Origin of the sequence: Microbacterium koreense (assembly GCF_042677105.1) — a bacterium.
Classification (GTDB): Bacteria; Actinomycetota; Actinomycetes; order Actinomycetales; family Microbacteriaceae; genus Microbacterium; species Microbacterium koreense.
This window is the reverse complement of the sequence record NZ_JBHTIM010000001.1, coordinates 1990098-2896408: the sequence shown is the minus strand read 5'-3', so window position 1 is coordinate 2896408 and position 906311 is coordinate 1990098. Positions and strand designations below refer to the sequence as shown.

General features: G+C 67.7%; 837 protein-coding genes, 9 tRNA genes, 3 rRNA genes, 1 other RNA gene, 3 pseudogenes and 3 riboswitches (1 of these 856 only partly in view). Of the genes and pseudogenes, 510 read left to right on the top strand and 343 right to left on the bottom strand.

Annotated features, from left to right (window positions below; genetic code table 11):
• From ACFQZV_RS13585 to ACFQZV_RS13415, 35 genes are all read left to right on the top strand, one after another.
• Positions 1–1210, top strand: a 1210-nt coding sequence (locus tag ACFQZV_RS13585) for a SpaH/EbpB family LPXTG-anchored major pilin (protein ID WP_378783348.1), incomplete at its 5' end; no start/stop codon positions are given.
• A 76-nt stretch (positions 1211–1286) separates the two neighbouring features.
• The gene (locus ACFQZV_RS13580; RefSeq protein WP_378752260.1) at positions 1287–3860 is read left to right on the top strand and encodes a DUF7927 domain-containing protein; all 2574 of its coding nucleotides are present in this window, start codon (positions 1287–1289) and stop codon (positions 3858–3860) included.
• Positions 3844–4758 carry a class C sortase gene (locus ACFQZV_RS13575; protein ID WP_378752262.1) on the top strand — a complete coding sequence of 305 codons (915 nt, stop codon included), beginning with the start codon at positions 3844–3846 and terminating at the stop codon, positions 4756–4758. The genes ACFQZV_RS13580 and ACFQZV_RS13575 overlap by 17 nt, the downstream gene beginning before the upstream one ends.
• 48 nt (positions 4759–4806) lie before the next feature.
• Positions 4807–5028, top strand: a complete 222-nt coding sequence (locus ACFQZV_RS13570) for an Rv0909 family putative TA system antitoxin (protein WP_378752264.1) — start codon at positions 4807–4809, stop codon at positions 5026–5028.
• A gap of 425 nt (positions 5029–5453) precedes the next feature.
• Entirely contained in the window at positions 5454–5762 is a 309-nt protein-coding gene (gene rpsJ, locus ACFQZV_RS13565) for a 30S ribosomal protein S10 (RefSeq protein ID WP_013584016.1), read from the top strand.
• A gap of 14 nt (positions 5763–5776) precedes the next feature.
• The gene (gene rplC / locus ACFQZV_RS13560; RefSeq protein WP_378752266.1) at positions 5777–6436 is read left to right on the top strand and encodes a 50S ribosomal protein L3; all 660 of its coding nucleotides are present in this window, start codon (positions 5777–5779) and stop codon (positions 6434–6436) included.
• Positions 6437–6438: 2 nt separating this feature from the next.
• Complete coding sequence (rplD, locus tag ACFQZV_RS13555; protein WP_378752268.1) at positions 6439–7098, top strand: 50S ribosomal protein L4; 660 nt, start codon at positions 6439–6441, stop codon at positions 7096–7098.
• On the top strand, positions 7095–7415 hold the full coding sequence (gene rplW, locus ACFQZV_RS13550; RefSeq protein ID WP_378752270.1) for a 50S ribosomal protein L23: 321 nt from the start codon (positions 7095–7097) through the stop codon (positions 7413–7415). Before rplD ends, rplW begins: the two co-directional genes overlap by 4 nt.
• Before the next feature lie 25 nt (positions 7416–7440).
• Positions 7441–8280 carry a 50S ribosomal protein L2 gene (gene rplB / locus ACFQZV_RS13545; protein WP_378752272.1) on the top strand — a complete coding sequence of 280 codons (840 nt, stop codon included), beginning with the start codon at positions 7441–7443 and terminating at the stop codon, positions 8278–8280.
• A gap of 12 nt (positions 8281–8292) precedes the next feature.
• The gene (gene rpsS, locus ACFQZV_RS13540; protein WP_274645342.1) at positions 8293–8574 is read left to right on the top strand and encodes a 30S ribosomal protein S19; all 282 of its coding nucleotides are present in this window, start codon (positions 8293–8295) and stop codon (positions 8572–8574) included.
• A 38-nt stretch (positions 8575–8612) separates the two neighbouring features.
• Complete coding sequence (rplV, locus tag ACFQZV_RS13535) at positions 8613–9014, top strand: 50S ribosomal protein L22 (RefSeq protein ID WP_378752275.1); 402 nt, start codon at positions 8613–8615, stop codon at positions 9012–9014.
• A complete protein-coding gene (gene rpsC, locus ACFQZV_RS13530; protein WP_378752277.1) occupies positions 9014–9760 on the top strand; it encodes a 30S ribosomal protein S3 in 747 nt (248 codons plus the stop codon). Before rplV ends, rpsC begins: the two co-directional genes overlap by 1 nt.
• Positions 9760–10179 (top strand): 50S ribosomal protein L16, encoded by a 420-nt coding sequence (gene rplP / locus ACFQZV_RS13525; protein ID WP_067354305.1) that lies wholly within the window; start codon positions 9760–9762, stop codon positions 10177–10179. Before rpsC ends, rplP begins: the two co-directional genes overlap by 1 nt.
• The gene (gene rpmC / locus ACFQZV_RS13520; protein ID WP_378752279.1) at positions 10179–10493 is read left to right on the top strand and encodes a 50S ribosomal protein L29; all 315 of its coding nucleotides are present in this window, start codon (positions 10179–10181) and stop codon (positions 10491–10493) included. Before rplP ends, rpmC begins: the two co-directional genes overlap by 1 nt.
• The gene (gene rpsQ, locus ACFQZV_RS13515) at positions 10493–10831 is read left to right on the top strand and encodes a 30S ribosomal protein S17 (RefSeq protein ID WP_378752281.1); all 339 of its coding nucleotides are present in this window, start codon (positions 10493–10495) and stop codon (positions 10829–10831) included. Before rpmC ends, rpsQ begins: the two co-directional genes overlap by 1 nt.
• Positions 10828–11196 carry a 50S ribosomal protein L14 gene (gene rplN, locus ACFQZV_RS13510; protein ID WP_378752283.1) on the top strand — a complete coding sequence of 123 codons (369 nt, stop codon included), beginning with the start codon at positions 10828–10830 and terminating at the stop codon, positions 11194–11196. The genes rpsQ and rplN overlap by 4 nt, the downstream gene beginning before the upstream one ends.
• Positions 11197–11198: 2 nt before the next feature.
• On the top strand, positions 11199–11558 hold the full coding sequence (gene rplX / locus ACFQZV_RS13505; RefSeq protein WP_378752284.1) for a 50S ribosomal protein L24: 360 nt from the start codon (positions 11199–11201) through the stop codon (positions 11556–11558).
• Between the two features lie 2 nt (positions 11559–11560).
• Positions 11561–12151 carry a 50S ribosomal protein L5 gene (rplE, locus tag ACFQZV_RS13500; protein WP_378752286.1) on the top strand — a complete coding sequence of 197 codons (591 nt, stop codon included), beginning with the start codon at positions 11561–11563 and terminating at the stop codon, positions 12149–12151.
• Between the two features lie 124 nt (positions 12152–12275).
• The gene (gene rpsH, locus ACFQZV_RS13495) at positions 12276–12674 is read left to right on the top strand and encodes a 30S ribosomal protein S8 (RefSeq protein WP_378752288.1); all 399 of its coding nucleotides are present in this window, start codon (positions 12276–12278) and stop codon (positions 12672–12674) included.
• Between the two features lie 6 nt (positions 12675–12680).
• Entirely contained in the window at positions 12681–13217 is a 537-nt protein-coding gene (gene rplF / locus ACFQZV_RS13490) for a 50S ribosomal protein L6 (RefSeq protein WP_378752290.1), read from the top strand.
• 2 nt (positions 13218–13219) lie between these two features.
• Positions 13220–13579: a 50S ribosomal protein L18 gene (rplR, locus tag ACFQZV_RS13485; RefSeq protein ID WP_378752292.1), complete on the top strand. Its 360-nt coding sequence runs from the start codon at positions 13220–13222 to the stop codon at positions 13577–13579.
• 35 nt (positions 13580–13614) lie between these two features.
• The gene (gene rpsE / locus ACFQZV_RS13480) at positions 13615–14268 is read left to right on the top strand and encodes a 30S ribosomal protein S5 (RefSeq protein ID WP_378752294.1); all 654 of its coding nucleotides are present in this window, start codon (positions 13615–13617) and stop codon (positions 14266–14268) included.
• Positions 14268–14453, top strand: a complete 186-nt coding sequence (rpmD, locus tag ACFQZV_RS13475; protein WP_060960260.1) for a 50S ribosomal protein L30 — start codon at positions 14268–14270, stop codon at positions 14451–14453. Before rpsE ends, rpmD begins: the two co-directional genes overlap by 1 nt.
• Positions 14453–15019: a 50S ribosomal protein L15 gene (gene rplO / locus ACFQZV_RS13470; protein WP_378752297.1), complete on the top strand. Its 567-nt coding sequence runs from the start codon at positions 14453–14455 to the stop codon at positions 15017–15019. The genes rpmD and rplO overlap by 1 nt, the downstream gene beginning before the upstream one ends.
• 101 nt (positions 15020–15120) lie before the next feature.
• Positions 15121–16443 (top strand): preprotein translocase subunit SecY, encoded by a 1323-nt coding sequence (gene secY / locus ACFQZV_RS13465; RefSeq protein ID WP_378752299.1) that lies wholly within the window; start codon positions 15121–15123, stop codon positions 16441–16443.
• The gene (locus tag ACFQZV_RS13460; RefSeq protein ID WP_378752301.1) at positions 16440–17060 is read left to right on the top strand and encodes an adenylate kinase; all 621 of its coding nucleotides are present in this window, start codon (positions 16440–16442) and stop codon (positions 17058–17060) included. The genes secY and ACFQZV_RS13460 overlap by 4 nt, the downstream gene beginning before the upstream one ends.
• Positions 17020–17898: a type I methionyl aminopeptidase gene (map, locus tag ACFQZV_RS13455; protein ID WP_378783347.1), complete on the top strand. Its 879-nt coding sequence runs from the start codon at positions 17020–17022 to the stop codon at positions 17896–17898. The genes ACFQZV_RS13460 and map overlap by 41 nt, the downstream gene beginning before the upstream one ends.
• Positions 17899–17914: 16 nt before the next feature.
• Entirely contained in the window at positions 17915–18595 is a 681-nt protein-coding gene (locus ACFQZV_RS13450) for a DsbA family protein (RefSeq protein ID WP_378752305.1), read from the top strand.
• Positions 18596–18760: 165 nt separating this feature from the next.
• Positions 18761–18982, top strand: coding sequence for a translation initiation factor IF-1 (gene infA, locus ACFQZV_RS13445; protein WP_017201569.1), 222 nt, complete (start codon positions 18761–18763; stop codon positions 18980–18982).
• 63 nt (positions 18983–19045) lie between these two features.
• Positions 19046–19162: a 50S ribosomal protein L36 gene (gene rpmJ, locus ACFQZV_RS13440; RefSeq protein ID WP_005050492.1), complete on the top strand. Its 117-nt coding sequence runs from the start codon at positions 19046–19048 to the stop codon at positions 19160–19162.
• A gap of 146 nt (positions 19163–19308) precedes the next feature.
• The gene (gene rpsM, locus ACFQZV_RS13435) at positions 19309–19683 is read left to right on the top strand and encodes a 30S ribosomal protein S13 (RefSeq protein WP_307216854.1); all 375 of its coding nucleotides are present in this window, start codon (positions 19309–19311) and stop codon (positions 19681–19683) included.
• Between the two features lie 32 nt (positions 19684–19715).
• On the top strand, positions 19716–20114 hold the full coding sequence (rpsK, locus tag ACFQZV_RS13430) for a 30S ribosomal protein S11 (protein WP_179491846.1): 399 nt from the start codon (positions 19716–19718) through the stop codon (positions 20112–20114).
• A gap of 150 nt (positions 20115–20264) precedes the next feature.
• Positions 20265–21254: a DNA-directed RNA polymerase subunit alpha gene (locus tag ACFQZV_RS13425; RefSeq protein ID WP_378752308.1), complete on the top strand. Its 990-nt coding sequence runs from the start codon at positions 20265–20267 to the stop codon at positions 21252–21254.
• Between the two features lie 31 nt (positions 21255–21285).
• On the top strand, positions 21286–21843 hold the full coding sequence (gene rplQ, locus ACFQZV_RS13420; RefSeq protein WP_378752310.1) for a 50S ribosomal protein L17: 558 nt from the start codon (positions 21286–21288) through the stop codon (positions 21841–21843).
• A 94-nt stretch (positions 21844–21937) separates the two neighbouring features.
• A complete protein-coding gene (locus ACFQZV_RS13415; RefSeq protein WP_378752312.1) occupies positions 21938–22960 on the top strand; it encodes a GNAT family N-acetyltransferase in 1023 nt (340 codons plus the stop codon).
• Positions 22961–22970: 10 nt separating this feature from the next.
• On the opposite strand, the gene ACFQZV_RS13410 is transcribed toward ACFQZV_RS13415, so the two are convergent.
• On the bottom strand, positions 22971–25019 hold the full coding sequence (locus tag ACFQZV_RS13410) for an acyltransferase family protein (RefSeq protein WP_378752314.1): 2049 nt from the start codon (positions 25017–25019) through the stop codon (positions 22971–22973).
• Positions 25020–25115: 96 nt separating this feature from the next.
• Between ACFQZV_RS13410 and truA the strand changes: the two genes are divergently transcribed.
• Together truA and ACFQZV_RS13400 are read left to right on the top strand one after the other, a co-directional pair.
• The gene (gene truA, locus ACFQZV_RS13405) at positions 25116–25949 is read left to right on the top strand and encodes a tRNA pseudouridine(38-40) synthase TruA (RefSeq protein WP_378752316.1); all 834 of its coding nucleotides are present in this window, start codon (positions 25116–25118) and stop codon (positions 25947–25949) included.
• Between the two features lie 106 nt (positions 25950–26055).
• On the top strand, positions 26056–26763 hold the full coding sequence (locus ACFQZV_RS13400) for an endonuclease/exonuclease/phosphatase family protein (protein WP_378752318.1): 708 nt from the start codon (positions 26056–26058) through the stop codon (positions 26761–26763).
• Here the strand turns inward: ACFQZV_RS13400 and ACFQZV_RS13395 are convergent.
• The gene (locus ACFQZV_RS13395; RefSeq protein ID WP_378752320.1) at positions 26755–27597 is read right to left on the bottom strand and encodes a hypothetical protein; all 843 of its coding nucleotides are present in this window, start codon (positions 27595–27597) and stop codon (positions 26755–26757) included. The genes ACFQZV_RS13400 and ACFQZV_RS13395 overlap by 9 nt on opposite strands.
• A gap of 227 nt (positions 27598–27824) precedes the next feature.
• On the opposite strand from ACFQZV_RS13395, the gene rplM reads away from it, so the two are divergent.
• Genes rplM through glmM form a run of 3 tightly spaced genes read left to right on the top strand, consistent with a single transcriptional unit; the run spans position 27825 to position 30145 of the window.
• A complete protein-coding gene (gene rplM, locus ACFQZV_RS13390; protein ID WP_378752322.1) occupies positions 27825–28271 on the top strand; it encodes a 50S ribosomal protein L13 in 447 nt (148 codons plus the stop codon).
• A gap of 26 nt (positions 28272–28297) precedes the next feature.
• A complete protein-coding gene (gene rpsI / locus ACFQZV_RS13385) occupies positions 28298–28771 on the top strand; it encodes a 30S ribosomal protein S9 (RefSeq protein WP_378752324.1) in 474 nt (157 codons plus the stop codon).
• Between the two features lie 15 nt (positions 28772–28786).
• Positions 28787–30145, top strand: coding sequence for a phosphoglucosamine mutase (gene glmM, locus ACFQZV_RS13380; protein ID WP_378752326.1), 1359 nt, complete (start codon positions 28787–28789; stop codon positions 30143–30145).
• A gap of 21 nt (positions 30146–30166) precedes the next feature.
• Here glmM and ACFQZV_RS13375 read toward each other — a convergent pair whose 3' ends face one another.
• Complete coding sequence (locus tag ACFQZV_RS13375; RefSeq protein ID WP_378752328.1) at positions 30167–31111, bottom strand: Ppx/GppA phosphatase family protein; 945 nt, start codon at positions 31109–31111, stop codon at positions 30167–30169.
• A gap of 39 nt (positions 31112–31150) precedes the next feature.
• On the opposite strand from ACFQZV_RS13375, the gene coaA reads away from it, so the two are divergent.
• Genes coaA through ACFQZV_RS13330 form a run of 9 tightly spaced genes read left to right on the top strand, consistent with a single transcriptional unit; the run spans position 31151 to position 38725 of the window.
• Positions 31151–32113: a type I pantothenate kinase gene (gene coaA / locus ACFQZV_RS13370; protein WP_378752330.1), complete on the top strand. Its 963-nt coding sequence runs from the start codon at positions 31151–31153 to the stop codon at positions 32111–32113.
• Between the two features lie 48 nt (positions 32114–32161).
• On the top strand, positions 32162–34015 hold the full coding sequence (gene glmS / locus ACFQZV_RS13365; RefSeq protein ID WP_378752332.1) for a glutamine--fructose-6-phosphate transaminase (isomerizing): 1854 nt from the start codon (positions 32162–32164) through the stop codon (positions 34013–34015).
• Positions 34016–34036: 21 nt separating this feature from the next.
• On the top strand, positions 34037–34393 hold the full coding sequence (locus ACFQZV_RS13360) for a holo-ACP synthase (RefSeq protein WP_378752334.1): 357 nt from the start codon (positions 34037–34039) through the stop codon (positions 34391–34393).
• Positions 34390–35499 carry an alanine racemase gene (gene alr, locus ACFQZV_RS13355; protein WP_378752336.1) on the top strand — a complete coding sequence of 370 codons (1110 nt, stop codon included), beginning with the start codon at positions 34390–34392 and terminating at the stop codon, positions 35497–35499. The genes ACFQZV_RS13360 and alr overlap by 4 nt, the downstream gene beginning before the upstream one ends.
• The gene (gene tsaE / locus ACFQZV_RS13350; protein ID WP_378752338.1) at positions 35496–35969 is read left to right on the top strand and encodes a tRNA (adenosine(37)-N6)-threonylcarbamoyltransferase complex ATPase subunit type 1 TsaE; all 474 of its coding nucleotides are present in this window, start codon (positions 35496–35498) and stop codon (positions 35967–35969) included. The genes alr and tsaE overlap by 4 nt, the downstream gene beginning before the upstream one ends.
• A 50-nt stretch (positions 35970–36019) precedes the next feature.
• Complete coding sequence (gene tsaB, locus ACFQZV_RS13345; protein WP_378752340.1) at positions 36020–36688, top strand: tRNA (adenosine(37)-N6)-threonylcarbamoyltransferase complex dimerization subunit type 1 TsaB; 669 nt, start codon at positions 36020–36022, stop codon at positions 36686–36688.
• Entirely contained in the window at positions 36685–37179 is a 495-nt protein-coding gene (gene rimI, locus ACFQZV_RS13340) for a ribosomal protein S18-alanine N-acetyltransferase (protein ID WP_378752342.1), read from the top strand. Before tsaB ends, rimI begins: the two co-directional genes overlap by 4 nt.
• The gene (gene tsaD / locus ACFQZV_RS13335; protein WP_378752344.1) at positions 37131–38240 is read left to right on the top strand and encodes a tRNA (adenosine(37)-N6)-threonylcarbamoyltransferase complex transferase subunit TsaD; all 1110 of its coding nucleotides are present in this window, start codon (positions 37131–37133) and stop codon (positions 38238–38240) included. Before rimI ends, tsaD begins: the two co-directional genes overlap by 49 nt.
• Positions 38237–38725: a DUF4190 domain-containing protein gene (locus ACFQZV_RS13330; protein ID WP_378752346.1), complete on the top strand. Its 489-nt coding sequence runs from the start codon at positions 38237–38239 to the stop codon at positions 38723–38725. Before tsaD ends, ACFQZV_RS13330 begins: the two co-directional genes overlap by 4 nt.
• A gap of 16 nt (positions 38726–38741) precedes the next feature.
• On the opposite strand, the gene ACFQZV_RS13325 is transcribed toward ACFQZV_RS13330, so the two are convergent.
• Positions 38742–39929 carry a THUMP-like domain-containing protein gene (locus ACFQZV_RS13325; RefSeq protein WP_378752348.1) on the bottom strand — a complete coding sequence of 396 codons (1188 nt, stop codon included), beginning with the start codon at positions 39927–39929 and terminating at the stop codon, positions 38742–38744.
• A gap of 149 nt (positions 39930–40078) precedes the next feature.
• Here ACFQZV_RS13325 and groES point away from each other — a divergent pair, with 149 nt between their 5' ends.
• On the top strand, positions 40079–40375 hold the full coding sequence (groES, locus tag ACFQZV_RS13320; protein ID WP_378752350.1) for a co-chaperone GroES: 297 nt from the start codon (positions 40079–40081) through the stop codon (positions 40373–40375).
• Between the two features lie 227 nt (positions 40376–40602).
• A complete protein-coding gene (rarD, locus tag ACFQZV_RS13315; protein ID WP_378752440.1) occupies positions 40603–41544 on the top strand; it encodes an EamA family transporter RarD in 942 nt (313 codons plus the stop codon).
• Here rarD and ACFQZV_RS13310 read toward each other — a convergent pair.
• The 3 genes from ACFQZV_RS13310 to ACFQZV_RS13300 are packed head-to-tail and all read right to left on the bottom strand — an operon-like array spanning position 41519 to position 44294.
• A complete protein-coding gene (locus tag ACFQZV_RS13310) occupies positions 41519–41842 on the bottom strand; it encodes a metal-sensitive transcriptional regulator (RefSeq protein ID WP_378752352.1) in 324 nt (107 codons plus the stop codon). The two genes, rarD and ACFQZV_RS13310, sit on opposite strands and share 26 nt — an antisense overlap.
• Entirely contained in the window at positions 41839–44091 is a 2253-nt protein-coding gene (locus tag ACFQZV_RS13305; protein WP_378752354.1) for a heavy metal translocating P-type ATPase, read from the bottom strand. Before ACFQZV_RS13305 ends, ACFQZV_RS13310 begins: the two co-directional genes overlap by 4 nt.
• Entirely contained in the window at positions 44091–44294 is a 204-nt protein-coding gene (locus ACFQZV_RS13300; RefSeq protein ID WP_378752356.1) for a heavy-metal-associated domain-containing protein, read from the bottom strand. Before ACFQZV_RS13300 ends, ACFQZV_RS13305 begins: the two co-directional genes overlap by 1 nt.
• A gap of 334 nt (positions 44295–44628) precedes the next feature.
• On the opposite strand from ACFQZV_RS13300, the gene ACFQZV_RS13295 reads away from it, so the two are divergent.
• Complete coding sequence (locus ACFQZV_RS13295; protein WP_378752358.1) at positions 44629–45894, top strand: ABC transporter substrate-binding protein; 1266 nt, start codon at positions 44629–44631, stop codon at positions 45892–45894.
• A gap of 148 nt (positions 45895–46042) precedes the next feature.
• Here ACFQZV_RS13295 and ACFQZV_RS13290 read toward each other — a convergent pair whose 3' ends face one another.
• Genes ACFQZV_RS13290 through ACFQZV_RS13275 form a run of 4 tightly spaced genes read right to left on the bottom strand, consistent with a single transcriptional unit; the run spans position 46043 to position 50125 of the window.
• Positions 46043–46816 carry an ABC transporter ATP-binding protein gene (locus tag ACFQZV_RS13290; protein WP_378752360.1) on the bottom strand — a complete coding sequence of 258 codons (774 nt, stop codon included), beginning with the start codon at positions 46814–46816 and terminating at the stop codon, positions 46043–46045.
• Positions 46813–47760, bottom strand: a complete 948-nt coding sequence (locus tag ACFQZV_RS13285; RefSeq protein ID WP_378752442.1) for an ABC transporter ATP-binding protein — start codon at positions 47758–47760, stop codon at positions 46813–46815. The genes ACFQZV_RS13290 and ACFQZV_RS13285 overlap by 4 nt, the downstream gene beginning before the upstream one ends.
• 34 nt (positions 47761–47794) lie before the next feature.
• Positions 47795–48772: a branched-chain amino acid ABC transporter permease gene (locus ACFQZV_RS13280; RefSeq protein WP_378752362.1), complete on the bottom strand. Its 978-nt coding sequence runs from the start codon at positions 48770–48772 to the stop codon at positions 47795–47797.
• Between the two features lie 9 nt (positions 48773–48781).
• Entirely contained in the window at positions 48782–50125 is a 1344-nt protein-coding gene (locus ACFQZV_RS13275; protein WP_378752364.1) for an ABC transporter permease subunit, read from the bottom strand.
• Between the two features lie 295 nt (positions 50126–50420).
• Between ACFQZV_RS13275 and guaB the strand changes: the two genes are divergently transcribed.
• The 7 genes from guaB to ACFQZV_RS13240 all read left to right on the top strand — a co-directional run bounded on the left by guaB (position 50421) and on the right by ACFQZV_RS13240 (position 57859).
• Entirely contained in the window at positions 50421–51923 is a 1503-nt protein-coding gene (gene guaB, locus ACFQZV_RS13270) for an IMP dehydrogenase (protein ID WP_378752366.1), read from the top strand.
• Positions 51924–51980: 57 nt separating this feature from the next.
• Complete coding sequence (locus ACFQZV_RS13265; protein WP_378752368.1) at positions 51981–52259, top strand: DUF2277 domain-containing protein; 279 nt, start codon at positions 51981–51983, stop codon at positions 52257–52259.
• Between the two features lie 76 nt (positions 52260–52335).
• Positions 52336–53454, top strand: coding sequence for a GuaB3 family IMP dehydrogenase-related protein (locus tag ACFQZV_RS13260; protein ID WP_378752444.1), 1119 nt, complete (start codon positions 52336–52338; stop codon positions 53452–53454).
• A gap of 86 nt (positions 53455–53540) precedes the next feature.
• On the top strand, positions 53541–54314 hold the full coding sequence (locus ACFQZV_RS13255) for an SURF1 family protein (protein WP_378752446.1): 774 nt from the start codon (positions 53541–53543) through the stop codon (positions 54312–54314).
• 10 nt (positions 54315–54324) lie between these two features.
• Positions 54325–54870 (top strand): DUF3817 domain-containing protein, encoded by a 546-nt coding sequence (locus tag ACFQZV_RS13250; protein WP_378752370.1) that lies wholly within the window; start codon positions 54325–54327, stop codon positions 54868–54870.
• Complete coding sequence (gene guaA, locus ACFQZV_RS13245) at positions 54867–56450, top strand: glutamine-hydrolyzing GMP synthase (protein WP_378752372.1); 1584 nt, start codon at positions 54867–54869, stop codon at positions 56448–56450. Before ACFQZV_RS13250 ends, guaA begins: the two co-directional genes overlap by 4 nt.
• Positions 56447–57859: a glycosyltransferase gene (locus tag ACFQZV_RS13240; protein ID WP_378752374.1), complete on the top strand. Its 1413-nt coding sequence runs from the start codon at positions 56447–56449 to the stop codon at positions 57857–57859. The genes guaA and ACFQZV_RS13240 overlap by 4 nt, the downstream gene beginning before the upstream one ends.
• 25 nt (positions 57860–57884) lie before the next feature.
• Here the strand turns inward: ACFQZV_RS13240 and ACFQZV_RS13235 are convergent, their stop codons facing one another.
• Together ACFQZV_RS13235 and ACFQZV_RS13230 are read right to left on the bottom strand one after the other, a co-directional pair.
• Complete coding sequence (locus tag ACFQZV_RS13235; protein ID WP_378752376.1) at positions 57885–59915, bottom strand: alpha/beta hydrolase; 2031 nt, start codon at positions 59913–59915, stop codon at positions 57885–57887.
• A gap of 77 nt (positions 59916–59992) precedes the next feature.
• Positions 59993–60922: a Bax inhibitor-1/YccA family protein gene (locus ACFQZV_RS13230; protein WP_378752378.1), complete on the bottom strand. Its 930-nt coding sequence runs from the start codon at positions 60920–60922 to the stop codon at positions 59993–59995.
• Positions 60923–61237: 315 nt separating this feature from the next.
• Here ACFQZV_RS13230 and ACFQZV_RS13225 point away from each other — a divergent pair, with 315 nt between their 5' ends.
• The 11 genes from ACFQZV_RS13225 to ACFQZV_RS13175 all read left to right on the top strand — a co-directional run bounded on the left by ACFQZV_RS13225 (position 61238) and on the right by ACFQZV_RS13175 (position 74789).
• Positions 61238–62272 (top strand): glycerophosphodiester phosphodiesterase family protein, encoded by a 1035-nt coding sequence (locus tag ACFQZV_RS13225; RefSeq protein ID WP_378752380.1) that lies wholly within the window; start codon positions 61238–61240, stop codon positions 62270–62272.
• Positions 62265–62693, top strand: coding sequence for a fluoride efflux transporter FluC (locus ACFQZV_RS13220; RefSeq protein ID WP_378752382.1), 429 nt, complete (start codon positions 62265–62267; stop codon positions 62691–62693). Before ACFQZV_RS13225 ends, ACFQZV_RS13220 begins: the two co-directional genes overlap by 8 nt.
• On the top strand, positions 62690–63067 hold the full coding sequence (locus ACFQZV_RS13215; RefSeq protein WP_378752384.1) for a fluoride efflux transporter FluC: 378 nt from the start codon (positions 62690–62692) through the stop codon (positions 63065–63067). The genes ACFQZV_RS13220 and ACFQZV_RS13215 overlap by 4 nt, the downstream gene beginning before the upstream one ends.
• Positions 63068–63137: 70 nt before the next feature.
• Positions 63138–64469, top strand: a complete 1332-nt coding sequence (locus ACFQZV_RS13210) for a ClC family H(+)/Cl(-) exchange transporter (RefSeq protein ID WP_378752386.1) — start codon at positions 63138–63140, stop codon at positions 64467–64469.
• 164 nt (positions 64470–64633) lie between these two features.
• Positions 64634–66640: an amino acid permease gene (locus tag ACFQZV_RS13205; protein WP_378752388.1), complete on the top strand. Its 2007-nt coding sequence runs from the start codon at positions 64634–64636 to the stop codon at positions 66638–66640.
• Positions 66637–68151, top strand: coding sequence for an APC family permease (locus ACFQZV_RS13200; protein ID WP_378752390.1), 1515 nt, complete (start codon positions 66637–66639; stop codon positions 68149–68151). The genes ACFQZV_RS13205 and ACFQZV_RS13200 overlap by 4 nt, the downstream gene beginning before the upstream one ends.
• 69 nt (positions 68152–68220) lie before the next feature.
• Positions 68221–69579 carry a C45 family autoproteolytic acyltransferase/hydolase gene (locus ACFQZV_RS13195; protein ID WP_378752392.1) on the top strand — a complete coding sequence of 453 codons (1359 nt, stop codon included), beginning with the start codon at positions 68221–68223 and terminating at the stop codon, positions 69577–69579.
• 5 nt (positions 69580–69584) lie between these two features.
• Positions 69585–70967: a C45 family autoproteolytic acyltransferase/hydolase gene (locus tag ACFQZV_RS13190; RefSeq protein WP_378752394.1), complete on the top strand. Its 1383-nt coding sequence runs from the start codon at positions 69585–69587 to the stop codon at positions 70965–70967.
• A gap of 2 nt (positions 70968–70969) precedes the next feature.
• Entirely contained in the window at positions 70970–72367 is a 1398-nt protein-coding gene (locus ACFQZV_RS13185) for a C45 family autoproteolytic acyltransferase/hydolase (RefSeq protein ID WP_378752396.1), read from the top strand.
• A 23-nt stretch (positions 72368–72390) separates the two neighbouring features.
• Positions 72391–73755, top strand: coding sequence for a glutamate decarboxylase (locus ACFQZV_RS13180; protein WP_378752398.1), 1365 nt, complete (start codon positions 72391–72393; stop codon positions 73753–73755).
• Between the two features lie 68 nt (positions 73756–73823).
• Positions 73824–74789, top strand: a complete 966-nt coding sequence (locus ACFQZV_RS13175; protein ID WP_378752401.1) for a hypothetical protein — start codon at positions 73824–73826, stop codon at positions 74787–74789.
• Here ACFQZV_RS13175 and ACFQZV_RS13170 read toward each other — a convergent pair.
• Positions 74735–76078, bottom strand: a complete 1344-nt coding sequence (locus ACFQZV_RS13170; RefSeq protein WP_378752403.1) for a hypothetical protein — start codon at positions 76076–76078, stop codon at positions 74735–74737. The genes ACFQZV_RS13175 and ACFQZV_RS13170 overlap by 55 nt on opposite strands.
• Entirely contained in the window at positions 76075–77412 is a 1338-nt protein-coding gene (locus tag ACFQZV_RS13165) for a hypothetical protein (RefSeq protein WP_378752405.1), read from the bottom strand. The genes ACFQZV_RS13170 and ACFQZV_RS13165 overlap by 4 nt, the downstream gene beginning before the upstream one ends.
• 121 nt (positions 77413–77533) lie before the next feature.
• On the opposite strand from ACFQZV_RS13165, the gene ACFQZV_RS13160 reads away from it, so the two are divergent.
• From ACFQZV_RS13160 to dinB, 7 genes are all read left to right on the top strand, one after another.
• Positions 77534–78742, top strand: a complete 1209-nt coding sequence (locus tag ACFQZV_RS13160) for a hypothetical protein (protein ID WP_378752407.1) — start codon at positions 77534–77536, stop codon at positions 78740–78742.
• The gene (locus ACFQZV_RS13155) at positions 78739–80715 is read left to right on the top strand and encodes an FUSC family protein (protein ID WP_378752409.1); all 1977 of its coding nucleotides are present in this window, start codon (positions 78739–78741) and stop codon (positions 80713–80715) included. Before ACFQZV_RS13160 ends, ACFQZV_RS13155 begins: the two co-directional genes overlap by 4 nt.
• 390 nt (positions 80716–81105) lie before the next feature.
• Entirely contained in the window at positions 81106–81495 is a 390-nt protein-coding gene (locus ACFQZV_RS13150; RefSeq protein ID WP_378752411.1) for a DUF6176 family protein, read from the top strand.
• Between the two features lie 168 nt (positions 81496–81663).
• Complete coding sequence (pip, locus tag ACFQZV_RS13145; protein ID WP_378752413.1) at positions 81664–82623, top strand: prolyl aminopeptidase; 960 nt, start codon at positions 81664–81666, stop codon at positions 82621–82623.
• A 53-nt stretch (positions 82624–82676) separates the two neighbouring features.
• On the top strand, positions 82677–83534 hold the full coding sequence (locus tag ACFQZV_RS13140) for a zinc-ribbon domain-containing protein (protein WP_378752415.1): 858 nt from the start codon (positions 82677–82679) through the stop codon (positions 83532–83534).
• Complete coding sequence (locus ACFQZV_RS13135; RefSeq protein WP_378783346.1) at positions 83527–83958, top strand: GIY-YIG nuclease family protein; 432 nt, start codon at positions 83527–83529, stop codon at positions 83956–83958. Before ACFQZV_RS13140 ends, ACFQZV_RS13135 begins: the two co-directional genes overlap by 8 nt.
• A 2-nt stretch (positions 83959–83960) precedes the next feature.
• Complete coding sequence (gene dinB / locus ACFQZV_RS13130; protein ID WP_378752448.1) at positions 83961–85172, top strand: DNA polymerase IV; 1212 nt, start codon at positions 83961–83963, stop codon at positions 85170–85172.
• Between the two features lie 52 nt (positions 85173–85224).
• Here dinB and ACFQZV_RS13125 read toward each other — a convergent pair whose 3' ends face one another.
• The gene (locus tag ACFQZV_RS13125; protein WP_378752419.1) at positions 85225–87786 is read right to left on the bottom strand and encodes a LuxR C-terminal-related transcriptional regulator; all 2562 of its coding nucleotides are present in this window, start codon (positions 87784–87786) and stop codon (positions 85225–85227) included.
• 240 nt (positions 87787–88026) lie between these two features.
• On the opposite strand from ACFQZV_RS13125, the gene ACFQZV_RS13120 reads away from it, so the two are divergent.
• Positions 88027–88569, top strand: a complete 543-nt coding sequence (locus ACFQZV_RS13120) for a hypothetical protein (protein ID WP_378752421.1) — start codon at positions 88027–88029, stop codon at positions 88567–88569.
• Positions 88570–88610: 41 nt separating this feature from the next.
• On the opposite strand, the gene ACFQZV_RS13115 is transcribed toward ACFQZV_RS13120, so the two are convergent.
• Positions 88611–88683 (bottom strand) — tRNA-Met (locus tag ACFQZV_RS13115).
• Between the two features lie 51 nt (positions 88684–88734).
• Complete coding sequence (locus tag ACFQZV_RS13110; RefSeq protein WP_378752422.1) at positions 88735–89712, bottom strand: helix-turn-helix transcriptional regulator; 978 nt, start codon at positions 89710–89712, stop codon at positions 88735–88737.
• A 62-nt stretch (positions 89713–89774) separates the two neighbouring features.
• On the opposite strand from ACFQZV_RS13110, the gene ACFQZV_RS13105 reads away from it, so the two are divergent.
• The 3 genes from ACFQZV_RS13105 (at position 89775) to ACFQZV_RS13095 (ending at position 92672) form a co-directional block, all read left to right on the top strand.
• Positions 89775–90803 (top strand): ATP-binding cassette domain-containing protein, encoded by a 1029-nt coding sequence (locus ACFQZV_RS13105; RefSeq protein WP_378752424.1) that lies wholly within the window; start codon positions 89775–89777, stop codon positions 90801–90803.
• Complete coding sequence (locus ACFQZV_RS13100; RefSeq protein ID WP_378752426.1) at positions 90800–91579, top strand: ABC transporter permease; 780 nt, start codon at positions 90800–90802, stop codon at positions 91577–91579. The genes ACFQZV_RS13105 and ACFQZV_RS13100 overlap by 4 nt, the downstream gene beginning before the upstream one ends.
• Positions 91580–91742: 163 nt before the next feature.
• Positions 91743–92672 (top strand): hypothetical protein, encoded by a 930-nt coding sequence (locus ACFQZV_RS13095; protein WP_378752428.1) that lies wholly within the window; start codon positions 91743–91745, stop codon positions 92670–92672.
• Between the two features lie 43 nt (positions 92673–92715).
• Here the strand turns inward: ACFQZV_RS13095 and ACFQZV_RS13090 are convergent, their stop codons facing one another.
• A complete protein-coding gene (locus ACFQZV_RS13090) occupies positions 92716–93423 on the bottom strand; it encodes a DUF1684 domain-containing protein (RefSeq protein WP_378752430.1) in 708 nt (235 codons plus the stop codon).
• A gap of 69 nt (positions 93424–93492) precedes the next feature.
• Here ACFQZV_RS13090 and ACFQZV_RS13085 point away from each other — a divergent pair, with 69 nt between their 5' ends.
• From ACFQZV_RS13085 to ACFQZV_RS13065, 5 genes are read left to right on the top strand one after another with little or no spacing between them, the layout of a single operon-like run.
• The gene (locus ACFQZV_RS13085; RefSeq protein WP_378752432.1) at positions 93493–96138 is read left to right on the top strand and encodes an ABC transporter substrate-binding protein; all 2646 of its coding nucleotides are present in this window, start codon (positions 93493–93495) and stop codon (positions 96136–96138) included.
• A complete protein-coding gene (locus ACFQZV_RS13080; protein WP_378752434.1) occupies positions 96135–97133 on the top strand; it encodes an ABC transporter permease in 999 nt (332 codons plus the stop codon). Before ACFQZV_RS13085 ends, ACFQZV_RS13080 begins: the two co-directional genes overlap by 4 nt.
• Complete coding sequence (locus ACFQZV_RS13075; protein WP_378752436.1) at positions 97130–97990, top strand: ABC transporter permease; 861 nt, start codon at positions 97130–97132, stop codon at positions 97988–97990. The genes ACFQZV_RS13080 and ACFQZV_RS13075 overlap by 4 nt, the downstream gene beginning before the upstream one ends.
• A complete protein-coding gene (locus ACFQZV_RS13070) occupies positions 97987–99585 on the top strand; it encodes a dipeptide ABC transporter ATP-binding protein (RefSeq protein ID WP_378752438.1) in 1599 nt (532 codons plus the stop codon). Before ACFQZV_RS13075 ends, ACFQZV_RS13070 begins: the two co-directional genes overlap by 4 nt.
• A 1-nt stretch (position 99586) precedes the next feature.
• A complete protein-coding gene (locus tag ACFQZV_RS13065; RefSeq protein WP_378783345.1) occupies positions 99587–100639 on the top strand; it encodes a peptidase C39 family protein in 1053 nt (350 codons plus the stop codon).
• 24 nt (positions 100640–100663) lie between these two features.
• On the opposite strand, the gene ACFQZV_RS13060 is transcribed toward ACFQZV_RS13065, so the two are convergent.
• Complete coding sequence (locus ACFQZV_RS13060; protein WP_378754044.1) at positions 100664–101056, bottom strand: YccF domain-containing protein; 393 nt, start codon at positions 101054–101056, stop codon at positions 100664–100666.
• Positions 101057–101143: 87 nt separating this feature from the next.
• Here ACFQZV_RS13060 and ACFQZV_RS13055 point away from each other — a divergent pair, with 87 nt between their 5' ends.
• From ACFQZV_RS13055 to ACFQZV_RS13035, 5 genes are all read left to right on the top strand, one after another.
• The gene (locus ACFQZV_RS13055; RefSeq protein ID WP_378754046.1) at positions 101144–103576 is read left to right on the top strand and encodes an ATP-dependent helicase; all 2433 of its coding nucleotides are present in this window, start codon (positions 101144–101146) and stop codon (positions 103574–103576) included.
• 34 nt (positions 103577–103610) lie between these two features.
• Entirely contained in the window at positions 103611–104654 is a 1044-nt protein-coding gene (locus ACFQZV_RS13050; protein WP_378754048.1) for an SseB family protein, read from the top strand.
• Between the two features lie 80 nt (positions 104655–104734).
• Entirely contained in the window at positions 104735–105769 is a 1035-nt protein-coding gene (gene ligD, locus ACFQZV_RS13045; RefSeq protein WP_378754050.1) for a non-homologous end-joining DNA ligase, read from the top strand.
• Between the two features lie 6 nt (positions 105770–105775).
• Complete coding sequence (locus ACFQZV_RS13040; RefSeq protein ID WP_378754052.1) at positions 105776–106216, top strand: nitroreductase family deazaflavin-dependent oxidoreductase; 441 nt, start codon at positions 105776–105778, stop codon at positions 106214–106216.
• Between the two features lie 74 nt (positions 106217–106290).
• The gene (locus ACFQZV_RS13035; protein WP_378783344.1) at positions 106291–107841 is read left to right on the top strand and encodes an FAD-dependent oxidoreductase; all 1551 of its coding nucleotides are present in this window, start codon (positions 106291–106293) and stop codon (positions 107839–107841) included.
• Positions 107842–107925: 84 nt separating this feature from the next.
• On the opposite strand, the gene ACFQZV_RS13030 is transcribed toward ACFQZV_RS13035, so the two are convergent.
• Genes ACFQZV_RS13030 through ACFQZV_RS13020 form a run of 3 tightly spaced genes read right to left on the bottom strand, consistent with a single transcriptional unit; the run spans position 107926 to position 112442 of the window.
• Positions 107926–108972 (bottom strand): ATP-dependent DNA ligase, encoded by a 1047-nt coding sequence (locus ACFQZV_RS13030; protein ID WP_378754056.1) that lies wholly within the window; start codon positions 108970–108972, stop codon positions 107926–107928.
• Complete coding sequence (locus ACFQZV_RS13025; RefSeq protein ID WP_378754058.1) at positions 108969–111713, bottom strand: cation-translocating P-type ATPase; 2745 nt, start codon at positions 111711–111713, stop codon at positions 108969–108971. Before ACFQZV_RS13025 ends, ACFQZV_RS13030 begins: the two co-directional genes overlap by 4 nt.
• Positions 111714–111764: 51 nt before the next feature.
• Entirely contained in the window at positions 111765–112442 is a 678-nt protein-coding gene (locus ACFQZV_RS13020) for a TetR family transcriptional regulator (RefSeq protein ID WP_378754060.1), read from the bottom strand.
• Positions 112443–112597: 155 nt separating this feature from the next.
• Here ACFQZV_RS13020 and sucC point away from each other — a divergent pair, with 155 nt between their 5' ends.
• The 3 genes from sucC to ACFQZV_RS13005 all read left to right on the top strand — a co-directional run bounded on the left by sucC (position 112598) and on the right by ACFQZV_RS13005 (position 115222).
• On the top strand, positions 112598–113761 hold the full coding sequence (gene sucC / locus ACFQZV_RS13015; protein ID WP_378754062.1) for an ADP-forming succinate--CoA ligase subunit beta: 1164 nt from the start codon (positions 112598–112600) through the stop codon (positions 113759–113761).
• Between the two features lie 10 nt (positions 113762–113771).
• Positions 113772–114674: a succinate--CoA ligase subunit alpha gene (sucD, locus tag ACFQZV_RS13010; RefSeq protein WP_378754064.1), complete on the top strand. Its 903-nt coding sequence runs from the start codon at positions 113772–113774 to the stop codon at positions 114672–114674.
• 110 nt (positions 114675–114784) lie between these two features.
• The gene (locus ACFQZV_RS13005; RefSeq protein WP_378754066.1) at positions 114785–115222 is read left to right on the top strand and encodes a nitroreductase family deazaflavin-dependent oxidoreductase; all 438 of its coding nucleotides are present in this window, start codon (positions 114785–114787) and stop codon (positions 115220–115222) included.
• 54 nt (positions 115223–115276) lie between these two features.
• Here ACFQZV_RS13005 and ACFQZV_RS13000 read toward each other — a convergent pair whose 3' ends face one another.
• Positions 115277–116743: an NCS2 family permease gene (locus tag ACFQZV_RS13000; protein ID WP_378754068.1), complete on the bottom strand. Its 1467-nt coding sequence runs from the start codon at positions 116741–116743 to the stop codon at positions 115277–115279.
• 122 nt (positions 116744–116865) lie between these two features.
• Here ACFQZV_RS13000 and ACFQZV_RS12995 point away from each other — a divergent pair, with 122 nt between their 5' ends.
• The 7 genes from ACFQZV_RS12995 (at position 116866) to ACFQZV_RS12965 (ending at position 126626) form a co-directional block, all read left to right on the top strand.
• Positions 116866–118269, top strand: a complete 1404-nt coding sequence (locus ACFQZV_RS12995; protein WP_378783343.1) for a cell division protein PerM — start codon at positions 116866–116868, stop codon at positions 118267–118269.
• 4 nt (positions 118270–118273) lie between these two features.
• On the top strand, positions 118274–118873 hold the full coding sequence (gene purN / locus ACFQZV_RS12990; protein WP_378754222.1) for a phosphoribosylglycinamide formyltransferase: 600 nt from the start codon (positions 118274–118276) through the stop codon (positions 118871–118873).
• Positions 118874–118907: 34 nt separating this feature from the next.
• Positions 118908–120515, top strand: a complete 1608-nt coding sequence (gene purH / locus ACFQZV_RS12985) for a bifunctional phosphoribosylaminoimidazolecarboxamide formyltransferase/IMP cyclohydrolase (protein ID WP_378754220.1) — start codon at positions 118908–118910, stop codon at positions 120513–120515.
• Between the two features lie 87 nt (positions 120516–120602).
• Positions 120603–122132, top strand: a complete 1530-nt coding sequence (locus tag ACFQZV_RS12980; RefSeq protein WP_378783342.1) for a DNA-3-methyladenine glycosylase 2 family protein — start codon at positions 120603–120605, stop codon at positions 122130–122132.
• Complete coding sequence (locus tag ACFQZV_RS12975; protein ID WP_378754097.1) at positions 122129–122626, top strand: methylated-DNA--[protein]-cysteine S-methyltransferase; 498 nt, start codon at positions 122129–122131, stop codon at positions 122624–122626. Before ACFQZV_RS12980 ends, ACFQZV_RS12975 begins: the two co-directional genes overlap by 4 nt.
• A gap of 335 nt (positions 122627–122961) precedes the next feature.
• Positions 122962–124818: an ABC transporter ATP-binding protein gene (locus ACFQZV_RS12970; protein ID WP_378754095.1), complete on the top strand. Its 1857-nt coding sequence runs from the start codon at positions 122962–122964 to the stop codon at positions 124816–124818.
• Positions 124815–126626 carry an ABC transporter ATP-binding protein gene (locus ACFQZV_RS12965; protein ID WP_378754093.1) on the top strand — a complete coding sequence of 604 codons (1812 nt, stop codon included), beginning with the start codon at positions 124815–124817 and terminating at the stop codon, positions 126624–126626. Before ACFQZV_RS12970 ends, ACFQZV_RS12965 begins: the two co-directional genes overlap by 4 nt.
• Positions 126627–126760: 134 nt before the next feature.
• On the opposite strand, the gene ACFQZV_RS12960 is transcribed toward ACFQZV_RS12965, so the two are convergent.
• Entirely contained in the window at positions 126761–127213 is a 453-nt protein-coding gene (locus tag ACFQZV_RS12960) for a GNAT family N-acetyltransferase (protein WP_378754091.1), read from the bottom strand.
• Between the two features lie 131 nt (positions 127214–127344).
• On the opposite strand from ACFQZV_RS12960, the gene ACFQZV_RS12955 reads away from it, so the two are divergent.
• Complete coding sequence (locus ACFQZV_RS12955; protein WP_378754089.1) at positions 127345–129561, top strand: NADP-dependent isocitrate dehydrogenase; 2217 nt, start codon at positions 127345–127347, stop codon at positions 129559–129561.
• A 93-nt stretch (positions 129562–129654) separates the two neighbouring features.
• Here the strand turns inward: ACFQZV_RS12955 and ACFQZV_RS12950 are convergent, their stop codons facing one another.
• Positions 129655–131130: a L,D-transpeptidase family protein gene (locus tag ACFQZV_RS12950; protein ID WP_378754087.1), complete on the bottom strand. Its 1476-nt coding sequence runs from the start codon at positions 131128–131130 to the stop codon at positions 129655–129657.
• A gap of 184 nt (positions 131131–131314) precedes the next feature.
• On the opposite strand from ACFQZV_RS12950, the gene ACFQZV_RS12945 reads away from it, so the two are divergent.
• The 5 genes from ACFQZV_RS12945 (at position 131315) to ACFQZV_RS12925 (ending at position 136900) form a co-directional block, all read left to right on the top strand.
• Positions 131315–132490 carry an ROK family transcriptional regulator gene (locus ACFQZV_RS12945; protein ID WP_378754085.1) on the top strand — a complete coding sequence of 392 codons (1176 nt, stop codon included), beginning with the start codon at positions 131315–131317 and terminating at the stop codon, positions 132488–132490.
• Positions 132491–132562: 72 nt separating this feature from the next.
• A complete protein-coding gene (locus ACFQZV_RS12940; RefSeq protein WP_378754083.1) occupies positions 132563–133846 on the top strand; it encodes an extracellular solute-binding protein in 1284 nt (427 codons plus the stop codon).
• 156 nt (positions 133847–134002) lie between these two features.
• On the top strand, positions 134003–134968 hold the full coding sequence (locus tag ACFQZV_RS12935; protein ID WP_378754082.1) for a carbohydrate ABC transporter permease: 966 nt from the start codon (positions 134003–134005) through the stop codon (positions 134966–134968).
• Complete coding sequence (locus ACFQZV_RS12930) at positions 134965–135936, top strand: carbohydrate ABC transporter permease (protein ID WP_378754079.1); 972 nt, start codon at positions 134965–134967, stop codon at positions 135934–135936. The genes ACFQZV_RS12935 and ACFQZV_RS12930 overlap by 4 nt, the downstream gene beginning before the upstream one ends.
• 43 nt (positions 135937–135979) lie before the next feature.
• Complete coding sequence (locus ACFQZV_RS12925) at positions 135980–136900, top strand: ROK family protein (RefSeq protein WP_378754077.1); 921 nt, start codon at positions 135980–135982, stop codon at positions 136898–136900.
• Positions 136901–136914: 14 nt separating this feature from the next.
• Here ACFQZV_RS12925 and ACFQZV_RS12920 read toward each other — a convergent pair whose 3' ends face one another.
• From ACFQZV_RS12920 to ACFQZV_RS12900, 5 genes are all read right to left on the bottom strand, one after another.
• Positions 136915–138306, bottom strand: a complete 1392-nt coding sequence (locus tag ACFQZV_RS12920; protein ID WP_378754076.1) for an FAD-binding oxidoreductase — start codon at positions 138304–138306, stop codon at positions 136915–136917.
• On the bottom strand, positions 138303–138695 hold the full coding sequence (locus ACFQZV_RS12915) for a YrdB family protein (protein ID WP_378754074.1): 393 nt from the start codon (positions 138693–138695) through the stop codon (positions 138303–138305). Before ACFQZV_RS12915 ends, ACFQZV_RS12920 begins: the two co-directional genes overlap by 4 nt.
• A 27-nt stretch (positions 138696–138722) precedes the next feature.
• The gene (locus tag ACFQZV_RS12910; RefSeq protein WP_378783341.1) at positions 138723–140618 is read right to left on the bottom strand and encodes a sigma-70 family RNA polymerase sigma factor; all 1896 of its coding nucleotides are present in this window, start codon (positions 140616–140618) and stop codon (positions 138723–138725) included.
• A gap of 479 nt (positions 140619–141097) precedes the next feature.
• Complete coding sequence (nagA, locus tag ACFQZV_RS12905) at positions 141098–142267, bottom strand: N-acetylglucosamine-6-phosphate deacetylase (protein ID WP_378783340.1); 1170 nt, start codon at positions 142265–142267, stop codon at positions 141098–141100.
• A complete protein-coding gene (locus tag ACFQZV_RS12900; protein ID WP_378783339.1) occupies positions 142264–143772 on the bottom strand; it encodes a beta-N-acetylhexosaminidase in 1509 nt (502 codons plus the stop codon). The genes nagA and ACFQZV_RS12900 overlap by 4 nt, the downstream gene beginning before the upstream one ends.
• Before the next feature lie 104 nt (positions 143773–143876).
• Positions 143877–143961: riboswitch (ZMP/ZTP riboswitch) on the top strand.
• A 76-nt stretch (positions 143962–144037) separates the two neighbouring features.
• Between ACFQZV_RS12900 and glyA the strand changes: the two genes are divergently transcribed.
• Both glyA and ACFQZV_RS12890 read left to right on the top strand, forming a co-directional pair.
• A complete protein-coding gene (gene glyA / locus ACFQZV_RS12895; RefSeq protein WP_378754197.1) occupies positions 144038–145312 on the top strand; it encodes a serine hydroxymethyltransferase in 1275 nt (424 codons plus the stop codon).
• 95 nt (positions 145313–145407) lie between these two features.
• Positions 145408–146289: a bifunctional methylenetetrahydrofolate dehydrogenase/methenyltetrahydrofolate cyclohydrolase gene (locus ACFQZV_RS12890; protein ID WP_378754195.1), complete on the top strand. Its 882-nt coding sequence runs from the start codon at positions 145408–145410 to the stop codon at positions 146287–146289.
• Between the two features lie 36 nt (positions 146290–146325).
• Here ACFQZV_RS12890 and ACFQZV_RS12885 read toward each other — a convergent pair whose 3' ends face one another.
• From ACFQZV_RS12885 to ACFQZV_RS12825, 13 genes are all read right to left on the bottom strand, one after another.
• Entirely contained in the window at positions 146326–147060 is a 735-nt protein-coding gene (locus ACFQZV_RS12885; RefSeq protein WP_378754193.1) for an amino acid ABC transporter ATP-binding protein, read from the bottom strand.
• Positions 147057–147932 carry an amino acid ABC transporter permease gene (locus tag ACFQZV_RS12880; RefSeq protein WP_378754191.1) on the bottom strand — a complete coding sequence of 292 codons (876 nt, stop codon included), beginning with the start codon at positions 147930–147932 and terminating at the stop codon, positions 147057–147059. The genes ACFQZV_RS12885 and ACFQZV_RS12880 overlap by 4 nt, the downstream gene beginning before the upstream one ends.
• The gene (locus ACFQZV_RS12875) at positions 147929–148780 is read right to left on the bottom strand and encodes an ABC transporter substrate-binding protein (protein ID WP_378754189.1); all 852 of its coding nucleotides are present in this window, start codon (positions 148778–148780) and stop codon (positions 147929–147931) included. Before ACFQZV_RS12875 ends, ACFQZV_RS12880 begins: the two co-directional genes overlap by 4 nt.
• Positions 148781–148928: 148 nt before the next feature.
• Positions 148929–149462 carry a hypothetical protein gene (locus ACFQZV_RS12870; RefSeq protein ID WP_378754187.1) on the bottom strand — a complete coding sequence of 178 codons (534 nt, stop codon included), beginning with the start codon at positions 149460–149462 and terminating at the stop codon, positions 148929–148931.
• Positions 149463–149499: 37 nt separating this feature from the next.
• Entirely contained in the window at positions 149500–150294 is a 795-nt protein-coding gene (locus ACFQZV_RS12865; RefSeq protein WP_378754185.1) for a transglutaminase-like domain-containing protein, read from the bottom strand.
• Positions 150295–150331: 37 nt separating this feature from the next.
• Positions 150332–151819 (bottom strand): hypothetical protein, encoded by a 1488-nt coding sequence (locus ACFQZV_RS12860; RefSeq protein WP_378783338.1) that lies wholly within the window; start codon positions 151817–151819, stop codon positions 150332–150334.
• Entirely contained in the window at positions 151816–152445 is a 630-nt protein-coding gene (locus ACFQZV_RS12855) for an ABC transporter ATP-binding protein (RefSeq protein WP_378753847.1), read from the bottom strand. Before ACFQZV_RS12855 ends, ACFQZV_RS12860 begins: the two co-directional genes overlap by 4 nt.
• A 41-nt stretch (positions 152446–152486) precedes the next feature.
• A complete protein-coding gene (locus tag ACFQZV_RS12850) occupies positions 152487–153287 on the bottom strand; it encodes an HpcH/HpaI aldolase family protein (RefSeq protein ID WP_378753849.1) in 801 nt (266 codons plus the stop codon).
• Positions 153272–154057, bottom strand: a complete 786-nt coding sequence (locus ACFQZV_RS12845; RefSeq protein ID WP_378753851.1) for a 2-keto-4-pentenoate hydratase — start codon at positions 154055–154057, stop codon at positions 153272–153274. Before ACFQZV_RS12845 ends, ACFQZV_RS12850 begins: the two co-directional genes overlap by 16 nt.
• Before the next feature lie 119 nt (positions 154058–154176).
• Positions 154177–155328, bottom strand: a complete 1152-nt coding sequence (hpaD, locus tag ACFQZV_RS12840) for a 3,4-dihydroxyphenylacetate 2,3-dioxygenase (RefSeq protein WP_378753853.1) — start codon at positions 155326–155328, stop codon at positions 154177–154179.
• A 116-nt stretch (positions 155329–155444) separates the two neighbouring features.
• A complete protein-coding gene (gene hpaE, locus ACFQZV_RS12835) occupies positions 155445–156944 on the bottom strand; it encodes a 5-carboxymethyl-2-hydroxymuconate semialdehyde dehydrogenase (RefSeq protein ID WP_378753855.1) in 1500 nt (499 codons plus the stop codon).
• Between the two features lie 14 nt (positions 156945–156958).
• The gene (locus tag ACFQZV_RS12830) at positions 156959–157663 is read right to left on the bottom strand and encodes a GntR family transcriptional regulator (protein ID WP_378753857.1); all 705 of its coding nucleotides are present in this window, start codon (positions 157661–157663) and stop codon (positions 156959–156961) included.
• Entirely contained in the window at positions 157660–159147 is a 1488-nt protein-coding gene (locus ACFQZV_RS12825; protein WP_378753859.1) for a fumarylacetoacetate hydrolase family protein, read from the bottom strand. The genes ACFQZV_RS12830 and ACFQZV_RS12825 overlap by 4 nt, the downstream gene beginning before the upstream one ends.
• Before the next feature lie 129 nt (positions 159148–159276).
• Between ACFQZV_RS12825 and ACFQZV_RS12820 the strand changes: the two genes are divergently transcribed.
• The gene (locus ACFQZV_RS12820) at positions 159277–161145 is read left to right on the top strand and encodes an FAD-dependent monooxygenase (protein ID WP_378753861.1); all 1869 of its coding nucleotides are present in this window, start codon (positions 159277–159279) and stop codon (positions 161143–161145) included.
• Between the two features lie 20 nt (positions 161146–161165).
• On the opposite strand, the gene ACFQZV_RS12815 is transcribed toward ACFQZV_RS12820, so the two are convergent.
• Positions 161166–162815 carry a thiamine pyrophosphate-binding protein gene (locus tag ACFQZV_RS12815; protein ID WP_378753863.1) on the bottom strand — a complete coding sequence of 550 codons (1650 nt, stop codon included), beginning with the start codon at positions 162813–162815 and terminating at the stop codon, positions 161166–161168.
• Between the two features lie 162 nt (positions 162816–162977).
• On the opposite strand from ACFQZV_RS12815, the gene ACFQZV_RS12810 reads away from it, so the two are divergent.
• Entirely contained in the window at positions 162978–163274 is a 297-nt protein-coding gene (locus ACFQZV_RS12810) for a hypothetical protein (protein ID WP_378753865.1), read from the top strand.
• A 153-nt stretch (positions 163275–163427) separates the two neighbouring features.
• Positions 163428–164897 carry an NAD-dependent succinate-semialdehyde dehydrogenase gene (locus ACFQZV_RS12805; protein ID WP_378753867.1) on the top strand — a complete coding sequence of 490 codons (1470 nt, stop codon included), beginning with the start codon at positions 163428–163430 and terminating at the stop codon, positions 164895–164897.
• A 99-nt stretch (positions 164898–164996) separates the two neighbouring features.
• On the opposite strand, the gene ACFQZV_RS12800 is transcribed toward ACFQZV_RS12805, so the two are convergent.
• The 4 genes from ACFQZV_RS12800 to ACFQZV_RS12785 form a co-directional block, all read right to left on the bottom strand.
• A complete protein-coding gene (locus tag ACFQZV_RS12800) occupies positions 164997–165752 on the bottom strand; it encodes an SDR family NAD(P)-dependent oxidoreductase (protein WP_378753869.1) in 756 nt (251 codons plus the stop codon).
• Between the two features lies 1 nt (position 165753).
• A complete protein-coding gene (locus ACFQZV_RS12795; RefSeq protein ID WP_378753871.1) occupies positions 165754–167268 on the bottom strand; it encodes an APC family permease in 1515 nt (504 codons plus the stop codon).
• A gap of 175 nt (positions 167269–167443) precedes the next feature.
• Entirely contained in the window at positions 167444–167965 is a 522-nt protein-coding gene (locus ACFQZV_RS12790) for a hypothetical protein (RefSeq protein ID WP_378753873.1), read from the bottom strand.
• Between the two features lie 4 nt (positions 167966–167969).
• Positions 167970–169958 carry a primary-amine oxidase gene (locus tag ACFQZV_RS12785; RefSeq protein WP_378753875.1) on the bottom strand — a complete coding sequence of 663 codons (1989 nt, stop codon included), beginning with the start codon at positions 169956–169958 and terminating at the stop codon, positions 167970–167972.
• 126 nt (positions 169959–170084) lie between these two features.
• Between ACFQZV_RS12785 and ACFQZV_RS12780 the strand changes: the two genes are divergently transcribed.
• Entirely contained in the window at positions 170085–170687 is a 603-nt protein-coding gene (locus ACFQZV_RS12780) for a TetR/AcrR family transcriptional regulator (protein ID WP_378753877.1), read from the top strand.
• Positions 170688–170796: 109 nt separating this feature from the next.
• Here ACFQZV_RS12780 and ACFQZV_RS12775 read toward each other — a convergent pair whose 3' ends face one another.
• Together ACFQZV_RS12775 and ACFQZV_RS12770 are read right to left on the bottom strand one after the other, a co-directional pair.
• Positions 170797–171798, bottom strand: a complete 1002-nt coding sequence (locus ACFQZV_RS12775) for an AraC-like ligand-binding domain-containing protein (RefSeq protein ID WP_378753879.1) — start codon at positions 171796–171798, stop codon at positions 170797–170799.
• An 80-nt stretch (positions 171799–171878) separates the two neighbouring features.
• Entirely contained in the window at positions 171879–173321 is a 1443-nt protein-coding gene (locus tag ACFQZV_RS12770) for a helix-turn-helix domain-containing protein (protein WP_378753881.1), read from the bottom strand.
• Between the two features lie 123 nt (positions 173322–173444).
• Here ACFQZV_RS12770 and ACFQZV_RS12765 point away from each other — a divergent pair, with 123 nt between their 5' ends.
• Positions 173445–175304 (top strand): phosphoenolpyruvate carboxykinase (GTP), encoded by a 1860-nt coding sequence (locus ACFQZV_RS12765; protein ID WP_378753883.1) that lies wholly within the window; start codon positions 173445–173447, stop codon positions 175302–175304.
• 730 nt (positions 175305–176034) lie between these two features.
• Here the strand turns inward: ACFQZV_RS12765 and ACFQZV_RS12760 are convergent.
• From ACFQZV_RS12760 to ACFQZV_RS12730, 7 genes are all read right to left on the bottom strand, one after another.
• Entirely contained in the window at positions 176035–177966 is a 1932-nt protein-coding gene (locus ACFQZV_RS12760; protein ID WP_378753521.1) for an ABC transporter ATP-binding protein, read from the bottom strand.
• A gap of 597 nt (positions 177967–178563) precedes the next feature.
• On the bottom strand, positions 178564–178920 hold the full coding sequence (locus ACFQZV_RS12755; RefSeq protein WP_378753519.1) for a Fe-S protein: 357 nt from the start codon (positions 178918–178920) through the stop codon (positions 178564–178566).
• A 63-nt stretch (positions 178921–178983) separates the two neighbouring features.
• Entirely contained in the window at positions 178984–179466 is a 483-nt protein-coding gene (gene ribH / locus ACFQZV_RS12750; protein WP_378753517.1) for a 6,7-dimethyl-8-ribityllumazine synthase, read from the bottom strand.
• On the bottom strand, positions 179463–180740 hold the full coding sequence (gene ribA / locus ACFQZV_RS12745) for a GTP cyclohydrolase II (protein WP_378753515.1): 1278 nt from the start codon (positions 180738–180740) through the stop codon (positions 179463–179465). The genes ribH and ribA overlap by 4 nt, the downstream gene beginning before the upstream one ends.
• Positions 180737–181375: a riboflavin synthase gene (locus ACFQZV_RS12740; RefSeq protein ID WP_378753513.1), complete on the bottom strand. Its 639-nt coding sequence runs from the start codon at positions 181373–181375 to the stop codon at positions 180737–180739. The genes ribA and ACFQZV_RS12740 overlap by 4 nt, the downstream gene beginning before the upstream one ends.
• A complete protein-coding gene (ribD, locus tag ACFQZV_RS12735) occupies positions 181375–182412 on the bottom strand; it encodes a bifunctional diaminohydroxyphosphoribosylaminopyrimidine deaminase/5-amino-6-(5-phosphoribosylamino)uracil reductase RibD (RefSeq protein ID WP_378753511.1) in 1038 nt (345 codons plus the stop codon). The genes ACFQZV_RS12740 and ribD overlap by 1 nt, the downstream gene beginning before the upstream one ends.
• Positions 182413–182490: 78 nt before the next feature.
• Positions 182491–182654: riboswitch (FMN riboswitch) on the bottom strand.
• A 60-nt stretch (positions 182655–182714) separates the two neighbouring features.
• Entirely contained in the window at positions 182715–183674 is a 960-nt protein-coding gene (locus ACFQZV_RS12730) for a sugar-binding transcriptional regulator (protein ID WP_378753509.1), read from the bottom strand.
• A gap of 82 nt (positions 183675–183756) precedes the next feature.
• On the opposite strand from ACFQZV_RS12730, the gene ACFQZV_RS12725 reads away from it, so the two are divergent.
• Together ACFQZV_RS12725 and glpK are read left to right on the top strand one after the other, a co-directional pair.
• Positions 183757–185460, top strand: coding sequence for a glycerol-3-phosphate dehydrogenase/oxidase (locus ACFQZV_RS12725; protein WP_378753507.1), 1704 nt, complete (start codon positions 183757–183759; stop codon positions 185458–185460).
• Positions 185461–185518: 58 nt separating this feature from the next.
• Positions 185519–187057: a glycerol kinase GlpK gene (gene glpK, locus ACFQZV_RS12720; protein ID WP_378753505.1), complete on the top strand. Its 1539-nt coding sequence runs from the start codon at positions 185519–185521 to the stop codon at positions 187055–187057.
• Between the two features lie 3 nt (positions 187058–187060).
• Here glpK and ACFQZV_RS12715 read toward each other — a convergent pair whose 3' ends face one another.
• The 9 genes from ACFQZV_RS12715 to sdhC all read right to left on the bottom strand — a co-directional run bounded on the left by ACFQZV_RS12715 (position 187061) and on the right by sdhC (position 195531).
• Positions 187061–187921, bottom strand: coding sequence for an Fpg/Nei family DNA glycosylase (locus tag ACFQZV_RS12715; RefSeq protein WP_378753503.1), 861 nt, complete (start codon positions 187919–187921; stop codon positions 187061–187063).
• A gap of 4 nt (positions 187922–187925) precedes the next feature.
• Positions 187926–188498, bottom strand: coding sequence for a GNAT family N-acetyltransferase (locus ACFQZV_RS12710; RefSeq protein ID WP_378753501.1), 573 nt, complete (start codon positions 188496–188498; stop codon positions 187926–187928).
• Between the two features lie 186 nt (positions 188499–188684).
• On the bottom strand, positions 188685–189692 hold the full coding sequence (gene trpS / locus ACFQZV_RS12705; protein ID WP_378753499.1) for a tryptophan--tRNA ligase: 1008 nt from the start codon (positions 189690–189692) through the stop codon (positions 188685–188687).
• A gap of 82 nt (positions 189693–189774) precedes the next feature.
• A complete protein-coding gene (locus tag ACFQZV_RS12700; protein ID WP_378753497.1) occupies positions 189775–190623 on the bottom strand; it encodes an exodeoxyribonuclease III in 849 nt (282 codons plus the stop codon).
• Positions 190624–190680: 57 nt separating this feature from the next.
• Positions 190681–191937, bottom strand: coding sequence for a YihY/virulence factor BrkB family protein (locus ACFQZV_RS12695; RefSeq protein ID WP_378753495.1), 1257 nt, complete (start codon positions 191935–191937; stop codon positions 190681–190683).
• 53 nt (positions 191938–191990) lie between these two features.
• Complete coding sequence (locus tag ACFQZV_RS12690) at positions 191991–192707, bottom strand: succinate dehydrogenase iron-sulfur subunit (protein ID WP_378753523.1); 717 nt, start codon at positions 192705–192707, stop codon at positions 191991–191993.
• A 79-nt stretch (positions 192708–192786) separates the two neighbouring features.
• Positions 192787–194592 (bottom strand): succinate dehydrogenase flavoprotein subunit, encoded by a 1806-nt coding sequence (gene sdhA / locus ACFQZV_RS12685; protein ID WP_378753493.1) that lies wholly within the window; start codon positions 194590–194592, stop codon positions 192787–192789.
• 49 nt (positions 194593–194641) lie between these two features.
• Entirely contained in the window at positions 194642–195097 is a 456-nt protein-coding gene (locus ACFQZV_RS12680; RefSeq protein WP_378753491.1) for a succinate dehydrogenase hydrophobic membrane anchor subunit, read from the bottom strand.
• Positions 195097–195531 (bottom strand): succinate dehydrogenase, cytochrome b556 subunit, encoded by a 435-nt coding sequence (gene sdhC, locus ACFQZV_RS12675; RefSeq protein ID WP_378753489.1) that lies wholly within the window; start codon positions 195529–195531, stop codon positions 195097–195099. The genes ACFQZV_RS12680 and sdhC overlap by 1 nt, the downstream gene beginning before the upstream one ends.
• Before the next feature lie 187 nt (positions 195532–195718).
• Between sdhC and ACFQZV_RS12670 the strand changes: the two genes are divergently transcribed.
• From ACFQZV_RS12670 to ACFQZV_RS12635, 8 genes are all read left to right on the top strand, one after another.
• Positions 195719–196834, top strand: coding sequence for a mannose-1-phosphate guanylyltransferase (locus tag ACFQZV_RS12670; protein ID WP_378753487.1), 1116 nt, complete (start codon positions 195719–195721; stop codon positions 196832–196834).
• Between the two features lie 162 nt (positions 196835–196996).
• Complete coding sequence (locus ACFQZV_RS12665) at positions 196997–198109, top strand: BMP family lipoprotein (RefSeq protein WP_378753485.1); 1113 nt, start codon at positions 196997–196999, stop codon at positions 198107–198109.
• A 113-nt stretch (positions 198110–198222) separates the two neighbouring features.
• Positions 198223–199737, top strand: coding sequence for an ABC transporter ATP-binding protein (locus ACFQZV_RS12660; RefSeq protein WP_378753483.1), 1515 nt, complete (start codon positions 198223–198225; stop codon positions 199735–199737).
• Positions 199734–201041 (top strand): ABC transporter permease, encoded by a 1308-nt coding sequence (locus tag ACFQZV_RS12655; protein WP_378753481.1) that lies wholly within the window; start codon positions 199734–199736, stop codon positions 201039–201041. The genes ACFQZV_RS12660 and ACFQZV_RS12655 overlap by 4 nt, the downstream gene beginning before the upstream one ends.
• Positions 201038–202324: an ABC transporter permease gene (locus tag ACFQZV_RS12650; RefSeq protein WP_378753479.1), complete on the top strand. Its 1287-nt coding sequence runs from the start codon at positions 201038–201040 to the stop codon at positions 202322–202324. The genes ACFQZV_RS12655 and ACFQZV_RS12650 overlap by 4 nt, the downstream gene beginning before the upstream one ends.
• Before the next feature lie 7 nt (positions 202325–202331).
• On the top strand, positions 202332–202733 hold the full coding sequence (locus ACFQZV_RS12645) for a cytidine deaminase (RefSeq protein ID WP_378753477.1): 402 nt from the start codon (positions 202332–202334) through the stop codon (positions 202731–202733).
• Positions 202730–204028: a thymidine phosphorylase gene (locus tag ACFQZV_RS12640; RefSeq protein WP_378753475.1), complete on the top strand. Its 1299-nt coding sequence runs from the start codon at positions 202730–202732 to the stop codon at positions 204026–204028. The genes ACFQZV_RS12645 and ACFQZV_RS12640 overlap by 4 nt, the downstream gene beginning before the upstream one ends.
• A gap of 27 nt (positions 204029–204055) precedes the next feature.
• A complete protein-coding gene (locus ACFQZV_RS12635; RefSeq protein ID WP_378753473.1) occupies positions 204056–205171 on the top strand; it encodes an adenosine deaminase in 1116 nt (371 codons plus the stop codon).
• A gap of 121 nt (positions 205172–205292) precedes the next feature.
• Here ACFQZV_RS12635 and nagE read toward each other — a convergent pair whose 3' ends face one another.
• On the bottom strand, positions 205293–207251 hold the full coding sequence (gene nagE / locus ACFQZV_RS12630) for an N-acetylglucosamine-specific PTS transporter subunit IIBC (protein WP_378753471.1): 1959 nt from the start codon (positions 207249–207251) through the stop codon (positions 205293–205295).
• Between the two features lie 138 nt (positions 207252–207389).
• On the opposite strand from nagE, the gene ACFQZV_RS12625 reads away from it, so the two are divergent.
• Positions 207390–208175, top strand: a complete 786-nt coding sequence (locus tag ACFQZV_RS12625) for a glucosamine-6-phosphate deaminase (protein ID WP_378753469.1) — start codon at positions 207390–207392, stop codon at positions 208173–208175.
• A gap of 78 nt (positions 208176–208253) precedes the next feature.
• Here ACFQZV_RS12625 and ACFQZV_RS12620 read toward each other — a convergent pair whose 3' ends face one another.
• From ACFQZV_RS12620 to ACFQZV_RS12570, 11 genes are all read right to left on the bottom strand, one after another.
• Positions 208254–209156, bottom strand: coding sequence for a hypothetical protein (locus ACFQZV_RS12620; protein ID WP_378753467.1), 903 nt, complete (start codon positions 209154–209156; stop codon positions 208254–208256).
• A 264-nt stretch (positions 209157–209420) separates the two neighbouring features.
• Positions 209421–210380, bottom strand: coding sequence for an SDR family oxidoreductase (locus tag ACFQZV_RS12615; protein WP_378753465.1), 960 nt, complete (start codon positions 210378–210380; stop codon positions 209421–209423).
• A complete protein-coding gene (locus tag ACFQZV_RS12610) occupies positions 210377–211342 on the bottom strand; it encodes a bile acid:sodium symporter family protein (RefSeq protein WP_378753463.1) in 966 nt (321 codons plus the stop codon). Before ACFQZV_RS12610 ends, ACFQZV_RS12615 begins: the two co-directional genes overlap by 4 nt.
• The gene (locus tag ACFQZV_RS12605; RefSeq protein WP_378753461.1) at positions 211339–212691 is read right to left on the bottom strand and encodes a flavin-containing monooxygenase; all 1353 of its coding nucleotides are present in this window, start codon (positions 212689–212691) and stop codon (positions 211339–211341) included. Before ACFQZV_RS12605 ends, ACFQZV_RS12610 begins: the two co-directional genes overlap by 4 nt.
• Positions 212692–212837: 146 nt before the next feature.
• Positions 212838–213581, bottom strand: coding sequence for an alpha/beta hydrolase (locus tag ACFQZV_RS12600; protein WP_378753459.1), 744 nt, complete (start codon positions 213579–213581; stop codon positions 212838–212840).
• Between the two features lie 54 nt (positions 213582–213635).
• Entirely contained in the window at positions 213636–214787 is a 1152-nt protein-coding gene (locus ACFQZV_RS12595) for a mannitol-1-phosphate 5-dehydrogenase (protein WP_378753457.1), read from the bottom strand.
• A complete protein-coding gene (locus ACFQZV_RS12590) occupies positions 214787–215224 on the bottom strand; it encodes a PTS sugar transporter subunit IIA (protein ID WP_378753455.1) in 438 nt (145 codons plus the stop codon). The genes ACFQZV_RS12595 and ACFQZV_RS12590 overlap by 1 nt, the downstream gene beginning before the upstream one ends.
• 139 nt (positions 215225–215363) lie before the next feature.
• Complete coding sequence (locus ACFQZV_RS12585) at positions 215364–217028, bottom strand: PTS mannitol transporter subunit IICB (protein WP_378753453.1); 1665 nt, start codon at positions 217026–217028, stop codon at positions 215364–215366.
• 17 nt (positions 217029–217045) lie between these two features.
• Complete coding sequence (gene ptsP, locus ACFQZV_RS12580) at positions 217046–218698, bottom strand: phosphoenolpyruvate--protein phosphotransferase (RefSeq protein WP_378753451.1); 1653 nt, start codon at positions 218696–218698, stop codon at positions 217046–217048.
• Positions 218699–218700: 2 nt separating this feature from the next.
• Positions 218701–218979 (bottom strand): HPr family phosphocarrier protein, encoded by a 279-nt coding sequence (locus ACFQZV_RS12575; protein ID WP_378753449.1) that lies wholly within the window; start codon positions 218977–218979, stop codon positions 218701–218703.
• Positions 218980–219018: 39 nt separating this feature from the next.
• Positions 219019–219366, bottom strand: a complete 348-nt coding sequence (locus tag ACFQZV_RS12570) for a PTS sugar transporter subunit IIB (RefSeq protein ID WP_378753447.1) — start codon at positions 219364–219366, stop codon at positions 219019–219021.
• 154 nt (positions 219367–219520) lie between these two features.
• Between ACFQZV_RS12570 and ACFQZV_RS12565 the strand changes: the two genes are divergently transcribed.
• The gene (locus tag ACFQZV_RS12565; RefSeq protein ID WP_378753445.1) at positions 219521–221431 is read left to right on the top strand and encodes a BglG family transcription antiterminator; all 1911 of its coding nucleotides are present in this window, start codon (positions 219521–219523) and stop codon (positions 221429–221431) included.
• A gap of 4 nt (positions 221432–221435) precedes the next feature.
• Here ACFQZV_RS12565 and ACFQZV_RS12560 read toward each other — a convergent pair whose 3' ends face one another.
• The 4 genes from ACFQZV_RS12560 to ACFQZV_RS12545 form a co-directional block, all read right to left on the bottom strand.
• Positions 221436–222020: a GNAT family N-acetyltransferase gene (locus tag ACFQZV_RS12560; RefSeq protein WP_378753443.1), complete on the bottom strand. Its 585-nt coding sequence runs from the start codon at positions 222018–222020 to the stop codon at positions 221436–221438.
• Between the two features lie 9 nt (positions 222021–222029).
• On the bottom strand, positions 222030–223385 hold the full coding sequence (locus ACFQZV_RS12555; protein ID WP_378753441.1) for an MFS transporter: 1356 nt from the start codon (positions 223383–223385) through the stop codon (positions 222030–222032).
• An 89-nt stretch (positions 223386–223474) separates the two neighbouring features.
• Positions 223475–225199: a phospho-sugar mutase gene (locus tag ACFQZV_RS12550; protein ID WP_378753439.1), complete on the bottom strand. Its 1725-nt coding sequence runs from the start codon at positions 225197–225199 to the stop codon at positions 223475–223477.
• Entirely contained in the window at positions 225196–226029 is an 834-nt protein-coding gene (locus ACFQZV_RS12545; RefSeq protein ID WP_378753437.1) for a purine-nucleoside phosphorylase, read from the bottom strand. The genes ACFQZV_RS12550 and ACFQZV_RS12545 overlap by 4 nt, the downstream gene beginning before the upstream one ends.
• A 92-nt stretch (positions 226030–226121) precedes the next feature.
• Between ACFQZV_RS12545 and ACFQZV_RS12540 the strand changes: the two genes are divergently transcribed.
• A complete protein-coding gene (locus tag ACFQZV_RS12540) occupies positions 226122–227570 on the top strand; it encodes an NAD(P)H-quinone dehydrogenase (protein WP_378753435.1) in 1449 nt (482 codons plus the stop codon).
• 47 nt (positions 227571–227617) lie between these two features.
• On the opposite strand, the gene ACFQZV_RS12535 is transcribed toward ACFQZV_RS12540, so the two are convergent.
• Complete coding sequence (locus ACFQZV_RS12535) at positions 227618–229399, bottom strand: acetyl/propionyl/methylcrotonyl-CoA carboxylase subunit alpha (protein WP_378753433.1); 1782 nt, start codon at positions 229397–229399, stop codon at positions 227618–227620.
• Between the two features lie 78 nt (positions 229400–229477).
• Positions 229478–230155 carry a Maf family protein gene (locus tag ACFQZV_RS12530; protein WP_378753431.1) on the bottom strand — a complete coding sequence of 226 codons (678 nt, stop codon included), beginning with the start codon at positions 230153–230155 and terminating at the stop codon, positions 229478–229480.
• A 53-nt stretch (positions 230156–230208) separates the two neighbouring features.
• Here ACFQZV_RS12530 and ACFQZV_RS12525 point away from each other — a divergent pair, with 53 nt between their 5' ends.
• The 4 genes from ACFQZV_RS12525 to ACFQZV_RS12510 are packed head-to-tail and all read left to right on the top strand — an operon-like array spanning position 230209 to position 234570.
• On the top strand, positions 230209–231540 hold the full coding sequence (locus ACFQZV_RS12525; RefSeq protein WP_378783337.1) for a class I SAM-dependent RNA methyltransferase: 1332 nt from the start codon (positions 230209–230211) through the stop codon (positions 231538–231540).
• On the top strand, positions 231537–232220 hold the full coding sequence (locus tag ACFQZV_RS12520) for a response regulator transcription factor (RefSeq protein WP_378753420.1): 684 nt from the start codon (positions 231537–231539) through the stop codon (positions 232218–232220). The genes ACFQZV_RS12525 and ACFQZV_RS12520 overlap by 4 nt, the downstream gene beginning before the upstream one ends.
• Positions 232217–233524 carry a sensor histidine kinase gene (locus ACFQZV_RS12515; protein ID WP_378753418.1) on the top strand — a complete coding sequence of 436 codons (1308 nt, stop codon included), beginning with the start codon at positions 232217–232219 and terminating at the stop codon, positions 233522–233524. Before ACFQZV_RS12520 ends, ACFQZV_RS12515 begins: the two co-directional genes overlap by 4 nt.
• Positions 233521–234570, top strand: coding sequence for a hypothetical protein (locus ACFQZV_RS12510; RefSeq protein WP_378753416.1), 1050 nt, complete (start codon positions 233521–233523; stop codon positions 234568–234570). The genes ACFQZV_RS12515 and ACFQZV_RS12510 overlap by 4 nt, the downstream gene beginning before the upstream one ends.
• 252 nt (positions 234571–234822) lie before the next feature.
• On the opposite strand, the gene ACFQZV_RS12505 is transcribed toward ACFQZV_RS12510, so the two are convergent.
• Both ACFQZV_RS12505 and ACFQZV_RS12500 read right to left on the bottom strand, forming a co-directional pair.
• A complete protein-coding gene (locus ACFQZV_RS12505; protein ID WP_378753426.1) occupies positions 234823–235044 on the bottom strand; it encodes an acyl-CoA carboxylase subunit epsilon in 222 nt (73 codons plus the stop codon).
• 2 nt (positions 235045–235046) lie between these two features.
• Complete coding sequence (locus ACFQZV_RS12500) at positions 235047–236669, bottom strand: acyl-CoA carboxylase subunit beta (RefSeq protein ID WP_378753414.1); 1623 nt, start codon at positions 236667–236669, stop codon at positions 235047–235049.
• Positions 236670–236830: 161 nt separating this feature from the next.
• On the opposite strand from ACFQZV_RS12500, the gene ACFQZV_RS12495 reads away from it, so the two are divergent.
• From ACFQZV_RS12495 to ACFQZV_RS12455, 9 genes are all read left to right on the top strand, one after another.
• Positions 236831–237628 (top strand): biotin--[acetyl-CoA-carboxylase] ligase, encoded by a 798-nt coding sequence (locus ACFQZV_RS12495; RefSeq protein WP_378753412.1) that lies wholly within the window; start codon positions 236831–236833, stop codon positions 237626–237628.
• Positions 237629–237804: 176 nt separating this feature from the next.
• Entirely contained in the window at positions 237805–238374 is a 570-nt protein-coding gene (locus ACFQZV_RS12490; protein WP_378753410.1) for a PH domain-containing protein, read from the top strand.
• Positions 238375–238427: 53 nt separating this feature from the next.
• A complete protein-coding gene (locus tag ACFQZV_RS12485; RefSeq protein ID WP_378753408.1) occupies positions 238428–239564 on the top strand; it encodes a 5-(carboxyamino)imidazole ribonucleotide synthase in 1137 nt (378 codons plus the stop codon).
• 108 nt (positions 239565–239672) lie between these two features.
• Positions 239673–240140, top strand: coding sequence for a 5-(carboxyamino)imidazole ribonucleotide mutase (purE, locus tag ACFQZV_RS12480; protein WP_378753424.1), 468 nt, complete (start codon positions 239673–239675; stop codon positions 240138–240140).
• Positions 240137–241612 (top strand): LCP family glycopolymer transferase, encoded by a 1476-nt coding sequence (locus ACFQZV_RS12475; protein ID WP_378753406.1) that lies wholly within the window; start codon positions 240137–240139, stop codon positions 241610–241612. The genes purE and ACFQZV_RS12475 overlap by 4 nt, the downstream gene beginning before the upstream one ends.
• Before the next feature lie 67 nt (positions 241613–241679).
• Complete coding sequence (locus tag ACFQZV_RS12470) at positions 241680–242789, top strand: glycosyltransferase (protein ID WP_378753404.1); 1110 nt, start codon at positions 241680–241682, stop codon at positions 242787–242789.
• Between the two features lie 90 nt (positions 242790–242879).
• Complete coding sequence (locus tag ACFQZV_RS12465) at positions 242880–245498, top strand: hypothetical protein (RefSeq protein WP_378783335.1); 2619 nt, start codon at positions 242880–242882, stop codon at positions 245496–245498.
• Between the two features lie 41 nt (positions 245499–245539).
• Positions 245540–246232 (top strand): hypothetical protein, encoded by a 693-nt coding sequence (locus ACFQZV_RS12460; RefSeq protein WP_378753400.1) that lies wholly within the window; start codon positions 245540–245542, stop codon positions 246230–246232.
• Positions 246233–246281: 49 nt separating this feature from the next.
• Complete coding sequence (locus ACFQZV_RS12455) at positions 246282–246638, top strand: hypothetical protein (protein WP_378753397.1); 357 nt, start codon at positions 246282–246284, stop codon at positions 246636–246638.
• Between the two features lie 39 nt (positions 246639–246677).
• On the opposite strand, the gene pseB is transcribed toward ACFQZV_RS12455, so the two are convergent.
• Positions 246678–247667, bottom strand: a complete 990-nt coding sequence (pseB, locus tag ACFQZV_RS12450) for a UDP-N-acetylglucosamine 4,6-dehydratase (inverting) (protein ID WP_378753395.1) — start codon at positions 247665–247667, stop codon at positions 246678–246680.
• A gap of 209 nt (positions 247668–247876) precedes the next feature.
• On the opposite strand from pseB, the gene ACFQZV_RS12445 reads away from it, so the two are divergent.
• The 5 genes and pseudogenes from ACFQZV_RS12445 to ACFQZV_RS13595 all read left to right on the top strand — a co-directional run.
• Positions 247877–248800 carry an SDR family oxidoreductase gene (locus ACFQZV_RS12445; RefSeq protein ID WP_378753393.1) on the top strand — a complete coding sequence of 308 codons (924 nt, stop codon included), beginning with the start codon at positions 247877–247879 and terminating at the stop codon, positions 248798–248800.
• Positions 248797–249867 carry an N-acetylneuraminate synthase family protein gene (locus ACFQZV_RS12440; protein WP_378753391.1) on the top strand — a complete coding sequence of 357 codons (1071 nt, stop codon included), beginning with the start codon at positions 248797–248799 and terminating at the stop codon, positions 249865–249867. Before ACFQZV_RS12445 ends, ACFQZV_RS12440 begins: the two co-directional genes overlap by 4 nt.
• A 47-nt stretch (positions 249868–249914) precedes the next feature.
• Positions 249915–250904: a glycosyltransferase gene (locus ACFQZV_RS12435; RefSeq protein ID WP_378753389.1), complete on the top strand. Its 990-nt coding sequence runs from the start codon at positions 249915–249917 to the stop codon at positions 250902–250904.
• A complete protein-coding gene (locus ACFQZV_RS12430) occupies positions 250901–251644 on the top strand; it encodes a cytidylyltransferase domain-containing protein (RefSeq protein ID WP_378753387.1) in 744 nt (247 codons plus the stop codon). The genes ACFQZV_RS12435 and ACFQZV_RS12430 overlap by 4 nt, the downstream gene beginning before the upstream one ends.
• Before the next feature lie 122 nt (positions 251645–251766).
• A pseudogene (locus ACFQZV_RS13595) lies at positions 251767–251973 on the top strand (IS256 family transposase); the annotation flags it as partial.
• Here ACFQZV_RS13595 and ACFQZV_RS12425 read toward each other — a convergent pair.
• Both ACFQZV_RS12425 and ACFQZV_RS12420 read right to left on the bottom strand, forming a co-directional pair.
• A complete protein-coding gene (locus tag ACFQZV_RS12425; RefSeq protein ID WP_449288949.1) occupies positions 251882–252085 on the bottom strand; it encodes a sugar phosphate nucleotidyltransferase in 204 nt (67 codons plus the stop codon). The pseudogene ACFQZV_RS13595 and the gene ACFQZV_RS12425 sit on opposite strands and share 92 nt — an antisense overlap.
• 47 nt (positions 252086–252132) lie before the next feature.
• Positions 252133–254736 carry a polysaccharide pyruvyl transferase family protein gene (locus tag ACFQZV_RS12420; RefSeq protein ID WP_378753383.1) on the bottom strand — a complete coding sequence of 868 codons (2604 nt, stop codon included), beginning with the start codon at positions 254734–254736 and terminating at the stop codon, positions 252133–252135.
• Between the two features lie 227 nt (positions 254737–254963).
• On the opposite strand from ACFQZV_RS12420, the gene glf reads away from it, so the two are divergent.
• From glf to ACFQZV_RS12405, 3 genes are read left to right on the top strand one after another with little or no spacing between them, the layout of a single operon-like run.
• Positions 254964–256106 (top strand): UDP-galactopyranose mutase, encoded by a 1143-nt coding sequence (gene glf / locus ACFQZV_RS12415; RefSeq protein WP_378753381.1) that lies wholly within the window; start codon positions 254964–254966, stop codon positions 256104–256106.
• A gap of 8 nt (positions 256107–256114) precedes the next feature.
• Positions 256115–256903 (top strand): ABC transporter permease, encoded by a 789-nt coding sequence (locus ACFQZV_RS12410; RefSeq protein WP_378753379.1) that lies wholly within the window; start codon positions 256115–256117, stop codon positions 256901–256903.
• Complete coding sequence (locus ACFQZV_RS12405; RefSeq protein ID WP_378753377.1) at positions 256903–257646, top strand: ABC transporter ATP-binding protein; 744 nt, start codon at positions 256903–256905, stop codon at positions 257644–257646. Before ACFQZV_RS12410 ends, ACFQZV_RS12405 begins: the two co-directional genes overlap by 1 nt.
• 141 nt (positions 257647–257787) lie before the next feature.
• Here ACFQZV_RS12405 and ACFQZV_RS12400 read toward each other — a convergent pair whose 3' ends face one another.
• Positions 257788–259551, bottom strand: a complete 1764-nt coding sequence (locus tag ACFQZV_RS12400; RefSeq protein ID WP_378753375.1) for a hypothetical protein — start codon at positions 259549–259551, stop codon at positions 257788–257790.
• An 828-nt stretch (positions 259552–260379) separates the two neighbouring features.
• Between ACFQZV_RS12400 and ACFQZV_RS12395 the strand changes: the two genes are divergently transcribed.
• The 4 genes from ACFQZV_RS12395 to ACFQZV_RS12380 are packed head-to-tail and all read left to right on the top strand — an operon-like array spanning position 260380 to position 264765.
• Positions 260380–261435, top strand: a complete 1056-nt coding sequence (locus ACFQZV_RS12395) for a glycosyltransferase family 2 protein (protein WP_378753373.1) — start codon at positions 260380–260382, stop codon at positions 261433–261435.
• Positions 261432–262550: a nitroreductase family protein gene (locus ACFQZV_RS12390; protein ID WP_378753371.1), complete on the top strand. Its 1119-nt coding sequence runs from the start codon at positions 261432–261434 to the stop codon at positions 262548–262550. Before ACFQZV_RS12395 ends, ACFQZV_RS12390 begins: the two co-directional genes overlap by 4 nt.
• 2 nt (positions 262551–262552) lie before the next feature.
• Positions 262553–263527 (top strand): lysylphosphatidylglycerol synthase domain-containing protein, encoded by a 975-nt coding sequence (locus ACFQZV_RS12385; RefSeq protein WP_378753369.1) that lies wholly within the window; start codon positions 262553–262555, stop codon positions 263525–263527.
• Complete coding sequence (locus ACFQZV_RS12380) at positions 263524–264765, top strand: polysaccharide pyruvyl transferase family protein (protein WP_378753367.1); 1242 nt, start codon at positions 263524–263526, stop codon at positions 264763–264765. Before ACFQZV_RS12385 ends, ACFQZV_RS12380 begins: the two co-directional genes overlap by 4 nt.
• Positions 264766–265347: 582 nt before the next feature.
• Here ACFQZV_RS12380 and rfbD read toward each other — a convergent pair.
• The 3 genes from rfbD to rfbA are packed head-to-tail and all read right to left on the bottom strand — an operon-like array spanning position 265348 to position 268639.
• Positions 265348–266772 carry a dTDP-4-dehydrorhamnose reductase gene (rfbD, locus tag ACFQZV_RS12375; protein ID WP_378753365.1) on the bottom strand — a complete coding sequence of 475 codons (1425 nt, stop codon included), beginning with the start codon at positions 266770–266772 and terminating at the stop codon, positions 265348–265350.
• On the bottom strand, positions 266772–267770 hold the full coding sequence (rfbB, locus tag ACFQZV_RS12370; RefSeq protein ID WP_378753362.1) for a dTDP-glucose 4,6-dehydratase: 999 nt from the start codon (positions 267768–267770) through the stop codon (positions 266772–266774). The genes rfbD and rfbB overlap by 1 nt, the downstream gene beginning before the upstream one ends.
• Positions 267767–268639, bottom strand: coding sequence for a glucose-1-phosphate thymidylyltransferase RfbA (gene rfbA / locus ACFQZV_RS12365; RefSeq protein WP_378753360.1), 873 nt, complete (start codon positions 268637–268639; stop codon positions 267767–267769). Before rfbA ends, rfbB begins: the two co-directional genes overlap by 4 nt.
• A 155-nt stretch (positions 268640–268794) precedes the next feature.
• Between rfbA and ACFQZV_RS12360 the strand changes: the two are divergent.
• Positions 268795–269190 (top strand): annotated as a pseudogene (locus tag ACFQZV_RS12360) (ATP-binding cassette domain-containing protein); the annotation flags it as partial.
• Between the two features lies 1 nt (position 269191).
• On the opposite strand, the gene ACFQZV_RS12355 reads toward ACFQZV_RS12360, so the two are convergent.
• The 5 genes from ACFQZV_RS12355 to ACFQZV_RS12335 all read right to left on the bottom strand — a co-directional run bounded on the left by ACFQZV_RS12355 (position 269192) and on the right by ACFQZV_RS12335 (position 276232).
• Positions 269192–270502 (bottom strand): UDP-glucose dehydrogenase family protein, encoded by a 1311-nt coding sequence (locus ACFQZV_RS12355; protein ID WP_378753358.1) that lies wholly within the window; start codon positions 270500–270502, stop codon positions 269192–269194.
• 26 nt (positions 270503–270528) lie between these two features.
• The gene (locus tag ACFQZV_RS12350; RefSeq protein WP_378753356.1) at positions 270529–271518 is read right to left on the bottom strand and encodes a glycosyltransferase family 2 protein; all 990 of its coding nucleotides are present in this window, start codon (positions 271516–271518) and stop codon (positions 270529–270531) included.
• Positions 271515–273425: a glycosyltransferase gene (locus tag ACFQZV_RS12345; protein WP_378753354.1), complete on the bottom strand. Its 1911-nt coding sequence runs from the start codon at positions 273423–273425 to the stop codon at positions 271515–271517. The genes ACFQZV_RS12350 and ACFQZV_RS12345 overlap by 4 nt, the downstream gene beginning before the upstream one ends.
• Positions 273426–273530: 105 nt before the next feature.
• Positions 273531–274838, bottom strand: a complete 1308-nt coding sequence (locus tag ACFQZV_RS12340) for an O-antigen ligase family protein (protein WP_378753352.1) — start codon at positions 274836–274838, stop codon at positions 273531–273533.
• On the bottom strand, positions 274835–276232 hold the full coding sequence (locus tag ACFQZV_RS12335) for an O-antigen ligase family protein (RefSeq protein ID WP_378753350.1): 1398 nt from the start codon (positions 276230–276232) through the stop codon (positions 274835–274837). Before ACFQZV_RS12335 ends, ACFQZV_RS12340 begins: the two co-directional genes overlap by 4 nt.
• Before the next feature lie 41 nt (positions 276233–276273).
• On the opposite strand from ACFQZV_RS12335, the gene manA reads away from it, so the two are divergent.
• The 4 genes from manA (at position 276274) to ACFQZV_RS12315 (ending at position 282293) form a co-directional block, all read left to right on the top strand.
• Entirely contained in the window at positions 276274–277395 is a 1122-nt protein-coding gene (gene manA, locus ACFQZV_RS12330; RefSeq protein ID WP_378753348.1) for a mannose-6-phosphate isomerase, class I, read from the top strand.
• Positions 277396–277648: 253 nt separating this feature from the next.
• Positions 277649–277975, top strand: coding sequence for a WhiB family transcriptional regulator (locus ACFQZV_RS12325; RefSeq protein ID WP_378753346.1), 327 nt, complete (start codon positions 277649–277651; stop codon positions 277973–277975).
• 74 nt (positions 277976–278049) lie between these two features.
• Positions 278050–280896, top strand: a complete 2847-nt coding sequence (locus ACFQZV_RS12320) for a glycosyltransferase (RefSeq protein WP_378753344.1) — start codon at positions 278050–278052, stop codon at positions 280894–280896.
• Positions 280893–282293, top strand: a complete 1401-nt coding sequence (locus tag ACFQZV_RS12315; RefSeq protein ID WP_378753342.1) for a DUF5719 family protein — start codon at positions 280893–280895, stop codon at positions 282291–282293. The genes ACFQZV_RS12320 and ACFQZV_RS12315 overlap by 4 nt, the downstream gene beginning before the upstream one ends.
• Positions 282294–282312: 19 nt before the next feature.
• Here ACFQZV_RS12315 and ACFQZV_RS12310 read toward each other — a convergent pair whose 3' ends face one another.
• Entirely contained in the window at positions 282313–282744 is a 432-nt protein-coding gene (locus ACFQZV_RS12310) for a metallopeptidase family protein (protein WP_378753340.1), read from the bottom strand.
• Between the two features lie 100 nt (positions 282745–282844).
• On the opposite strand from ACFQZV_RS12310, the gene ACFQZV_RS12305 reads away from it, so the two are divergent.
• The gene (locus ACFQZV_RS12305; protein ID WP_378753338.1) at positions 282845–283051 is read left to right on the top strand and encodes a DUF3499 family protein; all 207 of its coding nucleotides are present in this window, start codon (positions 282845–282847) and stop codon (positions 283049–283051) included.
• Here ACFQZV_RS12305 and ACFQZV_RS12300 read toward each other — a convergent pair whose 3' ends face one another.
• Entirely contained in the window at positions 283052–283903 is an 852-nt protein-coding gene (locus tag ACFQZV_RS12300) for an RDD family protein (RefSeq protein WP_378753336.1), read from the bottom strand.
• 16 nt (positions 283904–283919) lie between these two features.
• Between ACFQZV_RS12300 and ACFQZV_RS12295 the strand changes: the two genes are divergently transcribed.
• The 3 genes from ACFQZV_RS12295 (at position 283920) to katG (ending at position 287792) form a co-directional block, all read left to right on the top strand.
• Positions 283920–284915: a stage II sporulation protein M gene (locus ACFQZV_RS12295; RefSeq protein ID WP_378753334.1), complete on the top strand. Its 996-nt coding sequence runs from the start codon at positions 283920–283922 to the stop codon at positions 284913–284915.
• 74 nt (positions 284916–284989) lie between these two features.
• The gene (locus ACFQZV_RS12290) at positions 284990–285442 is read left to right on the top strand and encodes a Fur family transcriptional regulator (RefSeq protein ID WP_378753332.1); all 453 of its coding nucleotides are present in this window, start codon (positions 284990–284992) and stop codon (positions 285440–285442) included.
• Positions 285443–285473: 31 nt separating this feature from the next.
• Positions 285474–287792 (top strand): catalase/peroxidase HPI, encoded by a 2319-nt coding sequence (gene katG, locus ACFQZV_RS12285; RefSeq protein WP_378753330.1) that lies wholly within the window; start codon positions 285474–285476, stop codon positions 287790–287792.
• Positions 287793–287852: 60 nt separating this feature from the next.
• On the opposite strand, the gene ACFQZV_RS12280 is transcribed toward katG, so the two are convergent.
• From ACFQZV_RS12280 to ACFQZV_RS12255, 6 genes are all read right to left on the bottom strand, one after another.
• The gene (locus ACFQZV_RS12280; protein WP_378753328.1) at positions 287853–288608 is read right to left on the bottom strand and encodes an aquaporin; all 756 of its coding nucleotides are present in this window, start codon (positions 288606–288608) and stop codon (positions 287853–287855) included.
• Between the two features lie 84 nt (positions 288609–288692).
• Complete coding sequence (locus ACFQZV_RS12275; protein WP_378753326.1) at positions 288693–289994, bottom strand: DUF58 domain-containing protein; 1302 nt, start codon at positions 289992–289994, stop codon at positions 288693–288695.
• 30 nt (positions 289995–290024) lie between these two features.
• Positions 290025–291011: an AAA family ATPase gene (locus tag ACFQZV_RS12270; RefSeq protein WP_378753324.1), complete on the bottom strand. Its 987-nt coding sequence runs from the start codon at positions 291009–291011 to the stop codon at positions 290025–290027.
• Positions 291011–292177 carry a DUF4350 domain-containing protein gene (locus ACFQZV_RS12265; RefSeq protein ID WP_378753322.1) on the bottom strand — a complete coding sequence of 389 codons (1167 nt, stop codon included), beginning with the start codon at positions 292175–292177 and terminating at the stop codon, positions 291011–291013. The genes ACFQZV_RS12270 and ACFQZV_RS12265 overlap by 1 nt, the downstream gene beginning before the upstream one ends.
• Complete coding sequence (locus ACFQZV_RS12260; protein ID WP_378783331.1) at positions 292174–292827, bottom strand: DUF4129 domain-containing protein; 654 nt, start codon at positions 292825–292827, stop codon at positions 292174–292176. Before ACFQZV_RS12260 ends, ACFQZV_RS12265 begins: the two co-directional genes overlap by 4 nt.
• Positions 292824–294257, bottom strand: coding sequence for a glycerophosphoryl diester phosphodiesterase membrane domain-containing protein (locus ACFQZV_RS12255; protein WP_378783329.1), 1434 nt, complete (start codon positions 294255–294257; stop codon positions 292824–292826). The genes ACFQZV_RS12260 and ACFQZV_RS12255 overlap by 4 nt, the downstream gene beginning before the upstream one ends.
• A 175-nt stretch (positions 294258–294432) precedes the next feature.
• On the opposite strand from ACFQZV_RS12255, the gene mtrA reads away from it, so the two are divergent.
• The 5 genes from mtrA (at position 294433) to hpf (ending at position 300002) form a co-directional block, all read left to right on the top strand.
• Positions 294433–295119, top strand: a complete 687-nt coding sequence (gene mtrA / locus ACFQZV_RS12250; RefSeq protein ID WP_378753036.1) for an MtrAB system response regulator MtrA — start codon at positions 294433–294435, stop codon at positions 295117–295119.
• A gap of 6 nt (positions 295120–295125) precedes the next feature.
• Positions 295126–296826 (top strand): MtrAB system histidine kinase MtrB, encoded by a 1701-nt coding sequence (gene mtrB, locus ACFQZV_RS12245; protein ID WP_378753038.1) that lies wholly within the window; start codon positions 295126–295128, stop codon positions 296824–296826.
• Positions 296823–298496 carry a GerMN domain-containing protein gene (locus ACFQZV_RS12240; RefSeq protein WP_378753040.1) on the top strand — a complete coding sequence of 558 codons (1674 nt, stop codon included), beginning with the start codon at positions 296823–296825 and terminating at the stop codon, positions 298494–298496. Before mtrB ends, ACFQZV_RS12240 begins: the two co-directional genes overlap by 4 nt.
• 90 nt (positions 298497–298586) lie before the next feature.
• The gene (locus tag ACFQZV_RS12235; RefSeq protein WP_378753042.1) at positions 298587–299255 is read left to right on the top strand and encodes a ComF family protein; all 669 of its coding nucleotides are present in this window, start codon (positions 298587–298589) and stop codon (positions 299253–299255) included.
• Positions 299256–299342: 87 nt separating this feature from the next.
• Positions 299343–300002 (top strand): ribosome hibernation-promoting factor, HPF/YfiA family, encoded by a 660-nt coding sequence (gene hpf / locus ACFQZV_RS12230; RefSeq protein WP_378753044.1) that lies wholly within the window; start codon positions 299343–299345, stop codon positions 300000–300002.
• 145 nt (positions 300003–300147) lie between these two features.
• Here hpf and ACFQZV_RS12225 read toward each other — a convergent pair whose 3' ends face one another.
• The 3 genes from ACFQZV_RS12225 to ACFQZV_RS12215 form a co-directional block, all read right to left on the bottom strand.
• Positions 300148–301494, bottom strand: a complete 1347-nt coding sequence (locus tag ACFQZV_RS12225; protein WP_378753046.1) for a hypothetical protein — start codon at positions 301492–301494, stop codon at positions 300148–300150.
• Between the two features lie 71 nt (positions 301495–301565).
• Positions 301566–303428, bottom strand: a complete 1863-nt coding sequence (locus ACFQZV_RS12220; protein ID WP_378753173.1) for a DEAD/DEAH box helicase — start codon at positions 303426–303428, stop codon at positions 301566–301568.
• A gap of 500 nt (positions 303429–303928) precedes the next feature.
• Positions 303929–304528, bottom strand: coding sequence for a PadR family transcriptional regulator (locus ACFQZV_RS12215; RefSeq protein ID WP_378753048.1), 600 nt, complete (start codon positions 304526–304528; stop codon positions 303929–303931).
• Positions 304529–304721: 193 nt separating this feature from the next.
• Here ACFQZV_RS12215 and secA point away from each other — a divergent pair, with 193 nt between their 5' ends.
• The 3 genes from secA to ACFQZV_RS12200 are packed head-to-tail and all read left to right on the top strand — an operon-like array spanning position 304722 to position 309471.
• Complete coding sequence (gene secA / locus ACFQZV_RS12210) at positions 304722–307562, top strand: preprotein translocase subunit SecA (RefSeq protein ID WP_378753050.1); 2841 nt, start codon at positions 304722–304724, stop codon at positions 307560–307562.
• A gap of 33 nt (positions 307563–307595) precedes the next feature.
• Entirely contained in the window at positions 307596–308186 is a 591-nt protein-coding gene (locus ACFQZV_RS12205; RefSeq protein ID WP_378753053.1) for a hypothetical protein, read from the top strand.
• Positions 308187–308244: 58 nt separating this feature from the next.
• Positions 308245–309471, top strand: coding sequence for a pyridoxal phosphate-dependent aminotransferase (locus tag ACFQZV_RS12200; RefSeq protein WP_378753055.1), 1227 nt, complete (start codon positions 308245–308247; stop codon positions 309469–309471).
• Between the two features lie 8 nt (positions 309472–309479).
• On the opposite strand, the gene ACFQZV_RS12195 is transcribed toward ACFQZV_RS12200, so the two are convergent.
• A complete protein-coding gene (locus tag ACFQZV_RS12195) occupies positions 309480–309920 on the bottom strand; it encodes an Rv3235 family protein (RefSeq protein ID WP_378753057.1) in 441 nt (146 codons plus the stop codon).
• Between the two features lie 132 nt (positions 309921–310052).
• Between ACFQZV_RS12195 and ACFQZV_RS12190 the strand changes: the two genes are divergently transcribed.
• The gene (locus ACFQZV_RS12190) at positions 310053–310649 is read left to right on the top strand and encodes a hypothetical protein (protein WP_378753059.1); all 597 of its coding nucleotides are present in this window, start codon (positions 310053–310055) and stop codon (positions 310647–310649) included.
• 1 nt (position 310650) lies between these two features.
• Here ACFQZV_RS12190 and ACFQZV_RS12185 read toward each other — a convergent pair whose 3' ends face one another.
• On the bottom strand, positions 310651–310932 hold the full coding sequence (locus tag ACFQZV_RS12185) for a helix-turn-helix domain-containing protein (RefSeq protein ID WP_378753061.1): 282 nt from the start codon (positions 310930–310932) through the stop codon (positions 310651–310653).
• A gap of 98 nt (positions 310933–311030) precedes the next feature.
• Between ACFQZV_RS12185 and ACFQZV_RS12180 the strand changes: the two genes are divergently transcribed.
• From ACFQZV_RS12180 to ACFQZV_RS12170, 3 genes are read left to right on the top strand one after another with little or no spacing between them, the layout of a single operon-like run.
• Entirely contained in the window at positions 311031–311660 is a 630-nt protein-coding gene (locus ACFQZV_RS12180; RefSeq protein WP_378753063.1) for an SAF domain-containing protein, read from the top strand.
• Complete coding sequence (locus tag ACFQZV_RS12175; protein ID WP_378753065.1) at positions 311657–312883, top strand: AAA family ATPase; 1227 nt, start codon at positions 311657–311659, stop codon at positions 312881–312883. Before ACFQZV_RS12180 ends, ACFQZV_RS12175 begins: the two co-directional genes overlap by 4 nt.
• Before the next feature lie 17 nt (positions 312884–312900).
• A complete protein-coding gene (locus ACFQZV_RS12170; protein WP_378753067.1) occupies positions 312901–314388 on the top strand; it encodes a sensor histidine kinase in 1488 nt (495 codons plus the stop codon).
• Positions 314389–314470: 82 nt separating this feature from the next.
• Here the strand turns inward: ACFQZV_RS12170 and ACFQZV_RS12165 are convergent, their stop codons facing one another.
• Positions 314471–314719, bottom strand: coding sequence for a WhiB family transcriptional regulator (locus tag ACFQZV_RS12165; protein ID WP_005048317.1), 249 nt, complete (start codon positions 314717–314719; stop codon positions 314471–314473).
• A 244-nt stretch (positions 314720–314963) separates the two neighbouring features.
• Here ACFQZV_RS12165 and ACFQZV_RS12160 point away from each other — a divergent pair, with 244 nt between their 5' ends.
• Positions 314964–315359 (top strand): histidine kinase, encoded by a 396-nt coding sequence (locus ACFQZV_RS12160; RefSeq protein ID WP_378753069.1) that lies wholly within the window; start codon positions 314964–314966, stop codon positions 315357–315359.
• Between the two features lie 10 nt (positions 315360–315369).
• Here ACFQZV_RS12160 and bcp read toward each other — a convergent pair whose 3' ends face one another.
• From bcp to aroA, 3 genes are read right to left on the bottom strand one after another with little or no spacing between them, the layout of a single operon-like run.
• Positions 315370–315831, bottom strand: coding sequence for a thioredoxin-dependent thiol peroxidase (gene bcp / locus ACFQZV_RS12155; RefSeq protein ID WP_378753071.1), 462 nt, complete (start codon positions 315829–315831; stop codon positions 315370–315372).
• Between the two features lie 20 nt (positions 315832–315851).
• Positions 315852–316898: a ribosome small subunit-dependent GTPase A gene (gene rsgA / locus ACFQZV_RS12150; RefSeq protein ID WP_378753073.1), complete on the bottom strand. Its 1047-nt coding sequence runs from the start codon at positions 316896–316898 to the stop codon at positions 315852–315854.
• A complete protein-coding gene (gene aroA, locus ACFQZV_RS12145) occupies positions 316895–318256 on the bottom strand; it encodes a 3-phosphoshikimate 1-carboxyvinyltransferase (protein ID WP_378753075.1) in 1362 nt (453 codons plus the stop codon). Before aroA ends, rsgA begins: the two co-directional genes overlap by 4 nt.
• Before the next feature lie 168 nt (positions 318257–318424).
• On the opposite strand from aroA, the gene ACFQZV_RS12140 reads away from it, so the two are divergent.
• Both ACFQZV_RS12140 and ACFQZV_RS12135 read left to right on the top strand, forming a co-directional pair.
• On the top strand, positions 318425–319036 hold the full coding sequence (locus ACFQZV_RS12140) for a sigma-70 family RNA polymerase sigma factor (protein WP_378753175.1): 612 nt from the start codon (positions 318425–318427) through the stop codon (positions 319034–319036).
• Positions 319033–319275 (top strand): zf-HC2 domain-containing protein, encoded by a 243-nt coding sequence (locus tag ACFQZV_RS12135; RefSeq protein WP_378753077.1) that lies wholly within the window; start codon positions 319033–319035, stop codon positions 319273–319275. Before ACFQZV_RS12140 ends, ACFQZV_RS12135 begins: the two co-directional genes overlap by 4 nt.
• 8 nt (positions 319276–319283) lie before the next feature.
• On the opposite strand, the gene ACFQZV_RS12130 is transcribed toward ACFQZV_RS12135, so the two are convergent.
• Positions 319284–320186: a diacylglycerol kinase gene (locus tag ACFQZV_RS12130; RefSeq protein WP_378753079.1), complete on the bottom strand. Its 903-nt coding sequence runs from the start codon at positions 320184–320186 to the stop codon at positions 319284–319286.
• On the bottom strand, positions 320183–321835 hold the full coding sequence (locus ACFQZV_RS12125; protein ID WP_378753081.1) for an FAD-binding oxidoreductase: 1653 nt from the start codon (positions 321833–321835) through the stop codon (positions 320183–320185). The genes ACFQZV_RS12130 and ACFQZV_RS12125 overlap by 4 nt, the downstream gene beginning before the upstream one ends.
• Positions 321836–321869: 34 nt before the next feature.
• Between ACFQZV_RS12125 and ACFQZV_RS12120 the strand changes: the two genes are divergently transcribed.
• A complete protein-coding gene (locus tag ACFQZV_RS12120; RefSeq protein ID WP_378753083.1) occupies positions 321870–322442 on the top strand; it encodes a TetR/AcrR family transcriptional regulator in 573 nt (190 codons plus the stop codon).
• Entirely contained in the window at positions 322439–323989 is a 1551-nt protein-coding gene (locus tag ACFQZV_RS12115; RefSeq protein WP_378753085.1) for a glycerol-3-phosphate dehydrogenase/oxidase, read from the top strand. The genes ACFQZV_RS12120 and ACFQZV_RS12115 overlap by 4 nt, the downstream gene beginning before the upstream one ends.
• A 60-nt stretch (positions 323990–324049) precedes the next feature.
• Here the strand turns inward: ACFQZV_RS12115 and ACFQZV_RS12110 are convergent, their stop codons facing one another.
• The gene (locus ACFQZV_RS12110) at positions 324050–327769 is read right to left on the bottom strand and encodes a multifunctional oxoglutarate decarboxylase/oxoglutarate dehydrogenase thiamine pyrophosphate-binding subunit/dihydrolipoyllysine-residue succinyltransferase subunit (protein WP_378753087.1); all 3720 of its coding nucleotides are present in this window, start codon (positions 327767–327769) and stop codon (positions 324050–324052) included.
• A gap of 178 nt (positions 327770–327947) precedes the next feature.
• Here ACFQZV_RS12110 and guaB1 point away from each other — a divergent pair, with 178 nt between their 5' ends.
• Entirely contained in the window at positions 327948–329405 is a 1458-nt protein-coding gene (gene guaB1 / locus ACFQZV_RS12105; protein WP_378753089.1) for a GMP reductase, read from the top strand.
• A 344-nt stretch (positions 329406–329749) separates the two neighbouring features.
• On the opposite strand, the gene ACFQZV_RS12100 is transcribed toward guaB1, so the two are convergent.
• Positions 329750–330706: a hypothetical protein gene (locus ACFQZV_RS12100; RefSeq protein WP_378753091.1), complete on the bottom strand. Its 957-nt coding sequence runs from the start codon at positions 330704–330706 to the stop codon at positions 329750–329752.
• A 311-nt stretch (positions 330707–331017) separates the two neighbouring features.
• On the opposite strand from ACFQZV_RS12100, the gene ACFQZV_RS12095 reads away from it, so the two are divergent.
• From ACFQZV_RS12095 to ACFQZV_RS12070, 6 genes are read left to right on the top strand one after another with little or no spacing between them, the layout of a single operon-like run.
• A complete protein-coding gene (locus ACFQZV_RS12095) occupies positions 331018–332358 on the top strand; it encodes a hemolysin family protein (RefSeq protein ID WP_378753093.1) in 1341 nt (446 codons plus the stop codon).
• Positions 332355–333413, top strand: a complete 1059-nt coding sequence (locus tag ACFQZV_RS12090) for a hemolysin family protein (RefSeq protein WP_378753095.1) — start codon at positions 332355–332357, stop codon at positions 333411–333413. Before ACFQZV_RS12095 ends, ACFQZV_RS12090 begins: the two co-directional genes overlap by 4 nt.
• Positions 333414–333431: 18 nt before the next feature.
• Positions 333432–334244 carry an ADP-dependent NAD(P)H-hydrate dehydratase gene (locus ACFQZV_RS12085; protein WP_378753097.1) on the top strand — a complete coding sequence of 271 codons (813 nt, stop codon included), beginning with the start codon at positions 333432–333434 and terminating at the stop codon, positions 334242–334244.
• Between the two features lie 37 nt (positions 334245–334281).
• The gene (locus ACFQZV_RS12080; protein WP_378753099.1) at positions 334282–335523 is read left to right on the top strand and encodes a glycosyltransferase 87 family protein; all 1242 of its coding nucleotides are present in this window, start codon (positions 334282–334284) and stop codon (positions 335521–335523) included.
• Positions 335520–335831 carry a thiamine-binding protein gene (locus ACFQZV_RS12075; protein ID WP_378753101.1) on the top strand — a complete coding sequence of 104 codons (312 nt, stop codon included), beginning with the start codon at positions 335520–335522 and terminating at the stop codon, positions 335829–335831. The genes ACFQZV_RS12080 and ACFQZV_RS12075 overlap by 4 nt, the downstream gene beginning before the upstream one ends.
• 58 nt (positions 335832–335889) lie before the next feature.
• Positions 335890–336642, top strand: coding sequence for an NUDIX hydrolase (locus tag ACFQZV_RS12070; RefSeq protein WP_378753103.1), 753 nt, complete (start codon positions 335890–335892; stop codon positions 336640–336642).
• A gap of 4 nt (positions 336643–336646) precedes the next feature.
• On the opposite strand, the gene metX is transcribed toward ACFQZV_RS12070, so the two are convergent.
• The gene (metX, locus tag ACFQZV_RS12065; RefSeq protein WP_378753105.1) at positions 336647–337849 is read right to left on the bottom strand and encodes a homoserine O-acetyltransferase MetX; all 1203 of its coding nucleotides are present in this window, start codon (positions 337847–337849) and stop codon (positions 336647–336649) included.
• Between the two features lie 233 nt (positions 337850–338082).
• A complete protein-coding gene (locus ACFQZV_RS12060) occupies positions 338083–339405 on the bottom strand; it encodes a bifunctional o-acetylhomoserine/o-acetylserine sulfhydrylase (RefSeq protein WP_378753107.1) in 1323 nt (440 codons plus the stop codon).
• Positions 339406–339838: 433 nt separating this feature from the next.
• On the opposite strand from ACFQZV_RS12060, the gene ACFQZV_RS12055 reads away from it, so the two are divergent.
• The gene (locus ACFQZV_RS12055; RefSeq protein ID WP_378753109.1) at positions 339839–340627 is read left to right on the top strand and encodes an SDR family oxidoreductase; all 789 of its coding nucleotides are present in this window, start codon (positions 339839–339841) and stop codon (positions 340625–340627) included.
• On the top strand, positions 340624–341484 hold the full coding sequence (locus ACFQZV_RS12050) for a metal-dependent hydrolase (RefSeq protein WP_378753111.1): 861 nt from the start codon (positions 340624–340626) through the stop codon (positions 341482–341484). Before ACFQZV_RS12055 ends, ACFQZV_RS12050 begins: the two co-directional genes overlap by 4 nt.
• A 7-nt stretch (positions 341485–341491) precedes the next feature.
• On the opposite strand, the gene ACFQZV_RS12045 is transcribed toward ACFQZV_RS12050, so the two are convergent.
• Positions 341492–343051, bottom strand: a complete 1560-nt coding sequence (locus ACFQZV_RS12045; protein ID WP_378753113.1) for an MFS transporter — start codon at positions 343049–343051, stop codon at positions 341492–341494.
• On the opposite strand from ACFQZV_RS12045, the gene ACFQZV_RS12040 reads away from it, so the two are divergent.
• Together ACFQZV_RS12040 and ACFQZV_RS12035 are read left to right on the top strand one after the other, a co-directional pair.
• Positions 343050–343748: a uracil-DNA glycosylase gene (locus ACFQZV_RS12040; RefSeq protein WP_378753115.1), complete on the top strand. Its 699-nt coding sequence runs from the start codon at positions 343050–343052 to the stop codon at positions 343746–343748. The genes ACFQZV_RS12045 and ACFQZV_RS12040 overlap by 2 nt on opposite strands.
• Before the next feature lie 28 nt (positions 343749–343776).
• Complete coding sequence (locus ACFQZV_RS12035; protein WP_378753117.1) at positions 343777–344388, top strand: GNAT family N-acetyltransferase; 612 nt, start codon at positions 343777–343779, stop codon at positions 344386–344388.
• Here the strand turns inward: ACFQZV_RS12035 and ACFQZV_RS12030 are convergent.
• The 8 genes from ACFQZV_RS12030 to ACFQZV_RS11995 form a co-directional block, all read right to left on the bottom strand.
• Positions 344351–344698, bottom strand: a complete 348-nt coding sequence (locus ACFQZV_RS12030; protein ID WP_378783326.1) for a protealysin inhibitor emfourin — start codon at positions 344696–344698, stop codon at positions 344351–344353. The genes ACFQZV_RS12035 and ACFQZV_RS12030 overlap by 38 nt on opposite strands.
• Positions 344679–345746, bottom strand: a complete 1068-nt coding sequence (locus ACFQZV_RS12025; protein ID WP_378753121.1) for a M4 family metallopeptidase — start codon at positions 345744–345746, stop codon at positions 344679–344681. The genes ACFQZV_RS12030 and ACFQZV_RS12025 overlap by 20 nt, the downstream gene beginning before the upstream one ends.
• 34 nt (positions 345747–345780) lie before the next feature.
• Positions 345781–346581 carry an ABC transporter ATP-binding protein gene (locus ACFQZV_RS12020; protein WP_378753123.1) on the bottom strand — a complete coding sequence of 267 codons (801 nt, stop codon included), beginning with the start codon at positions 346579–346581 and terminating at the stop codon, positions 345781–345783.
• Entirely contained in the window at positions 346578–347366 is a 789-nt protein-coding gene (locus ACFQZV_RS12015; RefSeq protein WP_378753125.1) for an ATP-binding cassette domain-containing protein, read from the bottom strand. The genes ACFQZV_RS12020 and ACFQZV_RS12015 overlap by 4 nt, the downstream gene beginning before the upstream one ends.
• A complete protein-coding gene (locus ACFQZV_RS12010; protein WP_378753127.1) occupies positions 347363–348265 on the bottom strand; it encodes an ABC transporter permease in 903 nt (300 codons plus the stop codon). The genes ACFQZV_RS12015 and ACFQZV_RS12010 overlap by 4 nt, the downstream gene beginning before the upstream one ends.
• Entirely contained in the window at positions 348262–349212 is a 951-nt protein-coding gene (locus tag ACFQZV_RS12005) for an ABC transporter permease (protein ID WP_378753129.1), read from the bottom strand. Before ACFQZV_RS12005 ends, ACFQZV_RS12010 begins: the two co-directional genes overlap by 4 nt.
• Entirely contained in the window at positions 349209–350720 is a 1512-nt protein-coding gene (locus ACFQZV_RS12000; protein WP_378753131.1) for an ABC transporter substrate-binding protein, read from the bottom strand. The genes ACFQZV_RS12005 and ACFQZV_RS12000 overlap by 4 nt, the downstream gene beginning before the upstream one ends.
• Positions 350721–350851: 131 nt before the next feature.
• The gene (locus ACFQZV_RS11995) at positions 350852–351805 is read right to left on the bottom strand and encodes an alpha/beta fold hydrolase (RefSeq protein WP_378753133.1); all 954 of its coding nucleotides are present in this window, start codon (positions 351803–351805) and stop codon (positions 350852–350854) included.
• Between the two features lie 48 nt (positions 351806–351853).
• Between ACFQZV_RS11995 and ACFQZV_RS11990 the strand changes: the two genes are divergently transcribed.
• The 3 genes from ACFQZV_RS11990 (at position 351854) to ACFQZV_RS11980 (ending at position 353620) form a co-directional block, all read left to right on the top strand.
• Positions 351854–352330, top strand: a complete 477-nt coding sequence (locus tag ACFQZV_RS11990; RefSeq protein WP_378753135.1) for a carboxymuconolactone decarboxylase family protein — start codon at positions 351854–351856, stop codon at positions 352328–352330.
• Positions 352327–353061, top strand: coding sequence for a tyrosine-protein phosphatase (locus ACFQZV_RS11985; protein ID WP_378753137.1), 735 nt, complete (start codon positions 352327–352329; stop codon positions 353059–353061). The genes ACFQZV_RS11990 and ACFQZV_RS11985 overlap by 4 nt, the downstream gene beginning before the upstream one ends.
• A 73-nt stretch (positions 353062–353134) precedes the next feature.
• Positions 353135–353620 (top strand): SIP domain-containing protein, encoded by a 486-nt coding sequence (locus tag ACFQZV_RS11980; RefSeq protein ID WP_378753139.1) that lies wholly within the window; start codon positions 353135–353137, stop codon positions 353618–353620.
• A 24-nt stretch (positions 353621–353644) separates the two neighbouring features.
• Here the strand turns inward: ACFQZV_RS11980 and ACFQZV_RS11975 are convergent, their stop codons facing one another.
• The 4 genes from ACFQZV_RS11975 to ACFQZV_RS11960 form a co-directional block, all read right to left on the bottom strand.
• Positions 353645–354112 carry a Fe-S oxidoreductase gene (locus tag ACFQZV_RS11975; RefSeq protein WP_378753141.1) on the bottom strand — a complete coding sequence of 156 codons (468 nt, stop codon included), beginning with the start codon at positions 354110–354112 and terminating at the stop codon, positions 353645–353647.
• Positions 354109–354930, bottom strand: a complete 822-nt coding sequence (locus ACFQZV_RS11970) for an arginase family protein (RefSeq protein WP_378753143.1) — start codon at positions 354928–354930, stop codon at positions 354109–354111. Before ACFQZV_RS11970 ends, ACFQZV_RS11975 begins: the two co-directional genes overlap by 4 nt.
• Before the next feature lie 84 nt (positions 354931–355014).
• Complete coding sequence (locus ACFQZV_RS11965; RefSeq protein ID WP_378753145.1) at positions 355015–355749, bottom strand: PspA/IM30 family protein; 735 nt, start codon at positions 355747–355749, stop codon at positions 355015–355017.
• Between the two features lie 71 nt (positions 355750–355820).
• A complete protein-coding gene (locus ACFQZV_RS11960; RefSeq protein WP_378783324.1) occupies positions 355821–357824 on the bottom strand; it encodes a TPM domain-containing protein in 2004 nt (667 codons plus the stop codon).
• Between the two features lie 171 nt (positions 357825–357995).
• On the opposite strand from ACFQZV_RS11960, the gene ACFQZV_RS11955 reads away from it, so the two are divergent.
• The 16 genes from ACFQZV_RS11955 (at position 357996) to ACFQZV_RS11880 (ending at position 377462) form a co-directional block, all read left to right on the top strand.
• Positions 357996–358832 carry a DUF3097 family protein gene (locus ACFQZV_RS11955; RefSeq protein ID WP_378753149.1) on the top strand — a complete coding sequence of 279 codons (837 nt, stop codon included), beginning with the start codon at positions 357996–357998 and terminating at the stop codon, positions 358830–358832.
• A 94-nt stretch (positions 358833–358926) separates the two neighbouring features.
• On the top strand, positions 358927–359589 hold the full coding sequence (gene trmB / locus ACFQZV_RS11950; protein WP_378753177.1) for a tRNA (guanosine(46)-N7)-methyltransferase TrmB: 663 nt from the start codon (positions 358927–358929) through the stop codon (positions 359587–359589).
• 16 nt (positions 359590–359605) lie between these two features.
• Positions 359606–360472, top strand: coding sequence for a CPBP family intramembrane glutamic endopeptidase (locus ACFQZV_RS11945; RefSeq protein ID WP_378753151.1), 867 nt, complete (start codon positions 359606–359608; stop codon positions 360470–360472).
• Positions 360473–360896: 424 nt separating this feature from the next.
• Positions 360897–360961, top strand: a riboswitch (guanidine-III (ykkC-III) riboswitch).
• A 12-nt stretch (positions 360962–360973) separates the two neighbouring features.
• Complete coding sequence (locus tag ACFQZV_RS11940; RefSeq protein WP_378753153.1) at positions 360974–361294, top strand: DMT family transporter; 321 nt, start codon at positions 360974–360976, stop codon at positions 361292–361294.
• Between the two features lie 239 nt (positions 361295–361533).
• Positions 361534–361609 (top strand) — tRNA-Arg (locus ACFQZV_RS11935).
• 235 nt (positions 361610–361844) lie between these two features.
• Positions 361845–364364, top strand: a complete 2520-nt coding sequence (locus ACFQZV_RS11930) for a helix-turn-helix transcriptional regulator (RefSeq protein WP_378753155.1) — start codon at positions 361845–361847, stop codon at positions 364362–364364.
• Between the two features lie 46 nt (positions 364365–364410).
• Positions 364411–365208 (top strand): transglutaminase-like domain-containing protein, encoded by a 798-nt coding sequence (locus ACFQZV_RS11925; protein WP_378753157.1) that lies wholly within the window; start codon positions 364411–364413, stop codon positions 365206–365208.
• A 60-nt stretch (positions 365209–365268) separates the two neighbouring features.
• Positions 365269–366933 carry an arginine--tRNA ligase gene (gene argS, locus ACFQZV_RS11920; protein WP_378753159.1) on the top strand — a complete coding sequence of 555 codons (1665 nt, stop codon included), beginning with the start codon at positions 365269–365271 and terminating at the stop codon, positions 366931–366933.
• Between the two features lie 2 nt (positions 366934–366935).
• Positions 366936–367718, top strand: a complete 783-nt coding sequence (locus tag ACFQZV_RS11915) for an LmeA family phospholipid-binding protein (RefSeq protein ID WP_378753161.1) — start codon at positions 366936–366938, stop codon at positions 367716–367718.
• Positions 367719–367866: 148 nt separating this feature from the next.
• Positions 367867–369270 carry a diaminopimelate decarboxylase gene (lysA, locus tag ACFQZV_RS11910; RefSeq protein WP_378753163.1) on the top strand — a complete coding sequence of 468 codons (1404 nt, stop codon included), beginning with the start codon at positions 367867–367869 and terminating at the stop codon, positions 369268–369270.
• A complete protein-coding gene (locus ACFQZV_RS11905; RefSeq protein WP_378753165.1) occupies positions 369267–370619 on the top strand; it encodes a homoserine dehydrogenase in 1353 nt (450 codons plus the stop codon). Before lysA ends, ACFQZV_RS11905 begins: the two co-directional genes overlap by 4 nt.
• 3 nt (positions 370620–370622) lie before the next feature.
• Complete coding sequence (gene thrC, locus ACFQZV_RS11900; protein ID WP_378753167.1) at positions 370623–371711, top strand: threonine synthase; 1089 nt, start codon at positions 370623–370625, stop codon at positions 371709–371711.
• Positions 371712–371728: 17 nt separating this feature from the next.
• Positions 371729–372694 (top strand): homoserine kinase, encoded by a 966-nt coding sequence (gene thrB / locus ACFQZV_RS11895; protein ID WP_378753179.1) that lies wholly within the window; start codon positions 371729–371731, stop codon positions 372692–372694.
• 181 nt (positions 372695–372875) lie between these two features.
• The gene (gene rho, locus ACFQZV_RS11890) at positions 372876–374906 is read left to right on the top strand and encodes a transcription termination factor Rho (RefSeq protein WP_378753169.1); all 2031 of its coding nucleotides are present in this window, start codon (positions 372876–372878) and stop codon (positions 374904–374906) included.
• A gap of 6 nt (positions 374907–374912) precedes the next feature.
• Positions 374913–375992 carry a peptide chain release factor 1 gene (prfA, locus tag ACFQZV_RS11885; RefSeq protein WP_378753171.1) on the top strand — a complete coding sequence of 360 codons (1080 nt, stop codon included), beginning with the start codon at positions 374913–374915 and terminating at the stop codon, positions 375990–375992.
• A 522-nt stretch (positions 375993–376514) separates the two neighbouring features.
• A complete protein-coding gene (locus tag ACFQZV_RS11880; protein ID WP_378754158.1) occupies positions 376515–377462 on the top strand; it encodes a hypothetical protein in 948 nt (315 codons plus the stop codon).
• 526 nt (positions 377463–377988) lie between these two features.
• On the opposite strand, the gene epsC is transcribed toward ACFQZV_RS11880, so the two are convergent.
• On the bottom strand, positions 377989–378558 hold the full coding sequence (gene epsC, locus ACFQZV_RS11875; protein WP_378754156.1) for a serine O-acetyltransferase EpsC: 570 nt from the start codon (positions 378556–378558) through the stop codon (positions 377989–377991).
• Complete coding sequence (gene cysK / locus ACFQZV_RS11870) at positions 378558–379496, bottom strand: cysteine synthase A (RefSeq protein ID WP_378754154.1); 939 nt, start codon at positions 379494–379496, stop codon at positions 378558–378560. The genes epsC and cysK overlap by 1 nt, the downstream gene beginning before the upstream one ends.
• A 101-nt stretch (positions 379497–379597) precedes the next feature.
• On the opposite strand from cysK, the gene prmC reads away from it, so the two are divergent.
• The 18 genes from prmC to ACFQZV_RS11780 all read left to right on the top strand — a co-directional run bounded on the left by prmC (position 379598) and on the right by ACFQZV_RS11780 (position 398109).
• Positions 379598–380476: a peptide chain release factor N(5)-glutamine methyltransferase gene (gene prmC, locus ACFQZV_RS11865; protein WP_378754152.1), complete on the top strand. Its 879-nt coding sequence runs from the start codon at positions 379598–379600 to the stop codon at positions 380474–380476.
• A 52-nt stretch (positions 380477–380528) separates the two neighbouring features.
• Positions 380529–381221 carry an L-threonylcarbamoyladenylate synthase gene (locus ACFQZV_RS11860; protein ID WP_378754150.1) on the top strand — a complete coding sequence of 231 codons (693 nt, stop codon included), beginning with the start codon at positions 380529–380531 and terminating at the stop codon, positions 381219–381221.
• Positions 381218–382390 carry an MraY family glycosyltransferase gene (locus tag ACFQZV_RS11855; RefSeq protein ID WP_378754148.1) on the top strand — a complete coding sequence of 391 codons (1173 nt, stop codon included), beginning with the start codon at positions 381218–381220 and terminating at the stop codon, positions 382388–382390. The genes ACFQZV_RS11860 and ACFQZV_RS11855 overlap by 4 nt, the downstream gene beginning before the upstream one ends.
• Positions 382387–382896: a hypothetical protein gene (locus tag ACFQZV_RS11850; RefSeq protein ID WP_378754146.1), complete on the top strand. Its 510-nt coding sequence runs from the start codon at positions 382387–382389 to the stop codon at positions 382894–382896. The genes ACFQZV_RS11855 and ACFQZV_RS11850 overlap by 4 nt, the downstream gene beginning before the upstream one ends.
• Positions 382897–383025: 129 nt before the next feature.
• On the top strand, positions 383026–383817 hold the full coding sequence (gene atpB, locus ACFQZV_RS11845; RefSeq protein WP_378754160.1) for a F0F1 ATP synthase subunit A: 792 nt from the start codon (positions 383026–383028) through the stop codon (positions 383815–383817).
• A 46-nt stretch (positions 383818–383863) separates the two neighbouring features.
• Positions 383864–384100: an ATP synthase F0 subunit C gene (gene atpE, locus ACFQZV_RS11840; RefSeq protein ID WP_141933324.1), complete on the top strand. Its 237-nt coding sequence runs from the start codon at positions 383864–383866 to the stop codon at positions 384098–384100.
• A 28-nt stretch (positions 384101–384128) separates the two neighbouring features.
• Positions 384129–384683: a F0F1 ATP synthase subunit B gene (locus ACFQZV_RS11835; RefSeq protein WP_378754143.1), complete on the top strand. Its 555-nt coding sequence runs from the start codon at positions 384129–384131 to the stop codon at positions 384681–384683.
• Positions 384683–385474, top strand: a complete 792-nt coding sequence (locus ACFQZV_RS11830) for a F0F1 ATP synthase subunit delta (RefSeq protein ID WP_378754141.1) — start codon at positions 384683–384685, stop codon at positions 385472–385474. The genes ACFQZV_RS11835 and ACFQZV_RS11830 overlap by 1 nt, the downstream gene beginning before the upstream one ends.
• Before the next feature lie 82 nt (positions 385475–385556).
• Positions 385557–387197, top strand: coding sequence for a F0F1 ATP synthase subunit alpha (gene atpA / locus ACFQZV_RS11825; RefSeq protein WP_378754139.1), 1641 nt, complete (start codon positions 385557–385559; stop codon positions 387195–387197).
• A 21-nt stretch (positions 387198–387218) separates the two neighbouring features.
• Positions 387219–388115: a F0F1 ATP synthase subunit gamma gene (locus ACFQZV_RS11820; protein WP_378754137.1), complete on the top strand. Its 897-nt coding sequence runs from the start codon at positions 387219–387221 to the stop codon at positions 388113–388115.
• A gap of 50 nt (positions 388116–388165) precedes the next feature.
• Positions 388166–389611, top strand: coding sequence for a F0F1 ATP synthase subunit beta (gene atpD, locus ACFQZV_RS11815; protein ID WP_378754135.1), 1446 nt, complete (start codon positions 388166–388168; stop codon positions 389609–389611).
• Positions 389612–389613: 2 nt separating this feature from the next.
• On the top strand, positions 389614–389874 hold the full coding sequence (locus ACFQZV_RS11810) for a F0F1 ATP synthase subunit epsilon (protein WP_378754133.1): 261 nt from the start codon (positions 389614–389616) through the stop codon (positions 389872–389874).
• Positions 389875–389967: 93 nt separating this feature from the next.
• A complete protein-coding gene (locus tag ACFQZV_RS11805; RefSeq protein WP_378754131.1) occupies positions 389968–390714 on the top strand; it encodes a YaaA family protein in 747 nt (248 codons plus the stop codon).
• Between the two features lie 149 nt (positions 390715–390863).
• The gene (locus ACFQZV_RS11800; RefSeq protein WP_378783322.1) at positions 390864–391610 is read left to right on the top strand and encodes a large exoprotein; all 747 of its coding nucleotides are present in this window, start codon (positions 390864–390866) and stop codon (positions 391608–391610) included.
• 70 nt (positions 391611–391680) lie between these two features.
• Positions 391681–392673, top strand: a complete 993-nt coding sequence (locus ACFQZV_RS11795; protein WP_378753808.1) for an aldo/keto reductase — start codon at positions 391681–391683, stop codon at positions 392671–392673.
• A gap of 96 nt (positions 392674–392769) precedes the next feature.
• Complete coding sequence (locus ACFQZV_RS11790; protein WP_378753816.1) at positions 392770–393555, top strand: PP2C family protein-serine/threonine phosphatase; 786 nt, start codon at positions 392770–392772, stop codon at positions 393553–393555.
• Positions 393556–393620: 65 nt separating this feature from the next.
• Positions 393621–396515 carry an FtsK/SpoIIIE domain-containing protein gene (locus ACFQZV_RS11785; RefSeq protein ID WP_378753806.1) on the top strand — a complete coding sequence of 965 codons (2895 nt, stop codon included), beginning with the start codon at positions 393621–393623 and terminating at the stop codon, positions 396513–396515.
• A gap of 31 nt (positions 396516–396546) precedes the next feature.
• Positions 396547–398109, top strand: a complete 1563-nt coding sequence (locus ACFQZV_RS11780; protein WP_378753804.1) for an APC family permease — start codon at positions 396547–396549, stop codon at positions 398107–398109.
• A gap of 8 nt (positions 398110–398117) precedes the next feature.
• Here the strand turns inward: ACFQZV_RS11780 and ACFQZV_RS11775 are convergent, their stop codons facing one another.
• The 3 genes from ACFQZV_RS11775 to ACFQZV_RS11765 are packed head-to-tail and all read right to left on the bottom strand — an operon-like array spanning position 398118 to position 400664.
• On the bottom strand, positions 398118–398504 hold the full coding sequence (locus tag ACFQZV_RS11775) for a pyridoxamine 5'-phosphate oxidase family protein (protein ID WP_378753802.1): 387 nt from the start codon (positions 398502–398504) through the stop codon (positions 398118–398120).
• Entirely contained in the window at positions 398501–399619 is a 1119-nt protein-coding gene (ald, locus tag ACFQZV_RS11770) for an alanine dehydrogenase (RefSeq protein WP_378753800.1), read from the bottom strand. Before ald ends, ACFQZV_RS11775 begins: the two co-directional genes overlap by 4 nt.
• Positions 399620–399674: 55 nt before the next feature.
• On the bottom strand, positions 399675–400664 hold the full coding sequence (locus ACFQZV_RS11765) for an asparaginase (protein WP_378753798.1): 990 nt from the start codon (positions 400662–400664) through the stop codon (positions 399675–399677).
• A gap of 53 nt (positions 400665–400717) precedes the next feature.
• Between ACFQZV_RS11765 and ACFQZV_RS11760 the strand changes: the two genes are divergently transcribed.
• The gene (locus tag ACFQZV_RS11760) at positions 400718–401191 is read left to right on the top strand and encodes an OsmC family protein (protein WP_378753814.1); all 474 of its coding nucleotides are present in this window, start codon (positions 400718–400720) and stop codon (positions 401189–401191) included.
• 4 nt (positions 401192–401195) lie between these two features.
• Here ACFQZV_RS11760 and ACFQZV_RS11755 read toward each other — a convergent pair whose 3' ends face one another.
• Positions 401196–401897 carry a lysophospholipid acyltransferase family protein gene (locus tag ACFQZV_RS11755; RefSeq protein WP_378753812.1) on the bottom strand — a complete coding sequence of 234 codons (702 nt, stop codon included), beginning with the start codon at positions 401895–401897 and terminating at the stop codon, positions 401196–401198.
• A 174-nt stretch (positions 401898–402071) separates the two neighbouring features.
• On the opposite strand from ACFQZV_RS11755, the gene ACFQZV_RS11750 reads away from it, so the two are divergent.
• Positions 402072–403007, top strand: coding sequence for an FKBP-type peptidyl-prolyl cis-trans isomerase (locus tag ACFQZV_RS11750; RefSeq protein WP_378753796.1), 936 nt, complete (start codon positions 402072–402074; stop codon positions 403005–403007).
• Positions 403008–403037: 30 nt separating this feature from the next.
• Positions 403038–404126: a 1-deoxy-D-xylulose-5-phosphate reductoisomerase gene (dxr, locus tag ACFQZV_RS11745; protein ID WP_378753794.1), complete on the top strand. Its 1089-nt coding sequence runs from the start codon at positions 403038–403040 to the stop codon at positions 404124–404126.
• Between the two features lie 7 nt (positions 404127–404133).
• Here dxr and ACFQZV_RS11740 read toward each other — a convergent pair whose 3' ends face one another.
• The 3 genes from ACFQZV_RS11740 to ACFQZV_RS11730 all read right to left on the bottom strand — a co-directional run bounded on the left by ACFQZV_RS11740 (position 404134) and on the right by ACFQZV_RS11730 (position 407257).
• Positions 404134–405792, bottom strand: a complete 1659-nt coding sequence (locus ACFQZV_RS11740) for a Mur ligase family protein (protein ID WP_378753792.1) — start codon at positions 405790–405792, stop codon at positions 404134–404136.
• Between the two features lie 68 nt (positions 405793–405860).
• Positions 405861–406583, bottom strand: coding sequence for a YcnI family protein (locus ACFQZV_RS11735; protein WP_378753790.1), 723 nt, complete (start codon positions 406581–406583; stop codon positions 405861–405863).
• Between the two features lie 101 nt (positions 406584–406684).
• A complete protein-coding gene (locus ACFQZV_RS11730) occupies positions 406685–407257 on the bottom strand; it encodes a hypothetical protein (protein ID WP_378753788.1) in 573 nt (190 codons plus the stop codon).
• Between the two features lie 82 nt (positions 407258–407339).
• On the opposite strand from ACFQZV_RS11730, the gene ACFQZV_RS11725 reads away from it, so the two are divergent.
• Complete coding sequence (locus ACFQZV_RS11725; RefSeq protein ID WP_378753786.1) at positions 407340–408677, top strand: M50 family metallopeptidase; 1338 nt, start codon at positions 407340–407342, stop codon at positions 408675–408677.
• 23 nt (positions 408678–408700) lie between these two features.
• On the opposite strand, the gene ACFQZV_RS11720 is transcribed toward ACFQZV_RS11725, so the two are convergent.
• Positions 408701–410596: a chorismate-binding protein gene (locus ACFQZV_RS11720; RefSeq protein WP_378753784.1), complete on the bottom strand. Its 1896-nt coding sequence runs from the start codon at positions 410594–410596 to the stop codon at positions 408701–408703.
• Between the two features lie 254 nt (positions 410597–410850).
• Here ACFQZV_RS11720 and ispG point away from each other — a divergent pair, with 254 nt between their 5' ends.
• On the top strand, positions 410851–412002 hold the full coding sequence (gene ispG / locus ACFQZV_RS11715; protein WP_378753782.1) for a flavodoxin-dependent (E)-4-hydroxy-3-methylbut-2-enyl-diphosphate synthase: 1152 nt from the start codon (positions 410851–410853) through the stop codon (positions 412000–412002).
• Between the two features lie 370 nt (positions 412003–412372).
• Here the strand turns inward: ispG and ACFQZV_RS11710 are convergent, their stop codons facing one another.
• On the bottom strand, positions 412373–413023 hold the full coding sequence (locus ACFQZV_RS11710) for a GntR family transcriptional regulator (protein ID WP_378753780.1): 651 nt from the start codon (positions 413021–413023) through the stop codon (positions 412373–412375).
• 120 nt (positions 413024–413143) lie between these two features.
• On the opposite strand from ACFQZV_RS11710, the gene ACFQZV_RS11705 reads away from it, so the two are divergent.
• Both ACFQZV_RS11705 and ACFQZV_RS11700 read left to right on the top strand, forming a co-directional pair.
• Positions 413144–414151, top strand: coding sequence for a 1-aminocyclopropane-1-carboxylate deaminase (locus ACFQZV_RS11705; protein ID WP_378753778.1), 1008 nt, complete (start codon positions 413144–413146; stop codon positions 414149–414151).
• Positions 414152–414157: 6 nt separating this feature from the next.
• On the top strand, positions 414158–416524 hold the full coding sequence (locus tag ACFQZV_RS11700) for a transketolase-like TK C-terminal-containing protein (RefSeq protein WP_378753776.1): 2367 nt from the start codon (positions 414158–414160) through the stop codon (positions 416522–416524).
• Position 416525: 1 nt separating this feature from the next.
• On the opposite strand, the gene pcp is transcribed toward ACFQZV_RS11700, so the two are convergent.
• A complete protein-coding gene (gene pcp / locus ACFQZV_RS11695) occupies positions 416526–417158 on the bottom strand; it encodes a pyroglutamyl-peptidase I (RefSeq protein ID WP_378753774.1) in 633 nt (210 codons plus the stop codon).
• 52 nt (positions 417159–417210) lie between these two features.
• Here pcp and ACFQZV_RS11690 point away from each other — a divergent pair, with 52 nt between their 5' ends.
• Both ACFQZV_RS11690 and ACFQZV_RS11685 read left to right on the top strand, forming a co-directional pair.
• Positions 417211–419010: a proline--tRNA ligase gene (locus ACFQZV_RS11690; RefSeq protein ID WP_378753772.1), complete on the top strand. Its 1800-nt coding sequence runs from the start codon at positions 417211–417213 to the stop codon at positions 419008–419010.
• A gap of 93 nt (positions 419011–419103) precedes the next feature.
• A complete protein-coding gene (locus ACFQZV_RS11685; RefSeq protein ID WP_378753770.1) occupies positions 419104–420168 on the top strand; it encodes an LOG family protein in 1065 nt (354 codons plus the stop codon).
• 10 nt (positions 420169–420178) lie between these two features.
• Here the strand turns inward: ACFQZV_RS11685 and ACFQZV_RS11680 are convergent, their stop codons facing one another.
• Positions 420179–420997, bottom strand: coding sequence for a DUF1206 domain-containing protein (locus tag ACFQZV_RS11680; protein WP_378753768.1), 819 nt, complete (start codon positions 420995–420997; stop codon positions 420179–420181).
• Between the two features lie 72 nt (positions 420998–421069).
• Positions 421070–422572 (bottom strand): alanine/glycine:cation symporter family protein, encoded by a 1503-nt coding sequence (locus ACFQZV_RS11675; protein WP_378783320.1) that lies wholly within the window; start codon positions 422570–422572, stop codon positions 421070–421072.
• Positions 422573–422634: 62 nt separating this feature from the next.
• Between ACFQZV_RS11675 and ACFQZV_RS11670 the strand changes: the two genes are divergently transcribed.
• The 5 genes from ACFQZV_RS11670 to rbfA all read left to right on the top strand — a co-directional run bounded on the left by ACFQZV_RS11670 (position 422635) and on the right by rbfA (position 429175).
• Positions 422635–424521 carry a lipase family protein gene (locus tag ACFQZV_RS11670; RefSeq protein WP_378753764.1) on the top strand — a complete coding sequence of 629 codons (1887 nt, stop codon included), beginning with the start codon at positions 422635–422637 and terminating at the stop codon, positions 424519–424521.
• A gap of 73 nt (positions 424522–424594) precedes the next feature.
• Entirely contained in the window at positions 424595–425581 is a 987-nt protein-coding gene (gene nusA, locus ACFQZV_RS11665) for a transcription termination factor NusA (RefSeq protein WP_378753762.1), read from the top strand.
• A 30-nt stretch (positions 425582–425611) separates the two neighbouring features.
• The gene (locus tag ACFQZV_RS11660) at positions 425612–425884 is read left to right on the top strand and encodes a YlxR family protein (RefSeq protein WP_378753760.1); all 273 of its coding nucleotides are present in this window, start codon (positions 425612–425614) and stop codon (positions 425882–425884) included.
• A 77-nt stretch (positions 425885–425961) separates the two neighbouring features.
• The gene (infB, locus tag ACFQZV_RS11655) at positions 425962–428688 is read left to right on the top strand and encodes a translation initiation factor IF-2 (RefSeq protein WP_378783349.1); all 2727 of its coding nucleotides are present in this window, start codon (positions 425962–425964) and stop codon (positions 428686–428688) included.
• A gap of 55 nt (positions 428689–428743) precedes the next feature.
• Complete coding sequence (gene rbfA, locus ACFQZV_RS11650) at positions 428744–429175, top strand: 30S ribosome-binding factor RbfA (protein WP_378749701.1); 432 nt, start codon at positions 428744–428746, stop codon at positions 429173–429175.
• 122 nt (positions 429176–429297) lie between these two features.
• Here the strand turns inward: rbfA and ACFQZV_RS11645 are convergent, their stop codons facing one another.
• Positions 429298–430164, bottom strand: coding sequence for an A/G-specific adenine glycosylase (locus ACFQZV_RS11645; RefSeq protein WP_378749699.1), 867 nt, complete (start codon positions 430162–430164; stop codon positions 429298–429300).
• 208 nt (positions 430165–430372) lie between these two features.
• Between ACFQZV_RS11645 and ACFQZV_RS11640 the strand changes: the two genes are divergently transcribed.
• The 6 genes from ACFQZV_RS11640 (at position 430373) to ACFQZV_RS11615 (ending at position 434257) form a co-directional block, all read left to right on the top strand.
• On the top strand, positions 430373–431206 hold the full coding sequence (locus ACFQZV_RS11640; RefSeq protein ID WP_378749697.1) for an endonuclease domain-containing protein: 834 nt from the start codon (positions 430373–430375) through the stop codon (positions 431204–431206).
• Positions 431207–431327: 121 nt separating this feature from the next.
• Positions 431328–431576 (top strand): hypothetical protein, encoded by a 249-nt coding sequence (locus ACFQZV_RS11635; RefSeq protein WP_378749695.1) that lies wholly within the window; start codon positions 431328–431330, stop codon positions 431574–431576.
• Positions 431573–432472, top strand: coding sequence for a tRNA pseudouridine(55) synthase TruB (gene truB / locus ACFQZV_RS11630; protein WP_378749693.1), 900 nt, complete (start codon positions 431573–431575; stop codon positions 432470–432472). The genes ACFQZV_RS11635 and truB overlap by 4 nt, the downstream gene beginning before the upstream one ends.
• Positions 432469–432837, top strand: coding sequence for a hypothetical protein (locus ACFQZV_RS11625; protein WP_378749691.1), 369 nt, complete (start codon positions 432469–432471; stop codon positions 432835–432837). Before truB ends, ACFQZV_RS11625 begins: the two co-directional genes overlap by 4 nt.
• Before the next feature lie 38 nt (positions 432838–432875).
• Positions 432876–433301, top strand: a complete 426-nt coding sequence (locus tag ACFQZV_RS11620) for a hypothetical protein (protein ID WP_378749689.1) — start codon at positions 432876–432878, stop codon at positions 433299–433301.
• Entirely contained in the window at positions 433298–434257 is a 960-nt protein-coding gene (locus tag ACFQZV_RS11615; RefSeq protein ID WP_378749734.1) for a bifunctional riboflavin kinase/FAD synthetase, read from the top strand. Before ACFQZV_RS11620 ends, ACFQZV_RS11615 begins: the two co-directional genes overlap by 4 nt.
• 120 nt (positions 434258–434377) lie before the next feature.
• Here the strand turns inward: ACFQZV_RS11615 and ACFQZV_RS11610 are convergent, their stop codons facing one another.
• From ACFQZV_RS11610 to ACFQZV_RS11600, 3 genes are read right to left on the bottom strand one after another with little or no spacing between them, the layout of a single operon-like run.
• Entirely contained in the window at positions 434378–435856 is a 1479-nt protein-coding gene (locus ACFQZV_RS11610; protein ID WP_378749687.1) for a PTS ascorbate transporter subunit IIC, read from the bottom strand.
• A 22-nt stretch (positions 435857–435878) separates the two neighbouring features.
• Positions 435879–436151 carry a PTS sugar transporter subunit IIB gene (locus ACFQZV_RS11605; RefSeq protein ID WP_378749685.1) on the bottom strand — a complete coding sequence of 91 codons (273 nt, stop codon included), beginning with the start codon at positions 436149–436151 and terminating at the stop codon, positions 435879–435881.
• A 23-nt stretch (positions 436152–436174) separates the two neighbouring features.
• Entirely contained in the window at positions 436175–436630 is a 456-nt protein-coding gene (locus tag ACFQZV_RS11600; protein ID WP_378749683.1) for a PTS sugar transporter subunit IIA, read from the bottom strand.
• A gap of 243 nt (positions 436631–436873) precedes the next feature.
• Here ACFQZV_RS11600 and ACFQZV_RS11595 point away from each other — a divergent pair, with 243 nt between their 5' ends.
• The 5 genes from ACFQZV_RS11595 to ACFQZV_RS11575 are packed head-to-tail and all read left to right on the top strand — an operon-like array spanning position 436874 to position 443653.
• Positions 436874–438055 (top strand): ROK family protein, encoded by a 1182-nt coding sequence (locus tag ACFQZV_RS11595; RefSeq protein ID WP_378749681.1) that lies wholly within the window; start codon positions 436874–436876, stop codon positions 438053–438055.
• Positions 438056–438115: 60 nt separating this feature from the next.
• Positions 438116–440152, top strand: a complete 2037-nt coding sequence (locus ACFQZV_RS11590) for a transketolase family protein (protein WP_378749679.1) — start codon at positions 438116–438118, stop codon at positions 440150–440152.
• A 58-nt stretch (positions 440153–440210) separates the two neighbouring features.
• Positions 440211–441230 carry a deoxyribose-phosphate aldolase gene (gene deoC, locus ACFQZV_RS11585; protein WP_378749677.1) on the top strand — a complete coding sequence of 340 codons (1020 nt, stop codon included), beginning with the start codon at positions 440211–440213 and terminating at the stop codon, positions 441228–441230.
• A 57-nt stretch (positions 441231–441287) separates the two neighbouring features.
• The gene (locus tag ACFQZV_RS11580) at positions 441288–442781 is read left to right on the top strand and encodes an aldehyde dehydrogenase family protein (RefSeq protein ID WP_378749675.1); all 1494 of its coding nucleotides are present in this window, start codon (positions 441288–441290) and stop codon (positions 442779–442781) included.
• An 8-nt stretch (positions 442782–442789) separates the two neighbouring features.
• Complete coding sequence (locus tag ACFQZV_RS11575) at positions 442790–443653, top strand: aldehyde dehydrogenase family protein (RefSeq protein ID WP_378749673.1); 864 nt, start codon at positions 442790–442792, stop codon at positions 443651–443653.
• Positions 443654–443663: 10 nt separating this feature from the next.
• Here the strand turns inward: ACFQZV_RS11575 and ACFQZV_RS11570 are convergent, their stop codons facing one another.
• Positions 443664–444380, bottom strand: a complete 717-nt coding sequence (locus ACFQZV_RS11570; RefSeq protein ID WP_378749671.1) for an NRDE family protein — start codon at positions 444378–444380, stop codon at positions 443664–443666.
• A 38-nt stretch (positions 444381–444418) separates the two neighbouring features.
• On the opposite strand from ACFQZV_RS11570, the gene coaBC reads away from it, so the two are divergent.
• The 5 genes from coaBC (at position 444419) to ACFQZV_RS11545 (ending at position 450976) form a co-directional block, all read left to right on the top strand.
• A complete protein-coding gene (gene coaBC / locus ACFQZV_RS11565; RefSeq protein ID WP_378749669.1) occupies positions 444419–445654 on the top strand; it encodes a bifunctional phosphopantothenoylcysteine decarboxylase/phosphopantothenate--cysteine ligase CoaBC in 1236 nt (411 codons plus the stop codon).
• Positions 445655–445771: 117 nt separating this feature from the next.
• Complete coding sequence (locus ACFQZV_RS11560; protein WP_378749667.1) at positions 445772–446407, top strand: hypothetical protein; 636 nt, start codon at positions 445772–445774, stop codon at positions 446405–446407.
• Positions 446408–446608: 201 nt separating this feature from the next.
• Positions 446609–448768, top strand: a complete 2160-nt coding sequence (locus ACFQZV_RS11555; RefSeq protein WP_378749665.1) for a DEAD/DEAH box helicase — start codon at positions 446609–446611, stop codon at positions 448766–448768.
• Positions 448769–448788: 20 nt separating this feature from the next.
• Positions 448789–449856 (top strand): hypothetical protein, encoded by a 1068-nt coding sequence (locus ACFQZV_RS11550; protein ID WP_378749663.1) that lies wholly within the window; start codon positions 448789–448791, stop codon positions 449854–449856.
• Between the two features lie 91 nt (positions 449857–449947).
• Positions 449948–450976, top strand: coding sequence for a 6-phosphofructokinase (locus ACFQZV_RS11545; protein ID WP_378749661.1), 1029 nt, complete (start codon positions 449948–449950; stop codon positions 450974–450976).
• 594 nt (positions 450977–451570) lie between these two features.
• On the opposite strand, the gene ACFQZV_RS11540 is transcribed toward ACFQZV_RS11545, so the two are convergent.
• Complete coding sequence (locus ACFQZV_RS11540; protein WP_378749659.1) at positions 451571–453688, bottom strand: S9 family peptidase; 2118 nt, start codon at positions 453686–453688, stop codon at positions 451571–451573.
• Positions 453689–453847: 159 nt separating this feature from the next.
• Between ACFQZV_RS11540 and ACFQZV_RS11535 the strand changes: the two genes are divergently transcribed.
• From ACFQZV_RS11535 to ACFQZV_RS11515, 5 genes are all read left to right on the top strand, one after another.
• Entirely contained in the window at positions 453848–455092 is a 1245-nt protein-coding gene (locus ACFQZV_RS11535; RefSeq protein WP_378749657.1) for an inorganic phosphate transporter, read from the top strand.
• Entirely contained in the window at positions 455089–455421 is a 333-nt protein-coding gene (locus ACFQZV_RS11530; protein ID WP_378749655.1) for a peptidase, read from the top strand. Before ACFQZV_RS11535 ends, ACFQZV_RS11530 begins: the two co-directional genes overlap by 4 nt.
• 25 nt (positions 455422–455446) lie before the next feature.
• Positions 455447–456355, top strand: coding sequence for a phosphodiesterase (locus ACFQZV_RS11525; protein WP_378749653.1), 909 nt, complete (start codon positions 455447–455449; stop codon positions 456353–456355).
• Between the two features lie 119 nt (positions 456356–456474).
• Complete coding sequence (locus tag ACFQZV_RS11520; RefSeq protein WP_378749651.1) at positions 456475–457962, top strand: aspartate ammonia-lyase; 1488 nt, start codon at positions 456475–456477, stop codon at positions 457960–457962.
• Between the two features lie 73 nt (positions 457963–458035).
• Positions 458036–458437 (top strand): DUF4190 domain-containing protein, encoded by a 402-nt coding sequence (locus ACFQZV_RS11515; protein WP_378749649.1) that lies wholly within the window; start codon positions 458036–458038, stop codon positions 458435–458437.
• Positions 458438–458509: 72 nt separating this feature from the next.
• On the opposite strand, the gene ACFQZV_RS11510 is transcribed toward ACFQZV_RS11515, so the two are convergent.
• Positions 458510–459376: a fumarylacetoacetate hydrolase family protein gene (locus tag ACFQZV_RS11510; RefSeq protein WP_378749647.1), complete on the bottom strand. Its 867-nt coding sequence runs from the start codon at positions 459374–459376 to the stop codon at positions 458510–458512.
• Between the two features lie 89 nt (positions 459377–459465).
• Here ACFQZV_RS11510 and ACFQZV_RS11505 point away from each other — a divergent pair, with 89 nt between their 5' ends.
• From ACFQZV_RS11505 to rpsO, 4 genes are all read left to right on the top strand, one after another.
• Complete coding sequence (locus ACFQZV_RS11505) at positions 459466–460683, top strand: PrsW family intramembrane metalloprotease (protein ID WP_378749645.1); 1218 nt, start codon at positions 459466–459468, stop codon at positions 460681–460683.
• A 194-nt stretch (positions 460684–460877) separates the two neighbouring features.
• Positions 460878–461246 carry an FKBP-type peptidyl-prolyl cis-trans isomerase gene (locus tag ACFQZV_RS11500; RefSeq protein ID WP_378749643.1) on the top strand — a complete coding sequence of 123 codons (369 nt, stop codon included), beginning with the start codon at positions 460878–460880 and terminating at the stop codon, positions 461244–461246.
• 165 nt (positions 461247–461411) lie between these two features.
• Positions 461412–461972: a YceI family protein gene (locus tag ACFQZV_RS11495; RefSeq protein WP_378749641.1), complete on the top strand. Its 561-nt coding sequence runs from the start codon at positions 461412–461414 to the stop codon at positions 461970–461972.
• A 185-nt stretch (positions 461973–462157) separates the two neighbouring features.
• The gene (gene rpsO, locus ACFQZV_RS11490; protein WP_040163368.1) at positions 462158–462427 is read left to right on the top strand and encodes a 30S ribosomal protein S15; all 270 of its coding nucleotides are present in this window, start codon (positions 462158–462160) and stop codon (positions 462425–462427) included.
• A 98-nt stretch (positions 462428–462525) separates the two neighbouring features.
• Here rpsO and ACFQZV_RS11485 read toward each other — a convergent pair whose 3' ends face one another.
• Complete coding sequence (locus ACFQZV_RS11485; RefSeq protein WP_378749639.1) at positions 462526–463545, bottom strand: isopenicillin N synthase family dioxygenase; 1020 nt, start codon at positions 463543–463545, stop codon at positions 462526–462528.
• Positions 463546–463596: 51 nt separating this feature from the next.
• A complete protein-coding gene (locus ACFQZV_RS11480; RefSeq protein ID WP_378749637.1) occupies positions 463597–464751 on the bottom strand; it encodes an acyltransferase family protein in 1155 nt (384 codons plus the stop codon).
• An 83-nt stretch (positions 464752–464834) separates the two neighbouring features.
• Between ACFQZV_RS11480 and ACFQZV_RS11475 the strand changes: the two genes are divergently transcribed.
• The 4 genes from ACFQZV_RS11475 to ACFQZV_RS11460 all read left to right on the top strand — a co-directional run bounded on the left by ACFQZV_RS11475 (position 464835) and on the right by ACFQZV_RS11460 (position 469185).
• Positions 464835–466292 carry a carboxylesterase/lipase family protein gene (locus ACFQZV_RS11475; protein ID WP_378749635.1) on the top strand — a complete coding sequence of 486 codons (1458 nt, stop codon included), beginning with the start codon at positions 464835–464837 and terminating at the stop codon, positions 466290–466292.
• A 12-nt stretch (positions 466293–466304) separates the two neighbouring features.
• Positions 466305–467186, top strand: coding sequence for an alpha/beta fold hydrolase (locus tag ACFQZV_RS11470; protein WP_378749633.1), 882 nt, complete (start codon positions 466305–466307; stop codon positions 467184–467186).
• Positions 467187–467316: 130 nt separating this feature from the next.
• A complete protein-coding gene (locus ACFQZV_RS11465; protein WP_378749732.1) occupies positions 467317–468519 on the top strand; it encodes an LLM class flavin-dependent oxidoreductase in 1203 nt (400 codons plus the stop codon).
• 18 nt (positions 468520–468537) lie between these two features.
• The gene (locus tag ACFQZV_RS11460) at positions 468538–469185 is read left to right on the top strand and encodes a CE1759 family FMN reductase (protein ID WP_378749631.1); all 648 of its coding nucleotides are present in this window, start codon (positions 468538–468540) and stop codon (positions 469183–469185) included.
• A gap of 1 nt (position 469186) precedes the next feature.
• On the opposite strand, the gene ACFQZV_RS11455 is transcribed toward ACFQZV_RS11460, so the two are convergent.
• The gene (locus ACFQZV_RS11455; RefSeq protein WP_378749629.1) at positions 469187–469789 is read right to left on the bottom strand and encodes a DedA family protein; all 603 of its coding nucleotides are present in this window, start codon (positions 469787–469789) and stop codon (positions 469187–469189) included.
• A gap of 140 nt (positions 469790–469929) precedes the next feature.
• Between ACFQZV_RS11455 and ACFQZV_RS11450 the strand changes: the two genes are divergently transcribed.
• Positions 469930–471903, top strand: a complete 1974-nt coding sequence (locus ACFQZV_RS11450; RefSeq protein WP_378749628.1) for a glycosyltransferase — start codon at positions 469930–469932, stop codon at positions 471901–471903.
• A 6-nt stretch (positions 471904–471909) separates the two neighbouring features.
• On the opposite strand, the gene ACFQZV_RS11445 is transcribed toward ACFQZV_RS11450, so the two are convergent.
• A complete protein-coding gene (locus tag ACFQZV_RS11445; protein ID WP_378749626.1) occupies positions 471910–472047 on the bottom strand; it encodes a hypothetical protein in 138 nt (45 codons plus the stop codon).
• 343 nt (positions 472048–472390) lie between these two features.
• Between ACFQZV_RS11445 and ACFQZV_RS11440 the strand changes: the two genes are divergently transcribed.
• The 3 genes from ACFQZV_RS11440 to ACFQZV_RS11430 all read left to right on the top strand — a co-directional run bounded on the left by ACFQZV_RS11440 (position 472391) and on the right by ACFQZV_RS11430 (position 476617).
• Complete coding sequence (locus ACFQZV_RS11440; RefSeq protein ID WP_378749624.1) at positions 472391–474670, top strand: polyribonucleotide nucleotidyltransferase; 2280 nt, start codon at positions 472391–472393, stop codon at positions 474668–474670.
• 251 nt (positions 474671–474921) lie between these two features.
• A complete protein-coding gene (locus ACFQZV_RS11435; protein ID WP_378749622.1) occupies positions 474922–475923 on the top strand; it encodes an aldo/keto reductase in 1002 nt (333 codons plus the stop codon).
• Positions 475924–476014: 91 nt separating this feature from the next.
• Positions 476015–476617 (top strand): histidine phosphatase family protein, encoded by a 603-nt coding sequence (locus tag ACFQZV_RS11430; RefSeq protein ID WP_378749730.1) that lies wholly within the window; start codon positions 476015–476017, stop codon positions 476615–476617.
• Positions 476618–476825: 208 nt separating this feature from the next.
• On the opposite strand, the gene ACFQZV_RS11425 is transcribed toward ACFQZV_RS11430, so the two are convergent.
• Positions 476826–477299 (bottom strand): GNAT family N-acetyltransferase, encoded by a 474-nt coding sequence (locus tag ACFQZV_RS11425; protein ID WP_378749620.1) that lies wholly within the window; start codon positions 477297–477299, stop codon positions 476826–476828.
• A 55-nt stretch (positions 477300–477354) separates the two neighbouring features.
• On the opposite strand from ACFQZV_RS11425, the gene dapB reads away from it, so the two are divergent.
• A complete protein-coding gene (dapB, locus tag ACFQZV_RS11420) occupies positions 477355–478167 on the top strand; it encodes a 4-hydroxy-tetrahydrodipicolinate reductase (protein WP_378749618.1) in 813 nt (270 codons plus the stop codon).
• Positions 478164–478604, top strand: a complete 441-nt coding sequence (locus ACFQZV_RS11415; RefSeq protein WP_378749616.1) for a hypothetical protein — start codon at positions 478164–478166, stop codon at positions 478602–478604. The genes dapB and ACFQZV_RS11415 overlap by 4 nt, the downstream gene beginning before the upstream one ends.
• 9 nt (positions 478605–478613) lie before the next feature.
• Here the strand turns inward: ACFQZV_RS11415 and ACFQZV_RS11410 are convergent, their stop codons facing one another.
• The 4 genes from ACFQZV_RS11410 to ACFQZV_RS11395 form a co-directional block, all read right to left on the bottom strand.
• The gene (locus ACFQZV_RS11410; protein ID WP_378749614.1) at positions 478614–479534 is read right to left on the bottom strand and encodes a TIGR01777 family oxidoreductase; all 921 of its coding nucleotides are present in this window, start codon (positions 479532–479534) and stop codon (positions 478614–478616) included.
• Positions 479527–479952, bottom strand: a complete 426-nt coding sequence (locus tag ACFQZV_RS11405; RefSeq protein ID WP_378749612.1) for an OsmC family peroxiredoxin — start codon at positions 479950–479952, stop codon at positions 479527–479529. The genes ACFQZV_RS11410 and ACFQZV_RS11405 overlap by 8 nt, the downstream gene beginning before the upstream one ends.
• Positions 479953–480053: 101 nt before the next feature.
• Positions 480054–480632, bottom strand: a complete 579-nt coding sequence (locus ACFQZV_RS11400) for a DUF4395 domain-containing protein (RefSeq protein WP_378749610.1) — start codon at positions 480630–480632, stop codon at positions 480054–480056.
• The gene (locus tag ACFQZV_RS11395) at positions 480625–481062 is read right to left on the bottom strand and encodes a TlpA family protein disulfide reductase (protein WP_378749608.1); all 438 of its coding nucleotides are present in this window, start codon (positions 481060–481062) and stop codon (positions 480625–480627) included. The genes ACFQZV_RS11400 and ACFQZV_RS11395 overlap by 8 nt, the downstream gene beginning before the upstream one ends.
• A gap of 121 nt (positions 481063–481183) precedes the next feature.
• Here ACFQZV_RS11395 and ACFQZV_RS11390 point away from each other — a divergent pair, with 121 nt between their 5' ends.
• From ACFQZV_RS11390 to dapF, 19 genes are all read left to right on the top strand, one after another.
• On the top strand, positions 481184–481993 hold the full coding sequence (locus ACFQZV_RS11390) for a thymidylate synthase (RefSeq protein ID WP_378749606.1): 810 nt from the start codon (positions 481184–481186) through the stop codon (positions 481991–481993).
• On the top strand, positions 481990–482478 hold the full coding sequence (locus ACFQZV_RS11385; RefSeq protein WP_378749604.1) for a dihydrofolate reductase: 489 nt from the start codon (positions 481990–481992) through the stop codon (positions 482476–482478). The genes ACFQZV_RS11390 and ACFQZV_RS11385 overlap by 4 nt, the downstream gene beginning before the upstream one ends.
• 24 nt (positions 482479–482502) lie before the next feature.
• Positions 482503–483264 carry an SDR family NAD(P)-dependent oxidoreductase gene (locus tag ACFQZV_RS11380; protein WP_378749602.1) on the top strand — a complete coding sequence of 254 codons (762 nt, stop codon included), beginning with the start codon at positions 482503–482505 and terminating at the stop codon, positions 483262–483264.
• 39 nt (positions 483265–483303) lie between these two features.
• Complete coding sequence (gene dapA, locus ACFQZV_RS11375; RefSeq protein WP_378749600.1) at positions 483304–484281, top strand: 4-hydroxy-tetrahydrodipicolinate synthase; 978 nt, start codon at positions 483304–483306, stop codon at positions 484279–484281.
• A gap of 52 nt (positions 484282–484333) precedes the next feature.
• Complete coding sequence (locus ACFQZV_RS11370) at positions 484334–486010, top strand: ribonuclease J (RefSeq protein WP_378749598.1); 1677 nt, start codon at positions 484334–484336, stop codon at positions 486008–486010.
• A gap of 120 nt (positions 486011–486130) precedes the next feature.
• The gene (locus tag ACFQZV_RS11365) at positions 486131–486565 is read left to right on the top strand and encodes a GNAT family N-acetyltransferase (RefSeq protein WP_378749728.1); all 435 of its coding nucleotides are present in this window, start codon (positions 486131–486133) and stop codon (positions 486563–486565) included.
• A gap of 73 nt (positions 486566–486638) precedes the next feature.
• Positions 486639–489332 (top strand): FtsK/SpoIIIE family DNA translocase, encoded by a 2694-nt coding sequence (locus tag ACFQZV_RS11360; RefSeq protein WP_378749596.1) that lies wholly within the window; start codon positions 486639–486641, stop codon positions 489330–489332.
• Between the two features lie 26 nt (positions 489333–489358).
• A complete protein-coding gene (pgsA, locus tag ACFQZV_RS11355) occupies positions 489359–489919 on the top strand; it encodes a CDP-diacylglycerol--glycerol-3-phosphate 3-phosphatidyltransferase (RefSeq protein ID WP_378749594.1) in 561 nt (186 codons plus the stop codon).
• Entirely contained in the window at positions 489916–490386 is a 471-nt protein-coding gene (locus ACFQZV_RS11350) for a CinA family protein (protein ID WP_378749592.1), read from the top strand. The genes pgsA and ACFQZV_RS11350 overlap by 4 nt, the downstream gene beginning before the upstream one ends.
• Positions 490387–490567: 181 nt before the next feature.
• Entirely contained in the window at positions 490568–490876 is a 309-nt protein-coding gene (locus tag ACFQZV_RS11345; RefSeq protein WP_378749590.1) for a helix-turn-helix domain-containing protein, read from the top strand.
• A gap of 18 nt (positions 490877–490894) precedes the next feature.
• On the top strand, positions 490895–491116 hold the full coding sequence (locus ACFQZV_RS11340) for a DUF3046 domain-containing protein (RefSeq protein ID WP_378749588.1): 222 nt from the start codon (positions 490895–490897) through the stop codon (positions 491114–491116).
• Between the two features lie 323 nt (positions 491117–491439).
• On the top strand, positions 491440–492486 hold the full coding sequence (gene recA, locus ACFQZV_RS11335; protein WP_378749586.1) for a recombinase RecA: 1047 nt from the start codon (positions 491440–491442) through the stop codon (positions 492484–492486).
• 37 nt (positions 492487–492523) lie between these two features.
• Positions 492524–493309 carry a regulatory protein RecX gene (locus ACFQZV_RS11330; RefSeq protein ID WP_378749584.1) on the top strand — a complete coding sequence of 262 codons (786 nt, stop codon included), beginning with the start codon at positions 492524–492526 and terminating at the stop codon, positions 493307–493309.
• A gap of 155 nt (positions 493310–493464) precedes the next feature.
• Positions 493465–494376 (top strand): ABC transporter ATP-binding protein, encoded by a 912-nt coding sequence (locus ACFQZV_RS11325; protein WP_378749582.1) that lies wholly within the window; start codon positions 493465–493467, stop codon positions 494374–494376.
• Positions 494373–495248, top strand: a complete 876-nt coding sequence (locus ACFQZV_RS11320; RefSeq protein ID WP_378749580.1) for an ABC transporter permease — start codon at positions 494373–494375, stop codon at positions 495246–495248. The genes ACFQZV_RS11325 and ACFQZV_RS11320 overlap by 4 nt, the downstream gene beginning before the upstream one ends.
• 50 nt (positions 495249–495298) lie before the next feature.
• Complete coding sequence (miaB, locus tag ACFQZV_RS11315) at positions 495299–496849, top strand: tRNA (N6-isopentenyl adenosine(37)-C2)-methylthiotransferase MiaB (RefSeq protein ID WP_378749578.1); 1551 nt, start codon at positions 495299–495301, stop codon at positions 496847–496849.
• Positions 496846–497778, top strand: coding sequence for a tRNA (adenosine(37)-N6)-dimethylallyltransferase MiaA (gene miaA, locus ACFQZV_RS11310; protein WP_378749576.1), 933 nt, complete (start codon positions 496846–496848; stop codon positions 497776–497778). Before miaB ends, miaA begins: the two co-directional genes overlap by 4 nt.
• A gap of 12 nt (positions 497779–497790) precedes the next feature.
• On the top strand, positions 497791–498213 hold the full coding sequence (locus tag ACFQZV_RS11305) for a GNAT family acetyltransferase (protein ID WP_378749574.1): 423 nt from the start codon (positions 497791–497793) through the stop codon (positions 498211–498213).
• A 188-nt stretch (positions 498214–498401) separates the two neighbouring features.
• Positions 498402–499259: a diaminopimelate epimerase gene (gene dapF, locus ACFQZV_RS11300; protein ID WP_378749572.1), complete on the top strand. Its 858-nt coding sequence runs from the start codon at positions 498402–498404 to the stop codon at positions 499257–499259.
• Between the two features lie 45 nt (positions 499260–499304).
• Here dapF and ACFQZV_RS11295 read toward each other — a convergent pair whose 3' ends face one another.
• Positions 499305–499946 carry a class I SAM-dependent methyltransferase gene (locus ACFQZV_RS11295; RefSeq protein WP_378749570.1) on the bottom strand — a complete coding sequence of 214 codons (642 nt, stop codon included), beginning with the start codon at positions 499944–499946 and terminating at the stop codon, positions 499305–499307.
• 80 nt (positions 499947–500026) lie between these two features.
• Between ACFQZV_RS11295 and hflX the strand changes: the two genes are divergently transcribed.
• Positions 500027–501580, top strand: coding sequence for a GTPase HflX (gene hflX / locus ACFQZV_RS11290; protein ID WP_378749568.1), 1554 nt, complete (start codon positions 500027–500029; stop codon positions 501578–501580).
• Here hflX and ACFQZV_RS11285 read toward each other — a convergent pair.
• The 3 genes from ACFQZV_RS11285 to lexA are packed head-to-tail and all read right to left on the bottom strand — an operon-like array spanning position 501567 to position 505655.
• Entirely contained in the window at positions 501567–503474 is a 1908-nt protein-coding gene (locus ACFQZV_RS11285; RefSeq protein ID WP_378749566.1) for a S9 family peptidase, read from the bottom strand. The genes hflX and ACFQZV_RS11285 overlap by 14 nt on opposite strands.
• Positions 503475–503520: 46 nt before the next feature.
• Positions 503521–504915 carry a hypothetical protein gene (locus tag ACFQZV_RS11280; RefSeq protein ID WP_378749564.1) on the bottom strand — a complete coding sequence of 465 codons (1395 nt, stop codon included), beginning with the start codon at positions 504913–504915 and terminating at the stop codon, positions 503521–503523.
• Between the two features lie 59 nt (positions 504916–504974).
• Positions 504975–505655 carry a transcriptional repressor LexA gene (gene lexA / locus ACFQZV_RS11275; RefSeq protein WP_378749562.1) on the bottom strand — a complete coding sequence of 227 codons (681 nt, stop codon included), beginning with the start codon at positions 505653–505655 and terminating at the stop codon, positions 504975–504977.
• A 234-nt stretch (positions 505656–505889) separates the two neighbouring features.
• Here lexA and ACFQZV_RS11270 point away from each other — a divergent pair, with 234 nt between their 5' ends.
• The 6 genes from ACFQZV_RS11270 (at position 505890) to ACFQZV_RS11245 (ending at position 510257) form a co-directional block, all read left to right on the top strand.
• Positions 505890–506255 carry a LysM peptidoglycan-binding domain-containing protein gene (locus ACFQZV_RS11270; protein WP_378749560.1) on the top strand — a complete coding sequence of 122 codons (366 nt, stop codon included), beginning with the start codon at positions 505890–505892 and terminating at the stop codon, positions 506253–506255.
• Between the two features lie 93 nt (positions 506256–506348).
• The gene (locus ACFQZV_RS11265) at positions 506349–507434 is read left to right on the top strand and encodes a histidinol-phosphate transaminase (protein ID WP_378749558.1); all 1086 of its coding nucleotides are present in this window, start codon (positions 506349–506351) and stop codon (positions 507432–507434) included.
• On the top strand, positions 507431–508045 hold the full coding sequence (gene hisB, locus ACFQZV_RS11260; protein WP_378749556.1) for an imidazoleglycerol-phosphate dehydratase HisB: 615 nt from the start codon (positions 507431–507433) through the stop codon (positions 508043–508045). The genes ACFQZV_RS11265 and hisB overlap by 4 nt, the downstream gene beginning before the upstream one ends.
• Complete coding sequence (gene hisH / locus ACFQZV_RS11255) at positions 508042–508692, top strand: imidazole glycerol phosphate synthase subunit HisH (RefSeq protein WP_378749554.1); 651 nt, start codon at positions 508042–508044, stop codon at positions 508690–508692. Before hisB ends, hisH begins: the two co-directional genes overlap by 4 nt.
• 52 nt (positions 508693–508744) lie before the next feature.
• Positions 508745–509491, top strand: coding sequence for a bifunctional 1-(5-phosphoribosyl)-5-((5-phosphoribosylamino)methylideneamino)imidazole-4-carboxamide isomerase/phosphoribosylanthranilate isomerase PriA (gene priA / locus ACFQZV_RS11250; protein ID WP_378749552.1), 747 nt, complete (start codon positions 508745–508747; stop codon positions 509489–509491).
• Positions 509475–510257, top strand: coding sequence for an SseB family protein (locus ACFQZV_RS11245; protein WP_378749550.1), 783 nt, complete (start codon positions 509475–509477; stop codon positions 510255–510257). The genes priA and ACFQZV_RS11245 overlap by 17 nt, the downstream gene beginning before the upstream one ends.
• A gap of 9 nt (positions 510258–510266) precedes the next feature.
• On the opposite strand, the gene ACFQZV_RS11240 is transcribed toward ACFQZV_RS11245, so the two are convergent.
• The gene (locus tag ACFQZV_RS11240; RefSeq protein WP_378749548.1) at positions 510267–510662 is read right to left on the bottom strand and encodes a DUF1844 domain-containing protein; all 396 of its coding nucleotides are present in this window, start codon (positions 510660–510662) and stop codon (positions 510267–510269) included.
• A gap of 213 nt (positions 510663–510875) precedes the next feature.
• Here ACFQZV_RS11240 and infC point away from each other — a divergent pair, with 213 nt between their 5' ends.
• From infC to ACFQZV_RS11180, 12 genes and pseudogenes are all read left to right on the top strand, one after another.
• The gene (infC, locus tag ACFQZV_RS11235) at positions 510876–511508 is read left to right on the top strand and encodes a translation initiation factor IF-3 (RefSeq protein ID WP_378749546.1); all 633 of its coding nucleotides are present in this window, start codon (positions 510876–510878) and stop codon (positions 511506–511508) included.
• Positions 511509–511578: 70 nt separating this feature from the next.
• Complete coding sequence (gene rpmI / locus ACFQZV_RS11230) at positions 511579–511773, top strand: 50S ribosomal protein L35 (protein WP_141933079.1); 195 nt, start codon at positions 511579–511581, stop codon at positions 511771–511773.
• Positions 511774–511803: 30 nt separating this feature from the next.
• A complete protein-coding gene (rplT, locus tag ACFQZV_RS11225) occupies positions 511804–512187 on the top strand; it encodes a 50S ribosomal protein L20 (protein ID WP_322409390.1) in 384 nt (127 codons plus the stop codon).
• A gap of 72 nt (positions 512188–512259) precedes the next feature.
• The gene (locus tag ACFQZV_RS11220) at positions 512260–513060 is read left to right on the top strand and encodes a TrmH family RNA methyltransferase (protein WP_378749543.1); all 801 of its coding nucleotides are present in this window, start codon (positions 512260–512262) and stop codon (positions 513058–513060) included.
• A gap of 74 nt (positions 513061–513134) precedes the next feature.
• The gene (locus tag ACFQZV_RS11215; RefSeq protein ID WP_378749541.1) at positions 513135–513926 is read left to right on the top strand and encodes an amino acid ABC transporter ATP-binding protein; all 792 of its coding nucleotides are present in this window, start codon (positions 513135–513137) and stop codon (positions 513924–513926) included.
• A 61-nt stretch (positions 513927–513987) separates the two neighbouring features.
• The gene (locus ACFQZV_RS11210; RefSeq protein WP_378749539.1) at positions 513988–514887 is read left to right on the top strand and encodes a transporter substrate-binding domain-containing protein; all 900 of its coding nucleotides are present in this window, start codon (positions 513988–513990) and stop codon (positions 514885–514887) included.
• A 72-nt stretch (positions 514888–514959) separates the two neighbouring features.
• Positions 514960–515616, top strand: a complete 657-nt coding sequence (locus tag ACFQZV_RS11205; protein ID WP_378749537.1) for an amino acid ABC transporter permease — start codon at positions 514960–514962, stop codon at positions 515614–515616.
• Positions 515613–516536: an amino acid ABC transporter permease gene (locus tag ACFQZV_RS11200; RefSeq protein WP_378749535.1), complete on the top strand. Its 924-nt coding sequence runs from the start codon at positions 515613–515615 to the stop codon at positions 516534–516536. Before ACFQZV_RS11205 ends, ACFQZV_RS11200 begins: the two co-directional genes overlap by 4 nt.
• A gap of 40 nt (positions 516537–516576) precedes the next feature.
• Positions 516577–517635, top strand: coding sequence for a phenylalanine--tRNA ligase subunit alpha (gene pheS / locus ACFQZV_RS11195; protein WP_378749533.1), 1059 nt, complete (start codon positions 516577–516579; stop codon positions 517633–517635).
• Positions 517635–520142, top strand: coding sequence for a phenylalanine--tRNA ligase subunit beta (gene pheT / locus ACFQZV_RS11190; protein WP_378749531.1), 2508 nt, complete (start codon positions 517635–517637; stop codon positions 520140–520142). The genes pheS and pheT overlap by 1 nt, the downstream gene beginning before the upstream one ends.
• Positions 520143–520457: 315 nt before the next feature.
• Positions 520458–520547 (top strand): annotated as a pseudogene (locus ACFQZV_RS11185) (DUF2510 domain-containing protein); the annotation flags it as partial.
• 237 nt (positions 520548–520784) lie between these two features.
• On the top strand, positions 520785–521096 hold the full coding sequence (locus tag ACFQZV_RS11180; protein WP_378749736.1) for a hypothetical protein: 312 nt from the start codon (positions 520785–520787) through the stop codon (positions 521094–521096).
• A gap of 161 nt (positions 521097–521257) precedes the next feature.
• Here ACFQZV_RS11180 and ACFQZV_RS11175 read toward each other — a convergent pair whose 3' ends face one another.
• The 4 genes from ACFQZV_RS11175 to ACFQZV_RS11160 are packed head-to-tail and all read right to left on the bottom strand — an operon-like array spanning position 521258 to position 523828.
• Positions 521258–522010: an ABC transporter permease gene (locus tag ACFQZV_RS11175; protein ID WP_378749529.1), complete on the bottom strand. Its 753-nt coding sequence runs from the start codon at positions 522008–522010 to the stop codon at positions 521258–521260.
• Positions 522010–522891 carry an ABC transporter ATP-binding protein gene (locus ACFQZV_RS11170; protein WP_378749527.1) on the bottom strand — a complete coding sequence of 294 codons (882 nt, stop codon included), beginning with the start codon at positions 522889–522891 and terminating at the stop codon, positions 522010–522012. The genes ACFQZV_RS11175 and ACFQZV_RS11170 overlap by 1 nt, the downstream gene beginning before the upstream one ends.
• Positions 522888–523193 (bottom strand): transcriptional regulator, encoded by a 306-nt coding sequence (locus ACFQZV_RS11165; protein WP_378749526.1) that lies wholly within the window; start codon positions 523191–523193, stop codon positions 522888–522890. The genes ACFQZV_RS11170 and ACFQZV_RS11165 overlap by 4 nt, the downstream gene beginning before the upstream one ends.
• Positions 523190–523828 (bottom strand): hypothetical protein, encoded by a 639-nt coding sequence (locus ACFQZV_RS11160; protein ID WP_378749525.1) that lies wholly within the window; start codon positions 523826–523828, stop codon positions 523190–523192. Before ACFQZV_RS11160 ends, ACFQZV_RS11165 begins: the two co-directional genes overlap by 4 nt.
• 186 nt (positions 523829–524014) lie before the next feature.
• Between ACFQZV_RS11160 and ACFQZV_RS11155 the strand changes: the two genes are divergently transcribed.
• The 10 genes from ACFQZV_RS11155 (at position 524015) to ACFQZV_RS11110 (ending at position 533801) form a co-directional block, all read left to right on the top strand.
• Entirely contained in the window at positions 524015–524491 is a 477-nt protein-coding gene (locus ACFQZV_RS11155) for a hypothetical protein (protein WP_378749524.1), read from the top strand.
• A 14-nt stretch (positions 524492–524505) separates the two neighbouring features.
• Positions 524506–524910: a hypothetical protein gene (locus ACFQZV_RS11150; protein WP_378749523.1), complete on the top strand. Its 405-nt coding sequence runs from the start codon at positions 524506–524508 to the stop codon at positions 524908–524910.
• 267 nt (positions 524911–525177) lie between these two features.
• Positions 525178–526365, top strand: coding sequence for an N-acetyl-gamma-glutamyl-phosphate reductase (locus ACFQZV_RS11145; RefSeq protein WP_378749522.1), 1188 nt, complete (start codon positions 525178–525180; stop codon positions 526363–526365).
• Positions 526362–527519, top strand: a complete 1158-nt coding sequence (gene argJ, locus ACFQZV_RS11140; protein WP_378749521.1) for a bifunctional glutamate N-acetyltransferase/amino-acid acetyltransferase ArgJ — start codon at positions 526362–526364, stop codon at positions 527517–527519. The genes ACFQZV_RS11145 and argJ overlap by 4 nt, the downstream gene beginning before the upstream one ends.
• Entirely contained in the window at positions 527516–528415 is a 900-nt protein-coding gene (gene argB / locus ACFQZV_RS11135; protein ID WP_378749520.1) for an acetylglutamate kinase, read from the top strand. Before argJ ends, argB begins: the two co-directional genes overlap by 4 nt.
• Complete coding sequence (locus ACFQZV_RS11130; RefSeq protein WP_378749519.1) at positions 528412–529617, top strand: acetylornithine transaminase; 1206 nt, start codon at positions 528412–528414, stop codon at positions 529615–529617. Before argB ends, ACFQZV_RS11130 begins: the two co-directional genes overlap by 4 nt.
• A complete protein-coding gene (argF, locus tag ACFQZV_RS11125) occupies positions 529614–530537 on the top strand; it encodes an ornithine carbamoyltransferase (RefSeq protein ID WP_378749518.1) in 924 nt (307 codons plus the stop codon). Before ACFQZV_RS11130 ends, argF begins: the two co-directional genes overlap by 4 nt.
• Entirely contained in the window at positions 530516–531628 is a 1113-nt protein-coding gene (locus tag ACFQZV_RS11120) for a heparan-alpha-glucosaminide N-acetyltransferase domain-containing protein (protein ID WP_378749517.1), read from the top strand. Before argF ends, ACFQZV_RS11120 begins: the two co-directional genes overlap by 22 nt.
• Before the next feature lie 10 nt (positions 531629–531638).
• On the top strand, positions 531639–533075 hold the full coding sequence (gene argH, locus ACFQZV_RS11115) for an argininosuccinate lyase (RefSeq protein WP_378749516.1): 1437 nt from the start codon (positions 531639–531641) through the stop codon (positions 533073–533075).
• An 81-nt stretch (positions 533076–533156) separates the two neighbouring features.
• The gene (locus tag ACFQZV_RS11110) at positions 533157–533801 is read left to right on the top strand and encodes a SatD family protein (protein ID WP_378749515.1); all 645 of its coding nucleotides are present in this window, start codon (positions 533157–533159) and stop codon (positions 533799–533801) included.
• A 3-nt stretch (positions 533802–533804) separates the two neighbouring features.
• Here the strand turns inward: ACFQZV_RS11110 and ACFQZV_RS11105 are convergent, their stop codons facing one another.
• Positions 533805–534395 (bottom strand): hypothetical protein, encoded by a 591-nt coding sequence (locus ACFQZV_RS11105; RefSeq protein ID WP_378749514.1) that lies wholly within the window; start codon positions 534393–534395, stop codon positions 533805–533807.
• 74 nt (positions 534396–534469) lie between these two features.
• Here ACFQZV_RS11105 and tyrS point away from each other — a divergent pair, with 74 nt between their 5' ends.
• From tyrS to ACFQZV_RS10990, 23 genes are all read left to right on the top strand, one after another.
• The gene (gene tyrS, locus ACFQZV_RS11100) at positions 534470–535780 is read left to right on the top strand and encodes a tyrosine--tRNA ligase (RefSeq protein ID WP_378749513.1); all 1311 of its coding nucleotides are present in this window, start codon (positions 534470–534472) and stop codon (positions 535778–535780) included.
• A gap of 15 nt (positions 535781–535795) precedes the next feature.
• Positions 535796–536602 (top strand): DUF4184 family protein, encoded by an 807-nt coding sequence (locus ACFQZV_RS11095; RefSeq protein WP_378749512.1) that lies wholly within the window; start codon positions 535796–535798, stop codon positions 536600–536602.
• A 341-nt stretch (positions 536603–536943) separates the two neighbouring features.
• Entirely contained in the window at positions 536944–539406 is a 2463-nt protein-coding gene (locus tag ACFQZV_RS11090; RefSeq protein WP_378749511.1) for a helix-turn-helix transcriptional regulator, read from the top strand.
• Between the two features lie 521 nt (positions 539407–539927).
• Positions 539928–541452, top strand: a 16S ribosomal RNA gene (locus ACFQZV_RS11085).
• Between the two features lie 410 nt (positions 541453–541862).
• Positions 541863–544968 (top strand): 23S ribosomal RNA (locus tag ACFQZV_RS11080).
• 100 nt (positions 544969–545068) lie between these two features.
• A 5S ribosomal RNA gene (gene rrf / locus ACFQZV_RS11075) occupies positions 545069–545185 on the top strand.
• The 16S, 23S and 5S rRNA genes sit together here, the layout of an rRNA operon.
• A gap of 616 nt (positions 545186–545801) precedes the next feature.
• Positions 545802–546554, top strand: coding sequence for a hypothetical protein (locus ACFQZV_RS11070; RefSeq protein WP_378749510.1), 753 nt, complete (start codon positions 545802–545804; stop codon positions 546552–546554).
• Positions 546554–547588 (top strand): HAD-IIA family hydrolase, encoded by a 1035-nt coding sequence (locus tag ACFQZV_RS11065; protein ID WP_378749509.1) that lies wholly within the window; start codon positions 546554–546556, stop codon positions 547586–547588. The genes ACFQZV_RS11070 and ACFQZV_RS11065 overlap by 1 nt, the downstream gene beginning before the upstream one ends.
• A gap of 41 nt (positions 547589–547629) precedes the next feature.
• Positions 547630–547785, top strand: coding sequence for a hypothetical protein (locus ACFQZV_RS11060; RefSeq protein ID WP_378749508.1), 156 nt, complete (start codon positions 547630–547632; stop codon positions 547783–547785).
• A complete protein-coding gene (locus ACFQZV_RS11055) occupies positions 547782–548582 on the top strand; it encodes a TlyA family RNA methyltransferase (RefSeq protein ID WP_378749506.1) in 801 nt (266 codons plus the stop codon). Before ACFQZV_RS11060 ends, ACFQZV_RS11055 begins: the two co-directional genes overlap by 4 nt.
• Entirely contained in the window at positions 548579–549529 is a 951-nt protein-coding gene (locus tag ACFQZV_RS11050; RefSeq protein WP_378749504.1) for an NAD kinase, read from the top strand. Before ACFQZV_RS11055 ends, ACFQZV_RS11050 begins: the two co-directional genes overlap by 4 nt.
• Positions 549526–551217, top strand: coding sequence for a DNA repair protein RecN (gene recN, locus ACFQZV_RS11045; protein ID WP_378749502.1), 1692 nt, complete (start codon positions 549526–549528; stop codon positions 551215–551217). Before ACFQZV_RS11050 ends, recN begins: the two co-directional genes overlap by 4 nt.
• Before the next feature lie 14 nt (positions 551218–551231).
• Positions 551232–552932 (top strand): CTP synthase, encoded by a 1701-nt coding sequence (locus ACFQZV_RS11040; RefSeq protein WP_378749500.1) that lies wholly within the window; start codon positions 551232–551234, stop codon positions 552930–552932.
• The gene (locus ACFQZV_RS11035) at positions 552925–553509 is read left to right on the top strand and encodes an NUDIX domain-containing protein (RefSeq protein ID WP_378749498.1); all 585 of its coding nucleotides are present in this window, start codon (positions 552925–552927) and stop codon (positions 553507–553509) included. The genes ACFQZV_RS11040 and ACFQZV_RS11035 overlap by 8 nt, the downstream gene beginning before the upstream one ends.
• A 1-nt stretch (position 553510) precedes the next feature.
• Positions 553511–554434, top strand: a complete 924-nt coding sequence (gene xerD, locus ACFQZV_RS11030; protein WP_378749496.1) for a site-specific tyrosine recombinase XerD — start codon at positions 553511–553513, stop codon at positions 554432–554434.
• Positions 554435–554521: 87 nt separating this feature from the next.
• Complete coding sequence (locus ACFQZV_RS11025) at positions 554522–555406, top strand: ParA family protein (RefSeq protein WP_378749494.1); 885 nt, start codon at positions 554522–554524, stop codon at positions 555404–555406.
• Positions 555390–556241 carry a segregation and condensation protein A gene (locus tag ACFQZV_RS11020; protein WP_378749492.1) on the top strand — a complete coding sequence of 284 codons (852 nt, stop codon included), beginning with the start codon at positions 555390–555392 and terminating at the stop codon, positions 556239–556241. Before ACFQZV_RS11025 ends, ACFQZV_RS11020 begins: the two co-directional genes overlap by 17 nt.
• Positions 556231–556827 (top strand): SMC-Scp complex subunit ScpB, encoded by a 597-nt coding sequence (gene scpB, locus ACFQZV_RS11015; protein ID WP_378749490.1) that lies wholly within the window; start codon positions 556231–556233, stop codon positions 556825–556827. The genes ACFQZV_RS11020 and scpB overlap by 11 nt, the downstream gene beginning before the upstream one ends.
• Positions 556827–557609 carry a pseudouridine synthase gene (locus ACFQZV_RS11010; RefSeq protein ID WP_378749488.1) on the top strand — a complete coding sequence of 261 codons (783 nt, stop codon included), beginning with the start codon at positions 556827–556829 and terminating at the stop codon, positions 557607–557609. Before scpB ends, ACFQZV_RS11010 begins: the two co-directional genes overlap by 1 nt.
• Positions 557606–558739, top strand: a complete 1134-nt coding sequence (locus ACFQZV_RS11005) for a prephenate dehydrogenase (RefSeq protein WP_378749486.1) — start codon at positions 557606–557608, stop codon at positions 558737–558739. The genes ACFQZV_RS11010 and ACFQZV_RS11005 overlap by 4 nt, the downstream gene beginning before the upstream one ends.
• Positions 558732–559436, top strand: coding sequence for a (d)CMP kinase (gene cmk, locus ACFQZV_RS11000; RefSeq protein WP_378749484.1), 705 nt, complete (start codon positions 558732–558734; stop codon positions 559434–559436). The genes ACFQZV_RS11005 and cmk overlap by 8 nt, the downstream gene beginning before the upstream one ends.
• Positions 559426–560949 carry a ribosome biogenesis GTPase Der gene (gene der / locus ACFQZV_RS10995; protein WP_378749482.1) on the top strand — a complete coding sequence of 508 codons (1524 nt, stop codon included), beginning with the start codon at positions 559426–559428 and terminating at the stop codon, positions 560947–560949. Before cmk ends, der begins: the two co-directional genes overlap by 11 nt.
• A gap of 47 nt (positions 560950–560996) precedes the next feature.
• Positions 560997–561899, top strand: coding sequence for an NUDIX domain-containing protein (locus ACFQZV_RS10990; protein WP_378749480.1), 903 nt, complete (start codon positions 560997–560999; stop codon positions 561897–561899).
• Positions 561900–561909: 10 nt separating this feature from the next.
• On the opposite strand, the gene ACFQZV_RS10985 is transcribed toward ACFQZV_RS10990, so the two are convergent.
• Positions 561910–562266 (bottom strand): RNA-binding S4 domain-containing protein, encoded by a 357-nt coding sequence (locus ACFQZV_RS10985; protein ID WP_378749478.1) that lies wholly within the window; start codon positions 562264–562266, stop codon positions 561910–561912.
• Positions 562263–562937 (bottom strand): lysoplasmalogenase, encoded by a 675-nt coding sequence (locus ACFQZV_RS10980; protein ID WP_378749476.1) that lies wholly within the window; start codon positions 562935–562937, stop codon positions 562263–562265. Before ACFQZV_RS10980 ends, ACFQZV_RS10985 begins: the two co-directional genes overlap by 4 nt.
• 304 nt (positions 562938–563241) lie before the next feature.
• On the opposite strand from ACFQZV_RS10980, the gene ACFQZV_RS10975 reads away from it, so the two are divergent.
• Positions 563242–563315: transfer RNA gene (locus ACFQZV_RS10975), tRNA-Pro, on the top strand.
• 153 nt (positions 563316–563468) lie between these two features.
• Here ACFQZV_RS10975 and ACFQZV_RS10970 read toward each other — a convergent pair.
• A complete protein-coding gene (locus ACFQZV_RS10970; RefSeq protein ID WP_378749474.1) occupies positions 563469–564305 on the bottom strand; it encodes a CPBP family intramembrane glutamic endopeptidase in 837 nt (278 codons plus the stop codon).
• A gap of 87 nt (positions 564306–564392) precedes the next feature.
• On the opposite strand from ACFQZV_RS10970, the gene ACFQZV_RS10965 reads away from it, so the two are divergent.
• On the top strand, positions 564393–565379 hold the full coding sequence (locus tag ACFQZV_RS10965; protein ID WP_378749472.1) for an aldo/keto reductase: 987 nt from the start codon (positions 564393–564395) through the stop codon (positions 565377–565379).
• A gap of 12 nt (positions 565380–565391) precedes the next feature.
• Here ACFQZV_RS10965 and ACFQZV_RS10960 read toward each other — a convergent pair whose 3' ends face one another.
• Positions 565392–566018: a hypothetical protein gene (locus ACFQZV_RS10960; RefSeq protein WP_378749470.1), complete on the bottom strand. Its 627-nt coding sequence runs from the start codon at positions 566016–566018 to the stop codon at positions 565392–565394.
• Between the two features lie 73 nt (positions 566019–566091).
• On the opposite strand from ACFQZV_RS10960, the gene ACFQZV_RS10955 reads away from it, so the two are divergent.
• On the top strand, positions 566092–567105 hold the full coding sequence (locus ACFQZV_RS10955) for a helix-turn-helix transcriptional regulator (RefSeq protein ID WP_378749468.1): 1014 nt from the start codon (positions 566092–566094) through the stop codon (positions 567103–567105).
• Between the two features lie 34 nt (positions 567106–567139).
• On the opposite strand, the gene ACFQZV_RS10950 is transcribed toward ACFQZV_RS10955, so the two are convergent.
• The 6 genes from ACFQZV_RS10950 to ACFQZV_RS10925 form a co-directional block, all read right to left on the bottom strand.
• Positions 567140–567991: a MerR family transcriptional regulator gene (locus ACFQZV_RS10950; protein WP_378749466.1), complete on the bottom strand. Its 852-nt coding sequence runs from the start codon at positions 567989–567991 to the stop codon at positions 567140–567142.
• Between the two features lie 126 nt (positions 567992–568117).
• The gene (locus ACFQZV_RS10945; RefSeq protein WP_378749464.1) at positions 568118–568390 is read right to left on the bottom strand and encodes a DUF1905 domain-containing protein; all 273 of its coding nucleotides are present in this window, start codon (positions 568388–568390) and stop codon (positions 568118–568120) included.
• Positions 568391–568472: 82 nt separating this feature from the next.
• Positions 568473–569012, bottom strand: coding sequence for a hypothetical protein (locus ACFQZV_RS10940; RefSeq protein WP_378749462.1), 540 nt, complete (start codon positions 569010–569012; stop codon positions 568473–568475).
• 95 nt (positions 569013–569107) lie between these two features.
• Complete coding sequence (locus ACFQZV_RS10935) at positions 569108–569623, bottom strand: DUF2165 family protein (RefSeq protein WP_378749460.1); 516 nt, start codon at positions 569621–569623, stop codon at positions 569108–569110.
• On the bottom strand, positions 569620–569808 hold the full coding sequence (locus ACFQZV_RS10930; protein WP_378749458.1) for a DUF4177 domain-containing protein: 189 nt from the start codon (positions 569806–569808) through the stop codon (positions 569620–569622). Before ACFQZV_RS10930 ends, ACFQZV_RS10935 begins: the two co-directional genes overlap by 4 nt.
• Before the next feature lie 139 nt (positions 569809–569947).
• Positions 569948–570340 carry an HsmA family protein gene (locus tag ACFQZV_RS10925; RefSeq protein ID WP_378749456.1) on the bottom strand — a complete coding sequence of 131 codons (393 nt, stop codon included), beginning with the start codon at positions 570338–570340 and terminating at the stop codon, positions 569948–569950.
• A 108-nt stretch (positions 570341–570448) separates the two neighbouring features.
• On the opposite strand from ACFQZV_RS10925, the gene ACFQZV_RS10920 reads away from it, so the two are divergent.
• The 5 genes from ACFQZV_RS10920 (at position 570449) to ACFQZV_RS10900 (ending at position 573708) form a co-directional block, all read left to right on the top strand.
• On the top strand, positions 570449–570793 hold the full coding sequence (locus ACFQZV_RS10920) for a nuclear transport factor 2 family protein (protein ID WP_378749454.1): 345 nt from the start codon (positions 570449–570451) through the stop codon (positions 570791–570793).
• Positions 570794–570897: 104 nt separating this feature from the next.
• Positions 570898–571176 carry a hypothetical protein gene (locus tag ACFQZV_RS10915; RefSeq protein ID WP_378749452.1) on the top strand — a complete coding sequence of 93 codons (279 nt, stop codon included), beginning with the start codon at positions 570898–570900 and terminating at the stop codon, positions 571174–571176.
• A 62-nt stretch (positions 571177–571238) separates the two neighbouring features.
• Positions 571239–572024 (top strand): glycosyltransferase, encoded by a 786-nt coding sequence (locus ACFQZV_RS10910; protein ID WP_378749450.1) that lies wholly within the window; start codon positions 571239–571241, stop codon positions 572022–572024.
• Positions 572025–572145: 121 nt separating this feature from the next.
• On the top strand, positions 572146–572652 hold the full coding sequence (locus tag ACFQZV_RS10905; protein ID WP_378749448.1) for a prepilin peptidase: 507 nt from the start codon (positions 572146–572148) through the stop codon (positions 572650–572652).
• Positions 572653–572682: 30 nt separating this feature from the next.
• Complete coding sequence (locus tag ACFQZV_RS10900; RefSeq protein WP_378749446.1) at positions 572683–573708, top strand: YihY/virulence factor BrkB family protein; 1026 nt, start codon at positions 572683–572685, stop codon at positions 573706–573708.
• Here ACFQZV_RS10900 and ACFQZV_RS10895 read toward each other — a convergent pair.
• Complete coding sequence (locus ACFQZV_RS10895; RefSeq protein ID WP_378749444.1) at positions 573696–574427, bottom strand: glutamine amidotransferase; 732 nt, start codon at positions 574425–574427, stop codon at positions 573696–573698. The two genes, ACFQZV_RS10900 and ACFQZV_RS10895, sit on opposite strands and share 13 nt — an antisense overlap.
• The gene (gene glgP, locus ACFQZV_RS10890; protein ID WP_378749442.1) at positions 574424–576988 is read right to left on the bottom strand and encodes an alpha-glucan family phosphorylase; all 2565 of its coding nucleotides are present in this window, start codon (positions 576986–576988) and stop codon (positions 574424–574426) included. Before glgP ends, ACFQZV_RS10895 begins: the two co-directional genes overlap by 4 nt.
• 72 nt (positions 576989–577060) lie before the next feature.
• Here glgP and ACFQZV_RS10885 point away from each other — a divergent pair, with 72 nt between their 5' ends.
• Together ACFQZV_RS10885 and ACFQZV_RS10880 are read left to right on the top strand one after the other, a co-directional pair.
• Entirely contained in the window at positions 577061–577288 is a 228-nt protein-coding gene (locus tag ACFQZV_RS10885; RefSeq protein WP_378749440.1) for a response regulator, read from the top strand.
• Positions 577278–577910 carry a CYTH domain-containing protein gene (locus tag ACFQZV_RS10880; RefSeq protein WP_378749438.1) on the top strand — a complete coding sequence of 211 codons (633 nt, stop codon included), beginning with the start codon at positions 577278–577280 and terminating at the stop codon, positions 577908–577910. Before ACFQZV_RS10885 ends, ACFQZV_RS10880 begins: the two co-directional genes overlap by 11 nt.
• A 77-nt stretch (positions 577911–577987) precedes the next feature.
• Here ACFQZV_RS10880 and lpdA (ACFQZV_RS10875) read toward each other — a convergent pair whose 3' ends face one another.
• Both lpdA (ACFQZV_RS10875) and ACFQZV_RS10870 read right to left on the bottom strand, forming a co-directional pair.
• The gene (lpdA, locus tag ACFQZV_RS10875; protein WP_378749436.1) at positions 577988–579385 is read right to left on the bottom strand and encodes a dihydrolipoyl dehydrogenase; all 1398 of its coding nucleotides are present in this window, start codon (positions 579383–579385) and stop codon (positions 577988–577990) included.
• A gap of 9 nt (positions 579386–579394) precedes the next feature.
• The gene (locus ACFQZV_RS10870; protein WP_378749434.1) at positions 579395–580066 is read right to left on the bottom strand and encodes a copper resistance CopC family protein; all 672 of its coding nucleotides are present in this window, start codon (positions 580064–580066) and stop codon (positions 579395–579397) included.
• Between the two features lie 281 nt (positions 580067–580347).
• Between ACFQZV_RS10870 and ACFQZV_RS10865 the strand changes: the two genes are divergently transcribed.
• The 3 genes from ACFQZV_RS10865 to ACFQZV_RS10855 all read left to right on the top strand — a co-directional run bounded on the left by ACFQZV_RS10865 (position 580348) and on the right by ACFQZV_RS10855 (position 582147).
• Complete coding sequence (locus tag ACFQZV_RS10865; RefSeq protein ID WP_378749726.1) at positions 580348–580824, top strand: FHA domain-containing protein; 477 nt, start codon at positions 580348–580350, stop codon at positions 580822–580824.
• The gene (gene ftsR, locus ACFQZV_RS10860; protein ID WP_378749432.1) at positions 580824–581510 is read left to right on the top strand and encodes a transcriptional regulator FtsR; all 687 of its coding nucleotides are present in this window, start codon (positions 580824–580826) and stop codon (positions 581508–581510) included. The genes ACFQZV_RS10865 and ftsR overlap by 1 nt, the downstream gene beginning before the upstream one ends.
• Before the next feature lie 94 nt (positions 581511–581604).
• Positions 581605–582147 (top strand): MerR family transcriptional regulator, encoded by a 543-nt coding sequence (locus ACFQZV_RS10855; protein ID WP_378749430.1) that lies wholly within the window; start codon positions 581605–581607, stop codon positions 582145–582147.
• Between the two features lie 86 nt (positions 582148–582233).
• Here ACFQZV_RS10855 and ACFQZV_RS10850 read toward each other — a convergent pair whose 3' ends face one another.
• Positions 582234–583034, bottom strand: a complete 801-nt coding sequence (locus ACFQZV_RS10850) for a ParA family protein (RefSeq protein WP_378749428.1) — start codon at positions 583032–583034, stop codon at positions 582234–582236.
• Positions 583035–583106: 72 nt separating this feature from the next.
• Between ACFQZV_RS10850 and ACFQZV_RS10845 the strand changes: the two genes are divergently transcribed.
• Genes ACFQZV_RS10845 through ACFQZV_RS10835 form a run of 3 tightly spaced genes read left to right on the top strand, consistent with a single transcriptional unit; the run spans position 583107 to position 588607 of the window.
• Positions 583107–586514 carry a pyruvate carboxylase gene (locus tag ACFQZV_RS10845; protein ID WP_378749426.1) on the top strand — a complete coding sequence of 1136 codons (3408 nt, stop codon included), beginning with the start codon at positions 583107–583109 and terminating at the stop codon, positions 586512–586514.
• A 48-nt stretch (positions 586515–586562) separates the two neighbouring features.
• On the top strand, positions 586563–588116 hold the full coding sequence (locus tag ACFQZV_RS10840; protein WP_378749424.1) for a MinD/ParA family ATP-binding protein: 1554 nt from the start codon (positions 586563–586565) through the stop codon (positions 588114–588116).
• Positions 588116–588607, top strand: coding sequence for a peptide deformylase (locus ACFQZV_RS10835; protein WP_378749422.1), 492 nt, complete (start codon positions 588116–588118; stop codon positions 588605–588607). Before ACFQZV_RS10840 ends, ACFQZV_RS10835 begins: the two co-directional genes overlap by 1 nt.
• 234 nt (positions 588608–588841) lie before the next feature.
• Here ACFQZV_RS10835 and ACFQZV_RS10830 read toward each other — a convergent pair whose 3' ends face one another.
• Positions 588842–590668 (bottom strand): AMP-dependent synthetase/ligase, encoded by a 1827-nt coding sequence (locus tag ACFQZV_RS10830; protein WP_378749420.1) that lies wholly within the window; start codon positions 590666–590668, stop codon positions 588842–588844.
• Between the two features lie 197 nt (positions 590669–590865).
• On the opposite strand from ACFQZV_RS10830, the gene ACFQZV_RS10825 reads away from it, so the two are divergent.
• The 3 genes from ACFQZV_RS10825 to ACFQZV_RS10815 are packed head-to-tail and all read left to right on the top strand — an operon-like array spanning position 590866 to position 593933.
• On the top strand, positions 590866–591810 hold the full coding sequence (locus ACFQZV_RS10825; RefSeq protein WP_378749724.1) for an ROK family protein: 945 nt from the start codon (positions 590866–590868) through the stop codon (positions 591808–591810).
• Positions 591811–591812: 2 nt separating this feature from the next.
• The gene (locus ACFQZV_RS10820) at positions 591813–592535 is read left to right on the top strand and encodes a lysophospholipid acyltransferase family protein (RefSeq protein WP_378749418.1); all 723 of its coding nucleotides are present in this window, start codon (positions 591813–591815) and stop codon (positions 592533–592535) included.
• Between the two features lie 60 nt (positions 592536–592595).
• Entirely contained in the window at positions 592596–593933 is a 1338-nt protein-coding gene (locus ACFQZV_RS10815) for a class II 3-deoxy-7-phosphoheptulonate synthase (protein WP_378749416.1), read from the top strand.
• A 12-nt stretch (positions 593934–593945) separates the two neighbouring features.
• Here ACFQZV_RS10815 and pknB read toward each other — a convergent pair whose 3' ends face one another.
• Positions 593946–595886, bottom strand: coding sequence for a Stk1 family PASTA domain-containing Ser/Thr kinase (pknB, locus tag ACFQZV_RS10810; protein ID WP_378749414.1), 1941 nt, complete (start codon positions 595884–595886; stop codon positions 593946–593948).
• Positions 595887–595977: 91 nt separating this feature from the next.
• Positions 595978–597111, bottom strand: coding sequence for a LysM peptidoglycan-binding domain-containing protein (locus ACFQZV_RS10805; protein ID WP_449288948.1), 1134 nt, complete (start codon positions 597109–597111; stop codon positions 595978–595980).
• Between the two features lie 175 nt (positions 597112–597286).
• Between ACFQZV_RS10805 and ACFQZV_RS10800 the strand changes: the two genes are divergently transcribed.
• Positions 597287–597640: an Rv2175c family DNA-binding protein gene (locus ACFQZV_RS10800; protein WP_378749409.1), complete on the top strand. Its 354-nt coding sequence runs from the start codon at positions 597287–597289 to the stop codon at positions 597638–597640.
• Positions 597641–597667: 27 nt separating this feature from the next.
• On the opposite strand, the gene ACFQZV_RS10795 is transcribed toward ACFQZV_RS10800, so the two are convergent.
• The gene (locus tag ACFQZV_RS10795) at positions 597668–598762 is read right to left on the bottom strand and encodes a polyprenyl synthetase family protein (RefSeq protein ID WP_378749407.1); all 1095 of its coding nucleotides are present in this window, start codon (positions 598760–598762) and stop codon (positions 597668–597670) included.
• Positions 598763–598828: 66 nt separating this feature from the next.
• Between ACFQZV_RS10795 and ACFQZV_RS10790 the strand changes: the two genes are divergently transcribed.
• The 10 genes from ACFQZV_RS10790 to murG all read left to right on the top strand — a co-directional run bounded on the left by ACFQZV_RS10790 (position 598829) and on the right by murG (position 609634).
• Positions 598829–599200 (top strand): DUF3040 domain-containing protein, encoded by a 372-nt coding sequence (locus tag ACFQZV_RS10790; protein ID WP_378749405.1) that lies wholly within the window; start codon positions 598829–598831, stop codon positions 599198–599200.
• 192 nt (positions 599201–599392) lie between these two features.
• Positions 599393–599824, top strand: a complete 432-nt coding sequence (gene mraZ, locus ACFQZV_RS10785; protein ID WP_378749403.1) for a division/cell wall cluster transcriptional repressor MraZ — start codon at positions 599393–599395, stop codon at positions 599822–599824.
• Between the two features lie 103 nt (positions 599825–599927).
• Positions 599928–600881 carry a 16S rRNA (cytosine(1402)-N(4))-methyltransferase RsmH gene (gene rsmH / locus ACFQZV_RS10780; protein WP_378749401.1) on the top strand — a complete coding sequence of 318 codons (954 nt, stop codon included), beginning with the start codon at positions 599928–599930 and terminating at the stop codon, positions 600879–600881.
• The gene (locus tag ACFQZV_RS10775) at positions 600878–601468 is read left to right on the top strand and encodes a hypothetical protein (RefSeq protein ID WP_378749399.1); all 591 of its coding nucleotides are present in this window, start codon (positions 600878–600880) and stop codon (positions 601466–601468) included. The genes rsmH and ACFQZV_RS10775 overlap by 4 nt, the downstream gene beginning before the upstream one ends.
• 3 nt (positions 601469–601471) lie before the next feature.
• Complete coding sequence (locus ACFQZV_RS10770; protein WP_378749396.1) at positions 601472–603259, top strand: peptidoglycan D,D-transpeptidase FtsI family protein; 1788 nt, start codon at positions 601472–601474, stop codon at positions 603257–603259.
• A 26-nt stretch (positions 603260–603285) separates the two neighbouring features.
• Positions 603286–604695, top strand: coding sequence for a UDP-N-acetylmuramoyl-tripeptide--D-alanyl-D-alanine ligase (locus ACFQZV_RS10765; protein WP_378749394.1), 1410 nt, complete (start codon positions 603286–603288; stop codon positions 604693–604695).
• Entirely contained in the window at positions 604692–605801 is a 1110-nt protein-coding gene (mraY, locus tag ACFQZV_RS10760) for a phospho-N-acetylmuramoyl-pentapeptide-transferase (protein WP_378749392.1), read from the top strand. The genes ACFQZV_RS10765 and mraY overlap by 4 nt, the downstream gene beginning before the upstream one ends.
• Positions 605798–607339: a UDP-N-acetylmuramoyl-L-alanine--D-glutamate ligase gene (murD, locus tag ACFQZV_RS10755; protein WP_378749390.1), complete on the top strand. Its 1542-nt coding sequence runs from the start codon at positions 605798–605800 to the stop codon at positions 607337–607339. Before mraY ends, murD begins: the two co-directional genes overlap by 4 nt.
• A complete protein-coding gene (gene ftsW, locus ACFQZV_RS10750; protein WP_378749388.1) occupies positions 607299–608546 on the top strand; it encodes a putative lipid II flippase FtsW in 1248 nt (415 codons plus the stop codon). The genes murD and ftsW overlap by 41 nt, the downstream gene beginning before the upstream one ends.
• Positions 608543–609634: an undecaprenyldiphospho-muramoylpentapeptide beta-N-acetylglucosaminyltransferase gene (murG, locus tag ACFQZV_RS10745; RefSeq protein WP_378749386.1), complete on the top strand. Its 1092-nt coding sequence runs from the start codon at positions 608543–608545 to the stop codon at positions 609632–609634. The genes ftsW and murG overlap by 4 nt, the downstream gene beginning before the upstream one ends.
• A 9-nt stretch (positions 609635–609643) precedes the next feature.
• On the opposite strand, the gene ACFQZV_RS10740 is transcribed toward murG, so the two are convergent.
• Positions 609644–610015 (bottom strand): GntR family transcriptional regulator, encoded by a 372-nt coding sequence (locus ACFQZV_RS10740; protein ID WP_378749384.1) that lies wholly within the window; start codon positions 610013–610015, stop codon positions 609644–609646.
• Positions 610012–610926, bottom strand: a complete 915-nt coding sequence (locus ACFQZV_RS10735; RefSeq protein ID WP_378749382.1) for a hypothetical protein — start codon at positions 610924–610926, stop codon at positions 610012–610014. Before ACFQZV_RS10735 ends, ACFQZV_RS10740 begins: the two co-directional genes overlap by 4 nt.
• Positions 610927–611203: 277 nt before the next feature.
• On the opposite strand from ACFQZV_RS10735, the gene murC reads away from it, so the two are divergent.
• The 14 genes from murC to ACFQZV_RS10665 all read left to right on the top strand — a co-directional run bounded on the left by murC (position 611204) and on the right by ACFQZV_RS10665 (position 626541).
• Complete coding sequence (murC, locus tag ACFQZV_RS10730; protein ID WP_378749380.1) at positions 611204–612610, top strand: UDP-N-acetylmuramate--L-alanine ligase; 1407 nt, start codon at positions 611204–611206, stop codon at positions 612608–612610.
• A gap of 59 nt (positions 612611–612669) precedes the next feature.
• A complete protein-coding gene (locus tag ACFQZV_RS10725) occupies positions 612670–613668 on the top strand; it encodes an FtsQ-type POTRA domain-containing protein (RefSeq protein WP_378749378.1) in 999 nt (332 codons plus the stop codon).
• Positions 613669–613806: 138 nt separating this feature from the next.
• The gene (gene ftsZ / locus ACFQZV_RS10720; RefSeq protein WP_378749376.1) at positions 613807–614967 is read left to right on the top strand and encodes a cell division protein FtsZ; all 1161 of its coding nucleotides are present in this window, start codon (positions 613807–613809) and stop codon (positions 614965–614967) included.
• 36 nt (positions 614968–615003) lie between these two features.
• Complete coding sequence (locus tag ACFQZV_RS10715) at positions 615004–615708, top strand: YggS family pyridoxal phosphate-dependent enzyme (protein WP_378749374.1); 705 nt, start codon at positions 615004–615006, stop codon at positions 615706–615708.
• A gap of 31 nt (positions 615709–615739) precedes the next feature.
• On the top strand, positions 615740–616201 hold the full coding sequence (locus ACFQZV_RS10710) for a cell division protein SepF (protein ID WP_378749372.1): 462 nt from the start codon (positions 615740–615742) through the stop codon (positions 616199–616201).
• Positions 616202–616203: 2 nt separating this feature from the next.
• Positions 616204–616506 carry a YggT family protein gene (locus tag ACFQZV_RS10705; RefSeq protein ID WP_378749370.1) on the top strand — a complete coding sequence of 101 codons (303 nt, stop codon included), beginning with the start codon at positions 616204–616206 and terminating at the stop codon, positions 616504–616506.
• Positions 616507–616629: 123 nt separating this feature from the next.
• Complete coding sequence (locus tag ACFQZV_RS10700) at positions 616630–617226, top strand: DivIVA domain-containing protein (protein WP_378749368.1); 597 nt, start codon at positions 616630–616632, stop codon at positions 617224–617226.
• Positions 617227–617279: 53 nt separating this feature from the next.
• Positions 617280–617978: a signal peptidase II gene (gene lspA / locus ACFQZV_RS10695; RefSeq protein ID WP_378749722.1), complete on the top strand. Its 699-nt coding sequence runs from the start codon at positions 617280–617282 to the stop codon at positions 617976–617978.
• A 1-nt stretch (position 617979) separates the two neighbouring features.
• Positions 617980–618900: an RluA family pseudouridine synthase gene (locus ACFQZV_RS10690; protein ID WP_378749366.1), complete on the top strand. Its 921-nt coding sequence runs from the start codon at positions 617980–617982 to the stop codon at positions 618898–618900.
• 240 nt (positions 618901–619140) lie between these two features.
• Complete coding sequence (gene dnaE, locus ACFQZV_RS10685) at positions 619141–622611, top strand: DNA polymerase III subunit alpha (RefSeq protein ID WP_378749720.1); 3471 nt, start codon at positions 619141–619143, stop codon at positions 622609–622611.
• Positions 622612–622699: 88 nt separating this feature from the next.
• Positions 622700–623677, top strand: a complete 978-nt coding sequence (locus tag ACFQZV_RS10680; RefSeq protein WP_378749364.1) for a hypothetical protein — start codon at positions 622700–622702, stop codon at positions 623675–623677.
• Between the two features lie 19 nt (positions 623678–623696).
• Positions 623697–624998 carry a histidinol dehydrogenase gene (gene hisD, locus ACFQZV_RS10675; RefSeq protein WP_378749362.1) on the top strand — a complete coding sequence of 434 codons (1302 nt, stop codon included), beginning with the start codon at positions 623697–623699 and terminating at the stop codon, positions 624996–624998.
• Positions 624999–625010: 12 nt separating this feature from the next.
• A complete protein-coding gene (gene nrdR / locus ACFQZV_RS10670; protein WP_378749360.1) occupies positions 625011–625493 on the top strand; it encodes a transcriptional regulator NrdR in 483 nt (160 codons plus the stop codon).
• Between the two features lie 10 nt (positions 625494–625503).
• Positions 625504–626541: a quinone-dependent dihydroorotate dehydrogenase gene (locus ACFQZV_RS10665; protein WP_378749358.1), complete on the top strand. Its 1038-nt coding sequence runs from the start codon at positions 625504–625506 to the stop codon at positions 626539–626541.
• Here the strand turns inward: ACFQZV_RS10665 and ACFQZV_RS10660 are convergent.
• Positions 626516–627085, bottom strand: coding sequence for a DUF3043 domain-containing protein (locus ACFQZV_RS10660; protein ID WP_378749356.1), 570 nt, complete (start codon positions 627083–627085; stop codon positions 626516–626518). The two genes, ACFQZV_RS10665 and ACFQZV_RS10660, sit on opposite strands and share 26 nt — an antisense overlap.
• A 46-nt stretch (positions 627086–627131) precedes the next feature.
• On the opposite strand from ACFQZV_RS10660, the gene ACFQZV_RS10655 reads away from it, so the two are divergent.
• The 6 genes from ACFQZV_RS10655 to ACFQZV_RS10630 all read left to right on the top strand — a co-directional run bounded on the left by ACFQZV_RS10655 (position 627132) and on the right by ACFQZV_RS10630 (position 633058).
• Positions 627132–628526, top strand: coding sequence for a dipeptidase (locus ACFQZV_RS10655; RefSeq protein ID WP_378749354.1), 1395 nt, complete (start codon positions 627132–627134; stop codon positions 628524–628526).
• 97 nt (positions 628527–628623) lie between these two features.
• The gene (gene erpA, locus ACFQZV_RS10650; protein WP_378749352.1) at positions 628624–628989 is read left to right on the top strand and encodes an iron-sulfur cluster insertion protein ErpA; all 366 of its coding nucleotides are present in this window, start codon (positions 628624–628626) and stop codon (positions 628987–628989) included.
• Between the two features lie 161 nt (positions 628990–629150).
• Positions 629151–630038, top strand: a complete 888-nt coding sequence (gene ctaC, locus ACFQZV_RS10645; RefSeq protein WP_378749350.1) for an aa3-type cytochrome oxidase subunit II — start codon at positions 629151–629153, stop codon at positions 630036–630038.
• 2 nt (positions 630039–630040) lie between these two features.
• Complete coding sequence (gene ctaD, locus ACFQZV_RS10640; protein WP_378749348.1) at positions 630041–631804, top strand: aa3-type cytochrome oxidase subunit I; 1764 nt, start codon at positions 630041–630043, stop codon at positions 631802–631804.
• On the top strand, positions 631805–632269 hold the full coding sequence (locus tag ACFQZV_RS10635; RefSeq protein WP_378749346.1) for a cytochrome c oxidase subunit 4: 465 nt from the start codon (positions 631805–631807) through the stop codon (positions 632267–632269).
• Between the two features lie 3 nt (positions 632270–632272).
• Positions 632273–633058, top strand: coding sequence for a PP2C family protein-serine/threonine phosphatase (locus tag ACFQZV_RS10630; protein WP_378749344.1), 786 nt, complete (start codon positions 632273–632275; stop codon positions 633056–633058).
• Positions 633059–633075: 17 nt separating this feature from the next.
• Here the strand turns inward: ACFQZV_RS10630 and ACFQZV_RS10625 are convergent, their stop codons facing one another.
• The 5 genes from ACFQZV_RS10625 to ctaE all read right to left on the bottom strand — a co-directional run bounded on the left by ACFQZV_RS10625 (position 633076) and on the right by ctaE (position 638002).
• The gene (locus ACFQZV_RS10625) at positions 633076–633483 is read right to left on the bottom strand and encodes a rhodanese-like domain-containing protein (protein WP_378749342.1); all 408 of its coding nucleotides are present in this window, start codon (positions 633481–633483) and stop codon (positions 633076–633078) included.
• Positions 633484–633616: 133 nt separating this feature from the next.
• Positions 633617–635422: a cytochrome bc1 complex cytochrome b subunit gene (gene qcrB, locus ACFQZV_RS10620; protein WP_378749340.1), complete on the bottom strand. Its 1806-nt coding sequence runs from the start codon at positions 635420–635422 to the stop codon at positions 633617–633619.
• Positions 635419–636498, bottom strand: a complete 1080-nt coding sequence (qcrA, locus tag ACFQZV_RS10615) for a cytochrome bc1 complex Rieske iron-sulfur subunit (RefSeq protein WP_378749338.1) — start codon at positions 636496–636498, stop codon at positions 635419–635421. The genes qcrB and qcrA overlap by 4 nt, the downstream gene beginning before the upstream one ends.
• Before the next feature lie 40 nt (positions 636499–636538).
• Positions 636539–637339, bottom strand: coding sequence for a cytochrome bc1 complex diheme cytochrome c subunit (qcrC, locus tag ACFQZV_RS10610; protein WP_378749336.1), 801 nt, complete (start codon positions 637337–637339; stop codon positions 636539–636541).
• A gap of 21 nt (positions 637340–637360) precedes the next feature.
• Entirely contained in the window at positions 637361–638002 is a 642-nt protein-coding gene (gene ctaE, locus ACFQZV_RS10605) for an aa3-type cytochrome oxidase subunit III (protein WP_378749334.1), read from the bottom strand.
• 187 nt (positions 638003–638189) lie between these two features.
• Between ctaE and trpD the strand changes: the two genes are divergently transcribed.
• The 3 genes from trpD to ACFQZV_RS10590 are packed head-to-tail and all read left to right on the top strand — an operon-like array spanning position 638190 to position 640843.
• Positions 638190–639251 carry an anthranilate phosphoribosyltransferase gene (gene trpD, locus ACFQZV_RS10600; protein WP_378749332.1) on the top strand — a complete coding sequence of 354 codons (1062 nt, stop codon included), beginning with the start codon at positions 638190–638192 and terminating at the stop codon, positions 639249–639251.
• Positions 639252–639309: 58 nt separating this feature from the next.
• Positions 639310–639813 carry an aromatic ring-opening dioxygenase LigA gene (locus ACFQZV_RS10595; protein WP_378749330.1) on the top strand — a complete coding sequence of 168 codons (504 nt, stop codon included), beginning with the start codon at positions 639310–639312 and terminating at the stop codon, positions 639811–639813.
• A 34-nt stretch (positions 639814–639847) separates the two neighbouring features.
• Positions 639848–640843, top strand: coding sequence for a PHP domain-containing protein (locus tag ACFQZV_RS10590; RefSeq protein WP_378749328.1), 996 nt, complete (start codon positions 639848–639850; stop codon positions 640841–640843).
• A gap of 27 nt (positions 640844–640870) precedes the next feature.
• On the opposite strand, the gene ACFQZV_RS10585 is transcribed toward ACFQZV_RS10590, so the two are convergent.
• Genes ACFQZV_RS10585 through ACFQZV_RS10575 form a run of 3 tightly spaced genes read right to left on the bottom strand, consistent with a single transcriptional unit; the run spans position 640871 to position 643131 of the window.
• On the bottom strand, positions 640871–641812 hold the full coding sequence (locus tag ACFQZV_RS10585) for a 5'-3' exonuclease (RefSeq protein WP_378749326.1): 942 nt from the start codon (positions 641810–641812) through the stop codon (positions 640871–640873).
• Between the two features lie 36 nt (positions 641813–641848).
• Positions 641849–642607, bottom strand: a complete 759-nt coding sequence (locus tag ACFQZV_RS10580) for a hypothetical protein (protein WP_378749324.1) — start codon at positions 642605–642607, stop codon at positions 641849–641851.
• Entirely contained in the window at positions 642598–643131 is a 534-nt protein-coding gene (locus tag ACFQZV_RS10575) for a hypothetical protein (RefSeq protein ID WP_378749322.1), read from the bottom strand. The genes ACFQZV_RS10580 and ACFQZV_RS10575 overlap by 10 nt, the downstream gene beginning before the upstream one ends.
• A gap of 94 nt (positions 643132–643225) precedes the next feature.
• Here ACFQZV_RS10575 and ACFQZV_RS10570 point away from each other — a divergent pair, with 94 nt between their 5' ends.
• Positions 643226–643606, top strand: coding sequence for a hypothetical protein (locus tag ACFQZV_RS10570; protein ID WP_378749320.1), 381 nt, complete (start codon positions 643226–643228; stop codon positions 643604–643606).
• Here ACFQZV_RS10570 and ACFQZV_RS10565 read toward each other — a convergent pair whose 3' ends face one another.
• On the bottom strand, positions 643607–644629 hold the full coding sequence (locus ACFQZV_RS10565; RefSeq protein WP_378749318.1) for an FUSC family protein: 1023 nt from the start codon (positions 644627–644629) through the stop codon (positions 643607–643609).
• A gap of 36 nt (positions 644630–644665) precedes the next feature.
• Between ACFQZV_RS10565 and ACFQZV_RS10560 the strand changes: the two genes are divergently transcribed.
• The 5 genes from ACFQZV_RS10560 to ACFQZV_RS10540 all read left to right on the top strand — a co-directional run bounded on the left by ACFQZV_RS10560 (position 644666) and on the right by ACFQZV_RS10540 (position 650092).
• Positions 644666–645028 carry a TraR/DksA family transcriptional regulator gene (locus ACFQZV_RS10560; protein ID WP_378749316.1) on the top strand — a complete coding sequence of 121 codons (363 nt, stop codon included), beginning with the start codon at positions 644666–644668 and terminating at the stop codon, positions 645026–645028.
• Entirely contained in the window at positions 644929–645447 is a 519-nt protein-coding gene (locus ACFQZV_RS10555; RefSeq protein WP_378749314.1) for a YchJ family protein, read from the top strand. The genes ACFQZV_RS10560 and ACFQZV_RS10555 overlap by 100 nt, the downstream gene beginning before the upstream one ends.
• A 207-nt stretch (positions 645448–645654) precedes the next feature.
• Positions 645655–647109, top strand: coding sequence for a 30S ribosomal protein S1 (gene rpsA, locus ACFQZV_RS10550; protein ID WP_378749312.1), 1455 nt, complete (start codon positions 645655–645657; stop codon positions 647107–647109).
• 125 nt (positions 647110–647234) lie between these two features.
• Positions 647235–648911 carry a sensor histidine kinase gene (locus ACFQZV_RS10545; RefSeq protein WP_378749310.1) on the top strand — a complete coding sequence of 559 codons (1677 nt, stop codon included), beginning with the start codon at positions 647235–647237 and terminating at the stop codon, positions 648909–648911.
• Positions 648908–650092 (top strand): hypothetical protein, encoded by a 1185-nt coding sequence (locus ACFQZV_RS10540; RefSeq protein WP_378749308.1) that lies wholly within the window; start codon positions 648908–648910, stop codon positions 650090–650092. Before ACFQZV_RS10545 ends, ACFQZV_RS10540 begins: the two co-directional genes overlap by 4 nt.
• On the opposite strand, the gene ACFQZV_RS10535 is transcribed toward ACFQZV_RS10540, so the two are convergent.
• The 5 genes from ACFQZV_RS10535 to ACFQZV_RS10515 are packed head-to-tail and all read right to left on the bottom strand — an operon-like array spanning position 650074 to position 653138.
• Positions 650074–650958, bottom strand: a complete 885-nt coding sequence (locus tag ACFQZV_RS10535; RefSeq protein WP_378749306.1) for a response regulator transcription factor — start codon at positions 650956–650958, stop codon at positions 650074–650076. The two genes, ACFQZV_RS10540 and ACFQZV_RS10535, sit on opposite strands and share 19 nt — an antisense overlap.
• The gene (locus tag ACFQZV_RS10530; RefSeq protein ID WP_378749304.1) at positions 650949–651485 is read right to left on the bottom strand and encodes a hypothetical protein; all 537 of its coding nucleotides are present in this window, start codon (positions 651483–651485) and stop codon (positions 650949–650951) included. Before ACFQZV_RS10530 ends, ACFQZV_RS10535 begins: the two co-directional genes overlap by 10 nt.
• Positions 651482–652009, bottom strand: coding sequence for a hypothetical protein (locus ACFQZV_RS10525; protein WP_378749302.1), 528 nt, complete (start codon positions 652007–652009; stop codon positions 651482–651484). Before ACFQZV_RS10525 ends, ACFQZV_RS10530 begins: the two co-directional genes overlap by 4 nt.
• The gene (locus ACFQZV_RS10520; protein ID WP_378749300.1) at positions 652006–652548 is read right to left on the bottom strand and encodes a signal peptidase I; all 543 of its coding nucleotides are present in this window, start codon (positions 652546–652548) and stop codon (positions 652006–652008) included. Before ACFQZV_RS10520 ends, ACFQZV_RS10525 begins: the two co-directional genes overlap by 4 nt.
• A gap of 41 nt (positions 652549–652589) precedes the next feature.
• Complete coding sequence (locus ACFQZV_RS10515; RefSeq protein ID WP_378749298.1) at positions 652590–653138, bottom strand: hypothetical protein; 549 nt, start codon at positions 653136–653138, stop codon at positions 652590–652592.
• A 208-nt stretch (positions 653139–653346) separates the two neighbouring features.
• Between ACFQZV_RS10515 and coaE the strand changes: the two genes are divergently transcribed.
• Positions 653347–653955 (top strand): dephospho-CoA kinase, encoded by a 609-nt coding sequence (gene coaE, locus ACFQZV_RS10510; protein WP_378749718.1) that lies wholly within the window; start codon positions 653347–653349, stop codon positions 653953–653955.
• A 33-nt stretch (positions 653956–653988) separates the two neighbouring features.
• Complete coding sequence (gene uvrB, locus ACFQZV_RS10505) at positions 653989–656070, top strand: excinuclease ABC subunit UvrB (RefSeq protein WP_378749296.1); 2082 nt, start codon at positions 653989–653991, stop codon at positions 656068–656070.
• A 33-nt stretch (positions 656071–656103) separates the two neighbouring features.
• Here uvrB and ACFQZV_RS10500 read toward each other — a convergent pair whose 3' ends face one another.
• Positions 656104–656358, bottom strand: a complete 255-nt coding sequence (locus tag ACFQZV_RS10500; protein WP_378749294.1) for a hypothetical protein — start codon at positions 656356–656358, stop codon at positions 656104–656106.
• 36 nt (positions 656359–656394) lie between these two features.
• On the opposite strand from ACFQZV_RS10500, the gene ACFQZV_RS10495 reads away from it, so the two are divergent.
• The 12 genes from ACFQZV_RS10495 (at position 656395) to ACFQZV_RS10440 (ending at position 671214) form a co-directional block, all read left to right on the top strand.
• Positions 656395–656835 (top strand): MarR family winged helix-turn-helix transcriptional regulator, encoded by a 441-nt coding sequence (locus ACFQZV_RS10495; RefSeq protein WP_378749292.1) that lies wholly within the window; start codon positions 656395–656397, stop codon positions 656833–656835.
• A 145-nt stretch (positions 656836–656980) separates the two neighbouring features.
• Positions 656981–659521 (top strand): 5'-nucleotidase C-terminal domain-containing protein, encoded by a 2541-nt coding sequence (locus ACFQZV_RS10490; RefSeq protein ID WP_378749290.1) that lies wholly within the window; start codon positions 656981–656983, stop codon positions 659519–659521.
• 153 nt (positions 659522–659674) lie between these two features.
• On the top strand, positions 659675–662578 hold the full coding sequence (uvrA, locus tag ACFQZV_RS10485; protein ID WP_378749716.1) for an excinuclease ABC subunit UvrA: 2904 nt from the start codon (positions 659675–659677) through the stop codon (positions 662576–662578).
• A 5-nt stretch (positions 662579–662583) separates the two neighbouring features.
• The gene (uvrC, locus tag ACFQZV_RS10480) at positions 662584–664506 is read left to right on the top strand and encodes an excinuclease ABC subunit UvrC (RefSeq protein WP_378749288.1); all 1923 of its coding nucleotides are present in this window, start codon (positions 662584–662586) and stop codon (positions 664504–664506) included.
• 28 nt (positions 664507–664534) lie between these two features.
• Entirely contained in the window at positions 664535–665416 is an 882-nt protein-coding gene (gene rapZ, locus ACFQZV_RS10475; RefSeq protein WP_378749286.1) for an RNase adapter RapZ, read from the top strand.
• 66 nt (positions 665417–665482) lie between these two features.
• The gene (gene whiA / locus ACFQZV_RS10470) at positions 665483–666457 is read left to right on the top strand and encodes a DNA-binding protein WhiA (RefSeq protein ID WP_378749284.1); all 975 of its coding nucleotides are present in this window, start codon (positions 665483–665485) and stop codon (positions 666455–666457) included.
• 138 nt (positions 666458–666595) lie between these two features.
• Positions 666596–667216, top strand: coding sequence for a superoxide dismutase (locus tag ACFQZV_RS10465; RefSeq protein ID WP_378749714.1), 621 nt, complete (start codon positions 666596–666598; stop codon positions 667214–667216).
• A 255-nt stretch (positions 667217–667471) separates the two neighbouring features.
• Positions 667472–668482, top strand: coding sequence for a type I glyceraldehyde-3-phosphate dehydrogenase (gene gap / locus ACFQZV_RS10460; protein ID WP_378749282.1), 1011 nt, complete (start codon positions 667472–667474; stop codon positions 668480–668482).
• 8 nt (positions 668483–668490) lie between these two features.
• On the top strand, positions 668491–669705 hold the full coding sequence (locus tag ACFQZV_RS10455; protein WP_378749280.1) for a phosphoglycerate kinase: 1215 nt from the start codon (positions 668491–668493) through the stop codon (positions 669703–669705).
• Positions 669696–670484, top strand: a complete 789-nt coding sequence (gene tpiA, locus ACFQZV_RS10450) for a triose-phosphate isomerase (protein ID WP_378749278.1) — start codon at positions 669696–669698, stop codon at positions 670482–670484. The genes ACFQZV_RS10455 and tpiA overlap by 10 nt, the downstream gene beginning before the upstream one ends.
• A gap of 128 nt (positions 670485–670612) precedes the next feature.
• On the top strand, positions 670613–670861 hold the full coding sequence (gene secG / locus ACFQZV_RS10445; RefSeq protein WP_378749276.1) for a preprotein translocase subunit SecG: 249 nt from the start codon (positions 670613–670615) through the stop codon (positions 670859–670861).
• Positions 670861–671214: an RNA polymerase-binding protein RbpA gene (locus ACFQZV_RS10440; RefSeq protein ID WP_378749275.1), complete on the top strand. Its 354-nt coding sequence runs from the start codon at positions 670861–670863 to the stop codon at positions 671212–671214. Before secG ends, ACFQZV_RS10440 begins: the two co-directional genes overlap by 1 nt.
• A 45-nt stretch (positions 671215–671259) precedes the next feature.
• Here ACFQZV_RS10440 and pgl read toward each other — a convergent pair whose 3' ends face one another.
• From pgl to tkt, 6 genes are read right to left on the bottom strand one after another with little or no spacing between them, the layout of a single operon-like run.
• Positions 671260–672042, bottom strand: coding sequence for a 6-phosphogluconolactonase (gene pgl, locus ACFQZV_RS10435; protein WP_378749273.1), 783 nt, complete (start codon positions 672040–672042; stop codon positions 671260–671262).
• A gap of 7 nt (positions 672043–672049) precedes the next feature.
• Positions 672050–672994 (bottom strand): glucose-6-phosphate dehydrogenase assembly protein OpcA, encoded by a 945-nt coding sequence (locus ACFQZV_RS10430; RefSeq protein ID WP_378749271.1) that lies wholly within the window; start codon positions 672992–672994, stop codon positions 672050–672052.
• Positions 672991–674541, bottom strand: a complete 1551-nt coding sequence (gene zwf, locus ACFQZV_RS10425; protein ID WP_378749269.1) for a glucose-6-phosphate dehydrogenase — start codon at positions 674539–674541, stop codon at positions 672991–672993. Before zwf ends, ACFQZV_RS10430 begins: the two co-directional genes overlap by 4 nt.
• A gap of 15 nt (positions 674542–674556) precedes the next feature.
• Positions 674557–676176: a glucose-6-phosphate isomerase gene (locus tag ACFQZV_RS10420; protein ID WP_378749267.1), complete on the bottom strand. Its 1620-nt coding sequence runs from the start codon at positions 676174–676176 to the stop codon at positions 674557–674559.
• Complete coding sequence (gene tal, locus ACFQZV_RS10415; RefSeq protein WP_378749265.1) at positions 676173–677294, bottom strand: transaldolase; 1122 nt, start codon at positions 677292–677294, stop codon at positions 676173–676175. Before tal ends, ACFQZV_RS10420 begins: the two co-directional genes overlap by 4 nt.
• Positions 677291–679372, bottom strand: a complete 2082-nt coding sequence (gene tkt, locus ACFQZV_RS10410; RefSeq protein WP_378749263.1) for a transketolase — start codon at positions 679370–679372, stop codon at positions 677291–677293. Before tkt ends, tal begins: the two co-directional genes overlap by 4 nt.
• 220 nt (positions 679373–679592) lie before the next feature.
• Between tkt and ACFQZV_RS10405 the strand changes: the two genes are divergently transcribed.
• A complete protein-coding gene (locus tag ACFQZV_RS10405; protein WP_378749261.1) occupies positions 679593–680525 on the top strand; it encodes a heme o synthase in 933 nt (310 codons plus the stop codon).
• Between the two features lie 111 nt (positions 680526–680636).
• Here the strand turns inward: ACFQZV_RS10405 and ACFQZV_RS10400 are convergent, their stop codons facing one another.
• The gene (locus ACFQZV_RS10400; RefSeq protein WP_378749259.1) at positions 680637–681608 is read right to left on the bottom strand and encodes a COX15/CtaA family protein; all 972 of its coding nucleotides are present in this window, start codon (positions 681606–681608) and stop codon (positions 680637–680639) included.
• Positions 681609–681855: 247 nt separating this feature from the next.
• On the opposite strand from ACFQZV_RS10400, the gene sufB reads away from it, so the two are divergent.
• From sufB to ACFQZV_RS10375, 5 genes are read left to right on the top strand one after another with little or no spacing between them, the layout of a single operon-like run.
• The gene (gene sufB, locus ACFQZV_RS10395; protein WP_378749257.1) at positions 681856–683274 is read left to right on the top strand and encodes a Fe-S cluster assembly protein SufB; all 1419 of its coding nucleotides are present in this window, start codon (positions 681856–681858) and stop codon (positions 683272–683274) included.
• On the top strand, positions 683275–684465 hold the full coding sequence (gene sufD, locus ACFQZV_RS10390) for a Fe-S cluster assembly protein SufD (RefSeq protein ID WP_378749255.1): 1191 nt from the start codon (positions 683275–683277) through the stop codon (positions 684463–684465).
• On the top strand, positions 684462–684791 hold the full coding sequence (locus ACFQZV_RS10385) for a non-heme iron oxygenase ferredoxin subunit (RefSeq protein ID WP_378749253.1): 330 nt from the start codon (positions 684462–684464) through the stop codon (positions 684789–684791). The genes sufD and ACFQZV_RS10385 overlap by 4 nt, the downstream gene beginning before the upstream one ends.
• Before the next feature lie 49 nt (positions 684792–684840).
• Positions 684841–685614 carry a Fe-S cluster assembly ATPase SufC gene (gene sufC / locus ACFQZV_RS10380; protein WP_378749251.1) on the top strand — a complete coding sequence of 258 codons (774 nt, stop codon included), beginning with the start codon at positions 684841–684843 and terminating at the stop codon, positions 685612–685614.
• A 9-nt stretch (positions 685615–685623) separates the two neighbouring features.
• Positions 685624–685953: a metal-sulfur cluster assembly factor gene (locus ACFQZV_RS10375; protein WP_378749249.1), complete on the top strand. Its 330-nt coding sequence runs from the start codon at positions 685624–685626 to the stop codon at positions 685951–685953.
• Between the two features lie 39 nt (positions 685954–685992).
• Here ACFQZV_RS10375 and ACFQZV_RS10370 read toward each other — a convergent pair whose 3' ends face one another.
• Positions 685993–686622, bottom strand: a complete 630-nt coding sequence (locus ACFQZV_RS10370; RefSeq protein WP_378749247.1) for a biotin transporter BioY — start codon at positions 686620–686622, stop codon at positions 685993–685995.
• Between the two features lie 112 nt (positions 686623–686734).
• Between ACFQZV_RS10370 and ACFQZV_RS10365 the strand changes: the two genes are divergently transcribed.
• Positions 686735–688333, top strand: a complete 1599-nt coding sequence (locus tag ACFQZV_RS10365) for an ABC-F family ATP-binding cassette domain-containing protein (protein ID WP_378749245.1) — start codon at positions 686735–686737, stop codon at positions 688331–688333.
• A 12-nt stretch (positions 688334–688345) separates the two neighbouring features.
• Here the strand turns inward: ACFQZV_RS10365 and ACFQZV_RS10360 are convergent, their stop codons facing one another.
• The 4 genes from ACFQZV_RS10360 to ACFQZV_RS10345 are packed head-to-tail and all read right to left on the bottom strand — an operon-like array spanning position 688346 to position 690301.
• A complete protein-coding gene (locus ACFQZV_RS10360) occupies positions 688346–689203 on the bottom strand; it encodes an SURF1 family cytochrome oxidase biogenesis protein (protein ID WP_378749243.1) in 858 nt (285 codons plus the stop codon).
• Positions 689200–689397, bottom strand: a complete 198-nt coding sequence (locus ACFQZV_RS10355) for a hypothetical protein (RefSeq protein ID WP_378749241.1) — start codon at positions 689395–689397, stop codon at positions 689200–689202. Before ACFQZV_RS10355 ends, ACFQZV_RS10360 begins: the two co-directional genes overlap by 4 nt.
• Positions 689394–689753 (bottom strand): DUF3099 domain-containing protein, encoded by a 360-nt coding sequence (locus tag ACFQZV_RS10350; RefSeq protein ID WP_378749239.1) that lies wholly within the window; start codon positions 689751–689753, stop codon positions 689394–689396. The genes ACFQZV_RS10355 and ACFQZV_RS10350 overlap by 4 nt, the downstream gene beginning before the upstream one ends.
• A gap of 35 nt (positions 689754–689788) precedes the next feature.
• The gene (locus ACFQZV_RS10345) at positions 689789–690301 is read right to left on the bottom strand and encodes a DUF4190 domain-containing protein (RefSeq protein ID WP_378749237.1); all 513 of its coding nucleotides are present in this window, start codon (positions 690299–690301) and stop codon (positions 689789–689791) included.
• 108 nt (positions 690302–690409) lie between these two features.
• Between ACFQZV_RS10345 and fabG the strand changes: the two genes are divergently transcribed.
• Positions 690410–691120 carry a 3-oxoacyl-ACP reductase FabG gene (fabG, locus tag ACFQZV_RS10340; protein ID WP_378749235.1) on the top strand — a complete coding sequence of 237 codons (711 nt, stop codon included), beginning with the start codon at positions 690410–690412 and terminating at the stop codon, positions 691118–691120.
• A 59-nt stretch (positions 691121–691179) separates the two neighbouring features.
• On the opposite strand, the gene ACFQZV_RS10335 is transcribed toward fabG, so the two are convergent.
• The 3 genes from ACFQZV_RS10335 to ACFQZV_RS10325 are packed head-to-tail and all read right to left on the bottom strand — an operon-like array spanning position 691180 to position 693799.
• The gene (locus ACFQZV_RS10335; RefSeq protein ID WP_378749233.1) at positions 691180–691872 is read right to left on the bottom strand and encodes an alpha/beta fold hydrolase; all 693 of its coding nucleotides are present in this window, start codon (positions 691870–691872) and stop codon (positions 691180–691182) included.
• Between the two features lie 33 nt (positions 691873–691905).
• Entirely contained in the window at positions 691906–692535 is a 630-nt protein-coding gene (gene serB, locus ACFQZV_RS10330; RefSeq protein WP_378749231.1) for a phosphoserine phosphatase SerB, read from the bottom strand.
• A 19-nt stretch (positions 692536–692554) separates the two neighbouring features.
• Positions 692555–693799, bottom strand: coding sequence for a glucose-1-phosphate adenylyltransferase (locus ACFQZV_RS10325; RefSeq protein WP_378749229.1), 1245 nt, complete (start codon positions 693797–693799; stop codon positions 692555–692557).
• A gap of 76 nt (positions 693800–693875) precedes the next feature.
• Here ACFQZV_RS10325 and glgA point away from each other — a divergent pair, with 76 nt between their 5' ends.
• The 3 genes from glgA to ACFQZV_RS10310 all read left to right on the top strand — a co-directional run bounded on the left by glgA (position 693876) and on the right by ACFQZV_RS10310 (position 696236).
• Entirely contained in the window at positions 693876–695069 is a 1194-nt protein-coding gene (glgA, locus tag ACFQZV_RS10320; RefSeq protein WP_378749227.1) for a glycogen synthase, read from the top strand.
• Between the two features lie 9 nt (positions 695070–695078).
• A complete protein-coding gene (locus tag ACFQZV_RS10315) occupies positions 695079–695864 on the top strand; it encodes an ABC transporter ATP-binding protein (RefSeq protein WP_378749226.1) in 786 nt (261 codons plus the stop codon).
• A 123-nt stretch (positions 695865–695987) separates the two neighbouring features.
• Positions 695988–696236: a type B 50S ribosomal protein L31 gene (locus ACFQZV_RS10310; protein ID WP_378749224.1), complete on the top strand. Its 249-nt coding sequence runs from the start codon at positions 695988–695990 to the stop codon at positions 696234–696236.
• Between the two features lie 43 nt (positions 696237–696279).
• On the opposite strand, the gene ACFQZV_RS10305 is transcribed toward ACFQZV_RS10310, so the two are convergent.
• On the bottom strand, positions 696280–697011 hold the full coding sequence (locus ACFQZV_RS10305; RefSeq protein WP_378749222.1) for an exonuclease domain-containing protein: 732 nt from the start codon (positions 697009–697011) through the stop codon (positions 696280–696282).
• Positions 697012–697090: 79 nt separating this feature from the next.
• Between ACFQZV_RS10305 and ACFQZV_RS10300 the strand changes: the two genes are divergently transcribed.
• The gene (locus ACFQZV_RS10300) at positions 697091–697990 is read left to right on the top strand and encodes an alpha/beta fold hydrolase (RefSeq protein ID WP_378749220.1); all 900 of its coding nucleotides are present in this window, start codon (positions 697091–697093) and stop codon (positions 697988–697990) included.
• Here ACFQZV_RS10300 and ACFQZV_RS10295 read toward each other — a convergent pair.
• Entirely contained in the window at positions 697950–698504 is a 555-nt protein-coding gene (locus ACFQZV_RS10295; RefSeq protein ID WP_378749218.1) for a CGNR zinc finger domain-containing protein, read from the bottom strand. The two genes, ACFQZV_RS10300 and ACFQZV_RS10295, sit on opposite strands and share 41 nt — an antisense overlap.
• A 74-nt stretch (positions 698505–698578) precedes the next feature.
• Between ACFQZV_RS10295 and ACFQZV_RS10290 the strand changes: the two genes are divergently transcribed.
• Entirely contained in the window at positions 698579–699580 is a 1002-nt protein-coding gene (locus ACFQZV_RS10290; RefSeq protein WP_378749216.1) for an EamA family transporter, read from the top strand.
• On the opposite strand, the gene ACFQZV_RS10285 is transcribed toward ACFQZV_RS10290, so the two are convergent.
• Positions 699552–700025: an Lrp/AsnC family transcriptional regulator gene (locus ACFQZV_RS10285; protein ID WP_378749214.1), complete on the bottom strand. Its 474-nt coding sequence runs from the start codon at positions 700023–700025 to the stop codon at positions 699552–699554. The genes ACFQZV_RS10290 and ACFQZV_RS10285 overlap by 29 nt on opposite strands.
• Before the next feature lie 163 nt (positions 700026–700188).
• Between ACFQZV_RS10285 and pdhA the strand changes: the two genes are divergently transcribed.
• Genes pdhA through ACFQZV_RS10270 form a run of 3 tightly spaced genes read left to right on the top strand, consistent with a single transcriptional unit; the run spans position 700189 to position 703690 of the window.
• Complete coding sequence (gene pdhA, locus ACFQZV_RS10280) at positions 700189–701319, top strand: pyruvate dehydrogenase (acetyl-transferring) E1 component subunit alpha (RefSeq protein WP_378749213.1); 1131 nt, start codon at positions 700189–700191, stop codon at positions 701317–701319.
• Entirely contained in the window at positions 701316–702326 is a 1011-nt protein-coding gene (locus ACFQZV_RS10275) for an alpha-ketoacid dehydrogenase subunit beta (RefSeq protein WP_378749210.1), read from the top strand. The genes pdhA and ACFQZV_RS10275 overlap by 4 nt, the downstream gene beginning before the upstream one ends.
• A complete protein-coding gene (locus ACFQZV_RS10270) occupies positions 702323–703690 on the top strand; it encodes a dihydrolipoamide acetyltransferase family protein (protein ID WP_378749208.1) in 1368 nt (455 codons plus the stop codon). The genes ACFQZV_RS10275 and ACFQZV_RS10270 overlap by 4 nt, the downstream gene beginning before the upstream one ends.
• A 49-nt stretch (positions 703691–703739) precedes the next feature.
• Here ACFQZV_RS10270 and ACFQZV_RS10265 read toward each other — a convergent pair whose 3' ends face one another.
• On the bottom strand, positions 703740–704336 hold the full coding sequence (locus ACFQZV_RS10265) for an SACE_7040 family transcriptional regulator (protein WP_378749206.1): 597 nt from the start codon (positions 704334–704336) through the stop codon (positions 703740–703742).
• A gap of 105 nt (positions 704337–704441) precedes the next feature.
• Between ACFQZV_RS10265 and ACFQZV_RS10260 the strand changes: the two genes are divergently transcribed.
• From ACFQZV_RS10260 to ACFQZV_RS10240, 5 genes are read left to right on the top strand one after another with little or no spacing between them, the layout of a single operon-like run.
• Complete coding sequence (locus ACFQZV_RS10260) at positions 704442–706046, top strand: carboxyl transferase domain-containing protein (protein ID WP_378749204.1); 1605 nt, start codon at positions 704442–704444, stop codon at positions 706044–706046.
• 5 nt (positions 706047–706051) lie between these two features.
• Positions 706052–708067 (top strand): acetyl/propionyl/methylcrotonyl-CoA carboxylase subunit alpha, encoded by a 2016-nt coding sequence (locus ACFQZV_RS10255; protein ID WP_378749202.1) that lies wholly within the window; start codon positions 706052–706054, stop codon positions 708065–708067.
• A complete protein-coding gene (locus ACFQZV_RS10250; RefSeq protein WP_378749200.1) occupies positions 708064–709215 on the top strand; it encodes an acyl-CoA dehydrogenase family protein in 1152 nt (383 codons plus the stop codon). The genes ACFQZV_RS10255 and ACFQZV_RS10250 overlap by 4 nt, the downstream gene beginning before the upstream one ends.
• A 4-nt stretch (positions 709216–709219) precedes the next feature.
• Positions 709220–709729: a MaoC family dehydratase gene (locus ACFQZV_RS10245; protein WP_378749198.1), complete on the top strand. Its 510-nt coding sequence runs from the start codon at positions 709220–709222 to the stop codon at positions 709727–709729.
• On the top strand, positions 709726–710538 hold the full coding sequence (locus tag ACFQZV_RS10240) for an HpcH/HpaI aldolase/citrate lyase family protein (RefSeq protein WP_378749196.1): 813 nt from the start codon (positions 709726–709728) through the stop codon (positions 710536–710538). The genes ACFQZV_RS10245 and ACFQZV_RS10240 overlap by 4 nt, the downstream gene beginning before the upstream one ends.
• 18 nt (positions 710539–710556) lie before the next feature.
• Here ACFQZV_RS10240 and ACFQZV_RS10235 read toward each other — a convergent pair whose 3' ends face one another.
• Both ACFQZV_RS10235 and ACFQZV_RS10230 read right to left on the bottom strand, forming a co-directional pair.
• Positions 710557–711162 carry a histidine phosphatase family protein gene (locus tag ACFQZV_RS10235; RefSeq protein WP_378749194.1) on the bottom strand — a complete coding sequence of 202 codons (606 nt, stop codon included), beginning with the start codon at positions 711160–711162 and terminating at the stop codon, positions 710557–710559.
• 17 nt (positions 711163–711179) lie between these two features.
• Complete coding sequence (locus ACFQZV_RS10230; protein ID WP_378749192.1) at positions 711180–712022, bottom strand: Sir2 family NAD-dependent protein deacetylase; 843 nt, start codon at positions 712020–712022, stop codon at positions 711180–711182.
• Between the two features lie 69 nt (positions 712023–712091).
• Here ACFQZV_RS10230 and ACFQZV_RS10225 point away from each other — a divergent pair, with 69 nt between their 5' ends.
• Complete coding sequence (locus ACFQZV_RS10225) at positions 712092–712895, top strand: TrmH family RNA methyltransferase (protein WP_378749190.1); 804 nt, start codon at positions 712092–712094, stop codon at positions 712893–712895.
• Here the strand turns inward: ACFQZV_RS10225 and ACFQZV_RS10220 are convergent.
• The gene (locus ACFQZV_RS10220) at positions 712892–713752 is read right to left on the bottom strand and encodes an SGNH/GDSL hydrolase family protein (protein WP_378749188.1); all 861 of its coding nucleotides are present in this window, start codon (positions 713750–713752) and stop codon (positions 712892–712894) included. The genes ACFQZV_RS10225 and ACFQZV_RS10220 overlap by 4 nt on opposite strands.
• Positions 713753–713884: 132 nt before the next feature.
• Between ACFQZV_RS10220 and ACFQZV_RS10215 the strand changes: the two genes are divergently transcribed.
• The 3 genes from ACFQZV_RS10215 to ACFQZV_RS10205 are packed head-to-tail and all read left to right on the top strand — an operon-like array spanning position 713885 to position 717409.
• Positions 713885–715738: a DEAD/DEAH box helicase gene (locus ACFQZV_RS10215; RefSeq protein ID WP_378749712.1), complete on the top strand. Its 1854-nt coding sequence runs from the start codon at positions 713885–713887 to the stop codon at positions 715736–715738.
• Positions 715739–715748: 10 nt separating this feature from the next.
• On the top strand, positions 715749–716285 hold the full coding sequence (locus tag ACFQZV_RS10210; protein ID WP_378749186.1) for a hypothetical protein: 537 nt from the start codon (positions 715749–715751) through the stop codon (positions 716283–716285).
• Between the two features lie 38 nt (positions 716286–716323).
• A complete protein-coding gene (locus tag ACFQZV_RS10205) occupies positions 716324–717409 on the top strand; it encodes a VIT1/CCC1 transporter family protein (RefSeq protein ID WP_378749184.1) in 1086 nt (361 codons plus the stop codon).
• 9 nt (positions 717410–717418) lie between these two features.
• On the opposite strand, the gene ACFQZV_RS10200 is transcribed toward ACFQZV_RS10205, so the two are convergent.
• Positions 717419–718192, bottom strand: a complete 774-nt coding sequence (locus tag ACFQZV_RS10200) for a helix-turn-helix domain-containing protein (RefSeq protein WP_378749182.1) — start codon at positions 718190–718192, stop codon at positions 717419–717421.
• 117 nt (positions 718193–718309) lie between these two features.
• Positions 718310–719308 carry a helix-turn-helix transcriptional regulator gene (locus tag ACFQZV_RS10195; RefSeq protein ID WP_378749180.1) on the bottom strand — a complete coding sequence of 333 codons (999 nt, stop codon included), beginning with the start codon at positions 719306–719308 and terminating at the stop codon, positions 718310–718312.
• A gap of 318 nt (positions 719309–719626) precedes the next feature.
• Between ACFQZV_RS10195 and ACFQZV_RS10190 the strand changes: the two genes are divergently transcribed.
• The 10 genes from ACFQZV_RS10190 to ACFQZV_RS10145 all read left to right on the top strand — a co-directional run bounded on the left by ACFQZV_RS10190 (position 719627) and on the right by ACFQZV_RS10145 (position 730031).
• Positions 719627–720490 (top strand): branched-chain amino acid ABC transporter permease, encoded by an 864-nt coding sequence (locus ACFQZV_RS10190; protein WP_378749178.1) that lies wholly within the window; start codon positions 719627–719629, stop codon positions 720488–720490.
• Positions 720487–721581: a branched-chain amino acid ABC transporter permease gene (locus tag ACFQZV_RS10185; protein WP_378749176.1), complete on the top strand. Its 1095-nt coding sequence runs from the start codon at positions 720487–720489 to the stop codon at positions 721579–721581. The genes ACFQZV_RS10190 and ACFQZV_RS10185 overlap by 4 nt, the downstream gene beginning before the upstream one ends.
• The gene (locus tag ACFQZV_RS10180; RefSeq protein WP_378749174.1) at positions 721578–722855 is read left to right on the top strand and encodes an ABC transporter substrate-binding protein; all 1278 of its coding nucleotides are present in this window, start codon (positions 721578–721580) and stop codon (positions 722853–722855) included. Before ACFQZV_RS10185 ends, ACFQZV_RS10180 begins: the two co-directional genes overlap by 4 nt.
• A 73-nt stretch (positions 722856–722928) precedes the next feature.
• Positions 722929–723693 (top strand): ABC transporter ATP-binding protein, encoded by a 765-nt coding sequence (locus tag ACFQZV_RS10175; RefSeq protein ID WP_378749172.1) that lies wholly within the window; start codon positions 722929–722931, stop codon positions 723691–723693.
• Entirely contained in the window at positions 723683–724396 is a 714-nt protein-coding gene (locus ACFQZV_RS10170; protein ID WP_378749170.1) for an ABC transporter ATP-binding protein, read from the top strand. The genes ACFQZV_RS10175 and ACFQZV_RS10170 overlap by 11 nt, the downstream gene beginning before the upstream one ends.
• Positions 724397–724527: 131 nt before the next feature.
• Positions 724528–726012, top strand: coding sequence for an FAD-binding oxidoreductase (locus tag ACFQZV_RS10165; RefSeq protein ID WP_378749168.1), 1485 nt, complete (start codon positions 724528–724530; stop codon positions 726010–726012).
• 119 nt (positions 726013–726131) lie between these two features.
• A complete protein-coding gene (locus ACFQZV_RS10160; RefSeq protein ID WP_378749166.1) occupies positions 726132–727037 on the top strand; it encodes a sugar phosphate isomerase/epimerase family protein in 906 nt (301 codons plus the stop codon).
• A 19-nt stretch (positions 727038–727056) separates the two neighbouring features.
• Complete coding sequence (locus ACFQZV_RS10155) at positions 727057–728298, top strand: Tm-1-like ATP-binding domain-containing protein (protein ID WP_378749164.1); 1242 nt, start codon at positions 727057–727059, stop codon at positions 728296–728298.
• A 27-nt stretch (positions 728299–728325) separates the two neighbouring features.
• On the top strand, positions 728326–729261 hold the full coding sequence (locus ACFQZV_RS10150; protein WP_378749163.1) for a creatininase family protein: 936 nt from the start codon (positions 728326–728328) through the stop codon (positions 729259–729261).
• Positions 729262–729359: 98 nt separating this feature from the next.
• Entirely contained in the window at positions 729360–730031 is a 672-nt protein-coding gene (locus ACFQZV_RS10145; protein WP_378749161.1) for a GntR family transcriptional regulator, read from the top strand.
• 86 nt (positions 730032–730117) lie between these two features.
• Here the strand turns inward: ACFQZV_RS10145 and ACFQZV_RS10140 are convergent.
• A tRNA-Leu gene (locus tag ACFQZV_RS10140) sits at positions 730118–730203 on the bottom strand.
• Between the two features lie 94 nt (positions 730204–730297).
• Here ACFQZV_RS10140 and ACFQZV_RS10135 point away from each other — a divergent pair.
• A complete protein-coding gene (locus tag ACFQZV_RS10135) occupies positions 730298–731599 on the top strand; it encodes a M20/M25/M40 family metallo-hydrolase (protein WP_378749159.1) in 1302 nt (433 codons plus the stop codon).
• Positions 731600–731642: 43 nt separating this feature from the next.
• A complete protein-coding gene (locus tag ACFQZV_RS10130; RefSeq protein ID WP_378749156.1) occupies positions 731643–732473 on the top strand; it encodes an undecaprenyl-diphosphate phosphatase in 831 nt (276 codons plus the stop codon).
• Between the two features lie 13 nt (positions 732474–732486).
• Here ACFQZV_RS10130 and ACFQZV_RS10125 read toward each other — a convergent pair whose 3' ends face one another.
• Positions 732487–733362 (bottom strand): PAC2 family protein, encoded by an 876-nt coding sequence (locus ACFQZV_RS10125; RefSeq protein WP_378749154.1) that lies wholly within the window; start codon positions 733360–733362, stop codon positions 732487–732489.
• 131 nt (positions 733363–733493) lie between these two features.
• Here ACFQZV_RS10125 and ACFQZV_RS10120 point away from each other — a divergent pair, with 131 nt between their 5' ends.
• The 9 genes from ACFQZV_RS10120 (at position 733494) to lnt (ending at position 743335) form a co-directional block, all read left to right on the top strand.
• Entirely contained in the window at positions 733494–734177 is a 684-nt protein-coding gene (locus ACFQZV_RS10120) for an HAD family hydrolase (protein WP_378749152.1), read from the top strand.
• Positions 734174–735172, top strand: coding sequence for a tRNA (adenine-N1)-methyltransferase (locus ACFQZV_RS10115; RefSeq protein ID WP_378749150.1), 999 nt, complete (start codon positions 734174–734176; stop codon positions 735170–735172). Before ACFQZV_RS10120 ends, ACFQZV_RS10115 begins: the two co-directional genes overlap by 4 nt.
• A gap of 9 nt (positions 735173–735181) precedes the next feature.
• Positions 735182–736114 carry a hypothetical protein gene (locus ACFQZV_RS10110; RefSeq protein ID WP_378749148.1) on the top strand — a complete coding sequence of 311 codons (933 nt, stop codon included), beginning with the start codon at positions 735182–735184 and terminating at the stop codon, positions 736112–736114.
• 19 nt (positions 736115–736133) lie between these two features.
• A complete protein-coding gene (locus tag ACFQZV_RS10105) occupies positions 736134–737129 on the top strand; it encodes a helix-turn-helix transcriptional regulator (protein ID WP_378749147.1) in 996 nt (331 codons plus the stop codon).
• Positions 737126–738091 carry a helix-turn-helix transcriptional regulator gene (locus ACFQZV_RS10100; RefSeq protein ID WP_378749145.1) on the top strand — a complete coding sequence of 322 codons (966 nt, stop codon included), beginning with the start codon at positions 737126–737128 and terminating at the stop codon, positions 738089–738091. Before ACFQZV_RS10105 ends, ACFQZV_RS10100 begins: the two co-directional genes overlap by 4 nt.
• 76 nt (positions 738092–738167) lie before the next feature.
• The gene (gene tatA, locus ACFQZV_RS10095) at positions 738168–738410 is read left to right on the top strand and encodes a Sec-independent protein translocase subunit TatA (protein WP_378749143.1); all 243 of its coding nucleotides are present in this window, start codon (positions 738168–738170) and stop codon (positions 738408–738410) included.
• 67 nt (positions 738411–738477) lie between these two features.
• Positions 738478–739236 carry a twin-arginine translocase subunit TatC gene (tatC, locus tag ACFQZV_RS10090; RefSeq protein WP_378749140.1) on the top strand — a complete coding sequence of 253 codons (759 nt, stop codon included), beginning with the start codon at positions 738478–738480 and terminating at the stop codon, positions 739234–739236.
• Positions 739233–741713 carry a DEAD/DEAH box helicase gene (locus ACFQZV_RS10085; RefSeq protein ID WP_378749138.1) on the top strand — a complete coding sequence of 827 codons (2481 nt, stop codon included), beginning with the start codon at positions 739233–739235 and terminating at the stop codon, positions 741711–741713. The genes tatC and ACFQZV_RS10085 overlap by 4 nt, the downstream gene beginning before the upstream one ends.
• Positions 741714–741760: 47 nt before the next feature.
• Positions 741761–743335, top strand: coding sequence for an apolipoprotein N-acyltransferase (lnt, locus tag ACFQZV_RS10080; RefSeq protein ID WP_378749136.1), 1575 nt, complete (start codon positions 741761–741763; stop codon positions 743333–743335).
• 3 nt (positions 743336–743338) lie between these two features.
• Here the strand turns inward: lnt and ACFQZV_RS10075 are convergent, their stop codons facing one another.
• From ACFQZV_RS10075 to ACFQZV_RS10060, 4 genes are all read right to left on the bottom strand, one after another.
• Positions 743339–743722 carry an RNA polymerase-binding protein RbpA gene (locus ACFQZV_RS10075; RefSeq protein ID WP_378749134.1) on the bottom strand — a complete coding sequence of 128 codons (384 nt, stop codon included), beginning with the start codon at positions 743720–743722 and terminating at the stop codon, positions 743339–743341.
• 135 nt (positions 743723–743857) lie between these two features.
• Positions 743858–744649, bottom strand: coding sequence for a glycerophosphodiester phosphodiesterase family protein (locus tag ACFQZV_RS10070; protein WP_378749132.1), 792 nt, complete (start codon positions 744647–744649; stop codon positions 743858–743860).
• Positions 744639–745730, bottom strand: coding sequence for an SPFH domain-containing protein (locus ACFQZV_RS10065; RefSeq protein WP_378749130.1), 1092 nt, complete (start codon positions 745728–745730; stop codon positions 744639–744641). Before ACFQZV_RS10065 ends, ACFQZV_RS10070 begins: the two co-directional genes overlap by 11 nt.
• On the bottom strand, positions 745723–746214 hold the full coding sequence (locus ACFQZV_RS10060) for an NfeD family protein (protein WP_378749128.1): 492 nt from the start codon (positions 746212–746214) through the stop codon (positions 745723–745725). Before ACFQZV_RS10060 ends, ACFQZV_RS10065 begins: the two co-directional genes overlap by 8 nt.
• Before the next feature lie 178 nt (positions 746215–746392).
• On the opposite strand from ACFQZV_RS10060, the gene ACFQZV_RS10055 reads away from it, so the two are divergent.
• On the top strand, positions 746393–747157 hold the full coding sequence (locus ACFQZV_RS10055; protein ID WP_378749126.1) for an SDR family oxidoreductase: 765 nt from the start codon (positions 746393–746395) through the stop codon (positions 747155–747157).
• Between the two features lies 1 nt (position 747158).
• Positions 747159–749144, top strand: a complete 1986-nt coding sequence (locus ACFQZV_RS10050) for a S9 family peptidase (RefSeq protein ID WP_378749124.1) — start codon at positions 747159–747161, stop codon at positions 749142–749144.
• Between the two features lie 63 nt (positions 749145–749207).
• On the opposite strand, the gene ACFQZV_RS10045 is transcribed toward ACFQZV_RS10050, so the two are convergent.
• The 3 genes from ACFQZV_RS10045 to arsB form a co-directional block, all read right to left on the bottom strand.
• Entirely contained in the window at positions 749208–749759 is a 552-nt protein-coding gene (locus ACFQZV_RS10045; RefSeq protein WP_378749122.1) for an HdeD family acid-resistance protein, read from the bottom strand.
• 109 nt (positions 749760–749868) lie between these two features.
• Positions 749869–750789, bottom strand: coding sequence for an AEC family transporter (locus ACFQZV_RS10040; protein ID WP_378749120.1), 921 nt, complete (start codon positions 750787–750789; stop codon positions 749869–749871).
• A 35-nt stretch (positions 750790–750824) separates the two neighbouring features.
• Positions 750825–751904, bottom strand: coding sequence for an ACR3 family arsenite efflux transporter (gene arsB / locus ACFQZV_RS10035; protein WP_378749118.1), 1080 nt, complete (start codon positions 751902–751904; stop codon positions 750825–750827).
• Positions 751905–751990: 86 nt separating this feature from the next.
• On the opposite strand from arsB, the gene chrA reads away from it, so the two are divergent.
• From chrA to ACFQZV_RS10010, 5 genes are all read left to right on the top strand, one after another.
• Complete coding sequence (gene chrA, locus ACFQZV_RS10030; protein WP_378749115.1) at positions 751991–753205, top strand: chromate efflux transporter; 1215 nt, start codon at positions 751991–751993, stop codon at positions 753203–753205.
• 51 nt (positions 753206–753256) lie between these two features.
• Entirely contained in the window at positions 753257–753511 is a 255-nt protein-coding gene (locus tag ACFQZV_RS10025) for a type II toxin-antitoxin system VapB family antitoxin (RefSeq protein ID WP_378749113.1), read from the top strand.
• Positions 753511–753906 (top strand): type II toxin-antitoxin system VapC family toxin, encoded by a 396-nt coding sequence (locus ACFQZV_RS10020; protein WP_378749111.1) that lies wholly within the window; start codon positions 753511–753513, stop codon positions 753904–753906. The genes ACFQZV_RS10025 and ACFQZV_RS10020 overlap by 1 nt, the downstream gene beginning before the upstream one ends.
• Positions 753907–754185: 279 nt before the next feature.
• The gene (locus ACFQZV_RS10015) at positions 754186–754821 is read left to right on the top strand and encodes a hypothetical protein (protein ID WP_378749109.1); all 636 of its coding nucleotides are present in this window, start codon (positions 754186–754188) and stop codon (positions 754819–754821) included.
• A gap of 173 nt (positions 754822–754994) precedes the next feature.
• The gene (locus tag ACFQZV_RS10010; RefSeq protein ID WP_378749107.1) at positions 754995–755303 is read left to right on the top strand and encodes a hypothetical protein; all 309 of its coding nucleotides are present in this window, start codon (positions 754995–754997) and stop codon (positions 755301–755303) included.
• Positions 755304–755754: 451 nt separating this feature from the next.
• Here ACFQZV_RS10010 and ACFQZV_RS10005 read toward each other — a convergent pair whose 3' ends face one another.
• Complete coding sequence (locus ACFQZV_RS10005; protein ID WP_378749105.1) at positions 755755–756069, bottom strand: hypothetical protein; 315 nt, start codon at positions 756067–756069, stop codon at positions 755755–755757.
• Positions 756070–756440: 371 nt separating this feature from the next.
• Positions 756441–757178 (bottom strand): class I SAM-dependent methyltransferase, encoded by a 738-nt coding sequence (locus ACFQZV_RS10000; protein ID WP_378749103.1) that lies wholly within the window; start codon positions 757176–757178, stop codon positions 756441–756443.
• Between the two features lie 406 nt (positions 757179–757584).
• On the opposite strand from ACFQZV_RS10000, the gene ACFQZV_RS09995 reads away from it, so the two are divergent.
• A complete protein-coding gene (locus tag ACFQZV_RS09995) occupies positions 757585–758556 on the top strand; it encodes an NAD-dependent epimerase/dehydratase family protein (RefSeq protein ID WP_378749101.1) in 972 nt (323 codons plus the stop codon).
• A 26-nt stretch (positions 758557–758582) separates the two neighbouring features.
• Here the strand turns inward: ACFQZV_RS09995 and ACFQZV_RS09990 are convergent, their stop codons facing one another.
• The gene (locus tag ACFQZV_RS09990; RefSeq protein ID WP_378749099.1) at positions 758583–759230 is read right to left on the bottom strand and encodes an IMPACT family protein; all 648 of its coding nucleotides are present in this window, start codon (positions 759228–759230) and stop codon (positions 758583–758585) included.
• 112 nt (positions 759231–759342) lie between these two features.
• Between ACFQZV_RS09990 and ACFQZV_RS09985 the strand changes: the two genes are divergently transcribed.
• The 3 genes from ACFQZV_RS09985 to ACFQZV_RS09975 all read left to right on the top strand — a co-directional run bounded on the left by ACFQZV_RS09985 (position 759343) and on the right by ACFQZV_RS09975 (position 762359).
• Positions 759343–760254 carry a metalloregulator ArsR/SmtB family transcription factor gene (locus tag ACFQZV_RS09985; RefSeq protein ID WP_378749097.1) on the top strand — a complete coding sequence of 304 codons (912 nt, stop codon included), beginning with the start codon at positions 759343–759345 and terminating at the stop codon, positions 760252–760254.
• Positions 760255–760417: 163 nt separating this feature from the next.
• Complete coding sequence (locus ACFQZV_RS09980) at positions 760418–761755, top strand: MFS transporter (RefSeq protein ID WP_378749095.1); 1338 nt, start codon at positions 760418–760420, stop codon at positions 761753–761755.
• Between the two features lie 40 nt (positions 761756–761795).
• Complete coding sequence (locus ACFQZV_RS09975; RefSeq protein ID WP_378749093.1) at positions 761796–762359, top strand: dihydrofolate reductase family protein; 564 nt, start codon at positions 761796–761798, stop codon at positions 762357–762359.
• Here ACFQZV_RS09975 and ACFQZV_RS09970 read toward each other — a convergent pair.
• Genes ACFQZV_RS09970 through polA form a run of 4 tightly spaced genes read right to left on the bottom strand, consistent with a single transcriptional unit; the run spans position 762354 to position 768909 of the window.
• Positions 762354–763118, bottom strand: a complete 765-nt coding sequence (locus tag ACFQZV_RS09970; RefSeq protein ID WP_378749091.1) for an SGNH/GDSL hydrolase family protein — start codon at positions 763116–763118, stop codon at positions 762354–762356. The genes ACFQZV_RS09975 and ACFQZV_RS09970 overlap by 6 nt on opposite strands.
• Positions 763119–763139: 21 nt before the next feature.
• Positions 763140–764495 (bottom strand): MFS transporter, encoded by a 1356-nt coding sequence (locus tag ACFQZV_RS09965; protein ID WP_378749089.1) that lies wholly within the window; start codon positions 764493–764495, stop codon positions 763140–763142.
• 47 nt (positions 764496–764542) lie between these two features.
• The gene (locus ACFQZV_RS09960) at positions 764543–766219 is read right to left on the bottom strand and encodes a DUF885 domain-containing protein (protein WP_378749087.1); all 1677 of its coding nucleotides are present in this window, start codon (positions 766217–766219) and stop codon (positions 764543–764545) included.
• Between the two features lie 50 nt (positions 766220–766269).
• On the bottom strand, positions 766270–768909 hold the full coding sequence (gene polA, locus ACFQZV_RS09955) for a DNA polymerase I (RefSeq protein WP_378749085.1): 2640 nt from the start codon (positions 768907–768909) through the stop codon (positions 766270–766272).
• Positions 768910–768953: 44 nt separating this feature from the next.
• Here polA and ACFQZV_RS09950 point away from each other — a divergent pair, with 44 nt between their 5' ends.
• Complete coding sequence (locus tag ACFQZV_RS09950) at positions 768954–769385, top strand: hotdog fold thioesterase (RefSeq protein WP_378749083.1); 432 nt, start codon at positions 768954–768956, stop codon at positions 769383–769385.
• Between the two features lie 43 nt (positions 769386–769428).
• On the opposite strand, the gene ACFQZV_RS09945 is transcribed toward ACFQZV_RS09950, so the two are convergent.
• Positions 769429–770040, bottom strand: a complete 612-nt coding sequence (locus ACFQZV_RS09945; RefSeq protein WP_378749081.1) for an ANTAR domain-containing response regulator — start codon at positions 770038–770040, stop codon at positions 769429–769431.
• Between the two features lie 58 nt (positions 770041–770098).
• On the opposite strand from ACFQZV_RS09945, the gene ACFQZV_RS09940 reads away from it, so the two are divergent.
• From ACFQZV_RS09940 to ACFQZV_RS09920, 5 genes are all read left to right on the top strand, one after another.
• A tRNA-Leu gene (locus ACFQZV_RS09940) sits at positions 770099–770181 on the top strand.
• A 166-nt stretch (positions 770182–770347) separates the two neighbouring features.
• Positions 770348–773728: a DUF5979 domain-containing protein gene (locus ACFQZV_RS09935; protein ID WP_378749079.1), complete on the top strand. Its 3381-nt coding sequence runs from the start codon at positions 770348–770350 to the stop codon at positions 773726–773728.
• Between the two features lie 47 nt (positions 773729–773775).
• Positions 773776–775365 (top strand): SpaH/EbpB family LPXTG-anchored major pilin, encoded by a 1590-nt coding sequence (locus ACFQZV_RS09930; protein WP_378749077.1) that lies wholly within the window; start codon positions 773776–773778, stop codon positions 775363–775365.
• Positions 775366–775528: 163 nt separating this feature from the next.
• On the top strand, positions 775529–776386 hold the full coding sequence (locus ACFQZV_RS09925) for a class C sortase (protein WP_378749075.1): 858 nt from the start codon (positions 775529–775531) through the stop codon (positions 776384–776386).
• Positions 776386–777543 (top strand): lysyl oxidase family protein, encoded by a 1158-nt coding sequence (locus ACFQZV_RS09920; protein WP_378749073.1) that lies wholly within the window; start codon positions 776386–776388, stop codon positions 777541–777543. The genes ACFQZV_RS09925 and ACFQZV_RS09920 overlap by 1 nt, the downstream gene beginning before the upstream one ends.
• Before the next feature lie 63 nt (positions 777544–777606).
• Here the strand turns inward: ACFQZV_RS09920 and ACFQZV_RS09915 are convergent, their stop codons facing one another.
• From ACFQZV_RS09915 to ACFQZV_RS09680, 48 genes are all read right to left on the bottom strand, one after another.
• Entirely contained in the window at positions 777607–777957 is a 351-nt protein-coding gene (locus ACFQZV_RS09915; protein WP_378749710.1) for an SHOCT domain-containing protein, read from the bottom strand.
• 120 nt (positions 777958–778077) lie between these two features.
• A complete protein-coding gene (locus ACFQZV_RS09910) occupies positions 778078–780090 on the bottom strand; it encodes a BCCT family transporter (RefSeq protein WP_378749071.1) in 2013 nt (670 codons plus the stop codon).
• Between the two features lie 129 nt (positions 780091–780219).
• Positions 780220–781662, bottom strand: coding sequence for a pyruvate kinase (gene pyk, locus ACFQZV_RS09905; protein ID WP_378749069.1), 1443 nt, complete (start codon positions 781660–781662; stop codon positions 780220–780222).
• 56 nt (positions 781663–781718) lie between these two features.
• Positions 781719–783176, bottom strand: a complete 1458-nt coding sequence (locus ACFQZV_RS09900; protein WP_378749067.1) for a glutamate synthase subunit beta — start codon at positions 783174–783176, stop codon at positions 781719–781721.
• Positions 783169–787740 (bottom strand): glutamate synthase large subunit, encoded by a 4572-nt coding sequence (gene gltB / locus ACFQZV_RS09895; RefSeq protein ID WP_378749065.1) that lies wholly within the window; start codon positions 787738–787740, stop codon positions 783169–783171. The genes ACFQZV_RS09900 and gltB overlap by 8 nt, the downstream gene beginning before the upstream one ends.
• A gap of 67 nt (positions 787741–787807) precedes the next feature.
• Complete coding sequence (gene lgt, locus ACFQZV_RS09890) at positions 787808–788767, bottom strand: prolipoprotein diacylglyceryl transferase (protein ID WP_378749063.1); 960 nt, start codon at positions 788765–788767, stop codon at positions 787808–787810.
• Between the two features lie 24 nt (positions 788768–788791).
• The gene (trpA, locus tag ACFQZV_RS09885) at positions 788792–789580 is read right to left on the bottom strand and encodes a tryptophan synthase subunit alpha (protein WP_378749061.1); all 789 of its coding nucleotides are present in this window, start codon (positions 789578–789580) and stop codon (positions 788792–788794) included.
• Positions 789577–790794 carry a tryptophan synthase subunit beta gene (gene trpB, locus ACFQZV_RS09880; protein WP_378749058.1) on the bottom strand — a complete coding sequence of 406 codons (1218 nt, stop codon included), beginning with the start codon at positions 790792–790794 and terminating at the stop codon, positions 789577–789579. Before trpB ends, trpA begins: the two co-directional genes overlap by 4 nt.
• Positions 790781–791593: an indole-3-glycerol phosphate synthase TrpC gene (gene trpC, locus ACFQZV_RS09875; RefSeq protein ID WP_378749056.1), complete on the bottom strand. Its 813-nt coding sequence runs from the start codon at positions 791591–791593 to the stop codon at positions 790781–790783. The genes trpB and trpC overlap by 14 nt, the downstream gene beginning before the upstream one ends.
• Before the next feature lies 1 nt (position 791594).
• Positions 791595–791825 carry a DUF6704 family protein gene (locus ACFQZV_RS09870; protein WP_378749054.1) on the bottom strand — a complete coding sequence of 77 codons (231 nt, stop codon included), beginning with the start codon at positions 791823–791825 and terminating at the stop codon, positions 791595–791597.
• A 30-nt stretch (positions 791826–791855) separates the two neighbouring features.
• The gene (locus tag ACFQZV_RS09865; RefSeq protein ID WP_378749052.1) at positions 791856–792461 is read right to left on the bottom strand and encodes a Trp biosynthesis-associated membrane protein; all 606 of its coding nucleotides are present in this window, start codon (positions 792459–792461) and stop codon (positions 791856–791858) included.
• Complete coding sequence (gene hisI / locus ACFQZV_RS09860) at positions 792458–792814, bottom strand: phosphoribosyl-AMP cyclohydrolase (RefSeq protein WP_378749050.1); 357 nt, start codon at positions 792812–792814, stop codon at positions 792458–792460. The genes ACFQZV_RS09865 and hisI overlap by 4 nt, the downstream gene beginning before the upstream one ends.
• A complete protein-coding gene (gene hisF, locus ACFQZV_RS09855; RefSeq protein WP_378749048.1) occupies positions 792811–793614 on the bottom strand; it encodes an imidazole glycerol phosphate synthase subunit HisF in 804 nt (267 codons plus the stop codon). The genes hisI and hisF overlap by 4 nt, the downstream gene beginning before the upstream one ends.
• Positions 793614–794456, bottom strand: a complete 843-nt coding sequence (gene hisG / locus ACFQZV_RS09850) for an ATP phosphoribosyltransferase (protein ID WP_378749046.1) — start codon at positions 794454–794456, stop codon at positions 793614–793616. Before hisG ends, hisF begins: the two co-directional genes overlap by 1 nt.
• 46 nt (positions 794457–794502) lie before the next feature.
• Entirely contained in the window at positions 794503–794766 is a 264-nt protein-coding gene (locus tag ACFQZV_RS09845; RefSeq protein ID WP_378749044.1) for a phosphoribosyl-ATP diphosphatase, read from the bottom strand.
• A 37-nt stretch (positions 794767–794803) separates the two neighbouring features.
• Complete coding sequence (rpe, locus tag ACFQZV_RS09840; RefSeq protein ID WP_378749042.1) at positions 794804–795472, bottom strand: ribulose-phosphate 3-epimerase; 669 nt, start codon at positions 795470–795472, stop codon at positions 794804–794806.
• A gap of 7 nt (positions 795473–795479) precedes the next feature.
• Positions 795480–796859, bottom strand: coding sequence for an RsmB/NOP family class I SAM-dependent RNA methyltransferase (locus tag ACFQZV_RS09835; RefSeq protein WP_378749708.1), 1380 nt, complete (start codon positions 796857–796859; stop codon positions 795480–795482).
• 5 nt (positions 796860–796864) lie between these two features.
• Positions 796865–797788 (bottom strand): methionyl-tRNA formyltransferase, encoded by a 924-nt coding sequence (fmt, locus tag ACFQZV_RS09830; protein WP_378749040.1) that lies wholly within the window; start codon positions 797786–797788, stop codon positions 796865–796867.
• A gap of 7 nt (positions 797789–797795) precedes the next feature.
• A complete protein-coding gene (locus ACFQZV_RS09825; RefSeq protein ID WP_378749038.1) occupies positions 797796–799769 on the bottom strand; it encodes a primosomal protein N' family DNA-binding protein in 1974 nt (657 codons plus the stop codon).
• Between the two features lies 1 nt (position 799770).
• On the bottom strand, positions 799771–800964 hold the full coding sequence (metK, locus tag ACFQZV_RS09820) for a methionine adenosyltransferase (protein WP_378749036.1): 1194 nt from the start codon (positions 800962–800964) through the stop codon (positions 799771–799773).
• 103 nt (positions 800965–801067) lie between these two features.
• Positions 801068–801322 carry a DNA-directed RNA polymerase subunit omega gene (gene rpoZ / locus ACFQZV_RS09815; RefSeq protein ID WP_378749034.1) on the bottom strand — a complete coding sequence of 85 codons (255 nt, stop codon included), beginning with the start codon at positions 801320–801322 and terminating at the stop codon, positions 801068–801070.
• A gap of 96 nt (positions 801323–801418) precedes the next feature.
• Positions 801419–801925, bottom strand: coding sequence for a CoA-binding protein (locus ACFQZV_RS09810; protein WP_378749032.1), 507 nt, complete (start codon positions 801923–801925; stop codon positions 801419–801421).
• A gap of 53 nt (positions 801926–801978) precedes the next feature.
• Complete coding sequence (locus ACFQZV_RS09805; protein ID WP_378749030.1) at positions 801979–803298, bottom strand: O-acetylhomoserine aminocarboxypropyltransferase/cysteine synthase family protein; 1320 nt, start codon at positions 803296–803298, stop codon at positions 801979–801981.
• A 23-nt stretch (positions 803299–803321) separates the two neighbouring features.
• Complete coding sequence (locus ACFQZV_RS09800; protein WP_378749706.1) at positions 803322–804146, bottom strand: ABC transporter permease; 825 nt, start codon at positions 804144–804146, stop codon at positions 803322–803324.
• Between the two features lie 5 nt (positions 804147–804151).
• Positions 804152–805186 carry an aliphatic sulfonate ABC transporter substrate-binding protein gene (locus tag ACFQZV_RS09795; protein WP_378749028.1) on the bottom strand — a complete coding sequence of 345 codons (1035 nt, stop codon included), beginning with the start codon at positions 805184–805186 and terminating at the stop codon, positions 804152–804154.
• Positions 805183–806037 (bottom strand): ABC transporter ATP-binding protein, encoded by an 855-nt coding sequence (locus tag ACFQZV_RS09790; RefSeq protein WP_378749026.1) that lies wholly within the window; start codon positions 806035–806037, stop codon positions 805183–805185. The genes ACFQZV_RS09795 and ACFQZV_RS09790 overlap by 4 nt, the downstream gene beginning before the upstream one ends.
• A gap of 66 nt (positions 806038–806103) precedes the next feature.
• Entirely contained in the window at positions 806104–807000 is an 897-nt protein-coding gene (gmk, locus tag ACFQZV_RS09785) for a guanylate kinase (protein WP_378749024.1), read from the bottom strand.
• Complete coding sequence (pyrF, locus tag ACFQZV_RS09780; RefSeq protein WP_378749022.1) at positions 806993–807853, bottom strand: orotidine-5'-phosphate decarboxylase; 861 nt, start codon at positions 807851–807853, stop codon at positions 806993–806995. The genes gmk and pyrF overlap by 8 nt, the downstream gene beginning before the upstream one ends.
• Positions 807850–811137, bottom strand: coding sequence for a carbamoyl-phosphate synthase large subunit (gene carB / locus ACFQZV_RS09775; RefSeq protein ID WP_378749020.1), 3288 nt, complete (start codon positions 811135–811137; stop codon positions 807850–807852). Before carB ends, pyrF begins: the two co-directional genes overlap by 4 nt.
• Positions 811137–812339, bottom strand: a complete 1203-nt coding sequence (gene carA, locus ACFQZV_RS09770) for a glutamine-hydrolyzing carbamoyl-phosphate synthase small subunit (protein ID WP_378749018.1) — start codon at positions 812337–812339, stop codon at positions 811137–811139. The genes carB and carA overlap by 1 nt, the downstream gene beginning before the upstream one ends.
• On the bottom strand, positions 812336–812842 hold the full coding sequence (locus tag ACFQZV_RS09765) for a PH-like domain-containing protein (protein ID WP_378749016.1): 507 nt from the start codon (positions 812840–812842) through the stop codon (positions 812336–812338). The genes carA and ACFQZV_RS09765 overlap by 4 nt, the downstream gene beginning before the upstream one ends.
• On the bottom strand, positions 812839–814173 hold the full coding sequence (locus ACFQZV_RS09760; protein WP_378749014.1) for a dihydroorotase: 1335 nt from the start codon (positions 814171–814173) through the stop codon (positions 812839–812841). Before ACFQZV_RS09760 ends, ACFQZV_RS09765 begins: the two co-directional genes overlap by 4 nt.
• Positions 814170–815132, bottom strand: a complete 963-nt coding sequence (locus ACFQZV_RS09755; RefSeq protein ID WP_378749012.1) for an aspartate carbamoyltransferase catalytic subunit — start codon at positions 815130–815132, stop codon at positions 814170–814172. The genes ACFQZV_RS09760 and ACFQZV_RS09755 overlap by 4 nt, the downstream gene beginning before the upstream one ends.
• Positions 815129–815659 carry a bifunctional pyr operon transcriptional regulator/uracil phosphoribosyltransferase PyrR gene (pyrR, locus tag ACFQZV_RS09750; protein WP_378749010.1) on the bottom strand — a complete coding sequence of 177 codons (531 nt, stop codon included), beginning with the start codon at positions 815657–815659 and terminating at the stop codon, positions 815129–815131. The genes ACFQZV_RS09755 and pyrR overlap by 4 nt, the downstream gene beginning before the upstream one ends.
• Before the next feature lie 73 nt (positions 815660–815732).
• Complete coding sequence (locus ACFQZV_RS09745; RefSeq protein WP_378749008.1) at positions 815733–817295, bottom strand: Rieske 2Fe-2S domain-containing protein; 1563 nt, start codon at positions 817293–817295, stop codon at positions 815733–815735.
• Positions 817296–817370: 75 nt separating this feature from the next.
• A complete protein-coding gene (gene nusB, locus ACFQZV_RS09740) occupies positions 817371–817781 on the bottom strand; it encodes a transcription antitermination factor NusB (RefSeq protein ID WP_378749006.1) in 411 nt (136 codons plus the stop codon).
• Positions 817782–817785: 4 nt separating this feature from the next.
• Positions 817786–818346, bottom strand: coding sequence for an elongation factor P (efp, locus tag ACFQZV_RS09735; protein WP_378749004.1), 561 nt, complete (start codon positions 818344–818346; stop codon positions 817786–817788).
• A gap of 94 nt (positions 818347–818440) precedes the next feature.
• On the bottom strand, positions 818441–818896 hold the full coding sequence (aroQ, locus tag ACFQZV_RS09730; RefSeq protein ID WP_378749002.1) for a type II 3-dehydroquinate dehydratase: 456 nt from the start codon (positions 818894–818896) through the stop codon (positions 818441–818443).
• Positions 818897–818916: 20 nt separating this feature from the next.
• Positions 818917–819996 carry a 3-dehydroquinate synthase gene (gene aroB / locus ACFQZV_RS09725; RefSeq protein WP_378749000.1) on the bottom strand — a complete coding sequence of 360 codons (1080 nt, stop codon included), beginning with the start codon at positions 819994–819996 and terminating at the stop codon, positions 818917–818919.
• Entirely contained in the window at positions 819993–820475 is a 483-nt protein-coding gene (locus ACFQZV_RS09720) for a shikimate kinase (protein WP_378749704.1), read from the bottom strand. Before ACFQZV_RS09720 ends, aroB begins: the two co-directional genes overlap by 4 nt.
• 22 nt (positions 820476–820497) lie before the next feature.
• On the bottom strand, positions 820498–821727 hold the full coding sequence (aroC, locus tag ACFQZV_RS09715; protein WP_378748998.1) for a chorismate synthase: 1230 nt from the start codon (positions 821725–821727) through the stop codon (positions 820498–820500).
• Positions 821728–821731: 4 nt separating this feature from the next.
• On the bottom strand, positions 821732–822598 hold the full coding sequence (locus ACFQZV_RS09710) for a shikimate dehydrogenase family protein (protein WP_378748996.1): 867 nt from the start codon (positions 822596–822598) through the stop codon (positions 821732–821734).
• A complete protein-coding gene (mltG, locus tag ACFQZV_RS09705; protein ID WP_378783313.1) occupies positions 822568–824274 on the bottom strand; it encodes an endolytic transglycosylase MltG in 1707 nt (568 codons plus the stop codon). Before mltG ends, ACFQZV_RS09710 begins: the two co-directional genes overlap by 31 nt.
• Positions 824267–824743 (bottom strand): Holliday junction resolvase RuvX, encoded by a 477-nt coding sequence (ruvX, locus tag ACFQZV_RS09700; protein ID WP_378754234.1) that lies wholly within the window; start codon positions 824741–824743, stop codon positions 824267–824269. Before ruvX ends, mltG begins: the two co-directional genes overlap by 8 nt.
• Positions 824740–827400, bottom strand: a complete 2661-nt coding sequence (gene alaS / locus ACFQZV_RS09695; RefSeq protein ID WP_378783310.1) for an alanine--tRNA ligase — start codon at positions 827398–827400, stop codon at positions 824740–824742. The genes ruvX and alaS overlap by 4 nt, the downstream gene beginning before the upstream one ends.
• A 65-nt stretch (positions 827401–827465) precedes the next feature.
• Positions 827466–827741: an ATPase gene (locus ACFQZV_RS09690; protein ID WP_378752029.1), complete on the bottom strand. Its 276-nt coding sequence runs from the start codon at positions 827739–827741 to the stop codon at positions 827466–827468.
• Between the two features lie 108 nt (positions 827742–827849).
• Positions 827850–828479 (bottom strand): 30S ribosomal protein S4, encoded by a 630-nt coding sequence (gene rpsD / locus ACFQZV_RS09685; RefSeq protein WP_378752027.1) that lies wholly within the window; start codon positions 828477–828479, stop codon positions 827850–827852.
• 175 nt (positions 828480–828654) lie between these two features.
• The gene (locus tag ACFQZV_RS09680) at positions 828655–829986 is read right to left on the bottom strand and encodes a replication-associated recombination protein A (RefSeq protein ID WP_378752025.1); all 1332 of its coding nucleotides are present in this window, start codon (positions 829984–829986) and stop codon (positions 828655–828657) included.
• Positions 829987–830109: 123 nt separating this feature from the next.
• On the opposite strand from ACFQZV_RS09680, the gene ACFQZV_RS09675 reads away from it, so the two are divergent.
• From ACFQZV_RS09675 to ACFQZV_RS09665, 3 genes are all read left to right on the top strand, one after another.
• Positions 830110–830433 (top strand): dioxygenase, encoded by a 324-nt coding sequence (locus tag ACFQZV_RS09675; protein WP_378752023.1) that lies wholly within the window; start codon positions 830110–830112, stop codon positions 830431–830433.
• 104 nt (positions 830434–830537) lie between these two features.
• A complete protein-coding gene (locus ACFQZV_RS09670) occupies positions 830538–831938 on the top strand; it encodes a DUF349 domain-containing protein (protein ID WP_378752021.1) in 1401 nt (466 codons plus the stop codon).
• Positions 831939–832003: 65 nt separating this feature from the next.
• Entirely contained in the window at positions 832004–832555 is a 552-nt protein-coding gene (locus ACFQZV_RS09665; protein ID WP_378752019.1) for a hypothetical protein, read from the top strand.
• On the opposite strand, the gene ACFQZV_RS09660 is transcribed toward ACFQZV_RS09665, so the two are convergent.
• Genes ACFQZV_RS09660 through pdxS form a run of 10 tightly spaced genes read right to left on the bottom strand, consistent with a single transcriptional unit; the run spans position 832534 to position 842797 of the window.
• Positions 832534–834783 carry a RelA/SpoT family protein gene (locus ACFQZV_RS09660; protein ID WP_378752017.1) on the bottom strand — a complete coding sequence of 750 codons (2250 nt, stop codon included), beginning with the start codon at positions 834781–834783 and terminating at the stop codon, positions 832534–832536. The genes ACFQZV_RS09665 and ACFQZV_RS09660 overlap by 22 nt on opposite strands.
• Before the next feature lie 56 nt (positions 834784–834839).
• Positions 834840–835829, bottom strand: a complete 990-nt coding sequence (gene secF, locus ACFQZV_RS09655; protein ID WP_378752015.1) for a protein translocase subunit SecF — start codon at positions 835827–835829, stop codon at positions 834840–834842.
• Positions 835829–837562 carry a protein translocase subunit SecD gene (gene secD, locus ACFQZV_RS09650; protein ID WP_378752013.1) on the bottom strand — a complete coding sequence of 578 codons (1734 nt, stop codon included), beginning with the start codon at positions 837560–837562 and terminating at the stop codon, positions 835829–835831. Before secD ends, secF begins: the two co-directional genes overlap by 1 nt.
• 41 nt (positions 837563–837603) lie before the next feature.
• Positions 837604–838089, bottom strand: a complete 486-nt coding sequence (locus tag ACFQZV_RS09645; RefSeq protein WP_378752011.1) for a preprotein translocase subunit YajC — start codon at positions 838087–838089, stop codon at positions 837604–837606.
• Between the two features lie 51 nt (positions 838090–838140).
• The gene (ruvB, locus tag ACFQZV_RS09640) at positions 838141–839169 is read right to left on the bottom strand and encodes a Holliday junction branch migration DNA helicase RuvB (protein ID WP_378752009.1); all 1029 of its coding nucleotides are present in this window, start codon (positions 839167–839169) and stop codon (positions 838141–838143) included.
• The gene (ruvA, locus tag ACFQZV_RS09635) at positions 839162–839791 is read right to left on the bottom strand and encodes a Holliday junction branch migration protein RuvA (protein WP_378752007.1); all 630 of its coding nucleotides are present in this window, start codon (positions 839789–839791) and stop codon (positions 839162–839164) included. The genes ruvB and ruvA overlap by 8 nt, the downstream gene beginning before the upstream one ends.
• 46 nt (positions 839792–839837) lie before the next feature.
• Positions 839838–840416, bottom strand: a complete 579-nt coding sequence (gene ruvC / locus ACFQZV_RS09630) for a crossover junction endodeoxyribonuclease RuvC (RefSeq protein WP_378752005.1) — start codon at positions 840414–840416, stop codon at positions 839838–839840.
• Positions 840417–840473: 57 nt separating this feature from the next.
• Complete coding sequence (locus tag ACFQZV_RS09625) at positions 840474–841235, bottom strand: YebC/PmpR family DNA-binding transcriptional regulator (protein WP_378752003.1); 762 nt, start codon at positions 841233–841235, stop codon at positions 840474–840476.
• Positions 841236–841283: 48 nt separating this feature from the next.
• The gene (gene pdxT / locus ACFQZV_RS09620) at positions 841284–841916 is read right to left on the bottom strand and encodes a pyridoxal 5'-phosphate synthase glutaminase subunit PdxT (RefSeq protein ID WP_378752001.1); all 633 of its coding nucleotides are present in this window, start codon (positions 841914–841916) and stop codon (positions 841284–841286) included.
• Positions 841910–842797 (bottom strand): pyridoxal 5'-phosphate synthase lyase subunit PdxS, encoded by an 888-nt coding sequence (gene pdxS, locus ACFQZV_RS09615; protein WP_378751999.1) that lies wholly within the window; start codon positions 842795–842797, stop codon positions 841910–841912. The genes pdxT and pdxS overlap by 7 nt, the downstream gene beginning before the upstream one ends.
• 106 nt (positions 842798–842903) lie before the next feature.
• Between pdxS and ACFQZV_RS09610 the strand changes: the two genes are divergently transcribed.
• Together ACFQZV_RS09610 and pdxY are read left to right on the top strand one after the other, a co-directional pair.
• On the top strand, positions 842904–844235 hold the full coding sequence (locus ACFQZV_RS09610; protein ID WP_378751997.1) for an aminotransferase class I/II-fold pyridoxal phosphate-dependent enzyme: 1332 nt from the start codon (positions 842904–842906) through the stop codon (positions 844233–844235).
• Between the two features lie 7 nt (positions 844236–844242).
• Positions 844243–845094 (top strand): pyridoxal kinase PdxY, encoded by an 852-nt coding sequence (gene pdxY / locus ACFQZV_RS09605; protein WP_378751995.1) that lies wholly within the window; start codon positions 844243–844245, stop codon positions 845092–845094.
• A gap of 14 nt (positions 845095–845108) precedes the next feature.
• Here the strand turns inward: pdxY and ACFQZV_RS09600 are convergent, their stop codons facing one another.
• Genes ACFQZV_RS09600 through thrS form a run of 3 tightly spaced genes read right to left on the bottom strand, consistent with a single transcriptional unit; the run spans position 845109 to position 848397 of the window.
• Complete coding sequence (locus ACFQZV_RS09600) at positions 845109–845870, bottom strand: maleylpyruvate isomerase N-terminal domain-containing protein (RefSeq protein ID WP_378751993.1); 762 nt, start codon at positions 845868–845870, stop codon at positions 845109–845111.
• Positions 845867–846394, bottom strand: coding sequence for an HIT family protein (locus ACFQZV_RS09595; RefSeq protein ID WP_378751991.1), 528 nt, complete (start codon positions 846392–846394; stop codon positions 845867–845869). The genes ACFQZV_RS09600 and ACFQZV_RS09595 overlap by 4 nt, the downstream gene beginning before the upstream one ends.
• Positions 846391–848397: a threonine--tRNA ligase gene (gene thrS, locus ACFQZV_RS09590; protein WP_378751989.1), complete on the bottom strand. Its 2007-nt coding sequence runs from the start codon at positions 848395–848397 to the stop codon at positions 846391–846393. Before thrS ends, ACFQZV_RS09595 begins: the two co-directional genes overlap by 4 nt.
• Positions 848398–848560: 163 nt before the next feature.
• Here thrS and ACFQZV_RS09585 point away from each other — a divergent pair, with 163 nt between their 5' ends.
• Both ACFQZV_RS09585 and ACFQZV_RS09580 read left to right on the top strand, forming a co-directional pair.
• Positions 848561–849151: a hypothetical protein gene (locus tag ACFQZV_RS09585; RefSeq protein WP_378751987.1), complete on the top strand. Its 591-nt coding sequence runs from the start codon at positions 848561–848563 to the stop codon at positions 849149–849151.
• Positions 849152–849266: 115 nt separating this feature from the next.
• Positions 849267–852092 carry an ATP-binding protein gene (locus ACFQZV_RS09580; protein WP_378751985.1) on the top strand — a complete coding sequence of 942 codons (2826 nt, stop codon included), beginning with the start codon at positions 849267–849269 and terminating at the stop codon, positions 852090–852092.
• 9 nt (positions 852093–852101) lie between these two features.
• Here the strand turns inward: ACFQZV_RS09580 and ACFQZV_RS09575 are convergent, their stop codons facing one another.
• Entirely contained in the window at positions 852102–852659 is a 558-nt protein-coding gene (locus tag ACFQZV_RS09575) for a hypothetical protein (protein ID WP_378751983.1), read from the bottom strand.
• Between the two features lie 140 nt (positions 852660–852799).
• Positions 852800–853264, bottom strand: coding sequence for a hypothetical protein (locus ACFQZV_RS09570; RefSeq protein WP_378751981.1), 465 nt, complete (start codon positions 853262–853264; stop codon positions 852800–852802).
• A 305-nt stretch (positions 853265–853569) separates the two neighbouring features.
• Here ACFQZV_RS09570 and ACFQZV_RS09565 point away from each other — a divergent pair, with 305 nt between their 5' ends.
• Entirely contained in the window at positions 853570–854412 is an 843-nt protein-coding gene (locus tag ACFQZV_RS09565; RefSeq protein WP_378751979.1) for a hypothetical protein, read from the top strand.
• A 447-nt stretch (positions 854413–854859) separates the two neighbouring features.
• On the opposite strand, the gene ACFQZV_RS09560 is transcribed toward ACFQZV_RS09565, so the two are convergent.
• The 3 genes from ACFQZV_RS09560 to ACFQZV_RS09550 all read right to left on the bottom strand — a co-directional run bounded on the left by ACFQZV_RS09560 (position 854860) and on the right by ACFQZV_RS09550 (position 855156).
• A tRNA-Val gene (locus ACFQZV_RS09560) sits at positions 854860–854931 on the bottom strand.
• A gap of 25 nt (positions 854932–854956) precedes the next feature.
• Positions 854957–855030, bottom strand: a tRNA-Cys gene (locus ACFQZV_RS09555).
• Positions 855031–855083: 53 nt separating this feature from the next.
• Positions 855084–855156 (bottom strand) — tRNA-Gly (locus ACFQZV_RS09550).
• A gap of 151 nt (positions 855157–855307) precedes the next feature.
• Between ACFQZV_RS09550 and ACFQZV_RS09545 the strand changes: the two genes are divergently transcribed.
• A tRNA-Val gene (locus ACFQZV_RS09545) sits at positions 855308–855380 on the top strand.
• Positions 855381–855454: 74 nt separating this feature from the next.
• On the opposite strand, the gene ACFQZV_RS09540 is transcribed toward ACFQZV_RS09545, so the two are convergent.
• The 4 genes from ACFQZV_RS09540 to zapE all read right to left on the bottom strand — a co-directional run bounded on the left by ACFQZV_RS09540 (position 855455) and on the right by zapE (position 860295).
• Complete coding sequence (locus ACFQZV_RS09540; RefSeq protein WP_378751977.1) at positions 855455–856936, bottom strand: DUF1254 domain-containing protein; 1482 nt, start codon at positions 856934–856936, stop codon at positions 855455–855457.
• 240 nt (positions 856937–857176) lie between these two features.
• Positions 857177–857719, bottom strand: a complete 543-nt coding sequence (locus ACFQZV_RS09535; RefSeq protein WP_378751975.1) for a type II toxin-antitoxin system PemK/MazF family toxin — start codon at positions 857717–857719, stop codon at positions 857177–857179.
• 111 nt (positions 857720–857830) lie between these two features.
• Positions 857831–859072, bottom strand: a complete 1242-nt coding sequence (locus ACFQZV_RS09530; protein ID WP_378751973.1) for an ammonium transporter — start codon at positions 859070–859072, stop codon at positions 857831–857833.
• A gap of 194 nt (positions 859073–859266) precedes the next feature.
• Entirely contained in the window at positions 859267–860295 is a 1029-nt protein-coding gene (gene zapE / locus ACFQZV_RS09525) for a cell division protein ZapE (protein WP_378751971.1), read from the bottom strand.
• 117 nt (positions 860296–860412) lie between these two features.
• On the opposite strand from zapE, the gene ACFQZV_RS09520 reads away from it, so the two are divergent.
• Positions 860413–861318 carry a sulfurtransferase gene (locus tag ACFQZV_RS09520; RefSeq protein WP_378751969.1) on the top strand — a complete coding sequence of 302 codons (906 nt, stop codon included), beginning with the start codon at positions 860413–860415 and terminating at the stop codon, positions 861316–861318.
• 52 nt (positions 861319–861370) lie between these two features.
• A complete protein-coding gene (locus tag ACFQZV_RS09515; protein ID WP_378751967.1) occupies positions 861371–861811 on the top strand; it encodes a SufE family protein in 441 nt (146 codons plus the stop codon).
• A gap of 3 nt (positions 861812–861814) precedes the next feature.
• Here ACFQZV_RS09515 and ACFQZV_RS09510 read toward each other — a convergent pair whose 3' ends face one another.
• Entirely contained in the window at positions 861815–863050 is a 1236-nt protein-coding gene (locus tag ACFQZV_RS09510; protein ID WP_378751965.1) for an alpha/beta hydrolase family protein, read from the bottom strand.
• Positions 863051–863075: 25 nt separating this feature from the next.
• Between ACFQZV_RS09510 and ACFQZV_RS09505 the strand changes: the two genes are divergently transcribed.
• From ACFQZV_RS09505 to ACFQZV_RS09485, 5 genes are all read left to right on the top strand, one after another.
• Positions 863076–863663 carry a DUF3000 domain-containing protein gene (locus ACFQZV_RS09505; RefSeq protein ID WP_378751963.1) on the top strand — a complete coding sequence of 196 codons (588 nt, stop codon included), beginning with the start codon at positions 863076–863078 and terminating at the stop codon, positions 863661–863663.
• Positions 863660–864859 (top strand): ribonuclease D, encoded by a 1200-nt coding sequence (locus tag ACFQZV_RS09500; RefSeq protein ID WP_378751961.1) that lies wholly within the window; start codon positions 863660–863662, stop codon positions 864857–864859. Before ACFQZV_RS09505 ends, ACFQZV_RS09500 begins: the two co-directional genes overlap by 4 nt.
• Before the next feature lie 74 nt (positions 864860–864933).
• A complete protein-coding gene (locus ACFQZV_RS09495) occupies positions 864934–866139 on the top strand; it encodes a thiolase family protein (protein ID WP_378751959.1) in 1206 nt (401 codons plus the stop codon).
• Positions 866140–866151: 12 nt separating this feature from the next.
• The gene (locus tag ACFQZV_RS09490; protein WP_378751957.1) at positions 866152–868293 is read left to right on the top strand and encodes a 3-hydroxyacyl-CoA dehydrogenase NAD-binding domain-containing protein; all 2142 of its coding nucleotides are present in this window, start codon (positions 866152–866154) and stop codon (positions 868291–868293) included.
• Between the two features lie 70 nt (positions 868294–868363).
• A complete protein-coding gene (locus ACFQZV_RS09485) occupies positions 868364–868912 on the top strand; it encodes a hypothetical protein (protein WP_378751956.1) in 549 nt (182 codons plus the stop codon).
• A gap of 3 nt (positions 868913–868915) precedes the next feature.
• On the opposite strand, the gene dxs is transcribed toward ACFQZV_RS09485, so the two are convergent.
• The 5 genes from dxs to dut all read right to left on the bottom strand — a co-directional run bounded on the left by dxs (position 868916) and on the right by dut (position 875769).
• The gene (gene dxs / locus ACFQZV_RS09480) at positions 868916–870865 is read right to left on the bottom strand and encodes a 1-deoxy-D-xylulose-5-phosphate synthase (protein ID WP_378751955.1); all 1950 of its coding nucleotides are present in this window, start codon (positions 870863–870865) and stop codon (positions 868916–868918) included.
• A 96-nt stretch (positions 870866–870961) separates the two neighbouring features.
• Entirely contained in the window at positions 870962–873796 is a 2835-nt protein-coding gene (locus ACFQZV_RS09475) for an aconitate hydratase (protein ID WP_378751953.1), read from the bottom strand.
• Between the two features lie 154 nt (positions 873797–873950).
• The gene (locus ACFQZV_RS09470) at positions 873951–874730 is read right to left on the bottom strand and encodes a DUF3159 domain-containing protein (RefSeq protein WP_378751951.1); all 780 of its coding nucleotides are present in this window, start codon (positions 874728–874730) and stop codon (positions 873951–873953) included.
• Positions 874727–875320 carry a DUF3710 domain-containing protein gene (locus ACFQZV_RS09465; RefSeq protein ID WP_378751950.1) on the bottom strand — a complete coding sequence of 198 codons (594 nt, stop codon included), beginning with the start codon at positions 875318–875320 and terminating at the stop codon, positions 874727–874729. Before ACFQZV_RS09465 ends, ACFQZV_RS09470 begins: the two co-directional genes overlap by 4 nt.
• Positions 875317–875769, bottom strand: a complete 453-nt coding sequence (dut, locus tag ACFQZV_RS09460) for a dUTP diphosphatase (RefSeq protein ID WP_378751948.1) — start codon at positions 875767–875769, stop codon at positions 875317–875319. The genes ACFQZV_RS09465 and dut overlap by 4 nt, the downstream gene beginning before the upstream one ends.
• A gap of 18 nt (positions 875770–875787) precedes the next feature.
• Between dut and ACFQZV_RS09455 the strand changes: the two genes are divergently transcribed.
• Positions 875788–876267 (top strand): DUF3093 domain-containing protein, encoded by a 480-nt coding sequence (locus ACFQZV_RS09455; protein ID WP_378751946.1) that lies wholly within the window; start codon positions 875788–875790, stop codon positions 876265–876267.
• A 51-nt stretch (positions 876268–876318) separates the two neighbouring features.
• Here the strand turns inward: ACFQZV_RS09455 and ACFQZV_RS09450 are convergent, their stop codons facing one another.
• On the bottom strand, positions 876319–876612 hold the full coding sequence (locus tag ACFQZV_RS09450) for a DUF4193 domain-containing protein (RefSeq protein ID WP_378751943.1): 294 nt from the start codon (positions 876610–876612) through the stop codon (positions 876319–876321).
• A gap of 212 nt (positions 876613–876824) precedes the next feature.
• Between ACFQZV_RS09450 and sepH the strand changes: the two genes are divergently transcribed.
• Positions 876825–877853, top strand: a complete 1029-nt coding sequence (sepH, locus tag ACFQZV_RS09445; RefSeq protein WP_378751941.1) for a septation protein SepH — start codon at positions 876825–876827, stop codon at positions 877851–877853.
• On the opposite strand, the gene ACFQZV_RS09440 is transcribed toward sepH, so the two are convergent.
• A complete protein-coding gene (locus tag ACFQZV_RS09440; protein ID WP_378751939.1) occupies positions 877850–878977 on the bottom strand; it encodes an alkaline phosphatase family protein in 1128 nt (375 codons plus the stop codon). The two genes, sepH and ACFQZV_RS09440, sit on opposite strands and share 4 nt — an antisense overlap.
• A 68-nt stretch (positions 878978–879045) precedes the next feature.
• Here ACFQZV_RS09440 and ACFQZV_RS09435 point away from each other — a divergent pair, with 68 nt between their 5' ends.
• Complete coding sequence (locus tag ACFQZV_RS09435) at positions 879046–881496, top strand: DNA gyrase/topoisomerase IV subunit A (protein ID WP_378751937.1); 2451 nt, start codon at positions 879046–879048, stop codon at positions 881494–881496.
• A 20-nt stretch (positions 881497–881516) separates the two neighbouring features.
• Here ACFQZV_RS09435 and ACFQZV_RS09430 read toward each other — a convergent pair whose 3' ends face one another.
• The gene (locus tag ACFQZV_RS09430; RefSeq protein WP_378751935.1) at positions 881517–883595 is read right to left on the bottom strand and encodes a DNA gyrase/topoisomerase IV subunit B; all 2079 of its coding nucleotides are present in this window, start codon (positions 883593–883595) and stop codon (positions 881517–881519) included.
• A gap of 169 nt (positions 883596–883764) precedes the next feature.
• Between ACFQZV_RS09430 and ACFQZV_RS09425 the strand changes: the two genes are divergently transcribed.
• A complete protein-coding gene (locus ACFQZV_RS09425) occupies positions 883765–883989 on the top strand; it encodes a DUF7455 domain-containing protein (RefSeq protein WP_378751933.1) in 225 nt (74 codons plus the stop codon).
• A gap of 29 nt (positions 883990–884018) precedes the next feature.
• Here ACFQZV_RS09425 and ACFQZV_RS09420 read toward each other — a convergent pair whose 3' ends face one another.
• The 4 genes from ACFQZV_RS09420 to ACFQZV_RS09405 form a co-directional block, all read right to left on the bottom strand.
• A complete protein-coding gene (locus ACFQZV_RS09420) occupies positions 884019–884774 on the bottom strand; it encodes a glutamine amidotransferase (protein WP_378751931.1) in 756 nt (251 codons plus the stop codon).
• A complete protein-coding gene (locus ACFQZV_RS09415; RefSeq protein ID WP_378751929.1) occupies positions 884771–886078 on the bottom strand; it encodes a MurT ligase domain-containing protein in 1308 nt (435 codons plus the stop codon). The genes ACFQZV_RS09420 and ACFQZV_RS09415 overlap by 4 nt, the downstream gene beginning before the upstream one ends.
• Positions 886075–887439: an RNA polymerase sigma factor gene (locus ACFQZV_RS09410; RefSeq protein ID WP_378751927.1), complete on the bottom strand. Its 1365-nt coding sequence runs from the start codon at positions 887437–887439 to the stop codon at positions 886075–886077. The genes ACFQZV_RS09415 and ACFQZV_RS09410 overlap by 4 nt, the downstream gene beginning before the upstream one ends.
• A 240-nt stretch (positions 887440–887679) precedes the next feature.
• A complete protein-coding gene (locus ACFQZV_RS09405) occupies positions 887680–888594 on the bottom strand; it encodes a proteasome assembly chaperone family protein (RefSeq protein ID WP_378751925.1) in 915 nt (304 codons plus the stop codon).
• Between the two features lie 82 nt (positions 888595–888676).
• On the opposite strand from ACFQZV_RS09405, the gene ACFQZV_RS09400 reads away from it, so the two are divergent.
• The 3 genes from ACFQZV_RS09400 (at position 888677) to sucB (ending at position 893341) form a co-directional block, all read left to right on the top strand.
• Entirely contained in the window at positions 888677–890146 is a 1470-nt protein-coding gene (locus tag ACFQZV_RS09400; protein WP_378751923.1) for a leucyl aminopeptidase, read from the top strand.
• Entirely contained in the window at positions 890143–891516 is a 1374-nt protein-coding gene (lpdA, locus tag ACFQZV_RS09395; RefSeq protein ID WP_378751921.1) for a dihydrolipoyl dehydrogenase, read from the top strand. Before ACFQZV_RS09400 ends, lpdA (ACFQZV_RS09395) begins: the two co-directional genes overlap by 4 nt.
• 61 nt (positions 891517–891577) lie before the next feature.
• Positions 891578–893341: a 2-oxoglutarate dehydrogenase, E2 component, dihydrolipoamide succinyltransferase gene (gene sucB, locus ACFQZV_RS09390; RefSeq protein ID WP_378751919.1), complete on the top strand. Its 1764-nt coding sequence runs from the start codon at positions 891578–891580 to the stop codon at positions 893339–893341.
• Position 893342: 1 nt separating this feature from the next.
• Here the strand turns inward: sucB and ACFQZV_RS09385 are convergent, their stop codons facing one another.
• Complete coding sequence (locus tag ACFQZV_RS09385; RefSeq protein WP_378751917.1) at positions 893343–894695, bottom strand: hypothetical protein; 1353 nt, start codon at positions 894693–894695, stop codon at positions 893343–893345.
• 113 nt (positions 894696–894808) lie between these two features.
• On the opposite strand from ACFQZV_RS09385, the gene ACFQZV_RS09380 reads away from it, so the two are divergent.
• Complete coding sequence (locus ACFQZV_RS09380) at positions 894809–895516, top strand: DUF4191 domain-containing protein (RefSeq protein ID WP_378751915.1); 708 nt, start codon at positions 894809–894811, stop codon at positions 895514–895516.
• Positions 895517–895530: 14 nt separating this feature from the next.
• On the opposite strand, the gene ACFQZV_RS09375 is transcribed toward ACFQZV_RS09380, so the two are convergent.
• Positions 895531–895932, bottom strand: coding sequence for an RDD family protein (locus tag ACFQZV_RS09375; RefSeq protein WP_378751913.1), 402 nt, complete (start codon positions 895930–895932; stop codon positions 895531–895533).
• Between the two features lie 134 nt (positions 895933–896066).
• Here ACFQZV_RS09375 and glnA point away from each other — a divergent pair, with 134 nt between their 5' ends.
• Positions 896067–897491 carry a type I glutamate--ammonia ligase gene (glnA, locus tag ACFQZV_RS09370; protein WP_378751911.1) on the top strand — a complete coding sequence of 475 codons (1425 nt, stop codon included), beginning with the start codon at positions 896067–896069 and terminating at the stop codon, positions 897489–897491.
• 113 nt (positions 897492–897604) lie between these two features.
• Here glnA and ACFQZV_RS09365 read toward each other — a convergent pair whose 3' ends face one another.
• Genes ACFQZV_RS09365 through ACFQZV_RS09355 form a run of 3 tightly spaced genes read right to left on the bottom strand, consistent with a single transcriptional unit; the run spans position 897605 to position 902176 of the window.
• Positions 897605–900607, bottom strand: coding sequence for a bifunctional [glutamine synthetase] adenylyltransferase/[glutamine synthetase]-adenylyl-L-tyrosine phosphorylase (locus tag ACFQZV_RS09365; protein WP_378751909.1), 3003 nt, complete (start codon positions 900605–900607; stop codon positions 897605–897607).
• Between the two features lie 7 nt (positions 900608–900614).
• Positions 900615–901952, bottom strand: a complete 1338-nt coding sequence (locus ACFQZV_RS09360; protein WP_378751907.1) for a glutamine synthetase family protein — start codon at positions 901950–901952, stop codon at positions 900615–900617.
• A 2-nt stretch (positions 901953–901954) separates the two neighbouring features.
• Positions 901955–902176, bottom strand: a complete 222-nt coding sequence (locus ACFQZV_RS09355) for an SPOR domain-containing protein (protein ID WP_378751905.1) — start codon at positions 902174–902176, stop codon at positions 901955–901957.
• A gap of 109 nt (positions 902177–902285) precedes the next feature.
• Here ACFQZV_RS09355 and ppgK point away from each other — a divergent pair, with 109 nt between their 5' ends.
• Positions 902286–903047: a polyphosphate--glucose phosphotransferase gene (gene ppgK, locus ACFQZV_RS09350; protein ID WP_378751903.1), complete on the top strand. Its 762-nt coding sequence runs from the start codon at positions 902286–902288 to the stop codon at positions 903045–903047.
• 11 nt (positions 903048–903058) lie between these two features.
• On the opposite strand, the gene rnpB is transcribed toward ppgK, so the two are convergent.
• An RNA gene (gene rnpB, locus ACFQZV_RS09345) (RNase P RNA component class A) lies at positions 903059–903433 on the bottom strand.
• A 135-nt stretch (positions 903434–903568) separates the two neighbouring features.
• Here rnpB and ACFQZV_RS09340 point away from each other — a divergent pair.
• Together ACFQZV_RS09340 and ACFQZV_RS09335 are read left to right on the top strand one after the other, a co-directional pair.
• On the top strand, positions 903569–904228 hold the full coding sequence (locus tag ACFQZV_RS09340; RefSeq protein WP_378751901.1) for an LPXTG cell wall anchor domain-containing protein: 660 nt from the start codon (positions 903569–903571) through the stop codon (positions 904226–904228).
• A gap of 4 nt (positions 904229–904232) precedes the next feature.
• Positions 904233–906008: a DUF4012 domain-containing protein gene (locus ACFQZV_RS09335; RefSeq protein ID WP_378751899.1), complete on the top strand. Its 1776-nt coding sequence runs from the start codon at positions 904233–904235 to the stop codon at positions 906006–906008.
• A 64-nt stretch (positions 906009–906072) separates the two neighbouring features.
• On the opposite strand, the gene ACFQZV_RS09330 is transcribed toward ACFQZV_RS09335, so the two are convergent.
• On the bottom strand, positions 906073–906311 hold the end of the coding sequence (locus ACFQZV_RS09330; protein WP_378751897.1) for a bifunctional 3'-5' exonuclease/DNA polymerase. Its footprint extends 1474 nt past the window's final position; 239 of the gene's 1713 nt are visible here — the last part of the coding sequence; the start codon falls outside the window, past its right edge — the gene reads right to left on this strand; it ends in the stop codon at positions 906073–906075.

The following is a 906311-nucleotide window of genomic DNA, read 5'->3' as shown; positions in this document are numbered from 1 at the left end:
TGTCGATCTGACGACGACCGAGGGGTGGGATGCGGTTGAGGGTTATGTGTCCGATCCGGGTTCTGCGCCGTTGACGGGGTCGCCGGTGACGGTGACGACGGCGGCGGATGGTTCGGCGTCGGTGTCGAGCTTGGCGGTGGGTGCGTATCTGGTGACGGAGTTGGTGAGCCCGGGGGCGACCGCGGGTGGCGAGCCGGTGACGATCACGCAGATGGCTGCGCCGTTCGTGGTGACGATCCCGATTCCGACGGGTGAGGGCACGTGGAACTCGGATGTGCACGTGTATCCGAAGAACTCGATCACGACGGTGTCGAAGGTTCCGGGTGCTCCGGCCGGTGCCGGGCTCGGTGAGACGGTGCCGTGGACGATCACGATCGATATCCCGCAGCTTGCGGACGGACAGTCGTATTCGGACTTCCGTGTGACGGACACGCTGGATGCGAAGCTCGCGTTCGCGTCGACGACGTCGGTGACGATCGGTGGCGCGGATGTCACGCCGACCGAGACGGTCAATGGTCAGACGGTTCAGTGGGTTTTCGACGCGGTGGCGATCAACACCGGTCAGGGGCAGGTGTTGGAGATCGTGTTCGACACGACGGTGGTCGCCACCGGTGCGATCGAGAACACCGCGGATGTGTGGATCAACGACCCGGGTATGACGGGCACGCCGATCACGACTCCGGTTGCCACGACGTACTGGGGTGCGGTGTCGATCCTGAAGCACGCCGCCGGTGAGGTGGCGAACACGCTCGAGGGTGCGCAGTTCGCGGTGTACGCGACCGAGGCTGAGGCCGCGGCGGGTGCGGAGGCGGGGCGTATCGCGGTGACACGTGATGCCGCGGGCGCGGTGATTCCCGCGCAGACGGTGTTCACCACCGGTGCGGATGGCACTGTGCTGATCCCGGGTCTGTTCGCCGGGAACAGCACCGACGCCGACCCGATCGAGCGCACCTATTACCTGCGTGAGATCGCCGCGCCTGCCGGGTACGAGTTGACCGAGACGCCGATCCCGGTCACCGTCACCGCCGCGGGAGTCGCCACCCCCGTCGTGATGGCCATCCCCAACCCACAACTCCCCGCGTTTCCCCTTCCGATGACCGGTGGAGACGGTGCGCTCATGTTCGCGGTCGCGGGGGTCGCGATTCTGCTCACCGCGCTCGGAGCCGCGATCATCATCATCCGACGCCGCAACGCGCAACGCGCGGAGTAGTCCACGCGCACGAGGGGAGGCGGGGCCTCTCCTCGCGCGCCACACAGCGGTGCAACAGATCTGTGGGGATCAGCACATGAACGGCACGGACAACGCGCAGAGGCGGCGATCGCCGCAGCGTCGTCTCGCGCGCCTGGCCGTGGTCGCCGGCGTCGCTCTCGCGGCCGCTGTCGGGAGCGTCGCCCCGCCCGCGACGGCGGCGCCGGTCAACGTGGCCCCCGCGGCCGTGGAGCTTCCGAACCTCCCCCTCACGCCGCAGCTGCAGCAGTTCCTCGGCGTGGCGACCGCGAACAGTGGATCGGCCTTCCAGGTTTCCAATTATCAGCTCGGGCGGAACGGCACGGCCACGCCGGACTGGAGCGGGAACATCGCGATGCCGGGTGGCACCTCCGCGCGTTTCGACTTCAGCAACGTCGACCTCTATGCCGACCGCGGGATCGTTTCTCGGGTCACCAACCCGGCGTCGGGCACCTCAGGCAGCCGATTCTTCCCGGATCAATCGCTGACGACCTCACCCTTCGCGAACGCCTATGTTCAGGACGTCCCCGGCATGATCGCGCTGAACGCGGAGCTCGCTGCGCTGAAGGCCCAGATCGCGCTTCTCGCCTCCGATCACGCTGGCATCATCGACGACGACGGCATCAGCGGTAACCAGACGATCAATGTCGACCTCTTCGACACGAACGGCGACGGTATCGCGGTGTTCGACATCGGCGACTCCGGAACGGATATGACGATCGAAGGGGTCCTCACGATCACCGGGACGGGAAGCGTCTTCCCGATCTTCCGGGTCGCCGACGGGATCACCTTCGAGATCAACAACGGGACGATCCAGACCGCCGGGGGACTTGCGCAAGGAAGCGACGTCGGTGCGCTCTTCGTCATGGCGGATGCCGACGGCAACGGCTTCAAGGCCAGCAACGGCGTCGTGCAACGAGTCGGCCTCTACGACCTCACGCTGTCCGGCGATTCCGAACTCGACTTCAGCAACGTCACGGGATGCGGACAGTTCGTCGCGCCCACCCACAACTGGTCCAACGTACGCCTTCGTGGATGCACGTTCTCCAATGTCGCACCCGAGGTGTGGGAGACGACGGTGCTCGTCGAGAAGGGGGTCATCGACGTCGACGGCGACTTCCTCCCCGGCCAGGGCTGGACCGTCGGCGTCGCTCCGACCGTCACCGCAGGCGTCGTGACGTCAATCCCCGCCGTTCCCACGCAGACCACCGACGGCAACGGCTACGCCACCTGGACGCTCGAGTACGACGGGCCGACGGCGTCGGCCGACCTGACGATCTCCGAGACACAGCAACCGGGCTTCGAGCTCGACACGAGTGCCAGTGTGTGCTCGATCGCCGATGCCGGGCCGGCCGCGCGTATTCCGAACGGCGAGGTGTCGATCACCTCGACGTCCGTCCAACTCGACGATGTGGGGCCGGGAAAGACCATCGTCTGCTACTTCCAGAACCGTCAGATCCCGGGTGCCGCCACCGTCGACAAGGCACTCGTGGGAACGCCTGACCCCGGCGCACAGGTGCGCTACGAGGTGACACTCACACACACCGGGGTGTTCCCGGCCGTCGTCGATTTCACCGACGACCTCTCCGGCGTGCTCGACGATGCGACATTCGTCGATGGCAGCATTTCGCTGTCGCCCGCAGAGTCGGGGATCACCGCGCAATTCATCGATGATCCCATCTCGCCGACGCTGACCCTCACGGGTTCGATCGGCCCCGATCCCGGGGTGGTCATCGTGAGCTACGACGTCGTGATCGGGGCGGCGGGCACGCTCGGTGACGGGATCCTCGACAACTGTGTCGCGCCGGATGCGGGAGGGGTGCCTGTGTGCACGAGTGATCCCGTGAACGCCGAGTTGACGCTTGAGAAGGTCGTTCTCGGACAGGAGCCCCTCGACACGTGGACTCTGTCGGCGGACGCGCCGTCACCGGCGCGGCCGGGACCGTCCGGGGCGTCGGGAACGACGTCCGCGACCGCGGTCGTCTCGCCGTCGACGGCCTACACCCTGAACGAGAGCGACGGGCCCGCGACCTACGTCCAGGTCGGAGACTGGGTCTGCACGGATGCGGCGGGAGCCGATATCGCCGTCGTTGCCGCCGAAGTGACGCTGTCACCCGGTGCCGCGGTGACCTGCGCGGTGACGAACGGGACCGCATCGATCACGCTTCTCAAGTCCGTGGTCTCGGGCACCGCCGTTCCCGCAGACTGGACGCTCACCGCCACACCCGCGACGCTCGCGGGGCTCACCGCGTCCTCCGTCGTCGGCGCGGACGTCGCCAGCGCCTCCACGACGTTCGAGGCCCGTCCGGGACATTCGTACACACTCGCCGAGGCGCTCACCGACGAGCAGGCGCCGTTGGCCTACCGCCTGGCCCGACTGGAGGTCCAGAACCCCGACGGCACCTGGAGTGTCGTGACCGAAGAAGCGATCACGGCGCCGCCGGCGGGGGCGTCGGTCGTCTATCGCTTCGTCAATGAACCGATCCCGACGCTGAGTCTGCCCCTCACCGGTGGCGCGGCCGCGGACGCGTTCGTCATCGTCGGCGCCGGGATCCTCGCCGGGGCGTTCGTCGCTCTCATCATCCTGCGGGTTCGCCGCCGTACCGTTGTGCTCGATGTCGATCACCGATAGCCGCATGGAGCAGCGCCGCCATCGAGCGCGCCGATCCCTCACGCTGCCCGTCGTCGTGGCCGCGCTGTTCGTGCTCGGCGCGGGCGTACTTCTCTACCCCGCCGCCGCGTCGTGGGTCAACCAGGCGCAGCAGTCCGCGATCATCGGCGCATACTCCGACGACGTCGAGCAACTGCCGGCGGACGGTCTTGCGGAGGCGATCGCGGAGGCACGCGACTACAACGAAAGACTCACCGGTGGGGCTCTCGTCGCTGCCGGCCGCAACATTCCGGATGCTGAGAATCCCGATCAGGCGGACGGGTACTCCGCGCAGCTCGACGCGAACGGCACCGGGCTGATGGCCCGCATCAAGATTCCTTCCATCGCCGTCGATCTGCCGGTCTATCACGGCACGAGTGACGCGGTACTTCTTCAAGGCGTCGGCCATCTCGAAGGAACGGCGCTGCCCGTCGGAGGGCTCGCCACCCATTCCGTCCTTACCGCACATCGCGGACTGGCCGACGCCGAGCTGTTCACGAACCTCAACAGAGTGCAGGTCGACGACACCTTCGTCATCGAGGTCTTCGGAGAGGTCCTGACTTATCGCGTGCGCGGCACCCAGGTGGTCGACCCCGACGACACCGAGACCCTCTTCGCGATTCCCGGCGAAGACCTCGTCACGCTTGTCACGTGCACCCCGCTCGGGATCAACACGCAGCGCATCCTCGTCACAGGCGAACGCGTCACCCCGACACCCGTCGACGACCTGGAGGCCGCCGGCCGCCACCCTGAGATCCCCGGGTTCCCCTGGTGGGCGGTCGGACTCGGCAGTGTCGCCGTCGCCGCCGTCGCCTTCGTCGTATGGTCGGCCCGCCCGCCGCGCACGGGTTCCCAAGACACCGCATCCGCGCCAGAATGAGCCGTCGGGCATGACGCCCGCATTCATTTCAGATCACGAGGGGGCCCCATGGGCATCGATGACATCGTCAACCAGGGCAAGGAATTCCTGGACGACAACAAGGACAAGATCCAAGACGCGCTGTCGTCGGACCAGGCCGAGCAGGTCAGCGACAACGTGCTGGACGCAGCCGCCGAATTCGTCAAGAAGGTCGCCCCGGACAGCGTCGATCAGCATGTCGACGGGGTGCGGGACAACCTCGACGGCATGGTCGGCAACGACAAGGCCTGATCGAACGAGAACCTCGGGGGCGGGTCGGCGTGGCGCCGACCCGCCTCTGCGTCGTCTACGACACGCCCGAGTTTGCGACACGCCCGGGCTGCACGTAGACTAGTCAGGTTCCACATTCCGGCGTGCCTTCAGTGCGCATGCTGGATCACTGCCAGGGCAGTGCATAGGCGGCGACACTCTTTGAGCGTCGCAGGGTCCTAGGCCGCGGGCAGCAGAACGACACCCCTCGATACCGCCCCTAAGGGAATGTGCACTCGCGTGCGCCGGTGAAAGGGCCGGATGCCACGGCATCCGGGTTGACATGAGAACAGCGGTGCAGCATCACCGGTGAGAACCGGAGAAGTGCCCAGGCGTCTCGCACAAGCGAAACGCCACGTGCGTCCAATGCCCCGAGCGGTATGACGCGGAAAGAGAGTGAGCAGACAATGGCGGGACAGAAGATCCGCATTCGCCTGAAGTCGTACGACCACGCCGGCCTCGATTCGTCGGCGCGCAAGATCGTCGACACCGTGACCCGTGCCGGAGCGACGGTCGTGGGCCCCGTGCCCCTTCCGACCGAGAAGAACGTCGTGTGCGTCATCCGGTCGCCCCACAAGTACAAGGACAGCCGCGAGCACTTCGAGATGCGCACCCACAAGCGCCTCATCGACATCATCGACCCGACGCCCAAGGCCGTCGACTCGCTCATGCGTCTCGACCTCCCGGCTGACGTCAACATCGAGATCAAGCTCTGAGGCAGGTTCACATCATGGCTGGTATCGAATCCAAGGTTTCCAAGGGACTGCTGGGCACCAAGCTCGGCATGACCCAGGTGTGGGATGAGAGCGGAAAGCTCGTTCCCGTCACCGTCATCGAGGTGGCGCCCAACGTCGTCACCCAGGTCCGCACGCCCGAGAAGGACGGCTACAACGCCGTGCAGATCGCGTACGGCCAGATCGACCCGCGCAAGGTCAACAAGCCGCAGACAGCCCACTTCGAGGCTGCCGGTGTGACCCCGCGCCGTCACCTCACCGAGGTGCGCACCGCGGACGCCGCTGACTACTCACTCGGTCAGGAGCTCACGGTCGACGGCACGTTCGAAGCGGGCCAGCTCGTCGACGTCGTCGGCACGAGCAAGGGTAAGGGCACCGCGGGTGTCATGAAGCGCCACAACTTCAAGGGTGTTTCGGCGTCGCACGGTGCACACCGCAACCACCGCAAGCCCGGCTCGATCGGCGCATCGTCGACTCCGAGCCGCGTCTTCAAGGGCATGCGCATGGCCGGCCGTATGGGTGGCGAGCGCGTGACCGTCCTCAACCTCACGGTGCACGCCGTCGACGCCGAGAAGGGTCTGCTGCTCGTCAAGGGCGCGGTTCCCGGCGCGCGCGGCCGCATCGTCTACGTCCGCAACGCAGTGAAGGGTGCCTGAGCATGGCTGACTCGACTCTCGCGCTCGACGTCCGCAAGGCCGACGGCTCCGCGGCTGGCTCCGTCCAGCTCCCCGCCTCGATCTTCGACGTCAAGACGAACATTCCGCTGATCCACCAGGTCGTCGTCGCGCAGCGCGCGGCGGCACGCCAGGGAACGCACGCGACCAAGACCCGCGGCGACGTCTCGGGCTCGGGCCGCAAGCCCTTCAAGCAGAAGGGCACCGGCAACGCCCGTCAGGGTTCGGTGCGCATGCCGCAGCACCGCGGCGGTGGCACCGTCCACGGCCCGCAGCCGCGCGACTACTCGCAGCGCACCCCCAAGAAGATGATCGCCGCTGCCCTCCTGGGTGCGCTGAGCGACCGTGTTCGTGGCGAGCGCCTGCACGTCGTGGAGTCCTTCGGCATCGACGGTGCGCCCTCGACGAAGGCCGCTGCCGCCGTGCTCTCGGGCCTCGGCGCCACCAAGAACGTGCTCGTCGTCGTCGACCGCGAAGACGACCTCGCCGTCCTGAGCGTGCGCAACCTCGCGTATGTGCACGTGCTGGCCTTCGACCAGCTCAACGCCTACGACGTTCTCGTCTCGGACGACATCGTCTTCACCAAGGCTGCCTTCGACGGCTTCGTGTCGTCGAAGACGCCCACCGAGGAGGTTTCGGCATGAGCGCCGACAACGCACTGCAGGGCGCAGGCAACAAGGACCCGCGCGACATCATCCTGAAGCCGGTCGTCTCCGAGAAGAGCTACGGCCTGATCGACGAGGGCAAGTACACCTTCCTCGTCGACCCCCGCGCTTCGAAGACCGAGATCAAGTTCGCGATCGAGAAGATCTTCGGCGTGAAGGTGGCTTCGGTCAACACGCTCAACCGCGTCGGCAAGGCCCGTCGCACCCGCTTCGGCACGGGCAAGCGCAAGGACACCAAGCGCGCCATCGTGACGCTCAAGTCGGGCACCATCGACATCTTCACGGCAGTCGGCTGACGGTCGGGATAGAGGACTAAGAAACATGGCTATTCGCAAGTACAAGCCCACGACCCCGGGTCGCCGCGGCTCGTCGGTGGCGGACTTCGCCGAGATCACCCGATCGACGCCCGAGAAGTCGCTCCTCCGCCCGCTCGCCAAGACCGGTGGTCGCAACAACCAGGGTCGCATCACGACCCGTCACATCGGTGGTGGCCACAAGCGCCAGTACCGCGTGATCGACTTCCGTCGCAACGACAAGGACGGCATCAACGCCAAGGTCGCTCACATCGAGTACGACCCCAACCGCACGGCTCGCATCGCGCTCCTGCACTACTTCGACGGCGAGAAGCGCTACATCCTCGCGCCGAACAAGCTGTCGCAAGGTGACATCGTCGAGTCGGGCGCCGGTGCCGACATCAAGCCCGGCAACAACCTGCCGCTGCGCAACATCCCGACCGGTACGGTCATCCACGCGATCGAGCTCCGCCCCGGCGGAGGCGCGAAGATGGCTCGCTCCGCGGGTGCGTCGGTGCGTCTGGTCGCCAAGGACGGCCCGTACGCCCAGCTGCGTCTGCCCTCGGGCGAGATCCGCAACGTCGACGCGCGCTGCCGTGCCACGATCGGCGAGGTCGGCAACGCCGAGCAGTCGAACATCAACTGGGGTAAGGCCGGCCGCAAGCGCTGGAAGGGCGTGCGTCCCACCGTCCGTGGTGTCGCGATGAACCCGGTCGACCACCCGCACGGTGGTGGTGAGGGCAAGACCTCCGGTGGCCGTCACCCCGTCACTCCCTGGGGCCAGGCTGAGGGTCGTACCCGCCACCCCAACAAGGAGAGCGACAAGTACATCGTCCGCCGTCGTAACGCCGGCAAGAAGCGCAAGTAGGAGTAGAGGAAGATGCCTCGCAGCCTTAAGAAGGGCCCCTTCGTCGACGAGCACCTGCTTCGCAAGGTCGCCTCGCAGAACGAAGCCGGCACCAAGAACGTCATCAAGACCTGGTCGCGCCGCTCGATGATCGTGCCGGCCATGCTCGGTCACACGATCGCCGTGCACGACGGTCGTAAGCACATCCCGGTCTTCGTCAGCGAGACCATGGTGGGCCACAAGCTTGGGGAGTTCGCTCCCACCCGCACCTTCCGCGGCCACGTGAAGGACGACAAGAAGGGTCGCCGCCGCTGACGCGGGGGCGCCCAGAAGCAGAGATAGGAGGAGAAACAATGGTGGATTCCATCGCACGCGTGAAGCACATCCGCGTGACCCCTCAGAAGGCTCGCCGTGTCGTCGCTCTCATCAAGGGCAAGCAGGCCGAGGAAGCCCTCGCCATCCTGAAGTTCGCGCCCCAGGGCGCCAGCGAGCCGATCTACAAGCTCGTCGCCTCGGCGATGGCGAACGCTCGCGTGAAGGCTGACAAGGACGGCGAGTTCCTGGACGAGCAAGACCTGTACGTGTCCAACGCGTACGTCGACGAGGGCACGACGCTCAAGCGTTTCCAGCCCCGTGCGCAGGGTCGCGCGTTCCAGATCAAGAAGCGCACGAGCCACATCACGGTCGTGCTCTCGACTCCCGAGGTGGCCGAGTCGGCCGCTGCCCCCGCACAGAGCAAGAAGGCGAGCAAGTAATGGGCCAGAAGGTCAACCCGTACGGCTTCCGCCTCGGCGTCACCACCGACCACGTGTCGCGGTGGTTCTCGGACTCCACGAAGCCGGGCCAGCGCTACGCCGACTACGTCGCCGAGGACATCAAGATCCGGAAGCTTCTGCTGAAGAACCTCGACCGCGCCGGTGTCAGCAACATCGAGATCGAGCGCACGCGTGACCGCGTCCGTGTCGACATCCACACCGCTCGCCCGGGCATCGTCATCGGTCGCCGCGGCGCCGAGGCGGAGCGCATCCGTGGCGAGCTCGAGAAGCTCACCGGCAAGCAGATCCAGCTGAACATCCTCGAGGTGAAGAACCCCGAGGCCGACGCTCAGCTCGTCGCCCAGGGCATCGCCGAGCAGCTCTCGGCTCGCGTGGCGTTCCGCCGCGCGATGCGCAAGGGCCTGCAGGGCGCACAGCGTGCCGGCGCCAAGGGTGTCCGCATCCAGGTCTCGGGCCGTCTCGGCGGCGCCGAGATGAGCCGGTCGGAGTTCTACCGCGAAGGGCGGGTGCCACTGCACACCCTCCGCGCGAACATCGACTACGGCTTCTACGAGGCCAAGACCACCTTCGGCCGTATCGGCGTGAAGGTCTGGATCTACAAGGGCGACCTCACCAACAAGGAGCTGGCTCGCGAGCAGGCCAACCAGAAGCCGGCCCGCGACCGCGACCGTCCGCGCCGTGGCCCCCGCAGCGAGGCCCCCGTCGCAGAAGGAGCATCGGCGTAATGCTTATTCCCCGCAAGGTCAAGTACCGCAAGCAGCACCACCCCAAGCGCGATGGCCAGGCCACCGGCGGCACGAAGGTCTCCTTCGGCGAGTTCGGCATCCAGGCACTCACGCCCGCGTACGTGACGAACCGTCAGATCGAGTCCGCTCGTATCGCGATGACCCGTCACATCAAGCGTGGCGGCAAGGTGTGGATCAACATCTACCCCGACCGACCGCTCACGAAGAAGCCGGCCGAAACCCGCATGGGTTCCGGTAAGGGTTCGCCCGAGTGGTGGGTCGCCAACGTCAAGCCGGGTCGCGTCCTCTTCGAGGTCGCCGGTGTCAACGAGCAGCTCGCTCGTGAGGCACTCACCCGTGCAATCCACAAGCTGCCTCTCAAGGCACGCATCATCAAGCGCGAGGAGGGCGACGCGTAATGGCGATCGGCACCAAGACGCTCGCCCCGAGCGAGCTCGACACGTTCGAAGACCAGCGCCTCGTCGAGGAGCTGCGCAAGGCCAAGGAAGAGCTGTTCAACCTTCGCTTCCAGTCGGCCACCGGCCAGCTCGAGAGCCACGGCCGCATCCGTGCCGTCAAGCGCGACATCGCGCGGCTCTACACCGTCATCCGCGAGCGCGAGCTCGGCATCCGTGCCACGCCCGCCCCGCTGGAGTCGGCGAAGAAGGCGAAGAAGACCAAGGCCAAGAAGGCGGATGCCGCCGACGAGGCCGTGAAGGAAGAGGCTGAGTGATGGCCACCACCAAGAAGGCCGAGACCGCCGAAGAGGCCGTCGTCCCCGGCCACGAGCACGCCGAGCACGACGTGCGCGATGCGGATGCCCGTGGGTACCGCAAGGAGCGCCGCGGCTATGTCGTGAGCGACAAGATGGACAAGACCATCGTCGTCGAGGTCGAGGACCGCGTGAAGCACCCGCTCTACGGCAAGGTCATCCGTCGCACGACCAAGGTCAAGGCGCACGATGAGGGCAACACCGCCGGCATCGGCGACCTCGTCGTCATCAACGAGACCCGTCCGCTGAGCGCCACCAAGCGCTGGCGCCTCGTGGAGATTCTGGAGAAGGCCAAGTGATTCAGAACGAATCCCGCATCAAGGTCGCCGACAACAGCGGCGCCAAGGAGCTGCTCACGATCCGTGTGCTCGGCGGCTCGAACCGGCGCTACGCCGGCCTGGGCGACACCATCGTCGCCACGGTCAAGGACGCGATCCCGGGCGGAAACGTCAAGAAGGGCGACGTCGTCAAGGCGGTCGTCGTCCGCACTGTCAAGCAGACCCGTCGCCCCGACGGTTCGTACATCAAGTTCGACGAGAACGCCGCCGTCATCCTGAAGAACGACGGGGAGCCGCGAGGCACCCGCATCTTCGGGCCGGTCGGCCGTGAGCTTCGTGACAAGAAGTTCATGAAGATCGTCTCGCTCGCCCCGGAGGTCATCTGATCATGGCGAAGATCAAGAAGGGCGACCTGGTCCAGGTCATCAACGGTAAGAAGCAGGACAAGGGCGGCGACCGCGGCAAGCAGGGCAAGGTCCTCGAGGTCCTCACCGAGCAGAACCGCGTGATCGTCGAGGGCGTGAACTACGTCACGAAGCACTCGCGCGTGGGTCAGACCCAGCGCGGTACCAAGACGGGCGGCATCGAGACGATGGAAGCCCCGATCCACATCTCCAACGTCGCTCTCGTCGACCCCTCGACCAAGAAGCCGACGCGAGTCGGCCACCGGGTCGAGGAGCAGACGAAGGACGGCGTCAAGCGCACGGTTCGCGTGCGCTACGCGAAGAAGTCAGGCAAGGACCTCTGAATATGAGCACCGCCACTGCCGCGGAGGCTGGCAAGATCCAGCCCCGCCTGAAGCAGAAGTACCGGGACGAGATCCGGAAGCAGATGCAGGACGAGTTCGGCTACGCCAACGTCATGCAGATCCCCGGCCTCGTCAAGGTCGTCGTCAACACGGGTGTCGGAGAAGCGGCACGCGACAGCAAGGTGATCGATGGTGCGGTCGACGACCTCACCAAGATCACCGGTCAGAAGCCGGTCGTGACGAAGGCCCGCAAGTCGATCGCCCAGTTCAAGCTGCGTGAGGGTCAGCCCATCGGTGCCCACGTCACGCTGCGCGGTGACCGCGCGTGGGAGTTCGTCGACCGTCTCGTGAACCTCGCGCTGCCCCGCATCCGCGACTTCCGCGGTCTGTCGCCCAAGCAGTTCGACGGCCACGGCAACTACACGTTCGGTCTCCAGGAGCAGTCGGTGTTCCACGAGATCAACCAGGACAAGATCGACCGCGTCCGCGGATTCGACATCACGATCGTCACCGACGCGAAGACGGACGACGAGGGTCGCGCCCTGCTGCGCCACCTCGGATTCCCCTTCCGCGCCGACGACGCTCAGGCCTGATCAACGGATGCCGCGGCGTCGCGCGCGAGGTCGCGGCATCCGATCACACAACTGAATACCCACTCATCGAAGGTCGCCTGTCGTGTAACGGCAGTCGAAACCTCATGATCGAAGGAACACCCTCATGACAATGACAGACCCGGTCGCAGATATGCTGACCCGTCTGCGCAATGCGAACTCAGCGCACCACGACACCGTCGCGCTGCCGAGCTCCAAGCTCAAGACGCACATCGCCGAGATCCTCCAGCAGGAGGGCTACATCGCCGGGTGGGAGGTCTCCGATGCACGCGTCGGTCAGACCCTCACGATGACGCTCAAGTACGGTCCCAACCGCGAGCGCTCCATTGCGGGCATCAAGCGCGTGTCCAAGCCGGGCCTGCGCGTGTACGCGAAGTCGAACGAACTCCCCACCGTCCTCGGTGGTCTCGGCGTCGCCATCTTGTCCACCTCCTCCGGTCTTCTCACCGACCGGCAGGCCGAGCAGAAGGGCGTGGGCGGAGAAGTTCTCGCCTACGTGTGGTGATCTGACATGTCGCGTATCGGACGTCTTCCCATCGACATCCCCGCCGGAGTGACCGTCACGGTCGACGGCCGCGATGTCGCCGTCAAGGGCCCCAAGGGTGAGCTGTCGCTCACGGTGGCCCGTCCCATCGAGGTCGCCGTCGAAGAGGGGCAGGTCGTCGTGACCCGTCCCGACGACGAGCGTGAGTCGCGGTCTCTCCACGGCCTGACCCGCACCCTCATCAACAACAACATCATCGGCGTCACCCAGGGCTACACCAAGGGTCTCGAGGTCGTCGGCACGGGTTACCGCGTCGCCCAGAAGGGCAGCTCGGTCGAGTTCGCCCTCGGCTTCTCGCACCCCGTCGTCGTGGACCCGCCTGCCGGCATCACGTTCACGGTCGAGGGCAACAACAAGCTCACCGTCAGCGGAATCAGCAAGCAGGCCGTGGGCGAGGTCGCCGCCAACATCCGCAAGATCCGCAAGCCCGAGCCGTACAAGGGCAAGGGTGTGCGCTACGCGGGCGAGGTCGTCCGCCGCAAGGCCGGAAAGGCTGGTAAGTAAGCATGGCTGTGAAGTCGAAGTCCGACGCGCGCGCGCGTCGTCACGCCCGCCTTCGCAAGAAGGTCGTCGGCACCGCAGAGCGTCCGCGTCTGGTCGTCACCCGGTCCGCCCGCCACGTCTTCGTGCAGCTCGTCGACGACAGCAAGGGCCACACTGTGGCCTCGGCGTCGACGCTCGAGACCGACCTGCGCGGTCTCGACGGTGACAAGACGGCGAAGGCACGCAAGGTCGGCGAACTCGTCGCCGAGCGCGCCAAGGCCGCCGGAGTGTCGGACGTCGTGTTCGACCGCGGTGGCAACCGCTACGCGGGACGTGTCGCGGCCATCGCCGACGGCGCGCGCGAGGGAGGTCTGAACCTGTGACCGATGCATCGAACAATCAGAGTGTGGAGAACGAAGTGACCACGTCCGCTGAGACGGCACCCGCCGCCGAAGCGCCCGCCGAGCGCGAGCGCGAGCCGCGCCGCGGTGGTCGCGAGCGCAACCAGGGTCGCGACCGTGGTGGCCGCGACCGCAACGACAGCCAGTTCCTCGAACGCGTCGTCACGATCAACCGCGTGTCGAAGGTCGTCAAGGGCGGTCGTCGGTTCAGCTTCACGGCGCTCGTCGTCGTCGGAGACGGCAACGGCCTCGTGGGTGTCGGATACGGAAAGGCGCGTGAGGTTCCCCTCGCCATCTCGAAGGGTGTCGAAGAGGCCAAGCGCAACTTCTTCCGCGTGCCGCGCGCCGGCACCACCATCCCGCACCCGGTCCAGGGTGAGGCGGCCGCCGGCGTCGTGCTCCTGCGTCCGGCCGCGGCCGGTACCGGTGTCATCGCCGGTGGTCCCGTCCGCGCCGTGCTCGAGTGCGCCGGAATCCACGACGTGCTGTCGAAGTCGCTCGGCTCGACGAACACGCTGAACATCGTCCACGCGACGGTCGAGGCCCTGCAGCAGCTCGAGGAGCCCCGTGCGGTCGCCGCGCGTCGTGGCCTCGACTTCGACCAGGTCGCCCCCGCCCGTCTCGTCCGTGCCGAGGCTGAGGCCACGGCCGCTGCGAAGGCAGGTGCCTGATGGCTGCACGACTGAAGGTCACGCAGATCAAGTCCAAGGTGAGCGAGAAGCAGAACCAGCGCGACACGTTGCGCTCGCTCGGTCTCAAGCGGATCGGCGACTCGGTCGTCCGTCCGGACGACGCGCAGACGCGCGGGTACGTCAAGACCGTCGCACACCTCGTGAAGGTTGAGGAGATCGACTAATGGCTGACAAGAAGGACGAGGCGGTCGAGGCCGCCGAGCCCAAGAAGACCGCCGCCAAGAAGCCTGCAGCCAAGAAGGCCGCCGGCGAGAAGAAGGCCGCGCCCAAGAAGGACGTCGCATCGTCGCGTCCGGGTGTCTTGAAGGTGCACCACCTGCGTCCCGTCCCGGGCGCCCACGCTGCCAAGACCCGTGTGGGTCGCGGTGAGGGCTCGAAGGGCAAGACGGCCGGTCGCGGTACCAAGGGCACGAAGGCGCGTTACCAGGTCAAGGTCGGGTTCGAGGGTGGTCAGATGCCGCTGCACATGCGCACCCCGAAGCTGCGCGGGTTCAAGAACCCGTTCCGTGTCGAGTACCAGGTCGTGAACCTGGACAAGCTCGCAGAGCTCTACCCCTCGGGCGGCGACGTCACCGTGAGCGACCTGGTCGCCAAGGGCGCCGTGCGCAAGAACGAGAAGGTCAAGGTGCTCGGCACCGGCGACATCTCGGTGAAGCTCACTGTCGCGGTCGACAAGGTCTCGGGTTCCGCCGAGCAGAAGATCGTCGCGGCGGGCGGCTCCGTCAAGTAACGACAGTCCCGCGGGGGCCGGAGGAATCCCTCCGGCCCCCGCTGGGCTAATCTGGTGGACGGGCGCCTTCGTGCGCCGGTACCCCCTCTGGAGGCATCGTCTTGTTCAGCGCCATCGCGCGGGTCTTCCGCACACCCGATCTGCGGCGGAAGATCGTCTTCACGCTCGGGATCATCGTTCTGTACCGTCTCGGCGCGCACGTGCCGACGCCGTTCGTCGATTTCCCGAATGTCCAGTCGTGTCTGCGTGACTCCGCCGGCACCGAGGGACTGCTGTCCCTCGTGAACCTCTTCTCCGGCGGCGCACTGTTGCAGCTGTCGATCTTCGCGCTCGGCGTCATGCCCTACATCACCGCGACGATCATCGTCCAGCTGCTGCGCGTGGTCATTCCGCACTTCGAGACGCTGTACAAAGAAGGCCAGGCCGGTCAGGCGAAGCTGACGCAGTACACGCGATACCTCACGATCGCGCTCGCGCTTCTGCAGTCCACCACCCTGGTCACCGTGGCGCGCAGTGGTCAGCTCTTCGGCGTCACCGGCATCCCCGAGTGCCAGCAGCTGCTCACCAATGACGTGTGGTGGGCGCAGCTGCTCATGATCATCACGATGACCGCCGGTACGGGTCTCATCATGTGGTTCGCCGAGCTCGTCACCGAGCGCGGTGTCGGCAACGGCATGTCGCTGCTCATCTTCGTCTCGATCGCGGCGTCGTTCCCCGGCGCGCTGTGGGCCATCGCCCAGTCGCGCGGCTTCGAGGTCTTCCTCCTCGTCCTCGCGGTCGGCATCGTCGTCATCGCGCTGGTCGTCTTCGTCGAACAGTCGCAGCGCCGCATCCCCGTGCAGTACGCCAAGCGCATGGTCGGTCGCCGCACGTACGGCGGAACGAACACGTACATCCCGATCAAGGTGAACATGGCCGGTGTCGTGCCCGTCATCTTCGCCTCGTCGCTCCTGTACATCCCGGCACTCATCGCTCAGTTCAACCAGCCGCAGCCCGGCGAGGAGATCCCCGGGTGGGTCGCGTGGATCCAGCAGAACCTCGTCACCGGCGACAGCCCGCTGTACATGCTGATCTATCTGCTGCTCATCATCGGGTTCACGTACTTCTACGTCGCGATCACTTTCAACCCGGTCGATGTCGCCGACAACATGAAGAAGTACGGCGGTTTCATCCCGGGTATCCGCGCCGGGCGCCCGACGGCCGAGTACCTCGACTACGTTCTGACGCGCATCACCGCTCCCGGCTCGCTCTACCTGGGCCTCATTGCCCTCCTGCCGCTGGTCGCGCTGGCGACGGTCGGTGCGAACCAGAACTTCCCGTTCGGCGGTGCCTCGATCCTCATCATCGTCGGCGTCGGACTCGAGACCGTGAAGCAGATCGACGCCCAGCTCCAGCAGCGCCACTACGAAGGACTCCTCCGATGACGCACTCTGCACAGACCACCCCCGCCGCCGCCCGCCTCGTGCTGGTGGGCCCGCAGGGTTCGGGCAAAGGAACCCAGGCTGCTCGCATCGCCGACCGATACGGCATCGCCGCGATCTCGACCGGCGACGTGTTCCGCGCGAACATCAAGGACGACACCGAACTGGGCCGTCAGGTCAAGGAGGTCATCGATGCGGGCGAGCTCGTTTCGGACGCTCTGACGTTCGACGTCGTCCGCGACCGTCTCGCGCAGCCGGATGCGGCATCCGGCTTCCTGCTCGACGGCTTTCCCCGCAACGTGGCACAGCTCGGGATGCTCGACACCTACCTCGCCGACCGTGACGAGCCGTTGACGGCCGTACTCGAGCTCGGTGTGCCGCGTGAGGTGAGCGTGGACCGGCTCATGCGACGCGCGTTCGAACAGGGGCGCACCGACGACACCGAAGAGGTCATCGCCAACCGCCTCGCCATCTATGAGAGCGAAACCGCACCGATTCTCGAGGTGTACCGCGACCGCGGCCTGGTCGACTCGATCGACGGCGTCGGCTCGCTCGATGAGGTGACCGAGCGGGTCATGGATGCCCTCGAGGCACGCGGCATCGTCGCGGTCTCCGTCTGACGTGCTCAGGCGATCCATCTACAAAACGCCCGCGCAGGTGCGGGCGATGGTCGAACCGGGGCTGATCACCGCCGCCGCACTTCAGGCGGTCCGCGATCTCGTCGCGCCCGGTGTGACGACTCTCGAATTGGATGCCGCGGCATCCGCCGTCATCACCGCACGCGGAGCGGAGTCGAACTTCCAGATGGTGCGTGGCTACCGGCACACCGTGTGCGCGTCGGTGAACGAGCAGGTCGTGCACGGCATCCCCGGTGACCGCGTACTCGAAGCCGGTGACATCCTCTCGATCGACGCCGGTGCCCAGTTCCGTGGCTGGAACGGCGACTCGGCGTTCACGATCGTCATCCCCGACCCCGACCGTCCTGAACTCGTCGCCGAACGGCAGCGACTGTCCGATGTCACCCAGGGGTCTCTCTGGGCGGGGATCGCCGCGTTGGCCGGCGCCGGTCACCTCGCCGAGGTCGGCGCGGCGATCGAAGAGTATGTCGAGCAGAACGCCCCTGAGGGCGGCTACGGCATCCTTCGCGATTACGTCGGGCACGGCATCGGTCGCAAGATGCACGAGGCACCGTCGGTCTTCAACTATCGCGTGAGCGACCCGGGTCCCGAGGTCCGTCCGGGTTTGATCCTGGCGATCGAACCCATGGTCGTCGCAGGCTCCGAAGCGACCTTCGTCGAGGACGACGGGTGGACAGTCTCGACCGTCGACGGTTCAGCCGGTTCACATTGGGAACATAGCGTCGCCGTACACGATGGTGGCATCTGGGTGCTCACGGCACCCGACGGCGGCGCGGAGGCACTCGCGCCGTTCGGAATCTCCCCGAAACCCATCGGCTGAGGCCGGAGAGGAAGACATGGCACAGGCACAGGCCCGCAAGACGAACTGGTTCGCGATCTGGGTGAGCATCGCGGTCGTCGTCGCGCTCGTCCTCGTCGGCGCGCTCGTGGTGTGGATGAACAACACCGCCAACGCGCCGGGACCGCGTCCCGAGAGCGCGGGGATCAACAGCGAGACCGGAGCGATCGTCGTCGGCGAGGGCTCGAACGAGGTCGACATCTGGTTCGACTTCTACTGTCCCCACTGCCAGGACTTCGAGGACGTCTACGGCCCGACCGTCGACGAACTGCTCGAGGCCGGCGACGCGACGGTGAATCTCTTCCCCGTCGCATTGGGTCCGCTCAACGCCGCGTCCGGCACCGACTTCTCTGAGAGGTCCGCCAACGCGCTCTACTGCATCGCCGAGACGACGCCTGAGGCGGCGTATCCGTTCATGCAATCGATCTTCAGTTACAAGCCCAGCGGTGCCGGCCTCACGGACGAGGAGCTCATCGCCGAGGCGGAAGCCGCCGGAGCAGGGGACATCTCGACCTGCGTCGCCGATCGCGAGTACGTCGACTTCGTCGGTGAGCAGACGCAGGCGCTGCCGGTGAACCCCGAGACCGGCAGCGCCGGCACGCCGGCGCTCGTCGTCAACGGTGAGTACATCGCCGTGACCGGGGACCCGCAGGCCGACATCGTCGCCAACCTCAACTGACCGTATGGTGGCGCGTCCCGCACGGACGCGCCACCGGCCGGTTTGCCGACTCGGCCACTATCACCTATTATCGTTCTTTGGTGTCTTGCGCCCTCTGAGGCGTGTCGGATGCCGCGAACCCATCCATCCGCAGACCGGTCGGTCTGCACGAGTGCGAGCGAGCGTATGGCGAAGAAAGACGGAGTCATCGAGATCGAGGGCGTGATCTCCGAGGCGCTGCCCAACGCGATGTTCCGCGTTGAGCTCTCCAACGGACACAAGGTCCTCGCGACGATTTCCGGAAAGATGCGGCAGAACTACATCCGCATCATTCCCGAGGACCGCGTGGTCGTCGAGCTTTCTCCGTACGACCTCACGCGTGGACGCATCGTCTACCGCTACCGCTGAGTCCGACCGAGAAGTAACGCCCCGCGCTCACGCGCGCCCGGCGAAGACAGCGAAGAGAAAATCATGAAGGTCAACCCCTCCGTCAAGCCCATCTGCGACCACTGCAAGGTCATCCGCCGCCACGGGCGCGTGATGGTCATCTGCAAGTCGAACCCGCGCCACAAGCAGCGCCAGGGCTGACGTGCACCGGAGTCGAGGCTCCGGGACAGACGACAACTGAATACACACAACAGGCAGGATCAGAACCTCTCCGGAGGGGACACCTCGGGGCGGAGGCCCGGGCACCGATCCTGCTCCACACCTCCACCCACTCCGAGGAGAACCGCATGGCACGTCTTGCCGGCGTCGACATCCCGCGCGACAAGCGCGTGGTGATCGCACTCACGTACATCTACGGCATCGGCCGCACCCGCTCGAACGAGATCCTCGCTGCGACGGGTATCGACGAGAACATCCGCGTCAAGGATCTCAGCGACGACCAGCTCGTCGCCCTCCGCGACCACATCGAGGGAACCTACAAGGTCGAGGGTGATCTGCGACGCGAGGTCGCCGCCGACATCCGCCGCAAGGTCGAGATCGGTTCTTACGAAGGCCTGCGCCACCGCCGCGGCCTCCCCGTGCGCGGTCAGCGCACGAAGACGAACGCGCGCACCCGCAAGGGCCCGAAGCGCACCGTCGCCGGCAAGAAGAAGGCGCGCTAAGGCGCGGCCCCAGGTTTTAGGAGAGTACGCACATGGCACAGGCCAAGTCCGCCGCGCGCAAGCCGCGCCGCAAGGAGAAGAAGAACATCGCGCTGGGTCACGCCCACATCAAGTCGACGTTCAACAACACGATCGTTTCGATCACCGACCCCTCGGGTGCCGTCATCAGCTGGGCATCTTCCGGTGGCGTCGGCTTCAAGGGCTCGCGCAAGTCGACGCCGTACGCCGCAGGCATGGCCGCCGAGTCGGCTGCCCGCCAGGCGCAGGAGCACGGTGTGAAGAAGGTCGACGTCTTCGTCAAGGGTCCCGGCTCGGGCCGCGAGACCGCGATCCGCTCGCTCCAGGCCGCCGGCCTCGAGGTCGGATCGATCCAGGACGTGACGCCGCAGGCACACAACGGCTGCCGTCCGCCCAAGCGTCGCCGCGTCTGACGCGTCACCTCCCGTATCCCGGTCATCGACCGTGGGTGCGGGAGGTCCACAGCGAGAAGGGATGCCTGCCGGCATCCCCTGAGCAAAACTCAACACCTCTCATCCACCGCACGTGTCATATAGCGGGCACGTGACCGAAAGGAACCCATAGTGCTCATTGCACAGCGTCCCACTCTGACCGAGGAGAAGATCGGGGAGTTCCGCAGCCGCTTCGTCATCGAGCCGCTGGAGCCCGGCTTCGGCTACACGATCGGCAACGCGCTGCGTCGTAGCCTCCTGTCGTCGATCCCCGGCGCGGCCGTGACGTCGATCCGCATCGATGGCGTGCTCCACGAGTTCAGCACCATCCCCGGTGTGAAGGAGGATGTCACCGAGATCATCCTCAACATCAAGCAGCTGGTCGTCTCGTCCGAGCGCGACGAACCCATCACGGCCTACCTGCGCAAGACCGGCTCCGGCGAGGTCACCGCCGCCGACATCTCCGCTCCGGCCGGTGTCGAGGTGCACAACCCCGAGCTCGTGATCGCCACGCTCAACGACACGGCGAAGTTCGAGCTCGAGCTCACCATCGAACGTGGCCGTGGCTACGTGTCGGCCACCCAGAACCGCAACGAGTACGCCGAGGCCGGGGTCATCCCGATCGACTCGATCTACTCGCCCGTCCTGAAGGTCTCGTACCGCGTCGACGCGACGCGTGCCGGTGAGCGCACCGACTTCGACAAGCTCGTCCTGGATGTCGAGACCAAGCCGTCGATCGCTCCGCGCGACGCCGTCGCGTCGGCCGGTCGCACGCTCACCGAGCTGTTCGGCCTCGCCCGCGAGCTGAACGTCGAGGCGGAGGGCATCGAGATCGGACCCGCGCCGGTCGAGACCGTGCTCTCGAACGAGCTGTCGATGCCGATCGAAGACCTCGACCTCTCGGTCCGTTCGTACAACTGCCTCAAGCGCGAAGGCATCAACACGGTGTCGGAGCTCGTCGCCCTCTCGGAGACGCAGCTGATGAACATCCGCAACTTCGGTCAGAAGTCGGTCGACGAGGTGCGCGACAAGCTCGTCTCGCTCGGACTGTCGCTCAAGGACTCGGTGCCCGGTTTCGACGGGTCGCAGTTCTACGGCGGCTACGACGAAGAGACCGTCTGATCGTTCGACTTTCACACTGGAGTAACTGAGAATGCCTAAGCCCACCAAGGGTCCCCGCCTCGGAGGCGGTCCCGCACACGAGCGTCTGCTGCTCGCGAACCTCGCCGCAGCGCTGTTCACCCACAAGTCGATCAAGACGACCGAGACGAAGGCCAAGCGCCTGCGTCCCCTCGCCGAGCGCCTGATCACCTTCGCCAAGCGCGGCGACCTTCACGCGCGCCGTCGCGTGCTGTCGGTCATCGGCAACAAGGAAGCGGTGCACATCCTCTTCACCGAGATCGCACCGCTCGTCGCCGAGCGCGAGGGTGGCTACACGCGCATCACGAAGGTCGGCAACCGCAAGGGCGACAACGCGCCCATGGCGGTCATCGAGCTCGTCCTCGAACCGGTGAACAAGAAGCCGAAGGCTGCGAAGAAGTCGGCGCCCGTCGCTGCAGAGCCCGTCGCTGAGGAAGAGGTCGTCGAAGAAGAGGTCGTCGAGACCGCTGACGCCGATGCCGATGCCGATGCCACCGAAGCCGGCGCCGAGTCGCCGGAAGAGGGCGCTGCCGCCGAGGCTGCTGCGGAAGAAGCCGTCGAAGAGAAGTGATCCCAGGTCGCCGTGGCGACCTGACCGGTGAAGACCCGCCACCCTACGGGGCGGCGGGTCTTCGCGCGTCCGGATCCGGTCCTATCATGTGGCCATGAGCACCACCGCCGAGAGGATCGGCGCCGTCAGCCCCCGGCTGCCAGAGCACGCGGGGATCGCCGTCTGGCGACCCGCGACCACCGACGACGTCACCGCGCTCACCGCGCTCATGCAGGCGGCTGACCGGGTCGATCATCCGTCCTGGCTGACACCGCGCGAGGACGTCGACGAGATGTTCGAGTCGTCGTGGATCGACCCCGAGTCAGACACGCTCGTCGGGCTCGACGATGAAGGCGATCTCGTGGCCGTCGGCTGCGTGTCCTTCCACCCGTCCCGTGACGAGCGTCTGCAGGTGCATCTGCAGGGTCGCGTGCATCCACGGGTCAGGCGTCGCGGCATCGGCAACGAGGTGTTGCGCTGGGAGCGTGAACGAGCCCGCGCCGCGCTCGTTGCCGTCGACAGCCCGCTCCCCGCGGCGATCACGTTCTATGCGGACGAGCCCGATGTCGGATCCCGCCATCTCGCGGAAGCGTGCGGCATGCGGGTCGAGCGCTGGTTCACCTCCATGGACCGATCGCTCGCTGACGCGATCGGTGAGCCCGAGATGGTGGCCGAGGCCGGCTCGATCGATGTCGTGAATTACGACGCGTCGTGGCGGGATGCGACGCTCACAGCCCGCAATGACGCCTTCCGGGATCATTGGGGCAGTCTTCCGACCCCTCACGAACGGTGGGTGCAGTTCGTCGAAGGTCCCTTCCTGCGGCCGGATCTTTCGTGGCTCGCGGTGGAAGGGGATCGGGTCGTCGGACTCGCTCTCGGCACCGTCAACGAAGAGGACTGGGAGCCGCAGGGGTACTCCAGCGTCTACATCGACCTGATCGGTGTCACCCGTGACCGTCGCGGCCGCCGGATCGCGCCCGCACTCATCGCGCGACTCCTGCGGTCCGCACGCGACGCGGGGCTGGACAAGGCGGTGCTCGACGTCGACACCGAGAATCCCTCGGGAGCGCTCGGCCTCTACGAGCGGCTGGGCTTCGTGCCCACCGAACGATCGTTGGCGCTCGTCGAGCGCCTCTGACCCCGGGAGTTCACTCCGCGTGCGGCACCGGGCGATCGCGGAGGTTCTCGTACAGCCTGACCTGCGCCTCGTAGCGGCGTTGCGCGCGGTCGTCCTCGACGGATTGGAGGGTCGTTGCGATGAGGTCCGCGAACACGCGCCCGCCTTCGCCACTCGGATGGATGCGATCACCGGCCAAGAGATCGGTACGAGGTCCGATCGCGGCGGACCAATCCGCGACGACGACGTTGGGGCGCGCCTTCGCGAATCGCGCGAGCTCTGCGTTCACCCCGTCGATCCACGAGCGCGGCGCGTAGGCGTTGACCAGGACGAGCAGCCGCTTCGGGCCGACGATCTGTGCCATACGCTCGAGTGCTCCGGTGTCGACGGAGCCGTTCGTGCCGAGGGCGACGACGACATACTGTCGCAACAGATCGGCGGAGGCGCGTTCTTCGAGGAGCCTCGGTCCCGCCCACGCCGAACGGGATACTTCGGCGTCGACATCGATGCCGGGAAGACGTTCGATCAGAGCCGGCGCTGAGGCGAGCATGACCGAGTCGCCGACGGCGGTGATCTGATCGCCCCGCACGACGATTTCCTCGAGGGTGGGGGCGGGGACAGCGGTCAACGGACCGACGGCCGAGGGTGAGGCGCTCGGTTCGGGCGGGGCGGTCGGCGCCTCGGACGGGAACACGGTCGGTGTCGGTGTCGGTGTCGGTGTCGGTGTCGGGGAGGCGTCACGCTGTTCCTCGAGGGCGGCTGCCCCGTCGGCGACGGCGGCTTCGCCGGAGGCGAGCTGTGGCGCCGCGGCGATGGCGGCAGACGTACCGCCGATGACGAGTGCTGCGGCAGCGACGCCGGCGACGGCGCCGAGGCGCGGGATGGGCGAGCCCTGGAACTGCGCGGCGACGCGGCGTGCGGTGCCGCGGAAGCCGTGGCGGCGAACCGGTGTCTCGATGAGTCGGTAGGACGCCTCGGCGATGATCAGCGTGAGTGCGAGCACCGCCACACCGATCCACGGCGAGAACCCCGCCTCCGGTCCCGTCCCCTGCACGGCGGCCACGACGAGCACGAGGAGCGGCCAGTGCCACAGGTAGATGCCGTACGAGCGGTCACCGACCCACTTCATCACGCCGCGGTCGAGCGCGGGGCCGAGCGCGGAGCGCGGCCAGACGGTGCACGCGATGACGACGGTGGTGAGGGCGCTCGCGGCGAGCAACGCGCCGGGGAAGGTCCATGGGGTGAAGGTCGGGGGGAGGAACGCCACGACGGCGAGGCCGCCGAGCGCGGCGGTACCGACGATCGTGGGGGTGCGAGGCGCCGCGTGCGGCGCCTGGGGGCGGGGGACGGCCCGCCAGCCGCCCTCGAGTCGGGGAAGGTCGGGTGCCGGGGAAGTTGCCGGGCGCACGATGCGCTGCAGCACGAACGCGAGCGCGACCCCGAGGAGGATGCCGAACGCGTGGGTGTCCGTGCCGAAGTAGCCGCGCGTGACCCCTCCCGAAGCCGCGACCACGCCCATCCATGTCGCCGATGCGGCGGCGAGGAGCAGTGCCGCGCCGGCGCGCTGCCATGCGCGGGGGAGGAGCAGGAAGAGCGGCAGAAGCAGCGGCCAGAGGACGTAGAACTGTTCCTCGACGGCGAGCGACCAGAAGTTGCGGAACAGCTCAGGGGAGGCGGCGCTGAAGTATCCGGTATCCCCGGCGATCGACACCCAGTTGTAACTGAACGTGAAGGCACCGAGGACTTGCGCTCCCAGGCGCACCAGGATGTCGCCGCCGATGATCCATGCCGCGGAGGCGCAGACCGTCACCACGAGAGTGAGAGCGGGGAGCAGTCGGCGTGCGCGACGCGCCCAGAACCGGGTGAGTCCGATGCGCCCGGTTGCGGCCCTTTCGCGCAACAAGAGGCTCGTGATGAGGAACCCACTGATCACGAAGAACACGTCGACGCCGACGAAACCGCCGGGGAACATCGCCGGTGGGAACAGGTGGTAGAGCACGACGAGTCCCACGGCGATGGCACGGAGACCATCCAGACCCGCGTAGCGAGTCGGCGCATCGGGGAGCGTCGGGGACGACATGGGGGCACTTCCGGATCGGGGGACACGCCAGTTTACGTCGGGCGTGGGGCGCCCGACCGGGAGTCGGCGGTGAGCGGGGAGAACTAGTGTGGTCACGTGCGAATCAGGCTCGACATCGCCTACGACGGCACGCATTTTCGCGGCTGGGCGACCCAACCGCAGCTACGTACGGTTCAGGGGACCCTGGAGGGAGCGCTCGCGCGCATTCTCGGCGGACAACCGCGCCTGGTCGTCGCGGGGCGCACGGACGCCGGCGTGCACGCGAGTGGACAGGTCGCTCACCTCGACCTCGATGATGCACAGCAGGGGCGCCTGGCGACCCGTCGTGGCGCCGATCCTGTGGCCGCGTTGGCCAAGCGTGTCGGCGGCGTCCTCGGCGCTTACAGCGACGTCGCCGTCTCGGCGACGGCGGTCGCTCCGGAGGGGTTCGACGCCCGGTTCTCGGCGGTGTGGCGGCGGTACCGCTACCGGATCGCCGATGCGACCTCGGGGTACGATCCGCTCGATCGGCTGAGGACGACGTCGGTTCGGCCGGCACTGGACGTGGACCGGATGGACGCGGCCGCACGCTCCCTCATCGGCCTGCACGACTTCGCCGCCTACTGCAAGCCCCGAGAGGGTGCCACCACGATCCGGACTTTGCTCGAGTTCGATTGGCGGCGCGATGACAGCGGCGTGCTCGTGGCGAACGTGAAGGCAGATGCGTTCTGCCACAGCATGGTCCGCGCGCTCGTCGGGGCGTGCGTTGCGGTGGGTGAGGGGCGGCTCGACATCGACGATCTCGCGGACATCCGCGACCTGGGCGATCGGGTGCCCGAGGTGAAGGTGCTCGCGGCGCGAGGGCTGACGCTCACCGCCGTGGGATACCCGGCCGACGACCAGCTCGCCGCGCGCGCCGAGCGGACCCGCGCACGCCGAGACGACGAGTGACCGGCCCACGGCCACCTCTGCGCGTGCTCGGAGAACGCTGAGCGTTGCCGAGGCGTCACCCGTCCGACACCTCTCCGCCCGAGCGCGGGTCGTAGTGTGGGGCGATATGAGGGTGATCTCGTACAACCTGCGAAAGCACCGTGCCGCCGGCGAGCTCGTCGGTCTCGTCGAACAGCACGGGGCGGACGTGCTGTGTCTGCAAGAGGCCGATACGACCGACATCCCCGCCACCATCGCGGGATTGCGGTTGGCCGATGCGACCTCGCGCAATCGCCTCGGCTTGGCCGTCTATTACCGCGAGAACACGTACCGCGCGCTGGGTGTCCGATCCATCGCCCTCAAGAAGTCCCTGCACGATCGGGTCCTGAAGCCCGCGGAGGAGCGCATGCTCGGCGTCCGGCTCCACGACATCGACCACGGTCAGGACGTCATCGTCGCCTCCTTCCACGCAGCACCGCTCACCGCGCTCAACTCATTGCGCCGACATCAGATCCGCGCAGCCCTCGATGAACTGGCCGAGCTGGGCGACGGGCTTCCGACGCTGATGGTCGGTGACTACAACTATCCCGTCTTCAAGGAGGCACTCGGTCAGATCGTGCGCTCCCACGGGTACGAACTCACCCTGAGCGACTCGCGCACCTACACGCGGTACCGGTTCTTCCGCGGTCACTACGACTTCGCCACCTCGGTGGGATTCGATATCGACCGGGTGCAGACCCTGCCGCAGGGTCTGAGCGACCACCTGCCCATCCTCGTGACCGCGCACATCTCCGCTCCGTCGGTCGTCGGAACGGCCGACGCGCAGTCAGCGTAGGCGCGGGTCAGGGTCGGAGCGGTGCTCGATGCCCTGCGCGACCCAGAAGACGAGGAAGAGCGAAAGCGCGGCCGCTTCGATCACGAGGATCGCGGGGAAGGTCGTCGAGCTTCCGACGGCCAACACCGCGACATAGGCGACCAGCACCGTCGCGAGCAGTATGGCGACCGCGACGTAGACGGAACGGTAGGGCTGAGTCGGCGCACGGGTGTGCGCGGGGAAGGCGGCCCGCACGGCGGTTGCCGCGAACAGCGCGAAGAACAGCGTGGTCGCCACGGCGTGACCCTGTGCGAGGAAGGCTTCTCGCGCCAGCATCCAGGTGAGTGCGACGGCAACCATTACCGCCGCGGTCATGGCCAGGGACAGCCACACTTCACCGCTGCGCACGCCGGCGCGGACACACACCACCGCCGCGACGGCGACGACGAGTCCGCCCAGGACGAGATATGTCGCGACGCCGGTCGCAGCATCCGGAATGAACTCGCGTGGGAAACACCGTTCCGTGCATGCGGCGGCGATGCCCGGCACCGTCCCGGGAACGACAGTGGTCGGGACGACGGCGATGAGCGGAGCGAACACCGCCGCGGCATCGAGCAGGACGCGGTCGGGCCCCCGGCCCGAGAGCGCCACGAGCGCGAGGGTGGTGGCGATCAGCGCGCCGACGAACACGTCACGCGCAGACGTGAAGTAGTAGTCGCTGAGCGACGGCAGCCAGCCGACGTCCGCCGCCGCGACGGCGACACCCGTGAAGATCGCGAGGACGTCCCCGACGAGCCCCAGTCTGAGATATCGATAGGTGCGCTCGAGCGACGTGGACATGGCGGCGCTCGACATGGGCGGACGTTATCGCCGGGTGGAGACGCTGTCAATCATCGACACGCCCTCCGGTTTGAGCGAACGTCGCCGATGCCGTAGAGTATCTCTTTGGTGTGTGGCTCAGCTGACCCACCACCACGAACGTGAGCCCTCCACTGGCGCTGTTCCCTGTTCCTCGAGCGGGTGAACCACCCCGGAGTGGGATTCACGAACCTCTCCGTTCGATTCAAGAAAGCAGCACTACTGTGACGCGCACATTCACCCCCAAGGCCTCCGAGGTCCAGCGCGCGTGGCTCGTGATCGATGCCACCGACGTCGTCCTCGGCCGCCTCGCCTCGCACGCTGCCGCACTCCTGCGCGGCAAGCACAAGGCGACCTTCGCCAACCACATCGACGCCGGTGACTTCGTCATCATCGTCAACGCCGACAAGGTCGCCCTGACCGGCAACAAGCTCGAGCAGAAGAAGGCCTACCGTCACTCCGGTTACCCGGGCGGTCTCACGGCCGTCAGCTACTCCGAACTGCTCGAGAAGAACCCGGTCCGCGCCGTCGAGAAGGCGGTCCGTGGCATGTTGCCCAAGAACAGCCTCGGCCGCCAGCAGCTGTCGAAGCTGAAGGTGTACACGGGTGCCGAGCACCCGCACGCCGCACAGCAGCCCAAGACGTACACCCTCGACCAGGTCGCCCAGTAAGCGCCGCACACGCAAAGGACACACTCGTGGCGAACATCGAAGAATCCACCAACTACTCCACCGCGACGCCCGTCGACGAGACGGCCGAGACCGTCGAGCGCCCCGTGCTCTCGGTTCCCGGCGCAGCTGTCGGCCGCCGCAAGCAGGCCATCGCCCGCGTGCGTCTGGTCCCCGGCACCGGCACGATCACGGTCAACGGTCGCGAGTTCGAGGACTACTTCCCGAACAAGCTCCACCAGCAGCTGATCACCGACCCGTTCACGGTCCTCAACCTCACCGGTGCATACGACGTCATCGTCCGCATCTCGGGTGGAGGCCCCTCGGGCCAGGCCGGCGCGCTGCGCCTGGGCATCGCCCGCGCCCTCAACCAGATCGACGCCGAGAACAACCGCCCGACGCTCAAGAAGGCCGGCTTCCTCTCGCGTGACGCCCGCGTCATCGAGCGCAAGAAGGCGGGTCTGAAGAAGGCTCGCAAGGCTCCTCAGTACTCGAAGCGCTAAGCGCGCGAGGTTCCGATGCCTTTATTCGGCACGGACGGCGTGCGGGGACTGGCCAACGGGCCGGTCCTCACCGCCGACCTCGCACTTTCCCTGGCCCAGGCGACGGCTGTCGTCCTGGGCCAGGGACGTTCCGCGGAGGCTCGCCGGGCGGCGGGCCGCCGGCTCACGGCGGTCGTCGCGCGCGACCCGCGTGTCTCCGGACACTTCCTCTCCGCCGCTGTCGAAGCGGGCCTGGCTTCCTCCGGCGTCGACGTCCTCGACGCGGGGGTCCTGCCGACTCCCGCAGCGGCGTTCCTCGTCGCCGACCGTGACGCCGATTTCGGGGTGATGATCTCGGCCTCGCACAACCCCGCGGCCGACAACGGCATCAAGATCTTCGCGCGGGGCGGGGTCAAACTCCCCGACGTCGTCGAAGCCCGAATCGAAGCGGCCATCGAAGCGCCCAAGCTGCAGCCCACCGGTGCCGCAGTCGGCCGTATCAGTCGATTCGCGGATGCCGAGGACCGGTACGTCGTCCATCTGCTCGGTTCGCTCCCACACTCCCTCGATGGAATCCACGTGGTGCTCGACTGCGCCCACGGCGCAGCTGCCGGGGTGTCGCCGGAGACCTTCCGTGATGCCGGTGCCCGGGTCACGGTGATCGGAGCCGATCCCGACGGCCTCAACATCAACGACGGCGTCGGCTCGACCCACCTCGGCCAGCTCGCCGAGGCCGTCATCGCGCACGGCGCCGACGTGGGGATCGCCCATGACGGCGATGCCGACCGGTGCCTCGCCGTCGATGCGACCGGGCAGGTCGTCGACGGCGACCAGATCATGGCGATCCTGGCGATCGCGCTCAAAGAGCGCGGCGCGCTCGCCGACGACACGCTCGTCGCGACCGTGATGAGCAACCTGGGCCTTCACCGCGCCATGGCCGACCACGGCATCCGGGTCGAACAGACCGGCGTCGGTGACCGCTACGTCCTCGAGCGCATGAACGAAGGCGGGTTCTCGCTCGGCGGCGAGCAGTCCGGCCATGTCATCATGAGCGAGTTCGCCACCACGGGCGACGGGTTGCTCACCGGTCTGCACCTCGTGAGCGAGATGGCCAGACAGAAGAAGTCGCTCGCCGAACTGGCGTCCGTGATGACCGTCTACCCGCAGGTGCTCGTCAATGTCAAAGACGTCGACCGGACGCGCGTGGCCGATCCTGGGCTCTCCGAGGCGGTGCTCGCCGCCGAAGCAGAGTTGGGGTCTTCGGGGCGTGTGCTCCTGCGGGCATCGGGGACGGAACCGCTCGTGCGGGTCATGGTCGAGGCGGCCGACGTCGACGTGGCCCAGCAGATTGCCGACCGCCTGGCCGCGGTCGTGAGCGAGCGGCTCGCGCTCTAGCCGAATCGTCCAGGCTGCCGTTCAGGCGCCGGGGGCGCTCCACGACAGCGACTCGATGTAGCGAAGAAGCACGCCCTCGCGCAGCGCCCACGGCGAGACCTCGAGTTCTTCGACATCGAAAGCCTTCATGGCCTGATGGACGACGACCGCCGCGGCGACGATCTGGAACGTGCGGTCGGCGGTGATGCCCGGCAATTCCTGGCGTGAATCGGCGCGCAGGCGGGCGAGGCGGGGGATCCAGCTCTTGAGCGCCGCGCGCGGGAGGACCATGCGTTCGATGCCGGACCAGCCGGGCATGGGATAGCCGGCGAGGCGGGCAAGGGACCGGATGGCCTTCGACGATCCGACCACGTGATCGGGGCGAGGCAGGCTCGCGAACGCGTCGGCGACGGGCGTGACGGTCGCCCGCGCATGGGCACGTAGGCGCTCGATCGCCTCATCTCCCGGCGGATCGTCGGGGAGGAACTGCACGGTCATGCGCCCGGCACCCAGCGGGACCGAGGATGCCGCATCCGGCAACTCATCTCCGCCGGCGGCGATCTCGAGCGAGCCGCCGCCGATGTCGAAGAGCAAGATCTGGCCGGCGGACCATCCGAACCACCGGCGGACGGCGAGGAACGTGAAGCGTGCCTCGGTTTCGCCACCGAGCACTTGGAGCGGCTGTCCGAGTGCCGCCTCGATGCGGGCGATGACCTCGGCGCCGTTGGTTGCTTCGCGCACCGCCGAGGTCGCCGTGGCGAGGAGTTCGTCGACCCGTTCGGCAGCGGCGACATCGCGTGCCTGGGCAACCGCCGACTCAAGGGCCTGCACCCCGTCCTCGGTGATCGCCCCGTCGGGCGTGAGGTAGCGCATGAGGCGCAACACCGTGCGAGTGCTCGTCGTCGCCAAGGGTCTTCCGCCCGGCCGCACGTCCGCGACGAGCAGGTGGACGGTGTTGGATCCGATATCGAGGACTCCCAGGCGCACGTCACCACAGTAGCGATTCCATCTGCGGCAACGGATACGATGGCCCGGATGTCTGTCGACGACGCCGTGCCCACGACCCTCGCCGATTCGCTGTACAGCGAGATCGACCGCGCGGAGTGGTCGCGGCTGTCCGCTGGGATCGCGCAGCCCCTGACCGAGACCGAGATCGTCCAGCTGCGAGGCATCGGCGACCGCCTGGACATGGCCGAGGTCGCACAGGTCTATGTCCCGCTCTCCCGGTTGCTGTCGCTCTATGCGGAGGCGACGAAGCGGCTGGGAGCCGAGACCTCTGAGTTCCTCGGGGAGTCGGACGGGACGACGCCGTTCATCGTCGGCGTCGCAGGATCGGTCGCCGTCGGCAAGTCCACGATCGCGCGTCTGTTGCGCGAGCTCATGAGCAGGTGGCCGGGAACTCCGCGGGTCGAGCTCGTCACGACCGATGGCTTCCTCTACCCGAACGCCGAGTTGGAGCGTCGTGGGCTCATGGATCGCAAAGGCTTTCCCGAGTCGTACGACCGGCGGGCGCTCGTGGAGTTCCTCACCGAGGTCAAGAGCGGCGCCCCCGAGGCGCGTGCGCCCTTCTATTCGCACATCCGATATGACATCGTGCCGGACGCGCACGTCACCGTGCGCCGCCCCGACGTGGTCATCGTCGAAGGACTGAACGTGCTGCAACCTCCCCCGGCCCCGAACGACGTCGCGGTGAGTGATCTGTTCGACTTCTCGATCTACGTCGATGCCGAGTCGGAGCAGATCACCCAGTGGTACGTCGACCGGTTCCTCGCGCTGCGGCACGCGGCGTTCAGCAACCCCTCCTCGTTCTTCAACGTCTTCGCCGACCTCACCGACGACGAAGCGGTCCAGAAGGCCCTGGGGTTCTGGAACGAGATCAACCTGCCCAACCTCGAGGCCAACGTCCTGCCGACGAAGCATCGTGCGAAGCTGATCCTCGAGAAGGGTGCGGACCACAAGGTCGAGAGGGTCTTGCTGCGAAAGCTCTGACCGTTTCGTTCAGGCGCCTCGCATATGCCTCCTCGTACCATTGACCCCATGTGCGGAATCGTCGGATATGTGGGTCCTCGCGACAGCGAGGGCATTCTCATCGCCGGGTTGGCGCGCCTGGAATACCGGGGCTACGACTCCGCAGGGATCGCGGTCATCGACGGCGCCGGCTCGGTTGCCATGCGCAAGCGCGCCGGCAAGCTGAGTGTGCTGCGCGACGACCTCGCCGCCCACGCGCTGCCGGGCGGCACGACCGGTATCGGGCACACCCGGTGGGCGACCCACGGGGGCCCGACCGATGCGAACGCACACCCGCACCTCGCCGACGATGACCGCCTCGCCGTCATCCACAACGGCATCATCGAGAACTTCGCCGAGTTGAAGGTCGAGCTGGTCAGCGAGGGTTACGACTTCCTCAGCGAGACCGACACCGAGGTCGCAGCCGTCCTGCTCGGGCGCGAGTACCGTGCCAACGGCGGCGATCTCGTCGAAGCGTTCCGCTCGACCGCCTCCCGTCTGGACGGCGCTTTCACCCTGTTGGCGATGCACGAGGAGCATCCCGGACTCGTCGTGGGCGCCCGCCGCAACTCGCCGCTGGTCATCGGCCTCGGTGAGGGCGAGAACTTCCTCGGTTCCGACGTCGCCGCCTTCGTGGAGCACACCCGCAAGGCCCTCGCGATCGGTCAGGACGAGATCGTCGCCATCACCCCTGCAGGTGTCGAGGTCACCGACTTCGACGGTGCCGCCGTCGACGTCGAGCCTTTCGAGGTCTTGTGGGATGCCGCGGCCGCCGACAAGGGCGGTTGGTCGTCGTTCATGGCGAAAGAAGTCTCGGAGGAACCCGAAGCCGTCGCCAACACCATCCGCGGGCGCGTGCGCGACGGTCAGGTCGTCGTCCCCGAACTCGACGGCATGGACGCCCTCTTCGCGGACATCTCGCGCATCATCGTGATCGCGTGCGGCACCGCCGCCTATGCGGGCGCGGTCGGCAAGTACGCGCTCGAACAGTGGACGCGCATCCCCGTCGACGTCGAGCTCGCCCACGAGTTCCGATACCGCGATCCGGTGATCGGCCCCGACACGCTCGTCGTGTCGATCTCGCAGTCCGGCGAGACGATGGACACCCTGATGGCGGTCAAGTACGCCCGCGAGCGCGGCGCCCGGACGCTGTCGATCTGCAACACGCAGGGGGCGACGATCCCGCGGGAATCCGACGCGATCGTCTACACCCACGCCGGACCAGAAGTCGCCGTCGCCTCGACGAAGGCCTTCGTCGCCCAGATCACCGCGCTCTACCTGCTCGCGTTGCACGTCGCCCGGGTGCGCGGCACGGTCTCGTCCGCCGAGGGCGAGCAGCATGTGCGCGAGCTCGAAGCCGTACCCGAGAAGATCTCGCAGATCCTCGATCGCGAACAGGCGCGGATCGAGGAGTTCGCGGGATGGATGGCCGACACGCGCTCGGTGCTGTTCCTCGGGCGGCACGTCGGCTATCCGATCGCGCTCGAGGGTGCCCTCAAGCTCAAGGAGATCTCCTACATCCACGCCGAGGGGTTCGCCGCCGGTGAGCTCAAGCACGGTCCGATCGCGTTGATCGAGCCCGGGCAGCCCGTGTTCGTCATCGTGCCGTCACCGCGTGAGTCCGCGCTCATCCACTCGAAGGTCGTCTCGAACATCCAGGAGATCCGCGCCCGCGGCGCCCGCGTGATCGCGATCGCCGAAGAGGGGGATGCCGCCGTGCTCCCGTTCGCCGACGAGGTCCTGCGCATCCCGCTGGCAGGGCCACTCATGGAACCGCTCCTCGCGGTCGTGCCCCTGCACATCTTCGCGATGGGGCTGGCCACGGCGAAGGGCCTCGATGTCGACCAGCCGCGCAATCTCGCAAAATCCGTCACGGTCGAGTAAGACCGTCGTGGGGAATCAGGCATGATCGTGGGCGTCGGTGTCGACCTGGTCGAGATCACGCGGTTCGAACGTTCGCTGACGCGCACGCCGCGGCTGGTGACACGACTGTTCGCTCCGGCGGAGCGCCCCCTCGCCGCCCGCTCGCTCGCCGCGCGATTCGCCGCGAAAGAGGCGCTGATCAAGGCACTCGGAGGGTCTGACAACGTCCATTGGACCGAGATCGAGATCGTGCCCGAGCCGTCGGGCAGACCGCGTTTCGCGCTGAGTGGGACCACTGCCGCAGAGATCGAGCGGCGCGGGATCACCGCATTGCATGTGTCGATGTCGCACGACGGAGGCCTGGCGACGGCGTATGTGATCGCCGAGGCGGAGTCGTGACCGGCCACCCTCGTGCGGCACTCGTCGACCTCGACGCGATCCGCGCGAACATACGTCACTTCTTGCGGCTCACCGGTGGTGACGTGATGGCAGTCGTGAAGGCCGACGGCTATGGCCACGGTGCGGAGCGGTCCGCGCGAGCCGCTCTCGACGGCGGGGCCACACGGCTGGGTGTCGCGGAGATCCCCGAGGCGCTTTCCCTGCGCCGCGCCGGCATCACCGCACCGATCCTCGCGTGGCTCCATCCTGCCGGAGTCGACTTCCGCGAGGCGGCGCAGGCCGGCATCGAGCTGGGCATCTCGTCGTTCGATCAGCTCGTCGCCGCGGCGGCCGCCGCGGGAGATCGTCCGACGCGCGTGCACCTCAAGCTCGAGACGGGGCTCTCTCGCAACGGGATCGCCCCCGCGGACTACGGCATCGTCTTCGCCGAGGCTGCGCGACTGGAGCGTATCGGGCGACTGAACGTCACCGGCATCTTCAGCCACCTCTCCAATACGACACCCGATGACGATCGCGCGGCGTTGCGGTCCTTCCTCGACGGGGCGAGCGGCGCCGAGACGCAGGGGCTTCGTCCGCCGCTGCGCCACCTCGCCGCGACCCACGCCGCCATCGCGTTGCCCGAGGCGCGTCTCGGGTGCGTCCGCATCGGTATCGGCATGTACGGACTGTCACCGTTCGCGGACCGTTCGTCGGCGGAACTCGGTCTTCGCCCGGCCATGACCGTCACAGGACGGATCGCAGCCGTGCGCCGCGTGCCGGCGGGGACAGGTGTCTCGTACGGCTACACCCATCGCACCGATCGTGAGACGACGCTCGCCCTCGTGCCACTCGGCTACGCGGACGGTGTGCCCCGCCAGGCCTCCGGCCGCGGTCCCGTCCGCATCGGTGGGCGTGACTTCCGTGTGGCGGGCCGCATCGCGATGGACCAATTCGTCGTCGACGTCGGCGACCACCCCGTAGCCGTGGGCGATGAGGCGGTGCTGTTCGGTGACCCCACGCTCGGACACCCGGCCGCGGACGCCTGGGCGGATGCCGCCGACACGATCAACTACGAGATTGTCACTCGCATCGGCCCACGGGTGCCACGGTCGGACGTTTCGTCATGAGTGGGCTGGAAGTCCTCGTCGGTACACATGTGGTGGCGACGCCGTCGGACATGGAGTCCCTCGGCCGCCAGATGGGTCGCCTGGTGAGGCGTGGGGACCTCGTCGTGCTGACAGGCCCCCTCGGCGCGGGCAAGACGACCCTCACGCGCGGGATCGGGGAGGGGCTCGGCATCCGCGGACCGGTGCAGAGCCCCACGTTCGTCCTCGCGCGCACCCATCCGTCGCTCGTCGGGGGAGCCCCTCTCGTGCACATCGACGCGTATCGGCTGGGGTCCGGCGCCGAACTCGACGACCTCGACATCGATTTCGCCCGCTCCGTCGTCGTCGCCGAATGGGCCGCAGAACACGCCGCTCTCGTCGCCGATCACTGGTGGGAGGTCGAGATCGATCGTGAGATCGCCGAACCGGCAGGTGACGAAGATCTGGATGCCGACGTGCCCCGCGCGGTGACGATCACCCGGCGACCGTAGGCGCGGTCGCGCGGGCCGCCGACGGCGGACGGGCGGATACCCTGGTGTCTGTGATCCTCGGCATCGACACCTCGCTCGGCACGAGCGTCGCCGTCGTCGAACTCGACGGTGTCGTACGTTCGGAGCGGACCAGCGCGAATCCTCTCGGGCATGCTGAGGTGATCGGAGATCTGCTCGTGGAAACGCTCGCCGACGCGACGCTCGGTCCGGTCGGCGGTGAGGGCGCGGAATCCGCCGTCGAGATCAGCCACGTCGCGGCGGGGATGGGCCCAGGCCCCTTCACGGGCCTGCGCGTGGGGATCGCCGCCGCGCGCACCTTCGCCCTCGGGCGTGACGTGCCGGTCCTTCCGGTCGTCAGCCATGACGCCGCCGCGCTCTCGGTGTACTTGGCCGATCCTTTCGTCGACGTCCCGCGCTTCGCGATCGTCACCGACGCCCGTCGCCGCGAGTTCGCCTACACGCTTTACGACGGACTCGACGACGACGGACTCCCCGTGAGGCTCACCGAGCCCGCGCTGACGCCGCGCGACGGGATAGACGACATCCTCGAGCGTCACGGCGCGACCCGGTGCGACACCGCGTCGATCTCGGCCGCGATGATCGCACTTGTCGCCGCCCGTGCACACACGGCCAGACGTGAGGCGGGGCCGTCAGAGCCGCTGTATCTGCGTGCGCCCGACGTGACCCTGTCGGCCGGACCGAAGAAGGTCGGCACATGAGCGTGCGACGAGCCGTCGTCGCCGATCTCGACGCCATCATGACGCTTGAGCGCGAGGCGTTTCCCTCGGATGCGTGGAGCACGGCGATGATGCGCGAGGAACTCTCCTCGCCCCACGGGTGGTACATCGTCGACGAAGAGGCAGGACGCCTCGTCGGCTATGCGGGTCTGCGCGTCGTCCGCGGCGCCGCCGACGCCGACGTGCAGACGATCACCGTCGCCGCCGATGCGCGGGGCCGGGGCCGCGGGCGGGCTCTGCTGCACTCGTTGTTGACGCAGGCCCACGTCGCCCGGGCTCGGGAGGTCTTCCTCGACGTCCGCGCTGACAACCCCGTGGCGCAGGATCTGTATCTCTCGGAAGGGTTCTTCGAGGTCGGGCGTCGTCCGCGCTATTACCAGCCCGATGACGTCGACGCGGTCGTGATGAAGCTCGATGTGCGTGCATGGGCGGCGCGGACGAGCACGCCCGAGGACGCGGGAGCGTGCACGTGAACACCGATCAGGCGTTGGTACTCGGAATCGAAACCAGCTGCGACGAGACCGGTATCGGGATCGTCCGCGGCCGCACGCTGTTGTCGAACACCATCGCCAGTTCGATGGAGGAGCACGCCCGCTACGGGGGCGTCGTGCCCGAAGTGGCCGCACGGGCGCACCTGGAGGCCCTCCAGCCTGCGATCGATCGTGCCCTCGCCGAGGCCGGGATCGCGCTGGCAGACCTCGACGCCGTGGCCGTGACGTCCGGCCCGGGGCTCGCCGGAGCCCTCATGGTGGGCGTCGGGGCGGCCAAAGCGTTGTCGGTGTCGCTGGAGCGCCCGCTGTATGCGGTCAACCATCTCGTCGGACACATCGCCGCAGACCTGCTCACCGGCGACGACGTGGAGTACCCGACCGTCGCGCTCCTGGTGAGCGGAGGCCATACCTCTCTTCTTCTGGTGCGTGATCTCACGACCGATGTCGAGCTACTCGGCGAGACGGTCGACGACGCGGCCGGTGAGGCGTTCGACAAGGTGGCGCGTGTCCTCGGGCTGCCCTACCCCGGTGGGCCCGAGATCGATCGGGCCGCCGAATCAGGAGATCCCACCGCCATCCGCTTCCCCCGAGGCCTTTCCCGCGCGTCCGACATGGCGGAGCATCGCTACGACTTCTCGTTCTCGGGTCTGAAGACGGCGGTGGCGCGCTGGATCGAGCGGCGGCAGGCCGAGGGGCTGGAGGTGCCCATCGCCGATGTGGCGGCGTCCTTCCGTGAAGCTGTCGTCGACGTGCTCGTGACCAAGGCGCTCGCCGCCTGCGACGATCATGGCGTCCCGCGCCTCCTGCTCGGTGGGGGCGTCATCGCGAATCGCCGGCTACGTGAGGTCGCCCTCGAACGTGCGCGGGCGGCAGAGGTCGACGTGCGGATCCCGCCATTGTCGCTGTGCACCGACAATGGCGCGATGATCGCCGCGCTGGCGGCCGATCTGATCCGATCCGGCCGCCGCCCGTCGACGCTCGCCTTCGGCGCGGACTCGACGCTGCCGGTCACCGAGATCCAGGTTGCCGAGGACGACAGATGACCGACGAACCGGATTCACGGCGTGCGCAGCGGAAAGGGGGGCAGCAACCTCCTCGCGTCGTCGAAGAGGGACCGTCCCCCGATGTGGACGTGGTCGCAGAGTCGGCGCGGATGCCGGGCGCCCATCGCGGCGGATTCCAACGGTGGCCCACCGCGCCGGTGGAGGTGACCAGCCAGTCGGCGCCGTCGGAGCCGGGCGCGGAAGACGGCCTCCGCGCAGAATGGGTGTTCTCCGACGAGCGTCCACCACGCGGGGTCGCGGGCTGGGCTCTCGCTTTCTCGATCGTCGGACTGCTGGCTTCGCTCGTGGTCGGGTGGGCGTTCCCGCTCGGACTCGTCGGCATCGTCACGGCGATCGTGGCGCTGCGTCGCCCGTTCGAGAGCCGCGGCGTCGCGGTGTGGGCGATCGCCCTCGGCGTCCTGTCCGTCCTCTACAGCGTGCTGTGGTTGGTCTGGGCGGCCTCCCGCGCGAATCTCTTCGCCTGAACCGCCGAGGGCCGGTTCAGACCCGGTCGGCGAGAATCGCGACCCTGGTGTCGGCGACTCGGGTGAGGATGAGCGTCGCCGACGCGGAGCCGCGCAACTTGAGGCGGGGGCGCAATGCGGCCGGGTCGACATCCACTCCGCGCTTCTTGATCTCGAGGCGGCCGATGTCGCGCGCGCGCAGTGCCGCGGCCAGTCGTTTCTCATCGACCGGGAGGGTCTCGCGGACCCGGAAGGTGGACACGAACGGCGAGGTCAGTGCACTGTCGGACGTGAGGTACGCGATGCGGGGATCGAGCATTCCCGCATCGAGGGTGCGTGCCACGTCCCCGATCAGTCGCGCGCGAATGACGGCACCGTCGGGCTCGTGCACGAAGGCGCCGAGAGTCCGTACGGGTTCGTCGGCCGCATCGTCGGCGGCGGAGAGTTCGTGCGCGGTCTCACCGCGCAGGACCAGCGCGGCGCGCCGCACCCCGGGGCGGGCGAGCTCCCGCGACCACTGCACGAGCTCGATCGTGGATCCGTCGGCGCTCACCCACTGTGCCTCGCCGGTCGTCGGGAGCAGATTGCGGTCCAGACCCGGTCCGAGTTTTATGCCGGTCGGCAGGCGGTCTGCGACGGCGAAGGACCAATCGAGTGACGGCGACCATTCGTGCGCTTCCGTGCGGGATGTCTCGGTGCGGCCGGTCGTGCGCCGTGCCGGGTCGAGCCAGACACCGTAGACTCCGCTGAGGTCGACGTCTTCGGCGCGCGCGTGGCGCACCGAAGTGTCCGTTCCGAAGGGCGCGAGGTTGAAGGCCGCAACGGCCGCTGTGACGTCGTCGGCGTCCACCGCGTCGACGCGCAACCCGAGACCCGCCAGCCCGAGTGCGTCGCCCCCGATCCCGCACCCCAGATCGGCGACCGTGGTGACGCCCGCCTCGCGGAAGCGCGCGGCATGCCGTACGGCGACCGACAGTCGCGTGGACTGTTCGAGGCCCGCCCGGGTGAAGAGCATCCGATCGGCCAGATCGCCGAACTTCAGCCGGGCGCGCGAGCGCAGCCGCGCCTGACCCACGACGGCTGAAACGAGTTCGGGGGAGTGACCTGCCCGACGCAATCGCGTGACGGCGTGCGCGACGTCGTCGGAGGACTCGACGGGTGCCTGCGCATCGAGGAGCCGCAGTCCTTCAGGGGTCAGAAGCGCGGTGAGTTCGGCCATCTCCACATCGTCAGCCTACGGCGACATGACTCGCCCGAGAGAAAGAGTTGGCACTCACGTTGCGTGAGTGCCAGTGCCTTGCCTAGACTTGCAATCAGCACTCTCGATACCAGAGTGCTAACGAGTCTTCAGGATCGAGAAAGAAGAGGTACACCGTGTCGGTTTCCATCAAGCCGCTCGAGGACCGCATCGTCATCCAGCAGGTCGAGGCAGAGCAGACCACGTCCAGCGGTCTGGTCATCCCTGACACCGCCAAGGAGAAGCCCCAGGAGGGCGAGGTCGTGGCCGTCGGCCCCGGCCGCATCGACGACAACGGCAACCGCGTGCCCGTCGACGTCGCCGTCGGCGACCGTGTCATCTACAGCAAGTACGGCGGCACCGAGGTCAAGTTCGGCGTCGACGAGTACCTGGTGCTCTCGGCTCGCGACGTGCTCGCGGTCGTCGTGCGCTGACCCTTCGCCACTGAGCGACCAAAACGGCTCCGGATGCCTCGGCATCCGGAGCCGTTCGTCGCGTGTGGCAGGCATCCTGCGAGCATTGTCCGTCCGCATTCATTCACGGGTGCGCCGGTGAGGCGGCGCGGATCTAGGCTGAGCAGGTGACGCGCGATCTCGACCCCGCCGCCCCCGACGCGGTGCCCGACACCGAACTCGGTGTCGTCGCGACCACGACGGCGGGGATCCCGGTCCCGGTCGAGCGGGACCCCGCGCGCGAGCAGACGCTCGGAGGCATCTTCGCGTTCTCGGCCTACCTGCTGTGGGGATTCCTCCCCCTCTACTTCATCCTCCTCGCACCGACTGGTCCCTGGGAGATCGTGGCGTGGCGGATCATCCTCTCGCTCGTCTTCTGCGCGCTGCTTCTGACGGTGACGCGATCGTGGGCGAGGCTCGCGAAGATCTTCCGCCAGCCCCGCATCCTGGGGCTCACCGTGTTGGCAGGGTTGACCATCTACGTCAACTGGCAGGTGTTCATCCTCGGGGCGCTGACCGGCCACGTGATCGAGACGAGCCTCGGCTACTTCATCAACCCGATCGCGACGGTGCTGCTCGGGGTGATCGTGCTCCACGAACGACTGCGAGTGACCCAATGGGTGGCTCTGGGCATCGCGGGCATCGCGGTCGTCGTCATCATCGTGGCGTACGGGTCGGTGCCGTGGATCGCCCTCACCTTGGCGACCTCGTTCAGCATCTACGGTCTCATCAAGAAGCGCGTCGGGCCGTCGGTCGACGCGATCAGCGGACTGACGCTCGAATCGCTGTGGTTGCTTCCGGTGGCGACGGTACTGCTCGTCGTGGTCGGCGCCACCACCGGACTGACCATCGGCGCGAACGGTCTCGTGCACGCGGTGCTGCTGAGCCTCGCCGGCGTCGTGACGGCCGTGCCGCTCTTGCTCTTCGCCGCGGGAGCACGTCGGACGACCCTCACGGTGATCGGCCTGTTGCAGTTCATCGCGCCGATCCTCCAGTTCGTCATCGGCACGACGATCCTCGGTGAACCGATGCCGCTTGAGCGGTGGATCGGTTTCGCGCTGGTCTGGGTCGCGCTGACGGTGCTCATGGTCGACTCTGTGGTCCATGCGCGCCGGCTGCGGCAGGTCAGCCGCGCCGCACGAGCCGGGTGATCGCGGCGGTCGCCTCGGCGATCTTGGCGTCGGACTCCTCGCCGCCCGCGCGCGCCGCGTCGACGACGCAATGGCGAAGGTGGTCATCGAGCAGCCCCACCGCGACGGCCTGCAGGGCGCTGGTCAGGGCGCTGATCTGCGTGAGGATGTCGATGCAGTACTTCTCGTCTTCGACCATGGTGCGGATGCCGCGGGCCTGGCCCTCTATGCGCTTGAGGCGATTGACGTACTTCGCCTGATCGGTGATGTATCCATGGCTGTGGCCGATGTCCTCACCGGCCGGGGGAGCGGTGGTCATGTCTGGTCTCCGTTTCGGGTGATCGAGCGGAACGTGCGAAGGCGCAGGCTGTTGCCGACGACGAAGACGCTCGAGAATGCCATCGCGGCGCCTGCGATCATCGGATTGAGCAGTCCGAATGCGGCCAACGGGAGTGCTGCCACGTTGTAGGCGAACGCCCAGAACAGGTTGCCCTTGATCGTGCGCAGAGTGGAGCGCGACAGGCGGAGCGCGTCGACGGCGCCGCGCAGATCGCTGCGCACGAGCGTGATGTCGGCCGCTTCGATCGCAGCGTCCGTTCCCGTGCCCATGGCCATTCCCAGGTCTGCCTGGGCGAGGGCGGGGGCGTCGTTGACACCGTCGCCGACCATCGCGACGACCTTCCCCGACGCTTGCAGATCACGCACGACCGCCACCTTGTCGGCGGGGAGCACCTCGGCGTGGACGACGTCGATCCCCACCGCGCGCGCGGTCGCCTCGGCCACCGCGGCGTTGTCGCCGGTGAGGAGCACGGGGGTCAGCCCGAGCCGCCGCATCCGCGCCACCGCCTCCGCGCTCGTGGGCTTGACGGTGTCGGCGACGACGAGGATGCCGCGGGCGACACCGTCCCAGGCGACGTAGACGACCGTACGGCCCTCGTGGGCCGCGGCTGTGGCAGCCGCGCTCAGGGCGGGCGATGGATGGACCGACCAGTCTGCGAGGAGCGACTCGCGGCCGACCACGACCGGCGTGCCGGCGACCGAGCCGACGACGCCGAGCCCGGCGGTGTTGCGGAAGTCCTCAACGTCGGCGAGCGGGCGGGGCGCGGCATCCGCGATCGCCTTCGCGACGGGATGTTCGGAGGCCGCCTCGACTGCCGCGGCGCGGGCGAGGAGATCTGTCTCGTCGACCCCGGGCTCGGCGACGACGTCGACCAGCGACATGCGACCGGAGGTCACGGTCCCGGTCTTGTCGAGCACGATCGTGTCGACGCGGCGTGTGGATTCCAGGATCTCCGGGCCACGGATCAGGATGCCGAGCTGTGCGCCGCGGCCCGTCCCGACCAGGAGAGCCGTGGGTGTGGCGAGCCCGAGCGCGCACGGGCAGGCGATGATGAGGACGGCGACCGCCGCAGTGACGGCCGACACCGCCGGCATCCCGATCGCGAGCCACACGACGAGGGTGACGAGGGCGATCACGAGGACGATCGGCACGAAGATGCCCGAGATGCGGTCGGCGAGACGTTGCACGTCGGCCTTGCCGGACTGCGCTTCTTCGACCATCCGCGCCATCCGAGCGAGCTGCGTGTCATCGCCCACGCGGGTGGCGCGCACGACGAGTCGACCCCCGGCGTTGACGGTGGCACCGATCACCGCATCGCCGGGACCGGCCTCGACGGGCGCTGACTCACCCGTCACGAGTGAGGCGTCGATCGCCGAGGTGCCCGAAACGACGACACCGTCGGTGGCGATCGCCTCGCCTGGGCGCACGACGAACTCGTCGCCGACGCGCACCTGCGAGATGGGCACGCGCTGTTCGACTCCGTCGCGGAGCACTCCCGCATCCTTCGCGCCGAGCTCGAGCAACGCGCGCAGCGCAGCGCCCGCGCGGCGCTTGGAGCGAACCTCGAAGTACCGCCCTGCCAGCACGAACATCGTCACGCCTGCGGCCACCTCGAGGTAGATCTGGCCGGCGCCGTCGGTCGGCTGCACGGTCCACTCGAACCCGTGGGTCATGCCCGGCATCCCTGCGTGGCCGACGAACAACGCGTAGAGCGACCACAAGAACGCCGCTGACACCCCGATCGACACGAGGGTGTCCATCGTCGCGGCACCGTGCCGCAGGTTGATCCACGCCGCGCGGTGGAACGGCCAGGCCGCCCATACGACGACCGGCGCAGCCAAGGCGAGCGACGCCCACTGCCAGTAGGTGAACTGCAGCGGCGGGATCATTGCGAGGAGGATCACCGGAACAGCGAGGATGATCGACCCGATCAGGCGTTGGCGGAGGCCGGTGAGTTCGGGATCGTCGTGGTGGGTGTCGTCCTCGGTTCGCTCGGGCGAGGGGAGCGTCGCGGAGTAGCCGGTCTTCTCGACTTCGTCGACGAGGGCTTGCGGATCGAAACCGCGGGGGACGGACACCACTGCTTTCTCGGTGGCGTAGTTCACGCTGGCGGTGACGCCCTCGAGTCGGTTCAACTTCTTCTCGATGCGATTCGCGCATGATGCGCAGGTCATCCCCGCGATGTCGAGTTCCAGGCGCGCCGGGGCCGCCGTCTCGTGCTGCGACATCAGAGCCGTTCGGCGGTGTAGCCCGCCTCGTCGACGGCGGCGAGGATCTCGGCATCGTCGACGTCGTCCGTTCCGGTGATGTGGAGAAGGCCGGTCGCCGCGCTGACGGATACGTCATCGACGCCGGCGACCTGCGACACCTCCTCGCGGATCGCGGCTTCGCAGTGGGCGCAGGTCATTCCGGTCACTCGATAGTCGGTCATCGTGATCTCCGTTCGTCTGACTCGCCCCATCGTATACCCATAGGGGGTATGCCGGGCCGGTGAAGGCTCCGCTGTGACCGGGAGAATTGCTTCTCGTCGCGAGAACCCACCGCTGTGGGTGATTCTCTCGACCAAGAGTGATTCTCGCGGGGAGGTTCGGGGCGGGGGCAGGGCAGGATGCACTCTTCGACGGCGTCGCTCTGAACGTAACGATTCGGTCGCGTTACACATCGTTAACGAATGGCAACATTGGCGGAGCCTTAGCGCGGTTAGGTTATGAGCACTGGGCCGACGTTTGCGTCGAGCCCGTGTTCACCCACCAAGAAGGAGCAACATGAGCGTCTTCACCCGCTCGCGCAAGTCCACCGTCCTCGGTGGCATTGCGCTCGCCGGCGCCAGTGCCCTCGTCCTCGCCGGTTGTGCCGGCGGCGGTTCGGGCGGCGACGACACCGCGGCACCCGAAACCGAAGATCGTGACCTCACCCTGAGCATCGGAACGGTTCTTCCGCAGACCGGTTCGCTCGCCTTCCTCGGACCGCCCGAAGAAGCCGGCGTCGGCCTCGCGGTCGCCGAGATCAACGAAGCAGCCAAGGGCATCACCGTCGACGTCGAGTACGGCGACTCGGGCGACACCGACAACAAGGCCTACGAGACCACGGTTCCGCGTCTCCTCGGTGACGGCGTCCAGGCGCTCATCGGCGCGGCGTCGTCCGGTGTGACCAAGCTGTTCCTCGACCAGGCCGTCAGTGCGGGCGTCATCACGTTCTCGCCCGCCAACACGTCGCCGGACTTCACCACGTGGGAGGACAACGACCTCTACTGGCGTACCGCTCCCAGCGACCTGTTGCAGGGTGAGGTGCTCGGAAACCTGATCGCAGAGGACGGCAACTCGACCCTCGGCATCATCTACCTCAACGACGCGTACGGCACCGGCCTCGAGAAGGCGCTGAGCGAGACTTTCGCCGCCACCGGTGGCGAGGTCGTCGCGAGCGAGTCGTACAACCTCGGTGACACGAACTTCAGCGCTCAGGTGTCGTCGATCCTCGCGCAGAACCCCGAGGCGATCGCCGTGATCGGCTTCGAAGAGACCGCGACCGTGGTCCCCTCGTTCGTCAACAGCGGTTTCTCGGGCGACTCGTTCTACTTCGTGGATGGAAACATCTCGCAGTGGGGTGCTGACATGCCCGTCGACATCACCGGTTCGAAGGGCACCCAGCCCGGACCGGTGCTCGCCGACGACTTCCAGGAGCGTCTGAACGCGCAGTGGCTCGAGCAGGGCGACGGCACGGAGCTGGCCGACTTCAACTACGCCGGTGAGTCGTACGACGCTGTCGTGCTCCTCGCGCTGGCTGCCTTGCAGGCCAACTCGACCGACCCGGCCGAGATCGCTGCGAACCTGCAGTCGGTTTCGGGTGGTGCCGATGAGGGCGAGAAGTGCGACACGTTCGCCGCGTGCGCCGACATCATCCTCGCGGGCAACGCCGCTGACTACGACGGCTACTCCGGTGGCGTCGCGTTCGACGACGCGGGCGACCCGACCGAGGCGACGATCGGTATCTTCGAGTACGTGGGCGACAACATGCACGAGCGGATCAACTGATCTCGATCGGCTGATCTCTCACCCGCAGGCCCCGGCTCCGAAAGGAGTCGGGGCCTGCTTCGTCGTGTCCGGGTGCCGCATGCGCGGCACAGCAACGCGAAAGAGGGGCGGATGCCGCAGCATCCGCCCCTCTCGTCGATCGCTGGGATCAGTCGGCGCCGAGCGACCCGAGGTACAGCCCGATGACCTTGGGGTCGTTGAGCAGCTCGCGTCCGGTGCCCTCGTAGGCGTCCGTGCCCTGATCGAGGACGTACCCTCGGTCGCAGATCTGCAGGCATCGCCGAGCGTTCTGCTCGACCATGATCGTCGTCACACCCGCTTTGTTGATGTCGGAGACGCGGATGAACGCATCGTCTTGACGAACGGGCGACAGACCCGCGGACGGCTCGTCGAGGAGGAGCACAGCGGGGTCCATCATCAAGGCCCGCGACATCGCGACCATCTGCCGCTCACCGCCCGAGAGCGATCCCGCACGCTGCTTGAGGCGCTTGCCCAGCTCGGCGAAGATGCCGGTGACGAACTCGAGGCGTTCGGCATACGCCTTCGGCCGCTGGTACAGCCCCATCTGCAGGTTCTCTTCGATGCTCAGCGACGGGAAGACGTTGTTCGTCTGCGGCACGAAGCCCACGCCGCGCTGCACGAGCTTGTCGGAGTTGAGTCCGACGATGCTCTCGCCGTTGACGGTGATGTCTCCGGAGCGCACCTTGACCATCCCGAAGATGGACTTCAAGAGCGTCGACTTGCCCGCGCCGTTGGGGCCGATGATGCCGATCAGCTCACCCTTGTGCGCGACCAGATTGGCCTGGTTGATGATGTTGATACCGGGAAGGTATCCCGCGTCGAGGTCACGGACCTCGACGACGACGCGGTCGGTGCGCGCCGCTTCGTCGTTCGGAACGGCGTCGGCGGTTGTGTGCTTCACGGTTTCTTCTCCTCGCCGTCGCGGGCGTCCGCGTGCTCGGCGTCTTCGATCTCATGGATGAGCTCGACCGCCTCGGTGTTCATTTCACCCTCGATGCGGCCGGTCACGATGCCGAGGTCGACGTCCTGGTGAGCGCCGAGATAGGCATCGATCACCGCAGCATCCTTCATGACGACGTCCGGCGGGCCTTCGGCGACGATGCGGCCCTCGGCCATCACGACGACCCAGTCGGCGATGTGGCGGACCATGTGCATGTCGTGCTCGACGAACAGCACCGTCATGCCCTCGTCTTTGAGGTCGAGGATGTGATCGAGAAGGGACTCGGTGAGTGCCGGGTTCACACCGGCCATCGGCTCGTCGAGCATGACCAGCGTGGGGCTGCTCATGAGGGCGCGCGCCATCTCGAGGAGCTTGCGCTGGCCGCCCGAGAGCGACGCGGCGAAGTCCTCCGACTTGGCGTCGAGCTTGAAGCGCTTGAGCAGGCTCTTCGCTTTTTCTTCGATCTCGTTGTCCTGCTTGCGCCACAGGAACGGCAACATGCTCGACCAGAACCGTTCACCGGTCTGGCCGGTGGCGCCGAGCTTCATGTTCTCGAGCACCGTGAGCAGCGACAGCGCCTTGGTGAGCTGGAAGGTGCGCACCTGGCCCATGCGGGCGACCTTGAACGAGGGGATGCCGCTGAGCTGTTGGCCCTCGAAGCTCCACGTTCCGCTGTTGGGCTTGTCGAAGCCGCAGAGCAGATTGAACAGGGTCGTCTTACCGGCGCCGTTCGGACCGATCAGTGCGGTGATGGCACCCTTCGGGATCTCGAGGTGCTCGACGTCGACCGCCGTCAGACCGCCGAAGCGGCGTGTGACGTGGTCGGCGACGAGGATCGGGTCGACTTTGGGGACGCCCGGGACGGGGTCGCCCTTGGCCAATCCCGTGGTCTTCGGGCGGGGCACGCTGCCCGTCGTGGGCGCGGCGTCGTTCGAGCTGTTACTTGACAAAGGTCAGCTCCCTCTTGTTTCCGAGGATGCCCTGTGGGCGGAAGATCACCAGCAACATCAGCGCGACACCCACGAGGATGAAGCGGAGCGTGCCGGCCTGGATGGGAGAGATCGGCAGGATGCCCTGTGCGGCCAGGGCCGGCAGGACTCCGTCGAGGAAGGCCATGATCACCCAGAAGATGACCGATCCGAGCGCGGGACCGAACACGGTCGCCGCTCCGCCGAGCAGCAGGATCGTCCAGATGAAGAACGTCAGGCTCGTCGTATAGGTTGCCGGCACGACCGCTGAGGGCAGGGCGAAGACGACGCCACCGAGGGCACCGAAGATGCCACCGAGCACGAGCGCCTGCATCTTGTAGCCGAAGACGTTCTTGCCGAGCGAGCGCACGGCGTCTTCGTCTTCGCGGATGCCCTTGAGCACGCGACCCCAGGGGCTGCGCATGATCGACCAGACGATGAATATCGCGATCGCCAGCAGGATGAGCCCGAAGACGCGCACCCACAGCTGATTCGCCGTGTAGACCCACGGACCGAATCCGTATTCACCGGGCGGGAACGGGTTCGCCGCGCGGAATCCCTCGTGGTAGCCGGCGAGGCCGTCGGCCGAGTTGGTGACCGCGTCGAACACCGTGGTGGTGAACAGCAGTCGCACGATCTCGGCGGCGGCGATGGTCACGATGGCCAGATAGTCGGCTCGCAGTCGCAGGGTCGGGATACCGAGGATGACCGCGAAGATCGACGCCGCGAACATGCCGATGAGGATGCCGACCCACCACGGAAGCCCGAACGAGAGGATCGTGATCGCGTAGCTGTAGGCGCCGATGGCCATGAAGCCGGCCATACCGAAGTTCAGCAGGCCCGCGTAGCCGAAGTGCACCGCGAGTCCCGTGGCCGCCAGTGCGTAGGCGATCGTGGTCGGGCTGAAAAGCCAGCCCGCGGTGTTGTTGAGAATGCCTCCCCAATCCATGGTCGCCCCCTATCCCAGTCTCTCTTTTCGGCCCAGGATGCCCTGTGGCCTGACCAGCAGAATCAAGATCAGTACGACGAGTGCTCCGACGTACTTGAGGTCGGACGGCATCCACAGGGTGGAGACCTCGACCAGGAGGCCGACGATCAGGGCGCCGATGAGCGCGCCGAAGGCCGTGCCGAGGCCGCCGAGCGTGACGGCGGCGAAGATGAGGAGCAGGATGTGCATGCCCATGTCCCAGCGCACGCCGGGGCGGAAGTAGCCCCAGAGGATGCCCGCGAGAGCGGCGAGTGCCGCTGCGAGGATCCAGACGATGCGGATGACGCGGTCGACGTTGATGCCGGATGCCGCGGCCAGGCCGGGGTTGTCGGAAATGGCCCGAGTCGCCTTTCCGACGCGGGTCCGCAGGAGCCAGAACGCGACGGCGATGAGGACCACGATGCTGATGGCCATCGACATCATGTCGACGGTCGACAGGGCGATCGGTCCGAAAAGCTCGATCTTCGGCGACCCGGCGCCGGGGAGCTGGGAGGTGGAGCCGCCCATGAAGAACTGGAAGGTGAAGCGCACCGCCAACGAGAGACCGATGCTCACGATCATGAGGGGGACCAAGCCGATTCCTCGTCGCCGGAGGGGCTTCCACAGCCCGGCGTCGAGCGTGAGCCCGAAGAGTCCGCCGATGACGACTGTGAGGGGGATCGTGATCCACATCGGGATCCCCAATCCCGCACCCAGCGCGACGGCGATGACGGCGCCGAAGGTGACCATCTCGGCGTGGGCGAAGTTCGTCAGTCCCGTCGTGCCGAAGATGAGCGAGACGCCGATGGCGGCGAGGGCCAGGAGCAGGCCGAAATTCAGTCCGTTGATGACGCGTTCGACGAACTGGTCGAAGAACGAGGTCGTGACGCGTTCACCCTCTCCGAGGAAGAGGTTGATGATTTTCGACCCCGTCAGCCCGAACGACACGTCGAAGGATCCGGATGTGCCGTCCTTCAGCGCGATGCCGTCGCCGAGTTGGGCGGGGTCCACGATGACGCCGCTGGGAAGGGTGTCCTCGTTGACCGTGAGGACGTAGTCGTCCTTCTCGGGCACGTACAGGCGCCAGCGGCCCTCGGCATCCGTTTCGGTCTCGGCGGTGAAACCGCCGCCTTCGACGATCATCGTCACGCCGGCGACGGGCTCGCCCTCGTTGGTGATGATGCCGCCGAAATAGAAGTCGGTGACTTCTTGTTCTTCAGGAGGATCGTCGGTATCGGCCCAGGCGCCGGAGGGCGCGGAAACGATGAGCATCAACGCCGCGAAAATGGCGGCGGCCGCGACGAGCAACCAATGCTGCTTCCGTTTCGCGGTCATAGTCGTAGGACCCACAGAACCTCCAAGCCAGCGCACGCAACCGAGGAACTCGGATCGCATCGGCTGTGATGAACGACGGTACGACCCTAATGTGTCGCTGGTGTTTCGCACAGTATCGATCGGGGCGCCGTGACCAAATCGAAGCAAAAATCTCGACGGGGTCGAACAAAACGCCCAAGGGCGCCGAGCGGTGGATGCCACGACGTAGAATCGAGTGCGGCGGGTTCTCCGCGCCCGGCCGTACGCACCCACCCCGAGCACACGCGCCCATGTCCCGAACGGCGCAGGAGAACCAATGGAGCACAACGACCCCTTCGGCTTCGTCGGATTGACCTACGACGACGTCCTGCTTCTTCCCGGCCACACGGATGTCATCCCCAGTGAGGCCGACACGTCGTCGCGCGTGACCCGCCGCATCACGGTGGCCACTCCGTTGCTGTCCAGCGCGATGGACACGGTGACCGAGTCGCGCATGGCGATCGCGATCGCGCGCGAGGGCGGGATCGGGATCATCCACCGCAATCTGTCGGTGGCCGATCAGGCCGCGATGGTGGATCGGGTCAAGCGCAGCGAGTCGGGGATGATCACCGACCCGATCACGACGACGCCGGATGCGACCATCGACGAGGTCGATGCGCTGTGCAGCCAGTACCGCATCTCCGGCCTCCCGGTCGTCGACGAGACGGGGTTGCTCGTGGGCATCGTCACGAACCGCGACATGCGTTTCGTGTCCGGCTTCGAACGCCACACCACACGGGTCGCCGACGTCATGACCCGCGAGGGGCTCGTGACCGGTCGCGTCGGGATCAGCGCGGGTGAAGTCATCGCCCTCTTCGCGCAGCATCGCGTCGAGAAGCTTCCGTTGCTCGATGAGAAGGGGCATCTCGCGGGTCTCATCACGATCAAGGACTTCGACAAGAGCGAGAAATATCCTCTCGCCACCAAAGACGATCACGGGCGTCTGCGCGTGGGCGCGGCGATCGGGTTCTTCGGCGACGCCTGGGAGCGTGCCGAGGCGCTGCGGGATGCGGGCGTGGACGTTCTCGTGGTCGACACCGCGAACGGGCAGTCGGCCGGGGTCATCGACATCGTTCGCAGGATCAAGGCAGACGAGTCGTTCGCGCACATCGACGTCATCGGCGGGAACGTCGCAACACGCGAGGGTGCGCAGGCGCTCATCGACGCGGGCGTCGACGCGGTCAAGGTGGGTGTGGGCCCCGGCTCGATCTGCACGACGCGTGTCGTGGCGGGTGTGGGTGTGCCGCAGGTGACGGCGATCTACGAGGCATCGTTGGCAGCGCGTGAGGCCGGGGTGCCGGTCATCGCCGATGGCGGGCTGCAGTACTCGGGCGACATCGCGAAGGCGCTCGTCGCCGGAGCAGACAGCGTCATGCTCGGCTCGCTGCTCGCCGGTACCGACGAGTCACCCGGCGAGATCGTCTTTCAGGGTGGCAAACAGTTCAAGCAGTATCGCGGCATGGGATCGCTCGGTGCCCTTCAGACGCGCGGCAAGAAGACGTCGTACTCGAAGGATCGCTACTTTCAGGCCGACGTGCCCAACGACGACAAGCTGATTCCCGAGGGGATCGAAGGTCAGGTCGCCTATCGTGGTCCGGTCTCTGCCGTTGCGTATCAGCTCGTCGGGGGACTGCGTCAGTCGATGTTCTACGTCGGCGCGAGAACCGTCGACGAGCTCAAGGCGCGCGGAAAGTTCGTCCGCATCACCGCGGCGGGCCTCAAGGAGTCGCACCCGCACGACGTGCAGATCGTGGTCGAGGCCCCGAACTACAAGCGCTGATCGACGCAGGCCGCCGGCGGGGTGACGGATGCCGCATCCCGGGCGTATCGTTCGGGCATGTGTCGCAACATCCGCACCCTGCACAACTACGAACCCGCCGCGACATCGGCTGAGGTGAACGCCGCCGCACTGCAGTACGTGCGCAAGATCGCCGGGACGACGAAGCCATCGCAGGCCAACCAGGAGGCGTTCGAGCGGGCGGTGCACGAGATCGCCCACGTGACGCAGCACCTGCTCGACGACCTCGTCACGAACGCTCCGCCGAAGAATCGCGAAGAAGAGGCGGCGAAGGCTCGCGCGCGGGCGGAGCGCTCGGGTCGATACTCGGCGGCGTGAGCCGGCGACGGTCAGCGCGGAGCGCGGAGCCGCATCCACTGCTGTCGTGCCCCGCGGGTAGGCTGGGCGCGTGAGCATGGACATCGAACTCGGCCGCGCCAAGCGCGCTCGCCGCGCCTACACGTTCGACGACATCGCGGTCGTGCCGTCGCGGCGCACGCGCAATCCGGAGGATGTGTCGACGACGTGGACGATCGACGCCTTCAGTTTCGACATCCCGGTCCTCGGGGCGCCCATGGACTCGGTGGTCAGCCCGCAGACGGCGATCATGCTCGGTCAGCTCGGTGGTCTCGGGGTGCTCGATCTCGAAGGGCTGTGGACGCGGTACGACGACCCGACGCCCCTGCTCGCCGAGATCGCGGGACTCCCCGACGACGACGCGACCCGGCGCATGCAGGAGATCTACGCAGAGCCGATCAAGCCGGAACTCGTCCGCGATCGCCTCGCGCAGATCCGGGCGGCCGGTGTCACCGTTGCAGGTTCCCTCACGCCCCAGCGCACGCAGGAGCTGTACGAGACCGTCGTCGCGGCGGGCGTGGACCTCTTCGTCATCCGGGGGACGACCGTCTCGGCCGAGCACGTGTCGAGCGTGGATGAGCCACTGAATCTCAAGAAGTTCATCTACGACCTCGACGTTCCCGTCATCGTGGGAGGTGCCGCGACCTATACGGCGGCGCTGCATCTCATGCGCACCGGCGCGGCGGGCGTGCTCGTCGGATTCGGCGGGGGCGCAGCCTCGACCACACGAGTGACGATGGGGCTCCACGCACCGATGGCCACGGCGGTCGCCGACGTCGCCGGCGCGCGGCGCGACTACCTCGACGAGTCCGGTGGCCGCTACGTGCACGTCATCGCCGATGGGGGCGTCGGCACGTCGGGAGACATCGTCAAGGCGCTCGCGATGGGTGCCGATGCGGTGATGCTCGGCGTCGCCCTCGCCCGCGCGACGGATGCCCCCGGCCAGGGGTTCCACTGGGGGCCTGAGGCCCACCACTCGAAGCTGCCGCGAGGCCGCCGCGTGCACGTCGACCAGGTCACGTCGCTCGAAGAGGTGCTCTATGGTCCTGCGCCGGTCGCAGACGGCACGGCCAACCTCATCGGGGCGTTGCGCAAGTCGATGGCTACCACCGGCTACTCCGACCTCAAGGAATTCCAGCGCGTCGAGGTCGTCGTCGCTCCCTACGGCGCCGAATGACGTCGTCCGACCCCACGGGCACCGGACCTGTGCCGGTCGACGCGGCCGGTGCCCCGCCGGTGTTCCCTCCAACGCTGCGCGAGGTCATGCTGCGCCCGCGCTGGATCGCGATGCTCCTGCTCTGCCTCGTGGTCGCGGGGGTGTTCGCGTGGCTCGGTCAGTGGCAACTGTCCAACGCGATCGACACCGACCCGCCGCCGCCGGGCGCGACCGAGCAGGTGCGTCCGCTCGAAGAGGTCTCAGAGCCGGGCGTCTACCTTCCGGATCCCCTCGTCGGCCAGCGTGTCGAGGTGACGGGGCGCTGGATCGCCGAGGACTTCCTCGTCGTCGAGGGCCGTTACAACGACGGAGTCGAGGGCTACTGGGTCACCGGCCAGCTGCGCATCGCCGACCTCGTGCAACCCACATCCGTCGCCGTCGCGTTGGGGTGGGCGCCGAGTCTGGATGCGGCGACTCGCGCGGCGGGCGAGTTCGCCACCACACTCGGCGGCGACGTGCCGGTTACGCTGACGGGCCGCCTCATCGCCGATGAGGGACCCTTTCCGCCCGATGACGACGTCGATCCGTTCACGATGAACCGGATGTCGCCGGCGGCGCTGCTGAGCAGGTGGCACGATGCCGAGGGGCTTGACGTTTATCGCTCATACATCGCATCCGAGCTGGCGCCCGAGCCGCTCGTGGACATCGCCTCACCTCCTCCGCTGGAGCGCTCGAGCGTCAACTGGCTGAACATCTTCTACGCGATCGAATGGGCGATCTTCGCCGGCTTCGCGTTCTACCTCTGGTACCGCCTCGCCAAGGATGCCTGGGAGAAGGAGCTGGAAGACCTCGAGGACGAGAGCGCCGAGGCCCGCGGGTAAGCTGGACGACATGCCGCGCGCCCCGAAACTCGCCTCGTTCCCGGCGATCCGTGGAGCGCTGAAGTTCTACGAGATCTGCTCGGTCATCACCGGTGTCGGGTTGCTGTTGCTCGTGGCCGAGATGATCCTCAAGTACACGCCGCTGCATCTGGAACTGTTCATCGGCGGTTCGGGCGGTGCCCTGTGGTTCGCTCCGGTCATCGTGGGAGCCGATTGCCAGTGGTGGTCGTTGTTCGCCCCCATGACCAACACGTGCGAGATGACGTCGGTCGGCGACGGCTTCAATGTCTCGCTGTTCATCCTCGTCGCCCACGGCTGGTTCTATGTCGTGTACCTCTTCTCGTGCTTCCGCATCTGGAGCCTCATGCGCTGGCCCTTCCCGCGCTTCCTGCTCCTCGCGCTCGGTGGCGTGATCCCGCTGCTGTCCTTCTTCATGGAGGCGCGCGTCGCGCGTGAGGTGCGCACCTACCTCGCCGAGCGCGAGGGCGCCGAACTGCACTCGGGCGCCGAGCATTCGACCCTGACCCACGCCATCCCGACGGAGAACCTGCGGTGACCGAGCAGACAGAAACCTCCCAGCGACCCGTCCTCGTGGTCGACTTCGGCGCGCAGTACGCGCAGTTGATCGCGCGCCGCGTGCGCGAGGCCGGCGTCTACAGCGAGATCGTGCCGCACAGCGCGACGGCGAAGGAGATCGCCGAGCGCAACCCCGTGGGGATCATCCTCTCGGGCGGACCCTCCTCGGTGTATGCCGAGGACGCCCCGTCGCTCGACCGCGCCGTCTTCGACCTCGGTGTGCCGACGCTCGGCATCTGCTACGGATTCCAGGTCATGGCCCAGGCGCTCGGGGGCGACGTGGCCCACACCGGGCTGCGTGAGTACGGGGCGACGGATGCGGTCATCGCCAACGACGGCGGCGTTCTCCTGGGTGGGCAGCCGGTAGAGCAGAACGTGTGGATGAGTCACGGCGATCAAGTCTCCCGCGCTCCGCAGGGCTTCGCGGTGCTGGCCTCGACCGAGGCGACGCCGGTCGCGGCGTTCGGTGACGACGAGCGACGGCTCTACGGGGTGCAATGGCATCCCGAGGTCAAGCACAGCGACCACGGCCAGGCGGTCATCGAGAATTTCCTCCACAAGGCCGCGGGGCTGCCCGCGGACTGGAACAGCGGCAACGTGATCGCCGAGCAGGTCGCCCGCATCCGGGCGCAGGTCGGCGGCGGTCGCGTGCTCTCGGCTCTGTCGGGCGGCGTGGACTCCGCCGTGTCGACCGCTCTCGTCCACGAAGCGGTCGGTGATCAGCTCGTCGCGGTCTTCGTCGACCACGGACTGCTGCGCAAGGGCGAGCGTGAGCAGGTCGAGAACGACTACGTCGCCTCGACCGGCGTACGCCTGGTGACGGTCGACGCGCGCGAGCGGTTCCTCAGCGCACTCGAGGGCGTCAGCGATCCCGAGCAGAAACGCAAGATCATCGGGCGCGAGTTCATCCGCGCCTTCGAGCAGGTGCAGGCAGACCTCATCGCCGAAGCCGCAGCCGAAGGGGAGCCGATGCGCTTCCTCGTGCAGGGCACCCTGTACCCCGATGTCGTCGAGTCCGGCGGGGGGTCGGGCACGGCGAACATCAAGTCGCATCACAACGTGGGCGGTCTGCCCGAAGACCTGCAATTCGAGCTGGTTGAACCGTTGCGCACCCTCTTCAAGGACGAGGTGCGGGCGATCGGCCGCGAGCTGGGGTTGCCCGAGGCGATCGTGGGGCGTCAACCGTTTCCGGGCCCCGGCCTCGGCATCCGGATCGTGGGTGAGGTCACCGCTGACCGTCTCGAGATTCTGCGTGACGCCGATGCCATCGCCCGCGAAGAGTTGACCAAGGCCGGCTTGGACGGCGAGATCTGGCAGTGCCCGGTGGTCCTCCTCGCCGACGTGCGCTCGGTGGGTGTGCAGGGCGACGGCCGCACGTACGGGCATCCGATCGTGCTGCGACCGGTTTCGAGCGAAGACGCCATGACGGCCGACTGGACGCGCTTGCCCTACGACGTCCTCTCGCGCATCTCGAACCGCATCACCAACGAGGTGAAGGACGTCAACCGCGTGGTGCTCGACGTGACGTCGAAGCCGCCGGGCACGATCGAGTGGGAGTGACCCACGACGGCGTCGAAGCACGATTTCCCGACGCCGAGTACCTCGTCCTGTCGAGCCGGCTCATCCCGGACCTCGACGGTGGATACACGCTGGCCACGCTTGCGCGTGCGCGCCAGATGGCGGAGGCGGGCGTGCACGGCGGTCGCGGACCGCTGCTGCTCACCGTCGACCCAGGGTCGGCGGCGGACCACACGCAGCACCGGGCGGCGTTCCTCGAGCGCGGCCGGATCGCCGACTCGGGCGTGATGCGCAACCTCTTCGACGAGGCCGCGGCGCCGTCGGGCGGGGCCGCGCAGTGGCTTCGTGACGCCAGCCACCCGGGCGAGCCCGACCCCGCGCTCGAGTACCGCGCAGTGACGGATGCCGCATCCCGCCCCGTCGTCGACCTGCCGGTGATCGTCGGTGACCCGGACTGGCACACCACCACGGCGCCCATCGTCGTGCGCGGCGATGACGGCGAGGTCGTGGGTGCGGTGGATGGATTCGGAGCTCTGTATCGGGCGTGGCTCGAGCACGTCGTCGACGGAGTGCGCGCGCGCGACTCTGACCTGCCGGTCGTCGTCGTGTGCGAATCGCGGCAACTGGGGGAGTTGCTCGTTGACTGGAACGACCCGGGCGTGCGCGTGCTGCACGCGATCCACACGATCCATCTCGAGCCGCCGTATACGCCCGACGCCCCGATGAACGCCTTGTGGTCCCGCTGGTTCGGTGTGGCCGACCGGTTCGACGCGGTCCTGTGGCCCACCCATGCGCAACGCGCTGACGTCGTCGCGCGGTTCGGGCCGTCCGATACGCACGTCGTGGTCCCGCACGGCGTGGCACCTGCGGCATCCGGTCCGGATCGCCCGGTGCGGGTGCCTGGACGCGTGGTCATGCTCAACCGGCTCGCGCCGGGCAAGCGCATCGACCACGCCATCCGTGCGTTCCGGGACGTCGCCGAGCGGGTGCCGCAGGCGCGGCTGGACATCTTCGGTGACGGGCCCGAGCGCACACGGCTGGACGCCCTCGTCCGAGAGCTCGGGATGGGTGGGTGGGTCACGGTGCACGGCCCGTCGGATCGTGTCGCCGATGAGCTCGCGACGGCCTCGGTGTTCCTGTCGACGTCTGCCTACGAGGGACAGGGCCTCGCGATCGTTGAAGCCCTCGCCGACGGATGCCCGGTGGTGTCGTACGCCGCGCCCTACGGGCCACGCGAGCTGCTCGCGGATGGCGGCGGAGTATTGGTGGCAGATGCCGATGAATCCGCGCTTGCCGATGCGCTGGTGTGCGTCCTCACCGACGCCGACCTCCACGCCCGACTCTCCCGTGAGGCCGTGGTCGCAGCCGCGGCCGTGGATCCGGATCACGCCATGGCGGCGCTCGCTGAGGTGGCGAACGCCGCGCTCGCGCGCCCCTCGCGGCGCTGCTGATCGCGGCCGCTCCCGCGGCATTCGGCTACAGGAACAGCAACCCCCGGGCGAGAAGCCACACGGTGAAGGCGACCGTCGCGATCGCCGACACCGAGAGGAACACCCGGTGGGCGAAGGTGCCGTCGCCGCCGCGCCACGCGCGCACGAGCACTGCGATCAACACGGCCGTCGACGCGAGGGCGGCGAACGGGAGCAGGAGCAATGGCCAGGCGGCGGCGGGGATCCCGAAGGCGAGTACGAGGGGGTCGCCTGTCGACAGCAGCCAGAGGATGCCGCCGGCGAACGCCAGATCGAAGCCCGCGGCGACGGTGGCGCTCAGCACCGCACCCTCCGGGGCGCGGCCGCGCCGGCGCGCGAGCCACCGCATCCCGTACGCGCACCCGTAGACGAAGGTGACGAACAGCATGCCGAGCGTGAGGACCAGGACGATGATCTGCCCGAGGCGGTGGTCCTCGGCGACATCGACGGCCAGCCGATACAGCGCGGAGGTCGGTTGCACGTCAGCGGTCGTGAGGAACACGGTCGAGGTCATGCGGCTCGGGCAGCTGGTGTCGTTGTCGGCACCGGGGTCGGCGAGGAACTGCATCGTGATGAACGTCACGCAAGAGTCGTCGGTCGTCCACAGCGGCGCATGCGCCAGAGACGGGAAGACGTGCGCGGATGCGGCGGACAGCCCGTTCGCCGCGGTTTCCGCCCACTCCGGTGGTGCGATGGGGTCGTCTGCTCCCGAGAGGAGCAGCGTCGGCACGGTTCCCTCGACGGGCTGCGCTTCGACGGCGGCCGCTGCGGGCACCTCCCACACGGCGCACTCCTCGCGGAGTGCTTCGAGCGTCGGCATGTGCGCGCTCAGCGCTGCGCCCGCGTTCTCGGCGGTCTCCTCCGTGGTCTCGTCGATCGTGAACGGAAGCTCTTCCGCGCACACGCGCGACAGTCGGGCACCGTCGAGCTCGGCATCCGCCTCATCGATCAATCGTTGCGCGACCGGGAGTGCCGCGGCGGTGTCGCCGGCTGCGAGGCGGTCGATCACGAACGGCAGGACCGGCACGATCGAGGTGTCGGCGAGGGCGGCGCGCAGCGCGCGCATGACGTCTTCGTCGTCGAGCGACACCACCAGGGGCGCGCGGTCGACCGGGCTCTTGACGGTGATCTCGAGCGGTGCCGCCTCCGCGTTCGCGAGCACGGTGTCGAGGCTCGCCTGCAGATCGGGGTAGCGGTCGCCGCATTCGCGGTCGGCACCGCACTGGGCGAGCAGCGCGGTGATCGACGCGGTCAGCGCGTCGGGAGCGAGGGTGAGCCGATCCACCTGCGGGGGCTCGACGCTGTCGAGGACCACCGTTCTCAGCCCCTCGGGGTGATCGCGCAGGAGCGTGAGTGCTACGCGCGAACCGTCTCCGATTCCGGCGACGTTCCATGCGTCGAGGCGCATCGCGGCGCGAAGATCGGCGAGGTCGGCGGCGGAGGCGGCCGTCGTATACGCGGAGGGATCGACGCCGGCCTCGGTGAGGCGGTCACGGCACGCCTGAATCGCCGCGAGTCGTTGCGGTTGCCGCTCAGCGGCCGTGGCCAATCGGCCGTCGACGATCGTGCGCTCCAACGACAGCTCGTCGCACACGAGGGTGGGCTCGGCGAAGACGCCACCTCGCTGCTCGACGATGATCACATCGCGATCGCGGGTCGCCCACGCGGCGTCTTCGAGCACGTGAGTCACCACGGAGGCCATACCGCCACCCGCGTCGCGAGAGACGGGAATGACGACGGGGTCGTCTTCGGCGTCACGCGCACCGGTCTGGATCACGGTGACCGGTAAGCGCAGCGTGCGCTCGGGATCGGCATCGTCGTCGCGGCGTTCGGGAACCGTGAGGTAGCCGCACGTGACGCGCTCGCGCCGCTCGACGGGGATCTCGACGACGCACGGGGCCGCCTCGTACTCAGCGGCGAGGACCGCTGTGGGATGCGGGGGAGCGGCGGTTGCGGCATCCGATGCCACGAGCGCCGTGCTCGCCGCCACCAGCGACACCGCGAGTGCGGAAATGCGAACCCGCCACCGCCCGGTCATGACGTCACTATAGGCGGAACGTCTGCCGAACGACGAAGGGACCGTCCTCTCGGACGGCCCCTTCGGTGAGTGTCAGATCAGTTGGATCCGCGCACGATCGCGATGATTCTGAGGATCTCGACGTAGAGCCAGACGACGGTCACCATGATGCCGAACGCGCCCATCCAGCCGTACTGACGAGGTGCGCCGTTGCGCACACCGCGCTGGATCGAGTCGAAGTCGAGAACGAGCGAGTACGCCGCCATGATGACGACAAGGATGCCGATGATCAGGCCGAGCGGGATTCCCATGATGGTTGCGCTGTAGAGGCCGAAAGCCTGGTCGGCGGGGAGGACGTTCGTCCACATGAGGATGAGGTTCAGCAGGCTGAAGACCATGTAGCCGATCATCGCGATCAGGAAGATCTTCGTCGCCTTCTTCGTGGCACGGATCTTGCCGCTGGCGAAGAGCGCGAGAGTCACGCCGACGACGGCGAGAGTCGCGAGCGTCGCCTGCATGACGATGCCCGGGTACATGATCTCGAAGAACGCCGAGATGCCGCCGATGAAGAGGCCCTCGAAGGCGGCGTAGGCGAAGATGAGCGCGGGGCGCACCTTCTTGCGCGAGGTGAAGATGATCACCATCGCGAGGACGAATCCGCCGAGGCCGCCGAGGATCCAGGGCATCATGGTGACCTGCTGGTTCGGGTCGCCCGTGATGCTCAGCGCGCCACCCAGGGTCCAGAACCAGCCGACGGCCGCGGTGGCGACGAGGATCGTGAAGAGACCGACCGTCTTCCAGATGGTGTCTTCGTACGACATCCGGTCGGTCTCAAGCGAGCCGGCCGCCGGTGCCGCGTACATGCCCTCGAGCTGGGCGTTGGCGGCTGCGTCGACGCCCGCGTGCTGGGCGGAAGCGGTCTGGGAAGCGCCGCCGATGTTCGCGGCCTGCGCGCCACCCGGGTACGTGCGCACGGCGCGCTCGTCCTGGAAGGCGGGGTTGTTGAATGCGGGGTTGTTGAGGGCCATGCGCTCTCACACTCCAAAGTCGGGGGTCGCAGCGTCGTGCTGTGGGTTCCACGATATCCGACCACGGGCGACATCGCGGCGGAATCCGGCTGTGAGGGGGCTATGAGCACGGCCCGATGTGGCGTTGTGATCGCGTGAGGCCGGCGACCCGATCCTTTTCGGGCACCCGGCGGTCATCGGGCATCCTCCGGCGCAACTCCACGGATATGGAGCGCGCGGCGGGGCAGCGGCAGGCTCCCGCGGCTTGTCGCGCAGGATTCGTGGAGTTACGCAGATCCCGGCGAAGGACCCCCACGGCCCGACTAGCCTGGTCGCGTGCGACATCGGCCCCCGCTCGTCATCGGGCACCGCGGTGCCTCGGGGTATCGTCCCGAACACTCGCGGTCCGCCTACGCGCTCGCCTGTGCGATGGGGGTGGATGCGGTCGAGCCCGATGTCGTCCTCTCGCGCGACGGCGTTCTCGTCGTGCGCCATGAGAACGAGATCTCGGGGACCACGGATGTCGCCGATCGCGCGGAGTTCGCCTCGCGGCGGACGACGAAGACCATCGACGGCGACGAGGTCAGGGGATGGTTCACGGAGGACTTCACGTGGGCTGAGTTGCAGACGTTGCGGTGCCGTGAGCGTCTGCCGGGACTGCGACCCACGAGCGCGTCGTTCGACGATGAACAATCGGTCCTGCGCCTGCGGGACGTGCTGGATCTCGTGCGGGATGCCTCTACAGAGCAAGACCGGCCGATCGGCGTCGTCCTCGAGATCAAGCACGCCACGTACTTCGCTTCCTTGGGGTGGGACGTCGCCACGATGGTCGTCGACGAGCTTCGGGATGCGGGCTGGGCAGACGGCACCTTCCCGTTGACGGTCGAGTCCTTCGAACGCACCGTGCTGTCGGGCATCCGTGAGCGCGGTCTTCGGTGCCCCCTCGTCTATCTTCTCGAGGCATCCGGACAACCCGCAGACCTTGTCGCCGCTCTCGGTGCAGACGCGCCGACGTACCGGCACACGGCGACCCCCGCCGGGCTCGACGGTATCGCCGACCTCGTCGACGGCATCAGCGTCGACAAGCGGATGATCCTCACATCGGATGCCCGCGGTCGCGCCGTGGACCCGTCGTCGGTCGTCGCCGACGCGCATGCGCGAGGGCTTCTCGTGTTCACGTGGACGTGCCGGCCCGAGAACGCATTCCTCCTCCCGGAATTCCGTGAGGGGCGCGACCGCGCCGCGCACGGTGATTGGCCCGCGGAATGGCAGATCATCCGCGACGCCGAGGTCGACGGCGTGTTCGTCGACCACCCCGACTTGGGGGTGGCGTTCTTCCGTGACACGGGGCGAGGTTCTCGCGATGGGTGAGCCTGCGGCCCGCCGCATCCTGGTCTCGTGGCGGTCCGTCTTGCTCGTCTTCGTCGGGGGAGTCGTCGGCACCGCAGTGCGCGAGAGCATCGTCCTCGTCACCGCGGCGAGCGTCCACGGCCGCTGGGCGGTGCTCGCGGTCAACCTCGCCGGGGCTTTCGCCCTCGGCCTCCTGGTCTCGCTCCTCTCATCGCGCGACGAGAGCGAGCGTCGGCGTGACGTCCGATTTCTGGTCGGGGTAGGCGCGCTCGGCGGATTCACGACGTACAGCGCGCTCGCCGTCGATGTCGCCGCGCGGCTGGCGGACGACCCGTCCGGCGCGCTCGCGTACGGCATCCTCTCGCTCGCCGGGGGACTGGTGAGCGCGGCGCTCGGACTCGCTGCGGGCCGTCGCCGCGCGAAACCGGGGGTTGTTCGATGACCGTCGGCACGTTCGTCCTGCTCTCGCTCGCCGGAGGGGTCGGCGCCGTGGGCCGCCTGCTCGCCGACGCCGCGCTCACGCGGGGTGTTCCGCGGAGATTCCCATGGGGCATCTTCGTCGTGAATGTGGTGGGGTCGTTCTTCCTCGGGTTCGTCACCGGCCTCGCGCAGTCTTCCGTGCTCGCCCTGCCGTGGCTGGCGGTGGTCGGCGCGGGACTCCTCGGCGGTTTCACGACGTTCAGCACCGCGATGGTTGACACGGTGCGTCTCGTCGCCGAGCGGGAATGGGGTGCGGCGCTCGCGAACGCGGTCGGGATGCTCGCCCTCACGATCGCCGTGGCGGTGGCGGGCATCGCGCTCGGTGGGGCGTTGTGATCGTGCCGCGTCTCTTCGTCGAGTGCTACCTCGGCAGGGGTGGTGCGGTGCCACCCCCTAGGGTGGCCTCGTGAGCGATGCGGGGACGGCGAAATCGAGCGCGGGGCGCACAGTGCTCGTGCTCGGGATCCTCGCCGTCGTCGCCGGTATCATCGTGGGATTTCTCGGCGGCGCGTTCCGGTGGTTGCTCGTCGAAGCCGCGGCCTGGCGCGAACACCTCTCTGAGTGGGCGCACGGTGTACCGCTCGGGTGGCTGCTCGTGGTGGCGTTCGGTGTTGCCGGTGCGGTCTTCGCGGCGGCATTGGTCAAGCTCTCACCGCGGGCCTCGGGCAGCGGCATCCAGGACGTCGAAGCCGTCTATCGCAACCAGCTGACCATTCCGCCGCTCTCGGTGGTTCCGACGCGTTTCGTCGGAGGACTCGCCTCGATCGGCTCGGGTATGGTGCTCGGTCGCGAAGGTCCCACCGTACACATGGGTGCCGCGCTCGGCGTCGGGGTGGGGCGGGCCGCCCGCCTGCGGGATGAGGACGTGCGCACCCTGTCGACGGCGATGTCGGGCGCGGGACTGGCCGTCGCTTTCAACGCACCCGTCGGCGGATCGGTGTTCGTCCTCGAGGAGGTCGCGAAGTCGGCAAGCTATCGCTTGATCGTGCCCACCGTCCTGGGAGTGGGTGCGGCGATCGCGTGCGCGCGGCTGGTGATCGGAGACAGCCCTGATTTCGCGGTGCACGACATTCCGGTCCCGCCCCTCGGAACCCTGCCGATGTTCCTCGTCTTCGGTGTTCTCCTCGGGCTCGCGGGAGCGCTGTACAACGTACTGGTGATGAGCCTGATGCGCCTGAACCGTCGGATGACGCGATTCTCACCGATCGCACGGGCCGGTGTGGTCGGCGCGGTCATCGGCGCCGTGCTCTATATCGACCCTCTCGCTGTCGGCGGGGGAGACTCGCTCACCCAGCTGCTCCTTGCCGGGCAGGCGTTCGCGGTGCCTGTGCTCGTGCTCTATCTCACGGTGCGATTCCTCATGGGCCCGTTGTCCTACTCCGCGGCCACCCCCGGTGGTCTCTTCGCGCCCATGCTCGCTCTCGGCGCTATCGCCGGGACGCTGTTCGGACAATTCGTGCAGGTCTTCGACCCGAGCTTGGGCACCGACTTCGTGATCGCGATGGCCATCGTCGGCATGTCGACGCTCTTCGCCGCGGTGGTCCGCTCGCCGCTGACGGGCGTCGCGCTCATCGTCGAGATGACCGCGATCACGACCGTCACCGTGCCGATGCTCGTCGCCGCGGGCGCCGCCGTCGTCACCGCGATGCTCGTCAAGTCGCCGCCGGTCTACGACAGCCTCCGTGAGTTCATGCTGCAGGGCATGGCGCCCCGGTCGCCCGGCTCCATCCGTCCCTGATCGGATGCTCGTCCGATCCGAGCGGGGCGTGGTCCGATCCGTGCCATGTTGCGCCTGATCGGTCAGGGAGGGCTGCTCTCAGGGACTTCCCAGCATTACTCTCGTCGCAACCGGACACGTCCGGCCTTTCATGCAGGATTCACCACGCCCCCCAGGAGCCCCTCATGAGCACGCAGGCACCCGTAGGCGCACCCACTCAGCCCACTCCGCATCACACGGATCCGCGTCACCACCCCGGTGCGGCGAAGGCGATCGCGTCGAACAAGGGCACCCTGACGATTTTCGGCTTCGCGATGCTCAACATCGCTGCCGTGGCCGGCATCGCGGGCGCACCGCAACAGGCCGAGTACGGGCTCGCATCGGTGACGTACTACATCATCGCGGCGGTGCTGTTCCTCGCGCCCATCTCACTCATCGCGGCCGAGCTCGCGACAGGGTGGCCCGAGCGCGGCGGCATCTTCCGTTGGGTGGGTGAGGCGTTCGGCAAGCGCTGGGGATTCGTCGCGATTTTCCTGCTGTTCCTCGAGCTCACGCTGTTGCAACCCGGAGGCCTCGCCAGCGGCGCCGTCGTGCTGGGATTCCTCTGGCCGGACTACACCTCGGCGCTGTCCTGGGCTGAGCACACGCCGCTCGTTGCGGTGTTGCTGTACATCCTCGTGTACTTCTGGCTCGCAACGTTCCTCGCCTCGCGTGGTGTGAAGGTCTTCGCCGCGATCGCGAAGTGGGGCGTCGTCTTCGGCATGTTCGTGCCGCTGGGCATCATGTTCGTCCTCGCGATCGTGTGGCTCGCGCAGGGCAACACCCCGGCGATCGAACTCGAGTGGTCGGGCCTGATTCCGGAGTGGTCCGGATTCTCCACTCTCGCGCTCGCGGCGGGCATCTTCCTCGCGTACGCCGGCATGGAGATGAACGCCGCGCACGTGAAGGAACTCAAGAACCCCGGTCGTCAGTACCCGCTCGCGATCCTCATCGGTGGCCTCGGCACAGTCGTGCTGTTCGTCGTCTCTGCGGTCATCGTCGCCATCGTCGTGCCGCAGAAGGACATCAACGTCATCTACAGCCTGTACACGGTCTTCCAGGATCTCGGGGCGTCGATCGGGATGCCGTGGCTGTTCACCGTCGTGGCGTGGCTCACGATCATCGCCGGGATCACGGGCGTGGTGACATGGCTCGCGGGCCCCTCATCGATGCTCGTCGCCGCCGGTCGCGGCGGATTCCTGCCGGTGTACTTCCAGCACCTCAACTCGAAGGGCATGCCGTCGCGCATCATGTACGGCCAGGCGATCGTCGTGACGGTCGTCTCTTTCATCGTCGCGCTGTTCCCCAGCATCCAGGCCTTCTTCGTCATGATGAGCGCGACCGTGAACATGCTCTACCTCACGGTGTACCTGCTCATGTTCGCCGCGTTCATCCGCCTGCGCTACACCCAGCCGAACCGGCCGCGCACCTACCGGGTTCCCGGCGGTAACGCCGGAGCGTGGATCATCGGCGGCGTCGGATTCTTGATGTCCGCGTTCGGATACGTCCTCGCCGTGCTTCCCCCGACGCAGATCGACGTGGGGAGCCCGCTGGTCTACAGCGGCACGATCGCCGCGCTGCTGGTCATCTGCTACCTCCTGTCGTTCTGGATCTACTCGCGCCGCAAGCCCAAGTGGGTCGACCCCTCCAACGACACCGCCCCGTTCACCTGGGAGATCGAAGGTCAGGACAAGCCGACGCACTCGCCGTCAGCCGTGCCGACAGCCGTCATCTCGGACGGTCAAGCGGGAATGGGGCTGCCGATCCGCCGCCAGATCCCGCCGACAGCGACCCTCGCCGAGGCCCAGGCCATCCAGCCGTCCGCCCCCGTGCACGAGGCGCCCACCCCGGCAGCGGAACCCATGGCCGCTACCGAGAGTCCTGCGACGACTGCACCGACCGCAGCAGCACCCGCGACGACAGCCGCTCCGTCGGCGTCCGCGACGGACAGCGAGCCGACGGATCCCGCACCGACTACGCGCGCGGAAGCCGCGGCGCAGGCCGCCGCGAAGGCAGCCGAGGCGGATGCAGCCGCGGCGCAGGCCGAGGCCGCCGCAGCGAAGGCCGAGAGTGAGCTCGCTCAGGAAGCCGCGGCTGAGGCGGAAGGTGAGACGAAGCCCGCGACCGACGACGGAAAGGCTGACAAGGCATGACCACCGCGAAGACCGCGGCTACGCCCACCAAGAAGATCGGCCTGATCGCCGCACTCGCCTTCGCCGTCGGCACGATGATCGGTGGCGGCGTCTTCGCCCTGTCGGGAACGGTCGTCGACGACGCCGGTTCGGGCGCCATCGTCGGCTACATCCTGTCGGGCATCGTGATGCTGTTCTCGGCGCTGTGTTTCGCGGCGGTTGCCGCGCGGGCCGAGCCGGGGCAGACCGGCTATGCACCGATCGCGACCTACCTCAGCCCCGTGTGGCGCTTCATCGCGATGTGGGCCTTCTACATCATGGGCGTCGCGGCGATCGCCTTCGTGCTGGTGTCGTTCGGCAGCTACCTGATGTACTTCTTCCCCGCCGACATGAAGTCGACGGCGTTGTGGTGGGCACTGGGTGCGGCCGTTCTGCTCGTGCTCCTCAACTTCGGGCCCGCCGACATCGTGGGCAAGGCCGAGACCTGGATGGTCGGGTTCAAGGTTCTCGTCCTGCTCATCATGATCGTGTTCGGTTTGCTGGCGTTCTCGCCCGAGCGTCTCGTTGAGGCGCAGGGAACGATGGCGGCCCCCGGATCGATGCTCTACGCGGCCGCGATCCTCTTCACGGCCTACACCGGGTTCAATGTCGTGACGAACATGGCCAGCGAGATCAAGAACCCGCAGAAGACGGTCCCGTTGGCTGTCATGCTGTCGCTCGGCATCGTCGCGATCGTGTACATCCTCGTCGCCGTCGCCCTCGTGATGAGCGACGTCAAAGACTTCGGGAGCGCGGGCCTCGCCAGCGCTGCGGAGGCACTCGGCGAACCGTTCGGCATCGGGGCGTTCCTCGGCATCCTCGTCGCGATCGCTGCGTGCGTCTCGACGCTCTCGGGTGCCAACGCGAACGTGCTCGCCTCAGCCGATCTCTTCGTCGCCATGGCGGCCAACCGCGACATCCCGGCCTTCCTCGGCAAGCTCACGAGCAAGGGCCGTCCGGTCGTCAGCGTCGGGATCACGGGCGTCATCACGGTGATCCTCATGGTGTCGGGCGCGTTCGAGACGATCGTCGTGCTCAGCAATGTCGCCACCGTGGCGGCCATGGTCATCGTGGCGCTCACGGCGTTCCAGATGGCTCGCAAGAAGTGGCCGGGCGCAGGGATGAAGTTGCCGCTCGGTGTCACGATCCCGGTGCTCGCGATCCTCGGCGCGCTGTCGAACCTGTTCCAGTACCAGTGGTGGCAGAACGTCCTCGGCGTGGTGCTGGTCGCCGCCGGACTGATCTTCTACGTCTTCAAGCACCGTTCGCGTGACAAGGACGTGAAGCTCATCAAGGCCCACATCGCCGCCGGCAACACCCCGTTGCGGCGTGCGCTCACCGGTGCTCACGCGCGCACCATCACGATGGCAGACGTCGAGGCAGCAGAGAAGGCTGCCGCGACGGCGACCGCGGCCGCGGGGCGCGCGGAGGATGCAGCGAAGGCGGCGGATGCCGCTGCCCGGGCGGCGGAAGAGACGGACAAGGAGTCCTGACGCCGCAACGGTGCGCGCGCAGCGCGTCCTCAGACTGACACACCCTCCATCCACGAACAGGAGATCACGATGGCACTGACCGCCGAACAGGAGGCCTGGATCGCCCAGGCCAGCCGCGAAGACATCGCGGGTTGGATCTACGTCCGCATCTCCGGCGCGCCGTTCGCGCGCGGGTTCCAGTACGGCTACCTCATCGCCGACCAGTGGGCCCCCATGCTGCGCGTCTACAAGTACATGACGTACCAGGACTTCGGCATGGAGTACGACTTCTTCGTCGAGCATGCCGTCGCGATGCACAAGGACAAGCTCGGTGACGAGCTCACGCGCGAGATGGAAGGCATCGCCGCAGGCCTGACGGCCGCCGGGCAACCTGCCACGATCGACGACATCATCGGAATCAACGCGTGGATGGAGATCACCGACTACTGGTGGCCCGCCAACCACGAGAAGTTCGCCAAGCAGGGCCCCCAGCAGGCACGCGGCACCCACTGTTCGGCATTCGTCGCCACCGGCTCGTACACCGCCGACGGCAAGATCGTGTTGGGCCACACGAGTTGGACCGACTTCTGGCAGGGAGCGTTCGAGAACGTCGTTCTGGACATCACACCGGAGAGCGGTCACCGCATCGTGATGCAGACCGGTCCGGGCTGGATCGCGAGCATGTCGGACTACTACGTCATGGATTCGGGCCTGATCGTCACCGAAACCACCATCGCCGGGTTCAACGGTTACGACGAAGAGAAGGTCCCCGAGTACGTCCGCGCCCGCAACGCGTGCCAGTACGCCTCGACCATCGATGAGTGGATCACGACGGTCCGCAAGGACGACAACGGCGGATACGCCAACACCTGGCTCATCGGCGACATCAAGAGCAACGAGATCGCCCGCTACGAGGAGGGGCTGATCTATACCGACACCCAGACCACGACGGACGGGTACTTCTACGGCAACAACGTGCCGTTCTATCCGCCGTTGCAGCACCTCGAGTGCCGTCCGATCGGGTTCAACGACATCCGTTCGGCATCCGGCGCGCGCCGCGTCCGCTGGGAGCAGCTGCTCAACCAGCACAAGGGTGAGATCGACGTCGAAGTCGGCAAGACGATGATCGCCGACACGTACGACCCCTACCTGGGCTACAACAACCCGAACAGTCGCACGATCTGCTCGCACATCGACGCCGAGCCATCGCTGAACGGTGAGGGCGTGCCGCCCTACCAGCCGTTCGGGTCAGTCGATGGCAAGGTCGCCAGCGCCGCGGACGTCGCGAAGGTGAGCTTCTGGGGTCGCATGGGTCGCGCCGACGGCGTCGCGTTCGACGCCGACGAGCACTTCCGCCAGCACCCGCAGTGGGCATGGCAGAAGGGGTACGTCGCCTCGCGTCCGAGCCAGCCCTACGTCTACTTCGACAACGGCACGACGAAGGAGTGACGGAAGTGTCTCTGACCGCAGAGCAGGAGAAGTGGATCGCCACATCCTCTCGTGAAGAGGTCAACGGCTGGATCTACCTGCGCGTCGGCGGCGAGCCGTTCGCGCGGGGATTCCAGCACGGCTTCCACATCGCGGATGAGTGGAACGAGGCGCGCCGGGTGTACTCGGCGATGACGTTCCAGGAGTACGGCCTCACGTACGAGTTCTTCCAGGAGAACGCGGTACGCCTGCACAAGTCGAAACTCGGCGACGAAATCACCGCCGAGATGGAGGGCATCGCCGCCGGTCTCACCGCCGCGGGCGTGCCGGCCACACTCGACGACGTCATCGGGTGGAACGCGTGGATGGAGATCACCGGGTACTGGTACCCGACCGTCGCCGATCAGTACGCGAAGGCCGGCCCCAAGCAACCGCGCCACAGCCATTGCTCGGCGTTCATCGCCACCGGATCGGCCACCACAGACGGCAAGATCGTCGTCGGTCACACCTCGTTCGACGAGTTCTGGGCGGGCGCGTTCTTCAACGTCATCCTCGATCTGACGCCGAGCGACGGACACCGCATGGTGATGCAGTCGATCCCCGGCTACGTGGGCAGTTTCACCGACTTCTGGATCAGCTCTGCCGGGCTCGTCGTCACCGAGACGACGATCGGCGCGTTCCGCGGCTATGACGAGACCCGCGTGCCCGAGTACGTGCGTTCGCGGAAGGCGACGCAGTACGCGACGTCGATCGACGAGTGGGTGGCGATGCTCAACCAGGACAACAACGGGGGGTACGCCAATTCGTGGCTCGTGGGTGACATCAACACCGGTGAGATCGCGCGCTATGACGAGGGGTTGGTGTATCAGAACCTGGAGCGGACGACCGACGGATCGTTCTACGGCGACAACGCCCCCGCCGACCCCCGGATCATGCATCTGGAAAGCGGCGGATACGGATACAACGACATCCGGTGGCCCACCGGCGCACGCCGGGTGCGGTGGGTGCAGCTGCTCGACGGATACCACGGTGAGATCGACGCGCAACGCGGACAGGCGTTTCTCGGCGACACCTTCGACCCGTACCTCGGTTACAACAACCCCTCGATGCGAACGATCTGCTCGCACTACGACGCGGATCCGCTCTATCACTTCGCCGGACACGACGAGCCGTATGTGCCGTTCGGTTCGGTCGACGGCAAGCTCGCGACGGCGGACGACATCGCGAAGATGAGTATGTGGGGCCGATTCGGGCGTGCCGATGGCATCGCGTTCGACGCCCACGAACACCTGCGTCAGCATCCGCAGTTCAACTGGCAGGCCGGCTACCTGCACTCGCGGCCCTCGCAGCCGTGGACCTACTTCGACAACGGCGCGACAGTGACCGAGCGCCCCGATCCCCAGGAGTGAGTATGGGCGAGACGAACGCTTCCGCGCTGACCGACGAACAGCGCGGGTGGGTGGATGCGGCATCCCGCGAAGAGGTCAACGGCTGGATCTACCTGCGTATCGGCGGCGAGCCGTTCGCGCGTGGGTTCCAGCACGGTTACCACGTCGCCGATGAGTTCGCGGAGGCGCTCGCCGCCTATCGGTTCATGACCTATGAGCAGTTCGGTGTGACGTTCGACTTCTTCACCGAGGCCGCGGTTCGAATGCACAAGGACAAGATCGGTGAGGAGTTGACCGCCGAACTCGAGGGCATCGCGGCGGGACTCACCGCCGCCGGCGTGAGCGTCGGACTCGACGACCTCATCGGCTGGAACGCTTGGATGGAGCTCACCGACTACTGGTGGCCGACCGTCGCCGATCAGTACGCGAAGGATCAGAACCAGGGGCCGCGCGGATCACACTGCTCGGGTTTCGTCGCGACCGGTTCTGCCACTGCGGACGGACGGATCGTCATCGGCCACGAGTCGTTCGACGAGTTCTGGGCCGGGCAGTATTTCAACGTGATGATGGACATCACCCCGGTCGAGGGCCACCGCCTCGTGATGCAGACCGTGCCGGGGTACCTCGGCAGCATGACCGATTACTGGATCACGTCCGCCGGTCTCGCCGTTACCGAGACGACCATCGCGAACTTCCGCGGCTACGCGCCCGACAAGACGCCTGAGTACGTGCGCGCGCGCCGCGCATGTCAGTACGCGACGTCGATCGACGAATGGGTCGGCCTCATGCACGAGGGTGAGAACGGCGGCTATGCGAACACGTGGTTGCTCGGCGATACCAAGACGAACGAGATCGCCCGCTACGAAGAAGGCCTGATCTACCAGAAGCTCGATAAGCTCACCGACGGCGCCTTCTTCGGGTGCAACGCGGCATTCGACCCGCGGATCCGCAACCTCGAGGCCGTCGACACCGGGTTCAACGATCCGCGTCAACAGACCGGTGCGCGCCGGCAGCGGTGGATGCAATTGCTCGACATCTACGACGGGCGCATCGATGTCGAGATCGGCAAGCGCATGCTCGCCGACACCTACGACCCGTACCTGGGGTACGACAACCCATCCTCGCGCGGCATCTGCTCACACTACGACGTCGACCCCATGCACTACGCGAGCGACCCGACTGCCGTGTGGAACGTGCCGTTCATGCCGGCTGGCTCTGTCGACGGAAAGGTCGCCGCGGCATCCGACGTCGAAGCGATGAACATGTGGGGTCGTGTCGGGCGTGCCGACGGAGTCGCGTTCGACGCCGAGGAGTTCGTGCGGCAGCACCCGCTGTGGGCGTGGCAGGCGCCGTACCTCAAATCGCGGCCTTCGCAGCCGTGGACCTATTTCGACCAGGGCGATACGCTCACGCAGGACTGAGCGCCACACACGCAGGAGAGAGTATGACCGACAGCGAACTCACCCCCATCTTCGATCGCTCCACGCGCCACACCGCGGCATCGCGGTACCGCATGGGCGCGGAGGAACTCCTCCCCGAGACCGCCTACCAGATCGTCCACGACGAAGCGCAACTCGACGGCAACGCCCGCCTGAACCTCGCCACGTTCGTCTCGACGTGGATGGACGAGTACGCCGACAAGCTCTACGCCGAGTCGTTCGACAAGAACATGATCGACAAGGACGAGTATCCGTCGACCGCCGAGGTCGAGGACCGTTGTTGGCGAATCCTGGCGGATCTGTGGCGCGCGCCCGATGTGCAGGACGCGCTCGGAACGTCGACGACGGGATCGAGTGAAGCGTGCATGCTCGGAGGCCTTGCACTCAAGCGGCTGTGGCAGCACAAGCGCAAGGCGGAGGGGAAGGATGCCTCCAAGCCCAACCTCGTCATGTCCAGCGCCGTGCAGGTGTGCTGGGAGAAGTTCTGCAACTACTGGGACGTCGAGATGCGCCTCGTGCCCATCTCGGAGGAGCACAAGGTCCTCGACGGGCACGACCTCGAGAAGTACGTCGACGAGAACACCATCGGCGTCGTCGCGATCCTCGGCGTCACCTATACCGGGATGTATGAGCCGGTGAAAGAGATCGCCGCGGCGCTGGATGCGATCCAGGAGAAGACCGGGCTCGACGTCCCGATCCACGTCGACGGCGCCTCGGGCGCCATGATCGCTCCCTTCCTGCAACCGGATCTCGAATGGGACTTCCGTCTCGAACGTGTGCACTCGATTTCGACGTCGGGTCACAAGTACGGCGGCGTCTACCCCGGTGTGGGCTGGGTCGTGTGGCGCGACAAGAAGTGGTTGCCCGAGGACCTGATCTTCTGGGTCAGCTATCTCGGCGGCGACATGCCGACGTTCGCCCTGAACTTCTCTCGCCCCGGTGCGCAGATCCTCTTGCAGTACTACCTGTTCCTGCGTCTCGGCATCGCCGGCTACACGGCGATGCAGCAGGCGAGCCAGGATGTCGCGGTCTACCTCTCGAAGGGAATCAGAGAGCTCGGACCGTTCGAACTGTGGAACGACGGCACCGACATCCCGGTCTTCGCGTGGTATCTGAAGGACGAGAAGTCGGCGAAGTGGACGCTGTACGACCTCGCCGATCGTCTGCGGATGAAGGGGTGGATCGTGCCCGCCTATCCCATGCCTGCCGACCTGGCGCACCTCACCGTGCAGCGCATCGTCGTGCGCAACGGGCTGAGCATGGACCTGGCCGAGAAGCTTCTCGCCGACATCGCCGACTCGGTGAACTACCTCGAGCAACTCGAGGCACCGATGCCCGCCGAGGGTCACAAGCCCGGCTTCACGCACTGAGCCCGGACGACCCCGTGGTGCGGGCGGAGGAGGGCGGCGGATCCCGCGATCGGCGGCATCGCCGCCCGGTGGAGGGTGTCGAACACGAACTCGAAGCCCAACAAGAGGCGATCCGCCGCGCGGGCAAGCGCGCCGCGCGACAGAGCGCAGACGCCCTGCACCTCGGTGCCGTCGCGATCGAGAACGTGGGGGCGGTCGCGCAGACGGCCATCACCGGTCCGACGCTCACCGACGAACCACCGCCCCCTCCGCCGGTGCGGTACGTGCGCCGACTACGACGATCGTCGTGGGCGTTCGGCCTCGGCGCGCTGCTGTTCGTCGTCGGTGCGGTGATGTCGTTGCTCGGCGGCTTCAGTGCCGTGCATATCAACATCACGTACGTCATCGGCGCGGTGGTCTTCACGGCCGGGGCGTTCATCCAACTCGATCTGTCGGGGAGGCATCCGCCCACCCACGCGACGAACTTGGCCGACCGTGCCGACTGGTGGTCGGCAGCCGTGCAGCTCTTCGGCACGTTGTTCTTCAACGTGAGCACCGCGTTGGCGCTCGGTGTGGCACTCGGGGGTGTGCCGGGGTCGGAGAACGGATGGCGGCCGGATGCCCTCGGATCCCTGGCGTTCCTCCTCTCCAGCGCGCTCGCCGCCGTCGCCACGACGCAGCGCACCCACCTGTGGGACCCGCTGGCCCGCACTTGGCGGTCGATGTGGCTCAACGCGCTCGGCTCCGTCGCCTTCGCCGTCTCGGCCGCGCTCGCGTTCCCGGCGTCCTTCCTCGGATCGCACGCGTTCCACGAACCGTTCGCCTCTACCGCCTCAGCCATAGGCACGGCGATCGGCGGTGCCGCGTTCTTCTTCTCCGCGATCCTGTCGCGACGCACCATCCGCATCGGTGAGTATCGCGTCGACGTGCATGACCCCGGTCGCGCGGGCGAGCGTGAAGCCGCTGCCGAGGCAGCCGCCGAAGCTACGGTGGGTCGGGGTCAGTCCGCGGAGGCAGGGGTGCGTGAGAAGGGCAGCGGCGAGGTCAAGCCGTAAATGTGCAGAGCCCCCGGCCCGCCCGCGAACACCGATCCGAGGTCGTCGAGCGCGGTCACGGGATGAACCGTCGCGATGTCGGCGTCGAGCGTCTCATAGCTCGCCGACCTCGAGGCGAGATCCCTGGGATCACCGCCCTGCGCGGCACTGGTGACACGCGCGAGCTGCGTGTGGCCGCTGTAATGCGCACTGACTTCGCTCACGACATCGGTGTAGATCGATGTCACGCCATTGGGTGATCCAGCAGTCGGCGTGCCGGTCGGATGGTCGCCCGCGATCGCGTACTCGCCGTCGCAGTTGAACGCCCATCCACCGACGCCGGCGGCGATGCCGTCGCGGGTGAGTTGCATTCCGCACGAGGGGAGCAGGTGCAGGTGGAGGCCGTCTGGCTTTACCGGCCACGCCGGTGACGCGATGCTGCGCCGCAGCCGGTTGTCGGCATGGTCGAGGCAGATCTCGACTCCGATGTCGGCGTGGTCGTCGACGCCGTAGACATGGCGGAAGATCGCGTACGGGTCCCGTGGGTCGCGTTTGTCGTCTCCGCCTGTGAGGTCGAGGATCGGGTAGGCCGTCATCTGCTCGGTGATGACGTCCCGACGTCCGGTGACGTCGTACAGCAAGAAGTCCTCATTCGAGTCGTAGTACTTCTCGGTGGTGAGGAGGGTCGCCTGGAGGGTCGCGCGCACGCCGTCGACGGGAACGCGGCTGAGGACGATCGAACGGTTGCGCACTTCGACGTTGGGGTAGCTGTGACACTGCACGACGAAGCCGCGCAGCATGTCGTAGACGAGCGACGTGATCGCGCCCGAGGCCTTTCGGTACTGCTCGGTGAGGGCCCGCACGGTGTCGTTGCGCACATCGATGCTGGGCTCTGCCCACAGGGCGTGGCGGTCGGCGACCTGCGTCGAGATGACGGTTCCGCACACGAGCAGCCAATCGGCGAAGTCTTCGGCGGGGAACGCGGCATCCACGGCCTCGAGGATGACCTCGGCGGGGTCCCTTTCGTCAGGCTGAAAGACGTACGGGCCCTGCGTGCCGTGCCAGAAGAACTCGGGGGCGACGAAGACGTTCAAGACGCTTCCCGGCTCCTCGTCGGAAGGCAGGAGCGCCTTCGCCGTCGTCACGGCATGCGAGAGCACCGCGACGCGCTTGGCGACGTCGGTGTGCAGGTCGTCGTCGCCGAGGTAGGTGCCGACCATCATGTTGCCGACGTTGCCGACGGCGAACTCGGTCTGATGGTCGGTGGGGATCGGGTAGCCGATGAAGCGGATGCGGTCGTACGCGGTCATCGTGACTCCTTCGGCAGGGGCAGCGGGTTGGTGAGCCCGTAGATGTGGAGCTCCCCGGGGCCGCCCGCGTACAGAGCCCCGTGCTCGGGCAGCTCAGGAACGGGAACGACGGTCACGAGGTCGGCGGGCAGGGGGCTGAGGACGGCGTTGGACGACGAAGGTGCTCGCCAGTCGCCGCCGACGGCGGGGGCGATGATTTTCGCCAGCTGCGAGTGGGCCTGATATCGACCGTCGGAGGCCGCGGTGTGGTTGGCGTATACGCACTCGGATCGGCTCACGACGCCGGCTCCGGTGGTGGCGTCGCCGACTGTGTACTGTCCGTCGACGTTGAAGGCGTACCCGCCCGCCCGGGCGGCGATGCTCGGGAGGTCGAGGTTCATGCCGCAGGAGGGGATGAGGTGCAGATCGATGCCGTCGCCGGCCTCGGGCCACGGGTTGTGATCGATGTTGCGCCGCATGCGGTTGTCGGAGTGGTCGAGACAGATCTCGACGGCGATATCGGTGTGGTCGCCATCGCCGTCGGTGCGTCGAAGGATGGCGTACTGGTCGGTCGCCGAGTGCTTCATGTCCCCGGCGGACAGATCGATGTGCGGATAGGTGGTCATCTGCTCGGTGACGACGTCTTGGCGTTCGGTGACGTCCCAGAGGAGGAAGTCTTCCGCCGAGTCGAAGTATTTCTCTGTGGTCGCCGTGTGGGTCCCGAGTTTCGCCACCGGTGAGTCAAGAGCGGTCCCGCTGACGATGAGTGCCCGGTTGCGAATCTCGACGATCGGGTACGCGTGGCACCACTGAATGAAGTCGTCGAGCATCGCGAGGGTCTGGAAGGCGATGTTGCCGTACGCCTGGAGGTAGGCTTCGCCGAGATCGCGCACGATCTTGTTGCGCACCTTCGTCGAGTTGCGATCGAAGATCTCTTTGGTATCGGCAACCTGCGACGTGATCATGGACCCGAAGACGAACACCCAATTCGGGTACTCGTCGGCGGGCACGGCCGCGGCCAGCTGCGCGAGTGCGTCGTCGGCGGGGTCTGCGGCATCCGGAGTGAACAGATACGGGCCCTGCGGGCTGTGCCAGGCGAACTCGGGAGCCACGAAGACGTTCAGCACGCCTTCTTCGTCGGCCGGGAGCTGCGCGCGCGCGGTGCGGACGGCATTGGCCATGACGGCGACCCGGCCGCTGACGTCGGCGTGGGCGTCGGCGTCGGCGCGATACGTCCCTGCGAGGGAGCCGGAACCGTTCGGATCGCCGATGTCGACCATGGTGCTCGGCGCGGTCGGAAGGGCGTACCCGATGAACCGAACGGACGTGCAACGGGGGGCGGCCGGAGGCGTCATGGCGCTCATCCTATTGACGAGCGCGGGTGGCGAGAGAGGGATCAGGCGGGCGAAGCGGTGAGCTGGCACAGATTCGCCCCCGAACGGGAGGACACCGCGCGGGTCTCCTATGCTGTGCGCCATGGACACCGTCTGGATCGTCGTCGGCGCCGCGATCATTCTCGTGACCATGGTCGACACGTTCCTGTCGGTGCTCAACTACAACGAGCGCGGTCTCGTGGTGAACCGTGTCGCCCGCTGGACGTGGGTGACCTTGCGCGTGGGAACGCGACGCCTGTCTGCGGGGACGCACCAGACCGCACTGCGGCGCTCCACCGGGCTGATCACCGTCGCCATGATCTTCACGTGGCTGCTGGGCGTGCTCCTCGGGTTCGCTCTGGTGTATTTCGGGGCGATGGGGGCCGGTGCGATCAAGGTCGACCCCGGCGCGCCGCAGGGGTTCTGGGCGGCGCTGTACATGAGCATCGGCCAGTTCTCGACCGTCGGCGTCGAGAACATCTCGTCGGTGCATCCCCTCATCGACTACCTGACGGTGATCCAGGCGCTCAGTTCGGTGGTGCTGCTGTCGATGATCGTGGCGTTTCTGTTGAACGTCTTCAGCGGGATCCAAGCATTGCGGTCATTGTGTGCCGACTTCGCGCGCCCGGCGGAGGGGGACGGCGCCGTTCTCGCGCCGCTGTACCCGTACTTTCCGGGAGGCGCCGCCATCGATGTCGAGCGGTACCTGACGACCACCGTGAGTGATATGAACGCCTACGGCGACGTGCTGCGCCAGACCCGCACGACCTACTACTTCCAGAGCGGTGACGAGCAATTCTCGGCGCCGTACGCACTCATCTCGGTGAGCACGATGGTCGGCGCCTTGCGGTGGGGTTTCCCGGTGGGGTCGACGCCGGTGTCTCGTCTTCCGGGACTCTTCCGCCTCGAGGAGTCGCTCTCGGCGGCGCGGCGGTGGATCAGCGACGAGATGTTGCACCTCCCCGACGCGGCCGCGCCGCCGCCGCTGTCCGAAGCCGCGTTCGCCGCGCAGTGGAAACGGTGCCGGGAACAGGAGTATCCGGACGGCGTCGACCCGTACGTCGCCGGGTTCGACAGCCTGTGCCGCGCGGCGGCGCGGTTGACGTCACCATCCCGCTCGGATGAGGCGGTCGCCGACGCAGACGTCGCCGAGGCATATGCGCGTTACGTCGAGTGGTTGCCGTTCGGGTGGGTGTCGGAGAGGTTCAATGTCGCGGTCAGCCGCGACCTCGACTTCCGCCCGCGCGACCGGGCCTACACGTCGCGCCCCTTCGATCCGCGAGGCGTCGCGCAGGCGCTGCCGCCCGCATGACGTCAGCGATTTCCGGCACCTCGTCGGCGGACGCGTGGCGACCGTCGCTGTGGCTGCGGTCGCTCGCGGGGACGAACCGCGTCGGCTGGCCGGTCGGCAGGTCGATCCGTGCCGGGCTCGCCGTCGGACTGCCGTTGTTGATCGGTGTGCTCGCCGGCTCACCGGGAGTCGGCATGTGGGTCAGCATGGGCACACTGCTGCTGGCGGTCGGCGAGAAGTCCAATCCCTACCCGGTGCGCTTCCGCCAGGTGCTTGTGAGTGCGCCCGTCGCTGCGACCGGCTACCTTCTCGGCTGGCTGTCGTCGGCGCCGCCCGTGGTCACGGTTGCAGTGATGACCCTTGTCGCCTTGGCGGCCGGCATCGTGAGCGGATACTCGAACGTGTTGTCGGTGGCGACGATGCAGATGATGCTCACGGCAGCGATCGCCATCGGGGTGTCCGCAGCGCAGCCGTACTGGCCCGTCGCGCTGTGGTTCCTCGTCGGGGCGGCGCTGTACAGCGCGCTTCTCGCTGTCGAAGCGGTGGTCGTCCGGCGGCGCCCCCAGCGGGACGCGTTGGTCGCGACGTTGCGGGCGCTCGGATCGCTCGCCGCCGAGCGCGGTGCCGGAAAGGAGGCGTCTGCGCAAGCCAAGCAGCGCGCCCGTGCCGCACTCAGCGCGTACGACCAGCTGTCGATCACCCTGCGCGCCAACGCGCAGGGGCCGACGAGTGACTATGCGAGGGCGGGGGTCATTTCCCGCGCCGTCGACCAGCTCATGGCGCGGCTTTTCGCCCACGATGCCGACGCGGCGCTGTGTGCGGCGACAGCAGACCGGTTGACGGTGTGCGCCGACGCGCTGGCGGCGGGGCACCGTCCGCCTCCGGCGCAGGCGGCGCCGGGCACGCTGGTGCGCCTGGCGATGCTCGAGGCGGCGGTGTGGGATCCACTGCCCGCGGCGCGTGGCATTCCGCGCGCCGATCGCCTCAAGGTCGGTGCACCGAGTCCGTCGCTGTGGGCGTCGGCCGGACGACTCGCGCTGTGCACCGGCCTGGCCTATATCGCGTATTTCGTCGTGCCCCTGCCGCATCCGTATTGGGTCGCGCTGACCGTCGCGCTCGTGATGAAGCCCGACCTCGGATCGGTCTTTGCTCGAGGAGTGCTGCGGAGCGTCGGGACCGTCGCCGGCGCGGTGGTGGCTGTGGGGCTGGGGCTGTTGATCGCCGAACCCGTCGTGCTCAGTGTGGTCGTGATGGCGATCGCCGCGTGCCTGCCGTGGGCTGCGGCGCGCTCTTATGCGACGCAGGCATTCGTGATGACACCCCTGATCATGGTGCTGTTGACGCTCGTCGAACCGGATGCGCATGTCGTCGAGCTCTCGGTCGCACGTGTCGTGACGACGATGCTCGGTGCGGTGATCGTGATCGTCGCCGGGTATCTCGTCTGGCCCGGTGCACGTCACGCGCACATCGCCGCGACGGTCGAGCAGGCGGTCGTCCTCTTGGCTCGCTACGCCCGCGACACCGCGGGCGGCTCAGACGACGACGCGATCGCGGCCGACCGTCGGGAGACCTATCGCACTCTCTCGGATGCGAAGGTCGGTGCGCAGCGTCGGCTCTCGGAACCACCCCCCGCAGGGCGCGAGGCGCTGGCATGGATTCCGGTGATCACGACGGCGGAGCGGGTCGCCGATCGGATCACGGATGCATCGGCCTCACGACCGCCCGTCGACGTGTCGGGAGACGTTCCGACGCTTCATCGCATCGCCGATGAACTCGCCGCGCTCGCCCGCGGTGACGCCTCACCGGACGACGATGCTGTGCGCGATCCTCGGGTGTCTCGTGCCGCTTCGGATGCCGCAGACGAGGTCGTGCGTGAACTCGCGGACGAGGTCGCCGCGCTCGCTGCCATGCTGCGTGCACCCCACGGTTCGTGGACCCGCGGGAAACCGGCGGTGGGAGCGGAACCACGAGAACGCGACGCCGCAGAAGGCTGATCGGCACAGATGGGGTGGCACGGGGGTCGACGACGGCATAGAGTGGCCCCGACCCGACTTCTGGGGCGTCGGATCGAAGCGTTTACCGCGTCCGTGGGTCATGCCCCTCGGTCGCGCACCCCCCCCCAAGAGCGACCGGGGGGCTTTGATGCGCGTCCACCCGTTACTTTCTTCGTAGCCGTCCGGCGAGCATGCTGGGCGGTGACAGCCTGCCGGGCTCAGCATGATTGGTCCCCCTGTCCTCGATGATCCGGGGGGGTGCCCCTATGTCTTTCGTCAAGCCCGGGCGCGGGATTTGAGGTCGGGTGTGGCAGGGTGCTGAGCGTGGCTGATGATGCTGTTGCTCGTATCCCGTTTCGTCCGGTTCCTCGTGATTTCGAGGGGTTCCCGATGCCAGCGACGGTTCCGCCGGGGTTGCGCTTGGAGCTCAGTCGCTCACGCGTTGTCGAGGGCAAGGAAGGCGAGCTGACCGAGTGGATGTCGATGCTCACCGATCGCTACGACGAGTGTTTGGAGACGCTGCCGGCCGAACGTGCGGTGTTCGAGGCGACGTTCAAGCACCGCGAAGCGGATGGGTCGCTGTGGATCTATCACCTGGCGTTGACGGGTGAGGACGGGAGTGGGCTGGACGAGTCGCATCCGGTCGACGCCGCTCACGCGGCCTATAGCCGTCGGGTCAAAGAGCCGGGCTGGGACGAGCTCGAGCCGATGTTCATGCTGACCCCGGCGCATCTGCGAGACGTCATGCAGCGATGGGGCGCCTCGGGGGTTGCCGAGTAGCACTCACGCGGCGTCCCGTGTCTCGATCGCGGCGTTCTGCGACTGGTAGAGGGTGCCGTCGCTCCGATGTCCTCTACGCCATGCTCCGCGACGGCACCTTCTACCAACCTCGGAACCTTGCGGTGGCTGCGTGATTATCGGCGAGGCCCCCTCTTCTAGTATTCGTACGTGCACGATCCGATCGAACCCTACGAACACGGATGGCTCCCACGCCCTGATGGGTCACAGCTGTATTGGGAGTCATCGGGCAACCCGAGCGGCCAGGCTGCGCTCTACCTTCACGGCGGGCCGGGAGGCGGGCTCGGGCGAGGCGGCTACCGTCGCCGGTTCGACCCCGCAAGCTATCGGATCGTCGGATTGGACCAGCGCGGTTGCGGCAGGAGCACTCCTCTGGCCTGCGAAAGCCTGGGCACTCTCCACATGAACAACACCCAGACGCTCATCGCTGATCTTGAGGCCCTGCGCGAGCACCTGCGCATCGATCGATGGCTGCTCCACGGAGTTTCGTGGGGATGCACGCTGGCGCTGGCCTACGCGCTGGAGCACCCCGACAGAGTGACGAGCCTGGTTCTCACCGCGGTGACCTCCGGCAGCCGCGAAGAGATCGACTGGATCACAGAGGGCGTCGGCATGATCTTCCCCGAGGCCTGGGCGAGCTTTCGCGCTCCCGCTCGCGATAGCGAAAGGGTTGTTGAGGCCTACGCACGACTGCTGCGCGACAGTGATCCCGCCATCCGCACCGACGCCGCATCCGCCTGGGAGAAATGGGAGTCAACTCACGTCTCTCTCGACCCGAACTGGACACCCGGGCCGATGTTCGACGACGATCGAGAACGCCAGAACTTCGCCACTCTCGTCACCCACTATTGGGCCAACGACTGCTTCCTCACCGGCCCTGACCGCATCCGCGATCGCATCTCTGAGCTCGCGGACGTCCCAGGCGTACTTATCCACGGCCGCCACGACATCAGCGGCCCAGCGATCACTCCTTGGTCTCTCCACCAAGCATGGCCGAACAGCGAACTCATCATCGTCGAGAGCGAAGGGCACGGCGGAGAGCAAGAGATGGAGCTGACTGCCAACGCCATCAGCAGGTTTGCCGAGCAAACTCCGCGCGAATCTGCTTGACGAAAGACATAGGGGCACCCCCCGGTGTCGGCGGTGCCGGTTACCTTGTGGGCATGGCGGAGCGGGTGCAGGCGTGGTGGGCGCGGAGGCAGTTCTCACGCGGCCGCGACGTGCCCTATGACGTCGGCGCGTACCGGGAGGCGTGGGCGTCGTATCCGCAGCTCGTGCGGCAATACCATCCCGACCTCAACGCCGGTATCGTCCTCTCGCAGATCCCGCCCGCGGCCGACGTGCTGCTGCTCTGGCAGTGCGAGGCGGGGCACCTGTTCGTCGCGACGCCGACCGAGCAGCGCAGTCGGCCCGGTGGGGTGCGACGGCGATCGGCATGGTGCCCCGAGTGCAGTGAGCTGGCGCAGCCCCGCAGGGTCGGGGGTGCCGGCGGGCTTGCGGCATCCGTTGTCGAGTCGCGCGCGTCACGCCCGCCATCGAAGCGATCACGTCGGCTGTGCGACAAGACGCCGTCAGGTCTCGTCGTCGGCGATCCCTTTCGCAGCGTGTGCGCTCCGGACTCCACGTCGGCGGCGGAAGGGCGCCTGCGCGCCGCGCTCGCCGCGCAGCTGAGGGGACTGACTGTCGACGTCAACGCCGTGCGCGTCGGGCGCGCGTTCTTCGACCACCTCGAGGTCTGGCCCGATATCGTACTGCCCGAACTGCGGGTGGCGATCGAGTACGACACGACCGGGCGTCACGGATTGGAACACGTCGGCCCGCGCGAAGAGACGGATCGGCGCAAGGACCGGTTGCTCCGTGAAGCAGGGTGGGAAGTGGTACGACTGCGCGCCGGTGGGCTCGTTCCGCTGGGTCCCCATGATCTGCAGGTCGGGTCGGTGGGCGCGCGGACGGTGACGCGCCTCATCGAGACGTTGCGAGGCATCCGCGGGGCGCTCTTCGTGGATGCGTACCGTGCCTGATGCGTGGGAGTCGGCGCCGTGCGTGCTCTGCGGCGGGGGCACTGTCGCGGTGGCGTCTGGGCGTCGGGAGTGCGTCGTGTGCGGATGGATCGTCGGCGACAGTCCCGACGCCGAGGTCGAGCGACCGCGGGTGGAGGTCGTGTACTACCTGCGCTGGGACCGGCGGATCAAGATCGGCACGTCGTCGCGTCCGCGGCATCGCTTGGCTGCGATCTGGCACCACGAGCTCATGGCGTTCGAGCGGGGCGGGCGCACGCGGGAGCAGGAGCGCCACCGGCAGTTCGCCGACCTGCGCGAAGGAGGTGAGTGGTTTCGAGCCGACCCGGTCTTGCTCGACCACATCGCGCAGATCGCGGGGGAGGTGCCGCCGTGGGACATGTTCGCGCGGTGGACGGCGGATGCGCTTCGCGCGACGGTGAGTTGACGATGCGCGGCGAGGCGACCGTGTTGCACGCCGATCTGGACGCCTTCTACGCCTCGGTGGAGCAGCGCGATCATCCGGCGTTGCGGGGGCGTCCGGTGATCGTGGGCGGCGGGGTGGTGCTCGCGGCGAGCTATGAGGCGAAGGCGCGAGGTGTCCGCACAGCGATGAACGGCCGGCAGGCGCGTGAGGCATGTCCGGATGCCGTGGTGGTTCCGCCGCGGATGGAGGCGTACTCCGAGGCGAGCCGCGCGGTGTTCGCGATCTTTCGGGACACGACGCCCTATGTCGAGGGGCTGTCGATCGATGAGGCGTTTCTCGAGGTGGGCGGTCTGCGCCGGATCGCCGGGTCACCGGAGCAGATCGCGGCGCGGTTGCGTGCGCGTGTGCTCGCGGAGGTGGGGCTCGCGGTGTCGGTCGGGGTCGCGCGGACGAAGTTCTTGGCGAAGGTCGCGAGTGCCGTGAGCAAGCCGGATGGTCTGCTGGTGGTCGAGCCCGACGACGAGGCCGCGTTCTTACATCCGTTGCCGGTGGAGCGACTGTGGGGTGTGGGGGCGGTCACGGCGGCGAAACTGCACGCGTTGGGGATCCACACCGTGGGAGAGTTCGCCGAGCTCGAAGCGGCGACGGCGGAGCGAGTGCTCGGACGCGCAGCGGGCACGCATCTGCACGCCCTCTCGCGGCTGCGGGATCCACGTCCGGTGAGGTCAACACAACGGAGGGGGTCGATCGGTTCGCAGCGTGCGCTGGGCCGATCGCCGCGGACAGCGGATGAGCTGGACGTCATCCTCACGGAGATCGTCGATCGGCTCGGGCGTCGGTTGCGTGATCGCGATCGTGTGTGCCGGACGGTGACGCTTCGTCTGCGGTTCGCGGACTATGCGAAGGCTTCGCGATCGCGCACGCTGAGAGTGCCGACGGCCCGGACGGAAGTCGTTCGATCGGTGGCGCGCGGCCTGTTGGATGCCGCGATGCGGGAGATCACAGCTCGAGGGGTGACGCTCATCGGAGCGTCGCTGTCGAAGCTCGATCATGCGGATGCGGCGCCGACCGAGCTTGCGCTGGACGGACTGTCGTTGAACGGTGAGGACGGAACACGTCTGGACACCGTCATGGATGCCGTGCGGGACCGGTTCGGCGCCGATGCGGTCGGACGGGCCGTGCAACTCGGACGCGACGGCGGGTGGTCGGCGCCGATTCTGCCCGAGCATGAGTAGCGGCGGGCGGCGCCTCGCCGGTGCCCCGGCGCGCGGGCGGGACCACCCTGCGTCATCGGCCGAGGAGGTTGCGGAGTTCGGACCGACCTCCCACTCCCAGCTTTCGAAACGCGGAGGCGAGTTGGTTGGTGACGGTGTTGACCGACACTTCGTTGAGCTCGGCGATCTCCTTCGTTGAGTATCTGTCCGCCGCGAGCCGGACGACGCGGTGTTCTCGTTCGGTCAAGAGTGTTGAGCGATCCGATGCCGCGTTCCACAACGCCATCGTCGGGATACGCAGACGCATCTCGTCGGCGGCGAGGAGATGACGGCGGGCCGCAGTCTCAGAGAGGATCCGTCGATCCTTGATGTCCGACAGCCATAGGCGGGTGTCGGCTGCGGTGGCGGAGAGACCCAGTTCTGCCGCGTCTGAGGCGATCTGCTCCAACAGCGGCAGGTCGCCACGTGCGACGGCATCGGCGTGGCTTGCGAAAAGGCGCAGGAGCCCACCGCCTGCCAGGTCGGACGTGGACTTCAGGAGGACTGCGGCCTCGCGCGGTCTTCTGCCCATTCGCGCGACGCAATGGGCGAGCATCCCTGCGAAGTAGGTGTGCCGCGCAGTCATCAGCCACTCAGCCGTTCCGAGCAGCAGATCAGCGCTTTGATCGGTGCGACGCGCCGCTTTGGCCTGCCACGCATCGGCCCAGGCTCGCAGCATGACGACCTTGGGATCGTTCGCCGCAGCGTCGGGGATGCTGTCGAGTTCAGTGTGTGCTTCGATGCTTCGACCGCATGCGACAGCCGCCGCGGCAGCGAGCGCGTGCGCAGCGGGAAGGAGGCCGGTGCTGTCACGCCACGCGAGGTCGCAGACGGCGGCGCGTGCCGCCGAGTGGGCACGTTCGGCATCCGCCGAGAGGAACTCCAAGAACCCGAGCGCGTAGTTCCATATGCCCAACGACTCCGGCCTACTCTCCCGCGCGTACTCGATCGATTGCGTCAACCGACGCCGGGTGGCCAGTACGTCTCCGCTGTACGACAACGCCATGATCTCGGTGAGGTCGATCAGCGAATCGCCGCCCGGAACCAACGCCAGGTGCTCGGCAGGCACCTCTCGCATTCGGGGCAGGAGCACCACTGTTTCTTGCAGGGGACCGGTGATCACGCCGGAGACGCCGGCGGTGATCAGACTCGCTGCACCTTCGTGGCCGGCGCTCTCGTATCGCGTGGGGACCTCACCATGTGCGTGCCCGGCGACGGCGGCCCAGCGAAGGCTCGCGCCTTGCAGGTGGGCCGTACTCGCCTCGTCGTGCACGGTGCTCAGCGTGCGTTGAATGAGCTGGAGCGCTTCCGTTGCATCGCGGTGGCGGATGCCGAGATGCTGTGCGTGAGCGAGGGTGACCGATGTTCGTTCTGAATCGGTTCGGGCCAGCCGATGAGCATGGTGGAAGTGCCGATCGGCAGTGTCGCTCTGGTCCAGCAACGACGCGGCCAGGCCAGCGACGCGCCGAGCGACGACGGACTCCGGATCGCGGTTCAGCACCGCCGTAGCCGCACGGAGCGCAAGGTTCGCGTCGAAAGACCCGAGGGCGTGCTCTGCCAGCGCCATCATGGAGGCGATCTCGAAGTCGCAGCCATGCTCCAACGCCAGAAAGTCTGCCTGACGTCGCGCATGAGGGCGAACTTCCGCCGATGGACTCCGCAGCACGGAGATCGCACGGTGCGCTATCTCGTGACGCCGCGCCGACGAACAGCGTGCGAGGAGGTGGGGCCCGTCGAGCGGGTGCGACAGTCGCAGCCAGCCGCAGTCGCCGACCTCGACGACATCCGCATTGGCCAGCGCGTCGCGAGCTTCAGACGCGACCGAATCGGCGGGGCACTCTCCGGCCATCGCTACGAGCGTCGCGGACTCGATCGCGGTCTCGGCCAACCGGTCGTAGCGCTCGCCGAGGAGGCTGTCGAGTCTTTGCGTCAGTGCCGGGGGGCCGTGAAGCTCCCACCCGTGTGGTGTCTCGGTGAGACGACCGTCGTCCGCCGAACCCCGGACGATTTCACGTAGGTGCAGCGGATTCCCGCCTGCTGCGGCGAGAAGCTCCGCCTGGGCTCGAGGGGTGGGTCGCCCTCCCACCAGGCCCGCGAGCAGTGCGCCGGCCTCGGAATCGGACAGCTCCGGGAGGGCCGTCTCTGTGAGGTAGCCGCTGTCGTAGAGTTCGGCGATACTCTGCGGTGCCGTTCGGAGGGTGCGCGTGGCGAGGACCGCCGGCATCCGTGTCGTGGATATCAGGTGCGTCACGACATACAGCGATGCTCCGTCCAGCAGCTCCACGTTGTCGACCAGGAGAACGGTCCGCGAGCGTCGGCGTGCGAACGCATCCACGACGCTGGTCGGTGAGTCCAACTCTGCCGCGGGGATGTCCGCGACGCCAGCGAAAGCGCCCAGTGGTACCGACGATCCCGCGACGCTGCCGATGACGAGCGGCGCGTTCACTTTCGCAGTGGTCAGCGCCGCCTGCGTCTGCCGCAACGTGTGCGACTTGCCGCTGCCGCCGGTGCCGGTGAGGACGGTGGCTCCGCCGTGGGTGACCGTCTCCTCGACAAGATCGTCCACTGTGTCGTGACGCAGTACTTCTTCGTTCACGCGCGACGTGCCGCCTCCGTACTCCACGCCTTCAATGCCTGCACAGCCATATTCGCCTGACTAGTCAACTTCTCACTATGGCTCCGCTCTGGTGTCAAGCCTAGCGTTGAGGATACGTGTGGCCCCGGCCGCCCGCGAGATTCATGTTCGCCGACTCTCCGGAGTCAAGCGAGTGTGGCCGCGTCGACGCGGAGCCTTTGACCACGCAGAATCATCTCGCGCTTCGAATCAAGGAGAAGTATGACGACGTTTCACCTGAGGCTGGCGGGCCTCGCCACCGCGACACTGCTCCTGGCCGGCTGCGCATCTGATGCCGATGTCGCCGGCCCGTCTGAGGTCGATCAGGAGCCGCCCGTCAGCACAGAAGGGAACGCGCCCGAGGATGACGAGCCTGTCGAATCGCGCGGCGCCGTCCGGGTGAATGAGGCCACCACGTATTCGATCACCGAACTCCGGCGTTGCGAGCCGCTCGACGACGAAATGATCGAGCGGGAACTGGAACTCCAAGGCTTCGGAGAACACGACGGGGAGCGCGTTCAAATCGACGTTTATCTCCAAACGCTCGCCGGCGCTCCGCAAAACCATGTCTCATGGGCGGGCCCCGAAGGCGTGTTCGGCAGTGATCCGCTGGATGGTGGCCGCGGTGACGCGCGGGTCACCTGGGGGCCTGATGACGCAAGCGTGCTTGGTTCCGCCACGATGTTCGATGCGCTTGCAGGCGAAGAGCGGATCATGCTCGATTTCGACCTGGAAGTACCTGCTGACACTGTGGCGTGTCGCTGAGCGTTCTGAATGGATGGGCCGGAGTCGACCGCTCATCCTCGACGCGACGGCGGGAGTCGAACCCGCAACGCACTCGGATATGAGCCGGTGCCCGGGACCGCCCGGATCGCCGCGATGTCTTCGACCGTACCTGGCGGCGCCGACATCCGCAGGGTGTATGTCGATCTATGAAGCGGATCGGTCGTCGAGGGCGCGCAGCATCCGATCGAGACATTCGCGTAGGGCGCTGCGGGCGGGCTCGGCGAGGTCCGTGGTGTAGGTGACGCCTTCGGGAATCCATGACAGGCCGTACATGGTCTCGCGGAAGTCGGCGCCGCCGACCGGCCAGCGAGTGCGGGCGGCGCCCTCGGCCGTGGCGCCCTGCGACCACTGGCCGAACGCCGCGCGCATCTCGTCGAGCGGCATGTCGATGACAGCGTCGGCTTCGACGGGCTGACGCACCCAGGATCGTGCGACGTGGATGAACTCGTCGATTTCGTCGGATGTGAGCGGATGCGGCTCGAAGAGCACGCGCGTGTGTTGCACGTCGGTGAGCCGGTCGACGCGGAACGTGCGCCAGTCGTCTTTGTCGAGGTCACGGCACAGCAGATACCAATGCCGATCCGCGGGGGCGAGCGCATGCGGTTCGACCCGTCGCTTCGTGACCTGGCCGGTGGCTGAGGTATAGCTGAAGCGCACGCGCTCGTGGTCACGGCAGGCGAGCGCGAGGTCGCCCAGCACATCGGTCGAGACGGGCTCTCCGGTGTCGGGCCCCGTGGGCTGTACCGAGTCGGCGAGCGCGACGACGCGCCGCCGCAGCGCGGCAGGCAGCACCTGCTCGAGTTTCGCGAGCGCGGTGATCGTCGTTTCCGCGCCCGCCACGAGACGCTGGGATGCCGCGATCCGCAGTCCGATCGCCATCGCCACCGCTTCATCGTCGGTGAGGAGGAGAGGGGGAACGGCGCGGCCTGCTTCGAGGCGGTACCCACCCGTGATTCCCGCCGACGACTCGATGCGGTAGCCCAGATCGCGGAGCCTCTCGACATCGCGTCGTATGGTTCGCTCGGTCACGCCCAGCCGTTGCGCCAGTTCGGCGCCTCCCCAATGCCGGTGGGTCTGCAGGAGATTCAGGAGCGTGAGCGCGCGCGTCGTCGTGTCGGACATGAGGCGATTCTGCTCGCAATTGCGGACAGGATCAGACCGCGGAGCGTTCTATCGTCCTCGTCATGACGAATCCACCGATCATCGAGGCGCGGGGCCTGACCAAGCGCTTCACGGCAAAAGGAAAGACGGTCGAGGCCGTCACCGATCTCACCTTCGACGCCACTGCCGGCGAGCTCGTGGCCTTTCTCGGCCCGAACGGCGCCGGAAAATCCACGAGTCTGCGCATGTTGACGACGCTCATCCCACCCTCGTCGGGCAGCGCGCGAGTCGTCGGGTACGACATTCGCCGCCACCCCGCTGACGTGCGCGCCCGCATCGGTTACGTCGGACAGCTCACGAGCGGCAGTTTCGCCCAGCGCGTGCGGGACGAGTTGCTCAGCCAGGGCGCGTTCTACGGCATGACATCCACGGCTACCCGGGTGCGTGCCGACGAACTCATCCAGTCGCTCGATCTCGCGCCGTTCGCCGCCCGCGCCGTGCAGCAGCTGTCTGGAGGGCAGAAGCGCCGGCTCGACATCGCCCTGGGACTCATGCACGCGCCGCCTCTGTTGTTCCTCGATGAGCCGTCGACCGGGCTCGACCCGCAGAGCCGTGCAAATCTGTGGCAGCACATCCTGCACCTGCGGGAGCAGCACGGCACGACGGTGTTCCTGACGACCCACTACCTCGAAGAAGCCGATCGCTACGCGGAACGAGTCATGGTGATGGATCGGGGTGTCGTCATCGCCGATGACACGGCAGCGCGGCTGAAAGCCGACCTCGCCGGTGATGTGGTGAGCCTGGGGTTCGCCACCGAGACCGATGCCGAGGCGGCGGTCGCCGTCCTCGGTCAGATCACCGATCGTGAGGTGACGCGCTCGGGTGCGACGCTCTCCGTGTCGGCCCCCAACGGCGACGCACTCCTGCCCGAAGCGGTGAGGCGAGCGGACGCCGTGGGTCTTCGTGTCGTGCGGGCAACCGGCGTTCCGCCCACGCTCGACGATGTCTTCTTGGCGCTCACGGGGCGCACCCTCCGAGGAGCGGGTGAGGCCGGTGAAGGGGGCCCCACCGACCACGCGGATCAGCACCAACCGACAGGAGCGACACGATGACTACGACCGCACCCGTACGCCGCGGCGGACCCGCACGCGACACCTGGCACGTCCTCACGCGCGAACTGCGACCGGTTCTGCGCGACCCGTTCACCCTCATCTTCAGCCTGTTGCAGCCGTTGGTCTTCTTGGGGCTGTTCGCTCCTCTGCTGGTCGGCGCGTCGGGGGCACCGGTCGCCGACACGCTCCAGTGGTTCGTGCCGGGGGTGCTCGTCATGATCGTTCTGTTCGGAACCGGAGCGGTGGGCTCCAACCTGCAGTACGAGATGATGACGGGATCTCATGAGCGCACCCTGGTCGCTCCGTTGCGCCGCTCATCGTTGCTCATCGGTCGTGCGCTCAAGGAGGTCGCGCCGATCGTCGTCCAGGCGATCGCGATCGTGCTCATCGCCTGGCCGTTCGGATTTGCGCCGAACCTGCCCGGTCTCGTCGCCGGACTCGCCCTTCTCGCCGTCTTCGGAGTCGGCCTCGGCTCACTGTCGTACTCGCTCGCGCTGGCGACGAAGGACCGCGAGTGGCTCTTCTGGGGTGTGCAGCAGACGCTCATCTTCCCGCTTCTCATCCTCTCGGGCATGCTCCTGCCCCTCGATGACGGACCGGCGTGGATGCGGGCGGTGGCCGCGGTGAATCCCATCAACTGGGTCGTCCAGGCCGAGCGTGCCCTCTTCGCGGGAGCCTTCACCGATCTGACGGTCTTGTGGGGATGGCTTGCCGCTCTCGCCGTGGCCGTCGTCGGTCTGGCGGTGGGCATCCGCGCGATGCGCCGCAGCAGCTGACCCGCGTCGCTCCGGGGTGCACCTGCGGAACTCCACGGATTCGGCGTCGACAACGGCTGAACGGCCCGCTGCGCGGACTGCTGCGACAGAATCCGTGGAGTTCCGCAGGTCGCGGGAAAGTACTCGGTCCAAGCGCACACCGTCGGAGCAATATGCTCGGGTCATGACGACGGCGACACGGCAGGGCATCCTGGCCGTCGTCGTCGCTGTGGGGCTCGCGATCGTCGGGGTGAGTGTGGCCGTCGCGATGGGCGATGCGCGTGAGGCATTCGCCGGATCGACCGCCGCCACGCCGTGGGCGGCTCGGGTGCTGCTGGCCCTCGCGCTCGCGTGGGTGCTGATCGGAATGCTCGCGGCCCGCACGCGGCTCGTGCGACGCCCGGGTGCTGCCGCCGCCCGCGCGAGTTGGATCGCCTCCACCAGGCCGTGGCGGGCACGTGAGTCGACCCTCGGGATGCTGACGTTCGACCGGGTGCTCCTGCTGGTCGTGCCCGGGGGTCTGCTCGTCGCGACACGGGCGGTCCAGACCTCGTTCCTCTCGTGGACTCATCTGGCGATCGTGCTCGTCGCGTGGGCGGCGTTCCTCGCGGTCGCGCGCGTGCTGATCGGGCGCGCGTCGCCGTACCCGTTCGTGGCTGCGGTCGGGGGAGCGGTGGTGCTCCGCTGCATCCTGTCGTTGGTCGTGATGTCGTTCGCCGACCCCGCCGCCGCGCTCGCCGCGCTGTGGGCGACGCCCGTCGTGCGGGTGGTCTACATCGCGGCCGCGTTCACGCTGTTCGTGTGGGTCTTCGTCGCCGCGGGCTGGGCGGTCGGTGCCCATCTCGGCGCTCGGCGCGCGGTGGGCGTCGTCATCGCGGCGATGGGTGCGGGATTGGCGCTGCCGGCCACGATCGTCGCCGCGATCGGGGTGGATCGCGTGGTGGGTGGCGGGGTCGACGAGGTCGGACTGCTGTCGTGGGTGTTGGCCCGCGCGTTCGGTGTCATGGATGCCCTCGACCTGCCGGGTGCGGCTCCCTGGTATGCCGTCGGATTGGGCATCGCGCTGGTGATCGTGGGACTGGTCCTTGTGCGCGTCTCGCCTCGCGTGCGCTGAGCACGCCGCGAGAGGGCGAACCGCCGGAGGTCGGTCGGCGGGGTCACACGGCGAGGAGCTCTCCCACCCGCACGGGCGTGTTCCAGCGGTTGCCCGCCGGCGGGAAGACGCAGAGGTAGTGGTCTGAGAACGCACAGGGCGGCAGGAATGCGCGGTTGAGGTCGACCGTCACCGTGCCGTCCTCGGCGGGCGCATCGAGCTGCAGGAAGCGGAAGCGGTAGCTGTCGGTGCCGCTGGTCGCGTCCGAGAAGGCCGCGAACAGCCCGCGCTCCGTGGACTGGACGTCGAGGGAGAGATCGACGTCGCCGAATCGGAACGACACCACGCCGACGAACTCGGCGACATCGTGATGGCCGTCGACGGCGGTGGAGGTGGCCGAGTGCGCAGCGGCCTCGAAGTGGCCGGTGACCCGGGCCTCGGGATCGTGCGGCGCACGCACGATGGATGACACGCCTCGACGTGCGGATGCCGCGGGGTCGAGTACGCGGACGGCGACCGCGTCGCCGCGGCGCATTCCGCGCAGGAGGAGGTCGCCGGATGCCGCCTCTTCGCCGACCGCGAGACGGATGTCGCGTCCATCGAGATCGCCGATGGCCGATGTCCCGTCGGTGCGCCAGCGCCCCGGAAGGCCCGGCGCGGTGCGGAACTCGTCGTCGAGCCACTGCGTGAGTGCGAGGCTCGCGATTCCGTGGCGGGACCATACCGCCTGGTCGCGGGCCGCGTTCCAGTCGTTCTGCGTCGCGTACGGCATGGATGCTCCGATTCGTCCGGGAAACATATCGTTACCCCATTGAAACACGAGAATGAATAGCATCCCCCTATGGCTAACGTCGACGACACCGAGATCGATGCGCTGACGCGCTCGCTCGACGTGCATTCGATGCGCATTCTCGTGGCCATCGACCACGAGGGATCGATCAGCGCGGCCGCTCGCGCGCTCGGTTTCAGCCAGCCGACGATCACCCAGCACGTGCAACGACTCGAGGCCCGGTTGGGGGCGACACTCGTCAACAGGACGTCGCGCTCAGCCCGTCTGACTCCGATCGGCGCCCTCCTGGCGCGTCACGCGCCGCGCATCGACGCGACTCTCACCGCCGCGGCCACCGATCTCGCCCAGATGCTCGGGCGTCGAGCGGGCACCGTGCGATTCGCGGCACCCATCGGCACGGTCGCCCATGTCGTCGCCCCGGTCATGGCACGCGTCGTCGCCGAGATCGACGGCGTCGAGACCGCGTACCTCGAGACCCTCGACGCCGCCGACGCCATCGAGCACGTCTTCAGCGGGCGTGCCGAGATCGCGCTCACGACCAGTGACGCGCCCTCGGGCGGACGACGCTCGATTCCCCGACGCGACGGCGTGCGGTCGCAGTTCCTCTTCGCCGAAGAGATCGTCGCCGTGACCTCCGCGAACATCGAGCCCGAGGCTGGCCGCATCGACCCCCGCGACGTCGCCGACCAGCCTTGGCTCGTCGGCATCGGAACGGCGAGCGACGCGGTCGCGGCATCCGTCGAGCGCGCCGTGCACGAACGCGACACCGCCGTCAGCCGACCCGACGCCGCACTCGAACTCGCCATCCACGGCGTCGGCACGGCATTCATCGCCGAGAGTGACCTCGCCGGGTGCACGCTCCCACCCGGCGTCCGGGCCTTCGGGCTCACCCCGGCCTTCACCCGCCGCACGACGGCGACGACCCTCATCGAGGCGTCCTCCATTCCCGCAGTCGCCACCGCGCTGCGCTTCCTCGCCGCGCATCGACCGACCCCGGCCGAGATCGAGGCGATCGTCGAGGTGCGTCGGCGCAGCGCCGGCCACCGCTCCCGATTCCCGATCGCTGCACCCATCTCAGAGGAGAGTTCCGCCATGCCCCTCCCGTCCCCGACCCGCCTGGTGCAGGCGGGCGCCGTCGCCGCCGCGAGCGCGATGCTGCTCGCCGCGTGCTCCAGCCCCGCCCCGCAAGCCTCTGTCGGCCCTGACTCCGGATCCGAGATCGACCACATCACCGTGGCGATGCCCGGTTCGCTCTCGAGTCTCTATGTCGGACAGGAATCCGGCATCCTCAACTACTACATCGCCGCGATCGCGCAGGAAGGTCTCGTCTCGATCGACGCGCAGGGTGCGCTGCAGCCGGGCCTCGCATCGTCGTGGGAGCAGACCGACGATGTGACCTACGTCTACGAGATCCGCGACGACGCCGTGTTCCACGACGGCACGCCGGTGACCGCCGACGATGTCGTCTACAGCCTCGAGATGGCACGCGACGAAACCGCCTCGCCCGGACTGGTCTACTACCTCACCAACGTCGACACCATCGAGAAGACCGGCGACTCCGAAGTGACGATCACCCTCACCGAACCTGATGCCGCGTTCGCGGCGAACATGAGCACCGGCGGCGCCGCGTTCATCACCTCGCAGGAGAACTGGGAGGCCAACGACGGACGCATCGGCACACCCGACACGCTCCTCGTCGGTTCGGGACCGTACAAGGTCACGGAGTTCTCGCCTGACTCGCACGTCACCTTCGAACGCGTCGACACGTGGTGGGGGGAGACCCCCAAGGTCGAGGAGATCACGGTCGAGTTCGTGCCCGACGAATCCACCCGCCTCCTGGCCGCCCAGTCCGGCGAGGTAGACGTGGCCTTCAACGTCCCGCTCGCCCAGTCGGCGCAGTGGGAAGGACTGGACACGATGCGTGTGGACTACGTCAACGACCTCTCGTACGTCGGCCTCTACTTCAACACCAGCATCGCGCCGTTCGACGACCCGAAGGTGCGGGAGGCGTTCGCTCACGCCGTTGACCGCGACGCGTATGTCGAGCGCCTGCTGCGCGGGCACGGCGAGGCGGCCACTGCCATCATGACCCCCGAGTCGCTCGGCAGCGTCTACGACGCCGATGAGGCGCGCGAGATGCTCGCCTCGATCCCGCAGTGGGAGTACGACCTCGACGCGGCCCAGGCCGCCCTCGACGCATCGAGCGTGCCGGACGGATTCGAAGCCGAACTGCTCACGCCGAACACCGGGCCGCAGCTCGGCACCGCCGCACAGGCACTCGCGCAGAACCTCGCCGAAATCGGCATCACGCTCAACGTGCGCGAGGTCCCGATCGAGGAGTGGCTGGCAAGCCTGGACGCCTCGTCGGACTACGGGGTGAATCTCATGTGGTACTTCTCGACCCTCGGCGACCCCGCCGAGGTGCCGAGCTACCTGCTCGGCGCGGGCAACCCCGCCGCGTACGACAATCCCGAGGCGATGGATCTGCTCTCACGTGCCGGCGCCGAGTCGGACCCGTCCGCCCGCATCGACCTGATCGTCGAAGCCGAGACGCTGCAGGCACAGGACGTCGTCAACGTGCCGCTGTGGTGGGGCCAGTCCGCGACCGCGTTCGCGAACGACCTCGGCATGAACGACTACAGCTCGTTCGCCTTCATCTCGTCGTGGCCCACGCAGCTGTATCGCGCAGGCCAGTGACGCAGACCACCGCGCTTCGCGTACGCGCATCGCGGGCACGCTCCCTCGGGGGCCTGCTCGCGGTGCGCGTGCTCGGCGCACTCGCCGTCCTCCTGGTGCTCTCGGTGCTGATCTTCTCGCTCATGTACCTCGCACCCGGCGACATCGTGAAGAACCTGCTCGGAAACCGACCCACCTCACCCGAGGCGGTCGCCGCGATCCGAGAGCAGTACAACCTCGACGACCCCGCGTGGATGCAGTACCTCAAGTGGTTGGGTGCCTTCGTCACGGGTGACCTCGGGCAGTCGATCCGACTGCAGGTGCCGGTGGCGGATGCGATCGCCTCACGCGTGGGCATCACGATGCTGCTGTGCGGACTCGCCTTCATCATCGCCCTCGTCGTGGCCATCCCCCTCGGTGTGCACAGTGCCGTCCGCGCCGGTGGTTGGACCGATCGCACCGGCAACGTCCTCGCCGTCGTCGGGCTCAGCGCCCCGACGTTCGCGATCGGACTGCTGCTGCTGTACGTCTTCGCCTACTATCTGCGGATCTTCCCGGTCTACGGAGCAGGCGACGGCGGTCTGGACACGCTGTGGCATCTCATCCTCCCCGCGGTCACGCTGGCCCTCGGTCTCGGAGCGATCATCGTCAAGCTCACCCGCACCGCGATGCTGCGGGAACTCGAGACCGACTACGTCACCTCCGCGCGTGCCCGCGGCATCCGAGAATCGCAGGTGCGTCGCATCGCGCTGCGCAACGCGGCCATCCCGATCGTCACCGGTGCCAGCCTGGTGCTCACTTTCCTCGTCGGCGGCACCGTGCTCGCCGAGACGACCTATGCTCTGCCCGGCCTCGGCACGCTGCTGCAGGACTCGGTGCTCTTCAAAGACATCGCCGTGGTGCAGTCGCTCACACTCTTGGTCGCCGTCGTCATCGCCGTGATCGCGCTGCTCGCCGACCTCGCCTATCTGATGCTCGACCCGCGGATCCGCCGCAGTGGGGGGCGTGTGGCATGACCGCCGCGGTCCAACTCATGACCACCCCGCGTCGTCGCCGTCGTCGCCGCCCGCCGGTGGTCGTCGCCCTCGCCTTCGTGATCCTCGCGCTCGCGCTCATCGCCGTGCTGTTCGGCGGGTGGCTGTATCCCGACGCGATGCGCCAGGACATCCTCTCGGGGCTGCTGCCCCCCGGCACGCCCGGCTACCCGCTCGGCACCGACGAACTCGGCCGTGACGTGTGGGCGATGACCATCGCGGGGGCCGCGTCCGCCCTCGTCGGACCGGTGATCGTCGCGATCGGCTCCATGGTGCTCGGGGTCGTCCTCGGAACGCTCGCGGGATACGAGCGCGGGTGGCTCGACATGGTGATCAGCCGGTGGACCGACCTCCTCCTGGCGTTGCCGGTGCTGCTTGCAGCGATCGTCGTCTCGGGTGTGCTCGGCGGAGGGTATTGGGTCACCGTGGCGCTGCTCATCTTGCTGTTCTCGCCGTCGGACATCCGTATCGTGCGCGCGGGTGTACTGGAGCAGTCGGCGCGCCCGTACATCGAGGCGGCGCGGATGCTGTCGCTCTCGCGGTGGCGCGTGATGTTCCGCCACATCCTGCCGAACGTGTCGACGCTCGTGCTCACCAACATGATGCTCAACGTCGCGTTCGCGCTCGTGGCGTTCTCGTCGCTGTCGTTCCTCGGCGTCGGCGTACCTCCGGGTATCGCCGATTGGGGGCGGCAGCTCACCGACAATCGCGCGATCATGTTCGACAATCCGCTCGCGGTCGTCGTGCCCGCGCTTCTCATCATTCTGGTCGCGGCATCGGTCAACCTCGTCGGTGACTGGGTGGGGCAGCGGATGTCGCAAGTGGGGAAGGCGCTATGACCTCTGCAGCGGTGACTTCAGCATCGAAACACCCGGTGACGATCGATGGGCTGACGGTGATCGGCCATGACGGACCGATGGTGCAGCCCCTGGACGCCGTCATCGAACCGGGCGCCACGCTCGCGATCATCGGTGAATCGGGATCGGGCAAGACGCTCACGGCCAAATCGCTCGTCGGTCTCCTGCCGCGCGGGTTCCGCGCGGAGGGGACGGTCACGATCGACGGACGCTCGATTCCGCTCGGCAGCGCCCAGCAGGCGTGGCGCTCGGCGCGGGGGAGGGCGGTGACACTACTTCTGCAGGACCCGTTCACGAGCCTGTCGCCCGTCCACCGATGCGGCGATCAGATCGCGTGGACCCTCGAAGCCGCCGCGGGCACACGCCTCTCCGGTGCGGAGCGCACCTCGCAGGTCGAGGCGCGCCTGGCCGAGGTGAAGCTTCCCGCACGCGTCGCGCGGGCCTACCCCCATCAGCTCTCCGGCGGGATGCGGCAGCGGGTCGCGATCGCGGCGGCTCTCGCCGCCGACCCGGCACTGCTGATCGCCGACGAGCCGACCACGGCCCTGGACGCGTCGAATCAGGCCGAGATCCTCGACCTGCTCCGGGCCGTGCAGGCGTCGCGAGACCTGTGCGTGGTGCTCATCTCCCACGACCTCAGCCTCGTACGCGGTCGCACCGACGACGTGCTCGTGATGCGCGCGGGTGAGGTGGTCGAACGCGGCACCACCGCAGCGGTGCTGTCGGACCCCCAGCATCCGTACACGCGAGCCCTGCTCGAAGCCGACCCCGCGCGCGCCGCGGCACACGCGGGGCCCTCGGTCGACGATCGCGTGGCCCCCCTCGTGCGGGCATCGGGGATCGTCAAGCGGTTCGGTGAGCGTCTCGTGCTCGACGAGGTCGCGCTGCAGATCCGCCCCGGCGAGATCTGCGGAGTCGTCGGCGAATCGGGGTCGGGCAAGTCGACGTTCGCGCGGTGCATCGCGGGCCTCGAAACCGAAGACGCCGGACTCATCTCGTTCGAGGGGGTCCCGCTCGAACCCGGTCGACGCTCGCGCACGCCGGATCAAATGCAGATCGTGTTTCAGGACCCGTACTCGTCGCTCAATCCGATGATGACGATCGGCGCGATTCTGCGCGAGGCGCTCGGGGTCGCCCGTCGCCCGAAGAGTGACGTCTCGGTGCTGCTCGAGCTCGTCGGGCTTCCTGCCGAATTCGCGAGCAAGCGTCCTGCGGAACTCTCGGGAGGCCAGCGGCAGCGCGTCGCCATCGCCCGTGCCCTCGCGCCGGAACCGCGACTGCTGATCTGCGACGAGTCGGTGTCGGCCCTGGACGTATCGGTCCAGGCGCAGATCCTGGAACTCCTGTTGCGACTGCGCGACGAGCTCGGCATCGCGATCCTGTTCATCTCACACGATCTTGCGGTCGTGCGGTTGCTCGCCGACACCGTCACGGTGCTGTGGGACGGCCGGGTCGTCGAGTCCGGCGACTGCGCGCAGGTGCTCACCGCCCCGACCCACGAATACACCGCCATGCTCGTCGCCGCAGCGAAGCGCGACACCGAAGCCGCCACGCAACCCGTGGCCCGAGAGGACTGACATGCCCGCATCCCTCCTCGTCACCGACGAGACACCCGCCGCGCTTGCCGCCGAGATCGAGCGTGCCGGAGCCGGCGCGGAGCGGGTCGCTCGGTGGCGGACGCCGCGCGAGGGCTACCGCCCGATCGCCACGGCCGCCCGCGACGCCGACGGCGCCGTGATCGCCGCCGTGCTGACGAGCGCGCGCCCGGCGACGGCGGCCACGAAGATCGTCGACCTGTGGTGGCGGGATGCCGCGGCCGCCGACGCCCTGCTCGCCGGCGTCGTCGAGACGGCGCGCGAACGGGGCGACGTGGCGGTGAAGTGGCAGGATGCCGACGACGAGCTCGCGCACGCGCACGGTTTCGCGCCGCTGCGCGCACCGTGGGCCGCGGTGGGGACCGAGTCGACGCGCGGGGCCGTGCGGTGGCTCGAAACATCCGACCACGACGAGCCCGGGTATTACGCACAGACGACCCTCTTCACGTGTGGCGCCGTCGCAGGTCTCATCGCCACCGAGCGCCACATCGACGGATTCACCGGCAGTGCCGACGACCGTGATCGCGAACTCGCCCTGTGGCGCAACGCCAGCAACTACCCCGCGTGCGAGCCCGTGGGCCTCGCCGTCGCGCTGAACGACGCGGTCTCTGCGGCTGTCGTCGAGGTCGCGCTCGACCTTGCCGGGCCGGCTCTGCTCGAAGACTTCACCGGTTTCGACTACGACTTCCGGGCAGAGCTGCAGCAGGACTCCCTGCGGCAGGCCGGGGAGCGGGGAGTGCCCGTGCGGCGCGATCGCGTCGAGGTCGAAGAGATCGTGCGCCGCGTCGCCGCGGGTGAGCGTGCACTGCTGCTGATCGATGAAGCGCCCATGCACGGCGAGGTCGGCCCCCACTGGGTGACCGCCCACGCCGTCGTCGGCGATTGCGTCGTGATCGAAGACCCCTGGATCAACGTCGACGCGGGGGAGACGTGGGTCGACACCCACGAGTTGCCGGTGCCTCCCGCCGACCTCGACCGTCTCGTGCGGTGGGGTGAAACAGGCTATCGCGGTGTGATCTTCATCGACGTGCGCTGAGCGGGCGACGCCCGGGTCGAAGCGTCAGCGCGCGAATGCGCCGCCGCGTGTGGAGACGATCTCTTTGCCGAGGGGCATCAACGAGATCGGCACCATCTTGAAATCGGCGATCGCCATGGGGATGCCGATGATCGTGATGCACAACGCGATTCCCGACACGATGTGACCGAGCGCGAGCCACCATCCGGCGAGCACCACCCACAGCACGTTGCCGAGGAACGAGCCGACCCCCGCGGTCGGCCGTGCGACGATCGTGCGCCCGAACGGCCAGAACACGAAGTTCGCCGTGCGGAACGAGGCGATCGCCCACGGGATCGTGATGATCGGGATGCACAGAAGCAGGCCCGCGACGAGATAGCCGACGGCGAGCCAGAAGCCGGCGAAAACAAGCCAGATGATGTTGAGGATCACGCGCACACCCCCATTGTGCTCTGTGCCCCTGACATCCGCCTGACGGTGCCGCCCGGGTCGCATGTCGGCGGGCGCACGTAGAATCGACGAGCCATGTCAGACGCCTCTTCACCCCTCATCGTCGGCGGTGACCGGGGCCCGGAGGGCTCCGGCATCCGTCCTGACGAAGACCTCCTCGCCGGGCTCAATCCGCAGCAGCGCGAGGCGGTGACCTATCGCGGGCAGGCTCTGCTCATCGTCGCCGGCGCGGGGTCGGGCAAGACCAGCGTGCTCACCCGGCGGATCGCTTCGCTCTTGCGTGGGCGGGAGGCATGGCCCAGTCAGATCCTCGCGATCACGTTCACGAACAAGGCGGCCGGCGAGATGCGCGAGCGCGTCGGCCAGCTCATCGGCGACCGCGCGCAGGGCATGTGGATCTCGACCTTCCACTCGGCGTGCGTGCGCATCCTGCGGCGCGAGGCCGAGCAGTTCGGTTTCACGAAGGCGTTCACGATCTACGATTCGGGCGACTCCCGCGCGCTCATCAAACGCCTCGTGAAAGAACACGAAGCCGATGCGTTCGGCCTCACCCCTGCGGCCGTGCAGAGTCGCATCTCCAAGCTCAAGAACGAACTGGCCGATGCAGAGTCCTATGCGCGGTCGGCGAACATGAGTGATCCGGCCGAGCGCATCTTCGTCGAACTGTTCTCGGACTATCAGCGCGAACTCCAGCGCGCCAACGCCTTCGACTTCGACGACCTCATCGGCCAGGTCGTCTACCTCTTCCGGGCCTTCCCGCACGTCGCCGACATTTACCGGCGGCGATTCCGGCACATCCTCGTCGACGAGTACCAGGACACCAACCACGCACAGTACGCACTCATCCATGAACTGACTCGCCCCGTCGGCGAGGGCGGCTCGGGGTTCGAGTCGAACGGCATGATGATCTTCGATGCACCGTCGGCCGCGGCGGAGGATGCGGCATCCCTCACGGTCGTCGGCGACTCCGACCAGTCCATCTACGCTTTCCGTGGCGCCGACATCCGCAACATCAGCGAATTCGAGCGCGACTTCCCCGGGGCGAAGGTGGTGCTGCTCGAGCAGAACTACCGCTCGACGCAGAACATCCTCACCGCCGCGAACGCCGTCATCAGCAACAACTTCGACCGCAAGGACAAGAAGCTGTGGACCGACGTCGGCGCGGGCGAGAAGATCGTCGGCTTCACCGGGTACTCGCAGCATGACGAAGCGCAGTTCGTCGCCGACGAGGTCGAAGCGCTGCGCAAGGCAGGTGTCGACTACTCGCAGATGGCGGTGTTCTACCGCACCAACTCGCAGTCGCGGGCGCTCGAGGAGATCTTCATCCGCGCGGCTTTGCCTTACAAGATCATGGGCGGCACGAAATTCTACGAGCGTGCAGAGATCAAGGACGCACTCGCGTACCTCATCGCCGTCGCGAACCCCGCCGACGAGATGGCGGTCCGCCGCATCCTGAACAAGCCCCGGCGCGGCATCGGTGACGTCACCGCAACCGCGATCGCACGATACGCCGCCAACGAGGGCATCACGTTCCGCGATGCGCTGGCCAACGCGTCGGCCCTCGGCGTCGGGCCGAAGATCCAAGCCGCGATCGCCCGGCTCGACGCGGTTCTCGCCGAAGCCTCCGAACTCATGCTGCCGGCGTCGGGCGAGCTGGCGCCGGCCACCGCGGTCGCCGAGGGACTGCAGCTGCTGCTCTCGCAGAGCGGCTACCTCGACGCCCTGCGCGCGAGCCGCGACCCGCAAGACGAAGCGCGGGTCGAGAACCTCGACGAGCTCGTTGCAGTGACCCGCGAGTTCGCACGCAACAACCCCGAGGGCACGCTCATCGACTTTCTCGGAGAGGTCGCACTCGTCGCCGATGCCGACGATCTCGACGATGAAGCCGGCACGGTTTCACTCATGACGATGCACACAGCGAAGGGGCTTGAATACGACGCGGTCTTCGTCACCGGCGTCGAAGAAGACCTGATCCCGCACCGGATCTCGGCGGGCGAACCCGGCGGTCCTCAGGAAGAGCGCCGTCTCTTCTACGTCGGCGTGACGCGGGCGCGCAAGCGGCTGTACCTCTCGCTCGCGATGACGCGCGCCCAGTTCGGCGAGGTGACCGTCGCGATGCCCAGCCGATTCCTGCAGGAGATCCCGGCCGATCTCATCGATTGGCGCCAATCGCCGGGTGATGTCAACTCGCGCGGTCGCGCGCAACGCGCGGTCGGCGCGCGGCGCCCCGGCTCGACCGGAGGCGGCCGGTACGGCGACGACCTCGTTCCTCTGGCACGCCGCGAACCGAAGAACCTCGACCGCTTCGCGAACCGTGTCACCGCCCGTGTGCGCGACAACGGTGACCTCGAACTCACCGCAGGTGACCGCATCCGACACGATGACTTCGGTGAGGGGCGGGTCGACATGGTGACCGGTGAAGGCGCCAAGCGCGTTGCGCACGTGAAGTTCGACTCCGCCGGGGCGAAGAAGCTCCTCATCAAGGTGGCACCCATCCAAAAGCTCTGAGGGGTCGCTCGACTCGCCCCGTTAGGCTCGGAGGATGGCACTCTTCTCGCGTCGCCCGAAGAACTCCGACGACGAACCGTCGCGCCCCGACCGCGATGAGGTGACGGATGCCGCATCCGCGGACGGCGCGTCGGCCGACGTCGCCGAGCCCGATGCGACGGCCGATCCCGCGGCATCCGTCGGCATTTCGATGTCGTCGTACCGGGGTCTCGGAGCCGCCGGATCCGCGGAGAAGCCGGCGGCCGCGCCGCCAGCGCCCGCGGTCCGCGGCGAGGAATCCGTATCCGCCTCAGCCGAGACGATGCCCGGCCTGCGCGACAACATCCTGCTGCGTGAATCACTGAAGCGGATGCCCGACCAGCCGCAGCCGCAGGACCTGCTCGAGTTGGCACGGCAGCTGCTGCAGGGGCACCTGTACCTGCGGGTCAAGGGCGATGCCCGTGCGCTCATCGCCGAGGGCAAGGGGCTGCCGCTCGCGGTGGCCACGATGGGGGACAAGAAGTACGCGCTGGCCTACTCCAGCGGCGCGGCGCTGACGGCGAGTGTGCGTGCGGACGGTGACGCCGACACCTCAGCGGTCGCGCAGTCGACGATGTCTGTGCTGCGCCACGTCCTCGCCGGCGATACCGAAGGGCTCGTGCTCGATCCCGCCTCCGCGCCGGCGCGGGCCGTCATCCCCCGGGCTCTGATCGAACGGATGCTGCAATCCGCCGATGAGAACCTCGCGATCAAGACGGTGCTCGCCGCCCCGCGGACCGAAGCCACCGCCGCCGCTGTTGTGGATGCGCTCACCCGGGCGCCGATGTGGGTGGCCGTCAACCGTGCCGACGAGAACTCGCCGTTCGGCGTCGCCCAGGGACGGGCGGAGGACGGCTCGCGCTACCTCGAAGTGTTCTCGCACCCGCTCGAAGTCGCCGCGATGCGCCGAGAGGACCGGTCGGCGCCGATCACGGCGGCTCAGCTCGCCGCCACCCTGGCCGGCGACGAAGGCCTTACTGGCGTCCTCGTGGATCCGCGCGGCCCGTGGATCCGGCTCTCGCGCGGCGAGCTCGCCCCGGTCCTCGCGCTGGGGGAGTGACCACAGCCACACCCCCCGGGAGGTGGGTGGAACGACCGGGGGACTGTCGGCGCGTCGGGCACCCGCCGTAGTGTCGACCCATGGCGTCTGAGCGCATCACACTGACGGTCCCTGGCGCGGACGGTGACCGCGAGGTCGGTCTCTCCAGCCCGAACCGGGTCTTGTGGCCCGAGCCCGGCATCACCAAGCGCGAGCTTGCGGAGTACTTCATCACCGTGGCGAAACCGTTCCTCGCCGCCAACGGCGACCGGCCCGTGTCCCTGGAGAGATTCCCGGGCGGTGTCGATGAAGACAGCTTCTTCTCGAAGAATCCGCCCAAGGGCGCGCCGGACTTCGTCGAGACCGTCACCGTCACCTACAACAGCGGGCGCCAGCATCCGCAGATCGTGCTCACCGAGGCGGCCGCGGTCGTGTGGGCGGCCCAGATGAACACTGTTGTCTTCCACCCGTGGGCCTCACTCGCGGCTGACCCCGACAACCCCGTCGAGTTGCGCATCGACCTCGACCCCCAACCCGGCACGGGTTTCACCGAAGCAGCGGCGGTGGCCCCGGCCCTGCGTGAGGTGCTCGCCGAGGCGGGACTCGACGCCTGGATCAAGACGAGCGGCAACCGCGGATTGCACGTCTTCTGCCCGATCGAGCCGACGCACGAATTCCTCGACGTGAGACACGCGGTGATCGCGGCCTCCCGCGAACTCGAGCGCCGCATGCCAGATCGGGTCACGACGAATTGGTGGAAAGAAGAGCGCGGTCAGCGCGTATTCCTCGATTTCAACCAGGCCAATCGTGACCGGACGATGGCGGGCGCGTACAGTCCACGCGCCCTCGCGGGGGCGACGGTATCGACGCCGCTGGCGTGGGACGAACTGGCGGATGCCGATCCCGCCGCCTTCACGGTGAGAACCGTCGTCGAGCGATTGGCGACGGTCGGCGACCCGTGGGCGGAGTTCTCTGCGTCGCCGGGACGCATCGACACCCTGCTCGAGTGGTGGCAGCGCGATCTCGATGACGGCCTCGGTGAGCTTCCGTTCCCGCCCGACTTTCCGAAGATGCCCGGTGAACCCCCACGGGTTCAGCCCAGCCGACTCAACCCCGACAACTGGCCGAAGGAGTAACTCACGATGACCGGCCGTGCGATGGCAGATCTCCTGCGCGCGAAATGGCTCATGCGTGTGCCGATCACGCTGTACCGGTGGGGGCTGGGATCGCTGCTGGGGACGCGCTTCGTGCTGATCGAGCATGTCGGCCGGGTCTCGGGACAACGCCGAGAGGTCGTCGTCGAGGTGATCGAGCGCGGACCCGACACCCTGTACGTCGCTTCGGGATGGGGGACGAGGTCGCAGTGGTACCGCAACCTGAAGGCGAACGGCATCGCTCGCCTGTCCACCGGGCGGGCCCGCCACGTGCCGGCTCAGGTGACGCTGTTGTCGGCCGACGACGGCGACGCCGTGCTGGCACGCTACGCGCAGCAGCACCCGCGCGCGTGGAAGACGCTCAGCGCCGCCATGGAGCGGCTGGGCACGACGCGCATCCCGGTGATCTGCTTCACCCCGCCGCGCTGAGACATCCTCGAGCGAGCGACGGGGCGTGTGTCAAGCCCGTCGACGCGGGTGGCCCCAGGGCGTTCACTGGTGACATGACGTCACTGTGGAAGCTCACGCCCGCGCCGCCCCTCGAGAGCTCCCCCTTCGAGGCCGGACGGCGTCGGGATGTCATCGTCGTGGGCGCAGGCATCACCGGCCTGACGACCGCCCTTATGCTCGCGCGTGATGGACGCGACGTCGCGCTCGTGGACGCGGGGGATGTCGCAGAGCTGGCCACCGGGTCGAACACCGGAAAGCTCTCTCTCCTGCAGGGCGCCGTCCTGTCCACCTTGCGCCGCCACCATCCGGCTTCGCTCGTCCGCGCCTACGTCGAGGCCAACCGCGCCGGCGCCCAGTGGCTCACGGAGTTCGCTCGGGACGCCGGAGTGCCGTTCTCGCGCCGCATCGCCTACTCGTATGCGCAGGGTCCGGACGGCGCAGCCACTGTGGCCGAAGAGGCTGCCGCGGCGCTCGAGGCGGGGCTTCCGGTGCGGAGGCTCTCGCCGGTGCCGGATGCGTGGGGCTTCCCCGCGGTGGACGCCGTGGCGTTGGATGATCAGGTCGCGATCGACCCGCAGGCGGTGGCGATCGCTTTGGCCCGTGCTTTCGTGGACGCCGGAGGCGCACTCCACCTCCACACGAGGGTGCGGCGGGTGGGTGTCGTGCCGTCGCCGGTCATCGAGACCGATGCGGGGTCGGCGACCGCCGACGACATCGTGCTGGCGACGGGCACCCCGATCGTCGATCGGGGCCTGTACTTCGCCAAGACGCGAGGGCTCCGGTCGTACTGCGTGGCGTTCGACGTCGACGCCGAGGTGCCCGACGGGCTGTTCTTGTCGGTCGACGGCCCGACACGCTCGATCCGGTCGGTGACCGACCAGGACGGGCCCTCGGGCTCGGCGCGCCTCATCGTGGGTGGCAACGGTCATCCCGTCGGCCGAGGAGACTCGGAGCAGCGGCATGTGGCCGAGATCGTCGCCTGGACGCGTGCCCGGTACCCCGAAGCCGAGACCGTAGCGTGCTGGTCCGCGCAGGACTATGAGTCGCACGACCTCATCCCGTTCGTCGGTGTCATGCCGCGGACGCTCGGCAGGGTGCGCTTCGCGACGGGCTTCGGCAAGTGGGGACTCAGCAACGGGCCGGCGGCGGCGCTGCGGCTTGCGTCCGAGATCCGTCGGGAGCCGTTCAAGGACCGTCCCGAGTGGATGAGGACGATCGCGCGGCGCATCACCGTCCCGGCCGATCTCGGGCGCGGCGGGGTCGAGAATCTGCGGGTCGGGTGGGAGGCCGCTTCACGGTGGGTCGATTCACAGCGCACCGCGGTGCCCGTGTCCCGCCCGGACGAGGGGGAAGGCATCGTCGCCCACCGCGGCGGGCATCCCGTCGGGGTTTCGACGGTTGAAGGCCTGACGCGCGCGGTGAGCGCGGTCTGCCCGCATCTGGGCGGTGTGCTGTCGTGGAACGATGCCGAGTGCACGTGGGATTGCCCGCTGCACGCCTCCCGGTTCCGTCCGGACGGCACGCGCATCGAGGGGCCCGCGTCGCGTGACCTCGCCGAGCTTCCGCGCACGCCGCACGAGGACGAGTCGGCCGAGCGTGTATAGCGCCATCGGAGGCATCAGAACGCGGGGCCGCTGCGCCCCTCCGGCGTGGACCCCGTCGTCGGGGTCACCTCGCGGCGCTGAGGTTCACTCGAGCACATCACGCACGTCGTAGTCGGCGACCGTTTCGAGCTGGTCATACGTGCAGGAGAGGGGGTCGCGATCGGGTCGCCAGCGCGCGAACTGGACCGTGTGGCGGAAACGGTGTCCCTCGAGCTGGTCGTATCGCACTTCAAGAACACGCTCCGGACGCAGCCGAACGTACGTCGAGTCGCGTGCAGGGTCGGAGAAGCGCGACTTCTCCCCCTCGCCGGTGACGGCGTCTCCGGCGTCGTCGCGCTCCACGAGCGGGGCGAGTTCGTCGATGAGTTCGAGCCGTCGGGCATTGCTCCATGCCGCGACGCCTCCGACGGGGGAGAGCATGCCATCGTCGGCATACAGGCCGACGAGGAGAGACCCCACGCCTCTCCCTGATTTGTGGATGCGGTAGCCGGTGGCGACGACATCGGCGGTTCGCGCGTGCTTGACCTTGAACATCGCGCGCTTGTTGGGGGCGTAGGGCTGGGCGAGCGGCTTCGCGATCACACCGTCGAGCCCTGCCCCCTCGAACTCGGCCAACCATCGCGCGGCGACAGCAGGGTCGTCACTTGTTCGCGTGACGTGGATCGGGTGGGGAAGCCCACCCAGCAGATCGACGAGCTCCGCGCGCCGCGTGGAGAACGGGGCTGTCTGCAGGTTCCTCTCGCCGCGGGCGAGCAGGTCGAACGCGATGAACATCGCGGGCGTCGACTCTGACAGCAGCGTGACGCGGGATGCCGCGGGGTGGATCCGTTGCGACAGCGACTCCCAGTCGAGGCGTTGCCGGCCGTCGATCTCGCGCGGCACGACGATCTCTCCGTCGATGAGACACGGCTCGGTAAGGAGCCGGGCGAAAGCGTCGACGAGCTCGGGAAAATACCGCGTCAGGGGCTTCGCTCCGCGGGAGCCGATCTCGACCGATGTGCCGTCCCACGCGATGAGGCCTCGGAACCCGTCCCATTTGGGCTCGAAGCTCAGCCCGCCGGGGGTGCGCTCGGGATCGGGGATCGCGGGCACCGCCTTGGCGAGCATCGGTGCGGGGATGTCGTAGGTCACGCAGCGGGCCCCGAAACGGCAGCACCCGCAAAGCGGCGGGTCTCGACGCGGCGCAGGATCCACTTGTGTCCCTCGACGAACGCCGTGATGAACACGAGCAATCCGAGGCAGATGAGCCACTCCCGGCCTGTCAGCGAGGTGGCGCCGATCATGTTGCGGAGGAAGCCGAGCTCGGTGGACAAAACGATGATGATCACCGGCCACACGAGCAGTTTCGCGACCGCGGCGATCGGCGCGGTCAGTCCTGTTTCGGGGGACCGGCGCATGAGCACGGCGCTGACCACGGTCCCGAGGCCCACGACCACGTACGCCATCGTCATCGCATGGGACGGTTCGGTCGGGCTCGGCTCGTCCGGTCCCCACACCAGGGGAACCCACGACGCGACGAAGATCGCCGCTCCGTAGAGCCCCCATTCGGCCAACGCCCCGAGGTTCGCGACGCCGAGCTTCGGATCGCGCGGCGCGCGATCCATGATCCCGGGAGGTGCGGCATCCGCCGCGATCGCGAAGACCGCGAAGAGGGTGACGAAGAAGTTGAGGAACAGCACCATGCCGGGAAACAGAGCCACACCGTCGGCGACGGCGAACGCGGATGCGGCGAGGAACAGCAGCAGCAGCGACACGAGCTGCGACATCTGAAAGCGCAGGTACGAGGTGATCTTGTCGTACACGGTGCGTCCGAGTTCGACCGCCCGCACCAGCGTCGAGAAATTGTCGTCGGTGAGGACGAGCTTGGCGGCCTGCTTGGTGACCTCGGACCCCGACCCCATCGCGACGCCGACATCGGCCTGCTTGATGGCTGCCGCGTCGTTGACCGCGTCGCCGGTCATCGCGACGATCTCGCCCTGCCCCTGGAGGAGGCGCACGAGCCGCAGCTTGTCCTGCGGGGTGACGCGGCCGAAGACGTGGAGGTCGGGCAGGTCGCGGCTCAACTCGTCGTCATCGATGGCGTGCAGCTGCGCGCCGCTGATGGCGCCGCCGCCGAGGCCGAGTTCCTTGCCGATCGCCCCGGCGGTCACCGCGTGGTCCCCGGTGATCATCCGCACCTCGATGCCGGCGCGCTGGGCCACCTCGACGGCGACCTTCGACGAGGGGCGCAACGGATCGACGATGCCGACGACGCCGATGAGATCGAGGTCGGTCACGAACGACATCGGGTCGGCGAGAATCGACTGCTCGTCGGCGGCGTCGAGGAAGCGCGCACCGATCGCGAGCGTGCGCAGACCCTGACTGCTCATCGACTCGAGCACCTCGGTGACCTCGTCCGCGTCGATCGCGACGGTCTCGCCGTCGACGGTGTAGCGCCGCGCACAGCGCCCGACGATGACATCGGGCGCACCCTTGACGAACTGCACGATGCGCTCTTCACCGTCCCACGTCAGCCGGTGGAAGGTGGCCATGAACTTGTACTCGGAGTCGAAGGGAACCTCGGCGATGCGCGGATTCGCACGCCGGGTGGCGTCGGCGTCCACTCCGAGCTTGGCGGCGAGCACGATCAGCGCAGCCTCGGTGGGATCGCCGACCACCTCGCCCTCGGCGGATACGGTGGCGTCGTTGGGGAGCGACACGGCGAGACCGACACGGGCGGCTTCGAGTGGCTCGCCTGCCGCTTGCAGCACCTTGCCGTCGAACGAATAGCCGCCCCCGGTGACCCGATACTGCACCCCGGCGAGCCAGGCGGTGCGCACCGTCATCTCGTTGAGGGTCAGCGTTCCGGTCTTGTCGGAGCAGATCGCGCTTGTGGCACCGAGCGTCTCGACATCCGCCAGGCTCGCAACGATCGCCTTTTCGCGTGCGAGGCGTGTGGCGCCCCACGACAGCAGACTTTGGACGAACGTCGGCAGACCCGTCGGGATGGCGGAGATCGCCACCGCGGTGCCGAGGAACAGCAGCGCGCTGATGTCTTCTCCGCGCAGAGCGCCGATCAGGATGATCACGGCGACCGCGACCCACGCGACGATGCCGATCACGCGGGTGAGGCCGTCCAGTTCACGCTGCAGAGGCGAACGGACGTTCTTGACGGCCGACAGCAGCGCCGCAATGCGCCCGACCTCGGTGCGCATGCCTGTCTCGACGACGATCATGCGGGCGGTGCCGCGCGTCACCGAGGTGTTCTGGAAGAGCATCGACGTGCGATCGGCGAGCGCGGTATCGGTGTCGTTCGCCGATCGGCCCTTCTCGATGGGCAGCGACTCGCCCGTCAGCGCGGATTCCTGCGTCTCGAGTGTCGCCGACCGGATGATGCGCCCGTCGGCGGGCACGAGGTCGCCGGCTTCGAGGTCGACGACGTCGCCGGGAACGAGTCCGGTGGCGTCGAGGAGTTCGATGCGACCGTCGCGGACCACGCGCGCCTGTGGTGTCTGCAGTTTCGCGAGGGCATCGACGCTGCGACGGGCTTTGAGTTCCTGCCGCGTGCCCTGGACGACGTTGAACGCCACGAGCAGCCCCACGATGATCGCCGTCGACACCTGCCCGATGAGGAGCGACACCACCGCGACCGCGACGAGCATCAGCGTCATGAGTTCCGTCAGCTGGGTGAGAGCGATCCGCACGGCGCTCGGCTGGGGCGCACTGACGAGCGCGTTGGGACCGGATGTCGCGAGCCGCGCGGACGCATCGGAGGCGGTCAGGCCCTGGTCGACGTCGGTATGGAGGCGTGTGGCCACGTCGTCGGGATCGAGCGACCACCACGCGGTCTCTTCGGTGGTTTCTGCGTCGGACGATGTCGCTTGTGCAGTCACGCGTCACTCCCTGTCGTCGCGCCCAGACTATTGCGGGACGCGTCGGGGGCGCTACGCGTCGAGTTGCGATTGCAGGCGGCGTGAGACCTCGGCCACCGGCATCCGCTTGGGGAAGACAGCCACGACGACGTCGTCGTCGGCGGGGTCGTCCTCGGCGGAGCCGACACCGAAGCGCTCCATCGCGTCGTTCAGCGCCCGCCGCAGTGTCGAGGCCGGAACCCGCTTCGGGCCGCGGAGGAGCCTGCGCAGCACGTGGTTGTGCACCGCGGTGACCAGCGCCGAGAACCCGACGGCATCCAGGGGGTCGAGCCCGGGGAGCGCGCCGCGCAGGTATTCGTCGAACAGGCGCTCGTAGCGGAACACCATGACGATCTCGCGATCCCGCAGAGCGGGTACCCCACGCACGATCGCATAGCGGCGCCGGGCGAGTTCGGGGTCGGCGGCGAAGTGCGCGTAGACCTTCATGGACGCTTCGCACACGGCCGCCCACGGGTTCTCATGCGGGTGAGAGAGGTCCTCGCGCAGCTCGTCGATCAGGTCTTCGTGATCGGCGAAGACCACATCGTCCTTGCCACCGAACTGGCGGAAGAACGTCGAGCGTGACACGCCCGCTGCGCGTGCGATCTGTTCCACCGTCGTCTGATCGAAACCGTGCTGGGCGAACAGTTCGAGGGCGGCGGCGACGACGTGGGCGCGCGACGCGGCAGGGGATGCTGCGGTGTCTGACATGTCGGAGAGAGCATAGCCCCCTCCCGCTCGGGCGGGAGGGGTGTCGTCGGAGAAGGGTGATCTGCAGTAGTAGGGTGGATGGCGGTCGATATCTCGACGTCGAGACGCTTTCGCGCGTCCAACCACCCCATTCGCCACCTGCGAAGGAATGCACTGTGGATCTGTACGAGTACCAGGCACGAGACCTTTTCGAGAAGTACGAGGTGCCGGTTCTCGCCGGCATCGTCGCCGACACCCCGGAGGAGGTGCGGGCTGCGGCTGAGAAGATCGGCGGCGTCGTCGTCGTCAAAGCCCAGGTCAAGACCGGCGGTCGCGGCAAGGCCGGCGGCGTGAAGGTCGCCAAGAACCCCGATGAGGCCTTCGCGGCGGCGCAAGCCATCCTCGGTCTCGACATCAAGGGGCACACCGTCAAGCGCGTCATGGTCGCGCAGGGTGCCCGCATCGACAAGGAGTATTACTTCTCGGTGCTGCTGGACCGCGCCAACCGCGCCTACCTCTCGCTCGCGAGCGTCGAGGGTGGCATGGAGATCGAAGAGCTCGCGGTCGAGCGCCCCGAGGCGCTCGCGCGCATCACCGTCGACCCGCTGCAGGGCATCGACAAGCGCAAGGCGATCGAGATCGCCGAGGCGGCCGGCTTCTCCGAGGAACTCGTCGACAAGGTCAGCGACGTCTTCGTCAAGCTCTACGCGGTCTATACGGGCGAGGACGCCACGCTCGTCGAGGTCAACCCGCTGGTGCTCACCGAAGAGGGCGACGTCATCGCGCTCGACGGCAAGGTGTCGCTCGATGAGAACGCCGAGTTCCGGCACGCCGGTCACGCGCTCCTCGAAGACAAGGATGCCGCCGACCCGCTCGAGGCGAAGGCCAAGCAGAACGACCTCAACTACGTCAAGCTCGACGGCGAGGTCGGTGTCATCGGCAACGGCGCGGGCCTCGTGATGTCGACGCTCGACGTCGTCGCGTACGCCGGTGAGAACCACGGTGGCGTCAAGCCCGCCAACTTCCTCGACATCGGAGGCGGCGCCTCGGCCGAGGTCATGGCGGCGGGCCTCGACGTGATCCTCGGCGACCCGCAGGTGAAGTCGGTGTTCGTCAACGTGTTCGGCGGCATCACCGCATGCGATGCCGTCGCCAAGGGCATCGTCGGCGCGCTCGCCGAGCTCGGATCCAGCGCCTCCAAGCCCCTCGTGGTGCGCCTCGACGGCAACAAGGTGGACGAAGGCCGAGCGATCCTGCGCGACGCGAACCACCCGCTCGTCACCCTCGCCGAGACCATGGACGAAGGCGCCGACAAGGCCGCCGAGCTCGCCAACGCATAAGGAAAGCACAATGTCGATCTTCCTCAACAAGGATTCCAAGGTCATCGTCCAGGGCATCACCGGCGGCGAGGGCACCAAGCACACGGCGCTCATGCTGAAGGCGGGCACGAACGTCGTCGGTGGCGTCAACGCCCGCAAGGCCGGCACGACGGTCCTGCACACCGACAAGGACGGCAATTCGGTCGAGCTGCCCGTCTTCGGCTCGGTCGCCGAGGCGATGGAGAAGACGGGCGCGGACGTCTCGATCGCGTTCGTGCCGCCCGCCTTCACGAAGGACGCGATGGTCGAGGCCATCGACGCCGAGATCCCGCTTCTCGTCGTCATCACCGAGGGCGTTCCCGTCGGCGACACGGCCGAGGCGTGGGCCTACGCCCAGTCGAAGGGCGAGAAGACCCGCATCATCGGTCCGAACTGCCCCGGCATCATCACCCCCGATGAGTCGCTCGTCGGCATCACTCCCGCCAACATCACCGGCAAGGGACCCATCGGCCTCGTCTCGAAGTCGGGCACCCTGACCTACCAGATGATGTACGAACTGCGCGAGATCGGCTTCTCCACGGCGATCGGCATCGGCGGTGACCCGGTCATCGGCACGACGCACATCGACGCGCTCGCCGCGTTCGAAGCCGACCCCGAGACCAAGGCGATCGTGATGATCGGCGAGATCGGTGGCGACGCCGAGGAACGTGCCGCCGACTTCATCAAGGCCAACGTCACCAAGCCGGTCGTCGGCTACGTCGCCGGCTTCACCGCTCCCGAGGGCAAGACGATGGGCCACGCCGGTGCGATCGTTTCCGGCTCTGCCGGAACCGCCCAGGCGAAGAAGGAAGCGCTCGAGGCTGCGGGTGTGAAGGTCGGCAAGACGCCGTCCGAAACCGCATCGCTCATGCGCGAGATCATCCAGGGTCTCTGACCCGAGCACCGAAGAGCGGATGCCGCAGGGCCCGAGAAACCACTCGAGGCCGCGGCATCCGCTCTTCGTCGTCTCGGCCCCGGTGTCGTCGGCGGCGCTACGCTGGGGACATGCCGTTGACCGGAGAGTACAAGCCGTCCACCGCGGAGTGGGCGCGCACGCAGGCCGAGACGTTCGAAGCCACCGCTGGCACGGAAGCCGCGACGATGCGCGACAAGCCGATCATCGTCCTCACGACGGTCGGCTCGAAGACCGGCGCGCTGCGCAAGACCGCCCTGATGCGCGTCGAGCACGAGGGCGTCTACGCCGTGGTCGCATCGATGGGCGGTGCGCCCCGCGAGCCTGCGTGGGCCGGCAACATGCGCAAGCAGCCACACGTCGAACTGCAGGATGGTGCGGACAAGCGCGACTACACCGCGCGGGAGGTCTCGGGCGACGAGCGCGACGTCTGGTGGGAGCGCGCTGTCGAGGCGTGGCCGGACTACGCGAACTACCAGACGAAGACCGATCGGGTCATCGCGGTGTTCGTCCTCGAGCCGCGCGCCTGACACCGATCGCCGTAGCGCCTCGGCGTCGGAGCGTACCGCCTCGGCGGCAGTGGCCTACGCGCCGAGCAGAGACTCGATGGGGCCGCGGGCGAAGTAGAGCAAGAAGCCCGCGGCGACGATCCACAGCAACGGGCTGATCTCGCGCGCCTTGCCGGCGAGCGACCGCACGACCACCCACGCGACGAAGCCCGCGCCGATGCCGTTGGCGATCGAGTAGGTCAGCGGCATGACCGTGATCGCGAGGAAGACCGGCAGGAGCGCGGAGAAGTCAGAGAAGTCGATGTGGCGGATCTGTGACATCATCAGCGCGCCGACGATCACGAGGGCCGCTGCGGCCACCTCGGTGGGGACGATCGAGACGAGCGGGGTGAAGAACATCGCGACGAGGAACAACAGTCCGGTCACGACGTTCGCGAGTCCCGTCCGCGCGCCCTCACCGATGCCCGACCCCGACTCGATGAAGACCGTGCTCGACGAGCTCGAGGTGAGCCCGCCCGCGACCGCCCCGACACCTTCGACGACCAGAGCTGACTTGATGCGCGGGAAGTCACCACGTTCGTCGGCGAGACCGGCTTCTTTCGACAGCCCGGTCATGGTTCCCATCGCGTCGAAGAAGTTCGTGAACACCAGTGTGAACACGAGCATGAGCGCGGCGAGGATGCCGATCCTCTCGAAGGACCCGAACGAGACCTGACCGAGCAGGGAGAGGTCGGGGATGCTGACGAGCGACGCGGGAAGCTCGGGGACCGACAGGCCCCACCCGCCCGGGTTGACCTGGTCTCCGTCGAACATCGGGCCGAGGTCCCAGATCGCTTCGACGATGACCGCGATGACCGTGCCCGACACGAGGCCGACGAGCATTCCGCCCTTGACCTTGCGGGCGACGAGCACACCGGTGAGCAGGAGAGTGACGACGAAGATGAGGGCCGGGATCGTCGTGACCGACCCTTCGACACCGAGTCCGACCGGGGGAGAGGCGACACCGGTCGACGTGACGAAGCCGGCATTGACGAACCCGATGAACGCGATGAAGAGGCCGATGCCGACCGTGATCGCGAGCTTCAGCTGAATCGGGACGGCGTTGAAGATCATGCGCCGCAGCCCGGTTGCGGCCAGGAGCACGATGATGAGGCCGTTGATGACGACGAGCCCCATCGCCTCGGTCCACGTGACCTGCCCGACCACCGAGACGGCGAGGAACGAGTTGATGCCGAGGCCCGCGGCGAACGCGAACGGCAGGCGGGTGACCAGCCCGAACAGGATGGTCATCACACCCGCGGTGAGCGCCGTCGCCGCGGCGACCTGCGTGAAGCCGAGGGTATTGCCCTCGACGTCCACGCCGGAGGACAAGATGATCGGGTTGAGGATGACGATGTAGGCCATCGCGACGAACGTCACCACGCCTCCGCGCACCTCTGCACCCGTCGTGGAGCGCCGGCGCGAGATCTCGAAGAACCGGTCGAGACCGTTCTTCGGAGTCGTCTCGGCGGTTTCGATGTCCGGGGACGGGGTAGTTGTCATGTTCGCGGGACCTCCGACGTCGAAGATAGCGTCATCGGCCCGCGGCGTGCTCATCGGCAGGATGCATGCGGAGCGCGCGCCGCGCGATGTGCGGCCGATCCGCTGGGTATCGTCGAATCCGCATGTATCGCCTCGTCGTCGTCCTTCTCGCCGCCATCGATGCCGTCATCGCCGCGGCAGTCGGCCTGGCGGCGCTGATGGCGCCCCTCACGCTGCTGTGGGCGATCGGGTTCGGCGACGAAGCCGAGTGGGCGGCACTGTGGCCGACCGCGGCGGCGGCGTGGCAACTCGGTCACTTCGTGCCGTTGGACATCACGCTTCCGGCCGCCTACCTCGTCGACACCGGAATCGACCCGGACCTCGCGACGTTCACGCTGTCGCTCGCGCCCCTCGCCTTCGCTCTCTTCACGGCCGGGTTCGCGGCCCGCTCGGGTCGACGCGCATCGCGGGCGGATGCGTGGATCACCGGGGTCGTCGCGGGGGCGGTCGTCTTCGGTATCCTCGCCGCAGTCGTCGCCGTCACCGGCGTTGCACCGCTTGCCGTCGTCGAGCGCTGGCAGGCGATCCTCTTCCCGTCGCTCGTCTTCGTCACCGCGAGTCTCCTCGGCGCGCTCGTCACCGAGTGGCAGGAGGCCGGAGAGGGGGCGATAGCGCGACTGCGGGACCGCATCGAAGCGCTCGATCACGGGTGGGGCCCGGTTCCGGCGCTCATCGCACGGGGCGGCGCCGCCGCGATCACGGCGATCATCGGTGCTGCGGCTCTGCTGACGGCGGTGGCGATCCTCGGACGTGGAAGCGAGATCATCGCCCTCTACGAGCGCGCGAACGTCGACGCCTTCGGTGCGACGCTCCTGACGCTCGGTCAGTTGGCCTATCTGCCCACCCTCGTGGTGTGGGCGATGAGTTATATCGCGGGCCCGGGCTTCGCTCTCGGCACGGGAACCTCGGTGTCGCCCGCGGGCACGGACGTCGGCGTCGTGCCGGGCGTCCCGCTTCTCGGAACCGTCCCCGAATCGCTCACACCGTGGATGCTCCTCCTCGGACTCATCCCCGTCGCCGCCGGCGCGTTCGCCGGGTGGATCGCCCGGTCGCGTCTGGCGGCATCCGAACTCGCCCGTGCCGACGTCCGGCGCGCCCGGCGCCAAGCAGACGTCGCAGGCGCGGCCGCTCTCGCGGGGTTGCGCGGCGACGACGGCGTCGCGATCGTCGAGCCGCCCGTGGACGACGGCCGCGATCCAGCGGCTGCGCGGGCGGTCATCGCTCTCGGTATCACCGTCATAGCCGGATCCGCCGCGGCGGTGCTGACGCTCGCTGCATCGGGGGCGCTCGGGCCGGGGCTCCTCGCCGAGGTCGGTCCCTCCGTGGGCCAGACCGCCCTCGCGGTCGGACTCGAGGTGGCAGTCGGCGCCGGCATCCTGCTCCTCGCGCCGCGGCCACGCCTGCGCAGACGCGATGGCGGGAGCGCCGGAGGTGCCCCCGGTGTGGCGGCTCCGCCCGAAACGGTCACTGCGGCGCGGCTAGACTGACCCGGTGCTCACGGTCGCGGTCCTCATCTCCGGAACGGGGTCGAATCTGCGAGCCCTCCTGGAGGCGGCGGCAGATCCGGCGTTCCCCGCTCGGGTCGTCGCCGTCGGCGCCGACCGCGAGGCGGACGGCTTCGCCCACGCCGAGGCGTTCGGCATCCCGACGTTCCTGGTGCCATGGGATCGATTCGAAGACCGTGAATCGTGGGGCCGGGAACTCGGCGCGCAGCTGGACGCGTGGCGGCCGGATCTGGTCGTCCTCAGTGGGCTGATGCGGCTCCTGCCGGCGACCCTCGTGGACGCCTGGTCGCCGCGCATCATCAACACCCATCCCGCCTACCTGCCGGAGTTCCCCGGCGCCCACGGTGTGCGCGACGCGCTCGCTGCGGGTGTCGATCGCACCGGGGCCAGCGTGATCGTCGTCGACAGCGGCGTGGACACCGGGCCGATCCTCGCGCAGGAGCGGATCCCCGTGCAGCCGGACGATGACGAGCATCGTCTTCACGAACGCATCAAGCCGGTCGAGCGGCGGCTGCTCATCGACGTCGTGCGTCGCATCGCGACCGGTGAGCTCGAGCTGGACCGCGTCATCCCGAACACCCCCTGACCGAACGCCCATCCGAAACGCCGAGGAGCCCCCCATGGCCGGACCGAGCCACGACCCCGCCCTGTACCGTGACCGCGACATCGTCCCGATCCGGCGCGCACTCGTATCGGTGAGTGACAAGACGGGTCTGCGCGAACTCGGCGAAGCGCTCGTCGCGGCAGGCGTCGAAATCGTCTCGACGGGAGGCTCGGCCGCCCTCCTGCGTGACGCCGGGTTCGACGTCACCGATGTTTCGGCGGTCACCGGGTTCCCCGAGTCGCTCGACGGGCGAGTGAAGACCTTGCACCCGGGCGTGCACGCCGGCCTGTTGGCCGACCTCCGCCTCGAGGACCACGAGCGCCAGCTCGCCGAGCTCGGCATCGCGCCGTTCGAGCTGGTCGTCGTCAACCTGTATCCGTTCGTCGAGACGGTGGAATCCGGGGCCTCCCCCGCGGACGTCGTCGAACAGATCGACATCGGCGGTCCCGCAATGGTCCGCGCGTCGGCGAAGAACTTCGCCAACGTCGCGATCGTCGTCTCGCCCGAGTCGTACCCGGCCATCATCACCGCGCTCGGTGAGGGCGGCACGAGCCTGGCCCAGCGTCGTGATCTCGCCGCTCGGGCATTCGCACACACCGCGGGCTACGATCGAGCGGTTTCCCTGTGGTTCGCGGGTGAGACCCTGTCGGCGAACGCCGCGCTGCCACAGCACCTCACGATCCGTGCCGAACGCCTCGCCGAGTTGCGCTACGGCGAGAACGCCCACCAGCGCGCCGCGATCTACACCCGTGTGGGCGGGCACGGCATCGCCCAAGCCACCCAGCTGCAGGGCAAGCCGATGTCGTACAACAACTACGTCGACGCGGATGCGGCACTGCGTGCGGCCTTCGACATGGTCAAGCCGGCCGTGGCGATCATCAAGCACGCCAACCCGTGCGGCATCGCCGTCGCAGCATCGAACGCGCTCGACCCCATCGCGAGCGCCCACCTGCGCGCACACGAGTGCGACCCGGTGTCGGCCTTCGGTGGTGTGATCGCCGCGAACCGCACCGTCACCCTGAAGATGGCCGAGAATCTGCGCGACATCTTCACCGAGGTGATCGTCGCGCCCGACTTCGAACCCGAAGCCCTCGAGGTCTTCAAGCTGAAGCGCAACCTGCGCGTGCTCCAGTTGCCGGCGGATTGGCGCCAGGAACAGATGGACGTGCGCCTCGTCTCGGGTGGGCTGCTCCTGCAGGATGCGGATCGCTTTCCCGACGACATCGAGTCGGTCGCGAAAGACTGGCAACTCGTGTCGGGGGAGCGTCCCAGTGACGAGGCGATGACCAACCTCATCTTCGCGTGGAAGGCGTGCCGCGCCGTGAAGTCCAACGCCATCGTCCTCGCGAAGGCCTCCGCAACCGTCGGGATCGGGATGGGGCAGGTGAACCGCGTGGATTCCTGCCGGCTCGCGGTCGAACGCGCGGGAGATCGCGCCGCCGGGTCGGTGGCGGCATCCGACGCCTTCTTCCCCTTCGCGGACGGCCCGCAGGTGCTCATCGACGCGGGAATCCGCGAGATCGTCCAGCCGGGCGGGTCGGTGCGCGACGAGGAGGTCATCGACGCCGCACGCGCGGCGGGCGTCACGATGTTCTTCACCGGGGAGCGTCACTTCTTCCACTGATCCCGCCACGTGCGGCAGAAATCGGACGCGCACCGCCGTGTCCGATTTCCGCGAGCGTGTGTCGGTGGCGCGTGGCAGGCTGAGTGCATGACCACGGCGATGACCTTCGACGAGCGGTATCGCGCGATCGATTCGCGCGATGCCCGCTTCGACGGCCAGTTCGTCACGGCGGTGCGCTCCACCGGCATTTACTGCCGCCCCTCGTGCCCCGCGCGCACGCCCAAGGCATCGAACGTGACGTTCTATGCGACGAGTGCGGCGGCACACGAAGCCGGCTACCGCGCCTGCAAGCGGTGCCTGCCCGAGGCGGCGCCCGGTTCACCCGCCTGGAACCTGCGTGGCGACACCGCGGCGCGGGCCATGCGCCTCATCGCCGACGGCGTCGTCGAGCGCGAAGGCGTGCCCGGCCTCGCCCGGCGCCTCGGATACTCACCACGTCACCTCACGCGCCTGCTCACGACCGAACTCGGCGCCGGCCCGCTCGCACTCAGCCGCGCCCACCGCGCCCAGACGGCGCGGATGCTGCTCGTCGGAACCGAGCTCCCGGCATCCGACGTCGCCTTCTCGGCAGGGTTCTCGAGTGTCCGCCAGTTCAATGACACGGTCCGCGAGGTGTTCGGGATGTCGCCACGGGAGCTGCGTGCGCGGCGGCGTGCGACCCCGGCACCGACGCGTGACGTGTCAGGCCTCGGGACCATCGACCTCGTCCTGCCGCACCGCGGTCCGCTCGACGCCGACGGCCTGTTCGCCTGGATGTCGGCCCGGGCGATCGACGGGGTCGAAGACGCTACGCCCACCCGGTTCTCACGTGCGTTGCGCCTCCCCGCCGGGCCGGCCTGGTTCTCGCTACGCATCGACGACGATCGTCGCGTGCGGCTCAGTGCCTCGGTGACGCATTTGTCCGACCTCTCCGCGCTGGTGACCCGTGCGCGACGGCTGTTCGACCTCGACGCCGACCCCATCGCCGTCGACGAGGCGCTCGCGGAGCGCCCCGAACTGCGTCCTCTCGTGCGCGCCCTGCCCGGGATCCGCGTACCCGGCGCGGCCGACCCGCACGAGATGCTCATCCGCGCGATGATCGGCCAGCAGATCACCGTCTCGGCCGCTCGGACCGCTCTGTCCGCGCTCACGGCAGAACTCGGGGAGCCCGTCGCGGGACTCGGGAGCTCGACCCGGATGTTCCCGACGATGGCGGCGATCGCCACGCGCGGCGCCGACGTGCTGCGCGGGCCGGCCGCCCGCATCCGCGCGGTGACCGGAGTCGCCGCCGCGCTCGCGGACGGACGCCTGACTCTCACCGCCGGTGACGACGGCGGCGACCAGCGTGCGGCGCTCCTGGCTATGCCCGGTATCGGCCCGTGGACAGCCGACTACGTGCGGATGCGGGTGCTCGGCGACCCCGACGTGATCCTCCCCGGAGACGTCGCCGTCCGTGCCGGCGCGGCGGCGGCCGGCGTGCCGGCGGACCCGAAGAACCTCACCGCGTGGGCCACGCGCTCGGCACCTTGGCGCAGCTATCTGACCGCGCACCTGTGGCGCGCGGTCCCTCCACGGGCGTCGAACAGACGCCGCCAGGGCACCGCGGCTGCCACCGTCCCGAAAGGAACCCGCTCATGACCACGTTCCAGACGATCGCCACTCCCGACGGTGCGTTCTCGATTCTCAGCGACGACGACGATCGGGTCCTCGCCTCGGGATGGACCGACTCCCTGCAGGAGCTCATTGTGCGCCTGCGTCCGGACGCGCGGCCACAGGAGGTCCGCGACGGACACACGGATGCGGCATCCGCCGTCGAGGATTACTACGCGGGAGACATCGCGGCCATCGACGTCGTCGCCGTCCGTCAGAACGGCACCGCGATGCAGGCCGCCGGGTGGGAGCATCTGCGGAGGATCACGCCTGGGGCGCCACTCACGTATGCCCAGTTCGCCGCTACGCTGGGTGCGCCCACCGCGGTGCGTGCCGCGGCCGCCGTATGCGCGCGCAACGCACCGGCGCTATTCGTGCCCTGCCATCGCGTGCTGCGCACGGGTGGCGCGCTCGGTGGTTTCGCGTGGGGCCTCGACGTCAAGCGTGCCCTCCTCGATCGCGAGGCCGCACGCGTCGCCTGATTCGACTCTTGTCTTCGGCGAAAACTCAGGTCTAAGCTGGAGGGCTGTCGCCACACGCACAGCACACAGCCGCGCACTTCAGGAGGATGCCGTGAACATGATCGCCGTCGCAGCGAAGGTCGTCCTCCGTCCCGTGGGAATCGCCGCTCGCCCGCGCGCCGTCTTCGGCGGCTAGACGCCCCGGATCCGGAACCACTCGCCGCCTTCGCGGCATACCGGCGCCCCTCGGGGCGTTGACGGATGTCGACCCGTCTCCACCCGGCCGGCCGTGATCGCGGCCGCCGGAACACCGCCGCTGGCCGCGGCCCGCGAATCACTTCGTCCCCACAAGGAACATGACCACCACCGCAGAACCGAATCGGTCACACCTGTCCACTCCGCGCGCGCTCGCGCGGCTCCTGCCGTTCGCGAAGCCTGTCCTTCCGCGACTCATCCTCGGCGCCGTGAGCGCGCTGTTGGCAAGTCTTCTCGCATTGTCGATCCCGCTGATCCTCGAGGAGGTCGTGCAAGGACCGATCGCTTCCGGTCACTTCGTCGCGATCGCGTGGGGCGCCGCCGCGATCTTGGGCCTCGGGCTCGCTGAAGCACTCATGGTCTGGCTGCGTCGCTGGTTCGTGCTCGGCCCCGCCACGATGGTCGAGTACGAGATCCGACAGACGTTCTATTCGCGCCTGCAGCGCCTGCCGGTCGCGTTCCATGATCGGTGGCAGTCGGGGCAGCTGCTCAGCCGCATGATGCAGGACATCAGCATGCTGCGCCGCTGGCTCGCGTTCGGACTGGTCCTGCTCGTCGTCAACGTGCTGACGATCCTCGTGGGCACCGTGCTGTTGTTCCGGTGGCATTGGCTGCTCGGTGCCACGTTCCTCGTCGTGTCGATGCCGCTGTGGTACGCCGGATATCGGTTCGAGAAGACCTATGGCACCCTTGCCCGGCAGAGCCAGGATCAGGCGGGGGACCTTGCGACGTCGGTCGAAGAGAGCGTGCACGGCATTCGCGTCCTCAAAGCCTTCGGGCGCGGCACGCACGCACTCTCGAAGTTCACCAGCCAGGCGGAGACCCTTCGAGGAACAGAGTTGCGCAAGGCTCGTGCTGTCGGGTGGATCTGGTTCTGGCTCGTGCTGCTCCCCGAGGTCGCTTTCGCGTTGTGCCTCGGCGTGGGCATCGCGCTCGCGGCGTTCGGTGAACTGGGCCAGGCCGAACTCGTGGCCTTCTTCGTGATGGCCACCGTGCTGCGTTGGCCGATGGAATCCATCGGATTCCTGTTCTCGTTCCTGCTCGACGCGCGGACGGCGACCGACCGTCTCTTCGAGGTCTTCGATGAGCAGAACACGATCGTCGACCCGGCGGAGCCGAAGACGATCGTCCAGCCGCGCGGTGAGCTCGCGTTCGAGGGTGCGCACTTCCGATATCCGGATGCCCCGCCCACCGAGCGCGATCTGGTCGACGGCGTCGACCTGACACTGCGGCCTGGCGAGACGATGGCGCTCGTCGGGCTCACCGGGAGCGGAAAGACGTCACTGACGACGCTCCCCACGCGCCTGTACGACGTCACCGGGGGGCGTGTGACCCTCGACGGTGTCGACGTGCGTGACTTGACACTCGGGGAGCTGCGCCGTCACATCGGGATGGCGTTCGAAGACGCGACGCTTTTCTCGCAGTCCGTGCGCGACAACGTCCTGCTCGGGCGCGAAGACCTCGAGCCCGGTAGCGCCGAAGCAGAGCGCGTGCTGCGCGAGGCATTGGGTGTCGCACAGGCGGCGTTCGTCGACGATCTGCCGCTCGGGGTCGACACGGTGATCGGCGAAGAGGGCATGTCGCTCTCGGGCGGACAGCGCCAGAGGCTCGCCCTCGCACGCGCCGTCGCAGCCCGCCCGGCGGTGCTGATCCTCGACGATCCGTTGTCTGCGCTGGATGTCGACACCGAAGCCCTCGTCGAAGATGCGCTGCGCGAGGTCATGAGTGACACGACCGCGCTCATCGTGGCGCACCGACCGTCGACCGTGATGCTCGCCGACCGGGTCGCACTGCTGCAGGACGGAAAGGTGACCGCGGTCGGTACCCATTCCGAGCTGCTCGCCTCGAACGACCACTACCGACACGTGATCTCGAGCCTCGAGGTCGAAGAGGAGCGCCTGCGGGAGATGACCTACGACCCGTCACCCGACGAGCGCGAGACGGAGGAGGGCCGATGAGCACCGTTGTCGGCACGAGCGGCGAAGACCGCTCTGACTACACCCGCGACGAGAGCCGTGCGATCCGTCAGCGGTCGCTGCGACTTCTCGGTTCCCTCGTGTCGCCGTTGCGCTGGCAGCTGGTCCTCGCGGCCGTCGTGCTGGTGATCTCTACGGCGCTGCGCGTGATCGGGCCGATCCTGCTCGCCTACGGATTCGATACGGCGCTGCCGGCGGCGGTCGAGCGGATGGACTGGCTCCCGACCATCGGGGTGGTCGTCGTCTACCTGGTTTCGGCAATCGGTGGGGCCGCGCTCATCGGCTGGTACGTCGTCGTCGCGGCGCGACTCACGCAGGCGGTCATGCTCGAGTTGCGCAAGCGCATCTTCTTGCACACCCAGCGATTGAGCCTCGAATTCCACGAGTCTTACACCTCGGGCCGAATCATCTCGCGCCAGACCAGTGATCTCGACACGATCCGCGAACTCCTGGACGGCGGTCTCAACGAACTGGTCTCGGGTGTCTTGTACGGAATCTTCACCCTCGTGGCGCTGTACTTCCTCGACTGGCAGTCCGGGGTCATCCTGACCGTCGCCGGCATCCCGCTGTTCTTCCTCATGCGCTGGTTCTATCTGCGCTCGCAGGTGGTCTATCGCCAGTCGCGGGTCATCAGTGCCCGGGTCATCGTCAAGTTCGTCGAGACGATGACCGGCATCCGCGCGGTGAAGGCCTTCCGCAAAGAGCAACGCAACGACGAGGACTTCGGTACCGAGGCGCTACGCTACCGCGACGTCAACATCCGCTCGATCCGCCTGTTCGGCACGTTCGAGCCCGGGTTGATGGCGATCGCGTCGCTTGCACTGGCATTCATCGTCTTCTGGGGCGGGGTGCGCGTCGCCGACGGCACACTGCTCGTCGGGGCGTTGCTCGGTGCCGTGGTCTACGTGCGCAACTTCTTCTCGCCGATGCAGGAGGTGGCGTTCTTCCTGAACTCCTACCAGTCCGCCACGGCGGCGCTCGAGAAGGTGTCCGGCGTGCTCGAGGAACGCCCCACGGTCCCCGACCCCGAGAACCCCGTCGATCTGTGGACGGCGAAGGGTCACATCCTCTTCGATGACGTCGTATTCGGGTACTCGGACGACCGCACGATCCTGCCCGACTTCACTCTCGACATCCCCGCGGGGCAGACCATCGCGCTGGTGGGAACGACGGGAGCCGGAAAGTCCACGCTGGCCAAGCTCGTTTCGCGTTTCTACGACCCGACGCAGGGCACGGTCTCGCTCGACGGTGTCGACCTGCGACAGATGCACCCGAAGGATCTGCGCCGCGCGATCGTCATGGTGACCCAGGAGGCCTACCTGTTCAGTGGAACGGTCGCCGACAACATCGCGCTCGGCAAGCCCGAAGCCACACTCGACGAGATCAAGGCCGCAGCGCGAGCCGTCGGAGCCCACGAGTTCATCGAGCGTCTGCCCGACGGCTACGCCACCGATGTCAACAAGCGCGGTGGTCGTGTCTCGGCGGGTCAGCGGCAGTTGATCTCGTTCGCGCGCGCGTTCCTCGCAGATCCGGCCGTTCTGATCCTCGACGAGGCGACGGCGTCGCTCGACATCCCCTCGGAACGTCTGATCCAGGACGCCCTGCAGACCCTCCTCGCCGACCGGACGGCGATCATCATCGCCCACCGCTTGTCGACGGTTGCGATCGCCGACCGGGTGCTCGTGATGGAGCACGGGCGCATCATCGAAGACGACGCCCCCGACGCGCTGATCGCAGGCACCGGCAAGTTCGCTCAACTGCACGCCGCGTGGCGCGAATCCCTGGTGTGATGCCCTTCGCCCCGCGCCTTCCGGCGCGGGGCGAAGGGAGGCGACGGGGTCTCGGTGGGGGAGGGGAATCCGAGACCCCGCCGCGGCTTGTCCGGCCGATGGTCAGCCGGACAGTCTGAAGCGAGAAGCCGAGTTCAGAGGCGGATCTCGGCGATGACCTCACCGTACTCTGTCTCGCCGACAGGGGTGAATCCCACACGCTGGAAGAATGCTTCGGGACCGTCGTCACCGGCTTCGTAGATGACCGTGACACAGTCCATGCCGCGCTCGCGTGCCTCTTCGAGAAGTTTCTCGACGGCGAACCGGCCCACGCCGCGCCCCTGGTCGTCCGCGTCGACGTTGATACGCCACAGAACCGACCGGAAGTGCTCGATCGGCACCTCGGGGTCGAAGTTCGCGCTGACGAACCCGACGACTTCGTCGCCGTCCACCACGACCCGTTGCCACGAGGTCTGCGGGTTGACGACGGTCGCGGCGATGCCGTAGCTCACCGGGGCGAGGAACTGTTCCTGGCCGGGCTTGAGCGACATGTTGTTCACCGCGACGATCGTCTCGGCGGACAGTTCCACAACCTGCAGCTCAGCCATACGCACAGGCTAACCGCAAACGGCTCGATTGGTTACTCCCCGGCGTGCACTGTGGACGGATTTATCTCGACGTCGAGACAATTTCGCCGTGTGCGTTAGGCTGGATCGGACTCCGAACGAAGGCGACACAGGTGACCGATTCGACCATTGTCTACACCTACACCGACGAAGCGCCGGCCCTCGCGACGGCCTCGTTTCTTCCCATCGTCCAGGCGATCACGCGGAGGGCCGGCGTCGACGTCGAGACCCGCGACATCTCCCTGGCCGGCCGCATCCTCGCGGCATTCCCTCAGCAGCTGACACCCGAGCAACAGGTCGGCGACGCACTCGCCGAACTGGGGGGACTGGCCACCCTGCCCGAGGCGAACATCATCAAGCTCCCCAATATCTCGGCATCCATTCCTCAGCTCAAGGCGGCGATCGTCGAGCTGAAGGAGCAGGGCTACGATGTGCCGGACTATCCGGATGAGCCCCGCACGATCGAAGAGAAGGACGTCCGCGCCCGCTACGACCGCATCAAGGGGTCGGCCGTCAACCCGGTCCTTCGCGAAGGCAACAGCGACCGCCGTGCTCCCGGCGCGGTGAAGAACTACGCACGCAAGTACCCGCACACCAACAAGCCCTTCGCGCCGGGATCGAAGACGCGCGTGGCGACGATGGGACACGACGACTTCAAGAGCAACGAGAAATCGTGGGTGGCCGCGCACGATGACACGCTCTCGATCCGTCATGTCGCCCAGGACGGCACCGAAACCGTCCTCAAGAGCGACTTGAAGGTGCTGCCGCGTGAGGTCATCGACGCGACCTTCCTGTCGGCGGGGGCGCTGGACGCGTTCCTCGCCGACACGCTCGCGCAGGCAGAAGCCGACGACGTGCTGTACTCGGTGCACCTGAAGGCGACGATGATGAAGGTCAGCGATCCGATCATCTTCGGACACGTGGTGACCACGTTCTTGCGCGACGTCTTCGCGACGCACGGGGAGAAGCTTGCCGCCGCCGGTCTCACGCCCGACAACGGGCTCGGATCGATTCTGTCGGGCCTCGACGCTGTCGACGGCGGCGCCGAGATCAAGGCCGAGATCGCGACCGCGCTGGCCGCAGGCCCCCGACTCTCGTACGTCAACTCCGACAAGGGCATCACCAACCTGCACGTGCCCAGCGATGTGATCGTCGACGCGTCGATGCCCGCGCTCATCCGCAACGGCGGAAAGATGTGGGGCGTCGACGGCGAAGAAGCCGAGACTCTCGCGGTGATCCCCGACTCGTCCTACGCCGGCGTCTACCAGGCGGTCATCGACGACGTCATCGCGAACGGTCCGCTCGACCCCGCGACGATCGGCACGGTTCCGAACGTCGGACTCATGGCGCAGAAGGCCGAGGAGTACGGCAGCCACGACAAGACTTTCGAGATCTCAGCGCCCGGTGTCGTGCAGATCCTGGACTCTGACGGCGTCGTGCTCATCGAGCACACGGTGGAGGCCGGTGACATCTGGCGCGCGACGCAGACCAAGCACATCCCGATCATGGACTGGGTGAAGCTCGCCGTCACGCGGGCGCGTGCGACGGGCGCGCCTGCGGTGTTCTGGCTCGACGTCAACCGCGCGCACGACGCCCAGTTGATCGCCAAGGTGCACCAGGGCCTTGCTCTGCTCGACACCAAGGACGTCGAGATCGTCATCCTTCCGCCGGACGAGGCGACGCGCTACACCCTCGCCCGCATGCGGCGCGGCGAAGACACCATCTCGGTGACCGGCAACGTGTTGCGCGACTACCTCACCGATCTCTTCCCGATCCTCGAGGTCGGCACCAGCGCCAAGATGCTCTCGATCGTTCCGCTGCTCGCCGGTGGCGGGCTCTTCGAGACCGGCGCGGGCGGGTCGGCTCCGAAGCACGTGCAGCAGCTCGTCGAGCAGAACTATCTGCGGTGGGACTCGCTGGGTGAATTCTTCGCGCTGGCCGCGTCGCTGGAACACCTCGCGACCACGACCGGCAATGATCGCGCGCAGGTCCTGGCCGACACACTGGATGCCGCGACCGGCACGTTCTTGGAGAACGACAGGTCGCCCGGCCGCAAGCTGGGCTCCATCGACAACCGGGGGAGCCACTTCTACCTCGCGCTCTATTGGGCTCAGGAACTGGCCCGCCAGCAGGCCGACACCGAGCTTGCGCAGATCTTCGGTCCCGTCGCCGAGGCGCTCGCGGCGAACGAGCAGAAGATCGTCGATGAGCTCGCCGCCGTGCAGGGCGCGCCGGTCGATATCGGTGGGTACTACCGACCGGATGTCGACCTCGTCGATGCCGTCATGCGTCCCTCGACCACGCTGAACGGCATCGTCGACAGCATCTGATCCGACGGTGAAGAAGCCCCGGCCGGCAGGCCGGGGCTTCTTCGTCGGTATGGGTCGGACGTTCGCGAGCGGATGCGGCGCGCCGCATTCCGCTCAGTATTGGACGCGTACCTCGGTGCCGACGGCCGACCAGTCGTAGACGAACTTCGCGGTCGCGGGTGGCAAGTTCACGCAACCATGGCTCATCGTGTTGCCGAAGTTGTTGTGCCAATACGCGCCGTGGAGCGCCTGGTCACCGTTGAAGTAAGCGAGCCAGGGGACGTCTTCAGTGCAGTAGGGGGCGCCTTCGAAGCAGCCGAGGTCTTGCAGGGGCGTCTTCCAGTTGATGCGGAAGTTGCCCACGTGTGTGGGGGAGCCGGCGAGGCCGGTCGAGGCCAGGTAGGAGCTGACCAAGCCGCCGTTCTCGTACAGGTAGACCCGCTGATCACTGAGGTCGACGACGATGTTCCGCGCCAGCGCGGTGGTCGCGAACGGGGTCTGTTCGACCGGAAGCTGGAAGACGCCGTCGCCTTGCGCGAGCTGTGCGGCGTAGTCACTCGACACTGTGGACGTCTCGCCCAGGACGCGGCCGTCGACACCCGCGATCTCTTCCCGGAGCACCTCCCCGCCGGTGTCGGTGATGACGCGCGCGTCGACGGCGTCGCGATTCACCGCCTCGGCGAGGCCGGGCACGAACTCGGCGATGGCGTCCTCGTCGGCGGTGATCTCGAAGGTGCCGCGGTCGCCGGGAGTGACGGTCAGCCACGACGCGGCGATGTCGCGCGAAACCGGCACCGTGCGCTCGTCGCCGACGTAGAAGCCGGCGGTGTCGAGGATCTCGTTGAGCGACGACACGGTGGCGTCGGCGACGTATGTGGGCGTGAGTGCCGTCACCGGCGTGGCAACGGCGTCGAATTCCAGACGCGTCTGGCCGGACGTGTAGGCGTCTTGGAGGGCGAGGCGCAACGCGTCGACATCGATCCCCGTGCCTTCGACGGCGGGGGTGGCGACGTAGCTTGCGGTTTCGGCATCGAACGACACGACAGCGTCGACGGGGTCGGTGTACAGATCCGGGGCTGCTGCGCGCAACGCGGCCGTCGCGGCCTCTGCATCGAGCGCGATGCTCGCGTCGAGCGGCTCTGCGAACCATGCCGAGACGTTCCACATGGGGTGTTCGGCGAAAGCGGTGTCGGCGAGGGCGCGGCCGTCGACGGTCGCGCCGAGATCGGCGCCCGTGACCTCGACGTCTCCGCCGGCACCGGTGAGGACGACCGTCGTGTCGGCCAGTCGGCTCTGGAGGGCATCGGTCGCCGCCCCCGCGGTCAGCCAGCCGACCGGAACGCCCGCGACGGCCGTGCCGGGTGCGATGAGCACGAGCGACGAGGCAGCGACGGCGATCGCGGTCACGCCCGCGGCGATACCGACCCACATGCCCACCCGGCGCTTCTTCGGTGCTTCGTCGGCGGGGGCCCACTGGTACTCGGGCTCGGGGGCCGGACTGTCGTCGACGAAGGTTTCGTCGTCGACGAGCGTGTCGGCGGCCCCACTGTGTTCTGCGTCGGCGTCTGGCCTGATCGCGAGATCTGTCACGCAACACCCCCCCGGCTGGCAGATTCGTCCCTCTCTATGATAAACGACCCGCTCGATCGTGGGGACAACGGTCCGATCACATCCCTGTCGTCGTCGCGTCGAGGATGTAACGGATTTGTAAATCATCCGTTCAAAATGCACGAACGGCTTGCGTCCGGTTAGTTCGTAAGGTCTACTAACAAACATGACTGCATCGGAAGTGCAGCGCGGCTCTTCCTCTCCCGAGCCGACGCACACCACCGCGACGACTGTCGCGTCGCGACGCCAGGGGACCAAGGTCCTCCCCGAACACGCCCGCGCCCACAACCGGTCGTTGGTGTTGCAGACGCTGTTCCACCAAGGGGCCATGAGCCGGGCGGACCTTGCTCGCGAGACCGGACTGACCCGGGTCACCATCTCGGACCTGGTCGCCGAGTTGATCTCCGACGGCTTCATCGCCGAACTCGGCATGCGGGAGTCGACGGGGCCCGGCAAGCCGGCGATGCTGATCGACCTCGACCACTCCGGTCACCGCATCGTCGGCCTCGACCTCTCGGGGAGCGAGGCGATCATCGGTGCCGTCCTCGCTCTCGACGGAAGCATCGTCGCGCGGCGCGAGGTCGCACTGCCCTCGGCGGAAGGTCTGCTGGACGCCGTGGTCGAACTCGCCCGCGAACTCGTGACAGCCTCAGACGCGCCCGTGCTCGGGATCGGCGTTGGGGCACCCGGTGTGATCGATGAACGCGGCGTCATCCTCTCGGCCCCCAACCTCGGGTGGGTCGGCTTCGACCTCGAAGGCGCACTTCAGAACGCTCTCGGGCTGCCGGTACTCGTCGCGAACGACGCCAATGCCGCGGTCCTCGCTGAGTACACCTTCGGGGGCGCCGGCGACGACGTCCTCCTCGTTCGCGTCGGACGTGGTGTCGGTTCGGGTCTGCTCGCGGGCGGCCGCCCGCTGCGCGGAGCACGCTCGGCAGCCGGCGAGATCGGACACGTCACCGTCGGAACGGACGGCGGGCCGACCTGCGTGTGTGGCAAGGTCGGATGCCTCGAGGCCTGGCTCTCCGTGCCGGCTCTGACCCGGCACCTGTCGGCTACCGGCCCCGAGGAACGCGAGCGCGTCCTCCGCGATGCGGGCGAGCGCCTCGGAATCGCTCTGGCGCCCGTGGTGGGCGCTCTCGACCTGTCGGAGATCGTGATCTCGGGTCCCTCTGAACTTCTCGACGGTGCGCTCACCGAGCAGACCGTCGAGACCCTCCGTGCCCGCACACTCGCCGAGTTCCACGACGGTGTGCGCGTTCGCATGACGGAACACGGCGAGGACATCGTCCTCCGAGGTGCCGCCGTCATGGTCCTTTCCGGACAACTCGGGGTGTCGTAGCGACTCGACGGCATCCGCATCCCCCCGGACGGTCACCCGACCCCCGGAACGCCAAGAAGAGAAGGAATCACCATGAACAAGAAGCTCGGAGCACTGGGGCTCGTCGGCGCTTCCGCTGTCGTGCTCGCCGGTTGCGCGGGCGGTGGCGGAACCACTCCCAGCGAACCGGAGACCGGTGAGCTGACGGTGTGGCTCGTCGGCACGGATACCCCGCAGACGGCGCGAGACTACCTCACCGAGACGTTCGAGTCCGAGAACGAGGGCTGGACACTCGTCATCGAGGAGAAGACCTGGGCGGATGTGTCGGACACCTACACCGCGGCATTGTCGTCGAACGACTCGCCGGACGTCGTCGAGGTCGGCAACACGCAGGCGCTCGGGTTCGCGGATGCGGGTCTGTTCCTCGACATCAGCGACATCGAGGGCGACCTGGGCGGCGACGACCTGCTCGGAGGGCTCGTCGAGGCCGGCACCTACGAAGGCGCACTGTACGCAGCGCCCTACTATGCCGGCGGACGTGTCGTGTTCTACAGCCCGATGATGGTCGACGAGGTCCCGGCGACACTCGATGACTATGTCGCCGAGGGCGTCGCGATGACCACCGACACCGTCTCGGGCATCTACGCCCCCGGTAAGGACTGGTACAACGCCTTGCCCTACATCTGGGCACACGGTGGTGAGATCGCGGTGCAGGACGGCGACACATGGGACGCGCAGTTCTCGAGCGCAGAAAGCCTCAAGGGCCTCGAGCAGCTGCAGGACGTGTACGAGAACGCCACGATCGCACCGGCCGACGGCAACGAACTCCAGGCCAACATCGCCTTCTGCGACGGCGAGGCCGGATTCATCTCCAGCCCCGCCTGGGCCGCGGGTAACCTCACGGGCGCCTGGCCGTGGGGTGACGAGGCCGCCGGTGAAGAGGTCGAAGAAGGATGCCCCGACACCTACGCCAAGGACCTCGGTGCCTTCGCCCTCCCCGGCCTGACCGAGGGTGAGACCGCCCCGATCTTCGCCGGTGGATCGAACGTCGCCGTTGCGACCAAGAGCGAGGCGCCCGGCAAGGCCAAGGCCGCGCTGACGATCATGCTCTCTGAGGAGTACCAGAAGCTGCTCGCCGAGCAGGGCCTGACGCCCGGAATCGTCTCGGCCGCGCAGTACCTTCCCGACACCCCCGTCGCGAAGGCGCAGGCTGAGGCGCTCGCGAACTCGAAGTTCACCCCGACGAGCCCGAACTGGGCTGAGGTCGAGGCGGCGCAGATCATCCCCGACGCGCTCGTCAAGATCGCTGAGGGCGGAGACGTCGCCCAGATCGCGGCTGACCTCGACGCGCAGATCGAAGCCATCCTCAACCCGTGATCCTCGTGCGAGGGGTTCCACCTCGGTGGAGCCCCTCGCTCGGGACCGATCCCTCGGTCGGACTCAGGTGCAGCCCTGCGTCCGATCCGGTGACCGGTCCGCTCCACGACCCATCGACGCGGCGACCGGCCGCACGTCCTCCCGAGAGGAGCTGACATGACCGCCACAGCGACCCCGATCGTCACTCCCGATGACACCGCGCGTCCCGGGCCCGACCGCACACGCGGGCGTGCGCGTCGCGAAGCGAGAGGCGCCGCAGCGCTGCTCGCCCCGTCGCTCATCATCCTCGGCGTGATGGTCGGCTACCCCGCCGTACTCATGCTGATCCAGTCGTTCACCGACTACACGGTGAAGAACAAGGTACTGGGCACGTGGCCCGAATTCGTCGGCTTCGAGAACTACGTCGACCTGTTCACGCAGTCCGATTTCCCCGCCGTGCTCATGCGCAGTCTCGGTCTCATGGTCGTCCTCACCGTGCTGAACATGTCGTTCGGGGTCATCGTCGCCGTCTTGATGACGCGCCTCGGGCGGGCGTGGCGGATCGTCGTCTCGATAGGCCTGCTGTTGGCCTGGGCGATGCCGCCGTTGACGGCGACCGTGGTGTGGGGCTGGATCTTCGACACCGAGTACGGGGTGGTCAACTGGACGCTCAACACCCTCACGGGCACGAGCGACTGGACCAACCATTCGTGGTTGCTCAACCCGTGGTCCTTCTACTTCGTGCTGACGATCATCATCGTGTGGCAGTCGGTGCCGTTCGTCGCCTTCACGACGTATGCCGCGCTCGGACAGGTGCCCGGCGAGGTGCTCGAGGCGGCATCCCTCGATGGTGCGACGGGGTTCCAGCGATTCCGCCTGGTGGTCATGCCGTACCTGCGAAGCGTGCTCACCGTCGTGTTGGTCCTGCAGATCATCTGGAATCTGCGGATCTTCACCCAGGTCTATGCGCTGCAGAGCAGAGGCGGGTTGGCCTCGGAGACCAATGTTCTCGGCACCTACCTCTTCCGGCAAGGGGTCGGTGAATTCGGAGCCACCGCGGCGATCGGGGTCACGATGGTGATTCTGCTCCTCGTTCTCTCCTGGGGATACGTCCGCACCACGCTGAAGGAGGAGGAACTGTGAGCACCCAGGTCAACGCGGCCACCGAGCTCGGAACGCTGGGCGTCGGTGAGGTGCTCGGCGAGGGCGGTCGCCCGAAGGCGCCCCGCACCCGCAGTATCCGCGCCCGCCGTCCCTCCCCGCGACGGGTCGCCGTGCGCACGCTGCTGAACGTCGCCGCGGCGATCGTCTTCGCGCTGAGTGTCTTTCCCGTCTATTGGATGGTGAACATGTCGTTCACCCCCAACAGCGACATCGTCAGCCGTACGCCGAGCTTCGTCCCGCTGGATTTCACCGTCGCGAACTACATCACGGCCTGGACGCGTGAAGCGGCACCCGGCCAGACGGACTTCCCGCATGCGCTCGGTGCGACGATGACGGTCACCGCGGGCGTTCTGGTTGCGACGTTGCTCTTCGCGTTCCTCGCCTCGGTCGCTGTTGCCCGCTTCCGGTTCAAGGGGCGCCGGGCCTTCATCGTGTCGGTACTCGTCGTGCAGATGATCCCCGGCGAGGCGATGATGTTCACGATCTACGGGATGATCGACGACTGGCGCCTCATGAACACCTTCCTGGGACTCGGGATCGTCTACACGGCGGCGGTCATTCCGTTCACGATCTGGACACTGCGCGGATTCGTCGCCGGGGTCCCGGCCGATCTCGAAGAAGCGGCCATGATCGATGGGTGCACCAAGTCCCAGGCCTTCTGGCGGGTGACGTTCCCGCTGCTGGCACCCGGACTCGTCGCCACCGGTATCTTCGCGTTCATCCAGGCGTGGAACGAGTTCACGATGGCTCTTCTGATGATGAAGGGGTACAACCTCACCCTCATGCCGTGGCTCAACGCGTTCCAATCGTCGTCGGTGGGTGGAGCCGTCAACTGGGGGGCGGTGATGGCGGGTTCGACCCTCATCGCGCTGCCGGTCATCATCTTCTTCCTCATCGTCCAGGGTCGCATGACCGGCGGTCTCGTCGCGGGCGCGGTCAAGGGCTGATGGGCGTGCACGCATCGTTCGTCTCGCGCGAGGGGACGAACCCATGAGGGTCGGCTTGGATGTCGGCGGGACGAAGACGGACGCCGTGTTGGTCGATCCTGCGGGGACCGTCGGTGCGCGCGTCCGCCTCGCGACGGGGTGGGGTCCGGATGCCGTGACCTCCACGGTCGTCGAGGCCGTCGGACGTCTCGCCACCGCGGCGGGTGTCCCGATGAGCGCGTTCTCGACGGTGGGTGTCGGCATTCCCGGTCAGGTGGATCCCGTCGTCGGAGCGGTATCGCACGCGGTCAACCTCGGCATCGATTACCTCGACCTCGCCGGCGCGGCGGGGCGCGCACTCGAGTTGCCCGTCCACGTCGAGAACGACGTCAAGGCGGCGGCGCTGGGCGCTGCGGCTCTCCACGGCGGTGAGGGCACGATGGCTTATCTGAACCTCGGCACCGGCGTGGCTGCGGGTATCGTCCGCGACGGTGAACTCGTGCGCGGTACCCGGGGCGGCGCGGGCGAGGTCGGACACATCTCCGTCGATCCGAACGGCCCGCGTTGCCGGTGCGGACAGCGCGGCTGCATCGAGGCGCTCGCCGGCGGGGGAGCGGTCGCCGAGCGGTGGGCGAAGCCCGGAGCCTTTCCCGTTCGCGATGTCTTCGACGCCGCTGATGCGGGTGATCCCCTCGCGGTGCGGTTGCGTGGTGACCTCGCGTACGGCGTCGCCTCGGCGGTTCGCGTCTTGGTGCTGACAGACGACGTCGATACGGTCGTGCTCGGTGGCGGGGTGTCGACTTTGGGAGCACGTCTTCTGGAAGATGTCACCGAGGTGCTCGACAGGAGTGCGGTCGAATCGGCGTTCCTGCGCTCGCTGAGTCTGCCTCAGCGCCTCGAGATCCTGCCGGCGGGGTCGCCGGCGGCGGCGCTCGGCGCCGCGCTCGTGGGCGATGCGCGCGACGGCGTGCTCTTCGGACCCTGACCGATGCGGTCGCGTCAGGCGCTGAAGACCTTGCCGGGGTTCAGAATGCCTTGCGGGTCGAAGACCCGCGCGATCTGCCGCTGGAGCTCCCACTGATCATCGCCGAGCTCATCGGCGAGCCACCGTCGCTTCAGCACGCCGACACCGTGTTCGCCGGTGAGCGTGCCGCCGAGCCGTAGCGCGGCATGGAACAGGTCGTCGGCCGCATCCCAGATGTGCGGAGGCACCTCGACCACGCCGTCGGCGTCGGGCTCGGCGTCGAAGACGAAGTTGGGGTGCAGATTGCCGTCGCCCGCGTGCGCAACGGTCGGGATGACGAGTTCGTGCTCGCGCTCGACGCGGGCGATCTCATCGAACATCGCAGGGAGGGCGCTGCGCGGCACCGCGACGTCTTCGATGAGCGCGGTGCCGAGGGTCTCCATGGCGGGATGCATCGATCGTCTTATCGCGAGGAGGGCCTCACCCTCATCGCGGTCGTCGGTGCGGATGACGGTGCCGCCCGCAGCGGTGAGCACGCGGTCGATCGCGGCGGCTTCGGCAGCGGCGGCGGGGCCGTCGGTCTGAAGCGTCAGCTGCGCTGTGCCCGGCACGGGAACGGCAAGTCCCAGGAGCGAATGGACGGCGGTGAGGCTCGCGGCATCCATCAGTTCCATGATCGCCGGCTGGACCCCCGAGGCGGTCACGGCGGCGGATGCGGTGGCGGCCGCGCGCACGTCGGAGAACGTCGCCGTGATGGTGCAGACCTCACCGGGGACGACCCGACGCAGCTTGAGGGTGGCGCCGACGATGACACCGAGGAGCCCTTCGGAGCCGATGACGAGGGACGTGAGGTCAAGACCGGTGACGCCCTTGACCGTGCGATGGCCGAGCGACAGCAGGCGTCCGTCGGCGAGGACGAGATCGATGCCGAGGACCGCGTCCCGCACGACGCCGTACTTCGCGCAGAGGAGTCCGCCGGCGCCGGTGGCGATGTTGCCGCCGACGGTCGAGATCGCGCGGCTGGCGGGATCGGGCGCCCACCACAGCCCGTGCTCGGCGAGCATCGCGTTCAGATCACCGTTGAGGATTCCCGGCTCCACGACCGCAATGAGGTCATCGGGGCGCACCTCGAGCACCGCGTCCAGGGCGCGCACCGACAGGGCGATCTCCCCGCCTCCGGTGTTCGCGCCACCGGCGAGACCGGTTCCCGCGCCCCGGGTGACGACCGGCGTGGCCGTCGCCGTGGCAATGCGCATCGTTTCCTGCACGTCGGCGACACTCCGCGCGTGCACGACGGCGAGAGGAGTGCCTGCGGCGGCGTGGCCGGACTTGTCGGCCCGCGCCGCGTTCAGAGACGACGGTCGCGTGTCGACACGGTCACCCAGCGCCGCACGCAACAGCGTCAGCGCGCTCGGCGTCTCGCTCATGCGAAGCGGCGACGACCGCTGATCACACCGACGGTCACGGCGATCACGCCGAAGGCGACACCGATCCAGGCCATGTCCATGCTCCACCACGCTATCGTCGCCGAGGCGTAGACGAGCAGCTCGACGACGGCGCGCACGAACGGGTGCACGGCGAGTACGGCCCGTGGCGTGACGAAGAGTGCCCACACGAGGATCGCGAGCACCGGTGCGCCGATGCCGAGCACGATGTTCCACGGCAGCGGCCAGCTGACGAATCCCCACAGGGCGAGCGACGCGAACGCGAAGAGACCGCACAAGAAGGCGGCGATGTCGATGGCCGACGGACGTACGCGCATCCCGGGAGCGGGCTCGGCGGGCTTGTGAGGCGTGACGTTCACATGGTCGGACATGGCCTCCAGTCTAGATCGCGGCGGGGGTCACTCCGTCGTGGCCTGGGAGGCATCCCAGGCGTCGAGGATCTCCTCAAGGCCCACGAGGTCACTCAGGCGGTAGGACGCATCGGGGCCCGCCGAGGTGCCGGCGATGAAGCGGATGCGCAGTCGCGCGTCGAAGATGACGTCGGCGAGTGTCGGCCGCAGGACGACGGTGGCGGAGCCGGACCCGTCGAGGGTGACGGTTCCGCGCGAACTGCCCGCGAACACGACGTCGACGCTCGCGCCGGGCGTTCCGTTCACCCCGACGGTCACCGTCAGGCGCGAGCCGTCGAACACCGCGGTCGCGCCACCGACCGTCGGCGAGCCGGCGGGAAGCTCAGGCTCGGTGGGCCGCGGCGTGGGCGTGGGAGTCGGTGTCGGGGTCGTCGTCGGCGCCGGGGTGGGAGTCGCCGTGGGCGTCGCAGTCGGCGTGGGAGTGGGCGACGGCGCAAGGGTCGGCGTGCTCGTCGGCTCCGGGCTCGGCGTTGCCGTCGGTACCGGCGTCGGTGTCGTGGTCGGCACAGGCGTCGGCGCCGCGGTCGGGGCAACCGTCGGCACCGGGCTCGCGCTCGGCGCCGGTGCAGCGGGTGCGCTCGGCGCGGCATCGGTCGGCGGCTCGGAGGTCACCTCGGGGGCGGGGGGCTGCGTCGGCGCCGCGGCAGGAGTTGCCGTCGACGTCGATGTCGGGGCCGGGAGCGGTGCGGGCGCCTCCGGCGCGGGCTCGACGATCGAGACTCCTTCGGCCTCGACCGCCGGCGGCGTCGTTCCGGGGAGGACGACCGCGGCGGCGACCACCGACCCGACGACGACGACCCCGGCCGCGGCCAGGCCCACCACCGCGCCGACGCCGGACAACAGACCGCCGGATGCCGCGACGGTCGCACCGGCGCCCGCGGCGGCTGCGCCGCCGGCCGAGGCCGATCCCGTGCCGGACGCGGCGGCCGAGGCGGACCCGGCCGTGGACGATCCCGAGCCGGCGACCGACCCGACCGTGCCTGCGGGGTCGACGGGCACGAATGCCGCGCCGCCGCCGGGCGACACCGCCACCGCGCCGTCGACGACGGCGGACGGCATCGCGGCCATCGCCACGAGCGGCATCCCGCCGCCCTGGAGCGACGCGAGATAGGCGCCCGCGCCGGCGGCGCCGACCGTGAGAGGCAAGAGGACGAGGGCGAGTCTGCTGCCGACCTCTTTGGCTTCACCGGCCACGATCGCGCAGCGGGCGCACTCTGCGAGGTGCGTGTCGACCTTGCCGAGATCGCGGCGTCCGAGGTTCTCGCGCGCATAGGCGCCGAGTCGTTCGATCGTCCACTGGCAGGCGGAGCCGTCTTCGACCGAGCGCAGGTGCGCTTGGATCCAGGCCTCACGCAACCCCTCGCGGGCGCGGAAGGTGAGCTGCGCGACCGCCGTGGCCTTCATGCCGAGGAGGGGGGCGATCTCGGAGGGCTTCATGCCTTCGATCTCCGAGTACCACAACACCTCCTGCCAGCGTGTCGGCAGGCTGCGGAATGCCTGATGGGTCAAGCTCCGGTCGAGGGCCTCGTCCGTGGCCTCCTCGCTCGTGGCGGGGTCTTCGACGGTGTCGAGGACGTCGATGGCTGTTTCTTTCCGCGCACGTCCCCACCCGGCCGCGGTGTTGCGGATCGATGTGAAGAGGTAGGCGCGGAACGAACCGGTGGGCCCGCCGCCCTTCTGGATCGACTGATAGATGCGGGTGTAGGCCTCCTGGACGAGGTCGTCCGGGTCAAGACTCGACGACACCGAGCGGGCGACCGTCACTCCCGACCGATAGTGCCGGCGCCAGAGTTCGCCGAATGCGGCGCGGTCACCGGACCGCGTACGCAGCACGAGGTCGGCGTCTCCCAGTTCGGTGACGCCGGACGCATCATGCGTAGACATTCGGACTCCCCAAGTCGGCCTTTTCGTCGATACACGGGCCTCCCAGCGCGCCGTGCATCCTCTCATGAGACGCGGCAAGGCCCGTTTCATTACGCGACTCTCGACCATTCTCCCTGGTCGACCGGCGTTTGTCTCCCGGCTCACACTCAGGATCGACCCGCGCGTGCGTACGCGCGGAGGTCCGTGGCCGAGTACGGCATCCCTGCTCAGAACTTTTCGAAGAATTTCTCCGAAGTCGCGTAATAGACCCCGCGGGGGCCCATCTCTTGGGGTGAGAACGTCGCTCGCGCTCCCGTCGGGGGGCAGGAGCCGAGAGCCGGAATCGGAACGCCAGAACTCCGATGCGCCGGTGGCGGGTTCGGAGAAAACTCGGGGGAGGGTTCTCCGAACCCCGCCGACGCTCAGCCGAGGGGGCTTTGCGGCCGCTGCACCAGGGGGTGGGTGCGGCGGCCGCCACTTTCTTTCGTGGGCGTGATGCCTCAGTCGACGTCGACGTCGACGGCCGCGCCGCCCACCCACACCGCGCGCACCTCGTAGTCCGCGGTGAGCAGCACCGCATCCGCCAGACGGTCGGGTTCGAGCGCGCCGAGATCTTCGCGCCCCAGGACCCGTGCCGGTGTCGCCGTCAACGCCGTGACGGCATCGGGCAACGCGACTCCGGCCTGCGTCGCGACGCGAAGCGCGACGTCCTGTGTGAGCGTCGAGCCGGCGATCGCGCCGCCGTCGACCAGGCGCGCCACCCCATCGACGACGTCCACGGCGAGCGGACCGAGCTCGTATCGGCCGTCGGCAGCACCGGCGGCGGCCATCGCGTCGGTGACGAGGGCCACGCGCCCGGGCGCGGCGGCGAACGCGATCCGGATCACTTCGGGATCGAGGTGCACGCCGTCGGCGATCAGCTCGAGCGTGACACGAGGGTCGGCCGTGGCGGCCGCCACCGGCCCCGGCATGCGGTGATGCAGGGGCGGCATGGCGTTGAACGCGTGCGTCAGCAGACGTGCGCCGGCATCGAAGGCGGCTGCGGTCGTCGCCGCGTCGGCGTTCGTGTGACCCACCGCCGCGACGGCGCCGGATGCGGCGATCGCGCGCACGGCGTCGATTCCGCCCGGAAGTTCGGGAGCGAGGGTGACCTGGCGGACGGTGCCACGTCCGGCATCGAGGAGTCTCCGGACGAGATCGCCGTCAGGATGCCGCAACAAGGATGGGTCGTGCGCTCCCTTGTGGCCCGGGTCCAGGAACGGGCCTTCCAGGTGCGTGCCGAGAATATCGGGGGAGGAGTCGACGAGGTCGGCGACGACGGCCGCGCGTTCCGCCAGATCGTCGATGTCCGCGGTGACGAGTGAGATGAGCGCACGCGTGGTGCCATGTGCGCGGTGGAACGCCCGCGACGCCAGGATCGCCTCGGCGCCGTCTTCGTGCGAATGGGTGCCGCCGCCGTGGCCGTGCAGGTCGATGAAGCCGGGCGTCAGGATCGCACCGTTCCCCGCGACCGCGACGGCGTCGATGATCGTGTCACCGTCGCGCGCGAACGCCTGCCACGCATCGGCGTCGCCCGTGCCGATCACGTGACCGTCGTCGAACGCGACCCACGCGTTCGGGCGCTCGACGCCTCCGTCGACGAGTCGCGCCGAGTGGATGATCGTGGTCATGGGCGTCCCTTCTGCCACGGAATCTCCGCGGACTCGTCGAACCCGATCCCGAGGCTGTGCCACAGCGGGGCGAGTCCGCCCACTCGCTCGCGGAAGCACGTCCAGGTGCGATCCGCGCCGTCGCGCGGGGACCACGACGCTTCTGCGGCGGCAGCGATCCGGGGGAATGCCATGCGGTCGAGATCCGCCAGGTCGCGGATCGTCTCGGTCCACAGAGCCGCCTCGATGCCCAGGATGTCGTCTTCGCCGATGCCGTCGATGACGGCGGTCGGTTCCCAACGGTAGGCGCGCTCGACGCTCGTCGGACCGTTCGCCCACGTGAGGCCGAGATCGGCATCCGCGGTCGGTTTCATGTCGAGATAGACCGCGTCCGCCGGAGAGAGGATGACCCGCGAGCCGTTGCGCACGAAGCGTCGCGCCCGCTCGTCCATGCCGTCAGTGGGGGAGACGAACCCCCAGTACTGTCCCACGGTCGCATCGTGCAGGTCGTCGACTGCGCCCGCCTCGTGCCACGTGAGCGGGGTCTTGCCGAGGGCGTCGACGATCTGCGTCGCTCGTTCCATGAAGTCGGCGTAGTCCCCCGCAGCCGTCCCGAGCGCTTCGTCGCCACCGATGTGCAGGTAGGGGCCGGGGGTGAGCGCGGCGAGCTCGCCGAGCACGTCTGCGACGAACTCATAGGTGCGCTCGTCGCGGATGCGCAGCGACGAGAAGCCGACCGCGAGGCCTTCGTACGGCACGGCCGCCCGCGGATCCTCGCCGCCGAACTGTGCGATGGCGTCGCGGATCTCGTCGGTCATGACGGGAGGTTCGGCGATATCGGGGTAGGCGACGCCGACGGCGTGCGTGTGGCCCGGAAGATCGACTTCGGGAACGACCGTCATATGGCGCTCTGCGGCATACTCCACGATCGCCCGGTAGTCGGCCTTCGTGTAGAACCCGCCCGCATCACCGCCCACCGACGTCGAACTCGCCCGTTCGGTCAGGAGCGGACGCGAGTCCATCTGCAGGCGCCATCCCTGGTCGTCGGTGAGGTGCAGATGGAGCATGTTGAACTTCAGGCTCGCCGCGCGATCGATGAACGCGAAGACCGTGGCGACGGGCTGGAAGTGTCGCGCGACGTCGAGCATCACGCCGCGGTACCCGAACCGGGGGGCGTCGTCGATGCGTGCGGCGGGGATCGACCAATCGCCGGTGTCGTGGGTGATCAGCTGCGCGAGCGTCTGCATGCCGTAGAAGAGGCCGGCGGCGTCCGCTCCGACGATGCTGACGGATGCCGCATCCACCCGCAGGCGATAGCTCTCGGGAGCGCCGCCCGGCTCGATGTCGAGGACGATGTCGGCATCCGAGGCGGTGGTGAGCGTGATCCCGGTGCGCCGCCGAACCACCTCGGCGAGGGCGGCACGGGCATCGCCGGGGCCCGAGACCGTGGTCGTCGGGACGAGGTGGAAGCCCGCGGCATCCGCCGTCTGGACGACGGCCGGAAGGGGGACGAGAGGAGCGGTCACGGTGCCTCCATTGTGGTGGGTGGCGCGCGCGACGTCACCCGTGTTCAAGTAAAGCGTCCTAACAAAAACCTCGGACCACTGTATCGGTCGTCGCTCCGATATGCTCGGAGCGTCGCGACTGGCGTTGAGGTGGGACACCACCGGGGAGCGGCTGACTACGGCATTCGACCGCTCGCCTGGGTCGGGTTTCGATTCGTCCGCAGACGCGGACTTTCTCAACCGCCGGTCTGCGTACGCAGCCCAGGAGCCGCAGTCAGGAGATCGAATGACCGATCAGTTCTTCAACGCCCCGCTCGCCGAGGTCGACCCCGAGATCGCCCAGGTGCTCGAGCGTGAGCTCGAGCGTCAGCGCGGGTATCTCGAGATGATCGCCTCCGAGAACTTCGTTCCGGTCTCGATCCTGCAGTCGCAGGGCTCGGTGCTCACGAACAAGTACGCCGAGGGTTACCCCGGTCGCCGCTACTACGGCGGGTGCGAAGAAGTCGACGTCGCCGAAGAGCTCGCGATCCAGCGTGCGAAAGAGCTCTTCGGTGCCGAATTCGCCAACGTGCAGCCGCATTCCGGAGCGACCGCCAACGCGGCCGTGCTGCACGCGATCGCCCGTCCCGGTGACACGCTGCTCGGACTCTCGCTCGATCAGGGTGGGCACCTCACCCACGGCATGAAGATTAACTTCTCAGGCCGCCTCTACGACATCGTCGCCTACGGTGTCGACCCTGAGACCTCGGTCATCGACATGGACGAGGTGCGTCGCCTCGCCCTCGAACACAAGCCGAAGGTCATCATCGCGGGATGGTCGGCCTACCCGCGTCAGCTCGATTTCGCCGCGTTCCGCGCGATCGCCGACGAGGTCGGCGCGACCCTCTGGGTCGACATGGCCCACTTCGCCGGGCTGGTCGCGGCAGGTCTGCACCCGAATCCGGTGCCGCACGCCCACGTCGTCTCGTCGACCGTGCACAAGACGATCGGCGGACCGCGCTCGGGGTTCATCCTCACCAACGACGCCGATATCGCCAAGAAGATCAACACGGCGGTCTTCCCAGGCCAGCAGGGCGGCCCCCTCATGCACGTCATCGCCGCCAAGGCGACGGCGTTCAAGCTCGCCGGTACCCCCGAGTTCCGCGAGCGCCAGGAGCGCGTCGTCCGCGGCGCCGCGCTCATCGCCGACCGCCTCTCGCGTGCCGACGTCGCCGAGGCCGGCATCTCGGTGCGCTCGGGTGGAACCGACGTGCACCTCGTGCTCGTCGACCTCCGTGACGCGGCGATCGATGGCAAGCAGGCAGAAGACCTGCTGCACGAGATCCACATCACCGTCAACCGCAACGCGGTGCCCAATGACCCACGCCCGCCGATGGTGACCTCGGGGCTTCGGATCGGCACACCCGCCCTCGCGACGCGCGGATTCGGCGACGCCGAGTTCGCCGAGGTGGCCGACATCATCGCCTTGGCGCTCCTGCCCGGCGCAGACGTCGAGGCGTTGCGCACGCGCGTCGCGGCGTTGACGGCGGCCTTCCCGCTTTACCCCGACCTCGCCCAGTAGAGGCCCCCTGCACCGCGAGAATTGCTTTCGACGGCGAGAATCTGCCTCGGGCGATTCTCGCGACCGAGAGCGATTCTCGATCTGAGAGGAGCGGTATGACCGCGCAGAAGTTGGACGGCAAAGCCGCGGCCGCCGAGATCAAGGCCGAGTTGCGGGAGCGCGTCGCCGCGCTCGCCGAGAAGGGCGTCGTTCCCGGAATCGCGACCGTGCTCGTCGGGGCCGATCCCGCCTCGCAGCTGTACGTCGGGATGAAACACCGCGAGTCCGAGGCGATCGGCATGAACTCGATCCAGGTCGAGCTGCCCGCCGACGCGTCGCAGGCCGACGTCGAAGCGGTGATCGACGAACTGAACGCCGACGACACCTGCCACGGCTACATCGTGCAGCTTCCGCTGCCGCGCCACATCGACACCGACGCGATCCTCGAGCGGATCGACCCGGCGAAGGATGCCGACGGGCTGCACCCGACCAACCTCGGGCGCCTCGTGCTCAACGTCAACACGCCGATCACCTCGCCGCTGCCGTGCACGCCGCGGGGCGTCATCGAGTTGCTCGTGCGCAACGGCTACGACCTCGCCGGCACGCACGTCGTCGTCGTCGGGCGTGGTGTGACGATCGGTCGTTCGATCGGTCTCCTACTCACGCGACGCGAGTACAACGCGACCGTCACCCTCACCCATACCGGCACGACCGACCTCGGCGCGCACCTGGCGCAGGCGGACGTCATCGTCGCCGCGGCGGGGGTGAAGCACATCGTCCGGCCCGAGCACGTGCGGCCAGGAGCGGCAGTGCTCGATGTCGGCGTCACGCGCGAGGTCGACCCCGAGACAGGCAAGAACCGCGTGCACGGTGATGTCCATCCGGACGTCGCCGAGGTCGCCGGATACCTCTCTCCCAACCCGGGCGGAGTGGGGCCGATGACGGTGGCGCTGCTCATGACGAACGTCGTCGAGGCGGCCGAGCGATCCTTGGTTTGACGCTCGGTCGGCGGCCTCGCTCGGGTCGGAGTCCGTCTACGCCGTGAAGCGCGCGAGGAATTCGCGTGTGCGCGCTTCGCGTGGAGCACCGAACACCTGAGATGGTGGGCCCTCCTCGACGACGATCCCGCCGTCGAGGAACAGCACGCGCGTCGCGACGTCGCGGGCGAATGCCATCTCGTGTGTGGCCATGAGGATCGTCGCACCGTCGACGGCGAGAGTGCGGACGAGTTCCAGCACCTCGCCGACGAGCTCGGGGTCGAGGGCAGAGGTGATCTCGTCGAGAAGGATGACCTCGGGGTCCGTGGCGATCGCGCGCGCGATCGCCACGCGTTGCTGCTGCCCGCCGGAAAGTCGGTCGGGATGATCGTGGGCCTTGTCGGCGAGTCCGACGCGCGCGAGGAGATCCACGCCGCGGGCATCGGCATCCCTCCGCGACATCCGCCCGACCACGCGCGAGGCGAGTGTCACATTGTCGAGCACCGACAGATGCGGGAAGAGGTTGTAGTGCTGGAAGACGATGCCGAACCGGGCGCGCACGCGGTTGGCGTCGACGCGAGGATCGGAAATGTCGTCGCCACCGAGGCGGATGACGCCGTCGTCGATCGGCTCGAGAAGGTTCAGACACCGCAGGAGCGTGGACTTGCCCGAACCGCTCGGTCCGATGACGGCGACCACCTCGTTGCGGGCAAGCTCGAACGAGATCCCGCGGAGGACCGCGTGATCGTCGAAGGACTTCCACAGGTCGGTGGCTTCGAGGACGGTAGTCATATCAGTGATCCCGTCTGCTCGCGGCGCCGCAGCCGGTCTGTGTACCAGTCGGTGAGGCGGATCGTCGGGATCGCCAGAAGGATGAACAGGATGCCGGCCACGATGTAGGGCGTGAAGTTGTAGGTCTGCGACGCTTCGATCTTGGCGGCGAGGACCGCGTCGGCGGCGCCGAGGATCGAGATGAGCCCGACGTCCTTCTGCATCGCCACGAAGTCGTTCATGAGCGGCGGCGTGATCTTGCGCAACGCCTGCGGCATGACGACACGTCGAAGCGTCTGGGTGTATCCGAGCCCGAGGGCGCGCGCGGCCAGACGCTGTGAGGGGTGCACGGCTTCGATGCCCGCGCGGATCACCTCGGCGACGTACGCCGAGTAGGTGAGTGTGACGGCGAGCGTTCCGAGGAGGATCGCGGGCATGTAGGTGCCGACCAGGGTGGGGATGCCGAACCCGACGAGGTAGAGCACGATGATGAACGGCAGCCCGCGGAAGATGTCGGTGTAGGCGGCCGCGAGCACGCGCAGCGGGAAGAACACCGGGCCGGGCAGGGTGCGCGCGACGGCGATGATGACCGCCGCGACGGCGACGGTGACGACCGACAGCGCGAGCACCTGGAGGTTCAGGAGGAATCCGTCCCACACGCGGGGGAGCGCCTCCCAGGCGATGGTCGGGTCGAAGAACGCGCCCTGCACCGCCGTCCATCCGGGGGTGGAGACCATCGTCAGCCAGACGATGAGCGCGAACGCGACCGACGAGGCGATCGCCACGAGTACGGACCGGCGGGACTGCCGCGTGCGGAACGCCCGCCGATCCTGCTCGAGTGCGCTCGGGATGTGCCCGCGCGCACCGCCTGTCGAGGTGAGGTCGGATGTCACTGCAACAGTGTGACGCCCTGGCCGGATCCCAGCCACTCGTCGGTGATCGCCGCGAGCGTGCCGTCGGCACGAAGCGTCTCGATCGCCGCGCTCACCCGGTCGGTGAGCGGTGAGTCTTTCGCCAGCACGATGCCCCATTCGTCGGGCACGCCGCCGGCGGGCAGCTCTCCGATGATGAACGAGTCTTCGATGTACACCTCCGTCGCGAGATACGCCGTGGGCAGGTCGATGACGAACGCATCGATCTGTCCGGCGCTCAGCGCGGCGGTCACATCTTCGTTGGAGCTGAAGAGCGACGGCGTGACATCCGGGGCGACGACCTCTTCGAGGGTCTGCGCGGACGTAGACCCGGCCATCGCGCCGATGCGCAGGCCCTTGAGGCCCTCGATCGAGTCGACGCCGTCGGCTGCGCCGCCCTCGATGGCGACGACAGCCTGACTGGCCGAGTAGTACGGCGCCGAGAAGTCGACCGCCTGCGCGCGCTCGTCGGTGATCGTGTACTGCTGGATGTTGAAGTCGAAGTCCTTCGGACCGGGGGCGATGGCGGCTTCGAAGCTCGTGCGGGTCCAAGCGACGTCTTCGGGCTCGAACCCGAGTTCGGCCGCCACGGCATAGGCGATCGCCGCCTCGAACCCCTCGCCCGAGGAGGGGTCGTCGTCGATGACGTACGGGTAGTAGGCGATGTCGCCGGTGGCGATGGTCAGCGTCCCCGGGGTGAGGTAGCCCTCGTCGGTCGAACCGGTTTGTTCCGCGTCCGCGTTGTCGGTTCCGGTGGTGCAGCCGGTGAGCGCCAAGGTGGCGACGGCGAGCGCGGCGACGGCCGAGCGCAGCAGGACAGGACGGAACATGGGGCCTCCAGGGTGCGGGCTGTGGTGCGGGTTCACGGCGACATGATCGAGCGGCGGATGTCTGTTCGCGCAAGGCCGGATGATATTTGAACCCAGGCCAATATTAGACCCTCGCCGCGTCGCGAGGGTCATCCGGCCGGTGCTCGCGTTACGTCCTCAGATCGTCGAGCATCCTGCGCTGCTCGGCCGTCAGCCCGTCGTAGTGGTCCTTCGACGGGGCCGGTGACGTGGTCTCCGGTGCGGCGACCGGTGCCGCATCCTTGCCCGTGGCCTTGTCGTAGATCGCGCCGGCCTGCGTCTCGAGTTTGTCGTCGATGAGCGAGTACACGCCCCAACCGATCATCAGGATCAACGGGGGCAGGATGTACCCCCAGAACCAGTTGCCGACCTGCACGCCCGACAGCAGCACGGTGACGACCCACACCACGACCGCGACGCCCGCGGTGACGGCGAGCCCGACCAGCCACTCCATGAACTTGCCACGCGGGCGGCTTTTCGGTTCGGCCAGTCCGCGGAACATCTTCGCCACGAGCGGCTTCACCCACAGCACCAGTGCCGTCAGCACGATCCCCGCCCACAGCGCCGACCAGCCGACCCGCGCCGGGGTGAGCCAGCCGATGAGCAGCAGCACGACGACGTTGAACACCAACAGCGACGCGAACCGGACGACCCAGGCCTTCATGGCATCAGCTTCCCACGACCGGCGGACGGCGCGGAACTCACGAGATCGACGCGGGGCGGTCGAGGTCGTCACTCGGGAGGTCGTCCGCGGTCGCCGACACGGTCATCTCGGTCAGGTTTGCGCGACCCGAGACCGTGGTCAGGAATGCGGTGTCTGCGGCATCCCGCCCTGTGGAGATACGCACGAGCGTCGACCGCGGTGCGAGTGTCGTCGCATCCACGACGCACCATGCGCCGTCGATCCAGGCCTCGGCGACGGCGTGGAAGTCCATCGGGTCAAGCCCCGGCGCGTAGACCGCGACCAGGCGTGCGGGGATGCCGACACCGCGCAACAGCGCGACGCACAGGTGCGCATAGTCGCGGCACACGCCCTTGCGGCTGAGCAGCGTGGCCGTCGCGCCGTCGGTCGGTCCCGACGAGCCCGGCACATACGACAGCTGCGTGCCCACCCACGACGACACCGCGATCAGTGCGTCAAAGCCCCGCGCTGCCCCCACGACAGCGGCGGCGGTCGCTGCGAGCTCGTCCGAGGGCGCATACCTGCTCGGCCGGGCGTATCGCAGCAGGTCGGTCTCGCCCGCGGTCGCGGTGGTGCCGTGGCCGAAGACCATCGCACCGTATTCGACGATCAGTCCGCCGGGTTCCGCGGTGAGCCGGTGTAGTCGGGTGCCGTGGACATCCGAGAGCTCGTGGACCTCGACCTCGTGGCCGTCGAGCGTCGCGGACATCTGCTCGTGATTGAGCGCATAGTGCCGTGATGGGGCGATCGCGAAGACGAGATCGGAGGTGTCGCGGACGTCGAGAACGATCCGGCTGGAGACATCGCGCTGCATGGCTCAAGAATGGCAGAGTCGCGAGGGGGATTTGCGCTCAACGCCGGTTTCGCCAGCGGTGCGCCACGATCGCGACCATGACCGCTCCCATGGCGATCGCCGCGACCGGAGCGGTGACGAGGATGCTCGCCGCCACCCCTGCTCCCGCGCACAGCACGATCCCGTCTACCGCCCACAGCAGACGGACTGCCCCGCCGAGGTCACCGAACGGCGTGGGAATCGGCGCCAACAGCGCGGGGGGCAGAGGTCCTTTGAGCGCGTGGGCGATGCGGACGAGCAGTGCGAGCAGTCCGCCCACGATCGTTCCGCTCGCGGCGCCGATGCCGAATCCCGCGCTGACGAAGCCGGCAGTCGCCACGCCCCCGACGATCGCGAGCGTCAGCACCAGGGGAAAAAGCGAGTGGTGCGCGAGGAGGCTTCCGTCGGACAGGCCGTAGAGCGGAAGATCGCCGGCGATGTTCGCAGCATGGCGCACGCCGTCGGTCACCGGCCCGAGTCCCGCGAAAAGCAAGAGGCCCGCAATGGCTCCGAGGGGCGCTCCGAGACCCGGGGCGGCAGCGAGGGCGAGAAGGCCGCCTGCGGCGGTGAGAGTGAGGATGCCGGCGGCCAGGCGCACCGGCGTGCGTGCGGCGCCGACGGTATCGCGGGCGAGGAACACGCGCCACCGGGCCGCTGCGGGCCGGACGGCGCGGAGCCGGCGCCCGACGGACGGCGTTGCCCGATAGACGGCGGTTGCCGATGCGAGCTCCATGATCGAGGCTTCCCCGGCGGCGCGCTCCCACCGCATCGCCTGCACGCTCAGTCGCTCGAGAGTCAGACGGGCAAGCAGCCCGGGCACCGCGGCCACGAGCAGCGCCACGAGCGCGCCGAGCGGCGCGAGCGCGGCCGGGGCGGGGGTGCTCGAAAGGAGGATGCCGGCCCACCCCCACGGCGTAAGCGGGAGGAGGCCCGGCGCGATCAGAATCAGTGGGCCGAGAGTGAGGAGCGCGAGGGCGAGCGCGCCGGCAAGGCGGGGCACGGCCTGACCGACGAGCCACGCGACCGATGCCGTCGCGCCGACGCACGCACCCGCGAGCACGAACAGGGTGACGGCGCCGGGCGCCGCCGCACCGCTCAGGCCGAGTCCCGCCCCCATGAGACCCGCAGCCCCGGCCACGGCGCCGGTGAGAACAGCGCCCGATCGAACGAACACGCCCCCGAATGCCTCGACGCGTGAGATGTCGCTCGTCGCCAGGGCGCGCGTCGGAAACGGTGGGCGAAGCGCAGGCCCGCGCACCCGGCCGAGAGTCAACGCCCCCGCCCACAGCATCGCGGTAACGACCGCCGCGTGGGCGGGGGTGACCGATGCGGTCAGGATCGTCACTGCCCCCGGGCTCGTCAGGGCGACGCCGGCTGCGCGCACGAGCGGAAAGACGACCACGAGCGCCACCAGCAGTGCCAGGTATCCGGCGTAGGCACGATCGCCCGCGGTGCGGAGCGAGCGGGAGCGCCAGATCCGCAGGGCGGCCGCAGTCCGGGTGCTCATGCCGCGCTCTCAAGCCACAGCATCCGCTCGGAGAGTCGTTCGGCCACGCGCGTGCTGTGTGTGGCCACGACGAGCGTCGCGCCGGCGTCGCGGCGTGCGCGCACGGCCCTGGTCATTACGTCGATGTGCTCGGGGTCGAGGCGTTGTTCGGGTTCGTCGAGCAGCAGCACATCGAAGGGCCGCACCAGCACGAGCGCCAGGGCGAACAGCTGCGTTTGTCCGGACGACAGCTCGTGCGCGAACCGCGCGGCGAACGGGGTGAGGCCGAGTTCGGCCATCACGGCCTCGGTGCGGGTGGTCGCGGTGGAGGCGGCATCGGTCCAGGTCGTTGCGACGAAGAGCACGTGGTCGAAGACCGTCAGGTCGGGGGCGATCGGCGGGAGCCCGATCATGGCGGCGACGCGGCGCCGAAAGCTCGGGTCTCGCGGCGCCACGGGCGAGCCGGCGATCGACACGCGCCCGCTCGTCGGCGTGCGAGCCCCCGCCAGGGTGCGCAGCAGCGTCGACTTGCCCGATCCGTTTCGGCCGCGAACGACAAGCGCGTCACCGGCGCTCACCGAGGCCGAAACCGGCGCGAGCAGGGTGACATCAGCGGTGGCCACACCGACGCGGTCGATCTCGATCATCTCGACATCCTCTCTGGTGCGCCCGGTGCGCCTCGGTCGCGTCAATACGAGGCGCGATCGCGGTTCGCCGCAGACGACCACCGTGCGGCGAGGGCTTCGGAGCCGCGTGCGAGGAGCGACACGTCCGCGCCGACGAGCACGAAGCTCGCGCCGGATTCGAGGTGCGCCTGCGCGGCGGCCGGATCGAAGGCGTTCACACCGACCGGCTTCGCGGCGGCGCGCACCGCGGCGAAGGCGCGGTGCGCAGCGTCGACGACGTCGGGGTGCGTCTGCTGCCCGAGCAGGCCCATCGACGCCGCGAGGTCACTCGGCCCGACGAAGACACCGTCGACCCCGTCGGTCGCGGCGATCTCGCCGGCTGCCTCGACGCCCTCGATGGTCTCGATCTGCACGAACAGCGAGACATGCTCGTCGGCATCCGTCAGGTAATCGTCGACGCGGTTCCAGCGCGCCGAACGCGCGAGTGCCGACCCGACGCCACGGCGGCCGCGCGGTGGGTAGCGGACGGCGGCGGCCGCGTCCGCCGCATCCGCCGCCGACGACACCATCGGCACCAGCAGGTTCTGCGCGCCGAGATCCAACACCTGCTTGATCGTGACGGTGTCGCCGATCGGTACGCGCACGACGGGCGTGGTCGGGTAGGCCGAGACCGCATGCAGTTGCGCGAGTACCGACTCGAGCCCGTTGGGGCCGTGCTCCATGTCGATCAGCAACCAGTCCAGGCCGGAACCCGCGCAGACCTCCGCGACGAGTGGGCTGCCCGACGACACCCACATGCCGGCGAGCGGGCGGTCGGCCTCCGCGAGCATGGCGCGGAACGTCGGCATCAGACGAAGCGACATTCGATGACTCCCATCGGTCCGTAGTCGCATCGTACGGTGTCGCCGCGTTCCACCCACATCGGTCGCGTGAACGATCCGGCGAGGATGATCTCGCCGGCCTCGAGCCGGGCGCCGTGCTGGTGGAACTTGTTCGCGAGCCACGCAACACCGGTCGCCGGGTGGCCGAGGACGCCGGCGGCGACGCCGGTCTCTTCGATCTCGCCGTTGCGGCTGAGCACCCCGGGAACCCACCGCAGGTCGATCTCATCGGGGCGCTTGCGCACGTCGCCGAGGACCATCGCCCCGTAGGCGGCGTTGTCGCTGATCGTGTCGACGATCGTGCGCCCTTCGAGCTCGATGTGGGAATTGAGCACCTCGAGGGCCGGGACGGCGTAGTCGATCGCCGCGAGCGCATCGTCGAGCGTGCAGTCGGGCCCCGCCAGCGGAGCCTTCAACACGAACGCCAGCTCGACCTCGATGCGCACGTTCGAGAAATGATCGACGGGAATCTCTGCACCGGAGTGATGGACGGTGTCGTCGAACATGACCCCGTAGTCCGGCTCGGAGATACCGGTGGCCTGCTGCATCGCCTTGGACGTCAGGCCGATCTTGCGCCCGACGAGCCGGCGTCCCGCGGCCAGATTCTTATCGCGCCAGACACCCTGGATGGCATAGGAATCTTCCACGGTGGCCTCCGGGTAGCGCGCCGTGATCCGCGGGATCACGCTGTGCGTGCGATCGGCCTCGGCGAGCTCGTCGGCGATGGCGGCGATGATGTCGTGCGGCAGCATCCGGTCTCCTTCGTGTGGGTGGTCTGCATAACTCCACGGATGCGGGTGGCGAGGTGTGAGATCGGGGCTCGAGCAGGCCCCGTCGCCCCGACTCGGTGGAGTTACGCCGGTCGGTCGGTCTACAGCTGGTTGCCCAGCTTGTACTCGCCCTGCTTCCACTCCGGCAGGGTGTCGTCGCCCTCGCGGGTGTACGAGAAGCCGTCGGCGCCGATCGTCACGGCCATCTCGGAGCTGTCGGTGCGGGCTACGACCGGCTGTGGGTTGCCGTCGAGGTCGAGCACGAGCGAGGCCTCGGTGTACCACGACGGCACGACGGGGTTTCCCCACCAGTCGCGGCGCTGGTTGTCGTGCACATCCCACGTGACCACCGGGTTGTCGGGGTCGCCCGTGTAGTAATCCTGCGTGTAGATCTCGACCCGGTGGCCGTCGGGATCGCGCAGGTAGAGGTAGAACGCGTTCGACACACCGTGGCGTCCGGGTCCGCGCTCGATCGCATCCGACCGGCGCAGTGCGCCGAGCTTGTCGCAGATCGCGAGGATGTTGTGCTTCTCGTGCGTGGAGAACGCGACGTGGTGCATGCGCGGGCCGTCGCCGCCGGTCATGGCGGTGTCGTGGACGGTCGGCTTGCGGCGCATCCATGCGGCGTACACCGTGCCCTCGTCGTCCTGGATGTCCTCGGTCACCCGGAAGCCGAGGTCCTGCATGAACTTGACCGCGCGGGGCACGTCAGGGGTGACCTGGTTGAAGTGGTCCAGCCGCACCAGGGCACCCGGCGTGTACAGGTCGTAGCGCCACGCGAGGCGCTCGACGTGCTCGACCTCGTGGAAAAACTCGTACGGGAACCCGAGTGGGTCCGTCACACGCACCGACTCACCGATGCCCTTCGTGTATCCCTCGGTGCGGCGTTCGACGCGGCAACCGAGCTCGCGGTAAAACGCCTCGGCCTTGTCGAGGTCTTCGGGCGTGCGGACGCGATACGAGAAGGCGGCGACGGCGGCGACGGGCCCCTTTCGCAGAACGAGGTTGTGGTGGATGAACTCCTCCATCGACCGCAGGTACACCGCGTCGTCGTCTTCTTCGGTGACGACGAGGTCCAGCACGTCGACATAGAACTGACGGGATGCCGCCAGGTCGGTCACGATGAGTTCCATGTAGGCGCAGCGCAGGATGTCGGGCGCCGGGGCCGTGGGAGTCGGGACGGGGTTGTCGGTGTGGATGGGGGCCTCCTGGCTCACGAAGAAGCCGGAGGAGGTGCGGGTCTTGTCGTTCATTTCGCTTCCTTGCGGGTGTTCGTCCCGGTCCGTTTGTGCGGAGTCGTTGCCGTTCGCGGGCGATGGGTCACGGCGTGTTCTCCGCACAAACCGACGGGGCGGGCGGGCGGGGAGGGTCAGGCCTTGCCGAAGGTGGGGTTGTGGGCGGGGCCGAGCGTGATGTGCACGGCCTGCTGGTCGGTGTAGAAGTCGATCGAGCGATAGCCACCTTCATGCCCGAGGCCCGATGCCTTCACCCCGCCGAACGGCGTGCGCAGGTCGCGCACGTTGTTGGAGTTCAGCCACACCATGCCGGCGTCGACCTGCTGGGCGAAGTTGTGGGCGCGCTTGAGGTCGCTCGTCCAGACGTAGGCCGCGAGGCCGTACTTGGTGTCGTTCGCGAGAGTGAGGGCCTCGTCGTCGGTGTCGAACGGCGCGATGGCGACGACGGGACCGAAGATCTCTTCCTGGAAGATCCGCGCGTCCGGTGACACGTCGGCGAAGACGGTCGGCTGCACGAAGTTGCCCGTCGGGAACCCTTCGGGGCGGCCGCCGCCGGCGACCAGTCGTCCCTCTGCCTTGCCGATCTCGACATAGGACATGACCTTGTCGAAGTGCTCCGGGTGCACGAGGGCTCCGACCTCGGTGCGGGGGTCGTGCGGCTTTCCGACGACGACCCGCGATGCCTGTGCCGCGTAGCGCTCCACGAATTCGTCATAGACCTCTCGCTGAACGAGGATGCGCGAGCCCGCGGTGCAGCGCTCGCCGTTGAGCGAGAAGACGCCGAAGATCGTCGCGTCGATCGCTGCTTCGAGGTCCGCGTCGGCGAATACGATCGCCGGTGACTTTCCTCCCAGCTCCATCGACAGGCCCTTGAGGTAGGGCGCCGCGTTGGCGAAGATGAGCTGCCCCGTCGAGCTCTCACCCGTGAACGAGATGAGCGGCACGTCGGGGTGCTTCACGAGGGCGTCGCCGGCGTCCTCGCCGAATCCGTTGACGAGGTTGAACACGCCCTGGGGGAGTCCCGCCTCTTCGAAGATTCCCGCCCACAGCGACGCTGACAGCGGGGTGAACTCGGCAGGCTTGAGAACGACGGTGTTGCCGGTCGCGAGCGCGGGAGCGAGCTTCCACGACTCAAGCATGAACGGGGTGTTCCAGGGCGTGATGAGCCCGGCGACGCCGATCGGCTTGCGGTTGACGTAGTTGATCTGGCGGCCGGGCACCTTGAAGGCGTCGTCGGTCTGGGCGACGATCAGGTCGGCGAAGAATCGGAAGTTCTCGGCGGCGCGGCGGGCCTGTCCCAGAGCCTGGGTGATCGGCAGCCCCGAGTCGAACGATTCGAGCTCGGCCAGGCGTGCGTCGCGCGACTCGACGATGTCGGCGATGCGATTGAGCACACGCGAGCGCTCCCGCGGAAGCATCTTCGGCCAGGGTCCGTCCGTGAACGCGCGCCGCGCGGCGGCGACGGCGGCGTCGACGTCCGCCTTCTTGCCCGCCGCGGCGCGCACATAGGTTTCGTTGGTGACCGGGTCGAGCACATCGAACTCGTCGCCGTCGATCGAGTCGACGAACTGTCCGTCGATGTAGTGCTGGATGCGGTCGGGGAGATCGGCGGGACGCTCAGTGGTGTCGTTCATGGGTTCTCCTTCGGTCAGAATGCGGGGAGGCCGAGGGCCTCATCGGGATGCTCATGGATCATGTAGGCGTCGAGGGTCGCCGAGCGGTGGCGTCGCGCGGCCTTCTCGATCTCGCCCAGAGGTGCGCCCTGCTCGATGAGCACGAGGATGTTCTCGTGCTCTCGGACGGATTCCTGGGCACGGCCGGGAACGAAGCTGAACGTCGAGTCGCGGAGGTGGCCGAGACGGGCCCATTCGCCCCGCACGAGGTCGAGCATGCGGGGGTTGGCGCACTTGTGGAACAGCGTCGCGTGGAACTCTTGGTTGAGGGCCGTGAACGCCTTCGGGTCGAAGTGGTCGAGCGTCTCGATCATCAACTCGTTGACACGTCGCGCGTCCCGGATGTCGTCGGCGGTCAGTCGCCGTGCCGCGAGCGCTGTCGCCGCACCTTCGAGGATCGACAGCGACTGCATCGCGTAGCGGTACTGCGAGTCGTCGACCATTGAGACGCGCGCGCCGACGTTGCGTTCGAACGTGACGAGCCCTTCGGCCTCGAGTTGGCGCACGGCTTCGCGCACCGGCACGACGCTCATATCGAGTTCGCCGGCGATCGTCCCGAGCACGAGGCGGTAGCCCGGCGAGAAGTCCTGGCGGGCGATGCGCTCTTTGATCCAGTGGTACGCCTGCTGCGACTTGCTGCGAGCGGATGCGGGGGCCGCGGCATCCGACACGCTCATCATTCGCCCCGCTCGGCGTCGTAGCGCGCGCGCCACGCGGCGTTCATGGGGAACAGCCCGTCGACGGGGTGGCCTTCGGCGACGCGGGCGGCGATCCACGCGTCTTGTTCTTCTTGTGCCAGTGCGGCGTCGACGACTTCTTCGACCAGCGACGGCGGGATGACGATGACCCCGTCGGCGTCGCCGACGATGACATCGCCGGGTTGTACGGTGGTGCCGCCGCATCCGATCGTCACGTCGTGCTCCCACGGCACGTGCTTGCGGCCGAGGACGGCCGGGTGTGCGCCGACCGTGTACACCGGGATGCCGACGGCGGCCACGGCGTCGCGGTCGCGGACACCCCCGTCGGTGACGATGCCGGCTGCACCCTGGGCGTGGGCGCGGATGGCGAGGACGTCACCGAGTGTGCCCGAACCGGATTCGCCTCTCGCTTCGATGACGATGACCTCACCGTCTACGACGGCGTCGAAGGCGCGCTTCTGGGCGTTGTAGCCGCCGCCGTGGGCGGCGAACAGGTCTTCGCGCAGGGGAACGAACCGCAGGGTACGGGCGACACCGACGAGCTTGGCGTCGGGATGCAGCGGTTGCACGCCGTCGATGGTGACGTTGTCGAGTCCGCGCTTTCGCAGCTGCTGCGACAGGCCGGCGACGGGAGCTTCGGCGAGCTTGGCGCGCACCTCTGCGCTCAGCCGCGGGCGTGCGGCGGGTTCGGGCGGTAGCCCCGCCGCTTCGCGGGAGCCCCAGGCTTCGGCCCGCTGGGTGTCGTCGACCGACGGCAGTGACCCGAGGTCGCCGTCGAAGCCCGCGGCGCCTTCGACGACCGTGGTGGTGAGCCTGCCGCTGGATGCTCCCGTACCGGGGGCGTCGACCTCGACCTCGACGACGTCGCCGGGGGAGATGACGCTGGAGCCGGCGGGTGTTCCGGTGAGGATGACATCGCCGGGCTCGAGGGTGAAGTGCTGCGAGAGATCGGCGACGAGTCGGGGGAGCGAGAAGAGGAGGCCCGCCGTGGTGTCGTCCTGTACGAGGTCGCCGTTGACCCACGTGCGCACGCGCAACGCGCCGGGGTCGATCGTGCGCGCGTCGATCAGGTTCGGGCCGAGGGGGGTGTAGCCGTCGCCGCCCTTGGATCGCACGTTCGAGCCTTTGTCGTTGGCGCGCAGGTCGTAGAGGCCGAGGTCGTTCGCGGCGGTCACGGAGGCAACGTGCTGCCAGGCATCTGCCGAGGTCACCCGACGCGCGGGCGTACCGATGATGAGCGCGATCTCGCCTTCGAAGGCGAGCAGCTCGGTTCCTGCGGGGCGTTCGACCGTGCCTCCGGATGCCGCGATCGAGCTTGACGGCTTGAAGAAGTACGACGGATGCTGCGGCCGCCGCCCCCGTTGCGCCGCGCGCGATTCATAGCTGAGATGGATGGCGATGATCTTGCCGGGGCGCGTCGGAAGGCCGCGGAATCGCGGATCATCGGATGCGGTGTGATCTGTCATGAGCTCCCTCGCCCTGCGTCGTCCGTCCGGTTGCGTCGTATCCGAAATCGTATATGATCGTGCAGAGTCGGGCAAGCCCGATCCCCACGACGATGTCGGGGCCGACGAGGAAGTCACCGAGGAGTTCGCATGCAGTTCCACCACCACGGTTACGTTTCGAAAGACCCCAGGGTCCAGCCGGCTGCGGGCACCGGTCTCGATCGTCCCGACGACCTGCCCGACGAGGTCGACGTCCTCATCGTCGGATCCGGTCCCGCCGGCATGCTCCTGGCCGCACAGATGTCGCAGTTCCCCGATGTCACCACCCGCATCATCGAACGACGCGAGGGGCGTCTGCCGTTGGGGCAGGCCGACGGCATCCAGCCCCGCAGCGTCGAGACGTTTCAGGCATTCGGGTTCGCCGAGCGCATCGTCGCCGAGGCATACAACATCGCCTACATGAACTTCTGGGCACCCGATCCCGAGAATCCCGACAACATCGTGCGCACCGCGCGCACTGAGGACTACGCCCTCAACATCAGCGAGTTCCCCCACCTCATCGTCAACCAGGCACGTGTGCTCGACTACTTCGCCGAAGCCGCCGCCCACGGGCCCGGACGCATCGTGCCCGACTACGGCGTTGAGTTCCTCGGCCTCGAGGTCGACGATGACGGCGTCGACGTGCGGGTGCGCCACACCACCGGACCGCGCGCCGGCGATGAACGCACCATTCGCGCCCGCTACGTCGCCGGGTGCGACGGTGCCCGCAGCGGGGTGCGGGAGGCCATCGGACGCGTGCACGTCGGTGATGTCGCGTTGCACGCGTGGGGTGTCATGGACGTGCTGGTCAACACCGACTTCCCGGACTGGCGAACCAAATGCGCGATCAACTCGTCGGCCGGCAACATCCTTCACATCCCGCGCGAAGGCGGCTACCTCTGCCGTATCTACGTCGATCTCGGTGAGGTCGCCGAAGACGACGACCACCGGGTTCGCCAGACGCCCATCGAAACCATCATCGCGAAGGCGAACGAGATCCTGCACCCGTACACCTTGGATGTGCGCGAGGTCGCATGGCACAGCGTCTACGAGGTCGGCCATCGCGTCACCGACTACTTCGACGACGCCGGCGACTCGGGGCAGAACCCGCGAGTGTTCCTCACGGGTGATGCCTGCCACACCCACTCCGCGAAGGCCGGGCAGGGCATGAACGTCTCGATGCAGGACGGATTCAACCTCGGCTGGAAGCTCGGTTCGGTCGTGACCGGGCGCAGCCCCGAATCATTGCTGGCGACGTACTCGGCCGAGCGCCGCCCCGTCGCCCAGCAACTCATCGACTTCGACCGCGAATGGTCGTCGCTCATGGCCCGCAAGCCCGAAGAGATCACCGACCCGGGCGATCTGGCCACCTACTATCTCGCGACGGCGGAGTTTCCGTCCGGGTTCATGACGCAGTACGACGCGTCGGCGATCGTGGCGGATGCTGCGCACCAGGCGCTCGCCGAAGGCTTCCCGATCGGCAAGCGCTTCAAGTCCTCGGAGGTCGTGCTCGTCGCCGACGGCAACGCGGTGCATCTTGGACACCACGCGAAGGCTGACGGCCGTTGGCGCATCTACGCGTTCGCGGATGCGGAGGCCATCGCGCTGAACTCCTGGGCTGACTGGGTGGCGACCTCGCCGGAGTCACCGGTGCGCCGCTTCACGCCCGCGGATGCCGACGTGGATGCCGTGTTCGACGTCAAGGTGATCTACCCGCAGCGGTACGAGGACGTCGACGTCACCGCAGTGCCCGAGATCTTTCGTCCCGAAACAGGCCCGCTGGGGCTGCGTGACTGGGAGAAGGTCTTCGCTGCAGCGCCCAGCGCCTGGACGGCGACTGACATCTTCGACGAGCGCGGCCTCTCGCGAGACGGGGTGGTCGTCGTCGTCCGCCCCGACCAGTATGTCGCCGCCGTCCTTCCGCTGACCGACGCCGCCGCGCTGGCCGCGTTCTTCGACGGCAACATGACCGCGGTCTGACGCAGTCCGTGCGCGGGGCGTCAGGAGTTCACGCGGATGATCTCCTGCTGGTACGGCGCGATGACCGACGACGAGATGCGTAGGTCGAGCAGCAGGTAGCGGCGCGTCTGGGGGTCTTCGGTCACCCACGTGGCGAGCCGGTCGAGGTCATCGAGCGAGCGAACGACCACGCCTTCGGCGCCGACGGCGCGCGCGAGGCCCGCGAAATCCACGTCGGGGATCAGCATGGGGCCTGTCGCCACGCCCTTGAGCCCGTAGAGGTTGACCTCTGCGCCGTACGCGCCGTCGTTCCACACCACGGCGAGGCCGCGGCCCCCGGCGACGCGAACGGCTGACTCGAGGTCGGCGAGGGCCATCAGGCCACCGCCGTCGCCCGTGGTGAGTACCACGGTCGAGGTCGGCTTGGCGAGGGCGGCCCCAGGGACCGACGGAAACCCGAGGCCGATCGACTGGTAAGCCGTGCCCACCATCATCATGCGGTCGGGGCTGGCGACGTCCCAGTACATGTTGGCCCAGCCGATGAAGTGACCGCCGTCCGAGACGACGACGCGGTCATCGGGCAGGAGTTCACCGATCCGCCTGGCGACCGCGCGGGGGTCGAGGCGGCCGTCGGATGCCGCGGCATCCCCACTGTCGCGTCGCCGGAGGTCCGCGACATCGACGCTCTCGCGCCACCCCGACGGCGTCGCGCCGAGCGCGTCGAGTCGGTCGGCGATCGTGTCGGCGACGATCTTCGCGTCGCCGCGGATGTAGCCGCCGACGTGGGGGTGGGTGGCGGCGGGGGCGACGTCGACCTGGATCACCCGCGTGGTGGGGGAGAAGAGAGCGCCGAAGCGCATCGTGAACTGGTTGAGCGACGCACCGAAGACGACGGCGACATCGGCGTCGCGGATCGCCTCCATCGCCGGTTCGGCACCGAAGCCGCCGGTCACGCCGAGGTCGAACTCGCTCCGGGGGAAGATGCCGCGTCCGAGTGCGGTCGTCGCGGTGAGCGCACCGGTCGCATCCGCGAGGCGGCCGAGGGCCGGGCCGGCCCCGGCGAGCCACGCGCCCTGACCGGCGATGAGGACCGGGCGCTCGGCCGAGGCGAGCGCCCGGGCGACGTCGTTCGCGATCTCGTGCGCGAACGACGAGGGCTGCAGTGGCTCGGGGATGCGTGGGGCGAGGGTCTCGGGGACCACGCCGGCATCCAAGGTCGCCACGTCGTAAGGGATCGCGAGCACAGTCGGAACCCGATAGGTGAGGGCGTGCTCGACGGCGATGACGGTGGTGGCCGCGGCATCCGCTCGGCCGACCGTGTACGTGCGCGCGCCCACGGCAGCGGCGAGGGCGATCTGGTCGACGTCCCAAGGGCGTGGACCCGAGGTGGGCTCGTCACCGACGACGAGGACGAGCGGCACGTGGGCCTGGACGGCTTCAGCCAGCGCGGTGAGGGTGTTGGTGAAACCGGCGCCGTAAGTGGCGGTCGCCGCAGCGAGTCGGCCCGAAGCGCGGTGGAACGCGTCGGCGGCGACGACCGCACCGGCCTCGTGTCGCACAGCGGTGTAGTCGGCGCGGGTGGAGCGGACGAGCGCGTCGAGGAACCAAGCGTTCCCGTTTCCCATCACGCCGAAGACGTGGTCGATATGGCGGGCGAGGGTGACCGCGACGTGGGTGGAGACGGTGGACATAGGGGTGGTGCCTTTCGAGACGGAACGGAACGGGGGAGCCGTATGTGTCTCGCGCGCCCGGCGTGGTCACCGGGAGGCTGCGTGCCCATTTTTCGAGCACCGGTCGGGCAGGGGCCGACGGACGGTTCGAGTATAGGTCGCGCCCGCGCCAGGATGGAGCGCATGAAGACCATCCAGCTGCGTCGCTACACCCTCGTCGATGGAGAGTATGACGCGTTCATCGCGTGGTACGAGTCCACGATGCCCGCTATCCGTCCTGCCGCAGGATTCACGATCGAGTTCGCCTGCGGCATCCGCGAAACGAACGAGTTCGTCTGGGCAGTGAGCGCGGAGGGTGATCGCGACGCGTTTCTCGCGCTCGAGGAAACCTATCTGGCCTCGGATGCCCGGGCTGCGGCGTTCGATGGCGTGCCGCAACGAGTGGCGGAGTACAACGTCCGATTCGTCGACGCGTTCTGAAGACCTTCCGCTCCGGCAGTCTCGCTGCCCCGAATGTACGTCGCGTACATCGCGTCGGCGGTCTGATGTCGGAAAAATGGGACGAGATCCCCCGAGATCGTATACGATCCAAGGGTGCCGTTCGGCGGCATCCCGAGTCGACGAAGGAGTCCTGTGACCGAGAACCGTGAGACCGCACTGCTCGATTCCGTTCCGGACGGACTCTTCATCGGCGGCCAGTGGCGCGCCGCATCCGGCGACCGCACATTGACGGTGTCGGATCCGGCGACCGGCGCCGTCATCAAGACGATCGCCGACGCCTCGCCCGAGGATGGGAAAGCAGCCCTCGATGCCGCGGTCGACGCGTTCCCGGCCTGGGCGGCGACGCCCGCTCGCGAGCGCGCCGAGATCCTGCGTCGGGCTTTCGACCTTCTGCAGGAGCGCAAGGAAGACTTCGCGCTGCTCATGACGATCGAGATGGGCAAGCCGCTCGCCGAGGCGCGCGGTGAAGTCGCCTACGGCGGCGAGTTCCTGCGCTGGTTCAGCGAGGAGACCGCGCGCATCCAGGGTCGCTACGGTGCCAACCCCGAAGGCACCGGACGCATGATCGTCTCGCAGCACCCGGTGGGTCCGTGCTTCCTCATCACGCCCTGGAATTTCCCCCTCGCGATGGCCACGCGCAAGATCGCCCCCGCGCTCGCGGCCGGGTGCACCGTCGTCATCAAGCCGGCCGAGCTCACCCCACTGACGACGCTCGCGTTCGCGCAGCTGCTCGAGGATGCGGGATTGCCCAAGGGCGTCGTCAACGTCTTCACGACATCGACATCCGGCGCCGTCTCGGAGCCGATCATCCGCGACCCGCGGCTGCGCAAGCTGTCGTTCACCGGATCGACCGGTGTGGGACAGCGTCTGCTCGAGCAGGCGTCGCAGGGTGTTCTGCGCACCTCGATGGAGCTCGGCGGCAACGCGCCGTTCATCGTCTTCGACGACGCGGACCTCGACAAAGCGGTCGACGGGGCGATGCTGGCGAAGTTCCGCAACATCGGTCAAGCGTGCACCGCCGCGAACCGCTTCATCGTGCACCGCTCGGTCGCGGCCGAGTTCGCCGACCGGGTCACCGAGCGCGTTCAGGCGATGCGCATCGGGCGCGGCACCGAAGACGACGTGCAGATCGGGCCCCTCATCGACGGCAAGGCCGTGGCGAAGGCCGAGGAGCTCGTCGGTGACGCACTCGAGAAGGGTGCGACCTTGCGCACGGGCGGGCACCGCATCGAAGGGAACGGCACGTTCTACGAGCCCACCGTCATCACCGACGTGCAGGCCGGCAGCGACATCTTGCGTGAAGAGATCTTCGGGCCGGTGCTCGCCATCGTCCCGTTCGACGACGAGGATGACGCTGTGCGCCTCGCCAACGACACCGAGTACGGTCTCGTCTCGTACGTCTTCACCGAGAGCCTGTCGCGCGGCCAGCGCATGATCGAGCGTCTCGAGACCGGAATGATGGGCCTCAACATGGGCGTCGTCTCGAACGCCGCCGCACCGTTCGGCGGCTGGAAGATGTCGGGCCTCGGTCGCGAAGGCGGAGCCGAGGGCATCCACGAGTACCTCCAGACGAAGTACACGCTCACGCCCAACCCGTTCTGAGCGTTGAGTGCACAACACCGCCCCTCCGACGGGTTCGTGTCGGTGGGGCGGTGCTGCGCTCGCCGCGGATGAGGAGGCGTACTGCGCGTGGCCGACGGCTCACGCCGGAAAAGACGATCGTCCGGTGTACCCGAAATCCGAGAGCAGCGTCGTTCCGTTGATCGCCCGGGCGCGGGCAGATGACAGGTAGGCGACCGACCAAGCGACATCTTCGGGTGACTGCAACGGAAAGTCAGGCGCATCCATGATCGCATCCCCGAGACCGCGCCGGGCCATCGGGGTGTCGACGACGCTGGGCGCGACGCTGTTCACCCGGATCCCGTACTGGTCGTAGAGTTCCACGGCGAGTGCGCGAGTGAGTTGCACGATCGCGCCCTTCGAGGCGTTGTAGGCGAGCATGCCCGGCACGGCGACGAAACCGGAGTCGGACCCGACGAGCGTCACGCTCGGCGATACAGATAGCTCAAGCCGCGGCAAGGCAGCACGTACGGCGAGGAACGCACCCAGAACGTTGACGTCGAGTACCTCGCGGAACCCCTGCGCGGTCACATCGCGCACCGACGCACCCATCTCTCCGTCGATTCCGGCGCTCACGACGAGGGCATCGACCCCGCCCATGGCCGCGGCGAGCTCGTCGATCGCGCCGGTGATCGCGTGCTCGTCACCGACATCAGCGATCGCTGTGTGAGCGCCGCCACCGAGCGACTCGCGGGCTGCCACGAGTCGCTCAGGCGAGCGGCCGACCATCCCGACCTGCGCGCCTGCGGAGTGGAACAACCGTGCGCACGCCAGGCCGATCCCCGAGGCGCCGCCGGTGACGACGACGCGCTCGGGGAGCATGAGGTCGAGGGGCACCCTAGTGGTTTCCCGGAAGGCCTGACATGGTGTGGTCCTCGGGCAACTCCGTGAAGTTCTCAAGGTCGGCCTCGAGCCCGCGGTACACCTCGGGCTTGCGCGACTTGAGGTACGAGGCATAGATCACCCCGCCGACCACCGCCAACACCAAGAGCCACGGCAGCAGCTGCACGTAGAGGGCTTCGGACCCTGCGACCAGCGTGAAGTTGAAGATCGCCATCACGCTGAAGACGAACAGAGCGATGAACCCAATGCCCGGGGCGATGAACGTGCTCCACCACCGCGGGTTCCGTGTACGCCGGAAGTACACCACGATCGAGAGCGCGGCGATGGCCTGCACGATCATGATCGCGAGGGTGGCGAATCCGAGACCGACCGGCACGAGCGTCAGCACGGGCGGGAGCGGGATGCCGTCGGCATCCGTCTCGACGAAGACGGCGAAGATCCCCGCGACGAACACCGCGAAGACGAAGTTGACGATCAAGGCCCGCTCGGGGGCTCCCTTGCTGTTCGTGCGGGCAAGCCACTGGGGCAGGACACGCGCGCGACCCAGAGCGAACAGGTAGCGGCCCGCGGAGTTGTGGAATGCCAACTGCGCCGCGAACAGGCTCACCACGAGAAGCACAAGGGCGATCACTCCGACGAACGGTCCGAGGTAGGTGTCGATCAGCACGAGCGTCAGGTCTCCCGCAGCCAGACTGTCGAGAGCTGCGGCTTGGGCATCGGCCACGCCGACGGCGCTGACGATGGCCCACGCAACGAACGCGTGCATGAGCCCGATGATGATGATCGACGCGTAGGTGGCCCGCGGAATCGTCTTACGAGGGTTCTTCGCCTCTTCGCCGAACAGCGCGGTGGCTTCGAACCCGATGAACGCGGTCGCGACCATGAGCAGGCCGATCCAGATCGAGCCACCGACGAGAATCTCGGGGCTGAGGGCCATCGTGAACGCGTCGAGGCTGAATCCGGTCTGGATCAGAACCGAGATACCGAAGGCGAGGAGGATGACGATCTCGAGGACGAGTGCGACCCCGAGCACGATCGCGCTGACATGGATGCCGGACCTCGCGAGCAGGAAAATGATCGCGAAGAGGACGAATCCGCACAGGAACCAATGCACTTCGAAGCCGAACAGTGCTGGGAGGACGACGGCGCCCGTGAAGAAGCCGATCGTGCCGAGGGCTCCCGCCACGAAGAAGTTGTAGCCGATCGTCGCGATGAGTCCGGTCACCAACCCCGCGGCACGGCCAAGCCCCTTCACTGCGATGGCGTAGAAGCCGCCGGCGTTGACGAGATCCTTCGTGATCTGCGCGTAGCCGATTGCGAAGAGGAGGAGCGCGACGGCGACGATGAGGACGGCCACCGGCGTGCCGCCACCATTGCCGAAGGCGATCGCGAGCGGTAGAACGACGATCGCGACGGTGAGTGGTGCGACCGCAGCCAGCACCAGAAAGACGATCGAACTGACGCCGAGCTTGTTGCGAGCAAGGGCATCGGATGAGGTCGGAGATGTCATGTGAACTCCAATGGAAGGGTGAGGTGTACGTGCCGGTCGTTCGGGTCGCACGCCTGATGCACGTCGGCGTGGCATCGTCCAGGAGCGTATCCGCGGCGGATTGAGGTGCACACGGGCCGGGGACCAACCGTGCGCGTCGGGGGAAGTGCTGTGCGTTCCGCGCACATCGGTGGTGTCAGAGCATCGCGGCGAAACCCATCAGGAGGGTTGACGCGCCCATCGCGAGGTACTCGACGCGTTCCCACCGTGCGGCGCGCGCGGCGAGGACGACGGACGCGACGCCGTATGCGCACGCCGCCACGGCGCCCACCGGCGCGAGCGAACCGGCGTGATGGTGGCCGCCGCTCGTGAATGCGATCGTCTCGGTGTGGCTCGCCGCCATAACGAGCATGAGTCCCGCCATGACGACCATGCCGACACCGGCATGTATCCTCATCGCCGCGTCCACAACGCGATCGCGGCGTGTGCCCTGTCGCATGCGCGCCGCGATCGCCGATCCGACGGCTGCCGCACCCAGGGCGAGTGCCCACCACAGCACTGGGATGACGTGGAGGAGCGCCGCATCCAACATCGCCACCGTCATCAGGGCCGAGGCTGCGAGGTCGCTGCTATGCGAGCCGCCGCGGCTGCGGTCGGCGGCCGCACAGCACGTGCCCACGGCGGCGGGTGCCACGGCGAGCGCGTGGAGCACCTCCATCACGTCAGTGGCCTGCGTGCCCGTCAGCGCTGTGGTCGCACTGGCACGCGCCCGACACGCATCCGCATCCGTGGGCGGGTGCCGGCGCCGGAACGTTCAGCGTAGGGTTGCGCTCGAAGAAGTTGTACGGCTTCATCGTGAACTTCGCATAGTCCATCGGCATGACCGGCCAGTCTTCGTTTCGCGGGAAGTGGGTCAGCCCGAAGGTGTGCCACAGCACGATGTCTTCGCCGACCAGCGGCTCGTCGCCCGCGATGAACTCGGGGATACCCGCGTGTCCCGCATGTTGGTTGACGAAGTCTCCCGCGGCGTATCGTTCGTCGGGGTCGTACTTCGTGACGAACAGATGGCGCGTGGCAAATGCGGCACGGGCGGCGATCGACGAGTCGTCGGCTGCCAGCAACGTGGGGTGCGACTCGGGGAACAGCACGTAGGACGTTGGCTGGCCAAGCTCGGTGGTCTTCTCCGTCGAGGCGATCTGCCACACCCGGTTGACGGCGCCGTCGGCGACTCGCCCGGACTGCTTCTCGGACTCGATCGGTGTCACCTTCTTTGTGAACGCGTTCCCGTAGGGGTTCGTCTCCGAGATCGGCAGTCGCACGGCGTCGATCTCGTTGACGACGTTCGCCGTGCCGTCCACAGTCATGTCCAGACGCATCGAGAACAGATGCTGGTGGTACGGCGCGCCGAGTCCCGGAGCGACTTCGGATGCGTACGCGTAAGGCGTGCCGTCGTCGTTCGACCCGGGATAGGCCGAGGTGAACAGGACTCCGGTGAGCTTCGCCTCGCACTCGATCGTGCCGTCGAGGTAGAGGTACCAGAAGAAGCCGTAGTCGTAGTTGCCGACCGTCGTGAAGAACGAGATGACGAGTCGGCGCTGCCGACGAACCTCGGATGACCCTGTGAACAGGTCGGTGTGCTTCCACAGCGACCCGAAGTCCTCCTCGTGCATGCAGATGCCGTTGCGGATCGTGCGCGGCATCCCCATCTCATCGGCGACGACGGGGGAGAAGTAGTGGATCTCGCCGACGCAGTCGCAGCCGAGTTCGAGTTCGTTCGTGGAGCGGCCGAACAGGTACTCGCCGGTGTCGAAGTAGTTCTGCCAGAAGCGATTCGGGGACGGATCACCGTAGGGCACGACCATCTCGCTGACCGATCCGCGGTACATGATCGGCCTCCCGGCGAAGGAGAGCTCGCGGATCACGACGCCCTCGCGTGTGTCGAATCCGATGCGCAGATCCCAGTTGCCCCACGTCACGCGCTCACCGTCGATCGCGTAGCTGGGGCCGTCGGGCTGCGTGATGACGATCGGCTTGAGGCCTTCGAGCGGTGGGCCCTGCACGTCGGGGTCGTCGAAATTTCCGGAGGTCTGAGGGATCTCGAACGACGGGCCCTCCACGATTTTCGCGACTTCTCGCCGGGTGACGTCGACGTAGGCGGTGAGTCCGTCGACGGGGTGCGCCCAGGGATGATCCTCCGGAGAGAATTGCTGGAAGGCGAACGTGCGGAGCAGCCGTCGTCCGGTCTCGTCTTCGAAGCCGTAGTTTCCGGCCGACAAGGGGACGAGCACGACATCGTCGACGCTCAGGCCGCGCGCGGCGAGCGCGGCAATCCACGCGGCATCTTGCTTGGCGATCTCGTCGACGAGCTCGAACTCGGTGTCGAGGATCGGCACACGGCCCTCGGCGCCGTCGAGGTCGGTTTTCCGCACGACCGTCTCAGCGTCCAAGGAGATGACGGCGTCGAGCGAGTCGCCGCTGGCCAGGTCGATCAACTGCAGGCGTGCGCGGCGCTCAGGGAGCGGCCCTTCGCCGGTTTCCCACGCCAGAACCTCGCTCTTGTGGGGCTCTTCGAGTCCGACATACGCGAATCGTGTCGACTCGCTCGACATCAGGTGCGCCAACGCGATCTCTCGGACTGTGTCGAGTTCGGCGCTCGTGAGTGACGTCAGCGGGTGCATCTCAGAAGCTCGTGGGGAGTCGGGCATGGTCATGTGTCGTCTCCTGTCCCGTCTTCGGGCTCGGCGACGCATCGGCGCGTCGTCCGTTCAGTGTCCAGGTTTTCGTACGCCCGTACAAGAACAAGGTCGGCGCTGTTACTGTTCTGTTACCTTCAGGAGGTGCCCAAGTATGTCGACCACGACGAGCGCCGCCGAGAAATCATCGGGCGGGTCTGGCGCCTGATCGCGTCGGACGGAATCGAAGCCGCGACGACGCGCCGGATCGCCGAGGTGACCGGGTACTCGAACGGGTTGCTCCGCTACTACTTTCCGAGCAAGGACTCGGTGATGAGTGCCGCCTTCGAGCACGTGTTCAACGCGACCAACGACCGTGCATCAGGTTTGGTTGAAGCGCCTGGTCTCGAAGGCTTGCGTGCGCTCGCCATCGAGATCCTGCCACTCGACGAAGAACGGCTCGCAGAGGCCCGTGTCGTGATCACGTTCTGGCAGCGGAGTCTGGGGGATGCCTCCGAGGCTCAGCTGTTCGCGGATCGGACGTCGCAGTGGCGGATCTCCTTCGCGCACGCGCTCGAGTCCGCCGCGGAGCGAGGCGAGGTGCGCGAAGAGATCGACGTCACTGAGGTCGTCGACGAGTTGCTGTCCATGCTCATGGGAGCGCAGATCATGGCTGTGTTCGCCCCCGACGAGGCGACGCCGTCGCGGTTGCTCGCGCAGCTCGACGGCTTCCTCGCGCGAGTGCGCGCAACGCGAATCGATCACTGACCCCGCAGCACGCCGGCACGCCCGGTGCGGAAGGACGTGCGCGCCTTCCCGGCGGTCGGCCCCACACCTGGGCCTCGCCGACGACGCGATCTCATTGAGTCGAGGTCGATCAGCCGGCGGATACGCCCCTGACCGACGCGCGGTAGTGGCTCGGCGGCATCCCGAACTCCTGACGGAACGCGCGCGCGAAGGCGGCGGCATCCGCGAAGCCCCACCGGATACCTACGGCCGCGACGGGAATCGACGACGACGCGAGGTCTCGTCGACTCGCTTCGAGTCGCCGGTGGCGGATCCAGCCGCGCACGGTCGTGTGCTGTTCCTCGAACAGCTTCTGCATGTAGCGGACTGAGATGTGGTGCCGGGCGGCGATCGAAGAGACCGACAAATCGGGGTCGGCGAGGCGCGCGGTGATGTACGACTCGATGCGCGTGCGGAGAGCGCGTCGATGCGCGTCTTCGCTGAGACCTCCTGTGCCTTCCGTGCGATCGGCGATGGCGGCGGCGACGAGGTCGAGGACGGCGTCCGAGAGGGGGAGCGCCGAGGGCAGTTCGTCCGCATCGAGTTGGCGCGCCATCTCCGCCAGGAAGCGCGAAGCGATCGCGCCGACGCCGGTGCGTCCTGAGAAGCGGCGCGCGGTGAAGTCGCTGAGGACGTCGCGTTCGACGTGGAGCGAGGTCAGCGGGAACATCACCACGAACATCCGGAAGGCGTCTTCCGAGGCGACCACGTACGGTCGGGTGGTGTCGTAGAGGGCAAAGTCCCCCGGTGCCAGGGCCGCATCGCGTCCGTCTTGCATGACGACGCTGTACCCCCGTAGCTGAAATCCGAGTTTGATGTACCCGGGATCGGATGCGGCGATCTCACGCGCACCGCGATGGACGTCGACAGCGGTGCCGGTCACGGTGCTTACCGATGAGGCGCCGAGTGGCTGAGAAACCAGCCCTCCCATGAAGGACTCGCGGGAGTCGGAATCGGGCCCCACGGCCTGGAGGGGAACGAAGCTCCCGTCGATTGCGGCGGCCCAGGCGTCGAAGCGGTCCTTCGGGCTCACCGCATGCAGGTCCAGCACCGAGCGATTTCCTGAGGCGGGCGCGAGGAGCGAGTCGGGCATCGGGTACCTCCACGTCATCGTGTCCCGTCAGCATACGCACGAGAGGCGCATTTCTGAACAGGTGTACGAAAACGCGCCCGTCACCCCTGAGCGTGACGATCGAGGAACTCGTAGACCTCGTTCTCGTCGACGCCCGGGAAAGTTCCGCGAGGCAGCGGCGAGAACATCTGCATATGCACCCGGGCGCTCGGCCAGGCCTTGTCGGCCCATCGGTCGGTGATGTCGGCCGGGGCGCGGCGACAACATGCCTCATCCGGGCAGGTCGACGTGGCACGCTTGTGAGTCTCACGCCCGCGGAACCATCTGGCGTCATCGAATGGAACGCCGACGGTGATCGAGAACTCGCCGTCCGCGGTACTCCCGGTCTGCGTCGAGCACCAGTAGGTGCCGGCTGGCGTGTCCGTGTACTGGTAGTGCTCGGTGGTGCGGTTCTGTTCCGAGAACGCCGCACGGGCCGAGAACTTCCGGCATGCGATCTGACCGTCGACGGCACCGGTCACGTCCTGAGGGAGCGGCAGGTCGTCGTTCTCGTACACACGCGAGATTGCCCCCGACCCGTCGACGCGCAAGAAGTGCAGGGGCATGCCGAGGTGCTCTGTGAGCAGGTTCGTCATCCGCATCCCCGCTGCCTCGTGTGTGACACCGAACGCATCGCGGAAGTCCTCTACGGCAAGATTCCGATCCTTCTTGGCCTGAGTGAGAAAGTTCACCGCAGCTGTCTCGGGCATGAGACAGCAGGCGGCGTAGTAGTTGATCTCAAGCCGCTGCTGCAGGAAATCCGCGTAGTCCGTCGGGCGGACGTGTCCGAGCAGGCGGTGGGCCATCGCCTGCAGCGCCATCGATCGCAGACCGTGCCCGCCGGGGATCGACGCCGGCGGCAGATAGATCCGGCCGTTCTCGAGGTCGGTGATCGACCGCGTCGAGCCGGGTAAATCACTCGCGTAGATGAGCGTGAAGCCGAGTTGTTCGGCCATGATGCTCACCGTGCGGTGGGTCAGCGCGCCTGAGACGTGTCCGGCGGCCGACAGTTGCTTCTCAGCGAGCTTCTCGATGTCGCCGAGGTAGTTGTTCGCCGCCCGCATCTTGAGGCGCAACTCGGTGTTCGCCCGACGCGCTTCTTCGGGGGTGGCGATCGCCTCGCGCTCGCGTCGCTGGAGCTCGCGATGAAGACCGAGGACCGATTCGATCGTGTCGTCCGACATGCCTTTGGTGACCTTCACCGGCGCGATCCCGAGCTGGCGGAACACCGAACTCGATTGGGCGCGTTCGAGTTCGATTTCGAGGGCCGCGCGGCGGTTCGGGGGCTCGGGTGAGAGCAGGTCGGTGACCTCGACCCCAGTGGCCGCGGCGACGGCCTGTAGCACCGATAGCTTCGGCTCGCGCTTGCCGTTCTCGATGAGGCTCAGTTGGCTGCCGGCGATGCCGACGAGCTCCCCGAGTTCATCGAGGGTGTACCCGTGCGAGACCCGCTGATGACGGATGCGGTGACCCAGGGTCGACAGTTCCAACGGTGTCGGCGACATTCCTTGATCATACGGAAAGAAAACCGATTCTTGAACCCCGATCTGGCGAGAAGCTCGTTCTGAGGCGTCGGATAGTGGAAGAGAACCGCGATCTGACCGAACTGTCGACGAAGAGAGACTCCCATGGCCCTGGCTGACTTCCTGACCCGCCCCGCATCCGAGACCCCGGTCCGCTCGTTCGGTGCACGACCGGGCGGTGAGGGGCTGGCCGAACTGACGGCGTGGGTCGATGAGATCGCCGCGCTCACCCAACCTGATCGCATCCACTGGGTCGACGGGTCACGCGCCGAGAACGAGGCGCTCCTGCGCGAAATGGTCGACGAAGGCAAGCTCATCAAACTCAACCCCGAGTGGCGGCCGGGTTCGTACCTTGCGCGATCGCACCCGAGCGACGTCGCGCGCACGGAAGCGCGGACCTTCATCGCGTCCGAGAACCAACACGACGCAGGTCCCACGAACAACTGGGTCGCGCCCGACGAGATCCGCGCCACGATCACTCCGCTGTTCGAGGGGTCGATGCGCGGACGCACGATGTACGTCGTGCCGTTCTCGATGGGCGCCGTCGGCGGACCGCTCTCGCACATCGGCGTACAGATCACCGATAGCGCCTACGCGGTCGCGTCCATCGGGATCATGACGCGGGTCGGCAGTGACGTCCTCCGCGAGATCGCCGGTGGCGCCCCGTGGGTCAAGACCGTGCACAGCGTCGGCGCCCCGCTCGCGCCGGGCCAGGCCGACGTCGAGTGGCCGTGCAACGACGAGAAGTACATCGTGCACTTTCCCGACTCGCTTGAGGTGTGGTCGTTCGGCTCCGGCTACGGGGGCAACGCCATCCTCGCTAAGAAGTGCTTCGCCCTGCGCATCGCCTCGGTGATCGGCCGCGACGAGGGCTGGCTCGCCGAGCACATGCTGCTCATCCGGGTCATCGACCCGGCCGGTCGCCGCTACCACGTCGCGGCGGCGTTCCCTTCCGCGTGCGGCAAGACGAACCTCGCGATGCTCAAGCCCACCATCCCCGGGTGGCGCGTCGAGACGCTCGGCGACGACATCGCATGGCTTCGTCCCGGAGAGGACGGACGCCTGTGGGCGATCAACCCCGAAGCGGGGTTCTTCGGGGTCGCGCCCGGCACGGGCGAGTCGACGAACATCACCGCGGTCGAGACGCTGTGGGGAAACACGATCTTCACCAACGTCGCCCTCCGCCCCGACGGCGACGTGTGGTGGGAGGGTCTCACCGACGAGCCGCCGGCTGAGCTCACCGACTGGCAGGGCAACCCCTGGACTCCGGCATCCGGGCGCCCCGCGGCACACCCCAACTCGCGCTTCACCGTCGCGGCGGCCCAGTGTCCGCAGATCGCCGACGACTGGGATGCCCCTGAAGGCGTGCCGCTGGACGCGATCCTGTTCGGCGGGCGCCGCGCCACCAACGTTCCGCTCGTCGTCGAAGCGACCGACTGGACCCACGGTGTCTTCATGGGCTCGAACATCTCGTCCGAGCGCACCGCGGCCGCTGAAGGCACGGTCGGTGAGCTGCGCCGCGACCCGTTCGCGATGCTGCCGTTCTGCGGTTACAACATGGCGGACTACTTCGCGCACTGGCTGAAGATCGGGCAGAAGCTGCGCTTCGACCGCGCGCCGCGCGTGTTCCAGGTCAACTGGTTCCGCAAGGGTGCCGACGGCAGCTTCCTGTGGCCGGGCTTCGGCGACAACGCGCGTGTCATCGACTGGATCATCCGCCGGATCGAGGGCGAGGCTCCGGCCGTCGACAGCCCGATCGGACGCCTGCCGCGGCCCGAGGACCTCGATGTCGAAGGCACGGATGTCACACCCGAAGCGCTCGAGGAGCTCTTCGCGATCGACACGACGTCATGGATGCGCGAAGCCGACCTCACCGAGGAGTTCTACCACGGGTTCGACGGCCAGATTCCTGCTGCCCTCTGGTCCGAGTTGGCCGCACTGCGCTACCGGTTGCAGCGCGCCTGACGATTCTGTGACGGATGCCGCGACCTGGGGGCGTGGCATCCGTCATCGTCGTCTGCGCGCGGCCCGGCCGTGGCGACGTGCGACTCTCTCTGTGCGCGCAGGGGGTTTTCTCTCTTCGACGGACCTGAGTGTGGCTTTCGCTGTGCGGGGGAGCGTGGGTGACTTCCTCTGTTCGGTGGAGCGCGCGTGACTTTCTCTGTTCGATGGCCGCACGTGTGCGGCGGGCGGGCGGGGGCGTGACTTCCTCTGTTCGATGGACGCATATGTACGGCGGGCGGGGCCGTGGGCGTACATTCGCGACCACTGAAGCTTGACGGGACGCGGGGCGGGAGAGACGTCGCACGGCGTCATCGGGGCTGGGCGTCTGGCCGCTGCCGCTCTCTGTTCAGTGGACGCGTTTGCACAGGTTGCGGGGGTATCGGCGTACATTCGCGTCCACTGAACCTGGGTGGGGTGGCCTCCCAGGGTCGCGCGGTCCCGCCCGTGGCCCGGTGACCCGGTGGCATGGCGGCCCCGCGGCCCGGTGGCGCCGTCGCGCCCTGGCCCCGTAGTGCCGCGCGCCGCCGCGCCGGCGCGACGTCGGGCCGTAGTGCCGTCGGGCCGTCGCGCCGTGGCGCCACTCTCCTGTGCTCAGTGGACGCTCATGTACGGCGCGCGGGGGCGTGATCGTACATTCGCGACCACCGAAGCCCGGGTGGGCGGGGCGAGCCGGGAGGGGCGAAGGGCAGCCTCAAACCAGGAGCTGGTGCTTCGCGAGGTCGCGGTACAGCGGCGTCGAGGCGACGAGTTCGGAGTGCGTTCCCTGACCGACGACACGACCGTTCTCGAGCACGACGATGAGGTCGCTGTCGACGACCGTCGAGAGGCGGTGCGCGATGACGATCAGCGTGCGACCCTCCGCGACGGCGTCGATCGCCTCGCGCATCCGCTGTTCGTTCAGCCCGTCCAGCGACGAGGTCGACTCGTCGAGCAACAAGATCGGCGGCGCTGCCAACAGCGCACGGGCGATCGCGACGCGCTGACGCTCACCGCCCGAGAGCATGACGCCTGACTCGCCGACGGGAGCCTGAAGTCCCAACTCGCTGCGGTCGAGAACATCGCCGAGGTTCACCGCCCGCAGCACCCGTTCGCAGTCGTCGTCGCTTGCCTCGGGTGAGGCCAGCCGAAGGTTCTCGGCGATCGTCCCGGCGAGGGTCGGGGCGTCCTGCTCGACATAGCCCAGCTGGGCCCGTAGGTCATCGCGGGGGAGCGCGCGCACGTCGACGCCATCGACGAGGATCGCCCCACCGGTCGGGTCGTAGAACCGCTCGATGAGCGCCAGCGTTGTGCTCTTGCCCGCGCCGGACGGTCCCACCAGCGCCACCCGAGAGCCGCGGGGCACGCGGAACGACACTCCCCGCAAGACTTCGGCGGGGTGCGCGGTGTGATCCGGGGCCTCATCGTCGGACTCGCCCGGCAACGTCACTGCGGACGTGTCGACGTGGGCGCTCTCCAAGAGGGCGCGCGCCTCGGTCTCGGCCTTGCGCCGTGCGGCCACGACATCGGCGGGGTATCCGAAACGCACGTCGCGGAATTCCACTGCCGCCGTGGTGTCGAGGGGCGCGGGCTCGGGTGTGACGCTCGCGGCGATGCGCGCGTCATCCTGCGTTTCGGTGGGCAGGTCGAGCACTTCTTGGATGCGGCCGAGCGCCCCGAGCGCTTGGTTCACCGACGTGATCGCACCGAAGAACGAACCGAGAGGGCCGACCAGCAGGAACAGGAACATCACGAACGTGACGAGATCGGCGACACCGATCGCACCGTCGGCGACGCGATAACCGCCGAGTCCGAGGACCGCCAGGAGCGAGACCTGCAAGGCGATGCCGGCGATCGGAACGACCAGCGCCGACACCTTCGCGATCCGCACACCCACGCCGTACGCCTCGCCGGCGACGCCGTTCAGTGCGGATTCTTCGCGTCCGCTCGCGCCCGCCGCGCGCACCGTTCTGATCGACCCGACGGCGCGCTCGACGCCCGAGGCGAGTTCGCCCACCTTGATTTGTTGATCGGACGTCGCTTTGCGGATGCGTCCGCTCAGCAGCGTCACCGCGGCGATCGAAACTCCCAACACGATCACGATCGCACCGAGCAGGAGCGGATCGATGAGCGCCATCGCGATGACGGCGCCCAAGAAGATGAGGGCGTTGCCCACCGCATCCGCCAAACCCTGCGTGAGAACCGCGTACAGCAGCGTCGTGTCGGTTCCCACACGTGAGACCAGATCACCCGTGCGGCGTGAGTCGAACTCACTGATCGGAAGATGCAGGATGCGGGAGATCAGTCGTCGTCTGCTCGAATACACCACTGCGGTGCCCGTGCGCTGGAGCAGATAGTGCTGATATCCAGAGATGATCGACGAGACCACGACCAGCGCGACGATCGCCCACACGAGCATGCCGAGGGCCTGCTCGGCCTGGACCGACTCGATCACCTGACCGACCAGGAGCGGCTGGGCGAGAGTCGTGATCGCGCCGAAGACGCTCAGAATCGCGACGATGACGAGGACGGTCCGGTGCTCCAACAGGAACGGCAACAGTTGGCGGAAGCTCGCGCGCGGACCCTCGTCCGGAGCGCCGCGGCCGAAGCCTCGACGGGAACGGGCCGGGCGGGAATCAGCGGACATGCGGGTACCTCGTTCGTGCGCAGGGTGTACCTACGACGGTACTTCCTCGCGCGGGTGGACCGCCGCCGGAGGCCGGAGCCGAACGGCCGGGGCCAGGCGGCCGGTGCCGGGGCGACCTTGCATCGAGGGGACGCAGGTACGGGACGCGCTCGCGGGGCTGCTCCCGCGATGCGCCGCCCTGCTGCTCCTGCGATGTGCCGCCCTGCAGCCGCTGCGTGGGCCCGCACCCGGTCCCGGCATGCGCGCCCCGCTCTCATTCCCGCATCCGGTTCAGTGGTCGCACATGTACGTTGATGCCCCTCTACCGCGTACATTCGTGACCACCGAACGGAGAGCCGGGCGCGGCTGAGCGAGTTGTACCCTTGCGTTCGCGGGCGCCCGGTGTGCTGATTCGGGTTCCGGGCGTGCCGGTTCAGTGGTCGCACATGTACGTTGATGCCCCTTTACCGCGTACATTCGTGACCACCGAACGGAGAGGCGCGCGCGGGCGCCGAGACGCGCGCGGGCGCCGTGGCGTTGACGCGCGGGCGCCGAGGACGCGCATCGAAGACGACGGATGCCGCAGCCCGGACGGGCCGCGGCATCCGAGAGAGAACGTCAGCGCCAGATGACGGCGAGTCCGGCGTTCAAGAGGGTCAGGATGCCGATGGTCCAGAACAGCCCGGGCGCCACCGTGCCGTCGCCCTTGCGGGCGCGGGCCCCGCCGATGCCCATCAGCGCGCCGATCGCGAGCAACACGACGAGCTTCGTGCCGATCTTGGCGTAGTTGAGGTCGTACGAGATCCCCCACGGTGCGGCCAGCGCGAGGCCGGCGACCGCGGCAATCACCAGGCCCCAGTTCATGACCGTGTTGATTCGGAAGCGGCGGCTGAATGCCTCCACGGCCCATCCGCCGAACAGCAGCGCGAAGCCGGTGATATGGACGAAAACGACGATGTGGCGCAGGATCTCCATGACGGTCACCATAGGCCCGGGGCTCAACCGTCCGCCAGGAAGGTCGGCCTCACCTGCGTGAAATCAGTCGCCCTGGCGGAGTGACCGCAGCACGAGGGCGGTGCGCATCGCGGCATCCGCGGCCTCGTAGCCTTTGTCTTCCTTCGACCCGTCGAGTCCTGCCCGATCGAGGCCTTGCTTCTCATCATCGAGCGTCAGGACGCCGAACCCGACCGGCTTGCCGGTGTCGAGTGCGACGCGGGTCAGCCCGTCGGTGGCGGCGGCCGAGACATACTCGAAGTGGGGAGTGCCGCCACGGATGATGACGCCGAGCGCGACCGCCGCATCCGCACCCGATTCGAGCGCGGCCTTCGCGACCAGCGGCAGCTCGAACGACCCGGCGACCCGCACCAGACGCCACGAGGCACCGGCGGCGTCAAGCGCACGCTGCGCCCCGGCGATCAGTCCGTCGGTGATGACGTCGTGCCATGTGCCGGCGACGACCACGACGTCGAGGCCGCGAGCGTCGACCGGCTCGCCGGGTGCGGGAGCCCCGACGCCGCTCATCGGCCCTGTCCTTCGTGCATGTCGGCAAGAGCCGAGCGCAGTTCGTCTCCATCGATGATGTGACCCATGCGGTCCCGTTTCGTTTCGAGGTACTGGTGGTTGTTCGGTCCGACACCGACGAGTAGCGGCACCTGCTCGACGACTTCGAGACCGAGGTCGCGCAGCTGCGTCACCTTGTCGGTGTTGTTCGTGAGAAGCCGCACACGTTCGACACCGAGATCGGCGAGGATGCCGGCGGCCGCGGCGTAGTCTCGGGCGTCGGCGGGGAGCCCGAGCGCCAGGTTCGCGTCGACGGTGTCGAGTCCGCGCTCCTGCAGGCTGTAAGCGCGGAGCTTGTTGATCAGGCCGATTCCGCGGCCTTCGTGGCCGCGCATGTAAACGACGACACCTCCATCGCGGGCGATCGCTTCCAGCGCCGCGTCCAACTGCGGACCGCATTCGCACTTGAGCGAACCGAACGCCTCGCCGGTGAGGCACTCGGAGTGCACGCGCACGAGCGGTGGCGCTTCGGTGAGGTCACCCGAGACGATCGCGACGTGATCGGTGCCGGTGGTCCGGTCCTTGTAGGCCAGAAACCGCATCTCGCCGTGGGTCGTGGGCACCGTCGATTCCGCGCGGAGACTGACGCGCCGTCGATGCGCGGGTTGCGGGACGACATCGGCCGGTTCGATCTCATCGAGGTAGGCGATGAGCTGCTCGATCGTGATGACGGGGATGTCCTCGCGCGCCCCCATTTCGATAAGGCCGGGCAGGCGCATCATGCTGCCGTCGTCGGCGACGACCTCGCCGATCGCACCGACGGGCTGGAGCCCGGCGAGACGCATGAGCTCGACGGCTGCTTCGGTGTGGCCCGCACGTTCGCGCACGCCGCCGTCCACCGCGCGCAGCGGCAGGATGTGTCCTGGTCGGATGACGCTCGCCGGCGTGGAATCCGGGTTGGCCAGAACATTGAGGGTGTGTGCTCGATCGGCCGCGCTGATTCCGGTCGAGATCCGATCGGCCGCGTCGACACTCACCGTGTATGCGGTGCTGCGGGAGTCTTCGTTGTGGGCGACCATCGGTGGCAGGTCGAGGCGGTCGGCCCAGTCGCCGGGCATCGGCGCGCAGAGGAACCCGCTCGACCAACGGATGGTCCACGCGAGCCACTCGGGCGTGGCCTTCTCGGCCGACAGGATGATGTCACCCTCGTTCTCTCGGTTCTCGTCGTCGGCGACGATCACGGGTCGGCCGGCAGCGAGCGCCTCCAGCGCGTGGGGGATGGTGGACAGGCTCATCGCGAGCCCCCTTCGATCGGTGCGGGTGAAGTGTGGAACGCCAGCATCCGGGCGACGTGGCGGGCGAGGATGTCGGTTTCGAGGTTGACCGCATCGCCGGGTTCGCGGGCGCCGAGGGTGGTCGCCTCGAGCGTCTCGGGAATCAGCGAGACCTCGAACCAATGCTCGGCGGCGTCGGCGGCGGACACGGCACTGACGGTGAGTGAGACGCCGTCCACGGCGATGGACCCCTTGTCCACGACGAGCGGAGCGAGGGCGGCCGCGAGCCCGATGCGCAGCACGCGCCATTGCGCTCCCGGGCGAACCTCGACGACGGTGCCGGTTCCGTCGATGTGACCTTGCACGATGTGGCCGCCCAGGCGGCCGTGGGCGGCGGTGGCCCGTTCGAGGTTGACAGCGCTGCCGATGGTCGCGCCCCCGAGCGCGGACATGTCGAGGGTCTGGCGCATGACGTCGGCGGTGAACCAGTCGGACCCCTGATCGACGACGGTCAGGCAGACGCCCGAGACCGCGATCGAGTCGCCGTGTCCGGCATCCGAGACCGCCTTCGGGCCGCGCACCGTGAGCCGCACGCCGTCGCCGTCAGGCGTGATCGCCGTGATCTCGCCGACTTCTTCGACGATCCCCGTGAACATCAAATGTCTCCTTGTGTGTGGATCTCGTGGGGCCGGGCGATGACGAGAAGGTCGTCGCCCAGCGTGTGTGTGGCGATCACCGACAATCGGCGCTGGTGCGCGATGGTCGGAACACCGAGGTCGGTGAGGGCGGTGAGAGGTCCGCCGATCAGGACGGGCGCGATGTACGCGAGTACCTCGTCGGCGAAGCCTTCGCGAACGAAGGTGCTTGCGAGCGTGGGGCCACCCTCGACGAACACCCGCTGGACACCGTCGGCGTGGAGGGCGGACAGCATGGCGACGAGGTCGTCGCCGGCGAATCGGACGAAGGGATGCGGATGCCGCCGCACCGCCGCAGTCGGAGGCACGTCGCGGTGCCCGACGATCACCGGACGCGGTTGGTGGGGGAGCAGCGCTCCGTCGGCATCCCGCGCGGTGAGGGCCGGGTCGTCGGCGAGGAGGGTGCCGGTTCCGATGACGATCGCGTCGGCTGCAGACCGGCGTCGATGCACGTCGTGGCGGGCCTCGGGGCCGGTGATCCACTGACTCGTGCCGTCTGCGGCCGCCGCCCGGCCGTCGAGGCTCTGCGCCCACTTCACCGTCACATGGGGGCGTCCGAGGTTCGTCGCGGTGAGCCAGTCGTGGAGCAGTGCGGCGCCGTCGGTTGCGCAGACACCTGAAATCACGTCGACGCCGGCGTCGCGAAGGCGTTCTGCGCCGCCGGAAGATTCTTGGCCGGGGTCATCGACGGCGTAGACGACGCGGGCGATGCCGGCCGCGATCAGCGCCTCGGCGCAGGGCCCGGTGCGGCCGGTGTGATTGCACGGCTCGAGGGTGACCACGGCGGTGGCTCCCTGTGCTGCACCCGGCGCCAGCGTCGAAAGCGCGTCGACCTCGGCATGTGGTGTGCCGGCACCCCGGTGCCACCCTTCGGCGAGAACAGCGCCCTCGTGCGAGAGGATCACGGCTCCGACCTGTGGGTTCACTCCGCGGGGGCCTTCGAGCGCGAGGGCGAGCGCGCGGTGCATCGCCGTCGTCTCAGCGGCGGTCGCAGGCATCTGTCGCATCTCCGGTCGGTCGGTCATCGACGGTCCGGGGCAACGGGATGCGGCGGTGCACCGCGAGAACGGTCCACCGCACGTGCTGCCTCCCATCCGGACTCGCGAAGCTCTCGCTTCGCATCACCGTCGGTCCCGGAATTCCACCGGATCAGCCGAGACGACATCCCCGCGGATGCGGGTGCCTCAGCTCGCGGACTGTCACCGCCGGTTCGGATTCTCACCGACCCCGGAGCACGTCTATGGGTACGAGTGTAGCCAACGCACCGGCGTCATGATCATTCCCGCCCGATCGCACGGTGTCAGTCGGCCAGCGCCCGAGCCGTCGCTTCATCGACGACCAGGTCGGTCGCCAGACGAGCGGCGAGTGCGCCGCGGAGGCTTTCGAGTTTGGAGGCTCCGGACACGACACACAGTCGGCGGTCGACGCGGCGCAGGGTGTCGAGCGACGGCCCGGTCGCGCGGTCATTGAGCGCGATGTGATCGCTCGAGCCGTCGGCGCGGAAGAAGACGGTGGCCACGTCGCCCACGACGGCTTCGGCGCCGAGTACCTCGAGATCACGGGGCTCGAGATAGCCGCCGCTGTACACGTGGCTGGGCACGCGGGAGTCGGCCGAGCCGGTGCTGAAGACGACGAGGTCCATCTGCGACTGCAGAGCGAGGATGCGCCGGGTGCTGCGTTCTCGCCACATCGCGGTCTTCGTGGCCGGATCGTCGAAGAACGCCGGCACCGGAAACTGCTGGGCGCTCCCTCCGTGTGCCGCGGCGAAGCGACTGAGGATCTCGGAGGCGTACAGGAGCCCGGTGGTGTGGGTGTTCCCCGATCCGTTCAGTTGGACGAAAGTCGTGCCGCGCGCGGGTTGGGGTATGAGTCGTCGACTGATCGCGGCCGTCGTCGAACCCCAGGCGACACCGACCGTCATGTCGGGTTCGATCAGTTCGCTGAGGAGGTGCGCGGCGGCTACCGCGACGCGTTCGAGCCGGTCGATGTCGCTCGCATCGTCGGGCACCGGGACGACATGCGCGGTGATCCCGTAGCGCTCGCCGATGTGCTCTTCGAGCAGTTGCGGCGCCTCGAAGGGCGAGCGGATGCGGATGTCGACGATTCCGGTTGCACGGGCGTGCGTGAGCAGGCGCGACACCGTCGAGCGCGATGTTCCCAGTTCGGCGGCGATGGCCTCCATCGTCCGGTTCTGCACGTAGTAGAGGTGCGCGGCCGTCAACGCGCGTCGAGCGAACGGGTCGTCGAGGAGGTCTGCCATCTCTCAAGCGTGCACGTACGTGCACCAGCGATGCAAGAACGCGCATGCATGGAAGGATGGTTGCAATCGACAGGGAGGCACCATGACGCGCGGGTTCGAGGCACTGCGGGATCGTCCCTATGCAGACGTTCTCATCATCGGTGGCGGTGTCAACGGCATCGCCACGTTCAGGGACCTCGCCTTGCAGGGCGTCGACGTCGCCCTCGTGGACCGGGCGGATTTCGTCAGCGGCGCATCCGCGGCGTCGTCGCACATGATCCACGGTGGCATCCGATACCTCGAAAACGGCGAGTTCCGCCTCGTGCACGAAGCTGTGACCGAGCGCAACGGACTGCTGAAAATCGCCCCGCACTATGTGCGGCCGCTCCAGACGACGATCCCGATCTTCTCCACGTTCTCGGGGGTCCTCAGCGCCCCGCTGCGCTTCCTCCGGCACGGTAAGGGAAAGCACCGCGAGCGTGGGGCTGCGCTCATCAAGATCGGGCTCGTGATCTACGACTCGTTCTCACGTGGTGGGGGCCGTGTGCCCCGCCATGCGTTCCACGGACGGCGCCGGTCCCTGGCACAGCTTCCTGAACTTACTCCATCGGTCAAGTACACCGCGACCTACTGGGACGCGTCGCTCCACGACCCCGAACGGCTCGCGCTCGATCTGATCCGCGACGGCGAAGCAGCGGGTGGTGATCGCGCCCGTGCGGCGAACTACACGGCGGCGGCGCGCGCCGCCGGAGAGCGCATCGTTCTGCGCGATGAGGAGTCGGGTGACGAGATCGAGTTCGCGGCATCCGTCGTCGTCAACGCCTCGGGGCCGTGGACAGACCTCACCAACCGCGCGCTCGGCGACCCGACGTCGTACATGGGCGGGACGAAGGGATCGCACATCGTCATCGACGACCCGGATCTGCTCGCCGCGACCGGGGGACGCGAGTTGTTCTTCGAGCACAGCGACGGGCGCATCGTCTTGATCTACCCGCTCAAGGGGCGCGTCCTCGTCGGGACGACAGACCTCGAACACGACATGGCCGAACCGATCCTCTGTACCGAAGAAGAGGTCGACTACTTCTTCGACCTCATCGCTCACGTGTTGCCCGGCATCCACGTCGACCGTTCGCGCATCGTCTACCGGATGTCGGGAGTGCGCCCCCTGCCGGGTCACGGCGACCTCGCGCCCGGGTTCGTGTCACGCGACTACCGGATCGAAGCCGAACCTCTCGCCGGCGCCGACGGGCCGACTGTACTGAGCCTCATCGGGGGCAAGTGGACGACGTTCCGCGCCTCCGCGGAGCATCTCAGCGACCGGGTGCTCGCGTTGTTGCACCGACCGCGCCGACGCACGACCAAGGGTGTGCCCATCGGCGGTGGCGCCGGGTATCCGGTGACCGAGCGTGCGCGCCGGCAGTGGATCGACGCACACGACGCGATCGTCGGTGCCGCGCGCGCTGCGATCCTGCTCGACCGGTATGGCACCGTGGCCACCGACGTCATCGCGGCGATCGCCTCCGATGGTGAGGATGAGCCTCTCGCCGATGCGCCGACCTACAGCACGGGCGAGTTGCGTCACCTCGCGCGCACCGAGCAGGCCGTCCACCTCGACGACATGCTCATGCGCCGCACCAGCCTGGCGTTCGTTGGAGCGGCGACGCCCGAGGTCGCTCGCCAGGTCGCGGATGCCGTTGCCCCTGTGCTGGGCTGGGATGCCGCTGCGGTCGAGGCCGAGGTCACCCGCGCGATCCGACGCGTGCACGCGGCGGATCCGACGTTCGACGCGGAGCGCGCGGTAGCCTGACCGGGGTCCGGCGCCTGACGGCGCACGGACACGGCGAAACAGCGACGAGAGGGGCACCGTGGCCGAACACGTGCTGGCAGTCGATCAGGGAACGACCTCGACACGGGCGATCGTCTTCGATTCCGATGCACGCATCGTCTCAACCGCGCAGCGTGAGCACGAACAGATCCTCCCCCGTGCGGGGCGGGTCGAACACGACCCTGTGGAGATCTGGACCAACACCGAGTGGGTCATATCCAGCGCGCTCAAGCAGGCCGATCTGTCGGCTTCGGATGTCGCCGGACTCGGGGTCACCAACCAGCGCGAGACCGTCATCGTGTGGGATCGCCGGACGGGACGTCCCGTGCACAACGCGCTCGTGTGGCAGGACACCCGCACGCAGACGCGCATCGATCGGCTCATCGCCGACGGGGGAGTGGACCGGTTCGCCGACATCACAGGACTGCCGCTCGCGACCTACTTCAGCGCCTCGAAGATCGCCTGGATCCTGGAACACGTCCGCGGTGCGCGCGAGGCCGCCGAAGCCGGACATCTCGCGTTCGGCACACCCGACACTTGGGTCATCTGGAACCTCACCGGCGGCAGCAGCGGCGGCATCCACGTCACCGATGTCACCAACGCCAGTCGCACGCTCCTCATGGACCTGCGCGCCCTCGATTGGGCCGACGAGCTCCTCGACCTGTGGGGCATCCCGCGCGCGATGATGCCCGAGATCCGGTCGTCGTCCGAGATCGTCGGCGAGGTACAGGTACCCGGGGTGGCCCGCGGCATCCCGATCGCCGGCATCCTCGGTGACCAGCAGGCGGCCACGTTCGGTCAAGCCGCGTTCTCACCGGGTGAGTCGAAGAACACCTACGGCACCGGCAACTTCTTGCTCGTCGGAACCGGCACCGAGATCGTCCACTCCGATCACGGACTCATCACCACCGTCGCGTATCGGCTCGGCGACGAACCGGCCAGATACGCCCTCGAAGGGTCGATCGCCGTCACCGGTTCGCTCGTGCAGTGGCTGCGCGACAACCTCGGCATCATCGAGACATCGCAGGACGTCGAACGCCTTGCCGGCAGCGTCGAAGACAACGGCGGTGCCTACTTCGTGCCCGCCTTCTCGGGCCTGTTCGCTCCCTACTGGCGACCGGATGCCCGGGGTGCGCTCGTCGGCCTCACACGCTTCGTCAACAAGGGCCACATCGCCCGGGCTGCGCTGGAGTCGACGGCCTTCCAGACCCGCGACGTGATCGAGGCGGTGATGGCCGACGCCGACCGCACCCTCGATGAACTCCGCGTCGACGGCGGGATGACCCGCAACGATGATCTCATGCAGTTTCAAGCCGACCTCCTCGGGATCCCGGTCGTGCGTCCGGCGGTCACCGAGACGACGGCTCTCGGCGCCGCGTACGCAGCAGGGCTCGCGACCGGCGTCTGGGCATCGCTGGACGAGCTGCGCGCCCACTGGCGTGAAGACGCGCGCTTCGAACCCCGCATGGACGAGGACGAACGCGAACGCCGGTATCGGTTGTGGAAGAAGGCCGTGACGAAGTCGCTGGACTGGGTCGATGACGACGCGCGGGTGCTCGCGGGCACCGCCGACGGCTGAGCGCTATTTCAGCAACCGCGACAGGCGCCGGTCGGCCAAGATCTTGCCGCCGGTCTGGCACGTCGGGCAGTACTCGAGACTGTTGTCGGCGAAGAACACGCTCCGCACCTCGTCACCGCACACCGCACAGGCCTCCCCGCGACGCCCGTGCACCTGCATGCCGCGTCGCTTGGCGTCCTTGAGCTCGGCGGGGGGCTTGCCGGATGCCGCGGCCACCGCATCCGTCAGCGTCTCCCGCAGGGCGGCGAACAGGCGCGTCACCTCTTCGTCGTCGAGACTCGAAGCGAGTGCGTAGGGCGACATGCGCGCGGCGTGAAGGATCTCGTCGGAGTATGCGTTGCCGATGCCCGCGATGAGGGACTGGTCACGCAGCACACCCTTGATCTGGGTGCGACGTCCGGCGAGTACGGCGGCGAAGGCGTCGCGGTCGAAGTCGGCGCCGAGAGGGTCGGGGCCGAGCCGGGCGATCCCCGGCACGTCGTGGGGATCGGTGACGACGTAATACGCGAGCGACTTCTTCGTGCCCGCCTCGGTCAGGTCGAACCCCGAGCCGTCGTCGAACGCCACCCGCAACGCGATCGGCGTCTTGCCCGGGCGGATCACGGTCTGCGGCAACGACTCGGTGAACCGCAGCCAGCCCGCTTTCGCGAGGTGGAAGACCAGGTGGGGGCCGGACGTTGCGAGGACGACGAACTTGCCCCGACGCATCGCATCCGTCACCGTGCAGCCGACGAGCGTGTCGATCGGTGGGTCGTATGTCTTCAGCGCCGCGATGTTCGCGACGGTCGCCCTCGTGATGACACGCTCCCGAAGCCGCTCGTCGAGAAACTCCACGAGCCCCTGGACCTCGGGCATCTCCGGCATGGGGTCATCCTGCCACGTCGAGAACCGGCCAGGGTTGCGGCATCCGATCGTCGTCACGGAGCAGCGCGGCCGACCACGCGTCGTCACGGCCCTCGGGGTTGGTCAGTGCGCGTCGACGCAGACCCTCATAGCGGAAGCCGAGCGCACGTGCGCCGCGGGCAGATGCGATGTTGCCGGTCACCGCGAGCCATTCCAGCCGCGCGAGGTTCGCTCCGTCGCCTGAGAAGCCCCAGTCGATCACGGCACGCGCTCCTTCACGCAGCAGGCCGCGTCCGCGTGCCCAGGGCGAGAGCCAGTATCCGAGCTCGCCGTCTCCGCGGCCGTTGACCCGATGGATGCCGAGCATCCCGGCGAGACTGTCGCCTTCGTGCATCGCCCATGTGAGGTTCGTGCCCGCAGCCCACTCATCGGCGGCGTGCGCGACGAACTCTTCGGCATGGCGCCGCTCATACGGCGACGGCACGGTCGTGTAGCGCTGCGTGTCGGGATCTTGGCAGGCCTCGACGATGGCGTCCACGTCGGCGGCGACGGGTAGGGCAAGCACGAGGCGCTCGGTGCGGAGGGTGACCGGTTTCACCGGCCCAAGATACCCCGCCCCCGACTTCCCCCGCCCTCGTCTACGCTTCCTTTCCTTGCCGCGAGAATTGCACTCGACGCCGAGAATCGGTCCGGGTGGGTGATTCTCGCGCCCAGAAGCAATTCTCGCGGCGAAGGCCAGGGGCGGGCCGGGGCGGCAGGGGCGGCCCGGGTGGAGCGGGTGGGGTCAGCGGATGCGGCGGAGCAGCCCGACCTTGTCGTACACATCGGCGAGGGTCTTGTCGGCGACCGCCTCGGCGCGCGCGGCGTTGGCAGCGAGGACCCGGTCGAGCTCGGCCGGGTCATCGAGCAGCTCAAGGGCACGCTGACGCACGGGCCCGAACTCCTCGACGACGACCTCGGCGAGGCCCTTCTTGAAGTCGCCGTAGCCGCGGCCGGCGTACTCGTCCTCGATCGACGGGATCTGGCGGCCCGTGAGCGCGGCATAGATCACGAGCAGATTCGACACCCCCGGCTTCGCCTGACGGTCGAACCTCACGGTGCCGTCGGAGTCGGTCACAGCGCGCATGATCTTCTTCGCCGAGACGGTGGGGTCATCCAGCAGCCAGAGCACGCCGGCATCCGACTCAGCTGACTTCGACATCTTCGACGTCGGGTTCTGCAGGTCGTAGATGCGTGCGGTGTCCTGCTGGATCATCGGCACCGGAACCCGGAAGGCTTCACCGAAACGACCGTTGAAGCGCTCGGCGAGGTCGCGGGTGAGTTCGACGTGCTGCTTCTGGTCGTCGCCGACCGGCACGATGTCGGCCTGATACAGCAGGATGTCGGCGGCCATCAGCACCGGGTAGGTGAACAGGCCGACCGACGTCTGGTCCGATCCGTAGCGTGCGGACTTGTCCTTGAACTGGGTCATGCGCCCGGCCTCGCCGAAGCCGGTGATCGTCGAGAGCACCCAGGCGAGCTGAGCGTGGGCGGGCACGTGGGACTGCACGTACAGCGTCGACTTCGACGGCTCGATTCCCGCGGCGATGTACTGGGCGGCGGTGCGCCGCGTCTTCTCGCGAAGCTCGGCCGGATCATTCGGCTGCGTGAGGGCGTGCAGGTCTACCACGGAGAAGTAGGCGTCGTACGCCTCTTGCAGGTCGCGCCACTGCATGAGAGCCCCGATGTAGTTGCCGACCTGGAGGGAGTCGGCCGAGGGCTGCATGCCGGAATAGAGGCGCGGTTTCGTCATCCTCCCAGTCTATTGAGCGGATGCGGTCGCTCACGCCGCGGCGTCGCATCCGGAGATCCCGGCCCGCGACCCGCGGCCGCGGTCACCGCCCGAAGTGGTAGTCCGCGACGACGGGGGCGTGGTCGCTCCACCGGGTGTCCCACGAGGGGGCTCGCACGACGTGATAGTCCGAGGCGATCGCGGCCAGCGGGGGAGTGGCGAGCTGGTAGTCGATCCGCCATCCGGTGTCGTTGTCGAACGCACGGCCCCGCATCGTCCACCACGAGTAGGGGCCGTCAACCTCACCGGCGGCGGCTCGCCCGATGTCGACCCAGCCGAGTCCGCGCCCGACCGAGCCGTCGACGCCGGTGATCTCGGCATCGGCTTCACCGAGCCAGCGGTCGAAGTAGGCGCGCTCACGGGGGAGGAACCCGGACTTCTTGACGTTGCCCCTCCAATTGCGGATGTCGAGTTCACGGTGCCCGACGTTGAGGTCGCCGGTGATGACGGCGAAGGGCGCGCCAGACAGCTCACCCAACCGGCGTTCCATCGCATCGAGGAACACCCACTTCGCCTCCTGTCGTGGGGTGTCCGCCTCACCGGTGGGCACGTACGCGCTCACAACCGTGATCGCCTGCCCGTCGATGTCGTAGTCCGCTTCGATCCAGCGGCCCGTGGCATCCGGCCCTTCGTCGTCTCCCAGCCCGCGGCGTGTGTCGAGCGCGCCCACACGCGCTGCAACGGCCACGCCTGCTCGGCCCTTGGCCACGGCTTCGTCGTTCTCGATCTGCCATCCCGGGAGTGCTGCGAGGAGTTCATCGCGGGTGGCACGGACTTCTTGGAGCGTCAGGATGTCGACGTCGGCGGCATCCAACCACTCGAGCATGCCCTTGCGCACCGCGGCACGGATTCCGTTGACGTTGACAGAGGCGAGGCGAACACGGCGAGACACGCGTGCCAGCCTAACGACGCCCACCGACATCGGCTCACACGCGCGGGGGCCCGTTCCTCACTCGAAGAGCGCGGAGCGCTTCATCGGAGCAGGTGCCGCGGCCTCGACCTCTTCGAGCTCGCGGCGGGCGTCGTGGACCGCCCGTTCCGCCGACCACCGGCGGTACCACGGTGCCGATGTGTAGGCCTGCTCGGCGGTTCGCAACCGCACGCGTGCGGCGACGAGGAGCGCCTGATGCTCATCGGCGAGACGCTGTGCTTCCGTGACCTGGATCAAGGGGACGTTCTCGTCGCTCGCCGAGACGGCGATCCACGCCGACGCCACGAGCAGGATGATTCCGATGATGCGGAACCACAGCAGCAATCCGACGAAGATCGCGAACGTGGCCAGCAGCGGATTCCGCGGCGTGTAGCTCAGCAACCACCCGGCTCCGAGCTGGAGCACCGTGATGGCCCCGCCGCCGAGAAGCGCTCCGACCCAGATCTGCCGCCAGTGCAACGACGTGCCGGTCAGAAACTTCACGAGGGCGCCCACTGCGGCCGTGTAGAGCACGAACGAGACGAGGATCGACGCGATGCGGACGCTCACCTGGTACCCGACGGAGTGCGTGCCGACCCCGAGCGCATCGAACAGCAGGCTCAAGGCCCATGTGCCCACTGAGGTGGCGGCGAAACCCAGGAGCAGAGCGATGCCGAACGCGGCCGCGGTGACGAGATCGGCGGCCTTGAGCAGGAAGTAGTTCCTGCGGTCCGGTGGGATTCCGAAGATGTCGCGGACGGCCCGACGGGCGAACGTGACGAACCCGATCGCCGTCCAGATCAGCGTCCCGAGCGCGATGATACCGGTGACACCCAGCACCCCCGCGCTTTGTTTGGCGATCTCAGTGACCTGCTGCGTGGTGAACAGACCGGTGCCCGGCTGGTCGGAGATCAGATCGGGGATATAGCTGTTGATGATGTTGATGAGTGCGTTGACGGCATCCTCGCTCCCGCCGAGCCAGAGCCCGGCGACGGCGAAGGCGACATAGACCATCGCGAAGATCGCGAAGAGAGCCTGGTAACTGACACCGGCGGCGAGGAGGAACCCGTTGTGCTGCAGAAAATGCCGCCAGACTCGCACCGGAAACCACCGGAGTGTCTTCTCGGTGATCTTCGTCGCGCGGCTGATCGGCGCGTCGAACCGCTCGAGCAGGCTCTCCTGCGTCGCCTGCCAGCGCACCCGCAGCGTCTCTTCTTCGGCGCGCGCAGCATCGGCCGCATCGGCATGCGACTGGCCGGTGACGGCCGCGGGGGGCGTGTGGCGACGAGCGGTCACGGTCTCAGACTATCGATCGGATGCCGCGGGCTGCGCCTTCGCGCGGTCCCGGGTCAGCGTCCGCCGCGCAGGACCGCCTGCTTGACCTCGGCGATGGCCTTGGTGACCTCGATGCCACGGGGGCACGCCTCGGTGCAGTTGAAGGTCGTGCGGCACCGCCACACACCCTCTTTGTCGTTGAGGATGTCCAGGCGCACGTCGCCGGCATCGTCGCGCGAGTCGAAGATGAAGCGGTGGGCGTTCACGATCGCGGCGGGCCCGAAGTATTGGCCGTCGGTCCAGAAGATCGGGCACGACGAGGTGCACGCCGCGCAGAGGATGCACTTGGTCGTGTCGTCGAAGACCTCGCGGTCGACGATCGACTGGATGCGCTCCTTGCCCGGCTCGGGCGCCGAACCCGAGATGAGGAACGGCTGCACCTCGCGGTACGACGCGAAGAACGGCTCCATGTCGACGATGAGGTCCTTCTCGAGCGGAAGGCCCTTGATCGCTTCGACGTAGATCGGCTGCGAGATGTCGAGATCCTTGATGAGGGTCTTGCACGCCAGCCGGTTGCGACCATTGATGCGCATCGCGTCCGAGCCGCAGATGCCGTGCGCGCACGAACGACGGAACGTCAGCGAACCGTCGACCTCCCACTTGATCTTGTGCAGCGCGTCGAGCACGCGGTCGGTGGAGTACAGCTCGACGTCGTAGTCGACCCAGCGCGGCTCTTCGTCGACCTCAGGGTCGAAGCGGCGCACGATGAAGGTGACGAGGAACGACTGGATACCGGAGTCGTTCGCGGCATCCTGCGCAGGGTCCTGCGCGTCGTCGGTGCGTTCGATGACGTCAGTGGCGCCGGTCACGTCAGTACTTCCTTTCCATCGGCTGGTAGCGGGTCACCACGACGGGCTTCCAATCCAACCGGATGTGGTCTTCGGGGTGCGACGAGTGCGGGTCGCCCGACAGATACGACATCGTGTGCTGCATGTAGTTCTCGTCGTCGCGCTTGGGGAAGTCGTCGCGCATGTGTCCGCCGCGGCTCTCCTTGCGGTTGCGGGCGGTGACGACGACGACCTCTGCAATGTCGAGGAGGAAGCCGAGCTCGACGGCTTCGAGCAGATCAGTGTTGTAGCGCTTGCCCTTGTCGTCGACGTGCACGTTGCGGTAGCGCTCGCGCAGTTCCTCGATGACCGTCATGACTTCGCCGAGCGACTCATCGGTACGGAAGACCTGGGCCTTGCGGTCCATCTCGTCCTGCAGTTGCTTGCGCAGCACGGCGATGCGCTCGGTGCCCGGGTTGTTCCGCAGGCCCTCGATCATCTCGCGCACGTCCTTGGCCGGGTCTTCGGGGAGGTCGACGAACTCGGCGGTCTTGGCGTACTCGACGGCGTTGCGCCCGGCGCGCTTTCCGAACACGTTGATGTCCAGGAGCGAGTTGGTGCCGAGGCGGTTCGACCCGTGCACCGAGACGCACGCGCACTCACCCGCGGCATAGAGGCCGGGGACGACGGTCGTGTTGTCGTTGAGCACTTCGGCGTCGACGTTCGTGGGGATGCCGCCCATCGCGTAGTGCGCGGTCGGCATGACCGGAACCGGCTCGACGACCGGATCGACGCCCAGGTACGTGCGCGCGAATTCGGTGATGTCGGGGAGCTTGGTTTCGAGCACCTCGGCGCCCAGGTGCGTGCAGTCCAAGAGCACGTAGTCCTTGTGCGGTCCGGCGCCGCGTCCCTCGGCGACTTCCTGGACCATGCAACGACTGACGATGTCACGCGGGGCGAGGTCCTTGATCGTCGGTGCGTACCGCTCCATGAAGCGTTCACCCGACGCGTTTCGCAGGATCGCGCCTTCGCCGCGTGCTCCTTCGGTGAGAAGGATGCCGAGACCGGCCAGACCCGTCGGGTGGAACTGGAAGAACTCCATGTCTTCGAGCGGAAGGCCCTTGCGCCACACGATCCCGACACCGTCGCCGGTGAGGGTATGGGCATTCGAGGTCGTCTTGAAGATCTTGCCGAACCCGCCGGTGGCGAAGACGACCGCCTTGGACTGGAAGACGTGCAGATCGCCGGTCGCCAACTCGTACGCGACGACACCGGCGACCTGTGTGCTCCCGTCTTCAGCCTTCACCGTGACGAGGTCGAGTACGTAGAACTCGTTGAAGAAGTTGATTCCGAGCTTCACGCAGTTCTGGAACAACGTCTGCAGGATCATGTGACCGGTACGGTCGGCGGCGTAGCAGGCACGGCGCACGGGGCTCTTGCCGTGGTCGGCGGTGTGGCCACCGAAGCGGCGCTGGTCGATCTTGCCCTCGGGGGTGCGGTTGAACGGAAGCCCCATGTTCTCGAGGTCGATGACCGCGTCGATGGCTTCTTTCGCGAGGATCTCGGCTGCGTCCTGGTCGACGAGGTAGTCGCCGCCCTTGACGGTGTCGAAGGTGTGCCACTCCCACGAATCCTCCTCGACGTTCGCGAGGGCGGCGGCCATGCCGCCCTGGGCGGCGCCGGTGTGGGAACGCGTGGGGTACAGCTTCGTGATGACGGCGGTGCGGGCGCCGGGGCCCGCCTCGATGGCGGCGCGCATGCCGGCGCCGCCGGCGCCCACGATCACCACGTCGAACTGGTGGTAGTGGACGCCGTCCTTGACGTAGCTGTCGGTGGCTGGGGTGCTCACGGGATGGATGCCTCTGCTGATGTCGGAGTGGGAAGTCGGATGCCGCGGCTCAGCGCGCTGCGCACATCTCGATGAGCCAATCGGTGGTGCTCGTCTCGATGCCGATGCAGGGGTCGAAGGTGAAGACGACGAGCGTGCCGAGGACGATGAGGAATGCGGCGGAGAGCCAGAGGGCCCACACCAGCACGCGACGCGTGGTCTGGTGCGTGACGTAGTCGTTGACGATGGTGCGCATGCCGTTCGCACCGTGGATGAGCGCCAGCCACAACATGATGACGTCCCACCACTGCCAGAACGGGGTGGCGAATTTGCCGGCGACGAACGCGAAGTCGATGCCGTGGATGCCCTCACCGAGCATGAGGTTCACGAAGAGGTGGCCGAAGATGAGCACGACGAGCAGGACGCCCGAGACGCGCATGTAGATCCAGCCCCACTTCTCGAGGTTGGGTCCGCTGCGGCGGACGGTCGCCCGCGGTGCGCGCGGGTCGGCGATCGCGGTGGCCATCAGTGTCCCCCTCCCAGGTCGCTGAAGACGATCGACAGATGACGGATCGAGAACGGGATGAGGGTCGCCAGCCACAGGCCGATGACTCCCCACCAGAGCCCACGCTGATGGCGCGTGGCCCACGACCAGAAGTCGACGAGGATGATGCGCAGACCGTTGTAGGCGTGGTACGCGACGGCCGCGACGAGGACGACCTCGCCCATGCCCATGATCGGGTTCTTGTACGAACTCATCACGGCGTCATACGCCTCCGGCGCCACGCGGATGAGCGCGGTGTCCAAGACGTGGACGAGCAGGAAGAAGAAGATCGCGATACCGGTGATGCGATGAAGCACCCACGACCACATTCCTTCGTTGCCTCGATAGAGCGTCCCGCGGGGGACGCGCGATGTGGTCTCTGATACAGACGGTGAGACGCGGGCTGGTGCCGACACGGCCGTCCTCCCTGGATCGATCACGAGCGGGGGCGGGATCGATGCCCCCCGGGTGGCGGCTCGTCCGAAGGAATCGACCGCCGGCGTCACACGGGCGCTGTCACCATCCTATGACCGATCAGAACCTCCGGCGACGAAGGGCGCCCTTATCCCCTCTTTCCGCAGGGGTCCCCGGTAGCCTGGCGCCATGAGCGAGCCGATCCCCGACTTCTACGCCGTGATCCCCGCAGGGGGGATCGGAAGCAGGTTGTGGCCGCTGTCTCGAGCGGACGCGCCGAAGTTCCTGCACGACCTCACCGGGTCGGGCCAGTCGTTGTTGCGCGCGACATGGGACCGCCTCGAGCCGCTCGCCGGACACGATCGGATCGCCGTCGTCACAGGACGCGCGCATCGCGCGGCCGTCGAAGACGAATTGCCCGGCATCCCCGACGCCAATGTGTTCCTCGAATCCGAGCCGCGCGACTCGACCGCGGCGATCGGTTTGGCTGCCGCGGTGCTCGTGCGGCGTGATCCGGACGTGATCGTCGGGTCCTTCGCGGCCGACCACGTCATCCGCGTGCCCCATCTGTTCGAGTGGGCGGTACGGCAGGCCGTGGCGGTCGCGCGCGAGGGGTACATCTGCACCATCGGCATCCAGCCCTCGGAGCCCTCCGTGGGCTTCGGCTACATCAAGAAGGGCGAGGGGCTGATCATCGATGGCGCGCCCGAAGCGGCGCTCGTCGAGAGCTTCGTCGAAAAACCCGACCTCGAGACGGCGAAGCACTACTTCGCCGAACGCTCGTACCTGTGGAACGCCGGCATGTTCATCAGCCGCGCGGATGTGCTGTTGGCCGAGATTCAGGCCCAGCGGCCGCAGTTGCACGCGGGACTGATGGAGCTCGCCGAGGCGTGGGACGACCGTGCGGCCCGTGGACCCGCCGTGGATCGGATCTGGCCGAAGCTCGAACGCATCGCCATCGACTACTCCGTCGCAGAGCCCGCCGCGGCGAAGGGACACCTGGCCGTGGTGCCCGGCCACTTCGATTGGGACGACGTCGGCGACTTCGCCAGCCTGTCGAAGCTCAACTCGGGTGGGCGCAGTGACAACCTGGCGATCCTCGGCAAGAACGCCCGCATCCTCGCCGATGCCTCCAGCGGCATCGTGGTGAGCAACACCCCGCGCGTCGTGAGCGTGGTCGGAGTGAAGGACATCGTCATCGTCGACACCGACGACGCACTCCTGGTGACCACCACCGAGCACGCGCAGCGGGTCAAAGGCGTGGTCGACGCGTTGCGACTCACCGGCGACGGCGACGTGCTGTGATCTCGACGGCGGATGCGGCATCCCTCGCCCGCCGAACCGCGACTATTGCGAAACGGTAACCTTTCGGCTCCCGGGCGGTCGCCCGATATACAAGTCCGCCGTCACACTGGGTAACCTTTACCGTCCCCGCGAAAGACGCGGGGGAAGGATGTGGAGGCTGAGTTGACCATCTCACGCACCAAGAAGCTCGGCGGCGTTGCAGCAGCGGCCGGAATCGCGCTCGCCCTGGCGGGCTGCGGCGCAGCACCCGAGACCGAGGAAGGCACGGCGGCACCCGAAGCCGAATCCGACTTCCTCCCCTGCCTCATCTCGGATGAGGGCGGTTGGAACGACCGTTCGTTCAACCAGTCGGCCAAGGAGGGCATGGACCGTGCCCTCGACGAGCTCGGTGTCGACGGCATCGAACTCGAGTCGACCAGCCCCAACGACTACGCGCCCAACCTCGAGACCCTGGTCTCGGAAGGCTGCACCTTCATCGTCTCGGTCGGCTTCAACCTCTCGGCCGCCACGGTCGAGTCGGCACTGGCCAACCCCGAGGTCAACTACGCGATCATCGACGACTGGGCCGACACCGACTTCGACGGCACCACCGATGCGCCCAACATCAAGCCCCTCGTGTTCAACACGGCGGAGGCCGCCTACCTCGGTGGCTACGCGTCGGCGGCATGGTCGGCGAACAACGGTGTGAACCGCGTCGGCACCTTCGGCGGAATGCAGATCCCGTCGGTCGCCGTCTTCATGGACGGCTTCGAGCTCGGCGTCCAGAAGTACAACGAAGACATGGGCGCCGCCGTCGAGGTCTTCGGGTGGGACACCGCGGGCCAGGAGGGCGCCTTCACCGGCGGCTTCGAGGCCAACGACACCGCACGCCAGACCGCGCAGGGCATCCTCGACCAGGGTGTCGACGTGATCCTGCCCGTCGGCGGACCGATCTACCAGAGCGCCGCGGCAGCCATCACCGATGGTGGTGGCGACGTCGTCATGCTCGGTGTCGACAGTGACCTCGCCGTCGCCGACGAGAGCGTCACCGACATCACGCTGGTCTCGATCATGAAGGCGATCGACGTCGCCGTCTACGACGCCACGATGGCCGCCGCCAGCGGCGACTTCGACGTCACGCCCTACGTCGGCACGCTCGACAACGAAGGTGTCAAGCTCTCGGGCTTCCACGACTTCGAGTCGCAGCTTCCGGACGGCCTGCTCGACGAGCTGACCGCCCTGCAGGAGCAGATCATCGCGGGTGAGATCGTCGTGGAGTCGCCGAACTCCCCGTAATCGCACGATCAACATCGGGGCGGGCAGCGCAGCGTCGCAGCTCGCCCCGATGCGTGTCTCCGATGGTCAGACCGTTCCTCGCCGATGAGGAACCCCACGAGTAGGGTGCAGTTATGAAGCTCGAGCTCCGAGGCATCACCAAGCGGTTCGGCAGCCTCGTCGCCAACGACCACATAGACCTCGTCGTCGAACCCGGGCAGATCCACGCCCTCCTCGGCGAGAACGGCGCAGGCAAGTCGACACTCATGAACGTCCTCTACGGCCTTTACCAGGCCGATGAGGGGGAGGTTCTGTTGGACGACGTCGTCCAGCACTTCCGCGGTCCCGGCGACGCGATGAACGCCGGAATCGGCATGGTGCACCAGCACTTCATGCTCATCCCCGTCTTCACCGTCGCAGAGAACGTCATGCTGGGGCACGAGAGCACCAAAGCGCTCGGCACGCTCGACCTCGCCTCGGCGCGCAAGCACGTCATCGAGGTCGCCGACCGATTCGGCTTCCACGTCGACCCCGATGCACTCGTCGGCGACCTGCCGGTGGGCGTACAGCAGCGCGTGGAGATCATCAAGGCGCTCTCACGCGACGCGAAGGTGCTCGTGTTCGACGAACCGACCGCTGTGCTCACGCCCCAGGAAACCGACGAGCTCATGGCGATCATGCGCCAGCTGCGCGACGAGGGGACGTCCATCGTCTTCATCACCCACAAGCTGCGCGAAGTGCGCGAAGTCGCCGACGCGATCACCGTCATCCGCCTCGGTAAAGTCGTCGGAGAAGCCTCGCCCACCGCGACGAATTCCGAGCTGGCCTCGCTCATGGTCGGACGAGCCGTTGAGCTCACGGTACAGAAAGAGGAGCCGACCCTCGGTGAGGGCGGGCTCGAGATCAAAGGCCTGCGGGTGCTCACCGACGACGGTCAGGTTGTCGTCGACGACGTGTCCTTCGATGTGCGCCCCGGTGAGATCGTGGCGGTGGCAGGCGTTCAGGGCAACGGGCAGACGGAGCTCGTCGAGGCCATGGTCGGACTCGCCGCCCGGGTCGAAGGGTCGATTTCGCTCGACGGTGAGCAACTGGTCGGCCGTAGCGTTCGCAGCATCCTCGATGCGGGCGTCGGATTCGTGCCCGAAGACCGCAAGGAAGACGGACTCGTCGGCAACTTCTCGGTCGCCGAGAACCTCATGCTCGACCGCACCGGCGACTCGGCCTTCGTGCGGGGCGGCACGATACGGCGCCAGGCCGTCGAAGACTTCGCCACCGCACGGATCGAGGAATACGACATCCGTACGCAAGGGCCCCACACGCCGGCAGGTGCGCTCTCGGGCGGCAACCAGCAGAAGGTCGTCATCGCGCGCGAGATGAGCCGCCCCCTCAAACTGCTCGTGGCGGCACAACCCACTCGCGGTGTCGACGTGGGCTCGATCGAGTTCATCCACAAACGCATCGTCGAAACGCGCGACAGCGGAGTGCCCGTCGTGGTCGTCTCGACCGAGCTCGACGAGGTCACGGCGCTGGCCGACCGCATCGCCGTGATGTACCGCGGCAAGATCGTCGGCATCGTGCCGGGCGACACCGCCCGCGAAACCCTGGGACTGATGATGGCCGGCGCGGGCCAGGCGGAGGCAGCGGCATGAGCGGCACGACACCGGGAACCAACGACGCCGCACGCCCGGGGGAGCAGCTTCCCCGCGCAACCGGTCCGCTCATGGCACACGACACCCCGCCACCGCCGCGGGCGAACGTCTTCGTCAAGGAACTCCTGCGCGGAAGCGCCGTGACCACGATCCTCGCGATCGTCCTGGCCATGGTCGTCGGCGGCATCCTCATCGCCGTCACCGACGAGAACGTCCAAGAAGCCGCCGGCTACTTCTTCTCGCGACCGGCGGACACGTTCGTCGCCATCTGGAACGCCGTCTACGGCGGCTACGAAGCACTCTTCCGTGGAGCGGTGTTCAACCCTCGCGGAGCCGACTTCGCCGCACAGATCCGACCGTTCACGAACACGCTCGGGTTCGCCGCGCCCCTCATCGCCGCCGGCCTCGGCGTCGCGCTGGCGTTCCGCGTCGGTCTGTTCAACATCGGCGCGCGCGGTCAGATGCTCATGGGCGCGATCTTCGCGGCCTTCTTCACGTTCAACCTCGACCTGCCGATGTGGCTGCACCTGCCGACGACGATGCTCGCGGGCATCATCGGTGGAGCACTGTGGGGCGGACTCGTCGGGCTCATCAAAGCGACCACCGGTGCGCACGAAGTGATCCTGACGATCATGCTGAACTATGTCGCCTATTACTTCCTGCTGTGGATGATTCGCACCCCGGGGCTCCTGCAGCGCGAGGGGACGAACCAGCCGATCAGCGCGCCGACGCCCGAGACCGCGCAATTCCCCGATCTGCTGGGGCCGGCCTTCCCCGCCCTTGACTGGGGTTTCGTCATCGTCGTGCTCGTCACGCTTCTGGTCTGGTGGATCATCGAGCGCTCGAGCCTTGGCATGCGCCTGCGGGCCGTGGGAGAGAACCCGCACGCCGCGCGAGCCGCCGGCATCAGCGTGAAGCGGATGTACATCTACGCGATGCTGTTCGCCGGAGGCCTGGCGGGCCTGGCCGCGATGAACCAGATCCAGGGCTCGGTGACCACCGGGTTCTCGGGCACCATCGACGCCGGTATCGGTTTCGACGCCATCACGGTGGCGCTCCTCGGCCGCAGCCGAGCATGGGGCACCTTCGCCGCCGGCATTCTCTTCGGTGCGCTGAAGGCCGGATCGTTCTCGATGCAAGCCCAGGGGATCCCGGTCGACATCGTGCTCGTCGTGCAGTCGCTGATCGTGCTGTTCATCGCCGCGCCGCCGCTGCTGCGCACGATCTTCTTCCTCCCGAAGTCGGATGCCGAGAAAGCCGCGAAAGCCAGAGCCAAGGCTGCGAAGAAGGCGGTGTCGGCATGAGCGCCTCGACCATTTCGACCATGTCGGACGACACGCTGCACCTCGCACGCGTCAAGGAACGTCACCTCAAGGTGCCCGTCGTCCTCATCGTGGTGACGCTCCTGCTCGCCGCGCTCTTCCTCTTCGTGCCGCGCACCGGAGAGAGCACCTTCCGACTCGGAGACTCGTCGTCGGCCATCGCGATGCCCGACGTCGTCCTCCCGACGATGCTCACAGGATGGGTGATCCTCGCGCTGCTGGCGGTCCTGTCGTTGTGGGCGTTGTGGGAAGCCTGGTCCTACCGCCCGGTTCCCCTGTGGTTGACGATCGCGTTCGGTGCGTTCGGCGTCTTCGTCTTCCTCGTGTGGGCCGGCGCCGACGGGTTGGTCCCGGTCTCGAGTTTGCTCGTCGGGGCGGTGTCGCTCTCGGTGCCGCTCGTGTTCGGTGCGCTCGGCGGCGTCATCGGTGAGCGGGTCGGCGTCGTCAACGTCGCGATCGAAGGGCAGTTCCTGCTCGGCGCGTTCACTGCGGCGATGATCTCGAGCATCACCCGCAACCCGTTCCTCGGCCTCATCGGGGCGATGGTCGGCGGCGTGCTCGTGGCGTTCGTTCTCGCGGCGTTCTCCATCAAGTACCTCGTCGAGCAGGTCATCGTCGGTGTCGTGCTGAATGTGCTGGTCACCGGCCTCACGGGGTTCCTCCACGGGGCACTCCTCGTGCCGAACGAGATGACGTTGAACAACCCTGTGCGGTTCGAGCGCATAAAGATCCCGTTGCTCGGCGATATACCGGTGCTGGGACCGGTGCTGTTCAACCAGACGTTCATCGTGTACCTCATGTTCCTCGCGATCGTCGCCGTCACCTGGGGGCTCTACCGCACGCGATGGGGTCTGCGGCTGCGCTCGGTCGGCGAGCACCCGCAGGCGGCGGACACCGTCGGTATCAAGGTCAACCCGACCCGGTTCTGGAACGTGCTGCTCGCGGGCGCGATCGCCGGAATCGGTGGTGCGTACTTCACGCTCGTCTCCGTACCGCAGTTCGGCAAGGAGATGACCGCCGGGCTCGGCTTCATCGCTCTCGCCGCCGTCATCTTCGGGCGCTGGGATCCGATCCGTGCGTCGCTGGCCGCTCTCATGTTCGGGTTCGTGACGAACCTCCAGAACCTGTTGACGGTGCTGCGCACGCCCATCCCCAGCGAATTCATGCTCATGTTGCCCTACGTCGTCACGATCCTCGCGGTCGCCGGCTTCGCCGGGCAGATCCGCGGCCCCGCTGCCGCGGGCAAGCCGTACATCAAGGGGTGACCCACCTGTGACAGACATCGACTGGGACGAACTGCGCTCAGCCGCCACCGAAGCGATGGGGCGTGCCTACGCGCCGTATTCGCGATACCCAGTGGGCGCCGCCGCGCTCGTCTCCGACGGACGGATCGTTCAGGGGTGCAACGTCGAGAACGCCTCGTACGGCGTCGGTCTCTGCGCCGAGTGCGGGCTCGTCAGCGAACTGCAGATGACGGGCGGCGGTCAGCTCGTCGCGTTCGTCTGCGTCAACGGCGCGGGCGAGACGATCATGCCGTGCGGCCGGTGCCGGCAGTTGCTCAACGAGTTCGCCCTTCCGGGGATGCTCCTTGAGACCGTGTCCGGCATCCGCACGATCGATGAGGTGCTGCCCGATGCGTTCGGACCGCGCGACCTCGAGGAGATGAGCCGATGACGGGCGCGCAGGTGGAACCGTTCGACGCGGTCGACGTCATCCGGACCAAGCGCGACGGCGGAATCGTCGCCGACGACGCGCTGCGGTGGATGATCGACGCGTACACGCGCGAGTACGTCGCCGACTCGCAGATGGCGGCCTTCGCGATGGCGGTGCTGCTCAACGGCATGTCGCGTGATGAGGTGCGTGTCATGACCGACGCGATGATCGCGTCCGGCGAGCGTATGAGCTTCGCAGGCCTGGGCAAGTCCACCGTCGACAAGCACTCAACCGGTGGTGTCGGCGACAAGATCACCCTGCCGCTCGCGCCGCTTGTCGCCACCTTCGGTATCGCTGTGCCGCAGTTGTCCGGCCGTGGCCTCGGCCACACCGGAGGCACGCTCGACAAGCTTGAGTCGATCCCCGGATGGCGTGCGGCACTGTCCAATGACGAGCTGATCGCGCAGCTGCGCGACGTCGGAGCGGTGATCTGTGCCGCCGGCACAGGGCTCGCCCCGGCGGACAAGCGCCTCTATGCGCTGCGCGACGTGACCGGCACGGTCGAAGCGATTCCCCTCATCGCCTCGAGCATCATGTCGAAGAAGATCGCCGAGGGTACGGACTCGCTCGTACTCGACGTGAAGTTCGGCTCGGGCGCGTTCATGAAAGACCTCGACCGTGCGCGCGAACTCGCCCGCACGATGGTGGCACTCGGCACCGACTCGGGCGTGGCGACCACCGCCCTGCTCACCGACATGGAGACCCCGCTCGGGCTCGCTATCGGCAACGCCAACGAGGTGCGCGAGTCCGTCGAGGTGCTCTCGGGCGCAGGCCCCGCCGACGTCGTCGAACTCACCGTGGCCCTGGCGCGCGAGATGCTCGCCCTCGCCGGGCAGCCCGACGCCGACGTCGAAGCGGCGTTGGTCGACGGGCGTGCGATGGACACGTGGAACCGAATGATCCGCGCGCAGGGCGGCGATCCGGATGCGGCGCTCCCGCAGCCGAACGAGACCCACGTCGTAACCGCCGACGAGACAGGCTTCGTCACGCGCATGGACGCCCTCCCGTTCGGCGTCGCAGCGTGGCGGTTGGGTGCCGGGCGTGCTCGCGCACAGGACCCGGTGCTGCACGCCGCGGGTGTCGATCTTCACGTGAAACCCGGCGATCTGGTGCTAGCCGGCCAGCCGGTGTTCACGTTGCTCGGGCAGGATGCGACACGGTTCGATCGCGCCCTCGATGCTCTCGACGGTGCGTGGGCGATAGGGTCCGAACCGCCGGAGTCGCGTCCGCTCGTGCGCGAACGCATCACGGCCTGACCCATCCGAGAAGCCCAGGAGGCCCACATGCCCATCGACCAGCATGGCGACGCGAAGCTTCAGGGGCTGTCGCTCCGACGGTTGCCGAAGGTCTCGTTGCACGATCACCTCGACGGAGGCGTGCGACCCGCGACGATCCTCGACCTCGGCGACGCTGCCGGCATCGACCTCCCGGAAACGGACGAGGGGGCGCTCGCCGACTGGTTCGCAGATCGCGCCGACCCCGGTTCGCTCGTCGAGTATCTGCAGACCTTCGACCTCGTGATCGCCTCGATGCAGACGCGTGAGTCGTTGACCCGCGTCGCGCGCGAGTTCGTCGAAGACCTCGTCGCGGACGGCGTCGTCTATGGCGAGGTGCGTTGGGCGCCCGAGCAGCATCTCGGTGGGGGACTGTCGCTGGACGACGTCGTCGAGGCGGTGCAGAGTGGCATCGAGGAGGCCGAGGACGCCGCCGACGGCGCGGGCCACGACATCCGCGTCGGGCAGTTGCTGACGGCGATGCGCCAGTCGGACAACTCGCGCGACATCGCCGAGTTGGCGGTGTCGTGGCGCGGCCGCGGCGTCGTCGGCTTCGACATCGCCGGCCCCGAGAAGGGTTACCCGGCATCCCGCCATCGTGAGGCGTTCGACTACCTTGCGCGGCACTTCTTTCCGACCACCGTGCATGCCGGTGAAGCAGCCGGCCTCGACTCGATCCGCGGCGCGCTACTGGATGGGCGTGCGCTGCGGCTGGGGCACGGCGTGCGGCTCGCCGAAGACCTCGAGGTCGTCTCGAGTGAGGGCGAAGAGGTGTTCGTCCGCTTCGGCGACCTCGCGCGCTGGGTGCGCGACCGTGAAATACCGCTCGAGTTGTCACCGTCGTCGAACCTGCAGACAGGCGCCGTCGAACGTTGGGGGCGGACGATGGAGGATCACCCCTTCGACCTGCTCTACCAGCTCGGATTCGCGGTCACCGTCAACTGCGACAACCGCACGATGAGCCGCACCTCACTGACGCGTGAACTGCACCTGCTCACCGAAGCGTTCGACTACGGACTCGACGACCTCGAGGCGTTCCAGCTCAACGCCGCCGCCGGCGCCTTCCTCCCCATCGAGGACCGCGAAGAACTCATCGAGATCATCGGCGAGGGCTTCGATCACTGACTCGGTCTGAGACGTCGGGCACCCTTGCCCGGTCTCGGATGTCGGGCGTCGCCGAGAGCGTGCGTGGAAGCCGTCGCCGGCCTGGCGCGCGATATCCGCTCGGGAGAGGGCCGGCATCCGCTCAATCGAACGCGACCGTGGCCGACTCGTCGTTGAGCACGATCACCGGCGTGATCGCCGAGAGCCCCGCCGCATCGATCTTCGCGGCGTCGAACCGCAGCAACGGGGTGCCTGCCGTGACGGTGTCACCCGCGGAGACGAGCACCTCGAAGCCGTCGCCCTTCATGTTGACGGTGTCGACACCGACGTGGATGAGCAGCTCCGTGCCGTCCTCGAGCACGAGCCCGATCGCGTGACCGGTCGGGAAGATCGACGCCACCGTCGCATCCGCGGGAGCGATGACCGTATCGCCCACCGGGTCCACTGCGATCCCCGGGCCCATCGTCCCCTCGGCGAACATCGGGTCGGGGACGGCGCTCAACGGGAGGACAGCGCCCTGCACCGGTTGCCGTAGCGTGACGACGCGGCCCGCGGAATCGGTCTTCTGCTCCACGGCGGTGACGGTCGTCGCGGTCGTGCCGCCGGCATCCGCCGACGTCGAAGACCAGCCCGAGATCGCTTCCGGCACGTCGAGCCGGCCGGCGATGATCTCCTCCATCGCGTCCTTGACGAACTGCACGTTCAGGCCGTAGATCACCTGCACCGAATGGCCACCGGGCTTCATGACACCGGCCGCGCCCGCCTTCTTCAGCGCAGGCTCGTCGACCTTCGAGGTGTCCGAGATCTCCATCCGCAACCTCGTCGCGCAGTTGTCGATTTCGACGATGTTGTCTTTCCCGCCGAGGCCCTGGATGAACCGCGCCGCGGCCACGGCGAACTTGTCCTCACCCGACGGTGCGTCACCGACCTCTTCGACGACGTCGTCGTCCTCGCGACCCGGGGTCTTCAGGTTGAACTTCAGAATGATGAAGCGGAAGACGAAGAAGTAGACGATGAACCAGAACACACCCGCGATCGGGATGATCCACGGATTCTGCGCGAGGGGGTTGACCCAGCCGAGCACCAGATCGATGAAGCCCGCCGAGAAGCCGAAGCCCATGCGCACCGGCAGGATCGACATGACCGCCATCGAGATGCCGGTGAAGAACGCATGCACGACATACAGCCACGGCGCCAGGAACATGAACGAGAACTCCAGAGGCTCGGTGACGCCGACGAAGAACGAGGCGATCGCGGCCGAGAGCAGGATGCCGGCGACCACCTTCTTGCGCGTCGATTTGGCCGTGACGTACATCGCGAGGGCCGCGCCGGGCAGACCGAACATCATGATCGGGAAGAAACCGGTCATGTACTGCCCGGTGACACCGAAGACCCCCTCGCCGTTCGCGCCGAGGAGGAAGTTGTTGAGGTCGTTGATGCCGGCGACGTCGAACCAGAACACCGAGTTGAGAGCGTGGTGCAGACCGAGCGGGATCAACAGACGGTTGAAGAAGCCGTACAGGCCAGCGCCCCACGGGCCGAGTGTCGAGATCCACTCGCCGAACGTCACGAGACCGGTGTAGACGAATGGCCACACGAAGAGCAGGACGACCGCCAGGACCAAGGACATCGCCGCCGAGACGATCGCAACCGAGCGCTTGCCCGAGAAGAACGACAGCGCATCGGGCAGCTTCGTGTCCTTGAACTTGTTGTAGCTCCACGCGCCGATGAGACCACACAGGATGCCGACGAAGACGTTCTGCGTCACGAGGAACGCAGGGTTCACATCCTCGACCGCGATGCCCATGAGCGCGGCCACGGTGCCGGGGGAGAGGATCGTCGTCACCACCAGCCACGAGGCGAGACCGGCCAGCGCCGAGGTGCCGTCCGTCTTGTTGGCCATGCCGAGCGAGATGCCGATCGCGAACAGCAATGCCATGTTGTCCAACAGTGCGGCGCCGGCGGCATTGATGAACACCGAGAAGACACTGGTGCCCCAGATCGAGCTGATCCAGTAGCTGATGCCCATGAGGATCGCGGCGACCGGAAGGACCGCGACCGGCAGCATGAACGAGCGACCGAGCCGTTGCATGAACTTCATCTGAAACTCCTGACCTCGTGCAGCGGGCGTGGTCGTTCGCCGCGGTGGGGGGGATGACGTGCCCGTGGCGGAATGCATCCGCTACGGGGAAGATATAGGAAAGCCCCCATCGGAACCACAGCTGACAAGGAATCTGGCATGGCTGAAGTGCTCATCGTCCGTTCGCAGGAAGAAGCCGGCTCGATCGTGGCGCGCTCGATCGCCGACCTCATCGTTTCGCGCCCCGACGCCGTGCTCGGTCTGGCGACCGGCTCGACACCCCTCGCGGTGTACGCGGCCCTCGCCCAGATCATCGAGGCCGAAGGGATCGACGTGAGCGGCGTTCGCGGGTTCGCCCTCGACGAGTACGTCGGGCTGCCTCAAGGTCACCCCGAGAGCTACCGAGCAGTGATCACCCGCGAGGTGGTCGAGCCGCTCGGACTCGACCCCGCCAAGGTGCTGGTGCCCGGCGAGAATGCGACGAGCATCCAGACAGCCGGCGAGGACTACGAGGCCGCGATCGCGGCCGCGGGGGGTGTGGACGTGCAGATCCTCGGGATCGGACGGACCGGCCACATCGGGTTCAATGAGCCGGGAAGCTCGCTCGCTTCGCACACTCGCGTCAAGACGCTGGCCGAGGCCACCAAACGCGACAACGCCCGGTTCTTCGATTCGCCCGACGATGTGCCGATCCACTGCATCACGCAGGGCATCGGCACGATCCTGCGGGCGCGGCACTTGTTCCTGCTCGCGTTCGGCGCGGCCAAGGCCGAAGCGATCGCGGCGGCGCTCGAAGGGCCGGTCAGCGCAAGCAGCCCCGGGTCGGCCGTGCAGCTGCACCCGCACGCGACAGTCCTCGTCGACGAAGACGCCGCCACCGACCTGCGCCTGGCTGACTACTACCGCTACGCGGTGGCGAACAAGCCCGACTGGCAGGGAGTCTGACCTGCTGACGCCCGGTCGCGTCCGGCTGTGGCGGCCGGGGAGCGCTTCTGATCTGCGCAACTCCGCGGATTCGGCTACTCATCTGTGCCTGGACACCGCTCGGCGGCGGTTTGGAACCGCATCCGTGGAGTTACGCAGGCGTCCGGTGACCTGGCCCTGCGCGAGGATCTCCGCGAGCACGTCGCGGATCGCTGCGGTGCGGTAGAGGATGTCTTCGGCGATCGGTCGGATCGTCGAGTAACCCAGCCGCGCGGCGGCCAGGTCGCGTCGCCGGTCCCGGCGCTGCTGATCCCAACCTTCGTGGTGCGCTCGGCTGTCGCACTCGATGATCAGCCACCCGTCGACGAGGAGGTCGACGCGGCCCACACCCGTGATGACGACCTGAACATCGACAAGCGCGCCGAGCGATCGAAGGATCAACCGCACGATCGTCTCGGGTCCCGATTCGCTTCGACCGTCGACGAGGTGCCGAAGGCGGCGCAGCCGCCGCAGCAGAGCCGCGAACACCTCGTTGAGTTGCGCTTCGTCGAGCACACCGAGGTTCACGGCGCTGTCCAGACTCGCGACGGCGTCCTCCTCAGCTTGACACCGACAGGCCTGGATGAGGGCCGACACGGGATGGGTCGCCAGCGCTTGGCTCGATCGACCGCATGCGCGCCAGTGCGCGACGGTGCCGGGCGGCCGCGGAGGAAGTCTGGTCGTCCCGTGCTCGAATTGGAGATGCAGTGGGCCGGGGTGCCGCACGAAGACACCGAGCAGACCGAGAAGCGATACACAGTCGAGGCGACCACCGAGGCGGCCTGCCTCGCACAGGCGCGGGTCCAGGTCGGCGCCCGTGTAACGCCCCCGCCGCAACCGGATCAGACGACCCTTCGCCACGGCGTCGGCGATGCCATGTCTTGTGAAGCCTCGGTCGGTGAGGTCGTGGACTGTGAGCCACGACGTGTCGGGCAGCGGTGTGAGCCGGCGGTAGATCTGCACCGCACCAGGCAACCCTGCTGCGCGGGTGTGGCCGCCGGCGTGCGCGCGATCCGAGGGTAACCGTGCGTCGGCGAGGTTGGGGAGGAGCGGCTGCTGCGCAACTCCACGGATGTGGGTGGCTGCGGGGCGACACGCCGGGGTTGTGGCCGGCCGAGACCGAATCAGCGGAGTTACGCAGGAGGCACGCGACCGACCGGGCACCCCGCAGCGCGCCGGCCCCGGGTCGGCCGGGGGCCGACGCCGCGCGTGGGTCAGACGCAGGGCTCAGCGGCGGGCGACGCCGGGGTGGGACTCGAGGTAGGCCTCGAAGGCCTCAGCGGAGGTCTTCGAGGGAACGTAGCCGAAATCGGTCCGCAGTGCGTCGTTGGCGAGCACCGGGCGGTAGCGCAGGAACCCGACCTGTTCCGGACCGTGGACGGTCAGGCGCAACGCGCGCCCGATCCGCAGCACCCCGGCCAGCAGCCAGGCGGGCACGACCACCCGTGGCTTTCGCAACCGCGACGCGATCTCGTGCACGGTCACGCGACCGTCGCCGGCGACGTTGTAGATACCGGGTGGACCCACAGTCGCGGCGCGCGTCATCGCGCGGGCGACGTCGTCGACCCAGACGAAGACGAAGGGCGAATCCGAGCCGGCGATCGCGAGAAGCGCGGGCCCGTCCCACAGGGCGGTGATCTGGTTCTGGACCGTCGGTCCCAGGATGGTGCCGATACGGAAGACGACCTGCTCGAGTTCGGGATGTGCCGACCGATAGGCAGAGAGCATCTGCTCGACGAGGCGCTTGTGGCGGGAGTACGGGAACTCGTCGTTTCCGCGCACAGGGTCGCTTTCGCGCAGCCATTCAGGGTTGTCGGGGTGGTATCCGTAGGCCGCACCTGACGACGACACGACGATCCGGCTGACACCGGTCTCGATGCATGCCTGAAGCACGGCCCGGGTGCCGTCGACGTCGACCCGGTATTCGAGATCGTGGTCGCGCCCGGGGTTCACGATGGCCGCGAGGTGCACCACCACGTCGATGTCGTGTCGTTCGAGCAACGGCGCGATGGTGTCGGGTCGGGTGACGTCGCATTCGTCGTAAACGACGCCATCGACCGGATGCTCGGGCCTTCGCACGTCGCCGGCCACGACGACGTCCACCTCAGGGTCACCGACGAGAGCGGCGGCGACGTGCGATCCGAGGAATCCCGCGCCACCGGTGACGAGCACTCGGCGGCCGGTCACGGGGTCGCTCCGGAGGAGGAGGCCGTGCCTCCGTGACGGGATGCATCGCCTTTGACGTCACCGGTGCGCCGCTTGGTGTGGCGCGCCCAGAGGCTGGCGACGATGAGCCCGGCGATGATGTCCCAGATTCCCCACCAGCCGGCCACGATGGCCATGCCGCCGAGGCCGCCGAAGAACGCGAAGACGAGACCGAGTCCGAGGCCGGCGTTTCGGATGCCGACTTCGAAGGTCATCGCCTTGCGCTCGCGCGTGCCGAGGCCCCCGACGGTGGCGGTTCCGTAACCGATCGCGAGGGCGACCGCGTCGTGAATGGTGACCACGAGCAGGATGATGCCGAGGAAGGCGATGAAGTAGCTCCAGTTGCCCGCGAGCGCGCCGACGATGAACCCGAGGAGTGCAATGAGCGAGAACCACTTGACGAACGGCTGCACGCGGGTGGCGAAGCGGGGGAGCCGGTTGCGGATGAGCAGGCCGACGAGGAACGGCAACCCGATGATGAGGAAGATGTCCAGCAGCATCTGAAGCGGGTTGAGCGCCACTTCGGCGAGCAGGGTGCGCGCGGTGGGGTGTAGCGATCCCCAAAAGGCGACGCTCAGGGGCAGCACGAAGATGTAGATGAGGTTGCCGACCGCGGTCATCGACACCGACAGGGCGACGTTGCCCCCGGAGCGGTGCGTGAGGACCTGGGAGATATTGCCGGGCGGGCAGCACGCGACGAGGATCATGCCGAGGGCCATGGATGGCGTGACCGGAAGGATGAGCGTCAGACCGAAGGTCACCGCGGGGAGCACGAGCAACTGGGCGATGATGGCGATGGCGAACGGCTTGGGCTTGCGCGCGACGACTTTGAAGTCGTCGACGGTGGTGTCCAGCGCGATGCCGAACATGATCAGCCCGAGGACGACGTTGAGGATCAGCAGCGTCACGGGGTTGAAGTTGAGGATGACGTCGTCGATGTTCATGCCGACCTCCGCGTGCCCGCGCCGACGCGGCGCCTCAGGCGGCTCACGCGTCCCGTGGGTTCGGGGGCGTCTGACAGTGAGTCGGTGGCGGTGCGGACGGCGGTGCGGTAGGCGTCCTTGTTGACGTAGTACGACATCCGCTCGAGCCCGAGGTAGTTGTATCCGCCGGTGAGGTCGGGCCAGCGCTCCTCGGCGACCCGTCGCCGGAAGCCCGCCTGCCGTTCCGGTGTTGCCGAGAGGTAGGCGGCGATGAGTTGTGCCTGCTCGTAGCGACCCTGCCATCCGATACCGGAGGCCTCGATCATGCCCATGACGTAGAGGCCGTTGAACGAAGGGGGAAAGACGTTGAGAAAGAGGCGGGGAGACCAGCCGGTCCAGTTGAGGGCGTCGCGCGCGACGAACGGGTAGTCGAGGGTGTACCCGGTCGCGAGCAGGACGAGGTCGTACTCGCCGGACGTGCCGTCGCGGAAATGCACCGTCTGGCCGTCGAAACGATCGATGTCGGGGCGGATCTGCAGATCGCCCTGGCCGAGGTGGTTGAGGATGAGCGTGTTGACGATGGGATGCGACTCGTACAGGCGGTAGTCGGGCTTGGGGAAGCCGAACCGAACGGGGTCGCCCGTGAAGGCCTGGAGGACGCGCTTGTCGACGATCTGCTTGATGCGTGCCGGCAGGGGCTTGCCCTGATTGAGGGTGTCGGCGGGCTTACCGAAGAGATAGCGGGGGACGAAGTAATACCCGCGTCGCACGCTCATGTCGACGGATGCCGCGTGGTGCACGCCATCGACGGCGATGTCACAGCCGGAGTTGCCGGCACCGATGATGAGCACGCGCTTGTCGCTCAGTTGCGATGCGGACTTGTACGCAGAGGTGTGCATGATCTCGCCGGTGAATTCGCCGCGGAACGTCGGGATGTTCGGTTCGGCGAGGGTGCCGTTGGCGAGGATCACACCGTCGTACACGGTTTCGCTCTCGCCGTCGGGTCCGTCGGCGCGCACCATCCAGCCAGCATCGGTCTTGTCGACCGCGGTGACTTTGGTGTGGAACCGGAAGAGTGGGGTGAGCCCGAAGTGGTCGGCGAAATCGCGGAAATACTGCACGAGCGTGCGGTGGCTGGGGTAGTCCGCGGTGGAATCCATCGGGAACTCGCTGAACTCGGTGGTGGTGCGGGACGAGATCAGATGCGCTGATTCGTACATCGTCGATCGGGGGTTTTCGATGTCCCAGAGTCCGCCGACACTGCCGGAGGCCTCGTAGCCATCGAAGCGGATTCCGGCTTTCTGTAGTGCTCGTGCGGCGGACAGGCCGGAGGGGCCTGCGCCGATCACGGCATAGCGTCGCTCGCTCATGCGTCTCCCACACATCGTTGTGCCGGCATCGGGGCGCCGGTCTCGGGTAGAGCCACTTTATGGGTTATGGAGCGTTAACCGAAAATTTGTGGGCGCTCGCCACAGGATCCAGCCTGAACATCGCGGGTGGTGTGGAATAGCTCTTATCACCGCAGGGAATCGGCAAGCTCGGCCAGGCCTGCGGTGAGGGCCGCGGTCATGTCGGCATCCGAGATCGCGGGATCACCGTCGCCATCCTGGAGACCGTAGTCTCCGAACGATGAGTGCGCGGCGCCGTCGATCTGGATGAACTCGGCGTCGGCGGGGAGCAGGTCTCGCGCCCCGGCGACATCGTCGGGTGTCGTGAGCCCGTCGTTCGACCCGCTGAGGCTCAGCACCGGCCGGTCGGTGATCTCGTTCGCGCAATACGATGCGAACAGAGCGAGGGCATCCGCATCTGCCGCCAACGTACATGCACGCACGCCGCCGAGGGAATGTCCGCCGACGATCCACGTCGACACGTCCGGCGCGAGGGAGGTGAACGCGTCCAGCGGCCGGAGGTCGAAGAACGCCAGGTTGAGCCAGGGCTTGGTGATCACCACGGTGATGTCGTCGTCCGCGGCGACGTCGACGAGCTTCGCGGCGTAGGCCCACGGATCGACCTTCGCGCCGGGGATGTAGACCAACCCGACCTCGCGGGACCCGGAGGACGGTTCGATGATGATCGCCGCCGAGTCGTCGGTGATCGTCACGCGCTCATCGGCGCGCGCGGCTGCCAGCGGCTCCGGTTCGGCCGCCATGACCCCCACCTGGCTCCAGACGACGAGACCCACGACCACGACGATGACCAGCGCGCCGAGAATGCCGAAGACCCACGCGAGGACGCGACGGCGGCGACGTGAGGGCGTCATGCCTTCGAGCCTAACCGGGGTGGATGCTCAGGCCGGGTGCCGAGCCGCCCCCAGTCACGCCAATTCGGCTTGGCGTGCCTCGACGATGTCCTGGACTCGCGCGAAGAGCGGATGCGCGGGGTCAAGCCCCGTCACCGACCCGGTGAAGTCTGCGGCATCCTCTTCGCGGATACGTCGTTGCAGCTCGACAGCCTGTGGGTCTTCGGCGTCGTCGAAGACCAGCGCGGCACCCATCGCACCGAGGAGCGCGTCCACGCCGAGTCCCCGATCGGCCGCTTCTGCTGCCGGGCCGACGAAGCGTTCGTGGCGTGAGAGTTTGCGCAGCGGTTGCCGACCCACCCGCCACACCGTGTCGGGGAGCGCGGCGTTGCGGAACCGGCGCAGGATGGTCGCGCGGTACTCGGCCTGCGTCTGCGGGTCGAGCCCGTGCTTGTCGACGAGCAGGGCCGAGGTCTCTTCGAGCACGGCGTCGACCTTCGCGGCGATCGCGGGGTCGGCGAGGGCATCCGAGATCTTCTCGACACCCGCCTGCGCACCGAAGTACGCCGTGGTGGCATGGCCGGTGTTGACGGTGAACAGCTTGCGCTCGATGTAGGGGGCGAGATCGTCCACGAAGTGTGCGCCCGGGATGTTCGGCGGCACGTCACCGAAGGGCGGACGCTCGATCGCCCACTCGAAGAACGGCTCGACGGTCACATCGACCCCCGCGCCCTCGGGTTGGGCGGGCACGATGCGGTCGACCGCGGCGTTGGCGAAGACCGCGCGACCTTCGAGCGCATCCCACGTGTTGCCGGCGACGGTCTTCATGTCTTCGCGCAGCAGGTCGGTCGCGTTGATCGCGTTCTCGCACGCCATGATCTGCAGTGGCGGCGACGAGGGGTCGCGCAGAGCCAGACCCGACACGATCAGCGGAGCGACGAACTTCAGGATGGTCGGGCCGACGGCAGTCGTGACGACGTGCGCGCCCGCGACCGCTTCGATGACCTGATCGGGATGCTCGGCGCTGTTGATCGCCCGAAAGCCGGTCACGACGGTGTCGGTGCCGCCGTCGCCGACTTCGTGCACGGTGTACTGTTTCACGCCGTTGATCGCGTCGACGAGGGTGCTCGAGACGTCCGAGAAGGTGAGTTCGTAGCCCCCCTCGTGCAGGAGGAGTCCGACGAAGCCTCGCCCGATGTTGCCGGCGCCGAAGTGGACGGCCCGCATCAGACGCCCGCGGCCGAGACGAGCGCGAACAGCTCGTCGGGGGTCTGGGCTGCGGCGAGCTTCGCGACCTCGTCCTCGTCCGAGAACAAGATCGCGATCTGCGACAGGATGTCGAGGTGCTCATCGCCCTTGCCGGCGATGCCGACGACGAAGTTCACCTGTTCGCCGTCCCAGTCCACGCCGCCGTCGTAGCGCACGACCGAGAGCGCCGATTCGAGGATCTCGTCCTTGGTCTCGTTGGTGCCGTGGGGAATGGCCAGGCCGTTGCCCATGAACGTCGAGACGGTCTGTTCCCGCTGCTGCATCGCGTCGAAGTAGCGCTCGGTCACCGCGCCTGCGGCCTGCAGGATGTCGGCGGCCTCTTTCATCGCTTCTTCACGGGTGACTCCCCCGGAGTGGATCCGGACCTGACCGAGGGTGAGGACATCGCGTGCCATGGGATCGCCTTTCTGTGGTCCCGCGGATGCCGCGGGCCTTGTCTCGAACGTAACGGCAACCGGCGAGACGTGCCATCGGTCGCCCGGTGAGCCGCGGGACCGGAGGCGTCTCGCCGTCCGGCCCCGCAGCCGCTGGGTGTCAGGAGTGCTGGTCCTGCACGAGGGTCACGACCTCGTCGTACTTCGGCGAGTTCATGAAGTTGTCCACCGACACGTGGATGGCATCGGGCGCCTGCTTGCGCGCCCGGTCGGTGAGCTGGTTCTGCGTGATGATCAGGTCGGCCGAGTCGTCGAGGTTCGCGACCGCCTTGTTGACGACGGTGACATCGTCGATGCCCGCCTTCTTGATCTTGTTGCGTAGCACGCTCGCCCCCATCGCGGAGGAGCCCATACCCGCGTCGCACGCGAACACGATGTTCTTCACCTGCTTGGTGGTGAGAACGCCGCCGTCGGCCATGCCGGCGGTCTCGGCTTCGGTCTCCATGCGGTCGACGGCTGCTTCGGCATCCTTCACCGCAGTCCGGTCCTTTCCGTCCGAGGCGCGCAGCGCGTCCATCGCGGCGGAGGACTTGCCCTTGTTGGCCTCGGTCTGCGAGATGGCGGCACCGAACGCGTCACCCTCGGCGAGCAGGTCGCGCTTGCGCGATGCCCGCAGGATGACGGCGGCGACCAGGAAGGTGACCGCTGCAGCCAGAATGACCGACAGGTACACGACGAGCAGGTTGCCGACCCCGCCTGCGGCGGGGCTCACCGCGGCGGCGGTGACGGCGATGATGCTGCCGGGTGCGGCGGGGAAGGCCAGGCCGCCCCCGAGGAGCATGTTCGTCGTCACACCTGTGGCGCCACCGGCGATGAGCGCGAGGATCGTCATCGGCTTGGCGAGCGCGTACGGGAAGTAGATCTCGTGGATGCCGCCGAAGAACTGGATGATGATCGCACCGGGAGCGGAAGCTTTCGCCGCGCCGACCCCGAAGAAGGTGAACGCCAGCAGCAGGCCGAGGCCGGGGCCGGGGTTCGCTTCGATGAGGAAGAGGATCGACTTGCCGGTTTCGGCCGCCTGCTCGATACCCAACGGGGTGAACACACCGTGGTTGATGGCGTTGTTGAGGAACAGCACCTTCGCCGGCTCGACGATGATCGACACGAGGGGCAGCAGGCTGAGCGAGACGAGCCAGGCGACCGCGATGCCCAGAACATCGCTGAACCAGAGGATGGCGGGCCCGAACGCGAAGAACCCGACGATCGCGAGGAGCATGCCGAGGATTCCGGCGGAGAAGTTGTTGACGAGCATCTCGAAGCCGGGCTTGATCTTGCCGTCCCACAGCTTGTCCATCTGCTTGGTGACCCAGGCAGCGAACGGCCCCATGATCATGGCGCCGAGGAACATCGGGATGTTCGTGCCGACGATGACACCCATCGTCGCGATCGTCGCGACGACGCCGCCGCGCTCACCGTAGACCATACGGCCACCGGTGTTCGCGATCAGCAACGGGAGGAGGTACGTGATCATCGGGCCGACGAGACCGACGAACTGGTTGAACGGGTCACCGTTCTCATCGAGGGCGATCGCCGTCATCGCGCCCGGCCAGTTGATCACATCCGCGTTGCCGAACCCACCGAGCAGCGGCGCGACGGGTTCCCACCCACCGAGCCAGCCCACGGCGATGAAGAGCATCGTGATGAAGCCCCAGGCGATGAATGCCGCGATGTTCGGCATGATCATGCCCGAGAGGAACGTCCCGAACCGCTGGACGGCGATGCGTGCGCCCCCCGGCTTCTTCGGCTGTGTCGACGCCGTTGTCATGACTGTGTCTCCTTGTTTCAGGTGGCGGCGGCCTGTGCCGCCGCTCGGGCCCCGGCCGCGTCGTTCGCGGCGAGGGCGGCCTCGGCGATCGCTTTCGCGTCGTCGAGCGTGTGCTGCAAGAGGGTTGCCCGCACGTCGGCCAGTGCCGTGGGCGCCATCGAGAGGGAGGTTGCTCCCAGTCCGACGAGCACGACAGCCAGCAGCGGATCCGCAGCGGCTTCACCGCAGATCCCGACGGGCTTTCCCGTCTCACGTCCGGCGGCGCCCACCTCGCGGATGAGGCGCAGCACAGCCGGGTGCCACGGGTCTTGGAACGACGCAACAGAGCCGAGCAGCCGGTCGGCCGCCATGGTGTATTGCGTCAGGTCGTTGGTGCCGATCGATGCGAAGTCGGCGTGCGCCAGTACGCGATCGGCGAGAAGTGCCGAGGACGGCACCTCGACCATCACTCCGGCGGTCTTGATGCCGTAGTCGCGTGCGAGGTCGACGAAGTACTCGGTTTCGGCGACGGTGGCGACCATCGGCGCCATGACCCACAGGTCGGCGTCGGTTGCGGCATCGGCTTCGGCGAGTGCCGTCAGCTGTTCGCGGAGGATGTCTTCGCTGGCCTGAAGGGCGCGGATGCCGCGCAGACCGAGCGCCGGGTTCTCTTCGTGCGCGTCGTTGAGGAAGGCCAGCGGCTTGTCGGCGCCGGCGTCGAGCACCCGCACGACGACCTTCTTTCCGGGAAACGCCGAGAGCAGACGGATGTAGGACTCGCGCTGCTGTTCGACGGTCGGTGCCTGATTCGAGCTCAAGAAGAGAAACTCGGTGCGGAACAGCCCGACACCCTCCGCGCCGAGTTCGACCGCTTCTTCGGCCCCCTCGGGCTTGCCGAGGTTCGCCAGCAGCGGGATCGCCGCGCCGTCGGCGAGCGCGCCGTCGGTGATGGGGGCGGATGCCGCAGCCGCTCGTGCGTCGGCGCGGTGCTGCGCGTGCGTGAGTTCTTCGTCGGACGGGTCGGTCGTCACCACACCCTTGGCGGCGTCGACGATCACCGTGTCGCCGTCGGCGAGCTCGGCGGCGCCGGCGACGCCCACGATCGCCACGATCGACTTCTCCCGCGCGAGGATCGCGGTGTGCGAGGTCGGTCCGCCTTCCGTGGTGACCAGCGCCAGAACCTTGTCGAGATCGAGCAGGGCGGTATCGGCCGGTGCGAGATCCTTCGCGACGAGCACGAACGGATGCCCGGGGTCGGGCACGCCCGGAGCAGCCACCCCCTGCAGGCGAGCGATCACACGCTGGGCGACGTCATCGAGGTCTGCGGCGCGCTCGCCGAGGTAACCGCCCATCGCGACCAGCTGGTCGCGGAAGGACGAGAACGCGTCGAAGACGGCGAACTCGCCGGTCTTGCCCGCGGCGATACGGGTGTCGATCTCGGCCTCCAGCGTCGGGTCTTCGGCCATCATGGCCTGGGCCTCGAGCACATCTTGAGCGGCGCCGCCGGCCTGACTGCCGCGCTCTTCCAGTTCGCGGGCGACGGCTGCGACGGCTTCGCGTACCCGCGTGGTCTCTTCCTCCGCCGCGAGCGTGCTCGGTGTGTCGCTCGGCGGCGGGAAGGGCTCCGCCATCCGTGCGACGGGTCCCTGGGCCACGCCCAGCCCGATGCCGACTCCTCGTAGTTCTGCCATGGTCATGCCTCCGCGTCGTGGTCAGTCGCCAGCAACTCGGCGAGGGTGTCCAACACCGCTTCGGCCGAATCGCCGTCCGCACTCAGCGTGGCATAGTCGCCCTGCTCGATGCCCAAGGCGATGACGCCCAGAATGCTTGCGGCGTTGACCGGAGCCCCGGCATCCTTCGCGATCGTGACGGGGATGCCGGCATCTTTCGCGGCCTGCGCGAACAGCTTCGCCGGACGCGCGTGGAGTCCGTGTGACGAACCGATCCGAACGGTGCGGGTGATGACAGGCATGGGGTGACCTTTCTGAGCGAGCAAGAGGGTGGGGCGCGCTCACGCGGGTGGGGGAGCGCCCGCGATCGGAGCAGACCCCCCGGCCGCTCCGATCGCGTCGCGGACGAGCGTGAGCGTCCGCGTGCCGTCGAGATCGCCGAAGATGTCGGCCGGCAGCAGCACGACCGTCGTTCCGCGGTGCGCAGCGTCTGCGTGGATGCGCGGCAGCGCATGTGACAGGTGCGGCCCGACGAGGACGACGTCGGCGGCATCGAGGTCGATCGGGAGCGACTGCTCGGTGCCCGCGAAGGCGGTATAGGGGAGGCCACGATCCTGCGCGGCATGACGCACGCGCTGAGCGACGAACGTGCTCGACGCACCCGCTCCACAGACCACCAGGATCCTCATCGACCCACCTTCCTTTCCGCCAATTCTCGTCAGCGCGGACAGGGACGACAACCAGTCCTTCTTCCTCGGGGGCGGAAACCCTGTTCCACGTGCACGCGGCGCCGCGCTCGACGCCGTGGTTGACTGTGGTGACGCCTGCAGGAGGGGAGATGCCGTGGCCAGAGCCCGCCAAGATCGCCTCCTGAGCATCCTCGTCCGCGACGGACAGTGGGCGACGGCCTCGGCGCTCGCCGACGCGATCGGTGTCACCCCGCGCAGCATTCGCTCGTATGTCGCAGCGGTCAACGCCCGTGCGGGCGACGGTGTCGCTATCGAGTCCGGTCCGCAGGGGTATCGTGCCGGGCCGGATGCGGCGACCGCCCTGCGCGTCGCCGAAACGCCGGGAACTCCCCGGGATCGGCTGCACACGCTCGTACGCGCTCTGCTCGCTCACGCGGACGGGATCGACGTGTTCGAGACGGCCGAGACGCTGCACGTCAGCGAAGCGACGCTCGATGCCGACCTGGGGCGTGTGCGCGCACTGCTCGGTGGCACGGAACTGACCCTCGAGAGGTCCGCGGCACGTGCGCGGCTGCACGGCACCGAGCGAGCACAGCGGCGGCTGCTCTCACGTCTGGCTCACGATGAGATGGATGCCGGATCGTTCGACCTCGAAGCGCTGCGTCGGGCGCTGGGCACCGAATCACTCGGGGCGGATGCGTTCGGCCCGTTGCGGTCCGATCTCGTGACGGAGCTGAACGGGCTCGGCTACTTCGTCAACGAGATCGGCATCGCCGATGTCGTGATGCACATCGCGATCGCCGCCGATCGTGTCTCGCGCGACCGGGGCTTGGATGCGGCGGGCGCCGATCCCACTCCGGCGCAACAGGAGCTGGCGCCGATCATTGCTCGCTTGGTGACTCGCCACCTCGATGTCGAACTCGGCGCCGGAGACCTTCAGCACCTCGCGATGCTCGTGCGCACGCGGGTCGTCGCGCCCGGCGCGTCGGCTGATCCGCGAATGCGGCTCGAGCCCGATGTCGAAGAGGCGGTGCGCGAGGTGGTCGCTCAGGCGGCCACGGAGTTCCTCGTCGATATCGTGCACGAGGATTTCATCGTCCGCTTGGCGATGCACGTGCAGAATCTGCGCCACCGGGCCCGCGAACAGGCCTGGTCGCGTAACCCCCTCACCCGTTCCCTGAAGTCGACGTACCCGATGATCTTCGACGTCGCCGTCTTCGTCGCCAACGCTCTTCACGAACGACTCGACATCCCGCTGCTCGACGACGAGATCGCCTACATCGCAATGCACATCGGCGGGCGTCTCGAACGCAGCCGGCGCGCAGACCAGCTGCTGTCGGCGACCATCGTGTGTCCCGGGTATTACGAGCTTCACGAGCTGCTGCGCTCGTCGGTCGACCGCTCGCTCGGGCAGGCGATCGAGGTCGTCGGGGTCGAGACACGCGTCGACCCGGACTGGGCGTCGATCGACACCGACCTGGTGCTGACGACGATGGACCCGCCCGCGTCGGGTGAACGGTTCGTGCGGATTCAGCCGTTCCTCACCGACGCGGACGTCGAGCGGGTGCAGGTCGCGGCCGGCCGTATCCGACGGTCGCGTCGGCTGGCGCGACTGCGGGCAGATCTCGAGGGGTACTTCTCACCCGATGCCTTCGTGCGCGGAGTGCCCGCCGCGCCCGAGGCTGAGATCATCCGCCGACTCGGTGCCCTGCTGGTCGCGCACGGCGTCATCGACGAGGATTACGTCGAACGCACCATCGAGCGGGAGAACCTGTCGTCGACGGCGTTCACCGACGCACTCGCGGTACCCCACGCGCTGGGGATGACCGCCACCCGCACGGCGATCGCCATCGGCATCGCCGAACCGTCGATCCCGTGGGGAGAGGGGAGGGTGCAGGTCGTCGCGCTCGTCGCGTTCTCGGAGAACGACCGTGAGGCGTTCCAGACGGTGTTCGAGCAGTTCGTCGAGGTCTTCAGCGAGCGGGAGTCTGTGCAGCGGATCGTGCGTCGCGGAACAGACTTCGCGGCGTTCCTCGACGAATTGGCGGCGGTGATCGACGGCTGAGTCCTCAGCCGCGGCGGAGTCGCTCGATCAGCCCGAGCCGTACCGTCGGCCATTCGTCGGGCACGATCGAGAACACGACGGTGTCGCGCATCGTCCCGTCGGGACCGATGCGATGGTTGCGGAGCACGCCGTCCTGTTTTGCACCGAGGCGCGCGATCGCCTCACGCGACTGACGGTTGTGCCAGTGGGTACGGAACTCGACCGCGATCGCGTCGCAGCGTTCGAACGCGTGGCCGAGCAGAAGGAGCTTGGCGGCCGTGTTGACCGCGGTGCGCTGTGCGTCGATCCCCAACCATGTGTGCCCGATCTCGACGTGCCGGTTCGGCTGGTCGATGTTGCAGAACGTGCTCGTGCCCACGACCCGGCCCGTGTCGAGTCGGCGCACCGCCCACGGGTTCATCGTGCCCTCTGCCGCCCACGTCAGGCGTTGAGCGACGTCATCGGCCATGTGGTCGGCCGTCGGCACTGAGGTGTACCAGGCGTGGTCGAGCCCCGCCGATGCGTCGGCGAGATCGGCGACGTGCGCGCGCGACAGCGGTTCGAGGCGAACCCAGGCGTTCTCGAGCGTGACCGGGTTGGTGAGGAGCATGGTGTGAGCCTACGGTCGTGTGTCGTCCTGCATGGCCTGCTCGACCGCCTGCGCGCCTTCGGTCGGGGTCTTCGCTTCGGAAGCCAGTCGTGCGGCGGCGATGGCCCGGCGACCGGCCGGCAACCCGACGGCGAGACCGATCACCACGAAGGTGAGGATGCCCGCGGCGACGAGGAGAAGCTCGATGGGAAAGAGGTCGGCGAGCGGGCCGAACACCAGCATTCCGAGTGGCATCGCGACCGCCATCACGATGCCGACGAACCCGAAGACCCGGCCCTGTCGTTCGGGTTCGACCGTCTCTTGCAACAGCGTCATCGATGGGGTCGAGAAGAACGGAACGGCCAGTCCGACGAGGAACATGAACCCGAAGAACACCCAGATGTTCGGCGAGAGGCCCAGGCCGATCGACAGCGCACCGAACACCAGCGACGACAAGACGATGAGCCCGATGCGGCTGCGCGTGGCGAAGAACGACGCGACGAACACGCCCCCGAGCACCATGCCGATACTGAACGCGACTTCCAAGACGGCGAGGTTCAGGACGTCCTGAGCCTGCCCGGCGGGAAAGCTCCGCACCAGCATGAGGGGTGTGAGGTTCGACGGGGCCACTGTGAGCACGAAGATGATCGCGAAAACGATGAGAAGCCAGCGGACGAAGCCGTGGTGCACGACGTAGCGCACCCCGTCGACCAGGTCGGCGAAGTAGCCGGTCGCCGCATCCGCCGCTGTTCGCACGGCGCGCACAGGGATGAACGCCAGCAGTGCGATGCCGAGGGCCGCCGTGATGACGTCGATGAAGAACACCGGAATGAGCGCGGCCGCCGTTGCGTCGTACACCACGGACGCCCACGCGTAGAGTGCGCCGCCGATCGCCGGGGCGAGAAGCGCCATGGCGGACTGAACGGACCCGTTCACGCCGTTCACCCGCATCAGGTGCCGCATCGGAACGATCTGCGGGATCAGCGCTGAGACGGCGGGGGTCTGGATGCCGGCGCCCGCCGAGCGGATCGCCATCGTGAGGTAGATCAGCCACACCTCGTGATAGCCGGTGACCATCACCAGAGCCAGTGCCAGCGTCGACAGGGCGATTGCGGCATCCGCGCCCATGATCAGGAACTTGCGGTTGTGGCGGTCCGCCCAGACCCCGCCGAAGATCGACACGACAGCCTGGGGGAGAAACCCGAACACCGCCGCCAGCATCATGACGACGCCGGATTGGTACGTGATGGTCAGGTACCAGAACACCGTGTATTGCACGAGCATCGATCCGAACAGGCTCGCCGACTGTCCGCCGAGGAACAGCACGGTGTTGCGCAGCCAGTGCGGTGGGTCGGAATCGGCCGCCGCACGCTCGTGATCTGACATGGGCACGCCTTCGGTATCGCAAGAGAGCGAGAGAAAGCTACCACGCACCGCGGACACCGTCAGGCTGCCCGCGGAGCGCGGCTCCCGGCTCAGCTAAGCGCGTCGAGCAGCGCGCGGGCGCCCGCGGCCAGGGCGGCGATTCTGGCGTCGGCCTCAGCGGTCGAGTCACCCCGCGCGTCGAGGTAGAGCTTCAGTTTCGGCTCGGTGCCGCTCGGTCGCACGATGACGCGCGAGCCATCGGTCAGCCAGTACCGCAGCACATCACCGGGCGGCAGGTCGTCGACTCCATCGAGAAGATCGTCGACCCTCTCGACCTCGACCTCGCCGATGGCGCGCGGGGGCGTCTCACGCAAAGCCGACATGATGCGCGCGATGGTGGACACGTCATCGACGCGCACCGAGATCTGGTCGCTCGCGAACGCGCCGAATGTCGCATCGAATTCCGCCAGCAGATCGGCGAGCGTCTCTCCACGTTCGCGCGCCCCGGTGGCCAACCCGAGCATGGCGACCGCAGCGGAGATGCCGTCCTTGTCGCGCACGGTCTCGGGATTGACGAGGTAGCCCAGCGCCTCTTCGAAGCCGAAGATCAGGCCCGGCGCCCTCGCGATCCACTTGAATCCCGTGAGGGTGGCGTGGAAGTCGAGTCCGAAGTGCTCGGCCACGGCCGCGAGGCCGGGCGACGACACGAGCGAGCAGGCCAGCGACGCACCCTCGGTCGCGCCGGTGGCGGCCGCGCGGCGAGCCGCACGCCAGCCCAGCAGCAGCCCGATCTGGTTGCCGGTGAGACTCCGCCACCCGCCGTCGGCCGACGCGTCGGGCACGGCGACGGCGAGGCGGTCGGCATCCGGGTCGTTCGCGATGATGAGTTCCGCCCCCGCGGCGCGGGCCGTCTCGTACGCGAGATCCATCGCTCCGGGTTCTTCGGGATTGGGGAAGGCCACCGTCGGGAATGTGCCGTCGGGCTCGACCTGCGCGTCCACCACGACCGGGGCGGGGTAGCCGGCCCGCTCCACGATGCGCGCAAGGGTCTCCCACCCGACGCCGTGCATCGCGGTGTACACCCAGGTGAACCCATCGGTGCCGACATCGGCGGGCGCGACGGTGGCCGTCGCATCGATATAGGCGTCGACGACGGCCTCGCTCGCCGTCTCGAACGCGAGCGAGCGCGGAAGGGTCGACACGTCTTCTTCGGCGGCGACACGCGTGATGCATGCCGCGATCTCGGCGTCGACCGGCGAGACGATCTGCGACCCGCCCTCGGCCGCGCCGAGATAGACCTTGTAGCCGTTGTCGTTCGGAGGGTTGTGCGATGCCGTCACCATGACGCCTGCATCGGCGCCGAAGTGTCGCACGGCGAACGCGAGCACGGGTGTCGGCAGCATCCGCGGCAGCAGGATGGCGCGAAGTCCGGCGCCGGCGAAGATCTCCGCCGAGTCGCGCGCGAACAGATCGGACTTGCGGCGCCCGTCGTATCCGATGACGACCGTCGGCGCACCGTCGCTCGACGAGGTGGCGAGCAGGTGCTCGGCCAACCCCGCCGCGGCCTGTCCGACGAGAACCCGGTTCATGCGATTGCTCCCGGCGCCGAGTTCGCCGCGCAGGCCCGCCGTGCCGAACGCGAGGCGGGTCGAGAACCGGTCGTTCAGCGAGGCCGCCGCATCCGTGTCGCCCGCGCGTGCCGCCGTGAGCAGCGCGCGCAGTTCGTCCCGCGTTTCTCCGTCGGGGTCCTGAGCGAGCCAGGCCTCTGCGGCGGCGAGCAGGTCGTCAGCGACCGTGGTCTCCGCATCCGAACGCACCTCGTCGTGCCCGCTCACAGTGCACCCACCACGCGCGCAAGGAGCGACGAGATCACAGGCTCGGCTTCGCGGCCGGCATCGATCACCTCTTGGTGACTCAGCGGTGTGGTCTGGATGCCCGCTGCCATGTTCGTGATGAGGGAGAACCCGAGGATCTCCATGCCCGCCTGACGTGCGGCGATCGCCTCGAGCGCCGTCGACATCCCGACGATGTGGCCGCCGATCGTCTTCGCCATCTGCACCTCGGCGGGGGTCTCATATTGCGGCCCGCGGAACTGGCAGTACACACCCTCGTCGAGGGTCGGGTCGATCGAACGCGCGAGATCGCGCAGTCGCGTCGAGTACAGGTCGGTGAGATCGATGAAGGTCGCGCCCTCGAGCGGCGATGCCGCGGTGAGGTTGATGTGGTCGCTGATGAGTACCGGCTGACCCGGCTTCCACGACGGGCGGATGCCGCCGGCACCGTTGGTGAGCACCATCGTGCGGGCGCCGGTCGCTGCCGCCGTCCGAACGCTGTGCACCACTCGGCGTACGCCGTGCCCCTCGTAGAAATGGGTGCGGGCACCGATGACGAGCACGTTGCGCCCCCTGGGGGTGCGAACGCTCCGCAGCGTGCCCACGTGCCCGGCGAGGGCGGGCTTGCTGAACCCCGTCACATCGGTCGCGGTCACCACCGCCGTGGTCTCGCCGATGAGGTCGGCGGCCTTGCCCCACCCGCTTCCGAGGGTGAGGGCGATGTCGTGCCGCTCGACGCCCGTGAGGCGGGCGATGTCGGCGGCGGCCTCCGCGGCGATCGCGAACGGATCCGCGTGCGGATCGTCGAGAGGGTTCTCGGTCGTGTCGTGCATCCCCCCACTTTAGGAACGCGCGGGGCCGGAGGCCAGTGATGCCCGGATCACGGGTGTGTCGAGTCGGGGCATCCGTCGGCAAGAATGGACGCATGTCCTTGAGCTTCGAGCGCACGCAGTCCGTCGCGATCATCGGTGGCGGCCCCGGGGGATACGAGGCGGCGCTCGCCGCCGCTCAACTGGGTGCCGAGGTGACCCTCGTCGAGCGCGCCGGTGTCGGAGGGTCGGCCGTCATCACCGACGTCGTCCCGTCAAAGTCGCTCATCGCGACGGCCGACGCCGCCGTCGCGATCGCCGGGGCGAGCGATCTCGGCGTGCAGCTGTTCGCGAAGTCCGAGCAGGGGCGACCTCTCAAGCCCGAGGTGGCGATCAACCTCGCCGCCGTGAACAAGCGACTGCTGTCGCTGGCCCGTCAGCAGTCCGACGACATGCGTGCATCGCTGGTCGAAGCGGGCGTGCGGATCATTTCGGGGCACGGCCGGCTCGAGGGCAACGACGCCGTCGTCGTCTCGACCGGGCCCGGCGGGACCGACTTCGATCGCGTCGAGGCCGACACCGTCGTCGTGTCGGTCGGTGCATCGCCGCGCGAACTCGACAGCGCGAAGCCGGATGGAGAGCGGATCCTCACCTGGACCCAGCTCTACGACATGAAGGCGCTGCCCGAACACCTGATCGTCGTCGGGTCGGGGGTCACCGGCGCCGAGTTCGCGGGTGCCTACATGAACCTCGGGTCGAAGGTGACCCTCGTGTCGAGCCGCGACCAGGTGCTGCCCGGTGAAGACACGGATGCTGCGGCCGTGCTCGAGCGCGTGTTCAAGCGCGGGGGAATGACCCTTTTGTCGAAGTCGCGCGCCGACAGCGTCAAGAACGTCGGCGACGGCGTCGTCGTGACCCTCAGCGACGGGCGGACCGTCGAAGGAAGCCATTGCCTCATGGCCGTCGGATCGATCCCGAACACCGCCGGGATCGGGCTCGAAGAGGCCGGGGTGCAGATGACCTCCTCCGGGCACATCCAGGTCAACCGGGTTGCGCGCACATCGGTGCCCAATATCTACGCCGCGGGCGACTGCACCACCTTCGTGCCGCTCGCGTCCGTCGCCGCCATGCAGGGGCGCACCGCCGTGTTCCATGCCCTCGGCGACGTCGTGATCCCGCTGGAGCGCCGCCGGATCACCTCGAACATCTTCACGGCACCCGAGATCGCCACCGTCGGGTGGCAGGAGAAGGACGTCGCCGACGGCAACGTCAACGCGGTCGTGCACAAGCTGCCGCTGGCGGCCAACCCGCGCGCGAAGATGATGGGCATCAAGGACGGCTTCGTGAAGCTCATCGCCCGCCAGGGGTCCGGGAGTGTCGTCGGCGGGGTCATCGTCGGACCCCGCGCATCCGAGTTGATCTACCCGATCGCGATCGCCGTCGAGCGCCGCCTCACCGTCGACCAGGTGTCGCGCGTGTTCGCGGTGTACCCCTCTCTCGCCGGAAGCATCACCGACGCCGCGCGCGCCATGCACGTCGTGGACCACGCCGTCTACGGCGTCTGACGCGGCTCAGCACCGCGCGCGGCCGTACCCGCGCCCGTTGCGCGGGATCAGGAGATGAGCATCAGCTGGTGACCAGCCGACACCGTGGTGCCCGGGTCGGCGTTGATCGCGTCGATCGTGCCGTCCTTGTGCGCTTGAATGGGCTGCTCCATCTTCATCGCCTCGAGCACGATCACGAGATCGCCCTTGACGACCTGCTGACCGGGCTCGACCGCGACTTTGACGATCGTCGCCTGCATCGGAGCCTTGACGGCGTCCCCCGAGGCCCCCGCGATGGCCGACGTGTCGTGTGAGCGACGCGACGGTGGAACGGCGGCAGGACGTCCGACCGTTCCGGGTGCGGCCACGATGCGGTCGGGAAGGCTCACTTCCAAGCGCTTTCCCCCCACCTCGACGACCACCGTGTGACGCGATTCGGCGGGCTTGGGTGACTCGAGTTCGCCGTCCCAGGGCGGGATGCCGCCGGCGAAGTCGGTCTCGATCCACCGTGTGTAGACGCCGAAGTGCCCGTCTTCGGCGGTGAACGCCGGGTCGACGACGACCTTGCGGTGGAAGGGGAGAACGGTCGGCAGACCGGCGACCTCGAACTCGTCGAGGGCGCGCCGGGCCCGCTGCAATGCCTCCGCGCGGTTGCGGCCGGTGACGATGATCTTCGCCAGCAGAGAGTCGAAGGCGCCCGATACGCTGTCGCCGGCGGTCACACCGGAATCCAGGCGGATGCCGGGGCCGCCGAAGGTCTTGAAGACGTTGATCGGGCCGGGCTGCGGCAGAAAGCCGCGCCCGGGATCTTCGCCGTTGATACGGAACTCGATCGAGTGGCCTTCGGCGACGGGGTCGTCGTAGCCGATCTCCTCACCCTCGGCGAGGCGGAATTGTTCGCGCACCAAGTCGATGCCGGTGACCTCTTCGGAGACGGGGTGCTCGACCTGGAGTCGGGTGTTCACCTCGAGGAACGAGATCGTCCCGTCGGCGCCGATGAGGAACTCGCACGTCCCCGCTCCGATGTAGCCGACCTCGCGCAAGATCGCCTTCGACGACTCGTAGAGGATCCGATTCTGTTCATCGGTGAGGAAGGGGGCCGGTGCTTCTTCGACGAGCTTCTGGTGGCGGCGCTGCAGCGAGCAGTCGCGGGTCGAGATGACGACGACGTTGCCCGCGGCATCCGCGAGGCACTGTGTTTCGACGTGGCGGGGCTTGTCGAGGTACTTCTCGACGAAGCACTCACCACGCCCGAACGCGGCGATGGCCTCGCGCGTGGCCGACTCGAACTGTTCCGGCACCTCTTCCATCGTGCGTGCGACTTTCAGGCCGCGTCCCCCGCCGCCGTAGGCGGCCTTGATGGCGATGGGCAGCCCCACGGTCTCGGCGAACGCGACGACCTCGTCTGCTCCGGCGACGGGCCCGGGCGTGCCGGGAGCGAGCGGCGCCCCGACCCTCTCGGCCACCGCACGCGCGGTGACCTTGTCGCCGAGTGCTTCGATGGCTTCGGGGCTCGGGCCGATCCACACGAGACCCGCAGCCGAGACGGCGCGGGCGAAGTCGGCATTCTCGGCGAGGAAACCGTATCCGGGGTGTACCGCATCGGCGCCGGAGCGGCGGGCGACCGACAGGACCTTGTCGATGGAGAGGTAGGTGTCTGCGCTGGTCTCGCCGTCGAGCGCGTATGCCTCGTCGGCGAGGCGCACATGGAGGGCATCGCGGTCTTGGTCGGCGTACACGGCGACGGACGCGAGTCCGCTGTCGCGTGCGGCGCGAATGACACGGACGGCGATCTCGCCGCGGTTCGCGATGAGGACCTTGGTGATCTTCGCCGAGGCGGTCTGAGGCATGGATGCCAGCCTACCGAGCACCCTCGTCGGTCTTTTGACCAATTCGTACAAGAACCGTCGAAGAACGTGGGCTTCCTACTACAACGCCGGCGTCTCCACGACGGACGGGTCGGTGGTGTTCCAGAGGTCGGTCCAGACGACGTCGAGTTCGCCGATGAGTCGCCGCAACACCGACAGCGACATGCCGACGGCCGTCGAGGGGTCGCCGTCGACGCGCTCGATGAATGCGCCGCCCAGACTGTCGACGGTGAACGCCCCGGCGACGTGGAGGGGCTCGCCGGTGGCGACGTACGCCTCGATCTCGGCATCCGACACATCGTCGACGAACGACACCGATGCTGCGGCCACTGCATGCACCTCACGCGCGGGCGCGTCGGGCGTCACACGCACGACGGCGTGTCCGGAATGAAGGACGCCCGTGCGCCCGCGCATCGCGCGCCAGCGCGCCACGGCGTTCTCGGGGGTGTGCGGCTTTCCGAGCACCTCCCCGTCGAGCTCGAACATCGAGTCGCCCCCGATGACGATGCCGTCGAAGTCGGGGATGTCGTCGGCGAGCCGTGACGCCACGTCGGCGGCCTTGCGGCGGGCAAGCAGCAGCACGTGCTCTTCGGGGCTCAGCGAGCGGCCCTCGGCGGACTCGACGGAGGCGATCACGGCTTCTTCGTCGACCAGCGGGGCGATGGTGAGGGGTCGGATGCCGAACTGTCCGAGGAGCATCAACCGGGCAGGGGAGGTCGAGGCGAGGCACACGCGCATGTTCCCAGCGTAGGTGGATGGGGCATCTGGCGGTCGTGCGCAACAATCGGTGGATGGTTACCCGTGACATCATCGACCTCGACGTGACCGACGTGGCCCACGGCGGCGTGTTCGTCGGCCGGCACGAAGGGCGCGTCGTCTTCGTACCCGACGCGCTGCCGGCGGAGCGTGTGCGGGTGCGGTTGACCGACACCGCGAAGTCGTCGTTCTGGCGCGGCGAGGTGCTCGAGGTGCGCGATGCCTCGCCGCATCGACGTGCGCACGTGTGGCGGGCCGCCGACCTCGACACGCCGCCGGAGGAGCGTCCGGGCGGCGCGGACTTCGGCCACATCGCTGTGGCGGAGCAGCGGCGACTCAAGCAGCACGTACTCGAAGACGCCCTGCAGCGTTTCGGGGGAGTGGAGGTGTCGGTGCCGGTCGCCGGGGCATCCGCCGACGCTGATGGGCGTGGTGAGACCCCGGACGCCCTCGGATGGCGCACCCGTGTGAGCCTGCACGTCGACGACGAAGGCCGCATCGGGCCCTTCGCCGCCCGCAGCCATCGGGTCGTCGCAGTCGACGACCTCCCGCTGGCGACACCCGCCGTCGAGCGCGCCGCCGCACGCCTGCACGCGACCGCGCCCGGCCGCATCGATCTCGTACAGCCGGCGGACGGGCGCGTGCGCATCCTGCCCCGCCCGGGCGACGTCGGCGGACGGCGGGGAGGGCCCCGACGCAGTGGTGCGCGCTCGACCGCACCGGATGCGCGCCACGACAAGGCGCGTGAAGTGGTCATCGAACGGGTCGGCGACCGCGAGTTCCGCGTCGATGCCGGAGGCTTCTGGCAGGTGCACCGCTTGGCAGCTGCTTCGCTGTCGCAGCTGGTCTCGGTGGCGCTGGCGGATGCGGTGGACCCCGACGCGTGGCACCTCGATCTGTACGGCGGGGTCGGGCTCTTCGCCGCGACGCTGGCGACGCTCGGCGGCGCCGGCACCCGGGTGACGTCGGTGGAATCGGACGCGCGGGCGAGTGAGCACGCCGGTACGAACCTCGCCGAATGGCTCGGTTCGCGCGTCGAGACGGGGCGTGTCGACCGCTGGTTGCGTGACACCGCATCGACGGCGTCGGCGACCGAACGGGAGCGCTTGGCGCGAGGCGTCGTGCTACTCGACCCGCCGCGGTCGGGGGCGGGTCGCGACGTCGTCCGCTCCATCGCGCATCTGGGCCCCGAGCGGGTCGCGTACGTCGCGTGCGACCCGGTTGCGCTCGCCCGCGACGTGTCGACCTTCCGAGCCGAGGGGTATGATCTCGAACGGATCGACGCGGTCGATCTCTTCCCCCACTCCCATCACGTGGAGGCCCTTGCGGTCCTCCGTCGCGTCGCACCGATAGGTTCCGCGAAATGACACGTGTCGCGCTGATCGACGACCACGAGTCCGTCCGCCTCGGACTCGAGGCCGCGTGCGCGAACGCACCGGCGACGGATGTCGTGTTTTCGGGGAGCACCGTCACGGAGTACCTGGGGTGGCGCTCGCGTAGTCGTGCGTCGCCGGCGGATGTGGTCCTCCTCGATCTGACGCTCGGCGACGGCACGACCGCCACGGAGAACGTGCTCAACCTCATCGGTGACGGCTCGAGCGTCATCATCCACTCGGTCGCCGATCGGCCCGCCGCGGTGCGGGAAGCCCTCGCCGCGGGCGCCGCCGGCGTCGTGAGCAAGTCGGCCCGCATCGACGATGTGCTCTCGGCGGTGCGGACGGTGTCGCGCGGTGAGCCCCTCAACAACGTCGAATGGGCCAGCGCGGTCGAAGGCGACCGTGAGTTCGCCGATGCCCAACTCTCCGCGCGCGAGCGTGACGTGCTTCGCCTCTATGCGGCCGGGCTGCCACTGAAGATCGTCGCCGACCGGCTCGGTGTGGCCTACTCCACGGCGAAGGAGAACATCACGCGCGTGCGCGTCAAGTACGTCGAGGTCGGCCGCCCGGCGCCGACGAAGGTCGACCTGCTGCGACGGGCGATGGAGGACGGCATCCTCGCAGAGACCTCGGCTGACGCACCACCGAGCGATTCCGAGCGCTCGAAGTGACCTCCACCGGTCCCTCGTCGACTCTCGAGGATGCGTGGGGCCTCATCCCGCATTCGCGCGAAGCGACCGCGGGGATCGGGACGTTCACGCGGCAGCGCGTGGAGCGCATCATCTCGATTTCGTCGGGGGTCGGCTCGCTCATTCTCGCCGCGCAGGCGCTGCTGACTGCCCTCGGACAGCGGGCGCTCCTGGACGGCGCGCAAGACGTGCTGCTGGCCGTGGTCTTCGGATCGCTCACGATCATGGTCGTCGCGTGTCTGGTCGGGCGCGCCGTGCGGCTCGCCGCCGGTATCTTCGCGGTGGTCTATCTGACATGCCTGCTGGTGTGGCCGCTCGTGACGATCGGGGAGCACCTCCCCGACGGCGAGGCGCCGTGGATCTGGTACCTCGTCAACATCGCGACCCTCGCGGCCGTGCTTGCGTTCCCCGTCGCGCTGCAGATCGTCTGGACGATCGCCGTCCCGTTGATCTTCGGGTTCGTGCGTCTTCTGCAGGGCGGGTTCACCCCTGAGGCATGGTTCGCCGTCGGGCTCGACGTGTCGTTCGCCCTCATTCTCGGGGGAGTGATCCTCTCGCTCGGATGGGTGTTGCGCTCGATCGCCGTCGGTGTCGACGGCGCGCGTGCGAAAGCTGTCGACTCCTATGCGGCGGCCGCAGCGGCGGATGCGGCCGAGCAGGAGCGCGTCGCCGTGGCCGCGCTCATGCACGACAGTGTGCTGGCGGCGCTCATCGCCGCGGAACGCGCCGTCTCGCCGCGCGCCCGAACCCTCGCGGTGGCGATGGCCCGAGAAGCGCTCACGCGGTTGGCAAACGCGGAACAGGATGGTCGTGAGGGCAGCGACGCGGCGCAACACCCGCACGGTCTCGCCGACCAGGTCGAGGTGGCCGCGCGCGAGCTCGGCGTGACCCTCCAGGTCGATCGGCACGTCGCCGACGACGCGCCGAGTGTTCCCGGACGCGTGGCGCGTGCCCTCGTGCTCGCCACGACGCAAGCGATCGCCAATGCCGTCCAGCACGCCGACGGGGTGGGGCTCAGCGTCGCCCTCGGCGGCTCGCCGGATCGGATCAGGGTCGTCGTCCGAGACTCGGGGGAGGGCTTCGACATGGAGGCCGTGCCCGACGACCGACTGGGCATCCGGGGGTCGATCATCGCGCGGGTCGCCGCGGCAGGCGGCACCGTGAAGCTCGATTCCAGTGCGGCCGGCACGATCATCGTGCTGCTGTGGCCGGCGCCCCCGTCCGCGGTCGACGATGCTCAGCCCGTTCCCGACACGCCCGACGACGCGGGGGAGGGCGATCGATGAGCGTCCGCGCGATCCTCTCCGGACTGGCCTTCGCCTTCACGGCCTACATCGCCGTTCGCGTCGTGCTGATCATCGGCGAACCCGCGCCACACCCGGCCTTCATGTTCGTCGGGTTCGCGTTCTATCTCGTGGTCACCTGGATCTGCATCGGGTGGCGACCATCGTCGGCGCGCCGCGCGTCGATGGGAATCGCAGATCCCGCCCTGCACATCACCACGGCGAACCGCTTGCCCGTCTGGGCGGCTGCGCTCGCCCTCGCCGCCGCGGTGCTGGTGCCGCTGACCACGACCTACGCGGTCGGGGAGGACATGACCACCGCCCCGTACGCGACCTGGTATCTGGGCGGACTCGGTGCACTCATGGTGATCGTGCTCGTACGTCGTCGCGCGTGGATGGCGTGGGCCGGCATCGCCGTCCTCACGATCGAGTCCATGGTGCTCATGGGGCCGGCCTCCGCGCTCGCCCTCGGGCTGGTGGGCTCGATCGTCTGGGTCATCGTCGCCCACCTCGTGCGGTTCTCGCTCGACCGCGCGGCGCGCGACACGAGCCAGCTCGCTCAGCTGCAGCGGGCGGCATCCGCCTGGCAGTCCTCGCAACTCGTGCGCCAGCGTGAACGACGCGTCCAGATCCAGCGCGCGCTCGCGATCGCCGGGCCCGTGCTCAGCCGCGTTGTCGTCACGGGAGGCGTCCTCTCCGACGCCGACCGGCTCGAGGCGCGCGTGGCCGAAGGACGCCTGCGCGACGAACTGCGCGGGCCGCGTCTGCTCGATGACGACGTCCGCGCCGAGCTCGAGCGCGCACGGCGCCGCGGCGCTGCGGTCACCGTGCTCGACGAAGGGGGGCTCGAGGGGGTCGATGAGGCGACTCTCGCACGCATCCGGCGCGAACTCGCCGAGACGCTGCGCAACGCCTCGTCCGACCGGATCTACATCCGCACATCGCCCCACGAGACCATCGCGGTCACCGTCGTCGGTCGGTCGGTGTCCGACGAAGGGCTCAGCGACGAAGATGCGGTGGACCTCTGGCGCGAGATCCAGCACGTCTGACCGAGCCGGTCCCGTTTCGTCCGGGGGAGCCGAAGCGGGGACCGGCCCGTCCGAGAAGGGGGCGAGGGGCGGCGAAGCCGTCCGCCCCTCGCCGTGCGGACGGTTACCCGAAAACCGTCCGCGGGGCCGAACCTGAGCTCAAGAGAGCAGGTCAACCGAACGCGATGCGTTCCAGCTCAACAATTCTCGCCAGCCGAAAAGATCGTGTCTGTAGGTATTTCGGGGGACACCCGATCCGGACACCGGGCCGGGTCAGCCGGCGAACTGTCCCCAGCGCACGTCGCGACGCAACGGGGAGCGAAGCGCGCGCTGCGACACCGACCACGCCGTGCGGGTGGGCGCGTCTTCCGCGACGGCGGCCGCCGATTCGCTCGCGTACGCTTCGCTCACGACCGCGATGAGGGCCGCGAGCTCTTCGGGCGTCGGATTGCCACGGCGGACATCGAGGGTCACCGCATCCGGGTCGTCGGGCATCGTCACAGGGGAATGTTCCCATGCTTCTTGGCCGGAAGGCTCGCACGCTTGCCGCGCAGGGCGCGCAGCGCCTTGGCGATGGAGACGCGTGTCTGTGCCGGCTCGATGATCCCGTCGAGCTCGCCGCGTTCGGCTGCGAGGAACGGCGAGGCGACGTTGTAGGTGTACTCGTTCGCGAGCCGCGTACGCACGGCGGCGACGTCTTCACCGGCCTCTTCGGCCTTCTTGATCTCACCGCGATAGAGGATGTTCACCGCGCCCTGACCTCCCATCACCGCGATTTCGGCGGTCGGCCAGGCGAGGTTGATGTCGGCGCCGAGCTGCTTCGAGCCCATCACGATGTACGCGCCGCCATAAGCCTTGCGCAAGATGACGGTGACCAGCGGCACGGTCGCCTCGGCATAGGCGTAGAGAAGCTTGGCACCGCGGCGGATGACACCCGTCCACTCCTGGTCGGTCCCGGGCAGGTACCCGGGCACGTCGACGAGGGTGACGATGGGAATCGAGAACGCGTCGCAGAACCGTACGAACCGGCTCGCCTTCTCACCGGCTTCGATGTTCAGGGTTCCGGCCATCTGCGACGGCTGGTTGGCGATGATCCCGACGCTGCGGCCCTCGATGCGCCCGAACCCGATGACGATGTTGGGGGCGAACAGCGGCTGCACCTCGAGGAACTCGCCCACCCCCGACGCGCTCTCGCCCGAGCCCGGGGCCGGGTCGACGATGTGCCGGATGACCTCATGGATGTCATAGGGCTGGTTGGGCGAGTCGGGGATGACGCCGTTGAGGAAGCGATCGGCATCCGTCGTCTCGAACTCGAACACCGGTTCGTAGGCAGGCAGCTCTGCCATGTTGTTGTCGGGCAGGAATCCGAGCATCGTGCGCACGTAGTCGATCGCGTCGTCTTCGTCTTCGGCGAGATAGTGCGCCACCCCTGAGCGGGTGTTGTGCGTGTGGGCGCCGCCGAGTTCTTCCATTCCGACGTCTTCGCCGGTGACCGTCTTGATGACATCGGGGCCGGTGACGAACATCTGGCTGGACTTGTCGACCATGACCACGAAGTCGGTGAGCGCGGGGGAGTACACCGCACCGCCGGCCGCCGGGCCCATGATGATCGAGATCTGCGGGATGACACCTGACGCCTGGGTGTTCAGGCGAAAGATCTCGCCGTACTTGCCGAGGGCGACGACACCCTCCTGGATGCGGGCGCCACCCGAGTCGAGCATGCCGACGATCGGGATGCCGCTGCGCAGTGCGAACTCCATCACTTTGATGATCTTGTCGCCGGCGACCTCGCCGAGCGATCCGCCGAACGTGGAGAAGTCCTGCGCGTAGACGGCCACCGTGCGGCCGTGGATCGTCCCGACACCGGTCACGACCGAGTCGCCGTAGGGGCGGGAGCGGTCCATGCCGAATGCCGCGGTGCGGTGCCGCACGTACTCGTCGAGTTCGACGAAGCTCCCCGGGTCGACGAGCATGTCGATGCGCTCGCGCGCGGTGCCCTTGCCCTTCGCGTGCTGCTTTTCCTTCGCCGTCGCCTCGGCGTCGAGCACAGCCTCCTGGTAGCGCGCGCGGAGGTCGGCGATCTTGCCGGCGGTCGTAAAGAGGTCGGGCTGGTCGGTCACGGATTCCACCCTAGCGACGGGAGGGCGCGAGAGGTTGGAGGGTTCGCACAAGGGGGCGGCCGATCCGCTGTCCGCTCGCGCAAGTGACGGATGCCGCGGACCACCCCGTGTCCGATGTCAACCCGTCGCCACGCGCGCGCGAGGCCGGTAGCGTGGCGCCCATGACGATCCCCGACGAGGGCTATCCCCTCACCGCCGCGATCAGTCCGCGAGTGCAGGTGACCGCATCGACCGGCTCCACGAACGCCGATGTGGCGCGGTCGGCGGCCGAGTCCCCGCCGCAGTGGCCGCACCTGTCGTTGCTTCTGACGACCGACCAGCGTGCAGGTCGGGGGCGCCTGGATCGCTCATGGACCGCCCCGCCCGGCACGGCTCTGGCCGTCTCGGTTCTGCTCCGCGTCCCTCGGTTGCCGTACGCCTCACGCGGGTGGATTCCGCTGATGGCCGGTGCCGCCATGGCCCGCGCGATCGCCGCGCAGATGACGGGATCGGAGCAGACCGCTCGGCTGAAATGGCCGAACGACGTGCTCGTCGGCGAAGGCAAGATCTGCGGCATCCTCGCCGAGGTCGTCGCAACCGACCCGGATGCGATCGTCGTCGGCGCGGGGGTCAACACCCGCATGTCGCCGACCGATCTGCCCGTGGACACGGCGACGTCGTTCGCCGCCCTGGGACTGGAGTGCGATGACGACCGCCTGCTCGCCGATTATCTGACGGCGCTCGACGAACAGGTGTCCGCCCTTGAAGACGCGCTCGGTAACGCGGCGGTCGCCGGGGTGCAGCGCGAGATCGAGGCGTTGTGCGCGACTGTCGGGAAAGACGTCCACGTCAGCCTCCCCGACGGCTCCGCCATCGACGGGAACGCGCAGCGTATCGACGAGGACGGCCGGCTCGTCGTCGTGGATGCCACCGGTCGTGAGGTGCCCGTCTCGGCCGGCGACGTCCTCCACGTGCGCTGACGCCCAGCGCTCCCGCATCCGCCCTTCCCGCCCGCAACCGCCACCCCTCCCGCACCACCCAGCGGGGGATAAGGCGGGGTTGAAGACGGGGGTGAGGGGCATGCGGGGTTGAGGCGTGGCACGAAACGCGCGGTCATACGCGGGTTCCGGGGGCCGACAAGCCCCACAATGGGTGCATGTCCCAGCCGGCGAGTGTCAGCGGGCGCCCGTTGATGCCGGCGCCCGGTGCGCCGACGCCCGAGTTGCGCGTCGCGCGCTTTCGGGGCCACGCCCGCCGGCTCACCTGGTCGGCGATCGTTCTCATCGCGGTGTCAGGTGGCGTCGGCTACTTCTACGGCAATCTGCCTGAGCCCTACGAGAATTGGATGCTGCTGACCGCCGCTGCCGTGGTGGTGTTCCTGCTCGTGCTGCTGCCGTTCGTCGCCTGGTGGTCGCGCAAGTACACGATCACCACGCGTCGCGTCATCGCCCGCCGAGGCGTCTTCGTCACCCGGCGTCGTGAGCTCGGACATGTGCGCGGGTACACCATCCAGGTGCGTCGCGGCGTGCTGCAACGGCTCTGGCGGTCGGGCACGCTCGTGCTCTCCAATGGCGTCGACGAACCACTGCGCCTCGTGAACATCCCGAGCGTGGAGCTCGTCCACGAGGCGCTGGTCGACCAGGTCGAGGTGAATCAGATCCTCGCGCATCGCGACGCCCAACCGGCGTTCGATGTTCCGCCGAGGCCGCCGCTGCCTGACAGCTGAGCGTGCACCGACGCGCGTGCGTCGCCTCCCCGCGGGTTTGGGATGATGGACGCATGCCAGTGCGTATCGGAGTCGTCGGTGGCGGGCAGCTGGCCCGCATGATGATCGCCCCCGCGGTCGAACTCGGGATCGAGCTGCAGGTGCTCGCCGAGGATGACGGCATGTCGGCGTCGCTCGCGGCGGCGGCCGTCGGTGACTACCGTGATGCCGCTACCGTCCTCGCCTTCGCCGAGGGCGTCGATGTGATCACGTTCGATCACGAGCACGTGCCGCAGAACGTGCTCGCCGACCTCGTCGAGGCGGGCGTCGCGGTGCACCCGGGGCCGGCTGCACTCGGTGTCGCCCAGGACAAGCTGGTCATGCGCGCCCGACTGCAAGAGCTCGGGATGCCGCAGCCTGACTGGGCGGCGGTATCGAACCGCGTCGAGCTTCAGGAGTTCCTCGACGAGCACGGCGGCCGTGCCGTCGTGAAGACTCCGCGCGGGGGCTACGACGGCAAGGGCGTGCGCGTCGTGTCCGCGGCCACCGAAGCGGACGATTGGTTCGCTGCCCTCGCGGAGGATGCACGGGGTGGGTCGCTGCTCGTCGAAGAGCTCGTGGACTTCTCCCGCGAGCTCGCACAGCAGGTCGCACGCCGCCCCTCGGGTGAAATGGCGGTGTATCCGGTCGTCGAGACGGTGCAGCGCGAAGGCGTCTGTGCCGAGGTCGTCGCCCCCGCGCCACACGCCGGACTCCGACTGCAGGAGGTGGCCGGCCAGATCGGTGTCGCGATCGCGGAGGGCCTGGGTGTCACGGGAATGCTCGCGGTCGAGCTGTTCGAGACGACGGATGAGCGTCTGCTCGTGAACGAGCTCGCCATGCGTCCGCACAACAGCGGGCATTGGAGTCAGGACGGCGCGGTGACGAGCCAGTTCGAGCAGCATCTGCGCGCCGTCGCGGATCTTCCGCTCGGCGACACGACGCCGCGCGAGCGGTGGACGGTGATGATCAACATCCTGGGAGGGCCCCGTGAGGGCACGCTCGATGAGCGTTTCGTCGGGGCGATGGCCGAACACCCCGCGGCGAAGATCCACACCTACGGCAAGGCGCCGCGGCCGGGCCGCAAAGTCGGCCATGTCAACGTCGCCGGTGACGATCTCGACGATGCCGTGTACCAGGCTCGTTCCGCCGCGGCGGCGTTCCTCGACTGACGGTCGGCCCGCCGCGCGCCGTTGCGGTGATCTGCCAGGTGCGCCGCCTACCCTGGTCGGGTGACACGCCCCCTGCATTCTTCTGATGCGCCCGTCGTGGGCGTCGTGATGGGTTCCGACTCCGACTGGCGCGTGATGAGCGACGCCTCGCAGATGCTCACCGAGTTCGGCGTGCCCCACGAAGTCGAGGTCGTCTCGGCTCACCGCACCGTCGACAAGCTCGTGCGCTACGGGCGTGAAGCCCGGGCACGCGGCATCCGAGTGATCATCGCGGGAGCGGGGGGAGCGGCGCACCTTCCCGGCATGCTCGCGTCGTTGACGGCGCTGCCGGTGATCGGTGTTCCGGTGCAGCTGGCGACCCTCGACGGCATGGACTCGCTCCTGAGCATCGTGCAGATGCCGGCGGGGATCCCCGTCGCCACCGTCTCGATCAACGGGGCGAAGAACGCCGGGCTGCTCGCCGCGCGGATTCTGGGTACGTCGGATGCCGCGCTCGGAGACGCGGTGGAGGACTACGCCCGCGACCTCGAGCGACAGGTCGAAGAGAAGAACCGCAGGCTCAAGGACTCTCTGTGAGCATCGCCAGCCCGCCGCGTGTCACGGCGGCGCCGTCGGGGGGGCGCGTGGTCGAGGACCGACCGCTGCGTCATCCCGACACACGATCGCGCGCGTTCATGTCGCGGCGCGGGTGGTGGCTCGTGGCGATGAACTTCCTCGTGCCCGGTTCTGCCCAGGTGTTGGCCGGCAACCGTCGGCTGGGGCGCTTCGGCCTCGGCGCGACCCTCGCCCTCTGGGTCATCGTCGCGGTGCTGGCGATATCGGCGCTCCTCGCCCCGACTGCATTGCTCGGCTTCTTCACCGGAGCCTGGGTGCCGGACTTCCTCTCGCTCCTTCGTCCTGTGCCCCTGCTGCTCGCGCAGGTCCTCTTGATCGCCTACATCGTGCTGTGGGTCATCCTGACGGTCGACACGCTGCGTCTTGTGCGGCTCGTGAAGGTCGGCACCTGGTCGCGGCTCGGGATCGCGGCCGTCGCGATCGCCCTGCTCGTCGCCTCGAGCGGGGTCGCCGCGTTCGCCGCCACCACGGCCGGCACGATCCGCAGCACGATCGACCTGGTCTTCGGAGAGAGCGGCCCCTCGGTGCCGCCCTCGGACGGCTACTACAACATCCTCCTTCTCGGAGCCGACAGTGGTGACGGGCGCGACTCGATGCGCTTCGACAGCATTTCGGTGGTGTCGGTCAACGCCGAGACCGGGGCCACGACGATCACCGGCATCCCGCGCGACATGCCGGATTTCCCGTTCTCCGAAGGACCCATGCAGGATCTGTATCCCGACGGGCACCGCAGCCACACCGACCCCACGTGCGGGTGGGGCAGCGGGATCAACCAGTTGCGCACCGAGGTCGAGGTCTGTCAGGACGGCTCGGCGCTGTATCCGGATGCGGCGGACAACGGGTCGTCGCCCGCGATCGAGGCGACGAAAGATGCCGCCGAAGGCATCATGGGCATCGAGATTCCGTACTACGTGTTCATCGACATGCACGGGTTCGCGTCGCTCATCGATGCGCTGGGCGGTGTCGAGATCACCGTCGAGGAGCGACTGCCCAAGGGCGGCGGCCCCGCCTACACCGGGCAGCCCGCGGAGGAGTGGGCGATCGGGTGGATCGAGCCGGGAACCCAACGGATGGACGGCGACACCGCGCAGTGGTACGCACGTTCGCGCTACACGACGAGTGACTTCGATCGCATGGAGCGTCAGCGCGTCCTGCAGCAGGCGATCTTGGCGCAGTTCACCCCGCAGACGGTGTTGACCCGCTTCCAGGATGTCGCGAACGCCGGCGCCGACATCGTCGAGACCGATCTGCCGCAGTCGTTGATCCCGTTCCTCGCAGAACTGGCGCTGAAGGCCAAGGAGGAGCCGGTCCAGACGATCGAGCTCACGCCCGCCGGCGGTATCGACGAATACGACCCCGACTACGCATACGTGCAGGAGTTGGTGCGTACAGCGCTCCACCCGCCGACGCCGACGCCGACCCCGACGGGCTGAGTCAGCGCCGGCGAGTGGTCCGCCCGTCTTGCCCGGTTATCGGAGATCCCGCGGATAGGCTCACGATATGACGGCAACACTCCGCGTCGTGCTCGACCAGATCGCAGCTCCCACCGAGCCCGTTCTCGCGGAGGCATCGCGCGACCTCACCGAGGCCCTCATCGCCGCGGCCCCCCGCGGGTGCGAGGTGGCGGGGATCGCGCCCGCCGGTGGTGACGTCGCGGCGATCGACGGGATGCTCGGGCTCGTACACGTCCGACGAGCCGCGGTGCCGCGCCGCGAGCTGGCGCGCGCGTGGCAGATGGGCGTCACTTCCGGTCTCGGCGGCGGAATGATCCATTCGCCGACGCTTTCGGCCCCGTTGGTCAAGCACGACCGTGTGCACGACCACGACCAGACGGTCGTCACGGTCTGGGATCTGCGGGCCTGGGAGGTGCCCGGAGAGGTGCCGCGTGGGTCGGCGCTGTGGCAAAAGGCGATGCTGAAGCGGGCGGTCAAGTTCGCCGATGCCGTCGTCGTGCCCACCCACGCGTTCGCCCAGCGCCTGACCGAGATTGCGCCGAAGCTCACGGGCCGAGTCCGCGTCATCGCCGGAGCGCCACCGAGCGAGTTCGCCGTGCCCGTCGACGAGGTCGGACGTCGTCGGGTGCTCGGTCTTCCGGAGCAATTCGTGTTGATGTCAGGTGGTGATGCGCCTTCGGACGCACTGGCGGAGGGGTTCGCCGCGCTTGCCGAATCGGGTCTCGACCTGCCCGTTGTCGTTGTCGACACGCGTGAAGGGCAGGAGCCCGCTGTGGTCGATATCGCGGCGGGTGCGGGCGTGCCCGAACGGCGGGTGCACGTGCGCGGGGCGCTCGATGCATCCGATCGCGCGGCGGTGTTCGCCGCGGCGGCCGCGTTCGTGGCGCCTGCGCAGCGCACGGTGTTCCCGTGGCGTGTCGTCGAAGCACTCGCGCTCGGTGTGCCGATCGTCGCCGCAGAATCCCCGGTGCATCGCGACGTCATCGTCGATGGAGGAGCGGTGGTAGACAGGGACGATCTCGGCGGCACGCTGGCAGCGGTGCTCGCGAGCGATAGTGCGGCGAAACGGTGGGGCGTCCTCGCCGCGGACCGGGGACGGGTGTTCTCGTGGCGCGAAGCGGCCGACAAGGTATGGGCTCTTCACGCCGACCTTTGAGTTCGCTCTGAGCGACGGTGCGAAGCGTGTCGAGCGCGCTGATTCGCAGAAAATGTTGTACTCACTCGTCACATTCGCCACACTGGTCACATGACTCTGCTGGGTACGAATCGCCGACGCGCGCTCGGGAGCGGCTTCGTCGTCGTTCTGGCGGCGGTCACGGCCCTCGTCGCAGGCCTGCTCACCCCCGTCACGCCGGCGACGGCGGTGGTCGCGGATTCGACAGCGGCGACGCAGGTCGCGACCGACCTATCCGCGACGGATGTTTCGGGGGCGAGCGCCGTCGCGACGGACATCGCGCAGATGGCCGATCTGTCGCTGTTCCGGCCGGGCAACATCATCAGCGACGCAGTGTTCTTCAACAAGAACACGATGACCGAGTCGCAGATCCAGGCCTTCTTGCAGACGCAGGTGCCGAGCTGCCGTTCGGGGTACACGTGTCTCAAGGATTGGTACGACACCTCGCGCACCACCAGCGCCGACGCGATGTGCGGCGCGTATTCGGGCGGTGTGCGCGAGCGGGCATCGCGCATCATCTACAAGGTGGCGCAGGCATGCGGGATCAACCCGCAGGTGATCCTGGCGACGCTGCAGAAGGAGCAGGGTCTCGTCACCCATGTCTGGCCGAGCACGTGGCGCTACACGATCGCGATGGGGCAGGGATGCCCCGACACCGCGGCATGCGATACGCGCTACTACGGATTCTTCAACCAGGTGTTCGGCGCCGCGTGGCAGTTCAAGCGATACGCGAACCCACCCGGAACCAGTCAGTACTTCACCTGGTATGCACCGGGTAAGACATGGAACGTGCGCTGGCACCCGAATGCCTCGTGCGGTTCGTCGCCGGTGTACATCGAGAACCAGGCCACCGCGAACCTCTACTACTACACGCCGTATCAGCCCAACGCCGCGGCGATCCGCGCCTACTCGGGCACCGGAGACGCGTGCTCGTCATACGGCAACCGCAATTTCTACCGGTACTTCGTGGACTGGTTCGGTTCGACGCACGGTAATTCCGCGGCGAGCCGTTGTGCCGCGCCGTACGGCGCGAGCTCCGCGTTCAAGACTTACGTTCTGTTGTCCGAACAGACCGCTCGTAAGGCGCCGCGGACGACATGCGCTGACGGAGGGGTATCGCTCGACGCCGGGACGGTCGTCCAAGCGACTAGTGTCACTGCCGACAAGAACTGGATTCAGGTGCACGTCGACGCGGTGGATCGCTGGGTTCCTCGCGATCAGGTGCGATACGCGTCGGCGACGGAGTCCGTATGCGCCATGCCATCGGCTGCGAGCGCGCGAAAGACCTATGTTGTATCGGTAGCGACCGTCACTGCGAGGGTTGCGCCGACGTCGGCGTGTGATGCGGGCTCCGCGGAGGTGCGAGAGGGGACTGTTGCGACCGCGATCGCGGTGTCGTCGGATCGAGATTGGCTCAAACTCGCTTTCGCCGAAGGGCATCGGTGGATACCGCGAAGTGATGTTCGATACGCGAGTTCCGATGAGAGCGCATGTACACTCCCGGTCGACTTCGGCGATGCAGTGAAGACGTATACGGTTCGCCCCGGCGGGCTCACCGCGCGCGTCGCCCCCTCTGTCGAGTGCACTGACGTTCTGCAGGCCAGGGCGGGTGAGACGTTCACGGCGGCGGCGGTGACAGAAGCGGGCGATTGGCTGATGTTCTGGACAGACGACGGACGGGCCATGTGGGCTCCTCGATCCGCCGTCGAGTACAGCTCCCGTATGGATGTGTGCGACCTCGGTGCTGCGGTGCGGTCGGCGTCGAAGACGTATGTGGTGTCGGCACGATCTGTAGTGGGTCGGTTGTCGCCGAGCGCAGGTTGTGGTGAGGGCTCGGTCGAGGTGTCGTCGGGTGTGGTCGCGACCGCTGTCGCGGTGACGGCGGAGCGGGATTGGCTGAAGCTGGCGTTCGCGGGGGGTCAGCTGTGGGTGCCGCGGGATGCGGTGCGGTATGCGTCGGCGGGGGAGTCGGTGTGCACGCTGCCCACGGACTTCCGGTCGGCGTTCAAGTCGTATGTGGTGCTGCCGGGTGGTTCGACGGCGCGGTCGGCGCCGACGGTGGAGTGCGGTGCGGGTGTGCGGGATCTCCCGGCCGGGACCGGGCTGACGGCGATGGGGGTGACCGCGGATGGTGACTGGCTGATGTTCCAGGCTGCCGACGGCGCCGACCTGTGGCTACCCCGCGACACCGTCGACTACGCGTCCCGCGTGGGTGTATGCGATCTCGGCGGGTCGGTGCGATCGGCGTACAGGACGTATGTGGTGTCTGGTGAGGGGGCCGTCGGTCGGTTGTCGCCGAGTGTGGGGTGTGCGGATGGTGCCGTGGAGGTGTCGTCGGGTGTGGTCGCGACCGCTGTCGCGGTGACGGCGGAGCGGGATTGGCTGAAGCTGGCGTTCGCGGGGGGTCAGCTGTGGGTGCCGCGGGATGCGGTGCGGTATGCGTCGGCGGGGGAGTCGGTGTGCACGCTGCCCACGGACTTCCGGTCGGCGTTCAAGTCGTATGTGGTGCTGCCGGGTGGTTCGACGGCGCGGTCGGCGCCGACGGTGGAGTGCGGTGCGGGTGTGCGGGATCTCCCGGCCGGGACCGGGCTGACGGCGATGGGGGTGACCGCGGATGGTGACTGGCTGATGTTCCAGGCTGCCGACGGCGCCGACCTGTGGCTACCCCGCGACACCGTCGACTACCGCTGATGCGCACCGTTTCGTGTCGCCCCGGCTAGGGTTGTTCCAGCATGTCACCCTGCGCTCACACCCTCGACGCCGGCCGCGGTGCGGAGAGCGATGGCTTCCTCCCGCGGCTTCGCGCTCTCGCGGAGACCTTCGCGCGCGAGCTTCCTGTTCGTCGGGTCGCGGTGGTCGGCAATCAACCGTTGGATCCTTCACCTGAGCGAGCGCACACGATCGACACAGCGGATCTTGTCTTCCGGGTCAACGGCTTCCGCGCTGATGATCCGGGGGAGCCCACCGTCGGGCACCGGACCGATGTGGTGGTGTTCAACCGGGGTGTTCGGCCGACTCCATGGCTGTTCGAGGCCTACACGCAGCGGCTCTACCTGCTCATCGAGCCAGGCAGAATGCACTGGGAGCCGGAGCAATACCCGCACTTCTGGCCGAGGGACCTCGGATTCATCACGGTGTCGAATCGCGACGTCATCCTCCCCCTCAACGCCGCCATGGGGCTCGACGCGCTCCGCGACGGGCTGTGGGCGACAACCGGAATGACGATGATCTGGATCGCCCGAACGCTGTTCCCCGAGGCAGTCTGCGACGTCACGGGCATGAGCTTCGTCGACGAGCCCGACCAGAGGAGTTGGTCGCACGCCTACGACACTGACTGCCCCGTCGGCCCGGAGCACCGCCTCGCACTGGAAGCGGCACTGGTGCGCACGTGGATCGACGAGAAAAGTGTTCGATTCCACCGGTGACCAGACGCCGAAGTGCGAATCTCCCAAGGAGGACCGAGAGACAATCATGATGAACTGGCTGAAGCGCCGCCTCGGCGCCGCGATCGACTGGCGAGTCGAAGAGAAGCTGGCAGAGATCCGTGGCAGGACCGACCGGCTCGAACACGAACTGCGTGCCTCCAACGAACACTTCGGCGCAGACTACGGGTACATGCGTGCCGAATTCGATCGCATCGCCCCGCAGGTCGCGGCGCTCGAATATCGGATGGAGCGCATCACGCGCCTCCTGGACGGAGTCCCGTCGAAGGATGAAGCGCTTCAACGCGCAGAGCTGGAGCACGAGCGAGCCCGCCTCCGTCTGGAGTTGGTCGCCCACTATGAGGAGCGCCTGCGGCGCCTCGAGGTTCCGGGCGAGTCCGCCGTTTGACCGGGGGCATCGAGCGTCGGCTGTGACGAGCAACTGCCGTCAGAGAGAGTCGCGAATGATCGTGGCGATCTCATCCTGGGTGTACCACTGATCGTTCCGATCGGAACGATAGGCGAAACCGTCGGGAACGGGGACCGCGCCCACGGGCGCGGAGTAGCCCCAGGAGGCGAGATCCGGCTGGATGATGAAGTACCTTCCGTCACGAACCGAGACCGCTCGACGGCCCTCCTCGGGGCTGATCATCTCCTCATGGAGCTTCTCGCCGGGACGCAGGCCCACGTCGACCAGCTCAGCGTCCGGGACGACCGCGCGCGCGAGGTCCGTGACCTTCATGGAGGGAATCCGCGGAACCAAGAGCTCGCCGCCTTGCATCAGGTCGAAAGTGTCGACCACCATCTGCACCGCCTGCGGGAGTGTGATGAAGAACCGCGTGCAACGCAGATCCGTGATCGGCAGCGGCTTTCCCGCGTCGCCGAGTCGACGGAAGAAGGGAATCACCGATCCGCGAGAGCCCATGACGTTTCCGTATCGGACGACAGAGAATCGTGTCGGGTACGCCGCGGCGTAGTGATTGCCGGTGATGAAGAGCTTGTCTGCAGTCAGCTTGGTCGCCCCGTAGAGATTGATCGGGCTGGAGGCCTTGTCCGTTGACAGCGCGACGACCTTCGCGACGCCAGCGTCGATCGATGCCTCGATCACGTTCTGGCTCCCCAACACATTGGTCTTGACGAACTCGAAGGGGTTGTACTCGGCGGTGTCGACCTGCTTCAGTGCCGCGGCATGAACGACGAAGTCGACGCCGTGAAGCGCTCGTGCGAGTCGTCGCTCATCGCGGACGTCGCCGAGGAACCACCGGAGGCGAGGATCGTCACCGAAGAGCTGACGCACCTCATACTGTTTCAGTTCGTCTCGGGAGAACACGACGAGACGCCGCGGATTCAGGTGCGCAAGCGCATAGCGGATGAACGCCTTGCCGAATGATCCGGTGCCCCCGGTGATGAGAATGCTGGAACCCTCGAGAGTGGACACTTGCTCGCTCCGGACGTCGTGACGATGTGACGGTGGCGCACCCATCTGTGGTGTGAGGCGCGCCTCTGACATCCTAGGTTCACGCTGCATTTTCACCCAAGCATGCGGCGTGTGCCGCCCTCGCCGTAGACTGGCGGAGTGTCAGTGACCAGACGCCGACGGCACATCGATGCACGTCCGGTTCCAAGCTTCGTGCGGAGCGCACGCTGGTGACCTGGCTGGTCACCGGTGCATCGGGGCTCCTCGGTGCGACCGCTGTGTTGAAGCTGAACGAGGCGGGTGAACGCGTCGTGGGGGTCAGCCGCAGCGCTTTGCCGGACGTTCCGACCGAGCACCGTGTGGCCGACCTCAGCCGTGTTGAGGAACGACGTGGCATCGTCGCGTCATCCGATGCGCGCGTCGTGCTGCACGCCGCCGCCGTCGCGACGATCGAAGCGTGCGAACGGGATCCCGTCGCCGCGAGGGAACTCAACGTGCAGGCTCCTGCAGATCTCGCTGCGCAGGCCGCGCAGGAAGGCGCGCGGTTCATTCACATCTCCACCGATGCCGTCTTCGACGGCGACCGGGGAGGGTATGGCGAGGCGGATGCTCCCCGCCCCACGGGTGTCTATGGCCGCACGAAGCTGGATGGCGAACGAGCCGTCATGGACGCCAACTCGGATGCGCTTGTCGCACGAGTGAACTTCTACGGCTGGAGCCCGACGGGGCGACGCAGTCTCATCGAATTCTTCGCTCGGTCGCTCTCACGAGGTTCCGTCGTGAACGGGTTCACCGACGTGCGCGTGAGTACTCTGTACGCGGGAGATCTCGTGGCTGCGCTGCGGGTCGCGGAGGCGAGTGGAGTGTCAGGCGTGTTGCATATCGCTGCCCGCGACAGCACGACGAAGTTCGAATTCGGGCGCGCGACCGCGCGTCGGTTCGGATGGGACGCGTCGTTGGTAAGGCCCGCGTTGTCGAGCGACGTTCTGGAGCACGCGCGGGGGCGGGACCTCTCTCTCGACGTCGATCGATACCTGCACCGCGTCGGACCGTTGCCGATGCAGGAGGAGAGCCTCCAGGCCGCGTTCAACGATTACAGTCGCGGGCTCGCTGACCGGGTCGCCGCGTTCAGTCCCGAAGGAAGAGCGAGATGATGCGAATCGAAGATCGACCGGTCGGCCCTCACGAGCCGACCTACTTCATCGCCGACATCGCAGCGAGCCACGACGGTGAGCTGTCCCGCGCGATAGACCTCATCCACCGTGCCGCGGAGGCCGGGGCCGATGCGGCGAAGTTCCAGAACTTCACGGCGGGAGGAATCGTCTCCGAGCGAGGTTTTCGTGAACTGGGGCAGGTGAGCCATCAGGCCTCGTGGCAGAAGTCGGTCTTCGAGGTCTATGAAGACGCGTCGATCCCGCACGCGTGGACACCGGAGCTCAAAGCGGCATGCGACGAGGCGGGAATCGCCTACTTCTCAGCGGCATACGACCTCGACGCTGTCGACATGCTGGACCCGTACGTTCCCGCGTTCAAGATCGGCTCCGGTGACATCACCTGGCACGAGTCGCTGGAGTACACGGCGCGCAAAGGCAAGCCGATGCTACTGGCCACGGGCGCTTCCGAGCTGGACGATGTCGTTCGAGCGGTCGACGTCATCCGCGCGGTCAATGTCGACCTCGTGCTGATGCAGTGCAACACGAACTACACGGCCTCGCCCGAGAACCTACGCCACCTGTCGCTGCGCGTGCTGTCCGGGTACGCCGCGCTATTCCCAGACCTCGTACTCGGCCTTTCCGACCACACCGCCGGCCACACATCCGTTCTGGGCGCCGTCGCGCTTGGCGCCAGAGTGATCGAGAAGCACTTCACCGACGACACCACGCGACCGGGGCCAGACCACGCATTCTCGATGGATCCGCGCACGTGGCGTGAGATGGTCGATCGCACGCGCGATCTGGAGGCGGCCCTCGGTTCGCCGATCAAACGCGTCGAACCCAATGAAACCGACACGGTCATCGTTCAGCGGCGTGGGTTGCGGGCGGCGCGTGCGCTGGCGGCGGGGACGGTGCTGCGCCGGGAGGATCTGGTCGTGGTTCGGCCGGCGACGGCCGATGTCATCCCTGCCGATCGGTTGGAGGCCACCATCGGGATGACTCTGCGACGCGACCTCGAGATGGACGAGGGTCTCGGCCACTACGACGTCGAGCCCGTCCGCCGATGAAGCTCGCGTACGTCACGCGCGGCTGGTCCGGACATGACGAGCGTTTCGTGACCGCATGGCGCGAGGCGGGGGTGTCAACAACCGCGATGCCGCTGACCACCGGGGAGTATCCCGGCAGAGGCGAATGGGCGGAGTTGGCGGCGAAGTTGGAGGAGGAACGTCCGGACCTCGTGCAGGCGGGGCCGCTGTATCTCGTCGCTGAGGGCGTGCGGCAGCTGTGGACGGGCCCGCTGCTGGCGACATCGTGGGGGTGGGATCTCATGGGCATGCCCGATGCTCGCCAAGACCTCGTCCACTCCGTCGAGCGGTCGGTGCGGTCCGCCACGATGCTGCTGGTGGACAGCGATCCGAGTCGAGCCGTTGCAGAGCAACTGGGCGCCCGCTCCGAGCGAGTCGTCCAGTTCCCGTGGGGCGTTGACACCAGTCGCTTCACGCCGTCCGGCCCCGCCGGCGTGCGCGACCAGCTGGGTCTCCCCGCGGACACGATCCTCGTGCTGTCCACGCGACGCCACGAGCCCGTCTATGACGTTGACACTCTTCTCAGCGCGTTCGAGATCGTCGCCCCGCGGATCCCGCGGCTGCATATGGTGATCGCCGGGGAAGGCTCCCAGACGCCTCAGCTGCGCGCGACGATCCACAGAGCTGGCATCGGCGGCCGCGTATCGTTCGTGGGGGCTCTCGCACCCAGTGCGCTGCCCGAGTTCTATCGCTCTGCGGACACATACGTCAGCTGCTCCCTGACGGATGGGACCTCAGTGTCGCTTCTCGAGGCGATGGCAAGTGGTACGCCCTGTGTCGTTACCGACATACCCGGCAATCGGCCCTGGGCAGATCCCGGTGCGGTGGATCTGTTCGCCCCGCGCGACACGACCGAGCTCGCCGAACTTCTGAGCCGCATCACTCCTCGCGAAGGTGTCCGCGCGGTAACGGATCGCGTCCGCCGCCGCATCCTGAAGGATGCGGACTGGGCGAGCACGGCAGCGACTTTCGGGGCTCTCGCTGAACGCGTCGTCGCTGCGCACCGGGAGGACGTATGACGACGACCGCGGTGATCCAGGCGAGGATGGGGTCGAAGCGACTGCCCGGCAAGGTGCTGCGGGAACTCGCCGGCGTTCCGATTCTCGAGCGGATCTGCCGCGCCGTCGCACAATCAGGCGTCGAGGACGTCGTCGTCGCCACGAGCGATTCGACGGCCGACGACCCGATCGCCGCGTTCGCGACCCGTCTCGGTGTGGCGGTGACCCGCGGGAGCGAGTCCGACGTCCTCAGCCGATTCGGTCGTGTTCTCGAGGAACATCCCCGAACGATCGAGGTCGTGCGGGTGACTGCCGACTGCCCCTTCGTCGACGGTCACGTCATCGACGAGGTCATCGATGCGCTTCGGCGGGAGACCGCTGACTTTGCGGCGAACCGTCTGCCACCGCCATTTCAACGGACGTATCCGGTCGGGCTTGATGTCGAGGTCTGTACGGCCGATGCGCTGCGAATGGCGAACAAGGAGGCGACGATGCCGCACCAGCGCGAGCACGTCATGCCCTTTCTCTACGAGAATCCCGAGCGCTTTCACGTTGCGCTGCTCGATCTGGAGGAACCGCTGGGCGAATTCCGATGGACCGTCGACAGTCCGCAGGATCTGGCGGCCGCGGAAGCACTCGCAGAGATCGTCGGAGCCGAACCCGTACCGTGGCGGACAGTGCTCGACGCGGCCACGCGGCATCCCTGGATCGGCGAGATCAATGCCGCATCGGTGCAACGGAGTCTGAGGCACCATGAGTGAGTCAGGACAGTGGATGACGGTCTCGCGGCACGCCAGCGGAACTTGCTGCGGGGGCGGCTGCTACCGCTGTTGCGGTGACGGCGGAGCGTAACTGGGTGAAGCTGGCGTTCGCGGAGGGTCAGATGGCTGAGGGCGCTCAGCGTCTGATCGAGTCCGGGATGCTGAATGATCTGTTCGCGAAGATCGACGCGGGCGAGGTTCAGCTCGACGGGGTTGGCGGGTTCATTCAGCAGCTGATCAAGACCGGTCTCGAGTGTGGGTTGCAGGTAGAGCTGACCGAGCACGTCGGGTACGACAAGGGCGACCCGGAAGCGCATCTGCATGAGAACCGAGCGTCACCGGATGCAGCCGCGTCCCCGAACCGCCCGCGAGAATAATCCCCTCACGCGGCAATTCTACTCGGGGGCCGATCGCCGCCGTGGGTCGACCCCCGGCCCCAATGAGCCAAGCGTGCGCGCAGCGGACGTTCGCGTCGCCTCGGGTGGTCGCTATCCCTTGCGGTGTGCGATGAGGATTTCGTCGATCTCGGTGCGTTTCGAACGGGGGACGAGAACCTGATCGTCGTAGTGGCCCACCGCGACGAATGAGATGAACACCTCGTGCTCGGGGATGTCGATGATCTTTCGGATCTTCGACTCCTTCTCGGTGCCCATCGCCGTGTTCAGCGAGCACGACCCGAGTCCGACCTGGGTCAGCCCCAGTAGCAGCGACATCATGAACAGCCCGCCGTCCACGAACGGTTGGTTTCGTTCGGGCGCGAACAGGAAGGCATCGAGGTCAGCGGAGATCAGCAGGAGACGTGGAGGCATCTCGTAGCCGGCGAAGCCGCCCTGGATGTCGAGAACCGACTTGATGGTGCGGGGATCCTCGAACTGGTGCACCCGGGCGCCCTGCCGATTGCACACCGAAGGGGCCTGCATTGCGATCTGAACGGCTCGCGCGATGTCCTCGTCAGCCACAGGCTGTCGCGTGAACTCACGCACGCTGCGCCGTCCGTACATGACGTTGAGGAAGCTGCGCTCGTCAACGTCCTCACGAGAGATCTCGCGCAGCTGGTCGGCGGGGAGCACGCCGCCTTCCTGATGAGTGCAGTTGTCGATGAGCTCCTGCGCCGCCGGTGAGAAGAGCTGCCTGTACGGCGACACATCGGACTTCAGGGAGTCATGGCGCTGGAAATAGCTCTTCATCACCGCTGCCGAGCTCTGCAGGAAGCTGTCGTCGACGCTGTGGCCGGCCGCGAGCCACGCGTTCATCTCCTTGGCCAGACCAGGCACCGCGACCTTGCCGAAACCGGCGCGGAAGTTGCTGCGGCTGAGCCCCTTCTCGATCGCGTGCGCGTGGAAGATCATTCGCGCGCGCGCACCGGAGAGCGCCTGAGGAGTGCGGCTGTGGTTGTACGAGTGCATCTGGCGCTCATGGTCCTTCAGTGCCAGAGCCTTGGACTGGCCCGCGAACCCTTGCGCAGGAGCACCCCCCAAGCTCGACAGGCCTGCCGGCGCGGTTCCTGCAGCCAACTCGGTCAACTCGATGCTGCGCACATCGGCGCCTGCACCCAGACCTGTGAAGTGGATGGCGCCGAGCATGAACTGGCTCAGTCCCGACTCGGGGACGCGGATGATGACGGTGTCGGTGCGCGCAGACCTCGACTTCGCCGGGATATCGACCTTGCCGACGACGCGGAAGCGCCCGGTGTCGGGATTGCGGAGGTGGAGGTTGACCGTGGGCGTTGCGGTACGCGGCGTCCAGTCGATTCGCAGCAGGTACGAGGCGCCCTTCTTGACCGCCGCCGGCAGGTCGGTCCACGCGAGGTTTCCAAGCACGGCGCCACCACGAGCGACTCTCAGCCGGGTGCCCCGCGCGCCGGGTGAGATCCGCCACCCGGAGGTCATCGCGGTGAATTCCGGGTTCTTCAGGGAGAAGTTCTGCACAACGGCGGCCGCCGCCGCGCTGATCTTCGAAGGATCGAGCGCCGCGGAGTCCTTGTTCTCCGGGTCGAGCGCCGCCTGCAGCCACTCCATCGACGCGGCCCTGCCCCTCTCGAGGTAGGCGCGAGCGTCGGTGAAGTCGATCTCACGCGTGACATTCGGGTTCGAGGCGATCTCGGCGGCGGTGTCCGTCTCGCGCACGCGGCGGCTCTCTCCGAATCCCAGCGCGGTGAGAAGGTCCTTGAATCGGTCGGCGCCGCGCTTGGCGTTATAAATGGACGAGAAAGGCTTCTCGAAGATCGCAGCGAAGGCGGAACCGTGGAAGCTGTCGGTGATGACGTAGCTTGAGTCGCGGTAGATGCGCAGGAAGTTCTCGGGCGCGTCCTCCGCGAGGATCTCGGCGCGTGGCTCATCGGCGAACAGTGCGGTGACAGACTCCCGGCCGCCGTCGGGGTTCGGGATCACCATGATCTTCTTGAAGCCGAGCTTGTCGGCGACGGCGAGCGCAGCGGCTTTCTTCTCCGGGCTCGGGTCGAGGAAGAACACCGCCATGTACTCACCCTGCGGTGAGACGGTCGACGCCGAGGCGAGCTTGCCGTAGTGCTCCTTGGGCAGGAGGAACACGGGGTCTACCACCATCGTCGCCTTAGCGCCGAAGACGTCGCGCGCGGTGTCGACCGCGTAGCGCTCGCGAACTGAGATCGCCTTGAACTTCTGCAGGTTCGCGGCGTGATCGGCGACAAACGCCGGCTTGAACTTCTCGGTGCCGCGGTTGCCGAACGAGGTGGCGTATGCGACGCGGTCATTCTGTTCCCCGACGAAGTCGAGGAACAGGTCATCGTTCACACGACCGATCAGAGGGTTCCACAGTTGGTCGCTGCCAACGACGAACGTGCGCGCCACCTCGTTGAGCGCAGGCAGTTCTGAGTAGTGCTGCTGCTCGGTGTGCTCGTACCCGATGCGGCGAGCGAACTCCATGGACAGGATGTCGTCGGGCCACGAGACGCGGTACCCGTTGTATCCGAGCGGCTCGTGCACCATCAGGATGGAGTATCCGAGACTGTCGATGGCGCGGTTCAGACCGTAGTAGGTGAGGATCGACCCATAGTTCTTTCCGTACCACCATCCGAGGATGGCGACATCGTATGTCTTCTTCGGATCGGTCATCTGTTGTGTCCTTCGAGCATTGGATTCCAGCAGGGCGACGGGCAACCGTTCGAATCACCGTGGCGGGTGCGGGGTGATTTCGCCGCGGTGCACGACATGCGAGTGTATCCCAGCGCACCTTGGCGCACGCCGATAGCGAGGGCGGGCGCGCGCGGGCGCGTGGAGCCGGCCGATGCGTTCAACGTGTTCACAGGCATCCAGGCGGCGCAATGACAGAATGGCTGACTATGGACATAGATCTTCTCGTCGTCGGGTCCGGCTTTTTCGGCCTCACCATCGCGGAGCGAGCCGCGAGCGCCGGCCGCAAGGTCACGGTCATCGACCGCCGAAACCACATCGGGGGTAACGCCTACAGCGAGAAGGAGCCCGAGACGGGCATCGAGGTTCACCGCTACGGTGCACACCTGTTCCACACTTCGAACGAGAGCGTGTGGGAGTATGTCAACAGGTTCACCAAGTTCACGAACTACGTGCACCGCGTCTACTCGACGCACAACGGTCAGGTGTTCGCGCTGCCGGTGAACCTTCACACGATCAACCAGTTTTTCGGTGCGGCCTTCACCCCCGACCAAGCGCGGGCCCTCGTGAAGGAACAGGCGGGAGAATTCGACGTCGCGACGGCGCAGAACTTCTACGAGAAGGGCGTTGCGCTGGTTGGTCGACCGCTGTTCGAGGCGTTCTTCGCCCACTACACCGCGAAGCAGTGGCAGACCTCGCCGGAGCAGCTCTCGGGTGACATCGTCAGCCGACTCCCCGTGCGCTACAACTACGACAACCGCTACTTCAACGACACCTATGAGGGTCTGCCCAAGGACGGTTACACCGCGTGGCTCGAGCGGATGGCCGACCACCCGAACATCACGGTCTCGCTCGGCACCGACTTCTTCGACGAATCGCAGCCTCTGCACCAGGGTGCCGTGGTCGGTCAACTGCCCGTCGTCTACACCGGTCCGGTCGACCGGTACTTCGACTTCACTGAGGGCTTCCTCTCGTGGCGCACGCTCGATTTCGAACAGGAGATTCTTCCGGTTGGCGACTTTCAGGGCACGCCCGTGATGAACTACCCGGACGCGGACGTCCCCTTCACCCGCATCCATGAGTTCAAGCACTTCCACCCGGAGCGCAAAGACATCTTCTCAGGCGACAAGACCGTCATCATGCGGGAGTTCTCACGATTCGCCGAGCGCGACGACGAGCCCTACTACCCGGTGAACACGTCGGCCGACCGGGTCGGCCTGCTGGCGTATCGCGACCTCGCCAAGGGCGAGAAGGACGTCTTCTTCGGAGGGCGTCTCGGCACCTATCAGTACCTCGATATGCACATGGCCATCGGCTCGGCGCTGTCGATGTGGAACAACCAGCTCAGCTGAGGGCTCGGGTGACCGCTACCGTAGGCGCGCCGGGATCTTTGCGCCGCAACCTCTACTCCCTCTGGGTGCTTTCCGCGCGCGACCTGCGTGTCCGCTACGCGACGAGCTGGCTGGGCTATCTGTGGAGCGTGCTCGATCCGCTCGTGATGAGCCTGATCTTCTGGTTCGTCTTCACCCAGATTTTCGAGCGCTCAGTCGGTTCCGAACCGTACATCGTCTTCCTCATCGCGGCGTTGCTGCCGTGGGTGTGGTTCAACGCCGCGGTCAGCGACTTCACGCGCGCTTTCGACAGGGACGGCAAGCTCGTCCGATCGACATCGATCCCCCGTGTTATCTGGGTCGGGCGCATCATCCTGTCGAAGGGGATCGAGTTCGTCTTCGCGCTGCCGGTGCTCGCAGCCTTCGCGTTCTTCTCAGGAGCCCACCTCGGCTGGGGCGTGCTCTGGTTCCCCGTCGCGATCCTCGTGCAGACATGCCTGCTCACGGGACTCGGGCTCATTCTGGCGCCGTTGTGCGCACTGTTCGAGGATCTCGAGAGGACGACGAAGCTCGTGCTGCGCGCGCTGTTCTATGCGAGCCCGATCATCTACAGCGCGCAGGATCTCCCGAACGGATTCGGCTGGTTGGGAGTGGTGAACCCGCTCTCCGGCATCTTCTCGATGTACCGGTCGGCGTTCTTCCCCGAACAGTGGAACACGCACGCGGTCATCGCCAGCATGGTGGTGAGCGTCGCGCTTCTCGCTGTCGGCGTGTTCGTCTTCCGCGCCCTCGAGCGCGATGTGCTGAAGGAGCTGTGATGGGCGAGTACGCGATCGAAGTATCCGATCTCGGGGTTCGGTTCCGGCGCAATCGCCGCGGCCGGCGCTCGATCAAGGCGATGTTCGCCAGTGCGTCACGCCGCACGCCGAAAGGCGAGTTCTGGGCGCTGCGGAACATCAGCTTCGACGTCAAGCCCGGGGACGCGATCGGCGTCGTCGGCCGGAACGGGCAGGGAAAGTCCACCCTGCTGAAACTCGTCGCCGGCGTGCTGCTCCCCGATGAAGGCGCTGTGACCGTGCACGGGGGCGTCGCCCCGCTGATCGAGATCACCGGGGGGTTCGTCGGCGACCTCACCGTGCGCGAGAACGTGCGGCTGACAGCCTCCCTGCACGGAATGAGCAAGGCCGAGGTGAATCGGCGCTACGACGGCATCATCGCCTTTGCGGAGCTCGAGGAGTTTCAGGAGACGCCGTACAAGCACCTCTCCAACGGGATGAAGGTACGCCTCGCGTTCTCGGTCGTCTCTCAGCTCGACGAGCCCATCCTCATCGTCGACGAGGTCCTCGCCGTTGGTGACCGGCCATTCCGCGAGAAGTGCTATCGCCGCATCGAGCAGATGCTCGAAGAAGGCCGGACGCTGTTCTTCGTCAGCCACAACGAGCGCGACCTCAAGCGCTTCTGCAAGCGCGGCCTGTACATTCGCGAGCACCACCTCGTCCTGGATGACGACATCGAAACGGTGATCGCGGCCTACAACAGCGACAATGCGCGGCGTGCGTAGGATCCGCGGCGTCAGGCCCTAACGGAGACATGATCTTGAGATCGCCAGCCGTCGCGCGTGCTCACGAAGGTGGATCAAGGCTCAGCCGCTCAGGCCGATCTCCTCGCCCAAGTTCTCCGACGGCGGGCGCATAGAGCGACTTCACTCCCGCCCCTCGAGGACTCCGGCATGTGAGAGCTCGTCCTGGAGATCACCGGGCCGCACCCACACCCGATATCCGAACTCAGCTTCGCCATCAACGCGCAGAGCGCCGCTGCGATGCAGCTCCGCGTTGTCATGGCAGGACAGCAACAGGTCGGTGGTGAAAGGGTAGCCCCGCGCCGGGATGGCCACATTCACCTCGCGCGGAGCGAACCAGTAGCCCGCCCAGTTCAGCATCTGGTACTGCCTGCTTCCGGTGGCGCAGGTGAGGTCTACATCCACAGGCAGCAGCTCTCCGCCTCCTGCCGCCGCATCCGCTAGTTCGAGGGCCGCCTCGGTCTCGAGCGGGGCAGGACGCCGCAAGTCCAGGTCCGCGTTCAGTGAAAGGACGGTCGCGAGAACGATCAAGCCCGCAGCGGTAGTGCGCGGGGACCTCCGGAGCACGAACATCGACGCGATGCAGGCGACCCCGAACAGAGAAGCCCACAGCCAGAAGCTGCCTTCATTCGTAAAGGATGGAAGCAGTGGTCTCACGAACGGCTCATCGGGGAACAATTGCTGCCAGCTGTTGATCGCGGAGGAACTCGTGGAGATCACACCCCACAACGGGACATCCGGCGCGACGCGCACCACGACGGCGATGGCGCCTGCGACGAAGACTCCCAGCGCGATCCAGATCATCGACGCGCGCACCCGGCGGATGAGCGCGACAATCGCAACGAGGCAGACGAAGGCAGCGACCTGATCGATATAGCGGGTGTACAGCCAGGCATCCAGCCGCACATAGGAGCCGTTCCACAGGATGTCCGGTCGGGTCCACCAGATGGCGCTCATCGCGACGGTCGCGATCGTGAGGCCGAAGAGGAATGAGCCGGGGCCGAGTCGAAGAGTGCGCACCTCGCGCAGCATCCAGACCACTATCACAACGATCCCTAGCGCGAAGAGACCGGCGGTGCCGACGACCTGCGCCCAGCTCTGATTCAACAGCACACGCGCGAGGAGCCGGGGCTCCGCATTGGTCAGCGCCGAGATCGCGAGGTCCGCCTTGTCGGCTCCGGGCAGCAGGACCCGGCTGTTGATCGCAGTGGCGAGCATGTCGACGCCCCGCCACGCCAGGACCAGCAGCGCGACTCCCACGATGGCCTTCGCGATGCTGCGACGGAAGAAGAACGCCATCCACACCAGAGCAGTCAGCACCAGAGCCAGTGCGCGAGTATGCGTCATATACGCGGCTGAGACGGCCGCCACGAGCAGTATCAGTCTCCACCAGGACGGACGTCGCCAGATCGCGAACATCGCCAGCACGGCGCAGGCATAGAACAGCATGAGCGCCTGCTCGCTGAGGGCGTACTCGGCAGCTCCGACGCGTCCCGGCAGGCACATCACGATGGTCGCGACGGTGAGCGCTTGCGGCGTGCTGAGCCACATGTACCGCCCGATCGCGGCCAGCGGAAGGATCGTGGCCGCGGCGAACACGCTCCCGAGCGCAACGGCCGCGTGGTACGCCGTCGTCGGATCTTGGGTGAACCACCAGATCGGCGTCAGTAGTATGGCCCAGCCGGGGTAGTAACCGCTCCCGGAGAGCGGGGTGATCTCGCTCGCTCCGGCGAGCAGTCGCGCGATCTGGAGCGGATGAATCTCGTCCCAAGGCGTTCGTGGCGCGATGGCGTCGCGGCTCACCTCGAAACGGAGCCAGACGAAGGCCACGAGTGCGACGACCGCGGCGACCCACCAGAACCAGGAGGACTGTTCAGCGGGGACCACCCTCTCAGCGCGTCGTCGCAGTGCCGCGGGCGGGACCGTGTCTGCACTGAACGAGACGAGGGCGGGCGCGACAGCTGCGGACTCGGGAGGCGAAGAGTCGGCACCCCGGGCAGAAGCGGTGTGTGCATCGGGAGCAGCAGAGCGCGGCACGGTCGGAGCCTCCGTCGGGTCGTCAGCGGCTCGACGCGCGATGTCTGGTCCCACGCCGATGATCAGGGAGGCGTCTGACACACTGTGATTCCCATCTGCAACGAAGTGAGATCGGCGGTCGCGCGTTCTCAGAGCACGGCGTGGACGCTGGGTCAATAGTAAACGATCATCAGCACCGGCAGCACCGAACCGGTGTCGGAGTCGACCTCGCGTCCGTCGGCGTGAGGGTGCCCGGCCTCCGCCGATTGTTCCACACTCGGATCTCGACCGCGGCTTCACCGAGGGCCCGGGTCAGCTCGTCGGCCTCCGCCTCCAGCTGCTGCTCCCGCCTCGGCGGCCCGGACTTCCCCGCGGCCGGGCCGGTACTCCGCGCCTCGAGGAGGTCTGCCTTCCATCGGTCGATCGAGTGCTCGCTGACCCTCGCTCGCCTCGCCGCTTCGGCTATGGTCTTCTCGCCGGCGACGATGCTCAGCACGATCCTCGTCGTTCTCTCCACCGGGATCAGTGGTGGTCTCCCTATGTTCGTTCGCGATCGCGTCCGAACCTGAGCGCTCGATGCTCGAGTGCCCGTGTCTAACAGGAAGCGTCCACTAAGATGACCGGGCCGCGACTTGTGCAGCCATCGCCATGCTTGGAGCCCCTGCCGCACGCCAACACTCTCAAAACCCCGGACGATATATGCGCCTCTTCATCCAGATCCCCTGCCTCAACGAGGAGTCGACTCTGCCGCTGGTGTTGTCGACCGTTCCGAAGCAGATCGAGGGCGTCGACGAGATCCATATTCTTGTGATCGACGACGGGTCGTCCGATCGCACCGTTGAGGTGGCCCGCGAGCTCGGTGTGGAGCACTTCGTGTTCCACACTCGCAATATGGGTCTCGCCCGATCGTTCCGTGACGGCGTCGACTACGCGCTCCAGCACGGCGCGGACATCGTCGTCAATACCGATGGCGACAACCAATACCCGCAGGAGCGGATTGCCGACCTCGTCCAACCGATCCTGCGCGGCGAGGCCGACATCGTCATCGGCGACCGTCAGACCAAGACGATCGAACACTTTTCGCCGTTCAAGAAGCTCATGCAGGGTGTCGGCAGCGGCGTCGTCAACTTCGCCGCGGGCACCGATCTGCCGGATGCCGCCAGTGGCTTCCGGGCGTACTCCCGAGAGTCGCTCTACCGACTCAACGTGGTGACGCAGTTCAGCTACTGCATGGAGACCATCATCCAGGCGGGCAACAAGCGCCTGCGGATCGCCAGCGTCCCGGTCAAGACCAACCCCAAGACCCGAGAGTCCCGGCTCTTCAAGAACATCTTCCAGCACATGGGACGCTCCGGGCAGGCGATCATGCGCAGCTATGTGATGTTCAAGCCGCACGTTGTGTTCCTCACGTTGGCGATCGCCTTCTTCGTCGGCGCGCTCATCCCCTTCGGGCGATTCGCGGTACTCAGCTGGCTCGGCGTCGCCGGCGACCACATCCAGTCGCTGATCCTCGGCAGCGCGCTCCTGGTCGGAGCGCTGCTCAGCATCGCTCTCCTCGTGCTGTCGGACATGCTCCACACCAATCGGACCCTCACCGAGGACGCCCTCGAGCGGATCAAACTCATCCAATACGGCCCCGACCGCCAGCTCGACCCACGTACAGGCGGAGCTCGGGATGCCGCTGTCCACCCGTCGCTCCCGGTGAGCGTGGCGGCGGTGGAGTCCAAGCACGGCGCGCGCGACGGCCACGCGTGACATCGTCACTCCTCATCCCACCCACCTCAGGAGGGTCGTTCTTGCTGAACAAACTCAAGGGCATCGCGAAGGACCTGCTCGCGATCACCTGGATCCGTCGCATCTACGAGACCGTGAACCGCGTCTTTCTCGAAAGCTTCGGGTCGAGCCGGGTGCTCACCCATTTCTTTTACTTCGTCAGCTTTATCACGTTCAACCGCGAGCAGGCGGCGGTCCTGCGCGGCCGCCGGAACTACTACCGGAACAAGCGGCGGGACCGAGTGACCCACGTGGAGCTGCGCCGCAACATCCACCGGCTTGAGAAGGGCCTCATCATGCGGCCCCGCCGCGATGTTTTCGCGCGCGACTACATCACTGAGACGATCGAGTTCTACGAACAGGCTGTGCGGCAGTGCCAGCACAGCCCGGGGACGATGGATCAAGGCGAGATGGACTGGTCACACGACGTGCTAACCGAGTACTTCCGCGTCGCCACGGGCGAGGACGCCACGGTCCAGGCTGCACGCGCGCGATTCGAGCACGCCGCTTACGAGGGGGAGTTCGCCGGCAAGGTTCCATACGTCAAGAAGCAGCTGTCGGACATGACCTACGACGAGCTGCAGTCGCTGGTGATGCAGCGGCGCAGCGTGCGATGGTTCGAGCAGAAGCAGGTGCCGCGCGAGCTCATCGACAAGGCACTCTGGCTCGGTCGCCAGGCTCCGACGGCGTGCAACCGGCTCCCGTACGAGTTCCGTGTCTTCGACGACCCCGAGCAGGTGCGCACCGTCTCGTCGATCCCCTTCGGCACGGCGGGGTACGGTCACAATATCCCCGCGATCGTGGTGGTCGTCGGCAAGCTCGAGTCGTACTTCAGTCCGCGTGACCGCCACGCGATCTACGTGGACGGCTCCCTCGCTGCCATGCAGTTCATGCTGGCGCTTGAGACCCTCGGCCTCAGCTCGAGCGTCATCAACTGGCCGGACTTCGAGCCCCTTGAGCGCAAGATGCAGAAGACGCTCGACCTCGAACTCACCGATCGCGTCGTGATGCTGGTCGCCGTGGGCTACGCACACCCAGAAGGGATGGTGCCCTACTCGGAGAAGAAGGGGCTCGAGACCTTCCGACGCTACAACTGACGATGTCGGAGGCACCGGCTTCGCTCCCTCACTGGCGTCGTAAGGCCCTGCGGTGGGGGATCACCGTGCTCGTGGTCGGCGTCATCGGCTACTTCTTCGCGCGCGCCTTGTGGGACAACTGGGATCAGATCCAGGCCGAGCAGCTGTCGTTCGACGGGCTGTGGATCGTCGTCGTTCTTGTGTTCGCGCTGGCCGTCCCGCTGACGGGGCTGCTCTGGGCGCGCATCGTGCGGGTTCTGGACCGCGACGCGCATGTGACCGTGACCGAGGCAGTGGCCGTGCAGTGCGCGTCGTGGCTGCTGAAGTACATTCCCGGTCAGGTCGGCTCGGTCGTGAACAAGGTGGTGTGGGCCGGTCGCAAGGGAATCAGTCGCACGCTCATCGTGATCAGCTTCGTGTACGAGAACGTGTTCCTCCAGCTGGCCTCGATTGTTCCCAGCGTGCTTATTCTGCTGATCAGTCTCGGGCCCGAGATCTTCGGTGACAACGTCACGTTGCTGCTGGCTCCGCTGCTGGTGCTCATCCCGATGGCGGCCGTGATGTACAAGCCGCTGTTCCACAAGATCGTCAGTGTTCCCGCGCGGCGCGCGCTCAAGCAGGATCTTCCGCAGGACTACTTTCTCGGGTCGTGGCGGTCGCTGGGCTTCACGGTCGAATTCATCGGACCGCGGATCGTCAATGCCATCGGCTTCGTGGTCATCTGCGCCACGGTGACCGAGGTCACACCCGCCGAATGGTTGCCCTTCGGAGCCGCCTACGCCCTCGCCGGAGCGATCGGCATCCTCGCCTTCTTCGTACCCAGCGGACTGGGGGTGCGCGAGGCGATCATCGTCCTAATCCTCAGCCAGTACATGCCGGTCGCTGAAGCCATTGTGATCAGTCTTCTCGCGCGCCTGCTGAGTACCATCGGCGATGGCGTGATCGCTCTCATCTACGCTGGCGTGCGACGCGCCGTTCCCAAGGAGAACAGACCATGAGTCCCACCAAAGACGTTCACAAGATCGCCATCATCGGGTCCGCGCTGTCCGGCAACAAGGGGGCCGCGGCGATGCTCGAGAGCGCCGTGCAGACGCTCGGCGAGCGCCTCGGCGATGTCGAGTTCACCCTCCTCAGCATGTACCCGGCGGAGGACCGCGCGCAGAACCCGTACGACAACCTCGACGTAGTCGCGGCGAATCCTCGCCAGCTCGGCGTGACGATCAACTCGCTCGCCCTGGCCTACCGGCTCCTCCCGCCGCTTCGGAAGACGATTGTCCGTCGTTCGCGTGCAATTCGTGCACTCGTCGAGGCGGATGTTCTTCTCGATCAGGGCGGCATCACGTTCACCGATGGCCGCGAGAAGTTCCTGCTCTACAACGTCGCGTCGATCCTGCCTGCCATCAACGTGAAGACACCGGTGTTCAAGTGTGCCCAGGCGGTCGGTCCGTTCCAGAACCCGATCAACCGCGCCGCCTCGAAGGTCTTCCTCCCGAAGGCGGACACGCTCGTCACGCGCGGCCGACTGACGCACGAGTTCGCCGAGGGCCTGGGGCTCACGAACCTGTACGCGGGTGCCGACTACGCCTTCTCGCTGGAGATGTCGGGCACCGAGCGTGAGGAGGTCAGCCAGCACTTCGACCTGTCGTTCTTCGACGGTGGCGACGTGGTCGGCGTGTGCCCCAGCGTCGTCCTCCAGAAGAAGGTCGACGCGCGTGGTGGCGACTATGCCGCTCAGATGGTCGGCTTCATCGAGCACCTGCAGGCACAGGGCAAGCGCGTGGCGCTCATTCCCCACAGCGTGCGCACCGGCACCCACAAGACGCACAACAACGACCTGCCCCTCTGCCGCGACATCTACGCGCGACTCGATCGCAGCGCGGACGTGCTGTTCGTCGACCGCGAGATGACCTCTCAGCAACTGCGGTACGTGATCGGGCAGTGCGGGCTCTTCGTGGCCAGCCGCTTCCACGCGATGGTTTCGTCGCTCGCGATGGCCGTGCCGACCCTTGTCATCGGGTGGAGCCACAAATATCGCGAGGTACTCGAGATGTTCGAACTCGAGGACTGGGCGTTCGGGCACGACAAGCTCACGCCGGAGTACCTCGCCGAACGCTACGCGGATCTGGAAGCCGCGCGCGGGGACGTGCAGGCGAAGCTGGACCAGCACCTGCCTGAGGTGAAAGCGCGGTCGGTTGCCCAGGCGGACCTGATCGCAGCGCTTGTGCATGGGGAGTGACCCGACGACGCTCCGCGTTCGCGGTCCGCGCTCGACGGGGGCCATCGGAATCGTCTCGGCCGTCTCGGCGGTGGGGACCCGCTCGTGTTCCGGGCGTTGAGGTCACCGCCGCTGGCGACGATCGATGAGCCGCGTCCCGTCAACTCCGTGCTGCGGATCCTGCAAGGCGGCGGGTGACCGCCGCTGTACGCCGCCTCCGTGACGGAGGGCACCCCTTTTGCGATGCAGGGGGCCGGGAACCCGCTCGTCGCCGCGACGTCCGCAGAGGTGCCCGATCCGACCGACCGATCGGTCGTGACCGGGCTCACCGAGCCAGGTCTGAACGGTGCGGAGCCGCGCGACCAGATGAATCAGCATCCGACCACCTCGCTACGGCCTCATCGTTACGGGCCTGCCCGTCCTGGGGGCTGACGACTGGCGATGGGATCAGCAGGTCATGGCGATGCGGCTGATGTCGGTGTCGAAGGTGGTCGGTCGAGTTCTCTTTGTAGCGGCGGAGTGTCCGCCGGATGACGAGGTCGGCGGCGGCACCGGTGATCGGCGTGCTTGCGAGTGCGAGGCTGTTCCCGCTCGAGGGTCCGATCAGAAGGTCGGAGAGTCAGGGCCGATCGCCGTGCGCAACGCGTCACGCCACGACCGGGGCGCGAATCCCGTTGCTTCGAGTTTGCTGAGATCGAGGGTGCTATTTCGCGGGCGGGGAGCAACGGGCGCTTTCGCGGAAGCCTGATACTCCTCCGTCGTGCATGGGCGGACTCGGTCGCGGTCGTGGCCGCCCAGCGCGAAGATCTCGCGCGCGATCTGCGCCCACGAGACCGGGTCGCCGCTGTTCGTCACGTTGTAAACACCTGACGCAGGACGCTCGTTGAGCAGGTGTCTGATCGCGCGCGCAAGGTCCGTGGTGAAAGTCAACCGCCCGACCTGATCGTCGACGACCGCCGGATCGACCCCACGCTCAGCGAGCGACGACATCGTTGCGACGAAGTTCGCGCCGTCGCCGATCACCCACGACGTTCGCACGATGTAGTGCCGCGGCACGGTGGCGACTGCCAGGTCGCCCGCAGCCTTGGACTGACCGTACACGCCAAGCGGGCACAGCGCGTCCTCCTCGCGGTAGGGGCGCGGCGCGCTTCCGTCGAAGACATAGTCCGACGAGATGTGCACGAGTGTCACACCGTGCTGTGCTGACAGGGCAGCGAGTCGCGATACCGCGGCCGCGTTCGCCTCCCATGCCTCGAGACGCCCTGAAGCCGTCTCGGCGCGATCCACAGCGGTGTAGGCGGCGGCGTTGATGATGACGTCATAGTCGCGCCAGCGGCGGGCGACGGCGAGGTCGGGGTCGGTGAGATCGAGCTCGGCGCGGGTCGCGAACTCGACGGTGTCATCGGAGGCGTATTCATTGCGCAGCGCGCGCCCCAGCTGACCGTCACCGCCGAGGACAAGCGTCTTCTTCGGCGCCACCGGAGTCACGTCGGCCAGGCGCGGATGAGCACGATCCCTTTCGGACACCTCCGCCCGTTCAAGGGGGATGGGCCACGGGATGGCCGCCGCCTCATCACCGGGGTTCAGCAGAGTGTAGGCGGCATCCGGCGACCAATGGTCGTTCACCAGATAGGTGTAGGTCGTATCGGCTTCGAGCGTCTGGTACGCGTTGCCCACTCCACGCGGAACGAACACCGCACGCGACGGGTCGAGCTCTGTCGTGAACACCACACCGAACGTCGGGCCCTCACGCAGGTCGACCCATGCGCCGAAGATGCGTCCCGTCGTGAGCGAGACCCACTTGTCCCAGGGTTCGGCGTGGATGCCACGGGTGGTTCCCACTGCGTCGTTGAATGACACGTTCTGCTGAACGGGGCCGAAGTCTGGCAGACCGGCGCCGGTCATCTTCTCGCGCTGCCAGTTCTCCTTGAACCATCCGCGGTTGTCACCGTGGACCGGCAGATCCCAGACTACGAGACCCGGAATCGGAGTTCGCGTCGAGGTGAGGGCCTTGCCGAAATCGGTCATCACTGGCCCTTCGACGCGTAGAAGGCTTCGGTGGCATCCTTCGACGGTGCCCACCAGGCTTCGTTGTCGCGATACCAGGCGATCGTGTCGGCAAGTCCCGCGTCAAAGTCCCCGAACCGGGGCGCCCAGCCCAACTCCGCGCGGATCTTCGACGCGTCGATCGCGTACCGCAGGTCATGCCCGGCACGGTCGGTGACGTGTTCGTACGCGTCTGCGGGCTGTCCCATGAGCTGCAGGATCGTCTCGACGACCGTCTTGTTGTCTTTCTCGCCGTCCGCACCGATCAGGTATGTCTCGCCGATGACACCGCGATCGAGCACCGCCAGGACGGCTGACGAATGGTCGTCCGCGTGGATCCAATCTCGGACGTTGGCTCCGGCGCCGTACAGTTTCGGCCGGATGCCGCGCAACACGTTCGTGATCTGACGTGGGATGAATTTCTCGACGTGTTGGAACGGTCCGTAGTTGTTCGAGCAGTTCGACAGTGTGGCCTGCACGGCGAACGAACGCACCCAAGCCCGCACCAGGAGGTCGCTTGCGGCCTTCGTCGACGAATAGGGCGATGACGGGTTGTACGGCGTGGTCTCGGTGAACCGCTGCGGGTCATCCAGCTCGAGATCGCCGTACACCTCGTCGGTGGAGACATGGTGGAAGCGACGCTCGTGACGTCGAGCAGCTTCGAGGAGCGTGTAGGTGCCGACCACGTTGGTGTCGAGGAACGGGCGCGGGTCGTGAAGCGAGTTGTCGTTGTGCGATTCTGCCGCGAAGTGCACCACGGCATCCACCGTGGAGAACAACCCATCGACGAGTTCGGCGTCAGCGATGTTCCCTTCGATGAATGTGAGTCGATCCGCGGGGATACCTGCGAGCGAGGCGGTGTGCCCGGCATAGGTGAGAGCGTCGAGCACGGTCACGTGAGCGTCGGTGTGCGCGACGACGTGATGCACGAAGTTCGAACCGATGAACCCGGCTCCGCCGGTGACGAGCAACCGGTTCATCCGCGACCTCTTTCCAGCGTTTCCAACAGATATGTGCCGTAGCCGGACTTGAGCAGTCTCTCAGCGCGTTGCCGCACCTCATCGTCGCTCAGCAAGCCCAAGCGCCACGCGACTTCTTCGGGTACCCCGATACTCAGACCGGTGCGGCGCTGGATCGTGCGCACGTACTCTGCGGCATCCGTCATCTGGTCGAACGTTCCCGTGTCGAGCCACGCCGTTCCGCGCGGCAACACCTCGACGAGCAGGTCACCGCGGTCGAGGTAGGCGCGATTGACGTCTGTGATCTCGTACTCGCCGCGGGCAGAGGGAGCGATCGATCGCGCGATGTCGACCACATCGTTGTCGTAGAAGTACAGCCCGGGCACCGCGAAGTTGCTCTTCGGCTGCGTCGGCTTCTCCTCGAGCGACACGGCTCGGCCGTTTTGGTCGAAGCCGACGACGCCGTAGGCCGAGGGCTGCGCCACCCAGTACGCGAACACCGCGCCGCCCTCGACGTCTGCGTATCGCGACAGCTGGGTGCCCAGACCAGGACCGTAGAGCAGATTGTCTCCTAGGATCAGCGCGACCTTGTCGCCGCCGATGAAGTCGGCGCCGATGGTGAAAGCCTGCGCGAGACCATCAGGAGACGGCTGCGTGGCGTAGGTGAGCGCAATGCCGAATTGCGATCCGTCTCCGAGTAGCCGCTCGAACGCCGCTGCGTCTCCGGGGGTCGTGATCACGAGGATGTCGCGGATGCCGGCGAGCATCAGCGTCGAGAGTGGGTAGTAGATCATCGGTTTGTCATAGACCGGAATGAGCTGCTTCGAGACGCCGAGCGTGATCGGGTGTAGGCGCGTTCCGCTGCCCCCCGCGAGAATGATGCCCTTCACAGGCACCATCGTCCCACATGCGACTGCGCACCCCTGGCGTTCCGCCTGGGTCACGCCGAACCCAGTTCTTCCCCGAGGCGTGGCTCATGCTGAGCATCGTCTTTCGGCCTCGCGGTGTTCCGCCGGCTCGAACGACCCGTACTGAAGGTGCACTGATGGCCGACGCCACACCCGCCATCGAGGTGCGCGATCTGGGCGTGCGCTTCCGACGGAACCGTCGGGAGCGGCGTAGCTTCAAGGACGTGTTCGCCGGAGCGAACCGTCGCACGCGGCCGGGGGAGTTCTGGGCTCTGGGCGAGGTCGGCTTCGCCGTCACCGCGCGCGAGTCGATCGGCGTCGTGGGGCGCAACGGTCAGGGCAAGTTGACGCTCCTCAAACTCGTCGCGGGGGTCCTGCTGCCCGACGAAGGATCCGTCTCAGTGAACGATGGCGTGGCACCGCTCATAGAGAGCACCGGCGGACTCGTCGGAGACCTCACCGTGCGTGAGAACGTCCGCCTCACCGCCGGACTCCACGGGATGCCGCGTGACGATTCGCGAGCGGGATGGGACGCTACGGGCGTCCCATCCCGAAGTACTCGAAGCCCGCGGCACGCCAAGCACCTGGATCGAGACAGTTCCGTCCATCGATGATGATCCGCCGGCTGACGAGCCCGGCGGCGTGGGCTGGGTCGAGCTGGCGACGATACTCATCCCATTCCGTCACGACCACGACGGCGTCCGCGCCTTCGAGTGCTTCGTCTCGATCGCGCACATAGGTCAGCTGCGGGTGTAAGGCTCGGGCGTTCGAGATCGCTTCAGGGTCGGTGACGGTGACGGCGGCTCCAAGGCCGTGCAGGCGGACGGCGACGTCAAGCGCGGGTGAGTCGCGAACGTCGTCGCTGTGGGGCTTGAACGCGGCCCCCAGCACGGTGACCTTCTTGCCGTGTGCACTGCCGCCCAGTGCGTCGAGAACGAGCCGCACGGCGCGCTCACGCCGACGCAGATTGATCTCGTCGACCTGACGAAGAAAGGCCACGGATTCGCCGCGCCCGAGTTCCTCTGCACGTGCCGAGAACGCGCGGATGTCCTTGGGAAGGCACCCGCCGCCGAATCCGATTCCCGCGCCGAGGAATTTCCGTCCGATGCGATCGTCGTATCCGATCGCGTCAGCGAGCATCGTGACGTCGGCGCCCGTGACCTCGGCGATCTCTGCCATTGCGTTGATGAAGCTGATCTTGGTCGCGAGGAACGCGTTCGCCGACACCTTCACCAGCTCCGCGGTTGCGTAATCGGTGATGACGAACGGGGTTCCCTGCGTAACTGCGGGGTGATAGACCTCTCGCAACACGTCTGACGCGATCGCTCCGGCATCGCCCGAGGGAACCCCGACCACCAATCGGTCAGGGTCGATCGTGTCCTTGACAGCCCAGCCCTCGCGAAGGAACTCAGGATTCCAGACCAACGTTGCTCCGGAGCCGCTGATGCGCTCTGCCAGCCGGGCGGCGGTACCCACGGGAACAGTGGACTTTCCCGCGACGATGTCGTCGGAACTCAGGTGCGGGAGAAGAGCATCCACCGCTTTGTCGACATATGTAAGGTCGGCGGCATAACCGCCAGGAACCTGCGGGGTGCCGACGCCGATGAAATGCACCTTCGCGCCCGCAACATCAGCGAAGTCGGTGGAGAACGTCAAACGGCCGCTCTGGATGCCGGACTCCAGAATCTCGGTCAGGCCAGGCTCGAAGAACGGAGCGCGGCCGGCTGAGAGGGCCGCGACCTTGGCGGCATCGACGTCAATGCCGATGACGTCGTGTCCGATCGACGCCATGGCGGCAGCATGCACTGCTCCGAGGTAGCCACATCCGATGACAGATAGACGCACGGTGCTCCTTGTATACGTGAACCGGATCAGCGAGCGCTGGGCGCAAGTGGCGCCATAGGCGCGAACGTTCGATCTCCTGAGATCGCGCGCCCGTCGCGCAGACCTCGGAAGAGATGCGAGGTTCCGCGCACGGTGTGCTCGACGGCGATCAAGCGGATGAGTTCCTTGCCGAACGTCAGGGCCGTTCCGAGACCGAACAGCATCGGATTGTAGACGCCGTTCGCGCGGTGGTACTGCTTGATGATCGCGCGGTTGCGCATGATGTAGTACCGGTAGTTGTTGCTCGAGGCGTTCATGTGGCGGATGCCCATGTCCCACTGCTTGATCTCGCGGGTGCGGCGCAGGACGAACTCGTCGACGATCACCGACGTGGTCCGTCGAGACGCGAGCCAGCCGTACGTCTGGTCATCCCAGTAGATGAAGAAGCGGGGGTCGGGCAATCCGATCTGCTCGACGATGTCGCGGTGGATGAACATGCCCTCGAAACACCCGGAGTTCATCTCCTTGTAACCCGAGGCATCGAACTTCGAGGGAGCGAAGGGGATGGGGATGGCCATCCGCTCGGCGACGCGATACTGCCAGTAGAACTCGCTGCCGTCGTAGTCGTATCGGCGTCCTTGGATGCTCTTAAACCGCGGCGCCCACTTGCCCATCTTCGCCAGCCCGTCAGGCAGAACCTCGACGTCGTCGTCCATGAGCCAGATCCACGCGGAACCGAGCTCCAGCGCGACGCGCATGCCCTCGCTGAAGCCCCCCGAACCGCCGGTGTTCGTGTCGAGGCGGCGGTACACCAGTTCGGTGCCGACGCGCTCACGGAACGATTCGACGACCTCCGTCGTGTCATCCGGCGAAGCATTGTCGACGATCACCACATGACCGGGCTTCGGATCCATGGCGGCGATGCTCTTGAGCAGCCCTCGAAGGAGCCCCGAACGGTTGTAGGTGACGACCGCGATCGTCGCGGCGGCTGGATCGAAGCCCTGCGAGGAGGCGGGGGATGGACCCGTGGATCTCATCCGGCCTCCTCAAATGTTCGGCGCCAGGAGTCGACCGAAGTCAAGTCCTGGAGAGCTGCGCGATAGTGGGTCGCAAGCTGCGGCCACCGACGCCGAAGCCGCCAGTGCAACACAAGCGTCGCGACGAGCCCGCGCCGGAACAACTCACGGTCGCGGGTGTACACGTTCTTGCCAGATCCGTCAGCAGCGCTGACAAGCGCACTGTCGTAGAGCGGCAATCGCCACCAGTTGGCGTCCCCTTTGCCGAACTCGACCTCGGGCCACTCGACATTTTCCGGCTTCGGCCGGTGGAACCAGTGCGAGACAAGGGTGCTCGCCGTGAACCACCGTAGACGCAGGCCTGTGGGGCTATCGAATACGTTTCGCTTCAGTCGTTTGTATACCTGGCGGCCCTTGCGGGCGCGCAGGATCTGATCCTCGTCCTTGTGCACGGTGGTTTCGGCGAAGTGCTTCGCGAGCTGTCGCGCCTCCGGCATCGCCGTCGCGAGATTCGGGCGCATATGGCCGGGTCCCGAGAGAACGTCACGCAGCGCGCGGGCACGGAGTGCCACGGGGTAGTACTGCATCATCAGCAAGTGTTTGATGTCCGTGCGGCGACTGTGGCGGATGAGGGTGCCGCCGCGTTCTGACTGCGAGTGGATGAGCGCGGCGACCAGTCGGTTGCGTTCGTGGAAGTAGGCTTGCCAATCGATCGCATCGTCTTTCCCCAGCCAGGAGACGTGCCAGAGGGCCACCCCCGGCATCGACACTGTCGGGAAGCCGGCGCGCCCCGCACGGAGGCAGAACTCTGCATCGTCCCACTTGATGAACGCAGGCAACGGAAGGCCCACCTCGCGAATGGTTTCGACGGGGATCAGGCACATCCACCAGCCGTTGTAGTCGGCGTCCATGCGCATGTGCAGCATCGGTGTTTGGCGCAGGTTTGTCTCGCCGAAGTTATGCGGCATCTTCTCTTGGAAGAGATTGCGCCACATGAAAGCGCGGTCGTCGACGACCTCAGCCCACGCATGAAGCTTTGGCCGGTCGAGAAGGTCGAACATGTGGCCACCGACGATCGTCGGCGTCGAGGCGAATCGGCCGAACATCACCGAGCGACGGAGCGACTCCGGCTCGATCTTCACATCATCGTCCAGCAACTGTACGAAGTCACTCTCTGGTCGCTGAAGGGTCTCATACATCGCTCGAGCAAATCCGCCGGACCCGCCGAGATTCGGTTGTGTGATGATCTCGAGGGTGTCACCCAAGTCTGCTGCAATCGACGGGAACTCAGGATTGGCATCGACGCGCTGCGTCCCTTGATCGACGACGTAAACGCGGTCGATGAGATCCAGTACATCGGGAGACGCGGCGAGGTTACGCAGAGTCTCCGTGCAGTAGTCGGGCTTATTGAACGTTGTGATACCGATGCTGGCTTTCCCAGATCGCGGAGGGTCCTGCTCCGTGGTCCACTCAGCACCTTCGAAGACGACTGTGTCGTCGTCAGCGACGATGTCGAACCACATCCAGCCGCCGTCGCTGTACTGGGTCAACTCCAGGTTGAAGGTAGTCTCGGCGTTTGACGTCACCTCGGCGACGTCGATTCTCTGCGGGACTCCCCCACCATTGGATCGGTAAACGAGAATCGTGGCGGTGCCGGATGTGCGGACGGTCAGTTGAACGTCGCGCACGGCCGTCCAGTGTTGCCAGTACGACGCAGGGAACCCGTTGAAGTAGCTGCCGAATGACACCCGCCTGCCGGCTACGATGCGCGCACGCGTTCGATCGAGGACGTTGCCGATGTGCGCACGGTTCGACACCCGGACGTACTCTTCGTCGATGACAGACCACGTCTCAGGGTCGACATAGAGCGGTAGTAGATCAGGATCGCGCTCCTGCGGCAGGACGGTCTTCTGAAGGACGTGAGTCAATGCATCTCCTGGTCAGCGTCGGCGCGGCTGAGTGCCCGGCCGATGTGGATTCTATCGCGGGAGTATCTGAGCGTGCGCCGGGCATCCAGCCCACGACCCGAAGGCTCAGGGGATCCCCATAGGGCGACCCGGATCCTGCATGTCCGCGCGTCGTCCGATGCTCTCGCGCCACGATCGCGACTGTCCTGCACGCACCGCGCACAACACGAGCAAGAACCAACCGGCGCCCATCAAGGTGAAGCTCTCGAAGAATGAGTCGATGAGGAGAGCCACGAGGATGAGCGGCGTCCACGCGTAGACGACCGAGCGGCGTTCGCTCGCGTCGAGCCAAGAGCGCACGAGCGCGACCCCGGCGAACCCCACGAAGAGGACGAGACCGACCCACCCGACCTGCAAGAGCACGTCGAAGTAGGCGTTCAGCCCCGAGGCGTGCGACTGATCGAGCAAGAAGTTGATGCTCGAGAACGGGATGGTCCGTGCTTCCCAGGGTCCGAACCACCCCCAGCCTTCGATCGGGCTGAAGCGCACCATGTCGACCATCGTGTTCCACAGCTGCACCCGCATCGAGAAGTCGGTTCCCGCTCCCAGCCACGCGATGATCGGATGCCGCGCCGCATAGCCGGTCACCAGACCGACCACGACGACGGCGCCGAGCGCCCACTGCAGACGAACCCGCTGCTCGGGTCGGGTGTGGCGGACGATCTCGAGCGCCCCTGCAGTGAGGGCGACACCGACGGAAAGCACGAGGACCGTCGGGGAGTCCGACAGCGCCGCCAGGCCGCCGGCGAGGACGACGGATGCGATGGACACCCCAGGGCGCACCGACTGGGTGCGGTACTCGATGAGGAACGTGATGAGGGCGAGAACGGCGACGAAGCCGAGCATGTTGCGCGTGCCGAAGATGCCCTGGACCGGGCCGAGGGACGCGATGTTCCCCTGGACGCCGAGGAATCGGAACGGGATGTCGAGGAGGATCCCCGAGAGGATCTCGACACCGAGTGAGACACCGAGCAGGACTCTCAGCACGTCGCCCAGGGCGCGCGCGGTCTGCAGCGTGTCGCGGATGTGCCCGATGGTCACGGCGAGAAACGCGATGCCGGCGATGGACACCCACCCCCACCACGACTCCGCGCGGTCCCAACTCCAGAACACGCTGGCCAGCGTCCACGCGAGGAAGAGCACGAGGGTCGTCGGCACCAGGCGCATGAGCGAGAGTTCGCGGCGACGGGCGAAGAGGATGCCCGCACCGACGACGCACAGGGTGGCCACGATCGTGACGTACGTGACGAGCCCGGTGAGGCGCTCGATGAGGAACGACGTGAAGACCGCTCCGATCGCCGCGAGGGTGAACGCGCGCGCGAACGCGGCGGACCGCAACAACGTCCCGAGCCAGCGTGGCCGGCGCGTGTTCACGCGTCCCGCTTCGTCAGTTCACCCTGTTCGATAGCGAGGCGCTCTTCGGCGGGACCCACGCCGATGTGGGGGCTCTGCTTGATCTTGAACCCGAACAGCATCAGCAGCATCCATCCCCACAGCAACAGGGGGGTGGACTCCGCGATGCTCTGCACGAGCAGGATCGCCCCGACGAGCGTCGGCAGAAGCGTCAGCGGCGAGTACGGGCGATCAGCGCGCAGATCCCAACGGGGACGGTCGACGGCGAAGAACCATGTGCGCCAGACATAGGCCAACAGCAGCATCGACATCAGCACGAGCCCGATGATGCCCAGCTGCAGGTACACGTCGACCCAGAGGCTGTGAGCCTGCATCACCGTCTGGCCGTGGTCGATGATCCATCCGTCGAACGCCGGATCCCAGGGTGCCCACGGGGTTGCGAAACCCCAGCCGACCACCGGACGCTCGTCTGCGCGCGCGAGGACCGCCTTCCAGATGTCTTCACGACCGGTGAGGTCGGCGCCACGCCCGAGCGCGGAGAAGATCGCGTCGCGCGACAGCCAGAGGGCGAGCCCTCCGCCGAGGCCGACCACGGCGTAGCCGATGTAGTAACGAGTGCGTTGACCCGGTTTCGTCGTGCGGCGCATCAGCAGCACGGTGATGAGCACGAGCACGACGCCCGCGGCGGCCACGATGGCAGTGGCCGAGGCGGCGCGGACGAAGAGGAACGCGGCGAGTGCCATCCACACCAGCAGCACGGCGCGACGCGGAGCCCGCGCGGCATACCGGATGGCGAAGACCACGATCGCCAGCAACGCGATCGGACCGAGCAGGTTCGCGTTGCCCATGATGCCCTGAATACGGCCACCGTCGAAGAGGTTGTCGCGCGACCAGTACATGATCGGGTCGTCGGCCTTCTCGACGACGAAGCCGGGAAGTATCGGGGCCTGGACGAAGAGTGAGACCCACAGCTCGAACGCGATCGACAGCGCCAGCACCCACTTCAGCGCCGCGCCGATGGAGCGGATGATTTCGCGCCAGGTCAACACCGCCGCGACGAAGAACGCCTGCGTGGTCGTGATCAGAAGGAGCAGCAGGGTGATCGCGGTCGTCAGTGGCCAGGCCGACCAGGTCAGCGAGAGCACGGCCCACAGGATGTACGACATCGCGAACCACGGCAGGCGACGCCACTGGACGACCGGGCGGATGGCGAGCCACAGCGCGATCGAGAGCCCCGCGCTCGCGATGGCGATGATCGCGGCCACGAGCTCTCCGAAGGCGTTGACCCATGCCGTGCCGGAGAAGGCGGTGACGAGCACGAAGATGCACCACCCGCGCAACAAGAGGTGCCCCGTCTTCTCTCGGACCGGGGCTGTCGGCGGCGCCGAGGCCGGGTGCTTCGAATAGACGGCCATCGTCTCCCCAGGGTACTCCGTCGCGTCGCTACGCTCGGAGAATGCTGTTGCCGCTGACGAACACGCCGCGTGACTATGCGTGGGGGTCGACGAACCTCCTCGCCGAACTCGAAGGACGCGAGCCGACCGGCGCTCCCGAGGCGGAGGTCTGGTTCGGTGACCATCCGGCCGATCCGGCCGATGTCGTGGGAGGCGGAACGCTCGATACCTGGCTCGCGGACGCAAGCCGCCCTGGGCTGTCGTTCCTCGTCAAACTCCTCGCCGCCGCAGCGCCCCTGTCGATCCAGGCCCACCCGTCCCGGGCACAGGCGATCGAGGGCTTCGCACGCGAGGAGGCCGCCGACATCCCGAGGGACGCGGCGCATCGCACCTATCGTGACGCGAACCACAAGCCGGAACTGATCGTCGCGCTGAGTGACGAGTTCCGGGCTCTCGCGGGTCTGCGGCCTCTGCCCGAGCTGCGCCGCCTCCTGGCGGCGATCGGCGATGCCACCGCGGGGTTGTCCTCTCGCCTGGACGGATCGGATGCGGCGACCACCGCCGCTATCGCGTGGGTGCTCTCTCCCGCCGCCCAGGACGACGTGCGCGCCATCATCGGCGCAGCACGCTCGGCCGTTTCGGAAGAGTTCGCCGACGACCTCACCCTCGTTGCGATGCTGGATGACCGGCATCCCGCAGACCCCGGGATCGTCGTCGCGCTGATGATGAATCGGGTGACGTTGCGACGGGGTGAGGGGCTGTTCCTCCCCGCGGGGATCCTGCACGCCTACCTCGAGGGACTCGGCGTCGAGGTCATGGCGGCAAGTGACAACGTGCTGCGGGGCGGCCTCACCCCCAAGCACATCGACGTCGCCGAGCTGGCCGTCGTGCTCGATCCGACCACCGGGGTGCCGCCGACGATCGCGCCCACCACCGTCGACGGTGTCACGCGGTGGCCCGTGCCGGTGCCGGACTTCGCTCTGCTCGCCGCGCGACCCGAGGGCGGATCCGTCGAGATCGAACTCTCCGGCCCGTCGATCGCTGTCGCGACCTCGGGTGTGGTCACGGTCGCCGGCGAGGGCGAGGTGACGCTGACCCCGGGGGAGGGCGTCTTCCTCACCGACGAGTCGATGGTGAGGGTCTCGGGCAGCGGCGAGGTGTTCGTCGCCTCATCCGGCCGCTGACCGGCGCGGCCCACACTGGCGAGTCGTCGGTGGATGCGGCATCCGTCCGCCCCGATCCGCGTCGGCTGACAATGCGTGAACCGCGACGCGCGACCAGGCGTTATCGGAGTGCGACACGCCGTCGGCGCGTCGCAAAGGTTCAACGGGTGCATGAGGGTTTACGATCCGCGACTTGACCGCGGGGAATGACACGGGTGTAATTATCCGTACGCGACGACCGTCGCAGCACGCACTACTCCGGGGGGAGAACGACATGACAGGTTCGCAGTACCGTTCTGGCGTTCCCGACAACTGGTTCGTCGATCCGGTCAACCTCGGCGTTCCCGGTGTCCGTCGGGCAGCCGAGGCCGACGAAGACAATCCACTCTCGTGGCAGACCGACGCGCTCTGCGCGCAGACGGATCCCGAAGCGTTCTTCCCTGAGAAGGGCGGATCGACGCGCGATGCCAAGCGCATCTGCACCACCTGTGACGTGCGCGACGAATGCCTCGAGTACGCGCTGCAGAACGACGAGCGATTCGGCATCTGGGGCGGGCTCAGCGAACGCGAACGCCGCAAGCTCAAGCGGCGCGCCGGCTGACCGCCGCGCGATGACCCGTCGGCGGCGCGTGCGGCGGGATATCGTGCCCCACCACGCCTAGGCTGACTCGCGTCATGCCCGCCCGCGTCCACGCCCTCCTCGTCGCCCGTCCCGACGGTCGCACCCCCGCAGCACACCATCTGCGTCGCACGGTGGCGGCTCTGGCTGCCCAGACCCGCCCCATCGACTTTCTGACGATCGTGCTGTGCGGTCCTGAGCCGGGAGTCGTGGACGTCGCGAAGGAATCGCAGGCGACGCTCGTCGTCGAGGCACCCGCGTCGACATCGTTCGCCGATGCGGTGAAGCTCGCCATTCCCTCGAAAGACGCAGACGCGGTCTGGGTCCTCGCACAGGACACGACACCGGACCCCGACGCCCTCGCGCGTTTGGTCGGGCGGCTCGAACTGTCGCCCTCCGTCGCCTTCGCCGCGCCCAAGCTCGTCCGCTCGGACGACAGGGCAGAGATCGTCTCACTCGGCACGACGATGACTCGCTACGGGCGCGCCGTCGGGATCGCCGATGACGAACTCGACCAAGGGCAACACGATGGCCGCGAGGACGCGCTCGGAGCCGATGTGCGCGGCATCCTCGTGCGCGCCGACGCATGGTCGCGATTGGGACGTCTCGATCGTGGTCTGCGCGGGGCCGACGAAGGGCTCGACCTGGGTGTGCGCGCCCGACTCGGCGGCGCGCGTGTGAGCCTCGCGCCCAGCGCGGTGGTGTCGGTGTCGGGCGACGGCGTCGCGGGCCTGCCCGTACCCGTCACTGCAGCGCATCGCCGACGGCGGGCATTCGCGTCGCGGACGGCACAGCTGCATCGGCGACTCGTTTACGCGCAAGCGTGGGCGGTGCCCCTGCATTGGCTCTCGATCCTCCCGTTGGCACTCGCGCGCACCGTCGCGCACCTGTTCCGCAAACAACCCGGGCGGATCATGCCGGAGTGGGCCGCGGCAGTCGTGGCCCTGATCCAGGTGCTCGCCGTCGCGCGCGCACGGCGCGGCATCCGACAGACCAAGGCAGCGCCGTGGAGCCAGATCGCGCCGCTGCGGATGACCGCCACGCAGCTGCGCTCGCGGCTCGGGGATGCCCCCGTCGAGCCGACCGCGCGGGTGCGCAGTGAGCTGCGGTTCTTCGCCGGCGGCGGGGCCTGGCTCGTCCTCGCCGCTCTCGTCCTGTCGGTGATCGCATTCACACCCCTGCTCGCGTGGTCGGTGATCGGCGGTGGCGGGATGCAGCCGCTGCGCGGGACGGTGGGTCTGTTGTGGACGGATGCTGCCTACGGCCTGCGCGCCTTCGGGCTCGAGACGGTCGGCCCGGCGGATCCGTTCGCGATCATCGTCGCCGTCATCGGTTCGGCGTGGCCCCTCGAACCCTCACGCGCCCTCATCGTGCTGTGGCTGTTCGCCCTTCCGCTCGCCGCGTTGGGCGGGTGGTTCGCCGCAACCCGAGTGACCGAACGCTCGTCTTTGCGGCTCGTCGGCGGCACGGTGTGGGCGCTGGCTCCCACCTTCCTCATCGCGCTGACGCAGGGTCGTCCCGCCGCCGTCATTGCGCACCTCCTGCTCCCGTGGCTGTTCTACGCCGGTTCGGTGGCCCATCGCTCGTGGTCGGGCGCCGGTGGCGCCTCGTTGCTCTTGGCTGCGGTCATCGCTTGCGCACCCTCGCTCGCGCCCGCGTTGACCGTCATCTGGGTGGCGATGCTCGTCGTGATCGTCGCCACACGCGCCGGACGGGGTAGTGCGCGACTCGTGTGGCTCGTCGTGCCGTCGGCGGTGATGGCGGCTCCGTTGGTCTGGCACGCCATCCGCAGCGGCAACGTGTGGGCGCTGCTGGCCGATCCGGGCGTCACGTGGGCCGGCCCCCAAGTGGCGGCCGATGCGGTCGGGCGGGGACTCCTCGCCGCGGGCATTCCGACAGCCGACGTCGCGGGCTGGGCGACGATCCTCCCGCCCGAGACGACCTGGTGGGTACCGCTGCTGATCGCACCGCTCGCGCTGCTCGCCCTGATCGCCCCGCTGACGCAGCGTTGGGCTTCCGGGGTCGCACTTCTCGTGGTCGCGGCAGTCGGAATCGCCACGGCGTTCGCCGCCGTGGGCGTCTCGCTGGCCTTCGATGAATCCCTCGCCGTGCCGCTGTGGCCAGGGCCGGGACTGAGTCTCGCCTGGCTCGGCGTCCTCGGAGGGGCGTTGGTGACGCTCGACGCGGGCCTCGCGCCGAAGGTGCGCGCGGCCCGGGGCATCGCGGTGGCTGTCGTCTCGCTCGGAGTGCTGGTTCTCGCCGTTCCGTCCCTCACCGCGGTCGCGCGCGACACAGCGGAGATTTCCGGTGGCCCGGCGAGCACGCTTCCGGCCTACGTTGCGGCCTTGGGCGCGGGTGATGGCAACGTCGGCACGTTCGTGTTGACGCCGCAGAACGAGGGCGGCGTGTCGGCGCGCGTCGTCTGGGGCGGCAGCGAGACGCTCGGGGCGCAATCGACGATCGTCGCCACGCGGACCACCGCCACACCGCAGGACGACGAGGTCGCCCGCCTTGCGGCCGGCCTCGTGGGCGACTCCGCCGACGACGTCGTCGCGACACTCGCGGCAGACGGCGTGAGCTTCGTCCTTCTCGAGCAGGCTGCCGAGCCCGTATCGGGCGCGGCGCGATCATTCGGGCTCACGGCCGAGGCCGCCATCGACCAGCGCGACGGCCTTGAGCCGGTCGGGGAAACGGCACGCGGCATCCTCTGGCGCATCAATGGTGAAGTCAGCGCGCGCGCAGCGGCGGCGCCCTCGGCCCAGCACATGTCGGGCCTCATTTCCGCGGCGCAGATCGGGGTCACGCTCATCGCGCTCCTCCTTGCCGTGCCGACGTCGACCTCGCGCCTCGAGGCGCGCCGCATACCCCGCGTGGTCGGGCCGCACTGGGAGGAGGGGCGATGAGCGACCGTCGGTTCTTCCGCATCGCCACGACCAGCACCCGCCTGCTGATCGGCACCGTCGTGTCTGTCGGTGCTGTCATCGCCGTCGCCACCGCGGTCACGATCCCGTGGCCCACGCTCACCCGCGAGCCCGTCAGCGTCGCGGCGATTCCCGAGCCGGCCGACACGATCCTCACCTGCGACGGGGGGATCGTCGCGACGGGTCGAGATCTCCTGTCACCCGGATCCCTCCAGCTGGCGGCGCCGCAGACGATCACCGCTGCGACGGCTCCTGAATCGTCTGCCCCGCTGCAATCCGTGCTCGCCGCCCCCGACCTGCTCGCCGAGGAGGGGCCGGTGGTGGTCTCAGCGCCGCCTGAGGCCGGTGTGAGGACCGACGTCGGTGCAGCCGGATCGGTGAGCGTCGCCTCGGACGATCTCGCCGGGTTCGCCGCGTCGGCCTGTCGACCCGCGCTGATGGAGTCGTGGCTCATGACCGGCTCGGCGTCGACGGGGGCCGCGGACCTCGTGCTGGTGTCGAACCCCGGCACCGTACCCGCGACGGTGCAGCTCACGGTCTACGGTGCCGCGGGCGAGGAGCATCCCCCCGGCGGAACCGATCTTGTCGTCGCCGCCGGCACTCAGCGGATCGTTCCGCTGGCAGGCCTGGCCAGCGGCGAGGCGAGTCCCGTTGTCCGCGTGAGCGCCTCCGGCGCTCCGGTGCACGCGTCGATACAGTCCAGCCTCACCAGGGTCCTCGAACCCGGCGGGCTCGACCAGGCAGGTGCCGTGCCCGCCGTCGGTGAGATCACTCGGATCGTGGGAGTGACGGTTCCCGTGGCCGTCGAGGGCACCGGCACGGTCGTGCGCCTGCTCGCTCCGTCCGCCGACACCGAGGCGACCGTCACGGTGCGCAGCGTCGGCGGAGGCGATGTCGGCGAGCCGATCACGGTTCCGCTTCTTGCGGCCGTCCCGGGACAAGCCGGCATCTCCGATCTTGCCCCGGGTCAGTACATCGTCGAGGTGACAGCCGACATCCCGCTCGTGGCGGCTGCGTGGCAGACCACCGGCTTCGGAGCCGGCTCCGACTTCGCGTGGCACCTGCCTGCGGCATCCGTGCCCATTCCGACGTTGTTCGCCGTTCCCGATGGCCCGCCGGCGACGCTCGTGGTCAACAATCCGAGCACTGACGTGGCGTCGGTGACGATCACCGACGAGTTCGGGGGATACGTCGGTGCGATCGACCTCGCCGCCGGCGAGAGCGCGTCGATCCAGGTCGCCAACGATGCCGTCTACCTTCTCGACAGTGGGGGTGTGGCCGTCGAAGCCGCCGTCGCGCTCGCGGCGGACGGTGCGCTGGGGGCGTTCACCGTGTGGTCGGCGGATGCGGCGGCGCCGCCGATCGTCGTGTATCCCTGAGCCGACGGCGCGCAGCGCGTCAAAGGAAGCGTTCGGGTCCGAGATCCCACGGGTCGCGGTCGAGGTACTCCGCCGCGGCGCGGAACACCGCACCTTCGACGAGCATCTTGCGATGGAGGTCGTCGTCGCGGTGAAGGTGGCTCAAGCGCTCCAGCGGCAGGCGGAAGACGACGATGCGCTTTTCGTCACGCAGCACCTTCCACCGGGGGATGCCGTCACGGTCGGGTGCGGCGGGCATATCGGCGATCTCGAAGCGCACGTCGCGCAGATCGCTCCATGCCGAGCGGAGGAACTCGGCGGCGCCGGCGACGGCGAGATCGAAGCGGTCGATCCGCGTGTCCAGTGGCGGCAACGGGGGACGAACGACCGAACTGCGTCCCTGTCGTCCGTGGCGCCCGTGACGGGTGGGGCGTCGGGGTGCTCGTGCGGCAGAAGCGCGTCGCCATGGCATGGGTCGATCCTACGACCCGCGTCAGGGCCCGGCATCGGTGGTGGCGCCGTGCGGCGCGGCATCCGAATCCGCGGCGACGGGTGCGACTACAGTCGGAGCGATGCGCGAGAGACTGTGTTCCAAAGTGGGGTGTGCCCGCGAGGCCGTGGCGACGCTGACGTACGACTACGGTGACCAGATGGCCGCCCTCGGGCCTCTCGGTGTTGCCGGGGATCCGCACGCTCATGACCTGTGCGCCATCCACACCGAGCGTCTCTCGGTGCCCAAGGGGTGGGTCGTCGTGCGACACGAGACCCTCGCCGTCTGATCAGCGCTCGGGAAAGCCCCGCGGCGCATCGTCGACACCTGCGGTGAGCGCGTTCACACGTGCTGTTTCTCGCATGAGCGCTTCGTACTCGCGTTCGCGTCGCACCGCTGCGACGCCCCGGACGAAGGTCTCGGGATCCACGGCGGGCCGCGGCGACACGTGCGGTTCGCAGTCGGCGGCCAGCGACGCGGCGATGCGTGCTCGCGCCGCGGGCTCGAGGCTCGTCGCCTGACGTGCGAACTGTGCGATGCGGCGCGACAAGCGGTCGGGCAGTCTCGTCACATCGGCGACCGCGCGCCACTCGGCGAGCTCGGCCGGAAGCCCGGGCGCCGGCGGTGGAAGTCTCGGTGTGCGGGTGCGTTCCGAGTATGTGCCGGCGAGGAGGTCTCCGAGCCGCTGGGAGCGTGGCGTGAAGACACCGACGACCGCCGCGATCGCGCCGAGAGTGAGCCACAGTTCCAGGACGCCGACGAGCGCGCGGATGAATGCCTGACGAAACCCGCTGGCGCCTCCGTCGTTGCGGACGATGCGGCCGCCGACGGCGAGCTTGCCGAGGCTGCGCCCGCGGGTGGCCGTCTCGACCGCGGTCGGAATGACCACCATCACGGTGACGATCATCGTGATCGACACCGTACGGGCGGCGGCATCTCCGAAGATATCGAGGCCGAACAGGTAGGTGGCGACGAGCGAGAACATCACGAAGATCAACACGCCGACGAGCATGTCGATGACGGTCCCCAGCGCACGCAGGAAGAACCCGATCGGTTGGACATCGAGGGCGACTGCCTCACCCGTGAGGATCTCATCTTGGGCGATCGTCGCGATCCGATCCGGCGCGGTCGGCGTCGTCATGCGTACAGTAAATCAAATGGACCTCGACGCCCTCACAGCCGCGCGGCGGGAAGAGTGGGCGCGTCTGGACGAATTGAGCCGCACCCGCAACCTCTCGGGCCGTGGCGCCGACGAGTTGGTGACGCGATACCGGGCGGCTTCGGCGGACTTGGCCGATCTCAAAACGTCGGCGGGACGAACTCCGCAGGGGGACCATGTCTCGACCATGCTCGCGCGTGCGCGGTTGCGGTTGACCGGCACGCCCGAGGATCCACTGCGGCAGATTCCGCGGTTCTTCGCCGTTCAACTGCCGGCCGCCTTGTACCGGGTGCGGTGGACGACGCTTCTGATCGCCGTCTCCTTCATCGCCGTCGCGACGCTCGTCGCGTTCTGGATCTCCGGTGACCCGGCCCGGGTCGCGACACTGGGGTCGCAGCTTCAGTTGGAGTACTACGCCGAAGAAGAGTTCACCGCGTACTACAGCGAAAACCCGGCCGCGGAGTTCGCCGGTGCGGTGTGGACGAACAACGCGTGGATCGCCGCGCAATGCGTCATGTTCGGCATCACCGGTGTCTGGCCGCTCATGGTGCTCGTCCAGAACGCCGTCGGGGTGGGGACCGCGGCGGCCATCATGCTCGCGTTCGATCGCGGGGACGTCTTCTTGCTGTTCATCCTTCCCCACGGACTGCTCGAATTGACCTGCGTGTTCGTCGCGGCCGCGGCGGGGCTTCACATTTTCTGGGCCTGGGTCGCACCGGGCGCCCGTACCCGCGGCGAGGCGCTGGCCGCCGCGGGGCGATCGTTGGCGACGATCGCGGTGGGCCTGGTGTTCGCTTTGGCCGTTGCGGGACTCATCGAAGGGTTCGTGACCGCACAACCCTGGCCCTGGGCGGTGAAGATCGGCATCGGCGCGCTCGCGCTCGCAGCCTTCGTGTTCTACATGGTCGGCATCGGCGGGCGAGCGGCACGCCGCGGAGAAACCGGTGATCTCACCGAATACGAGACGGGCACGCCGACGCTCGTCGCCGGATGACCGCATGCGGCGCCGCGCTTGTGTTCACCACTTGTTCTTTTGAGTTGATAAAAAGAACGCGGTAACCTCGAGGGGTGACCGACACGATCCTCGACGCGCGCGAAGCGGATGCCGCGACGCTCATCCGGCGCGTCGGGCTGCGGGTCACCGAACCTCGTCGAGCCGTGGTCGAGGCACTCCGCGACAAGCCGCACTCGAGTGCAGACGCGGTCTACCGCGAGGTCTCGACCACCGTCCCGCAGACCAGCATCCAATCGGTGTACAACGCCCTCGGCGACTTCGCCGACGCAGGCCTCGTGCGCCGGATCGAACCCGCCGGCCGTCCCGGACTGTTCGAACTGCGTGTCGATGACAACCATCACCACGTCATCTGCACCGCGTGCGGTGCGGTCGAAGACGTCGACTGCGCGATCGGCGATGCGCCGTGTCTGACCCCCTCCGACGCGCACGGGTTCGCCGTGCACACCGCAGAGGTGACCTACTGGGGCCTGTGCCCATCGTGCGCCGCCGCGGCATCCGCATCCTGACCCCACATCAGCCCAGAAGGAAGGAAGCTCCATGAGCGACATCGACGACACCGCGACGGGAATCGGCAACGATCCCACCGCAACCGACCAGGCGGTCACCGACATCGACACGCCCGTCGACGAGCGTGAAGACGGCGAGACCCGCCCCCGTCCCAACGAAGACGACGCGACCTGCCCCGTCATCCACGGGGGCGAGCGTCAGCCGCACCCCGTCAACGGGTCGGCCAATCGCGTGTGGTGGCCCAATCAGCTGAACATCAAGATCCTTGCGAAGAACCCGTCGGTGCGGAACCCGCTCGGTGACGACTTCGACTACAAGTCCGCGTTCGAGAGCCTCGACCTCGCCGCGGTCAAGGCCGACATCGCCGAGACGCTCACCGTGAGCCAGGACTGGTGGCCGGCCGACTTCGGTCACTACGGCCCCCTCATGATCCGCATGGCGTGGCACAGCGCCGGCACCTACCGGGTGACCGACGGGCGCGGCGGTGGCGGCACCGGACAGCAGCGATTCGCGCCGCTGAACAGCTGGCCCGACAACGTCAGCCTCGACAAGGCGCGTCGCATCCTGTGGCCCATCAAAAAGAAGTACGGTCGCAGCCTCTCGTGGGGCGACCTCATGATCCTCGCCGGCAACGTCGCGCTCGAGTCGATGGGCTTCGAGACCTTCGGGTTCGGCGGTGGGCGTCCCGACGTGTGGGAACCGGACGACGACGTGTATTGGGGCCCCGAGACGACCTGGCTCGGTGACGAGCGCTACTCGGGCGACCGCGACCTCGAGCGTCCACTGGCGGCCGTGCAGATGGGCCTCATCTACGTCAACCCCGAAGGCCCGAACGGCAACCCCGACCCGATGGCTTCGGCCCGCGACATCCGCGAGACCTTCGCCCGCATGGGAATGGACGACGAAGAGACCGTCGCGCTCATCGCCGGCGGCCACACGTTCGGAAAGACCCACGGTGCGGCACCCGACACCAACATCGAGGACAACCCCGAGGCCGCAGGCCTCGAGCGGCAGGGGCTCGGGTGGAAGAACAACTTCGGCACCGGCAAGGGCGACGACACCATCACCTCCGGCCTCGAGGTGACGTGGACGTACCACCCGACCCGTTGGGACAACGAGTTCTTCCACATCCTCTACGCCTATGAGTGGGAGCTCATGACCAGCCCCGGTGGTGGCCACCAGTGGCGCCCGATCAACGGAGGCGGCGCCGACATGGTTCCGCTCGCGCACTCGGCAGGGCGTCGCGAGCCGCGCATGCTGACGAGTGATCTCGCCTTACGTACCGACCCCGCCTATGACGCGGTCTCGCGTCGCTTCAAGGACGACCCGGAGGCCTTCGGTGACGCGTTCGCCCGGGCATGGTTCAAGCTGACGCACCGTGACATGGGTCCCATCGCGCGCTACCTGGGCGCCGAGGTCCCCACCGAGCAACTCATCTGGCAGGACCCGGTTCCCGCGGTCGACCACGACCTCATCGGTGCGGCCGACGCCGCGGCGCTGAAGCAGCAGATCCTCGACTCCGGTCTGACCGTCGCCGAGCTCGTCGCCACGACCTGGGCGGCGGCATCGACGTTCCGCGGTAGTGACAAGCGTGGCGGCGTCAACGGTGCGCGCATCCGTCTGGAGCCGCAGAAGGACTGGACCGTCAACAAGCCCGAGCAACTCGCACGCGTGCTGGGCGTGCTCGAGGGCATCCAGGCCTCGTTCAACGACGGCCGCACCGACGGCACCCGGGTGTCGCTCGCCGACCTCATCGTGCTCGCGGGCAACGCGGGTGTCGAGAAGGCTGCGAAGGATGCCGGTGTCGAGGTCGAGGTGCCGTTCCACCCGGGACGCACCGACGCGACGCAGGAACAGACCGACGTGGTGTCGTTCGGGTACCTCGAGCCGCAGGCCGACGGCTTCCGCAACTACCAGGGTCCGCTTGCCGAGCTGCCCGCGGAGTATCACCTGATCGACCGGGCGAACCTGCTCACGCTCACAGCGCCCGAGATGACCGTTCTCGTCGGCGGGCTGCGCGTGCTGGGGGCCAACTGGGATGACTCGGAGTACGGCGTCTTCACCGAGCGCCCGGGCGTGCTCACGAACGATTTCTTCGTGAACCTGCTCGACCTCGGCACGACGTGGAAGCCGCTCGACCCGGGTTCGCACGCCTTCGAAGGCACCCGCGACGGCTCGGGCGAGACGTTCGGCCGCGGCACGCGTGTCGACTTGCTGTTCGGTTCGAACTCCGAGTTGCGCGCACTCGCCGAGGTCTACGCGTCGGACGACGCTCACGAGTCCTTCGTGCGTGACTTCGTCGCCGCGTGGGGCAAGGTCACCGAGCTCGACCGCTTCGACCTGCGCTGATCTCCACGTGACGCAGAACGGCCGCCCGGATCTTCCGGGCGGCCGTTCTCGGTCGTGGGGTCAGCGCACGCGCGCCTCCGAGCGCAACGGGGGCAGTTCCGCCGGCTCGAACAGGGCACGGTGCAGCCAACCGGCCAGCAGGCCGCCGACGAGCGGGAACACGATGAACACCCACAGCTGGGCGAGCGCGTCGACTCCGCCGTAGATCGCGGTCGCGATCGAGCGGGCCGGGTTGACCGACGTGTTGTCGATCGGGATCGAGACGAGGTGGATGAACACCAGCGTGAGGCCGATCGAGAGTCCCGCGACGTTTCCATTGCCGCGCTTGGCGTTGGTGACACCGAGGATGACCATGACGAAGATTCCGGTGAGGATGACCTCGGCGATGATGGCAGCACCGATTCCGAATCCTGCGGGCGAGTGGGCGCCGAAGCCGTTGCTGGCAAAGCCGGCGTCCTGAGCGTTCGTGAGCCACCCGTCGGGCCCGAAGAGGCCGATCAGCACAAGCAGGGTCGTGGCGACGGCGCCGCCGACCAACTGAGCGACGATGTAGCCGGGCGCGTCACGCCAGGAGAAGCGTCCCGCGGCGGCGAGGCCGAAGGTGACGGCGGGATTGAAATGGCCCCCCGAAATGCCGCCCCACGCATAGATGCCTGCGAGCAGGGTCAGGCCGAAGGCGAACGACACGCCGAGCCATCCGACGACGTCGCCCGCGAACAACGCGGTTCCGATCGACCCGAAGACGAGCAGGAACGTTCCGAGCGCCTCGGCGACGAGCTTGTTGGCCGTGCTGGGCGGGGTATGTGGTTCGGACATGACGGCCTCCTTTCCTCGCACGGAGGATATCGCTTCGGTCAGCTTTCTCTCAGGTATCTCACCCGCGGCGTGGCGGAAACGGCATCAGAGACGGCCGGCGGCCTTGAGCGCCAGGTACCGGTCGGCGACGCGCGGCGGCAGGTCATCGGGGCTTCCGGTGAGTGCTTCGGCGCCTGCGCGCGCGATAGCGGCGGCTACGCGTTCGGCGTCGCGTCCGGCGCGTTCGGCCGCTGCCTCCAGATAGACATCCGTGGCATCCACACGATCGGGCGGCATGAGACGGTCATCCGTGACCGTCCCGACCACGACGTGTGCGCGGGCAGCCAGAGCGGGCAGAGCGCCGAGGAACCCGCGCGCCGCCTCGACCTCATCCTGCGCCGTCAGCAACACGACAAGGGAGGGACGGGAGGTGAGCGCGCGCACCTGCGCCAGCGCGGCATCCCAATCCGTCTCGATGAGCGTCGGCTCGACGGGCGCCATGGCGTCCACGAGCGCGGCGAGCAGCCCCGGTCCGTCGACACGCGTCACCCGGGCGCGTGGAACGCGGTCGAACATGATCAGGTGCACGTGGTCGCCGGCACGGTTGGCCAGCGCGGACAAGAGCAATGCCGCTTCCATCTCGGCGTCCAGTCGCACACCGTCGCCGACGCGGGCGGCCGCGGTCCGTCCCGTGTCGATCACGATGACGACGTGCCGATCGCGTTCGGGCCGCCACGTGCGCACCATGGTCGACGTCGCGCGCGCCGTGGCCCGCCAGTCGATCGATCGGACGTCGTCGCCGCGTACGTACTCGCGCAAGCTGTCGAACTCGGTGCCCTGGCCGCGCACCTGCACGCTGGTCGACCCGTCTAGTTCACGCAGACGTGCAAGGCGGGAGGGAAGGTGGCGGCGGGCCGTGAACGGGGGCAGGACGCGGATCATGCCCGGCGCGGGGATCTGCGCCTGCCGTCCAGCGAACCGCAGGGGGCCGCCGGATCGGATGACGACGAACTCGGACCGTAGCTCGCCGCGACGCCGGGGGAGGAGCGGCATCCGGAACACCCGGCTCTCGCCCGGGGGGAGGTGCAGGCGCAACCGTTCCGCGGAGGCGCCCGCCGTGGGTTGCCAGGCGTCGCGCGCCCGGCCTCGGAGGGTACGTTCGCCGGTGTTGCGCAGGCGGATCTCAGCGGCGACCGGCACGGCGAGCAGTGTGCGCGCCGGCATCGTCCGGGTGACGGTGATCAGCCGCGGATCGGGAGCCGCCCACGCGTCCACGAGAGCCACGATGGCGCACAGCACGAGCCAGCCCGTCGCGCTGAGCCACGGGTTCACGCCGCCGAGCGACAGCGCGACGACGGGCGCGACGCCGAGGCCGACGAAAACAGGAAAGCGTGCGGTGAGGTACATGGTGCTCTCGGGGCGAGATCGCGGATCGGATCAGATCGGAACGCGGGTCTGCTGAACGACCGAAGCAAGGACCGCATCGATCGACACACCCTCGAGTTCGGCGTCGGGACGCAGACGGATGCGGTGGCGCCAGGTCGGGACGATCATCGTCTGGACGTGATCCGGGGTGATCGCAGGAAAGCCGCCCAACCATGCCCACGCCTTGGCTGCGGCCAGGAGGGCCGTCGAGGCACGCGGAGACACGCCCAACTGCACCGACGGGCTCTCCCGCGTCGCGCGAGCCAGATCGACGACGTAGGCGAGCACGTCGTCTGACACGGCGACGGATGCCGCGGATCGCTGTGCCGCGCGCAAGTCGTCGATGGCGGCGGCCGGGGCGACCCCCGCAGCCGCAAGATCGCGCGGATCGAATCCTTCGGCGTGGCGGCGGAGCACAGCGACCTCGGCGTCGCGGTCCGGGACGTCCACGATGAGCTTGAGGAGGAATCGGTCCAGCTGCGCCTCGGGGAGTGTGTAGGTGCCTTCGTGCTCCACAGGGTTCTGTGTCGCGGCGACGAGGAACGGATCCGGGAGAGGGCGCGTGACACCGTCGGTGGACACCTGTCGCTCTTCCATCGCCTCCAGCAGCGCCGACTGGGTCTTCGGCGGTGTGCGGTTGATCTCGTCGGCGAGGAGGACGTTCGTGAACACCGGTCCCGGACGGAACTCGAACTCCCCGGCGCGGGAATCGTAGACGAGCGAACCCGACACATCGCCGGGCATGAGGTCGGGCGTGAACTGGATGCGTGTCGTACCCAATCCCAGGGCCGTCGAGAACGCCCGCACGAGCAACGTCTTGGCGACGCCGGGCACACCCTCCAGTAGCACGTGACCGCGGGCGAGGAGCGCGATGAGCAGCCCGGTCACGGTGCCGTCCTGCCCGACGACGGCTTTGCCGACTTCGGTGCGCACGCGGTTCATCGCCTCGCGAAGAGCGGCATCGTCACGGTCGCCGCCGGTGGGTTCGTCAACGGTCATCAAGGGTTCCTTTCCGGGCGGACGGCCGCGGTGACGGCGTCCTCGATTTCACGGAGGCGCGTACGGAGCGTGAGTAGGTCGTCGTCGCCGCGGGGGACGTCGTCGATGAGCACGGCACGCACCGCCGCCCGATCGAATCCGGTTCGCGCGGCCGCGGCATCCGCTGTCTCTGTCGCTGAGGCCCCCGCGCCGAGGGCGAGCACGCGCCGAAGGCGGCCGAGAGTGCCGATGCGCAGTTGGTCGGCTGCGTGGACCGCGTCGCGCGCGCGGGCGTACAGCCGCCCGCGTCCTTCGGTGGTCTCCGAAGCGCGGACGGTCACCGGCAGACGCTCCGCGACCAGAGGACCGAAACGTCGCCCGTGCTGGATGGCGGCGGCGACACCGGCCGCGAGCAGGATCACGATCACGGGGCTCACCCACGCCGGGGTCAGGTCGCCGAGTGTGGGGCTCGTGTCGGCGAGGTCGCTGTCAGCGAGACTCGGCACATACCAGACCACGCGGGGGTGACGCCCCATCAGGTTCACCGCCAGTGCGGCGTTCCCCTCGTCGGCGAGCACCTCATTGACGAAGAGCGCACGTCCGTCCACCGCGGAGGTACGAGAGCCCTCGCGTTCCGCGACGAGAAGACCCCAGCCGTCGTCGACGGGATAGCACCCGGTGGTGGCCTCGCGTGCTGCGTACACCGCGCCCGGGGTGACCGCGCCCGCACGCTCGGCGTCGGGCACGGCGCAGTCCGGGCCGATCGGGCCCGACGCGAATCCGGTGGCAGGGGCCGATCCGGGGAACAGCAGATCGAGGGTGCGGCTGCGCGGCTCGATCAACACGACGTCGTCGGCGTCGGCGATCAGATGCTCCAGCGCCTCGTCAGACAGCGCCGGGGCGTCCGGAAGCACGAGTGTGGCCTCGTCGCCGGTCAGGGCTTCGCGTGCGCTGGAGCGATCGCGCGCGATGACGACCTCGACGCCGTGGGTACGCAGGACCTCGACGATTGCGCGTGTGCCCAAGGGGCCCGAAGACTCGGGGTCCAGCGCGTCGCGCTGCTGCCATTGCCCGGCGACACCGATCGCCGCACCGAGCCCGCCGACGACGAGGACGACGACGCCGACGGCGACCCAGAACCCCGTCCGTCGCGCGCGCCTGCCTACCCCGACGGCCGTGACGCTCATCCGGCGACCACCAGCGTGTCGGCGTCCGCCGCCGGGCGGGACCGCGCCACGGCGTCGTCGACGCCGGCCACCCGCGTGTACATATCCGCGGTGCCGGGGCGGCGGAGGTAGCGCACGTCATCGAAGGCGACCGCGGCGTCCTCGAGCGCGTCGTCGTCCGCGGGGAAGGCTCGCGCGGCCGTGCGGGCGAACGAATGGACGGTCGCGCCCGGTGGTGTGTCGACGATGCCCCGCTCGACCAGACCCCGTGCGAGTGCACGGAAACGCAGAACGACCGCGGCGTTCCAGTCCTCTTCTGCTGCACGGGCGGATGCCGCCGAGCGCAGTTCGTCCGCCGAGCGCTCGTCATCCTCGCCGAACAGCGCAGCCGCCGGCGGGCCTGCCCGTCGGGTCGAGCGCGGGGCGCCCCACACGACGAATGCCAAGGCGATGACCAGGAGGATCACCGCTGCAGCGACGACCGCGAGCACGAGACCCCACTCGCCGTCGACTTCACTGGAGAACAGGCGCGCGATGGCATCGGCGATGGCGCGCGAAACGCGATCGAACGCGGTCGGCTCCGCGATCGCATAGGACGGGTCGGCCAGCTCGTCCTCGGCCCACCGGCGCCCCTCGTCGCCGTCGGGGATGAGAGGTGTGAGCAGGTTCACGGTGTTCCGCCGTCGGCGCGACCTCCGGGCGCGGTCCACGACGTCGGCGATGGCGCGGTCGGTGACCCGCCCGCGGCGGAGTCGGGCTCGCCCTCCGGTGTGTGCGGTGCGGCGGCGTGAGGCGGCGTCGCCGGGGATGACGGCGGGGCGGACGGGTCGGGAGCATAGGCGGGTGCCGGAGCCGCATGCGCGTACGGCTGCGGCGGCTGGCCCGAGTACGGCGGGACTCCGGCCGGGGGCGCATAGCCGGTGGGCGGCGGGGCGTACCCCGCCGGCGGCTGGGCGCCGGGCGGGTAGCCGCCCTGCGGAGAGGCGCTCTGTGGATAAGCGCCCTGCGGATAAGCGGCGGGCGGGTACGCGCCGGGGGGCGGCGTGGCGAACCGTCCCGACATGTCGCGGCCGATGTTCTGGGTGTAGGGGTCTGGCAGACCAGTGGCACCGGCATCCCGCCGGTCCACATACGCGAGCAGGTCGAGGTCGAGGCCCTCGCGGCGCATACGGCAATCGACATAGATCAGAGCCGTCGCCGATGACTGCACGACGACCGCGACCGCCTGGACGACGAACAGGAGCGCGTAGCTGGCGAAGGTGGCGACGATGAATCCGATGATCGCCGTCGTATCGACCTCGCCCGTCGGGGTGATCACGGTGGTGATCCCCGTGGCGAGCAGACTGAACGGGATGCTGATGACCTGGCCGAGGGCACCGAAGATCATCGAGATGAGAAGGATCACCCCGAGCGAGGACCAGAACCGGCCGCGCACGAGCGTCCACGAGCGAACGATGGCCGAGCGGATCGTCGCGCGCTCCATGATGATGATCGCAGGGGCCAGGAGCAGCTTGATCATCAGCCACCACACGAGCGGAATCGCGGCGAGCACGAACAGGATGCCGAAGACGATGGCAACAGGAAGAGCCACCGTCGCCAGGACGACGACGACGCCGACCGCGATCGCGATGCCCGCCACCGCGACCGCGGACAACAGAAGGGAATACCCGATCAGTCGCCAGGCGATCGGTTTGACCGCGCGCCAGATCTCACCCAGCGTGCGCTTCTCGGCGACGACCGCGCGGGCGACCTCGACGACGACGACGCCTTGAACGATCACGGTGAGTGCGCCGGCAGCGAGTCCCAGGATGAGACCGGTGACGATCACGAGCGCCGTGGACCCGGCCAACACGGTCTCGAATTCGTCGCTGCCGGGCCGCAGGGTATCCAGGCGTGAGAACGCCGCGACCGTGACGGCCGCGACGGCGGCGATGACGACGAGGTAGGCCACGACCTGCACCACGAGTGCGAAGCCGAGCAGGACACGCGGGTTCTGCCGGAGCGCGACGAAGGACCGGCCCAGGATCGTGCCGAACGACAACGGATGAAGCGGAACGATCCCCGGTCGCGACGCGGGCGTCCAGTGAGGATAAGCGGTCACGTGGGTCTCCTCCCGGGGACGTCCGGCCCGAGGGGCCGGGCTCCCATCGTGTCACACGCCACGCGGGTGATCGCCGAGATTCGGTGGCCGTTCAGGGCGCGTCGACTACTCTGTGGGGAGCGCCCGGGAGCCGCTGTGGGGGCATCCGGCTGAACGCAAGGGACGTATGGGTGAAATGAGTTCGAGTTCGCGCATCTTGGTGGTCGACGACGACACGGCTCTCGCCGAGATGATCGGCATCGTCTTGCGCACAGAGGGGTTCGAGCCGATCTTCTGTGCCGACGGCGCGCGCGCCGTCGACGCATGGCGGGAGGAGCGTCCCGACCTCGTGTTGCTCGACCTCATGCTGCCCGGCATGGACGGCATCGAGATCTGCACGCGCATCCGGGCTGAATCGGGCATCCCGATCATCATGCTCACGGCGCGCACCGACACGGCGGACGTCGTCAAGGGCCTCGAATCGGGCGCCGATGACTACATCGTCAAGCCGTTCAACCCGAAGGAACTCGTCGCGCGCATCCGTACGCGGCTGCGACCGTCATCGCCCGCCGACAGCGAGACTCTGCGCATCGGCGACCTCGTCGTCGACGTCGCCGCGCACGAAGTGCGTCGGGGTGACACGCCGATCGCCCTCACACCGCTCGAGTTCGAGCTGCTCGTCGCCCTCGCGACCAAACCCCAGCAGGTGTTCTCGCGCGAGATGCTGCTCGAACAAGTCTGGGGCTACCACTACAAGGCCGACACTCGCCTGGTGAACGTGCACGTCCAGCGGCTGCGCGCGAAGGTCGAGCTCGACCCCGACAATCCGAAGATCGTCACGACGGTGCGCGGCGTCGGGTACCGCGCCGGCGCCGTGGACTGACCGCCCATGGGAGCGGCGGAGACGGCGACGGTCACCACCCGGGTGCCGGTCGCCGGGTGGCGAGACGCGCGTTCGTGGCCCGAAGGGGTCGCGTCGCTGTGGCGTCACTCGTTGCGGTTCCGTACGATCCTGGTCACCCTGGGGCTGACCGCGCTCGCCGTCGCCGCCGCGTGTCTGTGGATGGCAGCCTCCATCCAGAACGACCTCTTCGAATCCCGCAAAGATCAGGTGCTCGACGAGGCGCAGCGCGCGACGGCGGTGGCGCAGGCCACACTCGACTCGGCTCTTCAAGGGGATGCCGAACAGCTCCAGACCCTCATGCAGAGCGTGGGGCAGACCCTCGCTCAGCAGTCCTCCAGCGACGCGATGTGGGTGTACCGCATCGACGACTCGCCATCGTCGATCGCTCCGCAGGACTTCCGTGTCGGGCCGTCCTTCGAGGACGTCATCACCGACGATCTCGGTGACCAGGTCGAAGACGACGCGAGCAAGCAGTGGTGGCAGTCGGTGGCGCTCACCGGAGCCGACGGTGGGAGCGTGCCGGGGATCGTGGTCGGCCAGCAGCTGTCGGTTCCCGTGAGCGAGATCGGGCCCTATGCGCTCTTCTTCGCGTACGACCTCGAGGGAGCCGCGCAGACGTTGGGATTCGTGCAGGGCACGCTTTGGGTCGTCGGAATCGCGCTCGTGCTGCTCATCGGCGGAATCGCGTGGTTCGTGCTGCGATCGGTCACCACGCCGATCGCCGAAGCCGCCGAGACCAGCGCGAAACTCGCCGCCGGAGAGCTGGATGTGCGGCTGCACGTGCGCGGCGAGGACGAACTGGCGACGCTCGGGCGCTCGTTCAACGCGATGGCGGACAGCATCGAGTCGCAGATCAAGGAGCTCGCAGACCTGTCCCTCGTGCAGCAGCGGTTCGTCTCCGACGTGTCCCATGAGCTGCGCACCCCGCTGACGACGATCCGCCTCGCCGCGGACATGATCAACGACCAGCGTGACGAGTTCGACCCCGCAACCGCACGCGCCGCGGAGTTGCTCAACGCGCAGGTTCAACGCTTCGAGACGCTCCTGACCGATCTGCTGGAGATCAGCCGCTACGACGCCGGATCCGTCCAGCTCGAACGCGAGCCCACGAGTCTCGCCCATCTCGCCGAAGACGTCATCGCGTCGATGCAGCAGCTCGCCGAGCAGCACGGCAGCGACGTGCGATTGGTCGCTCCGGGTGGGTACTCGCCGGTGGAGATGGACCCCCGCCGCGTGCGCCGCGTCGTGCGCAATCTGTTGGGCAACGCCATCGAACACGGTGAAGGGCGCCCGATCGTCGTCACCGTCGACAGCGACCAGCAGGCCGTCGCGATCGGCGTGCGTGACTTCGGCCTCGGAATGCGCGCCGAAGACGCCGAGCGGGTGTTCGACAGGTTCTGGCGCGCCGATCCCTCGCGGACCCGCACCATCGGCGGGACCGGGCTCGGGCTCTCGATCGCACTCGGCGACGCGCGACTGCACGGCGGCGAGCTGACAGTGTGGTCGGAACTCGGTCGGGGAACGAACTTCGTCCTGACGCTTCCTCGACAGGCCGTACGGGTCGTCGGCGGTTCGCCGGTGCCGACCGAGCCCGCCGACGACGAGATCTCCGCGTGGGAAGACCTCGGGATCACGCAGCCGATCGATGTGCTCTTCGACAGCTCGAACGACGGGAGTGAGCGATGAGGCGACGTCGTATCGCGGCATCCCTCTTGGCCGTCGTCACCGCGATCGTGGTGACCGCGTGCGCGGGACTGCCGAGCGGTGGCGGTGTGCAGGAAGGCCGTGAAGCCGGGGGAGACCTCGATGCTCCCGACATCGACCTGTTGCCGTCGCGCCCGCAGCCCGGGGCGAGCCCGCAGCAGATCGTCGAGGGGTTCCTGCGTGCCGGATCCGGACCGGGGCCGGCCGGCGACTGGTCCAGGGCGCGCGAGTTCCTCATGCCCGAAACGGAATGGAACCCGTCGGCCGGTGTCACCATCGACGTGTTCGGTGAGCGTGACGTCGATGTCGTGAACGACGACAGCATCACCGTCACGATCGAGCCGGTCGCCCTCGTCGATGACAAGGGGTCGTACGAACGGACGACCGCCGGGCCGACGCCGTTGCAGTTCGAGCTCGAGCAAGACGACGGCGAATGGCGCATCTCGAGTGCGCCGGATGGCATCGTGTTGGACACGACGGTGTTCTCGGACGTGTTCCAGGAGTATCCGCTGTCGTACTTCGATCCGACGTGGACCTACTTCGTGCCCGACGTGCGGTGGTTCCCGCGCACGAACGCCGCGACACGCATCACCAACGCCCTCGTCAATCAGCCGCCCAGCGAATGGCTCGCCGAATCCGTCGTGACGGCGTTCCCTGTCGGTGTGACCGCCGACGTGTCCGTACCCGTCACGGCCGGGGGCGTGGCGACGGTCACGCTCAGCGCCGACGCCCTCCTGGCAGATCAGGGCACCCTCGATCGGATGCAGGCTCAACTCGACGCGAGCCTGTCGGCTGCCCTGGTGAATGACGTACAGATGTCGGTCGGCGACACGCTCATCGCCGCCGACGCCGTCGCCCCCCGACGCACCAGCGTCACCGGATTGCCGCTGGTCGAGAAGGACGGCATGTTCGGGTTCTTGGCCGGCGACGAGATCACACCGATTCCGGGGTTGTCCGGTGCGCTCCAAACCCTCGACGTGCGCGATGTCCAGGTCGGGATCGATCACACCCAGGCGGCGGTCCGCCGTTCCGACGGTGCGGCGCTACGCATCGACGCCGACGGCACCACGACGGTCCTCGACACGCGTCCGGGCCTCATCGCCCCGACGATCGATGCCTTCGGGATCGTTTGGACCGCGCCGTCCACGGCACCTCAGGGGCTCGTCGCCCACACCCCCGAAGGACCGGTCGCCGTGGGCGAGGCGTGGCCTGCCGCCACGGGGATCTCGGCGCTGGCGGTGTCGCGCGAAGGAGCACGCGTGGCGGCGGTGGTGACCTCGGGCGGCCACACGTCGGTTTGGGTGGCAGGCATCATCCGCGGCGAAGACGGCGTGCCCGTCCGCCTCGGAGAGCCGGTCGTGCTCGCCGTTCCCAGTGGCTCGGGCGCGGGACTCGCGTGGCTCGATGACACATCGATCGGTGTCCTCGCCGTCGACGGCGAGACGTCCACCGTGCTCGAGCAGCGCGTCGGCGGACGCGGCAGCACGGCGGCCGGCCCACCGGCTGCGGTTGCCATCGCCGGAGCCAACACCGTCGCCACGATCCGCATTCTCGGTGACGACGGGCTGCTCTACCTCAAGCGCGGCGCGAACTGGCAGGTCACGGCGAGTGGCGTCGCGGTGCTGGCCACACAGCAGGGGGCGCCGGACTGAGGCGCCTCCCCCGCAGGGGGCACGGAGCGGTTGTCCACCGCGACGACGGCGGGTGTCCCGGCGGCACGCACGCCGCTGCATGGTGGCGGGATGACCGCATCCGACTTCGTCCGGCGCGCGCTCGCCGACGCGCTGGCCCTGCTGATTCCGGTCACGTGCGCCGGATGCGATGCTCCCGACGCGGCCTTGTGCGACACCTGCGGGCCCGGGCTGCGACCCCGGATCATCGCACGGACGATCGCCGGCGTGCCGGTGCGCGCCGGAGTTTCCTACGACGGCGTCGTAGCCCGCAGCATCCGCGCCCTCAAAGAAGACGGACGCGTCGGGCTGGCGCGCGCCTTCGCACCCGCGCTCGCCGCGGCGGCAGAACCCTGGGACGACTGTGTCTTCGTTCCCGTGCCGACCTCGCGGCGGTCCTTCCGACGTCGCGGCTTCCACGTCGCAGACCTCGTCGCCCGCCGCGCCGGACTGCGGGTCGCTCGCTTGTTGCGGTACTCCCGCCAACCGGATGACCAGCGTGGGCTGGGGATCGATGCTCGGCGCGCCAACGTCGAGGAGAGCATGGCCGCGCGCGCCGGCGGTGGCGGACGCGTCGTGCTGCTCGACGACGTGGTCACGACCGGGGCGACCATCGGCGAAGCGATCCGTGCCGCGCGCACCGGGGGATTCGACGTCCTCGGTGCGGTCGCGATCGCCGCGACGCCTCGTCGGGACGCGATGTCCCGGCCCTTTCGTGACGCGCCGGAAAATGGGAGGTGACACAGAGGTGGAGCGTATGTAGCGTGGAGTCACCAAGGCGACAAGGTCCGCCCTTGGACCGGGTGGACCGGAACAAGGAGGTCAAGGATGGAGACCAGCATCGTCGGCGTGGGAGTGAGCATTTCGGATCGCTTCCGGGACATTGTCGAAGAGAAGACCGTCCGCATCGAGAACCTCGCACCCCGTGCGCAACGGCTCGACATCAAGGTCACGCATCGCGCCTACCACAACGGGCGTCGAGAAGATGAGACCGTCGAACTCACGCTCACCGGCAAGGGACCGATCGTCCGCGCAGAGGCCGTCGACAGCGACAAGTTCGCGGCACTCGACATGGCCGTCGACAAGCTCGCCGAGCAGTTGCGGCGCGCGAAGGACAAGCGGATCGATGCACGCAAGCATCCCCGCGGGGCGCAGCTCGACAAGGCCAGCGGTGCCCTCCGTGGCGTCGACGTCCAGCCGGCCTCAGTCGACGTGCTCCGTGCCGTGGCGACGGGCGAAGTGCCGATCATGACCGGCAACGAGGACGAAGAGGACTACACGCCTGTCGTCATCCGCACGAAGCAGTTCGGCCCGGAGTGGATGACCGTCGAGGACGCTGTGGACCGCATGGAACTCGTCGGACACGACTTCTTCCTGTTCATCGACGCACGCACCGACCACCCGAGCGTCGTTTATCGGCGCAAGGGCTGGGACTACGGCGTGATCTCGCTGACGACGCAGACCTCGCCCGAGGCGGTTGCCTCGTAAGAGACCTTCACGACGGATGCCGCGGGCTCGCGCTCGCGGCATCCGTCTTTGTGTGGCCGCGGTATCGGGCTCGGGCTCGCGGCGGCGCTATGCCGATCAGCGTCGCGTGCCTACGGAAGTGCGTCAGCCGAAGTCGGGCCCGGGCTCAGTCGAACATTCCGTCCAGGAGCGAGCCGATCACCAGGCCACCCAGGATTCCGCCCATCATGTTGCCGCCGCTGCCACGGCCGCCGCCCCAGCCGCCGCCGCCCCACTGATCAGGTCCCTGCTGGGGACGGGCCTGGTCGATGTCGCGTTGGGCGAGCTGAAGGGCTTCGCCCGCGAGGAACGCCGTGCGACGGGCCATCGCCATCGCTTGTTCGCGGTGGTCCTCGTCGATGTGGGTCGCTGCCGCCGCCGACGCGCCGAGGTAGCGATCGAGGTCGATTCGAATGCGCTCGGCTTCTGCCAGGCGGGTGCGCGCGTCGGCGCCGATCCAGCCGCGATGGCCGGCGATGACGTCTTTTGCGACGGCCAGCTGCCGATCGGCGTCGTCGATCGAATGGCGAACGTGCTCGAGCGGGGGGAGCGGTCGCGCGGCTCGTTCTCGCGCCGCGGTGATCGCGGCATCCAGTGCGGCATTCGCTTCGCGCAGGCGCGAGAGTTGTGAGAACGGGTCGGTGTTGACCCCGGCGGCAGGCAGGGCCGACAGTGCGGTCTGCAGATCGGCGACCGCCTTCGTGATCGCCGGTGTCGAGGGTTCACGCAGGGCAGAGGCGATGTCCTCGCGGGAGTCCTCGACGATCGACGACAGCGTCGACTCGGCACGTAACGCTTCGACCTCGAAGTGCTCGACGGCATCGAGCAGAGTGGATGCGCGACGCACCGCCTCAGTGGCCGCCTCGAGAGCCAGGTTCGCCTGTTCGCGCTGGTCGGCTTCGCGCCGACGTTCGGCGACTCCCGCGCTGTGCTCGGCGAAGCCGAGGAGCTGCTCCGCTTCGGACGGGTTGGCGGCGACCTGCGAGAGCGCCTCCTCCGAGTACCGTGCCCCGAGCCGCTCGACCGTGTCGCGCGCGGCGGGAACACGGGTGCGCAGACGTTCGGCATCGGCCCGGACCTTCACGATGATCTCGGGAGCTCGGCGGGCCATGGCGATGCGCTCGGCCAGTGCGTCTGTGCGGTCGTCGAGCAGTTCCTCGGCCCACTCGCACAGCTGCACGATGCGCGCGTTGCGTGTGCGCAGCTCTTCGGGGGTGTCGGGGATGTCGTCGTGGTTCAGCTGGTGCAGGTGGAACGCTTCGCCGAGGTGATGGCGCACCGACTCCAGTGCTTCACGCAGTTCTCGCGTCGACTCGCCTCCGAGCTCCGCCTCGGCGAAGATGAGCTCATCGCCGGTGACACGCAGGCGCTCATCCGCTTCGACCAATGCCCTCTGCGCGTTCCGGGCCAAGTCGGCGTCCTGCGCCTGCACTTCTTGCTGTTCGCGCTTGCGTTTGCCCCAGAATCCGGCCATGCCTCGATCCTACGATCGCCCGCTCATGCGAACGCGCGGTTGGCGGGCGAAGTCTTCCGCCCCTCGCGAACTCAGCGGTCGCGGTGGCGGGGCTTGCGGGGCGAACGGTCGTCGTCGCGGCGTCCGCGCGCGGACCGATCGTCGCGCGGACCACGGTCGTCGTCGCGCTTGCGTCGTGGCCGCTCGTCGTACGTGCGCTCCTCGCGGCGTCCGCGAGCCTCGCCATCCCGACCGCGCTGACCGCCCGCGCCGTCGCGGCGTGGGGTCCGCCCGGTGTCGGGTCGGATCTCGATGAGCTTGCCCGAAATGCGGGTGTCGCTGAGGCGGTCGAGGGTCTCTTTCGGAAGATCGGCGGGAAGCTCGACGAGCGAGAACTCGGGGCGAATCTGGATGGCGCCGAAGTCGTCGCGCCGCAGCCCGCCCTCGTTCGCGAGTGCGCCGACGATCTGACGCGGTTCGACACGGTGGCGGCGTCCGACGGCGATGCGGTACGTCGCATACCCCGCGCGTGGTGCGCGGCGCTCTTCGCGGGGGCGATCGGAGTCGCGCGTGCGTTCGCCGCGGGCGGGTCGGACCGGCTCCGGATCGGGATCGAGGAGCAGCGGCGACTCGCCCTGGGCCACGACCGCGAGGGCTGCGGCGACATCCACCTCGGGGACATCGTGGTGGCGGACGTAGTGGGCGACGATGTCCCGGAACCGCTCGATGCGGGCCGTCTCGCCGAGCGCGGCGGTGATGCGGTCGTCGAAGCGCGTGAGCCGGGTGACGTTCACCTCGTCGACGCTCGGCAGTTGCATCTCGGTGAGTTCCTGGCGGGTCGCTCGCTCGATCGCCCGCACGAGCCCGCGCTCGCGCGGTGTGACGAAGCTGATGGCGTCACCCGTGCGCCCGGCGCGGCCGGTGCGTCCGATGCGGTGGACGTACGATTCGGTGTCGGTGGGGATGTCGAAGTTCACCACGTGCGAAATGCGTTCGACGTCGAGGCCGCGCGCGGCGACGTCGGTCGCGACCAGGATGTCGAGCTTGCCCGACTTCAACTGGTTGACGGTGCGTTCGCGCTGCGCTTGGGCGATGTCGCCATTGATCGCGGCGGCCGAGTATCCCCGGGCGCGGAGCTTCTCGGCGATCTCTTCGGTCACGCTCTTCGTGCGGCCGAACACGATCATCCCGTCGAAGTTCTCGACCTCGAGGATGCGCGTGAGCGCATCCATCTTCTGCTGCCAGGCCACCACGAGGTAACGCTGCGTGATCGTCGCCGACGTCGTCGTGCGGGTCTTGACGGTGATCTCTTCGGGATCGTGCAGATACTGCTGCGACATCCGACGAATGGTGGCCGGCATCGTGGCCGAGAAGAGGGCGACCTGCTTGGTGTCGGGGGTGTCGGCGAGGATCGTCTCGACATCCTCTGCGAAGCCCATCTTGAGCATCTCGTCGGCTTCGTCGAGCACGAGGTAGGTGAGTTCGGACAGGTCGAGGGTGCCCTTGTCGAGGTGGTCCATGATGCGACCCGGCGTGCCGACGACGATGTGCACTCCGCGGCGCAGTGCCGACAGCTGCACGCCGTACCCCTGTCCGCCGTAGACGGGCAGGATGTGCACGCCCTTGAGGTGCGATGCGTAGCGCTCGAATGCCTCGCACACTTGCAACGCAAGCTCACGCGTTGGAGCGAGGACGAGTGCCTGGGGTTGTTTCTGCGACAGGTCGAGCCGGTCGATGATCGGCAGGGCGAAAGCGGCCGTCTTGCCGGTTCCGGTCTGGGCGAGTCCGACGACGTCTCGGCCGCCGATCAGCGGCGGGATCGTGGCGGCCTGGATGGCGGACGGGGTCTCGTAGCCGATGTCGCGCAATGCCTTCAGGACCGGTTCGCCCAGCCCGAGATCGGCGAACGTCGGAGCGTCGGTTTCGGAGGCGCCGGTCTCGTGCGCGTCGGTCACGGGGGCGTCGGTCTCAGGGGCGGTGTCGTCAGAGGGCACGCTTCAGGGTAGTGCGCCGCGCTGTACAGCGACTGGATGCCGCGCCCCGGCCGCCGCATCCGCCTCCACCCGCCGCATCGGCCTCCACCCGCCGCATCCGCGGTCCGGCGCTCCTGCGTTCCAGAGGAGATCTGCCGTCGTGCGGGCGGTTCTCGGGTGGTTTCTCCTCACGAAAGCAGATCTCCTCGAATCGGACGGGGCGGCCGACCGCGGCATCCACAGCCCCGCTCAGCCGTTGGCGCTGGTGCGTTCGCGAGGAGATCTGCCGCGGTGTGGGCGGTTCTCGGGTGGTTTCTCCTCACGAAAGCAGATCTCCTCGAAACCGACGCACCGGCCGACCGTGCCCGCCCGCCGCAACCGCCCCCGTCCGGGTCACGTGATCGCGGTGCGGCGGGTGAGGTCGGGCGTGCGGGGCGGTAGGAGTGCATTGACGACCGCCACCAGCTGCAGCACCGTGTCGGTCATTCGGCGACCTCGACCTTCGCCGGGCGTCCGCGCTTTGGGCGCTCGGACGACAGGGCGAGGGCGAGTACTCGATCCGGATGCTGCGCCAGCCGCTGTTCGGAGTGGTCGAGCCAGCGCACCTCGGCCTCGGCGGTGAAGATCATCGAGTCCACGACGAGCGACCACGCGAGTTCTTCGGGACCGTCCGGTTGCGCGCCGGCGTACTTCGCACGGTTGAGTTCCTGGAGTTGCCGCAGCGACGCCCGACGCTGCCCCTGGATGATCTCGGTGACGTCGACGCCGGGAAGAGTAGCGGCGATGGCGAGCTTGATCGCCAGCTCGTCCCGGGTGGCCTGCCCCCTTTCCACCGGCGTCTGCAGCCATTCGCCGACCGCGGCGGATCCGGCATCGGTGATGCGCCAGTAGACGTGACCCGCGTCGTCGACGTCGTCTTTGACGACCAGGCCGTCGCGCTCGAGCCTGTCGAGGGTGCTGTAGATCTGTCCGACGTTGAGAGGCCACGTCGATCCGGTGCGGCGGTCGAACTCGGTGCGCAGTTGGTACCCGTAGCAGGGGCCCTGGTCGAGGATCGCGAGCAGGCTCTGTTTCACCGACATCGATGACTCCTAAGTGCATACCGAGTATGTGCATTGCGAGTATATGCATACGGAGTATGTGGATCGCCACCCTTCCAGCCCATCCCAAGGTCACGAGTGGATAACATGGGCTGGTATGCCCGCAGGGCGCCCGACGGCGTGCGCGGGAACGGCGGAACATCCGCCCCGCATGACCGACAGATGGAGATGCTCCGTGGCAAACGCGCTCGAGAAACTGCTACGCGCCGGCGAGGGCCGTGTCCTTCGGCGCCTTCGGCAGGTCGTCACCGCCGTCAACGCGCTCGAGGAGGACTACGCCCAGCTCACCGACGAAGAGCTGCGGGGCGAGACGGCGGAGTTGCGTGCACGCCATGACGCGGGCGAGACACTCGACCAACTCATGCCCGAGGCGTTCGCCGCCGTGCGCGAAGCGGCCAAGCGGACGCTCGGTCAGCGCGCCTACGACGTGCAGCTCATGGGTGGCGCGGCCCTTCATCTCGGCAACATTGCCGAGATGAAGACGGGTGAGGGAAAGACACTCACGGGTGCCTTCCCCGTCTACCTCAACGCCATCGCCGGAGAGGGCGTGCACGTCGTCACGGTCAACGACTTCCTCGCCTCGTACCAGGCAGAGCTGATGGGCCGCATCTATCGCGCGCTCGGCATGACCACGGGCATCATCGTCGCCGGGCAGACGCCCGAGGTCCGCCGCGAGCAATACAACGCCGACATCACGTACGGGACGAACAACGAATTCGGCTTCGACTACCTGCGTGACAACATGGCCTGGCGCAAAGAAGACCTCGTGCAGCGGGGCCACTTCTTCGCCATCGTCGACGAGGTCGACTCGATCCTCATCGACGAAGCCCGCACGCCGCTCATCATCTCGGGTCCGTCGTCGGGCGAGGCCAACCGGTGGTTCACCGAGTTCGCGAAGATCGCCCGGACTCTCGTGCCCGGCGAAGACTTCGAGGTGGACGAGAAGAAGCGCACGATCGGTGTGCTCGAGCCCGGCATCGAGAAGGTCGAAGACTACCTCGGCATCGACAACCTCTACGAGTCGGCCAACACCCCCCTCATCTCGTTCCTCAACAACTCGATCAAGGCGCTCGCGCTGTTCAAGCGCGACGCCGACTACGTCGTCATGAACGACGAGGTCATGATCGTCGACGAACACACCGGACGCATCCTGGTCGGACGCCGCTACAACGAGGGCATCCACCAGGCGATCGAGGCGAAAGAGGGCGTCCCGGTCAAGGCCGAGAACCAGACGCTCGCCACGGTCACGCTTCAGAACTACTTCCGTCTCTACGACAAGCTCGCCGGTATGACCGGTACCGCCGAGACCGAAGCGGCCGAATTCATGTCGACCTACAAGCTCGGCGTCGTGACGATCCCGACCAACAAGCCGATGATCCGCAAGGACATGCCCGACCTCGTCTACAAGAACGAGCAGGCGAAGTTCGCCCAGGTCGTCGAAGACATCGCGGAGCGCCACGAAAAGGGTCAGCCGGTGCTGGTCGGCACCGTCAGCGTCGAGAAGAGCGAATACCTCTCGCGTCTGCTGGCGAAGAAGGGCATCAAACACGAGGTGCTCAACGCGAAGAACCACGCGCGCGAGGCTGAGATCATCGCCCGCGCCGGGCGCCTGGGCGGTGTCACGGTTGCGACGAACATGGCCGGTCGTGGAACCGACATCATGCTCGGCGGGAACGCCGAATTCTTGGCGGTGCAGGAGATGAAGGCGAAGGGCCTGGACCCCGTTGAGACTCCGGATGACTACGAGGCCGAGTGGGATGCGGTCTACCAGGCCACGCGCGACACCGTCGCCGAAGAATCCGCCAAGGTGATCGAGGCCGGCGGACTGTACGTTCTCGGCACCGAGCGTCACGAGTCGCGCCGCATCGACAACCAGCTGCGTGGACGTTCCGGGCGTCAGGGAGACCCCGGCGAGAGCCGCTTCTACCTGTCGCTCACCGACGACCTGATGCGACTGTTCCAGTCGGGAGCCGCCGAGGCGATCCTCTCGCGGACGAACTTCCCCGACGACGTCGCGATCGAGTCAGGAATGGTCACGCGTGCCATCAAGAGCGCCCAGAGTCAGGTCGAGTCGCGCAACGCCGAGATTCGCAAGAACGTGCTCAAATATGACGACGTTCTCAACCGTCAGCGTGAGGCGATCTACTCCGACCGCCGTCACATCCTGCAGGGCGATGACATCGCCGACCGTGTCACGCACTTCATCGAAGACGCGATCGACGCGGTCATCGACGACCACACCGGCCCCTCGCACAACGAGGCCTGGGACTTCGACGCCCTGTGGACCGAGCTCAAGACGATGTACCCCGTCGGTGTGACCATCGACGAGGTCGTCGCCGAAGGCGCCGGCCGCAAGGGCGGCATCACCGCAGAGGGCCTCAAGCGCGAGATCCTTTCGGACGCCATGATCGCCTACCAGAAGCGAGAAGAGAGCCTCGGCTCGGCCGCGACCCGCGAACTCGAGCGACGCGTCGTGCTGCAGGTGCTGGACCGCCGCTGGCGCGAACACCTCTACGAGATGGATTACCTCAAGGACGGCATCGGCCTGCGGGCGATGGCCCAGCGTGACCCGCTCATCGAGTACCAGCGTGAGGGGTACCAGATGTTCCAGGCGATGATGGGGCAGATCAAGGAAGAGTCGGTCGGCTACCTCTACAACCTCGAGGTCGAGGTGCGCCGCGGTGACGAGTCCGACGGCGAGGTCACGCAGGTCGAGGCGAAGGGTCTGGGCGCGGCGCCCGTCGACGGTCAGCGGCTGCAGTACTCCGCCGCGAACGACGCCGGCGAGGTCGAGGTGCGCAATGAGCGTGGTCAGGTGCAGCAGGCGGCGACCGACCGCATCCGCCAGGCTGCGGCCGCCGCATCCGCTCAGCCGCAGGCGCCGCAGCAAGCGCCGCGTGCCGCCCAGCCGGCCCAGCGGGGGGCGTTCGGACAGAAGACGGATGCCGCAGCCGACCCGGCGGGGCAGGCACCCCTGAACCGTGCGCAGCGACGGGCGGCCGACAAGAAGAAGTGACCTCGCGCCGTCGGCGCCGTGTACCCTGCCAGCATGGCTGATCAAGGCCCGACGTCGACGTCGACACGCGTCAGCTCGGTGCTCACCTACGGGGCGCCGATCCTGTCGGCGAGCTTGCTTGTGCTCGCCCTGGTGGCGCCGCCGTCGTGGCCGGCCTGGCAGATGTTCGGCCTCGTGACGGCCACGCTCTGGCTCGCGTGGGTCATCTGGGGCTGGCCCGCCGTGCGGGTCGATGCCGAGAGTGTCAACGTGCGAAACGCGATGCGCACCTGGCGCATACCCCTGCGGACGATCACCGGCGTCGAGGGTGGCCGGCGGCTGACCCTTTCGTTGTCCGATGGATCAGTCGTCACCGCCGCCGCGGTATCGGGCGAGGGTACGGCCGTCGACGCGTGGCGACGCGCGGACGCATACACGGAAGGCGGCCACTTCGTGAGGAACGCGTCCGACGTGTCGTTGGGGCCCGGATCGGCGGCGACCGAGTGGGCGAAGCGCGTGCGCGACCGAGTGCGGGACGCCCCGGCAACGGATGCCGGACCCGTGAGCCTCGTGAACGTGGGGATCATCTTGGGCAGCATCGCCGCGGTCGCCCTCTTCGTCGTCACCGTGACGGTCCTGCCGTAGCGCGGTGCGGGCCACGCGGGGTCGATTGGACCTCTCGGTGCGCCGATATCCTGGGGCGATGAGTCCGCTGCGCCCCCTCGACCAATCCGGCAAGCTCAAAGACGTCCTCTACGAGATCCGGGGACAGGCGCTCGTCGAGGCGGACCGTCTCGAGGCCGAGGGGCACACGATCCTCAAGCTCAACACCGGAAATCCGGCGGTGTTCGGCTTCGAGGCGCCTTTCCAGATCGTGCGCGACATGATCGAGTCGATCCCCGAGGCACACGGATACAGCGATAGCAAGGGCATCCTCTCCGCCCGTCGCGCGGTGGTCTACCGCTACGAACAGGATCCGACCTTCCCACCGTTCGGACCCGAAGACGTCTACCTCGGAAACGGGGTATCCGAGCTCATCACGATGACCATGCAGGCGTTGCTCGACGAGGGTGATGAAGTCCTCATCCCCGCTCCCGACTATCCGCTGTGGACCGCGATGACGAGCCTCGGCGGCGGCACACCCGTCCATTACCTCGCCGACGAAGACGACGGCTGGCAACCCGACCTCGAAGACATCCGTTCCAAGGTGACACCGCGCACCAAGGCGATCGTCGTGATCAACCCCAACAACCCGACCGGCGCGGTGTACTCGCGTGAGGTCCTCGAGGGGATCGCTGAGATCGCGCGTGAGAACTCGCTGCTCATCCTCTCGGACGAGATCTACGACCGCATCCTGTTCGACGACGCCGTGCACATTCCGATGGCATCGGTCGCGCCCGACCTTCTCGTCCTGACCTTCAACGGATTGTCGAAGACCTACCGGGTCGCCGGCTATCGATCGGGTTGGCTCGTGATCACCGGGCCGAAACAGCACGCTCGGGGATTCATCGAGGGCATCACACTGTTGGCCTCGACCCGTCTGTGTCCGAACGTGCCCGCGCAGCACGCGGTGCAAGCCGCGCTCTCGGGCGTGCAGTCGATCGATGCGCTCATCGCACCCACGGGGCGGCTGCACGAGCAGAGGGATGCGGCGTGGAAGACGCTCGAGTCGATCCCGGGGGTCTCGTGCGTGAAGCCGCACGGCGCGCTCTACGCGTTCCCGCGACTGGATCCCGAAGTTCACGAGATCCACGATGACGGCCGGCTCGTCTATGACTTCCTCGTCGCCGAGCACGTCCTCCTCGTCCAGGGCACGGGGTTCAACTGGGCCACGCCCGATCACCTGCGCATCGTCACCCTGCCCGAGGCCCGGGTGCTCAGCGAGGCCATCGAAAGGCTGGGCAACTTCTTAGCGTCGTACCGCCAGTGAGTGCCGCATCAGAGCAGCCCGAGTGAGGTCGCGCGCCAGCGACCGTCGGTGCCTTCCAGCCGCAAGGCGACAGCGCGGGTGCGCGCGGGTCCCTGCACGATGACGACCGCCTCGATCACGCCGTCGGCGGGGGACTGGGTGCGCACCGAGAGCAGGGCGTGGACCGGCCGGCGGGCGGCCACGCCCCTCGCCGATCGTGCACGTGCGGCGAGGTTCGACCGGACGAGGAGCTTGCGGTAGGCCTCTTCCGAGAGCCAGCGCGAGAATTGGTCGACTTCGCGGACGCCGGCGAAGACTTCGAGAATGCCGATCGTCAGGTTGCGGACGAGCGGATCGGGGTCGGGGAGTTCGGACGACGATGTGCGCTGGGGGGCGAAGAACTGGGCGATCTCGTAGGAGTCGCGGGGTGCGGTGAGTGCGCGCGCAGATGCCGCGGGCGACGATGCCATGCGGTGCCTATCGGGACAGGGGGATGCCTCGCGAGGTAGTAGAACATACACATACCCCGCAGGGACAATCTGTTCTGTCTGTCTGTGGACAATTCGAGCGGGGGAGGACTGGTACTCACGTACCCTTCCCCCGTGCACTGGGACCGTCTGTTCGCCGACCTCGAGGATCAGTTCGCTTCGCAACGCGAGGCCGAACACGCCGCGCTCGAGAGTGAGGCCGAGAGGCTTCGCGTCTCGCAGCTGAGTCTCCACGAGCGCCTGATGACCCTCGCGGCGCGCCGGGGTGAGGTGACGGTGACGTTCACCGACGGACTCACGACCACCGTCGCCGTCGACGCGTGCGGCGCGGACTGGGTCGGCCTCCGCGTTCGCGACGGTGGCGCCGCCTACCTCATCTCACCGGTCACGGCGATCGCGGAGATCGGGATGCCGGACTACCTCGCGCGTCAGGCGACCGCCCGTCCGCCTCGGCCGTCGGGGGTCGCAGCGCGCACGACGTTCGGGTACGTGCTGCGCGACCTCGCGCGCCGTCGTATCCCCGTCGCCGTCGTGACGACATCGGGGCGTGTGCTGACGGGCACGCTGGATCGTGCCGGTGTCGACCATGTCGACCTCGCAGAACACGATGCCGGTGCCGCCCGCCGCGCGACGACGGTGACGCGCACCAGCGTGGTCGCCTTCGCGACGATCGCGCGCGTGCGCGTCGTCGAGGGCGCCCACCCGGCGTAGGTCAGTCCCCGTGCCGGACTCGGCCGGTGCCCCACAGCTCGGGGAAGCTCGCTTCGTGTGACTGGTTCCACAGTGCCTCGCGGCGAGCCAGTTCGGTCTGCGCGTCGAGGTACTCGGCGAGACCCGCCTCTTCGATGCGCCACCGGGCCGGCGATCCCACGCGGGCTCCGCGCACCTGCCCCGACTGGACGAGCGACATCACCTCGTCGACAGAGATCTGCAGGATCTCGGCGGCCTGCGACGGGGCGACGAATCGGCGCTCCGCAGGAGGGACGGGTGACATTCCCCCATTATGGTCCTGCCCGCCACGGTGCCTGCAGCTCGCCCATCCGCTGTGGATAACGCGCCGGGACGATGCGACATCCATCGCACCATGGAGGCATGACTGCTTTTTCCTCCGCGACCCCGTCGCGACGCCGTCCGTGGGGCGACGTGCGCTTCGTCTTGGGGATCGTGCTCATCGTGGTGTCGGTCGCCGGCGTCTGGTTCGTCGCGTCGGCGGCGCGGCACACCACTCCCGTCTACGTCGCCGCGCGCACGATCGTCCCCGGGGAAACGATCACGGATGCAGACCTGCGTCTGGTTGATGTGGCGCTGGGGGCTACGGCCGACGGGTATCTCGCTGACGGTGCGCTGGTGGGCGACACAGTGACGTTGCGCACCATCGCCGCGGGCGAGCTCGTGCCGCTGGAGGCGTTGGGCGACGCCGCGGAGGCGCGATCGACCGGCATCGTCGTGCAGAGCACCGCAGACGTCCCGGCATCCGTCGACGCGGGGAGCACCGTCGAGGTATGGTCAGCGCCCCGGGCCGAGGACGGCTCGTTCGAGGTCCCGCGCATCCTCGTGGCCGATGCCACCGTCGTCGCGGTGCTGCGTGACGACGTGATGGTCGGCGGACGGGGGCCTTCTCTCGAAATCGTCGTTCCACGCAGCGACATCCCGCTGATCCTGGGGGCGATGATGGATGAGGCCGCCATCTCGGTGGTGCCCACGAGCGGTGCTCTCGGATGAGGGCCATCCTCGCGGTCTCAGAGGGTCGCCGTTCCACGCTCGCCGACGGTCTGGCGACGGAGGGCGTGCAGATCATCGCCGCGGTCGCGCCCACCGACCCCCTCCACGCCGCGGAAGACCGGCTTCCGCCGGACGAGACGGCGGCGCTCGCAGCGGGACTTGCCGAAGCCGACGTACTCGTGATCGATCTGGATCGCACCACGGTGACCGAACATCTCGTCTCGGTGTGCGATCGCGCCGGCGTGCGCATCGTTCCCCTCGGCACCGATGTGAGGCTCAGCGCGATTCTCGGGATCGAGGCGCCGTGCGCGCACGACATCGAGCCCTGGCTGTTGGCCGAGTCGCTCAGCGGCACTCCCGGCGTCGCCGCTGAAGATCCCGGGCAACCGCGATCCGGCGGGCGCACCGTCGTGGTGTGGGGCCCGGCCGGTGCCCCCGGACGCTCGACCGTGGCCGTCGAGATCGCGGTCGAGATCGCTCGCGGCGCAGCCGGTGTCGCGCTCGTCGACGCCGACTCGCATGCACCGTCCCTCGCCCTGACGCTGGGTCTCCCGGATGAAGGTCCGGGGTTCGCCGCCGCATGTCGGCAGGCTGAGGTGGGCGGTCTCGACGCCCGTGAACTCACCCGCATCAGCATCCCTCTCGGACGCACGGGCGTCGACGTTCTCACGGGCATCAACCGTCCCTCGCGATGGCCGGAGCTGTCCGAAACACGGGTCGGTGCCGCACTGGAAGTCTGTCGCTCCTGGGTGGGGCACACCGTCGTAGACGTCGCCGCTTCGCTGGAACGAGACGAAGAGATCGTCAGTGATCTCGATGGGCCGAGAAGGAACGCCGCCACGCTGGCGGCGTTGGCTTCGGCCGATCTCGTGGTCGCAGTGACCGCGGCCGACCCTGTGGGCGTCTCGCGGTTCCTGCGACAGATGCCCGAGGTGCGCGGCGTCGTCGGAGACACACCGATCGCGGTCGTCGCGAACAGACTGCGTCCGGGTGCGCTCGGCCTCGACGCCCGCGGCCAGGTGCGCCGCACACTCGAGCGGTTCGGAGGCGTTCGCGATGTCTGGTTCGTGCCGCAGGACCCGCGTTCAGCGGATGCGGCGCTCCTGTCGGCGCGCTCGATCGCCGAGACGGCGCCGCGGTCGCCGTTCACCCACGCGATCCGCCGATTCGTCGGTGAAGCGATCCTGCCTCCGGATGTCGCACACGGTCGACGGGCCGCCTGACCGCCTACGCTGGAACCGTGTCGACCCTCAGCGATCTCGTATACGCACAAGGCCGTTCCAGCGAAGACGATGTCGAGTGGCTGCATCGCCTCGCCGGTGATGGACAGCTGCTGGCAGACCTGGCCTTCGCCGACATCGTCGTCTGGGTGCCGACCGCCGATGACTCGTTCGTCGCGATCGCACACACGCGCCCGAGCGGTGCGGCGACGCTGTTCTACCGAGACATCGTGGGCGACAGGGTCCGTCCGCAGTGGCGCACCCAGGTGCGCGACGCGTTCCTCACCGGTCGGATCGTCGACTCGGCCTCACCGGACTGGTTCGAAGAGACACCGACCCGTGTGCGTGCCGTGCCGATCATGCGTCGTGAGGCGGGCGCACATCCGCAGGCCATCGGGGTACTCACCCGCCACACGAACCTCGGCGAAGCCCGCACCCCCAGCCGCCAGCAGATCACGTTCAACGACTGCGCCGACGACCTGTTCGGCATGATCGCCTCGGGGGAGTTCCCCGACCTCGCCGCACCCACCGCGCCCCGTCGCGGCGCCCCCCGCGCCTCGGACGGTTTGGTCAGACTCGATGTCGACGGCATCACGACCTTCGCGAGTCCGAACGCGCTCTCGGCGTTCAACAGACTCGGGTTCGAGGATGAGCTCGAAGGTGAGTCGCTCGTCGAGGTCGTCACGCAGATCCTTCCGTCGAAGCGGCAATTCGACGAGTCGCTCCCCGTGGTCGTCACCGGTCGCGCGCCCTGGCGCGCCGATCTGGAAGCGCGCGGAGTGACCGTCTCGCTGCGCACGATTCCGCTCCGCGACCACGGCGCTCGAACCGGAGCGATCGTGCTCTGCCGAGACGTGACGGAGATCCGTCACCAGGAGCAGGAGCTCATCACGAAGGACGCCACGATCCGCGAGATCCATCACCGCGTCAAGAACAACCTGCAGACCGTCGCTTCGTTGTTGAGGATCCAGGCACGGCGCTCCCACTCCGAAGAAGCCCGCGATGCCCTCACCCACGCGATGCGTCGCGTCTCGGCGATCGCCGTCGTACACGACACGCTTTCGGAGGGGCTCGCGCAGAATGTCGACTTCGACGACGTCTTCGAACGCGCGCTCAAGCTCATCGCCGAGGTCGCCGCGGCGCCCAGCACGAGGGCGCGCACGCGCACGACCGGCCGTTTCGGCACGTTGCCCAGTGAGTACGCGACGCCGCTTGCGCTCGCTCTGACCGAGTTGGTGACGAACGCCGTCGAACACGGACTGGCAGGACAAGAGGGAGAGGTTGAGATCGTCGCCGATCGCACCGACGAGCAGCTTGCCGTCACCGTTCGCGACAACGGCGTCGGACTCACCGAGGGTCAGGTCGGTCGCGGGTTGGGCACGCAGATCGTCCGCACCCTCATCCAGGGAGAACTCGGCGGGTCGATCGACTGGCACACCGCCGTCGGCGCGGGGACCGAGGTGACGATCGACATTCCCCTGCGCTATCTGGGACGTGTCCGCGAGTAGCGCGTGAGCTTGCCGACGCGGGTTGCCGTGCCTGCGTGATCAGGAGGCGCGGTGCTGTCAGGAGGCGCGTCGCGCCGTGCTGTCAGGAGGCGCGTCGCGCCCGGGCCGCGCGGCGCTTGAGCGCGCGACGCTCATCCTCCGAGAGGCCACCCCACACGCCCGAGTCCTGTCCGGTCTCGAGGGCGTACTGCAGGCACACCTCGGTGACGGTGCAACGAGCGCACACCGACTTGGCCTTCTCGATCTGATCGACGGCCGGGCCGGTGTTGCCGACCGGGAAGAACAGCTCGGGGTCGACGGTCAGGCAGGCGGCTTTGTCGCGCCAATCCATGGGGGTGCTCCTTCAGGGGCTCAGGGGTCTGTGGGTGCCTTATCGGGTTCGGGTACCCTGTGTGAGTGCGAGCAGGATGCTCGCCCACGTCGCTGTGGAGCACACGGCTTCACCAATCGTCCCATAGCACATGGTGATGATCAAGAGATGTCACGTACGTTTCTGAGCGGGCTTGCTGTGCATCCGCTCCACGCCTGGCGAACTCGCACAAACGACTGCACGCGTGAACGAAGGACGATGACGGATGCCCACAAACCGATTCGACCGCCCCGCGGGGATCCTCGTCGGACTCGAGGGCGTCGGTCTCGTCGGCCTCGCCGCCTGGCAGGTGCTCGCGCTCGTTTCCGGTGACACGGGCTCACCCGTGAGTGCGATCGCGCTCATCGTCCTCACCGTCATCGGGGCCGCGGTGGTCCTTGCGTTCGCCGCCGCGATCGTCCGTGCACGCTCGTGGGGGCGCTCGGGTGGCATCGTGACGCAGCTGTTGATCCTCGCGGTGGCGTTGGGAGCGGCGACCGGGTCGTTCGCCGACGGGACGACCGCTCTCGTGATCGCCGGGCCGGCCGTCGTGGCATTGGTGGTCCTCGTCCTCGCCGTCCGTGACGCGGGACGGACGGCGGACGACGACGGCACGGTGTGAACCGCCCGGGTCAGATCCCCAGCAGGCTCCGGACGCGGGCGACGTGTCCGGTCGCGCGCACGTTGTAGAGGGCGTGGGTGATGACGCCGTCATCGATGACGAACGTCGAGCGGATCACGCCTTCGACGACCTTGCCGTAGTTCGTCTTCTCGCCCCATGCGCCGTACGCATCGTGGACAGCGTGATCGGGGTCGCTCAAGAGGTCGTAGGTGAGCGAGTCGCGCTCGCGGAAGCGGCGGAGCTTCGAGGTGTCGTCGCGGGAGATGCCGAGAATCGTGTAGCCGGCGGCCTGGAGCGGCGCGAGGCTGTCGCGGAAGTCGCACGCCTCTTTCGTGCAGCCGGGGGTCATCGCGGCCGGGTAGAAGAACACGATCGCCTTCGTGCCGGGGATATCGGTCAAGGAGACCTCAGCGTCGTCCTGGTTGACCAACGAGAAGGTGGGGGCGGGGCTGCCGGGCTCGAGTCGCGTCATGCTTCCACGATACGGCCCCGTCAACCCCGGTCGGCGAAGGTCCCGAGCAGGCGCTGAAGCGAGTCCAGCCGCCCTGCGCCCGTCGGGCCGAGGCGGCCCTGCTCGACGGCGTCGGCGATGGCGCAGTCCGGCGCATCCGGCAGGTGGGTGCATCCTCGGGGGCAGTCCTCGGCCACCGTCGCGAGATCGGTGAAAGCACGCAAGATGTTCGCGGTGTCGATGTGCCCGAGCCCGAACGAACGGACACCGGGGGTGTCGATGACCCAGCCGGCGCCCTCGGCGCCGACGTAGCGCAACGACACCGTCGAGCTCGATGTGTGGCGTCCGCGTCCGGTCACCTCGTTGACGTGCCCCGTGGCCCGACGGGCGTCGGGCACCAGCGCGTTGACGAGCGTCGACTTGCCCACACCCGAGTGCCCGACGAAGACGGTCGAGTGGCCGACGAGCGCAGCACCCACGCGCTCGGTCGGCATCTCGTCGCGCGCGCTCGTGAAGACCTCGAGATCGAGTCCGTCGAAGTGTGTCAGGAACTCCGCCGGATCGGCCAGGTCGGTCTTCGTCACGACCAGAAGGGGGCGGATGCCGGCATCCAGCGCCGCCACCAGGTAGCGATCCACGAGCCGTGCTCGCGGTTCGGGGTCGGCGGCGGCGACGACGACGAGCATCTGGTCTGCATTCGCGACGATGATGCGTTCGACCTGATCGGTGTCATCGGCGCTGCGTCGCAGGAGCGACGTGCGCTCCTCGATTCCGACGATCCGCGCGAGCGTACCCTCGGCGCCCGAGACGTCCCCGACGACGCGTGCACGGTCACCGGTGACGATCGGCGACTTGCGGAGTTCTCGGGCGCGCGTGGCCAGGACGGTGTGTTCGTCGGGACCGTCCTCGCCGATCAGGACGGTGTACCGCCCGCGATCGACGCCCAGCACCCGGGCGATGACGGCGTCGTCGTGGGCCGGACGACGCTTGGTACGCGGACGGTTCGCCTTGGGATTCGGACGCACGCGCACATCCTGCTCGTCGAACTCCGGTTCGTCGTCTTCGTTGTCCGGGGCGAGCCAGCTCACGATGCGCGGTGGGTCTCTGCGTCCGCGGTCGACCCGTCCAGCATCCGCTGCCAGATCTCGGGAAACTCGGGGATCGTCTTGGCGGTGGTTCCGATGTCGTCGACCTCCACGCCGGGCACGGCGAGTCCGATCACCGCTCCCGCCGTTGCCATGCGGTGGTCATGGTGCGCGTGCCAGACACCGCCGTGCAACGGCTTCGGGACGATGCGGATGCCGTCGTCGAGTTCGTGTGCTTCGCCGCCGAGCGCACGGAGGTTGCCGACCAGTGCCGCGATGCGGTCGGTCTCGTGGCCGCGAATGTGTCCGATGCCGTAGAGAGTGGTCGGACTGTCGGCGAACGCCGCGAGGGCGAACAGCGTCGGTGTCAACTCTCCCGCCGACGACAGGTCGAGATCGACTCCGTGGATGCCGGATCCGGCGCTGACGGTCAGGACCCCGCCGCGGCGGTGCGTGCGCCCGCCCATGAGGGTGAGGATGTCGCCCAGCATGTGACCTGGTTGGGTCGAGTGAGGAGGCCACCCGGTGACCCCTACCGATCCGCCCGCCACCATTGCGGCAGCGAGGAATGGCGCGGCGTTGGAGAGGTCGGGTTCGATCGCGACCTCTTTGCCGCGGATCGGGCCGGCCGGCACGATCCACTCGCCGATCGACGGCCGCTCGACGTGCACGCCGCGGTGTGCGAGTGCTTCGACGGTCATGTCGATGTGGGGCATGCTCGGAAGCCGTTCGCCCGAGTGGACGAGGTGCAGCCCCACGTCGAAGTGGGGCGCCGACAACAGCAAACCTGAGACGAACTGGCTCGATGCGCTCGCGTCGATCGTGACCTCGCCGCCCCGCACGTGCCCGTGACCCCGCACCGAGAACGGCAACGACCACGTCCCGCCGTCGTCGATGTCGACGCCGACGTCGCGCAGCGCGGTGATCATCGCCCCCATCGGGCGGTGAAGCGCGCTCTCATGGGCGGTCAGGACGATGTCACCGTCGGCGAACCCTCCGAGAGGGGCGGCGAATCGCATGACGGTGCCGGCCTGGCCGCAGTCGACGGTGGTGTCGCCGCGCAGGGGCCAGGTAGGCGTCACGACGATATCGTCGCCGTAATCACCGGCGCCCGGGACGAGGTCGATCTCGACGCCGAGCGCGCGCAACGCGACGATCATTCGGGCGGAGTCGTCGGAGTGAAGGGGTGCGGTGAGGCGACTGGGTCCTTCGGCGAGCGCGGAAAGAATGAGCTCTCGGTTGGTGAGGGACTTCGACCCCGGAACCGTGACCACGGCGTGCAGGTCGCCCTCGGAGATGGGCGCTCTCCAGCGTCCGCTCGTGCGTGTGGCGGAACTGAGGGAATACCCGTCGGCTGTCATCGGGTTCTACCCTACTGACCGCCTGTCGACACGGCGGGAAGACGCATCGACGGTTCTCGTCGGGATTACGGAGGAGATGTGGTGACGACCACCGAAGACACCGGCGTCGACGCGTCGTTCGCCGCCCTCATCGAGGGCTGGGACGACGCGGACGTAGAATCGACAGCGATGACCGAGAAGGTGGACGAGGCCGTTGAGGCCCGGCTCGCGCGCGAGCAGTTCGAAGAGCAGGCTTTGCCCTTCATGGACCAGCTGTATGCCGCGGCGATGCGCATGACGCGCAATCCCGCCGACGCGTCGGACCTCGTGCAGGAGACATTCGTGAAGGCGTTCGGATCGTGGCGCACGTTCACGCAGGGCACCAACCTCAAGGCGTGGCTGTACCGGATCCTGACGAACACCTACATCAACACCTATCGCAAGAAGCAGCGCGAGCCCTACCAGGGCACGATCGACGAACTCGAGGACTGGCAGCTCGGCGGAGCGGAGTCGACGACGGCGACGCGGACGCGGTCCGCCGAGGCCGAGGCGATCGACCACATGCCGGCATCCGCGGTGAAAGACGCCCTGCAGTCGATTCCGGAGGACTTCCGGCTGGCCGTCTACTTGGCCGACGTCGAGGGATTCGCCTACCAGGAGATCGCCGACATCATGAAGACCCCCATCGGCACGGTGATGAGTCGTCTCCACCGCGGTCGCCGTATGCTTCGCGACCTGCTGGCCGATTACGCACAGGAGCGCGGTATCGAGACCGCATCCGCCACAAGGAGCGAGAAATGACCGACTGCGGCTGCGAGAAGGCGCGACGGGATCTCGAGGAGTACCTGCGTCACGAGGTGTGCAAGACCGCGCACGCCGACATCGAGGAGCACCTCGACAACTGTCCGGGATGCCGCGACGAGGCGCTCGTGGCGCGCACACTGACCGACGTGGTTGCAAGGGCGTGTAAGGAGACCGCTCCCGAAGAGCTGCGCGATCGGGTGCTCGCGCGTCTGCGCGCGGCGCACACGACGGCCTGAGGCCCGACTCAGCGGGGGACGAAGACGCGCAGCGCGCGCGGCGCGACGTCGACGGTCAGCGGCAGTGTGCCGATCGGGTCACCGTCGGCGTAGGCAGTGACCCCGGGTGAGGCCAGTCGCACCGAACGCACGCGAAATGTCGAGACCTCGTCGATCCCGGTGTGCGTTCCCTTGTACACGCGCGGCAACAGCCGGAGCAGGCGCAGTCTGCCAGCAGGCCGGATGAGTGTGACATCCAGTTCGCCGTCGGCCGGATCCGCATCGGGGCAGATCGGGATGCCGCCGCCGTAGCTCGTCCCATTGCCGATCGTCGCCATCAAGAGATCACCCGTCACACGCCGGATCGTGCCGTCGACGAGAGCGAGTTCGACCTCGTAGGGCAGACCCGAGAGGGTCATGAACTCAACCAGCACGGCGAGTGTGTAGCGCGAATCGCCTCGTGGCCACCGCATCGTGTTGGCTCGATCGTTCACGCGCGAGTCGAAACCGCTGGCGAGGACGGTGGCGAAGTACGCGCGCGATCCGTCGTCGCGCGTCACCCGAGCCAGGTCGATGTCGCGCGTGGCGCCGGCCGCGACGGCGTCTGCGGCCGAGACGGGGTCGAGTTCGCGCAGCCCCAGCGTCGTCGCGAGGTCGTTCCCTGTGCCCGACGGGATGATCCCCAGCGGGATGCCGGTGCCCGCGACCTCTTGCAGGGCGAGGTTCACCGTGCCGTCACCACCGGCGACGACGACGGCCGCGGCGCCGAGCTCGATCGCGGTGCGGAGGAGTTCACTGGATTCGTGTGCGCTGCCGCCGCTGAGGATGGTCGTGCGCACACCGTGGGTACGCAGTCGTTCGGCCGCGCGCTCGGCGGCGCCGGTGTGCGCGCCTGCTCGTGCGGCGGGATTGACCAGCAGCGCGACGGTCACGCGCGCTCCGGGGACGCGGGGTCGACGAGCGCGCCCGGGTTCATGATGCCGCGGGGGTCGACCGTGTCTTTGACCGCCCGCAGGATCTGCACTCCGAGGTCTCCGATCTCCTCCGCGAGATACGGGCGGTGGTCCCGCCCGACGGCGTGGTGGTGGGTGATCGTGCCGCCGGCGGTGACGATGGCGCGGGATGCGGCATCCTTCGCCTTCGCCCATTGCGCCGCGGGGTCGGCGGTGAGCGCGGCGACGACGGTGAAGTACAGCGACGCGCCGGCGGGGTACACGTGCGAGATGTGGCACATGACGATCGGGCGGGTACCCGTCACGGCCAGGGTCTCGGCGAGCGCGGTGGTGACGGCCTGCTTGAGCGTCGTCAGGTTCGCCCACGTGGTGGCGGTTTCGAGGGTCTCGGCGAGGATTCCTGCGTCCATGAGTGTGTCGCGCAGGGCGGGTGAGGCGAATCGACCGCGTTCCCACGAGCGCGCCGGGTCTTCTCCCCGAGACTTGGCCCCGTGACGCGCGAAGACCGTCGTCACGATCGCGCGCGTCGTGTCGGCCTCGGCGGTGTCGGCCCCTTCGAAGGTCGCCACGGCCAGGCATCCGCGCAGACGCGTCAGGTGGCCGCCGAGTGTGGCGTTGACCTTCGTCTCATTCTCATCGCTCAGTCGAAGCACGGTCGGGCGGATGCCGCGCTGGGTGACCTCGCGGAACGCCGCGGCGCCGGAGGCGAAATCGGGGAACGTCCACGCTCCATATGCGGTGGCGGCGGCGACCGGCCGGATGCGGACCGTCACCTCGGTGAGGACGCCGAGGGCACCCTCCGAGCCGAGGAACAGCTCGCGCAGGTCCGGTCCCGCCGCGCTCGCGGGTGATCGGCCCAGCGCGATGTCACCGGCGGGTGTGGCGACGCGGAGCGCATGGACGAGGTCGTCGAACCGGCCGTAGCCGCGGGAGGCCTGGCCGCTCGAGCGGGTCGCGGCGAACCCTCCGAGCGAGGCATAGAGGAAGCTCTGCGGAAAGTGGCCGAGAGTGAACCCGTGTGCGGCCAGCATCTGCTCCGCTTGGGGGCCGGTCGTTCCTGCGCCGAAGCGGGCCAGGAGCGAGATCTCATCGATGTCCCACAGCGCGGCCGTGCGCGTGAGGTCGAGGGCGATGACGCGCGTGTGGGCGCCGGGATCGGGATCGACGCCGCCGACGACCGACGTGCCGCCTCCGAACGGGACGACCGCGATGCCGCGGTGGTCGCAGACCCGCAACACGGCGGCGACGTCGTCATGTGAGGCGGGGGAGACGACGGCGTCGGGCGCGGTCTGGACACCCATCGATCGACGTCGCAGCAGATCGGGCGTGCTCTTGCCGCCGAGATGCCACATTCTGATGTCGTCCTCGCGGGTCACGTGCGCGTGTCCGACCGCCGCTGCCAGCGCGGTGACGTCGTCGGCGGTGAGCCTGCTCGGAGTGAGGTGGGGGCGTGTGACGCGCGCGACGGGGTGGGGTTTGCCGGGGATCAGCGTCGAGATCAGTGCCCGCGCGGCCCCAGGAAGAGACGCCGGCTCGGTGCCCCAGGCATCCCAGTCTGAGCGCGATCGCGGCTCGGGGATCTCGAGGGGCTCGGGTGCGGGCGTCGTCGCCGGCGGCATCGCAGACATGGCGACAGTATGACACATTCTGTATGTTTGTCACATGGCTGACGAGTCCTCCCTGACGGCGAACGCGATCCTCGACGCGGCGCGCGCTGAAGTGCTCTCGCACGGCATCCGCCGAACCACTGCTTCCGACATCGCGCGGCACGCGGACGTGTCGCGTCAGACCCTGTATCGGTACTGGCCCGACGCCCAGGCGATCTTCGCCGCCCTCATCACCCGCGAGCTCATCGCCACGCTGCCCGTCTCGGCGCCGCGGGCGGGGTCGCTCGATCAGCTCGTCGCAATGCTCGTCGACACCACCGACGGGATTCGCCGTATGCCGCTCGTCGATCGGTTGCGCACGACAGATCCCGAACTCTTCGCGCGATACGTCTTCGAACGGCTCGGCACGAGTCAGCGCGCGATCCTGGGAGACCTGACACGACGCATCGCCGAAGGACAGGATGACGGGTTCGTGCGCGCCGCTCATCCCGAACGGCTGGCGGCGGTGGTGTTGCTCGCGATGCAGTCGGTCGTGCAGTCCGCGCCCCTCGTCTCCGAGTGGATCGAGGACGATGCGTGGCGCGACGAGCTGTCGGTGCTGCTCAGCGGCTACCTGGGGGAGCGGTGACCGGCCCGCAGGAGTTCGGGACGGCGCTGAACGCCGCCCGGCGCAGCCGTGAACTGGACGTCGTCTCCACCGTCGCCGACGTCGACGTGCTCGTGATCGGGGGAGGGATCACCGGGGTCGGTCTCGCCCTCGACGCGGCCTCGCGCGGGCTGCGCACCGTTCTCGTCGAGCGGCGCGACCTCGCGTACGGGACGAGCCGCTGGAGCTCGAAGCTCACGCACGGCGGCCTGCGCTATCTCGCATCGGGTCAGTTCGCGATCGCTCACGAGAGCGCCGCCGAGCGGCACCTGCTCATGACGCGGATCGCACCGCACCTGACCCGGCCTCTCGCGCAGGTCATGCCGCTCTACCGCCCCGGCCACGTCAGGCGGGGCGCATACGTCGGCGCCGGCTACCTGCTCGGCGACGCGTTGCGTCGCGTGGTGCGCACACCCTCGGGACTCCTCCGCGCCCCCGGCGCCCTTGGTCGCGACGAGACCTCCCGGCTCCTCCCGGCGCTTCGCGACGACGACCTCGCCGGTGCCGTCCGAGGCTGGGACGGGCAGGTGATCGACGATGCCCGCCTGGTCACGGCGGTTGCCCGGACCGCCGCAGGGCACGGGGCGGCGATCCTCACGCGGTGCGCGGCGGTGGCCGTGGCCGGAGAGGCGGCGACGTTGCGTGACGAAGCGACGGGCCGGGAGTTCGGGATCCGGGCGCGTGCGATCATCTCGGCCGCCGGTGTGTGGGCGGGCGAGCTCTCCGAGGGCGTGCACCTCACGCCCAGTCGGGGGACCCACCTCGTCGTCGACACGGTACGCCTCGGCGGTGCGGACGTCTCGCTCACGGTGCCGATCCCGGGCTCCTCCAGTCGCTTCGTCTTCACCGTGCCCGCCCCGCACGGGCGCACCTACATCGGACTGACCGATGTTCCCACCGAGGGAGAGATCCCCGAGGTGCCGGTGGCGACCGACCCCGAAATCGACATGCTTCTGAACACCGTCAACCAGGTGCTCCATACCCCCCTCACCCGCGACGACGTACGCGGCACGTTCGCCGGCCTCCGGCCGCTGCTCCAAGGCGTCGGTTCGGGGGAGACCAGCGACCTGTCGCGGCAGCACGCCGTCATCGAGTCCGACAACGGCGTTCTCAACGTCGTCGGGGGCAAGCTCACGACCTATCGCCGCATGGCTGAAGACGGGATCGACGAAGCGGTGCGTCGGCGCTTCGCGCCGGGTAGCGTCGCGCCGTCACGCACCCGCACGCTGCCGCTGGTCGGGGCGGCGACGCGCCGTGAGTTGGCGACGGTGCCGGCACCCGCCCGATTCGTTCGGCGATTCGGGATCGAAGCTCCCCGTGTCGCCGCCCTCTCCGCGGGCGCGACGGCGTCGCGGGGGGTCTCCGCGCAGGAGCTCGAATGGGGGGTGGTCGCCGAAGGCGCCCTCACGATCGACGACCTCCTCGAGCGGCGTACGCGGCTCGGGCTCGTCGCGGCCGAAGCCGATGAGTCTCGGGATGCGGCGGCCGCCGCGTTCGCGCGCGCCGGCGTCGTTCCCCTCGACGTCTGAGCTCCCGTGCGGCGACGCATGAAGGCCGCCCCTCGGGGCGGCCTTCATGTCACGTGCGGGTCAATCCGTCGACGTCGCCGCCTGGATGATCGCCGTCTGTTCGAGCGCGTGCACCTTCGGCGACCCCGTCGCCGTCGAGGCCGCAGCCGAACGCGAGATTCGGCGGATCGTACGACCGTGCAGGTGCTTGACGACCTCGAGCGCGATGAACGGCCAGGCGCCCTGGTTCTCGGGCTCGTCCTGCACCCACACCAGCTCGGCGTTCGGGTAGGTCTCGATGATGGCGTTGAGCTCGTTGATCGGTGCGGGGTAGAACTGCTCCACGCGCACCAGGGCGACCTTGTCGTTCGGGTTCTTGTCGAGCTCGGACCGCAGATCCCAGTGGATCTTGCCCGAGTGCAGCAGCACCCGCGTCACGGCGCTCTTGTCGATGCCGCGGTCGTCGTCGAGAACGGGCTCGAAACGACCGGACGTGAAGTCCTCGACCGCGCTCGAGGCCCCGCGCAGTCGCAGCATCGCCTTCGGCGTGAACACGACCAGGGGGCGGCGTGGGCGGGCATACGCCTGACGGCGCAACAGGTGGAAGTACGACGCGGGGGTCGACGGACGGGCGACCGTCATGTTCTCTTGCGCGCACATCTGCAGGTAGCGCTCGATGCGCGCGGAGGAGTGGTCGGGTCCCTGCCCCTCATATCCGTGCGGCAGCAACAGCACGACGCTCGACTGCTGACCCCACTTCTGATCGGCCGACGACAGGTACTCGTCGACAACCGACTGGGCGCCGTTCGCGAAGTCGCCGAACTGCGCCTCCCAGAGCACGAGCGCATCTGGGCGCTCCACCGAGTATCCGTACTCGAACGCCATCGCGGCGTACTCGCTCAGCAGGGAGTCATAGACCCAGAAACGTCCCTGATCCTCGCTCAGGTTCGTCAGCGGAATCCACTCCTGGCCGTTCGAGCGGTCGTGGAGCACCGAGTGGCGCTGCACGAACGTTCCGCGGCGGGAGTCCTGACCAACCAGGCGCACGTTCGTCTTCTCGAGCAGAAGCGAGCCGAAGGCGAGCAACTCGGCGAAGGCCCAGTCGATCGATCCGTTGCGACTCATGTCCAGGCGCTTGTCGAGCAACTGCTGCAGCTTCGTGTGCACCGTGAAGCCCTCGGGCTTGTTCACGAACGTGTCGCCGATGAGGTTCACGACGTCGCTCGAGACACCGGTGGTTTCGGGCTCGCCGGCCGGGGCGGGATCATCCGCATCCGACACGATCGCCGTCGCACCCGTCTCGGCCTCGTGGGTCTCGGTGAAGGCGATCTCCAGACGCCGCTGGAAATCCTGCTTCGCCTTCTCGTACTCCTCTTCGGTGATGTCACCGCGGCCGACGAGCGATTCCGTGTAGAGGCGACGCACCGAACGCTTCGCTTCAATGAGGTTCGTCATCAATGGCTGTGTCATCGAGGGGTCATCGCCCTCGTTGTGACCGCGGCGGCGGTAGCAGACGAGATCGATCACGATGTCGCGGTGGAATCGCTCTCTGTACGCGAACGCGAGTTGCGCGACACGGTTGACGGCCTCGGGGTCGTCGCCGTTGACATGGAGAACCGGCGCCTGGATCGTCTTGGCGACGTCGGTGGCGTACACCGAGGTGCGGGCATCCTGGGGCGTCGTGGTGAAACCGACCTGGTTGTTGACGACGACGTGCACCGTGCCGCCGGTGCGGTATCCGCGCAGTTGCGACATCTGCAGCGTCTCGACGACGACACCCTGGCCCGCGAACGCGGCATCGCCGTGGACGAGGATCGGCAACCACGAGAACGTGCCGATGGGTTTGCGATCCTGCTTGGCACGCACGATTCCCTCGAGCACGGCATCCACCGTCTCGAGGTGCGACGGGTTGGCGGCGAGGTAGACCGGAAGCTCTGCGTCATCGTCGGCGACGAAGGTCCCCTCGGTGCCGAGGTGGTACTTCACGTCGCCCGACCCACTCTTCGAACCGATCGCGACCGACCCCTCGAACTCGCGGAACACCTGACCGTAGGTCTTGCCGGCGATGTTGGTGAGCACGTTCAGGCGACCACGGTGTGCCATACCGATCGCGGCACCATCCATCCCCGCCTCCGCAGCACCCTGCAGGATCTCGTCGAGGAGGGGAATCAGCGACTCGCCGCCTTCGAGGCTGAAGCGCTTCTGACCGACGTACTTGGTCTGCAAGAACGTCTCGAACGCCTCGGCCTGGTTCAGGCGGTCGAGGATGCGCATCTGCTCGTCGTGGCCGGGCTTTTGGTACTTGACCTCGACGTTCTGCTGGAACCAGGCGCGCTGCTCCGGATCCTGGATGTGCATGTACTCCAGGCCGATCGTGCGGCAGTAGGAGTCACGTAGCACGCCGAGAACATCGCGCAGCTTCATCTGACGCTTGCCGCCGAACCCACCCGTGACGAACTCGCGGTCCAGATCCCAGAACGTCAGCCCGTGGCTTTCGATCTCGAGGTCGGGGTGCGTCCGCTGCATGTATTCCAGCGGGTCGATGTCGGCCATGAGGTGGCCGCGGACGCGGAACGAGTTGATGAGCTCCTGAACACGGGCCTGCTTGTCGACCCGCTCGGCGAGGTCGACGTTGATGTCGTTGGCCCAGTGGATCGGGGCGTAGGGGATGCGCAGCGCCGCGAAGATCTCCTCGTAGAACCCGCGCTGCCCGATGAGCAACTCGTGCACCTTCTTGAGGAATTCGCCCGAGCCCGCGCCCTGGATGACCCGGTGGTCGTAGGTGCTGGTCAGCGTGATGGTCTTGCCGATGCCGAGCTCGACGAGGGTCTTCTCGCTCGACCCCTGGAACTCGGCCGGATACTCCAGGGCGCCGGCGCCGACGATGCAGCCCTGGCCCTTCATCAGACGGGGAACCGAGTGCACGGTGCCGATTCCGCCGGGGTTCGTCAACGAGATCGTCGTGCCCTGGAAATCGGATGCGGTGAGCTTGTTGCCGCGCGCACGCTTGACCAGGTCTTCGTACGAGGCGAGGTACTCGTTGAACGTCAACGCGTCGGCGCGCTTGATGCTCGGGACGAGCAGTGCGCGGGTGCCGTCGGGCTTGGGGAGGTCGATCGCGATGCCCAGGTTGATGTGGGCGGGGGCGACGACCGACGGCTTACCGTCGACCTCGGCATAGAACACGTTCTGGCTCGGGAACTCCTTCAGCGCCCGGATGATCGCCCATCCGATGAGGTGGGTGAAGCTGACCTTGCCACCGCGCGTGCGTGACATGTGGTTGTTGATCACGATCCGGTTGTCGATCATGAGCTTCGCCGGCACCGTGCGCACGCTCGTCGCCGTGGGGACGGTCAGCGACTCGTCCATGTTCGCCGCAAGGGTCTTCGGCAGGCCACGCAACGGGGTGACCTTGTCCTCTTCGGTGGATTCCTCAGGATTCGAGGGCACCGCCGCGGGCGCCTGAGCCGGAATCGGCTGGGCCGCCGCCGGACGTGCCGTGGTCTTGGCGACCGGTTGCGCACCGATCACGGGCACGGGTGCCGTCACCGGGTGGGCGCCGTTCGTCGCGGCGTCGGATGCGGCATCCGCTGAGCGGGTCGCTTGCGGGGCGGGAGCGGCATCCGCCTTCTTCTCGCCGGAGGCGCCGGCGGGGCGATAGGCCTCGAGAATGGGCCACCACTCCTTGTCGACGGAGTTTCGATCGACGATGAACTGCTGATACAGCTCCTCGACGAGCCACTCGTTCGCTCCGAACTCTCCTTCGCTCGAAACTCCGAGGCCCGTCACCTGGCTCGACACTCGCGATCGCCTGCTTTCATCGATGAAGAAATGAGGTGCGCACGGCCCGCGGTCAGCGCCCGCACACGGCTTACAAGCGTAACCCAGTCCACGGCCACAAGTCAGGGCCGCGCGGTGAGCCGGAGGGAACGATCAGGCATCGGTTCCCTGTCGGAAACAGTCACTACGCTTGGCGCACATGGAGTTCTATGGCGAGCAGCCGAACGTCGACCTGACCTACTCGGATGTGTTCCTCGTTCCGCGACGCTCATCGATCACGAGTCGACTCGACGTCGACCTGTCGCCCGGCGACGGCACGACGGCGACCATCCCGCTCGTCTCGGCCAACATGAACTCGGTCACCGGGCCACGTCTGGCCGCCACCCTGGCGCGACGCGGCGGGCTCGGCGTGCTGCCGCAGGACATGCCCTTGCAAGAGCTCGATGCCGCCATCCGGTGGGTGAAAGACCAACCGGTGGCGTGGGACACACCGCTCGTCCTTCCTCCCGAGGCGACGGTGGCGGATGCGGCGCGACTGCTGCCGCCGACCGAAGGTCACGGGATCGTGGTCGCTCCCGCGACCGACGGCCCGGTCGGGATCGACGACGTCCTCGGCATCGTGCCCGCCACACGCCTCGCGACCGCGCTCGCCGATGCGCGCCTGGGTGACCTGACGCGCGGGAGGGCCCCGTCGATCGACGCCGACGACGTCGAGACCGCCCGCCACGCCTTCGACCTCATCGTCGCGACCGAAGCCGACACCGTCTGTGTCCTTCACCACGGGCACGTCGTGGGCACGCTCTCGCGACGCAGCGCCCTGCGATCAACCCTGTACCGACCCGCCGTCGACGCCGGCGGGCGACTCATCGTCGCGGCCGCCGTCGGCATCAACGGCGACGTCGCGGCCAAGGCGAAGGCGCTCGCCGCCGCCGGTGTCGACGTCCTGGTCGTCGACACCGCGCACGGTCACCAAGAAGGAATGCTTCGCGCCCTCGCCGCGGTCAGCGAGCTCGAGCTCGGCATCCCGATCGCAGCCGGCAACATCGTCACCGCAGACGGCGTGCACGACCTCGTCTCGGCAGGCGCGAGCATCCTCAAGGTGGGCGTCGGTCCCGGGGCGATGTGCACGACCCGCATGATGACCGCGGTCGGGCGACCGCAGTTCTCCGCCGTGCTCGAAACCGCCGAAGCCGCGCGGCTGCGCGGCGCGCATGTATGGGCCGACGGCGGCGTCCGGTACCCCCGCGACGTCGCGCTCGCCCTCGCGGCGGGTGCGGCATCCGTCATGATCGGCTCGTGGTTCGCCGGGACCATAGAGTCGCCGGGCGAACTGCAGCGCGGAGCGGACGGGCGGTTGTACAAGGAGTCGTGGGGCATGGCCTCGACCAAAGCAGTGCACGAGCGGTTCGGTCGCCTCGACCCCTACGAGCTCGCCCGCAAGGAGTTGTTCGCCGAGGGAATCTCGTCGTCGAAGATCTTCCTCGACCCGATGCGGCCAGGGCTTGAAGACCTGCTCGACATGATCACCTCGGGTGTGCGCTCGTCGTTCACCTACGCGGGTGCGTCGACCGTCGCCGAGTTCCACGACCGGGCCCGCGTCGGCCTGCAGTCGGCGGCCGGGTACGAGGAGGGGAAGGCTCTCCCCGTCAGCTGGTAGTCCGCAGCGCCTCCCGGGCTCACGCCATCCCGCCCCGGCGGCTTACCGCCTCGGCCGCTTCCCGCCTCGGCGGCTTCCCGCCCCGGCCGCATCCCGCCCCGCGCGCCCGAAAGGTGCGTACGCGCCCGACTTTTTCGGCCGCGTGAGCACAATTCGACAGCGTGAGCGATGACGGATGCGTGCGGGGCGCGGCTTCGGGAGGGTGGTCCGCGCGTGGGGCGTGGCTCCGGCGGGGGTGTCCAGCGCGTGCGGGGCGCGGCTCCGGAAGGGCGGCTCAGCGCGTGCGGGGCGTGGCTCCGGCGGGGGTGTCCAGCGCGTGCGGGGCGCGGCTCCGGAACGGCGGTTCAGCGCGTGCGGGGCCGAGGCTTCGTCGACGGGAGACCGTCGCCGGTCAAGATGTCGTACATTCGCCCGGGATGATCGGCATCGGTTGCCCCGAGCCGGGAGAATCCGCGGACCTCGCGCCGGATCTCGTTCTCTCGGTCCTTCTCGTCGAGGACGATGTCGGCGGGGGCGCGACCCGCGCCGAACTGGGGGCTCAGGTACTTCCCGCGTCCGTCGATCTCGACCCAGTGATCGTGATCGGGAGAGTAGAGATCGCCGAAGACGAGACGCCCCGAGCGAAGCACGCGGCGCTCCTGCAGGCGCGGAATGCCGAAGCCGAGGCCGATGGCGACGACACGAACCTGTGTCTCCCGCACATTCGCGGCAAGGGCTTCGCCGGCGTCGATCGCGCGGCGTGCGCGCACGTCCCCCCGTCGAGGGCCGCCCCTCTCGAGCGCCTGGAGGAGTTCATCCTTCGTGCACAGAGGCCCGCCCCGGCGCTGAGACCAGAGCGCCTGGTCCACCGCCGTCACTGCTCGCACGAAGGGCAGTGCACGCGCGAGATCGAGCGCCGTCTGCGCCGCGGACGTCACCTCGTGGCGCCCGAACGGGATGCGCTCGACGCCGTCCAACCCGAGTGCGTGTCGCCGAAGAGCCCCGCCCGAGCGCCCGCCCGTCGTCCGCCCGATCGTGACGTCGACCGCCGTCGGCCACGGACCGAGCACGTCGATGTCCCACAGTGCGGCCGCCGCGAGGTGAGACACGACCGCGGGCGTCTGGAGGCGGAGAACGACCTCGTCGACGCGAAGGCGATGACGCTCGATCGGTGTGAGCGCTGCCCAGGCCTCACGGACGACATAGGAACCGGGCGCGACGCGCACCCACTCGCCGGAGCGGACGTTCCGGCTCAGCCGCCGATTGTCGCCGGGCGCGAGCAGGTCACGGCGTCGCGCGACGTCGACGCGGGGGACGGGCATCACCAGAGAATCGTGCCCATCGCGGCAGCACGCCCGACGACCCGCGCGACCAATCTGTGGACACCGGTTGCCGATCAGTGCTCCGGGAGGAGTGGATGCCGCGGCATCCTGCGCCCTCCGCCTTCCGCACCGCTGTCGGCGCGGTTCGCGCGGCCGAAAGGTGCTCGCGTGGGCGAAGAACTCGATAGCTCGCGCACCTTTCGATAGCGCGGCCAGGACTCCCGTACAATTGGGCGCACGATGGACGACCCTCCCAGTTGTAGACCGACGCCCCACGTTCCCACCTCGACCTCGATCGGGGGTGACGCATAGTGGATTACGTCCTGTTGGGCGTGGGGCTCCTCCTCACCATCGGCACGGGACTCTTCGTCGCCAGTGAGTTCGCCCTGGTCAACCTCGACCGCGCCGACCTCGAAGCGCGACGACAAGCGGGCGAGACCCGCCTGTCGATGACGATCAACGCGCTGAAGATCACCTCGACACACCTCTCCAGTGCACAGCTCGGAATCACGCTGACGACGCTGCTCACCGGCTACACGATGGAGCCGGCGATCTCGAACCTCCTCGGCCCCGTTCTCGAGACCTGGGGCATCCCGGATGCGGTCGCCACCCCGGTCGCGGTGTTCCTCGCGATCAGCTTCGCCACGATCCTCTCGATGATCGTCGGTGAACTGGTGCCGAAGAACTTCGCGCTCGCCGTGCCGCGACAGACCGCCAAGCTCGTCATCCCCTTCCAGGCCGCGTTCACCGCGGTGTTCCGTCCCGCCATCAGCCTTCTGAACGGCAGCGCCAACGGTGTGCTTCGGCTCATGGGGATCGAGCCGAAAGAAGAGCTCTCCGGCGCACGCACTGCCGAAGAGCTGTCCAGCCTCGTGCGGCGATCGGCCAGCGCGGGCGTGCTCGAAAAGGACACGGCCTCGCTCCTGGACCGCAGTCTCACCTTCGCGCGCCTCAGCGCCTCCGATGTGATGACCCCGCGCCCCAGCATCCACGCGCTCTCGGCAGACGAATCCGCCGAGGACGTCATCCAGCTCGCGCGTCGCACCGGCCACAGCAGATTCCCCGTCTACGAAGAATCGATGGACGACATCATCGGCGTCGTCCACCTCAAGGCCGCGGTCAGTGTGCCCCGCGACCGCCGGTGGGACGTTCCCGCGGCCGCGCTCGCGACTGAACCGCTCCGTGTTCCCGAGGCGGTGCACCTCGACGCGCTCATGTCCGAGCTGCGCGGCCGCGGCTACCAGATGGCGGTCGTCGTCGACGAGTACGGCGGGACGGCAGGCGTGGTGACCCTCGAAGACCTCGTCGAAGAGATCGTCGGCGAGGTGCTTGACGAACATGACCGCCGCCGCGCCGGTCTCGTGCGCTCCGAGGACGCGATCATCTTCCCGGGCGAATGGCGTCCGGACGAACTCCTCGACCGCACCGGTATCCGCATCCCCGAAGGCGATGTCTATGACACCGTCGGCGGGTTCATCATGAGCGAACTCGAGCGGATCCCGCGAGTGGGCGACAGCGTCGAGATCGACGACGGCACGCTCGATGTGCAGCGTATGGATCAGCGCCGCGTCGACCGCGTGCGTTTCGTCGCGAAGGCGGTGCCAGCGCATGCCGGGGAAGTATCCGCTCGCGAGGGAGGTGAGCGACGATGAGTGATTGGGCAGGACTTGCCTGGCTGTTCGTGTTGCTCATCGCGAACGCCTTCTTCGTCGGAGCCGAATTCGCTGTGATCTCCGCCAAGCGCTCGCAGATCGAACCACTCGCCGAAAAGGGCTCCCGCGCCGCCAAGACGGCGCTCTACGCCATGGAGCATGCGACGCTCATGCTCGCCACGAGCCAACTGGGCATCACGATCTGTTCGCTGCTGATCCTGAACGTCTCGGAGCCGGCGATCCATCATCTGCTCGCCGAGCCTCTCTACCTGACCGGTATGAGTTCGGCGGCGGTGGACATCACGGCGTTCGTGATCGCGCTGCTCATCGTGTCGTACCTTCACGTCGTTTTCGGTGAGATGGTGCCGAAGAACCTCGCATTCTCCGTTCCCGATCGCGCCGTCCTGATGCTCGCCGCGCCGCTGGTGTGGGTGTCGAAGGTGTTCCACCCGGTGATCTTCACCCTCAACTGGACCGCGAACCACATCCTGCGCCTGTTCCGCGTCGAACCGAAGGATGAGGCGGCGTCGACCTTCACGCTCGACGAGGTCGCCACGATCGTCAACCAGTCCCGCATCGAAGGCGTGCTCGACGACTCGGCGGGAACGGTCGCGGCCGTGGTGGAGTTCACCGACAAGCAGGCCAAGGACATCGCCGTTCCGCTCGCGGACCTCGTGACCCTCCCGCAGAACACCACACCGGATGAGATCGAGCGGGCCGTCGCCAAGCGCGGCTTCTCGCGATACGTGATCGTCGACGACGCCGGTGTCCCGGTCGGTTACGTGCACCTCAAAGACATCCTCCGCGCCGCGGAGGGGCCGGACGCCGCCGTCGACGTTGTGCGTCCGGTTCCATCCAAGCGGGTGCACCACATGGTTCCCCTGCTCGAGACGACCGATCTCGAAGACGCGCTGGCGCTCATGCGTCGTGCGGGACGACACCTCGCACAGGTGCGGTCGGCGACGGGGGAGACGACCGCGGTGCTCTTCTTGGAGGACATCATCGAAGAGTTGGTCGGCGAGGTGCACGACGCGACGCGGCGGCGCGCCTACTGATCCGGTGAGGATGCGGACATGATCGACGGATGGACGGCAGGCGACGTCGCTCGCGTCGTCCGCGCCCCGGGTGCCGATGATGACAAGTATTCGCGGGGAGTCGTCGGCATCCGCACCGGTTCGGCGACCTACCCCGGCGCGGCGGTCCTCGGCGTCGAAGCAGCCTGGCGCACCGGCGTCGGAATGGTGCGATATGTCGGTTCGGCCTCCGAAGCCGTGCTCGCCCGCCGGCCCGAGACGGTCACCGCGGCTGGGCGGGTTCAGGCCTGGGTGATCGGGTCGGGAACGGATGCCGCGCCCCGCCCCGAGAGCGAGACGACCGCGCTGCGCGACATCCTCGCCGGCGAAAGCCCCGTCGTCGTCGATGCCGGTGCGCTCGATCTGGCCGTGGACGCGGCGGCGCCGGTCATCGTGACACCGCACGACCGCGAACACGCGCGTCTGCGCGAGGCCTGCGGTCTCGACCCGCGCGTCGATGACCGGGTGAAGGCGGCCGTCGAAACGGCACGTGCGCTCGGCGTGGTCGTGTTGCTCAAAGGGGCTCGCACGGTGATCGCGGATGCAGACGGGGCGACGCGACGACTCATGGTGGACGTGCCGTGGCTCGCCACGGCGGGGACGGGCGACGTGCTGGCGGGAGTGCTCGGCGCCCTCACTGCCGCCTCGGACGCCGATCCGACCGAGATCGCGGCATCCGCTGTCTGGGTGCATGCGCGCGCCGGGGAGATCGCCGCGTGCGCGCACGGACCCTCGGGCGGCCCGATCACGGCGCTCGACGTCGCCGAGCACCTCCCGCGCGCGGTCGGCGAGGTGCTCGCGCTCCAGAGGTAGCGCAGGCGCGCAACCCCCGGCGTCCTAGCATGGGAGCGTGACGAGGCGGGCGTGGCTGTGGGGGGTATTCCTCGTCGTCCATGTGCTCGTCGCCGTTGCCGGGTTCGTCATGCCGAACCAACCGATGGGCGACACCTACCTCGTGTACGAACCGTGGGCGCTGCAGGCCGTGGGGGGTCAGGGGATCCCCGGCGTCACACAGCCATGGATCTACCCTGCCGTCGCCCTCGTTCCCCTGGTGGTCGCCCTCGGCCTCGCCGGTCCCCTCGGGTACGAGATCGCATGGGCGGTGCTCGTCACCGCGATCGACGCGCTGGTTTTCGCACTCCTCGTCGCACGCGGACGTTCCCGCGCACGTGTGCGCGCCGCATGGTACTGGCTCGCGTTCGTGCTGGCGCTCGGCCCTGTCGGGATCTACCGACTCGACGCGATCACCGCGCCGCTGGCCGTCGCTGCGTGCCTCTGGCTCATCGGCCGCCCCGTCGTCGCTTCCGTACTGCTGACGGCGGCGACGTGGATCAAAGTCTGGCCGGCGGCGCTGCTGGCCGCGGCCTTCCTCGCGATGCGACGTCGCTGGACGCTGGCCGTCACCGCTGTCGCCACGAGTGCGGTGATCGTCGGCGTCGCCACACTCGCCGGCGGGTGGACTCACGTTTTCGGGTTCGTGTCGGAGCAGACTTCCCGAGGGCTCCAGATCGAAGCGCCCGTGAGTTCGTTCTACCTGTGGCAGGCAGTTGCGGGCGTGGAAGGGTCATTCGTCTACTACGACCGCGACGTGCTCACCTACCAGGTAGCCGGGCCCTCTGTCGACGTCGTGATCGCCGTCATGACCCCACTCTTGGGAATCGTGATGGCTGCCGTCCTCGTGCTCGGCGCCGTCAAAGCCGCGCGTGGCGCATCGTTCGTGCGGCTGTTTCCGCCCTTGGCGCTGAGCCTCGTGCTGACACTCATCGTGGTCAACAAAGTCGGATCACCGCAGTACCTGACCTGGCTCATCGCCCCCCTCGTGTTCGCCCTCGTCATCGACCGGTCGCGGTGGCGGACGTTCGCCGGCTGGGCGCTGGCCACCGCACTGCTGACGCAGGTCGTCTACCCGCTGTCCTACCTTGAGGTGCTGATGGTGGACAGCTTCGCCGTAGCCGTGCTCACACTTCGCAACGGGATGCTGGTCGCCCTGCTCGTCTGGGCGGTCGTCCGCGTCGTGGCCGTGCCGACGCGACCGGGCGCCGGCATCCGTCTATCGTCGAAACGTTCCCCATCTCACCGGAGGTCCTCATGATCGTCGCCTTCTCCGTCGCCCCGAGCGGTACCGGCAACGCGGACGGTAGCGTGCACGATGCCGTCGCCGCTGCCGTGCGGATCGTTCGCGAGAGCGGGCTGTCCCACCGCACCACGTCGATGTTCACCGAGATCGAAGGCGAGTGGGACGAGGTGATGGACGTCGTCAAGCGCGCCACGGAGGCGGTGCTGCCCTTCGGGTCCCGGGCGTCGCTGGTGTTGAAGGCCGACATCCGCCCCGGCCACCAGGGCGAACTCGACGGAAAGCTCGAGCGCCTCGAAAAGGCCATCGACGAACTCGACCGCTGATTCCGTCGTCGTGGGCTGCGAAGCCACGATGGCGGCGTTCGACGCATAGGCTGGGCGGGTGCGAACCGACGGCGACCAGGCATTGCGGGCGATGAACGACCTCGTCGACGCGACACGGGAGCGCACGCCAGACGACGCCGGCGACCCGACGATCCCCGTCGCCGCCACCGTCGTCCTCGTGCGTGACGGCGCGGACGGGCCGGAGATTCTGCTCGTCGAGCGGCCCGACCGGGGCTCGTTCGCCGGTGCATGGGTCTTTCCCGGCGGCAAGGTCGATGTCGATGACGCCGACCCCGCGCATCCGGACGACGAAGCCGCGGCGACACGGCGCGCGGGCGTGCGGGAGGCGCATGAAGAAGTCGGACTCACCCTCGACCCCGCCGCGTTGATCCCGCTCTCGGTCTGGGATCCTCCGCCGGGCATCAAGCTTCGCATCCGGACATGGTTTTACATCGTCGCCGTTCCCGCGGGCGCGCCGCTGGATCTCGTCCTGTCGCCTGCCGAAGTCGTCACCGCCGAATGGCTGCGGCCCGCGGACGTGCTCGAACGACATGCGCGGGGCGAGGTCACGCTCTATCCGCCCACGTGGGTCACGCTCCACGGCCTGCGCGACGCGTCGAGTGCCGACTCGCTGGTAGAGACCGTGCGCCTGCAGGGCGTGCGCCGCTTCGACACCGTCGCCAGACGCCTCGCCGACGGCCCGGCGATGCTGTGGGCCGAAGATGCCGAGTATGCCGGAGCATCCGAGGGCACCGCGCGGCACCGTCTCGAGATCGGCGCGCTGCCCTGGCGGTACACCCGCTCGGACTGAAGGGTCAGTCCTCCAACAGGCGCCGCAGGTGGTCGCCGACCGTCGGCGTCTCGATCAAGAAGCCGTCGTGGCCGAAATCGCTCGAAAGCACCACGGCATCACCGGTCATCGCCGTGCGGATGCCGCGGGCGATTCGCCTCTGCCCGTCCACGGGGAAGAGGCGGTCGCTGTCGATTCCGAGCACGAGCGTCTTCGCCGTCACGCGCGCCAGCGCGTCTTCGACACCGCCGCGGTCGCGCCCGATGTCATGTGAGTTCATCGCCTCGACGAGCGTGAGATAGCTGTTCGCGTCGAACCGGCGCGTGAACTTGTTGCCGTGGAAGTCGAGGTACGACGCGACCGCGAACCGGCCTCCGTGACCGAGCGGGCTCACCCCCGACTGCCATGAGCGCTGGAACCGTTGGTTGAGTTCGGTGGGGGACCGATAATTCAACAGCGCCATTCGCCGTGCCAGGGCGAGGCCGCGGTGCGGGCCGTCGCCATCAGCGGCGTCGTAGTACGCGCCGCCCTGGAACCGCGGATCGATGCGGATCGCTTCCATCTGCACCGAGTTGAGTGCGATCTGGTCGGCCGTGTTGACGGGAGGGGCCGACAGCACCGCGAGGCGGTCGACGCGTTCGGGGTGGGTGACCGCCCACTCCAGGGCGTGCATCCCACCCATCGATCCGCCGAGGACCGCGGCCCACGTATCGATCCCGAGCGTGTCGCTCAGACGCCGCTGCGCGGCGACCTGGTCGCGCACGGTCAGGTACGGGAACCGCTGACCCCACTCGTACCCGTCGGCGGCGATGCTCGACGGGCCGGTCGAGCCCTGACATCCCCCCAGCATGTTCGGAGCGACGACGAACCATCGGTCGGTGTCGATCGGGGCACCCGGGCCGACGATGTCGTCCCACCATCCCGACGTCGGATGCCCGGGCCCTGCTGGCCCGCGCACATGACTGTCGCCGGTGAGCGCGTGCAGGATGAGCACCGCATTGTCGCGCGACGGCGAAAGCTCGCCCCATGTCTCGTACGCGAGCCGGAACCCGGGCAGCGCGCCCCCGCCCTCCGTCGGGAATGCGCCGAACGTCGCGAACCGGCGATCGCCGACCGGGTCGCCGTCACGCCACGCGCCCGTCGCGGGAGGTCGGCCGAGCAACGACCGCGCGTCGGCCTCGGTGATCGGGGCGGACGGCACGGTGTCCTCGGAGGTCTGCCAGTCCATGCCTCCATTGTCGCGTGGCTGTGGGGTGGCCCGCGCAGTGTTACGCCCGGGCCCGAGGCATCCCTCTCTCGGCCCGTCTTCGCGGCGCGTCTTCGCGGCACATCTGCTTCATCTCGGCTGATCTGCTGAGCCGACGAGGCGCAGATGAGCCGACGGGGGGCGGGGGTGCGCTCGGCGCCGCCAGAACGCGTGATGCCCCGGACCCACACGGGCCGGGGCATCAGCGGGGGCGATCAGGCGCGAGCGGCCTCGGCGACGTTGCGTGCGGCGGCGAGCGCCTGCGCGAGATCGGCCTTCAGGTCCTCGACGTTCTCGAGCCCGACCGACAGGCGCACGAGGCCGGGCGTGACGCCCGCCGTGAGCTGCTGCTCGGGGGTGAGCTGCGAATGCGTCGTCGACGCCGGGTGGATGACGAGCGACCGCACGTCACCGATGTTGGCCAGGTGGCTGAACAGCGAGAGGGAGTTGACGAACTCGCGACCGGCGTCGACGCCGCCTTTCAGCTCGAACGACAGCACCGCACCGACGCCCTTCGGCGCGTACTCGTTCGCGGCGGCGTACCACGGCGACGTCGGCAGACCCGAGTAGTTGACGGATGCGACATCGTCCCGGTTCTCGAGCCACTCCGCGATCTCCTGCGCATTCTGCACGTGACGCTCGATCCGCAGCGACAGCGTTTCGATGCCCTGGATCAGCAACCACGCGCTTTGCGGCGAGATCGCGGCGCCGAGGTCACGCAGCAACTGCACGCGCGCCTTGATGATGTACGCGAGTCCGTCGCCGACGGCGGTGGTGTACGACGCGCCGTGGTACGACGGGTCAGGCTCGGTGAGACCGGGGAACTTCTCGACGTTCTCGGACCAGGCGAACTTGCCTCCGTCGACGATGACGCCGCCGATGACTGTGCCGTGTCCGCCGAGGAACTTCGTCGCCGAATGGATGACGATGTCGGCGCCGTGCTCGAACGGCTTGATGAGGTATGGGGTCGCGATCGTGTTGTCGACGATGAGCGGCACGCCCGACTCATGGGCGACATCTGCGACGGTGCGGATGTCGAGGACGTTGATCTTCGGGTTGCCGATGGTCTCGGCGAAGAAGAGCTTTGTGTTCGGGCGAACGGCGGCGCGCCAGGCTTCGGGGTCGTCCTGGTTCTCCACGAACGTGGTTTCGATGCCGAGCTTGGCGAGTGTGTACTTGAAGAGGTTGTAGGTGCCGCCGTAGATCGACGACGACGAGACGATGTGATCGCCCGCCTCTGCGATGTTGAGGACCGCGAATGTCTCGGCGGCCTGGCCGCTGGCCACCAGAAGCGCGCCCGTTCCGCCTTCGAGCGCTGCAATACGCTCTTCGACGACGCCCTGGGTCGGGTTCTGGATGCGCGTGTAGATGTTGCCGAATTCGGCCAGCGCGAACAGGTTCGCGGCATGGTCGGCGTTGTCGAACACGTACGACGTGGTCTGGTAGATCGGTGTGGCGCGCGCCTTGGTGACGGGGTCGGGGGCGGCTCCGGCGTGAATCTGCTTGGTTTCGAACTGCCAGTTCTCGGGTGCGGACATCGTGGGCTCCTGAAGGTCGGATGGGGCGGCTCGAGGATGCCGCGGCTACGACCGAGAGTAGAAGCAGCGGTGGCGCGCAACAACGCGAAGGAAATGTTACGTAACGAAAGAACTCGCGCTCCGCGGGTTCAGTGGTCGCAGTTGTACGCGCAGCGACCCTTTGGGTGTACGTTTGCGCCCACTGAACGGGGTGGGGTGCGTTCACTGAACGGGTGCGTCCACTTGTACGTTCGCGTCCACTGAACGAGGTCGGGCGCGTCCACCGAACGGGTGCGTCCACCGAACGGGGTGGGTGCGCCCACGGCACGGCGTTGCGCGTTCGCCGGCGGGGGCGACCGCCCAACGGGGAGGCACCGGTGGGGTGCGCGAACGCGCCGCGCGGCGCGGCTCGACCGGGGCGGAACGACCCGCGGCGGCGGGTAGCGTGGAGGACATGGCGAACAGGCGTGCGGTTGTGACGGGTGCGAGTTCGGGGATCGGCGCGGCGGCGGCCCGGGTCCTCCGCGAGCGTGGCTGGGATGTCGTCGCGGTCGCGCGTCGCGCGTCGCGCCTGGCCGAACTCGAAGAAGAAATCGGTGTGGTGGCGTATGCCGCCGATCTGACCGATCCCGCCGACGTGTCAGCACTGGCCGCGTGGCTGGGTGAGTCCGGGCCTCTGCACGCGCTCGTGCACGTCGCCGGTGGTGCCCGCGGCACCGACCGAGTCGAAGACGGCGACGCCGACGACTGGCAGTGGATGTTCGAGGTGAACGTCCTGTCGGCCCAGCGCCTCGTCGCGGCGCTCATGCCTCAGCTGCGCGAGGCTGCGGCATCCGACGGTCATGCCGACACCCTCTTCGTGACGTCGACCGCCGCGCAAGTCGCCTACAGCGGAGGCAGCGGATACAACGCGGCGAAGGCGGGGGAGTCGATGCTCGTTCGTGCGCTGCGTCTGGAGTTGAACGGGGAGCCCATCCGCGTCACCGAGATCGCCCCGGGCATGGTGTACACGCCCGAGTTCACCCTCAACAGGCTCGGCGGTGATCAGGCTGCGGCCGACCGCGTCTACGAAGACGTCCCCGAACCCCTGACCGCGCACGACGTGGCCGACGTGATCGCCTACGCGCTGGACGCGCCGGGCCATGTCAACCTCGACCTCGTCACCATGCGCCCGGTCGCTCAGTCGGCACAGCACCTGCTCGCCCGGGGGCCGCTTCGGGTTCGCCAGGAGTCCGTGCGATGACAGCCACCACGGTGACGTATCCCGCTGGGGCGACCCAGTCCGTCGGCACCGTCGTCGAGACGATGGATGCCGCAGGCGGACGCACGGCGGTGGTGCTCTCGGAGACCGCATTCCACCCGGTCGACACAGCGTGGCCGGATCAGCCGGCTGACCGCGGCGAGCTCGTGTTCGCCGACGGTCGGCGGGTGACGGTGGTCGATGCTGTCGTCGGCGCACGCAGCGACGGCGAGGTCTTTCTCGGACCGGCGGTGCCCGTGCGCACCGGCACCGACGGGTGGGAGTTCTTCGTCGTGCACCTCATCGAAGAAGAGGCCCCGGCGGTCGGCGACCGCGTCACGGTCACGGTGGATGCCGCGCATCGGGCCGCTCTCTCTCGTGGCCACACGGCATGCCACCTCGCCTCGCTCGCGCTCGATGAGGCGCTCGCCGATGCATGGCGCAAGGACGTGATGACGGATGCCCGGGGGCGCCCCGCCTTCGATGCCCTCGCGATCCAGGAGTCGCGGATCCTGCGGGACGGATCGCGGGATGTCTACCGCATCGGCAAGTCCCTGCGCCGCAAGGGTTTCGCGCCCGAGGCGCTGGACGAGCTCGAGGCGGTGACGGCGAGAGCGAACAGCATCCTGACCGCGTGGCTCTCCCGGGGCGGGGCGGTGCGAGTGGACGTCGACGGTCCCGCTCTCGAGGATCGGCGGGCATGGGTGTGCGCCCTCGCCGACGGCGAGGTGCGCATTCCCTGCGGCGGGACACACGTCGACTCGCTCGCTGAGTTCGCCGAGATCACCGTCGCGCTCTCTGTCGAGTCGTCCCCGGGAGCGGTGGAACTCGTGATGACCACCACCGCGACGCCGGTCTGACCGCGCGTCAGACGATCTGCGATTCGCCGGCGGCGGCTTCGAGCTCCTCGGTCTCGGTGTCGGCGAAGGCGACCTTCGGGACGAAGAACAGCAGCACTGCCGCGAGAAGGCCGCCTCCGGCGCAGATCGACCACACCGCCATGTAGCCACCGAGGGATGCAGCAGTGTCGCTCGCGACCGCCCCGACGCCGGCTGCGAGAACCACGCCGAAGACGGCGGAGGCGAAGGTTCCGCCGATCGTCTTGGTGGTGTTCGTGAGCGCGGAGGCGACCCCGGTCTGACCTCGAGGGGCCGCGGCCGCGGCGGCTGCCGGCAGGGCGGCCAGCAGTGCGCCGGAACCGACACCGGCGACCGCCATATTGACGATCACCTGCGGGAGGGTGTCGTGGAACGGCAGGAAGAGCGCATAACCGACGCCGAGCAGGGCGGCTCCGACGATCAGGAGAACGCGAGGGGGGAGGCTGCGGGAGGTGACCGAGAAGATTATCGCGCCGAGGATGACGAAGACCAGGTAGGCGCCGATGACGTTGGAGCGTTCGGTGGCATCGAGACCGAGTCCGTAGCCGACCGCGGGGTCGGTGCCGACGAAGGTCGATAGCGGGGCCTGGGCGCCGAGGACGCTGATGCCGAGAAGGAACGCCGTGGTCTGGATCGGCCACATCTCGGGGCGGCGGAACACCCGCACATCGATCGCGGGGTCATCTTGCGAGAGCTCGAAACGCACGAAAACGACCAGCACGGCGATGCCGAGCGGCAGGAGCACCCACGTGAGCCAGCTGGGCAGATCCGGCATCCGAAGGAACGTGAGCGCGGTCGTCACCAGCAGCAGGCCCAGGGTGAGGATGACGAATCCCCACGCGTCCAGCCGTCGATCGGGCAGCGGCTCGGACTCGGGAACTCCGAAGAGGATCACGAAGAACACCGCGGTCACGGCGATCGCGGGGATCATGAGCGTCACCGTGAGGTTCTCGCCCGTCGCGGCGAAGATGCGCCCGGCGGCGAGCGCGCCGATGATCGCGCCTGCCTGGAGCCCGACGATGAGCAGGCCCGCCGCACGGCGGGTGGCCGACGTACCGCGCGCCTGGCGGCGTCCCCTCTCGAACACGAGGGCGATCTCGAGCGGGAGCCACACGACGTAGAAGCCTTGCAGAGCCCAGGCGATGAGGAAGCTCTCGAAGGTGCCGGCGAAGGCGACCCACCATGTGGCGCCCGCGGTGAGCACGGTGGCGATGAGGAGCACTTTCTTGTGCCCGAACATGTCGCCGATCTTCGCCAGCACGGGCACGACGATCGACGAGAGGAGCAGCTGTGCAGCTTCGAACCAGTTGACGTCCGAGTCGTGGATGCCCAGGTGGATGACGATGTCGCTGAAGAGCGGTACGTAGTAGCCCTGGAGGATCCCGCTGACGAGTTCGACCAGGATGAACCAGCCGATCAGCGCCGCGGTGATCCCGAGTGCCGAATTGCGCAAGGTTCGAGTCACCCAGCGAGCATACGATGCGGCGGCGGAACCCGCGAAGATGGATCCACACCACGTCACGCACACGACGGGAGAGGGCGACACCATGGCGGCATCGTTGGAGGAGCTCGCCCAGCGCGGGATGATCGATACCGGGTGGGCCGAAGCCCTCGCGCCGGTCGCGCGGAACATCTCGGACATCGGCGACCGGCTGCGCGCGGAAACCGCGGCGGGTCGGGCATATCTTCCCCCGGGCGACCGTGTGCTCCGCGCGTTCTCGCGACCGCTCGCCGACGTGCGTGTGCTCATCGTCGGACAAGACCCGTATCCGACGCCCGGGCACGCGATCGGGCTGTCCTTCGCCGTGGACCAGGACGTGCGGCCGTTGCCGCGCAGCCTCACCAACATCTACCGGGAGCTTCACGACGACCTCGGTATCGTCCCTGCCGCGCACGGCGACCTGTCGGCGTGGAGCGATCAGGGCGTGATGCTTCTGAACCGCGTGCTGACGGTCACGCCCGGGCACCCGGCATCCCACCGCGGCTGGGGCTGGGAAGCGGTGACCGCTCACGCGATCCGCACACTCGCAGAGCGCGATAGGCCGCTCGTCGCGATCCTGTGGGGGAGGGATGCCCAGAACCTCGCGCCGCTTCTGGGTGAGACACCCGTGATCGCGTCCGCGCATCCCTCTCCGCTGTCGGCGAGTCGTGGCTTCTTCGGGTCCCGGCCGTTCTCGCGCGCGAACGACCTCTTGGCCCGCCAGGGGTCGTCGCCGGTCGATTGGCGTGTCGACGTCGACACGTAGGGGCCACCCGAGAGCCTAGGCTTGCGGTGTGCTGGAGGAAGAATACGAGCGCGATCGCCGTCGCCTGCCATGGCATCTGCGCCGGCGTTCGACACCCGAGCGGCCCTTCTCGTATGAGATCCGCCCGGTGACCGACGCAGACCTTCCCGATGTACGAGAGATCTACAACTACTACGTCACGAATTCGGTGGTGACGTTCGACGAGAAGAAGTGGGCGCTCGGACAGTGGCGGGACAAGCGCGCCGATCTCGCGCGTCTCGGGCTGCCGTTCTTGGTCGCGGAGTCTCCGACGGGACAGGTCCTCGGGTACGCGCTGGTTCAGCCGATGTCGGCGAAGTCGGGGTACCGCTACAGCGTCGAGACGACGATCTACCTCGGGCAGGCGGCCGCGGGCAAGGGGCTCGGCCGGGCCATGCTGGAGGCGCTGATCGCGGCCTGCGAGGCGGCCGGCATCCGCGAGATGGTCGCGATCATCAGCGACAAAGGGGCGGAGGCATCCGTCGCCCTCCACGAGCGGTTGGGCTTCGTCGAGGTGGGGCGGATGGGACGCGTCGGTTACAAGTTCGGTCGACCGCTCGGCACGATCTCGATGCAGAAGTCCCTCAATCCGAAGAAGAAGCGTCGCCTTTTCGCCCGGTGAGCTCTCGATGCTCGGATGCCCACGCCCGCACGGCGTCGATGAGGCTGCGCCACGCGCCGGTCGCCCCGCTCTCGGGTAGCTCGGCCTGACGCGCGGACCCGGGGAGGTTCGCGGCGATCACCCACATGAAGCGATCCGCGCCCGCCTCGTCGGCGCGCGGGGGGTCATCCCACGGACAACGCTCGACCAGCGCCGCGAACTCGGACGCCTGTTCGGGGCCGGGTACAGCGCGCCACGCGCGTCGGATTCCCGCGATCCCGCCCGTGCGGGTCACGACGACACTGATCTCGTCAGGCTGGGTGTGGTCCATCCACGTCGACACCGACGCTCGCCCATGCGGTGCGGACGGCGGTGGCCTCCTCTGCTCCCTCACCGTACTCTGCGCCGGCCGCCTCGATCGTCGCGCGCGCGAACTCCACGAACGTCGCCCGGGGAGAGAGGCTGCCCGTGGTCAAGGTTCGGTACCAGATCAGTCCGGCACGCGTCCACGCGTGGCCGCCCAGCGTCATCGCCGCCGCATGGAACGCTTTGTTCGGGATGCCGGAGTTGATGTGCACGCCGCCGTTGTCGTCGGGTGTGACGACGTAGTCGCGCGTGTGCGCCGGTTGTGGATCGCGTCCGAGGACGTCGTCGTCGTACGCCGTGCCCGGGGCCGCGAGCGAACGCAGCGCCACGCCCTCGACGGCGTCGGTGAAGATGCCCTCGCCGATGAGCCACGATGCCTCGTCGACGGACTGACCGAGGAAGTGCTGTTCGGTGAGAGCGCCGAAGACATCCGCGATCGACTCGTTGAGCGCTCCAGACTGGTCGCGGTAGAGCAATCCACCCGACGCCTCGACGATGCCGTGCGCGAGTTCGTGCGCGATGACGGTCAGCGATCGCGTGAACCCGCGGAAGACCTCTCCGTCGCCGTCGCCGAAGACCATACGTTCGCCGTTCCAGAATGCATTGTCGTAGTCGAGTCCGTAGTGGACGGTGGCGAACAGCCGGCCGCCGGCACCGTCGAGCCCATTGCGTTCGAAGGCGTCCCACAAGAAATCGAACGTCGCGCCGAGCCCGTCGTAGGCCTCGTCGACCGAGACATCGCCCGTCGCGGGATCGTCCTCGCTGCGCACCCGCACACCGGGCAGGACTTCGCGGTTCTCGGCGTCGGAGATCTCTCGATCGGCGCCGGGTGCCGTCTCGGCCACGAGCGCTCCGCCGTCATCGACCGAGAGCAACAGACGCGAGCGATCAGGACGGTACTCACGCGGCGCGGAGAGTGTCGCTCGCGCGGCGTGCGCGGCCTTCGACCAGGCCGGCTCCTGCACAGCGGCGATACGTGCCAGCACGTAGGGCGGGACGATCGCGGCGTTCATGCTCCGAGGGTAGTGCGCGCCCGCGACATTCGGGTCAGATCGTCGGGTCGATGACGGGGATCGAGGCGAGCAAACGGCGCGTATACGACACCTGCGGCTGCAGCAGCACCTTCTCGGTCGGGCCTTCTTCGACGACGCGGCCGTCTTTCATCACGACGACATCGTCGCAGAGGTTCTGGACGATGCCGATGTCGTGCGACACCATCACCAGGGACAGGCCGTCGCGGGCACGCAGCTCCTGCAGCAGTGCGAGGATCTGGGCGCGCACGGTCACATCCAGCGCCGACAGCGGTTCGTCGCCCACGAGCAGTCGCGGACGGTGCACGATCGCGCGGGCGATGGCGATCCGCTGCCGCTGACCGCCCGAGAACTCGTGCGGAAAGCGGTCGGCCATCTCGGCGTCCAGGCCGACGTCCTCCAGGACTTCACGCACGCGCGCGGGCCGGTCGCCGCCGATGTCGAGTGCCCAGAGGGGCTCGCCGACGATGCGCCCGACGGTCATGCGCGGATCCAGCGAGGCGTAGGGGTCTTGGAACACCATTCCCGTCGCTCGCCGCAACCAGTGAAGCGACCGTGCGCGGGCATTGGCATCCACCGGTCGTCCTGCGAATTCCACCGAGCCCCGTGTCGGCGTGTCCAGCCCGAGCAGCAGCCGCACGAGCGTGGACTTGCCCGAGCCGGACTCTCCGATGATCCCGAGCGAGGTTCCGTCGCGCACGTCGATGTCGACGTCGTCGAGCGCGGTTGTGAAAGCGCGGCGTTCGAACAGAGTCGAGCGCGGGAGCGGATGCCGGCGGGTCAGACCGCGCCCCGAGAGCAGCACGTCGTCGCTCACGCGTCACCCCCGGGTCGCCACAGGGTCGCCGTCGCGTCGCGGAGCAGACCCTGGGTGATGGGCGAGGACGGGGCGGTGAGAAGCGTGCTCACGGGGGCCTCTTCGATCACACGACCGCCCTCGAGGACGACGCCGTGTGTGGCGATCTGTGAGAGCACCGCCAGATCGTGGGTGATGAAGACGAGGGACATGCCGTCATCGTCGACCAGCGACAGCAGCAGATCGAGGATCTCGGCTTGGATGGTGACATCGAGCGCGGTCGTCGGCTCGTCGGCGATCAGCAGCCGCGGGCGGCAGGCGAGCGCCATCGCGATGGCGACACGCTGGCGCTGACCTCCCGACAGCTGATGCGGGTACCGCGAGACGATGCGCTCGGGATCCGTGAGCGCCACGCGGGCGGCTTCGGCGACCGCCCGCCTGGCGGCATCCCTCTTCGAGGTCCGTTCGTGGATGCGGATGGACTCGGCGATCTGCCTTCCCACGGTGCGGATCGGGTTGAGCGCGGTTCGGGGTTCTTGGAAGACGATGCCGATCTCGTCGCCGCGGAGCTGGGCGAGTTCGCGATCGGGCAGCCCGAGCAACTCCTGACCGTTCCACGTCACGGATCCGCCGCACTCGGCCCCATCGGGGAGCAGTCCGAGGATCGCGAGCGCGGTCAGCGACTTACCCGATCCCGACTCGCCGATGAGCCCTACGCGGGCACCATCGGGCACGTCGAACGAGATGCCGTCGACCACCCTTCGTCCGCCGATGTCAACGGTGAGGTCACGCACGCTCAGGCTCACGCGACCACCTCCGGCACATGGGTGCGGGCTTCGCGCTTCGCGGAGTCGCCCCGCCCGAGCGTCGGATCGGTGACTTCGCGCAGTCCGTCGCCCAGCAGGTTCAGCCCCAGCACGGTCAGGGTGATCGCGAGCCCCGGCCACATCACCGACAGCGGGTAGACGGTGATGTACTGCTGGAGGTCGCGCAGCAGCACGCCCCACGACGGCTCCGTCACCGGTGCGCCGAAACCGAGGTAGGACAGGCCGGCTTCGGCGAGGATCGCGACAGCCATGCCCCACGACAACTGCACGATGAACACGGGGGCGACGTTGGGGAAGAGGTGACGTACGAGGTTCTGTGTGGGGGTGAGGCCGCTCGCACGTCCGGCCAGGACGAAGTCGCTGTGGAGCACGCGGCGCAGCTCCGGTCGGGTGACGCGAGCGATGTTCACGCCGAATCCGATGCCGACCGACCAGATCACCACCCAGATCGACCCTCCCCACACCGCAGAGATCATCATCGCGATGATGAGCACGGGAAAAGCGATGAGGATGTCGACGAACACGGCCACAGACTCGCGCACCCACCGCGCGGTGAGGGCGCCGAGGGCTGCCAGCGAGACCCCGATGAGTGTCGCGACCACTCCCGCCCCCACCGCCACGAAGACAGTGGTGCGCGAGCCCGCCATGAGCATGCTCAGAATGTCGCGACCGGAGCCATCGGTGCCGAACAGGTGCGGCCAGCCCGCCGCCGTCCACCTCATCGCGATGTCGACGCGGCGGGGGTCGAATGGCGTCCAGAAGAGGGAGACGACCGCGGTGAGGAGGATCACCGCGACGACGATCATGCCGAAGCGACCCGTGGAAAGGGTCCACAGACGGGCGATCCACGAAGGGCGCCGTCGCGTTGCACGCGTCATGACGCCTCCCGCTGCCGAGGGTCGATGGCCCGGTGGGCGAGGTCGACCAGGAAGCCGATGATCAGCACGAATCCGGTGAGCACGAGCAGTTCGCCCTGCACTTTCGGCAGATCCCGGCTCAGCACATCGGCCACCAGCATCCGTCCCACACCGGGCAACGTGAACAGCTGCTCGATGACGACAGCGCCCACGACGATCCCCGCGACCTGCAGGCCGAGAACGGTGATGACCGAGAGGCCAACGACAGGAAGGCCGTGACGGATCAGAGCGGCGTTGCGGGTGAGTCCCTTCGCCGCCGCAGTCCGGACGAAGTCCTGTCCCACCGCTTGCAGAGTGGCGCTGCGCACGAAACGCATGAGCATCGCGCCTTCGACGATTCCGATCGTGAGCGCCGGGAGCAGCAGCGCGCGGAACGCCGCCCACGGATCAGCCCACCCGGCGCGGGGAAAGCCTTGCGCCGGCAGCCACCCGAGCCACACCGCGAACACCACCACCAGCATCATCCCGGCCCACACGACGGGGACGGCGGCGAGGGTCTGCGCCCCGACGCTCAGCGCGGTGCCGTCGGGGCGCCCCCGCCGCATCGCGGAGAGGACGCCGAAGGGCACACTGAACAGCAGAGCGATCACGAGCGCCATGATGCCCAGCGGCACCGTCACCTGGGACTTCTCTGCCAGCTCGGAGGCCACGCTGGACCCCGTGACCAGTGACGACCCGAGGTCGCCCGAGAGCACACCGCCGATCCAGTCGACGTACTGCACGGGAAGCGGACGATCCAGTCCCATGCGTTCGCGGATCGCCGCGACTTGCTCGGGTGAGCTGTTGATGCCCGCGATGAGCTGGGCGACATCGCCGGGGAGGACCCGCAGTGTCGCGAAGATCAGCACGCTGGCGACGAGTAGGCCCAGCAGCAGCAAGGCCAGTCGCGTCAGCGCGTAGCGGATCACCCGGAGCTCTTGGCGATCTCGGCGAGGTTGAGGCGCTCGTTCACGTTGATCGAGGGCATACCGGTGATGTTAGTGCCCACGGCCACGACCGATGCCCCGCTGTACAGCCAGTCGGCGGCCGCGTCCTCGGAGACGATACGGGCAGCCTCCGCGAGGAGCGCCGCCGCTTCTGCCTCGTCGACCGCGGCGATCGACTGTGCGAACAGATCCTGCACCTCCGGGTTGTCGTAGGTGAAGTAGTAGTCGGGATTCGCCCAGTTCTCGAAGTCACGGGCTTCGGTGTGCAGGACGAAGCTGAGGTCGTAGTCACGGTTGGTGTACACGTCCTCGAGCCACGTGTTGAAGTCGACTTGCTCCACTTCGAGGGTGATGCCCACCTCGTCGAGGTTCGACACGAGGATCGTCGGAATCGTCGTGGAGTAGAAGTTCGGAATGGTCAGCGTCAGTTCGAGGTCTTCGGCGCCGGCCTCGGCGAGCAGCTCGCGCGCGGCAGCGGGATCGAAGGGAGCCACCTCGGACAGGTCTTCGTACCCGGGGTCGAGCTCGGGGATCGGACCATACAGCGTCGTTCCCGACGCGAGGGACTCGATGAACGCGTCGTGGTCGATCGCCTGACGGATCGCCTGGCGCACCCGCTGATCGGCGAGCGGGCTTCCCTCGGACTGGTTGAACGCCAAGGTCCCCTTGTCCGAGGACTGGCCGAGGACGAGGCCGTAGTCACCGTTCGCCTCGATCTGCTCCTGCAGGTTCGCGTCGAACCCGGTCACGACGTCGACCTCGCCGGCGAGCGCAGCGTTCAGTGCTGCTTGGTTGTCGGGAATGTAGTCGAAGACGACCTCGGCGACCTCGGCGGTGTCGCCCCAGTAGTCGTCGAAGCGTGTGTAGACGATGCTGTCGCCCTGACGCCACGCGTCGAAGGCGAAGGGCCCGGTGCCGTTGGCAGCGGTCTGGTAGTCGATGTCATCACCCTCCTTGAGGATGACGCCCGCACGCCCGGTGAGGTTCCACAGCAGGCTCGAGTCGGGCTCGCTCAGGGTGAGGACGACGTTCTGCCCGTCGGCGGTGATCGTCTCGATGTTGGCGAGTCTCCCCGCATCCCGCCATTCGGGGGTGTCCTTGCGGGTCTGGAGCGACCACACGACGTCCTGCGGGGTGAGCTCCTGACCGTCGTGGAACAGCACACCCTCGCGCACCGTGAAGGTGTACTCGAGTCCGTCGGGTGAGACCGTCCACTCCTCGGCGAGAGCCGGCACGATGTCCTGTTCGGGAGTCCGCGACACGAGCCCCTGGTAGACGTTGTCCATCAGGATCTGGTCGAGAGCCGCGCCGGCGGTGCTGCGGATGTCGAGGTTACTCGGCTCGAGGACGAGGCGGATCACCACCGACGCGTCGGGATCGGCCGGGCCACCTGTCGAGGTCGGCGACGGTGCGGGTGCGGCGCAGGACGTGAGCAGAAGCGCGCCGGATGCCGCGAACGCGGCGAAGGTGAGGGCAGTACGGCGGTGCATGTGTGAGTCCTTTCGGGTGCATCCGTTGCGGCGCGGATGCCGGGCCTCGCGGGAAGAGGGGCGGGACGACACCCCAGCCTAGGCATCGCGGGCGGATGTCGGTAACCGCCGGGCGTAACGTTCGGAGCGCGCTAGTTGTTCCCGGCCAGCGCGCGGATGCGTGCGGCGAGGTCTGCGGGGATGTCCTCCTGCACGTTGTGGCGTGCGGGAACGGTCACGACGGATGCTGCGGGAAGCCGCCGGGCGAACTCCTCTTCGTCGTCATCGGTGAGGTAGCCTCGCTCGCCGCGGAGCAGGGTGATCGGTGCCTCCACCGCGGCAAGGTCCTCCCACCCGGCGTCGCCCACGACCGCCGACACCGCGTCCTCGCGTGCGGCCGCCGCATCCGAGGCATCGGGGGACTGTGCCAGCGCATTGGCGATGTGCGCGAAATGGTGCTTCCACTCGACGCGTCCATCGGGTCGCACGCGTGAGTTGAAGTAGACGCCCCGCGCGGTCGCCGCCGGCGACCCGCCGAAGCCGAAGGCGAGGGCGCGCTCGGTGAGCTCCTCGCGCGACGCCCAGTCGGCCGGACCGGCGAAGAAGCGACGCAGTTCGTCAGCGCCGCCCTTCGTGTCGAGCCCCGGTGTGATGTCGATGACGACGAGCTCCCGCACGAGGTCGGGGCGTGCCGCGGCGACGGCGGCCGCTGTGAGGCCCCCGAGGGATTGACCGACGAGCACCTGCGGGCCTTCCGTCCATGCCCGAACGCCGGCAGCCACGTCGGGTGCGAGCGTCCGACCGACGTATGCCGCGTCCTCACGCCACGACGAGTCGCCGTGCCCGGGCAGATCGATCGCGAGCGCAGGAAGCCCCAGCGCGATGATCGTCGTGTCCCAGGTGTGGGCGTTGAGGCCGGCGCCGTGCAAGAACGTCACGACGGGGGCATCGTCGCGGGCCCCGGGAGGGTTCCACCGCAGTGCGCTGAGAACGCGGCCGTCCGGGAGGGAGAGCGAGAGTCGCTCCCCCCGAGGGAGGGGGCCTTCGACTCCGGCGTCGGCGGCTTGGTCGGAAAGGAACGAGAACTCGTCGATGGGATCGTCCACATCTCCATTGTGGCCCAGCCGGGCGCGGCCGTCGGTACGCTGATCCACATGGGTACTCAGCCGCGCGTGCATCTGGCCCGGTCAGCGCGAAGCGTCTTCGGTGCGATGGAGGGCCTGGCGACGCAGGTCGGCACGCTCGCGAAGGATGCCGGCATCCCTCCCCGGCTCAAGGAGCTCGTGCAGATCCACGCCTCACAGCTCAATGGCTGCGCCTTCTGCGTGCGGGTCCACGTCGACAAGGCGACGACTGCGGGCGTGGATGCGGACACGATCGCCCAACTGCCGACGTGGCGGGAGTCGGGCGTTTTCAGTGAGCGGGAGCGGGCCGCTCTCGAACTGACCGAGTCGTTCACGTTCATCCATGAGGGCGGAATCCCCGACGACGTCTACGACAGAGTCGGAAGCGTCCTCACCGAGCCCGAGTATGTCGCCCTGAGCTGGATCCTCGTCTCGATCAACGCGTTCAACCGCGTCGCGATCGCTGGACGCTACCCCGTGCCGCCGCGCACAGACGATCGGTCGTGACAGGCCGCAGACCGCTCCCGGCGCAGTCCCTCGTCTCGGGAGCGATGAACTTCCGCGATGTCGGTGGTCTCTCCGCGGGGTCTTCCCGCACGCGGGAGGGGGTGCTGTTCCGCTCCGGCAACCTCACCGCGGTCGACGAACCGGGCCGTGCCGCGATCGCTGCCCTGGGCATCCGGCGCATCATCGATCTGCGCGCCGACGACGAGGTCATCACGGCGCCGAGCCGGATCGATGGTCTCGACCTCGTCACGCAGCGCGTCCCATTGTTCCTGGGGTCGGTGGCATCCTTCTTCGACGACGACCTGAGCCTGGATGACATGTACCGCCGGATCGTGGAGGACTCGGCCGAACGCGTCGTCGACGTCGTGCGCGGCATCGTGTCCGATCAGCCCGTGCTCGTCCACTGCACGGTCGGCAAGGACCGCACCGGTGTCACCGTCGCGTTCGCGCTCGCCGCAGCCGGTGCGGATGAGCAGTCTGTCATCGACGACTACGCGCGGACCGAGGCGTTCCTCCCACCCGAGCGCAACCGTGCGGTCCTCGAGCGTCTGCGCCGTCACTACCCGACGTCGACCCATATCGAGGACCTCGCGACGCGCTCACCCGCCCGGGTGATGGCAACGCTCCTCAGCGCGGCGGGAGCCTCGTACGGCGATGTCGCCTCGTACCTCTTGGCGCACGGCTTGACCGACGACGAGCTGCGCGAGCTACGGCGGGTGCTGATCGCCTGACCCCCTTCGCGGCGCTGTCGGTGCGTGGCGACGTGAGGTTAGGCAAGCCTATGTTTCGGGTATAGTCGATGGTATGGCAACGACAGAGCGGACGCAGACGCAGACGCAGACGCACAGCGCGTCGAGCTGTCGCGGTCCGCGTCATGCCCGCGTGCAGCATCTGATCACTGCCGATGAATCATCGCTCGTCGAGCTCGAGACGCTCCTTGCGACGTTGCCGCTGTGCTCGACCGGTCGCGTGTTCGTCGAAATCCCGGATGCGCAATCCATCGTCGACATCGTGGTCCCGCCGCGCATGACGCTCACCTGGCTCGATCGTTCCCGTCGCTCCGGCGCGCCCGGCAGTGGTCGTGCCTGTGCGGTCGGGCAGGCGCTCGCGCGCGCTGTCACCGCGTGGGCCGACGAGATGCTCTGCGACGAGGGAGATGCAACCCGCATCCATCTGTTGGGCGGATACCTCGGCACCGCCGACATCGTGGACCACCTCACCGCGCGCACGGGAATCGCCGCCGCCGCGATCCACACGCCGGAGCGCTACGGCCTCGCCACGGCCCGCTGACGTCTGCGCGGCCCGGGCCTCGCGTCAGGAGCGCGCATCTGTGCCGCGCGGCACATAGTTTCCGTCCGCGAGTCCCGCAGCGATCTCGAAGCGGTTGCGGAGGGGATCCCGTCCGGCGAGGAGATAGAGCACCGGCATGAGCACCCCGTAGCGGCGCCACTGCCGGGCGTGGACGGCCTCGTGACGCAGGAGCGCGGGGGTGACGGTTGCATCGCCGGTCAGGAAGCAGTCGCCGACGCACACGCCCCCGCGCCGGAACGCCCATGACGGTAGCCCTCGAAACACCCACAACCCGTTCTGCCGCTCGATGCGGCCGGTGCTCCACAGCCCGCCCCAGAGCCAGCCGACACCCGTGCCGTACCACGACCCGACGCGGCTGATCGGGGAGTCCAACAAGACAGCCGGAATCCATCGATCGAGGCGCTCGCCTGCGCGAACGGCGGCCGCGGCGCGCTCCTGCCACCCGGCCGGTGGACGGGGGATGGGGCTCACGCGAGCGCCCCGATGAGCCGCAGGATGGGACCCAAGTCGTCGTTCGCCGCGGACGGTGAAGCGGGGGAGTAGCCGGTGAGCGAAGCGCCGACGAGCGGCACCGTGGCACGCAACGCGCCGAGCGCGGCGGTGACGTCGGCGACGGTCGCACCGAAAGGCTCGGGATGCGCGGTGCCCGCCAGTTCTGCCGGGTCCAGCACGTCGAGCCCGACGTGGGCGTATACGGCCGCCGCTCCCGTGCTGGTCACCGCCTCGGCGAGGGACTGAGGATCACGGAGGTCGTCGACCGAGATCGAGCGGATGTCGTTGCGCGAGATCAGGTCGAGTTCTGCCTCGTCGAACGCGCGTGCACCGGCGATGACGGTGCGCTCGGAGGTCAGCGTGCCGGCCGCGAGCGAGAGGCCCGAGACGCCGTCGCCGAGCGCTGCGCGCAGAGCCATGCCCGCGAAGGCTCCCGAAGGGGTGGACTCCGGGTCGTTCAGCGCGGGATGTGCGTTGAGCCAGACGACCGCGAGCCCGGGGTGTCGCGCGATGGCGTGCTCGATCGCCGTGAGGGCCACGCCGCCGTCACCGCCGATGGTGAGGACGGGCTCGGCGTGATGCTCGAGCGCAGCGAGCATCTGCTCACGCACGCGCTGGAGCGAGCTGAGGCGGTGGACCGATGTGCCCAGAGCGTCGCCGGCTTCAGCCGGAACATCGAGAATCGTCGTCGCGGCGCGCGGAAGGTCCCCCGCGATAGCCTCCGCACCGTCGATGAGCTGCATCGCCCGTGCGGACGGGCTGCCCTGCCATTGCGGCACGACGAGGTAGTGGGTCATGCGGCGCTCCTCCTCCGCGCGGTCACCGGTGGGGACCGAACCGGCGGGTGCCGCGCTGCGCGACACCCGCCGGGTGGATCGGACTCAGCCTTCGATCGCCGAGCGGGGCGATCCCGTCTTCAGCGCGGCCAGTCGCGCCTCGACCTCGGTGAGCTCACCGACGTCTTCGAGCTGGGTGAACTGGGCGTCCAGCGACGACGCGGCCAGCTCCTGCTTGCCCGCCGCGAGCGCCTCCTGGCGGCGCACCTTGTCTTCGAAGCGCCCGAGCTCGCTGGTCGGGTCGAGCACATCGATCGACCGCACCGCGTCGTGCACCTTTGTCTGTGCCTCGGCGACCTTCGCGCGCGAGAGCAACTCGGAGCGCTTGGCCTTCAGCTGCTCGAGCTTGCCCTTCATGCCGTTGAGGCCGTCCTTGAGCTTCTCGACGACCTCGGTCTGCGTCGCGATCGACGGCGCGATCGCCTTGGCCTCGTTCTCCTCGCTGATCTGACGCTGCAGCGCGATCTTCGCGAGGTTGTCGAACTTGTCGGCGTCGGCTGTGTTGCCGGCTCCGCGCAGTTCGTCGGCCTTGCGACTCGCTGCGAGGGCTTTGTTGCCCCACTCCTGTGCGGCCTGGAGATCTTCCTGGTGGTCGCGTTCGAGCAGGCGGAGGTTGCCGATCGTCTCGGCGATGGCCGACTCTGCGTCGGCGATCGAGTTGGTGTAGTCGCGCACGAGCTGGTCGAGCATCTTCTGCGGGTCTTCTGCGGAGTCCAGAAGTGCGTTGATGTTCGCCTTCACGAGCGTCGAGATGCGACCGAAGATGGACTGCTTGGCCATCGGGTGTCCTTCCTATCGAAGTGGATTGCGGTTGTCGGAGTACGTGGACGGATGTCGGGAGTCGGGAACGGTCAGAAGCGGCCACCTCCGCCGCGCGAGCGTGAGCCGCCGCCGAATCCGCCGGAGGAGGGGCGGCTGCGTGAGCCGCCGCTGAACCCGCCGCCTCCGAAGCCACCGAACCCGCTCGAGCGAGAGCGCCGGCGCCCGCCGCCGCTGCCGAGCAGCGAGTTGATGACGATGCCCCCCAACACAGCCCCCATCATGCCGTTGTCTCCGGACGTCCGTCCCGGCGCGCCGCCGAACCCACCGACATCACGTTGTGCGCTCTGGATCGATTGCGCCGCAAGCTGGTTCGCGCGCTGGGCGTGCTGCGCCGCCTGCTCGGGTGCGGTTTGCTGCAATTGTTGCGCCTGGACGAGCGCTGCACCCGCCTCCGCCAGCCGGGTCCGAGCGGCGGCACCCACCGCTCCGCGCCGGGCGGTGATGTAGTCCTCCGCGGTCGACACCTGCGCCTGTGCCTGCATGATCTGCTGCCCGACCATCTGTCGGGCGCGCTCAGCGCGAGCTGCGGCATCCCTCACTTCGCTCACCAGCCCGTCGATCTGCTGGTTCGCCGCCTCGAGGCTCTCGAGCGCGGCGAGCGGGCGACGGCCGGTGTCGCCGAGGCGACGGCGGGCGACGTCGATCTGCCCACGGGTCGAGGCGATCACCGCGGCCAGGCGCCCGTCCGCGTCAGGAAGTGCCGACGCCACGGCGATGTCGTTCTCGAGCTCATCGATCAGTGCGAGGGCGTTGCGGCCGCCTTCGTCGAGGTTCGTCGCCAGCGTGCCGATCGCCTTCTCGAGCAGGTCGGCTTGGCCGACGGCCTCCTCAGCGGCGCGGATCGCCACGGCGGCTTCACCGCCGTCCTCGGCGGCGATCGCCTGGTGCGCGAGGACGAGCTGCTCATCGGCGAATGCGATCCGCGCCTGAGCCTGAGTGGGGTTGTCCGCGACTGTGGCGAGCGCTTCGGGCGCGTAGCGCGTCTCCAGTCGGGCGAGCTGGGATGCCGCTGTGTCGAGGGCATCGGCCACCCCTGCCCGCGCCGCTTCGACGCGGGCGAGCGCTTCGGGGGCGTTCTGGGCCAGGCGACGCAGTTCGGTGAACGCGGCCGCCTTGGCATCCAAAGCGTCGTTGGCCGCTTCGCAGAGCTCGAGGATCTCCGCGTTCCACGCCACCGCCTGCTCGTGCGATTCCGGCGTCGAATCGTCGAGCTGTTGTTGCAGTGTGAAGGCGCGCGTCAGCTTCGCTTTGGCGTCGGTGAGCACGTCGGTGAACTCCGCCGCGGCGGACTCGCCGAACTGCGCGGTCGCGAAGCCGAGTTCCTGTTCGCTCGCGCGGATCGCGTCGTCGGTTGCCACCAGCGCCGACGCCGCACGCTTCTCGAGTTCGGGGAGGTCTACGGGCGGTGCGCCGGGGGCACCCGACGCGCCTGCCCCGGCGCCGCGTCGGCGATTGCGGACCACCAGCCACACGACCAAGGCGATGGCTCCGACGACGAGGACCGCCACCAGGATGCCGCCCCACGGGAACCCTCCCGACGGCGACGACCCCGTCGTGCCGCCGACGCTGCTCTGGAGCCCGTCGGCGGCGGCGACCGCGGCGTCTGCCCAGTCTTCGGCGGCCAGGTTCGGCTGGACTTCGGCGCGCTCGATCTCAGCGATCCGGTCAAAGCTCACCGGTCCTTCTGAGTAACCCGACAGGTAGAACTGGCGGGCATCGACCGCGACGGCGAGGAGGTATTGGTGCGGACCGAGCCCGTTGCCGTCGGCAGTGGTGTTGGCCCACTCTTCGGCGCTCGCGGCTCCGGTGAATTCGTCGACGAAGACGACCCACAGGTCGACGTCGGTCTCGGCCGACAGGCGCTCGAGACGCGCCTCGACGTCGGACTCCTCCGAGGGTGTCAGCACATCGGCCCCGTCGTACACGAACGTGCTCCCGAGATCGACCGGATCCGACGCGAGCGCCGGCCCCGTCGCACCCCCGAAGACCATCGTGGCTGCCAGTGCGATCGCGGCCATGGTTCGCCGACGCATCGATCCCCCTCCTCGGGCGCGGAGTTCTCGAGCCCGCCATCGAGTCTATTCAGCCCCGTGTCCGCCGCGGTAGACGAGGTGTGCGCTCAGCGCGAACCGCGGATGACCGGCGCGGCGGCGGTGGCGGCGCGGCTCGCGTCGCGTAGCGTGGCGCCCGCACGAGGAGGACGGATGGACGACCGTTACGGATCGGATGTGCTCGCGCCGGGATGGCGCGAGCGCGCGGCGCCCCGCATCGAGCGTGTCGCCGCAGAGCGGGACCTCGTCGTCGAAGTGGCCGACGACGGGTTCTGCGGCGCGGTCGTATCCGTGGCATCCGGTCTGGTCGAACTCGAAGACCGCGTCGGCCGCCGTCGCTTCTTCCCGCTCGGCGCCGGCTTCCTCATCGACGGAAGGGACGTCGTCCTCGAGCCACCCGTGGCGGTGACGCCGACCGGCCGGGCGCGCACCGCATCCGGATCCTTCGCCGTCGACGATGCCCGCGCCCGCGTCGCCCGGGCCAGCCGCATCCTCGTCGAAGGTCGCCACGACGCCGAACTCGTCGAGCGCGTGTGGGGCGACGACCTGCGCATCGAGGGGGTCGTCGTGGAGTATCTGCAGGGCGTGGACAAACTCGCCGCGATGCTCGACGAAGACCCGCCCTCACCCGAGCGCCGCTACGGCGTGCTCGTCGACCACCTCGTTCGCGGGTCGAAGGAATCCCGCGTCGCCGAGGAGATCCTGCGCGGACGGCACGGTGCACATCTGAAGATCGTCGGCCACCCCTACATCGACGTGTGGCAGTGCGTCCTGCCTTCTGCAGTCGGCATTGCGCGCTGGCCGGATGTTCCCCGCGGCATCGAGTACAAGGTCGGCGTGTGCCGCGCCCTCGGATGGCCGGCGCGCGACCAAGCCGACATCGCCCGGGCCTGGAAACGCATACTCGGCTCGGTCTCCTCCTACCGTGACCTCGACCCGGCGCTCCTCGGGCGCGTCGAAGAACTGATCGACTTCGTGACCATCGATTGACGGTCGGTAGCCTGGAGGGGTGCACGAGACCGCCTCCGACGCCCCGCGACGATTCCGCGAACGCCCCGTCTCGTTCGTGCGGCGTAGCGGCCGCATGTCCGATGCTCAGGATCGGGCATGGGACGAGCTCGCGCCCACGTACGTGCTGCCGGTGCAACGCGACGCCGCAGCGACCAGCATCCTTCCCGGTAGCGCGGTCGACCCGCGCGAGGTCTGGGGTCGCTCGGCCCCCCTCGTCGCCGAAATCGGATCGGGGCAGGGACACGCGATCGTGCACGCCGCGCAGGCGACACCCGAACGCGACTTCCTCGCGATCGAAGTCTTCCGTGCTGGTCTCGCCCGCACGATGCTCGACGCCGACCGTGTCGGGATCACCAACCTGCGGCTCGTCGAGGCGAACGCCCCCGAGGTGCTCGAACACCTCGTGCCCCCGGCATCCCTCACCGAACTCTGGGTATTCTTCCCCGATCCCTGGCACAAGAAGAAGCACACCAAACGGCGTCTGGTCACCGACGATTTCGCCCGCCTCGCCGCCGGCGCCCTCGCCGACGGCGGCCTGCTGCGCCTCGCGACGGACTGGGAGGAGTACGCCCTCCAGATGCGCGAGGTGTTGGATGGGGCGTCCGACTTCGAACGCGACTTCGAGGGGGAATGGGCCGAGCGCTTCGACGGTCGCGTGCTCACCGCCTTCGAACGCAAGGGCGAGCGTGCCGGACGCGCGATCCGCGACCTGACCTACCGACGAGCGAACCGATGATCTCGGTGTACGGCCGATGAAGTCACACTCCACCGCGGCGGCCACGGCGCGTCCGGTCGTCTCATGGGCGCTGCTTCCCGCGGTGCTCGTGTGCCTGGCCGCCCCCGCATTCTTCGTGCTCATGTTGCCGTGGCTCGGGTGGGCGCTGCTCGGCGCGGGCCTCGTCGCCGCGTGGGTCATGCAACGGCGGGCGGATGCGGCATCCGCTTCTCGGGGAGCAGGCCCGAACCTCCTGCGCGACCTTTCGCTCATCGCCGTAGGACTGCTGATCGTCAGTGTCATTCCCCTCAAGGCCGAACTCGACAACCTCGCGATGCTGCGGTTCACCGCCGCGCTCGGTGGTGCGGTCGTGGTGCCGTACGTCATCTCGCGATGGGTCTACCGCGACCGGGCGATCTCGTTCCCCTGGCGCGGCGGAGGCCGGTGGACGCTGTTCCAGTGGACATGGCTGGTCGCGGTACTCGTCCTGGGGTGGCTGATCCTGCCGTACTACTTCATCACCTCGGGTGTCTACGAGAACTGGCCGGTCGTCGACACCCCCGACCTCATCGCACGACTGTTCGTCGGCGTCGGCGCCGTCGGAATCTGGGACGAACTGTTCTTCATCTGCACGTGCTTCGTGCTGTTGCGGCGGCACTTCGCCGATGCCACGGCGAACGTCCTGCAGGCGATCGTGTTCGTGTCGTTCCTGTGGGAGCTCGGCTACCAGGCGTGGGGACCGATGTTGACGATCCCGTTCGCGCTGCTTCAGGGGTTCATCTTCATGAAGACCCGTTCGCTGGCCTACGTCGTCACCGTGCACCTGCTGTTCGACGCGGTCGTCTTCCTCGTGCTCGTCCACGCGCACAACCCCGGCATGCTCGACGGGCTCTTCCTCGTGTGACGCGGCCGGGCCGGCGCACGCCGCCACGGGCCGTCTCCCTCCTTCGCCGGTCCGTCTCTCTCCTTCGCCGGTCGGTCTCTCTCCTTCACCGGTCGGTCTCTCTCCTTCACCGGTCGGTCTCGCTCCTTCACCGGTCGGTCTCTCTCCTTCACTGGTCGCACGTGTACGCCGCGAAGGCGTCCGTGCGTACATTCGCGACCGGTGAGCACTGCGGGGGCGCGCGAGGCGGGGCGCGGCCCGGCGGCGGGGCGTCGCGGCGGGGGAGTGGCTGGCCACGGTGAGGCCTCACTGGTCGCATATGTGCGGATATGGGGAGTCGGGGCGTACATTCGCGACCAGTGAAGCCCGCGGTGGGGGAGTCGGGGCGCGGGTGGCGCGACGGCGGGATGCCCAGGCGGTGATCAGACCGCGGGAGTATCGTGGGGGGCGGATCCCGACAAGATCCCCGGACGAGGGTTCAGTACCCGGTGAGCGACAAGACTGGCCACGGAGGCGAGTCGTATGTCGTGGATCGTTCTGGTGCTTTCCGGAATCCTCGAAGCCGTATGGGCCACTGCCCTGGGCAAGTCCGAGGGATTCACCAAGTTGTGGCCGAGCGTGGTGTTCGGTGTCGCTCTCGTGGCGAGTATGGGTGGTCTCGCATGGGCCATGCGCGAGATCCCCACAGGCACTGCCTACGCCGTGTGGGTCGGGATCGGCGCTTCTCTCACGGTCGCGTACGCGATGATCACCGGCGACGAGTCGTTCTCGCTCATCCGGGTGCTGCTCATCCTCGGCCTCGTGGGGTGTGTGGTCGGCCTCAAGCTCGTCGGGAACGACTGAGGGCGGATGCCGCATCCTTAACCGTCTCGGTGATGGTGAAGCCAGCGAGCATTCCTCTTGACGTGGCCCGATCGCGGAGTAAGGTCACCTCCACGAAACGAAAACGGAGACGTCAGGGACCGCGAGGAACCGGAAACGGAAACCGAATCTCGTACTGATGATCGCCCCGGGGCCCAAGCCCCCGGGGCGATCTTCGTCGTCCGGAGGACACTCCCCGCGGTGGTAGTCTCGACCGGTATGCCTCCGTAGCTCAGGGGATAGAGCGTTGGTTTCCGGTACCAAAGGTCGCAGGTTCGATTCCTGTCGGGGGCACCATACACCGCACGACGGGCTCAGCTGACGTCATCGTCGGTTGCTGGGATGCGGCGCACGCGCATGTCCTGATGCCGAGCATCGCGCGATCCGACGGTGGCCGGCGACGGCGTGAGGGTTGTGCCGATGTTCCGGCGGTCCCGGCGGGGCGTTGGTCGCACGGTGTATCGTGCGACGTCAAGCGGGCCGCGGTATCCGGCACGCTCGAGATCCTGTGCGGCGACGAGAGGCGGCAGGTGTGACATCGCGGGATGAACTCTTCTTGAGCGCTGTCGACGTGCTTCAGAGCGGCCGCAGTCTCGACATCGAGGGCGAGCACGGCAGCGGACGTACGCACTTCCTCGCGCGGGTCGGACACTATTTCACGACACTCGGCTGGAAGGTGATCACGGTCACCGGAATCACGGCGTTCGCGCGCACTCCTCTCGTTGCGCTCGCGATCGCCGGCATCACTGAGGCGCAGGACTCCCGACCGTCGGCGATCCCGGCAACCGTGCGCGCGCTCGCCGACGCGGTCACGCCCGGGCGCACGCTCATCGTCGTAGACGATTGGGATGCGCTCGACGAGTACTCGGGCGGAGTGATCCGTGCGGTGCAGACACAGCGGGCCGTGCCCGTGCTTTCTTCGCGCCTCATCCACCGCTCCCGGCAGATGCCGGTCTTGCCGATGGGGGCATTCACGACGACGTACGAGATGCGTATGCCGCCGATGGGATACGGCGAACTCGAGGCGGCACTCGAGCACCTCGCCGGGTTTCGAATCGAGGCGGGCACGCTCAGCCGGGTCTTCGCCAAGTCCGGGGGGAACATCGGTTTGGCCGCAGCGGTCGTCGATGCCGCGCGCCGTGCCGGTCGCCTCACGGTCGACGGCGGGGTCGCCCACGCCCGCGGCACCCTGTGGAGTCACGAGTTGCGACTCATGACCGAGGTCATCTTGCAGCCGCTCGACGACGAGGCCATCGAAGCACTCGAGGTGCTGTCCTTGCTCGGGCCCGTCGACACCGCCACGGCGGGCGCCGCGATCGGGATCGAGCAGATCGCCGAGCTCGAGGGGCGTGCGTTCGTCGACATCATCGACGTCGGCGGGACACGGATGGTGTCGGTGCATCCGCCGTTGCTCGTGGAGCACTTCCGCCACGACTCGCTCGCCGGGCGGCGCGCGCAGTTGTTGGCGCGCATCGACGACGTCCTCGCCGCCGCGCCGACGATCGACGACGCACCGGTGACGCCACGCGACTCGGCCATGTTCGTGAGGCTCGTCCATGAACAGACGAGGCGTCGGACGCTCCAGGCACGCGAAGCCTGGCGCACCGCCCCCAGCCTGGCATCCGCGACCGATCTGCTGTTGGCGCTTGAGGTGGACGGCGCGCACGATCCCGATGAGCTCGAGTCGCTGATAGGGGCAGCGCATGGTCTTGACGGAACCGAGCGAGAGAAAGCGGAGTGGGATGCCGCGCGCGGCGTCGTCCGTGCGGTGCGCGGCGGCGACCCGGCGGGGGCGTTGTTCGATCTGCGTCGCCGGGCCGCGACGATGCCGCGGGAGGGGGCACTGTTGCTGGCGCGCGCGGCCGAGCTGGAATCGTCGTTCCTCACCGTCCCCGACACCGACCCGGTGGCCGGCGCCGACGGGGAGGGGGTCTCGGAATCGGCCCGGGCTGCCGTGCTTCGCGCGCGCGCGTTCTGGATGCTCGTTCGGGGCCGGGTAGGCGATGCCGAGACCGTGCTCGACGAGCTACGCGCGTCCGATGCGCCGCAGGACGCGACCGTGGATGCGCTCGCGGTCTTTGCGCACATCGTCGCCGACAGGCGCACACTCGCCGACGAGATCGCGCGCCGTGGACTGGCCGAGGCCCAGCGAGCCTTCGATGCCCGCGGCATTCGCGACTATGCCTACCTGTGCGTCCTGATCGCCGCGCTGGATCGGAGAACCCTCGATGCCGAACACCTGCTGAGCGAATCGTCGTTCTTGGGCCTTCCGTCACCGTATCCGCCGCTGTCGTTCATCGGTCTCAAGACGCTCGCGGCGTCCCTTGCCGCGCGACGCGGCCATCGTGCGTTGATGGAGCAGACACTCGCCGACATCGACGCCGAGGGCCTCGGGGACGGTCCCTTCCCCGGTCAGGCGACGGGCATCGTTTACGCGCGGATCGCCGAGATCGAAGAGGGAACCCTCGCCGCGGCGGAGATCTGCGTGCAGACCGGGGACGAGCTCGTGGAGCGGGGCGCACTGCTGTCGGCGGCCTACGCCTACCTCGACGCCCTGGAGTACGACCCTGCGCCCGCCCGATGGGAACGTGTGGCAGCGCGCGTGGAGGCTGTCGATGCACCGGCGATCGCCCGTCACGCCGCGTTTCTGCGGGCCGTGATCGAGCGCGACGTCGAGACCGCTCTGGCAACCCTTCACGATCTCGAACGGGACGATCTGCTGCGGGATGCCGCGCACGCGGCTGACCTCGCGCTGCGAGCCTGGGCGGACGACGACGACATCGACGCGCACGAGCGGGTGCGCACGCTGCGCGACCGGCTGCGGAAGGATGCGGGGGATTCCCTCGCGCCGGTCACGGTCGTCCTGACCAGACGGGAGCGGGAGATCGCCGAAATGGTGGCCGCCGGGCTATCGAACGCCGTCATCGCAGAGGCGCTCGTCCTGTCGGTGCGCACCGTCGAATCGCACGTGAACCGACTGCTGCGCAAGACCGGCCTTGCGCGACGCCAAGACGTCAAGGCCTACCTGCTCGCCCACGGTTCGACCGCCTGAGGTGCAGACGGCCCCGGGGTCTCCCGCGGCGTGCGAGGATACTTCGGTGCATCGCGTCGTCACCTCCGAACTGGACCTCGATATCGGGTCGCCCGTCGACCTCATCCTGCAGATCACCGCGGCCCAGCAGATGCCCGTCGTCGACGAGCGATTGACGCTCACCCAGGGTGATCGGGTGTACACCCCCACCGAGATCATCGACCAGTCGGGGAGCCGTCTGCACCGTGTGTCGGCCGAGCCCGGCCTTCTCGAGGTGCGCTACGACGCGACCATTGCCGGGCGCAACCCCACCACCCGCACGAGCGACCTCGAGGCCATCACCTACCTGCGTCCGAGTCGCTACTGCCAGTCGGACGAGGTGTTCCAACAAGCGCGCCGGCAGTTCAAGGGGCTCGCCGGCGAGGATCTCATCGGTGCCGTGTCGGAGTTCGTCGCCGCGAGCACGACCTACACGCCTGGATACAGCCACGGGACCGACAGCGCGGTCACAACGCTCATGACCGGCCAGGGAGTGTGCCGCGACTACGCGCACGCCGTCATCGCGTTGCTGCGAGCGATGGACATGCCCGCGCGCTATGCCGCGTGCTATGCGCCCGGGCTCGAGCCGATGGACTTCCACGCGGTCGCCGAGGCATACCATGACGGCGCGTGGTATGTCATCGACGCGACGAGACTGGCCAATCGAGCGTCGCTCGTGCGCATCGCGACGGGGAGGGATGCCGCGGACTGCGCGTTCCTCAGCTATCACGGCGGCAACGTCGGGCTGCAGCGGATGCGCGTCGACGCGTGGGCGATGACCGAGACCGTCTCGGACGACTTCGCCGAACTCGTCCAAATCGCTTGACGCCGCCCACGGACGCTCCACCGCGAGGTGACGCCGCGCCCCAACTAGACTGGTGCGGCTATGGATCCCGATGCCCTCTCCGCCGCCCTCGTCGCCGTCATCGCCCCCCTCGCCGAGGCTCGACGAGAGGGTGCCTCCGACGGATTGTCGGCGGCTGACTTCCCCCTCGATCGCCCCAAGAACCGTGACCACGGTGATTGGGCCTCCAACGCCGCGCTGAAGCTCGCGAAGTCGGTCGGGGTCAACCCGCGTGAGTTCGCAGCCGAGATCGCTGCGGGGCTGGAAGCGTTGGACGGCATCGCCAGCGTCGAGGTCGCCGGACCCGGCTTCATCAACATCCGCCTCGACGCCGCAACGGCGGGTTCGCTCGCGAAGACCATCGTCGACGCCGGCGCCGCGTTCGGGACGTCCGACGTGTTGGCCGGCGAAGTCATCAACCTCGAGTTCGTCTCCGCCAACCCGACGGGACCGATCCACCTGGGCGGAACGCGATGGGCGGCCGTCGGTGACTCGCTCGCGCGCATTCTCTCTTCGCAGGGCGCGAAGGTCACGCGTGAGTACTACTTCAACGACCACGGTGCGCAGATCGACCGATTCGCGCGCAGTCTCGCCGCGGCGTGGGCGGGCGAGCCGGCGCCCGAAGACGGCTATGGCGGCGCCTACATCGGCGACATCGCACGACGGGTGGCGCTCGCCTACGACGGGGATCTCGCCGCGCTCGACCCCGACACGCGCCAGGAGGTCTTCCGCGAGCGCGGCGTGGGCTTCATGTTCGACGAGATCAAGCGGAGCCTGCACGACTTCGGTGTCGACTTCGACGTGTACTTCCATGAGAACGAGCTGCACGAATCCGGTGCGGTCGCGCGCGCCGTGGAGCGGCTGCGCGAGCTCGGACGGATCTACGAGTCGGAGGGCGCGACGTGGCTGCGGACGACGGATTTCGGTGACGACAAAGACCGCGTCGTCATCAAGTCCGACGGCAAGCCCGCCTACATTTCGGGGGACCTCGCGTACTACCTCGACAAGCGAGAGCGCGGCTTCACCCGCTGCATCATCATGCTCGGCGCCGATCACCACGGATATGTCCAGCGGCTCATGGCGATGTGCGCCGCGTTCGGTGACGAGCCGTATGTGAATCTCCAGATTCTCATCGGTCAGATGGTCAATCTCGTCAAGGACGGCCAGCCGGTGCGCATGTCCAAGCGCGCAGGAACCGTCGTCACGATGGAAGACCTCGTCGACATCGTCGGTGCCGACGCCGCCCGCTACGCGCTGACCCGCAGTTCGACCGACTCGAACCTGGACGTCGATCTCGATGTGCTGCAGAAACGCACCAACGACAATCCGGTCTTCTATGTGCAGTACGCCCACGCTCGCACCCACAATGTCGCGCGCAACGCCGTGGCATCCGGTGTCGACCGCTCGGTGTTCGCACCCGAGGCGCTCACGCACGAGACCGAGTCCGCGCTGTTGGGCGCGCTCCAGGAGTTTCCGCGCGTGGTGGCGTACTCCGCCGAGGTGCACGAGCCGCACCGGATCGCCCGCGCGCTCGAAGAGTTGGCGGGCCTTTACCACCGCTGGTACGACAACTGCCGCGTGATCCCACTCGGCGATCAGCCCGTCGAGGATGTGCACCGCACCCGTCTGTGGCTCAACGACGCCACCGGTCAGGTGCTCCGCAACGGCCTGACGCTGTTGGGCGTGTCGGCTCCGGAACGGATGTGACGATGAGCGCGGGCGAGGCGGGCGCGACGACACCTCGACGCCGTGTGTGGCCGTGGGTCGTGTCTTTCGCGATCGTCGCCGCGCTGGTCGTCGGCGCCTGGTTCGCCGGTGAGGCGATCGCGCGGGACGTCGTCGTCGGCACGGTCCGCGAAGAGGTGCGGACCAACCTCGCTCTGCCCGCCGATCAGCAGATCGACGTCGAGGTCCCGGGCCTGATCATTCCGCAGTTGCTCGGCGGACGACTCGACGAGGTGCGCATCGCGGCCGATGACGTGCCGGTCGACCAGGTCATCGCCGACATCGTCGTCGACGCGAAGGACGTGCCCCTGGGAGGCGGGGACGTCCGTGACGCGCGTGCGACCGTGCGTATCGACGAGGAGCAGCTGCCGAACCTGTTGCAGGGTGTCGAAGGGTTCCCGGTCGACGAGATCGGGATCGACGCGCCGGACATCACCGCGCAGACCGAGCTGTCGGTGTTCGGTCTCGGTGTGCCGATCGCGCTCTCTCTCACCCCGACGGTCGAGGACGGGATGCTGGTGCTGAGCCCGGCGTCGATCGAGGTGGCGGGCGCCGAGGTCACCGCTGATGCGGTTCGCCGTCAGTTCGGTGTGGTCGCCGAGGCCGTTCTGCGCGACTGGCCGGTGTGCGTGGCGCAGTACTTGCCCGCCGGTCTGACTCTCGTCGGCGTCGGCGTCGACGTGACGGAGTCCGCCGTTGTGGCGACGTTCGACATCGCGGACACGATGCTCTCGGACGCGAGCCTGCGCGAGCGCGGTTCGTGCTGAGCGGCCCCGCGCGGGGCGAAGGGACGCGGTGCCCTAGACTTTGAGCACTGCGTGGCGGCGCCACATCCCCGCGGCTCGCAGCGTGCCGCGGGTGATCCCTGAGGCCTGGCCGCCCGCGTCTGCCGAAGCCCCTCACGATTGGTTCCCCGTGTCCGTCGCCCAGACCGCCGCTCCCGCGTGGCTTGCCGTGCCCGACGACGCCAACGCCCTCCCCGACGCTGTGTGGCCGGCCGGTGCCGACCGTGACGCCGAGGGTGCGATCCGTCTCGGAGGGGTCTCGACACGAGCGCTCGCCGCTGAATTCGGTACACCGCTCTATGTGATCGACGAGGAGGCAGCACGCGAAGCCGCGCGGATGACGCTCGCCGCGTTCCGGGATGCCGCCACACGTCACGGTACGGATGCGCAGGTCTACTACGCGGGCAAGGCCTTCCTTTCGGCGGATGTCGTCCGCTGGATGCTCGCCGAGGGTCTGCGGGTCGATGTGTGCACGGGCGGGGAGCTGGCGGTCGCGCTCGGGGCGGGAGCCGACCCGTCTCTGCTCGGATTCCACGGCAACAACAAGTCGATGATCGAACTCGCCGCCGCCGTCGATGCAGGCATCGGTTCGATCGTGATCGACAGTTTCGACGAGATCGAACGGCTCGGTGCCGTCCTCGATGGGCGGGGGGTCGCGCAGCGCGTGCTCATCCGCGTCAACAGTGGGGTCCACGCCGAGACGCATGATTTTCTCGCGACGGCTCATGAAGATCAGAAGTTCGGCTTCACGATCGCGGATGCCCCGGCCGCCGCCGCGCGGATTCGCGAGATCGCGGGCCTCGAACTGGTGGGTCTGCACGGCCACATCGGTTCCCAGATCTTCGGCACCTCCGGTTTCGAGGAGTCCGCCACGCGGCTGGTCGCGCTGCTGCACGAGATCGGCGGACTCACGACCCTCAACCTCGGTGGCGGCTTCGGCATCGCCTACACGTCCGCCGATGACCCGTCGCCGATCGCCGATCTCGCCGACGGGATCGTCGCGGCGGTCGCGCGGGCGTGTGGTGGCCTCGGTATCCCTCTTCCGATGCTGGCTTTCGAACCGGGCCGCGTCATCATCGGGCGGGCCGGCGTCACGCTCTACGAGGTCGGGACGATCAAGCCGGTGTCGCTCGATGACGGTGCGTCGCGGCTGTATGTCAGCGTCGACGGGGGGATGAGCGACAACGCCCGCACGGCGCTGTACGGAGCCCAGTATTCGGCGAGGATCGCCTCGCGCGCCAGCGAGGCGCGACCGCAACTTTCGCGCGTGGTGGGACGCCACTGCGAGTCCGGCGACATCGTGGTCGATCACGAGTACCTGCCGGCCGATGTCGCCGCGGGTGACGTGCTCGCGGTGCCCGCCACGGGGGCGTACTGTTTCGCGCTCGCGAGCAACTACAACTACGTCCCCCGCCCGCCGGTCGTGGCGGTACGCGGGGGAGAAGCACGTGTCATCGTGCGCGGCGAGTCGATCGACGACTTGCTGGCGCGCGACGTGGGCCTCGCTGCCCGCTCGATCGAAGGGAACGCATGACCGACTACCGCCGCCTTCGCGTCGCACTCTTGGGTGCAGGATCCGTGGGATCGCAGGTTGCCGACCTGTTGCTCCGTCACGGTGACGAGCTCGCCGATCGCGCGGGCGCGTCGCTCGAGCTGGCGGGTATCGCCGTCCGCGATGTCGATGCCTCCCGTGACGTGGATCTTCCCCGCGAGCTGTTCACGACGGATGCCGAAACGCTGATCGTCGGCTCGGATATCGTGATCGAGCTCATGGGCGGTCTCGAACCGGCGCAAACGTACCTGCTCCAGGCGATCAACTCCGGGGCCGATGTCGTGACGGCCAACAAGGCACTTCTGGCGACACACGGTCCCGAGATCTTCGATGCAGCCGACCAGGTCGGCGCATCCGTCTATTACGAAGCAGCCGCCGCCGGCGCGATTCCGATCATCCGTCCGCTGCGCGATTCCCTCGCAGGGGACCGCGTTCAGCGCATCATGGGTATCGTCAACGGCACGACGAACTACATCCTCGACCGGATGGACGCCGAGGGCGCCGAATTCGCCGACGTTCTCGCCGACGCGCAGGCCCTCGGGTATGCCGAAGCCGACCCGACGGCCGATGTCGAAGGTTACGACGCCGCGCAGAAGGCGGCGATCCTCGCGAGCCTGGCGTTCCACACCTCGGTGCCGCTGGATGCGGTGCACCGTGAGGGCATCACGCACATCGACAAGGCGATGATGGATGCCGCGCGCCACGCCGGCTTCGTCATCAAGCTCCTCGCCGTGTGTGAGCGCCTCGCCGACGCCGACACCGCGGGTGAGTCGATCTCTGTGCGGGTGTACCCCGCGCTCGTTCCCCGCGAGCATCCCCTGGCGAGCGTCCACGGCGCCAACAACGCCGTCTTCGTGCAGGCGGAGGCCGCCGGGGACCTCATGTTCTATGGCGCGGGCGCCGGGGGCGTGCAAACCGCATCCGCCGTCCTCGGTGATGTGGTCTCGGCGGCGCGGCGCCACATCGCCGGCGGCGTGGGGGTGGGGGAATCCACGCGCGCGAACCTCCCGGTCGTTCCGATCGGACACGTCGTGACGCGGTATCAGGTCACCCTCGAGGTGTCGGACCTCCCCGGCGTGCTGGCGACGGTCGCGGGCATCCTCAGCGACGGCAAGGTGTCGATCGCCACGGTCGAGCAGACTGTCTCGGAAGACCTCTCGACGGCGCCTGCCGTGCCGGGTGAGCGGGACGAGACATCCACCCCCGTGGCCCATCTCGTGATCGGGACCCATCGGGCCCGCGAGCAGGATCTCAGCGAAACGGTCGAGCGGCTGGCGGCGAGTGACGTCGTCGAGCGCGTGGTATCGGTGCTGCGAGTAGAAGGAGACTGACTGATGGCACATGTCTGGCGCGGAGTGCTCCGCGAGTATGCCGACCGACTGGGCGTGACCGACGCCTCGACGATCGTGACGCTGGGCGAGGGCGGGACGCCCTTGCTCCCGGCCCCCGCACTGTCACACCTGACCGGCGCCGATGTCTGGGTCAAGTACGAAGGGATGAACCCGACGGGTTCGTTCAAGGACCGCGGTATGACCGTGGCGCTCTCGCGGGCGGTCGAGCACGGCGCGAAAGCGGTCATCTGCGCCTCGACCGGCAACACGTCAGCCTCCGCAGCGGCGTACGCCGCGCACGCGGGGATCACCGCGGCCGTCCTCGTTCCCGAGGGACGCATCGCGATGGGAAAGCTCTCGCAGGCCGTCGCGCACAACGGTCGACTGATCCAGATCCGCGGAAACTTCGACGACTGCCTCGAGATCGCCCGCGAGCTCGCCGACAACTATCCGGTGCACCTCGTCAACTCGGTCAATCCCGACCGCATCGAGGGGCAGAAGACCGCGGCGTATGAGATCGTCGAGCAGCTGGGTGACGCCCCCGACTTCCACTTCATCCCGGTCGGCAATGCGGGCAACTACACGGCCTACTCGCGTGGGTACCGCGAGGAGGCCGCCCGTGGTGTCTCGACTCGCGTTCCGCGCATGTTCGGATTCCAGGCCGAGGGCTCGGCCCCGCTCGTACGCGGAGAGGTCGTGAAGAACCCCGAGACCGTCGCGTCCGCGATCCGGATCGGCAACCCCGCGTCGTGGGAGCTTGCCCTGGAAGCCCGTGACGCCACCGACGGCTGGTTCGGCGCCATCGACGACGCTCGGATCCTCGCGGCACAGAAGGTGCTCGCCGGTGAGGTCGGCATCTTCGTCGAGCCGGCGTCGGCGATCAGTGTGGCGGGTCTGCTCGACCGCGCCGAGGCCGGTGTCATCCCCACCGGGTCGCGCGTCGTGCTGACGGTGACCGGGCATGGCCTCAAAGACCCGCAGTGGGCCCTGCGCAACGCCGACGGCACGGATGTCACCCCCACCGTCGTCGACGCGGAGACCTCCGACGTCGCCTCGGTGCTCGATCTCGCACCCGCCGAGGGCGCGGCGTGACCACCTCGGACCCGGGCGTGCCCGCGGTCCGGGAGCGATCACGCGCGCACGAGGTCGCGCCCGGGCGGTCGGTCGTCGTCCGCGTCCCCGCGACGAGCGCCAACCTCGGCCCGGGATTCGACACGCTCGGGCTCGCGCTGAGCGTGTACGACGAGATCGTCGTCACCTCGCTGCCGGTGGGTGAGCTCGAGATCGAGGTGGAGGGCGAGGGGGCGCAGTTCGTGCCCCGTGACGGATCGAACCTCATCGTCCGAACGATCGCCTACGCCTTCGAGGCCCTGGGACGGCGGATGCCGGGGCTGCGCATCGCCGCGCGCAACGTGATCCCCCATGGCCGCGGCATGGGTTCATCGGGTGCCGCCGTCGTTTCGGGGCTGCTCGCGGCCAAGGGGCTCCTGGAGGGAATCGTCGACGTCGGCGACGAGACGCTGCTGCGCCTGGCCACCGAACTCGAAGGACACCCCGACAACGTCGCTCCCGCACTGTTCGGCGGCCTCACGATCGCCTGGATGGATGAAGACGGCCCCGAGCACAAGAAGCTCATCGTGCACCGGGGTGTCGCGCCGCTCGTTCTGGTCCCTGAGTTCACGATGTCCACCGAGGTGGCCCGCAGCCTTCAGCCGCTGCAGGTCCCGCGCGAGGATGCGATCTTCAATGTGTCACGGTCGGCGTTGCTGATCGCGGCGCTCATGCAGAGCCCCGAACTGCTCCATGCCGCGACCGCCGACAAGCTCCACCAGAACTACCGCGCCCAGGCCATGCCCGAGACCGACCGTCTCGTGCGCGCCCTGCGCGATGCGGGGTTCGCGGCGGTGGTGTCGGGCGCCGGACCCAGCGTGCTCGTGCTCGCCGACGGCCCGGGGCAGCGGCTGGAGGCGGCGGCGATCGCCGAGTCCGTGTGCGACACCCCGTGGGAAGCCCTCATGCTCGCCGTCGACGTCAAGGGTGGTACAGTGAGGGAGTACGCGGAGGGTTCCACGTGAGTCGTGAATCTGGCCTCCGTCGCAATTCTGCGAAGCAACCGCACGCCTTCTGTGTGTGAATTCTGAGCGTGACCCACGAGGTTCCGTCAGGGACAACATCGGCCCCGCCTGATCCACGCACACGGCGACTGCCTTCGGCTGTGTGGTCGCGCACATTCATCTGTATGACGAGGGAGAACTCGTGGAGTCCATCTCCGAGATCGACACTGCCACCACGCCCGCCGAGCGCACGGACGCGCCTGCGCAGGCTCCGACCAGCGACGCTCCGGCATCCGACCACACCCCGGTAGGCGACGCGCAAGACGCCGCGCCCGCCACGAAGACGACCAAGCCGCGCACGAGCCGTGCCCGTGCAACGGCCAAGAACGCAGACGCTCCGGCCGACGCGTCGGGCTCCGAAGCAGCCGCCGCGGACGGCGAGGCTCCTGCCAAGCCGGCTCGAAAGCGCGCGCCGCGACGGGCCAAGAGCGACCCGGCCGCTGAGGCCGCGAGCGAGGCCACGGCATCTGCCGATTCCGGCACCGAGTCGTCATCCTCCGAGGCCGCCCCGGCCGCCGAGGCGAAGGCTCCGCGCTCGGCGTCGAGGAAGAAGGCTGCGGCGTCCGACGAGAAGCCGGCCGCCGATGCCTCGGCCCCCGGTGACGTCGATCAGAAGGACTCGAACGGCGGCTCCGACAAGAAGGACGCTACCGACAAGACGGACGCGAACGCCGCAAGCGGGTCATCCGACAAGGCCCAGAGCGATAAGCAGCAGGCCGAGAACTCCCGGGGCGAGAAGTCGCAGGGCGACGCGCAGCAGGGCGACAACGGCGACGGGTCGTCGGAGTCCGGCGAAGGCTCCGGCCGCAGCCGCAACCGCAACCGCAACCGTAGCCGCAACCGCAACGGCCAAAACGGCCAGAACGCCCAGGGCGGGCAGCAGGCGGGCACATCCGACGGCGATGACGATGGCTCCAACGGCAACGGCCGAAACCGTCAGCGCAACAAGCGGCGTGGACAGAGCGGCGGCCAGGGAGACGAGTTCGAGACCGAGATCGGCGAGGACGATGTCCTGATCCCGATCGCCGGCATCCTCGACGTGCTCGACAACTACGCCTTCGTGCGCACCACGGGATACCTCCCCGGACCGAGCGACGTCTACGTCTCGCTCGGCCAGGTCAAGAAGTACAACCTCCGCAAGGGTGACGCGGTCGTCGGCGCGATCAAGCAGCCCCGCGAGGGCGAGCAGTCCAGCCGCCAGAAGTACAACGCGCTCGTCAAGGTCGACTCGGTCAACGGGCTGTCGGCCGACGATGCTGCCACCCGCGTCGAGTTCGGCAAGCTCACACCGCTGTATCCGCAGGACCGTCTGCGTCTCGAGACGGCGAGCGAGAAGCTCACGCAGCGCATCATCGACCTCGTCGCACCCATCGGCAAGGGGCAGCGCGGGCTCATCGTCGCGCCGCCCAAGGCCGGCAAGACGATCGTGCTGCAGCAGATCGCCAACGCGATCGCGATCAACAACCCCGAAGTGCACCTGATGGTCGTGCTCGTCGACGAGCGCCCTGAAGAGGTCACCGACATGGAGCGCACCGTCAAGGGCGAGGTCATCGCCTCGACGTTCGACCGTCCGGCCGAAGACCACACCACCGTCGCCGAGCTGGCGATCGAGCGTGCGAAGCGCCTGGTCGAGCTCGGACGCGACGTCGTCGTGCTCCTCGACTCGATCACACGCCTCGGCCGTGCGTACAACATCTCGGCGCCGACCTCGGGTCGCGTGCTGTCCGGTGGTGTCGACGCGGCTGCGCTGTACCCGCCGAAGCGGTTCTTCGGGGCTGCCCGCAACATCGAGAACGGCGGATCGCTCACGATCCTCGCAACCGCCCTCGTCGAGACGGGCTCCAAGATGGATGAGGTCATCTTCGAGGAGTTCAAGGGCACCGGCAACAGCGAACTGCGCCTGTCTCGTCAACTCGCCGACAAGCGCATCTTCCCCGCAGTCGACGTCAACGCGTCGTCGACGCGGCGCGAAGAGATGCTGCTGTCCTCGGACGAGGTCAAGATCACGTGGAAGCTGCGTCGTGCCCTCGCCGGGCTCGACCCGCAGCAGGCGCTCGAGGTCGTGCTCGGCAAGCTCAAGGAGACGCAGACCAACGTCGAGTTCCTCGTGCAGATGCAGAAGTCGATTCCGGCTCCGACCAGCGGCAGCGGTCACGACAACAGCATCCGCTGACCGCCGATGTTCGAGTCGGTCACGGCGCTGATCGAAGAGCACCGCGCTGTTCAGGAGGAGCTCTCCGACCCTGCCGTGCACGCCGATCCGGCCCGCGCGAAGCGGGTCAATCGGCGGTACGCCGAGCTGTCGCGCATCGTGCGAGCCCATGAGGACTGGGTCTCGGCATCCGATGATCTCGAAGCCGCTCGCGAACTCGCGCGCGAAGACGAGACCTTCGCCGACGAGATCCCGACGCTCGAGCAGCAGGTGAGCGAATCACAAGAACGTCTACGGCGGCTACTGATTCCGAGAGACCCCGATGACGCCCGTGATGTGATCATGGAGATCAAGCAGGGCGAAGGCGGTGCCGAGTCCGCGCTCTTCGCCGCCGACCTGCTACGCATGTACATGCAGTACGCGGCATCCAAGGGGTGGAAGACCGAGCTGCTCGAGCGCAACGAGTCCGACCTCGGCGGCTACAAAGATGTGCAGGTGGCCATCAAGGGCTCATCCAGTGACCCGGCACACGGCGTGTGGGCGCACCTCAAGTACGAGGGCGGCGTGCACCGCGTCCAGCGTGTGCCCGCGACGGAGTCCCAGGGGCGGATCCACACCTCGACGACCGGTGTGCTGGTCTTCCCCGAGGTCGATGAGCCCGAAGAGATCCACATCGATCAGAACGACCTGAAGATCGACGTGTATCGCTCTTCGGGGCCGGGCGGTCAGTCGGTGAACACGACCGACTCAGCGGTGCGCATCACCCACGTGCCGACGGGGATCGTCGTGTCGATGCAGAACGAGAAGTCGCAGCTGCAGAACCGCGAGGCCGGGATGCGCGTCCTGCGTGCTCGCCTGCTTGCAAAGCAGCAGGAAGAACTGGATGCCGCGGCTTCCGATGCGCGCCGTTCGCAGATCCGGGGCATGGACCGGTCCGAGCGCATCCGCACCTACAACTTCCCCGAGAACCGCATCGCCGATCACCGCACGGGATACAAGGCTTACAACCTCGATCAGGTGATGGACGGGGCCCTGACTCCGCTCATCGAATCGGCCATCACCGCCGACGAGGAGGCGCGCCTCGCCGCCCTCGCCGCCGACGGCTGACACGCGCCCGTCGGCCTCCGCCTGACCCGCGCGACCGCGACCGCGACTGCTCCCACCCGCGCCACGCCACCCGCCTGCCCGACCGCCCCGTCTCACGGGCGTGCCCGCCACCGTCTCACGCGCGTGCCTTCCGCCGTCTCACGCGCGTGCCCGCCCCCGTCCGGCGCGCGCCCCCACCCGCCCCACGCCACCCGCGCCTCGCCGACCCGGGGAACCACCTCGGCTTCACTGGTCGCGAATGTACGGCGACACCCGCCCCGCGCGTACGTTCGGGTCCACTGAACGGCGGCTTTGGCCGGGACCTCCCGCATCCGGGTTCGGTGGACGCTCATGCACGGTGACACCCGCCCCGCGCGTACGTTCGGGTCCACTGAACGGCGGCTTTGGCCGGGACCTCCCGCATCCGGGTTCGGTGGACGCTCATGTACGGCGCGAGGCCGAAGCGGCGTACGTTTGCGACCAGCGAAGCGTGCCTGTGGATGGATCGGAGGCCGGTCGCAACCGTGATGCGACCATGTCCGCGTGTACATCTCCGAACACGGTGTCTTCCGCGTGGACGATGCTTGCCGCAGTGGGATGCCGCGACGACTGATCGACGCGGACGCCTGGGATCGCCCGTTCCATGGTCTTCGGGCACTCCGCGAGCCAGCGGTGAGCGCGCCGATGCATCCGATGGAGGAGCGTCGCACCCGTCTTGTGCGTGCCGCGCATCACTACAGTGCGCGCATCACCCACGCCGAGTTCTTCTCACACGTGACGGCCGCGGCCCTGTGGGGGCTGCCGATAGCGGTCGTCGACCAGCGGATCGATGTCTCGGTCCTCGCGCCGAGAAGGGGGCCGCGCGCGCGTGGCGTGCGCGGCCATCAGCTTTCTCCCAAGCAAGTGGCGGTCACGACTCACCCCGAGATCGGTGCCGCAGTGACGACACCCGCAAGTACGTGGGCGCAGATCGGCGGTGTCGTACGGCATCCCTACGACCTCACCGCGCTCGCTGATGCGATCATCCGCACTCCCCGCATCCCCGGACCGCGCGGACGTGTGCTCGCTTCGCCACTGGCGTCGATCGACGAGCTCATGGACGAACTCGACAGCGGCCGCCGGGTCGGAATCGACGTGCTTCGTTCCTCGCTGCACGCGGCGCGGGTGGGCTCGTCGTCGCGGATGGAGACCTGGACGCGACTCACGATCATCGACGGCGGCCTGCCGGAGCCGGTGTTAGACCACGACGTATACGACGATCGAGGCGTCTTCATCGGATGCGTCGACCTCGCCTACCCGGACGCGAAAGTGGCGATCGAGTACGAGGGCGATCATCATCGGACGAGTCCCGCGCAGTGGAATCGCGATATCGAGAAGCACGACGCGTTGGTTCGGGCCGGCTGGCGGGTCATTCGCGTCACACGTGAACACGTGGTCTCCCGGCCTGGCGTGTTGTGCGCCCGGGTGCGCGAAGCCCTGCGGGCTGCCTGACCGAGAGCCGCTTCTCTCCTGCCCCGAAGAGCATCGCCTGAGCGCGCCGTGACGACCCGCGCGCTGGTGACTTGGGGATCGGTGGACGTGAATGTACGCGGGGGAGCCTGTGGGGCGTACATCTGCGACCACTGAGCCTCGCGTGATCGCGGGAGCGGAGTGGTCTGGGTGAGCCGCGGGCGCCACGCCGTTCGGTGGGCGCGAACGTACGCAACGAGCCAGTGGGATGTACATCTACGACCACTGAACAAGGACGCGCCGCCGCGGTTGGAGACGCGTCCACGACGCGCTGGTTCGGTGGACGCGAGAGTACGCGGCGCGGCGTTCAGCGCGTACATTCGCGACCACTGAACGTCAGTACGTCCACAGGGCGGGGCACCCGCCAGCGACCACCGGGTGGGCCAACCGCCAGCGACCGCCGGGCGGGCACGCGCCAGCGTCCACCGGCCGGGGCGCCCACCTCCGATCACCGGGCGGGGCACCCGCCAGCGACCACCGACCGACGACTTCGGCCGCGCCGGCGGGTCTAGATCGAGTACTCGGGCGCGGTGAGGACGGCCCGGGTGTCTTCGCCCTCGCGACGCTGTCGGGGCTTCGCGGGCACACCGACGAGCACGCTGTCGGCGGGGGCGTCCTTCGTCACGACCGCGTTGGCGCCGACCATTGTCCGAGCGCCGACGACGACCGGGCCGAGGATCTTCGCCCCGGCACCCACGGCCACGCCGTCGCACAACGTGGGGTGACGCTTGCCGCCCTCCCGCTGGCGGCCGCCGAGAGTGACTCCGTGGTAAAGCATGACGTCGTCGCCGATTTCGGCGGTTTCGCCGATGACGACTCCCATGCCGTGATCGATGAAGAAGCGTCGCCCGATCACGGCGGCGGGGTGAATCTCGATACCGGTGAGCCAGCGCGTCATCTGCGAGCCGGCACGTGCGAGGAGCCGAAAGCCGCGCCGCCACAGCGCGTGCCACACGCGGTGGCCCCAGATCGCGTGTAAGCCCGGGTAGAGCAGGGCGATCTCGACGCCGCCGCGCGCGGCGGGGTCACGCAGTTTGGCGGCGGCGAGGTCCTCGCGGATGCGTCGCCAGAAGCTCATCAGTCCTCGCGCAGGTCTTCGTAGAGCGCGGTGGAGAGGTACCGTTCACCGAACGACGGGATGATCACCACGATGTTCTTGCCCGCGGCCTCGGGTCGGCGGGCGACCTCGAGCGCCGCCCAGATTGCGGCACCGCTGGACATTCCGACGAGGATCCCGTCCTTGGCCGCCGTCTCGCGCGCGACGCGGATGGCGTCATCGAACTGGACGTCGATGACCTCGTCGATCACGTCGCGGTCGAGTACCGCGGGAACGAAGTTCGGACCGATCCCCTGGATCTTGTGCGGACCAGGGTGGCCCTCGGTGAGCAGGGGCGAGTCAGCCGGCTCGACGGCAATGACCTTCGCGTCCGGGACGCGTTCCTTGAGGACCTGGCCGACGCCGGTGATCGTGCCGGCGGTGCCGATGCCGGCGACGAAGTAGTCGACCTTGCCGTCGGTGTCGCGCAGGATCTCTTCCGCGGTCGTCTTGCGGTGGATCGCCGGGTTCGCCTCGTTCTCGAACTGGCGGGTGAGCACCGCGCCGGGGGTCTCTTCGACGATGCGTTCCGCTTCGGCGACGGCACCGGCCATGCCCTTGGTGGGGTCGGTGAGGACGAGCTCGGCACCGAACGCCTTGAGCAGTGTGCGTCGCTCCTTCGACATCGACGCCGGCATGGTGAGGATGACGCGGTAGCCGCGGGCGGCGCCCACCATCGCCAGGGCGATGCCGGTGTTGCCGCTGGTCGCTTCGACGAGGGTCCCGCCGGCGGGCAGGTCACCCGATGCTTCTGCAGCGTCGACGATCGCGATGCCCAAACGGTCCTTGACGCTGCCGGCGGGGTTGTAGAACTCGAGCTTGGCGAGGATGTTGCCGTCGACGCCCTCCGCGACCCGGTTGAGCCGGACCAGAGGGGTGTCGCCGAACGCAGAGGTGATGTCGGGGTGGATGCCGGACATTGGGGATGCCTTTCGCAGCGGGATCGGGGCCGCCTACCAGCGTAGGTGTCCTGACGGATGCCGGGGCCAATATGACGACGCGATTAGGCTGGGCATCGCTCATGACAACTCCCGCGCCCCCCGCACCCGTGGACGCCGTGCTTCGCCGCGCCGTCGACGTTCTGACGCGCGCCGGAATCGGCGATCCCACGGTGGATGCGGAACTTCTCGTCGCGCACGTCTTGGGCTCGACGCGGGGTTCCGTCCAAGCCGCGGCTTTCCGGGGCGACACCGTTCCCGCGGATGCGGTGGCGCACATCGATGACCTCGTCGCCCGCCGCGCGACGAGGGAGCCGTTGCAGCACTTGACCGGGGTCGCGCCGTTCCGGCATCTCGAGCTTCGCGTCGGGCCCGGGGTCTTCGTGCCCCGCCCCGAGACGGAGATCGTCGCGCAGTTGGCCATCGACGCGCTGCGGGCCGCCGCATCCGAGTCTCCGATCGCCGTGGACCTCGGAACCGGAAGCGGTGCGATCGCCCTGGCCATGGCCACGGAGGTGCCGCACGCGCGGGTTCACGCGGCGGAGAACTCCGTCGACGCGTTCGTGTGGACGAAAGAGAACTTTGCCACGGTCGGCGCCGACAACGCCCGCCTGGCCTTCATCGACCTCGAGCAGGCGTTCCCCGATCTCGACGGAACGGTCTCGGTCATCGCGTCCAACCCTCCGTACGTTCCGGATGCCGCGATTCCTCGCGACCCGGAAGTGCGGTTCTACGACCCGCCCGCAGCGCTCTACGGGGGGCCAGACGGTCTTGACGTCGTGCGTGTGCTGAGCCGTGTCGGACTGCGACTTGCGCATCCGGGCGGGACGATCGTGATCGAGCACGGGGAGTGGCAGGGTGAGGAGATCCGCGAGATCCTGACCCGCGACGGGTGGCGCGCCGCCGCGACCCATCCCGACCTCACGATGCGCGACCGCGCGACCACCGCGTTGCACCCCTGAGCCGCCCGACCGTCAGCGATCGTCGAGGCGGCGCAACTAGACTGTGCGGGTCATGTCCTCCCACTTCGACTGCCGCGATGAGACGCAGCTGCTCCCCGGATTGCGCGAAGCCCGACGGGCGGTCGCGCGCGGCGAGTTGGTGGTCCTTCCGACCGACACCGTCTACGGTGTCGGTGCCGACGCGTTCAACGCCGCGGCCGTTCAGCGGCTCCTCGATGCGAAGGGCCGGGGGCGGCAGTCGCCGCCGCCCGTCCTCGTGCCGAACACCGAGACGCTGCATGCGCTCGCCGCGGATGTTCCCGAGCCGGTGCGCCTGCTCGTGGACGAGTTCTGGCCCGGGGGACTCACGATCGTGCTGCCGGCCCAGCCGTCGCTGACGTGGGATCTCGGAGAGACGCACGGTACGGTCGCTGTGCGGATGCCCGACCACCGCATTGCACTGGAGCTGCTGGCAGAGACGGGGCCCCTCGCGGTATCGAGCGCGAACCTCACGGGTCGGTCCGCTGCCGTCCTCGTCGATGAGGCGCACGGGATGTTGCGGGACAGCGTCGCCGTGTATCTCGACGGAGGCCCGTCGGCGACGGGAATCGCGTCGACGATCGTGGATGCGACGAGCTTCGTCGGCGGAGAAGCACCGGTGATCCGGGTGCTCCGCGAAGGGGCGATCGATCGTGCGCGCCTGCGTGAGGTGCTCGGCGACATGCTCGAGGCCGACCCGGTCGAGGCCGACGGCGGCGACGCGTGAAGCAGTACGTCTTCACGATCATCCTCACCGCGGCGCTGACGTTCGCGCTCTCGTGGGGGGTGTGGCGCCTCGGCCTGCGCTACAAGCTGCATCCGGGCATCCGTGAACGTGACGTGCACACGACTCCGACGCCACGGCTCGGGGGGATCGCGATGTTCCTGGGTGTCACGGCGGCCTTCCTGCTCTCGTCCGCCAACCCCTTCTTCTCGTTGATATGGGCCCAGCCCGAGCGCATCTGGGCGATCCTCGGGGCGACCTTCCTCATCGTCCTCGTGGGTGTCGCAGACGACCTCTGGGACCTCGATTGGATGATCAAACTCGGCGCGCAGTTTCTCGCCGCGGGCGTGATCGCGTGGTTCGGGGGGCTGCAGATCTATGCCCTGCCGTTGGGCGGACTGACGCTGGTGTCGAGCTGGATGAGCTTCGCGTTGACGGTCTTCGCGATCGTGATCGTGATGAACGCCGTCAACTTCATCGACGGCCTCGACGGCCTCGTCGCCGGCGTCTGTCTCATCGCGAACGTCGTCTTCTTCGCGTACTCGTACCTTCTGGTGCGTGACACGGGCGCGAGCACCTACTTCAATCTGGCCTCGTTCATCGCCGCGGTGCTCATCGGTGTGTGTGTCGGGTTCCTGCCCCTCAACTGGAGCCCCGCGAAGCTGTTCATGGGCGACTCGGGAGCCCTCATGCTGGGTCTGCTCATGGCGACCTCGGCCATCGCGATCACCGGCCAGCTCCAGCCGTCGATGCTCGACCCCGACGAGCTGGGACGCTCGCAGCTGCTGGGTGCGTTCATCCCCATCCTGCTGCCGATCGTGATCGTGCTGTTGCCGCTGCTCGACTTCGGTCTCGCCGTCATCCGCCGCGTCGGCGCCGGAAAATCGCCTTTCTCTCCCGACCGCAAGCACCTTCACCACCGCATGCTCGACATGGGGCATTCCGACCGTGACGCGGTGCTCATCTTCTACGCGTGGACCGCGGTGGTCAGCCTCGCCGTCCTCCTCATGTACATCGGCGCGCAGTCCGATTGGCCGGGGGAGTACCTGCTCGGCGTCGCTTTCGGTGTCGTCGGCGTCGCGGCGTGCCTCGTCTTGACCTTCCTCCCGTCGCGGCGACGGGCGGCAGCCGCATCCGTACCCGCACAACCCGTCCTGGAGGACGCCCGATGAGTCCCAGTCCTGTCTCGAGCACACCGATCCTGCGCACCACGTTGCTGTGGTCTGCGGCGGTCACGGCGCTACTGGCCATCGCCGGCGCGATCATCGGCTACGCCGCCGCCGGCGCGCCGGGTCTGTGGAGCGCGCTGTCCGGTGTCGTTCTCGCTGCGCTCTTCCTCGGGATCACCGGTGCGAGCATTCTCATCGCCAACCGGTGGTACGGCGATCCGCTCTATATCCAACTGTTCTTCGGCATCGTGATGGGCGGCTGGATCCTCAAGCTGATCATCTTCATCGTGGCGCTCCTGGTCCTGCGGGGGCAGCCCTGGATCGAACCGGCGATCTTCTTCATCGCGATCGTCGTCAGCGTTCTGGCGGCACTCGTCATCGATGTCGTCGTGATGTTGCGCCTGCGGATTCCCCACGTCAGCGACGTGTCACTGCCCACAACCGACCCCGAGGAGACTCCGGCGGAGGCCGCAGACGGGTCGGCGGAATCAGGAGGCTCCAAGGTTTGATAGGCTGATCATCGCGCCCGCCGCTCGCCCCGCGAGCACGTGCGGAGTGACGCTCACCGACCATCGTCGCAACGGTCCTGGACCGGTGCCCCGAAGCTGGAGCCAGCGCTGACTAACCAAGCTGCGACCCTGATCGCCCACGCCGCCGCGGACGAGGGACCCGAATTCCACGGCCCGTCCATCACCGAGTTCTTCCCTGAGGCGATCTTCACGATCGGCGGGTTCGAGTTCAACCGGATCCACATGATCCAGCTGCTCGCGACGCTCGCGGTCGTGCTGATCTTCTGGCTCGGCACGCGGCGCATGACCGTCGTCCCCGGACGCTTCCAGAGCGTCGTCGAAATGGGCCTGGACTTCGTGCGGGTCAACGTCGCCGAAGACATCCTCGGCAAGAAGGACGGGCAGCGGTTCCTGCCGATCCTCACGACGCTCTTCTTCATGATCCTGTTCATGAACATCACCGGCGTCATCCCGTTCCTGAACATCGCGGGAACCTCGATCATCGCGGTGCCGTTGCTGCTCGCTGTGGTCAGCTACGTCACGTTCATCTACGCGGGCCTGCGCAAGAGTCCGAAGAACTTCTTCAAGAACTCGCTCTTCCCCTCCGGCGTCCCGCCGTTCCTGTACATCATCGTCACGCCGCTCGAGTTCATCTCGACGTTCATCATCCGGCCGGTGACGCTGACGCTCCGACTCCTCATGAACATGATGGTCGGGCACCTCATGCTCGTCCTGTTCTTCGCAGCGACGCAGTTCTTCCTCCTGGACCTGGGCGGGTGGTGGTCGGCCCTGGCCGCCGGTTCGCTCGCGTTCGGACTGGCGTTCACTCTCTTCGAGATCCTCGTCGCCGTTCTCCAGGCATACGTCTTCACCATCCTCACCGCGGTCTACATCCAGCTCGCGGTGGCTGAAGAGCACTGAGCGGGCAGGCTTTCGCCTTCCCACCCAACCGAAAGGAAACACACCCGTGGACGCAACTACGGTTCTCGCCCAGGTCTCCGGCTCGATCGCGACGGTCGGCTACGGCCTCGCCGCCATCGGCCCGGCCATCGGCGTGGGCATCGTCGTCGGCAAGACGATCGAGGGCGTCGCTCGCCAGCCCGAGCTCGCCGGCCGCCTGCAGGTTCTGATGTGGATCGGTATCGCCTTCACCGAGGCGCTCGCCTTCATCGGCATCGCGACCGCCTTCATCTTCGGCTTCTGATCGCATTTCCCAGACCTAAGGAGACAGGATGCTGAACGCTCTTGTCACGTACGCCGCGGAAGAGGGGGCGGAATACAACCCGCTCATTCCCGCGTGGTACGACATCATCTGGTCCGGTGTCTGCTTCGTCGTCATCCTCGTCGTCTTCTGGAAGGTCGCCCTTCCGAAGATGAAGACGCTGCTCGACGAACGCAGCGCCGCGATCGAGGGCAACATCGCCAAGGCCGACGAGGCCCAGCGAAAGGCCGAGGCCGCGCTCGAGGAGTACACGGCGCAGCTCGCCGATGCCCGCAAGGAAGCCGGTGAGATCCGCGACGCCGCCCGTGAGGACGGCAAGAAGATCGTCGCCGAGGCGAAGGATGCCGCGACCGCCGAGGCCGCGCGCGTCACCGCATCGGCGCACGCGCAGATCGAGGCCGAGCGGCAGACCGCGCTCGTGTCGTTGCGCAGTGAGGTCGGAACGCTCGCGCTCGACCTCGCCGGTGGCGTGATCGGTGAGACCCTTTCGGACGACCAGAAGGCCCAGGCCGTGGTCGACCGCTTCCTCGCCGACCTCGAGGCCTCGGAAGGGGCGAAGGCGTAATGGGCAGCGCGACCACTCAGGCTTCTGCGGCAGCCGGCGCGGCGCTCACCGCCGCGTCGGGGGTCGACCTCACCGTCGCCCGCGAGCTGTTCGCCGCGGCGCGCACCGTGGGTGACTCGTCGCAGCTGAGCGGCGCGCTCGCCGATTCCGCTGCGGCACCCGCCGCGCGGCGCAAGGTCGTCACCGATGTGTTCGGGTCGGCGTTCGCGCCCACGACGATGTCGTTGTTGTCGACGATCGTCGATCAGCGGTGGTCTTCGGCCGCCGACCTGGTCGACGGCATCGAGGAGATCGCGGTGCGCGCAGCGGCTGTGGCGGATTCGTCCGTCGACGTCGAGGGCGAACTGTTCCGCTTCTCGCGCACCGTCGCGGCGAACCCCGAGCTCGAGCTCGCGCTGGGCAGCCGCCTGGGTGACACGTCGGCGAAGGGCACGCTCGTCAGCACGCTGTTGGAGGGACGGGCATCGGACGCGACGACGCTCATCGCTTCGTCACTCGTGCAGCAGCCTCGTGAACGGCGCGTGCGACAGTTGCTCGCTCGTGCCGAACGGCTCGTGGCAGACCAGCGGGGTCGCACGGTGGCCACCGTTGTGACTGCCGTGCCGTTGAGCGAGGCGCAGGCCACCCGCCTGACGGCGACGTTGTCGGCACGGTACGGCAGTGCGGTCGCGCTCAACACGGTCGTCGACCCGTCGGTGGTCGGAGGTCTGCGGGTGCAGATCGCCGACGACGTGATCGACGCGAGTGTCTCGTCGCGGTTGGCGGATCTCCGCCAGCGGCTTGCGGGATAACCATGACTTGCCGTCCGCGCCGCGGACGGAGAATTTCGGGGCCCCGGCCCCACAGAGATCGCAGGGAAACAAAGGGAAGACAATGGCAGAACTGTCAATCAGCCCCGACGTCATCCGTGACGCGCTGAAGGATTTCGTCGCCGCCTACGAGCCCACGGGCGCCGCGGCGACGGAGGTCGGCACCGTCATCGATGCGGCCGACGGCATCGCTCACGTCGAGGGGCTGCCGGGCGTCATGGCCAACGAGCTCGTGGTGTTCGAAGACGGCACGCAGGGTCTGGCCCTGAACCTCGACGAGCACGAGATCGGTGTCGTCGTGCTCGGCGACTTCGCCGGTATCGAAGCGGGTGGCCAGGTCACCCGTACGGGCGAGGTCCTCTCCGTCCCCGTCGGTGACGGCTACCTCGGCCGCGTCGTCGACCCGCTCGGCAACGCGATCGACGGCCTCGGTGAGATCACGCCGCTGGAAGGTCGTCGCGCGCTCGAACTGCAGGCGCCGGGCGTCATGCAGCGTAAGAGCGTGCACGAGCCGCTCCAGACGGGCATCAAGGCGATCGACGCCATGATCCCCGTCGGCCGCGGGCAGCGTCAGCTCATCATCGGTGACCGCCAGACCGGTAAGACGGCGATCGCGCTCGACACGATCATCAACCAGAAGGCGAACTGGGAGTCGGGAGACCCGACCAAGCAGGTGCGGTGCATCTATGTCGCCATCGGTCAGAAGGGTTCGACGATCGCGTCCGTGAAGGGCGCGCTCGAGGACGCCGGCGCGATGGAGTACACGACGATCGTCGCGGCTCCGGCATCCGACCCCGCCGGTTTCAAGTACCTTGCGCCGTACACCGGTTCGGCCATCGGCCAGCACTGGATGTACGACGGCAAGCACGTTCTGATCATCTTCGACGACCTGTCGAAGCAGGCCGAGGCCTACCGTGCCGTGTCGCTCCTGCTACGTCGTCCGCCGGGTCGCGAGGCATACCCCGGTGACGTCTTCTACCTGCACTCGCGTCTGCTCGAGCGCTGCGCCAAGCTCTCGGACGAGCTCGGCGCGGGTTCGATGACGGGTCTTCCGATCATCGAAACCAAGGCGAACGACGTGTCGGCCTACATTCCGACCAACGTCATCTCGATCACCGACGGTCAGATCTTCCTGCAGTCCGACCTCTTCAATGCGAACCAGCGTCCGGCCGTCGACGTCGGTATCTCGGTCTCGCGTGTGGGTGGTGACGCTCAGGTCAAGTCGATCAAGAAGGTGTCGGGAACGCTCAAGCTCGAGTTGTCCCAGTACCGCTCGCTCGAAGCGTTCGCGATGTTCGCGAGTGACCTCGACGCGGCCTCGCGTCGTCAGCTCGCTCGTGGTGCGCGTCTGACCGAACTGCTCAAGCAGCCGCAGTACGACCCGTACCCCGTCGAGGAGCAGGTCGTGTCGATCTGGGCCGGCACGAACGGCAAGCTCGACACCATCGAGGTCGAGGACGTCCTGTCGTTCGAACGCGAACTTCTGGACTACCTCCGCCGCAACACGTCGATCCTCGACACGCTCCGCGAGACCAACGTCCTCGACGACGACACGGTTGCCGAACTGGACAAGAAGACGGATGAGTTCATCCTCGAGTTCCGTGCGGGCAAGGGGCAGGCCATCGCGAAGCCGGGCCACGAAGAGGTCGCGGCTGCCGAGGAGACCGACGTCAACCAGGAGAAGATCGTCAAGGGTCGTCGCTGATAGCGAGGCCGGACAGGAACCATGGGCGCACAACTACGGGTCTACAAGCAGAAGATCAATTCTGCTCAGACGACCAAGAAGATCACGAAGGCGATGGAGCTCATCGCGGCGTCGCGCATTCAGAAGGCGATGGCGCGTGTGCGCGCGTCGTCGCCGTTCGCGCGTGCCGTGACGCGAGCCGTCTCGGCCGTGGCGACCCACTCGAACGTCGAGCACCCGCTGACGACGGAGCGCGAGGTCATCCGCCGATCGGCGGTCGTGATCTTCACGTCCGACCGTGGTCTGGCCGGCGCGTTCAACTCGCAGATCCTCCGCGAGGGCCTCGAGATGGCGGAGCTGTTGCGCCAGCAAGGCAAGGAGCCGGTCTTCTACCTCGTCGGCCGTAAGGCCGTCGGGTACTTCCAGTTCCGTCGGCTGCAGAGCGCCGCGGAGTGGACAGGTGACACCGACACGCCGCACTTCACGACGGCGGAGGAGATCGCGGCGACCTTGCTCGACGCCTACGACCGGGGCGGCGACGACGGTGGCGTCGACGAGATCACGCTCGTCTACAACCGCTTCGTCAGCATGATGACGCAGTCGCCCGAGACGGTGCGTTTGCTCCCGCTGGAGGTCGTGGAGGCCGAGGAAGCCGCTTCCGCGCAGGTTTACCCCCTGTACGAGTTCGAACCGGATGCGGAGGTCGTGCTGGACGCCCTCCTCCCGGTGTACATCCAGAGCCGCGTGTTCAATGCGCTGCTGCAGTCGTCGGCGGCCAAGCACGCCGCGACCCAGAAGGCGATGAAGTCGGCAAGTGACAACGCCGACAAGCTCATCACCGATTACACCCGCTTGCGCAACAACGCCCGCCAGGCCGAGATCACGCAGCAGATCGCGGAGATCGTCGGCGGCGCCGACGCCCTCGCATCGGGCAAGTAGACCCGACGAACAGACACTGTGCCGTCAAGGAACATGAAAGAGAAGAAGCCATGAGCCTCACCGCTGAGAAGACCGCGACCGCGGTCGGTCGCGTCGCGCGCGTCACCGGTCCGGTCGTCGACATCGAGTTCCCTCACGACTCGATCCCCGACATCTACAACGCCCTCACCACGACCGTCACGGTCGAGGGCGTGACGAGCGACATCACGCTCGAGGTCGCCCAGCACCTCGGCGACGACCTCGTCCGTGCGATCTCGCTGAAGCCGACCGACGGCATGGTCCGCGGCCAGGAGGTGCGCGACTCCGGAGGCCCGATCTCGGTGCCCGTCGGCGACGTCACCAAGGGCAAGGTCTTCAACGTCACCGGTGACGTCCTCAACGCCGAGCCGGGCGAGACCGTCGAAGTGACCGAGCGTTGGGGCATCCACCGTCAGGCGCCCAATTTCGACCAGCTCGAGTCGAAGACCACGATGTTCGAGACGGGCATCAAGGTCATCGACCTGCTCACCCCGTACGTGCAGGGTGGAAAGATCGGCCTCTTCGGCGGTGCGGGTGTCGGCAAGACCGTCCTCATCCAGGAGATGATCCAGCGTGTCGCGCAGGACCACGGTGGCGTGTCGGTGTTCGCCGGCGTCGGCGAGCGTACCCGTGAGGGCAACGACCTGATCCACGAGATGGAGGAGGCGGGCGTCTTCGACAAGACGGCCCTCGTCTTCGGCCAGATGGACGAGCCGCCGGGCACGCGTCTTCGCGTCGCGCTGTCGGCACTGACCATGGCCGAGTACTTCCGCGACGTGCAGAAGCAGGACGTGCTGTTGTTCATCGACAACATCTTCCGGTTCACGCAGGCGGGTTCCGAGGTCTCGACGCTTCTCGGCCGTATGCCCTCCGCGGTGGGCTACCAGCCGAACCTCGCCGACGAGATGGGTGTGCTCCAGGAGCGCATCACCTCGACGCGCGGTCACTCGATCACGTCGCTCCAGGCCATTTACGTGCCCGCCGACGACTACACCGACCCGGCCCCGGCCACGACGTTCGCGCACCTCGACGCGACGACCGAGCTCTCGCGTGCGATCGCGTCGCGCGGTCTGTACCCGGCCGTGGACCCGCTCACCTCGACGAGCCGCATCCTCGACCCGCGCTACGTCGGTGAGGACCACTACCGGGTGGCGACCGCTGTCAAGCAGATCCTGCAGAAGAACCAGGAGCTGCAGGAGATCATCGCCATCCTCGGTGTGGACGAGCTCTCGGAGGAGGACAAGGTCGTCGTGTCGCGTGCACGCCGCATCCAGCAGTTCCTCTCGCAGAACACCTACATGGCGAAGAAGTTCACCGGTGTCGAGGGCTCGACGGTTCCGATCAAGGAAACGATCGAGTCGTTCGACGCCATCGTCAAGGGCGACTTCGACCACGTCGCAGAGCAGGCGTTCTTCAACGTCGGTGGCATCTCGGACGTCGAGGCGAACTGGGCGAAGATCCAGAAGGAGAACGGCTGATCATGCCGCTCAACGTGAGCCTCGTCTCCGCCGATGCGGAGGTCTGGTCCGGAGAGGCCTCGATCGTGGTCGCGAAGACCGTGCTCGGCGAGATCGGCTTCATGCCGGGTCACGAGCCCGTGCTGGCGATCCTCGCCGAAGGTCAGGTGCGCATCACCGAGACGTCCGGCACCAAGATCGTCGCCAATGCCCAGGACGGCTTCCTCTCGATGGAGGGCGATGATCTGACCATCGTCGCCGGAAACGCCGCGCTGATCTCCTGATTCGACGCGACATCCTGTTCGTCGCAGCGCCCCGGCCCGGTTCACGGGTCGGGGCGCTGTCGTGTCCCATGCCGTTGGAGTTCGAGGAGACCCATGCAGATCCTGCTTCCGCCCTCTGAGACGAAGCGCCCGGGCGGCAGCCGCCGGGCGCTGGATGTCACGGGGCTGGCGCTCCCGCAGCTGTCGCCGCAGCGGGAGCGGGTCGTCGCCGCGCTCGTAGCGCTGTCCGCGTCCCCCGAGCAGGCGATGGCGGTGTTGAAGCTCAGTGAGCGTCAGCGGGGTGAGGTCGAGGTGAACGCCGCGCTGCGCTCTACGCCCACGATGCCTGCGATCGACCGCTACACAGGCGTCCTGTTCGATGCGATGGATGCGGCATCCCTCGACACCCGCGCACGCCAATGGCTGGGGCGATCGGTGCTGATCCACTCGGCGCCGTTCGGCCCGGTCGGTGCGCTGGATCGGATTCCGGCCTACCGTCTGGGTGCGTCAGCATCTCTCCCCGGTCTGCCTTCGCTGCGCGCGCTGTGGGCGGATGCGGTGACCGCCGCGTTCGCGCAGACGCGGTGGACGTTCACCCTCGATCTGCGCTCCGAAGCGTACGTCGCTCTCGGACCACTTCCGGCTGAGATGTCCTCGGCCTACGTGAGGGTCGTCGCCGACGGGCCGGACGGTCCGCGTGCATTGAACCACTTCAACAAGCACGCCAAGGGTGTGCTGGTGCGCAGACTCGCCGAGGATCGACCGCGGATCGGCAGCCTTGAGGCCTTCATTCGGTGGGCTGAGAGCCGGGGGATCGCTGCGCGTCCAGGCGCGGCAGGCGAGGTCGCCGTCACGGCTTGACGGCGGTTTTGAGCGCGCCCTCGACACGCGCGGGCACTTCGGGGGGCTGACACGCGTGGGTGGCCATCGCTAGCATGTGAGCGGCGGGAGTACCCCGCCGGTGTCCACGACGCGTGGGTGTCGACGACTGTTGCCCGGGGAGGCCGAGCATGACCGACTATTCCGATGTAGGGGCGGGGGCGATCCTCCTCGTCCTTCTGCCGCTCTATCTTCTTTTCATCGCGGCGGGATACATCCTGACCGCATGGTTCCTGATGAAGATCTTCGACAAGGCCGGAGTTCAAGGCAAGTGGCGCGCGTGGGTTCCGCTCTACAACACGCTGATCTTCGCCAAGCTCGGTGACCTCAACCCGTGGTGGTTGCTCATCCTGTGGGGCGGCGGCATCCTTCTCGGATGGATCCCGGTCATCGGCCAGCTGATTCTCCTTGCCGCGGTCGTATACATGGTTCTCGCCGCCTGGCGTGTGGGCCTCAAACTCCAGAAGGAAGCCGTCTGGCTCATCCTCTACATCTTCCTTGCCATCGTGTGGCTCGGAATCAACGCGTTCGACAAGTCGCGCTGGAACCCCGCCGTCGCGCCGGCGCCGTGGGGCAACAGCTTCCTGGCCGACAAGACCGTCTGGTCGGGTGTTCCCGTCCAGCCCGCCGCTCCTGCCGCTCCTGCTCCGGGCGCTTACCCGCCTCCCGCCGGCTACCAGCCTCCCGCCGGCTACCAGCAGCCCCCGGCGCCGCCCGCGGGGTACACCCCGCCGCCGGCACCTCCGGCCGCCGGCGCTCCCACGACGCCTCCGGCGCCGCCCGCGGCGCCTCAGCCGCCGGCAGCCCCTGAGCCGCCGGCCACGGAACCGCCGAGCGCCCAGCCTCCGACAGACGGCGACCAGCCGCCCAAGGCCTGAGAACGAGCTTCGAGGCCCCCTCGCACCGGTGAGGGGGCCTCGATGCGTCCTGCGGCGATAGCGTGGAGGTATGAGCCACGATCTTCCCCTCCGGCGTGTCGGCGCATCCGGACTCCTCGCCTCGGCTGTCGGCTTGGGGTGCAACAACTTCGGTCGCCCCGGCACACGGACCGAATCCGTCGCCGGCACCCGGGCGGTGCTGGACGCTGCGATCGACGCCGGTGTGACGTTCCTCGACACGGCCGACATGTACGGCGCGCAACCCGGGCTGTCCGAGTCGCTCATGGGCGAGGCGCTCCGCGGGCGCCGGGACACGGTGGTGCTGGCCACGAAGTTCGGTCATGAGGGCCGCGACATGGGATATGGGCCCGTCGGCGCCAAAGCGTCTCGCACGTACATCCGACGCGCCGTCGAAGGATCGCTCACTCGACTGCAGACCGATTACATCGACCTCTATCAGGTGCACACGCCCGATCCGGGCACACCGATCGATGAGACCCTCGATGCGCTGTCCGATCTGGTGCGCGAGGGCAAGGTCCGATACATCGGTCACTCGAACTTCGCCGGGTGGCAGATTGCCGAGGCCCACTACGTCGCCGCGAATCGTGCGGGTATCCCGTTCGTGTCGTCGCAGAACCACTACAGCCTGCTCGCGCGGGCGGCCGAGCGCGAGGTGCTGCCGGCGGTGCGCCGCTTCGGCCTCGGATTCTTGCCGTACTTCCCGCTCCACAACGGCCTGCTCACGGGTAAGTTCACGCGCGATCACGCGCCCGCCGATAGCCGCATCATGCGCCAGCGGGAGCACGTCTGGGCGGAGGCGCCGTGGGATGCCCTGGAGTCCTATGCGCAGTTCTGCCGGGACCGTGATATCTCGATGCTCGAGGCGACGTTCGGATGGATGCTCGCCCATCCCGAGATCCCGAGCGTGATCGCCGGTGCCACCAGCCCCGAGCAGGTCACCGCCAACGCGAGGGCTGCCACGGCGTGGCAGCCCGATGCCGACGAGCTCGCCGCACTCGATGCGTTGTTCCCGTTGGTCGATGATCCCGCGGCGCGGGTGTGACGCGGGCGGCCGGCGATGAACCCACTAGAGTATGAAGACGCCGGTCTGCCGCTCGTGGCGGATCGCGCCGAACGGCAGACGGGGGAGGTCAACGGCGTGTCCGAGATTTCCGCCCGCTCCCGCGTGGAGACCACGTCCGGCGGTGATGTGGTTCTCGACTGGGCATCGGTGACCCATCAAGGCCGTCGCCGCGAGGTCAATCAGGACGCCGTCCTCGCGCACTATCCGCTCTTCGTCGTGGCAGACGGCATGGGCGGCCACATCGGCGGCGAGATCGCCAGCGCCTCGGCAGTGGATCGCCTTCGCGAGGTCGCCGAGTCCGGCCAGGTCTCGCCGCGCACGATCGAGAAGGCCCTGGGGCGCGCGGTCAAGGACATCGCGGCCCACCCCGAGACCACCGACGACGGCACGGGGACGACCGTGACGGGGGTCTTCCTCGACACCAGCGGCGAGGTGCCCCACTGGGTGACGCTCAACATCGGCGATTCGCGGGTGTACGTCGTGCGTGAAGGAGCGATCGTCCAGATCACGACCGATCATTCGGTGGTGCAGGAGCTCATCGCGGCTGGGCGCCTGAGCCCCGAAGAGGCCGAAAACCATCCGTACGGCAATGTCATCACCCGCGCTCTCGGACCGAGTAACGGCGTCACCCCCGACTATGTGCGTCTGGACGTCCTCGATGGTGACCGGTTCGTCATCTGCTCGGACGGGCTCACGAAAGAGCTGACCGACTACGGCATCCAGCACTTCCTCTCCGAGAACGCCGATCCGAGTGACGCGGTGCGCGCGATGCTCGATGCGGCCCTGGAGAACGGTGGCCGGGACAACATCACCGTGATCGTCCTCGACGTCGAGTTCGCCTCCTCCCCAGACGAGGACTGATCGCGGTCATCCCCAATCGTCGCGGCGACGTCCCGCAGGTCCGGGCGACGCGCTGACATGGTGATGTGTCTCCACCGTTCTTCGCTCCACGCCGGGTCGCCGACCTCCATCGGCAGGCTGAGCCGCCCGCCGAGCCCACTGCGCGGACAACGGATTCGACGCCGGACGACGAGCCACTGACGCTTCCGGACCCATGGACGCCTCCACGGCGCCCGCCGTTCCCGCTCGTCGCAGCCACCGTTCCGGTCATCGGCGCGGTTGTGCTGTGGCTCGTCACCGGTTCCTTCTACGCGCTGTTGCTCGCAGGCCTCGGGCCGTTGATCGCGATCGCCGGTGTCGTCGATCATCGGCGTGGCGCGCGGCGGGATCGTCGTGTCGCGGAGAGGGAGGCAGCGCGAGCGCGCCGCCGTGTCTCGGACGCGGTGCGCGCGCGGCACGATCGAGAGCGCGCTCGGCGGCGCGCCCGACATCCCGACGCGCTGCGTTACCTCACACGCGAGGACGACATCTGGCGAGCCGTGTCCGAACGGCGTGACGGCCTCGTGGTGGGAGAAGGCGAGACTGCCAGCGCTGTGCGGGTGACAGGCGGGGGCGACGAGCCGGAGTCCAGGTCTATCCGTGCGGCGGCCTTGCGCCTCGTCGAGGCGCCTGTCGTCGTGGCGGCGGGGCGAGGCATCGTCGTGACGGGGGCCGAGATCCCGGCGGCCGCCGTGCACCGCGCACTCATCCTTCAACGCTGCCTCGCGGTGCCACCAGGAGACCTGCGGATCGTGGGAAACGTCCCTGATGGTGAGGAGTGGATCGAGTCGTTGCCGCACCGCCACGCCACAACGGGCACCGCGCTCGCCGTTCACGCGGATCTGAGGGACGCCCGCGCTGACGAGATGCTCGTGCGGGTGCCGCGCGACGGCACGCTCCCACCTGAGTGCGCCGTCGTGCTGACAGTCGACTCGCCGATGCGAGCGAGGCTCGACGACGGGGAGTGCACGACAACGCTCGCCGTCGAAGCGATCAGCGTGGTGCAGGCCGAGGTGGTTGCGGCCGATCTGTCCGAGCGGGCCGCGCGCACCGGGCGGATCGCCGTGGGTGACGATGCGCCGGTGGCCTGGGCGTCGATTCCACACGAAACCGCAGCCGGCGAGCGAGGGGGACTCACCGCGGTGCTGGGAACCGATCGGGACCGCGCCGTCACCGTCGACCTCGTCCACGATGGCCCGCACGCCGTCGTCGCGGGAGTGACGGGAGCAGGCAAGAGCGAGCTGTTGATCACCTGGATCCTGTCGCTTGCCGCCGTCCACTCCCCGCGTGAGGTCAGCTTCCTCCTCGCCGACTTCAAGGGCGGGACGGCGTTCGACGGTTTGCGCGAGTTGCCGCACGTGACGGGCGTGATCACCGACCTCGACGGCGCGGGGGCGCTGCGGGCCATCGAGAGCCTCAACGCCGAGATGCGGTGGCGTGAACGGGAGTTCGGTCGCCGAGCGGCGCGGGACATCAGCGACGCCCGTGTGGACATCCCGCGGCTCGTCGTCGTCGTCGACGAGTTCGCGGCATTGCTCGCCGGGCACCCTGAGCTCCAGGCGGTCTTCTCAGATGTCGCCGCGCGTGGGCGTGCGCTGGGAGTGCATCTCATCCTCGGGACCCAGCGCGTCGCCGGAGTCATCCGCGACGGGTTGCTTGCCAACTGCCCGCTGAGGATCAGCCTGCGCGTGACGGATGCCGCCGACAGCCGCGCGGTCATAGGGGTCGAGGACGCGGCGTTGCTTCCGGGATCCGCGGATTCGAGAGGCATGGCCCTCGTCCGCGCGGCCGCAGACAGCACGCCGCAGCGACTGCGCGTCGCGCTCAGCACGCCCGATGACGTCGCGCAGGTCGCCGCCGCGTGCGTGGGGGCGGCACCGGCGCGGCGACCATGGCTTCCCCCCTTGCCGGCATCCGTGAGTCTCGCGGAGCTCCTCTGCGCGCCGGATGCCGTCGCCTCGGAACTCGTTGTCGGCCTGGCGGACGAGCCGGATCGGCAGCGGCAGCGCGCGATCGGTCTGTCCTCGGGGGAGCGTGGACTGCTGGTGGTCGGCGGACCCGGCGCGGGGAAGTCTGTCACGCTCGAGACGCTCGCGTCGCAGTCGTCGGGATCCGTTCGCGTCCCGGCGACTGCGGAAGCGCTCTGGGACACGATGGCCCACCTCGACGCCACGCCACCCCGCGGCGCCGTCGTCGTGATCGATGACATCGACACGATCGCGACACGCCTGCCCGCCGATCACGCCCAGATCGTCTTCGAGCGGATCGAGCGGCTGGTGAGAGAAGCCGGGACGACGGGCATCGTCGTCGTGGTGGCGACGCAGCGTCTCACCGGGCCCGTCGCGCGTATCGTCGACCTGCTTCCGCGCAGACTGATCCTCGCCACGACGTCGCGCGCGGAACACATCGCCGCCGGGGGAGACCCGGCCCATTACGCGCCTGCATCACCGCCGGGCCGCGGAAGATGGGACGGGCTGGCGGTCCAGGTCGCTCAGAGCACGCCTGATTCGAGCGAAGCGAGGCCGGTCGTCGACGCCGACAGATGGTTTCCGCGACGGCACCTGACGGGATTCGTCACCCGGCGCATGGCCGCGGCGCGAGGAATCCTGGAGGCGTGGGCCGCGCGCGGCATCCGAATCGTGAGCGTCGACGATTACCGAGCCGATCCCACGGTCGCAGGCGAGGAACTGCTGGTGGTCGTCGGTGACCCGGACGAATGGCAGCGTGAGTGGCGATTGCTCGGCGCCGTGCGTGCCGACCATGATCTCGTCATCGACACGTCGTGTGCTGCGGACTACCGGATGCTCGCCGCGTCTCGCGACATTCCTCCGTACGCCGGCCCCGGCGGGCGGGCGTGGTTGCTCAGTTGTGGTGAGGACGCCGTGCGGATCGTCCTTCCGGACCCTCACCTTCGGTCGGAGCGTCATGCGTCGGTGTCTTGACGGGATGAGGGGGCCACCATACGTTCAGCTTGTGGTTACAACGCCGATCCATCTGAACCGTCCCGAGGGTAAGGGTCTTGCCGCCGGAACCCTGGGGTTGTGGGGATCGACGGTGATCGGTCTCGCCTCCACGGCGCCGGTCTACTCGCTCGTCGCGACGCTGGGCTTCGTCGTGCTCGCTGTGGGCGCGCAAGCGCCCATCGCGTTCGTCATAGCCTTCATCCCGATGCTCTTCATCGCCTTCGCGTATCGCGAGCTCAACAATGCCGTGCCCGACTGCGGGACGACGTTCACCTGGGGCACGAAGGCCTTCGGCCCCTGGGTCGGCTGGATGGGCGGGTGGGGCGTCGCGGTGGCGGGCATGGTCGTCCTCGCGAACCTCGCGCAGATCGGCGGTATCTATCTGTGGGCGCTGGTCGACGGGATCATCGGCAGCTCCGACGACGCGCTCCTCGCTGAGAACGTGCCGTTGGTGACAGCCACCGGTGTGGTGTTCATCGCGCTCATGACGTACGTGTCGTGGCGCGGAACCGAAATCGGTGAGCGGCTGCAGAACATCCTGCTGGCCATCCAGTACCTCGCCCTCGCCATCTTCGTCATCGCTGCGCTGTGGCAGTACTTCGGCGGAACGGCGCCGAACCCGACGCCCTTCGACTGGGCATGGTTCAACCCCTTCGGCTTTGCGGAGTGGAGCGGCTTCACCGAGGCGATCCTGCTCGCCCTGTTCATCTACTGGGGATGGGACACGTGCCTCGCGCTCAACGAGGAGACCAAAGATCCCAAGCGGATCCCCGGTCTGGCCGCGCTCCTGACGTGCGTTCTGCTGCTGTTCACCTACGTCTCGGTCACCGTCGCCGCGATGATGTATGCCGGGCTCGGCGAAACCGGAACGGGACTGGGCAACGAAGCCAACGCCGACGACTTCTTCCTCGCGATCAAGGACGGCCTCCTCGGACCGTTCGGGTGGGTGCTCGTCGTCGCCGTCCTCATCTCGGCGGTCTCGTCTACCCAGACCACCATCCTGCCGACCGCTCGCGGGACGCTCTCGATGGCCGTCTACCGCGCGTTGCCCGCGAAGTTCAAGACGGTCCACCCGCGGTACAAGACGCCGTCGTTCTCGACCCTCGTGATGGGCATCGTCGCCTCGATCTACTACATCGGGATGACCCTGATCAGCGACAACATCCTGCAGGACTCCATCCTGTCCCTCGGTCTTGCGATCGCGTTCTACTACGCCATCACCGGCTACGCGTGCGTCTGGTACTTCCGCAAGGAACTCTTCACCTCAGCGCGCAACGTCGTCTACAAGTTCCTGTTGCCGCTACTCGGGGCGCTGATGCTCACGTACGCCTTCATCCAGTCGGCGATCGACATGTACGACGTCGACTACGGATACACCGTGTTGTTCGGCATCGGCGGCACCTTCGTCGTCGGTGTGGGCGCGCTCGCGATCGGCGTGGTCCTGATGTTCGTCTGGTTCCTGTTCCCGCGGTCCCAGCGCTTCTTCCGCGGCGAGAGCCTCAACCGTGACACGCCGGTGATGGTCCCGGATGCGCCGGGAGAGCTCACTCGCTCGATCGACGGTGGAGTCTGACGGTCGGGTCAGTCCCACAGTCCTGCAGACCCGAGCACGCGCTCGGGAGTGAGCTCGATGACCACGCGCCGGGGGTTGACACGCGGCTGCCGGTAGCGAACCGCATAGAGCTCGACCGCGTGAGTGACCGCATCCGGATCACGCAGGACCCGTGCCGTCCCCGCGATGCTCAGCCACTGCGGACCGCCCACCTGCGCGACGGTCGCCCTGTGATCCCGCTCGATGTTGCGCACCTTCTGGCTGCCGTCGCTCGTGATGACCCTCACGACTCCGTCGACGTACGTGAAGCCGACGGCAACCACATGGATCACCTCGCCCGGCCCCATCGTCGACAGCGTCGCGAGGTGATAGTCGCTGATGAATCGGCGTCCGTCCGCGGTGAGCTGCGCACTCATCCGTCCAGCGCCCTCACAAGCGATGCCGGTTCCACACCGTGTGCTGCGGCGACACCCGCATTGACGATGCCACCGGCGACCGTGTTGAGCCCCGCGGCCAGTGCGTCGTCCGCGCGTAGCGCCTCCCGCCACCCGCGTCGCGCGATCTGCCGGACGTAGGGGAGCGTCGCGTTCGTGAGCGCCGATGTGGACGTGTTCGGCACGGCGCCGGGCATGTTCGCGACGCAGTAGAACACGCTGCCATGCACGGGGAACGTCGGGTCGGCATGCGTCGTCGGGCGGGTGTCCTCGAAGCATCCGCCCTGATCCACCGCGATGTCGACGAGGACCGAGCCGGGCCGCATCCGCGCGACCATGTCGTTGGTGACCAGCTTCGGTGCCTTCGCGCCGGGAATCAGCACCGACCCGATCACGAGGTCGGACGCCACGACCGCGTTGTCCAGATCGAGGGGATTCGATGCTGCTGTCTTCACGCGACCCTGGAAATGATCGTCGAGGTAGCGCAGGCGCTGCACGTTCGTATCGAAGACCGTCACGTCGGCGCCCAGCCCGACGGCGACCACCGCGGCGTTCGCCCCGGCCACTCCTCCGCCGATCACCGTGACCGATGCAGGGCGAGTACCGGGCACGCCGGACATGAGCAGGCCGAGGCCGCCGGCCGAACGCATGAGGGTGGCGGCGCCGACGGTCGGAGCCAGGCGTCCGGCCACCTCGCTCATCGGGGCGAGCAGCGGAAGACCTCCGCCGGGCAGTTGCACGGTTTCGTAGGCGATCGCCGTCACGCCGTCGGCGACGAGGCGATCGGTGAGCGCGCGGTCGGCAGCGAGGTGAAGGTAGGTGAAGATGACGAGGTCGTCGCGGAAGTACGCGTATTCGGAGGCGATCGGCTCCTTCACCTTGAGCAGCAACTCCGCCCGCGCCCAGACGTCGGCGGCGTCGTCGAGCATCGTGGCGCCGGCCGCCTCGTATTCGGCGTCGGGCATCGATGAGCCCGTACCCGCCCCGCGCTGCACGAACACCTCGTGACCGGCGACAACGAGGTCGTGGACCCCCGCCGGCGTGAGCGCAACCCGATACTCGTTGTTCTTCACCTCGGTGGGAACGCTGATCCTCATCGTGTGATCCTTTCCGCTCCTCCGTTGGAGCGAACCTGCTCCTGGTGGGAGCGACCTAGAACGCGGGGCGGATCGCCCCGACGGGTGTGCCGCCGCCGGAGACCGACAGCGAGAGACCAGAGGATGCCTCGGCGACATCCGACGCGCTGAGCGCGCCGGCGCGCTCGAGCAGGCGAAGTCCGACGACGGATGCGGCGCGCCCCGACCCGTCGAGGATCTTGAGGGCGACGGTGGTGCCGTTCGGGGCGACCATGACCATGACTCCTTCGGCGCCGCCCTTGGCGAAGACGCCGAGCCGCTCGGCGACGACGGTGTCCGGCTGGCCGGGACCGGCGATCGTCCACGGGTGTTCGCGCACGGTCTGCACGAGCGCGGCTGCGTTGCGGTGCAACGCGAAAGGGGAGGTCGTGGATGACGTGCCGATCCGGTGGATGGCCCGCGCCAGCCCGAACAAAGTCATCGGGTAGACGGGTGCGCCGCATCCGTCGATCGCGGACGTCGTCAGCTTCTCGCCGGTGAGACGCTCGATGATCTCGCGGATGTGCATCTGCAGCGGATGGTTGATGTCGAGGTAGCTTGCGGCATCCCACCCGTTCGCGACGGTCGCGGCGAGCATGGCCGCGTGCTTGCCGGAACAGTTCATGCGGATGCGTGCGGGGGATTGCAGTTCGCGTACCATCTCGGCGCGCGAGGCCGGGTCGGTCGGCCACGCCTCGGGGCACCCGAGGTCATCCTCACCCACGCCCGCAGTCGTCAGGATGTCGCGCACGACGGCGACGTGGCGGTCGGTGCCCGAATGGCTCGCGGTCGCCAGGCCCAGGCGCTCCCCGTCGAGTTCGGCCCCCGCGGTCAGGCAGGCAAGCGCCTGCACGGGCTTCAGGCTCGACCGCGGCAACACGAGTGCCGAGGTGTCGCCGAGCTTCTCCACGACGCTCCCGTCGGGTGCCAGCACGATCGCAGCACCGGCGTGGCGCGATTCGACGAACCCGCTGCGTTCGACGACGGCGAGTTCGACGGAGCCCGTCACGGGGAAGGTCTGCGACACCTCGCCAGCCTATCGCCGTGACCGTCCGCGCACGGCATGACAGACTGATCGCCATGCGGGGTGAGCATCACTACAGGGTGCGGACGACATGGACCGGTGACCGGGGAACGGGCACGTCGGGATACCGGGACTACGACCGTGACGTGACCGTCGAGATCGAAGGCAAGCCCGTCCTGCTCGCCTCGGCCGACAAGCCCTTCCGCGGCGACCCGTCCCGGTGGAATCCCGAAGATCTGCTCCTTTCCGCGTTGAGCGAGTGTCACCTGCTGTCCTACTTGCATGCGTGTGTCACGGCGGGAGTCGTCGTTGTCGACTACGCCGACGACGCATCGGGCGTGATGGCGCTCGACGGTTCGGGGGGAGGTGCTTTCCGCGAAGTCGTGCTGCGACCCCGAGTGACGGTGGCCGACGCTTCGATGGTGGAGGCCGCATCCGCCGCGCACGCACAAGCGCACGCGTGGTGCTTCATCGCGAACTCGGTCAACTTCCCCGTGCGTCACGACGCGACGATCGTCGTCGCCGGCTGATGCGTCAGCGGCGTTCGTGGGGGAGCACCTGCTTGATGCGCTCGATGGGCGACTCGGCGGGAGCCTCGTTGTAGGCGTTGGCCAATTCCTGCCCGGACAGCGTATGGATGGCCGACATGATCTCGTCGGTCGCCAGTCGCCGCGCCCGGCCCGACGTCGCCGGACCGAAATGCGCCAGGTCGAGCGGCGCACCGAAGGAGACCGTGATGCGATGCCGCAGTGACGGCGCCTTCGCGCCGACGGGCATCATCTTGTCGGTTCCACGCAGACCCACGGGGACAACCGGGGCGCCGGTCTGAAGGGCGAGGAAGGCCACGCCGGTGCGCCCTTTATACAGCCGACCGTCGAGCGACCGCGTGCCCTCGGGATAGAGCGCGACCGCGCGACCGGCATCGAGAAGTCGACGTTGCTGATCCAGCGCGTCCAAGGCGGCCTGGCCCGCGCCTCGCTGGACCGGTATCGCTCCGATGGCGGTGAAGAACTGCCGCGAGCTCCACGATTCGAAGTAGCTGGCCTTCGCGAGAAAATGCACCGGGCGCGGTGCTGCGACCGGGATGGCGATGGAATCGATGAACGACAGGTGATTGCTCGCGAAGATCACCGGGCCCGTGCGCGGCACATGGTGTTTGCCGTCGATGTGCGGGCGGTAGACCAGGCGCGCGAGCGGGCGGATGACGGTGCGACCCAGAGCGTACGTCGCACCCATGCGGCGAGGGGAGGTCTCGAGGTCGCCGTCGATCGCATCGTTCTCGGCCTCGGAGGTCACCCGACGAGGGTACTCCCGGTCCTATTCCGCTCACGGAATGCGCAGTTCACAGGCGGACCAAAGGGAACGTGGGGGAGGATGGAGTCTTCCCGCCAACGATCTTGAGGTTCACTCGTGCGCATTCGCCCCCTCGTCGCTCTTTCTCTGTCCGCCGTCGCCCTGCTCGCGCTGGCCGGGTGCTCCGCGGCGGAACCCGAAGCCACCCCGACGGCAGACGGCGCGGGTGTCGACCTCTGTGCGTCCGCGGCGCCCGACGGTGACGTGGTGACCGCGGTGTCGGTGGAGGGCGCCGTCGGTGAGACCCCGGTCGTCACCTTCGTGTCACCGCTCGAGGTCGCTGAGGCCGAGCGTACGGTCGTCATCGAAGGTGATGGGGCTTCGATCGCCAGCGGAGACTATGTCTCGTACGCGTTGTCGCTCTATGACGCGTCGACGGGCGAGCTCCTGCAGGAGGGCGGATTCGATGGCGCTGCTCTGCCCGCAATGCCGATCGAGGCAGGCACGGGCGCCGACATCTTCTTCGGATGCGCGACGGAGGGTTCGCGCCTGGCCGTCACGACTCCCGCGACCGACACCGGCGCGGCGCAGGTATACGTGATCGACGTGCTCGAGGTCACCCCTGCGGACCAGTGGTGCGCGGTCACCGAGCCGGGTGACGACTTCCCGACCGTGGAGTTCTCGGATGACGGGATTCCGACGATCACGATTCCGGATGCCGAGGCTCCCGAGGGCGTGCAGGTCGAGGTCATCGAGGCCGGTGACGGCGAGACGGTCGAGCCGGGCGACTCGGTGACGGTGAACTACACCGGAGTGGCGTGGAGTGACGGCGAAGTCTTCGACTCTAGTTGGGAACGCGGCGAAACCGCCACGTTCGCCACCAACCAGGTGGTCGCAGGCTTCCAGCGGGCGCTCGAAGGCCAGACCGTCGGTTCGACGGTGCTCGTCTCGATGGCGCCCGCGTGCGGATACGGAGAAGCCGGCAGCGGTCACGAGCTCTCGGGCGAGACCCTCGTGTTCGTCGTCGAGATCATCGAGACCACCCGCAGCTGACGCTCCCCGCGCGGTCGGTAGGCTGACGGGATGCGGCGCGTTCTGATCCTCGGCTCCTCCGGTTCGATCGGCACACAGGCGCTCGACGTCATCCGCGCCCATCCGGGCAGGTTCGACGTCGTCGGCCTGGCCGTCGGCTCGGATCGGGCGATGCTCGAAACCCAGGCCGCCGAGTTTCAGGTCGAGCACACCGCGGTGGGAGCGGCGGAGGCCGAAGACCTCGTACGCGATGTCGACGCCGATGTCGTCCTGAACGGCATCACGGGCTCGGTCGGACTCGGGCCCACCCTGGCCGCGCTGGAGTCGGGTCGCACACTCGCCCTCGCGAACAAGGAATCGCTCGTCGTCGGCGGCGACCTCGTCACCGCCCTCGCCACGCCGGGGCAGATCGTGCCGGTTGACTCGGAGCACTCCGCGATCGCCCAGGCTCTGCGATCCGGTGACCGACACGAGGTGCGGCGCCTGGTGCTCACCGCATCCGGGGGGCCGTTCCGCGGCAGGCGCGCCGCTGACCTCGCAGCGGTGACGCCAGCGGAGGCGCTGGCCCACCCCACGTGGGACATGGGACGCGTCGTCACCACGAACTCCGCCACCCTCGTCAACAAGGGGCTCGAGGTCATCGAAGCCCACGTGCTGTTCGACGTGCCGTACGCCGAGATCGATGTCGTCGTCCACCCGCAGTCGATCGTGCACTCGATGGTCGAGTTCGTCGACGGATCGACGATCCTCCAGGCGTCACCCCCCGACATGCGTCTGCCGATCTCGCTCGGTCTGGATTGGCCGCACCGCGTCTCGGGCGTCGGCCGCCCGCTCGACTGGCAGACCGCCTCATCATGGACGTTCGAGCCTCTCGACGACGATGCGTTCCCCGCGGTCACCCTCGCCAAGCGCGTGGGACGCGCCGGGCGCACTTATCCGGCGGTCTTCAATGCGGCCAACGAGCAGGCCGTCGACGCCTTCCACGAGGGTCGATTGTCCTTCCCGGGCATCGTCGAGACGATCGACCGGGTGGTCGACGACCACGAACCCCCGGCAGAGTTGACGCGCGAGACCCTTGCCGATGCCGAGTCCTGGGCTCGCGCCGAGGCCGACCGGGTCATCGCCAGATCAGGCCGCTGAGGTTCGGTCAGAAGGCGGGACGCAGCGGGTCGGACGCGGGCGTCTCCTCGTCAGGGTAGGGAACGGGCCAGCGCGGCTCGATGACGGGCCATCCGGCGGCGCGCAGCGCGCGGCGCGAGAGTTCGCGGGCCGAGTAGGGCGTGCGCATTCCGCGGATGTCGCGGTAGTCCTGGTGGCCGGGACCCGCCCACAGGATCGCGTCTCCCTCGCCGACGAGGGCCACCGCTTCGATGATCGCGCGCTCGGGGGGTGAGAACTCACGGATGTCGGCGTCGGGGCGCGTGCGGCGCGCGCCCTCGATCAGCGTGGCGCGGATCGAATCAGGCTCTTCGAAGCGAGGGTGGTGGTCGGTGACGATCAGGATGTCGCTGCCCTCCACGGCGGTCCGCCCCATGTCGTGGCGCTTCGTGGCATCCCGGTCACCGTCGGCGCCGAACAGCATTACGACGGTGCCCGGCGTCACGCGACGCACGGCTGCCAGGGTCTTTTCGAACGCATCGGGGGAGTGTCCGAAGTCCACGTAGATCGCGGGTCCTTCCGCCGCGCTCACCAGCTCGGTGCGTCCGGGAAGATACGCCTGGATGCGGGAGCCGTCGAGCGCATCGACGATCCGTTCCCACGCGTACCCACCCTCGAGGATCATGACGATCGCGAGACCTGCGTTCGCCGCCATATGCCGACCGATCACCGGCACCACTGTCGTGAGGGTGCGTCCATCGGGCCCGGACAGGCGGAACTGCGTGCCGTCCTGGCGCTCGTCGACGATCTCCACGACCCAGTCCGCGGCGCGCGCGGCGTCGACGTCCGAGGCGATGTCGGGTGTACCGACGGTGACCGCCGGCACCTCGCACCGCTGGAACACCTCAGTGCCCGACGCGTGGTCGACGCTGATGACGGCGCGACGCGACCGGTCGGGGCGGAACAGTGGCATCTTCGCCTCGAAGTACTCGCGCATGTCGGCGTAGTCGTCGAGGTGGTCGTGCGTCAGGTTCGTGAAGCCCGCGACATCGAAAACGATCCCGTCGACGCGGCGGCGTGACAGGGCCTGTGCGCTCACCTCCACGGCAACGGCTTCGACGCCGCGCTCGCGCATGAGGGCGAGGAGCGCATGCATCTCGTAGGCCTCGGGCGTGGTGAGCCGCGACACGATGATCTGGCCCGCGATGTGCCGCTCGGCCGTCGACGACAACCCGGTCACGACGTCGAGTTGTTCGAGGATCCCCTCCAGGAGGTGCGAGACGCTGGTCTTGCCGTTGGTTCCGGTCGTTCCGAACAGGATCGGCAGGTCGTCGCCGCGGCCCGTCCGATACACCCAGGCCGAGAGATCTCCCAGCCGCGCACGCGGGTCGTCGACCACGATCACCGGAACACCGGCGGCCGCGGCGCGGTCTGCTCCCGCCGCGTCGGTGACGATCGCGACGGCACCGCGGGCGACCGCATCCGTCGCGAACTCCGCCCCGTGCCGCGCGCCGCCCTGCAGGGCGACGAAGACGTCGCCCGCGTTCAGGTCGGCGGTGGCGAGGGTGATCCCGGACAAGCGGATGCCGGCGGTCTCACCACGCACCTCGTCGGCGAAACGCGCCGCGAGATCGTCCAGGATGTGCACCGGCGGGTCGTCGGGGCGCAGGACCGGCGGGATGTTGGAGGGCGCTGAATCGGTGGGCATGGCCTGTCCATCTAACCACCCCGCACCTGTCGGGTCCGGGCACGTCGGACCGGACCCGACGCGGTGTGTCAGCTCGCGCGCGAGCGGCCTCGGACGAGCGCGGTGATCAGCGCGGCAAGGCCGAGCACGAGGCCACCGGCACCGAGCCAGCGGGCCACCGGGTCGTCCGTGGCCGGCGCTGCCGTGGTCTCCGCATCCGCCATCTCTTCGTCGTGTGATTCTTCGCCGGCGTCGGTCTCGTCGCCGTGGTCGCCGTGGTCATGGCCGTCACCCTCGGCCGCCGCGATCGTCACCAGTGGAGCGGGGGCATCGAGATCGTGCGGGTCCTGCCCCTCCTCTGCGAGTTCGACCCAGGCGTTCTCGCCCTCGACGCAGCTCTGGACGACCGGGAACGCCACCGTCTGGCCGGCGGTGTCTTCGGCGAACTTCACCTGGACGGACACCGTCGCCCGCAGGTGAGCGTCGATCGGCTCGTCGGCGGTGAAGATCACCTCGGTGGCGACACCTTCGTCGGCGCCGACAGCCTCGATCGACCATCCGGGCGCGATCTCGGGGGCGACGGACTCGATCCCTTCGGGAAGGTCGATCGCCAGCGCGGTGGTCGGCGAACCGTCGCAGCCGTGGCTGAAGGCGAAGGTGAGGACCGAGTAGCCACCGGCGGTCGCGGTGCCCGGCGACACGACGACGTGCGCGGATGCCGCGAGCGGGGCGGCGACGGCGAGTGCGACGCCGCCGGCAAGGCCTGTGGCGACGAGTGCCGCGCGGCGGCGGATGGGGGTGGTGCGGGACATGGTTTCTCCTACGGATCGTCTGATGCGCGATACGCCCGGCGGGCGCGCACAGGTGATTCCCCTCGCGACGCGGCGGGGAACGGATGCGGCGCGGTGGCCGCTCAGACGAACGCGGGCGGTCCGCGTCGGGAGAGGTCGTGGACGTCGGTGCGACGTCGTGGGCGCGGCCGCGAACCGCCGACGCACGAGTGCACCGCGCGGGGAATCGCCGGTTGCGGCTGCGGGGGCATGCGGACGAAGACACGCCGGATGCCGCGGCCCAGGGCGTGCAGCATCCGCTCGCCCCGATACATCGCGAGCACCGTGAGCACCGCAGCGAGGATGTGCGCGATCACCATGGGCCCCTCGAGCCCGATCTCCGGCGTCGCGCCTGCGGAGAGAACCGGGATGCCGTGCACGTGGCCATCGCCGGCGATGCCGTCGAGCCCGGCCGTCGCGGAGAACGTCACGTGGAGCAGCACCTGGCTGAGGCCGACCGCGACGATCACTCGCAGGAGGCTGAGTGCACGCCCGGCCAGCGCGACGCACAGCGGCGCGGCCAGGGCCGTGACGATCAGGAGCACGAGTGGCGAGGGGGCATGGCCGCCGCCGACCGTGTGCGACACCGCCGCGGTCCACGTCGCGACGGCGCTCGCCGCAACGCCACGGAGGGCGCGCGTCGCCCGTGTGCTCATGTGTGCCATTCCGTGGGACAGCGTAGGGCACACCGGGCCTGTTCGAAGGGAAAGCCAAGGTAGTCGCGAGTAGCGTGTGGGTGTGGAGATCCTCGCGTTCATCATCGGCGTCGTGCTGCTGGTCGTCGGCCTCGCCGTCTCGATCGCGCTCCACGAGATCGGTCACCTCGTTCCGGCCAAGCGGTTCGGTGTGCGCGTGAGCCAGTACATGGTCGGGTTCGGGCCGACGTTGTGGTCGCGCCGACGCGGCGAGACCGAGTACGGGCTGAAGGCGATTCCGCTCGGCGGCTACATCTCGATGGCCGGAATGTATCCGCCTTCTCCGAAGGAAGAAGAGGCCGCGCTGGCGGGCCGGCAGTCGGGACGCGCCGGCGGAGGATTCTTCGCCACGATGGTGCAGGATGCCCGGACCGCCAACGACGAGACACTCACCGACGGGGCGGAGGACGGTGTCTTCTACCGGCTCCCCGTATGGAAGCGCGTCGTGATCATGCTCGGCGGGCCGTTCATGAACCTGGTGTTCGCGATCGTGCTGTTCGCGATCCTCCTCAGCGGCATCGGCATCCAGACCGCCACGACGACGATCGCACGTGTCAGCGAGTGCCTCCCGATTGTGGGGCAGACGGCGTGCGGACCGGACGCGGAGTCGGTGCCGGCCGCCGAGGCGGGAATGCAGCCGGGCGACACCATCGTGTCGATCGACGGCACACCCGTCGACACGTTCACCGATGTGTCGACCCTTGTGCGCGCCGCACCCGGCGAGAACCTGACCGTCGTCGTCGAGCGCGGCGGCGAAGACATCACCCTTCAACTCACCCCGGCTCGCGTGACACAGCAGGAGACCGACGAGTTCGGGCGGGCGGTGACCGACGAGAACGGTGAGCCCGTGCTCGTCGACGTGGGGTTCATCGGCGTCGGGCCGACGGGGGAGTTCGTTCGACAGCCCCTCTGGGCAGGACCGCAGGCGGCGTTCGAGAACGTCACGGCCGTATCGGGCATCCTCTGGCAACTGCCGGTGCGCGTCTGGGACACCGGCGTCGACCTCTTCACCGGTCAGGAACGCGATCCCGACGGACCGCTGAGCGTCGTCGGTGCGGGTCGCCTCGCAGGTGAGGTCGCCGCGTCGGAGTCGCCCGTCCTCAATCGCGTCGCCGGATTCATCGGGCTGCTGGCATCGCTGAACATCGCGCTGTTCCTGTTCAACCTCATCCCGTTGCTGCCCCTCGACGGCGGCCACGTCGTGGTGGCGTTGTGGGACGGGGTCAAGCGTGTCTGGGCCAAGCTCTTCCGCCGGCCTCCGCCACGACCGGTGGATGCCACCAAGCTCGTTCCGGTGACGTTCGCGGTGTTCATCGCGTTGCTCGTGATGGGCGGCGTGCTGATCCTGGCCGACCTCTTCAACCCCGTCTCGATCCTCTGACGCCGCGGCGCGGCGCGGGGTCCTCAGGCGTCGGCGAGGGAGTGGGCGACGAGTCGCTCCAGCGTCGTCATACCGTCGCGCGACAGGATCGACTCCAGATGCCCTTGCACGGATGCGAATCCCGGGCCGCGCAGCGCCGAGACATCGCCGTTCGCGTCGGCCGACACGAACGCCTCGCCGACCTGGGTCGTTCCGGCCGGTACCCGCGCGGTGAAGGTGTTGTAGAAGCCGATCGACGCGGCGCCGTCGAACACCGGGACGGTCTTCTGCACGCCCTGATGCGGTTCGGCCAAGGGGCCGAGATCGATGCCGAGCGAATCGGCGAGGATCTGATGGCTGAGGCACACCGCCAACAGCGGGCGGCCGGTTTCGCGGCGGAGCGCGATGACCTGCCGCATCCGCTCCATGCGCGGATTCTGCGGGTCGCGAGGGTCGCCGGGGCCCGGGCCGAAGACCACGAGTTCGGCCTGCGCGACCTGCGTGTCGGTGACCTCGCTCCATGGCGCGATGGTCGCGTCGAGTCCGAGGTGGCGCAGTTGGTGCGCGAGCATCGTGGTGAACCGGTCCTCAGCGTCGACCACGAGCGCACGACGCCCCTGGAATGGTCCGCCGTCGGCATCCTGCGGCTCGATCCAGAACGCCGCGAGCCGCTCGTTGCGTGAACGCAGCAGCGCGGCGATGTCGGGGTCCTCGGCGAGCGGGCGCGGAGCGGCCACCGGGGCGTCCTCGTCCGGCGCGGTCGTCGGGGCGTTGTCGCGGGGAACCGCGCCGATCGCCCCGAGCACGCCGGCGGCCTTTCCATGGGTTTCGCTGACCTCGCCGTACGGATCCGAATGCCGCACGAGCGTGGCCCCGACCGGCACCCGCAGCCGACCATCCTGCAGGTAGGCGGTGCGGATGAGGATCGGAGCATCCACGTCGTGGGAGGCATCACCGCCGTCCCGCGGCGTGAACAGGGCGGCCACGCCCGAGTAGTAGCCCCGCGGCGACTGCTCGTGCCGTGTGATCACCGTGCAGGCGTTCTGCATCGGAGATCCCGTCACGGTCGGCGCGAACATCGTTTCGCGCAGGATGTCACGGGGGTCCAGGCCGCTGCGACCGGTCAGCATGTACTCGGTGTGCGTGAGCCGCGACATCTCCTTCAGATGCGGACCGGTGATGCGGCCACCGTCCGAGCAGACCGCGCTCATCATCTTGAGTTCTTCGTCGACCACCATGAAGAGTTCCTCGGTCTCCTTCGTCGACCGCAGGAATTCGCTGAGGGTCTCGGCCGTCGCGCCGCCGTCGGGGTGGCGGAACGTTCCCGAAATCGGGTTCATCGTCACCGCTCCGTCATGCGCGCTCACGTGGGCTTCGGGGCTCGCACCCACCGCGATGTGCCCGGGGGTGACGATCGCGAACGTCCAGTAGGCGCCGCGTTCGTGCTCGAGAAGTGCGCGGAACCACGTGAGCGCCGTTGCCACGGGGTCGGCTGAGACCGCGGCGGTGAAATCCCGTCGGATGACGAAGTTCGCGCCCTCCCCTCGGCCGATCTCGTCGGTGATCACCCGCCGCACGATGTCGGCATATTCCTCGTCGGCGATATCGAACCCCGCGTCTTCGAGAGGGATCGTTTCGGAGGGGAGAGCCCGCATCACCGCGGCGCGATCGAGGACCACGTGATCGCGGACGATGAGGCACCGCAGCGGGGCGCCGTCGTCGTGGCAGGCGAACCCCCGCTCGCGCACCTGGCGGAACGGCACGAGAGCAAGGACCTCATGCGGCGCGCCGTCAGAGCCATGCAGGGGGATGTCGCCGAGGAGCTCGACGTCGATCACATCGCCGGTCAGCAGCTCGACGGTATCCGGCTCGCGCGCGATGAGCGCGAAGGGCTTTCCACCGGTCATCGCGGCGGCCAGGGGGGCAGGGCTCGGGGGCATCGCCGGGCCTTTCATGGTTCGGGCGGCCGTCGTGGGACGAAAAAACCGCCTCTTCGGGCGGTCTGTCTCTCACGAATGCGAACACACCGCCATCAGCGGGTGGGCCACCAGGTGGTGCTCGCGAGCATGCGGTCACATTAGCACGCGGCGCGGGGGTGGCCGGATCCGCGAAAGAGGGCGTGCCCGCGGGAGTTGCGGCATCCGCTCAGCATCGCATCAGCCGTGGTGCGCCGCAGCGCCGTAGGCTGGAGACTGTGCCAGCAGTGAACATCGGGATGCCGCGTGTGCCGGACGTCCTCGCGCCCCGCCGCAAGAGCCGTCAGATCAAGGTCGGAAAGGTCCTCGTCGGCGGTGATGCGCCGATCAGCGTCCAGTCCATGACGACCACGCCCACGACGAACATCAACGCGACGCTCCAGCAGATCGCCGAACTCACCGCCTCAGGCTGCGAGATCGTGCGCGTCGCCGTTCCGTCGCAGGACGACGCCGATGTGCTGCACATCATCGCCCAGAAGAGCCAGATTCCGGTGATCGCCGACATTCACTTCCAGCCGAAGTACGTCTTCCAGGCGATCGACGCCGGATGCGCGGCTGTGCGGGTGAATCCCGGCAACATCCGCAAGTTCGATGACCAGGTCGGCGCGATCGCCGCGGCCGCCAAGGCCGCCGGGGTGTCGCTGCGCATCGGCGTGAACGCCGGGTCTCTCGATCGGCGGCTCCTGGAGAAGTACGGCAAGGCCACGCCCGAGGCGCTCATGGAAAGCGCCGTCTGGGAGGCGTCGCTGTTCGAAGAGCACGACTTCCACGACTTCAAGATCTCGGTCAAGCACAACGACCCTGTCGTCATGGTCAAGGCGTACCGGCTGCTCGCTGAGCGGGGCGACTGGCCGCTCCACCTCGGCGTCACCGAGGCGGGACCGGCGTTCCAGGGCACGATCAAGTCCGCGACAGCCTTCGGCATTCTGCTGGGCGAGGGTATCGGTGACACGATCCGCGTGTCATTGTCGGCGCCGCCGGCAGAAGAGGTGAAGGTCGGGCACCAGATCCTTCAGTCGCTCAACCTGCGCGAACGCAAGCTCGAGATCGTGTCGTGTCCCTCGTGCGGTCGTGCCCAGGTCGACGTCTACTCCCTCGCCGACAGCGTGACCGAGGGCCTGAAAGACGTGACGGTGCCGCTGCGCGTGGCGGTCATGGGCTGCGTCGTGAACGGACCGGGTGAGGCGCGCGAAGCCGACCTCGGCGTCGCTTCCGGCAATGGCAAGGGTCAGATCTTCGTCAAGGGTGAGGTCATCAAGACCGTGCCCGAGGCCGAGATCGTCGAGACACTCCTCGCCGAAGCCCGCCGAATCGCCGACGAGATGGGCCCCGAAGCCGGCGTCGGCACCGCGCAGGTCGTCACGAGCTGAGCCACGCCCGCTGGTCGTGGGCATGGGTGCTGCGGATGCGGCTGCTGTGGATGGTGCCTCCAGTCGGACGACCGTCGAAGCATGGCCGCCGAGCGGAGATCTGCGGTCTCGAGGAGTGCAGGCCGCCAGAGCATCCGCTATAGAGCAGATCTCCGCTTGAAGGCATGCCTTCCTGCGGGGCGCCTGTCCTCGGAGGTCAGCTTTCCAGAGGAGATCTGCCGACCTGAGGAGCCCGGGCGGCCAGAGCCTCCGCTCGACGGCAATTCTCCGCTGAACGGCAGTTCTCCGCTTGACGGCAGATCGCCGCTCGACGGCGTGATCGACGGCGTGAGCGGCCGCGCGCGGCATCCGTCAGACGTCGTCGCGGGAGTCAGCCGCGCGCAGACCCGAGCGAGAGCCAATTCTCGCGGCACAGCCGGGCGGTGAGTTCGGCGTCGCCGGCGGCCGCGGCATCCACGATCGCATCGTGCTGGGTCACCGAGTCGTGCGCGGCGAATGATCCGAACCGCAGGCGTTCGACACGACGCAGCAGCGGGGTCACCGTTTCGAGGACGTCGCTGATCATCGGGTTGCCGCCGGCGCGCACGAGCACGTCGTGAAAACGGTCGTCGGCGCGTAGCGCGGCCTCGGTGTCGCCGTCGGCGATGGATGCCGCGAACTCCGCGTTCGCCCGGCGCATCTGCGTGACGTGGTCGGGCGAGAGCGCCGGCACGGCCATGCGCGCCGCGAGTTCGTGCATCGACGCGGCGATCTGCTGTGCGTGATGTGTCGTCGCATCGTCGAACGGGGCGACGATCGTCGCACGCCCGGGGTGGGAGATGACGAGTCCTGCTCGCTCCAGCCGCAGCAGAGCCTCGCGGATCGGCGTGCGACTGACGCCCAACCATGCCTCGATCTCGGTGTCGCGCAGGCGCTCCCCGGGGGCCAGCGTGCCGTCGACGATCGCGTCTCGCAGCGACGCGTAGACGTTGTCGCGCAGGAGCTCGCGGGCGGGTGCTCCGCCGGTCTGCGGCACGGGCATGGAGGCTCCTGGCTCGAGGACGGGGTCGGCTCATCCTATTCCAGACAACACCCATCGGATGCAATATCCAAAATATTGCGCTACGGTGACCGAACACCCCTCCCCGAGATTGAGGACGACATGGCCATCACCGACTTCGAGCGCTACCCCCTCACGTTCGGGCCGACCCCGATTCACCACCTGCCCCGGCTGACGCAGCACCTCGGAGGTGCACAGATCTGGGCCAAGCGGGAGGACGTCAACAGCGGGCTCGCGTTCGGCGGAAACAAGACGCGCAAGCTTGAATACCTCATCCCCGAAGCGCTCGCTCAGGGAGCGGACACCCTCGTCTCCATCGGGGGGTACCAGTCCAACCACACGCGTCAGGTCGCGGCCGTCGCTGCGAAGCTCGGGCTCAAGGCTCGGCTCGTGCAGGAGAACTGGGTCGAATGGCCCGACCCGCTGAGCGACCGGGTGGGCAACATCCAGCTCTCGCGCATCATGGGTGCCGATGTGACCTTGGACGCCGCGGGCTTCGACATCGGCATCCGGTCGAGCTGGGAGAACGCGATCGATGAAGTCGTCGCCGCCGGCGGAACACCGTATGCGATTCCTGCCGGTGCGTCGGACCACCGACTGGGCGGTCTCGGCTTCGCCAACTGGGCGTACGAAGTCGAGCAGCAGGAGCGCGAGATCGGCGTGTTCTTCGACACCATCGTCGTGTGCACGGTGACGGGTTCGACCCACGCGGGCATGATCGCCGGATTCGCCGGGCAAGATCGCCCGCGGCGGGTCATCGGCATCGACGCGTCGGCCACGATCGAGAAGACGCGCGCGCAGGTCGAGCGGATCGCCCGCAACACCGCCGAGCTGATCGGTCTCGGCCGAGAGCTGCGCGACGACGAGATCACGATCCTCGAAGGCTGGGCGGGCGACCTGTACGGTATCCCTGTGCAATCCACCCTCGACGCCATCCGGTTGGGCGGTTCGCTGGAGGCGATGATCACCGACCCGGTCTATGAGGGCAAGTCGCTCGCGGGCCTCATCGACCTCGTCGCGTCGAAGGAGATCCCCGCGACCAGCAACGTGCTCTACGCGCATCTCGGCGGTCAGCTGGCGCTCAACGCTTACAGCGGATTGTTCCGGTAGGCGGCGATGCCCCACGAGATCGGCGACGAGGCCGAGCCCAGTGTCAACGACCGTCCGCTGTCGGCCGCGGCGTCGCTGGACGACGACGTGCTCGATCGGATCGCGCAGCGCGTGCTCTGGCTGTCGACGGCGATCGTCGACGGGGCGAACCGCGGGCGACCGAACGAATCGGGTGTGAAGGTCGGGGGTCACCAGGCGTCGAGCGCATCGATGGTCGGCATCATGACCTCGCTGTGGTTCTCGGAGCTCACCGCCGAAGACCGTGTGTCGGTGAAGCCCCATGCCTCGCCCGCGCTGCACGCGATCAACTATCTCCTCGGTGGCCTCGACGAGTCGTACCTCTCGCGTCTGCGCGAAAAGGGCGGTCTGCAGAGTTACCCGAGCCGCGCGAAGGATCCCGACGTCGTCGACTTCTCGACGGGCAGCGTCGGGATCGGCGCGACGGCTCCGATCTGGGCGGCGCTCTCACACCGCTACCTGCGTGACCGCATCGCCGACGTGCCGCGTGCGGGGCGATTCATCTCGCTGCTCGGCGACGCCGAACTCGACGAGGGCGCCGTGTGGGAGGCCATCTGCGACCCGCAGGTGTCGCGCATGGGCGAGCTGCTGTGGATCGTCGACCTCAACCGCCAATCGCTGGACCGCGTCATACCCGACATCCAGATCGCGCGACTGCAAGGGATGTTCGCCGCGGCCGGCTGGCAGGTGCTCACCGTCAAGTGGGGCACCCGCATCCGTCGCATCTTCGAGCGGCCCGGCGGCGACGCGCTCCGCGAGCGACTCGAGTCGATGCCCAACGAGGAATATCAGCGTCTCTTGCGCTCGCACCCGTCCGAACTGCACGCCCGCATCGCCGGTGACGACCCCGCCGATGGCCTGCGCTCCGTGCTCGAGGGCCTCTCGGCACACGAACTCGCCTCGGCGATCCGTGATCTCGGCGGGCATGACATCGGCATGCTCCGAGAGACATATCGCGACGTGGATGCCACGCGTCCGACCGTGATCTTCGCGTACACCGTCAAAGGTCGGGGGTTGGCGACCGAGGGGCACCCCAACAATCATTCCGCGCAGTTGACCGCGGCACAGCTCGAGGAGCTGGCCCGGCTCTCGGGGACGAGCATGGAGGATCCGTGGCGTCGATTCGACGAGGGCAGCGAAGAGCAAGAGGTCATCTCCGACACCGCTGTACGTCTGCGCCGGCCCGCTGTTCCCGACGTCGTGCCCGCGCCGGTTCCGGCATCGCTTCCGTGGGGCTATCGCGCGGTCATCTCGACCCAGGCCGCCCTCGGACGGTTCCTCTCCGACATCACCCGCGGGGCCCCCGAGGCGGCGGAGCGGATCGTGACGCTCAGCCCCGACGTCGCGTCGTCGACGAATCTGGGCGGGTGGATCAACAAGACCGGCGTCTGGTCGGTCGGTGAACGACGCGACTGGTTCGCCGACGATGCCGACCGCGTCCTGCGGTGGTCCGAGACCCCGCACGGCCAACACATCGAACTGGGGATCGCCGAGGTCAACCTCGTCGGCCTCGCCGCCGAGTTGGGCGCGACATGGAGCCGCTGGGGCAGGCAGCTCATCCCCATCGCCACGATCTACGACCCGTTCGTCAATCGGGCTCTCGAACCGTGGTCCTACGGCATCTACGCCGGTGGGCAGTCGATCCTCGTCGGCACGCCATCGGGCGTGACGCTCGCACCCGAAGGCGGCGCACACCAGTCGATCACCACGCCGTCGATCGGGCTGGAACAGCCGGGCTGCATCGCATGGGAGCCCGCCTTCGCCCAAGACCTCGAATGGACGATGCTCGAGGCGATGAGCCACATCGGGATGCCGGAGGGCACCTCGGCTTACTTCCGCCTCAGCACGCGGCCGGTCGACCAGTCGCTGGCCCGTCTGCCGGAGGACCCCGTGCTGCGCGAGCGGCGCCGAGAGCACGCGATCTCGGGCGGCTACCGCCTGGTCGACGGTGGCGAAGGGGAGCAGGTCACGCTGGTCGGGGTCGGCGCCATGATGACCGAGGTGCTCGAGGCGCGTGAAGTGCTCGAGCGTGCGGGTGTCGCGGCAGGTGTCGTGTGCCTGACCAGTCCCGACCTCGTCTACCGCTCGTTGCGGGACCGCGACGAGGTGGCCACCTCACCGCGCGGTGCGATCGCCGATCAGCTCTTCCCCGCGCACCGCCCCGCTCCCATCGTCGCTGTGCTCGACGGGCATCCGCACACGCTGTCGTTCCTATCGGGTGTACGTGGTGATCGGATGCGCAGTCTCGGGGTGACGTCGTTCGGTCAGTCGTCGAGCCTGGAGGACGCCTATGCCCTGCACGGGATCGATGCGACGGGAATCGTCCGCGCTGCGTTGGACCTCGTCGGACGCTGACTCACGACACCGCGCCACCGACGGCGCGGATGTCGGTGGGCGACGCGAGGCTCGTCCGTATGGCGATGTCGAGTGCCGTGGCGATGTCGGAGATCGGCAGGCTCGGCGCACCCGACGGCGCGTTCGCGGTATCCCAGGGCACGTGGATGAAGCCGGCGCGGGTGCCGTGTGCCGCGCGGGCGAGGGCGTGGAAGAACACGTGATTGCAGACGAAGGTGCCTGCAGAATGCGACAGCTCGGCGGGGATCCCGGCATCCGTCACCGCACGCGCGATCGCTTTGACGGGCAGTGTGGAAAAGCGCGCGTCGGGCGCGCCCACGAGGCTCGGCTCATCGATCGGCTGGGCGCCGGCGTTGTCGGGGATCCGTGCGTCGACGAGATTGACCGCGATGCGCTCGATGCTGATCGCGCGACGCCCGCCCGCGAGCCCGACGGCGATGACGAGATCGGGGGAGTGGTCGCGGATCAGGTCGCTCAGTTGCGCGGCTGCGCCGTCGAAGGTGACCGGCAACACCGCGGTGACGAGGGTGGCCGGTCCCGCCCAGCGTGAGGCGACGAGGTCGATCGCGGCGCCGGACGGGTTCGAGGTATCGCCCCCGAATGGCTCGAAGCCGGTGAGCACCACAGTCGTCATCCCTCCACCGTAGGCGCATGTGGGAGGGGCGTCGGCTCTAGACTTGTCGCTCGTGGTCACCCGTCTCTCGCACTTCTTTCTCCGCACCCTCCGTGAAGACCCCGCCGACGCCGAGGTCACGAGCCACAAGCTGCTCGTCCGCGCCGGGTACATCCGCCGCGCGGCGCCGGGAATCTTCACGTGGCTGCCGCTCGGGCTCAAGGTGAAGTCGCGCATCGAGACGATCATTCGCGAAGAGATGGCCGCTGCCGGATCGTACGAGGTGCACTTTCCGGCGCTCCTGCCTCGTGAACCGTACGAAGCCTCCGGCCGGTGGGAGTCGTACGGCGATGGCATCTTCCGCCTGAAGGACCGCCGCGGTGCGGACTACCTCCTCGCACCGACGCACGAAGAGATGTTCACGCTGCTCGTGAAGGATCTCTATTCGTCGTACAAGGATCTGCCGCTGTCGATCTTCCAGATCCAGGACAAGTACCGCGACGAGGCGCGGCCGCGCGCCGGTCTGCTGCGCGGGCGCGAGTTCACGATGAAAGACGCGTACACCTTCGACTACACCGAAGAGGGCCTGGACGCGAGCTACGAGGCGCAGCGCGATGCGTACGAGCGGATCTTCCAGCGTCTCGGCCTCGAGTACGTGATCGTCGCCGCCGACAACGGACTGATGGGTGGTGCGCGCAGCGAGGAGTTCCTCCACCCGATCGCGGTCGGCGAGGACACGTTCGTCCGCTCAGACGGCGGGTACGCTGCGAACGTCGAGGCCTTCACGACCGCCGCCCCCGTCGCGCTTCCGATCGAGGGCCAGCCTGAGCCACAGATCTTCGACTCGCCAGACACCCCCACGATCGACACCCTCGTCGCGCACGCACGCGCACACTTGGCCGCTCCCGCGCCGGGGATCGCCGGCCCCGCGACCGACGACGCCCGCGAGTGGACCGCCGCGCACACGCTGAAGAACGTCGTCCTCGCGCTCACCCACCTGGACGGCACCCGCGAGCTCGTCGTCGTGGGTCTGCCGGGCGACCGCGACCTCGACGAGAAGCGCGCAGAGGTCGCCTTCGCCCCGGCCGACGTCGAGGCGGCCACCGCCGAGGACTTCGAGCGCAACCCGATGCTCGTGAAGGGCTACATCGGCCCCTGGTCGCCCACCGGGGCGGTGCTCGGCGAGGAATCGGCCACCGGCATCCGCTACCTTCTCGATCCGCGCGTCGTCGACGGCACCGCGTGGGTCACCGGTGCGAACATCGATCAGAAGCACGTGCACTCGCTCGTCGCCGGCAGGGACTTCTTCGGTGACGGTGTGGTCCAGGTCGCCTCTGTGCGTGCCGGAGACCCGGCGCCCGACGGCTCGGGACCGGTCGAACTCGCACGGGGCATGGAGATCGGGCACGTTTTTCAGCTCGGGCGCTTCTTCGCCGAGACCCTCGGGCTCAAGGTGCTCGACGAGAACGGCAAGCTCGTCACGGTCACGATGGGGTCGTACGGCATCGGTGTGACCCGCATCCTCGCGATCCTCGCCGAGCTCAACAACGACGACAAGGGTCTGGTGTGGCCGGAATCGATCGCGCCCTTCGACGTGCAGGTGGTCGCGACCGGTCGGGATGCGGCGGCGTTCGCGCTCGCAGAGACGGTGTCGGCCGATCTCGATGCGGCGGGACTGGACGTGCTCTACGACGACCGACCGAAGGTCTCGCCCGGGGTCAAGTTCGGCGACGCCGAACTGATCGGCGTGCCGAAGATCGTGATCGTCGGGCGCGGTGCCGCGGACGGTCAGGTCGAGTTGTGGGATCGTCGCTCGGGTGACCGCGATGTCGTTCCCGCAGCTGAGATCGTGGCGCGTCTGACCACGCGCTGATCACGGACCGTCGTCGACCGGCGTTCGCCGACCTCTCACCGAATCGTCGCCGGACAGACGACAAACGGTAGGCATCCGTGCGACTCTGACGTTATGGCAGAGCACCACGCCGACGATCCGATCCCCGCAGAGGTCACCGACGCGCTGCGACGGGTGATCGACGAAGCGGACATCGAAACGGATGCCGACCTCGTCGCCCGTATTCTTGCGACCGGCATCGGCCTGGGCCGGGATGACACCGATCGGTTGGATCTGAAGATCACGTCGGCAGCGCTGTCGGAGATGCGCGCCGCGTTCCGCTTGTTCGCGCCCTATCGCGGGGTGCCGAAGGTGACGATCTTCGGTTCGGCGCGCACACAGCCCAGCGACGGCCAGTACATCGCCGCGGGCGAGATCGCCCGTGCGCTCGCCGAGCGAGGGTGGATGGTCGTCACGGGTGCGGGCCCGGGGATCATGCAGGCCGCTGCCGAAGGCGCCGGGCCCGAGCGGTCGCTCGGGGTGTCGATCCGGCTTCCGTTCGAAGAGAAGCCCAACGAGGTCATCGGGTCGACGGCCAACAACGTGTCCATGAAGTACTTCTTCACCCGCAAGCTGATGCTGGTGAAGGAATCCCACGGGTTCGTGTGCGTTCCTGGCGGGTTCGGCACCCTCGACGAGATGTTCGAGTTGTTGACGTTGCAGCAGACAGGCAAGGCCGAGCCGACACCGATCGTGCTTCTCGATGCACCAGGCGGCACCTTCTGGGAGGGTCTGCGCCGATTCGTCGACGAACACCTCGTCGGAGCAGGCGTGATCTCTCCGGACGACTTCGACAGGGTGCTCGTCACCGACTCGGTGGCCGCGGCCGACGACGAGATCACCGGGTTCTGGCGCAACTACGACTCCCTGCGATGGGTGGGGCGCCGACTCGTCCTGCGGTTGCGCGCCGAACCGACCGATGCCGAGGTCGCAGCGCTGAACGACGAGTTCGCCTTCCTCGTGGCAGAGGGGAGCATCGAGTGTCGGGGTCCGCTCCGTGCCGAGATCGCCGATGACGATCGGCTTGACCTGCCGCGACTCGTGTTCGTGATGGATCAGTTCCGAGTCGGTTCGCTGTATCGCCTCATCCGCGCGATCAACGGGCTCGGCTCAGCGCCGCAGGCGGCGACGGCCCGCTGACGGGTCGCCGTCACAGCCGTGCGTATCGCGCCCGGAAGAAGCAGTAGATGCCGTAGGCGAGGAGTCCGCATCCGATGCCGCCGGCGATCCACGGCCCGTAGGGCAGGCCGAGGAGCGAGGCGACGGCGGCGTCCAACCCGCCGGCGGTCTCGGGATCGATCTGCACCGCGGCGATGATGAGCAGGATTCCCACCACGGCGAGTGCGATGCCCTTCGCGACGTATCCGACGGCGCCGATGGCCACCACGGCGGTGCCGACGGGCGGCGACGGCAACATGAGATTCTTGCGGAACCGACGGCCGACGCCGATGACGACGAACCCGACGCCTGCCCCGAAGATCCCCACGCCGACTGCACCGAGGATGAAGGGTCCGCCGGGGGTGGAGAGCAATTCGCGGCTGACAGACTCAGCGGAGTCTCCGCTCTGCGATCGCGCGCCGAGCGCGACGGATGCGGCAAGACCACCGAGCGCGCCGTAGACCACCGCGCGTCCCCACGCCGCGAGGCGGCGGCCCCAGGCGCGCACCACGTCTCGCTTCTCGTTGCCCGACTGTCGCACGGTGATGCCGTCGACGATGAGCCACACCGCCAGTCCGGCGAGGGCCACGGCGCATACCCAGAGGGCCACGATTCCGAACGGCGCCTCGGCGAGGGCCTGGAACGCCCCCGCCTGATCGGTCTCCTCTTCGCCGCCGGTCGCCACGACGATGATGAGGATGCCGAGCAACACGTGCACGATGCCGTTCGCGACGTACCCGCCTCGTGCGAGGGTGCGTAGGGCGGTGCTGGACTCTGCGGACTGCGCTGCCTGCTGCACGTGATCGGTCACGCCGCGATCATAGATTCCGTCCGTCGCAGGAGGGAGGGGGTTGCTGTGTGCGGCCGCACGTGCAAGCGGTGCTCACGCGCCCTCGTGCAGACGGTCGCGGTGCTTGGCCGACTGACGGCGTGAGGTGGTGAGGTCGATCGGGCCCGTGACGCTCAGTTCGTCCTGCCACAGTTCGATGCCCTTCACGTCCGGCAGGCGATCGCGCGTGAACACCGGGTCGCGGCCTTCACGCCGTTGTGCGGTGTAGTCCTTGAGCAGACGGAACGCGATCCCGGACAGCAAGGCGATCGCGACGAGGTTCGTGAGGGCCATGAGACCCATGACGCCGTCGGCGAAGGTCCACACCAGGTCGGCGCCGACGACCGACCCGATGAGCACGGCCACGATCACCAGCATCCGATAACCGACCAACACCCCGCGGCGCATCGTGATGAACTCGATGTTCGACTGTCCGTAGTAGTAGTTGCCGATGATCGATGAGAACGCGAGCAGGAAGATGATCACGCTCAGCGCGATACTCGACCACGCGCCGAGGCTGTCCACGAGCGCGCCCTGGGTGAGACCGATGCCACGCTCGGCGCCGGCGAGATCGGGCACCGACACGAGGATGATGAACGCCGTGATCGAACAGACGAGGAAGGTGTCGAAGTAGACACCGAGGGTCTGGACGAGGCCCTGCTTGACCGGGTGCGTCACCGCCGCACTCGCCCCCGCGTTGGGGGCCGATCCGAGACCCGCCTCGTTGGAGAACATGCCGCGACGCACACCCGTGAGGATGATGTAGCCGAGGGATGCGGCCAGCACCTCGTTGGGGCCCCACGCCGCGGTGAAGATCTCGGCGATCACCCGCGGGAGTTGATCGATGTGGGTCGCGACGACGGCAAGGCCCAACAGGAGGTAGGCCAGCGCCATCGCCGGAACGAGTGCCTGCGTCACCGACGCGATGCGCCGGACTCCGCCGAAGACGACGAGCCCGGTGAGCACGGCGAGCACCGCGCCGATGGTCCACGGCAGCCAGGCGACGTCGGCCGCGTCGAACGTCGCGCTCACCGTTGCCGAGATCGTGTTGGCCTGGAGGGAACTGAACGCGAACGGAAAGCAGACGATGAGGATGATCGCGAAGAGGATGCCCATCCACCGCGCGCCGAGACCGCGCTGCATGTAGTAGGCCGGGCCGCCGCGGAAGCCGTCCGCGTCCTTGCTCTTGTACAGCTGGGCAAGGGAAGACTCGATGAAGCTGGTCGCGCCGCCGATGAAGGCCATCAGCCACATCCAGAACACCGCGCCCGGGCCGCCGAGCGCGATCGCCGTGCCGACGCCCGCGATGTTGCCGACCCCCACGCGCGAAGCGGCAGAGATCGTGAACGCCTGAAACGCCGACACGGACTGCGGCTTGCCGTCGTCGGTGCGGGGTGTGCGGTCGGTGAGCGTGCGGAACATCTCTGGGATGAGGCGGAACTGCACGACCCCGGACCGCACGGTGAAATACACCCCGAGCAGGACGACGATCGGAAGTACGAGCCAGGTCCAGAGTCCGTCTCCGAGGAAGAGCAGGGAGTCGTCGATCGCATCCATCGGGCCAGTATGGCCGTTTCTGTGGCCACGCAGAAAGAGCGGCGTGCGGCGGTAGAATCGCGATGGTGAGCGGAGAGCGGCCCCAGCATGCCCAGCGCCGCTGGAGCGCCCTCCCGAGGCTGATCGCGCGGGCCCCTGCACCGATCGCCGTGACCGTCGGTGCCGTCGCCCTGCTCCTGGGTCTGCTGATCGTCACACGCCCCCTGACCTCACTCGTCGTGCTGACGGTCTACATCGGGCTCAGCGCCATCCTTTCGGGCCTCGCAGACTTCGCCCGCGGCCGTGCGGACAGCTGGACGAGTCGGATCATCGCCGGTGCGTGGATTCTGCTCGGCGTCGCGATCCTCGCCGGTCTCGGGCGCAGCCTCGAGGCCCTGCCGGAGGTGCTCGCCGTGCTGCTGATCCTCGGCGGTCTGGCCTCCGGCTACGACGCGATCAGTCGGGGCCGGATCAGCTCGCGGGTTCTCGCCATCGCCTGGGGCGCGGCGCAGATCGTCTTCGGCATCCTTGCGCTCACGTGGCCCGATGTCACCGTGCTCGTCGTCGCCATCGTCTTCGGCGTGCGCACGGCGGTATTCGGTCTCACGACCCTCAGCCGTGGCATCCTCACCCTCCGTGGACCCCGCGCCGACGACGGACGCGCCGGTGAGCAGGCGGATGCCGGCGAGGTGGCCGATGCCGCCATGTCGGCGCGCGCCCGTTTCTGGACCGCGGCCGGACGCTACGCGCTCTCGTTCGTGCTCGTCGGTGCCTCCATCGGCGGATGGTGGCTCAACGACTGGGTCAACCAGGGATCATCGGTCGTCGATGCGTTCTACGATCCTCCCGCGGTCGTGCCCTACGAGCACGGCAGGCTCATCCGCGCGGACGACTTCGTCGGTCAGCACCCGCCCGACGGCGAAGTCACCCGCATCCTCTACACCACACGCGACGCGATGGGTCAACCCGCCGTCGCCAGCGCCCTGGTCATCGCTCCCGAAGACCGAGGACCGGGCGCGCGGCCGGTGATCGCCTGGAACCACGGGACCACCGGGGTGGCTCGCGGCTGCGCGCCGAGCCTTCGGGACGCGTCGGCCACCCGATGGGCGATCCCCGCGCTCAACGACGCCATCGACCGCGGATGGGTGGTCGTCGCCTCCGACTACACGGGTCAGGGTGCACCCGGCGTCTTTCCCTACCTGATCGGCCGGGGCGAGGCCCAATCGTCGCTGGATGCCGTGCTCGCCGCGCGCGAGCTCGAAGGACTCGCTCTGTCGCCGCGGACGATCGCGTGGGGCCACTCACAGGGTGGACACGCCGCACTGTGGATGTCGGAGGTCGCCGAGACCTACGCGCCCGACCTCGACATGCGCGGCACGGCGGTGATCGCCCCCGTCGCCGATCCGCGGGCGCTGGCGGGCGAACTGCTCACCCGCGACGACGACGTGCTCCTGTCGATCCTCACCGCCTGGGTGCTGGTGCCGTACGCCGACACGTACTCGGATGTCGACCTCGACCGGTACGTCGCGCCCGGCGGCGAGACGATCGTGCGGGAGATGACCCAGCGATGCCCGACCGAGCCGGGCGTGGTCGTGTCCGTCGCCACGGCGCTCGGGGTGTCGGAGGACCGTCCGCTCTACCTCGGCGACCTCACCGCAGGTCCCCTGGGTGAGCGGCTCGCGGAGAACGCGGCGCGAGGCCCGTGGGGAACCCCGCTCCTGGTCACGTGGGGGGACGCCGACGAGGTCGTGCCGCCCCGCTTGCAGGAGGAGTTCGTCGAACAGCTGTGCGAGGACGGCGAACGTGTGCGTTGGGCGGTGTACGGCGGGTATGAGCACCTCGAGCCCCTGCTACCGCCGTCGCGGTTCCTTGGCCTTTTGATCTCGTGGACGGATGCCGTGATGAACGAGCGTCCCTTCCCGCTCGACGACTGCGCGCGGTACGGCGTCGGTGAAGGCTCGGGGTCGTGAGCCGTCGCATCGGGTAACGTTGTAGGGTTCCGGCGCACTGCCGCCGGTGAGAGCTGAATACGGAGGACCCATCGTGGACATCGATCTCGGACTGCTCAGGACCGTCGAACGCGAAAAGGAGATTCCCTTCGACGAACTCGTCGGCATCATCGAACAGGCCATCCTGACCGCCTATGCCCGCCACACGTCGAACGAGGGAACTCTGCCCGAGGGCGCTCGCGCCGAACTCGACCGCAAGACCGGTCACGTCGCCGTGTACATGCCCCTGCGCGATGAGGACGACGTCATCATCGGTGAAGAGGAAAGCACGCCAGAAGACTTCGGCCGCATCGCCGCGTTCGCCGCGAAGCAGGTCATCAGCCAGCGCCTGCGCGATATCGCCGACGACGCCGTCCTGGGCGAGTTCCGCGGCCGCGAAGGTGACATCGTCGCCGGCGTCGTGCAGCAGGGACCCAACCCGCGCATGGTCCACGTCGACCTCGGAACCGTCGAGGCGATCCTTCCTCCTGAAGAGCAGGTTCCGGGTGAGGAGTACGCGCACGGCTCGCGCGTCCGGGTGTACGTGACGTCTGTGTCCAAGGGCACCAAGGGTCCGTCGATCACCGTGTCACGCACCCACCCGGGCCTGGTGCGCAAGCTCTTCGCCCTCGAGGTGCCCGAGATCGCCTCGGGGCTCGTCGAGATCGTGTCGTTGGCCCGCGAGGCGGGGCATCGCACGAAGATCGCCGTGAAGGCGAACGACCCGTCGATCAACGCGAAGGGCGCCTGCATCGGCGAGCTCGGGCGGCGCGTCCGTGCCGTGACCGAAGAGTTGGGCGGAGAGAAGATCGACATCGTCGACTTCGACCCTGAGTTGGCCGCCTTCGTCGCCAACGCGTTGTCGCCCGCCAAGGTCACGTCGAGTTTCATCCTCGACGCCTCCAGCAAAGCAGTGCGCGCTCTCGTTCCCGACTACCAGTTGTCGCTGGCGATCGGCAAAGAAGGGCAGAACGCGCGCCTGGCCGCCAAGCTCACCGGTGCCAAGATCGACATCCAGCCCGACAGCGTGCTGGAGTCCTGACGCGTCGGCGCAGGGCGCGCGAGGTGTACCATGGAACCCGTACGAACGTGCGTCGGATGCCGCACGCGTGCCTCTCGGTCCGCCCTTCTGAGGGTGGTTGCCATCGACTCCGTCCTCATCATCGATGAGCGGGCGATGCTCCCGGGGCGGGGCGCGTGGGTACACGACGCACACAAATGTATGGATGCCGCCCTGCGGCGCCGTGCTTTCGTACGTGCACTCCGTGTGTCAGGCCCGCTTGACACGCAGACCATCGAGAAACGGCTGAATGGCTATGGAAACAAAGTGAACGGCTCGAAATGAGACCCGTCCGCAACTAATGGTCTGCCCTGTCTGGGTAGACCTCAGACAGGAGAACTGTGGCAAACGCCAAACCACGTGTGCATGAGATCGCGTCGGAGTTCGGCGTCGACAGCAAGAAGGCATTGGCCAAGCTGAAAGAGCTCGGCGAATTCGTCAAGAGCCCTTCGTCGACGATCGAGCCCCCCGTGGCCCGCAAGCTGCGCGCCGCCCTCGAAGCCGACGGCGCCAAGCCCGCTGCGGCCGACGACGCCTCTGCCGGCAAGAAGCCGGCCGATACCAAGCCCTCCGGCGGTGCGAAGCCGTCCGGTCCCAAGCCCGGTCCTGCGCGACCGGCGAAGCCGGCTGAGTCCGCGGCGCCCGCGCCGGCTGCGCCCCAGGCGCCCAAGCCCACGCCGGCTCCCGAAGCTCCCGAGGCTCCCGCCGCGTCGTCCAAGCCCGGCCCCAAGCCCGGCCCCGGCGGAGCGTCCCCGCAGGCTCCGCGCCCCGGCGGCTCGGCGCGCCCGGGCAACAACCCGTTCGCGTCGTCGCAGGGCATGGGCCAGCGTCCGTCCGGCCCGCGCCCGGGCAACAACCCGTTCGCGTCGTCGCAGGGCATGGGTCAGCGACCCAACCCCGGCAACATCCCGCGTCCCCAGGCTCCGCGTCCGGGTGCTCCGCGCCCCGGCGCTCCGCGGCCCGGTGGTGGCGGTCGCGGCGGTGGCGGCGGTCGTCCCGGTGCTCCGTTCCAGCAGCGTTCCGGCGGTCCCGGTCGTCCCGGTGGCGGCGGCGGCGGTGGCTTCCAGCGTCCCGGCGGCGGCCCCGGTGGATTCGGTGGTCGTCCCGGTGGTGGCGGTCGCGGTCGTGGCCCGGGCGGTGGCACCGCAGGTGCCTTCGGAAAGGGCGGCGGAAAGTCGAAGCAGCGCAAGTCGCGTCGGGCGAAGCGGCAAGAATTCGAGATGCGGTCGGCGCCGGTCGTAGGCGGCGTCAACGTCCAGAAGGGCAACGGCGAAACGATCCGCCTGCGTCGCGGCGCGTCCATCGCCGACTTCGCGGACAAGCTCGAAGCCCTGCGCGGTTACACCGTGCAGCCCGGCACGCTCGTGACGATCCTGTTCAACCTCGGAGAGATGGCCACGGCCACCGAGTCGCTCGACGAAGCGACTTTCGAGGTGCTGGCGGAGGAACTGGGCTACAAGATCCAGATGGTCTCGCCCGAGGACGAGGACAAAGAGCTCCTCGAAGGGTTCGGTCTCGACCTCGAGGCTGAACTCGAGGCCGAGAGCGACGAAGATCTCGAGATCCGGCCTCCCGTCGTCACCGTCATGGGCCACGTCGATCACGGTAAGACGCGACTGCTCGACGCGATCCGGCAGACGAACGTCATCGCCGGTGAGGCAGGCGGCATCACGCAGCACATCGGTGCCTACCAGGTGTGGACCGAGCACGAAGAGATCGAACGCGCGATCACGTTCATCGACACCCCGGGTCACGAGGCGTTCACCGCCATGCGTGCCCGTGGTGCACAGGTGACCGACATCGCGATCCTCGTGGTCGCCGCCGACGATGGCATTATGCCGCAGACGGTCGAGGCGTTGAACCACGCCCAGGCCGCCGACGTGCCGATCGTCGTCGCCGTCAACAAGGTCGACAAGCCCGAGGCGAATCCCGGTCGCGTGCGCCAGCAGCTCACCGAGTACGGTCTGGTCGCCGAAGAGTACGGCGGCGACGTGATGTTCGTCGACGTCTCGGCCCGTGAGGGGCGCGGCATCCAGGATCTGCTGGACGCCGTCCTGCTCACCGCGGACGCCGGTCTCGACCTCACGGCCAACCCGAACAAGTCGGCCCGTGGCGTCGCGATCGAAGCGAAGCTCGACAAGGGTCGCGGTTCGGTGGCCACCGTCCTCATCCAGTCCGGAACGTTGCGCGTCGGTGACGCCATCGTCGCGGGCACGGCGTACGGTCGCGTTCGCGCGATGATCGACGAGAACGGTGAGGCCGTCGACGAAGCCGCGCCGTCGCGTCCGGTGCAGGTGCAGGGGCTCAACTCGGTCCCGCGCGCCGGTGACGTCTTCATCGTGACCGAAGAAGACCGCACGGCCCGTCAGATCGCTGAGAAGCGTGAAGCCGCCGAACGAAACGCCCAGCTGGCGAAGGCGCGCAAGCGCATCTCGCTCGAGGACTTCACGCGGGCCCTCGAAGAAGGCAAGGTCGAGTCGCTCAACCTCATCATCAAGGGTGACGTCTCGGGTGCCGTCGAGGCGCTCGAAGAGTCGCTCATGAAGATCGAGGTCGACGATTCGGTCCAGCTGCGCATCATCCACCGTGGTGTCGGCGCGATCACCGAGTCCGACATCAACCTGGCGACGATCGACAACGCGATCGTCATCGGCTTCAACGTGCGTCCCGACACCAAGGCCCGCGAACGCGCGTCGCGTGAGGGTGTGGACGTCCGGTTCTACTCGGTCATCTACAACGCGATCGATGACGTCGAGCAGTCGCTCACGGGCATGCTCAAGCCGGAATACGAAGAGGTGCAGTCGGGTGTCGCCGAGATCCGCGAGGTGTTCCGCTCCTCGAAGTTCGGCAACATCGCCGGTGTGATCGTCCGTTCGGGCACCATCACGCGCAACGCCAAGGCACGCGTCATCCGCGACGGTGTGGTGATCGCCGATGGCCTGGCCATCGAGTCGCTGCGCCGCTTCAAGGATGACGTCACCGAGGTGCGTACCGACTTCGAAGCCGGTATCGGCCTCGGAAAGTACAACGACATCCAGATCGGCGACGAGATCGAGACCACGGAGATGGTCGAGAAGCCTCGCGGCTGATCGCATATCGGTGAGGGGCACCTGCGGGTGCCCCTCACCCGTCGAAAGGAACATCATGGCCGGTGAACGTCAAGCACGTCTGGGCGACCGCATCCGCGTGATCCTCGCCGAACGCCTCGAGAAGGGGTTGCGCGACCCGCGGCTCGGCTTCGTCACGATCACGGACGTGCGCGTGACGGGCGACCTGCAGCACGCCTCGGTGTTCTACACGGTCTACGGCACCGACGAAGAACGTGTCGCCTCCGCCGAGGCGCTGAAGTCGGCGACCGGCATGCTTCGCAGCGAAGTCGGCAAGCACTTGAACGTGCGCCTCACCCCGTCGCTGGAGTTCATCCCCGACGCGCTGCCCGACAACGCCGGCCACATCGCCGACCTGTTGCGCGAGGCACGCGAACGCGACGAAGCCGTGGCCGGCCTCGCGTCCTCCGCCCAGTACGCAGGCGAAGCCGACCCCTACCTGAAGCCCCGCGAAGACGACGAAGGCTGACGCGCCGAAGGCATCCGGCAGCGACACCGCCGGCCGAGGCCGTCGGACCCGTCGGCGGCAAGGACGTCAGCATCCTCAGGTGTCCGTCGTGCGGGTGATCGATGGTCGCCTGCCGCGGGCGGCTACCTCGGCAGTCGCAACATCCCGCCGACGGCTTCGATGAGGCCGTCGACGACGAGGGAGTCGATCGCACGGTCGCGTTGACGGGCGTCCGGCCAGGTCGGGATCACCTCCGCTTGCGCCACCTCGTGGGTCGCGGCATCCCGCAATGTCTTCAAGACCGCGCCGCGCGCCTGCCGGTCGCTTCCCTCATAGGGTGCCTGGCGGCGCCGCTCGTCGCCGGTGTCGGGGTATCCCGCCGTGCGCCACGCGCACGCGGACGCGATCGGGCATGTCTCGCACCGGGGGGTGCGTGCGGTGCATACCGTCGCACCGAGTTCCATCGCAGCCGCATTGACGAGCGCGGACGCCGCAATGTCGCGCGGGAGAAGCGCGTCCATGCGTGCGAGGTCCGCCTTCGCCGGGGGACCCGGCTGGCTGCGGCCCTCGACGGCGCGGGCTATGACCCGGCGCGTATTGGTGTCGACGACGGGATGCCGGTCGCCGTAGGCGAACACCGCGACCGCGCGGGCCGTATAGTCGCCGATGCCCGTGAGTGCGAGGAGGTCGTCGACGTCGCGGGGGACGACGCCGTCGTGGCGGTCGCGGATCTCGACCGCCGCCCGATGCAACCACAGGGCACGCCGCGGGTAGCCCAGGTTCGCCCACTGCTGCACGGCCTCGGCAGGCGCATCCGCCGCGAGATCCGCCGGGGTGGGCCAGCGCTCGAGCCACGCCTCGAGGTGTGGGATGACCCGGGTCACGGGTGTCTGCTGGAGCATGAACTCGCTCACGAGCGTGCCCCACGCGCCGAACCCGTCGCGCCGCCAGGGGAGATCCCGAGCGTTCTCGCGGTACCACTCGATGAGCGCAGTCGCGATGTCGGGCACGCGGTTCAGCCTATGCGGCGTTCGATGTGTTGGTCTCGAGGGGATCTGCGCAAGTGAGGACGATCCGCATGCCGTGCACCCGCTGCCGTGCGGATCTCCTCGATTGCGCTGCGGCCGACGACTCCTCCCCAGGCGGGATGTGGGCTGTCGCCTGCGCAGATCGTGCGATCGCCCCGACGCGGCCACGATGTGCTTCGAGAATCGAGCAATGCCTCGAGCAGACCCTGTCGGCACGGTGTCGGCGATCGGTGGCGTCGCGCGCACCGCGACGCTTCTCTCGCGCGGTCTGAGTCGACACCGTCTCGCGCAGGCGCTGGATGCCGCTGCCCTCCAGCGCGTGCGTCGAGGATGGGTGGCGTTGCCTCAGGCCGACCCCGAGCTCGTGAGCGCCGCGCGACACGGCGTTGTGCTGAGCTGCATCACGCGCGCCCGCCGCCTCGGGCTGTTCGTGCTGGACGAGCCGGAGCCGCACGTTGCCGCACCGGCGCACTCGGGCGCGGTGGTCGGATCACGGGCACACGTTCACTGGGCGAAGCCGCTCGTGCCGCGGCATCCCGATGCCCTGGAAGATCCGATCGAGAATGCGCTGGCCCTCGTCGCTGCGTGCCGTCCGCGCGAGCCGGCGCTCGCGGTGTGGGAGTCTGCGCTGCGGCGCGGGCTGGTGAACGCGGAGGCCCTGGCGAGGCTGAAGCTGACGGGGGTCGCCCGAGGCCTCCTCGAGGAGGCCTCGCCCTGGTCGGACTCGGGCCTCGAGACCTTCGTGCCCCCTCGGCTGCGTTGGCTGGGGCTTCCCATCCGCCGGCAGATCTGGATCGCCGGGCACCGCGTCGATTTCCTCATCGGCGACCGACTGGTGCTTCAGGTCGACGGCGGGTCACATGTCGGCGCGCAACGAGAGCGTGACATCGCGCACGACGCTGCTCTCACCCTGATGGGCTACCACGTGATCCGTGTCGGCTATGGCCAGGTCGTCGATCGCTGGCACGAGGTTCAGGAGCTCATCATGGCCGCCGTGGCCCAGGGCCTGCACCGGGTGCGTTGAGCCACGCTTCCGAGGAGTTCTGCGCAATCGAGGACGAACACCGCGTGAAACACCCGCTGTAGTGCAGATCTCCTCGATTGCGCGGGTCTTGCGGGGCTCCGGCGGCCCGTACGCTGGAGGAATGCGTCTGCCCACGACTCACCGGGAGCACCGTACGCGGGGACGCCGCGACGCGGAGGGCTTCGACCGTCCGCGGGGGCGCCGCGATCCGGACGGCTTCCACCGCGGTGGCAAAGCCTTGGATGTCGCGGCGAACGTGCGCCGACTCCGAGGCCCGGAGTGGTCTTTGCGCGCCGCGGCTCGGCGCACCCACGCGACGGTCGCCGCGACCCACCCCGTGCACGACGTCCTCGTGGAGGGCCGCGCATGACCGGCGCGCGCGCGGCGTCCGGAATCCTGCTCGTCGACAAACCACAGGGCATCACCAGTCACGATGTCGTCGCTCGAGCGCGCCGTGCGCTCGGAACACGCAAGGTCGGTCACGCCGGCACCCTCGACCCGATGGCGACCGGGTTGCTCGTGCTCGGGGTCGAAGGGGCAACACGCCTGCTGACCTTCATCGTCGGTCTCGACAAGACCTACGAAGCGACGATCCGTCTCGGCGTGACGACCGACTCCGACGATGCCGACGGTGACATCACGACGACGACGGATGCCGCACACCTCACCGATGCCGCGATCCGTGCCGCTGTCGAACCGCTCACCGGCGAGATCTCGCAGATACCGAGTACCGTCTCGGCCATCAAGGTCGACGGCAGGCGGGCCTACGACCGCGCGCGGGCAGGGGAGGACGTCGTGCTCGCAGCCCGACAGGTGACGGTCTCGCGCTTCGAGGTTCTCGACATCGGTCGGGACGAGAGCACCGTGGACCTCGACGTCGTGGTCGATTGCTCCAGCGGCACCTACATCCGCGCGCTTGCGCGCGACCTCGGCGCCGCACTCGGTGTCGGCGGTCACCTCACCGCGCTGCGGCGCACGCGCATCGGACCGTTCGCGGTCGACGGCGCGCCATCCGTCGACGAGCTCGCGGCCGACCGGATGCGGGATCCCGCCGACGCCGCGACAGCGATTCTGCCGCGACTCGAGGTCACAGCCGACGAAGCGCGGGATCTCCGTCATGGCAAGAGGCTCCCCGGTGCGGCGGGCAGGCTCGACGGAGTTCCGTCGGCGGCGATCGCTCCGGACGGTGCCCTCGTCGGCATCGTCGAACGGCGTGGCGCCGACGTGAAGAGCTCCATGAACATGCCCGAGGAGGCTCCTCGATGACCCTGTGGTTCTCGCTCTTTCAGGTCGGCGTGGCAACGCTGGCCGGGCTGTTCGCGGTCGTCCTCGGCCTGGCCGGACGCCGCCCGAGCGACTGGACCGTCGGCGGACTGGCCCTGGTCGAAGCGCTGCTCGTGGGCCAGATCGTGTTCGCGATCGTCGCGCCGTTCGCCGGGAATCCGCCGACCGGGAGCCTGCTGGAGTTCTGGGTCTACCTCGTATCGGCCGCACTGCTCCCGCCGGCCGCGGTGTTCTGGGCGCTCCTGGAACGCAGCCGCTGGAGCACCGTCATCTTGGGGATCGCTGCGCTGGCCGTGGCGATCATGGTGTGGCGGATGCAGGTGATCTGGGCCGTGCAGATCGCGTGATCCGGCGGATGCCGCATCCGCTTTAGGATTGACGAGTCATGTCGTCGCCAGCTCGCCCCCGCATGACCGGCATCGGCCGTGTGCTCGTGATCGTCTACGCGATCATGGCGCTCGCCGCGACCGGTCGCTCGTTCGTCCAGATCGTCCGAGAGTTCGACGAAGCTCCACTCGCCTACACGCTGTCCGCGCTGGCGGCCGTCGTCTACATCCTCGCGACGCTGGCCCTGGTGTTCTCCAACTCGCAGGTGTGGTACCGCATCGCGTGGGTGGCGATCGGGTTCGAACTGGTGGGGGTCCTCGTCGTCGGTGCGTTGACGTTCGTGCTGCCCGACCTGTTCGCCCACGCCACCGTCTGGTCGTGGTTCGGCGGGGGATATCTGTTCATCCCGCTCGTCCTTCCCTTCCTCGGCCTGTGGTGGCTGGCGACGCATCGCACGCGCGAGACGGCGGTGATGTCGTCGTGATGGACTTTCGTGATCCGTCCCAGGTGCCGGCGGACTTCGGGCCGTCGGTCGTCGTCATCGGAAAGTTCGACGGCGTGCACACCGGCCACCGCGCGGTGATCGACCGCGCGCGCGTGGAGGCTGCCGGCCGCGGTGCTCGCGTCGTGGCGGTGACCTTCGATCGCAATCCGCTCGCGCTGCTGCGGCCCGACATCTGTCCGCCGACGCTGGCCGGCCCCACCCAGAAACTCCGCCTTCTCGCGGACTCCGGTGTCGATGCGACATTGATGTTGACCTTCGACCGCGCGCTCGCCGACCTCGAACCGCGCGCGTTCGTCGAGCACGTGCTGGTCGATGCGCTGGGCGTGCGGGTCGTCATGATCGGAGACGATTTCCGGTTCGGACGCGCGGGAGCGGGCACCCCCGACACCCTGCGCGAACTGGGTGCCGAGTTCGGTTTCGACGTGTGGGTCATCGACGACGTCCGCGCCGTCGAAGCGGAGCGGCGTGTGTCGTCGACCTGGATCCGGTCGCTTCTCGCCGAGGGTGACGTGGCCAACGCCACTCGGCTCCTCGGACGGCCACCTGCCGTCTGGGGCGAAGTCGTCCACGGGCTCAAACGGGGGCGGGAACTCGGATACCCCACCGCGAACCTGTCAGCGGACCTCGAGGGTTTCATCCCCGCCGACGGGGTCTACGCGGGCTGGCTGGTCGATCAGGGCTCGCAGGACGGGCTGCGCCCGGGCATCCGCTATGCCGCCGCGATCAGCGTCGGGACGAACCCGACATTCGACGACGTGCCCGCGCGACAGGTCGAGGCCTACGTGCTCGATGAGACCGACCTGGATCTCTACGGACACCACGTCGAAGTGCAGTTCGCTCAGCGTGTGCGCGGGATGGTGGCCTTCGACGGCGTGGATGCGCTCACGGCGCAGATGGCGGATGACGTTCGGGAGGTGCGTCGCGCGCTGACCTGAGCGCCCCGCATGACGCGGTCCGTTGCCCGGTGGCCTCCCGCGCACTCTGCGCCGACCGGAAACGCCGCAGCTCCGGCTCGGGCGGCCGGAGCCGCATCCGAGACGGAGCTGCGAGAGGGATTACTTGCTGTCGGCGTTCGCCTTGGCGGCATCCTCTTCGGCCAGGCGCGCGTCGCGCTTGGCGCCGGGGATCCAGCCGGTGTCGACGACCTTGCGCTGGAAGATCGACGCGGCGATGACGAGCACCACGGCGATGCCGAGTGCGACGATCGCGCCGACGACGGGGCCGCCCATGAAGCCGGTTCCGATAAGCGTTCCGAACCATCCGAAGTCCGCGTCGCCGAAGGTCGAGTTCTCGAACCCGAGCTCGCCGAACACGAGCAGCAGCAGGGCGGGGAGGATCGTGATCAGCACACCGTTGACGAAACCACCCACGGCGGCACCGCGGCGTCCACCCGTGGCGTTGCCGTAGACGCCGGCACCACCACCGGTGAAGAAGTGCGGCACCATGCCCGGGAGGATCAGCGCGAGACCGAACGCCGGAGCGAGCCAGATCGCGATGATACCGAGCGTCACCAGGCCACCGATGAACGAGCAGATGAACCCGATCAGCACGGCGTTCGCGGCGAACGGGAACACCATCGGGATGTCCAGGGCGGGCTTGGCGCCCGGGACGATCTTCTCGGCGATGCCCTGGAAGGCGGGCACGAGCTCGCCGAGCACCGTGCGGACGCCGTACAGGATGATTGCCACACCGACGCCGAACTGCAGCGCAAGTGCGAACGCGTCCATGATGAAGTCGCCCGCATCGGCCGAACCGAAGATCGCGAACAGCTCCTCGTGCGGCAGGGCGATCAGACCCCAGATCGCGAACACCCAGTAGATGAGCACCATCGACAGCGCCGTGGCGACCATCGAGTCACGCAGGAACCGCAGGCCCTGGGGGAACTTGATCTCTTCGGTGGAGCGGCTGCGGCCGCCGACGGCCTGACCGCTGGCACCGGCTGCGATATAACCGAGGGTGCCGAAGTGGCCGATGGCGATCGAGTCGTCTCCGGTGATCTTGCGCGTCCACGGCTGCGAGAACGCCGGCATCACGACCATGATGACGCCGAGCAGGATCGCACCCAGGGGCACGACGAGCCAGCCGGCGGTGGGGCCGAGACCGACCGAGAGCACGACGGTGAGCAGGATCGACATGAACACCATGTGGTGCCCGGTGAGGAAGATGTACCGCAGCGGTGTGAAGCGCGCGAGGACCAGCATCACCAGGAAGCCGAGGGTGAGCACGTACGCGCCGACCGCGCCGTACTCCTCGGCGGCGATGGCGGTGATGACCTCGTTGGTCGGGATGACGCCGCGCGCGCCGGTGACGGCGAGGACGAGGTCACCCAGCGGGGTCAGTGCCGCGACGACGACGCCGGCGCCGGCGCCGAGGATCATGAACCCGAGCGCAGCCTTGAGGCCACCGCCGATGACCTGACCGACGTTGCGCCGCAACGCGATGAGGCCGATCGCGGTGATGATCCCGATCAGGTACGCGGGAACGTTGAGAATCTGCTGTCCGATGAAGTCGAGGACAGCGACGAACCAATCCATGTGTGTCTCCTGGTCGGGGGGATCAGCCGATGGCTTCGGTGAGCTTCTGGCTGATCTCGTCGGTGCTCGTGAAGTTGTTGATGACGATGATCTTGGCGGGGACGTCGCCGATCTCCTCGGCGAGGTCGGCCGAGGTCAGCACGATCTGCGCGGTGCGGGCCATGCCGGCGGCGACGCCGATGTCGGCGGCCTCGACGTCGGCATCGATGCCCATCTGACGCAGCACTTTCTCGGTGTTCATCTTCAGCAGCACGGACGTACCGATGCCCATGCCGCAGACGGTGACGATCTTCATTTCGGGACCTTTCTTAGGGGTTGTCAGGATTCGGAGACGTCGTCGAGGATGCGGCGGACGTCGGATGCCGAGTCGGCTGCGCGCAGGCGCGCCAGGCCCTCCTCGTCGGAGAGAACGCGTGCCAGTTCGGACATGAGAGCCAGATGGCCGTCATGATCGAGGGCGGCCAGCCCGATGACGAGGTCGACGGGGTCGTTCTCGCCCGCTCCGAACTCGACCGGTGTGTCCAGGGTGATCCAGCTCAGACCTGCACGGTTGACAGCAGGGGAGGGGCGGGAGTGCGCGAGAGCGAGGCCGGGCGCGATGACGATGTACGGGCCGAGTTTCTCGACGGTCGCGATCATCTCGTTCGTGTAATCGGGTGAGGTGACCCCGGCGGCGACCAGCGCTTCGCCGGAGAGCTCGATGGCCGCGCGCCAATCGGCGGCGGTCGCGTGGGTGCGGATGGCTTCTTCGGGTAGCCATTCGGACAGGCTCATCCTTGTTCCTCTCCGGGCCGGCGAGCGGCCCCATGCGGCTGTGCACCGGGTGATCGTTTGGCAGGCTAGCGCAGACGATCCACTTTTGTATACCGATAGACAGAATTCAGGTGTTCTCCAGACTACTCGTGTGGGAAGGTTGCGGGTGAGTCTTGGCGCAACGGCGTGGTGCGGCGGCTTTCCCCCGTCGATCGCGACGGCCCCACGGCGCGCGAGGTTGCGGCATCCAGCGAAGGAGTGAGTGTGGCGCGAACCGACGATGAGTACGCGATCGACGAGATCACCGCTGAGCTCCTCGGTCTCATCCGCTCCGGTCGGGCGCAGAGCCGAGCCCAGCTGGGGCAGTTGTCCGGTTTCGCGCGCGCGACTGTGGCCAGTCGCCTGGACCTCCTGCTCTCTGCGGACCTGGTGAAGTTCGACGAATTCCTCCGCGGGACCGGCGGACGTCCCGCGTCGCGGCTCGTGCTCAACGCGCGACGCGGCGTGCTGCTCGGAGCCGACATCGGTGGCAGCCACACCCGCGTGGCGGTCTACGACCTCCACGGGGAGACGTTGGCGGTCAGCGATCACGTGATCGACGTGAACGATGGCCCGCGGTCGGTTCTCGGTCTGGTCGGGCGCGAGTTCGACCTGCTCGTCTCATCGCACGGGTTCGCCGCGACCGACGTGCTGGGAATCGCGATAGGGCTTCCCGGCCCCATCGAGCAGGCGACGGGCCGCGTGGTGCGCCCGCCGACGATGCGCGGGTGGGACGGTGCGGACGTGCGCGGGATTTTCCGTCGGCGCTATCCGCGGGTTCCCGTCGCCGTCGACAAGGACGCCAACATCATGGCGGTGGGCGAGTATCACGCGCTCGCCGACCCGCCGCCGGACGTCCTGCTGCTGAAGGTCGGCATGGGCATCGGCGGCGGCATCATCGCCAACGGGCAGGTGGTGCGTGGTGGGCAGGGCGCGGCGGGCGATCTGGGGCACCTTCCGCGCACCGGGGGCGCGCCGTGCCGTTGCGGTCAGGACGGATGTGCCGAGGCGACAGCCGGGGGGTGGGCCATCGCTCACGAGCTCCGTGCCGCGGGCTTTTCGCACGTCCGGACGTCCCAGGACATCGTCGACCTCGTGCGGGACGGCCAGCCGACGGCTGTGGCGTTGTTGCATCGGGCCGGTCAGCGACTCGGTGAGGTGCTCTCGGAGGCGATCGGTGTGCTCAACCCGAGCGTCATCGTCGTCGGGGGGAATCTCGCCGTCGCGAACGACGATCTGCTGAACGTGATTCGCCATCAGGTCGCGACCCACTCGCATCCGCTGGCGACGAAGGGATTGCGCATCGAGCTCGGCGTACTCGGCCGGGATGCCGGTATCCGGGGGGCCGGGCGACTCGCCGCCGACGCCGCGTTCGAGGGCGAGGCGCTCGCCGCCCTCCTCACTTAAGTCTAGAAGTAGACAAAACGATCACCGCGCGGCTACGGTTATCGCGAAAGGCGGTTCAACATGGTGCAAGGCTGGTCGAGTACGGCGGATGCGGAAGTCGTGCGTCACGCGAGGGTGATCCCCCTCGATGTCGTTCAGGCGAAGGGCGCGGGACACGCGGGAACGGCGGTCGGGCTCACGCCGGCGTTGTACATGCTCTTCCAGGACTTCCTCCGCCACGATCCCGCCGATCCGAACTGGCGCGGTCGCGATCGATTCGTCCTCTCGGCCGGACATGCAAGCCTCGGCCTGTACCTCCAGCTGTGGCTTTCGGGCTACGGGCTCGAGATGGACGATCTCCGTGCCGCGCGCACCCTGGATTCGCGCACGCCCGGGCACCCCGAGTTCGGGCACACCTCCGGTGTCGAGACGACGACCGGCCCTCTCGGTCAGGGCATCGGCAACGCCGTCGGCATGGCGCTCGAAGCCGAGCGCCTGCGTCACGTGCTGAAGACCGATCTCTACTCTCCGCGCGTGTGGTGCTTCGCATCGGACGGCGACGTCGAAGAGGGGATCAGCCACGAAGCCTCCTCGCTCGCCGGCACACTGCAACCGCGCGGCCTCATCCTCGTCTGGGACGACAACGCCATCAGCATCGAAGGCGCGACCGGCGTCGCGTTCACCGAGGACGTCGCCGCGCGGTACGCCGCATACGGCTGGCAGGTCCTCACGATCGAGGATGCCGAGGACCCCGTCCAGGTGCGCGCCGGCTACGAGCGTGCGCAGGAGATGTCGGATGCCGGTCCCGTCTTCGTGCGTCTGCGCTCCCGCATCGGGCACCCCATGCCGACGGTCGGCGGCACGGCGGGAGCCCACTCGGGTGCCCCGGGTGCCGACGAAGTGCGCGCCACGAAGGAGGTCCTGGGACTCGACCCGGAGCTGTCCTTCTCGATGCCCGACGACCTCCTCGCCCATGCCCGAGCGGTGACCGAGCGCGGCGCGGCGTTGCACCGTGAATGGGACGCCGCCGTTGCCACGTGGCGCAGCGACAACCCCGCCGAAGCCGAGACGTTCGAGCGCCTCGCCGCTCGCGACGCCACGGCGGCGTTGCCGGCGCTCGCCGAGCTGCGCGCGAACCCGCGGGCTGCCGCGACCCGGGTGGCCAGTGGGGCAGTGCTCGAGCAGATCATGCCGGCGCTTCCGCAGTTGTGGGGTGGATCGGCTGACCTCGCCGACTCGAACGGCACCGGCATCCGCTCGGTCGAGAGCTACGTCCCGGCGACATATGACGATGACACGTGGCCCGGTGTGGTCGGAGGCCAGCTGCTGCATTTCGGCATCCGAGAGCACGCGATGGGCGCGATCGTCAACGGCATCGCGCTCGGCGGGCTCAGCCTTCCCTTCGGCGCCACGTTCTTCGTGTTCTCGGACTACATGCGCCCGTCGGTGCGCCTTGCGGCCCTCATGAACCTGCCGTCCACGTTCGTCTGGAGCCACGACTCCGTCGCGGTCGGCGAAGACGGGCCCACCCACCAGCCGCTCGAGCACCTGTGGAGCTATCGCGCGATCGTCGGACTGTCGCTGGTGCGGCCGGCCGATTGGGTCGAGACCGTCGACGCCTGGCGTCGCATCGTCGAGCACCCGGGCGGTCCACACGCACTCGTGTTGAGCCGCCAGTCCGTCCCGGTCGTGGCGGAGGACTCCACGTACGAAACGGGCGCCGCACGCGGTGCGTACACCGTATGGCAGCGCGGAGAGGGCACACCCGATGCGATCATCATCGCCACCGGATCCGAGGTCGCCCCGGCGATCGAGGCGGCCACGCAGCTCAGCGATCTGAACGTGCGCGTCGTGTCGGCGCCCTGTCTCGAATGGTTCGAGATGGAGAACACCGAGTATCGCGAGCAGGTCCTCCCTGCCGCGGTCCGCAGCCGTGTGAGCGTCGAAGCGGGGACCGATCAGGGCTGGTACCGCTGGGTCGGCACCGACGGCCGGGCCGTCTCGATCAGCGGTTACGGCCAGAGCGGCGCGGGCGACGAATTGTTGAAACGACTCGGCATCACCGTCGAGGCGATCACGGACGCCGTGCGCGCATCGGTCGCGCAGGTCCGCGGATGACCGGGAGAGTGCACAATGGGTGCGAACCAATCGTGACGATGCGGGAGGCAGCGGAACAATGAACAGTGTGTCCTCACCGGGCGTCGTGCAGACGCTCGCCGACCGCGCGGTGGAGTTGCTCGGGGGAGAACCCGACGACACGACCCTGCGTCGGTACCTTCACGGGCTCCCCGGCGTCGACGCCGTCGGGCTCGAGCAACGCGCCGCTGACCTCGGCACGCGGTCGATCAAGACGACGTCGAAGGCGTGGGCGCTCGACAAGATCGTCGAACTGATCGACCTCACGACTCTCGAGGGCGCCGACACACCCGGCAAGGTCCGCTCCCTCGTGGCGAAGGCGTTGAATCCGGATGCGACGGATCCGTCCTGTCCGCGGGTGGCGGCCGTCTGCGTCTACGGCGACATGGTTCCGTACGCCGTCGAGGCGCTGGGTGCCGCGCACGGCGACCCCGACGAGGGCGGAGTGAGTGTCGCCGCCGTGGCGACCGCGTTCCCCTCCGGCCGCGCCTCTCTCGCCGTCAAGCTCGCGGACACGGCAGATGCGGTGGCCGCCGGCGCCGACGAGATCGACATGGTGATCGATCGAGGAGCGTTCCTCGCCGGTCGTTACGGACTCGTCTTCGATCAGATCGCCCAGGTGAAGCGGGCCTGTCGCCGCGATGACGGCACGTCGGCCTCGCTCAAGGTGATCCTCGAGACCGGTGAGCTGAAGACCTACGACAACATCAAGCGCGCGTCGTGGCTGGCGATCCTCGCCGGCGGTGACTTCATCAAGACCTCCACCGGAAAGGTGCAGCCCGCCGCGACGCTTCCCACGACGCTCCTCATGCTCGAGGTCGTTCGCGACTGGTACCGCGCCACGGGGGAGAAGATCGGCGTCAAGCCGGCCGGCGGCATCCGCTCGTCGAAGGACGCGATCAAGTACCTCGTGACCGTCGCCGAGACGGTCGGAGAAGAGTGGCTGCAGCCGCACCTCTTCCGCTACGGCGCCTCGAGCCTGCTCAACGACGTGTTGTTGCAGCGACAGAAGATGCGCACCGGACACTACTCCGGTGCGGACTACGTGACGATCGATTGACCGAGCGAACGGTGAACGACGTGCGACTACCCTCGCGCGTCGAAGCCTAGGAGAAACATGACCTTCCTCGAATACGCACCCGCTCCCGAGTCGCGTGCGATCCTCAACCTCCGCGACGAGTACGGACTCTTCATCGACGGCGAGTTCCGCAGCGGATCCGGCGAGACCTTTCAGACGATCTCGCCCGCAGACGAGTCACACATCGCGACGATCGCGTCGGCGGACGAAGGTGACATCGACGCGGCCGTCGCCGCAGCGCGCCGAGCCTTCGACAAGACGTGGTCGACGATGAGTGGTCGTGATCGTGGCAAGTACCTCTTCCGCATCGCGCGTCTCGTGCAGGAGCGGGCGCGCGAGCTCGCGGTGGCCGAAAGTCTCGACAACGGCAAGCCGATCAAAGAAAGTCGCGACGTCGACGTGCCGCTGGTCGCCGCCTGGTTCTTCTACTACGCCGGGTGGGCCGACAAGCTCGACCACGCCGGCCTGGGGCCGAACCCCCGTGCGCTCGGAGTGGCCGCGCAGGTGATTCCGTGGAATTTCCCGCTGCTGATGCTCGCGTGGAAGATCGCGCCGGCCCTCGCGGCAGGCAATACGGTCGTCATCAAACCGGCCGAGACCACACCGCTGTCGGCGCTCATCTTCGCCGAGATCCTGCAGCAGGCAGACCTGCCGCCGGGAGTAGTCAACATCGTCACGGGTGCCGGGGCGACCGGTGCGGCGCTCGTGCGTCACCCCGACGTGAACAAGGTCGCGTTCACGGGGTCGACCCCCGTCGGCCGTGAGATCGCCCGCTCGGTGGCGGGCACCGACAAGAAGGTCACGCTCGAGCTCGGCGGCAAGGCAGCGAACATCATCTTCGATGACGCGCCCATCGAGCAGGCCGTCGACGGGATCGTCACCGGCATCTTCTTCAACCAGGGGCAGGTGTGCTGCGCGGGCAGTCGCCTCGTCGTGCAGGAGTCGATCCACGACGAGGTCGTCGATCGGTTGAAGACCCGCCTGTCGACACTGCGGCTCGGCGACCCGCTGGACAAGAACACCGACATCGGTGCGATCAACTCGCTCGAGCAGCTCTCCCGTGTGCGCGAGCTGAGTCGCATCGGCGAAGAAGAAGGGGCCGAGCGCTGGACGGCGGACTGCGCGATCCCCGACAAGGGATTCTGGTTCGCTCCGACGATCTTCACGAACGTGCAGTCGTCGCACCGCATCGCCCGCGACGAGATCTTCGGCCCGGTGCTCTCGGTGCTCACCTTCCGCACACCCGACGAGGCCATCGCGAAGGCGAACAACACTCCGTACGGGCTGTCAGCCGGAATCTGGAGCGAAAAGGGCTCGCGCATCCTCGCCGTGGCGGACAAGCTCCGCGCCGGTGTGGTGTGGGCCAACACGTTCAACCGGTTCGACCCGGCGAGCCCCTTCGGCGGGTACAAGGAGTCCGGCTACGGCCGCGAGGGCGGCAAGCACGGCTTGCTCGCCTACCTCGCCGCAGGGACGGCTACGGCGGCCGCGGCGCCGCGCTCCACCGCGAAGACGGCGAAGAAGAAGGCGTAGGGCGAGAGATGACGAAGCGATTGACCGTGCCGAAGACGTACAAGCTGGCCATCGGCGGCAAGTTCCCCCGATCCGAGTCGGGGCGCACCTACGCGGTGGCGACGCCCAAGGGCGATTTTCTCGCCAACGCCTCGCTGGCCTCGCGAAAGGATGCCCGCGACGCGGTGAAGGCGGCTATCGCCGCGGGCTCCGGGTGGGCCGGCGCGACCGCCTACAACCGGGGGCAGGTGCTCTACCGGGTTGCCGAGATCCTCGAGGGGCGCCGCGCACAGTTCGTCGACGAGATCTCGTCGCAGACGGGAGCATCGACCGCTGCGGCGACCGCCGAGGTCGACGAGGCTATCGACCGGTGGGTCTGGTACGCCGGGTGGTGTGACAAGTTCGGTCAGGTCGCCGGTAACGGCAATCCCGTGGCGGGGCCGTACTTCAACATCAGCGTCCCCGAACCCACGGGTGTCGTCGGCGTCATCGCGCCGCAGGACTCCGCCCTGCTCGGACTGGTGTCGGCCGTCGCCCCTGCGCTCGTGACGGGCAACACCGTCGTCGTCGTCGCCTCCCAGCGATTCCCGCTCTCGGCGATCAGCCTCGCCGAGGTGCTGGCGACGTCCGACGTGCCCGGCGGTGTGGTGAACGTTCTCACCGGGTCGCCCGCAGAGATCGCACCCTGGCTCGCATCCCACCCCGATGTCCACGCGCTCGACCTCGTCGGTGCCGGCGAGTTCGATTGGGTCGACTACCAGATCGCGGCAGCCGAGACCCTGACGCGTGTGCTCCCGCCCGAGAGCGGCGCGGATGCGGCGGCCCCGAGCCTCGAGCGCATTGCCGCGTTCACCGAGACCAAGACGGTGTGGCACCCGAAGAGTCTCGTCTGACGAACGCAGCTCAGCGAAGGTCGAGCCCACCCCACCGGCCGGGCTCGGCCAATTCGCCGTAGTGCACGTCGATGCCGGCGTCCGAGATCGACGCGACGCAGGCGAGCAGCGACAGCGTCTCGTAGCCGTGGGCACGGTTGTCGCGGATGATCGCGTCATCGTCCTCGGGGTCCACGTGCGCGGAGCGCTCGAGGACCTCGATCCAGGGCTCCCACCACCGCGCGCCGGCGGGGAGCGCCGTCGCCGAAAAGGTGTCGAGCCATCGGGCGATCCGCGGTGTGGAGGCGTCATCGACGTCGTCGTGGGCGATCATGTGGGTGCCCGGGTGCAGCGCGACTCTGCGCAGGACCGCCCCATCCCACAGGTGGACCCGCGCCGAACCCGGTGTCACCTCCACAAGGTTGAAGCCGTGGGTCGGCGGCTGCGCCTCAGGGGAACGCCCGGTCACCGCATCCAGGACGAGGCCGCCGCGCGAGACCAGGTCGGCCTCGGGTCGGTGCGTCACATCGGCGCGATTGAGCAGGACGGCGAAGCGGCCCGAGTCCGGGTCGGCAGCGAGCCACGCACCACCGGCACGGGCGTCGCGCACGCCCACGACGCCGTCGTGCGGCTCCGGCCACCAGCGTCCGAGCGGGTTCCAGGGGCGTCGGGGATCCTCGTCGCGTATCGCCAGCACACGGATCGGATCACCAGGGCGGGGCGGCACGCGTAGGACGACGGTGCACATGGGTTCAGCCTCCGGGGTGTGCGTGCGAAGATCGGTTCGTGGACATCGTCGTGGGGGTCACAGGCGGCATCGCCGCCTACAAGTCGGTGCACCTTGTGCGGCTTCTCGTCACACGCGGCCACGACGTCCACGTCGTCCCCACCCAGGATGCCCTGAGATTCGTCGGGTTGCCCACCTGGGAGGCCATCAGCCGCCACCCCGTGACCACGTCTGTGCACGACGACGTCGCCAGCGTCCGTCATGTCGCGCTGGGGCAGGCCGCCGACCTGGTCATCGTCGCTCCGGCGACGGCGAACACCCTCGCGAAGATGGCGGCGGGACTGGCCGACGACCTCCTCGGAACGACACTGCTTGCGACGACCGCTCCGGTCGTCGTCGCCCCGGCGATGCACACCGAGATGTGGCGACACGCCGCGACGCAGGCCTCGATCGCGACTCTGCGCGAACGTGGAGTACACGTCGTCGGACCCGCGGATGGGGAACTCACCGGTGGCGATCACGGACCGGGCAGGATGTTCGAACCCGAAGAGATCGTCGAGGCCGCCCTCGCCATCGTTTCGACGCGTACCGACCTCGAGGGGCTGCGCGTGGTGGTGAGCGCGGGCGGCACCCGCGAACCGATCGATCCGGTCCGCTACCTCGGCAACCGATCCAGCGGGCGCCAGGGCGTCGCCCTCGCTCTGGTCGCCGCAGATCGGGGTGCCGACGTGATGCTCGTCGCCGCCCACGTCGACGACGCGGTCACCGCCGCGGCATCCTCCCACCCCCGGGTCGCGATCACGCGGGTGGGAACCGCCGCAGAGCTGGGCGAGACCATGCGGCGCGAGGCGGCCGCATCCGATGTCGTCATCATGGCGGCGGCTGTCGCCGACTACCGTGTCGCAGAGGTTTCCGAGCGCAAGATCACGAAAGAGCGATCCGGTGGGCGGCTCAGCCTCGAACTCGTCGAGAACGACGACATCCTCGCCGGCCTGGTCGCCGCGCGGCGCGACGGGCAAACGATCGTCGGGTTCGCCGCCGAAACCCCTGCCGAGGGTGAGTCGCTCGAAGAGCGCGGTGCACGCAAGGCGGCGCGAAAGGGCGCCGATCTGCTCGTCGTGAATGAGGTCGGATGGGACCGCGGATTCGAACGCGCTGACAACTCGGTGGTCGTGCTGACGGCGGCTGGTGAGAGGGTCGGCCTCGTTGAGGGGACGAAGCACGAGGTCGCCGAGGCCGTCTGGGACTGCGTCACCGCCGCGCGACCTGCTCACCGGCACGCGCCGATGCCGTGAGCCACGCGCACGCGATGACGTCCGCAGGCGCCGTCGAGAGAGCAGGACGCGCGCGCGCGATGGCGGATGCCGGGGGACCGGGCCGGTAGTGTCGGGATGATCCGATCGGGAGGTCACATGTCCGTCGCCACAGGCCGCACCGCAGTCCGCGGTTCCTTCGTGCTCGCGCTGGCTGCCGTCACCGCCGTCGCGACCGGCTGCCTGCCCGAGCCCGAGCCGGGCGCGACGCCGACGACGACGGATGCCGTGGCCACCGCTACGGCGACGCCGACGATGACGCCGACCCCCGCGCCCGAGGACTCCTTCGCGTTTCCCGCCGACTGCACCGCCGTCTACACCCCGGAGATGCTCGCCACACTCGAAGCGGATGTGCCTCCGCTCAACGATCCCGGCACCACCATGGCCTCCACCGAAGTGGTCGCCGCCATCGAGATACTCACCGGCGCCGAACAGACGATCCGCTGCTCGTGGGGCCCGCCGTCCGAGCGCGGTATGGCGACCAACGTCACCGTCGTCACCCCCGCGCAGTCCCAGACCATCGCCGACGCGCTCGTGAACGAAGGCTTCTCCACAGAAGACCTGGACGGCGGGGCGCTTCACCGCATCGAACGCGAGATGCTCACGCTCGACGACGACATCGTGACCCTCGGTGAGACCCACTACCTGCGCGACGACGTGTGGGTGTCGACGCGATGGATCGACGTCAATCCCGACGGATACACGCAGGCGATCGTCGCGTCGCTCTGGGACTGATCCGCCTGGACGCGCTACACTGGCGGCCGGGGACCCCGTCTTCGACGTCGCAGCTCGCAGAAGCGAGTGCCCGTGGCCGTCGACGGCCACGCCCCATCCCGCGGTCCTGACGGCGCTTCGCCGCCCCGCGGGCGCACAGCACCCCTTCGCCGGTTCGCCGGCAGCCGCCGGGTCCGTCCGGCACAGACTCTCAGGAGGAGCATGCCGACCACGGCATCCACTGCGAACCGGCCGTCCCAGCGCCGCCGCAAGTCATCCACGCCCCGTCGCGACGACGAGGCGCCGATCATCCCGATTCTCGCGCGCAAGGTCCGCGAGGTCGAAGCCAAGTCACAGCGCAACAAGCTCGGGCCCACCAATCGGGTGAAGTTCCAGGTCATCGCGTTCCTCGTGCGCGAAGAACGCGCGCGGGTCAAAGCCGACACCGCGCTGGCCGAGGGCACGCGCGCCGAATTGCTCAAGCGCCTCGACGGCGTCGCGACGATCCTCGCGAAGACCGCCGCCCGCGACACTTCGCTCATCCAGCTGCTCGAAGTCGACCAGGCCACGTCGCCGGTCGCGCAGCGCATGCGGCGCGACTGGCTACTCGAGTCTGGTGCAGAACTCGCCCCCGACGAGCTCATCATCACCGACGCCAAGCCCGTCGTCGCACCCGTCGTGCCCGATGCCCTCGCCGAGCGTCAGGTCGTGCCGCCGCAGGTCGAGGCCCGTCGCGAGGCCAACCCGTTCCTCGCGCCCGACCTCACGCTGCGCCAGCCGGTGTCGACCCCGCGTCGCCGCCTGGACGGCTGGGAGCTCATGGGCCCGCTCTACAAGGCGTTCGAATCGGGCGCCGGTGGCGGAGCGGCCACAATGGAGCTTCCGCCCGTTCCCGAGTTCGACCGGGTGTCACCCAAGGGGCGCGAGGTGATGGTGCACCAGTCGCGGTTCCTCGAGGCGGTGCGCGCGGGTCACCGCACGTTCCTCCTCGCCGACGAACCGGGCCTCGGCAAGACCGCCGAGTCGGTGCTCGCGGCATCCGTCGCCGACGCCTATCCTCTGCTGGTCGTCGTTCCGAACGTCGTGAAGATGAACTGGGCGCGTGAGGTCGAACGGTGGACGCCGCAGCGCCGCGCGACGGTCATCTCGGGAGACGGCGAAGACATCGACGCGTTCGCCGACGTGTTCATCGTCAACTACGAGATCCTGGACCGCCACCTGTCGTGGCTCGGTTCGCTCGGCCTCAAGGGCATCGTCGTCGATGAAGCGCACTTCATCAAGAACCTCACCTCGCAGCGTTCCCGCAACGTGCTCGCTCTCGCTGCCCGGATTCGCGAGCAGGTACGCGACCCGTTGCTCATGGCGCTCACGGGTACCCCGCTCATCAACGATGTCGAGGACTTCGACGCCATCTGGCGCTTCCTCGGATGGACCAACGGAGAAAAGCCCGGGCCGATCCTCATGGAGAAGCTCGATGACACGGGCCTCACTCCCGCCGACAAGGCGTTCTATCCGGAAGCCCGCGACGCGGTCATCTCGATGGGAATCGTGCGACGGCGCAAGAAGGATGTCGCCGCAGACCTGCCCGACAAGCTCATCGCCGACCTGCCCGTCGAGCTCGACGACGACTTCGGGCGCTCGATCCGTGACGCCGAGCGCGAGCTGGGTGAACGACTCGCGGCGAAGTACCGGCGGATCATCGAGGCGCGAGGTGATCGGGGTCTCGCGCCCGGCGAGATCGACCACGACATCGTACGGCTCGTCGCGCACAACGAACTCGAGGAGTCCAAGGCCGCCGGTACCGGTTCCGAGAACGTCTTCACGATGGTTCGCCGGATCGGTCAGGCCAAGGCCGTGCTCGCCGCGGACTACGCCCTGCAGCTGCAGCGGTCGGTGGGCAAGGTGGTCTTCTTCGCGAAGCACATCGACGTGATGGATGCGGCAGAGGCGCATTTCGCGGCATCCGGTCTCAAGACCGTGTCGCTGCGCGGTGACCAGACGACGACCGCCCGTCAGCAGGCGATCGACGCGTTCAACAACGACCCCGAGGTCGGAGTCGCAGTGTGTTCGCTCACGGCCGCCGGTGTCGGCGTCAACATGCAGGCGTCGTCGAACGTCGTCCTCGCCGAGCTGTCGTGGACCGCCGCCGAACAGACGCAGGCGATCGACCGCGTGCACCGTATCGGCCAGGACGAGCCGGTCACGGCGTGGCGCATCATCGCGGCCCACACGATCGACACGAAGATCGCCGAGCTGATCGACTCGAAGCAGGGCCTTGCCGCCCGTGCACTCGACGGCGAGGCCGTCGACCCGCAGTCGAGCGACTCGGTCCAGCTGTCGGCCCTCATGCATCTGCTCGAGCAGGCGCTCGGCGGCGAGTGACGCGCGGCTAGGGTCGAGGTATGCCCCTCGACCCCGCTGTGCTGCTCGACGGCCCTCGTGGGCGGCGGCTGTGCCTGCAGGTCGCGATGTCGGCGCTCGATGCGTGCGACACCGACGACGCGAGGGATGCCGCATCCTCGGTCTGGTGGGCGATACGCCGACTCGATCCCGCACCCGGCACGCTGTTCGGTGACGTCGACGGGTACGTCGTCCCCGATGTCGGTCCCGCAGACGCCGCGCGCGTCCTCGCCGAGGTCTCGATGCCCGTACTCGACGAGATCGCGGTGCGGCGCGCACTCGCCGACTCCGTATCGCTCGCGCGGTACTGGCAGGAGCCCGACGGCGGCGACGTACTCGCGGCGACGCCCGAGATGCGTCCCGTCCTCAGCCGTGTCGCCGATGCCGTCGCCGCGACGCCCTGGGTGTCATGGTGGGGGTCGCCGGTCGCCCTCGACGATCAGTGGGTCGTGCAGTGGGAGGATGCCGCGTTCGATCCCGGTGACCCGCGGGCGCTGCTGACCGAGTGGCGCCGTGAGGCGCTCGAGGAGGAGACGCGTGCCGAGCGCGAGCGCCCGCGCGATCCCACCGCGCTGTTGGGTGGCACGTGGTGGTCGACACCCTCGTACCATCTCGTGCACACGACCCGTTCGCTCGCCGGCGGGGGAGCGTCCGAACTCTGGCACGTCGAAGACTCGCTCGGGTGGGAGACCGCGACGATCACCCCGATCACCGCCCCGTCGGACCGCGTGTACGAGATCGACGGCGTTGACGCGTGGATCGATCTGTGCCGACGGCATCCGCTGCCCGTCACCGCATCGCGGCGGCACGAGTGGTACCGCGTGACCGGGCGCGACGGCGAATGGGTGCAGCCGGATTGGGCCGCCGTCGCTCAGGAGTTCGACGGCGTGCACCTCACCGTCGCCGGATACCTGACCGCGGCGACGAGACTGATCGACGTCGGGGACGACCGCGCCAGTGTCCTCGCCGGGTGGGCACCGGATTCCACCTATTGGTTCGCGCCGGCCGCCGTGGCCGGAGAATCGGAACGCTGGCACGACGTCGATGCCAACGACTGGCACAGACTGTGACCCCCGCCGTGTGGCAGGGGGCCCGGGTACGGCGATAGTGTCGGATCGGCACCGTCGCCTGCTTCCGAACCCGACAGCGAGGAATCCCAGCATGAAGATCGGCATCCTGACCAGCGGCGGCGACTGCCCCGGACTCAACGCCGTCATCCGCGGCGTCGTCCTCAAGGGCACCACGACCTACGACCTCGAGTTCGTCGGCATCCGTGACGGCTGGCGTGGAGTCGTCGATGCGGACTTCTTCCCGCTCACGCGCCACGAGGTGAAGGGACTCTCGAAGGTCGGCGGAACGATTCTCGGCACGTCGCGCACCAACCCCTACGAAGGCCCGCGGGGGGGTGCGGAGAACATCGCCAAGACCTTGTACGGCCACCGTATCGACGGCATCATCGCCATCGGCGGAGAGGGCACTCTCGCCGCCGCCGACCGGCTGGCGAAGGACGGTATCAACGTGCTCGGTGTGCCGAAGACGATCGACAACGACCTGCGTGCCACCGATTACTCGTTCGGGTTCGACACCGCCGTCAACATCGCCACCGACGCCATGGACCGCCTGCGCACGACGGGCGACTCGCACCAACGTTGCATGGTCGCCGAGGTCATGGGCCGACACGTCGGCTGGATCGCCCTCCACGCCGGCATCGCCGCCGGCGCACACGTCATCTGCATCCCCGAAGTGCCGTTGTCGATCGACGAGATCGCCGCACAGGTGACCAGCGCCCACGACCGCGGTCGTGCGCCGCTGATCGTGGTGTCGGAAGGCTTCAAGCTCACCGGCATGGACGAAGCGTTCAGTGACAAGGGTATGGATGCGTTCAACCGCCCGCGCCTCGGCGGTATCAGCGAGATCCTGGCGCCCGAGATCGAGCGGATGACCGGCATCGAGACCCGCGCGACCGTGCTCGGGCACATCCAGCGCGGCGGCTCGCCCTCGGGTTTCGACCGGGTGCTCGCCACCCGCCTCGGGCTGCACGCGGCCGATGCCGTCGTCGACGAAGCCTGGGGGCAGATGGTGGCGCTGCGCGGCACCGACATCGTGCGCGTGCCCTTCGCCGAGGCGCTCGGTGAGCTCAACACCGTGCCGCAGCACCGCTACGACGAAGCCGCAGCGCTCTTCGGCTGATCGAGTCTGCCGGCGGCATCCCGCCCCCGCGACGCGTCCGGCTGCTTCCCGGGTGCCCCTCGAGCGGCATGCCCCCCGGGTTGCCGCGGCATCCCGGTTCGGTGGTGGCGCAATCCCGGTTCGGTGGTCGCACTTGTACGGTCCCAGGTCGCGCACGCGTACGTTCGCGACCACCGAAGGGTGGGGGCGCTTCGGGGGCCCTCGGGCACGCACGCACCCCGCGGCATCCCGGTTCACCCGCGTCAGTCCGGTTCAGTGGTCCGAAATGTACGGTCCCAGACCGCGCCCGCGTACATTCGCGACCACTGAAGGGTGGGGAGGCTCCGGGGACCCCGTGGGGACGCACGCACCCCGCGGCATCCTGCGTCCCCCCGCGGCGTCCCGGTTCGGTGGTCGCACCATCCCGGTTCGGTGGTCGCACATGTACGGTCGCGGACCACGCACGCGTCCATTCGCGACCACTGAACATCGAGGCGGGTGAGGGTGGGCGAGGGGGTGTGGTCGGGCGCGCAGCGCGTCATCCTACCGCGGGCGCGCAGCGCGTCAGGACACCGCGCACGCGCGTGCAGCCCGCCGGACGCGGGACGGGGACGATCAGGCCGCGTCGAGCACGTCGAGCAGCCAGGCGAGCTCGAACGCGCGTTCCCGCCAGGCGTTGTAACGCCCCGATACACCGCCATGGCCGGCGACCATCTCGCACTTCAACAGCGCATCGGCGCCGACCTCTCGCAGTCGTGCGACCCACTTGGCCGGTTCGACGTAGAGCACGCGGGTGTCGTTGAGCGAGGTCACCGCCAGGATGCGGGGATACGCGACGCCGTCGCGGACGTTCTCGTACGGCGAGTAACCCTTCATGTACTCGTAGACATCCGGGTTGTGCAGCGGGTCACCCCACTCATCCCACTCGATGACCGTGAGCGGCAGCGACGGATCGAGGATCGTGGTCAGGGCATCGACGAACGGGACGTCGGCGAGGACGCCTGCGAACAGCTCCGGTGCGAGGTTCGTCACGGCGCCCATCAGCAGGCCTCCGGCCGACCCGCCCTCGGCGACGAGCCGGGCGGGCTCGGTGTACCCCTCGTCGATGAGGTGACGGGCCACGTCGACGAAGTCCGTGAACGAATTGCGCTTGGCGAGCAGCTTGCCGTCGTCGTACCACTGGCGACCCATCTCGCCGCCCCCGCGCACGTGGGCGACCGCGAAGACCACCCCACGATCCAGTTCCGACAGCCGCGCGACCGAGAAACCCGGGTCGATCGAGTGTTCGTACGAGCCGTACCCGTACAGGTGCATCGCCCGCGCGGATTCTCCCGCCTCGCCGAACGAACGCTTCCAGACGAGCGAGACCGGGATGCGGGTGCCGTCCTGCGCCGTCGCCCACACCCGAGCCTGGGCGTAGTCGTCCGGGTCGTACCCGCCGAGCACGGGCTGCCGTTTGCGCAGGTGGAGTTCGCGCGTCGCGACGTCCAGGTCGTAGACGGTGCCGGGGGTGACGAACGACCCGTACGAGAGGCGCAGAACCGGAGGAGCCCACTCGGGGTTGCCTGCCGTGCCGACGGTGTAGAGCGGTTCGTCGAAGGCGATCTCGTCGACGTCGCCGGTGGTGTAGTCGAGCAGGCCGAGTCGGGCGAGGCCCTCTCGTCGGTACCCCACGACGGCCCAGTCGCGGAAGGTCGACAGCCCGAGGAGGCGCGTGCCCGCCCGGTGGGGGATCACCACGGTGCGGCGGCCTTGCGGCTCGGATGCGGCGACCGAGACCAGTTCGAAGTCGCGCGCACCGTCGTTGTGCAGGATGTAGAGGACGTCCTCGCCGTCGACGACCGCATGGTCGACGTCATACTCGACGCCCTCGCGACGCGGCCAGACGACGCGGGGAGTGCCCTGGAGATCGTCGGCGTCGAGCAGATGGACCTCGGAGGTGATGCTCGAGCCGAGCCCGATGACGAGGTACTTCTCGGAGCGTGTGAATCCACCACCGAGCCAGAACCGTTCGTCGGGTTCGTGGAACAGGCGATGGTCGGATGCCGGATCCTCGCCGATCGTGTGCAGCCACAACGTGTCGGGCCGCCACGCGTCGTCGACGGTCGAGTAGAGGATCGCCGCGCCGTCGGGGGTGAATTCCGCACCGGCGGCGGTCTCGGGAATCTCATCGTCGAAGCGCGTCTTGCCGGAGAGGTCCCGCACCCGGATCGTGTACCGCTCGTCACCGGCGAGATCGACCGCGTACAGCATCCGCGTGCCGTCGTTCGAGACGTCGAAGCTGCCGAGTGAGAAGAAGTCGTGTCCTTCTGCCTCGACGTTTCCGTCGAGCAGCACTTGCTCACCGGGCACAGGGGCGTCAGGCGAGAGGACGGGTGGGGTCCAGTCATCGGGGGAGGAGATGGGGGCGCGGCACTGGATGCCGTACTGCTGACCTTCGACGGTACGTCCGTAGTACCACCACCGACCGCGGCGCGTGGGCACCGAGAGGTCGGTCTCGAGCGTGCGTCCCTTGATCTCGTCGAAGATCCGCTCGCGGAGTCCTTCAAGGTGCGCGGTGCGGGCCTGAGTGTAGGAGTTCTCGGCTTCGAGGTGCTCGATGACGGCGGTGTCGTCCTTGGCCCGCATCCACTCATATCGGTCTTCGACGGTATCGCCGTGGTGCGTGCGGCGCTGTGGTTTCGCGGCGGCGACGGGAGGGGCAGGGACGGATGCGGGATCGATCGCGGTCACCCGATCCACGGTAGTGCCCGTTGCCGGTTGACCGGCACCGGCGCGGGTGCGAGGATTCTTATCGGCCGGTTGCCGGTTCCTGAATTCTGGGTGAACTCTTCGTTCGTCACGCCGATCTCGTCGGCACCTTCTTGTGACCGATCTTCCGGAAAGCGAACGGTGGAAGCCGCAACCCTCATCGTCGTGCTGGTCATTGCACTGGCCCTCTTCTTCGACTTCACCAACGGTTTCCATGACACCGCGAATGCGATGGCGACGCCCATCGCGACCGGGGCGCTCAAGCCAAGGACCGCCGTGCTCTTGGCCGCGGTCCTGAATCTCGTGGGTGCGTTCTTGTCCACCGAGGTCGCGAAGACGATCTCGGGCGGCATGATCCGCGAGGACGAGATCTCTGTCGCCGTCTTTCCGTCGATCATCTTCGCGGGGCTCATCGGCGCGATCACGTGGAACATGATCACGTGGCTCTTGGGCCTGCCGTCGAGCTCGTCTCACGCCCTGTTCGGCGGGCTCATCGGCGCGACGCTCGTCGGCGTGGGGGCGATGGCGATCGATTTCGGTGTCGTGATGAGCAAGGTGATCCTGCCCGCGGTGATCGCACCGTTGACCGCCGGCATCATCGCGTTCACCGTCACCAAGATCGCCTATGCCGTGACACGACGGTACGACCGGCAGCCCGACGGGCGTGACGGATTCCGCTGGGGGCAGATCTTCACGTCGTCACTCGTCGCGCTCGCCCACGGCACGAACGACGCCCAGAAGACGATGGGAGTCATCACGCTGGCGCTGCTCACCGTCGGGTGGCAATCGGCGGCGAACCCAGACCCTCAACTGTGGGTCATTGTTGCGTGCGCAGTCACCATCGCCCTCGGGACCTACATGGGTGGCTGGCGCATCATCCGCACCCTCGGCAAGGGGCTGACGGACGTGAAGCCCGCGCAGGGGTTCTCGGCGGAAGCGTCGACGGCGTCCACGATCCTCGCGTCCAGCGCGCTCGGCTTCGCGCTCTCGACGACGCAGGTCGCGTCGGGATCCGTCATCGGCTCGGGACTCGGGCGCCGCGGTTCTTCGGTGCGATGGCGCACGGTCGGGCGCATCATGATCGGATGGTTGCTCACTTTGCCGGCCTCCGGCGGGGTCGGGGCGGCCGCGGCACTCGCCGTCGTGTGGCTCGGCACATGGGGGGTGCTCATCGACGCGGTGGTCGCCGTGGCGATCATCTGGGGACTGTTCCAACGGTCCCGACGCAATGCGGTGAACGCGGGCAACGCGATGAGTGAGGTCGCCGATTCGGGGGCGGCGGTGAAGGTTCCCCGCAAACCCGGGCCGACACGCCTGGAGCGCGCGAAGGCGCGCGCGGCGGCACGTCGCGATGCCGATGCCGGCACGGGGGAGGACGAGCGATGATCACGATCGACTGGTTCGCCTTCGTCCAGGTCTTCCTCGCCGCGCTCACCGGTGCGGTGATCGTCGTGGGTTTCTACGCGCTGGGGCTGCGGCTGCTCGTGCGTGGAGGGCGTGCGCCGGTTGTGGCGCCGGCGGAATTCACCGACGCGATCACGATCGTCTCGGCCAAAGAAGCCCGACGAGCCGAGAAGGCCGCCGCACGTGCCGCGCGCCGCAGCCCGCTCACCGAAGGCCAGAAGAGCATCGCGCGCGTCGGCGCCTACGGATGCTTCGCAATGTGTGGCGTCGCGGTGCTCGGCGGGTTGCTGCTCATCGTCTTCAACCACTGACGGTGGTCGGTCGTAGGGTGAGGGGATGGATGCCGCATCCGTCCGTTTCGGACACCACGAACCGCCGCGACGCACCCTGCTGCACCTGAGCGATACCCACCTGCTCGCGGGAGACCGCCGGCTGGCCGGACGTTTCGACACCGCCGAGAACCTGGCGCGGACGCTTGACGCGGTGGAGCGGATGCGGTTGCGCCCCGACGCGATCGTGTTCACCGGTGACCTCACCGACGTGGGCGAGCCCGAGGCATACCGTGCGTTGCGCGCGGCTGTCGAGCCGTTCGCCGAAGGCCTGGGCGCTCCCGTCGTGTGGGTGGCGGGCAACCACGACGAGCGGCCTGCGCTCCGGGCGGGATTACTCGATGCCGCCCCGAGCGAAGAACCGGTGACGGGGGTGTGGGACCTCGAGGGTCTTCGGGTCGTCGCGCTCGATTCGTCGGTGCCGGGATGGCACCACGGTGACCTCGACGAGTCGCAGCTGAGATGGCTCTCCGAGGTACTCGCCGAGCCCGCCCCGTTGGGGACGCTTCTGGCGCTGCACCACCCCCCGCTTCCGTCGCACATCCCCCTGTTCGACATCCTCGAGCTGCGCAACCAGTCCGCGCTCGCGGACGTCATCGCCGGGTCAGACGTGCGGGGAATCCTCGCCGGGCACCTGCATTACTCGACCAGCGGCACATTCGCCGGCGTGCCCGTGAGCGTCGCCGCGGCGACGTGTTACACCATGAACCTGGCGCGCCCCGCGGCGGAGGTCAATGGCATGGACGCCGGGCAGTCGTTCCATCTCGTGCACGTCTACGACGAGACGATCACCCACGCCGTCGTCCCCGTGGTGGACGCGCCGACCGGAGACTTCTTCTCGCAGGAGTGGCTCGAGCGAATGGCGTCGCTCACAGAAGAGGAACGACTGGAGCAGTTCTCGCGCAAGCGCTCCTGATCGCCGCCTCGTACAGGGTGAAGGTTCCGGTGGCCGTTGCGTACAGCCCGCAGCAGACCATGCGCGGGTAGTGTCAGAGGCGCCCTGACCACGACGATGTGAACCCACAAGGACGCCACATGACCTCTGACGCCGCACCCCGCACGCGCACCGAGACCGACTCGCTGGGATCCCTCGAGATTCCCGTTGATGCCTACTGGGGCATCCACACCGCCCGTGCGCTCGAGAACTTCGGAATCTCGCGCCGCCCGATCTCGGTGTATCGCGACCTCGTCGTCGCGCTCGCGATGGTCAAGCAGGCGTCGGCGCGGGCCAACAAGGAGATCGGGGCGCTCCCGGCCGAAAAGGCCGATCTCATCGACCGGGCCGCGCAGGAAGTGATCGAAGGCCGATTCCACGACCAGTTCATCGTCGGTGTGATCCAGGGTGGCGCCGGCACGTCGACGAACATGAACGCGAACGAGGTGATCACCAACATCGCTCTCGAACTCGCCGGTCGCGAGAAGGGTGACTACGCCTTCCTCTCGCCGATCGACCACACCAACCGCAGTCAGTCGACCAACGACGTCTATCCGACGGCCATCAAGGTCGGGCTTGGACTCGACCTCCAATCGCTGCTGGACGAACTCGACCTGCTGCGCCGGTCCTTCCTTGCCAAGGCCCAGGAGTTCCACGGCGTGCTGAAGGTCGGGCGCACCCAGTTGCAGGATGCCGTGCCCATGACCCTCGGTCAGGAGTTCCACGGATTCGCCACGACCCTGGGCGAGGACCACCGGCGTCTCACCGAGAACGCCTACCTCCTCTACGAGGTCAACATGGGCGCCACCGCGATCGGGACGGGGATCACGACCCACCCCGCGTACGGGCCTGCGGTCTTGCGGCACCTCCGCGACATCAGCGGTCTCGACCTCGACCTCGCGACCGATCTCGTCGAGTCCACCAGCGACACCGGCGCCTTCATGTCGTTCTCGTCGTCGCTCAAACGAAACGCCATCAAGCTCTCGAAGATCTGCAACGACCTCAGACTGCTGTCTTCGGGTCCGCAGGCGGGTCTCGGCGAGATCAACCTTCCCGCCCGACAGGCGGGATCGAGCATCATGCCCGGCAAGGTGAACCCGGTCATTCCCGAGGCGGTCAATCAGGTGGCCTTCGCCGTCGCCGGTGCCGACCTCACCGTCACGATGGCCGTCGAGGGCGGCCAGCTCCAGCTCAACGCGTTCGAGCCGATCATCGCCCACTCGATCTTCCAGTCGATCACCTGGATGCGACGCGCCATGCACACGCTGCGGGTCAATTGCGTCGACGGCATCACGGCGAACCGGGAACGCCTCGGCGCGATGGTCGGATCGTCCGTGGGGGTCGTCACCGCGCTCACCCCGTTCATCGGGTACGCAGCGTCGGCGGCTCTGGCCAAGACGGCACTGCTCACCGGACGCAACATCGCCGATCTCGTTGTCGAAGCGGATCTGATGTCGCGCGACGAGGTCGAGAAGCAACTGTCGCCGGCGCGTCTGTCGGGGCTCGAAACGGTGACGGCCGCGATTCCGGTCCTCCAGGCCGCCGAAGACGTGGTCGCGGTGGAGGACCTCCTGCGCGACGACGTCTGAGCGGCGTAGCGCCGCGCGCAGACGCACCGCTACTCTGGCGAGGTCATCCATCGACTCAGGGGAGCACCCAGACATGACAGACCCGAACCAGCCCGCCGACCAGCCGTCGACGCCGCCGCCCGCGCCTGCTCCGCAGCAGCCGTACGCAGCCGCGCCGCCCCCGGCATACGCGCCCCCGGCCGAGCAGACGGTCCCCGGAAAGACTCTCGGCATCGTCGCGTTCGTGCTGTCGTTCTTCATGCAGCTCATCGCGCTCATCCTCGGCATCGTTGCGCTCGTGCAGAGCCGCAAGGCCGGTCAGAAGAACGGTTTCGCGCTCGCCGCGATCATCATCAGCGCGGTGCTGATGGTCATCGGCATCATCGTCGGCATCATCCTGCTCGTGGCGTTCGGCGCCGGTATGGCGGCGATCTGCGACGGCGTGCCGCCGGGCGTCTACGAGCTCGAAGGTGGCGGAACGATCACCTGCGGCTGACCCTGTCAGACCTGATGAGGGCTCTCGCTTCGGCGGGGGCCCTTCGTCGTCGCCTGGGCTGACCGCATCCGTTCAGTCGATCAGTCGGCAATGGGTCGTGAGCGTGCCGATGCCGTCGATCCCGACGGTCACCGTCGAACGGTCGCGCAGGAACACCTGGGGGTCGCGGCTGTAGCCGGCGCCGCCGGGGCTGCCGGTCGAGATGAGGGTGCCGGGAAGCAGTGTCGCCGAGGCCGAGAGATGCGAGATGAGGGTCGCGACCGAGCGCACCATCTGCCCCGTCGTGGCGTCCTGCATCGTGTGGCCGTCGAGCACCGTCCAGATGTGGAGATCTTGCGGGTCCGCGATCTCGTCGGCGGTCACGACGAACGGCCCCGTCGGGGTGAAGCCGTCGAACGACTTGCACCGTGACCACTGCGCTTCGGAGTACTGGATGTCGCGCGCGGTGATGTCGTTGACGACCGTGTACCCCCAGACATGGTCCAACGCCGTGTCGGGGGAGACATCCTTGGCAGGGCGCCCGATGATCACTCCGAGTTCCGCCTCGTAGTCGACGGATTCGCTGAGGGCGCGCGGCCAGGTCGTCGTCGCGTCGTGCCCTGCCAGCGAATTGGGCCACAGTACGAACACTGTCGGCGTCGAGTCGGTCTTCAACCCCAGTTCGCTGGAGTGGGCGGCATAGTTCAAGCCGATCGCGAGGATCACCGGCGGCGCGAGGACCGCGGAGGCGAACGAGAAGCCTTCGAGCGGATGCCGTGCCGCGCCCCCGTCCGCCGCGTCACGCACGCGCGCCAAGAGATCGTCGCCGCCCGCGATGAGCGCTTCGAGTGTCCGGGGTGCACCCGGGAACAGCGTGTCGACGAGGATGGCGTGGTCGTCTCGGATGACGGCGAGGCGGGGATCCACCGACGCGGGGGAGAGCACGTGGGCGAAACGCATCAGACAAATCTAGCGCCCCGGCTCCCCTTCCCCGCGCGCACGCCGTGCCTCTGCGGGGGCGTCCGGGTGTACTGACCTAGGCTCGTGGCATGACGATGGACCCCGGCACGGCGCGCCCTCGCCCGTCGCTCACCCCGCCTGACTTCCCGTCACCGCTGGCGCAGCCCGGTGTGGCGACGCCCGCGTCGATTCCGACCGTGAGTGCGCTGTCGCACACGGTACCGGTGCGTCCGCGCAAGGGACGGACCGCGCCGGTGTGGGCACTCGGCATCCTCGTCGTCGTGCTCGTCGGCCTCATCGCCTACTTCCTCAACGCGATCGGCCCGGCTGCCTCGATCATCGGCATGATCCTCGCCCTGATTCCGCTCGCGGGCGTGATGTTCGCCGTCCACATCATCGATCGGTGGGAGCCCGAACCCCGCAGCCTCGTCATCCTCGCGGTCGCGTGGGGGGCGATCGCCGCGGTCGGGATCGCGTTGGGGTTCGACTTCGTCCTCTCGCTCCTCTTCGGCGCAGGCGCATTCGTGGATGCCCCGTTCTTTTCGGGCGTCGTGCAGGCGCCGGTCGTCGAAGAGGTCGCGAAGGGGCTCGGGGTCTTCCTGATCTTCGCCACCGCGCGCCGCGCATTCGACGGCCCGGTCGACGGCGTCGTCTATGGCGCACTCGTGGGCGCGGGGTTCGCGTTCACCGAGAACATCCAGTACTTCGCGATCAGTTTCATCGAGGGCGGCGTCGCGGACACATCCGTGACGTTCTTCGTGCGCGGCATCCTGTCGCCCTTCGCGCACGTCATGTTCACGAGCGTGATCGGCTTCGCGCTCGGCCTCGCGGCTCGGCGGGGTGCACGCGGCGCCGCGGCGTTCGGCGCGTGGCTGTGGGGGACGATCGGCGCGATCGCGTTGCACGCGCTGTGGAACGGCTCCGCCGTCCTCGGCGACTTTTTCGGCCTGTACTGGACGCTTCAGGTGCCGTTGTTCGTCGTTTTCATCGTCGGCATCGTCGCGTTACGGCGCGAGGAAATTCGTCTGACGCGCAAGCGTCTGGGTGATTACGCGGATGCGGGATGGTTCACCGCACAAGAAGTGGACATGTTGGCGACCCCGTCCGGTCGGCGCGCCGCGCTGTCGTGGGCCGGGACGCTGCGCGGTGACCGTCGCGGCCTGATGAAGGAGTTCATCGCGGATGCGACTGCTCTGGCCGCGGCGCGTCAGCGTGCGATCTCGGGGCGTGACCCGCACGCGGCGGAAGATGAGCACGTGCTGCTCGCCCGGACGTCTGCTGCGCGCGCCGCGCTCTTCGCGCCGTAACGGTGCCCGTCGCGCGCGGTTGCGGGCGCCGGCCGAAAAGGACCCAGCGCCCGGTGCCGCGGCGATGCCTGCGTGTCTCCCGAGCGCTGGGTTGGTCTGGCTTCAGGATGCACCGGTGGGAGAGATCGTGTCAAGGGCGGTGGCGCGCGGCGGTCACGTTGACCGGCGGGGGCGCCTCGGGTTGGATGGATGCCATGACTGCTGACCGCACCAAGCCCGAATTCGACGCTCCTTCGGGACCTGCCCCCACGGAACTCGTCGTCCGCGACATCATCGTCGGCGACGGCGCGGAGGCCAAGCCCGGCGACACCGTGACCGTGCACTACGCCGGTGTCGAGTACGACTCCGGCGAGGAGTTCGACTCGTCGTGGGGACGCGGTGAGACGATCCAGTTTCCGCTGCGCGGCCTCATCCAGGGGTGGCAGGAAGGCATCCCGGGTATGAAGGTGGGCGGACGACGGGAACTCGTCATCCCGCCGCACCTGGCCTATGGTCCCGCGGGCGGCCACTTCCTCGGTGGCAAGACGCTCATCTTCATCATCGATCTCGTCGCCGTCGGCTGATCCGATCTCGGGCCGGGAAACCCCGGCCACGACGCCCCGTGATCACTCATGGGGCGTCGTCATGTTTTCCGCCGGATTGTGCATTCATGGGAATAGAGCCCGCGACACGCAGGTTCCTTCCCGCGAGACCTGCCGGAGAATCTCCGGCTGAAGAAGGGATTTTGCATGACCGACACGACCGTCGACGTTCCCGGCTACCGCGCCGGCACCTGGGTTCTGGACCCCTCCCACAGCGAGGTGCAGTTCAGTGTCCGCCACATGATGATCTCGAAGGTCCGCGGCACCTTCGACGTCAAGGAGGCGACCATCGTCGCGCCCGAGAACCCCCTGGAAGCACGCCTCACCGCGCACGTGGATGCCGCGTCGTTGTCGACCAAGGACGACGGGCGTGACCAGCACCTGCGTTCGGGCGACTTCTTCGACGTCGAGAACCACCCCACGATCGACTTCGTGTCCACCGGCGTGCGGGTCGACGGCGGCGAGTTCCTCGTCGACGGCGACCTCACGATCCGCGGCACCACCAAGCCGGTCACCTTCGAGGTCGACTTCGGCGGGTTCGGATCCGACCCGTGGGGCAACTACAAGGCCGGCGCGACGGCGAAGGCGGTCATCGACCGCGAGGACTTCGGTCTGACCTGGAACGCTGCGCTGGAGACCGGCGGCGTCCTCGTCGGCAAGGACGTGACGATCACGCTCGACCTTCAGGGCGCCCACCAGGCTGCCTGATCGGAGTGTTTCGAAGGGCGGGATGCTGCGGCATCCCGCCCTTCGTCGTGTCCACGGCCGCCGTTCGCAGGGTCGTCGCGCATGCTGGTAGACTCATGCGGTTGCCGTTGGATCGGCCGCGGATGAAGAGAGCTCGCACATCGGGTGACGGGCGCCGCGCAATGAAGAGGAAGGGGATCCCATCTATGGCACTCGAAGCAGACGTCAAGAAGGCGATCATCGAAGAGTACGCGACGCACCCCGGTGACACCGGATCCCCCGAGGTGCAGGTCGCGATGCTGTCGCAGCGCATCAAGGACCTCACCGAGCACCTCAAGGAGCACAAGCACGACCACCACTCGCGTCGTGGTCTGTTCCTGCTCGTTGGTCAGCGCCGCCGCCTGCTGGGTTACCTGCAGGATGTCGACATCAACCGCTACCGTTCGCTCATCGAGCGACTCGGTCTTCGCCGCTGAGGCGAGCGGTCGGACAGCCCCGACCAGCGTTCAATCGCGCAGAACATTCTTGGAAGGCCTCCCCACGGTGTGGGGAGGCCTTCGTCATGCCCGGCCGGTCACGATGCGACGGCGCGCGCGGCGACGAGATCCGCGTGGTGGATCGCGGCGACATCCGGGTGTGCTCGAAGCCGCCATTTGAGGGCGTTCTCGCCGTAGAGGGCGTGGATGGGGTTCTTGGGGTCTTGGGTGACTCCCCGAGCGGATGCCGCGAGCTCCGGCGGAAGATCGATGACGGGCAGCCGGGCATCGAGTGCCGGGTTGAAGAAGAACGGCACCGAGATGCGCTCGTCGGGGGCGACCGGTGAAATCACTCGGTGGTTCGTCGCCGTGAGGTAGCCCTGCGTGGCGTGTTCGAGCAGCTCGCCGATGTTGACGACGAACGCCCCCGGCACGGGGGTGACGTCGATCCAGGTGCCGTCGCGCTCGACCTGGAGTCCGCTCTTGCCGGGTTCGACCCATAGGAGGGTCAAGACTCCCGAGTCCTTGTGGGCTCCGACGCCCTGCTGGGGAGCGGGCGCGGACGAACCGGGGTACTTGACGATCTTCAGCAACGTCTCGGGGTCGCCGAAGTGGCTCTCGAAGTAATCCTCGGGGGCGCCGAGCGCGACGGCCCATGCCCGCAGCAGGCGGCGCGAGACCCCGATCAGGTGGTCTTGCCACTCCTCGATGACGTCGCGCAACTCAGGCTGCGCCGACGGCCAAAGGTTGGGGCCGATCAGGCGCGCGAAGTCTGGCGCGTCGGGGTCGGTGACGGCCGTGCGTTCCGGTCCGATGTCGATCTGCTCGCGCCAGTCGACTTCGCCCTGCGTGCGTTCCCCGCCGACGCGGGTGTATCCGCGGAAATGTGGGCTCTTCACGTTCTCGACAGCCAACTTGTCCTCCACCGGGAGGGCGAAGAAGTCGATCGCTGCGCGGTGGAGGCGCCGTTCGAGGTCGGCCGGGACTCCGGTTCCGGTGAGGCAGAAGAACCCGACTTCGTGGGCGGCGGTACGAAGGTCGTCACGGAAGCGCGCGGCCGCTTCCGGACCTCGATCCAGATCGGACAGATCGAGGACGGGCAAAGTGGGGTCGGTCATCCCACGACCGTACGTCTGTTTCCGAGGGGTGGGGCGCTGTGTTTCGCCGCGTTACCGTCTCGATCGACGGGATCCTGTGGGATCGCGTCGACTGCCTTCGCGGCGGGTGAGGGTCGGATCGCGGAAGAGCCAGGCCGGTCGAGGTTCGACGAGGGGCCGGAACACCCGGCGCACGGGTTTCGTGGCCAGCCCGAGCGCGATCACCACGGACGCCGCCACGACGATGGGCAGCCACAGCCAGGTCGGGTCGAGGTCGCGCAACACCCCGCTCTCGCGGAACGGGTACAACACGAACGAGTGAAGCAGATATACGTACATCGTGTACTGCCCGAAATGGGTCCAGAAATGCGTGCCACGCGGGACGAGGACGAAAAGCGCTGCGCACAGCACCAGTGCGACGACCACCAGGGCGAGGCGCACGCCGCCCGCCCACCACTCGGTCCCGCCGATCGAGGAGTAATTGTCGTTGTAGAACAGCCACTCCCGCAGGTTCATGGCGCGCCACCCGTCGACGAATGCCCAGCACACCCATCCCGCGCCGAGGAACACGCCCCCCGATGCCGCGACCGCCCACCACGGGCGCCGGAGCAGCCGGAGACGTTCGACGATGTCATGCTCGTGGAGCCACCAGCCGAGGGTGAAGAACGGCAGGAGCCCGAGCGTTCGGGACAATGAGAGCGTGGAGTCGATATTGGGGAGGTAGCCGGCTCCGATCGAGATGACGAGCGTCCACAGCAACGGCCAGCGCAGCAGAGCGAGGTAGGGCAGGACGAGCCGGAAGATGCCGAGCGCCAACAGGAACCACAGCGTCCAGGACGGGCGTGTGATGTTCGGGTCGGCCTGGCCCTCGACGAGCCACTTCGTGAACGTCCACAGGCTTTCGAAGATGAGGTACGGAACGAGGATGTCCGTGATGACGCGCGCCATCTGTCGCGCCCCGGGGGACCCGGACTTGGAGAAGTACCCCGAGATGACGGCGAAGGCCGGCATGTGGAACGCGTAGATCAGCAGATAGAGCGCGAGGGCGATGTCGGAGTCGTAGGTGAGCCGCTGAACCGCGTGCCCGAGGACGACGAGCACGATGCAGATGAAGCGGGCGTTGTCCCAGAAGGGCACCCGCGCGCGGCCCGCGCCAGAGGCCCCGGTGGTGGGTGAGCCGGGTGAGCGGGATGCCGCGGAATGCGCCGCAGCGGGTGAATCGGTCATGACGGCGTACCGGGGTCCACTCTATCCTGGGGACACCCCCGGTGCCCGGTTTGCGGGTGCGTTGCCGATCGAAGGAGATTCGCATGCCCGACGCCCCCGTCGTGTCCCTCTCGTCGGGCCGCGTGCGCGGCGTCCGCGACGGCGCGGTCGACCGTTTTCTCGGCGTCCCGTACGCGGCGCCGCCGTTCGGCTCCCGCCGCCACCTGCCGCCGCAGCCGCCGGAACCGTGGGACGGCGAACGGGATGCGACGGCGTTCGGGGCGACGGCTCCGCAGTCGCCCTACCCGCCCGCTCTGCGGCCCTACCTGCCGACGGTTGAGATCGGCGGTCTCGACATCCTCACCGTCAACGTCTGGACGCCGGCGGACCGCCCTGACGACGGGGCTCTCCCCGTGCTCGTGTTCGTCCACGGGGGTGCACTCACCCGAGGATCGGCGGCGCTACCGATCTACGACGGTACGACGTTCGCACGCCATGGGATCGTCTTCGTCTCGGTGCAGTATCGACTCGGCCAAGAAGGGTTCGCGGTGCTCGATGATGCGCCGTTGAACCTTGGCATCCTCGATCAGGAGGCCGCCCTGCGGTGGGTGCGGCGCGAGATCGCATCGTTCGGCGGGGACCCGACGCGGGTGACAGCGATGGGTCAGTCAGCGGGCGCGAACACGTTGGCGGCACTCGTGGCAGCACCCCAGGCCGAGGAGCTGTTCGACCAGGTCATCTTGCAATCGGGGCCGTTGCGGGCGCAGCCGCGGAAGAAGGCCGGACGAATGTCGCGCGAAATCGCCCGCCGTCTTCGCATTCCTCTCAGCCGCGAAGGATTCGGATCCGAAACGCCCTCCGCTCTCGTCGCGGCGCAGACTGAAATCTCGGCACAGGCGACACCGCTGTCCAGTGGGCCATCGGTGGCCGTGACGGTCGGCGAGGACACCGTGCCCGTCGATCCGCTCGGGGTGCTCCTCGCCGGGGCCGGCAACGGAATTCCCGTGGTGATCGGCAGCACGCGCGAGGAGTACCGTCTCTGGTTCGTTCCCGGCGGAACCCTCGACCGGATTCGCTGGATGACGGTGACGCTGGCACGCCTGGCGTCGGGAGTGCCGCGGAGGATCGTCGCGGCGCATCGGCGACGTAACCCCGCGGCACGTCCCGGTGAGGTGCTCGGTGAGATCGTCGGGGACATGCTCGTACGGGGCCCCTTGACCCGGTGGGCCGACAGCCGTCGCGCCGGCGATGCGGCGCCGACGTGGGTGTACGAGTTCCGGTGGAAGAGTCCGATCGACGGCCTCGGAGCCTGTCACGCACTCGAGCTCGGGTTCGTGTTCGACGCGCTGGACAGTCCCGACGCGGTGGCACTCGGCGGCTCCTCGGCGCCGGACGCGCTCGCGAGGGCGATGCACGGCGCCTGGGTTTCGTTCGTCGTCGACGGAGACCCCGGCTGGGAGGCCTGGTCGTCGCGGCATCCCGTTCAGGCGTTCGACGCCGACGGAGGACATATCGACTACGCGCCGCGCGCGGACGAACTCGCCGGCCTTCCGACGCGATAATCTCGACGCGCCATGACGACGATCGACGAGGCCGCCGATCGCGACCACGCGATCGAGGACATCGACTGGCATGTGTTCCCCGACGGGGCTGTGCGGGACACATTCGCCGCGCCCAGCGGACCGCTCGCGCGCGTGCGGTTCGGAGACCCGGCCGATCCGCGCGTCGTCTTGGTGCCGGGAGTGGCGGGGTCGAAGGAGGACTTCATCCACCTGTTCCCGATCCTCGCCGAGGCGGGCTACTTCGTGGAGTCTTTCGACATCGCGGGGCACTACGAATCGGCCGAGGCGGGACCGCATCGCCTGGACCCGCCGCGCCAGGCGTACGACCATGATCTCTTCGCCGACGATCTCATCGCCGTCCTCGAGGACGGCCCGCGCCCCGCCCACGTCCTCGGCTACAGCTTCGCCGGTCTCGTCGTCGAACTCGCCCTGGTGCGCCGGCCAGATCTGTTCGCGAGCATCACACTCATGTCGGCGCCTCCCGCGATCGGCCAGGTGTTCCGCGGGGTGAAGCACATCGGACCGATCTCAGACATGCCGCCGCACCGCGCGGCCGGACTGATCCTGTGGGGAATCCGTTACAACCTCAATCGCACGCCGCCGAACCGTATCGCCTTCGTGCGGGAGCGCATGGCGGCGACACCGCGTCGATGTATCGACGATGTGGTCGGTCTCATGATGACGATGCCCGACATCGCCGACGCGATCGCGGCGGCACCGGTGCCGAAACTGATCGCGGTGGGGGAGCAGGACCTGTGGCCGATCGCGCAGCATCGGGCATGGGGTAAGCGCATCGGCGCACGCGTGGCGGTGTATCCGACGGGACATGCGCCGTGCGAGACGGCGCCGCATCGCTTGGCGCGCGACATGGTGGACATGTTCGAGGGGGCGTGAGCGGCATCCGTCGGAATATTCTCGGACTCACCGTGTTTCATCAGATACATTCATCTGAATAAGAACGGCGATGGAGACCCCGTCGGCGAGAGCAGGAGAGATCGTGGACGACACCACACCCTGGGCCGGAATGCAGTTCGGGCTCATGTCGGTGAGCGACATCACCGAAGACCCCACGACGGGGCACACCCCCAGCGAGGCCGAGAAGATCCAGGCGGCGATCACGATCGCGCGCCACGCCGAGGACGCAGGCCTCGACGTCTTCGCGCTCGGCGAGCACCATAACCCTCCTTTCTGGTCGTCCAGCCCCACCACGACGCTCGCGGCGATCGCGGCACAGACCGAACGGCTCATCGTCTCAACCGCGACCACACTCATCACCACGAACGACCCGGTCAAGATCGCCGAGGACTACGCGATGCTCCAGCACGTCGCCGGCGGGCGCGCGGATCTCATGCTCGGGCGGGGGAACACCGGTCCGGTGTATCCGTGGTTCGGGCAGGACATCCGGCAGGGCTTGCCGTTGGCGATCGAGAACTACAACCTGCTGCACCGACTATGGCGAGAAGACGTCGTCGACTGGGAGGGGAAGTTCCGTTCCCCCCTTCAGGGGTTCACCTCGACGCCGCGGCCTCTCGACGGCGTGCCGCCGTTCGTCTGGCACGGCTCGATCCGCACGCCCGAGATCGCCGAGCAGGCGGCATACTACGGCGACGGCTTCTTCGCGAACAGCATCTTCTGGCCTGCCGAGCACTACCAGCGACTCATCACGCTGTATCGGCAGCGCTACGCCCACTACGGTCATGGTGCCCCCGAAGAGGCGATCGTGGGACTGGGCGGTCAGGTCTTCATGCGCACCAACTCGCAGGATGCGGTGCGCGAATTCCGTCCGTACTTCGACAACGCGCCGGTGTACGGCCACGGGCCGAGCCTCGAGGACTTCAGCGAGATGACCCCCTTGACGGTCGGCTCGCCGCAGCAGGTCATCGACCGCTACGCCGGGATGCGCGACCTGTTCGGCGACTATCAGCGTCAGCTCTTCCTCATCGACCACGCAGGGCTTCCCCTGAAGACCGTCCTCGAACAGATCGACATCCTCGGTGCCGAGGTCGTGCCGGTGCTGCGCCGCGAACTGCAGAAGGACCGTCCGGTGGCCGTGCCCGATGCGCCCACCCACCGTGCGCGCGTTCGCGCCGTCTTCGGTGACGGCCCCGGGCGCCAGGCGCGCCCCGGCGCCAACCGCGGCGACAACCTCACCGCCGGTTCGCCCTACCAGGATGCCGCCACGCCGACCGGTTCGTCTTTCGGCACCGCCGCATCGGTCGGCCGCTGACCTGAAGGGACTGCGCACATGACAACGGCACGACGTATCGCGGTGATCTCTGCGGGTCTGTCCACCCCTTCGTCGACCCGCATGCTCGCCGACCGGCTCGCGGGAGCGACCGCCGCGGCGCTCCGGGTCGATGACGGCGAGGTGCAGTTCGACAGCTTCGAACTGCGTGACTACGCGCACGACATCACCAACCACCTGCTCACCGGTTTCGCACCGCCGGCACTGGACTCGATGATCAACTCCGTCGTCTCCGCCGACGGCATCATCGCGGTCACGCCGATCTTCTCGACGAGCTATTCGGGACTGTTCAAGTCCTTCATCGACGTGCTCGACCCCGATGCGCTCACCGGCAAGCCCGTGCTCCTCGGCGCCACCGCGGGCACCGCCCGCCACTCGCTGGCGATCGACTACGCGATCCGGCCGCTCTTCGTCTATCTGCACGCAGAGCCCGTGTCGACCGGCGTGTTCGCCGCATCCAGCGACTGGGGTGCGCAAGCCGATGACGTCGCGCCGCTCGGTGGCCGCGTCGAGCGCGGTGCGCGAGAGTTTGCCGAGGCGATCTCCCGACGGGATGCCGCGGCATCCGCGGACCCGTTCGATCCCGCGACGTACCTCGGCGAGGGGCGCTCGTTCGGGCATCTCCTCGGAGGACTCGCCGGGGAGTGAGTCACTCCGCCGTCCGTCGTCGCGACAGGCGGGCGACGGCGGCGTCGACCACGACACCCAGCCCCACGGCGACGACCACCGACACGATCACGGCGACCACCGGTCCACCGGGAACGATGATTCCGACGATCGCGCCGACGCTCGCCTGGTAGGTGCTCCACCCCACCGCGGCGATCGCGACCGCCGCCAGGTACCGGGGCGCCGGAGAGCCCGAGGCGCCGGCGACGAGGTTCACCGCCAGTCGGGCGAAAGGAATGAAGCGTGCGGTGAAGACCACGACCGCCGTGCTGCGGTCCAGGCGCGTGCGCGCCCAGCCGAACGCCGCCGACACCCGCGGGCCGCGCATCCATCGCCACCGTTCGAGGCCCACTCGGCGACCGATGGCGAAACACGCCGCATCTCCGCAGAACGCGGCGACCGCGCCGACGGCGATCACCGCGATCAGGGGCGGTGAGCCCGTCGTCACCGCCAGCGCGCCGAACGCCGAGACGGCGGCCTCACCGGGAACCACGACGAGGAACGCATCTGCCACCACGACCGCGAACAGCACCGCGAGCGCCCACGGACTCGCGGCCAGATCGAGCATCCACGTCTCGGCAAGCACACCTCATTGGCTACCCGTCTGCGGTGAACGGCGACCCAACGACGGACGACCGGTGACGCCACGGGGAGCATCCGGTGAACTCTCGTCGCGTCCGGGGCGTTCCCGCGTCGAGCCTCCGCCGGACGCGCCACCCTGGAGGCATGAGAGTCGCGGTGCTCGCCGAATCGTTCCTCCCACACATGAACGGGGTCACGGGATCCGTGCTCCAGGTTCTCCGCCACCTGGCAGACGAAGGCCACGAGACGCTGGTCATCGCGCCGAAGGCCGGGGAAGTCACCGCCGACCTCCACGGTGCTCAGGCGACACTCCTACGATCGGTCCCACTCCCGGCATATCCGCAGGTGCGCGTCGTCTTCGCGCGCGCCGCCCGGCTCGCCGCGGTGCTGCGGGAATTCCGACCCGACGTGATCCACCTCGCCTCGCCGTTCATTCTCGGATGGCAGGGGATCGCCGCGGCGGACCTGCTGCGCGTCCCGACCGTCGCTGTGTATCAGACCGACGTCGCCGCCTACGCCGAGAAATACGGACTCCCGCGGGCCACGGCGCTCGCCGGAGCACACATCGCGCGCCTGCATCGTCGCGCGACGCTCACCCTCGCTCCGTCGACCGCGTCCATGCGGCAGCTCGAAGAACTGGGAGTCGACCGGCTGCGGCGGTGGGGGCGCGGGGTCGACGTCGAACGGTTCGCGCCGCACCGCCGCTCAGACGCATGGCGGCACGCGATCGCGCCCGGGGAGACCCTCATCGGATACGTGGGGCGGCTCGCTCCCGAGAAGCAGGTCGAAGATCTCGCGGCGCTGGCGGGGCTGCCCGGTACGCGCCTCGTCATCGTCGGCGACGGCCCGTCGCGGAAAGAGCTCCAACAGGCGCTTCCCGACGCGATCTTCACCGGCCACCTCGCCGGCGACGCCCTCGCCCAGGCTGTCGCGGGTTTCGACGTCTTCGTGCATCCGGGTGAGAGCGAGACCTTCGGACAGACGATCCAAGAAGCACTCGCCAGCGGGGTGCCGGTCATCGCCACGGGCACCGGTGGACCGGTGGACCTCGTGCGCTCGAGCGTCGACGGCTGGCTGTACCGCCCGGGAGACCTCACCGATCTGCGTGCGCGTGTGGCCGACCTCACCGGTGACCCGGCCAAGCGACGTGCGTTCGCCACCGCGGCGCGCAACGGCGTGCGCGGGCGCACCTGGAGCGCGCTGTGCCGAGAACTGGTCGGTCACTACGAGGACGCGCGGATGCTGCGGCCGATCGACGACAAGCGCCTCGCGCGGGGGACGACCCGCCCCGTCCCGGTGAGCCCGCGCCCCGGCGCCGTGCGGTGGTCGCGCTATGTGGCGCTCGGTGACTCACTGACCGAAGGGCTCTGTGACACTTCACGCATGCCCGACGGGACCTATCGGGGCTGGGCGGATCGACTCGCGCACCTGCTGGTGAACGACACCGCGGGCGCGGGAGAACTGCGCTACGCGAACCTCGCGGTTCGCAGCCGACGCGTGCGTGACCTCGTGCAGGATCAGGTTCCGCAGGCTCTCACACTGCGCCCCGACCTCGTGTCGATCCTCATGGGTGCCAATGACCTCGTCGGTGGGACGTCCGACCCCTGTCGGCTCGCCCGCGATCTCGAGGAGGCAGTGCGGTGCCTGCGTGCCGCCGGTGCCGACGTCCTGTTGGTGACGCCGTTCCTTCCGCATCGACTCACCGCGCGCGTGTTCGCCCGTCGCTTCGCCGCCTTCGCCGACGAACTTCGCAGGATCGCCACTGCGCACGGGGCGATCCTGCTCGACGTCGAGGCGTTGCCGGCGATCGGAGATCTCGGAATGTGGGCCGACGACAAGGTGCACCTGCGATCGAAGGGTCACCGGTTCTTGGCGTACCGCGCCGCGGACGCCCTCGGCGTCGCCGACGCCGAGGCGCTCGGCGGTTTGGATGCCGCGCTCCACGCCGACGACGATCAGCCGGCCCGCTCGGGGTGGCTCACCCGCGACGCGTTGCCGTGGGTGTGGCGCCGGCTACGCGGCAGGACCGCCGGCGACGGACTCAGCGCGAAGCACGCGGCGGGTTACGTCGTGATCCGGCGTGAGGGCGGCATCCGCTCGCACCGCACCGTGGAGTGAGCGGGTTCAGTCCTCGCCCACCGGGGGCAGTGCATCCGCTTCGTCATTCATCTCGAGCGGACCCTCTTCGGCGTCGGCGCCGTCGAGGTCGGGGAGTTGGTCGGCGTCTTCGGTGATCTTGCCGAACGTAGGGTCGAAGACCATGGTTCGTCTCCTCGCGGTAGATGGACGCGCTCTCGCACGCGGTGATTCCACTGTGCCACGACGGGCGTCGAAGCCGGTATCCCGGCGTCCGCTGGTAAGGTGGTTCGGGTTGCCCTTGCGGCATCCGCTCAATTCAACATGAGCTCCTGGAGCAGGCCGGCAGCAAGCTGGTCCCCTGTGGTGGGTTCCTCTCCCGTGCGGAGGGTGGCTTTCTACTGGTGGCCAGCGCAGGCGGTCCCGAAGACCCTCTTCGCGCGCGCCGATAATCTGCCTGTTCCTGCTCCTTCGCGAACCCTCGCCCGCCACACGGGCGTGCGAGGCAAAACAAAGAAGGAGAGACCTCTTGGAAGGTCCTGAAATCACCGCAGCCGAAGCCGTCCTCGACAACGGCCGCTTCGGCACCCGCACCGTCCGCTTCGAGACCGGACGCCTCGCGCAGCAGGCGCAGGGTTCGGTCGCCGCGTACCTCGACGACGAAACCATGCTGCTGTCGGCCACGAGCGCCGGAAAGCACCCGCGTGAAGGCTTCGACTTCTTCCCGCTGACCGTCGACGTCGAAGAGCGCTCTTACGCCGCCGGAAAGATCCCCGGCTCGTTCTTCCGCCGCGAAGGACGCCCCTCGACCGAAGCGATCCTCGTCTGCCGTCTCATCGACCGCCCGTTGCGCCCGTCGTTCGTCGACGGACTGCGCAACGAGGTGCAGATCGTCGTTACCGTGCTCTCGATCGCTCCGGGCGAGTTCTACGACGCGCTGGCGATCAACGCCGCGTCCCTGTCGACGCAGATCTCGGGCCTGCCGTTCTCGGGGCCCATCGCCGGTGTGCGCCTTGCGCTCATGCCCGGCCACGGCGACCACGCCGACCAGTGGGTCGCGTTCCCGACCGCCGCGCAGGTCGAGGACGCGGTCTTCGACCTCATGGTCGCCGGTCGCGTGCTGCCCGACGGCGACGTCGCGATCATGATGGTCGAGGCCGAAGCCACCGAGAACAGCTGGAACCTCATCAAGGGCGGCGCCACCAAGCCGAGCGAAGAGATCGTCGCGCAGGGACTCGAGGCCGCCAAGCCCTTCCTGAAGGAGCTCGTCGCCGCACAGAACGTCGTCTCGAACACCGCGGCGAAGGAGATCCAGCCGTACCCGGTCTTCCCGGCGTACAGCCAGGAGGTCTACGACTTCGTCGCCGGGCGTGCCTACGACCGCCTCGTGCCGGTGTACCAGATCGCCGACAAGCAGGAGCGCCAGAGCGCAGACGACGCCATCAAGGATGACGTCAAGGCGCAGCTCATCGCCGCCGTCGAGGCGGGGGAGCTGCCCGCCGCGGCGCCGCTGGAGTTCTCGGCCGCCTACAAGTCGGTGACGAAGCTGATCGTCCGCAGCCGCATCCTCGGCGAGGGTGTGCGCATCGACGGCCGAGGCCTCGCCGACATCCGTCCGCTCGACGCAGAGGTGCAGGTCATCCCGCGCGTGCACGGTTCGGCGATCTTCCAGCGCGGAGAGACGCAGATCCTCGGGGTCACGACGCTCAACATGCTCAAGATGGAGCAGCAGATCGACTCGCTGTCGCCCACGACCAGCAAGCGCTACATGCACCACTACAACTTCCCGCCCTACTCGACCGGTGAGACCGGTCGCGTAGGCAGCCCGAAGCGTCGCGAGATCGGCCACGGTTTCCTGGCCGAGCGCGCGCTCGTTCCGGTTCTGCCCAGCCGCGAGGAGTTCCCCTACGCGATCCGTCAGGTCTCCGAGGCGCTCAGCTCCAACGGGTCGACCTCGATGGGGTCGGTCTGCGCCTCGACGCTGTCGCTGCTGAACGCGGGTGTGCCGCTGCGCGCTCCCGTCGCGGGCATCGCGATGGGTCTGGTCTCGGACGAGGTCGACGGCGAGACGCGCTACGCCGCGCTCACCGACATCCTCGGCGCCGAAGACGCACTCGGTGACATGGACTTCAAGGTCGCCGGCACGAGCGAGTTCGTCACGGCCATCCAGCTCGACACGAAGCTCGACGGCATCCCGTCGTCGGTGCTCTCGGCTGCGCTGCAGCAGGCGCACGAGGCGCGCATCACGATCCTGAACGTGCTCAACGAGGCGATCGACGCCCCCGACGAGATGGCGCCGACGGCGCCGCGCGTCATCAGCGTCCAGATTCCCGTCGACAAGATCGGTGAGCTGATCGGGCCCAAGGGCAAGACGATCAACGCCATCCAGGACGAGACCGGCGCCCAGATCTCCATCGAGGAGGACGGCACCGTCTACATCGGCGCCACCGACGGCCCCGCGGCCGAAGCCGCCCGCGCCCAGGTCAACGCGATCGCGAACCCCACGAACCCGGAGGTCGGCGAGCAGTTCCTCGGAACCGTCGTCAAGATCGCCACGTTCGGAGCGTTCATCTCGCTGCTGCCGGGCAAGGACGGGCTGCTGCACGTCAGCGAGGTCCGCAAGCTCGCCGGCGGCAAGCGTGTCGAGAACGTCGAGGACGTCGTGTCGGTCGGCCAGAAGCTCCTCGTGCGCATCACGAAGATCGATGACCGCGGCAAGCTGTCGCTCGAGCCTGTCCTCGAAGAGGCTGCGGACCAGGAGGGTCGCGACGCGGCCAACGCCGGTCCGGAGGCGCCCGCCGAGGGCTGATCCCGCTCGATGATCCGTCGGATGCCCGTCCCCCAGTGGGGGCGGGCATCCGACGTTTCTGCGGCATTTCGGCGCGATGTGACGGAACCGTTATCGAATGTTTACCGACAGGATGCCGTAGCTCACGGTCCTGTCCATGGTCTGTCCTAGCCTGAAGGTATCTCGCCGGGGGGGTGGGCACAGCCACCGCGAGGGTGGTTTCGAGGGGGTGCAGAATGAGTCGTACCGACGTACACTCTGCGGCTGCGTCCGTGTCGACCTGGCCGCCCGCAGCATCCCCGTTCCTGCACCCGTCTGCGCCGATCCCCGTGCAGGGGGCGCCGGTGGGACAGGGCATCCGCGTTGCGCTCGGCGAATCCGGGCTGAACGTCTTTCCGCTCATCCTCGGTGGCGCCGAGTTCGGATGGAACGTCGATCTCGAGACGAGCCACGACATCCTCGATGCCTACGCGGGGCGCGGCGGCAACGTCATCCACACCGCCGACCGCTACGCGGCAGGACGCAGCGAGCACATCATCGGGCAGTGGGTGCACACGCGCGGTGTACGTGACGACGTGGTGCTGGCCGTTCGCGTCGGGGGCCACCCCGACAATCCGGGCCTCGGACCCGTCAGCCTCGTGCGCGCCGTCGAAGCCTCACTCACGCGTCTGCGCACCGACCACATCGACGTGCTCTACCTCGACGGCGGCACCGACTCGGTGACGGCAATGGAAGACACCCTCGCCACGGCCGAATGGCTCGTGGGCGCGGGCAAGGTGCGCGCGCTCGGCGCCGTGGGCTACACCGCCGAGCAGCTCGTCGAGGCGCGGATCATCGCCTCCGCCGGGTACCCGCGCATCAGTGTGCTCGACGTCCCCTTCAACATCGTCCGCCGCCACGAGTTCGACGACGACCTCCGACTGGTCGCCGGCGCGCAGGGCATGGCGGTCACACCGTCCCACGCGCTCGAGCATGGCTTCCTCGCCGGCCGGCAACGCACGCGCGGGCGCGGCTCTCTGTCCGTACGCGGAGCACAGATTGCTGCGAACCTCACGCGGCGCGGCGGGCGCACCCTTCGCGCGCTCGATCAGGTCGGGGCAGAGCTCGGCGTTCCCGACGCGGCCGTGGCGGTGGCGTGGCTGCTGGCGCAGAAGCTCGTGACGGCCCCGATCGTCAACGCCTACGCGCCACAGCACGTCGAAGAACTCGTCCAGGGTGTCGGGGTGCGACTCGGCCGTGCACATCTCGCAGACATCGCGCGCGCCTCGGTGTGACACGCCATACCCACGTTCGCGAGGCGTGACGTAAACTCGAACGGTGTGCCGCGCGGCACATTCGACCGAGTTCCCCGACGAAGCGAGCACTGTGACGCACTACATCTATCTCGTGCGCCATGGCGAGCATCAGGATGCGGAGCATGGCTTGGTGGATGGTCCGTTGTCGCCGCGAGGGCGTCGACAAGCCGAGTTGCTCGCCGACCGACTGTCGGGGGTGCCGTTCGACGGCGTGTGGCATTCGCCGCTCACGCGCGCAGCCGAGACCGCGAACGCCTTCGCCGCACGAATGCCCTCGCTCTCGCCGCAACCGTCGTCGTTGCTGTTCGACTGCGTGCCGACCGGGATGACACCCGACACGCCCGCCGCCTACGAGCCGTTCTTCGGTGCGGTCACCGAGGAAGAGATCGACGCGGGGCGCGCGCAGATGGACGATGCGATCAACGCTTTCCTGGTTCGCAAGAGCGGCGAGGTGCACGACCTCCTCATCACCCACAACGTCGTGATCGCGTGGTTCGTGCGTGAGGTCTTGCAGACCCCCGATTGGCGCTGGATGACGATCAACCAGGCCAACTGCGGTTTGACCGTGCTGGCCCAGCGTGCGGGCCGCCCGTGGACCCTCCTGACACACAACGACCTGGCGCACCTGCCGGTCGAGCTGCGTACGGGGTTGCCCGAGGGCGTTCTGGTCTGAGCGGCGCCCGCTGAGAGCCCCCGGCCTCATCCTGCTTCGGCATCGGCGTCCGTGCCCTTGGTCCGTGCCCTTGGTGCGTGGCCGCCGGGATGTCGGGTGGGCATCTGCGTAACTCCACGGATCCGGGCGGGCGCGGAGCCTCACGTCCCGGGAGTACGGGGGTTGCGCGGCGGCTGGCTCCCGAATCGGTGGAGATGCGCAGGTCGGATCAGAGTGACTTGCCGTACCACCGCGTCGCGTTCGGGTTGTCGTTGTAGCGCTCGATCCGGGTGAACCCGGTGGCGGAGTACAGGGCGGCCGCTGCCTCCAACGAGTGGTGCGTGTCGAGCACGAGGTCGGCGGCGCCGAGCTCGCGCGCCCGAGCCTCGAGGTCCTCCATGAGCATGCGACCCCAGCCGCGCCCGCGCGTCTCGGGCCGCAGGTAGAGGTGCTTGACCTCGTAGCGGAGTCCGTGCGGGCCGTCCTCGATGCGGCGGATGCCGCCGCATCCCACCGGGGACCCGTCGTCGTCGCGGACGACGACGAAGACGCCGGCAGGCGGTTCGAAGGCCGAGGCGTCGGGGAAGCGTGTCGTGTAGACGACGTTCTGGTGCGCGAACCCGATCTCGCGCGAATGGAAGTACTCGGTCAGGAGCTCTCGGGCGATCGGAGAGTCGGCCGAGGTCGGGGCCATCGCAACCATCGCACCAGGCTAGCCGTCTGCATCCGTCGTCGACGACGCACCTAGGATGGAGCGCATGACGACGCGTGTGGCCATCGTGGGCGGAACCGGCAAACTCGGCGCGATCATCCGTGACGTCGTCGAGGCGAGCGACGACTTCGAGGTCGCGGCCATCCTGACGTCGCAGTCGTCCCTGGACGAGCTGGACGGCGCGGACCTCGTCGTCGATGCCAGTACGCCGTCGGTGTCGGTCGAGGTCGTGCGTGCCGCAACAGACCGCGGCATCAACGTGCTCGTGGGTACCTCGGGCTGGTCAGCCGAACGTATCGATCGTCTGCGTCCCACGGTCGCCGATGCCGGCACCGGCGTGGTCATCATCCCCAACTTCTCGCTCGGTTCCGTGCTGGGCAGTGCCCTCGCCGCCGCTGCGGCGCCGTTCTTCCCCTCGGTCGAGATCGTCGAGGCCCATCGCGAGTCGAAGATCGACTCTCCCAGCGGTACGGCGGTGCGCACCGCCGAACTCATCGCCGCTGCGCGGTCGGCGGTCGGACCGGTTGAGTCTCCCCATGTCGACCAGCGCGCGCGGGGGCAGCAGGTGGCGAGCATCCCGATCCACTCGCTGCGGCGTCCCGGTGTGGTGGCGCGACAGGAGACGGTGCTCTCGGGGCCGGGGGAGACTCTCGCGATCGTCCACGACACCGTGGAGCCTGCTCGTGCGTACAGCCCGGGGATCGCCCTGGCGCTCGCAGGAGCGCGGGATGCGGTCGGTGTGGTCGTGGGTCTCGACGCGTTCCTGGACATCGGGTTGCGGATGCCGGCCTCGCGTCGAGGCTCGAGCGTCGACGAGGGTGACGTATCCGGACAGGTCGCGCAGGCGACCGGCGCATGACCACGCGTATCGCCGTCATCGTCATGGCGGTGCTGCTGGCGGTCTACATCGTGCTGGTAGGGCAGCGGGCCGTCCTGCTCGTGCAGAGCGGTGACCCGGTGGGGGTCACGATGGGGATCGTGTTGCTCGTGTTGCCGCTGCTGGCGGCGTGGGGGCTCGGTCGTGAACTGTGGTTCGGCGTGAAGGCGCAGCGGCTCGGGACACGGCTTGAGCGTGAAGGCGGACTGCCCGAGGACGAGGTGTCGGTGCGCCCGAGCGGGCGTGTTCTGCGCGACGAGGCCGATGAGGTCTTCCCTCGGTATCGCGCGGATGCCGAACAGCACCCGGACGACTGGCGCGCCTGGTACCGACTCGGGCTCGCGTACGATGCCGCCGGCGACCGGCGCCGGGCTCGCGACGCGGTGCGCACGGCGATCCGGCTCGAGGCGCGCGGCTGACGCAGCCTCTCAGTCTGCGGCCGGAACGGCGGCGGCGATGGCTTCTTCGACGGTCTGATGCCGGAAGGTGAAGCCGCTGCCTTCGAGCGCCGCCGGCACAACGTGCTGGTCAGAAGTGAGGATCGCCTCGGTGGCGTCCGCTCCGAGGAGAAGGCGGATGCCCCAGACAGGAGCGCGCAGGAGGTAGGGCCGGTTCATACGGATCGCCAATGCGAAACCGAGGTCATTGGCGCTGGCGCGGGTCGGTCCGGTGAGGTTGACGGGACCGCTGAGGTCGTGGTCGATGACATGGCGGATCGCGCGCACCTCGTCGTCGAGCGAGATCCACGGCCACGCCTGCGTGCCGCTGCCGATGGGGCCGCTGAGTCCGAGCTTCGTCAACAGCAGGAGGGGCTTCAGCACCCCGTCGCGATGGACCACGGGAGCGGTGCGGAGCGTGGCCACGCGCGCCGCATCCCCGGCGGCGTAGGCGGCACTTTCCCATTCGCCGCAGAGGTCGGCGAGGAACGAGTCCCCCCGGGGAGAGTCCTCGGTGAGTACCTCGCCGGGCGAGGATCCGTACCAACCGACGGCGGATGCGGAGACCAGCTTCGGCGCGTCGGGGCCCAACTCGCGCACGGCGCGAGCGAGAGCCTGTGTGGGCGTCAGGCGTGACCACACGAGCGTGTGCTTGTAGCCACGGGTCCACGGGAAGCGCCCGATGCTCGCGCCGTTGAGCCCGACCACGGCATCGGCGCCCGCGAGCACGTCGGGGTCGAGCGGTTCTCCGTCGATGAGCCATGAGACTTCACCGGCGGACTCGGGCGGCCGACGAACGAGGGTCGTCACCTCGACGCCGTCGGCCCGCAGATCGTCGACCAGGGCGGCGCCGATCAGGCCCGAAGCGCCCGCCACGACGACGCGGCGGGCGCGATCCTCCGGCTCAGGCAAGCGTCGCCTCGAGGGTGATCTCGATTCCTGCGAGCGCCTGCGAGACGGGGCATCCGGCTTTGGCGGCGGCGGCGATCCGCTCGAACGTTTCCGCATCGATGCCGGGCACGACGGCGTTGACGTTGAGGTGGCTTCCCGTGATGCCGGTACCGGGCTTGAGGGTGACCGACGCGGTCGTGTCGATCGACTCCGGGGGAGTGCCGTTCTGGCCGAGTTCGTGCGAGAGCGCCATGCTGAAGCACGACGCGTGGGCGGCGGCGATGAGCTCTTCCGGTGTGGTCGTGGTCGAGGAGCCTTCGCTGCGGGCCTTCCAATCGACATCGAACGGACCCTGGCCGGACGAGACGAACCGTACCTCGCCGGAACCGTCGGTCAGTCCGCCTTTCCAAGCGGTCGTGGCTTCACTGGTCACGGTCATCGAGAACCTCCCAAAGTTGCGGGCGCCCAGGGGCGGGCGCGTCGCGGTCAGCCTAACGGGGTGGGTTCGCGGCGCGCGACGGGTTGACAGCGCGCATCGGGTCAGGATGCCGAAGGGCGGGCGCGTCCGAGGAGTCCGGCTCGGGCGAGGCCGAGGTACATCATGCAGCCGAGACACACGCCGAACGCAGCGTTGAGGAAGGCGGCGACGAACGCGATCGACGCCGAGACGGGGACGGCGAGGGGGAGGCCGATCAGGTGAAGGACGATCCCGATCGTCACGACGGCCAGTCCCACGCCCTGCGCGAAGCGCGGCGGGCGCGGGTCTTCCCATTCGGCGGGCGGGGCCAGTCGCGGTTGCACGAGACGACGATAGATCACGGCCCACGGCATCGTCCGCGGCGAGAGGACGCCCCACAGGAACAGCAGTGCGAGGACGACGAGCAGGAGGAACGCGGGCTGCGTCGCACGGGCGACGAGCACCGTGGAACCGAGCCCGGGGACGAACGTCTGTCCCGACAGGGGCTGGTAGGCGAGCCAGCCGAACGAGGCGGTCGAGACGGCGGGAGTCGTCAATCCGACGAAGACGACGACGAGCAGGAGCGCCGAGGTGATCGCCGCAGCGAAGCGGGGGCCGCGGGGGTCGATGCCCGCGGGCCGTGTCGGTTCGTCCTCAGACACGTTCGGGTGTGCCTGTCAGTCTGCGCAGCTCGAGGTCGACCACGTGGCGGCTCGGCGCGCCGCCGAAGCGCGTCTGCACGGCGCCGTGGCGGTCGAGAATGAGCGTGGTCGGCGTCTGCATCACGTGGAAGTGTCGCGCGATGTCGGGTCGATCCGTCACGTCGATGTCGAGATGACGGACGCCGTCGTGCTCGGCGGCGAGCGAGGCGAGAGTGCGGTGGACACCCGGGCACCGGGCGCACATCTCGGTGCTGAACTGTAGCAGGGTCGCGGCGTCGCCGAGCGCCTCCGCGCCCAGTCGATGCGGCTCGACCACCTCGTGCGGGATGTGCCGGCGCGGGCGCGATTCGAGCCGACGCATGACGAAGCCGATGCCGATCGTCAGCACGAGAAGTGCTGCGATGGTGATGAGCGCGCCGACGAAATCCACAGCCACTCAGAATAGACCCGTTTCGCCGTGGGAATGCTGGATGACGTCATGTTGCGTCTCGGCGTCGGATGTCGCTGCTCGCGCCGGACCGTTCGGTGCGGGCGCGGGTATCCTGGCACGCGTGACGACGCCGATCCCGACTCCGTACGAAGACCTCCTCCGCGACGTGCTCGCCCACGGGGTTCACAAGGACGATCGCACCGGAACGGGGACGACGAGCGTCTTCGGCCGTCAGCTGCGCTTCGATCTCTCCGAGGGCTTTCCGCTGATCACGACGAAGCGCGTCCACTTCCCCTCGATCGCGTACGAGCTGCTGTGGTTCCTGCGGGGGGACTCGAACGTGCGGTGGTTGCAGGATCGCGGGGTGACGATCTGGGACGAGTGGGCCGATGACCAGGGCGAGCTCGGTCCCGTCTACGGCGTGCAGTGGCGTTCGTGGCCGACACCCTCGGGGGAGCAGATCGATCAGATCTCGCAGGTCGTCGACCAGATCCGTCAGAACCCCGATTCCCGCAGGCTCATCGTCTCGGCGTGGAACCCGGCCGACATCCCCGACATGGCGTTGGCGCCGTGTCACGCGCTGTTCCAGTTCTATGTCGCCGACGGAAAACTGTCGTGCCAGTTGTATCAGCGCAGCGCGGACCTCTTTCTGGGTGTTCCGTTCAACATCGCCTCCTACGCGCTTCTGACACTGATGGTCGCCCAGCAGACAGGGCTCGAGCCCGGAGACTTCGTCTGGACCGGCGGTGACTGCCACATCTACGACAACCATCGCGCGCAGGTGACCGAGCAGCTCACCCGGGAGCCGTATGCGCCGCCGACGCTGCGGTTCGCCCGGCATCCGGATTCGGTCTTCGATTACGAGTTCGACGACTTCGTCGTCGAGAACTATCGACACCACCCGGCCATCCGGGCCGCTGTGGCCGTATGAGCGTCGGGCTGGTGTGGGCCGAGGCCCGCGGCGGGGTCATCGGATCCGAGGGCGGCATGCCCTGGCACGTTCCCGAGGACCTCGCGCATTTCAAAGAAATCACCCTTGGGGCGCCGGTCATCATGGGGCGGCGCACCTGGGAGTCATTTCCGGCCCGGTTCCGGCCGCTACCCGGCCGTCGCAACATCGTGGTGACGGGCAACGACCGGTGGGCGGATGCCGGCGCCACCCGCGCGGCGTCGTTGGCCGACGCGCTCGCCGTGGCAGGTGACGGCCGCGTGTGGGTGATCGGCGGTGGTGGGCTCTTCCGTGAGGCGATCGACGACGCCGACCTGCTGGAGGTCACCGAGCTGGATCTCACCGTCGACGGCGACACCTTCGCCCCGTCCCGCGAGGGGTGGGAACCGGTCGCCGAAGGGGAGTGGCGCGTGTCGACGTCGGGCATCCGATATCGCTTTCTGCGGTACGAGCGACGCGCCGCGTAGGGAGCACCCCATAGGCTGGGGCGCATGCCCACGGCACTCATCACCGGCGCGAGCTCGGGGCTCGGCGCCGAATATGCCCGTCAGCTCGCCGCGCGCGGGGCTGATCTCGTGCTGGTCGCGCGAGATCGGGACGCGCTGGAAAGCCTCGCCGCGCAGCTTCGCGCGCGCGATGCCGTCAAGGTCGAGGTCCTCGTCGCCGATCTGGTGAAGGCGCGCCAGCGCGAGAAGGTCGAGGCGCGTCTGACCGACGAGTCACGGCCCGTTGACGTCTTGGTGAACAACGCAGGCTACGGGCTGCCGTTGGAATTCGAGAAGAACGACATCGAGGACGAAGCCCGCCACCTGCAGTTGCATGTCGAGGTCACGATGCGCCTCATGCACGCGGCACTGCAACCGATGCTCGCGCGAGGTCGAGGCCGCATCCTCAACGTCGCGTCCGTGGCGGCCTTCATCCCGCGCTCGACGTACGGCGCGGTGAAGGGTTGGGTGGTGAGCTTCAGCCGCTGGGCCAACGGCAGGTACGCGCCGCAGGGCGTCACGGTCACCGCCGTCTGCCCGGGGTTCACCCACACGAACTTCCACGAGCGGGCGGGGTTGCCACCCGGTGAAGAGGGCGTCGCGTCGTGGATGTGGCTGGATGCCGGTCAGGTGGTGCGGGAGTCCCTGCGCGATGCCGCCCGCGGCAAGGCCGTTTCCGTCCCCTCGTACACGTACAAGGCACTCGTCGCGCTCACCCGCCTGGTTCCGCCCAGCCTCGCGGCCAAGGCCGGCGAGAGCGGACGCTGACGCGCGTCGGGCGCGCGGCATCCCGGTAGCCTGAGAGGCATGACTCACACCGGCAATCCCTTCGGTCAGGTGCTCGTCGCGCTCGTCACTCCGATGACGGCGGACGGTGAGGTCGATTGGCCCGCCGTCGAGAAGCACATCGACGACGTCATCGTCGACGGTGCGGACGGCATCGTCGTCACCGGGACCACGGGTGAGACCTCGACCCTCACGGATGCCGAGAAGGTGCGGCTCGTCGAGGTCGGCAAGGACGTCGCGGCCGGACGTGCATCGATCATCACCGGTGGCGGCTCCAACGAGACCGCCCACGCGATCGAGCTCTACAAGGCGAGCGAGAAGGCCGGCGCTGACGGCATCATGATCGTCACGCCCTACTACAACAAGCCGACTCAGGCGGGCATCCTCACCCATTTCCGTCTCGTCGCCGATGCGACCGACCTCCCGGTCATCCTCTACGACATCCCGGGGCGCACCGGCGTGCCCATCAAGTACGAGACCATTCTGCGCCTCGCGAAGCATCCCAACATCCTCGCAGTCAAAGACGCCAAGGGGGACTTCTCGGAGGTCAGCCGTGTTCTCAACCAGACCGATCTCATGTACTTCTCGGGCGACGACGCCAACGTGCTCCCGCATCTGGCGATCGGGGCGACAGGCCTCATCGGCGTGACCGCGAACATCGCCGCCCGGCCGTATCGTGTCATCGTCGACGCGGTCAACGACGGCGACCTGCACCGCGCGACCACGGCCCACAAGCAGCTCGAACCGCTGGTGCGGGCGGCGATGACCCACGTGCCGGGGACCGTTGCGGCGAAGTACATCCTCCACGGCCTCGGTCGCATCTCCAGCCCGCGCGTTCGGTTGCCACTGGTCGGCCCGGAGGAGTGGGAAGCCGCCATGATCGAGGACGAGCTGGCTCTGGTCACCGACGTCCCGGGCGTCGACTTCACCGATTTCCGCCCCGACCGCAACGCCGCTGCCGGCGGCGCACTCCCGAAGGTTTCGGGAACGACGAGATAGCGCCGCTCCCGCGACCGCATGACTGGATGCCGTGGCATCCGAGGAGGCACAGATGCCCACACAACTTCAGGACCCGCCCGCTCTCGAGCCGGGGACGCTGCGTATCGTTCCGCTCGGTGGCCTCGGCGAGGTCGGACGCAACATGACCGTGTTCGAGTTCGACGGCAAACTGCTGATCGTCGACTGCGGTGTGCTCTTCCCCGAGGAACATCAGCCCGGTGTCGACCTGATCCTGCCCGACTTCGAGCCGATCAAGGACCGCCTCGACGACGTCGTCGGCATCGTTCTGACGCACGGCCACGAAGACCACATCGGTGCGGTGCCGTATCTGTTGCGTCTGAACCGCGAGATCCCCCTGATCGGTTCCGGGCTGACGCTCGCGCTCGTCGAGGCGAAGCTCAAGGAACACCGGATCAAGCCGTACACCCTCACCGTCACGGAGGGTGATCGCGAGCAGCTCGGGCCGTTCGACCTCGAGTTCATCGCCGTGAACCACTCGATCCCCGATGCACTGGCCGTGGCGATCCGCACCCCCGCGGGCGTCGTGCTGGCCACGGGCGACTTCAAGATGGACCAGCTGCCGCTGGACGGTCGCCTCACCGACCTGCGGTCCTTCGCGCGCATCGGCGAGGAGGGCATCGACCTGTTCCTCGTCGATTCCACGAACGCCGACGTCCCCGGTTTCACCCCGCTGGAGCGCGAGATCGGGCCGGTCCTCGACCAGGTCATCGCGAAGGCACCGCGACGCGTCATCGTCGCCAGCTTCTCCAGTCACGTCCATCGTGTGCAGCAGGTGTTGGATGCCGCAGCCGCCCATGGGCGCCGGGTCGCACTCCTCGGGCGCAGCATGCTGCGCAATATGACGATCGCCTCCGACCTCGGGTATCTGAACGTGCCCGACGGCGTGCTCATCGACTACAAGAAGGCGCGCGATCTGCCCGACGACAAGATCGTCTACATGTCGACGGGTTCGCAGGGTGAGCCGATGGCCGTGCTCAGCCGCATGGCGAACCTCGACCACGAGATCGAACCGGGACCCGGCGACACGGTGATCCTCGCGTCGAGCCTCATCCCGGGCAACGAGAACGCCGTCTACCGGGTGATCGACGGCCTCACCAAACTCGGCGCCAACGTCGTGCACAAGGGCAACGCTCGCGTGCACGTCTCCGGCCACGCCGCCGCGGGCGAACTGCTGTATTGCTACAACATCCTCAAGCCCCGCAACGTGCTTCCGATCCACGGCGAGTACCGCCACCTGATGGCCAACGCGAAGCTCGCGCAAGACACCGGGGTGCCGGCGGAGCGCACCATCCTCGGCGAGAACGGCACCGTGATCGACTTGCGCGACGGCGACGCCCGTGTCGTCGGACAGCTCGACCTGGGCTTCGTCTACGTCGACGGCTCCACGGTCGGCGAGATCACCGATGCCGACTTGAAGGACCGCCGCATCCTCGGCGAGGAGGGGTTCATCTCGGTCATCGTCGTGGTCGACGCCGCCACCGGCAAGATCATCAGCGGTCCCGAGATCCACGCGCGCGGGTTCGCCGAGCACGACAAGGTGTTCGACGACGTCAAGCCCAAGATCGCTGCCGCGCTCGCGGACGCGGCGCAGTCGGGCGTGCGCGACCAGCACGCCCTCTCGCAGGTGGTCCGTCGCACGATCGGCCGCTGGGTCAACCAGCGCTTGCGTCGTCGGCCGATGATCGTGCCGCTGGTCATCGAAGCCTGACGGCGCCATCCACAGCGAGACGACACGCGGGCGAAACACACGCGTCCTAGTGTCCGATCTGTGAGCAGCGCATTCCGGATTCGCGACGCCGAGCAGGCGGACGGGCCGTTCCTCGGCGAGATGCTCGTCGAGGCGGCCACGTGGCGAGCGGGAACGACGCGGCCGCGGCACGAGGTGCTGTCCAGTCCCGAGCACGGTCGCTACGTCGCCGGTTGGATGCGTCCCGGTGATGCCGGCTTCGTCGCAGTCGATGCGCAGGCGCAGCCGGTGGGCGCAGCCTGGTACCGCATGCACGCGCGCAGCGACCCCGGCTTCGGGTATGTCGCGACGGGGGTGCCCGAACTCATCATCGGCGTACGGCCGATATGGCGCGCCCACGGGGTCGGGCGCCTGCTGCTGCGCGCCCTGTGCGACCGAGCGCGCGCCGACGGGTTCGCCCGCATCTCGCTCAGTGTCGAACGGGACAACTACGCCACCGTCCTGTACCGCAGCGAGGGCTTCGCGGTGACCCAGCGGGGAATCGGACGCGACACGATGGTCAAACGCCTGCGCTGACCGCCGGCGCCGAGTACCCGGTGTGCCCGCGTCGCTCCCCGGAAACGTCGGACCCCGGTCGTACCGTGGAGAAATGGCCAAGAGCACGAGCTCGACCAAGAGCACCCGCGCGTCCACTGGCACATCGACGCGCGCGCGCAAGAGCGAACCTGCACCCAAGCGGTACGTCGGCGAGCCCGAGCGCCCGCCGGTCGTGGTTCGCGCATGGCTCGGCCTCGCCCACGCGACGGGTGGACTCTTCCGCGCGTTCGGTCCCGAGACGCTCGAGAAAGACCAGCGTCGCGACGGATTCCCGTTCTTGCTCGTGCTGCTGGCGGTCGTCGGCGCAGTCAACGAGTGGTTCTTCATCGGCAACGAGGTCGCGGCGACCATCAGCGCCTATTCGGTGGGCGGGCTCCTCGGTCGCGAGGCGTTCATCTTGCCCGTCTTGTTGCTCATCCTCGCCGGCTGGATGTTCCGGCATCCGTCGTCGGTGCATGACAACGGCCGCATCGGCATCGGCTTCGGCATGCTTGTGTGGACGATCGCCGGATTCTGCCATGTCGCGGGCGATCGCCCCCAGCCCAGCGAAGGGCTCCCGGCGCTCAGCGAAGCCGGCGGGCTGTTCGGATGGATGATCGGTGAACCGCTCGCGATGCTGCTCACCCCGATCGGCGCCTACATCGTGCTCTCGGTACTGGCGATTCTCAGCATCCTCATCATCACCAAGACCCCGCCGAACCGCATCGGACGCCGGCTCGGGGAGCTCTACGCGTGGATGTTCGGCGCCGAACCCCGGACGCCGCGTTTCGAAGACAGTGACTCGAAGGATGCCGCACCGGACGCCGAGGACGGCGCCGACGACGCGTCGGGACTGCCGTGGTGGCGTCGCAACAAGACCGGGCGCGAGAAGGATCCCGACGACGGGATCGGATCTCAGGACCTCACCGAACTGTTGCCTCCCACCGGCACGCCCGCGGCGCTCGGTGGGTTCGACCAGGCCCTCGCCCCGGCCGAGCCTGTCGCTCCCGTTTCCGCCGAACCCGACGCTCTGACCGAGGTCATCGATCCGACCGTGCTTTCGGGCGCTGCGCAGGCGGCGTCCCGAGGCGGTACGTCCCTGCGTGACGACGCCGACCGCGACGACTCCACCGACGGGGAGCTTCCGAGCATCCAGGGCATCGGGACCGACGCACCGGGCGGTGCAGATTATCGCCTCCCGGCGGTCGAGGCGCTCGCTGCGGGTACGCCCCACAAGGAACGCTCCGAAGTCAACGACGCTGTCGTGCGGGCGATCACCAACGTCTTCGAGCAGTTCGGCGTCGATGCGCGGGTGACGGGATTCTCGCGGGGCCCGACCGTCACGCAGTACGAGATCGAGGTCGGTCCCGGAGTCAAGGTCGAGCGCATCACGGCGCTGACGAACAACATCGCCTACGCGGTGGCGTCGAACGAGGTACGGATCCTCGCCCCCATTCCGGGAAAGAGTGCGATCGGCGTCGAGATCCCCAACACCGATCGTGAGATCGTCACGCTCGGTGATGTCCTGCGCTCATCCGCGGCGGCCAACTCCACGCATCCCATGACGATCGGCGTCGGAAAAGACGTCGGCGGCGGGTACGTCGTGGCGAACCTCGCGAAGATGCCGCACCTCTTGGTCGCGGGCTCGACAGGATCGGGAAAGTCCAGCTTCGTCAACTCGATGATCACGAGCCTGCTCATGCGAGCCAAGCCCGCCGACGTGCGAATGGTGCTCATCGACCCCAAACGCGTCGAGCTGACGTCGTACGCCGGAGTGCCACACCTCATCACCCCCATCATCACCAACCCCAAGAAGGCCGCCGAGGCGCTGCAGTGGGTCGTGAAAGAGATGGACATGCGCTACGACGACCTCGCGTCGTTCGGGTTCCGACACATCGACGACTTCAACAAGGCGGTCGTCGCCGGCGAGATCGAACTCCCGGCCGGCAGCGAGCGCGTCCTCAAGCCCTACCCGTACCTGCTCGTGGTCGTCGACGAGCTCGCCGACCTCATGATGGTCGCACCGCGGGACGTCGAGGACTCGATCGTGCGGATCACGCAACTCGCCCGGGCCAGCGGCATCCATCTCGTCCTCGCAACGCAGCGTCCGTCCGTGGACGTCGTGACCGGTCTCATCAAGGCGAACGTGCCGTCACGGCTCGCGTTCGCGGTGACGAGCGTCACCGATTCGCGCGTCATCCTCGATCAGCCCGGAGCCGACCGACTCATCGGTCAAGGAGACGGGTTGTTCCTCCCGATGGGATCGTCTAAATCGCTGCGTGTACAGGGAGCGTGGGTCAGCGAAGTCGAGATCGAGAAGGTCGTCAAGCACGTCACCAACCAGGCGCGTCCCGAATACCGTGCCGACGTCGAAGCGGTGGCCGAGAAGAAAGAGATCGACGCCGACATCGGTGACGACCTCGAGTTGCTCCTGGCCGCCGCCGAACTCGTCGTCTCGACCCAGTTCGGATCGACGTCGATGTTGCAGCGCAAGTTGCGTGTCGGCTTCGCGAAGGCGGGCCGCCTGATGGACCTCATGGAGTCCCGTGAGATCGTCGGCCCCTCCGAGGGATCGAAGGCGCGTGACGTCCTCGTGACGAACGAGCAGCTCCCCGCCGTGCTGGCCCGCTTGCGCGGCGAGGACGTTCCCGACGAACCCGCCGACCAGTACGGCGCGGATGCGGTCGCCGCTCAGTACGACGGAATGCCCGTCGTCGAGTCCGACGAGGGCTCAGAGGATGCGTGGGGGCTGACCGGCCGCGACTGAGCCCGAGCACTCAGTAGGCTCGATCCATGGCGATACCGCGGCAGCTTCCCAACGCGATCACAATCGTGCGCATCCTGTGCGCACCGGTTTTCCTGTGGATGCTCCTCGTCGACGGTGGTGCCGACGGGCCCCTGCGCTGGTGGGCCGCGGTGTTGTTCATCGTCGCGATCGCCACCGATGGAATCGACGGCTACCTCGCCCGCAAGTACGAGATCGTGACCGACCTGGGCAAGCTGCTCGACCCGATCGCCGACAAAGCGCTCACCGGGTGCGCGTTCGTCGGGTTGTCGATCCTCGGCGAGCTGCCCTGGTGGATCACGATCGTCGTGCTCGTGCGTGAGATCGGAATCACGGTCTACCGGTTCGCGGTGGTCAGCGACCACGTGCTCGCGGCGGCATGGATGGGCAAGCTCAAGACCGTCGCCCAGGCTGTCGCGCTCTCTCTCGCCTTGCTGCCGCTGGCGGCGGTCGTCGGTGAGTGGATCGTGTGGATCAACATCGTCACGATGACGATCGCGGTGGTCCTCACGATCGCCAGCGGAATCGACTACATCGTCTCCGAGATGCGTGGCCGGGCGAAGCGATGACGCGGGCGCCCGCCCGTGACATTCTCGAGGCGCTGGCCGCGCGGGGATGGACCATCGCCGTCGCCGAATCGCTCACCGGCGGGATGGTGGTCTCCGCTCTCGTGGATGTGCCCGGGGCCTCCACCGTCGTGCGAGGCGGCGTGGTCGCCTACGCGACCGATGTGAAGCGCGATGTCCTGGGTGTCGACGGCTCGCTCCTCGCTGCGCGCGGCGCCGTGGACCCCGAGGTCGCCCGACAGATGGCGACGGGGGTGCGCGAGGCACTCGGTGCGGACGTGGGGGTCGCCACGACCGGTGTCGCCGGGCCTGAACCGCAGGACGGACGACCTGTGGGCACGCTGTACATCGCGGTCGTCACTCCTGCATCGGCGGCGGTTTCCGCGCTCGAGCTCTCGGCGGGGAGTCGGTCGGGTGTGCGCGAGGCGGCGACCTCCGCTGCATTGGAGGCGTGTCGAGCGGAATTGTGAGTGCTGTATGGGTGCTCTGCCGCATCCGTCGCCGGGATCGGGAACAACTCGTGTTTCGTGTCGGTTACATTCGGCGATTCCCACCTTTTGTCCAGCGCGGAGGAATAGATTGACCACACGTGGTGCTGTACCGTTGTCCACCCGGATACCGGTCGGGAAGCAGAAAGGGAGGGGGCCTGAGATGATCCTGGTTCGCCAAGAGATCGGCGAAGTCCTTCGTGACTTCCGCCAGCAAAAGGGCCGCACCCTCCGTCAGGTCGCCAGCCGCGCGAGCGTCGCGCTCGGGTACCTCAGCGAGGTCGAGCGTGGCCAGAAAGAGGCGTCGAGCGAGATCCTGTCCTCGGTTGCCGAGGCCCTCGAGGTCCCCATCTCCACGATCATGCGCGAGGTGAGCGACCGGCTCTCGGTGCTCGAGGGACTGAACTCCTTCCCCGACGTCGTGCCCGACGACCTCGTTGCCGAGGTCGGGCCCGAGCTGTCCTTCCACTGAGCCGCCGCCGGTTCGGTCATGCGTCGCAGTGAGTTCTTGCGCGCGGTCTCCGACGAGTTCGGAGTGCGCGGCGATGCCCTCGTGGTCGATCTTGCGCTCTCGGCGCTGGGCGGCCGTACAGCGGATGAGGCGATGACCTCGGGTGTCGCACCCAAGGAGGTCTGGCTCGCGCTGTGCGAGGAGACCGATGTCCCGCGTGAGCGTCGCTACGGCGCCGGCCGTCTCGAACCGCGGCGCTGAGAGCGCACCGGTCGCGCGGAGGCGAATCGGCGCGTCGAAGTATCGGCCTTCCGGCGTGCAGCTGTGGCGTGTCGGTTCGAAGGTGTGTTCGATATTGCGCGTAGTCTCCTCCACAGAAGGTGTCGTCGATGCCTCCACTCACACTCCGTGGGGGAACCCCGATAGGAATGTCGGAACCCGGGCGTAGCGTGAGCGGCGTCGAAAGACACCAGACGCCTTGTCGCAGCATCCGTTCCACCCGGCGCGGGGCGCGACAGCCTTCAGGCGACGGAGATCTCCGGATGCGGTGACCGCAGACGGACAGAGTGCAGAAGGAGCACAGCATGCCATCAGCAGTTGACCGCGAGAAGGCCCTCGAATCGGCCCTCGCCCAGATCGACCGGCAGTTCGGAAAGGGCTCCGTCATGCGCCTCGGCAGTGACGAGCGCGCTCCCGTCGAGGTCGTGCCGACCGGATCCATCGCACTCGACGTCGCGCTGGGCATCGGCGGCCTGCCGCGTGGACGCATCATCGAGATCTACGGACCGGAGTCCTCGGGTAAGACGACACTGACGTTGCACGCGATCGCGAACGTTCAGCGCGCCGGCGGGATCGCCGCCTTCGTCGACGCCGAGCACGCGCTCGACCCCGACTACGCACAGAAGCTCGGTGTCGACATCGATTCGCTCCTCGTCTCGCAGCCCGACACGGGGGAGCAGGCGCTTGAGATCGCCGACATGCTCGTGCGGTCCGGCGCAATCGATCTCGTCGTCGTCGACTCGGTCGCCGCTCTCGTGCCGAAGGCCGAGATCGAAGGTGAGATGGGCGACTCGCACGTGGGCCTGCAGGCACGTCTTATGTCGCAGGCGTTGCGCAAGCTCACGGGTGGTCTCAACCAGACCAACACCACGATGATCTTCATCAACCAGCTGCGTGAGAAGATCGGCGTCTTCTTCGGGTCGCCCGAGACCACCGCGGGCGGCAAGGCCCTCAAGTTCTACGCGTCGGTGCGGCTCGACATCCGCCGTATCGAGACCCTCAAGGACGGTACCGATGCGGTCGGAAACCGCACCCGCGTCAAGATCGTCAAGAACAAGATGGCCCCGCCTTTCAAGCAGGCCGAGTTCGACATCCTCTACGGGGTCGGCATCTCCCGCGAGGGCAGTCTCATCGACTTCGGGGTCGAGCACGGCATCGTCAAGAAGTCCGGCGCGTGGTACACGTATGACGGTGAGCAGCTCGGGCAGGGCAAGGAGAACGCCCGAAACTTCCTCATCAAGAACCCCGACATCGCTGCAGAGATCGAGACCAAGATCAAGGCCAAGCTCGGTATCGGACAGCCCAAGGCCACCGAGGCGCCGGACGAGCTCGCGGCGCGTCGCCCCGCGTGATGGGTGTGGTGCGCCCTCCCCACTACGGCGGTGACGCGTGAGCGGCGAGGATCACCGGGGCGATGACCTCGCCCCGGTGATCCCTCTGTTCGGTCGACCGGGCGGTCAGGACGGCCACACCCCCGATGCAGGGATCCCGCGACTCGACCGCAGTCGAACCACGCGCCGCCGTGACATCCCGTTCCGTGGGGACGACGCCCCCAGCGCCTTGGCGGAGACGGCATCGGATGGTGCGGCCGCAGTCTGGAACGACACGTGGGGCGCGGATGCCGAACGATTCCACGGGCGACGACCGGGTGACGGGCAAGACCCGGACGCCGGCGACGAGTTGTCCGACGCGATCGACCTCGCTGAGCAGCGGTTGCTCCGACGCTTGCGGACCCGATCACTGTCCGTCCGCGAGGCGCGGGGGGTATTGGCCGAGGCGGGACTTCCCTCCGAGGCGACAGAGACCGTCATCGACAGACTCGTCGATCTCGGGTATCTGGACGACGCGGCGTTGGCCGAGCATCTCGTTCACGTCGCCGTTGACCGCAAGGGCCAGGGGCGGCAGGCGATCGCGCGGACGCTCGCACAGCGCGGAGTGCCGCGCGACGTGGCCGACGCTGCCATCGCCGGCCTGCCGGACGATGACGCCGAGCGGGCCCTGGAATTCGCCCGGTCCAAGGCGCGCTCGATGAGAAGCCTCGACCATGACACCGCCCTCCGGCGGCTTTCGGGGCAACTCGCACGCCGGGGTTACGGTGCTGCGATCGCGCTCGAGGTTGCGCGGCGCGCCATCGCCGAGCTCGACGCGCCGACGTCCGGTGTCCGTTTCCGCTGACGATTCGGGTGCGAGCGCGCAGGGTCGACGCGCACGAGGATCGGGGCGACGGCGGAGAACGCCGACGACGTGACGCAGGACGGCGCTCGTGTCAGACTTGCGCCATCGCGGCTGCGCGATCGCGCAGCGGGGGCGGAGTGTGTCCAGTGGCCATCGTGGTCGAGAACCTTGTGAAGACGTATCGTGCGGTGCGCGCGGTCGACGACGTGTCCTTCGAGGTGAGTGACGGAGCCGCGTTCGCGTTCCTCGGCAGCAACGGCGCCGGCAAGTCGACGACGATCGCGTGTCTGACGACGCTCAGAGCTTTCGATTCCGGATCCGTCCGCGTCGGGGGCTATGACGTGCGTACCGCCGGCGAGGACGTGCGGAGGACGATCGGCGTCGTGTTCCAGGATTCACTCATGGACGATGCTCTGACGGTACGTGAGAACCTGCGCTTCCGCGCGAGCCTCATGCATCTCGACCGTGTCCGCACGAACGCCCGCATCGCGGAACTCTCAGAGCTCATCGAACTCGATGAGTTCCTCGATCGACCCTATGGCAAGCTCTCGGGCGGGCAACGACGCCGTGCCGACATCGCCCGCGCCCTGATCCATGAGCCCCGCATCGTCTTCCTCGATGAGCCGACGGCCGGTCTCGACCCCGCCAGCCGAATTGCCGTGTGGCGCACGATCCAGACACTTCGCATCCAGAATGGGCTCACGGTCTTCCTCACGACGCACTACATGGAGGAGACGGAAGAAGCCGACGACGTCTGCATCGTCGACGCGGGGCGCATCGTCGCCCGCGGCACACCGAGGCAGTTGCGTGCGCGTTACAGCCGCAGCATCCTCACCGTCACGTCATCTGATCCTGCGGGCCTGGGCGATCTGGCTCGGCGCGACGGACTCGAGGTGACGACCGACGGAGCGCTGGTGCGGCTCACGGTTCCCGACGCGACCGTCGCCCGCACGTTGCTCGCCGCGCACGGCGACTCGGTCCGCGACTTCGAATTCCGGCACGGGCGGATGGATGACGTGTTCCTCGCGGTCACGGGGCACCCCAACGATGCAGAGGCCGCCGCGTGAGCGTCGTCCGCGGAATCATCGCGAGAAACCTTCGGCTGTTCTTCCGTGACCGGATGAATGTCTTCTTCTCGCTCATGAGCGGCATCATCTTGTTCGTCCTCTACACGCTGTTCCTCGCGGGTCTGCAAGCGGACGGGCTCGCCGCGCAGTTCCCGGACGCGACCGACGCGCAGATCCGCGCCTTCGTCGACAGCTGGATGTTCTCGGGAATCGTGTTGCTCACGACCGTCACCTCCGGGCTCGGTGCGATGTCGCGCCTCGTCGAAGACTCAGCCAGCGGACGTTTCGCCGACTTCCTCGTCTCGCCGATCCGGCGCGGTCAGCTCGTCTTGGGCTACCTGATTTCGGCGTTCACCATCGCACTCATCATGACGGCGGTGGTGCTGGCGCTCTCGGTCTTGTACCTCGGCATCGTCGATGGGCTGTGGCTCGAGCCGCGACGCGTCCTCGCCAGCGCCTTGGTGATGGCACTGTGCGCTCTGGCGTTCACGGCGCTGGGGGCGTTCGTCGTGACGTTCGTACGCACCACGGGTGCGTTCTCTGCGTTCGCCACTGTGGTCGGAACCGTGCTCGGGTTCATCGCCGGCGCGTATATTCCGATCGGCTCACTTCCGGCGACGGTCGGCGACGTCGTCAACGCCCTGCCCTTCTCTCAGGGCGGCATGCTGTTGCGACGCGAGTTCACCGCTCAATCGTTGGAAGGCCTCACGGATGTGCCCGAGGCGACCGAGAGCGTTCGATTGTTCTACGGTGTCGACATCTACGTCGGCGATGCCGAGATCTTCCCCTGGGTCGCGGCGGCTGTTCTCGCCGTCGTCGCCGTCGGCTTCACCGCTCTTGCGGCGGGCCGAATGAGCTCCCGCATCCGCTGAATCGCCCGCTCCGGCCGGCGAGTGCGGGCGGCTCGTAGAATGGGGCCATCATGACCAGCCCCTCCACGACGCCGACGCTCATCGCGCCATCGGATGCCGCACGTGCGCCCGACGGAACCACCCGCACCTACGAAGTGCGCACGTTCGGCTGTCAGATGAACGTCCATGACTCCGAGCGGCTCTCGGGTTCCCTCGAGAGCGCCGGGTACGTGCGCGCCGAAGCAGGTACCGAGGCCGACGTCGTCGTGATCAACACGTGCGCCGTGCGCGACAACGCCGCCGGCAAGCTGTACGGCACCCTCGGGCACCTGAAGTCCCGCAAGGATCAGCATGCGGGAATGCAGATCGCCGTCGGCGGATGCCTCGCGCAGATGGACAAAGACGCGGTGCAGCAGAAGGCCCCGTGGGTGGATGTCGTGTTCGGCACGCACAACATGGGCTCGCTGCCGGGGCTGCTTGAGCGGGCCCGCCACAACGGCGACGCCGAACTCGAGATCCTCGAATCGCTCGAAGTGTTCCCCTCGACGTTGCCCACCAAGCGCGACAGCGTCTACAGCGGCTGGGTGTCGATCTCAGTGGGTTGCAACAACACCTGCACGTTCTGCATCGTTCCGAGTCTGCGCGGCAAAGAGAAGGATCGGCGTCCGGGAGACATCCTGAACGAGATCCGCCTCCTCGTCGACGACGGCGCCACGGAGGTGACCCTCCTCGGTCAGAACGTGAACTCGTACGGCGTCGAGTTCGGTGATCGGCAGGCGTTCTCCAAGCTGCTGCGCGCGGCGGGGGAGATCCCCGGGCTCGAGCGCATCCGATTCACGAGCCCCCACCCGGCCGCGTTCACCGACGACGTGATCGACGCGATGGCCGAGACGCCGGCGGTCATGCCGCAACTGCATATGCCGCTGCAGTCCGGTAGCGACCGCATCCTCAAGTCGATGCGTCGCTCCTACCGCAGCACCAAGTTCCTGGGAATCCTCGATCGCGTGCGAGCGCAGATGCCCGATGCCGCGATCACGACCGACATCATCGTCGGATTCCCGGGCGAGACCGACGAGGACTTCGAGGACACGCTCCGTGTCGTCGAACAGGCGCGATTCGCCAGTGCGTTCACGTTCCAATACTCGATCCGCGAAGGTACGCCGGCGGCGACCATGCCCGACCAGGTGCCGAAGCACATCGTCCAGGAGCGCTACGAACGCCTGGTGGCACTGCAGGACCGCATCTCGCTCGAAGAGAACCGGAAGCAGGTCGGTCGTGAAGTGCAGCTTCTCGTGTCGATGGGCGAAGGCAAGAAGGATGCCGAGACCCACCGACTGACGGGACGCGCCGAAGACAACCGGCTCGTGCACTTCGAGGTCCCGTCCGGATCGGAGGTCCCGCGTCCAGGGGATGTGGTCACCGTTGTGGTCACGCATGCCGCTCCGTTCCACCTGCTCGCGGACTCGCGCGACGGTGCACCTCTGCGCATCCGGCGGACGCGCTCGGGCGACGCCTGGGATCGCGCACAGGCCGATTCCTGCGGCGTGCCGACACCTGCCGGAGAGAACGGTGCCCCGCGCGCCGTGTCGCTCGGGCTCCCCACGCTGCGCATCGGCGAGTGAACGAACCCCGTATCTGGGCGGTCGTCGGTGCCACCGGCACGGGCAAGACCGCGCTGTCGTTGCGGATCGCCGACGCGCTCGCGGACCAGGGACGCGCCGCCGAGGTGGTGAACGCGGACGCGATGCAGCTGTACCGCGGCATGGACATCGGCACCGCGAAGGTCAGCGAGAGCGAGAGGCGCGGCATTCCGCATCATCTGTTCGACGTCCTCGATGTCACCGACGAGGCGGCGGTGGCGTGGTATCAGCGGCAGGCGCGGACGACGATCAGCGAGATCCATGGACGCGGTGCCGACGCCGTTCTCGTCGGGGGATCAGGGCTCTACGTATCGGCTGCGCTCTTCGACTTCCGGTTTCCGCCCCGCGATGAGGCGGCGCGCGAGCGACTCGAAGCCGAACTCGACGCGAACGGCCCCGGGGCGCTGTACGCGCGGCTACGCGACAGGGACCCGGCGACGGCGGCGCGCGTCGACCCGCGCAACGGTCGACGCATCGTCCGCGCGCTGGAGATCATCGAGACGGGCGGAACGACCCACGGTGCGGCGCTTCCCGAGGAGCCCGTGCTGTGGCATCCACGGACGACGTTCTACGGAGTCGACGTTCCCCGTTCGGAGTTGGTCGAGCGACTGGACCGCAGGGTCGAGCAGATGTGGGCCGACGGGCTCGTCGACGAGGTGGCCTCGCTGAAGGCGAAGGGTCTCGAAGGGGGCGTGACCGCGCGCCGGGCGATCGGGTACGCACAGGCGCTCGCGCAGATCGATGGCGAACTGACGCAGGATGAGGCGATCGCACAGACGCAGGCTCTCACGCGGCGGTACGCACGCCGCCAGGTGTCGTGGTTCCGGAGGTACCGCGATCTGACCTGGGTGGACCCGGATGTCGATGCAGCCCGTCTCGTCAACCCCCGGGCATCCGACTCGGGCACCTGACACACTGAGGGCATGTCCGTCTCCATCCGATCGTTCGCACTCCCCGACACCGACGCCGTCGTCGAACTCTGGCAGACGACGGGTCTCACACGCCCGTGGAACAACCCTCACCAGGACATCAGCCGCAAGCTCGCTGTACAGCCGGAGCTCTTCCTCGTCGCCGAGGACGACGGCGTGATCGTCGGGTCGGTCATGGCCGGCTACGACGGCCACCGCGGGTGGCTGTATTACCTGGCCTCCGATCCGCAACGACGCGGTGAGGGGATCGCGCGGCGGCTCGTCGAGCACGCCGAAGAGCTGCTGACGGACCTCGGTTGCCCCAAGGTTCAGCTCATGGTGCGCCCCGACAACGAGGTGTCGCGCGAGTTCTATGCGGCGCTCGGGTACGAGCCGTTCGAGACCTGGAGCACCGGCAAGCGCCTCATCGCCGACTGACCCGCCCCGTCCGCTCGGCACGGCGGTGCCGGGCGAACCGGCATCACTCCACGGATTCGGTCGGCATCGGTGCGACACACCGGGGCTGGGGGGTTGGTGTGCCCAGATCCGTGGAGTTGCGCAGGTGCCGCGCGGGCACAGCAGCCCGGTCCGAGGCCCCGGGTCTGACACTCCGTAGACTGGGCGGCATGCCGCAGACCCTTGCCTTCACGAAGGGACACGGCACCGGCAACGACTTCGTCGTGATCCCCGACGCCGACGGCGTCCTCGACCTCAGCGACGACCAGGTGGCGGTGCTGTGCGACCGACGCTTCGGCATCGGTGCCGACGGCGTGCTGCGTGTTGTGCGGACCTCCGCGATCGACGAGGGGCGGGATGCCGCGAACGCCGGCGTCGAATGGTTCATGGACTACCGCAACGCCGACGGGTCGCGCGCGGAGATGTGCGGCAACGGCACGCGGGTGTTCGCACGCTATCTCGAGGAGGCCGGCTGGGCGTCGCTGGAGACACCCCTGCAGATCGGCACACGGGCAGGCATCAAGACGCTGCGCCGCAGTGACCGGGGATACGAGGTCGATCTCGGTCCGTGGCGCGTCGAGCCGGACGACACGCTGGTTCGCGCTCGCGGCATCCGGGTGCCGAGGCCGGGTATGGGGGTCGACGTCGGCAATCCCCACATCGTCGTCGCGCTGCCTGACGTCGAAGAGCTCGAGGGGCTCGACCTCACGGTCGTGCCGCAGCTGCACCCCGATCCATCTCGCGGCGCGAACGTCGAGTTCGTGGTGCCGAGCGACCCGCTGGTGCACGACGGGATCGGATCCATCCGCATGCGGGTCTTCGAACGTGGCGTCGGCGAAACGCTGAGCTGCGGAACCGGCGTCGCAGCGGCGGCGCTCGCGGTACGGGAGTGGGCAGGGGCGACGGCGCCCGACGAATGGACCGTCGATGTTCCGGGTGGACGCCTCGGCGTACGGATGTCGGAAGGCCACGTCTTCTTGTCGGGCCCGGCGACACTGGTGTTCTCGGGCGAGGTCGCTCTGGCCTGATCGCCGACGGTGCTGGCCCTACCGGTCTACGGGCGAGCGCTCGGGCTACACCAGCGAGATCGGCTCGGTCGGCGGGCTGCCGTGTCGACGCACGCGGAGGACGCGAAAGCCCTTACCGGTCGCGGCGCGGTGCACGCTGTACCCCTTGTCGAAGGTCGCGGCCAGCCAGCGCTGGAGCGAATCGGACCCGAGATTTCGCTGGACCACGAACCAGCCGTCCGACCGCTCATCCAGACGGGGGATCCAGCGCTCGAGCAGGGCGTGCAGTTCGTTCTTGCCGACACGGATCGGCGGGTTGGATCGGATCGTGCGGAACACGATGTCATCGGGAACATCGTCGGGCAGGACGGCGTTGATGTTGGACAGGCCCAACGTTTGGGCGTTGCGGCGGACGAGATCGAGCGCCCGTTCGTTCACGTCGACAGCCCACACGGTGGCGTGGGGCGACTCCATGCCGAGTGATAGCGCGATGGGCCCCCACCCACAGCCCAGATCCAGGAAGTGGCCGCCCGGGGGCGGGGCCGGAGTGTTGGAAAGCAGCACACCGGTACCCGCGTCGAGGTGACCGGGGCTGAAGACACCCCCCGCCGTCGTGAGTTCGACGTCGCGACCCGCGAGGCGCACGCGGATGCGTCGGAGATTCTCGGGGCTTTCGGGGGCGGCGGTGAAATAGTGGTCGCTGCCCATGGGTGATGAGCGTAGCGGAGGACGCACACTCGGGGGAGGCTAGAATCGCCGCAGCCCGCGGGCTGCTCGGAAAGGAACAGATGACGGATACCACGACCCCGCGAAGCACGGACGAGATCCCGGTCGACGACGTCGATCCGGTGGACCGGGTGCTGTCGCGTGCGGACGCACGATCGAGCGTGCGTGTCTTCGGCAACGCCCAGGCGCTGCAGGACGCGGCGACCGTCTCGCGCGAGGACTCCGATGGTGATCAGTGGGATCGCGAGGATCGCGCGGCGCTGCGTCGCGTGCCGGGCCTTTCCACCGAGCTCGACGACGTCACCGAGGTCGAGTACCGCCAACTGCGGCTCGAGAACGTCGTGCTCGTCGGCGTGCACCCACAGGGTGCGCAGGCGGATGCCGAGAACTCGCTGCGTGAGTTGGCGGCGCTCGCCGAGACCGCCGGCGCCGTCGTGCTCGACGGGGTGCTGCAGCGTCGTCCGCATCCAGACCCGGCGACGTACGTCGGCCGAGGCAAGGCGGAGGAACTGCGCGATGTCGTGGCTGCCGTCGGAGCCGACACGGTCATCGCCGATACGGAGCTCGCGCCGAGTCAACGGCGTGCGCTGGAGGACGTCGTGAAGGTGAAGGTGATCGACCGGACGACGGTGATCCTCGACATCTTCAGCCAGCACGCCAAGAGCCGCGAGGGCAAGGCCCAGGTCGAGCTCGCCCAGCTGGAGTATCTGCTCCCGCGTCTGCGCGGGTGGGGTGATTCGATGTCGCGCCAGGCCGGTGGTCAGGTGGGTGCCGGTGGTGCCGGCATGGGCTCACGTGGTCCGGGTGAGACGAAGATCGAGTTGGACCGTCGCCGCATCCGCACGCGCATGGCGATGCTGCGACGCCAGATCCGTGACTTCGGTCCCGCACGCGAGGCCAAGCGCGCTGAGCGCAAACGGAACACGATTCCGTGTGTCGCGATCGCCGGGTACACCAACGCCGGCAAGTCGAGCCTGCTCAACCGGCTGACGCGCGCGGGCGTGCTCGTGGAGAATGCCCTGTTCGCCACCCTTGACACCTCGGTGCGCCGGTCGGAGACGACGGACGGTCGCGTCTACACGTTGACCGACACGGTCGGCTTCGTTCGCAACCTGCCACATCAGCTCGTCGAGGCGTTCCGCTCGACGCTCGAAGAGGTCGGCGAGGCCGATGTTCTCCTGCACGTCGTCGACGCGTCGCATCCCGATCCGGCAGCGCAACTGTCGACGGTGCGCGACGTGATCGGCGACGTCGGTGCGCGGGACACCCGCGAGATCGTCGTTTTCAACAAGGCGGACCTCGTCGACGACGACACGCGTTTGGTGCTGCGCGGGCTGGAGCCCACAGCGCATTTCGTATCGTCGCGCACCGGCGAGGGCGTCGACGCGTTGCGTGCCGCGATCGAGGAGGCATTGCCGCTTCCCGCGGTCGAGGTGCACGCGCTCGTGCCCTACGACCGGGGGGATCTGATCTCGGCGGCGCACGAGACGGGCATCATCGTCGAGCAGGAACATCGTGCCGAGGGCACGTTCGTCCACGCCCATGTCGGCGAGCGGTTGGCGGCCGACTTCGAGCCGTTCCTGGACGGACGGCCGCGTCCGCTCAGTCGAGGCTGATCGCGGGAACGTCCGGAGGGGTGAACCCGAAGACCGCGCCGAGGAACGCCAGTTCGGTCTCGAGGGCGTGCACGACTGTGTCGCCGCGACGGAAGCCGTGCGCCTCGCCTTCGTAGAGCACGTACTTGTGGGCGACGCCTTGGCCGGCCAAGGCGTCGCGGACGGCTTCGGACTGTGCGGGGGGCACGACGGCGTCCTCCGAGCCCTGCAACAGCAACAGCGGGACTCGGAACAGTTCGGGGCGCGTCAGCGGCGAGCGTTCGAGATAGACCTCCTCGGCATCGGGTAGCGGCCCGATGAGCCCGTCCAGGTAGCGCGCCTCGAAGTCGTGGGTGTCGGCGGCGAGCGTACGGGCGTCCCCGACGCCGTACCGCGAGATGCCGGCCGAGAAGGCGTCGGTCCGCGCGACGCCCGCGAGCACCGTCCATCCTCCTGCGGAGCCGCCGGCGATGGCGATGCGGGCGGGGTCGGCGAGTCCGGCGTCGGCGAGCCCGCGTGCGGCGGCGGCGACGTCGTCGACGTCGACGACCCCCCACTGCCCGAGGAGTCGTTCGCGGTACTCGCGCCCGTAGCCGGTGGATCCGCCGTAGTTGACGTCGAGGACGCCGATGCCGCGGCTGGTGAGGTACGCGATCTTTCCGGATGCCGCGGGCCCAGAGTGCGAGGTGGGGCCGCCGTGGACGAACACGACGTACGGTGGCAACTCTCCCTCCGGCGCGTTCACATCAGGGTTGGTGGGCGGGTAGTCGAAGGCGTGGACGTCCCCGTGCGGACCGGTGAAGGTGACGGCGCGGGGGCGCGGCATCCACCGCGACCCCCAGGGGGACTCGCCCCCGCGGACGACGGATGTCGAGCCGTCAGAGACATCGACGAGCCAGAGGCCGGGGCCGTCGGTCGTAGCCGACCCGCTGATGAGCACGCGCGTGCCCGAGACGTCTTCGATGACCGCGCCCGCCACGACCGGCACATCGAGGGTCGTGGCGGCGCCGGTGGTGCGGTGGACGATGACGATCCGGTCGGCGCCATTTGTGCGGACCGCGACGATCCGACCGTCGGCGAGATGCCCGAACCAACGCAATCCGAGCACCCACAGTCCGCCGCCCGTGTCGGCGTCGGCCGGTGAAAGGTCTGCGATGCCGGCTTCGGTCCACCGGCGCAGGTTCCACCGTCCCGTCGGGTCATCGACGAACACCAGTCCGTCAGGCGTCCATTCGGGCTGGAGGGGCGCGGTATCCCCTCCGGCGACGACCGTCCACGTGGTGACGCCGTCGGCGCCGAGGCGCCCGACGCGCAGTTCGGTGCGGTCCCAGGGCATCGCCGGATGATCCCAGGCGATCCACGCAAGGCGTGTGCCGTCGGGCGAGAGGGCGGGCTGGGCGACGAAGTCGCTGCCGGCGGCGAGGCTGCGGATGCGCGACGGGTCGGATGCCGCGGACCCGTCGGCGGGGATCGCCACGATGTCGCGGATCGGGACCGGTGCGTCGGTGTGGCGCTCACGCACCGCAAGAAGCTGACCGTGCTGCCAGGTCAGGCCTCCGAAACGGGTGTCGCCGTCTTCCGGCGTGAGGGCGATCGGCGCGCCGCCGGGGGAGAGCCGGCGCACGCGCTGGTCGGACTTCTCGACGAACACGAGGTCTCCCGCATCCGTCGCCGTCCAGGAGCCGCCGCCGTACTCGTGCACGCGTGAGCGCGCGCTCCAGGGGGCGGGGAGCACGTCTTCGATCTCTCCGGTGATCCCGCGTCGGCGAACCGCAGACCTGCCACCTTCGTCGGGTCGCGTCTCGCCCCACCACAGATCATCGGCCACGAAACGCGCGCCTTCGATGCGCGGGGTGGCGGCCGAGACGGCCGATGCGGTCAGGGGAGAGGGCCAGGCGCCGTAGGGAATAGTCACCCTTCCACGCTAGGCGCTCGGCCGACCCTTCGCAGGGGGCGTTTCGTCAGGAGGTGGTGATCGATTCCGCGTCGACGTCGACGTCGCGGTCGACGGCATCGTCCGTCTCGTCGTCTGCGCCGTTCGGCGCTTCGGCCGGGCGTCGCTGGAGGAGTTCGAGCACCCAGGCGACGAGGAACGACACGGCGATGACCAGGAGCGCATCGCCGAGCGACAGCGGTCGGAGCGAGAACAGCCAGAGCACACCGAGCACGGCCACGATCGTGCGCACGAGGACGCGGTGCTCACCGATCCAGGTGCCGAAGGCCCCGGTGTCCAGTCCACGGGCCCGCAGGCGCGTGCGGACCGCGGCGTTCGTCGTGCGGGCGGCCGTGCGCACCGACACTGCGGTGCGCGAACCGCTCATCACCCACCCCAGGAGGGCGACGAACACCCCCAGCATGCTCAGGACGACCGCGGTCTGCGTCATCCCGTCGACGATCCGTCCGTAGATCACATCGAGTGCCGATGGCGAGATGTCGAGGTTGCCGGCGGCCAGGGCGACCGCCGTCTGGCCGATCGAGAACGTGGCCGCGAGCGCGCCGGCGGAGAGGGCCATGCCGATGCCGGTGCCCATGACCGCGACGCCGCGGCGGCGCGCGAGGGCGATCCCGAGCCCGAACAGCGCGAGGGTCAGGACGGGCAGCCACCAGCCGAGCGCGTCGGCGATGGTGTAGCCGACACGGACGGCGTCGAGGCCGGTTCCCTCGCCGACGATGATCACCCGGTCGACGGCAGGGATGAATTGGGCGACGGACACCCCTTGGTCCACGAGCGTCTGCTGGACACGTTCGACGATCACACCGACCTGGATGCCGACGCCGTCGGCCGTGCGGACGACGAGACCGCCGCCGTCGCTGGTCGCGGCGGTCGTGAGCGCGCGGTGCGCGGCCCGTGTCGCGACCGACCAGACTTCGGCGAAAGCGGCGGACTCGATCACCGCGGTCACGGTTTGGGATACGAGCCCCTCAAGGCCCTGTGCCGCCGGTGCCTCCAGCAACGCGAGCGCGTCCGCCGCGCGCGGGGGCAGGCCGAGCTCGGCGATGCCGTCGAAGACGCTCCCGGTCAACTCGGCGAAGTCGACTTGGGTGGTCACCGCATCCATCGTCTGATCGATGATCATCTCCTGGACCGCAGGGTCCTCGGCGAGAGGGGCGAGGGTTTGGACGAACGCGTCCTCATCGACGAGCTGCACGCGCGCCCATGCGCCGACGATCGACACCGGCACGAGGATCGCCGCGATCGCGATGCACAACGCGGACGCGATCGCCCGCCACCGTGACCCGGCGGGACGTTCCTTCGCGCTCGCGCCGGAGAGCTCGGCGTTCTCTTTCTCGAGCTGTCGGATGCGGGCGATCAGGGCGGCGTCGGATTCGATCTCGACAGCGGGGGAGTCCGTCATGCCTCCTATCTTGGCGGCACAGCGGCTCGTCGTCACCTCTCCGGGCGGGATCGGGTCGCTCAGACCGTGCGGAGAACTGCGACGACCTTGCCGAGGACGACCGCTTCATCGCCCAGGATCGGCTCGAAGGCAGAGTTGCGGGGGAGCAGCCACGTGTGGCCATCACGCTGTCGGAAGGTCTTCACCGTGGCCTCGTCGTCGAGCATCGCCGCCACGATGTCGCCGTTCTCGGCGGTCGCCTGTGACCGAACGACAACCCAGTCGCCGTCGCAGATCGCGGCGTCGATCATGGACTCTCCCGACACCTTCAGCATGAAGAGGTCACCCTTGCCCACGAGTTGTCGGGGGAGCGGGAAGATCTCTTCGATCTGCTGATCGGCGGTGATGGGCACGCCGGCGGCGATGCGACCGACGAGCGGTACGAGGGCGGCGTCGCCGAGGGCGGGGGCGGTGTCGGCCGGATTCTCGGCGGCCTGGCCGGGAAGGTCGATGAGCACTTCCATCGCGCGGGTCTTGCCGGCGTCGCGGCGCAGGTACCCGCTCAGTTCGAGTTGGTTGAGCTGGTGGGTCACGCTCGACAGCGACTTGAGTCCGACGGCGTCGCCGATCTCGCGCATGCTCGGCGGGTAGCCGTGGTGTGCGATGGAGCGCTGGATCACCTCGAGGATGGCGAGCTGCTTGTCGCTGAGGCTCCGTCGCCGCCGCGTACTCGGCTTCTCGCGGCCGATCGCTTCGCTCATCTCCAGCTCCTGTCTTCGAATGTCGGAGGCCCGTGGTGGGGTGTTCCTGTCGAAACCGTATCCGGTTTTCGGCGGTGCGAACGGTTGCGCTCCGCGTGTCGTGTTCGAAAGCCGTCGCCGCGACACCGTCATTGACAGTTCGAACAATCGAAGATAGATTCGGAAAAGAACTTCGTATCCGGCTCTCCCGGCCGAGAGCCGGATGCGAATCTCTCCCCACCTACGGAGGCAGCCATGACCGCGATCCCCGCACACGCCGGAGTCCCCGCCTACCGCGCGACGCGTCTGCGTCTCACCGCCCGCGGTCGCCGTGTCCTCGCGGGCGTCGCCGCGGTCCCGGCCGCCGCCGTCCTCGCGTGGGCACTGCTCAGCGGGGGGAGCGCGATCGCCACGGCCGGGGCCGCCGCGCCCGCCGACACGTTCGAGTCGGTCACCGTCGCATACGGGGACACCCTCTGGTCGATCGCCCAAGAGATCGCTCCCGGCGCCGACCCGCGAGACGTCGTCGGTGAGATCTCGCGTCTCAACGCGCTCGCCGGTGCCGAACTGCAGGTGGGGCAGTCGATCGCCATCCCCACGCAGTACACCGACGCGGACTGATCCGCGTCCCTCCTTCGCGATGCACGTGGTCGCAGGGTGACGTCCTGCGCCGGCAAGGAGGGGTATCGCCGCGCGAATGCCTACGATGGCGAGGTGAACGTGCGCCTGGACGACCTCCCCCTCCGTGACGATCTCCGTGGACAGACGCCGTACGGCGCACCGCAGGCGCCGCTGCCGGTCGCCCTCAACGTAAACGAGAACACGCATCCCGTGCCGGCAGACGTCGCGGACGACATCGTCGACGCGATCGCGCACGCGCTCCGCGATGTCAACCGCTACCCGGATCGCGAGTTCGCCGAACTACGGGCGGGGTTCGCCGACTATCTCGGCCAGGGACTCACCGCCGATCAGATCTGGGCCGGGAACGGCTCGAACGAGGTGTTGCAGCACGTCCTGCAGGCCTTCGCGGGCCCCGGGCGGGTCGGGTTCGGATTCGCTCCCACGTATTCGATGTACCCGCTGCTCACGCGGGGCACCGGTGCGGAATGGGTGGCCGGATCGCGTGGCTCGCGGTTCACCCTCGACCCGCGAGAGGCCGCGGAGCAGGTGCGTGAGGTGGCACCGGATGTCGCCTTCCTGTGCGCCCCGAACAACCCGACCGGCACTCCGCTCGATCTGGAGGTGATCGAGGCGGTCTACGACGCCACGGACGGCATCGTCATCGTGGACGAGGCCTACCACGAGTTCTCGCCGCACGGCACACCCTCGGCAGTGACGCTGCTGCCCGGGCGGGAACGTCTCGCCGTATCGCGCACGATGAGCAAGGCCTTCGCCTTCGCCGGTGCGCGCGTGGGGTATCTGGCAGCCGACCCCGCGTTCATCGATGCGCTGCGCCTCGTCCGTTTGCCTTACCACCTCAGCGCGTTGACGCAGGCCGCGGCCTCGGCGGCGTTGCGCCATTCTGCCGAGATGCTGCGGATGGTCGACGAGATCGTCGTGCAGCGCGACCGGATCTCAGCGACGCTGGAGGCCCTCGGCTACGAGCCCTACGAGAGCGGGTCGAATTTCGTCCTCTTCGGCGGGGTGGAGGACCCCGCCGCGGTCTGGCGTGCGCTGTACGACCGAGGCGTGCTCATCCGCGACGTCGGGATCCCCGGCCATCTGCGCGTGACGGCGGGCACAGAGGACGAGACCACCGCATTCTTGGATGCACTCGCCTCGCTAGGATCGAGGGCATGACCCGCACCGATTCGCCCCGCGTGGCGTCGATGCGTCGAGCCACGAGCGAGTCGACCGTCGAACTCGAACTGAACCTCGACGGCACCGGACGCAGCAGCATCGACACCACGGTGCCGTTCTTCGATCACATGCTCACCGCGTTCGCCAAGCACTCCCTCACCGACCTCACCGTCCGCGCATCGGGCGACACCGACATCGACGCCCACCACACGGTCGAGGACGTCTCCATCGTTCTCGGCCAGGCGATTCGCGAGGCCCTGGGCGACAAGGCGGGCATTTCGCGCTACGGAGACGCTCTGGTTCCGTTGGACGAGGCACTCGCGCAGGCTGTCGTCGACATCAGCGGGCGGCCCTACCTCGTTCACTCGGGAGAGCCCGCGGGCTTTGAGTTCCACCTCATCGGCGGGCACTTCACGGGTTCGCTCGTGCGCCACTCGTTCGAAGCGATCTCGTTTCACGCGGGGCTCACCGTGCATGTCATGCTGTTGGCCGGCCGCGACCCCCACCACATCGCCGAGGCCGAGTACAAGGCCTTCGCGCGGGCGTTCCGTCACGCGAAGGCGCGCGACCCGCTCGTGGACGGCATCCCCTCCACGAAGGGTGCCCTGTGAGCGCACGGCCGCTCGTCGCCGTCCTCGACTATGGGTCAGGCAATGTCCACTCCGCGGTGAAGGCGCTCGATGCCGCCGGCGCCGATGCCCGGCTCACCGCTGATCGAGGTCTGGTGATGGATGCCGATGGACTCGTCGTCCCGGGCGTCGGCGCGTTCGCGGCGGTCATGGACGCGCTGCGAGCCAGCCGGGGCGACGAGCTGATCGGGCGGCGCCTTGCGGGAGGACGCGCCGTACTCGGCATCTGTGTCGGGATGCAGGTGCTCTTCGACCGCGGCGTCGAGCGCGGCGTCGACACCGAAGGACTCGGCGAGTGGCCCGGCGCCGTGACCGAACTCGACGCGCCCGTGCTGCCGCACATGGGGTGGAACACCGTCGCGCCGGGCGAAGGCTCCCGCCTCTTCGCGGGGCTCCAGGACGAGCGGTTCTACTTCGTGCACTCGTACGCCGCGCAGGACTGGGTGCTGGACGTCCAGCCACCGTTCCCGCAGCCGGTGCTGACCTGGTCGCGTCACGGGGAGCCCTTCCTCGCCGCGGTCGAGAACGGCCCGCTCTCGGCGACCCAGTTCCACCCCGAGAAGTCGGGGGAGGCGGGCATCCGTCTGCTGGCGAATTGGGTCGAGGGCCTCGGCGGGACTACTCTCTGAAATCGTGCCGTCTGCGGGCCCCCGTTCCGCAGGGCGAGTCGCACGAGGAGCCATGAACGATTTCGCATCGAGTCCCGAGTTGATCCTGCTGCCGGCGGTCGACGTCGCCGACGGCAAAGCCGTGCGGCTGACGCAGGGTGAGGCGGGGAGCGAGACGAGCTACGGCGATCCCGTCGACGCGGCGCTGGAGTGGATCGGGCAGGGCGCTCAATGGATCCACCTGGTTGATCTCGACGCCGCCTTCGGCCGCGGCAACAACAGCGCGATCCTGCGCAAGGTCATCAAGCACGCCAAGGGCGCGCAGGTCGAGGTGTCCGGCGGCATCCGCGACGACGCGTCGCTCGAGGCGGCCCTGGACAGCGGCGCCGCCCGCGTCAACCTCGGGACGGCGGCGCTGGAGAACCCCGAATGGGCGGCGAACGTCATCGGTCGGTTCGGTGAGCTCGTCGCGGTCGGTCTCGACGTGCGCGGCACGACCCTCGCCGCGCGTGGGTGGACCCGCGAGGGCGGCGACCTGTGGACGGTGCTCGACCGACTCGAAGAAGCAGGATGCAGCCGCTACGTCGTCACCGACGTCACCAAGGACGGCACCCTGCGCGGCCCGAACCTCGATCTCCTCCGTGAGGTCACCGCGCGCACGGCCAAGCCCGTCGTCGCCTCGGGCGGGGTGTCGAGTCTGGACGACATCGCCGCGCTGCGTGAGCTCGTGCCGCTGGGCGTCGAGGGATCGATCGTCGGCAAGGCACTGTATGCGGGCGCGTTCACGCTCGCCGAGGCACTGGATGTCGCCGGACACTGACAGCTGCGATCACGGCAACACGGGCGATTCGGCCGGAGTGCCGTGGGAGGGGCGTCGTTTCCGCGACAACCCCCATGGAGGCGACGACGGATCGGCCGATCCCGCGTTGCTGGCGGCGTTGCGCGCGTTCCGCGCCGGTCACGGTGATCAGGTGGCGGTCGTGGACGCGTACCGCACCGCGCGGCTGCTGATCCCCCTCGTCACCGAGAAGGGCGACGAGGGGGTCGGGCCCACCGGGCTCACCGTCGACAAGACGCAGGAGCTGTCGATCGTCTCGGTGGCCGCCCCCGACGGCAGGCGCGTTCTGCCGGTGTTCACCTCCGTCGCGTCGATGGCGCGATGGGATGCTGCGGCACGCCCCGTACCTGCAGACGGCGTGCGCACGGCGCTGTCCACGGCCGACGACGACACCGATCTGATCGTGATCGATCCGGCGTCGGACACGGAGTTCGTCCTTCGTCGGCCGGCGGTCTGGGCGATCGCCCAGGGTCAGCCGTGGGAGCCGAGCTTCCGTTCGCCGGAGGTTTTCGCTGCACTCACGGCGAGCATCGGGGGAGAGCTTGCCGTGCTCGATGTCGACGTCGCGGCGGGAGACCCCGACGCGCGGATGCGGGGACCGGAGCTCGTCGTGCGGCTGCACCTCGTCGACGGACTCGATCAGGCCGAGCTCGACGCGGTGCTCTCGCGCCTGGCGGCGCGATGGGCGTCGGATGACCGCGTCGCGGTGCTCGTCGACTCGCTGACCGTCAAGCTTCTGCGCGGGTGAGAGCGTCGGTCAGGTGACCGGTCCGGTCCACTTCTCGCCGGGACCCTTGCCGATCGGATCCGGGATCACCGACGCCTCACGGAAGGCGAGCTGAACCGAGCGCAGCCCGTCGCGCAGCGACCGCGCATGCATGTCGCTGATCTCGGGTGCGCCGGCCGTGATGAGTCCCGCGAGGGCGTTGATGAGCTTGCGGGCCTCGTCGAGATCCTTCTGATGCTCGGGGTCGTCGGCCAGGCCCACCTTGACGGCCGCGGCGCTCATCAGATGGACCGCCGTGGTCGTGATCACCTCGACGGCCGGGACATCGGCGATGTCGCGCGTGGCTGCGGCGGCGGCGCGCTCGTCTTCTTCCCAGCGCGCCAGGCGCTCGGCATCCTGTCCGTTGTCGTCTCGAATCGTGTCCACGCCACTCTCTCTGCTAAACTATGGCGGGCTCCGGAGCGTTCTGCTCTGGATCGAAAGTGGATCAGATCCCACCCGCGCTTGCCGCTCCAGGCTACCGGGTCATGCACTCCGCCCCGCACGTCCCGCGTGTGGGGTTGTCCGGGTGCAGCAAGCCGGCGTTCGCGCCGTGCGGGTGGACTGCTCCTCTTCCGCCCGCGGCACTCCGGTGGCGCGGTGGCCGTCATCCACCGATTAGAGGAGTTCCGCATCAGCGATCCCCGCACCAACGACCGCATCCGCGTCCCCGAGGTCCGCCTCGTCGGGCCGAACGGAGAGCAGGTCGGCGTCGTCCGTATCGAGGTGGCGCTGCGCCTGGCTCAAGAGGCCGACCTCGATCTCGTCGAGGTGGCACCGAACTCGAAGCCCCCCGTGGTCAAGATCATGGACTACGGCAAGTTCAAGTACGAAGCGGCACAGAAGGCCAAGGAGGCCCGCCGCAATCAGGCGAACACGATCCTCAAAGAGGTGCGGTTCCGCCTGAAAATCGACAACCACGACTACGAAACGAAGCGCAAGCGTGCGGAGGGCTTCCTCAAGGCCGGAGACAAGGTCAAGGCGATGATTCTGTTCCGTGGTCGCGAGCAGTCGCGTCCCGAGCAGGGTGTGCGTCTGCTGCGCCGGTTCGCCGAGGATGTGGCCGAGTTCGGCACGGTGGAGTCGAACCCGACGATCGACGGCCGCAACATGGTGATGGTCATCGCCCCGCACAAGAACAAGTCCGAGGTGAAGACCGAGCAGAACGCGCAGCGCGCCGCGAACAAGGAAGCAGCTCGTTCGGCTCGCACCCCCGAGGGTGCGTCGGACTGACGACATGAGATTTCCCGCCGAGGCGGGTTACGACTCCCGCCGCGGCGGGACACACAACGAAGGAAGAGAAATGCCGAAGCAGAAGACCCACTCGGGTGCCAAGAAGCGTTTCAAGGTCACCGGCAGCGGCAAGATCATGAAGCAGCAGGCGAACCTCCGCCACAACTTCGAAGGCAAGCCCACCAAGCGCACGCGCCGCCTCTCGGCGGACAAGGCCCTCGCTCCCGGCGACGCGAAGGTCGCCAAGAAGCTCCTCGGTCACTGAGCGCACGCGCACGAATAGGAACGAAACGAAATGGCTAGAGTCAAGCGGGCCGTCAACGCCCAGAAGAAGCGTCGCGTCATCCTCGAGCGCGCCTCGGGATACCGGGGTCAGCGTTCGCGTCTGTACCGCAAGGCGAAGGAGCAGGTCACCCACTCGCTCGTCTACGCGTACCGCGACCGTCGCAAGCGCAAGGGTGACTTCCGTCGCCTCTGGATCCAGCGCATCAACGCCGCCGCGCGTCAGAACGGCATCACGTACAACCGCTTCATCCAGGGCCTGGGTCTTGCGGGTGTCCAGGTAGACCGCCGCATGCTCGCCGAGCTCGCGGTGAACGAGCCGGCGGTGTTCGCCTCGCTCGTCGAGACCGCCAAGAAGGCGCTCCCCGAGAACGTCAACGCTCCCAAGAGCGCCTGACCTCCGGCATCCTTCACGGGGCGTCCTCCTTCCGGGAGGGCGCCCCGTCGGCGTTCCCATAGACTGATTCGCGTGCTGGAGAACCCCCGCTCGCCGCGCGTGCGCGCGGTCGCCAAGCTCACCAAACGCAGCGCCCGCCAAGACACGGGTCTGTACCTCCTCGAAGGTCCACAGGCTGCGCGCGAAGTGCTCGCGTACCGTCCCGACAGTGTCGTGGAGTTGTTCGCGACACCCACGGCGATGGAGCGTCACCAAGACGTACGCGATGCCGCGCGCGATGCGGATCTCGACGTCGTCTATGCGGGCGAAGACGTGATCGACGCGATGGCCGACACCGTCACCCCGCAGGGGATCGTCGCGGTGGCCCGACAGACACCGACGTCGGTCCGTGACGTCTTCGCCGCGGCGCCGCGTCTCGTCGTCATCTGCGAGCAGGTGCGCGATCCCGGCAATCTCGGCACGATCATCCGTGCGGCGGATGCGGCGGGCGCCGACGCCGTCGTGCTCACCGGCCGCACCGTCGACCCGTACAACCCGAAGGTCGTCCGCGCCACGACGGGGTCGCTGTTCCACCTGCCGATCGCCGTGGGGGCTGAGTTGTCCGACGTCGTCACCCGCGCGCACAGCGCCGGGATCCGGGTGCTCGCCGCGGATGTCGGAGGCTCGGACTTTCTGGCGGCGCGCGGCGTCCTCGCCGAGCCGACGGCGTGGTTGTTCGGCAACGAGGCGCGCGGTCTCGACGACGACGCGCTCGCGCTGGCCGACCTCACGCTCCGCCTGCCGATCTACGGTGCCGCCGAGTCGCTGAATCTCGCGACCGCGGCCAGTGTGTGCCTGTATGAGACCGCTTTCGCGCAACGCGCGGCGGACTGAGACTCCTGTTACAGATAGATAAAGGTCGCGCGCGAACTCGTGTGCGGCGACGCTGCCCGTCCTAGGGTGTCTCCATGACGACACCCGCCGACCCGGCCCCGCGCACGTCGAACATCCACGTCGGTCGCGGCGAGCCGCTCGTCGAGATCACCGACGTGCAAAAGCACTATGGCGAGTTCCAGGCCCTCAAGGACATCGATCTGACCGTCAATCGCGGTGAGGTCGTCGTCGTGATCGGACCCTCGGGCTCGGGTAAGTCGACGCTGTGCCGAACGATCAACCGCCTCGAAACGATCACAAGCGGCACGATCACCATCGACGGTGCCGAGCTGCCGAAAGAAGGCAAGGCGCTCGCGTCGCTGCGCGCAGACGTGGGAATGGTGTTCCAGTCATTCAATCTCTTCGCGCACCTGTCGATCCTCGACAACGTCACGCTCGGGCCGATCAAGGTCAAGGGCATGAAGAAGTCGGATGCGGTCGCCCTCGCCCGTCAGTTGCTTGATCGGGTCGGCATCGCGCAGCAGGCCGACAAGCTTCCGGCGCAGCTCTCCGGCGGTCAGCAACAGCGCGTCGCGATCGCACGGGCGCTGGCCATGCAGCCCAAGGTGATGCTGTTCGACGAACCCACCAGCGCGCTCGATCCCGAGATGATCAACGAAGTTCTCGACGTGATGGTCGGCCTCGCGCAAGACGGCATGACGATGATCGTAGTCACCCATGAGATGGGGTTCGCCCGTAAGGCCGCGGACCGCGTGGTCTTCATGGCCGACGGCCAGATCGTCGAGGAGGCGACACCGGAGGAGTTCTTCACGAACCCGAAGAGTGCGCGCGCAAAGGACTTCTTGTCCAAGCTCCTGACCCACTAGACCTCGTGCCCTTGCACCGGGCACGCGGACAACAACACGCATACGACACCAGGAGGATCACATGCGCAAGACACGAATCGGCGGGGCACTGGCGGGTGTCGCGATTGCGGCACTCGCCCTCACCGCCTGCAACAGCGGCTCTCCCGGCGACACCACCGGCGGTGATGAGGGCAGCGGCGAGACCGACATGCTGTGGGAGGTCGCCTCCGACGTCGACCTGGCGGACAGCCCGACCTACGAGCGCATGGTTGCGCGCGACGGTGTCATCGTCGGCGTGAAGAACGACCAGCCCGGCCTCGGATACGAGGACGCCACGACCGGCGAACGAACCGGATTCGACGTCGACATCGCGCGATGGATCGCGGCCTCGCTCGGCTTCGAAGAGAGCCAGATCGAGTACGTGACGATCCCTTCGGCCAACCGCGAGCAGGCGATCGTGAACGGGGACATCGATTACTACGTCGGCACCTACTCGATCACCGACTCTCGCAAGGAGCAGATCGATTTCGCCGGACCGTACTTCATCACCGGTCAGGGATTGCTCGTCGCCGCCGACAACGAGGACATCAACGGGCCCGATGACCTCGCCGGCAAGATCGTCTGCTCCGTGACGGGCTCTACTCCTCTGCAGCGGATTCGCGACGAGTACGACCCCGGTGACACCGTCGAGTACGACACGTACTCGCAGTGTGTCGAGCAGCTCAAGGCCGGATCGGTCGATGCGATCACGACCGACGAGGCGATCCTCGCCGGGTACGTCGCCCTCGAGCCCGATGCACTGAAGATCGCCGGCGATCCGTTCAGCGAGGAGCGTTACGGCGTCGGCCTGGAGAAGGGTGACACGGCGCTGTTGGACTGGATCAACGACCTCTTCACCGATGGCGGCGATGTCTGGACGGCGCTCTTCGACGTCCACCTCGCTCCGGCCGGCATCTCGGGCGAGCAGCCCGCTGTCGACTGACACACCTTCCGCTGGGGCGGCAGATGACCTGCCGCCCCAGCATCCATCACTCTTCTGGATGAGAGGACCCGCGTGGGCGTCATCATCGACAACCTCGACCTGTGGGGGGAGTTCCTTCTCGGAACCCTCTGGCTGTTCTTTGCCGGCGGGGTGGTCGCGCTGATCCTCGGCACGATGGTCGGCGCGATGCGGGTGTCGCCGATCCCCGTCGCTCGCGCGGTGGGAACGATCTACGTCAACACCATCCGCAACACACCACTCACGCTCGTCTTCTTCGCCTTCTCGTTCGCGCTTCCCCCTTTGCTCGGTCTGCGGTTGACCACCGCGACTTCGGTGACGCTCGCGATCTGTGCGCTCGGCGTGTACACCGCCACCTACGTCGCTGAGACGATTCGCTCGGGCATCAACACGGTGCCGGTGGGGCAGGCCGAAGCAGCGCGCGCGCTCGGACTCACCTTCGGGCAGGTGATGGGCCTCGTGGTCATGCCGCAGGCATTCCGGTCGGTGATCCCGCCCATGATGAGCGTCTTCATCGCCCTGCTGAAGAACACCACCGTCGCCGCGGGCTTCTCGGTGGTCAACCTCGGGTCGATCCGCAACTATCTCAGCGAGCGGGGCGCGAATCAGTTCGAGGTGATCCTCTGGGTGATGGTGATCTTCGTCGCCCTGGTCCTGCTCCTTTCTTGGGCGCAGCGCGCTCTCGAGAACCGTTGGAGGGTGGCGCGATGAGCAGCGTTCTCTACGATGTACCCGGTCCCCGCGCGATCGCCCGCAACCGCGTCCTCGGGGCGCTTACGGTCCTGGTCGTGGCAGCCGTCGTCGGGTTCGTCCTCTGGCGGCTGATCGACACCGGCCAGTTCACCGCCGAGAAGTGGTCCGCCTTCACCTACACGAACGTGTGGGTCCAGATCGGACTGGCCACGCTTCGCACCCTCGGTGCTTTCGCGGCCGCAGCGGTCGGCGCGCTCGCGCTCGGCTTCATCCTCGCCATCGGCCGCATGTCGGACCACGCGTGGGTGCGCTGGCCGTTCACGGCGATCGTCGAGGTGTTGCGTGCGATCCCGGTCCTCATCTTCATGTTCCTGCTGTACTACGGACTGCCGGTGCTCGGCGTCCGAATGGATCCGTACTGGGCCGTGGTGATCGCCCTCATCGCATACAACGGCTCGGTGCTGGCCGAGGTCATCCGAGCCGGGGTCGAGTCGTTGCCGCGCGGGCAGAGCGAAGCCGGGTACGCGATCGGTCTGCGCAAGGCCGGCGTCATGCGCCTGGTTCTCATGCCGCAGGCGATCCGAGCCATGATGCCCGTCATCATCGCGCAACTCGTCGTGACCCTGAAGGACACCGCACTCGGCTTCATCATCACCTACCCCGAACTGCTGTTCTACGCGAAGTACCTCGGATCGCAATCGAGCGTGGGTTCGCCCATCGTGCCCGCAACGATCGTCGTCGGAATCATCTACATCGGCCTGTGCCTTGTGCTGTCGGCTGTGGCGACCGCCGTCGAGAAGCGGCTGCGGCGCTCCGGATCGGCCGGAGTCGCTGTGGCAGGGGGTGCCCCGACACAGGGTGGCACCGATACCGAGCTCATCGTCGCGCAGGTCAACGCCACTGAACACCAGCCCGAGCGCTCAGACGGAGGCCGGTGACGGAGATCCGCGGCATCCGTCGTCGGTAGACTCGTCTCTCGTGTCTGAGACTCCAGAGAACACTCCCGTAGCGGTCATCACCGAAGAGAACGTCGGCGCCGCCGTGCAGGCGGCGTTCGATGCGATCGCTGCGGCCGCAGACACGGCTGAGCTGAAGGCGGTGCGCGCAGCCCACGCCGGTGAAGGTTCGCCGATCGCCGCCCTGAACGCGCAGTTGCGCCATGTTCCGAAGGACAAGAAGGCCGAGTTCGGCAAGCTCGTCGGTCAGGCACGCGCACGGGTGAACCAGGCCATCACCGCGCGCGAAGCGCAGCTCGCCGAGGCCGAGACCGCCGCGAGACTCGAAGCCGAGCGCATCGACATCACCGCGGTGCCGCAGCGTGCACGTGTGGGGGCGCGGCATCCGATTTCGCTCCTCCAGGAGCAGATCGCCGACATCTTCGTCGGCATGGGGTGGGAGATCGCCGAAGGTCCCGAGCTCGAGCACGAGTGGTTCAACTTCGACGCCCTCAACTTCGACGTCGACCACCCGGCGCGGCAGATGCAGGACACCTTCTTCGTCGATCCGGTCGACCGACACCTGGTGATGCGCACCCACACCAGCCCGGTCCAGGTGCGCTCGATGCTCGAGCGCGAGCTGCCGATGTACGTGCTGTGCCCGGGCCGGGTGTATCGCACCGACGAATTCGACGCCACCCACCTGCCGGTGTTCACCCAGTTCGAGGGGCTCGTCGTCGACAAAGGCATCACGATGGCCCACCTCAAGGGAACACTCGACCACGCCGCGAAGGTGTTGTTCGGACCCGAGGCGAAAACGCGCTTCCGCACGAACTACTTCCCGTTCACCGAGCCCTCCGCCGAGCTGGATCTGTGGCACCCGACGTTCACGGGCGGCGCGCGCTGGATCGAATGGGGCGGATGCGGCATGGTCAACCCGAATGTCCTGCGGGCGGCCGGGATCGACCCAGAGGAGTACTCGGGCTTCGCGTTCGGAATGGGCATCGAGCGCACGCTCATGTTCCGCAGCGACGTGCAAGACATGCGCGACATGGCAGAGGGCGATGTCCGTTTCAGCGAGCAGTTCGGAATGGTGGTCTGATGCGCGTCCCGCTCTCTTGGTTGCGTGAATACGTCGACGTGCCCGCGGGCGTGTCAGCCGACGACGTCCTCGCGGCGCTCGTGCGCGTGGGATTCGAAGAAGAAGACGTCCACGGGTTCGACCTCAGTGGTCCGATCGTGGTCGGCGAGGTCGTCGAGTTCACTCCCGAACCGCAGTCCAACGGCAAGACGATCCGCTGGTGTCAGGTCGACGTCGGCGCCGAGCACGGAGGAGTGCGCGGCATCGTCTGCGGCGCGTCGAACTTCTTCGCCGGTGACAAGGTCGTCGTGACACTTCCTGGGTCGGTGCTGCCGGGGCCCTTCCCCATCGCGGCACGCAAGACCTACGGACACGTCTCGGACGGCATGATCGCCTCGGCCAAGGAACTCGGCCTCGGAGACGAGCACTCCGGCATCCTGCGCCTGGTCGAGCTCGGCCTCGACGCGCCGGTCGGCACGGACGCGATCGGGCTCCTCGGGCTCGACGACGTCGCGGTCGACGTCAACGTCACACCCGACCGGGGATACGCGCTGTCGGTGCGCGGCATCGCGCGCGAGTACTCCCACGCGACGGGCGCCGCCTTCCGCGATCCCGCTGCTCGCTCAGACGACGAGATCGCCCCCGGCGAAGGGTTCCCGATCACCGTCGACGACGTCGCCCCGATCCGGGGCCGCGTCGGGGCGAGCGAGTTCGTCGTGCGCGTCGTCCGTGGCGTCGATCCGTCGAAACCGACGCCGCCGTGGATGGTCGCCCGCCTGACCCTCGCCGGCATCCGCTCCCTCGGCATCCTCATCGACATCACCAACTACGTGATGCTCGAACTCGGCCAGCCGATCCACGGCTACGACCTGGACCGACTCCAGGGCGGCATCACGGTGCGACGGGCGACGAGCGGTGAGACGCTCGAGACCCTGGACGGCAAGGTGCGCAGTCTCGACACCGAAGACCTCCTGATCACCGACGAGTCCGGGCCCATCGGCCTTGCCGGCGTCATGGGCGGTGGCGCCACCGAGATGACCGACGACACCCGCAACGTGCTCATCGAAGCGGCGATCTTCGACACCGTCTCGATCGCGCGCACGGCCCGCCGCCACAAGTTGCCGTCTGAGGCCTCGCGACGTTTCGAGCGCGGCGTCGACCCGGCGGTACCGTTCGTCGCGGCGCGCCGCGTCGCCGACCTCATGGTCGAGTACGCGGGAGGAACCCACGATCTCGACCTCGGTGGTGCGCTGTTCGCCGAGATCGAGACCGCGGGCATCACGCTCCCGACGGATTTCGTCGGCGGTGTGATCGGCGTCGACTACAGGACCGACGAGATCGTGTCTGCCCTCGAGATGATCGGGTGCGAGGTTCTGGCCGTCGACGGCGGCTGGAGCGTCATCCCGCCGTCCTGGCGTCCTGACCTCACCGACCGGTGGACGCTCTCCGAAGAGGTTGCCCGTATCCACGGGCTCGACCGGGTTCCATCGGTGCTCCCGACGCCGCCGTCCGGGCGCGGGCTCACCGCCGCACAGCAAGGCCGCCGCCGGGTCGCCAACGCGCTGGCAGCCGCGGGGTACGTCGAGACGCAGTCCTTCCCGTTCACGACCGAAGAGCTCAATGACCTGCACGGCTCGGCGTCGGGCGACCGCCTGCCGTCGGTGAAGCTCGCCAACGCCCTCGACGGGCAGTCGCCGTTCCTGCGGCGATCGCTCCTGCCGGGATTGATCGCCGTCGCGCACCGCAACCAGTCGCGCGGGTTCACCGACCTGTCGCTGTTCGAGACCGGCGCAGTGTTTCTGCCCGAGCGCGACGTGACCTACGGGACCGACTCGGTGCCGCCTCTGGCAGTGCGACCGGATGCGGCCACGCTCGCGGCGCTCGACGCGTCGATCCCGCCGCAGCACCGGCACGTTGCCGTTCTGCTCGTCGGCAACAGCGTCGCGAAGCAGCCCGGTCAGCCGGCGACGGAGGCGGGACTCGCCGAAGCCCTCGATGCCGTGCGTACCATCGCCACGGCTGCCGGGGTGACGATCGACGTCGCGCAGGCGCAGCGTGCTGCGCTTCACCCCGGCCGCGCCGGAGTGCTCTCGGTCGGAGCCGTCGAGGTGGGCTACGTCGGCGAACTGTTGCCGGCGGTGGCCACCGCATCCGATCTTCACGGTCGTGTCGTCGTCGCCGAAATCGACCTCGATCTCGTGCTGTCGCTCGCCGGGGAGCGCGTCGTCGCATCGTCGCTGTCGGGGTACCCCGCCGCGACCCAGGACCTGTCACTCGTGCTGGGTGCCGACGTTCCCGCCGCCGATGTGCGCGCCGCGCTCGCCGAGGGCGCCGGAGACCTTCTCGAAGCGATCCGGCTCGTCGATGACTACCGGGGGTCGGGTGTGCCCGACGGCGCCAAGAGTCTGACGTTCGCGCTGCGTTTCCGGGCCCCTGACCGCACACTCACGGCGGCCGAGGCGACCGAGGCGAAACTCGCCGGTGTTGCCGCGGCCGCGGCGCGCTTCGGGGCCACGATCCGGGAGTAGCCCGAGTCCCCGCCTGCCGGGTGCCGGTGCGGGGGTCGGTGCCGGGCACAACTGCGGGCCGACCGGGCGACACGCCGGGCCGGCGCACCGCCTGTCGGCGTGTCCGCCGGTTGGTCCGCACTTCTGCCCGCCTGCCGGGTACTCCCGTCCGGGGCAGGTACCCACGCCCGTCCGTCGGCCCGTATGTTCGCCCGCCGGCCGGCACTTCCGTCCCGGGGCAAGTACCCACGCCCGTCCGGCCGGGCTTTCACATGCCGTGCCGCGGGATGCCGCTAGGCTGACGGCGTCGGGGGCCGATCGCGCGGGGGAGTCGATATGGACGTGCACCTACCGGGTTGGTACGACGACGGGCACGGCGCGCTGCGCTGGTGGGACGGCTGGGCATGGACCGAGCACGTCGCGCCGCAGGCGCCCGGTGGCAGACCGTTCGTCGTGCACGAGTCGCCGCCCCGGTCAGCGCCGCCGTCCCTACCGCCCGTTCCGGCGGAAGCGCACGCCTCTCCAGCACAGCCTCCAGGACCGTCCGCGCACGACCTCGCGCGGCAGGTGTCTGCATCCGTCCCTGAACATCCCACGCCGGGTCCTCCACCACTCGGCGCGGCGGCCCCGGACCCGTACGCGATTCACCTCCCGTCCCCGGCAATGCCCGCGGCGTACGACGGCGTGCCGCACACCTCGGCGTCCGGCCCGGGGTATCGGGCACCGGGCGCGTCGGCGTACGGCACGGTCGCACCGTACGGTGTTCCCGGCGCTGCGCTCGCACCGAACGGCCTTGGCGTGGCGGGGTTCGTCGTCGGCCTGGTTTCCCTCTTCCTTCCGCTGTTCGTCGGTCTGGTCGGAGGGCTGGTCGGCCTCGGGCTCTCGATCGCGGGCGTGTCCCGAGTCGGTCGTCGGAAGGGCTTGGCGATCGCCGGACTCGTCCTGAGCATCGTCGCGGTCATCTTCATCCTCTGAGCGCCGGCCGCCGTACCTCGCCGCGCGAGCTGCTCGCCCGTGCACATCTTCGGGCGGATGCCGCGACACGCCGGGTGGCGTCTCCTGCCGGCGGCGTGTCGCGCCGACGCCCCGTAGTTGAGCCCGGCCCGGCACCCGGCGCCCGGCGCCCGGCACCCCGGTCAGCGGTAGCGGCGCCCTTCGTCGCTGCGGTAGAGCCACACGGCGAGGATGCCGAGCGCGACCGTCCACACGAGGATCCCGACGACCGCCCACGCCGGGACGGCGGATCCGAGAGCGGTGTCGACCACGATCTCGCGCGCCTGACGTACCCAGAGGAACCCCGAGGCGACGTCGAGCCACTCGGGGAACATCATCGGGGGAAGAAAGAGCCCGCCACCGAAGGCAAGCAGGAACATCGCGACCTGTGCGACCGCGATTGCCGCTTTCGGGCCGGCTGTCGTACCGATGATGATGCCGAGCAACGACGATGGCACGGCTGTCAGCACGACCAGTCCGACCGCGGCGAGGAACGAGCCGAGTGAGACGGATGCGGCGGTGAACAGCGCGCCGATGACCACGAGCGGGATCAGCGCGGCGACCGAAAGAGCCAGCGTCGCAGCCATCAGGCCGATGATGCGCGTCATCGGCGACCCAGGCAGCGTCCGAAGGTACGGCCACCAGGGCTTCGAGCGCTGCTCGGCGAGGTCGATGCCGATGTTGAACAGGCTGGCGGACATGAACGCGAAGACGACCATGGAGCACACCGCGGCGGTGGCGAACTCGGGCGACTGCGTGACGGCACTTTGCGGGAGGACGAACAGACAGAAGGCGAGGGTCGGAAACACGAGTGTGCCGATGATCGCGATGGGCACGCGCGCCGTCTCGATGAGGTTGTACTTCGTGTGGACCGCGGCGAGGGTGAGCGTCGACATCACACGGTTCCCTTCGTGATCGTGAGGAATGCTTCCTCGAGCGTTGCCCCTCGTACGTTGAGGTCGGTGAACCTCAGACCGGAGTCGACGAGGGCGCGCACCAACGCGTCGGAGTCCGCGACGACCGCGGTGACCAGGTCGTCATCGACCGTGACACTTGCGTCCGGGTCGAGCGCGCGGATGTCGGATGCCGCGATACCGCGGAGCGTCACGCGTCGTCGCGACACGCCCGCGACGACGGCTGCCAGTGTGTCGTCGGCGCGAACGGTGCCGTGGTCGATGACGACGACGCGCTCGGCGAGCTGTTCGATCTCCTCGAGATGGTGGCTCGTCACGACGACGGCGGTGCCGGCGCGGTGCCGCGCACGCACCGCATCCCACAAGACGCGTCGTCCGTCGACGTCGAGCCCGGTGGTCGGCTCGTCGAGCAGGACGAGGTCGGGGTTGCCGGCGAATGCGAGCGCCACCGCCACGCGCCTCTGCTGTCCGCCGGAGAGGGAGCCGCACTGCTTGTCGAGGAACGCGCCGAGGTCGAATTCGGCGACGAGCTCGTCCCGCCCGCATGGTGACGGATAGTGGGCTTGTACGAAGTCGATCACCTCGCGCACCTTCAGGGAGTCGGGGAGCGCGGTGGCCTGTGGGGTGGAACCGAGTCGAGCGCGCCGTGCGGCGGTGCGCGGATCTCCGCCGAATAGTTCGACGGTTCCCGAGGAGGGCATCCGCAGACCTTCGACCAGCGTGAGCAGGGTGGTCTTACCGGCTCCGTTGGGGCCCAGCAAGCCGACGCACTCGCCGGCGTGGACGTCCAGGCTCACGCCGGCCAACGCGGTGGCGTCACCGAAGCGCTTCACGAGGTCGACGGTACGGATCAGGGGGTTCATGAGTGTCCTCCGAGGAGGTCGAGCAGGCTGCGGCGGTAGGAGCGGAAAGCGTCGCGACCTTCTCCGGTGACGGCCACGCGGGTGACGGGTTTGCGGCCGGTGAAGGACTTCTCGCTGCGGACGTACCCGGCGGCTTCGAGCTTGGCGAGGTGCGTCGTGAGGTTGCCGCTGGTCATCCCGAGCAGCTTCTGCAGAGCGGGGAACGTGATCTCGTCAGCGTCGGTGAGCGCTTCGATGAGCGTCGTCATGATCTGGAGGCGGGCGGGGGCATGGATGACGGGGTCGAGAGGATCCACGGTCATGCGCTCTCTCGCACGCGGCGCGGTCCCCACAGCATGAGCGCTGCGACGACGAGCATCGCCGCCGGGCCGACGGTTGCGTACACGAGGTAATGCGTGGGCGTGCCGATGAACGTCGCGACGACGGCGACGACGATGAGGATCACACCGAGGACGAACATGGGCACGGCGCGCCACAGCGCACCACCGGCCAGATAAAGGACGCCGACGAGGAACACGTAAATCGCGGGGTAGAGCAGCTGTGCGAGGTCGTCGGGCAGTCCATTTCGCTGGAGCCCGAGGATCAGCAGCCACGCGGCGATCATGGATACCGTCCACGCGTTTCCGTACAGTGCCCCTTGGAGTTGGGATCGACCGCTGATGCCGTCGTTCGCCGCACGGATGCCCACGACCGTCGACCAGACGACCGCGACGGCGAGAGCCATGATGAAGATCACCCACCCGGCCGCGGGCGGGAGGATGTCGAGCGCGCCCACGCCCGAAGTGATCCACAGCGCGAAGAAGCCCACCGCCCAGGCCACGGCCCACACGACGAACAGCAGCGCGTAGCGGCGTGTGAGCTGTCGAACGGTCTTGCGCCGCGTTGCCTCCATGAGCTCGAGCATCCGTCGGGAGTCGGCAATGGTGTCATCGTTCATGCAAAGTAGTTTGCATCACAAAGTACGGGCGGTCAACACCTCGCCGAACTGTCCAGCTGTTAGGTCAAGCCGGCGACGCAGTCAAGCCCGTTGATGCGAGGTCGACGTCAGCCGAGACTGTCGACATCCCTCACCTCTCGAGTCCTGCTCGGCACAGCTGTCCGCAAGAGGAGGAAGTGAGAACACATGAGATTCGCAACCGCAGTCCCCGCCGCGATGACTGCCGGGATTCTGGCATTGTTCGGTGCGTCGACGACCGCACACTCAGCGGTGCAGACTTCGCCGGCACACGCGTCCGCAACAATGAACCAGGCTTCCGTAAACAGTGACACCGTGCCCGACGATGGCTATTTCGACATCACGTGCACCCCATGGGCGGGCATCGATCTTCAGGGCGCGCCGACAGCCCGCGGTGAGACTCACTGCGTCGTGCCTGTGGACACCACGATCGGTGTGACCACCATCCTCTACGTCGACGGGTGGAACGTCGGCTCTGCCTACAACGAGTGCACACTCAACGAGATCACGCCCGTCTGCGCCGGTGTACCGGTCATTCGAGATGTCTCCGGATCGACATTCTGCGCGCGCACGCTGGTGTCGTTCCAGCTACCTGACGGGTGGCGTCACGTCGCCACCTCGTCCGGCACCGGCTGCCCGGTGTGAGAGAGGAGAGCGCTATGAACAAGCGAGTGCGCACCGGCATCGCCGGCGCTTCGATCGCTGCCCTCGGTCTGGCAGGAGCGCTGATGATCGGACCGGCCTCTCCAGCGTCAGCGGCCGCGCCCACCTGCCAACCGGCTTCGACCTACGAGGTTGACGGCTCGACAGGTCACGTGATCTTCTATCCCACCGCCCGTTGCGATGGCGCCACAGTATCGCTCGTGGTCGAAGGATTTTCGATCGAGACGGGGTCGTCCAGCATCTTCTATGACGGGCGTCCGGCCGGGACGTATCCGGGTTACGGCGTCTCAATTCCTCTCGACGGCCCCGGCGAGTACTGCGTCGTGGTGTCAGCGGTGTGGACATGGGCGCATGGACTCTACGACGAGCAGGCTTCCGCAAAGAACTGCGTGTACCTCTGAGCAAACGTGCGCGTCCGCCGGGACCGGATGGCGTCCCGGCGGACGCGCGGTACTCATCGATTTTGCCGACCGCCAACTTCGCCGATATGGTCGCGATGTGCCGTCCGCGACGCGAGAATTCTCAACGCTCACCTCGAGCGGGCTTCTTGTGCGCCGACGCTTCCGCCTGTGCGGCCGCCGACTCTAGGCGACCCCGCATGACCCTGGGGGTCTGAGTGGGTGTCGCCGTTTCCGGCCCGCATCCCGAAACTCTCTAAGGTGGAACCCATGACATATTCGGTCGCCGTCTCCGGCGCATCCGGCTATGCGGGCGGTGAGGTCCTGCGAATCCTCGCCGCACATCCCGACGTCGAGATCCGCACCGTCACCGCGCACTCGAACGCGGGACAGCCGCTCATCCAACACCAGCCGCATCTCCGCTCCCTCGCGCACCTGACCCTGCAGGCGACCACCCCCGAGGTGCTCGACGGGCACGACATCGTCGTTTTGGCCCTGCCGCACGGGCAGTCGGGACAGTACACCGACGCGCTCGCCGGCACGCCCCTCGTGATCGACGCGGGCGCCGACCATCGACTCGAGTCCGAAGATGCGTGGAACGCGTTCTACGGCGGCCCGTTCCACGATCCGTGGACGTACGGCGTGCCCGAGCTTCCACTCGCGGGCGGCGGAAGGCAGCGCGACCGCCTGGCCGGCGCGCGGCGCATCGCCGCGCCCGGGTGCAACGCCTCCACCGTGTCGCTGAGTCTCGCGCCGGGTGTCGCGGCCGGGGTCATCGACCCGTCCGACATCGTGAGCGTGCTGGCCGTGGGGCCGAGCGGCGCCGGCAAGGCGTTGAAGCCGAATCTCCTCGCGAGCGAGATCCTCGGGTCGGCGAATCCGTATGCCGTCGGCGGTACGCACCGCCACATCCCCGAGATCCGTCAGGCGCTCGCCGCCGCTCGTTCGGAGATCGGCACCGATGCGGACGGTATCGGCGCGAAGCCTCCGAAGAACGACACATTCTCCGAAGAACGGGCGCCGGATGCCGCGGCCGCCGGTGCCGCATCCCCTGACGCGCCGACGGACGCTGCGGGCCCGGTCGCGACCTCCGGCATCCGGATCTCATTCACCCCCGTCCTCGTACCGATGGCCCGCGGCATCCTCGCGACCTCCACCGCTCCGATCGCCCCTGGTGCGACGGATGCCGAGATCCGCGAGGCATGGCAGTCCGCGTACGGCGACGAGACGTTCGTGCAACTCCTGCCCGAGGGTCACTTCCCCCGCACCGCAGATGTCCTCGGCGCGAACACCGCGCTCATGGGTCTCGCGATCGACCGGGCGGCGGGTCGGGTCATCGTCGTCACGGCAGTCGACAACCTCGTCAAGGGCACCGCGGGCGCCGCCGTGCAGTCCATGAACATCGCGCTGGGCCTCGCAGAGGGCACCGGCCTGACCGTGAACGGAGTCGCGCCGTGAGTGTCACCGCGCCGCAGGGATTCGAAGCGGCGGGCGTCGCCGTCGGACTCAAGTCGACGGGCAAGCCCGACGTCGCCGTCGTGGTGAACCGCGGACCGCTGAAGGTCGGCGCCGCCGTCTTCACCGCCAACCGCGCCAAGGCGAACCCGATCCTGTGGTCGGAGCAGGCGATCAAGGACGGCGTGGTCGAGGCGATCGTGCTCAACTCGGGCGGCGCGAACTGCTTCACGGGGTCTTTCGGGTTTCAGACGACGCACCAGACCGCCGAGCGTGCCGCCGAGCTCCTCGGCGTGAGCGCCGGTGACGTCCAGGTCTGCTCGACCGGTCTCATCGGCGCAGGTGACGAGGTGTTCCGCGGCAAGGTCCTCACGGGAGTCGAACAGGGCGTCGCGGCGCTGTCGCGCGACGGTGGCCTCACGGCTGCCGAAGCGATCATGACGACCGACTCGCGCGCCAAGACGAGCACCTACACCGGCGACGGCTGGACGATCGGTGGGATGGCGAAGGGCGCGGGAATGCTCGCGCCCGGGCTCGCGACGATGCTCGTCGTCATCACCACCGACGCGATTCTGACCACCGAGGAGGCCGATGCGCACCTCCGCGCGGCGACCCACGTGAGCTTCGACCGCCTCGACTCCGACGGCTGCATGTCGACGAACGACCAGGTGACGCTCCTGGCGAGTGGGGCGTCCGGTGTCACGCCCGATCCCGCATCCTTCCGCTCGGCGCTCGTCGACGTGTGCACGGACCTCGCCCTTCAGCTCCAGGCCGATGCCGAGGGTGCGAGCCACGACATCGGCATCCAGGTGATCGGTGCCGCATCCGAGGAGGACGCCGTCGAGGTCGGCCGTTCGGTCGCGCGCAACAACCTTTTCAAGGCGGCGATCTTCGGCAACGACCCCAACTGGGGGCGTGTGCTCGCCGCGATCGGCACGACGGATGCCGCTTTCGACCCCTATGACGTCGACGTCTGGATGAACGGCGTGCGTGTCTGCACCGAGGGAGGGCCCGACGCCCCGCGCGACGCCGTCGACCTCACCCCTCGCTCGACGAGCGTCTTGATCGACCTGAAGATCGGCGACGCGCAAGCCATGATCCTCACCAACGATCTCACCCACGACTACGTCCACGAGAACAGCGCGTACTCCTCATGACAGACATCCAGGACACCGATCCCGCCGAGGCTCGGCTCAAGGCCGAGACTCTCATCGAGTCCCTCCCATGGCTGCGTCGATTCCGTGACCAAGTCGTCGTCGTGAAGTACGGCGGCAACGCGATGGTCTCCGAAGAGCTCCAGGACGCCTTCGCCGCCGACATCGCCTATCTCCGGTACGTCGGCATCCAACCGGTGGTCGTCCACGGCGGCGGACCGCAGATCTCGTCGATGCTCGACCGCCTCGCGATCCCCAGCGAGTTCAAGGGCGGCTACCGCGTGACCAGCACCGAGGCGATCTCGGTCGTTCGTATGGTGCTCACCGGGCAGATCAACCCGCAGCTCGTGAACAAGATCAACGCGCACGGTCCCGTCGCGACTGGCCTGAGCGGTGAGGACGCGGGCCTGTTCGGCGGCCGCCGCCGCGGCGTCATGATCGAGGGCATCGAACACGACCTCGGGCGGGTCGGCGACGTCGTCCAGGTCGACCCGCAGCCCGTGCTCGACCAGATCGCGGCAGGTCGCATCCCCGTCGTCTCGTCCATCGCGCCCGACCTGGATCACCCGGGCAACTCGTTGAACGTGAACGCGGATGCCGCAGCCGCCGCCCTGGCGACGTCGCTCGGTGCCGCGAAGCTCGTCGTCCTCACCGATGTCGCCGGCCTGTATGCGGACTGGCCGAATCGGGACTCGCTCGTGTCGCACCTGACGTCGACCGAACTGCGCGAGATGCTCCCGCGACTGGAGTCGGGGATGATCCCGAAGATGGCCGCGTGTCTGGAGGCGGTCGAGGGCGGTGTCGACACGGCGGCGATCATCGACGGCCGCGTACCCCACTCCGTGCTCGTCGAGATCTTCACCAGCAAGGGAATCGGAACAGAGGTGGTCCTCGGATGACGTGGCAGGATGACGCGGGGCGCGACCTCGTCCGCAGCTTCGGTCCGCGCATGGCGATGTTCGTGCGCGGCGAGGGTGCGTACCTGTGGGATGCGGACGGCCGCCGCTACCTGGACTTCCTCGCCGGAATCGCCGTGACGTCGCTGGGGCACGCGCATCCGGTGTTCGTCGAGGCCGTTGCCTCCCAGGCGGCCACGCTCGCGCACGTGTCGAACTACTTCGCGACTCCGCCGCAGCTCGCGCTCGCCGCACGCCTGAAGCGTCTTGCGGGCACGGGGGAGTCCGGTCGCGTGTACTTCGCGAACTCGGGCGCCGAGGCGAACGAGGCGGCATTCAAGCTCGCGCGCCTGCACGGCGGTGTCGACAGGCCGCGCATCCTCGCGCTGACCCAGTCTTTCCACGGGCGGACGATGGGCACCCTGGCGCTGACGGGAAAGCCCGCGCTGCAGCAACCGTTCCTGCCGATGATCCCCGGTGTGGAGTTCATCGACTCGACAGCCAATGCGCTGGAAGCGGCGATGGATGACCGGGTTGCGGCGCTCATCGTCGAACCCATCAAGGGCGAGGCGGGCGTCGTCGACCTTCCCGAGGGGTATCTCGCCGCCGCGCGTGAGATCACCCAGCGCCACGGCGCATTGCTCATCATCGATGAGATCCAGACCGGCGCCGGCCGCACCGGGGAGTGGTTCGCGTTCCAGCATGCGGGCATCACCCCCGATGCGATCACCGTCGCGAAGGGCATCGGCGGGGGATTCCCCATCGGGGCGCTCGTGACGTTCGCCACGGCCTCCGAGCTCTTCTACCCCGGCACGCACGGGTCGACCTTCGGGGGCAACCCGCTCGGAACGGCCGTGGCCGATGCAGTACTCGCCGAGATCGAGCGCGCCGACCTGCTCGCCAACGCCACCGAGCGCGGCGCGCAGATCCGTGAGGCGATCGCGCGGATCGACTCGCCTCTGGTGAGCGGATGCCGCGGGGCCGGCCTGCTCGTGGGTGTGGGCTTGCGGCATCCGGTCGCGAAGGACGTCGTGCTCGCCGCGCAGGCGCGCGGACTCATCATCAACGCGCCGAACGACGACACGGTCAGACTCGTGCCGGCCCTCAACATCGGCGACGTCGAGATCGACGAGTTCGCGACGCTGTTCGCTGACGCGCTCGCCGCCGTCGCCACGCAATCGACCGACCGGAAGGACTCCCTGTGACCCGCCACCTGCTGCGCGACGACGACCTGACCCAGGCCGAGCAGCGCGACGTGCTCGATCTCGCCGTCGAGCTGAAGAAGGACCGGTGGGCCGACAAGAGCCTGGCGGGGCCCCAGACGGTCGCCGTCATCTTCGACAAGTCGTCGACCCGGACCCGCGTCTCGTTCGCCGTCGGCATCGCCGACCTCGGCGGCTCGCCGCTGATCATCTCGACCGCCAACAGTCAGCTCGGGGGCAAGGAGACCCCCGCTGACACCGCGCGTGTGCTCGAGCGGCAGGTCGCGGCGATCGTGTGGCGCACGTACGCGCAGAAAGGCCTCGAAGAGATGGCCTCGGGCACCCGGGTGCCGGTCGTCAACGCCCTGTCCGACGACTTCCACCCGTGTCAGCTGCTCGCCGACCTGCTCACGATCCGCGAGCACAAGGGCGACCTGGAGGGGCTGACACTGGCGTTCTTCGGCGACGGCATGTCGAACATGGCGCACTCGTACATCTTGGCGGGGGTAACGGCTGGCATGCACGTGCGGGTCGCCTCGCCCGAGAACTACGCGCCCCGCGAGGATGTGATCGCCGACGCCGACCGTCGTGCGGCCGAGACCGGCGGCTCGGTCACCCTCTACACCGATCCTCACGAAGCCGCCGCGGGTGCCGACGTGATCGTGACCGACACGTGGGTGTCGATGGGAAAAGAAGAGGAGAAGCTCGCGCGACTGCGCGATCTCGGTGGCTACAAGGTCACGACGGAGCTGATGTCGATGGCCGCCGCCGACGCGATCTTCATCCACTGCCTTCCCGCCGATCGAGGGTACGAGGTCGATGCGGAAGTCATCGACGGGCCACAGAGCGTCGTGTGGGACGAGGCCGAGAACCGGCTGCACGCACAGAAGGCGTTGCTCGTGTGGTTGCTGCGGCAGCAGTAAAGCCCCCGTCGGGGTGGTGGGCGTCGCGGTGGCGGCGCCTCAACGGCGGCGCGCGCATCCACGGTGTCGACCTCGCGCGGGGCCTTGCGATCGTCGGAATGCTGGCCGCGCACCTCATCGCCATCGAGACGGACTTCTCCTTCGGTGACCCGTCCTCGTGGATCGCCGTCGTCGACGGCCGGTCGTCCATCCTCTTCGCCACGTTGGCGGGGGTTTCGCTGGGCCTGGTGACCGGGGGAGCGACACCTCTGCGGGCGGAAACGCTCCTGACCGCGCGGGCACGCATCGTGATCCGCGCGTTCCTCATCTGGTTTCTGGGGCTGATGCTCATCGAGCTCGGTGTGCCGGTGTTCGTGATCCTTCCCGCTTACGCCATCTTGTTCCTTCTCTCGTTGCCTTTTCTGGCGCTGTCGGCGCGCACACTTCTTGTCATCGCCGCGGCGCTCGCGGCGGCCATGCCCTTCGTCGTCGACGCGATCGACCGGTCCCCGTTGTGGGCGACACCGCTCGGAAACGACCTGGGCCTGCTGATCGGGTGGCACTATCCGTTCCCGGTGTGGCTGGCGTTCGTCCTGGTGGGAATCGCCGTTGCCCGGGCAGGCATCACACGCCTCGACGTTCAGCTGTGGGCCCTCGGTGGCGGTCTCGCCCTCGCCCTCGTCGGGTACGGAACGGATGCCTTGCTGGGCCAGGGCCCGATGACCGTATGGACGGCGGACCCGCACTCGTCCGGAGTACTCGAGATCATCGGCTCGGGCGGATTCGCCCTCGCCGTGCTCGCGACGTGCCTGCTCGTGTGTCGCGGCATGGTCACGTGGGTGGTGCTTCCGCTGCGCGCCGTGGGAAGCATGCCCCTGAGCGCTTACACCGCACAGATCGTCGCGTGGGCGCTCGTGGCATCCATCGCGCTGGACCGCGTCGCTGACCTGGCGGGTTTCCGGGCGCTCGACCCGTTCTGGCCGATGACCCTCGCGCTGATCGCGACGGCGACGCTGTGGGCGCTCGCCGTCGGTCGTGGGCCGCTGGAATGGGTGTTGGATCGGCTCACGCGGCTTGTCCGTGTGCCGTCGGCGCTCAACGTGCGCCGATAGGCTGGCCCGCGTGAAGGATGAGACGACGACCCCCTCCGGCCACGGCACGAACGAAGGCGCCCTCTGGGGTGCGCGTTTCGCTTCGGGCCCCTCGCCCGAACTGGCCGAGCTGAGCAGGTCGACGCACTTCGACTGGGACCTCGCGCTGTACGACATCGCCGGCTCGCACGCGCATGCGAAGGCCCTTGCCGCCGCCGGCTATCTCACCGCCGACGAAGAACGCGCGATGCACGAGGGGCTGGACGCGCTTGCTGCCCGCATCACCGACGGCACGCTGCGTCCCTCGGAGGCAGACGAGGACGTGCACGGGGCGCTGGAGCAGGCGCTCATCAGGCAGGTCGGACCCGACCTCGGCGGCAAGCTGCGGGCGGGTCGTAGTCGCAACGACCAGATCGCCACCCTCGTGCGGTTGTACCTGCTCGATCACGCTCGCGTGATCGCTCGCGACCTGCTGCGGGTGATCGACGCCATCGTCGCCCAGGCGGACGCACACGCCGCCGCGATCATGCCCGGCCGCACCCACCTCCAGCACGCCCAGCCGGTATTGCTGGCCCACCATCTTCAAGCCCACGCGTGGCCGCTTGTGCGTGACCTCGAGCGCCTGCGTGATTGGTCCTCTCGTGCGGTCGTATCGCCCTACGGTGGTGGCGCGCTCGCCGGCTCGACGCTGGGATTGGACCCGCAGTTGGTCGCCGACGAACTCGGCCTCGCTCGACCCGCCGAGAACTCGATCGACGGGACGTCGGCGCGCGATGTGGTCGCGGAGTTCGCTTTCGTGACCGCCATGATCGGCGTCGACATGTCGAGGTTCGCCGAAGAGATCATCCTTTGGAACACGCGCGAGTTCGGTTTCGTCACGCTCGATGACGGATACTCGACGGGATCGAGCATCATGCCGCAGAAGAAGAACCCGGACATCGCCGAGCTCGCGAGGGGAAAGTCCGGCCGCCTCATCGGCAACCTCACGGGGTTGCTCACGACGCTCAAGGCGCTCCCGCTGGCCTACAACCGCGACCTGCAGGAAGACAAAGAGCCGGTGTTCGACTCCGTGCGCACGCTCGAAGTCGTCCTCCCCGCATTCGCGGGGATGGTCGCGACGATGCGCTTCGACACCGAGCGGATGGCGCAGCTGGCGCCCGAGGGGTTCTCACTGGCGACCGATGTGGCCGAGTGGCTCGTGATCCAGGGGGTTCCGTTCCGAGATGCACACGAGATCTCCGGTTCGTTGGTGCGAGCGTGCGAGGAACAGGGCATCGGTCTCGAGGATGCCGACGACGCGCTGCTCGCCGCGGTCTCGCCGGCGCTGACTCCGCAGGTGCGCTCGGTGCTGACCATCGAGGGATCAGTGGCGAGCCGCGCCGGAGCGGGCGGCACGGCGCCGGCGCGTGTGGCCGAGCAACGGGCGACGTTGATCTCTCGCGCACAGGCGGCAGCGCAGGGTTTGTGACACTCATTGGTCATAGACTGATATTCACCTCGATATCAGCATCTGCTTGATAGTGGATGCGGGCAGGCATAGCCTGGACGCATGGTCGCCGCTGTCATCGCCGATATCGTCCGCTCACGCGAGCTCGATGACCGGCCGAGCGCGCAACGCGCCCTGGAGGCGACCCTGGGTCGCGTCGCAGAAACCGGCCCGAGCGCCTTGCGACCGCTGGTTCCGACCGTCGGCGACGAGCTCCAGGGCGTATTCGGCGAGCTCTCCGCGGCTCTCGCGACGACGATGCTGCTCCAGCTGGCCCTGCCGGAGGAGCTCGAATTGAGGTTCGGGATCGGGCTGGGGCGCATCGAAGAGGTGCCGTCGATGTCGGGGCCACTCTCCGAGGGGGAGGCATGGTGGGCGGCGCGGGCCGCGATCGATGCTGTCGAGACACTCGCGCAACGGGCTGCTCCGTCGGCTCGCACGCGGGTGGCGGTGCCCGCGGGTGCGTCGGACGACGTCCTGGAGCTCGTTCGTGTCGCCAACGCGGGCGTTCTCGCGCGAGACCGGGCGCTCGCGCGACTGAGCGCGCGCAACCGCCGATTGATCCACGGAAGATGGCTGGGCCTCACGCAGGCCGAGCTCGCCGAGCAAGAAGGGGTCGGGCAGTCGGCCGTGTCTCAGGCGCTCTCGACAGCCGACGCCGGGGCGCTTCTGGAGGGGCTGCGTGAGCTCACCGATCGAGCGGAGTGAGCGTCACCAGATGGCGAGCCACGCGAGGCCGGTCGCGGCGCATGCCCAGAGCAGACTCGCGAGTGTGCCCACGATGAACCGCTCGCGGGCGGCGGGCGTCGCCAACTCGGTGAACCGGCCGATGCCCTTGAGGGCCACGACCACGGCGATGACCGCCGGAAAGCCTGCGATCACCCCGAGTGCCACGGCCGCACGTTCGAGATATCCGATCATCGTTCCGCCGCGTAGAATCTCCTCCTCGCGCGGGTGGGCGCCTTCGGCCATCAACTCGACGAGGATGCCGCCGCGCGTCCCTTCGCGTGTACGTCCGCCGTCCGCCGCAGTGAGCGCCCAGCGCGCGAACGGATTGCCCCCCACCACGGCGAGCGCGACGCCGAGCATCGCGATCACGATCGCGAAAAGACGGGGGACGTCGTACGGCACGACCGCGACGACGACGAACGCGAGAGCCACCACACCACCGGCGGCTGCGAGCAGACCGGCACGGGGGCGACGCAGGGCGATCGTCACAAGGGCCAGTGCCGCGCACAGCGCTACGAAGACGAAGATCACGACGAAGGCCTCGGCGATGACGTCGATCCGAAGGGTGTCCACGCGGCCAGTCTCGCACGCGCTTCGGACGCGCGAGCGCGCGGGGCGCGGGGCGCGCCGCTGATAGCCTGAAGCGCGTGTCGAACAGCAATGTGAGCGCGATCGCGCCCGCCAACGACCCGTCGTTCGAGAACGTCTGGGATGAACTCGTCTGGCGTGGCCTCGTGCACGTGTCCACCGACGAAGCGGCGCTGCGCGCCCTGCTCGCGGGCGACCCGATCACGTATTACTGCGGATTCGACCCGACCGCGCCGAGCCTTCATCTCGGAAACCTCGTCCAGCTGTTGACCATGCGTCGCCTCCAGTTGGCGGGCCACAAGCCGCTCGGGCTGGTCGGCGGCTCCACGGGCCTGGTCGGTGACCCCGGCGGCCGCGACACCGAGCGCGTACTCAACCCCGTCGAGACCGTCGAAGAGTGGGTGGGGTACCTGCGCTCGCAGGTCGAGCGGTTCTTGAGCTTCGAGGGCGACAATGCCGCGCGCATGGTCAACAACCTCGACTGGACCGCGCCCTTGAGTGCCATCGACTTCCTGCGCACGATCGGCAAGCACTTCCGCGTCGGCACGATGATGAAGAAGGATGCCGTCGCAGCCCGACTCAACTCCGAAGCGGGAATCAGCTACACCGAGTTCAGCTACCAGATCCTCCAGGGACTCGACTACCTCGAGCTCTATCGCCGGTACGACTGTGTCCTGCAGACCGGTGGCAGCGATCAGTGGGGAAACCTCACCAGCGGCACGGATCTCATCCACCGTGTCGAGGGCAGATCGGTTCACGCGATCGGTACGCCGCTCATCACCAACAGCGACGGCACGAAATTCGGCAAGAGCGCCGGAAACGCCATCTGGCTCGACCCCGCGATGTGCAGTCCGTACCGCATGTACCAGTTCTGGCTCAACACCGACGACGCCGACGTGATCACACGACTCAAGGTCTTCACCTTCCTCAGCCGCGCAGAGATCGAGCACTATGAGCGGCTGGTCGCCGAGGAACCCTTCGGACGAGCGGCCCAGCGTCGGCTCGCGCTCGAGGTGACGACCTTCGTCCACGGTTCCGAAGCCGCGAACGCCGTGGTCGCGGCATCCGATGCGCTGTTCGGCCGGGGAGATCTGCACGGCTTGGATCCCACGACGTTGCGTTCGGCGCTCGACGAGCTGCCCAACGCCACGCTCGCGCGTGGCGCGGGCGTCGTCCAAGCCCTCGTCGACACCGGACTGGTTTCTAGCATGTCCGAGGCGAGGCGCGCGATCGCCCAGGGCGGAGTGTCGGTCGACGGTGCCAAGATCACCGACGACACCGCGACGGTCGAGGGGACGCTCCCGGGTGGAGTGTCGGTCGTACGGCGCGGCAAGAAAACGCTGGCCGGCGTCTTCGTCGTGCGCGACTGATACCGCACATCGCCGATGCCGTTCACCCCGAGCCACGCCGTCGTTGCCCTCCCGTTCGTCCGCACCCCGCTGATTCCCGCGGCGATCGCGATCGGGGCGATGACACCCGACCTTCCGCTCTTCACTCGAGGGTTCCCTCTGGGATACGGGCGGACGCACGATCCGTTGTGGCTCCCCGCCACGATGGTCCTGGCGTTCGCGTTGTTGCTGGTGTGGCGCTGCCTCATCCGGCCGGCGGCGGCTGATCTCACACCGACCGCGATCGCAGCACGCCTCCCGGTCGAGTGGGAGAGGAGTGCGGGTGCATCTCTGCGCGAGACGATCGCGCCGCGCGCCGGTGCCGTGCGCGGCGGCCTGCTGCTCGCGGCATCCCTCGCGATCGGTGTGCTCTCGCACATCGTCTGGGACCTGTTCACCCACGAAGATCGCTGGGGTACGCGCGCGTTTCCCTGGCTCGAGAACGCGTGGGGCATACTCCCGGCCTACAAGTGGCTCCAGCACGGTTCGACGGTGATCGGACTCGCGATCATCGGAATATGGGTCGTCGCGTGGCTGGCCCGTCGTACACCGCGGGCAGAGGTCTCGCGTGCCGTGCCTGCCGCAGTCAGGTGGTCGTGGTGGATGTCGTTGCCGGTGTTCCTCATCGGCGGATGGGTCATCGGACTGAGTGTTTTCGGTCCACTCGACGACGACTTCACCGTCGCGCACCTTGCGTACCGCGTCTTGCCGCCGGCGTGCGCGCTGTGGGGACTGCTGAGCCTTGCGCTGTGCGTCGTCGTCCAACGACGTCGCGTCAGGCGAAGGGTGACCACGCTGCGCTGAAGGCACAGGCTGAGGGCACAGAGAAGGGGCCGCCGGCATCGATTGGCCGGCGGCCCCGGTCGCCTGATCGCGATTGGGGTCGCATCGGCGGGGTTGATCGCATCGAACGGGCGTGTCACCGCTCGGTTGGGGGCCGAGCGGCCGGGCTCCTCCACCCGAAGGAGCGCCGTCGTGCGCAAGACGAGAGTATGGCCGCCGGGGCGTGTGCGACCTCGAGTGTGCGACTGATCATCCACCCGAATCATCCGACCGCGCGTCCTGTGGCCATCGGACGATTCCCGAGCGACAATATGAACCATCGCGCGGGGACACGCGGTGACGAGTGCGAAGGGGGATCTCGCATGACCGAAGACGGCGCACTCCTCGCATCCGCGCCGGGTGCGAGGTGGCACACGATCGTGCGCGAGCGGTTCGAGGACATCTGGTCTGAGCTGCCGGCGCTCACGGTGCTGACCGCGACGCCGGGGTGGGGAAAGACGACGTGGATGCGACAATGCCGCGATGCACTTCGACGCACCGACCCGCAGTGCGAAACCGTGTGGGTGTCGACCCGGCGCGGTCTCGAGCGGCTCCTCGATCGGCCCGTCGCCGGTGCCGCGGTGGTGTTCGTCGACGATGTACTGCTGACAGAAGGCGATCAGCTCTGGTCGCGTGTCGCGACGGCGGCTCACGACGAGCGGCGTTTCGTCGTGAGCGCGATCGACCACCCGGCGAAGGAGATCGTCGACGCCGTGCCATGCCTGCACGTCATCGATGAGCGGGACCTGGCGTTCGACGACGTCGAACTCGACGAACTCGTCGTCCGCAACGACGTGCCTCCTGCGCCCGAACTCGTCCATGCACTCAGCGCCGCGGCACGGGGGTGCCCGCTCCTTGCGCGGATGCTCATCGAGCACGCGCGACGGGCGACGCTCAGCCGCCGCGCGATCGAGGCGCGAATTCCCGTCGTGGAGGCGCTCGCGGACTGGGTCAACGACCACACGGCGGGCGAGACCCGTGAACAGTCGACCTCTTTCGCGTTCCTCCGCGAGGCGGCCGCCTTCCGCAGGTTCACCTCGCAGATGCTGGTGACTGCCCGGGGCGGTAGCGGGAGGACGCATGCCCAGCGCATGTTCGCTCGGTTGCGGGCCTCGCCCCTCGGAGACATCGAGGTCGACCCGCTGACGGGCAAGGAACGATTCGTCTGGAGCCCGGCGATGTGGAGGCGCTTCGACGAGGACTTTACGCCCGAGATGCGACGGGAGCAGCTACGTTCCGGACAGCGCTACGCGTCGGCCCATGAGGGCACCGGGCTGCGGATGTTCTATGCGCTCGAACTCCAGGATTACCGTGCCGCGGAGACGCTCGCATTCCGCGACTTCCGCTACTACCAGCGCTACGGGCTGCCCGAAGTGCAGGACGCGCTCCTCGAGCTCCCGCTCGAGGACGTCGCGCGGTACCCGTTCCTGCTCGAGCTCGCCTGCGACATCCGCCTGCGGCGCAGAGGCCCGGGTGCAGCGGCCGCGCGCGGCCTGCGTGACTTCCTCGCCGTCGCACGGACGCCTGCCGACGCCACCGCGCTGACACGACTTCGATACGTCGTGCGGCGTGCCCATGCGAGTGTCACCCTCGGCGACAGGGCGACGACGATCGCGACGCTCGAACGACTGAGGTCTCTGCTCGACGCGGATGTCGACGGAGGCGGGGAGCTTCGTGTCGAAGCCGAACGCGACGCAGACGTCGCGGTGGCTGCCGCGGGCGAGCTGGCGCTCGCCTTCTGGTCGACGACGCAGGTCGACGATCACGCCCTCGCGCTGAGGGTCGTGCAGGCGGGTGTGGAGTTCTCGAGGGGGAGCGAGCTCGCTTTCGACAACGAAGACGCGCTCGCCACCGAGAGCGACTTCGCCGGACTGCGGTCGCTCGACCCCGACGGCGTGTTGGATCCCGCGAACCAGGTGAACACGCAGAGCCTGAGTTTCTTCGCGCTCGAGAGCGGGCACGACGGCGATGCACTCGACGCGCTCCGCGCGCTCTCTGACGTACCCCGCAACACGGTGCTGCGTTCAGCGGGAGACGGATTCACGCTCATGGTGCGCGCGCTGGCATCGCCGACCGGCGTTGACCTCTCCGCGGTCGATCGCATGGTCCGCCTCAATCAGGACTTCTGGGCGGACGGGCAACCGAGCACCTTCACCGCCTTCGGTGCGACGTGCGCCTATCTCGCCGGCGGCCGGCGACAAGCAGCGGAGGACCTGTGGCAGTCCATCGCGGCGGACGACTGGTTCGCCCGAACCTCGCGGGGACTCGTCGCTCTCGCCGCCGGCGACGCGCGTGCCGCGGTGTCGGCGTGTGCGGATGCGGTGACGGCTTCCACCATGCCGAGGCTGCGGACGCTCGCGGATGTCTTGCTCGCGACGGCCCTCGCGCGCGTCGGACAACTGGAGGCCGCGGCAACGCGGCTGAACACGCTGTGGCAGGTCCACCACGCGCCGCGTCTGGTGCGCTTCGCTGCGCGCTTCGTATCCGACACCGACCTCCACACGCTGATCGGATTGCCGAATCTGACGCGCACGTTGCGCGAAGCGCTGGCGGCATGCGCGGGCGACAGCCGCCCGCTGCATAGAGCGAGCGTGCCGATGTTCTCGGCGATCGAACTCGAGGTCCTCGCCCTCATGCGAGAGGGGCTCACCAATGCCGAGATCGCCGGGCGACGATTCGTATCGACGAACACCGTGCGCACGCAAGTGCAGGGCATCTTCCGAAAGCTCGCCGTCAACGACCGCGCCGGGGCCGTGGCGGCCGCGCAGCGCGCTGGACTGCTCTAGGGTCCGGAATTCCGCGGATCTCAGGCGCGACACGCCCGGGATGCGGGCTGGATTTGCCGGAACCCCAGAACCCACGTAACTTATTACTTGTTCGCCCCACAGGGAAGAGCGAGAGCCGAGAAGGCCACGCCCCCTCAAGCGGAGAACCACCCCCATCCCAAACCTCTCGTAGAGAGAACATGACCTTGTGGTCTAGGATGGGACATCCACCTCGTGGACCGCGGTCGTCGACTGCTGCTGAGGATCTGAAGATCCCAGCGAGTCGATTTGACAGACGGAACGAGAGGGATAAGATAGAGAAGTTGCCCTGCAGGGGAGGCCGAGAGGCCGAACGGCAGGAGCATCCGATCCTTGAGAACTCAACAGCGTGCACTTGTCAAATGCCAAATAACCTCGTTCCAGCTTAGGCTGGATAGAGATTCCTTTGGATCAATTCATGGATATGTCAGCAATGACATCCGACATTGGTCAGATCAAACTCGCTGCTTCGACCCAATTCCGGTCGAGGTCAGCAACATTTCTTCACGGAGAGTTTGATCCTGGCTCAGGATGAACGCTGGCGGCGTGCTTAACACATGCAAGTCGAACGGTGAAAGCGGAGCTTGCTCCGCCGGATCAGTGGCGAACGGGTGAGTAACACGTGAGCAATCTGCCCCAGACTCTGGGATAAGCGCTGGAAACGGCGTCTAATACCGGATACGAGCTACGAAGGCATCTTCAGTAGCTGGAAAGAACTTCGGTCTGGGATGAGCTCGCGGCCTATCAGCTTGTTGGTGAGGTAACGGCTCACCAAGGCGTCGACGGGTAGCCGGCCTGAGAGGGTGACCGGCCACACTGGGACTGAGACACGGCCCAGACTCCTACGGGAGGCAGCAGTGGGGAATATTGCACAATGGGCGCAAGCCTGATGCAGCAACGCCGCGTGAGGGACGACGGCCTTCGGGTTGTAAACCTCTTTTAGCAGGGAAGAAGCCTTCGGGTGACGGTACCTGCAGAAAAAGCACCGGCTAACTACGTGCCAGCAGCCGCGGTAATACGTAGGGTGCAAGCGTTATCCGGAATTATTGGGCGTAAAGAGCTCGTAGGCGGTCTGTCGCGTCTGCTGTGAAAACCCGAGGCTCAACCTCGGGCCTGCAGTGGGTACGGGCAGACTAGAGTGCGGTAGGGGAGATTGGAATTCCTGGTGTAGCGGTGGAATGCGCAGATATCAGGAGGAACACCGATGGCGAAGGCAGATCTCTGGGCCGTAACTGACGCTGAGGAGCGAAAGGGTGGGGAGCAAACAGGCTTAGATACCCTGGTAGTCCACCCCGTAAACGTTGGGAACTAGTTGTGGGGTCCATTCCACGGATTCCGTGACGCAGCTAACGCATTAAGTTCCCCGCCTGGGGAGTACGGCCGCAAGGCTAAAACTCAAAGGAATTGACGGGGACCCGCACAAGCGGCGGAGCATGCGGATTAATTCGATGCAACGCGAAGAACCTTACCAAGGCTTGACATATACGAGAACGGGCCAGAAATGGTCAACTCTTTGGACACTCGTAAACAGGTGGTGCATGGTTGTCGTCAGCTCGTGTCGTGAGATGTTGGGTTAAGTCCCGCAACGAGCGCAACCCTCGTTCTATGTTGCCAGCACGTAATGGTGGGAACTCATGGGATACTGCCGGGGTCAACTCGGAGGAAGGTGGGGATGACGTCAAATCATCATGCCCCTTATGTCTTGGGCTTCACGCATGCTACAATGGCCGGTACAAAGGGCTGCAATACCGCGAGGTGGAGCGAATCCCAAAAAGCCGGTCCCAGTTCGGATTGAGGTCTGCAACTCGACCTCATGAAGTCGGAGTCGCTAGTAATCGCAGATCAGCAACGCTGCGGTGAATACGTTCCCGGGTCTTGTACACACCGCCCGTCAAGTCATGAAAGTCGGTAACACCTGAAGCCGGTGGCCCAACCTTTTGGAGGGAGCCGTCGAAGGTGGGATCGGTAATTAGGACTAAGTCGTAACAAGGTAGCCGTACCGGAAGGTGCGGCTGGATCACCTCCTTTCTAAGGAGCATCTGAAGTCTTCGGACTTCCAGAGCCGGCATCGAGACGAACGTTCTCGACCGGTCAGCTCATGGGTGGAACATTAGACAAGGTGTCGATCGGAGATCTCCGAGCTCAGTACGCTGCTTGCAGCAGGAACGGCGAAGAAGGAACTGAACGACACATGCACGCTGTTGGGTCCTGAGGGACCGGGTGCCGCTTCGGCGGTGACTGAACCTCAGGGCCTTTTCTGGCGGCCGGCATGGCACGCGGAGAAGGTACCGCCCGTACTTTGAGAACTACACAGTGGACGCGAGCATCTTTGAGATGAATCTTCGGATTCATTTCACATAGATGATCTTTTTAGATCATTAGTCAATTTCTCGCCTGAGCTTCGGCTCGGGCGCGATTCTTTGATGAAACTCATGTGATTTCAAGTCTTTAAGAGCAAACGGTGGATGCCTTGGCATCTGGAGCCGAAGAAGGACGTAGCAATCTGCGATAAGCCTCGGGGAGTGGATAAGCACACTTTGATCCGAGGATCTCCGAATGGGGAAACCCCGCTGGGCGGCGTGCCGACCCAGTGACTCCCGCCTGAATATATAGGGCGGGTAGAGGGAACGTGGGGAAGTGAAACATCTCAGTACCCACAGGAAGAGAAAGCAACAGCGATTCCGTCAGTAGTGGCGAGCGAACGCGGATCAGGCTAAACCGAGTACGTGTGATATCCGGCAGGAGTTGCGTATTCGGGGTTGTGGGACTTTTCAGGCTGTTCTGCCGAACAGCCGGCGTTACAAGAAGGTATAGACGAACCGCATTGAAAGGCGGGTCAAAGAGGGTGCCAACCCCGTAGTCGAAATGCCTCCCTTGGCGCGAAAAGTATCCCAAGTAGCACGGGGCCCGAGAAATCCCGTGTGAATCTGTCAGGACCACCTGATAAGCCTAAATACTCCCAGATGACCGATAGCGGACAAGTACCGTGAGGGAAAGGTGAAAAGTACCCCGGGAGGGGAGTGAAATAGTACCTGAAACCGTTTGCTTACAAACCGTTGGAGCAGCCCTGGTAGCTGTGACAGCGTGCCTTTTGAAGAATGAGCCTGCGAGTTAGCGATATGTGGCGAGGTTAACCCGAGTGGGGTAGCCGTAGCGAAAGCGAGTCTGAATAGGGCGATTCAGTCGCATGTCCTAGACCCGAAGCGAAGTGATCTATCCATGGCCAGGTTGAAGCGACGGTAAGACGTCGTGGAGGACCGAACCCACTTAGGTTGAAAACTGAGGGGATGAGCTGTGGATAGGGGTGAAAGGCCAATCAAACTTCGTGATAGCTGGTTCTCTCCGAAATGCATTTAGGTGCAGCGTTGCGTGTTTCTTGCCGGAGGTAGAGCTACTGGATGGCCGATGGGCCCCACCAGGTTACTGACGTCAGCCAAACTCCGAATGCCGGTAAGTGAGAGCGCAGCAGTGAGACTGTGGGGGATAAGCTTCATAGTCGAGAGGGAAACAACCCAGACCACCAACTAAGGTCCCTAAGCGCGTGCTAAGTGGAAAAGGATGTGGAGTTGCTTAGACAACCAGGAGGTTGGCTTAGAAGCAGCCACCCTTGAAAGAGTGCGTAATAGCTCACTGGTCAAGTGATTCCGCGCCGACAATGTAACGGGGCTCAAGCACGCCACCGAAGTTGTGGCATTGACATTATTGGTAGGCCTTCGTGGTCCAGCCGTGTTGATGGGTAGGAGAGCGTCGTGTCGCGAGCGAAGCGGCGGGGTGACCCAGCCGTGGATGCGACACGAGTGAGAATGCAGGCATGAGTAGCGAAAGACGTGTGAGAAACACGTCCTCCGAAAGACCAAGGGTTCCAGGGTCAAGCTAATCTTCCCTGGGTAAGTCGGGACCTAAGGCGAGGCCGACAGGCGTAGTCGATGGACAACGGGTTGATATTCCCGTACCGGCGAAGAACCGCCCAAGCTAATCCAGTGGTGCTAAGAGTCCTAACCAGGAATGCACTGATCCCTTCGGGGTGACGGCCTCCTGGCGAACGCTCGACCCCATGCTGGTGCGGCTAGCGTATTAACAGGTGTGACGCAGGAAGGTAGCCCAAGCCAGGCGATGGTTGTCCTGGTGCAAGTGCGTAGGCCGAGTGATAGGCAAATCCGTCACTCTTATGGCTGAGACACGATGCGGATGAAAAGTGGGTGATCCTATGCTGCCGAGAAAAGCATCGACGCGAGGTTCTAGCCGCCCGTACCCCAAACCGACTCAGGTGGTCAGGTAGAGAATACCAAGGAGATCGAGAGAATCGTGGTTAAGGAACTCGGCAAAATGCCCCCGTAACTTCGGGAGAAGGGGGGCCTTCGACGTATTAGGACTTGCTCCGAAAGCGTTTGGAGGCCGCAGAGACTAGTGGGTAGCGACTGTTTACTAAAAACACAGGTCCGTGCCAAGTCGCAAGACGATGTATACGGACTGACGCCTGCCCGGTGCTGGAAGGTTAAGAGGACCGGTTAGCCGCAAGGCGAAGCTGAGAATTTAAGCCCCAGTAAACGGCGGTGGTAACTATAACCATCCTAAGGTAGCGAAATTCCTTGTCGGGTAAGTTCCGACCTGCACGAATGGCGTAACGACTTCCCAACTGTCTCAACCGCGAACTCGGCGAAATTGCATTACGAGTAAAGATGCTCGTTACGCGCAGCAGGACGGAAAGACCCCGTGACCTTTACTACAGCTTGGTATTGGTGTTCGGTGTGGCTTGTGTAGGATAGGTGGGAGACTTTGAAGCATGGACGCCAGTTCATGTGGAGTCATTGTTGAAATACCACTCTGGTCACTCTGGATATCTAACTTCGAACCGTAATCCGGTTCAGGGACAGTGCCTGGTGGGTAGTTTAACTGGGGCGGTTGCCTCCCAAAAAGTAACGGAGGCGCCCAAAGGTTCCCTCAACCTGGTTGGCAATCAGGTGGCGAGTGTAAGTGCACAAGGGAGCTTGACTGTGAGACTGACAGGTCGAGCAGGGACGAAAGTCGGGACTAGTGATCCGGCAGTGGCTTGTGGAAGCGCTGTCGCTCAACGGATAAAAGGTACCTCGGGGATAACAGGCTGATCTTGCCCAAGAGTCCATATCGACGGCATGGTTTGGCACCTCGATGTCGGCTCGTCGCATCCTGGGGCTGGAGTAGGTCCCAAGGGTTGGGCTGTTCGCCCATTAAAGCGGTACGCGAGCTGGGTTTAGAACGTCGTGAGACAGTTCGGTCCCTATCCGCTGCGCGCGTAGGAAGTTTGAGAGGATCTGACCCTAGTACGAGAGGACCGGGTTGGACGAACCTCTGGTGTGTCAGTTGTTCTGCCAAGAGCACCGCTGATTAGCTACGTTCGGGATGGATAACCGCTGAAAGCATCTAAGCGGGAAGCCGGCCTCAAGATGAGACTTCCATGCCTTCGGGCGAGAGGCTCCCAGCCAGACTACTGGGTTGATAGGCCGGATGTGGAAGCGTGGTAACACGTGAAGCTGACCGGTACTAATAAGCCGATGACTTGATAACACACCTTCCTGGTGCTTGCGTCCACTGAGTGGTTCTCGATGTACGGTCGAGAACCGCACGACAATGACTTTGTCTGTGCAGACTGAAACATCAATAGTGTTTCGGCGGCCATAGCGTGAGGGAAACGCCCGGTTACATTCCGAACCCGGAAGCTAAGCCTCACAGCGCCGATGGTACTGCAGGGGGGACCCTGTGGGAGAGTAGGACACCGCCGGACTTCTTTCGAGAAATGGCCACCCAGAGTTGGGTGGCCATTTCGCGTTTACGGGCCGTTTTCTACGGCATCCGGGGAGGATGAAGTTATGAGTGACGACCGTCCGTCTGACGACGAGTCGCGCGATCGCCGTGATGATCGGCGAGGCGACTCACGCAATCGTCCCTACGGTGAGCGGCGATCCGGATCTGATCGCGGCGCCCGTCGCCCGTCCGATGACTCTGGTCGTTCTTCCTCTGGTCGCGGCGATGGCGCTCGCCGGGATCGCGAGCGAGACGATCGCCGCGGCCAGCGTGGACAGGGACGCCCCTCGGGAGGGCGTCCGGCTCGTGATGACGCTGAGCGTCGCCGTTCCGGCCGGCCTGATCGTGAGGGCGGGCCCCGCGGTTCGGGCCGAGCCGATCGCGAGACCGGGTCGCGCGGGTACACACGCGATGGCGGCACACGCGGGCAGGGGCGCGACAGTTCGCGGTCGGCGCCGGGCCGTTACGGCTCCGGCAGCGGAGCCGGTCGGGCACGCTCTCAGGGCGGCGGCCGATACGACTCCGCTGACCGGCGTGCACCGCGCGATCTCGCCGAGGACCTGCGTCCGGTTCGCGCGCGGCACGACGACCCCGAGGTGCCGGACGAGATCACGCCCCGTGATCTTCACCCGAGCGCCCGCAATGAACTGAAGACCCTCAGCAAGGAGAACGCCGAATGGGTGGCTCGTCATCTCGCGATGGCTGCACGCCTGATCGACGATGATCCCGAGGCCGCACATCGACACGCCCTGTCGGCGTCGCGTCGTGCGGGTCGCATTGCCATCGTCCGCGAGACCTTGGCGATCACCGCGTATGCGACCGGTGATTTCGCGCTGGCGTTGCGCGAGTTGCGAACCTATCGCCGCATCTCCGGTCGCGACGACCAGATTGCCTTGATGGTCGACAGTGAACGCGGCGTAGGACGCCCCGATCGGGCTCTTGAGCTCGGACGCTCGGTCGACCGCACGGCGCTTGCGGCCTCGGTCCGAGTCGAGCTTGCCATCGCGATGTCGGGGGCTCGGCTCGACCTCGGTGAGCCCGAGCGCGCATTGCTTGAGCTCGACATCCCCGAACTCGACCCGTCACGCGCGTTCGAGTGGAGCCCTGCACTGTTCGCGGCGCGGGCCACGGTGCTCGACGAGCTCGGAAGATCCGACGAGGCAGCAGACTGGGCGCGTCGGGCCGTGGTCGCGGCCGATGCGCTCGACGCGGCGAGTGGTGTCGACGATCTCGAGACGATCGAGATCGACGAGATCGACGAGATCGACGAGATCGACGAGACGGCTGACGACGAGGGCAACGGCGAGAGCATCGACGCGGACGCCGCCGACGGGCAGGCACACGGCTGATGGCGTTGTTCGGGCGTGCCAGGCCGTCGACCCCGCTCGAGGATGTCGACGTCGTGCTCGCAGATCTCGACGGGGTCGTCTACGCCGGGGCGGGGGCGCTCCCGTACGCGGTTGACAGCCTTGCTCGCGCGGGGGCGACGCGCCGGCTCGGGTACATCACGAACAATGCCTCCCGCACCGATGCATCGGTCGCGGATCATCTCTCGGCGTTGGGATTGACCACGCGCCCCGACGAGGTGGTGACCAGTCCTCAGGCGGCCATGCGGTTGCTCGCGACGCTGATCCCCGCCGCGTCCACGGTGCTCGTGGTCGGCGGTGAGGGACTCGAGACGGAGGTGCGCAAAGCGGGCTTCGCCGTCACTCGCAGTGCAGACGACGCGCCGGCGGCGGTCGTTCAAGGATTCGCGCCTGAGGTGGGCTGGGTCCACCTCGCCGAGGCTGCCTATGCGCTGGCCGTTCCTGAGTCCGAGGGCGGTATCCCCTGGATCGCGACGAACACCGACTGGACGATCCCTCAGGCACGCGGAGTCGCCCCCGGTAACGGCACGCTCGTGTCGGCTGTCCACACCGCGGTCGGTCGGCTGGCGACCGTCGCCGGCAAACCCGAGGTGCCGATCTTCGAAGAGGCCGTCGCGCGGTTCGGCGCGCAGCATCCGCTCTTCTTGGGCGACCGCCTCGACACCGACATCCTCGGCGCGAACCGTGCCGGCATCGCTTCGGCGCTCGTCTTGACGGGAATCGATCGTCCGAAGCACCTGCTCGCTGCCGCTGCCGATCACCAGCCGACGTACATTCTCGGTGATCTGCGCGAGCTCCACGAGCCGTACCCCGAAGCACGCATCCGTGATGGCCTCGTGACCGTGCGCGACGCGCGCGTGCGGATCGACGGTCCCGACGTGCAGATCCTCGCGGCCGGCGACCGCCCGATCGACCTGCTCCGTGCGGGCGCGCGTGCGATCTGGGACACGGGACGGGCGATCTACGGCTTCCGCGTTCCCGAGCTTCTGTACGCCGATCCGTTCCATCGGCCGTGAGCTTGCCGACACGTGGCGCAACCGCGTCGTATTCTGACCGCATGGATGGTGCCAACGAGACCCCTTCTGATCTGCTCTCGAATCTCGAGGTGATCGAAGCCCAGCCATTGGCGACGCGCGCCGCGGCGTATGAGTCCCTCCACGATGCGCTCGCGCGCAGACTCGATACCGACCCGGGCGCCGGTCCCGCCTCGTGACGAGCAGGTTGGATGCGGCGCTCGCAGCCCGTGGGCTCGCGCGCTCCCGCACCCACGCCGCATCTCTCGTCACCGAGGGCGCGGTGAGTGTCGACGGCGTGTGCGTCGTCAAGCCGTCGACGCGCGTGTCCGATGAGGCGGACCTCGTCGTCGCCGGTGCCGATCATTACGTCAGTCGTGCCGCGCACAAACTCCTGGCGGCGTTGGACGCTTTCGGCATCGTCCCCGCGGGGCGGTCTGCGCTGGACATGGGGGCGTCCACGGGTGGGTTCACCCAGGTGTTGCGAGAGCGGGGAGCCGCACCCGTCGTTGCCGTCGACGTCGGGCATGGCCAGCTCGCGGCGCCCGTTGCCTCGGACGACCGCGTGATCGTGGTGGAAGGCTTCAACGTGCGCGACATGACGCCCGCGTCGCTGCGCGAGGTGAGTGGGCTGGAGGCGCCGCCCTCGTTCATCGTCGGTGACCTCTCGTTCATCTCGCTCGGGCTGATCCTGCCTGCGGTGCGGTCGGTGATCGCTGACGACGGAGACGCGGTGCTGCTGGTCAAGCCGCAATTCGAGGTCGGACGTACAGCGGTGAAGGGCGGGCTCGTCACCAACCCGGTGCTCAGGGCGGACGCGGTCACGCGCGTGTTGTGGGAGGCGTGGGACGTCGGATTCGGAACACTCGGAGTGATCTCCTCCCCACTGCTGGGCACCCACGGCAACGCAGAGTTCCTCGTCCACCTCGCGCCGGGTCGCGGCGACAATCCGACAGAATGGTTGAGCACCGTGAACCGACTGGCGGGGAGCCCATGAGAGATCCGCAGCGCAGCATACTCGTCGTCGCGCATGCGCGCCGGGACGACACTCTGCAGGCTGCCGAGCGCGTCATCCGCTCATTGCAGGACGCCGGAGCGCAGCCGGTGTTGGCCGCCGACGACGCGCGCGAGCTCGCCGCGGAGCTGCCGACACTCGCCGATGTCGCGATCCTCGGCCGCGACGCCGCCGTCGATGACATCGAGCTGGCAATCGTGCTCGGGGGGGATGGGACGATCCTGCGTGCGACCGAGTTGGTCCGCGCCGGCACCGCACCGGTCCTCGGAATCAACATGGGTCACGTCGGTTTCCTCGCGGAGATCGAGCGCGACGAGCTCGACGATGCAGTGCGGCGGGTGATCGCGCGCGACTATCGCGTCGAGGAGCGGCTCGCCTTACAGGTGCGCGTCAAAGATGCGCACGACGACGTCGTGTACGAGACGTGGGCGCTCAACGAGGCGACCGTCGAGAAGGCCAGCCGTGAGCGGATGCTCGAGGTGGTCATCGAGGTCGACGGTCGGCCGCTGTCGTCATTCGGCTGCGACGGTGTCGTCGTTTCCACCCCGACCGGCTCGACCGCCTACAACTTCTCCGCCGGAGGGCCGGTGATCTGGCCCAGCGTCCAGGCTCTCTCGGTCGTTCCGCTGTCCGCCCACGCGCTGTTCGCCAAGCCGCTCGTCGTCGGTCCCGAGCACGCCGTGGCGATCGAATTGCTCGAGCGCACCGGTGGCGTCGGCATCCTGTGGTGTGACGGCCGGCGCTCGCACGAACTGCCCCCCGGTGCGCGGGTCGTGGTGCGCCGCTCCGACCGTCCGGTGCGTCTTGCGCGCCTGCATCCGGCTGAGTTCACCGACCGCCTCGTGCGCAAGTTCCAGTTGCCCGTCATCGGGTGGCGCGGCCCCGCAGCGATCACGGGCACCATTCGCACAGCGGAGCCCGACGCGTGATCGAGGAGATGCGCCTGCGCGACCTCGGAGTGATCGCCGAGGCGACCCTGCCGATCGGTCCGGGCTTCACCGCGATCACCGGCGAGACCGGGGCGGGCAAGACCATGGTGGTCACCGGGCTCGGCCTTCTGCTCGGCCAGCGAGCTGACTCGGGCGCCGTGCGATCCGGTGCCCGGCAGGCGTCGGTCGACGGCGTGTGGGTCGTCGACGACGACGGACCCGTCGCCGAGCGCGTGCGTGAGGCCGGGGGTGAGGTCGAGCCGTTGGGCGATGGTCGGGCGGAACTGCTCGTCGGCCGGTCTATTTCGAGCGAAGGGCGAGGCCGTGCGTCCGTCGGCGGCCGCGCCGCTCCTGCCGGAGTCCTCGGCGACCTCGCAGAACACCTCGTGGTCGTGCACGGTCAGTCCGATCAGCTCCGTCTGACGTCGGCTGCCGCCCAGCGCGAGGCGCTCGACCGCTTCGGGGGTGCGCCGGTCGACGCGGCCCGTGCGACCTATCGCGACGCGTTCGACCGGTGGCGGCACCTGGATTCAGAATTGCGTTCTCTCGTCGATGACCGCGCGGGGCGGGCGCGCGAGGCAGAAGAGCTGCGTGCGACGATTGCCGAGATCGAACAAGCCGCACCCGTCGCGGGCGAGGACGCTGAGCTCGCCGTGCGCGCGGAGCGCTTGGCCAACGCCGAAGACCTGCGGGCGGCCGCCGCGACCGCGCACGCGACTCTATCGGGCGACGGAGAACAGCCGGATGTGACGATTCTCCTCGCGGAGGCGCGGCGCGCGCTCGAACGGGTCGACGACCCGGTGTTGACGGATGCCGCGCAGCAGGTCGCGGATCTCGGCTATCGCGCCACCGACGTGGCTGCCACCCTCGCGGGGTACCTCGCCGATCTCGACGAAGCAGGCCCGCATGAACTGGCCGCGGTCGAAGAGCGGCGGGCCGTGCTCGGCGGCCTCGTCCGCGCGCACGGCACGTTGGAAGCGGCGATCGAGCTGCTCACCTCCGGCTCCGCGCGCCTGATGGAGCTCGATGACGACGGCGAACGCGTCGAGCGGCTCGAGAACGAACGCGCGTCGGCCGCATCCGTCCTCGACGATGCCGCGGCGGCTCTGACTGCGGCTCGGACCGAGGCCGCACGTCGGCTCTCCGAGGCGGTGACGGCCGAACTGCATGACCTCGCGATGCCGGATGCCCGCGTCGAGGTGTCGGTGACGCCGGGCGCCGCGTCGGTGACGGGACGGGACGACGTGGCCATTCTGCTTGCGCCGCACACCGGGGCGCCGCTGCGTCCCGTCGCCCGGGGAGCCTCGGGTGGTGAGCTGAGCCGAGTGATGCTTGCGATCGAGGTCGTCATCGCCGCGACCGACCCCGTGCCCACCTTCGTCTTCGACGAGGTCGACGCCGGCATTGGTGGTGCCGCGGCCATCGAGGTCGGACGGCGCCTCGCGAGGCTCGCGCGCTCGTCCCAGGTCATCGCGGTGACCCACCTCGCTCAGGTGGCCGCGTTCGCCACCAACCATCTCTCCGTCGTGAAGGCCGGCGACGGGTCGGTGACCGCATCCGACGTGCGCCGGCTGGACGGCGACGCACGAGAGGCCGAGATGGCACGTCTGCTGTCTGGGATGCCCGACAGCGACGCTGCTCTGACACATGCCCGAGAGTTGCTCCGTCTCGGCGACGAGACCGACTGATAGGATAAAAGCCCGTGACCGAGACTTCTGATTCTTCCCACGGCAGCGCCTTGAACGACACCCCACGGCACATCTTCGTGACCGGAGGTGTCGTTTCGTCGTTGGGTAAGGGTCTCACCGCCGCGAGTCTCGGCAATCTGCTCACCGCCCGCGGGCTTCGCGTGGTCATGCAGAAGCTCGACCCGTACCTCAACGTCGATCCCGGGACGATGAACCCGTTCCAACACGGTGAGGTCTTCGTCACCGACGACGGTGCCGAGACCGACCTCGACATCGGCCACTACGAACGGTTCCTCGACATCGAGCTGAACCAGGCGGCGAACGTCACCACGGGTCAGATCTATTCGCAGGTGATCGCGAAGGAGCGTCGGGGCGAGTATCTCGGCGACACGGTGCAGGTGATCCCGCACATCACCGACGAGATCAAACGCCGCATGCGTCTGCAGGCCACCGAAGAGCCGCGACCCGACGTGATCATCACCGAGATCGGGGGCACCGTCGGCGACATCGAGTCTCAGCCTTTCATCGAGTCGGCGCGGCAGATCCGCCACGAACTCGGACGAGACAACGTCTTCTTCGTGCACGTGTCGCTGGTGCCGTTCATGGGGGCTTCCGGTGAACAGAAGACCAAGCCCACACAGCACTCCGTCGCCGCGCTGCGCTCGATCGGTATTCAGCCCGACGCGCTCGTGTTGCGCAGTGATCGCCCCGTGACCGAGTCGAACAAGCGCAAGATCGCTTTGATGTGCGACGTCGACGAGCGCGCCGTCGTGAACGCGGTCGACGTGCCGTCCATCTACGAGATCCCGACGATGCTGCACGAGCAGGGGCTCGACGACTACATCGTGCGTGCGTTGCGTCTCACGCGAGCTGACGACGTCGACTGGACCCGGTGGAATCAGGTGCTGCGCGCCGTCCACAACCCGAAGCACGAGGTCACGATCGGGCTCGTCGGAAAGTACATCGACCTGCCCGACGCCTATCTGTCGGTGACGGAGGCGCTGAAGGCCGGGGGGTTCGCGCAGGAAACCCACGTCAACATCCGCTGGGTCCCCTCGGACGAATGCGAGACGCCCGAGGGCGCGGCGAAGGTGCTCGGTCCGCTGGATGGGATCGTGGTGCCGGGCGGGTTCGGCATCCGTGGCATCGAAGGAAAGATCGGCGCGCTGAAGTTCGCGCGGGAGCAGGGCATCCCCACCCTCGGGATCTGCCTCGGACTGCAGTGCATCGTCATCGAGTACGCGCGCAACGTTGCGGTTATCGACGGGGCGTCCTCCAGTGAATTCGACCCCGACACGCAGGCGCCGGTCATCGCGACGATGGAAGAACAGGTCGACATCCTCGAAGCCGGCGACATGGGCGGCACGATGCGTCTCGGGCTGTACCCCGCGGCCCTCGCCGAAGGGTCCATCGCCGCGGAGGTGTATGGCTCGACGACCGCCTCCGAGCGTCATCGCCACCGGTACGAGGTCAACAACCGATATCGCGACCAGATCGCCGAGGCAGGTCTCGTCTTCTCGGGCATCAACCCCGACCTCGACCTCGTGGAGTACGTGGAACTGCCCCGCGATGTGCATCCGTACTACATCGCCACACAGGCCCACCCCGAGCTGCGGTCGCGGCCGACCGACGCGAACCCGCTGTTCCGAGGGCTCGTCGCCGCAGCGGTCGACCGTCACAGCGCCGGCGAACTGTTCGACGTCGACAATGACTGACCCCGGGGCGTTGCGCGACGAGCCCGTCGACGCGCAGATCGTCGCGAGCGACCTCGTGTACGAGGGACGCGTGTGGGACGTCCGCAGCGATACCGTGCGGTACGGCCAGACCGACATCGTGCGGCAGTACGTCGACCATCCGGGCGCTGCCGCCGTCGTCGCGGTCGACGACGATGAGCGCGTCCTCGTCATCCAGCAGTACCGGCATCCGATTCGTCACCGCGACTGGGAGATCCCCGCGGGCCTGCTCGATGTCGCCGGTGAGCCGCCGCGCGAGACGGCCCGCCGCGAACTCGCCGAAGAAGCCGACCTCGTCGCTGAACGCTGGGACGATCTCGTCAGCGTGTTCACCACCCCCGGCGGCAACGACGAAGTCGTGCACCTGTTCTTGGCGCGGGGACTCTCGCCCGCCCCCGAGGTGTTCGCGCGCGAAGACGAAGAGGCGGACCTCCGGCTGGAATGGGTGCCGTTGGCGGATGCCGTCGCCGCCGTCCTCGACGGGCGGTTCCGCAACGGAATTCTCGCCGTCGGCGTGCTCGCCGCCGCTGAACGGCTGCGCGCGTCGACCGGAGACTGAGATGCGCACCGAACGCGCGGTCGACGCGTTCCTGCGGCACAGCGCCATCGAGCGCGGTCTTTCGGAACACACCATCGCCGCGTACGGGCGGGATCTGGCCGGATACGTCGCCTGGCTGGAAGAGCGAGGCGTGACCGATACCGACGACATCACCGCAGACGAGGTCGCGGCGTTCATCGCCGACCGGGCATCGGCGGCGCCCCCGATGGCGGCGTCGAGCCTCGCCCGACTCCAATCGTCGGTGCGCGGTCTGCATCGGTTCCTCGTGCGCGAAGCAATGGCGCTCGAGGACGTGACGGCGGCGCTGAGGCCACCGAAGCAACCACAACGGCTGCCGAAGGCGCTCACGATCGATCAGGTGGAACGGCTGCTCGTCGGCGCCGGTCCCGCGCCGAAGGATGCCGCGCCCGGCGACCTGATCGGCATGCGTGATCGGGCGCTGCTCGAACTGCTGTATGCGACGGGTGCCCGTGTGTCGGAGGTCATCGGTCTCGACGTCGACGACCTCGCGCACGGCGACATCGTGCGGGTGCGGGGCAAGGGGGCGAAGGAGCGGATCGTGCCCGTCGGTTCCTATGCGCGGGCTGCGGTCGACGCGTACACCACGCGTGCGCGGCCGGAACTGTCGCGGCGCGGACGCGCCACCCCCCGGTTGTTCCTCGGCGCGCGTGGAGCACCCCTGTCACGCCAGAGTGCCTGGCTCGTCCTGCAGGCAGCGGCCGAGAAAGCCGGGCTTGCCGCGCACGTCTCGCCGCACACGCTTCGTCACTCCTTTGCCACCCACCTGCTGCAGGGCGGAGCCGACGTGCGCGTGGTGCAGGAACTGCTCGGTCATGCCTCGGTGGCGACCACCCAGATCTACACCCACGTGTCGGTCGATGCGCTACGAGACGTGTATGTGACGTCACATCCGCGCGCGCGGTGAGCGGGCTTTTCGGCGCACCGACGCGGACGCGGTTTCCCGCCGTGGCGGTGAATAGAATCGATCGAGCATTCGACGTCAGGAGAGTCAGTGGCCCGCAACACGCAGGACGCGAAGAAGGCGTCAGAGGACGAGACGCCGATCGGCCCCACCGGGCGGCCGTATCACGGCTTCGCGACGCCCCCGAAGCTCGACCGGCACGGCCCGGCGCGCATCATCGCGCTGTGCAACCAGAAAGGCGGGGTCGGCAAGACCACTACGACGATCAACCTCGCCGCCTCGCTCGCGTCGTACGGGCGCAAGGTGCTCGCCGTGGATTTCGACCCGCAGGGGGCTCTTTCTGCCGGCCTCGGCATTCCCACCCACGACATCACCACCGTGTACGACCTGCTGCTGGACACCAAGCGCGATCCGCATGACGCGATCGTGCACACCCGCGTGGAGAACCTCGACGTCGTCCCCGCCAACATCGACCTCTCGGCAGCCGAGGTGCACCTCGTCAACGAGGTCGCCCGCGAAACGATCCTCGCTCGGGTGCTGCGCAAGGTGAGCGACGAGTACGACGTCATCCTCATCGACTGCCAACCCTCGCTGGGCCTCCTCACCGTCAACGCGCTGACGGCGAGCCACGGTGTGATCATCCCGCTCGAGTGCGAATTCTTCGCCCTGCGTGGTGTCGCGCTCCTGATCGAGACCATCGACAAAGTTCGTGACCGTCTCAATCCGACGATCACGCTCGACGGTGTGCTCGCGACCATGTACGACCCCCGCACGTTGCACTCGCGCGAGGTGCTCGAGCGGGTCGTCGATGCGTTCGGCGACGATGTGCTCGAGACGGTCATCGGCCGCACAGTCAAGTTCCCCGACGCCTCGGTGTCAGGAATGCCCATCACCGAGTTCGCGCCCGAGCACGCCGCGGCGCAGGCGTACCTGCGGCTGGCGCGAGAACTGGTCGCCCGTGGCGCCGTCGCCTGAGACACCTCCCGATCCCGCGGCATCGGTGACCGATGCGGCGTCGCCCGCCGAGGATGCCGGATTCCGCGTCACGCTCGGCGTGTTCGACGGACCGTTCGACCTCTTGCTGTCACTGCTGGCGAAGCACGAGCTCGATATCACCGAGGTCGCACTCTCGCGCGTGACCTCGGAGTTCCTCGCGTACCTTCGCGATCTCGACGGCGACGAGGAGCTGGATGAAGCATCCGAATTCCTGGTCGTCGCAGCGACCCTCCTCGACATGAAGGTCGCCGGTCTCTTGCCGCAGGGGGAGCTCGTCGACGGTGAGGCCGTCGCGCTCCTCGAGGCGCGCGATCTGCTTTTCGCCCGCCTCCTGCAGTACCGCGCGTTCAAGGAGGTCTCGGGCTGGTTCTCGACCCGACTCGCAGCCGAAGACCGCCGACACAGTCGCACCGTCCGGCTCGAGGAGAAGTTCCGGCGTGCCGTTCCGGAGCTCGTGTGGACGCTCTCGCTCGATGACTTCGCGGCCCTGGCACTGTTGGCGATGACGCCGAAGTCGTTGCCGCACGTGGGTCTTGACCACCTGCACGCACCGCTGGTCAGCATCCGTGAGCAAGCGGCCGTCGTCGTGACCCTGCTGCGCGACGCCGGTTCGCTGACCTTCCGCGAGCTGGTCGCCGGAGTGGGCCAGCAGGGTGTGGTGGTTGCGCGCTTCTTATCGGTGCTGGAGCTGTATCGTCATGGCGCGATCGGATTCGATCAGATCGAGCCGCTGGGTGAGCTGACCCTGCGGTGGACGGCCGAACGGTGGTCGGATGAGAACCTTGCGACCTTGGGAGCGGACTATGACCGATGAGACGGATGATGCGACCCAGCCGTCGTCGACGATGTCGGTCGCGCGCCGGCTGGAGGCGATCCTTCTCGTCGTCGACGAACCGCAGAGCCTGGTGAGTCTCGCCGCCGCCGTGGCCGCACCCGTGGCGGCGGTTCGCCAGGCGGTCGACGCGCTCGTCGAAGACTATGACGGCCGGGCAGGCGGACCTCGGAGAGGGTTCGAGCTGCGCGAGGTCGGGGGAGGATGGCGCCTGTACGTCCGTGCCGAACACGATGATCTCGTCAGCGACTTCGTCAACGCGCAGGCGCCGTCGCGGCTGTCGCAGGCCGCCCTCGAGACCCTCGCCGTCATCGCGTACAAGCAACCCGTGACGCGCGGCCAAGTGGCCTCGATCCGTGCGGTGAACGTCGATTCGGTGGTGCGCACGCTGCTGGCACGCGGGCTCATCACCGAACTGTTCGCGGATGCCGAGACCGGCGCGATCAACTACGGCACGACCGATGCGCTCCTGGTGAACCTCGGCATCAACTCCTTGGACGAACTGCCGCCGATCTCACCTCTGCTCGATGACGGAGCCGAGGGTTTCGCGGGGGAGGGAGGCCGCTGATGGCAGATGTCGAGGGCGTGAGATTGCAGAAGGTGCTGGCCAACGCGGGTGTCGCCTCACGCCGGGTCGCCGAGCAACTGATCGTCGACGGACGTGTGCGTGTGAACGGGTCGGTCGTGGTCGAACTCGGGTCGCGTATCGACCCGGAGTCGGACCTCGTCGACGTCGACGGCGTCGCGGTACAACTGGACCAGTCCAAGCGGTACGTGATGCTCAACAAGCCGACCGGAGTCGTCAGTTCGATGCGCGACGAGCGCGGGCGTCCTGATCTGCGTCGCTTCACTCGGGACTGGCCGGAGCGGCTCTACAACGTGGGTCGGTTGGATGCCGAGACCAGCGGACTGCTCCTGCTCACCAACGACGGCAGTCTCGCCCACGTCCTGGCGCATCCCTCGTTCGGCGTCACCAAGGTCTACATCGCGAAGGTCGACGGTCGGGTGGCGCCGCAGACGATCGCCCGACTGACGAAGGGCCTCGATCTCGAGGACGGGCCGATCGCCGCGGACAAGGCGCGCCTGCTGGACGCCGGGGCCGAGCATTCGCTCGTCGAACTCACGTTGCACTCGGGGCGCAACCGAATCGTCCGCCGGATGATGGCGAAGGTGGGGCATCCGGTCGTCGAACTCGTACGCCGTCAGTTCGGGCCTCTTCACCTGGGAACTCTCCCGGCGGGGAAGGCACGCGAGTTGACTAAGGTTGAGAGGGGTGCGCTGCTCACGCTGTCGCGAAGCGCGCCGCAGCCGGACGGGGAGGACCCCGCAGGGGACCAGGAGACCGAGTGAGCGATTCCACCGCCGCACCAGCGCGCGCGTCGTCGACGCTCGCATCACGCGTGCACGGCACCGTGCGCATCGTCGGCACCGGCCTGCTCGGGGCCAGTATCGGGCACGCGTTGCGCGCACGCGGTGTCGACGTCGCGCTCGCCGACACGTCGCCCGCCCAGCTGCGCCTCGCGATCGACTACGGCGCCGGCCGCGCCGCGCGCGACGACGACATGCCGACGCTGATCGTCGTTGCGGTTCCCCCGGACGTCACCGCCGACGTCATCGAACGAGAACTCGCCGCGTACCCCGGAGCGGTCGTCACCGACGTCGCGAGTGTGAAGCTCGAGCCCCTCACCGACCTGCGCACCCGAGGCGTCGACCTCACCCACTACATCGGATCACACCCGATGGCGGGGCGGGAACGCGGGGGAGCGATCTCAGCGCGCGCCGACATCTTCATCGGGCGCCCCTGGGTCGTCTGCCGTGACGGCGAGACACCGGCATCCGATCTCGCCCTCGTTGAGGGACTCGCACTGGATCTCGGCGCGATGCCGATCGAGATGACGCCCGAGGAGCACGATCAAGCCGTTGCGCTTGTGTCCCACGTGCCGCAGATCGTCGCGAGCGTCCTCGCCGGACGATTCATCGACGCGCCCGACGAGTCGCTCCGGTTGGCGGGTCAAGGGGTGCGCGACACGACGCGCATCGCAGCATCCGCGCCGGAACTGTGGGTACAGATCCTCGATGCCAACGCCGCTCCTGTCGTGGACGTGCTCGACAAGCTCGCCGACGACCTCAGCGCGGTCGCCCGCGCGCTGCGCGATCCCGAGACTCCGGGCGCACGCCGCGCGGTCGCCGAGGCGATCTTGCGCGGCAACGAAGGCGTCGAGCGACTGCCCGGAAAGCACGGCCAGAATCGGCGCTTCGAGCAGGTCGTCGTCATGGTCGACGACACCTCGGGCCAGCTCGGTCGACTGTTCGGCGACCTCGGTGACCTCGACGTCAATGTCGAGGACCTGCGTCTCGAGCACTCACCCGGAGCACAGTTCGGCCTCGCCGAGATCAGCGTTGCGCCCGGTGTGATGCACCGCGCGATCGACGGGTTGCAGGATCGCGGATGGAAGATTGCGAGCACCACGAATGACTGACGCACCGGTGACACCGATGATCGTCGCGATCGACGGGCCGGCCGGCAGCGGCAAGTCCAGCGTGTCGCGCCGCGTGGCCCGCGCACTGGGATTCGGCTATCTCGATACGGGAGCCGCGTACCGCGCATTGGCCTGGCACGCGCTGCAACACGAGATCGACACGTCCGACTCGGTCGCGGTACTCGAAGTGGCCGGCGACTTCGACCTCGGGATCGCCCTGGATCCCGACGACCAGCGTGTACGTGTCGGGGCGGTCGACGCCACCGAGGCGATCCGTACACCCGATGTATCCGACGCCGTCAGCGGCGTCGCGCGGGTGCCCGCGATGCGCCAGGCGATCAATGCGATGTTCCGCACCCTCGTGCAGGACTCCGGGCGCCGCGGTGTCATCGTCGAAGGGCGCGACATCACGACGGTCGTCTTTCCCGACGCGCCCGCGCGCATCCTTCTCACCGCCGCGCCCGAGGTTCGCGCCGCGCGCCGCGCGGCCGAACTGTCGGAGCACGACGCCGCAGATATCGCGGCGTCGATGCAGCGGCGTGACGCATCCGATTCGACCGTCGTCGACTTCTTGACCGCCGCACCCGGCGTCACCATCGTCGATTCGACCGACCTGGATCTCGACGCAACCGTGGAAGCCGTGCTCGCCGTCGTGCGCGCGACCGATCCGCAGGCAGGAGCAGACAATGGCCACTGACGAAGAGTTCGACGCAGGCCCCGACAACATCGAAGAGACCCTCGCCGGACTCGACGAGGACCTCGCCGAAAAGCGCGCCGACGCCCTGCGCGCGGGCCTGGCCGATTACGAGCTCGACGACGAGGACGCCGCGCTCCTGGCAGGGGTCACCCTCGGCGAAGACGGTATCGAGTTCCTGCCGGCGCTTCCGGTCGTCGCGATCGTCGGACGCCCGAACGTCGGCAAGTCGGCGCTGGTGAACCGCATCCTCGGACGACGTGAAGCGGTCGTCGAAGACACCCCTGGCGTCACGCGCGACCGTGTGACCTACAAGGCCGAGTGGATGGAGCGGAGGTTCTCGCTCGTCGACACCGGCGGATGGGAGCCGGATGCGAAGGGCATCGACCGCTCCGTCGCCGCGCAGGCCGAGGTGGCGATCGACCTCGCCGATGTCGTGCTGTTCGTCGTCGACGCCATGGTGGGCGCGACCTCGACCGATGAGCACGTCGTCAAGCTCTTGCGCAAGAGCGGCAAGCCGGTGTTCTTGGTCGCGAACAAGATCGACGACGCGCGCCAGGAGCCCGAGGCGGCGGCGCTGTGGAACCTCGGGCTCGGAGAGCCGCACCCGGTTTCGGCGATCCACGGTCGAGGCGTCGCAGACCTCCTCGATGCCGTGGTGAAGGTGATGCCCGATGTGTCGGCCGTCGCCAAGCACGAAATCGGCGGACCTCGCCGCGTCGCGATCCTCGGGCGGCCGAACGTCGGCAAGTCGTCGTTGCTGAACAAGGCTGCCGGTGAAGAACGCGTGGTCGTCAATGAGCTGGCCGGGACGACTCGTGACCCTGTCGACGAGATCGTCGAGATCGGCGGGCGCATGTGGCGCTTCGTCGATACTGCCGGTATCCGGCGCCGCGTGCACCTGCAGCAGGGGGCGGACTTCTACGCGTCGCTGCGTACCTCGGCGGCGTTGGAGAAGGCTGAGGTCGCCGTTGTCGTGCTCGACGTGAGCCACACGATCAGCGAGCAGGACGTGCGAATCATCGATCTCGTCCTCGAATCGGGGCGCGCGCTCGTCTTGGCGTTCAACAAGTGGGACCGCCTCAACGACGACGATATGGAGAACTCCGACCGGCGGCGTTACCTGGAACGTGAGATCGAGCAGGACCTCGCGCACGTCGCCTGGGCGCCGCGCGTCAACATCTCGGCTCGCACCGGCCGTCATCTCGAGAAGCTCGTGCCGGCGCTCGAGACGGCCTTGACGTCCTGGGACCAGCGAATTCCGACGGGCAAGTTCAACGCGTTCCTGTCCGAACTGGTGGCCGAACACCCGCACCCGGTTCGCGGTGGCAAGCAACCACGCATCCTGTTCGGCACCCAGGCGTCGACGCGGCCGCCGACTTTCGTGCTGTTCACCACTGGGTTCCTCGACCCGGGTTACCGCCGTTTCATCCAGCGGCGTCTGCGTGAGATCTGGGGGTTCGAAGGGACCCCGATCATCACGAACATGCGGGTGCGCGAGCGCCGCCAGCGGTAGTCGGGTGGTGTCTCACCTCGTCGCGAGCCGTGTGACAGGCTGGATCCGTGACGATCGAACCCCCGGCCTTCGATGAGCCTCGGCGCCCGCGCGGACCCCGAGATCCGGGTGATGCGTGGGTCGTCGCGCCCACCGGGGAGCGCTATTGGGGTCGATACGGCGCTGCCGGCTTGCTCGCCGTGGACCCCGATCGGGGGGTGCTGCTGCAACACCGCGTGTCGTGGAGCCACCACGGCGACACCTGGGCGCTGCCGGGAGGTGCGCGGCACGAGGGCGAGTCGGCCGTGGACGGTGCCCTGCGCGAGGCCCAAGAAGAGGCAGGTGTTCCGGACGGTGCGACCCGGCCTCGGCTGATGCAGGTGCTCGACCTGGGCTACTGGAGTTATGCGACGCTCGTCGCGGACGTCGTGGAGCCGTTCGAGGCGATGATCACCGACCCGGAGAGCCGCGCACTGGCGTGGGTGCCGGTGACGGAGGTCGATGACCGACCGCTGCACCCCGGCTTCGCCGCCTCGTGGCCCGGGTTGCGCGCCCTGTTGGACGTACACCCGCTGGTGGTCGTGGATGCCGCCAACGTGGTCGGGTCGGTGCCTGATGGGTGGTGGCGCGACCGTGCGGGTGCGGCCACCCGTTTGGTGTCTCGCATCGAGGCGTTGAGTGCCGTGGGCATGGATGGTGCGCTGCTCGGACGAGCGGGCGACACGTGGTTCCCCGAGTGGAGTGTCGTGGTCGAGGGGGCGGCCCGCGGACTCGACGCGACGGCGCGCGACAGCGTGGATGTCGTGTCGGCACCGGCATCCGGTGATGATCAGATTGTCGACACGGTGCGCGACGCGCGGGCACATGGCCGCGAGGTGACCGTCGTGACGAGCGATCGTGGCTTGGTCGAGAGAGTGACGGATGCCGGGGCCTCCGCCCGCGGAGCGCGCTGGCTACTCGATCTGCTGTAGCGCAGTGGGGTCAACGGCCGCGGAGACGGTCGATCTCGCGTCTCTCGCGTTTGGTCGGGCGCCCGGCCCCGCGATCGCGCTGGGCGACGAGGGGAGCGGGATCGCGTGGGGGAGTGCGGTCTTCCATCGCCTCGGCGGCGAGGGGCGCGCTGACGCGTTTCGTGATCGTCGCGCGCACGACGAGGTGTCTGTCGAACCCGGCGATGCGCACGCGAATTTCGTCACCGGGGCGCACCGGCTGGGCGGCTTTGGCCCGCTCGCCGTTGACCCTGATGTGTCCGGCTCGGCAGGCGGTGGTCGCAACGCTGCGGGTCTTGTAGACGCGCACGGCCCACAGCCAGGCGTCGACGCGAGCGGTGCCGCTCATCTCGTGAGCTCCGCTCTCGCGGAAATCCGCCGCCGGACGGTGGCGACCACTCCGGCGGCGATGAGGCCCTGGCCGAGGGTGTACGTGAGCATCACGAGGGGGCTCGTCCATCCGGGCATCGCCTCGGGCAGGAACAGTCGGAACGCGAGGACCGAGTCGGAGGTGAGGAAGAAGACTCCGCCCCACAGGACGAGCGGATGGCAGCGGGCCGCGGCGGCCGCGGTGCCTCCGAGGACGAGACCGTACGCGGCGACCGCGATCGCGAGCCCGCCGAGGTGCGGCCAGAGGACGGCAAGAAGGGCACCCCACCAGAGCGCGTACACGAGCGTCCACGCAGGGAGAGGGCGGAGGGCCAGGCGCCGCCAGAAAAGCCAGATGTAGACGAGGTGCGCGAGCCCGAACCACAGCAGCATCAGTGGCACGGTCGGGCCCCACGGGAAGAACGTCCCTGCGCCGTCTCCCAGCCAGGACAGCACGATCGCCACGATGAGGAGTGTGATGTCGGGCGTTCGGCCTGTGCCGCGCGCCGCCCAGAGTGCGCCCGCCGCGAGACATGGCATGAGGAGGAGCTTCGTGGGCGCGGCGACGGCTTCCGCGCCGAGCATGAGCGCGACGACATGCACGATCGAGACGACGATGTACGGCGTGAATCCGATCCAGATTCGGGTCATGATCCTCCTCGGTGAGCCGCCACCCATCGTCGCATGCGCGCGAGAAGGGGGATGAGGGGCCGGCCTGGTGCACGTCCGATGTCGCCGGGCTCGTCTGGATCTTTGATGCTCGTCGTGCGCTGCGGCGTCGTCGTGTGACTCGGGCTATCTGCGACGCCTTGGCGCAGAGAACAAATGTACGACTAGCCTCCGACGCTATGGTGAAAGTGCGGTGAGTCAGCCACGCTCTCGCCCGCGGACGTGGTTAGCGAGAGCATTGAGGAACGGGTAGAGTAGGGGAGTTGTCCGCGCGCGGACGACGAACCGGGATGTGGCGCAGCTTGGTAGCGCACTTGACTGGGGGTCAAGGGGTCGCAGGTTCAAATCCTGTCATCCCGACCGGAAGAATCCCCGGTGAGATCGAGAACGGTCTCGCCGGGGATTCGTATTGGTGCCCGGTGTTGACGCTCCTTCTCCTGTTGAGGGCGTTCCATCACGCGGGTCGAGGTTCCGAACGCGCTCCCGGTGCGATGCGCGCCTGATCCGCGAGGCTCAGGCAGGTCTGAATACGGGCAGGGTCTCGGTCGACGCCGCGAGGGCGGACGGTCGGATCAGCCAGAGCCCGTAGACGCCCAGCGCTGTGCAGACCGCCACGGTCACAGCCGCCGTTTGGAACGGGACGGCGATGTACGACACGTAGGGCGCGGTCGAGGCGGTGACGTTGAGTGTCATGTGCAGGAGCACGACGCTCCACAGGTTGCCGCTGCGCACGAAGACCGCCGCGAGAAAGATGCCGAGTGCTGTCGCCCATACGACCTTCGCGACGAGCAGGGTCCACGGCTGCCCGATCATTCCGGGGGCGTGCCCGAGACCGAAGACGACGCTCGAAACGAGAACTGCCCAGAGTATCGAGCGGTGGCTGTTCGAGAACGCACGGGTGAGCGCGGGGAGGACGATTCCCCGCAGGAAGGTCTCTTCGACAAGGGCGACCAATGTGTTGTACAGAACGACCCAGACGAAGAACGCTGCAAACGCATCGAGAGGATGCAACGGCGTCGATACGACGAGGTCGGCCGTCAAGAGTATCGCTGCCGAGACAAACGCGGGCCAGCCGAGAAGGAGCCCGCGCCCAAAGCCCTGCGCACGAAGCCCCATGGTCCACGTGGGGTAGAGGAGGCGCATCGCGAGGACGCAAAACGCGGTGACGATGAGCATGCCCCAGAGGATGGACGAGTTGGCGCCCAACAGCGGGAGCGGAATGAGCGCGAACGGGAGCGCGGTCACATAGATCGTGGCGGCGACGATCGCGATCAGCAGCGGCAGGGCGACAGGATGCGCAGCGGCGAACGAACGCACACCAGAACGAGGAACCTCTGGATCTGCGACCACGCGGGTGATCGTAGCCGACTAAACCGACGCGCTGCCGAGCACCGCGGTTCGGTGCTGGCATGCTGGGACGGAACGGGAAGGAACCCCATGGAGAAACGTGAACTCGGCCACACGGGTCGCACCGTCTCGGCGATCGGCCTCGGCACCTGGCAGCTGGGTGCGGAGTGGGGCGCGGTGTCGGATGCGGACGCGCAGGGTGTGCTGGCGACGTCCGCGTCGCACGGCGTGACGCTGTTCGACACGGCCGACGTGTACGGCGACGGACGCAGCGAGTCCTTCATCGGGAGGTTCCTCGCCACCGGCAGAGTCGAGGGGCTCACCGTTGCGACGAAGATGGGGCGTCGCGTCGCGCAGGAGTCGGCCAATTACACGATGGAGAACTTCCGCGCATGGACCATGCGCTCACGTCGCAACCTCGGTGCCGACACACTGGACCTGGTGCAGCTGCACTGCCCGCCCACCGAGGTCATCGCGGCAGATGAGACCTACGACGCCCTGGATGCCCTGGTCGCAGAACGCTCGATCGCCGCCTACGGTGTATCGGTCGAGACGTGCGAACAAGCCCTCCTTGCCATCGAGCATCCCGGCGTGACGAACGTACAGATCATCGTCAACCCGTTCCGGCTGAAGCCGCTGGACGAGGTGCTGCCCGCGGCATCCCGTGCCGGAGTCTCGATCTTCGCGCGCGTTCCACTTGCGTCGGGGCTGCTTTCAGGGCGCTACAGCGCGCAGACGACGTTCGCAGCAGACGACCACCGCACGTTCAATCGGAACGGTGAGGCGTTCGACGCGGGTGAGACGTTCTCGGGCGTCGACTACGCCGTCGGCCTTGAGGCTGTTCGCGAGCTCGACGACGCTGTGCCGAGCGGTGCGACCCTGCCGGCGGTGACGCTGGCCTGGATCGCCTCTCAGCCCGGCGTCACGAGCGTCATCCCCGGCGCACGCAACGCCGGTCAGGCTGCGGCCAATGCCGAAGCCGCCGCGCTCATCGGGACAGACCTCAGCAGCTTCGATGCGGCCGTGCGCGACGTGTACGACCGACTTCTGCGTGAGGCCATCCACCCGCGCTGGTGAACGGCCGCGGGCTCAGAACGCGTTCTGCAGTTCGCAGACGACCTCGGCGTCCACAGCCGTGCCGTCATCGAGGAAGCCGGCCAGACGCACCCGCACGATGTCGCGGCTGCCGTCTGCCGAGCGCGGTCCCAACTCGGTCAGCGTGTCGATGGTGCCGTCCGCCGACGGTCCGCCCACCCCGGCTGCGCCGGCGAGATCTCGGAAGGTGAACGTCTCCTCGTTCAGCGCGACGTAGTTCATGGCGCTGTCTTCGTGCGCCGCGATGTTGTCGATGCCGACGACGAGGACGATGTCTCCCTCGTTCAGATCGCCCACGTCCTCTCTGCCGTTCTCTCGGCTGATCTCGCAGTCGCCCGTGAAGTCGGGGAACTCCACGCCGTCGACGAACAGCGTCGCGTTTCCGACGTCGTCAGAGGTGTAGGCACCGGCCTCGGTCGTGACCGCATCGTCGTCACTCGCCTCCGCGCCCTCCGTACCGGCGTCCGTGACGGATGTCGGTTCGCCGACGGCCGGCTCCGAGTCCGCGCTCGGCGAGCATGCGGCCAGCCCCGCGGCCAGAGCGAGGGCGAGGCCCGCGACCCACGCACGTCGACCTCGACGAGCGGCGATGACGGTGGTGGCATGGCGCTGAGGCATCATGCAATCAAGGCTGATCGTCGCACGCCGACGGGGCAATACGTCTTTCGACGTAGGCGCCGGTAGTCTGGCCGCGATGGAGCTCAGCGACGCAGACGCACAAGCAGTCCTGCGCGTCGCGGGACGGCTCACCCAGCATCCGCCGCTGGATTTCGCAGAGGTCCTCGCCGCCGTGCGCGAAGAGATCGAGTGCGACAGTGCCTCCTTCAACGACATGGTCATGGCCTCGCGCGACTTCAGGTATGTGATGGTGCCGGCGACCGACAGTGCTCGCGCAGCACGACTCAAGCCCCACTACGACGCGTACTTCCATGAGCACCCGCTGATCGCCGCAGCCACGAACACAAGCGGGCTCGGCGCGATCCGTTTCTGCGATGTCGACGGAAGCGACGTCACCTCCACCGACCTGTTCCGCCAGTTCTACGGGCCCTTGAATGTGCGGTTCCAGCTGGTTGTCCAGCTCCCGTCGCCACCGGATGTCGTGGTCGGGTACGCCCTGAACCGAAGTGAGATGGCGGGAGAGTTCAGCGACCGTGACGTCGCCGTCCTCAACGCCTTGAGCGGGCATCTCGCCATGCACCATCGGGCGGCGCTCGACATCGAACGCACACGTCTCGTGAACGCCGAGTTGGATCGCCACGCGTGGGCCGTGGTCTCGGTTCGCTCCGACAGAATGATCGAGGCGTCATCATCCGAGCTGCTACCGGCAGGCGTTCGTGTGCCGGAGGCGCTGAAGCCCCTCGTCGGCGGCGACACGTCTCGACGAGACGTCACCCTCGGAACACAGCAGTGGGAGTGCATCGCACACCCCATCCCGTTCGGGCCCACGGTGCTCTTCCTGCGCCGACGCCACGACACCGAGGAAGATACCGCCAGACTCATCGCCGCGGGACTGACACCCCGGCAGGCGCAGACTCTCCTCGTGCTCGCGGGCACCGGCGGATCGAACAGCGAGCTGGCGGCAGACCTGGGGGTCTCCGAGGCAACCGTGAAAAAGCACCTGGAGTCGGTGTTCCGCGTGCTCTCGGTGACGAGCCGGACCGCCGCGATCGGGCGCCTGCGAGAACTGACCGAGACGTCGGCGCCCTGACACCGACGACACGTGGCCGCTTCGCGGCGCTGCGTCAGGCCACTCGCTCGACGGGCACCTGCAGCTCGGTCACCCAGTCGGGGCCAGGCTCGTGGCCGTCGGCCTCCAGGTACACCTCGCGACAGTCGCCGACGATGCGGTAGCCGTCGGCGACGACGCGCTCCATGAGCACGGCCCACGATCGGCCGATGCCGCTCATGTCGCCGCGGTGCAGCAGCGTCGCCATCGTGGGTGCTGCGGGCAGCGTCACCACGTCGTACCCGTCGCCGGGACGGGCGGGATCCTCCGCCGTGTACGACACGTGCACGGCCAGGTCGTCGGTGTCGTCGATCGGCTCGTACCAGAACACGCCCGGCTCGCCGAGCGGCCGGCCCGCCGCGCGAAGCGCGCCGTCGAGACGTGCGATCGTCGGGCCGACGACCGGCCCCACGTTTTCGGGGCCGCCGCCGGGTGCGACGACGCTGGTCGCGTAGACGGTGACGGCGTCGACGGGGCGATAGGTGACGGTGTCGGTCATGATCTCTGTTCCTTCCAGGATCCGGAGGCGCCGCTCCAGCTGTGCGAGCCGGGCGGAATCGTCGGCGACGGATGCCGCAAGCTCTGCACGTCGCTCGGCGAGAGTGTCGTACAGGGCGCGGTCGTCGTCGTCGTCGAGCGCGGCGGCGATGCGATCCAGTCCCACGCCGAATCCGCGCAGTTCGACGATCTGCAGCAGCCGCTGCAGTTGCGCGTTCGAGTACCGGCGGTACCCGCTGCGCTCATCGATCTGTGCGGGGGTGAGGAGCCCGATCGCGTCGTAGTGGCGCAGCATCCGCACGCTCACACGTCCGAAGGCGGCGAATTCTCCGATGGTGTACATGGTGGAGACCACGTTCGACCATGACACAGTGTGAGGGTCAAACGGAATACCGAACGAGTGTGGGATGGGTGTGTGCACGCACGTGCGACCCCGGCAGTCGTCGGAGGGTGATTTCACGTCAATGCTCCGCTCGGCGCGCGGGCGCCCCGCGGGCTATCGCTTCGTGATGGTCACATCGACGGTGTCGCCGATGCCCTTACCCAACACCTTGCGCGCTTTGGCGTTGAGCGAGACCATGTGGCCCCCGGTCCCCGTCACCATCGCGCCGACGTTCTCGAGCACGACGTCGTCGACCTGCGCATCCACTCGGACGGTCTTTCCGGTGCCGAAGAAGTCCGCGGAGTCGGGGATCTCGACACAGCTCCACATCTCGCCCTTGACCTCGACACCGATCGTCGCCCGGAAATTCACGTGTTCGGCCGCCATCTGCACAGTGTATGCGGCCGGTCATGGGCGCTGGGAGGTGGGGCGTCACTCCGGGTGCGGAGCGCCCCACGTCGGACGCACGTCACCTCAGAAGCGACTCGACGGCTGACACGCGTTCGTCCGGTGTGCCCGTGACCTCGGTGACGATGAGACGTTCGCCGACGATATCCCGGTCATCGAGAAGGTCGAGCAGCTCATCGTTCATCGCCGCACGCAACTCGGGGTGTTCGTCAGGCGGCACGTGGATGGCGTCACGGGCGGTCAGTGGCAGCACGACCAGCGCATCGACGGTGCGCATCGCCGCGGTGGTCCGGAAAGCGAGATCAGCGAGCATCCCGTCATCCAGCGGGCGACCCGTGAGACGTCCCGCAACGATCAGATAGGCGAGGAAATCCAGCGGTCCGCGCTCGGCGATGAGGTTGTCACCATGAGGCTCGGACGTCAGACGGTCAGCGGCGACTCCGAGCTGCGCCACGAAACTCGCGATCGAAACGGGTACGGCATCGGAATCGATGAACTCGAACGGGTCGGGGAGCACCGTGAATTCCGGATGCCGCAACGTGAAATCGGAGATGAGCGTGCTCTTGCCGCTGGCGTGGGTCCCGGAGACGACGATGCGCACACCGCGAGGATAGCCGCAACAGCACCGAACCACCCTCGGATACGCCACGGGGATCGGGCGTCCCGAAATGGATGCCCGATCCCCGCTGCCACGAGCTACTCGGCCTCGACACGCTCCTGCGAGCGGTCACCGAGGGCGAGCAGAATCGCGAAGCCCGCCCACAGGATTGCCAGCGGCATCGCGGTGTCCTTGCCGTTCCACGTCGGCGATTGCCACATGGCGAACCACTCGGAGCCGATGACAATGAATCCGATGAACCAGATCGCCAGACCCATCGCGTAGGCGCCGTAGCCCCAACCGCGGGCACGGTCGAACAACTCCGCGCCGGCGTTGCGGCGCAGGAAGAGCTTCACGCCACCGATCAGGCCGAGCGCCGCGAAGACGCCCTCGGCGACGATGATGCCGATGTAGCCGAGTGTCCACACCCACGGCTCGGTGATCGCGCGCCACATGAGCGCGTTGCCTTCGAACGTCGTGTCCATCGACAGCACGTGTTTCACGAACTGGTAGTTCGAGTCGTAATCCATGAGGTTGCCCATGAAGACGAAAAGGCCGTACAAACCGGCCGAGAAGAGCGTGAACGCCTGCAGGAGGCGAAGCGGTTGTTTCATTTCCTTACCTTTCTCGTGAACACGAGATCAATGTGTGGCTCGGCGTGGTCGGCAAAGGAGATCGCCTGAACGAACTCCCAACCACGCGTCGCCCGATCCCGAATCACGGATCGATAATCGTCGGCAAGCGAAGCCCCATCGCGATACCTCTGCACCGCGATGCTGACGAAGTCGTACTCGCGCAAACCAGAACCTCCTTGTTCGGGATCGATCGGGCTGAGGCCGTGGGAGTGGTCACCGACGGCCCTCGGTCCGGGGGCGGACCGCCACCCATCCTGGCATCTCGCCAGGGGCCGGGTGGGCGACCGACACGGTCCTCGCGCGTCATCCCGCCATCGAGCCGACGGCGCCGGCGATGTAGGGGATCAGCCAGATGGCCCAGACGACGATGCTGAACCGGTGGAAGGTGTGGATCTCGCGTGGACGGCCGCGAGCGAGCACGACGATCGCCCAGACCAGATGCACCGCCATCAAGAGGATGGCGAACGTCCCGGTCCACGCCATGAGCACGTTCGCTGCCGTGGCTTCGACGCCGGCATCGCGGCGCTCGCTCGCGATGCTGTTCATCAGGAGAGTGCCCGTGGTGTCGGCAGCGAGACCGAGCGCGAAGAACAGGACATGCCACCAGCGCAGAGTCTTCTGCAGGCGTTCTCCCCACACTCCGATCGTGTAGAAGACGAGCGCGAGTGTGATCGTGACGATTGCGAGGGGAAGCATCGGGCTGAGCCTAGCGCCCGTCCGGTGGCTGAAGCGCTACGATGGCCCGGGATCATGTGGGGACATGGTTCTGCCCGGGGCACCGGGCGACTCTGGGGAAGAGGTGCCATGAGCACGAACAACTCGATGCCCGACGTTCCGCCGCCGGTGCAGCGGTTCGTCGCGGCGATCAACGACGCCGACACAGAGAGGTTCGTCTCCGCGTTCGCGGAGGACGGGTTCGTCGACGACTGGGGCAGAAAGCTCACCGGACATGACGGCATCCGAGAATGGGCGGCGACCGATGCGATCGGCATGGGCGCGCAGATGACGATCCTCAGCGCTCACGTCAACGGCGACACCGTGACCACGACCTTCGCGTGGAAGAGCCGTCGATTCACCGGTGAGTCCACCGGAATCTTCGCGGTCCGCGGCGATGTGCTCGCCGGCTTCACGATCCCGCCCCACCACTGACGATGCCCGCGTCGATGAACGAGGCGACGACGCCCGCGACCACCGGCGGAAAGTTGTCCACAGGCCGCAGGAAACGCCGCGCGCGCCCTGCCTACACTGCGACGGTGGCGATGACTCCCGAGCAGCGCGATGCCCACCTGCGCGTGCGCCTTGCCACGCTCGAGACCGAGATCGCCGAACTCTCCCGCCAACGACTCGTGCGCCCAGGTCTGCAGGATGCGCGGTTGCATGCGAGGCAGAGCGACCTCGAGTCTGAAGCGGAACTCGTTCGCGTCGCGCTCGGGCACTCTGAGCCGGCGGCACCGGGCGCACAATGGGTGTGGTGGTTGGTCCTCACCGCCGCGGTGGGGGTCGTGATCGCGCTCGCCGTCGCGATGGACTGAGCCGAAGACGCGGCCTGTGGAGCGCGGGCGCGCGGATGCGGCGGAGCGGTATCGTGTGGCGCGTGTCCTCGTCTGCGCGTGTGACGGTCGTGATCCCGTGTCGCGACGATTCCGCGATGCTCGAGGAGTGTCTCTCCGCGTTGGCGGCGCAACGGCGTGCGCCCGACCGCATTGTGGTGGTCGACAACGCAAGCACCGATGACTCGGCGACGGTCGCGCGGCGCTTCGGTGTCGACGTCGTGCACGAGCCGATGGTGGGCATCTGGCCCGCGGCGGCGCGCGGGTACGACGAAGCGCGTTCCGGTGCCGACCTGATCGCACGGCTCGACGCGGATTCGCGGCCGCACCCGGATTGGGTCGAGCGTATCGAGCGCGCGTTCGCCTCGGACCCGCACTTGGGCGTTCTGACCGGAGGCGCCGAGTTCTACGGGGCCGGTCCGGTCGTTCGCTACCTCGGTGAGCGGTGGTACATCGGAGGCGGGCACTACTGGGTCAAGAAGGCCCTCGGCATACCGCTCGTCTTCGGCTCGAACTTCGCCATGCGAACCGGCACCTGGGATCGCGTGCGTGATCGTGTCGACCGCACGAACACGCGCATCCACGACGACCTCGACCTCACGATCCGTCTGCGGGTCTCGGACGGCGTTCGCTACGATCCGGCGCTGCGCATGCCTGTGTCGGCGCGCCCGTTCCACACTTCACGTGGCTTGTTGCGCCGCGTCTGGCGAGTTGTTCCCACCTTCGCGGCGAGCTGGCCGGAGGGAGCCCGCTGGAACCGCGACGTCGACGGTGGCGTGCCCGCGGCGGTGTGGAACGACGACGAACTCTCGCCCGGGTGGGGGAGATGACGTGGTCGTTACCTGATCGTGAGGCGCGGCTCTTGACCGAAGATGAGAGACCTCTCATGATCGGTGGTGGGGAAGGTACACCGCACTGGGGCTCGCCGGTGCCATACCCGAAGGGCGCGGCGTGACTGCGGTCGACCTCGTGCTCAGCGCCGCGTTCATCGCGTTCGCGGCGCTGAGCATCACCCTCGCCGTGATCGACATCCGCACGCATCGGTTGCCCAACGCCATCGTGTTGCCCGCCTACCCGGTCACTCTCGTCGTCCTCACCGTGTGCTGCTTGCTCGGCGAGGATTGGGGTCGCCTGGCGCGGGGGCTGATCGGAGCGCTCGCTCTGTTCGTCTTCTACCTCGCGCTCCGGCTGATGAGCCCGCGCGGCATGGGCGGGGGAGACGTCAAGCTGGCGGGTCTGCTCGGACTGCTGCTCGCCTGGGTGGGCTGGACCGCCCTGGCCGTCGGCACACTTGCCGGATTCGTGCTCGGTGGACTCTACGGAATCGGACTGCTCGCGGCTCGTCGCGCCGATCGCCGCACCGCCATCCCCTTCGGTCCGTGGATGCTCGCGGGGGCGTGGATCGGGATCGCGGTCGCCGTGTGGTCGGGCGATCCACTCTTGTCAAGCGTCCGCTGATCTGGGCGTGTCGTCGCTAGCGTGGACGACATGAGCACGAAAACGTCCCCGACAACCGAGGCGTTGATCCCCCGGGCCATCGCCTGGGCGCTGTCGCTGCGTCCCGTGCGCGTCTTCCTGCACTACAGCGAACACCGCGGGCCACTCCTCGCCGACAGCGTCACCTACCGTGCGCTGTTCAGTGTCTTCGCCGCGGTTCTGCTCGGATTCTCGATCGCCGCCCTGTGGCTGGCCGGCAACCCGGTCGCCTGGCAGGCGCTCATCGAAGCGGTGGATGCCGCGATCCCGGGCCTCGTCGGCCCCGGAGGCATCATCGACGCCGACGAAATACCGCCCCTCGCCGGGTTCACCCTGGCGGGCATCATCTCGCTCATCGGACTCGTCGCCGCGGCGATCGGCGCGATCGGGTCCTTGCGCACCGCGCTGCGCATCCTCGCAGACGACGTGCACGACGATCTGCCGTTCTTCTGGGTGTTGCTGCGCAACCTCGCGCTCGCGATCGGCATCGGGCTGGCGCTCGCCGCCGCGGCAGCCGCCATGGTCTTCGCCGACCTCGGAATCGGACTCGTCACCGGCTGGCTCGGCCTGACTGCCGACGATCCGGTCGCGGTCTGGACGACACGTGTCGTCGGCATCCTGATCGTCTTCGTCCTTGACGCGTTCGTCGTCGCCGCGCTCTTCCGTGTGCTCTCCGGCGTGCGCGCGCGTCCGCGAGCGCTCCTCACCGGCGCCGTCATCGGCGGTATCGCCCTCACCGTGTTGCAGCAACTTTCGACGTGGTTCGTGGGTGGGGCGGCATCGAACCCGCTTCTGGCGACCTTCGCCGCCTTGATCGCCCTCTTGCTGTGGTTCAATCTCTCGGCTCAGGTGATCCTGATCGCGAGTTCGTGGATCATCGTGTCCACCCGAGAAGCCGATGACCGCGTACGCGCCCGCTACGGTGCGACCACCTTCGCCCAGCGACGAGTGCAGACCGCCGAAGATGCCGTCCGCGTGACGACCCGCGACCTCGAGAATGCGCGGGCCGCACTCGAGGAGGAACGTCAGCGCGCGTAGCGCTCGACGAAGGTGCGTAGCAGGCGACTCGGATGGGCCACCGCCGCGCGACGGACGGCGGAGAGGGTCAACTCGAGCTCGTCGGCGGCGAAGTATCCATGGCCGGCGTAGGCGTGGATCCGCGTCGTGATCCCCTCGACGTCGAGCTCCGGGTGGAACTGGGTTGCATACACGTTCGCGCCGACCCGGAACATCTGAACCGGGCACGTCGGCGACGAGGCGAGCAGGGTGGCGGACGGGGGGAGGGCGCGGATCGCCTCCTTGTGTCCCACGAAAGCGTGGAAGACCGGAGGGATGCCGGCAAGGAGCGGATCGGTCCGGCCTGCCTCCGTCGCCGTCACCTCCACCACCGAGATCGGTTCGGAGTAGGTGTCGTCGATCGTCGCGCCCTGATGGGCACCGACGGTGCCGATGCCATAGCACGCGCCCAAGAAGGGGAAGTCCCGGGCCACCACTTCGTCGAGGAGCCGGGAGAACTCTGACTCGACACGACGCTGTACCGGCGACTTCTTCTCTACGGGGTCGGACGCGTTGAACGGCCCCCCGCCCACGAAGATGCCCGAGACGTCCGCGAGGTCGAGATCCGGCATCGGTCCGGCTTCGAGTCGGATGCGGATCAGATCGCGCTCGTCGAGTCCCGTGTAGCGCAGGAAGAGCTCGTACTCCTCATCGGCAGGCAGGTCTTCGGCTCGCGTGGCGAGCAGGACGAACGGCTTCACGATGCGTACGTCACGAGGCCGAGCTCGACCGGCGACACCAGTTGCGGGTGTGTCGGCACGGCGCGCACAGTGTAGCCGAACGTCCCGGTGATGCTCAGCGGCAGGGTTCCCGCGAACGTCGTCACCCCGTCGACAGGGTCGCCGAGCGGCGTGAGCGGCTGGAGGGTGCGATCGCCCGCGAGCGCGTCGTCGGCATCGGTCGCGCCGTAGACGAGTTCGACGGCGACATCGGATGCGGCGAGGCCGTCGAGTCGCACGTGCGCGCGTACCTCGAGGGTGTCTCCCGCCTGCGGCTGGTCGGGAATGCCCGAGCTGTCCACCGATTCGATGCGGACGTTCGTCCACGCCGACCGCACCCGGGCGACGAAGTCGGCAAGACCGCGCGCCTCGGCGAATCCGTCGGCGCGCAGCGCCGCGGCGTGGACGGCCGCCGGCACGTACAGACGGGTGACGTAGTCGCGGACCATCCGGTCGCTCGTCGCCTTGGTTCCGAGGTCCGTCATCGTATGGCGGACCATCGCGAGCCACCGCGGTGGGACGCCGTCTTCGCGGTCGTAATAGGTCGGAACGAGCTGATGCTCGATCAGGTCATAGAGCGCAGCGGCCTCGGCATCGTCGCGCTCCTCGTCGCCGGCTGCGGTGTCAGCGGTCGGGATCGCCCAGCCGTTCTGGCCGTCGAACCACTCGTCCCACCAACCGTCGAGGATCGACAGGTTGAGCGCGCCGTTGAGCGCGGCCTTCATGCCGCTCGTCCCGCATGCCTCGAGGGGGCGCAGCGGGTTGTTCAGCCAGACATCGCACCCGGGGTAAAGCGTCTTGGCAAGCGCGATGTCGTAGTCGGGGAGAAACACGATCCGGCCGCGGACGCGCGGGTCGCGACTGAAGCGCACGAGCTGCTGGATGAGGAGCTTGCCGGAGTCGTCGGCCGGGTGCGACTTGCCGCCGATGACGATCTGCACGGGCCGCTCGGGGTCGGTGAGCAGACGCGTCAGGCGTTCGGGGTCTCGGAGCATGAGCGTCAGCCGCTTGTAGGTCGGCACACGTCGCGCGAACCCGATCGTCAGCACCTCAGGATCGAGCATCGTCTCGATCCACGCCGGGGCGATGCCCGACGGTGTGTCTGCGCCGATGGATGCCGCGACACGGCGTCGCGCCTCGGCGACGAGTTCGCCCTTCATCGCGGTGCGGATGGCCCACAGTTCTGCGTCACCGATCGCACCGCGATCGTTCCAGTCGTGCCGGTCGGAGTGCGCGTCGCCGAAGACCTGCTCGCTCAGACCCTTGATGGCCGGGTGTACCCACGTGGGTGCGTGGACGCCGTTCGTGATCGACGTGATCGGCACGTCGTCGGTGTCGACGCCGGGCCACAGCGCCCCGAACATTCCGCGGCTGACTTCGCCGTGCAGCTTCGACACCCCGTTGGCATGCTGGCCGAGGTGCAAGCCGAGCACAGCCATGTTGAAGACACCGTGGTCGCCGGCCTTGTACTCCTCGAGACCGAGCGCGAGGGCGCGGGTCGCGTCGAGGTCTTCGAACAGGCCGCTGTCGAGGAAGGTGGCGATGAGGTCGCGGGGGAATCGATCGATGCCCGCGGGGACGGGGGTGTGCGTCGTGAAGACCGTGGACGCGCGCACCTGCATGAGGGCGGCGTCGAACGACAGACCGTCATGGGTGATGAGCTCCGACATCCGCTCGAGCCCCTGGAACCCGGCGTGCCCTTCGTTGGTGTGGTACACGTCCGGCTGGGGTCGGCCGGACAACTCGCTCCACGCGCGGACCGCTCGGACCCCGCCGACCCCGAGAAGGAGCTCTTGCAGCAGACGGTGTTCACCGCCCCCGCCGTAGAGCCGGTCGGTCACCCGGCGCATGTCCTCGGTGTTCGACGGTGTCTCCGAATCCAGCAACAGCAGAGGAACCCGACCGATGTCGGCCACCCACACTCGCGCGTGCAGACGCCGATCACCCGGAAGTTCGAGGCTCACCTCGACGGGTGTGCCGTCGACCCCGCGCAGCAGGGTCAACCCGAGACCGTAGGGATCCAGCAGCGGGTAACTCTCGCGCTGCCACCCGTCATCGCCGATCGACTGGCGGAAGTACCCGGCTCGGTAGAACAGTCCGACGCCGGTGAGGGGTACGCCGAGATCGCTCGCGCTCTTCAGGTGGTCTCCCGCGAGGATGCCGAGACCGCCGGAGTACTGCGGCAGCGAGCCATCGACGCCGAACTCGGGCGAGAAGTAGGCGATGTGCGCCGGTTTGGGGTCGACAAGTTGCTGAAACCATCGGTCGCCGCGCAGGTAGACATTCAGACGTTCGTGCTCGACCTGCACCCGCGCGACGAAATCGTCGTCGGCGGCGAGCTCATCGAGTCGTTGTTGCCCCAACGCTCCCAGCATGCGCGCGGGGTTCTCGCCGACCTCTTTCCATATGTCGGCGTCCATCGAGGCGAAGAGGGAGTGAGTGGCACGACTCCACGACCACCGCCAGTTCGATGCGAGCGTGTCCAGCGGCGCAAGGCGCGCGTCGAGGACGGGGCGGACGGTGAACGTTCGGATGGCCTTCACGCGACGATTCTAGGGGTCGTGAAAACGCTTGCATGACCACCCATGGCCGAGGCGCGAGAGTAGGCTCGTCGCATGGCAATCGCACGTCTGCACGGAGGCCCGCTGGACGGGCAGATCATTCCGCTCGATCCGTCGATCGAGGATTCGTACATCGCGCCGTACGGCGAGGGGCAACTCGTCTACGAGCGAGAGGGCGAAGACATCCATACCGGCGACGACGACGGGCCGACCGAGGCACGATTCGTGTTCGTCGAGACGACGGAGCCGATCGACCCGGATGTCGACGGGCGTGACGACTGACCCGTCGCAACCGACGCGCTCGATCGAGATCGAGCTGAAATTCGACGTCGATGCCGAGACACCGGTTCCTACCTGGAACGGCGTCCCGGGCGTGATCGAGATCTCTTCGGGCGAGGTTCGCGAACTCGATGCCCTCTACGTCGATGACGCTGCCGTCTCACTCGGGCGTGCGGGCTACGCGCTGCGGCGTCGCACGGGCGGTCCCGACGCCGGTTGGCACATCAAGGGACCGCGCGGTGACGACGGCGGGCGCGTCGAACTGCAGTGGCCGCTGACCGACGGCGACACCCCGCCGGCGCATGTCCAAGCGGCCGTCGCGGCGGTGTCGAGTGGTCCTTTCGTGCCGCTTGCCCGAATCCGCAACCGTCGGACGGTCTACCGTCTGCTCGCCGCGAGTGGCGAGATGGTCGCGGAGTTCGCCGACGACCAGGTGGACACGCGAGACGAGCGCACCGGCACGATGCGTTCCTGGCACGAGTGGGAAATCGAGCTCGGGCCCGCCGGACCGACCGGCGACGCGGAGCGTGCGGCGTTCTTCGAAGCGGTAGAACGCGCAGCGCTCGCTGCCGGCGCACGCTCCGCGACGAGTGCGTCGAAGCTTGCGCGAGCTGTCGACCACTGAAGCGACGCCATACGAAGCGACGGCCCGCACATCATCGGTGATGACGTGCGGGCCGTCGCTTCGTGCGGATCGAGCCGTCAGAGGTTGATCATGTGGCCGGCGAGACCATGGAAGGCCTCCTGGACCGCCTCGGACAGCGTCGGGTGCGTGTGCACGTTGCGGGCAGCCTCGAGTGCGGTGAGGTCCCACTTCTGGGCGAGAGTGAGCTCGGGCAGGAGCTCCGAGACGTCGGGGCCGATCAGGTGTCCGCCGAGAAGCTCGAGGTGCTCGCCGTCGGCGACCAGCTTCACGAAACCGACCGGTTCGCCCAGGCCATTCGCCTTGCCGTTGGCAGAGAAGGGGAACTTCGCCACCTTGACGTCATAGCCGGCCTCGCGTGCTTGCTCTTCGGTCAGTCCGAAGGAGGCGACCTGCGGCGAGCAGAACGTCGCGCGCGGCATCATCCGGTAGTCACCGAGCGTCATGGTCTCGGCATTGCCGATGGTTTCCGCCGCGACGACGCCCTGTGCTTCTGCGACGTGCGCGAGTTGGAGCTTGGCCGTGACATCACCGATCGCATAGATGTGGGGGACCGACGTGCGCATGTGGTCGTCGATGTCGATCGCTCCGCGATCAGTGAGCTTCACGCCCGTCTTGTCGAGACCATAGCCCTCGACGTTCGCGGCGAAGCCGATCGACATGAGCACCTTGTCGGCCTCGACAGAACCCTGCGTGCCGTCCTTCGCGGTGTAGGTCACCGTCACCTTGTCGCCGCCGTCTACGACGGTCTCGACCTTGGTGGAGGTGAGGATCTCGACGCCGAGCTTCTTGTACTGGCGTGCGATCTCCTTGGAGACATCGGCATCCTCGTTGGGCAGTGCCCGGTCGAGGAACTCGATGATCGTCACCTTGACGCCGTAGTTGGCCAGCACGAACGCGAATTCCATGCCGATGGCGCCGGCGCCGACGACGACGATCGAACCGGGCAGATCGCGCGCGAGGATCTGCTCCTCGTACGTGACGACGTTCTCGCTGAGGGTCACACCAGGCAGAAGTCGTACGGTCGACCCCGTCGCGATGATGGCGTTGTCGAAGGTGACGCGCTCCGACGAGCCGTCGGCCTTTGCGACATCGATCGTGTTCGCGTCGACGAACGTGCCACGCCCGTCGTACTCGGTGACCTTGTTCTTCTTCATCAGGTAGTGGATGCCCTTGACATGGGTCTCCGCGACCTTTCGGCTGCGGTCCCATGCGACGCCGAAGTCGAATTCGACGTTGCCCGAGATTCCGAACAGGTCGGCCTTGTGGGTGAACTGGTGCGCCAGGTCGGCGTTCTTCAGCAACGCCTTGGAGGGGATGCAGCCGACGTTGAGGCACACACCGCCCCAGTACTTCTCTTCGATGATCGCGACCGAGAGGCCGAGCTGTGCGCTACGGACCGCCGCGACGTACCCGCCGGGGCCCGCGCCGAGGATGACGACGTCGTAATGAGGCATGACTCCAGCCTATCCCTCGGAGCTCGGACTCGACCCGTCGCCGCCGGCCTCGGCAGCCGACTTGCGCCGTGCGCGGGAGACGATCAGGTAGGCGGAGGCCGCAACGACCAGCACGCCGAGCACGGCGACGATGATCCAGGGCACGACAGCCGAGCTGTCCGACGCTGCGGCTGCATCACTGGCCGTCGGCGTGGGTGTGGCTTCGGTCGGAGTCGGGCTCGCGGACTCCGTCGGCTCCGTCGTCGGGGTGGGGGTCGGAGTGGGCGTGGGCGCGGAGGAGACCGTGAACACGATCTCGCCCGAAATCGGGTGCCCGTCGCTGGAGACGACCTTCCACAGCACGGTGATGTCGCCTGCCGTCGTGACGAGAGAAGCATCCAGCGGCTGGATGAGCACGTTCTCTTCGGTGTACGGCTCGTCCGTCATCAGCTCGGTGCCCGCGGCATCCGTCACGACGACTTCGGACGCCCCCGGCTCGGGAGAGATCACCGCGCTGAAGGTGAAGGTCATCTCATCGGGTAACGCTGAGACCGTGGTGCCGTCGGCGGGGTCGGATTCGAGCAGCTCGTCATGGGCGGCGGCAGGCGCGGCCGTGACGACCACTCCGACGAGGACGACGAAGAAGGCGAGGAGCGCCGCCGATACGCGGCGCACGGTGGGGGAAAGGGTCGGTGCGATCACACCTTGAGCCTACCTTCGGCAATCTCTGGGCCACTCTGACGGTGAGCGAACCTGGGTCTGTGCGGGGTCGACAGGGGCCCGCTGAATCAGTAGGTTCTTCACTCAGACCGAGCGACGCATCCGGGGGTGGGGCACTCGGGCGAAGCCCGGACTCCGGGCAGGGGGAAATCGAGTCGTTCAGGCGACGGATCGTCTCGTTGCCGACCGTCGAGATCGGTTAGGCTTGCAGGACGCAGGAGGAGGACCACGTGGAGGACAACCGTCGGCACGAGCCGGACGAGATCCGCCGGGTTTCCGGTGCCGGTGACGACCGCGCCGACGCATCGCCGGGCACCGACACGACACAGACGTTCGGACACGAATCCGACCTGTCGTTCGTGCCGTTCGGCAGCGATCTCTCTGCGGCCGAACTCGAGGCGATCGACGCGTTGCCGCACGGCGCCGCGCTGCTCATCGTCCGTTCCGGGCCGACCGCGGGGGCGCGATACCTGCTCGACACCGACGTGACGACCGTCGGACGTCACCCCGAGGCCGACATCTTCTTCGACGACGTGACCGTGTCACGACGTCACGCTGAGATCACGCGCCAGGAGGCGTCGTTCGAACTCGTCGATCAGCGCTCGCTCAACGGCACGTATGTCGACGGTGATCGCGTGGATCGCGCGGCGCTGCGCAACGGCGCCGAAGTGCGTGTCGGCAAGTTCCGGTTGAATTTCTTCGTCTCGCCGGCCGACCTCGCGCAGGCGCCGGACGCCTGATGGCGACCCCCTCTCCCCGCGAGCGCTCGTCGGCCGCGGGTCTGCTCAGCATTGGCCAGGTGCTCGCGAGACTGTCTCCCGAGTTCCCGGGCCTCTCGGCGAGCAAGCTTCGGTTTCTCGAAGTGCAGGGCATCGTCACACCGACGAGGACCGAATCCGGTTACCGCAAGTTCTCCGCCGCCGACGTCGATCGACTGCGGCTCGCGCTCACGTTGCAGCGTGACCACTTCATGCCCCACACGGTCATCCGGGACTATCTCGCCGACGTCGATGCCGGACGGCAGCCCGCACAGGCACCGACGGTACCGTCGATCGTCGCCGCACCCCGGCGCTACCGGCGTGAGGAACTGCTCGCTGCGGCCGGAGCCGCACCCCAGTTGCTCAACGACGCGATCGGCACCGGTGTCATCGCGGGTGCGCAGACGTATACGGACCAGCACGTCGCTCTGCTTCGCGCGCTCGTGGCCCTCGACCGCCACGGGATCGAACCGCGACACGTACGTGCCGTGCGGCAGAGTGCAGAGCGCGACGTCGCGCTCATCGAGTCGGCGCTCGCGACGCTGCTGCGTCGAACGGATGCGACGTCCCGAGGACGTGCAGCCGAAGCCGCCCCGGAGCTCGCGAAGCGCCTCGAAGAAGTGCGGGCGCTGTTCGTGAAGGCGGCGCTGGATGCGCTTCTCGAATGAGGCGGGCCGCGACACGCCAGAAGCGGATGTCATTGCCCGGGCGGCGGTGCTCATCTAGCGTTAGGACAGATCCGGTGACGGGAGGGGGACGGGCATGACTGCTCACGATGCAGCGGGTGACCAGTTCGCCGCCGAGCTCCTCTTCACCGACGGACTGCCGCAGATGGATGACGAAGTCGGCTATCGCGGTGCCATGGCCGCCCGTGCCGCGGGCATCACCTACCGACAGTTGGATTACTGGGCACGCACCGAACTGGTCGAGCCGACCGTGCGCGGCGCCTCCGGCTCGGGGTCACAGCGTCTCTACGGGTTTCGCGACATCCTCGTGCTCAAACTGGTGAAGCGCCTGCTCGACACGGGTATCTCCCTGCAGCAGATCCGAACGGCGGTCGAGCAGCTTCGTGCCTCCGGCATCCGTGATCTCGCCGGCACGACGCTCATGAGCGACGGTGCCTCTGTGTACCTGTGCACGTCGAACGACGAGGTGATCGATCTCGTCAGTCGCGGGCAAGGTGTCTTCGGTATCGCCGTCGGCAAGGTGCTTCGTGAGGTCGAGACGACGCTGGTCGAGTTCGACCCGCAGGTTCCCGATGCCGTCGACGAGCTCGCTGCCCGTCGCGCCGCACGCTCCGCCTGAACCGGCCCCGTCGGTCACGACCCGACGCGCACCGTTCCTCCGTCGGCTGCGCGCTGACGCCCGATGTCGCGTGGGTCTGCCCGCGCTCAGGTAGCGGGCGTCGGGATGCGCCCCGTGCGCATCACGCGGTCCAGGAGCGCATCGAAGTCCGCCGCGAGTTCCTGGGCGGAGTCGCCGGGCCAGATGTGCAACGGCTTGGCCGCGCCTTGGGCCTGCTGCAAAGAGGTGCGCTCCGGCAACTGCGGCGAGAGCACGAGCGGACCGAACATGTCGCGCAATTCCTTGATACGGAACTGGTGCTCGATCGACTGCGGGCGCACGCGGTTGACGACGATGCCGAGCGGCTGGAGGCGCGGCGAGAGTCCGCGACGGATCTCCTCGATCGCACGCAGCGCGCGGTCGGCCGCCGCAACCGAGAACAGCCCGGGTTCGGTCACGACGATGACGCGGTCGCTGGCGGCCCATGCCGTCCGCGTGAGGGCATTGAGTGACGGCGCACAGTCGATGAGGACGAGGTCGTAGTCCGGTTCGATCGTGGCGAGAGCTTCTTCGAGCTTCCACACGTCGCGCACGCTCGGGTGAGGGCCGTCGAAGTTGATCGCCGACGGGCTTCCGATCAGCACATCGATCGTGCCCGGGTGCACCTTCGCCCAGCCGCTGGAAGTGATCGCCTGACGAACGACCTTCTCTTTCGGGTTGGCCAAGACATCCGCGATGTTCAGACGCCCCGCGACCTGGATGTCCATACCTGTCGAGACATCCGACTGCGGGTCGAGATCGACCACGAGCGTGCGGACACCTCGTGCGAACGCCGCGGAGGCGAGACCGAGAGTCACCGTCGTCTTACCGACCCCGCCCTTGAGTGAGCTCACCGAGAGTACGTGCACAAGGCCCTACGTTACCGTCCCCTAGGCTGAGAGCACACTTTGCCCACCGTCGGGTTGATCTGCGAGGTACACATGTTCCGAAAGATCCTGGTCGCCAACCGAGGCGAGATCGCCATCCGAGCCTTCCGGGCCGCGTTCGAATTGGGCGCGCGCACGGTGGCGGTCTTCCCTTACGAAGACCGCGGCTCACTGCATCGGCAGAAGGCCGATGAGTCCTACGTGATCGGTGAGCAAGGTCATCCGGTACGCGCCTACCTCGACGTCGACGAGATCATCCGTGTCGCGCTCGAAGCGGGGGCTGACGCGATCTACCCCGGTTACGGATTCCTCTCGGAGAATCCCGAGCTCGCCGCGCGCGCGGCCGAAAACGGGATCACCTTCATCGGCCCGCACGCGCAGGCGCTCGAGATGGCCGGCAACAAGGTCACCGCCAAAGAACACGCGATCGCCGCGGGCGTGCCGGTCCTGAAGTCGACGGCGGCGTCGGACGACGTCGACACGCTCGTCGCGCAGGCCGCCGACATCGGCTTTCCGATCTTCGTCAAGGCTGTCGCGGGTGGCGGCGGGCGGGGGATGCGGCGCGTCGAGACCGCCGAAGAGCTGCCGCCGGCGATCGCCGAGGCCATGCGCGAGGCCGGTGCGGCGTTCGGAGACGCGCGGGTCTTCCTCGAGCAGGCGGTCGTGCGTCCCCGCCACATCGAGGTGCAGATCCTCGCCGACGGCACGGGGCACACGGTGCATCTGTTCGAACGCGACTGCTCGGTGCAGCGTCGCCACCAGAAGGTGATCGAGATCGCCCCCGCGCCGAACCTCGACGACGAACTGCGGCAGCGCATCCATCGTGATGCCGTGGCGTTCGCCGAGTCGATCGGCTATGTCAATGCCGGAACCGTCGAGTTCCTCGTGGACACCGCCGGTGAGCGGGCGGGGCAGCACGTCTTCATCGAGATGAACCCTCGCATCCAGGTCGAACACACCGTCACCGAAGAAGTCACCGACGTCGACCTCGTTCAGACCCAGATGCGAATCGCCGCTGGACAGACACTCGACGAGCTGGGGCTGAACCAGGGCGATATCGTCCTGCGCGGGGCGGCGCTGCAGTGCCGCATCACGACCGAAGACCCTTCGCAGGGTTTCCGCCCCGACACCGGACGCATCACGACCTACCGGTCGCCCGGTGGGGCCGGCATCCGTCTCGACGGAGGCACCACCGCCGCGGGTTCCCAGATCAGCCCGCACTTCGATTCGATGCTCGCGAAGCTCACCTGCCGTGGGCGCGACTATCCGGCCGCCGTCGCGCGGGCCAAGCGCGCCCTCGCCGAGTTCCGCATCCGGGGCGTGGCCACGAACATTCCCTTCCTGCGTGCCGTGCTCGATGATCCGGCGTTCGTCGAAGGCGACCTCAGCACCGCCTTCATCGAGGAACGCCCGCGGCTTCTCACCAGCCACCCGTCGCGCGACCGTGCGACGAAGCTCCTGAATTGGCTCGCGGACGTCACCGTCAACCGTCCCTACGGTGAGAAGCCGGTTTCCGTCTCGCCCGGAAGCAAGCTGCCCCCGATCGACCTTTCCACGCCCGTCCCCTCGGGCACGCTCGACCGGTTGCGCGAACTCGGGCCGGAGGGCTTTGCCCGCGCCCTGCGCGAGCAGAAGGCGCTCGCCGTCACGGAGACGACGTACCGCGATGCCCACCAGTCGCTCCTGGCGACCCGCGTGCGCACCCGCGATCTCGTCCGCGTCGGGCAGCACGTGGCCCGCATGACGCCCGAGCTCCTCTCGATCGAGGCATGGGGTGGAGCCACCTACGATGTCGCTCTCCGGTTCTTGGCCGAGGACCCGTGGGAACGCCTCGCGGCGCTGCGCGAGACGATCCCGAACATCCCGATCCAGATGCTCCTGCGCGGACGGAACACCGTCGGCTACACCCCTCGTCCCGTCGAGGTCACCGATGCGTTCGTCCGTGAAGCGGCCTCGACCGGTGTCGACATCTTCCGCATCTTCGACGCGCTCAACGATGTCGACCAGATGCGCCCGGCCATCCAATCGGTCCTCGAAACGGGCACGGCGGTGGCCGAGGTCGCCCTGTGCTACACCTCCGACCTGCTGGATCCGTCCGAGAAGTTCTACACCCTCGACTACTACCTGCGTCTCGCTGAGCGGATCGTCGAGACCGGTGCCCACGTGCTGGCGATCAAGGACATGGCCGGTCTCGTCCGTCCCGCCGCGGCCGCGAAGCTCGTCACGGCACTGCGCGAGCGGTTCGATGTGCCCGTCCACCTGCACACGCACGACACGGCGGGCGGGCAGCTCGCGACGCTCCTCGCCGCCAGCGCGGCAGGCGTGGATGCGGTCGACGCCGCCGCCGCGCCCCTGTCGGGCACGACGAGCCAGCCGTCACTGTCGGCTTTGGTGGCCGCGCTCGCCCACACGGACCGCGACACCGGGATCGACCTGCAGGCGGTCAGCGATCTGGAGCCGTACTGGGAAGGTGTGCGCAACCTGTACCGTCCGTTCGAGTCCGGCCTTCCGGGGCCCACAGGACGCGTCTACCACCACGAGATCCCCGGTGGCCAGCTGTCCAACCTCCGTCAGCAGGCGATCGCGCTAGGCATGGCCGACGACTTCGAGCGCATCGAGGACATGTATGCCGCCGCCGACCGCATCCTTGGACGCATCCCGAAGGTGACGCCGTCGTCGAAGGTCGTCGGGGACCTCGCCCTCGCGCTGGTCGCAGCCAACGCCGACCCCGCCGACTTCGCCGAGAATCCGCAGAATTACGACATCCCCGACTCGGTCGTGGGGTTCATGGCGGGGGAGTTGGGCGACTTGCCCGGCGGCTGGCCCGAGCCGTTCCGCACGAAGGTGCTCGCCGGCAAGGATGTTCGCATCGAGGTTCCCCCGCTCACCGAGGAGGAACGCGAAGGGCTGGCCGGTGATGCGCTGACGCGGCGGCAGACGCTCAACCGACTGCTGTTCCCTGGACCGGCGAAGGAATTCGAGCGCAACCGCGAGACCTACGGCGACCTGTCCACGCTCGGTACGCCCGACTACCTCTACGGATTGAAGCCGGGCGAGGAGCACGTTGCCGAGATCGACCCGGGCGTGCAGCTGTACGTCGGCCTGGAAGCCATCGGTGAGGCGGACGACAAGGGCATCCGCACCGTGATGACGACCTTGAACGGACAGTTGCGGCCGGTGTACGTGCGCGACCGCAGTATCGCCGTCGACGCGCGTGAAGCCGAGAAGGCAGACACGTCGAAGCCGGGCCAAGTCGCGGCACCGTTCGCCGGGGTCGTCACGATCAAGGCAGTCGTGGGCGACACCGTCACGGCCGGTCAGGCGGTCGCATCCATCGAGGCCATGAAGATGGAGGCGGGCATCACCGCTCCCGTCGACGGCGTCGTCGAACGCGTCGCGATCGGGCAGACGCAGCAAGTCGAGGCGGGAGATCTTTTGGTCGTCGTGCGTCCCTCGCAGTAGCCTGGTCGGCGGCAACCGCCACGTACCCGTGCTCTTGGAGACTCTGCAGTGACGCCCGATCGACCCGACCAGCCCGCCGAGGACGCCGTCAACGGCGTGCTTTCCGACACCGGAAACCTCGACACGTCGGGGATCGGCATCCTGGGTGCCAACACCGCGCAGTTCCGCGTGACCCTGCCGTCCGACGACGACGATGAACTCGATGACGACGTCGTCGACGACATCCCGTACCCCGAGACGTTGACGGATGCTGCTCCCGCTGCGCCCGTGGAGGACGTGACGACCGAGACCGCCGAGGGCGAGATCATCGACGTAGGCGAGCCCACCACCGTCGAGACCGCGCGAGATGAGGACGTCGTCGATGCGGATCTCGCGGACACGGCGCCGGAAGCCGACGCGACGGAGGCTGAGATGCACGCAGAACAGGTCCCGATGAAGCCCGCGCAGGACCGGGACGACGACGCCGTCGCCGAGTCGCCGACGCGCGTGGACGAGCCCGCACCGACGACGGGGAGCACGCCCACCACCCGGCGCGAGGCACAGCACCCCGAGACCGCGGCGCACCTCGAGCGTTCTGCCGCACTTGCGCGCGCCGCCGCGACGCGCAACGAGGTCGCTCTCTCGTCCAAGCGACTGGGCGAATTCGAACCGGGTCGCGAGAGCGCCGATCTGCTCACCGCCGACCGTCTGCTCGATCCGCATCAGATCGTGCGGCCTGAACCCGAAGGGGCGTGGCAGCACTTCGTCTATACGTTGTCGGGCCGACGGATCAACCTCGGCGACGGAAAGCGGGCGCGAGCACGCAAGGCTCTGGACCGCCGCATCGCCGCGCCTCTCGCAGGTGGCGCCCGCTTCGTACCGGTGCTCTCACGCAAGGGCGGGGTCGGCAAGACCACGATCACGACCCTTCTCGGGATGGCGCTCGCCGATGCCCGCGACGACCGCGTCATCGCCGTCGACGCGAACCCCGACCGCGGAACGCTCGCCGAGCGCATCGGCCGACAAAGCGGCAAGACGGTGCGCGACCTCGTCCGCACGAGCGGCGACGTCGCCGGTTACAACGACCTGTCCACGATCGTCGCGCGTGACGAGACCCGTCTCGACGTGCTGGCATCCGACAGCGATCCCCGCGTATCCGAAGCGTTCAGCGATGAGGATTACGACGGTGTCGCGACCTTGGCTGCGCACTACTACTCGATCGTGCTGACCGACACGGGCACGGGCATCGTGCACTCTGTGATGGAGTCGACGCTCGAACTCGCCGACGAACTCGTCGTCGTGGCGGGGCTCAGCGTCGACGAGGCACGACTGGCCTCCGAGACGCTGACCTGGCTCGATACCAACGGATACGCCGAACAGGTGCGCAACGCCGTCGTCGTGCTGAACAATGGCAGACCCGGTGCGCCCCTCGTGCGCCAGGACGAACTCGAAGCACATTTCCGCACCCGCGTTCGCGCAGTCGTGCGGATGCCGTATGACCCGCACATCGCCGCGGGCAGCGCAATCAGCTTCAAGGACCTCCAGCCGGCGACCCGCGAAGCTGCCCGCACGCTGGCCGCGACCGTCGTCGAGGGGCTGCGCTCCCTCACGCCCGCCGCCTGATGGCGGTCCGAGCGATCCGACTCTTCGGCGACCCGGTGCTGCGCGCGCCGAGCGCCGAGATCGGCGACATCGACGACGGTGTGCGCGCGCTCGTGCAGGATCTTCTCGACACCGTGGCCCTGCCTGGGCGCGCAGGTGTTGCGGCCCCGCAGATCGGCGTGGGCCTTCGCGCGTTCAGCTACAACATCGACGGCGACATCGGGTACGTCCTCAACCCCGTCGTCACCGAGGTGCGAGGAGAGCCCGAACCCGTGGGTGAAGGGTGCCTGTCGGTTCCCGGGCTCTGGCACGATGCACTGCGCCACCCCTGGGCACAGGTGACGGGGATCGACCTCGACGGTGCTCCCGTCGTGCTCGAGGGTGACGGGCTTCTTGCCCAGGCTCTGCAGCACGAGTGCGACCATCTCGACGGCATGCTGTACCTGTCGCGGCTCCCCGCCGACACGCGGCGCGTCGCGATGCGCGAGATCCGCGAGAGCGACTGGTTCTGACCCGGGCCCCCGGCATCCGCTCACCACGCACCGCCGCGCACCGACCCGCGCCCTCTCCTCGGTACATCTGCCGCTCGTCGGCTCAGATGATGAGCCGAGCGGAAGCAGATGAGCCGAGAACACGTCGAGGGGGTAGGCGAGAACGGGCGAGGGAGAGGGAAGGGGCGCGGAGACAGCCACGCGCAGAGAGAAGCGGCCCCGGGGAGAGAACCCCGGGGCCGCTTCGTGTCGGTGTCAGCCGAGCGAGACGTTCGTCGTCTGGACGGGCACGTTGTAGAGCTCGTCGATGTCGGCGGCGAAGTCCGCCATGATCACGTTGCGCTTGATGCTCATCTTCGGCGTCAGGTGGCCGCTGGCCTCGGTCCACTCCGTCGGCAGGATCACGAACTTGCGGATCGACTCCGCCCGCGAAACGCCACGGTTCGCGCGGTCGATGGCCTGCTGCACCTCGGCGCGCACCGCGTCATTCTTGGCGGCATCCTCGAGGCTCATGTCGGCCGGGAGGCCGTTGTTCGCGAGCCACGTCGGCAGCATCTCGGGGTCGAGCGTCACCAGCGCCGCGATGAACGGCTTCTGGTCACCGACGACCACGACCTGGCCGACGATCGGGTTGGCGCGGATCGGATCTTCCAGCGCGGCGGGGGCGACGTTCTTGCCGCCCGCGGTGACGATGATCTCCTTCTTGCGGCCGGTGATGCGAAGGAAGCCGTCGTCGTCGAACGAGCCGATGTCGCCCGTCTTGAACCAGTCGCCGTCGAACGCCTCGGCGGTGGCCTCGGGGTTGCGCCAGTACTCACGGAAGACGTTGATGCCGCGCACCTGGATCTCGTCGTCCTCACCGAGACGGACGCCGACGCCGGGAAGCACGGGTCCGACGGTGCCGATCTTCGACTTCTTGGCGAGGTTCACCGTCGCCGGTGCCGTCGTTTCGGTGAGGCCGTAGCCCTCTAGGATGACGACGCCGAGGCTGTGGAAGAAGTGCCCGAGCCGCGCGCCGAGGGGAGCGGAGCCCGAAACGGCGTAGGCGACGCGTCCGCCCATGGCCTCACGCAGCTTGCTGTAGACCAGGCGGTCGAACAGCGCGAACTTGATCTTCATGCCGAAGGGGATCTTCTTGCCCTCTTCGAGCAGTCGCGAGTGTTCGATCGCCGTGGCAGCGGCGGCGCGGAAGATCTTGCCCTTGCCTCCGGCTTCGGCCTTCTGCTCGGCCGAGTTGTAGACCTTCTCGAACACGCGCGGCACCGCGAGCAGGTAGCTCGGTTTGAAGGATCCGAGGGCGGGCAGCAGTTGCTTGGTGTCGGGCTGGTGGCCCGTCTTGACGCCGGCGTGGATGTTGAGGATCGAGATGAACCGCGCGAACACGTGCGCCGTCGTGATGAACAGCAACGTGGAAGCGCCGGGCTTCTCGACGACCTCGTTGAGGGACTTCGCGGAGTTGCGGCAGAGCTCGACGAAGTTGCTGTGGGTGAGCACACACCCCTTCGGCTTGCCGGTGGACCCCGAGGTGTAGATGAGGGTGGCGATATCGTCGCCGTTCGCGAGGTTGCGGCGGCGTTCGATCTCGTCGTCGGAGACGTCCTTGCCCTGCTCGGCGAGGCTGGCCAGCGCACCCTCGTGCATGCCCCACACCGAACGCACGAGCGGCAGGTCGCCGCGCACCTCGTCGACGCGGGCCAGGTGGTCCGCGGACTCGACGATGCACGCGACGGCGCCTGAGTCGCTGAGGTACCAGGCGATCTGGCTCGCGGAGCTCGTCTCGTAGATGGGGACCATCACCCCGCCGGCGAAGAAGATCGCCATGTCGACGAGCGTCCACTCGTAGGTGGTGCGTGCGACGAACCCGATCTTGTCGCCGGGCTCGATTCCGGCGGCGACGAGACCCTTGGCGAGGGCGACGACCTCGGCGAGGAAGTCGGATGCCGAGATGTCGCGCCATCCCTCACCCGCCGGCACGGCGAACAGCGCCATGTTGGGCGTTTGCTTGACGCGCTCGACCAAGAGGTCGGAGATGTTCGCCTGCGGGTCTGCGGGAACGATCGCGGGAACTTCGAATTGGACCACGGCAACTCCTTCGGTACCGGTGCGGATGTACAGCGGCTCGGGTGTATCGAGTCTATCTCTCCACGCCGATCGCGGGAGAAAGTTCTCGATGAGACGGGATCCCAGTGTAGGTGATCCTCCGTACCATCCTCGGTCGGGTGAGGTGCCGGTGGATAGACTGCATGACGGTTCGCGCACGCGAAGCGGAAAGGACTGCGGTGCTCAAGGTCGGGATCGACATCGGCGGAACGAAGATCGCCGGCGGCGTCGTGGACGCCGAGGGGCGCATCATCGAGCGGATGCGGGTGGAGACGCCGACCGACGTGGCGGACCTCGAGCGAGCGGTCGTCGACATGGCGAACGCGCTCCGAGAGCGTCACGATGTCACCGCGGTCGGGGTTGCCGCGGCCGGATTCATCGACGCCGAACGGGCGACGATCATCCACGCGCCGAACATCGCCTGGCGCAACGAACCACTCAAGGCCAACCTCGAGGCGCACATTCCGGTTCCCGTGACCATCGAAAACGACGCCAACGCAGCGGGATGGGCCGAATTCCGGTTCGGCGCCGGGCGCGACGTCGAACATATGGTGATGCTCACGATGGGCACGGGTGTCGGTGGAGCGGTCGTCCTCGACGGCCAGCTCTACCACGGCGGGCACGGCATCGGCGGAGAGCTCGGACACATGCGGTTCGAACGCAACGGCCTGCTGTGCGGGTGCGGTCAGAACGGATGCCTCGAGCAGTACGCGTCCGGGCGGGCTCTGCAGCGCGAGGCGAACGCCATCGCGGATGCGGGGGGCATCGGAACGGCGCTGGCCGAGCTGCGGAGCGAGCAGGGCTCGATTCCCGGCCCGGCGATCTCGGGGCTGATCCTCGCCGGTGACCCGGGCGCGACCGAGGCGCTGCGCCGTGTCGCGACGGCCCTCGGCGAGGCGTGCGGCGGGTTCCAGGCGGTGCTGGACCCCCAGGCGTTCGTCATCGGCGGCGGTGTCGCCCAGCTGGGAGAACACCTGCTCGGGCCGGTTCGGCTGGCGTACGAGACCTCCCTCCCCGGATTCGGGGACCGGCCGATCGCGACCTTCGCCGTCGCCGAACTCGGAAACGACGCCGGACTGATCGGCGCTGCCGACCTGGCCACGGCGGCGGACGAAGGGGCGTAGCGGTGTTCTACTGGCTCATGAAGTACGTGGTCATCGGGCCGATCGTGAAGGGGATCTTCCGACCCTGGATCGTCGGCCGCCGCAATGTCCCCGCATCCGGCGCCGCGATTCTCGCAAGCAACCACCTGTCGTTCGTCGATTCGATCTTCCTGCCTCTCATGATCGACCGCCCTGTGACGTTCCTCGCGAAGAGCGACTACTTCACCGGAAAGGGACTCAAGGGCTGGGCGACCCGGTTCTTCTTCAAGGCCACCGGACAGCTGCCGATCGATCGCTCGGGAGGCAAGGCATCCGAGGCATCCCTCAACACCGGATTGCAGGTGCTCGGCCGTGGCGACCTCCTCGGGATCTACCCCGAGGGCACCCGCAGTCCCGACGGCAAGCTGTATCGCGGTCGCACGGGTATCGCTCGGATGGCGCTCGAAGCCCGCGTCCCTGTCGTGCCCGTGGTGATGGTCGACACCGACACGATGATGCCGATCGGCACCCGCATCCCGCGCGTCGCGCGTGTCGGGATCGTCATCGGTGAACCGCTCGACTTCTCGCGATTCGAGGGCATGGAGGGTGACCGGTACATCCTTCGCTCCATCACCGACGAGATCATGGTGGCCCTCCAGCGACTGGGGGAGCAGGAGTACGAAGACGTCTACGCGTCGACGGTGAAGGACCGCCTCGTCGCGCGGACGAAGCGGGCCCCGGAGACGTCGACCGTCGCCGTCGACTGACCCTCCTTCGCCGTGTATCGGGTGGCATCACGGGGTCCGCGCCGCCGATAGACTTGCGGGATGCTCTCACACCTCGACGCGCTCGACCACTGGCGGACCCTGCCGATCAAGCAGCAGCCGAGCTGGCCGGACGCAGACGCGGTGGCCGCGGCATCCGCAGAGCTGGCGACGCTACCACCCCTCGTCTTCGCCGGCGAGGTCGACAACCTCCGCGACCGCATCGCGCGCGCGGCGGCCGGTGAGGCGTTCCTCCTCCAGGGCGGGGACTGTGCAGAGACGTTCGCCGGAGCCACGGCAGAGCAGATCCGCAACCGGATCAAGACCGTGCTGCAAATGGCGGTCGTGCTCACCTACGGAGCGTCGATGCCCGTCGTGAAGATGGGACGCATGGCGGGCCAGTTCGCCAAGCCGCGCTCGAGCGACACGGAGACGCGCGGCGACGTGACGCTCCCGGCCTACCGTGGCGACATCGTCAACGGCTACGACTTCACCGAGGCGTCGCGGCAGGCCGACCCGCAGCGCCTGCTGCGCGGCTACCACACCGCCGCATCGACCATCAACCTGATCCGCGCGTTCACGCAGGGGGGCTTTGCCGACCTGCGCGAGGTGCACTCGTGGAACAGGGGCTTCGCCCATAACCACGCGAATCAGAAGTACGAGCGTCTTGCGACCGAGATCGATCGTGCGATGAAGTTCATGGAGGCCGCCGGAGCCGACTTCGACGAGCTGCGGCGCGTCGAGTTCTACACGGGCCATGAGGGTCTGCTCATGGACTACGAGCGGCCGCTCACCCGGATCGACTCACGCACGAACCTGCCCTACAACACCGCCGCCCACTTCCTGTGGATCGGTGAGCGCACTCGCGACCTCGACGGGGCACATGTCGACTACTTCTCGAAGATCCGCAACCCGATCGGCGTGAAGCTCGGTCCGACGACGTCGGCCGATACCGCCCTCGCCCTGATCGACAAGCTCGACCCCGAGCGCGAGCCCGGGCGCCTGACGTTCATCACGCGCATGGGTGCCGGAAAGATCCGCGACGCGCTTCCGCCGCTCTTGGAAGCCGTACGTGACTCGGGGGCACGTCCGCTGTGGGTCACCGACCCCATGCACGGCAACGGGATCACCACGCCCAACGGCTACAAGACACGTCGCTTCGATGATGTCGTCGACGAGGTGCGTGGGTTCTTCGAAGCGCACCGCGCCGCGGGTACTTTCCCGGGCGGGATCCACGTCGAGCTCACCGGCGACGACGTCACCGAGTGCCTCGGCGGTTCGGAGATGATCGACGAAGAGACCCTTGCGACGCGCTACGAGTCGCTGTGCGACCCGCGCCTGAACCACAAGCAGTCGCTCGAGCTCGCGTTCCTCGTTGCCGAGGAGCTCGAGAAGCGCTGATCGTTCGCCCGATCACCCGGTCGCGGTGATCTGAATGGTCACCGTCGTGCCCCGCTCGCGGTACTCGCCGCCCGCGGGGTCCTGCGAGGTCACGCGGGTGAGACCGTCCGGCCACACGTTCCACAGCGCCGAGTAGTTCGGCTCGAATCCGTTGTTGCGCAGGATCTGCGCCGCTTCGTCACGGGTCGAGCCGATGACGTCGGGGATCTCGAAGACGGGCGGTCCGGTGGATACGACGAGCGTGATGGCATCGCCCGGCCGCCACCAGCCGCCGTTCTCACGTTCGCTCGTGCGGATGACGTCACCCTCGGGCACGGTGTCGCTCGACTCCTCGGCGTTCTCGTCCGAGACGACGAGTCCCGCATCCGTGAGGATCGTGCGGGCGCGATCGGCGGATTCGCCGGCGACGTCCGGGAGCGCGCCGAGCGACACCCACAGGGTGGCGGCGTCGCCTTGGCGAACGGTGCAGCCCTCACCGCAGTCCACCGGTTCTCCGCCGTCGGCGGGGAACACCCTCACGCCGACGACAACACCGGATTCGCTTCCGGTGTAGAACGTCTCGTTCTCGTCGGACACGACGATGAACTGGTCTTCCAGGACCGTGCGCACGTCCTGTTCCGACTGGCCGATCAGCTCGCCGAACGTCGCCTCAGCGGGGCCGCTGGAGACGTACACCTCGACCTCGCTGTCGCGTTCGACCGGTGTGCCGACCGACGGATCGGTCCGGATGATCTGACCGGCTTCGACATCGAGGCTGGGTTCTGCGCGTTCGACCGCGACAAGGGAATCTTCAAGCAGTCGTGCCTGCGCCTCGGCGAACGTGCCGGTGACCGCGGGGACGGAGACGAGCGATCCCGGTCCGGAACCGAACCACCAGCCGGCGCCGCCGGCGAGCCCCGCCAAGAGTAGGACGAGGACCGTGAGCCACGCCCCCTTGGCCCGGCGGCGTGTGGATACGCGGCGCAGGCGGGTGGCGTTGTCGACCTCCGGCTGAGGGTCGGTCACGACCGCGGCGGTCGTCGGCAGCACCTCGGTGAGCTCGCCCGAGGCGAGGCCCTCGTCGCGGGTGATGCCCGCCGTCGCCGCGCGCGTCGTCTGCGGGGTGATGCCCAATTCGCGTTCGATCTCGCGGAGGCGGTCCAGCATGGCCTGCGCATCGACGGGCCGCTCGTCGGGCTCCTTCTCGGTCGCCCACAGCACGAGCTCATCGAGTTGTTCGGGCACACCCGGGTTCTTCACGCTCGGCCGCGGCACCGAATCGGTGGCGTGCTGATACGCGATCTGCATCGGCTGCTCGCCCTTGTAGGGCTGCTCGCCCGTGAGCAGCTCGTACAGCACGATCCCCAGCGCGTAGATGTCGCTGCGGGCGTCGGCGGTGCCGCGGGTCACGAGCTCGGGGGCGAGGTACGCGATGGTGCCGAGCAACTGGGCGCCGCTGGCGGTGTTGGCCGTCGTGGCGCGGGCGAGGCCGAAATCGCCGATCTTCACGCGGCCGTCCTCGGCCAGCAAGACGTTCTCGGGCTTCACGTCGCGGTGGACGATGCCGGCGCGGTGCGCCGCGGCGAGCCCCGAGAGCACCGCATCCATGATCGTGATCGCCTGTGGAATGGTCAGACGTCGCTGTTCGCGCATCAGTTCGCGCAACGTGATGCCGGGCAGGTACTCCATCACGAGATAGGCCATCTCGCCGTCTTGGCCCTGATCGAAGACGTTCACGACATGAGGGTCGGCGAGACGGGCCGCCGCGCGTGCTTCTTGGATGAAGCGGCTCTGGAACACCGAGTCGTCGCTGAGGTGTCCGTGCATCACCTTCAGGGCGACGCGTCGTTCCAGGCGGAGATCGGTGGCGACGTACACGGTGGCCATGCCGCCGCGGGCGATGCGAGCGCGGACACGGTATCGGCCGTCGACGAGACGGCCGATCAGCGGATCTGCCTGCTGACTCGTGCTCACGCCGAAAGTCTACGGAGCCGAACGGGATGCACCCGGCAGCGGCTCACCCCGAAGAGCGGGTCCACAGGACGGACCGGACGCGCGCGCGGCATCATCCGAGTGCGGCGAGCCACGCGTAGGCGGGCTGCTCCCATCGCGCATAACGATCCGGGTATGCCGAGATCTGCACAGCCTGGGCGGCCTCGGCGAACGACATGGACTGCCAACCGGGGATGTCCAACAGGCCGCGGGTCGCGGTCCCGTTGGGATCGCTCGACCCGCCGAAGAAGACGCGCGTGGACCGGTACGGGTCTCGGATTTGCGCGGCCGTTCCCCACCCGGTGCTCGGGCGCTGCTGGAAGAGGCCGAGAGAGTCGCGGTCGCCCCAATCGAGGTTGCGGATCCATGACTCCTGCATCGCCGTGCCGAGGGCGATCGCGATCCCGCGATCGGAGACACCGAGTTCGCGACCGACCTGGATGATGATGCGGGCGTTCGCGATCTGTTCGGAGTCGAGTCCGGCGATGCTCGCGGTCGACGCCCGGGACGTGGAGGACGTCGGGATCGTGAGGGTCTGCCCGGGGTAGATGATCGAGGAGCGTGACAGGCCGTTGGCGGCCAGGACGGCGTCGGTGGTGATCCCGTGGCGCTGCGCGATGGCGCTGACGGTGTCACCCGCGGTGACGGTGTGCGACGCGGAGGCGGACGGCGCGGGAGCGGCCGTCGACGCGCGGACCGGCGCCCCCGGAACGGTGAGCTGTTGTCCGGGATGGATGAGCGAATCCCGCGTGAGCGCATTGGCGTCCAGGAGATCGTCGGTCGTGACTCCGTGGCGTTGCGCGATCGAGAACGGGCTCTCCCCGGCGACCACGGTGTGCGTCGTCGGGGATGTGACCTCGGTCGGCCCCGTCGCGGATCCCCGCAGGAGGAGCGTCTGTCCGGGGTAGATCGTCGCCGACCACGTCAGCCCGTTGAGGGCGAGCACGTCGGCCGTACGCACACCGAAGCGTGCAGCGATGGTGCTGACGGTGTCTCCTGCGACCACCGTGTAGTGCGTCGGTGCCGCGGCGTGTGCGGTCATCGCCTGGGAGACGGCGGCGCGGAGATCGGCGAAGGCCACATCGAGCTGGCGGCTCTCCCGTTCGCGGGCGGTGGGTTCGGCTGCAAGGGCCGGTGCGGCGCTCAGCGTCAGCGCGACCGAGCCGGCGACGGCGGTCTGGACGGCGAGCGCACCCCGGCGCCGCATGGGGTCGAGTGGCACGAGAGCCCCCCTTTCTCGACCCCGAAACCGTGTCACGGATGCTGATTCCTGTCAACTCCTGATAACACACGTGACTGCTGTGACTGATGTGATTCAGAGAGTCGAGGACGCGGCGGGCCAGCGGGATCCGATCGCGTTCGGAAGTGGAATAGTTGGGGGCGTGACCGCCGCCACCGACGCACAGCCCATTCCGACCGACTGGCTCACGGTGCCCGAACTCGTCGAGGTTCTCGGTGAGCCGCTCAGCCGTGTCCGCAGACTGCTCGACGACTTCCACCTCATCGGTACGCGCCGTGGCGGAACCCTCAGAGTGCCCGCCGTCTTCGTGGTCGACGGGCACGCGCTGAGCTCACTCCGGGGAACCGTGATCGTCCTCCATGACGCCGGCTTCTCGGACGACGAGGCCATCGAGTGGCTTCTCACGCCCGAAGAGTCCCTCGGGGTCGCGCCGATCGAAGCGCTCACCGCTGGTCGCAAGAGCGAGGTGCGTCGCGTCGCGCAGACACTGGCGTGAGTCGCTGAGATCGCGCGGAGTCGTCCCTCAGGACGAACGCATCGCCGCTGCGCGGGCGAGGTCGCGCAGATCGGAGACGGCGGCGTTGTCCAGTCGCGCGCCGTCGAGAGCACGCTCCGCCGCGCGGACGTAGTCGCCGATGAGGGTTTCGACCCGTTCGAGTGCCCCCGTGTCGATGATCGTCTGCTGAAGAGCGGCGATCTGCCCGGCGTCCAGGGTCGCGTCGCCGACGAGTTCGTCCATGACGCGCCGGGCGGGGGAGGCGAGCCGTTCTCGCGCGTAGGCGATGAGCACGGTGCGCTTCCCCTCTCGCAGATCGTCTCCAGACGGCTTTCCGGTCTGCGACTCGTCGCCGAAGACACCGAGTACGTCGTCACGCAACTGGAAGGCCATGCCGACCGGATGCCCGAAAGCGGCGAGTGCGGCGTGCTGCGCGGCGTCGGCTCCTGCCAGCGCGGCGCCGATCGCAAGCGGCTGTTGGATGGAGTATCGCGCCGACTTCAACGACGCGACGTTGAGGGCGCGTGCCGCATGTCGCTCGTCGGGCTCAGTCACGAACGCGGATTCTTCGGCGACGTCGAGGAACTGTCCGATCGTCACGTCGCGCCGCATGATCGCGTACTCGTGGCGGGCGGCGGACGCCCGCTCGGGCGTGGTCGCGCGCAGCCCGTCTTCGAAGAGGTCGTCGCTCCAGGCAACGAGTAGGTCGCCGAGCAGGATCGCCGATGAGCGACCGAAGGCTGAGGGATCACCCGCCCACCCACGGTCGCGGTGCACAGCCTCGAGAGCCCGATGGGCGGCGGGGCGACCGCGTCGGGTGTCGGAGTTGTCGATGATGTCGTCGTGCACGAGCGCGGCGGCGTGGAACACCTCGAGGGCTGCCGCTGCGGTGACGAGGTCGACCGGGAGAACATCGACGGATGCCGCAGCTCCCTCCACTGCCCTCCACCCCGCGACGCAGAAGCGTCCGCGGAGGCGCTTTCCTCCCGACAGGGCATCGGCGCCGGCATCCACGAGGAGCGCCGATTCGGCGCCGAACCCGGATGTCGAGGCTCGCTGAGACGAGAAGAAGGTGTCGAGTCGCTGGGAAACCGCTTCGACGGGATCCGGAGAGGGTGTCACGGGCCTAGCCTAGTAACGGAGGCGACGCGTAGAATCGTCTGACACCCGGAGACACGAGGGGGACGCATGCCACTCTCCGAACAGGAGCAGCGTCTGCTCGATGAGATGGAACGTCATCTCATGGGCAACGATGCCGATGTCGTCAGCGCGCCGACCGACGGCCGCACACTGAGCTACCGCAACATCGTGTACGGCACGATCCTCGTGCTCCTCGGTCTCGGCGGCATCGTCGTGGGTGTCGCCATTCCGCTGATCGCGGTCGGCATCATCGGCTTCATCCTCATGCTCGGTGGCGTGGTCTTCGCCGTGACCCCGATGCGTGGCCTGTCGAAGTCCTCGACACCGAGGACTGCCGGCCCGACCCGCACGCCCGCAGCGGGGGCGTCGTTCATGGATCGCATGAACGATCGATGGGACAAGCGTCAAGGGGAGCGCTGACCCCTCCACCTCACCAGTCATGAACACCGGCCTTCGGGCCGGTGTTTTTTTTGCGTCCGCGAGGCACGTGGCGTGCCCTTGCGGGCGCGCTGGGGAGATCGCGGGAAGAAATCGATAGCAAAGTGGAGGGAAGTGGAGTAAAGTGGTGCCGACTCCAGCGGGGGCCGGATCAAAGGGGGGAGTGGTGAACCGATGCTTCTCGGCACGCACACTCCGAAGCTCGACGACAAAGGGCGCGTCATCCTTCCGGCGAAATTCCGCGACGACCTCGGTGGGGGTGTCGTCGTGACTCGCGGACAAGATCGCTGCCTCTACGTCTTCAGCACCACAGAGTTCGAGCGCGTGCATGAGCGCATCCGCGAGGCACCGCTGGCGAACAAGTCCGCCCGTGACTTCCTGCGCATGTTCCTGTCCGGTGCCAGCGCGGAGAAGCCCGACAGTCAGAACCGCATCACCATCCCGCCGCCGCTGCGCTCCTATGCGGGGCTCGAGCGCGAGTTGGTCGTGACCGGTGTCGGTGCCCACGCCGAGATCTGGAATGCGGATGCGTGGAACGCCTATGCCGCATCCAACGAAGAAAGCTACGCAGAACTCGAGCAGGAGGTGATCCCGGGCCTGTTCTGAGGCCCCTCATCCCTGACTCCCAGCTGCTATGCCCTGACACACTTCCCCGGTGCCAGGTCGAGCGGATGGGGATCAGGGAGGAGGGTCCCCGGCCCGCCACACCATGAACCTGCGCGACATCCACACCCCGGTCCTGCTCGATCGCTGCATCGACCTGCTCGCGCCTGCGCTCGCAGACGACGGCGCGGTGCTTGTGGATGCGACGCTCGGCATGGGAGGCCACGCTGAGGCATTCCTGGAGCGCTTCCCCGGCATCCGGCTGGTGGGCCTGGACCGCGACACCGATGCCCTTCGCATCGCGGGCGAGCGCCTCGCACGATTCGGTGACCGTGTCATCCTCGTGCACACCGTCTACGACGGACTGGCCGAGGCCCTGTCGGGAGCCGGTATCGATCACGCCGACGGCATCCTGTTCGACCTGGGTGTCTCCTCGCTCCAGCTGGATGTCGCCGATCGCGGGTTCGCGTACTCGCAGGATGCGCCGTTGGACATGCGCATGGATCAGACGGCGGGGACGACCGCTGCCGACATCATCGCCGAGTACGGCGAGGGAGATCTTCGTCGGATCTTCGAGCGCTACGGCGAGGAGAAGCTGGCCGGACGCTACGCGCGCGCCATCATCGCCGCGCGGAGTGAGGCGCCGATCGACCGCTCCGGCCGGCTCGTGGATGTTCTGGTCGCCGCGACTCCGCAGGCCGCGCAGCGCACCGGACACCCCGCGAAGCGCGTCTTCCAGGCGCTGCGCATCGAGGTGAACCGTGAGCTCTCGGTGCTCGAGCGCGCGATCCCCGACGCGATGGCCACGCTGCCCGTCGGCGGACGCATCGTCGTCATGTCGTACCAGTCGCTCGAAGACCGGCTCGTCAAGCACGCGTTCGCGGATGCCTCGCGTTCCACCGCGCCGCGCGGGTTGCCCGTCGAACTCCCCGAGCACGCGCCCCGCTTCCGCCTCCTGGTCAAGGGTGCGGAACTCGCCGCCGATGACGAACGTGCCCGAAACCCCCGGGCCACGCCGGTGCGCCTGCGGGCGGCCGAGCGTGTGAGGGAGGCGGTATGAGCCTCGACGCACTCGCCACCGCGCTTCCCGCGCGCCCATCACGCATCCAAGACGACCCGCGCCGTGAGCTGCAGGTCGTCAGCGCGCCCGCGCGTCGGCGGCGGCCACGTCTGATCTACGGCATCGTCGCCGTCGCGGGTGCGTTTCTCATCGGAGCGGGTCAGATGGGCCTTTCGCTTCTCACGACCCAGTCGTCATACGAGATCTCGGCGTTGACCCAGGAGCACCGCGAGCTCACGTGGGACCGTCAGATCCTCACCGACGAGCTCGCCGGGCTCAGCTCGCCGCAATACCTCGCGGCCAACGCCGCCGCGCTCGGCATGGTCATCGACGAGTCGCCGAGCTACCTGCGGCTGAGTGACGGTGCGCTCTTGGGCTCCGGCCGCGCTGCCGAGTGGATCTCCTCGATCGACGCGGTCAACCGTGGGGCGGTCGCGAACATGCTCATCGACGAGACTCCGCTCATCACCGCCCCTGAGACGAGCATCAAGAACAAGCCGACCGAGACGCCGGCCGATCTCACCGGCGCAGTATCCAACACTCCGCCGCCGATCACCGACGGTCTGCCCACTCCGAGCACACACTGAGTCATGCACACCCACAGCACGCGCAGTCGTCGACGGCGCACGGTCGTCGCGCTCGCGGTCGTGCTGGCCGTCCTCGGCGTCTTCGTCGTGCGGTTGGTCGATATCCAGGTCGTCAATGCGGACGAGCACATCTCGGACTCTCATGAACGCGCGTTCGGTGCCGAGCAGCCTCTCTACGGAACACGCGGGTCGATCGTGGATGCGTCTGGGCAGGTCCTTGCGGGCAGCATCCTCGAATACGACTGCCAGCTCGACCCGCTCCTGGTGACGCAGATCGACTCGTCGATCGCATCCGGTGACTCCGACGCGCAGCCGTGGTCGCGTATCTCGGTCGAGCTCGCGGCCATCCTCGATTTCGAGGTCGACGACGTTCAGTCGATCCTCGGCGACGCCCTCGCAGAAGACCCGGAGTCACGCTATGCGCCGCTGGCCGACGGGGTGTCGACCGGCGAGTACCGGCAGATCGCCGAACTGTCGATGCCGTACCTCTACTGTCAGGCTCAGCCGGCGCGCACCTATCCCGACGGCGCCGTCGGCGGCAACCTCGTCGGGTTCATGGGGTCGGACGGCGTCGCTCTCGAAGGCCTCGAGCTGTCGCAGGATCAGTGTCTCGCGGCCACCGACGGCGAACGGTCCTACCTTCGGGGAAAGGACGGTGTCACGATTCCGGGCACCGACCGAGAGGTTCCGGCCGTGGACGGCGGAACCCTGCAACTGACGATCGACCGCGACCTCCAGTGGTACATGCAGCAGCTGATCGCCGAGCAGGCGCAAGACATGGGCGCGCTCAGCGGCGCCGTCCTCGTGCTTGAGACGGCGACCGGAAAGATCCGGGCTGCGGCGGAGTATCCGAGCGTCGATCCCAACGACGTCGGTGCATCGGATGCCGATGATCGGTCGAGCCGGATCTTCCGCGGCACATTCGAACCGGGGTCGACCTTCAAGACGTTGACGGCAGCGACGGTGATGGATGCCGGCGGGCAGACGCCGACGTCGACGGTCGTCTCGTCGGGATACGAGACGTTCGCCAATGGCGCCGTCGTGCGGGACGCCTTCGGACACGAGGCCTACACCTACACGCTGGCGGGAGTGCTGATCGATTCATCGAACGCCGGCATCTCGCACTTCAGCGAGCGCGTCGACAACCAGACCCGCTATGACTACTTCACAAACTTCGGCATCGGTCAGGACACCGCCGTCGACTTTCCGGGGGAGGAGCCCGGCGTCGTGCACCCCGTCGCGGAGTGGGACAACCAGACGGTGTACAACACGTCGTACGGACAGGGCCTCACCACCACGATGCCCCAGCTCGCCGGAGCGTACGCCGCGATCGCCAACGACGGCGTGCGGATGCCGCTCTCACTGGTCGAATCGTGCACGATGTCGGACGGCACCGTCGTCGAACCCGAGGCGGGGGAGCCGGTGCGTGTCGTCAGCGAGCAGACGGCGACGCAGACCCGCGAGATCCTCGAGAACGTCTTCCTCCAGAGCTCGATGGCCGATGTGCTGGAGATTCCCGGCTACCGCGTGGGGGGCAAGACGGGAACAGGCGAGAAGTTCGACCCGGCGACCGGACGCTACAAAGCCGGCGCGTACTACACCACGATGATCGGCATGGCACCCATCGAAGACCCCGAGTACGTCGTGGTCGTCACCCTCGACGAGCCGACGCGGGTAAAGTCGTCTGCGGCCAACGCGACCGCGTTCCAGAAAGCGATGACCCAGGTGCTCAAGCACTATCGGGTGATGCCTTCGACCGCGGCGCCGACGATGCTCCCGAAGTTCGGCTGAGCGCCGCCCGACCCGGCCGGAACACCATGATCGCGCTCACACTCGAAGACCTCACCCGCCACGTCGGCGGACGACTCCACCTTCACGGCGATGACTCGCCGGATACCGTCGTCGACGGCGTCCTCGACACCGATTCGCGGCTGATGGAACCCGGAGGGATCTTCGTCGCCAAACCCGGTGAGACCACGGATGGGCACCTGTTCATCGCGGCGGCTCGCGAGAAGGGCGCGGTCCTCGCGATCGTCGAGCGGATGGTCGACGAGCCGATCTCGCAGGTGGTCGTGCCGGATGCGGTGGACGCCCTCGCCGATCTCGCCCGCGCCGTCGTCGCCGCGGTGCGAGCAAGCGGCGACCTGCGCATCGTGGGGATCACGGGGTCGAACGGCAAGACGACGACGAAGAACCTCCTTGCGAGGATTCTCGAGGACGAGGGCGAAACGGTCGCGCCGCGGGCCTCGTTCAACAACGAGGTCGGGGCTCCCCTGACCATGCTGCGGGTGACCCGGTCCACACGGTTCCTCGTGAGCGAATTCGGAGCCAGCGCGCCCGGCGAGATCGCACGCCTGGCGGGTCTGGTCGAACCGGACATCGGCATCGTTCTCATGGTCGGCATGGCCCACGCCGGTGGATTCGGGGGCATCGAGGCGACGTTCGCGGCCAAATCCGAACTCATCCATGCGCTCCGGCCCGGGGGACTGGCCGTGCTCAACGCCGATGACCCCCGCGTGGCGGCGATGGCACCGCTCGCCGAGGAACGCGGCGTCGATGTGCGCTGGTTCGGACGCGGCGACGTCGCGGTTCAGGCCCGGAACACCGAGGTGACCGCGTCGGGCACCGCCTGCGAAGTGAGCGTCGACGGTGACACCGCGCCGCTGCGGCTGCGGGTGCTCGGCGAACACCACGTCATGAACGCACTCGCGGCGATCGCTGCGGCCACGGCATTGGGGGTGCCCGCCCGGGTCTGCATCGAGCGGTTGGAGAGCGTCGAGCTCGCCGAGCGCTGGCGGATGCAGCCGATGGGTTCCGATCGCGTTCGCATCATCAACGACGCCTACAACGCCAGTCCCGACTCGATGACGGCGGCGCTGCGCACGCTCGCGCAGATCACGGCGCCGCACGAGCGGATGGTCGCCGTGCTCGGCGCGATGAGTGAACTCGGCGAGTACGCCGGGGAGGAACACGATCGCATCGGTGAGCTCGCCGTGCGTCTGCGTATCCCGCGCATCGTCGTCGTCGGATCTGAGGCGCGCCGGCTGTATCTCGCCGCGGTCGCGGAGGGGTCATGGAGCGACGAAGTGGTGTTCTTCGGTTCGCCGGATGAGGCCTACGACTACCTCGTCGGTGAGTTGCGCGACGGTGATCGCGTTCTCGTGAAGTCCTCGAACTCGGCGGGTCTGCGGTTCTTGGGCGATCGTCTGGGAGGCTACTTCTCGTGAGATCACTTCTGACGGCGGCGGCGATCTCGCTCGCGTTCACGCTCTTCCTCACTCCTGTCTTCTTGCGGCTTTTCCGCGCGTGGGGCTGGGGTCAGGTGATCCGCACCCCCGAGAACGTCCACAACCCCAGCCACAGCGCCAAGCGCGGCACCGTGACGATGGGCGGCACGATCTTCATCGCCGGCACGATCGTCGGATACCTCGTCGGTACGTTCGTCGGAGCGAATCCGCCGACGATTTCGGGATGGCTCGTCGTCTGGATGATGGTCGGATTCGGTGCCGTCGGGTTCATCGACGACTTCATGAAGGTGCGCAGCCAGCGCAGCCTCGGGTTGAGTGGCTGGCGCAAGGTCCTCGGGCAGGTGCTGGTGGCGGTCCCGTTCGGCATCGTCGCCTTGATGTTCCCGAACGCGGCAGGCCAGACACCGGCGTCGCCGTACATCTCGGTGTTCCGAGACGTGCCGTGGCTCGGCTTCATGACGCTCGGCGTCGTCGTCGGAACCATCCTGTACTTGCTGTGGATCACCTTCATCGGCGTGGCATTCTCGAACTCGGTCAACGTCACCGACGGCTTGGACGGACTGGCCGCCGGCGCCGGGGTGTTCGTCGTCGGCGCGTACAGCCTCATCGCGTTCTGGCAGTTCAACCAGGCGTGCAGCGGTTCGGCGCTCTCTCCCGACCTGGGTGCCGCGTGCTACGACGTGCGTGACCCGTTCGACCTGGCGATCATCTCCGCATCCTTCATCGGCGCCCTCGTCGGATTCCTGTGGTGGAACGCCCCGAAGGCACAGGTGTTCATGGGCGATGTCGGATCGATGGCGATCGGCGGTGTCATCGCGGCGATGGCGGTCCTCACGCGCACCGAGTTGCTCGCCGTGCTCGTGGCCGGCGTGTTCATCATCGGTCCCGGATCGGTCATCCTGCAGCGGCTCTACTTCCGACTCACGCGAGGAAAGCGCCTGTTCCTCATGAGTCCCTTCCATCACCACCTCGAGATGCGCGGCTGGTCCGAGATCACGATCGTCGTGCGCATGTGGATCATCGCGGGGATGCTCGCCGTCATGGGCGTCGGATTCTTCTACGTCGAGTGGCTGGTGCGCGCGTGAGCGGCGTGCGGCTCGACACGCTCACGAGTTGGCACGCGGACTGGACCGGTCTCAAGGTCGTCGTCCTGGGCTTGTCGGTCACCGGGTTCTCGGTCGCGGACACCCTCGCCGAACTCGGCGCCGAGGTGCTCGTGGTCACCGAGCGAGCCGATGAACAGTACGCCCCGCTGCTCCCCGTCATCGGAGTGACGCTCTGGACCGGCCCTGTGGACGAGGTTCCCGCGGCCGTGACCGATTTCGCACCCGACGTGGTGGTCGCCTCACCCGGTTTCTCGCCCCGGCATCCGCTCGTCGCGTGGACCCGCGAGAACGGGATCGCGCTGTGGGGCGACGTCGAACTCGCCTGGCGCGTGCGCGACAAGGTCGTGCGCGCTGACGGGTCGCCCGCGGACTGGGTTCTCGTGACCGGCACGAACGGAAAGACGACGACGACCCGACTTGCCGCGACGATGCTCGTCGAGGGCGGCCTCCGTGCGGCGCCGGTCGGCAACATCGGCACGCCCGTGCTCGACGCGGTGCGTGACCCCGGAGGCTTCGACGTGCTCGTCGTGGAGCTGTCGAGCCACCAACTCTGGTATCTCGGCCTGCAGACAGGTCCCGAACCGCTCTCACCCCACGCCGCGGTGTGCCTGAACCTCGCCGATGACCATCTCGAGTGGCACGGCTCGTTCGAGGACTATCGTGCGGCCAAGGCCCACGTGTACGACAACACGCGCGTCGCATGCGTCTACAACAAAGCGGATGCGGCGACCCTCGCCATGGTCGAAGACGCCGAGGTCGTCGAAGGTGCACGCGCGATCGGCTTCGATCTCGGCGTACCGGGACCGAGCGACCTCGGGGTGGTCGACGGCATCCTCGTCGACCGTGCCTTCCTCGAGGACCGTCGCACGAGCGCGCTGGAACTGACCACGGTCGACGATCTTGCCGAAGTCGGGCTGTCCGCCCCGCATATCGCGGCGAACATCCTCGCTGCGGCTGCGTTGGCACGTTCGCTCGATGTCTCTCCCCAGGCGATCCGTGACGCCCTGCGCGCGTTTCGTCTGGACCCACACCGGATCGAGGTGGTCGCCGTCGCCGACGGCGTCTCCTGGGTGGACGATTCGAAGGCGACCAACCCGCATGCGGCAGGGTCGTCGCTGGCGGCCTACCCCGGCGCCGTGTGGATCGTCGGTGGCCTGTTGAAGGGTGTCGACATCTCGTCGCTCGTGGCCGAGCGCGGCGCGGCATCGAAAGCGGCGATCGTGATCGGAACGGAGCGGGCGGCGGTCGTCGCCGCGTTCGAGCGACACGCGCCGCAGGTGCCGCTGTTCGAGGTCGACCACACCGAAACTGAAGACGTCATGGCACGGGTCGTCGAACTGGCGGCGGCGGTAGCTCGTGACGGGGACGTGGTTCTACTCGCCCCTGCCGCGGCGTCGTTCGACCAGTTCGCGTCCTACGCAGACCGCGGCCGGCTCTTCGCCGCCGCTGTGAACGCACGGCTCGGGAGGGGGAGCGTTGACGCAGACGACTCCGACCCCGGCGTCGCAACGGCCTAACGGCGAGCGATCGCGCGGTCTTGCGGCCCGCGTGTCGTTGGGTCGCGTATTCGCCCCCGTGCCGAGCGAGTTCCTGCTCATCGCCTCGACGGCGCTCCTGCTGACGATCTTCGGACTCGTGATGATCCTCTCGGCGACGTCGGCCAACTCGACGGCCTCGGGCGGATCGCCGTTCGATTCGGTGGCGCGTCAGGCGGTCTTCGCTGTCATCGGCATTCCTCTGATGTTCGTGGCCAGTCGGTTGCCGATCACGTTCTGGAAGCGCGCCGCCTGGCCTGCGCTCATCGGGGCGACGGTGCTCCAACTCCTCGTCTTCACGCCGCTCGGTGTCGAGGCGAACGGAAACCGCAACTGGATTCAGATCGCCGGTTTCCAGGCTCAGCCGTCCGAGTTCCTCAAGCTCGCGCTCGCGATGTGGGTCGGTTACGTGCTCTATCGCAAACAGACCCTGCTCGGTCTGTGGCGGCACGTGTTCATCCCGCTCGTGCCCGTGTCGATCCTTGTGATCGCGACGGTCATGGCCGGCGACGATCTCGGTACGGCGATGGTGCTGGTGCTCATCGTGCTCGGCGGACTGTTCTTCTCCGGCGTGAAGCTGCGGATCTTCGTGCTCCCCGCGATCCTGGCAGCAGGCCTGGTCGCCGTCCTCGCGATCACGAGCCCCGACCGCGTGCGACGGTTCATGAGTTTCCTCAACGTGAACTGCCTCGACGACTATCTCGGTGACTGCTACCAGCCGCTCCACGGCATCTGGGGGCTCGCCGGCGGCGGAATCTTCGGTCTGGGGCTCGGCAACTCACGTGAGAAGTACGCGTGGCTTCCGGCAGCCGAGAACGACTACATCTTCGCGATCGTCGGTGAAGAGCTCGGTCTCATCGGGTGCGCCGTCGTCCTCGCTCTGTTCGCGCTGTTCGCCGTCGGCGCGTTCCACATCGTGCGCAAGACCGACGATCCTTTCGTGCGCATCGTCGCCGGCGGTATCACCGTGTGGATCATCGGGCAGGCGCTCATCAACATCGGGGTCGTCCTGCGGGTCTTCCCCGTGCTGGGTGTGCCCCTGCCGTTCATGTCGCAAGGGGGAACCTCGCTGGTGTCGGTGTTGCTGGCATGTGGGGCGCTGCTGGCGTTCGCACGCGCGTTGCCCACGCCGTCGGCGACGCGTGTGACGCAGGGGCGTCGCACGCCGCGTGCGAAGATCTCTGGGTGAGTTCTTCCGTCCCCGTCCGCACGTACCTGCTCGCCGGCGGCGGCACCGCCGGTCACGTGAATCCGCTTCTGGCCGTCGCCGACGTGTTGCGGGCCCGCGAGCCCGAAGCGCAGATCCTCGTGCTCGGGACGCGCGAGGGACTGGAGGCGCGCCTGGTGCCGCATCGGGGGTACGAGCTCGTCTTGGTCGACAAGGTGCCCTTCCCGCGTCGCCCGAACCGCGACGCGGTGGTGTTCCCAGGCCGTTTCCGGCGGGCGTTGCGGCAGGTGCGCGAGATCATCCGCGACCGCCACGTCGACGTCGTGGTCGGCTTCGGCGGCTACGCGTCCGCACCCGCGTACGTCGCGGCCCGTCGTGCACGGATCCCCTTCGTCGTCCACGAAGCGAACGCCAAGCCGGGTCTGGCGAACGTGCTGGGCGCGCGCCGCGCCGCCGCGGTCGGGGTTGCCTTCGAGGGAACTCCGCTGCGCCACGGACGTGTCGTGGGAATGCCGCTTCGACGCGAGATCGTCGATCTCGATCGCGGCGCACTTCGGGACGAGGCCGCCGCGCACTTCGGGCTTGACCCCGCGAAGCCGACGCTCCTGGTCTTCGGGGGATCATTGGGCGCCCTGCGGCTGAACATGGCTTTCGAGGGGTCGTGGCGCGACGTCCTGGATGCGGGATGGCAACTGCTCCACGTCACGGGGGAGCGCTCGGAGCTGGCCGACCCCGCCGTCGAGGGGTACGCGATGCGTCGCTACGTCGACCGGATGGACCTTGCCTTCGCGCTGGCCGATCTCATCGTCTCGCGCGCCGGCGCCGCGACCGTCAGCGAGATCAGCGCCCTCGGCATCCCGTGTGTCTACGTGCCGTACGCCGTCGGCAACGGTGAGCAGGCGCTCAACGCTTCTTCGGCGGTCGCCGCGGGGGCGGCGCGGGTGATTCCCGACGGGCAGTTCACCCCGGATCGCGTTCGGTCCGAGATCGTTCCGCTGCTGCAAGACGACGAGGCACGCGAACGGATGCGGGAAGCCGCCGGCCGCGTCGGAATCCGGGACGGCGCCGAGAACGTCGTCGCCCTCATCGACGAGAGCCTCGCCGGCTGACCGGCGGGGTCATGTCGTCGATGACTCGGGGCCGCGCAGCGCGGCAGTGACGATCGCGAGGGCATCGTCGGGGTCGAGGCGCAGTGCGCGGACCTGCTCAGCGAATGCCGCCGCGGCACGCTGTGCTTCCCGGTGGGCCGGATCGCCCTGCGGGGACACGAAGGTGCCGTTGCGTCCGCGGGTCTCGATGATCCCTGCCGTCTCGAGTTCGCGGTAGGCCCGTGCGACCGTGCCCGGGGCGAGTCCGAGGTCTTCGGCGAGTCGGCGCACGGTCGGAAGCTTCGCGCCCGGGGCGAGTGCGCCCGAAGCGACGGAGTCGAGCAACTGCGCCCGCAGCTGCTCGAACGGCGGGAGCGGAGAGCGTGGGTCGATGACGATCATGCCGTTGCCGGTCCAGTCCGCAGAAAGTCGGGATAGAGGCGGGGCGCGAGCCGGTTCTGCCCTATCGCGTAGATGACCTGGAGGAGGGGGATGCCGAACCACGGAAAGAGTCCCAGTATGGACTCGGCTGTGGCGAAGGGGATGGCTGCGAGCACCAGCAGCGCGGTTGCGAGGCCGACAGGCAACCATGCCACCATGGCGGCGCCCATGCGCAGAGTCGCGAGGGCATCGGTGCGGAACAGATCGTCCCAGGCGAGCTCGAGCGTGTCCGACGCCGGCTGGGGTTGCGCCAAGATGCGCCGTTCGATCGCCCATCCCGCGACTGTGGCTGCGACGGCGAGAGCGCCGGTGGCAGCGAGCCATGGAGCGTACGACCGTGGGATCGCGCCGAGAATGATCGCGATACCCGCGGCGACGCCGAGAATTGCCGCGCAGACAAGAAGCACGATCGGCAGCGCGGCGCGCCAGCGGCCGACGTATTCGCGCACGGTGAGAGTCTGCGCGCGTGCGACGCGCGGCGCAGCGGGCGCGGGAGAGAAGAGTCGTTCTCGGGTCGTGACGATCGCGGAACAGCCCGTCACCACGACGAAGAGAATCGCGAGCGCGAGGAACCATCCCATGAACGGGCTCGTGCCGAGCGGGGTGAGAAAGGTGATCGATCCGAAGACGAGCATGGTTGCGAGGAGGCCCCACATGTTGGCGCGAAGGAGGGCACGCGAGCGCTGACGGAGGCTGCGACGGGTGGTGTCCTGCCCGAGCGGTAAGCGAGCGCGTAGCGACAGCTGCGCGACCCGGGCATCGCCCCACTCAGGGTTCGCAGTGATGACGAGCGCGACGATCGGAACGACGGCGAACAACGCGAGGAGAAGAGCGTTGAAGACCTCGAAGGGGATGTGGATTGAGCCGTCCATGGCTCTTTTGTACGGCTTTTGTATCAATGCGTCAATACAAACCGGATCTGCCTGTCCTTCGCGAGGAGATCTGCGTTCGAGCGGAGGGGTTCGTGGGCATCGGTCCGCACGACGGCAGATCTCCTCGGGAACGACGGGCCAACGTGGCAGCGGGCGGAAGCGCGGGGTGGGGGCACGCGCGGGACGGGGGCGCGCTCGGAGCGGTTCGCCTGCGGGGTGGTCGCCGCCCGCGCGGCGAGGCCGCGACACGCACGCGGCGACTTAGGATTGACGGGCCATGATCCGACCAGACCTCACGCTTCCGATCCCACAGGCGATCGAGTCCGCCCACTTCATCGGAATCGGCGGATCGGGCATGTCCGGTCTCGCCGCGATGTTCCTCGACCGCGGCATCCGGGTCTCCGGCTCGGACCGCGCCGACAGTCCGGGACTTCGCCGCCTGGCGGAGAGAGGAGCGACGGTCTACGTCGGTCATGACGCGGCGAATCTCGCCGCCGACGTCGACACCGTGATCCACACGGGCGCGATCTGGCCCGAGAATCCGGAGTTCGTCCTGGCCAAGCAGCGCGGGCTGCACGTCATCCACCGCAGCCAGGCGCTGCACTGGCTCATCGGTGGGCGCCGTCTCGTGTCGGTTGCCGGGGCGCACGGCAAGACCACCTCGACCGGGATGATCGTCACAGCTCTGCAACGGCTCGGCGACGACCCGACGTTCGTCAACGGCGGGGTGATCGCGCAGCTCGGCGTTCCGAGCGCCACCGGATCCGACGACGTCTTCGTGATCGAGGCCGACGAATCCGACGGCACGTTCGTGCTCTATGACACCTCGATCGCGCTCGTGACGAACGTGGACCCCGATCACCTCGATCATTGGGGGTCGCGGGATGCCTTCGATGCCGCCTTCGCCGAGTTCGCGAACGCGGCCCGAGAAGCGGTCGTCATCTCGGCGGATGATCCCGGTGCCGTGGCCCTGCGGGAGCGCATCACCCACGAGCGAGTCCTGACGTTCGGCGAGGCGCCGACTGCCGACGTTCGGGTGACGGACATCGTCACCGACGGCCCCGTGTCGTTCACCGTCCGCCACGGGGTCGCCGCGGCGTCGGTGCAGCTGTCGGTTCCGGGTGCACACAACGCCGTCAACGCGGCGGGTGCCGTCGGAGTCTTGATCGCGCTGGGTCACGACGTGCTCGACGCGGCCCGAGCCGTCGAGGGGTTCGAGGGGACGGCTCGTCGCTTCGAGCTGCACGATGTCGTACGCGGAGTCAGCGTCTACGACGACTACGCCCATCATCCGACCGAGGTCGCCGCGGCGCTCGCGGCGGCGAGAACGGTCGTCGGAGAGGGGCGCATCATCGCCGTCCACCAGCCGCACACCTACTCGCGGACGCAGGCGATGTTCCAAGAGTTCGCCGACGTCCTCGAGTCGCACGCCGATCACACCGTCGTCCTCGACGTCTACGGTGCGCGCGAAGACCCCGTCGACGGTGTCACGGGTGCTCTCGTGAGCGAGGCGTTCGAGAACCCCGAGCACGTCGCCTTCGTCGCCGACTGGCAAGAAGCCGCTGACTACACGGCCTCCGTCGCGCGCGACGGCGACTTCGTCGTGACTCTCGGATGCGGGAACGTCAATCTCATCGTCCCGCAGCTCCTCGACGCGCTCGGGCGCCCGGTCGCCGCGGAGTAGTCGTGCGACGGCCGACGCCCCTGCCGCAGCAGCCGCCGCGTAATCCATCCGCGGACGATGTGCGGGATGACACCGTCGAGCACGCGCCGGCGAGGGGCGAGTCCGCGGTCACGGCCGCCGGCGCAGATGCGCGCACGCCCCCCGCGCCGGTGTCGACGACGCAGGACGAGCAGCCGACGGCGCCGATCGTGCCGTTGGATGCGGAGCAGCTGAAGCGCGCGGTGAACCGTGACGCCGACGCGAGCGAGGTCGTGTCGCCAGAGCCGGACGGCGCCACAGCCGGTCCGCAGGAGTCGATCGGCGCGCGGGATGTCTGGGCGGCCGCCCGTGCGCGCCGGCGCGCTCTGCGCTCGGAGGTGCGACGGTTCACCGCGCGCCAACGCCGGCGTCGACTGATGTGGGCCGGCATCGCCGCCTCGCTCCTGCTCTTGGTGGCGGCGACCTTCGGGGCCGCGTACAGTCCGCTGTTCGCCGTTGAGGACATCACGGTGGTCGGCGCGGATCGATTGGACGCCACCGAGGTCGAGGAGGCGCTCACCGGGCAGATCGGGACGCCGCTTGCGCTCGTCGACGAGAGTGCGGTCAAGGCTGCGCTCGTCGGTTTCCCGCTCGTCGAGACGTACACGCTCGAAGCGCGGCCTCCCCACGGCTTGGTCGTCCGCATCGTCGAACGCACGCCGATCGGGTACGTCGAGTCTGAGGCGGGATTCACGCTGGTCGACGCTGCCGGCGTGGGCCTCGCGACCACGGCAGAGCCGGGGAGCGACGCTCCCGTCGTGCGCGTGGACGGGGGTGTCGACGATGCGGCCTTCGATGCGGCGGGCCTCGTCATCCGGTCGCTTCCGGAAAGTCTGCGACCGCTCGTGACCGCCGTCACCGCAACCTCGCCGAACGATGTGCGGTTGCACCTGGGCGAGACCGGCACCGACATCGTGTGGGGGAGTGCCAGCGATTCCGCTGACAAGGCGCTCGCTCTGGAGAAGGTCATGATCTCGCGCCCGCTGGGCAGCGTGTCCGAGTACGACGTCTCGTCGCCGTCCGCGGTCGTCGTCCGCTGATCGGATGCCGCGACACGCCCACGGGTTTCACGGCCACACAGGTCGCTCCGCTTACCTTCGATTCAGGAATTGCATACCAGGTAATTCTTTAAACCTCAAGTAGAGGTTGAATGTTTGGTTCGGGAGACGGAGGCCGGCATGAGCCAGAACCAGAACTACCTCGCGGTCATCAAGGTGGTCGGTGTAGGCGGCGGCGGCGTGAACGCCGTCAATCGAATGATCGAGCTCGGATTGCGCGGCGTGGAGTTCATCGCGGTGAACACCGACGCGCAAGCGCTGCTGATGAGCGACGCCGACGTCAAACTCGACGTCGGTCGCGAACTCACGCGCGGGCTCGGGGCGGGCGCAGACCCCGAAGTCGGGCGCCGCGCTGCTGAGGACCACACCGAAGAGATCGAAGAGGCCCTTCGCGGCGCCGACATGGTCTTCGTCACCGCCGGTGAGGGCGGTGGAACCGGCACCGGCGGCGCTCCCGTCGTCGCCAAGATCGCCAAGTCGATCGGCGCGCTCACGATCGGTGTCGTCACCAAGCCGTTCTCGTTCGAGGGTCGTCGCCGCCAGCAGCAGGCCGAGACGGGCGTTGCGTCGCTGAAGGATGAAGTCGACACGCTCATCGTCGTGCCGAACGACCGCCTCCTCGAGATCAGCGATCGCGGAATCTCCATGATCGAGGCCTTCGCGACAGCCGATCAGGTGCTCCTCGCCGGTGTGCAGGGCATCACCGACCTCATCACGACCCCTGGCCTCATCAACCTCGACTTCGCCGATGTCAAGTCGGTCATGCAGGGTGCGGGATCGGCGCTCATGGGCATCGGTTCCGCGCGCGGCGCGGACCGCGCGATCAAGGCCGCCGAGCTCGCGGTCGAATCGCCCTTGTTGGAGGCGTCGATCGAAGGCGCTCACGGTGTGCTGCTGTCGATTCAGGGCGGATCGAACCTCGGCATCTTCGAGATCAATGATGCGGCGCAGCTCGTGAAGGAGGCCGCGCACCCCGAGGCCAACATCATCTTCGGAACCGTCATCGACGACACGCTCGGTGACGAGGTGCGGGTCACCGTGATCGCGGCGGGATTCGACGGCGGCGAGCCTCAGGCGCGCATCGAGCCGATGACCACGTCGCGGATCGTCGCGCCACCGGTCGCGCCGGCCGCGCCCGTGGCTACGGCGCCCGAGGCCGCCGGAGAGAGCGAGTCCGCCGAGGCGCCTGAGCCGGTCTCGGTCAGCGCGACCGTGCCCGACACGGGTTTCGACTCGGCGTTTTCGGACGACGACCTCGACATCCCCGACTTCCTCAAGTGAGCGTGCGCCGGGTGCAGCGGGCTCGACGAGGTGTCCATGCCGACGTCCGCTGACCCCGTCGCTGCGCTCCGCGACCGTTTGACGGCGGTAGACGGGCGTATCGCCGACGCCGCGCGTGCGGTCGGGCGGGCATCGTCCGATCTCACGCGCATCGTCGTGACCAAATTCCACCCCGCCGCTCTCGTGCGCGACCTCGCGTCGCTGGGCGTGGAGGATGTCGGAGAGAACCGTCAACAGGAACTCACCGCGAAGCACGGCGAGCTGCCCGACCTTGCCGTGACATGGCACTACATCGGTCAGTTGCAGACCAAGAAGGCGCGGGCCGTACGGTCAGCCGCATCCGTCGTTCACTCCGTCGATCGACAACGCGTCGCCGATGCCCTCGACGCAGCGGCGGGACCGGACTCGCCGGTGCTCGAGGTTCTGCTGCAGGTGAACATGACCGAAGACCCCGGGCGTGGTGGCGTCGCCCCAGCGGACATCCGCGCACTCGCCGAGCACACCGCCACGTGCGCGACACTCCGCGTCCGCGGTGTCATGGCGGTCGCACCCCTCGACGAAGCGCCCGCGTCGGCGTTCGAACGGCTCGCCCGATACAGCGAGCGCGTGCGCGCGGTCGTGCCGGACGCGTCCTGGATATCGGCGGGCATGACCGGCGACTTCGCCGAGGCGATCGCCGCGGGCGCGACACACCTGCGGATCGGTTCGGCAATCACGGGCCCGCGGCCCGAGCGCGGTTAGCCTCGGAAGAGACGAGCAAACGGAGGATGCGATGTCGAACCCACTGAAGAAGACGATGGTCTACCTCGGCCTTGCCGATGAAGAAGAAGTGTACGAAGAGCCGCAGCAGCAGCAGCGTACGCGAAGCAGCGAACCGACCGTGGAGAAGACCGCGCCCGTGACCCCCATCCATCGTCCCGCCGTCGTCCGTCAGCCATCGCCGGCAGCCGTGAGTGAGATCCTCACCGTCCACCCCAAGCAGTACCGCGACGCGCAGGTCATCGCCGAGAACTTCCGCGACGGTGTGCCGGTCATCATCAACCTCTCGCAGATGAGTGATGCCGATGCGCGGCGCCTGATCGACTTCGCGAGTGGACTGTCCCTCGGCCTCTACGGTCGAATCGAGCGAGTGACGAGCAAGGTATTCCTCCTCTCGCCCGAGAACGTCGCGGTCTCCGGCGACGGTGCGGTGGCGCAGGCCGACCCGGAGTCGGTGCCGTTCACGCAGCCCTGACCGTGGAGCTCGTCCGTCTCGCCGCGACGATCCTGAACGTCGCGCTCGTCCTTTACCTCATCGTGCTGCTCGCGCGACTCGTCCTCGAGTGGGTGCCGTTCTTCAACCGTGAGTGGCGCCCCAAGGGCGCCGGTCTCGTGGCCGCTGAAGTGGTCTATACCGTCACCGATCCGCCCATCCGACTCTTCCGACGACTCATCCCTCCGTTGCGGGTCGGCGGCATCGCGATCGACTTCGGATTCGCCCTGACGATGTTGCTGTGCTTCATCTTGCTCAGTGTCACGCGCGCCTTCATGCTTGCGTGACGCGGCGTGCCTGCGTGCGGCGGATGCCGCGACTATGCTTACCTGAACTCGGCTTACCCTCACGCGGGTCCGGGCCTGAATGAAAGATTGCCAGCGACCTGAGCGCTCGAAAGAGGAATCACCATGGCATTGACTCCTGATGACGTCGTCACCAAGCAGTTCCAGCATGTCCGTTTCAAGGAGGGGTTCGACCCCGACGAGGTCGATGACTTCCTCGATGAGATCGTCGTCGAGTGGCGCAAGACGATCGCCGAGAACGAAGAACTGAAGGCGAAGGTCGCAGCCCTCGAGGCGGGCGCCGCCGAAGCGCCGGCTGCCGAGACCCCCGCGGTCGAGGAAGAAGTGGTGGAGGTCGTCGAGGACGAGGCTCCCGCCGCCGCTGACGCCTCGGGTCCCTCCAGCGCCGCCACCGCCGGCATCATCGAACTCGCCCAGCGCCTGCACGACGAGCACGTGGCCGAAGGCGTCGCCCAGCGCGACAAGCTCATCTCCGAGGCTCAGGCGCAGGCCGCGAGCATCGTCTCGGATGCCGAGACGCGCGGACGCGAGGAGATGGCCCGGCTCGACCGCGAGCGTGTCTCGCTCGAGGGGCGGATCTCCGAACTCCAGCAGTTCGAGCGTGACTACCGCTCGCAACTGCGCAGCTACATCGAGGGCAAGCTTCGCGACCTCGAGACCACGGGCACCGCGTCGGGTGCGACGCCCGTGTCCAGCGTCTGAACTCGGCCTTGACGCGCCGATTCTCCCGTCCGGCGGCCGGCGCCACAGTCGCGATCCTTGCGACTCTGGTGCTGGCCGCTGACCAGTTCTCCAAGCATCTCGCGCTGGAGAACCTCCCGCTTCAGCAACAGGTTCCCGTCTTCGGCGACTTCCTGAGCTTCTACCTGGTCAAGAACCCCGGTGCGGCTTTCTCGCTCGGTGAAGGCGTCACGTGGATCTTCACGATCGCACTGGCCGCCGTGGCGGGGGTCATCGTCTGGCTCGCCGTCACGCGCGTCCGCTCGCGGCTGTGGGCGGTGGTCATGGGACTGCTCCTGGGCGGAGTGCTCGGCAACCTCACCGACCGGCTCTTTCGGGAGCCGGGGTTCCCCGTCGGGCATGTGATCGACTTCATCAACACGCCGTGGATGTGGTTCTTCCCCGGCATGTCGCCGGCGATCTACAACATCGCCGACATCTTCATCGTCGGTGACATGATTGCCGTCGCTTTGCTCGTACTCGTGGGGGTGCACATGGATGGAACGCGTGAGCCGCGCCGCGGTCGTGAGGAGGAATCCACGATCCTCGGCGAGGGCGACGAAACGCCGCCCGGTGGCGACGTCGCCGGCTTCGGTGACGAGTTCCCCGTCGCGAATCCGGACGCGGGCATCCCGCGGGACGAACGCGGACTGCCGCCGCTCTCGGAGGCCGAACAGCGCGCTGTCGAGCGAGAGGCCGACCGGGAGGCGGGCGGCGACCGCCGCGACGCCTGACATGCCCTCTCGTCTGCTTCCGGTCCCGGACGGACTCGACGGTGCCCGCGTCGATCAGGCCCTGGCCAAGATGCTCGGATTCTCGCGCACGTTCGCCGCGGAGGTCGCGGCCTCGGGCGGCGTCGTCGTCGACGGGCGCCCCCTGGCGAAGTCCGACCGGCTGACCGCCGGCCAGATGATCGACGTCACGTGGGTCGAGAAGCAGGAGCCGACGGTCGTCCCGCTCGCGGTGCCCGAGCTCGGGATCGTGCACGATGACGACGACATCGTCGTCATCGACAAGCCCACGGGTGTCGCCGCGCATCCCTCCCTCGGCTGGGAGGGCCCGACCGTGCTCGGAGCCCTCGCCGCGGCGGGATTCCGGATCGCCACGACCGGCGCGGCCGAGCGACAGGGAGTCGTGCACCGGCTCGATGTGGGCACGAGCGGCCTCATGGTCGTCGCCAAGTCGGAGCGGGCCTACACCGCACTCAAGCGCGCGTTCAAGGAACGCGAGGTCGACAAGATCTACCACGCCGTCGTGCAGGGACACCCGGACCCCCTCACGGGTACGATCGACGCCCCGATCGGGCGCCATCCGAATCACTCCTGGAAGTTCGCGGTGACCCCTGACGGCAAGGACTCGGTCACGCACTACGAGACGCTGGAGGCGTTCCCGGGAGCCTCGCTGCTGGAGATCCACCTCGAGACCGGGCGCACACATCAGATCCGTGTGCACATGGCCGCGCATCGGCATCCGTGTGTCGGGGACCCGCTCTACGGCGCAGACCCCACCCTGTCGGCTCGTCTGAACCTGACTCGTCAGTGGTTGCACGCGCACGAGCTGTCGTTCTCGCACCCTGCCACCGGTGAGTGGGTCACGTACGCCTCGACGTATCCGGCCGACCTTCAGGCGGCGTTGGACACCCTTCGCGCGGACTGACATCGGGCGGGCGTGTACGGCACCGGGTCTGGGCGACATCCCCATGGAGCCCTCGGGACCCGGCGCCGCATCTCGAATCTACGAAGCATCGCGGCGGGATCGGGGGCGAGAGGGGACAGTGCCGTACGTCGCGGGGGAATTGCCGTAGTCACCGCGCGCCGAGGATGTCCGAGGGGTTCGTAGACTCGAAGCGTGGCCTCTGATTCTTTCGTTCATCTGCACGTACACAGCGAGTATTCGATGCTCGACGGAGCGGCGAAGATCAACGCGATGACGCAGGCCGCGGCCGACTACGACATGCCGGCCATCGCCGTGACGGATCACGGCAACACCTTCGCCGCGTTCGAGTTCTACAACGCCGCCAAGGCGGCGGGGGTCAAGCCGATCATCGGCCTCGAGGCGTATGTGACCCCGGGAACCCACCGCACCGACAAATCCCGGGTGGCGTGGGGAACGCCCGAACAGAAGAGCGACGATGTCTCGGGCTCCGGGGCCTACACGCATATGACGATGTGGAGCCAGAGCACCGAGGGCATGCACAACCTCTTCCGGTTGAGCTCGCTGTCGAGCATGGAGGGGTACTACTTCAAGCCCCGCATGGACCGCGAGCTACTCGAGACGTACGGCAAGGGTCTCATCGCCACGACCGGTTGCCCCTCGGGCGAGGTGCAGACACGACTGCGGCTGGGGCAGTACGACGCGGCCCGCGCTGCGGCGGCAGAATTCCAGGACATCTTCGGCAAGGAGAACTACTTCGCCGAGATCATGGATCACGGCCTGGCGATCGAACGCCGCGTCATGAGCGACCTCCTGCGGCTGTCGAAAGACCTCGGCATCCCGCTCGTCGCGACGAACGACTCGCATTACACCCACCAACACGAAGCGGATGCCCACGCGGCACTCCTGTGCGTGCAATCGGGATCGACGATGGACGATCCGAACCGGTTCAAGTTCGACGGCGACGGCTACTACATCAAGACCGCGCAGGAGATGCGCCAGATCTTCAAGGATCACCCCGAGGCATGCGACAACACGTTGCTCATCGCCGAGCGCTGCGAGGTCGAGTTCAACACCTCGGCCAACTACATGCCGCGCTTCCCCGTGCCCGACGGTGAGACCGAGGACAGCTGGCTCATCAAAGAAGTCGAGGCCGGGCTTCACTACCGGTACCCCGATGGCATCCCCGACAAGGTGCGCAAACAGGCAGAGTACGAGACCGGGATCATCCTTCAGATGGGATTTCCGGGCTACTTCCTCGTCGTCGCCGACTTCATCAACTGGGCCAAGGACAACGGCATCCGCGTCGGTCCCGGTCGCGGATCGGGCGCAGGGTCGATGGTCGCCTACGCGATGCGCATCACCGACCTCGATCCGCTCGAGCACGGATTGATCTTCGAGCGCTTCCTCAACCCCGACCGTGTCTCGATGCCCGACTTCGACGTCGACTTCGACGACCGGCGACGCGGCGAGGTGATCGAGTACGTCACCGAGAAGTACGGGTCCGAACGCGTCGCGCAGATCGTGACCTACGGCACGATCAAGTCGAAGCAGGCGCTCAAGGATGCCGGCCGCGTGCTCGGGTTTCCCTTCAGCATGGGGGAGCGCCTGACCAAGGCGATGCCGCCCGCGGTGATGGGCAAGGACATGCCGCTCAGCGGCATGTACGACGACAAGCATCCGCGCTTCAAAGAAGCCAGCGAATTCCGCTCACTCATCGACACAGACCCCGAGGCGAAGACCGTCTTCGACCGAGCGATCGGGCTTGAAGGCCTCAAGCGCCAGTGGGGCGTGCACGCCGCCGGCGTCATCATGTCGAGCGAGCCGCTGCTCGACGTCATTCCGATCATGCGTCGCGAGCAGGACGGCCAGATCGTCACCCAGTTCGACTACCCGTCCTGTGAGGCTCTCGGTCTCATCAAGATGGACTTCTTGGGTCTGCGCAATCTGACGATCATCTCTGATGCGCTCGACAACATCCGGACGAACCGGGGCGAGGAAATCGACCTCGAACAGCTCACGCTCGACGACCGCGGCGCGTACGACCTGCTCACGCGTGGCGACACCCTGGGTGTCTTCCAGCTCGACGGCGGACCGATGCGATCCTTGCTGCGGCTGATGAAGCCCGACAACTTCGAAGACGTCTCCGCCGTCATCGCCCTGTACCGCCCGGGGCCCATGGGTGCGAACTCGCACATCAATTACGCCTTGCGAAAGAACGGACAGCAAGCGGTCACCCCGATCCATCCGGAGCTCGAGGAACCGTTGCGCGAGATCCTCGATATCAGCTACGGCCTGATCATCTATCAGGAGCAGGTGATGGCCATCGCGCAGAAGGTCGCGGGCTTCTCGCTGGGACAAGCAGATATCTTGCGGCGCGCGATGGGCAAGAAGAAGAAGTCCGAACTCGACAAACAGTACGAGGGATTCGCGGGCGGCATGAAGCAGCGCGGGTTCGGCGACGACGCCATCAAGGCGCTCTGGGACATCCTGCTGCCGTTCTCGGACTATGCGTTCAACAAAGCGCACTCGGCCGCCTACGGGGTCGTGTCGTACTGGACGGCGTATCTCAAGGCCCACTACCCGGCCGAGTACATGGCGGCGCTGCTGACGAGTGTCGGCGACTCCAAAGACAAGATGGCGGTGTACCTCAACGAGTGTCGCCGCATGGGAATCAAAGTCCTGCCGCCCGACGTCGGCGAATCGATCCGGTACTTCGCGGCCGTCGGCGACGACATCCGCTTCGGGCTGGGGGCTGTGCGCAACGTCGGTTCCAACGTCGTCGACGGCATCATGGGTGCACGCGCGGAAGGGGGGTACACGAGCTTCCACGACTTCCTCGCGAAGGTCCCCGTCCATGTCGCGAACAAACGCACCGTGGAATCGCTCATCAAGGCGGGCGCCTTCGATTCGCTCGGGGCCACACGCCGTGCGCTCATGGAGATTCATGAGGACGCCACCGAACAGGCCGTGCTCGACAAGCGTCGTGAAGCGAACGGCGAGGTCGGTTTCGACTTCGACAGCCTGTGGGGCGAGGACGAGCCGCAACAGGTCGCCAAAGTGCCCGAGCGCCCCGAATGGACCAAGAAGGACAAGCTCGCCTTCGAACGCGAGATGCTCGGCCTGTACGTGTCGGATCACCCGCTCGCCGGGCTTGAGATCCCCTTGGCGAAGCACGCTTCCATCAGCATCCACGACCTACTCGCCAGCGAAGAGCTCTCCGACGGTGACCAGGTGACCATCGCGGGCCTCATCACATCGGCCCAGCATCGCGTCGCGAAGCAGAGCGGCAACCCTTACGGCATGATCACCGTCGAAGACTTCAACGGCGAGATCACGGTCATGTTCATGGGCAAGACCTATACGGAGTTCCAGTCGATTCTGCAGGCAGACTCGATCATCGTCGTACGGGGGCGTGTGTCGCGTCGCGACGACGGTATGAACCTGCACGCGCAGTCGGCCTTCGTTCCCGACATGGGGGGCCTCGATGCCAGTGGACCGCTCGTGCTGCTCATGCCCGAGCATCGGGCGACAGAGAACCTCGTGGGTGAGCTGGCGCGCGTCCTGAACCGCCACGCCGGTGACACGGAGGTCACACTCCGCCTCCACAAAGGCGGAGTCGCGAAGGTGTTCGAGGTGCCGCATCCGGTCTCACTCTCGCCCGATCTCTTCGGAGACTTGAAGGGCCTGCTCGGGCCACAATGCCTCGGCTGATCCCGACCGTCACGCGCCTGACGTGTCGGCAGGACGCGGGTAGGATCGGGGGCGACGCACACGGGGGAACGTGACGGAAAGGACGAGCGTGACCGATCAGCAGGACCAGCCCTACGCCACCGACGGCGACGTCGTCGAGGAGGTCGAGGCCGTTGAGGAATCGACGTCGACCGATGAGGCACCCCAGTACGGCGTCGGGCCGTTCTCTGTGCGCGAGGTCGGACTCGCCGGAATCTGGCTCGTCGCCTTCGTCGTCTCGTTCTTCCCCGTCGGACTCGCCGTCGACCTCGCTTTCGGCAACCTCGTCTTCGGATTCGGCACCGTTTGGTCCTCCGGGCTCGGGTGGATCCTTCCGATCGGCCTGCCCACCGTCGCGGTCTTCCTTCTCGCTTTGCGACGTCTGTCGCCCGACGGCATCCGTCGCGTCGGCTCACTCGGAATCGACCAGTTCGCCTCGGTCGCGTTTTCGGTCGCCGCGCTGGTCTGGCTGCAACTGGTCTGGGAGACGGTCGCGGTCTCGATCGTCGGCGGCTTCTGGTTGCGCTCGTGGGTGATCTGGGTCGAGCTCGTGCTCATGCTCGCCGCGGTCGTCCTGACCGTCTTCGCCCCGCTCATCCCACCGTTCAAGGACGACTTCCACGGGCGACGCGAGATCGTCGCGCATCGCAATGCGCGCCCTGTCCGTGCCATCTCGCCGCGTCCCGCTCGTGAACCGCGCCCGGTCGTCGATGAACCGAGTGAGGAAAGCCCGCAGGGTGTCGAGGACGACGCGATGTCCACCACGACGATCGACGTGCACCCGGATCCGTACGCGCCCGCGCAGGCCCGCGACACCTACGAGCCGGTCGAGCTCCACGAGACGACTCCCGTCGTGCGTCATCAGGCGTTCTGGGCGCTCGTCCCCGAAGAACGAGACATCGTCGACGAGAACGGCATCGCGTTGTTCCGCATCGGTCCCACCGCGTGGGCGCTCGTGATCGAAGATCACGGAGAGCGGTTCGTCGTCCGCCACGAAGACGGCCGGGTCGGATACCTCCACGACGTGCAGGGTGTCACCCGCGGCTGAGGCGGGCGACGGTGACACGATGATCCGTACGATCGACCTCAGGGGGCGCGCCCTCACACCCGCCGAACTGCTCGCCGCGGTGCCGCGCGCCGCCGCTGCGCGCGACCAGGCCCTGCGGGCTGCATCCGAACTCGTCGCAGCCGTCGCCGAGAACGGCGAGAACGCCCTTCGCGAGCAGGCCGCGCGGTTCGACGGCGTATCCGACCATGACATCCGCGTGCCCGCCCAGCACCTGACCGCGGCCGTGGCCTCGCTCGACCCCGACGTGCGCAGCGCTTTGGAAGCGGCGATCACTCGCGTTCGCGCGGCGTCCGCTGCCCAGGTTCCGCCACCCGTCACGACCGAACTGGCCACGGGTGCGCGCGTGCACCAGCGGTGGCAACCGGTACGCCGGGTGGGGCTGTACGTGCCGGGTGGAAAGGCCGTTTATCCGTCGAGCGTCATCATGAACGTCGTGCCGGCTCAGGTCGCAGGCGTCGACGAGATCGCGATTTCCTCGCCGCCCCAGCGGGATCACGACGGGCGCGTACACCCCGTCATCCTCGCCGCGGCCGCGCTCCTGGGGGTCGAGGAGGTGTATGCGATGGGCGGCGCAGGGGCGATCGGGGCGCTGGCCCACGGCGTCACCACGCTTGATCTCGACCCCGTCGACGTCGTCACCGGCCCCGGAAACAACTTCGTCGCCGCGGCGAAGCGCGTCGTCGCCGGGCGTGTAGGGACCGATTCCGAAGCCGGAGCCACGGAGATCCTCGTCGTCGCGGACGACACGGCAGACCCGGACCTCGTCGCCGCGGACCTCGTCAGCCAGGCCGAGCACGATGAGCAGGCGTCGGCCGTGCTCGTTACGTGGTCGACACGGCTCGCAGACGCCGTCGTCGAGGCCGTCACGCAGCGCGCGACCGCCACTCGCCACGCGGACCGGGTGCAGGCGGCGTTGGACGGCCCGCAGTCGGCCGTCGTGCTCGTGGACGATCGTGAGACGGCCACGGCATTCAGCAACGCCTACGCGCCGGAGCACCTCGAGCTGCACCTGGACGACCCGAGGCCCGAAGAATTCGTCCACGCGGGAGCCGTCTTCGTCGGCCCACATACGCCCGTGAGTCTCGGCGACTACCTCGCCGGTTCCAACCACGTGCTTCCGACCGGGGGACAGGCGCGCTACGCATCAGGGCTCTCGGCGGCGACGTTCCTCCGACCGCAGCAGGTGATCGAGTACGACCGCGACGCGCTGGCAGAGGTGCGCGAGGCGATCGTGACGTTGGCCGACACCGAGCAGCTCCCCGCGCACGGCGAGGCGATCGAGGCACGCTTTCAGGCGTAGGCTGGGCCCGTCATGCACTGCCCGTTCTGCCGTCATTCCGACTCGCGCGTCATCGACTCGCGCACCAGCGACGACGGTCTGAGCATCCGTCGCCGCCGTCAATGCCCCGAATGCGGAGGGCGATTCACGACGGTCGAGACCTCCAGCCTCAGTGTCGTCAAGCGCTCGGGCGTCGTCGAGCCGTTCAGTCGCGAGAAGGTCATCGCGGGTGTCCGAAAGGCATGCCAGGGTCGACCGGTCACCGACGCCGATCTCGCCGTGCTCGCGCAGGACGTCGAAGAGGCGATCCGCCAGACCGGAGCGTCTCAGCTCGACGCCAACGAGATCGGGTTGGCGATCCTCGGGCCGCTGCGCGAACTCGACGAGGTCGCGTACCTGCGCTTCGCCAGTGTGTACCAGGCCTTCGACTCCCTCGAGGACTTCGAAGGCGCCATCGCCCAGCTGCGCACGGACCACCCCCGTGGTGGCACCGACGATGGGGGAGACGCCCGATAATCTGGAGGCGATGTACTCCCTCCTCTTTCGCGCCGTGCTGTCACGCATGGACCCTGAATCGGCTCACCACGCGGCGATGGCCGTCATCCGGGTGCTGGGCGCGTCACTGATCGCGTGGGCGCCCCGTGCCCTGACCGCGCCGGCGCCGTCGCTGCGCACCACGGCACTCGGGCTTGTGTTCGAATCACCCTTCGGTGTCGCGGCCGGGTTCGACAAGGATGTCCGCGGCGCCCGGGGCCTGTGGGCGCTCGGGTTCGGACACGTCGAGGTCGGGACGATCACCGCCATCCCGCAGGACGGCAATCCGCGTCCCCGGCTGTTCCGGCTGATTCCCGATCGTGCCGTGGTCAACCGGATGGGGTTCAACAACGGCGGGGCCGAGGCTGCAGCATCCCGCCTTGAGAAACTGCGGCAGCGCCGACGTCGGCCGATCGTCGGGGTGAACATCGGCAAGAGCCGTGTCGTCGACGTGGAGCACGCGACGGACGACTACGTGCGCAGCACGACCTTGCTCGCCCCGCTCGCCGACTACCTGGTCGTGAATGTGTCGTCACCCAACACGCCGGGGCTCCGTGGACTGCAGGCGGTCGAGACGCTGCGCCCACTGCTCGATGCGGTGCGAGAGGCGGCCGGGCGTACCCCGCTGTTGGTGAAGATCGCTCCCGACTTGCCCGATGACGAGATCGAGGCGATCGCGCGCCTCGCCGTCGAGGCCGGGCTTGCGGGCATCATCGCGACGAACACGACGATCTCGCGCGAGGGTCTGGTGACCGATCACACGGTCGTCGAGGCGGCGGGGGCCGGCGGCTTGTCGGGCGCGCCCCTCAAACCACGCGCGCTCGAGGTTCTGCGCCGCGTGCGCGCAGTGGTCCCCGAGGACTTCTGCGTCGTGTCCGTCGGTGGGGTCGACACTGCCGACGACGTCCGGGAACGGCTGGACGCCGGTGCGACCCTCGTGCAGGGCTACACCGCGTTCCTTTATCGAGGACCCCTGTGGGCGCGGCAGATCAACCGGGGGCTGCTCACGCGGGCTTCTGGCCGCGCTTGACCTGCGGTTTCGGCAGGCGGAGGAACCGCATCTGGATGGTCCGCATCGCGGCGTACCACCCGAGGCCCTTCTCGGTGTTGGCGCCCCATTTCTCGCGCGCCATCTTCTTCACCCGGTTCGACAGCAGGATCATGTCGCCGATGACGAAGAAGATGAACACCCAGAGTGCGACGAACGAGTAGAACTGCACGCCGTACACGGGAACGAACGTGGCGATGATGACCAGCACCATCGCGGGCATGACCGCCTCGCCGATGCTCCATCGGGCGTCGACCCAGTCCCGGACCCAGCGGCGCTGCGGCCCCTTGTCGCGCGCGGTGAGGTAACGGTCATCGCCGGCGGCCATGCCGACGCGGGCCTTCTCGCGCTGCGCGGCCATCTCGGCACGGGCGCGCGCCTTGGCCTCCTTCGTGTTTGCAACGAGCGGCCGTTTGCGTGCGGCTTCCTGCTCGGCCCGGCTCGGCGTCGCTCGCCCCTTTCCGACCGTCGATTCGGTCTCGCTGGGAGCGTCTTTCGGTGCCGGAGCGGCGGGTGTGTGAGCCACGGTGATCCTCGAAACTGCGGAAACGGGTGCCCTTAAGATTACCCGCATGAGTTCAGAGTCTCTCCGTGATGTCCAGGTGCGAGATGCCGCAACCGCTGCCGTGCCCGCCGCGCTGGCAGATCTGGGTGCCCTCGTGCGCATCCCCTCCGTCGCCTTCCCGGGGTTCGATCCCGCTGAAGTGGGACGCAGCGCGCGGGCTGTCGCCGACCTGGCGGAGGGCCTGGGGATCTTCGACCGGGTCGAGATCCGTGACGCGGCGGTTCCCGGGACCGACGAACGTGGGATGCCGGCGGTCCTCGCCACGCGTGCGGCCCGAAATGGACGGCCGACGATCCTGCTCTACGCGCACCACGACGTCCAGCCCGTCGGTGACGAGTCACTGTGGGACTCGTCACCATTCGAGCCCACCGTTCGCGACGGACGCCTCTACGGGCGCGGAGCCGCGGACGACAAGGCGGGCGTGATGGTGCACATCGGTGCACTGCGTGCGCTCTCCGAAGTGCTCGGAACCGATTTCGACCTGGGCGTCGCGCTGTTCATCGAGGGCGAGGAGGAGGCAGGCTCCCGCTCGTTCGCGACGTTCCTGTCCGACAACGCCGACGCGCTCAGGGCCGATGTCATCGTGGTCGCGGACTCGGGCAACTGGGACGCGCGCACACCGGCGGTGACGGTCTCGCTGCGGGGAAACGTGCGTTTCACGCTGACCGTGCGCACCCTGGACCACGCCTCGCATTCGGGCATGTTCGGCGGGGCTGTGCCCGACGCCATGATGGCGACGGTGCGGTTGCTGTCGACGCTGTGGACCGAAGACGGCTCCGTCGCCGTCGAAGGCCTCACGGAGCGTGAGGCGCCGACACCCGAGTACTCCGAGGCGACGTTGCGCGACGAGGCGGGGTTGCCGGACGGCGTCAGCCCGATCGGTGACGGCACGATCCTCAGCCGCATCTGGAACAAGGCCTCCCTCACCGTGACAGGCATCGACGCGCCCAGCGTCGTCAACGCCTCGAACACGCTCAGTCCCGAGGTGTCTGTGGTGATCAGTGCACGGATCGCGCCCGGGCAGGCCGCGGAGGATGCATACGCCGCCATCGAAGCGCATCTGCGGGCGCATGCTCCCTTCGGCGCAGAGTTGTCGTTCGCTGACGTCGACTTCGGCGACGGCTTCCTCGTCGACACCAGCGGCTGGGCCGTCGCGGCGGCACGCGAGGCGCTCGGTGACGGGTACGGGGTGGAGCCGGTCGATCTCGGCGTCGGCGGTTCGATCCCCTTCATCGCCGATCTCGTGCGCGAGTTCCCCGCCGCCCAGATTCTCGTCACGGGCGTGGAAGACCCGCACGCGCGGGCGCACAGCCCCAATGAGTCCTTGCACCTCGAGACCTTCCGCAACGCCCTCGTCTCTGAGGCGCTCCTGCTGGAGAAGCTGGACGCGCGCACCGCGTAGCCCGTTCGGATGCCCCGAAACGCCGCGCAGCGGCGCCCGCCACGCGCAGGCGGCGTAGAATCGGGGCATCCGATCACCTCGTTCTTCGGGAGGAACCATGACCGACACCGCCCTGTCGCCCGACCAGGCCGCGCCCACCCACGGTGTGCTGCTGACCGACGCTGCCGCGCTCAAGGTGAAGAACCTCCTCGAGCAGGAGGGGCGCGACGACCTGCGTCTGCGCGTCGCCGTACAGCCCGGTGGATGCAGTGGGCTCATCTACCAGCTCTACTTCGACGAGCGCTACCTCGACGGCGACCAGACCGTCGACTTCGACGGCGTCGAGGTGATCGTCGACGACATGAGCGTCCCGTATCTCGATGGCGCCACGATCGACTTCAAGGACACGATCTCTGAGCAGGGGTTCACGATCGACAACCCCAACGCCGCCGGAAGCTGCGCGTGTGGAGACAGCTTCCACTGATCGGAACGGCTTTTTTCCAGGGTCCGACTGCTCTCGCGAGCGGTCGGGCCCTGTGTGTTTCGTGTGCGCCACGCGACGCTCGGCTGTGCGGATGGCCAGAATCGCCTGGACGGTTGCCCTAGACTGGCTGGAGTTACATCCGCGACCCGGAAAGGTGCACCGTGCCCTCGAAACGCCGCCTCCGCTGGGCCGTTCTTCCCGTGGGGATCGCAACGGCTGCCGTCTTGGCCGGTTGCACCCCGACAGAGCTCAATGGGTATCTCCCGGGCTTCGTCGAGGACGGCCCCGCTGCGACGAACCACACCGAAATGGTCTCGGGTCTGTGGGTCAACTCGTGGATCGTCCTCCTCGCCGTCGGCGTGATCACCTGGGCGCTCATGGGGTGGGCGGCGATCGTCTACCGTCGCCGTCGCGGCCAGACCGGACTCCCGGTGCAGTTGCGGTACAACATGCCGATCGAGATCTTCTACACGATCGTGCCGCTGATCCTCGTGATCGGATTCTTCGCCTTCACCGCCCGCGACCAGACCATCCTCGAGACGCAGACCGAGGACCCCGACGTCGAGATCGTCGCCATCGGAAAGCAGTGGGCGTGGGATTTCCAGTACGACGGTGACACCGAAGAGGACACCGTCTGGACGATGGGCGTCCAGGCCCAGACCGACGAGGCCGGCAACATCATCAACGAGATCCCGACACTCGTGCTGCCGGTGGACCAGAGCGTGAAGATCAAGCTTCAGTCGCGCGATGTGATCCACTCGTTCTGGATCATCGACTTCCTGTACAAGAAGGACATGTACATCGGCAAGGACAACTACTGGTCCTTCACGCCGACCCGAGAGGGCGTCTACGCCGGAAAATGCGCCGAGTTGTGCGGTGAGTACCACTCGATGATGCTCTTCAACGTCGAGGTCGTCAGCGAGGCCGAGTACGAGGATTACCTCAGCTCGTTGCGCGCGGCGGGACAGACCGGCGACATCAACGACGAGTACGACCGACTGCAGAACCTGCCCGGCACGGGCGGAAACGCCACCGAGGAAGAGCACTGATCATGGCGACGACACTTCCGCTGAACGAACCGAACTCCGGCCGTCCGACGACACTGCCGCCGCGGCAGGCTGCGCTCCTCAGCTCGACCCGCGTCGAGCAGAAGGGCAACATCGTCGTCAAGTGGATCACCTCCACCGACCACAAGACGATCGGCTACATGTACCTGATCGCCTCGGTGATCTTCTTCATGCTCGGCGGCGTGATGGCTCTCATCATCCGTGCGGAGCTGTTCGAGCCGGGCATGCAGATCATCCCGACCAAAGAGCAGTACAACCAGCTCTTCACGATGCACGGCACGATCATGCTCCTCATGTTCGCCACGCCGTTGTTCGCCGGCTTCGCCAACGCCATCCTGCCGTTGCAGATCGGTGCACCCGACGTCGCCTTCCCGCGACTGAACGCGTTCGCCTTCTGGCTGTTCCTCTTCGGCTCGACGATCGCCGTCGCCGGCTTCCTGACACCCCAGGGCGCCGCATCGTTCGGCTGGTTCGCCTATCAACCTCTGGCGAGCGTGACCTTCTCACCCGGTGTGGGCGGAAACCTCTGGATGCTCGGACTCGGCATCAGCGGTTTCGGGACGATCCTCGGTGCGGTGAACTTCATCACGACGATCATCACGATGCGTGCACCCGGCATGACGATGTGGCGCATGCCGATCTTCTCGTGGAACACCCTGGTCACCAGCATCCTGATCCTGATGGCCTTCCCGGTGCTCGCCGCCGCGATCTTCGCCGCCGCCGCAGACCGCGTGCTCGGCGCGCACGTCTACGACCCGCAGAACGGTGGGGTGCTCCTGTGGCAGCACCTCTTCTGGTTCTTCGGTCACCCCGAGGTCTACATCATCGCTTTGCCGTTCTTCGGCATCGTCTCGGAGATCTTGCCGGTCTTCAGCCGCAAGCCGATCTTCGGCTACAAGACGCTCGTCTACGCCACGATCGCGATCGCGGCGCTCTCCGTCGCGGTCTGGGCCCACCACATGTACGTCACCGGCGCGGTGCTACTACCGTTCTTCGCCCTCATGACGATGCTGATCGCCGTTCCAACGGGCGTGAAGATCTTCAACTGGATCGGAACGATGTGGCGAGGGTCGGTGACCTTCGAGACACCGATGGTGTTCTCGCTCGGCTTCCTCGTGTCGTTCGTCTTCGGTGGGCTCACCGGTGTGATTCTCGCGTCCCCGCCGCTGGACTTCCACCTCTCGGACTCGTACTTCGTCGTCGCGCACTTCCACTACGTCGTCTTCGGAACCGTCGTGTTCGCGATGTTCGCCGGCTTCTACTTCTGGTGGCCGAAGTGGACGGGGCGCATGCTCAACGAGCGCCTCGGCATGGTGCACTTCTGGCTCCTGTTCATCGGATTCCACATGACGTTCCTCATCCAGCACTGGCTGGGTGTCGACGGCATGGTCCGTCGCTACGCCGACTACTCGGCTGCCGACAATTGGACGTGGCAGAACCAGGTGTCCACGATCGGGGCGATCATCCTCGGTGCCTCCATGATCCCCTTCCTGTTCAACGTGTGGATCACGTCGCGCAAGGCGCCGAAGGTCACGGTCAACGACCCGTGGGGCTACGGTGGATCGCTCGAATGGGCGACCTCCTGCCCGCCGCCGCGGCACAACTTCACGTCGATCCCGCGCATCCGCAGCGAGCGTCCGGCGTTCGATCTCAACCACCCCGAGGCCGGTATTCCGGTCGGTGTCGGACCGGCGAAGGACGCACCCGATGCGCCCGCCTACGACGCCGCCGAAGGGAAGGTGAAGTAAGTGCGTTCCAACACCGTCATCTGGTGGTTGCTGTCGGTCTTCTTCCTGGTCGTCGCGGCTCTCTACATCGGCTGGAACCTGATCGTCCACTGGGATCAGTACTCCGGCGCTGGCCAGTCGGCGTGGGAGACGATCACCCTGTCGATCGAGTGGGTGGGGTCAGTGGCACTGCTCTTCTCGGCGATCATGGCTGCGTTCATCGCGTTCTACGTCGGTCGGGTGCACAAAGCGCAGGGCGGCGAACTGCCCGAGGACGTGCTCACGGCTGACATCGACGACGGTGATCCAGAGATCGGCGAGTTCAGCCCGTGGTCGTGGTGGCCGATCGTGCTTGCGGCCTCCGCTGCCGTCGGCGTCCTCGGTCTTGCCGTCGGCGTGTGGATGTTCCCGATCGGGCTCGCGATCTTCGTCGTGGCGATCGTCGGCTGGGTCTACGAGTACTATCGCGGGTACTTCGCCCGCTGATCCATGGTCATCCGGCTCCGAGTCGCCGGCGCGTCTGACGTCGGTCCGCACCGCGCGGTGAATCAGGATGCCGCGTTCACGGCGTCCTGGGGAGCTGCCGTGGCGGACGGCGTGGGCGGCGGTCCCTCGGGCGACCTCGCCTCGGCGGCGCTCGTGCATCGTCTCGTCCCATCGGCAGGCATCCAGGTGACCGGCCCACGACTCGTCGAACGCCTTCGGGAAGCGAACTGGGACCTGCGCGCGCTTGTCGAACGGGACGCATCCCTGACGGGAATGGCGACGACCTTCACTGGGGTGTTCGTCTCCGAGGACGGCGGACTGCTCTTGGCTCACTCCGGGGACTCTCGGGCGTATCGGCTGCGCGATGGCGAGCTCGTTCGTCTGTCGCGCGACGACTCCTACGTGCAGGCTCTCGTCGACAACGGCGTGATCGCGCCGGAGGAGGCGCAGAACCATCCCAAGCGGAACATCATCACGGCGTCTTTCGGCGGGGCAGAGCGAGACCTTCCGGCGGTGTCGGCACTCGACGTGGCTCCGGGGGACAGACTTCTTCTATGCAGCGACGGCCTCACGGACTACGTGCCCGAGGCCGACGTGCTCACCCTCGTGCAGCGTGGCGGCGTGGTGGAAGCGGCGCAGGCCCTGGTGAACCTTGCGATCGAGGCGAGCACGCGCGACAACGTCACCGCGATCGTCTGCGACATCGACGAGGGTGCCCCCGATGACGATGAGCCGATCTTCCTCGGTTCCGCCGCCGAACGCTTCAACGAGTCGCTCGAGAGCGCCTGAGCGCGATCACGCGGCGCTCACGGGCGAACGACCATGACCTGCGGGTCGAAGACACGGGGCAGAGGTCCGTCGTCGTTCTCGGTGGGTTGCCCCTCGCGCACCCAGTACTCGTAGCCGCCGATCATCTCCCGCACGCGGTAGCCGAGCCGGGCGAACTCGAGCGCGCCCTTTGCGCCGGCGTTGCAGCCGGGGCTCCAGCAGTACACGACGACCTCGGCATCTGCCGGGACGTCCGTGCGCGCTCGTTCCGCGATCTCCGCGTAGGGGAGGTGCCGCGCGCCGGTGATCCGCCCCTGTGCCCAAGCCTCGTGGCCGCGCACGTCGACGAGCACGACGTCCTGCCCGGCGCGCTGCGCGGCATACACGTCTGAGGGATCGGTTTCGTGCGCGAGTTTGGTGGAGTAGTGGGTCACGGCATCCGTCATGGCTTCAGGCTACGGACGCTGCCCGCGCTCTACGAGCGCGGCGGCGGACACGGGGCGTGGCATTCCTGCCATCGAACGACGAATGTCCCGAGGCGCAGGGCGCGCATCGGGACATCCATCGTCTGGGTTGCGGTCAGTCCTTGTCGGACTTCTTCTCCGCATCCTCATCGGGAACGATCACGTTCGAGGGGCGGACCGCCGTTTCGGTGTTGTGTCCGTCGTCGAGGGGCACGTGCGGAGCGTCGGGGACGCCCGCACGCTCGTGTGCGCCCTGGATCTCGGCATCCTCTTCTTCGGCGATGTGCTCGAGCTCGTGGTGTTGGTGGGCGATGGCCGCATCCACCTCGGTCTGCGTGACCGGGGTGAGGCGGTCCTCGAAGAACCACCGCGAGATGCCCGCACGGAGGTTCTCGTGCCAGGGAATACGGCCCTTGGCGTTGGGGCGGACGACGAGCGGCTCGTTGGTCTCGTAGTCGACGAGCTTGAAACGCTCGTACTCGTCCACGGGCTGGTGCACCTCGATGAACTCGCCGCCGGGAAGACGGACGATTCGCCCGGATTCGTATCCGTGCAGCGCGATCTCGCGGTCCTTCTTCTGAAGTGCGAGGCAGATGCGCTTCGTCACGAAGTAGGCGATGATCGGCCCGAGAATGAGCGCCGCCTGGAGCGAGTGGATGACGCCTTCCATCGTGAGCCAGAAGTGGGTCGCGATGAGGTCGGAGGATGCTGCAGCCCACAGGACGGCGTAGAACACGACACCGGCAGCACCGATCGCCGTGCGCGTCGCGGCGTTGCGCGGGCGCTGGGCGATGTGGTGCTCGCGCTTGTCGCCGGTGATCCATGCCTCGATGAAGGGGTAGATCAGGACCAGGACGATGAAGATCCCGATCACGGCCAGCGGCAAGAGGATGTTCCACGACCACGTGTGGTCGAGGAAGACCGACTCGAGGTGCGGAGGAACGAGGCGAAGCGCGCCGTCGGCGAAGCCGATGTACCAGTCGGGCTGCGTACCGGCCGACACCGGAGACGGATCGTAGGGCCCGTAGTTCCAGATCGGGTTGATCTGGAAGAGGGAAGCGATGAGGACGATCACGCCGAAGACGATGAAGAAGAACCCGCCCATCTTCGACATGTAGACCGGCATCATCGGGTAGCCCACGACGTTGTCGTTCGTGCGACCGGGGCCGGCGAACTGCGTGTGCTTGTTCACGATCATGAGCATGAGGTGCAGCGCCAGCAACGCCACGAGGATGGCGGGAAGCAAGAGGATGTGGAGCGCGTAGAGGCGTCCGACGATCTCGGTGCCCGGGAACTCGCCGCCGAACAGGAGGAACGACGTCCACGTGCCGATGAGCGGGATGCCCTTGATCATGCCGTCGATGATGCGCAGACCGTTGCCGGAGAGGACGTCGTCGGGGAGGGAGTATCCAGTGAAGCCCTCGGCCATCGCGAGGATGAAGAGGATGAAACCGATCACCCAGTTGAGCTCGCGCGGCTTGCGGAACGCTCCGGTGAAGAAAACGCGAAGCATGTGCACGCCGATACCGGCGACGAACACGAGAGCTGCCCAGTGATGGATCTGACGGACGAGCAGACCACCGCGGATGTCGAAGGAGATCTCGAGGGTAGATGCCATGGCGGCGGACATCTCGAGTCCGCGCATCGGCGCATACGCTCCGTAGTAGTGGACCTCGGCCATGGAGGCCTCGAAGAAGAACGTCAGGTACGTGCCTGACAGCAGCACGACGACGAAGCTCCACAGCGCGATCTCGCCGAGCATGAACGACCAGTGGTCGGGGAAGATCTTGCGTCCGAGTTCTTTGACCAGGCCCGAGAGGCTCGTGCGCTCATCGAGGTAGTTGGCGGTCGCTCCGACGAAACGACCACCGAGCGGCTTCTGCGCCGTCTCGGACTTCTCGGTGACGGTTGCGGTGCTCAATGGCGCTCCCAGAAGCTCGGGCCGACGGGTTCGGTGAAGTCGCTGCGTGCGACGAGGTAGCCCTCGTCGTCGACCATGATGGGCAGCTGCGGCAGGGGACGGGCGGCCGGGCCGAAGATGACCTTCGCCTGATCGGTCACGTCGAACTGCGACTGGTGGCAGGGGCACAGCAGGTGGTGGGTCTGCTGTTCGTAGAGGGCCACGGGGCATCCGACGTGCGTGCACACCTTCGAGTACGCGACGATGCCGTCGTACGACCAGTCGGCGCGCTCCTCGGTCTCGATGAGCTGCTCGGGGAGCAGGCGCATCAACAGGACGATCGCCTTGGCCTTCTCCTCGAGGTAGCCGTCGTGGTGCGACAGATCCTTGAGCGGCTCGGGGATCACCTGGAACGCCGACCCGAGCGTGACGTCCGCCGCGCGGATCGGCGTGCCTTCGGGGTCGCGGGCAAGACGCATGCCTTCTTCCCACATGGTGTGGCTCAGGAGGTAAGTCGGGTCACCGGCGTGTGGGTGGTCGGGGGAGTTGAACGGGGCCAGCGAACGGAAGAGCGTCACGCCGGGGATGACCGATGCCGCGAGTGCGGCGATCAGCGAGTTGCGGATCATCGCGCGACGGCCGAATCCGGACTCTTCGTTCGCCTCGCGCAGACCCTGGACGGCGCCCTCGCGGGTGGCGTCGCGCCCGCGGGTGGCGTGACGCGGCTCGATGAACTCCTTGTCGGACATGATCGCCTTGGACCAGTGCACGGCACCGATTCCGATTGCGAGCAACGCCAGCGCGATGCCGAGTCCGATGAAGAGGTTGTTGTGGCGGATGTCGATCATCCGACCGCTCTCGATCGGGAAGAGCATGTAGGCCGCGACGGCCCAGATCGATCCCGCGATCGACAGGTAGAAGAGCGTGTAGACCGTGCGGACGGCGCGCTTCATCGCGGCCGGATCCTTGTCGGTCACACGTTCACGGTGCGGCGGCAGACCCGGGTTCTTCACGGGGTCGCTGACTGCGACGGCGAGCCCGGGAGACGGCTTCCACGAAGCCCTCTCGTGCTCGAGCGCGTTGTCGTCGTTTGCCATGCTGCTTCCTTGTCCTTGCTGTGTCGTCATCACCGGTCGATCAGTTCGATTTCGCGGTGATCCATACCGTGATGGCGATCATTGCTCCGATGCCGAAGATCCAGATGAACAGGCCCTCGGACACAGGGCCGAGGCTCCCGAGCGTGAATCCGCCGACGGGCTCGCTCTCCTGCATGTAGAGAAGCGCCGAGATGATGTCGCGCTTGTCTTCAGCCGTGAGATTCATGTCGCTGAAGACGGGCATGTTCTGCGGACCCGTGACCATGGCGGCGTAGAGGTGCAGCGCGCTGACGTCGGTCAGCGGCGGTGCGTACTTGCCCTCGGTCAGGGCGCCACCGGCGCCGGCGACGTTGTGGCACATCGCGCAGTTGATGCGGAACAGTTCGGCACCGTGCGAGACGTCGCCGCCGCCGTCGAGGATCTCCTCGGCGGGGTACGTCGGGCCGGGAGCGGTGGTCTGCACCCACGCGGCGATCGCGCGGATCTGCTCGTCGGTGAACTGCGCCGGCTTCTGCGGAGCCTGGGGCCCCTGCATCTGCAGCGGCATGCGTCCGGTCGCCATCTGGAACTCGACCGCGAGCTCGCCGACGCCGTACAGCGCAGGGCCGTCGGGCGTGCCCTGCAGGTCGAGGCCGTGGCAGGTCGCGCAATTCGCCTGGAACAGCTTCTTGCCGTCTTCGACGGTGAGCGTCGAGGCCACCGCGGTGTCGTCGGTCGCAGCCATCGCTGCGGACGCTCCCGCGTAGATGCCGCCGGTGACGAGGAGGCCGACTCCGATGAGCGCCGCCGCGGCCCAGGGGCTACGGCGACCGTTCGAGCGGCGCGTCTTCTCTCGTGCCATGTGGGGGTTCAGCTCCGCTCTTTATCGCAGGAAGTAAATGACGAGGAACAGGGCGATCCACACCACGTCGACGAAGTGCCAGTAGTACGACACGACGATCGAGGAGGTCATCTCCTTGCGCCCGAAGTTCTTGACGGCGTACGCACGGCCGATGACGAGCAGGAACGCGATGAGCCCTCCGGTCACGTGCAGGGCATGGAAGCCGGTCGTGAGATAGAAGGCGGAGGCATAGGCATCAGCGCTGATCGGCATGCCCTCGGCGACGAGCGTCGCGTACTCCCACACCTGACCCGAGACGAAGATCGCGCCGAGCGCGAATGTCAGCCAGAACCATTCGACCATGCCCCATCCGAGCCAGCCGCGCTTCTTCGTCGAGTACGGCTGGAACCGCTCGGCCGCGAAGACGCCCATCTGGCACGTCACAGACGAGAGCACGAGGATGATCGTGTTGACGGTGGCGAAGGGGATGTTGAGCAACTCGGTGCGCTCCGCCCACAGTTCGGGGGAGGTGCTGCGCAGAGTGAAGTAAATCGCGAAGAGGCCCGCGAAGAACATCACCTCGCTGCCGAGCCACACGATGGTCCCGACAGCGACCGGGTCCGGGCGCTTCACGGACCGCATCGCCTGAGAGTAGGTCGCTGAGGTGGTCGTCACGCTCCCCATTATTGCTGAAATCCGAGCGGGATTTTCGCACCGACGGCCATGGATGAGCCCACATTGTGACTTAGGGATACCTAAGAACTCCCCGGGAGCCTTCCGAGAACGGGCTGAGTGTGTGCCCGATGGCGCACCGCAGACCGCGAGGACCCGCGGCACGCCGGGCGCTCACGGGTCGATAGGCTCTTCGACCATGGCGGATCTGCACACGTGGCCCGGAATCCTCACGAATCTTCTCGACGGACGCGACCTCAGCGTGTCGGAGTCGACCTGGGCCATGCGCCGCATCATGCGCGGCGATGCCACACCCTCGCAGATCGCGGGATTCTTGATCGCCCTGCGCGCGAAGGGAGAGACGGTCGACGAGATCGTCGGCTTCCGGGACGCGATCCTCGAGGCGGCGATGCCGCTTCCGGTCGACTCGGGTGTTCTGGACATCGTCGGAACCGGTGGCGACCGGTTCGGCACCGTCAACGTCTCGACGATGGCCGCCATCGTCGCCGCGGCCGCCGGTATCCCCGTCGTCAAGCACGGCAACCGCGCGGCGAGCTCTGCCTCGGGTTCGTCGGACGTGCTCTCGGCGCTCGGGGTGGAGCTGACGCTCACGCCCGAGGCGGTGGCCGAGACGCTGGAACGCGCGGGTATCGCGTTCGTCTTCGCCTCCGCGTTCCACCCCGGCTTCAGGCATGCGGCGGCGAGCCGGAGCGAGCTCGGCGTCCCGACGGTGTTCAACTTCCTCGGGCCGCTGTGCAATCCGGCCCGCGCGGAAGCGAATGCCGTCGGCGTCGCGCACATGGATCGCGTGCCGCTGATCACGGGGGTCTTCCGCACGCGGGGGGCGACGGCACTCGTCTTCCGGGGCGACGACGGGCTGGACGAACTCACGACCACGGGACACAGTCGGCTCTGGGAGGTCAGCCGCGGAGACATCCACGAGCACGACCTCGACCCGCGGGATCTCGGGATCCCACTCGCCGAGATCGATGACCTGCTCGGCGGCGACCCTGATCACAATGCCTCGGTCGTGCGCCGTGTCCTGGGCGGTGAGCAGGGTCCGGTGCGCGACATCGTGTTGCTGAACGCTGCTGCGGGCATCGTCGCCTATCGCCTGTTCCGCGATTCGGCGCAGGCGCAACGCCCGATCCTCGACCGGCTGGCAGAGGCGATGGAGGATGCGGCGGGCGCCGTCGACACGGGGGCTGCGTCGCGACGCCTGGATTCGTGGGTCGAAACCACGCGATCCCTTGTGGTCTGACCACATCCGACGCTAGCGTGGGAGCGCGCACATCCCCCACCTCGTCAAGGAGATCGACGTGAGCGACAACACGAGCACTTCTGAAACCGCGGCTGCAGTCGAGCCCCCTGCCCGAAAGCTCGGCGGTGTCAAGGCCGTCGGCATCCTCGGAATCCTCGCCGGCATCCTCTTGATCGTGGTCGGCATCGTGGTCTGGATCATGGTCTCGTCGCAGTTGCGCGCCGAGAACATCACAATCCCCGACGATGCGATCGCCTTCCAGGGTCAGACCGTCGAGGGCCCTTTCACCGCGTACGTCCAGGCCGACATCATCCAACACCACGCGCTCGAGGCCTCTGGTGGCAAGACCTACGCCGAACTGCCGATGGACGACCCGGTGCGTTCGACCATGATGAACGCCTCGTTCTTGCGTGCCTCGCTGTTCACGTCGGTCGTGTCGTTCGGCGTCGCGGTCTTCGCGATGGGGATGGGTGCCTTGTCGATCCTCTTCGGATGGGCACTCCACCGACTCGCATCAGCGCCGATTGTGATCAAGCGGTCGCGGTTCGTCGAGACGGCATAGTGGGTCCACTCTCGGCGAAGGGTGTCGTGCGGAGATGAACCCGCACGATGCCCTCGTCGAGATTGCGACGCTGCTCGAGAGGGAGCGAGCATCCCGCTACAAGTCGAAGGCGTTCCGTGCTGCGGCTGAGTCGATCGCGCAGCTGTCGGACGACGATCTGCGGGACGCCGGATCGCTCCGCCGTCGCAAGGGCATCGGTGACTCGACGTTCGCGGTCATCCGACAGGCGCTCGCGGGTGAGACGCCGGACTATCTGCGCGAACTGCGGGAGCGCGCCGGCGTCGAGCGCCCGTCGGCTTTGCGCGCGGCGCTCCGCGGCGACCTGCATTGTCACAGTGAGTGGTCGGACGGGCTGACATCGATCGAGTCGATGGCGGACGCGGGACGCGCCCTCGGCCACGAATACCTCGCGCTGACCGATCACTCTCCGCGGCTGCGCGTGGCCAACGGCCTTTCGCCCGCGCGACTGCGCGAGCAGGTGGAGGTGGTCAGAACGCTGAGCTACGGCGGGTTCACCCTGCTGACGGGCATCGAGGTCGACATCCTCGACGACGGTGCGCTCGACCAGGAATCCGACCTGCTCGCCGACCTCGACGTCGTCGTGGCCTCGGTGCACTCGAAGCTGCGAATGGAGCGCGGCCCGATGACGCGCCGCATCATCGCGGCAGTCTCACACCCGCACACCGACGTCCTCGGGCATGTGACCGGGAGGCTGGTCGAGGGCTCACGCGGGACGAGGCCGCCCTCGACCTTCGACGCGAGGGCGGTCTTCGACGCCTGCGCCGCCCACGGCGTTGCCGTAGAGATCAACTCGCGACCCGAGCGCCAGGACCCGCCTGACGAGTTGATCGCGATCGCGCTGGAGGCGGGATGCCTCTTCTCGATCGATTCGGATGCGCATGCCCCCGGTCAGCTGTCGTTGCTGGATCACGGCGCCGAGCGTGCGGAGCGCGCAGGAGTGCCGGCGGAGCGGATCGTCACGACCTGGACGCTCGATCGTTTGCGCGCGTGGACGACCCGTCGGCGCTGAGAGACGGGATCCGCGAGCGTCGACGGCTCAGTCGCGGGGGTCGCTCGCGTTGGCGGTGAGTGCGCCGAGAAGGCGGGTCATCGCGGATCCCAATCCCCACTGCTCGGCGACGGATTCGGCGCGATCGCGACATTCGGCGTCTGGGGCGTGCAGGTGCGCGTCGACGGCGGGGAGATCGAGGTTGCGGACGACTCCGACGACGGTCGGTGCGACGGCGAGGTAGTCCCGTCCTGCGTCGAGCTTGGCGCGTACCGACGCGGACATCCCCTCGCCGGCCTCGGCCGCAGCCAAGATGCCGGCGAGATCGCCGTGGGCCTTGAGCAGAGTCGCTGCGGTCTTCTCGCCGATGCCGGCGACCCCGGGGAGGCCGTCGGACGAGTCCCCGCGCATCGTCGCGAAGTCGGCGTACTGCGCCGGGAGGACGCCGTACTTGGCGACGACCGTCGCATCGGTCAGAACCTCGAGGTTGCTCATGCCGCGCGCCGTGTAGATGACGCGCACATCTCGCGCATCGTCGACGAGCTGGAAGAGATCACGATCGCCCGTGACGACATCCACCGGCATGGTGGCGTGTGTCGCGAGCGTGCCGATGACATCGTCGGCTTCGTGCTCCGCGGCGCCGACGATGGGGATGCCGACCGCAGCAAGCGCCTCTCGGATCACCGGCACTTGAACTTCGAGGGGATCGGGCACCTCTTCGACATCGGGACCAGACGCGACGACCTCTGCCACGCGGTGCGTCTTGTACGTCGGGATCAGGTCGACGCGCCACTGCGGGCGCCAATCGTCATCCCAACACGCGACGAGGTGGGTAGGTCGATACTGCGTGACCAGTTTCGCGATGATGTCGAGGAACCCGCGCACCGCGTTGACGGGTCGTCCGTCGGGAGCGTGGACGTTGTCGGGCACGCCGTAGAACGCGCGGAAGTACAGGGACGCGGAGTCGAGCAGCATCAATCGATCGGTCACGGCTTCATCCTGACACGCGGGGCCGACACCGCGGGGTCAGCAACCGGGGCCGTGCGGGCGCTCGTCGCAGGTGGCGCGGACCAAAGCGGTCGCCGCCTCGACGACGCGGATGCGGTGGCCGTCGCTCGTCGCCGTGACGTAGCCCGGCACGGGGCGCCAGCCGGTGCCGAAGTCGACGGCGGCCGAGTAATGCACGGTCGTGCGCGCGGTCACCTCGCCGCGGTCACGGTAGACGTGACTGGTCGCCGTGGGAGAGAACTGGGGGAGCCCGAGCGAGGCCCACGAAACGCCGCCCGAAGCCGTCTGCGAGGTGGTGCCGTCGCCGTGGTCGAGCACGAAACCCGCCGGTGTGAAACGCACGCTGACCTCCCACCCGAGCAGGGTGCCCTGCAGCGTCTGCGCCGGGGCCTGCGCCACGAGGTTCGAGGGAAGGCCGACCACCGCGAAACCGGCGGGCTCGGTCTGCAGCGAGGGTGACGCGGGGCGGAAAGCGGCGAGGTCGCCGATCGTGACGTCGGGGAACGTGACGACCGTGTACCCCGGCCGACACCCCAGCAGTCCGCAGTCCTCCTCGATGTCGACCGTTGCTTCGGGTGGTGACTTCGCCCCGCCGGCCGTGCCCGAGGGGCCTGCAGGTGATCCAGGCGACGTGGTCGATGCGCCGATCTCGACCTGCGAGCCGGAGTTCGTGACGCTGCACGTGGATCCCCAGCCGCCAAAGCCGCATTCGTCGCCAGCGGTCGTCGGCGAGACTCCGAGCACGAGTGCTAACAAGAGGGTGGCCGTTAGTCGCATTCAGGCGAGCCGTCCCTTCCTCTGACGCTCGCAACCTTCAATCCGATTGGCGCACTGTCGTCGCGCTCTAGGGTGACGAGCATTTGTTGAACGTCCATGCGGTCGAGAGCCACCATGGATTCGCCCTCGGCATTCTCGAGCTCGACGCTCGACACATCGAGGCAGACTGCGAGTGCTTGCGAGGCTGCTGCGACGTCAGGATGATCTGATCTGACAATCGTCGTCGGAATGGATCGTCCGCGAACTTCCCAATCATCCGCATGCATTTGCGTCAAGGATCGTTTCGCCTCCGCAAGCGTGTCCCCCGTCGTCCAGGCGTAGACCGCCTCGAACGTCTCGGGGTCACTCAGGTCGACCTGGTTCAGTGCGTCGACGTAGGCGCGGTAGGTCGCCTCGGCGGCGGCGAACGCCTCGGTCTCGCTCGCGAACGGCGGCGCCGGCTCCTCGGGAGTGTCCGCGGCGCAGCCGACCAGCGCGAGGGTGAGCGCAGCGGGGATCAGGAGGCGGAACGGAGAAGTCGACACGCGATCACGGTAGCCCTGCAGGACAGCGGCGCTCGGGGCTTGTCCACAGGGGGAGGACTGGACGGTCCTCCGCGCGCACTGGCAGGGTGGAAATATGCACATCCCCCGAATCGCAGCCGTTCCCCTTGTCATCGTCGCCGCGCTCGGCCTCGCGGCCTGTTCGTCGGGCGACAGCGACGGACCGGTGATCGCACCGGTCACCGAGACCGCCGGAGACCTCCAGGGCTCCACGGTCGACCTCGTCGTCGGACAGGTTCTCAACATCGACACCGGCGACCTCGCGGTCGACAGCTACAGCGGCACGGTCGAAGATCCGTCGGTCGCCGAGTTCGTGCAGGGTGGCGATGACGGTAGCGCGACGTTCAATCCCGGCGTGCGGGCGCTCGCCGAGGGATCGACCGAGGTGACGCTGTCGAACTCCGACGGCGGCATTCAGAACGTCACGTTCACCGTCGAGGTCACGACCCAGGAGTGATCAGCGCGACTCTGTGAGGGTTTCGTGGATGCGGCGGAGGTCTTCCAGCAGTGAGCCGATGAGCATCCAGTGCTCCGGCGACGGGTGACGAACGGTCAGCGGCGCCGTCAGTGCGGGTGTCTCCTCGACGGGTTCGGCCGCCGCGCCGGAGGACGCGATCCTCACGTCGTGCGCGGCGCGCCGCAGCTGTTCGCCGATCGCACCCACCGCCGGCTCGGCGCTCACCGACGGCTCGTAGTGGTCGGCGAAGGCCCTTGTCATGCCGATCGTCTGCGTCACGATGGGCGCGAGGCGGTCCAGGTGGTCGGCCGCCGCCTGCAGGTCGGCGCGGTGGCGGGTGCGGCGCGGGTTCAACGTCAGCGACTCGGCCGCATCCCCGAGAGCAGCCTCGGCCTTCTCACGCATGGGTTTCAACAGGCGCGCCTCCAGGAGAACGCCCTCGACGGCCGCGCGCGAGGTCGGGCGTTCCAGCGCGTCGGCGAGACGGTCGAGCGACGCGGCGAGCTCGTCAGCGAGGAGGTCGACGGCCTCCCGCGCCGGTGCGACCGCCAGCGGCGGAACGATGACGAGGTTGACGATGATGCCGAGGGCTGCGCCGAGCAGTGTCTCGAGCACGCGGTCGACCGCGTATACGGCGTCGGTGCCGCCGAGCGCGAGGACGAGCATGGTGCTGATGGCCACTTGATTGGCGGTGCCGGACGTCATCCGAAGCGCCCACGCGATGAGGAGCGCTGCGACGATCGCGAGGGCGATCACCCACGTCTCTCCGCCCAGGAGGATGCCGAGGCCCGAGGCGATGACGACGCCGGCGATCACACCGATCGAGCGCTCGACGGCCTTCGTCAGTGACTGGTTGACGCTTGGCTGCACCACGAGGAGCGCGGCGATCGCGGCGAACACCGGGGGCGGCCCCTGGATGAGCCAAGCCGCGAGCATCCAGGCGGCGACCGTGGCGACGGCGGACTTCACCACCTGGAGCAGCGGCGACCGGCGCGGAGCGCGGAACGCGAGGGACATGCGCATGGCTCGAGCGTAGGACGCCGAGCGTACGCTCGGAGGATGACGAGCGACGACGCGACCGATGTGCGGGCGGCGCTCGCACGCGTGCGTGACGACGCGACCGCCCGGGCCGCGTCACTCGACGAGGCGCTCGCAGGCCTGCGTGCAGGCCGCGAGCGCGACACCGCCGACGACGAACACGATCCCGAGGGGGCGACGCTGTCCGCCGAGTGGTCGCGCCTGGAGGGACTGCACCAGGACGCCCTTCGCGAGCGTGATGCGGCCGACGTCGCGTTGCGGCGCGTCGACGCCCCTGGGTTCGGATGCTGCGCCGACTGTGGATGCCGCATCCCGAACGAACGGCTCGTCGCACGTCCGACCGCGACCCGATGCGTCGCCTGTGCGCAGAAGGCGGGGGAGTGATGACGTTCGGTCAGGCGGCCGCCGGATCGTCGCGTGGCAGTCGTCCCGCACCAGATGCTCCGTGTCCGTGCGGCTCAGGCACGTCGTTCGCGCAGTGCTGCGGCCCGATGCTCGCCGGCGCATCTGCGCCGACTCCCGAGCGTCTGATGCGTTCGCGCTACACCGCCTTCTGTCTTCGTGATGCCGCGTATCTGCGGGACACGTGGCACCCGGGCACACGACCGGAGACCCTGGAACTGGACCCGGGCCTCGCGTGGATGGGTCTCGAGATCATCGACGCGGATGCGGATGAGCGCCGCGGGGTCGTCGAGTTCCGCGCGCGGTGGCGTGAGGGCGCAGATGCGGGCGTGCTGCACGAGCGAAGTCGGTTCGTCCACCAGGGTGACAGGTGGTGGTATCTGGACGGGCAGGTCTCCTGACAGCGGGTGCCTCGGCGCGCGGCCGCATTCTGTTACTCTGGAGTGTCACTTCTGTGGCTTTATCGCCACGCCCGCGACGCGTCGCGAGGTGACACCCCATCACAACAATCCGCTCGGCTTCGGCCCGAGGCATCCGTTCGTTCACGCGAGCGGGCGCCGATGACGGACGAAGCCCCGATCACACAATCCACAAGGACAACCCACTACATGACTAACGCAACGACCGCCACGGCCACCAAGCAGGTCGCGATCAACGACATCGGATCTGCCGAGGACTTCCTGGCCGCGGTCGAAGAAACCCTCAAGGGCAAGGACTTCAACGACGGATCGCTCATCGAGGGCACCGTCGTGAAGATCGACCGCGACGAGGTCCTCCTCGACGTCGGGTACAAGACCGAGGGTGTGATTCCCTCCCGCGAACTTTCCATCAAGCACGACGTCGACCCCAACGAGGTCGTCAACGTCGGCGACGAGGTCGAAGCCCTCGTTCTCCAGAAGGAGGACAAGGAAGGCCGCCTCATCCTCTCCAAGAAGCGCGCACAGTACGAGCGCGCGTGGGGAGACGTCGAGAAGATCAAGGAGAACGACGGTGTCGTCACCGGCTCCGTGATCGAGGTCGTCAAGGGTGGCCTCATCGTCGACATCGGCCTGCGTGGCTTCCTGCCCGCATCGCTCATCGAACTGCGCCGCGTGCGCGACCTGACGCCGTACCTCGGCCAGGAGATCGAGGCGAAGATCCTCGAGCTCGACAAGAACCGCAACAACGTGGTGCTCTCGCGTCGCGCGCTCCTCGAGCAGACCCAGTCCGAGTCGCGTTCGAACTTCCTCAACAACCTCCACAAGGGCCAGGTCCGCAAGGGCACCGTCTCGTCGATCGTCAACTTCGGTGCGTTCGTCGACCTCGGTGGCGTCGACGGTCTCGTCCACGTCTCGGAGCTGTCGTGGAAGCACATCGAGCACGCATCCGAGGTCGTCGAGGTCGGCCAGGAGGTCACCGTCGAGATCCTCGAGGTCGACCTGGACCGTGAGCGCGTGTCGCTCTCGCTCAAGGCCACCCAGGAGGACCCGTGGCAGGTCTTCGCCCGCACCCACGCGATCGGCCAGGTCGCGCCGGGCAAGGTCACCAAGCTCGTGCCGTTCGGTGCGTTCGTGCGTGTCGCCGACGGCATCGAGGGCCTCGTGCACATCTCCGAGCTCTCGGGTAAGCATGTCGAACTCGCTGAGCAGGTCGTCTCGGTCGGCGAGGAGGTCTTCGTCAAGATCATCGACATCGACCTCGAGCGTCGCCGCATCTCGCTGTCGCTGAAGCAGGCCAACGAGTCTGTCGACCCGTTCGGCACCGAGTTCGACCCTGCCCTCTACGGCATGGCCACGGAGTACGACGAGAACGGGGAGTACAAGTACCCCGAGGGATTCGACCCCGAGACCAACCAGTGGAAGGACGGCTTCGACGAGCAGCGCGAGAAGTGGGAGCAGGAGTACGCCGCGGCCCACGCGCGTTGGGAAGCCCACAAGGCTGCCGTCGTCAAGGCGATGGAGGCCGAGGCGAACGCTCCGGCAGAGACCGGCGCGTCCAGCTTCGCGTCCGACGCCTCGGGCGCCGGCACGCTGGCAGACGACGAGGCACTCGCGGCGCTTCGCGAGAAGCTCTCGGGTCGCTGAGTCACCCTTTCTGACAGGGGGCCGAAACCTTCGGGTTCCGGCCCCCTTCGTCGTTTCGCGAGGATGCGGATGCCGCACCGCGCGGCATCCGCATCGAAGCCTCCGCGGGGCGATACCGTCGAGTCATGGCCACGCCCGCACGCGTCGACCGGCGCTGGTCGGCTTCCCCCGCTGATGGGGATCGGACGCGCGCACGCACCGCCACGCTGAACCAGCTCCTGCTCGGGGCGGTGGTGCTGCTCATCGCGATCATCGCGTTGACGACGGACTTCCCCGGTGACGACGGACTGTTCTTCGCGGGCGTCCTGGCGATCTTCCTTGCCACCGGCGCGGCCCTGGCGGTGCCGTGGAACAAGCTGCCCTCCGGCCTCGGCGCGGTGATCCCGATCGTCGACATCTTCGCCGTCACGGTCATGCGCGAGGCGCACCCGTCGGCCGGTCTCGGCCTGCTGTGGATCTTCCCGGCCATGTGGCTCGCGGGCAGTTTCGGGGTCGTCGGTCTGGTGTCGGCGAACCTCGGGATCATGACGATCTTCGTGTTGCAGATCGTGGTGCCCGGCCGCGAGTTCGAGTACGTCTCGGTCCTCCTGCCGTTCGTGATCGTCGCGGTGTCGAGTTCGAGCTTCGTCGCCGCACGCCGGGCGAGCGTGCAACGACGGCTCTTGAACAGGCAGACCGAGATCCTCGCACGCGCCCTGACACGAGCGCGACAGCAGGAGGAGACCGTCACCGAGGTACTCGACGCCGTCGACTTCGGCGTCATCCGCATCGACGGCCACGGCAACTTCTCGGTCGTGAACGAGGCGCACGGACGATTGCAGCGCGGCCCCGACGACGACGCGGACACGCCCTCGCCGGTCGTGGTGTTCGCCCGCGACGGCATCACGCCCGTGCAGGAAGAAGATCAGCCGCTGGCACGGGCCCTGCGCGGTGAGGCGTTCGCAGACGATGTGATGTGGTTCGGCGTCCCCGGCGGCGAGCGGCGAGCCCTGACGGTCACGGCACGGCGCGTGTACGACGACGACGGCGCGGATGCGGGTGCGGTCGTGGTCTCGCGCGACGTCACCGCCGAACTCACCGCGATCCGCGCCAGAGACGACCTCGTCGCTTCGGTGTCACATGAACTTCGCACACCGCTGACCTCCATCGTCGGGTACCTCGAACTGGTGCTCGACGACGATCTCGCGCCGTCGACCCGGCGCGGGTTGGAGGTCGCCGAGCGCAACGCGAACCGGCTGCTCTCGATCGTGGCCGACATCCTCGCCGCATCCAGCACGAACCGTTCCACGGTCGAGTTGAGTATCGCGCCCGAACCCACAGACGTCGCCGCGGTCGCCGCATCCTCTCTTGAACTGCATGCACCACGCGCGGCGGAACGTGGCATTCGCATCGACGCCTCTGGGCTCGAGCACGCCGTCGCGCACGTGGATCCGTCACGGCTGCGTCAGGTTCTCGACAACCTCGTCTCGAATGCGGTCAAGTACAACCGCGACGACGGCGTGATCGAGGTCGGCACCACCAGTGACGGCCCGCACGTGTGGATCGTGGTCCGCGACAGCGGGCACGGAATCTCGCCCGCCGAACAGGCGCAGGTGTTCGACCGGTTCTTCCGATCGGATTCCGTGCGCAACACGTCGACGCACGGCAGCGGGCTGGGTCTGTCGATCAGCCGCGAGATCGTCCGCTCACACGGCGGTGACATCACCGTCCGCAGCGACCTCGGCAGCGGTACCACCTTCGTCGTCCGACTTCCCGCCACCGATGAACCCGCCACCAATGCGAACGAATGGCCCGCCCCATGACCCTGGATCTGTTCACCGTCACGATGCTCACGGCCCTGGTCGTGGTGATCACGAGTGTGATCTTCATCGTCGAAACGCTCGTGCGCAAAGAGGAGGGAGCGGGTCGGCTGTGGGCGTTGGCCTTCCTCGCCGGACTGCTGACCGTTCTCGCCTATCTCGTCTGGTCGGCGAGCCCGGGATCGTGGTGGGCAGTGGCCGTCGGCAACGGGGCGTTCGTCGCGACGATGGCGAGCATGTGGCTCGGATGCCGCAAGTACAACGATCGCCCCATCACGATCGCGAGCATCGTAGCCGTAGCGGGCGTCAGCGCAACCGCGGGAGCAGTGCTGATCGCCGGGCCCCTCGGCGGCGATTGGGCAGGTGCGCTGGTGATGTTCGTCGGCGTCACGGTCTTCGCGGGTCTCGGTGCGGCCGAGTGCCTGCGCGGTGAGATGCGCGCAACGCCGACGTCGTGGGGCCTCGCCTTCGCGCTCGGAATCGAGTCGCTCTACTTCTTCATCCGCTCGATCGTCTTCCTTGCCGTCGGTCCGGAGGACCCGCTGTTCGTCACTTGGTTCGACACCGTCTCGACCAGTTTCTTCACGATCACCCTGTCCATCGTCGCCGTCGTCGTGACCTCGGTCCTCCTTGTGGGGAGGGGGCGGACCGGTGCCGCACGGGGCGCCCGCAACGTGACGCTCAGTGACGACGATGTGCTGCCCGAGACGTCGTTCGTGCACGTTCTGCTCGGCATGAGCGCCCGTGCGCGTCGACGCAGCGAACTCGTCGCCGTGGTTTCGGTGCGTATCGACGAACTCCCCGCCATCGCGACGGCGTTCGGATCGGAGGCCGCCGCGAACGTGTCCGCGGCGTTCCGGGCCGTCGTGCGGCGTTTCGCACCCACCAGTGCGTTCGTGGGGGAGGACGGCCCGACGGGGCTGCTCGTCGGCATCCAGCCGCAGTCGGCGACGTCTGCGTCGCGCGCGGCGATGGTGATCCGACGTGGACTCTTCGATGAACTCAGCGGCGTCGTCGGCGCGGTGCTTCCGGTGGTCGGCGTCGGCGTCGCCGTCAGCGACAGTGTCGGGTATGAACCGGCCGACCTCGTGCGCGCCGCGAACTCCGCCGCATCCCGCGCCGCAGCCGACCCCGAGGCGACCGTGATCGTCGCGCCTGGGCCGGGTCAGCGCGTCAGTCGGTAGCCGACTCCGCGCACCGTCTCGATCCACCGTGGCTGAGAGGGCGTCTCTCCGAGCTTGCGCCGCAGGTTGGCCATGTGGACCTCGATCGCGCGCGCATCGGCGTCGCTGACGAACGTGCTCGAACCGTAGCCGTCACCGCGCAGCATGAGCGTGAGATCGGCCTTGCTGACGACACGTCCACGCGCGTCGAGGAGCTCGGCGAGGATGTCGAACTCACTGCGCGTCAGATCGAGCTCGGCACCCTCGCGCGTGGCGATGCGCATCGCCGGGTGGACCCGCAGCCCTCGGTGGTCGAGCCAGCCTTCGTCCGAGCGATCAGCCGAGGGCGGCGGCTCGTTCGTGGAGGTCGTCGCCTCGGTGGTCGGCGGCGGGCCGACCGGCACTCGAGGCCGCCGCAGCATCGCTTCGATGCGCGCACGCAACTCGCGCGGACGGAAAGGCTTGGTCACATAGTCGTCAGCGCCGGACTCGAGCCCCTGCAAGGCATCGATCTCTTCGCTGCGGGCAGTCAGCATGACGATGTACGTGGATGAGATCGTGCGGATGCGCTTGGCGGTCTCGAACCCGTCGATGCCCGGCATGCTGACGTCGAGTGTCGTGACGACGGGCTGATGCTCGCGCACCAGCTCGATGCCCTCCAGACCCGTCCCCGCCGAGTGGACATCGAAGCCGGCGGATTCGAGGACGTCGCTGAGAAGCTGACGGATGTCGGCTTCGTCTTCGATCACGACGGCGACGCGACGGTCGTCCAACACGGTACTCCCGGGGGGCTGGGGATCAGGATCGAACGATCCCTTGACTTCCGTGATGATATCCCAGAACAACGCGCCGAAGCCCCCGGATGCGGCCTGACCGATCACGGACACCGGACGGTGTCCCAACTCTTCTCGATGATCCGGATCCACGTGTTCGAATGCCAATCCGATGCGGTGCCCGTCACGACCGGAAGATCGGCGCAGGTCCATCCCGCCGCCGGCGAGAACTGCGATCCGGGCCCGACACCTGAGCCGGACCACTGCCACGGCGCGATCTCGATCGACCCGCCGGACCAGCGTGCAGTGCTCAGGTCGACGCTGAACTCGATCGTCTTCGCACTCGGTGCGTGGAAGGCGACGGTGTAATCCCGGACCCGCTTCGTGTCCGCGCCCGACGAATTCCACGTCTGATAGGTGATCGCGCTCACGGTGCAGTCGGTGGGCTTGCCGTTCTGCTTCCACGCCTGGCACGTGTTCGTCGTCGGCGCCTGCCAGTCGCCGGCCGTCGCGCTGACTGCTGTGTACGTCACATCGGTCCACGCGCTCTGGGTCTCTTCGGTCGAAGATACGGCGGCCCCAAGGCCGGCGACGAGGGTCACTGCCGCGGCGATCGAGGCGATGCGGGTGAGCATGCTCATGCGTCGGCCTCCTCACGGTCGCGGCGGCGGACGAGAACGGCGGTGCCGGTGGCGAGCGCCAGCGCGCCCACGCCGGCTGCCAGCCACGGCACGGTCGCGCCGGTGATGGCGAGACCGTCATCGGGCAGTGGCAGCTCGAACAGTTCGATGAGCGCGATGTGGCCGTCGGCAGAGGTCGGAACGGCGTCGGACTCCCACGGGATCGAGACGCCGACGACGAGACGGTAGGTGCCGGCGGCGAGCTCGGCACCGGCGAGGGCGTCCACCGAAGTGCATCGCTCAGCGGAACAGAGGTCGGCCGTCCACACGCCGTCGCCGTCGCGCGCGTCCCAGCCCGCGGTCTGCACGACCGCGTCCGTGGGCACGACGACCTCGCGTTCGGCCGAACGCTCCTGTCCTGGAGGGACGACCCCGAAATCGACGTCGAGCGGCATCGTCGTCGCGGTGGCTACGCCACCGGTCAGGAAAATGCCACTCACGCCGCCGATGACGGCAGCGAGCAGAACCGCGCCCCAGCGCTTCACGAGACCGCCTCCGCGGGCGTCGCCGATGCGCGACGCGGGGTGCGCCGCGTGGGCGCCGGAGCGGGGATCAGCCATGTCAGTCCGAGCAGTGCGACCATCCCGATCAGAAGTGGAACGGCGACCGCGGGGGTCGCGGCGCGAGCCACGACGGCTCCCGCGCCCGGAATCTGTACGGTCGGTTGCCAGACCTGCCCGGCGATGGTGTAGTCCAGCGCATCCTCGAACTCGTTCGCGTCGCCCTTCATTGTGACGAGATACCCCTGTTCGGCCGGCTCGATCGCCACCACGCGGTGCGTGACGAGATGCTCGGTCAGCTCACTCGGAAGCGTGGCGACATCGCCGACGGCGAGGTCTGCGGCATCCGTCTTCGTCGCGATGAGGAGGTCGCCCGTCATGATCTCGGGCTCCATCGAACCTGAGATCACGATGAGCGGCTTGACCACCCCGAGTGCGGTCGCTCCCCACAGCGCACCGCACAGAATGCCCACACCCGCGAGCGTCCAGAGCGCGACCATCGCAATGCGGCGAACGATCTTCATGGCGGGCTCCTCTCGGTTCTCGGGGTGTGGGCGATGTCAGGTCAGGACGTGGCTTCGCCGCTGACGGTGACGATGATGACGCCGGCCGTGCCCTTGTTGTCGGTGGACCAGTCATCGGGGGTGGTGACGGTGAGAGTGAAGGAGTCGGTGCCGGCGGGGACGAGCGTCGTTTCGAGGTCGGACACGGCGACCTTCGGGTCCTGCGCGAACGTGGTCTGGCTGTCGGCCCACACGGCCGAACCCACCAGCGTTGCGTCGACGTTGCCGTTGTTGCGCACGTCGAGGGTCACGGTGCGGGTCTCGCCCGGGAGAAGCTTCGCGAACTCGCTCGCGGGAACGACGAGCTCGATCTTCTCCTTGTTGTCGGACTGCGTCCAGGTCTTGCCACCGTCGACCGAGCCCTCGAGGTCGAAGGTCGCCGCGTCCGCCTGGGCGGAGAAGAAGACGTTGTCGGTCCAGGCGGCGCTGGTCAGTGCGGCGCCGATGCCGCCGACGGCGAGCGTGGCGAGACCGAACGCGACGATCGGACGGCGCTTGCCGGCCTTGCGCTGTTCACGGCGGCTGGTGATCTCGGTGGTGTTGTCGGACATGTTCCGTACCTTTCGGAGTGAGTCAGGTGTCGCGCGGTGTGATGTCCCCCCTGATGGACCCATCCCCGTCTCTCGCGACATCTCGAAGGTAGGGAGGCGTCCTCAGCGACAGCTTGTGGATGACTCAGCCCACGCTCAGGAAGTGTTCCCTGAGGCAAACCTGAGCTTCGCTCTCCTCGCTCTGGGCAGGCGTGGCATGCTCGAAGGCGTGCCCTTGATCGCTCTCACCGGAGGCATCGCCTCGGGAAAATCCACCATTGCCGCGCGCCTGAAGGCCGCCGGCGCCGTCATCGTCGACGCCGATGCGCTCGTGCGTGAGGTTCAGCGACCGGGGTCACCTGTCCTGGCCGAGATCGGCGCGGCTTTCGGATCGGAGATGATCACCGAAGACGGCGCGCTCGATCGCGCGGCACTCGGGGCCCGTGTCTTCGGCGACGACGACGCTCTCGCGCGACTGAACGCGATCGTCCACCCCGCGGTGCGCCGCGAGTCAGAGCGGCGCTTCCGCGAGGCATGGGAGGAAGACCCCGCTGCCGTCGTCGTCTACGACGTGCCGCTCCTCGTCGAGGCGCGGGCGGACGACCCGTGGGATCTCATCGTCGTGGCGCACGCGGCATCCGATACGCGTCTGCGCAGACTGATCGACCTGCGCGGTATGACGGAGGCGGATGCGGCCGCGCGAATCGCCGCGCAGATCTCGGATGCGCAGCGACTGGCGATCGCCGATGTCGTGATCGACACCGAGGGATCGATCGACGAGACGCACCGCCAGGTGGACGACTTCTGGGCTTCGCTGCCGGATCGCCTCGCGAACTGAGCCGATGTCAGAAGCCCCGCCTACGCTGGAGGGGTGCAGACCACACGTTCCGTCCGACCGTTCGAGGTCGTCAGCGACTACGCACCCTCCGGCGATCAGCCCCAGGCAATCGCCGACCTTGCGGCGCGTATCAACGCGGGCGAGACCGACGTCGTGCTGCTCGGGGCGACCGGTACCGGCAAGTCGGCGACGACGGCCTGGCTCGTCGAGGCCGTGCAACGACCCACGCTCGTGCTTGCACACAACAAGACGTTGGCCGCGCAGCTCGCCAACGAGTTCCGCGAACTCATGCCGCACAATGCGGTCGAGTACTTCGTCAGCTATTACGACTATTACCAACCCGAGGCCTACGTGCCGCAGACCGACACCTTCATCGAGAAGGACTCGTCGATCAATGCCGAGGTCGAGCGGCTGCGACATTCGACGACGAATTCACTGCTGAGTCGGCGCGACGTCGTCGTGGTGTCGACCGTCTCATGCATCTACGGTCTGGGGTCGCCCGAGGAATACCTGCGCGCGATGGTGGCGCTCCAGGTCGGCGAGCGTTACGACCGCGACGCGCTCATCCGCAAATTCATCGCGATGCAGTACAACCGCAACGACGTCGACTTCTCGCGCGGCAACTTCCGCGTGCGAGGCGACACGATCGAGATCATCCCGGTGTACGAAGAGTTCGCCGTGCGTATCGAGCTGTTCGGCGACGAGATCGAGGGGCTCTACATGCTCCATCCGCTCACCGGTGACGTCATTCAAAAGCTCGACTCGGTGCCGATCTTCCCCGCGACCCACTACGCGGCCGGCACCGACACCGTCCAGCGTGCGATCGGCACGATCGAGGACGAACTGGCCGAGCGCCTCCGAGACCTCGAGTCACAGAACAAGCTGCTCGAAGCCCAGCGACTGCGCATGCGCACGACCTTCGACCTCGAGATGCTGCAACAGCTCGGCTTCTGCTCGGGAATCGAGAACTACTCCCGTCACCTCGACGGACGCTCGGCCGGAGAGCCTCCCCACACTCTGTTGGACTTCTTCCCCGACGACTTCCTCATGGTCATCGACGAGTCGCACGTGACCGTTCCGCAGATCGGCGCGATGTACGAGGGCGACGCGTCGCGCAAGCGCACCCTGGTCGAGCACGGGTTCCGGTTGCCGAGCGCGATGGACAACCGCCCGCTGCGATGGGACGAGTTCAAAGACCGGGTGGGGCAGACCGTGTACCTCTCCGCAACCCCGGGGCGATACGAGATGGGGATCGCCGACGGCGTCGTCGAGCAGATCATCCGGCCGACAGGCCTCGTCGACCCCGAGATCATCGTGAAGCCCTCGAAGGGGCAGATCGATGATCTCCTCGAAGAGATCCGCGTGCGTGTCGAGCGCGACGAGCGTGTGCTGGTGACGACGCTGACGAAGAAGATGGCGGAGGAGCTCACCGACTTTCTGGGCGAGCACGGCGTGCGTGTGCGGTATCTGCACTCCGACGTCGACACGCTGCGACGCGTCGAACTGCTCAGTGAGCTGCGGTCGGGTGTGTACGACGTGCTCGTCGGAATCAATCTGCTCCGCGAGGGCCTGGATCTGCCCGAGGTGTCGCTCGTGGCGATCCTCGATGCCGACAAAGAGGGGTTCCTGCGCAGCGGCACGTCGCTCATCCAGACCATCGGCCGCGCCGCCCGCAACGTGTCCGGTCAGGTTCACATGTACGCCGACACGATCACCGATTCGATGCGCAACGCGATCGACGAGACCGAGCGTCGGCGCGAGATGCAGATCTCGTACAACCGCGAGAACGGAATCGATCCCCAACCGTTGCGCAAACGGATCGCCGACATCACCGAGGTGCTGGCGCGCGAGGCATCCGACACCGATCGGATGCTGAGAGGAAAGGCCGCGGCGAAGACGAAGAGCGGTAAGGGCTCGTCGCCGACTCCGCAGCTGCGCCGCGAGGGAATCGCGGCAGAAGGAGCGCAGCAGCTCGAGTCGACGATCGCCGACCTCAGCGCGCAGATGCTCGCGGCGGCGGACGAACTCAAGTTCGAGTTGGCCGCCCGGCTTCGCGACGAGGTCCAGGATCTGAAGCGCGAACTGCGGGCGATGGAACAGGCCGGGCACGCCTAGCGATACCTGTCGAACGGACGGCGCTCCACGGGATCATCGTGGGCAGTGCATGAGTGGCTTCGGGCCGCTGCGATCGATCTCGTGGGTGTTCATCGCGGCGCCGCACAGTGGGCAGGATCGCTCCGCTCTCGCCTGTGCCGACGGTGGGGGAGTCGCCTCATAGGGGCCGACGGCGGCGGGCCCGGCCGCGCGCACGAGCGCGGAGTTGAACCAGGCGTACCAGCCGCCGGCCGCTCGCACGCGGGCTCGCAGGCTCGGCTGATCGGCATCCTTCGCTGTCATATTCATGAGTGTACTAACCATTCGGCGCCATAGGATCGACATATGGATGATCGTGATGAGCTCCTCGCGCTCGATAACCAGGTGTGTTTCGCGATCGTCACGGCCGCGCGCAACGTCGTCTCGATCTATCGGCCGATCCTCGAGCCATTGGGCCTCACGCATCCGCAGTATCTCGTCATGCTCGCCCTGTGGGAATCCGAGCCGCGCACGCTGGGGGAACTCGCCGATGCCCTCGCGCTGGAGCCGGCCACGGTGTCACCGCTGGTCAAGCGGCTCGAGAAGCAGGGACTGCTCCAACGCGCCCGCGCGTCTGAGGACGAGCGGGCGCTCGCGATTCGCGCGACGCCCGAGGGTCGCGCGCTGCGCGAGCGCGCACTCGACGTTCCCGGGCAGGTCATGGCGGCCGTCGGCGCCGATGCCGAGCGCCTCGGCCTCTTGCGCGACGCGCTCGCGCCGTTCGCAGGCGGGCGCAGGGGTCGCTGATGAACGGTCATGCAGACGGCCGATGAACTCTCTCTCATCTTGATAGGCGGCACGCGCACGAAACCCTAGGCTCAGCATCGGTGCACCGGCGCGTCAGCGCGCCGCACACCGAACCTGTTTGCATGCACACGGAGAGAACCCACTCATGACAACGAGTCATCCACGCGCGGGCGCGAACCGCCGGCGTCTGCTCGGTACCGGCGCCACCGTCACCGCCGCAGTGCTGGGCGCCGGCCTGTTGGCCGGCGCGCCCGCCCACGCCGCCGACGATGTGACGATCAATCTCGTCACGATCAACGACCTGCACGGACGCATCGAATCGTCCTCCCCGGCGGGCGGGATGGCGGCGATCACGACCGCCGTCGAGCAGGTGCGCGCCGCCAACCCGAACACGATCTTCGCGTCTGCCGGTGACAACATCGGCGCATCGACGTTCACCTCCTTCATCCAGCAGGATGCCCCGACGATCGATGCCCTCAATGTCGCGGGGCTCGATGTCAGTGCCGCCGGAAACCACGAGTTCGACCTCGGCTTCGCCGACCTGCGCGACCGGGTCATCCCGCGGGCGCAGTTCTCGCACCTCGGCGCGAACGTCTATTACGACGACGGCACCCGGGCACTCGAGCCGTATGAGATCGTGACGGTCGCCGGAGATGTCGACGTTGCGTTCGTGGGAGCCGTCACCGAAGAGATGCCGTCACTCGTGAGCCCCGCCGGAATCGCGGGGATCGAGTTCCGCGACATCGCCTCCGAGGTGAACATCGCCGCCGACGCCGCGCTGGCGGACGGCGCCGAGATCGTTATCGCGCTCGTCCATGAAGGCGGGTCCTCTGATCCCGCGGATGCCGCAGACCCGACGACGCCGCTCGGCGACATCGTCACAGGGCTCGACGGCGACATCGACATGCTGGTGACCTCCCACACCCACGCGACGTATGCCTATGACGTCGATGACCTTCGCGTGACCCAGGCAGGACAGTACGGTGAGCGCCTTCAGAACACCGCGATCACCTATGACCGCGAGAGCGGCGACGTGTCGTTCGCGACGACCGAGACGATCTCGATGTGGAACACCTCGGTGAGCCCCGCCGTCCGGAATGTGACGCCCGACCTCGACAACCCCGTCGTCGCCGCGGTCGACAGCATCGTGAGCGAGGCCGTCGCCTATGCGCAGGCAGAGGGCGGTGTGCCGTTGGGCGACATCACCGCCGACCTTCGCCGCGAGCGTCAGCCACGCACGCCGACCGCCGACAACCCCTCGACGACCGAGGAGGCGCGCGGGGCCGAGTCGACCCTGGGCAACTTCGTCGCCGACGTCCAGCTGTGGGCAGCGCAGCAGCGCTTCTCAGACGTGCAGATCGCGTTCATGAACCCGGGTGGGCTGCGAGCGGATCTGGCGTACGCGAGTTCCGGCGCGAACGACCCCGACGGCAACGTCACCTATGCCGAAGCCGCAGCCGTCCAACCTTTCGCGAACACGCTCGTGACGATGTCACTCACCGGCGAGCAGATCGCGGCTCTGCTCGAGGAGCAGTGGCAGCCCGCGGCGGCCTCGCGACCGTTCCTCAAACTCGGCGTGTCCGACGGACTGACCTACGTCACCGACTACGCGGCGGCGGCGGGCTCGCGGGTGACGAACCTGCGACTGGACGATCAGCCGGTCGACCCGGCGGCGACCTACCGCATCGTCACGAACTCGTTCCTCGCATCGGGCGGCGACAACTTCGGCACCTTCGCGGCGGGCACGGCGCGGGCTGATTCCGGGCTCATCGACCTCTCCGCGATGGTCGACTACCTCGACGCGAACTCACCGGCCGCGCCCGACCTCGCACAGCGCTCGATCGGCGTCTCGCTCTCCGCTCCTGCGGCGGCGACCGGCTATGCGCCGGGCGAGTCGATCACGATCGATCTCGCGTCGCTGGACTTCACCCAGACCTCGGTCGCCGCCGAGACGGTCGCCGTGTCGATCGGCGGAGTGGACGTCGGATCGGCCGCGATCGACCGTTCGCTCGTCCGCCTCACCGACGAAGCCGGCCAGGCAAGCCTCGACGTCGTCGTCCCGGAGGGACTGACGGGTGAGGTCGCCCTGCGGATCACCACGCCGGCGGGCACCGACTTCACGCTGCCGATCGTGGTGGCCGAGCCGGACACGACCGCGCCGACGGTCACCGTCAAGCCGGAGTCGCAGGGCGCCGACGGCGTCTTCCGCTCGGTGTCGTTCAAGCTCTTCGACGAGGGCAAGATCGACCGGCTGACGCTCAACGGCGTCGAGAAGGACCTGACCGACAATCGGTGGTCGGACCTCAACAGCGTGACCCCCGGTCGGTTCGGGGCCGTCGCCGGTGCCAACACGCTCCTCGTCTATGACGTGGCAGGCAACGTCACAACGGTCGAGTTCGTCCTCGACGTGACGGCTCCGACGGTCACCGTCAAGCAAGGGGCGAACTTCACCGTCGGTACGCCGGCGGACGGATACGAGAAGGTCTCGTTCAAGCTGTTCGACGCCTACGAGATCGACCGGTTGACGCTCAACGGCGTCGAGAAGAACCTCAGCGACAATCGGTGGTCGGATCTGAACTTCGTCCGACCGGGCGCGTTCGGCGGCATCGTCGGCACGAACGAGCTGAAGGTCTACGACGTGCTCGGCAACGTCACGACCGTGACCTTCGAACTGCGCAACCCGTAGGTCGAAAAGCAGGTGGGATGCCGGGGCCTCGGGCTTCGGCATCCCACCTTTCGTTCGTGCCTGGGCACCGGAGCCGATGTCGGAGGCCCCGCCTAAACTTGACGGGTGCCCATCGTCCCTGTCGTCGCCGAGAATCTGAACGGATCAGCGTCTGTGAACACCCCGTCCCTGCCCGTCCGCCACTCCAGCGGAAGTCTCAGCGTCCGGGGAGCGCGCGTTCACAACCTGAAAGACGTCGACCTCGACATCCCGCGCGATGCACTCGTCGTCTTCACCGGTTTGTCGGGCTCGGGCAAGTCGAGCCTCGCGTTCGACACGATCTTCGCCGAAGGCCAGCGGCGCTACGTCGAATCGCTGAGTGCCTATGCGCGTCAGTTCCTCGGACAGGTCGACCGGCCCGACGTCGATTTCATCGAGGGGTTGAGCCCCGCTGTCTCGATCGATCAGAAGTCGACCAACCGCAACCCTCGTTCGACCGTCGGCACGATCACCGAGATCCACGACTACATGCGACTGCTGTGGGCGCGCATCGGTGTTCCGCATTGTCCGGAGTGCGGTGAACAGATCCAGCGGCAGACGGTGCAGCAGATCGCCGATCAGCTCATGGAGCTTCCAGAGCGGACGCGCTATCAGATCGTCGCGCCGGTGGTGACGCAGAAGAAGGGCGAGTTCGTCGACCTCTTCAAGGAATTGGCTGCCAAGGGCTATGCGCGAGCCATCGTCGATGGCGAGCTCGTGCAGCTTTCTGAGCCTCCGACGCTCAAGAAGAGCTACAAGCATGACATCGCCGTCGTGGTCGACCGCCTCGTGGCCACGGCCGACATCCTCAGTCGCGTCACCGACTCCGTCGAGACCGCTCTGGGTCTCGCGTCGGGGGTCATGCAGGTCAACTTCGTCGACGAAGAAGGCGACGCGGCGTGGCAGTCGTTCTCCGAAAAGCTCGCGTGCCCGAACGGCCACCCGTTGCAGCTCACCGAGATCGAGCCGCGCACCTTCTCATTCAACGCGCCCTTCGGCGCGTGTCCTGCCTGCTCGGGGCTAGGAACGCGGATGTCGGTCGATGTCGAACTGATGCTCGGCGATGAAGAGCTCTCGATTTCCGAAGGTGTTCTCATCCCGTGGACCACCCAGGGCAAGGGGCTTTACCAGTACTACGAACGCCTTCTTCAGGGGCTGGCCGCCGACCTCGACTTCTCGCTCGAAACGCCGTGGAAACACCTGCCCGAGGAAGTCCGTGAGGCGATCCTGCGTGGCGAGAACTACAAGGTCACCGTCAAGTGGAAGAACCGCTACGGACGTGAGATGAGGTACTCCTCGGGGTTCGAGGGCGTGGTGCCGTACATCGAGCGGCAGTATCTGCAGGCAGAGAGCGACACCCAACGCCAACGGTGGTCCGAGTACCTGCGTGAAGTCCCGTGCCCCGTCTGTGACGGAGACCGACTCAAGCCCGAGGTGCTTGCGGTGCTCGTGCACGGGCACTCGATCGCCGAAGCCTCGCGCATGAGTCTCGCCGATGCACACGCATTCTTCGCCGACCTCGAACTGACCGATCGTGAAGCGAAGATCGCCGCCGCCGTCCTGCGGGAGATCCGAGCGCGGCTCGACTTTCTGCTGCAGGTCGGACTGACCTACCTCAGCCTGAGCCGATCGGCCGGCTCGCTCTCGGGTGGAGAGGCCCAGCGCATCCGACTCGCCACGCAGATCGGATCCGGCCTGACCGGAGTGCTCTACGTCTTGGACGAACCGTCGATCGGTCTGCACCAGCGCGACAACCGACGATTGATCGAAACGCTCGTCACCCTGCGCGACCTCGGCAACACTCTCATCGTGGTCGAACACGACGAAGAGACCATTCACGCGGCCGACTGGATCGTCGACATCGGCCCTCGCGCCGGTGTCGAGGGGGGCGAGGTCGTGCACTCGGGGCCGCTCGGATCGCTCCTCGAGGACCGCAGATCGATCACGGGCGACTTCCTCTCGGGACGGCGGGCCATCGCCACGCCCGCGAAGCGGCGGAAGATCGACAAACAACGGCGCGTCACCGTCGTCGGTGCCCGAGAGAACAATCTGAAGAACATCACGGTGGACTTTCCGCTGGGCGTGCTGACATCCGTGACGGGTGTCAGCGGGTCAGGCAAGTCGACGCTCGTGAACGGAATCCTCTACGAGGTGCTCGCGACCCGACTCAACGGCGCGCGCCGTGTCGCCGGGAAGCACACCCGTGTGACCGGGCTCGACAACCTCGACAAGGTCGTCCACGTCGATCAGGCGCCCATCGGACGAACGCCGCGCTCGAACCCCGCCACCTACACCGGGGTCTTCGACCGCATCCGCACGCTCTTCAGTGACACCCCCGAAGCGAAGGCGCGCGGCTACTTGCCCGGGCGCTTCAGCTTCAACGTCAAAGGCGGCCGCTGCGAGGCGTGCTCCGGCGACGGCACGATCAAGATCGAGATGAACTTCCTGCCCGACGTCTACGTCGACTGTGAGGTGTGTCACGGCAAGCGGTACAACCGCGACACCCTCGCCGTGCACTACAAAGGCAAGAACATCGCCGAGGTGCTCGAGATGCCGATCGCAGAGGCAGCCGACTTCTTCGAACCGATCCAGGCGATCCATCGTTACCTTCGGACGCTGGTCGACGTCGGTCTCGGCTATGTGCGGCTCGGCCAGTCGGCGACGACACTGTCCGGTGGTGAGGCGCAGCGCGTCAAGCTCGCGACCGAACTCCAGCGTCGCTCCAACGGCCGCTCGATCTACGTCCTCGACGAACCGACGACCGGACTCCACTTCGAAGACGTCGCGCGTCTGCTCGAGGTGCTGAACGGACTGGTCGACAAAGGCAACACGGTGATCGTCATCGAGCACAACCTCGACGTCATCAAGTCCTCCGACTGGATCATCGATCTCGGTCCCGAGGGCGGTGCAGGCGGCGGCGAGGTCGTCGCGACCGGAACGCCCGAGCAGGTCGCGCGCGCCGACGGCAGCCACACCGGCGTCTTCCTCGCCGAAGTCCTGGACCGCACCACGCCGGCGGTCGAGCGAAAGGCGGGTTGACCGCGGTGGCACGCTCCGTCCCCACGGTGGCCTACAAGCCCAAACCGGGGGAGATCCCGACCAATCCCGGGGTCTACCGCTTCCGGGATGCTTCGGGGCGCGTGCTGTACGTCGGCAAGGCGAAGAACCTCCGCGCCCGCCTGTCGAACTACTTCGCGCCGCTGCACACGCTCCACGAGCGCACGCGTCGCATGGTGACAACGGCGGCTTCGGTCGAGTGGACGGTCGTCGCGAGCGATGTGGACTCCCTCCAGCTCGAGTACATGTGGATCAAGGAGTTCGATCCACCGTTCAACGTGCGCTACCGCGACGACAAGTCCTACCCCTTCATGGCGATCACCCTCGGAGACGAGGCGCCACGGGTGATGGTCACCCGCAACCGTCGCATCTCGGGAGCACGCTATTTCGGCCCGTATCCCAAGGTGTGGGCGGTGCACGACACGATCGACCAGATGATCAAGGTCTTTCCGATCCGCACGTGCAGCGACTCGTCCTACAAGAAGGCGATGGCATCGGGACGACCGTGCTTTCCCGGACAGATCGGGCGCTGTGGAGGGCCATGTTCGATGCGTGTCACGGTCGAGGAACACCGGGCCATCGTCGATGACTTCGTCGCTTTCATGGCAGGGGGTGACCAACGCTTCACGCGGGACCTCACCGCGCGCATGCGCGAAGCTTCAGCGGCGATGGACTACGAGGCCGCGGCCACCTACCGGGATCGACTCGAGGCGATCGACGCCGTCCTCAGCAGGAGCGCGCTCGTGCTCACCGAAGACACCGACGCCGACCTGTTCGGCATCGCCGAAGACGAACTCGCCGCGGCCGTCCAGCATTTCGTGATCCGCGGCGGCCGTGTGCGCGGCGTACGTGCGACGACGATCGAGAAAGAGCTCGACATCTCGGGGGGAGACCTCGTCGATCAGATCATCCAGCGTGCGTATGGTGAGGCCGCGCCCGCCGACATTCCGCGCGAAGTGCTCGTGCCGTCGCTTCCCGACGACTCTGATGAGCTCGAAGCGTGGCTGCGCGAGCGCCGCGGCAAGGGCGTCGCCATCCGTGTCGCTCGGCGCGGCAACAAGGCCGACCTGCTCAAGACCGCGACGCTCAACGCGGAGCAGGCGCTCATGCTGCACAAGACCCGCCGGACGAGCGATTACGTGGCGCGCACACAAGCACTCACCGACCTGCAGGAGGCGCTCGGACTCGCCGAGGCGCCGTTGCGCATCGAGGGCTTCGACGTGTCGCATCTGGGCGGCACGAACGTCGTGGCATCGATGGTCGTCTTCGAAGACGGTCTGCCCCGCAAAGACCAATACCGTTCGTTCGGTGTTGCCGAGACCACCGACGACACCGACTCGCTGCACCAGGTGCTGACGCGCCGGCTCGCCTACCTCGATCGTCCGTCCGACGAACCTGTGTCGGAAGCACTCACCGAGGTGGCCACGGCTCCCGGGCAGGATGTCGTGGTTGCGGCCCCGAAACGCCCACGGTTCGCCTACCGCCCCCAGCTCCTCGTCGTCGACGGCGGTAAGCCCCAGGTGGAGGCCGCTGCGCGTGCCCTCCGAGAAGCCGGCCATGACGAGATCCCGCTGTGCGGCATCGCCAAGAGGCTTGAGGAGGTATGGCTACCGGGGGAGGACTATCCGGTGATCCTGCCGCGCACGAGCGAGGCGCTCTACCTGCTGCAGCGACTGCGCGATGAGGCGCACCGTTTCGCCATCCGTCATCAGCGCAAGCGGCGACGACGCGACATCCACAGTGTGCTCGCGGAAGTGCCCGGCCTCGGCGACGCACGCATCAAGGCGCTCCTGCGACACTTCGGATCGGTGACCGCACTGCGAGGTGCGACCACGGAAGAGATCGAAGCGTTGCCCGGCGTCGGTCCCAAGCTCGCTGCCGCGATCCACGACCACCTGGCGAGTCGATAGGCTGGCAACGCGCGAGCGGGGAGAGGTCATGACGGAGGACGAACGACGCGACGGCGCCGAGGTGCTCATCGTGACGGGCATGTCGGGGGCGGGTCGCTCGACGGCGGCGAACGCGCTCGAAGACCTTGACTGGTACGTGGTCGACAATCTGCCTCCACAGATGCTGAGACCCCTCCTCGACCTCACCCAGATCGCCGCCGACGCACTCCCCAAGGTGGCTGCCGTGGTCGACGTGCGCGGTCGCGATCTGTTCGCGGAACTCCCCGAGGTCATGCGCACCCTCCGCGATCGGCGACGTCTGCGCACCGTGTTCCTCGACGCCGCCGACGACGTGCTCGTACGGCGTTTCGAAGCGGTGCGACGCCCGCATCCGCTGCAGGGCGACGGCACGATCATCGACGGCATCCGACGTGAACGCGACCGACTCGCCGTCGTTCGAGAACGCGCGGACATCATCATCGACACGTCGACGCTGAACATCCACCAACTCTCCACGCGGATCGTCGAACTGTTCGCCGAAGAGGGAGCCGCCCGCCACACCCTCACCGTGATGAGCTTCGGGTTCAAGTACGGGCTCCCGCCGGACGCCGACATGGTCGCCGACATGCGTTTTCTGCCGAATCCCTTCTGGAACGACGAGCTCAAGTCGCTCACCGGTGAGGACGATGCGGTGGTCGACTTCGTCCTGGCACAGGAGGGTGCCGTCGAGTTCATCGATGCCTATGCGCGGGCGCTCGTGCCGGTGCTCGAGGGATACCAGCGCGAGAACAAGCGGCATTCGGTCGTGGCCGTCGGGTGCACGGGGGGCAAGCACCGCTCCGTCGTGACGACCGGTGAACTCGCCTCACGGCTTGCCGGAGTGCCGGGAGTCGCCGTTCGCACCAAACACCGCGATCTCGGACGAGAGTGACGCCACGCCGTCTCGGCGGCGGCGGTAGGCTGGACGATCGTCCCGCCCACCTGATGAAGGAGCCCCGTGTCGCTGACCGCCGAAGTGAAGGCCGAACTCGTTTCGGTCCGCGACCCCCGACCGCACGCGCGTGTGGCCGAGCTCACCGCGATCCTGCGGTTCTCGGGTGGGCTTCACTCGATCGCCAACCGCGTGGCCGTCGAGGCCGAACTGGACTCCGATCCGCTCGCCCGACGTGTCGCCCGTGAGCTCATGGAGATCTACGGGGTCCGCCCCGAACTCGCCCACGTGCAGGGATCGGGTGGACGAGGCAACCACTTCGCGGTGCGCGTGATCGACGGCGGTGAGACCCTCGCGCGCCAGACCGGACTTCTCGACCAGCGCCGACGTCCCGTCCGTGGCCTCCCGAACAAACTCACCACCGGCTCGCGGGAGGATCTCGCTGCGATCTGGCGGGGGGCGTTCCTCGCCGCCGGATCTCTGAGCGAGCCCGGCCGCTCCGCGGCGCTCGAAGTGGCGTGCCCGTCCGGCGAAGCCGCCATGGCGCTCGTGGGGGCGGCGCACCGGATCGGGATCGCCGCAAAGGCCCGCGAGGTCCGCGGCATCCCGCGCGTCGTCGTGCGCGAAGGCGAGGCCATCCGTGTCGCGCTCGCGCAGATGGGTGCCGTCCGTGCCGCAGCGGAGTGGGACCAGCTCCGCCAACGCCGCGAGGTACGCGCCGGTGTCAATCGCCTCGTCAACTTCGACGACGCCAACCTGCGGCGCTCCGCACAAGCGGCCGTCGCGGCGTGCGCGCGGGTCGAGCGCGCACTGGAGATCCTCGGTGACGAAGTGCCCGATCACTTGCGCGAAGCCGGCGACCTCCGCCTTGCCCATCGGGACGCCAGCCTCGACGAACTCGGGCATCACGCCGATCCTCCGCTCACGAAGGACGCCGTCGCCGGCCGCATCCGTCGGCTGCTGGCGATGGCAGACAAGAAGGCCGAACAGGACGGGATCCCGGGAACCGAATCCGCTGTGCCTCCCGGCATCGACGCCTGAATCGTCTCGATAACTTCTCATCCGGCGGGAAGCAACCCCCTGCCGCACGCGTTGACGGTCAGTAGGATGACAGACGTCACCCCACGCCGCGACGCAGCGATGTCGTTCGTTCCCGCGGCGCCGACAGGAAGAGAGAAAATGGCGACCTATACGCTTCCCGATCTGCCCTACGACTACGCCGCGCTCGAGCCGCACGTCAGTGCGACGATCATGCAGCTGCACCATGACAAGCACCACCAGGCCTATGTGACCGGCGCCAACACCGCGCTCGAGCAGCTCGCCGAGGCGCGCGACAAGGGCGACTTCGCGAACGTGAACAAGCTCGAGAAGGACCTCGCCTTCAACCTCGGTGGACACACCAACCATTCGATCTTCTGGACCAACATGTCGCCGGACGGGGGAGACAAGCCCACGGGCGAGCTCGCGTCCGCGATCGACGACCACTTCGGGTCGTTCGACAAGTTCACCGGACACTTCACCGCCGCCGCGCTCGGGGTCCAGGGTTCGGGCTGGGCGGGTCTGTTCTGGGACTCGATCGGTGAGAACCTCATCATCCAGCAGTTCTTCGACCAGCAGGCCCAGTTCGCCGCCGGCACGGTGCCGCTGCTGCTCCTCGACGTGTGGGAGCACGCGTACTACCTCGACTACAAGAACGTCCGCGCGGACTACGTGAAGGCGTTCTGGAACATCGCGAACTGGGAGAACGTGCAGTCCCGGTTCACGACGGCGCGCGAGAAGACGTCCGGCCTGCTCGTCTGACCGACGTCGACCTCGGGATGCCCGGCGCCTCACCCATGGGGCTGCCGGGCATCCGTCGTCCTCGGGATGTCTCGGCACGATCGGCACGGTTCGGACTGCGAGGTCCCGGGCATCTGCGCTAGTGTCGAGGACAGGTGAGGATGCCTCGGCGGTTCCCCGGACGGGGACGGCAGAGCATCCTCTCTTTCAAGGAGAGATCGCGTGGCAGGGGCCCCGATCAGGGCTTCCCGGCGCGAAGAGACAACGGGAGACACCGTGACCGTCAAGATCGGCATCAACGGCTTCGGCCGCATCGGACGCAACTACCTCCGCGCCGCCCTCGAACAGGGCGCAGACATCGACATCGTGGCGGTGAACGACCTCACTGACAACAAGACCCTCGCGCATCTGCTGAAGTACGACTCCGTCGGCGGACGTCTCGCCGAGGAGGTCTCGTACACCGAGGACTCCATCACCGTCGGCGGCAAGAGCATCAAGGTCTTCGAAGAGCGCGACCCTGCCAACCTTCCCTGGGGCGACCTCGGCGTCGACATCGTCATCGAATCGACCGGACGCTTCACGAAGGCCGTGGACGCCAAGAAGCACATCGCCGGCGGTGCCAAGAAGGTGCTCATCTCGGCGCCCGGCACCGACGTCGACGGCACCTTCGTCATGGGCGTCAACGACAACGAATACGACCCCGAGACGATGCACGTCATCTCGAACGCCTCGTGCACGACGAACTGCCTCGCACCGCTGGCGAAGGTGTTCAACGACAACTTCGGCATCGAGCGTGGTTTCATGATGACGGCGCACGCCTACACCGCCGACCAGAACCTGCAGGACGGCCCTCACGGCGACCTCCACCGCGCCCGTGCCGCAGCACTGAACATCGTGCCGGCCGCGACCGGCGCCGCCAAGGCGATCGGACTCGTGCTGCCCGAGCTCAACGGCAAGCTCAGTGGCTCGTCTTACCGCGTGCCGGTCCCCACCGGCTCGATCGTCGATCTCACGATCATCACGCCGACCGAGGGGCTCACCAAGGAGACCATCAATGCGGCCTACGAAGCGGCTGCCGCCGACGGTGCGCTGGTCGGCTACCTGAAGTACAACACCGACGCGATCGTCTCGACCGACATCGTCCACGACCCGCACTCGTCGGTGTTCGACGCCGGTCAGACGAACGTCAGCGGAAACCTCGTCAAGGTCTCGGCGTGGTACGACAACGAGTGGGGCTACTCCAACCGTCTCGTCGACCTCACCGAGCTCGTCGCCAGCAAGCTCTGACGGCGATCATGGCTCTGCGCACCCTCGATTCGCTGGGGTCGCTCGCAGGCAAGCGGGTCATCGTCCGTGTCGACTTCAACGTTCCCCTCAAGGACGGAGTCATCACGGACGATGGCCGCGTGCGCGCGGCGCTTCCCACGCTCAACGCCCTGATCAATCAGGGCGCCCGCCTCGTGCTCTGCTCTCATCTCGGTCGGCCCGCCGGTGCGCCGGATCCGGCCTTCAGCCTGGCTCCCGTCGCCCAGCGACTGTCTGAACTGCTGGGAAAGCCGGTGGCGATGGCGCGTGACACCGTCGGTGAATCCGCGCACGAGGCGGTCGCCGCGCTCGAAGACGGCGAAGTCGCGGTGCTGGAGAACCTGCGGTTCAACGCGGGCGAGACGGCGAAGGATGCGGCAGAGCGCCGTGCGTTCGCCGAACAGCTCGCCGCACTCGGTGACGCCCTCGTGTCAGATGGGTTCGGCGTTGTTCACCGCAAGCAGGCTTCGGTGTACGACCTCGCAGAGATCCTTCCGTCGGCGGCCGGGTTCCTCGTCGCCGGCGAGGTCGAGGTGCTTGATCGCCTCACCGAGAATCCGCAACGGCCCTACACGGTGGTACTGGGCGGATCGAAGGTGAGCGACAAACTCGGCGTCATCGCCCACCTGCTCCCGCGCGTGGACCGTCTGCTCGTCGGCGGCGGAATGATGTTCACCTTCCTCGCAGCACAGGGGCACAAGGTCGGAGCGAGCCTGCTCGAAGCCGACCAGCTCGACACGGTGACCGGGTACATGCGTGAGGCCGCCGAGCGCGGCGTCGAGCTCGTCCTCCCGGTCGATGCCGTGATGGCCTCGTCCTTCAGCGCCGACGCCGAGCATGTGGTCGCCGATGCCGCCCACCTCGAGGACACCGCCTTCGGTGCGTCCGGGATGGGGCTGGACATCGGTCCGCGCACGGCTGAGCTCTTCGCTGAGTCGATCCGCGATTCGCGGACGGTGTTCTGGAACGGTCCGATGGGTGTGTTCGAGATGTCGGCTTTCGCCGCAGGCACCCGCACGGTCGCCCAGGCTCTGACGGAAGTCGAGGGGCTGTCGGTCGTCGGTGGTGGCGACTCCGCCGCGGCGGTTCGTCAGCTCGGGTTTTCTGACGACGCCTTCGGCCACATCTCGACCGGCGGCGGCGCCAGCCTGGAATTCCTCGAAGGTAAGAAGCTCCCCGGACTGGAGGTCCTCGGATGGCAGTGACGCGTACGCCCCTCATCGCGGGCAATTGGAAGATGAACCTCGATCACCTGCAGGCGGTCGCGTTCGTGCAGAAGCTGCATTGGACGCTGAAGGATGCCAAGCACGATGACGACTCGGTCGAGGTCGCGGTCTTCCCGCCGTTCACCGACCTGCGCACGGTGCAGACTCTGCTCGATGCCGACAAGATCCCGTTCGCTCTCGGTGCGCAGGACGTTTCGGCTCACGACGCGGGCGCGTACACCGGTGAGATCTCGGGCGCGTTCCTGGCGAAGCTCGACAATCGCTACGTGATCATCGGTCACTCCGAACGTCGGCAATACCACGCCGAGACCGACGAGGTCGTCGCGGCGAAGGTGCAGGCAGCGCTTCGCCACGGACTCGCCCCTGTCATCTGCGTGGGCGAGACCTCGGAGGACCTGGAAAAGTACGGCGCCAGCGCCGTTCCGGTCGGTCAGCTCGAGGTGGCGCTGGAGGGTGTCACCGCCGACGCCGACATCGTCGTCGCATACGAGCCGGTATGGGCGATCGGCTCCGGCCAGGCAGCCACTCCTGAGCAGGCGCAGGATGTCTGTGCGAAGCTGCGAGCCGTCGTGGCCGAACGACTCGGTGAGGACGCCGCAGCGCGCACGCGCGTGCTGTACGGCGGTTCGGTGAAGGCTGCGAACATCGCGAGCTTCATGCGCGAACCCGACGTGGACGGCGCGCTCGTCGGCGGAGCGAGCCTCGTGGTCGACGAATTCGCGGCCATCATCCGCTACCAGAAGCACGTCGGGGTCTGACTCGACGATGTCCTCGGCCCGCCGCATCCGCGTGACCGCGGGCGCGGGTCGGGGACCCTGGTGTCGGAGACGGTATACTCGACGTTTGTGCGATCGCTGACCGATCGTCCCGAAAGGCTTTCCAGACTGTGCAGATCCTCGAGTTCGTCCTGCAGGTGATCCTCGGCATCACGAGCCTCCTGCTGACCCTCCTCATCCTCCTTCACAAGGGTCGCGGTGGCGGCCTGTCCGACATGTTCGGCGGCGGCATGACGTCCGCGCTGGGTTCGTCGGGTCTGGCGGAACGGAACCTCAACAGGTTCACCGTCGTCCTTGCGTTGGCGTGGTTCGTGTCCATCGTGGCCCTCGGGCTCATCACCAAGTTCCAGGGGCTGTAATGGCGACAGGCGGCAATGCGATCCGAGGCACCCGAGTCGGTGCAGGACCGATGGGCGAGCAGGATCACGGCTATCACGCCGACCGTGTGGCGATCTCGTATTGGGATGCCATGGGCAACGAAACGGTGCGCTACTTCGCCGCGGGAGTTCCCGAGGAAGAGATTCCCGAAACGATCGACTCGCCGCATTCCGGTCTCCCCGCGGGGCGAGACAAGGCCAACCCGCCTGCGGTCGCGAAGACCGAGCCGTACAAGACCCATCTCGCTTACGTGAAGGAGCGTCGCACCGACGACGAGGCGGATGCCCTCCTCGACGACGCGCTCACGCAATTGCGTCAGCGCCGCGGCGAGTAAGCTGCGGCGACGGGCGCGGCCAGCGTCCGCCGCGCCTTGCGACACTCAGTATTCGCGGTCGATGAGCTCCGGGGGAACCTCGGCTGCTGCGGCATCGTCGACGAAGAAGACGGTGCGCTGCGTGCCTTTCGCGCCCGCTGCGGGCACACTCTCGTAGCTGGCGCCGGCCAGGGCGAGCCCGAGTGCTGCGGCTTTGTCCGCACCCGCGATCACCAGCCACACCCGCTTGGACGAGTTGATCACCGGTCGCGTCATCGTGATGCGCTCGGGTGGCGGCTTGGGGGAGTCGCGCACAGGAACGACCGCTCGATCCGTGACCTGGATCTCGGGCCGATCGGGGAACAGCGACGCGATATGGGCGTCGGGACCGACACCGAGGAAGCAGACGTCGAATGCCGGCCATGGACGGTCGGGAATACCGAACCGCGACAGTTCTCTGGCGTAGGACTCCGCCGCGGCGTCGAGATCGGCATCCGTGTCGTCGGATGCGGGAGCGAAATGAAGGTTCTCGCGAGGCACGGGAAGAGAATCCAGGAGTGCTTCGCGGGACTGCTTGTCGTTTCGGTCGGAGGACTCGCGGGCCACGAAGCGCTCGTCGCTCCACCAGAAATGGACCAGCGACCAATCGATCTGCGCGATCCGGGCATCCGACGCGGCTGCAGCGAGGACGGCGCCACCCATCGAGCCGCCTGTCAGCGACACATGGACGACCTTGCCCCGTTCGGTGCGCTTGACCACGCGCGCGATGAACCTCCGGGCCACCGCATCGGCGAGGTCGCGCGGAGTCGGCGCGATGACCACCCGCTTTTCCACCCAGAACTCTGGCATTGGTCTCCTACGTCTCCGACGGTGCACCGAGGAGCTCCCAGCCCTCGGTGATGACCCGACCATACAAGACGTCGGGATCCAGGCGGCGCAGCTCTTCGGCGAGGCACTCCCGCAGGGTGCGACGCGTCATCGTCAGGTCGTGTTGGGGTTGTCCCGGCTGTGTCAGGCACGCGACCGACGAGGTCGATCGCTCGAGCAGGATCTCGCCCGAGGCGCGGCTCAGGCGCACGGACTTGATGCCATGACGCCACGTGTCCTCGGGCAGGTACGCCCAGTCGACGGGGACGTCCAGCTGGAGACGAAGCCACGCCGCGAGCAGCGCCGTGGACGGTGAGCTCGCCGCGCCCCGCACCTCGACGCGGGTGATCTCCTCGTACGGCGGCTGGTCGAGCACCGCGGCGAGCTGCTCGCGCCAGTGCGTGAGCCTCGTCCAAGCGAGATCGGTGTCTCCCGGAGCGTAATTCTCACCCAGTGAGCCCACCCACGCCGAAGGATCGGACTTCGTGGCTGCATCGGTGATCCGTCTTTGGGCGATCCGCCCGATCGACGTCCTCGCCGGGGTCTCGGGGGTGGTGTTCGGCCACCAGACCACGACCGGGGCGTCGGGGAGGAGCAATCCCGTCACCAGGCTCTCGAGGTTCGAACGTCCCGCGTCGCCCAGGGCGCGCAAGGTCACGACCTCACTCGCGCCGGCGTCGCCGCCGACACGGATCTGGGCGTCCAGACGGGAGTCACCCTCGTGGTCGTCTTCGACCATCACCACGATCACGCGCATCGGGTGCTCTCGCGATGCGTCATTCGCGGCCTCGATGACCTCTTCCACGGCGCCCTCGCGCGTGAGGATGATGAGCGTGAGCACGCGTCCGAGGGCGACGGCACCGCCCTCTTCGCGCACACTGACGAGAGCACGGGAGATCTTGCTGACGGTCGTGTCGGGCAGGTCGACGATCATGGGCGCCTCCAGGTTCGTCCGTCGCGCGAGAGCATCTCATCGGCGGAGTCAGGGCCCCACGAACCGGGGGCGTACTGCTCGAGCGGGCCACCCTCGGCATCCCAGAACCGCTCGATCGGATCCAGGATCTTCCACGACAGTTCGACCTCTTCGTGGCGAGGGAAAAGCGGGGGATCGCCCAGCAGGACGTCGAGGATGAGCCGCTCATAGGCCTCGGGGCTCGCTTCGGTGAAAGCATGTCCGTACCCGAAGTCCATGGTCACGTCACGCACCTGCGCGCTGGCACCGGGCACTTTCGAGCCGAACCGGATCGTCACCCCCTCATCGGGCTGCACGCGGATCACGAGCGCATTCTGACCCTGACCGGTCGTCTGGCTGCGGGGGAACAGCAGTTCGGGTGCGCGTTTGAACACCACGGCGATCTCCGTCACCCGTCGGCCCAGACGCTTGCCCGTCCGCAGGTAGAACGGTACCCCCGCCCAGCGGCGGGTATTGATCTCGAGCGTGATCGCGGCGTAGGTCTCGGTGGTCGATTGCGGGTTCATGCCTTCCTCTTCGAGGAAGCCGAGCACCTTCTCGCCGCCCTGCCATCCACCGGCGTACTGCCCACGTGCCGTCGACCGCGCGAGGTCGTCCGGCAGTGTCACGGCTGCGAGCACCTTCTCTTTCTCGGCCCGCAGGTCTTTCGCGTCGAACGAGATGGGCTCCTCCATCGCCGTGAGCGCGAGCAACTGGAGGAGATGGTTCTGGATCACATCCCGCGCGGCTCCGATCCCGTCGTAGTAGCCCGCACGCCCACCGACTCCGATGTCTTCGGCCATCGTGATCTGCACGTGGTCGACGTAGTTGCTGTTCCACAGCGGCTCGTACAACGTGTTCGCGAAGCGCAGCGCGAGAATGTTCTGGACCGTCTCTTTGCCGAGGTAGTGATCGATCCGGAAGATCGAATCCGTCGGGAACGCGGCGCGCAGCGCATCGTTGAGCGACCGTGCCGACTCGAGGTCGTGACCGAATGGCTTCTCGATCACGACGCGGCGCCACCGTTCGGGCTGATCGGCCGTGTCATCGACCAGCCCAGAGGCCTTCAGCTGTTCGGCGACCAGCGGGAAGTCCTTCGGCGGAATCGAGAGGTAGAACGCGTGGTTCCCCATCGTTCCGCGTTCGGCATCGAGCGTATCGACGGTCTCTTTGAGGCGCACGAACGCTTCCGCGTCGTCGAACTGGCCGGAGACGAAGCGGATGCCCTGCATGAGCTGCTGCCAGGTCTCTTCACGGAACTCGGTGCGAGCGTGTGCCCGCACCGCGTCGTAGACCACGTGCGCGAAGTCCTGGTCCTGCCAATCACGGCGAGCGAATCCGACCAGCGCGAACCCGGGCGGCAACAACCCACGATTGGCGAGGTCGTAGACCGCCGGCATGAGCTTCTTGCGGGAGAGGTCGCCGGTCACTCCGAAGATGACGAGGGCGCTGGGCCCGGCGATGCGGTTCAGACGGTGGTCTTCGGGCGCGCGCAAGGGATTGCGCCCTCGCGAGATCTGCACGGTCATACGACGAGGAATCTCCTATTGGGCGGCCTCGAAGAGCGTGAGCACTTCGACCTCGGGGTCGGTCAGCGTGAGGGTGACGACGGGACGCCCGTGTGCGGCGAGGACTGAGGCATCGCCGGCGGCCTGCGCCCGGATGAGCTGTCCGAACGTGAAAGGACGCCCCGGGATCTCCAGATCCACGTCCGTCTGCTCCAGGATCTGCAGGAACACACCGTCGGCGGGGCCGCCCTTGTGGTACTGGCCGGTGGAGTGGAGAAAACGCGGTCCCCAGCCGAACGTGGTCGGTCGGCCCGAGTCCGCGGCGACGAGTTCACGCAACCCCGCCAGGTGCGGCAGACGCGTCCGGTCGACGTAGGCCTGCACGGCGACGTACCCGCTCTCGGGCAGCCGCGCCCACAGCGCATCCATGACTCCGGCGATCGTGCCGGAGTCGGCGAGCGCCGGATCGGACACGCGGACCTCGACGCCGCCTTCGACGAACGCCGCCGCGGTCTGTTCAGGGCGAGCATCCAGGAGCCCACGGGTGGCCTCTTTCGCCGACTCGACGTCGGGTTGATCGAAGGGGTTGATGCCGAGCATGCGCCCGGCGATCGCGGTGGCGTACTCCCACACGAGGAACTGCGCGCCGAGCGATCCGCTGACGAGGATCTCGTCGTGGTGGTGCTCGAGGAAGTGGAAGCGATTCGCCTCGTCAACGAAGCGGACGATCTGCATGTCGGCCGGAGGTGAGTCGACTTCTGGAGAGACCGGCAGGAGCACGACGGGAAGGATGCCGGTGCCGCCCTTGCCGGTCGATTCGGCGACAAGCTGCTCGATCCAATCGGGGAGACCCTCGATGTGGGTGCCGTCGGAGACCAGGCCGAGTTTGTCTCGCCGGGGCTCGCCCCCTGCGATGGCGGCGGCGAGCACGAGGGCCGGGTTGTCGGGGCTGTCGATCGCGACCTCGAGGAGTGTCGCCTCGGCCTCGTCGAGGATCTCGGCGATGTCGGCACCGGCGAGCCCTGCCGGCACGAGGCCGAACGCTGTCAGCGCTGAGTAGCGCCCGCCCACCGTCGGGTCGGCGTGGAAGACGCGGTATCCCGCGGCCTGCGAAGCCTCATCCAGCGGCGACCCGGGGTCGGTCACGACGACGATCCGCTCTGCCGGGTCGATGCCGACGTCGCGGAAGGCGGCGTCGAACACACGCTTGGCCGAGTCGGTCTCGACCGTCGAGCCCGACTTCGACGCAACCACGAGCACGGTGTGCTCGAGCCCGCCCGCCTCGGCGTCACCGTCGATCGCGGCGAGCACCTGCCCGGGTTCGGTGGAGTCGAGGATCACCAGGGGAACGTGAGCGGTGTGGGCGATCACCTCGGGTGCGAGGGACGAGCCGCCCATTCCGGCAAGGACAACGCGCGTGACGCCCGCGGCGACGAGGTCGCGCCGCAGCGCCTCGACCTCTGCGACCAATGGACGTGACGTCTCCACAGCCTGCACCCAGCCGAGACGCTTCTCCGCCTCAGCCGTGGCAGCCGGGCCCCACAACTCGGCGTCCCCGGCGGTGATGCCGGAGGCGACGAGCGACGCGACGAGCCCTGGGAGCACCTCGTCGACGACGGACTTGACGTGCCCGCTGACGTGGATCTCGAAGCTCAACGGGAGGCCTTTGCGGTTTCCAGCGCCTCGCGCACCGTGTTCTGGAGGTCGTGCCAGGACGCGATGAACTTCTCGACGCCTTCGTCTTCGAGCACCTGGGTCACGTCGGCGAAGTCGATTCCCGCGTCGGCGAGGTCGGCGAAGACCGTGCGCGCTGCCTCGTACGTTCCCGTGATGGTGTCGCCGGCGACCTGGCCGTGATCGTACGTCGCCTCGAGGGTCTTCTCCGGCATCGTGTTGACCGTCCCGCGCGCGACGAGCTCGGTCACGTAGAGCGTGTCGGGCAGAGCCGGGTCCTTGACGCCGGTCGAGGCCCAGAGCGGTCGCTGCGGGTTCGCGCCAGCGGCCACAAGAGCCTGAGCGCGCGGCTCGGCGAAGCGCTTCTCGAACAGCTCGTAGGCCAGTCGCGCGTTGGCGATACCCGCGAGGGACTTCAGCCCGGCCGCCTCGTCGGTGCCGACGGTGTTGAGGCGCTTGTCGACTTCGGTGTCCACGCGCGAAACGAAGAACGACGCGACCGAATGGATGCTCGACAGATCGACACCTGCGGCCTGGGCGCGCTCGAGACCGGCGAGGTAGGCATCGATGACCTCGTCGTAGCGCTCGAGGGAGAAGATGAGAGTGACGTTGACGGAGATTCCGGCGGCGATGACCTCGGTGATCGCGGGGAGTCCTGCCTTCGTCGCCGGGATCTTGATCAGGACGTTCTCGCGCCCCACCCGAGCGTGCAGATCCTTCGCTTGCGCGATCGTTGCGTCGGTCTCGTGGGCGAGGTCGGGGGAGACCTCGATCGACACGCGCCCGTCGACCCCCTTGGTGTCTGTGTAGACAGGGTGGAAGATGTCGCACGCGTCACGCACGTCGTCCGTCGTCAGGGCGAAGATCGTTTCGTCCACCGATGCGCCGGCTCCGGCGAGCTCGGCGATCTGCGCATCGTACGAGTGGTCGGCGGAGTTACCGATCGCAGCCTGGAAGATCGTCGGGTTGGTGGTGACACCCGAGATGTCGCGCGTGTGGATGAGATCGGCGAGGTTGCCGGTCGTGATGCGGCTACGGGACAGGTCGTCGAGCCAGATGCTGACGCCGTCGGCGGCGAGCTTCGCGGTGGGGGTGCTCATGCGTTGTTCTCCTTGAGGGTTTCGCGAGCAGCGTCGACGACCGCGTCCGCGGTCATGCCGAACTTCTCGAACAGGGACTTGTAGTCGGCGGACGCGCCGAAGTGCTCGATCGAGACCGAGCGACCGCGGTCGCCGACGATGTCCCGCCACGGAAGAGCGAGACCTGCCTCGACCGACACCCGCGAGGTGACCGCGGCGGGGAGGACCGATTCGCGGTACTCGGCGGGCTGCTCCGCGAACCACTCCAGCGAGGGCGCCGAGACCACACGGGCCTGGATGCCGTCCGCAGCCAGCGTCTCGCGTGCGGCGACCGCCAGCTGCACCTCCGAGCCCGTCGCGATGAGGATGACATCGGGCGTCTCCTCCGTGTCGAGGAGGATGTACGCACCGCGCGAGACCCCTTCGGTTCCGGCGAACCCGTCCTCTCCGCGCGGGAACACCGGGATGTTCTGTCGCGTGAGAGCGATGCCGGAGGGGCCCTCCTGGCGACGCAGCATCTCGAGCCAGGCCGCCGCGGTCTCGTTCGCGTCCGCCGGGCGGACGACGGTGAAGTTCGGGATCGCGCGCAATGAGGCCAACTGCTCGATGGGCTGATGCGTCGGCCCGTCCTCGCCGAGCGCGACGGAGTCATGGGTCCACACGAAGATCGAGGGAATGTTCATGAGCGCCGCGAGCCGCACGGCGGGACGCATGTAGTCGCTGAAGATGAGGAATGTTCCGCCGAAGGCCCGCGTCGGGCCGTGGAGCACGATGCCGTTCACGATCGCGGCCATCGCATGCTCGCGGATGCCGAAGTGCAGCACACGACCGTAAGGGTCACCCGACCACTCGTGCGTCGACCATTCGGCCGGGATGAACGATGACGCGGACTTGATGGTCGTGAGGTTGGACTCGGCGAGATCCGCCGATCCGCCCCACAATTCGGGCATCCGCTCCGCGAGGGCGTTGATGACCGTGCCCGAGGCGGCACGCGTCGAGACGTCCTTCTCGCCCGAGAAGGTCGGCAGGGAGTCGGCGAGGTCGGCCGGGAGTTCCCCGGCTTCGAGGCGATCCAACAGTGCCTTACGCTCCGGGTTCGCCGCCGCCCAGGCGTCGAACGCGCTTTGCCAGGCGGCGCGATCGGAGTCGGCGCGTTGCTGCAAGGTGCGCGTGTGGGAGATCACATCGTCGGCGACGACGAACGACTGCTCCGGGTCGAATCCGAGCACCTTCTTCGTGGCAGCCAGCTCGTCTGAGCCCAGTGCCGACCCGTGGATCTTGCCAGTGTTCTGTTTGCCGGGCGAGGGCCATCCGATGATCGTTTTCACGATGATCAGCGACGGCTTCGAGGTCTCGCCCTTGGCAGCCTCGACGGCCGCGAACAGTTCGGCGACGTCTTCGACGTACTCCCCGGTCTTCTTCCAATCCACCGTCTGCACGTGCCAGCCGTAGGCCTCGTACCGTCGCGCGACGTCCTCGGTGAAGGCGACGTTCGTGTCGTCCTCGATCGAGATCTGATTCGCGTCGTAGAACGCGATGAGGTTGCCGAGCTCCTGGTGGCCCGCCAGTGACGAAGCTTCGCTCGTGACACCCTCTTGGATGTCACCGTCGCTGGCGATGACGTATACGTAGTGGTCGAACGGCGACGTGCCGGGCGCGGCATCCGGATCGAACAGTCCGCGCTCGTAGCGAGCCGCATACGCGAACCCGACCGACGAGGCCAGGCCCTGACCGAGCGGACCCGTCGTGATCTCGACGCCCTTGGTGTGGCCGTACTCGGGGTGACCGGGGGTGAGCGATCCCCATGTGCGCAACGACTTGAGGTCGTCGAGCTCGAGACCGAACCCGCCCAAGTACAGCTGGACGTACTGCGTGAGCGATGAGTGCCCTGCCGACAGGATGAAACGGTCGCGGCCGAGCCAGTCCGTGTCAGACGGATCGTGGCGCATCACGTGCTGATACAGCAGATAGGCCACCGGAGCGAGGCTCATCGCTGTGCCGGGGTGACCGTTTCCGACCTTTTCCACGGCATCCGCCGCCAGGATCCGGGCGGTGTCCACCGCACGATCATCGACTTCTTCCCAACGCAGATCCGACACGCGGCCGCCTTCCATACAGAGAGGGATGTCGCCCGGACGAGGCCGACTCACGGGAGTGCGTCCCGCGGTCGGCGCTGGGGCGCTCGTGCGTTCTCAGCATAGCGAAGCGGTATTCCCTGCGTGCCATGCGCGCAGTGACCGGGCGACGGGGGAGGTTCGCCGATGTCCTAGACTCGAAGGACTGCTCGAAGGACCTGATCGGACGGCGATGGCGGAGGCGATGGACACCACGACGATTGCGGGAGTCGGCGCCTCCGGAACTGTGTCGCACCGCTCCGTCGGACGCACCGTTCGCGCGTACATCCAGCTGACGAAGCCGCGCGTGCTGGAATTGTTGCTGGTCACCACGGTGCCGGTCATGATCCTCGCGCAGGGCGGTTTTCCGAACGTGTGGCTCGTGCTCGCCACCGTGATCGGCGGTTCCGCCTCGGCAGGCTCCGCCGCCGCGTTCAACATGTATCTCGATCGCGACATCGACGCGCACATGCAGCGCACGGAGAACCGGCCGCTGGTCACCGGTGAGGTGTCGCCGCGCGGCGCATTGATCTTCGCCTGGTCGCTCGCCGTTGCCTCGACCGTATGGTTGTGGCTCACGACGAACTGGCTCGCCGCCGTGCTCTCGGCCGGTGCCATCTTCTTCTACGTCGTGATCTACACGATGTTGCTGAAGCGCCGCACCGAGCAGAACATCGTGTGGGGCGGCATCGCCGGGTGCTTCCCGGTGCTGATCGGATGGTCGGCGGTCACGGGATCGCTGTCGTGGACCCCGATGATCCTCTTCGTTCTCGTGTTCCTCTGGACACCGCCGCACTACTGGCCGCTGTCGATGAAGTACAAGGACCAGTACGAAGAGGTCGAGGTGCCGATGCTCGGCGCCACCCGCAACGGTTCTCAGGTCGGTCTGCAGGTCATCCTCTATGCGTGGGCGACCGTCGCCAGTTCGCTTCTGCTGATCCCCGTCGCCCACATGGGGCTCGTCTACTCGGTCTCCGCGATCGTTTTCGGGGGATGGTTCATCTACGAATCGCACCGCCTCTACAACCGGGCGGTCCGCGGTACGGAACCTCGCCCGATGCGTGTGTTCCACGCCTCGATCACGTACCTCACGCTTCTGTTCGTCGCGATCGCTGTCGATCCTCTGCTGCCGTTCTGATCGCCGCGGCTGCGCCGCTGCCGGCCCGCGACCGCGGATGTCACCGCGTCGAGCGCAGGCGCGATGGACGCGGCCACCCCGTCGAGGAGTCGGGCCTTCGCGGTCGACCGATCAGAGCGGTTCGGATGCCGCGACGGCGCGCGTCGCGCGCTCCGCGTCGATGAGCGACTGTGGGCGCTTCAGATGAAGCAGCACGACGGTCATGACCGCCGCGGTCAATGCGGCAAGCACCATGTGCGTCCCGACGGCGAGCACAGGCAGGCCGTTGCGGGCCTGGAACAGCCCGACCGCGATCTGCACCAGCTCGACCAGCACGAGCAGCGCAGTCCACAGGGCGAGGCTCGGCACATCCGAGCGGCGCCGCCAGGAGCCGACCAGAAGCACGATGCTCAGTACGAACAGGATGTAGCCCGGCCACGCGTGCACGTGCTCGAGGATCTCGACGTCGAAGCCGCTTCGTCCCGCATCCGCGTCGCCTGAGTGCGGACCCGCACCCGTGGTGAGGATGCCGACGACGATCGTCACGGCCAGCGCCAGCGTCGTCACGTGCGCGGTCACGGCATACCAGCGCGGAACAGCCCGCACCCGGGGTTCGGCGGGCAGGCGCATCAGCGCGAGGAAGGCTGCCGTGACGCAGACGAGCGCGAGCGAGGCCGCGTAGTGAAAGCCGACGATGAACGGGTTCAGGCCCGTCAAGACGGTGATGCCGCCGACGATCGCCTGGGCGATGACGCCGCCGACGACGACCGCGGCAAGTGTGAACAGATCGCGCCGCGAACGGCGCAGACGCCACACGAGCACGAGCACGACGACGGCGAGGATTCCGACCACGCCCGTCATCAGACGGTTGCCGAACTCGATGATGCCGTGGATACCCATCGCTTCGGTCGGCACGAGCGAATCGGCCGTGCAGGTCGGCCAGGTGGGGCATCCGAGCCCGGACCCGGTCAGACGGACGGCGCCGCCGGTGCCGATGATGATGACCTCGGCGAGGAACGACAGCCACGCGAAGACGGCGATGCGGCGATCGACACGCACGGGAAGCCAGCGGGGACCGGGTGCGAGGGTGGACTGCGCGGACATGCGGGGGCGCCTCCTGGCGGCTCGGCTCTCACGGGGGAGCGATGCGTACCGCCCGCGTGCAAGGAGGGAACCTGTAGAATCGAGCGGTCGGATGCGGTAGCTCGAAGCGCCGTCATCCATCGACAGTCTAGGCGCGAAGCACAGCGCCACTTGATATGGCCCACCAGCGACAGACTTGCCCCGAATCACACGGGGTGCGGAATGCCGGGGCGGATGACACCGTTGAGGCCTAAAGGAGAGTGTGACGATGTCTGATGTGCTGATCGACCGCCCCGAATTGGAGGGGCTGGGTGTATACGAGTTCGGCTGGCATGATGCCGACACGGCCGGAGCGAGCGCGAAGCGCGGACTCAGCGAGGCGGTCGTCCGCGATATCTCGGCGTTGAAGGCCGAGCCCGAGTGGATGCTCAAGACCCGACTCAAGGGTCTGCAACTGTTCGATCGCAAGCCGATGCCCACGTGGGGCGCCGACCTGAGCGAGATCGACTTCGAGAACATCAAGTACTTCGTTCGATCGACCGAGAAGCAGGCCCAGTCGTGGGAAGACCTGCCGGAGGACATCAAGAACACGTACGAGAAGCTGGGTATCCCTGAAGCGGAGCGCCAGCGTCTCGTCGCCGGTGTCGCCGCGCAGTACGAGTCCGAAGTCGTGTACCACCAGATCCGTGAAGACCTCGAAGAGCAGGGCGTCATCTTCATGGACACCGACACGGCGTTGCGCGAGCACCCCGAGTTCTTCGAGGAGTACTTCGGTACGGTGATCCCCGCGGGCGACAACAAGTTCGCCGCGCTGAACACCGCGGTGTGGTCGGGGGGATCGTTCGTCTACGTCCCCAAGGGCGTCCACGTCGAGATTCCTCTGCAGGCCTACTTCCGGATCAACACCGAGAACATGGGGCAGTTCGAGCGCACGCTGATCATCGCCGACGAGGGCTCGTATGTGCACTACATCGAGGGTTGCACCGCTCCGATCTACAAGAGCGACTCGCTGCACTCGGCCGTCGTCGAGATCATCGTGAAGAAGGACGCGCGCGTGCGCTACACGACGATCCAGAACTGGTCGAACAACGTCTACAACCTCGTGACCAAGCGTGCCGTCGCGCACGAAGGCGCGACGATGGAGTGGGTGGACGGCAACATCGGCTCCAAGGTGACGATGAAGTACCCGTCGATCTTCCTGATGGGCGAGCACGCCAAGGGCGAGACACTTTCCGTCGCGTTCGCCGGCCCCGGTCAGCACCAGGACGCCGGCGCGAAGATGATCCACATGGCCCCGTACACGCAGTCTTCGATCGTCTCGAAGTCCATCGCGCGTGGTGGTGGCCGTGCAGGCTACCGCGGCGAAGTCCGCGTCGACGCCAACGCGCATCACAGCGCCAACACGGTGCGCTGCGACGCGCTGCTCGTGGACACGATTTCGCGGTCCGACACCTACCCGGCCATCGACATCCGTGTCGATGACGTGCAGCTCGGCCACGAGGCGACCGTGTCGAAGGTGAGCGAAGAGCAGCTGTTCTACCTCCAGTCGCGCGGGATGCCCGAAGACGAGGCGATGGCGATGATCGTGCGCGGGTTCATCGAGCCGATCGCGCGCGAGCTGCCGATGGAGTACGCCATGGAACTCAACAAGCTCATCGAGATGGGCATGGAAGGATCGGTCGGCTGAATGACGACCACGACACAGGCACCCCAGGTGGTGCCGGGTTCGCGAGCGCACTCCGACGGGGCGGGCGCGTTCGTCCCGGTCCAGACTCGCTCGGAGCGACCCCACTCGACCGACCCGGCCGACTTCACCGTCCCGACCGGGCGTGAGGTCAATTGGAAGTACACCCCGGTCGCACGACTTGCGCCTCTGTTCGCTGACGAAGCCGGCCCGCACGGCGTCATGTCGGTCACCGTGACTGCGCCCGACGGCGTCGAACAGCGGGAACTCACGGTCGGGCAGGCGCCCCGTGGCGAGTTCTTCGCGCCGGAGGATCTGCCCAGTGCGATCGCGTGGCAACAGGAGCCGGTCGCGCCGCTGCTGCGCATTCCCGCGGGAATCGAACTCGACGCGCCCGTCATCGTCGAGCTCGAGGGCACCGGCGGACTCGCGCACGCCCACGTCGTGATCGAGGCGATGCCCAACGCGCGCGGCACCGTCGTTCTGCGTCACCGTGGCACCGCCACCCACGCACAGAACGTCGAGATCATCGTGCGGGACGGTGCCCACCTCGAGGTGGTCTCGGTGCAGCAGTGGAACGATGACGCGATTCATCTCTCGGCCCACCAGGCGCGCGTCGACAAGGACGCGACCCTGCGTCACATCGTCGTGAGCTTCGGCGGCGGAATCGTGCGGGTCAACCCGTCGATCGAGCTTGCCGGGACCGGCTCGGAGGCCGAGATCTTCGGGCTCTCCTACGCCGATGCCGGCCAACACCTCGAGAGCCAGGTGTACATGCACCACAAGGGTGCGCACACCAAGGGTGACGTGCTCTACAAGGGCGCGTTGCAGGGTGAGGACGCGCGTAGCGTGTGGATCGGTGACGTCCTTATCGGTGCGGATGCCACCGGAACCGACTCGTATGAGGCGAACCGCAACCTGGTTCTCACCGACGGCGCCCGGGCCGATTCCGTTCCGAACCTCGAGATCGAGACCGGTGACATCGAAGGCGCCGGCCACGCAAGCGCCACCGGTCGTTTCGACGACGAGCAGCTGTTCTATCTCCAGGCTCGCGGCATCCGCGAAGACGAAGCACGTCGCCTCGTCGTACTCGGCTTCCTCGCTGAGATCGTTCAGAAGATCGGCGTCGCCGAGCTGCGCGACGAACTGTTCGAAGCGATCGAAGCAGAGCTTGCCCAGGGGACCACGCGATGACGGCGGAGCGCGTCTGCGCCGTGAGCGATCTGGTGCAGGACGAAGCGCGCCGCGTCGAGGTCGGAGGTGTCGCGATCGCGGTCGTCCTGGACGGCAACGGCGACATCCACGCGATCGGCGACGTCTGCACCCATGGCGACATCTCGCTGTCCGAAGGATTCGTCGAGGGTGACACGCTCGAGTGCTGGGCTCATGGCTCGGCGTTCTCGCTGCGCACCGGTCGCCCGTTGAACCTTCCCGCCTACGAGCCCGTGCCCGTCTACGCCGTGCAGATCGACGGCGACGACGTGCTCATCGACCCCACTGTCACCGTGTCGGCGGACTAGCGCCCCGCTCGCTGCCGACACCCACGAACCACTCACGAAGGAAGTATGAATGTCTGTCCTCGAGATCCGCGACCTGTATGTGACGGTCGAGACGGATGCCGGAACCACCCCGATCCTCAACGGGGTCACCCTGACGATCCGCAAGGGCGAAACCCACGCGATCATGGGCCCCAACGGCTCCGGTAAGTCGACGCTCGCCTACACGATCGCCGGCCACCCCAAGTACAACGTCGTCAGCGGGTCGATCACCCTCGATGGCGAAGACGTCCTCGAGATGGAGGTGGACGAGCGTGCGCGCGCCGGCCTCTTCCTCGCGATGCAGTATCCCGTCGAGATCCCCGGCGTCACCGTGACGAACTTCCTGCGCACCGCGAAGACGGCGATCGACGGCGAGGCCCCGTCGATCCGCACGTGGACGAAGGACGTCAAGTCGGCGATGCAGGATCTGCGGATGGAGCCTCGTTTCGCGCAGCGCAACGTCAACGAGGGCTTCTCGGGCGGCGAGAAGAAGCGTCATGAGATTCTTCAGCTCGAACTGCTGAAGCCGCAGTTCGCCGTTCTGGACGAGACCGACTCGGGTCTCGACGTCGACGCGCTGCGCATCGTCTCCGAGGGAGTGAACCGCGCGAAGGAGCAGACCGACCTCGGTCTGCTGCTCATCACGCACTACACGCGCATCCTGCGCTACATCCACCCCGACTTCGTCCACGTCATGGTCGCGGGCCGTATCGTCGAAGAGGGTGGTCCGGAGCTCGCCGACCGTCTCGAGGACGAAGGGTACGATCGCTTCCTCGCCGATGCGGCGGCGGGCGTCGATGCGTAGGATCGCTGCATGACCGCTACGCTGTCGCCCGAGAAATTCGACGAGGTCACCGAGGCGCTCAAGGACGTCATGGACCCCGAGCTGGGGATCAACGTCGTCGATCTCGGTCTCATCTACGACCTCTCCTGGGATGACGAGAACGATGCCCTTGTCATCCACATGACGCTCACCTCCGCCGGCTGCCCGCTCACCGACGTGCTCGAGGAGCAGACGGCGCAGTCGCTGGACTCGGTGGTGGATCGCTTCCGCATCAACTGGGTGTGGATGCCGCCCTGGGGCCCGGAGCGCATCACCGACGACGGGCGTGACATGATGCGGGCGCTCGGCTTCGCCATCTGATCCGCCGCCTTCGGCTCGCGGCAGCGCGGGGCGTGCCGGTCAGGCCTTGTGTTCGTCGACCTTGCGCACCAGAGCCCACGCACCGGGGATCAGGGCCGCGGCGAGCGCTGCCTTGATCACGCCGCCGACGATGAACGGCAGCACGCCGAGGGCGAGGATCTGGGTGAATGTCAGGTCGGCACCCAGGACGCCGTTGAGGATCAACGCCATGTAGGGCACCCCGAACAGGAACGGGACGACACTGGCCGAGACGAACCCGAAGAACGCGAGCATGGGGCGACGGTCCCACTCGCGTTGGGCGAACCAGCCGGCAACGAACGCTGCCGGGATGAATCCGACCAAGAAGCCGAAGCTCGGCTGCAGCACGTATGCGATCGTCCCGCCGAAGCCCGCGAAGACGGGAAGGCCCGCGAGACCTGCGAGCAGGTAGGTCGTGAGCGCTGCAGCACCGCGCCACGCGCCGAGAGCGGCTCCGACGAGGATCACGCCCAACGTCTGTCCCGTGATCGGCACGGGCTGGAGCGGAATCTCGACCTGTGCGAGCAGGGCGACCACGGCCGCACCGGTCACGACGAGCGCGGCGTCGACGGCGAAGGCGCGGGCTTTCGACGTGGGGCGCGCAATGACATCGGCGAGAACGCGGCGGGAGGGGGCGGCAGCAATCGACATGAGGCTCCTTCGACGTCGGGACCCGACGCGGACGACCGGGTCACGACTTATACTAGGGGGCTGGCCGTCGGCCACACTTGTCCCCATCCACCCAAACGAACGGACGTCTGCTGTGCTCGCCGTGCACGACCTCGAGATCCGCGTCGGAGCACGTGTGCTGATGTCCGACGTGTCCTTCCGCGTCTCGGACGGCGACAAGATCGGCCTCGTGGGTCGCAATGGCGCCGGCAAGACGACTCTCACGAAGGTGCTCGCGGGTGATCTTCTGCCCTCCGACGGCAGGGTCGATCGCTCCGGCGAACTGGGCTATCTGCCGCAGGATCCTCGTTCGGGCGACCCAGAGATGCTGGCGCGCACACGGATCCTGGACGCCCGCGGGCTCGGCACGCTGGCGCTCGGGATGCAGCGGGCCTCGCTCGCGATGGGTGATGACGACCAGGCCGTCGCCGACCGTGCGATGCGCACCTACGCCAACCTCACCGAACGGTTCGAGGCGCTGGGCGGGTATGCCGCCGAAGCCGAGGCGGCATCGATCGCCCACAACCTCTCCCTGCCCGATCGAATCCTGGATCAGCCGCTGAAAACACTCTCGGGCGGTCAGCGTCGACGCATCGAACTCGCGCGCATTCTGTTCTCGGATGCCGGGACGATGATCCTCGACGAACCCACCAACCACTTGGACGCCGATAGCGTCGTGTGGCTGCGGGAGTTCCTCAAGGGCTACAAGGGCGGCCTCATCGTCATCTCGCACGATGTCGAACTGGTCGGCGAGACCGTCAACCGCGTGTTCTACCTCGACGCCAACCGCCAGGCCATCGACATCTACAACATGAACTGGAAGAACTACCTGCGCCAGCGCGTTGCGGACGAGGAGCGGCGAAAGAAGGAGCGCGCCAACGCCGAGAAGAAGGCGACCGCTCTGCAGATGCAGGCGGCGAAATTCGGGGCGAAGGCGAGCAAAGCCGCAGCGGCACACCAGATGATGGCCCGCGCCGAGAAGTTGCTCTCGGGGCTGGACGAGGTGCGTCAGGAGGACCGCGTCGCGAAGCTGCGGTTCCCCAAGCCGGCACCGTGCGGCAAGACGCCCCTCATGGCCTCGTCGCTGTCGAAGTCGTATGGATCGCTCGAGATCTTCACCGACGTCGACCTCGCGATCGACCGCGGGTCGAAGGTGGTGGTGCTGGGCTTGAACGGCGCCGGAAAGACGACACTGCTGCGCATCCTCGCGGGGGTGGACGACCCCGACACGGGCGTCATCGAACCCGGACACGGTCTGAAGATCGGCTACTACGCGCAAGAGCACGAGAATCTCGACGTGTCTCGCTCGGTGCTGGACAACATGATGTCCGCCGCACCCGACATCACCGCGACGGAAGCACGAAAGGTGCTGGGTTCGTTCCTGTTCACCGGCGACGACGTGCTCAAGCCCGCCGGTGTGCTCTCAGGAGGCGAGAAGACCCGCCTGTCGCTCGCGACGCTCGTCGTGTCGTCGGCGAACATGCTTCTGCTGGACGAACCGACCAACAACCTCGACCCGGCGTCGCGCGAGGAGATCCTCGGTGCCCTCGCGCACTACGAGGGTGCGGTCGTGCTCGTGTCGCACGATGAGGGTGCCGTCCAAGCGCTCAACCCCGAGCGGGTGTTGATCCTGCCTGATGGCGTCGAAGACATCTGGGGCCGCGACTACATCGACCTCATCACGCTCGCCTGACCCGCTCCGAAGTCAGCGCAGGGCCGCGTCGAGCAGGGCGTCTTCGTCCTCGGCGTCTCTGTCACGGCGCCGCGGACGCGACGGCGCGCGGGGGACGCCGGCCTGCTGGGCGTCTTCGGCATCCTCACGGCGATACTTGCGTTCGGTGCGGATGATGTACCCGATGAAGATGAACCCCATGATCGCGAAGAGGATCCACTGGATCGCATACGACAGGTGCGGCCCGGGGTCTTCGGACGGCACGGCCAACGCGCCGGGGACGGTTGCGGGGGCGGGGTCTTCGGAGACGAGGATGCCGTAGGCGCTGGTGATCACGGCGTCCGAGACATCGGTGCTCACGCTGTCGGCGACGAAGGGCAGGTTGATCGTGGGAACCTGACCCTCGTCGCCGGTGCGGCCCGAGGAGGGAAGCGCCTCACCCGGACGGAGCCGAACCACCACGGTCGATTCGCCCTCGGGCGGCGCCGGGATACTCGCCGGCAAGGGTCCGTCGGCGGCGGGGGGTACCCATCCACGATCGACGATCAGGACCCGTCCGTCGTCGAGCTGGAACGGTACGAGCACCTCGAAGGCGGCTGTTCCGCCGTGCGGACGATTCCGCACGAGCAGCTGCTCGTCGGCGAGGTAGCTTCCGGTGAGTTCGACGGGATGCCATTCGTCGGATGCTGAGAACTCCCCGCCGTTCGGGATCAGCTCTGCGAGGGGGACGGCGGGCGCATCGTAATTCGCCTCGACCAGCGCCAGCTGGGCCGAGCGGTCGGCGTTGCGGGAGAACTGCCAGTTGGCAAGGAACGCGCAGGCGATGGCGAAGACGATCGCGAAAGCGACGTAGCCGGCCCACCGCAATCCGGGGCGCGCGGGGGCGCTCACGCGGAAACCTCCAGGGGGCCGACCTCGAGCGGGAACGAACGCGCCGCGAGGAAGTCGCGAAGGTAGTCGACGTGGTCGTCGCACGCGATCCAGGTCTTGCGACGCGCAGCATCGTGGATCTTGGGGTTGCGCCAGTCGATGCGCCAGGTCGCGTCGCGGCGGCACCCTGCGCGCGAACAGGTGTGTCCCGTCACGAGTGTGGGGCCTTCGGGTCGTCGAGCGGGCGCGTCTCGCTGACGCGGATCACCGTGGGACGGGCCACCGGCGTCTCGGGCGCCGATGCGGTGATCGCCTTCTCGGGCGCCTCGCGAACCGTGTCGCGGGACGGATCTCCGTTGTTGGCGACGACGACCGCGATGTACGGGAGGAAGACCGCCCCGGCGGCGAACGCCCACGTGTACCACCCGTAGGGGGTGATGACGATCATCAGGATGAAGCACAGGATGCGGATCGCCATCATGACGAGATAGCGACGCGATCGCCGGCTCGCGTCATCATGCGGCGACGACGGGAGCGTCGTCGCCGACGGGCGATCTGGCGGGTTCTTCACGGCTTTCCAGTTTACGCCGGTCGCCGCGCCCGCGCTCAGGTGTAGCTACCGGACGTGCTCGCCGCGGCCAGTGCGAACAGGACGAATGCGAGGATCAGCAACACCAGGAGGCCGAGGCCGATCCAGCCCACGAGCACGCCGGCGAGCGCCATGCCGCGGCCCTTCTCTCCCGTGCGGGCGACCTGGCGCAGGGCGATGTGTCCCATGATCGCGCCGGCGAGCGACCCGAAGAACGGGATGATCCACACGGCGCCCACGATGCTGGCGATCATCGAGATGACGGCGAGAACGTTGGTGCGCGGTTGGGGGTACCCGTAGCCGTAGCCCGCGGGCTGCTGCGCGTACCCGGCCTGTGGGGGTTGAGGGTAGCCACCGTAGCTCGGAGGGGGCGGGTAGTTTCCCGCTCCCGCCGGCGGAGCGGTCGGGGTGGGATACGCGGCGTACGGCGGTGCCGGTGGCGGGGGAGTCACGCCGGTGTGGGGCGGTGACGAGGGTGCCGCTCCCTGCCCGTTCGGCTCGTGGGGCGAGGGGTTCTCGGGAGTGGTCACGCGCGTGCCTTTCGTCGGTGCCCGTACAGCGTTACAGGGCACCGCAGCACTGTCAAACAACTCGCCGATAGGCTGAAACAGATCGTCCGTCATCCTGCAGGAGCTCATATGTCCACCGAACGCGTCGTCCTCGTCACCGGCGGAAATCGTGGCATCGGCCGCGCCATCGCCCAGCGTTTCGTGAGCGAGGGGTACCGCGTCGCGGTGACCGCACGCTCCGGTGAGGGCCCCGAGGGAACCCTCACCGTGCGCGCCGACGTCACCGACGCCGCGTCCGTGGACGCCGCCCTCACCGAGGTCGAGCAGCAGTGGGGCCCCGTCGAGATCGTCGTGGCCAACGCGGGCATCACGAAGGACACCCTCCTGCTGCGCATGACCGAGGACGACTTCGACTCGGTCGTCGCGACGAACCTCGGCGGCGCCTTCCGCGTCGTCAAGCGCGCCGCGAAGGGGATGCTGCGGGCCCGTTGGGGGCGCGTGATCCTCATCTCGTCCGTGGTCGGGTTGTACGGGTCTGCCGGTCAGATCAACTACGCCGCGTCCAAGAGCGCACTGGTCGGGTTCGCCCGTTCGCTCACGCGGGAGTTGGGAGGGCGGGGGATTACCGCGAACGTCGTCGCCCCCGGCTTCATCGAGACGGACATGACTGCCGAACTGGCCGATGAGACCCAGGCCGAGTACAAAAAGAACATCCCCGCGGGACGTTTCGCCACGGCGGATGAGGTCGCGGGCGTGGTCACATGGCTAGCCTCCGACGACGCCGCCTACATCTCCGGCGCGGTCATCCCCGTCGACGGTGGCCTCGGCATGGGCCACTGAGCGAAGCGCATGTCCTCGAGGCGCGGTCGGACGCGCAGCCGCGATGCCGCGGGGCTCACTCAGCGAACGGCCGCCGCAATGGCGACACCCAGCGCGACCGGCTGGGAGAACTGCGGCCAGTGCCCTGTGCCCAGCCGCACGACTTCGGAATCCGAGATCTTCGAGAACTCGTCTCCATAGGCTCCCCAGTGCGCGATGGCGGCGCGGAACGTGACCTCGTCCATACCGCCCGAAAGGATCGTGACGGGGATGCCGAATCTGCGCGGATCGTCGAGGGTGAGGGGATCCGTCGGGACGCGCGCAGGAACGCTTCGGACCTCGATAGCGGTGCGCGCTCGCGTCGGCGCGTCGAGATCGGCGACGTCGTCAGCATCGAACGTCTCCCATCCGGGGAAGGGGACCACCCCGTCCACCACGTCGAACTCCGATACGGCACCTCCTGGCGGCGGTGGGACGGTGTCGACGAACACCACCCGGGACACACTCTCTGGTCGTGAGGCGGCTGCAGCCCACGCGACGTTGCCTCCGCCGCTGTGACCCACCAGGGCCACCGGGGCATCCAAACGGTCGATCTCGGCGGTGACCGCGGCGACCCAGTCGCTCATACCGATGTCGCGCGTGTCGGACTGCGTGCCACCTGTGCCGGGCATCGTCATCGGGTGCGGGCGATGACCGGCCGCTTCGAGCACCGGGGTGACATCGCGCCACGAGTCCGCATCTAGCCACAGCCCGGGGACGAGAATGATGTCCATGCGCGGGAGAGTACTCCCGGCATCCGACATCCATCAGGGGAGCAGGGGGATGACCTCGCGCAGATCCACGCGCTCGACGACGACGTCGGCCTGCGCGCGGACGGCGGGCTTCGCGTTGAAGGCGACGCCGAGACCGGCGGTCGCCATCATCCGGAGGTCGTTCGCGCCGTCGCCGACCGCAATCGTCCGAGACACCGGCACGGCCAGCTCGTCTGCCCACTCCGTCAGCGAGCGTGCCTTGGCTGCGGCGTCGACGATGTCGCCGTCCACCTCGCCCGAGAGCACGCCCGATGGTGCCGCCAGTCGATTGGCGCGCCACACGTCGACGCCGAGGCGCGGAGCCACGGTGTCGAGGATCTCGTGGAAGCCACCGGACACGACGGCCACTCGACCGTCGCGCGCATGCACGGCGGCGATCAGCTCCGCGGCACCCGGTGTCGGTTCGACCCTGGCCAGGACCCGCGTGAGTGCCGAGAGCGGAACACCCCGGAGGGCTTCGACGCGACTGCGCAGACTCTCCGCGAAGTCGACCTCGCCGCGCATGGCCGCCTCGGTGGCAGCAGCCACCTCGGGACCACGGCCGGCTTCATCGGCGATGAGTTCGATGACCTCGTTGCGAAGAAGGGTGGAATCGGCGTCGAGCACGACGAGGAAGCGCGGCATGCTCCCACGCTAGCGGCGCTCAGCGTTCGACGCGGACGCCCTTTCCGACCACGGTGATCCCCGAGTCGGTGATCGTGAACCCGCGGGTGATGTCGCGCTCGCGATCCACACCGATGGTCGCACCGTCCTCGAGCACGACGTTCTTGTCGAGGATCGCGCGATGCACACGCGCACCCGCCCCGACGTTCACGTGGTCGAACAGCACCGAGTCGGTGATGGTCGATCCGCCCCCGGCCAGCGTCCACGGACCGACGACGCTGCGCTCGAGGTGCGTACCCGAAAGGACAGACCCGAGCGAGACGACCGAATCGATCGCGTTGCCGATGCGGCCCACCGCATCCCGAACGAACTTCGCCGGAGGCGAGTTCACCGCCTGCGAATGGATCGGCCACTGCATGTTGTACAGGTTGAAGATCGGCAGCGTCGAGATGAGGTCCTGGTGGGCGTCGAAGAACGAGTCGATCGTTCCGACGTCGCGCCAGTAGTACCGGTCGCGATCGGTGGAACCCGGAACGTCGTTGAGCTTCATGTCGTAAACGCCCGCCTCGCCTCGCCCCACGAAGTAGGGGATGATGTCACCCCCCATGTCGTGGTTGGAGGTCGTGAACTCCCCATCGGCCTCGACCGCTTCGATGAGCGCGTCCGTGTCGAAGATGTAATTGCCCATCGACGCGAGGACTTCGCTCGGCGAATCGGCGAGACCTGTGGCGTCGACCGGCTTCTCGAGGAATTCGCGGATACGCGCCGGGTCCTCGGGCTCGACGTCGATGACGCCGAATTGGTTCGCCAGCGAGATCGGCTGTCGGATGCCGGCGACCGTCGCCCGCGCGCCCGACTCGATGTGCGCCGCGAGCATCTGCCGGAAGTCCATCCGGTAGACGTGGTCTGCGCCGATCACGATGACGATGTCGGGCTTCTCGTCGTTGATCAGGTTGAGGCTCTGCAGGATGGCGTCGGCCGATCCGGAGAACCAGCGTTTGCCGAGACGCTGCTGGGCCGGGACGGACGCGACGTACGAATCCAACAGCGCCGACATGCGCCACGTCTGCGAGATGTGGCGGTCGAGGCTGTGCGACTTGTACTGCGTCAGCACGACGATCTGACGTAGCCCCGAATTGATGAGATTGGAGATGGCGAAGTCGATGAGGCGGTATTGACCACCGAAGGGGACGGCCGGCTTCGCTCTGTCCGCTGTGAGCGGCATCAGACGCTTGCCCTCGCCCCCCGCGAGGATGATTCCGAAAACCTTCGGTACTGCAGGCATGCCCCCACCCTAGGGCCGCGGCCGTCGCCCGTACAGCAGGTGTCACAAGGTCGTCACGTGTACTAGGTTTCGTGCCATGCGCGTCGACATCGTCACCAAGGAGTACCCACCCGAGATCTATGGCGGTGCCGGGGTCCACGTGACCGAGCTCGTCGCGGCACTTCGGCGCTCGATCGAGGTGCGCGTGCGTGCGTTCGGGGCCGATCGCGACGAAGCCGGGACGACCTCCTACAGCGTTCCGGCCGAGCTGAGCGACGCCAACGCTGCGGTGCAGACGCTCGGCACCGACCTCGAGATCGTCGGCGACGTCGCCGGTGCCGACGTCGTGCACAGCCACACCTGGTACGCGAACTTCGCCGGACACATCGCATCGCTGCTGCACGGGATCCCCCACATCATCACCGCGCACTCGCTCGAGCCGCTGCGCCCCTGGAAGGCCGAACAGCTCGGTGGGGGATACGCGGTGTCGAGCTACATCGAGAAGACCGCGTACGAGTCCGCGGCGGCCGTCGTGGCCGTCAGCGGTGGGATGCGGGCGGACATCCTCCGCAGCTACCCGTCGCTGGATCCCGACAAGGTGCACGTGATCTACAACGGCATCGACACCGAGGCGTGGCATCCTGTCGACGACCCCGAGACCCTTGCGGCGCTGGGGGTCGATGCCTCGCGCCCATCGGTGGTGTTCGTCGGGCGGATCACGCGCCAGAAGGGCTTGCCGTACTTTCTGCGCGCGGCGGCGCAGCTTCCCGCAGATGTGCAGGTCGTGCTGTGTGCCGGCGCACCCGACACCCCGCAGATCCTCGAGGAGGTCGAGGGGCTCGTGCGTGGGCTGCAGGCGACGCGCGACGGCGTGGTCTGGATCGATCGGATGCTGTCGAGACACGAGCTGTCGACGGTGCTGACCGCGGCCACCACATTCGTGTGCCCCTCGGTTTACGAACCGCTGGGGATCGTCAACCTGGAAGCGATGGCATGTGGCGCCGCCGTCGTGGGAACGGCGACCGGCGGCATCCCCGAGGTCGTCGTCGACGGCGTGACCGGGCGGCTGGTGCCGATCGATCAGGTGCAGGACGGCACAGGCACCCCGACCGACCCCGATCGCTTCGTGGCGGATCTCGCCGCCACCCTCACGGAAGTGGTCTCGGACCCCGCGCGCGCGGCGCAGTACGGTCGCGCCGGCCGCGCGCGGGCCGTCGAAGACTTCAGTTGGGGGTCGATCGCGGAACGGACCGAGCGGCTTTACGCCGAGGTCGTGCGCGCGTCCGAGTAGGCTGGGCGCATGCCGCAGGTGCTCGAGTTCTCCGACGTCGTCGTCCGCCGAAACTCCCGCAACATCGTCGACCACCTCGACTGGTCGGTCGCCGATGACGAACGGTGGGTGATCCTCGGGCCGAACGGTGCCGGCAAGACGACGGTGCTGCAACTCGCCGACACGCTCATGCATCCGACCAGCGGCACCGTCACGATCCTCGGCGAAGAACTCGGCCGCACCGATGTGTTCGAGATCCGCCCGCGGATCGGGTTCGCCTCCTCGGCGATGGCTCGGCGCGTACCGCCGGAGGAGACCGTGCTCGACGTCGTGTTGACGGCCGCGTTCGCGGTCATGGGTCGGTGGCGCGAGGATTACGAAGACATCGACGAGCGTCGTGCCTTGCGGGTGCTCGCGGAGTGGAAACTCGACCACCTCGCCGACCGTACCTTCGGGACGCTGAGTGACGGTGAACAGAAGCGAGTCCAGATCGCCCGTGCGGTCATGACCGACCCCGAGCTTCTCCTGCTCGACGAGCCCACGGCCAGCCTCGATCTCGGCGCCCGTGAAGAACTTCTCCTGCTGCTGAGCGGCTATGCATCCGCGCCCACGACGCCCGCGATGGTGATGGTGACCCACCATGTCGAAGAGATCCCGGTCGGATTCACCCACGTGCTCTTGTTGCGCGACGGGCGTCCCGTCGCCGCGGGACCGATCGGGCAGACGCTCACCGCTGCGGCCCTCACCGAAACATTCGGAGTGCCGATCGCGCTCGATCACGAGAGCGGCCGCTACGCCGCCCGTGCCGACGTCTGAGCCGTCCGGCCGTCAGCGGCTTCGGGGAGTCGGCATCGATGGTAGACTCGCTCCTTGGTGCACTCGCACCGCGGACCCTGGTCCCTGGTTCTCAGCAGGGACGCCATCCCTCAAAGGACTTTCATGAAGACTGACATTCACCCCGATTACCAGGCCGTCGTGTTCCGTGACCTCGGAACCGGTGAGACCTTCCTCACGCGCTCGACGGTGTCCAGCGACAAGACGATCGAGCTCGACGGCGTCGAGTACCCCGTCATCGACGTGGAGATCTCGTCCGCATCGCACCCGTTCTACACGGGCAAGCAGCGCATCATGGACTCGGCCGGTCGCGTCGAGAAGTTCAACCAGCGCTTCAAGAACTTCGGCAAGTAACGCGCCGCGACGAAAGCCCCGCTTCGGCGGGGCTTTCGTCGTCTCAGCGGACAGGCCAGGTGCCGTCGAGGTGATCGTCGGGGTCGAGCCGGCCGATGCGGACGAAGTACTCCGTCAGGCTGTCGGCCTGCGCGCGTGCCCATCCCACCTGTCGCGTGTGCAGCTCGTGAGCGGTCGGCGGCAGCCACGCGGCGTAGCGTTCTGCGAGGGCCTGGGCAACACGGCCTGCCGCCACCGCGTCCGAGGCTGCTTCATGGGCGCTGTCCAGTCGCACGGCGTAGTGGCGGGCGACGACCTCGAGCGTCCTCTTTCCGGGCCGGTACCGGTCGTAGCGCTTGTCGAGGACCAACGGATCGATGATCGGCGAGGGGTCGTCGATGGGCGTCACGCCATGACGGACCGCTTCGTGTTTGAGGAGTGAGAAGTCGTACGCGGCGTTGTATGCCGCAACAGGAATCCCGTTGTCGAGCATTCCGCGCAGAGTGGCGACGACCTCGGCGACCACCTGCGAGGCGGAGGTGCCGTGCGCGCGAGCGTAGGCGGTCGACACACCGTGGATCGCGGCCGCGCCGTCGGGAATGTCGACGCCGGGATCGGCCAACCAGTCACGCGCACTGACGACCGCACCGGAGGCATCGAGCAGGCCGACGTGGGCGGTCACGATGCGGTCGCGTGAGACGTCGACCCCGGTCGTCTCGAGATCGAATACTCCGACGAGCTCCGACCATGCAGGGCGGTCGAACAGAGCGAGCGGCTCGGCGTGCGGAGGAAGCATGTCGCTCACGGTAGAGCGAGGGTCCGACATCGCCGCGCAGCCACTCCGTAGACCTGCCGCCACTCCGTAGACTTCACGGGTGGCCGTTGCGAACCCCTACTCAGAAAAGCTCGCCGCCGTCGAGGTCGAGCGACGGGACGTCGACGTCCTGGGTGCGAGCACCGCGTACTGGGTGTACGGTTCCGAGGACGCGGCCTCCACGATCGTCGCGGTGCACGGCTTTCGCGGGGAACACCATGGCCTCGAACCCGTTGTCGCCCATCTATCGGACGTCCGCGTCCTCTCGCCTGATCTGCCGGGTTTCGGCGAGACTCCGCCGATCCCCGGCCGGGCCCATGACCTGGACGCGTACGCCGAGTGGCTCACCGGATTCGTCGCAGCGGTCGCACCCGGTGCGGTGATCCTCGGGCACTCGTTCGGCTCGATCGTCACCTCTGCGGCGGTCGCGGGAGGGCTTCACACTCCGCAGCTGATCCTCGTCAATCCGATCGGAGCGCCCGCTCTCGAAGGGCCCAGGGGTGTGCTGACCCGTTTGGCGGTCTTCTACTACTGGGCCGGTGCGAAACTCCCCGCGCGCCTCGGTGACGGGCTGCTGCGCAACGGGGTGATCGTGCGCATCATGAGTGCGGCGATGGCGAAGACGAAGGATCCCGATCTGCGGCGCTTCGTTCACGATCAGCACGACGCGTATTTCTCGAGGTTCGCCGACCGCGATGTGCTTCGCGAAGCCTTCGTCGCCAGTGTGTCCCATGACGTGAGCGAGTTCGCGCCGTCGATCGGCACGCCGACGCTCCTCATCGCGGCGGAGCGTGATGACATCACGCCGATCGAGGCCGAGCGACGCCTGGCGGCGGCGTTCTCGTGTGCGCGGCTGGTGGAGATCCCCGATGTCGGTCACCTGATCCACTATGAGACGCCCGCCGCGGCGGCGGAGGCCATCAGTCGTTTTCTTGCGCCTTCCGCTCGCGATACGCGATGACGTTCATGCGGTTTCCGCAGTTGCCGATGTCGCAGTAGCGCTTCGAGCCGTTGCGCGAGAAGTCCACGTACACCGCGTCGCAGTCGTCGGCTGAGCAGACGCGGATGCGGCCGTACTCGTCGGCACGGATGACGTCGACGAAGGCCATCGCCACTTCGACCATGATGCGCAGGGCCAGCGGTGCTTCGTCGGTGGTGGCGTGGATGTGCCAGTCGTAATCGTCGTGGATCACCAGGCGGGGGAGTGCTTCTCCGTCGCGCAGCATGTCGTTGACGATCGGTACGGCGCCGGTGCGGTCGGTGTGCCAGAGCTCGGCCAGGCGGAGCCGCACGTCGCGGACTGCGGCGAGCTCGGTCGCGTCGCCGGTGAGAGCGCCGGTGTAGGGGTGCTCGGAGAGGTAGGCGGCGAGGTCGGAGGTGGTTGCGAGCGTGTCGTCCCTGCCCTGCCCGGAGAGTGTGTTGACGAGGTGGACGGCGGCGTTGAGGGCTTGCGTGGTGTCATGAATGAAGACCACATTGACTCCTGACAGATGCGAGCAGTAGTGTCACCAGCGTAACAACTGTTCACTCCTGACAACCGGATGCCGCCATGAGCCTGTCGACTGCACCCCTGCCGATCGTTCGCGAGACCGCCGTTCCGGCGACGCGCTCGATGTCGGGGCTCATCATGGCGCTGACCTCCGCCCTCGCGTTCGCCTCCAGTGGCCCGTTCGTCAAGCCGCTCATCGAAGCCGGATGGTCGGTCGGCGCCGCCCTCCTCGTGCGCATGGCCATCGCAGGGCTGGTCCTTTCGCCCGCGCTCATCCGAGTGCTGCGACGCAGCCCCGGCTTCTTGCACCGACACGGACTGTTCGTCGTCGGCTTCGGCGTCGTGGCCGTCGCCGGCATCCAGCTCTTCTACTTCTCGGCGATGTCGCGCATGCCGGTCGCCGTCGCCTTGCTGCTGCAGTATCTCGCGCCGGTGCTGCTCGTCGGGTTCGTGTGGTTCCGCACCAGGCGGGCACCGTCGCCGATCGTGCTCACGGGGTCGGCCGTGGCACTCATCGGACTCGTGTTGGTCGTCGACATCTCCGGGGCGCGCTTCGACCTGCTGGGCACCGTCTTCGGGCTCGCCGCTGCGGTGTGCACCGTTGCCTTCTTCGTGCTCTCGGCCCGGGCGGGCGACGAGATACCGCCGCTCGCCCTGGCTGCCGGTGGACTCCTGACGGGAGCAGCGGTCATCGGCGGCTTGATGCTGATCGGAGTGCTGCCCTTCGCCGCCCCGATGGTCTCCGTCGAGCTCGCGGGAGTTCAGGTGGCGTGGTTCGTCCCGTTGCTCTGGGTGGCCGCCGTGGCGACGACACTCGGCTACGCGTTCGGGGTGATGGCGGTGCCGCGGATCGGATCGCGCGTCGCCTCATTCGTCGGTCTGTCCGAAGTGCTCTTCGCGCTGGCCTTCGCATGGCTGTTCCTGGGCGAGGTGCCCGCGCCGATTCAATTGGTCGGTGGTGCCGTGCTGCTCGTCGGTGTGGTCCTTGTGCGATCCGAAGCGGACTCGCCGGGAAGCCCGCGCGGGGAGGCCGCTAGCCTTCCCGCCGCGCCAGCTCCATGAGCGTGGTCACACGGTGCGAGATGACCTCCTCCATGACCAGCGACGTTTCCGTGCGCTCCACGCCGACGATCGCAAGGATCCGGGCGTCGGTGTCGAAGAGGTGCTGGGTGTCGCGGCACGCGACGCGGACGAGCAGATCGACGGGCCCGCTGAGGCCGTAGGCGTAGACGATCTCGGGCAGACCCTTCATCTCTTCGGTGATACGGGGAAGCTCCGCTTGGCGCACGACCACGCTGATGAACGCCTCGATCGGGAACCCGAGCGCCGATGTCGAGATGGCACGCTCGTACGACAGGAACGCGCCCGTGCGGTCGAGTCGGGCCATACGTGCCTGCACGGTGTTCCGTGACAGCCCCAGCCGATCGGCCAACGCGACGACCGTCGCGCGAGGGTCGGTCGACAAGGCCGCGAGCAACTCCAGATCCACGCGATCGAGTGAGGTCATAGTGCGAAACGCTAGCAGGTCGGCTCGACCCGATGTTGCGCAACATGCTCAAGTGCAGGGGGAATGCTTGAGCTAGGTGCGCTTGCGACGTATCGTCGGCCACATCGGCGACGAGGCCGACCTAAACGACGGAGCGCCCCACAAGGGCTCCTCCCGAGGAGGGATGACGATGACGCACACTCTCACTCCGACCGCCGATGTCGACACCGACATCGACGACGTCGCACGACTGATCGATTCCGACGGCTCGCGGGTCGACGATGCAGAGCTCGAGCGGTGGGTCACCGACGTCGACGCATCGATGTTGCGTGATCTCTACCGCGACATGATGCTCGTCCGCCGGATCGACACCGAAGGCGTCGCTCTGCAACGCCAGGGGCAACTGGGCCTGTGGGCCCCATGTCAGGGACAGGAGGCGACGCAGATCGGCACGGCGCGCGCACTGCGTCCCGACGACTTCGCCTTCCCGAGCTACCGCGAAACCGGAGTCTGCCACGTTCGCGGCGCTCAGCCTCAGGATTTCGTCCTGGCGTGGCGCGGCGAGGTTCATTCGACGTACGACCCGTACGCCATCAATACTGCGACTCCACAAATCATCATCGGCGCACAGACGTTGCACGCGGTCGGCTACGCGATGGGGATCCAGCGGGACGGCACCGACCAGGTGGCCGCGACCTACTTCGGCGATGGGGCGTCGAGCCAGGGTGATGTCAACGAAGCGATGGTGTTCGCATCCTCGTTCGGTGCTCCGGCGATCTTCGTCTGTTCGAACAACCAGTGGGCGATCTCCGAACCCGTCGCCGTCCAGGCGAAATTCCCGATCGCAGGACGTGCGCCCGGGTTCGGCATCCCGAGCATGCGTGTCGACGGCAACGACGTGCTGGCGTGTCTGGCCGCGATGCGGTGGGCGACGGATCGTGCGCGCCGCGGCGACGGCCCGTCGTTCATCGAGGCGGTGACCTATCGGATCGGTCCTCACACCACCTCCGATGACCCCACCCGCTATCGCGACAAGGATGAAGTGGAGTTCTGGCGGCGCCGTGACCCGATCGCGCGCGTCGAGGCGTTGCTTCGCTCCGAGGGTGCCTTCGACGACGAGTTCGCGGCGTCCGTCGCCGACGCGGCCGACCGTCTGGGGGCCGCCGTCCGCTCCGCGGCGCTGGGCGCCGTCACCCGGCCGGCTATCGAGGTGCTCGACGACGTCTACGCCGAACCCCACACCGGCATCGACGAAGAACGCGCCTGGTTCCAGGCGTATCTCGACGGCTTCGAGGGCGAGGAGGACGCACGATGACGCAGCTCACCATGGCCAAGGCCATCAACGCCGGGCTTCACCGGGCGATGGCCGACGACCCGAAGGTGCTCGTGATGGGCGAGGACATCGGCAAGCTCGGCGGCGTCTTCCGTATCACCGACGGCCTGCTGGACACCTACGGGGCCCAGCGCGTGATCGATACGCCCTTGGCCGAGGCAGGCATCATGGGCACCGCCGTCGGGCTCGCCTTCCGCGGATATCGCCCGGTGGTCGAGATTCAATTCGACGGGTTCGTGTATCCCGCGTTCGACCAGATCGTCTGTCAGGTCGCGAAGCTGCACTATCGCACGCGCGGCAATGTCCGGATGCCGATCACGATCCGCATCCCGTGGGCCGGTGGTGTCGGCGCCGCCGAGCATCACTCGGAGTCGCCGGAGGCGTACTTCGTCCACACCTCGGGCCTGCGTGTCGTGGCCGTATCGAACCCGCAGGACGCGTACGTCATGCTGCGACAGGCGATCGCCAGTGATGACCCCGTGGTGTACTTCGAGCCCAAGCGGCTCTATCACGGCAAGGGGGAGGTCGAACTCGATGCCGATCTCGCCGACGCGCCCCCGATGGGACTGGCGCGGGTCGCCAGGGAGGGGACGGACGTCACGCTGCTCACCTATGGCGCGCAGGTTGCCGTGGCGATGGATGCGGCAACCGCCGCTGAGGACGACGGCGTGTCGATCGAAGTGATCGACCTGCGCTCGATCTCTCCGGTGGACTATCGGACGGTCACCGCTTCGGTGCGCAAGACCGGGCGGGTGGTCGTCACGCACGAGGCGGCACGGGAGGCGGGGGTCGGTGCCGAGTTGGTCGCGAACGTGACCGAGCGGTGCTTCAACTACCTCGAAGCGGCGCCCGCGCGCGTCACGGGCCACGACATCCCCTATCCGCCGGCGAAGCTCGAAAAGCACCACGTGCCCGACCTCGACCGCATCCTCGACGCCGTCGATCGGGTCATGGATCGCCCCAACAGCATGGCGGGGGTGCAGCTGTGATCGAAGACTTCCGTTTGCCCGATCTCGGGGAGGGGCTCCCCGAAGCCGAACTCGTCCAATGGCTCGTCGATGAAGGCGACGAGGTCGCGCTGAACCAGACGATCGCCGAGGTGGAGACCGCGAAGGCGGTCGTCGAGTTGCCGTCGCCGCATGCCGGTGTCATCGCCAAGCTGCACGCCGCGGCCGGCGACGTCGTGGAGGTCGGATCCGTCTTCGTCTCGTTCCGGCTGGGCGATGATTCCGCGGCGCAGGATCCAGCGGATGAGAACGGCGCGGCGGCCGATGACGAGGAGAATCGACCGAATCTGGTCGGGTACGGCGCCGCACCACGCTCGAGCGCGCGCCCGCAACGCCGTCGCCGCGGAACGGCCGCGCGCACCGCAGAGGTGGATACGGCGGTGCTCGAAGCGGCGCCCCACGATGCCCTTCACGCCGTCGAACACGACGCGACGGACACGCCGCCCGAACGCCCGCGTTCGACCCCACCGGTGCGTGCCTACGCGAAGCAGCTCGGCATCGACCTGGCCCTTGTCGAGGCCTCCGGTGCGGCGGGCATCATCACACGCGCCGATGTCGAAGCGTACGCAGAGCGGGTCGGCGTGACCGGCGACACCGCCTCAGCCGCACCCGAGCCCGCCCCGCATCGCGAGGTGACTTCCGATGAACGGGAGACACGTGCGGCGATCCGCGGGGTGCGCAAACACACCGCGGAGGCGATGGTGCGCAGCGCCTTCACCGCGCCTCACGTCACGACGTTCCTCACCGTCGACGTCACCGCGACGACGGAGCTGCTGGCCTCGTTCAGAGCCGATCGGTCGTTGCAGGATCACCGCATCGGCATCCTCGCCGTAGCGGCCAAGGCCGTGTGTCTCGCGTTGCGTCGGCATCCCGAACTCAACTCCGCGTGGGATGCCGATGCCGGCGAGATCGTCACCCACCACTACGTCAACCTCGGGATCGCCGCGGCCACACAACGCGGCCTCGTCGTGCCGAACATCCGCGAGGCGCAGGAGATGACGCTGCCCGAGCTGGCCGACGCGATCGGCGACCTCGCCGCTACGGCGCGAGCCGGCCGAACCTCGCCCGCCGACATGTCGGGTGGCACGTTCTCGATCACGAACGTCGGAGTCTTCGGTGTGGATGCCGGAACGCCGATCCTCAATCCGGGAGAGGCCGGCATCCTGGCCGTGGGCGCCGTGCGGAAGCAGCCGTGGGAGTATCACGGTGATATCGCCCTGCGTGATGTCATCACGCTCGCGCTGTCATTCGATCACCGCCTGGTCGACGGTGAGCAGGGTTCGAAATTCCTGCGCGACGTCGGCGACATCATGCGCGAACCGGGGCGAGTGATGCTCTTCGGGTGAGGGCGCGTCAGTCGTTTCGACGGGCGGTCGTCGTGGTCACCCCTCGGCGTCACACCGTGAGTGCGGCCTGTGCCATGTCTGCGAGGATGCCGCGCACGACCGCGCCGTCGGGAAGCTGCCGTCCGCCGCGCACGCTGTGCGCGGTCGAGTTGATCAGCCCGAAGCAGGCGTGCGCGCGCACACGCAGATCGGGTTCGTCGCGCTCGGGGTGCAGGTCGGCGAGCACGCCGATCCACAGGTCGACGTATTCGCGTTGCAGACGCCGCACCGTGTGACGGTCGTCGTCGCTCAAGCTGGCGAGATCGCGGTCCTGCACGCGGATGACGTCGGCATCGGCGAGCGCGAAATCGACGTGGAAGTAGACGAGCGATTCCAGGCACCCGCGGGGGCTGGACGCGGTGGCCAGCACGCTGCGGCCGCCGGCGAGGAGGCGCTCGCTGACGGTGACGAGGATGCGGCCGAGCAGAGCCTGCTTGTTGGCGAAGTGCCGGTACACCGCGGGGCCGCTGACTCCGACGGCGGCACCGAGTTCTTCCAGGCTCACTCCGCTGTACCCCCGCTCGGCGAACAGGCGCGCGGCTTCGGCGACGAGTGCGGATTGGCGATCTGCTTTGGCGCGCTCGCGTTCGGTCGTCCCACTTGTCATTCCAGTTAATCCTCGCTAACCTGAGTCCTCAGTTAGTGAACACTAACCAGATTCGGATTCGCGGACACGAAAGCGTGACCCGATCGTGACGTCGACGGAGATGACATGAGCACCCTTGCGACTTCGATAACGCACGACGATGCGTTCTCGCGCACGCGCGAGGCGCAGGCGGCTTTGTCCCGTGACCTGCGCGATCGACTCGCGCGCGCCGCCCTCGGCGGGCCCGAATCCGCACGCGAGCGTCACCTCGCGCGCGGCAAACTCCTCCCGCGGGACCGCGTAACGCGGCTCTTGGACGAGGGCAGTCCCTTCATCGAGATCGCGCCGCTGGCCGCCGACGGACTCTATGACGGTGGCGCTGCCGGAGCAGGGGTGATCGCCGGCATCGGGCTGGTACACGGGCGACATGTGATGGTCGTCTGCAACGACGCGACCGTCAAGGGCGGCACCTACTATCCGATGACGGTCAAGAAGCACCTCCGCGCACAGGAGATCGCGCTCGAGAACCGCCTGGCCTGCGTGTATCTTGTCGACTCCGGCGGAGCGTTCCTTCCTCTGCAGGACGAGGTCTTCCCCGACAGAGAGCATTTCGGCCGCATCTTCTACAACCAGGCGCGGATGTCGGCGGAAGGGATCCCGCAGATCGCCGCCGTCATGGGATCGTGCACCGCCGGCGGCGCCTACGTTCCCGCGATGAGCGATGAGACGGTCATCGTGCGCGACCAGGGCACGATCTTCCTCGGCGGGCCGCCGCTGGTGAAAGCGGCGATCGGCGAGGTCGTCACCGCCGAGGAACTCGGAGGGGGTGACCTGCACGCGCGACGGTCGGGGGTCGTGGACCACCTCGCCGATGACGATGAGCACGCGCTCGAGATCGTCCGGGACATCGTCGCGACGCTGCCGTTACCCGCCGCGCCCGTGTGGGACGTCGCCGCGACGCGCGAACCGGTCGTCGACCCCGACGACCTCTACGGCGTCGTCCCCGTCGATGTCAATCAGCCTTACGACGTGCGCGAAGTCATCGCGCGACTCGTCGACGGGAGCGACTTCCACGAGTTCAAACGCGAGTACGGCGACACCCTCGTCACCGGTTTCGCGCGCATCCACGGCAATCCCGTCGGGATCGTCGCGAACAACGGTGTGCTGTTCAGCGAATCCGCACAGAAGGGCGCGCATTTCATCGAACTGTGCGATCAGCGTGGCGTGCCGCTGCTGTTCCTCCAGAACATCTCGGGGTTCATGGTCGGCCGCGATGCCGAAGCCGGCGGCATCGCCCGTGCCGGAGCGAAGATGGTCACCGCCGTCGCAACGACCCGCGTGCCGAAGATCACCGTGGTCATCGGTGGCTCGTTCGGCGCGGGAAACTACTCCATGTGCGGGCGCGCCTACTCGCCGCGGTTCCTCTGGACGTGGCCGGCCAGCCGCATCTCTGTCATGGGAGGCCCGCAGGCGGCGTCCGTGCTCTCCACGGTCAAGCGCGACCAGCTCGAGGCGCGCGGTGAGGGATGGTCGGCCGAAGACCAGTCGGCCTTCGAAGCTCCGATCCGCGAGCAGTATGAGACTCAGGGAGATCCGTACTACGCCACCGCCCGACTGTGGGACGACGGTGTGATCGATCCTGCCGACACCCGCGACCTGCTGGGGCTCGCGCTCGACGTCGTCTCTCGCACGCCCCTGCCCGACACGCGCTTCGGCATCTTCCGGATGTGAGCCCGATGAATTCTCCGTCTTCCGCATCCTCCGAGGTCACCTGGACCGACCGCCTCGGACCGGTTCTCGTCGCCAATCGTGGCGAGATCGCGCGCCGCGTGATCCGTACCCTCAAGACCCTCGGCATCCCCTCCGTGGCCGTGTACAGCGACGCGGATGCCGCGGCACCGCATGTGCACGAAGCCGACCAGGCGGTGAGAATCGGACCGGCCGCGGCATCCGCGTCGTATCTCGACATCGACGCGGTGATGCGTGCCGTCGAGGTCATCGGGGCGCGCGCCGTCCACCCCGGTTACGGGTTCCTCTCTGAGAACGTCGCCTTCGCGCGCGCCTGTCGGGCGGCCGGCGTCGCGTTCATCGGTCCGGGGGAGCGGGCCCTCGACGTCATGGCTGACAAGATCCGTGCGAAAGAGCACGTCGCCGACCACGGCGTCCCGACGGTGCCGGGATTCAGCGCCGCCGGGATGTCGTATGCCGAGATCGCCCGTGCGGCCGATGACGCCGGGTATCCGCTCCTGATCAAGCCCTCCGCCGGCGGCGGCGGCAAAGGCATGCAGGTCGTTCGCAGCGCCGCAGACTTGTCCGAGGCCCTCGAGACCGCGCGCCGTGTCGCTCGGGCGGCCTTCGGCGACGACACGCTGCTGCTGGAGCGACTCATCGAGGCGCCGCGCCATATCGAGGTGCAGGTGCTCGCCGACGCGCACGGCACGGTCATCCACCTCGGCGAGCGTGAATGCACGCTGCAGCGCCGACATCAGAAGGTCATCGAAGAGGCGCCATCTGACGTGGTCGACTCCCGGACCCGCGAACGGCTGGGCGCCGCCGCGTGCGCGGCTGCGGCATCCGTGGACTATCTCGGGGCCGGAACGGTGGAGTTCCTCGTGGCAGGCGACCGCCCGGACGAGTTCTTCTTCATCGAGATGAACACCCGCCTCCAGGTCGAGCACCCGGTTACCGAGCTCGTCACCGGCGTGGACCTCGTCGAACAGCAGCTTCGAATCGCCGCGGGCCTGCCTCTGGAGCTCACACAGGAGGGCATCCGTCTGGACGGGCACGCGATCGAGGCGCGCGTGTACGCCGAGAGTCCCGAGCGGGGATTCCTCCCGGCCACCGGAGATGTCGTGCGCTGGGGTGCTCCGCGCCGGGCGCGAGCGGATTCTGCGATCGAATCGGGCTCGACGATCACCGCGGACTACGACCCGATGATCGCGAAGGTCATCGCGTGGGGAGAGGACCGTCCGAGTGCGCTGGCACACCTGGACGATGCACTCGCCGAGACCGTCGTCCTCGGCGTCGACACGAACATCGCCTTCCTGCGGAGCCTCCTGGCAGAGCCCGCGGTGCAGGCCGCCGAGGTCGACACGGGATTCATCGACCGACTTCCGCCCTTCACCGCCCCCGAGCCTCGTATGCAGGTCTTGGCCCAGGTGGTCGCCGTCGCGCCCCCCGTCGAGCCCTTCGGGGCCCCCGTCGGCGCCGGGCGTCTCGGTGCGTCGGCGCTGTGGGCTGCGGGGTCGGGGTGGCGCGCGGGGGGCCCACCGCAGGAACGGGAGTTCTCCGTCCTGCTCGATGACGGGACGGTCCGTACGGTGGCCGTGCCGGGGGCGGATGCTTCACGCGCAGCCGATGCCGGATTCGAGCTCGTCGCCGGCGAGGACGGTGTGTGGGTGCACGTCGACGGAACTGCCCACCATCTCGTACCGCTCACGCGCCGTCAGGCGATGGAACGTCGACTGGCGGCGCGGGAACGCGCCACCGCTGCATCGGCGCCGGAGCTGATGGCGCCGATGCCCGGCGCCGTCGTGGCCGTGCACGTCGACGACGGCGCCGCCGTCGATGCGGGCGCCCGCATCGTCACCATCGAGGCGATGAAGATGGAACACCCCGTGACCGCACCCCACGGAGGAATCGTGCGGCTCGAGATCGCCGTCGGCGAGCAGGTGAGCCGAGACCAGGTGATCGCCCACGTCCTCGCGGACGACGATGCGGTGATCGCGAACCGTGAAGAGGAGCCCCGATGAACCACAGCAACCTGACCGATGACGAGCGCGAGCTCGCGCGCTTGGTGCGGGATTTCGCCGACGAGGTCGTCGCGCCGCAGGCGTACGAGGCTGATCGCACCAAGACCCTCTCGATGGACGTGGTCCGTCAGATGGGCGAGATGGGTCTGTTCGGCCTCCCGTTCCCCGAAGAATACGGCGGGCAGGGCGGCGACTACTTCGCGCTCTGTCTGGCGATCGAAGCGCTCGCCCGCGTCGACCAGTCGATCGCGATCACCCTCGAAGCGGGGGTCAGCCTCGGGGCGATGCCCATCTTCCGCTTCGGTACCGAAGAGCAGAAGAAGGAGTACCTCCCGACTCTGCTGAGCGGGGAGCGCCTCGCCGGGTTCGGTCTGACAGAACCCGAAGCAGGGTCGGATGCGGGAGCGACCCGCACCACCGCGACCCTCGATGGGGGCGAGTGGGTCGTCGACGGAGCAAAGCAGTTCATCACGAACTCCGGCACCCCGATCACACGGTTCGTCACCGTCACCGCGGTGACCGGGGAGACCGACGGACGCAAAGAGATCTCGACGATCATCGTGCCCAACGACACACCGGGCTTCACCGTCGAGCCCGCGTACGACAAGGTCGGTTGGCACGCTTCCGACACGCACCCGCTGACCTTCACCGGCGCGCGGGTCCCCGAGGGCAACCTGCTCGGCGAGCGGGGTCGTGGATTCGCGAACTTCCTGCACATCCTCGACGAGGGAAGGATCGCGATCGCCGCGCTGTCCACCGGCGCGGCAGAGGGATGCCTCGAAGCAGCCATCGAGTACGCGTCGGCCCGCACCGTCTTCGGCGAAGCGCTCGCGACCCGCCAGAGCATCCAGTTCATGATCGCGCGCATGCACCAGCGGGTGCACAACGCCCGCCTCGCCTGGCATCACGCAGCCCGCTTGCGCGACGCCGGCCGGCCCTTCAAGACCGAAGCCGCCGTCGCAAAGCTCACCGCCAGCGATGCGGCGATGGACAACGCGCGCGATGCCACGCAGATCTTCGGCGGCAACGGATTCATGAATGAGTTCCCCGTCGCGCGCCACTATCGCGACTCGAAGATCTTGGAGATCGGCGAGGGCACCAGTGAAGTGCAATTGCTCGTGATCGCCCGCGCCCTCGGGATAGCGTGATCTCGTGACCGATATCGTGCAACGCGGACGCTACGTCGACGAGCTCGTGGTCGGGGCGCGGTACGCGCATCGCCCCGGACGCACCGCGACGGAGGCCGACAACACGCTGTTCTCCTCGCTCACGATGAACACACAAGCCCTCCATCTCGACGCCGCCTTCTCGGCGACGCAGCCCTTCGGCGAGCGCCTCATGAACTCGATGTGGACTCTGGCGACCATGGTCGGCGCATCGGTGTCGCAAATCACGCAGGGTACCCTCGTCGCGCAGTTGGGCCTGAGCGACATCACCTTTCCCGCCCCGCTCTTCCATGGCGACACGCTGTACTGCGACACCGAGATCGTCGACGTGCGGGCATCGTCATCGCGGCCCGGGCAGGGCATCGTCACGATGCGACACACCGGCCGCAACCAGGACGGCACCGTCGTCGCGCACGCGACCCGGGTGGCGCTCATGTGGTGGAGTTCCGAGGACCATCGCCGGGCCGACCTCGCCGAGCAGGAGGTCTCGTCGTGAGTGCATTCGACCTCGGCCCCGCGATCCTTTTCTGTCCGGCCGACCGGCCCGAGCGCTTCGCGAAAGCCCACGAACGGGCGGACGCGGTGATCCTCGACCTCGAGGACGCAGTCGCACCCGCCGCCAAGGCCACCGCACGCGGCGCACTCATCGAGTGCGACCTCGACCCGGAACGCGTGATCGTCCGGGTCAATCCTCTCGACACCGAGGCGCACATCGCCGATATGGCGACGTTGTCGCAGACCGACTTCCGCCGGGTCATGGTGGCCAAGGCCGAGACTCCGAAGCGGATCGCGAAGCTCGACTCACGATTCGACGTGATCGCGCTGTGTGAAACGGCGAAGGGCGTCTCGCAGGCGGAGAAGATCGCCGCGCTCGACAACGTCGTCGCGCTCATGTGGGGCGCCGAGGACCTCGTGGCATCCCTGGGAGGAACGTCGAGTCGAAAGCCGAACGGACGCTACCGCGACATCGCACGGTACGCCCGCGAACGCGTGCTGTTGGCAGCGGGAGCCCGCGGCCGCGGCGCGATCGACGCCGTGCATCTCGACATCGCCGATGCCAAAGGTCTCGCGCGCGAGGCGGCGGACGCGGTCGCCTCCGGGTTCACCGCGACGGCGTGCATCCACCCCGATCAGGTCGCGGTCGTACGTGATGCCTACCGTCCGTCCGGCGCAGACGTGACATGGGCGCGCGCGGTGCTCGCGCGCGCAGACGGCGAACGAGGCGTCTTCTCGTTCGATGGTCGCATGGTGGACGAGCCGGTACTGCGGCATGCGCGGGCGCTCCTGCGACGCGCGGCGGTCTGAGACGGAACGCCCCTGCCGTCAGGCGGGAACGGAAGCAGTCGTCGACTGCAGGGTGATGCGCTCCCGCTCGACCAGGAACACATGGCTCGATCCATTCGGGAGTCGTTCCGCAAGCGACGGAAACGCACCCGTCGTCGCGTGCAGCATCACCTCTCGGATGAGGGCGCCGTGCGCGACGACGATCACCGTCGGAGCGTTCGGTGCCGTGGCGCGCCGGGCATCCCGTACCGCATGTCGCAGCGCGCGGAGTGCGCGCCGCCGCAATTCTGACCTCGGTTCGGCGCCCGGTACTTCGGCGCTATACCAGTCACCCCACCGGCGGGCGAACTCGCTCGTCTCGATGCCCTCGGCTTCGCCGTAGGAGCGCTCGCGCAGGTCTGGAGAGGTGCGCAGCAGTCCGACGCCGAGACCATCGGCGATGATCTCGGCCGTCTCCTTCGCCCGTGACAGATCGCTGGAGATCACCACGACGGGGCCCGGGGCGATCTCGTCAGCGAGGCGGCGCGCGGTCGCACGGGCCTGGTCGCGACCGTCGTCGTTCAGGGGGATGTCGGTTCGGCCTTGAATGCGGCGTGCCCGGTTCCACTCGGTTTCGCCGTGGCGCACGAGGATCAGCGTCGTCACCGTTCGAGCCTAGACGCTCAGATCGATGGCAGACGGTTCGCCAACTCAGCGAGCACATCACTCGTGCCAGAGTCGACCTTCACCGTCGCCCGACCGTCACCGCGCGTCTCACCACGGTTCACGATGACGATCGGCAGGCGGCGCCGGCGTGCACGATCGAGCAGCCGGATGCCGCTGTTGACGACGAGGGAGGAGCCGGCGATCAGCAGAGCGTCACTGGCTCGCACGAGCTGCTCCGCCTCGCGGAACTTCTCGGCGGGAATGAACTCACCGAAGAACACGACGTCGGGCTTGAGAGTGCCGCCGCACACGCTGCAATCCGGGACGATGAACCCGGCGGTCGACTCGGGCGTCACGTCGCCGTCAGGTCCCAGCGCGACGTTCTCAGGGACCGCGATCCATGGATTCTCCGCCTCGATGCGGAGTGCCAGGTCGCGCCGGTCGAACACCTGCCCGCAGCGCAGACACACGATGCGTCGCATCGTTCCGTGCAGTTCGACCACCCGACGGCTGCCGGCTTGAAGGTGGAGACCGTCGACGTTCTGGGTGATGACCCCCGAAGCCAAACCTCGCTCTTCGATGAGAGCGAGCGCGCGGTGACCGGCGTTGGGAACCGCGGACGCGAAGGCGCTCCACCCCAGATGGCTTCCCACCCAGTACCGCCGCCGAGCATCCTCACTCGAGAGGAACTGGTCGGCGGTCATCGGAGTGCGCACGGGCGCACCCTTCCCGCGGTAGTCGGGGATCCCGGAGTCCGTCGAAACACCGGCGCCGGTCACGACCGCGACCCTGCGTCCCGAGAGCGCGTCGACCGCCGCCGCGATGTCTGCGGCGGTGCCGCCTTCGACGACGACGGACATGGAACCACCCCCGGCCTCCGAGTCTAGGCGCGTCAGATTTCGGACAGGTGACACGTGCGATAGTGGAGCGTGCTCATCGCGATCGACACGGCCGACGACCCGCGGCTCGCCGACTACCGCGACCTCACCGACGTGGCATTGCGGCGTGTGCGTGAACCCGAGGGTGGACTGTACATCGCCGAATCCGCCAAAGTGATCGCGCGAGCCCTGCGGGCCGGACACCGGCCGCGTTCTGTGTTGCTGCAGGAGAAGTGGCTCGACGAGGTCCGGCCGCTCTTCGCGGAACACCCCGAGACCCCGATCTATGTCGTCTCACCGCAGGTCGCCGAAGTGGTCACCGGGTATGCGGTGCACCGTGGAGCGCTGGCGGCGATGCATCGACCGTCGGTGCGCGAGGTCGCCGACGTCGTCGCCGACGCGCGACTGATCGTGGTCCTCGAAGACATCGTCGACCACACCAACGTCGGGGCGGTGTTCCGGGCCGCAGCCGGACTCGGAGCCGACGCGGTGCTGGTCACGCCGCGCTGTGCCGATCCTCTGTACCGCCGATCGGTTCGGGTCAGCATGGGAACCGTGTTCCAAGTGCCATGGACGCGACTGCCGGCGTGGGATGTCGCCGGTCCGCTCCTTCACGATCTCGGCTTCCACCGGGCGGCCCTTGCACTCTCGGACTCGGCGGTCGCGTTGGACGACTTCGCTGCGTCTCGGCCGGAGCGCGTCGCTTTGTTCCTCGGTGCAGAGGGGGACGGGCTCTCGCGCCGCGCCCTGGCGGCGGCGGACACCGTGGTGACGATCCCGATGGCCGGGGGCGTCGATTCGCTCAATGTCGCCGCGGCGAGCGCCGTGGCGATATGGGAGCTGCGCGCGCGTTAGGCGTCCTCGCCGACGCGACGGGTGGGGTCGGCATCCGGGGCGAGGGTGGTGATCGGCAGGGCGTCGGGCCGCTTCGCGGTGATGTGATCGCCCGACGACTGGTGGCGAAGCCGCCGCAGTACCCATGGCACGAGGTACTCACGGGCCCAGACCAGGTCGTGGGCGCGCGCCGCGCGCCAGGTACGTGACGGGATCGGGTCGGGCTGCATGGGAAGCAGATCGTTGGGAACGTTCAGTGCGCGTAGCACCATGCGGGCGATCTCATGGTGACCCAGCGCGTTGTAGTGGAGGCGGTCGTCGTCGAAGAATCGCATGTCCTGCACCTCTTTGAGGGCCCACTGGTCGGCGACGATGCAGTCGTGGCGGTCGGCGATGGCGCGGATGTTCTCGTTGTAGATCGCGACTTTGCCTCGGATGCCGCGGAACACCGGCGTGAAGTTCGTGTCGATTCCCGTGAACACCACGACCGTCGCGCCATCGCTCGACAGGCGCACAACGGCGTCTTCGAACAGTTGGGAGACGTCGTCGGGGTCGGTGCCCGGCCGGATGACGTCATTGCCGCCGGCGGAGAAGGTGACCAGATCGGGCTTGAGCGCCACCGCGGGTTCGACCTGGTCGGCGACGATCTGTGCAATGAGCTTTCCGCGGACGGCGAGATTGGCGTAGGCGAAGTCCTCCGTCTGCGCGCCGAGCACGTCGGCGACGCGGTCAGCCCATCCACGATGGAGATTGCCGCCGCCGGGGAGGGGATCACCGATGCCTTCCGTGAACGAATCCCCGACAGCGACGTACCGCCGCCAGGGGTGCGTCTGCGCATTGGCGACATACGGACTGCGGTTGTCGTCGTTCTCCGGCATAGATCTTCCTCGCGTCATGGCCGTTTCGAGCGTACCGCGAGGCTTGGACGTCGGTGGAACCGTCTATCGTGGTCACTCGTGCTGTCGCGTCCGATGGTGTCGGAAGGGGAGGATGTGGACGACTCGATGTCGATGTCCGCCCCCGCGGGGGCCGACTCCATCGCGCCGCAGGATGGCGATCACCACCTCGGCAGTGCCGCTGCCGAACATCTCTCTCCGGCGTACCCGCAACGTGCGCCGTGGGGGACCGCGGGCCGCCTTCGTGCCTGGCAGGCGGAGGCACTCGAGCTCTACTTCTCGCTCGACGGGCCCGACGGGGTCGGTTCCGGCCCCCGCGACTTCCTCGCCGCGGCGACCCCGGGTGCCGGCAAGACGACGTTCGCGCTACGCCTCGCGAGCGAACTCCTCCGGCGGCAGGTGGTCGAGCGCGTCGTCGTCGTCGCCCCCACCGAACATCTGAAGACGCAGTGGGCAGACGCAGCGGCGCGGGTCAACATCCGACTGGACCCGCACTTCTCCAACAGGGGCGGCCTTCCGGCACGGCACTTCCACGGCGTGGCCGTGACCTACGCGCAGGTCGCGGTGAAGTCGTCGGTGCACGAGCGGGTCATCCACGACCGCCGGACGCTCGTGATCCTCGATGAGGTACATCACGGTGGCGACGCGTTGTCGTGGGGCGACGCGCTGCGCGACGCGTTCGGACGCGCGACCCGCCGCCTGCTGCTGTCGGGCACGCCTTTCCGCAGCGACACCGCGCCGATCCCGTTCGTCGAGTACCACCCCGACGCGCAGGGCATTCGCGTCTCACGCACCGACTACAGCTACGGCTACCGCCGCGCGCTCGAGGACGGTGTCGTCCGGCCTGTCATCTTCCTCGTCTATGCGGGGCAGATGCGCTGGCGGACGAAGACCGGCGATGAGATGGAAGCCCAATTGGGGCAGGACAACACCAAGGACATCACGTCGCAGGCGTGGCGGACCGCCCTGGACCCGGAAGGCGAGTGGATCCCGGCGGTGCTGCGGTCAGCTGACCGGCGACTGAGTGAAGTGCGTGCGCAGGTTCCCGACGCAGGCGGTCTCGTGATTGCCACCGATCAGACGGCGGCGCGAGCGTACGCCGCGATCCTCGATGAGGTCAGCGGTGAGAAGACGACGGTCGTCCTGTCCGATGAAGACGGTGCGTCGGCGCGCATCGCGGAATTCTCGGAGAGTCAGCGTCGGTGGATGGTGGCCGTACGCATGGTCTCCGAAGGCGTTGACGTTCCGCGACTCTCGGTGGGGGTCTACGCCACCAGTGCGTCCACACCGTTGTTCTTCGCACAGGCGATCGGGCGATTCGTCCGCGCGCGCAAGCGCGGCGAGACGGCGAGTGTGTTCCTGCCCCACGTGCCGCAATTGCTCGCTCTGGCCCACGCGATGGAGGTCGAGCGGGATCATGCGCTCGACCGCGGGGGCGAAGGCGATGAGTGGGGCCTCGACGATGACCTGATGGATGCGGCGGCCGCCGGCGAATCAGCATCCGACGATCTCACCTACGAATTCACGTATCAGGCCCTCGGCTCGCTCGCGCACTTCGACAGGGTGCTGTACGAGGGCAAGGAATTCGGCCAACTGGCCGTTCCCGGTACCCCTGAAGAAGAGGAGTTCCTCGGGATTCCCGGCCTTCTCGAACCGGAGCATGTCCACGAGCTCCTCGTGCAGCGTCAGGCCCGGCAGGGCCGCCACCGCAAAGCACGCGAATCCCGCGCGACATCGGAGGAGAGCCCTTCGACAGATGCGCCGCCGCCTGCATTGCACCGCACGTTGAAGGAACAGCGGCAGCTGCTCAACAGTCTGGTCGGCCTGTATGCGCGGCAGTCGGGCGAACCGCACGGGGCGATTCACGCCGAGTTGCGGCGTAACTGCGGGGGGCCGGCTGTCGCGCAGGCGACGGTGGCTCAGCTCCAGGCGCGGATCGATCTCTTGCGGGCCCGCGTACGGTCATAGACTGCGCGGCATGGGTGCCGCGTACTCGTTCGCATCGACATGGCACATCGATGCACCCGTCGACGCCTGCGCGGCAGCGTTCGCGGAGATGTTCACCTCGCGCGACGGCCGAGCGACCGACTCGTGGTGGCGTGGCGTGCGGGTCGAGCGGGCCCCGAGGCGTATTGGGGTCGGCGAGCGCGTGGTGCTCGGTGTACGCAGTCCGTTCGGGTACCGTCTGCGGGTCGATCTGACCGTCACCGCGTGGCGGCAAGACCGCGAGATCGCCGCCACGAGCGCCGGCGACCTCACCGGCCGGGGCCGCATCACGCTCCGTGCGCGGTCGGAGCATGCGTCATCCGTCACGATCGTCTGGAACGTGAAGACCGAGCGAGCGTGGATGTCGAAGACGTCCTTCCTGCTGCGCCCCGCCTTCACGGTCGCACACGCCTGGGTGATGCGCGCCGGCGAACGCGGGTTGCGTGAGGCTGCGGCCGACGCTCCTTCGGACATCCGAAATGCTGACAATCGTCGGATACGACAGGGCCCGAGGCGTGCCTGTCGCTAGCGTTGACGGGTTCGATCCGCCACACGAGGAGACCCGCTGTGAGCCCGCCTGTTCGCCCACCCGTTCGTGACCGTCGACGCTGGGCGCGTTACCTCGTCGACGAGCGCGCCGAGGCCGCGGTCTATCGGGACATCGCCGCACGACGCAAAGGTGAGGAGCGCGACATCCTCCTCGCCCTCGCCGCGGCGGAGGGCCGCCACGAAGCGCACTGGATCGCGCTCCTCGGTGGGGAGCCTGACCGCTTGCCGCGGCCCGCGCTGCGCACGCGCGTACTCGGATGGATGGCGAGGCGTTTCGGCTCGATCTTCGTGCTGGCCCTCGCGCAGAACGCCGAGGCGCGCTCGCCGTACGACGCGGAGCCGTACGCCACAGCGACCATGGCAGCCGACGAGAAGGTCCACCATGAAGTGGTGCGCGGCCTCGCCGCCCGGGGGCGCCGGCGACTTTCGGGCACTTTCCGTGCCGCGGTCTTCGGCGCCAACGACGGGCTCGTTTCGAACCTCGCGCTCGTGCTGGGGATAGGGGCAACGGGTGTTGCTCCCGGCGTCGTCCTTTTCAGCGGTATCGCCGGCCTTCTCGCCGGCGCCTTGTCGATGGGTGCCGGCGAGTACGTGTCGGTGCGGTCGCAGCGCGAGTTGCTCGACGCGACCGAACCGAGCGATTTCGCCGATGCCGCTCTTCCCGACCTCGATCTCGATGCGAACGAGCTCGCGCTCGTCTATCGGGCGCGGGGCATGGGGGAGACGGACGCGCTCGACCGCGCGCGGTCGACTCTTGCCGCTGTTCGCGGCGGGCACCCGGTACCGGGCGCCCCCATCCCGGGCGACGCGGAGAAGGACGACGTCGTCGGAGGTGCCTTCCACGCGGCCGTGTCGAGTTTCGCGTTCTTCGCGTCGGGCGCGATCATCCCCGTCCTCCCGTGGCTGTTCGGGTTGTCCGGCACCGTGGCGGTGCTGGTGGCGCTCGGGCTCGTCGGCGTCGCCCTGCTGGCGACCGGCGCCGCGGTGGGAGTGTTGTCGGGTGGCCCCCCGTTGCGCCGTGCGCTGCGCCAACTTGCCATCGGGTTCGGTGCGGCCGCGATCACCTACGTGGTCGGTCTGGCGTTCGGGGTCACTCTCGGTTGAGGCCGCTGGTCAGTGGACGGCGGCCTGACGGTACTCGGACGGTGTCATGTTCCACCGGCGGTTCATGTGCAGACGCAGCTGCGAGGCGCTTGTGAACCCTGACCTGCGGGCGACCTCCGCGATCGACAGCTCCGGGTTCTGCCGGAGCAGTTCGCTCGCTGTGGTCACGCGGCGCTGGCTGAGCATCGCTGCCACACCGTCACCGACGATGCGGTAGACCTGTCGACGGCTGAAGTGCAGGGCCTCCGCGAGATGGGCGACATCGAAGCGGGCGTCGCGGTGGTGGGCGTCGATCAGATCGTGCACCCGCACCAGGAGGGGGTTCTCCTCCTCGATGTGCGGGAGGGTGGATGTCTGTTCCCGTGCGATCTGCACGACGAGGTTGATCAGCACATGCTCGACGCGGTCGTTCGATGGTGTGCCGCGCCTCAGATCCCGATGCAGGCTCGTCACCACGGCCCGGGAGGCGCGTACGAGCGGCGTCGCCTCGAGAGCTGCCGTGGTCACCGGAGTGCCGGCGGTCTCGAGCGGGTCGCGAGGGACCACAACCGCACGCGCCGCGTCGCTGCGCGCGCTGTTGCACAGGTGCCGTTCGGCGACCAGGTATGACTTGAGCGTCGGTGTCTGACCGTCGGATCCCGCGGCATGGTTGCGTGTGTGCAGAAGCATCACCGTCGAGCCCATCGGATCGAACGCCTGGGCGGCATCCAAGACTCCGCCGACAGAGCCCGTGAGGACGGCGCAACGCGATACGGCAATCAGGTATGCATCTTCCGCGGCCACGGTTCCCCCTCGGGGGAGCGGTGGATGCAAGAGTCGTCGATGCGATCCCCCAAGACCACCGACGCCATCATTCCAGCGGCAGCCCGAGACTCCGGCTATCGGCAACGCGACAGCGCGCTATCGGATCGGCGACGGTTTCGCCTGCAGGACGGCTGAGGGTGAGATGCCGAATCGTTCGCGGAACGTCACCGAGAACTCGCCGGGATGGAAGAAGCCGCACTGCATCGCGATCTCGGTGACCGTCGTCGATCCGGGCTCTGCGGTGCGCAGGAGTGCCTCCGCCCGTGTGAGACGGTGGTCTCGCAGCCACTCGCTCGGTGTCTCGCCGAGCTCGCGGCGGAAAGCCCGCTGCAACCCACGCGCACTCACGCCGACCGCGTCGGCGACACGGGCGAGCGCCAGCGGCTCTGCCACGTGGGCCTCCATGAAGGCGATCGCGTCCGACACCCGCTTCGAGTGGAGGCGCTCCGTGTGGGGCCCACCGTGGAACGCGGGCATGGACAACACGATCGCTTCGACGGCGACGTGCATCTGATGCCGAATGAGCTGCGCATTCGCAGGAGACGCACCTTCGAGAACGAGCAACGCCGTGCTGTGCAACATGGATACGGCAGACGCCGCGAGGTGGAAGGTCTGCACGTCGGAGAATCGTTCCGCGATGTTCCCGTCATCGCCCGTGAGGCGCCGGACGGCGTGCTCGACGACATCCTGCTTGACCGTGACGATCACCTGGTCGTAGTCGCTTGAGATGTCGGAGCGGAACTCTCGATACGGCGCGATCACCGTTGCATCGTGACCGGTGACGTCCAACTCATCCCGGCCGTAGCGCAGGTGGGCTTGACCGGTGAGGGTGATGGGGAAGAGAAAAGTATCGGGGGCGGTGTCGCCGGGAATCACCGTGACGCCGCCCCCATAGGAAAGATGGGCGAGCGAGATCGCTCCGCCGTCGATCACGTGCAGGCAAGCGTCCAAACTGCCGACGCGATCATGCGTGAGGATGCGGTGGGGTCGGGTCGGCGGGCTCGCGAGACTGACGAACTCGTCGATGTCTGTGACGTGTTGTGCGGTGCGGAAGCCCTCAGTGGTGATCAGCTCCGCCAAGCGCGCGGCGGGCATCTGTTTCTCCTTGGGGCCTGCAACGGGGGATACGCGGGCGTCCTCACATGATGGACGGCACCGCCCCCGGATGCAAGCAGGCGCGAGGGGACCGGCCCCTTCGGCGCCGTCGGGACGGAGCCGCTGCGGCCGTCGTGAGGTGTCAGGAGGTGGGTCCGGTAGGCGGCCTCGGCGCTTGACGACACGATCCGCCGCGCGTTCGTCGGACATCGACGGTTGACACCTGTTGGCGTGCGACGTACGGTATGAGTACTTGTATACAACGCAGGATACAGAAACGTGTTCTGCCTCGTCTCGTCACAACGCAGTGGAGCAAGAGTGGATCAAGTCCTCCTCGTCGCCCTCAACGGGCTGACCCTCGCTGCCGTGTACTTCCTCGTCGCCAGCGGCCTGACGTTGATCTTCGGTCTCATGCGCGTCATCACGATGGCTCACGGTACGAGCTATCTGCTCGGGGGATACGTCGGCTACGTCATCGTGCGCGAGACCGGCAACTGGTTCGTCGGGGCGCTGGGCGCAGCGGTCACGATCGGCATCCTCGGCATCATCATCCATCAGGTCCTGATCCGGCGGTTCCAGGACGACGACATGCGGGTGGCGCTGATCACTCTGGGTGTCTCGCTGATCGGCACGGACCTCATGTTGGCGACCTTCGGCGGAACGGCCACACAGGTCCCCGTGGATGAGTCGCTCCAATTGGCGACCGTGAACCTCCCCGTCGTGGGGACGTATCCGGTGCTCCGCTTGCTCGTCCTCGCGATCGCGATCGTGATCGGCATCGCGTTGGGGCTGCTCATCACAAAGACGAGGTTCGGCGCCGTCGTTCGGGCCGGCGTCGACGACGCTCCGATGACCGCCGCGACCGGGGTCAACATCGGGTTGGTGTTCGCCGCGGTGTTCGCGCTGGGATCCGCTCTCGCAGGCTTCGCCGGCGTCGTCGGAGGAACACTGTTTCCGCTCCTTCCCGGACAGGACGCAACCTACCTCTTGTACTCACTGGTCGTCGTCATCGTGGGCGGTATGGGGTCGATCTCGGGAGCAGCGGTCGGCGCGACGCTGGTGGGACTCGTCTCACAGTTCGCGCTGGTCTACGCCCCGACCTACTCACTGGTACTCACATTCGCGCTCATGGTCGTCGTGCTGGCACTGCGGCCCCAAGGATTGATGGGACGGGCGGTATGACCGGGGACAAGAACGCATTCGACGCGCTGCGTACACCGCCGCGCACGGGGGCGATGAAGTGGGTCCCGCTAGCGCTGATCGCCGCGGTGATCTTGTTCGCGCTGATCTTCCCGTTCATCGTCGACCGACCTCGGTTCTGGCTCCCCAACATCGGGGTGCGCACCTTCTGGCTCGGCATCATCGCGATGAGCCTCGTGTTCCTGAACCGCTACGTGGGGTTGCTCTCCCTTGCGCAGGTGACGATCGCGGGTGCGTGTGCGTACGGGGTCGGCTACATGATGGTGACCCTCGAGCAGCCCTTCGTGGTCGCCAGTCTCGTGGGCATCGTGGTGGGGACGGGACTGTCGACGCTGATCGCGTTGATCGCGGCGCGTACTCGCGCGATCTACTTCCTCATGATCACGTTGGCGATGGGGCAGGTCTTCTACTCGTGGGCGTCCCAGTCGATCGAGATCACCAACGCGCGACGCGGTCTGGCACCTGTGATCCGGCCCGACCTCGGCATCGTCGATCTGAGCGATATCCAGTCGTTCTATTACTTCGCCCTGATCGTCGCCGTGCTGTGCTACCTCATGTGCCGGCTCGTCGCGGGCTCGACCTTCGGCATCGCCCTCCAAGGTGTGAGGGACTCACCGGATCGCATGAAGGCACTCGGATACAACGTGTTCGGGTATCGCGTCGCGGCCATCACGTTCGCCGGCTTCATCGCGTCGATCGGTGGCGTGCTCCTCGTGATGGATCGCGGTCAGGTCGACCCGGATGTCGTCAGCCTCGGCTCGACGCTTGACGTGCTCGTCGTCGCCGTGATCGGTGGGATCGGTTCCCTCGGCGGCGTGTTCGCCGGCGGTCTCGTCGTCACTCTCTTGGCGAACTTCGCCCAGAACTTCACCGAACGCTATATGACCCTGACGGGTCTGGTGTTCATCCTCGTCCTGCTCTTCGCCCCGGCGGGCCTCGCCGGTGTGGGGGCGCAGGTGCGGCGGTGGCTCGACCGTCGTCGGAAGCGGGAATCGTCCGACACGCCACCGCAGAACCCGCCTATGGCTGACCGGCCAGAGGAAACAGCAATCGCAGAAGGGAAGCAGCAATGAAGCTGAGGAAGCGGGGGATTCTCCCCGGGATCGCATTGGCAGGGGCTACTGCTCTCGTCCTGGCCGGATGCTCCAGTGACTCTGGATCCGGTGACGGAGGCGGTGACGCCGGCGGCGACACCATCAAGATCGGGGTCCTCTCGACGGCCGAAGGGAACCTGGCCTTCGGTATGGACGAGGCCAAAGCCGCGGTGGCTGCGGCAATGGAGCAGCGCGGCGGTACGGCGGACGGCGGAGAGATCGCGGGCAAGGACGTCGAGTTCATCTACGCGGGAACCGATGGCACGACCGCGTCGGCGCAGACCCAGGTCAAGAAGCTCGTCGAGAACGACGGTGTCGACATCGTCCTCGGGCCGGCATCCGGCGACGAAGGTGAGACGGTCGTCCAATACGCGCTCACCGTTCCTGAGGTCACGTTCGTCAACGGTGCAGCCAGTCCGGTGGGGATGACGCTCGAGGGAGCGGATAACTTCTTCCGGTTCCACGGCGACTCGGCGATGTGGATGGGCGGCGTGGGGGACTACGCCTACAACGAGAAGGGCTACGAGAACATCTACCTTCTCGCTGAGGACTACTCGTTCCCGTACGACAACGCAGGCGGGTTCTTCACGGAGTTCTGCAGCGCGGGCGGCGACATCGTCGGCGCGTCGTGGGTGCCGGTCGGCACGACGGACTACGCCACGATCATCTCGCAGATCCCTGACGATGCCGACGCCGTCTACGTCGGTCTCGGTGGCGCGGATGCTGCGAGCTTCCTGTCGCAGGCGGTGACCAACGGTGTCGACAAGCCGCTGGTCGGCGGCACCATCGCGATCGACATCACGGCGCTCTCCGGAGACGCGAACATCGCATCGGCGGCAGCCGGAATGATCTCGGGCGGACCGGTGCCGGGCACCGGGTACGACAACCCGATCTGGGACGATTTCGTCGCTGCCTACCAGCAGCAGCCGAACACGTTCCCCGAGCCTTCGATCTTCGCGCTGCTGTACTACAACAGTGTCGAGTCGCTTCTGCTCGGGCTCGAGGCTACCGACGGTGACCTTTCCGACGACCAGGCGGCTCTGCGCGACGAGCTCCGTGCACTGACCTGGGATTCGCCGACCGGGACGATCTCGGTGGATGAGAACAACCAGGCGGTCGTCGACAACTTCATGAACGAGGTCGTCGAGCTGGAGGACGGCACGCTCGCCCTCGACACGATCACCTCGACCTCCGGCGTGGCTCAGGAAGGGGTCATCTTCGACCGCTTCGAGAGCTGCGCGGACATCCAGTAGTCGGGAGGTGTCGCCGGCTGCACGCGCGGCCGGCGACACCTGCCAACCCTCAGGCAGAGAAGGAACGGATCCGATGTCTTCCTCGTTCGCAGACGCGCTCGTCGTCGATGACGTGTCGAAACATTTCGGTGGGCTCAAGGCGATGCGGCACGTCAGCATGCGGTTGGGCGCGGGGGAGCGGGTGAGCGTCATCGGCACCAACGGTGCGGGAAAGTCGACGCTCTTCAACTGCGTCGCCGGAGCTCTCCCCGTCTCGAGTGGGACGATCACCCTCTTCGGGCAGGACGTCACGCGCTGGCCGGCGGCCCGTCGCGCTCGGGCGGGGCTTGCGCGCACCTTCCAGACGTCGCGACTGTTCCTTCAGCTCACCGCGGCCCAGAACGTGTACGTCGCGCTCGGAGCCCAGATGAAGGGGCATCCCCTTCGCCTCGCGCGACGGGAAGGCGCCCGATGGGAACGGGTGGCCGAACTACTTGACCGCGTCGGTCTCTCTGGGCGCGGTCCGCAGATCGTGGGGGACCTCTCCCACGGTGAACAGCGCCAACTCGAGCTCGCGATGGCACTCGCGCTGCGTCCGCGGCTGTTGATGCTCGATGAACCCGCGGCCGGGTTCTCGCCGGCGGAGCGCGCGCACCTGGTGACGCTCTTGAACGCTCTGCCCGAAGAAATGAGCCTGCTGCTCATCGAGCACGACATGGACATCGCGCTCGCGGTAGCCACACGGGTGATCGTGATGCATGACGGCGAGAAGCTTCTGGAGGGCACGCCGGACGAGATCCGCCGCTCGGAGCGGGTCCGAGAGATCTACTTGGGAGGGGCGGTCGGAGATGCAGCCTGACAGTGCACCCACGTTCGAAGTCGACCGGCTCAATGTGTCGTACGGGCATGTCCACGTCCTTCAGGACGTCAGCTTTTCGATGGGACGCGAGCCGCTGGGCATGGTCGGCCGCAACGGCATGGGCAAGTCGACCCTGACCAACGCGATCGCGGGCTTCCTGCCCTCGCAGAGTGGCGAGATCCGGTTCGCGGGTGAGAACCTCGTCGGCCGCAGCCCGAACAGGATCAATCGTGCGGGAATCGGCTACGTCCCCCAGGGGCGCCGGATCTTTCCCTCGCTGAGCGTGCACGAGCACCTCACGATGGTCCGAAAGGTCCGCGGAGCACGGTGGGATGTGGCGGGGGTCTATGACCTCTTCCCGCGGCTTGCCGAACGGCGGCGGAACGGCGGTGCAGAGCTGTCGGGCGGTGAGCAGCAGATGCTCGCGATCGGACGCGCACTGTTGACCAACCCGCGGCTGCTCGTGATGGACGAGCCGAGCGAAGGGCTCGCGCCGGCCATCGTCGACCACATCGCCGAGGTGTTCCGGACGCTCGTGGACGAGGGGCAATCGGTGTTGCTCATCGAGCAGAATCTGCGCTTCGCCACGGAGCTGTGCGATCGGATCCTGATCATGGTCAACGGGCGGATCGCCGCCGACCTGCCCGCTGATGAGATCGCGCGGGATGCCGAGCTGCAGAACACCTACCTGGGCGTCGTATAGCGGGCCCGGCGCGAGTTCACACCTTGACATGAAAGTGTATGTGAAATAGTGTACTTACTTGTATACAACTACGGATACAAGGTCAGCGAAGACCGGTACGGTGCTCGCGGACCTCAGGCTGAAGGAGACGCATGAGCGCGGAACTGACCCCCAGCCCCGTCAGCGGGGGCAACTACCTCCGCGGGGTGATCGAACGCGAACTGGCATCCGCGCTGGGCGCCGACAACGTCAGCGACGACGTGCAGGATCGACAGGATGCGGCCGCCGACTGGTCATGGCAGTCGAAATTCATCTCCTACAAGGGACTCGAACAGCCGGCGCCCGACTTCGTCGTCCGTCCTGGATCCACCGCCGAGGTCGAGCGTGTGGTCCAGATCGCGACCGATTTCCGCATCCCGGTCATCCCGCGCGGCGGTGGCACGGGAACCCAGGGGGGAACGCTCGCGCCGTACGGTGGGATCGCCTTGGACCTCACCCGCATGGATGCGATCGTCGACCTTGACGAGGAGAGTCTCGTCGTGACCGTCGAAGCGGGCATCGACGGACCGACGCTCGAGGAGCACCTCAACGAGCGCGGCCTCACCCTCGCGCACTACCCGGGGTCGTATCACATGGGTGCCAGCGTCGGCGGTTTCGTCGCCGCCCGCGGTTCGGGTGTCGTGTCGACGAAGTACGGCAAGGCCGAGAACCAGGTGCTGCAGGTCGAAGCCGTGATGCCTCCCGGCCGCACCATGACCACGCTACGGGCCCCCAGCCATGCGGCAGGACCCGATCTGCTCCAGGTCCTGGTCGGGTCAGAGGGCACCCTCGGTGTCATCACACAGGCCGCACTGCGTGTGGACCCGTTGCCGAAGCGTCGGGAGTTCCTGTCGTTCAGCTTCCCCGACATCTTCGCGGGCATGGAAGCCGGACGTCTCATCATGACGCGCCGCCTTCGTCCTGCCACCATCCGCTTGTACGACGAGGCCGACTCGGTCAAGTTGCAGGAGTGGGTGGGGACGCCGTTCCAGGGAACGCTGATGGTCATCATGTGCGACGGAGACGACGAGCTCGTCGACTACGAGACGCGCGCGATCACCGAACTCGCCGAGCGTGCCGGTGGGACCGCGCAGGGGTCCGATGTCGGACGTATCTGGTGGGAAGGCAAGTACGAGCCCTACGCGAAGGGCAAACTTCCCCAGCCGCCGTTGATGTACGGCACGTTCGACCAGGTGGCGCGCTTCCGCGACCTCCCCGAGATCTATCGCGCCAAGAAGCGCGTGATCGAAGAGGAGTTCGCCGAATACGGGGCGCGCTACACCGCGCATCTGTCGCACTGGTACGACTGGGGCTCGATGCTCTACGACCGGTTCTATGTCGACAACCCTCCGGAGGACCCCGCTGAGGCGATGACGCTGCACGATCGCTTGTGGGATGCCGGCATCCTGACCGGCCTCGCGCATGGTGCCGTCCTCAACGACCATCACGGTGTGGGCATCAAGTTGGGTCGATTCATGCGGCCGCAACTCGGCGAGGGGTTCGACCTACTCCGCTCGCTCAAAGACGCGTGGGACCCCGACGGCATCATGAACCCTGGAAAACTCGGGTTCGGGCCTCCCCGCGCCCCGCGATTGTGAGAGCGAGGGGGATGTCCACCGACGAACCACGAGGTGCGCGGCGAACGTGTACCGCGCCCCACTGACCTGAACCACCGATACCGGCACCGTCACGTGCCACGACTCAAGGGAGAGTATTCATGCACCTTTCCATGCACAACTGGATGCGCCAGGAGCCGATCGAAACGACGATCGCGCGTTTGGCGAAGTACGGCTACAAGTCGATCGAGATCTCGGGCGAGCCCGAGAAGTATGACGCGAAGCACGTGCGCGGTCTGTTGGACCACTACGGGCTGAACTGTTGGGGCTCGGTCACGCTCATGGTCGACAAGCGCAACCTGCAGTCGGCCGACGAGGCCAAGCGCGCCTCGAGCGTGCAGTACGTGAAGGACTGCATCCAGCTCGTCCATGACCTGGATGGTCAGATCCTGACCCTCGTGCCGGGGACGGTCGGCAAGGTCGTGCCCGACTCGACGCCGGAGGCCGAGTGGGCCTGGCTCGTCGAAGGCGTCAAGGAGATCTACGAAGTCGCCGAAGCGAAGGGTGTGCGCGTCGGGATCGAGCCCCTCAACCGCTTCGAGTCGTATTTGATCACGCGAGCCGAGCAGGCACTCGCGCTCGTCGACGCGGTCGGCCCGAACCTCGGCGTCGTGCTGGACGCGTTCCACATCAACATCGAAGAAGAGAACCTCTACGACGCGATTCGTCTGGTCGGTGGTGACAAGCTCGTCGACGTTCACGTCGCCGAGAACAACCGGATGCCGGCAGGATACGGCGACTACGACTGGGAGAAGTTCGTGGGCGTGCTCGACGAGATCGGCTACACCGGTGCGCTCACCGCCGAGTTCGTCGCCCCCGTGGATCGCACTCCCGCCAACAAGTACCCCAATGCCCTCGAGACGAACTTCGACAACCTCGAGATCGACGAGGAGCAGCTGAAGTTCATCATCGACCACGGGTCGTCGATCCTCACCGAGGAGTACTACGACTGGCTCGTCGCCGAGAACGCCAAGACGCTGCTGCCGCTCATCGACGACAAGTTCTGAATCGAAGGTTCCCCGCATCATGGCCAAGGTCGTCATCGTCGCAACGCTTGACACGAAGGGTCCGGAGGTCGCCTATCTGCGCGACCGGCTGCACACCTTCGGTGTCGAGACGCTTGTCGTCGACACCGGCATCCTTGGCGAGCCGGTCGGCATCACGCCCGACGTGACGCATGCCGATCTCGCGCTTCGGGCGGGATCGACGATCGCCGAGGTGCAGCAGTTGGGCACCCGCGGCCATGCCGTGGAGGTGATGCGTACGGCGGCTCGCGATCTGGTCACCGAGCTGTTCGCGCGGGGGGAGTTGCGCGGCGGCATCGCCATCGGCGGCGTCGGCTCGGTGATGGGTGCGGCGGCGATCCAAGAACTTCCGGTCGGGGTTCCGAAGATCGTCGTCGCGCCCACCGCGAGCGGCCACCACGAGTTCGGGCCATACGTCGGACACACGGATGTCTTCGTGGTCCACTCGGTCGTCGACATCCTGGGGCGCAATCCCGTGCTCACGACGGTGCTCGACAACGTCGCCGCGGCGATGTGCGGCATGTTGCGCGATGGGCATCCGCTCCCACCGCCCACCGCGGGAAAGCGCTACGTCGCGGCGACGATGCTCGGCAATACGACGAAGGCCGTCGAAGCGGTGCGCGATCGCCTGGACGCGGCCGGGTTCGAGACCGTCGTCTTCCATTCCAACGGCGTCGGTGGACCGGCGATGGAGGAACTCATCGCGGCCGGGCAGTTCGTCGGCGTGGTCGATTACACCACCAACGAGATCACGGACCCACTGGTCGGCGGTATCCACGACGGTGGCCCGGACCGTCTCACCGTCGCGGGGCGCCTCGGACTGCCCCAGGTGCTCGTTCCCGGGTGCGTGGACTTCTCCGTCTGGGCACCGACGACGATTCCCGACGCCCTCCGAAATCGCCCCATGTACGAGCACAACCCGGAGTACACCCTCGTCCGTGCGTCGCACGCAGAGAAGGCCGAGATCGGACGGATCTTCGCGGAGCGGGTCAACTCCGCCACGGGACCCGTCCGGGTGGCCTTCCCGACGCAAGGTCTCTCGATGCCGGCGGTGCCCGGAGGCGAGTTCTGGGATCCCGAAGGCGATGAGATCCTGCTCGGCGCAATCCGTGCACACCTACGACCGGACATCCCGCTCGAGACCATCGACCTGCACATCAACGACCCCGCGCTCGGTCGACTGGTCGCCGAGCGCTTCCTCGAACTCATGGGTTCCGCCGGCCTTCCGGCGCACCCTGCTTGACCACGAACCCACCCTAAGGAGAGCACCATGCCCACCGTCCGATCAGAGTCCTCTGGAAACGAACGCGAGGTCGCCCACCTCACCGAGGGGGACGAGGAGTTCCGTTCGAAGTTCGTGTCATGGAACCTCGCCTATCTGTCGTACGTCGACATCCGCGAATACCTCTCGGTGAAGGACACGATCCTCGTGCCCATGGCGTCCACCGAGCAGCACGGCCCACACCTGCCGCTTTACACGGACACCATCACCGCCGTGGAGATCACGGAGCGGATCTCCGAGGCGATCGGCGTTCTGCACACGCCCCCGCTCTGGGCGGGCTACTCGCCGCAGCACATGTACGGCGTAGGTGAGGGACGCGGCACCATCACCCTGCGCTCATCGACGCTCTTGGACATGATGTACGACGTCGCCCGGTCGCTCATCCACCACGGCTTCAACCGCATCATCTTCATCAACGGGCATGGCTCGAACACGAAGGTCGTCGACCCCGTGCTGCGTCGGTTGCGGTATGAGACCGGCGCCATGATCTCGTTCGTGAAGCCCTTCATGGAACGCTACGAGGGCATCCTCAAGGGGCTCATGGAGAACCCGCCCGAGGAGACACCGGGGTGGCACTCGAGCGAGCTCGAGACCTCGCAGGACATGGCGTGGCGTCCCGAGCTCGTGCGCATGGAGCGTGCGGTCGACACCCGGGCGCACACTCCCGAATTCCTGCCCGATGCGTTCAAGAAGGACGATGGGATGCCGGACACGGAATTCGAGGGGTACCAGTACTTCACGTTCCCCATGGACCACCACGAGTTCGTCGAGAACGGAATCATCGGCAACCCGATGCGTGCCACCCGCGAGAAGGGTCTGGAGGCATTCACCCGGTACTCGGAGCATGTCGCCCGCGGCATCCTCGAGCTCATGGAGGTGCCGGTCGAGGTACACGACCGCGAATTCGTCGACCGCACGATGTGATCGACGCTCGCTGACGCCATCCGCCGACGGCCCGAGCGCCGTCGGCGGATGGCATCCAAGCTCGTGTACAAAGGTGTACGTTGAGAGCGGAGGGAACCATGGCCCTGGTAGAGGACAATCACTCCCGGGTGCAGAACGCGTACGACTATCTGGTCGCCGAGATCACCGCATTCCGGATCCGAACCGGCGCACCGCTGTCGGAGAACCGGATCGCGGCGCAGCTGGGTATCTCGCGCACGCCGGTGCGTGAGGCGTTGCAGCGTCTCGAAAAGGAAGGCCTCGTCCGCCGGACCGAGAACGCACGCTTCACGGTCGCGCAACCCACGACGCAGGAGGCGAACGAGGCGCTCGATCTTCTCGAAGTGCTCGACACGTACATCGCTCGACGCGCGGCGGAATTGATGACACCCGAACAGGTGGACCAGATCCGTGCCTCGGTGGACCGCATGGTGGAAGCCGCCGCTGCCGGTGACCGCGATGCGTGGTCAGAGGCGGACATCGCCTATCACCGGGTCGTCAACGGGATCGCCAACAACGCACTGGTGTCCGAGACGGTCAAGGCCACCCGTCGACGCGTCCAGAGGTTCTGGCTCCACGCACCCTCGATGGGCTCCCGCCTCGAAGATTGCTCGATGGAGCACCGCGTCCTCGCCGACGCGATGATCGAGAAGCGCTACGACGACATCGAACCGGCCGTCAAGGAGCACATCTCGCACATGCGCGAGCGCATTCTCGACCTCTTGGCGACGACGAGCGTCCTGTTCGGCTGACCACGCGCGCGGTGCGGTCGTCGACCGTGCCGTCAACGACGAAGACCCCCGGTCTGGAATCCCAGATCCGGGGGTCTTTCACTCTGTGCGCGAGGGGGGACTTGAACCCCCACGCCCTAATACGGGCACTAGCACCTCAAGCTAGCGCGTCTACCTATTCCGCCACCCGCGCAGAGTCTCGGTCGCTTTCGCAACCAAGGAAAAACACTATCACGTCGAACGCACCCCGCCGAACCGGGCCCGGCGAAGACGGTAGGTTTGTGCTCATGCCCACGGAGGACTCTTCACTGCCCGACGTCGTCGAGATCGCGCGTGATCTCATCCGTTTCGACACGACGAACTGGGGCGGAGGCAAAGCCCGCGGTGAGCGCGAGGCGGCGGAGTACGTAGGCGCCTACCTCGAGGGCCTCGGCCTCACTCCGGAATACTTCGAGCCGATTCCTCGACGAACGAACGTGATGGCCCGTGTTCCCGGTCGCGATCGGTCACGGCCGGCGCTCGTGGTGCACGGTCACCTCGACGTCGTGCCGGCCATCGCCGAAGACTGGAGCGTGGACCCCTTCGCGGGTGAGATCCGCGACGGCATGCTGTGGGGCCGCGGTGCGGTCGACATGAAGAACATGGATGCCATGATCCTCACGTCGATCGGTGAGATCTTGCGTGCGGGCGAACAACCCGAGCGCGACATCGTTCTCACGTTCTTCGCCGACGAGGAGAACGGCGGGGTCGAAGGTTCGGAACTCGTCGTTCGAGAACGCGCCCACTGGTTCGACGGCGCCGCCGAAGCGATCAGCGAGGTGGGCGGGTACTCCGTCGCCGTCGGCGGTCGGCGCGCGTACCTGTTGCAGGTCGGCGAGAAGGCCCTGCTGTGGATCAAGCTGCGCGCCCGGGGGCGCGCCGCGCACGGCTCCAGCTACCACCTCGACAACGCCGTGACGCGGCTCGCCGAAGCCGTCGCGGCGCTCGGCCGCACCGAATGGCCGGTCGAACTCACGGCCACCACCGCGGCGACCGTCGAGGGACTGGCGGCGATCCTCGGCGTGGATTCCGACGATCCGGATGCCGTTGCCGCTGCTGCGGGACCGGCATCGCGCTTCTTGAGATCGTCGCTGCGCACGACGACGAACCCGACCGGCCTCACCGCCGGCTACAAGCACAACGTGATCCCCGATCTCGCCGAGGCGCTCATCGACGTGCGTGTCCTTCCGGGCACGGAACAGAAGGCTTTGGCAGACATCCAGCGCATCGTCGGCGAGGACGTCGTCGTCGAACTCGTCCACGGCGACATCGGGCTGGAGGTTCCCTTCGCCGGCGGCCTCGTTGAAGCGATGGTGGCGGCCCTCGGCCGTCACGATCCCGATGCCCCCGTCATCCCCTACCTCTTGGGTGGCGGGACCGACAACAAGGCCCTCGCCGGCCTCGGCATTACAGGCTATGGATTCGCGCCCTTGCAGCTGCCGCCCGATCTCGACTTCACCGGGATGTTCCACGGGGTCGACGAGCGGGTGCCGACAGACGCGCTCGTCTTCGGCAAGCGCGTATTGACCGACCTCCTCCGCTCGTACTGACCTCGACGGATGCCGCGCGCGGCATCCCTGTGAAAGGCCGCCCATGCAGCTGCTCGAAGCGCTCTTCCTCGGGCTCATCCAGGGGCTCACCGAGTTCCTGCCGATCTCATCGAGTGCACACCTGCGCATCGTCGGAGAGTTCCTTCCGTCCGCGCAGGACCCCGGCGCGACGTTCACGGCGATCACCCAGATCGGCACCGAGCTGGCGGTGCTGCTCTACTTCTGGAAGACGATCGTCCGCATCATCGCGCGGTGGGCGCAGTCCTTGGCCGGTCGGGTACCTCGCAACGACCCGGACGCGCGCATGGGCTGGCTGATCATCATCGGATCCGTCCCGATCGCCGTCCTCGGGTTCCTCTTCCAGGACGTCATCCGCAACACCTTCCGAAACCTGTGGCTCGTCGCCATCGTGCTGATCGCGTTCGGCATCCTGCTCGGCGTCGCCGACCGGTGGGGGCGTCGCCGCCGGGAGCTCGACACGTTGACCTACCCCCACGGCCTCGCGCTCGGCTTCGCGCAGGCGTTGGCACTGGTGCCCGGGGTATCGCGTTCAGGCGCGACGACGACGATGGGCCTCGCACTCGGGTACACCCGACCCGCCGCCGCCGAATACGCCTTCTTGCTCGCGGTACCGGCGGTGTTCGGCAGCGGCTTCTACGAGCTGCTTCAGAGCTTCGAGGAGCCCGGTGGTCCGTACACCTTGGTCGAGACCGGAGCGGCGACGCTTGTGGCTTTCGCCGTCGGACTCGCCGTGATCGCGTTCCTCATGCGGTACCTCAAGCGTGGCAGCTTCCTGCCGTTCGTGATCTACCGTCTACTGCTGGGAACGCTCATCATCGTGCTGCTTTCCACCGGGGTCCTGCAGCCCTACTGAGCAGGGACCGGGTTCACCGCCGCGGGTCGTCGCGCCCGGAGCGACCGTCGCCCGGCTTGCCGGGGCCGTCGCTGCGTCGCAGATACCGTTCGAATTCCTGCGCGATCGCATCGCCGGATGCTTCTGGCGAATCCCAGGTGTCGCGCGTGCGTTCGAGCTGATGGATGTACTCGGTCATCTCTTCGTCGTCGGCCGCAGCGGCGTCGATCGAGGCCTCCCATGCGATCGCTTCGGTCGCGAGTTCTCCCGGGGGGATCGGTGCGCCCGTGAGCTCACCGAGCTTGTCCAGGAGGGCCAGCGTCGCTTTCGGTGAGGGCGTGTGGCCGGCAACGTAGTGCGGCACGCTCGCCCAGAGGCTCGCCGACGGGATGTCGGCGGCATCCGCGCCGGCCGTGAGGACGCTCAGGATTCCGACAGGGCCCTCGTAGGTGCTGCGTTCGAGTCCCAGGGTCGTTCGGACCTGCTCGCTCTCGCTCCCCATGAAGACCGAGATCGGTCGGGTGTGCGGTACGTCGGACATCATCGACCCCAGCGAAACGAAGCCGCTGATGTCTTCCCGGAGGGCGACGTCGATGAGCTCACCGCAGAACGCCTGCCAGGCGCGCGCGGGTTCGACACCGGTGAGTAGCCACAGCTCCGGACCCTCGCTCACACGGGTGGGACGCAGGATCGTCGTCTCAGGCCAGCGCAGCGATCGGCGCCCCTCGCCGTCGGTCTCGAGCTGCGGCCGTGTGTACTGATAGTCGAAGTACAGCTCGGGATCGACCGAGAAGACCGGTTCGTAGGACCCGGAATTGCGCAGATGCGCGATCGCCGACGATGCCGCTTCGCCCGCGTCGTTCCAGCCGTCGAAGGCGGCGACGAGGACCTTTCGACCCAGTGCGTCCACGCGATCTCCCTTCCCCGCCTGAGCGGACCGCCGCCCGGCGTTCGTGTGGGTGCCTTCCAGAATAGGCGTCGACCCGAGTGCGCGGGCGCGACGGTCCGCTGTCGGCGAAACCCGATCGATAGCATGGCCTGATGACTTCTCCACCCCTCTCCGCCGTCCTGTGGGACATGGACGGCACTCTCGTCGACAGCGAGCCGTACTGGATCACGGCGGAGACGGCGTTGGTCGAGGACCACGGCGGCACGTGGGATCACGAGCAAGCGCTCCAGCTGGTCGGGCTGGCACTGGAGGACTCCGCCCGCGCGTTCCAGCACGCGGGCGTTCGGATGTCGACCGGCGCGATCATCGATCACCTCACCTCCGCGGTGATGACCCGATTCGCGACAGACGGCATCCCGTGGCGGCCGGGGGCGCGCGAGCTGCTCGCCGAGCTCAGAGAGGCGGGGGTCAAAACCGCGCTCGTCACGATGTCGATGCGGCGGATGGCCACGACGGTCGCCGACCTCATCGACTTCGACGCATTCGACGTCATCGTCGCCGGTGACGACGCGAACCGGCCCAAGCCGTTTCCCGACCCCTACTTACAGGCCTGTGAGGCGTTGGGTGTCGATGTCGCCGACGCCGTCGCGATCGAGGATTCGCCGAACGGTCTCCGAGCGGCGCTCGCGTCGGGCGCTGCCTCGCTCGGAGTGCCGCACATGGTGTCGCTCGAAGGCGTCGGCGCCCACGCACTGTGGCCGACGCTCGCGGGGCGCACGGTCTCGGACCTCGCATCCGTGCGCACCGCGCGTGATCACCGGGGAGGCCACCGATGACGTCACGCCCGAGCGGTCCGTTCCGGTACGGCGATCGCGTGCAGTTGACCGGACCGAAGAACCGACTCCACACGATCACTCTCCGCGAGGGTGGTGAGCTCCACACACATCACGGTGTGCTGCGTCATTCGGTGCTCGTCGGGCAACCCGACGGTTCGGTGGTACGCAACAGCGGAGATCACGAGTACCTCGCCCTACGCCCTCTCTTGCGGGACTTCGTCATGTCGATGCCGCGCGGAGCGGCGATCGTGTATCCGAAGGATGCCGCGCAGATCCTCGCGCAGGCCGATGTCTTCCCGGGTGCGACCGTCGTGGAAGCCGGCGTCGGTTCCGGAGCCCTGTCGCTGTGGCTTCTTCGAGGAATCGGCGAGCAGGGTCGCCTGGTGTCGTTCGAACGGCGCGAGGATTTCGCGGATGTCGCGACCGCCAACGTCGAGACATTCCTGGGCGAGCAGCCCGAGAATTGGCGCGTGGTCGTGGGTGACCTCGTCGAGGAGCTCCCCGGCGCCGTGGAGCCCGCCACGGTCGATCGTGTGGTCCTCGACATGCTCGCACCGTGGGAATGCGTCGACGCGGTCGCCGAGGCGTTGACACCGGGTGGTGTGGTGGTCTGCTACGTCGCGACGGCCACACAGCTGAGCCGGGTCGCCGAGTACATCCGCAACACCGGTCTGTTCACAGAACCGGACGCGAACGAAACGATGGTGCGCGGCTGGCACGTCGAGGGGCTGGCGGTACGTCCGGACCACCGCATGGTGGCGCACACCGGCTTTCTGCTGTCGGCGCGCCGGCTAGCCCCGGGCGCGGTTCCGCCGGACGTCAAGCGGCGCGCGTCGAAGACGAGCTACGGTGACGAGGATGTCGAGCTCTGGACTCCCGGTGCGGTCGGCGACCGTCAGATCACCGACAAGAACCTGCGCAAGCGCGTGCGTGAGGCGCAGCGTGCGGCCGACGGTGCACGGCTGGCGGCGGGACGCGCCGACGACCCCGTCTAAACTGTCGTGGTGCGCACTGCCTCGCTGAAAACCGCTGCCCTCGCCGTCCTCGGACTCGCCGCCGTCGGACTCGCCGGCTGCTCGACGCCCACCGAGGCATCGTGTGTCCGCCCCGCCGCCGACTCCACGGCACTTGATCTCGTGACGGTCTCGGACGACTTCGGCAGCACGCCGCAGATCGACCTCTACACGCCGTTCCACGCCGACGAGGCCTCCGCCGTCGACGTCGTCGTCGGCGACGGGCAGCGCATCACCGATGAGCGGCAATTGATCGCGTTCGACCTCGCCCTGGTCAGCGGTCAGAGCGGCGAGGTACTGGGGGAATACGCGGGGCAGACCGGCCAGGTGTCGACGTTCGAGCAGCTTCTGCCCGCGATGCCCGACGCGCTCCACTGCGCGACGGCGGGGTCGCGCGTCGTGGTCGCCCTGTCGCCCGATGACATCACGTCGGAGTTCGCCGCCGGGCTGGGCATGACCGCCGATGAGTCGGCCGTGGCCGTGATCGACGTGCGCGACGTCTACCTGGCCCAGGCAGACGGGGCCGACGTCTTCGTTTCGGACAATTCTCTGCCGGCGGTCGTCCGCGCGGTCGACGGGCGCCCCGGCGTCATCGTGCCCGACTCGGCGCCGCCGAGCGACGTCGTCGTTCAGACCCTCAAGAAGGGCGACGGCACCACCGTCACCGGCGACGCCCCGGTGCGTGTCCACTTCGTCGCCGTCGACTGGGACACGAAAGAACTGACCCAGTCGACGTGGGACAGCGAGCCCCCGTCGATCTCGCTCGAAGCCGAGAGCCCGGTGCTCGCCGAAGCGCTCACCGGCCAGACCGTCGGCTCTCAGGTGCTCGTGGTCCTGCCCGCCGGGGCGGGGGCGGGCGGTGTGCCTGCCACGACGATCCTCGTGCTCGACATCCTCGGCATCGATCCCGCCGTCACCGAGTAGGCGACTCTAGGATGAGGGGGTGTCTGCCGCAGCCCCCGCCAAGCTCCCGCCGGAGGAGCGCCTGGTCAACCTGGTCGTCGCCCTCATGGCCACCGAGCAGGGGCTGACGAAAGACACCATCCTCGCGTCGGTGTCGGGGTATCGGGAACAATCAGAGGCGGGCGCGTCAAAGGATGCGCTCGAGAAGATGTTCGAGCGCGACAAAGAAGCGCTACGCAAGCTCGGCGTCCCGATCGAGACGATCGGCGATTGGGCTGACCCCGATGATCTCCGCGAAGCCCGGTACCGGGTACCGTCTGCGGAGTACGAGTTGCCCGAGGACATCACCTTCACGCCCGCCGAGCTCGCTCTGCTGACCCTTGCGGGCGGGGTATGGAGCGAGAACTCGCTGTCTGCTGACGCACGCAGCGGCGTGCGCAAGATCCGTGCTCTCGGTATTCCACTCGAAGACCCGATCATCGGCTTCGCTCCGCGACTGCACGCGAGAGAATCCAGCTTCGTGGCCTTGCAACAGGCGATCGAGCAGTCGCGGGTCGTGCGGTTCTCGTACCTGATGCCGGGACGCAGTCAGTCCCGGCGTCGTCGTCTTCAACCTCTGGCGCTCGTCGAGTATGAAGCGCGGTGGCATGTCTACGGTGTCGACCTCGACCTCGAGGCCGATCGCACGTTCTTGCTGTCGCGTATCGTCGGCGAGGTCGACATCACGCGGGAACCGTTCGACGAGAGCCTGCGGGTCGGCGCAGGGGAGCGTGCGCTGCGGGGGCTCGACGAGGTGGCCTCGCGCAACTTTGCTCTGGTCGAGGTCACGCCGGGGACGGAGGCCGCGCTCCGGTTGGCCCGGCGAGGCACCCCCGCGGGCCAGGGACTAAGAGTTCCTTTCGTCGACGCCCACGTTCTCGCCGACGAGCTGGCATCGTACGGCCCGGAGGTGCGGGTCGTCGCGCCCGACGATCTGCGAGAACATGTCACCGCTCGTCTGCGTGCAGCCATCATCACGAACGGGGGAGAGGCATGAACCGTCGGCCACCGCTGGTCGCCACCGACCGGGCGGCGATGATGCTGCAGCTCGTGCCCTTCCTGCTCGGCGAGGGTGAGATCTCTTTGGCGGATGCCGCGGCCGAGTTCGACGTCACCCCGGCCCAGATGCGCGCCATGGTCGAAAAGCTCACCGTGATCGGTTTGCCCGGCGAGGCAGGCTACTGGCAGATGTCCAATGACCTGTTCGACATCGATTGGGACCTGCTCGATCAGCAGGACCGCATCGTCATCACCAACGCCGTGGGGCTCGAACGTGCGCCTCGACTCACTGCTCGTGAAGCTGCGGCGTTGCTGTCCGGACTGCAACTGGCACGTGCCATCCCGGGCGTCGGCGACACCGAGGTTTTTGCGGGGCTCCTGGCCAAGCTCGCACGGGGGGCATCGAGTGCACCGGCCGACGTGATCGTCGCGCCGGGGCCCGTCGACACAGCGCGCGACCTCGTCGCGACAGCACTGCGCCGCGGCGTCGCGGTCAGCTTCACATACAAGGCGCCTGAGGCAGCCGCCACCACGCGCACGGTAGACCCCGTGACGGTCATGATCGCGCACGGTCAGTGGTACCTGCAGGGATGGTGCCATCTGCGCCAGGCGATGCGTACCTTCCACCTCGACCGCGTGAGTGATCTGGCGCTGACCGATGTCGCCGTCACGCACGCCCGGGAATCGGTGCCCGAGTGGTTCGACTCTGCAGCCGACGGTGAGGTCGTGGTGCGGTTGCGGTTCGCCGACGACGTCGCCACGCTCCTCGGGGACTATCTCGAGCGCGCGGAGGTGTCCTCTGCTGGTGGGATCACGACCGCGGTCATGCGCGTCGCCGACGAGCTCAGTCTTCGCCGTATCGTCGTGCGGCTGGGCGGACAGGTCGAGATCCTGGCACCCGAGGGAGCGCGCCGGGCTGCCGTCGACTGGGCCCGCGCCGGGCTCGCGCTCTACGGCTGACCCCTCCGCCACGCCGTGTGCCCGCCATCGGTCGGCATCCGGGTTACACTGACACGAGGCCGTCGGAAGGACGAAAATGGGAATCCAAGGCTGGCAGTGGCTCCTCATCCTCTTGGTGATCCTGCTGCTCTTCGGCGCCGCGAAGCTTCCGGCGCTCGCCAAGAGCATGGGACAGTCCGCCCGAGTGTTCAAGGGCGAGATGAAGGCGATGAAGGACGACGACACGACCGCGAAGGATGCGGACGCGGAGGGGGCGACGGCGCCGAACGCCGAGGCGCCCACGTCCGATTCACGAGGCAACGCCTCATCCACGACCTGAGCCCACGGTGGTGACGACGGGACCGCGGCGCGTCGACGATCCCGGCTCGCCGCGGCGAGAGAGGCGCATGTCGCTCGGCCAGCACCTGGTCGAGTTGCGCAAGCGACTGATGATCGCTGCGATCGCGCTGGTTGTGGCGATGATCGGAGCGTTCTTCCTGACCGATCCGGTGATCTATCTGATCACCGAGCCGATCCGCCTCATCGCGGAGTCCCGCGGTGAAGACTCGGCCGTCGAGCTGATGTTCAGCACGGTGACCTCGGGCTTCGATCTGCGTCTGCGGATGGCGCTGGCCATCGGCATTCTGCTTTCGGCACCCGTGTGGATCTGGCAGGCCTGGGCGTTCCTCGTCCCGGGCCTGACGAAGCGCGAGATCCGCTACACGGTCGGTTTCGTGCTCGCCGCCATCCCCCTTTTCTTCGCCGGATGCGCGACGGGGCTGTGGGTCATGCCGAACATCGTGCGGCTCATGGCAGAGTTCGTCCCCGAGGGCGCCGCGGCGTTCTACGAAGCGACCTACTACTACGACTTCGTCTTCAAGCTGCTCCTGTTCGTCGGGGTCGCGTACGTGCTGCCGGTCTTCCTCGTCGCCCTGAATCTCGCCGGCGTCATCTCGGGACGCGACATCCTCAAGGGGTGGCGCGTGGCGATCATCGTCTCGGTCGTTTTCGCTGCTCTCGCCACGCCACCGGCCGATGTCGCATCGACGTTCATCCTCGCCGGGATCATGACGCTGCTCTTCGTCATCGCGGCGGGGCTGTCGATGCTGTTCGACTGGCGCCGAACGCGGCGGGAGCGGCGTTCTGCCACGGGAACTCCGCTGTGACGGAACCGACCCCGGCCGAACGGTTCGCTCTCGCACGCAACGCGGCGGCGCATCCGCTCACCGGCGACTTCGCGGCGATGCAGCGATTCGACCTCGACCCTTTCCAGATTGCGGGATGCCAGGCGCTCGAAGAGGGCCGTAGCGTGCTGGTTGCTGCGCCCACGGGCGCGGGAAAGACAGTGGTCGGTGAGTTCGCGATCCACTTGGCGATGCGCGAGCCTCACGACAAGGCGTTCTACACGACGCCCATCAAGGCGCTGTCGAACCAGAAATTCCGCGAACTCCAAGAGGTCTACGGCGCCGATCAGGTCGGCCTGCTCACCGGCGACACGAACATCAACGGCAATGCCCGCATCGTCGTGATGACCACAGAGGTCCTGCGCAACATGATCTACGCCGACTCGTCGGCGCTGCGGGGACTGCGCTTCGTCGTCATGGACGAGGTGCATTACCTCGCCGATCGATTCCGGGGTGCAGTGTGGGAAGAGATCATCATCCATCTGCCGTCGGCGGTCCGGCTGGTGTCGCTGTCGGCCACCGTCTCGAATGCCGAAGAGTTCGGTGACTGGCTCGACACCGTGCGGGGAGACACCGCGGTCATCGTCTCCGAGACGCGCCCGGTGCCGCTCGAACAGCACGTCCTCGTCCGTGGTGACCTCCTGCCGTTGTTCGATGACCGCGCCGGCATCGCCACGGCTCAGGTCAATCAAGAACTCATGCGCCTACGGTCGTTCAAAGGGCCCGCGTTCGAGAACGACCGCCGCGCCCGGGAATTCCGATCTTCCGGGGGATACGGCGCCGGGTCCCGTCGCCCCCACCGTGGCGGCAAGCGCCCTGTGCGGGCCGCGAACGCGCAGCGCGTCGAACGGCTGGATCGCCCCCAGGTCGTCGAGCTGCTCGGTCGTGCCCACCTGCTGCCGGCGATCTTCTTCATCTTCAGCCGGGCCGGATGCGATGCCGCGGTCCAGCAGGTGCGGCGTAGCGGTGTACGACTGACGACACCCGATGAGCGTCGGCAGATCCGGGGGATCGTCGAGGATCGCACGCGCACTCTCCTCGACGAGGACCGGGACGTGCTCGGCTACGACCTCTGGCGAGACAACCTGGAACGCGGGATCGCTTCCCATCACGCGGGTCTGCTCCCGGCGTTCAAGGAAGTCGTCGAGGAGCTGTTCCGCCGCAAGCTCGTGAAAGTCGTCTTCGCGACGGAGACGCTCGCGTTGGGGATCAACATGCCGGCGCGAACGGTCGTCCTCGAGAAGCTGGAGAAGTTCAACGGCGAAGCGCGCGTCGCCATCACCTCGGGGGAGTACACCCAACTCACCGGCCGCGCCGGTCGCCGTGGCATCGACGTCGAGGGCCATGCGGTCGTCCAGTGGACCGAGGGCCTGGATCCGCAAGCCGTCGCCGCCCTGGCCTCGCGCCGAACCTATCCGTTGAACTCGAGTTTCCGCCCGACGTACAACATGGCGGTGAACCTGATCGATCGGTTCGGACGCGCCCGCGCGCGCGAGATCCTCGAGTCGTCGTTCGCCCAGTTCCAGGCCGACCGGGCGGTCGTCGGGCTCGCGCGGCAGGTGCGCGAGCAAGAGGAATCGCTGTCGGGATACCGCAGTGCGATGACCTGCGACCGCGGCGACTTCGAGGAGTATTCCGGCATCCGCCGCGAACTCAGCGACCTCGAGAAGCAGAACCGCAAGGACGCCAACGCGACGCGCGCCACCCGCGACCGACGGCAGCGTCAGATCAGCAGCCTGCGCAAGCGCATGCAGCGACATCCGGCGCACGGATGCCCCGACCGCGAGACTCACGCGCGGTGGGCCGAGCGGTACTGGAAGCTCAAGCGGCAGACCGACAAGATCCGTCGTCAGATCGATGCGCGTACCGGCGCGGTCGCCCGGGTGTTCGACCGTGTCGTGGATGTGCTCGACGAATTGGACTACGTCGTGGTCGACTCCAACGGCACGACGACGCTCACTCCCGCCGGTCGTACCATGCGCCGGATCTACGGGGAGCGCGATCTGCTCGTCGCGGAAGCACTGCGGACGGGCTTGTGGGCGGACCTGGATGCTGCTTCCCTCGCCGCGCTCGCGTGTGCCCTCGTCTATGAGCCGCGCCGAGATGACACCGGACCAGGTCCGCGCGGATTGCCCCGCGGAGCGTTCCGTCCCGCGCTGGAGGCCACCCAGGAGCTCTGGCAACGCCTCGACGACCTCGAGCGCGCCAATCACCTTCCCGGATCGGAGCCGGTCTCGACGAGTCTCTCGGGAGCCATGTACGCGTGGGCAAGAGGGATGCCGTTGGACCTCGTCCTCGACGACGCCGACATGGCAGCGGGCGACTTCGTGCGGTGGGCCAAGCAGACCATAGACCTTCTCGATCAGTTGTCCCTCGTCGCCGACGCGGGTGTCGCGATCACCGCGCGGAAAGCGCTCGATGCCATTCGCCGCGGCATCGTCGCGTACTCGTCTGTGTGACCATCAAGATGGGCGAACGCCCGGTGACGGTCGCCTAGGCTTTTCGGGTGTCCGTTGCTGCCCGCCCTCGACCGTTGCTCCCGCTCTGGGCGGCCGTGCTCGCTGCCGCGGCAGGCGGGGCGATCCTCGATCTCGCCTATCCCTCGGTGGGGTGGTGGCCCCTCGCTTTCGTCGGTGTCGGGCTTTCGCTCGTGTCTCTCATCGGCCGCGGAGCATGGAGCGCGCTGCTGGTCGGGCTCGTCTTCGGGGCCTCGTTCTATCTGATCCACATCATGTGGATCACGCGGTACCTCGGGGTCATCCCGTGGTTCGGCCTTGCTGGGATCGAAACCCTCTTCATGGGGTTGGGGGCCATCCCCTTATCGCTCGCCTACCGATGGATGCCGCGGCTCTGGCCGGGCCCGTGGGTACAGCTGATCGCCGTACCGGCCCTGGTGGCGGGCCTGTGGACGGCGAGAGAGCTGTTCATGGGGTCGTGGCCGTACACGGGTTTCCCCTGGGGGCGCATCGGAATGAGTCAGTCCGAGAGTCCGCTCGCCCACATCGCATCGTGGGTCGGCGTCACCGGGCTGACGTTCCTGATGGTCGCGTTCACTGCGGCCGTCATCGAATGGGCTCGCCTGGGGCGGATACGTGATCTTCGAACCGGCATCCCCGCCGCTGCGACCGCCGTCATCCTTCTGGTGACACCGGCGTTCCCGACCACCGACATCGGCGAATGGCGTGTGGGCTCCGTGCAGGGAAACGGCCCGTCGGGGTACTTCGACGAACGCGAGCGCAACGCCGTGCTGAACGCGCAGCTGGCTGCATCCGTCCCGCTCTTCGGGGAAGACCTCGATGTGCTCGTGTGGCCCGAGGGAGGAATCGATTCCGACCCGCTCGCGCAAGATTCGACCGCGGCGATCCTCAATCGACTGGCGACCGAGGTGGATGCCCCGCTCATCGTCAACGCCGCCACCGCGCGCGGTGACGATGTGTTCAACACGTCGATGCTCTGGATCGCCGGCGAGGGCGCCGTGCAGCTGCATGACAAAGCGAACCCGGTGCCGATGGGGGAGTACGTTCCGGACCGATGGTTCTTCGAGGCGATCGTGCCCGACCTGATCGGCCTCATCCAGCGCGAGTACACGCCTGGATCGAACCCGCCGTTCTTCAACGTCGACGGTGTCGGTGTCGGCCTGGCGATCTGTTTCGACGTGATCTATGACGATGTGATCTGGGAGGGGGCGCGCGACGGCGCGGAGCTGTACGTCTTCCAGACCAACAACGCGGACTTCCGCGACACCGACGAGAACCTGCAGCAGCTCGCGTTCGCCCGGATGCGTGCGATCGAGACGGGCCGGTCGGTCGTGAACCTCTCGACCGTCGGTACGAGTCAGGTCATCGCACCGGACGGCACAACGCTCGACGGGCTTCCGGCGGGAGAGGCCGGGCACATGCTCACCGAGGTCCCGTTGCGTACGGGACTCACGCCTGCCGTTCTCATCGGTCCGGTCGTCCAGCTCATCCTCGGATGGGGGAGCCTGCTCGTCCTCGTGGGCCTCGACGTGGTGACCTCGGTGCGTCGGCGCACGAGAACGGCGCCGGCTCCCGAAGAAACCGACGCCGTGCGCGAATCGTGAGGATCAGGCGCTGAGCTTGTCGACCGTGACGTCGTCACCGGCGCCGCGACGGGCGCGGACGAACGCGAGGCGCTCCTCGAGGAGCTCTTCGAGCTCGGGGAGGGTGCGACGCTCGAGAAGCATGTCCCAATGCGAGCGCGGGGTCTTGTCGCCCGAGTGGTCGACTGTCGCCGTGCCGGTGCCGATGCGCAACAGCGCCTCGGCGCCGCAGGTGCGGCATTCCCATGCGTCGGGGACCTCCGCGTCCGCGGCGAAGATCATGGTGGTGTCACGTCCGCAGGACGTGCAGTGGTAGGTGTGGTGTGCGCGCTCATGAAACACGACGCCCTCTTCGCTTTGTAGGCTCTGGGCGCCGAGTCGGATGCCGCGAAGGCTGCGATCTGCCATTGTGTGCTCCTCTCGACGGTTATCAGGTATAGCGCTGTGACCTGTGTGGAACATGCGAACCCACACCCCAGACGCGCATTCACAGTCGATGCTCAGCGGGGCGCGGTGGACCGCGCGAAACGACGGCCGAATCGCTCAGCGACCGCGCGGAAAAAGTTCGACCGCGAGGTCGCCTCGGTCGGTCACGATGCCGTCCACGCCCGCGTCGACGAGTCTTCTCATGTCGGATGGATCATTGATCGTCCACACATGAACCTCGACGCCGACGCTGTGCGCCATGGACAGCAACCGCGGTGTCACGATCGGTATTCCACGCTGGCGTTCGGGGACCTGAAGGGCATCGATCCCTCTCAGCGCACGCTGGGCGAGGCTCCGTGCGCCGATGGCGATCGCGGCGAGGACCTTCGTGATCGTCGTCGTCCCCGCAGAGGTCGCGGGTCTCAGCGTCGCACCGGCATCGTGGGCGGCTGCGAGAGCGCGCCGCCGGCGGGCGTCGGAGAAGCTTGCGACGAGCACTCGGTCCGCCGCGGGAGCGATGAGCCGCCCCAGCGGGTCGGCGACCTGCTCGGACTTCACGTCGAGGTTGAAACGGAGCGTCGGAAACGTCTCAAGTGCCTGCGCGAGCGTGAGAAGTCCGCCCTTGTCGGCCATGAGACTCTCGAGCTCGGCGAGCGACACCGCGTCCACCCTGCGCGGATCATCCGCGACCCGAACCAGATCGTCGTCGTGGAACAACACGACGTGACCATCGGAGGTGAGGTGGCAGTCGGACTCGACGATGTCGATCCCGATCGCCTGCGCGGCGGCGACGGCCGCGACCGTGTTCTCGGCAATGCCGTCCGACGCGTCGGGCTCAGAGACCAAACCCCGGTGTGCGAGAACCCGCGGCGCGGCGGCGGAGAAGAACGGGTGCCGGTCAGCTGTCACGTCGTCGTCGCTCGGGATCGGGCGTGACAGCCCGGGCTTCGCTGGCGATGTTGTCGGCGGCAGATGCCGCTTCGCGTGCGGCCGCGACCGCGGCGTCGGTGGCTGTACCCGCCGATGCTGATGTCCGCGGCGCGCGCGGGGTCGACGTGCGCGGGGGAGACGATTCCGCGTCGTCCCCACCCTTCACCCGTCCGCCGAAGGCGTCGCCGATTCCCTGCAGCGCCTCGGTGAGTTCGCTCGGGATGATCCAGAGCTTGCTCGACGCGCTCTCGGCGATCTTGGGGAGGGTCTGCAGGTATTGGTAGGCGAGCAGCTTCTGGTCTGGCTCGCCGACGTGGATGGCGTTGAAGACCATCTCGATGGCTTCGGACTCACCCTGCGCACGGAGGACAGCGGCTTGCTTGTCACCCTCGGCACGAAGGATTTCGGCCTGACGTCGGCCTTCGGCTTCGAGGATCTGTGACTGCTTCGACCCCTCCGCGGTGAGGATGGCGGCGCGGCGGTCGCGTTCGGCGCGCATCTGCTTTTCCATCGAATCCTGAATGGAATGCGGGGGATCGATGGCCTTGAGCTCGACGCGCGAGACGCGAAGCCCCCACTTGCCGGTCGCTTCGTCGAGAACGACGCGAAGCTGACCGTTGATCTCATCCCGGCTGGTGAGTGCCTCTTCGAGGTTCAGCCCGCCGACGACGTTGCGCAGGGTGGTGGTGGTGAGTTGTTCGACGGCGCTGAGATAGTTCGCGATCTCGTACGTCGCTGCGCGCGCGTCGGTGACCTGGAAATAGACGACCGTGTCGATCGATACGACGAGGTTGTCTTCGGTGATGACCGGCTGCGGCGGAAACGAGACGACCTGTTCTCGCATGTCGACGAGGGGGCGGAGCCGGTCGATGAACGGGACGAGCAGGTTGAGACCGGGGGAGAGTGTCCGCTGGTACCGACCGAGTCGTTCGACGACACCGGAGTAGGCCTGAGGAATGATCCGGATCGATCGGAACACCACGACGATCACGAAGACCGCCAGCACCACCAACAGCACGATGATGAAGATTTGGCCGATGAACGCGCCGATGTCAACCATCGTCCGGACTCCTTTCTGGGGCGGCGGCCGGATCAGCGACCTCCACCGTGGCTCCGAGCACTGCGACGACCGTGACGCGGGCTCCGGGTGGCGGGACGTCGGTCGTACCCTCGGCGATCTTCGCCGTCCACGTCTCTCCGTTGTCGAGTCTGACGGCGCCGTACTCGTCGACGAAAGGGCTTGTCACGCGCGCGCCCATCCCGTACAAGGCGTCGACGTTCGTCTTCGCAGGTTCCCTCCCGCGGCGCAGGAGCCGAAGAAGCAGCGGGCGGATCGTGAACAGGAGCAGGGCCGACAACGCTGCGGCCATGCCGATCTGCAGCCACCAGGGGCCGCCGAGCAGATACACACCCAGGCCACCGAGGAGAGTGCCGCCGGCGAGCATGAGGAAGGTGAACTCGAGGGTGATCAGCTCGACGATCACGAACAGGAGTGCGAGCACCAGCCAGATGATCCAGAGGTACTGGGTGAGATCGGGGAGCATGTCCACTCCTTTGCTGGGCCTGATCGAACTGTAGCAAGCGCGAGCGACACGGTCGCCCCCGCCGCCGATACCCGACGGGCCCGCCAGGCTGGCTCGGGCGCCTCGTCGCGTGGCCCGATTGATATGGTCGACCCGGCGCCGCGCGTCGCGCCGACGGACCACCCTCAGGAGCCTCACCATGACCCAGATCCTCGAACCCGCGTCGCTGAGCGGCAAGACCGCGCTCGTGACGGGATCCTCGCGCGGGATCGGCGCTGACACCGTGCGCTATCTCGCCGAGGCAGGCGCCAATGTCGTCATCAACTACCGCAACAAGGCGCCCCGGGCCGAGAAGCTCGCAGCTGAACTGCGGGGGCTCGGAGTCGAGGTGCTCGTGGTCGGCGCGGACCTCACCGATGAGACGTCGGTTCAGCGGATGTTCGCCGAGGTCGAGCAGACGTTCGGCTCGCTGGACATCCTCGTGCTCAACGCGTCCGGCGGCATGGAGGCGGGCATGGCCGAAGATTATGCTCTCGCACTCAACCGCGACGCGCAGGTCCGCGTGTTGAACGCTGCGCTTCCGCTTCTCGGTTCAGGATCACGCGTCGTCTTCGTCACGAGCCATCAGGCTCACTTCATCCGCACGACGCCGACGATGCCCGAGTATGAACCGGTCGCCCTGTCCAAGCGCGCGGGAGAAGACGCGTTGCGTGCGCAGATCGGCGATCTCGACGACCGTGGGATCGGCTTCGTGGTCGTCTCCGGCGACATGATCGAGGGCACCATCACCGCCACCCTGCTCGAACGCGCCAACCCCGGAGCGATCTCGGCGCGCCGGGAGTCGGCGGGTCGGCTCTACAACGTGTCGGAGTTCGCGGCGGAGGTCGCCGGGGCCGCGGTCGAGCCGGTACCGGCGGACAACACCCGGCTGATCGGCGACACGAGTTCGTTCGCGGGGGAGTGACGTGCGCGCCGACGACCTCGAGGCCCTCATCGCCGTCGGCCGGCCCGACATCGCCCCCGATGCCTCGTTCGCGGTCTTTGCAACGTCGCGCCCGGATTTCGTCGCCAACCGCAACGTCGGTCAGATCTGGCGCGTCGACCTTCCCGACGGAACCCCGCGCAGGATCAGCCGGGGCGTCGCCGATGCCGCGCCGCAGCTGTCCCCGCGTGCAGACCGGCTCGCGTTCTTGCGTGTCGACGCGCGCGGGCGTCGGCAGGTTTTCGTCATGGATGCCGCGGGCAGCGAGCCCGTCCAGATCACCGATACCGCGCTCGGCGTCTCGGAGTTCGCATGGAGCCCCGACGGGGCACGGCTGGCCTTCATCGCGCGGGTGCCCGATGCGGGTCGCTATGGGACCATCGACGGGCTGACCGCCGAAGCGGAGTCGCCGCGGCACGTCTCCGGTGTCCGGTGGCTCGCGAACGGCGTCGGGTACATGGCGGACCGGCCCGCGCACCTTTTCGTCGTCGCCGCACCCGACCTCGGTGGCGAGCCGCTGTACGACCCGGCCCCGGCGCTGCACGCGGAGGGGGAGTCGCCCACACCTGCGGCGACGATTCCCGTCGAGCCTGAGCAGCTCACCCACGGCAAGGGTTCGCACGCGGGAGTGGTGTTCGTCGGCGAAGCGATCGCCACTGTCGTCGATGACATCGAGCCCAGTCGGCGGGATCTTCGGTCCCGTGTGATCGCCGTACCGATGAATGGGGGAGAGCCGCGAGTGCTGCTCGGCCGAGATAGTCAGCTGAGCGTCGACGGGCTGTTCCGTATCGATGACGAGCGTCTCGGGATCGTGGGGTTCGAGGTCGGCTCGGCTGGGCAGGACTTCATCGCGCCCGATGTGGCCGCCTGGGTCCTCGACGCGTCGAGCGGACTGAGCCGCGCCACCCCACAGGACGGCCTGGACATCGGCGAGCCGGGCACGCACGTCAGCCACGCTCCCGACGGATCGCTGTACGCGCACGACCGGACACGTGGCCGCGTACGACTGGTCCGTATCGACGAACTCGGCGCCGTGCACGAGGTCTTCGGCGGCGATGTCGAGACGACCGGCCACGCCGTTGCTGACGGTGTCGTGGTCGTCGCCACCGCGACCGCCCAATCGTTCGGCGAACTCGTCGTCATCGGTGCGGCGGGAGTCCGAACGGTCACCGACTTCGGCGGTGGTGCGGTGGCGACGGGAATCGTGCGACCACGCGAGCTCACGGTGGAAGGGCGCGATGGATATCCGATTCACGGATGGGTCGCTGCCCCGGAGGGTGCGGGGCCCCACCCGGTCATCCTCCAGATCCACGGCGGGCCGTATGCCGCGTACGGCATTCACCTGTTCGATGAGACCCAGGTGCTCGTCGACGCGGGGTATGCCGTCGTCTACTGCAACCCCCGCGGGTCGGCAGGATATGGCCGAGATCATGGCCGCAGCATCCGAGGAGCAATGGGCACCGTCGATTTCACCGACGTCATCGACTTCCTCGATGGGGCGATCGCATCCGACTCGTCGTTGGACGGCTCGCGGGTCGGTGTGATGGGCGGCTCGTACGGGGGATACCTCACGGCGTGGACGATCGCGCACGATCACCGCTTCGCTGCGGCGATCGTCGAACGCGGATTCCTCGATCCGGTGTCGTTCCAAGGCACGAGCGACATCGGATCGTTCTTCGGGGATGAGTACGTCGGGGTCACGCCCGATGCCATCGCACGCCAGAGCCCGATGGTCGTCGTCGATCAGGTCGACACCCCGACGCTCGTCATCCACTCCGAGCTCGACTTCCGCTGCCCCCTGGAGCAGGCCACGCGCTACTACAGCGCGCTGTTGCGCGGTGGTGTCGAGGCGGAGATGCTGATCTTCCCAGGGGAAGACCACGAGCTGACCCGATCCGGGTCGCCACGACATCGCCGCGAGCGGTTCTCCGCGGTTCTCGATTGGTGGAGTCGCCACCTTCCGGTGTGACTCCGCGCAGCGAACAGAAACGGCGCCCCGGCTTCGGGGCGCCGTTTCGTGTCGCGACGAGGGTCAGGCGCCCTTGAAGGTGAACGCGCGGATGACGTTGATGATGCCGAGCACGATCAGCGAGATGCCGAGCAGCCACCAGAGGGCGACGATGTAGAACGGCGAGAAGAGCAGGACGATACCCGCGATGATGCTGATGATCGCGAAGAAAATCGTCCAGCCCTTCGAGCTGGCGTCGCTCAGCGTGGTCAGTGAGACGATCCCCTCGATGACCCACATGATTCCGACGAGGATGCCGAGGAACACCGCGAGGTACGCCGTCGTGGCGCCGAGGTTCGCGAAGGCGACGATGCCGGCGATGATGAACAGGACGCCGAGCGCGATGTGGCCCACACGTGCCCATCCGCCCTTGGTCTTGGAGAAGATGCCGAGTCCGGCGTAGACGAGGCCGGCGGCGATGGCGTAGATCGCGATGATCGCGGTGACGACCATGGCCGTGCGCCCGGGCCACACGAGGATGAGGATACCGACGATGAGTGCGAGCACTCCGCCGATGCCCAGAGCCGTGCGGATGCCGTTGACGGCAGACTTCTCAGCGGGGGATGCGGTGGACATGAGTGTCCTTCCTGGGAGTTTCCTGAACGGGTCAGTCTCGAAGTCTAGGCGCTACGGCGGGGGATCGCTATCGGCGCCGCGCGTGTCGGGGCCTACGATCACCCCGGACTCACCCGAGAAGGACCGTGACGAGCAGGAGGACGGGAACGCATCCGATCGTGGTCAGGAGAACGGTGTCGCGCGAGATGGACTCGCCGACGTCGTAACGCTGGGAGTAGTTGAACACGTTCTGCGCGGTCGGTAGCGCCGCGAGGACGACGACGACGAGCACATCGGCGGGCGGCAGGGCGAACACGAACTCAGCGACCGCCCACGCGACCGCGGGCATGGCGACCAGTTTCAGGAACGTGGCGAGCACGATGTCGCGCCGGCGGCCGGCGGATCCGAGAACGCGCTGCCCGTACAGCGAGATTCCGTAGCTGATCAGCAGCACGGGAACGCAGGCATTCGCGATCAGGGTCATCGGCTCGATCACGATCGGCGGAAGGGTGATGCCACTCGCCGAGACGAGCGTGCCGAGCACCGATCCCACGACGATCGGATTCGTCGCCGTGCGGGCGACGGTCCGCCAGAACGTGGTGCGGCCGGCGGTCACCGCATCCAGGATCGCCAAGGTCACCGGCGTGAACACGAGCAGTTGCAACAGGATCACGGGTGCGGGAAAGGCGGCGCTTCCGAGCAGATAGAGCGAGAGGGGGATGCCGATGTTGTTCGAGTTCACCTGGCCGGCGCTGAGGGCGCCGATGACCCACTCGCCTGTCGATCGACGCCACATCCAGCGCGCGATGAGGGCGTGCGTGACCATCACGGCAACGGCCGCGATCGCCGACACGGGGAGGAGCGCCGAGAACAGCATCCGCACGTCTGCCTGCGCCAAGACGACGAAGAGCAAGAACGGGGAGAGGACGAAGAAGGTCAGCCGAGCGAGGACCGGTTTGGCGTGTTCACCGAGAAGGTCGATCCGGCCGAGGATCCACCCGACGAAGATCGCGACGCCGATGACGGCGAACCCCGTGAGCGAATCGAGCACCCGTCCAGCCTAGGGAACCGTCGGCACGCGGAACGTCAGCGCAGAGGGTCGGGCGTGCTGAACCAGACCCGCCTGAGCCACAGCGAGACATAGACGAGCCCGACGAGGACGGGCACCTCTATGAGCGGTCCCACAACACCGGCGAGTGCCTCGCCGGAGGTCGCCCCGAATGTGCCGATCGCGACGGCGATCGCCAGTTCGAAGTTGTTGCCCGCGGCGGTGAACGCCAGCGTCGTCGACCGGGCATAGCCGAGCGAGAGTGCGCGTCCCAGGAGCATGCCGGCGAACCACATCACGAAGAAGTAGATGAGAAGCGGCAGCGCGATGCGCGCGACGTCGAGCGGATGCGCGATGACCTGCTCTCCCTGAAGCGCGAACAGCAGGACGATCGTGAAGAGGAGCCCGTACAGCGCCCACGGGCCGATGCGAGGGAGGAAGGTCTCTTCGTACCACTCGCGGCCGCGACGCTTCTCGCCGATCCACCGCGAGGCGAAGCCGGCGACGAGAGGGATGCCGAGGAAGACGAGGACGTTCAGCGCGATCTGCCACACCGACACGTCGAGGCCCTGCGTGTCGAGGCCGAGCCATCCCGGGAGCACCGTGAGGTAGAACCATCCGAGCAGGGAGAAGGCGACGACCTGGAAGACGGAGTTGATCGCGACGAGCACGGCAGCAGCCTCGCGGTCCCCGCAGGCGAGATCGTTCCAGATGACGACCATGGCGATGCAGCGTGCGAGGCCGACGATGATGAGTCCGGTGCGGTACTCGGGCAGGTCGGGAAGGAACATCCATGCGAGCGCGAACATCACCGCGGGTCCGACGAGCCAGTTCAGCACGAGCGAAGACACCAGCAGGCGCTTGTCGCCGGTGACAGCGGCGACCTTGTCGTAGCGCACCTTCGCGAGCACGGGGTACATCATGACGAGGAGGCCCAGGCCGATCGGGATCGAGATCCCGCCGATCTCCATGTGTGCCAGGAGCGTCGACACGCCGGGGACGAACTGGCTCAGCAGGAGTCCAGCGACCATCGCGAGGCCGATCCACAGCGGGAGCCAGCGGTCGAGGGTCGAGAGTCTGCGGACGCCGGGGGAGGCCTCGGTCGCAAGATCGGTCATGAAACTATATTGATGCACATCTATGCTTTTGTGCAAACGCGCAGCATGAGGATTCGCGTTCGCGTCGGCCCGATAGGGTTCACCCGATGAACGACGAAGCGGCGATCTCCGAACGTGGCACGGCGGGGGAGGTGTTCCGCGTGTTCCTCAAGCTCGGCCTGACGTCGTTCGGCGGTCCGATCGCGCACCTCGGGTACTTCCGCACCGAGTTCGTCGAGCGCCGCAGGTGGTTCGACGATGTCTCGTTCGCGGACCTGGTCGCGCTCTGCCAGTTCTTGCCCGGCCCGGCGTCGAGTCAGGTCGGATTCGCCATCGGACTGCGACGTGCCGGCACGTGGGGGGCGATCGCGGCCTTCGTCGCCTTCACCCTGCCGTCGGCGGCGCTCATGGTGGCCTTCGCTTACGGCGCGTCGTTGTTCGCCGGGCCTTGGGGTGGCGGTGTCATCGACGGGCTGAAGATCGTCGCGGTGGCGATCGTGGCTCAGGCGGTGTGGGGGATGGCGCGAACACTCACCCCTGACCGTCCTCGCGCCGGTATCGCCGTGGTCGCTCTCGCCATCGCGCTGCTGTTCACCGGCTCAGGTGGCCAGGTGGCTGCCATCCTCGTCGGTGCGATCGGCGGGGTTCTGCTGTGCCGGGGCGAGCCCGCCGGCGAAGGAACGCTCATCGCCTTCCCGGTGCGGACGGGTGTCGGTATCACAGCGCTCGTGGTGTTCGTGGGCGCGCTCATCGCGCTGCCGGTCGTCGCTGCGTCCACGGGGAACGGCACAGCCTCGCTCGTCGACGCGTTCTACCGGGCGGGCGCCCTCGTTTTCGGTGGCGGCCACGTCGTGCTCCCGCTGCTCGAAACGGGTGTGGTCCAGCCGGGCTGGGTAAGCGAATCGCAGTTCCTTGCCGGGTATGGCGTGGCACAGGCGATGCCAGGTCCGCTGTTCACGTTCGCCGGCTATCTCGGTGCGCTCAGTTCAACCGGCCCCGGTGGGGTGATCGGCGCTGTCGTGGCCCTGATTGCCGTCTTCCTTCCCGGCATGCTGCTGCTGGTCGGCGTGCTTCCGTTCTGGAACACGCTGCGTCGCCGGCAATGGGCGGGAGGTCTGATGCGCGGCGCCAGCGCGGCGGTCGTCGGCATCCTGGCTGCTGCTCTGTACATGCCGCTGTTCACGAGTTCGGTCGTGGATCGCGCGAGCTTCACACTCGCCGTCGTGTGCTTCGTGTTGCTGACGTCGTTCCGTCTGCCGCCGTGGCTGGTCGTGCTCGTCGGGGCAGGCGGCGGAGTGGTGATCACGGCGATGGCGGCGTGACACTTTCTTCCTTACGATATATATTTCTTCCTTATCAGCTAGAGTTTGATCATGGCGCTCAACATCAAGGATGCGGAGACCGACAGACTTGCTCGCGAACTGGCGGCAGCGACGGGGGAGAGCATCACTGTCGCGGCGCGCACGGCGATCGAAGAACGCCTGCGCCGCGTGCGGGCGAGCGGCGCCGAGGCGGTCGTCCGGCACGAACTCGCGGAGATCATCGAGCGCGGTCGCGCACGCACCTCGTCGGATGAAAGAAGTGCGAACGACATCATCGGCTACGACGCGCGCGGTCTGCCGTCGTGATGATCGTGGTCGATACGTCGGCGCTCATGGCAGTCGTGCTCGGTGAGGAGGATGCCGATGTGTACGCGTCCGTTCTCACGGCGCACGCGGGTGCGGTCGCGGTCAGTGCGACGACCCTCGTCGAGAGTGCGCTGGTCGCCGAGGCGCGCCAAGGCATCGAGGCTGCTCGGGATCTGACGCGCCTCATCGAGGCCGTCGACTTCGACGTCGTTGCGGTCGACGAGTCGCAATCAGCAATCGCCGTCGCGGCGTGGCGACGTTTCGGCAAGGGGCGTCACAGCGCCGCGCTGAACTTCGGTGATTGCTTCTCCTACGCGTTGGCCGCACATCGTGGCGCTCCGTTGCTGTTCAAGGGTGATGACTTCCGGCGCACGGACATCGCTGCGGTGCTCTGACGGCACACGCCGTCCCATGTGGAGCGCGTGTGCGAATTAGCCGATAATGCACATTATGTCAGCTTGAGGTTGCACTATCTGCGATTCTCGTAATTGCTGCGGAAACGGGTACTCCTCCGGCCGCTCCCCTGAAAGGCTTTCTGGCCAGGGTTTATTGTAGTCCGCGCTGTCTGGACTGCGATGCTCGTTGCGGTGCTCCTCCGGCCTGATGATCCGCGCGTTTCCGATGCACAGCTGTTTCGAAGTTAGCCGGGCGGCCCGATCGAGAAGATTTGCGGGATGGACGCACCGTCTGCCAGGCCCACCCTTCAGGAGGCTGCACCGACCCGTCACCGCCTGAGAGCAATCCTGTGTTGGATCCTCGCCGCTATCGTGGTGAGCTGCCTTGTCATCGTCATGGTCGCGGTGCCGCTGATGAATCCCTCCATGCACGTGCTCATTGGTTCCGTTTCGGGCGCCCAGATCGGTTGTATCGCCATGATGATCGGGGTAGTCGCGTTCACATCTTTGGCGTTCCTGTTGCTGCCCGTGAAGGACATCTGGTTAGTACTGAAGATTCCGCTGGCAGTCGTCGCCGGTTTGGTGCTCGTCATCATAATCGCGCTCCTGCCACTCCTTTCAGACACAAAGGTGACGCCGCTACGTCTGGACGGATGCGAGAGTGGCTACGTGGCGATCGAGCCGGTGGGTGGCGGCGGGAGCTTCATCGGAGTGCGCAACGGGATCACGGTGACTCAGGTCGCAGTCATCGCGGGCAACGACTTTGACCGTCCGTTCGCGGCCGGTGACTTCGAGGTGGAAGCCCGAGGAAGCGACATAGAGGTGAGCTACGTTGGTGTGCCAAACGGGGCAGCCGTCGAACTACCTCTCGTCGAGGAATACCCCTGTTCCAACCAGCCCCAGATAGGCGACTAGCATCTGCGGGGTGGGCGTCTGGACCCGACGTTGCGCTGCAGAGCCTGTCACTGCGGCGACTCCGGTTCTCGCTGACGATTCGGCGGTTCGCGCAGTGATGCCGGAAACGGCGACCACGCTCGATGGGGCGCAGGAAGCGTGGGGAAACAACGGTCGATGTGTGGCCTCTCCCCGTGCCCGAGGCGTTTCCCTTTCCCGCCGAGATCCCCCTGAGCGTGATCAACGACTCCGACTACTACGAAGCGACCGTGGCTGCAGAACGAGCAAACTTCTGGTGGGAGTGTGCGGTGACGTCGACCATCGTTGCCGCAGAACAGTCGGACGATGTGATCGACATCGAGTACTGGCGTAGTGCACTCGAACTGTGGTCAACGAGTAGCACCCGCTCTATCACTTATGGCGATGTTGGTAGTGCCGACGAGGATCGGACTCGAGGAATGGCCGCGAGCTGTGGAGACGCGCAATGGTTTGATGCGCCATGAGTGCGGAAGGCTTCGGACGGTTTCCGCGCCGAGCGGCGATGAGCGTCGAGCACCCGTCCGTCGGTTCGTCAACCAGCAGATAGAGAGATAGTGGGTAAGACACGCCCTTCCCCGCGGAACAGCCTCTCACCTGGCTTTAGTTGCGTGCGGGTTTTGGGCTGGTCATGAAGTGACATTGGCTTCTCGCAAGTCCGCAGTTGCCGATGGTGCGCCTCCTGACCAGGTGTTTTCGATCAGTCGCTCTGCAGCTCGTCGATCTGTCTCGCAATCACCGAGCCGCCTACTTCGGCGATTATGGCGTGGTCCGGGTGCAGTGGGGCAAAGCTCATCGAGGTTCTGCGAAGGAGGTCCGCTCCGTGCTCACACATAGAGAGAAAGCGGGTAAGACGCGCCCCTCCCCCGCTTCTCGTCCGCCAGGCTGTGTCGAGAAGTTCGCGCACAGAGCGCAGCTTCAGCGGACCGGCCGCTCCGATTCGGGAGATGGCGAGTGAACCTCCAGGACGATGCGAATATGAGCCTCGATGACTCCTGGACCCTTGTCAGGAGTCGGTGCGGGAACCGTGATTTCCTGTTCAGCTTCCCAAACGATTCGCGCGCTATGAGCGCTCGGGTGGAACAGCTCGTCGAAGCCGAGCAAGCCCCCTGATGAGGGTTGCGGCACCCCATCCGCCTTGGACCGGCGTCTCAGCGCGTACCCGACGCATGCGAACACTACGGGGATGGCAAGCACGACGAGAATCGTGCCCCACCCCATCACGTCGCTCATGGTTTCACCATATGCGCGACGGGTTCGCGTCGCCTCCACCGTTGGGCGGAGATTCAGCTCGCGGTCAACCCCGTTGAAGGACGAGAGTTGTTCAAGAACCGCGTGGCGTCTTCACCATCAAAACAACTGTATGTGCAAGAGCTGCGCATAGAGAGAAGAACAGCCTCTCACCTGGCCATAGTCGCGTGCGGGCCTGCGGCGGGTCGGTCAAGTAGCGTCTCTCTCTGCGACGAGCCTCTGTACCAAGGAGCAACGAGGCAACCCGAATCAGATGATCATCTTCGAACCCGGCCGTGATGGCGTGACCGAGCAGAAGATTCTCGGGGTTCGCGACGGCTTGTACGAGCACGGCGGTGTGAGGGCTCGGACTGTCAAGCGCATGCCTCGTAAACGAGCGCGTCGGTGTGGTGGGGCAGTTGCAAGATGTCTTGGCCACGTGTCTCCGGGTGCGCGTCAAGCACGGCCTCTACCTGTTGCATCATCGTCGCTCGCGTGGCGGTGTCGGCTGCGAGGAACGTGCTCACCGTTAGCCACCGATTCAGGTAGTCCCGGCGGGAAATCTTCTCCGTCCAGCCGACGCGGATCGTCTGGACTTGGGTGAACCCTGGAACTTCCAGCTCCGGGAGCTCGACTCCGTCTTCGGAGTCGGCGGGAGGATGGGCGATTGCGTATGCAGCGGAATCCCACTCACACCGCCGGTCGGGGCCGTTCCAGATCAATGCGAGACGGCCACCCGGTGTGAGCACTCGTAGTAGCTCGCGCGACGCGAGGTCCGGGTCGAACCAGTGGTACGCCTGTGCCACGGTGACGAGGTCACATGATGTGTCTGGGAGAGGGATCGCCTCCGCGGTGCCGATCAACGCGTGAACCTCGGGAAGCTTGCGGCGAAGCTCGGCGAGCATGGGCTCGGATGGTTCGACGGCGATCACCTCTCTGGCGCGGCCGATCAGCTGCTCGGTGAACTTTCCCGTTCCGGCTGCGAGATCAAGCGCTGTTAGGGTCGGCGCCGGTGCGACCGCGGCAACGATCTCCTCAGGGAACCCGGGCCGATACTTGTCGTACTCCGAACCGATCGACAAGAAAGTGGCGGCAAGGTTGGCGACGGTCATCCCGCCGATGATAGTGCGAGCCAGTTCGCGCTGCTCGGACCGCTGTGGGCGGTGCCATGGGCATGGGCCCGGTACACAGCGCGCTGCTCGTGGAACCCACCCGGCAGCCCGTGCCGCCCCACCGCGCCGGTTCCACCCTCTCAGCCCGCGCCGACTGGACCTGCTCCAGCGGCACGTGATGCAGGTGATGTTGCCGACACCGGAGCGCACGACGACGCCACGAGCGTCAACGAAGACTCGCAGACGCCCGAACAGCGCGGCGACAGGGATAGTGATGAGCAAACCCGCGCCAAGCCATGCGAGCGCCCCAGGGTTGCGATAGGGCACGCAACTGCGGCTGGCTTCCTCGAGCCGATAGCGTGGACGTTGCCGCGCGGTCGAGTCGCGTGTGAGAGACGGGGTATTCGTGCGGATCGTGGTCATCGGCGGCAGCGGCAGGATCGGCTCCTACCTCGTTCCACGGCTCGTCCGCGCCGGCCACGACGTCGTGAGCGTCAGCCGTGGCACAAGCTCGCCCTTCGTAGCGGCGATCGAGTGGGATGACGTCGAGGTCGTCACGGCGGATCGTGAACGGGAGGACGCTGTGGGCGAGTTCGTTCCCCGCATCCGCTCTCTCGAGCCGGAGGTCGTCGTCGACCTTCTCTGTTTCACGCCGGAATCCGCGCGACGCCTCGTCGATGGCGTACGGGGTGAAGTCGAACACCTGGTGCATTGTGGATCGATCTGGCGATACGGGCCGTCCCTGTCCTCGCCGATCCGAGAGGGTGCGGGAACCCCGCCTCTCGGCGACTATGGCGTGCAGAAACAGGCGATCGCCGAGCTGATGCGCGCCGAGACGGCAGGAGGCGGCCTGGTAACGACCGTGATCGATCCAGGACAGATCGTCGGTCCGGGATGGACGCCGATCGGTCCGCTGGGCAATCGCGACCCGCATGCGTGGCAGAAGCTCTCCGCCGGCGAGGTTCTCGATATCCCCGGCAGCGGCGCGGAGCATCTGCATCATGTCCACGCCGACGATGTCGCTCAGGTGTTCCAGAGGGCGATCGACGATCGCGATGCTTCCGGCGGCGAGGATTTCCACGCCGTCTCGACAACAGCTCTGAGTGCTGCAGGCCTCGCCCATCATGCGGCCCGATGGTTCGGGCGTGAAGCACGCCTTCGTTCGGTCGGGTGGGATCGATTCCGGGAGCTCACCACTGCTCCGCTCGCATCCTCGAGCTGGGAGCATCTGCGCAGAAACCACGTCATCTCGACGGAGAAGTCGGAGCGTGTCCTTGGGTATCAGCCGCGCTACTCCCCCGAGGCTGCACTTCTGGAAAGCGTGCGCTGGCTGATCGACAGCGGTGAACTGGACGTGCCGTCTCCACTCATCATGTGACCCCAATGGTTGCCCGCACGACAGCATCACGTGGGAACATCGACGATCCGTGACTCCCCCGTGAGTGCCGTGACGGAACCGGCGGATGCGGCGGCGAGCTCCGCACGCACGCGCTCGATCGCGTCCGGCGGTGTCCACACCTCGAGTGTCACCCCACGGCCGTATACGGCTTCTCCGACGATCGCTCCCCACTGCGGCGCCGACTCACGCAGGAGGTTGTCGAATCGGCCGGCCTCCGAGTGATCGACCTCGATCCGCAACTGGGTGAGATCCCGCCGATGAACGAGGCGGGCGCTGTCGAGTGCCTCGGAGACAGCGGTTGAGTAGGCGCGGATCAGTCCACCGGCACCGAGCTTCACTCCCCCGAAGTACCGCGTGACGACCGCCACGACATCGGTGAGCTCGCGGCGTCGCAGCACCTCGAGCATCGGAACACCCGCGGTGCCGGCCGGCTCTCCGTCATCCGATGAGCGTGCCTGATCGCCCCGCAGCCCCGTGATCATCGCACTGCAATTGTGCGCCGCATCCCAGTGGGTTCTTCGGATCCGACCGATGGCCTCGTCCGCCTCGGCGACCGACCGCACCGGGGTCAGGCGCGCGATGAACCTCGACTTGCGGATCACCAGTTCACGCTCGATTGAAGTCGCGATCGTTGCCGGGTACGCCTCGGTCATGCGCTTGACCCCTGTTCTCGGCGACGTTCGGCAGGCGCGGGAGTCATGTCCACGAGTCAACCACTCCCCTGCCGCAGAAGCGTTCGTGTTCTCTAGAGATAGACTTGCATCTATGGATAACGACGGAGCGGCGACGTCGGCGCTTCGGGTCGCCGCCGATCCGACACGCACTCGCATTCTGCAGATCATCGACGCAGCACCGGGCGGTCGCGAGCGTGTGGGCGAACTGGCCGCTCGACTCGGGTTGCGCCAGCCCACGGTGAGCCACCATATGGCCGCATTGCACTCCGGGGGGCTCGTCGAGCGTCAACGTGAAGGACGTCGCGTGTGGTATTCGGTGCACCCCGAGGCGCGCGACCGACTACGCGTGCTCCTCGATGCCCCTGCGGCCGCGTATGAGCCCGACTGGGATCGCGTGATCGACGGATTGGTCGAGCGCTATCGCGGTACGTTCGGGCGCGAGACGATCAGCGATCAGGTCGCGCAGAGCCGCACGTTGCTGGCCGAACGTGGCCTGACGACGCTGCTGGCCTCACGGGCGGCTGCTCTCGCGGCGGAGCGGCTCGACGACATCGCGCGCGCCGCAGACCATGCGGACGGGGCGCCGACCGTGCTCTTCGTCTGCGTGCGCAACGCCGGGCGGTCGCAGATGGCTGCGGGTCTCATGCGGCAGCTCGCCGGGGGGCGCGTGCGGGTGCGCACGGCCGGCTCCTCCCCTGCAAACAGCGTGCAGTCCGATGTCGTGAGCGTGCTCGACGAGATCGGCGTGGGGCTTCGGGACGAGTTCCCGAAGCCACTGACCGACGATGCCGTGCGCGCCGCGGATGTCGTCGTGACGATGGGATGCGGGGATGCCTGTCCTGTGTATCCCGGGCGCCGGTATCTCGACTGGGAACTGGAAGACCCGGCCACGCTCGGCGTCGACGACATCCGGACGGTGCGCGACGATATCGATCGCCGAGTTCGTCGGCTTCTTGTGGAGCTGGGCGTGACTGTGGACGAGAAGGATCCGCGACCGCTCTGAACAGGTCAGGGAACGGCGAGGGCGGCGACTCCCCCGAGAAGCCGCCCCCGCGCGCCGCCGCGCGGTCATAGACCGGCGGCTCGGGGCGCGCCGTCGATGCGGCGCGGGCACCCTTCTTATTACGACGAGACGGCGAGCAGAATCTGACGGGTAGCGTAAGAGAGTGACGCACACCGCCGGATTCTCTGCCAGCGAGCCGGGGTGGCGAGCGTGGCTGATCTGGGTCGTCGGCGTAGCCGGATACGTCCTCGCCATCACCAACCGAACCTCGCTCGGCGCGGTGGGTGTCGACGCCGCGGCACGCTTCGACGCAGACGCGGCAACGCTCTCGATGTTTGCGGTCGTGCAGTTGGCGATGTACGGCGGGATGCAGATTCCGGTCGGGGTATTGCTCGATCGGTGGGGTGCGCGTCCGATCATGATCGCCGGCATGCTCCTGATGGCCATCGGCCAGACGACGATGGCGTTCTCGACGAGTATCGGTATGGCGCTCATTGCGCGGATGTTGCTCGGCGCGGGGGACGCAGCCGTGTTCCCGAGCGTATTGCGCCTGATCGCCACCTGGTTCCCCGCGCAACGCGGCCCGGTCATGGTGCAGCTCACGGGCATCGTCGGTATGACCGGACAGTTGCTGGCGTTCGCGCCACTCGCCGCCTTGCTGCACACCACGTCGTGGACGGTGGCGTTCGGAAGTGTGGCGGGACTCGGCATCCTCTTCGCCATCCTCATCTTCATCGTCGTGCGCAATCACCCGCCCGAACGCTCAGCCGACGTCTCGGTCAACACCGACACCGGTGCCGTGCGCGTCGTCACGTCGACGATCGACACCGGGGTCGGCATCCGTGCGGCATGGGCCCATCCGGGAACGCGGCTGGCGTTCTGGTCGCACTTCACCACTCCGTTCGCCGGTACCGCGTTCATCCTGCTGTGGGGGATGCCGTTCCTCACCGCCGGCGAAGGACTCACCCCCGGGCAGGCCTCGGCCGTCATCTCCGTCTACGTCGTCGTGGGAATGGCGCTCGGACCGATCATGGGCGACCTCTCTCGCCGCATCCCGCACCTGAGGTCGCGGGCGCTCGTCCTACCGGCGGTTGCGGTGCAGGCGATCGCATGGCTGGCGGTGATCCTCTACCCGGGGCCCGCGCCGCTGTGGCTGCTGTTCGGCCTGGCGGTCGCGTTGGCCATGGGCGGTCCGGCGTCGATGATCGCCTTCGATCACGCGCGAACCCACAATCCCGCGCATCGGTTGAGCACGGCGACCGGCGTCACGAATGCCGGTGGGTTCCTTGCGGCGCTCATCGCGATCTTCCTTATCGGTCTCGCCCTCGACATCCAGGGAGCCGGGACACCCGACACCTACTCGCTCGACGCGTTCCGCATCGCGTTCCTGACGCAGGTGCCGCTCTGGGTCGTGGGTGCGGTGTTCATCGTCGTCGAACGCAAGCGCACGCGCATCCGGATCGGGATGGACCCTCCGCGTCGGCCTCGCTCGGAGCGGTGATCGGATGCCGGGTGTCGGCGGCCGGGACTACGCTCGCGGCATGCCGCGACTCATCTACAACACTGCGTCGACCTTCAACGGCTTCATCGCCGACGACGACCATTCGCTGGAGTGGCTCTTCGCCGCACCCGGCGGAGAGAGCGGAGGCGAGGAGTTCGACCGCTTCCTCGACGGTGTCGGCGCGTTGGTGATGGGTTCCTCGACGTACGAGTGGATCCTCGCGCATGAGAACCTGCTGGAGCACCCCGAGAAGTGGAGCGCGTTCTACGGTGCGCGATCCGCCTGGGTGTTCACGAGCAGAGCGCTTCCCGCCGTTCCTGGCGCTGACATCCGTTTCGTTTCGGGTGAGCCGGCGACACACTGGGGCGATGTCGCCTCCTCCGCCGGTGCGGCCGATGTCTGGATCGTCGGTGGTGGTGACCTCGTCGGGCAGTTCTTCGACGCGGGTCTGCTCGACGAGATACGGGTCTCTTTCGCTCCCGCAGTCCTCCCGTCGGGCAAACCCCTCCTCCCCCGACGAATCGGTGCCGATGTGCTCGAACTCGTCGATGTACGCCGCAACGGCGCATTCGCCGAGGTGGTCTACCGCGTCACCCGATCATGAGGGGTGTGACGGCGAGATCTTCGTCCAGACACCATATTTCGGCTCGCGGCCGTCGCCCGAGGACGTGCCGGTCAGACGCCGGCGCATCCAGGGGCCGACGTGTTCGCGGTAGTACGCCAGCCCACGCGCGCCGGCGGGCGGGAGAGCGGGCAAGGACCACCACCCGGTAGGCGGCTCGACATCGAGAGCGGTGAGCACGCGCGCGGCGACACGGTGATGACCGCGCGAGTTCATGTGGAGTCGGTCATCCGACCAGTACGGAGGCGACGAAAGTTCGCGGTCTGGCCAGTTGAACGCCGTGATGATGTCGTCGCGGTGGGCGAGGTGGCTCCCTACAGCGGCGGACAGCACATCGCCCCGACGCTGGATGACCCGGCTCAGCGGCAACTGTCCCGACGGATTGGCGCCAGACAAGACGATCAGCGTGACTCCTTCGTCGTCGCACCGCTGAACGACGCGGTCGAATGCGTCGACGATGCGCGAAATGCTCGTCCGCGGGCGCAGCATGTCGTTACCCCCGCCGTTGAACGACAGGTGGGTCGGCTTCAGGGCGAGCGCCGGCTCGAGCTGTTCCTCGACGATCGGCCAGACGAGCTTTCCGCGGATCGCGAGGTTCGCATACGAGATCGACTCGCCGCGCGCGTTCGCCCACCCCTGCGCGACGAGATCCGCCCATCCGCGTACGCGCCCGTCGGGCAGTTCGTCGCCGACACCCTCCGTGAACGAGTCGCCGATCGCGACGTACCTCACCGTGCTCATGGGTTCTACGCTACGCGGTCGTCAGCGGTCGTCGAGCGCCACGCCACGCCGATCCACGAGCCCCCAGGTGACGGTCGCGGCGACCGCGAAGAACGCCGCGAAGACGACGAACAGGAGCGGAGCGCCGCCGATACCGAGCAGGAAGGGAACCGACAGCGGGGCGATGATCGAAGCGATGCGCCCGATTCCCGCGGCCCACCCCGCTCCCGTTGCGCGCAACGACGTCGGATACAGCTCGGGGGTCACGGCGTACAGCGCGCCCCAGGCGCCGAGGTTGAAGAATGACAGCGCCATTCCCGCGCCGATCAGCATCGCCTCACTCGACGCCGTACCGAAGAACACCGCAGCGATCGCCGAGCCGACGAGGAACACCGAGAGGGTTGCGCGTCTCCCCCACACCTCGATCAGCCAGGCGGCGACAGCGTATCCCGGCAGCTGCGCGAGCGTGATGATCAGGGTGAATCCGAACGAGCGCACGAGGTCGAAGCCTTGCTGGACGAGGATCGTTGGAATCCAGATGAATGCGCCGTAATAGGCGAAGTTGACGCAGAACCAGATCACCCAGATGCTCGCCGTTCGGACGGCGAACTCGCGAGACCACAGCGCGGGGATCCCGGCAGGAACCGTCGATGATGTCCCCGCCTGCACGATCCGGTGGCTGCGCGATTCGGTCTGCGCGCCGAACCCCGGTGATTGCTCGAAGCTTCGCACCACCACATCTGCCGCGGCGTGCTTGCCGCGCCGTTCGAGCCACCGAGGCGACTCCGGCAGCCCCCACCGAACCACGAGAGCGTACACCGCGGGAATCGCCCCGATCGCGAATGCCCACCGCCACCCCGCGTCGGACGTCGGGATCACGAAGTAGCCGATGAGTGCCGACGCGGTCCAGCCGACCGCCCAGAACGCTTCGAGGATCACGATCAGTCGACCGCGGATGCGGGCCGGAGCGAACTCGCTGACATAGGTCGACGCCACGGGCAGTTCGGCGCCGAGGCCCAGGCCGACGAAGAATCGCAGCACGAGCAGGAGCGCCAAGCCGCCGGCCAGCGCACTCGCACCGGTCGCGACGCCGTAAATCAGCAGGGTGACGGCGAACACCTGACGACGCCCGAACCGATCCGCCAACAGGCCGCCGAGCGTGGCGCCGATCGCCATCCCGATGAAACCGACCGACGCGATCCACGCGGTCTCGCCCGTGCCGAGATCCCACTGCACGGCCAGCGCCGCGATGATGAACGAGATCAGGCCGACGTCCATCGCGTCGAGGGCCCAGCCGATTCCCGATCCCGTCAATACCCGCAGGTGTCGACGCGTGAAGGGCAGACGGTCAAGCCGCTCGGAGGTCGAGGGCGTTGCGGTGGGCGCGGCATCCGTCATGTGTCAATCGTAGGGATGCCGCGCCCACCTCCGCGTGCGAGCGGCGGTCAGCGGCTGAGCGCGGAGCGGAGCGTGTCGAGTCCGACGCCGCCGACGTCGAGAGCACGCTTGTGGAACCGCTTGATGTCGAACGCGTCACCTTCGCGGGCGCGCACGTCGTCGCGGAGCTGTTCCCAGATCCGCTGACCGACCTTGTACGACGGCGCCTGCCCAGGCCAGCCGAGATAGCGATTCACCTCGAACTGCACGAACTCCGGAGGCATGTTCACGTTGCCCAGCATGAAGGCGAGGGCGTAGTCGTGGTCCCAGGTGCCGGGCTCTCCGTTGAGGCGCGGCTTCTCGAGGTGCACGCCGATGTCGAGGACGACACGGGCCGCGCGCATGCGCTGCCCGTCGAGCATCCCCAGCCGGTCGGCGGGGTCGTCGAGATACCCGAGCTGCTCCATGAGACGTTCGGCGTACAAGGCCCACCCTTCGGCGTGGCCGCTGGTTCCGGCAAGAAGTCGGCGCCACGAGTTCAGCTGTGCGCGGTTGTAGACCGCCTGCGCGATCTGCAGGTGATGGCCCGGAATACCCTCGTGGTACACCGTCGTCAGTTCGCGCCACGTGTCGAACTCGGTGACACCCTCGGGAACAGACCACCACATGCGCCCAGGGCGCGAGAAATCATCGGTCGGGCCCGTGTAGTAGATGCCGCCTTCTTTGGTCGGCGCGATCATGCACTGCAGGCGACGGATCGGTTCCGCGATGTCGAAGTGGGTGCGACCGAGTTCGTCGACCGCTCGATCGCTCGTCTGCTGCATCCACGCCTGGAGCGCATCCGTGCCGCGCAGTTTGCGCGACTCATCCTGTTCGAGAAAGGCCACGGCCTCTTCGACCGACGCACCGGGCAGAATCTCGTTCGCGATCGCCGTCTGCTCGGCGACCATGCGGCCGAGCTCCTCGATGCCCCACTCATAGGTCTCGTCAAGATCGACGCTCGCACCGAGGAAGCGGCGGGAGTGCAGCGCGTAGAGGTCGCGACCGACTGCATCCTTCTCGCTCGCGACGGGAGCGAGTTCGCCCGCAAGGAACGAGGCGAGCTCGTCATACGCCACACGCGCGACGTTGGCGCTGTCGGCGAGATCGCGTGCGAGGGATGCCGGAAGCGCCCCCTCAGAAGGAGCCGCTTCGGCGGCGAACGCCGCGAAGAAGCCCGAGTCGGCGGTGTATCGACCGATCTGCGTGACGGCCTCGAGAACCTGCCGCCGTGCCGGCACGACGCCGTCGGCGATGCCCTTCCGGAGGGTCGTCATGTATCCGTCGACGGCGCCGCGGACCGCTCGCAAGCGCGCCGCGATCGTCGACCAGTCGTCGGCGGTGTCGGTGGGCATGAGGTCGAAGACCGACCGCAGCTCCTGCACCGGCGAAGCGATCACGTTCACGTCGCGCAGGTGATTCTGAGCAGCGTGGAGTTCGAGGTCGAGCTCGAGCTCGCGCTTGAGGTCTTCCTTCGTGATGGCGTCGATATCGTCCATTGCTTCGGCGGCTTTCAGCGCGGAGAGAGTGGCGCGCGCTTCGTCGGCGAGACGGTCACGTCCTTCCGGCGAGAGGTCTCCGAACGCGTCATTGTGTTCGAAACGGCCGATGTACGTGCCGAGCACAGGCTCCAGCTCGGCGAGGGTGTCGACCCATGCGTCGGCGATCGTGTCGACGGGCGTGGGCGTGCGTGGCTGGTCAGTCATGCTGATGAGCCTACGACGTCCCTCCCACGTCCCTCGAACGCCCTCCAGAGTCAGTGCGCGGCGGCATCCCAATCGTCGCCGCGGCCGATCTGTACGTCGAGAGGCACCGACAGGTCGGCGGCTGCCGCCATCCGCTCCTGAACGATCCGCTCTGCCGCATCCCATTCGCCGGGGGCCACTTCCACGACGAGTTCGTCGTGGATCTGCATGAGTACCCGCGACCGCATCCCGTCCGCAACGAGTTGCCGATGGATCTCGAAGAGGGCGATTTTCATGATGTCGGCCGCGCTGCCTTGAATCGGCGCATTGAGCGCCGCGCGTTCGGCATTCTCGCGCAAGACCCGGTTCGGGCTCCCCAGATCGGGGAACGGGCGTCGTCGCCCGAAGATCGTTTCGGTGTATCCGTCGATACGCGCCTGCTCGACCGACGAACGCAGGTAATCGCGCACCGCACCGAAGCGCGCGAAGTACTCGAGCATGAGCGTTTTCGCCTCGGACTGTTCGATGCGCAGCTGCTTCGACAGTCCGAACGCCGACAGTCCGTAGACCAACCCGTACGACATCGCCTTGACCTTGGTGCGCATCTGCGAGGTGACGTCTTCGGGTTCGACCCCGAACACGCGCGCGCCGACGAAGCGGTGGAGGTCTTCGCCGCTGTTGAAGGCTTCGATGAGGCCTGGATCCTCGGAGAGGTGAGCCATGATCCGCATCTCGATCTGCGAGTAGTCGGCGGTCAACAGGGTTTCGTACCCCGACCCGACCTCGAACGCCGCACGGATGCGGCGGCTCTCCACCGTGCGCACCGGAATGTTCTGCAGGTTCGGATCCGTGCTCGACAGCCGCCCTGTCTGACTTCCCGTCTGGACGTAGGTGGTGTGGATGCGGTCGTCGTCGGCGATGGCGCCGTCGAGGGATTCGATGATCTGTCTCAGCTTGGTGGCTTCTCGATATTGCAGCAGCTGATCGAGGAACGGATGCGGGGTGTTGTCGCGCAGGTCTGCCAAAGCCCCGGCATCCGTTGAGTACCCCGTCTTCGTCTTGCGTGTCTTCGGAAGCTGGAGTTCTTCGAACAGGACTTCTTGCAGCTGTTTCGGCGAGCCGAGGTTGACCTCGCGTCCGATGGTTGCGTAGGCGTCCTGCGCGATCACGTCGGCGCGCGCAGCGAGTTCGGTGGAGAAATCCGAGAGCTTGGCGTGCGATACGGCGACGCCCGCAAGCTCCATATCGGCGAGGGTGAGGAGCGTGGGCAGTTCGATGTCGGTGAGGACGTGAGCAACGGAGGCCGGCATGTCCGCGCGCAGTGCGTCGGCGACACGCAACGAGTACCACGACAGCTGACCGGGAGTGGCGCCCTCGGTCTCGGGTACGAGCTGTGAGGGGTCGGCTTCAGGCAACGTCTCGTCGAGGTACCGGTCAACCAGGTGTGCGAGTGTCTTGTCGGGGAAGCTCGGTCGTAGCAGCCAGCCGGCCACGATCGTGTCGAACGCGAGCCCCTCGACGGTGAGGCCGGCGCGCCTCAGGGCCTTCACCTGGGGCTTCGCATCGGAGAACACCTTCGGCGCAGGAGACGAGAACCACGGGGCGACTGCCGCAGCGATCTCTTCACTCCAGTCGGCCTCGATCGCGGTGTCGCCGGCCGCCAAACCGATGCGAGAGGGAAGGGTCGAATCGACGGCGATCGTCACGCCGACGTCGCCGACGGCCTCGGCAAGCCACGCGGCGACCTCGGCAGCAGACATCTCGCGCGCGGTCGGCGCACTCACCGCGGCCGCGGAGGTCACCGCGGCCATCTGCTGTTCGATGCCCGCGAGTTCGGCGACCCGGGGAATCAGCGTCTTGAACTCGAGTCGCGAGAAGATGTCACGCACGGCTTGCGCGTCCATCGGCTGCACCTCGAGTTCGTCGACCGTGACGGGCAGGTCGACGTCGGTGAGGAGACGGTTCAGTGCACGGTTGCGACGGACATCGTCGATGTGTTCGCGCAGATTGCCGCCGACGACACCTTTGATCGTCTCGGCGCCGGCCAAGAGTTCATCGAGTGAACCGAACTGATTGAGCCACTTCACCGCCGTCTTCTCCCCTACCTTGGGCACGCCGGGCAGGTTGTCGCTCGTCTCGCCGACCAGCGCAGCGACATCGGGGTATTGCTCGGGTGGCACCCCGTACCGCTCGATGACAGCGTCGCGGTCGTAGCGCTTGAGCTGCGAGACACCTTGGACGTTCGGGTAGAGCAGCGTCACGTCGTCGTTGACCAGCTGAATCGTGTCCCGATCGCCCGAGCACACCAGAACCGAGTAACCCTGCGACGATCCCTGATGGGCGAGCGTGGCGAGGATGTCGTCTGCCTCGATGTCTTCTTGCGCGAGAACCGTTATCGACATCGCCGCGAGGCACTCCTGAAGCAACGGAATCTGGCCCTTGAACTCGGCAGGCGTCTCTGATCGGTTCGCCTTGTACTCGCTGTACTCGCGCGTGCGGAACGACTTTCGCGACGTGTCGAAGGCGACCGCGAGGTGCGTCGGCTGCTCGGCCTTGATGAGGTTGATGAGCATCGCGAGGAAGCCGTAGATGCCGTTGGTGTGCTGGCCGTCTTTCGTCGAGAAGTTGTCGACGGGGAGGGCGAAGAACGCGCGGTACGCCAGCGAATGGCCGTCGACGACGAGAAGGGTAGGCTTTGCGGAGTCCGTCACCCTCCAAGCCTAGCCAGGGCTTGCGACACCCGAGAGTGAGCCCGATGAGCACGTCTCCTGCCGCACACACCGACGGCCTGGAATGGGCCCAGCAGCGTGGAATGGGCGCCCTGGCCGAAAAGATGGGTCTGCGCTTCACCGAGTTCGCCGTCGATCGTTGCGTCGGGACGATGCCGGTCGAAGGCAACACTCAACCGGTCGGACTTCTGCACGGCGGAGCATATGTCGTGCTCGGTGAGTCGCTCGGATCGATGGCGGCGAATCTTCACGCCGGGCCGGGACGACTGGCGGTCGGAGTGGACATCAACGCGACCCACACGCGGTCGGCGACCACCGGCATCGTGACGGGTGTGTGCACACCGATCCACCTGGGCCGCTCTCTGACGGTGCATGAGATCGTCATCACCGACGAGCAGGGGCGTCGGTGTTCGACGGTGCGGATCACGAACATGATCCGCGAGGCTCCGGCGCGCTGAGCCGCGGGAGTCTCGTGGATCCTCCCGTGCGAGGAGGAGCCGATCAGCCCTTCTTGGGAGAGAGCTGCTCGATGATGGCTTTCGCGACGTCCTGCATCGTGAGGCGGCGATCCATTGACGCCTTCTGGATCCAGCGGAACGCCTCCGGCTCGCTGAGGCCCATCTTCTCGTTCAAGAGGCCCTTGGCACGATCGACGAGCTTGCGGGTCTCGAACCTCTCGACCATGTCGGCCACCTCGGCCTCGAGGGTGAGGATCTGCTCGTGGCGCGCGAGCGCGATCTCGATCGCCGGTAGCAGGTCGTTCGGCGTGAACGGCTTCACGACGTAGGCGAGGGCACCCGCTTCACTCGCGCGCTCGACGAGCTCCTTCTGGCTGAACGCAGTGAGCAACACGACCGGTGCGATGTTGTTCTTGCTGAGCTTCTCGGCGGCCGAGATCCCGTCGAGCTGGGGCATCTTGACGTCCATGATGACGAGGTCAGGGCGCAGCTCTGTCGCGAGCTGGACGGCGGTCTCGCCGTCACCCGCCTCCCCCACGACGTCGAACCCGTTGTCTCGGAGGATCTCGACGATGTCGAGGCGGATGAGGGACTCGTCCTCCGCAACGACGACGCGGCGAGGGGCGGCTGGAGTGGTCTGTTCCTGCTCGGTCACCCGACCATCCTACGGGCACGGCGGAGTAGGTGACCTACGGTATCGTCGTCTGTGGTGCGCCGGTGTGGCGGAATGGCAGACGCGACCGACTCAAACTCGGTTGCCCGAAAGGGCGTGTGGGTTCGACTCCCACCACCGGCACCGATTACCACCGTCGAACTACGCGTGGATGATTCCATCGGGTGATTCCTCCACGGGGGCTCTCGCGGAACCCCTGCGGGATTGTTAGTGTCCGGAACAGCGGCTGGGGCGCCGGGTCACGGGTGTTCCGGCCGGAACACCCGACCCCCGACCGCATGGATCGCCTGTGAATTCCCCTCGCCCGACGCTTTCGCGCACGACGTCGAGGATCAATCGCGCCTCGTCGGCGCGCCGTGCGCGCGGTCGCCGCGGTTGGCGGTTCGCCTCGCTCCGCGCGTTCGCCGTGGTCGCGAGCCTCGCGCTCGCCACCGCTGTCGGCGCCGTGGTGACCCCCTCGCAGCCGGCGGTCGCTGCCTCGATCGGCGGTGTCGTCAACGGCTACCAAAAGGTGTCGACGATCGCCGGGACAGCCGTGACGGTCACCGGTTCGCTCCGGGGCGCGTCTGCGCCTTTCGCCGTCGGAGACCGGGTCATGCTCATCCAGATGACCGGCACGGCACCGGTTCATGGGTCGAGTTTCGGAAACTATGACGTTGCCGAGGTCGTGTCCGTCGCGGGGTCGACGATCACGCTCGACACGATCACTCGAACGTACTCGCCCGCGACCGAGGCAGTCCAACTGGTGCGGATGCCCTACGACGCCGGTGTCACGACAGTAGACACGGAGGTCACCGCGGCGCCCTGGAACGGCAGCACCGGCGGCATCGTCGCTCTCGCGGGAGGCACTCTCACCCTCAACGCGAACATCGACGCCGGCGCGACCGGGTTCACCAACGACTACACGCCGACGTCCACCGTGACACCGGATCTGTCCTCTGGACCCGGAAGCACGACGGGACGCGGCTTCGATGGTGCGCTGAACAACAACGCGGCCATGGTGCCTTTCACGCCGACGGCCGGAGGTGGCGGCGGAATCGGCGGTGGGGGCGGCACCTCGGGCACGGAGACGTCGGGCAAGGGCGGCGGCATCGGCCGCGGCGGAAACGGGACCGTACTCTTCTTCCCGAGCGATATCGGAGCCGGAACGGATGGCGGTGATCCCTACCTGAACGTGACCTACTCCTCAGCCAGCGGTGCGGCCGGTGGTGGTGGGGGCGTCATCGGCGGAGGCGGCGGCGGTGGTGGCGAGGTGAGTTCCGGAGGCGGCGGTGGTACCGACGGCGGCGGCGCAGGTGGGCTCGCCAAGGTCGCAGCCGGTTTGTACAGCGGCTCCGGAGGTGGCGGTGGACCCCGTGGGGTCGGGAACGGTGCTGACGGCTTCGCAGGGGGACCCACCGGAACGAGTACCGAGGGAAGCCAAAACGAGGGGAGTGCCGGCGCCGGTGGTGGCTCGTACGGAGGTGGTGGTGGCGCGCCCTCAAACGTCTCCGGCGGTGATGACGGCAACGGCGGCGGCGGCGGCGGCAGCTGGACCGGCGGCGGCGAGGGCGGCCTCGGGGGCGGGGGGCTCGTGGCTCCTGGGCCCTATGCTGCGGGTGGCGATGGCAACGATCCGGTCGCGGATCCGCTTCCCGACAGCGCCCACTATCTGAACGCCACCAATCCCCGACTGATGATGGGTGGCGCGGGCGGCAAGGGTAGCCAGGATTCCGGTCACAGCCTCGGCGGAGCCGGCGGTGGCATCGTGTATCTCGACTTCGTCTCGATCGGGGGAAACGGCGACATCCGTTCTGACGGCGCGGAGGGAGCCTCCCCCACGGGCGGTGGTGCTCACTCCGGATCCGGTGGTGGCGCCGGCGGGCAGATGAGGATTCGCGCCACAACGGTCGCGGACCCGATCGTCATCGCCGCCAACGGCGGCATCGGCGGTGCACCGACAGCGAACAAGTACCACGGCGGTGTATCCGGTGGTGGCGGTGGCGCGGGAGGCGTCTGGCTCGAATTGGTCGGAGTCGAATCTTCGTGCCCGGCGGCCGAGGTTCCCAACGTCACGCTCGAACTCGCGGGAGGAAGCGGCGGACCGACGATCACGAACCCGAAGAACCAGGTTCTCACCGCCACCGGCGGTGCGGGTGGTGCGGGTCTTGGCTGCGTCAGCCCGCTGATCGTCCCGACGGGCTCGCTCACGTTGACGAAGACCATCGATGACCCCGACGGGCTCAATCAGGCCGAGACGTTCCCGGTAGACGTGCAGTGCGTCGACCCCGCCAGCGGAGCACAGCTCACGCGCACTGCCGAAATCCATCGTGATGGTAGCCCGACCGAGGTCACCGACCTTCCCGCGGGCTGGGAGTGCACGGTGACCGAAACGGACACCGACGGTGCCGAGGTCACCTACTCGCCGCCGGGTCCGATCGATGTGATCGAGGACTCCGCCGTCGCCGTGGCGGTGACGAACACCTACGTTCTCGCGACCGGCAGTGTTCAACTCGTCAAGGAGGTCATCGACCCCTTCCCGAACGACGAGTCCGGCGATGCCGAGAGCTTCCCCGTAGAGCTGGTGTGCACTGACCCCAACGGAGGCTCTGATATCGAATGGGATGGCTCGCTCGACCGCGACGGTACCCCCGCGCTCATCTCCGATCTTCCAGAAGGCGCGGTCTGCACGGTCACTGAGCTCGACTCCGACGGAGCCGAGGTGTCGTACGACCCTTCGAACGAGGTCACCGTGGTGGGCGACACGACGGTGACGGTGACGGTGATCAACACTTTCCCCGATCCGGCGCTGGACTGGTCCTACGTCAAGGTCGCGATGCTCGACGGCGTGGAGCTCGCCGACGGAGCGCACGTCCTTCCGGGCGATCGGATCGACTACCGCGTGACGGTCACAAGTGAAGCCGATGTCCCCGTCGAGGACATCGTTCTGACCGATGATCTCTCGGATGTGCTGGACGATGCGTCCTACGTCATCGACTCCGGAACACTCGTCGTGGACGGGGGAACCGGCGTGGCCGTGCCCGATCCCGTGTCGGCAACTCTCGTGTCGCCGGCTTTCACCCTGCCCCCCGGGGGCACCGCGACTCTGGAGTATGCCGTGATCGTCGACGACGATGCGTGGGCTGCGACCTTGCGCAACGTCGTCACCGGCGAGTCCCCCACCGAGCCCCCGACCAACCCGCCGGAGGAAACCACCCAAGAGACGCCCGAGGCAGGCAGCGTCCAGTGGGACAAGGTCGACGCCTCCGCGAATCTGCTGACCGATTCGGAATGGGAGCTCACGCCGGTCGATGCCGAGGGGAATCCCACCGGCCCTGCCATGGAGGTCCTCGATTGCATCGAGGAGCCGTGCGCGGACGGCGGCGATTCCGACCCGTTGCCCGGGCGCTTCTCCATCGATGACCTGACCCCCGGGTCTTACCGGTTGGTCGAGGTGTCGGCGCCCGCCGGATACGTCCTCGACACCACGCCGCACACGGCGGTGATCGGCGCAGACGGAGGTGTCTTCGACCTCGGTGAGATCGTCAACGATCCCCAGGCGGTTCCGGCCATTCCGCTCACGGGTGGGCTCGGCACGGACCACTACCTCATGGCCGGGGGCGCACTGGCGCTGCTCGCCGCATTGCTCGAGTCGATCCGACGAAGGCGCGGTGCTCGTCTCATGAACTGACTCCGGCGGCCGATCGCCTGTGTCAGCGACACACGCGACTACACCCCATGACATTCCCGAATCGCCACGCAGAAAGGCAACGCATGTTTCCGCAGGAATCGCACGCCCCCACTCGCAGAGGACTCTCTCTCATCGCCGCAGCCGCGCTCGTCGTGAGCGGGCTCGCCCTCGGGGCATCGGCGGCGCAGGCCGTTCCAGTGCCAGGTCCGGTCGACGGCTCGGCGACCGGATCGGTGACCGTACACAAGTACGCGTATCCGGCCGACGGTGCGCAGGACCCCTCCGGCACCGGTACCGATCCCACATCCGACCCCATCGCGGGAGTGACTTTCGCGCTCTGCGCGATCGGCAACATCACGTCACTCGCTGATACTTCCAACGCGGGGTGGCCGCAGGTGAACGGACTTGACCCGTTGAGTAGCAACGGTTCCGCGCTGACGGGGTCGACAGCGGGTGCGGACACCACCACGAGCTTCCCCCTGTCGGGATGCACATCCCAGGACACCGACGGCAACGGCGAAGCCACGTGGGGCGGCCTTGCCGTCGGCGCCTATCTCGTGACCGAGACGGCCGCACCTGCGGGCGTCATCATCGGTGACCCGTTCATCGTCACGGTGCCCACGCCCGCCGATGCGTCCGGTGGCGCTGAGAACACCGGGTTGTGGGAGTACGACGTGAACGTCTACCCCAAGAACCTGAGTGTGGAGGCGCCTTCCAAGACGATCGGTGACCAGCCGACGAACGGCGTCGTACGGGGCGACGAAATCGACTTCTCGATCACCCAACTCGTGCCGACGCTCGCGGACGGTGAGACGTACGTGAACGCCGTCCTCACAGACACGCTCGACGAGCTGCTCGATCTCGTTGATGGCTCGGTCGTCGTGAGCCTCGACGGGTCACCGCTTGCCACGCCCGGTGACTATGCACTCGACACGACCGACGACGTCATCACAGTCACACTGTCGGCAGCTGGTCTTGCGCAGCTGAGCGGAGGCCAGACGCTGTCGGTGGAGTTCGCGGCGACCGCGAACGCCAACGGCGCGATCACCAACCAGGCGTTCGTCAACATCAACGACCTGGACCTCGACGGCGACGGGAACGGGGGGGAGAACCCGACGCCCGAGGTGACGACACGATGGGGTGGGCTGCTCGGTGAGAAGACGGATGCCGCGGGCACCAACGCTCTGGGAGGCGCAGAGTTCGCGGTATTCATGACGACGGACACCGATGGCTCGTGCGACGCGCCGACGGCGTCGGACATCGACGGTCTGACACCGGTCACGAGCGTGACATCGGTGCCCGACGGCAGCATCACCATCGCCGGTCTGTGGGTGGGCGATTCGAACGACGACGTCGCGAACCGCTGCTACATCCTGCAGGAGACGGCCGCGCCCGCCGGGTTCGTCCTCCCGACAGGAGACGCCGCCCTGACGAGTGTGAACATCGCCACCGGCGAGGTCACCGGCGACCCCACCTTCACCGTCGAGAACGACCAGCAGCTTCTGCCCGGCATCCCGATCACCGGTGCCGATGGGCAAATGCTTCTGACCGTCGGCGGAACCGCGTTGCTCTTGATCGCCGCCGGTGCCTACCTCGTCGCTCGAAAGCGCACTCGAGCGCTCGACGACGCAGTATGACCCATTCAGGTAACCTCGCCCTCATCTGATTGCACGTCGCGGGCGGCTGACCCCTCAGCCGCCCGCGACGCACTGCGGTGATGGCGATTTCGGAGCGCACGTGGATACGACGATCAGGGCGGGTACTCCCCCCACCCCCCGCCGATGGCGTGCGGGTGCGTTGGTGTGGAGTACCGCCGTCATCGCCTTCCTCGGAGTGACTGCCTTGCTGTACTCCCCCGCGGCCAGTTGGGTGTTCGAAGTGAACCAGACCCAGGTCATCGAACGACACGACGAGTCACTCAGCTCCGTGGATCCGAGTGTGGAGGAACAACTCGCCGCCGCACGCACCTACAACGAAGCACTCTCATCGGGAGCGATCCTCGCCGCCAACACGCGTGTGCCCGAAGGCAGCGGTGTCACCCGAGATGATTCCCTCGACTATTGGACGCTTCTGAAATCGGATACCGGGGTGATGGCCCGCATCCAGATTCCGCGCATCGGCGTCGACCTCCCGGTCTTCCATGGGACATCGGATCGCACGTTGGAATCGGGAATCGGACACCTCCAGGGCACATCGCTTCCGATCGGTGGGGAGAGCACCCACGCCGTGCTGACCGGACACCGAGGCCTCGCCGAAGCGACGCTCTTCAGCGATCTCGATCAGCTCGAGGTGGGAGATGTCTTCACTGTCAACACCTTCGGTGAAGTGGTCACCTACCGCGTGGTCGACACGCGGGTCGTCGAACCCGAGGACAACGATGCGCTCCGGCAGGAAGCCGGCCGTGACCTGATGACCCTCGTGACCTGCACACCCCTGGGAATCAACAGTCACCGCATCCTGGTGACCGGCGAGCGTGTGTCGCCGACTCCCTCCGATGCGGCCGAGGAGGCGACCCAACCCGCTCGCGGACCCGGCTTTCCATGGTGGCTGGTCGCCTATGTCGCGGTCATCGCCCTGCTGGTCGCGTATGTGTGGCGCGCGGGTCGCCCCCACTCTGCCCGAGCACCCAGGTCGCAACGCACAGGCAGAGAGGTGTGATGGTTCGGCAATCGTCAGGCGTCCCGGCCCGCAGACCCCGTGCGGTCATCGCGACGGTCGGGGTGCTCGCCCTGCTCGTGGTCTCGGTCGCGGCGGCGGTCCTCCTTCCGACGTTCGCCACCGGGCCGCACGCGATCCCCGACATCCCTGAGCCGTCCGCCACCGGAGTCGGCGGATTCCTCTATCAAGATCGCGATGGCGACGGTATCCCGGGCCGCGGCGAACCGGCTCTGGGACACCGGCACGTGCAGGTCTACTCGACCGGTCCCCTACCGATCGCGACGACGGAGACCGACGCCGACGGCGTGTTCCTGCTCCCGGAAGTCCCGAACGTCACACCAGGTGAGACGACCGTGACGATCCGCACAGAGCCGATTCTCGAAGGGCCGGCCGCAGCGAATCTTCCTCGGCCGACAGCGCTCAGCCAGTCCTTCACGGTCGCGCTGGGTACCACCGCGACCATCCCCGTCGCTTCGTTCCGGTCGTGCCCTGCCCTTGCCGAGTGCGCAGGCATGGACCTACCCGATCTCGTGCCGCAACTGAGCGATATGGGCGGAGATGACTATCCGTCGCCGACGATCACCCGCGTCGACACGGAGACCCAACCCGGACGTGTTCTTCTGCGATTCGCCACATCCACGCTCAACCAGGGCGGCCTTCTCCACGTCACGGCGGCGGACGTCTCCGAAGACGGCGAACTGCAGTCCGTGCAACAACGTGTGTACGGGGACAGCGGCGTCTTCCTGCACGGCGCGGGAAGATTCGTTTACCACGCCGAACACAATCACTTCCACCTCGATGAATTCGAGCGCTACGAGTTGCTGTCGGAGGATCGCTCCACGGTGATCGCTTCGAGTGAGAAGATCAGTTTCTGTCTCACCGACGTCATCGCCGTCGACCCTCCCGCGCGCGGCGACGGCGATCTCTTCCTCGACCTCCCTCCCTATGACTGCGGGGTCGAAGAGCAGGGAATCAACACGGGCTACGCCGACTATTACGGCGCCGAACTGCCCGACCAGTGGATCGACGTGACAGGCGTTCCGTCCGGCTCCTATTGGATTCGCCTCACGGTGGATCCCGCAGGGGTTCTTCTCGAGTCGGATTCATCCAACAACACGGCCACCTTCCCCGTCGACTACGTCGCGCCCGATGCATGACCTCGGTCGCCACGACTCCGGTCCCGTCAGACGAATGGGTGGCGCCGTCCGGCAAGGAGGATGTCAGGCGCCGAAGTACTGATTCCCGAGCGCTTTGCTCTTGAGCGCCTCGAACTCGCCCTGGGTGATGGTGCCGGCATCCAACAGCGCCTTCGCTTGCGCGATGTCTTGTGACGGAGACGACGACGCCGTCGGGCGGTACGAGTCGTCCTCTGCCACGCGGGCATGGCGCGCGTTCGCGCGTGCTGCCATCCCTCCCCCGCGGGCGATGAGGTACACCAGAGCGGTGAGGAACGGCACGAAGATCAAGAACACGACCCACACCGCCTTCCACCATCCGCTCAGCTCGTGATCACGGAACAGGTCGATGAGGATCAGTGCGACGACGAAGACGTACGCCGCGATGTAGAACATCCAGAGGATCAGCCAGAACAAGTCCCACACAATCGGCTCCTTTCGGGGAAGACCGGCCCGAAGCCGCGGGCGGCCGCACTCAGCGTATCGAGTGCGGCCGCCCGTGGGAACGGTTCGGAATCAGTCGTCCGATTGCTCCTCGCGTGCCCGACGCCGCGAGCGACGATCTTCGTTCACGGTCAACGATGCGTCACCGGATGCGGTGTGGTCGGGGCGGTCCGGGCCCTTGTGCTGGATGTGGCCGGGCTCGAGCGTCCGTCGCACGTCCTCGGCGGTGACGGTGTCGATCGGACCCGTCGTCGCCTCGACGTACCACTCGGTGAGTGATGGATCATCCGAATCGAACCACGCGCCGGCGCCATCCCCAGAGGGAACCTCGCTGACGTCGAACACGAAGTCGTCGCCGTGTTCTTCGATTCCCTTGCGGACACCCTCGCGAATCGCCGCGCGCGCATATTTGCTGCGCAGGACATACGGGTCGGTGCCGAGATCCTTCGCCCAGGCGATCATGATGCCGATCACGACGAACGAGAACGGCAGGGCCGAGACGACCATGATCGACTGCAGGCCCGACAGGGCATTCTGGCCACCGGCGAGGAGCAGCGAAGCGGCGACGAGTGCCAGCAGCGATCCCCACAAGATGGTGACCCACGACGAGGGCTCCGGGCGTCCGTGCTGCGACATCGATCCCATGACGATCGACGCGGAGTCGGCCGAGGTCACGAAGAAGATCACGATCGAGATCATCGCGAGAACGCTCGTGATGAGACCGAACGGCAGTTCGTTCAGCACCCCGAACAAGACCTCTTCGCCGCCGCCCGCGGCGCTGAGGGGCACTCCGGATGCTTCCATGAACATCGACGTGCCGCCGAAGATCACGAACCACGCCAAGCAGACCGCCGACGGGACGATGATCACGACGGTGACGAATTCGCGCAGGGTGCGGCCTCGCGAGATCTTCGCGATGAACATGCCGACGAACGGCGTCCACGACACCCACCACGCCCAATAGAACGTCGTCCACGCCGACATGAAGCCTGCGGCGGCCTCACCGTCGTTCGCGCTGCGCGAGAGCATGGTGCCGAGTTCGTTGAAGTACTCGACGGCGGCGGCCGGGAAGAAGTTGAGCAGGAAGATCGTCGGCCCCACGAGGAAGACGAACACCGCGAGCATGCCGGCGAGCACCATGTTGATGTTCGACAGGATGCGAATGCCGCGCTTGATGCCCGAAACGGCCGAGATGATGAACAACGCCGCGAGGATGGCGATCGCGCTGATCAAGAACGTGTTGCCGACGGGGCCGAGACCGGTCACGACCTCGAACCCACGTCCGATCTGCAGCACACCGATACCCAGCGAGACCGCGGTTCCGAAGAGGGTCACGATGATCGCGAAGACGTCGATCACCGCACCGATCGGGCCTTGGGTGCGCTTGCCGAAAATGGGCTCGAAGATCGCCGAGATGAGCGGCGCGCGGCCGCGTCGATACGCACTGTAGGCGATGGCGCCGCCGACGAGTGCGTAGAACGCCCATGCGACGGGTCCCCAGTGGAGCATCGCCTGGGCCATGGCGGTCTTCATCGCCGCTGCAGACTCAGGCGCGACGTCGAAACCGCTCGGCGGGTCGACGAAGAACAGCAACGGTTCGTACGGACCGTAGAACAGCAGTCCGATTCCGATTCCTGCCGAGAACAACATCGCGATCCAGGATGTCGTCGAGAACTCGGGCTTCTCATCGTCGGACCCCAAGCGGACGCCGCCGCTGCGGCCGTACCCGATCACGAGCATGAAGAGCAGGACCACGATCGCCAGGGCGGAGAACAGCCACCCGAAGTTCGTGCTCACCCACCCGAGGGCTTCGCCGCCCACCTCGCTGAGGCTGTCCGGCGCGGCGAACGCCCAGATGATCACTCCCAGCGCGACGATGGCCGCGAAGATGAACACTCCCCAGTTCATCGGGAACGCTCTGCCCGTTCTCTCGACCCCGATTCCGGGGATCAGAGCGGGGTGCACCAAGCCGGGCTTGGTGACCTCCTCGATCACGCGCTTGACGCCGTCGGCGCGCGCTCCCTTGGGTTTGCCTCCGCCTGTGGGCGGCGAACTATGGCTTCCGTCGTTCGTCGGACTCGACATATCTATCAGTCTCCCCGGTCGTGCGCCCACGACCGGGCGGCCGCGTCGACGCTGTGTGGAGACAACGATAGTCAGACGAACGCCCGCCCCGCAGGCGCGGGGCGGGCGTTGCGCGCGATTCGCGGCGGGCTACTCGCGGTAGATCGGTGCCTTGCCGTGGACGGCGTCACCGACCTTGTGGATGCGGATGTCGTTGGTCGAACCGATGATTCCGGGGGGCGATCCCGAGATGACCACGACCTTGTCACCCACCTCGGCGAGCTCGTTGGCGAGCAGATAGTCGTCGACCTGGATGAACATGCGATCGGTGTGCGGCACGGGCTCGACCAGCGTGGACTGCACGCCCCACGTGAGCGCCATGCGGCGCCGGATGGCCGGATCGGGCGTGAAGCCGATCATGGGGATGCGTGGGCGCAGGCGGGACATCCGCCGTGCGGTGTCTCCGGACTCGGTGAAGATGCACAGGTGCGTCGCCTCGACGAAGTCGGCGACTTCGAGAGCCGCGAGCGTGATCGCGCCCGGCTGCGTGCGGGGTTTGGCGGTCATCGGCGCGATGCGCTCGAGTCCGTGTTCTTCGGTGGATTCGACGATGCGCGCCATCGTCTCGACGACGACGACCGGGTAAGCGCCGACACTCGTCTCGCCCGACAGCATGACCGCGTCGGCTCCGTCGATGACGGCGTTGGCGACGTCGCTGGTTTCGGCGCGCGTCGGGACGGGGTTGTCGATCATGGATTCGAGCATCTGGGTCGCCACGATCACCGGCTTGGCCATACGTCGGCACAGCTCGACCGCGCGCTTCTGAACGATCGGGACCGCCTCGAGCGGCAGTTCGACCCCCAAGTCGCCGCGCGCGACCATGATGCCGTCGAATGCGTCGATGATCTCTTCGAGGTTGTCGACGGCCTGAGGCTTTTCGATCTTGGCGATCACCGGGATGTGGCGTCCCTCTTCGGCCATGATGACGTGCACGCGCTGGACGTCCTTGGCGCTGCGCACGAACGACAGGGCGATGAGATCAGCTCCGGCGTTGAGACCCCACCGCAGGTCGGCTTCGTCCTTTTCGGAGAGTGCCGGCACGTTGACCGCGACCCCGGGAAGGTTGATCCCCTTGTTGTTCGAGACGGGGCCGGCGACGATGACCTCGGTCGTCACGACGGTGCCGTCGGTCTCGAGAACCTTGACACGCACCTTGCCGTCGTCGATGAGGAGGAAATCGCCGGGTGAGACGTCGTGCGGCAGCCCCGCGAACGTCGTCGAGACGATCTCCTTGGAGCCGGGAACGTCCTCGGTCGTGATCTTGAAGATGTCGCCGACGGCCAGCTCGTGCGGGCCGTCTTCGAACCTTCCGAGACGGATCTTCGGTCCCTGCAGGTCGACCAGCACGGCGACGGGTCGCCCGGCGTCATCGGCCGCCTTGCGGACGTTCGCCAGGTTCTTCTCGTGGACCGAGTGGTCTCCATGGCTGAGGTTCAATCGGGCGACGTCCACTCCGGCGTCGATGATGGCGCGAACCATCTCGTACGACGATGTGGCGGGTCCCAGTGTGGCGACGATCTTGGCGCGTCTCATCCGTGCAATTCTCCGGTTGTGATGTCGAGGGCGAAGGCGTTTTCAGCCTACGGGGGCTATAGGCCGATCGCGAGATCGGTCGGACGAACAGGAGCAGGCAGTTCGGTGACGCCCATGAGGTGGGCGTCGACGGCGGCGGCGGTCGCACGACCTTCGGCGATCGCCCACACGATGAGTGATTGGCCGCGACCGGCGTCACCGGTGACGAACACACCCGGCACGGTGGACTCGTAGTTTCCATCGCGGTCGATCGCCCCGCGTTCGGTGAACTGCGCCCCGAGCTGCTCCTCGAGAGCGGGTCGCTCCGGCCCGGTGAAACCCATCGCGATCAGGACGAGGTCGGCGGGAATCTCTCGTTCGGTTCCCGATTTGGGGACGCGCCGGCCGTCGACGAACTCTGTCTCGGCGACGCGCAGGGCACGCACTTCTCCGGCATCGTTGCTGAGGAACTCGACGGTCGACGCGAGGTACGAACGTTCGCCACCCTCTTCATGGGCGGAGGACACCTCGAACAGAGTCGGCGTCGTCGGCCAGGGCTGATGGCCGGGGCGCTCCTCGGGAGGACGTTTGCCGATCGCGAGGTTCGTCACGCTGAGGGCCCCGTGTCGGTGGGCGGTGCCGATGCAGTCAGCGCCGGTGTCGCCGCCGCCGATCACCACGACGTGCTTGCCCTCGGCCGAGATCTGGTTCGGGACCGTGTCGCCGGCGACAGCCCGGTTGGACTCGACGAGGTACTCCATGGCGAAGTGGACGCCGTCCAGGTCGCGTCCCGGAATCGGCAGGTCGCGGGGAACGGTCGATCCCGTGGCCACCACGACGGCGTCGTAACGCGCGCGAAGATCATCCCACGTGATATCGCGGCCGATCTCGACTCCCGCCCGGAAACGCGTGCCCTCGTCCTGCATCTGACGCAGGCGTAGCTCGAGATGCTTCTTCTCCATCTTGAAATCGGGGATGCCGTACCGCAGCAATCCACCGATCCGATCGTCGCGCTCGTACACCGCGACGGTGTGTCCGGCCCGGGTCAGCTGTTGCGCGGCAGCCAGGCCAGCGGGTCCGGATCCGACGACGGCGACCGTCTTGCCGGTGAGGCGCCCCGGCGGTTCCGGCTCGATCCAGCCCTTCGCGAAGGCGTCGTCGACGATCGACACCTCGACTTGCTTGATCGTCACCGCGGGCTGATTGATACCCAGAACGCAGGCACTCTCACAGGGTGCCGGACACAGACGCCCGGTGAACTCGGGGAAGTTGTTCGTGGCATGTAGCCGCTCGCTGGCGGCTCGCCCCTCCCCTCGCCACATGAGATCGTTCCATTCCGGGATGAGGTTCCCCAGCGGGCACCCCTGATGGCAGAACGGCACTCCGCAATCCATACAGCGACCCGCCTGCCGACGCAGCACAGCGGAGTCCCCGGGTTCGTACACTTCTTTCCAGTCCATGATGCGGACCGGCACCGGGCGGCGGGCGGGAAGCTCGCGCTCGGTGACCTTCAGAAAGCCCTTCGGGTCAGCCACCTGTCACCTCCAGAATGCGGCTCCAGACGACGTCCCCGTCCGGATCGAGTCCTTCCGCGATGGCCTCTTGACGGGTACGCAGCACCGCCGCGTAGTCCCTCGGCATGACGCGGACGAAGTTGCCGACCTCCTCGTCGAAGTCCTTCAGCAGGCGCGCAGCCAACGTCGAGTCGGTGTGCGCGACGTGCTGTTCGAGCAGGTCCCGCAGCATCTCGGCATCCGCAGACCCGAGCTCACCGAGTTCGAGCTCGCCGCTGTTGAGCGATTCGCGGTTGACCAGCGCCTCGTCCAAGCGGTACACGTACGCGGTGCCACCGGACATGCCGGCGCCGAGGTTGCGTCCGGTCGATCCGAGGATCACGGCCAGCCCGCCGGTCATGTATTCCAGGGCATGGTCCCCCACGCCCTCGACCACGGCCGTCGCGCCGGAGTTGCGCACGAAGAATCGTTCGCCGACGACGCCGCTGAGGAACATCGTCCCCTGTGTGGCGCCGTAGCCGATGACGTTTCCGGCGATGACGTTCTCGGATGCAGGGAAGGTCGCCCCGCGCGGGGGGCGCACGACGATCTGACCACCCGAGAGACCCTTGCCGACATAGTCGTTCGAGTCGCCTTCGAGTCGGAGGGTGATCCCGGCGGGCAGGAACGCACCGAAGGACTGGCCTGCAGAACCGGTGAGGTTCACCTCGATCGATCCGGATTGCAGACCGTTCTCGCCGTGTGCCTTCGTGACGTGATGACCGAGCATCGTGCCGACCGCGCGCTCGGTGTTGCGGATCGGCAGGTCGATCGTGATGTGCCCGCCGTCGGCGATGACACCGCCCGCACGCTCGATGAGCTGCTTGTCGAAGTGCTCGTCGAGTTCGTGGAGCTGCCCGCGGGTGTTGCGCCGCGGTTCGTCGTCTGCGAACAGCGGCCCGCCGAGGACCGGAGCGAGATCGAGGCCCCCGGCCTTCCAATGGGCGACAGCGCCGTCGATGTCGAGCAGGTCGTTGCGCCCGACGATCTCGTCGAGCGAGCGGTAGCCCAGCTCGGCGAGAATCTCGCGCACCTCTTGGGCGATGAACTCCATGAAGTTGACGACGAACTCCGGCTTGCCGCTGAACCGCGAACGGAGCACGGGGTTCTGGGTGGCGACGCCGACAGGGCAGGTGTCGAGGTGGCAGACGCGCATCATGATGCATCCCTCGACGACGAGGGGCGCCGTGGCGAACCCGAACTCCTCTGCACCGAGCAGCGCGCCGATCACGACGTCGCGGCCGGTCTTGAGCTGGCCGTCGACCTGCACGACCACGCGGTCGCGCATGCCGTTGAGCATGAGCGTCTGTTGGGTCTCCGCCAACCCCAGCTCCCACGGCGTGCCTGCATGCTTGAGGGAGTTGAGCGGGCTCGCGCCGGTGCCTCCGTCGTGACCCGAGACGAGGATCACATCGGCGAGGGCCTTCGCCGTGCCCGCGGCGACCGCCCCGATGCCGGACTGGCTGACGAGCTTCACATGCACCCGCGCGCCCGGATTGGCCCGCTTCAGGTCGAAGATGAGCTGTTTGAGGTCTTCGATCGAGTAGATGTCGTGGTGGGGAGGCGGTGAAATCAGGCCGACACCCGCGGTCGCGTGCCGCGTGCGCGCCACCCAGGGGTAGACCTTCGTGGGCGGCAGCTGACCACCTTCGCCGGGCTTGGCGCCCTGTGCCAGCTTGATCTGGATGTCGTCGGCTTCAGTGAGGTAGAGGCTCGTCACACCGAAGCGACCTGAGGCGACCTGCTTGATCGCACTCCGTCGTTCAGGATCGAGGAGGCGCTCGACGTCTTCGCCGCCCTCACCGGTGTTGGACTTGCCTCCGATGCGGTTCATCGCGATCGCGAGGGTCTCGTGCGCTTCGCGCGAGATCGACCCATAGCTCATCGCTCCGGTGGAGAAGCGCTTGACGATCGCCGACACCGGCTCGACCTCATCGAGCGGGACGGGTGGTCGGGTGCCGGTGCGCAGGCGGAACAATCCGCGCAGCGTCTTGAGCTCTTCAGCCTGATCGTCGACGAGCTTCGTGTACTCCCGGAAGATGTCGTACCGTCGTTCGCGCGTCGAGTGCTGCAAACGGAAGACGGTGTCGGGGTTGAAGAGATGGGGGGCACCGTCTCGGCGCCACTGGTACTCGCCTCCCGTCCACAGTCGTTCGTGGGCGCGCACCGCGGGATCCTCCGGGTACGCATAGGCGTGCCGTGCCGCGTTCTCGGCGGCGATGACGTCGAGGCCGACGCCGCCGAGCTTGGATTCCGTTCCGGCGAAGTACGCGTCGATGAGTTCCTCGGACAGACCCACCGCCTCGAACACTTGGGCGCCGGCGTAGGAGGACACCGTCGAGATGCCCATCTTCGACATGATCTTCAGGACGCCCTTGCCGAGCGCATAGATCAGGTTCTTCACGGCCTTCTCGGGCGCGACCCCGGTGATGAAGCCGGCGCGGACGAGATACTCCACGGTCTCCATCGCCAGGTACGGGTTGACGGCCGAGGCGCCGTAGCCGATGAGGGTAGCCACGTGGTGTACTTCGCGGACGTCACCTGCTTCGACGACGAGCCCGACGCGCATGCGGGTCTGCTTGCGGATCAGGTGGTGGTGGACCGCGGCGAGCATGAGCAGCGACGGGATCGGTGCGAGGTCCTTGTTCGAGTCACGATCGCTCAAGACGATGAACTCGGCGCCGTCCTCGATCGCCTGTTCTGCCTCCTGACACATCTGCGCGAGGCGTTTCTGCATGCCCTTCGCGCCGGAGGCGGCGCGGTACAGGCCCCGGATCGTCACCGACGATCGGCCGGGCAACGCGGTGTGGATGTGCTGGATCTTCGCGAGTTCGTCGTTGTCGATCACCGGGAAATCGAGGGTGACCGTCCGCGTGTGCTTGGGGCCCCAGTCCAGGAGGTTTCGCTCCGGGCCCAGTCCCAGCGCAAGGGAGGTGACGACCTCCTCGCGGATGGAGTCCAGCGGAGGATTGGTGACCTGTGCGAACTGCTGCGTGAAGTAGTCGAAGAGCAGCCGAGGACGGTTGCTCAGCACGGCGACGGGGGTATCGGACCCCATGGCGCCCAGTGGTTCTGCGCCGTTCTGCCCCATCGGCGTGAGCATGATGCGGACCTCTTCTTCGGTGTAACCGAAGGTGCGCTGGCGCCGTGTGATCGAGGCGATCGGATGCACGATGTGCTCGCGCTCGGGAAGATCTGCCAGGCGCACGCGTCCCGCGTCGAGCCATTCCCGCCACGGATGCATCTGCGCGAGGTCGCGCTTGATCTCGTCGTCCTCGACGATGCGGCCCTTCTCGGTGTCGACGAGGAACATGCGACCGGGGCGGAGGCGACCGCGACGCTTGATCCGCTCGGGCGCGAAGTCGAGCACGCCCGTCTCGCTGCCGATCACGACGAGGCCGTCGGTGGTCTCGGTCCAACGCCCGGGGCGGAGCCCGTTGCGGTCGAGGGTGGCACCCACGAGCGTGCCGTCGGTGAAGATGAGCGCGGCCGGGCCGTCCCACGGCTCCATCTGAATGGCGTGGAAATCGTAGAACGCCCGCAGGTCGGGGTCGAGGTCGGCCTGCTTCTCGTACGCCTCGGGCACCATCATCATGATGGCGTGCGGCAGGCTTCGCCCGGTGAGAGTGAGCAGCTCGAGGACCTCGTCGAAGGACGCGGAATCGCTCGCGCCTTCGGTGCAGATCGGCAGGATCGGCCCGATGTCGCCGATGAGTTCGGACTCGAGCTGCGACTGGCGGGCTCGCATCCAGTTGCGGTTGCCCTTGACCGTGTTGATCTCACCGTTGTGGGCGAGCATGCGCAAGGGCTGCGCGAGGGGCCACGACGGGAAGGTGTTCGTCGAATAGCGGGAGTGCACGACCGCCAGCTCGGAGGCGAACCGCTCGTCGGAGAGGTCGGGGTAGAACGGCTCGAGTTGGAGCGTCGTGACCATGCCCTTGTAGCCGATCGTGCGGCTCGACAGCGAGACGAAGTAGGCACCGAGTTCGGTTCGGGTGCGCTTGCGCAAACGGAACGTGCGCCGGTCGAGGGCGATGCCCGACAGCGCCGCGTGGTCGGGGGTGGCGGGACGCGAGACGAAGAGCTGTTCGAACACCGGGCGTGCTTCGAAGGAGAGTTTGCCGAGGTGCTCGTCGTCGGTCGGAACGGCGCGCCACCCCAAGACCGTCAGGCCTTCGGATGCGGCGATGTCCTCGATGCCCGCCTTCTGAGCCTCACGGGCGTCGTCATCGCGCGGGAGGAAGGCGAGCCCCGCCGCGTACTCCCCCGGTGCGGGCAAGGTGAAGTCGACGACCTCACGGAAAAAGGCATCGGGCATCTGCGTGAGGATGCCGGCGCCGTCGCCGGTTCCGGCATCCGATCCGATCGCGCCACGATGCTCGAGGTTGCGCAGCGCCGTCAACGCCAGGTCGATGATGTCGTGGCCCGGTTCGCCGCGCAGGGTCGCGACCATGGCGAGGCCGCACGCATCCTTCTCGAAGGCGGGATTGAACATGCCCTGCTTGGGGGGCATTGCGTTCAGGTCCTGACGGGCGCTCACAGGCATACCACCGTCCTCATGTCTTGATGATCGAAATGGGACGACATCGGCCCGGCGCATTCGGCGGTGCGCGTTACTTCGTGGCGGCTGTGCTTGTGGCTTCGGCCTCATCGGCCACGTCCGTCGAGGGGTCACTGACGTCGACGTAGTCGATTTCGTCCTGCGATTGTACAGCGCCCTCCGGCGTCCATTCGCGTCCGGGACGATATGGCGACGGCTCGTACCCGGGATGCCGCCGCTTCTGCACTGCCATGATCACGACGCCGAGGATGACCCCCAGGATCGCCGCCCACACGTTCGTGCGGAGGCCGAGGATGATGTCGCTCGGATCGATACGGATCGACTCCCAGACGACCCGGCCCGCGCTGTACCAGATGAGGTACAGCCCGAAGAGGCGCCCCCACTGCAGACGCAGGCGATGACCCGCCCACAGCAGCACGAAGACACCCAGAAGGTTCCACAGCATCTCGTAGAGGAACGTCGGATGGAACAGCGTGCCCTCCGGCAGGCCGGCGGGCCACGCGGGGTTCGGGTAGTCGATCTCGAGTCCCCACGGCAGATCGGTGGGAAGGCCGTACAGCTCCTGGTTGAACCAGTTTCCGAAACGTCCGATCGCCTGCGCGAGCAGCAGACCGGGGGCAAGCGCGTCGGCGAAAGTCCAGAATCGGATGCCCGTCCACCGGCATCCGAGCCATGCCCCGATCGCACCACCGATCAGAGCACCGTAGATCGCGATGCCGCCTTCCCAGATGTAGAGGGCGGTGAGCGGGTTGCGGCCTTCACCGAAGTAGAAGTCCCAGTGGGTGACGACGTGATAGATACGGGCGACGATGATCGCGAGTGGGACGGCGATGAGAGCGATGTCGACGACGACCCACGGTTCGGCGCCCCGTTTGGTGAGGCGGTTGTTGGTCAGCAACACCGCGACGATGATGCCGGTGATGATGCACAGCGCGTAGAAGTGGATCGTCAGCGGACCCAGCGCGAAGGAGCTGATGTCGGGGCTGGGGATGCTCGTGGGCGCGAAAGGCATGAGGTGAATCCTACTTGTCCAGTGTCAGCGGGCGGTCCCGGCGGAGAGCGAACGCGCCTCAGCGGCCAGACTCTCCAGTCCGCCGTCGCGCAGGGCGCGCACGAGCGCGGTGCCGACGATCGCACCGTCGGCGTAGTCGAGCACGCCGGCGACCTGCTCGGCGTTGGAGATGCCGATCCCGACGCATGCGTTGCCGACGCCACGCTCCCGCAGGCGCGCAACGAGGGTGCGCGCGGCCGCGTCCAGCTGTGCACGCTCGCCGGTGATACCCATCGTGGACACGGTGTACACGAAACCGGTGGAGTGCTCGACGATGAGGTCGAGTCGTTCATCCGTCGAGGTCGGTGCCGCGAGGAAGATCCGATCCAGACCGGTGCGCATGCTCGCGGCGATCCACTCCTCGGCGGCATCGGGGGTGATGTCCGGAGTGATCAGGCCCGCACCTCCCGCGGCCGCGAGGTCGTCGGCATAGCGGTCGACCCCGTACTGCATGACCGGGTTCCAGTACGTCATGACGAGCACGGGGACCTCGACGCGCTGCGTGATGGCCTTCACCGCCGTGAAGGTGTCCCGGAGGCGGAATCCCCCGGCCAGGGCGGCCTGGGTCGCTTCCTGGATGACGGTCCCATCCATGACGGGGTCCGAGTACGGGGGGCCCAGTTCGAGCACGTCGACACCGTTCTCGGCCAGGGTGACGGCGGCTTCGATGCTGGTGTCGAGATCCGGGTACCCGAGTGGCAGGTATCCGATGAACGCGCCGCGTCCCTCGGTGTGAGCTGCGGCGATGGCTGTTGCGACACGCGAGTCGGTCATCGGCCCTCCGCCTCGGGTGCACCGTCGTACAGGTCGAAGTAGCGTGCAGCCGTGTCCATGTCCTTGTCGCCGCGGCCCGACAGCGACACGGCGATCAGTCCGTCCGGCCCCAGTTCGCGGCCGATCCGCAGTGCCCCGGCGAGGGCGTGCGCGGATTCGATCGCGGGGATGATGCCCTCCGTCCGTGACAGCAGTCGCAATGCTTGCATCGCCTCGTCGTCGGTCGCCGGGATGTACTCGGCGCGCCCGATCGATGCGAGCCAGGAATGCTCCGGTCCGACGCCCGGGTAGTCCAACCCCGCCGAGATCGAGTGCGATTCGATCGTCTGGCCATCCTCGTCCTGGAGCACGAAGGTCTTGGCGCCGTGCAGAACTCCGGGGCGGCCTCGTTCGATCGATGCGGCGTGCCGTTCGGTGTCCACGCCGTCTCCGGCAGCCTCCACGCCGTAGAGGGCGACGCCGTCGTCGTCGAGGAACGCGTCGAACATGCCGATGGCATTCGAGCCCCCGCCGACACAGGCGACGACCGCGTCAGGGAGACGACCCACCTCGTCCAGCAGTTGGGCGCGTGCTTCTTCGGAGATGATCTTCTGGAAGTCGCGCACCATCGCCGGGAAAGGATGCGGACCGGCGGCCGTGCCGAAGATGTAGTTGGTCGTCTCGACGCTCGCGACCCAGTCGCGATACGCGTCGTTGATCGCATCCTTCAGGGTGCGTGACCCGGTCGTGACAGGAATGACCTCCGCGCCGAGCAGCCGCATGCGGGCGACGTTGAGGGCCTGGCGTTCGGTGTCGACCTCGCCCATGTAGATCGTGCAGTCGAAGCCGAAGAGCGCCGCCGCCGTCGCCGTGGCGACACCGTGCTGACCCGCGCCGGTCTCGGCGATGACGCGGGTCTTCCCCAGCCGCTTGGTCAGCAGCGCCTGGCCGAGCACGTTGTTGATCTTGTGTGAGCCGGTGTGGTTCAGATCTTCGCGTTTCAAGAAGATGCGGGCGCCCCCCGCGTGCTCGGCGAAGCGTGGAACCTCCGTGATCGCCGACGGGCGGCCTGCATAGGAATGCAGCAGTGAGACGAATTCGTCCTGGAACGCCGGATCCGCCTTGGCAGAGTCGTACTCGGCGGTCAGTTCGTCGATCGCCGCAATCAACGACTCGGGCATGTAGCGGCCGCCGAACTCGCCGAAGAACGGGCCGTGCGCATCACGCAGACTCATCGGATGTGCTCCTTCCGCGGGGAAACGACCCCGCCGCGATGAACGCCTGGAGCGTCGACACCGGGTCGCTGGTGACGAGGGCCTCGCCGACGAGCACGACGTCCGCTCCCGCCGCTCGGTAGTGGGCCACGTCGTCGGGGTGCATCACGGCGGATTCGGCGATCTTCACCGTATCTTGGGGGATCTTCTCGACCAGTCTGCCGAAGAGATCGCGGTCGAGTTCGAACGTGGACAGGTCACGGGCATTCACCCCGATCACGCGGGCACCCAGGTCTGTGGCGATCGCGACCTCGTCAGCCGAGTGGGTTTCGACCAGCGGCGTCATGCCGAGATCGCTCACCATCGTGTGCAGACGCCGGAGCTGCCGAGGTTCGAGCGCGGCGACGATCAGCAGCACCATGTCGGCGCCGGATGCGCGGGCCTCGAGCACCTGATACTCGGTCGCGATGAAGTCTTTCCGCAGCACCGGCAGGTCGACGGCGGCCTGGACCGCTTCGAGGTCGGCGAGGCTTCCCTTGAACCGGCGCCCCTCGGTGAGGACCGAGATCGCCGACGCGCCTCCGTCGGCGTACCGGCGTGCTTGCAGAGCGGGATCGGGGATGCGGGCGAGGTCCCCGCGTGAGGGACTCGCGCGCTTGACCTCGGCGATGATCTTTACCGTGTCGGCGGGCGCGAGGGCTCGCAGCGCGTCGCGCGCCGGGGTGCGCGCGAGTGCCACCGATTCGACGAGCGCGCGAGGGCGCTCGGAGGCGCGGGCCTCCGCATCCTGAACCGCGCCGGCCGTCAGGTCGGCGAGCATGTCAGTGGGCTTTCGGCGAGTACTTGGGACCGTTCACGCCGTATCCGGCGCGTGCCATGATCCAGCCCACGAGCAGACCGATGACGAGCAGACCCGCCGACGCCCACACGAGGATGGGCATGTCGAGCCAGTAGAACACGGTGCCCAAAGCGAACGCGACGAGCATGATCACGACGGCCGTCCAGGCGGCGGGCGAGTGTCCGTGGCCAGGGTCGCCGATGTTGTTGCTCATGGATCTCCTCCGGGGTGTCGCGGTCCGTGGTCAGTCTAGCGGTCGTGTCGTCGGGTCCTCGCCACGCGACAACTCGTCCCAATCGTCGATGGCGTCGTGCGGGCGTGAGCCGGCGGTCGGGGTCGTCGAGATCTCGGCGGTGGCGTACCGTCGCCCGGTGCGCCGCCAGGCGTGGGCGGTGACGAGGATGTACACCCCTGCCACGAGCAGGACGCTCCAGGCGACGAGCATGACGGTCGGCCAGGGCGTGCGGGCCGTCCCGGCCACGAGCTGCTCCACCGCCGCCACCCCGGTGATGCCCGTGGCCTCGGTGACCGTCGAGGCCACGTGCGTGGTGGTCGGTCCGGTCACGACGCTCAGCGTGCCCCACGCCGACAGTGCCGCGATCGCGAGGGTCAGGGCACCGAACACGTAGCGGAGGACGATGCCGACGATGGTCAAGGCGGCGCCGAGGGCGAGCGTGGCGAGGCTGAGCGGTGCGAGCAGGGGAAGTGCGTCGGCTCCGGACACGTCGAGAGTGCCGCGGACGTCGTCATCGAGGAACACCGTCAACCAGGTCTGGGTCGAGGAGATGATCCCGAGGGCGCCGACGGCGAGGACGACCACCACCGCGAGGGTGCGGGCGCGACGGATCACCCTTCGTCCTCCGCGCGTGTCGGTTCGAGGTCGACGGAGTCGAAACAGGTGCGGGTGCCGGTGTGGCATGCGGCGCCGTGCTGCTCGACGAGGAGAAGCACGGCATCGCCGTCACAGTCCAGGCGCGCGCCGCGGACGACTTGGATGTGTCCCGAGGTGTCGCCCTTGCGCCAGTACTCCTGCCGAGACCTCGACCAGTAGGTCACGCGGCCTTCGGTGAGCGTACGGCGGAGCGCTTCGGCATCCATCCAGGCGAGCATGAGGACCTCTCGCGTGTCCCACTGCTGCACGATCGCGGCGACGAGTCCGTCGTCGTTGAACGTGACCCGCGCGATCCGATCGTCGACGTTCACGCCGGCTCCTCCCCGTCGATGACGTGACGAACCGGGATTCCCTGCGCCGACATCGTCGCTTTGACCTCACCCACGGTGAGGTGGCCCGAGTGGAAGACGGATGCCGCGAGCACGGCGTCGGCGCCGGCGCTGATCGCGGGCGCGAAGTGTTCGGCGCCGCCGGCCCCTCCCGAGGCGATCACCGGAACGCTGGAGGCTTCCCGCATGAGACGCACGAGTTCGAGGTCGAACCCCTCGCGCGTCCCGTCGGCATCGATCGAGTTGACGAGGAGCTCGCCGGCCCCTCGCTCGGTGGCCTCGCGCGCCCACTGCACGGCATCGATCGTCGTTTCCGTGCGACCTCCGTGGGTCGTCACGACGAAGCCCGAGGGGAACGCGCCGACCGACTGAGCCGTGGCGCGCTTGACGTCGAGCGACAGCACGAGAACCTGCGACCCGAAACGATCCGCGATCTCATCGAGCAGCTGCGGACGAGCGATTGCGGCCGAGTTCACACCGATCTTGTCGGCGCCGACGGCAAGGAGTCTGCCGACGTCGTCGGTGGAGCGAATGCCGCCCCCCACTGTCAGGGGAATGAAGACCTCTTCGGCCGTCCGACGCACGACATCGTACGTCGTCGCACGTTCATCGACCGTGGCCGTGACATCGAGGAAGGTGATCTCATCGGCGCCCTGTCGGTAGTACTCGCCGGCGAGTTCGACGGGATCGCCCATGTCTCGCAGGTTTTCGAAGTTCACACCCTTCACGACCCGGCCCGCAGCCACATCCAAGCACGGGATGACCCGGCAGACCAGACTCATCAGAGCCTCGCGTTGTGGATCGCCGTCACGAGGATGGCGCGCGCCCCGATCGCGTAGAGGGAATCCATGATCTGGTTCACGTTCTGGCGTTGCACCATCACGCGCACGGCGACCCAGTCGGGGTCACGCAGCGGTGCGATCGTCGGCGACTCGATGCCGGGCGCGAGAGTGACCGCTTGATCGATGAGGTTCGCCGGGAGGTCGTAATCCACCATGACGAAACGCCGCGCGACCATGACGCCGCGCAGGCGCCGCAGGAGAGTCTGGGTTCCCTCGGCCTCTTCGGGGGCGGAGATGAGCACGGCCTCGGACTCGAGGATCACGGGTCCGAAGATCTCGAGGCCGGCCTGACGCAGGGTCGTGCCGGTCGAGACGACATCGGCCACCGCGTCAGCGACGCCAAGACGCACGGCGGATTCCACGGCTCCGTCCAAGGGCACCAGGTCGACGGCGATTCCCCGGGCGTCGAGAAATCCGTCGACGAGTCCGGGATAGGCCGTCGCGACGCGCAGTCCCTCGAGCTCCTCGATGTCGGTGAAGCGGCCGGGGGGCCCGGCGAATCGGAACGTCGAGCCGCCGAATCCCAGCGCCTCGATCTCGGATGCCCCCGGCATCCGCGCGTCCAAAAGGAGATCACGGCCGGTCACCCCGACATCGAGGGCGCCGGAACCGACGTAGGTGGCGATGTCCTTCGGGCGCAGGTAGAAGAACTCGACCTCGTTGACCGGGTCGATGACGTGGAGGTCTTTCGGGTCGCGGCGACCGGTGTAACCGGCCTCCTGCAACATGTCGGTCGTGGTCTCGGCGAGCGAGCCCTTGTTCGGCACGGCGATTCGCAGCATGGGGGCGGGACTTTCGGAGTTGGGGGTGAGCGGACGGGAGCGGTGCTCAGAGATGTCGGTACACGTCCTGGAGGGTGAGCCCCTTCGCGAGCATCATCACCTGCAGGTGGTACAGCAGTTGCGAGATCTCCTCGGCAGCGGCATCGTTCGACTCGTATTCGGCCGCCATCCAGACCTCGGCGGCCTCTTCGACGATCTTCTTGCCGATCGCATGCACACCGGCATCCAGTTGTGCCACGGTGCCCGATCCCTCGGGGCGCGCGCTTGCTTTGGCCGCAAGCTCGGCGAACAGATCGTCGAACGTCTTCACACAGCCAGGGTACCGGCCTGCGAGAGGGGGACGCGCCTCAGTGACGATGGGCGTGCTGCGCGGCGGCGCGGAGACCGGCGATCGCCGCAGCGGGATCTCCCGCGCCGAACACGGCGGAACCTGCGACGAACGTGTCGGCACCGGCTTCGGCGGCCTGCGCGATGGTCGACTCTCCGATACCGCCGTCGACCTGCAACCACACGGACGAGCCTCGACGACGTGCTTCATCGGACAGTCGGCGGAGCTTGGGCATGGTCTCGGGCATGAAGGACTGCCCGCCGAACCCCGGTTCCACCGTCATCACCAGGATCTGGTCGAACTCGTCGAAGATGTCGAACAGGCTCTCAACGCCGGTGCCCGGTTTGACGGCGACACCCGCACGTGCCCCGATCTCGCGCAGTCGTCGCGCGAGCGCCACCGGCTCGTGCGCGGCTTCGAGGTGGAACGTCACCGATGCGGCGCCGAGTTCGGCATACGCGGGAGCCCACCGATCGGGGTCGTCGATCATCAGGTGCACGTCCAGCGGCACCGGACTCGTGTCCTGTATGCGGCCGACCATCTGCGGCCCGAACGTCAGGTTCGGGACGAAGTGGTTGTCCATGACGTCGACGTGAACGAAGTCGGCAGCGGCGATGCGTCCGAGTTCTGCCTGCATGTTGACGAAGTCGGCGGCGAGGATGCTGGGGTTGATGCGCGCGGAAGCCACCTGCCCATTATCCCGGCGCGGGTGCCGGGGTGCGTCGCAACAGGGATATCGACATCGCGTCGGTGTTGTGCCGGTGCGGCCACAGCTGCGCGCGCCCCGATCCGTCGACCTGAGCGAGCAGGCCCAGATCGGTACGACTGACAGCCGACACGGCGGCACGTGCGTCGAGCTCCTCCAGCCCGTCTCCCCACTCGCGGCGGACGTCGGCGACGACGCCGCTCGTCTCGGCGAGATGCGGCGAGCAGGTCACATATGCCACCACTCCCCCGGGCCGCAGGGCGCCGACCGCCGCCGAGAGCAGTTCTCGTTGCAGTTCCGTCAGCTCCGGCACGTCGGACGGCGACTTCCGCCACCGTGCCTCTGGGCGTCGACGCAACGCGCCGAGACCCGTACACGGCGCGTCGACCAGGATCCTGTCGTAGGACGCAGGGGCCTGGGCGGCGCGCGTGCGACCGTCTTGTTCGGACACAGGGACATCGAGCGGGACGCCGGCCAGAGCTTTGCGGACAAGTCCGGCGCGGGCCGGCACGATCTCGTTCGCCTCGAGCCGGGCGCCCGAGGCGAGAGCTTCGGCGGCGAGCACCGCCGTCTTTCCGCCGGGCCCGGCGCACAGATCGAGCCACCGCTCGTCCGGTGCGATCGGGCTGAACCGAGTCAGCGCGAGCGCGGCGAGTTGCGAGCCTTCGTCCTGCACCCGGATCGTCCCGGACGAGTCCGCGACGACCCGTGTCGGATCTCCGCCGTCCGACCGGAATCCCAGGGGTGAAAAGGGCGTGCGTCGAGCGTCGACGGGAATCTCCGCGAGTCCCGGCAAGGCGGCCATCGTCACGCGTGGCGAGACGTTGTCGGCGTCGAGCAAGGCGTCGAGTTCGCCGCTGCGCCCTTCGGCGGCCAGAGCGCGACGAAGGGCACGGACCACCCACACCGGGTGGGCGAACATCAGACCGAGCCGTTCGTCGTCTGAACGTGCGGACTCGCCGACGCGCATCATCCAGTCCCCGGGCGTGTCGCGCGAGACGCGCCGCAGCACGGCGTTGGCAAAGCCTGCTGCCCCTCTTCCGGCGAATTCGCGCGCCAACTCCACGGATTCGTTCACCGCGGCATGCGAGGCCACTCGCGTGGACAGCAGTTGATGCACCCCGAGGCGCAAAGCGTCGAGGACGGCGGGATCGATGTCGTGGACGGCACGATCGGCGGCGAGGGACACCACGGCGTCGTAGGTTCCCTCGCGCCGCAGGGTGCCGTAGGTCAGCTCGGTCGCCAACCCGGCATCCGCCGTCGAGAGACCCGCGCGCTCGATGGCGGTGGGAAGCAGGAGGTTCGCGTAGGCGTCGGATTCATGGACGGCGCGGATAATGTCGTAGGCCACGCGCCGGGCAGGCTGGATGCGGCTCACGCGTCCGCCTCCACAGATTCCGCGCGCAGCCCCCGCCACCAGTCCGCAGCCCGCATGCGTGCCTTCCCCGCCGGTTGAACGCTCGTGAGCACAACAGGCGATGTCGCGGTGCCGACCAGAACGTCGCGTCCGTCAAGCGCGAACACACCGGAGGCGAGCTGCGGAGCATCCGGCCGAGCGGCGCTCACCTCGTGGATCTTCAGGCGGGACCCTGCAACGACGGTATGTGCGCCCGGCTCGGGTGTCACGCCGCGGATGCGCGAGAGCACTGCCGGTTGTGGTTCGGACCACCGGACGCGCCCGTCGTCGTCAGTGAGCTTCGGGGCGAAGGTCGGCTCCCCCTCCTGGGGCACCGCGTGCGCCGAGCCGTCGGCGATCGCATCGACCACCTCGCGCAGGAGACCAGCGCCATCGTCGGCGAGGACGTCGAGAGCCTCACCCGACGTGAGGTCGGAGGCACCCGGAAGGCTCCGCTGGGCGTACACGTCGCCGGCATCGAGTTCGGCGACCAGCCGGAAGATGCTCGATCCCAGCACGGCGTCGCCCGCGATGATTGCGTGCTGTACGGGCGCGGCGCCCCGCCACTGCGGAAGGAGCGAGAAGTGCAGATTGATCCATCCATGCCGTGGTTGCGACAGGAGCGGTTCGCGTACGAGGCCTCCGTAGGCGACGATGACGCCGAGATCGGCCTGCGCGGCTGAGATGCGCTCCGTGGCGGTGATGTCGAGCCGATCGGTGCGCAGGACGTCCAGTCCGAGGGACTCGGCCGCGACGGCCACCGGCGACGGTGTCAGGGTCCGCTTGCGTCCCTGTGGCGCATCCCGGCGGGTCACGGCGAGGACGATGTCGTGGGTGGATGCCGCGAGAGCGCGCAACGACGGCACCGCGGCCGCCGGCGTGCCGGCGAAGACGAGTCGCATGGGTTCCTCACAGGTCGAGATCGGGCACGTCGACCCGAACTCTGAGTGTATTGCGGGCGGCGGGGTGTCGACCCTTCGCCGCCTTGCGCGCGCGGAGTGCGTGGGCGATCACGGCGGCGCGCAGCGCATCGGCGACCCGCGTGCCCAAACCGTAGTCGAAGCGGAGAAGTGCACGTACGCCCTCATCGCGTGGGAGGGGGCCGAGCACAGCGAGGTCGTCGAGTTCCGGGACGGTCTCGCGCACTGAAGCGATCGCCTCCTCGACACCGCGACGGGGACCTTCGATGGTGGCCACCCTCACGGTGGGAGGCATGCGCAAAGGTGCTCGCTCCGCCAGTTCTGCGCGCGCGTACGCCGGTTGTGTCCAGGTGGCCAGGGCGCGCGCGACCGGCCCCTCGACGCCGACGAGATGCACGGGTGCGCCGGGCGCGGCCAGCGCGGCCGCGTTGGACCACCACCGCAGGCACGACTCACCGATGCGCAGATCCTCGGCCTGCAGCATCCGCTCGCCGTCCAGAAGGATCACCGCGCGGTAGCCGCCCTCGGCGATGGGCTCGGCGCCGCGTGTGGCGACGACGAGCGCCGGACGGCTGTCGACCCGCAGAACGGGATGCTCGCCATCGGCCACGACGACGCGAACCCCGGCGAATGCACGACCCAACTCGTCAGCCGTCCGCTCGCTCCCCGACGACGCCATACGCACCGATGTCGCCTCGCACTCGCTGCAGGCCCAGTCACCGGCGCGCCTGCCGCACCACCCGCACACCGGAACGACGCCGTGCGCGCGGGCATGCAGGGGGCCGCCGCAATGAGCGCAGCGCGCGGGATGCCGGCACCGGGCGCAGACGAGCGTCGGCGCGTAGCCCGGGCGTGCCACCTGAACCAGCACGGGACCGTGCTCGAGAGCCGTGCGGGCGGCGGTGAAGGCCGACGACGGCACGCGTGCCGAACGTGACTCCCCTTCGCGCACGGCGCTGAGTACGACCCGCGGGCTCGCACGGCGCGCAGCCGGGAGGTCACGCACCCAGCCCAGGGCGACGAGGCGTTCGACGTCGGTCGTACGTGTGTGACCGACGAAGACCAGAGATCCCCCCTCCAGTTCGCGTCGGATGAGTGCCGCGTCGCGGGCATGCACACCGGGCGTCAGCGGTTCGCTCAGTAACGGGTCGCCGTCGTCCCAGATCATGAGCAGACCGACGTCGTGTGCCGGCGCATACACGGCGGAGCGGTTCCCGACGACGATGCACGGGACGTCGGCGAGAGTGCGCAAAAAGGCCGAATAGCGTGCGGGGGTGCTCTGGCGCGCGTCGACGGCGACTACCGCCTCTTCTGCGACGAGGTCGGCCAACGCGAGAGTGATCTGATCTTGATCGCGATGATCGGGCACCGCGATGATCGCGCTGCGTCCCTGCGCAAGGGTGCGCGCGGCCGCGGAGGCCATCAGGACGGCCCACGCGCCCACGCCCCGACCGCTCGCGGTCTGCGCCGGGTGTGGTGGAGCCTCCAGCGCCAGCCTCTCCCCCGCATCGATGGCCCGCTCCAGGCCGGGAAACGCTGCCAGGGCCGCACCCGCCGCCGCGCGCGCAGCGGCGCTCACGATCGGTGTCGCGGGGGTGCCGGCAGCGAGGGCCGTCTTCTCGGCCCGGACCATCCGCTTGGGAATCGCCAACCGCAGGATGTCGCCGGCCGACCCGGCCGCGCGATCGGCTGCTGCGCGGGCAAGCGCGTACAGCGAGGCGGGAAGCACAGGGACGGGCGATACGACGGAGTCGAGGTCTGACAACGGACGCTCGCCGTCGTCACCTTCGATCGTCTCGACGAGGTAGCCGTCGACGACGCGCCCCGCGGTGCGGAGGGGCACGCGCACACGAACGCCGGGACGCGCGTCGCCGGCGAGTTCCTCGGGAATCGCGTAGTCGAAGAGACGATCAAGCTGCGGGAGCGGCGAATCGAGGAGGACTCGCGCGACACGCCGCGGCATGTCAGAGCCCGGCTGCGCGGCGCAAGTCGTCGGCGCGGTCGGTGCGCTCCCAGGTGAAGTCGGGCAGCTCACGTCCGAAGTGACCGTAGGCGGCTGTCTGCGCATAGATCGGGCGGAGCAGGTCGAGGTCTGTGATGATGGCCCGCGGCCGCAGATCGAACACCTCGCGGATGGCGGCCGTGATCGCGGCATCCGAGACGTGCCCCGTACCGAACGTCTCAACGTACAAACCGACCGGCTTTGCCTTGCCGATCGCGTAGGCGATCTGCACCTCGAGTCGATCGGCGAGGCCCGCGGCGACCGCGTTCTTGGCTACCCAGCGCATGGCGTAGGCGGCGGAGCGGTCGACTTTGGAGGGGTCTTTGCCGCTGAAGGCGCCGCCGCCGTGGCGGGCTGCGCCGCCGTAGGTGTCGATGATGACCTTTCGGCCGGTCAGTCCGGCATCGCCCTTCGGGCCGCCGATCACGAAGGGGCCCGCTGGGTTGATGTAGTACTTCACGTCCTGGGCGTCGAGTCCGGTCGATTCGATGACAGGGTCGATGACCTCGGCCTTCACGGCCGCGCGGAGCGCCTTCTGCGAGATGTCGGGGTGGTGCTGTGTCGAGAGGACGATCGATTCCACCGTGCGTGGCACTTGGCCGTCATAGCCGAGGGTGACCTGTGTCTTTCCGTCGGGGCGAAGGAACGGCAGCTCGCCGCTGCGGCGCACCGCTGCGAGGCGTTCCGCGAGACGGTGAGCGGTCCATGCGGCCATCGGCATGAACTCGGGGGTCTCGTTCGTCGCGTAGCCGAACATGATGCCCTGGTCTCCGGCGCCCTGGAGGTCGTGCGGATCGTCCGAGCCGGCTTCGCGACGCTCGAACGCCTGGTCTACGCCCGCCGCGATGTCAGAGGACTGCGCGCCGATCGAGACGCTGACCCCGCACGAGTCACCGTCGAATCCGGTGTCGCTCGAGGTGTACCCGATGCGGTTGACGACGTCGCGCACGATCGCGGGAATCTCGACGTACGCGGATGTCGACACTTCGCCGGCGACATGTACGAGCCCCGTCGTGACGAGGGTCTCCACGGCGACGCGGCCATGGCGGTCGGCGGTGAGGATGGCGTCAAGGATGCTGTCGGAGATCTGGTCGCAGATCTTGTCGGGGTGTCCCTCGGTGACGGATTCGGACGTGAACAGGCGCAAGTCGGTCATCGATACTCCAGGGCGAAAGTGAGGGGCGGAAACCAGTATGCCCTCGGGATCCGACACCGCGGATCCCGAGGGCACCGACCGTCAGCGACGGCGAGGCAGTCTCTTACTCTGCGTGGCGCAGGCGCAGCTTGTCCTCGTGGATCTCGTGCAGCGCGATCGTGAGCGGCTTGTCCTCGACGTTCGAGTCGACGAGCGGCCCGACGTTGTCGAACAGGTTGCCCTCGTGGAGGTCCGAGTAGTAGTCGTTGATCTGACGCGCACGCTTGGACGCGTAGATGACGAGCTCGTACTTCGACTCGACCTTTTCGAGCAGCGCGTCGATGGGGGGATCGATGATTCCCTGGTTCGTTCCGGCCATGAGATCCTCCTGGGGTTCTGGCGGGTGAGGTAAGCGGTGAGGGCGGCGCGACCGCCGCGCATCCGATCATCCTACCGTGAGAGGGCGGAACTCCGGTCACCTGCGCGCCACGATCTGCCGTTTCGAGCTGATGACGCCGGTGTCGAACCCGGCGAGGCGGAGACCGCCGTAGAAGCGCGCATGCTCGACCTTGATGCACCGATCCATCACGACCTGTAGCCCGCCCGCTCGCGCGACCCCAGCCGCTTTGTCGTTGATGGACCCCAGCTGCAACCAGAGTGTGCCCGCGCCGCGCGCGACCGCCTCCTCGGCAACGGCGGGCAGGTCTTCGTGCCGGCGGAACACGTCCACGATGTCCGGCGTGGTGGGCAGGTCGGCCAGCGAAGCGAATGCGGGGCGCCCGAGGACCGTCGTCGCCCGAGGATTGACGAAGAAGACCTCGTAGGAAGAGCTGCCGAGCAGATACGAACCGACGAAGTAGCTCGCGCGGGCGGTGTTGTCCGAGGCTCCGACGATCGCGACGGTGCGCGCGGTCCTCAGGATGTCGTATCGCGCGCGGGCACCCGTCTCGTCGTTGCCGCGCGGCGCAGGTGCGTCAGCCATCGCATCCGTGGTGGGCGCCGCGCCGGACCCGGGGAACGCGCACGACTCGGCGGTCATCGGGTCCGGCCCGTCGCCGCGGTGAGCGCCTGGTCCAGGTCCCAGAGGATGTCTTCGGGGTCTTCGAGGCCGACGGAGATCCGTACGAGATCCGGAGCGACTCCGGCCGCTTCGAGCTGGGCCGGCGAGAGTTGCCGATGGGTCGTGGAAGCCGGGTGGATGACGAGCGTGCGCGCATCCCCGATGTTGGCGAGATGTGACGCGAGCTGAACCGCGTCGATGAACCTCTCCCCCGCAGCGCGAGCTCCCTCGGGATCACCCTCGCGGGCGTGCACCCCGAATGCGAAGACCGATCCCGGGCCCAGGGGCAGGTACGTCCGGGCGCGCGCGTGATGCGGGTGGGCGTCGAGACCTGCCCATGTGACGTACGACACGCGGGGGTCGCTCTCGAGCCACTCCGCGACGATCCGCGCACCGGTCAGGTGTGCGTCGATGCGCTGCGGGAGAGTCTCGATCCCCTGGAGCAACTGGAACGCGGCCTGCGGACTGAGGGCCGGCCCGATGTCGCGCAGCTGTTCGCTGCGCAGCCTCGTGAGGAATCCGTACTCGCCGAAGTTGTCCCACCAGCGGAGGCCGCCGTAGGACTCGACAGGTTCGGTCATCTGAGGGAAGTTGCCATTGCCCCAGTCGAATGTGCCCTTCTCGACGACCACACCCCCGAGCGTCGTGCCGTGACCACCGAGGAACTTCGTCACAGAGTGGATGACGATGTCGGCGCCGTGCTCGAGTGGTCGGGCGAGATACGGCGTCGCCAACGTCGCATCGACGACCAACGGGATGCCGGCGGCATGGGCGACCTCGGAGAGGCCTTCGACGTCGGCGATCTCGCCGGAGGGATTGCCGATCATTTCGACGTACAGCACCTTGGTTTCGGGGCGGATCGCCGAGGCGTAGTCGGCGGGGTCGCTCGAGCCCACGAACGTCGTCTCGACGCCGAACCGGCGCAGCGTGACATCGAGTTGGGTGACGGTGCCGCCGTAGAGCTGAGCGGATGCGACGACGTGGTCACCGGAGCCGACCAGCGCGGCGAAGGTGATGAACTCCGCACTCATGCCCGAGGCCGTCGCGACCGCTCCGATGCCGCCTTCGAGCGAAGCGAGGCGTTCCTCGAGAGCCGCGACCGTCGGGTTGCCGATGCGCGAGTAGATGTTGCCGTACTTCTGCAGCGCGAAGAGATTGCCGGCATCCGCCGCATCGTCGAACACGAACGAGGTCGACTGGTAGATCGGCACAGCGCGCGCACCGGTGGTGGCATCGGGCGTCCCGCCGGCGTGGAGCGCACGCGTGCGGAATCCGAAGGTGTGGTCGGTGGTCATACGGTGTTCCCTCCGGGGGCGGGTCAGGTCCACCGGCGCAGCAGGCGCTTCTCGACGAGGGTGAGGATCGCGTTCGAGACGGCGCCGAGCAGGGCCAGGACGATGATCGTGAGGATGATGCGGTCGACGCGGCCTGTTTGCTGCGAATAGATCAGGAGGAACCCGAGCCCCATGGACGCGGCGATGAGCTCGGCGGCGACGAGGAACAGCCATGCCTGAGCCATCGCCAGTCGCAGGCCCGACACCAACGGCGGAACCACGGACGGAAGTTGCACGAGGCGGAACAGTTCCCAGCCGCGCAGACTGAACGATCGCCCCATCTCGACCAGACGCGTATCGACGTGCCGCAGGGCGCCGGAGACCGTCGTGTAGACGGGGAAGAACGCCCCGATGGCGATGAGTGTGACCTTCGAGTCTTCGCCGATTCCCATCCAGAGCAGCAGAAGTGGGACGAGTGCGAGAGAAGGGATCGCGCGCAGGGCCGCGAGAGACGGGCTCAGGAGGACGTCGCCGATCCGCGTGAGGCCGACGAGCGCTGCAGCACCGATCCCGACGATCGAGCCGAGGGCGAAGCCCAGAATCACCCGCTGGACCGAGATCGCGATGTGGAGCCAGAGTTCCCCGGACTGTGCCATCTCGATTCCCGCCGACAGCACGGTCGCCGGCGCGGGAAGCAGGTAGGAGGGAACGAGCCCCGAGCTCGAGGCGATCTGCCACGCGACGACAAGTGCGAGGGGCACGACGAACCCGCCCGCGATGCGCACCGCGGGGCGGGACCACAGCGTCGTGCCGGTGGGCCCGGAGCGGGGGGTGATCCCCGCCTCGGGCGCACCTGCACCGGCTGTCAGGGTGCTCACGGCGACGCCGTCGCAGCGCGGGCGAATGAGTCGTCGACGAGGGAGGCCAGCGCCTCGTCGATGGCGGCTTGGCCGCCCTGCACCGCGCCGGAGTCCACCAGGACGGGGCCGATCTTCTCGAGGACCGCCAGCTGCGCGTCACCGGGGATGCCGCTGACGTCGAGGTTCGAGCGTTCCAGGATCACCGTCGTCGCGACCGCCGGTTCGATCGCCGCGACTTCGGCGAGGAGCTCGGCCGTCGCGTCGGGGTTCTCCAGCGCCCACTGCCTGGCCTCTTCATAGGCGTCCACCACGACCTGGAGGACGTCGGGATGCTCGGTGATGAACTCCTCCGTCGCGTTGAGGAACCCGTAGGAGTTGAAATCGACGTTGCGGTACACCAGTTCGGCACCGGACTCGCTTTCCGCCGCGGCCATGATCGGGTCCAAACCCGCCCACGCGTCCACCGAACCGGCATCCAGTGCCGCTCGGCCGTCCGCGTGCTGCAGATTCTGCAACTGCACATCGGCGATCGTCAGGCCTTCGGTCTCGAGGGCCTGAAGGAGGAAGAAATACGGGTCGGTGCCGGGTGTCGCGGCGACCGATCGGCCTTGGAGGTCGGATACCGAAGCGATGTCGCTGCCGGCCGGGACCACGAGTGCCGACCACTCGGGCTGCGAGTAGATGTCGACGACCTTGATCGGCGATCCGTTGGCGCGGGCGAGCAGGGCTGCAGAGCCCGCGGTCGATCCCACATCGATCGACCCCGAACGGAGGTACTCGTTGGCCTTGTTCGAGCCGGCGGATTGCACCCACTCGACCGTGACGCCCTCGCCGAGCGCCTCTTCGAGCAGTCCCTGGTCGCGGATGACGAGGCTCAGCGGGTTGTAGGTCGCGTAGTCGACCGCGAGGGTGTCGGTCGACCATGCGCCCGCTGTGTCCGCGTCCGAGACGGCCGACGCGTTCTCACCGGCGAGGCATCCGGTCGTGGCCATCATCATCGCACCGGCGAGAACGATCGCAGGGACGGTGCGGCGGGCGATGACGGTCATCGTTGCTCCTCAGGGGTGTGGTGATGGGTGGGAACGCCGAGCCCTTCCAGGAGCTCGGCGCGGAGGTCGGCGAACGTGTGATCGGCGCGATCGCGCGGTCTGTGGCCGGGAACGTCGATCGATCGCACGATCGAGGTCGCCTCAGGATCGACATCGAGGGTGCGCAATTGGATGACGCGGTCGGCGAGATAGAGCGCCTCTTCGACGTCGTGTGTCACCAGAGCGATCGTCGTGGGACGTCGTGCGTGGATGTCGAGCACGAGGTCCTGCATCCGCAGACGCGTGAGCGCATCGAGCGCGCCGAAGGGCTCATCGAGGAGCAGTACCTCGGGCGTGCGTGCGAGGGCACGGGCGAGCGAGGCACGCTGGGCCATTCCCCCCGAAACGGCCGACGGGCGCTTGTGCGCCGATGACGCGAGTCCGACGAGGTCGAGCAGTTCATCCACGCGGTCGCGGCGCTCGCGGGCGGAAACGCCTCGGCGCACACCCAGAGCGACGTTCTGCGCAAGCGTGCGCCACGGCAAGAGCCTCGGCTCCTGAAAGCCCACGGCCGTGCGCTCGTCGGTTGCCGTCACCGTCGTGCCGTCGACGGCGACGACGCCTGCGGTGGGAACATCCAGACCCGCGAGCAATCGCAACAGCGTGGACTTGCCGCATCCGGAGGCGCCGACGATCGCGACGATCTCACCGGGACGCAGAGAGAGGTCCACGCCTCGCAGGACGGTGTGAGCATCTCGCCCTGACCCGAACGTGCGAACCAGCCCGCTGACGCGGACGGCGCCCCGGCGCGCATCGGGCGCGTCGGAAGGCGAAGGCGACGGCGTGAGCACGGAGGGCGATGTGGCGGGCATGCCCACAGTGTGACGGTGGGACCGTGGGCGATGCGACCCGCGCGTAACGTGCCGTCACGCGAGCGCTCAGCGAGCCAGCGCCGCCACCTCGGATGCGGCGCGCTCGACATCGTCGTTCACGACGCGGTAATCGAACTCGTCCTGTGCAGCCAGTTCGACACGTGCGGTCCTCAGGCGCCGCGCGCGCTCTTCCTCTTGCTCCGTGCCGCGGCCGACGAGTCGGTCGACCAGTTCATCCCAACTGGGTGGAAGGAGGAACACGAGTGTCGCGGACGGCGCGGCCGCGCGCACCTGTCGTGCACCCTGCAGGTCGATTTCGAGCAGCACGGTGCGCCCCGCCTCGAGGGCTTCGTCGATGGGGCGGCGCGGGGTGCCGTATCGATAGCGATTGTGGACGGTCGCGTACTCGAGGAGTTCTCCCTCGGTCACGAGACGGTCGAACTCGGCATCGTCGACGAAGAAATAGTGCTCCCCGTCGACTTCGCCGGGCCGCGCGGGTCGGGTGGTCGCCGACACCGAGAGCAGGATGTCGGGGTGGTGCTGCTTGATGTGGCCGGCCACGGTGCCCTTGCCGACGGCAGTCGGCCCGGCGAGCACGACGAGGCGACTGCGACCGCTGCGCGGGGTGGCGACGGGAAACCGTTCGTCGAGGAAACGCATGAGGTCGATGCGCTGACGACTGCCCAAGCCCCCGAGCCTCTTGACAGGAGAGATGCCGAGATCGGCGAGGATGCGGTCGCGTTTGCCCTCCCCGATCGCGGGGATGCTCGTGAGGAATTCGGTCACACGCATCGCCGCAGCGGGTGTGTCGGGGCGGCTCCACGCTCGCCGCAGGAGCTCCTGCGGCGAGATGACGCGCGTGGCGACGTCCTTCTTGAGGGCCGACCGCGCTCGTCTGGCGGCGACCGCACGACGGGAGGCGGCCACGCGGTCGACATCGGGAGGCGTACGGGAATCAGGCATCGCGGTTTCCACCGTACAGCGCCTGACGCTCGTCGATACGCGCCGCCAGCCCATCGGGACCGGCCGACAGGATGCTGCGGCTCTCTGATGCCACGACGTTGCCCGCGACCGCACCGAACAGCGACCCGAGAGCGGCGGGAACGGCGCCCTGCGCACCGAATCCTGGCGCAAGAATCGGGGTGCGAGCGAGCAGCTCATCATCGAGGTGGAGCGCCGCGCGATTCACCGTCGCCCCGATGACGACGCCGATCGCGCCCAGTCCCCCGCCGAACGCCGCGGAACGGTTGACCTCGTCGATGTCGACGGCGACGCGCGCCGCCACCGTCTGGCCATCAGCGGCGGCCACGTCTACCGTCTGTGCAGCCTGCAGGACGTCGGCGTGCGGGTTGCTGGTCGCCGCCAGCACGAACAGGCCCTTGTCGTGCCGGACTGCGGTGGCATAGGCCGCACGAAGCGACTCAGGACCGAGATACGGGCTGACCGTCAGCGCGTCCGCTTCGAGCGGTGAGCCGGGCGTCAGCCAGGCGTCGAGGTATCCGGTCATCGTCGAGCCGATGTCGCCGCGCTTGGCATCGGCGATCAAGATGAGACCTGCATCGCGCGCGGCGGCGAAGACATCCTCCAGAGCGTGGAAGCCGTCACCGCCGAAGCGCTCGAAGAACGCCACCTGCGGCTTGACGATCCCGACGCGCCCCCGTGCCGCGTCGACGACCCGCAGGCCGAAGTCGCGGGCGCCGGCGGCTGTGGCAGGCAACCCCCAGGAGTCCAAGAGGGACTCGTGGGGGTCGATGCCGACGCAGAGGGGGCCGTCGGCGTCGAAGGACGCCCGCAGGCGTCCGCCGAACGTCGTCACTGCCGAGCCGCTCGATCGATCGCGTACTCCTGCAGACTCTTCACGTCGAATCCACCGCGCAGCGCGGGCATCGCGCTCACCGCGGCACCGAGCACGGCCATCGTGGTGAACAGCGCCTTGTCGGCGGCCACCGCCGCAGCCCGGATCTCGTAGCCGTCGGCGCGAGCCGTTCCGCCCGAGGGGGTGTTGACGATGACATCGATCTCACCGGCGTTGATGAGGTCGACGATGTTCGTCTCACCGTCTTGCTGGGTTTCGCTGAACTTGTTGACCACCTCGACCGCGATGCCGTTGCGCGCGAGGATCTCTGCCGTGCCCTCCGTGGCGACCAGGCTGAACCCGAGTTCCTGCAAGCGGTGTGCCGGCAGAATGACGGCACGCTTGTCGCTGTCGGCGACGGAGATGAAGACGGTGCCCGACAGCGGCATCCCGCCGTACGCGGCCTCTTGTGACTTGGCGAACGCGGTCGGGAAGTCCCGGTCGATCCCCATGACCTCGCCGGTCGAACGCATCTCGGGACCGAGGACGGAGTCGACCATCTGACCGTCCTTCGTGCGGAACCGCTTGAACGGCAACACCGCTTCCTTGACCGAGACGGGGGCGTCCAGTGGCACGCGGGAGCCGTCGTTCTCGGGCAGCAGTCCCTCGGCGACGAGCTCGGCGATCGTGGCACCCGCCATGACGCGCGAGGCCGCCTTGGCGAGGGGAATGCCCAGCGCCTTCGACACGAAGGGCACCGTGCGGCTCGCCCGCGGGTTCGCCTCGATGACGTAGAGCACGCCCGCGCTCACCGCGAACTGGACGTTGAGCAGTCCCCGGACGCCCACCCCTTCGGCGATCGCGCGTGTGGCGGCGCGGACCCGGTCGATCTCGGTGCGTCCGAGACTGACCGGCGGCAGCGTGCAACTGGAGTCACCGGAGTGGATTCCGGCTTCTTCGAGGTGCTCCATGACCCCGCCGATGTACAGGTCGGTGCCGTCGTACAACGCGTCGACGTCGATCTCGATGGCGTCGTCGAGGAACCGATCGACCAAGAGCGGCAGCCCGGGGCCGATGATCGCCTGATCGGCGATGCGCCCGAAGTAGTCGTGCAGGCTCGGAGTGTCGTAGACGATCTCCATGCCGCGTCCGCCGAGCACGAAGCTCGGGCGTACGAGCACCGGGTAGCCGATCTCTTCGGCGATCCGGACGGCGCCGTCGACGTCGATGGCCGTGCCGTTGCGCGGCGCCATCAGTCCCGCGTCGTCGAGAAGACGTGAGAAGAGCTCGCGCTCTTCGGCCAGATCGATCGCGGCAGGACTCGTACCGAGGATGCGGTACCCCGCGGCTTCGATGCCCTTGGCCAGGCCCAGCGGGGTCTGTCCGCCGAGCTGGCAGATCACCCCGAGGATCTCACCGGATTGCGCTTCGGCGTGAAGGACTTCGAGGACGTCTTCGAGGGTCAACGGCTCGAAGTACAGGCGATCGCTCGTGTCGTAGTCGGTCGAGACCGTCTCGGGGTTGCAGTTGACCATGACGGTCTCGAATCCGGCATCCGCCAGCGCGAACGACGCATGCACACACGAGTAGTCGAACTCGACGCCCTGGCCGATGCGGTTCGGGCCCGAGCCGATGATCACCACCTTCGTGCGGTCGGACGGGGTGACTTCGGTCTCGTGGTCGTAGCTGGAGTAGTGATAGGGCGTGAGTGCCGGAAACTCGCCCGCGCAGGTGTCGACCGTCTTGAAGACCGGGCGGATGTCCATGCCGTGGCGGATGCCGCGGACCTCGACCTCCGTGGTGCCGCGCAACTCGGCGATCTGGGCGTCGCTGAAACCGTGCTCCTTCGCGACGCGGAGCACGTCGGCGTCCAGCTCCGACGCCGTACGGATGAACTCTGCGACCTCATTGATGAGGACGATCTGATCCAGGAACCACGGGTCGATCTTCGTCGCCTCGAAGGCCTGCTCGACCGTGGCACCCTTGCGCAGTGCCTGCTGCAGGACGACGATGCGTCCGTCCGTGGGCGTCCGGGCGATGTCGAGCAGTTCCTCGACCGAACGCTCTTCCCGTCCCCAGTGGAAACTCGAGCCTCGCTTCTCGAGCGAGCGCAAGGCTTTCTGGAAGGCCGTCGTGAAGTTGCGTCCGATCGCCATCGCCTCGCCGACCGACTTCATGGTCGTCGTCAGCGTCGTATCGGCAGCGGGGAACTTCTCGAAATTGAAGCGCGGCACCTTGACGACGACGTAGTCGAGTGTGGGCTCGAAGCTCGCCGGCGTCACCTTCGTGATGTCGTTCGGGATCTCGTCGAGGCGATACCCGATCGCCAGCTTCGCGGCGATCTTTGCGATCGGGAATCCGGTGGCCTTCGATGCGAGCGCCGACGATCGCGACACGCGCGGGTTCATCTCGATGACGATGATGCGCCCCGTCGCCGGATCGACGGCGAACTGGATGTTGCATCCGCCGGTGTCGACGCCGACGGCGCGGATGATGTCGATGCCGATGTCGCGCAGCTTCTGGTACTCGCGGTCGGTGAGGGTGAGCGAGGGGGCGACCGTGATCGAGTCGCCGGTGTGCACGCCCACGGGGTCGACGTTCTCGATCGAACAGACGACCACCGTGTTGTCCGCGGTGTCGCGCATGAGCTCGAGCTCGTACTCCTTCCACCCGAGAATCGACTCCTCGAGTAGCACCTCGTGTACGGGGGAATCCCGCAGACCCGCCCCCGCGATTCGCCGGAGGTCGGCCTCGTCGAACGCGAAGCCCGACCCGAGCCCGCCCATCGTGAACGACGGTCGCACGACCAACGGGTATCCGAGTACATCGGCCGCCGCGAGGACATCGTCCATCGTGTGCGCGATACGCGACGCGGCGACATCGGCACCGGCTTCGATGACGAGGTCCTTGAAGATCTGACGGTCCTCGCCCTTGCGGATCGCATCGACATTCGCGCCGATGAGCTCGACGTCGTACTTCTCGAGGATTCCGCGGTCGTGCAAGGCCATGGCCGCATTGAGCGCGGTCTGCCCGCCGAGGGTGGGGAGGATCGCGTCGGGCTTCTCCTTGACGAGGATCGACTCGATCACCTCGGGCGTGATGGGCTCGATGTATGTGGCATCGGCGAAATCGGGGTCGGTCATGATCGTGGCCGGGTTCGAGTTGACGAGGATGACACGCACACCCTCCTCGCGCAGCACGCGGCACGCCTGGGTGCCCGAATAATCGAACTCGCAGGCCTGGCCGATGACGATCGGGCCGGACCCGATGACGAGGACGCTCGTGATGTCGTCGCGCTTGGGCATCAGTTGTCTTCTCCGTGTGCCGAGTCTGCTGTGTCATGCCCTGTCGTCGGGGCCGTGCCTTCGCGGCTGGCGACGACGAGGTCGCGGAACCGATCGAAGAGGTAGTTCGCGTCGTGGGGGCCCGCAGCGGCCTCGGGGTGGTACTGCACCGAGAACGCAGGGATGTCGAGAGCTCGCAACCCCTCGACCACGCGGTCGTTGAGGCCGATGTGAGACACCTCGACCTTGCCGTATCCGTGGGGGCTGTCAAACGGCTCGTCCAGCGACGGAGCGTCCACGGCGAAACCGTGGTTCTGCGCGGTGATCTCGACACGTCCGGTCTGCTTGTCGAGCACCGGCTGATTGATGCCGCGGTGTCCGAACGGCAACTTGTATGTGCCCAGACCCAATGCCCGGCCCAGAAGCTGATTGCCGAAGCAGATGCCGAAGAACGGCAACCCGTCGTCGAGGACGGCACGAAGGAGCTCGACGTGTTCGCCGGATGCGGCCGGGTCGCCGGGACCGTTCGAGTAGAAGACCGCGACGGGGTCGATCGCACGCACGTCGTCGATCGTGACGTGTTGCGGCAGGAGGTGGACGTCGAACCCGCGCGCGGCGAGGTTGTCGACCGTCGCCTGCTTCATGCCGAGGTCGAGGACGGCCAGATTCCCCACGCGGGGCCCGGTCGCGGGGGTGACCTCGGCGGCGGAGACCGAGACGGTCGCCGACAGGTTCTGGCCCGCCATCGCCGGTGCCTCCACCACGAGACGCCGCTGCTCCTCGGAGTCGAGCGCTGCGTCGTCACCCGAGAAGATCCCCCCTCGCATGCTGCCCGCGGAACGGATGTGGCGCGTCACGGCGCGCGTGTCGATCCCGCTGATGCCCACGACACCGTCGGCGACGAGCGCGTCGTCGAGCGACTCATCGGCACGCCAGTTGGAGACCACGCGCGACGGGTCGCGCACGATGTACCCGGACACCCAGATCCGTCGGGATTCCGGGTCTTCATCGTTCATTCCGGTGTTGCCGATGTGAGGCGCCGTCTGCAGCACGATCTGACCCGCGTACGACGGATCGGTGAGCGTTTCCTGGTATCCGGTCATTCCCGTGGTGAAGACGACCTCGCCGAGTGTCGTCCCGGTGGCGCCGTAGGCGCGACCGCTGAAGCGCGTTCCATCCTCGAGGACGAGCACCGCGGGTGTCGTGTGGAACAGGGAGGTCATACGTCGGTTCCCGTCTGGATCGGGGTGATGGTGGAAGAAATGAGCTCGGTCAGCGATCTACTGGATCGGTCCTGCGGGCGGAAGTAGGAATCGACCGTGGTGTCGTCTACACGCCAGGTGAGGCGCACGAGACCGTCTTTCTCGACGACGCGATCGATCGCGACAGTCGCCTGGGCGACCTCGATGATCCGGTCGCGCGCGATGACGACGCGCGGTTTGCCGGTGAGATCGAGGGCGAGCCCCGCCTCGCTGACGACGAGGTCGGCACGCGAGCGAAACGCCAGTCCGCGCACCGCGAGTCGTTCCAGGGGCTGACCGTGCGCCGTCGTCGCGACGTAGAGCCCCGCGACGTCGGCGCGAATCCTCGCACGTTCGGGGAGTTCGCCGACGGGTGCGGTGAGCCCGGAGTCGCGGCGCGTCCGACGCCACCAGCCCCACGCGGCCAAGCCCAGGATGAGCACGGCGACGCCGACCATGACGAGTACAGCGGCTTCGCGGGTCATGCGAGGTCTCCCGGGCGGTCCAGGAGCGCGCCGTCCGCGACCGTGGGGACGCCCTTGTACACCGTCCACCGGACGTCACCGGGAAGCTCGCGTCCCACGTACGGCGAGTTGTCGCTGCGGCCCCGGAGGTCGGCCGTCGTGAACGTGCGTTGCGGCGTGGGGTCGTACAGGGTGAACGACGCGGGATGCCCGACCGTCAGCGGCGTCCCGTGGTCGGCGAGCCGCCCGATCCGTGCCGGGGTGCGTGAGAGGACGCGCGCGACATCCGCCCATTCGAGAAGGCCCGTGTCGACCATCGTCTGCTGGACGACCCGCAGCGCGCTCTCGAGTCCCACCATGCCGTGCGCGGCAGCTTGCCACTCGCACGCTTTGGATTCGACGGGATGCGGAGCATGATCGGTCGCGACGATGTCGATCGTGCCGTCGGCGAGTCCCTCACGCACTGCATGCACGTCCTCTTCGCGACGAAGCGGGGGGTTGACCTTGAACCGGGGGTCATAACCGCGCACGAGCTCCTCGGTCAGAAGGAGATGGTGCGGAGTCACCTCGGCGGTGACGTCGACGCCACGCTTCTTGGCCCAGCGGATGATGTCGACCGACCCCGCGGTGGACAGGTGACACACGTGCAGACGCGACCCGACGTGTTCGGCGAGCAAAACGTCGCGGGCGATGATCGATTCTTCGGCGACGGCCGGCCATCCGGCCAGACCCAACTCGGCCGACACCACGCCCTCGTTCATCTGCGCGCCCTCGGTCAACCGTGGATCCTGCGCGTGTTGGGCCACGACGCCGTCGAATGCCTTCACGTACTCGAGCGCGCGCCGCATGATGAGGGGGTCCCAGACACAGAAACCGTCGTCGCTGAAGACGCGGACCCGCGCGCGGGAGTCGGCCATCGCGCCGAGTTCGGCGAGGCGTTCACCTCGCTGTCCGACCGTCACCGCGCCGATCGGCTGCACGGTCACGTAGCCCGCAGCCTCACCCTGGGCAAGCTCCTGCTCCACAACGCCGGCGGTGTCGGCGACGGGCGAGGTGTTGGGCATGGCGAAGACGGCGGTGAACCCACCGGTCGCGGCGGCGCGTGAGCCGGTGAGAATGGTCTCGGAGGCTTCGTAGCCGGGTTCACGCAGGTGCACATGGAGGTCGACCAAGCCGGGCAGCGCGATCAGCCCGTCGGCGTCGAGGACGCGGGCCCCGGCACGAGAGAGCCCCACGCCCGTCGCGGTGATCATGCCGTCCTCGACGAGAAGATCGGCGGTCTGACCGCCCTCGATGCGCGCACCGCGGATGACCATGGTGTGCGGCGAACCCGAAGTCTGTGGAACGGTCATCGTCCGTCCTCCTTCTCGTCGTCGGCTCCCGCAAGCAGCAGGTACAGCACCGCCATCCGCACCGAGACGCCGTTGGTGACCTGCTCGAGGACGGTCGAACGCGGCGAGTCGGCGGCGTCGGCGGAGATCTCGAGCCCCCGGTTCATGGGACCCGGGTGCAGCACAATGCTATCTGGCGAGAGCGCCGCGTTCCGCCGTGCGTCCAAGCCCCAGCGGCGCGCGTACTCACGCTCATTGGGAAAGTACGCAGCGCTCATGCGTTCGGCCTGGATACGCAGCATCATGAGGGCGTCGGGCGCCTCGGAGATCGCGTGGTCCAGGTCGTAGTCGACGCGTACGGGCCACGCCGAGAGGTCCTGTGGGACGAGGGTGGGCGGCGCGACGAGGGTCACCTGCGCACCGAGCGTGGTCAACAGCCACACGTTCGACCTCGCGACCCGCGAGTGCAGGATGTCGCCGACGATCGTGACGCGCATTCCGTCGAGCGCGCGTCCGCGGCTGTCGGCGCCGAAGCGGCGCTTGCGCATCGTGAACGCATCGAGCAACGCCTGAGTGGGATGCTCGTGCGTGCCGTCGCCGGCGTTCACGACGCCGGCGCTGATCCAGCCGCTCGTCGCGAGGGTACGTGGGGCTCCCGAGGCGCCATGGCGGATGACGACCGCGTCGGCACCCATAGCCTGCAGCGTCTGGGCGGTGTCCTGGAGTGACTCCCCCTTCGAGACGCTGGATCCCTTGGCTGAGAAGTTGATGACGTCGGCCGAGAGGCGTTTCGCCGCGGCCTCGAAGGAGATCCGCGTGCGGGTCGAGTCTTCGAAGAAGAGATTCACGACGGTGCGGCCGCGCAGCGTCGGGAGCTTCTTCACCTCACGATGCTGCGTGTCGGCCATGTCTTCGGCGACGTCGAGGATGCGCACCGCGTCCGCGCGGCTCAGGGAGCGGGTGTCGAGAAGATTCCTCATGACTCGAACGTCACCTCTTCGATGCCGTCGACCTCTGCGAGCCGCACGTTCACGCGCTCGTCCCGAGCGCTGGGAAGGTTCTTGCCGACGAAATCCGGCCGAATCGGCAATTCGCGGTGACCCCGGTCGATGAGCGTCGCCAGGCGGACCGCCGACGGGCGCCCGATGTCCTGCAGCGCATCGAGCGCGGCGCGGATGCTGCGTCCCGAGAACAGCACGTCGTCGACCAGCACGACGACCCTGCCGTCGATGCCGTCGGCGGGAATCTCCGTCGGACGCGGTGTGCGCGTCGGATTGCGATGCAGATCGTCGCGGTACATCGTCACGTCGAGTGAGCCGACCGGGATCGTCGATCCGCTGAAGTCGGCGAGCAACCCGCCGATGCGGTGGGCGAGGGTGACACCACGGGTCGGGATACCGAGGAGGACAAGTCCGTCCGGGCCCTTGTTGGACTCGAGGATCTCATGAGAGATCCTCGTCAGTGCGCGCGCGATGTCGGCTTCGTGCAGCACGGTTCGCGTGCTCATCCGCCGCTCCCTTCTCCGCCTCACAGGACGGGGTTAAAGGTTGCTGGGTCGTGGAGAGTCTAGCGTGCCTCCGTCACACCACGGGTGACGCCGCATCGGCGTCGACCGCGCTCGCGCGGATGGGATGGCCCTGCGTGGTCAGACAACGACCGCTGGCGAGGTCCCATTTCCAGTCGTGAAGCGAACAGGTCAGAACGCCGTCCTCGATCTTGCCCGTCTTGGTGAGATCAGCACGCAGGTGGGGGCACCGTCGCTGGACGACCCAGTCGCCCAGTCGCGCATCCTCGGTCTGGTCGGACTGCTCGGCATACCAGTTCTCGACGTATTCGATCCGATCACGAGAGAGGCACTTCAAAAACGTGGTGAGGAACTCGTTGAACTTGCCGCTGCGGCCGACGTCGAACTGCATGGACAGGAAGATCGAATTCGACCAGTCGATCTCGTGGTCGGCGATGTTCGTCGATACGAGATCAGCCGGGATCGTGTACCAATACACGCACTCCTCGCCGGCGTACTCACGCACCTTCGCCTTCGGGAAGTCGACCACCATGTCGAGGTCGCCGATGCGGAAACGCACGTTGCCGCCGACCCCGTTGCGGATCGTGCGCGCGCGGCGCAGCAACGGCTCCCACCACTGCTTGATCGCGGCGAGCATCTCCTCAGGCGGCAGCACGGCCGCGCGCGTCTCTTCTTCGGCGCGGATCTCGTCCTGCCTGCTGTCGCGCTGCTCGGCGAGATACGCCCACTTGTCGTCGAACACGCGGTCGATCTCTTCGGCGGTGTAGAGCGTCTGCGTCACCGAGATCTCCCCCGCGTCCAGGTCGACCTGCGTGCCGGGAAGGAACTCGTAGCCCTTCTGCTGAGGCCGAAGCTCCCGCATGTGGGCGAGGAACTCGCGCTGGTCGGTGAAGATCGCGTCGTCGTGGAGGCCCCGCCCGTTGTACCGGAAGAGTTCCTCCCGCAGGAACATCGGTGGTCCCGCCATCGGGAACACGTGCTCCGCGTCGACCTTCTCGATGTAGTACATCGCGCGCTTGTTCTGCGCGTCGCGCTTGAGTTTGGCGAAGTTCTGCTTCGCGTCCTGCGGAAGGTCGTAGACCATCGGCCACCAGATGGCTCCCGAGACCTGGGTGAAGTACGCGTCGGGTTTGGAGAACGACAGCAGCTTCTCGAGGTCGAGGGGGTGGGAGTCGTTCTGGTTGAGAATCGACGCGGTTCCGTCGTCGACGGACAGAGACGAGTCTCCGATCGGTCCGTCGCTCGGCGCGCGCAACGGGGTGATCATCATGGTGAGGGCGCCGTAGCGGAGAGGAACCCCCGCCTGCGTGTAGACGATGTTCTCGTAGCCGAGTGCACGCAGGTCTGTCTCGAGTTCATCCGTCGGATACTCCGGCAACAGCACCGAGATGTCCTTCGACACATACCGTTCGAGCAGCGCCGGGTCGAAGTGGTCACGGTGACGATGCGAGATGTAGAGGAAGTCCGCCGCGCCGAAACGCTCCCAATCCAGACCACGGTTGTCGGGGAAGGGGAACCACGAACCGAAGAAGCTCGGACCGATCACGGGATCACACAGGATGCTGCCGCCCGCCGTTTCGATGAACATTCCGGCATGACCCAAGCCCGTGACACGCATGCGTGCTCCCTTCCGTTGTCGAGTGTAGGCACGTCGAACGTCGCCCGTCCGGCGTCGCGCCGGAGAAAACCGCGATCAGCTCGCGCGCGCGATGCGTGCCAGCACGCCGTGAACGAAGGATCCGGCCTCTTCGGTGGAGTACTCCTTCGCGAGTTCGACGGCTTCGTCGATCGCGACCGCCGTGGGGATCTCGTCGTTGAAGAGAACCTCCCACGTGCCGATCCGAAGGACGGCGCGGTCGACGGCGGGCATCCGGGCGAGGGTCCAGTCCTTCGAGAATGTGGTGATCTGCTCGTCGATCGCGTCGCGGTTGTCGATCACGCCGTCGACGATGTCGCGCGCATAGAGCCAGGAGGCCTCGCGCGCAGGTTCGCTCGCGGCACGCTTGGCCTCGGCGGCGAGCATGACGCCGAGGTCGTCCCCGCGCACGTCGGACTGGAAGAGGATGTCGAGGGCGCGCTTGCGCGCCTTGGAACGAGCGCTCACGCGATCAGTTCACGCGACCGAGGTAGTCGCCCGTGCGGGTGTCGACCTTGACCTTGGTGCCGGTTTCGAGGAAGAGCGGAACCTGGATCTCGTAACCCGTCTCGACGGTCGCCGCCTTCGTGCCGGCCGACGAGCGGTCGCCCTGCAGTCCCGGCTCGGTGTACGTGATCTCAAGCACGACCGAGGCCGGCATGTCGAGGTACAGCGGGTTTCCGTCGTGGAGCGCGATCGTGACGTTCTGGTTCTCGAGCATGAAGTTCGCTGCGTCACCGACGACCGCGGCGCTGACGTTGATCTGGTCGTAGTCGTCCAGATCCATGAACACGAAGTTCTCACCGTCGTTGTAGAGGTACTGGAAGTCGCGGCGGTCGACGTTCTGGATGTCGATCTTGGCACCGGCGTTGTACGTCTTGTCGACGACCTTTCCGCTGACGACGTTCTTCAGCTTGGTGCGCACGAACGCGCCACCCTTTCCGGGCTTGACGTGCTGGAACTCCACAACGCTCCAGAGCTGCCCGTCGATGCTGAGGACGACGCCGTTCTTGATGTCTGCGGTGGATGCCATGAGGTGTGGGATTCCGTTCGTGTGTGAGTGGTCGCACGGAGTGCCGCGCGAATCCGACGTTCGATTCTAAAGGATGAGGAGGCGCCTGCCCGGATCAGCCGTCGGCGCCACCGGTGATCACCCCGATCAGCCGGTCGACGGCGGTGGCGTACCCGCCCACTCCCTCACCGACCACGTGCACTGTCGCAACGTCGGTGACGTAGGAGTGATGACGGAACTCCTCGCGAGCGTGAACGTCCGAGATGTGTACCTCGGCGACGGGCAGTCCGACGCCCGACAGCGCATCGCGCAGCACCACCGAGGTGTGGGTGAGGCCACCGGGATTGATGACGATGCCGGCGCAGTCGCTGCGTGCATCGTGGATGGCATCGAGGAGAACCCCCTCGTGGTTGCTTTGCACGGCACGCACGTCGAAGCCGCGCGCGGCCGCGGCATCCGTCGTCATCCGCTCAACGTCGGAGAGCGTGGCCGTGCCGTAGATCTCGGGCTCGCGAGTGCCCAAGAGGTTGAGATTCGGCCCGTTGACGAGAAGGATGCGGCGCACGGTCACGCGCTCAGCCTAACCATGCCTCAGGCACCCACCTCTTGATATGCGGCGAACAGGAGCGACTCGTCGGGCGCCTGCAGCACCGTGGGGCGCGCGATGTCGTCGAGGACGATGAACCGGAGCATGCCGCCGCGGCTCTTCTTGTCTCGCTGCATCGTGGCGAGGAGCTGTTGCCAGGCGCCGGCGCGATACGTCGTCGGAAGACCCAATGACGTCAGGATGTCGCGGTGGCGCTGCACCGCGTCGTCGGAGAGGCGCCCGGCGAGGCGCGAGAGCTCGGCGGCGAACATCATGCCGACCGAGATGGCCGCGCCGTGGCGCCACCGATAGCGTTCCGTGTGCTCGATCGCGTGTCCGAGCGTGTGGCCGTAATTGAGGATCTCGCGCAACCCGGCCTCGCGGAGGTCTTCACCGACGACGCGCGCCTTCATTTCAATCGCCAACTCGATACACCGGCGGAACGCTGCGCTCTGCGGGTCGACGACGCCCTGTGGATCGGCCTCGATCAGGTCGAGGATTTCGGGCGCCCAGATGAACCCTGCCTTCACGACCTCGGCGAACCCCGCGGTGCGCTCGAAATCCGAGAGAGAGTCCAGCAGATCGAGGTCGCAGACGACCGCCCGGGGCGGCCAGAACGCACCGACGAGGTTCTTGCCCTCAGCGGTGTTGATGCCCGTCTTGCCTCCGACCGCGGCATCGACCATGCCGAGGACAGTCGTCGGCACCTGCACGACGGCCACTCCGCGCAACCACGTCGCCGCGACGAACCCGGCGAGATCGGTGACGGCGCCGCCTCCGAAGCCGATCACGGCGTCGGTTCGGGTGAAGTCCGCCTGGCCCATGACCTGCCAGCAGAAGGCCGCCACCTCGACGCGCTTGCCCGTCTCGGCATCGGGGATTTCCGCGAGCAGCACCTCGCGGGAGCCGCCGAGCCCTTCGCGCAACGCCTCGGCCTTCGCGGACAGCGTCGGCGGGTGCACGATGAGCACCTTGCGCGCCGGCTCCGGTAGGGCGTCCGCGACCGTGCCCAGGATGTCCCGCCCGATCGTGATGTCGTACGCGGAATCACCGGCGACGCGGATGCGCGTGATGTCAGAGCTCATGAGGTTCCTTCCGTGGATCGCACCCAGTCGGCGATGGCGGTGACGACGTCGGAGAGCGGGCCCGAAGACGTGTCGAACGTCACATCGGCCAGCGACTCGTATACGGGGCGACGCTGTTCGTAGATGGATGTCCAGCGCTCGAGTGCGTCAGGGCCGTTGAGCAGCGGCCGCGACGAGTGTCGGATGCGTCCGGCCACGACACGGGGATGCACGGTCAGCAGCACCACGCGGTGGTCGGTCAGGGCGCGCTGGGTCGCCGGATCGAGGACTGCTCCCCCACCCAACGAGACGACGCCCCGGTCGGCGAGGCACTCGGCGACCACGGCCCGCTCGATGCTCCGGAAGTGCGCCTCGCCGTGCGCACGGAAGATCTCGTCGATCGGACCGTGCTCCCGGACGATCACCGCATCCGAGTCGGTGAAGCTCAGATCCGTCGCTCGCGCGACGCGTCGACCGATGCTCGTCTTGCCGGCACCCATCGGCCCGATCAAGACGATGGCGTCACTCGTCAACAGTCGAACCCGCCAGGGCGACGTCGCTCGCATCGGCGCTGCGCCGTGTCTCGGGGATGGACGCGAGGTACGACTCGAGATTGCGGCGGGTCTCGCCGATGCTGTCGCCGCCGAACTTCTCGAGAACGACGTCCGCGAGGACGATCGCCGTCATCGCTTCGGCGACGACTCCGGCCGCCGGTACCGCGCACACATCCGAGCGCTGGTGGTGGGCTGCTGCGGTTTCACCCGACGCGACATCGACAGTGCGCAGGGCGCGCGGCACGGTGGCGATGGGCTTCATCCCCGCCCGCACGCGCAGGACGGTACCCGTGGACATGCCGCCCTCGGTGCCGCCGGCCTTGTCGGAAGAGCGGGTGATGCCGTCCGCGGTCGCGAAGAGTTCATCGTGCGCGGCCGAGCCGCGACGACGGGTCGTCTCGAATCCGTCGCCGACCTCCACGCCTTTGATGGCCTGGATGCTCATGAGTGCGCCTGCGAGCTTGGCATCGAGGCGGCGATCCCAGTGGACGTGTGATCCGAGCCCCGGCGGCAGACCGTAGGCGAGCACTTCGACGATCCCGCCGAGCGTGTCGCCGTCCTTGCGCGCCGCGTCGACCTCGTCGACCATCGCGGCGCTCGTCGCGGTGTCGAAGCAGCGGAGCGGATCGGCGTCGAGCGCGGCGACATCGTCGGGTGTGGGGATGACGGAGCCGGCTGGCACATCGACTGTGCCGATCGACACCGTGTGGCTCACCAGCCGGATGCCGAGCTCACCCAGGAACGCCCGCGCGAGCGCCCCGAGCGCGACCCGCGCCGCGGTCTCACGGGCACTGGCGCGTTCGAGAATCGGACGAGCCTCGTCGAAGTCGTACTTCTGCATGCCGACGAGGTCGGCGTGCCCGGGACGGGGGCGGGTGAGGGCGGCGCCGCGACCGCGCGAGCGATCGGTGAGCTCGGTCGGCTCCGCGCTCATCACCTCGACCCACTTGGGCCACTCGGTGTTGCCGATTCGCAGCGCGACGGGGCTTCCGAGGGTCGTGCCCTGAACGACACCCGACGAGATCGACAGATCGTCCTGCTCGAACTTCATCCTCGATCCGCGTCCGTACCCGAGCTTGCGACGCGCGAGGTCTGCCTGGATGTCGGCGCGCGAGATCGGAATGCCCGAGGGCAGTCCTTCCATGATCGCGACGAGTTCGGGGCCGTGGGATTCGCCGGCGGTGAGCACTCGGAGCATTGCCCTAGTCTCCCATGACGGCAGCACGCATCGCGTCGAGGACGGCGTCCTCGCGATCGAGCGGCTCATCGACCTGGCCGGAGACGAAGATCCTGACCTGGAGGACGGCCTGGTGAAGCAGCATCCCCCGTCCGGACGCCACCGGGGCGTTCACGGCCTGCCACGCCGATGCGAGCGTGGTGGGCCAGTGCCCGTAGACGACGTCCAGCAGGGCGCCGCCTGTGCCGGCAAGCGCGGATGCTGCGTGATCCGAGACGTCGGCCCCGCCCGGCAACGTGGCGATCGTGACGTCAGCCGGCCGTCCGCTGGGTGCGTCGAACGACGCGTGGTCGACGCGCACCCCGAGTTCGCTCCCGAGGGCCGCGAGCGGCTCGACGGCCTCTGGACGGCGCGCGACGACCTCGACGGTGTCTGCGCCGATCTCGGCCAGCGCCACGAGAGCCGAGGTCGCCGTGGCCCCTGCGCCGACGATTCTGGCGGTGCCCACCCGCGCGACGCCGAGGTCGTTCATCGCCGCGACGAGACCGCCGACGTCTGTATTGAAACCCACAGGGCCGTCGTCGGTGAGCAGGAGGGTGTTCACGGCACCCGTCGACCGTGCACGATCATCGAGGCTCGCCGACGCCGCGAAGGCCACGGCCTTCAACGGATAGGTCAGAGACAGCCCCCGCCACCGGCCGTCGAGTCCCGCCAGCGCCGCGGCGAAGTCGGTTTCGGCGACCTGACGACGACCGTACTCCCACGGCAACGCGAGGACGCCGTACGCGGCGGAGTGCACGCGCGGAGAGCGGCTGTGGACGATGGGATCCCCCCACACCGCCAACCGGTCGCCGCGCGGGGTCAGCACCCCGAATCCGGGTTGTCGCGGCACCACGAGATCCACTGGTCGACCGCACGGTTGTGGTCGTCGATGTTCGTCGTGAAGACGGTCTCGCCCGTATCGAGGTTCACCGTCACGAAATACAGCCACTCCCCCTCGGCGGGGTTCATCGCCGACGCGATCGCGGTGTCACCCGGATTCGAGATCGGACCGATCGGCAGACCGGGGTACACGTAGGTGTTCCACGGGTTGTCGTCCGTGAGGGCTTCCTCAGAGGAACTCACCGTGCCGTCGTGCATCTCTCCGTACCCGTACTGGGCGGTGGAGTCCATCTGCAGGAGCCCGAACGTCTCTTGGTTGTCGGGGTCGAGACGATTGACGATGACGGTCGAGACCTTCTGCATGTCCTCTTCGAACCGGGCCTCGCGTTGGATGATCGATGCGATCGTCAGGATGCGCTGGCGGTCGGCCTCGGGCACGCCCGCGGCGTCGAGGGACTGGACCGCCCGGTTCACGAGCGTCTGCACGACCTCGACGGCGGTGACCTCGGGCGTGAACGTGTAGGTCGCGGGGAACAGCCAGCCTTCGAGCGAGTCGGCCGAGACACCGTACGCCGAGGGATCGGCCACTGCCGCCTGGAAGTCCTCCAGCGGGATGCCGAGACTCTCGGAAAGGATCGGCAACGACTGCTCCACGGTCAGTCCTTCGCGCAGCTGCGCGGTGTTCTCGAGTCGGTTCGCCGGGTCCATGATCGCCTCGAGCGCCGCGGCAGAGCTCATCTGACGTTGCAGCTGGAACACCCCGGGTTCGAACGGGGGGTTGAGGCCCTCGTCGATGAGGTAGTCGTAGAACGCCTCCGGGGTCATCGTCACGCCGGATTCGTAGAGCTTGGGTGAGATGGATGCACCGGTGTCGCCCGAGACGATCGTGAGGATCGCCTCGCCGTTGGCCAGACCGTCTTCGTAATCGTTCGGCTCTTCCCAACCCATCACGGCGCGGATCTGGTCCTCGTAGGTGGTCCACACGTACCACCCGCCGGCGGCGAGGCCGCCGAAGATCGCCAGGACCACGCCGAGGGCGATCCAGCCGCCGATCCGGCGGCGCCGTCGGTTCGGTCGCGGCGGCGCCGACCCGACATCATCGGTCGAGGTCTCACCTGCGAACAGGTCCTCGAGGCCGGGGGTGCTCACCGCGCCGGAGCGGTCGGTCGGTGCGGGTTCAGCGGCACCGGATCGCGCATACGACGCACGCGGCGTGGTCGGGGCGGTCGTCTCCTCCAACGTCACCGCAGCATCCACGGCTGCCGAAGCCGACCGCGGTGCAGGCTCAGCCGCGCGCGACGCAGCATCCGTCGTTGCGCGTACCGGTTCCGAATCGGCCGGTGCCGCAGTCGAGGCGCGCCTTGCGGGGTCGTCGCCGGGAACCGCACGGTCGTGGCCGGACGCGTCGCGCGATGTGGCGGCCGCGGCTGCGGCGCGCGCTGCGGCCTCGCGCGCCTCGCGTCGCGAGAGCGGTGGTGCGGCAGGTGCGGGGGGCGTGTCGGGCGCGGATTTCTCCGCCGCCCCCGAAGCCTCGCGATCGTCGATGGACGGTGGGGCCGTTGCCGGAGCGCCGTCCGCTGAGCCCGTTTCGTCGGCGGTGTCCTCCGACGAAATCCTGCGCGTACGCGCATCGGGCAGTTTGCCGAAGAGATCCGCGAACGGATCGTCGGGCGTCCTGTCAGGCATCGGGTGTGGGCTCCTGGCGAATCGGGTGACCGGCCGGGCGTCCCGTGTTCTTCTCGACGTCGATTGCCTGCTGCAAGAGCACGACGGCCGCGACCTGGTCAACAATGCTACGAGACGAACGCTGCGAACGCCCGGAATCGCGCAATGCCGCGTGTGCGGATACCGTCGACAATCGCTCGTCGACGAGTCTCACGGGCCGAGCCGATTCCGCCGCGATGCCGGCGGCGAACTCGCGCGCATCGGTCGTTGACGCCGTGTCTTCGCCGCGCATGTTCAGAGGAAGCCCGACGAGGATCTCCAATGCTTCGAACTCATCGGCGATCACCGTGACACGGTGGATAGCCGCCTCGTCCCGCGGGACGGTCTCGACAGGAGTGGCCAGCAGGCCGTCCGGGTCGCAGCGAGCGACGCCCACGCGGGCCCGCCCGACGTCGACCCCGATCCGTGTTCCCCGGCGGAAGCCGCTCACGCCGCCCCGAGCTCCGACCGGACAGCCGTCAGCGCCGCGGGCACTGCGGCGGGATCCGCCCCGCCACCCTGCGCGACGTCGTCGCGTCCGCCGCCACCGCCGCCGAGCGCGCGGGCGGCGACCTTTGCGAGGGCACCGGCCTTGGCGCCGGCGGCGCGTGCGGCCTCGGTCGTCGCCACGATGACGACGGGCCGCTCGCCGACGCGGGCTGCCAAGGCCACGACACCGGCATCCGAACCCAAACGATCCCGTACCTGGAGAGCGAGGGTGCGCACGTCGTCGCCCGACGACGCCGTACCGATGTCGGCCGCCACGACGCGGTAGGCGCCGAGGCGTTCTGCGGCATCCGCCAACGCCGGCCCCTGTTGCGCGATCTCTTTGGCTTCCAGCGCTGCGATCTTCTTCTCCGCGGCCTTGAGGTTCGCCGCCAGTTCCGCGATGCGAGCCGGCAGCTGCTCGCGCGGTGTCTTCAACGACGACGTCAGTTGTGACACGATCGCGCGCTCGGCGGCGAGCGAACGGAAGGCATCGAGGCCCACGAGTGCCTCGACGCGGCGATTCGACGCGCCGACCGAGGACTCGCCGACCACACTCACCAGGCCGACTTCGGAGCTGCGGCCCACATGGGTGCCACCGCAGAGCTCCCGCGACCAAGGACCGCCGATGTCGACCATGCGCACGACATCACCGTACTTTTCGCCGAACAGCGCCTGCGCGCCCAAAGCCTTGGCCTCATCGATCGGAAGAACGCGGGTGGTCACCTCGAGGTTGTCCCGCACAGCGTTGTTCGCGATCTCTTCGATCTCGGTCTTCGTCGCGTCGGACAGTGCCTGGCCCCACGTGAAGTCGAAGCGCATGTATCCGGCACGGTTCAGCGATCCCGCCTGCGTCGCGGAGGAACCCAGGGTGTCACGCAGCGCCGCGTGGATGAGGTGCGTCGCCGAGTGCGCCTGCTGTGCCGCTCGGCGGTTCACCGCATCCACCACCGTCGTCGCCGGCTGCCCGACGCCCACCTCGCCGCTGACGACCTCGACCGTGTGGCTCACGAGCCCCGGAACCGGTCGCTGGACGTCGAGGACCTCCAGCTCGTACCCGGGGCCGACGATGACACCCTTGTCGGCTACCTGACCGCCCGATTCGGCGTAGAGCGCCGTTTCGGCGAGGATGACCTCCGCAACCTGCCCGGTCACGGCGCTCTGCGCCGGATGTCCCTCGACGAGAAGCCCGAGCACCGTGGATTCGGTCTCGAGATCGGTGTATCCGGTGAAGACCGTCTCACCCAGTGCTCGGAAGTCGCGATAGACGCTCGTGTCGGCGAGCTGGCGCTTTCGCGACCGGGCATCGGCCTTCGCGCGAGTCCGCTGCTCGAGCATCAGCTCGTCGAACGCAGCCCTGTCGACGGTCAAACCCGCCTCTTCGGCGATCTCCAGGGTGAGGTCGATCGGAAAGCCATAGGTGTCGTGGAGGAGGAATGCCTCGGCGCCGTCGATCGAGGTGCCTCCGGCATCCTTCGTCTGCAGGAGTGATGCATCGAGGATCGCCTCGCCGGCTGCCAGGGTGCGCAGGAACGTCGCCTCTTCGGCAAGGGCGTACTGCTCGATGCGCGCGTAGTCGGTCGCCACGATCGGGTACGCCGTGGCCATTGCGTCGCGGGATGCGGCGAACAGTTCGCGGAACGTCGGTCCCTCGACGCCGAGAAGACGCATCGAGCGGATGGCGCGGCGCATCAGGCGGCGCAGGATGTAGCCGCGCCCGTCGTTGGACGGCGCCACACCGTCGGACAACAGCATCAACGACGAACGCACGTGGTCGGCGACCACACGGAAGCGCACGTCGTCTTCATGAACGGCTCCGTACGATCGCCCCGACAGCTCGACGGCTTTGTCGAGTACAGGACGCACCTGATCGGTCTCGTACATGTTGTCGACGCCCTGCTTGATGAACGCCACGCGCTCGAGACCCATGCCGGTGTCGATGTTCTTGTGCGGCAGTTCGCCCACGATGTCGAAGTCGTACTTCGAGCGCACATTCGTGATCTCGTACTGCATGAACACGAGGTTCCAGATCTCGACGTAGCGGTCGTCGTCCGTCGCCGGCCCTCCGTCGATGCCATAGGCAGGACCTCGGTCGAAGAAGATCTCGGAACACGGGCCCGCGGGGCCCGGAAGCCCCGTCGACCAGTAGTTGGTGTCCTTGCCGAGGCGCTGGATGCGCTCCTCGGGCAGATCGGTCAGCCGCAGCCACAGGTCATGGGCCTCGTCGTCTTCTTCGTACACCGTGACCCAGAGATCGGCGGGGTCGAACCCCAGTCCGCCGTCTTCTTCGGGCGAGGTCAACAGGCCCCACGCGAAACGGATGGCGCCTTCCTTGAAGTAGTCACCGAACGACCAGTTGCCGAGCATTTGGAAGAAGGTGCCGTGACGCGGCGTGTGGCCGACTTCTTCGATGTCGAGAGTGCGCAGGCACTTCTGCACATCGGCGGCGCGCGGGTACGGCGCCGGTACGTCACCGGACAGGTAAGGAATGAACGGCACCATACCCGCGACCGTGAACAGCAGCGCGGGGTCATCGGTGACGAGAGAAGCCGACGGCACGATCGTGTGCCCGTTCTTCTCGAAGTAGTCGAGGTAGCGCTGGGCGATCTCGGCGGTCTTCATATGGGGGTCTTTCCTCGTGTGGGCAACGGTCGACACCCGCCGTCGGCGGGTGACCGCGGGGGCGATCAGTCGGAGAGCGTGCGTGAGGCGGCGTCGACGGCCTCGGCCGCGGCATCCTTCGCGTCCTGGGCGGCTTGCGTGGCCACGTCGCGCGCGTCGTCGACGATCTCGGTCAGTCGAGACTCCTGCTCGCGGTAGGCGTCACCGATCCGGTCCGTGAACTCAGTGATGCGCGAGTCCACCTCGGAGAGCAGGTCATGCCCGCGCGGATCCTTGTTCACCAGATGCGCGAGGACGAAGCCCCCGGCGATGCCGAGCAGAAAACACGCGAACTTCTTCATGCCACCACTTCCTCGCGACGCCGCGGACACGGCTTCGTCCATCGTAGGCCGAAACGACGAAGGGCGCCGGGTTTCCCCGACGCCCTTCTGAGCTGATGCGTATCGACGTCAGCGTGCGGCGTAGTACTCGACGACGAGCTGCACGTCACAGACGACGGGCACCTCGGCACGCTTCGGGCGACGCACGAGGCGCGACTGAAGCTTGTCGAGCTCGACCTCGAGGTAGCCCGGGACGGGGGGCAGCACCTCGGCGTGACCACCGAGAGCGGCGACCTGGAACGGCTCCATGCCTTCGCTCTTGGCCTTGACGTGGATGAGCTGGCCCGGCTTCACGCGGAACGACGGGCGGTCGACGGTCTGGCCGTCGACCAGGATGTGACGGTGCACGACGAGCTGGCGCGCCTGTGCGGTGGTGCGCGCGAAACCCGAACGCAGCACGAGTGCGTCCAGGCGCATCTCGAGCAGCTCGACGAGGTTCTCACCGGTCAGGCCGTCCTTGCGGCGGGCCTCATTGAAGGTGTTGCGCATCTGCTTCTCGCGGATGCCGTACTGCTCGCGCAGACGCTGCTTCTCGCGCAGACGGACGGCGTAGTCGCTGTCCTGCTTGCGCTTGGTGCGACCGTGCTCGCCGGGCGCGTAGGGGCGCTTCTCGAGGTAACGGGCGGCCTTCGGGGTCAGCGCGACGCCGAGGGCGCGGGAGAGGCGGACCTTGCGGCGGTCCTGGGACTTCGTAGCCACGAAGTGTTCCTTCCATGACGCGGCCGTGTCTCTCACGGCTCGCGGACGTATCTCCCGCTCTTCGCCCTGTCCGGACTGCACGTCGGGGCACGCCGGAAGGTGGTTCAGAAGAGGGGGATGCCCGAAAACTCGGTTTCGAGCCGCTCTAGCCTACCAGGACACGCCGGGCCACGCGTCATTCACCGTCGATGATCCGGCGGAGTTTGTCGACGCGCGCATGCACATCACGCTCCGCGCCGAGCGATTTGGGTTCGTAATATCGACGGCCGCGGAGTTCGTCGGGAAGGTACTGCTGTGCGACGACGCCCACGTCGGCATCGTGCGGGTACACGTACCCCTTGCCATGCCCCAGTCGCTTCGCCCCCGGGTAATGCGCATCACGCAGGTGCACGGGGACGCGGCCGAACCCGCCGGCACGCACATCCGCGATGGCCTTGTCGATCGCCAGGTAGGCGGCGTTCGATTTCGCGGTCGTCGCAAGGTACACCGTCGCCTCGGCGAGGGGAATGCGGCCTTCGGGCATGCCGATGAACTGCACCGCATCGGCCGCAGCCACCGCGATCGGCAGGGCCTGCGGATCGGCCAATCCGATGTCCTCTGCCGCGGAGATGATCAACCGCCGCGCGATGAACCGTGGGTCCTCCCCCGCCTCGATCATCCTGGCCAGGTAGTGCACGGCGGCATCCGCGTCGGACCCTCTGATCGACTTGATGAAGGCACTGATGACGTCATAGTGCTCGTCTCCCTGTCGGTCATAGCGAAGCAGTGCGCGGTCGACCGCCTGCGCGACCCGATCGGTCGTGATCGCCGGTCGCGTGTCGACCTCGGCGGTCTCGACCGCGAGGGATGCCGCAGCCTCGAGGGTCGTCAGGGCGCGGCGGGCGTCCCCCGACGCCAGACGCACGATCGCGTCACGCGAGTCGTCTTCGAGGTCGACTGCGTCGGCCAACCCGCGAGGATCGGTGACGGCTCGCTCGAGCAGCATGCGCAGATCGTCATCGGTCAGCGGTTTCAGCGTCAGAAGCAGCGACCGCGAGAGCAGCGGAGAGACGACGGAGAACGACGGGTTCTCCGTCGTCGCCGCGATGAGCACCACCCAGCCGTTCTCCACACCGGGCAGCAGCGCGTCTTGCTGGGCCTTCGTGAACCGATGGATCTCGTCGAGGAAGAGGATCGTCGATTGCCCGTAAAGGTCGCGCTGGGTCAACGCCTCCTGCATGACCTCTCGCACGTCCTTGACGCCGGCGGTCACCGCAGAGAGTTCGACGAAACGACGCCCGGACGACCGTGCGATCGCCTGCGCGAGTGTGGTCTTGCCGGTGCCCGGCGGCCCCCACAGGATCACCGATGTCGCTGACTTGGTCGCAGACTCTGCATCGGCCAGCGTGACCAGTGGCGAACCCGGCTTCAGAAGGTGCCCCTGCCCCGCGACCTCGGCCAGGGAGGTCGGCCGCATGCGTACCGCAAGCGGCGTCTGCCCGGAGAAGAGGGCGGCGGGGGTGGTCATCAGACCAGGCTATCCGCGGGTGCCGACGCGCGTCCCGCACACACGCACCGCGGGCGGTTTGTCGCCTGCGCGCGCCGTTGCATAGGATCAACGCGGCCGGCGACGGCCGGGAACGGAGGACCTGTGGTCAGCGCAGGCAAGGATCGCGGAGCACGCGAGGCCCGGGAACGAGCGCGGCTGTATCAGGCGCGCCAGTCCTTTCAAGACGGGCTCCGCCGTCGGCGCATCCGCGACAACGTGATCGCCGGTGTCGGAGGCGGCGTCGTCCTGGTCGCGCTCGTCGTCGCCCAGACCCTGTACTTCACCGCCGGGCCCGGAGCTCCCGCGCCCGAGCCGACGTCGACCCCGTCCCCCTCGGTGTCCGAGCCGGTCCCCACCACCCCCACGACGCCCGAGCCGACGGCCACCGAGCCTGCGTCGACGCCGTCACCGAGCGCCACGGACTGACCGCGCACCTGATCGCCGCCCCTTCCTCGCCCGAGGTGCGCGGGTATTAGGCTGGGTCGCGTCCTACTCCCACAGGCGGCGCCGGCCGCGATGAGGTGCTATCCGTGACTGCCCACGCAGACCCCACTCCCGAATCCTCCGACGTCCCCGAGGCGCCCGAGGCCACCCCTGCGACCGTCACCCCAGCCGCTGTGACGCCCGCGAGTTTCGCGCCCCGCCGGACCACGCCGGGTGACGTCGCCGCGGCGAGTGGAGCGGCATCGGGAGCGTCCGCCTCCGACGACGTTCCCTGGGGCCGCGTCGACGACGAAGGGACAGTGTCGGTGCGCGAGGGCGACGATTGGCGCGTCGTCGGCCAGTTCCCCGACGGCTCCCCCGAGGAGGCCTTGGCCTACTTCGAACGCAAGTACGCCGACCTTGAGGGCGAAGTCACTCTGCTCGAGGCACGCGCTCGTCGAGGCGGGGCATCTGCCGCAGACCTTCGCGCGACGGCGACCACTGTCCAGGAGCGGATCACCGGCGCTGCGGCCGTCGGCGACCTTGCCGCGCTTACGGCCCGTGTGGCCGCCCTGACGGACACGCTCGCCGAGGCATCGGAAACCGAGGCGGCCGCGGCACGTGAAGCCCTCGACGAGGCGGTCCGCTCACGCACCGAGATCGTCGAAAAGGCCGAGGCCCTGGCCGCACGTGATCCCAAGACGGTGCAGTGGAAGCAAGCTTCGGCCGAGATGTCGGACCTGTTCGACGCCTGGCAGGCACAGCAGCAGAACGGCCCGCGTCTTCCGCGGTCGACGGCGCAGGCGTTGTGGAAGCGGTTCCGCGATGCGCGGTCGACCGTCGACAAGCATCGTCGCGAGTTCTACGCCGAACTCGACAGCGCCCACAAGGTCGTCCGCGAGCGCAAGAACGCCCTCGTCGAGAAGGCTGAGGCGTTGGCGCCTCGCGGTGAGGATGGCATCAGCGCCTACCGCGATCTGCTCGACCAGTGGAAAGCCGCGGGACGCGCGGGAAAGAAGGCCGACGACGCCCTCTGGGCCCGTTTCAAGGCCGCGGGTGACGCCCTGTACGGTGCTCGCGCCGAGCGGGAGGCCGCGGACGTCGAGGCGTCACGGGAGAAGATCGACGCCAAGAAGGAGCTGCTCATCGAGGCGAAGACCGTCGGCGACGAGCGCGACCTCGGCAAGGCGCGGACGCTCCTGACCGGCATCCAGCGTCGATGGGACGAGATCGGGCGCGTCTACCCGCGCGATGTCGAGCGGGGCTTGGACGACGATCTGCGCAAGATCGAGCAGGCGCTGCGCTCGCGCGAAGACATCGACTGGAAGCGCAACAACCCCGAGACCAAGGCACGCGCCAACGACATGACGCGCCAGCTGACCGACGCGATCGAGAAGCTCGAGGCAGAGCTGGCGGCAGCCGAGAAGTCCGGTGATGAGAAGGCCGTGGCGGCGGCGCGCGACGCGCTCGAGGCTCGACGCGGCTGGCTCTCCGCACTAGGCGGCTGACGGGGGTTCTCCACAGCCCGCCGCGCGGGTGATCGCGGTGCTCCCGGGACCGGCACACTGTCCCCATGGGCTCGCCGTTCCTCTACTACACCGACGATCGACTCTCGTCAGCCGAACTGTCGGCCGCGCGACTCGATGGGCATGTGGTCGAGGTCGGCGACGCGTACATCCCCGCCGACGCCGTCGAGACTGCGGCACTGCGTGCGGAGTCGCTCCGTGACGTCCTCGGGACGACGCTCGCGGCCAGCCACCTCACGGCAGCGTGGATCCACGGGGCCGGACACGAGGCGCCCGTTCGGCATACGGTACAGCGAGCGGTTCAGCGCCGCATCCACGCCGTGCTCGACGCGCGGGTGAGGTACCGGGATTCCCGCGTTGAGGTGGACGACCTCGTGCTCATCGGCGGAATGTGGGTGACGTCCGTACCGCGGACGTTGGCAGATCTCGCCCGGGTCGACGACGATGACCACCGCCATGCGCTCGCGCTGCTGATCGCCCTCACGCCGACTGAGGTGCCACATGCGTTGGAGTGGTTGCGCACTCACCGGGGCGTGCCGGGCAAACGCGTCGCGATCGCAGCGCTCCGCACGGCCGGTCAGGAGGACTGGACGCGGTAGACGTCGTAGACCGCGTCGATCCGTCGTACAGCGTTGAGCACACGGTCCAGGTGGACGATGTCACCCATCTCGAAGACGAAGCGACTGATCGCCAATCTGTCGTTCGAGGTCTGCACCGATGCGGACAAGATGTTGACGTGGTGTTCGCTGAGCACGCGCGTCACGTCGCTGAGCAACGCAGACCGGTCGAGCGCCTCCACCTGGATCTGGACGAGGAACACGCCCTTCGTCGTCGGCGCCCATTCGACCTCGATCGTGCGTGCGGGATCGGCCATGAGCGATTTCACGTTCGTGCAGTCGGTGCGATGGACGGACACACCGCTGCCGCGTGTGACGAAGCCCATCACCTCGTCGCCGGGTACGGGCGTGCAGCACTTGGCCAGCTTGACCAGGATGTCGGGGGCGCCGCGAACCAGGATCCCCGATTCGGAGTTGCGGTGCGTACGCGAACGGCCGACGTACGGAATGTCGATCGGCCCGGTCGTCGTGTCGTTGGCACTGACGAGCGCCGTCACCTTCTCGATGACGGACTGCGTCGAGACGTGACCTTCACCGACTGCGGCGTAGAGCGCAGAGACATCCTCGTAGCGCAGCTGTTGCGCGACCTCGGTGAAGGAGTCCTGACTCATGAGCTTCTGCAGAGGCAGATTCTGTCGCCGCATCGCGCGCGCGATCGACTCCTTGCCCTGCTCGATCGCTTCTTCGCGGCGCTCCTTGGTGAACCAGCCTCGGATCTTGCTGCGCGCGCGGGTGCTCTTGACGAACGACAACCAGTCCTGGCTCGGTCCCGCGTCAGGATTCTTCGACGTGAAGACCTCCACGACGTCGCCGCTGGTGAGCTCGGACTCGAGCGGGACCAGCCGACCGTTGACCTTCGCGCCCATCGTGCGATGACCGATCTCGGTGTGCACGGCGTAGGCGAAATCGACGGGTGTCGCCCCAGAAGGAAGCCCGATCACGCGACCCTTCGGAGTGAAGACGTAGACCTCCTTGGCACCGATCTCGAAACGCAGCGAGTCGAGGAACTCCCCCGGGTCGGCGGTCTCGGCCTGCCAGTCCGAGATATGGGCGAGCCAGGCCATATCGGTGTCGAGGGCCTTGGCATCCGGTTTACCGCCGGCCATCCGCTCTTTGTACTTCCAGTGCGCCGCAACACCGTACTCGGCCTGCTGGTGCATCTCGTTGGTGCGGATCTGGATCTCGACCGTGCGACCGCCCGGACCGATGACCGTGGTGTGCAGCGACTGATAGAGGTTGAATTTCGGAGTGGCGATGTAGTCCTTGAACCGCCCGGGCAGCGGCGTCCATCGTGCGTGGATCGCGCCGAGCACGGCGTAGCAGTCCCGGACGCTGCCGACGAGAATGCGGATGCCGATGAGATCGTAAATGTCGTCGAACTCACGGCCGCGCACGACCATCTTCTGGTAAACCGAGTACAGCTGCTTGGGGCGGCCCATGACACGCCCCCGGATGCGCAGATCCCGAAGATCACTGTCGACGGCATCGATGACGTTCTGCACGTACTGCTCGCGCTGCGGCGTGCGCTGCTTGACGAGCGAATCGATCTCGGCGTAGAGCTTGGGGTGCAGGACCGCGAACGAGAGGTCTTCGAGTTCGGACTTGATCGCCTGGATTCCGAGGCGGTGCGCCAGCGGAGCGTAGATCTCGAGGGTCTCGGTCGCCTTCTTGGCGGCCTTGTGGGGAGGCACGAACCCCCATGTGCGCGCGTTGTGAAGCCGGTCGGCGAGCTTGATCAAGAGCACGCGGATGTCCTTGGACATCGCCACGATCATCTTGCGGACGGTCTCGGCCTGCGCGCTGTCGCCGTACTTGACCTTGTCGAGCTTCGTCACACCGTCGACGAGCATCGCCACCTCGTCGCCGAACTCGGCGGTGAGCGCATCCAATCCGTACTCGGTGTCTTCGACGGTGTCGTGCAGGAGCGCCGCGGCGATCGCCTTGGGGCCGAGCCCCAGATCGGCCAGGATCTGCGCGACGGCGAGCGGATGGGTGATGTACGGTTCACCGCTTTGGCGAGTCTGCCCCGTGTGGGCGCGATCGGCGACGCCGTAGGCCCGCTCGATGACCGTCAGGTCGCCCTTGGGATGGTGCGTGCGCACCGTCCGCAGAAGCTGCTCCACGCCATCGCGGCGGGGAGCGCGGGAGAAGATCCGGGGCACGAGGCGTCGTAGCGATGACGACTGGGCAGGAGGAACGGTCTCAGCCATTGTGTGCCCCCTCCCCTGGACTTCGCAATCCTAGCCCGCTCCCGGCAGTCGGGCGTTCAGGCGGGAGTGCCCGCGAGTTCGCGGGCCTCCACGACCCGCTCATCGCGCGCCTTGATCGCCGGCTCCCCCTCGCGCAGCAGCGAGTACAGCGGTGCGGCGACGAACAGCGTCGAGTAGGCGGCGAGGATCGTGCCGACGAAGATCGACAACGAGATGTCGGTGAGCGTCTGTGCTCCGAGCCACAGGGCGCCGATGAACAGGATGGCGCCGGTCGGCAAGATCGCGACGACGGTCGTGTTGATCGAGCGCACGAGCGTCTGGTTCACCGCGAGATTGACGGACTCGCCGAACGTGCGACCGGATATCTCGCCGTCTTCGGCGGTGTTCTCGCGGATCTTGTCGAAGACCACCGTCGTGTCGTAGAGGGCGTACGAGAGGATCGTCAAGAAGCCGATGACCGCCGCCGGTGAGATCTCGAAGCCGAACAGCGAGTACACCCCGATCGTGACGATGAGCACATCGAGCAGACCGATGATCGCCGCGACCGACATCTTCCACGTTCGGAAGTACAGCGCGAGGATCAAAAAGGTCAGCGCGAGGAAGATCGCCAATCCCCACAGAGACTGCCTCGTGACATCGGCGCCCCAGCTCGGTCCGATGAACGAGGATGTCACCTCGGACGACGCGACGCCGTATGTCTCGGCCAGCGCGGCGCTGACTTCCTGCGTCTCGTCCTGGGTCATCTGGTCGGTCTGGACGCGGACGGCCGTGTCGCCGATGGTCGTGACGCGTGTGGTCGCGCCCGGAACCACGGATGTGACCGCCTCGCTTGCAAGCGTCTGGTCGGGGCTCGACAGGCTCGAGACGGTGAACTGCGACCCACCGGTGAATTCGATCGAGAACTGGATCGGACGGAACAGCGGCACGAGCGCCGAACCGATCACGAGCACGGCGGCGATGATGAACCACAGGCGTCGACGCGCGACGAACGGCAGCGAGGTCTTGCCGGTATAGAGGTCGTTGCCGACCTGACTGGGAGTACGCATCAGTCGTCCCCCTCCTTCTTCGCAGTACCGGATGTCGATGCGGTCTCGGACGCCGCCCGTTCGGCCTGTTTCCGCTCCGCGATCGTCTGCCGGCGAACGGCTTCACCTCGGGACTTCGACGCGCGCTTCCCGGCGCCCGTCGTGGCCAACGTCGCTGCGGGTGCGCGGAACTGCGCGCGCCCGCGGTAGACCGCGCCGAGCGCGTCGGGGTCCATTCCCGACATCGGGTGTCCGGAACCGAAGAACCGCGTGCGCGCAAGTAGCTGCATGACCGGGTGGGTGAACAGGATGAAGATGAAGATGTCGATGAGGGTCGTGAGCCCGAGGGTGAACGCGAAGCCCCGCACCGTCGCATCGGCGAGCAGATAGAGCACCACGGCGGCGAGCACGTTGATCGACTTGGAGATGTAGATCGTGCGCTTGGCGCGATTCCAACCGTCTTCGACGGCGCTGGTGATCGATTTGCCGTCTCGGAGCTCGTCTCGTATTCGTTCGAAGTAGATGATGAACGAATCGGCGGTGAAGCCGATCGAGACGATGATGCCCGCGACGCCGGCCAGAGAGAGCCGGAAGCCCATGCGCCACGCGAGGATGCACAACGCGATGTAGGTCAAGACACCCATCACGATGAGGGACGCGATGATCACCGTCCCGAGCGCTCGGTACACGATGAGCGAGTACACGGCGACGAGAAGCAAACCGATCAGGCCGGCGATGAGTCCGATCTCCAGTTGCTGGGTGCCGAGTGTCGCCGAGATGGTGTCGGAGCTGACGACCTCGAAGCTCAGCGGCAAAGCGCCGTACTTCAGCTGGTCTGCCAGGGTCTGTGCCGTCTCCTGGGTGAACGAACCCGTGATGCTCGGGCGTCCGTCCACGATGATCCCGTTCATCGACGGAGCTGAGAGCACATAGCCATCGAGGACGAAGGCGAACTGGTTCAGCGGCGCCTGGGCGCCGTAGAGGCGCTGGCTGATCTGCCCGAAGACCTCGGTGCCTTCTTGATCGAAGACGAGGTTGACCGCCCAGCGACCGTCGGTCTGCTGCATCCCGAACGTGGCGTCGTCGATCGACGAGCCGTCCAGCTCGACGGGCCCGAGGATGTACTTGACCGTGCCGGTCGGGTCACACGTGATGAGCGGCTGATCCGCCGGGGCGCTGGCGGGGTCGTTGTCGGGGCTCGCGCAGTCGTACGCGAGGTACTCCGCCTCGAGGCGGGGTGTGATCCACGACAGGTCGCTTCCGCTGGTCGGATCGGGTGACGGCGTCGCCTCGAGGGTGGGGTCGGGGGTCGGGTACGGCGTCGACTCGCCATCTTCACCCACGTAGGTGTTCGCCGGCGCACCCGCGACGAGAACCGCTCGCAACTGGAGTTGCGCCGAGGCCTCGATGCGTTCGCGGGTCTGTTCGTCGGCTTCGCCGGGTATCTGGACGACGATCTGATTGCCGGCCTGCGTGGCGATGTCGGCTTCGGCCACACCCGAGGCGTCGACACGCTGACGGATGATGGTGACGGCCTGAGCCATCTGCTCCTCATCCGGGGTCGCACCGTCGGGCGTTTGGGCCTGAAGCACGATCTGGGTGCCGCCCTGGAGGTCGAGCGCGAGTTCCGGCGACCAGGAACTGCCCTTGAAGACGTAGACACCGAGGGCGTTGATGCCCACGAGCACCGCCGTGGTGATGAGGAGTCCGGTCAGCGCACGCCAGGCATGACGGACTGGGGTGGGTGTGGCCACAGTGGCTCAGTTCTCTCGGGGACGAGGGTCGGTGCGGCCGCTCAGGCGTCGGGCTTCTTGTCGTCCTTGTTCTGCTCCGCAGCCTCTTCGGCGGCGTGAGCACGGTCATCGCTGATCGACGAGATGTCGCCGTCGGCGACGGCCTCGACGTAGCCCGCTTCCGATGCCTCGGCTTCGATGAACTCGTCCTCGGTGACGACTCCCTCGGTCGGGTTGACGATGCGCAGGATCGCCTGGCTGTGCACCTTGATCTCGACGCCCGGAGCGATCGAGATCAACGCCGGCGCGTCGAGGTTGTCGGCGTCGTACTCGACGACGGTGCCGTAGAGGCCGCCCTGAAGGAGCACCTCTGCACCGGGCACGGTCTGACGCGCCTTCTGCTCCTGCTCCGCCTTCTGACGCTGCATCCGTCGACGCGAGCTCCAGAACATGAAGACGAGGAGGAGCAGCAGCAGGACGATGAGTCCGTACTGCTGGAAGAAGAGGGCGAAGTCCATGAAGCCGGGTGCACCTTTCGGGTGAGGCATGCCGTGGCGGCGTTGCCTGGAAAGCGGGAGGGTGGCGAAAGCCTCCAGCGATTATAGGTCATCGAACCCGAGGACCGAGTTGTCGTGCGGCACGCCCAGATGCCCGTACGCCTCAGGCGTGGCGACGCGCCCGCGGGGCGTGCGCCCGAGGAACCCGATGCGCACGAGATACGGTTCGACGACCGACTCGATCGTGTCTGACTCTTCTCCGACGGCGACCGAGAGGGTGCCAAGCCCCACCGGTCCCCCGCGAAAGCGCCGGACGACCGCGTCCAGCACAGCACGGTCCAGTCGATCAAGACCCAATGCGTCGACGTCGTACAGATCCAGCGCCGCATCGACGATGGCTTCGTCGGCCGCATCCCCATCGCCGTGGACGAGCGCGTAGTCGCGGACACGTCGCAGCAGTCTGTTGGCGATGCGCGGTGTGCCTCGCGAGCGGCGGGCGATCTCCGCTCGCGCCGCCGGCGGCATCTCGACGCCCAGACGCGCTGCGGAGCGTTCGATGACGCGCTCCAATTCGAAGGGCTCGTAGTACTCGAGATGGGCGGTGAAACCGAAGCGGTCACGGAGCGGATTGGGCAGCAGCCCCGATCGCGTGGTCGCGCCGACCAGCGTGAACGGCGCGAGATCGAGGGGGATGCTGGTGGCCCCGGCACCCTTTCCGACCATGATGTCGATGCGGAAGTCCTCCATCGCGAGGTACAACATTTCTTCGGCGGAGCGGGCCATGCGGTGGATCTCGTCGATGAAGAGCACCTCACCCGGGGTGAGGCTCGACAGGAGCGCCGCGAGGTCGCCGGCGTGCTGAATGGCGGGCCCGCTGGACAGTCGAAGCGGGCGCTCGCTCTCGTGGGCGACGATCATGGCGAGTGTCGTCTTGCCGAGCCCGGGCGGGCCGGACAGCAGGATGTGGTCTGCGGGACGCTGTTGCAGTCGGGCCGCGTCAAGGAGCAGCTGCAGCTGCCCTCTGACCTTCTGCTGACCGACGAACTCGGCCAACGACGACGGGCGCAGCGCACCTTCGATCGCGAGCTCGCTCTCGTCGACGGGTTCGTCGACGTCGCGTAGGTCATCCACCGACGGGCTCCTTCCGCGCGGGTCCGAGCGTGGCCAGAGTCGCCCGCAAGAGCGCGGGAACGTTCGCCAGGTCGGGTGCATCCGCCGACGAGGCCGTCGCTGCGACCGCCTCGGCGGCGGTCCGTTCGGGCCAACCGAGGCCGATGAGCGCCTGCACGACATGGGTGACGACGTCATCGGACGCCGGCGCCACAGCCCCGTCCGACGAGTGTGCGGGAGGCGGCGCGTCGATCTTGCCCGCGAGTTGGACGACGATGAGCTTCGCCGTCTTCGGGCCGATGCCGGACACGCGGCGGAACGGCGCGTCATCGTCGGATGCGACGGCCTCGGCGATCTGCGGGACGGTGAGTGACGACAGCACGCCGAGTGCCGACTTGGGGCCGACGCCGGTGACCCCGAGGAGGAGCGAGAAGACGGAGAGCTCTTCGCGTGAGTCGAAACCGACGAGCGAGAGCGCGTCTTCTCGCACGATCAGGGTGGTGTGCAACCGGATGCGCTCCCCGATGTGCGTCGACCGAGCGACCTGCGGAGGCACGGCGACCGAGAGGCCGACGCCGCCGACGTCGACGACGAGTGAGTCCTGGTCGACGTGGGCGACCGCGCCGGTGAGCGAGGAGATCATGCCCCGAGCCTACGGCGGCGTTCGGAGGTTTGTTCGAGCGACACGCTCAGCGGCGCGCGCGCCGCTCCGCATCGGCCCAGGCCTGCTGCGCGGGAGTCAGCGTGGCAGTACCCGCAGACGACGGCGCGCCGCCACGCCATGCGTGACACAGGGCGATCGCCAGGGCATCCGCGGCATCCGCCGGAGTGGGAAGGCTGTCCAACCGCAGCACCCTTGCCACCATCGTCTGCACCTGGCGCTTGTCGGCGGCGCCGTAGCCGGTGATGGCGGCTTTGATTTCGGTCGGTGTGTGGGTTGCCGCGGGAATGCCGCGTTCGCCCGCCACGAGCAACGCGATCCCGCTCGCTTGTGCGGTGCCCATCACACTCTGGCGATTGTGCTGGGCGAAGACCCGCTCGACGGCGATGACGGACGGCGTGTGGTCGTCGACGGTCGCGCGGATGCCGGCGGCGATCGCGGCCAGCCGCTCGTGAATCGGCATGTCGGGTGAGGTCCGGACGACTCCGACGTGCACGAGCGTGGCCGATCGGTCGCGCGCGACATCCACGACACCGACCCCGCACCGTGTCAGGCCGGGGTCGATCCCGAGCACGCGCAGCGGCGCGCGCGAAGAAGTGACGGTCACAGGTTCACGGTAGGCGCACCGGAGACGCGAACGTGTGCGGCGCGCCCGATGGGCCGCTCAGTCGTCGGATGCCTCGAGCTCGGCCTGGACCTCGGCGGTCAGGTCGAAGTTCGCGTACACGTTCTGCACGTCATCGCTGTCTTCGAGGGCATCGATGAGACGGAACACCTTGCGTGCGGTGTCGGCGTCGATCTCGACCTTGAGGTTCGGAACGAACTCCACGTCAGCCGATTCGTAGTCGATGCCCGCATCCTGGAGCGCGCTGCGCACGGCGACGAGATCCGTCGCCTCGGTGATGACCTCGAACCCCGCGGAATGCGGCTCGACTTCTTCTGCGCCGGCTTCGAGCACGGCAAGCATCACGTCGTCTTCGGTGGTGCCCTCGCCCGAGACCACGATGACGCCCTTGCGGGTGAAGTTGTACGCGACGCTTCCGGGATCGGCGAGCGTGGCGCCGTTTCGGGTCAGCGCCGTGCGCACCTCGGCCGCCGCGCGGTTCTTGTTGTCGGTGAGACACTCGATCATCAGCGCGACACCGTTCGGGCCGTAACCCTCGTACACGATGTTGAGGTATTCGACGGACTCGCCGGAGATTCCCGCGCCGCGCTTGATCGCGCGATCGATGTTGTCGTTGGGGACCGAGGTCTTCTTCGCCTTCTGTACGGCGTCGTACAGCGTCGGGTTACCCGCGAGATCGGCTCCGCCGAGCTTGGCGGCAACCTCGATGTTCTTGATGAGCTTGGCGAACGACTTCGCGCGACGCGCGTCGATGACGGCCTTCTTGTGCTTGGTCGTCGCCCACTTGGAATGCCCGGACATGAAACTCCCGCTGTTGTTCGGCTGCCGGAAACGGCTCGAGAGACGATTCTAAAGGGGGGCACGCGCGCCGGTGCCGTCACCCCCGTCGACGTGTGAGCGGACGATGGCGAGGAACATCTCGTGGAAGCGGTGCTCCTCCGTCACCTCCGGGTGGAACGCGGTGGCCAGGAGATTCCCCTGCCGCACAGCCACGGCGCGACCGTCAGGCAGGTGCGCCACGGTCTCGACGAGCGGTCCGGATTCTTCGACCACCGGGGCGCGGATGAAGACCGCCGTCACCGGTGCTCCGCCGATCGCCGGTGCCTCCAGCGTCGTCTCGAAGGATTCCGTTTGACCTCCGAATGCGTTGCGACGCACCGCCATATCGACACCGCCGAAGCTCTGTTGACCGACGATGCCGTCGACGATGCGGTCTGCGAGGAGGATCATGCCGGCACACGTGCCGTACACGGGCAGTCCGTCCGCGATGGCGCGGCGGATCGGGTCCTGGAGTCCGAACGCCCGCGCGAGCTTGTCGATGACGCTCGACTCGCCGCCGGGCAGAATCAGTCCGTCGACCTCGTCGATGTGCGCGCGAGTGCGGACGAGCATCGTGCGCGCGCCGATCGCCTCGAGCGCGCGCACGTGCTCGCGCACGTCGCCTTGCAGGGCGAGGACCCCGATGAGCGGGGATGTCACCATCCGCGCTCGGCGAGTCGGTGGGGCGCAGGCAGATCGGCGACGTTGATGCCGACCATGGCCTCTCCGAGGCCCCGGGACACATCCGCGATCACGGCGGCGTCATCGAAGAACGTGGTCGCCTTCACGATCGCGGCGGCGCGGGCGGCGGGGTCGCCAGACTTGAAGATCCCTGACCCCACAAAGACGCCGTCGGCGCCGAGCTGCATCATCATCGCCGCGTCGGCGGGCGTGGCCACTCCCCCGGCGACGAACATCACGACGGGAAGCTGCCCGGTCTCGGCGACCTCCGCGACGAGCTCGTAGGGTGCCTGGAGTTCCTTTGCGGCGACATAGAGCTCGTCCTTGGTCTTCGCCCGCAGAGCGTTGATCTCACGGGTGATCGTGCGGATGTGTTTCGTCGCCTCCGAGACGTCGCCCGTGCCCGCCTCACCCTTCGAGCGGATCATCGCCGCTCCTTCGGTGATGCGGCGCAGGGCTTCTCCGAGGTTCGTCGCACCGCAGACGAACGGCACGGTGAATCCCCACTTGTCGATGTGGTTCACGTAGTCCGCCGGCGAGAGCACCTCGGACTCGTCGATGTAGTCGACGCCCAGCTCTTGCAGCACCTGCGCTTCGACGAAATGCCCGATTCGCGCCTTGGCCATGACGGGGATCGAGACGGCGTCGATGATGCCGTCGATCATGTCGGGGTCGCTCATCCGCGAGACGCCGCCCTGGGCGCGGATGTCGGCGGGTACGCGTTCGAGCGCCATGACCGCGACGGCACCCGCATCTTCGGCGATCTTCGCCTGCTCGGGGGTGACGACATCCATGATCACGCCGCCCTTCAGCATCTCGGCAAGGCCGCGCTTGACGCGAGCGGTTCCCGTGGTGTTCGACATTCGAATCCCTTCGCAGCAGACAATGACCGTTCTGGCCTAGGCCAAAAGATAGCATGGCTGTGCCACACTCGGAGAGGTGCCGTCCGGCGCCGCGAAAGGGGGGACGGTGGACCTCGACATCCACGGCGAGACGGCCAGCGAGATCGCCGAGAGTTTCCGCGCCTTGACCGAGCGCGGCATCCTGCGTCCGGGCGACGCCCTCCCCCCGGTGCGTGCGCTCGCCGAGGCCCTCGGCGTGAACCGGAACACCGCCGTGGCGGCCTACCGCCAGCTCACCGTCGCGGGGGTGGTGGAAAGCCGCGGACGCGCGGGAACCCGCGTGATCGAACGCGCACCCGTTGCGCAGGAGGGGTTCGCCGCCGACAGTGTGCTGCGCGATGTCGGCACCGGAAATCCCGACCCGGCGTGGATACCCGACATCGCCACGGCATTGGCCACCGCCGCCGGGCGTCCGGTGCTCTACGGCGAGCCCGTCGTGGATGCGGGACTCGAACGCTGGGCACGCCAGTGGATGAGCGCCGATCTCGGGCGCGACGTGCGCATCACCGTCACCAGCGGGGCCGCGGACGCGGTGGAACGACTCCTCGCCCAGTCCCTCACCCGCGACGATGCCGTCGCCCTCGAAGACCCGTGCTTCCTCGCCAGCATCCACACGGTGCGCCTGGCCGGCTACCGACCTGTCGCCGTACCGATCGACGAGGAGGGGATGACGGTCGCGGGCTTGCGTGCGGCGCTGGAGCAGGGCGTGCGGGCGGTCGTCCACACTCCGCGCGCGCAGAACCCCACGGGAGCATCGGTGACGGCCGAACGGGCAACGCAGTTGCGCGCCGTGCTCGCCGAGCATCCCTACGTGCTCGTGATCGAGGACGATCACTTCTCGATGCTCTCGCGTCAGCCCTTCGTGTCGATCGTCGGGGCGAACCACCGCCGGTGGGCCCTGGTCCGCTCGGTGTCGAAGTTCCTCGGGCCGGACATGTGCCTGGCGGTGACCGCATCCGATCCCGACACCGCCGACCGCCTCGCGATGCGGCTGACTCCGGGGACGACATGGGTGAGTCATCTTCTGCAGCGTCTGACCCACGCGCTCGTGACGGATACGACCTCGCGCGCCCAGATCGACGCGGCCGGGTCGCACTACGCAGCCCGCAACCGCGCGTTCGCGGAGCGTGCCACCTCTGCCGGCCTGCCGGCGCGGGCGAGGGATGGGCTGAGTCTCTGGGTCGAGCTGCCGATCGCCGCGCGTACGGTCGCGGAGCGGCTGATGAGGAGAGGATGGCTCGTGCGGTCGGGCGACGACTTCTCACTCAGTGGCGACGACTCGTCGCATCACGTGCGACTGACCGTTCACGATCTCGACGATGCGGATGCGGAAAGACTCATCGCGGACCTCGTCGCGGCGGTGGGACGCGACGCAACGCCCCGCACGGAAGTGGGATGATCGTCCGATGAAGATCCTCTCGATCCAGTCGGCGGTCGCCTACGGCCACGTCGGCAACTCCGCGGCCGTGTTCCCGTTGCAGCGCATCGGCGTGGACGTTCTGCCGGTGTACACGGTGAACTTCTCCAATCACACCGGCTACGGCGCGTGGAAGGGGCCGCTCATCGCGCCCGACGACGTCGCGGCGGTGATCGAGGGCATCCAAGAGCGTGGCGCGTTCCCGCAGATCGATGCCGTCCTTTCGGGATACCAGGGCAGCGAGGGCATCGCGGACGTCGTGATCGACGCCGTCGCGCGTGTGAAGGCGGCCAATCCCGCCGCGGTGTACGCGTGCGATCCGGTGATGGGGAACGCCAAGTCGGGGTGTTTCGTTGCTCCGGCGATCCCTGTTCTGCTGCGCGAGAAGGTCGTCCCTGTGGCCGACATCATCACGCCGAACCAGTTCGAGCTCGGGTTCCTCACGGGAACAGAGCCCGACACGATCGAGTCGACCCTCGCATCCGCCGACGAGGCTCGCGCGATGGGCCCCTCGACGGTGCTGGTCACGAGTGTGGAACGACCCGACCGCGAGCCCGGCACGATCGAAATGCTCGTCGTCGACGATGCGGGTGCATGGATCGTGCAGACACCGCAACTGCCGATGAAGGCGAACGGTTCGGGCGACGTCACAGCGGCGCTCTTCACGGCGCACTACATCGAGTCGAAGGATGCTGCGACAGCCCTCGCGCGCACGGCCTCGAGCGTTTTCGATCTGCTCGACAACACGCTGAACTCCGGGGAGCGAGAGTTGCAGCTCGTTGCATCCCAAGAGGCATATGCCCATCCGCGCATGCAGTTCGCCGTACGGCAGGTGCGCTGACCGCCGCCACCGGCTTAGAGATGGATCGGCGTCTCCGCGAAAGCGCGTACCGCTTCGTCCGTCGTGGAGGTGAACCGCTCGGGGTGCGCCGCCGGGGTCGCGCGCTCCCACACGAAGAGCACGAGGTCGCCGACGCGGGCGCGCAGCACCTCGGCGTCGACGGCGGGAGCGGCATCCGTCGTCACCTGCCAGTCGGTCTGGAAGAACCACTCGCGCTCGATGTCCGTCGCGGAGAGGACCAGATTCCTCGGCAGGGCGGGGATGCCGCGTGCCCGCGCAGCCGCGACGAACACCGCCACGAACTCGTCGAGGACGTCCGCCTGAGCGTCGAGGGACAACTCCGACGGCATCACCGGATTCGGATCGGTCGCCGTACGAACATCCCACAGGTGCTTCGTCGCCTCGGCCATCATGCGGCGTGCCCAGAACCCCGAGAGGCGCGGTGCGTCGAAGAGCGTCCAGCACGGTCGATCCGCGGCGGTTTCTTCCAGCACCTCAGTGAGCCCCGCGCTCACCTCGGCGAACCACGCACGGCGGTCGGCGCCGTCAGGACGCGCAAACTCGCGACGCCCGATCGGATCACCCGTACGCAAGACCTCGGTCGCCCAGCACTGGATGTTGCCCAGGTGATCGATCATGTCGCCCACCGTCGGCCACGCCACGCTGTGGATGGGGGCGTCTTCGCGCAGGGCGGTGCACGCGCTCAGAAACGCGTCACTGGCCGCGCGCACACCGGCGAGATGCATCGCCGAGGGTGATGCCTCGGGCGCACTCATTCGTCCCACGCCCCGGAGATCGCTTCGCGAACGTCGCCGAGAAGCTGCGGCAGAGCCTTCGTGCGGGCGATGATCGGAAAGAAGTTCGCGTCCGAACGCCAACGCGGCACGATGTGCTGGTGGAGGTGCTCGTCGACGCCGGCGCCGGCGATAGCCCCCTGGTTCATCCCCAGGTTGAATCCGTCGCAGCGCGAGACCCGACGCAGCGCCCTCATCCCCTGCTGGGTCAGCGCGCCGATTTCGGCGACCTCTTCTGGTGTCGCTTGGTCGTACGTCGCGACGTGGCGGTATGGGCACACCAGGAGGTGGCCGGAGTTGTACGGAAAGAGGTTCAACAAGACGTACGCCGTCTCGCCCCGCGCGACGATCAGTCCGTCCTCGTCCGACTTCTCGGGCGCCGCGCAGAACGGACAGTCGTCACGCAGAACCTGCGGCCCCGCCGTGATGTACGCCATCCGATGCGGGGTCCACAGGCGCTGGAAGGCGTCGGGAACCCCCGCGAAATCGGCGGCGTCCTCGGTCATGCGAAGTCGTCCGCCGAGTTCACGAGCACGCGCCCGTCGATCGCCTGGCGCACCCGACGGACCGCATCCGCGACGGGGACCCCATTCTCTTGGGTGCCGTCACGGAAACGGAAAGACACGGTCCCTGCAGAACGGTCCTGTTCACCGGCGATGAGCATCAGCGGCACCTTCTGCGTCGTGTGCGTGCGGATCTTCTTCTGCATCCGTTCGTCGCTACGGTCGATCTCCGCGCGTACGCCTTCGACGCGCAGCGCGGCCACGACATCCTCGAGGTACTCCGCATAGTCCTCGGCGACGGGGATCCCCATCACCTGCACGGGCGAGAGCCACACGGGGAACGCGCCCGCGTAGTGCTCGAGCAGAATGGCGAAGAAGCGCTCGATGGAGCCGAAGAGCGCGCGGTGGATCATGATCGGGCGCTTCTTCTGACCATCGCGGTCGGTGTACTCGAGGTCGAACCGTTCGGGAAGGTTGGGATCGACCTGCACCGTCGACAGCTGCCAGGTACGGCCGATCGCGTCCTTGGTCTTGAGGTCGATCTTCGGCCCGTAGAACGCCGCCTCGCCGGGAACCTCGGTGAGCTTGAGGCCGCTGGCGACCGCGACGTTGCGCAGCGCATTGGTCGAGTACTCCCAGAACTCGTCCGTTCCGATCCACTTGTCCTTCTCGTCGTCGCGCATCGACAGTTCGAGTTCGAAATCGCTCAAGCCGAAGTCGCGCAGCATCGAGATGACGAACTCGAGAACGCGCGTGGTCTCCTCCTCCAGCTGCTCCGGGGTGACGAAGAGGTGGGAGTCATCCTGGGTGAAACCGCGCACGCGAGTGAGTCCGTGAATGGTCCCGGACAGCTCGTTGCGGTAGACCGTGCCGTTCTCGGCGAGCCTCATCGGCAGGTCACGATAGCTGCGCGCACGCTCCTTGAAGATCAGGATGTGCATCGGGCAGTTCATCGGCTTCAGGTAGTAGTCGATACCCGCCTTGGTGATCTCACCGTCAGCGTCTCGTTCCTCGTCGAGGTGGATCGGCGGGAACATGCCGTCCTTGTAGGTGACGAGGTGGTTGGACTGAAGAAACAGGTCCTGCTTCGAGATGTGGGGTGTGTAGACGTAGGTGTAGCCCCCGGCGATGTGACGGGCCCGCGCGTGCTGCTCCATTTCGCCGCGGATGATCCCTCCGCGCGGGTGCCACACCGACAGGCCCGAGCCGATCTCGTCGGGAAAAGAGAAGAGATCTAGTTCTTTGCCCAGCTTGCGATGGTCACGCTTGGCCGCCTCCTCGAGACGCTGCTGGTACTCGCGCAACTCGGCCTTCGTCGGCCACGCGGTGCCGTAGATGCGCTGAAGCTGGGGGTTCTTCTCGCTCCCGCGCCAGTAGGCGCCCGCGACACGGGTGAGGTCCCACCCGTTGCCGATCAGGCGCGTGCCGGGAACGTGCGGACCGCGGCACAGGTCCTTCCAGGCCACCGAGCCGTCGCGCGAGACGTTGTCATAGATCGTGAGCTCGCCGGCGCCGACCTCGACGGAGGCGCCCTCGGTCTTGTCCGCGCCGCCCTTGAGGCCGATGAGTTCGAGCTTGAACGGTTCGTCGGCCAGTTCGGCGCGCGCTTCATCGTCGGTCACGACACGGCGCTCGAAACGCTGGTTCTCGCGAACGATGCGTTCCATCTCTTTCTTGATCGCCTTCAGGTCTTCGGGCGTGAAGGGCTCGTCAACGCCGAAGTCGTAGTAGAAGCCGTTCTCGATCGGGGGGCCGATCCCCAGATTCGCCTGCGGGCGGATTCGCTGTACGGCCTGCGCGAGAATGTGCGCGGTCGAGTGGCGGAGGATGTCCAATCCATCGGAGCTGTCGATCGTGACGGGCTCGACGGTGTCGGTCGCCTCGACGGTCGTCGCGAGATCCTTCAGGTCACCGTTCACGCGCAGGGCGATGACCGAACGGTCGGGAAAGAGTGCGAAGCCGTCGGCGGGAAAGTCCACACCGGACGGGAGGGCGGCGTCAGTCACGAAAACTCCTGTTGATTGCTTCCCCCCAGGCTACCGGCGGCGCGCGCTCGACTGAACGCGGTCACGCGCGCGGTGACATGGCTAAGGGAAATGCGTATGGTGTTGCGCTCGACCGCGCGCGAACCTGGAGGAACGGGGGCGATGTTGGGAGGCGAGCGAGGCCATGCACGAGCAGAACCGGACGCAGCGACGGCACACGGCCGGGCTCTGGGCGGTGGCCGCGGTGCTCGCGGGCGCGATGGCCGGATGCAGTGGGGCACCGGCATCGAGTGATCCGGTGGGCGTAACCGACGATGAGGCCGGCGTCTCGGAAGACGCGCAGACCGATTCGGATGCCGGCGATGAGATGGCCGGTGAGGTTCACGCGACGCTCGTGCTCAACGGAGCGACCTACGAATTCATGGAGACAGACGCGAGCATGAGTGGATGTCTCGGTTTCGGGCCGATGCTCACGGGGTTCCTCGAGACCGCCGATGGTTCGACGCTCATCTTCAGCTTCGTGGACCCCGACGGCGACACGGGTGGCGCAGAAGTCGACCCGCCTTACGTCGCCCTTGAGACCGTCGAGGGCGACGTGTGGGCAGCGGGTGACGTGATCACCTCCTACGGCGCGATCGACCCTGCGGCAGTACCGGTGGAGTTGGTACCCACCGACCGGGTGGTCGCGGGGACGCTCGTGCTCGGGCGGCTCGAAGATGACATGAGCCAGACTCCGGTCGAGACCACCAGCGCCGACATCGACCTTCGCTGCTGAGGGTCGGCGATCCCGAGGGGCGGGCCGCGACAGGCGGGGGCTAGGCTATGCGCACAAGCCCCCGCCTGTCGCGCGGCGCACCGGCAGACGGAACGGTCGACCGCAGCGCCCTTCGATGACGACACGCCCGCCCGCACGGTCTCCGGCCCGCGATGCGGTCGGGCTTGCGCCTACTCGCCCGCGATACCCTCGTCACATCGTCGGGCGAGGTCGCGAATTGGCACGTCTGGAAGCGGCAGCGGCGGCGTCACGCTGCGGAGGGGGCAGCCTGCTCCTGGTAACGGGCGAGGCGGGAATCGGCAAGTCCGCATTGATCGAAGAATTCGTCGACCGTCTTCATGCCGACGGCGACCGCGTCCTCGTCGGTCATTGCAGCCCCTTCGAGAACGTCGCGTTCGACGGATTCGTGCAAGCCTTCGAATCGCTGGACGGCGAAGACATCGCCGAGGCCGGTGAGCCCGTGCTCGGTGGGTTGACCTCTGTCTGGCGAGGCGAGGATGCTGACGTCACTCGGGCGGCAGGAAGCCCGCCCGTGGATGCCGCCGCTGCCGATCTTCTGCGCACCCTCGGCGCGCAGACGCCGATCGTCCTCGTCATCGAAGACCTCCACTGGGCGCCGTCGTCGACCTGCACTCTCGTGGATTCACTCGCCCGTCGTCTGCGTCGCGCTCCGGTGCTCCTGATCGCCACAGTCCGCACCCCGTCAATGGACGGCTCGGGTGATCTCACCGAGAGGACGCTCACCGAGCTGAGCCGGGTACCGGGTGCTCAGCGCATCGAGCTCGCGGCCCTCGCAGACTCGGCGATCAGAGAGGTGATCACCCGCGCGATCGGAGCGCCCGTCGAGGAGTCGCAACTCGCCGATTGGTCGCAGCGCGCCGCCGGCAACCCCCTGTTCGCCCGCGAGCTGGCATTCGGAGGGTCGGCGACGGGTGACGCATCGCTCCCACCAACCCTCGCCGATCTCTTCAGGGTGCGGCTACGGAGCCTCCCGAGCGCGGTCGTCGACGTACTCACAGTCACCTCGTGCGTGGGCGTGGCCGCCCACGAGGACCTGATCCGTGGCGCGACCGATCTCACACCCGAGGCGTTCGCCGCGACGGTCTCCCACGCAGCGCGAGCGAGAGTGGTGCGACATGAGGGCACACGCCTCACTGTGGCCCATCCTCTGCTCGCAGATGCCGTCACCAGCGCTTCGGATACTCCACGGTTGCGCGCGGCCCACGCAGCACTTGCGCGCGTCCTCAGAGACCGACCGGATCTCGCCTCCGCACGGCCCGATGCAGAGATCGCCCATCATGCGCTACGCGCCGGCAACGACCTCGTGGCGTTCCGCGCCTGCCTCGCCGCGGCAGACGAGGCAGGCACCGTCTTGGATTTCCTGGCCGAGTGGGGGCATGTGCGCCGCGCGGTTGAGCTGTGGCCGGCCGCGGCCGATACGGCACTCGACGACGAGTACTCGCGCGCCGGGCTCCTCGTCCGGTGCGCGATCGCTGCCGAACTGGCCGGGCGCAATCGGGATGCCGTCGACGCAGCCCGCGAGGCTCTCGCTGCGAGCGACGACGCGATACCTGAAGAAGTCGCGGAGCGCTATGCGATCCTGATCGAACTTCTTCACCGTGGCTTTCACGACGAGGCAGCGGCGGAGGATGCGCTCCGGTGCGCGACGACGCTCCTCAGCGAGGCGGAGACACCTGCTCGGGCTCGACTCGAGATCGTCTCGGGCTGGTGGTGGGATCGCGCTCCCGAGGCAGCGTGCGTTCATCTGCGCGCGGGTGCGAAAACGGCGCACTCCCTCGGGATCGTGCCGTTGGAGACGCAGGGGTGGGCGATGGCGGGTGCCGCGACAGGGGTCGCCGGCGATCCTGTGGGGGGCCGCGAGCTGCTCGATCGCAGCGTGAGATTGGCAAGGGATGCCGGTTACGACGTCGGCGCGATCACGGCCCACATCCCGTTCAGCGCGATGCTGACGCTGACGGGGGAACCTGAGGCGGCCGCGCAGGTGGCAATCGCCGGAATCGCCCTCACCGAGTACACGGCCACCGGTACCGTGCTGCGAGACGCTTTGCGCGCGTGCGCAGGACACGCGCTTCTGCGCTCGGGCGACTGGGAGCAGGCGGGGCGCATGCTCGATGCGCCGTTCGCCGACGAAGGCCGCGCGTCGGCTCTGGGACTCTTCGATGGAGCGGTGCTCGCGGCGTTGCGGGGTGAGCTGGACCGCGCGCGCGCACTCCTGGCGCGCGCGGAGTCACTGGGTGCCGGCGACACCCCTGGATATGGCGTTGCTGCGGCATGGACCCATATCGCAGCGGGCGACGTGCCCGAGGCCTCGCGTGTCGCACGTCGGGTGCTCCGCGACGGCGAAGGCGGCGACGCTGCGACCGTCAACGAGCTCGTTCTCCTCGCCCTCGCAGAACTCCCGGGTGCTGTGGAGACAGAAGAGATTCTTCGCAGACTGCAACCCGATCCCGGCGGCATCGCCGTCGCGGAACCGTTCGCGAAGGCCGCACGCGCTGCGGTGCGCGACATGCCCGACGAATGGGCCCGCGCGCGCGAGGCCTGGGAAACGGTCGCCGGGTGGCCGCTCGCCCGCCTCTACCTCGCCGCACGCCACGCCGGTGCGCTCGGTGTCGATGATCCGGCGGCGCACCTGATTCTCGACGAGGCACTCACTGCCGCGTCTGCGCTCGATGCGCCGGCGCTCGTCACCCTCCTGACGCGCGCGGCGGGGCGCCCGGAGAGACCCGATGCCCGCCCCTCGCTCACTCCGCGTGAGTGGGAAGTCCTCGAGCTCGTCGCCGAGGGCGCGACCAACCGCGTCATCGGGTCGACGCTCGATATCTCGGAGCGGACGGCTTCGGTCCATGTGTCGAACCTCATGCGAAAGCTGGGAGTCGCCTCGCGCACCGAGGCCGCGCTATGGGCGGCACAGCGCGATTGACGCCGCACCTCACGATCCGCAGGCGCCCTCGAGTGTGAGCATGACCGTATCGCCCGTGGCCAGGTCGCCCGCTTGACCGATGAATGCGATCGCCGGCGGTTGGATGGCAATGGTTGAGTCCGCGGCGAGCTCAAGGTTGAGGTCAAGCCCCGCCTCCATATCGAACACGGATATCTGCACCACCATGCCGTCGCCGTTCTGCCTGCCCTCACCCGTCGGGTCGAAGGCATTGATCGTCGCCTCCTGGATTCCCCCGTCTGCTGACTGCGCTCCCGTCGGTCCCATCGCGCGGAACGTCGCGTCACCTTCGAGCATCGACGGGTCCGACATGCAGGCCAGGGACTCGATGTTGATGGTGGTCAACGCCACTTGCCCCCGAAGATGCCCCGGTTTGCTGCCCGTGCTTCCGCTGTCACCGCCTTCGTCCATCCCCTCGGTTTCCGTGGAGGCATCCGCATCCGTCATCGAGACCTCGTCGTCGGCGGGCTCCGTGTCGGCGCCCCCGGACGCGCAACCCGCGAGCAAAAGTGCGGTCAGCGCGGTCGTGGCCAGTACCGCTCGTCTCATCGCGTGCCTCCCCTGCGTTGATTCCCGACATCGCCTGTGCCATTTCGATCGAACCGGATGGCCGTCGCGAATGCCATACGCAGAACCCTTAGGGCGAACTCTGGGCGAAGTAGACAGGGAGGCTGCCGCTAGCTCAGCGGTTAGTCGCGTGTCATGGTGACCTCCATCGTCTCCCCGAGGGCTTGTAGTTCGTAGATGAGAACGTCGGCGGTGAAGGTGAAGGTCTTGGTCTCCGATCCCGAAGCGAGCAATTGCGTGGCCATCGCCTCTGTGTCGCCTACGGACTCCCACGCGTACGTGTCCACATCTTCAGCGGGTGGGACGTAGGTGCCGATCCAGTACACGGCAGTCATGTCCTCGTCCTCGTTCACCCAATCGATCGTGATGGTGTCTGCAGTGATCGTCGCCACCTGGTACGCCGTGGGCGACTGCGAGTTGGACTGCGTCCACGTCCCGGCAAGGTCGAGCGGTACCACCGCCTCCTCGGTGAGGACGGTCTGTCCCGGAGAAGCTGACGGGGCGCCGTCGGTCTCAGCGTCAGGTGCGGCACACCCCGTTAGGACGAGGGTGAACGCGGCGAGGGGGACGAACATGCGGTGATTCATACGGTGGAGGCTAGAGGAGAGCGCCGCCGCTGGCCTTGGCCGTGGAGGTGATTCTGAGACGCGCTTGGTCCATATTGGGCCAGCCTCCGTGCTTTCTCAGGCTCGATCGGCGGCTACATGGAAGACCGGCTCGACCGCTATGGAGGTCGATGTGCCCGGTTCGCGCCACCATTTCCTCCCCTTCTCGATGGTGGGCCGATGTCAGAGCATCCCCCTATTATGAGAGCCGTCTCATTTAGACCGCGGGGATCTCGGCGTATGTGCGTCGGGCGTTCCTGCGCCCAAGTCCCTGACCAGGAGTTCACATGTCCTACCCGCAGAGCCCCACGCCCGACGCCTCGGCATCCCAAACGCCGGCGCCCACCGTGCCCGAGAAGTCCGCTCGCAACGTCATCGGCATCGTCGCGCTCGCGCTCGCTGCCGTCGGCTTCATCTTCGCCTGCATCCCCGGCGCACTCATCGTCGGATGGATCCTGCTACCCGTCGCGTTCGTCCTCAGCATTATTGGCTTGGTCCAGAAGAACAAGGCGAAGTGGCAGGCGCTCGCCGCCCTCATAATCTCGGTCGTCGGCACGATCGTCGGCTTCATAGTCTTCTTCGCCGTCGTCGCGGCATCCTTCAATGATGCGTTCGGTTCCGATGTCGAGATCGGAACCGACGCAGACTCGTCGGCAGTAGTTGAGGAAGCAAACGAGTCAGAGGCGGAGGAACCCGCCGCTGTTGCTGGCACCCGCGAGAATCCGTTGCCGTTGGGTACATCGTTCTCATCCGATGAGTGGGAGGTCGTCGTCAATTCCGTCACTCTCGGTGCCGAGGACGAGGTGATGGCGGCCAACCAGTTCAACGAGGCCCCCGAGCCTGGACACGAGTACATCCTCGTCAACTACTCCATCACGTACGTCGGTGACGACGCGGAAGGTGGTGTGCCCGCAATGGTCGGTCTTGAATATGTCACCGCCGGCGGAAACACGATCGCCAGCTACGACACGATGGCTGTCGCTCCCGACGCCATCGATACCCTCAGCACCCTCTACGAAGGTGCATCGATCAGCGGCAACACCGTGATTGCGGTCCCCTCACCCGCTGACGGCGTGCTTGCGATCAGCCCTGGCATGTTCTCCGACACCATCTTCGTGGCCATCCAGTGAAATCTCAGAAGGCCCGGGGCGCGCTCCGGGCCTTCTTTGCGCACCCCCTGCCCTCGCGTTGGGACTTGTCGGGTCGATGACGACGCACGGGGCGACGTTCTGCGATAGTGAAGGCGAAAGAACCGAGGGTCGTGTTCTTTGGGTTCGTCGTGAGTGGGGGGCGTCGCCCGGCATAGATAGGGCGATGTCGACGTCACTCCCTGTGAGCGTTGTTGCCGCCACGAGAGCGGAGCCTTCATGTGCGCGGGTTCGCCCGCCACGGGCCCTGGCGGCGCCGACAATCTCCGTCGCCTGCGGTGTGGTTGCAGGGCGTTCGGACCCCAGCGCTCGGAGAGTGATGCAGGCGAACCGCCCCGTCCGCGCCGGTTCGCCTGTCCGAGAGAGACGCAACTATCTTCCGCGCCGGCCTAACACAGAAAACCCCCGGTAAACCGGGGGTTTGTGCTGTGCGCGATACTGGGTTCGAACCAGTGACCTCTTCCGTGTCAGGGAAGCGCGCTACCGCTGCGCCAATCGCGCCCATGTGGGCTGTTCACTTACTGAGTGGAGGTGGCGACGGGATTCGAACCCGTGTAAACGGCTTTGCAGGCCGGTGCCTAGCCGCTCGGCCACGCCACCGTGTGGTTTGACCCCACGTGCCGCGATCTCTTGGAGGGAGATCCCCGCACTCGAGCGGATGACGAGACTCGAACTCGCGACCCTCACCTTGGCAAGGTGATGCGCTACCAACTGCGCTACATCCGCGTTTTCCCGGATCACTCCGGGCGCTTGAATGACTTTAGCCCACGATCCGACGAGCGCAAAACCGGAAGGCGCCCGCGCGTGTCTCCCCCAGATGGTTCGTCGGATGCCGCAGGATCCGGTAACATCGTGTCTCGGCCCTCGGGCCGCACACGGGCGATTGGCGCAGCTGGTAGCGCGCTTCCTTCACACGGAAGAGGTCGTGGGTTCAAGTCCCGCATCGCCCACCGAAGGCCCCCGTTCGCACGTGCCACATACCCTCAGGCGCGGTCTGCTCGCGAGCGGCGCTACACCCTGGCGATCAGATTCGCTCGATGTCGTTGGGTACCCAGCTCTTGTCGAACCAGGACTTCAGCGGCCCGTACAACCGCATGATCGCGTACCAGCTCTTGGACGGCACTGTCTGGATCCAGTTGCCGACGCGCTCGCTCGGCGGCTCGGGCCCGAAGGTGAGGTCGATCGACCCGTCCTCGTTGTAGGCGAGTTCGCCGCTCGCGTTCTGGCTGTTGCGACTGGGCAATCGTTGACCTGTCTGCAACTCCGATCGAGTCTGAGGGTCGTAAACGACGACCGACCAGAAGTCCTTCGCCGGAACGCCGGCAGGCAACGTGAGCCGGTAGTTGTTGGCACCGTGAAGGAAGGCGCCGGTGGCATCCCGGTCCGACAGTGCGTACTGCGATCCGGCTCCTACCATTTCTATAGCCATAGCCGGCGTGTTCACGGTCGCCTGGTAGAAGAACAGCGTTCGCGCATCCATGTCGCGGCCTCCCCGCCCATCGCCGTCGAGCCACCGATAGTCGCTGCCGACGAAGCCCGTCTTCCACTTGCGATTCGGGTAGAAGTAGGCGCGCTGGTCGCGAGTTTGGAAGCAGATTGCGCGCGCAGTGGCGTTGCCGACCGCAGCGGCATCGCTGAGAATGTCGAGCATGCGCTCGTCGGGCTCGAAGGGGCGATCCTTGTGGATACCGATGGCCGCCAGAAGCCCACGGGTCTCGGGATCGATGACACCGATCGGTTCCCGGTGGATGACATCGGCGACCTCCTCGTAGAACGAGTGATCGTTGGCGTGGATGGTGTTGATGGCCTTGCCGGAAACAGAGATGAATTCCATCGTCGGACGGTCTTCGGCGGCGGACAGCGGGTAGATCCTGATGCCGCCCTCGAACATAGCCGTCGCTGCGTCGGGCTTGCCATCGACGAGAAACCCTCGGAGAAGCAAAAGGTTCACGTGGCTCGGGGAATGCGCGACGTGATAGCCGTCGGGAACGTCGCCTTCATAGTCGACGGGAGCGATGAGGTACTTTCCGCCCTTGCCGCGATCGGGTCCGGGAGCCCCCATGTCCACGACGAATCGGAACCACGCATCGTCGACAGTGCCCGGACCGCACCCTGGCGGCACCTCAACGACCGTGGGGCCGTCACGATGGAGGTCGAGGATCGCGATGGCATAGACGGTGTCGGTGTTTCCCGTCAGGAAGAGTGGCGTGGAGTCCAGAAGGCGATCGGCGATCGCCACCTTGTGCGCGGCATCACACCCCAGCGCGGTCAGCCCCGTGCGCAATCCCTCCATGGAGGCTGGCGGCACGCACTGCAAAAAAACCTCGACGGCGCGCATGAAGTCGAGGTTGTCGAATACCTTCGCGGCTGTCTCGTCGCTCGGGAACCCGTCGGTGAAGTCCGGCGTGCCGATCCGGGTCTCGACCCGATCCGGCGTCGTTATCGTTCCCGGGATGAACGTGTTGTACCCGTCGGGAACATCTGTCGAGTTGCTCGTCGCAGCCATGCCCGCGCCTCCGTCGCCTGTGGAGCCCGCTCAGCGGGGCTCCCTGTTGAGGAGTAGACCGCTTTCACGCGCCGGACGCAATACCCGTTCGGCGATTGTCCGGAGGTCGACGCATCGAACTCGGCGTGCGCGGTGCCGCCGGAGTGGAGCGGTTGTTTCGCACACACGATGTGCCCAGTCGGACAAACCCGGTTCGGCCCAACACCCGGTACATCCACGCAGCCCGGCGCACGCCGTGGCTCACCTGTTGCCGACGTCCCATCCGTAGCGCTTCTGGAGGGCAGCGGCCACACGGACGAACCGGTCCAGGTCGAGTGCGGCGGCTTCGCGTCGCATGCCGCTCGCATGCACGCTGTAGATCTGTTCGATGTCGACCCATGACGGGCGGCGCTGCGAATCCCACTCCCCCGAGCCGATGGGAAGGAAGTCGCGGTCCCCGTCGCGGTCCTTGCTGGTCAGCCGGACGACGTACACCCGCTCCGCGCTCTGGCGGGCGATGACGAGCACGGGGCGGTCTTTACCGCGCCCATCGTTCTCGGCGTACGGGACCCAGGTCCATACGATCTCGCCGGCGTCCGGGTCGCCGTCGCGGTCGGGCGCATAGGTGATGCGCAGCGCGCCGCGCGCCGGCGGCGCGACCTCGTGGGTCTCGGTTCCCCGTTGCTGCCCCGGCTCGGAACCGCCGCGCGCGGGAGCCGCGCGGCGGGATTTCGGCACGAGGGCTCGTGCAGACGCGCGCATGAGGCGTGAGACGAGACCGGTGAATCCCGAACGTGACGACATCCCGCTACCTTCGCACACCCGCCGGCCACCGGTGTACGAGACGTCGCAGACAGACGCCAGGGGCGCCGCGACCTGCGCGACGCCCCTGGGCTGCTGTATCGAGGGTGTGGGTCAGACCCGCTCTTCGAGCAGGTAGCCCTCCTCGCCGTGGACGACGGTGTCGACTCCGGCGAGCTCGTCCTCGTTCTTGATGCGGAAGCCCATGGTCTTCTCGATGACGAAACCGAGCACGAAGGCGACGACGAACGAGTAGATCAGGACGCCGACCGCGGCGATCACCTGAACGATCAGTTGCTCCGGGCCGCCGCCGAGGAAGAGGCCCGTGTCGATCGCGAAGAACCCGAGGTAGATCGTTCCGATGAGACCACCGACGAGGTGGATGCCCACCACATCGAGCGAGTCGTCGAAGCCGAGCTTGAACTTGAGCTCGATGGCGAGGGCACACACGGCACCGGTGAGCACACCGAGCAGCAGGGCCCAGCCAGGCGTCAAGTTGGCACACGCGGGCGTGATGGCAACGAGACCGGCTACGGCACCAGAGGCGGCGCCGACCGAGGTGGGCTTTCCGTCCTTGATCTTCTCGATCGTGATCCAACCGATGACCGACGCCGCGGTCGCGCCGAGCGTGTTGAGGGCGATCAGGCCGACGCCGCCCATGTCCTCGGCCCACCACTCAGCGCCGGCGTTGAAGCCGAACCAGCCGAACCACAGCAGTGCGGCACCGAGGAGCGTGAGCGGCACGTTGTGGGGCTTGAGGATGCCCTTCTGGAATCCGATGCGCTTGCCGAGTACGAGCGCGAGCGCCAGGGCTGCGGCACCTGCGTTGATGTGCACGGCGGTTCCACCGGCGTAGTCGATGACGGCGACACCGCTTTCGGCACCGAACATCGTCTCGCCGAGGTTGTAGACCCAGCCGCCGCCCCAGACCCACGCGGCCACAGGGAAGTAAACGAGCGTCGCAAAGAGCCCGGCGAAGATCATCCACGAGCCGAACTTGGCGCGGTCGGCGATTGCGCCCGAGATCAGCGCGACCGTGATGATGGCGAATGTCGCGCCGAAGGCGACGCCGATGAGGTCGACGTTCGCGCTTTCACCGGTCGCGAGGCCCGAGAGGGCGAAGTCGCTGAACGGGTTGCCGGCGAAGGCCCATGTCGACTCGACGGCGCTCATGTTGAAGCCGTAGAGGATCCACAGCACGCTGACGAGTCCGAGCGCGCCGAAGCTCATCATCATCATGCTGACGACGCTCTTGGCCTTGACCAATCCGCCGTAGAAGAACGCCACTCCCGGCGTCATGAGCAGAACGAGGGCGGTCGCAGTGACCCCCCACGCGATGTTTCCTGGTGCGTCCATGTTGGGTGTTACCTCGCATCGGGTTTGGTGACGGGGATGCGAGGAGCGTCACGGGTCCGCTGTCTCGCACTGTCGCCCAGTGTTGCGAGCGCGGATTTCACCCGGCGTGCGCGGAGTGTTTCGAGTTCGTTACGCGATCGGCCGCGAGGTAAACAACTCGTTTCCGATGAACGTTGCGGTTCGTCGGTCGATGATCAGGCAAGTGTGGATGCGACGAGCCGCGAGATCGCGCGCAGGTACTTCTTGCGGTATCCCCCGGCGAGCATCTCCTCGGGGAAAACACGGTCCAAAGACACACCGGTCGCACGGATCGGCAACTGTGCGTCGTACACCCGGTCGACGAAGGCGACGAAGCGCAGCGCGGCGGATTGGTCTGAGAACTCGGCGACATCACGCAGCCCGACCACACTGACGCCGTCGATCAGGCGGATGTACCGCGACGGGTGCACCTGCGCGAGGTGAGACACGAGCCCGTCGAAGGTGTCGTCCGACACGAGCCCCGACATCGCCGCATCGGCGAGGGCCGCATCGTATTCGCCCTCGCTGAGCGTGACGGCGTGTCCGTCGACGGCACGGTGACGGTAGTCGATGCCGTCGATGCGCACCGTCTCGAAGCTCGAGGCCATCGCGTGGATCTCACGCAAGAAATCCTGGGCGGCGAACCGCCCCTCGCCCAGCGCATTGGGTGGGGTGTTGCTCGTGGCTGCGAGCTTCGTGCCCGTCGACACCAGTTCACCCAGGAGCCTGGTCATCACCATGGTGTCGCCCGGGTCGTCGAGTTCGAACTCGTCGATGCAGAGAAGATCGGCTCCACGGAACAGCTCCACTGTCTTCTGGTATCCGATCGCACCGACGAGAGCGGTGTACTCGATGAACGAGCCGAAGTACTTCCTCCGCGCCGGCATCGCATGGTAGACGGAGGCGAGGAGGTGAGTCTTGCCGACACCGAATCCGCCGTCGAGGTAGACACCCGGCTTCTGCGGCTGCGCCTTCTTCGCGCGTCGGAAGAGACCACCACGCGCGGCGGGCGCACCACCGCCGCAGAACGCGATGAGCGTGTCCTTGGCAGCCTGCTGCGAGGGGTACTCGGCGTCGGCGCGATACGACTCGAACGTCGCCTCGTGGAACTGGGGAGGGGGCACCAAGGCCGCTACCATCTCCGCGCCCGACAGCTGCGGCATCCGCTCGGCGAGCGTGACGATTCCGGTGGCGGCGGGGGTCATGCAGGTCCTCGTAACAGTCGTGGGGTGCGGATGCGCTCAGCGCCAGGGAATCCTAGGGTCGATACGACGGTTCCACCTTATGCCGTCGTCCACACCACTCGATCCGAGGAGCAATCTGTGACCGTCGAATTCGACACGTCGTCGCCCAAGTTCGCCGAGTACGCCGAGCCCGGCCGGCTGGTGACCGGCGACTGGCTGGAGCAGCGCCTCGGTACGCCCGGCCTGGTCGTGGTGGAATCCGATGAAGACGTGCTGTTGTACGAAACCGGCCACATTCCCGGGGCTGTGAAGGTGGACTGGCACACCGAGTTGAATGATCAGGTCGTGCGGGACTATGTCGACGGTGAGGGGTTCGCCGCGCTCATGTCGCGAAAGGGCATCGCGCGTGAGGACACCGTGGTCGTGTACGGCGATAAGAACAACTGGTGGGCCGCATACGCGCTGTGGGTGTTCTCGCTCTTCGGACACGAAGACGTGCGCCTGCTCGACGGCGGGCGCGACAAGTGGATCGCCGAGGGACGCCCGATGACGACGGATGCCGCGACGCCGGCCCCGACGGAATATCCGATCGTCGAGCGCGACGACAGCCTGATCCGCGCCTACAAGGACGACGTGCTCGCGCACTTCGGCAATCCGCTGATCGACGTGCGCTCGCCCGAGGAATACGACGGGTCTCGCACGAGCATGCCGGCCTACCCCGAAGAGGGTGCCTTGCGCGGTGGACACATTCCCTCGGCGCAGAGCGTGCCCTGGGCGCGTGCCGTGGCGGAGGACGGCGGGTTCAAGGCGCGCGCCGAACTCGATGCGATCTACCGCGACGAGAAGGGCCTGCAGGAAGGCGACGAGATCATCGCGTACTGCCGCATCGGAGAGCGCTCGAGTCACACCTGGTTCGTCCTGAAGCACCTCCTCGGCTTCGAGAAGGTCCGCAACTACGACGGTTCGTGGACGGAGTGGGGCAGCGCCGTACGCGTGCCCATCGCCACCGGCAGCGAGCCCGGCGCCGTTCCGGAGCGCCGATGACGGTCGCGACGATGGGCTGTCACGTCGATGAGCACGTGCGAGGATCGACACGATGAACGCCCCTGCGCTCCCGGCATCCCTCGCCGACATCCAGGCCGACTTCCTCGATCTCCCCGAGGCGGACCGCCTGCAGCTCTTGCTCGAGTTCTCGCGTGAACTGCCCGACATCCCCGAAGAGTACGCGGAGCACCCGGAGCTGCAGGAACGCGTGGTCGAGTGTCAGTCGCCCGTCTACATCGTGATCGAGGTGGACGATGCCGACGTGGTCACGATGCACGCGACGGCGCCGCCGGAGGCACCGACCACTCGAGGGTTCGCCGGCATTCTGACGCAAGGCATCTCGGGGCTCCGCGTCGACGAAGTCCTGGCGATCCCCGACGACTTTCCTCAGACCATCGGGTTGACACGCGCGGTGTCGCCTCTGCGCATCGGCGGGATGACCGGCATGCTCATGCGCGCGAAGCGTCAAGTGCGCGACAAGCGTCGCGCCTGAGCATCACTCCGCGGGGTTCGACTCCGTAGACGATCCCGACTCGACCGACAGCATGTGCGCGCTGAGCCAGCCGCGGATCGCGGTGCTCCACCGTTCCTGGTCGTAGTTCCACAGCTTGGTGTGTCGGGCGACCTCGAAAACCTCGAGCTGTACGAGGTCAGGGCGCGCGGATACGAGGTCGTGCGACGCGTCCGAGGGGACGAAGCCGTCGTCGTCGCTGTGCAGGATGAGAATGGGATGCCGCAACTCCGCGGCGCGCGCGACGACGTCGAGTCGATCCAGAGGGATGCCGGTACCCGCGCCGGTGACCGGGCTGGCCCACTCGTGTTGCAGCGCTTCGAGTGCGATGTCGGTGACCGCCGTCGGAACGTGCATCTGCTTCGCCTGGTACGACAGCACGACTCGCCAGTCGATGACCGGCGAGTCGAGCACGATGCCGGCGATCAGATCGCGATGTGCAGAGTTGAGCGACACCTGGAGGACGATCGCTCCACCCATCGACCATCCCATGAGAATCACGCGCTTCGCGCCGCGGCGCCGCGCGAAGCTCACAGCCGCATCGACATCACGCCACTCCGTCGAGCCGAGCCCGTAGGTACCCGTCTTACTACGGGGAGCTTCGCCGTCGTTCCGATAGGACACCACGAGCGAAGTGACGCCCAAGGCGTGGAACACCGGGACAGCGCGCAGACACTCGGAGCGGGTGGTGCCGCGACCGTGCACCTGAATCACCCAGACGTCACCCTCGCCCGCCGGGAAGAGCCAGGCGGGGCACGGTCCGACGGCCGAGCCGACGAGTTCCGGTGTGTATGCGAGGTGCAGTTCTTCGGGGCGTTCGTAGTACCAGCCGCTGAACGCCGCGTCGGCGTCGAGACGCGCGGTCGGCGCGACATGGGTCAGGAGCTTGCGGGTGACCGACGCGTCATCCTCGGCGAGGATCGAGCCCAGCTTGACGTATCCCGACGTGCCGGTCGTGAACAGCCCGTAACGCCCCGGGAGGGCGGTGTCGGGGTTCTTCGTGAGCGAGATCGTCTGCGCGGCGGTATCGAGCGACACGATACGGGTGTCGGGAAGTCTCGGCGCCGGAGTCACAACTTTCCGCGCGAGACGGGCGGACGCGACAGCCATGATCGCGGCGGCGCCGGCGAGCGCGACAGTGACCACCGACATCGCGATACGCAGGCCGAAGAGCAGGGACGGGGTTGCGGCGCCGTTCACGGCGCGCCTGGGAGGGAGCATCGTGCGCTCACTCTAGTCTGTCCGCGTGGTTGACCAGCGTCCCCCGGCGGCATCCGCGCCCTTCGCTCTCGCAACGGAGCAGGTGCGCGAGACCGAGTTCCGTGCTGATCTGACCGTGCGCGAGATTCCGGCACCCCCGGGGCTCGCACCCGACGCGATCGCTCTCGCCGGTGACGTGCGCCCTGAACCGGGCGAGACGGATTCGCCGTACGGCACAGGGCGGTTCATCCTTCTTCACGACGCGGACGAGCCTTCGGCTTGGAATGGGCCGTGGCGGATCGTGTGTTTCGCGCAGGCCCCTTTGGAACGGGACATCGGCGTCGACCCACTCTTGGCAGATGTCGCATGGGCGTGGCTGACCGACGCACTCGCCTCCCACGCCGCCGGCTTTCACTCGGCATCCGGCACCGCGACCAAGACGCTTTCCAAGGGTTTCGGGACGCTCGCCGCCGAGGGAGAGGGTGCACAGATCGAGCTGCGTGCGTCCTGGTCGCCCGAGGGACCTATCGGCCCGCACGTCGAGGCGTGGGCCGAACTGGTGTGCATGCTCGCGGGACTCCCGCCTGGATCGGAAGGGATTGCGATGCTCGGCGCTCGCAGATTCACCACGTGACCGTTTACACCGTCATCGACAACGCCGACGATCTCCGAACGGCCGCCGAGACGCTCGCTCAGGGCAGTGGTCCCGTCGCTGTGGACGTCGAACGTGCTTCGGGTTTCCGTTACTCGCAACGCGCGTACCTCGTCCAGGTCTTCCGCCGCGACGCGGGACTCTACCTCTTCGATCCGCCGGCGATCGGCGCCATGGCACCTCTGCAGCAAGCGATCGGCGGGGAAGAATGGATCCTCCACGCCGCGAGTCAGGATCTGCCGTCATTGCGTGAACTCGGTCTCGAGCCGGCGACACTCTTCGACACGGAGCTCGCCGCACGGTTGCTCGGACATGACCGAGTGGGGCTGGCTGCGGTCGTCGAAGACACGCTGGGCATCACCCTCGCGAAGGCCCACTCGGCTGCTGACTGGTCGACCCGGCCGCTCCCCCAGTCCTGGCTCGAGTACGCGGCGCTGGACGTTGAGCACCTCGTCGACGTCCGCGACGCTCTGGCGAACGAGCTCGAGGAACAGGAGAAGTCCGACATCGCCGCGCAGGAGTTCCGCGCGACGCTCGAGCGCGAGCCGAAGCCGCCGCGCGAGGAGCCCTGGCGCCGGCTCAGCGGATTGCACACCGTCCGGGGTCGCAAGAATCTCGCCGTGGCCCGCGCGCTGTGGACAGCGCGTGAAGAATACGCGCGCGAGCAGGACATCGCCCCGGGGCGTCTGGTGCCCGACCGCTCACTCGTCGCTGCGGTCGTCGCCGCGCCGGGGTCGAAGGCCGAACTCGCGTCGATCAAGGCGTTCAACGGCCGTGCCAGCCGCAGCCAGATCGACCGGTGGTGGCAGGCCATCGTCGACGGACGTGCGTCGACGACTCCGCCGCTCGAACGAGCCAAGGGCGGAGATTCGCTTCCGCCGCCGCGTGCGTGGGCGGATCGCAACCCCGACGCGGATGCACGACTCAAAGCCGCGCGACCCGTCATCGAAGCGCGCGCCGAAGCTCTGGCGATGCCAACGGAGAATCTCCTCACCCCCGATCTGCTCCGCCGTGTCGCATGGTCACCTCCTGACAGCGTGACCGCCGAGAGCGTCGGGGAGGCTCTGGCATCCTTGGGTGCGCGGCCGTGGCAGATTGCGGAAACCGCACAGTTGATCGCCGATGCCTTTGTGTGTTCCGTGCAAGATCCCGACGACGGCGACGAGACGGCTTCGTAGGTTTCCCCCACCCGGTTCCGTTGCACCAAAGGGCCTCCGTAGGCTGGCGGCATCCCACATACTTTGGAGGCAGAGTGGCCGAGATCTCGGACGTCTTCTTCGTCGACGGAATGCGCACCCCTTTCGGTCGCGCCGGCGAGAAGGGCATGTACTTCAACACCCGCAGCGACGATCTCGCCGTCAAGGCGACGATCGGCCTGATGGAGCGTAATCCCGACGTTCCGGCGGACCGCATCGACGACGTCGCCATCGCGGCGACGTCGCAGACCGGTGATCAGGGCCTGACGCTCGGGCGCTCCGTCGCCATCCTGGCGGGTCTCCCGCAGAGCGTTCCGGGCTTCGCGATCGACCGCATGTGCGCCGGCGCGATGACGAGCGTCACGACGATGGCCGGTTCGATCGGCGTCGGCATGTACGACCTCGCCCTCGCGGGCGGTGTCGAGCACATGGGGCGCCACCCCATCGGCTCGAACGCGGACCCCAACCCGCGCTTTGTCGCCGAGAAGATGGTCGACCCGGGCGCGCTCAACATGGGTGTCACCGCCGAGCGCATCTTCGACCGGTACCCGCACCTCACGAAGGAGCGCTCCGACCGGTTCGGAATGCTCTCACAGCACAAGGCACAGGCGGCCTACGATGCGGGCAAGTTCCAATCGGATCTCGTCCCCGTCGCGATCAAGGACGCCGACGGCGCGTGGGGTCTCGCCACGGAGGACGAGGGTCGTCGTCCGCAGACGACGATGGAAGACCTCGCCGCCTTGAAGACCCCGTTCCGCCCGCACGGCCGGGTCACCGCCGGTACCTCTTCGCCACTGACCGACGGCGCCACGATGTCGCTGCTCGCCGGCGGCAGCGCGGTGAAGGAACTCGGGCTCGCCCCGAAGATGCGCATGGTGTCGTTCGCGTTCGCCGGTGTGCAGCCCGAGATCATGGGAATCGGCCCGATTCCGTCGACCGAGAAGGCGCTCCGCAAGGCGGGCCTGACAATCGATGACATCGGCCTGTTCGAGTTGAACGAGGCGTTCGCGATCCAGGTGATCTCGCTCCTCGACCACTTCGGCATCGCCGACGACGACCCCCGGGTGAATCAGTGGGGCGGCGCGATTGCGCTCGGCCATCCGCTTGCCGCATCCGGCGTTCGTCTCATGATCCAGCTCGCAGCGCAGTTCGCAGAGCGACCCGACGTCCGTTACGGCCTGACCGCGATGTGTGTCGGTCTGGGTCAGGGGGGTTCGGTGATCTGGGAGAACCCCCACTACGACGGCAAGAAGCGCAAGTAAGGGCGAGGATCAATGACCAACTACGACGACATCGATTTCTCGCCGATCCAAGCCCTCACCGAGGGTGAGGTGATCACGCACTCCACCGTGCGGGACATCACACTCCCGTCCGGTCGGGTGATGGCTCTCGTCACGCTCGACAACGGGCGCGACCACACGCGTCCGAACACCCTCGGGCCCGCGACGATGACGCAGCTCGGTGAGACGCTCTCCGCTCTGAAATCGCGCGCTGCGGCGGGCGAGATCGCCGCGGTCGGCATCACCGGAAAGCAGTACATCCTCGCCGCCGGTGCCGATCTCAGTGACATCTCGCGCGTGGGGTCGAAGGACAACGCTCGTCTCGTTGCGCAGCTCGGACACAAGGTGCTCGGGATGCTCGGGGACCTGGGCGTCCCCTCGTTCGCGTTCGTCAACGGCCTCGCGCTCGGTGGCGGCCTCGAGATCGCGCTGAACTCGACGTACCGCACTGTCGACGCCTCCGCGGCTGCGATCGCGCTCCCTGAAGTGTTCCTCGGAATCATTCCCGGGTGGGGCGGCGCGTATCTTCTGCCCAACCTGATCGGAATCGAGAACGCGCTCGAGGTGGTGATCTCGAACCCGTTGAAGCAGAACCGGATGCTCAAGCCGCAGCAGGCGTTCGACCTCGGCATCGTGGACGCGATCTTCCCGCCGGCGACGTTCCTCGAGAATTCCTTGGTATGGGCCGACGCGGTCCTCGGAGGAAAGAAGGTCGAGCGTAAGAACGAGCCGGGCAAGATCGAGCGCACCGTCAAGTGGCCGGTCGCGATCAAGATGGCGCGCGGCATGCTCGAGTCGAAGATCGGCACGGTCCCCCGATCGCCGTACGTCGCGCTCGATCTGCTCGAGAAAGCGCGCAGCGGCACCAAGGCCGAGGGGTTCGCGCGCGAAGACGAGGCCCTCGCCGATCTCGTCACGGGCGACCAGTTCGCGGCGTCGATGTATGCCTTCGATCTCGTCCAGAAGCGGGCGAAGCGGCCCGTGGGCGCCCCGAGCAAGGACCTTGCCAAGAAGGTCAGCAAGGTCGGAATCATCGGCGCAGGGCTCATGGCCAGCCAGTTCGCCCTACTGTTCGTCCGACGTCTGCAGGTGCCCGTGCTCATCACGGACCTCGACCAGGCGCGCGTCGACAAGGGTGTCGCCTACATCCACGAGGAGATCGGCAAGCTCGAGGCGAAGGGCCGGCTGGACGCCGACACCGCGAACCGGCTCCGCTCCCTCGTCACCGGCACGACGGAAAAGAGCCTCTACGCCGATTGCGACTTCGTCATCGAAGCCGTCTTCGAAGAGGTCGGCGTCAAGCAACAGGTCTTCGCCGAGATCGAGCCGATCATCGCCGAGGATGCGATCCTTGCCACCAACACCTCGTCGTTGTCGGTAGAAGAGATCGGCGCGAAGCTCGCGCACCCCGAGCGTCTCGTCGGCTTCCACTTCTTCAACCCCGTCGCGGTCATGCCGCTGATCGAGGTCGTGAAGACGCCGAACACTTCCGAGGCTGCACTGTCGACGGCGTTCGTCGTCGCCAAGGGGCTGAAGAAGAATGCGGTCCTCACCGCCGACGCCCCTGGATTCGTCGTGAACCGTCTCTTGGCAAAGGTCATGGGTGAGGCTGCCCGCGCCGTCTACGAGGGCACACCGGTGGCCGACGTCGAGAAGGCCTTCGCGCCCCTCGGACTGCCGATGGGTCCGTTCCAGCTCATCGACCTCGTCGGTTGGAAGGTCGCCGCGCACGTGCAGGACACGATGGTACGGGCGTTCCCCGACCGGTTCTACGCGAACGACAACTTCCACGCCCTCGCTGAGCTGGATGCCGTCGTCGAGAAGGACAAGGGCGGTCGCGTGACCGGCTTCACGAAGGCCGCCGAGAAGGTGCTCAAGGGGCACGTGGGATCGACGCCTGCGTCGGCCGACACCATCCTCACGCGCGTGCAGGACGGCCTGGCGCAGGAGATTCACCTCATGCTCGAGCAGGACGTCGTGCCAGAGGTGGAAGACATCGACCTCTGCCTGATCCTGGGTGCAGGATGGCCGTTCATCGATGGCGGGGCCTCGCCCTACCTCGACCGTGAGGGTGCGTCCGAGCGGGTCTTCGGCGACACGTTCCACCACCCGCCGATTCGCGGCATCGAATCCTGATCGCACGGGTGGGGCTGCAGGCACATCTGCAGCCCCACCCGTTTCCGGTGATTCGATAGCGTAAGAAGTGATGTCCCACAGCGCTTCTCCCCCGCCCGGCGCCGCGCCGATGAATGCGACATGGGCAGACGTCTTCCGCGGCGGCGTCGTCGCCTGGGGAGTATTCGTCGGCTTGATGCTCATCGCGTTCGCAATCGCAGGGATCGTAGCCGACGCGGTCGCCCGTGCCGATGGGGTGAGTGTGATGTCGTCGCTGTCCGTGCTGCCGCTCGCGCTTGTGTATACGGCGTTCATCGGCGGGACCGCCTCGTTCCTCGTGACGATGCTGGGGCTTCCGGTCGCGTGGTTGGTGGCACGGTCGCTGCGGCATGACACTTCGATTGCGCGCCACGTCATGGTCTATGCACTCCTGGGCGCCGCCGTCGGCTGTCTCGCGCTCGCCGTCACCGCGGCGTTCAGCGGATCACTCGTCGACGTGTTCTTCAGCGCCGCCGCGCCTGTCACCATCCTCATCTGCGCGACATCGGTGGTCGCCGGCTGGTGGCGTGCCTCACGGCGAATCCGGGCCGAACTCGAGCCTGGCGACCCACGTTCTCCGATCGAGTTCAGCGAGGGCTGAGGGTCACTGTTCGCTGCGCACCGGCACGTTCAGGGATGACAGGGCGCCCAGATCCGGCCGTGCGACCGGAATCCGGGTCCCCAACACCTGAGCCACGACGTCCTGGGCGATTTTCGCGGCGGTGAGTCCGGCATCCTCGAGGATCTGATCGCGACTCGCGTGGTCGATGAACGCGTCGGGCACTCCGAGCTCGTCGACGGCGGTATCGATGCCCGCCTCGCGCAACACCTGGCGGACACGGGTGCCGACACCTCCCACACGGATACCGTCCTCGATCGTGATGACGAGGCGATGCTCGGCGGCGAGGGTGACGATCGACGGCTGCACGGGGATGGCCCAGCGCGGATCCACGACCGTCGCACCGATCCCCTGCGCGCGCAGACGTTCGGCGACGTCCACGGCGGTGTGTGCCATCGGTCCGATGCCGACGATCAGCACGTCCTGGGCCTCCGAGCGATACAACACGTCGACGCCGTCGTCACGCCGCTCAAGCGCGGGAAGCTCCGGGCTGACGCTTCCCTTCGGGAAACGGACCACGGTCGGGGCATCGTCGACGGCGATCGCTTCGCGGAGTTCCTCGCGGAGCCGCTCGGCATCGCGCGGCACCGCTATGCGGATGTGCGGAACGATCTGCAGCATCGCGAGATCCCAGATTCCGTGGTGGCTCGGACCGTCGGGACCGGTGACTCCTGCTCGGTCCAGGACAAATGTGACCCCCGCGCGGTGCAGGGCGACATCCATCAACACCTGGTCGAACGCGCGGTTCATGAAGGTCGCGTAGATCGCGACGACAGGGTGGAGCCCGCCGTAGGCCAAGCCTGCAGCGGACGCGACCGCGTGCTGCTCGGCGATGCCGACGTCGTACACGCGCTCGGGAAAACGTTCGGCGAACGGGAGCAATCCCGTCGGTCGCAACATCGCCGCGGTCATCGCGATGACGTCGCCGCGCTGCTCGCCGACCTCGACCAACTCCTGCGAGAAGACGTCGGTCCAGGCCTGGACGCCACTCCCCCCGCCGACGGTCTTGCCTGTGGCCGGATCGATCTTGCCGACGGCGTGGAATTGATCGGCCTCGTCGTCTCGAGCGGGCTGGTATCCCCGCCCCTTCTCGGTGATGGCGTGGACGATGACCGGTGCACCGTAAGACTTCGCGAGCTCGAGCGTTTCGATGAGTGCATCGAGATCGTGCCCGTCGACCGGGCCGAGGTACTTGATATCGAGATTCGAGTAGAGCTCGGTGTTGTTGGTGAACCGTGACAGGAAGCCGTGCGTTCCCCCGCGCACCCCGCGGTAGACGGCGCGTGCGGCGGGACCGAGCTTGCCGAACACCGTCGCCGAATTGTCGCGCAGGCTTCGGTAGGTGTCCGCGGTGCGGACGCGGTTGAGATATCGAGCCATTCCGCCGATCGTCGGTGCGTACGAGCGACCGTTGTCGTTGACGACGATGACGAGGTTACGGTCGTTGTCGTCCGAGATGTTGTTGAGCGCTTCCCAAGTCATCCCGCCGGTCAACGACCCGTCGCCGACGACGGCGACAACGTGCCGATCCGTCCGACCGGTGCGTGTGAACGCACGCGACACCCCATCTGCCCAACTGAGCGAACTCGACGCGTGAGACGATTCCACGACGTCGTGTGCGCTCTCGCTGCGCTGCGGATAACCGGCCAGTCCCCCGCGCGAACGCAGTTGGGAGAAGTCCTGGCGTCCGGTGAGGAGCTTGTGCACGTAGGACTGATGCCCGGTGTCGAAGATGACCGGGTCATCCGGCGAATCGAAGACGCGGTGGATCGCCATCGTCAGTTCGACCACTCCGAGGTTGGGACCGAGGTGTCCGCCGGTCCGAGCGACGTTCTCGATCAGGAAGGCGCGGATCTCCGTCGCCAGCTGGTCCATCTCGTCGTGGGTCAGCCCATCCAGATCGCGCGGGCCGGTGATCGATGACAGCAGCGACATCCTCGCTCCTTCCCTGCCCCCACGGGCATCCTCAGTGTACCGAGGGCACATACGAGGGGCTGGGGGTTGCCTCCCAGCCCCTCGTGTGTCATGAGCTCAGACGAGTGAGCGCAGCACGTACTGCAGGATTCCACCGTTGCGGTAATAGTCCGCTTCGCCGGGCGTGTCGATCCGCACCACGGCGTCGAACTCGACCGGTTCCTTGCCCTCGGGCGAGAACTCGCTCGGCGTCGCGGTGACGCGCACCGTCTTGGGCGTGACGCCCACATTGAGCTGCTCGAGGCCGGTGATCGACACGATCTCGGTTCCGTCGAGTCCGAGCGAGTCCCAGCTCTCTCCCTCGGGGAACTGGAGTGGAACGACACCCATCCCGATGAGGTTCGACCGGTGGATGCGCTCGAAGCTCTCGGTGATGACCGCCTTGACACCCAGCAGGCTGGTTCCCTTCGCGGCCCAGTCGCGCGAGGAACCCGAACCGTACTCCTTGCCGCCGAACACAACCAACGGCGTGCCCTGCTCCTTGTAGTTCATGCACGCGTCGTAGATGAACGACTGAGGACCGCCCGGCTGGGTGAAGTCGCGGGTGTAGCCACCCTCGACGACGGCACCGTCGTTGACCGCGCTCACAAGCATGTTCTTGAGACGGATGTTGGCGAACGTTCCACGGATCATGACCTCGTGGTTGCCGCGGCGAGAGCCGAACGAGTTGAAGTCCTTCTGGCGCACACCGTGCTCCTCGAGGTACTTCGCGGCCGGGGTTCCGATCTTGATGTTGCCGGCGGGGCTGATGTGGTCGGTGGTCACCGAATCGCCGAGCGTCGCCATCACACGCGCACCCTGGATGTCGGACACCGGGGTGAGCTCCATCGTCATGCCGTCGAAGTACGGAGCCTTGCGCACGTAAGTCGAGTCGGCATCCCACTGGAAGACCGAATCATCGGGCGTCGGAAGGCTCTTCCAGCGCTCATCGCCCTCGAAGACCGTCGCGTACTGCTTGATGAACTGTTCGCGCGAGATCGACGAGTCGATCGTCTCCTGCACCTCATCGGGCGTCGGCCAGATGTCGCGGAGGAACACGTCGTTGCCGTCGGTGTCCTGGCCCAGCGGATCGGACTCGAAGTCGAAGTGCATCGATCCCGCCAGCGCATACGCCACGACGAGCGGGGGCGAGGCGAGATAGTTCATCTTCACGTCGGGGCTGATGCGCCCCTCGAAGTTGCGGTTTCCCGAGAGCACCGCCGTCACCGCGAGGTCGTGCTCGTTGACCGCCGCGGAGACTTCTTCGATCAGCGGCCCCGAGTTGCCGATGCAGATGGTGCATCCATAACCGACGGTGTAGAAGCCGAGTCCCTCCAGCGCCTTGTCCAGACCCGACTTCTCGTAGTAGTCGGTGACGACCTTCGAACCGGGGCCCAGCGTGGTCTTGACCCACGGCTTCTGCTTGAGGCCCTTCGCGAGGGCGTTGCGGGCGAGGAGTCCTGCTGCGAGCATCACCGACGGGTTCGAGGTGTTCGTGCAGGATGTGATCGCCGCAAGCGTCACCGCACCGTTGTCGAGGATGTAGCTGTCGCCGCTCGGCTGGGTCACCTTGACGGGTTTGGATGCTGCCGCGGGCCCGCCGCTGGAGATGTGCACGACGCGGGTGTCCGGGTCTTCGTCGCCGGGTGCGGGGCCGGGGTCGGAGGCCGGGAAGGAATGCTTCGACTCGAGGTCGATGATGTCTTCGGACGTCGTCGCCTGGGCGTAGTTGAGCACATCCTGCTCGAACTGCGACTTCGCCTCGGACAGCAGGATGCGGTCCTGCGGGCGCTTCGGGCCCGCGATCGACGGCACGACCGTGCCGAGGTCGAGCTCGAGGTACTCGCTGTACGTCGGCTCCTCGGCCGGGTCGTGCCAGAGGCTCTGCAACTTGGCGTACTTCTCGACGAGCTCGACGGCCTGTTCGCTACGGCCGGTGAGACGCAGGTAGTCCAGAGTGACGTCGTCGACGGGGAACATCGCCGCCGTCGAGCCGAACTCGGGGCTCATGTTGCCGATCGTGGCGCGGTTCGCCAGCGGCACCGAGGCGACACCTGCCCCGTAGAACTCGACGAACTTGCCGACGACGCCGTGCTTGCGGAGCATGTCGGTGATCGTGAGCACGACGTCGGTAGCGGTGACACCGGCGGGGATCTCACCGGTGAGCTTGAAGCCGACGACGCGCGGGATGAGCATCGAGACCGGCTGTCCGAGCATCGCCGCCTCGGCCTCGATGCCGCCCACACCCCAGCCGAGCACGCCGAGTCCGTTGACCATGGTGGTGTGCGAGTCGGTGCCGACACAGGTGTCGGGGTAGGCCTGCAGAACGCCGCCGTTGGTGCGGTCGTAGATGACCTTCGCGAGGTGCTCGATGTTGACCTGGTGCACGATGCCGGTGCCCGGCGGGACGACCTTGAAGTCGTCGAATGCCGTCTGGCCCCAGCGCAGGAACTGGTAACGCTCACCGTTGCGCTCGTACTCGATCTCGACGTTGCGCTCGAGCGCGTCCTCACGCCCGAAAAGGTCGGCGATCACGGAGTGGTCGATCACCATCTCGGCCGGCGAGAGGGGGTTGATCTTGTTCGGGTCGCCGCCGAGGGCACTGACGGCCTCTCGCATCGTCGCGAGATCGACGATGCAGGGAACCCCGGTGAAGTCCTGCATGACCACACGTGCCGGGGTGAACTGGATCTCGGTGTCGGGTTCGGCCGCGGCGTCCCACGAGCCGAGTGCTTCGATCTGCGCCTTGGTGACGTTCGCCCCGTCTTCGGTGCGCAACAGGTTCTCCAGCAGCACCTTGAGGCTGAAGGGAAGCTTGTCGTAGCCCGGAACGGTGTCGATCCGGAAGATCTCGTAGTCGGTGCTGCCGACCGTCAGGGTGCTCTTGGCACCGAAGCTGTCAACCGTGGACACGTGGGTCTCCTTCGTCGGCGGCGGAGCGCGGCGCACGCACGCGCGCGCGAACCCCATCATTCCCCCGGCGCGGTGCCATGGCTAGTGAGGCGAACCTAACCGCATCCTCACCGTGCCGAGAGCGAAATTTATCTCGATATCAAGATAAATGGTATCACCGGCCGTACGAAGGGTCCCGGTCGGCGCGCGGGTAGAGCGCACGGACGACGAGCCAGGTCACGGCGACGAGAGGTGCGAACAGCGGCAGCCCCATGACGAGCTTCAGCGTGCCGAGCGCCGTCACATTGTCGGCCACGTACAGCGGTACCTGCACGAGCAGCCGCGCGGCGAACAGCCCAGCCCACACGATCGTCAGCCAGAAGAAAACCCGGCGCTTGCGCTTGTCGCGACGCCATGCGGTGCCGTCTCCCATCAGGAAGCCCACGGCGAGCCCGATGATCGGCCATCCGACGAACGCGGATATGAGCAACGCTGAGCCGTACACGACGTTCGTCACGAACCCGGGCACGAAGTTGTTGCTCGCCTCGCCGGTGAACGCCGCGAACGCCGCCGCGACTCCGACGGCGACGAGGCCCCCGACGGCTGCGGCGATCGGCTGGCGGGCGATCAACCGGACGACGGTGAAGATCGCGGCGATGCCGACGGAGAGCACGAGCGAGAGGAGGAGATCTCCGTCGCCGGTCGCCGGATCGATCGTGACCGTGTAGGTGATGACGAAGACGAGTCCGGGCAGGACGGACTCGAAGATGCCCCGCCAGCCGCCCATGGCGCGCCATACGACGTGTCCGGTGCTTTTGCCCTCGGCCGGGTCCAGGCCCGCACGTCGCGCCGCACCGCCGAGTGCCGCTCCGAAGACCTCGGATGCGGACGGCTGCGCAACGTCTCTCGACTCAGGCCCCGAGGCCGCGTCGTCCGGCCGCGGTGAATCGCTCACGCGGTGCCCGGCGTCGCCGGCATTCGCAACGGGATGAGATCGCGCGGCGGCATGGGCGTGTCGCCACGGACGACGACGATCGAGCGGAAGAGGTCCTCGATCTGCGCAGCCGCGGCCGGATCCGAGGCGCCCGAACCGCCGATGACGCCACGCAGGAACCAGCGCGGACCGTCGACGCCCACGAAGCGGGCCAGGCGCTTGCCGGACTGCCCCTCCGGTCCCGCCACGGGGACTTCGGCCAGCAGCTCGGGGCCCAGCGGCCCCTCTCGCTCCTCGACCCGGCCGCCCTGCTGCTTCACCTGCTGGCGAATCTGCTCGCGTGTCTCTTCCCACAGCCCCGTCGACCGCGGCGCCGCGAACGGCTGCACCTGGAGCGTCGATCCGGCGTAGTCAAGGCCCACCGCGACGATCCGCTTGGTCTGCTCCTCGACTTCGAGTCGCAGGTTCAGCCCTTCTCGCGGGAGGACCTTGACACCGCCGAGATCGATGTACGGGCGGACGCGATTGGCCTCGGACTCGTCGAACGGCCCGGAGGTCGCCCGATCTTCGGGGGCGGACTTCTCGCTGCCGGTGGGTGTGGCATCCGTCATGAGCGATCTCCGTTCTGCTGGTAGCCGGTGGAGCCGAAACCGTCTTCGCCGCGCACGCTCTCGGGCAGCTCATCGACGGGAACGAACAGCGCGCGCGTCACCGGCATCACGATGAGTTGGGCGATACGGTCGCCCGCGGTCACCTCGTACGCGCTCGAGGAATCCGTGTTGATCAAGGCGACCTTGATCTCGCCGCGATAGCCCGCGTCGACCGTTCCAGGGGCATTGACGATCGAGATGCCGTGGCGGGCTGCGAGACCCGAACGCGGCACCACGAAGGCCGCGTACCCGTCGGGCAGCGCGATGCGCACGCCCGTGCCGACCAATGCCCGTGCGCCGGGCTCGAGGCGCACCGACTCTGCTGCGACGAGATCGGCGCCGGCGTCACCGGGTTTCGCGTAGGAGGGCGGTGCCGGGGCGATAATGGGGACGTCCACGGTTTCGGTCACTCAATGAGGGTAATGCAGATGGCATCGACGAACACCGCGACGTCTTCGGCCGTCCGCTACCGCGAACGGCTGAGCCCGTCCCTGTGGGTCCTCGCGGCGGCTGCCGTCTGCGGGCCGATGGCGGCGCTCGTCTTCGCGCCGATCGACACGACCCTCGCGTTGATCGCCGGGGCTGCCGTTGCCGTTGCGGTGGTGCTGGCGCTCGTGTTCGGTTCACCCGTCGTGGGCGTCGAACGTGGGATGCTGCGTGCCGGACGTGCCCGAATACCGGTGGACCTCACGGGTGATCCCGTCGAACTGCGCGGGGAGCAGGCGCGTCACGCCCGCGGTTCCGGTCTGGATCCGCGTTCCTGGCACGTGATCCGTGGCGGCATCGACGGTGTCGTGGTGGTTCCGATCCTCGACCCCGACGACCCAGCGCCGGTGTGGGTGATCTCGACGCGCACTCCGGACCGTCTGGCGTCGGCCCTGAAGCGCACGCGCACCTCCGCGCCGTGAACGAAGGCGAACGCGCGAACGCGTTCGCCTTCGGCAGTCGTCAGATCCGGATCAGACGGAGCACTCCGCGCAGATGTACCCCATGGCATCCTCGTGGTGCACCTGCGAACGGTGCTTCACCAAGAAGCAGCTCATGCAGGTGAACTCGTCTTCCTGCGCGGGGAGGACGACGACGTCGAGCTCGATGTCCGAAAGATCGGCGCCCGGCAGTTCGAAGCCCGATGGGTTGTCCGCGTCTTCGACGTCGACCGCCCCGGAGAGCTTGTCGGGAACGCGCTCCTTGAGCGCCTCGATCGACTCGCTGTCGTCCTCGGACTTGCGGGGGGCGTCGTAGTCGGTTGCCATGCGTGCGTGTCTCTACTTCCGGGATTGCTGGGGGTGCCTGTTCCCTATGGGCGGGCCATAGTTTGCACGACGGGTTCGCGTTTCGCAAATGGCGGTCGTCGGGCGGTCGTCGCGCACCCCGTGAAACTGACGGCGCGCGCGGAATATTCCGGCCGATACCGAAGCCGCGTGACACGATGGGCCCAGCAGATCTGGATCGGAGGGCGCCTCGCATGGAGCAGCTCAAAGTCATCGGAACCGAGGACGACGTGATCGTCCTGGCCACCGAGTCGGGCGACCGGTTCGCGCTGCCGCTGGATGAGGCCTTGCGAGCCGAGTTGCGGCGCGCGAAACGCGATCGCGAGCCGGACACGCGCGCGCCGCGGCCGAGTCCGCGCGAAATCCAGACGCACATCCGCGCCGGACTGTCGACCCAAGAGGTGGCGACGTTGCTGGGTGCGCGCATCGAGGATGTCGCGAGGTTCGAGGGCCCCGTGCTCGCCGAGCGTGAGCACATCGTCGGTCAGGCACTCGCGGTGCCGGTCCTGCTCGGCGGCGACTTCGCGGGAGAGGCAAACCCGACGTTCGGCGCGGCGGTGCGGGCGAAGCTCGCCGAGGCGTCGGCCTCAGGCGAGCGGTGGAGCAGTTGGAAGGAACAATCCGGCTGGATCGTGAAGCTCGAATTCACGGCGGGAGAAGTCGACCACGACGCGCGGTGGAGCTTCGACCCCCGTCGAAGCGTCCTTTCGCCGCTGAACAACGACGCGATTCAGCTCTCGCGCCAGGGCTCGTTGCCGGAAGGCCTCATCCCCCGACTGCGCGCGCTGGACACGAATCCCATGAAGGATGACTCGCGTTTCGACAGCGGCGCGTTCGGCCCGCGCAAGGGTGGCGACATCGACGCGCCCGAGGTGCCAGAACCGACGAGCCCGGCGGTCCAGGACGCCGCCATCAAGCGTTCGAGCGACATCCCCGCCACATCGGCCGAGACCGCGGATCTTCTCGAGGCCCTGCGTCGCCGCCGCGGGCAGCGCGAGCCGCTACCGGGCGCCGACGAGGACGATCCGGAGCGGGCACACGCACCCGTCGCATTGTTCGACGCCCTCGAGCCGGGCTACGACGACGCCGACCAGAAGGCCGAAGACGACGTGCCCGACGAACCCGACTCGTCGGCCGCGACCGCGGAAGGCGGTCGCCGAAAGGGACGCACCTCGATGCCGTCGTGGGACGAAATCGTCTTCGGGGCGCGCGGCGACGATTAACGCGCCGGCGCGAACGCGCCGAGGCGAATCAGCGGAACGACGCGCTCCTCAGGCGTGAGTGACCCGTGCTGCCCCACCATCCGTTGGGCAGACTTGTCGGCAACGCGGTCGTCGTAGTACGCAATCCCCGCCCGCGCGGCCACGAGCACGTCGCCGATTCGCGGGAGCACTTCGGCGTCGACGTGCTCCCCGAACAGTCCCGCAGCGACCGCGTCCTCACGGGTCAGAACCCATGAACGGTGCCCTTCGGCATCCATCCACGCCGTGTGCACGCCGGACGCCGCCCCCGGCTCCGTGTACAGGTGCAACATGCGCGGCTCCCCGCCGACCAGGCGAACCCCCTCGACGAGCGGCGAAGCGTCGTCGATCAGCACCTGTCGGTGACGTGGCACGTCGACCATGCCGTGGTCGGCGGTGAGGACGACGCCCGTGCCCGGCGTAGCATGCGAAACGAGGCGTCGCGCGGCGGCATCGACATCCTCCAAGGCGGCGATCCACTCGTCCGACTGCCATCCGCGCCGGTGACCGACCGCATCGAGGTCATTCGCATACACATAGACGAACGAACCGGGATGGGACGCAGCGAGATCGGCCGCCCGCTCGACACGGCGTTGCAGGTCGTCCTCGCCGACGAAGTCCGCCCCGCCCATGGTCGACGCGGTGAAGCCGGTTCGCTCGTACTCCGATTTGGAGACGACGAAGAACGGAACATCGCCGCGAGCGGTCAGACGGGGCGCTCGCTGCCACGTCGCCGGCAGCCCGTCGGTCTCCCACCCGCGAAGCTGATTGGCGATGTGATCGGTGCCGGGCACCCTCGCGCGGTACCCGACGATGCCATGCTGTCCGGCATCCGCCCCTGTGAGCAATCCCGTGAGCGCCGTCGCGGTCGTCGACGGAAACACCGTACGTGCCACGTCCTTCTTGCCACCCGCGGCTGACAGGAAGCGTGCGTGGCCCGCACGCGCAGCGAGATTCGACGCACCGAGCCCATCGACCACGAACAGGACGACGCTCGAAGCTGGGGCGAACCATTCGGATGCTCCCTCGATCGCGGCCAATGTCTGGGGCACGACATCGGTGAGGCTCCGGGCGTGCGGCGGGTCCGCGGGTAGGCTGGCAGGCATCGGGGTCAGTCTCGCATACGTGCGGGAGACCTCCACCCGGACCGCTGCGACCCGAGGTTCTCCGCGCCATGCCCGCCACACGCACCCCCTCCGAGCCGATCGAAGAAGGCCGCATCGAAGACGTCGACGTCTCGACGGAGATGCAGGGCTCGTTCCTCGAGTACGCCTATTCCGTGATCTACTCTCGCGCGTTGCCCGATGCCCGCGACGGCTTGAAACCTGTGCAACGCCGCATCCTGTACCAGATGGCCGATATGGGGTTGCGCCCCGACAGGGGCCACGTCAAGAGCGCGCGGGTCGTCGGCGAGGTGATGGGAAAGCTCCACCCGCACGGCGATGCACCCATCTACGACGCGCTCGTTCGACTTGCCCAGCCCTTCTCGCTGCGTGTCCCGCTCGTGGACGGCCACGGAAACTTCGGCTCGCTCGATGACGGTCCCGCCGCCGCGCGATACACCGAGGCGCGGCTCGCGCCGCCCGCGCTGGCGCTGACGGAGAACCTCGATGAGGACGTCGTCGATTTCATCCCGAACTATGACGGGCAGTTCCAGCAGCCTGCCGTCCTGCCCGCAGCCTTCCCGAACCTGCTCGTGAACGGCACGACCGGCATCGCGGTCGGCATGGCCACGAACATGGCGCCCCACAACCTCATCGAGGTCGTCGGCGCCGCGATCTTCCTCCTGGACAATCCCGACGCCACGGTCGAGCAGCTCATGGAGTTCGTTCCCGGCCCCGATCTGCCCGCCGGCGGGATCATCGTGGGCCTGGACGGGATCAAAGACGCGTACACGACGGGGCGCGGCAGCTTCCGAACCCGCGCGAAGGTCTCGATCGAATCCCTGGGCCCGCGGCGCACCGGCATCGTCGTGACCGAGCTTCCGTACCTCGTCGGCCCCGAACGGATCATCGAGAAGATCAAGGATGCGGTGCAGTCGAAGAAGCTGCAGGGCATTTCGGACGTCAATGATCTGACCGACCGCCACCACGGACTCCGTCTCGTGATCGGAATCAAGACCGGCTTCGACGCGCAGGCGGTGCTCGAGCAGCTCTACCGCTTGACCCCGCTGGAGGACTCGTTCTCCATCAACAGCGTCGCACTGGTCGAGGGACAACCTCAGACTCTGGGGCTCAAGGAGCTGCTGCGGGTCTATCTGGACCACCGCATCAGCGTCATCACACGCCGCAGCCGCTATCGGCTTGATCGCAAGAAGGAACGCCTGCACCTGGTCGAGGGTCTGCTCATCGCGATCCTCGACATCGATGAGGTCATCCAGGTCATCCGTTCGTCTGACGACGGCGAGCAGGCGCGTACCCGACTCCAGGAGGTCTTCGACCTCTCTCAGCTGCAGGCGGAGTACATCCTGGAGCTGCGACTGCGTCGGCTCACGAAGTTCTCGCGCATCGAGCTCGAAGCCGAACGTGACACGCTGAAGTCCGAGATCGCCGCGCTCGAGGAGCTACTGGGCAGCGACGCCCTCGTGCGGGCACAGGTGGCGCGCGAGTTGGATGCGGCCGCCGACACCTACGGCAGCCCGCGACGGACGCTTCTGCTCAACGGCGGGCCGGTGGCGTCGCGATCGCGCGCCAAGGCGAACGCCGCCGACTTGCAGATCGCCGACGCACCCTGCCGGGTCTTTTTGTCGGCCACGGGACGCATGGTGCGGGCCGAACTCGGCGAGGACGGACAGATCGTCGCTCCGACACGGCGGTCGAAACACGATGCGGTGCGTTCGGTCGTCGACACCACCACGCGCGGTGATGTGGGTGCTGTCACGTCCGCCGGACGCCTCGTGCGGTTCTCGCCGGTCGACCTGCCCTCTGTGCCTTCGAACTCCGTGCAGCTCTCGGCCGGGACTCGAGTCGATCAGTATCTGACGCTGGCAGCGGGTGAACACGTCGTCGGCCTGGTGCCGCTCACCGACGAGCCTCCGATCGCGCTGGGCACCGCGCACGGCGTGGTCAAACGCGTTCTCGCCAGCGAGATCGCCGCAAAACCCGAGATCGAGATCATTTCGCTCAAGCCCGGGGATCAGGTCGTCGGGGCTGCCCCCGCTGCGGATGACAGCGAGGTCGTGTTCGTCACATCGGACGCGCAGCTACTGCGGTTCCCGGCAGCGGCCGTCCGCCCGCAGGGACGCGCCGCCGGCGGCATGGCCGGCATCCGCGTCGCGGACGGATCCCAGGTGATCGCGTTCGATGTCGTGGAGGCGGAAGCGACCGGTGTCGAGGTCGTGACGGTCTCGGGGAGCACTGGGGCCCTGGCCGGGACCGACGCCGGCGCGGCGAAGGTGTCGTCTTTCGACGAGTACCCCGCCAAAGGACGTGCGACCGGCGGTGTGCGGGCCCAGAGATTCCTCCGAGGCGAGGACGCTCTCACGCTCGCGTGGGTCGGATCGGACCCGCGGGCAGTGGGGCCGGACGGTGCCGTGCGCGCCCTCCCCGCCGGTGGGGCGCGGCGCGATGGGTCGGGCACGCCACTGGACGGTGTGGTCGGCGCGGTGGGTGCTGCCATCCGTTGACGGACGTCCCGGACCCGGGATCAGGCGTCGATGCGTTCGCGATCCAGACGGGCGCTGGCATCGATGATGAACTCCTTGCGCGGAGCGACCTCGTTGCCCATCAACAGCTCGAACACGGATGCCGCAGCCTCGGCATCCTCCATGCGCACGCGCCGCAACGTTCGTCCGGCACGATCCATCGTCGTCGTGGCGAGCTGATCGGCATCCATCTCACCAAGGCCCTTGTACCGCTGAATGGGCTCCTGCCAACGCTTTCCGGCCTTGCTCAGCTTGGACAGGAGCCCGTGCAGCTCTTTCTCGGAATAGGTGTAGATCACGTCGTTCGGTTTGGAGCCCGGATTCATGACCACGACGCGGTGGAGGGGCGGCACTGCGGCGAAGACGCGCCCGGCTTCGATGAGCGGTCGCATGTATCGGAAGAACAACGTCAACAAGAGGGTACGGATGTGCGCCCCGTCGACGTCGGCATCGCTCATCAGGATGACCTTGCCATAGCGCGCGAGATCGAGATCGAACGAGCGACCGGAACCTGCGCCGATCACCTGGATGATCGCCGCGCACTCGGCATTGCCGAGCATGTCGGCGATAGACGCCTTCTGCACGTTCAGGATCTTGCCGCGGATCGGCAAGAGAGCTTGGTACTCGCTGTTGCGTGCGAGCTTGGCCGTACCCAGCGCCGAATCTCCCTCGACGATGAAAAGTTCGGTGGCGTTCACATCGCTCGTCCGACAGTCGGCCAGCTTCGTCGGAAGAGATGACGACTCCAGCGCATTCTTGCGTCGCTGTGTCTCTTTGTGGGTGCGGGCGGAGATCCGCGCCTTCATCTCCGAGACGACTTTCTCCAGGAGCAGGGCCGTCTGCGACTTGTCATCGCGCTTGGTCGACGAGAACCGCGCGCCGAGCTCGCGATTGACGACATTCGTGACGATCTGGCGCACCGCCGGTGTGCCCAACACCTCTTTGGTCTGCCCTTCGAACTGCGGTTCGGGTAGGCGCACCGTGAGCACCGCGGTGAGACCGGCGAGGATGTCGTCTTTGTCGAGCTTGTCGTTGCCGACCTTGAGGCGGCGTGCGTTCTGCTCGACCTGCGCACGGATCGTCTTCATGAGCCCGGCCTCGAACCCGGCCTGATGGGTGCCCCCCTTGGGCGTGGCGATGATGTTGACGAAGGAGCGCTGCTTCGTCTCGTACCCGGTGCCCCAGCGCAGCGCGATGTCGACATGGCAGGTGCGCTCCACCTCGGTCGGCACCATCGCGCCGGACTCCTGGAGTACCGGCACCGTTTCGGTGAACGTTCCGTCGCCGCTCAGTCGCCAGGTGTCGGTGATGGCCGGATCGGTCGCGAGGTACTCGGCGAATTCCGAGATGCCGCCGTCGTAGCGGAAGCTCGCCTCATTGATCTCGGTATCGTCGCCGGCACGTTCATCGCGGATGACGAGCTCGAGTCCGGGTACGAGGAAGGCGGTCTGGCGTGCACGCTGCTCGAGTTCTTCGAGCGAGAACGCGGCATCTTTCGTGAAGATCTGTTGGTCGGCCCAGTAGCGGATGCGGGTGCCGGTCGCGCCTTTCGGGGCACGTCCGGTGACACGCAGCTCCGAACTCTTCTCGAAGGGTGAGAACGCCGAAGTGGGCTCTGGCCCGGCGAAGACGCCGGGCTCACCCCGGTGGAACGACATCGCATACGTCTTGCCTCCGCGGTCCACCTCGACATCGAGTCGCTCCGACAGTGCGTTGACGACGGATGCGCCCACGCCGTGGAGACCTCCGGACGCCGCGTACGACCCACCGCCGAACTTGCCGCCCGCGTGCAGTTTGGTGAAGACCACCTCGACGCCTGACAGACCCGTACGAGGCTCGACGTCGACGGGGATGCCGCGCGCGCGATCGCGCACTTCGACGCTGCCATCGCGGTGCAGCACGATCTCGATCCGGTCGCCGTAGCCGCCGAGAGCCTCATCGACGGAGTTGTCGATGATCTCCCACAGACAGTGCATGAGCCCGCGGGAGTCCGTCGACCCGATGTACATGCCCGGGCGCTTGCGGACGGCCTCCAAGCCTTCGAGCACTTGTAGGTGGTGGGCGGAGTACTCGGCGGTCACGATCCTCAAGCCTAATCGGCGGGTCGGACACGCCCCGCGAGACACACGGCAACGTGAGGAGGGCGTACGCGGAGAGCGAACTCGCCGAGGAATCAGGCATTCACGCCAGTGGTGCGTGGTTGTATTTCTAGACCTGACGGTCGAACCCACTACCCGAGGAGGCACCGAGATGAACACGCTATCGACCCCCGCCGAGAACACCGCCGTCCTCGAGTACCGCCTGACCGCCATGGATCGCTGCGATTCCTGCGGAGCCCAGGCCTACATCGCCGCCGACGTCAACGGCAGTGAGCTCCTGTTCTGCGCGCACCACGGACGCAAGTACGAGGAGAAGCTGCGCGCCGTAGCGACCTCCTGGCACGACGAGACTGCGCGGCTCGACGAGGCGCGCTGATCTGACTTCACTTCACCGCGGTACGGCTGTCACAGCTGTATCGCGGTGAAGTGCTTTTCGGTGGCGAGGCGCTCGATGTCTGCACGTGCGGCATCGGCGTTGACGTCGATCGCCGCGTGAGCGGCCCCGGGTGCATAGGTGAGGCCGACCCTCGTTGCGGCACGGGTGAGAAGACGATCCGCCAACCAGGGATTCAGCGGCAGGACAGGACCCTGCACGTTGGTCGCGTGGATCCCGTCCGTGACGATCGTCTCGAAGCCCCCGGCCACGCTGCCGTGCCCTGCGCGCACCCGGCCGTACCGCATCGCGAGATCGGAATCGGCATCGATGCGCCACAGCGACGCGTGATCTTCGAAACCGACGAGAACTCCGTCGGGGGTCTCGGCCACGAGATAGCCGACCCGACGCTCGCGAGTGCGCGCCACGCGCGCGGGGATCATCCCGAGGCCTTCCAGCGATCCGCCGTCGACGAGGTCCACCCCCCGGCTGAGCAGTTCAGCGCCGCCTCCGACGGCGAAGATCTGTGCACCGTCGGAATGCTGCTCTTCGAGCCACGCACGGCGTGCGGAAAGGTCGTCGCAGACCGCGCGCATCGCCGAGAGCGGTCCATTGCCGATGACGATGACATCGGCGCGGCCTGCGGCGGTGTCGCCCACTGAGGCCCGCGTGATCGTCGCGTCTACGCCGGCGAGTTGGGCCCGTGTCGCCAGGACGTCGACGTTTCCCTTGTCGCCGGTCACACCGAGGAGGTCGGGATACAGCTGGACGATGTGGATCGCGCTCATCGACGTGCCACCTCCTGGTCTCCGTATCCGAGTATGCGGCGTCCGATCATCATGAGTTCATAGTTCACGAACCAGATCTGACGCGCGTCCCGCGTCTGCGGGAACGACCGCATGATCGCGACGGCCTTGTCCATGTCGGGTTCGACGACGTCGACGCGGATGCCGGCATAGGCCAGGCGCGTCGCGATCTGGTGGGCCTTCTCACCGGTGACGACGTCTACGTGATCGAACGTCGAGAGGTCCACGTCGTACAGCCACGAGACGTCGGGCGTTCCTTCGTCGATCGCCATCAATAGACGTTCCGGGGCACCTTCGAGGGCGTCGACGTTCAGCTGAAGGCTCGGACCGTTCTTGAACATGACGAACTCGACCTGCTCGCCGGTGGGATCCTTGCGGAGCGGGACGAGCTCACCACGACCGTATGCGGGGGTCATCGATGCGAACCCGCGCCCGGTGGCATCGGCATCGAACTCCTCCCCCATCACATGGCGGGCGACGCTCACCGCCGCTGCGGCGTCGACGGCGTAGTGAAGCCCCCGGGCCGGAAGGGTCACTGCGAGGCGCTCCCCCGCCGAAACGATCTCCACGCGTCGCCCGGCGACTTCGACGACCTCGCTCTCGGCGACACGCTCACGCACACCGGTCTCGCCGCTGCGGGTGTCCACGGCGTTCGCGAGTCCGTGCGCGGAGGCTCCGACGATCTCAGCGGAGGCACCGAAGAACGACACGGGTGCGCGCAGCGTCTCTTCGTCGATCTTACTCAGGTAAGGGTCGTCGCGGTTGACCACGACCCGCACCGACGCACGTCGCGCCGCGTCGAGCATCATGTCGGCCACGCGTTCGGTCTCATAGAACCGGTAGAGCTGGTCGACCTGCACGTTGAGTGCGACGATGACGCGAGGACTGAGGATGTCGGCGAGTTCAGCGGCGAACCCCTCGTCGACCTCGAGCACGGCGACATCGGCACGAACCTTGCCGGTGAGCGTCGCCTCGGCCAGGAGGGCGCTCGTGACCCCCTGTGGCAGGTTCGCTCCGGTGGGGTTGGTGAACACCCGCAGACCGTGCGCTCGAAGGACCTCGCTGATCATGTGCGTCGTTGTGGTCTTGCCGTTCGACCCGAGGACGAAGACGACGCCGTAGGGGAACTGACTGGCCAGAGTGCTCAGCAAGGACGGTGCCAGCCGGTTCGCTACATAGCCAGGGAACGCCGAACCTCCGCCGCGCAGGCGCGTTGCGAAACGTGCCGCCTTGCCGGCCAGCACGGCCGGCACATAGCGGAGACCGCTGCCCTTCGCGTCCGTCACTCGAGGTAGTCCCGCAACGACTGCGACCGCGACGGATGCCGCAGCTTCGCCATCGTCTTGGACTCGATCTGTCGGATCCGCTCACGGGTCACACCGAACGTGTCACCGATCTGGTCGAGCGTCTTCGGCTGCCCGTCGCCGAGACCGAAGCGCATCCGAATGACCCCGGCCTCACGCTCCGAGAGCGAGTCGAGCAACGACTCGAGCTGGCGCTGGAGCATCGTGAAGCCCACGGCATCGGCCGGCACCACGGCCTCGGTGTCTTCGATGAGATCGCCGAACTCGCTGTCGCCGTCCTCACCGAGCGGTGTGTGGAGCGAGATGGGCTCCCGGCCGTACTTCTGGACCTCGACGACCTTCTCGGGCGTCATGTCCAGCTCGCGGCTCAGCTCTTCGGGCGTGGGTTCGCGACCGAGATCCTGAAGCATCTGTCGCTGCACACGTGCGAGCTTGTTGATCACCTCGACCATGTGCACGGGGATGCGGATGGTGCGCGCCTGATCGGCCATCGCTCGGGTGATCGCCTGCCGGATCCACCATGTGGCGTAGGTCGAGAACTTGAAGCCCTTGGTGTAGTCGAACTTCTCGACGGCGCGGATCAGGCCGAGGTTGCCCTCCTGGATGAGGTCGAGGAACTGCATGCCTCGCCCGGTGTAGCGCTTCGCCAACGAGACGACCAGGCGCAGGTTCGCGCCGAGGAGGTGGGACTTGGCCCGCTGTCCGTCACGCGCGACCCATTGAAGGTCAAGGCCCAGCTGCGACGACTTCTCCGCCGGCGCCATCTGCGACAGCTTCTCTTCGGCGAACAGACCGGCTTCGATCCTCATCGCCAATTCGACCTCTTCGGCGGCGTTCAGAAGCGGGACCTTGCCGATCTGCTTCAGATAATCCTTGACGGGGTCGGCGGTCGCGCCGGTGATCTGCGTCGAGTAGATCGGGACATCATCTTCGTCGTTCGACGTGATGACGATCGCGCCGGTCGGCAGCGGCTCGGTGAACTTCTCCGCCTTGGCGTCCTTGGTGTCATCGTCATCGTCGTCGGACGCGTCGCCCTTGGCGCCGCCCTTCGTGACGGCAGGCGCCGAGGTGCCTTCGTCCGCGTTGTCGACGACATCCACCTCTTCGTCGTCGTCGAGATCGTCCGTCTTCTTCGAGGCCTTCTTCGGCGCGGCCTTGGCCCGCGCGGGTGCCGTCGCCGCGGTGCTCTTGGCAGCGGTGGTCTTGGCCGCAGGCTTCTTGGCGGGAGCCTTCTTCTTGGCTGGTGCCTTCTTCGCCGTCGTCGCGTCAGCCGCGCCGTCGACGGTCGTTTCTTCCGCCGCGGTGTCCTTCGTGCGGGTCTTCGTGTTCGTGCCTGGGGTCACGTTTCGCCTTCCACCGGGGTCGCCGTTCACGGCGCCGGGTATTTCGGACACTAGTAAGACCCTTGTCAAGTCCCGAGCCTTCAGGATCGGTTGACAATGGGTCAAGGTGTCCAGTATCGCACAATCATCCCGTTGCGCCAGCAACGGGCCCGGACTGTACGCCTATCACGTCCGGTCAATGCAACGCCGACGAGGCATGAGAGATTCCCAGATCGCTCTTGCCGAGCGGAGGCGACCCGTTCAGCCGCGCTTCTCGTCGTCACCTGCCGGACGCGAAGCCAGGAAGCGTTCGAGCTCAGCCGCCAGTTCGTCGGCGCTCGGAAGATCACCGCTGTGGATGATCGGGGTCGCGTGTGTGGAGCCGGCCATGTAGGCGTCATATCGCTCTTCGAGACCCTCGAGCATGCGCGACAGTTCTTCACTGGCCGAGACTTGCTCCGACACCTTCTCGAGGTATGCGCGGTTCTCGTCACGCAAAGCGTCGCCTGCGAACACGAGACCGGTCGCCACGGTGAGACTGTCCATCGCCGCCAACGCCGCGGCCGGGTACTCGGTGTCACCGAGATAGTGAGGGACGAGCAGGACGAATCCCGCCACGTCCGCTCCGGTCTCGGCGAAGCGGAACTCGAGGAGATGGCCGACCGTCGCCGGCACCTGCGTGTGGGGTTGCCAGACTGAGTGGGCCTCGGTGAGCTCGGGCCGTGTCCCACTGACGGTCGTTCCGATCGGACGCGTGTGCGGCACGGGCATCGGGATCGCGTGGACCCAGGTCACCGTCGCCGCGGCGAGCTCTTCGGCGAAGTCGACCACCGCGCGCGTGAACGACTCCCAGGCGAAATCGGGCTCATACCCGGACAACAGCAGGAAGGGTTGCCCCAGCGTGTCGTGGGCCAGCGACAGTTCGAGACGAGGAGGCCGGTAGTCGGTCAGATGATCCTTCTCGAAGGCGACGATCGGACGCCGCGCCCGATAGTCCAGCAGCGCGTCATTCGAGAACACCACCAGCGGCGTCGGTTGGAGTTCGCCCCGGAAATGATCGACGACCTGGCCGACGGCACTCCCGGCATCCGTGAAACCCGTCAGCGCGATCACCAGTGGCAACCCGCGGGGCACGGGCGGCGCCGAGACCGATCGCTCGAAGAGGTGAGAGGCCATAGCTCCATGCTACGAGCCGGGACCGACACGGAGGTCGCGTCGATGCCGCTCACAGCGAACACCTCATCCGTAGGATGGAGACATGTCGTTCCCCGACCTCGAGTACACAACCGATTCCGTCTTCGACACCGACGCCGAAGCGATCCTGCTGGCACTGCCCCCTCTCGAAACCGACGATCTCCCGGGATGGCCGGGTCTGGGCGCGGCCCTCGAAGCCGTTGGATTCACCGGCGCGATCGGAACCATGTTGCGGGTGTACGTGCCCGATTCCACCACCCGACCCCTCGCCGTGGTCGGAACGGGAAAGACGCCGGACGCTGCAGCCCTCCGCAACGCGGTCGGCGCCGGGGTCCGCACGCTCACCGGCTTCGAATCCGTGGCCGTCACTGCGCCGCTCGCGGATGCCGAGCTCTGGCCGGCGGCCGCTGAAGGAGCCGCACTCGGTGGGTATCGGTTCGACGGCTACAAGACCGAGAAGCCGTCGCCCCGCGCCACACGCGTCGTGATCCACGGCACCGCGGCCGTCGACGAGGGCGCTCTGGCTGATGCGACCGCCATCGCGGACGCGGCGGCGCTGGTCAAAGACCTCGTGTCGATCCCGGCGGAGTGGTTCGGGCCGTCGGACTTCGCCGAGCGCGCACAGGCGTCCGTCGAAGGTCTGGGTGTCCGCGTCGAGGTGCTCGACGAGGACGATCTCGCCGCCGGTGGCTATGGCGGCATCCTCGGCGTCGGTCACGGTTCCGACCGCCCGCCGCGGCTCGTCCGCCTGGATTACGCGCCAGACGGCGCATCTACCCACGTCGCCCTCGTCGGCAAGGGGATCACGTTCGACACGGGCGGCCTCTCGCTCAAACCCCCGGCGTCGATGGCCGGAATGAAGTACGACATGTGCGGCGCCGCAACAGCTCTCGCGGTACTGCGCGCCGCCGCAACCATGGCCTTGCCGGTACGGGTGAGCGCGTGGTTGTGCATCGCCGAGAACATGCCCTCAGGCCGCGCCACCCGGCCAGGTGACGTTCTGCGGATGCTCGACGGCACGACCGTCGAGGTCACCAACACCGACGCTGAGGGTCGCCTGGTCCTCGCCGACGGTCTCGTCGCGGCCAGCCGTGAAAACCCCGACGTGATCGTCGACGTCGCCACCCTGACCGGAGCGATCACCGTTGCCCTCGGCACGCGGCACACCGGGGTGATGGGAGACGACGACGCGGTCGCCGATTACCTCGCCGCCGCGCAAGAGGTCGGCGAATTGGCATGGCAGCTCCCGTTGCCCGCGCACATGATCGAGGACCTCGACTCGCCGATCGCCGACATGCAGAACGCGAAGGTCGGTGACCCCGCCGGCGGCTCGATGTTCGCGGGACTCTTTCTTCGCCACTTCGTCGGCCGAACATCCGACGAAGCAGATGCCCCGCGGATCCCGTGGGTGCATCTTGACATCGCCGGAGTCGGCATGAACAAAGGCGGCGGATTCGGCTATACCGACAAGGGCCCGACGGCGGCGGCCGTTCGATCACTGATCCGTTTCATCGCGTCGAAGGAGTCACGTTGAGCGAGCACACCTTCGACATCGTCGTCCTCGGCGGCGGGAGCGGTGGATACGCCGCCGCGTTGCGCGCCGCCGAACTCGGCAAGTCCGTCGCTCTCATCGAGAAGGACAAGGTCGGCGGCACGTGTCTGCACCGCGGTTGCATTCCGACGAAGGCCCTTCTGCACGCCGGTGAGGTCGCCGATTCCGTGCGCTCCGCAGCCGACGTCGGCGTGCACGCTACATTCGACGGCGTCGACCCCGAAGGCGTCACACGCTACCGCGAGAACATCGTTGCCAAGAAGTACAAAGGCCTCCAGGGACTCATCGCCGCCCGCGGCATCACCGTCGTCGAAGGACGCGGCGCGCTCGAGGCGGGGCCGGCGGTGCGAGTCGGCGACGACCTCTATCGCGGGACCGACGTCATCCTCGCCACGGGCTCATACAGCAGGTCTCTCCCGGGGCTCGAGATCGGCGGGCGCATCCTGACCAGCGAGCAGGCTCTCGCGCTCGAGGAGATTCCCGCACGCGTGGTGATCCTCGGTGGCGGCGTCATCGGCGTCGAGTTCGCCAGCGTCTGGCGCTCCTTCGGGGTCGAGGTGACGATTGTCGAGGCACTGGACCATCTCGTGCCGAACGAAGAAGTCGCAATGAGCAAGGCCCTCGAGCGCGCGTTCCGGCGGCGGGGAATCACCTCCTCGCTCGGCGTGCGTTTCGCGTCGGCGACGCAGACATCGGATGCGGTGACCGTGATGCTCGAGGACGGCACCTCGTTCGAAGCCGATTACCTTCTGGTCGCCGTCGGACGTGGTCCTGCGACTTCGGACGTGGGGTTCGAAGCAACCGGGCTCACGATCGAGCGCGGCTTCGTCGTGACCGACGACCGCCTGCGCACCGGAGTCGATCATGTGTGGGCGGTCGGAGACATCGTTCCGGGGCTCCAGTTGGCGCACCGTGGTTTCCAGCACGGGATCTTCGTCGCCGAGGAGATCGCCGGGCTCTCCCCTGTCGTCATCCCCGATACACAGATCCCGAAGGTGACGTATTCACACCCTGAAGTCGCCTCCGTCGGCCTGACCGAAGCTCAGGCCCGCGAAGCGCACGGCCAGGACGCGGTCGTCACCTATGAGTACAACCTCGCCGGAAACGGAAAGAGCGAGATCATCGGCACAGGCGGATTGGTCAAAGTCGTCCGCCACGCCGAGGGGCCGATCATCGGCGTGCACCTCGTCGGCGACCGTGTCGGAGAGTTGATCACAGAAGGGCAGCTCGCCGTCGGGTGGGAAGCCCACCCCGAAGACATCGCCCCGTTCATCCACGCCCATCCGACACAGAGCGAGGCGCTGGGAGAGGCGTTCCTCGCACTCGCCGGCAAACCACTGCACGCCCTCTGAGCCGACCGTTGCGGTCGGTCACTAAGCTAGACAAACATCGTCATCCGAAGGAGACACACCCATGAGCACTTCCGTGGTCCTCCCCGCGCTCGGAGAGAGCGTCACCGAGGGAACGGTCACCCGCTGGCTCAAGCAGGTCGGCGACACCGTCGAGGCGGACGAAGGACTGCTGGAGATCTCGACCGACAAGGTCGACACCGAGATCCCTTCGCCCGTCAGCGGCGTGATCGAGGAGATCCTCGTCCAGGAAGACGAAACCATCGAGGTCGGCGCGGTTCTCGCCAAGATCGGTGACGGGTCCAGCGCTCCCGCGGAGTCCGAGCCCGAGCAGGATGCGCCCGCCGAGGCGGAAGCTGCGCCGGCCGAGGACGCCCCCGCGGCTGAACCTGACGCACCCGAACCCGCGGAGGAAGAGGCCCCGGCACCCGCCGCAGCTCCCGCCGCGTCATCCGGTGGCAAGGAGGTCGTGCTCCCCGAATTGGGTGAGAGCGTGACCGAGGGAACGGTCACCCGCTGGCTCAAGCAGGTCGGCGACGACGTCCAGGCGGACGAGCCGTTGCTCGAGATCTCGACCGACAAGGTCGACACCGAGATTCCCGCGCCGTTCGCCGGCACCCTCCAGGAGATCCTCGTTCAAGAAGACGAGACCGTCGAGGTCGGTGCGGCTCTCGCGCGCATCGGCGACGGTGCGGCGCCCGCAGCGGAGGAGTCAGCTCCGGCGAAGCCCGCGGAGGAGGCGCCCGCGCAACCCGAGGTCGAGGAGCCCGCGGCCGAAGAGTCGGCAGCCGAGGAACCCGCGAAGCCGGAGCCCGCGCCTCAGGAATCCGCGTCGGCCCCTGCAGAGAAGCCCGCAGAGAAGCCCGCCGCCGAGGCGAAGCCCGCCGCGTCGACCGGTCCGGCGGTCGCGGCGACATCCGACGAGGTCGCGTACGTGACTCCGCTCGTGCGTCGCCTCGCCCAGCAGCAGGGCGTCGATCTCGCGACGATCAAGGGCACCGGGGTCGGCGGTCGCATCCGCAAGGAAGACGTGCTGAAGGCCGCTGCCGTCAGCGAATCGGCTCCGTCGGAGGCGGCATCCGCTCCTGAGCGCGCTCAGCTCGAGGTCTCGCCCCTTCGTGGGACCACCCAGCCGATGTCGCGCCTGCGCAAGGTCCTCTCCGAGCGCGCGGTGGCGTCGATGCAGCAGACCGCGCAGTTGACGACCGTGGTCGAGGTCGATGTCACGAAGCTGTCCTCGTTCCGCGATTCGGTGAAGACGACATTCCAGGAGAAGACCGGCGACAAGCTCTCGTTCCTGCCGTTCTTCGCGTTGGCCGCCGCCGAGGCGCTTCAGGCGTACCCCGTGATCAACGCGACCGTCGACGGAACCGACATCGTCTACCCGCCGTCGGAGAACCTCTCGATCGCGGTCGACACGGAACGTGGTCTGCTGACCCCCGTGCTGCGTGACGCCGCGACGAAGTCGCTTGCCGACATCGCCCATGAGATCGCCGATCTGGCCGCGCGGACGCGTGACAACAAGCTGAAGCCGGACGAGCTCGCCGGCGGCACCTTCACCCTGACGAACACCGGGTCGCGCGGCGCGCTCTTCGACACCCCGGTCGTGTTCCTGCCGCAGTCGGCGATCCTGGGTACCGGCATCGTGGTCAAGCGTCCCGGCATCGTCTCGGTCGACGGCAAAGACGCGATCTCGGTCCGCTCCTACGTCTACCTCGCGCTCTCGTACGACCACCGGATCATCGACGGCGCGGATGCGGCTCGCTTCCTCGGTGCGGTGAAGTCCCGCCTCGAAGCGGCACAGTTCGAGGCCGACCTCGGCATCTGATTCACGACGACGGCGGGTGCGCGGCGTAGACGTCGCGCACCCGCCATTCGTCGTTCTGTCGCTGAAGCACGACCAGTTGCGCGACAGCGTCCGTCGATCCCACCGGCGCCACGCGTACGACCGCGACGGCGCCGAACTCATCGACGAACGACACCGTGCGCTCGGCTGCGCCGAGGTGCGCCGCCCCCGGTGGGAAGGGTCGCGCGGCGTCGATCATCACCGACGCCGTGCACGCGGAGTCATCCCCACAGGCCGTCACCACATCCAGCAGGTCCCCGGCTGCGGCGACGATCCTCTCGGGCGCCACGTCCGTCACGCCGACGGGGGCGGCAGGGTCCGTGACACCCGCGTCCTCCCCCGGCGAGTCGATCACGACCGCTGTCGACGCGGTCGGCGCAGGTGACGCCGATGCGGACGTCTCTGCTGCGCGGTCGTCTGGCCAGAGGAGTCCGAGCGCGAGGACGGCCAGTGCCGCGCCCGTCGCCACCGACCAGACGGCGACCCGTGACCTCCGCGAAGCTTCGCGCGGACGACGAAGTCGGCGCCATGCACCTGTGACGGCGCGGGAGGCGACATCGGCGATGTCAGCATCCAGATGTCGTGCCCACACTGTCATCAGCCCTGCGCGCTCGGGGTCTTCGTCACCGGAGGCCGAGTGACGGGAGTCCGCAGGTTCCGAGTGACGCGCCGCATCCGCGACGAGCGTGTCGAACCGGATCGTTCCCGTCGACGTGGCCGCCGGGTCGGCGAGCGGGCAGGGTGCGGCGCTCTCGAAGAGGCGCTGCTCCACGCGCGCCCACTCGCGTGGGGAGCACGTCGGAGCGGCGGCGATCTCGGCCGCTTCGGCACACGGTCCGCCCGCGCCCTCGTCGATCGTCGCGAAAACTGTTGCCGACGCCTCCCGCACCGCGTCGCCCTGTGGATCGGCCACGAAGACGGGGCGCCCTCCCTCTGCAAGCCACCATGCACCGGCGACGGTCGACGCGGGAGACGACAGCTCCGACAAGCCGCGCGCGACACTGACGCCGAGGGTGACGCGCTCACCGTCCGTGAGCGGCTGACGGGTCCTTGAGCGCCTGGCGAGATAGTCGTCGACGCGCCCGATGAGCACCGGTAACACGACGTGGTGCCCGGCCTCGGTCCTCGCCACGTCGAGCGCGCCGAGCACATGCCCCTCGGGGTCGGCGACCCAGCCCGGCCAATCGGCGGGCAACGCTTCGGCGTCGACGAGGAGACGGGAGACACCGGAGGCGACCGTGACCAGGTTGGCCGGCCACGGAGCGTCGGAACCCCGTGGAAGCCGTCGGATCACGCGGTAGGGCGAGACCAGGCTCTCCCGCAGTGTGTCTGCCATGGTGCGAGGATCTCCACGTCCAGGAGCGAGGAGGGTGCGCGCCCTCACGCCGGTGGAGAACAACTCACAGGCATCGGCTGGGGAGGATCGCCGAACTCGGTAGGCTGGAGACCATGGCTCGCAGCACGACACCTGAGAAGCGCCCCGGCTTCTTCTCGCAGATCCGCACGCTCTACACCTTCACCCAGAAGGCGTTCCCGTGGTTGCCGTTCCTGCTGATCGGAATCCTGACGCTCGGCGTCGCCGCCGGAATCGTCGTGGGCTACCTGATCCCGCCCGTCGCGATCTGGAGCATCATCCTGTGGGCCGTCACCGGCCTCATGCTCGGCATCCTCGCCTCGATGATGACCATGACCCGCCTGTCGACCCGCGCGATGTACCGCCGCCTCGACGGCATGGCCGGCGCTGCGGGACACGTCATCTCGACCGGTCTCGGTCGACGGTGGCAGGCGAGCGAGATGCCGGTGGGTGTCAACCCCAAGACGCAAGAGGCCGTTTACCGTGCGATCGGGCGAGGTGGCGTCGTCATCATCGGCGAGGGCTCCCGTGGGCGACTGACGCGACTGGTCAACGATGAGCGGATGAAGGTGCAGCGCGTGGCATCCGGTGTCCCGATCACCGTCCTCTACGTCGGGCACGGCGACGATGACGTCCCGATCAACAAGCTCGCGGCCACCATCAAGAAACTGCCGAAGGCGATCGACCGGGCCACGATGGCCGCGGTCATCAAGCGCATCGATTCCGTGTCGCAGTCGGTCACATCGCTGCCGATCCCCAAGGGAATCGATCCCACGAAGGCGCGCGCACCCCGCCCACGCTGACCGGAGCAACCGTCTCAGACGCGCAGGAGAACCGTTCCCGCAGCTTTGTCGTGAAGCCCGCGACCGTCGGCATCCCAAATCACGGCCGGGATGACCAGGACGAGCAAGAGCGTGCGCACCACAGGACGCCACAAGCCCGTCCAGCCGCCCGTGACGCGCTGGACGCGCATACCGGTGATTCGGTGCCCGGGGCTTCCACCCAAGGTGGGGATGAAGACGATTTGGACCGCCGCGAAGACGATGGTCGTCGCGAGAGGGTCATAGTCGAAGAACGCCAGCGAGATGATGACGGCACATGCCCAGTCGATCGCCAAGGCGAGGACGCGGCGCCCCAGTTTCGCGAGGCTCCCCGATCCGGTCGCGGGAAGACCGAGACGCTCGCCGGGATAGGAATCGGGGCGCGAAGCGTCGGGCATGCCCTCAGCGTACCCAGGTGCCCGTAACATGCTGGAAACAAAGGTGTCACTGTCGGGCAATGCCCTCCGCGTAGCGTTCAGGCAATCCCGCTCGACGGGTGGCAGGTCCCGATGCCCTTATCTCTGGAGCCTTCATGTTCAAAGATTCATCCGAGGTGCTCGCCTACATCAAGGACGAGGACGTCAAGTTCCTCGATATCCGTTTCACGGATCTTCCCGGTGTACAGCAGCACTTCAACATCCCCGCTTCCACCGTGGACGAGGAGTTCTTCACCGTCGGTCAGCTCTTCGACGGATCCTCGATCCGCGGGTTCGCGAACATCCATGAGTCGGACATGCAGCTCATCCCCGACGTGTCGACGGCATACCTCGACCCGTTCCGCGAGGCCAAGACGCTGATCATGGTCTTCGACATCTACAACCCGCGAAACGGCGAGATCTACGCGAAGGATCCGCGTCAGGTCGCCAAGAAGGCGGAGAAGTACCTCGCCTCGACCGGGATCGCCGACACCGCGTTCTTCGCTCCCGAAGCCGAGTTCTACATCTTCGACGACGTGCGCTACGACGTGAAGCAGAACTCGAGCTTCTATTCGGTCGACTCCGAAGAAGGCGCGTGGAACAGCGGACGCGAAGAAGAGGGCGGCAACCTCTCCAACAAGACACCGTACAAGGGTGGGTATTTCCCCGTCGCCCCCGTCGACAAGACGGCTGACCTGCGCGACGACATCTCGCTGCACCTGATCGATTCGGGGCTCGAGCTCGAGCGCGCCCACCACGAGGTCGGCACCGGCGGCCAGCAGGAGATCAACTACCGCTTCGACACGATGGTGCACGCGGCCGACGACATCCTCAAGTTCAAGTACATCGTCAAGAACGTCGCCGATCAGTGGGGCAAGGTCGCGACCTTCATGCCCAAGCCGCTCTTCGGCGACAACGGCTCGGGAATGCACACCCACCAGTCGCTGTGGCTCGAGGGCAAGCCCCTGTTCTACGACGAGAAGGGCTACGCCGGCCTGTCCGACACCGCTCGCTGGTACATCGGCGGCCTTCTCGCCCACGCTCCGGCGGTCCTCGCCTTCACCAACCCCACGCTCAACTCGTACAAGCGCTTGGTGAAGGGCTACGAAGCTCCCGTCAACCTCGTCTACTCGGCGGGCAACCGCTCGGCTGCCGTGCGCATCCCGATCACCGGCTCCAACCCGAAGGCGAAGCGCATCGAGTTCCGCGCACCGGATGCCTCCGGGAACCCGTACCTCGCGTTCGCGGCGCAGCTGATGGCCGGCATCGACGGCATCATCAACCGCATCGAGCCGCATGAGCCGGTCGACAAGGACCTCTACGAGCTGCCGCCGGAGGAAGCGAAGAACATCCCGCAGGTGCCGAACTCGCTCCTGGACTCGCTCGAAGCGTTGCGCGCAGACCACGAGTTCCTCACCCGTGGCAACGTGTTCGCTCCCGAGCTCATCGAGACGTGGATCGAGTACAAGATCGAGAACGAGATCAAGCCGCTGGCCGCGCGCCCGCACCCGTTCGAGTTCGAACTGTACTTCGGCGTCTGACGCACGCAAGAGGGAGGGCCCGCACACGCTGGTGTGCGGGCCCTCCCTCTTGCCATGGCTGCGAACGACCGGTGAGCGCCCGCGCCGACCAGCGGGAACAGCCGGACATCTCGCTACCCGTAGAAGAGCTTGTCGAATGTCCGCCGCGCGCGCCGCGTCGTTCCGAGGTAGTCCTCTTCGACCTGCGTGGCCGAGTGCGGGGGGTACATGAGCAGACGCCCGATCCCGTCGAGGCGCTCACGGTCCGACGGAAGGACGTCGCTGGTCTGACCGGACAGGAGCGTGTTCGCCGACCGCAGACGGCTGGCCAGTCGCCAGGCCTCACCGAGTCGTTGCGCATCCGCCGGGCTGACGAGTCCGGCATCCCTCGCGGCCTTCAACGCACCCAACGTCGACGTCGTCCGAAGTCCCGGTACGCGGTGGCCGTGCTGAAGTTGCCACAGTTGGACGAGCCACTCGACGTCGCTGAGCGAGCCGCGGCCGAGCTTGAGGTGGCGGGTCGGGTCGGTCCCCTGCGGCAGGCGCTCGTTCTCGACGCGCGCCTTGATGCGTTTGATCTCACGAATCCCCTGGGGATCGACGGATGCGGGAAAACGAACCTCGTCCGCGAGCTCCATGAACGCGCGGATCAGCTTGACGCTCCCGGCGACGCCGCGGGCACGCAGCAACGCCTGCGCCTCCCAAGAGACGGACCACCGGCGGTAGTACTCGCCATATGCCTCCAGCGAGCGTGCAAGCGGACCACTCCGGCCTTCGGGGCGCAACTCTGCGTCGAGGTCCAACGGAACCCTCGCGTCCTCGGAATGCTCCCGAAGCCCGTGCACGAGCTTGAGTGCGAGCCGATTGGCACGCTCAGGGTCGAGTCCGTTGGGCCGATAGACGTACATGACGTCGGCATCCGAACCGAATCCGAGTTCCTCACCGCCGAAGCGCCCCATCGCGATCACCGAGAAGTCGAGCGCGTCGTCTTCGGGCGGCACGACTTCACGGCGCACGGCACGGAGGGTGGCCTGGATGGTCACCTCGGTGATCGTGGTCAGCGCGCCCGAGACGTCCTCGATGGTCGCATCGCCGACGATCGCCCACATCGCGGTGCGCAGCAGCTCACGGCGCCGTAGCGCCCGCACCGCGCGCATCGCGTCGGCGATCGTCGCGTGGCGGGTCTGGATCGCGCGAGCTTCCTCTTGGAGGGCCACTCCTGACCGTGGACGCATCAAGGAGGGATCGTCGAGCCACGCGGCGGACTCGGGAATCCACTCCATGAGGTCGCCCACGTAGCGTGATCCCGACAACACGCGTGTCAGTCGCTCTGCGGCACCCGATGAGTCGCGCAGCATCCGCAAGAACCACGGCATGTCACCGAGTCGCTCGCTGAGTCGGCGGAAGGCCAGCAGCCCGTAGTCCGGGTCCACGCCCTCGGCGAACCAGAGGATGAGCACCGGCATCAGATGGCGCTGGATCGACGCCTTGCGGCTCAGGCCGCTCGTCAGCGCGGCAATGTGCCGCAAAGCGCCCGCCGGATCGGAGAATCCGATCGCCGCCAGTCGATCGCGGGCCTGATCGGTCGTCAACGCATGGTCGTCCGGAGAAAGCGAGGCCACCGCTGCCAACAGGGGGCGGTAGAACAGGCGCACGTGGATGTCGCGAACCTCGCGCTTGATCGCCTCCCAGCGGGCGCGGATCTCGCTGCCGGACGGCGCGAGCTTGGTGGATCGGGCGAGAACCCGCAGTTCATCCGGATCCGACGGCATCAGATGTGTCCGGCTGAGGCGACGCAGTTGCCCGCGGTGCTCCATCAGCCGTAGAACGCGGTAGTCATTCGCGAACGCAGCGGCGTCCGTGCGACCGATGTACCCCTCGGCGACGAGCGCATCCAGCGCGGGGAGCGTTCCCCGCTGATGGATCTGGTCGTCCGCCAGTCCGTGTACCAGTTGGAGCAACTGCACCGTGAACTCGATGTCACGGATGCCTCCGGGCCCGAGCTTCAATTGGTAGGGCACCTCATCGGCGGGAATGTGCTCCGTCACACGTTCCCGCATCCGCTGCACACTATCGACGAAGTTCTCGCGTGCCGCGCTCGCCCACACCAGCGGCTGGACCGCACGCACGTACTCATCGCCGAGCGCGGTGTCGCCCGCGATCGGGCGTGCCTTGAGCAGCGCTTGGAACTCCCAGCTCTTCGCCCAGCGGTCGTAGTACGACAGGTGCGAATCGAGCGAGCGCACGAGTGCGCCCTGCTTGCCCTCGGGACGCAGGTTCGCGTCGACCTCCCACAGCGGCGGTTCGATCTCCACGCCCGAGATTCCCCGCATGGTCTGCACGGCCAACCGCGTCGCGATGTCGACGACACGACTCTCGCCGAGTTCGTCGAGCAGTTCGTCGTCCGCGCCCGCGACGAAGATCACGTCGACGTCGCTGACATAGTTCAGCTCACGGGCGCCCGTCTTGCCCATTCCGATGATGGCCAGTCGGGTGCGTGCGACCTGTTCGCGGGGGAACAGTCCCACACCGCTCGCGCCTCCCGACACACGGGTACGCGCGACCGCGAGCGAAGCCTCCAGCGCCGCGCCCGCGGCATCCGCCAGACACGCCGCGACGACGGCGACCTCGTCCACAGGCGAGGCACTCAGCAGATCATGGACGGCGATACGGGCGAGATAGCGGCGGTAGCGGACGCGCAGACGCACCCACGCCTCCTCTCCCCCGTCTGACGCGAACCCGTCGCTCGCGTCGACGGAGTCGAGGAGGCCGTCGCGGAGTTCGTCGCGCGTGGGCAGACGTGACACGCCGCCACGCAGATCGGCGAGCTCTTCGGGGTGCCGGAAGTAGAACTCCGCGAAGCCCGATGATGCTCCGAGCAGCGCCCACAGGGAGCGCCATCCGGCGGAGTCGTCGCTCAGGCGCTTGACGGCGGCCGCGTCGCGGCGGGCGATGCGCGCGAGCGACGCCAGCGCGTCGTCGGGATCTGCTGCCACCGATGCGACGTCGAGGATCCGTTCCCGGCCGATCCCGATCTCTTCCTCGAACTCGATGAGGAATGGCTCAGCGTCGGTGGGAGCGCTGAATCCCAGGCGGGCCAGCCCCGTGCGGGCGGTGTTGCGTGCGCCGGAAGCCATGCGACCGTCAGAGCATCTCGAGGTTGCTCTGCAGTTCGTATGGTGTCACCTGGGAGCGATACTCGGCCCACTCCTTCCGCTTGTTCAGCAGCACGTAGTTGAACACCTGTTCTCCGAGCGTCTCAGCGACGAGTTCGGATTCGGCCATGTACTCCAGCGCGTGATCCAGGCTCGCCGGCAAGGGCGCGTAGCCGAGCGCGCGGCGTTCCGCGTCGGTGAGGTACCACACGTTGTCCTCGGCCTCGGCGGGAAGGTCGTACTCCTCTTCGATGCCCTTGAGCCCCGCCGCCAGCATGAGCGCGTAGGCGAGGTAGGGGTTGGCCGCGGAGTCCACCCCGCGGTGCTCGACGCGGGTGGACTGCCCCTTGTTCGGCTTGTACATCGGGACGCGCACCAGCGCCGACCTGTTGTTGTGACCCCAGCAGATGAAGCTCGGTGCCTCGTCACCGCCCCACAGACGCTTGTAGGAGTTGACGAACTGGTTCGTGACCGCAGAGATCTCGTTGGCGTGACGCAGGAGACCCGCGATGAACTGACGCCCGATCTTCGAGAGCTGGTACTGGGCACCGGCCTCATAGAACGCGTTCTGATCGCCTTCGAAGAGCGACATGTGCGTGTGCATGCCGCTTCCCGGCCGCCCGCCAAGGGGCTTCGGCATGAAGGTCGCGTACACGCCCTGTTCGATCGCGACCTCTTTGACGACCGTGCGGAACGTCATGATGTTGTCCGCGGTGGCCAACGCATCCGCGTATCGAAGGTCGATCTCGTTCTGACCGGGTCCGCCTTCGTGGTGGGAGAACTCGACGGAGATTCCGAGGTCCTCCAACATGCGCACCGAGCGGCGTCGGAAGTCATGCGCGGTACCGCCGGGCACGTTGTCGAAGTACCCCGCGTTGTCGACCGGCTGGGGCCCTTCAGCGCCATAGGACGAGGACTTCAGAAGGTAGAACTCGATCTCGGGGTGCGTGTAGAACGTGAATCCCGCGTCGGCGGCCTTCGCGAGGGCGCGCTTGAGCACGTTGCGCGGGTCCGCGACCGCCGGCTGGCCGTCGGGCGTCGTGATGTCGCAGAACATGCGGCCGGTGGGGTCGATTTCGCCTCGCCACGGCAACGTCTGGAACGTCGTCGGATCCGGATGTGCGAGCAGGTCCGACTCGTACGACCGCGTGAGGCCCTCGATCGCCGAACCGTCGAAGCCGAGACCCTCCGCGAACGCCCCCTCGACCTCTGCCGGGGCGATCGCGACGGACTTCAGGGTGCCGATCACATCGGTGAACCACAGCCGCACGAACTTGACGCCGCGTTCCTCGATCGTGCGCAGGACGAAATCGCGCTGCCGATCCAAGCTCACGACTGTCCGCCGTCCTGCGTAGTCCCCGAACCCCAGCCGTCTTCGCGCGCCTCGTCCTCCGCCCAGGCGCGCGAACGCTCGCGGATCACCTCGGGGGCGCGTGCGGCTTCCTCAGCCGTATCGAACGGGCCGGCGCGATCGACCGAAGGTGACTCGAAGCCCTTCTCGACCTCGCCCGTCGTCAGGTTGTACCAGAACTTCTCGCTGTCTCCGGACACCGTGGCTCCCTCCAGGTCGGCGGTCGCGCCCCGCGGTTCGGGAACGCGGACGGCCCCGCCTGCCTCGATCCTACTGATCCGACCGGGTGCGCTGGCTAAGGTGGATCGCATGGCGACAGAGGCGACCCGCGCAGTGGGTGTGGACATCGGTGGAACCGGCATCAAGGGGGCGATCGTCGACCTCGAGGAAGGTCGGCTCCTGAGCGAGCGCATCAAGGTCTCCACCCCCGCCGGCGCGGAGCCCGAGGACGTGCTCGCAGCGGTCACGACAGTGCTCGAACGACTCGGGGTCGTCGATTCCGATGTGCCGCTCGGGGTGGCCTTTCCCGCCATCGTGAAGAACGGGCGCACGATGTCGGCCGCGAACGTCTCCGACGCATGGATCGGGTTCGAGGCCGAGCGGTTCTTCGAAAGCGGCCTCGGTCGCGAGATCCACTTCGCCAACGACGCCGACGTCGCCGGCGTCGCCGAGTTGCGCTACGGAGCCGCGAAAGACCGCGGTGGCCTCACGATCCTGACGACCCTGGGCACCGGCATCGGATCGGCGATGCTCTTCGACGGCACGCTGATCCCCAACTCCGAGCTCGGTCATGTGCAGCGCGCCAAACACGGCAAGGATGCCGAGGCCTATGCGGCGTACTCGGCGAAGGAGCGAGAAGACCTCACCTGGAAGAAGTGGGCCGCGCGGCTGCAGTGGTACTACAGTCACATCGAGTTCCTCTTCAGCCCGGATCTGTTCATCGTGGGCGGCGGCGTGTCCAAGCACGCGCAGGAGTTCCTGCCGCTCCTGGAGTTGAACACCGAGATCGTCCCGGCGGTGCACCGCAACAACGCGGGGATCATCGGAGCCGCGGCTCTCGCGCTGCGCTGAACCGGTCGGGGCGAATGGGCCGGCCTGTACGCCGGGTTCTGTCCGGAGGCGTGAACCTCGTGGACGGTCATCTCTCTCGGCGCCACGTTGCCGTGGTGCTCTAGCGGTCTACCCGGGGACTCGGCGGGCCGCGTCGTCATCCCCTGTCTGGCCTTGCTCCGGGCGAGGTTTGCCCTGCGGGTCGTGTCACCACGACCCCGGTGGTCTCTTACACCGCCCTTTCACCCTTACCGCGAGGCGCGAACGCCGCGCGGCGGTCTGCTCTCTGTGGCACTGTCTCGCGGATCACTCCGGGTGGGTGTTACCCACCGCCCTGCCCTGTGGAGCCCGGACGTTCCTCGGCGCCGGCGGTCTCCCGCCCGCGACGCGACCGTCCAGCCGACCCATTCGCGAGGACGACTTTATCTCCTTCTTGCGCGCGGTGGAGATGTTTCGGCATCCTTCGGGGTAGAGTTGCCGATGGACGAGCCCTGGGAAGCCGTCCAGACAAACATCATCGCCTTTGGGGAGGCCTGGTTATCATGCGCAGAATTGTGCTCACGTCGGCGATCGCAGCGGCCCTGCTGATCTCATCGCCTTTCGCTGCCGCCGCGGTTGAAGACAACGAGGGGTACACGCCCGTCACTCCGTCTTCGCCCTCGCTCGCCGGCTCGACTGTCCAGGCCGATTGTCAGAATGACGTCCCGTGGATCAGCTATAACGTCCAGCTCGTAGACCCGGATGCCCAAGTGACGAGCACCACCGCCTATCTCGTGATGACGAATGGTGCGCAGACCCATGAGATCGAGCTCGGTCAGCTGCAGGACAACCGACTTTCCGGGTCGATTCTGTGGCCCGGTGCCTCCGTCACCGACGGCGTCGCCGATGGTTGGCCGGGGTGGACGCGCGACGCGGCCGGCGAATGGGTGGAAACCGACGGAAACTTCCGCTGGACCCGCGGGGACATCTCGGCCTCCATCCGTGTCAACCCCGAGCTTCAGGTGCGGTTGGCGTACCCCGAGGCCACGGCCGACTGCTATGCGGGCCCTCGAGATGAATTCGAGCTTCCGCTCACCGATGGCGGCGCACAGCTGCCCGCGACGGGAATGGACGCGGTCGTCCTGCCCGCCGCGATCGTCGGCGGAGTGGCCCTTGTGACGGGTGGCGCGCTTCTGTTCGCCTACAAGCGTCGCCGCGCGTAACACCGTGACGAGCGTGTCCGCGCGGTCGCGACGATCGCGCTGGGGACGACCGGTGCTGATCGTCGCGCTGTGCGTGGTGGTCGTCGTCACGGCGATGGCTTCTTGGTTGCTGGTGCGGGGGTCGCTCGCGCGTGCGGAGTTGGAAGAGGTGCTCGCGCTGGCCGGATCCGTCCGCAGCGACGCGGCACAGCACGATGTGGCTGCCGCGGAAGACCTTCTCCGGGATGCGCATCAACATGCGGAGTCCGCGGCCGGCCTGACCTCCGACCCGATCTGGCGCCTGGCACACTCCCTACCCTTCGTGGGGGACGATCTGGCGGCCGTCGGCGTTGTGTCGCGTTCGCTTGCCGACATCACCGGACCGGCGGTCCCGTTGCTGAACCTCGCCGGTGAAGCCGTCGATGGCGGTGTCTCCACAGAAAGGATCCTGGGCATCTTCACTGCGGCCTCGGAGCCGCTGCACGAGACAACCGCGGCGATGCAAAGCGCATCGGATGAACTCGCACGTTTCGATGACGCGGATCTCATCCCGCAGGTCGCCGACGGCGTGTCGATGCTATCGGCGATGATCTCAGAGATCATGCCGCTGCTCAGTGACGCCTCCGACGCCGCGGATGCGATTCCGCTCGTGTTCGGGTCTGACGAACCCACGTCCATCCTGCTCATGGTGCAGAACGGCGCCGAGGTGCGCACCGGCGGAGGAATCGCCGGGACATTCGTTCTGCTCGAAGCCCACGCCGGTGACGTGAGAGTCGTGCGACACGCGGATTCGTCGCTGTTCTCGCGCCAGGACTCGAGCATCATTCCATTGGACGACGCCGTCGAGGGCTTCTTCGGCGGCAACACCGGGCGCTACGTCCAGAACTCGACGGTTCCCCCCGACTTCGCTGTGACCGGCGAGCTGGTCAGTGCGTGGTGGGCAGACCTCACCGGTGACGCGCCGGATGTCGTGTTGTCGTTGGATGTGCCCGCCATCGCGTCGCTGGTCGACGCGACCGGCCCGCTCGTGCTGCCGGACGGTTCGGAGCTCGCCGGCGAGGATCTCGTCGACACCGTGCTCGTCGAGGCCTACCGGACTCTCGATCGAGACGAGCAGACCGAGTTTCAGAAGGCGATCGCCGGCTTGACGGTCGCACGCTTGCTCGAGGGTGAAGCGGGACCCCTGGCCTGGCTGGGTGGTCTTGCGCAGCCCATCTCCGAAGGTCGTGTGTCGATCTGGAGCTCTGACCCCACGACGGCTGAGGCGCTGTCGGGCACGGTCTTCGGAGGGACGACCGCTCGTCTCGCGCGCAGCGGCCCGGATGCTTTCGGGGTCTACTTCAACGATGCGACTGCAGGCAAGATGGATGCCTTCCTCGACGTGTCGTTCGGCGCGGCCGAGCTCGCCTGCGCGTCGGACGACGTGCCTAATGTGTCGATCGCCGTGACGATGACGAACAAGCTCTCTGCCGATGCAGTCGGTTCGTTGCCCTGGTGGGTGACGGGTGATCCTTCCCTTGGCCATACGCCGGGCGACATCGTGACCCTTGTCAGCGTCAGCGCCCCCGAGGGATGGTTCATCGGCGGAGTCTTCGACGAAGGAACGCCGCTGCTCCCCGGTGAGGTTCGGCTTGACGAACGACCGACGACGAGTGTCGAGATCGCCCTCGCGCCGGGCGAGACGCGGACGATCGACTTCCGTTTCAGCGCCCCGGGCCCCGCGGAGGTCGAGCCGGTCATCGTTCACACACCGCTCCTCACTGATCCCGGTGAGGGAGAGTTCGTGGCGACGTGCCGATAGAAACCGCATCACCGGTGACGCGCACCGTGCGATGCCTCCCGCGTCGCCTCGAGTTTCACGCTGGTCAGGACTTCTCGGCAGACCGTGCGATCTTCAGGTCAAGCGGAAAGTCGAGCGGGAAGTCACCGAACAATGCCTCCGTCGCCGCGGCAGCACTCTCGCGTACGATCTCGGCGACCTGCTCCGCCTGAGATTCGGGCGTGTGCACGATCACCTCGTCGTGGAGGAAGAACGCGAGGTGGGGACGACGCGCGAACGCGCGTCCCGATGCCGTGGCCTCGGACGTGAGGTCGGCGTCGGCCA

Coding starts and splice junctions, on each gene's coding strand:
- ACFQZV_RS10075 (WP_378749134.1), bottom strand. CDS start 743,722: ATGGCAGATCGCAGCCTTCGCGGCATCCGACTCGGCGCCCAGAGCCTA.
- rplR (WP_378752292.1), top strand. CDS start 13,220: ATGGCTGTGAAGTCGAAGTCCGACGCGCGCGCGCGTCGTCACGCCCGC.
- dapF (WP_378749572.1), top strand. CDS start 498,402: ATGCCGCAGACCCTTGCCTTCACGAAGGGACACGGCACCGGCAACGAC.
- ACFQZV_RS10980 (WP_378749476.1), bottom strand. CDS start 562,937: ATGACCCGAATCTGGATCGGATTCACGCCGTACATCGTCGTCTCGATC.
- ACFQZV_RS09515 (WP_378751967.1), top strand. CDS start 861,371: ATGAACGCCCCTGCGCTCCCGGCATCCCTCGCCGACATCCAGGCCGAC.
- ACFQZV_RS10315 (WP_378749226.1), top strand. CDS start 695,079: ATGCCGCAGGTGCTCGAGTTCTCCGACGTCGTCGTCCGCCGAAACTCC.
- ACFQZV_RS10120 (WP_378749152.1), top strand. CDS start 733,494: ATGACTTCTCCACCCCTCTCCGCCGTCCTGTGGGACATGGACGGCACT.
- ACFQZV_RS09790 (WP_378749026.1), bottom strand. CDS start 806,037: ATGCCCGCCACATCGCCCTCCGTGCTCACGCCGTCGCCTTCGCCTTCC.
- rplC (WP_378752266.1), top strand. CDS start 5,777: ATGGCTGGTATCGAATCCAAGGTTTCCAAGGGACTGCTGGGCACCAAG.
- ACFQZV_RS12915 (WP_378754074.1), bottom strand. CDS start 138,695: ATGTCCGACCATGTGAACGTCACGCCTCACAAGCCCGCCGAGCCCGCT.
- guaB1 (WP_378753089.1), top strand. CDS start 327,948: ATGGAGTTCTATGGCGAGCAGCCGAACGTCGACCTGACCTACTCGGAT.
- rpoZ (WP_378749034.1), bottom strand. CDS start 801,322: ATGGCCGGAACGAACCAGGGAATCATCGATCCCCCCATCGACGCGCTG.
- ctaE (WP_378749334.1), bottom strand. CDS start 638,002: ATGGGGAGCGTGACGACCACCTCAGCGACCTACTCTCAGGCGATGCGG.
- ACFQZV_RS11670 (WP_378753764.1), top strand. CDS start 422,635: ATGGTGAGCGGAGAGCGGCCCCAGCATGCCCAGCGCCGCTGGAGCGCC.
- ACFQZV_RS13450 (WP_378752305.1), top strand. CDS start 17,915: ATGGCACAGGCACAGGCCCGCAAGACGAACTGGTTCGCGATCTGGGTG.
- ACFQZV_RS09385 (WP_378751917.1), bottom strand. CDS start 894,695: ATGGCAGACACACTGCGGGAGAGCCTGGTCTCGCCCTACCGCGTGATC.
- sepH (WP_378751941.1), top strand. CDS start 876,825: ATGGAGCAGCTCAAAGTCATCGGAACCGAGGACGACGTGATCGTCCTG.
- ACFQZV_RS09485 (WP_378751956.1), top strand. CDS start 868,364: ATGTCCCACAGCGCTTCTCCCCCGCCCGGCGCCGCGCCGATGAATGCG.
- ACFQZV_RS12505 (WP_378753426.1), bottom strand. CDS start 235,044: ATGCCCGACGACCCGGATGCGGTGACCCTCGATGTCCGCCGTGGCAAT.
- hpaE (WP_378753855.1), bottom strand. CDS start 156,944: ATGAACGACACCACTGAGCGTCCCGCCGATCTCCCCGACCGCATCCAG.
- ACFQZV_RS10015 (WP_378749109.1), top strand. CDS start 754,186: ATGGACGCACCGTCTGCCAGGCCCACCCTTCAGGAGGCTGCACCGACC.
- ACFQZV_RS11480 (WP_378749637.1), bottom strand. CDS start 464,751: ATGACCGATTCACCCGCTGCGGCGCATTCCGCGGCATCCCGCTCACCC.
- ACFQZV_RS13415 (WP_378752312.1), top strand. CDS start 21,938: ATGAGCACCACCGCCGAGAGGATCGGCGCCGTCAGCCCCCGGCTGCCA.
- qcrA (WP_378749338.1), bottom strand. CDS start 636,498: ATGGCAAACGACGACAACGCGCTCGAGCACGAGAGGGCTTCGTGGAAG.
- hisG (WP_378749046.1), bottom strand. CDS start 794,456: ATGCTGCGAATCGCCGTGCCGAACAAGGGCTCGCTCGCCGAGACCACG.
- ACFQZV_RS11145 (WP_378749522.1), top strand. CDS start 525,178: ATGACATATTCGGTCGCCGTCTCCGGCGCATCCGGCTATGCGGGCGGT.
- ACFQZV_RS12980 (WP_378783342.1), top strand. CDS start 120,603: ATGACCACGGCGATGACCTTCGACGAGCGGTATCGCGCGATCGATTCG.
- ACFQZV_RS11460 (WP_378749631.1), top strand. CDS start 468,538: ATGACAACGGCACGACGTATCGCGGTGATCTCTGCGGGTCTGTCCACC.
- ACFQZV_RS09805 (WP_378749030.1), bottom strand. CDS start 803,298: ATGACCACCGACCACACCTTCGGATTCCGCACGCGTGCGCTCCACGCC.
- ACFQZV_RS12540 (WP_378753435.1), top strand. CDS start 226,122: ATGTCCTTGAGCTTCGAGCGCACGCAGTCCGTCGCGATCATCGGTGGC.
- rbfA (WP_378749701.1), top strand. CDS start 428,744: ATGGCCGGTGAACGTCAAGCACGTCTGGGCGACCGCATCCGCGTGATC.
- ACFQZV_RS12875 (WP_378754189.1), bottom strand. CDS start 148,780: ATGTTCCGTCCTGTCCTGCTGCGCTCGGCCGTCGCCGCGCTCGCCGTC.
- ACFQZV_RS09755 (WP_378749012.1), bottom strand. CDS start 815,132: ATGAGGAATCTTCTCGACACCCGCTCCCTGAGCCGCGCGGACGCGGTG.
- epsC (WP_378754156.1), bottom strand. CDS start 378,558: ATGAGCTTCTGGCGACGCATCCGCGAGGACCTCGCCGCCGCCAAACTG.
- ACFQZV_RS13085 (WP_378752432.1), top strand. CDS start 93,493: ATGGCTAACGTCGACGACACCGAGATCGATGCGCTGACGCGCTCGCTC.
- dxs (WP_378751955.1), bottom strand. CDS start 870,865: ATGTCGCTGCTGTCATCGATCACCGGCCCGCGCGATCTGGATGGGCTG.
- ACFQZV_RS13570 (WP_378752264.1), top strand. CDS start 4,807: ATGGGCATCGATGACATCGTCAACCAGGGCAAGGAATTCCTGGACGAC.
- fmt (WP_378749040.1), bottom strand. CDS start 797,788: ATGCGACTCGTCTTCGCCGGCACGCCGGCGGCCGCGGTGCCGTCGTTG.
- ACFQZV_RS09490 (WP_378751957.1), top strand. CDS start 866,152: ATGACCAACTACGACGACATCGATTTCTCGCCGATCCAAGCCCTCACC.
- fabG (WP_378749235.1), top strand. CDS start 690,410: ATGTCCACCGAACGCGTCGTCCTCGTCACCGGCGGAAATCGTGGCATC.
- ACFQZV_RS12185 (WP_378753061.1), bottom strand. CDS start 310,932: ATGTCACCCGTCCCTCCTGCGGAGCGCCGATTCGTCGCCCCGTCGCAG.
- ACFQZV_RS12090 (WP_378753095.1), top strand. CDS start 332,355: ATGAGTGATTGGGCAGGACTTGCCTGGCTGTTCGTGTTGCTCATCGCG.
- ACFQZV_RS12205 (WP_378753053.1), top strand. CDS start 307,596: ATGGCTGATCAAGGCCCGACGTCGACGTCGACACGCGTCAGCTCGGTG.
- ACFQZV_RS12945 (WP_378754085.1), top strand. CDS start 131,315: ATGACTGCATCGGAAGTGCAGCGCGGCTCTTCCTCTCCCGAGCCGACG.
- ACFQZV_RS13580 (WP_378752260.1), top strand. CDS start 1,287: ATGAACGGCACGGACAACGCGCAGAGGCGGCGATCGCCGCAGCGTCGT.
- ACFQZV_RS10530 (WP_378749304.1), bottom strand. CDS start 651,485: ATGAGCATGCTCACCCGCATCGCCTCGATCGCCGCGGCAGTGACCCTC.
- ACFQZV_RS10310 (WP_378749224.1), top strand. CDS start 695,988: ATGAAGACTGACATTCACCCCGATTACCAGGCCGTCGTGTTCCGTGAC.
- ACFQZV_RS10885 (WP_378749440.1), top strand. CDS start 577,061: ATGGCAATCGCACGTCTGCACGGAGGCCCGCTGGACGGGCAGATCATT.
- ACFQZV_RS10150 (WP_378749163.1), top strand. CDS start 728,326: ATGCCCACCGTCCGATCAGAGTCCTCTGGAAACGAACGCGAGGTCGCC.
- ACFQZV_RS13575 (WP_378752262.1), top strand. CDS start 3,844: ATGTCGATCACCGATAGCCGCATGGAGCAGCGCCGCCATCGAGCGCGC.
- lexA (WP_378749562.1), bottom strand. CDS start 505,655: ATGAGCGAAGCGATCGGCCGCGAGAAGCCGAGTACGCGGCGGCGACGG.
- ftsR (WP_378749432.1), top strand. CDS start 580,824: ATGGCGACCCCCTCTCCCCGCGAGCGCTCGTCGGCCGCGGGTCTGCTC.
- ACFQZV_RS10590 (WP_378749328.1), top strand. CDS start 639,848: ATGAACCCGCACGATGCCCTCGTCGAGATTGCGACGCTGCTCGAGAGG.
- ACFQZV_RS12910 (WP_378783341.1), bottom strand. CDS start 140,618: ATGTCTACGCATGATGCGTCCGGCGTCACCGAACTGGGAGACGCCGAC.
- ACFQZV_RS11560 (WP_378749667.1), top strand. CDS start 445,772: ATGTCCGTCGCCACAGGCCGCACCGCAGTCCGCGGTTCCTTCGTGCTC.
- ACFQZV_RS13040 (WP_378754052.1), top strand. CDS start 105,776: ATGACCGGCCGTGCGATGGCAGATCTCCTGCGCGCGAAATGGCTCATG.
- ACFQZV_RS12625 (WP_378753469.1), top strand. CDS start 207,390: ATGGCTGAAGTGCTCATCGTCCGTTCGCAGGAAGAAGCCGGCTCGATC.
- ACFQZV_RS10115 (WP_378749150.1), top strand. CDS start 734,174: ATGACGTCACGCCCGAGCGGTCCGTTCCGGTACGGCGATCGCGTGCAG.
- ACFQZV_RS10250 (WP_378749200.1), top strand. CDS start 708,064: ATGAACCACAGCAACCTGACCGATGACGAGCGCGAGCTCGCGCGCTTG.
- purH (WP_378754220.1), top strand. CDS start 118,908: ATGGCCGGACCGAGCCACGACCCCGCCCTGTACCGTGACCGCGACATC.
- ACFQZV_RS10625 (WP_378749342.1), bottom strand. CDS start 633,483: ATGACGGATGCCGTGACCCACTACTCCACCAAACTCGCGCACGAAACC.
- nagE (WP_378753471.1), bottom strand. CDS start 207,251: ATGAAGTTCATGCAACGGCTCGGTCGCTCGTTCATGCTGCCGGTCGCG.
- ACFQZV_RS12530 (WP_378753431.1), bottom strand. CDS start 230,155: ATGCGCGTGTGCCTCGCCTCGACCTCCCCTGCCCGGTTGATGCTCCTC.
- ACFQZV_RS10400 (WP_378749259.1), bottom strand. CDS start 681,608: ATGTCCGCGCAGTCCACCCTCGCACCCGGTCCCCGCTGGCTTCCCGTG.
- ACFQZV_RS12350 (WP_378753356.1), bottom strand. CDS start 271,518: ATGAGATCCACGGGTCCATCCCCCGCCTCCTCGCAGGGCTTCGATCCA.
- ACFQZV_RS10005 (WP_378749105.1), bottom strand. CDS start 756,069: ATGAGCGACGTGATGGGGTGGGGCACGATTCTCGTCGTGCTTGCCATC.
- ACFQZV_RS10440 (WP_378749275.1), top strand. CDS start 670,861: ATGGCGACAGGCGGCAATGCGATCCGAGGCACCCGAGTCGGTGCAGGA.
- ACFQZV_RS10170 (WP_378749170.1), top strand. CDS start 723,683: ATGCAGCCTGACAGTGCACCCACGTTCGAAGTCGACCGGCTCAATGTG.
- rpmC (WP_378752279.1), top strand. CDS start 10,179: ATGGCGATCGGCACCAAGACGCTCGCCCCGAGCGAGCTCGACACGTTC.
- ACFQZV_RS09530 (WP_378751973.1), bottom strand. CDS start 859,072: ATGGACGCACCAGGAAACATCGCGTGGGGGGTCACTGCGACCGCCCTC.
- ACFQZV_RS09760 (WP_378749014.1), bottom strand. CDS start 814,173: ATGACCGTTCCACAGACTTCGGGTTCGCCGCACACCATGGTCATCCGC.
- ACFQZV_RS10160 (WP_378749166.1), top strand. CDS start 726,132: ATGCACCTTTCCATGCACAACTGGATGCGCCAGGAGCCGATCGAAACG.
- dapA (WP_378749600.1), top strand. CDS start 483,304: ATGACTCACACCGGCAATCCCTTCGGTCAGGTGCTCGTCGCGCTCGTC.
- ACFQZV_RS09465 (WP_378751950.1), bottom strand. CDS start 875,320: ATGACGGATGCCACACCCACCGGCAGCGAGAAGTCCGCCCCCGAAGAT.
- ACFQZV_RS11495 (WP_378749641.1), top strand. CDS start 461,412: ATGACCGACACGACCGTCGACGTTCCCGGCTACCGCGCCGGCACCTGG.
- map (WP_378783347.1), top strand. CDS start 17,020: ATGCCCTCGAGGCACGCGGCATCGTCGCGGTCTCCGTCTGACGTGCTC.
- ACFQZV_RS10185 (WP_378749176.1), top strand. CDS start 720,487: ATGACCGGGGACAAGAACGCATTCGACGCGCTGCGTACACCGCCGCGC.
- ACFQZV_RS13120 (WP_378752421.1), top strand. CDS start 88,027: ATGACGACGTTTCACCTGAGGCTGGCGGGCCTCGCCACCGCGACACTG.
- ACFQZV_RS10430 (WP_378749271.1), bottom strand. CDS start 672,994: ATGATCGTCGACCTGCCCGACACGACCGTCAGCAAGATCTCCCGTGCT.
- atpD (WP_378754135.1), top strand. CDS start 388,166: ATGAGCCTCACCGCTGAGAAGACCGCGACCGCGGTCGGTCGCGTCGCG.
- ACFQZV_RS10465 (WP_378749714.1), top strand. CDS start 666,596: ATGGCGACCTATACGCTTCCCGATCTGCCCTACGACTACGCCGCGCTC.
- ACFQZV_RS12535 (WP_378753433.1), bottom strand. CDS start 229,399: ATGCCTCAGACCGCCTCGGCGAAGATCACCAAGGTCCTCATCGCGAAC.
- rfbB (WP_378753362.1), bottom strand. CDS start 267,770: ATGAACCGGTTGCTCGTCACCGGCGGAGCCGGGTTCATCGGTTCGAAC.
- ACFQZV_RS10900 (WP_378749446.1), top strand. CDS start 572,683: ATGAGCACGAAAACGTCCCCGACAACCGAGGCGTTGATCCCCCGGGCC.
- ACFQZV_RS12455 (WP_378753397.1), top strand. CDS start 246,282: ATGAACTGGCTGAAGCGCCGCCTCGGCGCCGCGATCGACTGGCGAGTC.
- ACFQZV_RS09375 (WP_378751913.1), bottom strand. CDS start 895,932: ATGCCCGACGCTTCGCGCCCCGATTCCTATCCCGGCGAGCGTCTCGGT.
- ACFQZV_RS11165 (WP_378749526.1), bottom strand. CDS start 523,193: ATGACCGTGGATCCTCTCGACCCCGTCATCCATGCCCCCGCCCGCCTC.
- recA (WP_378749586.1), top strand. CDS start 491,440: ATGCCATCAGCAGTTGACCGCGAGAAGGCCCTCGAATCGGCCCTCGCC.
- ACFQZV_RS11525 (WP_378749653.1), top strand. CDS start 455,447: ATGGATGCCGCATCCGTCCGTTTCGGACACCACGAACCGCCGCGACGC.
- ACFQZV_RS12465 (WP_378783335.1), top strand. CDS start 242,880: ATGACTCTGCTGGGTACGAATCGCCGACGCGCGCTCGGGAGCGGCTTC.
- ACFQZV_RS11940 (WP_378753153.1), top strand. CDS start 360,974: ATGTCGTGGATCGTTCTGGTGCTTTCCGGAATCCTCGAAGCCGTATGG.
- rplX (WP_378752284.1), top strand. CDS start 11,199: ATGGCGAAGATCAAGAAGGGCGACCTGGTCCAGGTCATCAACGGTAAG.
- ACFQZV_RS12295 (WP_378753334.1), top strand. CDS start 283,920: ATGGACCTCGACGCCCTCACAGCCGCGCGGCGGGAAGAGTGGGCGCGT.
- ACFQZV_RS12310 (WP_378753340.1), bottom strand. CDS start 282,744: ATGCCATGGCGACGCGCTTCTGCCGCACGAGCACCCCGACGCCCCACC.
- ACFQZV_RS10265 (WP_378749206.1), bottom strand. CDS start 704,336: ATGACAAGTGGGACGACCGAACGCGAGCGCGCCAAAGCAGATCGCCAA.
- ACFQZV_RS10145 (WP_378749161.1), top strand. CDS start 729,360: ATGGCCCTGGTAGAGGACAATCACTCCCGGGTGCAGAACGCGTACGAC.
- ACFQZV_RS13050 (WP_378754048.1), top strand. CDS start 103,611: ATGGCACTCTTCTCGCGTCGCCCGAAGAACTCCGACGACGAACCGTCG.
- ACFQZV_RS09535 (WP_378751975.1), bottom strand. CDS start 857,719: ATGTCGTCACGTTCGGGATTCACCGGTCTCGTCTCACGCCTCATGCGC.
- ACFQZV_RS12960 (WP_378754091.1), bottom strand. CDS start 127,213: ATGGCTGAGCTGCAGGTTGTGGAACTGTCCGCCGAGACGATCGTCGCG.
- ACFQZV_RS12235 (WP_378753042.1), top strand. CDS start 298,587: ATGACCGCATCCGACTTCGTCCGGCGCGCGCTCGCCGACGCGCTGGCC.
- ACFQZV_RS09340 (WP_378751901.1), top strand. CDS start 903,569: ATGCGCAGAATTGTGCTCACGTCGGCGATCGCAGCGGCCCTGCTGATC.
- ACFQZV_RS10180 (WP_378749174.1), top strand. CDS start 721,578: ATGAAGCTGAGGAAGCGGGGGATTCTCCCCGGGATCGCATTGGCAGGG.
- ACFQZV_RS12030 (WP_378783326.1), bottom strand. CDS start 344,698: ATGGACCACACCCAGCCTGACGAGATCAGTGTCGTCGTGACCCGCACG.
- ACFQZV_RS12085 (WP_378753097.1), top strand. CDS start 333,432: ATGATCGACGGATGGACGGCAGGCGACGTCGCTCGCGTCGTCCGCGCC.
- ACFQZV_RS12265 (WP_378753322.1), bottom strand. CDS start 292,177: ATGAGCGTCACGGCCGTCGGGGTAGGCAGGCGCGCGCGACGGACGGGG.
- ACFQZV_RS12820 (WP_378753861.1), top strand. CDS start 159,277: ATGCAGTTCCACCACCACGGTTACGTTTCGAAAGACCCCAGGGTCCAG.
- aroA (WP_378753075.1), bottom strand. CDS start 318,256: ATGACAGCCGACGGGTATTCCCTCAGTTCCGCCACACGCACGAGCGGA.
- sucB (WP_378751919.1), top strand. CDS start 891,578: ATGAGCACTTCCGTGGTCCTCCCCGCGCTCGGAGAGAGCGTCACCGAG.
- truB (WP_378749693.1), top strand. CDS start 431,573: ATGACCGGCGCGCGCGCGGCGTCCGGAATCCTGCTCGTCGACAAACCA.
- ACFQZV_RS13410 (WP_378752314.1), bottom strand. CDS start 25,019: ATGTCGTCCCCGACGCTCCCCGATGCGCCGACTCGCTACGCGGGTCTG.
- dapB (WP_378749618.1), top strand. CDS start 477,355: ATGACGACGCGTGTGGCCATCGTGGGCGGAACCGGCAAACTCGGCGCG.
- ACFQZV_RS09595 (WP_378751991.1), bottom strand. CDS start 846,394: ATGACCGAGGACGCCGCCGATTTCGCGGGGGTTCCCGACGCCTTCCAG.
- ACFQZV_RS09570 (WP_378751981.1), bottom strand. CDS start 853,264: ATGAATCACCGCATGTTCGTCCCCCTCGCCGCGTTCACCCTCGTCCTA.
- ACFQZV_RS12790 (WP_378753873.1), bottom strand. CDS start 167,965: ATGGAGGTGCTCCACGCGCTCGCCGTGGCACCCGCCGCCGTGGGCACG.
- ACFQZV_RS13230 (WP_378752378.1), bottom strand. CDS start 60,922: ATGGCCCTCAACAACCCCGCATTCAACAACCCCGCCTTCCAGGACGAG.
- prmC (WP_378754152.1), top strand. CDS start 379,598: ATGACAACTCCCGCGCCCCCCGCACCCGTGGACGCCGTGCTTCGCCGC.
- ACFQZV_RS10500 (WP_378749294.1), bottom strand. CDS start 656,358: ATGAATATGACAGCGAAGGATGCCGATCAGCCGAGCCTGCGAGCCCGC.
- ACFQZV_RS12325 (WP_378753346.1), top strand. CDS start 277,649: ATGACAGGTTCGCAGTACCGTTCTGGCGTTCCCGACAACTGGTTCGTC.
- der (WP_378749482.1), top strand. CDS start 559,426: ATGGCCACTGACGAAGAGTTCGACGCAGGCCCCGACAACATCGAAGAG.
- ACFQZV_RS13255 (WP_378752446.1), top strand. CDS start 53,541: ATGCTGCGCCCGCGCTGGATCGCGATGCTCCTGCTCTGCCTCGTGGTC.
- ptsP (WP_378753451.1), bottom strand. CDS start 218,698: ATGGCAGAACTACGAGGAGTCGGCATCGGGCTGGGCGTGGCCCAGGGA.
- ACFQZV_RS12755 (WP_378753519.1), bottom strand. CDS start 178,920: ATGGAGATCCTGCGCCACATCGTCGTTTTCGTCCATATCACCGGCTTC.
- argS (WP_378753159.1), top strand. CDS start 365,269: ATGGATCCCGATGCCCTCTCCGCCGCCCTCGTCGCCGTCATCGCCCCC.
- ACFQZV_RS11445 (WP_378749626.1), bottom strand. CDS start 472,047: ATGGTCTTCGACCCTACGTTCGGCAAGATCACCGAAGACGCCGACCAA.
- carB (WP_378749020.1), bottom strand. CDS start 811,137: ATGCCCAAGCGCGACGACATCACGAGCGTCCTCGTCATCGGGTCCGGC.
- ACFQZV_RS10955 (WP_378749468.1), top strand. CDS start 566,092: ATGGAGCTCAGCGACGCAGACGCACAAGCAGTCCTGCGCGTCGCGGGA.
- glgA (WP_378749227.1), top strand. CDS start 693,876: ATGCGCGTCGACATCGTCACCAAGGAGTACCCACCCGAGATCTATGGC.
- ACFQZV_RS09720 (WP_378749704.1), bottom strand. CDS start 820,475: ATGGGTGCCGGCAAGACGAGCATCGGTCGACGCGTCGCGCGAGCGACG.
- hpaD (WP_378753853.1), bottom strand. CDS start 155,328: ATGAACGACAAGACCCGCACCTCCTCCGGCTTCTTCGTGAGCCAGGAG.
- ACFQZV_RS11620 (WP_378749689.1), top strand. CDS start 432,876: ATGTCGTCGCCAGCTCGCCCCCGCATGACCGGCATCGGCCGTGTGCTC.
- ACFQZV_RS12495 (WP_378753412.1), top strand. CDS start 236,831: ATGACGATCCCCGACGAGGGCTATCCCCTCACCGCCGCGATCAGTCCG.
- ACFQZV_RS10060 (WP_378749128.1), bottom strand. CDS start 746,214: ATGCTCCCCGATCTCACCCAGTACCTCTGGATCATCTGGCTGGTGCTC.
- ACFQZV_RS11675 (WP_378783320.1), bottom strand. CDS start 422,572: ATGGATGCGATCGACGACTCCCTGCTCTTCCTCGGAGACGGACTCTGG.
- rpsH (WP_378752288.1), top strand. CDS start 12,276: ATGACAATGACAGACCCGGTCGCAGATATGCTGACCCGTCTGCGCAAT.
- ACFQZV_RS12975 (WP_378754097.1), top strand. CDS start 122,129: ATGACCACGTTCCAGACGATCGCCACTCCCGACGGTGCGTTCTCGATT.
- ACFQZV_RS11640 (WP_378749697.1), top strand. CDS start 430,373: ATGCCTCGAGCAGACCCTGTCGGCACGGTGTCGGCGATCGGTGGCGTC.
- ACFQZV_RS09920 (WP_378749073.1), top strand. CDS start 776,386: ATGGTTCGGCAATCGTCAGGCGTCCCGGCCCGCAGACCCCGTGCGGTC.
- ACFQZV_RS12575 (WP_378753449.1), bottom strand. CDS start 218,979: ATGCCTGTCATCACCCGCACCGTTCGGATCGGTTCGTCACACGGACTC.
- ACFQZV_RS09400 (WP_378751923.1), top strand. CDS start 888,677: ATGTCGTTCCCCGACCTCGAGTACACAACCGATTCCGTCTTCGACACC.
- ACFQZV_RS11215 (WP_378749541.1), top strand. CDS start 513,135: ATGACGACACCCGCCGACCCGGCCCCGCGCACGTCGAACATCCACGTC.
- ACFQZV_RS12605 (WP_378753461.1), bottom strand. CDS start 212,691: ATGAGCGAGCGACGCTATGCCGTGATCGGCGCAGGCCCCTCCGGCCTG.
- ACFQZV_RS12825 (WP_378753859.1), bottom strand. CDS start 159,147: ATGACAGATCACACCGCATCCGATGATCCGCGATTCCGCGGCCTTCCG.
- ACFQZV_RS09600 (WP_378751993.1), bottom strand. CDS start 845,870: ATGAGTGCGCCCGAGGCATCACCCTCGGCGATGCATCTCGCCGGTGTG.
- ACFQZV_RS12040 (WP_378753115.1), top strand. CDS start 343,050: ATGGCGGCATCGTTGGAGGAGCTCGCCCAGCGCGGGATGATCGATACC.
- ACFQZV_RS10770 (WP_378749396.1), top strand. CDS start 601,472: ATGCACACCCACAGCACGCGCAGTCGTCGACGGCGCACGGTCGTCGCG.
- rplB (WP_378752272.1), top strand. CDS start 7,441: ATGGCTATTCGCAAGTACAAGCCCACGACCCCGGGTCGCCGCGGCTCG.
- ACFQZV_RS12845 (WP_378753851.1), bottom strand. CDS start 154,057: ATGCTGCCGCACGACATCATCGCCGCCATCGCCGACGAGCTCGCCGAG.
- ppgK (WP_378751903.1), top strand. CDS start 902,286: ATGGCGACAGAGGCGACCCGCGCAGTGGGTGTGGACATCGGTGGAACC.
- mltG (WP_378783313.1), bottom strand. CDS start 824,274: ATGCCTGACAGGACGCCCGACGATCCGTTCGCGGATCTCTTCGGCAAA.
- ACFQZV_RS12025 (WP_378753121.1), bottom strand. CDS start 345,746: ATGAACGCCGCGATCGTCCCGCCCTACGTGCTGGCACGTATCGCCGCT.
- ACFQZV_RS11110 (WP_378749515.1), top strand. CDS start 533,157: ATGGTCGCCGCTGTCATCGCCGATATCGTCCGCTCACGCGAGCTCGAT.
- ACFQZV_RS11635 (WP_378749695.1), top strand. CDS start 431,328: ATGCGTCTGCCCACGACTCACCGGGAGCACCGTACGCGGGGACGCCGC.
- rpmJ (WP_005050492.1), top strand. CDS start 19,046: ATGAAGGTCAACCCCTCCGTCAAGCCCATCTGCGACCACTGCAAGGTC.
- ACFQZV_RS12600 (WP_378753459.1), bottom strand. CDS start 213,581: ATGACGCCCTCACGTCGCCGCCGTCGCGTCCTCGCGTGGGTCTTCGGC.
- ACFQZV_RS10740 (WP_378749384.1), bottom strand. CDS start 610,015: ATGATCGTCATCGACCCACGCTCTCCGCTCCCGCCGTTCGAGCAGCTG.
- ACFQZV_RS12200 (WP_378753055.1), top strand. CDS start 308,245: ATGAGTCCGCTGCGCCCCCTCGACCAATCCGGCAAGCTCAAAGACGTC.
- ACFQZV_RS11160 (WP_378749525.1), bottom strand. CDS start 523,828: ATGAACGATGACACCATTGCCGACTCCCGACGGATGCTCGAGCTCATG.
- ACFQZV_RS11280 (WP_378749564.1), bottom strand. CDS start 504,915: ATGACGGACTCCCCCGCTGTCGAGATCGAATCCGACGCCGCCCTGATC.
- ACFQZV_RS12775 (WP_378753879.1), bottom strand. CDS start 171,798: ATGCCCGACTCGCTCCTCGCGCCCGCCTCAGGAAATCGCTCGGTGCTG.
- ACFQZV_RS12135 (WP_378753077.1), top strand. CDS start 319,033: ATGACCGACTGCGGCTGCGAGAAGGCGCGACGGGATCTCGAGGAGTAC.
- ACFQZV_RS10255 (WP_378749202.1), top strand. CDS start 706,052: ATGAATTCTCCGTCTTCCGCATCCTCCGAGGTCACCTGGACCGACCGC.
- ACFQZV_RS10260 (WP_378749204.1), top strand. CDS start 704,442: ATGAGCACCCTTGCGACTTCGATAACGCACGACGATGCGTTCTCGCGC.
- glnA (WP_378751911.1), top strand. CDS start 896,067: ATGTTCAAAGATTCATCCGAGGTGCTCGCCTACATCAAGGACGAGGAC.
- ACFQZV_RS10335 (WP_378749233.1), bottom strand. CDS start 691,872: ATGGACATCATTCTCGTCCCCGGGCTGTGGCTAGATGCGGACTCGTGG.
- ACFQZV_RS10490 (WP_378749290.1), top strand. CDS start 656,981: ATGACAACGAGTCATCCACGCGCGGGCGCGAACCGCCGGCGTCTGCTC.
- ACFQZV_RS10515 (WP_378749298.1), bottom strand. CDS start 653,138: ATGTCCGACAACACCACCGAGATCACCAGCCGCCGTGAACAGCGCAAG.
- ACFQZV_RS10135 (WP_378749159.1), top strand. CDS start 730,298: ATGCCCACGGAGGACTCTTCACTGCCCGACGTCGTCGAGATCGCGCGT.
- ACFQZV_RS11720 (WP_378753784.1), bottom strand. CDS start 410,596: ATGCCCCCGAGCCCTGCCCCCCTGGCCGCCGCGATGACCGGTGGAAAG.
- ACFQZV_RS13070 (WP_378752438.1), top strand. CDS start 97,987: ATGACCTCTGCAGCGGTGACTTCAGCATCGAAACACCCGGTGACGATC.
- ACFQZV_RS11575 (WP_378749673.1), top strand. CDS start 442,790: ATGACGAAGCGATTGACCGTGCCGAAGACGTACAAGCTGGCCATCGGC.
- ACFQZV_RS12320 (WP_378753344.1), top strand. CDS start 278,050: ATGCCCGCCCGCGTCCACGCCCTCCTCGTCGCCCGTCCCGACGGTCGC.
- ACFQZV_RS12440 (WP_378753391.1), top strand. CDS start 248,797: ATGATGCGAATCGAAGATCGACCGGTCGGCCCTCACGAGCCGACCTAC.
- ACFQZV_RS12395 (WP_378753373.1), top strand. CDS start 260,380: ATGCGCCTCTTCATCCAGATCCCCTGCCTCAACGAGGAGTCGACTCTG.
- ACFQZV_RS10700 (WP_378749368.1), top strand. CDS start 616,630: ATGGCATTGACTCCTGATGACGTCGTCACCAAGCAGTTCCAGCATGTC.
- tsaD (WP_378752344.1), top strand. CDS start 37,131: ATGGGCGGCGCGGACGAGCACGCCCGAGGACGCGGGAGCGTGCACGTG.
- ACFQZV_RS09985 (WP_378749097.1), top strand. CDS start 759,343: ATGGATAACGACGGAGCGGCGACGTCGGCGCTTCGGGTCGCCGCCGAT.
- ACFQZV_RS12165 (WP_005048317.1), bottom strand. CDS start 314,719: ATGGATTGGCGCGACAAAGCCGCCTGCCTGACCGTCGACCCCGAGCTG.
- zapE (WP_378751971.1), bottom strand. CDS start 860,295: ATGACCCCCGCCGCCACCGGAATCGTCACGCTCGCCGAGCGGATGCCG.
- ACFQZV_RS13250 (WP_378752370.1), top strand. CDS start 54,325: ATGCCGCGCGCCCCGAAACTCGCCTCGTTCCCGGCGATCCGTGGAGCG.
- tatA (WP_378749143.1), top strand. CDS start 738,168: ATGGGAATCCAAGGCTGGCAGTGGCTCCTCATCCTCTTGGTGATCCTG.
- ACFQZV_RS10165 (WP_378749168.1), top strand. CDS start 724,528: ATGAGCGCGGAACTGACCCCCAGCCCCGTCAGCGGGGGCAACTACCTC.
- ACFQZV_RS11555 (WP_378749665.1), top strand. CDS start 446,609: ATGCCGACCACGGCATCCACTGCGAACCGGCCGTCCCAGCGCCGCCGC.
- ACFQZV_RS12470 (WP_378753404.1), top strand. CDS start 241,680: ATGACGGCAACACTCCGCGTCGTGCTCGACCAGATCGCAGCTCCCACC.
- ACFQZV_RS13150 (WP_378752411.1), top strand. CDS start 81,106: ATGCCAGCGACGGTTCCGCCGGGGTTGCGCTTGGAGCTCAGTCGCTCA.
- ACFQZV_RS12570 (WP_378753447.1), bottom strand. CDS start 219,366: ATGAGGATCCTGGTGGTCTGTGGAGCGGGTGCGTCGAGCACGTTCGTC.
- ACFQZV_RS13280 (WP_378752362.1), bottom strand. CDS start 48,772: ATGGATTGGGGAGGCATTCTCAACAACACCGCGGGCTGGCTTTTCAGC.
- ACFQZV_RS11035 (WP_378749498.1), top strand. CDS start 552,925: ATGACTGACCCCGGGGCGTTGCGCGACGAGCCCGTCGACGCGCAGATC.
- ACFQZV_RS11600 (WP_378749683.1), bottom strand. CDS start 436,630: ATGAGCCTGTCCGAATGGCTACCCGAAGAAGCCATCCGCACCCACGCG.
- rpsQ (WP_378752281.1), top strand. CDS start 10,493: ATGGCCACCACCAAGAAGGCCGAGACCGCCGAAGAGGCCGTCGTCCCC.
- ACFQZV_RS09965 (WP_378749089.1), bottom strand. CDS start 764,495: ATGACGGATGCCGCGCCCACCGCAACGCCCTCGACCTCCGAGCGGCTT.
- lgt (WP_378749063.1), bottom strand. CDS start 788,767: ATGCCTTTCGCGCCCACGAGCATCCCCAGCCCCGACATCAGCTCCTTC.
- ACFQZV_RS11385 (WP_378749604.1), top strand. CDS start 481,990: ATGAGCGTCGGGCTGGTGTGGGCCGAGGCCCGCGGCGGGGTCATCGGA.
- ACFQZV_RS10370 (WP_378749247.1), bottom strand. CDS start 686,622: ATGTCGATTGCTGCCGCCCCCTCCCGCCGCGTTCTCGCCGATGTCATT.
- ACFQZV_RS12100 (WP_378753091.1), bottom strand. CDS start 330,706: ATGCCCGTCCCCCGCGTCGACGTCGCGCGACGCCGTGACCTGCTCGCG.
- trpD (WP_378749332.1), top strand. CDS start 638,190: ATGGCGGATCTGCACACGTGGCCCGGAATCCTCACGAATCTTCTCGAC.
- ACFQZV_RS12870 (WP_378754187.1), bottom strand. CDS start 149,462: ATGAAGGCCTGGGTCGTCCGGTTCGCGTCGCTGTTGGTGTTCAACGTC.
- ACFQZV_RS12275 (WP_378753326.1), bottom strand. CDS start 289,994: ATGTACCTCACCGCACGCTTTCCTGTTTTCGTCGGCCTCGGCGTCGCG.
- ACFQZV_RS12760 (WP_378753521.1), bottom strand. CDS start 177,966: ATGTCCGCTGATTCCCGCCCGGCCCGTTCCCGTCGAGGCTTCGGCCGC.
- ACFQZV_RS09810 (WP_378749032.1), bottom strand. CDS start 801,925: ATGGCTGACGCACCTGCGCCGCGCGGCAACGACGAGACGGGTGCCCGC.
- erpA (WP_378749352.1), top strand. CDS start 628,624: ATGACCGACACCGCCCTGTCGCCCGACCAGGCCGCGCCCACCCACGGT.
- ACFQZV_RS11990 (WP_378753135.1), top strand. CDS start 351,854: ATGGGTACTCAGCCGCGCGTGCATCTGGCCCGGTCAGCGCGAAGCGTC.
- ACFQZV_RS12385 (WP_378753369.1), top strand. CDS start 262,553: ATGTCGGAGGCACCGGCTTCGCTCCCTCACTGGCGTCGTAAGGCCCTG.
- ACFQZV_RS09365 (WP_378751909.1), bottom strand. CDS start 900,607: ATGGCTTCCGGCGCACGCAACACCGCCCGCACGGGGCTGGCCCGCCTG.
- ACFQZV_RS11960 (WP_378783324.1), bottom strand. CDS start 357,824: ATGCGTCGGCGAACCATGGCCGCGATCGCACTGGCAGCCACGATGGTC.
- ACFQZV_RS13400 (WP_378752318.1), top strand. CDS start 26,056: ATGAGGGTGATCTCGTACAACCTGCGAAAGCACCGTGCCGCCGGCGAG.
- ACFQZV_RS12925 (WP_378754077.1), top strand. CDS start 135,980: ATGAGGGTCGGCTTGGATGTCGGCGGGACGAAGACGGACGCCGTGTTG.
- mraZ (WP_378749403.1), top strand. CDS start 599,393: ATGCTTCTCGGCACGCACACTCCGAAGCTCGACGACAAAGGGCGCGTC.
- trpA (WP_378749061.1), bottom strand. CDS start 789,580: ATGACCGACTCGCGTGTCGCAACAGCCATCGCCGCAGCTCACACCGAG.
- rplF (WP_378752290.1), top strand. CDS start 12,681: ATGTCGCGTATCGGACGTCTTCCCATCGACATCCCCGCCGGAGTGACC.
- ACFQZV_RS11465 (WP_378749732.1), top strand. CDS start 467,317: ATGCAGTTCGGGCTCATGTCGGTGAGCGACATCACCGAAGACCCCACG.
- ACFQZV_RS12660 (WP_378753483.1), top strand. CDS start 198,223: ATGAAGCTCGAGCTCCGAGGCATCACCAAGCGGTTCGGCAGCCTCGTC.
- ACFQZV_RS13395 (WP_378752320.1), bottom strand. CDS start 27,597: ATGTCGAGCGCCGCCATGTCCACGTCGCTCGAGCGCACCTATCGATAT.
- ACFQZV_RS13170 (WP_378752403.1), bottom strand. CDS start 76,078: ATGACCGCGTACGACCGCATCCGCTTCATCGGCTACCCGATCCCCACC.
- ACFQZV_RS10540 (WP_378749308.1), top strand. CDS start 648,908: ATGACCCTGGATCTGTTCACCGTCACGATGCTCACGGCCCTGGTCGTG.
- ACFQZV_RS11835 (WP_378754143.1), top strand. CDS start 384,129: ATGCTGAACGCTCTTGTCACGTACGCCGCGGAAGAGGGGGCGGAATAC.
- ACFQZV_RS13330 (WP_378752346.1), top strand. CDS start 38,237: ATGACCGACGAACCGGATTCACGGCGTGCGCAGCGGAAAGGGGGGCAG.
- ACFQZV_RS10960 (WP_378749470.1), bottom strand. CDS start 566,018: ATGATGCCTCAGCGCCATGCCACCACCGTCATCGCCGCTCGTCGAGGT.
- ACFQZV_RS12640 (WP_378753475.1), top strand. CDS start 202,730: ATGACGGGCGCGCAGGTGGAACCGTTCGACGCGGTCGACGTCATCCGG.
- ACFQZV_RS12560 (WP_378753443.1), bottom strand. CDS start 222,020: ATGCTCCTCACCAACCCGGTCACGCTCGAGAACGCCTGGGTTCGCCTC.
- ACFQZV_RS13235 (WP_378752376.1), bottom strand. CDS start 59,915: ATGACCGGGCGGTGGCGGGTTCGCATTTCCGCACTCGCGGTGTCGCTG.
- rpsC (WP_378752277.1), top strand. CDS start 9,014: ATGGGCCAGAAGGTCAACCCGTACGGCTTCCGCCTCGGCGTCACCACC.
- murC (WP_378749380.1), top strand. CDS start 611,204: ATGATCCGACCAGACCTCACGCTTCCGATCCCACAGGCGATCGAGTCC.
- ACFQZV_RS09665 (WP_378752019.1), top strand. CDS start 832,004: ATGGGCTCGCCGTTCCTCTACTACACCGACGATCGACTCTCGTCAGCC.
- ACFQZV_RS10570 (WP_378749320.1), top strand. CDS start 643,226: ATGCACATCCCCCGAATCGCAGCCGTTCCCCTTGTCATCGTCGCCGCG.
- ACFQZV_RS12860 (WP_378783338.1), bottom strand. CDS start 151,819: ATGAGCACCCGGACTGCGGCCGCCCTGCGGATCTGGCGCTCCCGCTCG.
- ACFQZV_RS12160 (WP_378753069.1), top strand. CDS start 314,964: ATGCCCACAAACCGATTCGACCGCCCCGCGGGGATCCTCGTCGGACTC.
- ACFQZV_RS12830 (WP_378753857.1), bottom strand. CDS start 157,663: ATGATGAGCGTGTCGGATGCCGCGGCCCCCGCATCCGCTCGCAGCAAG.
- ACFQZV_RS10845 (WP_378749426.1), top strand. CDS start 583,107: ATGTTCCGAAAGATCCTGGTCGCCAACCGAGGCGAGATCGCCATCCGA.
- ACFQZV_RS10025 (WP_378749113.1), top strand. CDS start 753,257: ATGGCGCTCAACATCAAGGATGCGGAGACCGACAGACTTGCTCGCGAA.
- hflX (WP_378749568.1), top strand. CDS start 500,027: ATGACGGATACCACGACCCCGCGAAGCACGGACGAGATCCCGGTCGAC.
- ACFQZV_RS09380 (WP_378751915.1), top strand. CDS start 894,809: ATGGCTCGCAGCACGACACCTGAGAAGCGCCCCGGCTTCTTCTCGCAG.
- ACFQZV_RS10580 (WP_378749324.1), bottom strand. CDS start 642,607: ATGCGACTAACGGCCACCCTCTTGTTAGCACTCGTGCTCGGAGTCTCG.
- ACFQZV_RS11270 (WP_378749560.1), top strand. CDS start 505,890: ATGACCGCGATCCCCGCACACGCCGGAGTCCCCGCCTACCGCGCGACG.
- ACFQZV_RS13360 (WP_378752334.1), top strand. CDS start 34,037: ATGATCGTGGGCGTCGGTGTCGACCTGGTCGAGATCACGCGGTTCGAA.
- ACFQZV_RS13310 (WP_378752352.1), bottom strand. CDS start 41,842: ATGACCACCGCTCCCCCGGCCGGTGAGGACATCGGCCACAGCCATGGA.
- ACFQZV_RS12610 (WP_378753463.1), bottom strand. CDS start 211,342: ATGAACATCGACGACGTCATCCTCAACTTCAACCCCGTGACGCTGCTG.
- ACFQZV_RS10765 (WP_378749394.1), top strand. CDS start 603,286: ATGATCGCGCTCACACTCGAAGACCTCACCCGCCACGTCGGCGGACGA.
- pcp (WP_378753774.1), bottom strand. CDS start 417,158: ATGACGACTGTGGTGCTCACCGGCTTCGAGCCATTCGGGGGCGATACC.
- ribH (WP_378753517.1), bottom strand. CDS start 179,466: ATGAGCGGCGTCGGGGCTCCCGCACCCGGCGAGCCGGTCGACGCTCGC.
- ruvA (WP_378752007.1), bottom strand. CDS start 839,791: ATGATCTCCTCGCTCACCGGCGCGGTCGCCCACGTCGACCAGGACTCA.
- ACFQZV_RS09745 (WP_378749008.1), bottom strand. CDS start 817,295: ATGCGTGTCACGGGCTTGGGTCATGCCGGAATGTTCATCGAAACGGCG.
- ACFQZV_RS11425 (WP_378749620.1), bottom strand. CDS start 477,299: ATGGTTGCGATGGCCCCGACCTCGGCCGACTCTCCGATCGCCCGAGAG.
- coaA (WP_378752330.1), top strand. CDS start 31,151: ATGGCCCGGATGTCTGTCGACGACGCCGTGCCCACGACCCTCGCCGAT.
- ACFQZV_RS11130 (WP_378749519.1), top strand. CDS start 528,412: ATGACGTGGCAGGATGACGCGGGGCGCGACCTCGTCCGCAGCTTCGGT.
- ACFQZV_RS12280 (WP_378753328.1), bottom strand. CDS start 288,608: ATGTCCGAACCACATACCCCGCCCAGCACGGCCAACAAGCTCGTCGCC.
- argB (WP_378749520.1), top strand. CDS start 527,516: ATGACAGACATCCAGGACACCGATCCCGCCGAGGCTCGGCTCAAGGCC.
- infA (WP_017201569.1), top strand. CDS start 18,761: ATGGCGAAGAAAGACGGAGTCATCGAGATCGAGGGCGTGATCTCCGAG.
- ACFQZV_RS12180 (WP_378753063.1), top strand. CDS start 311,031: ATGACTGCTTTTTCCTCCGCGACCCCGTCGCGACGCCGTCCGTGGGGC.
- ACFQZV_RS12520 (WP_378753420.1), top strand. CDS start 231,537: ATGACACGTGTCGCGCTGATCGACGACCACGAGTCCGTCCGCCTCGGA.
- atpA (WP_378754139.1), top strand. CDS start 385,557: ATGGCAGAACTGTCAATCAGCCCCGACGTCATCCGTGACGCGCTGAAG.
- ACFQZV_RS12300 (WP_378753336.1), bottom strand. CDS start 283,903: ATGACGACGCCGACCGCGCCGGATCGGATCGCGACGATCGCCCAAGAT.
- ACFQZV_RS10385 (WP_378749253.1), top strand. CDS start 684,462: ATGACGGCGGAGCGCGTCTGCGCCGTGAGCGATCTGGTGCAGGACGAA.
- ACFQZV_RS13460 (WP_378752301.1), top strand. CDS start 16,440: ATGACGCACTCTGCACAGACCACCCCCGCCGCCGCCCGCCTCGTGCTG.
- ACFQZV_RS10815 (WP_378749416.1), top strand. CDS start 592,596: ATGCTCTCACACCTCGACGCGCTCGACCACTGGCGGACCCTGCCGATC.
- ribD (WP_378753511.1), bottom strand. CDS start 182,412: ATGCCTGCGACCGCCGCTGAGACGACGGCGATGCACCGCGCGCTCGCC.
- ACFQZV_RS10285 (WP_378749214.1), bottom strand. CDS start 700,025: ATGACCTCACTCGATCGCGTGGATCTGGAGTTGCTCGCGGCCTTGTCG.
- rplW (WP_378752270.1), top strand. CDS start 7,095: ATGAGCGCCGACAACGCACTGCAGGGCGCAGGCAACAAGGACCCGCGC.
- ACFQZV_RS11710 (WP_378753780.1), bottom strand. CDS start 413,023: ATGCCCGTGCCGCAGACCGGCGGAGCACCCGCCCGCGAGCTCCTGCGC.
- ACFQZV_RS13020 (WP_378754060.1), bottom strand. CDS start 112,442: ATGTCAGACACCGCAGCATCCCCTGCCGCGTCGCGCGCCCACGTCGTC.
- ACFQZV_RS12855 (WP_378753847.1), bottom strand. CDS start 152,445: ATGATCGAGATCGACCGCGTCGGTGTGGCCACCGCTGATGTCACCCTG.
- rpmD (WP_060960260.1), top strand. CDS start 14,268: ATGGCTGCACGACTGAAGGTCACGCAGATCAAGTCCAAGGTGAGCGAG.
- ACFQZV_RS09795 (WP_378749028.1), bottom strand. CDS start 805,186: ATGACCGTCATCGCCCGCCGCACCGTCCCTGCGATCGTTCTCGCCGGT.
- glmM (WP_378752326.1), top strand. CDS start 28,787: ATGCCTTTATTCGGCACGGACGGCGTGCGGGGACTGGCCAACGGGCCG.
- ACFQZV_RS13160 (WP_378752407.1), top strand. CDS start 77,534: ATGGACACCGTCTGGATCGTCGTCGGCGCCGCGATCATTCTCGTGACC.
- cmk (WP_378749484.1), top strand. CDS start 558,732: ATGACTGACGCACCGGTGACACCGATGATCGTCGCGATCGACGGGCCG.
- rplP (WP_067354305.1), top strand. CDS start 9,760: ATGCTTATTCCCCGCAAGGTCAAGTACCGCAAGCAGCACCACCCCAAG.
- ACFQZV_RS12595 (WP_378753457.1), bottom strand. CDS start 214,787: ATGCGGGCCGTCCACTTCGGCGCCGGCAACATCGGGCGAGGCTTCGTC.
- ACFQZV_RS13075 (WP_378752436.1), top strand. CDS start 97,130: ATGACCGCCGCGGTCCAACTCATGACCACCCCGCGTCGTCGCCGTCGT.
- metX (WP_378753105.1), bottom strand. CDS start 337,849: ATGGACTGGCAGACCTCCGAGGACACCGTGCCGTCCGCCCCGATCACC.
- ACFQZV_RS12305 (WP_378753338.1), top strand. CDS start 282,845: ATGCGCGAGAGACTGTGTTCCAAAGTGGGGTGTGCCCGCGAGGCCGTG.
- ACFQZV_RS11610 (WP_378749687.1), bottom strand. CDS start 435,856: ATGGATTGGTTCGTCGCTGTCCTCGACTTCATCGGACAGCAGATTCTC.
- ACFQZV_RS10805 (WP_449288948.1), bottom strand. CDS start 597,111: ATGCGGCGCCGGGGTGCGCTCGCCGTCCAGACCGCCGTCGCCGGCTCG.
- ACFQZV_RS13140 (WP_378752415.1), top strand. CDS start 82,677: ATGGCGGAGCGGGTGCAGGCGTGGTGGGCGCGGAGGCAGTTCTCACGC.
- ACFQZV_RS12555 (WP_378753441.1), bottom strand. CDS start 223,385: ATGTCAGATCACGAGCGTGCGGCGGCCGATTCCGACCCACCGCACTGG.
- glf (WP_378753381.1), top strand. CDS start 254,964: ATGGACATAGATCTTCTCGTCGTCGGGTCCGGCTTTTTCGGCCTCACC.
- ACFQZV_RS12050 (WP_378753111.1), top strand. CDS start 340,624: ATGACAGCCACCACGGTGACGTATCCCGCTGGGGCGACCCAGTCCGTC.
- manA (WP_378753348.1), top strand. CDS start 276,274: ATGCTGTTGCCGCTGACGAACACGCCGCGTGACTATGCGTGGGGGTCG.
- ACFQZV_RS11500 (WP_378749643.1), top strand. CDS start 460,878: ATGACTGCTGACCGCACCAAGCCCGAATTCGACGCTCCTTCGGGACCT.
- hisF (WP_378749048.1), bottom strand. CDS start 793,614: ATGAGTCTGGTCTGCCGGGTCATCCCGTGCTTGGATGTGGCTGCGGGC.
- ACFQZV_RS13275 (WP_378752364.1), bottom strand. CDS start 50,125: ATGACCGCGAAACGGAAGCAGCATTGGTTGCTCGTCGCGGCCGCCGCC.
- ACFQZV_RS13005 (WP_378754066.1), top strand. CDS start 114,785: ATGCCGTTGACCGGAGAGTACAAGCCGTCCACCGCGGAGTGGGCGCGC.
- ACFQZV_RS09660 (WP_378752017.1), bottom strand. CDS start 834,783: ATGGCTGAGACCGTTCCTCCTGCCCAGTCGTCATCGCTACGACGCCTC.
- ACFQZV_RS12810 (WP_378753865.1), top strand. CDS start 162,978: ATGAAGACCATCCAGCTGCGTCGCTACACCCTCGTCGATGGAGAGTAT.
- ACFQZV_RS10855 (WP_378749430.1), top strand. CDS start 581,605: ATGACTGCTCACGATGCAGCGGGTGACCAGTTCGCCGCCGAGCTCCTC.
- ACFQZV_RS10375 (WP_378749249.1), top strand. CDS start 685,624: ATGACCGCTACGCTGTCGCCCGAGAAATTCGACGAGGTCACCGAGGCG.
- trpB (WP_378749058.1), bottom strand. CDS start 790,794: ATGAGTCTGCGTGATGCGCACGGCCCGTTCTTCGGCGAGTTCGGCGGC.
- ACFQZV_RS13155 (WP_378752409.1), top strand. CDS start 78,739: ATGACGTCAGCGATTTCCGGCACCTCGTCGGCGGACGCGTGGCGACCG.
- ACFQZV_RS13055 (WP_378754046.1), top strand. CDS start 101,144: ATGTCAGACGCCTCTTCACCCCTCATCGTCGGCGGTGACCGGGGCCCG.
- ACFQZV_RS10715 (WP_378749374.1), top strand. CDS start 615,004: ATGCCGACGTCCGCTGACCCCGTCGCTGCGCTCCGCGACCGTTTGACG.
- ACFQZV_RS11590 (WP_378749679.1), top strand. CDS start 438,116: ATGGTGCAAGGCTGGTCGAGTACGGCGGATGCGGAAGTCGTGCGTCAC.
- ACFQZV_RS10195 (WP_378749180.1), bottom strand. CDS start 719,308: ATGCCCGCCGCGCGCTTGGCGGAGCTGATCACCACTGAGGGCTTCCGC.
- ACFQZV_RS13090 (WP_378752430.1), bottom strand. CDS start 93,423: ATGCCGTACGCGACGCAGAACGACTGGAACGCGGCCCGCGACCAGGCG.
- ACFQZV_RS09680 (WP_378752025.1), bottom strand. CDS start 829,986: ATGACCACCCCCGCCGCCCTCTTCTCCGGGCAGACGCCGCTTGCGGTA.
- nagA (WP_378783340.1), bottom strand. CDS start 142,267: ATGACCACGATCATCCACTCGGCGCGACTCGTCGACGGAGGCGTCGAG.
- ACFQZV_RS12315 (WP_378753342.1), top strand. CDS start 280,893: ATGAGCGACCGTCGGTTCTTCCGCATCGCCACGACCAGCACCCGCCTG.
- pgl (WP_378749273.1), bottom strand. CDS start 672,042: ATGCCAGAGTTCTGGGTGGAAAAGCGGGTGGTCATCGCGCCGACTCCG.
- ACFQZV_RS10055 (WP_378749126.1), top strand. CDS start 746,393: ATGACCCAGATCCTCGAACCCGCGTCGCTGAGCGGCAAGACCGCGCTC.
- ACFQZV_RS11360 (WP_378749596.1), top strand. CDS start 486,639: ATGGCCAAGAGCACGAGCTCGACCAAGAGCACCCGCGCGTCCACTGGC.
- tatC (WP_378749140.1), top strand. CDS start 738,478: ATGTCGCTCGGCCAGCACCTGGTCGAGTTGCGCAAGCGACTGATGATC.
- ACFQZV_RS13095 (WP_378752428.1), top strand. CDS start 91,743: ATGACGACGGCGACACGGCAGGGCATCCTGGCCGTCGTCGTCGCTGTG.
- ACFQZV_RS12335 (WP_378753350.1), bottom strand. CDS start 276,232: ATGGCCGTCTATTCGAAGCACCCGGCCTCGGCGCCGCCGACAGCCCCG.
- ACFQZV_RS11805 (WP_378754131.1), top strand. CDS start 389,968: ATGCAGATCCTGCTTCCGCCCTCTGAGACGAAGCGCCCGGGCGGCAGC.
- ACFQZV_RS11365 (WP_378749728.1), top strand. CDS start 486,131: ATGCTCGTCGAGGCGGCCACGTGGCGAGCGGGAACGACGCGGCCGCGG.
- ACFQZV_RS10325 (WP_378749229.1), bottom strand. CDS start 693,799: ATGCCTGCAGTACCGAAGGTTTTCGGAATCATCCTCGCGGGGGGCGAG.
- glyA (WP_378754197.1), top strand. CDS start 144,038: ATGACCGATCAGTTCTTCAACGCCCCGCTCGCCGAGGTCGACCCCGAG.
- sufD (WP_378749255.1), top strand. CDS start 683,275: ATGACGACCACGACACAGGCACCCCAGGTGGTGCCGGGTTCGCGAGCG.
- ACFQZV_RS12215 (WP_378753048.1), bottom strand. CDS start 304,528: ATGTCGGTGAAACAGAGCCTGCTCGCGATCCTCGACCAGGGCCCCTGC.
- ACFQZV_RS12240 (WP_378753040.1), top strand. CDS start 296,823: ATGAGGCGACGTCGTATCGCGGCATCCCTCTTGGCCGTCGTCACCGCG.
- ACFQZV_RS10210 (WP_378749186.1), top strand. CDS start 715,749: ATGGGTGCCGCGTACTCGTTCGCATCGACATGGCACATCGATGCACCC.
- ACFQZV_RS12490 (WP_378753410.1), top strand. CDS start 237,805: ATGTCCCAGCCGGCGAGTGTCAGCGGGCGCCCGTTGATGCCGGCGCCC.
- ACFQZV_RS13035 (WP_378783344.1), top strand. CDS start 106,291: ATGACGTCACTGTGGAAGCTCACGCCCGCGCCGCCCCTCGAGAGCTCC.
- aroC (WP_378748998.1), bottom strand. CDS start 821,727: ATGCTCCGAGTGCTCACCGCCGGCGAATCCCACGGCCCCGAACTCGTC.
- ACFQZV_RS12970 (WP_378754095.1), top strand. CDS start 122,962: ATGACCACCACCGCAGAACCGAATCGGTCACACCTGTCCACTCCGCGC.
- ACFQZV_RS10455 (WP_378749280.1), top strand. CDS start 668,491: ATGGCTCTGCGCACCCTCGATTCGCTGGGGTCGCTCGCAGGCAAGCGG.
- ACFQZV_RS13185 (WP_378752396.1), top strand. CDS start 70,970: ATGGGCGAGACGAACGCTTCCGCGCTGACCGACGAACAGCGCGGGTGG.
- ACFQZV_RS11705 (WP_378753778.1), top strand. CDS start 413,144: ATGGCCATCACCGACTTCGAGCGCTACCCCCTCACGTTCGGGCCGACC.
- serB (WP_378749231.1), bottom strand. CDS start 692,535: ATGCCGCGCTTCCTCGTCGTGCTCGACGCCGATTCCACCCTTCTTCGC.
- ACFQZV_RS11470 (WP_378749633.1), top strand. CDS start 466,305: ATGACGACGATCGACGAGGCCGCCGATCGCGACCACGCGATCGAGGAC.
- ACFQZV_RS10155 (WP_378749164.1), top strand. CDS start 727,057: ATGGCCAAGGTCGTCATCGTCGCAACGCTTGACACGAAGGGTCCGGAG.
- ACFQZV_RS11530 (WP_378749655.1), top strand. CDS start 455,089: ATGATCACGATCGACTGGTTCGCCTTCGTCCAGGTCTTCCTCGCCGCG.
- ACFQZV_RS10630 (WP_378749344.1), top strand. CDS start 632,273: ATGGTCATCCGGCTCCGAGTCGCCGGCGCGTCTGACGTCGGTCCGCAC.
- qcrC (WP_378749336.1), bottom strand. CDS start 637,339: ATGGCACGAGAGAAGACGCGCCGCTCGAACGGTCGCCGTAGCCCCTGG.
- ACFQZV_RS11175 (WP_378749529.1), bottom strand. CDS start 522,010: ATGTCGACGCTCACCCTCGCCGCGGTCCACACGAAGTACAACCTCATC.
- trpC (WP_378749056.1), bottom strand. CDS start 791,593: ATGCTCGCCGACCTGACGGCCGGCGCGGTTCAGGATGCGGAGGCCCGC.
- ACFQZV_RS11065 (WP_378749509.1), top strand. CDS start 546,554: ATGGCGTTGTTCGGGCGTGCCAGGCCGTCGACCCCGCTCGAGGATGTC.
- rplV (WP_378752275.1), top strand. CDS start 8,613: ATGGTGGATTCCATCGCACGCGTGAAGCACATCCGCGTGACCCCTCAG.
- ACFQZV_RS12460 (WP_378753400.1), top strand. CDS start 245,540: ATGTCACCCTGCGCTCACACCCTCGACGCCGGCCGCGGTGCGGAGAGC.
- ACFQZV_RS10790 (WP_378749405.1), top strand. CDS start 598,829: ATGCCACTCTCCGAACAGGAGCAGCGTCTGCTCGATGAGATGGAACGT.
- ACFQZV_RS09975 (WP_378749093.1), top strand. CDS start 761,796: ATGCCGCGACTCATCTACAACACTGCGTCGACCTTCAACGGCTTCATC.
- ACFQZV_RS10710 (WP_378749372.1), top strand. CDS start 615,740: ATGTCGAACCCACTGAAGAAGACGATGGTCTACCTCGGCCTTGCCGAT.
- ACFQZV_RS10230 (WP_378749192.1), bottom strand. CDS start 712,022: ATGTCCGTCGTCGTCGAAGGCGGCACCGCCGCAGACATCGCGGCGGCG.
- rplQ (WP_378752310.1), top strand. CDS start 21,286: ATGCCTAAGCCCACCAAGGGTCCCCGCCTCGGAGGCGGTCCCGCACAC.
- ACFQZV_RS10305 (WP_378749222.1), bottom strand. CDS start 697,011: ATGCTTCCTCCGCACGCCGAGCCGCTCGCTCTGTTCGACCGCCCTGCA.
- ACFQZV_RS10985 (WP_378749478.1), bottom strand. CDS start 562,266: ATGAGCGGCACCGCTCGCGTCGACGCCTGGCTGTGGGCCGTGCGCGTC.
- ACFQZV_RS12725 (WP_378753507.1), top strand. CDS start 183,757: ATGACGCGCGGGTTCGAGGCACTGCGGGATCGTCCCTATGCAGACGTT.
- rapZ (WP_378749286.1), top strand. CDS start 664,535: ATGACGGAGGACGAACGACGCGACGGCGCCGAGGTGCTCATCGTGACG.
- scpB (WP_378749490.1), top strand. CDS start 556,231: ATGACCGATGAGACGGATGATGCGACCCAGCCGTCGTCGACGATGTCG.
- rsmH (WP_378749401.1), top strand. CDS start 599,928: ATGAACCTGCGCGACATCCACACCCCGGTCCTGCTCGATCGCTGCATC.
- ACFQZV_RS12405 (WP_378753377.1), top strand. CDS start 256,903: ATGGGCGAGTACGCGATCGAAGTATCCGATCTCGGGGTTCGGTTCCGG.
- deoC (WP_378749677.1), top strand. CDS start 440,211: ATGAACAGTGTGTCCTCACCGGGCGTCGTGCAGACGCTCGCCGACCGC.
- ACFQZV_RS12770 (WP_378753881.1), bottom strand. CDS start 173,321: ATGTCGCCGACACCGTTGGAACTGTCGACCCTGGGTCACCGCATCCGT.
- hisB (WP_378749556.1), top strand. CDS start 507,431: ATGACCCGCACCGATTCGCCCCGCGTGGCGTCGATGCGTCGAGCCACG.
- ACFQZV_RS12055 (WP_378753109.1), top strand. CDS start 339,839: ATGGCGAACAGGCGTGCGGTTGTGACGGGTGCGAGTTCGGGGATCGGC.
- ACFQZV_RS11970 (WP_378753143.1), bottom strand. CDS start 354,930: ATGACCCACTACCTCGTCGTGCCGCAATGGCAGGGCAGCCCGTCCGCA.
- ACFQZV_RS11050 (WP_378749504.1), top strand. CDS start 548,579: ATGAGAGATCCGCAGCGCAGCATACTCGTCGTCGCGCATGCGCGCCGG.
- ACFQZV_RS09915 (WP_378749710.1), bottom strand. CDS start 777,957: ATGTTCTACATCGCGGCGTACGTCTTCGTCGTCGCACTGATCCTCATC.
- ACFQZV_RS12125 (WP_378753081.1), bottom strand. CDS start 321,835: ATGTCTGCGATGCCGCCGGCGACGACGCCCGCACCCGAGCCCCTCGAG.
- ACFQZV_RS12420 (WP_378753383.1), bottom strand. CDS start 254,736: ATGACCGATCCGAAGAAGACATACGATGTCGCCATCCTCGGATGGTGG.
- ACFQZV_RS13220 (WP_378752382.1), top strand. CDS start 62,265: ATGGGTGAGCCTGCGGCCCGCCGCATCCTGGTCTCGTGGCGGTCCGTC.
- ACFQZV_RS12000 (WP_378753131.1), bottom strand. CDS start 350,720: ATGCACCGCCGTACTGCCCTCACCTTCGCCGCGTTCGCGGCATCCGGC.
- ACFQZV_RS13295 (WP_378752358.1), top strand. CDS start 44,629: ATGAGCGTCTTCACCCGCTCGCGCAAGTCCACCGTCCTCGGTGGCATT.
- mtrA (WP_378753036.1), top strand. CDS start 294,433: ATGAGTTCGAGTTCGCGCATCTTGGTGGTCGACGACGACACGGCTCTC.
- prfA (WP_378753171.1), top strand. CDS start 374,913: ATGTTCGAGTCGGTCACGGCGCTGATCGAAGAGCACCGCGCTGTTCAG.
- sucD (WP_378754064.1), top strand. CDS start 113,772: ATGTCGATCTTCCTCAACAAGGATTCCAAGGTCATCGTCCAGGGCATC.
- ACFQZV_RS09420 (WP_378751931.1), bottom strand. CDS start 884,774: ATGAGCGCGATCCACATCGTCCAGCTGTATCCCGACCTCCTCGGTGTG.
- ACFQZV_RS11060 (WP_378749508.1), top strand. CDS start 547,630: ATGGATGGTGCCAACGAGACCCCTTCTGATCTGCTCTCGAATCTCGAG.
- ACFQZV_RS11660 (WP_378753760.1), top strand. CDS start 425,612: ATGGAACCCGTACGAACGTGCGTCGGATGCCGCACGCGTGCCTCTCGG.
- ACFQZV_RS10100 (WP_378749145.1), top strand. CDS start 737,126: ATGAACCGTCGGCCACCGCTGGTCGCCACCGACCGGGCGGCGATGATG.
- ACFQZV_RS09645 (WP_378752011.1), bottom strand. CDS start 838,089: ATGCCTCACCCGAAAGGTGCACCCGGCTTCATGGACTTCGCCCTCTTC.
- rimI (WP_378752342.1), top strand. CDS start 36,685: ATGAGCGTGCGACGAGCCGTCGTCGCCGATCTCGACGCCATCATGACG.
- ACFQZV_RS11305 (WP_378749574.1), top strand. CDS start 497,791: ATGTCCGTCTCCATCCGATCGTTCGCACTCCCCGACACCGACGCCGTC.
- rfbD (WP_378753365.1), bottom strand. CDS start 266,772: ATGACCGATTTCGGCAAGGCCCTCACCTCGACGCGAACTCCGATTCCG.
- pgsA (WP_378749594.1), top strand. CDS start 489,359: ATGGCGATACCGCGGCAGCTTCCCAACGCGATCACAATCGTGCGCATC.
- alaS (WP_378783310.1), bottom strand. CDS start 827,400: ATGAAGACCGCCGAGATCGCCCAGCGCTACCTCGACTACTTCGAGAAG.
- ACFQZV_RS12935 (WP_378754082.1), top strand. CDS start 134,003: ATGACCGCCACAGCGACCCCGATCGTCACTCCCGATGACACCGCGCGT.
- rplD (WP_378752268.1), top strand. CDS start 6,439: ATGGCTGACTCGACTCTCGCGCTCGACGTCCGCAAGGCCGACGGCTCC.
- ACFQZV_RS12815 (WP_378753863.1), bottom strand. CDS start 162,815: ATGTCCACCGTCTCCACCCACGTCGCGGTCACCCTCGCCCGCCATATC.
- ACFQZV_RS11730 (WP_378753788.1), bottom strand. CDS start 407,257: ATGAGCACACGGGCGACGCGCGCCCTCCGTGGCGTTGCGGCGAGCGCC.
- ACFQZV_RS10560 (WP_378749316.1), top strand. CDS start 644,666: ATGACGAGCGACGACGCGACCGATGTGCGGGCGGCGCTCGCACGCGTG.
- ACFQZV_RS11860 (WP_378754150.1), top strand. CDS start 380,529: ATGTCCTCCCACTTCGACTGCCGCGATGAGACGCAGCTGCTCCCCGGA.
- ACFQZV_RS11550 (WP_378749663.1), top strand. CDS start 448,789: ATGCCCCTCGACCCCGCTGTGCTGCTCGACGGCCCTCGTGGGCGGCGG.
- ACFQZV_RS12890 (WP_378754195.1), top strand. CDS start 145,408: ATGACCGCGCAGAAGTTGGACGGCAAAGCCGCGGCCGCCGAGATCAAG.
- ACFQZV_RS09870 (WP_378749054.1), bottom strand. CDS start 791,825: ATGAGCAACAACATCGGCGACCCTGGCCACGGACACTCGCCCGCCGCC.
- ACFQZV_RS12670 (WP_378753487.1), top strand. CDS start 195,719: ATGAGCGAGCCGATCCCCGACTTCTACGCCGTGATCCCCGCAGGGGGG.
- ACFQZV_RS11340 (WP_378749588.1), top strand. CDS start 490,895: ATGCGTCGCAGTGAGTTCTTGCGCGCGGTCTCCGACGAGTTCGGAGTG.
- dxr (WP_378753794.1), top strand. CDS start 403,038: ATGCGGCGCGTTCTGATCCTCGGCTCCTCCGGTTCGATCGGCACACAG.
- ACFQZV_RS10275 (WP_378749210.1), top strand. CDS start 701,316: ATGACGCAGCTCACCATGGCCAAGGCCATCAACGCCGGGCTTCACCGG.
- ACFQZV_RS12485 (WP_378753408.1), top strand. CDS start 238,428: ATGCCAGTGCGTATCGGAGTCGTCGGTGGCGGGCAGCTGGCCCGCATG.
- ACFQZV_RS11450 (WP_378749628.1), top strand. CDS start 469,930: ATGAGAGTCGCGGTGCTCGCCGAATCGTTCCTCCCACACATGAACGGG.
- ACFQZV_RS11295 (WP_378749570.1), bottom strand. CDS start 499,946: ATGGGCAGCGACCACTATTTCACCGCCGCCCCCGAAAGCCCCGAGAAT.
- ftsZ (WP_378749376.1), top strand. CDS start 613,807: ATGAGCCAGAACCAGAACTACCTCGCGGTCATCAAGGTGGTCGGTGTA.
- ACFQZV_RS11245 (WP_378749550.1), top strand. CDS start 509,475: ATGTCGCCGGACACTGACAGCTGCGATCACGGCAACACGGGCGATTCG.
- ACFQZV_RS11210 (WP_378749539.1), top strand. CDS start 513,988: ATGCGCAAGACACGAATCGGCGGGGCACTGGCGGGTGTCGCGATTGCG.
- ACFQZV_RS09510 (WP_378751965.1), bottom strand. CDS start 863,050: ATGCTCCCTCCCAGGCGCGCCGTGAACGGCGCCGCAACCCCGTCCCTG.
- ACFQZV_RS10665 (WP_378749358.1), top strand. CDS start 625,504: ATGTACTCCCTCCTCTTTCGCGCCGTGCTGTCACGCATGGACCCTGAA.
- ACFQZV_RS11170 (WP_378749527.1), bottom strand. CDS start 522,891: ATGAACCCCCTGATCCGTACCGTCGACCTCGTGAAGCGCTTCGGTGAC.
- cysK (WP_378754154.1), bottom strand. CDS start 379,496: ATGTCCGGCATCCACCCCGACATCACCTCTGCGTTCGGCGACACCCCT.
- ACFQZV_RS10000 (WP_378749103.1), bottom strand. CDS start 757,178: ATGACCGTCGCCAACCTTGCCGCCACTTTCTTGTCGATCGGTTCGGAG.
- ACFQZV_RS12785 (WP_378753875.1), bottom strand. CDS start 169,958: ATGACCATGCCCGACTCCCCACGAGCTTCTGAGATGCACCCGCTGACG.
- pdxS (WP_378751999.1), bottom strand. CDS start 842,797: ATGTCGAACACCACGGGAACCGCTCGCGTCAAGCGCGGCCTTGCCGAG.
- ACFQZV_RS12715 (WP_378753503.1), bottom strand. CDS start 187,921: ATGCCGGAGATGCCCGAGGTCCAGGGGCTCGTGGAGTTTCTCGACGAG.
- ACFQZV_RS11520 (WP_378749651.1), top strand. CDS start 456,475: ATGACCTCTGACGCCGCACCCCGCACGCGCACCGAGACCGACTCGCTG.
- rpmI (WP_141933079.1), top strand. CDS start 511,579: ATGCCGAAGCAGAAGACCCACTCGGGTGCCAAGAAGCGTTTCAAGGTC.
- ACFQZV_RS10775 (WP_378749399.1), top strand. CDS start 600,878: ATGAGCCTCGACGCACTCGCCACCGCGCTTCCCGCGCGCCCATCACGC.
- ACFQZV_RS11415 (WP_378749616.1), top strand. CDS start 478,164: ATGACCACGCGTATCGCCGTCATCGTCATGGCGGTGCTGCTGGCGGTC.
- gmk (WP_378749024.1), bottom strand. CDS start 807,000: ATGCCTGATTCCCGTACGCCTCCCGATGTCGACCGCGTGGCCGCCTCC.
- rplT (WP_322409390.1), top strand. CDS start 511,804: ATGGCTAGAGTCAAGCGGGCCGTCAACGCCCAGAAGAAGCGTCGCGTC.
- ACFQZV_RS09565 (WP_378751979.1), top strand. CDS start 853,570: ATGTCCTACCCGCAGAGCCCCACGCCCGACGCCTCGGCATCCCAAACG.
- zwf (WP_378749269.1), bottom strand. CDS start 674,541: ATGACCGTGCAGATCTCGCGAGGGCGCAATCCCTTGCGCGCGCCCGAA.
- ligD (WP_378754050.1), top strand. CDS start 104,735: ATGGCGTCTGAGCGCATCACACTGACGGTCCCTGGCGCGGACGGTGAC.
- ACFQZV_RS11850 (WP_378754146.1), top strand. CDS start 382,387: ATGAGTCCCAGTCCTGTCTCGAGCACACCGATCCTGCGCACCACGTTG.
- ACFQZV_RS11345 (WP_378749590.1), top strand. CDS start 490,568: ATGATCCTGGTTCGCCAAGAGATCGGCGAAGTCCTTCGTGACTTCCGC.
- ACFQZV_RS09405 (WP_378751925.1), bottom strand. CDS start 888,594: ATGGCCTCTCACCTCTTCGAGCGATCGGTCTCGGCGCCGCCCGTGCCC.
- thrC (WP_378753167.1), top strand. CDS start 370,623: ATGGCACATGTCTGGCGCGGAGTGCTCCGCGAGTATGCCGACCGACTG.
- rpsK (WP_179491846.1), top strand. CDS start 19,716: ATGGCACAGGCCAAGTCCGCCGCGCGCAAGCCGCGCCGCAAGGAGAAG.
- priA (WP_378749552.1), top strand. CDS start 508,745: ATGAACGATTTCGCATCGAGTCCCGAGTTGATCCTGCTGCCGGCGGTC.
- ACFQZV_RS12585 (WP_378753453.1), bottom strand. CDS start 217,028: ATGACAACGGCGTCGACACAGCCGAAGAAGCCGGGGGGCGCACGCATC.
- ACFQZV_RS09930 (WP_378749077.1), top strand. CDS start 773,776: ATGACATTCCCGAATCGCCACGCAGAAAGGCAACGCATGTTTCCGCAG.
- katG (WP_378753330.1), top strand. CDS start 285,474: ATGAGCGACATCGACGACACCGCGACGGGAATCGGCAACGATCCCACC.
- pdhA (WP_378749213.1), top strand. CDS start 700,189: ATGACGATGACGCACACTCTCACTCCGACCGCCGATGTCGACACCGAC.
- ACFQZV_RS10220 (WP_378749188.1), bottom strand. CDS start 713,752: ATGCCGGAGAACGACGACAACCGCAGTCCGTATGTCGCCAATGCGCAG.
- dinB (WP_378752448.1), top strand. CDS start 83,961: ATGCGCGGCGAGGCGACCGTGTTGCACGCCGATCTGGACGCCTTCTAC.
- arsB (WP_378749118.1), bottom strand. CDS start 751,904: ATGACCGATCTTGCGACCGAGGCCTCCCCCGGCGTCCGCAGACTCTCG.
- ACFQZV_RS11510 (WP_378749647.1), bottom strand. CDS start 459,376: ATGCGTTTCGCCCACGTGCTCTCCCCCGCGTCGGTGGATCCCCGCCTC.
- ACFQZV_RS11760 (WP_378753814.1), top strand. CDS start 400,718: ATGCGGGGTGAGCATCACTACAGGGTGCGGACGACATGGACCGGTGAC.
- ACFQZV_RS13200 (WP_378752390.1), top strand. CDS start 66,637: ATGACCACCGCGAAGACCGCGGCTACGCCCACCAAGAAGATCGGCCTG.
- ACFQZV_RS13105 (WP_378752424.1), top strand. CDS start 89,775: ATGACGAATCCACCGATCATCGAGGCGCGGGGCCTGACCAAGCGCTTC.
- ACFQZV_RS11405 (WP_378749612.1), bottom strand. CDS start 479,952: ATGACCGTGACCAGTGAAGCCACGACCGCTTGGAAAGGCGGACTGACC.
- pdxY (WP_378751995.1), top strand. CDS start 844,243: ATGAAGATCCTCTCGATCCAGTCGGCGGTCGCCTACGGCCACGTCGGC.
- ACFQZV_RS10045 (WP_378749122.1), bottom strand. CDS start 749,759: ATGTCCACCGCATCCCCCGCTGAGAAGTCTGCCGTCAACGGCATCCGC.
- ACFQZV_RS09825 (WP_378749038.1), bottom strand. CDS start 799,769: ATGCCGCGGCGTGTCGCGCGAGTCCTCCTCGATTCGCCGCTCCCGCAG.
- gltB (WP_378749065.1), bottom strand. CDS start 787,740: ATGCCTGTGAGCGCCCGTCAGGACCTGAACGCAATGCCCCCCAAGCAG.
- ACFQZV_RS10735 (WP_378749382.1), bottom strand. CDS start 610,926: ATGGACGGCTCAATCCACATCCCCTTCGAGGTCTTCAACGCTCTTCTC.
- glmS (WP_378752332.1), top strand. CDS start 32,162: ATGTGCGGAATCGTCGGATATGTGGGTCCTCGCGACAGCGAGGGCATT.
- lpdA (WP_378749436.1), bottom strand. CDS start 579,385: ATGCCTCATTACGACGTCGTCATCCTCGGCGCGGGCCCCGGCGGGTAC.
- ACFQZV_RS10655 (WP_378749354.1), top strand. CDS start 627,132: ATGAGTTCAGAGTCTCTCCGTGATGTCCAGGTGCGAGATGCCGCAACC.
- rpsS (WP_274645342.1), top strand. CDS start 8,293: ATGCCTCGCAGCCTTAAGAAGGGCCCCTTCGTCGACGAGCACCTGCTT.
- ACFQZV_RS11580 (WP_378749675.1), top strand. CDS start 441,288: ATGACCTTCCTCGAATACGCACCCGCTCCCGAGTCGCGTGCGATCCTC.
- ACFQZV_RS13305 (WP_378752354.1), bottom strand. CDS start 44,091: ATGTCGCAGCACGAGACGGCGGCCCCGGCGCGCCTGGAACTCGACATC.
- ACFQZV_RS11545 (WP_378749661.1), top strand. CDS start 449,948: ATGAAGATCGGCATCCTGACCAGCGGCGGCGACTGCCCCGGACTCAAC.
- tpiA (WP_378749278.1), top strand. CDS start 669,696: ATGGCAGTGACGCGTACGCCCCTCATCGCGGGCAATTGGAAGATGAAC.
- ACFQZV_RS12885 (WP_378754193.1), bottom strand. CDS start 147,060: ATGACTACCGTCCTCGAAGCCACCGACCTGTGGAAGTCCTTCGACGAT.
- ACFQZV_RS11150 (WP_378749523.1), top strand. CDS start 524,506: ATGAACAAGCGAGTGCGCACCGGCATCGCCGGCGCTTCGATCGCTGCC.
- ctaD (WP_378749348.1), top strand. CDS start 630,041: ATGGCGACGACACTTCCGCTGAACGAACCGAACTCCGGCCGTCCGACG.
- rpsJ (WP_013584016.1), top strand. CDS start 5,454: ATGGCGGGACAGAAGATCCGCATTCGCCTGAAGTCGTACGACCACGCC.
- ACFQZV_RS10290 (WP_378749216.1), top strand. CDS start 698,579: ATGAGCCTGTCGACTGCACCCCTGCCGATCGTTCGCGAGACCGCCGTT.
- ACFQZV_RS10835 (WP_378749422.1), top strand. CDS start 588,116: ATGGCGGTCCGAGCGATCCGACTCTTCGGCGACCCGGTGCTGCGCGCG.
- ACFQZV_RS12995 (WP_378783343.1), top strand. CDS start 116,866: ATGTATCGCCTCGTCGTCGTCCTTCTCGCCGCCATCGATGCCGTCATC.
- ACFQZV_RS10555 (WP_378749314.1), top strand. CDS start 644,929: ATGCTGCGCCGACTGTGGATGCCGCATCCCGAACGAACGGCTCGTCGC.
- ACFQZV_RS13180 (WP_378752398.1), top strand. CDS start 72,391: ATGACCGACAGCGAACTCACCCCCATCTTCGATCGCTCCACGCGCCAC.
- ACFQZV_RS13260 (WP_378752444.1), top strand. CDS start 52,336: ATGGACATCGAACTCGGCCGCGCCAAGCGCGCTCGCCGCGCCTACACG.
- miaB (WP_378749578.1), top strand. CDS start 495,299: ATGACCAGCCCCTCCACGACGCCGACGCTCATCGCGCCATCGGATGCC.
- ACFQZV_RS10565 (WP_378749318.1), bottom strand. CDS start 644,629: ATGCGCATGTCCCTCGCGTTCCGCGCTCCGCGCCGGTCGCCGCTGCTC.
- ACFQZV_RS11370 (WP_378749598.1), top strand. CDS start 484,334: ATGCCCACACAACTTCAGGACCCGCCCGCTCTCGAGCCGGGGACGCTG.
- ACFQZV_RS11980 (WP_378753139.1), top strand. CDS start 353,135: ATGGCAACGACAGAGCGGACGCAGACGCAGACGCAGACGCACAGCGCG.
- ACFQZV_RS12120 (WP_378753083.1), top strand. CDS start 321,870: ATGGCTGACGAGTCCTCCCTGACGGCGAACGCGATCCTCGACGCGGCG.
- secF (WP_378752015.1), bottom strand. CDS start 835,829: ATGCGTACTCCCAGTCAGGTCGGCAACGACCTCTATACCGGCAAGACC.
- rplE (WP_378752286.1), top strand. CDS start 11,561: ATGAGCACCGCCACTGCCGCGGAGGCTGGCAAGATCCAGCCCCGCCTG.
- ACFQZV_RS09625 (WP_378752003.1), bottom strand. CDS start 841,235: ATGTCCGGGCATTCCAAGTGGGCGACGACCAAGCACAAGAAGGCCGTC.
- sufB (WP_378749257.1), top strand. CDS start 681,856: ATGTCTGATGTGCTGATCGACCGCCCCGAATTGGAGGGGCTGGGTGTA.
- pyrR (WP_378749010.1), bottom strand. CDS start 815,659: ATGAGCACGCGAACCGTGCTGCACGAAGCCGACATCGCGCGCGCACTG.
- ACFQZV_RS10215 (WP_378749712.1), top strand. CDS start 713,885: ATGTCCGCCCCCGCGGGGGCCGACTCCATCGCGCCGCAGGATGGCGAT.
- ACFQZV_RS12175 (WP_378753065.1), top strand. CDS start 311,657: ATGAGGGCCATCCTCGCGGTCTCAGAGGGTCGCCGTTCCACGCTCGCC.
- xerD (WP_378749496.1), top strand. CDS start 553,511: ATGCGCACCGAACGCGCGGTCGACGCGTTCCTGCGGCACAGCGCCATC.
- ACFQZV_RS09540 (WP_378751977.1), bottom strand. CDS start 856,936: ATGGCTGCGACGAGCAACTCGACAGATGTTCCCGACGGGTACAACACG.
- ACFQZV_RS12655 (WP_378753481.1), top strand. CDS start 199,734: ATGAGCGGCACGACACCGGGAACCAACGACGCCGCACGCCCGGGGGAG.
- ACFQZV_RS12920 (WP_378754076.1), bottom strand. CDS start 138,306: ATGAGCGAGACGCCGAGCGCGCTGACGCTGTTGCGTGCGGCGCTGGGT.
- ACFQZV_RS12510 (WP_378753416.1), top strand. CDS start 233,521: ATGAGCGTCCGCGCGATCCTCTCCGGACTGGCCTTCGCCTTCACGGCC.
- ACFQZV_RS12650 (WP_378753479.1), top strand. CDS start 201,038: ATGAGCGCCTCGACCATTTCGACCATGTCGGACGACACGCTGCACCTC.
- ACFQZV_RS12225 (WP_378753046.1), bottom strand. CDS start 301,494: ATGGCCGGATTCTGGGGCAAACGCAAGCGCGAACAGCAAGAAGTGCAG.
- chrA (WP_378749115.1), top strand. CDS start 751,991: ATGAACGACGAAGCGGCGATCTCCGAACGTGGCACGGCGGGGGAGGTG.
- metK (WP_378749036.1), bottom strand. CDS start 800,964: ATGACCGACTTGCGCCTGTTCACGTCCGAATCCGTCACCGAGGGACAC.
- ACFQZV_RS12590 (WP_378753455.1), bottom strand. CDS start 215,224: ATGGCACGCGATGTCCTCACCCTCGGTCAGGTCCGGATCCACTCCGGG.
- ACFQZV_RS11700 (WP_378753776.1), top strand. CDS start 414,158: ATGCCCCACGAGATCGGCGACGAGGCCGAGCCCAGTGTCAACGACCGT.
- ACFQZV_RS11820 (WP_378754137.1), top strand. CDS start 387,219: ATGGGCGCACAACTACGGGTCTACAAGCAGAAGATCAATTCTGCTCAG.
- rplO (WP_378752297.1), top strand. CDS start 14,453: ATGGCTGACAAGAAGGACGAGGCGGTCGAGGCCGCCGAGCCCAAGAAG.
- ACFQZV_RS12430 (WP_378753387.1), top strand. CDS start 250,901: ATGACGACGACCGCGGTGATCCAGGCGAGGATGGGGTCGAAGCGACTG.
- ACFQZV_RS11965 (WP_378753145.1), bottom strand. CDS start 355,749: ATGGCCAAGCAGTCCATCTTCGGTCGCATCTCGACGCTCGTGAAGGCG.
- ACFQZV_RS13000 (WP_378754068.1), bottom strand. CDS start 116,743: ATGACAACTACCCCGTCCCCGGACATCGAAACCGCCGAGACGACTCCG.
- ACFQZV_RS09580 (WP_378751985.1), top strand. CDS start 849,267: ATGACGACACGCCCGCCCGCACGGTCTCCGGCCCGCGATGCGGTCGGG.
- ACFQZV_RS09960 (WP_378749087.1), bottom strand. CDS start 766,219: ATGACTGACCAGCCACGCACGCCCACGCCCGTCGACACGATCGCCGAC.
- ACFQZV_RS11090 (WP_378749511.1), top strand. CDS start 536,944: ATGACCGAAGACGGCGCACTCCTCGCATCCGCGCCGGGTGCGAGGTGG.
- ACFQZV_RS10495 (WP_378749292.1), top strand. CDS start 656,395: ATGGATGATCGTGATGAGCTCCTCGCGCTCGATAACCAGGTGTGTTTC.
- ACFQZV_RS13065 (WP_378783345.1), top strand. CDS start 99,587: ATGCCCGCATCCCTCCTCGTCACCGACGAGACACCCGCCGCGCTTGCC.
- ACFQZV_RS11905 (WP_378753165.1), top strand. CDS start 369,267: ATGACCGACTACCGCCGCCTTCGCGTCGCACTCTTGGGTGCAGGATCC.
- ACFQZV_RS09435 (WP_378751937.1), top strand. CDS start 879,046: ATGCCCGCCACACGCACCCCCTCCGAGCCGATCGAAGAAGGCCGCATC.
- rpsM (WP_307216854.1), top strand. CDS start 19,309: ATGGCACGTCTTGCCGGCGTCGACATCCCGCGCGACAAGCGCGTGGTG.
- ACFQZV_RS11945 (WP_378753151.1), top strand. CDS start 359,606: ATGAAGTCACACTCCACCGCGGCGGCCACGGCGCGTCCGGTCGTCTCA.
- ACFQZV_RS12045 (WP_378753113.1), bottom strand. CDS start 343,051: ATGGTGTCGCCCTCTCCCGTCGTGTGCGTGACGTGGTGTGGATCCATC.
- ACFQZV_RS11095 (WP_378749512.1), top strand. CDS start 535,796: ATGCCGTTCACCCCGAGCCACGCCGTCGTTGCCCTCCCGTTCGTCCGC.
- ACFQZV_RS09990 (WP_378749099.1), bottom strand. CDS start 759,230: ATGACCGAGGCGTACCCGGCAACGATCGCGACTTCAATCGAGCGTGAA.
- ACFQZV_RS11755 (WP_378753812.1), bottom strand. CDS start 401,897: ATGGGTGCGACGTACGCTCTGGGTCGCACCGTCATCCGCCCGCTCGCG.
- ACFQZV_RS11955 (WP_378753149.1), top strand. CDS start 357,996: ATGGACGACCGTTACGGATCGGATGTGCTCGCGCCGGGATGGCGCGAG.
- ACFQZV_RS12940 (WP_378754083.1), top strand. CDS start 132,563: ATGAACAAGAAGCTCGGAGCACTGGGGCTCGTCGGCGCTTCCGCTGTC.
- guaB (WP_378752366.1), top strand. CDS start 50,421: ATGGAGCACAACGACCCCTTCGGCTTCGTCGGATTGACCTACGACGAC.
- ACFQZV_RS10920 (WP_378749454.1), top strand. CDS start 570,449: ATGAGCACGAACAACTCGATGCCCGACGTTCCGCCGCCGGTGCAGCGG.
- efp (WP_378749004.1), bottom strand. CDS start 818,346: ATGGCATCCACCGCAGACATCAAGAACGGCGTCGTCCTCAGCATCGAC.
- ACFQZV_RS11915 (WP_378753161.1), top strand. CDS start 366,936: ATGAGCGCGGGCGAGGCGGGCGCGACGACACCTCGACGCCGTGTGTGG.
- ACFQZV_RS11380 (WP_378749602.1), top strand. CDS start 482,503: ATGCCCACGGCACTCATCACCGGCGCGAGCTCGGGGCTCGGCGCCGAA.
- dnaE (WP_378749720.1), top strand. CDS start 619,141: ATGCTCGACGGAGCGGCGAAGATCAACGCGATGACGCAGGCCGCGGCC.
- aroB (WP_378749000.1), bottom strand. CDS start 819,996: ATGAGCTCTGACATCACGCGCATCCGCGTCGCCGGTGATTCCGCGTAC.
- ACFQZV_RS09910 (WP_378749071.1), bottom strand. CDS start 780,090: ATGTCGAGTCCGACGAACGACGGAAGCCATAGTTCGCCGCCCACAGGC.
- purE (WP_378753424.1), top strand. CDS start 239,673: ATGGGTTCCGACTCCGACTGGCGCGTGATGAGCGACGCCTCGCAGATG.
- ACFQZV_RS13110 (WP_378752422.1), bottom strand. CDS start 89,712: ATGTCCGACACGACGACGCGCGCGCTCACGCTCCTGAATCTCCTGCAG.
- ACFQZV_RS10405 (WP_378749261.1), top strand. CDS start 679,593: ATGGACACCACGACGATTGCGGGAGTCGGCGCCTCCGGAACTGTGTCG.
- ACFQZV_RS13215 (WP_378752384.1), top strand. CDS start 62,690: ATGACCGTCGGCACGTTCGTCCTGCTCTCGCTCGCCGGAGGGGTCGGC.
- ACFQZV_RS10965 (WP_378749472.1), top strand. CDS start 564,393: ATGGAGAAACGTGAACTCGGCCACACGGGTCGCACCGTCTCGGCGATC.
- ACFQZV_RS12545 (WP_378753437.1), bottom strand. CDS start 226,029: ATGCACGACACGACCGAGAACCCTCTCGACGATCCGCACGCGGATCCG.
- ACFQZV_RS11625 (WP_378749691.1), top strand. CDS start 432,469: ATGACCCTGTGGTTCTCGCTCTTTCAGGTCGGCGTGGCAACGCTGGCC.
- bcp (WP_378753071.1), bottom strand. CDS start 315,831: ATGACGCGACTCGAGCCCGGCAGCCCCGCCCCCACCTTCTCGTTGGTC.
- ACFQZV_RS12865 (WP_378754185.1), bottom strand. CDS start 150,294: ATGCAGCGCGATGTCTCCAGCCGGATCGTTCTCGACGTCCGCGACACC.
- tal (WP_378749265.1), bottom strand. CDS start 677,294: ATGAGCACCCCCACCGCGAAGCTCGCCGCCGACGGCGTCAGCATCTGG.
- ACFQZV_RS09690 (WP_378752029.1), bottom strand. CDS start 827,741: ATGAAGAAGTTCGCGTGTTTTCTGCTCGGCATCGCCGGGGGCTTCGTC.
- mtrB (WP_378753038.1), top strand. CDS start 295,126: ATGGGAGCGGCGGAGACGGCGACGGTCACCACCCGGGTGCCGGTCGCC.
- ACFQZV_RS12730 (WP_378753509.1), bottom strand. CDS start 183,674: ATGGCAGACCTCCTCGACGACCCGTTCGCTCGACGCGCGTTGACGGCC.
- pdxT (WP_378752001.1), bottom strand. CDS start 841,916: ATGGTGACATCCCCGCTCATCGGGGTCCTCGCCCTGCAAGGCGACGTG.
- ACFQZV_RS11200 (WP_378749535.1), top strand. CDS start 515,613: ATGAGCAGCGTTCTCTACGATGTACCCGGTCCCCGCGCGATCGCCCGC.
- ald (WP_378753800.1), bottom strand. CDS start 399,619: ATGAGGATCAGCGTTCCCACCGAGGTGAAGAACAACGAGTATCGGGTT.
- ACFQZV_RS11795 (WP_378753808.1), top strand. CDS start 391,681: ATGAGCCACGATCTTCCCCTCCGGCGTGTCGGCGCATCCGGACTCCTC.
- ACFQZV_RS12795 (WP_378753871.1), bottom strand. CDS start 167,268: ATGACATCTCCGACCTCATCCGATGCCCTTGCTCGCAACAAGCTCGGC.
- ACFQZV_RS11735 (WP_378753790.1), bottom strand. CDS start 406,583: ATGTCCCGCACCACCCCCATCCGCCGCCGCGCGGCACTCGTCGCCACA.
- ACFQZV_RS11605 (WP_378749685.1), bottom strand. CDS start 436,151: ATGAAGATCGTCACCGTCTGCGGCATGGGCATCGGTACGTCCGTGCTG.
- ACFQZV_RS12010 (WP_378753127.1), bottom strand. CDS start 348,265: ATGACGCGTGCAACGCGACGGCGCCCTTCGTGGATCGCCCGTCTGTGG.
- ACFQZV_RS10925 (WP_378749456.1), bottom strand. CDS start 570,340: ATGCTTCCCCTCGCAATCGTCACGATCACACTCGCGCTCGTCTTCTAC.
- sufC (WP_378749251.1), top strand. CDS start 684,841: ATGTCTGTCCTCGAGATCCGCGACCTGTATGTGACGGTCGAGACGGAT.
- ACFQZV_RS12060 (WP_378753107.1), bottom strand. CDS start 339,405: ATGTCCGCACCCGAGAACTGGCAGTTCGAAACCAAGCAGATTCACGCC.
- ACFQZV_RS10945 (WP_378749464.1), bottom strand. CDS start 568,390: ATGGCGGCCGAACACGTGAATTTCCGGGCGACGATCGGTGTCGAGGTC.
- ACFQZV_RS10130 (WP_378749156.1), top strand. CDS start 731,643: ATGCAGCTGCTCGAAGCGCTCTTCCTCGGGCTCATCCAGGGGCTCACC.
- ACFQZV_RS10020 (WP_378749111.1), top strand. CDS start 753,511: ATGATCGTGGTCGATACGTCGGCGCTCATGGCAGTCGTGCTCGGTGAG.
- ACFQZV_RS11475 (WP_378749635.1), top strand. CDS start 464,835: ATGCCCGACGCCCCCGTCGTGTCCCTCTCGTCGGGCCGCGTGCGCGGC.
- ACFQZV_RS12075 (WP_378753101.1), top strand. CDS start 335,520: ATGATCGTCGCCTTCTCCGTCGCCCCGAGCGGTACCGGCAACGCGGAC.
- ACFQZV_RS13100 (WP_378752426.1), top strand. CDS start 90,800: ATGACTACGACCGCACCCGTACGCCGCGGCGGACCCGCACGCGACACC.
- ACFQZV_RS11350 (WP_378749592.1), top strand. CDS start 489,916: ATGACGCGGGCGCCCGCCCGTGACATTCTCGAGGCGCTGGCCGCGCGG.
- ACFQZV_RS09455 (WP_378751946.1), top strand. CDS start 875,788: ATGGCATCGACGAACACCGCGACGTCTTCGGCCGTCCGCTACCGCGAA.
- ACFQZV_RS09970 (WP_378749091.1), bottom strand. CDS start 763,118: ATGAGCACGGTGAGGTACGTCGCGATCGGCGACTCGTTCACGGAGGGT.
- carA (WP_378749018.1), bottom strand. CDS start 812,339: ATGACCTCCCTGTTCCACACGACACCCGCGGTGCTCGTCCTCGAGGAT.
- ACFQZV_RS12965 (WP_378754093.1), top strand. CDS start 124,815: ATGAGCACCGTTGTCGGCACGAGCGGCGAAGACCGCTCTGACTACACC.
- ACFQZV_RS09425 (WP_378751933.1), top strand. CDS start 883,765: ATGAACACGCTATCGACCCCCGCCGAGAACACCGCCGTCCTCGAGTAC.
- ACFQZV_RS09950 (WP_378749083.1), top strand. CDS start 768,954: ATGAGCACGTCTCCTGCCGCACACACCGACGGCCTGGAATGGGCCCAG.
- ACFQZV_RS12270 (WP_378753324.1), bottom strand. CDS start 291,011: ATGACCGTTGACGAACCCACCGGCGGCGACCGTGACGATGCCGCTCTT.
- ACFQZV_RS09585 (WP_378751987.1), top strand. CDS start 848,561: ATGCACGAGCAGAACCGGACGCAGCGACGGCACACGGCCGGGCTCTGG.
- ACFQZV_RS10520 (WP_378749300.1), bottom strand. CDS start 652,548: ATGAAGATCGTTCGCCGCATTGCGATGGTCGCGCTCTGGACGCTCGCG.
- hpf (WP_378753044.1), top strand. CDS start 299,343: ATGGAGACCAGCATCGTCGGCGTGGGAGTGAGCATTTCGGATCGCTTC.
- ACFQZV_RS11505 (WP_378749645.1), top strand. CDS start 459,466: ATGACGATGGACCCCGGCACGGCGCGCCCTCGCCCGTCGCTCACCCCG.
- ACFQZV_RS11830 (WP_378754141.1), top strand. CDS start 384,683: ATGGGCAGCGCGACCACTCAGGCTTCTGCGGCAGCCGGCGCGGCGCTC.
- trmB (WP_378753177.1), top strand. CDS start 358,927: ATGTCCGATGCTCAGGATCGGGCATGGGACGAGCTCGCGCCCACGTAC.
- ACFQZV_RS10065 (WP_378749130.1), bottom strand. CDS start 745,730: ATGGTTGACATCGGCGCGTTCATCGGCCAAATCTTCATCATCGTGCTG.
- pyk (WP_378749069.1), bottom strand. CDS start 781,662: ATGAGACGCGCCAAGATCGTCGCCACACTGGGACCCGCCACATCGTCG.
- nrdR (WP_378749360.1), top strand. CDS start 625,011: ATGCACTGCCCGTTCTGCCGTCATTCCGACTCGCGCGTCATCGACTCG.
- ACFQZV_RS11515 (WP_378749649.1), top strand. CDS start 458,036: ATGACAGACCCGAACCAGCCCGCCGACCAGCCGTCGACGCCGCCGCCC.
- ACFQZV_RS11570 (WP_378749671.1), bottom strand. CDS start 444,380: ATGTGCACCGTCGTCCTACGCGTGCCGCCCCGCCCTGGTGATCCGATC.
- ACFQZV_RS12380 (WP_378753367.1), top strand. CDS start 263,524: ATGAGTCCCACCAAAGACGTTCACAAGATCGCCATCATCGGGTCCGCG.
- ACFQZV_RS11485 (WP_378749639.1), bottom strand. CDS start 463,545: ATGACCGACCCCACTTTGCCCGTCCTCGATCTGTCCGATCTGGATCGA.
- ACFQZV_RS10690 (WP_378749366.1), top strand. CDS start 617,980: ATGCCCTCTCGTCTGCTTCCGGTCCCGGACGGACTCGACGGTGCCCGC.
- ACFQZV_RS12680 (WP_378753491.1), bottom strand. CDS start 195,097: ATGGCCACCGCGATCGCCGACCCGCGCGCACCGCGGGCGACCGTCCGC.
- ACFQZV_RS10175 (WP_378749172.1), top strand. CDS start 722,929: ATGTCTTCCTCGTTCGCAGACGCGCTCGTCGTCGATGACGTGTCGAAA.
- ACFQZV_RS12525 (WP_378783337.1), top strand. CDS start 230,209: ATGGTTACCCGTGACATCATCGACCTCGACGTGACCGACGTGGCCCAC.
- ACFQZV_RS11800 (WP_378783322.1), top strand. CDS start 390,864: ATGACCGACTATTCCGATGTAGGGGCGGGGGCGATCCTCCTCGTCCTT.
- ACFQZV_RS11180 (WP_378749736.1), top strand. CDS start 520,785: ATGCCCGCGGCGTACGACGGCGTGCCGCACACCTCGGCGTCCGGCCCG.
- ACFQZV_RS12740 (WP_378753513.1), bottom strand. CDS start 181,375: ATGTTCACGGGGATCGTCGAAGAAGTCGGCGAGATCACGGCGATCACG.
- ACFQZV_RS11685 (WP_378753770.1), top strand. CDS start 419,104: ATGGCAGAGCACCACGCCGACGATCCGATCCCCGCAGAGGTCACCGAC.
- ACFQZV_RS13265 (WP_378752368.1), top strand. CDS start 51,981: ATGTGTCGCAACATCCGCACCCTGCACAACTACGAACCCGCCGCGACA.
- ACFQZV_RS10935 (WP_378749460.1), bottom strand. CDS start 569,623: ATGAAACAACCGCTTCGCCTCCTGCAGGCGTTCACGCTCTTCTCGGCC.
- ACFQZV_RS11155 (WP_378749524.1), top strand. CDS start 524,015: ATGAGATTCGCAACCGCAGTCCCCGCCGCGATGACTGCCGGGATTCTG.
- ACFQZV_RS12140 (WP_378753175.1), top strand. CDS start 318,425: ATGACCGAGAAGGTGGACGAGGCCGTTGAGGCCCGGCTCGCGCGCGAG.
- tsaE (WP_378752338.1), top strand. CDS start 35,496: ATGAGTGGGCTGGAAGTCCTCGTCGGTACACATGTGGTGGCGACGCCG.
- ACFQZV_RS09575 (WP_378751983.1), bottom strand. CDS start 852,659: ATGAGACGAGCGGTACTGGCCACGACCGCGCTGACCGCACTTTTGCTC.
- ACFQZV_RS13300 (WP_378752356.1), bottom strand. CDS start 44,294: ATGACCGACTATCGAGTGACCGGAATGACCTGCGCCCACTGCGAAGCC.
- rpsO (WP_040163368.1), top strand. CDS start 462,158: ATGGCACTCGAAGCAGACGTCAAGAAGGCGATCATCGAAGAGTACGCG.
- ACFQZV_RS12635 (WP_378753473.1), top strand. CDS start 204,056: ATGCCCATCGACCAGCATGGCGACGCGAAGCTTCAGGGGCTGTCGCTC.
- pheT (WP_378749531.1), top strand. CDS start 517,635: ATGCGCGTCCCGCTCTCTTGGTTGCGTGAATACGTCGACGTGCCCGCG.
- ACFQZV_RS12850 (WP_378753849.1), bottom strand. CDS start 153,287: ATGTCGCTTCGTCTGATGCCGACGTTCCGCGCCATGCTCGCGGAGGCC.
- rpsA (WP_378749312.1), top strand. CDS start 645,655: ATGACTAACGCAACGACCGCCACGGCCACCAAGCAGGTCGCGATCAAC.
- ACFQZV_RS11810 (WP_378754133.1), top strand. CDS start 389,614: ATGCCGCTCAACGTGAGCCTCGTCTCCGCCGATGCGGAGGTCTGGTCC.
- ACFQZV_RS09765 (WP_378749016.1), bottom strand. CDS start 812,842: ATGACCCGCGAAGCCGCTGTACTCGTCATGGTCGGCGTCGCCGTGCTC.
- ACFQZV_RS09450 (WP_378751943.1), bottom strand. CDS start 876,612: ATGGCAACCGACTACGACGCCCCCCGCAAGTCCGAGGACGACAGCGAG.
- ACFQZV_RS10545 (WP_378749310.1), top strand. CDS start 647,235: ATGGCCACGCCCGCACGCGTCGACCGGCGCTGGTCGGCTTCCCCCGCT.
- ACFQZV_RS09440 (WP_378751939.1), bottom strand. CDS start 878,977: ATGCCTGCCAGCCTACCCGCGGACCCGCCGCACGCCCGGAGCCTCACC.
- ACFQZV_RS13195 (WP_378752392.1), top strand. CDS start 68,221: ATGGCACTGACCGCCGAACAGGAGGCCTGGATCGCCCAGGCCAGCCGC.
- ACFQZV_RS11775 (WP_378753802.1), bottom strand. CDS start 398,504: ATGAGTGCGCAGCTCACCGCGGACGGACGCCGATTCATCAGCGACTAT.
- ACFQZV_RS13205 (WP_378752388.1), top strand. CDS start 64,634: ATGAGCACGCAGGCACCCGTAGGCGCACCCACTCAGCCCACTCCGCAT.
- ACFQZV_RS11010 (WP_378749488.1), top strand. CDS start 556,827: ATGGCAGATGTCGAGGGCGTGAGATTGCAGAAGGTGCTGGCCAACGCG.
- ribA (WP_378753515.1), bottom strand. CDS start 180,740: ATGAGCCTGTCCACCATCCCCCACGCGCTGGAGGCGCTCGCTGCCGGC.
- hisD (WP_378749362.1), top strand. CDS start 623,697: ATGATCCGTACGATCGACCTCAGGGGGCGCGCCCTCACACCCGCCGAA.
- trpS (WP_378753499.1), bottom strand. CDS start 189,692: ATGACGAAACCGCGCCTCTATTCCGGCATGCAGCCCTCGGCCGACTCC.
- ACFQZV_RS12195 (WP_378753057.1), bottom strand. CDS start 309,920: ATGGCATCGTCGCCCGCGGCATCTGCGCGCGCACTCACCGCACCCCGC.
- ACFQZV_RS12765 (WP_378753883.1), top strand. CDS start 173,445: ATGGCCCTGGCTGACTTCCTGACCCGCCCCGCATCCGAGACCCCGGTC.
- ACFQZV_RS11740 (WP_378753792.1), bottom strand. CDS start 405,792: ATGCCCACCGATTCAGCGCCCTCCAACATCCCGCCGGTCCTGCGCCCC.
- ACFQZV_RS13165 (WP_378752405.1), bottom strand. CDS start 77,412: ATGACGCCTCCGGCCGCCCCCCGTTGCACGTCCGTTCGGTTCATCGGG.